Annotated in this window: 811 protein-coding genes, 11 tRNA genes and 24 pseudogenes (2 of these 846 running past the window's edge); 404 read left to right on the plus strand and 442 right to left on the minus strand. The window is 58.7% G+C overall.

What is annotated here, in order from left to right:
* Positions 1 to 924, minus strand: the 5' portion of a protein-coding gene (locus ABVN21_RS09890) for a VRR-NUC domain-containing protein (RefSeq protein WP_339553776.1). The gene continues 729 nt to the left of window position 1, outside the view; the window shows 924 of its 1,653 coding nt (coding positions 1-924); it begins with the start codon at positions 922 to 924; the stop codon falls past the left edge of the window.
* A gap of 211 nt (positions 925 to 1,135) precedes the next feature.
* Here ABVN21_RS09890 and ABVN21_RS09895 point away from each other — a divergent pair, with 211 nt between their 5' ends.
* Both ABVN21_RS09895 and ABVN21_RS09900 read left to right on the plus strand, forming a co-directional pair.
* Positions 1,136 to 1,360, plus strand: a complete 225-nt coding sequence (locus tag ABVN21_RS09895) for a YgdI/YgdR family lipoprotein (RefSeq protein ID WP_339553777.1) — start codon at positions 1,136 to 1,138, stop codon at positions 1,358 to 1,360.
* Between the two features lie 12 nt (positions 1,361 to 1,372).
* Positions 1,373 to 2,032 carry a hypothetical protein gene (locus ABVN21_RS09900; RefSeq protein WP_339553778.1) on the plus strand — a complete coding sequence of 220 codons (660 nt, stop codon included), beginning with the start codon at positions 1,373 to 1,375 and terminating at the stop codon, positions 2,030 to 2,032.
* Between the two features lie 31 nt (positions 2,033 to 2,063).
* Here ABVN21_RS09900 and ABVN21_RS09905 read toward each other — a convergent pair whose 3' ends face one another.
* The 4 genes from ABVN21_RS09905 to ABVN21_RS09920 are packed head-to-tail and all read right to left on the minus strand — an operon-like array spanning position 2,064 to position 5,863.
* A complete protein-coding gene (locus tag ABVN21_RS09905) occupies positions 2,064 to 3,149 on the minus strand; it encodes a polyamine ABC transporter substrate-binding protein (RefSeq protein WP_339553779.1) in 1,086 nt (361 codons plus the stop codon).
* Positions 3,150 to 3,202: 53 nt separating this feature from the next.
* Positions 3,203 to 3,547 carry a cupin domain-containing protein gene (locus ABVN21_RS09910; RefSeq protein WP_339553780.1) on the minus strand — a complete coding sequence of 115 codons (345 nt, stop codon included), beginning with the start codon at positions 3,545 to 3,547 and terminating at the stop codon, positions 3,203 to 3,205.
* A gap of 43 nt (positions 3,548 to 3,590) precedes the next feature.
* Positions 3,591 to 4,997: an FAD-dependent oxidoreductase gene (locus ABVN21_RS09915; RefSeq protein ID WP_339553781.1), complete on the minus strand. Its 1,407-nt coding sequence runs from the start codon at positions 4,995 to 4,997 to the stop codon at positions 3,591 to 3,593.
* 50 nt (positions 4,998 to 5,047) lie between these two features.
* The gene (locus ABVN21_RS09920; RefSeq protein ID WP_339553782.1) at positions 5,048 to 5,863 is read right to left on the minus strand and encodes a helix-turn-helix domain-containing protein; all 816 of its coding nucleotides are present in this window, start codon (positions 5,861 to 5,863) and stop codon (positions 5,048 to 5,050) included.
* 264 nt (positions 5,864 to 6,127) lie between these two features.
* Between ABVN21_RS09920 and ABVN21_RS09925 the strand changes: the two genes are divergently transcribed.
* Positions 6,128 to 6,400, plus strand: a complete 273-nt coding sequence (locus ABVN21_RS09925) for a DUF1652 domain-containing protein (protein WP_047538622.1) — start codon at positions 6,128 to 6,130, stop codon at positions 6,398 to 6,400.
* Positions 6,401 to 6,469: 69 nt separating this feature from the next.
* Here the strand turns inward: ABVN21_RS09925 and ABVN21_RS09930 are convergent, their stop codons facing one another.
* The gene (locus ABVN21_RS09930; RefSeq protein ID WP_339553783.1) at positions 6,470 to 7,336 is read right to left on the minus strand and encodes a LysR family transcriptional regulator; all 867 of its coding nucleotides are present in this window, start codon (positions 7,334 to 7,336) and stop codon (positions 6,470 to 6,472) included.
* 112 nt (positions 7,337 to 7,448) lie between these two features.
* Between ABVN21_RS09930 and ABVN21_RS09935 the strand changes: the two genes are divergently transcribed.
* Positions 7,449 to 7,874 (plus strand): VOC family protein, encoded by a 426-nt coding sequence (locus ABVN21_RS09935; RefSeq protein WP_339553784.1) that lies wholly within the window; start codon positions 7,449 to 7,451, stop codon positions 7,872 to 7,874.
* A gap of 109 nt (positions 7,875 to 7,983) precedes the next feature.
* On the opposite strand, the gene ABVN21_RS09940 is transcribed toward ABVN21_RS09935, so the two are convergent.
* From ABVN21_RS09940 to ABVN21_RS09965, 6 genes are all read right to left on the minus strand, one after another.
* A complete protein-coding gene (locus ABVN21_RS09940) occupies positions 7,984 to 8,565 on the minus strand; it encodes a GGDEF domain-containing protein (RefSeq protein WP_339553785.1) in 582 nt (193 codons plus the stop codon).
* 78 nt (positions 8,566 to 8,643) lie between these two features.
* Positions 8,644 to 9,222, minus strand: coding sequence for a hypothetical protein (locus tag ABVN21_RS09945; protein WP_339553786.1), 579 nt, complete (start codon positions 9,220 to 9,222; stop codon positions 8,644 to 8,646).
* 1 nt (position 9,223) lies between these two features.
* A complete protein-coding gene (locus tag ABVN21_RS09950; protein WP_339553787.1) occupies positions 9,224 to 11,392 on the minus strand; it encodes a xanthine dehydrogenase family protein molybdopterin-binding subunit in 2,169 nt (722 codons plus the stop codon).
* Between the two features lie 5 nt (positions 11,393 to 11,397).
* Positions 11,398 to 11,853, minus strand: a complete 456-nt coding sequence (locus tag ABVN21_RS09955) for a (2Fe-2S)-binding protein (protein WP_034148825.1) — start codon at positions 11,851 to 11,853, stop codon at positions 11,398 to 11,400.
* Positions 11,854 to 12,097: 244 nt separating this feature from the next.
* Complete coding sequence (locus ABVN21_RS09960) at positions 12,098 to 13,252, minus strand: NnrS family protein (protein ID WP_339553788.1); 1,155 nt, start codon at positions 13,250 to 13,252, stop codon at positions 12,098 to 12,100.
* The gene (locus ABVN21_RS09965) at positions 13,252 to 13,500 is read right to left on the minus strand and encodes a transmembrane sensor/regulator PpyR (RefSeq protein WP_339553789.1); all 249 of its coding nucleotides are present in this window, start codon (positions 13,498 to 13,500) and stop codon (positions 13,252 to 13,254) included. Before ABVN21_RS09965 ends, ABVN21_RS09960 begins: the two co-directional genes overlap by 1 nt.
* Before the next feature lie 265 nt (positions 13,501 to 13,765).
* Here ABVN21_RS09965 and ABVN21_RS09970 point away from each other — a divergent pair, with 265 nt between their 5' ends.
* Both ABVN21_RS09970 and ABVN21_RS09975 read left to right on the plus strand, forming a co-directional pair.
* A complete protein-coding gene (locus ABVN21_RS09970) occupies positions 13,766 to 14,269 on the plus strand; it encodes a VOC family protein (protein WP_339553790.1) in 504 nt (167 codons plus the stop codon).
* 33 nt (positions 14,270 to 14,302) lie between these two features.
* The gene (locus ABVN21_RS09975; protein ID WP_339553791.1) at positions 14,303 to 15,136 is read left to right on the plus strand and encodes an AraC family transcriptional regulator; all 834 of its coding nucleotides are present in this window, start codon (positions 14,303 to 14,305) and stop codon (positions 15,134 to 15,136) included.
* A gap of 114 nt (positions 15,137 to 15,250) precedes the next feature.
* Here the strand turns inward: ABVN21_RS09975 and ABVN21_RS09980 are convergent, their stop codons facing one another.
* Both ABVN21_RS09980 and ABVN21_RS09985 read right to left on the minus strand, forming a co-directional pair.
* Positions 15,251 to 15,838, minus strand: a complete 588-nt coding sequence (locus tag ABVN21_RS09980) for a LysE family translocator (protein ID WP_339553792.1) — start codon at positions 15,836 to 15,838, stop codon at positions 15,251 to 15,253.
* A gap of 98 nt (positions 15,839 to 15,936) precedes the next feature.
* Positions 15,937 to 17,268 (minus strand): PLP-dependent aminotransferase family protein, encoded by a 1,332-nt coding sequence (locus ABVN21_RS09985; protein WP_339553793.1) that lies wholly within the window; start codon positions 17,266 to 17,268, stop codon positions 15,937 to 15,939.
* A gap of 84 nt (positions 17,269 to 17,352) precedes the next feature.
* Between ABVN21_RS09985 and ABVN21_RS09990 the strand changes: the two genes are divergently transcribed.
* From ABVN21_RS09990 to ABVN21_RS10010, 5 genes are all read left to right on the plus strand, one after another.
* Positions 17,353 to 18,249, plus strand: coding sequence for a DMT family transporter (locus ABVN21_RS09990; protein WP_339553794.1), 897 nt, complete (start codon positions 17,353 to 17,355; stop codon positions 18,247 to 18,249).
* Positions 18,250 to 18,339: 90 nt separating this feature from the next.
* A complete protein-coding gene (locus ABVN21_RS09995) occupies positions 18,340 to 18,960 on the plus strand; it encodes a LysE family translocator (RefSeq protein ID WP_339553795.1) in 621 nt (206 codons plus the stop codon).
* 92 nt (positions 18,961 to 19,052) lie between these two features.
* Entirely contained in the window at positions 19,053 to 20,135 is a 1,083-nt protein-coding gene (locus ABVN21_RS10000; protein ID WP_339553796.1) for a methylated-DNA--[protein]-cysteine S-methyltransferase, read from the plus strand.
* Between the two features lie 38 nt (positions 20,136 to 20,173).
* Positions 20,174 to 20,791: a DNA-3-methyladenine glycosylase gene (locus ABVN21_RS10005; protein ID WP_339553797.1), complete on the plus strand. Its 618-nt coding sequence runs from the start codon at positions 20,174 to 20,176 to the stop codon at positions 20,789 to 20,791.
* Positions 20,770 to 21,384, plus strand: coding sequence for a PaaI family thioesterase (locus ABVN21_RS10010; protein WP_339561684.1), 615 nt, complete (start codon positions 20,770 to 20,772; stop codon positions 21,382 to 21,384). The genes ABVN21_RS10005 and ABVN21_RS10010 overlap by 22 nt, the downstream gene beginning before the upstream one ends.
* A gap of 125 nt (positions 21,385 to 21,509) precedes the next feature.
* Here ABVN21_RS10010 and miaE read toward each other — a convergent pair whose 3' ends face one another.
* The gene (gene miaE, locus ABVN21_RS10015; protein ID WP_339553799.1) at positions 21,510 to 22,118 is read right to left on the minus strand and encodes a tRNA isopentenyl-2-thiomethyl-A-37 hydroxylase MiaE; all 609 of its coding nucleotides are present in this window, start codon (positions 22,116 to 22,118) and stop codon (positions 21,510 to 21,512) included.
* A gap of 160 nt (positions 22,119 to 22,278) precedes the next feature.
* Between miaE and ABVN21_RS10020 the strand changes: the two genes are divergently transcribed.
* A complete protein-coding gene (locus tag ABVN21_RS10020; protein WP_339553800.1) occupies positions 22,279 to 23,142 on the plus strand; it encodes a universal stress protein in 864 nt (287 codons plus the stop codon).
* Between the two features lie 54 nt (positions 23,143 to 23,196).
* On the opposite strand, the gene ABVN21_RS10025 is transcribed toward ABVN21_RS10020, so the two are convergent.
* Complete coding sequence (locus tag ABVN21_RS10025) at positions 23,197 to 23,667, minus strand: DUF1289 domain-containing protein (protein WP_339553801.1); 471 nt, start codon at positions 23,665 to 23,667, stop codon at positions 23,197 to 23,199.
* Positions 23,668 to 24,127: 460 nt separating this feature from the next.
* Here ABVN21_RS10025 and acnB point away from each other — a divergent pair, with 460 nt between their 5' ends.
* A complete protein-coding gene (gene acnB / locus ABVN21_RS10030) occupies positions 24,128 to 26,728 on the plus strand; it encodes a bifunctional aconitate hydratase 2/2-methylisocitrate dehydratase (RefSeq protein WP_339553880.1) in 2,601 nt (866 codons plus the stop codon).
* 135 nt (positions 26,729 to 26,863) lie between these two features.
* Here the strand turns inward: acnB and ABVN21_RS10035 are convergent, their stop codons facing one another.
* Positions 26,864 to 28,144 (minus strand): serine/threonine transporter, encoded by a 1,281-nt coding sequence (locus ABVN21_RS10035; protein ID WP_339553802.1) that lies wholly within the window; start codon positions 28,142 to 28,144, stop codon positions 26,864 to 26,866.
* Positions 28,145 to 28,317: 173 nt separating this feature from the next.
* Here ABVN21_RS10035 and ABVN21_RS10040 point away from each other — a divergent pair, with 173 nt between their 5' ends.
* The 8 genes from ABVN21_RS10040 to ABVN21_RS10075 all read left to right on the plus strand — a co-directional run bounded on the left by ABVN21_RS10040 (position 28,318) and on the right by ABVN21_RS10075 (position 34,165).
* The gene (locus ABVN21_RS10040; RefSeq protein WP_339553803.1) at positions 28,318 to 28,578 is read left to right on the plus strand and encodes a hypothetical protein; all 261 of its coding nucleotides are present in this window, start codon (positions 28,318 to 28,320) and stop codon (positions 28,576 to 28,578) included.
* Between the two features lie 56 nt (positions 28,579 to 28,634).
* Positions 28,635 to 29,018 (plus strand): tautomerase family protein, encoded by a 384-nt coding sequence (locus ABVN21_RS10045; protein ID WP_339553804.1) that lies wholly within the window; start codon positions 28,635 to 28,637, stop codon positions 29,016 to 29,018.
* 29 nt (positions 29,019 to 29,047) lie between these two features.
* Positions 29,048 to 29,632, plus strand: coding sequence for a TetR/AcrR family transcriptional regulator (locus ABVN21_RS10050; protein ID WP_339553805.1), 585 nt, complete (start codon positions 29,048 to 29,050; stop codon positions 29,630 to 29,632).
* 286 nt (positions 29,633 to 29,918) lie between these two features.
* Entirely contained in the window at positions 29,919 to 30,443 is a 525-nt protein-coding gene (locus tag ABVN21_RS10055; RefSeq protein WP_339553806.1) for a DUF4822 domain-containing protein, read from the plus strand.
* A gap of 104 nt (positions 30,444 to 30,547) precedes the next feature.
* Positions 30,548 to 30,979: a hypothetical protein gene (locus ABVN21_RS10060; protein ID WP_339553807.1), complete on the plus strand. Its 432-nt coding sequence runs from the start codon at positions 30,548 to 30,550 to the stop codon at positions 30,977 to 30,979.
* Between the two features lie 197 nt (positions 30,980 to 31,176).
* A complete protein-coding gene (locus ABVN21_RS10065; protein ID WP_339553808.1) occupies positions 31,177 to 32,142 on the plus strand; it encodes a 2-hydroxyacid dehydrogenase in 966 nt (321 codons plus the stop codon).
* A gap of 143 nt (positions 32,143 to 32,285) precedes the next feature.
* Entirely contained in the window at positions 32,286 to 33,353 is a 1,068-nt protein-coding gene (locus ABVN21_RS10070) for a phosphotransferase family protein (protein WP_339553809.1), read from the plus strand.
* Positions 33,354 to 33,397: 44 nt separating this feature from the next.
* Positions 33,398 to 34,165 carry an SDR family oxidoreductase gene (locus ABVN21_RS10075; protein WP_007976320.1) on the plus strand — a complete coding sequence of 256 codons (768 nt, stop codon included), beginning with the start codon at positions 33,398 to 33,400 and terminating at the stop codon, positions 34,163 to 34,165.
* Between the two features lie 201 nt (positions 34,166 to 34,366).
* On the opposite strand, the gene ABVN21_RS10080 is transcribed toward ABVN21_RS10075, so the two are convergent.
* The 5 genes from ABVN21_RS10080 to ABVN21_RS10100 form a co-directional block, all read right to left on the minus strand.
* Positions 34,367 to 36,811: a hypothetical protein gene (locus ABVN21_RS10080; protein WP_339553810.1), complete on the minus strand. Its 2,445-nt coding sequence runs from the start codon at positions 36,809 to 36,811 to the stop codon at positions 34,367 to 34,369.
* Positions 36,812 to 37,266: 455 nt separating this feature from the next.
* The gene (locus ABVN21_RS10085; protein WP_339553811.1) at positions 37,267 to 37,518 is read right to left on the minus strand and encodes a DUF1652 domain-containing protein; all 252 of its coding nucleotides are present in this window, start codon (positions 37,516 to 37,518) and stop codon (positions 37,267 to 37,269) included.
* 184 nt (positions 37,519 to 37,702) lie between these two features.
* Entirely contained in the window at positions 37,703 to 39,199 is a 1,497-nt protein-coding gene (locus ABVN21_RS10090; RefSeq protein WP_339553812.1) for a helix-turn-helix transcriptional regulator, read from the minus strand.
* A gap of 139 nt (positions 39,200 to 39,338) precedes the next feature.
* Entirely contained in the window at positions 39,339 to 40,622 is a 1,284-nt protein-coding gene (locus tag ABVN21_RS10095) for a Zn-dependent hydrolase (RefSeq protein ID WP_339553813.1), read from the minus strand.
* A gap of 135 nt (positions 40,623 to 40,757) precedes the next feature.
* The gene (locus ABVN21_RS10100; protein ID WP_339553814.1) at positions 40,758 to 42,242 is read right to left on the minus strand and encodes an NCS1 family nucleobase:cation symporter-1; all 1,485 of its coding nucleotides are present in this window, start codon (positions 42,240 to 42,242) and stop codon (positions 40,758 to 40,760) included.
* Between the two features lie 553 nt (positions 42,243 to 42,795).
* On the opposite strand from ABVN21_RS10100, the gene hydA reads away from it, so the two are divergent.
* The 3 genes from hydA (at position 42,796) to preA (ending at position 47,045) form a co-directional block, all read left to right on the plus strand.
* Positions 42,796 to 44,235, plus strand: a complete 1,440-nt coding sequence (hydA, locus tag ABVN21_RS10105) for a dihydropyrimidinase (RefSeq protein WP_339553815.1) — start codon at positions 42,796 to 42,798, stop codon at positions 44,233 to 44,235.
* 167 nt (positions 44,236 to 44,402) lie between these two features.
* Positions 44,403 to 45,770, plus strand: a complete 1,368-nt coding sequence (locus tag ABVN21_RS10110) for an NAD(P)-dependent oxidoreductase (RefSeq protein WP_339553816.1) — start codon at positions 44,403 to 44,405, stop codon at positions 45,768 to 45,770.
* On the plus strand, positions 45,771 to 47,045 hold the full coding sequence (preA, locus tag ABVN21_RS10115) for an NAD-dependent dihydropyrimidine dehydrogenase subunit PreA (RefSeq protein ID WP_339553817.1): 1,275 nt from the start codon (positions 45,771 to 45,773) through the stop codon (positions 47,043 to 47,045).
* Between the two features lie 114 nt (positions 47,046 to 47,159).
* On the opposite strand, the gene ABVN21_RS10120 is transcribed toward preA, so the two are convergent.
* A complete protein-coding gene (locus ABVN21_RS10120) occupies positions 47,160 to 47,780 on the minus strand; it encodes a TetR/AcrR family transcriptional regulator (protein WP_034148858.1) in 621 nt (206 codons plus the stop codon).
* 139 nt (positions 47,781 to 47,919) lie between these two features.
* Here ABVN21_RS10120 and copC point away from each other — a divergent pair, with 139 nt between their 5' ends.
* From copC to ABVN21_RS10165, 9 genes are all read left to right on the plus strand, one after another.
* Positions 47,920 to 48,285 (plus strand): copper homeostasis periplasmic binding protein CopC, encoded by a 366-nt coding sequence (copC, locus tag ABVN21_RS10125; protein ID WP_339553818.1) that lies wholly within the window; start codon positions 47,920 to 47,922, stop codon positions 48,283 to 48,285.
* A 3-nt stretch (positions 48,286 to 48,288) separates the two neighbouring features.
* Positions 48,289 to 49,146 carry a copper homeostasis membrane protein CopD gene (copD, locus tag ABVN21_RS10130; protein ID WP_339553819.1) on the plus strand — a complete coding sequence of 286 codons (858 nt, stop codon included), beginning with the start codon at positions 48,289 to 48,291 and terminating at the stop codon, positions 49,144 to 49,146.
* Positions 49,147 to 49,298: 152 nt separating this feature from the next.
* Positions 49,299 to 50,597, plus strand: a complete 1,299-nt coding sequence (locus tag ABVN21_RS10135; protein ID WP_339553820.1) for an OprD family porin — start codon at positions 49,299 to 49,301, stop codon at positions 50,595 to 50,597.
* Between the two features lie 287 nt (positions 50,598 to 50,884).
* A complete protein-coding gene (locus ABVN21_RS10140; protein WP_339553821.1) occupies positions 50,885 to 51,709 on the plus strand; it encodes an NAD(P)-dependent oxidoreductase in 825 nt (274 codons plus the stop codon).
* Positions 51,710 to 51,763: 54 nt separating this feature from the next.
* The gene (locus ABVN21_RS10145) at positions 51,764 to 52,657 is read left to right on the plus strand and encodes an SMP-30/gluconolactonase/LRE family protein (protein ID WP_339553822.1); all 894 of its coding nucleotides are present in this window, start codon (positions 51,764 to 51,766) and stop codon (positions 52,655 to 52,657) included.
* A gap of 76 nt (positions 52,658 to 52,733) precedes the next feature.
* Positions 52,734 to 53,717 (plus strand): TRAP transporter substrate-binding protein, encoded by a 984-nt coding sequence (locus ABVN21_RS10150; RefSeq protein ID WP_339553823.1) that lies wholly within the window; start codon positions 52,734 to 52,736, stop codon positions 53,715 to 53,717.
* Between the two features lie 78 nt (positions 53,718 to 53,795).
* Positions 53,796 to 54,323: a TRAP transporter small permease gene (locus tag ABVN21_RS10155; protein WP_339553824.1), complete on the plus strand. Its 528-nt coding sequence runs from the start codon at positions 53,796 to 53,798 to the stop codon at positions 54,321 to 54,323.
* Positions 54,324 to 55,604: a TRAP transporter large permease gene (locus tag ABVN21_RS10160; RefSeq protein ID WP_034148866.1), complete on the plus strand. Its 1,281-nt coding sequence runs from the start codon at positions 54,324 to 54,326 to the stop codon at positions 55,602 to 55,604. It begins immediately after the preceding gene.
* Positions 55,605 to 55,675: 71 nt separating this feature from the next.
* Positions 55,676 to 56,539, plus strand: a complete 864-nt coding sequence (locus tag ABVN21_RS10165; RefSeq protein ID WP_339553825.1) for an aldose 1-epimerase — start codon at positions 55,676 to 55,678, stop codon at positions 56,537 to 56,539.
* 3 nt (positions 56,540 to 56,542) lie between these two features.
* Here ABVN21_RS10165 and ABVN21_RS10170 read toward each other — a convergent pair whose 3' ends face one another.
* Positions 56,543 to 57,343 (minus strand): sulfite exporter TauE/SafE family protein, encoded by an 801-nt coding sequence (locus ABVN21_RS10170; protein ID WP_339553826.1) that lies wholly within the window; start codon positions 57,341 to 57,343, stop codon positions 56,543 to 56,545.
* A gap of 160 nt (positions 57,344 to 57,503) precedes the next feature.
* Between ABVN21_RS10170 and ABVN21_RS10175 the strand changes: the two genes are divergently transcribed.
* Positions 57,504 to 58,367, plus strand: coding sequence for an MBL fold metallo-hydrolase (locus ABVN21_RS10175; RefSeq protein ID WP_339553827.1), 864 nt, complete (start codon positions 57,504 to 57,506; stop codon positions 58,365 to 58,367).
* Between the two features lie 111 nt (positions 58,368 to 58,478).
* Here the strand turns inward: ABVN21_RS10175 and bkdR are convergent, their stop codons facing one another.
* Positions 58,479 to 58,967, minus strand: coding sequence for a Bkd operon transcriptional regulator BkdR (gene bkdR, locus ABVN21_RS10180; protein ID WP_025111414.1), 489 nt, complete (start codon positions 58,965 to 58,967; stop codon positions 58,479 to 58,481).
* 185 nt (positions 58,968 to 59,152) lie between these two features.
* Between bkdR and ABVN21_RS10185 the strand changes: the two genes are divergently transcribed.
* The 5 genes from ABVN21_RS10185 to ABVN21_RS10205 all read left to right on the plus strand — a co-directional run bounded on the left by ABVN21_RS10185 (position 59,153) and on the right by ABVN21_RS10205 (position 65,380).
* Positions 59,153 to 60,388: a 3-methyl-2-oxobutanoate dehydrogenase (2-methylpropanoyl-transferring) subunit alpha gene (locus ABVN21_RS10185; RefSeq protein WP_339553828.1), complete on the plus strand. Its 1,236-nt coding sequence runs from the start codon at positions 59,153 to 59,155 to the stop codon at positions 60,386 to 60,388.
* A 1-nt stretch (position 60,389) separates the two neighbouring features.
* Positions 60,390 to 61,448, plus strand: a complete 1,059-nt coding sequence (locus ABVN21_RS10190) for an alpha-ketoacid dehydrogenase subunit beta (RefSeq protein WP_339553829.1) — start codon at positions 60,390 to 60,392, stop codon at positions 61,446 to 61,448.
* Complete coding sequence (locus ABVN21_RS10195) at positions 61,449 to 62,726, plus strand: dihydrolipoamide acetyltransferase family protein (protein ID WP_339553830.1); 1,278 nt, start codon at positions 61,449 to 61,451, stop codon at positions 62,724 to 62,726.
* Positions 62,727 to 62,744: 18 nt separating this feature from the next.
* Positions 62,745 to 64,127 (plus strand): dihydrolipoyl dehydrogenase, encoded by a 1,383-nt coding sequence (gene lpdA, locus ABVN21_RS10200; RefSeq protein WP_339553831.1) that lies wholly within the window; start codon positions 62,745 to 62,747, stop codon positions 64,125 to 64,127.
* A 233-nt stretch (positions 64,128 to 64,360) separates the two neighbouring features.
* On the plus strand, positions 64,361 to 65,380 hold the full coding sequence (locus ABVN21_RS10205; RefSeq protein ID WP_339553832.1) for a branched-chain amino acid aminotransferase: 1,020 nt from the start codon (positions 64,361 to 64,363) through the stop codon (positions 65,378 to 65,380).
* An 81-nt stretch (positions 65,381 to 65,461) separates the two neighbouring features.
* On the opposite strand, the gene ABVN21_RS10210 is transcribed toward ABVN21_RS10205, so the two are convergent.
* Entirely contained in the window at positions 65,462 to 65,938 is a 477-nt protein-coding gene (locus ABVN21_RS10210; RefSeq protein WP_339553833.1) for an MEKHLA domain-containing protein, read from the minus strand.
* 311 nt (positions 65,939 to 66,249) lie between these two features.
* Here ABVN21_RS10210 and ABVN21_RS10215 point away from each other — a divergent pair, with 311 nt between their 5' ends.
* The 3 genes and pseudogenes from ABVN21_RS10215 (at position 66,250) to ABVN21_RS10225 (ending at position 67,903) form a co-directional block, all read left to right on the plus strand.
* The gene (locus ABVN21_RS10215; RefSeq protein WP_339553834.1) at positions 66,250 to 66,993 is read left to right on the plus strand and encodes an SDR family oxidoreductase; all 744 of its coding nucleotides are present in this window, start codon (positions 66,250 to 66,252) and stop codon (positions 66,991 to 66,993) included.
* Positions 66,994 to 67,112: 119 nt separating this feature from the next.
* Positions 67,113 to 67,448 (plus strand): annotated as a pseudogene (locus ABVN21_RS10220) (S-type pyocin domain-containing protein); the annotation flags it as partial.
* Between the two features lie 119 nt (positions 67,449 to 67,567).
* Entirely contained in the window at positions 67,568 to 67,903 is a 336-nt protein-coding gene (locus ABVN21_RS10225) for a hypothetical protein (protein ID WP_339553835.1), read from the plus strand.
* Between the two features lie 115 nt (positions 67,904 to 68,018).
* Here ABVN21_RS10225 and ABVN21_RS10230 read toward each other — a convergent pair whose 3' ends face one another.
* On the minus strand, positions 68,019 to 68,357 hold the full coding sequence (locus ABVN21_RS10230; RefSeq protein ID WP_339553836.1) for an FKBP-type peptidyl-prolyl cis-trans isomerase: 339 nt from the start codon (positions 68,355 to 68,357) through the stop codon (positions 68,019 to 68,021).
* 144 nt (positions 68,358 to 68,501) lie between these two features.
* Here ABVN21_RS10230 and ABVN21_RS10235 point away from each other — a divergent pair, with 144 nt between their 5' ends.
* The 4 genes from ABVN21_RS10235 to ABVN21_RS10250 all read left to right on the plus strand — a co-directional run bounded on the left by ABVN21_RS10235 (position 68,502) and on the right by ABVN21_RS10250 (position 72,142).
* The gene (locus tag ABVN21_RS10235) at positions 68,502 to 69,566 is read left to right on the plus strand and encodes a M4 family metallopeptidase (RefSeq protein ID WP_339553837.1); all 1,065 of its coding nucleotides are present in this window, start codon (positions 68,502 to 68,504) and stop codon (positions 69,564 to 69,566) included.
* Positions 69,563 to 69,886, plus strand: a complete 324-nt coding sequence (locus ABVN21_RS10240; protein ID WP_339553838.1) for a protealysin inhibitor emfourin — start codon at positions 69,563 to 69,565, stop codon at positions 69,884 to 69,886. The genes ABVN21_RS10235 and ABVN21_RS10240 overlap by 4 nt, the downstream gene beginning before the upstream one ends.
* A 163-nt stretch (positions 69,887 to 70,049) precedes the next feature.
* Entirely contained in the window at positions 70,050 to 71,342 is a 1,293-nt protein-coding gene (locus ABVN21_RS10245; RefSeq protein WP_339553839.1) for an MFS transporter, read from the plus strand.
* A 23-nt stretch (positions 71,343 to 71,365) separates the two neighbouring features.
* Entirely contained in the window at positions 71,366 to 72,142 is a 777-nt protein-coding gene (locus tag ABVN21_RS10250) for a substrate-binding domain-containing protein (RefSeq protein ID WP_339553840.1), read from the plus strand.
* Here ABVN21_RS10250 and ABVN21_RS10255 read toward each other — a convergent pair.
* The gene (locus ABVN21_RS10255) at positions 72,132 to 73,046 is read right to left on the minus strand and encodes a LysR family transcriptional regulator (RefSeq protein ID WP_339553841.1); all 915 of its coding nucleotides are present in this window, start codon (positions 73,044 to 73,046) and stop codon (positions 72,132 to 72,134) included. The genes ABVN21_RS10250 and ABVN21_RS10255 overlap by 11 nt on opposite strands.
* A 159-nt stretch (positions 73,047 to 73,205) precedes the next feature.
* Here ABVN21_RS10255 and ABVN21_RS10260 point away from each other — a divergent pair, with 159 nt between their 5' ends.
* The 9 genes from ABVN21_RS10260 to ABVN21_RS10300 all read left to right on the plus strand — a co-directional run bounded on the left by ABVN21_RS10260 (position 73,206) and on the right by ABVN21_RS10300 (position 82,664).
* Complete coding sequence (locus tag ABVN21_RS10260) at positions 73,206 to 75,014, plus strand: monovalent cation:proton antiporter-2 (CPA2) family protein (RefSeq protein WP_339553842.1); 1,809 nt, start codon at positions 73,206 to 73,208, stop codon at positions 75,012 to 75,014.
* A 92-nt stretch (positions 75,015 to 75,106) separates the two neighbouring features.
* Positions 75,107 to 76,207 carry a DNA alkylation repair protein gene (locus ABVN21_RS10265; protein ID WP_339553843.1) on the plus strand — a complete coding sequence of 367 codons (1,101 nt, stop codon included), beginning with the start codon at positions 75,107 to 75,109 and terminating at the stop codon, positions 76,205 to 76,207.
* A gap of 111 nt (positions 76,208 to 76,318) precedes the next feature.
* Positions 76,319 to 76,996, plus strand: coding sequence for a thermostable hemolysin (locus ABVN21_RS10270; RefSeq protein WP_339553844.1), 678 nt, complete (start codon positions 76,319 to 76,321; stop codon positions 76,994 to 76,996).
* Positions 76,986 to 78,467 carry an AMP-binding protein gene (locus ABVN21_RS10275; RefSeq protein WP_339553845.1) on the plus strand — a complete coding sequence of 494 codons (1,482 nt, stop codon included), beginning with the start codon at positions 76,986 to 76,988 and terminating at the stop codon, positions 78,465 to 78,467. Before ABVN21_RS10270 ends, ABVN21_RS10275 begins: the two co-directional genes overlap by 11 nt.
* On the plus strand, positions 78,464 to 79,138 hold the full coding sequence (locus ABVN21_RS10280) for an iron-containing redox enzyme family protein (protein WP_339553846.1): 675 nt from the start codon (positions 78,464 to 78,466) through the stop codon (positions 79,136 to 79,138). Before ABVN21_RS10275 ends, ABVN21_RS10280 begins: the two co-directional genes overlap by 4 nt.
* Entirely contained in the window at positions 79,125 to 79,934 is an 810-nt protein-coding gene (locus tag ABVN21_RS10285; protein ID WP_339553847.1) for an SDR family oxidoreductase, read from the plus strand. Before ABVN21_RS10280 ends, ABVN21_RS10285 begins: the two co-directional genes overlap by 14 nt.
* Positions 79,931 to 80,575: a tetratricopeptide repeat protein gene (locus ABVN21_RS10290; protein WP_339553848.1), complete on the plus strand. Its 645-nt coding sequence runs from the start codon at positions 79,931 to 79,933 to the stop codon at positions 80,573 to 80,575. Before ABVN21_RS10285 ends, ABVN21_RS10290 begins: the two co-directional genes overlap by 4 nt.
* 11 nt (positions 80,576 to 80,586) lie before the next feature.
* On the plus strand, positions 80,587 to 81,249 hold the full coding sequence (locus ABVN21_RS10295; RefSeq protein WP_339553849.1) for a response regulator: 663 nt from the start codon (positions 80,587 to 80,589) through the stop codon (positions 81,247 to 81,249).
* Positions 81,246 to 82,664, plus strand: a complete 1,419-nt coding sequence (locus ABVN21_RS10300) for an ATP-binding protein (protein ID WP_339553850.1) — start codon at positions 81,246 to 81,248, stop codon at positions 82,662 to 82,664. The genes ABVN21_RS10295 and ABVN21_RS10300 overlap by 4 nt, the downstream gene beginning before the upstream one ends.
* 9 nt (positions 82,665 to 82,673) lie before the next feature.
* Here ABVN21_RS10300 and ABVN21_RS10305 read toward each other — a convergent pair whose 3' ends face one another.
* Positions 82,674 to 83,564, minus strand: coding sequence for a LysR family transcriptional regulator (locus ABVN21_RS10305; protein WP_339553851.1), 891 nt, complete (start codon positions 83,562 to 83,564; stop codon positions 82,674 to 82,676).
* A gap of 120 nt (positions 83,565 to 83,684) precedes the next feature.
* Between ABVN21_RS10305 and ABVN21_RS10310 the strand changes: the two genes are divergently transcribed.
* From ABVN21_RS10310 to lldD, 3 genes are all read left to right on the plus strand, one after another.
* Positions 83,685 to 85,331, plus strand: a complete 1,647-nt coding sequence (locus tag ABVN21_RS10310) for a GMC family oxidoreductase N-terminal domain-containing protein (RefSeq protein WP_339553852.1) — start codon at positions 83,685 to 83,687, stop codon at positions 85,329 to 85,331.
* Between the two features lie 205 nt (positions 85,332 to 85,536).
* Entirely contained in the window at positions 85,537 to 87,159 is a 1,623-nt protein-coding gene (locus ABVN21_RS10315; RefSeq protein WP_339553853.1) for an MFS transporter, read from the plus strand.
* A 147-nt stretch (positions 87,160 to 87,306) separates the two neighbouring features.
* Positions 87,307 to 88,446, plus strand: a complete 1,140-nt coding sequence (lldD, locus tag ABVN21_RS10320) for an FMN-dependent L-lactate dehydrogenase LldD (RefSeq protein ID WP_339553854.1) — start codon at positions 87,307 to 87,309, stop codon at positions 88,444 to 88,446.
* Between the two features lie 55 nt (positions 88,447 to 88,501).
* Here lldD and ABVN21_RS10325 read toward each other — a convergent pair whose 3' ends face one another.
* Positions 88,502 to 88,870: a DUF427 domain-containing protein gene (locus ABVN21_RS10325; RefSeq protein ID WP_339553855.1), complete on the minus strand. Its 369-nt coding sequence runs from the start codon at positions 88,868 to 88,870 to the stop codon at positions 88,502 to 88,504.
* Positions 88,871 to 89,128: 258 nt separating this feature from the next.
* Between ABVN21_RS10325 and ABVN21_RS10330 the strand changes: the two genes are divergently transcribed.
* The 3 genes from ABVN21_RS10330 to ABVN21_RS10340 all read left to right on the plus strand — a co-directional run bounded on the left by ABVN21_RS10330 (position 89,129) and on the right by ABVN21_RS10340 (position 92,594).
* Positions 89,129 to 91,066, plus strand: a complete 1,938-nt coding sequence (locus ABVN21_RS10330; protein WP_339553856.1) for a DNA topoisomerase III — start codon at positions 89,129 to 89,131, stop codon at positions 91,064 to 91,066.
* A 170-nt stretch (positions 91,067 to 91,236) separates the two neighbouring features.
* Positions 91,237 to 91,740 (plus strand): GNAT family N-acetyltransferase, encoded by a 504-nt coding sequence (locus ABVN21_RS10335; protein WP_339553857.1) that lies wholly within the window; start codon positions 91,237 to 91,239, stop codon positions 91,738 to 91,740.
* A 524-nt stretch (positions 91,741 to 92,264) separates the two neighbouring features.
* Positions 92,265 to 92,594, plus strand: a complete 330-nt coding sequence (locus tag ABVN21_RS10340; protein ID WP_339553858.1) for a hypothetical protein — start codon at positions 92,265 to 92,267, stop codon at positions 92,592 to 92,594.
* 183 nt (positions 92,595 to 92,777) lie between these two features.
* Here the strand turns inward: ABVN21_RS10340 and ABVN21_RS10345 are convergent, their stop codons facing one another.
* Entirely contained in the window at positions 92,778 to 94,280 is a 1,503-nt protein-coding gene (locus ABVN21_RS10345) for an aldehyde dehydrogenase family protein (protein ID WP_339553859.1), read from the minus strand.
* Between the two features lie 313 nt (positions 94,281 to 94,593).
* Between ABVN21_RS10345 and ABVN21_RS10350 the strand changes: the two genes are divergently transcribed.
* A complete protein-coding gene (locus tag ABVN21_RS10350; protein ID WP_339553860.1) occupies positions 94,594 to 95,109 on the plus strand; it encodes a DoxX family protein in 516 nt (171 codons plus the stop codon).
* A 2-nt stretch (positions 95,110 to 95,111) separates the two neighbouring features.
* On the opposite strand, the gene ABVN21_RS10355 is transcribed toward ABVN21_RS10350, so the two are convergent.
* The 9 genes from ABVN21_RS10355 to ABVN21_RS10395 all read right to left on the minus strand — a co-directional run bounded on the left by ABVN21_RS10355 (position 95,112) and on the right by ABVN21_RS10395 (position 104,920).
* Positions 95,112 to 96,635 carry a Fic family protein gene (locus ABVN21_RS10355; RefSeq protein WP_339553861.1) on the minus strand — a complete coding sequence of 508 codons (1,524 nt, stop codon included), beginning with the start codon at positions 96,633 to 96,635 and terminating at the stop codon, positions 95,112 to 95,114.
* 430 nt (positions 96,636 to 97,065) lie between these two features.
* A complete protein-coding gene (locus ABVN21_RS10360; protein WP_339553862.1) occupies positions 97,066 to 98,145 on the minus strand; it encodes a putative urea ABC transporter substrate-binding protein in 1,080 nt (359 codons plus the stop codon).
* Between the two features lie 39 nt (positions 98,146 to 98,184).
* Positions 98,185 to 99,123, minus strand: coding sequence for a hypothetical protein (locus tag ABVN21_RS10365; protein WP_339553863.1), 939 nt, complete (start codon positions 99,121 to 99,123; stop codon positions 98,185 to 98,187).
* A gap of 1 nt (position 99,124) precedes the next feature.
* The gene (locus tag ABVN21_RS10370; protein ID WP_339553864.1) at positions 99,125 to 100,174 is read right to left on the minus strand and encodes a 2OG-Fe(II) oxygenase family protein; all 1,050 of its coding nucleotides are present in this window, start codon (positions 100,172 to 100,174) and stop codon (positions 99,125 to 99,127) included.
* Between the two features lie 382 nt (positions 100,175 to 100,556).
* Positions 100,557 to 102,080 carry a glycosyltransferase family 39 protein gene (locus tag ABVN21_RS10375; RefSeq protein ID WP_339553865.1) on the minus strand — a complete coding sequence of 508 codons (1,524 nt, stop codon included), beginning with the start codon at positions 102,078 to 102,080 and terminating at the stop codon, positions 100,557 to 100,559.
* A 3-nt stretch (positions 102,081 to 102,083) separates the two neighbouring features.
* Positions 102,084 to 102,362 (minus strand): lipid-A-disaccharide synthase N-terminal domain-containing protein, encoded by a 279-nt coding sequence (locus ABVN21_RS10380; RefSeq protein ID WP_339553866.1) that lies wholly within the window; start codon positions 102,360 to 102,362, stop codon positions 102,084 to 102,086.
* Positions 102,359 to 103,099: a glycosyltransferase family 2 protein gene (locus tag ABVN21_RS10385; protein ID WP_339553867.1), complete on the minus strand. Its 741-nt coding sequence runs from the start codon at positions 103,097 to 103,099 to the stop codon at positions 102,359 to 102,361. The genes ABVN21_RS10380 and ABVN21_RS10385 overlap by 4 nt, the downstream gene beginning before the upstream one ends.
* Positions 103,100 to 103,146: 47 nt before the next feature.
* Positions 103,147 to 104,124 (minus strand): NAD-dependent epimerase/dehydratase family protein, encoded by a 978-nt coding sequence (locus ABVN21_RS10390; RefSeq protein ID WP_339553868.1) that lies wholly within the window; start codon positions 104,122 to 104,124, stop codon positions 103,147 to 103,149.
* Between the two features lie 175 nt (positions 104,125 to 104,299).
* Entirely contained in the window at positions 104,300 to 104,920 is a 621-nt protein-coding gene (locus ABVN21_RS10395) for a cell wall hydrolase (protein ID WP_339553869.1), read from the minus strand.
* Between the two features lie 140 nt (positions 104,921 to 105,060).
* Between ABVN21_RS10395 and ABVN21_RS10400 the strand changes: the two genes are divergently transcribed.
* Entirely contained in the window at positions 105,061 to 105,912 is an 852-nt protein-coding gene (locus tag ABVN21_RS10400) for a CAP domain-containing protein (RefSeq protein WP_339553870.1), read from the plus strand.
* Positions 105,913 to 105,991: 79 nt separating this feature from the next.
* On the opposite strand, the gene ABVN21_RS10405 is transcribed toward ABVN21_RS10400, so the two are convergent.
* The 4 genes from ABVN21_RS10405 to ABVN21_RS10420 all read right to left on the minus strand — a co-directional run bounded on the left by ABVN21_RS10405 (position 105,992) and on the right by ABVN21_RS10420 (position 111,034).
* Entirely contained in the window at positions 105,992 to 106,147 is a 156-nt protein-coding gene (locus ABVN21_RS10405; protein ID WP_339553871.1) for a DUF2474 domain-containing protein, read from the minus strand.
* The gene (cydB, locus tag ABVN21_RS10410; protein ID WP_339553872.1) at positions 106,134 to 107,150 is read right to left on the minus strand and encodes a cytochrome d ubiquinol oxidase subunit II; all 1,017 of its coding nucleotides are present in this window, start codon (positions 107,148 to 107,150) and stop codon (positions 106,134 to 106,136) included. Before cydB ends, ABVN21_RS10405 begins: the two co-directional genes overlap by 14 nt.
* Positions 107,151 to 107,167: 17 nt before the next feature.
* Positions 107,168 to 108,589 (minus strand): cytochrome ubiquinol oxidase subunit I, encoded by a 1,422-nt coding sequence (locus tag ABVN21_RS10415; RefSeq protein ID WP_339553873.1) that lies wholly within the window; start codon positions 108,587 to 108,589, stop codon positions 107,168 to 107,170.
* Positions 108,590 to 108,709: 120 nt separating this feature from the next.
* Positions 108,710 to 111,034 (minus strand): FdhF/YdeP family oxidoreductase, encoded by a 2,325-nt coding sequence (locus ABVN21_RS10420; RefSeq protein ID WP_339553874.1) that lies wholly within the window; start codon positions 111,032 to 111,034, stop codon positions 108,710 to 108,712.
* A 320-nt stretch (positions 111,035 to 111,354) separates the two neighbouring features.
* Between ABVN21_RS10420 and moaA the strand changes: the two genes are divergently transcribed.
* Together moaA and ABVN21_RS10430 are read left to right on the plus strand one after the other, a co-directional pair.
* On the plus strand, positions 111,355 to 112,353 hold the full coding sequence (gene moaA / locus ABVN21_RS10425) for a GTP 3',8-cyclase MoaA (protein WP_339553875.1): 999 nt from the start codon (positions 111,355 to 111,357) through the stop codon (positions 112,351 to 112,353).
* A 4-nt stretch (positions 112,354 to 112,357) separates the two neighbouring features.
* Positions 112,358 to 113,257 (plus strand): bestrophin family protein, encoded by a 900-nt coding sequence (locus tag ABVN21_RS10430; RefSeq protein WP_339553876.1) that lies wholly within the window; start codon positions 112,358 to 112,360, stop codon positions 113,255 to 113,257.
* A gap of 557 nt (positions 113,258 to 113,814) precedes the next feature.
* On the opposite strand, the gene ABVN21_RS10435 is transcribed toward ABVN21_RS10430, so the two are convergent.
* The 3 genes from ABVN21_RS10435 to ABVN21_RS10445 are packed head-to-tail and all read right to left on the minus strand — an operon-like array spanning position 113,815 to position 117,110.
* A complete protein-coding gene (locus ABVN21_RS10435; protein ID WP_339552005.1) occupies positions 113,815 to 114,780 on the minus strand; it encodes an HlyD family secretion protein in 966 nt (321 codons plus the stop codon).
* A 4-nt stretch (positions 114,781 to 114,784) separates the two neighbouring features.
* Complete coding sequence (locus ABVN21_RS10440) at positions 114,785 to 114,985, minus strand: DUF1656 domain-containing protein (RefSeq protein WP_339552006.1); 201 nt, start codon at positions 114,983 to 114,985, stop codon at positions 114,785 to 114,787.
* A complete protein-coding gene (locus ABVN21_RS10445; RefSeq protein ID WP_339552007.1) occupies positions 114,975 to 117,110 on the minus strand; it encodes an FUSC family protein in 2,136 nt (711 codons plus the stop codon). The genes ABVN21_RS10440 and ABVN21_RS10445 overlap by 11 nt, the downstream gene beginning before the upstream one ends.
* Positions 117,111 to 117,322: 212 nt before the next feature.
* Between ABVN21_RS10445 and ABVN21_RS10450 the strand changes: the two genes are divergently transcribed.
* From ABVN21_RS10450 to ABVN21_RS10460, 3 genes are all read left to right on the plus strand, one after another.
* Positions 117,323 to 118,378, plus strand: a complete 1,056-nt coding sequence (locus tag ABVN21_RS10450) for a tetratricopeptide repeat protein (protein WP_339552008.1) — start codon at positions 117,323 to 117,325, stop codon at positions 118,376 to 118,378.
* A gap of 116 nt (positions 118,379 to 118,494) precedes the next feature.
* Positions 118,495 to 119,997 (plus strand): ATPase domain-containing protein, encoded by a 1,503-nt coding sequence (locus tag ABVN21_RS10455; protein ID WP_339552009.1) that lies wholly within the window; start codon positions 118,495 to 118,497, stop codon positions 119,995 to 119,997.
* The gene (locus ABVN21_RS10460; protein WP_339552010.1) at positions 119,994 to 121,664 is read left to right on the plus strand and encodes a response regulator; all 1,671 of its coding nucleotides are present in this window, start codon (positions 119,994 to 119,996) and stop codon (positions 121,662 to 121,664) included. Before ABVN21_RS10455 ends, ABVN21_RS10460 begins: the two co-directional genes overlap by 4 nt.
* 51 nt (positions 121,665 to 121,715) lie before the next feature.
* On the opposite strand, the gene ABVN21_RS10465 is transcribed toward ABVN21_RS10460, so the two are convergent.
* The 5 genes from ABVN21_RS10465 to ABVN21_RS10485 form a co-directional block, all read right to left on the minus strand.
* Positions 121,716 to 122,093 carry a response regulator gene (locus tag ABVN21_RS10465; RefSeq protein WP_339552011.1) on the minus strand — a complete coding sequence of 126 codons (378 nt, stop codon included), beginning with the start codon at positions 122,091 to 122,093 and terminating at the stop codon, positions 121,716 to 121,718.
* 77 nt (positions 122,094 to 122,170) lie between these two features.
* The gene (locus ABVN21_RS10470; RefSeq protein WP_339552012.1) at positions 122,171 to 123,352 is read right to left on the minus strand and encodes a hybrid sensor histidine kinase/response regulator; all 1,182 of its coding nucleotides are present in this window, start codon (positions 123,350 to 123,352) and stop codon (positions 122,171 to 122,173) included.
* The gene (locus ABVN21_RS10475) at positions 123,346 to 123,939 is read right to left on the minus strand and encodes a chemotaxis protein CheB (RefSeq protein WP_339552013.1); all 594 of its coding nucleotides are present in this window, start codon (positions 123,937 to 123,939) and stop codon (positions 123,346 to 123,348) included. The genes ABVN21_RS10470 and ABVN21_RS10475 overlap by 7 nt, the downstream gene beginning before the upstream one ends.
* The gene (locus tag ABVN21_RS10480) at positions 123,936 to 124,769 is read right to left on the minus strand and encodes a protein-glutamate O-methyltransferase CheR (RefSeq protein ID WP_339552014.1); all 834 of its coding nucleotides are present in this window, start codon (positions 124,767 to 124,769) and stop codon (positions 123,936 to 123,938) included. The genes ABVN21_RS10475 and ABVN21_RS10480 overlap by 4 nt, the downstream gene beginning before the upstream one ends.
* On the minus strand, positions 124,770 to 128,258 hold the full coding sequence (locus ABVN21_RS10485) for a response regulator (protein ID WP_339552015.1): 3,489 nt from the start codon (positions 128,256 to 128,258) through the stop codon (positions 124,770 to 124,772).
* A gap of 250 nt (positions 128,259 to 128,508) precedes the next feature.
* Between ABVN21_RS10485 and ABVN21_RS10490 the strand changes: the two genes are divergently transcribed.
* From ABVN21_RS10490 to ABVN21_RS10505, 4 genes are all read left to right on the plus strand, one after another.
* Positions 128,509 to 128,874 carry a response regulator gene (locus ABVN21_RS10490; RefSeq protein WP_339552016.1) on the plus strand — a complete coding sequence of 122 codons (366 nt, stop codon included), beginning with the start codon at positions 128,509 to 128,511 and terminating at the stop codon, positions 128,872 to 128,874.
* A 62-nt stretch (positions 128,875 to 128,936) separates the two neighbouring features.
* On the plus strand, positions 128,937 to 130,229 hold the full coding sequence (locus tag ABVN21_RS10495) for a glycosyltransferase (protein WP_339552017.1): 1,293 nt from the start codon (positions 128,937 to 128,939) through the stop codon (positions 130,227 to 130,229).
* A 165-nt stretch (positions 130,230 to 130,394) separates the two neighbouring features.
* Positions 130,395 to 131,291, plus strand: coding sequence for a phospholipase (locus ABVN21_RS10500; protein ID WP_339552018.1), 897 nt, complete (start codon positions 130,395 to 130,397; stop codon positions 131,289 to 131,291).
* 74 nt (positions 131,292 to 131,365) lie between these two features.
* Complete coding sequence (locus ABVN21_RS10505; RefSeq protein ID WP_339552019.1) at positions 131,366 to 132,271, plus strand: AraC family transcriptional regulator; 906 nt, start codon at positions 131,366 to 131,368, stop codon at positions 132,269 to 132,271.
* 111 nt (positions 132,272 to 132,382) lie between these two features.
* On the opposite strand, the gene ABVN21_RS10510 is transcribed toward ABVN21_RS10505, so the two are convergent.
* The 3 genes from ABVN21_RS10510 to ABVN21_RS10520 all read right to left on the minus strand — a co-directional run bounded on the left by ABVN21_RS10510 (position 132,383) and on the right by ABVN21_RS10520 (position 136,797).
* Positions 132,383 to 133,666, minus strand: a complete 1,284-nt coding sequence (locus ABVN21_RS10510; protein ID WP_339552020.1) for an FAD-binding oxidoreductase — start codon at positions 133,664 to 133,666, stop codon at positions 132,383 to 132,385.
* Positions 133,667 to 133,720: 54 nt separating this feature from the next.
* Complete coding sequence (locus ABVN21_RS10515; RefSeq protein ID WP_339552021.1) at positions 133,721 to 135,211, minus strand: aldehyde dehydrogenase; 1,491 nt, start codon at positions 135,209 to 135,211, stop codon at positions 133,721 to 133,723.
* A 209-nt stretch (positions 135,212 to 135,420) separates the two neighbouring features.
* The gene (locus ABVN21_RS10520) at positions 135,421 to 136,797 is read right to left on the minus strand and encodes a glutamine synthetase family protein (protein ID WP_339552022.1); all 1,377 of its coding nucleotides are present in this window, start codon (positions 136,795 to 136,797) and stop codon (positions 135,421 to 135,423) included.
* Between the two features lie 283 nt (positions 136,798 to 137,080).
* On the opposite strand from ABVN21_RS10520, the gene ABVN21_RS10525 reads away from it, so the two are divergent.
* From ABVN21_RS10525 to ABVN21_RS10545, 5 genes are all read left to right on the plus strand, one after another.
* Positions 137,081 to 137,842 carry a gamma-glutamyl-gamma-aminobutyrate hydrolase family protein gene (locus ABVN21_RS10525; RefSeq protein ID WP_339552023.1) on the plus strand — a complete coding sequence of 254 codons (762 nt, stop codon included), beginning with the start codon at positions 137,081 to 137,083 and terminating at the stop codon, positions 137,840 to 137,842.
* A 278-nt stretch (positions 137,843 to 138,120) separates the two neighbouring features.
* Positions 138,121 to 139,263 (plus strand): polyamine ABC transporter ATP-binding protein, encoded by a 1,143-nt coding sequence (gene potA / locus ABVN21_RS10530; RefSeq protein WP_339552024.1) that lies wholly within the window; start codon positions 138,121 to 138,123, stop codon positions 139,261 to 139,263.
* A 29-nt stretch (positions 139,264 to 139,292) separates the two neighbouring features.
* Entirely contained in the window at positions 139,293 to 140,174 is an 882-nt protein-coding gene (locus tag ABVN21_RS10535; RefSeq protein ID WP_339552380.1) for an ABC transporter permease subunit, read from the plus strand.
* Entirely contained in the window at positions 140,171 to 141,055 is an 885-nt protein-coding gene (locus ABVN21_RS10540; RefSeq protein ID WP_339552025.1) for an ABC transporter permease subunit, read from the plus strand. The genes ABVN21_RS10535 and ABVN21_RS10540 overlap by 4 nt, the downstream gene beginning before the upstream one ends.
* 166 nt (positions 141,056 to 141,221) lie before the next feature.
* Positions 141,222 to 142,319, plus strand: a complete 1,098-nt coding sequence (locus tag ABVN21_RS10545; protein ID WP_339552026.1) for a polyamine ABC transporter substrate-binding protein — start codon at positions 141,222 to 141,224, stop codon at positions 142,317 to 142,319.
* Between the two features lie 228 nt (positions 142,320 to 142,547).
* On the opposite strand, the gene thpR is transcribed toward ABVN21_RS10545, so the two are convergent.
* The gene (thpR, locus tag ABVN21_RS10550; RefSeq protein ID WP_339552027.1) at positions 142,548 to 143,087 is read right to left on the minus strand and encodes an RNA 2',3'-cyclic phosphodiesterase; all 540 of its coding nucleotides are present in this window, start codon (positions 143,085 to 143,087) and stop codon (positions 142,548 to 142,550) included.
* A 112-nt stretch (positions 143,088 to 143,199) separates the two neighbouring features.
* Here thpR and ABVN21_RS10555 point away from each other — a divergent pair, with 112 nt between their 5' ends.
* A complete protein-coding gene (locus ABVN21_RS10555; RefSeq protein WP_339552028.1) occupies positions 143,200 to 143,331 on the plus strand; it encodes a hypothetical protein in 132 nt (43 codons plus the stop codon).
* Positions 143,332 to 143,345: 14 nt separating this feature from the next.
* Here the strand turns inward: ABVN21_RS10555 and ABVN21_RS10560 are convergent, their stop codons facing one another.
* Entirely contained in the window at positions 143,346 to 143,699 is a 354-nt protein-coding gene (locus tag ABVN21_RS10560) for a DUF1428 domain-containing protein (RefSeq protein WP_339552029.1), read from the minus strand.
* A gap of 16 nt (positions 143,700 to 143,715) precedes the next feature.
* The gene (locus ABVN21_RS10565) at positions 143,716 to 144,783 is read right to left on the minus strand and encodes a hypothetical protein (protein ID WP_339552030.1); all 1,068 of its coding nucleotides are present in this window, start codon (positions 144,781 to 144,783) and stop codon (positions 143,716 to 143,718) included.
* Positions 144,784 to 145,092: 309 nt separating this feature from the next.
* Here ABVN21_RS10565 and ABVN21_RS10570 point away from each other — a divergent pair, with 309 nt between their 5' ends.
* On the plus strand, positions 145,093 to 145,353 hold the full coding sequence (locus tag ABVN21_RS10570) for a hypothetical protein (protein WP_339552031.1): 261 nt from the start codon (positions 145,093 to 145,095) through the stop codon (positions 145,351 to 145,353).
* A gap of 68 nt (positions 145,354 to 145,421) precedes the next feature.
* Here ABVN21_RS10570 and ABVN21_RS10575 read toward each other — a convergent pair whose 3' ends face one another.
* Positions 145,422 to 146,315, minus strand: coding sequence for a LysR family transcriptional regulator (locus ABVN21_RS10575; protein WP_339552032.1), 894 nt, complete (start codon positions 146,313 to 146,315; stop codon positions 145,422 to 145,424).
* Between the two features lie 134 nt (positions 146,316 to 146,449).
* On the opposite strand from ABVN21_RS10575, the gene ABVN21_RS10580 reads away from it, so the two are divergent.
* Positions 146,450 to 147,868, plus strand: coding sequence for an MFS transporter (locus ABVN21_RS10580; protein ID WP_339552033.1), 1,419 nt, complete (start codon positions 146,450 to 146,452; stop codon positions 147,866 to 147,868).
* Between the two features lie 40 nt (positions 147,869 to 147,908).
* Here the strand turns inward: ABVN21_RS10580 and ABVN21_RS10585 are convergent.
* Positions 147,909 to 148,085, minus strand: a pseudogene (locus ABVN21_RS10585) (cupin domain-containing protein); the annotation flags it as partial.
* A 201-nt stretch (positions 148,086 to 148,286) separates the two neighbouring features.
* Positions 148,287 to 149,060 carry an IclR family transcriptional regulator C-terminal domain-containing protein gene (locus tag ABVN21_RS10590; protein ID WP_339552034.1) on the minus strand — a complete coding sequence of 258 codons (774 nt, stop codon included), beginning with the start codon at positions 149,058 to 149,060 and terminating at the stop codon, positions 148,287 to 148,289.
* A 146-nt stretch (positions 149,061 to 149,206) separates the two neighbouring features.
* Here ABVN21_RS10590 and ABVN21_RS10595 point away from each other — a divergent pair, with 146 nt between their 5' ends.
* The 4 genes from ABVN21_RS10595 (at position 149,207) to ABVN21_RS10610 (ending at position 153,887) form a co-directional block, all read left to right on the plus strand.
* Positions 149,207 to 150,022 (plus strand): shikimate dehydrogenase, encoded by an 816-nt coding sequence (locus ABVN21_RS10595; protein ID WP_339552035.1) that lies wholly within the window; start codon positions 149,207 to 149,209, stop codon positions 150,020 to 150,022.
* A gap of 32 nt (positions 150,023 to 150,054) precedes the next feature.
* Positions 150,055 to 151,824 (plus strand): FAD-dependent oxidoreductase, encoded by a 1,770-nt coding sequence (locus ABVN21_RS10600; protein ID WP_339552036.1) that lies wholly within the window; start codon positions 150,055 to 150,057, stop codon positions 151,822 to 151,824.
* The gene (locus ABVN21_RS10605) at positions 151,793 to 152,113 is read left to right on the plus strand and encodes an NIPSNAP family protein (protein WP_339552037.1); all 321 of its coding nucleotides are present in this window, start codon (positions 151,793 to 151,795) and stop codon (positions 152,111 to 152,113) included. Before ABVN21_RS10600 ends, ABVN21_RS10605 begins: the two co-directional genes overlap by 32 nt.
* A gap of 67 nt (positions 152,114 to 152,180) precedes the next feature.
* Entirely contained in the window at positions 152,181 to 153,887 is a 1,707-nt protein-coding gene (locus tag ABVN21_RS10610; RefSeq protein ID WP_339552038.1) for an FAD-dependent oxidoreductase, read from the plus strand.
* Between the two features lie 150 nt (positions 153,888 to 154,037).
* Here the strand turns inward: ABVN21_RS10610 and ABVN21_RS10615 are convergent.
* The 3 genes from ABVN21_RS10615 to ABVN21_RS10625 form a co-directional block, all read right to left on the minus strand.
* Positions 154,038 to 154,112: transfer RNA gene (locus ABVN21_RS10615), tRNA-Gln, on the minus strand.
* A gap of 223 nt (positions 154,113 to 154,335) precedes the next feature.
* Positions 154,336 to 156,333 carry a U32 family peptidase gene (locus tag ABVN21_RS10620; protein WP_339552039.1) on the minus strand — a complete coding sequence of 666 codons (1,998 nt, stop codon included), beginning with the start codon at positions 156,331 to 156,333 and terminating at the stop codon, positions 154,336 to 154,338.
* Between the two features lie 151 nt (positions 156,334 to 156,484).
* Positions 156,485 to 156,865, minus strand: coding sequence for a RidA family protein (locus ABVN21_RS10625; RefSeq protein ID WP_339552040.1), 381 nt, complete (start codon positions 156,863 to 156,865; stop codon positions 156,485 to 156,487).
* 694 nt (positions 156,866 to 157,559) lie between these two features.
* On the opposite strand from ABVN21_RS10625, the gene ABVN21_RS10630 reads away from it, so the two are divergent.
* The 7 genes from ABVN21_RS10630 (at position 157,560) to ABVN21_RS10660 (ending at position 166,376) form a co-directional block, all read left to right on the plus strand.
* Entirely contained in the window at positions 157,560 to 158,690 is a 1,131-nt protein-coding gene (locus tag ABVN21_RS10630) for a PAS domain-containing protein (RefSeq protein WP_339552041.1), read from the plus strand.
* A complete protein-coding gene (locus ABVN21_RS10635) occupies positions 158,687 to 160,123 on the plus strand; it encodes a sigma 54-interacting transcriptional regulator (protein ID WP_339552042.1) in 1,437 nt (478 codons plus the stop codon). The genes ABVN21_RS10630 and ABVN21_RS10635 overlap by 4 nt, the downstream gene beginning before the upstream one ends.
* A 331-nt stretch (positions 160,124 to 160,454) precedes the next feature.
* Positions 160,455 to 161,057, plus strand: a complete 603-nt coding sequence (locus tag ABVN21_RS10640; RefSeq protein ID WP_339552043.1) for a dimethylamine monooxygenase subunit DmmA family protein — start codon at positions 160,455 to 160,457, stop codon at positions 161,055 to 161,057.
* On the plus strand, positions 161,054 to 162,022 hold the full coding sequence (locus ABVN21_RS10645) for a PDR/VanB family oxidoreductase (RefSeq protein WP_339552044.1): 969 nt from the start codon (positions 161,054 to 161,056) through the stop codon (positions 162,020 to 162,022). Before ABVN21_RS10640 ends, ABVN21_RS10645 begins: the two co-directional genes overlap by 4 nt.
* 17 nt (positions 162,023 to 162,039) lie before the next feature.
* The gene (locus ABVN21_RS10650; RefSeq protein ID WP_339552045.1) at positions 162,040 to 163,062 is read left to right on the plus strand and encodes a DUF3445 domain-containing protein; all 1,023 of its coding nucleotides are present in this window, start codon (positions 162,040 to 162,042) and stop codon (positions 163,060 to 163,062) included.
* Positions 163,063 to 163,248: 186 nt separating this feature from the next.
* Complete coding sequence (locus ABVN21_RS10655) at positions 163,249 to 164,778, plus strand: amino acid permease (RefSeq protein ID WP_339552046.1); 1,530 nt, start codon at positions 163,249 to 163,251, stop codon at positions 164,776 to 164,778.
* A 173-nt stretch (positions 164,779 to 164,951) separates the two neighbouring features.
* The gene (locus ABVN21_RS10660) at positions 164,952 to 166,376 is read left to right on the plus strand and encodes a gamma-aminobutyraldehyde dehydrogenase (protein ID WP_339552047.1); all 1,425 of its coding nucleotides are present in this window, start codon (positions 164,952 to 164,954) and stop codon (positions 166,374 to 166,376) included.
* Between the two features lie 96 nt (positions 166,377 to 166,472).
* On the opposite strand, the gene ABVN21_RS10665 is transcribed toward ABVN21_RS10660, so the two are convergent.
* Positions 166,473 to 166,709 (minus strand): hypothetical protein, encoded by a 237-nt coding sequence (locus tag ABVN21_RS10665; protein ID WP_339552048.1) that lies wholly within the window; start codon positions 166,707 to 166,709, stop codon positions 166,473 to 166,475.
* Positions 166,710 to 166,888: 179 nt separating this feature from the next.
* Here ABVN21_RS10665 and ABVN21_RS10670 point away from each other — a divergent pair, with 179 nt between their 5' ends.
* The 6 genes and pseudogenes from ABVN21_RS10670 (at position 166,889) to yghX (ending at position 174,042) form a co-directional block, all read left to right on the plus strand.
* Entirely contained in the window at positions 166,889 to 168,652 is a 1,764-nt protein-coding gene (locus ABVN21_RS10670; RefSeq protein ID WP_339552049.1) for an L-lactate permease, read from the plus strand.
* A gap of 222 nt (positions 168,653 to 168,874) precedes the next feature.
* On the plus strand, positions 168,875 to 170,374 hold the full coding sequence (gene glcD, locus ABVN21_RS10675) for a glycolate oxidase subunit GlcD (RefSeq protein ID WP_339552050.1): 1,500 nt from the start codon (positions 168,875 to 168,877) through the stop codon (positions 170,372 to 170,374).
* Positions 170,374 to 171,438 (plus strand): glycolate oxidase subunit GlcE, encoded by a 1,065-nt coding sequence (glcE, locus tag ABVN21_RS10680; RefSeq protein WP_339552051.1) that lies wholly within the window; start codon positions 170,374 to 170,376, stop codon positions 171,436 to 171,438. The genes glcD and glcE overlap by 1 nt, the downstream gene beginning before the upstream one ends.
* 3 nt (positions 171,439 to 171,441) lie before the next feature.
* The gene (glcF, locus tag ABVN21_RS10685) at positions 171,442 to 172,659 is read left to right on the plus strand and encodes a glycolate oxidase subunit GlcF (protein WP_339552052.1); all 1,218 of its coding nucleotides are present in this window, start codon (positions 171,442 to 171,444) and stop codon (positions 172,657 to 172,659) included.
* A gap of 22 nt (positions 172,660 to 172,681) precedes the next feature.
* A pseudogene (locus ABVN21_RS10690) lies at positions 172,682 to 173,078 on the plus strand (heme-binding protein).
* Positions 173,079 to 173,154: 76 nt separating this feature from the next.
* Complete coding sequence (gene yghX / locus ABVN21_RS10695) at positions 173,155 to 174,042, plus strand: YghX family hydrolase (RefSeq protein ID WP_339552053.1); 888 nt, start codon at positions 173,155 to 173,157, stop codon at positions 174,040 to 174,042.
* Between the two features lie 115 nt (positions 174,043 to 174,157).
* Here the strand turns inward: yghX and ABVN21_RS10700 are convergent, their stop codons facing one another.
* From ABVN21_RS10700 to ABVN21_RS10710, 3 genes are all read right to left on the minus strand, one after another.
* Entirely contained in the window at positions 174,158 to 174,811 is a 654-nt protein-coding gene (locus tag ABVN21_RS10700; RefSeq protein WP_339552054.1) for a peroxiredoxin, read from the minus strand.
* Between the two features lie 154 nt (positions 174,812 to 174,965).
* Complete coding sequence (locus tag ABVN21_RS10705) at positions 174,966 to 175,910, minus strand: aldo/keto reductase (protein ID WP_339552055.1); 945 nt, start codon at positions 175,908 to 175,910, stop codon at positions 174,966 to 174,968.
* Positions 175,907 to 177,184, minus strand: a complete 1,278-nt coding sequence (locus ABVN21_RS10710) for an MFS transporter (protein WP_339552056.1) — start codon at positions 177,182 to 177,184, stop codon at positions 175,907 to 175,909. The genes ABVN21_RS10705 and ABVN21_RS10710 overlap by 4 nt, the downstream gene beginning before the upstream one ends.
* A gap of 52 nt (positions 177,185 to 177,236) precedes the next feature.
* On the opposite strand from ABVN21_RS10710, the gene ABVN21_RS10715 reads away from it, so the two are divergent.
* A complete protein-coding gene (locus tag ABVN21_RS10715; protein ID WP_339552057.1) occupies positions 177,237 to 178,025 on the plus strand; it encodes a hypothetical protein in 789 nt (262 codons plus the stop codon).
* A 118-nt stretch (positions 178,026 to 178,143) separates the two neighbouring features.
* Here the strand turns inward: ABVN21_RS10715 and ABVN21_RS10720 are convergent, their stop codons facing one another.
* Both ABVN21_RS10720 and ABVN21_RS10725 read right to left on the minus strand, forming a co-directional pair.
* Positions 178,144 to 179,418, minus strand: coding sequence for a glucarate dehydratase family protein (locus ABVN21_RS10720; RefSeq protein WP_339552058.1), 1,275 nt, complete (start codon positions 179,416 to 179,418; stop codon positions 178,144 to 178,146).
* Positions 179,415 to 180,806 carry an MFS transporter gene (locus ABVN21_RS10725; RefSeq protein WP_339552059.1) on the minus strand — a complete coding sequence of 464 codons (1,392 nt, stop codon included), beginning with the start codon at positions 180,804 to 180,806 and terminating at the stop codon, positions 179,415 to 179,417. The genes ABVN21_RS10720 and ABVN21_RS10725 overlap by 4 nt, the downstream gene beginning before the upstream one ends.
* A 118-nt stretch (positions 180,807 to 180,924) precedes the next feature.
* Between ABVN21_RS10725 and ABVN21_RS10730 the strand changes: the two genes are divergently transcribed.
* Both ABVN21_RS10730 and ABVN21_RS10735 read left to right on the plus strand, forming a co-directional pair.
* Positions 180,925 to 181,827: a LysR substrate-binding domain-containing protein gene (locus ABVN21_RS10730; protein ID WP_339552060.1), complete on the plus strand. Its 903-nt coding sequence runs from the start codon at positions 180,925 to 180,927 to the stop codon at positions 181,825 to 181,827.
* Between the two features lie 180 nt (positions 181,828 to 182,007).
* On the plus strand, positions 182,008 to 182,868 hold the full coding sequence (locus tag ABVN21_RS10735; RefSeq protein WP_339552061.1) for a CAP domain-containing protein: 861 nt from the start codon (positions 182,008 to 182,010) through the stop codon (positions 182,866 to 182,868).
* On the opposite strand, the gene ABVN21_RS10740 is transcribed toward ABVN21_RS10735, so the two are convergent.
* Together ABVN21_RS10740 and ABVN21_RS10745 are read right to left on the minus strand one after the other, a co-directional pair.
* A complete protein-coding gene (locus tag ABVN21_RS10740) occupies positions 182,838 to 183,287 on the minus strand; it encodes a hypothetical protein (RefSeq protein ID WP_353637237.1) in 450 nt (149 codons plus the stop codon). The two genes, ABVN21_RS10735 and ABVN21_RS10740, sit on opposite strands and share 31 nt — an antisense overlap.
* 120 nt (positions 183,288 to 183,407) lie before the next feature.
* The gene (locus tag ABVN21_RS10745) at positions 183,408 to 184,316 is read right to left on the minus strand and encodes a glycine betaine ABC transporter substrate-binding protein (RefSeq protein ID WP_339552062.1); all 909 of its coding nucleotides are present in this window, start codon (positions 184,314 to 184,316) and stop codon (positions 183,408 to 183,410) included.
* A gap of 253 nt (positions 184,317 to 184,569) precedes the next feature.
* Between ABVN21_RS10745 and ABVN21_RS10750 the strand changes: the two genes are divergently transcribed.
* On the plus strand, positions 184,570 to 186,606 hold the full coding sequence (locus ABVN21_RS10750) for an NADH:flavin oxidoreductase (RefSeq protein ID WP_339552063.1): 2,037 nt from the start codon (positions 184,570 to 184,572) through the stop codon (positions 186,604 to 186,606).
* Positions 186,607 to 186,673: 67 nt separating this feature from the next.
* On the opposite strand, the gene ABVN21_RS10755 is transcribed toward ABVN21_RS10750, so the two are convergent.
* Together ABVN21_RS10755 and ABVN21_RS10760 are read right to left on the minus strand one after the other, a co-directional pair.
* A complete protein-coding gene (locus ABVN21_RS10755) occupies positions 186,674 to 187,450 on the minus strand; it encodes a pyrroline-5-carboxylate reductase dimerization domain-containing protein (protein WP_339552064.1) in 777 nt (258 codons plus the stop codon).
* Positions 187,440 to 188,147 carry a TetR/AcrR family transcriptional regulator gene (locus tag ABVN21_RS10760; RefSeq protein WP_339552065.1) on the minus strand — a complete coding sequence of 236 codons (708 nt, stop codon included), beginning with the start codon at positions 188,145 to 188,147 and terminating at the stop codon, positions 187,440 to 187,442. Before ABVN21_RS10760 ends, ABVN21_RS10755 begins: the two co-directional genes overlap by 11 nt.
* A gap of 246 nt (positions 188,148 to 188,393) precedes the next feature.
* Here ABVN21_RS10760 and leuC (ABVN21_RS10765) point away from each other — a divergent pair, with 246 nt between their 5' ends.
* On the plus strand, positions 188,394 to 189,815 hold the full coding sequence (leuC, locus tag ABVN21_RS10765) for a 3-isopropylmalate dehydratase large subunit (protein WP_339552066.1): 1,422 nt from the start codon (positions 188,394 to 188,396) through the stop codon (positions 189,813 to 189,815).
* Between the two features lie 3 nt (positions 189,816 to 189,818).
* Entirely contained in the window at positions 189,819 to 190,427 is a 609-nt protein-coding gene (leuD, locus tag ABVN21_RS10770) for a 3-isopropylmalate dehydratase small subunit (RefSeq protein ID WP_339552067.1), read from the plus strand.
* Between the two features lie 39 nt (positions 190,428 to 190,466).
* On the opposite strand, the gene ABVN21_RS10775 is transcribed toward leuD (ABVN21_RS10770), so the two are convergent.
* Positions 190,467 to 191,384: a LysR substrate-binding domain-containing protein gene (locus tag ABVN21_RS10775; RefSeq protein WP_339552068.1), complete on the minus strand. Its 918-nt coding sequence runs from the start codon at positions 191,382 to 191,384 to the stop codon at positions 190,467 to 190,469.
* A gap of 129 nt (positions 191,385 to 191,513) precedes the next feature.
* Between ABVN21_RS10775 and ABVN21_RS10780 the strand changes: the two genes are divergently transcribed.
* Positions 191,514 to 192,851 (plus strand): 2-hydroxycarboxylate transporter family protein, encoded by a 1,338-nt coding sequence (locus ABVN21_RS10780; protein ID WP_339552069.1) that lies wholly within the window; start codon positions 191,514 to 191,516, stop codon positions 192,849 to 192,851.
* Positions 192,852 to 192,913: 62 nt separating this feature from the next.
* On the opposite strand, the gene ABVN21_RS10785 is transcribed toward ABVN21_RS10780, so the two are convergent.
* The 5 genes and pseudogenes from ABVN21_RS10785 to galB form a co-directional block, all read right to left on the minus strand.
* Complete coding sequence (locus ABVN21_RS10785; protein ID WP_339552070.1) at positions 192,914 to 193,546, minus strand: glutamine cyclotransferase; 633 nt, start codon at positions 193,544 to 193,546, stop codon at positions 192,914 to 192,916.
* Between the two features lie 36 nt (positions 193,547 to 193,582).
* Positions 193,583 to 194,802, minus strand: a pseudogene (locus ABVN21_RS10790) (helix-turn-helix domain-containing protein).
* Between the two features lie 63 nt (positions 194,803 to 194,865).
* Positions 194,866 to 195,936: a 4-oxalomesaconate tautomerase gene (locus ABVN21_RS10795; protein WP_339552071.1), complete on the minus strand. Its 1,071-nt coding sequence runs from the start codon at positions 195,934 to 195,936 to the stop codon at positions 194,866 to 194,868.
* 2 nt (positions 195,937 to 195,938) lie between these two features.
* Positions 195,939 to 196,655, minus strand: coding sequence for a 4-carboxy-4-hydroxy-2-oxoadipate aldolase/oxaloacetate decarboxylase (locus ABVN21_RS10800; protein ID WP_339552072.1), 717 nt, complete (start codon positions 196,653 to 196,655; stop codon positions 195,939 to 195,941).
* Positions 196,652 to 197,386 carry a 4-oxalmesaconate hydratase gene (gene galB, locus ABVN21_RS10805; protein ID WP_339552073.1) on the minus strand — a complete coding sequence of 245 codons (735 nt, stop codon included), beginning with the start codon at positions 197,384 to 197,386 and terminating at the stop codon, positions 196,652 to 196,654. Before galB ends, ABVN21_RS10800 begins: the two co-directional genes overlap by 4 nt.
* A 157-nt stretch (positions 197,387 to 197,543) precedes the next feature.
* Here galB and ABVN21_RS10810 point away from each other — a divergent pair, with 157 nt between their 5' ends.
* Entirely contained in the window at positions 197,544 to 198,776 is a 1,233-nt protein-coding gene (locus ABVN21_RS10810) for a LysR family transcriptional regulator (RefSeq protein WP_339552074.1), read from the plus strand.
* A gap of 179 nt (positions 198,777 to 198,955) precedes the next feature.
* On the opposite strand, the gene ABVN21_RS10815 is transcribed toward ABVN21_RS10810, so the two are convergent.
* From ABVN21_RS10815 to ABVN21_RS10825, 3 genes are all read right to left on the minus strand, one after another.
* On the minus strand, positions 198,956 to 200,203 hold the full coding sequence (locus ABVN21_RS10815; protein WP_339552075.1) for an OprD family porin: 1,248 nt from the start codon (positions 200,201 to 200,203) through the stop codon (positions 198,956 to 198,958).
* A gap of 137 nt (positions 200,204 to 200,340) precedes the next feature.
* Positions 200,341 to 201,603, minus strand: coding sequence for a gallate dioxygenase (locus ABVN21_RS10820; protein WP_339552076.1), 1,263 nt, complete (start codon positions 201,601 to 201,603; stop codon positions 200,341 to 200,343).
* 26 nt (positions 201,604 to 201,629) lie between these two features.
* Positions 201,630 to 202,967, minus strand: a complete 1,338-nt coding sequence (locus ABVN21_RS10825) for an aromatic acid/H+ symport family MFS transporter (RefSeq protein WP_339552077.1) — start codon at positions 202,965 to 202,967, stop codon at positions 201,630 to 201,632.
* Between the two features lie 373 nt (positions 202,968 to 203,340).
* On the opposite strand from ABVN21_RS10825, the gene ABVN21_RS10830 reads away from it, so the two are divergent.
* From ABVN21_RS10830 to ABVN21_RS10845, 4 genes are all read left to right on the plus strand, one after another.
* Positions 203,341 to 204,075 carry a hypothetical protein gene (locus ABVN21_RS10830; RefSeq protein ID WP_339552078.1) on the plus strand — a complete coding sequence of 245 codons (735 nt, stop codon included), beginning with the start codon at positions 203,341 to 203,343 and terminating at the stop codon, positions 204,073 to 204,075.
* A gap of 597 nt (positions 204,076 to 204,672) precedes the next feature.
* Positions 204,673 to 206,277, plus strand: a complete 1,605-nt coding sequence (locus ABVN21_RS10835; RefSeq protein WP_339552079.1) for a hypothetical protein — start codon at positions 204,673 to 204,675, stop codon at positions 206,275 to 206,277.
* A 26-nt stretch (positions 206,278 to 206,303) separates the two neighbouring features.
* Positions 206,304 to 208,610 carry a hypothetical protein gene (locus tag ABVN21_RS10840; protein WP_339552080.1) on the plus strand — a complete coding sequence of 769 codons (2,307 nt, stop codon included), beginning with the start codon at positions 206,304 to 206,306 and terminating at the stop codon, positions 208,608 to 208,610.
* 131 nt (positions 208,611 to 208,741) lie between these two features.
* Positions 208,742 to 209,020, plus strand: a complete 279-nt coding sequence (locus ABVN21_RS10845; protein WP_339552081.1) for a Rho-binding antiterminator — start codon at positions 208,742 to 208,744, stop codon at positions 209,018 to 209,020.
* An 8-nt stretch (positions 209,021 to 209,028) separates the two neighbouring features.
* On the opposite strand, the gene ABVN21_RS10850 is transcribed toward ABVN21_RS10845, so the two are convergent.
* Positions 209,029 to 209,175, minus strand: coding sequence for an SDR family oxidoreductase (locus ABVN21_RS10850; RefSeq protein ID WP_339561681.1), 147 nt, complete (start codon positions 209,173 to 209,175; stop codon positions 209,029 to 209,031).
* A 72-nt stretch (positions 209,176 to 209,247) separates the two neighbouring features.
* On the opposite strand from ABVN21_RS10850, the gene ABVN21_RS10855 reads away from it, so the two are divergent.
* The 8 genes from ABVN21_RS10855 (at position 209,248) to ABVN21_RS10890 (ending at position 216,620) form a co-directional block, all read left to right on the plus strand.
* A complete protein-coding gene (locus ABVN21_RS10855) occupies positions 209,248 to 209,691 on the plus strand; it encodes a LysR substrate-binding domain-containing protein (RefSeq protein WP_339561656.1) in 444 nt (147 codons plus the stop codon).
* 89 nt (positions 209,692 to 209,780) lie between these two features.
* The gene (locus ABVN21_RS10860; RefSeq protein ID WP_353637245.1) at positions 209,781 to 210,686 is read left to right on the plus strand and encodes a DMT family transporter; all 906 of its coding nucleotides are present in this window, start codon (positions 209,781 to 209,783) and stop codon (positions 210,684 to 210,686) included.
* A gap of 225 nt (positions 210,687 to 210,911) precedes the next feature.
* Positions 210,912 to 211,364 (plus strand): Ohr family peroxiredoxin, encoded by a 453-nt coding sequence (locus ABVN21_RS10865; RefSeq protein ID WP_339552082.1) that lies wholly within the window; start codon positions 210,912 to 210,914, stop codon positions 211,362 to 211,364.
* Between the two features lie 73 nt (positions 211,365 to 211,437).
* The gene (locus tag ABVN21_RS10870) at positions 211,438 to 211,890 is read left to right on the plus strand and encodes an Ohr family peroxiredoxin (RefSeq protein WP_339552083.1); all 453 of its coding nucleotides are present in this window, start codon (positions 211,438 to 211,440) and stop codon (positions 211,888 to 211,890) included.
* Positions 211,891 to 212,038: 148 nt separating this feature from the next.
* Positions 212,039 to 212,497 (plus strand): MarR family transcriptional regulator, encoded by a 459-nt coding sequence (locus ABVN21_RS10875; protein ID WP_339552084.1) that lies wholly within the window; start codon positions 212,039 to 212,041, stop codon positions 212,495 to 212,497.
* A 111-nt stretch (positions 212,498 to 212,608) separates the two neighbouring features.
* Positions 212,609 to 213,115: a sigma-70 family RNA polymerase sigma factor gene (locus ABVN21_RS10880; protein ID WP_339552085.1), complete on the plus strand. Its 507-nt coding sequence runs from the start codon at positions 212,609 to 212,611 to the stop codon at positions 213,113 to 213,115.
* The gene (locus ABVN21_RS10885; protein WP_339552086.1) at positions 213,112 to 214,092 is read left to right on the plus strand and encodes a FecR family protein; all 981 of its coding nucleotides are present in this window, start codon (positions 213,112 to 213,114) and stop codon (positions 214,090 to 214,092) included. The genes ABVN21_RS10880 and ABVN21_RS10885 overlap by 4 nt, the downstream gene beginning before the upstream one ends.
* Before the next feature lie 86 nt (positions 214,093 to 214,178).
* A complete protein-coding gene (locus tag ABVN21_RS10890; protein ID WP_339552087.1) occupies positions 214,179 to 216,620 on the plus strand; it encodes a TonB-dependent siderophore receptor in 2,442 nt (813 codons plus the stop codon).
* Between the two features lie 136 nt (positions 216,621 to 216,756).
* Here ABVN21_RS10890 and ABVN21_RS10895 read toward each other — a convergent pair whose 3' ends face one another.
* On the minus strand, positions 216,757 to 217,857 hold the full coding sequence (locus ABVN21_RS10895) for a polyamine ABC transporter substrate-binding protein (protein WP_339552088.1): 1,101 nt from the start codon (positions 217,855 to 217,857) through the stop codon (positions 216,757 to 216,759).
* Between the two features lie 417 nt (positions 217,858 to 218,274).
* On the opposite strand from ABVN21_RS10895, the gene ABVN21_RS10900 reads away from it, so the two are divergent.
* The gene (locus ABVN21_RS10900) at positions 218,275 to 219,987 is read left to right on the plus strand and encodes a monovalent cation:proton antiporter-2 (CPA2) family protein (protein ID WP_339552089.1); all 1,713 of its coding nucleotides are present in this window, start codon (positions 218,275 to 218,277) and stop codon (positions 219,985 to 219,987) included.
* Between the two features lie 27 nt (positions 219,988 to 220,014).
* On the opposite strand, the gene ABVN21_RS10905 is transcribed toward ABVN21_RS10900, so the two are convergent.
* Genes ABVN21_RS10905 through ABVN21_RS10915 form a run of 3 tightly spaced genes read right to left on the minus strand, consistent with a single transcriptional unit; the run spans position 220,015 to position 223,368 of the window.
* The gene (locus ABVN21_RS10905) at positions 220,015 to 221,778 is read right to left on the minus strand and encodes a SulP family inorganic anion transporter (protein WP_339552090.1); all 1,764 of its coding nucleotides are present in this window, start codon (positions 221,776 to 221,778) and stop codon (positions 220,015 to 220,017) included.
* 50 nt (positions 221,779 to 221,828) lie between these two features.
* Positions 221,829 to 222,647, minus strand: coding sequence for a polyphosphate kinase 2 (ppk2, locus tag ABVN21_RS10910; RefSeq protein ID WP_339552091.1), 819 nt, complete (start codon positions 222,645 to 222,647; stop codon positions 221,829 to 221,831).
* Positions 222,648 to 222,705: 58 nt separating this feature from the next.
* Entirely contained in the window at positions 222,706 to 223,368 is a 663-nt protein-coding gene (locus tag ABVN21_RS10915) for a hypothetical protein (RefSeq protein WP_339552092.1), read from the minus strand.
* A 143-nt stretch (positions 223,369 to 223,511) separates the two neighbouring features.
* Here ABVN21_RS10915 and ABVN21_RS10920 point away from each other — a divergent pair, with 143 nt between their 5' ends.
* The 3 genes from ABVN21_RS10920 to ABVN21_RS10930 all read left to right on the plus strand — a co-directional run bounded on the left by ABVN21_RS10920 (position 223,512) and on the right by ABVN21_RS10930 (position 227,395).
* Positions 223,512 to 224,786, plus strand: coding sequence for a flavohemoglobin expression-modulating QEGLA motif protein (locus ABVN21_RS10920; RefSeq protein ID WP_339552093.1), 1,275 nt, complete (start codon positions 223,512 to 223,514; stop codon positions 224,784 to 224,786).
* Between the two features lie 177 nt (positions 224,787 to 224,963).
* Positions 224,964 to 226,676 carry an amidase gene (locus ABVN21_RS10925; protein WP_339552094.1) on the plus strand — a complete coding sequence of 571 codons (1,713 nt, stop codon included), beginning with the start codon at positions 224,964 to 224,966 and terminating at the stop codon, positions 226,674 to 226,676.
* A gap of 134 nt (positions 226,677 to 226,810) precedes the next feature.
* Positions 226,811 to 227,395: a hypothetical protein gene (locus ABVN21_RS10930; protein WP_339552095.1), complete on the plus strand. Its 585-nt coding sequence runs from the start codon at positions 226,811 to 226,813 to the stop codon at positions 227,393 to 227,395.
* Positions 227,396 to 227,429: 34 nt separating this feature from the next.
* On the opposite strand, the gene ABVN21_RS10935 is transcribed toward ABVN21_RS10930, so the two are convergent.
* Positions 227,430 to 228,755, minus strand: coding sequence for an OprD family porin (locus ABVN21_RS10935; protein WP_339552096.1), 1,326 nt, complete (start codon positions 228,753 to 228,755; stop codon positions 227,430 to 227,432).
* A 407-nt stretch (positions 228,756 to 229,162) separates the two neighbouring features.
* Between ABVN21_RS10935 and ABVN21_RS10940 the strand changes: the two genes are divergently transcribed.
* The 3 genes from ABVN21_RS10940 (at position 229,163) to ABVN21_RS10950 (ending at position 232,281) form a co-directional block, all read left to right on the plus strand.
* Positions 229,163 to 229,447 (plus strand): hypothetical protein, encoded by a 285-nt coding sequence (locus ABVN21_RS10940; protein WP_339552097.1) that lies wholly within the window; start codon positions 229,163 to 229,165, stop codon positions 229,445 to 229,447.
* A 282-nt stretch (positions 229,448 to 229,729) separates the two neighbouring features.
* Entirely contained in the window at positions 229,730 to 231,106 is a 1,377-nt protein-coding gene (locus ABVN21_RS10945) for a cystathionine beta-synthase (protein WP_339552098.1), read from the plus strand.
* Positions 231,103 to 232,281: a PLP-dependent aspartate aminotransferase family protein gene (locus ABVN21_RS10950; RefSeq protein WP_339552099.1), complete on the plus strand. Its 1,179-nt coding sequence runs from the start codon at positions 231,103 to 231,105 to the stop codon at positions 232,279 to 232,281. Before ABVN21_RS10945 ends, ABVN21_RS10950 begins: the two co-directional genes overlap by 4 nt.
* A 53-nt stretch (positions 232,282 to 232,334) precedes the next feature.
* Here ABVN21_RS10950 and ABVN21_RS10955 read toward each other — a convergent pair whose 3' ends face one another.
* Both ABVN21_RS10955 and mqo read right to left on the minus strand, forming a co-directional pair.
* The gene (locus ABVN21_RS10955; protein WP_339552100.1) at positions 232,335 to 232,904 is read right to left on the minus strand and encodes a nucleotidyltransferase family protein; all 570 of its coding nucleotides are present in this window, start codon (positions 232,902 to 232,904) and stop codon (positions 232,335 to 232,337) included.
* A 456-nt stretch (positions 232,905 to 233,360) separates the two neighbouring features.
* Positions 233,361 to 235,007, minus strand: coding sequence for a malate dehydrogenase (quinone) (gene mqo, locus ABVN21_RS10960; RefSeq protein WP_339552101.1), 1,647 nt, complete (start codon positions 235,005 to 235,007; stop codon positions 233,361 to 233,363).
* Positions 235,008 to 235,512: 505 nt separating this feature from the next.
* On the opposite strand from mqo, the gene ilvD reads away from it, so the two are divergent.
* The gene (ilvD, locus tag ABVN21_RS10965; protein ID WP_339552102.1) at positions 235,513 to 237,195 is read left to right on the plus strand and encodes a dihydroxy-acid dehydratase; all 1,683 of its coding nucleotides are present in this window, start codon (positions 235,513 to 235,515) and stop codon (positions 237,193 to 237,195) included.
* A 19-nt stretch (positions 237,196 to 237,214) separates the two neighbouring features.
* Here ilvD and ABVN21_RS10970 read toward each other — a convergent pair.
* A pseudogene (locus ABVN21_RS10970) lies at positions 237,215 to 237,358 on the minus strand (DUF2238 domain-containing protein); the annotation flags it as partial.
* Between the two features lie 228 nt (positions 237,359 to 237,586).
* Here ABVN21_RS10970 and ABVN21_RS10975 point away from each other — a divergent pair.
* The 4 genes from ABVN21_RS10975 to ABVN21_RS10990 all read left to right on the plus strand — a co-directional run bounded on the left by ABVN21_RS10975 (position 237,587) and on the right by ABVN21_RS10990 (position 242,459).
* Positions 237,587 to 238,018, plus strand: coding sequence for a nuclear transport factor 2 family protein (locus ABVN21_RS10975; protein ID WP_339552103.1), 432 nt, complete (start codon positions 237,587 to 237,589; stop codon positions 238,016 to 238,018).
* A 329-nt stretch (positions 238,019 to 238,347) separates the two neighbouring features.
* Positions 238,348 to 239,199, plus strand: a complete 852-nt coding sequence (locus tag ABVN21_RS10980) for a hypothetical protein (protein WP_339552104.1) — start codon at positions 238,348 to 238,350, stop codon at positions 239,197 to 239,199.
* 242 nt (positions 239,200 to 239,441) lie between these two features.
* Complete coding sequence (locus ABVN21_RS10985) at positions 239,442 to 240,290, plus strand: hypothetical protein (RefSeq protein WP_339552105.1); 849 nt, start codon at positions 239,442 to 239,444, stop codon at positions 240,288 to 240,290.
* Positions 240,291 to 240,302: 12 nt separating this feature from the next.
* Entirely contained in the window at positions 240,303 to 242,459 is a 2,157-nt protein-coding gene (locus ABVN21_RS10990; protein WP_339552106.1) for a lipase family protein, read from the plus strand.
* 7 nt (positions 242,460 to 242,466) lie between these two features.
* Here ABVN21_RS10990 and nirD read toward each other — a convergent pair whose 3' ends face one another.
* The 3 genes from nirD to ABVN21_RS11005 all read right to left on the minus strand — a co-directional run bounded on the left by nirD (position 242,467) and on the right by ABVN21_RS11005 (position 246,066).
* Positions 242,467 to 242,841, minus strand: coding sequence for a nitrite reductase small subunit NirD (gene nirD, locus ABVN21_RS10995; RefSeq protein ID WP_339552107.1), 375 nt, complete (start codon positions 242,839 to 242,841; stop codon positions 242,467 to 242,469).
* Positions 242,841 to 245,402 (minus strand): nitrite reductase large subunit NirB, encoded by a 2,562-nt coding sequence (nirB, locus tag ABVN21_RS11000; protein WP_339552108.1) that lies wholly within the window; start codon positions 245,400 to 245,402, stop codon positions 242,841 to 242,843. The genes nirD and nirB overlap by 1 nt, the downstream gene beginning before the upstream one ends.
* Before the next feature lie 463 nt (positions 245,403 to 245,865).
* Positions 245,866 to 246,066 (minus strand): CstA-like transporter-associated (seleno)protein, encoded by a 201-nt coding sequence (locus tag ABVN21_RS11005; RefSeq protein ID WP_339552109.1) that lies wholly within the window; start codon positions 246,064 to 246,066, stop codon positions 245,866 to 245,868.
* Positions 246,067 to 246,309: 243 nt separating this feature from the next.
* Here ABVN21_RS11005 and ABVN21_RS11010 point away from each other — a divergent pair, with 243 nt between their 5' ends.
* Genes ABVN21_RS11010 through msrA form a run of 3 tightly spaced genes read left to right on the plus strand, consistent with a single transcriptional unit; the run spans position 246,310 to position 247,960 of the window.
* Positions 246,310 to 246,915 carry an SCO family protein gene (locus ABVN21_RS11010; protein ID WP_339552110.1) on the plus strand — a complete coding sequence of 202 codons (606 nt, stop codon included), beginning with the start codon at positions 246,310 to 246,312 and terminating at the stop codon, positions 246,913 to 246,915.
* Positions 246,915 to 247,403 (plus strand): copper chaperone PCu(A)C, encoded by a 489-nt coding sequence (locus tag ABVN21_RS11015; RefSeq protein WP_339552111.1) that lies wholly within the window; start codon positions 246,915 to 246,917, stop codon positions 247,401 to 247,403. The genes ABVN21_RS11010 and ABVN21_RS11015 overlap by 1 nt, the downstream gene beginning before the upstream one ends.
* Before the next feature lie 50 nt (positions 247,404 to 247,453).
* A complete protein-coding gene (msrA, locus tag ABVN21_RS11020) occupies positions 247,454 to 247,960 on the plus strand; it encodes a peptide-methionine (S)-S-oxide reductase MsrA (protein WP_339552112.1) in 507 nt (168 codons plus the stop codon).
* Between the two features lie 135 nt (positions 247,961 to 248,095).
* On the opposite strand, the gene ABVN21_RS11025 is transcribed toward msrA, so the two are convergent.
* Positions 248,096 to 248,566, minus strand: a complete 471-nt coding sequence (locus tag ABVN21_RS11025) for a MarR family winged helix-turn-helix transcriptional regulator (RefSeq protein WP_339552113.1) — start codon at positions 248,564 to 248,566, stop codon at positions 248,096 to 248,098.
* 264 nt (positions 248,567 to 248,830) lie between these two features.
* Here ABVN21_RS11025 and ABVN21_RS11030 point away from each other — a divergent pair, with 264 nt between their 5' ends.
* Positions 248,831 to 249,784: a PDR/VanB family oxidoreductase gene (locus ABVN21_RS11030; RefSeq protein WP_339552114.1), complete on the plus strand. Its 954-nt coding sequence runs from the start codon at positions 248,831 to 248,833 to the stop codon at positions 249,782 to 249,784.
* 31 nt (positions 249,785 to 249,815) lie between these two features.
* Complete coding sequence (locus ABVN21_RS11035; RefSeq protein ID WP_339552115.1) at positions 249,816 to 250,883, plus strand: aromatic ring-hydroxylating dioxygenase subunit alpha; 1,068 nt, start codon at positions 249,816 to 249,818, stop codon at positions 250,881 to 250,883.
* Positions 250,884 to 250,938: 55 nt separating this feature from the next.
* Here the strand turns inward: ABVN21_RS11035 and ABVN21_RS11040 are convergent, their stop codons facing one another.
* The 13 genes from ABVN21_RS11040 to ABVN21_RS11100 all read right to left on the minus strand — a co-directional run bounded on the left by ABVN21_RS11040 (position 250,939) and on the right by ABVN21_RS11100 (position 266,603).
* A complete protein-coding gene (locus tag ABVN21_RS11040; protein WP_339552116.1) occupies positions 250,939 to 252,582 on the minus strand; it encodes an arylsulfatase in 1,644 nt (547 codons plus the stop codon).
* Positions 252,583 to 252,636: 54 nt separating this feature from the next.
* Positions 252,637 to 253,431 carry a cyclase family protein gene (locus ABVN21_RS11045; RefSeq protein ID WP_339552117.1) on the minus strand — a complete coding sequence of 265 codons (795 nt, stop codon included), beginning with the start codon at positions 253,429 to 253,431 and terminating at the stop codon, positions 252,637 to 252,639.
* Positions 253,409 to 254,413: an NAD-dependent epimerase/dehydratase family protein gene (locus ABVN21_RS11050; protein WP_339552118.1), complete on the minus strand. Its 1,005-nt coding sequence runs from the start codon at positions 254,411 to 254,413 to the stop codon at positions 253,409 to 253,411. Before ABVN21_RS11050 ends, ABVN21_RS11045 begins: the two co-directional genes overlap by 23 nt.
* Before the next feature lie 9 nt (positions 254,414 to 254,422).
* Positions 254,423 to 255,406: a fumarylacetoacetate hydrolase family protein gene (locus ABVN21_RS11055; protein ID WP_339552119.1), complete on the minus strand. Its 984-nt coding sequence runs from the start codon at positions 255,404 to 255,406 to the stop codon at positions 254,423 to 254,425.
* Complete coding sequence (locus tag ABVN21_RS11060) at positions 255,403 to 255,984, minus strand: cupin domain-containing protein (RefSeq protein WP_339552120.1); 582 nt, start codon at positions 255,982 to 255,984, stop codon at positions 255,403 to 255,405. Before ABVN21_RS11060 ends, ABVN21_RS11055 begins: the two co-directional genes overlap by 4 nt.
* Positions 255,985 to 255,997: 13 nt before the next feature.
* Positions 255,998 to 257,248, minus strand: coding sequence for an MFS transporter (locus ABVN21_RS11065; RefSeq protein ID WP_339552121.1), 1,251 nt, complete (start codon positions 257,246 to 257,248; stop codon positions 255,998 to 256,000).
* Entirely contained in the window at positions 257,238 to 259,712 is a 2,475-nt protein-coding gene (locus ABVN21_RS11070; protein WP_339552122.1) for an MMPL family transporter, read from the minus strand. The genes ABVN21_RS11065 and ABVN21_RS11070 overlap by 11 nt, the downstream gene beginning before the upstream one ends.
* A gap of 4 nt (positions 259,713 to 259,716) precedes the next feature.
* Positions 259,717 to 260,823, minus strand: a complete 1,107-nt coding sequence (locus ABVN21_RS11075; protein WP_339552123.1) for a YCF48-related protein — start codon at positions 260,821 to 260,823, stop codon at positions 259,717 to 259,719.
* 60 nt (positions 260,824 to 260,883) lie between these two features.
* A complete protein-coding gene (locus ABVN21_RS11080; RefSeq protein ID WP_339552124.1) occupies positions 260,884 to 262,272 on the minus strand; it encodes a DUF1329 domain-containing protein in 1,389 nt (462 codons plus the stop codon).
* A 12-nt stretch (positions 262,273 to 262,284) separates the two neighbouring features.
* Positions 262,285 to 263,982, minus strand: coding sequence for a DUF1302 domain-containing protein (locus ABVN21_RS11085; protein ID WP_339552125.1), 1,698 nt, complete (start codon positions 263,980 to 263,982; stop codon positions 262,285 to 262,287).
* 44 nt (positions 263,983 to 264,026) lie between these two features.
* Positions 264,027 to 265,151: an FAD-dependent oxidoreductase gene (locus ABVN21_RS11090; protein WP_339552126.1), complete on the minus strand. Its 1,125-nt coding sequence runs from the start codon at positions 265,149 to 265,151 to the stop codon at positions 264,027 to 264,029.
* 87 nt (positions 265,152 to 265,238) lie between these two features.
* Entirely contained in the window at positions 265,239 to 265,649 is a 411-nt protein-coding gene (locus ABVN21_RS11095) for a Rieske (2Fe-2S) protein (RefSeq protein WP_339552127.1), read from the minus strand.
* A 15-nt stretch (positions 265,650 to 265,664) separates the two neighbouring features.
* Positions 265,665 to 266,603, minus strand: coding sequence for a VOC family protein (locus ABVN21_RS11100; RefSeq protein WP_339552128.1), 939 nt, complete (start codon positions 266,601 to 266,603; stop codon positions 265,665 to 265,667).
* A 278-nt stretch (positions 266,604 to 266,881) separates the two neighbouring features.
* Here ABVN21_RS11100 and ABVN21_RS11105 point away from each other — a divergent pair, with 278 nt between their 5' ends.
* Positions 266,882 to 267,844, plus strand: a complete 963-nt coding sequence (locus tag ABVN21_RS11105) for a LysR family transcriptional regulator (RefSeq protein ID WP_339552129.1) — start codon at positions 266,882 to 266,884, stop codon at positions 267,842 to 267,844.
* A gap of 60 nt (positions 267,845 to 267,904) precedes the next feature.
* Positions 267,905 to 269,062, plus strand: coding sequence for a prolyl oligopeptidase family serine peptidase (locus tag ABVN21_RS11110; RefSeq protein ID WP_339552130.1), 1,158 nt, complete (start codon positions 267,905 to 267,907; stop codon positions 269,060 to 269,062).
* Positions 269,063 to 269,968: 906 nt separating this feature from the next.
* Here ABVN21_RS11110 and ABVN21_RS11115 read toward each other — a convergent pair.
* Together ABVN21_RS11115 and ABVN21_RS11120 are read right to left on the minus strand one after the other, a co-directional pair.
* On the minus strand, positions 269,969 to 270,427 hold the full coding sequence (locus tag ABVN21_RS11115) for a transposase (protein ID WP_339552131.1): 459 nt from the start codon (positions 270,425 to 270,427) through the stop codon (positions 269,969 to 269,971).
* 311 nt (positions 270,428 to 270,738) lie between these two features.
* Complete coding sequence (locus ABVN21_RS11120; RefSeq protein ID WP_339552132.1) at positions 270,739 to 271,125, minus strand: nuclear transport factor 2 family protein; 387 nt, start codon at positions 271,123 to 271,125, stop codon at positions 270,739 to 270,741.
* A 260-nt stretch (positions 271,126 to 271,385) separates the two neighbouring features.
* Here ABVN21_RS11120 and ABVN21_RS11125 point away from each other — a divergent pair, with 260 nt between their 5' ends.
* Both ABVN21_RS11125 and ABVN21_RS11130 read left to right on the plus strand, forming a co-directional pair.
* Complete coding sequence (locus tag ABVN21_RS11125; protein WP_339552133.1) at positions 271,386 to 272,735, plus strand: amidohydrolase family protein; 1,350 nt, start codon at positions 271,386 to 271,388, stop codon at positions 272,733 to 272,735.
* Positions 272,736 to 272,746: 11 nt separating this feature from the next.
* Positions 272,747 to 273,193, plus strand: a complete 447-nt coding sequence (locus tag ABVN21_RS11130) for a heme-binding protein (protein WP_339552134.1) — start codon at positions 272,747 to 272,749, stop codon at positions 273,191 to 273,193.
* Here ABVN21_RS11130 and ABVN21_RS11135 read toward each other — a convergent pair.
* On the minus strand, positions 273,178 to 274,113 hold the full coding sequence (locus ABVN21_RS11135) for a LysR family transcriptional regulator (RefSeq protein ID WP_339552135.1): 936 nt from the start codon (positions 274,111 to 274,113) through the stop codon (positions 273,178 to 273,180). The genes ABVN21_RS11130 and ABVN21_RS11135 overlap by 16 nt on opposite strands.
* 148 nt (positions 274,114 to 274,261) lie before the next feature.
* Between ABVN21_RS11135 and ABVN21_RS11140 the strand changes: the two genes are divergently transcribed.
* A complete protein-coding gene (locus tag ABVN21_RS11140) occupies positions 274,262 to 274,495 on the plus strand; it encodes a response regulator (RefSeq protein WP_353637238.1) in 234 nt (77 codons plus the stop codon).
* Between the two features lie 241 nt (positions 274,496 to 274,736).
* Entirely contained in the window at positions 274,737 to 276,059 is a 1,323-nt protein-coding gene (locus tag ABVN21_RS11145; RefSeq protein WP_339552137.1) for a DUF1329 domain-containing protein, read from the plus strand.
* A gap of 39 nt (positions 276,060 to 276,098) precedes the next feature.
* Here the strand turns inward: ABVN21_RS11145 and ABVN21_RS11150 are convergent, their stop codons facing one another.
* From ABVN21_RS11150 to ABVN21_RS11170, 5 genes are all read right to left on the minus strand, one after another.
* On the minus strand, positions 276,099 to 277,097 hold the full coding sequence (locus tag ABVN21_RS11150) for a 3-hydroxybutyryl-CoA dehydrogenase (protein WP_339552138.1): 999 nt from the start codon (positions 277,095 to 277,097) through the stop codon (positions 276,099 to 276,101).
* Positions 277,094 to 278,203, minus strand: coding sequence for an NAD/NADP octopine/nopaline dehydrogenase family protein (locus ABVN21_RS11155; protein WP_339552139.1), 1,110 nt, complete (start codon positions 278,201 to 278,203; stop codon positions 277,094 to 277,096). The genes ABVN21_RS11150 and ABVN21_RS11155 overlap by 4 nt, the downstream gene beginning before the upstream one ends.
* Positions 278,204 to 278,298: 95 nt before the next feature.
* Positions 278,299 to 279,273 (minus strand): AraC family transcriptional regulator, encoded by a 975-nt coding sequence (locus tag ABVN21_RS11160; protein WP_339552140.1) that lies wholly within the window; start codon positions 279,271 to 279,273, stop codon positions 278,299 to 278,301.
* 84 nt (positions 279,274 to 279,357) lie between these two features.
* Entirely contained in the window at positions 279,358 to 280,719 is a 1,362-nt protein-coding gene (locus ABVN21_RS11165; protein WP_339552141.1) for an MFS transporter, read from the minus strand.
* Positions 280,720 to 280,879: 160 nt separating this feature from the next.
* The gene (locus ABVN21_RS11170) at positions 280,880 to 282,130 is read right to left on the minus strand and encodes an OprD family outer membrane porin (RefSeq protein ID WP_339552142.1); all 1,251 of its coding nucleotides are present in this window, start codon (positions 282,128 to 282,130) and stop codon (positions 280,880 to 280,882) included.
* A 441-nt stretch (positions 282,131 to 282,571) separates the two neighbouring features.
* Here ABVN21_RS11170 and ABVN21_RS11175 point away from each other — a divergent pair, with 441 nt between their 5' ends.
* Positions 282,572 to 283,153 (plus strand): hypothetical protein, encoded by a 582-nt coding sequence (locus ABVN21_RS11175; RefSeq protein ID WP_339552143.1) that lies wholly within the window; start codon positions 282,572 to 282,574, stop codon positions 283,151 to 283,153.
* A gap of 43 nt (positions 283,154 to 283,196) precedes the next feature.
* Here ABVN21_RS11175 and ABVN21_RS11180 read toward each other — a convergent pair whose 3' ends face one another.
* The 6 genes from ABVN21_RS11180 to ABVN21_RS11205 all read right to left on the minus strand — a co-directional run bounded on the left by ABVN21_RS11180 (position 283,197) and on the right by ABVN21_RS11205 (position 288,772).
* Positions 283,197 to 284,642 (minus strand): mechanosensitive ion channel family protein, encoded by a 1,446-nt coding sequence (locus tag ABVN21_RS11180; RefSeq protein ID WP_339552144.1) that lies wholly within the window; start codon positions 284,640 to 284,642, stop codon positions 283,197 to 283,199.
* A 231-nt stretch (positions 284,643 to 284,873) separates the two neighbouring features.
* Entirely contained in the window at positions 284,874 to 285,668 is a 795-nt protein-coding gene (map, locus tag ABVN21_RS11185) for a type I methionyl aminopeptidase (protein WP_339552145.1), read from the minus strand.
* Entirely contained in the window at positions 285,665 to 285,931 is a 267-nt protein-coding gene (locus ABVN21_RS11190) for a ParD-like family protein (RefSeq protein WP_339552146.1), read from the minus strand. The genes map and ABVN21_RS11190 overlap by 4 nt, the downstream gene beginning before the upstream one ends.
* 70 nt (positions 285,932 to 286,001) lie before the next feature.
* The gene (locus ABVN21_RS11195; protein ID WP_339552147.1) at positions 286,002 to 286,502 is read right to left on the minus strand and encodes a DUF4405 domain-containing protein; all 501 of its coding nucleotides are present in this window, start codon (positions 286,500 to 286,502) and stop codon (positions 286,002 to 286,004) included.
* 182 nt (positions 286,503 to 286,684) lie between these two features.
* Positions 286,685 to 287,077, minus strand: coding sequence for a GFA family protein (locus tag ABVN21_RS11200; RefSeq protein ID WP_339552148.1), 393 nt, complete (start codon positions 287,075 to 287,077; stop codon positions 286,685 to 286,687).
* A gap of 150 nt (positions 287,078 to 287,227) precedes the next feature.
* The gene (locus ABVN21_RS11205; RefSeq protein WP_339552149.1) at positions 287,228 to 288,772 is read right to left on the minus strand and encodes a class I SAM-dependent methyltransferase; all 1,545 of its coding nucleotides are present in this window, start codon (positions 288,770 to 288,772) and stop codon (positions 287,228 to 287,230) included.
* Positions 288,773 to 288,930: 158 nt separating this feature from the next.
* Between ABVN21_RS11205 and ABVN21_RS11210 the strand changes: the two genes are divergently transcribed.
* The 4 genes from ABVN21_RS11210 (at position 288,931) to pcaG (ending at position 292,066) form a co-directional block, all read left to right on the plus strand.
* Positions 288,931 to 289,614 carry a class I SAM-dependent methyltransferase gene (locus ABVN21_RS11210; RefSeq protein WP_339552150.1) on the plus strand — a complete coding sequence of 228 codons (684 nt, stop codon included), beginning with the start codon at positions 288,931 to 288,933 and terminating at the stop codon, positions 289,612 to 289,614.
* Between the two features lie 61 nt (positions 289,615 to 289,675).
* Complete coding sequence (gene pcaQ / locus ABVN21_RS11215; protein WP_339552151.1) at positions 289,676 to 290,605, plus strand: pca operon transcription factor PcaQ; 930 nt, start codon at positions 289,676 to 289,678, stop codon at positions 290,603 to 290,605.
* A gap of 126 nt (positions 290,606 to 290,731) precedes the next feature.
* Positions 290,732 to 291,451, plus strand: a complete 720-nt coding sequence (gene pcaH, locus ABVN21_RS11220; protein ID WP_339552152.1) for a protocatechuate 3,4-dioxygenase subunit beta — start codon at positions 290,732 to 290,734, stop codon at positions 291,449 to 291,451.
* Between the two features lie 12 nt (positions 291,452 to 291,463).
* Entirely contained in the window at positions 291,464 to 292,066 is a 603-nt protein-coding gene (pcaG, locus tag ABVN21_RS11225; RefSeq protein WP_339552153.1) for a protocatechuate 3,4-dioxygenase subunit alpha, read from the plus strand.
* Positions 292,067 to 292,191: 125 nt separating this feature from the next.
* Here the strand turns inward: pcaG and ABVN21_RS11230 are convergent, their stop codons facing one another.
* Together ABVN21_RS11230 and ABVN21_RS11235 are read right to left on the minus strand one after the other, a co-directional pair.
* Positions 292,192 to 293,583 (minus strand): MFS transporter, encoded by a 1,392-nt coding sequence (locus ABVN21_RS11230; RefSeq protein WP_339552154.1) that lies wholly within the window; start codon positions 293,581 to 293,583, stop codon positions 292,192 to 292,194.
* 128 nt (positions 293,584 to 293,711) lie between these two features.
* Complete coding sequence (locus ABVN21_RS11235; protein ID WP_339552155.1) at positions 293,712 to 294,596, minus strand: LysR family transcriptional regulator; 885 nt, start codon at positions 294,594 to 294,596, stop codon at positions 293,712 to 293,714.
* Between the two features lie 166 nt (positions 294,597 to 294,762).
* Between ABVN21_RS11235 and ABVN21_RS11240 the strand changes: the two genes are divergently transcribed.
* The 3 genes from ABVN21_RS11240 (at position 294,763) to ABVN21_RS11250 (ending at position 298,013) form a co-directional block, all read left to right on the plus strand.
* Complete coding sequence (locus ABVN21_RS11240; RefSeq protein WP_339552156.1) at positions 294,763 to 296,118, plus strand: MFS transporter; 1,356 nt, start codon at positions 294,763 to 294,765, stop codon at positions 296,116 to 296,118.
* Positions 296,119 to 296,133: 15 nt separating this feature from the next.
* The gene (locus ABVN21_RS11245) at positions 296,134 to 296,589 is read left to right on the plus strand and encodes a type II 3-dehydroquinate dehydratase (protein ID WP_339552157.1); all 456 of its coding nucleotides are present in this window, start codon (positions 296,134 to 296,136) and stop codon (positions 296,587 to 296,589) included.
* A gap of 128 nt (positions 296,590 to 296,717) precedes the next feature.
* Positions 296,718 to 298,013, plus strand: coding sequence for an OprD family porin (locus ABVN21_RS11250; protein ID WP_339552158.1), 1,296 nt, complete (start codon positions 296,718 to 296,720; stop codon positions 298,011 to 298,013).
* A 71-nt stretch (positions 298,014 to 298,084) separates the two neighbouring features.
* Here the strand turns inward: ABVN21_RS11250 and ABVN21_RS11255 are convergent, their stop codons facing one another.
* The gene (locus ABVN21_RS11255; RefSeq protein WP_339552159.1) at positions 298,085 to 299,281 is read right to left on the minus strand and encodes an epoxide hydrolase family protein; all 1,197 of its coding nucleotides are present in this window, start codon (positions 299,279 to 299,281) and stop codon (positions 298,085 to 298,087) included.
* Between the two features lie 363 nt (positions 299,282 to 299,644).
* On the opposite strand from ABVN21_RS11255, the gene ABVN21_RS11260 reads away from it, so the two are divergent.
* From ABVN21_RS11260 to ABVN21_RS11275, 4 genes are all read left to right on the plus strand, one after another.
* Positions 299,645 to 300,562, plus strand: coding sequence for a LysR substrate-binding domain-containing protein (locus tag ABVN21_RS11260; RefSeq protein ID WP_339552160.1), 918 nt, complete (start codon positions 299,645 to 299,647; stop codon positions 300,560 to 300,562).
* Between the two features lie 89 nt (positions 300,563 to 300,651).
* Entirely contained in the window at positions 300,652 to 300,999 is a 348-nt protein-coding gene (locus ABVN21_RS11265) for a metalloregulator ArsR/SmtB family transcription factor (RefSeq protein WP_339552161.1), read from the plus strand.
* A 25-nt stretch (positions 301,000 to 301,024) separates the two neighbouring features.
* On the plus strand, positions 301,025 to 302,308 hold the full coding sequence (locus ABVN21_RS11270) for an arsenic transporter (RefSeq protein WP_339552162.1): 1,284 nt from the start codon (positions 301,025 to 301,027) through the stop codon (positions 302,306 to 302,308).
* Between the two features lie 25 nt (positions 302,309 to 302,333).
* Positions 302,334 to 302,804, plus strand: a complete 471-nt coding sequence (locus ABVN21_RS11275; RefSeq protein ID WP_339552163.1) for an arsenate reductase ArsC — start codon at positions 302,334 to 302,336, stop codon at positions 302,802 to 302,804.
* Positions 302,805 to 302,825: 21 nt separating this feature from the next.
* Here the strand turns inward: ABVN21_RS11275 and ABVN21_RS11280 are convergent, their stop codons facing one another.
* Positions 302,826 to 303,599, minus strand: a complete 774-nt coding sequence (locus ABVN21_RS11280; protein WP_339552384.1) for a helix-turn-helix transcriptional regulator — start codon at positions 303,597 to 303,599, stop codon at positions 302,826 to 302,828.
* Between the two features lie 116 nt (positions 303,600 to 303,715).
* On the opposite strand from ABVN21_RS11280, the gene ABVN21_RS11285 reads away from it, so the two are divergent.
* Both ABVN21_RS11285 and ABVN21_RS11290 read left to right on the plus strand, forming a co-directional pair.
* Complete coding sequence (locus ABVN21_RS11285; RefSeq protein WP_339552164.1) at positions 303,716 to 304,927, plus strand: MFS transporter; 1,212 nt, start codon at positions 303,716 to 303,718, stop codon at positions 304,925 to 304,927.
* Positions 304,928 to 305,289: 362 nt separating this feature from the next.
* Positions 305,290 to 306,357 (plus strand): alpha/beta hydrolase, encoded by a 1,068-nt coding sequence (locus tag ABVN21_RS11290; protein WP_339552165.1) that lies wholly within the window; start codon positions 305,290 to 305,292, stop codon positions 306,355 to 306,357.
* Between the two features lie 180 nt (positions 306,358 to 306,537).
* Here ABVN21_RS11290 and ABVN21_RS11295 read toward each other — a convergent pair whose 3' ends face one another.
* The 4 genes from ABVN21_RS11295 to ABVN21_RS11310 all read right to left on the minus strand — a co-directional run bounded on the left by ABVN21_RS11295 (position 306,538) and on the right by ABVN21_RS11310 (position 311,614).
* Complete coding sequence (locus ABVN21_RS11295) at positions 306,538 to 308,610, minus strand: pyridoxamine 5'-phosphate oxidase family protein (protein ID WP_339552166.1); 2,073 nt, start codon at positions 308,608 to 308,610, stop codon at positions 306,538 to 306,540.
* Between the two features lie 220 nt (positions 308,611 to 308,830).
* Positions 308,831 to 309,751, minus strand: coding sequence for a LysR family transcriptional regulator (locus ABVN21_RS11300; RefSeq protein ID WP_339552167.1), 921 nt, complete (start codon positions 309,749 to 309,751; stop codon positions 308,831 to 308,833).
* A gap of 203 nt (positions 309,752 to 309,954) precedes the next feature.
* Positions 309,955 to 310,584 (minus strand): glutathione S-transferase, encoded by a 630-nt coding sequence (locus ABVN21_RS11305; protein ID WP_339552168.1) that lies wholly within the window; start codon positions 310,582 to 310,584, stop codon positions 309,955 to 309,957.
* Positions 310,585 to 310,693: 109 nt separating this feature from the next.
* The gene (locus ABVN21_RS11310) at positions 310,694 to 311,614 is read right to left on the minus strand and encodes a LysR substrate-binding domain-containing protein (RefSeq protein WP_339552169.1); all 921 of its coding nucleotides are present in this window, start codon (positions 311,612 to 311,614) and stop codon (positions 310,694 to 310,696) included.
* A gap of 183 nt (positions 311,615 to 311,797) precedes the next feature.
* Between ABVN21_RS11310 and ABVN21_RS11315 the strand changes: the two genes are divergently transcribed.
* From ABVN21_RS11315 to yghU, 4 genes are all read left to right on the plus strand, one after another.
* Positions 311,798 to 313,057, plus strand: a complete 1,260-nt coding sequence (locus ABVN21_RS11315; RefSeq protein WP_339552170.1) for an MFS transporter — start codon at positions 311,798 to 311,800, stop codon at positions 313,055 to 313,057.
* A gap of 39 nt (positions 313,058 to 313,096) precedes the next feature.
* The gene (locus ABVN21_RS11320; protein WP_339552171.1) at positions 313,097 to 313,765 is read left to right on the plus strand and encodes a type 1 glutamine amidotransferase domain-containing protein; all 669 of its coding nucleotides are present in this window, start codon (positions 313,097 to 313,099) and stop codon (positions 313,763 to 313,765) included.
* 106 nt (positions 313,766 to 313,871) lie between these two features.
* On the plus strand, positions 313,872 to 314,174 hold the full coding sequence (locus ABVN21_RS11325) for a DUF1330 domain-containing protein (RefSeq protein WP_339552172.1): 303 nt from the start codon (positions 313,872 to 313,874) through the stop codon (positions 314,172 to 314,174).
* Between the two features lie 55 nt (positions 314,175 to 314,229).
* Positions 314,230 to 315,069: a glutathione-dependent disulfide-bond oxidoreductase gene (yghU, locus tag ABVN21_RS11330; protein ID WP_339552173.1), complete on the plus strand. Its 840-nt coding sequence runs from the start codon at positions 314,230 to 314,232 to the stop codon at positions 315,067 to 315,069.
* Positions 315,070 to 315,195: 126 nt separating this feature from the next.
* Here yghU and ABVN21_RS11335 read toward each other — a convergent pair.
* A pseudogene (locus tag ABVN21_RS11335) lies at positions 315,196 to 315,426 on the minus strand (AraC family transcriptional regulator); the annotation flags it as partial.
* A 66-nt stretch (positions 315,427 to 315,492) separates the two neighbouring features.
* Here ABVN21_RS11335 and ABVN21_RS11340 point away from each other — a divergent pair.
* Positions 315,493 to 315,945, plus strand: coding sequence for a hypothetical protein (locus ABVN21_RS11340; RefSeq protein WP_339552174.1), 453 nt, complete (start codon positions 315,493 to 315,495; stop codon positions 315,943 to 315,945).
* A gap of 87 nt (positions 315,946 to 316,032) precedes the next feature.
* On the opposite strand, the gene ABVN21_RS11345 is transcribed toward ABVN21_RS11340, so the two are convergent.
* The 3 genes from ABVN21_RS11345 to ABVN21_RS11355 all read right to left on the minus strand — a co-directional run bounded on the left by ABVN21_RS11345 (position 316,033) and on the right by ABVN21_RS11355 (position 320,086).
* Positions 316,033 to 316,965 carry a homocysteine S-methyltransferase family protein gene (locus ABVN21_RS11345; RefSeq protein ID WP_339552175.1) on the minus strand — a complete coding sequence of 311 codons (933 nt, stop codon included), beginning with the start codon at positions 316,963 to 316,965 and terminating at the stop codon, positions 316,033 to 316,035.
* Positions 316,962 to 317,939: a glycine betaine ABC transporter substrate-binding protein gene (locus ABVN21_RS11350; RefSeq protein WP_339552385.1), complete on the minus strand. Its 978-nt coding sequence runs from the start codon at positions 317,937 to 317,939 to the stop codon at positions 316,962 to 316,964. The genes ABVN21_RS11345 and ABVN21_RS11350 overlap by 4 nt, the downstream gene beginning before the upstream one ends.
* Before the next feature lie 86 nt (positions 317,940 to 318,025).
* Entirely contained in the window at positions 318,026 to 320,086 is a 2,061-nt protein-coding gene (locus ABVN21_RS11355) for an ATP-binding cassette domain-containing protein (protein ID WP_339552386.1), read from the minus strand.
* A gap of 357 nt (positions 320,087 to 320,443) precedes the next feature.
* Here ABVN21_RS11355 and ABVN21_RS11360 point away from each other — a divergent pair, with 357 nt between their 5' ends.
* Complete coding sequence (locus ABVN21_RS11360) at positions 320,444 to 320,737, plus strand: hypothetical protein (protein ID WP_339552176.1); 294 nt, start codon at positions 320,444 to 320,446, stop codon at positions 320,735 to 320,737.
* A gap of 11 nt (positions 320,738 to 320,748) precedes the next feature.
* Here ABVN21_RS11360 and ABVN21_RS11365 read toward each other — a convergent pair whose 3' ends face one another.
* The 5 genes from ABVN21_RS11365 to ABVN21_RS11385 form a co-directional block, all read right to left on the minus strand.
* On the minus strand, positions 320,749 to 321,597 hold the full coding sequence (locus ABVN21_RS11365; protein WP_339552177.1) for an ureidoglycolate lyase: 849 nt from the start codon (positions 321,595 to 321,597) through the stop codon (positions 320,749 to 320,751).
* A 37-nt stretch (positions 321,598 to 321,634) separates the two neighbouring features.
* A complete protein-coding gene (locus tag ABVN21_RS11370) occupies positions 321,635 to 322,375 on the minus strand; it encodes an SDR family oxidoreductase (protein WP_339552178.1) in 741 nt (246 codons plus the stop codon).
* The gene (locus tag ABVN21_RS11375) at positions 322,372 to 323,754 is read right to left on the minus strand and encodes an MFS transporter (RefSeq protein ID WP_339552179.1); all 1,383 of its coding nucleotides are present in this window, start codon (positions 323,752 to 323,754) and stop codon (positions 322,372 to 322,374) included. The genes ABVN21_RS11370 and ABVN21_RS11375 overlap by 4 nt, the downstream gene beginning before the upstream one ends.
* Positions 323,755 to 323,847: 93 nt before the next feature.
* On the minus strand, positions 323,848 to 325,428 hold the full coding sequence (locus ABVN21_RS11380; protein ID WP_339552180.1) for an aldehyde dehydrogenase (NADP(+)): 1,581 nt from the start codon (positions 325,426 to 325,428) through the stop codon (positions 323,848 to 323,850).
* A gap of 232 nt (positions 325,429 to 325,660) precedes the next feature.
* The gene (locus ABVN21_RS11385; protein WP_339552181.1) at positions 325,661 to 326,611 is read right to left on the minus strand and encodes a LysR family transcriptional regulator; all 951 of its coding nucleotides are present in this window, start codon (positions 326,609 to 326,611) and stop codon (positions 325,661 to 325,663) included.
* A gap of 114 nt (positions 326,612 to 326,725) precedes the next feature.
* Between ABVN21_RS11385 and ABVN21_RS11390 the strand changes: the two genes are divergently transcribed.
* Both ABVN21_RS11390 and ABVN21_RS11395 read left to right on the plus strand, forming a co-directional pair.
* Entirely contained in the window at positions 326,726 to 327,907 is a 1,182-nt protein-coding gene (locus ABVN21_RS11390) for a fumarylacetoacetate hydrolase family protein (RefSeq protein ID WP_339552182.1), read from the plus strand.
* Positions 327,908 to 327,954: 47 nt separating this feature from the next.
* Positions 327,955 to 329,742 (plus strand): IlvD/Edd family dehydratase, encoded by a 1,788-nt coding sequence (locus tag ABVN21_RS11395; protein ID WP_339552183.1) that lies wholly within the window; start codon positions 327,955 to 327,957, stop codon positions 329,740 to 329,742.
* 84 nt (positions 329,743 to 329,826) lie between these two features.
* Here ABVN21_RS11395 and ABVN21_RS11400 read toward each other — a convergent pair whose 3' ends face one another.
* From ABVN21_RS11400 to ABVN21_RS11410, 3 genes are all read right to left on the minus strand, one after another.
* Positions 329,827 to 330,825 carry a bile acid:sodium symporter family protein gene (locus tag ABVN21_RS11400; protein WP_339552184.1) on the minus strand — a complete coding sequence of 333 codons (999 nt, stop codon included), beginning with the start codon at positions 330,823 to 330,825 and terminating at the stop codon, positions 329,827 to 329,829.
* 313 nt (positions 330,826 to 331,138) lie between these two features.
* A complete protein-coding gene (locus ABVN21_RS11405; RefSeq protein ID WP_339552185.1) occupies positions 331,139 to 331,375 on the minus strand; it encodes a hypothetical protein in 237 nt (78 codons plus the stop codon).
* Between the two features lie 264 nt (positions 331,376 to 331,639).
* Complete coding sequence (locus tag ABVN21_RS11410) at positions 331,640 to 332,068, minus strand: stress protein (protein ID WP_339552186.1); 429 nt, start codon at positions 332,066 to 332,068, stop codon at positions 331,640 to 331,642.
* A gap of 262 nt (positions 332,069 to 332,330) precedes the next feature.
* Here ABVN21_RS11410 and ABVN21_RS11415 point away from each other — a divergent pair, with 262 nt between their 5' ends.
* Positions 332,331 to 332,888 (plus strand): ATP-dependent Clp protease proteolytic subunit, encoded by a 558-nt coding sequence (locus ABVN21_RS11415; protein WP_339552187.1) that lies wholly within the window; start codon positions 332,331 to 332,333, stop codon positions 332,886 to 332,888.
* 57 nt (positions 332,889 to 332,945) lie between these two features.
* Here the strand turns inward: ABVN21_RS11415 and ABVN21_RS11420 are convergent, their stop codons facing one another.
* Complete coding sequence (locus ABVN21_RS11420; RefSeq protein ID WP_339552387.1) at positions 332,946 to 333,422, minus strand: hypothetical protein; 477 nt, start codon at positions 333,420 to 333,422, stop codon at positions 332,946 to 332,948.
* Between the two features lie 381 nt (positions 333,423 to 333,803).
* Between ABVN21_RS11420 and ABVN21_RS11425 the strand changes: the two are divergent.
* Positions 333,804 to 333,926 (plus strand): annotated as a pseudogene (locus tag ABVN21_RS11425) (short chain dehydrogenase); the annotation flags it as partial.
* Between the two features lie 273 nt (positions 333,927 to 334,199).
* On the opposite strand, the gene ABVN21_RS11430 reads toward ABVN21_RS11425, so the two are convergent.
* Positions 334,200 to 335,156: a threonine dehydratase gene (locus ABVN21_RS11430; protein WP_339552188.1), complete on the minus strand. Its 957-nt coding sequence runs from the start codon at positions 335,154 to 335,156 to the stop codon at positions 334,200 to 334,202.
* A gap of 527 nt (positions 335,157 to 335,683) precedes the next feature.
* On the opposite strand from ABVN21_RS11430, the gene ABVN21_RS11435 reads away from it, so the two are divergent.
* Positions 335,684 to 336,505 (plus strand): AraC family transcriptional regulator, encoded by an 822-nt coding sequence (locus tag ABVN21_RS11435; protein ID WP_339552189.1) that lies wholly within the window; start codon positions 335,684 to 335,686, stop codon positions 336,503 to 336,505.
* 4 nt (positions 336,506 to 336,509) lie between these two features.
* Here ABVN21_RS11435 and ABVN21_RS11440 read toward each other — a convergent pair whose 3' ends face one another.
* Positions 336,510 to 338,369: an ABC transporter ATP-binding protein gene (locus tag ABVN21_RS11440; RefSeq protein WP_339552190.1), complete on the minus strand. Its 1,860-nt coding sequence runs from the start codon at positions 338,367 to 338,369 to the stop codon at positions 336,510 to 336,512.
* A gap of 316 nt (positions 338,370 to 338,685) precedes the next feature.
* On the opposite strand from ABVN21_RS11440, the gene phaC reads away from it, so the two are divergent.
* Complete coding sequence (gene phaC / locus ABVN21_RS11445) at positions 338,686 to 340,362, plus strand: class II poly(R)-hydroxyalkanoic acid synthase (protein ID WP_339552191.1); 1,677 nt, start codon at positions 338,686 to 338,688, stop codon at positions 340,360 to 340,362.
* Between the two features lie 58 nt (positions 340,363 to 340,420).
* Here phaC and aspT read toward each other — a convergent pair whose 3' ends face one another.
* The 5 genes from aspT to ABVN21_RS11470 all read right to left on the minus strand — a co-directional run bounded on the left by aspT (position 340,421) and on the right by ABVN21_RS11470 (position 345,549).
* The gene (aspT, locus tag ABVN21_RS11450) at positions 340,421 to 342,112 is read right to left on the minus strand and encodes an aspartate-alanine antiporter (protein WP_339552192.1); all 1,692 of its coding nucleotides are present in this window, start codon (positions 342,110 to 342,112) and stop codon (positions 340,421 to 340,423) included.
* Positions 342,113 to 342,241: 129 nt separating this feature from the next.
* Positions 342,242 to 342,592 (minus strand): hypothetical protein, encoded by a 351-nt coding sequence (locus ABVN21_RS11455; protein WP_339552193.1) that lies wholly within the window; start codon positions 342,590 to 342,592, stop codon positions 342,242 to 342,244.
* A 123-nt stretch (positions 342,593 to 342,715) separates the two neighbouring features.
* On the minus strand, positions 342,716 to 343,471 hold the full coding sequence (locus ABVN21_RS11460; protein ID WP_339552388.1) for a transporter: 756 nt from the start codon (positions 343,469 to 343,471) through the stop codon (positions 342,716 to 342,718).
* A 514-nt stretch (positions 343,472 to 343,985) separates the two neighbouring features.
* Positions 343,986 to 344,858 (minus strand): DNA/RNA non-specific endonuclease, encoded by an 873-nt coding sequence (locus ABVN21_RS11465; protein ID WP_339552194.1) that lies wholly within the window; start codon positions 344,856 to 344,858, stop codon positions 343,986 to 343,988.
* 202 nt (positions 344,859 to 345,060) lie between these two features.
* Entirely contained in the window at positions 345,061 to 345,549 is a 489-nt protein-coding gene (locus ABVN21_RS11470; RefSeq protein ID WP_339552195.1) for an Lrp/AsnC family transcriptional regulator, read from the minus strand.
* A 131-nt stretch (positions 345,550 to 345,680) separates the two neighbouring features.
* Here ABVN21_RS11470 and ABVN21_RS11475 point away from each other — a divergent pair, with 131 nt between their 5' ends.
* From ABVN21_RS11475 to ABVN21_RS11495, 5 genes and pseudogenes are all read left to right on the plus strand, one after another.
* On the plus strand, positions 345,681 to 347,135 hold the full coding sequence (locus ABVN21_RS11475; protein ID WP_339552196.1) for a transporter: 1,455 nt from the start codon (positions 345,681 to 345,683) through the stop codon (positions 347,133 to 347,135).
* 135 nt (positions 347,136 to 347,270) lie between these two features.
* Positions 347,271 to 347,486 (plus strand): annotated as a pseudogene (locus ABVN21_RS11480) (SDR family NAD(P)-dependent oxidoreductase); the annotation flags it as partial.
* Between the two features lie 156 nt (positions 347,487 to 347,642).
* Positions 347,643 to 348,941, plus strand: a complete 1,299-nt coding sequence (locus ABVN21_RS11485) for a sialidase family protein (protein WP_339552197.1) — start codon at positions 347,643 to 347,645, stop codon at positions 348,939 to 348,941.
* Complete coding sequence (locus tag ABVN21_RS11490) at positions 348,938 to 349,549, plus strand: hypothetical protein (protein WP_339552198.1); 612 nt, start codon at positions 348,938 to 348,940, stop codon at positions 349,547 to 349,549. Before ABVN21_RS11485 ends, ABVN21_RS11490 begins: the two co-directional genes overlap by 4 nt.
* Before the next feature lie 28 nt (positions 349,550 to 349,577).
* Positions 349,578 to 351,611, plus strand: coding sequence for a sulfatase-like hydrolase/transferase (locus ABVN21_RS11495; RefSeq protein ID WP_339552199.1), 2,034 nt, complete (start codon positions 349,578 to 349,580; stop codon positions 351,609 to 351,611).
* 100 nt (positions 351,612 to 351,711) lie between these two features.
* Here the strand turns inward: ABVN21_RS11495 and ABVN21_RS11500 are convergent, their stop codons facing one another.
* Both ABVN21_RS11500 and ABVN21_RS11505 read right to left on the minus strand, forming a co-directional pair.
* A complete protein-coding gene (locus ABVN21_RS11500; protein ID WP_339552200.1) occupies positions 351,712 to 352,638 on the minus strand; it encodes a Gfo/Idh/MocA family oxidoreductase in 927 nt (308 codons plus the stop codon).
* Positions 352,639 to 352,763: 125 nt separating this feature from the next.
* Positions 352,764 to 353,006 (minus strand): annotated as a pseudogene (locus ABVN21_RS11505) (TonB-dependent siderophore receptor); the annotation flags it as partial.
* A gap of 185 nt (positions 353,007 to 353,191) precedes the next feature.
* On the opposite strand from ABVN21_RS11505, the gene ABVN21_RS11510 reads away from it, so the two are divergent.
* On the plus strand, positions 353,192 to 354,133 hold the full coding sequence (locus ABVN21_RS11510; protein ID WP_339552201.1) for an AraC family transcriptional regulator: 942 nt from the start codon (positions 353,192 to 353,194) through the stop codon (positions 354,131 to 354,133).
* Positions 354,134 to 354,178: 45 nt separating this feature from the next.
* Here the strand turns inward: ABVN21_RS11510 and ABVN21_RS11515 are convergent, their stop codons facing one another.
* Complete coding sequence (locus tag ABVN21_RS11515; RefSeq protein ID WP_339552202.1) at positions 354,179 to 356,098, minus strand: tyrosine-protein phosphatase; 1,920 nt, start codon at positions 356,096 to 356,098, stop codon at positions 354,179 to 354,181.
* A 302-nt stretch (positions 356,099 to 356,400) separates the two neighbouring features.
* On the opposite strand from ABVN21_RS11515, the gene ABVN21_RS11520 reads away from it, so the two are divergent.
* Positions 356,401 to 356,958: a lipocalin family protein gene (locus ABVN21_RS11520; RefSeq protein WP_339552203.1), complete on the plus strand. Its 558-nt coding sequence runs from the start codon at positions 356,401 to 356,403 to the stop codon at positions 356,956 to 356,958.
* A 43-nt stretch (positions 356,959 to 357,001) separates the two neighbouring features.
* Positions 357,002 to 357,526, plus strand: a complete 525-nt coding sequence (locus ABVN21_RS11525) for a DUF3833 domain-containing protein (RefSeq protein ID WP_339552204.1) — start codon at positions 357,002 to 357,004, stop codon at positions 357,524 to 357,526.
* Positions 357,527 to 357,746: 220 nt separating this feature from the next.
* Here the strand turns inward: ABVN21_RS11525 and ABVN21_RS11530 are convergent, their stop codons facing one another.
* Positions 357,747 to 357,905: a hypothetical protein gene (locus tag ABVN21_RS11530; protein WP_177434454.1), complete on the minus strand. Its 159-nt coding sequence runs from the start codon at positions 357,903 to 357,905 to the stop codon at positions 357,747 to 357,749.
* Positions 357,906 to 358,412: 507 nt separating this feature from the next.
* On the opposite strand from ABVN21_RS11530, the gene ABVN21_RS11535 reads away from it, so the two are divergent.
* The 8 genes and pseudogenes from ABVN21_RS11535 (at position 358,413) to ABVN21_RS11570 (ending at position 367,687) form a co-directional block, all read left to right on the plus strand.
* Complete coding sequence (locus tag ABVN21_RS11535; RefSeq protein ID WP_339552205.1) at positions 358,413 to 360,125, plus strand: FAD-dependent monooxygenase; 1,713 nt, start codon at positions 358,413 to 358,415, stop codon at positions 360,123 to 360,125.
* Complete coding sequence (locus ABVN21_RS11540; RefSeq protein ID WP_095152377.1) at positions 360,122 to 360,304, plus strand: DUF2783 domain-containing protein; 183 nt, start codon at positions 360,122 to 360,124, stop codon at positions 360,302 to 360,304. Before ABVN21_RS11535 ends, ABVN21_RS11540 begins: the two co-directional genes overlap by 4 nt.
* A 42-nt stretch (positions 360,305 to 360,346) precedes the next feature.
* Entirely contained in the window at positions 360,347 to 361,672 is a 1,326-nt protein-coding gene (locus ABVN21_RS11545; RefSeq protein WP_339552206.1) for an MFS transporter, read from the plus strand.
* A 218-nt stretch (positions 361,673 to 361,890) separates the two neighbouring features.
* A complete protein-coding gene (locus ABVN21_RS11550) occupies positions 361,891 to 362,487 on the plus strand; it encodes a LuxR C-terminal-related transcriptional regulator (RefSeq protein ID WP_353637239.1) in 597 nt (198 codons plus the stop codon).
* Positions 362,488 to 362,634: 147 nt separating this feature from the next.
* A pseudogene (locus ABVN21_RS11555) lies at positions 362,635 to 363,578 on the plus strand (LysR substrate-binding domain-containing protein).
* A 161-nt stretch (positions 363,579 to 363,739) separates the two neighbouring features.
* Positions 363,740 to 365,194 (plus strand): FAD-dependent tricarballylate dehydrogenase TcuA, encoded by a 1,455-nt coding sequence (gene tcuA, locus ABVN21_RS11560; RefSeq protein ID WP_339552208.1) that lies wholly within the window; start codon positions 363,740 to 363,742, stop codon positions 365,192 to 365,194.
* A complete protein-coding gene (tcuB, locus tag ABVN21_RS11565) occupies positions 365,181 to 366,338 on the plus strand; it encodes a tricarballylate utilization 4Fe-4S protein TcuB (protein ID WP_339552209.1) in 1,158 nt (385 codons plus the stop codon). The genes tcuA and tcuB overlap by 14 nt, the downstream gene beginning before the upstream one ends.
* Positions 366,339 to 366,385: 47 nt before the next feature.
* Positions 366,386 to 367,687: an MFS transporter gene (locus ABVN21_RS11570; RefSeq protein WP_339552210.1), complete on the plus strand. Its 1,302-nt coding sequence runs from the start codon at positions 366,386 to 366,388 to the stop codon at positions 367,685 to 367,687.
* A gap of 171 nt (positions 367,688 to 367,858) precedes the next feature.
* Here the strand turns inward: ABVN21_RS11570 and ABVN21_RS11575 are convergent, their stop codons facing one another.
* Positions 367,859 to 369,064: an MFS transporter gene (locus tag ABVN21_RS11575; RefSeq protein WP_339552211.1), complete on the minus strand. Its 1,206-nt coding sequence runs from the start codon at positions 369,062 to 369,064 to the stop codon at positions 367,859 to 367,861.
* A 44-nt stretch (positions 369,065 to 369,108) separates the two neighbouring features.
* Entirely contained in the window at positions 369,109 to 370,254 is a 1,146-nt protein-coding gene (locus tag ABVN21_RS11580; RefSeq protein WP_339552212.1) for an alpha/beta hydrolase, read from the minus strand.
* 95 nt (positions 370,255 to 370,349) lie between these two features.
* Between ABVN21_RS11580 and ABVN21_RS11585 the strand changes: the two genes are divergently transcribed.
* Positions 370,350 to 371,243: a LysR family transcriptional regulator gene (locus ABVN21_RS11585; protein ID WP_339552213.1), complete on the plus strand. Its 894-nt coding sequence runs from the start codon at positions 370,350 to 370,352 to the stop codon at positions 371,241 to 371,243.
* 49 nt (positions 371,244 to 371,292) lie between these two features.
* On the opposite strand, the gene ABVN21_RS11590 is transcribed toward ABVN21_RS11585, so the two are convergent.
* The 4 genes from ABVN21_RS11590 to ABVN21_RS11605 all read right to left on the minus strand — a co-directional run bounded on the left by ABVN21_RS11590 (position 371,293) and on the right by ABVN21_RS11605 (position 376,170).
* On the minus strand, positions 371,293 to 371,484 hold the full coding sequence (locus tag ABVN21_RS11590) for a hypothetical protein (RefSeq protein ID WP_338581510.1): 192 nt from the start codon (positions 371,482 to 371,484) through the stop codon (positions 371,293 to 371,295).
* Entirely contained in the window at positions 371,481 to 372,632 is a 1,152-nt protein-coding gene (locus tag ABVN21_RS11595; RefSeq protein ID WP_339552214.1) for a PepSY domain-containing protein, read from the minus strand. Before ABVN21_RS11595 ends, ABVN21_RS11590 begins: the two co-directional genes overlap by 4 nt.
* Positions 372,633 to 372,724: 92 nt before the next feature.
* Entirely contained in the window at positions 372,725 to 375,103 is a 2,379-nt protein-coding gene (locus ABVN21_RS11600) for a TonB-dependent siderophore receptor (protein WP_339552215.1), read from the minus strand.
* A 98-nt stretch (positions 375,104 to 375,201) separates the two neighbouring features.
* Entirely contained in the window at positions 375,202 to 376,170 is a 969-nt protein-coding gene (locus tag ABVN21_RS11605) for a FecR family protein (RefSeq protein WP_339552216.1), read from the minus strand.
* A 174-nt stretch (positions 376,171 to 376,344) separates the two neighbouring features.
* Between ABVN21_RS11605 and ABVN21_RS11610 the strand changes: the two genes are divergently transcribed.
* Positions 376,345 to 376,863 (plus strand): RNA polymerase factor sigma-70, encoded by a 519-nt coding sequence (locus tag ABVN21_RS11610; protein ID WP_339552217.1) that lies wholly within the window; start codon positions 376,345 to 376,347, stop codon positions 376,861 to 376,863.
* 235 nt (positions 376,864 to 377,098) lie between these two features.
* Here the strand turns inward: ABVN21_RS11610 and ABVN21_RS11615 are convergent, their stop codons facing one another.
* From ABVN21_RS11615 to ABVN21_RS11645, 7 genes are all read right to left on the minus strand, one after another.
* Entirely contained in the window at positions 377,099 to 378,511 is a 1,413-nt protein-coding gene (locus tag ABVN21_RS11615) for a DUF1254 domain-containing protein (protein ID WP_339552218.1), read from the minus strand.
* Positions 378,512 to 378,690: 179 nt separating this feature from the next.
* Positions 378,691 to 380,241, minus strand: coding sequence for an arylsulfatase (locus tag ABVN21_RS11620; protein ID WP_339552219.1), 1,551 nt, complete (start codon positions 380,239 to 380,241; stop codon positions 378,691 to 378,693).
* A gap of 41 nt (positions 380,242 to 380,282) precedes the next feature.
* Positions 380,283 to 381,746 (minus strand): DUF1214 domain-containing protein, encoded by a 1,464-nt coding sequence (locus ABVN21_RS11625; RefSeq protein WP_339552220.1) that lies wholly within the window; start codon positions 381,744 to 381,746, stop codon positions 380,283 to 380,285.
* Between the two features lie 136 nt (positions 381,747 to 381,882).
* The gene (locus ABVN21_RS11630; protein ID WP_339552221.1) at positions 381,883 to 384,273 is read right to left on the minus strand and encodes an efflux RND transporter permease subunit; all 2,391 of its coding nucleotides are present in this window, start codon (positions 384,271 to 384,273) and stop codon (positions 381,883 to 381,885) included.
* A gap of 3 nt (positions 384,274 to 384,276) precedes the next feature.
* Complete coding sequence (locus tag ABVN21_RS11635) at positions 384,277 to 385,233, minus strand: YCF48-related protein (RefSeq protein ID WP_339552222.1); 957 nt, start codon at positions 385,231 to 385,233, stop codon at positions 384,277 to 384,279.
* A 70-nt stretch (positions 385,234 to 385,303) separates the two neighbouring features.
* Positions 385,304 to 386,659, minus strand: a complete 1,356-nt coding sequence (locus ABVN21_RS11640) for a DUF1329 domain-containing protein (protein ID WP_339552223.1) — start codon at positions 386,657 to 386,659, stop codon at positions 385,304 to 385,306.
* Positions 386,660 to 386,682: 23 nt separating this feature from the next.
* A complete protein-coding gene (locus tag ABVN21_RS11645; RefSeq protein WP_339552224.1) occupies positions 386,683 to 388,557 on the minus strand; it encodes a DUF1302 domain-containing protein in 1,875 nt (624 codons plus the stop codon).
* Between the two features lie 262 nt (positions 388,558 to 388,819).
* Between ABVN21_RS11645 and ABVN21_RS11650 the strand changes: the two genes are divergently transcribed.
* The gene (locus tag ABVN21_RS11650) at positions 388,820 to 389,854 is read left to right on the plus strand and encodes an AraC family transcriptional regulator (protein WP_339552225.1); all 1,035 of its coding nucleotides are present in this window, start codon (positions 388,820 to 388,822) and stop codon (positions 389,852 to 389,854) included.
* A gap of 4 nt (positions 389,855 to 389,858) precedes the next feature.
* Here the strand turns inward: ABVN21_RS11650 and ABVN21_RS11655 are convergent, their stop codons facing one another.
* The 6 genes from ABVN21_RS11655 to ABVN21_RS11680 form a co-directional block, all read right to left on the minus strand.
* Positions 389,859 to 390,938 carry a zinc-binding dehydrogenase gene (locus ABVN21_RS11655; RefSeq protein ID WP_339552226.1) on the minus strand — a complete coding sequence of 360 codons (1,080 nt, stop codon included), beginning with the start codon at positions 390,936 to 390,938 and terminating at the stop codon, positions 389,859 to 389,861.
* A gap of 50 nt (positions 390,939 to 390,988) precedes the next feature.
* Complete coding sequence (locus ABVN21_RS11660) at positions 390,989 to 392,011, minus strand: NAD-dependent epimerase/dehydratase family protein (protein ID WP_339552227.1); 1,023 nt, start codon at positions 392,009 to 392,011, stop codon at positions 390,989 to 390,991.
* Between the two features lie 58 nt (positions 392,012 to 392,069).
* Positions 392,070 to 392,588, minus strand: a complete 519-nt coding sequence (locus tag ABVN21_RS11665) for a 2,4'-dihydroxyacetophenone dioxygenase family protein (RefSeq protein WP_339552228.1) — start codon at positions 392,586 to 392,588, stop codon at positions 392,070 to 392,072.
* Between the two features lie 125 nt (positions 392,589 to 392,713).
* Positions 392,714 to 394,180 carry a DUF1214 domain-containing protein gene (locus tag ABVN21_RS11670; RefSeq protein WP_339552229.1) on the minus strand — a complete coding sequence of 489 codons (1,467 nt, stop codon included), beginning with the start codon at positions 394,178 to 394,180 and terminating at the stop codon, positions 392,714 to 392,716.
* Positions 394,181 to 394,365: 185 nt separating this feature from the next.
* Entirely contained in the window at positions 394,366 to 395,307 is a 942-nt protein-coding gene (locus ABVN21_RS11675) for an AEC family transporter (protein ID WP_339552230.1), read from the minus strand.
* A 104-nt stretch (positions 395,308 to 395,411) separates the two neighbouring features.
* On the minus strand, positions 395,412 to 396,518 hold the full coding sequence (locus ABVN21_RS11680) for a mandelate racemase/muconate lactonizing enzyme family protein (protein WP_339552231.1): 1,107 nt from the start codon (positions 396,516 to 396,518) through the stop codon (positions 395,412 to 395,414).
* Between the two features lie 262 nt (positions 396,519 to 396,780).
* Here ABVN21_RS11680 and ABVN21_RS11685 point away from each other — a divergent pair, with 262 nt between their 5' ends.
* Complete coding sequence (locus ABVN21_RS11685) at positions 396,781 to 397,515, plus strand: FadR/GntR family transcriptional regulator (protein WP_339552232.1); 735 nt, start codon at positions 396,781 to 396,783, stop codon at positions 397,513 to 397,515.
* Between the two features lie 85 nt (positions 397,516 to 397,600).
* Here the strand turns inward: ABVN21_RS11685 and ABVN21_RS11690 are convergent, their stop codons facing one another.
* The 3 genes from ABVN21_RS11690 to ABVN21_RS11700 all read right to left on the minus strand — a co-directional run bounded on the left by ABVN21_RS11690 (position 397,601) and on the right by ABVN21_RS11700 (position 400,267).
* Positions 397,601 to 398,200: a hypothetical protein gene (locus tag ABVN21_RS11690; RefSeq protein WP_339552233.1), complete on the minus strand. Its 600-nt coding sequence runs from the start codon at positions 398,198 to 398,200 to the stop codon at positions 397,601 to 397,603.
* A gap of 29 nt (positions 398,201 to 398,229) precedes the next feature.
* Positions 398,230 to 399,252, minus strand: a complete 1,023-nt coding sequence (locus ABVN21_RS11695) for an LLM class flavin-dependent oxidoreductase (protein ID WP_339552234.1) — start codon at positions 399,250 to 399,252, stop codon at positions 398,230 to 398,232.
* A 106-nt stretch (positions 399,253 to 399,358) separates the two neighbouring features.
* Positions 399,359 to 400,267 carry a LysR family transcriptional regulator gene (locus ABVN21_RS11700; RefSeq protein ID WP_339552235.1) on the minus strand — a complete coding sequence of 303 codons (909 nt, stop codon included), beginning with the start codon at positions 400,265 to 400,267 and terminating at the stop codon, positions 399,359 to 399,361.
* Between the two features lie 513 nt (positions 400,268 to 400,780).
* On the opposite strand from ABVN21_RS11700, the gene ABVN21_RS11705 reads away from it, so the two are divergent.
* From ABVN21_RS11705 to ABVN21_RS11725, 5 genes are all read left to right on the plus strand, one after another.
* On the plus strand, positions 400,781 to 401,731 hold the full coding sequence (locus ABVN21_RS11705) for an enoyl-CoA hydratase/isomerase family protein (protein ID WP_339552236.1): 951 nt from the start codon (positions 400,781 to 400,783) through the stop codon (positions 401,729 to 401,731).
* Between the two features lie 213 nt (positions 401,732 to 401,944).
* Positions 401,945 to 402,976, plus strand: a complete 1,032-nt coding sequence (locus ABVN21_RS11710) for an NAD(P)-dependent alcohol dehydrogenase (RefSeq protein WP_339552237.1) — start codon at positions 401,945 to 401,947, stop codon at positions 402,974 to 402,976.
* A gap of 238 nt (positions 402,977 to 403,214) precedes the next feature.
* Positions 403,215 to 403,934: a flavodoxin family protein gene (locus ABVN21_RS11715; RefSeq protein WP_339552238.1), complete on the plus strand. Its 720-nt coding sequence runs from the start codon at positions 403,215 to 403,217 to the stop codon at positions 403,932 to 403,934.
* Between the two features lie 17 nt (positions 403,935 to 403,951).
* A complete protein-coding gene (locus ABVN21_RS11720; RefSeq protein ID WP_339552239.1) occupies positions 403,952 to 404,599 on the plus strand; it encodes a DsbA family oxidoreductase in 648 nt (215 codons plus the stop codon).
* Between the two features lie 682 nt (positions 404,600 to 405,281).
* Complete coding sequence (locus tag ABVN21_RS11725) at positions 405,282 to 406,247, plus strand: alpha/beta hydrolase (RefSeq protein WP_353637240.1); 966 nt, start codon at positions 405,282 to 405,284, stop codon at positions 406,245 to 406,247.
* A 97-nt stretch (positions 406,248 to 406,344) separates the two neighbouring features.
* On the opposite strand, the gene ABVN21_RS11730 is transcribed toward ABVN21_RS11725, so the two are convergent.
* A complete protein-coding gene (locus ABVN21_RS11730) occupies positions 406,345 to 407,175 on the minus strand; it encodes a type 1 glutamine amidotransferase domain-containing protein (RefSeq protein ID WP_339552241.1) in 831 nt (276 codons plus the stop codon).
* Between the two features lie 373 nt (positions 407,176 to 407,548).
* Between ABVN21_RS11730 and ABVN21_RS11735 the strand changes: the two genes are divergently transcribed.
* A complete protein-coding gene (locus ABVN21_RS11735) occupies positions 407,549 to 408,763 on the plus strand; it encodes an aldose 1-epimerase family protein (RefSeq protein WP_339552242.1) in 1,215 nt (404 codons plus the stop codon).
* Between the two features lie 96 nt (positions 408,764 to 408,859).
* On the opposite strand, the gene ABVN21_RS11740 is transcribed toward ABVN21_RS11735, so the two are convergent.
* Together ABVN21_RS11740 and ABVN21_RS11745 are read right to left on the minus strand one after the other, a co-directional pair.
* A complete protein-coding gene (locus ABVN21_RS11740; RefSeq protein ID WP_339552243.1) occupies positions 408,860 to 409,369 on the minus strand; it encodes a nucleoside deaminase in 510 nt (169 codons plus the stop codon).
* Positions 409,370 to 409,410: 41 nt separating this feature from the next.
* Positions 409,411 to 410,742, minus strand: coding sequence for a nucleobase:cation symporter-2 family protein (locus tag ABVN21_RS11745; RefSeq protein WP_339552244.1), 1,332 nt, complete (start codon positions 410,740 to 410,742; stop codon positions 409,411 to 409,413).
* A 223-nt stretch (positions 410,743 to 410,965) separates the two neighbouring features.
* Between ABVN21_RS11745 and ABVN21_RS11750 the strand changes: the two genes are divergently transcribed.
* From ABVN21_RS11750 to ABVN21_RS11775, 6 genes are all read left to right on the plus strand, one after another.
* A complete protein-coding gene (locus tag ABVN21_RS11750) occupies positions 410,966 to 411,880 on the plus strand; it encodes a LysR family transcriptional regulator (RefSeq protein WP_339552245.1) in 915 nt (304 codons plus the stop codon).
* A 313-nt stretch (positions 411,881 to 412,193) separates the two neighbouring features.
* On the plus strand, positions 412,194 to 413,021 hold the full coding sequence (locus ABVN21_RS11755) for a DMT family transporter (protein WP_339552246.1): 828 nt from the start codon (positions 412,194 to 412,196) through the stop codon (positions 413,019 to 413,021).
* Positions 413,022 to 413,128: 107 nt separating this feature from the next.
* On the plus strand, positions 413,129 to 414,262 hold the full coding sequence (locus tag ABVN21_RS11760) for an alanine--glyoxylate aminotransferase family protein (protein WP_339552247.1): 1,134 nt from the start codon (positions 413,129 to 413,131) through the stop codon (positions 414,260 to 414,262).
* 322 nt (positions 414,263 to 414,584) lie between these two features.
* Entirely contained in the window at positions 414,585 to 415,619 is a 1,035-nt protein-coding gene (locus ABVN21_RS11765) for a sensor domain-containing diguanylate cyclase (RefSeq protein WP_339552248.1), read from the plus strand.
* A 235-nt stretch (positions 415,620 to 415,854) separates the two neighbouring features.
* On the plus strand, positions 415,855 to 417,054 hold the full coding sequence (locus ABVN21_RS11770; RefSeq protein WP_339552249.1) for a patatin-like phospholipase family protein: 1,200 nt from the start codon (positions 415,855 to 415,857) through the stop codon (positions 417,052 to 417,054).
* Between the two features lie 116 nt (positions 417,055 to 417,170).
* The gene (locus ABVN21_RS11775; RefSeq protein ID WP_339552250.1) at positions 417,171 to 417,419 is read left to right on the plus strand and encodes a hypothetical protein; all 249 of its coding nucleotides are present in this window, start codon (positions 417,171 to 417,173) and stop codon (positions 417,417 to 417,419) included.
* Between the two features lie 498 nt (positions 417,420 to 417,917).
* Here the strand turns inward: ABVN21_RS11775 and ABVN21_RS11780 are convergent, their stop codons facing one another.
* Positions 417,918 to 418,631, minus strand: coding sequence for a class I SAM-dependent methyltransferase (locus ABVN21_RS11780; protein WP_339552251.1), 714 nt, complete (start codon positions 418,629 to 418,631; stop codon positions 417,918 to 417,920).
* Between the two features lie 185 nt (positions 418,632 to 418,816).
* Positions 418,817 to 420,241, minus strand: coding sequence for an aldehyde dehydrogenase family protein (locus tag ABVN21_RS11785; protein WP_339552252.1), 1,425 nt, complete (start codon positions 420,239 to 420,241; stop codon positions 418,817 to 418,819).
* 122 nt (positions 420,242 to 420,363) lie between these two features.
* Here ABVN21_RS11785 and ABVN21_RS11790 point away from each other — a divergent pair, with 122 nt between their 5' ends.
* Together ABVN21_RS11790 and ABVN21_RS11795 are read left to right on the plus strand one after the other, a co-directional pair.
* Positions 420,364 to 421,263, plus strand: coding sequence for a LysR family transcriptional regulator (locus ABVN21_RS11790; protein ID WP_339552253.1), 900 nt, complete (start codon positions 420,364 to 420,366; stop codon positions 421,261 to 421,263).
* Positions 421,264 to 421,580: 317 nt separating this feature from the next.
* Positions 421,581 to 422,210 (plus strand): LysE family translocator, encoded by a 630-nt coding sequence (locus ABVN21_RS11795; RefSeq protein ID WP_339552254.1) that lies wholly within the window; start codon positions 421,581 to 421,583, stop codon positions 422,208 to 422,210.
* Positions 422,211 to 422,330: 120 nt separating this feature from the next.
* Here the strand turns inward: ABVN21_RS11795 and ABVN21_RS11800 are convergent, their stop codons facing one another.
* Positions 422,331 to 422,777, minus strand: a complete 447-nt coding sequence (locus tag ABVN21_RS11800) for a cupin domain-containing protein (protein ID WP_339552255.1) — start codon at positions 422,775 to 422,777, stop codon at positions 422,331 to 422,333.
* A 356-nt stretch (positions 422,778 to 423,133) separates the two neighbouring features.
* Here ABVN21_RS11800 and ABVN21_RS11805 point away from each other — a divergent pair, with 356 nt between their 5' ends.
* The 7 genes from ABVN21_RS11805 to ABVN21_RS11835 all read left to right on the plus strand — a co-directional run bounded on the left by ABVN21_RS11805 (position 423,134) and on the right by ABVN21_RS11835 (position 429,252).
* Positions 423,134 to 423,727: a lecithin retinol acyltransferase family protein gene (locus tag ABVN21_RS11805; protein WP_339552256.1), complete on the plus strand. Its 594-nt coding sequence runs from the start codon at positions 423,134 to 423,136 to the stop codon at positions 423,725 to 423,727.
* 112 nt (positions 423,728 to 423,839) lie between these two features.
* The gene (locus ABVN21_RS11810) at positions 423,840 to 425,744 is read left to right on the plus strand and encodes an ATP-binding protein (protein ID WP_339552257.1); all 1,905 of its coding nucleotides are present in this window, start codon (positions 423,840 to 423,842) and stop codon (positions 425,742 to 425,744) included.
* Positions 425,745 to 425,785: 41 nt separating this feature from the next.
* The gene (locus tag ABVN21_RS11815; RefSeq protein ID WP_339552389.1) at positions 425,786 to 426,406 is read left to right on the plus strand and encodes a response regulator transcription factor; all 621 of its coding nucleotides are present in this window, start codon (positions 425,786 to 425,788) and stop codon (positions 426,404 to 426,406) included.
* 113 nt (positions 426,407 to 426,519) lie between these two features.
* A complete protein-coding gene (locus ABVN21_RS11820) occupies positions 426,520 to 426,912 on the plus strand; it encodes a response regulator (protein ID WP_339552258.1) in 393 nt (130 codons plus the stop codon).
* 361 nt (positions 426,913 to 427,273) lie between these two features.
* Positions 427,274 to 428,221, plus strand: a complete 948-nt coding sequence (locus ABVN21_RS11825) for a LysR substrate-binding domain-containing protein (RefSeq protein WP_339552259.1) — start codon at positions 427,274 to 427,276, stop codon at positions 428,219 to 428,221.
* Between the two features lie 231 nt (positions 428,222 to 428,452).
* Positions 428,453 to 428,707: a hypothetical protein gene (locus ABVN21_RS11830; protein ID WP_339552260.1), complete on the plus strand. Its 255-nt coding sequence runs from the start codon at positions 428,453 to 428,455 to the stop codon at positions 428,705 to 428,707.
* A 68-nt stretch (positions 428,708 to 428,775) separates the two neighbouring features.
* Entirely contained in the window at positions 428,776 to 429,252 is a 477-nt protein-coding gene (locus ABVN21_RS11835; RefSeq protein WP_339552261.1) for a nuclear transport factor 2 family protein, read from the plus strand.
* Positions 429,253 to 429,360: 108 nt separating this feature from the next.
* Here the strand turns inward: ABVN21_RS11835 and ABVN21_RS11840 are convergent, their stop codons facing one another.
* Complete coding sequence (locus ABVN21_RS11840; protein ID WP_339552262.1) at positions 429,361 to 429,900, minus strand: hypothetical protein; 540 nt, start codon at positions 429,898 to 429,900, stop codon at positions 429,361 to 429,363.
* 151 nt (positions 429,901 to 430,051) lie between these two features.
* On the opposite strand from ABVN21_RS11840, the gene cynS (ABVN21_RS11845) reads away from it, so the two are divergent.
* The 4 genes from cynS (ABVN21_RS11845) to grxC (ABVN21_RS11860) all read left to right on the plus strand — a co-directional run bounded on the left by cynS (ABVN21_RS11845) (position 430,052) and on the right by grxC (ABVN21_RS11860) (position 431,862).
* The gene (gene cynS / locus ABVN21_RS11845; protein WP_075944500.1) at positions 430,052 to 430,519 is read left to right on the plus strand and encodes a cyanase; all 468 of its coding nucleotides are present in this window, start codon (positions 430,052 to 430,054) and stop codon (positions 430,517 to 430,519) included.
* A gap of 102 nt (positions 430,520 to 430,621) precedes the next feature.
* Positions 430,622 to 430,870, plus strand: coding sequence for a DUF2790 domain-containing protein (locus ABVN21_RS11850; protein ID WP_339552263.1), 249 nt, complete (start codon positions 430,622 to 430,624; stop codon positions 430,868 to 430,870).
* Positions 430,871 to 430,906: 36 nt separating this feature from the next.
* Positions 430,907 to 431,569, plus strand: coding sequence for a carbonic anhydrase (locus tag ABVN21_RS11855; protein ID WP_339552264.1), 663 nt, complete (start codon positions 430,907 to 430,909; stop codon positions 431,567 to 431,569).
* A 29-nt stretch (positions 431,570 to 431,598) separates the two neighbouring features.
* Positions 431,599 to 431,862 (plus strand): glutaredoxin 3, encoded by a 264-nt coding sequence (gene grxC, locus ABVN21_RS11860; RefSeq protein WP_339552265.1) that lies wholly within the window; start codon positions 431,599 to 431,601, stop codon positions 431,860 to 431,862.
* A 20-nt stretch (positions 431,863 to 431,882) separates the two neighbouring features.
* On the opposite strand, the pseudogene ABVN21_RS11865 reads toward grxC (ABVN21_RS11860), so the two are convergent.
* The 5 genes and pseudogenes from ABVN21_RS11865 to ABVN21_RS11885 all read right to left on the minus strand — a co-directional run.
* Positions 431,883 to 432,750 (minus strand): annotated as a pseudogene (locus tag ABVN21_RS11865) (iron-sulfur cluster-binding domain-containing protein); the annotation flags it as partial.
* A 33-nt stretch (positions 432,751 to 432,783) separates the two neighbouring features.
* A pseudogene (locus ABVN21_RS11870) lies at positions 432,784 to 432,959 on the minus strand (flavin-nucleotide-binding protein); the annotation flags it as partial.
* A 27-nt stretch (positions 432,960 to 432,986) separates the two neighbouring features.
* Positions 432,987 to 433,667 (minus strand): glutathione binding-like protein, encoded by a 681-nt coding sequence (locus ABVN21_RS11875; protein ID WP_339552266.1) that lies wholly within the window; start codon positions 433,665 to 433,667, stop codon positions 432,987 to 432,989.
* 30 nt (positions 433,668 to 433,697) lie between these two features.
* Positions 433,698 to 434,243, minus strand: coding sequence for a cysteine hydrolase family protein (locus tag ABVN21_RS11880; protein WP_339552267.1), 546 nt, complete (start codon positions 434,241 to 434,243; stop codon positions 433,698 to 433,700).
* Positions 434,244 to 434,287: 44 nt separating this feature from the next.
* The gene (locus ABVN21_RS11885) at positions 434,288 to 434,992 is read right to left on the minus strand and encodes a DJ-1/PfpI family protein (protein ID WP_339552268.1); all 705 of its coding nucleotides are present in this window, start codon (positions 434,990 to 434,992) and stop codon (positions 434,288 to 434,290) included.
* A 182-nt stretch (positions 434,993 to 435,174) separates the two neighbouring features.
* On the opposite strand from ABVN21_RS11885, the gene ABVN21_RS11890 reads away from it, so the two are divergent.
* Positions 435,175 to 435,951 carry an alpha/beta hydrolase gene (locus tag ABVN21_RS11890; protein WP_339552269.1) on the plus strand — a complete coding sequence of 259 codons (777 nt, stop codon included), beginning with the start codon at positions 435,175 to 435,177 and terminating at the stop codon, positions 435,949 to 435,951.
* Positions 435,952 to 435,992: 41 nt separating this feature from the next.
* Here ABVN21_RS11890 and ABVN21_RS11895 read toward each other — a convergent pair whose 3' ends face one another.
* From ABVN21_RS11895 to cynR, 4 genes are all read right to left on the minus strand, one after another.
* Complete coding sequence (locus ABVN21_RS11895; RefSeq protein WP_339552270.1) at positions 435,993 to 436,904, minus strand: LysR family transcriptional regulator; 912 nt, start codon at positions 436,902 to 436,904, stop codon at positions 435,993 to 435,995.
* On the minus strand, positions 436,904 to 437,824 hold the full coding sequence (locus ABVN21_RS11900) for a LysR substrate-binding domain-containing protein (RefSeq protein ID WP_339552271.1): 921 nt from the start codon (positions 437,822 to 437,824) through the stop codon (positions 436,904 to 436,906). The genes ABVN21_RS11895 and ABVN21_RS11900 overlap by 1 nt, the downstream gene beginning before the upstream one ends.
* Before the next feature lie 207 nt (positions 437,825 to 438,031).
* Positions 438,032 to 438,661 carry a glutathione S-transferase gene (locus ABVN21_RS11905; RefSeq protein ID WP_339552272.1) on the minus strand — a complete coding sequence of 210 codons (630 nt, stop codon included), beginning with the start codon at positions 438,659 to 438,661 and terminating at the stop codon, positions 438,032 to 438,034.
* Between the two features lie 142 nt (positions 438,662 to 438,803).
* Positions 438,804 to 439,697, minus strand: coding sequence for a transcriptional regulator CynR (cynR, locus tag ABVN21_RS11910; protein WP_339552273.1), 894 nt, complete (start codon positions 439,695 to 439,697; stop codon positions 438,804 to 438,806).
* A 224-nt stretch (positions 439,698 to 439,921) separates the two neighbouring features.
* Between cynR and ABVN21_RS11915 the strand changes: the two genes are divergently transcribed.
* On the plus strand, positions 439,922 to 439,999 hold the full coding sequence (locus tag ABVN21_RS11915) for a DUF2790 domain-containing protein (RefSeq protein ID WP_353637246.1): 78 nt from the start codon (positions 439,922 to 439,924) through the stop codon (positions 439,997 to 439,999).
* Positions 440,000 to 440,265: 266 nt separating this feature from the next.
* Here ABVN21_RS11915 and gorA read toward each other — a convergent pair whose 3' ends face one another.
* The 4 genes from gorA to ABVN21_RS11935 form a co-directional block, all read right to left on the minus strand.
* Positions 440,266 to 441,627: a glutathione-disulfide reductase gene (gene gorA, locus ABVN21_RS11920; protein WP_339552274.1), complete on the minus strand. Its 1,362-nt coding sequence runs from the start codon at positions 441,625 to 441,627 to the stop codon at positions 440,266 to 440,268.
* A gap of 46 nt (positions 441,628 to 441,673) precedes the next feature.
* Positions 441,674 to 441,907: a hypothetical protein gene (locus tag ABVN21_RS11925; protein WP_339552275.1), complete on the minus strand. Its 234-nt coding sequence runs from the start codon at positions 441,905 to 441,907 to the stop codon at positions 441,674 to 441,676.
* A gap of 226 nt (positions 441,908 to 442,133) precedes the next feature.
* Positions 442,134 to 442,709: a reactive chlorine resistance membrane protein RclC gene (gene rclC / locus ABVN21_RS11930; RefSeq protein ID WP_339552276.1), complete on the minus strand. Its 576-nt coding sequence runs from the start codon at positions 442,707 to 442,709 to the stop codon at positions 442,134 to 442,136.
* A 175-nt stretch (positions 442,710 to 442,884) separates the two neighbouring features.
* Positions 442,885 to 443,226, minus strand: coding sequence for a carboxymuconolactone decarboxylase family protein (locus tag ABVN21_RS11935; RefSeq protein WP_166620834.1), 342 nt, complete (start codon positions 443,224 to 443,226; stop codon positions 442,885 to 442,887).
* 111 nt (positions 443,227 to 443,337) lie between these two features.
* On the opposite strand from ABVN21_RS11935, the gene ABVN21_RS11940 reads away from it, so the two are divergent.
* The 5 genes from ABVN21_RS11940 (at position 443,338) to ABVN21_RS11960 (ending at position 447,798) form a co-directional block, all read left to right on the plus strand.
* Positions 443,338 to 444,234, plus strand: a complete 897-nt coding sequence (locus ABVN21_RS11940; protein WP_339552277.1) for an AraC family transcriptional regulator — start codon at positions 443,338 to 443,340, stop codon at positions 444,232 to 444,234.
* 166 nt (positions 444,235 to 444,400) lie between these two features.
* Positions 444,401 to 445,738, plus strand: a complete 1,338-nt coding sequence (locus tag ABVN21_RS11945) for an OprD family outer membrane porin (RefSeq protein ID WP_339552278.1) — start codon at positions 444,401 to 444,403, stop codon at positions 445,736 to 445,738.
* A 164-nt stretch (positions 445,739 to 445,902) separates the two neighbouring features.
* Entirely contained in the window at positions 445,903 to 446,553 is a 651-nt protein-coding gene (locus ABVN21_RS11950; RefSeq protein WP_339552279.1) for a response regulator transcription factor, read from the plus strand.
* A gap of 433 nt (positions 446,554 to 446,986) precedes the next feature.
* Positions 446,987 to 447,454 carry a cyanase gene (cynS, locus tag ABVN21_RS11955; RefSeq protein ID WP_339552280.1) on the plus strand — a complete coding sequence of 156 codons (468 nt, stop codon included), beginning with the start codon at positions 446,987 to 446,989 and terminating at the stop codon, positions 447,452 to 447,454.
* Positions 447,455 to 447,549: 95 nt separating this feature from the next.
* On the plus strand, positions 447,550 to 447,798 hold the full coding sequence (locus tag ABVN21_RS11960; RefSeq protein WP_339552281.1) for a DUF2790 domain-containing protein: 249 nt from the start codon (positions 447,550 to 447,552) through the stop codon (positions 447,796 to 447,798).
* A 190-nt stretch (positions 447,799 to 447,988) separates the two neighbouring features.
* Here ABVN21_RS11960 and ABVN21_RS11965 read toward each other — a convergent pair whose 3' ends face one another.
* Positions 447,989 to 448,909 (minus strand): LysR family transcriptional regulator, encoded by a 921-nt coding sequence (locus tag ABVN21_RS11965; RefSeq protein ID WP_339552282.1) that lies wholly within the window; start codon positions 448,907 to 448,909, stop codon positions 447,989 to 447,991.
* 115 nt (positions 448,910 to 449,024) lie between these two features.
* Between ABVN21_RS11965 and ABVN21_RS11970 the strand changes: the two genes are divergently transcribed.
* From ABVN21_RS11970 to ABVN21_RS11985, 4 genes are all read left to right on the plus strand, one after another.
* Entirely contained in the window at positions 449,025 to 449,894 is an 870-nt protein-coding gene (locus ABVN21_RS11970; RefSeq protein ID WP_339552283.1) for an NmrA family NAD(P)-binding protein, read from the plus strand.
* A gap of 518 nt (positions 449,895 to 450,412) precedes the next feature.
* The gene (locus tag ABVN21_RS11975; RefSeq protein ID WP_339552284.1) at positions 450,413 to 451,747 is read left to right on the plus strand and encodes an MFS transporter; all 1,335 of its coding nucleotides are present in this window, start codon (positions 450,413 to 450,415) and stop codon (positions 451,745 to 451,747) included.
* Positions 451,748 to 451,827: 80 nt separating this feature from the next.
* The gene (locus ABVN21_RS11980) at positions 451,828 to 453,078 is read left to right on the plus strand and encodes an OprD family porin (protein ID WP_339552285.1); all 1,251 of its coding nucleotides are present in this window, start codon (positions 451,828 to 451,830) and stop codon (positions 453,076 to 453,078) included.
* Positions 453,079 to 453,162: 84 nt separating this feature from the next.
* Positions 453,163 to 453,876: a GntR family transcriptional regulator gene (locus ABVN21_RS11985; RefSeq protein WP_339552286.1), complete on the plus strand. Its 714-nt coding sequence runs from the start codon at positions 453,163 to 453,165 to the stop codon at positions 453,874 to 453,876.
* A gap of 9 nt (positions 453,877 to 453,885) precedes the next feature.
* On the opposite strand, the gene ABVN21_RS11990 is transcribed toward ABVN21_RS11985, so the two are convergent.
* Together ABVN21_RS11990 and ABVN21_RS11995 are read right to left on the minus strand one after the other, a co-directional pair.
* On the minus strand, positions 453,886 to 454,836 hold the full coding sequence (locus ABVN21_RS11990; RefSeq protein ID WP_339552287.1) for a PDR/VanB family oxidoreductase: 951 nt from the start codon (positions 454,834 to 454,836) through the stop codon (positions 453,886 to 453,888).
* Positions 454,837 to 454,910: 74 nt separating this feature from the next.
* Positions 454,911 to 455,969, minus strand: a complete 1,059-nt coding sequence (locus ABVN21_RS11995; protein ID WP_339552288.1) for an aromatic ring-hydroxylating dioxygenase subunit alpha — start codon at positions 455,967 to 455,969, stop codon at positions 454,911 to 454,913.
* A gap of 460 nt (positions 455,970 to 456,429) precedes the next feature.
* Between ABVN21_RS11995 and ABVN21_RS12000 the strand changes: the two genes are divergently transcribed.
* From ABVN21_RS12000 to ABVN21_RS12020, 5 genes are all read left to right on the plus strand, one after another.
* The gene (locus tag ABVN21_RS12000) at positions 456,430 to 456,777 is read left to right on the plus strand and encodes a helix-turn-helix transcriptional regulator (protein WP_339552289.1); all 348 of its coding nucleotides are present in this window, start codon (positions 456,430 to 456,432) and stop codon (positions 456,775 to 456,777) included.
* Between the two features lie 127 nt (positions 456,778 to 456,904).
* Complete coding sequence (locus tag ABVN21_RS12005) at positions 456,905 to 458,017, plus strand: hypothetical protein (protein ID WP_339552290.1); 1,113 nt, start codon at positions 456,905 to 456,907, stop codon at positions 458,015 to 458,017.
* A gap of 441 nt (positions 458,018 to 458,458) precedes the next feature.
* A complete protein-coding gene (locus tag ABVN21_RS12010) occupies positions 458,459 to 459,964 on the plus strand; it encodes a PLP-dependent aminotransferase family protein (protein WP_339552291.1) in 1,506 nt (501 codons plus the stop codon).
* Between the two features lie 111 nt (positions 459,965 to 460,075).
* Positions 460,076 to 461,146, plus strand: coding sequence for a TIM barrel protein (locus ABVN21_RS12015; protein ID WP_339552292.1), 1,071 nt, complete (start codon positions 460,076 to 460,078; stop codon positions 461,144 to 461,146).
* Positions 461,147 to 461,179: 33 nt separating this feature from the next.
* Positions 461,180 to 462,445, plus strand: coding sequence for an MFS transporter (locus tag ABVN21_RS12020; protein WP_339552293.1), 1,266 nt, complete (start codon positions 461,180 to 461,182; stop codon positions 462,443 to 462,445).
* 120 nt (positions 462,446 to 462,565) lie between these two features.
* Here ABVN21_RS12020 and umuC read toward each other — a convergent pair whose 3' ends face one another.
* The gene (umuC, locus tag ABVN21_RS12025) at positions 462,566 to 463,843 is read right to left on the minus strand and encodes a translesion error-prone DNA polymerase V subunit UmuC (protein ID WP_339552294.1); all 1,278 of its coding nucleotides are present in this window, start codon (positions 463,841 to 463,843) and stop codon (positions 462,566 to 462,568) included.
* On the minus strand, positions 463,836 to 464,261 hold the full coding sequence (locus tag ABVN21_RS12030) for a S24 family peptidase (protein WP_339552295.1): 426 nt from the start codon (positions 464,259 to 464,261) through the stop codon (positions 463,836 to 463,838). The genes umuC and ABVN21_RS12030 overlap by 8 nt, the downstream gene beginning before the upstream one ends.
* A gap of 304 nt (positions 464,262 to 464,565) precedes the next feature.
* Here ABVN21_RS12030 and ABVN21_RS12035 point away from each other — a divergent pair, with 304 nt between their 5' ends.
* From ABVN21_RS12035 to ABVN21_RS12045, 3 genes are all read left to right on the plus strand, one after another.
* The gene (locus tag ABVN21_RS12035) at positions 464,566 to 466,971 is read left to right on the plus strand and encodes a glucose/quinate/shikimate family membrane-bound PQQ-dependent dehydrogenase (protein ID WP_339552296.1); all 2,406 of its coding nucleotides are present in this window, start codon (positions 464,566 to 464,568) and stop codon (positions 466,969 to 466,971) included.
* Between the two features lie 103 nt (positions 466,972 to 467,074).
* Positions 467,075 to 468,367, plus strand: a complete 1,293-nt coding sequence (locus tag ABVN21_RS12040; protein ID WP_339552297.1) for a carbohydrate porin — start codon at positions 467,075 to 467,077, stop codon at positions 468,365 to 468,367.
* Positions 468,368 to 468,562: 195 nt separating this feature from the next.
* Positions 468,563 to 469,378: a DUF1206 domain-containing protein gene (locus tag ABVN21_RS12045; RefSeq protein WP_339552298.1), complete on the plus strand. Its 816-nt coding sequence runs from the start codon at positions 468,563 to 468,565 to the stop codon at positions 469,376 to 469,378.
* 290 nt (positions 469,379 to 469,668) lie between these two features.
* Here the strand turns inward: ABVN21_RS12045 and ABVN21_RS12050 are convergent, their stop codons facing one another.
* The 6 genes and pseudogenes from ABVN21_RS12050 to ABVN21_RS12075 form a co-directional block, all read right to left on the minus strand.
* A complete protein-coding gene (locus tag ABVN21_RS12050; protein ID WP_339552299.1) occupies positions 469,669 to 470,592 on the minus strand; it encodes an amino acid ABC transporter permease in 924 nt (307 codons plus the stop codon).
* Positions 470,589 to 471,221: an amino acid ABC transporter permease gene (locus tag ABVN21_RS12055; protein WP_339552300.1), complete on the minus strand. Its 633-nt coding sequence runs from the start codon at positions 471,219 to 471,221 to the stop codon at positions 470,589 to 470,591. Before ABVN21_RS12055 ends, ABVN21_RS12050 begins: the two co-directional genes overlap by 4 nt.
* 22 nt (positions 471,222 to 471,243) lie before the next feature.
* On the minus strand, positions 471,244 to 472,086 hold the full coding sequence (locus ABVN21_RS12060; RefSeq protein WP_339552301.1) for a glutamate ABC transporter substrate-binding protein: 843 nt from the start codon (positions 472,084 to 472,086) through the stop codon (positions 471,244 to 471,246).
* 38 nt (positions 472,087 to 472,124) lie between these two features.
* Complete coding sequence (locus tag ABVN21_RS12065) at positions 472,125 to 472,889, minus strand: amino acid ABC transporter ATP-binding protein (RefSeq protein WP_339552302.1); 765 nt, start codon at positions 472,887 to 472,889, stop codon at positions 472,125 to 472,127.
* Between the two features lie 51 nt (positions 472,890 to 472,940).
* Positions 472,941 to 473,294 (minus strand): asparaginase, encoded by a 354-nt coding sequence (locus ABVN21_RS12070; RefSeq protein WP_353637241.1) that lies wholly within the window; start codon positions 473,292 to 473,294, stop codon positions 472,941 to 472,943.
* An 80-nt stretch (positions 473,295 to 473,374) separates the two neighbouring features.
* Positions 473,375 to 473,962 (minus strand): annotated as a pseudogene (locus ABVN21_RS12075) (asparaginase); the annotation flags it as partial.
* Positions 473,963 to 474,142: 180 nt separating this feature from the next.
* Here ABVN21_RS12075 and ABVN21_RS12080 point away from each other — a divergent pair.
* The gene (locus ABVN21_RS12080) at positions 474,143 to 475,099 is read left to right on the plus strand and encodes a LysR family transcriptional regulator (protein ID WP_339552304.1); all 957 of its coding nucleotides are present in this window, start codon (positions 474,143 to 474,145) and stop codon (positions 475,097 to 475,099) included.
* A 22-nt stretch (positions 475,100 to 475,121) separates the two neighbouring features.
* Positions 475,122 to 475,676: a YdeI/OmpD-associated family protein gene (locus tag ABVN21_RS12085; protein WP_339552305.1), complete on the plus strand. Its 555-nt coding sequence runs from the start codon at positions 475,122 to 475,124 to the stop codon at positions 475,674 to 475,676.
* Between the two features lie 245 nt (positions 475,677 to 475,921).
* Here the strand turns inward: ABVN21_RS12085 and ABVN21_RS12090 are convergent.
* The 4 genes and pseudogenes from ABVN21_RS12090 to ABVN21_RS12105 all read right to left on the minus strand — a co-directional run.
* Positions 475,922 to 476,110 (minus strand): annotated as a pseudogene (locus ABVN21_RS12090) (hypothetical protein); the annotation flags it as partial.
* A 158-nt stretch (positions 476,111 to 476,268) separates the two neighbouring features.
* Positions 476,269 to 477,060: an SDR family oxidoreductase gene (locus ABVN21_RS12095; RefSeq protein ID WP_339552306.1), complete on the minus strand. Its 792-nt coding sequence runs from the start codon at positions 477,058 to 477,060 to the stop codon at positions 476,269 to 476,271.
* 12 nt (positions 477,061 to 477,072) lie between these two features.
* Positions 477,073 to 478,389 carry an MFS transporter gene (locus tag ABVN21_RS12100; protein WP_339552307.1) on the minus strand — a complete coding sequence of 439 codons (1,317 nt, stop codon included), beginning with the start codon at positions 478,387 to 478,389 and terminating at the stop codon, positions 477,073 to 477,075.
* A gap of 44 nt (positions 478,390 to 478,433) precedes the next feature.
* Complete coding sequence (locus ABVN21_RS12105) at positions 478,434 to 479,372, minus strand: 3-keto-5-aminohexanoate cleavage protein (RefSeq protein WP_339552308.1); 939 nt, start codon at positions 479,370 to 479,372, stop codon at positions 478,434 to 478,436.
* A 160-nt stretch (positions 479,373 to 479,532) separates the two neighbouring features.
* Here ABVN21_RS12105 and ABVN21_RS12110 point away from each other — a divergent pair, with 160 nt between their 5' ends.
* The gene (locus tag ABVN21_RS12110; RefSeq protein ID WP_339552309.1) at positions 479,533 to 480,561 is read left to right on the plus strand and encodes an AraC family transcriptional regulator; all 1,029 of its coding nucleotides are present in this window, start codon (positions 479,533 to 479,535) and stop codon (positions 480,559 to 480,561) included.
* Positions 480,562 to 480,585: 24 nt separating this feature from the next.
* On the opposite strand, the gene ABVN21_RS12115 is transcribed toward ABVN21_RS12110, so the two are convergent.
* Entirely contained in the window at positions 480,586 to 482,523 is a 1,938-nt protein-coding gene (locus ABVN21_RS12115) for a methyl-accepting chemotaxis protein (RefSeq protein ID WP_339552311.1), read from the minus strand.
* Between the two features lie 157 nt (positions 482,524 to 482,680).
* Entirely contained in the window at positions 482,681 to 483,595 is a 915-nt protein-coding gene (locus ABVN21_RS12120; protein ID WP_339552313.1) for a LysR family transcriptional regulator, read from the minus strand.
* A gap of 233 nt (positions 483,596 to 483,828) precedes the next feature.
* On the opposite strand from ABVN21_RS12120, the gene ABVN21_RS12125 reads away from it, so the two are divergent.
* The 3 genes and pseudogenes from ABVN21_RS12125 (at position 483,829) to ABVN21_RS12135 (ending at position 484,844) form a co-directional block, all read left to right on the plus strand.
* Positions 483,829 to 484,233: a cupin domain-containing protein gene (locus ABVN21_RS12125; protein WP_339552391.1), complete on the plus strand. Its 405-nt coding sequence runs from the start codon at positions 483,829 to 483,831 to the stop codon at positions 484,231 to 484,233.
* A gap of 21 nt (positions 484,234 to 484,254) precedes the next feature.
* Positions 484,255 to 484,594: pseudogene (locus ABVN21_RS12130) on the plus strand (SDR family oxidoreductase); the annotation flags it as partial.
* Positions 484,595 to 484,661: 67 nt separating this feature from the next.
* Positions 484,662 to 484,844 carry a DUF1289 domain-containing protein gene (locus ABVN21_RS12135; protein ID WP_339552314.1) on the plus strand — a complete coding sequence of 61 codons (183 nt, stop codon included), beginning with the start codon at positions 484,662 to 484,664 and terminating at the stop codon, positions 484,842 to 484,844.
* 494 nt (positions 484,845 to 485,338) lie between these two features.
* Here the strand turns inward: ABVN21_RS12135 and ABVN21_RS12140 are convergent, their stop codons facing one another.
* Positions 485,339 to 486,205 carry an AraC family transcriptional regulator gene (locus ABVN21_RS12140; RefSeq protein ID WP_069556797.1) on the minus strand — a complete coding sequence of 289 codons (867 nt, stop codon included), beginning with the start codon at positions 486,203 to 486,205 and terminating at the stop codon, positions 485,339 to 485,341.
* A gap of 195 nt (positions 486,206 to 486,400) precedes the next feature.
* On the opposite strand from ABVN21_RS12140, the gene ABVN21_RS12145 reads away from it, so the two are divergent.
* Positions 486,401 to 486,838, plus strand: a complete 438-nt coding sequence (locus tag ABVN21_RS12145) for a nuclear transport factor 2 family protein (RefSeq protein ID WP_163005358.1) — start codon at positions 486,401 to 486,403, stop codon at positions 486,836 to 486,838.
* Between the two features lie 134 nt (positions 486,839 to 486,972).
* On the opposite strand, the pseudogene ABVN21_RS12150 reads toward ABVN21_RS12145, so the two are convergent.
* Positions 486,973 to 487,248, minus strand: a pseudogene (locus ABVN21_RS12150) (LysR substrate-binding domain-containing protein); the annotation flags it as partial.
* Between the two features lie 257 nt (positions 487,249 to 487,505).
* Here ABVN21_RS12150 and ABVN21_RS12155 point away from each other — a divergent pair.
* A complete protein-coding gene (locus tag ABVN21_RS12155) occupies positions 487,506 to 487,724 on the plus strand; it encodes a hypothetical protein (protein ID WP_323627380.1) in 219 nt (72 codons plus the stop codon).
* 117 nt (positions 487,725 to 487,841) lie between these two features.
* Here the strand turns inward: ABVN21_RS12155 and ABVN21_RS12160 are convergent, their stop codons facing one another.
* The 10 genes from ABVN21_RS12160 to ABVN21_RS12205 all read right to left on the minus strand — a co-directional run bounded on the left by ABVN21_RS12160 (position 487,842) and on the right by ABVN21_RS12205 (position 497,382).
* Positions 487,842 to 488,462: a tyrosine-type recombinase/integrase gene (locus tag ABVN21_RS12160; RefSeq protein WP_103404537.1), complete on the minus strand. Its 621-nt coding sequence runs from the start codon at positions 488,460 to 488,462 to the stop codon at positions 487,842 to 487,844.
* Positions 488,463 to 489,050: 588 nt separating this feature from the next.
* Entirely contained in the window at positions 489,051 to 489,647 is a 597-nt protein-coding gene (locus ABVN21_RS12165; RefSeq protein ID WP_095945749.1) for a cytochrome c3 family protein, read from the minus strand.
* Positions 489,648 to 489,656: 9 nt separating this feature from the next.
* Positions 489,657 to 490,148, minus strand: coding sequence for a nitrate reductase cytochrome c-type subunit (locus tag ABVN21_RS12170; protein ID WP_095945750.1), 492 nt, complete (start codon positions 490,146 to 490,148; stop codon positions 489,657 to 489,659).
* A gap of 11 nt (positions 490,149 to 490,159) precedes the next feature.
* Positions 490,160 to 492,664, minus strand: coding sequence for a nitrate reductase catalytic subunit NapA (napA, locus tag ABVN21_RS12175; protein ID WP_095945751.1), 2,505 nt, complete (start codon positions 492,662 to 492,664; stop codon positions 490,160 to 490,162).
* Positions 492,655 to 492,921 (minus strand): chaperone NapD, encoded by a 267-nt coding sequence (locus ABVN21_RS12180; RefSeq protein ID WP_095945752.1) that lies wholly within the window; start codon positions 492,919 to 492,921, stop codon positions 492,655 to 492,657. Before ABVN21_RS12180 ends, napA begins: the two co-directional genes overlap by 10 nt.
* 39 nt (positions 492,922 to 492,960) lie before the next feature.
* Positions 492,961 to 493,128 carry a periplasmic nitrate reductase, NapE protein gene (locus ABVN21_RS12185; RefSeq protein WP_095945753.1) on the minus strand — a complete coding sequence of 56 codons (168 nt, stop codon included), beginning with the start codon at positions 493,126 to 493,128 and terminating at the stop codon, positions 492,961 to 492,963.
* 597 nt (positions 493,129 to 493,725) lie between these two features.
* Positions 493,726 to 494,109: a VOC family protein gene (locus ABVN21_RS12190; protein ID WP_339552315.1), complete on the minus strand. Its 384-nt coding sequence runs from the start codon at positions 494,107 to 494,109 to the stop codon at positions 493,726 to 493,728.
* Between the two features lie 78 nt (positions 494,110 to 494,187).
* Positions 494,188 to 495,306, minus strand: a complete 1,119-nt coding sequence (locus tag ABVN21_RS12195; protein ID WP_339552316.1) for an S-(hydroxymethyl)glutathione dehydrogenase/class III alcohol dehydrogenase — start codon at positions 495,304 to 495,306, stop codon at positions 494,188 to 494,190.
* Positions 495,307 to 495,420: 114 nt separating this feature from the next.
* Positions 495,421 to 496,389 carry an ABC transporter substrate-binding protein gene (locus tag ABVN21_RS12200; protein WP_339552317.1) on the minus strand — a complete coding sequence of 323 codons (969 nt, stop codon included), beginning with the start codon at positions 496,387 to 496,389 and terminating at the stop codon, positions 495,421 to 495,423.
* A gap of 153 nt (positions 496,390 to 496,542) precedes the next feature.
* Complete coding sequence (locus ABVN21_RS12205; protein ID WP_339552318.1) at positions 496,543 to 497,382, minus strand: hypothetical protein; 840 nt, start codon at positions 497,380 to 497,382, stop codon at positions 496,543 to 496,545.
* Positions 497,383 to 497,490: 108 nt separating this feature from the next.
* Here ABVN21_RS12205 and ABVN21_RS12210 point away from each other — a divergent pair, with 108 nt between their 5' ends.
* Positions 497,491 to 498,393 carry a LysR family transcriptional regulator gene (locus ABVN21_RS12210; protein WP_339552320.1) on the plus strand — a complete coding sequence of 301 codons (903 nt, stop codon included), beginning with the start codon at positions 497,491 to 497,493 and terminating at the stop codon, positions 498,391 to 498,393.
* 248 nt (positions 498,394 to 498,641) lie between these two features.
* Here ABVN21_RS12210 and ABVN21_RS12215 read toward each other — a convergent pair whose 3' ends face one another.
* Complete coding sequence (locus ABVN21_RS12215; RefSeq protein WP_339552321.1) at positions 498,642 to 500,678, minus strand: alkyl sulfatase dimerization domain-containing protein; 2,037 nt, start codon at positions 500,676 to 500,678, stop codon at positions 498,642 to 498,644.
* Between the two features lie 167 nt (positions 500,679 to 500,845).
* On the opposite strand from ABVN21_RS12215, the gene ABVN21_RS12220 reads away from it, so the two are divergent.
* From ABVN21_RS12220 to ABVN21_RS12230, 3 genes are all read left to right on the plus strand, one after another.
* Complete coding sequence (locus ABVN21_RS12220) at positions 500,846 to 501,823, plus strand: LysR family transcriptional regulator (RefSeq protein WP_339552322.1); 978 nt, start codon at positions 500,846 to 500,848, stop codon at positions 501,821 to 501,823.
* Between the two features lie 126 nt (positions 501,824 to 501,949).
* Complete coding sequence (locus tag ABVN21_RS12225) at positions 501,950 to 502,402, plus strand: hypothetical protein (RefSeq protein ID WP_339552323.1); 453 nt, start codon at positions 501,950 to 501,952, stop codon at positions 502,400 to 502,402.
* A gap of 308 nt (positions 502,403 to 502,710) precedes the next feature.
* The gene (locus ABVN21_RS12230; protein WP_339552324.1) at positions 502,711 to 504,369 is read left to right on the plus strand and encodes an arylsulfatase; all 1,659 of its coding nucleotides are present in this window, start codon (positions 502,711 to 502,713) and stop codon (positions 504,367 to 504,369) included.
* 126 nt (positions 504,370 to 504,495) lie between these two features.
* Here ABVN21_RS12230 and ABVN21_RS12235 read toward each other — a convergent pair.
* Positions 504,496 to 505,151, minus strand: a pseudogene (locus tag ABVN21_RS12235) (transporter); the annotation flags it as partial.
* A 256-nt stretch (positions 505,152 to 505,407) separates the two neighbouring features.
* Between ABVN21_RS12235 and ABVN21_RS12240 the strand changes: the two are divergent.
* The gene (locus tag ABVN21_RS12240; protein ID WP_339552325.1) at positions 505,408 to 506,643 is read left to right on the plus strand and encodes an NAD(P)/FAD-dependent oxidoreductase; all 1,236 of its coding nucleotides are present in this window, start codon (positions 505,408 to 505,410) and stop codon (positions 506,641 to 506,643) included.
* Between the two features lie 161 nt (positions 506,644 to 506,804).
* On the opposite strand, the gene ABVN21_RS12245 is transcribed toward ABVN21_RS12240, so the two are convergent.
* On the minus strand, positions 506,805 to 507,626 hold the full coding sequence (locus ABVN21_RS12245) for an SDR family oxidoreductase (RefSeq protein WP_339552327.1): 822 nt from the start codon (positions 507,624 to 507,626) through the stop codon (positions 506,805 to 506,807).
* A gap of 303 nt (positions 507,627 to 507,929) precedes the next feature.
* Here ABVN21_RS12245 and ABVN21_RS12250 point away from each other — a divergent pair, with 303 nt between their 5' ends.
* On the plus strand, positions 507,930 to 508,334 hold the full coding sequence (locus tag ABVN21_RS12250) for a GFA family protein (RefSeq protein ID WP_339552328.1): 405 nt from the start codon (positions 507,930 to 507,932) through the stop codon (positions 508,332 to 508,334).
* Between the two features lie 113 nt (positions 508,335 to 508,447).
* Here ABVN21_RS12250 and ABVN21_RS12255 read toward each other — a convergent pair whose 3' ends face one another.
* Both ABVN21_RS12255 and ABVN21_RS12260 read right to left on the minus strand, forming a co-directional pair.
* Entirely contained in the window at positions 508,448 to 509,278 is an 831-nt protein-coding gene (locus tag ABVN21_RS12255) for a transporter substrate-binding domain-containing protein (RefSeq protein WP_339552329.1), read from the minus strand.
* Between the two features lie 52 nt (positions 509,279 to 509,330).
* Complete coding sequence (locus ABVN21_RS12260) at positions 509,331 to 510,959, minus strand: methyl-accepting chemotaxis protein (protein WP_339552330.1); 1,629 nt, start codon at positions 510,957 to 510,959, stop codon at positions 509,331 to 509,333.
* Between the two features lie 122 nt (positions 510,960 to 511,081).
* Here ABVN21_RS12260 and ABVN21_RS12265 point away from each other — a divergent pair, with 122 nt between their 5' ends.
* The 3 genes from ABVN21_RS12265 (at position 511,082) to ABVN21_RS12275 (ending at position 514,330) form a co-directional block, all read left to right on the plus strand.
* Positions 511,082 to 512,074, plus strand: a complete 993-nt coding sequence (locus ABVN21_RS12265; RefSeq protein ID WP_339552332.1) for an IclR family transcriptional regulator — start codon at positions 511,082 to 511,084, stop codon at positions 512,072 to 512,074.
* Between the two features lie 165 nt (positions 512,075 to 512,239).
* Complete coding sequence (locus ABVN21_RS12270) at positions 512,240 to 513,601, plus strand: MFS transporter (protein WP_339552333.1); 1,362 nt, start codon at positions 512,240 to 512,242, stop codon at positions 513,599 to 513,601.
* Positions 513,602 to 513,661: 60 nt separating this feature from the next.
* Entirely contained in the window at positions 513,662 to 514,330 is a 669-nt protein-coding gene (locus ABVN21_RS12275) for a hypothetical protein (RefSeq protein ID WP_339552334.1), read from the plus strand.
* Positions 514,331 to 514,532: 202 nt separating this feature from the next.
* On the opposite strand, the gene ABVN21_RS12280 is transcribed toward ABVN21_RS12275, so the two are convergent.
* Positions 514,533 to 515,306, minus strand: coding sequence for an alpha/beta hydrolase (locus ABVN21_RS12280; RefSeq protein WP_339552335.1), 774 nt, complete (start codon positions 515,304 to 515,306; stop codon positions 514,533 to 514,535).
* A 391-nt stretch (positions 515,307 to 515,697) separates the two neighbouring features.
* Here ABVN21_RS12280 and ABVN21_RS12285 point away from each other — a divergent pair, with 391 nt between their 5' ends.
* Positions 515,698 to 515,961 carry a hypothetical protein gene (locus ABVN21_RS12285; protein WP_339552336.1) on the plus strand — a complete coding sequence of 88 codons (264 nt, stop codon included), beginning with the start codon at positions 515,698 to 515,700 and terminating at the stop codon, positions 515,959 to 515,961.
* 127 nt (positions 515,962 to 516,088) lie between these two features.
* On the opposite strand, the gene ABVN21_RS12290 is transcribed toward ABVN21_RS12285, so the two are convergent.
* Positions 516,089 to 516,517 (minus strand): VOC family protein, encoded by a 429-nt coding sequence (locus ABVN21_RS12290; protein WP_339552337.1) that lies wholly within the window; start codon positions 516,515 to 516,517, stop codon positions 516,089 to 516,091.
* Between the two features lie 214 nt (positions 516,518 to 516,731).
* On the opposite strand from ABVN21_RS12290, the gene ABVN21_RS12295 reads away from it, so the two are divergent.
* Both ABVN21_RS12295 and ABVN21_RS12300 read left to right on the plus strand, forming a co-directional pair.
* Positions 516,732 to 517,172, plus strand: a complete 441-nt coding sequence (locus tag ABVN21_RS12295; protein ID WP_339552392.1) for a TspO/MBR family protein — start codon at positions 516,732 to 516,734, stop codon at positions 517,170 to 517,172.
* A 131-nt stretch (positions 517,173 to 517,303) separates the two neighbouring features.
* Positions 517,304 to 517,864: a hypothetical protein gene (locus ABVN21_RS12300; RefSeq protein WP_339552338.1), complete on the plus strand. Its 561-nt coding sequence runs from the start codon at positions 517,304 to 517,306 to the stop codon at positions 517,862 to 517,864.
* A 125-nt stretch (positions 517,865 to 517,989) separates the two neighbouring features.
* On the opposite strand, the gene ABVN21_RS12305 is transcribed toward ABVN21_RS12300, so the two are convergent.
* Entirely contained in the window at positions 517,990 to 518,610 is a 621-nt protein-coding gene (locus ABVN21_RS12305; RefSeq protein ID WP_339552339.1) for a DUF4157 domain-containing protein, read from the minus strand.
* 237 nt (positions 518,611 to 518,847) lie between these two features.
* Between ABVN21_RS12305 and ABVN21_RS12310 the strand changes: the two genes are divergently transcribed.
* The 6 genes from ABVN21_RS12310 to ABVN21_RS12335 all read left to right on the plus strand — a co-directional run bounded on the left by ABVN21_RS12310 (position 518,848) and on the right by ABVN21_RS12335 (position 526,910).
* Complete coding sequence (locus tag ABVN21_RS12310) at positions 518,848 to 520,185, plus strand: MFS transporter (protein WP_339552340.1); 1,338 nt, start codon at positions 518,848 to 518,850, stop codon at positions 520,183 to 520,185.
* Between the two features lie 209 nt (positions 520,186 to 520,394).
* Positions 520,395 to 521,585 carry a glycosyltransferase gene (locus ABVN21_RS12315; RefSeq protein ID WP_339552341.1) on the plus strand — a complete coding sequence of 397 codons (1,191 nt, stop codon included), beginning with the start codon at positions 520,395 to 520,397 and terminating at the stop codon, positions 521,583 to 521,585.
* A gap of 176 nt (positions 521,586 to 521,761) precedes the next feature.
* The gene (locus tag ABVN21_RS12320) at positions 521,762 to 523,888 is read left to right on the plus strand and encodes a TonB-dependent receptor (protein ID WP_339552342.1); all 2,127 of its coding nucleotides are present in this window, start codon (positions 521,762 to 521,764) and stop codon (positions 523,886 to 523,888) included.
* A 223-nt stretch (positions 523,889 to 524,111) separates the two neighbouring features.
* Complete coding sequence (locus ABVN21_RS12325; RefSeq protein WP_339552343.1) at positions 524,112 to 525,659, plus strand: phospholipase D family protein; 1,548 nt, start codon at positions 524,112 to 524,114, stop codon at positions 525,657 to 525,659.
* Positions 525,660 to 525,839: 180 nt separating this feature from the next.
* Positions 525,840 to 526,103, plus strand: coding sequence for a hypothetical protein (locus ABVN21_RS12330; RefSeq protein WP_339552344.1), 264 nt, complete (start codon positions 525,840 to 525,842; stop codon positions 526,101 to 526,103).
* A 171-nt stretch (positions 526,104 to 526,274) separates the two neighbouring features.
* Complete coding sequence (locus ABVN21_RS12335) at positions 526,275 to 526,910, plus strand: DUF502 domain-containing protein (protein WP_339552345.1); 636 nt, start codon at positions 526,275 to 526,277, stop codon at positions 526,908 to 526,910.
* Here ABVN21_RS12335 and ABVN21_RS12340 read toward each other — a convergent pair.
* Genes ABVN21_RS12340 through ABVN21_RS12355 form a run of 4 tightly spaced genes read right to left on the minus strand, consistent with a single transcriptional unit; the run spans position 526,907 to position 530,695 of the window.
* Entirely contained in the window at positions 526,907 to 527,719 is an 813-nt protein-coding gene (locus ABVN21_RS12340; RefSeq protein ID WP_339552346.1) for a sugar phosphate isomerase/epimerase, read from the minus strand. The two genes, ABVN21_RS12335 and ABVN21_RS12340, sit on opposite strands and share 4 nt — an antisense overlap.
* Positions 527,716 to 528,456 carry an SDR family NAD(P)-dependent oxidoreductase gene (locus ABVN21_RS12345; protein WP_339552347.1) on the minus strand — a complete coding sequence of 247 codons (741 nt, stop codon included), beginning with the start codon at positions 528,454 to 528,456 and terminating at the stop codon, positions 527,716 to 527,718. The genes ABVN21_RS12340 and ABVN21_RS12345 overlap by 4 nt, the downstream gene beginning before the upstream one ends.
* The gene (locus ABVN21_RS12350; protein ID WP_339552348.1) at positions 528,456 to 529,802 is read right to left on the minus strand and encodes an MFS transporter; all 1,347 of its coding nucleotides are present in this window, start codon (positions 529,800 to 529,802) and stop codon (positions 528,456 to 528,458) included. Before ABVN21_RS12350 ends, ABVN21_RS12345 begins: the two co-directional genes overlap by 1 nt.
* Positions 529,803 to 529,861: 59 nt before the next feature.
* On the minus strand, positions 529,862 to 530,695 hold the full coding sequence (locus ABVN21_RS12355; RefSeq protein ID WP_339552349.1) for an amidohydrolase family protein: 834 nt from the start codon (positions 530,693 to 530,695) through the stop codon (positions 529,862 to 529,864).
* Between the two features lie 151 nt (positions 530,696 to 530,846).
* Between ABVN21_RS12355 and ABVN21_RS12360 the strand changes: the two genes are divergently transcribed.
* Positions 530,847 to 531,800 carry a LysR family transcriptional regulator gene (locus tag ABVN21_RS12360; RefSeq protein ID WP_339552350.1) on the plus strand — a complete coding sequence of 318 codons (954 nt, stop codon included), beginning with the start codon at positions 530,847 to 530,849 and terminating at the stop codon, positions 531,798 to 531,800.
* A 27-nt stretch (positions 531,801 to 531,827) separates the two neighbouring features.
* Here ABVN21_RS12360 and ABVN21_RS12365 read toward each other — a convergent pair whose 3' ends face one another.
* Together ABVN21_RS12365 and ABVN21_RS12370 are read right to left on the minus strand one after the other, a co-directional pair.
* Positions 531,828 to 532,154: an AzlD domain-containing protein gene (locus ABVN21_RS12365; RefSeq protein WP_339552351.1), complete on the minus strand. Its 327-nt coding sequence runs from the start codon at positions 532,152 to 532,154 to the stop codon at positions 531,828 to 531,830.
* Positions 532,151 to 532,891 (minus strand): AzlC family ABC transporter permease, encoded by a 741-nt coding sequence (locus tag ABVN21_RS12370; RefSeq protein WP_339552352.1) that lies wholly within the window; start codon positions 532,889 to 532,891, stop codon positions 532,151 to 532,153. Before ABVN21_RS12370 ends, ABVN21_RS12365 begins: the two co-directional genes overlap by 4 nt.
* Positions 532,892 to 533,474: 583 nt before the next feature.
* Here ABVN21_RS12370 and ABVN21_RS12375 point away from each other — a divergent pair.
* Positions 533,475 to 533,834 (plus strand): DUF6124 family protein, encoded by a 360-nt coding sequence (locus tag ABVN21_RS12375; protein ID WP_034151411.1) that lies wholly within the window; start codon positions 533,475 to 533,477, stop codon positions 533,832 to 533,834.
* Positions 533,835 to 533,941: 107 nt separating this feature from the next.
* On the opposite strand, the gene ABVN21_RS12380 is transcribed toward ABVN21_RS12375, so the two are convergent.
* On the minus strand, positions 533,942 to 534,637 hold the full coding sequence (locus ABVN21_RS12380; RefSeq protein ID WP_339552353.1) for a tRNA (adenine(22)-N(1))-methyltransferase TrmK: 696 nt from the start codon (positions 534,635 to 534,637) through the stop codon (positions 533,942 to 533,944).
* A gap of 127 nt (positions 534,638 to 534,764) precedes the next feature.
* Positions 534,765 to 534,914: pseudogene (locus ABVN21_RS12385) on the minus strand (MBL fold metallo-hydrolase); the annotation flags it as partial.
* 294 nt (positions 534,915 to 535,208) lie between these two features.
* Here ABVN21_RS12385 and ABVN21_RS12390 point away from each other — a divergent pair.
* Both ABVN21_RS12390 and ABVN21_RS12395 read left to right on the plus strand, forming a co-directional pair.
* Positions 535,209 to 535,769, plus strand: a complete 561-nt coding sequence (locus tag ABVN21_RS12390) for a lipid-binding SYLF domain-containing protein (RefSeq protein WP_339552393.1) — start codon at positions 535,209 to 535,211, stop codon at positions 535,767 to 535,769.
* Positions 535,770 to 536,071: 302 nt separating this feature from the next.
* The gene (locus ABVN21_RS12395) at positions 536,072 to 538,219 is read left to right on the plus strand and encodes a TonB-dependent siderophore receptor (RefSeq protein WP_339552354.1); all 2,148 of its coding nucleotides are present in this window, start codon (positions 536,072 to 536,074) and stop codon (positions 538,217 to 538,219) included.
* Between the two features lie 64 nt (positions 538,220 to 538,283).
* Here the strand turns inward: ABVN21_RS12395 and ABVN21_RS12400 are convergent, their stop codons facing one another.
* The 3 genes from ABVN21_RS12400 to ABVN21_RS12410 form a co-directional block, all read right to left on the minus strand.
* On the minus strand, positions 538,284 to 540,488 hold the full coding sequence (locus ABVN21_RS12400) for an OsmC domain/YcaO domain-containing protein (protein WP_339552355.1): 2,205 nt from the start codon (positions 540,486 to 540,488) through the stop codon (positions 538,284 to 538,286).
* Positions 540,489 to 540,644: 156 nt separating this feature from the next.
* Positions 540,645 to 541,403: a creatininase family protein gene (locus ABVN21_RS12405; protein ID WP_339552356.1), complete on the minus strand. Its 759-nt coding sequence runs from the start codon at positions 541,401 to 541,403 to the stop codon at positions 540,645 to 540,647.
* Positions 541,404 to 541,469: 66 nt separating this feature from the next.
* A complete protein-coding gene (locus ABVN21_RS12410) occupies positions 541,470 to 542,783 on the minus strand; it encodes an MFS transporter (protein ID WP_339552394.1) in 1,314 nt (437 codons plus the stop codon).
* A 143-nt stretch (positions 542,784 to 542,926) separates the two neighbouring features.
* On the opposite strand from ABVN21_RS12410, the gene ABVN21_RS12415 reads away from it, so the two are divergent.
* The 3 genes from ABVN21_RS12415 to ABVN21_RS12425 all read left to right on the plus strand — a co-directional run bounded on the left by ABVN21_RS12415 (position 542,927) and on the right by ABVN21_RS12425 (position 553,747).
* Positions 542,927 to 543,859 carry a LysR family transcriptional regulator gene (locus tag ABVN21_RS12415; RefSeq protein ID WP_339552357.1) on the plus strand — a complete coding sequence of 311 codons (933 nt, stop codon included), beginning with the start codon at positions 542,927 to 542,929 and terminating at the stop codon, positions 543,857 to 543,859.
* Positions 543,860 to 544,292: 433 nt separating this feature from the next.
* Positions 544,293 to 552,947: a glucoamylase family protein gene (locus tag ABVN21_RS12420; protein WP_339552358.1), complete on the plus strand. Its 8,655-nt coding sequence runs from the start codon at positions 544,293 to 544,295 to the stop codon at positions 552,945 to 552,947.
* Positions 552,948 to 553,021: 74 nt separating this feature from the next.
* A complete protein-coding gene (locus tag ABVN21_RS12425; RefSeq protein ID WP_339552359.1) occupies positions 553,022 to 553,747 on the plus strand; it encodes a Crp/Fnr family transcriptional regulator in 726 nt (241 codons plus the stop codon).
* A gap of 1,760 nt (positions 553,748 to 555,507) precedes the next feature.
* On the opposite strand, the gene ABVN21_RS12430 is transcribed toward ABVN21_RS12425, so the two are convergent.
* A complete protein-coding gene (locus ABVN21_RS12430; protein WP_339552360.1) occupies positions 555,508 to 558,081 on the minus strand; it encodes an EAL domain-containing protein in 2,574 nt (857 codons plus the stop codon).
* A 389-nt stretch (positions 558,082 to 558,470) separates the two neighbouring features.
* Between ABVN21_RS12430 and ABVN21_RS12435 the strand changes: the two genes are divergently transcribed.
* The 7 genes from ABVN21_RS12435 (at position 558,471) to ABVN21_RS12465 (ending at position 565,846) form a co-directional block, all read left to right on the plus strand.
* Complete coding sequence (locus tag ABVN21_RS12435; protein WP_339552361.1) at positions 558,471 to 559,298, plus strand: LuxR C-terminal-related transcriptional regulator; 828 nt, start codon at positions 558,471 to 558,473, stop codon at positions 559,296 to 559,298.
* Between the two features lie 144 nt (positions 559,299 to 559,442).
* Positions 559,443 to 560,558 carry an ABC transporter ATP-binding protein gene (locus ABVN21_RS12440; RefSeq protein WP_339552362.1) on the plus strand — a complete coding sequence of 372 codons (1,116 nt, stop codon included), beginning with the start codon at positions 559,443 to 559,445 and terminating at the stop codon, positions 560,556 to 560,558.
* Between the two features lie 39 nt (positions 560,559 to 560,597).
* Positions 560,598 to 561,740: a spermidine/putrescine ABC transporter substrate-binding protein gene (locus ABVN21_RS12445; RefSeq protein ID WP_034150191.1), complete on the plus strand. Its 1,143-nt coding sequence runs from the start codon at positions 560,598 to 560,600 to the stop codon at positions 561,738 to 561,740.
* Between the two features lie 30 nt (positions 561,741 to 561,770).
* Positions 561,771 to 562,688 (plus strand): ABC transporter permease, encoded by a 918-nt coding sequence (locus tag ABVN21_RS12450; RefSeq protein ID WP_339552363.1) that lies wholly within the window; start codon positions 561,771 to 561,773, stop codon positions 562,686 to 562,688.
* Position 562,689: 1 nt separating this feature from the next.
* Positions 562,690 to 563,517 (plus strand): ABC transporter permease, encoded by an 828-nt coding sequence (locus ABVN21_RS12455; protein ID WP_339552364.1) that lies wholly within the window; start codon positions 562,690 to 562,692, stop codon positions 563,515 to 563,517.
* Entirely contained in the window at positions 563,510 to 564,982 is a 1,473-nt protein-coding gene (locus tag ABVN21_RS12460; protein WP_339552365.1) for an aldehyde dehydrogenase family protein, read from the plus strand. Before ABVN21_RS12455 ends, ABVN21_RS12460 begins: the two co-directional genes overlap by 8 nt.
* Positions 564,983 to 565,174: 192 nt before the next feature.
* The gene (locus tag ABVN21_RS12465; protein WP_339552366.1) at positions 565,175 to 565,846 is read left to right on the plus strand and encodes a GntR family transcriptional regulator; all 672 of its coding nucleotides are present in this window, start codon (positions 565,175 to 565,177) and stop codon (positions 565,844 to 565,846) included.
* Between the two features lie 468 nt (positions 565,847 to 566,314).
* On the opposite strand, the gene ABVN21_RS12470 is transcribed toward ABVN21_RS12465, so the two are convergent.
* The gene (locus ABVN21_RS12470; protein WP_353637242.1) at positions 566,315 to 567,184 is read right to left on the minus strand and encodes a hypothetical protein; all 870 of its coding nucleotides are present in this window, start codon (positions 567,182 to 567,184) and stop codon (positions 566,315 to 566,317) included.
* Between the two features lie 373 nt (positions 567,185 to 567,557).
* On the opposite strand from ABVN21_RS12470, the gene ABVN21_RS12475 reads away from it, so the two are divergent.
* From ABVN21_RS12475 to ABVN21_RS12540, 14 genes are all read left to right on the plus strand, one after another.
* Positions 567,558 to 568,490 (plus strand): 4-hydroxyproline epimerase, encoded by a 933-nt coding sequence (locus ABVN21_RS12475; protein WP_339552367.1) that lies wholly within the window; start codon positions 567,558 to 567,560, stop codon positions 568,488 to 568,490.
* Positions 568,487 to 569,602, plus strand: a complete 1,116-nt coding sequence (locus tag ABVN21_RS12480) for an FAD-dependent oxidoreductase (protein WP_339552368.1) — start codon at positions 568,487 to 568,489, stop codon at positions 569,600 to 569,602. Before ABVN21_RS12475 ends, ABVN21_RS12480 begins: the two co-directional genes overlap by 4 nt.
* Complete coding sequence (locus tag ABVN21_RS12485) at positions 569,595 to 569,831, plus strand: (2Fe-2S)-binding protein (RefSeq protein WP_339552369.1); 237 nt, start codon at positions 569,595 to 569,597, stop codon at positions 569,829 to 569,831. The genes ABVN21_RS12480 and ABVN21_RS12485 overlap by 8 nt, the downstream gene beginning before the upstream one ends.
* Positions 569,828 to 571,084, plus strand: a complete 1,257-nt coding sequence (locus ABVN21_RS12490; protein ID WP_339552370.1) for an FAD/NAD(P)-binding oxidoreductase — start codon at positions 569,828 to 569,830, stop codon at positions 571,082 to 571,084. Before ABVN21_RS12485 ends, ABVN21_RS12490 begins: the two co-directional genes overlap by 4 nt.
* 71 nt (positions 571,085 to 571,155) lie before the next feature.
* On the plus strand, positions 571,156 to 571,905 hold the full coding sequence (locus ABVN21_RS12495) for an AraC family transcriptional regulator (RefSeq protein WP_339552371.1): 750 nt from the start codon (positions 571,156 to 571,158) through the stop codon (positions 571,903 to 571,905).
* 385 nt (positions 571,906 to 572,290) lie between these two features.
* Entirely contained in the window at positions 572,291 to 573,109 is an 819-nt protein-coding gene (locus ABVN21_RS12500) for a transporter substrate-binding domain-containing protein (RefSeq protein WP_339552372.1), read from the plus strand.
* A gap of 10 nt (positions 573,110 to 573,119) precedes the next feature.
* Positions 573,120 to 574,898, plus strand: coding sequence for an aconitase family protein (locus ABVN21_RS12505; RefSeq protein WP_339552373.1), 1,779 nt, complete (start codon positions 573,120 to 573,122; stop codon positions 574,896 to 574,898).
* Positions 574,891 to 575,556: an amino acid ABC transporter permease gene (locus ABVN21_RS12510; protein WP_339552374.1), complete on the plus strand. Its 666-nt coding sequence runs from the start codon at positions 574,891 to 574,893 to the stop codon at positions 575,554 to 575,556. The genes ABVN21_RS12505 and ABVN21_RS12510 overlap by 8 nt, the downstream gene beginning before the upstream one ends.
* Positions 575,557 to 575,565: 9 nt before the next feature.
* The gene (locus ABVN21_RS12515; RefSeq protein ID WP_339552375.1) at positions 575,566 to 576,216 is read left to right on the plus strand and encodes an amino acid ABC transporter permease; all 651 of its coding nucleotides are present in this window, start codon (positions 575,566 to 575,568) and stop codon (positions 576,214 to 576,216) included.
* Complete coding sequence (locus ABVN21_RS12520; RefSeq protein WP_339552376.1) at positions 576,209 to 576,931, plus strand: amino acid ABC transporter ATP-binding protein; 723 nt, start codon at positions 576,209 to 576,211, stop codon at positions 576,929 to 576,931. The genes ABVN21_RS12515 and ABVN21_RS12520 overlap by 8 nt, the downstream gene beginning before the upstream one ends.
* A gap of 157 nt (positions 576,932 to 577,088) precedes the next feature.
* Positions 577,089 to 578,117 carry a proline racemase family protein gene (locus ABVN21_RS12525; RefSeq protein ID WP_339552377.1) on the plus strand — a complete coding sequence of 343 codons (1,029 nt, stop codon included), beginning with the start codon at positions 577,089 to 577,091 and terminating at the stop codon, positions 578,115 to 578,117.
* 158 nt (positions 578,118 to 578,275) lie between these two features.
* The gene (locus tag ABVN21_RS12530; RefSeq protein WP_034150208.1) at positions 578,276 to 579,193 is read left to right on the plus strand and encodes a dihydrodipicolinate synthase family protein; all 918 of its coding nucleotides are present in this window, start codon (positions 578,276 to 578,278) and stop codon (positions 579,191 to 579,193) included.
* A 71-nt stretch (positions 579,194 to 579,264) separates the two neighbouring features.
* Positions 579,265 to 580,662: a fosfomycin efflux MFS transporter AbaF gene (gene abaF, locus ABVN21_RS12535; protein WP_339552378.1), complete on the plus strand. Its 1,398-nt coding sequence runs from the start codon at positions 579,265 to 579,267 to the stop codon at positions 580,660 to 580,662.
* 133 nt (positions 580,663 to 580,795) lie between these two features.
* Positions 580,796 to 582,376: an aldehyde dehydrogenase (NADP(+)) gene (locus tag ABVN21_RS12540; RefSeq protein ID WP_339552379.1), complete on the plus strand. Its 1,581-nt coding sequence runs from the start codon at positions 580,796 to 580,798 to the stop codon at positions 582,374 to 582,376.
* Positions 582,377 to 582,668: 292 nt separating this feature from the next.
* On the opposite strand, the gene ABVN21_RS12545 is transcribed toward ABVN21_RS12540, so the two are convergent.
* Positions 582,669 to 583,676, minus strand: coding sequence for an Ldh family oxidoreductase (locus tag ABVN21_RS12545; RefSeq protein WP_339556377.1), 1,008 nt, complete (start codon positions 583,674 to 583,676; stop codon positions 582,669 to 582,671).
* Between the two features lie 210 nt (positions 583,677 to 583,886).
* On the opposite strand from ABVN21_RS12545, the gene ABVN21_RS12550 reads away from it, so the two are divergent.
* Positions 583,887 to 584,864, plus strand: coding sequence for an alpha/beta hydrolase (locus tag ABVN21_RS12550; protein WP_339556378.1), 978 nt, complete (start codon positions 583,887 to 583,889; stop codon positions 584,862 to 584,864).
* A 249-nt stretch (positions 584,865 to 585,113) separates the two neighbouring features.
* Positions 585,114 to 585,653 (plus strand): HIT family protein, encoded by a 540-nt coding sequence (locus ABVN21_RS12555; RefSeq protein WP_339556379.1) that lies wholly within the window; start codon positions 585,114 to 585,116, stop codon positions 585,651 to 585,653.
* Positions 585,654 to 585,667: 14 nt separating this feature from the next.
* Here ABVN21_RS12555 and ABVN21_RS12560 read toward each other — a convergent pair whose 3' ends face one another.
* Both ABVN21_RS12560 and ABVN21_RS12565 read right to left on the minus strand, forming a co-directional pair.
* A complete protein-coding gene (locus tag ABVN21_RS12560; protein ID WP_339556415.1) occupies positions 585,668 to 586,648 on the minus strand; it encodes a GlxA family transcriptional regulator in 981 nt (326 codons plus the stop codon).
* Between the two features lie 358 nt (positions 586,649 to 587,006).
* Positions 587,007 to 587,333 (minus strand): carboxymuconolactone decarboxylase family protein, encoded by a 327-nt coding sequence (locus tag ABVN21_RS12565; protein WP_339556380.1) that lies wholly within the window; start codon positions 587,331 to 587,333, stop codon positions 587,007 to 587,009.
* A gap of 233 nt (positions 587,334 to 587,566) precedes the next feature.
* On the opposite strand from ABVN21_RS12565, the gene ABVN21_RS12570 reads away from it, so the two are divergent.
* From ABVN21_RS12570 to ABVN21_RS12585, 4 genes are all read left to right on the plus strand, one after another.
* Positions 587,567 to 588,940 carry a glutamine synthetase family protein gene (locus tag ABVN21_RS12570; protein WP_339556381.1) on the plus strand — a complete coding sequence of 458 codons (1,374 nt, stop codon included), beginning with the start codon at positions 587,567 to 587,569 and terminating at the stop codon, positions 588,938 to 588,940.
* A 7-nt stretch (positions 588,941 to 588,947) separates the two neighbouring features.
* A complete protein-coding gene (locus ABVN21_RS12575) occupies positions 588,948 to 590,339 on the plus strand; it encodes an aldehyde dehydrogenase family protein (RefSeq protein WP_339556382.1) in 1,392 nt (463 codons plus the stop codon).
* A gap of 3 nt (positions 590,340 to 590,342) precedes the next feature.
* Positions 590,343 to 591,503, plus strand: coding sequence for an iron-containing alcohol dehydrogenase (locus ABVN21_RS12580; RefSeq protein ID WP_339556383.1), 1,161 nt, complete (start codon positions 590,343 to 590,345; stop codon positions 591,501 to 591,503).
* A gap of 133 nt (positions 591,504 to 591,636) precedes the next feature.
* Entirely contained in the window at positions 591,637 to 593,193 is a 1,557-nt protein-coding gene (locus ABVN21_RS12585; protein WP_339556384.1) for an amino acid permease, read from the plus strand.
* A 169-nt stretch (positions 593,194 to 593,362) separates the two neighbouring features.
* Here ABVN21_RS12585 and ABVN21_RS12590 read toward each other — a convergent pair whose 3' ends face one another.
* Positions 593,363 to 594,310: a Ppx/GppA family phosphatase gene (locus ABVN21_RS12590; RefSeq protein ID WP_339556385.1), complete on the minus strand. Its 948-nt coding sequence runs from the start codon at positions 594,308 to 594,310 to the stop codon at positions 593,363 to 593,365.
* Positions 594,311 to 594,616: 306 nt separating this feature from the next.
* Here ABVN21_RS12590 and ABVN21_RS12595 point away from each other — a divergent pair, with 306 nt between their 5' ends.
* Genes ABVN21_RS12595 through phnE form a run of 4 tightly spaced genes read left to right on the plus strand, consistent with a single transcriptional unit; the run spans position 594,617 to position 597,847 of the window.
* Positions 594,617 to 595,468, plus strand: a complete 852-nt coding sequence (locus ABVN21_RS12595) for a putative selenate ABC transporter substrate-binding protein (protein ID WP_339556386.1) — start codon at positions 594,617 to 594,619, stop codon at positions 595,466 to 595,468.
* Positions 595,465 to 596,262, plus strand: a complete 798-nt coding sequence (locus ABVN21_RS12600) for an ATP-binding cassette domain-containing protein (protein ID WP_339556387.1) — start codon at positions 595,465 to 595,467, stop codon at positions 596,260 to 596,262. The genes ABVN21_RS12595 and ABVN21_RS12600 overlap by 4 nt, the downstream gene beginning before the upstream one ends.
* The gene (locus tag ABVN21_RS12605) at positions 596,256 to 597,083 is read left to right on the plus strand and encodes an ABC transporter permease subunit (protein ID WP_339556388.1); all 828 of its coding nucleotides are present in this window, start codon (positions 596,256 to 596,258) and stop codon (positions 597,081 to 597,083) included. The genes ABVN21_RS12600 and ABVN21_RS12605 overlap by 7 nt, the downstream gene beginning before the upstream one ends.
* Positions 597,080 to 597,847: a phosphonate ABC transporter, permease protein PhnE gene (gene phnE / locus ABVN21_RS12610; protein ID WP_339556389.1), complete on the plus strand. Its 768-nt coding sequence runs from the start codon at positions 597,080 to 597,082 to the stop codon at positions 597,845 to 597,847. Before ABVN21_RS12605 ends, phnE begins: the two co-directional genes overlap by 4 nt.
* A 30-nt stretch (positions 597,848 to 597,877) precedes the next feature.
* On the opposite strand, the gene ABVN21_RS12615 is transcribed toward phnE, so the two are convergent.
* Entirely contained in the window at positions 597,878 to 598,018 is a 141-nt protein-coding gene (locus ABVN21_RS12615; protein WP_339556390.1) for a hypothetical protein, read from the minus strand.
* Between the two features lie 40 nt (positions 598,019 to 598,058).
* Between ABVN21_RS12615 and ABVN21_RS12620 the strand changes: the two genes are divergently transcribed.
* The 3 genes from ABVN21_RS12620 to ABVN21_RS12630 all read left to right on the plus strand — a co-directional run bounded on the left by ABVN21_RS12620 (position 598,059) and on the right by ABVN21_RS12630 (position 602,723).
* Positions 598,059 to 600,872, plus strand: coding sequence for an amino acid adenylation domain-containing protein (locus ABVN21_RS12620; protein ID WP_339556416.1), 2,814 nt, complete (start codon positions 598,059 to 598,061; stop codon positions 600,870 to 600,872).
* A 60-nt stretch (positions 600,873 to 600,932) separates the two neighbouring features.
* A complete protein-coding gene (locus ABVN21_RS12625) occupies positions 600,933 to 601,427 on the plus strand; it encodes a PaaI family thioesterase (RefSeq protein WP_339556391.1) in 495 nt (164 codons plus the stop codon).
* Positions 601,428 to 601,544: 117 nt separating this feature from the next.
* Positions 601,545 to 602,723, plus strand: coding sequence for a GGDEF domain-containing protein (locus ABVN21_RS12630; RefSeq protein WP_339556392.1), 1,179 nt, complete (start codon positions 601,545 to 601,547; stop codon positions 602,721 to 602,723).
* 27 nt (positions 602,724 to 602,750) lie between these two features.
* On the opposite strand, the gene ABVN21_RS12635 is transcribed toward ABVN21_RS12630, so the two are convergent.
* Entirely contained in the window at positions 602,751 to 603,878 is a 1,128-nt protein-coding gene (locus ABVN21_RS12635; RefSeq protein ID WP_339556393.1) for a diguanylate cyclase, read from the minus strand.
* 413 nt (positions 603,879 to 604,291) lie between these two features.
* On the opposite strand from ABVN21_RS12635, the gene katG reads away from it, so the two are divergent.
* Together katG and ABVN21_RS12645 are read left to right on the plus strand one after the other, a co-directional pair.
* Positions 604,292 to 606,550 carry a catalase/peroxidase HPI gene (gene katG / locus ABVN21_RS12640; protein ID WP_339556394.1) on the plus strand — a complete coding sequence of 753 codons (2,259 nt, stop codon included), beginning with the start codon at positions 604,292 to 604,294 and terminating at the stop codon, positions 606,548 to 606,550.
* Between the two features lie 159 nt (positions 606,551 to 606,709).
* The gene (locus tag ABVN21_RS12645) at positions 606,710 to 606,868 is read left to right on the plus strand and encodes a DUF2986 domain-containing protein (protein WP_339556395.1); all 159 of its coding nucleotides are present in this window, start codon (positions 606,710 to 606,712) and stop codon (positions 606,866 to 606,868) included.
* A 38-nt stretch (positions 606,869 to 606,906) separates the two neighbouring features.
* Here ABVN21_RS12645 and ABVN21_RS12650 read toward each other — a convergent pair whose 3' ends face one another.
* On the minus strand, positions 606,907 to 607,719 hold the full coding sequence (locus tag ABVN21_RS12650; RefSeq protein ID WP_339556396.1) for an AraC family transcriptional regulator: 813 nt from the start codon (positions 607,717 to 607,719) through the stop codon (positions 606,907 to 606,909).
* A 134-nt stretch (positions 607,720 to 607,853) separates the two neighbouring features.
* Between ABVN21_RS12650 and ABVN21_RS12655 the strand changes: the two genes are divergently transcribed.
* Entirely contained in the window at positions 607,854 to 608,372 is a 519-nt protein-coding gene (locus tag ABVN21_RS12655) for a carboxymuconolactone decarboxylase family protein (RefSeq protein ID WP_339556397.1), read from the plus strand.
* 27 nt (positions 608,373 to 608,399) lie between these two features.
* A complete protein-coding gene (gene grxC, locus ABVN21_RS12660; protein ID WP_339556398.1) occupies positions 608,400 to 608,651 on the plus strand; it encodes a glutaredoxin 3 in 252 nt (83 codons plus the stop codon).
* 162 nt (positions 608,652 to 608,813) lie between these two features.
* Here the strand turns inward: grxC (ABVN21_RS12660) and ABVN21_RS12665 are convergent, their stop codons facing one another.
* Positions 608,814 to 609,902 carry a polyamine ABC transporter substrate-binding protein gene (locus tag ABVN21_RS12665; RefSeq protein WP_339556399.1) on the minus strand — a complete coding sequence of 363 codons (1,089 nt, stop codon included), beginning with the start codon at positions 609,900 to 609,902 and terminating at the stop codon, positions 608,814 to 608,816.
* A 44-nt stretch (positions 609,903 to 609,946) separates the two neighbouring features.
* Positions 609,947 to 611,248 carry an FAD-binding oxidoreductase gene (locus ABVN21_RS12670; RefSeq protein ID WP_339556400.1) on the minus strand — a complete coding sequence of 434 codons (1,302 nt, stop codon included), beginning with the start codon at positions 611,246 to 611,248 and terminating at the stop codon, positions 609,947 to 609,949.
* Positions 611,249 to 611,407: 159 nt separating this feature from the next.
* On the opposite strand from ABVN21_RS12670, the gene ABVN21_RS12675 reads away from it, so the two are divergent.
* Positions 611,408 to 612,292 (plus strand): LysR substrate-binding domain-containing protein, encoded by an 885-nt coding sequence (locus tag ABVN21_RS12675; RefSeq protein ID WP_339556401.1) that lies wholly within the window; start codon positions 611,408 to 611,410, stop codon positions 612,290 to 612,292.
* Between the two features lie 27 nt (positions 612,293 to 612,319).
* Here ABVN21_RS12675 and ABVN21_RS12680 read toward each other — a convergent pair whose 3' ends face one another.
* Genes ABVN21_RS12680 through ABVN21_RS12690 form a run of 3 tightly spaced genes read right to left on the minus strand, consistent with a single transcriptional unit; the run spans position 612,320 to position 615,306 of the window.
* The gene (locus tag ABVN21_RS12680; RefSeq protein WP_339556402.1) at positions 612,320 to 613,828 is read right to left on the minus strand and encodes a tripartite tricarboxylate transporter permease; all 1,509 of its coding nucleotides are present in this window, start codon (positions 613,826 to 613,828) and stop codon (positions 612,320 to 612,322) included.
* A 22-nt stretch (positions 613,829 to 613,850) separates the two neighbouring features.
* Entirely contained in the window at positions 613,851 to 614,339 is a 489-nt protein-coding gene (locus ABVN21_RS12685; protein ID WP_339556403.1) for a tripartite tricarboxylate transporter TctB family protein, read from the minus strand.
* A 1-nt stretch (position 614,340) separates the two neighbouring features.
* Positions 614,341 to 615,306, minus strand: a complete 966-nt coding sequence (locus tag ABVN21_RS12690; RefSeq protein ID WP_339556404.1) for a tripartite tricarboxylate transporter substrate-binding protein — start codon at positions 615,304 to 615,306, stop codon at positions 614,341 to 614,343.
* 582 nt (positions 615,307 to 615,888) lie between these two features.
* Between ABVN21_RS12690 and ABVN21_RS12695 the strand changes: the two genes are divergently transcribed.
* The 5 genes from ABVN21_RS12695 to ABVN21_RS12715 all read left to right on the plus strand — a co-directional run bounded on the left by ABVN21_RS12695 (position 615,889) and on the right by ABVN21_RS12715 (position 621,844).
* Positions 615,889 to 616,659: an alpha/beta hydrolase gene (locus tag ABVN21_RS12695; RefSeq protein WP_339556405.1), complete on the plus strand. Its 771-nt coding sequence runs from the start codon at positions 615,889 to 615,891 to the stop codon at positions 616,657 to 616,659.
* A 128-nt stretch (positions 616,660 to 616,787) separates the two neighbouring features.
* The gene (locus ABVN21_RS12700) at positions 616,788 to 617,045 is read left to right on the plus strand and encodes a DUF2790 domain-containing protein (protein ID WP_339556406.1); all 258 of its coding nucleotides are present in this window, start codon (positions 616,788 to 616,790) and stop codon (positions 617,043 to 617,045) included.
* A gap of 112 nt (positions 617,046 to 617,157) precedes the next feature.
* Positions 617,158 to 617,829, plus strand: coding sequence for a heavy metal response regulator transcription factor (locus ABVN21_RS12705; RefSeq protein WP_034150245.1), 672 nt, complete (start codon positions 617,158 to 617,160; stop codon positions 617,827 to 617,829).
* 5 nt (positions 617,830 to 617,834) lie between these two features.
* A complete protein-coding gene (locus ABVN21_RS12710; RefSeq protein WP_339556417.1) occupies positions 617,835 to 619,238 on the plus strand; it encodes a heavy metal sensor histidine kinase in 1,404 nt (467 codons plus the stop codon).
* A 218-nt stretch (positions 619,239 to 619,456) separates the two neighbouring features.
* Positions 619,457 to 621,844 carry a DUF3772 domain-containing protein gene (locus tag ABVN21_RS12715; RefSeq protein WP_339556407.1) on the plus strand — a complete coding sequence of 796 codons (2,388 nt, stop codon included), beginning with the start codon at positions 619,457 to 619,459 and terminating at the stop codon, positions 621,842 to 621,844.
* Between the two features lie 30 nt (positions 621,845 to 621,874).
* On the opposite strand, the gene ABVN21_RS12720 is transcribed toward ABVN21_RS12715, so the two are convergent.
* Positions 621,875 to 623,365 (minus strand): aldehyde dehydrogenase family protein, encoded by a 1,491-nt coding sequence (locus ABVN21_RS12720; RefSeq protein WP_339556408.1) that lies wholly within the window; start codon positions 623,363 to 623,365, stop codon positions 621,875 to 621,877.
* 132 nt (positions 623,366 to 623,497) lie between these two features.
* Entirely contained in the window at positions 623,498 to 623,887 is a 390-nt protein-coding gene (locus ABVN21_RS12725; protein WP_339556409.1) for a c-type cytochrome, read from the minus strand.
* 437 nt (positions 623,888 to 624,324) lie between these two features.
* Between ABVN21_RS12725 and ABVN21_RS12730 the strand changes: the two genes are divergently transcribed.
* The 5 genes from ABVN21_RS12730 (at position 624,325) to ABVN21_RS12750 (ending at position 631,757) form a co-directional block, all read left to right on the plus strand.
* Positions 624,325 to 625,647, plus strand: a complete 1,323-nt coding sequence (locus tag ABVN21_RS12730; RefSeq protein ID WP_339556410.1) for a hypothetical protein — start codon at positions 624,325 to 624,327, stop codon at positions 625,645 to 625,647.
* A 53-nt stretch (positions 625,648 to 625,700) separates the two neighbouring features.
* Positions 625,701 to 627,827: a methyl-accepting chemotaxis protein gene (locus ABVN21_RS12735; RefSeq protein WP_339556411.1), complete on the plus strand. Its 2,127-nt coding sequence runs from the start codon at positions 625,701 to 625,703 to the stop codon at positions 627,825 to 627,827.
* A 319-nt stretch (positions 627,828 to 628,146) separates the two neighbouring features.
* Positions 628,147 to 629,460: an amino acid permease gene (locus ABVN21_RS12740; RefSeq protein WP_339556412.1), complete on the plus strand. Its 1,314-nt coding sequence runs from the start codon at positions 628,147 to 628,149 to the stop codon at positions 629,458 to 629,460.
* Positions 629,453 to 630,733, plus strand: a complete 1,281-nt coding sequence (locus ABVN21_RS12745; protein ID WP_339556413.1) for an aspartate aminotransferase family protein — start codon at positions 629,453 to 629,455, stop codon at positions 630,731 to 630,733. Before ABVN21_RS12740 ends, ABVN21_RS12745 begins: the two co-directional genes overlap by 8 nt.
* Before the next feature lie 10 nt (positions 630,734 to 630,743).
* The gene (locus ABVN21_RS12750; RefSeq protein ID WP_339556414.1) at positions 630,744 to 631,757 is read left to right on the plus strand and encodes a phosphotransferase; all 1,014 of its coding nucleotides are present in this window, start codon (positions 630,744 to 630,746) and stop codon (positions 631,755 to 631,757) included.
* 142 nt (positions 631,758 to 631,899) lie between these two features.
* Here ABVN21_RS12750 and hpaC read toward each other — a convergent pair whose 3' ends face one another.
* Positions 631,900 to 632,412, minus strand: coding sequence for a 4-hydroxyphenylacetate 3-monooxygenase, reductase component (hpaC, locus tag ABVN21_RS12755; protein ID WP_034150251.1), 513 nt, complete (start codon positions 632,410 to 632,412; stop codon positions 631,900 to 631,902).
* 261 nt (positions 632,413 to 632,673) lie between these two features.
* Here hpaC and ABVN21_RS12760 point away from each other — a divergent pair, with 261 nt between their 5' ends.
* Positions 632,674 to 633,303, plus strand: a complete 630-nt coding sequence (locus ABVN21_RS12760; RefSeq protein ID WP_034150252.1) for a response regulator — start codon at positions 632,674 to 632,676, stop codon at positions 633,301 to 633,303.
* 1,000 nt (positions 633,304 to 634,303) lie between these two features.
* Here ABVN21_RS12760 and feaR read toward each other — a convergent pair.
* The 9 genes from feaR to ABVN21_RS12805 form a co-directional block, all read right to left on the minus strand.
* Positions 634,304 to 635,224 (minus strand): transcriptional regulator FeaR, encoded by a 921-nt coding sequence (feaR, locus tag ABVN21_RS12765; protein ID WP_339556869.1) that lies wholly within the window; start codon positions 635,222 to 635,224, stop codon positions 634,304 to 634,306.
* 151 nt (positions 635,225 to 635,375) lie between these two features.
* Entirely contained in the window at positions 635,376 to 636,326 is a 951-nt protein-coding gene (locus tag ABVN21_RS12770) for a PDR/VanB family oxidoreductase (RefSeq protein ID WP_339556870.1), read from the minus strand.
* A gap of 164 nt (positions 636,327 to 636,490) precedes the next feature.
* Positions 636,491 to 637,231, minus strand: coding sequence for an SDR family NAD(P)-dependent oxidoreductase (locus tag ABVN21_RS12775; RefSeq protein ID WP_339555321.1), 741 nt, complete (start codon positions 637,229 to 637,231; stop codon positions 636,491 to 636,493).
* Positions 637,232 to 637,241: 10 nt separating this feature from the next.
* A complete protein-coding gene (locus ABVN21_RS12780; protein ID WP_175379792.1) occupies positions 637,242 to 637,742 on the minus strand; it encodes an aromatic-ring-hydroxylating dioxygenase subunit beta in 501 nt (166 codons plus the stop codon).
* A complete protein-coding gene (locus ABVN21_RS12785) occupies positions 637,739 to 639,022 on the minus strand; it encodes an aromatic ring-hydroxylating dioxygenase subunit alpha (protein ID WP_339555320.1) in 1,284 nt (427 codons plus the stop codon). The genes ABVN21_RS12780 and ABVN21_RS12785 overlap by 4 nt, the downstream gene beginning before the upstream one ends.
* 10 nt (positions 639,023 to 639,032) lie before the next feature.
* Positions 639,033 to 640,187, minus strand: coding sequence for an amidase (locus ABVN21_RS12790; RefSeq protein WP_339555319.1), 1,155 nt, complete (start codon positions 640,185 to 640,187; stop codon positions 639,033 to 639,035).
* A complete protein-coding gene (locus ABVN21_RS12795; protein ID WP_339555318.1) occupies positions 640,184 to 640,654 on the minus strand; it encodes a nuclear transport factor 2 family protein in 471 nt (156 codons plus the stop codon). The genes ABVN21_RS12790 and ABVN21_RS12795 overlap by 4 nt, the downstream gene beginning before the upstream one ends.
* A 3-nt stretch (positions 640,655 to 640,657) precedes the next feature.
* Positions 640,658 to 641,029, minus strand: a complete 372-nt coding sequence (locus tag ABVN21_RS12800; RefSeq protein WP_034150260.1) for a hypothetical protein — start codon at positions 641,027 to 641,029, stop codon at positions 640,658 to 640,660.
* Between the two features lie 28 nt (positions 641,030 to 641,057).
* Positions 641,058 to 642,221, minus strand: coding sequence for an acyl-CoA dehydrogenase family protein (locus ABVN21_RS12805; RefSeq protein ID WP_339555317.1), 1,164 nt, complete (start codon positions 642,219 to 642,221; stop codon positions 641,058 to 641,060).
* Positions 642,222 to 642,618: 397 nt separating this feature from the next.
* Here ABVN21_RS12805 and ABVN21_RS12810 point away from each other — a divergent pair, with 397 nt between their 5' ends.
* From ABVN21_RS12810 to ABVN21_RS12840, 7 genes are all read left to right on the plus strand, one after another.
* A complete protein-coding gene (locus ABVN21_RS12810) occupies positions 642,619 to 644,100 on the plus strand; it encodes a PAS domain S-box protein (RefSeq protein WP_339555316.1) in 1,482 nt (493 codons plus the stop codon).
* Positions 644,101 to 644,394: 294 nt separating this feature from the next.
* Complete coding sequence (locus ABVN21_RS12815; protein ID WP_339555315.1) at positions 644,395 to 645,543, plus strand: amine dehydrogenase large subunit; 1,149 nt, start codon at positions 644,395 to 644,397, stop codon at positions 645,541 to 645,543.
* Positions 645,544 to 645,556: 13 nt separating this feature from the next.
* Complete coding sequence (locus ABVN21_RS12820) at positions 645,557 to 646,096, plus strand: MauE/DoxX family redox-associated membrane protein (RefSeq protein WP_339555314.1); 540 nt, start codon at positions 645,557 to 645,559, stop codon at positions 646,094 to 646,096.
* A 5-nt stretch (positions 646,097 to 646,101) separates the two neighbouring features.
* Positions 646,102 to 646,728, plus strand: a complete 627-nt coding sequence (gene mauD, locus ABVN21_RS12825; protein ID WP_339555313.1) for a methylamine dehydrogenase accessory protein MauD — start codon at positions 646,102 to 646,104, stop codon at positions 646,726 to 646,728.
* Positions 646,729 to 646,746: 18 nt separating this feature from the next.
* Positions 646,747 to 647,268 carry a methylamine dehydrogenase light chain gene (locus tag ABVN21_RS12830; protein WP_027620621.1) on the plus strand — a complete coding sequence of 174 codons (522 nt, stop codon included), beginning with the start codon at positions 646,747 to 646,749 and terminating at the stop codon, positions 647,266 to 647,268.
* 230 nt (positions 647,269 to 647,498) lie between these two features.
* Positions 647,499 to 648,020: a cytochrome C gene (locus ABVN21_RS12835; protein ID WP_339555312.1), complete on the plus strand. Its 522-nt coding sequence runs from the start codon at positions 647,499 to 647,501 to the stop codon at positions 648,018 to 648,020.
* Between the two features lie 379 nt (positions 648,021 to 648,399).
* Positions 648,400 to 649,824 (plus strand): undecaprenyl-phosphate glucose phosphotransferase, encoded by a 1,425-nt coding sequence (locus tag ABVN21_RS12840; RefSeq protein ID WP_339555311.1) that lies wholly within the window; start codon positions 648,400 to 648,402, stop codon positions 649,822 to 649,824.
* A gap of 34 nt (positions 649,825 to 649,858) precedes the next feature.
* Here the strand turns inward: ABVN21_RS12840 and ABVN21_RS12845 are convergent, their stop codons facing one another.
* The 13 genes from ABVN21_RS12845 to ABVN21_RS12905 all read right to left on the minus strand — a co-directional run bounded on the left by ABVN21_RS12845 (position 649,859) and on the right by ABVN21_RS12905 (position 662,967).
* Complete coding sequence (locus tag ABVN21_RS12845) at positions 649,859 to 650,992, minus strand: glycosyltransferase 61 family protein (RefSeq protein WP_339555329.1); 1,134 nt, start codon at positions 650,990 to 650,992, stop codon at positions 649,859 to 649,861.
* A 59-nt stretch (positions 650,993 to 651,051) separates the two neighbouring features.
* The gene (locus ABVN21_RS12850) at positions 651,052 to 652,194 is read right to left on the minus strand and encodes a hypothetical protein (RefSeq protein WP_339555310.1); all 1,143 of its coding nucleotides are present in this window, start codon (positions 652,192 to 652,194) and stop codon (positions 651,052 to 651,054) included.
* Between the two features lie 347 nt (positions 652,195 to 652,541).
* Positions 652,542 to 653,282, minus strand: coding sequence for a WecB/TagA/CpsF family glycosyltransferase (locus ABVN21_RS12855; RefSeq protein ID WP_339555309.1), 741 nt, complete (start codon positions 653,280 to 653,282; stop codon positions 652,542 to 652,544).
* A complete protein-coding gene (locus ABVN21_RS12860) occupies positions 653,282 to 654,469 on the minus strand; it encodes a glycosyltransferase family 2 protein (protein ID WP_339555308.1) in 1,188 nt (395 codons plus the stop codon). The genes ABVN21_RS12855 and ABVN21_RS12860 overlap by 1 nt, the downstream gene beginning before the upstream one ends.
* Positions 654,466 to 655,668: a glycosyltransferase gene (locus ABVN21_RS12865; protein ID WP_339555328.1), complete on the minus strand. Its 1,203-nt coding sequence runs from the start codon at positions 655,666 to 655,668 to the stop codon at positions 654,466 to 654,468. Before ABVN21_RS12865 ends, ABVN21_RS12860 begins: the two co-directional genes overlap by 4 nt.
* Positions 655,669 to 655,673: 5 nt before the next feature.
* Complete coding sequence (locus ABVN21_RS12870) at positions 655,674 to 656,579, minus strand: DUF535 family protein (protein WP_339555307.1); 906 nt, start codon at positions 656,577 to 656,579, stop codon at positions 655,674 to 655,676.
* A gap of 7 nt (positions 656,580 to 656,586) precedes the next feature.
* Entirely contained in the window at positions 656,587 to 657,564 is a 978-nt protein-coding gene (locus ABVN21_RS12875) for a glycosyltransferase (protein ID WP_339555327.1), read from the minus strand.
* A 61-nt stretch (positions 657,565 to 657,625) separates the two neighbouring features.
* Positions 657,626 to 658,150 carry a serine O-acetyltransferase gene (locus ABVN21_RS12880; protein WP_339555306.1) on the minus strand — a complete coding sequence of 175 codons (525 nt, stop codon included), beginning with the start codon at positions 658,148 to 658,150 and terminating at the stop codon, positions 657,626 to 657,628.
* A gap of 10 nt (positions 658,151 to 658,160) precedes the next feature.
* Positions 658,161 to 659,117: a glycosyltransferase family 2 protein gene (locus ABVN21_RS12885; RefSeq protein WP_339555305.1), complete on the minus strand. Its 957-nt coding sequence runs from the start codon at positions 659,115 to 659,117 to the stop codon at positions 658,161 to 658,163.
* On the minus strand, positions 659,110 to 659,727 hold the full coding sequence (locus ABVN21_RS12890) for an acyltransferase (RefSeq protein ID WP_339555304.1): 618 nt from the start codon (positions 659,725 to 659,727) through the stop codon (positions 659,110 to 659,112). Before ABVN21_RS12890 ends, ABVN21_RS12885 begins: the two co-directional genes overlap by 8 nt.
* A gap of 77 nt (positions 659,728 to 659,804) precedes the next feature.
* A complete protein-coding gene (locus tag ABVN21_RS12895; protein ID WP_339555303.1) occupies positions 659,805 to 661,271 on the minus strand; it encodes a GMC family oxidoreductase in 1,467 nt (488 codons plus the stop codon).
* Positions 661,268 to 661,462: a hypothetical protein gene (locus ABVN21_RS12900; RefSeq protein ID WP_339555302.1), complete on the minus strand. Its 195-nt coding sequence runs from the start codon at positions 661,460 to 661,462 to the stop codon at positions 661,268 to 661,270. Before ABVN21_RS12900 ends, ABVN21_RS12895 begins: the two co-directional genes overlap by 4 nt.
* A gap of 128 nt (positions 661,463 to 661,590) precedes the next feature.
* Positions 661,591 to 662,967 carry an oligosaccharide flippase family protein gene (locus tag ABVN21_RS12905; protein ID WP_339555301.1) on the minus strand — a complete coding sequence of 459 codons (1,377 nt, stop codon included), beginning with the start codon at positions 662,965 to 662,967 and terminating at the stop codon, positions 661,591 to 661,593.
* Between the two features lie 97 nt (positions 662,968 to 663,064).
* Between ABVN21_RS12905 and ABVN21_RS12910 the strand changes: the two genes are divergently transcribed.
* The 3 genes from ABVN21_RS12910 to galE are packed head-to-tail and all read left to right on the plus strand — an operon-like array spanning position 663,065 to position 668,239.
* Positions 663,065 to 664,591 carry an O-antigen ligase family protein gene (locus ABVN21_RS12910; protein WP_339555300.1) on the plus strand — a complete coding sequence of 509 codons (1,527 nt, stop codon included), beginning with the start codon at positions 663,065 to 663,067 and terminating at the stop codon, positions 664,589 to 664,591.
* A gap of 5 nt (positions 664,592 to 664,596) precedes the next feature.
* Positions 664,597 to 667,218, plus strand: coding sequence for a glycosyl hydrolase family 5 (locus ABVN21_RS12915; protein WP_339555299.1), 2,622 nt, complete (start codon positions 664,597 to 664,599; stop codon positions 667,216 to 667,218).
* A 43-nt stretch (positions 667,219 to 667,261) separates the two neighbouring features.
* Positions 667,262 to 668,239 carry a UDP-glucose 4-epimerase GalE gene (galE, locus tag ABVN21_RS12920; protein WP_339555298.1) on the plus strand — a complete coding sequence of 326 codons (978 nt, stop codon included), beginning with the start codon at positions 667,262 to 667,264 and terminating at the stop codon, positions 668,237 to 668,239.
* A gap of 43 nt (positions 668,240 to 668,282) precedes the next feature.
* Here galE and ABVN21_RS12925 read toward each other — a convergent pair whose 3' ends face one another.
* The 5 genes from ABVN21_RS12925 to ABVN21_RS12945 form a co-directional block, all read right to left on the minus strand.
* Entirely contained in the window at positions 668,283 to 668,969 is a 687-nt protein-coding gene (locus ABVN21_RS12925) for a CpsD/CapB family tyrosine-protein kinase (RefSeq protein ID WP_339555326.1), read from the minus strand.
* A 128-nt stretch (positions 668,970 to 669,097) separates the two neighbouring features.
* Positions 669,098 to 670,660 (minus strand): Wzz/FepE/Etk N-terminal domain-containing protein, encoded by a 1,563-nt coding sequence (locus ABVN21_RS12930; protein WP_339555297.1) that lies wholly within the window; start codon positions 670,658 to 670,660, stop codon positions 669,098 to 669,100.
* A gap of 20 nt (positions 670,661 to 670,680) precedes the next feature.
* Positions 670,681 to 671,796: a hypothetical protein gene (locus ABVN21_RS12935; protein WP_339555325.1), complete on the minus strand. Its 1,116-nt coding sequence runs from the start codon at positions 671,794 to 671,796 to the stop codon at positions 670,681 to 670,683.
* Positions 671,797 to 671,816: 20 nt separating this feature from the next.
* Positions 671,817 to 672,362, minus strand: coding sequence for a polysaccharide biosynthesis/export family protein (locus tag ABVN21_RS12940; RefSeq protein ID WP_339555296.1), 546 nt, complete (start codon positions 672,360 to 672,362; stop codon positions 671,817 to 671,819).
* A 287-nt stretch (positions 672,363 to 672,649) separates the two neighbouring features.
* Positions 672,650 to 673,132 carry a VPLPA-CTERM sorting domain-containing protein gene (locus ABVN21_RS12945; RefSeq protein ID WP_339555295.1) on the minus strand — a complete coding sequence of 161 codons (483 nt, stop codon included), beginning with the start codon at positions 673,130 to 673,132 and terminating at the stop codon, positions 672,650 to 672,652.
* 455 nt (positions 673,133 to 673,587) lie between these two features.
* Here ABVN21_RS12945 and ABVN21_RS12950 point away from each other — a divergent pair, with 455 nt between their 5' ends.
* Together ABVN21_RS12950 and ABVN21_RS12955 are read left to right on the plus strand one after the other, a co-directional pair.
* Positions 673,588 to 674,562: a Dyp-type peroxidase gene (locus ABVN21_RS12950; RefSeq protein ID WP_339555294.1), complete on the plus strand. Its 975-nt coding sequence runs from the start codon at positions 673,588 to 673,590 to the stop codon at positions 674,560 to 674,562.
* 177 nt (positions 674,563 to 674,739) lie between these two features.
* Complete coding sequence (locus tag ABVN21_RS12955) at positions 674,740 to 675,330, plus strand: hypothetical protein (protein ID WP_339555293.1); 591 nt, start codon at positions 674,740 to 674,742, stop codon at positions 675,328 to 675,330.
* On the opposite strand, the gene ABVN21_RS12960 is transcribed toward ABVN21_RS12955, so the two are convergent.
* Complete coding sequence (locus ABVN21_RS12960; RefSeq protein WP_339555292.1) at positions 675,292 to 676,467, minus strand: carboxylate-amine ligase; 1,176 nt, start codon at positions 676,465 to 676,467, stop codon at positions 675,292 to 675,294. The genes ABVN21_RS12955 and ABVN21_RS12960 overlap by 39 nt on opposite strands.
* Before the next feature lie 13 nt (positions 676,468 to 676,480).
* Entirely contained in the window at positions 676,481 to 677,425 is a 945-nt protein-coding gene (locus tag ABVN21_RS12965; protein WP_339555291.1) for a class I SAM-dependent methyltransferase, read from the minus strand.
* A 172-nt stretch (positions 677,426 to 677,597) separates the two neighbouring features.
* On the opposite strand from ABVN21_RS12965, the gene ABVN21_RS12970 reads away from it, so the two are divergent.
* Positions 677,598 to 677,843, plus strand: coding sequence for a hypothetical protein (locus ABVN21_RS12970; protein ID WP_339555324.1), 246 nt, complete (start codon positions 677,598 to 677,600; stop codon positions 677,841 to 677,843).
* Positions 677,844 to 677,867: 24 nt separating this feature from the next.
* On the opposite strand, the gene ABVN21_RS12975 is transcribed toward ABVN21_RS12970, so the two are convergent.
* Positions 677,868 to 678,116, minus strand: coding sequence for a hypothetical protein (locus tag ABVN21_RS12975; protein WP_339555290.1), 249 nt, complete (start codon positions 678,114 to 678,116; stop codon positions 677,868 to 677,870).
* A gap of 150 nt (positions 678,117 to 678,266) precedes the next feature.
* Here ABVN21_RS12975 and ABVN21_RS12980 point away from each other — a divergent pair.
* A pseudogene (locus ABVN21_RS12980) lies at positions 678,267 to 678,350 on the plus strand (manganese catalase family protein); the annotation flags it as partial.
* 172 nt (positions 678,351 to 678,522) lie between these two features.
* On the opposite strand, the gene ABVN21_RS12985 reads toward ABVN21_RS12980, so the two are convergent.
* The 5 genes from ABVN21_RS12985 to ABVN21_RS13005 form a co-directional block, all read right to left on the minus strand.
* Entirely contained in the window at positions 678,523 to 679,347 is an 825-nt protein-coding gene (locus tag ABVN21_RS12985; protein ID WP_339555289.1) for a DUF3618 domain-containing protein, read from the minus strand.
* Positions 679,344 to 679,775 carry a phage holin family protein gene (locus ABVN21_RS12990; RefSeq protein WP_339555288.1) on the minus strand — a complete coding sequence of 144 codons (432 nt, stop codon included), beginning with the start codon at positions 679,773 to 679,775 and terminating at the stop codon, positions 679,344 to 679,346. The genes ABVN21_RS12985 and ABVN21_RS12990 overlap by 4 nt, the downstream gene beginning before the upstream one ends.
* Positions 679,772 to 680,425: a hypothetical protein gene (locus ABVN21_RS12995; RefSeq protein ID WP_339555287.1), complete on the minus strand. Its 654-nt coding sequence runs from the start codon at positions 680,423 to 680,425 to the stop codon at positions 679,772 to 679,774. The genes ABVN21_RS12990 and ABVN21_RS12995 overlap by 4 nt, the downstream gene beginning before the upstream one ends.
* Before the next feature lie 151 nt (positions 680,426 to 680,576).
* Positions 680,577 to 681,326 (minus strand): DUF72 domain-containing protein, encoded by a 750-nt coding sequence (locus ABVN21_RS13000; RefSeq protein WP_339555323.1) that lies wholly within the window; start codon positions 681,324 to 681,326, stop codon positions 680,577 to 680,579.
* 13 nt (positions 681,327 to 681,339) lie between these two features.
* Positions 681,340 to 682,581 (minus strand): zinc-dependent alcohol dehydrogenase, encoded by a 1,242-nt coding sequence (locus ABVN21_RS13005; protein WP_339555286.1) that lies wholly within the window; start codon positions 682,579 to 682,581, stop codon positions 681,340 to 681,342.
* Between the two features lie 212 nt (positions 682,582 to 682,793).
* Between ABVN21_RS13005 and ABVN21_RS13010 the strand changes: the two genes are divergently transcribed.
* Positions 682,794 to 683,444 (plus strand): glycosyltransferase family A protein, encoded by a 651-nt coding sequence (locus ABVN21_RS13010; protein ID WP_339555285.1) that lies wholly within the window; start codon positions 682,794 to 682,796, stop codon positions 683,442 to 683,444.
* On the opposite strand, the gene ABVN21_RS13015 is transcribed toward ABVN21_RS13010, so the two are convergent.
* From ABVN21_RS13015 to ABVN21_RS13035, 5 genes are all read right to left on the minus strand, one after another.
* The gene (locus ABVN21_RS13015; protein WP_339555284.1) at positions 683,445 to 684,050 is read right to left on the minus strand and encodes a class I SAM-dependent methyltransferase; all 606 of its coding nucleotides are present in this window, start codon (positions 684,048 to 684,050) and stop codon (positions 683,445 to 683,447) included.
* Positions 684,047 to 684,817 carry a PIG-L family deacetylase gene (locus ABVN21_RS13020; RefSeq protein ID WP_339555283.1) on the minus strand — a complete coding sequence of 257 codons (771 nt, stop codon included), beginning with the start codon at positions 684,815 to 684,817 and terminating at the stop codon, positions 684,047 to 684,049. The genes ABVN21_RS13015 and ABVN21_RS13020 overlap by 4 nt, the downstream gene beginning before the upstream one ends.
* Positions 684,814 to 685,842, minus strand: a complete 1,029-nt coding sequence (locus ABVN21_RS13025) for an acyl-CoA dehydrogenase (protein WP_339555282.1) — start codon at positions 685,840 to 685,842, stop codon at positions 684,814 to 684,816. Before ABVN21_RS13025 ends, ABVN21_RS13020 begins: the two co-directional genes overlap by 4 nt.
* Before the next feature lie 100 nt (positions 685,843 to 685,942).
* Positions 685,943 to 686,458: a G/U mismatch-specific DNA glycosylase gene (gene mug / locus ABVN21_RS13030; RefSeq protein WP_339555281.1), complete on the minus strand. Its 516-nt coding sequence runs from the start codon at positions 686,456 to 686,458 to the stop codon at positions 685,943 to 685,945.
* A complete protein-coding gene (locus tag ABVN21_RS13035) occupies positions 686,451 to 687,077 on the minus strand; it encodes a TetR/AcrR family transcriptional regulator (RefSeq protein WP_339555280.1) in 627 nt (208 codons plus the stop codon). Before ABVN21_RS13035 ends, mug begins: the two co-directional genes overlap by 8 nt.
* Before the next feature lie 213 nt (positions 687,078 to 687,290).
* Here ABVN21_RS13035 and ABVN21_RS13040 point away from each other — a divergent pair, with 213 nt between their 5' ends.
* The 5 genes from ABVN21_RS13040 (at position 687,291) to ABVN21_RS13060 (ending at position 693,426) form a co-directional block, all read left to right on the plus strand.
* On the plus strand, positions 687,291 to 688,409 hold the full coding sequence (locus ABVN21_RS13040) for an HlyD family secretion protein (protein WP_339555279.1): 1,119 nt from the start codon (positions 687,291 to 687,293) through the stop codon (positions 688,407 to 688,409).
* The gene (locus tag ABVN21_RS13045) at positions 688,409 to 689,902 is read left to right on the plus strand and encodes an MDR family MFS transporter (RefSeq protein ID WP_339555278.1); all 1,494 of its coding nucleotides are present in this window, start codon (positions 688,409 to 688,411) and stop codon (positions 689,900 to 689,902) included. The genes ABVN21_RS13040 and ABVN21_RS13045 overlap by 1 nt, the downstream gene beginning before the upstream one ends.
* A gap of 19 nt (positions 689,903 to 689,921) precedes the next feature.
* A complete protein-coding gene (locus tag ABVN21_RS13050; protein WP_339555277.1) occupies positions 689,922 to 691,394 on the plus strand; it encodes an efflux transporter outer membrane subunit in 1,473 nt (490 codons plus the stop codon).
* A gap of 79 nt (positions 691,395 to 691,473) precedes the next feature.
* Complete coding sequence (locus ABVN21_RS13055; RefSeq protein ID WP_339555276.1) at positions 691,474 to 692,424, plus strand: aldo/keto reductase; 951 nt, start codon at positions 691,474 to 691,476, stop codon at positions 692,422 to 692,424.
* A 63-nt stretch (positions 692,425 to 692,487) separates the two neighbouring features.
* Positions 692,488 to 693,426, plus strand: coding sequence for a LysR family transcriptional regulator (locus ABVN21_RS13060; protein ID WP_339555275.1), 939 nt, complete (start codon positions 692,488 to 692,490; stop codon positions 693,424 to 693,426).
* Between the two features lie 62 nt (positions 693,427 to 693,488).
* Here ABVN21_RS13060 and ABVN21_RS13065 read toward each other — a convergent pair whose 3' ends face one another.
* From ABVN21_RS13065 to ABVN21_RS13075, 3 genes are all read right to left on the minus strand, one after another.
* Positions 693,489 to 693,761, minus strand: a complete 273-nt coding sequence (locus tag ABVN21_RS13065) for a DUF2790 domain-containing protein (protein WP_339555274.1) — start codon at positions 693,759 to 693,761, stop codon at positions 693,489 to 693,491.
* Positions 693,762 to 693,970: 209 nt separating this feature from the next.
* A complete protein-coding gene (locus ABVN21_RS13070; RefSeq protein WP_339555273.1) occupies positions 693,971 to 694,387 on the minus strand; it encodes an organic hydroperoxide resistance protein in 417 nt (138 codons plus the stop codon).
* A gap of 312 nt (positions 694,388 to 694,699) precedes the next feature.
* A complete protein-coding gene (locus ABVN21_RS13075; RefSeq protein ID WP_339555272.1) occupies positions 694,700 to 695,029 on the minus strand; it encodes a hypothetical protein in 330 nt (109 codons plus the stop codon).
* 184 nt (positions 695,030 to 695,213) lie between these two features.
* Here ABVN21_RS13075 and potE point away from each other — a divergent pair, with 184 nt between their 5' ends.
* From potE to ABVN21_RS13105, 6 genes are all read left to right on the plus strand, one after another.
* Entirely contained in the window at positions 695,214 to 696,623 is a 1,410-nt protein-coding gene (gene potE, locus ABVN21_RS13080) for a putrescine-ornithine antiporter (RefSeq protein WP_339555271.1), read from the plus strand.
* Positions 696,620 to 698,905, plus strand: coding sequence for an Orn/Lys/Arg decarboxylase N-terminal domain-containing protein (locus ABVN21_RS13085; RefSeq protein WP_339555270.1), 2,286 nt, complete (start codon positions 696,620 to 696,622; stop codon positions 698,903 to 698,905). The genes potE and ABVN21_RS13085 overlap by 4 nt, the downstream gene beginning before the upstream one ends.
* Before the next feature lie 178 nt (positions 698,906 to 699,083).
* Positions 699,084 to 699,485: a hypothetical protein gene (locus ABVN21_RS13090; protein ID WP_339555269.1), complete on the plus strand. Its 402-nt coding sequence runs from the start codon at positions 699,084 to 699,086 to the stop codon at positions 699,483 to 699,485.
* Positions 699,485 to 700,024, plus strand: coding sequence for a phosphohydrolase (locus ABVN21_RS13095; RefSeq protein WP_339555268.1), 540 nt, complete (start codon positions 699,485 to 699,487; stop codon positions 700,022 to 700,024). Before ABVN21_RS13090 ends, ABVN21_RS13095 begins: the two co-directional genes overlap by 1 nt.
* A gap of 284 nt (positions 700,025 to 700,308) precedes the next feature.
* Positions 700,309 to 701,592 carry an outer membrane protein transport protein gene (locus ABVN21_RS13100; RefSeq protein WP_339555267.1) on the plus strand — a complete coding sequence of 428 codons (1,284 nt, stop codon included), beginning with the start codon at positions 700,309 to 700,311 and terminating at the stop codon, positions 701,590 to 701,592.
* 47 nt (positions 701,593 to 701,639) lie between these two features.
* Positions 701,640 to 702,320 carry a DUF3313 domain-containing protein gene (locus tag ABVN21_RS13105; protein WP_339555266.1) on the plus strand — a complete coding sequence of 227 codons (681 nt, stop codon included), beginning with the start codon at positions 701,640 to 701,642 and terminating at the stop codon, positions 702,318 to 702,320.
* A gap of 159 nt (positions 702,321 to 702,479) precedes the next feature.
* Here ABVN21_RS13105 and ligD read toward each other — a convergent pair whose 3' ends face one another.
* Positions 702,480 to 705,095: a DNA ligase D gene (gene ligD / locus ABVN21_RS13110; protein ID WP_339555265.1), complete on the minus strand. Its 2,616-nt coding sequence runs from the start codon at positions 705,093 to 705,095 to the stop codon at positions 702,480 to 702,482.
* 56 nt (positions 705,096 to 705,151) lie between these two features.
* Entirely contained in the window at positions 705,152 to 706,537 is a 1,386-nt protein-coding gene (locus ABVN21_RS13115) for an iron-containing redox enzyme family protein (RefSeq protein WP_339555264.1), read from the minus strand.
* Positions 706,538 to 706,682: 145 nt separating this feature from the next.
* Here ABVN21_RS13115 and ABVN21_RS13120 point away from each other — a divergent pair.
* A pseudogene (locus tag ABVN21_RS13120) lies at positions 706,683 to 706,859 on the plus strand (cupin domain-containing protein); the annotation flags it as partial.
* A gap of 106 nt (positions 706,860 to 706,965) precedes the next feature.
* On the opposite strand, the gene ABVN21_RS13125 reads toward ABVN21_RS13120, so the two are convergent.
* Positions 706,966 to 707,718 carry a tellurite resistance TerB family protein gene (locus ABVN21_RS13125; protein WP_339555263.1) on the minus strand — a complete coding sequence of 251 codons (753 nt, stop codon included), beginning with the start codon at positions 707,716 to 707,718 and terminating at the stop codon, positions 706,966 to 706,968.
* A 248-nt stretch (positions 707,719 to 707,966) separates the two neighbouring features.
* Between ABVN21_RS13125 and pcsA the strand changes: the two genes are divergently transcribed.
* Positions 707,967 to 708,689 (plus strand): phosphatidylcholine synthase, encoded by a 723-nt coding sequence (gene pcsA, locus ABVN21_RS13130; RefSeq protein WP_339555262.1) that lies wholly within the window; start codon positions 707,967 to 707,969, stop codon positions 708,687 to 708,689.
* 228 nt (positions 708,690 to 708,917) lie between these two features.
* Here pcsA and ABVN21_RS13135 read toward each other — a convergent pair whose 3' ends face one another.
* Both ABVN21_RS13135 and ABVN21_RS13140 read right to left on the minus strand, forming a co-directional pair.
* Complete coding sequence (locus ABVN21_RS13135; RefSeq protein ID WP_339555261.1) at positions 708,918 to 709,730, minus strand: class I SAM-dependent methyltransferase; 813 nt, start codon at positions 709,728 to 709,730, stop codon at positions 708,918 to 708,920.
* A gap of 44 nt (positions 709,731 to 709,774) precedes the next feature.
* Positions 709,775 to 710,044: a DUF4242 domain-containing protein gene (locus ABVN21_RS13140; protein WP_223506114.1), complete on the minus strand. Its 270-nt coding sequence runs from the start codon at positions 710,042 to 710,044 to the stop codon at positions 709,775 to 709,777.
* A 188-nt stretch (positions 710,045 to 710,232) separates the two neighbouring features.
* Between ABVN21_RS13140 and ABVN21_RS13145 the strand changes: the two genes are divergently transcribed.
* Positions 710,233 to 711,219, plus strand: coding sequence for an AraC family transcriptional regulator (locus ABVN21_RS13145; protein WP_339555260.1), 987 nt, complete (start codon positions 710,233 to 710,235; stop codon positions 711,217 to 711,219).
* 31 nt (positions 711,220 to 711,250) lie between these two features.
* On the opposite strand, the gene ABVN21_RS13150 is transcribed toward ABVN21_RS13145, so the two are convergent.
* The 3 genes from ABVN21_RS13150 to ABVN21_RS13160 form a co-directional block, all read right to left on the minus strand.
* A complete protein-coding gene (locus ABVN21_RS13150; protein WP_339555259.1) occupies positions 711,251 to 712,465 on the minus strand; it encodes a cytochrome c biogenesis protein DipZ in 1,215 nt (404 codons plus the stop codon).
* Between the two features lie 153 nt (positions 712,466 to 712,618).
* The gene (locus ABVN21_RS13155) at positions 712,619 to 712,831 is read right to left on the minus strand and encodes a hypothetical protein (RefSeq protein WP_339555258.1); all 213 of its coding nucleotides are present in this window, start codon (positions 712,829 to 712,831) and stop codon (positions 712,619 to 712,621) included.
* A 48-nt stretch (positions 712,832 to 712,879) separates the two neighbouring features.
* On the minus strand, positions 712,880 to 713,143 hold the full coding sequence (locus ABVN21_RS13160; RefSeq protein WP_339555257.1) for a DUF2790 domain-containing protein: 264 nt from the start codon (positions 713,141 to 713,143) through the stop codon (positions 712,880 to 712,882).
* Positions 713,144 to 713,450: 307 nt separating this feature from the next.
* Here ABVN21_RS13160 and ABVN21_RS13165 point away from each other — a divergent pair, with 307 nt between their 5' ends.
* From ABVN21_RS13165 to ABVN21_RS13175, 3 genes and pseudogenes are all read left to right on the plus strand, one after another.
* Positions 713,451 to 714,191: a response regulator gene (locus ABVN21_RS13165; RefSeq protein ID WP_339555256.1), complete on the plus strand. Its 741-nt coding sequence runs from the start codon at positions 713,451 to 713,453 to the stop codon at positions 714,189 to 714,191.
* The gene (locus tag ABVN21_RS13170; protein WP_339555255.1) at positions 714,188 to 715,501 is read left to right on the plus strand and encodes a HAMP domain-containing sensor histidine kinase; all 1,314 of its coding nucleotides are present in this window, start codon (positions 714,188 to 714,190) and stop codon (positions 715,499 to 715,501) included. Before ABVN21_RS13165 ends, ABVN21_RS13170 begins: the two co-directional genes overlap by 4 nt.
* Before the next feature lie 67 nt (positions 715,502 to 715,568).
* A pseudogene (locus tag ABVN21_RS13175) lies at positions 715,569 to 715,706 on the plus strand (phosphatidate cytidylyltransferase); the annotation flags it as partial.
* Positions 715,707 to 715,917: 211 nt separating this feature from the next.
* Here ABVN21_RS13175 and ABVN21_RS13180 read toward each other — a convergent pair.
* The 3 genes from ABVN21_RS13180 to ABVN21_RS13190 all read right to left on the minus strand — a co-directional run bounded on the left by ABVN21_RS13180 (position 715,918) and on the right by ABVN21_RS13190 (position 718,984).
* Positions 715,918 to 716,673 carry a putative DNA-binding domain-containing protein gene (locus ABVN21_RS13180; RefSeq protein WP_339555254.1) on the minus strand — a complete coding sequence of 252 codons (756 nt, stop codon included), beginning with the start codon at positions 716,671 to 716,673 and terminating at the stop codon, positions 715,918 to 715,920.
* On the minus strand, positions 716,666 to 717,505 hold the full coding sequence (locus tag ABVN21_RS13185; RefSeq protein ID WP_339555253.1) for a DUF692 domain-containing protein: 840 nt from the start codon (positions 717,503 to 717,505) through the stop codon (positions 716,666 to 716,668). The genes ABVN21_RS13180 and ABVN21_RS13185 overlap by 8 nt, the downstream gene beginning before the upstream one ends.
* Before the next feature lie 144 nt (positions 717,506 to 717,649).
* On the minus strand, positions 717,650 to 718,984 hold the full coding sequence (locus ABVN21_RS13190; protein WP_339555252.1) for an acetamidase/formamidase family protein: 1,335 nt from the start codon (positions 718,982 to 718,984) through the stop codon (positions 717,650 to 717,652).
* 464 nt (positions 718,985 to 719,448) lie between these two features.
* Here ABVN21_RS13190 and ABVN21_RS13195 point away from each other — a divergent pair, with 464 nt between their 5' ends.
* The gene (locus ABVN21_RS13195) at positions 719,449 to 720,495 is read left to right on the plus strand and encodes a class I SAM-dependent methyltransferase (RefSeq protein WP_339555251.1); all 1,047 of its coding nucleotides are present in this window, start codon (positions 719,449 to 719,451) and stop codon (positions 720,493 to 720,495) included.
* 108 nt (positions 720,496 to 720,603) lie between these two features.
* Positions 720,604 to 721,446 (plus strand): NAD-dependent protein deacetylase, encoded by an 843-nt coding sequence (locus tag ABVN21_RS13200; protein ID WP_339555250.1) that lies wholly within the window; start codon positions 720,604 to 720,606, stop codon positions 721,444 to 721,446.
* A 103-nt stretch (positions 721,447 to 721,549) separates the two neighbouring features.
* Here the strand turns inward: ABVN21_RS13200 and ABVN21_RS13205 are convergent, their stop codons facing one another.
* The gene (locus ABVN21_RS13205) at positions 721,550 to 722,452 is read right to left on the minus strand and encodes a LysR substrate-binding domain-containing protein (RefSeq protein ID WP_339555249.1); all 903 of its coding nucleotides are present in this window, start codon (positions 722,450 to 722,452) and stop codon (positions 721,550 to 721,552) included.
* Entirely contained in the window at positions 722,449 to 722,631 is a 183-nt protein-coding gene (locus ABVN21_RS13210; RefSeq protein ID WP_339555248.1) for a hypothetical protein, read from the minus strand. The genes ABVN21_RS13205 and ABVN21_RS13210 overlap by 4 nt, the downstream gene beginning before the upstream one ends.
* Positions 722,632 to 722,748: 117 nt before the next feature.
* Here ABVN21_RS13210 and ABVN21_RS13215 point away from each other — a divergent pair, with 117 nt between their 5' ends.
* From ABVN21_RS13215 to ABVN21_RS13225, 3 genes are read left to right on the plus strand one after another with little or no spacing between them, the layout of a single operon-like run.
* Complete coding sequence (locus ABVN21_RS13215; protein ID WP_046043267.1) at positions 722,749 to 723,447, plus strand: CoA transferase subunit A; 699 nt, start codon at positions 722,749 to 722,751, stop codon at positions 723,445 to 723,447.
* Positions 723,448 to 723,483: 36 nt separating this feature from the next.
* Positions 723,484 to 724,149, plus strand: a complete 666-nt coding sequence (locus ABVN21_RS13220) for a CoA transferase subunit B (RefSeq protein ID WP_339555247.1) — start codon at positions 723,484 to 723,486, stop codon at positions 724,147 to 724,149.
* A gap of 11 nt (positions 724,150 to 724,160) precedes the next feature.
* On the plus strand, positions 724,161 to 725,342 hold the full coding sequence (locus ABVN21_RS13225) for an acetyl-CoA C-acetyltransferase (protein ID WP_339555246.1): 1,182 nt from the start codon (positions 724,161 to 724,163) through the stop codon (positions 725,340 to 725,342).
* Between the two features lie 246 nt (positions 725,343 to 725,588).
* Here the strand turns inward: ABVN21_RS13225 and ABVN21_RS13230 are convergent, their stop codons facing one another.
* Positions 725,589 to 726,908, minus strand: coding sequence for an Nramp family divalent metal transporter (locus ABVN21_RS13230; protein ID WP_339555245.1), 1,320 nt, complete (start codon positions 726,906 to 726,908; stop codon positions 725,589 to 725,591).
* A gap of 463 nt (positions 726,909 to 727,371) precedes the next feature.
* Between ABVN21_RS13230 and ABVN21_RS13235 the strand changes: the two genes are divergently transcribed.
* From ABVN21_RS13235 to ABVN21_RS13245, 3 genes are all read left to right on the plus strand, one after another.
* Positions 727,372 to 728,163 (plus strand): hypothetical protein, encoded by a 792-nt coding sequence (locus ABVN21_RS13235; protein WP_339555244.1) that lies wholly within the window; start codon positions 727,372 to 727,374, stop codon positions 728,161 to 728,163.
* An 84-nt stretch (positions 728,164 to 728,247) separates the two neighbouring features.
* On the plus strand, positions 728,248 to 728,922 hold the full coding sequence (locus ABVN21_RS13240) for a glutathione S-transferase N-terminal domain-containing protein (RefSeq protein ID WP_339555243.1): 675 nt from the start codon (positions 728,248 to 728,250) through the stop codon (positions 728,920 to 728,922).
* 136 nt (positions 728,923 to 729,058) lie between these two features.
* Entirely contained in the window at positions 729,059 to 729,631 is a 573-nt protein-coding gene (locus ABVN21_RS13245) for a hypothetical protein (RefSeq protein WP_339555242.1), read from the plus strand.
* 3 nt (positions 729,632 to 729,634) lie between these two features.
* Here ABVN21_RS13245 and ABVN21_RS13250 read toward each other — a convergent pair whose 3' ends face one another.
* From ABVN21_RS13250 to ABVN21_RS13265, 4 genes are all read right to left on the minus strand, one after another.
* Positions 729,635 to 730,351 (minus strand): dienelactone hydrolase family protein, encoded by a 717-nt coding sequence (locus tag ABVN21_RS13250; protein WP_339555241.1) that lies wholly within the window; start codon positions 730,349 to 730,351, stop codon positions 729,635 to 729,637.
* A 147-nt stretch (positions 730,352 to 730,498) separates the two neighbouring features.
* On the minus strand, positions 730,499 to 731,611 hold the full coding sequence (locus tag ABVN21_RS13255; protein ID WP_339555240.1) for a succinylglutamate desuccinylase/aspartoacylase family protein: 1,113 nt from the start codon (positions 731,609 to 731,611) through the stop codon (positions 730,499 to 730,501).
* Positions 731,612 to 731,807: 196 nt separating this feature from the next.
* Complete coding sequence (locus ABVN21_RS13260) at positions 731,808 to 732,590, minus strand: ABC transporter substrate-binding protein (protein WP_223506146.1); 783 nt, start codon at positions 732,588 to 732,590, stop codon at positions 731,808 to 731,810.
* Between the two features lie 304 nt (positions 732,591 to 732,894).
* A complete protein-coding gene (locus ABVN21_RS13265; RefSeq protein ID WP_339555239.1) occupies positions 732,895 to 733,323 on the minus strand; it encodes a rhodanese-like domain-containing protein in 429 nt (142 codons plus the stop codon).
* A 101-nt stretch (positions 733,324 to 733,424) separates the two neighbouring features.
* On the opposite strand from ABVN21_RS13265, the gene ftrA reads away from it, so the two are divergent.
* Entirely contained in the window at positions 733,425 to 734,399 is a 975-nt protein-coding gene (gene ftrA, locus ABVN21_RS13270; RefSeq protein WP_339555238.1) for a transcriptional regulator FtrA, read from the plus strand.
* Between the two features lie 51 nt (positions 734,400 to 734,450).
* Here ftrA and cobF read toward each other — a convergent pair whose 3' ends face one another.
* Both cobF and ABVN21_RS13280 read right to left on the minus strand, forming a co-directional pair.
* Positions 734,451 to 735,206, minus strand: a complete 756-nt coding sequence (gene cobF / locus ABVN21_RS13275) for a precorrin-6A synthase (deacetylating) (protein ID WP_339555237.1) — start codon at positions 735,204 to 735,206, stop codon at positions 734,451 to 734,453.
* Positions 735,206 to 735,778 (minus strand): histidine phosphatase family protein, encoded by a 573-nt coding sequence (locus ABVN21_RS13280; protein ID WP_339555236.1) that lies wholly within the window; start codon positions 735,776 to 735,778, stop codon positions 735,206 to 735,208. The genes cobF and ABVN21_RS13280 overlap by 1 nt, the downstream gene beginning before the upstream one ends.
* Before the next feature lie 595 nt (positions 735,779 to 736,373).
* Here ABVN21_RS13280 and ABVN21_RS13285 point away from each other — a divergent pair.
* From ABVN21_RS13285 to ABVN21_RS13295, 3 genes are all read left to right on the plus strand, one after another.
* Positions 736,374 to 737,390 carry an arginine N-succinyltransferase gene (locus ABVN21_RS13285; protein ID WP_339555235.1) on the plus strand — a complete coding sequence of 339 codons (1,017 nt, stop codon included), beginning with the start codon at positions 736,374 to 736,376 and terminating at the stop codon, positions 737,388 to 737,390.
* Between the two features lie 61 nt (positions 737,391 to 737,451).
* Entirely contained in the window at positions 737,452 to 738,486 is a 1,035-nt protein-coding gene (astA, locus tag ABVN21_RS13290) for an arginine N-succinyltransferase (RefSeq protein WP_339555234.1), read from the plus strand.
* A gap of 168 nt (positions 738,487 to 738,654) precedes the next feature.
* Positions 738,655 to 739,524 carry an oxaloacetate decarboxylase gene (locus ABVN21_RS13295; RefSeq protein WP_339555233.1) on the plus strand — a complete coding sequence of 290 codons (870 nt, stop codon included), beginning with the start codon at positions 738,655 to 738,657 and terminating at the stop codon, positions 739,522 to 739,524.
* A 118-nt stretch (positions 739,525 to 739,642) separates the two neighbouring features.
* On the opposite strand, the gene ABVN21_RS13300 is transcribed toward ABVN21_RS13295, so the two are convergent.
* A complete protein-coding gene (locus ABVN21_RS13300) occupies positions 739,643 to 740,716 on the minus strand; it encodes a diguanylate cyclase (RefSeq protein ID WP_339555232.1) in 1,074 nt (357 codons plus the stop codon).
* A gap of 285 nt (positions 740,717 to 741,001) precedes the next feature.
* Here ABVN21_RS13300 and ABVN21_RS13305 point away from each other — a divergent pair, with 285 nt between their 5' ends.
* The 3 genes from ABVN21_RS13305 to ABVN21_RS13315 all read left to right on the plus strand — a co-directional run bounded on the left by ABVN21_RS13305 (position 741,002) and on the right by ABVN21_RS13315 (position 744,916).
* Complete coding sequence (locus tag ABVN21_RS13305; protein ID WP_339555231.1) at positions 741,002 to 742,456, plus strand: NAD(P)/FAD-dependent oxidoreductase; 1,455 nt, start codon at positions 741,002 to 741,004, stop codon at positions 742,454 to 742,456.
* Between the two features lie 22 nt (positions 742,457 to 742,478).
* Positions 742,479 to 743,435 (plus strand): alpha/beta fold hydrolase, encoded by a 957-nt coding sequence (locus ABVN21_RS13310; RefSeq protein ID WP_339555230.1) that lies wholly within the window; start codon positions 742,479 to 742,481, stop codon positions 743,433 to 743,435.
* Positions 743,436 to 743,539: 104 nt separating this feature from the next.
* On the plus strand, positions 743,540 to 744,916 hold the full coding sequence (locus ABVN21_RS13315) for a VOC family protein (RefSeq protein ID WP_339555229.1): 1,377 nt from the start codon (positions 743,540 to 743,542) through the stop codon (positions 744,914 to 744,916).
* 90 nt (positions 744,917 to 745,006) lie between these two features.
* Here ABVN21_RS13315 and ABVN21_RS13320 read toward each other — a convergent pair whose 3' ends face one another.
* Positions 745,007 to 745,684 (minus strand): type 1 glutamine amidotransferase domain-containing protein, encoded by a 678-nt coding sequence (locus ABVN21_RS13320; RefSeq protein ID WP_339555228.1) that lies wholly within the window; start codon positions 745,682 to 745,684, stop codon positions 745,007 to 745,009.
* Between the two features lie 328 nt (positions 745,685 to 746,012).
* Here ABVN21_RS13320 and ABVN21_RS13325 point away from each other — a divergent pair, with 328 nt between their 5' ends.
* The gene (locus ABVN21_RS13325) at positions 746,013 to 746,528 is read left to right on the plus strand and encodes an Hcp family type VI secretion system effector (protein WP_339555227.1); all 516 of its coding nucleotides are present in this window, start codon (positions 746,013 to 746,015) and stop codon (positions 746,526 to 746,528) included.
* A gap of 345 nt (positions 746,529 to 746,873) precedes the next feature.
* Here ABVN21_RS13325 and ABVN21_RS13330 read toward each other — a convergent pair whose 3' ends face one another.
* From ABVN21_RS13330 to ABVN21_RS13355, 6 genes are all read right to left on the minus strand, one after another.
* Positions 746,874 to 747,455 carry a hypothetical protein gene (locus ABVN21_RS13330; protein WP_339555322.1) on the minus strand — a complete coding sequence of 194 codons (582 nt, stop codon included), beginning with the start codon at positions 747,453 to 747,455 and terminating at the stop codon, positions 746,874 to 746,876.
* A gap of 86 nt (positions 747,456 to 747,541) precedes the next feature.
* Positions 747,542 to 747,709: a hypothetical protein gene (locus ABVN21_RS13335; protein WP_339555226.1), complete on the minus strand. Its 168-nt coding sequence runs from the start codon at positions 747,707 to 747,709 to the stop codon at positions 747,542 to 747,544.
* 11 nt (positions 747,710 to 747,720) lie between these two features.
* Entirely contained in the window at positions 747,721 to 747,963 is a 243-nt protein-coding gene (locus ABVN21_RS13340) for a hypothetical protein (RefSeq protein ID WP_339555225.1), read from the minus strand.
* Positions 747,964 to 748,025: 62 nt separating this feature from the next.
* A complete protein-coding gene (locus ABVN21_RS13345; protein ID WP_339555224.1) occupies positions 748,026 to 749,099 on the minus strand; it encodes a lipocalin-like domain-containing protein in 1,074 nt (357 codons plus the stop codon).
* Positions 749,089 to 751,560, minus strand: a complete 2,472-nt coding sequence (locus tag ABVN21_RS13350; protein WP_339555223.1) for an ABC transporter permease — start codon at positions 751,558 to 751,560, stop codon at positions 749,089 to 749,091. Before ABVN21_RS13350 ends, ABVN21_RS13345 begins: the two co-directional genes overlap by 11 nt.
* 1 nt (position 751,561) lies before the next feature.
* The gene (locus ABVN21_RS13355; RefSeq protein WP_339555222.1) at positions 751,562 to 752,230 is read right to left on the minus strand and encodes an ABC transporter ATP-binding protein; all 669 of its coding nucleotides are present in this window, start codon (positions 752,228 to 752,230) and stop codon (positions 751,562 to 751,564) included.
* A 424-nt stretch (positions 752,231 to 752,654) separates the two neighbouring features.
* Between ABVN21_RS13355 and ABVN21_RS13360 the strand changes: the two genes are divergently transcribed.
* Both ABVN21_RS13360 and ABVN21_RS13365 read left to right on the plus strand, forming a co-directional pair.
* Complete coding sequence (locus tag ABVN21_RS13360; RefSeq protein WP_339555221.1) at positions 752,655 to 753,449, plus strand: ChbG/HpnK family deacetylase; 795 nt, start codon at positions 752,655 to 752,657, stop codon at positions 753,447 to 753,449.
* A gap of 238 nt (positions 753,450 to 753,687) precedes the next feature.
* Positions 753,688 to 754,068, plus strand: coding sequence for a hypothetical protein (locus ABVN21_RS13365; RefSeq protein ID WP_339555220.1), 381 nt, complete (start codon positions 753,688 to 753,690; stop codon positions 754,066 to 754,068).
* Positions 754,069 to 754,093: 25 nt separating this feature from the next.
* Here ABVN21_RS13365 and ABVN21_RS13370 read toward each other — a convergent pair whose 3' ends face one another.
* The 5 genes from ABVN21_RS13370 to ABVN21_RS13390 form a co-directional block, all read right to left on the minus strand.
* Complete coding sequence (locus ABVN21_RS13370) at positions 754,094 to 755,524, minus strand: sigma-54 dependent transcriptional regulator (RefSeq protein ID WP_339555219.1); 1,431 nt, start codon at positions 755,522 to 755,524, stop codon at positions 754,094 to 754,096.
* A complete protein-coding gene (locus ABVN21_RS13375; protein WP_339555218.1) occupies positions 755,493 to 756,986 on the minus strand; it encodes an ATP-binding protein in 1,494 nt (497 codons plus the stop codon). Before ABVN21_RS13375 ends, ABVN21_RS13370 begins: the two co-directional genes overlap by 32 nt.
* Positions 756,987 to 757,088: 102 nt before the next feature.
* The gene (locus ABVN21_RS13380; protein ID WP_339555217.1) at positions 757,089 to 758,201 is read right to left on the minus strand and encodes an SCO family protein; all 1,113 of its coding nucleotides are present in this window, start codon (positions 758,199 to 758,201) and stop codon (positions 757,089 to 757,091) included.
* Entirely contained in the window at positions 758,198 to 761,005 is a 2,808-nt protein-coding gene (locus ABVN21_RS13385; RefSeq protein ID WP_339555216.1) for a multicopper oxidase domain-containing protein, read from the minus strand. Before ABVN21_RS13385 ends, ABVN21_RS13380 begins: the two co-directional genes overlap by 4 nt.
* Before the next feature lie 175 nt (positions 761,006 to 761,180).
* Entirely contained in the window at positions 761,181 to 762,629 is a 1,449-nt protein-coding gene (locus ABVN21_RS13390) for a HAMP domain-containing sensor histidine kinase (RefSeq protein ID WP_339555215.1), read from the minus strand.
* Between the two features lie 292 nt (positions 762,630 to 762,921).
* Here ABVN21_RS13390 and ABVN21_RS13395 point away from each other — a divergent pair, with 292 nt between their 5' ends.
* The 4 genes from ABVN21_RS13395 to ABVN21_RS13410 are packed head-to-tail and all read left to right on the plus strand — an operon-like array spanning position 762,922 to position 768,560.
* The gene (locus ABVN21_RS13395) at positions 762,922 to 764,277 is read left to right on the plus strand and encodes a hypothetical protein (RefSeq protein ID WP_339555214.1); all 1,356 of its coding nucleotides are present in this window, start codon (positions 762,922 to 762,924) and stop codon (positions 764,275 to 764,277) included.
* 35 nt (positions 764,278 to 764,312) lie between these two features.
* Positions 764,313 to 766,562 carry an Ig-like domain-containing protein gene (locus tag ABVN21_RS13400; RefSeq protein ID WP_339555213.1) on the plus strand — a complete coding sequence of 750 codons (2,250 nt, stop codon included), beginning with the start codon at positions 764,313 to 764,315 and terminating at the stop codon, positions 766,560 to 766,562.
* Between the two features lie 60 nt (positions 766,563 to 766,622).
* The gene (locus tag ABVN21_RS13405) at positions 766,623 to 767,084 is read left to right on the plus strand and encodes a curlin (protein WP_339555212.1); all 462 of its coding nucleotides are present in this window, start codon (positions 766,623 to 766,625) and stop codon (positions 767,082 to 767,084) included.
* Positions 767,085 to 767,111: 27 nt separating this feature from the next.
* The gene (locus ABVN21_RS13410; protein WP_339555211.1) at positions 767,112 to 768,560 is read left to right on the plus strand and encodes a curlin; all 1,449 of its coding nucleotides are present in this window, start codon (positions 767,112 to 767,114) and stop codon (positions 768,558 to 768,560) included.
* A gap of 1,238 nt (positions 768,561 to 769,798) precedes the next feature.
* Here the strand turns inward: ABVN21_RS13410 and ABVN21_RS13415 are convergent.
* The 20 genes from ABVN21_RS13415 to ABVN21_RS13510 form a co-directional block, all read right to left on the minus strand.
* A complete protein-coding gene (locus ABVN21_RS13415) occupies positions 769,799 to 770,671 on the minus strand; it encodes a CsgG/HfaB family protein (protein WP_339556672.1) in 873 nt (290 codons plus the stop codon).
* Positions 770,672 to 770,702: 31 nt separating this feature from the next.
* The gene (locus ABVN21_RS13420; protein ID WP_339556673.1) at positions 770,703 to 771,137 is read right to left on the minus strand and encodes a curli assembly protein CsgF; all 435 of its coding nucleotides are present in this window, start codon (positions 771,135 to 771,137) and stop codon (positions 770,703 to 770,705) included.
* A complete protein-coding gene (gene csgE / locus ABVN21_RS13425; protein WP_339556674.1) occupies positions 771,134 to 771,523 on the minus strand; it encodes a curli production assembly/transport protein CsgE in 390 nt (129 codons plus the stop codon). The genes ABVN21_RS13420 and csgE overlap by 4 nt, the downstream gene beginning before the upstream one ends.
* The gene (locus tag ABVN21_RS13430) at positions 771,520 to 772,059 is read right to left on the minus strand and encodes a type II secretion system protein (protein WP_339556675.1); all 540 of its coding nucleotides are present in this window, start codon (positions 772,057 to 772,059) and stop codon (positions 771,520 to 771,522) included. Before ABVN21_RS13430 ends, csgE begins: the two co-directional genes overlap by 4 nt.
* Complete coding sequence (locus ABVN21_RS13435; RefSeq protein ID WP_339556676.1) at positions 772,034 to 772,408, minus strand: type II secretion system protein; 375 nt, start codon at positions 772,406 to 772,408, stop codon at positions 772,034 to 772,036. The genes ABVN21_RS13430 and ABVN21_RS13435 overlap by 26 nt, the downstream gene beginning before the upstream one ends.
* A 4-nt stretch (positions 772,409 to 772,412) precedes the next feature.
* Entirely contained in the window at positions 772,413 to 772,886 is a 474-nt protein-coding gene (locus tag ABVN21_RS13440; RefSeq protein WP_034151253.1) for a type II secretion system protein, read from the minus strand.
* A gap of 2 nt (positions 772,887 to 772,888) precedes the next feature.
* The gene (locus ABVN21_RS13445) at positions 772,889 to 774,721 is read right to left on the minus strand and encodes a secretin N-terminal domain-containing protein (RefSeq protein ID WP_339556677.1); all 1,833 of its coding nucleotides are present in this window, start codon (positions 774,719 to 774,721) and stop codon (positions 772,889 to 772,891) included.
* The gene (locus tag ABVN21_RS13450) at positions 774,718 to 775,236 is read right to left on the minus strand and encodes a hypothetical protein (protein ID WP_339556678.1); all 519 of its coding nucleotides are present in this window, start codon (positions 775,234 to 775,236) and stop codon (positions 774,718 to 774,720) included. Before ABVN21_RS13450 ends, ABVN21_RS13445 begins: the two co-directional genes overlap by 4 nt.
* Positions 775,236 to 775,784 carry a GspMb/PilO family protein gene (locus ABVN21_RS13455; RefSeq protein WP_339556679.1) on the minus strand — a complete coding sequence of 183 codons (549 nt, stop codon included), beginning with the start codon at positions 775,782 to 775,784 and terminating at the stop codon, positions 775,236 to 775,238. Before ABVN21_RS13455 ends, ABVN21_RS13450 begins: the two co-directional genes overlap by 1 nt.
* Positions 775,771 to 776,316 carry a PilN domain-containing protein gene (locus ABVN21_RS13460; RefSeq protein WP_339556680.1) on the minus strand — a complete coding sequence of 182 codons (546 nt, stop codon included), beginning with the start codon at positions 776,314 to 776,316 and terminating at the stop codon, positions 775,771 to 775,773. The genes ABVN21_RS13455 and ABVN21_RS13460 overlap by 14 nt, the downstream gene beginning before the upstream one ends.
* 1 nt (position 776,317) lies before the next feature.
* On the minus strand, positions 776,318 to 777,121 hold the full coding sequence (locus tag ABVN21_RS13465; RefSeq protein ID WP_339556681.1) for a hypothetical protein: 804 nt from the start codon (positions 777,119 to 777,121) through the stop codon (positions 776,318 to 776,320).
* Positions 777,102 to 778,808, minus strand: coding sequence for a GspE/PulE family protein (locus tag ABVN21_RS13470; protein ID WP_339556682.1), 1,707 nt, complete (start codon positions 778,806 to 778,808; stop codon positions 777,102 to 777,104). Before ABVN21_RS13470 ends, ABVN21_RS13465 begins: the two co-directional genes overlap by 20 nt.
* An 84-nt stretch (positions 778,809 to 778,892) precedes the next feature.
* A complete protein-coding gene (locus ABVN21_RS13475; RefSeq protein WP_339556683.1) occupies positions 778,893 to 779,426 on the minus strand; it encodes a response regulator in 534 nt (177 codons plus the stop codon).
* Between the two features lie 223 nt (positions 779,427 to 779,649).
* Entirely contained in the window at positions 779,650 to 780,603 is a 954-nt protein-coding gene (locus tag ABVN21_RS13480; protein WP_339556684.1) for a peptidylprolyl isomerase, read from the minus strand.
* Between the two features lie 12 nt (positions 780,604 to 780,615).
* Positions 780,616 to 782,181, minus strand: coding sequence for an ABC transporter substrate-binding protein (locus ABVN21_RS13485; protein ID WP_339556685.1), 1,566 nt, complete (start codon positions 782,179 to 782,181; stop codon positions 780,616 to 780,618).
* A 9-nt stretch (positions 782,182 to 782,190) separates the two neighbouring features.
* A complete protein-coding gene (locus tag ABVN21_RS13490) occupies positions 782,191 to 782,820 on the minus strand; it encodes an SCO family protein (protein ID WP_339556686.1) in 630 nt (209 codons plus the stop codon).
* The gene (locus tag ABVN21_RS13495) at positions 782,817 to 783,473 is read right to left on the minus strand and encodes an SCO family protein (protein ID WP_339556687.1); all 657 of its coding nucleotides are present in this window, start codon (positions 783,471 to 783,473) and stop codon (positions 782,817 to 782,819) included. The genes ABVN21_RS13490 and ABVN21_RS13495 overlap by 4 nt, the downstream gene beginning before the upstream one ends.
* A gap of 13 nt (positions 783,474 to 783,486) precedes the next feature.
* Positions 783,487 to 785,439: a YncE family protein gene (locus ABVN21_RS13500; protein WP_339556688.1), complete on the minus strand. Its 1,953-nt coding sequence runs from the start codon at positions 785,437 to 785,439 to the stop codon at positions 783,487 to 783,489.
* A 204-nt stretch (positions 785,440 to 785,643) separates the two neighbouring features.
* Complete coding sequence (gene mnxG, locus ABVN21_RS13505) at positions 785,644 to 791,481, minus strand: manganese-oxidizing multicopper oxidase MnxG (protein ID WP_339556689.1); 5,838 nt, start codon at positions 791,479 to 791,481, stop codon at positions 785,644 to 785,646.
* A 205-nt stretch (positions 791,482 to 791,686) separates the two neighbouring features.
* The gene (locus ABVN21_RS13510) at positions 791,687 to 792,295 is read right to left on the minus strand and encodes a lytic transglycosylase domain-containing protein (protein WP_339556690.1); all 609 of its coding nucleotides are present in this window, start codon (positions 792,293 to 792,295) and stop codon (positions 791,687 to 791,689) included.
* A 206-nt stretch (positions 792,296 to 792,501) separates the two neighbouring features.
* On the opposite strand from ABVN21_RS13510, the gene gspG reads away from it, so the two are divergent.
* From gspG to ABVN21_RS13525, 3 genes are all read left to right on the plus strand, one after another.
* On the plus strand, positions 792,502 to 792,951 hold the full coding sequence (gspG, locus tag ABVN21_RS13515; RefSeq protein ID WP_339556691.1) for a type II secretion system major pseudopilin GspG: 450 nt from the start codon (positions 792,502 to 792,504) through the stop codon (positions 792,949 to 792,951).
* 14 nt (positions 792,952 to 792,965) lie between these two features.
* Positions 792,966 to 794,153: a type II secretion system F family protein gene (locus tag ABVN21_RS13520; protein ID WP_339556692.1), complete on the plus strand. Its 1,188-nt coding sequence runs from the start codon at positions 792,966 to 792,968 to the stop codon at positions 794,151 to 794,153.
* Between the two features lie 165 nt (positions 794,154 to 794,318).
* Complete coding sequence (locus ABVN21_RS13525; protein WP_339556693.1) at positions 794,319 to 794,981, plus strand: hypothetical protein; 663 nt, start codon at positions 794,319 to 794,321, stop codon at positions 794,979 to 794,981.
* Between the two features lie 128 nt (positions 794,982 to 795,109).
* Here the strand turns inward: ABVN21_RS13525 and ABVN21_RS13530 are convergent, their stop codons facing one another.
* From ABVN21_RS13530 to ABVN21_RS13550, 5 genes are all read right to left on the minus strand, one after another.
* Positions 795,110 to 796,006, minus strand: a complete 897-nt coding sequence (locus ABVN21_RS13530; RefSeq protein ID WP_339556694.1) for a LysR family transcriptional regulator — start codon at positions 796,004 to 796,006, stop codon at positions 795,110 to 795,112.
* A gap of 1,334 nt (positions 796,007 to 797,340) precedes the next feature.
* Positions 797,341 to 797,967 (minus strand): isochorismate family cysteine hydrolase YcaC, encoded by a 627-nt coding sequence (ycaC, locus tag ABVN21_RS13535; protein WP_339556866.1) that lies wholly within the window; start codon positions 797,965 to 797,967, stop codon positions 797,341 to 797,343.
* An 83-nt stretch (positions 797,968 to 798,050) separates the two neighbouring features.
* The gene (locus tag ABVN21_RS13540; protein ID WP_339556867.1) at positions 798,051 to 799,889 is read right to left on the minus strand and encodes an amidohydrolase; all 1,839 of its coding nucleotides are present in this window, start codon (positions 799,887 to 799,889) and stop codon (positions 798,051 to 798,053) included.
* Positions 799,886 to 800,497: an antibiotic biosynthesis monooxygenase gene (locus ABVN21_RS13545; protein WP_339556868.1), complete on the minus strand. Its 612-nt coding sequence runs from the start codon at positions 800,495 to 800,497 to the stop codon at positions 799,886 to 799,888. Before ABVN21_RS13545 ends, ABVN21_RS13540 begins: the two co-directional genes overlap by 4 nt.
* Before the next feature lie 1,139 nt (positions 800,498 to 801,636).
* A complete protein-coding gene (locus ABVN21_RS13550; protein WP_339556874.1) occupies positions 801,637 to 802,557 on the minus strand; it encodes a LysR substrate-binding domain-containing protein in 921 nt (306 codons plus the stop codon).
* A 157-nt stretch (positions 802,558 to 802,714) separates the two neighbouring features.
* Here ABVN21_RS13550 and ABVN21_RS13555 point away from each other — a divergent pair, with 157 nt between their 5' ends.
* Positions 802,715 to 803,116: an AraC family transcriptional regulator gene (locus ABVN21_RS13555; protein ID WP_339556873.1), complete on the plus strand. Its 402-nt coding sequence runs from the start codon at positions 802,715 to 802,717 to the stop codon at positions 803,114 to 803,116.
* Positions 803,117 to 803,405: 289 nt separating this feature from the next.
* On the opposite strand, the gene ABVN21_RS13560 is transcribed toward ABVN21_RS13555, so the two are convergent.
* The 3 genes from ABVN21_RS13560 to ABVN21_RS13570 all read right to left on the minus strand — a co-directional run bounded on the left by ABVN21_RS13560 (position 803,406) and on the right by ABVN21_RS13570 (position 806,357).
* Positions 803,406 to 804,848, minus strand: a complete 1,443-nt coding sequence (locus ABVN21_RS13560) for a catalase (protein WP_339553310.1) — start codon at positions 804,846 to 804,848, stop codon at positions 803,406 to 803,408.
* Between the two features lie 74 nt (positions 804,849 to 804,922).
* Positions 804,923 to 805,747, minus strand: a complete 825-nt coding sequence (locus ABVN21_RS13565) for an alpha/beta hydrolase (protein WP_339553309.1) — start codon at positions 805,745 to 805,747, stop codon at positions 804,923 to 804,925.
* A gap of 34 nt (positions 805,748 to 805,781) precedes the next feature.
* On the minus strand, positions 805,782 to 806,357 hold the full coding sequence (locus ABVN21_RS13570) for a flavodoxin family protein (protein WP_339553308.1): 576 nt from the start codon (positions 806,355 to 806,357) through the stop codon (positions 805,782 to 805,784).
* A 313-nt stretch (positions 806,358 to 806,670) separates the two neighbouring features.
* Between ABVN21_RS13570 and ABVN21_RS13575 the strand changes: the two genes are divergently transcribed.
* On the plus strand, positions 806,671 to 809,475 hold the full coding sequence (locus ABVN21_RS13575) for a winged helix-turn-helix domain-containing protein (RefSeq protein WP_339553307.1): 2,805 nt from the start codon (positions 806,671 to 806,673) through the stop codon (positions 809,473 to 809,475).
* Here ABVN21_RS13575 and ABVN21_RS13580 read toward each other — a convergent pair.
* Both ABVN21_RS13580 and ABVN21_RS13585 read right to left on the minus strand, forming a co-directional pair.
* Positions 809,440 to 810,912 carry a winged helix-turn-helix domain-containing protein gene (locus tag ABVN21_RS13580; protein ID WP_339553306.1) on the minus strand — a complete coding sequence of 491 codons (1,473 nt, stop codon included), beginning with the start codon at positions 810,910 to 810,912 and terminating at the stop codon, positions 809,440 to 809,442. The two genes, ABVN21_RS13575 and ABVN21_RS13580, sit on opposite strands and share 36 nt — an antisense overlap.
* Positions 810,913 to 811,072: 160 nt before the next feature.
* Entirely contained in the window at positions 811,073 to 812,023 is a 951-nt protein-coding gene (locus tag ABVN21_RS13585; protein WP_339553305.1) for a GlxA family transcriptional regulator, read from the minus strand.
* 295 nt (positions 812,024 to 812,318) lie between these two features.
* On the opposite strand from ABVN21_RS13585, the gene ABVN21_RS13590 reads away from it, so the two are divergent.
* On the plus strand, positions 812,319 to 813,041 hold the full coding sequence (locus tag ABVN21_RS13590) for a pirin family protein (RefSeq protein WP_339553304.1): 723 nt from the start codon (positions 812,319 to 812,321) through the stop codon (positions 813,039 to 813,041).
* A gap of 71 nt (positions 813,042 to 813,112) precedes the next feature.
* Here the strand turns inward: ABVN21_RS13590 and ABVN21_RS13595 are convergent, their stop codons facing one another.
* A complete protein-coding gene (locus ABVN21_RS13595; protein WP_339553303.1) occupies positions 813,113 to 814,003 on the minus strand; it encodes a LysR family transcriptional regulator in 891 nt (296 codons plus the stop codon).
* Between the two features lie 114 nt (positions 814,004 to 814,117).
* Between ABVN21_RS13595 and ABVN21_RS13600 the strand changes: the two genes are divergently transcribed.
* The 3 genes from ABVN21_RS13600 to ABVN21_RS13610 all read left to right on the plus strand — a co-directional run bounded on the left by ABVN21_RS13600 (position 814,118) and on the right by ABVN21_RS13610 (position 817,533).
* On the plus strand, positions 814,118 to 815,332 hold the full coding sequence (locus ABVN21_RS13600) for a YbfB/YjiJ family MFS transporter (RefSeq protein ID WP_339553302.1): 1,215 nt from the start codon (positions 814,118 to 814,120) through the stop codon (positions 815,330 to 815,332).
* Positions 815,333 to 815,400: 68 nt separating this feature from the next.
* Positions 815,401 to 816,399, plus strand: coding sequence for an NAD(P)H-quinone oxidoreductase (locus tag ABVN21_RS13605; protein WP_339553301.1), 999 nt, complete (start codon positions 815,401 to 815,403; stop codon positions 816,397 to 816,399).
* A gap of 180 nt (positions 816,400 to 816,579) precedes the next feature.
* Positions 816,580 to 817,533, plus strand: a complete 954-nt coding sequence (locus ABVN21_RS13610) for an alpha/beta hydrolase (RefSeq protein ID WP_339553315.1) — start codon at positions 816,580 to 816,582, stop codon at positions 817,531 to 817,533.
* Between the two features lie 3 nt (positions 817,534 to 817,536).
* Here ABVN21_RS13610 and ABVN21_RS13615 read toward each other — a convergent pair whose 3' ends face one another.
* The gene (locus tag ABVN21_RS13615; protein WP_339553300.1) at positions 817,537 to 819,351 is read right to left on the minus strand and encodes an ABC transporter ATP-binding protein; all 1,815 of its coding nucleotides are present in this window, start codon (positions 819,349 to 819,351) and stop codon (positions 817,537 to 817,539) included.
* Positions 819,348 to 820,388, minus strand: coding sequence for an AraC family transcriptional regulator (locus tag ABVN21_RS13620; protein ID WP_339553299.1), 1,041 nt, complete (start codon positions 820,386 to 820,388; stop codon positions 819,348 to 819,350). The genes ABVN21_RS13615 and ABVN21_RS13620 overlap by 4 nt, the downstream gene beginning before the upstream one ends.
* 166 nt (positions 820,389 to 820,554) lie before the next feature.
* On the opposite strand from ABVN21_RS13620, the gene ABVN21_RS13625 reads away from it, so the two are divergent.
* From ABVN21_RS13625 to ABVN21_RS13640, 4 genes are all read left to right on the plus strand, one after another.
* Positions 820,555 to 821,406, plus strand: a complete 852-nt coding sequence (locus ABVN21_RS13625; protein WP_339553298.1) for a 3-hydroxybutyryl-CoA dehydrogenase — start codon at positions 820,555 to 820,557, stop codon at positions 821,404 to 821,406.
* A complete protein-coding gene (locus ABVN21_RS13630; RefSeq protein WP_339553297.1) occupies positions 821,393 to 822,052 on the plus strand; it encodes a TetR/AcrR family transcriptional regulator in 660 nt (219 codons plus the stop codon). The genes ABVN21_RS13625 and ABVN21_RS13630 overlap by 14 nt, the downstream gene beginning before the upstream one ends.
* A 91-nt stretch (positions 822,053 to 822,143) precedes the next feature.
* Positions 822,144 to 822,557 carry a VOC family protein gene (locus ABVN21_RS13635; protein ID WP_339553296.1) on the plus strand — a complete coding sequence of 138 codons (414 nt, stop codon included), beginning with the start codon at positions 822,144 to 822,146 and terminating at the stop codon, positions 822,555 to 822,557.
* A 123-nt stretch (positions 822,558 to 822,680) separates the two neighbouring features.
* Positions 822,681 to 823,109: a hypothetical protein gene (locus ABVN21_RS13640; RefSeq protein ID WP_339553295.1), complete on the plus strand. Its 429-nt coding sequence runs from the start codon at positions 822,681 to 822,683 to the stop codon at positions 823,107 to 823,109.
* A gap of 22 nt (positions 823,110 to 823,131) precedes the next feature.
* On the opposite strand, the pseudogene ABVN21_RS13645 reads toward ABVN21_RS13640, so the two are convergent.
* A pseudogene (locus ABVN21_RS13645) lies at positions 823,132 to 823,376 on the minus strand (RtcB family protein); the annotation flags it as partial.
* A gap of 166 nt (positions 823,377 to 823,542) precedes the next feature.
* Between ABVN21_RS13645 and ABVN21_RS13650 the strand changes: the two are divergent.
* Entirely contained in the window at positions 823,543 to 823,749 is a 207-nt protein-coding gene (locus tag ABVN21_RS13650) for a hypothetical protein (protein WP_339553294.1), read from the plus strand.
* A gap of 838 nt (positions 823,750 to 824,587) precedes the next feature.
* Here the strand turns inward: ABVN21_RS13650 and ABVN21_RS13655 are convergent.
* The 9 genes from ABVN21_RS13655 to thrS form a co-directional block, all read right to left on the minus strand.
* Positions 824,588 to 824,664 (minus strand) — tRNA-Pro (locus tag ABVN21_RS13655).
* A gap of 89 nt (positions 824,665 to 824,753) precedes the next feature.
* Positions 824,754 to 825,110 carry a MerR family transcriptional regulator gene (locus ABVN21_RS13660; RefSeq protein ID WP_003179985.1) on the minus strand — a complete coding sequence of 119 codons (357 nt, stop codon included), beginning with the start codon at positions 825,108 to 825,110 and terminating at the stop codon, positions 824,754 to 824,756.
* Positions 825,091 to 825,393, minus strand: a complete 303-nt coding sequence (gene ihfA, locus ABVN21_RS13665; RefSeq protein ID WP_002553164.1) for an integration host factor subunit alpha — start codon at positions 825,391 to 825,393, stop codon at positions 825,091 to 825,093. Before ihfA ends, ABVN21_RS13660 begins: the two co-directional genes overlap by 20 nt.
* 3 nt (positions 825,394 to 825,396) lie before the next feature.
* Positions 825,397 to 827,778, minus strand: a complete 2,382-nt coding sequence (gene pheT / locus ABVN21_RS13670) for a phenylalanine--tRNA ligase subunit beta (RefSeq protein WP_339553293.1) — start codon at positions 827,776 to 827,778, stop codon at positions 825,397 to 825,399.
* Between the two features lie 26 nt (positions 827,779 to 827,804).
* The gene (gene pheS / locus ABVN21_RS13675; RefSeq protein WP_090318844.1) at positions 827,805 to 828,821 is read right to left on the minus strand and encodes a phenylalanine--tRNA ligase subunit alpha; all 1,017 of its coding nucleotides are present in this window, start codon (positions 828,819 to 828,821) and stop codon (positions 827,805 to 827,807) included.
* Between the two features lie 109 nt (positions 828,822 to 828,930).
* Positions 828,931 to 829,287 carry a 50S ribosomal protein L20 gene (rplT, locus tag ABVN21_RS13680; protein WP_007905879.1) on the minus strand — a complete coding sequence of 119 codons (357 nt, stop codon included), beginning with the start codon at positions 829,285 to 829,287 and terminating at the stop codon, positions 828,931 to 828,933.
* A 28-nt stretch (positions 829,288 to 829,315) separates the two neighbouring features.
* Positions 829,316 to 829,510, minus strand: coding sequence for a 50S ribosomal protein L35 (gene rpmI, locus ABVN21_RS13685; protein WP_002553160.1), 195 nt, complete (start codon positions 829,508 to 829,510; stop codon positions 829,316 to 829,318).
* 60 nt (positions 829,511 to 829,570) lie between these two features.
* Entirely contained in the window at positions 829,571 to 830,122 is a 552-nt protein-coding gene (gene infC, locus ABVN21_RS13690; protein WP_172668659.1) for a translation initiation factor IF-3, read from the minus strand.
* Positions 830,122 to 832,044, minus strand: coding sequence for a threonine--tRNA ligase (thrS, locus tag ABVN21_RS13695; protein WP_339553292.1), 1,923 nt, complete (start codon positions 832,042 to 832,044; stop codon positions 830,122 to 830,124). Before thrS ends, infC begins: the two co-directional genes overlap by 1 nt.
* 374 nt (positions 832,045 to 832,418) lie before the next feature.
* Between thrS and ABVN21_RS13700 the strand changes: the two genes are divergently transcribed.
* Together ABVN21_RS13700 and ABVN21_RS13705 are read left to right on the plus strand one after the other, a co-directional pair.
* Positions 832,419 to 832,721 (plus strand): hypothetical protein, encoded by a 303-nt coding sequence (locus tag ABVN21_RS13700; RefSeq protein ID WP_339553291.1) that lies wholly within the window; start codon positions 832,419 to 832,421, stop codon positions 832,719 to 832,721.
* 292 nt (positions 832,722 to 833,013) lie between these two features.
* The gene (locus ABVN21_RS13705) at positions 833,014 to 833,226 is read left to right on the plus strand and encodes a cold-shock protein (protein ID WP_003179963.1); all 213 of its coding nucleotides are present in this window, start codon (positions 833,014 to 833,016) and stop codon (positions 833,224 to 833,226) included.
* A 71-nt stretch (positions 833,227 to 833,297) separates the two neighbouring features.
* On the opposite strand, the gene ABVN21_RS13710 is transcribed toward ABVN21_RS13705, so the two are convergent.
* Entirely contained in the window at positions 833,298 to 833,618 is a 321-nt protein-coding gene (locus ABVN21_RS13710; RefSeq protein ID WP_339553290.1) for an I78 family peptidase inhibitor, read from the minus strand.
* Between the two features lie 169 nt (positions 833,619 to 833,787).
* Entirely contained in the window at positions 833,788 to 834,093 is a 306-nt protein-coding gene (locus ABVN21_RS13715; RefSeq protein WP_339553289.1) for a hypothetical protein, read from the minus strand.
* A gap of 134 nt (positions 834,094 to 834,227) precedes the next feature.
* Between ABVN21_RS13715 and ABVN21_RS13720 the strand changes: the two genes are divergently transcribed.
* Positions 834,228 to 834,437 carry a hypothetical protein gene (locus tag ABVN21_RS13720; protein ID WP_339553288.1) on the plus strand — a complete coding sequence of 70 codons (210 nt, stop codon included), beginning with the start codon at positions 834,228 to 834,230 and terminating at the stop codon, positions 834,435 to 834,437.
* A 3-nt stretch (positions 834,438 to 834,440) separates the two neighbouring features.
* Here ABVN21_RS13720 and ABVN21_RS13725 read toward each other — a convergent pair whose 3' ends face one another.
* From ABVN21_RS13725 to ABVN21_RS13760, 8 genes are all read right to left on the minus strand, one after another.
* Entirely contained in the window at positions 834,441 to 835,469 is a 1,029-nt protein-coding gene (locus tag ABVN21_RS13725; protein WP_339553287.1) for a nucleoside hydrolase, read from the minus strand.
* Between the two features lie 43 nt (positions 835,470 to 835,512).
* Positions 835,513 to 835,917 carry a D-ribose pyranase gene (gene rbsD, locus ABVN21_RS13730; RefSeq protein ID WP_339553286.1) on the minus strand — a complete coding sequence of 135 codons (405 nt, stop codon included), beginning with the start codon at positions 835,915 to 835,917 and terminating at the stop codon, positions 835,513 to 835,515.
* Positions 835,914 to 836,831, minus strand: a complete 918-nt coding sequence (gene rbsK / locus ABVN21_RS13735; RefSeq protein ID WP_339553285.1) for a ribokinase — start codon at positions 836,829 to 836,831, stop codon at positions 835,914 to 835,916. The genes rbsD and rbsK overlap by 4 nt, the downstream gene beginning before the upstream one ends.
* 24 nt (positions 836,832 to 836,855) lie before the next feature.
* Positions 836,856 to 837,875 carry a LacI family DNA-binding transcriptional regulator gene (locus tag ABVN21_RS13740; RefSeq protein WP_339553284.1) on the minus strand — a complete coding sequence of 340 codons (1,020 nt, stop codon included), beginning with the start codon at positions 837,873 to 837,875 and terminating at the stop codon, positions 836,856 to 836,858.
* Between the two features lie 3 nt (positions 837,876 to 837,878).
* A complete protein-coding gene (locus ABVN21_RS13745) occupies positions 837,879 to 838,856 on the minus strand; it encodes an ABC transporter permease (RefSeq protein WP_339553283.1) in 978 nt (325 codons plus the stop codon).
* Positions 838,853 to 840,406 carry a sugar ABC transporter ATP-binding protein gene (locus ABVN21_RS13750; RefSeq protein WP_339553282.1) on the minus strand — a complete coding sequence of 518 codons (1,554 nt, stop codon included), beginning with the start codon at positions 840,404 to 840,406 and terminating at the stop codon, positions 838,853 to 838,855. The genes ABVN21_RS13745 and ABVN21_RS13750 overlap by 4 nt, the downstream gene beginning before the upstream one ends.
* Before the next feature lie 55 nt (positions 840,407 to 840,461).
* On the minus strand, positions 840,462 to 841,418 hold the full coding sequence (locus ABVN21_RS13755) for a sugar ABC transporter substrate-binding protein (RefSeq protein WP_339553281.1): 957 nt from the start codon (positions 841,416 to 841,418) through the stop codon (positions 840,462 to 840,464).
* A gap of 189 nt (positions 841,419 to 841,607) precedes the next feature.
* Positions 841,608 to 842,060, minus strand: coding sequence for a hypothetical protein (locus ABVN21_RS13760; protein WP_339553280.1), 453 nt, complete (start codon positions 842,058 to 842,060; stop codon positions 841,608 to 841,610).
* Positions 842,061 to 842,408: 348 nt separating this feature from the next.
* Here ABVN21_RS13760 and ABVN21_RS13765 point away from each other — a divergent pair, with 348 nt between their 5' ends.
* From ABVN21_RS13765 to ABVN21_RS13775, 3 genes are all read left to right on the plus strand, one after another.
* Complete coding sequence (locus ABVN21_RS13765) at positions 842,409 to 843,497, plus strand: asparaginase (RefSeq protein ID WP_339553279.1); 1,089 nt, start codon at positions 842,409 to 842,411, stop codon at positions 843,495 to 843,497.
* Between the two features lie 157 nt (positions 843,498 to 843,654).
* Complete coding sequence (locus ABVN21_RS13770) at positions 843,655 to 843,945, plus strand: DUF1654 domain-containing protein (RefSeq protein ID WP_339553278.1); 291 nt, start codon at positions 843,655 to 843,657, stop codon at positions 843,943 to 843,945.
* Positions 843,946 to 843,949: 4 nt separating this feature from the next.
* Positions 843,950 to 844,639, plus strand: a complete 690-nt coding sequence (locus ABVN21_RS13775) for an endonuclease I family protein (protein ID WP_339553277.1) — start codon at positions 843,950 to 843,952, stop codon at positions 844,637 to 844,639.
* 146 nt (positions 844,640 to 844,785) lie between these two features.
* On the opposite strand, the gene ABVN21_RS13780 is transcribed toward ABVN21_RS13775, so the two are convergent.
* Positions 844,786 to 845,151: an SPOR domain-containing protein gene (locus tag ABVN21_RS13780; protein WP_339553276.1), complete on the minus strand. Its 366-nt coding sequence runs from the start codon at positions 845,149 to 845,151 to the stop codon at positions 844,786 to 844,788.
* Positions 845,152 to 845,401: 250 nt separating this feature from the next.
* On the opposite strand from ABVN21_RS13780, the gene csrA reads away from it, so the two are divergent.
* Complete coding sequence (gene csrA, locus ABVN21_RS13785; RefSeq protein ID WP_007938114.1) at positions 845,402 to 845,596, plus strand: carbon storage regulator CsrA; 195 nt, start codon at positions 845,402 to 845,404, stop codon at positions 845,594 to 845,596.
* Between the two features lie 212 nt (positions 845,597 to 845,808).
* Here csrA and ABVN21_RS13790 read toward each other — a convergent pair whose 3' ends face one another.
* The 3 genes from ABVN21_RS13790 to ABVN21_RS13800 all read right to left on the minus strand — a co-directional run bounded on the left by ABVN21_RS13790 (position 845,809) and on the right by ABVN21_RS13800 (position 847,905).
* Positions 845,809 to 846,264: a DUF2214 family protein gene (locus tag ABVN21_RS13790; protein WP_339553275.1), complete on the minus strand. Its 456-nt coding sequence runs from the start codon at positions 846,262 to 846,264 to the stop codon at positions 845,809 to 845,811.
* A 149-nt stretch (positions 846,265 to 846,413) separates the two neighbouring features.
* Positions 846,414 to 846,608: a hypothetical protein gene (locus tag ABVN21_RS13795; RefSeq protein WP_339553274.1), complete on the minus strand. Its 195-nt coding sequence runs from the start codon at positions 846,606 to 846,608 to the stop codon at positions 846,414 to 846,416.
* 1,220 nt (positions 846,609 to 847,828) lie between these two features.
* A tRNA-Val gene (locus ABVN21_RS13800) sits at positions 847,829 to 847,905 on the minus strand.
* 183 nt (positions 847,906 to 848,088) lie between these two features.
* On the opposite strand from ABVN21_RS13800, the gene ABVN21_RS13805 reads away from it, so the two are divergent.
* On the plus strand, positions 848,089 to 849,372 hold the full coding sequence (locus ABVN21_RS13805; RefSeq protein WP_339553273.1) for an FAD-binding oxidoreductase: 1,284 nt from the start codon (positions 848,089 to 848,091) through the stop codon (positions 849,370 to 849,372).
* 49 nt (positions 849,373 to 849,421) lie between these two features.
* On the opposite strand, the gene ABVN21_RS13810 is transcribed toward ABVN21_RS13805, so the two are convergent.
* The 5 genes from ABVN21_RS13810 to ABVN21_RS13830 all read right to left on the minus strand — a co-directional run bounded on the left by ABVN21_RS13810 (position 849,422) and on the right by ABVN21_RS13830 (position 856,124).
* A complete protein-coding gene (locus tag ABVN21_RS13810) occupies positions 849,422 to 850,393 on the minus strand; it encodes an XdhC family protein (protein ID WP_339553272.1) in 972 nt (323 codons plus the stop codon).
* Position 850,394: 1 nt separating this feature from the next.
* Positions 850,395 to 851,630 (minus strand): cytochrome c, encoded by a 1,236-nt coding sequence (locus tag ABVN21_RS13815; RefSeq protein ID WP_339553271.1) that lies wholly within the window; start codon positions 851,628 to 851,630, stop codon positions 850,395 to 850,397.
* A 2-nt stretch (positions 851,631 to 851,632) separates the two neighbouring features.
* The gene (locus ABVN21_RS13820; protein WP_007982256.1) at positions 851,633 to 852,172 is read right to left on the minus strand and encodes a (2Fe-2S)-binding protein; all 540 of its coding nucleotides are present in this window, start codon (positions 852,170 to 852,172) and stop codon (positions 851,633 to 851,635) included.
* Positions 852,165 to 854,996 carry a xanthine dehydrogenase family protein molybdopterin-binding subunit gene (locus ABVN21_RS13825; RefSeq protein ID WP_339553270.1) on the minus strand — a complete coding sequence of 944 codons (2,832 nt, stop codon included), beginning with the start codon at positions 854,994 to 854,996 and terminating at the stop codon, positions 852,165 to 852,167. Before ABVN21_RS13825 ends, ABVN21_RS13820 begins: the two co-directional genes overlap by 8 nt.
* Before the next feature lie 186 nt (positions 854,997 to 855,182).
* The gene (locus ABVN21_RS13830) at positions 855,183 to 856,124 is read right to left on the minus strand and encodes a LysR family transcriptional regulator (protein ID WP_339553269.1); all 942 of its coding nucleotides are present in this window, start codon (positions 856,122 to 856,124) and stop codon (positions 855,183 to 855,185) included.
* 124 nt (positions 856,125 to 856,248) lie between these two features.
* Between ABVN21_RS13830 and ABVN21_RS13835 the strand changes: the two genes are divergently transcribed.
* Genes ABVN21_RS13835 through aldA form a run of 4 tightly spaced genes read left to right on the plus strand, consistent with a single transcriptional unit; the run spans position 856,249 to position 861,013 of the window.
* Positions 856,249 to 857,544, plus strand: coding sequence for an MFS transporter (locus ABVN21_RS13835; RefSeq protein ID WP_339553268.1), 1,296 nt, complete (start codon positions 856,249 to 856,251; stop codon positions 857,542 to 857,544).
* A gap of 16 nt (positions 857,545 to 857,560) precedes the next feature.
* On the plus strand, positions 857,561 to 858,745 hold the full coding sequence (gene rhmD / locus ABVN21_RS13840) for an L-rhamnonate dehydratase (protein ID WP_056853692.1): 1,185 nt from the start codon (positions 857,561 to 857,563) through the stop codon (positions 858,743 to 858,745).
* Positions 858,746 to 858,759: 14 nt separating this feature from the next.
* Positions 858,760 to 859,560 (plus strand): HpcH/HpaI aldolase/citrate lyase family protein, encoded by an 801-nt coding sequence (locus ABVN21_RS13845; RefSeq protein ID WP_339553267.1) that lies wholly within the window; start codon positions 858,760 to 858,762, stop codon positions 859,558 to 859,560.
* 19 nt (positions 859,561 to 859,579) lie between these two features.
* Entirely contained in the window at positions 859,580 to 861,013 is a 1,434-nt protein-coding gene (aldA, locus tag ABVN21_RS13850) for an aldehyde dehydrogenase (RefSeq protein WP_339553266.1), read from the plus strand.
* Positions 861,014 to 861,152: 139 nt separating this feature from the next.
* Here the strand turns inward: aldA and ABVN21_RS13855 are convergent, their stop codons facing one another.
* From ABVN21_RS13855 to leuC (ABVN21_RS13960), 22 genes are all read right to left on the minus strand, one after another.
* Positions 861,153 to 863,576, minus strand: a complete 2,424-nt coding sequence (locus ABVN21_RS13855) for a TonB-dependent receptor (RefSeq protein WP_339553265.1) — start codon at positions 863,574 to 863,576, stop codon at positions 861,153 to 861,155.
* 65 nt (positions 863,577 to 863,641) lie between these two features.
* Positions 863,642 to 864,586, minus strand: coding sequence for a FecR domain-containing protein (locus tag ABVN21_RS13860; protein WP_339553264.1), 945 nt, complete (start codon positions 864,584 to 864,586; stop codon positions 863,642 to 863,644).
* Positions 864,583 to 865,092: a sigma-70 family RNA polymerase sigma factor gene (locus ABVN21_RS13865; protein WP_339553263.1), complete on the minus strand. Its 510-nt coding sequence runs from the start codon at positions 865,090 to 865,092 to the stop codon at positions 864,583 to 864,585. The genes ABVN21_RS13860 and ABVN21_RS13865 overlap by 4 nt, the downstream gene beginning before the upstream one ends.
* Before the next feature lie 249 nt (positions 865,093 to 865,341).
* Positions 865,342 to 865,418 (minus strand) — tRNA-Asp (locus ABVN21_RS13870).
* Between the two features lie 92 nt (positions 865,419 to 865,510).
* Positions 865,511 to 865,587: transfer RNA gene (locus tag ABVN21_RS13875), tRNA-Asp, on the minus strand.
* 53 nt (positions 865,588 to 865,640) lie between these two features.
* Positions 865,641 to 865,716, minus strand: a tRNA-Val gene (locus tag ABVN21_RS13880).
* 179 nt (positions 865,717 to 865,895) lie between these two features.
* Positions 865,896 to 866,669: an SDR family oxidoreductase gene (locus ABVN21_RS13885; RefSeq protein WP_339553262.1), complete on the minus strand. Its 774-nt coding sequence runs from the start codon at positions 866,667 to 866,669 to the stop codon at positions 865,896 to 865,898.
* Entirely contained in the window at positions 866,666 to 867,877 is a 1,212-nt protein-coding gene (locus ABVN21_RS13890) for an O-succinylhomoserine sulfhydrylase (RefSeq protein ID WP_034150927.1), read from the minus strand. The genes ABVN21_RS13885 and ABVN21_RS13890 overlap by 4 nt, the downstream gene beginning before the upstream one ends.
* Positions 867,878 to 867,949: 72 nt before the next feature.
* Positions 867,950 to 869,455 (minus strand): amidophosphoribosyltransferase, encoded by a 1,506-nt coding sequence (gene purF / locus ABVN21_RS13895; protein ID WP_034150926.1) that lies wholly within the window; start codon positions 869,453 to 869,455, stop codon positions 867,950 to 867,952.
* Between the two features lie 41 nt (positions 869,456 to 869,496).
* Positions 869,497 to 870,057: a CvpA family protein gene (locus ABVN21_RS13900; RefSeq protein WP_339553261.1), complete on the minus strand. Its 561-nt coding sequence runs from the start codon at positions 870,055 to 870,057 to the stop codon at positions 869,497 to 869,499.
* 98 nt (positions 870,058 to 870,155) lie between these two features.
* On the minus strand, positions 870,156 to 870,827 hold the full coding sequence (locus ABVN21_RS13905) for an SPOR domain-containing protein (RefSeq protein WP_339553260.1): 672 nt from the start codon (positions 870,825 to 870,827) through the stop codon (positions 870,156 to 870,158).
* A complete protein-coding gene (gene folC, locus ABVN21_RS13910; protein WP_339553259.1) occupies positions 870,811 to 872,118 on the minus strand; it encodes a bifunctional tetrahydrofolate synthase/dihydrofolate synthase in 1,308 nt (435 codons plus the stop codon). The genes ABVN21_RS13905 and folC overlap by 17 nt, the downstream gene beginning before the upstream one ends.
* The gene (gene accD / locus ABVN21_RS13915; RefSeq protein ID WP_339553258.1) at positions 872,115 to 873,035 is read right to left on the minus strand and encodes an acetyl-CoA carboxylase, carboxyltransferase subunit beta; all 921 of its coding nucleotides are present in this window, start codon (positions 873,033 to 873,035) and stop codon (positions 872,115 to 872,117) included. The genes folC and accD overlap by 4 nt, the downstream gene beginning before the upstream one ends.
* A gap of 238 nt (positions 873,036 to 873,273) precedes the next feature.
* On the minus strand, positions 873,274 to 873,900 hold the full coding sequence (locus tag ABVN21_RS13920) for a phosphoribosylanthranilate isomerase (RefSeq protein WP_339553257.1): 627 nt from the start codon (positions 873,898 to 873,900) through the stop codon (positions 873,274 to 873,276).
* A gap of 63 nt (positions 873,901 to 873,963) precedes the next feature.
* Complete coding sequence (gene truA / locus ABVN21_RS13925; protein ID WP_339553314.1) at positions 873,964 to 874,788, minus strand: tRNA pseudouridine(38-40) synthase TruA; 825 nt, start codon at positions 874,786 to 874,788, stop codon at positions 873,964 to 873,966.
* Between the two features lie 308 nt (positions 874,789 to 875,096).
* Positions 875,097 to 877,778, minus strand: a complete 2,682-nt coding sequence (locus ABVN21_RS13930; RefSeq protein WP_339553256.1) for a FimV/HubP family polar landmark protein — start codon at positions 877,776 to 877,778, stop codon at positions 875,097 to 875,099.
* A 207-nt stretch (positions 877,779 to 877,985) separates the two neighbouring features.
* Entirely contained in the window at positions 877,986 to 878,996 is a 1,011-nt protein-coding gene (locus ABVN21_RS13935; RefSeq protein ID WP_339553255.1) for an aspartate-semialdehyde dehydrogenase, read from the minus strand.
* A gap of 262 nt (positions 878,997 to 879,258) precedes the next feature.
* Complete coding sequence (gene asd, locus ABVN21_RS13940) at positions 879,259 to 880,371, minus strand: aspartate-semialdehyde dehydrogenase (RefSeq protein WP_034150917.1); 1,113 nt, start codon at positions 880,369 to 880,371, stop codon at positions 879,259 to 879,261.
* A gap of 68 nt (positions 880,372 to 880,439) precedes the next feature.
* Positions 880,440 to 881,522 carry a 3-isopropylmalate dehydrogenase gene (leuB, locus tag ABVN21_RS13945; protein WP_339553254.1) on the minus strand — a complete coding sequence of 361 codons (1,083 nt, stop codon included), beginning with the start codon at positions 881,520 to 881,522 and terminating at the stop codon, positions 880,440 to 880,442.
* Positions 881,523 to 881,588: 66 nt separating this feature from the next.
* Entirely contained in the window at positions 881,589 to 882,356 is a 768-nt protein-coding gene (locus ABVN21_RS13950; RefSeq protein WP_339553253.1) for a class I SAM-dependent methyltransferase, read from the minus strand.
* 136 nt (positions 882,357 to 882,492) lie between these two features.
* Positions 882,493 to 883,137 (minus strand): 3-isopropylmalate dehydratase small subunit, encoded by a 645-nt coding sequence (gene leuD, locus ABVN21_RS13955; RefSeq protein WP_339553252.1) that lies wholly within the window; start codon positions 883,135 to 883,137, stop codon positions 882,493 to 882,495.
* 2 nt (positions 883,138 to 883,139) lie between these two features.
* A complete protein-coding gene (gene leuC, locus ABVN21_RS13960; protein ID WP_339553251.1) occupies positions 883,140 to 884,570 on the minus strand; it encodes a 3-isopropylmalate dehydratase large subunit in 1,431 nt (476 codons plus the stop codon).
* Between the two features lie 147 nt (positions 884,571 to 884,717).
* Between leuC (ABVN21_RS13960) and ABVN21_RS13965 the strand changes: the two genes are divergently transcribed.
* From ABVN21_RS13965 to ABVN21_RS13975, 3 genes are all read left to right on the plus strand, one after another.
* On the plus strand, positions 884,718 to 885,608 hold the full coding sequence (locus ABVN21_RS13965) for a LysR family transcriptional regulator (protein ID WP_339553250.1): 891 nt from the start codon (positions 884,718 to 884,720) through the stop codon (positions 885,606 to 885,608).
* Positions 885,609 to 885,674: 66 nt separating this feature from the next.
* Positions 885,675 to 888,953 (plus strand): EAL domain-containing protein, encoded by a 3,279-nt coding sequence (locus ABVN21_RS13970; protein ID WP_339553249.1) that lies wholly within the window; start codon positions 885,675 to 885,677, stop codon positions 888,951 to 888,953.
* A gap of 93 nt (positions 888,954 to 889,046) precedes the next feature.
* A complete protein-coding gene (locus ABVN21_RS13975) occupies positions 889,047 to 890,738 on the plus strand; it encodes a molecular chaperone HscC (RefSeq protein WP_339553248.1) in 1,692 nt (563 codons plus the stop codon).
* Here ABVN21_RS13975 and ABVN21_RS13980 read toward each other — a convergent pair.
* The 13 genes from ABVN21_RS13980 to gltX form a co-directional block, all read right to left on the minus strand.
* Positions 890,735 to 891,832 carry a DUF805 domain-containing protein gene (locus tag ABVN21_RS13980; protein WP_339553313.1) on the minus strand — a complete coding sequence of 366 codons (1,098 nt, stop codon included), beginning with the start codon at positions 891,830 to 891,832 and terminating at the stop codon, positions 890,735 to 890,737. The genes ABVN21_RS13975 and ABVN21_RS13980 overlap by 4 nt on opposite strands.
* Positions 891,775 to 893,415 (minus strand): J domain-containing protein, encoded by a 1,641-nt coding sequence (locus ABVN21_RS13985; RefSeq protein WP_339553247.1) that lies wholly within the window; start codon positions 893,413 to 893,415, stop codon positions 891,775 to 891,777. The genes ABVN21_RS13980 and ABVN21_RS13985 overlap by 58 nt, the downstream gene beginning before the upstream one ends.
* Positions 893,412 to 894,110, minus strand: a complete 699-nt coding sequence (locus ABVN21_RS13990; RefSeq protein WP_339553246.1) for a DUF1266 domain-containing protein — start codon at positions 894,108 to 894,110, stop codon at positions 893,412 to 893,414. Before ABVN21_RS13990 ends, ABVN21_RS13985 begins: the two co-directional genes overlap by 4 nt.
* 243 nt (positions 894,111 to 894,353) lie before the next feature.
* On the minus strand, positions 894,354 to 894,800 hold the full coding sequence (locus ABVN21_RS13995) for an Hsp20 family protein (RefSeq protein ID WP_339553245.1): 447 nt from the start codon (positions 894,798 to 894,800) through the stop codon (positions 894,354 to 894,356).
* Between the two features lie 119 nt (positions 894,801 to 894,919).
* A complete protein-coding gene (locus ABVN21_RS14000; protein WP_339553244.1) occupies positions 894,920 to 895,879 on the minus strand; it encodes a tRNA-dihydrouridine synthase in 960 nt (319 codons plus the stop codon).
* Positions 895,880 to 895,950: 71 nt separating this feature from the next.
* Positions 895,951 to 896,388: a thioesterase family protein gene (locus ABVN21_RS14005; protein WP_223503122.1), complete on the minus strand. Its 438-nt coding sequence runs from the start codon at positions 896,386 to 896,388 to the stop codon at positions 895,951 to 895,953.
* A 48-nt stretch (positions 896,389 to 896,436) separates the two neighbouring features.
* A complete protein-coding gene (locus ABVN21_RS14010) occupies positions 896,437 to 897,270 on the minus strand; it encodes an alpha/beta hydrolase (protein ID WP_339553243.1) in 834 nt (277 codons plus the stop codon).
* Positions 897,271 to 897,299: 29 nt separating this feature from the next.
* On the minus strand, positions 897,300 to 897,839 hold the full coding sequence (locus ABVN21_RS14015) for a TetR/AcrR family transcriptional regulator (RefSeq protein ID WP_223503124.1): 540 nt from the start codon (positions 897,837 to 897,839) through the stop codon (positions 897,300 to 897,302).
* Positions 897,840 to 898,022: 183 nt separating this feature from the next.
* Positions 898,023 to 898,098: transfer RNA gene (locus tag ABVN21_RS14020), tRNA-Glu, on the minus strand.
* A gap of 80 nt (positions 898,099 to 898,178) precedes the next feature.
* Positions 898,179 to 898,254 (minus strand) — tRNA-Ala (locus ABVN21_RS14025).
* Positions 898,255 to 898,307: 53 nt separating this feature from the next.
* Positions 898,308 to 898,383 (minus strand) — tRNA-Glu (locus tag ABVN21_RS14030).
* A 79-nt stretch (positions 898,384 to 898,462) separates the two neighbouring features.
* Positions 898,463 to 898,538: transfer RNA gene (locus tag ABVN21_RS14035), tRNA-Ala, on the minus strand.
* Positions 898,539 to 898,773: 235 nt separating this feature from the next.
* A complete protein-coding gene (gene gltX, locus ABVN21_RS14040) occupies positions 898,774 to 900,255 on the minus strand; it encodes a glutamate--tRNA ligase (protein ID WP_339553242.1) in 1,482 nt (493 codons plus the stop codon).
* 233 nt (positions 900,256 to 900,488) lie between these two features.
* Here gltX and ABVN21_RS14045 point away from each other — a divergent pair, with 233 nt between their 5' ends.
* A complete protein-coding gene (locus tag ABVN21_RS14045; protein WP_339553241.1) occupies positions 900,489 to 901,538 on the plus strand; it encodes an HlyD family secretion protein in 1,050 nt (349 codons plus the stop codon).
* Positions 901,528 to 903,078 carry an MDR family MFS transporter gene (locus ABVN21_RS14050; RefSeq protein WP_339553240.1) on the plus strand — a complete coding sequence of 517 codons (1,551 nt, stop codon included), beginning with the start codon at positions 901,528 to 901,530 and terminating at the stop codon, positions 903,076 to 903,078. The genes ABVN21_RS14045 and ABVN21_RS14050 overlap by 11 nt, the downstream gene beginning before the upstream one ends.
* Positions 903,079 to 903,167: 89 nt before the next feature.
* Here the strand turns inward: ABVN21_RS14050 and uvrB are convergent, their stop codons facing one another.
* The gene (gene uvrB, locus ABVN21_RS14055) at positions 903,168 to 905,183 is read right to left on the minus strand and encodes an excinuclease ABC subunit UvrB (RefSeq protein ID WP_339553239.1); all 2,016 of its coding nucleotides are present in this window, start codon (positions 905,181 to 905,183) and stop codon (positions 903,168 to 903,170) included.
* A 352-nt stretch (positions 905,184 to 905,535) separates the two neighbouring features.
* Between uvrB and ABVN21_RS14060 the strand changes: the two genes are divergently transcribed.
* Together ABVN21_RS14060 and ABVN21_RS14065 are read left to right on the plus strand one after the other, a co-directional pair.
* Positions 905,536 to 906,732 (plus strand): amino acid aminotransferase, encoded by a 1,197-nt coding sequence (locus tag ABVN21_RS14060; RefSeq protein ID WP_339553238.1) that lies wholly within the window; start codon positions 905,536 to 905,538, stop codon positions 906,730 to 906,732.
* 170 nt (positions 906,733 to 906,902) lie between these two features.
* Positions 906,903 to 907,115, plus strand: coding sequence for a hypothetical protein (locus ABVN21_RS14065; protein ID WP_034150899.1), 213 nt, complete (start codon positions 906,903 to 906,905; stop codon positions 907,113 to 907,115).
* Here ABVN21_RS14065 and ABVN21_RS14070 read toward each other — a convergent pair.
* Complete coding sequence (locus ABVN21_RS14070; RefSeq protein ID WP_019649343.1) at positions 907,112 to 907,342, minus strand: hypothetical protein; 231 nt, start codon at positions 907,340 to 907,342, stop codon at positions 907,112 to 907,114. The genes ABVN21_RS14065 and ABVN21_RS14070 overlap by 4 nt on opposite strands.
* A 227-nt stretch (positions 907,343 to 907,569) precedes the next feature.
* Between ABVN21_RS14070 and ABVN21_RS14075 the strand changes: the two genes are divergently transcribed.
* Positions 907,570 to 907,645 (plus strand) — tRNA-Asn (locus tag ABVN21_RS14075).
* A gap of 162 nt (positions 907,646 to 907,807) precedes the next feature.
* Here ABVN21_RS14075 and ABVN21_RS14080 read toward each other — a convergent pair.
* Positions 907,808 to 909,325 (minus strand): nucleobase:cation symporter-2 family protein, encoded by a 1,518-nt coding sequence (locus ABVN21_RS14080; RefSeq protein ID WP_339553237.1) that lies wholly within the window; start codon positions 909,323 to 909,325, stop codon positions 907,808 to 907,810.
* Between the two features lie 253 nt (positions 909,326 to 909,578).
* Between ABVN21_RS14080 and ABVN21_RS14085 the strand changes: the two are divergent.
* Together ABVN21_RS14085 and ABVN21_RS14090 are read left to right on the plus strand one after the other, a co-directional pair.
* Positions 909,579 to 909,707 (plus strand): annotated as a pseudogene (locus tag ABVN21_RS14085) (BrnT family toxin); the annotation flags it as partial.
* Positions 909,708 to 909,717: 10 nt separating this feature from the next.
* A pseudogene (locus tag ABVN21_RS14090) lies at positions 909,718 to 910,029 on the plus strand (BrnA antitoxin family protein).
* 78 nt (positions 910,030 to 910,107) lie between these two features.
* Here the strand turns inward: ABVN21_RS14090 and ABVN21_RS14095 are convergent.
* The gene (locus ABVN21_RS14095) at positions 910,108 to 910,932 is read right to left on the minus strand and encodes an arylamine N-acetyltransferase (RefSeq protein ID WP_339553236.1); all 825 of its coding nucleotides are present in this window, start codon (positions 910,930 to 910,932) and stop codon (positions 910,108 to 910,110) included.
* A gap of 112 nt (positions 910,933 to 911,044) precedes the next feature.
* Positions 911,045 to 911,839: an exodeoxyribonuclease III gene (locus ABVN21_RS14100; RefSeq protein ID WP_339553235.1), complete on the minus strand. Its 795-nt coding sequence runs from the start codon at positions 911,837 to 911,839 to the stop codon at positions 911,045 to 911,047.
* Positions 911,840 to 911,993: 154 nt separating this feature from the next.
* Between ABVN21_RS14100 and ABVN21_RS14105 the strand changes: the two genes are divergently transcribed.
* Positions 911,994 to 912,308 carry a hypothetical protein gene (locus ABVN21_RS14105; protein WP_339553234.1) on the plus strand — a complete coding sequence of 105 codons (315 nt, stop codon included), beginning with the start codon at positions 911,994 to 911,996 and terminating at the stop codon, positions 912,306 to 912,308.
* 53 nt (positions 912,309 to 912,361) lie between these two features.
* Here ABVN21_RS14105 and ABVN21_RS14110 read toward each other — a convergent pair whose 3' ends face one another.
* Complete coding sequence (locus tag ABVN21_RS14110; RefSeq protein WP_339553233.1) at positions 912,362 to 913,768, minus strand: DUF1254 domain-containing protein; 1,407 nt, start codon at positions 913,766 to 913,768, stop codon at positions 912,362 to 912,364.
* A 142-nt stretch (positions 913,769 to 913,910) separates the two neighbouring features.
* A protein-coding gene (locus tag ABVN21_RS14115; RefSeq protein WP_339553232.1) for a diguanylate cyclase crosses the window boundary here: on the minus strand, positions 913,911 to 914,431 show its final stretch. 1,051 nt of this gene lie beyond the right edge of the window; 521 of the gene's 1,572 nt are visible here — the last part of the coding sequence; the start codon falls outside the window, past its right edge — the gene reads right to left on this strand; the stop codon is at positions 913,911 to 913,913.

Genomic DNA, 914,431 nt, shown 5'->3' on the forward strand with positions numbered 1-914,431 from the left:
TGGGGCTTGCTCCGCTCGCGCCGCCAGCTCCAGCGCCAACTCATATTCGCCACAACGCTCCAGCACGCGGATCAGCCGCAAGCGGGCACCGGGATATGTGCATGTTCGGTACAGAGCCAACGCGGTGGAAAAATCCGCCATGCGTTCGCAATGCTGGGCCATCTGGAACAGCAGTTTGTCTCGACGCCGTTGTAGCCAGGGATTGCTCAATGTCAGCCCGTTGACCTGCTCAACAATGCCCGCCAGCGCCTCACCGGCTTCGAACTGTTGCTGGCACGCGTGGAGGAACATGCAGGCTTCGACGTCCTCGCGGCTGCGCAAGCCCCGGGAATCGGCGCAGAACTCGACCTTTTCGTAGGTAAAAATGCCCAGGTCAGCCAGCACGAACTCGGACCAGTCCTGGTAAAGATTGCCGAAAAACATCAAGCGCAGGCGATCGCACAGGCCCATGATGGTCAGGCTGAACAAACGGTCATCCAGCGCCGGGCACCAGTCTCTGAAGACTTTTGCTTCAGGGAATTGCTCGCTCAGTGCAGGCAGCCAATCTATTTTTTTTCCCTTGGGATGATCGATGGCACTGCCCAGACATTGAAGAATCTCAGCCTTGAGCAACACTTCGAACAGCGCCTCGATCGACAGTGGCAACTGCTCATCAATCCACCCCAACGTCAGCAATGGCTCGGCAGCACTGGCGATATCACCGATCTCGGCGTAGTGAAGTTTGCTGAGTCTGAAGTGAATTCCTTTGCGCATGACTATCCTGACCAATAGCGCCCGGGATTCACGCGACAACCGATTGCACTCAGCAATGAATTGTTGCTCCTCGACGCTCAACACATCGGCATAGCGATGCTCAAGCCAATCAAGCACTTGCATGAAGTTGTTGAGGTAATAGAACGGATCGTCGAGGGGATTTGCAGTCACAGGAAAAAGGGGCCATGGCGAAGGAGTACTGGTTATGCGTACAGATACCAGTATCGACCTGCCCGGTGCAAACGGAAAAAGATAAGCGGCGGCACTGTCGGGGAAATTTTCTGACGCGTCGAACTTTATGCCGATCCATTACACCAATCGCGATAGAGATGCGGGCGTTTAAAAAATTCGCACCATTTATTTACCAACAAGAGAGGTGGCTATGAACATCAAGACTCTGGGTCTGCCCCTGGCAGTAGCGGCGTTTCTGGCTCTGGCCGGTTGCGCGACGCCAACGGTCGTCACCCTGCAGAATGGCACCCAGTATCTGACCAAGGACATGCCGCAAACCAAGACCAAGGATGGCTTCTACGAATTCGAAGATATTTCCGGTGCGATGGTCAAGGTCAGGGCTGACGAAGTGGCCACGATTCGCCAGGAAGACTGAGGTCCGGGCCAAATGAAACTGGTCGCGCCCCTTCTGGCCTCCCTCCTCGCCGCCTTTGCGTGTGCGATTACGAGTACCTGTGCCAGCGCTGGAACATTCCCGACCATCCCCAATACCAGCTTCGACTGCGCTCGGGCTTCGGCATCCATCGAAAAACTCATCTGTCGCGATCCGCAACTCAAGCGAATGGAAATTGAGCTGACGCGTCTTTATCGCCTGGTGCTCACCGATGAGCGTTCGGTACCGCCACCGGATAAAGTCGAGGTTGAACAACGCTTCTGGGTTCTTGAACGTAACGCGTGTGCCGCCGAAGCGGAGCCCAAAGCGTGTACGGTCCGCAGCTATGCCGAGCGGGCGTTCCAGTTGCGCCAGGGTTCGGCCATTGCCCGGACAAAAGACCCCAGCCGACTCAGCGAAGGCCCCGTAGCCTTTCGCTGCGCGGGGTTGAACGCATTGGTGGCTGCCACTTACTTCACGGTTGAGCCCGGCGTCGTATACCTGAAATGGGCCAACGCCTCGGCGACCCTGAGTCAGGTGCCGAGTGAGTATGCGCCGCTCTACAAGGGCAAGGATTCCAAGGGCAGCTACAGCTTTTCGCAGAACGGCGACGAGGTGTTTTTGCAAATACCCGGGTCAGGGCAAATGCGCTGTACGGCCGAGCCGATCGGCTGAATCCCTGTCACCGGCCCGGCGCGCATCACCTTCAACTGCCGGTGCGAATCTTGTTCCATACCCGTGTACGAATCCGGTCGATGTTCAATGGCATCGCTTCCAGGGCGAACAATTTCCCCATCATTTCCGGGCTCGGATAGACCTTGGTGTCGTTCTTGATGGCCGGATCGACGAGGCTGTCTGCCTGTTCGTTGCCATTGGCGTAATGCACATAGTTAGTGATGCTGGCCATGACGTCCGGACGCAGCAGGTAGTTCATGAAGGGGTAGCCGGCCTTTTCGTCCGGGGCATCGACGGGCATGGCCACCATGTCGAACCAGATAGCCGCGCCTTCCTTGGGAATCGCGTAGCCGATGTCGATGCCATTCTTGGCTTCCTTGGCACGGCTCTCGGCTTGCAGGATGTCGCCGGAGAACCCGACCGCCACGCAAATATCGCCGTTGGCCAGGTCGCTGGTGTACTTGGACGAGTGGAAATAGCTGATGTAAGGCCGTACTTTCATCAGCAACGCTTCGGCTTTCTTGTAGTCTTCCGGGTTTTTACTGTGATGCGGCAGGCCCAGGTAATTAAGCGCGGCCGGCAGCAGTTCCGGGCCGTTATCGAGGATGGCCACGCCGCATTTCTGCAACTTTTCCATGTTTTCTGGCTTGAAGATCAGGTCCCAGGAATCCACCGGCGCGTTGTCGCCCAACACCGCTTTCACCTTGGCAATGTTGTAGCCGATACCGGTGCTGCCCCACAGGTACGGGAAGCCGTGTTCGTTACCCGGATCGTTGGTTTGCAAGGCTTTGAGCAGCACCGGGTTGAGGTTTTTCCAGTTCGGCAATTGGCTCTTGTCGAGTGTCTTCAGCGCCTTGCCTTCGATCTGGCGTGCCATGAAGTGGTTGGACGGGAACACCACGTCGTAGCCGGATTTGCCGGTCATCAACTTGCCGTCGAGGGTTTCGTTGCTGTCGTAGACGTCGTAAGTGAAGGCGATGCCGGTTTCTTTCTGGAAGTTTTTCGTGGTGTCCGGCGCGATGTAGTCCGACCAGTTGTAGATCTTGACGGTGTCCGCCGCCTGACTGATTGAAGCGACCAGCAATAGCGGCGCGAGGGTCAGTGTCTTTCGGAGCATGAGTCGATTCCTGTAAAGGTTGTTTTTGTTTGGCAGGCAATCAAAAGATCAAATCAAAAAATCAAAACGTAGGTCTTGCGTACGGTTTCCTGGATGTCCCAGATGCCGAGGGTGTTGGCGGGCAACATCAGTGCATCGCCAGCTTCTATGTGCAGGGTTTCGCCGCCGCCATCCGGGGTGAACGTGCAGCGGCCCTGAATGAAGTGACAGAATTCCTGGGCGACGATCTGCCGCCGCCAGCGGCCGGGCGTGCACTCCCAGACGCCGGTTTCGACGCCGTCATCGCGCTCGACGCTGGTGGTCGACGCCACGGCGACGGGTGCACCCAGCGGCACGGCGACCGGGTTGGACTCTTCGAGTTTCAGGGTGGCGGTGTTCTTGAATTGGGTGATGCTCATGGGATTACCTGTCGATCAAGCCTATAGAAGAAGAGCGTGTCGTTTACTGCATGAAACCTTCCATGAACCCCGCGACCCCGCTGGCGAGTTTGCGCCGCCAGGGCGACGTGGCCGGGTTGGCCAGCGTCTGGTCTTCGTGGACGAAGCTGCGGATGATCGCGTTGTAGCCGAGCCAGCGGCATGGCTCGGGTTCCCAGGCCCGGAGTGCATCGAGGCCGCCCTGCGGGATGACCCAGGGCTGGTGAACCAGTTCGGTATCGCGTTGCAGGATCAGGTCGGCAAGTGTTCGCCCGCCGAGGTTACTGGCGCCCACGCCCTCGCCGCCGTAACCGCCGGACAAGGCAATACCGCTGGCGCGGTCGCAGAGCATGTGCGGCTTGAACCGTCGTGACATGCCCAAGTTGCCGCCCCAGCCGTGGGTAATCTGCACGTTCTTGAGTTGGGGGAAGAGTTCGCCGAACAGATAGCGCCTTAGCTCGACTTCGCTGGTGCTCAGGTCGAAGTCATGGCGCAACTTGCCGGCAAACTGATAGCCGCCCCGAGCGCCGAAGATCAAGCGATTGTCCGCCGTGCGCTGGCCGTAAGTGACCTGGCGGCTGCTTTCGCTGAACGCCTGGCCGCGACTCAGACCGATTTCGTCCCAAGTGGTGGCGGACAGCGGTTCCGTGGCGACGATCAGACTTTGCACCGGCAACTGATAACGCCCCAATGGCGGCAGCGTGACCGAATAGCCTTCCACCGCCGGCACTACCCAGCGGCTACGCACCGAGGCTTTCGCCGTGCGCAGGCTGCCCGACTGCCACTGGGTAACCGGGCTGTTTTCGTAGATCTTGACGCCCATGCGTTCAACCGTGCGCGCCAGACCGCGTACCAGTTTGGCCGGGTGCAAGGTGGCGACGTGCGGCGCATAAATGCCGCCATAGGGTTTGGCGATGCGGATCTGTTGGGCCAACTGCTCAGGAGTCAGCCAGCGGTAATCGTTATCGTTGAGGCCCTGACTATGAAGCTTGTCCAGATACTGTCGCAGGCTGGTTTCCTGCTCCGGGTAGCGAGCGGCGCAATAAAGCACCCCACCTTTGCGAAAATCGCAGTCGATGCCTTCACGTTCAATGACGATTTCCACTTCATCGGGGATGGTGTGCAACAAATCGTAGGACGCCCGGCGTTGCTCGGGTGATAAGTGGGCCAACAGCCGGTCTTCACCCAGAAGATTGCCCATCAACCAGCCGCCATTACGCCCCGAGGCGCCAAAGCCAGCGGTTTGCGCCTCGACGATGGCAATGTTCAACCCGGGAGCCTGGCGTTTGAGGTAATACGCGGTCCACAGCCCGGTATAACCGGCGCCGATGATCGCCACGTCGACATCCAGGTCTTGCTCCAGCGCCGCACGGGCCTGTAGCGGCTCGTCGAGTTGGTCCATCCATAAACTGATAGTGCGCCACGCCGGCATGTCTGACTCCGCCACTCAAACTTCGATGACGGTGATCCTAGTGCGTGGCCTCAGAGGCTGTCTTGCGCGCGTGCACGCAAAGAAATTTGTTTCGCGTAAGCCTTGGGCGACTGGCCAGTGTGCTGGCGGAAACAGCTGTAGAACGCCGACAGTGAGTTGAAACCGGCAGCAAATGCCAGTTCGTCAACGCGCACCGGCGGCGTGGCGTTGTCCAGCGCTGCGAGCAAGTGTTGCAGGCGTGCCTGGTTGACGTAGCGATAAAAGCTCTGACCCAGCACTTGATTGAGCAGATAGGAAATCTGATTGCGGCTGTACCCGCACTCCTTCGCCACGCGTTGCAGATCGAGTTCGGGATCGAGGTAAGGCTGTTTGCTCAGGAAGTATTGCTGGAGGTCTTCGGCCATGAAGCTCAATTGACGCGGCGATAAGCCAAGCCGACTCTCGGCCGGACGCCGCTTACTGGCGCTCTGGCTGGCCAGTTGCTCGCGGACCAGCGAGGCATATTCGTTAACGCGCCAGATCAAGCCATCGCGCACGGTAATCGCTTCACTGGAGCGAAACGACACCAGCCCGTTAGTGCCGCGCAAGGTCATCTGGTATTGAATGAACGCCGTGTTGCCATCCAGACGGATTCGGTCCGAGTGTTCCAGTGCTTCATCCGGATTGCGCGGCATGCTGACGCGCACGTACTCACGCAGTTCATCCAGGCCCATCACTCGGTTCTGGAAAAAATCGTTGTACTGGACGTCGGGGTGATACAGCGCCATGACGCCATCCAGGTCCCGGTGCTTCCAGCACAAGTGATAGCGCATGACCGTCTCGCCCGTGGCCTGGGTTTGCAACGGACCATCATCATCAGCGCGCATAAAGGTCTCGGTGGAAAAAAGCCGAGCTTGCCGAAATTCCGCTGCCGCTTCAATGGCCAGCCGGGCGCAGATTATCGACTGAGAATCCCTGGCTTTCGTGACCTGTATCAAAAAAACGCGAGCAATCGCCAAACGGCCTGAAAAATCCACATTATTTTCACATCCGGGTGCTACTTTTACAGTCTGTCACTGGTTGAACCATTGAAGGTTCTTCCCTCCTACCCTGAGCTAAAGGAAGCGCTCGATGAAGAAGGCGGGCAACATATGAATAAAGGATTCAGTAAGGTCACATTTCCAAACGCCTGCCAGCTGATGCGCTGGCATTTTCATCCCATGGGTTTTGAGGCGAGCATGGACGCCCCGGGCAGCATGATTGCCCGTTTGTTTGATCGGGCCACTGGCGAGACCATGATCGCCATTGCCGGCATTCCTTGCGCAACGGTCATGAATGCCGCCGATGTAGAACGAATAATCGAAGCCGTGGAAGATGAGCTTGAGACGTTCATTCCCCCGGTGGCGCTCAGGAGTTATGCCTGAAGGCCGAAAAGTCATAAAGATGCCCTTTTGCTAATGCCGATCAGTTTTGGCTGATCGGCATTTTTGCATTCAGCCATCGTTCGGTATCAGACAACTGGCAAACAACTGCTGAATCGGTTGAGTTCGCTGGCTATAGCGCTGCAACAACACCATCTCTCGATAAAACGTCAAGTCGCCCAAGCGAATCACCCTGACCTTCGCCCCATGCTCAAGCCACAACCCTGCCTCGGGTAGCAGCGATACGCCCAATCCGCATTCGACCATTTTGACGATGGCTTCGAGCTCATCCAGTTCCAGTACAACGTGCACATCAATCTGCCGTTCGCGCAGAAACCGCGTGACCAGCCGGCCGCCGAACGAATTGCGGTCGTAGCGTACATGGGGATGCTCGGCGAGCAACTGCAACGGCTCTTCGCCTTCAAGGTCCATTGGCACAATCAGTACGAACGGCTCCCGGCGAATCAACTGCGCCGATAGCTCCTTGGGAAGTTCGAACGGGGGCTTGATCAGGATCGCCAGGTCCACTTCGCCCGTGTCCACCTGACTCAACAAGTTCAGTGACACGCCGGGTACCAGTTTCGGTTCGAGCAGGGGTGCCTGCTGGCGCAAACGCAGCAGTGCCTGGGGCAGCAGGCCGGTCTGTGCAGTGGCCACAGCGCCAATTTTCAACTCGCCACGGTATTCGCCGACCTCGTCGCTGACCGCCATCCGATGGAAGGTTTCGAGGATTTCCCTGGCCATGGGTAACGCACGCTGGCCCGCCGCATTGAGAAACGCCTGCCGTCCAGTGCGATCGAACAGGCGAATGCCGAGGGTTTGTTCCAGGTTGCGAATCTGCGCACTGACCGCCGACTGCGTCAGGCCGATGTGCATGCCGGCCGCCGCGAACGTGCCGTAGCGCGTTACCGCGATGAAGGTTTTCAGTTCTCGCAACATGGCGGCCTCGAATGATCGAAATAATTTGAGCTCGGCGCAAAAACTATCGTCTTTTCATCGAAAAGCACAGGGTTAAACTCATCACTGACTTCTCTCAAACAAGGAATGCCTGATGCAACTCTCCCCTTTCCACTTGGCCATTCCGGTCTATGACCTGGCCGCCGCACGGCACTTCTATGGCAGCGTGTTTGGCCTCGAAGAAGGTCGTTCCAGCGAGCACTGGGTTGATTTCAATTTTTTCGGCCATCAACTGGTGATTCACCTTGCGCCGAAGAACGCCTCACAGGAAGCCGCCCATACCAATGCCGTAGACGGCCATGACGTGCCGGTGCCGCATTTCGGTGTGGTGTTGGCAATGGCGGAATGGGAGGCGTTGGCTGAACGTTTGAAGTCGCTGGAGACACGCTTCGTTATTGAGCCAGGGATTCGTTTTCAGGGATTGGTCGGTGAGCAGGCGACGATGTTCCTGTTCGATCCTTGCGGCAATGCGCTGGAGTTCAAGGCGTTTAAGGATATTGGGCAGTTGTTTGCTAAATAGATGTTGTCAGCAAGTGCCTCATTGCGAGCAGGCTCGCTCCTGCAGGGGATGCATTTCAAATGTGGGAGCGAGCGTGCTCGCGATGTGGCCGGTCTATTCAGCGCACTTTTTAACGGCCCAACGCCGTTTCCGCCTCAGCCAAGAGCTCTTCAACCGAACCATGCACTGCTGGGTCATGTTCGATCTGCCCGATGTTAAACCTTATGTCATACCCGCGATGCACCGTGGCAGTCCGTTCATCAAGCATCTCCTCAAGCCGGGCCTGTATCGCCTGGGTGTCCACGCTATTGGAACCGGTCAACAAGGCGACAAAAGTGGCACCTTCCAGCCGCCCGATCACGTCGCTTTCCCTGAATCCGATGCGCAACACATCGGCGAAGATCTTGAGAGCATTGTCGCCCTCATTACGGCCAAACAGGTAGTTGATGCGCTTGAAGTCGTCCAGGTTGAAAAACAGCAAGGTCGCCGGTCTTTCCAGTTGCATGCAGGCCTCCAGTCCCGCTTGAGCCAGTGCCAGGAAGCCATGGCGGTTGGGCAGCAACGTGAGCTCATCCATGCTCGCCATCTGTACGCCTATCAGTTCTTGCTCAGCCTTGCGGGCAAGGTCGCGCAGAAGTTCGCGCTCCTGCTGTGGCGTCCGCATGGGGTCGGCGCGAACGCCAGTTTTGTGCGGTTTGCCTGAAATCAACATCACATACTCCTTTGAAGGGTATGTTTCTTAGAGTCCTCAATAACGGGTTTAACTCCGTGTTTACTGGCCGTTGGTCAGCTACCCGCCTATCGGACACGGCCCTCCGGCGTCTGCCCAGAGCTTGAATTGGTTGACAAAGATGTCGTGCGGCACCGGTACCGGTGCGCGATTACCGCCCGGATTCCAGCCCCACAGCACCAGTTTGTCTTCGCTGACATGCTTGATCAGCGCCGGGAAATCACGATCGCCGTTGCTGGCGCGATCCTTGATCATGGCGCACAAACGGTCGGGGGGCAGACTGATCCAGGCCATTTTGTGCGCGGCCGGTGGCAGGCTCCAGTGCGGCGCTCCCGGCGGCGTCTTGGGGCCGTAGCTGACCGGTGGATTGGTATCGGCGTGGCAGGTGGCGCACGGCAAACCGGCCGCGCCCTTACCGTCCAAGCCGCGCACGACGTTCATCGCGTGAGGTTTTCCGGCATCGAACTGCAACGGCGAATCGCCGGGGATGTGGCAGTTCTGGCAACGCGGACTCTGGAAGACTTGCTGTACCGTTTCGAAAGCCTTCAAGGCTTCGCGGTCATCGGCGAACAGCTCCGTGGCGTAGATAAACAGGCAAACCAGCAGCACCCCACCCAGCAGCCAGTGATGTCGTTTCATCTCACACCCCCGACAGTTGCAGCGGCAGTTCCCGCAGGCGTTGCCCGGTCAGGGCGAACACCGCGTTGGCAACGGCCGGTGCCGTGGGCGGCACACCCGCCTCGCCGATGCCACCCGGTTTTTCGCTGCTGGGCACAATGTGCACCTCCACCGCCGGCATTTCGTTCAGCCGCAGCACTTGGTAATCGTGGTAATTGGACTGCACCACCTGCCCGTCCTTAAAGGTCAGTTTGCTGTGCAAGGTGAAGCCGAGGCCGAAGGTGATGCACGATTCCATCTGCGCGGCGATGCTCTGCGGATTGACCGCAATCCCGCAATCCACCGCACACACCACCCGATGCACGCGGATCGCCAGGTTGTCCTGGGACACTTCGGCCACCTGCGCCACGTAACTGCCGAAAGACTCATGCACCGCCACGCCCAAGGCATGACCGTCCGGCAACGGCGCTTGCCAGTTGGCTTTTTCCACGGCCAGGTTCAACACGCCGAGATGTCGCGGATGGTCCTTGAGCAAGGTGCGTCGGTACTCCACCGGGTCCTTGCCCGCCGCCGTGGCCAGTTCATCGATCAACGATTCCATGACGAACCCTGTGTGGGTGTGCCCCACCGACCGCAGCCACAGCACGGTGATGCCGGTTTGCGGCGAGTGCAGTTCAACTTGATGGTTGACCAGCCCTTCGAGGTAGGGACTGTCGGCCACGCCTTCGACGGAGGTTTTGTCGATGCCGTTCTTGACCATCGCCGCTTCCAGCATGGTCCCGGCCATGATCGATTGCCCGACCATTACGTGTTTCCAGGCCAGGGGCAGGCCATCCGCACCGAGGCCCACCGTTGCATGGTGCAGGAAGGCTGAGCGGTAATAGCCACCCCGGATATCATCCTCCCGCGCCCAAACGGTCTTGACCGGTCCGCCTGCTGCCTTGGCGACCTGCACCGCTTCGGCGACAAAATCCGAGGTCGGGTTGGCTCGCCTGCCAAAGCCGCCGCCGAGGAATTCGGTGTGAATCTCGACCTGCTCGGGTTTAAGCCCGGTGATTTTCCCGGCGACCATTTGGTCGAGGGTCTGAAACTGCGTCCCGGTCCAGATCTCGCATTTGTCCTGGGTAATGCTCACGGTGCAATTGAGCGGCTCCATCGGGGCATGGGCCAGGTAAGGCACGCTGTACTCGACATCAATGGTTTTCGCCGCTTTGGCCAGTGCAGCCTTGGTATCGCCAGCCTGACTGGCGGACGTACCGGGCGTGGTCGCGAGTTTGCGGAAGCGCTCCAACAGCGCCTGACTGTCGAGATCGATGTTCGGTCCCAGATCCCACTCAACCGTCAACGCATCGCGCCCCAGCTTCGCCGCCCAGTAGTGGTCGGCGATGACCGCCACGCCGGTCGGCACCTGCACCACTTTACGCACGCCAGGTATCGCAAGCGCCCCGGCACCTTCGAAGGATTTGACACTGCCGCCAAACACCGGGGACCGCGCGACCATCGCCGTCATCAAGCCGTCGAACTGCACGTCCATGCCGAACTTCGCCCGCCCGGTGATTTTTTCCGGCGTGTCCAGGCGTTTGGTGGGTTTGCCGATGAGTTTCCAGTCCTTGGCCTCTTTGAGCTTGATCGACGCCGGATCCGGCACCGGCAGCTTGCCCGCGTCATCGGCCAGTTCGCCGTAGGTGGCGCGTTGCTCACCAGCAATCACGACGCCGGATTCGGTGCGAATCTCGGAAGGCGCAACGTTGAAGCGCTTGGCTGCTGCCTCGATCAACATCAACCGCGCCGCCGCACCGGCCTGGCGGTAACGATCGAACTCCATCCAGGTCGAGGTCGAGCCGCCGGTGATTTGCATTCCGCCAAACCCGGCCAAACCGTAATCCTTGGCAGACGCTGGTGAATGTTCGACGCGAATTTTCGACCAGTCGGCATCCAGTTCTTCGGCAATCAGCATGGTCAGGCCGGTCCAGATGCCCTGGCCCATTTCCGAATGACCAAGTAATACCGTGACACTGTTGTCATTGCCGATACGCAGAAATGCATTTGGTGCGAACACGTTGCCCTGGTTCTCGGCGCCCATGGCAAAACGATGGGCACCGGGAATAACAAACGCCACCACCAGGCCGCCGCCCAGCACAGCACTGCCCTTGAGAAAATTCCGGCGCGATAACGGACTGAAGCTATCCATGGCCATCAACCCAGTTCAGCGGCGCGTTTGACCGCGGCGCGAATTCTTGGATAGGTGCCGCAGCGGCAAATGTTGCCCGACAGCGCCTGATCGATGTCGCTGTCGGTGGGCTGCGGAATCTTCGCCAACAAAGCCGCTGCCGACATAATCTGCCCGGACTGACAGTAACCGCATTGGACCACATCGAGTTCAGCCCAGGCTTGTTGCACCGGGTGCGAACCGTCGGTGGACAGGCCTTCGATGGTGAGGATTTTCTGCCCATGGGCCACCGCCGTGGCGGGGGTGATGCAGGAGCGCAGCGGAGCGCCGTCGATGTGCACGGTGCAGGCGCCGCACTGCGCCATGCCACAGCCGAACTTGGTTCCGGTCAGGTGCGCGACATCACGCAGGACCCACAACAGCGGCATGTCCGCGGGGACATCCAGCTCCTGGTCCTGACCATTGATATTGAGGGTCAGCATTGCGAAGGTCCTCAGACTCACGGTGTTCTGAAGGGGGACGCCGCTGTGGTTATCAAGAACCTACGCGCGCCTCGGGTTATCCCTACAGCTAAGCGCAATTTGACCGGCAGACCGAGGCGTATCGACCACCGGTCATGAATCACGCGGATCTGTAGGAGCTGGCTTGCCAGCGATCACGGTGGGCCATCAGCATCGATTTCGCCTGACGCGCCGCTATCGCTGGCAAGCCAGCTCCTACAGAAAGCTAGACCCGTGGCTTGATCAGAATCCCGGTATAACGCAGGAGAAACAACCCAAACGCCGCACACCAAAGCAACGCCGACAACCCCAGTCCCCAGCCGGAAAACGGCACCAGCAACACCCGCGAAACCCCAGCCATCAATACCAGGCCGAACCCCACCACAATTGCTTTCGAAGGCAGCAATGGCCGGCCGGTATGCCCAAGGCTGACCCGGGCAGTCATCGCCAGAATTAACCCGCCAATACCGCCCACCGACAGTGAATGAGTCGCCAGGCTCTGCTGCGGCATCAGGCCGGCGTGCCACAGCACCATGGCGAAAACCGCCACTACCAGCCAGACATACGACAGATACAGCGACCACAACAGCGGCACTCGCCAGATACCACGGTCATGCCAACGCCACAGACGAATCAGGTGCAGACTGCCCATCAATAAAAACAACACCGCCAGCCAAAGCCTCGGGACGTCATTCAAGCCGAGGGTAAAAGTCAGCGCGGTCAGCAGTCCGCTCACCAGCAGGACCTTGGTGGGTAGCGGATTGACCGCAGGCTGTGCTGGACGATTCAAGCCACGCTGGATGAAGAACGGGATCACACGTCCACCGATCACGCTCATCAGTGCGCCGATCAGCCACAAGGCGGTTAATACTCCACGTCGCTGCAAGCCGACATTATCGGTGGAGATGCCCCACAACGTCATGGCCTGACAACCGGCCAGCAGCATGACCATCAACAAAATCGGGTAGTTTTCGCGCTTGCCGGCAGCGATCAGGTCGCGCCCCAGTATCCCGGTCAACAACGGCAAAAAAGGCAGCTGCAACAACAGCAACCACGCAGGAGAAATCGGCAGCAGCCAGGCCAGTCGCGCCAGCAGCCAGACCAGCACCAGCCAGATAAGTGGCCAGCCGTTGAGCCCAGGGCGACCAGTCCAGTTAGGTACTGCTGTCAGCAGGAACCCGGCGATGATCGCGGCGGCAAATCCGAACGGCATCTCGTGCCGATGCCAGGCGAGCATGCTGCCCACCGGTTGCGCACCGGGCAAACGGCCGTATAGCCACAGCGCCCAGATTGCCACCGCCAGTGCGGCGAACGCGGCGCCTGCGAGGAAGAACGGACGAAAGCCGAGACTGAAGACGGGAGCGGCGGCCAATTTACACATCAGGCCAACGCTACGCGCTGAGGTTTGCTCAACCGGTGCTGGGACAGCAGGCGCATGACGTAGCCGATTTTCAGCAGCGTCGGCCCGATGATGGTCATGGCGTGCAGCGCCACTTGCGCCGGGATCGACAGATGACCGTTGTAGAGGTAAGCGCCATAGATCCCGGCGAGCAACATTGCCAGGCCAACGATAAGCACGCGGCTCGAAAGGTGCAGGACATTCTGAGGATTGCTGAAGAAATGGAACATTTTCCGTACTCCTGTAGCAGTTCAGTTGTACGTTGGATGTATCAAGTGTCGTGCCAGTTATCCAAGGCAGCTAAATCAGCCACTTAGGTAGGTGCGGGTCAAAACGACTCTATTGCGAAAGAGTCCGTATGACTCAGCCTGTAGTCATAACGACTTCGGCGACTAAAAATCCCCTACGCACTGGGCGATCTACGGCGCGTCCAGACCCACGCAGGCTAGCTACGCTGATAGTCCAGCATGCAAAAACCTGCCAAGGAGACCCGCCATGCTTCATATTCAAAAACTCACACCCTGCCTGTGGTTCGATGGTCAGGCCGAAGAGGCTGCGAAGTTTTATTGCGCGATCTTCGATCATTCGAAAATCACCGCCATCACCCACTATGGCGAGGCTGGTAAAGAATTCCATGGTCGCGAAGTCGGTTCGGTCATGACGGTCAGTTTCGAACTCGACGGGCAGACATTTACCGGCCTTAACGGTGGCCCGAACTTCATCTTCAACGAAGCGATTTCGTTCCAGGTCAACTGCCAGACCCAGGAAGAAGTCGACCACTTCTGGGGGCGCCTGTCCGCCGGCGGGCCAGTCGAGGCGCAACAGTGCGGCTGGCTCAAGGACAAATTCGGAGTGTCCTGGCAGATCGTGCCAGTCGCCATGATGGAGATGATCAAAGACCCCGACACGATCAAATCCCAGCGTGCGATGCTGGCGATGATGCACATGAAAAAACTCGATATCGCTGAGCTGCAACGAGCCTTTAACGGCGAGAGCTAATACACTCCGACGCTGATCTGACAAGGACTGGCCATGAAGCTCTCCAAGCCCCGGGACACCAACAAAGCCCCGCGTTTCTGGCGCGATGACGCCCTGCCCTTCATCGAAGCCCGCTCCATCGCCGACGGGCGCGAGGTCTGTTACACCCGGCATTCCCACGAGCACTTTTCCATCGGGGCGATTACCGCCGGGCGCAGTACCTATATCCATGAGCAATCGTACTTCGAGGTCAGTATTGGCACCGTCGTGCTGATGAACCCCGGTGATGTCCACGCCTGCAATCCGATCGATGATCAGCCCTGGTCCTACCTGATGCTCTATGTCGACACCGCTTGGCTCACCGATTTGCAGCATCAGTTGGGGTTCAGCAACGATCTGGCGTTTCGCCGGTTCGCAGTCACCCATATCGCGGACCGCGAACTGTTCGACGGATTGAAGGCTTTATATGAGGTGCTGGTCGATCAGCAGCAGGACGTGTTGCGCAAGCACAGCGCAGCGGTGGAGTTTTTCACCGAAGTGCAGCTACGGCTGAACCCGGTCGATCAACCGTTGCGCGAGCCCAACTTCAAGCTGGAACGCGCTGCCGATTTCATCCGCGATCACTGCACGCAAATACTCAAGCTCGAAGACATCTGCGAAGCGGCGCAACTGTCGCCGTCCTACCTGATCCGCGCGTTCAAGCAACACTACGGCATGACGCCCCATGCTTTTCTGGTTAACCGGCGCATCCAGTTCGCCCAGGATCAGTTGCGCAACGGCAAGTTGATCGCCGACGTGGCACTGGAAGCGGGATTTGCCGATCAAGCGCATTTTCAACGGGCATTCAAACAGCACCTGGCGGCAACACCGGGGCAGTATCGCGGCTGAGTCAGCCTCGCCACAAAGAAGGTTTCGATTCCGCTGGGTGCCCGTGACTTGGCGCACCCACTACCCGCCACAACGCCAAGCCAGGCACCGGCTCTCGCCACAATTGTTTAGTGCCTAGGGCAACACCAGGTAAATCGCACTCACCGCCAGTAACAACGCCATGACCCGATTGAACCAGCGCATGCCCACCGGGTTGTGCAGGTACCCGCGCAGGAATGTCCCGGCATAGGCCCAGCAACCTACCGACAGATAGCAAATCACCAGGTACACCGCCGCGAATTGCCAGACCAGGCGTGCTTCGCCATCGGCGACAAACGCGCCCATCCCGGCCACGCAAGCCAGCCAGGCTTTTGGGTTGAGCCACTGCATCACCGCGCCATACAACATCGTTGGCGCCCGACCAGATTCCTTCGACTCAAGCTGCCCGTTATCCGCCGCCAACTTGAAGGCCATGTAGAGCAGGAACGCCACGCCCGCCCACTGCACCACTTGAGTCATGGCCGGCCAAATTCGTAGCAACTCATGCAAGCCCAGCCCCATCAGCACCAGCAACAACACAAAACCCAGGGTCGCTCCTGCGACGTGCCACTGGCTGGCGCGAAAACCGAAACGCGCCCCGGAACTCAACGCCACAATATTCACCGGCCCCGGCGTTATCGAAGCGGCCAACGCAAACGCCGCCATGGACATCATCAGACTCATCGCACACCTACTTCCTGTCAGTTAAACCAGGCCCCACGGTAAAGACCCCTGCTGTGCGCGTATTGAAGAAAACTACCCTCGCCTGCGATCCAGTAGCGCTACGCGTAATAGCCCACCACCCTCTTCACTTTCACCAAGGCTTCGCGCAGCGAATCCATGTCCACCGAGCCCAGCGCCAGACGAATCGCGTGCGGCACGTGGGTCGAGATTGCAAAGGGCTCGGCGGGCGACACCGATACCTGCTCGCGCATCAACGCCATGGCGATCTGGTCGGCCCGGGCCTCTTCGCCCAGCGGTAGCCAAATGAAATACGAATTCGGATGGCTGATGTATTTAAGCCCAGCCAACACTTCGCGAGCCAAGGCCTGCCGCGCCCGTGCGTCCGCACGTTTCTGCGCCTCAAGCTTGATCACCGTGCCGTCTTCGAGCCAGGCAACGGCCAGGGCCGTCATTACGCCGGGGGTGTTCCAGGTGGTCGCCATGATCGTGCGTTCGAATGCCGCCACCCATTTCACTGGTGCCGCCACAAACCCGACGCGTAGCCCGGTGGCAACGCTTTTGGACAGGCCTGAAACGTACACCGTTCTTTCAGGTGCCATCTCAGTCAAGGGCGGTGGTGCGTCTCCGGCGAGAAACGCGTAGGCAGCATCCTCGATGATGGTCAGGTCGTACCTGCGCGCTATCGTCACCAACTGCTCGCGCTGATCCGCCGCCATCACCCAGCCCAACGGGTTATGCAGGGTCGGCATCGAATAAACCGCGCGGACCGATCGACTCCGGCACAACCTCTCCAAGGCAAACAAATCAGGCCCCTTGTCGGTGACAGGAATGGGCAAGAGCTCAAGGTGCAGCGTTTCGGCGAGGGTCTTGAATCCGGGGTAAGTCAGCGCATCGGCGGCGATCACATCCCCAGGCTTGAGCAGCGTCATCAAGGTCACCGCCAGCCCATGTTGAGCGCCGCTGACGATCAACACCTGCTCGGCCGGTACGTTCAGCCCGCGCTCGCTGAGGTGACCCGCGACCGCAGCCCGCTCATGCAGACGCCCTGCGTGGGGCTGGTAACGCAGGTGCGATTCCAGATCTCCGGATAGCGCGAGCTGGCGTAGAGCATTACGCAACAAATCAGCCTGACCCGGCAGTGACGGGTAGTTGAAATTGAGGTCAATCATCCCCGCCGCCACCACCGACTGTGAGATGCCTTGTCCGGGCGGCAGTGCCGTTTCCCTGACGAAGGTCCCGCGCCCGGTTTCGCCGCTGACAAGGCCCATGCTTTCAAGCTCGGCATAAACCCGACTGGCCGTGACCAGTGCCAATCCATGTTCAGTGGCGAGTTGACGATGTGTTGGCAAACGCGCACCGGGGGGCAATTGCCCCGAGCGAATGTCAGCCGCAAAGGCATCAACCAGCGATTTGTATCGGGATCGAGGCATGATGTATCCATGACAATTTTTTGATTGTACCGATAGTCAGCCATACGATGGCATTCGTGCAATCAAACAATGAGCGTGGACTACATGGAACGGACTTCGAACGTACAAAACACGGCGCTGGAAAGCAGCGCTCGCGGATGGATCAACGGATTGATAGGTGTTGTGATTTTCAGCGGATCGTTGCCAGCGACGCGGGTAGCCGTGCTGGAATTCGACCCTGTGTTCCTGACAGTGGCTCGGGCCACCATCGCGGCGATTCTGGCGTTGGCGCTGCTGTTGCTGTTCAAGGAAAAGCGTCCTGCGCGCAATCAGCTTGTGCCGTTGATCATCGTCGCGTTGGGTGTGGTGGTTGGTTTTCCGCTGCTAACCGCGCTGGCGCTGCAATACGTGACGTCCGCGCACTCCATCGTGTTCGTCGGCCTGCTGCCCCTCGCGACAGCGGTGTTTGGCGTCTTGCGCGGTGGCGAGCGTCCCCGGCCGGTGTTTTGGATCTTCTCGGTGTTGGGCAGTCTGCTGGTGGTCGGGTTTGCCGTCGCCCAAGGGCTAACCGCTTCACCCCAGGGCGACGTCCTGATGCTGCTGGCGATAGTGGCCTGCGGTCTGGGATACGCCGAAGGCGCGAAGTTGTCGCGCACACTCGGCGGTTGGCAAGTGATTTCCTGGGCGCTGGTGCTTGCGCTGCCGGTCATGGCTGCGCTGACGTTTTGGCGGATGCCTGCGAACTTCGCCAATATCAGCACCCCGGCGTGGTTCAGTCTGGCGTACGTATCGCTGTTCAGCATGCTGATCGGGTTTGTGTTCTGGTATCGCGGCCTCGCCCAGGGCGGGATTGCCGCGGTCGGACAACTGCAATTGCTGCAGCCGTTTTTCGGCCTGGCACTGGCGGCGACTTTGCTTCACGAGCACGTCAGCCTTGGCATGCTCGGGGTGACCGTCGCGGTGATTCTCTGCGTGGCCGGGGCAAAAAAATTCTCCCGCTAGCCACTGATACGGCGCTTTAGGTCCATGACTGTACGGGGCGTGCCACCCGCCAGCCGTGATAAAAATACGGCACTTCTACTGGAGCCGATCATGGACCTCGCCACCCTCTCCCTTTTTCTCCCCGCCTGTTTCGCCCTGAACATGGCCCCCGGCCCGAACAACTTGCTATCGGTCAGCAATTCGACCCGCTATGGCTATCGCACCGCTTGCCTGGCCGGTGTTGGCCGCTTGCTGGCTTTCGCCGGGATGATCGCCCTCGCTTCGGCGGGCCTGGCGGTGGTGTTGCAGACGTCGGAGTTATTGTTCTACGGAATCAAGATTCTCGGAGCGGCGTACCTGTTTTACCTTGCGTGGCAATTGTGGCGCGCCAACCCCGGCGCAGAGAACGTCGTGGCGAGTGCACCGGTGGGCATGCTGGCGTTGGCCCGGCAAGAATTTCTGGTGGCGGCCGGTAATCCCAAAGCCATTTTGATCTTCACGGCGTTCCTGCCGCAGTTCGTCGATCCGACCCGCGCGATCACACCACAATTTGCGGTATTGGGAGCGTTGTTCCTGATTCTCGAATGGATCGCCATCGCGGCCTACGCCTACATGGGGTTGCACATGCGCCGCTGGTTTGCCAAGCCGTCAGGCAAGCGAATGTTCAATCGTTGCTGCGCAGGGTTGTTGTCGGCGGCGGCTTCGGTGTTGTTGATGGCACGTCGTACCTGACGCCGCTCCCACATTGACCTGATGGAGAATGACTGGGATTCCCTGTCGATTTTCCGGTAGAGGCTGTCCATGTCGCGTTCTATGCTAGGCCCATGAACCTACAAAGCACGCTGTTGCCGCCCCGCGCCGAGATGGTCCGCGCCATGCTCGAACGAGACACCGCCTACGAGGGGGTGTTTTTTACTGCGGTCAAGACCACTGGGATTTTCTGCCGTCCAGGTTGCACCGCACGCAGCCCGAAACCGGAGAATGTCGAGTTCTTCGCCCATGCCGACGAGTGCCTGGCGGCGGGTTATCGCGCTTGCCTGCGTTGCAAACCCATGGACGCCGCCGCTATTGCACCGGACTGGGTGCAGAAGCTGCTCAAGTCGGTGGACGCCGATCCCGAGCAGCGCTGGACCGACGCCCAGATACACGCCGAAGGCATTGAACCGCTGAAACTGCGGCGCTGGTTCAAGCAGCATTTCGGCATGACCTTTCATGCCTGGCTGCGCACCCGACGCCTGGGCATGGCGTTGGGCGGGATCAAACAGGGTGATTCCATCGACCACGTGGCATTCGACTCTGGCTATGAATCGCTCAGCGGCTTTCGCGATGCCTTTCAGAAATCTTTCCACATCACCCCCGGTCGCGCCGCCACCAGTGAGCCGTTGCTGTTTACGCGCTTGACCACACCGCTGGGGCCGATGATCGCCATGGCCGAGCGTCGTGGGCTGGTGCTGCTGGAGTTTCTCGACCAACCCAGCCTGACCCGTGAAGTCGAAGCGCTGCAAAACCGCTTCGGGTATGCCGTGGCGCCGGGGCATAACGGGCATTTGCAGCAAATCGAAGTACAACTTTCCGAGTATTTCGCCGGCGAGCGCACCGAATTCAGCGTTGCCCTGCACATGCCGGGTAGCGAGTTCTCCCGCCAGGTGTGGGCCGAACTGGCAAAAATCCCTTATGGGCAGACCACGACCTACGGAGCGATTGCCGCCCTTCTGGGCAAGCCCGGCGCCAGTCGCGCAGTGGGGTTGGCCAACGGTCATAACCGACTTTCGATTGTGCTGCCTTGCCACCGGGTAATCGGTGCTGATGGCTCGCTGACCGGCTACGCTGGAGGCCACCCGCGCAAGGCATTCCTGCTCAGGCTGGAAAATGCGGCAGTGCAGATTACTCAGCAACTCGCACTCTGAAACCACCCATTTGAAAACGCCCGGGAAAACCTGAGCCCATGCCGGACGAATACCTGCCCGACACCGAATTTCTGGCGTCGCTCGATGAAGATTGGCGTCGGCACATCGCTACCATCGGCCCGTGCCTGCATCAACCCCACGCCGCCCGCGATCCCTATGAATCACTGGTGCGGGCCATTGCCTACCAGCAACTGCACGCCAAGGCCGGGGATGCGATTGTCGGCAGGTTGCTGGCGTTGTACCCGTCGGTGTCGTTTCCAAGGCCTGAGCAGATCGTTGCCACAGATTTTGATGAATTGCGCGGGTGCGGCTTTTCCGCCAGCAAGGTCGCGACCATTCAAGGCATCGCCCAGGCAGCACTGGACGGCGTGGTCCCGGATTACGCCACGGCACTGGCCATGGACGATGAAGCGCTGATTGAACGGCTGATTACCCTGCGCGGTGTGGGTCGCTGGACTGTGGAGATGCTGTTGATCTATAGCCTGGAGCGGCCGGATATTTTGCCGGCCGAAGACTTTGGTGTGCGTGAAGGGTATCGGCGGCTCAAGGGGCTGCAGGTACAACCGACGCGCAAGCAGATGATTGAGATTGGTTTGGCGTGGAGTCCATTTCGGACCGTGGCGTCCTGGTATTTGTGGCGGGTGCCGAGCCGATAGACCGCGTTGTCGTTCATCGCGAGCAGGCTCGCTCACACATTGGATCTTCGGTGTTCAACGAATCCCTGTGGGAGCCTGCTCGCGAAGCCTTCAGTCCATTCACCGCTCACCCAGCGGCCCATCAACCACGCTTATGGTCAATGACGCCACCCGTGTTGAAGCGCATGGTAAATGCTCAATCGGAGGGATTCGTGATGCTCAACACACTCAAAAAAATCAACTCAACCTCAGCTTTCAACCGCTGGGCCGGCTTCGAAGTTACCCGCGTCGAACATGGCGAAGCCGAACTCACCATGGCCTTTCGTGAAAACGACATGGCGCAATATGCCGGTTTTCTGCATGCCGGCCTGATTGGTGGTTTGCTCGATACGGCCTGTGGCTTTGCTGCCGGGACGGTGGCCGGCAACGTGTTGGCATCGCACTTTTCAGTCAACTGCCTGGCGCCTGCGGTCGGTGAAGTATTCATTGTTCGGGGTCGCGTGGTGAAGGCAGGCAAAAAACAGGTATTTGCCCATGCCGAGTTGTTCGCGCAATCCGGCGATCAACTGAAACTGGTAGCAACCGGCGATGCGATTTTGGTGCCTGTCGAATAGCGCTGACGGTCTAGGCTATCTTGGGCTCGCTCAAGATAGCCGGAGGTTCTCATGCAACTCGAAGGTTCCTGCCATTGCGGCGCGGTGTCGTTCAGCCTGACCAGCGCCCGGCGATGCCAAATAAATCACGCGGCGACAGGCACACCACTGTGAAACCGAAACTCCACGTCCGGCGACTCGATTAATTCTTGCTCAGCGGCGCGAACCTTGTCGATTACCTGAGCGATGTCCTTGGCGTCACCGTACTGGTAAGCCAGTTTCAGATACCCCTGGAAATGCCGCGCTTCACTTTTCAGCAGGCCGAAGTAGAACTTGCCCAGCTCCTCGTCCAGATGCGGCACCAACGCTTCGAAACGCTCGCAACTGCGGGCCTCGATGAACGCGCCGACTACCAACGTATCCACCAGTTTTACCGGTTCGTGACTGCGTACCACTTTGCGCAGGCCCGAGGCGTAACGCCCGGCGGACAACTGACGCAGTTCGATCTTGCGTCTTTTCAGCAGGCGCATGACCTGCTCGTGGTGCACCAGCTCTTCCCGAGCCAGACGCGACATCATGTTGATCAGATCGACGTGGGAGTGATATTTGGCAATCAGGCTAAGCGCCGTGCTGGCCGCCTTGAACTCGCAATTCTTGTGGTCGATCAGCAAGGTTTCCTGATCGGCCAGAGCGGCTTGGACCCAGCCATCGGGGGTGCGGCAGCCGAGGAACTCGTGAATTTCGGGAAGGATCATGGGGCTCACGGATAAATGGGTATAAATCGAAGGGCGCCGATTATACCGGCCTGCCCAAAGACCACCAGTCACCACCGTTGATATGCATCAAGTCACCGAACGCTTGGCAGGAACTATAGTTGTGCAACGCCGCGCTTTTAATTTCCAGGAGATCCCGATCATGCAAGCCATACGCAGCATTCTGGTGGTCATTGACCCCGAACACTCGGAAAGCCTGGCGCTCAAACGAGCCAAATTGATTGCCGGTGTAACCCAGGCGCACCTGCACCTGCTGGTGTGCGACCGCAAGCACGACCATAGCGGTATGTTGGGCGTGCTCAAGGCGTCCCTGCTCGAGGATGGTTACAGCGTTACCACCGAGCAGGCGTGGAATGAGAGCCTGCATGAAACCATCGTCGACGTGCAGCTAGCCGAAGGCTGTGGCCTGGTGATCAAGCAGCACTTCCCCGACAGTGCCCTGAAAAAAGCCTTGCTGACGCCTGCGGACTGGAAGCTGCTGCGCCACTGCCCTACCCCGGTTCTGCTGGTGAAAACCGCAGGCTCGTGGAAGGACAAGGTGATTCTGGCGGCCATCGACGTCGGCAATACAGAGAGTGAACATCGCCATTTGCACAACACCATCATTGATTACGGCTACGACATCGCCAGCCTGGCCAAGGCGCATTTGCATGTGATCAGTGCGCATCCATCGCCCATGCTGTCGGCGTCCGACCCGACGCTGCAGCTCAGCGAAACCATTGAGGCGCGCTATCGCGACCAGTGCAAGGCGTTCCAGGCGGAATTCGACATTGACGATGATCATTTGCACATCGCGGAAGGCCCGGCGGATGTATTGATTCCGTTCATGGTGCACAAGCTGCAGGCGGCGGTGATGGTGATTGGCACCGTGGCACGGACCGGGGTGTCAGGGGCATTGATCGGCAATACCGCGGAAGTGGTGCTGGATGCGGTGGAGAGCGATGTGCTGGTGCTCAAGCCGCAAGAGATCGAGGATCATCTGCAGGAAATGGCGGACAAGCATTGAAGCGGTCCAGCCTTTGTGGCGAGGGAGCTTGCTCCCTCGCCACAGGAAGAGACCTCAGGCGCCGAAGGCGTCTTTGAGGAATCCAGGCGCGATGTAACGCTGATAATGCGCTTCAGACAGCAGGAAGAATTCCCGATCAATGGCATCACGCAATTCCGGAAGGCTCCACTCGCGAAACTCCGGCAGCAGCACCATCCCGTAAGCTTCCAGATTGTTGATAACCCGCGCACCCCGCGCGATCAACTGGTACGCCCAGCAATATTCCGACTGATGCGGCACAAAGCGGATCTTGCGCTGTTCCAGCTGCATTCTCAGCAGCGCCGGATCGAAAATTTCCACCTTGGCGGCCATCACCTGCGACAACAACTGCTCAAGACGTAGCCATACAGCGCGCTTTTCTTCCTCGTTGTAGCCGTTCCAGTGAATCACTTCATGGTGGAAACGCTTGCAGCCACGGCACACCAGATCACCGTAAACAGTGGAGCAAAGGCCGACGCAGGGAGTCTTGATAGTCTGATTGGGCATAGGTTGGCAAAACGCAAAAAAGCAAAACAGGCCGGCATGTTAGCCGCTTTGCCCCCCATTCATCACCCCTCAAAGTCCAGGGTTACACGCTTAATGGGTTTGCAGAGACGATTCACCACCAAAGTCCAATAGCCCCTGACTTACCTTTAATTTTTTTTTGCCGTAGAATCAGCCAGCCTTTTTAGGCGCCAATGTCCGTTAGAAGCTGTTTTCAAAGCGTCACGAGCACAGTCGTTCCTTCAGAGCGGTGTTGGCGAGGGGTTTTTCCAGCGGGGAAAAGTCCAGCGCCAACCCTCATCAGCTCCCGTTCTGCAGGCGTAAAACTTTGAAAGCAGCTTCTGTAAGGAATTGTCGGTAATTCTGGCTAAGTGGCCCACAACGCCATGCAGCGCATGAGTACGGCAATTTCGGGATGAGCGTCCCGGACACCCATATGGGACCACTGATGAGGGTAATAACTGTGCTTGAAGCCTACCGCAAACATATCGAAGAGCGTGCAGCACTGGGTATCGTTCCCCAGCCGCTAAACGCCGAACAAACTGCAGGCCTGGTCGAGCTGCTGAAAAACCCCCCGGCTGGCGAAGAAGCTTTCCTCGTTGACCTGATCACCAATCGCGTTCCACCTGGAGTGGACGAAGCAGCCTATGTAAAGGCTGGTTTCCTCTCCGCTATCGCCAAAGGCGAAGCCAAATCCCCACTGATCGACAAGAAGCGCGCTGTTGAACTGCTCGGCACCATGCAGGGCGGCTACAACATCGTGACGCTGGTTAACCTGCTGGACGACGCCGAACTGGCTCCAGTAGCAGCCGAAGAACTCAAGCACACCCTGCTGATGTTCGACGCTTTCCACGACGTTGCTGAAAAAGCCAAGAACGGTAACGTTCACGCTAAAGGCGTGCTGCAATCCTGGGCTGACGCCGAGTGGTTCGTGAAACGTCCAGTGCTGGCTGACAAGATCAGCCTGCGCGTATTCAAGGTGACTGGCGAAACCAACACCGACGACCTGTCCCCTGCTCCTGATGCCTGGTCCCGTCCTGACATCCCGCTGCACGCCCTGGCCATGCTGAAAATGGCTCGCGACGGTATCGAGCCGGACGCACAAGGCGTCACCGGTCCGATGAAGCAGATCGAAGAAATGCGCAATGCCGGCTTCCCGATCGCCTACGTTGGCGACGTGGTCGGTACCGGTTCTTCGCGTAAATCGGCTACCAACTCCGTACTGTGGTTCTTCGGCGACGACGTTCCTTACGTGCCGAACAAGCGTGCCGGCGGTTTCTGCTTCGGCAGCAAAATCGCTCCGATCTTCTACAACACCATGGAAGATGCCGGCGCACTGCCAATCGAATTCGACGTTTCCAACATGCACATGGGCGATGTAATCGACCTGTACCCGCATGCTGGCAAAGTCTGCAAGCACGGCACCGACGAAGTCCTGACCACCTTCGAAATGAAGACTCCGGTCCTGTTGGACGAAGTCCGCGCTGGCGGCCGTATCCCGCTGATCATCGGCCGTGGCCTGACCGAGAAGGCTCGCACCGAGCTGGGTCTGCCACCTTCGACCCTGTTCAAGAAGCCTGAAGCTCCAGCTGAAAGCACCAAGGGTTTCACCCTGGCGCAGAAAATGGTCGGCAAGGCTTGCGGCGTGACCGGCGTTCGTCCGGGCACCTACTGCGAACCGAAGATGACCACCGTGGGTTCCCAGGACACCACCGGTCCAATGACCCGTGACGAACTGAAAGACCTGGCGTGCCTGGGCTTCTCGACCGACCTGGTGATGCAGTCCTTCTGCCACACCGCGGCTTATCCAAAGCCGATCGACGTGACCACCCACCACACCCTGCCTGACTTCATCATGACCCGCGGCGGCGTTTCCCTGCGTCCGGGCGACGGCATCATCCACTCGTGGCTGAACCGCATGCTGCTGCCAGACACCGTCGGTACCGGTGGTGACTCCCACACCCGTTTCCCGATCGGCATCTCGTTCCCGGCCGGTTCCGGCCTGGTGGCGTTCGCCGCCGCTACTGGCGTCATGCCGCTGGACATGCCTGAGTCGGTCCTGGTTCGCTTCAAAGGCGAACTGCAGCCAGGCGTCACCCTGCGTGACCTGGTTCACGCCATTCCATACTACGCGATCCAGGCTGGCCTGCTGACCGTAGAAAAGAAAGGCAAGAAAAACGCTTTCTCCGGTCGCATCCTGGAGATCGAAGGCCTGCCTAAGCTGACCGTCGAGCAAGCGTTCGAACTGTCCGACGCCTCGGCTGAACGTTCGGCTGCCGGTTGCACCATCCAGCTGTCGAAAGAGTCGATCGCTGAATACCTGCAGTCCAACATCACCCTGCTGCGCTGGATGATCGGCGAAGGCTACGGCGATGCCCGCACCCTGGAGCGTCGTGCCCAGGCGATGGAAGCCTGGCTGGCCAACCCTGAGCTGATGGAAGCGGACAAGGACGCCGAGTACGCCGAAATCATCGAGATCGACCTGGCCGACATCAAGGAGCCTGTACTCTGCGCTCCGAACGACCCGGACGACGCTCGCCTGCTCTCCAGCGTTGCTGGCGAGAAGATCGACGAAGTGTTCATCGGTTCGTGCATGACCAACATCGGTCACTTCCGCGCTGCCGGCAAGCTGCTGGAACAGGTCAAGGGTCAGCTGCCAACCCGTCTGTGGCTGTCGCCGCCGACCAAGATGGACGCTCACCAACTGACCGAAGAAGGCTACTACGGCATCTACGGCAAGGCTGGCGCTCGCATGGAAATGCCGGGTTGCTCGCTGTGCATGGGTAACCAGGCACGTGTAGAGCCGAACTCGACTGTTGTGTCGACTTCGACGCGTAACTTCCCGAACCGTCTGGGTGACGGCGCGAACGTCTACCTGGCTTCGGCCGAGCTGGCGTCGGTTGCTTCCATCCTGGGTCGCCTGCCGACCGTCGAGGAATACATGGAATACGCTGGCAAGATCGACAGCATGGCGGCCGATGTCTACCGCTACCTGTCCTTCGACCAGATCGCCGAGTTCCGTGAAGCTGCCGCGAACGCCAACATCCCGGTCGTTCAAGCCTAACGTTACACAGCAATAAAAAACGCCGCCCATCGTGAGATGAGCGGCGTTTTTTTATGCCTTGAGCTTTAGCACTGAAAGCTTTTTGTGGCGAGGGAGCTTGCTCCCTCGCCACAGATTTGAAGCAGATATTGTGGATCAAGCACTCAGCGAATAGATCAACGCCGAAATCGCCACCAAACCAACCGCCACTACAAACACATTCGACGCCTGCCCGCGATAACGCGCCATCGCAGGCACCTTGCGAATGGCATACATCGGCATCAGGAACAGGATCGCCGCGATGATCGGGCCACCGAGCGTTTCGATCATGCCGAGGATGCTCGGGTTCAGCGTGGCGACAATCCAGCACACCACCAGCATGAACGCCGCAACAATACGGTCCAGGGTCTTGGCCGCTGGACGTTTGCCGCTTTTGACGATCAGACCTTTCAGGCCTTCACTGGCGCCGATGTAGTGCCCCAGGAACGACTTGGAGATGGCCACGAAGGCAATTAACGGCGCCGCGAAAGCGATGGTCGGGTTGCTGAAGTGGTTGGCCAGGTACGACAGGATCGACAGATTCTGTGCCTTGGCTTCGGCCAATTGCGCCGGTGACAAGGTCAGCACGCAACTGAAGACAAAGAACAGCACCATCACCACCATCAAGGCGTGGGCGCGGGACAGGATCTGCGAGCTGCGCTCTTCAGCGTGGTCGCCGTAACGACGCTTCTGGTCAACCGCGAAGGCCGAGATAATCGGCGAGTGGTTGAACGAGAACACCATCACCGGAATCGCCAGCCACAGCGTATGCAGCAACGCCGACGGTTCAGGCAGCGTAGTCGCCGTAGTCAGGATGCCGCCGTTCCAATGTGGAATCAGGAACACCGCCAGAAACAGCAATGCGACGATGAACGGGTACACCATCAGGCTCATGGCCTTGACGATCATTTGCTCGCCACAACGCACCACGGCCAGCAAGCCGAGGATCAGCACCAACGACAGCACCGCACGTGGAGGCGGCATGATGTGCAGTTGATGTTCGAGGAAGCTGCCCACAGTGTTGGTCAGCGCGACGCTGTAGATCAACAGGATCGGGAAGATCGCGAAGAAGTACAGCAAAGTGATCAACGCACCGGCCTTGAGGCCGAAATGCTCTTCCACCACTTCGGTGATGTCCGCGCCATCACGGCCGGACAACACGAAGCGGGTCAGGCCGCGGTGCGCGTAGAACGTCATTGGGAACGCCAGCAACGCCAGGATCAGCAACGGCCAGAAGCCGCCGAGTCCCGCGTTGATGGGCAAAAACAGGGTTCCCGCACCAATCGCCGTGCCAAAGAGGCCCAGCATCCACGTGGTGTCCTGGCGATTCCAGCTCGAAAGGGTTGCAGGTGTCGCTGCTACATAGCGTTCGTTAACGCTATTGGCCTGATCATTCATCCGGTGGGATCTCCACATTCCGGTCACTTGCCACTCGGTCAGAACGCGTCGGAGTACCCGACAGGCAGCGCCCTGGCCGAAACAGGGGCGCGATTCTGGAGGATTAGTGAACAGAAGCAAAGACTTAGGTGAGGAACGGTGGTACCAAATGAAGCAAATTTACGCAGTTTTACATGATCAGCCACGCACTTCTGACGCTGAATAATCGGCATGGTCGTACTGAATACGAGCTGGTCATTGCCAACAACCGGAATCATATTGCCGAAAGCAGACAACTGACTCACACCGAGCCTGGTTCGAGGATGAATCATGAAGATGTGCTCAGGCACCTGATCCACCTGTGGCGTACTAATAGGCAGGAAGCAGAACTCGAGGAACTGATTTTGGAGTACCTGCGAGAATGCCTTACCTGCATTTCATCACTCTCCGGTTGATAAAGGTCCACTGTCATGTATTTTGAACTGACCTGCCTTCCTTCCGGAGTCATCCCATGCCACTGGTTCGCGTCGAAATCAAAAAGCAGCAGGATCCAACCTTCGCCAAACGCATTGGCCAACTGATTTATGCCTCGATGCGCAGCGCCATTGGTGTGCCGGAAGACGATAATTTCCAGATTCTCGCCGAGCACGACGAGCATCATTTCGTCTTCGATCCCGGATACCTCGGCATTCGGCGCAGCGAGAACCTGGTGGTGATTCAGATCACCCTGAGCGAAGGCCGTACCGTCGAGCAGAAAAAACTCCTCTACAAGACCATCGCCGAGAGCCTCAACAAAGAACTGGCGGTACGCCTGGAGGACGTTTTCATTAATCTGGTGGAAGTAAAAAAAGAAAACTGGTCTTTCGGCAACGGCATCGCCCAGTACGCCCTCTGATTTTCAACCCTTGTTTCTGTGAGCCGCCCATGCCCCGAGTTTCCCGCAAGCAAGCCGACCTCAACCGCGAAATCATCGTCGAAGCCGCTACACGTCTGTTTCGTGAGCACGGGTTGCATGGAATCAGCGTGGTCGATGTGATGGCCGCTGCCGGCCTGACCCATGGCGGTTTCTACGGCCACTTCGAATCCAAGGAAGCTTTGGCGATGGAAGCCAGCGGCCGTGCATTCGAAGAGGCCGCAGGGCGTTGGAAGGATCGTATCGCCGCTACCGACGATAAAGCCGCCGCGCGGCGGGCCGTGATCGAGCCCTACCTGTCCGCTGGCAGCCGTGATAACCCAGGTGAAAGCTGCCCGGTGGTGGCCTTTGCCGGGGACATGTGCCACGAGGCCGCCGAGAGCGGTTTGCGCGGGACGTTCCTTGAGGGTTTGCACGACTTGCTGCAAACCTTCGGCGACTTGATGGACACCGGCGACGCGGTCCGGAATCGACAGCAGGCACTGGTGCAATACTCGTTGATGGTCGGTGCCCTGACCCTGGCTCGCGCCACACAGGGCGAACCACTGTCCGATGAGATCCTCGATGCGACACTTGGTTTTCTGACTCAGCGTTGATAATTGACGGATAACGCTCTCCAACGGGTCAACTTTCTCCAGGAGCATTACTGTTACAGCTGCCACCGCAAAAGGTATCAACATGACATTGATCGAAATTCCGCTTTAATACAGCGAATACTCCTACAGTCAAGACCTACAAAAAGTTACGACGATATATTACCAAACGAAAAATTGAATTGTTACAAGCAACTTCCCATCATTGCCCGCCGAATATCTCCAATGTATATTTTCGAAGCACTAGAACTTAGTGATTTCTCAGATAAATAGATAAGGAGTTTCCTGCATGCAAAAGGACAGCATAACGTCTACGTGCCTGCTTCTTGCTGCATTACTTTGTCCGATCGGCACCTTCGCACAACAAAGCCCTGCCAACGCCGATATTCGTGATTTGGGTTCCTCCCCTCGATGGCTGACAACCAGGGTCTACGTAGAAGGCGCGCCACATACTGACGTAAAAGCAAATTACCCAGGGGTGGTCGGCATATCCACTTGGGACCCAGAACGCAATCGCTATGAATTTTTCTACACCGACACGGGAAAATCAAAATACAACAATGGGGGTGGAGGATACTTCTTTATTACCGGAGATCAAAAAAATCACATTCTAATACCTGATATCGGCTCCAACAAAACCGTGATCAGGCAATTAGAGACATTGAATAAAAATGAATTCACTTACTCTCGCGAAGTTTCGAGGGACATGATAGAAAACAATCCTCTGGTTCGCATTCATGTCGTACACGCGCCCTACACCGGAACAATAGAAACCTTATCCGCCATCAATCCACATACGAATATTTCAAATTAGAATGAATTAGCCGGCACCATTTCAACTGATTTGAATCAGCCCCACCAATTTAAAAATACCCTTTGAAATAACGCCGCACGAAACTAAAAAATGGAATTTTCAACATGAAAAAAACAATCAAAACTCTGTTGCTGTCAACGCTGCTCATTTCCTGTGGAGTGGTCAATGCACAACCCACGACAGGCCCACTTGCTAAAAATGCCGTTGCCACGCCCGAGACTGCCATCATGCTTACGGTCTTTTTAAAGCACGATCAATCACGCCCCCTGGGCGAACTAAAGGCTCAACTTGCCAGGCAAGGATTCTATAAGGCCTTTCCACCTGCTGGGGTAGAGGTTGTCAGCTGGAACATCGTCATGGGCATCGGGCAAGTCGTCACGCTTCGTCTTCCGGCCGCCCGTCTTGCGGAAGTCAACCTGGCTCTTGAAAATACGGCGTGGGGAAGTTACAGAACCGAGTTCTTCCCCACCTATGATTTCAGAGCTATCGCATTGGCGGAACAAACCAAGGCACAACAAACGCAAACTACCCAGTAACACTTGCAGCAGCACACTGCTTGCCAGCGTGCTGCGCACTGCGACAGCGCCCTGAAGCGTGAACTTGCTTCTTTGGGGAAGGCGTCCAGACTACAAAAACTGCCACTGCGCTGGACCGCCCTTGCCAAGCCGTTCTGGAATCAGCACCCTGAATCTGTCTTGACCCCAGACATGCCGACATTCACAGGAGCCGAGTAATGCCCGCAACCGTTCTAGTTCTGGTTGAAACCATCAATGATTACCTGCCCATCCTAGAACACCAGGGCTTCCACCTGATTCTGGCCCCTACACCTGCCGAACGCTCCGAAGCCATCACGCGCTACAGCGGCCAGATCGACGCCGTATTGACCCGTGGCCCACTCGGGCTTTATGCCGATGAAATCGCCGCACTGCCCAAGCTCAAGATCATCTGCGTGATTGGCGCAGGCTATGAACACGTCGACCTGCAAGCCGCCGCTGACCGTGGCATCACCGTCACCAATGGCGCCGGTGTCAACGCCTCTTCGGTGGCTGATCACGCCATGGCGATGCTGCTTTCCATGGTGCGCGACATTCCTCGCTGTGACGCCGCCGTGCGTCGAGGGGAATGGCCGAAGATCATGCGCCCTTCGCTCGCCGGCAAACGGCTGGGCATCCTTGGGCTTGGCGCCGTCGGCATGGCCATCGCCAAGCGCGCCGCCAACGGTTTTGACATGACGGTGAGTTACCACAATCGCCAGCATCGCAGCGACGTGCCCTACAACTTCTGTTCCACGCCCACCGAACTGGCGCGCGCTTCGGATTTCCTGGTCATCGCCACCCCAGGGGGCCTCACCACCAAACACCTGATCAATCGCCAGGTACTCGAAGCGCTGGGCCCTAAAGGGTTCATCGTTAATATTGCGCGGGCCAGCGTGATCGTCACCGCCGACCTTGTCAGCGCGCTGGAGCAACGCCGGATCGCCGGTGCCGCACTGGATGTTTTCGACGCCGAGCCGCAAGTGCCGGATGCGCTCAAAGCCCTGACCAACGTCATCCTGACGCCCCATGTTGCCGGACTTTCGCCGGAAGCCACCCAAGGCACCGTTGAGCTTGTGGGCCGCAACCTGGTGGCGTTCTTCTCCGGTCAACCCGTGCTTACCCCCATCGAATTGCCGAGCAGCGCGAGCCAAGCGGTTCTGTAGGACAATTCAAACGGATGTATCAAAAACAATGATTGCCCGGCAACACGCTCACCTATAAGGGCCGTTCCTGGTTGTGGGGGTTGGGTGAGCGCATTAGATTAGCCAATAGTTTCAGGCCTCCAGAATAAGCAGAAGGGATAAGCATGGCGCTTACTGACCAGTCCACCCGCATCCGCACCGGCGAAGAACTCGATGCCAGCCTGATCGATCCATACCTCAAGGCGCACATTCCAGGCCTCAGTGGCCTGCCGCAGATCAGCCAGTTCCCCGGCGGTGCGTCGAACCTCACCTATTTGCTGGAATACCCCGAACAGGAGTTTGTCCTGCGTCGGCCGCCGTTCGGTCACAAGGCCAAATCCGCCCATGACATGGGTCGCGAATTTCGCATCCTCAATCAGTTGCGCGACGGTTTTCCTTACTGCCCCAAGGCCTATGTGCACTGTACCGATGACTCGGTAATCGGCGCCGAGTTCTACGTGATGGAACGGGTGAACGGCATCATCCTGCGCTCTGAATTACCGCCCGAGCTGGGGCTGGACTCCACGAAGACCGAAGCCCTGTGCAAGAGCTTCATCGATAAATTCGTCGAACTGCACCAGGTCGATTACAACGCCTACGGCCTGGGCGACCTCGGCAAACCCGAAGGCTACGTGGCGCGGCAGATCAAAGGCTGGAGCGATCGTTACGAGAAAGCCCTGACCCCGGACGCGCCGCATTGGGAAGCGGTTAAAGCCTGGCTCAACGACAAGATGCCGGCCGATCACCCGAAGTCCAGCATCGTCCACAACGACTACCGCTTCGACAACGTAATTCTCGACCCGAACAACCCGATGCAGATCATCGGCGTGCTCGACTGGGAACTGACCACCCTCGGCGACCCGTTGATGGACCTGGGCAACACCCTCGCCTACTGGATCGAAGCCGATGACCCGGCACCGGTGCAACTGATGCGCCGTCAGCCCAGTCACGCACCGGGCATGCTGACCCGCCGCGAATTCGTCGATTACTACGCCCAGCGTTCCGGCATCCAGATCGACAACTTCGACTTCTACTACACCTACGGCCTGTTCCGCCTCGCCGGCATCGTGCAGCAGATCTACTACCGCTTCTACCATGGACAGACCCAGGACAAACGCTTCGCACAGTTCATTCACATGAACAAACTGCTGGAGCAAATGAGCCTTCAGGTCATCCAGAAATCCAGCCTTTGATCACGCCCCTGGCCCCATAACAAAACTTTTTATAAGGGAAACCCATGTCCAAGACTCAGTTGTTCGACCTCGACGGCAAGATCGCTTTCGTCTCCGGCGCCAGCCGTGGCATCGGTGAAGCCATCGCCAAACTGCTGGCCCAGCAAGGCGCCCACGTCATCGTTTCCAGCCGCAAGCTTGAAGGCTGCCAGCACGTCGCCGACGCAATCATCGCCGCTGGCGGCAAAGCCACTGCCATCGCCTGCCACATCGGTGAAATGGAACAGATCAGCCAGGTCTTCGCCGGCATCAAGGAACAGTTCGGTCGCCTGGACATTCTGGTCAACAACGCCGCCACTAACCCACAGTTCTGCAACGTGCTGGACACCGACCTCAGCGCCTTCCAGAAAACCGTCGACGTGAACATTCGCGGTTACTTCTTCATGTCGGTAGAAGCCGGCAAGCTGATGCGCGAAAACGGTGGCGGCAGCATCATCAACGTCGCCTCGATCAATGGCGTTTCGCCGGGCATTTTCCAGGGCATCTACTCGGTGACTAAGGCCGCCGTGATCAACATGACCAAAGTATTTGCCAAGGAATGTGCGCAGTTCGGGATTCGCTGCAACGCGTTGCTGCCGGGTTTGACTGACACCAAATTTGCTTCGGCGCTGGTGAAAAATGAGGCGATTTTGAACACTGCATTGCAGCAGATTCCGTTAAAGCGGGTGGCGGATCCAAGTGAAATGGCGGGGGCGGTGCTGTACTTGGCGAGTGATGCTTCCAGTTATACGACTGGGGTTTCGTTGAATGTGGATGGTGGGTTCCTGTCCTGATATCCCGATCAAGAAAGGCAGCCGATTGACTGCCTTTCTTATTTCTGCTGACGCGGGCATGCCTGATGATTGATGTGAACATCTCCCACGTGGAGCGTTGGCCATTTCGAAATCGGTAACCCCCATCATATTTTAAAATTTGAGCTGCCAACCCATCGCCTGAGCGCCTTTGCCACTCGTTGATACAAGCAGCGTCCGACATCATGCTGAGACTACGTCTACCAATATTTCTAGCTTTCTATCTACGTCTTCTAACTTTGCAACAGCACTAATTGTATGAACGCCAACATTCTCGTAAAGACTCAAATTAAATGCCAGCCCCCTACGATCCGTCGTAGTTTCGTACACATCTTCGCTCGTCCCTGGAACATAGAACGTCACTGGCACGCCAATCAAAGCTTGCCCGTCAAGAGTGGCTAACGCGACACGATAGGAAAAAGCAGTGCTGGTGTCAGTAAGGTTTTTTTCAGGAGGGAGCAAAAGTGGATTCCCACCAAAACTTTCAAACCTGAAATCAATCGACCTAATCAACCTAATGGTTGGAGTAACCAGCACAGCCGTTTCTGCCTCAGTAAAAACCTTTAGTTTGAATGCTCCTCTCTTACCCTCTGCGCCTGTAATCTCCCATTCATGGTTACTGATTGGCTCACGAAAAGGGGGCTTGCTAATCAGATCACCCGGTGAGAGCCCCGCGTCAGGTACCGCGTCCAAATTCAAACCGAGACCGGGCAACAAACTAGGAATTTTGTAGCCAAGAGTGAGTGTCATTGTGCCTCCTGAAGGGATATCAACTCCAGTCAATGGCATCTCAACACCATCCAACATCACCGTAGCCTCATCCGCCAGATTGGTAGACAGCAACCGACATGCCAGCGGCAATGACTGCTCCACTTGGGGAAAATCGATCAATAACTCAAACAAACCACTTTGGGTTCGTCCGCCAGTCACCGTCCATTTAAAACCACCCGACGGAAGCGGTTTCGCCTCACCCAGCTCCGGTTTATAGGTCATCCCTAATTCCGCCCCACTGCCTTTTTTTAAGGCAACATCTAACCCAATCAATGAGCTCCCAGGTTTGGGAATCAGTTCCACCTCATAGACGCCAGCTCGAAAGAAAATCAGCTCAGGTCGAGCCAAGTCGACTGGCTGTTCATTGATTGTGATTGATTGAATCTCATCAGTAGTGATCTTCGACAGTACCCGACTCGGGATGGTTAATGTCGTCGCCACATCGGCACAGACCACCTTCAGGCTGAACACGCTACTGACATTGCCACCGGTGACCTCCCACTTCAGCTGCAGACTGTCCGGGACTTTCTGAGGGGCATTCAGCTCTGGTTTATAGGTCATGCCCGGGTTGCCAGCTTCCTCCAGAGACACACTTAACCCACGCATCGATTCATTGAATGTAACCGTCAACTCGCGTTTTTCATTTCGAAAAAACACTGCACCAAAGTCTGAAATTTCAAAACCACCTACCTCTACTTTCGCAACTTCATCCTTCAGATCTGCTGAGAGCAAATGGCCAATGATTTCCCAATCCCGCTTGAGTTTCGAACAATGCACCTGCAATTTGAACAGACCGCTTTTGGCATTGACAGCTGAATCCAGTTCCCATGCCAACTCAGCGCCCTCCATTGAGCACTCGTCATTCAAATCCGGTTTGAAGGTTAGACCCAGTGCTTTGGCATCCGCTGAAATCAGTGAGACGGTTGACCCTTGGAGCAACAGGTTTTCATTTAACAACTTTAGTGGCAGTTTTATCCCGCGAGTGCAAACTACCCCGCGCTCAAGCACATCAGGTTCAGTCTTGTTGTTCACCTGCAACACCACATCGTTACCCCACGGTGTCACGGCCAGGCATTTGACGTTGTAAACGTGCTCAGTGATGCCTGATTCGTAATACAGACTGGGAGCCACTACGCGTACCGGGTACGTTCCGGCCGTGTTTTTTTTGAAGTCCAGGGACACCCTGCCATCGACTCCCGGTTTGGCCGGGCCGATGTTTTCGTTGTTGAGTTTCCATTGCACCTCGAACGGCATTGCCTCGCGGGTGTAGTAAGAGATTTCCCGTGCCGCTAACGTCGTGATTTCAGCAAGTTCGATGACCTGAAACTGCTCATCACCAGAGGGGTCGACAAACTCAAGTCGGTGATGCCCTAAAGAAACCGACGCAGCGAACTTGTAGTAAGGCGCCGTAAACTCGCTGCGCAGCCAAAAAAACAGTTCAAACGTCTGGATGGGAGCTTCGGCAGGCTTGCGGGGGCAATCGAACGTCCATGTCACGCCTGCTTGATCCTCAAGCGTTTGCGGCGTATTAACTGCTGGTAAGATCGTGACCGGAAACGGTTGGTCAGGACTCTTTACTGACGTGAACTGTTGATTGATCCATGGGCTATCGTCGACCGCTTTCAACGTGAACGAGTGTTTAGCGCCGTGGCACATATACAGCGGTCCAGCAGCCTTTACTTCAGCACTACGATTACCTGCCATTGCGACATTCTCCCGATCCATTTGAGCGGAGTTGAAAACATTTGTGTTTTCACTATGTGAGAAATGTCGGGTAGCGCCTACTGTCAGAAATGACAGAGCAATAGAACGGTCGGCGATAAAGACCGGTTGATTAATAACGGAGTCAAAGTCCATTTATAACAAAGCCGCCCTAACCCACAGAGCGGCTTTGCCAAGGGTGATCTACGTTGTCGTAACGACTTGAGGAAGCAGCCACCCGAACTACTGAGTAACACAGCGCGTCGTTGTAGTGACTCGTGTCACCTCGCCGTTTTCTGCCCTCACATCACCCATGACATCGGTTTTATCCATTGTCTGGCAATTGGTTTCCGGTGGTGGTGGCGGAGCTAAGGGAGGTGGTGGTGGCGGACTGGAGCAGCCACCGAGAATCACAGCGCAGAATACGAGTGAGATTGGTGCTAAAACGCGTTTCCCAAGACTTTTCATAGGTTGACCCGCGATAAATGATGTACACCTTTTTGTGACAACAAAACACCGCCGAAAAGTTCACGGGGTGGTCGCAAAAAAATCACTTTTGTACATTTATATCGCGCAAAACAGTGATTCAGACGTAGATAACCTGGCAATTCCTACACAACCGGGTCCGGGCGCTGCAGACTGTTGCTCTCCAATTCATAGCGCAACTCTTCTATCAGCGCGGCCACCGATTCCGGGGTTTGCAGCATGGACAGGTTCAATCCGCTGACCACCAGGTCGACTTGCCCGGACAGTGGATGGTAGAGCTTGATCGTCAACGAGTGATCGCCGGTGATATTGCACTCACAGGCCAAGGGCGAAAACGTCCGCTCCAGCTGAGTTCTCAGTTGCGACAAATGGATCATTGCGGTTGGCCCGCGCGGCAAGGGGATACGGCGATGATGTAAGCGGCGTGCATGGCTGTTCCTTTAACAACTTCAATAGGCATGCGAACGATCCGAAGATACTTTTTCGTACGCTTCCAGATTGGAGGCTGGGCTTCCCTGCCAGAACATCAATTTGCACCAAGGGACTTAGTGCATTTGCACCTTACCTTTGACCTTTGGGCGGCCATGCGCCAGAGAACAACCCGCGCTCCCGGGCCCAGACAATTGCCCCGCTGCGACTGTGCACATCGAGTTTGGAATACACCGTTGCCACATGATTACGGACGGTGTTCGGTGCCAGTTTAAGGCGTGCGGCAATTTCCTTGTCGGCCAAGCCTTCGCAGATCAATTCCAGCACATCGCGCTCACGAGCCGTCAGCTCGGTAAAGGACACGCTGGGCAGTTGCGGCGAGTTGACGTTCTTCACGTTGGCGAGCTTTTCAATCAGTGTGCGACTGAACCAAGAAGCATCCTTCATCACCTCTTCAATCGCCGCCACCAGTTCCAGCTCTGTGCGTTTGCGTTCGGTGATGTCCATTAACACCAGCAAAAAACACCGATTGTCCTGGATGTTTACGGTGTCCGCCGACACCGCGCATTCGATCAATTCGGCGCCTTTCTTGCGGACTTGAACGTCAATGCGATCCAGCCTTCCGGCTTTCTCCAGTGCGGCGAAAAGTTTTGCTCGTTCGCCCTTGTCATGAATGAAGTCGATTTGCGCAATGCTCTTGCCCAGAACTTCCTCACTCGAATATCCCAGTGTTTCGAGGAATGCCTCGTTCACATCCCAAACCACTTGGTCAGCAGCACTGCACACCAGAATCGGTACCGGCGTCAGCCGAAAGGCTTTGGCGAAACGTTCTTCGCTCTGGCGCAGGGCAAGTTCGGCCTTGTGTCGGGGTTCCATGTCCACGAAAGAAAACAGCATGCAGGCTTCTTCGTTTAGCTCCAGCGTCTGACCGGCGACGATGACCTGTTTGCTACTGCCGTCGGGTAATGCCAGTTGCGCCTGCATCTGCGGGATGGTCGTGCCTTCGCGCAATCGCTGTTTGGCCAGATCTTTGTTTTCAGCCTGGTCCAGTACGTCCAGTTCATAGGTTGAGGCGCCGATTACTTGATCACGGGCATAACCGGTCATTTCGAGGAAGCCGGGATTGACCTTGATGTAGCGCAAATCACTGAGGCGGCAGATCACCGCTGGCGCCGGGTTGGCGGCAAACGTTTTCTCGAAGCGCTGCTCAGCGCTGGCCCACTCGGTGACATCGGCCATGATCAGCACCAACGACTCCGGCTCACCGTGGTTATCGGTCACCACCAGGCTGCGCACGCGGTGAACCCAGGTGTGTTCTTCGTCATGGGCCGGGGTCAATTGAACCAACACATCACTGAAGGTCTCGCCGCGGCTGACGCGGGTGATTGGATAATTGTCGGGGGTTACCAAGTGATTATTGCGATAGCGCAAGGCGAAGCGTTTGGCGTACTCCTTGGCATTGGCCCCTAATTCGCCGATCCGCTCGATGCCGTGCATGGTCAGCGCGGCGTCATTGGCCCAGACAATCGTCTGATCAAGCTCCAGCAGAATCACTCCGTCGGACAAACCAGTGATGATCTGTTGCAACTGACGACGGCTGGTGTCGGTGGTCAGGGCGTCCTGGTTCATTGCGTCTCCACACGTGCGATGGAGCTTGTATGCCCCTGTGAAGAGTACGACCGCAGTGGTTCATGAACGTGCAGCTGGATGCAATTACTGTAGGAGCTGGCGCAGGCTGCGGCAGCTCCTACAGGTTGGGTTGCAGTCTTCAGGCCGCCATTTTGCCACTGGCAATCGCCGCCGATGCCGCCAGCATTGCCCGCAGCAGAACTGCACATCCGGCCGCCAGATCATCCGGCGCGGCGTTTTCGATTTCGTTGTGGCTGATGCCGCCTTCGCAGGGTACGAAGATCATCCCGGCCGGGCCGAGTTCGGCCAGGAAGATCGCGTCGTGCCCTGCTCCACTGACGATGTCCATGTGCGATAGACCCAAGCCTTGCGCCGCACCACGTACCGCTTCAATGCAGCCCTTGTCGAAGTACAGCGGCGGGAAGTCGGCGGTGGGTGTCAGTTCAAAAGTCAGGCCGTGTTCTTCACAGGTGGTTTCGATGACTTCGCGGACTTCAGCGATCATCGAGTTCAGTCGCGCCGGCTCCAGATGACGGAAGTCCAGGGTCATGCGCACTTCGCCGGGAATGACATTGCGTGAACCGGGATAGGCTTGCAGGCAACCGACAGTGCCGCAAGCGTGGGGTTGATGGCCAAGGGCGGCGCGGTTGACCGCACCGACGATCACCGAGGCGCCAACCAGGGCGTCTTTGCGCAGATGCATCGGCGTCGGACCGGCGTGGGCTTCGACGCCACGCAGTTTCAGGTCGAACCATTTCTGGCCGAGAGCGCCCATGACGACGCCGATGGTTTTGCGTTCGTCTTCGAGAATCGGCCCTTGCTCGATGTGCGCTTCGAAATAGGCCCCAACGGCGTGACCGCTGACCTTGCGCGGGCCGGCATAGCCAATGGCATTCAGGGCTTCACCGACGGTCACGCCCTCGGCATCGGCTTTGGCCAGGGTTTCTTCCAGGGTGAATTTTTCCGCGAACACGCCGGAACCCATCATGCACGGGGCGAAACGCGAACCTTCTTCGTTGGTCCAGACCACCACTTCCAGCGGGGCTTCGGTTTCCACACCTAGATCATTCAGGGTACGCAGCACCTCAACCCCGGCGAGTACGCCAAAACAGCCGTCGAACTTGCCGCCGGTGGGTTGTGTGTCGATGTGACTGCCGGTCATTACCGGTGGCAGGTTCGGATTGCGACCGGGGCGCCGGGCGAAGATGTTGCCGACGGCGTCGATGCTGACGGTGCAACCTGCCTCTTCGCACCAATTGACAAAGGTGTCGCGGGCCTGACGGTCGAGGTCGGTCAGGGCCAGGCGACAAACACCACCCTTGACCGTGGCGCCGAGCTTGGCCAACTCCATGAGCGACTGCCACAGGCGATCGCGATTGATGTGCTGATGGGTGGATTGCAGAACGTCTACGGCCGCGTTCATGGTGATCTCCTCAGGCTGTTCTTATGGTTTCATCAGGCAATTCGGTGGTGTGTTTGAGGCCGCCATCGCTGGCAAGCCTCCTACAGGTTGTGTGAACACCTGTAGGAACTGGCTTGAACGCGATGAGGCCCATCCTCACACCGCAGATTTCGCGACGGATGGACTGGGCCGCATCGCGCACAACCCGTAATAAATCACCCCGCCCAGCGCCGAACCGGTAAACCAGCCGTAGCTGTAGAACCAGCTGAAGGCATCGCTGCCCAGGGACAGCAGCGTCAACAGCACCGGCACGCCAAACGCGAGAAAACCGTTCCAGTTCCACGCCGGATACACGTCATCGCGATAGAGTCCGGCAAGGTCCAGTTGCTGTTTCTTGATCAGGAAATAGTCCACCACCATGATCCCGGCGATCGGCCCCAACAGGCTGGAGTAGCCCAGCAACCAGTTGGAATAGACGGTTTCCAGGCTAACGTCTGAAACGATCAGGCCGAGTTTTTTCAGCAACTCATGAGCCATTAGCGCCAGTCCGACAAACCCGGTAAGCATTACTGCTTTGGTCCGGTTGATCACCTTGGGCGCGATATTCTGGAAGTCATTGGTCGGCGAGACGATGTTGGCCGCGGTGTTGGTCGAAAGCGTGGCGATAATGATCAGCGCCATCGCCAGTGCCACCCAGACCGGGCTCTGGATATGGCCGATCAGGGTCACAGGATCGGACACCGTCACCCCCACCAGTTTCACCGAGGCGGCGGTCATCACCACGCCAAGGGAGGCAAACAGGAACATAGTCAGCGGCAGGCCGATGATCTGCCCGACAATCTGGTCTTTCTGGCTTTTCGCGTAGCGGCTGAAGTCCGGGATGTTCAGGGACAGCGTGGCCCAAAAGCCCACCATCGCGGTCAGTCCGGCGGCGAAATAACTGGCTACGCCCGCGCCTTCGGGACGTTTGGCCGGGATCGCCAGCAGTTCAGTCATCGACACGTTGGGCATGGCCCATACCAGCAGACCTGCGCCCACAAGCACCAACAGCGGTGCCGAAAGGGTCTCCAGCCATTTGATCGACTCGGCGCCGCGAATCACCACCCACAGGTTCAGTGCCCAGAACACCATGAAACCGATGACTTCACCGGTGCCACCGAGGGATTTCCAGCCTTCGAACACCGAGCCCAGGAACAGATGAATCGCCAACCCGCCGAACATCGTTTGTATGCCGAACCAGCCGCACGCCACCAGGGCGCGGATCAGACACGGGATGTTGGAACCGAGCACGCCGAATGACGAGCGCAGCAGTACCGGAAACGGAATGCCGTACTTGGTGCCGGGGAAGGCGTTGAGCGTCAACGGGATCAACACGATGATATTGGCAAAAAGAATCGCCAGCAGCGCTTCGCCGACGCTCAAGCCGAAATACGCAGTCAACACCCCACCGAGGGTGTAGGTCGGCACGCAAATCGCCATGCCGACCCATAGCGCGGTGATGTGCCATTTATTCCAGGTTCGTTCGCGCACCTTGGTAGGCGCGATGTCGTGGTTATATCGGGGACTGTCGAGGACGTCGCTGCCGGCTTCCAGCTCAAACAAGCCGTCGCGCTCGGTCACTTGCGATCTGATCTGTTGCATGGCCGCTCCACTGTTCTTTGAATTATTTTTTGCTCATCGGGGGTCTGGCGACATCAATAAACGTGCCGGGCGCCCCGCTTGCGCATCGGGCAGTTCCATAACCATTCTGTAACTAACTGATGTTTATCAGTTTTATTGTTTCAACTATTTAGTCCCCGGTTACTTGTCATGCCACTCAGGCCGAATGCCAGCCAAGTTGTCCGAACTGTCAGGACTCAATCTGGTGCACTGATCTTTTTTTCAAAGTTGCGCATCAACCATAGACCATCCTCAAACGGCTGATTTCACATAAGAAATCTTGACCATATTTAGATCCTGTCAAGTGCGTCAAAATGGGGAGAGGGCTCACCATTTTGGTGAATTTTCTATTAAGTTGATATATATCAATAGGTTAATACAGGAATAAGCTTATATAAATTATTCTTGCTCATTCGCATAACTCATACTAGCTTTTATTCCTGACAGCGCTGCCAGGAATAAACCTGTTGCTCTGGCTTTATATAAAAACACCTAGAACCGGCATCAGTCGGTCATGCCTGCGAGGAACCCGGAAATGTCTCTGTTGATCCGTGGCGCTACCGTTATTACCCATGATGAAAGTTATCGCGCCGATGTGTACTGCGCAGACGGCGTGATCAAAGCCATCGGCGAAAACCTCGACGTTCCCGCCAGTGCCGAAATACTCGACGGCAGCGGCCAATACCTGATGCCCGGCGGCATCGATCCGCACACCCACATGCAACTGCCCTTCATGGGCACTGTGGCCAGTGAAGATTTTTTCAGTGGCACGGCGGCAGGTCTTGCCGGTGGCACTACATCCATCATCGACTTCGTGATTCCCAATCCGCAGCAGTCCTTGATGGAAGCGTTCCATCAATGGCGCGGCTGGGCCGAGAAGTCGGCTTCCGATTATGGCTTCCACGTCGCGATCACTTGGTGGAGCGAGCAGGTACGCGAAGAAATGGCCGAGCTGGTCATCCATCACGGGGTCAACAGCTTTAAGCATTTCATGGCTTACAAGAACGCAATCATGGCCGCTGATGACACGCTGGTGGCGAGTTTCGAGCGCTGCCTGGAACTTGGCGCGGTACCGACCGTGCATGCGGAAAACGGCGAATTGGTGTTTCACCTGCAACGCAAACTCATGGCTCAGGGCATGACCGGGCCGGAAGCACATCCGCTGTCGCGCCCGTCACAGGTGGAAGGCGAAGCGGCGAGCCGAGCGATCCGCATCGCCGAAACCCTGGGTACGCCGCTGTACCTGGTTCACGTCTCGACCAAGGAAGCCCTCGACGAAATCACCTATGCCCGGGCGAAGGGTCAGCCGGTCTATGGCGAAGTGTTGGCCGGGCATTTGTTGCTGGACGACAGCGTCTATCGAAATCCCGACTGGCAGACCGCCGCCGGTTACGTGATGAGCCCACCGTTCCGCCCTACCGGCCACCAGGAAGCGCTCTGGCATGGCCTGCAATCAGGCAACCTGCACACCACCGCCACCGATCACTGCTGTTTCTGCGCCGAGCAAAAAGCCGCGGGCAAGGATGATTTCAGCAAGATCCCGAATGGCACGGCGGGCATTGAAGATCGCATGGCCGTGCTCTGGGATGAGGGCGTCAATACCGGGCGTTTTTCGATGCAGCAGTTCGTCGCCCTCACCTCTACCAACACCGCGAAGATTTTCAACCTCTACCCGCGTAAAGGCGCAATCCGTGTGGGTGCCGATGCCGACCTGGTGTTGTGGGACCCGCAAGGTACGCGGACGATTTCGGCGAAGACTCATCACCAGCAGGTCGACTTCAACATCTTTGAAGGCAAGACAGTACGCGGCGTGCCCAGCCACACCATCAGCCAGGGCCGTGTGGTTTGGGCCGATGGCGATTTGCGGGCCGAGCGCGGTGCTGGGCGGTATATCGAACGGCCGGCTTATCCGGCGGTGTTTGATTTGCTGAGCAAGCGGGCTGAGCAGCATAAGCCGGTTGCCGTGAAACGCTGAAAGAGGCCTTCGGCCTATCGCTGCGATGCGGCGACCCGACAAGCCAGCTCCTTCAGTTGAAATGCATTCCCCTGTAGGAGCTGGCTTGCCAGCGATGAGGACCACACAGACACCGCAATAACAATGCCCACCAGAGGCAGCACCTCCATCACCGTGAGGCCAATACCGTGATCAAGACCCTGACTCATCTCCCGCATCCCTACGAGAATGCGGCCGCCCTCGCCGGCCATTTCACAGACCTGGCGCCACCGCTGAATGATCGCCAGGCCCACCTGGAGGCATCGCGCTGCCTGTATTGCTACGACGCACCGTGCGTGAATGCTTGCCCGAGCGAAATCGATATTCCGTCGTTCATCCGCAACATCCACCAGGACAACGTGCAAGGCGCGGCGCAGAAAATCCTTTCGGCGAACATCCTCGGCGGCAGCTGCGCCCGAGTCTGTCCGACGGAAATCCTCTGCCAACAGGCCTGTGTGCGCAACAACGCTCATGAGTGCGCACCGGTGTTGATCGGCCTGCTGCAACGCTATGCGGTAGACAACGCGCATTTCAACCAGCACCCCTTCACCCGCGCCGCCGCTACCGGCAAACGTATCGCCGTGGTTGGTGCCGGTCCCGCCGGGTTGTCATGTGCACACCGCAGTGCCATGCATGGACATGACGTGGTGATTTTCGAGGCGCGGGAAAAGGCCGGTGGTCTGAATGAATACGGGATCGCCAAATACAAACTGGTGGACGATTACGCGCAGAAAGAATTGGAGTTCTTACTGGGCATCGGCGGGATCGAAATACGCCACGGACAAAAACTCGGCGACAACCTGACGCTCAGCGAACTGCACCAACAATTCGATGCGGTGTTTCTTGGCCTGGGTCTGTCGGCGAGCAAACAATTGGGCTTGGCCGATGAAGAGGCGCCCGGTCTATTGGCCGCCACCGACTACATCCGCGAACTGCGTCAGGCGGATGACTTGAGCCAATTGCCTTTGGCCAATCACTGCATCGTGCTCGGCGCCGGTAATACGGCGATTGACATGGCCGTGCAAATGGCGAGGTTGGGCGCCCGCGACGTCAATCTGGTGTACCGCCGTGGAGTGGAAGACATGGGCGCGACCCATCACGAGCAAGACATCGCCAAAGCCAATCAAGTACGCCTGTTGACCTGGTCACAACCGGAAGAAGTATTACTCGACGATCATGGTCAGGTACGCGGGATGCGTTTCGCGCGTACGCATATGGTGGAAGGTCGCCTGCAAACCACCGGCGAAACCTTCGAACTGGCCGCCGATGCAATCTTCAAAGCCATCGGCCAAAGCCTAGATGCCAGCTGCCTCGCCGATCCATTGGCCCGAGAACTCAAGCGACAGGGCGATCGCATACAGGTGGACGATCAGTTGCGCACCAGCATCCCCGGTATTTATGCCGGCGGCGACTGCACCAGCCTTGATCAGGACCTCACCGTGCAGGCCGTGCAACATGGCAAAAAAGCCGCCGAGGCTATTCACAGCCATCTGATGCTTAATGTGGAGGCAGCGTAAATGGCCGATCTCTCGATTGTCTTCGCCGGCATCAAAAGCCCCAACCCGTTCTGGCTGGCCTCCGCGCCGCCGACCGACAAGGCCTACAACGTGGTCCGCGCCTTCGAGGCCGGCTGGGGTGGTGTGGTCTGGAAAACCCTCGGGGAAGACCCGGCGGCGGTCAACGTGTCGTCACGCTACTCGGCGCACTTCGGGGCTAACCGGGAAGTGCTGGGTTTTAACAACATCGAACTGATTACTGACCGTTCGCTGGAGATCAACCTGCGGGAAATCACCCAGGTTAAAAAGGATTGGCCGGACCGTGCGTTGATCGTTTCCTTGATGGTGCCCTGCGTCGAAGAATCATGGAAATACATCCTGCCGTTGGTGGAAGCCACCGGCGCCGATGGCATCGAGCTGAATTTCGGCTGCCCCCACGGCATGCCGGAACGCGGCATGGGCGCGGCGGTCGGCCAGGTGCCGGAGTACGTCGAGCAAGTCACCCGCTGGTGCAAGACCTATTGCTCGCTACCGGTGATCGTCAAGCTCACGCCGAACATCACCGACATCCGCGTCGCTGCCCGCGCAGCGCACCGTGGCGGCGCGGATGCGGTGTCGCTGATCAACACAATCAACTCGATCACCAGCGTCAACCTGGAGCGCATGGTCGCCAACCCCGTGGTCGGCGCCCAGAGCACCCACGGCGGCTACTGCGGTTCGGCGGTAAAGCCAATCGCCTTGAACATGGTCGCTGAAATCGCTCGCGACCCGCAGACCCAAGGGTTGCCGATCAGCGGAATCGGTGGCATCGGCACCTGGCGTGATGCGGCGGAGTTCATGGCGCTGGGCAGCGGCTCGGTGCAGGTGTGCACGGCGGCGATGCTGCATGGCTTCCGGATTGTCGAGGAAATGAAGGACGGGTTATCGCGCTGGATGGACAGTCAGGGTTACACCAGCATTTCCGAATTTTCGGGGCGCGCGGTGGGCAATACCACGGACTGGAAGTACCTGGACATCAACTATCAGGTGATTGCGAAGATTGATCAAGATGCGTGCATTGGTTGCGGTCGCTGCCACATTGCTTGCGAAGACACCTCGCACCAGGCGGTGGCCAGCCTCAAGCAAGCGGACGGCACGCACAAGTATCAAGTCATCGATGATGAATGCGTGGGCTGCAACCTGTGTCAGATCACCTGCCCGGTGCAGGATTGTATCGAGATGGTGCCGATGGAGAACGGCAAGCCGTTTCTGGACTGGAATCATGATCCGAGAAATCCGTATCACGTCAGTCCTTGAGTTCCGCGGCGTCTGAATTGACGCCATTGCTGGCAAGCCAGCTCCTACAGGTTTATCGCTATTCCTGTAGGAGCTGGCTTGCCAGCGATGGGTCCCGAACAAACAGCAAAAATCTCAGGGCTCCAACCCAATCCCCCGCAAAATCACACTCGTCACCGTCTGCACCGCCCGTTCGAACTGCATGTCCGACAGTGGTTGGTGGTCATTGAGAATGTTCACCTGATGGTCGAAGTCGGCGTAATGCTGGGTCGAGGCCCAGATCATATAGAGCAGGCTCGAAGGCTCCACCGGCAAGATGCGTTTGTCGTCCACCCACTGACGGATTTTCGCTTCCTTCATCTTCGCCCAGTCGTACAGGCTGGCGTCTAGTTTTTCGCCCAGGGTCGGTGCGCCGTGGATGATTTCGTTAGCCCAGACTTTCGAGCCATAAGGACGGCTGCGGGAATGATTCATCTTGGCTCGGATGTAGCTGCTTAGCACCACCCGAGGGTCGTCGAACATCTCGAAGCACAGCGCGTCCTGCTTCCACACTTCCAGCAAATCGAACAGCACGGCGCTGTACAACTCGGTCTTGGTGCTGAAGTAGTAATGCAGGTTGGAACGCGGCAATTGCACTTCGGCGGCGATGTCGGCCATGGCGGTGCTGCCGAAGCCTTTTTCGGCGAAGACCTTCTCGGCCCCCAGCAGAATTTTCTCGACGTTACTGCGACGAATCTCGATCTTGTGATTGCCCATGAGGGCTCCCTGACGACAACCTTGGACAAGACTAGCATCCGCTCTAGCTCGCGGCGACAGGGGAAAAGCAAACTTCGTACAACCGCTGTCTGGCAGCTAAACTCAGGCGCACTTCGACCTGCCGCTGAGGGATACATCGATGCACATCAAACACACCCTGACTACCGCCGCCTTGCTTGGCGCACTCTTCTGCGCCTCGTCCGTGTTTGCTCACGCCCATCTGCAAAGTCAGACGCCAGCCGCCGACAGCACCGTCAGCGCCCCGGCGGAACTGAGCCTGACGTTTTCCGAAGGGGTCGAGGCCGACTTCTGCAAAGTCACGATCAGCAAGGACGGCGCCGACATTCTGGTGAAAAGTCTGGTCACCCAAAGCGATGATAAAAAGACCCTGGTCGTCACCCCGGCGGTGCCGTTGACGGCAGGTAGCTACAAAGTCGAATGGCACGCCGTGTCGGTCGACACCCACAAAAGCGAAGGCGCCTACGGCTTCAAGGTTGGCCAGTAATTCATGACGAGCGCGATGGTGCTGTGCCGGTTCTTGCATTTTACCGTGGTGCTGTTGTTGTTCGGGGCGTGGGTGTTCCGCCTGCTGCTCTTGGGGCGTGAAGCGGTGCTGGATCAATCCTTGGCGCGCATCGGTCGTTGGCTGGCGGTACTTGCGCTGGTCAGCGGCATTGGGTGGCTGCTGCTGGTCACTGCCAGCATGTCCGGGTCGGGGGATGCGGCGTTCGAGCCATCGACCTTGAGCCTGGTGTTAGGACGAACTTTTTTTGGTCGGCTCTGGAGCTGGCACCTGCTGTTCAATGGGTTGTTGGTGGCGATGCTACTAACACCGCTGCGCTCCAACCTGCCCTTTCGCATCCTCCTCAGTGGTCTGCTCCTGGCGACGTTGGCCCCCGTCGGCCACGGCGCCATGCTCGATGGCATCGAAGGTCACTTGTTGATCCTCAATCAACTGGTTCATCTGGCGTGCGTCGGCGCCTGGCTGGGTGGGTTGATGCTGTTGCTGATGATCCTGCGGCGGCCTGCCAGGCATTCGATCAAGGCGCTTTTGCAACGATTCAGCGGTGTCGGTTATGCCTTGGTGGCGGGCTTGCTGGTCAGCGGATTGATTAACGTCCGGGCGCTCACCGGTGCGTTCTGGCCCACGCCGTTATTGTCGGGTTTTGCGTTGGTACTGCTGATAAAAGTGGCACTGGTTGCCGCTATGTTGGGATTGGCGCTGTTCAATCGTCTGCGGATCAACGACTGTGAGCAGCGCCTGACGGTGTTGCGTAGAAGCGTAATGCTGGAATGGCTGTTGGGGCTCGGCGCGGTGGCCGCTGTCTCTTTACTTGGCACCCTCCCGCCGATGATTTCGAACTGACAATCAGGCTCACTTCTACAGGGTGATCAGCGTCGCTGGCAGTCATCCTATAACTTCTGATTGACAACCCCGAAACACCTCGCAAATAATCGCCTCCAATGTTGTACGACGACGTATGACAAAAAATAACAAAAAGAGAATGGAGCGTCACAGTGAGCAAGCTCGTCCGCAATTCCTCCGCCCGATTCCAGCATTCATCCTTCGCCCGCCGCAGCACCATGAGCCTCATCGGTTGCAGCAGCCTGTTGCTCGCCCTGCCAGCGACCAGCCAGGCCGAAGGTTTTACCGATGACGCCAAGGCCACGCTGAACCTGCGCAACGCCTACTTCAATCGCAACTACACCAACCCGGCCTACCCTCAAGGCAAGGCTGAAGAGTGGACGCAGAACTTCATCCTCGATTCCAAGTCAGGCTTCACTCAGGGCCCGGTCGGCTTCGGTGTGGATGTCCTGGGGCTGCTTTCGGTCAAGCTCGATGGTGGCAAAGGCACCGGGGGCACACAATTGCTGCCGATCCATGGTGATGGCCGTCCTGCCGACAGCTTCGGTCGCCTGGGCGTCGCGCTGAAAGGCAAGATCTCGAAAACCGAGCTGAAGGTCGGTGAGTGGATGCCGGTGCTGCCAATCCTGCGCTCCGACGATGGCCGTTCGCTGCCACAAACCTTCCAGGGTGGTCAGGTTACCTCCACCGAAATCAGCGGCTTGACGCTGTACGGTGGTCAGTTCCGCAAGAACAGCCCGCGTAACGATGCGAGCATGGAAGACATGTTCATGAACGGTAAATCCGCGGCCTTCGCCTCGGACCGTTTCAACTTCGGCGGCGGTGAATACGCCTTCAACGAAAAACGCACTCAGATCGGCGTGTGGTATGCCGAGCTTAGCGACATCTATCAGCAACAATATTTCAACCTGAGCCACAGCCAGCCAATTGGCGACTGGACCCTCGGCGCCAACCTCGGCTACTTCATCGGCAAGGAAGACGGCAGCGCACTGGCCGGCGACCTCGACAACAAAACCGCCTTCGCCCTGCTTTCGGCCAAATACGGCGGCAACACTTTCTATGTCGGCCTGCAGAAACTCAGCGGCGACGACGTGTGGATGCGGGTCAACGGTACCAGCGGCGGCACCCTGGCCAACGACAGTTACAACTCCAGTTATGACAATGCCAAGGAAAAATCCTGGCAGGTGCGCCATGACTACAACTTCGTCGCACTCGGCGTTCCTGGCCTGACCCTGATGAACCGCTACATCAGCGGTGACAACGTGCATACCGGCACCATCACCGACGGCAAGGAATGGGGCCGCGAATCGGAACTGGCCTACACCGTGCAAAGTGGTCCGCTGAAGAGCCTCAACGTCAAATGGCGTAACGCGAGCATCCGCAAGAACTTCAGCACCAACGAGTTCGATGAAAACCGGATTTTCATCAGCTATCCGATTTCGCTGTTGTAACGGTTTTTTGCAGGCACATGAACATGTGGCGAGGGAGCTTGCTCCCGCCGGGTCGCGTAGCGGCCCCCTGCAAATTTCCACAAGCCACGAGGCCTCTACATCGACGACTACCGCGCAGCCGAGCGGGAGCAATCCCCCTCGCCACGTGTCACAGGCGTGCCGCATGACCCTCCGTCAATTTCCACCAAAGTCGCGTTGACAAGACCCGGAAACCCTTACGATACTTCGAGTCAGTCGTACGACAACCTACAACGAATTCAAAACAATAACCGATGTCCAGGATTCCCATGACGAACACTGCTACCGCCCGCACTCCTTTTAATCGCCTGCTGCTGACCGGCGCCGCCGGTGGCCTCGGTAAAGTCTTGCGCGAAAGCCTGCGCCCTTACGCCAATGTCATTCGCCTTTCAGACATCGCCGACATCGCGCCGGCCATTGATGACCGCGAAGAAATCGTGCCTTGCGACCTCGCCGACAAGCAAGCCGTGCATCAACTGGTCGAAGGCGTGGACGCAATCCTGCATTTCGGCGGTGTGTCGGTAGAGCGCCCGTTCGAAGAAATCCTGGGCGCCAACATCTGCGGCGTATTCCACATCTATGAAGCGGCGCGCCGTCATGGCGTAAAGCGCGTGATTTTCGCCAGCTCCAACCACGTCATCGGCTTCTACAAGCAGGACGAAGTCATCGACGCCCACTCCCCTCGCCGCCCGGACAGCTACTACGGCTTGTCCAAGTCCTACGGCGAAGACATGGCCTCCTTCTACTTCGATCGCTACGGCATCGAGACCGTCAGCATCCGCATTGGCTCTTCGTTCCCGGAACCGCAAAACCGCCGGATGATGAGCACCTGGCTGAGCTTCGGCGACCTGACACAATTGATCGAATGCGCGTTGTACGCCGCGAATGTCGGCCACACCGTGGTCTACGGCGCTTCCGACAACAAGAATGTTTGGTGGGACAACCGCTACGCCACGGCCCTGGGCTACGCACCACAGGACACTTCCGAAGTGTTCCGTGAAAAAGTCGAAGCCCAGCCGATGCCTGCAGCCGATGACCCGGCGATGGTTTACCAGGGTGGTGCGTTCGTTGCATCCGGCCCGTTCGGTGACTGAATCAGCCTCTTTCACTTGAGCCCAAACAACAAAAAACCAAGGGAATGAGTTGCCATGCAAGCGGAACTGATTGTCGATGCCCGCAATGCGGTCGGTGAAAGCCCGGTCTGGGTCCCCGAGGAAAACGCCCTGTACTGGGTGGATATTCCTGCCGGAGGCCTGCAACGCTGGGACGCAGAAACCGGTCATGTGAATGCCTGGAAAACCCCGGAAATGCTCGCATGCATCGTCCGTCATCCTGATGGCGGCTGGGTCGCCGGCATGGAGAGCGGGTTCTTTCGCTTGCGTGCGCATAACGACGGCAGCCTCGATAGCGATCTGCTGGCCTCTGTTGAACACGTCCGCCCGGACATGCGGCTGAACGATGGCCGCTGCGACCGTCAAGGGCGGTTCTGGGCCAGCAGCATGGTGCTCAACATGGGCGCCAATGCCGCCAACGGCACGCTCTATCGCTACAGCGCCGGGCAACGCGGGCCGCTTGCGGCACAAATGGGCAGGCTCCTCGTGCCTAATGGCCTGGCTTTCAGCCCGGACGGAGGCACGATGTACCTGTCCGACTCTCACCCTTTAAGTCAGCAAATCTGGGCCTTCGACTACGACATCGACAGCGGCACGCCGTCCAACCGTCGGGTGTTCGTCGACATGAATCAGTTCTGCGGCCGCCCCGATGGCGCGGCGGTCGATGCCGAAGGCTGCTACTGGATCTGTGCCAACGACGCCGGACTGATCCATCGCTTTACGCCCGACGGTCGGCTCGACCGCTCCCTCACCGTACCGGTGAAAAAACCCACCATGTGCGCCTTCGGTGGCAGTCGACTGGACACGCTGTTCGTGACCTCGATTCGCCCCGGTGACGACCATGACGAACAGTCGCTGGCCGGCGGCGTTTTCGCCCTCGACCCAGGCGTCAAAGGTTTACCCGAACCTGTTTTCAACGCTTCGCTGTAACCGCATCTGTCGTACTTGCTTTTGCTGCACCGCTGCGCCTTTGAATACAACAATAACAAGACTGGAGACTCACCCCATGGACTTCAAACGCACCTTGCTCGCCGCTGCACTCCCGCTCACCTGCACTCTCGCCCTCACCCTCAGCAGTGCCGCACACGCGCTGGAAATCAAATTCGCCGACATCCATCCCGCCGGCTATCCGACCGTAGTCGCCGAGGAACAACTGGGTAAAACCCTGGTGGCCGACAGCGACGGCAAACTCACCTTCAAGATGTTCGCCGGCGGTGTGCTCGGCTCGGAAAAAGAAGTCGTCGAGCAGGCCCAGGTCGGCGCGGTCCAGATGGCCCGGGTCAGCCTCGGCATCGTCGGGCCGGTGGTGCCAGACGTGAACGTGTTCAACATGCCGTTCGTGTTCCGTGACCAGGCGCACATGCGCAAAGTCATCGACGGCGAGATCGGCGACGAAATCCTCGGCAAAATCACCAACTCCGAATTCGGCCTGGTGGCCCTGGCCTGGATGGATGGCGGCACGCGCAACATCTACACCAAGAAACCGGTGCGCAGCCTCGCGGACCTCAAAGGCATGAAGATCCGCGTGCAAGGCAACCCGATGTTCATTGAAACCATCAATGCCATGGGCGGTAACGGCATCGCGATGGACACCGGCGAAATCTTCAGTGCGCTGCAGACTGGCGTAATCGACGGCGCCGAAAACAATCCACCGACCCTGCTCGAACACAACCACTACCAGAACGCCAAGTTCTACAGCCTGACCGGGCACCTGATCCTGCCTGAACCCATTGTGATGTCGAAGATCACCTGGGAAAAACTCACCCCCGAGCAACAGGCGCTGGTGAAGAAAACCGCCAAAGCCGCACAGGCACAGGAACGCACCCTGTGGGACGCGAAATCGGCCAGCAGTGAAGAAAAACTCAAGGCTGCCGGCGTCGAGTTCATCACCGTCGACAAAAAACCTTTCTATGAGGCGACCGCCTCGATCCGCGAAAAATACGGCGCACCTTACGTCGACCTGATCAAGCGTATCGAAGCCGTTCAGTAAACCTCCCTGCATTCAAGAAAGGCCCGGCGCCACTGACGTTGGAAGACGTCCGTGCGCGCCCGGTTACGGTGGAACCCGATGAAGAATCTGCTGCTACGTTTCAATGACAAGCTCTACATGACCTGTATCTGGGTCGCCGGGCTCTCCGTACTGGCCATTGCGCTGATCATTCCCTGGGGCGTGTTTGCCCGTTATGTGCTTGGCACCGGCTCCAGCTGGCCCGAGCCCACTGCCATCCTGTTGATGATGGTCTTCACCTTCATCGGCGCGGCTGCCAGCTATCGTTCCGGCTCGCACATGGCGGTGGCGATGCTCACTGATCGCATGCAGCCCAACATGCGCAAGGCCATGAGCGTGTTTGCGCAATTGCTGATGGCGACCATCAGCCTGTTCATGGCGATCTGGGGCACCAAGCTTTGCCTGTCGACCTGGAACCAGTTCATGAGCGCCCTGCCGACCCTGCGCGTCGGTATCACCTACATGCCGATTCCGGTGGGCGGCGTGCTGACGCTGATTTTTGTCCTGGAAAAACTCTTGCTCGGTGACCAGAGCAACCGTCGGGTCGTGCGTTTCGACCTCGTTGAAGAAAATGAAGGGGCTGCCTGAATGGACGCTTTTATTCTGCTGGGCAGCTTTATCGCGTTGATCCTGATCGGCATGCCAGTCGCCTACGCGCTGGGGCTTTCCGCGCTGATCGGTGCGTTCTGGATCGACATTCCGTTCCAGGCGCTGATGATTCAGGTGGCCGGGGGCGTGAACAAATTCTCCTTGCTGGCGATTCCGTTCTTCGTACTGGCCGGCGCAATCATGGCCGAAGGCGGCATGTCCCGCCGCCTGGTAGCGTTCGCCGGTGTGCTGGTCGGGTTCGTGCGTGGCGGCCTGTCGTTGGTCAACATCATGGCTTCGACATTCTTCGGTGCAATCTCCGGCTCTTCGGTGGCCGATACCGCTTCGGTCGGTTCGGTACTGATTCCTGAAATGGAACGTCGCGGCTATCCACGGGACTTCGCCACCGCGGTGACTGTCAGTGGCTCGGTCCAAGCCCTACTGACTCCACCGAGCCACAACTCGGTGCTCTATTCACTGGCCGCTGGCGGCACGGTGTCGATTGCTTCGCTGTTCATGGCCGGCGTTGTCCCGGGCTTGCTGATGAGCGCGTGCCTGATGGTGCTGTGCCTGATCTTCGCCAAGAAGCGTGACTATCCCAAAGGCGAAGTCATTCCGATGCGCGAAGCGCTGAAGATCTGCGGCGAAGCGCTGTGGGGCCTGATGGCGATGGTCATCATTCTCGGCGGCATACTCTCGGGCATTTTCACTGCGACCGAATCGGCGGCCATCGCCGTGCTGTGGTCGTTCTTCGTGACCATGTTCATCTACCGCGACTACAAATGGAGCGAACTGCCGAAATTGATGCACCGCACGGTGCGGACGATTTCGATCGTGATGATCCTGATCGGCTTCGCCGCCAGCTTCGGCTACATCATGACGCTGATGCAGATCCCGGCAAAAATCACCACGATGTTCCTGACCCTGTCGGACAACCGTTACGTGATTCTGATGTGCATCAACGTCATGCTGCTGTTGCTTGGCACCGTGATGGACATGGCGCCGCTGATCCTGATCCTCACGCCAATCCTGATGCCGGTCATTCTCGGCATTGGCGTGGACCCGGTACAGTTCGGCATGATCATGCTGGTTAACCTGGGGATTGGTTTGATAACACCGCCAGTGGGTGCGGTACTTTTCGTGGGGTCGGCCGTGGGTAAAGTCAGTATCGAATCAACCGTGAAAGCCCTGCTGCCGTTCTACGGCGTGCTGTTCCTGGTGCTGATGGCCGTGACCTACATTCCCGCTCTGTCGCTGTGGCTGCCGCATTTGGTGTTGTAACGCAGACCATCAACTACTTGTGGCGAGGGAGCAAGCTCCCTCGCCACAAAAGCCCTCACTGAGCCAATCAAATGACACTGCTCGAACTCGAAGACGAATTCACTCACCTCACCCTCGCCCCCGAACTCGGCGCCAGCATCGTCAACTGGGCCGAACGCAGCACCGGCCAACCACTGTTGCGCCATGCCGATGACCATGCGCAGAGCACCGGCCTGCCCGGCAAACTGGGTTGCTTTCCGTTGATTCCGTGGTCAAACCGAATCGCCGGAGGCGGATTCGATTGTCCGGATGGCTGGCAGTCGCTGACCCCTAACAGTCTTACCGATCCTTTGCCGATCCACGGCAGCGCCTGGCAGCAGCCGTGGCAAGTGATTTCCCAGGCATCGAACGAAGTGGTGCTGCAACTCGACAGCCAAACGCCATTCGCCTATCGCGCCCGGCAGCGCTTCCATCTGAGCAAAGGCCGATTGAGCATCGAACTGCAAGTGACGCATTTGGCTGACAGCCCTGCGTGGCACGGGCTCGGTCTGCACCCTTACTTTCCACGTACAGCGAACACGCGACTGCAGGCCAATGCCGAGCAGGTCTGGTTGTGCGACGCGTCCAAGCTGCCGACGCAACAGGTCGCGTTACCTGACGAATGGGATTTCCAGCAAACCATGGCGTTGCCAGAGACGCTGGTCGACAACGGTTTCTGCAACTGGGACGGGCAATGCCTGATCCAGCAACCGGACCTCGGTTATGAACTGGAGTGCCAGGCCACTGGCAGCGATTACTACCTGCTTTACTGCCCGGTGGGCCTGGGTTTTTTCTGCATCGAACCGGTCAGCCATCCGGTCAATGCGCATCACTTGCCAGGTCGGCCAGGGTTGCGTTTGCTCGAGCAAGGGCAATCGACTGAACTGACCTTCAGCCTGCAATATCGGGCGTTGTAAGCCTCAGGCGCGCAGCAGCATGTAGACGGCGACGATCAGGCAGACACTGGCGAATCCGATCTGCAAGGCCCGCGCCGGCACTCGCGCGCAGAGTTTGCGGCCAATGATCATGCCGACAATGCTGGCGACGATGAAGGCAACGCCCAATCCGTCGATGCGCACACCGGCATGCAGTGCGCCGATCACACCGATGGCCGAGATCAGGCTGATCACCATCAGCGAGGTGGCGACGATTCCGCGCATTTGCACGTCGGTCAGCTGTTTGAACGCCGGGACGATCAGAAAGCCACCGCCTACACCGAGCAACCCCGAGACCACACCGGTCACCGCGCCGAGAGCTGCGAGGGTCGCGGTGCATTTAGCGGTCCAGGAAAAGCGGCCGGTCTGTTGATCGAGCATGCAGTTTTTCTGCCCCCAGTTGGCGTGGCCGTGATCGTTCGGGCCGTCGTCCTTGCGTTCACGACGCAGCATTCGTGCGGCCACCATGACCATCAACAGACTGAACAGTATCATCAGGATTCGTTCGGGCAGCTGATGGGCGAAATAAATGCCCAGCGGAGAAAAAACCGCCCCCAGCAATGCAATCAACATCGCCGCCCGATAGCGCACCAGTCCATGACGCAGACCATCGATGGCACCGACTGCCGCCGCGCTTCCCACCGCGAACAGCGCAACGGGCGCCGCCGTGGTCATGCTCCAACCCAAACCCAGCACCAGCGCTGGTACGGCAAGGATGCCGCCTCCGGCCCCGGTCAACCCGAGCACCATCCCCATCACCACACCAAAAAAACTCGCCAGCAACATAAAACTCTCGAGATCCACAAAAAGCCGGGAACGCCCGGTATCGATTGAATGACAGGATAGAGCCCACGGCGCTTTTTTCCTGCATGGATTTAACGAGGGGCTGGTCAAGCCAGGGAAAATGAAACTAACCTCATGGCTTGTCCACCCAGAAACAACCAACATGCCCGCCTTGATTGAAGCCTTCCTCGACCCCGCCTCGTCAACCTACAGCTACGTGATTTACGAATCCGATGGCGGGCAGTGCGCGATCGTCGACTCGGTGCTCGATTACGACCCTACTGCAGGTCGAACGACTACCGCCCAGGCCGACAAGATCATTACCTTCGTTCGCGAACACCAGTTGCAGGTGCAATGGTTGCTGGAGACTCACGCCCACGCCGATCATCTGTCCGCTGCGCCTTATCTGCGTCGGGAGCTGGGCGGCAGGATCGCCATTGGCCAGTCGATCTGCAAGGTTCAGGACGTATTCAAGGGGCTGTTCAATCTTGAAGCGGAATTTTGCATCGACGGTTCTCAATTCGATCACCTCTTCGCTGCCGACGAGTCATTTCGCATCGGCAACCTCAATGCCACGGCGCTGCATGTGCCCGGCCATACGCCAGCGGACATGGCGTACCTGATCGACAACGATGTGATTCTGGTGGGCGATACGCTGTTCATGCCGGACGTCGGCACCGCGCGCTGCGACTTTCCGGGCGGCGATGCCCATCAGATGTTCACCTCGATTCGCAAACTGCTGGCCTTCCCCGCCAGCGTGCGCCTCTACGTCTGCCACGATTATCCGCCCGAGGCTCGTGAAACGAGTTGTATGACCACGGTGGGTGAGCAGCGTAAAAGCAACATCCACGTGCGCGACGGCATCGACGAAGCCGCCTTCGTCGACATGCGCACCCGGCGTGATGCCGGGCTGGGCATGCCGACGCTGCTGCTGCCAGCGATTCAGGTCAATGTGCGGGCCGGGAATTTGCCGCCGGCGGAAGAAAATGGCGTGACCTACCTGAAAATACCCCTGAACAAATTCTGAGCCCCAAACGGTTTTAGTAAACCCAAATCTGTAGGAGCCGGCTTGCTGGCGATGGCGATCTCACGGGCGCCATCGCCAAGCCGGCTCCTACGGGTTTGCGGTGTGGCGTGATCAAGCCCCCAACGTCAAGCCATTCGCCGGCAACGGCAACGCGGTCTTGTAGCGCACCTGCTTGAGCGCAAAGCTCGACCGAATGTTCGCCACCCCCGGCACCTTGGTCAGAAAGTCCATCATGAAACGCTCCAGTGACTGAATGGTCGGCACCAGCACCCGGATCAAGTAATCCGGGTCGCCGGCCATCAAGTAACACTCCATCACTTCCGGACGATCCGATATCGCCTCTTCAAAATGCTGCAACGCTTCTTCCACTTGTTTTTCCAGGCTGACGTGGATGAACACGTTGACGTGCAAGCCCAACAGGTCGGCATCGAGCAGGGTCACTTGCTCACGAATCAGCCCCAATTCCTCCATCGCCTTGACCCTGTTGAAGCATGGCGTTGGCGAGAGGTTGACCGAGCGTGCGAGGTCAGCATTGGTGATTCGCGCGTTCTCTTGAAGGCTGTTGAGAATGCCGATATCGGTACGGTCCAGTTTGCGCATGAGACAAAACCACCTGTTTTTTATGTTTATGCAGATTTTTTATCTGCAAATGATCTTGAGCGCAACGAAACAGAGAGAAATATTCTTCTTGGCCGGGCCTATGATTGTTGTAGGACAAGATTTCTTCCACAGAACGAAATCTGTCAGCTCACTACAAGAAATTCACAAGATCGAGCGTAGAAGCCATGACCCAAGCGTACGAACCGCTTCGCCTGCACGTACCCGAACCCTCGGGACGACCCGGCTGTAAAACCGACTTCTCCTACCTGCACCTGACCGATGCCGGCACGGTGCGCAAACCCCTCGTTGACGTTGAACCATCCGACACCGCCGACTTGGCCAAGGGCCTGATTCGCGTACTCGACGACCAGGGCAATGCCTTGGGTCCGTGGGCCGAAAACGTCCCGGTCGAGATCCTCCGCAAAGGCATGCGCGCCATGCTCAAGACGCGGATCTACGACAACCGCATGGTGGTCGCACAACGTCAGAAGAAGATGTCGTTCTACATGCAGAGTCTCGGCGAAGAAGCCATCGGCAGCGCGCAAGCCCTGGCGCTGAACATCGACGACATGTGCTTCCCGACCTACCGCCAGCAAAGCATTCTCATGGCCCGCGAAGTTCCGCTGGTGGACCTGATTTGCCAACTGCTGTCCAACGAGCGCGATCCGCTCAAGGGACGTCAATTGCCAATCATGTACTCGGTGAAAGAGGCCGGTTTCTTCACCATTTCCGGCAACCTCGCCACTCAATTCGTTCAGGCTGTCGGCTGGGGCATGGCCTCGGCGATCAAGGGCGATACCAAAATCGCTTCGGCGTGGATCGGCGACGGCGCCACCGCTGAATCGGACTTCCACACCGCCCTGACTTTTGCCCACGTGTATCGCGCACCAGTGATCCTCAACGTGGTCAACAACCAGTGGGCGATCTCGACCTTCCAGGCGATTGCCGGTGGTGAAGCCACTACTTTCGCCGGTCGTGGCGTCGGTTGCGGCATTGCGTCCCTGCGGGTCGATGGCAACGATTTCTATGCGGTCTATGCCGCTTCTGCCTGGGCCGCCGAACGCGCCCGACGCAACCTCGGCCCGACCATGATCGAATGGGTCACCTACCGCGCCGGTCCGCACTCGACTTCTGATGACCCGTCCAAATACCGTCCTGCCGACGACTGGAGCCACTTCCCGTTGGGCGACCCGATCGCGCGTCTCAAGCAGCACCTGATCAAGGTTGGCCAGTGGTCCGAAGAGGAACACACCGCCGTCAGCGCCGAGCTGGAAGCCGAAGTGATTGCCGCGCAGAAAGAAGCTGAAAAATTCGGCACCCTCGCCGGTGGCCAGATTCCAAGCGCCGCGACCATGTTCGAAGACGTCTACAAAGAGATGCCGGAGCACTTGAAGCGCCAGCGTCAAGAGTTGGGGATCTGAGATGAACGACCACAACAACAATATTCAGTTGGACACCGCCATGACCACGACCACCATGACCATGATCCAGGCCCTGCGCTCGGCCATGGATGTGATGCTTGAGCGTGACGACAACGTCGTGGTCTTCGGCCAGGACGTCGGCTACTTCGGCGGCGTATTCCGCTGCACCGAAGGTCTGCAGAACAAGTACGGCACTTCCCGCGTGTTCGACGCGCCGATTTCCGAAAGTGGCATCGTCGGCGTCGCCGTGGGTATGGGCGCCTATGGCCTGCGTCCGGTGGCCGAGATCCAGTTCGCCGACTACGTGTACCCGGCCTCGGACCAGATCATTTCCGAAGCTGCCCGCCTGCGTTATCGCTCGGCCGGCGAGTTCACCGCACCGATGACCCTGCGCATGCCTTGCGGCGGCGGCATCTACGGCGGCCAGACCCACAGCCAGAGCATCGAAGCGATGTTCACCCAGGTGTGCGGTTTGCGCACCGTGATGCCATCCAACCCCTACGACGCCAAAGGCCTGTTGATCGCCTCCATCGAAAACGATGACCCGGTGATCTTCCTGGAGCCGAAACGCCTGTACAACGGCCCGTTCGACGGCCATCACGACCGCCCGGTAACGCCGTGGTCGAAGCATCCATCCGCACAAGTTCCGGACGGTTACTACACCGTACCGCTGGACGTCGCCGCCATCACCCGTCCGGGCAAGGACGTGACCATCCTGACTTACGGCACCACGGTGTACGTCTCGCAAGTGGCCGCTGAAGAAACCGGCATCGACGCCGAAGTCATCGACCTGCGCAGCCTGTGGCCGCTGGACCTGGAAACCATCACCAAGTCTGTGAAGAAAACCGGGCGCTGTGTGATCGTTCACGAAGCTACCCGCACTTGCGGTTTCGGTGCCGAGTTGGCCGCGCTGGTGCAAGAGCACTGCTTCCACCACCTGGAAGCGCCGATCGAACGCGTCACCGGATGGGACACCCCCTACCCGCACGCGCAAGAGTGGGCGTATTTCCCTGGCCCGTCCCGTGTGGGCGCGGCTTTGAAACGGGTTATGGAGGTCTGAATGGGCACGCACGTTATTAAAATGCCGGACATTGGTGAAGGCATTGCAGAAGTTGAATTGTCGGTGTGGCACGTCAAGATCGGCGACATGGTCGTCGAAGATCAGGTGCTCGCCGATGTCATGACAGACAAGGCGATGGTCGACATCCCGTCGCCGGTGCATGGCAAGGTCATTGCCCTCGGTGGTCAGCCGGGCGAAGTCATGGCGGTTGGCAGTGTGCTGATCAGCATTGAAGTCGAAGGCGCGGGCAACGTTAAGGAATCGTCCCAGCCTGCAGCCGCGGTCGTGAAGGAAGCGCCGGTTACGGCGCCGAAAATTGAAGCTGTCGTGGAAAGCAAACCGGCGCCTGCCGCATCGCCACGCCCAGTCGTGTGCCAAGGGCCGATGGTTGCCCGCGAAGCCAACGAGCGCCCGCTGGCCTCCCCGGCCGTGCGTAAACACGCGTTGGACCTCGGCATTCAATTGCGTCTGGTACGCGGCACCGGCCCGGCCGGTCGTGTACTTCACGAAGACCTCGACGCCTACTTGGCGCAAGGTCAGTCGAATGCTTCGACCGTCAGCAGCGCCTATGCCCAACGCAATGACGAAGAACAGATTCAGGTGATCGGCATGCGTCGCAAGATCGCCCAGCGTATGCAGGACGCCACGCAACGTGCCGCGCACTTCAGCTATGTCGAAGAAATCGACGTGACTGCCGTAGAAGAATTGCGCGCGCACCTCAACGACAAACACGGAGCGACCCGCGGCAAGTTGACCTTGCTGCCATTCCTGGTCCGCGCCCTGGTCGTTGCCCTGCGTGATTTCCCGCAGATCAACGCCCGTTACGACGACGAAGCCCAGGTCATCACGCGCCTCGGCGCTGTGCATGTCGGCATCGCCACCCAGGCCGATATCGGTTTGATGGTGCCGGTGGTGCGTCACGCCGAAGCCCGCAGCCTGTGGGACAGCGCTACGGAAATCTCTCGTTTGGCCACCGCCGCACGTAACGGCAAGGCCAGCCGCGATGAATTGTCCGGCTCGTCCATCACCCTGACCAGCCTCGGCGCGTTGGGCGGGATCGTCAGCACGCCGGTGCTGAATCTGCCGGAAGTGGCGATTGTTGGCGTGAACAAAATCGTAGAACGCCCAATGGTCGTCAAAGGCCAGATCGTGATTCGCAAGATGATGAACCTCTCCAGCTCCTTCGATCACCGCGTGGTCGATGGCATGGACGCGGCGCAATTCATCCAGGCCGTCCGTGGCCTGCTCGAACAACCCGCCACCTTGTTTGTGGACTGATTTTTGTTGGAGAGCAGCATGCAAACTCTGAACACCACACTGCTGATCATCGGCGGTGGTCCTGGCGGTTATGTGACGGCGATCCGTGCCGGGCAACTGGGCATTCCCACCATTCTGGTGGAAGGTCAATCGTTGGGCGGCACCTGCCTGAACATCGGCTGCATCCCGTCGAAGGCGTTGATCCACGTCGCCGAACAGTTTCACCAGACGCAACACCACAGCCAGCATTCGGCGTTGGGCATCAGCGTGTCGGCCCCCACCCTCGACATCAGCAAAAGCGTCGAGTGGAAGGATGGCATCGTCGATCGCCTGACCACCGGCGTTGCGGCGTTGCTGAAAAAGAACAAGGTCCAGGTCATTCAAGGCTGGGCCAAGGTAGTCGATGGCAAAACCGTCGACGTCGGCGATACGCGCATCCAATGCGAGCACCTGGTGCTGGCCACCGGTTCGAAAAGCGTGAATCTGCCGATGTTGCCGATTGGCGGCCCGATCATTTCCTCCACCGAAGCCTTGGCACCGACCTCCGTGCCTAAACGTCTAATCGTGGTCGGTGGCGGTTACATCGGTCTGGAGTTGGGGATTGCCTATCGCAAGCTCGGCGCCGAGGTCAGCGTGGTCGAGGCTCAGGAACGCATCCTGCCTGCCTACGACGCCGAACTGACCCAGCCCGTGCACGATGAATTGAAAAGACTTGGCGTGAAACTTTACTTGAAACACAGCATACAAGCCTTTGATTCACAAGCTAATACGCTGCAAGTTCTCGACCCGAATGGCGACACATTGAATCTTGAAACCGATCAGGTGCTGGTGGCCGTCGGTCGCAAACCGAACACCCAGGGCTGGAACCTCGAAGCGCTGAATCTGGACATGAACGGCTCGTCGATCAAGATCGACAACCGCTGCCAGACCAGCATGCGCAATGTGTATGCCATCGGCGACCTGAGCGGCGAACCGATGCTCGCGCACCGCGCCATGGCCGAGGGTGAAATGGTCGCGGAGCTGATCAGCGGCAAGAGCCGCTTGTTCAACCCGACCGCGATAGCTGCGGTGTGCTTCACCGATCCGGAACTGGTGGTGGTTGGCCAGACCCCGGACGAAGCCAAGGCTGCCGGCCTGGACTGCATCGTTTCCAGCTTCCCGTTTGCCGCCAATGGCCGGGCGATGACACTGGAATCGAAAAGCGGCTTCGTGCGCGTGGTCGCTCGTCGGGACAATCATGTGATTGTCGGCTGGCAAGCGGTGGGTGTCGGGGTATCGGAGTTGTCGACAGCGTTCGCGCAAAGCCTGGAGATGGGCGCGCGGCTGGAAGACATCGGAGGCACCATCCATGCGCATCCGACCCTGGGCGAAGCCGTTCAGGAAGCGGCATTGCGGGCTTTGGGGCATGCGCTTCACCTGTAACTGAGGATGGCAGGGATGGCTCCATCGCCAGCAGGCTGGCTCCCACATTTGGAATGCACTCCCCTGTGGGAGCAAGCCTGCCAGCGATTTCTTGAGAGCAACTCGATTTATCTGCCCGTCATCCGATAGTCCGGGCTGCGAAATCGGCCCGGAATGAAGTATTGTTGTGCCCATCCGGAAAAACGTCAGAAGCCTTGAACCGTTTCGGCGGTTGTTAAGTGATAGAGGGTGTCATGGGTAACGAAAGCATCAATTGGGACAAGTTGGGTTTTGACTACATCAAGACCGACAAGCGCTATCTGTCGTACTGGCGTAATGGCGAGTGGGACAAAGGCACCCTGACCGAAGACAACGTGCTGCACATCAGCGAAGGTTCGACTGCCCTTCACTATGGCCAGCAATGCTTCGAAGGCCTGAAGGCCTATCGTTGCAAGGACGGCTCGATCAACCTGTTCCGCCCGGACCAGAACGCCGCGCGCATGCAGCGCAGCTGCGCCCGCCTGCTGATGCCGCATGTGTCCACCGAGCAGTTCATCGAGGCGTGCAAGGAAGTGGTTCGCGCCAACGAGCGTTTCATCCCGCCTTATGGCACCGGCGGCGCGCTGTACCTGCGACCGTTCGTGATCGGCGTGGGTGACAACATCGGCGTGCGTACCGCCCCCGAATTCATCTTTTCGGTATTTGCGATCCCGGTCGGCGCCTACTTCAAGGGCGGCCTGACCCCGCATAACTTCCTGATCTCCAGCTACGACCGCGCCGCGCCACAAGGCACCGGTGCCGCCAAGGTCGGTGGCAACTACGCCGCCAGCCTGATGCCAGGTTTCCAGGCCAAGAAAGCGCACTTCGCCGACTGCATCTACCTGGATCCTCTGACCCACAAGAAGATCGAGGAAGTCGGTTCGGCCAACTTCTTCGGGATCACCCACGACAACAAGTTCGTGACCCCGAACTCGCCGTCGGTACTGCCGGGCATCACCCGTCTGTCGCTGATCGAGCTGGCGAAAACCCGTCTGGACCTGGAAGTGATCGAAGGTGACGTGTTCATCGACAAGCTGTCGGACTTCAAAGAAGCCGGCGCCTGCGGCACTGCTGCGGTGATCACGCCAATCGGCGGCATCAACTACAACGATCACCTGCACGTGTTCCACAGCGAAACCGAAGTCGGCCCGATCACCCAGAAGCTCTACAAAGAGCTGACTGGCGTACAAACCGGCGACATCGAAGCGCCAGCAGGCTGGATCGTCAAGGTTTAACCTGACGTCTCACCCGCTCAAAAAATCGCCGCTCTCGTTCTTCGACAGCGGCGTTTTTTTTGCCTGGCTTTCATGGTTTGTTCAGTAGAGTTGCCCCGCTCGTTCCGGGTCCGGCCAGAACAATGCCGCCTGGCCACAGCGCGCGCCCTGCTCGTCGATCAGGGTCCAGACACTGCCTTGGTGGATCATGAAGGCTTTCCCTGCGCGGTCTACCCGATAGCCGCTGTAGCCATGTGCAATGCCCTTGGCGGTGACCTGTGCCAGCAGGGTCTGGCGCATCTCCCTGTCCAATGGCGATGCGCTGAAACGCGATGGCATGCCGATGAATTCCGAGCGTGGGTATTTGAAGCTGACGAGCGCCTGCTCGTTGGCATAGTAAAAAAGCGGGTCAGCTTCAGTGCCATGGGCTAGCAGTGCGTAAGGCGCTTGAGCGTGCAACCAATCCAGCCGCTCCTCGTCGTTCAGGTTCTCCGGCGTGGGTAACGGTGCGCCGGTCCAGTGTCGATAAGCGGCATCCAGCCGTTGAACCATCTCCCTGAATTCGTTGAATGACGACATCGATTTTCCTTCCAACTGCTTGATGTGATCGCGGCGACGCTACTGAAAAATCGCGATGAATGATAGAACCCGCCGAGTTCGTGAAGTAAGACCAAGGATTCCGATTGCGCTTCAAGCCGCTGTAAACGTTTGAATTTCCCGAGGTAAACATGTCAGTCAAAAAGACCAGGTCGAGTCATAACGACCACATTCCCATCGAGTCAAAATAACCGCAATGGGCTGCAAGTGCCGGTGTTATCAGCCTCCAGGCGTTGGCCCGATTTTTGGTAATTACCCTGCGAAGGCTTATTTACCAAAAGAGGAATCAATGTATGAACAATGCTTTTGAAGATCGCTTGGCCGTCGTCACCGGCGCCAGTTCCGGAATCGGCCTGGCCGTCACCGAGCGGTTGCTCGCCCAAGGCGCCCGGGTGCTGGCCATGTCGCGTCAAATCGGCGCCTTGGGTGAACTGGCTGAACGCTTTACCACACAGCTGACCTGGGTGGCCGGTGATGTCACCCAAGCAGACGACCTGGCGCGGCTGGCTAAACAGGCTTCGACCATGGGCCCGGTCAGTTACCTGGTGCCTAACGCCGGTATTGCGGAACTGGCTGATGGCCTCGATCTCGCGGCGTTCGACCGGCAATGGGCAGTCAACGGTGCCGGTGCGCTGAACACCCTGGCCTGCCTCCGCGGGCATTTGGCGGCGTCTGCCTCGGTGGTATTTACTGGCACCTTCCTCGCGCAGGTGACTTTTCCGGGTCTGGCCGCCTACATTGCGTCCAAGTCCGCCTTGATCACCCACGCCCGCACCCTGGCGGTAGAACTGGCCCCGCACGGCATTCGCATCAATACCGTCTCCCCGGGGCCAACCGCTACACCTATCTGGTCGACCCTGGGCTTGAAAGATGAGGAATTGAGTGCTGTCGCCAGCACCGTCAATCATCGCTTGCTCGACGGTCAATTCCTGGAGCCAGGTGCGGTCGCCGACGTGATCCTGTTCCAACTCGGCAACGGCGCGCGTAATGTCTTCGGGCAAGATTGGGTGGTCGATAGCGGGTACACAATCCGCTGAAACTCAAGATCAAAAGATCGCAGGCTTCGCCAGCTCCTACAGGGATCGAGTGTTTTGACTCCGCCCTCCGGTGACGGACACCACCGTACTCGCCGGGAAATGAGACCAAGTGAGCTGACTTAGTAACCGCCGGCGTTGCTACCGGTGGATTGTTAGGGCTAGTTGCGATGCTGGCACCTTCTAGTCTGGGTGTCAGCGCCTTATATACTGAGGAGCAACTCAGATCACTAAATCGGGCACGCACACGTGTTCGATTGCGTGTTGAGCAACAAGCTGATGGGACATTAAAAGGCTATGGATACAACACCCAAACTAGACGTGATTGGGAGTTCATTCCTGTCGTTACGTTTAAACCCCAAGGCTCGCAGCAAGTTGCTGATTTTGGCGATGGCGTCACGCTGATTTGGACCCCTCCCATTGAGCCTTCAGGGCGATCAGGAATTCCTCCGCTGGAAAAAGGTGACGTGTACCACGGCCATGTCAGGTCTTGGGATAAACTCCATCAGGATATGAAAAACGCGCTTATCAAGGCGCAAAAAGTCGATAACAAAGGCAATATTTCGGGAGTTGAAAAGTGAGCCTGTATTATCAAGACCCGTCGATGAGCCACGATCAAGCAATCCGTTTTCTTGCTAGTCACCAGGAAACCAACATTGTGGGCGCGCTGGTCTCTATCGGCCTTAACGAGGAAGACCTTGGATGGGCTCAATCCACCTGCCTGGAACATCTTGAGCACAATTCGGAATCCGTGAAAGCCGCCGCCGTAACAGCGATAGGTCATCTAGCCCGCAGACATGGCAAGTTGGATATGGAAATCATTTTATCGGCGCTGGATAAGGTGAAAAGAACGTCTCCTAGCCTAGCGGCGATTGTGGCGGACACCCTTGATGATATTGGGCTTTTTATCTGATCTTGAAGCTCCTGACAGGCGCCTCCATTGATCACGTCCGATCCTATAAATATAAGAAAACCTGCTATCTCTTTCGCAAAGATGGCAGGTTTCATTGTTTCAACGCATACCCCAATCAATCATCCCGCGTCAGCACTTCCAGCAATTCGATCTCGAAAATCAAATTCGAATTTGGCGCGATCTTGCCCATTGTGCGCTCGCCATAGGCCAGGTGGGCCGGCACCAGCAGCTTGCGCTTGCCCCCGACCTGCATGCCGATGATTCCCTGATCCCAACCCTTTATCACGCGACCGGTGCCGATCACGCACTGGAAAGGTTTCCCTCGGCTGTAGGAAGAGTCGAATTCAGTGCCGTCTTCAAGCCAGCCGCGGTATTGAGTGGTGATCAGCGCGCCTTTGATGGCGGCTTTACCGTCGCCGGGCGCAAGGTCGATGATTTGCAGTTCGTCGTTCATGTTCATACTCGTTTACGTTCGCCCGATTGTTTAGAGCGCGGGCGAAGGTTTTCGCAGAAACCGGTGCGGATGGCAATTGGTGGAACCGAAACATGATCCGCTGCTCACAATAAGTATCAACCTCTATTCAGAAGGGATGCTCTGATGACTGACTCTCCGGCGCTGCGCAGTTTTATCCCGCCTTACATTCTCAACCGTATCGTGGCGCATGGTTCCGAGCACCAGCGTTCCAGTGCGATGTCCACGCTGACTCATGTTCGAACCTTGCGGCACCAGCCAGGGGCACCATCGCGCCCTCCTGCTGCGGCGATACTCCTGCAAAGCGAGAAACCAGGGACGGTACAGCGCAGCATTTATGATGCGTTGGGGAAAATGCTCCTGCCCGGCATGCCGGTGCGTCTTGAGGGACAACCGGCGAGCGGCGATCCGGCGGTCGATGAAGCCTACGATGCGCTGGGTGCCAGCTACGATTTCTTCTGGAAGGTGCTTGGCCGCGACTCGATCGACAACAAGGGTTTTGCCCTGGTTGGGAGCGTGCATTACGGCCAGCACTATGAAAATGCATTTTGGAATGGCTCGCAGATGGTCTTCGGAGACGGCGATGGTGAAATCTTCGAGCGTTTCACCCGCTCGCTGGATGTGGTCGGCCACGAATTGACCCATGGCGTGATCGAAAGCGAAGCCGGTCTCGTGTATGCCGACCAGTCCGGTGCGCTGAATGAATCGCTGTCGGACGTGTTTGGCGTGATGATCAAGCAGCATGTCCTGGGCCATACCGCCGACGAGGCGGACTGGCTGATCGGTGCAGACTTGCTGACACCGCGAATCAAAGGCATCGGCCTGCGCTCGATGGCCCATCCGGGCACGGCTTATGACGACCCGCTGCTTGGCAAGGACCCGCAACCGGATCACATGCGCAAATTCGTCATCACGCAAGAGGACAATGGCGGCGTGCACATCAACTCGGGCATTCCCAATCGGGCGTTCTATCTCGTGGCCAAGGCGCTGGGCGGTTTTGCCTGGGAGAAAGCCGGGCGCATCTGGTACGACGCTTTGTGCGACCAGCGCTTGAACCGCGAAGCGTCCTTCATCGCCTTCGCGCATTTGACGATTGAGTATGCCGGTAAGCGCTTCAGTGCCCATGAGGCATCTGCCGTGCGCAAGGGTTGGGCTGACGTGGGTGTGAATCTGACTGGGGAGGCGACATGAAAACCCTGCCAACGCTAGACGACCAAGCCGTCGTTCGCCTTTCGCGTCAGGGCGGAGTGGCGATGATTCAGGCCCTGACCCGCCCACGGGAAATCGAGTTCGCGCAATGTAATCTCGATCAACGAACGCGTATCTGCTCATTGCTCGAAGGTTGTTTGCCGCTCACCAGCCCATCCTCCGGCCGTGGCGATCAGCGCTTTTATCAGATTGAACTGCGCTATCGCACCGGTGAGCAAGATGACCGGATGGTGTTGAAGGTGCCGGAAGATCAGGCGCCGGGCGAGTTGGTACGGCTCTGGGATAAGGGAGAACTGCTTTAACGCAGCCGTCGGGTGCACGTCTCAACGCGATTGATCCGCCTGGCACATCAATGCATGCCAAAAACGCACTTATCATATCAATCCCCCTGCTCCACTATCCGCCTCAATAAGAACCGTGCGCCGCGTCCAGGCGGCACACGTCATAAAGCGGTGGAGTACTTCTATGACAGCCTCAATTCCGCGCGGACGCTCCCGTGCCAGTGCGATCTTCCGAGTCACCTCGGGCAATTTTCTCGAACAGTTCGACTTCTTTCTTTTCGGCTTTTACGCCACCCAGATTGCTGCCGTGTTCTTCCCGGCCAGCAGCGAGTTCGCCTCGTTGATGATGACCTTTGCCGTTTTCGGCGCAGGCTTTTTGATGCGACCACTGGGCGCGGTGGTACTAGGGGCGTACATCGATGATGTGGGTCGACGCAAAGGGTTGATCGTCACCTTGTCGATCATGGCCAGCGGCACGATTTTGATTGTGTTGGTGCCCGGCTACGAAACCATCGGTTTGTTTGCTCCCGCCCTTGTCCTGGTCGGACGGTTGCTGCAAGGCTTCTCCGCCGGTGCGGAACTGGGTGGAGTCTCGGTTTATCTGGCGGAAATCGCCACACCAGGCAATAAAGGCTTTTTCACCAGTTGGCAATCGGCCAGTCAGCAAGTGGCGATCGTCGTCGCTGCAGCGCTGGGTTACGGCTTGAACCAATGGATGGCGCCAGCAATGATTGCCGATTGGGGCTGGCGGATTCCGTTTTTCGTCGGTTGCCTGATCGTGCCGTTCATCTTCATTCTGCGGCGAAATCTCGAAGAAACCGAAGAATTTACTGCCCGCAAACACCGTCCGAGCATGGGCGATGTATTCCGCACTTTGGCGCAGAACTGGGTGATTGTGTTCGCCGGCATGATGATGGTCGCCCTGACCACCACGGCTTTTTACCTGATCACCGTGTACGCGCCGACCTTTGGTAAAACCGTGCTGCATTTGAGTACGTCCGATGCGCTGCTGGTGACTCTGCTGGTGGGCGTCTCGAACTTCTTCTGGTTGCCCATTGGCGGCGCGTTGTCCGACCGCATCGGCCGACGCCCGGTGTTGATCGCCATGGCCCTGCTGGCGCTGGCCACGACCTATCCGGTTCTGTCCTATCTGGTGCAGGCCCCGAGTTTCCTCAACATGTTGCTCGTGCTGCTTTGGCTGTCCTTCATCTATGGCTTGTACAACGGCGCGATGATTGCGGCGCTGACCGAAATCATGCCGGTGGAAGTAAGGGTGGCGGGGTTCTCCCTGGCCTATAGCCTGGCCACCGCGGTGTTCGGTGGATTCACCCCGGCGATGTCGACGTTCCTGATCCAATACACCGGCGACAAGGCTGCGCCTGGCTACTGGATGAGTTTTGCCGCGCTCTGTGCGCTGTGCGCGACCTTGTATTTGTATCGTCGTGCCAGCGGCCGCCTGCAACCTGTTCTGTCCTGAACCCGCCCTTTTCGAGAACACCCATGAAAAAACTATTCAACGTTGCGGCGCTGAGCCTGCTCTTCAGCCTGAGTCTGATTCCTGCCGTTCAGGCCGAAGAGATCCGTGTGATGACCTCCGGCGGTTTTACCGCCGCGTATAAGATCCTCGGCCCGAAATTCGCTGCGTCTACCGGCAACACCCTCGATACCGCCCTCGGTCCATCGATGGGCAAAGCTGCGGAAGCCATCCCCAATCGCCTGGCCCGTGGTGAACAGGCCGACGTGGTGATCATGGTTGGTTACGCCCTGGACGATCTGATCAAGCAAGGCAAAGTCGACCCGACCTCACGGGTCGAGCTGGCGGATTCGCGTATCGGCCTGGTGGTTCGTGCAGGTGCGCCGAAGCCCGACATCAGTTCCATCGACAGTCTTAAAAAGACCTTGCTTGACGCTAAATCCGTGGCTTATTCCGATAGCGCCAGCGGTGTTTACATCGAGCAACAGCTGTTCAAGCGCCTGGGTATCGAAGACCAACTCAAGCCAAAATCAACCATGGTTCCGAAAATCCCCGTGGGTTCTGTGGTTGCCACCGGCGATTATCAGTTGGGCTTCCAGCAGGTCAGCGAATTGCTGCCGGTGCCGGGGGTGAGCTTCGTGGCGAAAATTCCGGAACAGGTGCAGTCGGTGACCCGTTTCGCTGCCGGCATTCCGGTGGGAGCGCAACACCCTGTCGAAGCCAAGGCGCTGCTGGACTATATGGCATCAGCACAGGCGCAGCCGGATGTGAAAGCCACCGGGCTGGATTCGGTCAGTCGCTGACAGCTGGCTGCTGAACTTTCATTTCCACCACCAGGCGTTCCAGTTCCAATGCCGCCGGGGTCAGGGTTCGGCCCCGGCGCTTGATCAAACCGACGCTACGCATCACCTGTGGGTTGGTCAGCGGAACCCTCGTCAGTATCGGATGATCCGCTGCCGGCATCGCCATCAACGGCACTGCCGCCACACCCAACCCCGCCTCCACCAGACCGATCATCGTCGTCACATGCCGGGTTTCGCAAATGCTCACCCGCTGCGGCACCACGCGGGTCAATGCCTGATCCAGGAGGAAGCGGTTACCCGAAGTCTTATCCAGCGAAATGTAATCCTGCTGATAAAACTCTTCCCACGTCACGCTAGTGCGCTCCGCCAACGGATGATCACGTCGGCAAGCCACCACATAGCTCTCCTGCACCAGTGGCTCGAAATCCACTTCGGCCTCCAGCGTACCCATGAAACTCAGGCCGAAATCCGCTTCGCCATTGACCACTGCACTCAGCACTTCATGGGCGCTGGAATCCAATACCTTGACCTTGATCCGCGGAAATTGCCGGTGGTAGTGAGCAATCACCCGGGGCATGAAGTAGTACGCCGCCGACGGCACACAAGCGACAGTGACGTGACCAAGGCGAGTCGAGGCGACTTCGCTGATGCCCAGCAACGCGACATCCAGATCGTCCAGCAGGCGCTCCACACTGGGCATGAAACCGCGCCCGGCCTGGGTAAGGCTGACTTTTCGGGTGGTGCGCTCGAACAACTTCACGCCGAGGGCATCTTCCAGTTTTTCAATGCGCCGGCTCAGGGCGGGCTGGGAGATTCGCACCGTGTCGGCAGCTTTACGAAAGCTGCCCTGCTCGACCACGGCACGAAAGGCTTGCAGGTCGTTGAGGTCGAAATTGATGGCCATGGGATGCTCGAAGATGGACCGGATTGATCCGTTTATTCTATGAATGTAACCAATTAATGCAAAATGTAACTACAGAGTTCCAGCATGTTGCTGACTCAGCCAGGTGCAGCCTTTATCCTTATCCCCCCCGTCGTACCGAGTGAATGGAGTTTTTTTCTCATGCCCCATGAAGGCAATCTCTTACAAGCCGCTGTCGTGTTTCTGCTCGCGGCCGTTCTCACCGTTCCGCTGGCCAAGCGCCTTCAGTTGGGGGCGGTGCTGGGTTACTTGTTCGCCGGGGTGATCATCGGCCCCTCTGTGCTGGGCCTGATCGGCAACCCGCAGAGCGTCAGCCACATCTCGGAACTCGGCGTGGTGTTGCTGTTGTTCATCATCGGCCTGGAATTGTCGCCGCGGCGTTTGTGGGTGATGCGTAAATCCGTATTCGGTGTCGGTTTGGCCCAGGTGCTGCTGACGGGTTCGACGATCGGCGTGGTGGCGCTGTTTCTGTTTGGGCAACCGCTCAACAGCGCGATTGTGCTGGGTCTCGGGCTAGCCCTGTCGTCCACTGCGTTTGGCCTGCAAAGCCTGGCGGAGCGCAAGGAGCTCACCAGTCCCCACGGGCGTTTGGCGTTTGCGATTTTGCTGTTCCAGGACATCGCCGCGATCCCGTTGATTGCCATGGTGCCGCTGCTATCCGGTGTCGATCACAACGCCAGCACTGCGGAGGATGTAAACCACGGCTTGCGTGTATTAGGCAGCATCGCCGTGGTGGTCATTGGCGGACGTTATCTGTTGCGTCCGGTGTTTCGCGTGGTGGCGAAATCCGGTTTGCCGGAGGTGTCCACCGCCACCGCGTTGCTGGTAGTGATCGGCACTGCGTGGTTGATGGATCTGGTCGGCGTGTCCATGGCCCTTGGCGCGTTCCTCGCTGGCTTGCTGCTGGCGGACTCTGAATATCGCCATGAACTGGAAGCGCAAATCGAACCGTTCAAGGGGCTGCTGTTGGGGCTGTTTTTTATCAGCGTCGGCATGGGCGCGAACTTGAGTCTGCTGCTGAGTGCGCCCGTCGCGGTGCTTGGGCTGACCCTGCTGCTGATCGCCATCAAGTTGCCGTTGCTGTTTATCGTCGGCCGACTGGCCGGGGGCTTGAGCAAGGTCAGTGCGATCCGCCTCGGCATCGTGTTGGCGGCGGGAGGTGAGTTTGCCTTTGTGGTGTTCAAGATCGGCCGCGATCAGGGGCTGTTCGAACCACGCCTGTATGACTTGCTGGTGCTGACCATCACTCTGTCCATGGCGGTCACGCCGTTGTTGCTGCTGGTCTGTGCGCGCCTGGTCAGCCCTAAAGTGCAACCGGTGGAGGTGCCAGAGACCTTCCGCGAAATCGACACCGATGCACCCCGCGTGGTGATTGCCGGCATGGGCCGGATGGGCCAGATCGTCGCGCGGATCCTGCGGGCGCAGAACATCAAATTTGTCGCCCTCGATACCTCGGTGGAAACCATTGAGCTGTCCCGCAGCTTCGGCGGCGTGCCGGTGTTCTACGGCGACCCGATGCGTCCGGAAATCCTCAGTGCAGCCAAGGTCGAGCAGGCGGAATTCTTCGTGATCGCCACCGACGACCCGGACACCAACATCAAGACTGCCGAATTGGTGCACAAGCTGTATCCGCACATAAAAATCATCGCCCGCGCTCGCAACCGTCAACATGTGCATCGGTTGGTGGACGTCGGTGCCCAGGCTGTACGGGAAACCTTTTATTCGAGCCTGGAAATGAGCCGGCAAACGTTGATTGGCCTCGGGCTGACCCAGGCTCAGGCAGACGCGCGGATCAAACGCTTCAAGCATCACGACGAACAGGTGCTCGAAGCGCAGCACGCGGTCTACGACGACGCGGCGAAGGTCATTCAGACGGCGCAGCAAGCACGGGCGGAATTGGCGCGGTTGTTTGAGTCGGATCAGCTGGAAGAGCAAGCGGCCAGAAAATGAGGTGGCTGTCATGGCCCCTGTGGGAGCGAGCCTGCTCGCGATGAACGATAACGCGATGCACTGGATAAACAACAATTTCAAAGGAATCCAAAATGGCTGCTGACCAATCCTCCCCTGCCCTCAAGGAAATCTTCAACGCTGAACGCCTCCAGCACATCGCCACCGAAATGACTGCGGTCTATCCGGAATTCGATGCCAAGGCATTCTTGAAATTGGCCAACACCGGGTTGGCGGAGTTGTCGGTGATGCAGCGCATGGCCCGTGTCAGCGAATGCCTGCACGCGGTACTGCCGCTGGGTTATGAGGCCTCGCTAGAGGTTTTGCGCGCCCTCGCCCCGCGCCTCAACAGTGGTTTTGTCAGCATGTGCCTGCCGCACTACGTGGCGACTTACGGCGCCGAGCGCTTCGAGTTGTCCATGGACGCGCTCAAATACTTCACGGCGTTCGGTTCCTCGGAATTCGCGATCCGTCATTTTCTGCGCCGCGATCTGGACCGCACGCTCGAGCTGATGCAGGACTGGTCGCTGGACGACAACGAACACGTAAGACGCCTCGCCAGTGAAGGCTGCCGCCCGCGCCTGCCGTGGTCGTTTCGCCTGGAGCAGATCCAGGCCGACCCACGCCTGGCCGCCGACATTCTCGACAACCTCAAGGCCGACAGCAGCCTGTACGTTCGCAAGTCCGTGGCCAACCACCTTAATGACATCACCAAGGATCACCCTGACTGGGTGCTGGACCTGATCGAGGGCTGGTCGCTGGACAACAAGCACACCGCGTGGATTGCCAGGCATGCCTTGCGCAGCCTGATCAAACAGGGCAACCAGCGGGCACTGGCGATCATCGGGGCCGGGGGCAAACCGGAAGTCGAGATCATTGATGTGCGGGTCCATCCGCCAGTAATCGGGCTCGGGGAAAAAATCACCTTGTCCTTTGCGCTCAAATCAACGATTGAAGCCAGTCAGCGCCTGGTGGTCGACTACGCCATCGACTACGTGAAAGCCAACGGCAGCACCTCGGCGAAAGTCTTCAAACTCAAGGCTTTGACGCTTCCCGGCCAGAGCACCGAACGCGTCAGTCGAGGTCAGCACATCAAGGAGCTCACCACCCGCCGCCATTACGCGGGCAAGCATGCGGTGCATGTATTGGTAAACGGCGAACGCCTGGCCAGTACGGCGTTCGAAATCCTCGGCTGATACACGCTCCTACAGGGTTTAGCGGACGACAGGACAGCATTCCCCACCTTCAGACTCCGTTAAGAAATGCCCCGGATACTCCTCCCATTCTTTCCCGGGAGGCGTCTGCCAATGCCCCAAATCAACTGGAACATCCCTTTGCCGCTGTATTTCGGCCACGCCGAAACGCCGCGGATGAACCTCGCAAGGGCTTTACCTGACGAACCGGCGCGTCCGGTATTCGAAACCTTCATCCAGCAACGCTTCCGCAAGGCCCATGGCGCCGACATCCGTCACTTCATGCCGGAATTGTTCGGTATGAGCAACACGGCGGACGAGCTTTTAGCGGTGGTCGGCGTGCGTCTGGCTGAAGGCGAACAGTTGTTCCTCGAGCGTTATCTGGACGAACCAATCGATCCGCTGATCAGCGCCGCTGCCGAGCACACCGTGGACCGGGCAGCCATCGTCGAAGTGGGCAATCTGGCGGCCAGCGACACCGGCAGTGCGCGCCTGAGCATCATTGCCATGACCTACTTGCTGGCCATGGGTGGCCTGGAGTGGGTGGCGTTCACTGGGAACGTCGGCCTCGTCAACAGCTTCCATCGGCTTGGCCTTAAGCCGATAACCCTGTGCGCCGCCGACCCCGAACGTCTGGGGGACGAGCGCGACAGTTGGGGCAGCTATTACGAGAGCAAGCCTTGGGTGCACGTTGGCAACATCCGCGCCGGGTTCCTTCATTTACGCAATATCGGGATGTTCAGTCGCCTGGGGTTACCGTCGTCTTTCGAGGAGGCCAGCCATGTCGCCTGAAATCGTCCTTTTTCGACAGACCCTGCGCTTTCATGCTGAACACAAGGCCCATACCATCGCCTTGTGCGGCGATCATCTGAAGCTGGACTACGCCACGCTGTATGCCGAAGTGATCGATCGCCAGCAGCGCCTGCGCGACGAAAACGTCGAGGTCGTCGCATTGGCGCTGGACAACGGCGTCGACGCGATGCTCTGGGACCTGGCGATACTGTTCGAGGGCCTCACCTGCCTGACGCTGCCGCCGTTTTTCAGTCCGGCTCAACGCAATCATTGTCTGGAACAAAGTCAGGCCGGGCTGGTAATTGCCGAACCAGCAATGGACGCCGAATTGCAAATGCTCGGCTACCAGCAACAAGGTGAGTTCTGGCGACGCACGTTCAGCGGTTCAAAGCGCATACCTGAAGGCACCGCGAAACTGACTTTCACCTCCGGCACCACCGGCACGCCGAAAGGCGTGTGCCTGAGTGCCGAGAGCATTCTACGGGTCGCCCGCGAGCTGGATCAGGCCAGCAAACCCGCCCACCCGCAACATCATCTGGCCCTGCTGCCCCTGGCAATCCTGCTGGAAAATCTCGGATGTTATGCAGCGCTGTATGCGGGTGCGACGCTGAGCGTGCCCAGTCAAAAGGTCTTGGGCATTCAGGGGGCCAGCGGCGTTGATGTGCCACGTCTGCTCGAATGCCTGGCCACACGCGCTCCCCAAAGTCTGATCCTGGTGCCGCAGTTGTTGCTGATGCTGGTCAACGCTGCCGAACAAAAAGCCTTTAACCCTCACTCACTACGTTTTGCCGCCGTGGGCGGTGCGCGGGTATCCGCAGAGCTGCTGCAGCGCGCGCAGAAGATCGGTCTCGCGGTTTACGAGGGCTATGGATTGTCCGAATGCGCGTCCGTGGTGTGCCTCAATCGTCCTGGAGAGCACCGCCCCGGCAGTGTTGGCCGGCCTCTGCCCCACGTGGAGATTCGACTGGCGAACGACGGCGAAGTACTGATCAAGGGATCGACCTTGTTGGGCTATTTAGGCGACACGCCGAACACCGGTGAGTGGTGGTCCAGCGGCGATCTCGGTGAATTCGATACGGAGGGTTTTCTCTATCTCAAGGGGCGCAAGAAACACCAATTCGTCACCAGTTTCGGTCGCAACGTTAACCCGGAATGGGTCGAGGCCGAGCTGACCCAGCGTCGGCATATCGCCCAAGCCTTCGTCTACGGCGAGGCCATGCCACACAACCACGCGCTGCTCTGGCCCCATCGACCCGACTGCACCGATGAACAACTGGCCGCCGCCGTGGCCGAGGCCAACGCCGATTTGCCCGACTACGCCCAGGTCCACCATTGGACCCGCCTGGAACAACCCTTTACCCCCGCCAATGGCTTGCTCACAGCCAATGGCCGGCCCCGTCGTGACGCCATCGTCGAGCGTTACCGGGCACAGTTGACTGAATCTGCATTTTCCGAGGAACCCGCATCATGAGTTTTTTCGACACGCTGCAAGAGGCGACCCATCAAGAACGCCATGAACTGTTCAATCTACCGATCATTCTCGACGCCCTCGAAGGCCGCGTCAGTCTGGGAAGCTACCGGGCTTTCCTGACACAGGCCTATTACCACGTGCGCCACACCGTGCCGCTGATGATGGCCTGCGGCGCACGTCTGCCCTCGCGCCTGGAATGGCTGCGCGAAGCGGTGTGCGAGTACATCGACGATGAATACGGTCATGAAAAATGGGTGCTGAATGACATCGAGGCCTGTGGTGGTGACAAGTCGGCGGTACGCAGTGGCCGGCCAGCCTTGTCCATCGAGTTGATGGTCAGTTTTCTCTACGACCTGATTGCCCGGGACAACCCGGTGGGGCTGTTCGGCATGGTCAACGTGCTGGAAGGCACGAGTATCGCCCTGGCCACCCATGCCGCCGGCAGCATTCGTGAGCGCCTGGAGCTCCCGGAAAGTGCGTTCAGCTACCTCAGTTCCCACGGTTCACTGGATATCGAACACATGCAGACTTACCGTCGATTGATGAACAAGCTGGACGATCCGGGCGATCAAGCCGCCGTCATTCATGCCTCGAAAGTCGTGTACAAGCTGTACGCCGATATGTTCCGTGGCTTGCCGCATGACGGGGAGAACCTGCATGCGCCTGTCTGAGGCACGCGTTGTATTGACCGGTGCCAGCGGCGGCATCGGCCTCGCGATCGCGACGGCACTGTGCGCCAGTGGTGCCCGAGTGTTGGCCGTGGCTCGGCATCGGGAACCGTTGGCAGCGCTGATTGAACGTTATCCTCAAAACTTATGCTGGATCGGCGCTGATCTGACGGTTGCCGCCGACCGGCGCGAAGTACTGGCAGAAGCGCAAAGCATCGGTGGCATCAACCTGCTGATCAATGCCGCCGGAGTCAATCATTTCGCCATGCTCGAACAACTGGACGACAGCGAAATCAACGCGATGCTGGCGGTGAACGTCAGCGCGCCGATCTGCCTGACCAAACTCCTGCTGCCGCTGCTCAAGCGAGCCGACAGCGCCATGGTGGTGAACGTCGGTTCTACCTACGGCTCCATCGGCTACCCCGGTTACGCCAGCTATTGCGCCAGCAAGTTTGCCTTGCGCGGGTTCTCCGAGGCGTTGCGCCGGGAGCTGGCGGACACCCGCGTGAGCGTGCTTTACGTTGCGCCGCGCGCCACCCGCACCAGCATGAACAGTCCGGCGGCCCAGGCGTTCAACGACGCGATCAAGGCCAACGTCGATGACCCGAAAACCGTCGCCGCCGCAGTCATCCATGCCATCGCCGGTGACCGTCGCGACTTGTACCTGGGCTGGCCGGAACGCTTTTTCGTACGCCTGAACAGTTTGCTGCCCAACCTGGTTGATCGCGGCCTGCGCAAGCAATTGCCGTTGGTGCGTCGCTTGAGCCAGAAACCCGACAAGGAGAATCTCGAACCATGAAAAAAATCGTCGTTTGCCTGCTGATGGGTGCGCTGAGCCAGAGCGTCTGGGCTCTGGACGCCACCGATCAACAACGCCTGAATGGTATCCAGCAAAGCTGGGCGCACATTCAGTACGAGGTGCCGGAGGACCAACGCACCGCTGCCTTCGAAAAACTCGCCGCACAGGCTTCAAGCTTTACTCAACAGCGACAGTCAGTAGCGGAAGCCTGGATCTGGTCCGGCATCGTCACCTGCAGCTGGGCCGGCGCCCAGGGTGGGCTGGGTGCCCTGAGCAAGGTCAAGGACGCCAAAGCCGACCTGGAAAAAGCCCTGACCCTGGACCCCAAGGCCTTGCAAGGCTCGGCCTACACTAGCCTCGGCGCGCTGTATGACCGCGTGCCAGGCTGGCCCATTGGTTTTGGCGACTCAGACAAGGCCGAACAATTTCTCAAACTCGCCTTGCAAATGAATCCGAACGGCATCGACAGCCTGTACTTCTGGGGCGATCACCTCTACCGTCAAAAGCGTTACAGCGAAGCCAGGACAGCGCTGCAAAAAGCCTTGGAGGCAGCCCCAAGACCAGGTCGCGAAATCGCCGATGCCGGGCGCCGCAAAGAGATCGAAGCGTTGCTGGTGGATGTGAACAAGAAACTCGACTGACAGGAGTCCGTGTGCGTTTATTACTGGTTGAGGACGACGTGGCCTTGGGCGAAGGTATTCACCAGGCCCTTGGTCGCGAAGGTTATACCGTCGACTGGGTGCAGGACGGCAGCAGCGCCCTGCACTCGTTGCTCAGTGAAGCTTTTGACGTGGCGGTACTCGATCTGGGTCTGCCGCGCATGGATGGCCTCGAGGTGCTGCGGCGCCTGCGTGACAGTGGCTCCAACCTGCCCGTACTGATCCTCACCGCCCGGGATGCCACCGAAGACCGCATTGCCGGCCTGGACGCCGGGGCTGACGACTACCTGATCAAGCCGTTCGACCTGGCGGAACTCAAGGCGCGTCTGCGCGCCTTGTTGCGGCGCAGCGCCGGCCGCGCCCAAGTGCTGATCGAACATGCCGGCATCAGCCTGAACCCCGGCACCCAGCAAGTCAGCTATCAGGGCGAACCGGTGGCGCTGACGCCCAAGGAATATCAACTGCTGCACGAACTGCTTTCGCCTCCGGGCCGGGTCATGACCCGCGATCACCTGATGCAGTTGCTGTACGGCTGGAACGAGGAAGCTGAAAGCAACACCCTGGAAGTGCACATCCATCACCTGCGCAAGAAGTTCTCCGCTGACCTGATTCGTACCATCCGGGGTGTCGGCTACCTGGTGGAGGAGCGTCGATGACTTCGATCCGGCGTCGCACCCTGACGCTGATCATCGGCCTGATGCTCGCTGGTCTCGCCGTGATCAGCGTACTCAACCTGCACGACAGCAACCATGAAATCGCCGAAGTCTATGACGCCCAGCTGGCGCAAAACGCCCGGTTGTTGCAGGGCGTGATGCGCATGCCGCTGGCCAGCCAGGAACACGCCGAGCTGTACCAGGCATTCAACAAGGCTTTGGGCGAAGCGGTGCCGCGGGTCGATGGCCATCCTTATGAAAGCAAGATTGCCTTTCAGGTCTGGAATCGCCAGGGCGAAGTGCTGGTGCACACGGCCAGTGCGCCCGCCTTCACTGCGCCACCAACCAAGCCCGGTTTCAGTGATGTGGTGGACCTTAACAACCGCCACTGGCGCGCCTTCCTGCTGGAAGACAAACAGACTGACCTGAGGATCTGGGTCGGTGAACGAGACGATGTGCGTGCCGATCTGGTGGATCGCATCGTGCGTCATACCCTGTGGCCGAATGTACTGGGCAGCCTGATGCTGGCGGCGCTGGTCTGGCTGGCCATTGGCTGGGGTCTCAAACCCCTGGCTGACATGGCGGCGACGCTGCGGGCGCGGCACAGTGGCTCGCTGCAACCACTTCACCTGACACCGCTGCCCAGCGAACTTGAGCCCATGCAAGCGGCCCTCAACCGCATGCTCGCGCAAATCCAGGAAGTGCTCGGACGAGAGCGGCGTTTCATCGCCGATGCGGCCCATGAAATGCGCACGCCCCTTGCCGTTTTGCGGGTCCACGCGCAGAACCTGCTGGAGGCCGGCACCGAAGATGAACGCCGTGAATCCCTGGAGTTCCTGATTGCCGGGGTCGACCGCACGAGCCGACTGGTCAACCAGTTGCTGACCATGGCCCGCCTCGAACCCGGCACGCAGCCGACGGCGCTGCGCTCTGTCGACTTGACCGAGGCCGTACGCGACAGCCTGGTTCAGCTCACCCCGTGGTTACTGAGCAAGAACCTGGAGCTGGCCTTCGATGTCAGCGACTGTCCTTGCAACGTGACGACGGACCCCGCTGCAATCGACATTGCCTTGAATAACCTGATCACCAACGCCGCGAACTTCTCTCCCAAACACGGCGTGATCACGGTTCAGTTGAGTCAGGCCGAGGGCTTCTATCACCTGAGTGTCGAAGACCAGGGGCCGGGGATCGACGAAGCAGATCGCGCCCGCCTGTTCGAACGCTTTTACAGTCGCGGCAACGCCCAGGGCGCGGGACTCGGGCTGACCATTGTCAACACTATCGCCACGCGGCTGGGCGGACGAATCACGCTGGTTAATCGACCGGAGGGCGGTTTGCGCGCGGTCTTGTCCATTCCCGATGGACAACCATGCAGATCATTGCAACGCGCTACCCGCGAACCACCGCCCAAAGGATGAAACGGCGCACTACGCGTTGCCCAACAACAATGGCTGCTCACGTTCACACAACTCCACCACGTAATCCCACATCACCCGCAGCCGCACGGACTTGTGCAGCTCGCGGCGCGTGCTGATCCAGTAACTGCGCAAAATGCTCTCGTCGGGAAACAACGGCACCAGCCCGGGATCGGCGCCGGCCATGTAGCACGGCAGCACGGCAATCCCCAGCCCTGCACGGGCGGCCTGTTGCTGGGCAATGACGCTGGTGCTGTGGAAGACCACCTGCGGGTTGCGGCAGAAGCTGTTGAGGAACATCAATTCCTGGCTGAACAGCAAATCGTCGACGTAGCCGATCCACGCATGACGCCCTAAATCATCGCGACTGCGTAACGGTGGCGAGCGCTCGAGATAGTCCTGACTGGCGTACAGCGCCAGGCGATAGTCAGTGAGTTTGCGTGTAACCAGCATGTCGGCGGACGGGCGTTCGAGGTGAATACTGATTTCCGCTTCACGGTTGAGGATGCTGACGAAGCGCGGCACCGCCACCAGTTCCACTTCCAGCCCCGGATAGCGCTCGAACAAGCCATTCATGCGGCTGGCGAGGAACATGATGCCCAGTCCTTCCGTCACCCCGACGCGGATCTTGCCCAAGGGCGCGGTGGATTGGGTGATTTCCTCCTGAGCCAACAACGCGACGTTTTCCATGGCCTCGGCATGTTTGAGCAGCGCTTCGCCCGCCGGGGTCAGCTCATAGCCCTGGGCATGCTGGACGAACAACGCGGTGCCGAGGCTCTTTTCTATGGCTTCGATGTGCCGCGCCACGGTGGCGTGGGTGGTGTTTAAACGGCGGGCCGCCGTCAGCAAACGCCCGCTGCGCTGCAACTCGAGAAAAAATCGAAGGTCATTCCAGTCGAACATGATTCATCCTTGGGTGCAGGTGTTTAAAAACGCACAGCGGCTGCGCAAAAACTAACATTCTTTTGACGAAAGCTAACAACTAGGATGACCGACAACAAGAACAACAAGACGAGGTCAGGGATGCAGTCTTCCCTTGATGAATACGACTACATCGTGGTCGGCGCCGGGCCGGCCGGTTGTTTGCTGGCCAATCGACTGTCCGCCAACCCGCAACACCGCGTGCTGCTGCTCGAAGCCGGCGGCCGCGACAACTATGCCTGGATTCACATCCCCGTCGGTTACCTGTTCTGTATCGGCAACCCGCGCACCGATTGGTGCTTCAAAACCGAAGCGCAACCTGGCTTGCAAGGCCGAACCCTGAGCTATCCGCGCGGCAAAGTGCTGGGTGGCTGTTCCTCGATCAACGGCATGATCTACATGCGTGGCCAGGCCGGCGACTACGACAGCTGGGCCGCCGACGGCAATCCGGGCTGGAGCTGGCAAGACGTGCTGCCGCTGTTCAAGAAAAGCGAAAACCACTTTGCCGGCGATTCGGACTATCACAGCGGTGCGGGTGAGTGGCGGGTCGAACGCCAGCGCCTGTCGTGGCCGATTCTGGATGCCTTCCGCAGCGCCGCCGAGCAAAGCGGCATCGCCAGCATTGATGACTTCAACCAGGGCGATAACGAAGGTTGCGGCTATTTTCAGGTCAACCAGAAGTCCGGGATCCGCTGGAATGCGGCCAAGGCATTTCTCAAGCCGATTCGAAATCGCCCTAATTTGACAGTGCTGACCGGCGTCGAAGTTGACCGCGTATTGCTGGACAACGCTCGGGCTTCGGCAGTCAGCGCACGTTGGCAGGGCCAGGCGAAGACCTTTAAGGCGCGCAAGGAAATCGTCCTGTGCGCCGGCTCCGTCGGCTCGCCGAGCATCCTGCAACGCTCCGGAATCGGCCCTCGTCCGCTGCTGCAACGACTCGGCATCGGCGTTGTACATGAACTGCCCGGGGTGGGCGGCAACCTGCAGGATCACCTGCAACTGCGCCTGATCTACAAACTGGAGAACGCCCGAACGCTGAATCAGATTGCCGGTAACCTGTGGGGCAAAATGGGCATGGGCCTGCGCTACCTGTATGACCGCAGCGGCCCGTTGTCCATGGCGCCCAGTCAACTCGGTGCCTTCGCTCGTTCAGGACCGGAACAGACTTCGGCGAACCTTGAATATCACGTCCAGCCACTGTCGCTGGAGCGTTTCGGCGAACCGCTGCATGCCTTTCCTGCGTTTACCGCATCGGTCTGCGACTTGCGTCCGCAGAGTCGCGGCCGGGTGGAAATCCGTTCCGCCAATCCACAGGAATCGCCGCTGATTCAACCCAACTACCTGAGCCATCCGGAGGATTTGCGCGTTGCAGCCGATGCCATCCGCCTGACCCGGCGCATCGTTGCCGCACCGGCGCTCAAGGCGTTCAACCCGGTCGAGTATTTGCCCGGCGACAACTTGCAAAGCGAGGAAGAACTGCACGAAGCCGCCGCGCGAATCGGTACTACCATTTTCCATCCGGTTGGCACCTGTCGGATGGGCAATGATGCCAACGCGGTGGTCGATACCGAACTGCGCGTGCACGGAATTCCGGGCCTGCGCATCGCGGATGCGTCGATCATGCCGCGCATTACCTCCGGCAACACATGTTCGCCTACGCTGATGATCGCGGAGAAGGCCGCGCACATGATCCTCAACCCCAATACAAGGAGCATCGCTGCAGAACAGGAACTGGCAACGAGTACATGAATCACCTCGTAGGAGCCTGCATGCTGGCAATAGCGTCCCGGAGATCGCCATCGCCGGCAAGCCGGCTCTTACAGGGTATGAGTACAGACGGAACATCGCGATTGAATACCGACGTACACCCGATTTATGGATAAACGCGACACCAGCCCACAAGGCCGGTGCCGACAGTGGAACAACAAAAACAATCACTGTGAGGGATACCGATATGTCAGAACATGTTCAGCCCCTGGAAGCCGTGCGCAGCGCGAGCACCAGCCAGGATACGCAGAAAGTCATCTTCGCCTCGTCCCTCGGGACGGTCTTCGAGTGGTATGACTTTTTCCTCTACGGCGCGCTCGCGGCAGTCATCAGCAAGCAGTTTTTTGCCGGGGTCAACGACACCACCGCGTTCATCTTCGCCCTGATGGCTTTCGCCGCCGGGTTCATTGTCAGGCCGTTTGGTGCCTTGGTGTTTGGTCGATTGGGCGACATGATCGGGCGTAAATACACCTTCCTAGCTACCATTATCCTCATGGGTCTGGCGACTTTCTGTGTCGGGTTGCTACCAACCTACGCCAGCATCGGCATCGCCGCACCGATCATCCTCGTGGTACTGCGCATGCTTCAGGGCCTGGCCCTGGGCGGCGAATATGGCGGCGCCGCGACCTACGTGGCGGAACACGCGCCCATCGGCAAACGCGGTTTCCACACCAGCTGGATTCAATCCACCGCCACCCTCGGCCTGCTGCTGTCGTTGCTGGTGGTGCTCGGTTGCCGCTACTTCACCGGTGACCAGTTCGAAGTCTGGGGCTGGCGCATTCCGTTCCTGTTCTCGATCATTCTGCTGGGCATCTCGACCTGGATTCGCCTGAGCCTGCACGAGTCGCCTGCGTTCGTGAAAATGAAGGAGGAAGGCAAGCTCTGCAAATCGCCGATCCGCGATTCCTTCGGCAAATGGGAAAACCTCAAAGTCGTGTTGATCGCCTTGTTCAGCATCAACGCCGGGCAAGCCGTGACCTTCTACGCGGCCCAGTTCTACGTGCTGTTCTTCCTCACCCAGTTCCTGAAAATGGACCCGGCCGTGGCCAACGGCCTGCTGATCGTCAGCGTGACCATTGGCGCGCCATTCTTCATTTTCTTCGGCTGGCTGTCGGACAAGGTCGGGCGTAAACCGGTACTGATGCTTGGCCTGCTGCTGGCGACCGCGCTGTACTTCCCGATCTTCAAGACCCTGGCCCACTATGCCAACCCGGCCATCGACCAGGCCAGCCGCCAGGCACCGATCACCGTGCTCGCCGACCCGGCCACTTGCACCTTCCAGTTCGATCCGGTGGGCAAGGCGAAATTTGACAGCCCGTGCGACAAGGTCAAAACCTTCCTGGTCAAACAAGGCCTGCCATATTCCAGTGCCGCAGCACCGGCCGGCAGCGGCGTGCAAGTGAGCGTTGGCGACGTGAAGATCGACGGCTTCGACGAATCCGCCCTGCGTGGTGCGGTAACCCTCGCCGGCTACCCGCAACAGGCCGACATGCAGCAGATCAACAAACCGATGATCGTGGCGCTGATTGTCGCGCTGATCATCATTTCCGCGATGTGCTACGGCCCGTTGGCGGCATTGATGGTCGAACTGTTTCCGACCCGCATCCGCTACACCTCGATGTCCCTGCCCTACCACATCGGTAACGGCTGGTTCGGCGGCTTCCTGCCAACCGTGTCATTTGCGTTGGTGGTGTACACCGGCGACATCTTTTACGGGCTCTGGTACCCGGTGCTGATCACCGGGGTCAGCCTGGTCGTGGGGATGATCTGCCTGCGTGAAACGCGCAACGTCGACCTCGACAAAAACTGACACGTACACAATGTAGGAGCCGGCCTGCTGGCGACACCTGTGTCGACTGTTGCGCCATCGCCGGCAAGCCGGCTCCTACAGGTTTAACGTCGTTTATTAGGCTAACCTGACCCCACGCATCGTCATCTCTCAGATCAAGGCAACCGCATGATCATTTCTTCTGCATCCGACTATCGCGAGGCAGCCCGTCGCAAACTCCCGCGCTTCCTGTTCGATTACATCGATGGGGGCGCTTATGCAGAGCACACGCTAAGGGCCAACAGCGCCGACCTCACGGGCATCAGCCTGCGTCAGCGAATACTGAAAAACGTCGAAACCCTGAGCCTCGAAACCAGCCTTTTCAATCAACCCCTTTCAATGCCGATCATTCTGGCACCGGTCGGGCTGACGGGCATGTTCGCTCGCCGGGGCGAAGTCCAGGCGGTCAGGGCTGCGCAAAAGAAAGGCATTCCTCTGTGCCTTTCAACGGTATCGGTGTGCTCCATCGAAGAAGTCGTCGCCCAGAGCCAGCAACCCATCTGGTTCCAGCTGTATGTGTTGAAAGACCGCGGCTTTATGAAAAACGCCCTGGAGCGTGCGAAGGCCGCCGGAGTGAAAAACCTGGTGTTTACCGTCGACATGCCCACGCCCGGCGCCCGATACCGCGACGCCCACTCGGGGATGTCCGGGCCTTTCGCGTCATCGCGACGAATGCTGCAAGCCATGACCAGACCCGACTGGGCCTTCAACGTCGGCCTGATGGGGCGACCGCATGATCTGGGGAATATTTCCAAATACCTGGGTAAAGCCGTCACGCTCGAAGACTACATGGGCTGGCTGGCGAACAACTTCGATCCGTCGATCAGTTGGAGCGATCTGGAGTGGATTCGGGATTTCTGGCAAGGCCCGATGATCATCAAAGGCATTCTCGACCCTCAGGATGCCAAGGACGCAGTGACTTTCGGCGCCGATGGCATTGTCGTATCGAACCACGGTGGCCGCCAGCTCGATGGCGTGCTCTCCACTACCAAGGCATTGCCTCCGATCAAACAAGCCATCGGTGATGACCTGACCGTGTTGGTCGATTCGGGAATCCGCTCGGGGCTGGACGTTGTACGGATGCTGGCGCTGGGTGCCAAAGGCGTATTGCTCGGACGTTCGATGGCCTACGCATTGGCCGCCGATGGCCAACGCGGAGTAGAAAACATGCTGGATATTTTCGCCAAGGAAATGCGCGTGGCCATGACGTTGACCGGGGTGACGTCCATTGGCCAGATCGATGAATCAACACTGGTGCCTGCACGCTGAGCACATCAAAAAGCCCCACGCACTTGAGTGAATGGGGCCGTTTCAAGTGTGCAATTCAGACTTCAGCGTCGAGCAGCTCAAACTTGACCTGGTCAGGATAGAACGCGACGTAGCCGCGAATCTGTTCGACCGACACCTTCGGATCTTCATAACTCCACACAGCATTGGCACCTTCATGTCCGGGGATCTGCAGGCTGAAATAACTCGCATCTCCCTTGTAGGGGCAATAACTGGTGTGATCCGTGCGGGCGAAATATTTCTCGTCGATGTCTTCGCGCGGGATGTAGTACACGGGCGGATAGTTGGCTTCCAGCAACACCAGCGCCCGTGCGGATGCGGCCACCTGGATGCCATGGAACTTGACCAGCACGCAGGCAGGCTCCTCGGCAATGGTAATGACAGGACTAGGACCGGTGCTTTTCATGGAAGACGTTCCTCATGACGGTGATGAACCTGTAGGTGCCCACTTTCCAGTGGCGAGGGCGCTTGCCCCGCTGGGATGCGTCCCGGCATTTGTGACTGCGATCAGTCAGGTATAACCCATGTTTGGCAATCACGACTGCTTCACAGCCGAACGGATGCCAGAAACACCAAGCTGTACATCCATACAGATAAAGATTGCCCCAACGCGCATCAACCGCCATTCTGTGCACCTCCCGGACACTGATCGACGATGGTGGTTATGCGGCTGTACCTCTGTGAAAAACCCTCCCAGGCCAAAGACATCGCAGCCGTACTCGGCGCCAAGCGCCGTGGCGACGGTTGTTGGCTGGGAACGGACGTCACGGTGACCTGGTGCATCGGCCATTTGCTGGAAACAGCTCCGCCGGACGCCTACGACCCGCGCTACAAGCGTTGGGTGCTGGCGGACCTGCCGATCATTCCTGACAAGTGGAAGATGACCGTCAAACCGCGCACAGCCAGCCAGTACAAAGCGGTCAAGCGCCTGCTCGGTGAAGCGTCCGAACTGATCATTGCCACGGACGCCGACCGTGAAGGCGAGATGATCGCCCGGGAACTGGTGGAACATTGCCGTTATCGCGGGCCGATCCGACGGCTTTGGCTGTCGGCGCTCGACGATGCCTCGATCCGCAAAGCTCTCGCCGCACTCAAACCGGGCGCCGAGACCTTCAGCCTCTATCATTCAGCGCTGGGGCGCTCCCGGGCCGATTGGCTGATCGGGATGAACATGAGCCGGTTGTTCACCTTGCTGGGGCGCCAATCCGGGTATCAAGGCGTGTTGCCGGTGGGCCGGGTGCAAACGCCGACCCTGCGCCTGGTGGTGGATCGCGACCGCAGCATTGCCGACTTCGTACCGGTCGCCTACTGGGCCATCGACGTACAACTGCTACACGATGGCACCGCATTCACCGCCCAATGGCGGGCGGCTTCCGCGGTTTGCGACGATCAGGATCGCTGCCTGAATCAGGCGCTGGCGCAACAAGCCGCTGCGGCGATGATGGGCGCGGCGAGTGCCAGGGTGATCAAGCTGCGCACCGAGCGCATGCGCGAAGTTGCACCACTGCCGTTCGATCTCGGCACCTTGCAGGAAGTCTGCTCGAAGACGCTCGGGCTCGGCGCCCAGGAAACCCTCGACATTGCCCAGGCACTCTACGAAACCCACAAAGTCATCACCTACCCCCGCAGCGATTGCGGCTATCTGCCCGTCAGCCAGCACAGCGAGGCCCCGGGCATTCTGGCAGCGCTGCGCCAGGCCGATCCGGCACTGAATGCGTTGCACGATCATCTGGAGCCCCAACGGCGCTCCAGGGCCTGGAACGATGCCAAGGTCAGCGCGCACCACGGCATCATCCCCACTGCCGCCGCGAAAAACCTCGATCGACTGGTGGGCAAGCAGCGCGCGGTTTACACCCTTATCCGCGCAAGATACCTGGCGCAGTTCCTGCCCAACCATGAATACGACCGCACCCAGGCTGACTTCGACTGTGCCGGTGAGGCCCTGCGCGCGGTCGGCAAACAGATCGTCGAACCCGGCTGGAAACGCGCCCTCCCCGAAGCGCTTGCCCCGGCCAAGGGTCGCGAAGCACCGGCGCCGCAAACCTTGCCAAACCTCCGAGAAGGAGTTGATTGCGCGGTGGCCAACGTGCAGCTCAAGGATCTCTGGACACAACCGCCCAAACCGTTCACCGAGGGCGACCTGATCAAGGCGATGAAGAACGTCGCCAAACTGGTGGAAGATCCACTGCTCAAACAGAAACTCAAGGACACCACCGGCATCGGCACCGAAGCGACCCGCGCCTCAATCATCCAGGGCTTGCTCGACCGCGGTTATTTGATCAAGAACGGCAAGGCCCTGGCCGCGACTCCGGCCGCTTTCAGCCTGATCGATGCGGTGCCCCGGGCGATTGCCGATCCGGGCACCACGGCCATTTGGGAGCAAGCGCTGGACATGGTGCAGAGCGGGGAAATGAGCCTTGAAGAATTCGTCACCAAACAAGCGGCGTGGATGAGTAAACAAGTCGCCCGATGTGCCGGCCTGAGCCTGACCATCAGCGGCCCGGCAAGTCCTGCCGGGCGTGCGGCTACACCGTGGAAAAACAAGCGCAAACCGTCCAAGCGCAAACCCTCGACCGGTAACAAACGCACCGCCAAAGCCTGACACTGAACCTTGTGGCGAGCGAGCTTGCTCCCGCTGGACTGCGCAGCAGGCCCTTCTTTGGGGGCGCTACGCACCCCAGCGGGAGCAAGCTCCCTCGCCACGACTCGCACCCCACAAGTCCTTCGACATTCGGTTTATCCTTGACGGACTGGAATCAGGAGCCACGGGTCATGTCGTCGATAGAACTGCACGCCGCCCAGCGCGACGAACTGGAAATCATTGAAAACCTGATGCAGTTCTACACCTACGACTTCAGCGAATGGCTGCCACTGAAACTGGGTGAAAACGGTTTGTTCAACATCCTGCCCCCGCCCGACTATTGGCGAAGACCGTCGACGCGGCCGTTTTTGATCAGGGTCGACGGCGAACTGGCCGGTTTTGTGACCGTGGATGACGAAACCCATATTGCCGGGGCCGAGCACAACATCGGCTACTTGTTCGTCAGCCGAGGATTCCGTGGCCAAGGTGTCGCGAGGTTTGTCGTATTCACCCTCTTGAGTCGGTTTCCCGGTCAATGGCAAATTTTCCACAGTGAGGCGAACGAGTCGGCACAGCAGTTTTGGACCGCCGTCATGCCGCAGCTCAGCGCCGGCAGGTTTTCCCTTCATCAGCAAACAATCGAGGGTTATCCCTGCACCCTTTACCGCTTCGAGGCACCCCCGTCGGCGTCTTGAACCGCGTTTCCCCACCCTGCTTTTTAATTCCAGCCAGCTTTGTCAGACAATATGTAGTGCATAAAAATAATCACTACAAAACCGTTGACGACGCCGATTTGCCCTTGCATGATGCAGACGTCTCCCCGATCGGGAGTACAGGCAACACGTTTGAGCAAGCTCGTCTGACCGCCGAGCTGTTATTTCCGGATACACGCTGCCCACAAGGCAGATTGAAGAAGCTGACCTGGCCTGAACGTCCAGTACAAGGGCGAGAAGCGCTAGCGATCCATCCTCAAGATGCTTGTGGCCGACCCTGAAAGCGTCGGCAGTGGCCTGAAGGTTATCGCTGCTTCTCTTCGTTGTGACGCTATTGCGTAGCAGTTATTCAACACGACTACATGCAACAGATGCAGGCCCCCCGTCGATGATGACGGAAGACTGCTGACGTCCTGGTTTCGGTGCCAGGGATCAACTAACCGGTGGGCTACTTGTATTAGCGACTCAACTTTGAAAGATCACCAAATGGTCAAGGGGTTTTTATGATGAATCTGAACAATCAACCAACTATCGAAGAACTGGCTCGTATGTTCGCTGCGCAAAAAGACAGCCATGACAGCCATATTCTGTGGATCAGCAAGTCGGGCGAAGTTCAAATCGACTGCCTGTCGCCACACGCCCATGAATCGGAGTTTGACCAGAACAACGAGAACCTCCTCGCCCGACTGAAGATGTACCGTCGCGGCCAGGGCTATGTCGGCAAGAAAGCCGCGGCCGACAAGGACTTCATCGGTAATGTTCTGCAAACGCTGAAACAGGCTTGGGCATCTATGCAAAACCAGCACGAAGTTCGGGTGATTGATCGGTTCTACTAATTTAGTAATCCATTAAAAGAAAGGGCCTGCTCCTAACAAGAGCAGGCCCTTTTTAATGCCTGATATTCCTGACCACCAACTACCACTGTGGGAGCCTGCTCGCGAAAGTGGAGTATGACAGAGTGGTTGATGCTGCTTGAGCAAGATCACAGCGACCGCCATTGCAGCGGTCGCTGTGGTTCTTCAACGCTTAACGCCGAGATCGATTTGGGTCATGCGACTGCGAACCGTGAACACGCCATCCCCCGAAAGAATCGCACTGCGCGCAAACAGCCGCCCGCTTTCCCAGTTAGAAAGGCCCAGTTCCGGCTTGTTGAGTGCGTACTGACCATCGACCCAACGGGTGATCCCGTTGCCAACAAAAGGTGCGTTGACCGCGTTGTAAAAACGCTCCTGTGTCGCCGCAGCTTCACTGAGCAGCGACACGGTAAATTGCGGGCTGTAGCGATTGAACAAGGCGATGGCGCTGTCCAGGTTATCGACGATCTTCAGGCTGACTTCCGGGGTTTCTTCCCATTCCCACTCGCGGCCCAATTGATCTTCCGGCAACGGTTCGGCCAGTGCTTCGGTGCGGTAGCCTTCGGCGCGATAGACTTCGACACTGGCGGTTCGCCAATCCGCTGGCAAGAACGATTCGCTGCCTTCGACGATGTGCAACTTGCAGCCCTGGCTCCGTGCGTTGCCGGCCTGTTGCAGAGCATTCAGAAACAGCGGCACCAGTTCAGCGGCGCGGTCACGATGGATTAAACAGACGTTGAGGGTGTTGCAAACCTTGCGGTCTAGGGAATTGCGCACCACGGCGGCGAAGCGCGTGGCATCGGCGTCAGTGTCGGCGATCAACCAGGCGCCGCCCGTACCGTGCAGGCTAACGGCGGTGCCGGCTTGCTGTGCGATGCTACCCAGTTGGCTGACAGCACGGCCCGAACCACGGGCCACAGCCAGCGACAGACGACGGTCGGCGAACATCGCCCAACCGGCGGCGTGATTGACGCTTTCCACCAGCGACACCGCGCCGGTCGGCAACCCGGCGTCACTCAGTGCCGGGTTCAGTGCGTGAGCAACGATGGCCTGGGCCGTGCCCAACGCATCACTACCAATGCGCAACACGGCGGTGTTACCGGTGCGCAACACTCCGGCGGCATCGGCGAAGACATTCGGACGACCCTCGAAAACAAACGCGACGATGCCCAGCGGTGACACCACTTGTTCGACTTTCCAGCCGTCGTGTTCGACGCAACTGATCACTTTGCCACGGGTGGCCGACGCATCGCGCCAGGCACGCAGGCCGGCGATCATGTCGCGGCGCATGCGTTCATCCGCCAGCAAGCGCGTGGTCGAGCGACCGCGAGCCTTGGCCTTTTCGATGTCCGCCAGGTTCGCGGCCTCGATCAAAGCCCAGCACTCGGGGGTTTCCAGGCGCTGGGCGAACAAATCGAAGAAGGCGCTGATGGCCTGATCCGATACGGTCGACATCGCGGTAAACGCCGCTTCGGCACGCTCGATCGCGACGGCGGCCGCTTGCTGGTCAGCCACCGGGATCAGCAGCAACTCGCCGCTGACCTGCTCCACCAACAGGTGGTCACCGGGCTGGAAGCTTGCCGCCAGTTCGGGGCTGACCACAGTGACACGATTACCGGCGAAAGGGATTGGCGTGCCAGCGACTAGACGTTCGAGCGCAAGAGACATGAAGCGGTATCACCATGCAATGGGCGGGCGGAAAATGTATAGCAAAAGTCCCGTGGGAGCGAGCCTGCTCGTGACAGCGGACTGACGGGCACATCGATTTCAACTGACTGCCCTCATCGCGAGCAAGCTTGCTCCTACAGGGATATGCGGTGTCTGGTGATTGCTACGTATCACAGTGTGTACAGCCCCGTCCCCGACACACCCCGCATCCAAAACCCGATACAAACGACACACCGCAGATACACCCGGTTGATGAAATACGTCTCAACGGGCACACCGCCGCCCGACATCCCAGACTTGAAGGAGATCAACCATGAACACCTCGATTTCATCGGCCGTCAAAGGCCTGCACCTGAACCTTGATCGTGCCGGCAGCTGGATCGCGCCGTTGACCTTGCGCGTGTTTCTCGCCTGGGAGTTCTTCGAGTCAGGGCTGGAAAAATTCAATGGCGAAAACTGGTTCGCCGACATTCAGGACCGTTTCCTGTTTCCGTTCAACCACCTTCCGGCCACGCTGAATTGGGAACTGTCGATGTGGGTAGAGCTGATCTGCGCCCTCGCCCTGTTGGTGGGCCTGGCCACTCGATTCTCGGCGATCAGCCTGATCGTGGTGACCATCGTGGCAACCGCCGCGGTGCACTGGCCGGCTGACTGGTCGACCTTGAGCGAACTGGCCCAGGGCTACTCCATCAGTAACAAAGGTTTCGGCAACTTCAAACTGCCGCTGATCTACCTCGCCGCTCTTGTACCGCTGCTGCTTTCCGGCCCCGGCAAGTTCAGCCTCGATGCCTTGCTGGCCCGATTCTTCTGGCGTCGCAATCAGCATTGATACTAAGTCCCCTCAAACGCAGAACGCACGGCTACCACGACACGGTCCGCCATGCGTTCATCGTCAAGTGGCGGGTAGGCTTTCTTTAACTTGCCGGACACGGCCCATCCGTTCTCCTTGACGGAACGGATGATGCGGTTGGCATCCTGGTCCGGCATTTCCAGCACCTCTTTGAGCTGCTCCTGAGCGCGCTGAAAAATCACCAGCACCCTGGCCTCATCCGCCATCTCCTTGCGTATCGTGTGCTCGACCACGCGTGCGGTATACAGGACGTGTTCGGTCAGGTCGGGATACTGCCAGGTAAAGCACGCATCCTCGTATTCATCGAAGATGAAATTACTGGGCGTCCCATCCTCATAGGTCACAAGCTCGCCGAATCGGTAAGCCGTCGCGTAGCGTCGCATGAAGGGGCGCGAGAACACTTCAAGCGTACGGTCGTAGCCAGCCCTGAAGTCGATCGAACTGGTGATGGTCGCTGATACCGGCAGGATCACGCCGTCCGGGACTGCCTTATCCCGAATCAGAGTGTCGTTGATCAGGAAGCGATGAATCCGGCCATTGCCATCACGCATGGGATGGATGTACACGAAGCCAAATGCCAACACTGCGGCACGTGCCAATGACTCCGCGCCACGGGTTGCGACCTCGAACTCATTGAGTCCTGCCAATAGCCGGGCGAGATCCGCAAAATCGGGCGCGATGTAATGCACGATGTCCTCGCGCATCGTGGCTTGGCCCACAAATACAGGAGAGCGTCGCAAGCCCAGCCCGATGGCGTCACGCCCCAGAATTCCGGCTTGCAGGGACTGCAAGCTGTCGTTACTCAACGGTTCTTCAATATGACCGCAGTATTGGGCGATGACATGAGCAAACCGCTGGATGCGGTCGGCCTGGTCCGCTTCCTTTTCTATGAGAAAGCTTGCGCGTGATTCCTTGAACGTCAGCCAACTGGCTGTACGCATCAGGATGTCGGGGCCGAAGGCTTGATCCAGTTCATCCAATGCTTCGCGCAGATCGAATTGCAACGCTTCCTGCACCGTCACGGTTCGACGAACCATGGGACAGAAATCAGCCGTCCCCGGCAGGTTGTTATTGACTCGCCAACGTCGCACTCGCTGAGCTTCGCGACGCGTCAGGTAGTCTCGTGCAGAAAGTGCGTCAACATAAGCGCCGTTGGATACGTCAGGCAGATCCAGTCGTTCCCCTGTCAGCCATTCATAAAAAAAGCCTGTGCGCCGGGCGTACTGTCCGAAAGGCTCACGTCGACACCAGTCTTCGACAGGCTGCGGGCCGATGGCCGCAAACAGACGTGCAAAGAACTCAAGATGAATCTCTTCGTATTTGAGGCCGAATTCGAAATGGCCTGCGAAATCGTCTTCGGGCCGATAGCGTGGCGGATACCGGTTCTCCACATTCCCGTCACTTTCGCGGCTGACACGTACGGTACCGATCAGAGAGGTGACGCGCAGAGGCTGTGCCAAGGCGATGTTGTAACGGCTCGCGAGGGTGTGGAAACCGACTTGCATTGACGAAATCCTTTACTAAAACAAGTAAAACGCTACCAAATCGAAAACTTTACGGTGAAACGATAATTTCGTTGACTGAAAAACACTAACGTCTGAAGAAATTTAATACTAAATTCAACCTTTTCGAAAAAAACGATAGCAGGATTCAAGGTAGTTGATAACGCGCAAAGAGGGGGACTTACATGAAGTCCCCTACTTTATCGCCTGAAAATTATCGAACCACTTCTGCCGGCACCTCGATTCGGGCCAGTTCGGATGCGCGCCGATGCGCCCTACCGCGCTGTCGATGGCACACAGGCCGGATAGTCAGCCAACTACCTGTGGCGAGGGAGCTTGCTCCCACTGGACTGCGCAGCAGTCCCCTTCTTTTGGGTGAAACGCCCGGATTCCAGGTTTTGGGCCTGGCCATATCACCCATGGCCACACCGGATCAGAGCTGATTTGCCATCGCCATGTTCACGAACCGGGTATCGAAACGCAGTTTGATGTTGTTCTTGTCACCCAGGGTCGAGCCGTCGGCGAACTGCATGCCCACCGCGTCAGCACTGGTCGCAGCCTGGCCGAGCAAGCCCTTGGCGAAGGAGAACGTGCGGACCTTGTCCATGGTGTGGCGAATAGCCTCGGAACTGGCGAATTCGTAGGCCGTGGTCGGGGTATAGAACAGCATGGTTTGGGTCAGTTGATCCTCGTAACCTTTCAGATCGGTTCCCGAACGTTCGGCCATCGACGTGCGCGCGGCGATTGCCTGTCCGTTGTCGCCCGACATCAACTGCAAGGTTTCGAACCACGCCCCCACCAACGCCTTGCCCAATTCCGGGTTGGCCGCCAGTGTCTCGGTGTTGACCGCCATCATGTCGATGATCTCCCCTGGAATTTCCCTGGAGGTGAAGACCTGGACTGCGGTCGGCGATTGCTTCAGCACCATGCTCAACTGCGGGTTCCACAACGCCGCCGCTGTCACGCCGGGGGTGGTGAAAGAGGCCACCGCATCGGCGTCCGAGGTGTTCATGATCTTGATGTCGCGCTGGCTCAAACCGTGGATGTCCAGCGCCCGCGACATCAGGTAATCGGAGACCGACAGCTCCACCAGATTGACCTGCTGACCCTTGATGTCGGCGAAAGTCTTGCCGTGCTTGAGGACAATAGCGTCGTTACCATTGGAGTAATCCCCGAGTATCAGCCCCGTGGTATCCACACCGTTGGCGCCTGGAATGGTCAAGGCATCCATGTTGGTCATGCCGCAGGCATCGAATGCGCCGGCTGAGTATTGGTTGATCGACTCGATGTAGTCATTGAGCTGAACCAGTTCGATCTTGATGCCGTACTTCTTTGCCCATTTGTCGATGATCCCGTGCTCGCTGGCGTAGCCCCACGGCATCCAGCCGGAATAGATCGACCAGGCGACCTTGAACTCCTGCTTTTTCTCAGCGGCAGAAGCACCGAAAGCAAGACAGGTAACCGCCAGTAGCACGGCTGCAAAACGGTAAAACACGCACGAGAATGCCTTCATGGAAACCTCACGGGTTATGAATGGGGTGACGCCATAATTTCAAACGAGCGGCCGGGTGTAGCGGCTCAATGTCGGGGATTCGCGCTCATACCACTGCGCGGCGCTGTTGGTGAATCCGGTGGATTGCGCGTAGCTGACTTGCTGCTCCAGCGTGTCGATGACGAACAGCCGTTCGCAGGCCAGATCATCGACCAGCAATCGTTGGGTGACATGAACCCCGTCAGCCTGAAGCTCGAAACCGTCCAGCGAGATCAGGGGCTGACCCACTCGCGCGGCACAGGTTGAGAGCGTCACGCTATAGCCCTCGCCGAGCGAGCCCTGAGCCACCGAAGTTTCGAAGTTGAACGCACGGCGTAGCCATTGCAGATCATCAGCGTGTCCGGCGACCCGCTCTCGCAGGGGTACACCGCGCTCAAGCGGATGGGCGCGCCCCAGCACCAGCGCCGCATATTCACCGCATACGATCAGACCGCCACCGCGATGGCGCACGACGCCGCTCTCCAGTTCTTTCTCCTCCAGCAGGCGCAGGCCTATCAGTGCTCCCGGTGCCGACGATTGCAGGCGCCAGTCCTCGACATAGGCGCCGCTGGGTGCGAACTCGATCATGCAGTTGCCGATGCGTTTGAGCAGCCCCGGCTCGGGCCAGCGATTGTGCAACTGCAAGGATGTGTCGGTGTGCCAACTGAGAATCTCGCCTTCCCATGAACACAGGGCTTCCCAACCTTCGTAGTTGGCCAGTCGTTGCAATTCTTCAGCGCTGTATGCCAGCAACGGTTTGGCTAGCACCTGATGTTCTTCCAGCGGCAGGCGCAAATCGATGGTGAAGTTGCGGCTTTGAAACCAGCACACGTGGGTCTGCGTATCGGTCAGGCCGTCAGCAAAACTGATGGCTCGGCGTTTATAGAAACCCAGCATCCAGTCCGGAACACCTTGCGTCGGTCGCTGCGGGTAACGAGCGACAAGTTCATTGAGGTGCATATCAAACCTCCACGGCGCGGGCGGCGCGACCAAATGAGGACAAGCCCTTTGCCCCGTCCGGCAAGCTCAGTTCACCCCCGGCCAGACGCTGTTTGAGGTAGCGAAAGGTTTGCAGGGTTTGCGCGTACAAATGCTCACCACACACAACCGGCCCATAGCGGCTGGGCGTTGCCGGATCGACCAGTTGCGCAATAGGTTCGATGACCGTGTCGTAATCACAGGCGCAAAACATCGGGAACGAGTAACGCTCCTGAGCGACTTTGCGCACCCGGTGCGCCGTGGCGACGTAGGTGCCGTTGCTCAGCACTTCCATCATGTCGCCAATGTTGATGACAAACGCGCCCTCCACCAACGGCACATCGATCCACTGCCCTGCTCCGTTCAACACTTCGAGCCCCGGAGCGGTCGGCAGTAAAATGGTGAAGCATTCATAGTCGGTGTGCGCACCGATTCCGGGACGGTCCACCGGCGCATCCGGCGCGAACGGATAGTGGATCAGCCGCAGTTGACTGGGCGGGCTGTTGACCCGTTGCGTGAAGGCGTTTTCCGCGAGCCCCAGTGCCAGTGCGAAACCTCGAAAAAGCGTGAGATTGAGGCTGAACACAGCATCGTAATAGGCCTTGATGTCTTCCTTGAACCCCGGCAATTCCGGCCAGCGATTGGCACCCAACATCGGTCGCGTCCCGTGCGGCAGCCGGTAATCGAAGCCGACATCGAAGGCTTCCTTGTGATCGATGCTGCCCTCGACGAATTGCTCTTCGCCCTCCGGAACATATCCGCTGTGGTTGCTCGAAAGGCCGATGTAATCGTTCATCTTCTGCTCTAGCGGCTGGGCGAAATATTCCACCGTGCGTTGCTTGAGGCGGTTGATGATCTGCGGGTCGATGCCGTGCCCTGTCACATACAGAAAGCCTGCTTGCGAGGCCGCTCGGCCCAATGCAGCGGCGGTTTCGATACGATTGGCTGCGCAGTCGGAAAACAGTCCCTGAATGTCTACCAGCGGCAAGGCTGTGAACGCTGAGTGAGGGGTAATACGAGGCGTGGGCGCCATAAGTAACCTCCTGATGATTAGTCAAAATGTCACCTGGTCGTCCAGATATCGCAAAGCCGCGAGGCCTCCGGGTCGTCCCGGATCAGTCGCACCAGAAAAGGTGCTTGAGGGGTGGAGCAATGTGCGTGCCACGTTCGACATGGCAGCCGAGCACGACGTTATCTTGTTGATTTGAAAAGGCCGACGCTGGTACAGGTCGATCAAGCAGCTCCATCCTGATGCCAGTAACAGCACCAGAATGGAGCCTGCATGCCTGGGACTGATCATTAAGCCTGACACTCATCCTGTGGCGAGGGAGCTTGCTCCCGCTGGACTGCGCAGCAGGCCCAGTTTTTAGGGCCGCTTCGCGCCCCAGCGGGAGCAAGCTCCCTCGCCACAGGGATCAATTCGCTGCGGACGGCAACCAGTCGAATCGATAGACCGCCGATGGCGCCTGCGCATGACATCGCCCGTTATCGGCATCAGCACCGACGAGCGACCAATGCGCCCGGGAGTTTTCACCCAGCGCTTGAGCGGCCTCGGGATTGAAGCACTGCGTCAGGACTTCGGTCGGTACCAAGGCATAGGCTTGCGGGTGTTCACGCAACCAGCGTGCGGCGTTCTCGACCGTGGAATGCTCCATGCCGAAATGCACGATCGGCTGCCGGGCGAACAACCAATGCCCTTCTTCCCAATTGACCAACACCAGGTCTGCGCCGTGGCTCAGGGTCGCGGCCCGGGCCATGATCGCCTGATCCGGGTTGTTGCCGTCCCTGACCGGTTCGATAAACCCTCGGGCGAACCACAACGCGAACCAGGCCGCAACCAGTGCCGGAAAAATCCGCCGAAAGCGCGGGCGCCGCTTGAACCAGCGTTGCAACAGCCAGGGCATCAAAGGCGCCGCCACCAACACCAACCCTGGCAGCGCCGGATAGATGTACAACTTGCGCTTGCCGGCACTGATGCAGAAAAACAACACCACCAGCGCCACCCAACCGAGCAACACCAACACCCGGCCGTCACGTTGTTGCAACTGCCGACGCCACGCAGGCACCAGCCATGGCAGGGCCAGCACCAATGGCAGCCAGTATTGCGGAATGACGTTGGTGAAGAAGTACCAGAACGGTTCGCGGTGATGCCATGAATTAGCATAGCGCCCCGCAGTCTGCCTCAAGAGGATTTCCCGCGCGTAGGCCACCTCGTCAGCGGCGCCATTGAGCACGATGGACACCGCCAAAGGCAGCAGCCAGAGGGCGGTCGCCGCCAACATCAACAGCAATCCGAGTAGCCACTTTCGCGTCTCGCCCGGCATCGCCACCACACCGGACCAGCCCTTGCGCACCGCATAGACATAAGGGACCAGCATCAGCGCCGGCAGAAAACCCACGCCTTTAGTAATCACGCCAATGCCCATGGCCGCGCAGCCCAAGTAAAACCAGCGCCACGCCGGGCCAAGCAGCAGATGTCGCGCCAACCCGTACAGGCCCAGCGTGGTGAACAAGATCAAAAAGCTGTCGATCTGGCCGGTGCGCAGGATGCTGTAGGTCTGATAAGTCGCCAGGTACAACAGCACTGCGGTGCGGCCGATGCGCGGGTTCCATAACCGCCGCCCCAGATCGTAAATCAGCGCCGTCACCGTTACCGCAGACAACAGCCCCGGAATATAAAGCGCAATGTTGGGCTTGCCGGTGAGCCAGACGAAGAACGCCACCGTCCACATGAAAATCGGTGGTTTGTCCCCGTAGATTTCCCCGGCGCGGTGCGGAATCAGCCACGCGCCGTTATGCAGCATCTCCAGCGCCACGCCGAGGAAACGTTCCTCGTCGACATTCTGCGCCTGACGCCAGCCCAGACCGGCGCCGATCAACAGCAAGGCAAACAGCATCAAGCCCAGGCACTCGACCCTGGGCGACAATGATCGGCGCATCGGTTATTCCTTCAGGCTTTTGCTTTTGGCAATCAATTGCAAATTGCGCAAATAGACGATTGAGCCAAAGGCCTGACCGACGATAAACACCGGATCCTGGCGATAGATCGCGTACGCGAACAACAACGTGCTGCCGACGATACTCAGATACCAGAAGCTCACCGGAATCACGCTGCGTTTCTTGTATTCGCTGTACAGCCACTGCAAGACGAAGCGCCCGGTGAAGGCGATCTGGCCGGCGAAACCGATCACCAGCCACAGCGTTTCACGGGTCACGGTCATCCTTCGAGCTCCTGGGCGTGGGTGTTCAGACGCGTGCGCTTGATCAGCCACCAGACGCCAATCAGGTCGAGGATGCCCACCAGCGCCCGGTCGAGGTTGCCGTACTTGGACACCCCGGCCGTGCGGGGTCGGTGGTTGACCGGGTGAACGATCATTCGGCCGTTGTGGCGCTGGATCAACGCCGGGATAAAGCGATGCATATGGTCGAAGTACGGCAAACGCAAAAACGCCGCGCGCTCGATCAACTTCAACCCGCAACCGGTGTCCGGGGTAGCGTCCTTGAGTAGACGGCGGCGCAGCCCGTTGGCGAAACGCGAGGCCCAGCGTTTGCTCGCGGTATCGCGGCGATTGACCCGGTGTCCCGCCACCAATTGCACGTCGCCCCTGCCCTGCTCACTGCGCACCAGCGCCAGCATGCCGGGGATGTCCGCCGGATCGTTCTGCCCATCGCCATCGAGGGTGACGAGCCATTGCCCGCGCGCCTCGCGCGCCGCGTGATAAAGCGATGTGCTTTGGCCCAGCGACGTTTGATGATGCAGGATGCGCAACGCGCTCAGGCCATCGAGCCGAATCTGGCGCAGTTCGCCCAGGGTAGCGTCGGTACTACCGTCGTCCACGACGATGATTTCGTACGTTTCGTTGGCCAGTGCCGCGCGAATCTCGGCAAGCAGCCGCTTGAGGTTGTTCGCTTCGTTCTTCGCCGGAATCAGTACGGATACAAACAGTTCTTGGCTCATGGAGTCCCCCTCGCCTTGTGAATTTATTGAGATCAGAGGCGGACGTTTCATACCTGGTAAAACTGCCGATACCACTGCACAAACGCCTTCACGCCGGTTGCCACTGAAACCTGCGGGCGGAAATCGATCCACTCGGCCAGTGCCGACACATCGGCCCAGGTCTTGACCACATCTCCCGCCTGTAGCGGCAGCAAATTGCGTCGCGCTTGCATGTCCAGGGCTGACTCCAGGCATTCGACGAAATCCAGCAGCGCCACCGGCACGCCGCGTCCGATGTTGAACAGCCGGTTCACGCCGCTGGCAGTGCCTTTCGCCACCGGCAGCTTGCTCCGCAGTCGGGCGATGCTTTCGACGATGTCGTCGATATAGGTGAAATCCCGTGCCATCTGCCCCTGGTTGTAGAGGTCGATCGGTAAACCCTTGATGATCGAGTCGGTGAATTTGAACAGCGCCATGTCCGGGCGGCCCCAGGGACCGTAGACGGTAAAAAAGCGCAGGCCGCTGGCCTTCAAGCCATACAAATGGCAATAGCTGTCCGCGAGCAACTCGTTGGCGCGTTTACTGGCGGCGTACAGGGAAATGGGATGGTCGACGGCATCGTCGACACAGAACGGCCGTTTGCTGTTGCTGCCGTACACCGAACTGCTCGAGGCATAGATCAAATGCTCGGGACGATGCTGCCGACAGGCTTCCAGCACGTTGAGGAAACCCACCAGGTTCGATTGTGCATAGGCATCCGGATTGTCCAGCGAGTAGCGAACTCCGGCCTGGGCGGCCAGGTGCACCACTTCGGTAAAACACTGTAAACGGAACAAATCGACCAAGGCCGGCTTATCGACGATGTCCAGCTTGTGGAAGCGAAAGCCCGGCAACGACTCCAGCAGCTTGAGCCGCGCCTGCTTGAGCGTCACATCGTAGTAGTCGTTGAGGTTGTCGATCCCGACCACTTCATGACCGTCCTGGCACAAGCGCCGGGCCGTGTGAAAACCGATGAAACCGGCCGCACCGGTGACAAGGACCGTCACGCTGGCGCACCGATTAATGCGGTAGTGATGCTGCTCGATAACCACGCCTGCTTCATGTTTCTGTTCCCGCTCATGACGTTACTAATGCGTTGTTCGGTCATGAAGCTTGTAAAACAGAAATATTGCAGTTTCGGTGCTCTGGATTAACGCCGGAGGGTTTTACCCTTAAAAGCGATTATTTCGCATCGCCACCTTGCGGCTTATAAAACTTGAACAACCCGATGTTGGCCGTATTGGTGTACTCCTTGGCCCAATCCGGATTCACCGTGCGGTCATGGAAATACAGCGCGCCTTTTGTGCGATCCGGCAGTTGTTTGTTCAACGCCTTGCGCGCGATTTCCTTAGCCATCGAGTAAGGCACCTCTTCCTGAACCGAATCTGCTTTGCCGTCGCACCACCAGGAGAATTGGCAGCTTTTGGATTCGGAGCCTTGCTTGACCACTGCGCAGACGGTATCCGGAAAGCCCTTGTGGCCGAGCCGGTTCATGACCACGTTGGCGACGGCTTCCATGTCGGCGGAATCCTTGCCCTTGGCTTCCCAGTAAATGGAACGCGCTAGGCAGGTGATTGCGTCGTCCAGCGGCGCGGCGCCTGCGGGGTCGACGGACTGAACTTCGGACTGGGTAATGGCTTGGGATTTTGAAGCCGGCGCGGTGCTGCTGTTTTCGGCGGCTTTGTGCTCAAGCACCTGGGCCTTGTCTTCGGCTACTTTTTGTTTTTGCTCTTGTTCCCCGGCGAATGCCGGGCCGGCAACTAGAGTTATGGCGAGGCAGAAGGTTATCCAGTCGAGGCGCATAGTGGCAGTAACTCAGTGGGCAGTTCGCTTCAGTGTAGTAGTGAAATGATTGCACATCGCCCACAACCTTCCGGAAAATACGCTGCCTTAGATGGGGCAAATTCGCGCATCATGTGCGCATCCAGCTCAAGGGGACTTCAATGCGCTTCACATCATCCGCTGTGCGTTTTGCCGGGTTGTCACTGGGACTGCTGTTCGCCGCCAACGCCGTGGCGAGCGACGAATCGCAGCTGATCGAATCGATCAACGTCTACCGCAGTCAATTGCAGCGCTGTGGCGGTCAGGTCTCTTCGGAGCTGCCGCCGCTGGCCGCCGATCCACGACTGGTGTTGTCCGCCGCCAGCATCGGCAATCTGCAACAGGCCATGGCGACGGCGGGTTATCCGATGAAAAATGTGCAGGCAATCAGCCTGTCCGGACCGCGTGATGCGCCGTCGGCGATGAAAGCCATTCAGGAAAGTTTTTGCCAGATCGTGCTCGACCCGCAATTTGTCGATGTCGGCGTGAGTCGCCAGGACCTGAATTGGCGCATCGTGCTGGCGCGGCCGTTGTTGAGCGGGCGCCTGGGTGACTGGCAAGCGGAAGGCCAGAAACTCCTGGCCGAGCTCAACGCCGCACGTTCGCGGCCCCGCCAGTGCGGTACGCAATCCTTCAACGCCACCACGCCGCTGACCTGGAATGCCACGTTGGGCACCGCCGCCGAGACCCAGTCACGGAGCATGGCCAACAACAATTACTTCGACCACAAGGACCGCGATGGCCGCACGCCGGGTGACCGGGCTGAATTGGCGGGCTACGACTTCCAGCAAATCGGCGAGAACATCGCCGCCGGGCAAGACACCGTGCGTAGAGTGGTCGATGGCTGGCTGGCCAGTCCCGGGCATTGCGCCAACCTGATGAACCCGCAGTTCCGTGATGCCGGCGCGGCGTATGCGACTGATCCGAAGAGTGATGCGGGGATTTACTGGACGGTGATGTTTGGGGCGCAGTAAGCACTGAACCGTATACAAACCCTGTGGCGAGGGAGCTTGCTCCCTCGCCACAGGTATTACTGTGTTTTTGCGATGTGCGTCAGTGACTGCTCATCCCCGCCGCCTGCATCAACATCCGCAACGCCCCCGCCACCACCCCCAACGCCGCCACACTGCCCAGCCAGATCAACACCAGCCAACCCAATTGCTTGTACCAAGGCGCCGGTACGAGATCGCGCTTATCAATGGTAGCCATCGCCAATCCTCACTTTGCCGCGGAAAACGTAGTAGCTCCAGACCGTGTACATCAGGATGATCGGCAGGATGAACAGCGCTCCGATCAGGATGAACAACTGGCTGGTCGCCGGTGAAGCCGCTGCCCACAAACTAATGGACGGCGGCACGATGTTCGGCCAAATGCTGAAGGCCAGGCCGATGTAACCGAGAAACACCAACATCAAGGTGAACGCGAACGGCCAGTGGGTGTGGCGTTGGCGCAAAGTCTTGAGCAACCCGAACATCGCCAGCAAGGCCAAAACCGCCAAACCTCCGAACACCGCCAGGTGCGCGTGAGCGAACCAGCGGGTGGCGATTTCCGGATGCAGGATCGGCGTCCACACACAGATCACGCCGAACACTGCCAGCAACAGCCAGGCCAGCGGCCGGGTGAACAAGCGCATCCGCGATTCCAGCATGCCTTCGGTCTTGACCAGCAACCAGGTGCTGCCCAGCAATGCGTAAGCGACGATCAGCCCAACACCGCAAAACAAAGGAAATGGCGCCAGCCAGTCCCAACTGCCGCCAGCGAACTGCCGGTCGACCACCGGGATGCCGGCAATGTAAGTGCCGATCACCACACCCTGCGAGAACGTCGCCAGCAGCGAACCACCGATGAACGCCATGTCCCAGATGTGACGTTTCTCAGGGCTGGCCTTGAAGCGAAACTCGAAAGCCACGCCGCGAAAGATCAAGCCGCACAGCATCAGGATCAGCGGCAGGTACAACGCCTCCAGAATCACCGAATAGGCCAGCGGAAACGCGCCATACAGCGCCGCACCACCGAGTACCAGCCACGTCTCGTTGCCGTCCCACACCGGTGCGACGGTGTTCATCATCACATCGCGCTCCTTCGCGTCCGGGATCAGCGGAAACAGAATGCCCAGCCCCAGATCGAAGCCGTCCATGATCACGTACATCATCACGCCGAAGGCAATGATCACGCCCCAGATCAGCGATAAATCGATACCTTGAATACCCATGACTCAACTCCCTTCCTTCAATTGACGCGGGCGTCGGTTTCGAGGACTTCAGCGTCAGCCGACAGCGGCCGGCGCGGCGTAACCACCTCATCGGAATGCCCCGCAGGCCCATGCTCGTGGTGTGGTTTCGGCCCTTTGGCCACCAGTTTCATCATGTAGCCGATACCCACCGTGAACACCGAGAAATAGATCACCACGAATAGCGCCAACGAAATACTCAACTGCGTGACGCTGTGATTGGACGCCGCGTTAGCGGTTCTTTGCAGGCCATACACCACCCACGGTTGACGCCCCACTTCCGTCGTAATCCAGCCCGCCAGCATCGCGATCAGGCCACTCGGCCCCATCCACAACATCAGGCGCAAGAACCAGCGATTGCGGTAGATCGCACCGTTGCGACGCAAGGCCAGGCCCAGCACGCCGGCCAGCACCATCAACATGCCCAGGCCCGCCATGACGCGGAAGCTCCAGAAAATAATGGTCGCGTTGGGCCGATCTTCTTTCGGGAAGCTCTTGAGCGCGGGGATTTGCTTGTCGAGGCTGTGGGTCAGGATCAGGCTGCCCAGGTACGGAATCTCGATGGCGTAGCTGGTTTTCTCCGCCTGCATGTCGGGAATGCCGAACAACACCAACGGCGTAGCCTCGTCGCCGTGGTTTTCCCAATGCCCTTCGATGGCGGCGATTTTTGCCGGTTGATGCTCCAGGGTATTCAAGCCATGGGCGTCACCGACCACTGCCTGGATCGGGCAGACGATCAATGCCATCCACAACGCCATCGACAGCATCTTGCGCACTTGCCGGGTATCGTTGCCGCGCAGCAGATGCCACGCCGCCGAGGAACCCACAAAGAACGCCGTCGCGACAAAAGCGGCAATCGCCATGTGCGCCAGGCGGTAAGGGAACGACGGGTTGAACACGATGGCCAACCAATCCAGTGGCATTACGCGACCGTCGACGATCTCGAAACCTTGTGGCGTCTGCATCCAGCTGTTGGACGCGAGAATCCAGAAAGTCGAGATCAAGGTGCCGATGGCGACCATGACCGTCGAGAAGAAGTGCAAGCCGCGCCCTACACGGTTCCAGCCAAACAGCATGACGCCGAGGAAACCGGCTTCAAGGAAGAACGCCGTGAGCACTTCATAGGTCAGCAACGGCCCGGTGATGCTGCCTGCGAAGTCGGAGAAACGGCTCCAGTTGGTGCCGAACTCGTAGGCCATGACCAGCCCCGAGACCACGCCCATGCCGAAGTTGACCGCGAAGATTTTCGACCAGAAATGGTAGAGATCGCGGTAAGTGTTGTTGTGGGTTTTCAGCCACAGGCCTTCGAGCACGGCCAGGAAGCTGGCCAGCCCGATGGTGATAGCGGGAAAGATGATGTGGAACGAAACCGTGAACGCGAATTGCATCCGCGCCAGGTCCAGTGCCTCAAGGTTGAACATGTCGATATCCTCAAGAAGGTAGCCCTGTAGGAGCAGGCTTGCTGGCGATGGCGGTGGTTCAGGCGACATCGATGGTGGATGTACCGGCTCCATCGCTGGCAAGCCGGCTCCTACAGGGATTTATGCGGTGGTCGTGGAAATCAGGCTGCTGGCCTTCGCCTGTTCCAGCCGGATGGCGACAAACTTGGAGGTCGGGGTAAACGTCCGGTCCCCGTAACTTTCCAGCGGCACCAACGGGTTGGTCTCCGGGTAATAGGCAGCTGCCTGACCCGCCGGAATGTCGTAGGCGATCAGGGTAAAACCGCTGACCCGACGCTCACGGTCGTCATCCCACAGCGCCACCAGGTCAACTTTTTGCCCCGGCTCGAAACCGAGTCGGCGGATGTCCTGCTCGTTGGCGAACACCACATCGCGCATGCCGTAGACCCCGCGATATCGATCGTCCAGGCCGTACAGCGTGGTGTTGTACTGATCGTGGGACCGCATGGTTTGCAAAATCAGATGCGGCTTCACCGCCAGGTTGCGCACGCCTTCGCTGATCAAATGCTCGGGCAACACGCTAGGGGTGAATTGCGCCTTGCCGCTCGCGGTTTTCCAGATGCGCTGCGCGGCGTTGTTCGGCATGTGGAAGCCGCCCGGATGCATCAAGCGCTGATTGAAATCCTCAAAGCCCGGAATGGTGTCGGCAATCATGTTGCGGATGCGTCCGTAGTCGCCGATGGCCCAGTTCCAGTCGATCGGCCGCTTGCCCAGTGTCGCGTCGGCGATCCCGGCAATGATTGCCGGCTCGGACAGCAGATGTTTGGACTTGGGTTTCAACTGGCCGTGGGAGATGTGGATCATGCTGAAGGTGTCTTCCACGGTGACGCCTTGCGGCCCTTCGGCTTGCAGGTCAATGTCGGTGCGGCCCAGGCAAGGCAGGATCAGCGCTTCGCGGCCGGTGACCAAATGGCTGCGGTTGAGTTTGGTGGCGATGTGCACGGTCAGGTCGCACTTGCGCAACGCGGCGTGGGTGCGCGGAGTGTCCGGCGTGGCCTGGGCGAAGTTGCCGCCAAGGGCGATAAACACCTTCGCTAGCCCCTGCTCCATCGCGCCGATCGCCATTACTGTGTTGTGACCGTGCTCACGCGGCGGTTTGAAGGAAAATCGTTTTTCCAGGGCATCAAGCAACTCGGTCGGTGCCAGTTCGTTGATGCCCATGGTGCGGTCGCCTTGCACGTTACTGTGACCGCGAACCGGTGAAAGCCCTGCGCCAGGGCGGCCGACATTGCCGCGCAGCAGCATCACGTTAATGACTTCCTGCAGCGTCGGCACCGAATGGGTGTGCTGGGTCAAACCCATCGCCCAGCACATGATTACGCGCTTGGCGCGGGCATACATGCGCGCGGCCAGTTCAATATCAGCCAGGGACATGCCGGATTGCTGCTCAATGTGCTCCCAACGGGTGGCGTCGACCTCGGCCAGATAGGCATCCATTCCCGAAGTGTGTTCGGCGATGAACTCATGGTCGAACACCGGCTCGCCACCGGTGGCCAGCGCTTCGCGTTCCCACTGCAACAAGAATTTGGCGATGCCGCGCATGACCGCCATGTCGCCGCCGAGGGCCGGACGGAAGTAAGCAGTGTTCGTTGGCTCGGAGCCGTTCATCAGCATTTCGATGGGGTGCTGTGGATGCTGGAACCGCTCAAGTCCGCGCTCCTTGAGCGGGTTGATGCAGATCACCTGTGCGCCGCGCTTCACCGCTTCGCGCAATGGTTCGAGCATCCGTGGGTGGTTGGTGCCGGGGTTCTGGCCGATGACGAAAATCGCGTCGGCATGTTCCAGGTCATCGAACACCACGGTGCCTTTGCCCACGCCCAGGCTCTCGATCATGCTCACGGCACTCGCTTCGTGGCACATGTTCGAGCAGTCGGGGAAGTTGTTGGTGCCGTAGGCCCGGACAAACAACTGGTAGAGAAACGCCGCCTCGTTACTTGCGCGACCCGAGGTGTAAAACTCGGCTTGGTTTGGCGATTCCAGGGCGTTCAGGTGCCGGGCGACCAGCGCGAACGCTTCGTCCCAGGTGGTTTCGACGTAACGATCGCTGTGGGTGTCGTAGCGCATCGGATGGGTCAGGCGGCCCTGATACTCCAGCCAGTAATCGCTTTGCTCGGCGAGCGTCGAGACGCTGTATTTGTTGAAAAAGGCCGGGTCGACCAGACGGCCGGTCGCTTCCCAGTTAACCGCTTTGGCGCCGTTTTCGCAGAATTTGACCATGCCATTTTCCGGCGACTCGCCCCAGGCGCAACCGGGGCAGTCGAAGCCGCCGTTCTGGTTGGTCTTGAGCATTGCACGGATATTCTTCAGGGCGTTTTCGCTGCCCAGCCAGTTCTTGGTAACGGCGATCAGCGCGCCCCAACCAGCGGCGGCGCCTTTGTAGGGTTTGTAGCGGTCGACTTGGGACATTGGACTTTCTCCGTGACCTGATTCAGGCCATTGATCGTTTGACGGAGAAAAGGATAGGAATTCGGGTTAAATATTGTCTAATCGCTATTAATGACTGCATTATCGAAGATATCTATCACGTATTTTTAACCTTTATATTCAGTTACTTACGATATTTTTAATTAACTTTACAGAATAAAATAATTGATCATAGAGCCGCTCGATCAACCGGTTATTAATAGTGATTGGACGCTCTCACAAGTTGCTCTTAGCCTGCACTCAACAAATCCGTTAATAGCGGTAAATTCATACCAGTGCGTGCAGCGCCAAGCGAGGATGTCATGTCGGAACGAGTCTTGATCGATGGGTTCTCCAGACGCGTGGACTATCTGCGGATGTCAGTCACCGACCGTTGCGATTTCCGTTGCGTGTATTGCATGGCCGAGGACATGCAGTTCCTGCCGCGCCAACGGGTGCTGACGCTGGAAGAGATCTATCAAGTGGCTGAAAGCTTCGTCGCGCTGGGTACACGCAAGATTCGCCTGACCGGCGGCGAGCCGCTAATCCGTCCGGGCGTGGTCCAGCTGTGCCAGAAGATCGCCGCCCTGCCTGGCCTGCGCGAGCTGTGCATGACCACCAACGGCTCGCAATTAGCCAGACTTGCCCAGCCGCTGTTCGACGCCGGGGTCAAGCGCCTCAACATCAGCCTCGATTGCCTGGACCCGCAACGCTTTCGCGAGCTGACCCGCACTGGCGATCTGGCGCAAGTGATCAAGGGCATCGATGCCGCCAACAAAGCAGGATTGCGCAACACCAAACTGAATTGCGTGGTGATGAAGGGCCGCAACGACCACGAGATCAACGACCTGGTGAGCTTCGCCATCGACCGCAACCTCGACATTTCCTTTATTGAAGAAATGCCCTTGGGCACTATTGATGAACACAGCCGCGCCGAATCATTTTATTCAAGCGCTCAGGTCCGTGAACGGATTGCCGAGCGCTACACTTTGATTGACTCTGCCGAGTCGACCCAGGGCCCTTCGCGCTACTGGCGTCTGGCCGAGGCGCCACAGATTCGCCTGGGGTTCATTTCGCCCCACAGCCACAACTTCTGCGGCACCTGCAACCGGGTGCGGTTGACCGTCGAAGGTCGTCTGCTGCTGTGTCTGGGCAACGAGCATTCGGTCGATCTCAAGGCTGTATTGCGCAGCCATCCCGGACAGCCGGAACGCCTGGAGAAAGCCATCATCGAGGCGATGAAACTCAAGCCTTATCGGCACAATTTCGAAGTGAACGACGATGTTCAAGTCATTCGCTTCATGAACATGACGGGGGGCTGAACCCATGATCGTCAGACCCAAACCCAACCTGATCGGCGTCCTGACTTCACTCAAGGGCTCGATCGCCAAGCGAATTGCGCTACGCAGCCTGTTGGTCACGCTGCTCGCCTCGGCCATCGTGCTGATCGAGACATTGCACCCGATGTATTTCTCCAAGGTCAGCGCCACGCCGTTCACCTTGCTCGGTTTGTCGTTGTCGATCTTCATGAGCTTTCGCAACAACGCCTGCTATGACCGCTGGTATGAAGCGCGCAAGGCGTGGGGCGATGTGATCGTGACCATCCGTTCGATGATTCGCGAAACCCAGATCATCAAGGACGCGACGGAACGGCACACAATCCTCAGCAACCTCTGCGGCTTCGCCCATGCGCTCAACGCGCGGCTGCGCAAGGAAAACGAACTGGCCGCCAGTGGCGACTGGCTGGAACCAATGCCTCTAAGCAACACGAATGATGTCAGTGGGGAGATTCTGCTGCACGTCGGCCAGCAGTGCTCGGCCCTCAATGTGGGGGGCGCGATCAGCGAATGGCGCTACATGATCATGGCGAATCATTTGACCGGCCTGACCCACTCCCAGGCGGTTTGTGAACGGATCAAAAACACGCCGCTGCCCTTTCCCTACACCTTGTTGCTGCACCGGACCATCTACCTGTTCTGCATCCTGTTGCCGTTCGCCATGGCCGAACCACTGGGTTGGCTGACACCGATTTTCACTGCAATTGTGAGCTATACCTTTTTCGGCCTGGATGCAATTGCCGACGAACTGGAAGACCCCTTCGGCCGCGACGAAAACGACCTGCCCACCGACGCCATCGTGCGCAACATCGAACGCGATGTCCTCGCTGCGCTGGGTGTGACGGAATTGCCGCCACAGCTGGAACCGGTGGATTTTGTCCTGAACTGATTGATCCCGGGTAGCACCCAAATCCTTGTTGAATGTGCTGACGCCATCGCTGGCAAGCCAGCTCCTACAGAGATTTTGGGTGGAGGGGGAATTGTGGGCGACTTGAAATGCCGTAGGAGCAAGCTTGCTCGCGATGGCGGTCTGACAGACAACGATGATGTTGAATGTGCTGACGCCATCGCTGGCAAGCCAGCTCCTACAGAGATTTTGGGTGGATGCGGGAGTTATGGGCGACTTGAAATGCTGTAGGAGCAAGCTTGCTCGCGATGGCGGTCTGACAGACAACGATGATGTTGAATGTGCTGACGCCATCGCTGGCAAGCCAGCTCCTACAGAGATTTTGGGTGGAGGGGGAATTGTGGGCGACTTGAAATGCTGTAGGCGCAAGCTTGCTCGCGATGGCGGTCTGACAGACAACGATGATGTTGAATGTGCTGACGCCATCGCTGGCAAGCCAGCTCCTACAGGGGTTGTGGGTGGACGCGGGAATTGTGGGCGACTTGAAATGCCGTAGGAGCAAGCTTGCTCGCGATGGCGGTGTGTCAGGCAGCGGTGATTTAGCGGGGATTTTCAGATGGGTGGTTTTCGCGGACGGTCACGGTCGCCGTCGTCCCCGCCCGCAATTTGTCTTTGCCGGCGTAGTCCTCGTCGATCCGGATCCGCACCGGCACCCGCTGCGCCAGTTTGACCCAGGTATAGCTGGGATTGATGTTCGCCAGAAGCCGCCCGCCGGGCAGGTTTTCCCGGTCGGCAATGGCGAAGGCGATGCTTTGCACAGTGCCGCCAAACCGTTCGCCACTCATCAATTCGATATCGACCCGGTCGCCCTCCTCGATTCGTGGCAGCTTGGTTTCTTCGAAGTAGCCACTGACATAAAACGAATCGCTGTCCACCAGTGCCACCAGCGGACCACCTGCGGTTGCGTAGTCACCCTGACGGGTCAGCAGATTGGTGACGAAACCGCTGATCGGCGATTCGACCCGGGTGCGCTGCAGATCATGTTCAGCCTCGGCCAATGCGGCGATAGCCAGTTGCACGTTAGCCTGGGCAAAGCCCAGGTTGGCCTGGTTGCGCAGCAAATCAGCCTGGGCCACCGAGACTTCGGTGCTGGATTTTTCCCACTCTTCGCCGGAAATCGCCGAGCGCTCCTTGAGGGTCCGCCGACGGCGCTCTTCGCTTTGCCGCTGCCTGAGCAGTGCCTGGCTGGCAACAATGGTTGCCTCGGACTGACCAAGTGAAGCTTTCGCCACTTCCACCGAACGTTTGGCGTGCTCCACCGCCAGAACGTAACGCGAGGGATCGATCTCCAGCAGTAACTGGCCTTTATCCACGTGCTGGTTGTCGTGCACGCCAAGTTTGACGATGCGCCCCGGAACATCTGCAGACAAGGTCACCACATCGGCCCGCACCCGGGCATCGCGGGTCCAGGGTGCGCGGGTGTAATGCTCCCAGGCAAACCAGCCGAGCACCAATGCCAGCGCCACCACCGCCACCGTCGTAAGTTGCGCAAGGATCTTCTTCACGGCATCAGGCTCCCATCACCAGGATCAGCGTCGCGCACACGCAGGCGTACAACGCGCCTTCGAACAAGGCTTCATGCCAGACGAACTGCAACACCCCGAGGCGCCGCAGGATCCAGTCCAGCACCAGGAAAACCGGTACCCCCAGCAGCAACGCCTGGGCGATCGGCGGCAGGTAGACGCCGCCTATTTCCAGATCAATGGGCAAGCGCAGGTACTCCTTGCAAGGGAACGGGTTCGAAGTGGCTACGGTGGCGCTCCAGGAACGACACCACGATCAACAGCGCCACGCGCATGCGAAACACCGACCACAAGTGCTCATGGACGCTGGAATGCAGCGTGTCCAGCTCATCGCCCAAGGCAAGCAGGCTATCGAGGACACGATCTACTTCAATATCGGGTCGAGCGGCAACCAGTCGTCCCGTTTCACGAACCGTCGCGAACAATCGAGTTTGCATCTCCGCGCTCAGCAGCGCGTTGTTCTGCCCCTGCTGCCTAAGCTGGTTCAAGGCGATGCCTAGCGCCATGCACCCGAGGCTGACGTCGAACAGGTCGCGCGAAGGTTGGTCCTGGATGGCGGGCAACAATCCCAACATCATGGTCAGGCGGTCGACCATGCGGCTCTCAAAGGCGAACTGGTTTTCATCGGTGGCCGGGATTTTCAGCAAGGCGTAGACCTGCTCGCAGTTCTCCTTGTACAACCGGCGAATCCGCAACACCGGCCTGAAGGGGAAGATCAACGCATAGACACTCAATGCCAGCGTAGCGGCGCAGACATAAGCGCCGGCAAACTCGAACCACTGGATGGCACTGTTTTGCCCTGCCCCGGTGTTTTGCGGCCCCAACAACAGACACGTCATCAGCCCCAGGCCAATCCCCGTGCCCGTTGTGGCCGGGCTGGACAGTCCCACCGCGACGGCATACAGCAATGGCGCCAACAGCAGCGCCAACAATTCGAAACTGCTGATCATCGGCACCAGCGCGAATTGCAGTAACGACGAGAAAACCAATGCCAGTGCCAGGCCCCGGGCAAAACTCTGCGCAGCCAGCAGCGGCCGTGGAAACGTTGCCATCAGCGAGCAAAGAATCCCCACCACAATCATCCCGCCCCGTGCGCCATCCCATCCGGTTTCGATCCAGATCAACCCGGCGACCATCAATGCGCAGTAGGCGCGGATGGCGTTCATCGTCGCCAGGGTGAAATCCAGGTGCAATGGATTGGACTGACCGCGATAAACGCTGCTAGCCCTGCGCCCGCTCTGGATCACATCGCTCAATTCAAGAATCGTTTCCAGTTGCTGCAGCATCCGCGCCTGTTCCCAGCGCAGCGACCATGACAACGAGCGCAAGGTTGCCTTCAACGGCTCGACCAGTTGCTCAGAACGGTAAGCCAGTGCATCGAAACGCTGCTGCAACGCGGCGAACTGGCGCCGCTGTTCGCTGGACAACGCTCGTCCTTGCCGGGCCAATTCATCGAGAAAGACCAGTTCATCGGCAAGCAAACTCTGTATCTCGCTGGGAATTTCGCCCTCCCAGCGTTCCAGCAACAGTTCGCGTTGATGGCGCAACGCGGTGAGCCTCGCCGTCAGCAGCACCAGTTGATTGCCGAGCAATTGCACCAGGTCGTCGGCGCTGCGCAAACGCGGTGCGTCGTAATACAAATGCCGACGTACGCCCTCCAGTGCACTGATCTGCCCGAGAAGCTGCATTTGTCGACGGTGGAAGTCGGCCTCGCTTTCTTCGGTGCGAATAACCGCAGTGGCATGGGTCGCCAGCAACTTGATCACTTGGTCGATCCTGGCGAAGTAATCCTTGGCCACGGCTTCCGGGCGCGCGGTCAGCAGACTGACCACACAGACACAGGCCACAGCCAGTAGCGTTTCGGTCACGCGGGTCACGGCCAGCAGGAAAGTGCCATCCTGATCCGGCACCGCCAACAGCCCCACCACGACGGCCGTATAGCCGCTGAGCACAAACGCCTGGGAACTGGTGTAGCGCAACAAGGTGCCCCCGGCGGTACACAGTGCCAGCCACAACGACAAGGTAGTAATGAAAGGCAAAGGAGCCTGGGGGAAAATCGCCATGATCACCACCGCCACCGCCGCGCCCAGAGTGGTGCCGATCACTTGGCCAAAGCTGCGGGCCAGTACCATGCCACCCGATGGCTGGCTGATGATGACCACGGCCATGATCGACCACTTGGGCTGGTCGAGATCGAACACAAAGGCCAGGTACAGCGTCAACAGCCCGGCGGCAATGGTTCTCAAGGCGAACAGCAACACCCCGGGACCGGGATGGATAATCGCCTTGAAGTATTGCAGCAGCGCTTGCATGGGAACGCCCGTTGGCTGTTATCCACACAGCGTAGTCACAGCATAGGGGTCTCGACAGGTTTCAGTGTCGACGGCGCCTGTAGGGCATTTCTTTGTTCAATCGGCGGGCCGCTCAGCCAGCAATTCTCTGTTGAACGGTTTCAAGGTTTGACTCACAGCCCTCCCTGACCGAAGCTGATCTCTTTGCAAAAGCTTGCCAGCCCGGATTCTGCATGCCCCAGTCCCGCCGTTATCTGCTCATCAGCCTTTGTGCCTTGATTGTCATCGGCCTCGCGTGGTTTTCCCTGCGCAGCACTACGCCCGTTGTGCCCGAAGCTATCAAGCGCGGTTACAGCGAAGCGCTGGCCCAGGCGCGCGCAGGTAAGCCAGGGGCCGCACGGGTGCTTTACCAGCAACTGGCGCGTCCGGATATTTCACCGAAACGACGCGTCTGGCTGCATGCCGAATTGCCCAATTACCCCAGTTCCGTTGCCCTGAAACTGGCGGATGCGGACTTGCAGCATGAGGCGCCCGAGGTGCGTATTGCGGCAATCAAAAGCATCAGTGGCTTGGTTCCCAGCGGTCAGCGCAGTCTCTTGCTGGGGCCGTTGCTCGATGACGGTGACCAGAATGTCCGCTTTGCTGCGGTAAACGCGCTGTTGGGGCTGTCGCCGGATGATCTGGGCTTGTACTTCGGGCCGCTGGAACAGGCTATAGATGCCTGGCAGCAAGTACTGAAAGGCGCCCCGGAAAGCGCAGAAAACCAATATCAACTAGCCCGCTTATACTTGCACAATGCCGAATTCAAGGAAGCACAGCAGGCGCTAGATCAGACCTTGCGCCTTGCGCCCGACAACCTGCCCGCACTGGTGATGCAAATTGAAGTGCTGGACAAGCTGGGGCAAAACGATGCGGCCCGACAGTTGTTGGCCAAACAACTAAAAGCACAACCCGACTCGGCTTATCTGCAACATGCCTTGGGGCTTTGGCTGCTGCACCATGACCAGAATGAATTCGCCCTGCTCGGCCTGTCCAAAGCCGTGGAGCTAGAGCCGGACAACAAGGATTACCGATACGACCTGGCCACCACTCTGCATGGTGAACAAGAGCTGGAAGCGGCGCAGAAGCAGTTGCAGGAAATCGTCCAGCGCCATCCGAATGATCGCAAGGCGCGGGTACTGCTGATCAATTACTGGAAAGAGAGCGGGCAGCTGCAGAACGTGCAGATTTTGCTGGCGCAGCTGGAACAGATGAATCCTGACGATCCAGCCCTCCAGCAAGGTCTTTGATATCAACCGTAAAATTGGTTGAACGCTCATCGCCGCAAACGGTCAAGTGAAACAGGCAATCCATTGCGGCACTTAACGCTCGCAGCCTCGTTCCCCTGGTCAAGAGAGGGCATTTTTTGTCAACATCCAAAGAGTTCATCAGTGCAAAAGCCGCCACCGGCATCGAAGGTCTGGATGACATCCTCGATGGCGGACTATCCCGTGGTCATGTGTTTTTGCTGGAGGGTGAGCCGGGTACCGGCAAGACTACCGTCGCGTTGCACTTTCTATTGGCCGGCGCCCGCGCCGGCGAGCGTTCGTTGTATATCACTCTGTCCGAAACCGAGCGCGAACTGCGCCAAGGTGCACGATCCCATGGCTGGGAGCTTGACAAAAGCGTGCATATCTTCGAGCTGACGCCGCCGGAGAGCCTGCTTAACGCCGAGCACCATCAATCGCTTTTGTACTCCTCGGACCTTGAGCTGGGGGAAGCGACGAAACAGATTTTCGAAGTGGTTGAACGGATCAAACCGACCCGCGTGGTGCTCGATAGCCTGTCTGAAATACGTCTGCTGGCACAAAGTTCTTTGCGCTACCGCCGACAGATCCTCGCGATCAAACACTACTTTGTGCGCTATGACGCCACGGTGGTATTGCTTGACGACCTGACCACCGAATCCCTCGATAAAACCGTGCACAGTGTGGCCCACGGGGTAATTCGCCTGGAAGAACTGACGCCCAACTATGGCGCTGAACGCCGGCGGATCCGCGTGGTGAAATACCGCGGCCAGAAATACCGAGGCGGCTACCATGACTTCACCATCATGGGCGACGGCGTGCATGTGTTCCCACGCCTGGTAGCGGCCGAACACCGAGGTCGTTATCTGCGCCAGCAGTTGACCAGCGGCGTCAAGGAAATGGACGCCCTGCTCGGCGGTGGCATCGAGACCGGTTCGAGCACACTCATTCTCGGCCCTGCCGGCACAGGCAAATCCCTGATTGCCATGGTGTTCGCTGCAGCCGCCGTAGCCCGGGGCGAAAAAGCCGCACTGTTCATCTTCGATGAAGAACTCGGTTTGCTGTTCGAACGCATGAAGAACATCGGTATCGACTTGAAGGCATTGCAAGGCACCGGCAACTTGATGATCGAGCAAGTGGACGCTGCCGAATTGTCACCGGGCGAGTTCTCTCACAGGGTGCGTCGCTGCGTCGATGACGCCGACATCAAAACGGTGGTGATCGACAGCATCAACGGCTATCAGGCAGCCATGCCGGAAGAGAACGCCCTGGTGCTGCACATGCACGAACTGCTGCTGTACCTCAACCGCAAAGGTGCGGCGACGTTCATGACCGTCGCCCAGCATGGACTGGTTGGCGACATGCAAGCGCCGGTGGACATCACTTACCTGGCGGACACGGTGATCCTGCTACGTTATTTTGAAGCAGTGGGCAAAGTGCGTCGGGCGATTTCGATCATCAAGAAGCGCACCGGCAGCCATGAATCGACCATTCGTGAATACCGCATCAGCTCCAATGGCATGACCATCGGCGAACCGCTGGAGTCGTTCCAGGGAGTTTTGCGCGGAGTTCCCACGTATTTGGGTGCGAGCAACCCATTACTCGGGGATGAAGTCCCGTGATGATCCGTGAAGCAACATCAGAGCGAGCGATCATTCTGGCGCCACAGGGACGTGATAGCCAGGTCGCGCTGATGTTGCTCAACGAAGCCGGAATCGATGGCATCATCAGCGCGGACTTGCCGAAACTGTGTCGCGAACTGGAACAAGGAGCGGGTTTATTGCTGATCGCCGCCGAGGCATTGTTGGGCTGCGATATTGAGCCACTTCTTGGCCTGATCGAACAACAACCAGCCTGGTCCGACCTGCCGATTGTCCTGCTCACCCACCACGGCGGCCCGGAGCAGAACCCGGCCTCAAGATTCGGGCCGCAGCTGGGCAACGTCACGTTCCTCGAGCGACCTTTTCACCCGGAAACCCTGATCAGTCTGGTGACGACCGCATTGCGCGGACGTCGACGACAGTACGAAGCCAGGGATCGGTTGGTCGATTTGAGTCAAAGCGAGCTGCGCCTGCAAAACATCCTGGAAACCCTCGAACAGCAGGTTGAAGAACGCACGGCGCAATTGCGGCATAACGAAGAAGCGTTGCGCCAGTCGCAGAAAATGGAAGCTGTCGGGCAACTCACCGGTGGCATCGCCCACGATTTCAACAATATGCTCACCGGTATCATCGGCAGTCTGGAGCTTCTACGCCGGCGTCTGGCCCGTGGGCGCACCGAGGATCTGGACAGCCTGATCGACCTCGGCGTGACATCGGCCAATCGCGCGGCGGGTCTGACCCACCGTCTGCTGGCGTTTTCCCGTCGGCAGTCTCTGGATTCCAAACCTGTTGAAATGAACAACCTGGTGGTGTCCATGGGCGAGCTGCTGCAACGCAGCATTAACGAAAGCATTCGCCTCGACATGCAGCTCAGTGAACAACTGTGGGTAGCCGAGGCTGACCCCAATCAACTGGAAAGCGCCCTGCTCAACCTGGTTATCAATGCCCGTGACGCCATGCCCGATGGCGGCAAATTGGTGGTGACCACCGCCAACCGCGAACTGGATGCGGAGTTCACCAAACACCACAGCAACCTCACGCCGGGCGATTACGTGGTTCTCAGCGTAACCGACAATGGTTGTGGCATGCCGGAAAGCACCATCAATCGCGCCTTCGATCCGTTCTTCACCACCAAGCCTATCGGTCAGGGCACGGGGCTTGGGTTGTCGATGATCTACGGTTTCAGCAAGCAATCCCGTGGCCATGTGGCCATTCAGAGCGAAGTAGGTGTCGGCACCACAGTCAGCCTGTTTCTTCCGCGCTACGGCGGCGACCTGCCGCAGGAATACCCTGTCGACAATCAGCATCCACTATTCGCCCAGGAAGGCGAGACAGTGATGATCGTCGAAGATGATCCGGCGGTGCGCGCATTGGTCAGTACGGTGTTGGGAGACCTGGGCTACGCCTTTGTCGAAGCATGCGATGCCGATAGCGCGTTGCCGATCTTCGATTCCACCCAGCGTATTGATCTATTGATCAGCGACGTCGGGCTACCCGGCATGAATGGCCGGCAACTGGCGGAAATCGGCCGACAGTACCGGCCTGGCCTCAAGGTGTTGTTCATCACCGGCTACGCCGAACATGCGGCCGTGCGCGGTGGTTTCCTCGATTCAGGCATGCAGATGATCACCAAGCCGTTCACGTTTGATTTGTTGACGGCGAAAGTGCGGGAAATGATAAACGTCTGACACGTCACGCATGTAGGAACTGCCGCAAGCTGCGGCAGCTCCCACAATGAATCAGGACAGCATGTCCTGCATGATTTCCTGCAATACGTCCAGATCGAACGGTTTGCCCAGGATCGGCGCCTTGCGCGTGATCGGGCTGTCGGTCTCGCGGATTTCCTGCGGATAGCCACTGATGAAAATCACCTTGAGCTCTGGTCGCAGTTTTACCGCCGGCTCGGCGATCTGCACGCCAGAGATTCCACCAGGCAGGCGGAAGTCGGTGATCATCATGTCCAGGTGCGGCTTGGTGGCGAGAATTTCAAAGGCCTGCTCGCCGTTTTCAGCCTGCAACACCCGGTAGCCCTCCCCCGACAGATAGGCCGACAGCACCATCAGAATCGAGGGGTCATCTTCGACGATCAATACGACGTCTTGTGCATCTTCACTCATGGGAAGCCTTTGTTCGGTCAATAGCTGCTGATACGACCGTGGGGTCGATCAGAGGTTGCGTTTATCTGGCTGTTTTCCTACAGCGGCAGACAAACGCGAAACAGGGCGCCTTCGCCAATCCGGCTTTCGACGGTAATGGTACCGCCATGGGCGGTCACTATCTGTTCGGAGATAAACAATCCCAGGCCCAGCCCGGCGACGGCGTGTTTGGCCGTGACGCGCTCGAACTGCTGGAAAATCCGTTGCTGGTTTTCTTCGCTGATACCGATCCCGAGGTCACGCACTTCCACTCGGGCTTGACCATTCTGACTGTACACCTTCACGGTGATCGGACTCTTCGCACCGTACCGCAAGGCGTTGGTCAGCAGGTTGGAAATCACCTGTTCGATGCGGAACTCGTCCCAGTTACCGACCACCGGTTGCTCAGCGTCGAGGGTCACCGAAGATTCGGCGGCATCGATCTGTGCGGCAAAGTTCTGCAACAAATTGCGCACCCGCTCGGACAGGTCGAAGCGCGTCGGTCGAATCGACAGCTTGCCGGTGCGAATACGCGACACATCGAGCATGTCTTCGATCAGTCGGATCAGGCTCTTGATCTGCCGTTCGTCGCGATCAACCATTGCGTGCATTTTGTCGAGGGTAAACGCCGACGCGTTATCTCGCGCCAGGTGCATTTTGCGTAGCTGAGTTTCGAGAATCAGCCCGTTGAGCGGCGTACGCACTTCGTGGGCGACGATAGACATGAAGTCATCACGCATGCGCACCGCTTGTTCAAGCTCCAGCTGCGTGCTCTGCAATTGCTTGAGCAACGCCTCCTGCTCGCGGCGACTCTGCTCCAGCGCTTCGACCTGCTGTTTCATGGCCTTGCTCTGGCGATACAGGTCGACGAAGACGTTGACCTTGCTCTTGACCGCGTGGATGTCCAGCGGCTTGTGCAGGAAGTCCACGGCGCCGCTTTCATAACCCTTGAACGCGTAGTTCAGTTCGCGACCAGCGGCGCTGACGAACACGATCGGGATGTTTTTGGTTTTTTCCGTGCCGCGCATCAACTCAGCGAGTTCAAAGCCGTTCATGCCGGGCATCTGCACGTCGAGAATGGCCATGGCGAATTCGTGTTGCAGCAACAACGACAAGGCTTCGTCGGCAGACAGCGCCTTGTACACGATACGGTCTTCGCGCTTGATCAGCGCTTCGAGTGCCAACAGATTTTCCGGCAGATCGTCGACGATCAGCAGTTTGGCCTGGATATTACTTAGCATGCGATTCGTTCCAGCTCGACAAGCAGACGGCCGATGCCGTCGATAGGGAGAATGTGGTCTGGCTGGTGAAAGTCCAGTGCTGCCCGCGGCATGGTGGCGACCTGCGCCTCGTCCGGGTCCTGAATGATGGTCAAACCGCCACGGCGCTTGACCTGCGCCAGACCGTGAGCGCCATCGCGGTTGGCGCCGGTGAGCAATACGGCGGCCAGGGACGAATCGTAGGCATCAGCGGCGGAATCAAACAGGTAGTCGATGGCAGGTCTCGAATAATGCACGCGGTCTTCCAGGCTCAGGGAAAAGCTGCGGTCCCTTTCCACCGACAAGTGATAACCAGGCGCGGCGAAGTACAGCGTGCCGGGTTCGACTGGCGTTTTGTCGTGGGCTTCCAATACAGGCAGGGACACTCGCCGCGCAAAGACTTCTGCGAGGTGGCTACGACGCTCATCCGGCAAGTGCAGCACGACGATAATCGGCAATACGAAGCCTTTGCGCAGCGGGCTGAGGATCGCCAGCAGCGCCTCTACGCCTCCAGCCGAGGCACCGATGACAATGGCTTCTATGGAAGGCAATCCCGTTTCACTGTTCATGATTTGCGGTAAATCCGTTCCTGTTTGACCAAAGGCTCGAACTGATTGCTGAAGGCTGAAAAATCCGGGGTTTCCTTGCTGCCAAGCACCAGGAAACCACGATGGCAAAGAGAGTCGTGAAACAATCCGAAAGCTCGATCCTGAAGTTTTTTATTGAAGTAAATCAATACGTTGCGACAAGAAATCAATTGAGTCTCTGAAAACACGCTGTCGGTCGCCAGACTGTGGTCGGCGAAGGTCACGTTTTCACACAACGACTTGTCAAAAATCGCGTAGCCATACGCCGCCGTATAGTAGTCGGCGAACGAGCGCTGGCCACCGGCCTGTTGGTAGTTAGAAGTGTAGGCGCGGACATTCTCCATGGAGAAAATCCCCTGCTTGGCTTTGTCCAGCGAACGCGGGTTGATGTCGGTGGCGTAGATGATGGTGCGATCCAGCAAGCCTTCTTCGCGCAGCAAAATCGCCATCGAATAGACTTCTTCGCCAGTGCTGCAACCGGCGATCCAGATCTTGATCGATGGATAGGTCTTGAGCAGCGGCACCACTTCCCGGCGAATCGCGAGGAAGTGCGAAGGATCGCGGAACATCTCACTGACCGGAATCGTCAGCAGTTGCAGCAGTTGCATGAACGCCGTCGGGTCGTGCAGGACCTTTTCCTGCAAGGCCGAAATGGTATTGCACTCGAACTGGCTCAGCGCGTGACTCACCCGGCGCTTGATCGATGCGCCAGAGTAATCGCGAAAATCGTAGCTGTACTTGAGGTAGATCGCCTCAATCAACAAGCGCAATTCGATTTCGCTGTTCCGTTCGCCTGAATAATTGCGCTCCACTTAGATACGTTCCATTTTCGGTAACCACACACGAATCAGCGAAAACAGGCGATCCAGGTCGATGGGTTTGGCCAGGTAATCGTTGGCGCCCGCTTGCAGGCAGCGCTCCTGATCGTCCTTCATGGCCTTGGCCGTCACCGCAATGATCGGCAGCTTGCGCCAGCGCGGATCCTTGCGTAGTTCGATGGTGGCTTCAAAACCGTCCATCTCCGGCATCATCACGTCCATCAACACCAGATCGATGTCTTCAACTTCATTCAATCGATCAATCGCTTCACGACCGTTACGGCCAATGATCACGACTGCACCCTTGTGCTCCAGTGCACTGGTGAGGGCGAAGATGTTGCGTACATCGTCGTCCACCAGCAGCACTTTGCGCCCCTCGAACACCTTGTCGCGACTGCGAGCCGTCTTGAGCATCTTCTGTCGTTCATGGGACAACCGCGATTCGACTTTGTGCAGAAAGAGTGTCACCTCATCCAGCAAACGCTCGGGTGAGCGCGCGCCCTTGATGATGATCGAGCGGGAATACTTGCGCAGTTCAGCCTCTTCGTCCCGGGTCAGGTTGCGCCCGGTGTAGACGATGACCGGCGGGAACGAGCAGATTTCCTCGGTAGACATGCGCTTGAGCAGGTCATTGCCGAGCATGTCCGGCAGCTTGAGGTCGATGATCATGCAGTCGAAGATCGTGGTGCGCAGCAGCTCCAGGGCTTCCTGGGCGAGGCCGACCGCGGTGATCTCGATGTCTTCATCGCCGATCAGTCGGGAAATGCTGTCACGCTGTAAATCGTCGTCTTCCACCAGCAGCACGCGCTTGACCTTCTGCGTCAACTTGGCTTCGAGCCGGGCAAACACATCCTTGAGTTCTTCGCGGGTGGTCGGCTTGACGGCATAACCGATGGCGCCCATGTGCATCGCCGCTTCGACCCGATCTTCGACGGAAATCACATGCACTGGGATGTGGCGGGTTTCTCCGTGTTCCTTCAGGCGTTGCAGCACGGTCAACCCGGAATGGTCAGGCAGGCGCATGTCCAGCAGGATGGCGTCTGGAATGAACTGCCGGGCCAGGTCATAGCCTTCATCGGCGCCGTGGGCCACCAGGCACTGATAACCCAGTTCATGGGCAAGGTCGTAGAGGATGTGTGCGAAATTCGGTTCATCCTCCACCACCAGAATGCAGCGAGTGGTGAACGGTGCCTTGCTGCGGTCATCGTCGAAGCGAGGAATCTCTTCGGTGATCAACGGCGCCAAAACGGCGGGAGCTACGTGAGCGACCGTCGCCACCGGTACGGCACGCATCGGCGCGGCAGGTTCTTCGCCCTGTTCAACGTACTGTTGCGGCAACACCAGCGTGAACACGCTGCCCTGCCCCGGCGTGCTGGTCACGCTGATGGCGCCGCCGAGCAGCGCCGCCAGATCGCGGGAAATCGACAAGCCCAGCCCGGTGCCGCCGTATCGGCGATTGGTGGTGCCGTCAGCCTGGCGGAAAGCTTCGAAAATGCTTTCGTGCTGATCGGCGGCGATGCCGATCCCGGAATCGCGGATGCTGAAGGCAATGCCATTGTTCGGCGCTGCGGCAACGCTCAGGCTGACACTGCCCTTTTCGGTGAACTTCACCGCGTTGGATAGCAGGTTCTTGATGACCTGCTCGAGGCGCTGGCGGTCGGTGAACATCATGGCCGGCACGCCATCTTGCAACTCGACATGGAATTCCAGCTGTTTGTCCGCCGCCAACGGCTGGAACATCCCGCGCAAGCCATCCACCAGACGCGCAACGCTTGTCGTCTCTGGGCGGATTTCCAACTTGCCGGCCTCGACTTTGGAAATGTCGAGAATGTCGTTGATCAGGTTGAGCAAGTCGTTGCCGGCGGAGTAAATCGACTCGGCAAACTTGACCTGTTCGGCGCTGAGGTTTTCCTGAGGGTTTTCCGCCAGCAATTTGGCCAGGATCAACGAGCTGTTCAATGGCGTGCGCAGTTCGTGGGACATGTTGGCAAGGAATTCGGACTTGTACTTGCTGGAGCGCTGCAACTCTTCGGCGCGCTCTTCGAGCTGGGTCTGGGCCTGATTGAGTTCGGTGTTTTTCAGGTCCATGGCGTCGCGTTGCTCGGCCAGGATTTCCGCCTGTTCGGCGAGTTGTTCGTTGGTTTGCTCCAACTCGACTTGCTGGGTTTCCAGGTGAGCCTGGGATTCCTTGAGAATCCGCGACTGCTCTTCCAGCTCTTCGTTGGCGGTCTTGAGCTCTTCCTGCTGAACCTGCAACTCTTCGTTGAGCTGCTGAGTCTCGGCCAACACCTCTTGCAAGCGTTGGCGATAGCGCGCCGCCTCGATGGAGGTGCCAATGTTGCCGGCAATCAGCTGGAACAACTCAATGTCACGCTCGGCAAGCGGACGCAGGAAACCCAGTTCGATGACACCGTTGACCCGTTCATCGTCACTGGTCGGCACCACCAGCACACTGCGCGGCAAGCCTTCGCCGAGGCCGGAACTGACCTTGAAGTAACCGCTCGGTACGTTGTCGAGACGGATCATCCGCGCCTGATGCGCAACTTGGCCGACGATGCCTTCGTCGCTGTAAATCTGTTGATCGATGGCTTCCTGTTCGCGAGAAAACCCGTACGACGCCACGCGCCGCAGGCCGCCGTGTTCTTCGCGGACATAAATGGCGGCCACGGCGCTGCCCAGGTACTGCGCACAGAATTGCAGGATATTGCGCCCCAGCACATTCAGCGAAAGCTGCCCCAACACTTGCTCGGCCAGCTCGGTCTGGCCGTTGCGCAACCAGGCTTGCTGCTCCAGGCGATGGGCACTGGCCTGCTGCGCCTCCAGGGTCGCGCCGTAGCTTTGCGACAGGTTGACCAGGTCGCGACGGCCGATATAGGCCAGCAAACCGCTGATACCGGCGATGAACAACAGATAAAGGGCGATGCTCCAGATGGTAGTACGGCGCACTTCTTCATTGCGTTCGGTACGCAACTGCTGCTCCATGCCGATCACGTCTTCGAATTGCTTGCGAACCTCATCGGTCAGGCGCTTGCCCTTCCCGGCCCGGACCGCGCTGCGGTAATCGCCACTGGATCGCTGAAGATCGATCATCGTTTGCGCGTAATCGGCCCACTCCTTCTGCAAGGACTGCAACCGGTGCAGACGGTCGGTTTGCACCGGATTATCGGCGGTCAATTCAAGCAAGGTCTTGAGCACGACTTCGACGCGGGGTTTAGCGGTTTCGTAGGGTTCGAGAAACTTGTCGTCCCCACTGAGCAGGAAGCCGCGCATCCCGGTTTCCAGGTCAACCGTCAACTTTATCGCCTCATTGGCGTTATTGATCACCCGATCCGTGTGCTCGACCCACTGGATCGTCGACAGTAAATAAGTGATCAGCGACACAAAAAAAACGGCACTGATTGCACCGATACCCAGCGGCAGGCTGATGTTACGGCTCAGGAGTTTGCGGAATCGTTGCTCATCAACCGAAGACGCGGAGGTCATAGTCAAACCTTGTCGAACTGCTGAAAACCACGGAGTTTGCCCCAAAACCGCCATCTGGATCCATTTTTCTGACGTGTTTTTGCGCAAAGTCCTACATTGAGCTGCTTCCGCACCAAAGGAGGGGTTATTCTTCCGCTCTACATTTTTATAGCGCGTTGGGAACTTGTCGGGATCCGCCACTTACTCATGCAAAGAGGGTCGGCGAATTCAATCGGCCGGCAACCGTCCATCCTTTTTTGAGAACCCCACTATGTCCGCTAATGCCTCCATCATCCTTGTCGTCGAAGACGACTCCATCGTGCGCATGCTGATTGTCGATGTGCTGGAGGAGCTGGAGTTCAAAGTGCTTGAAGCGGATGGCAGTGAACGGGCGTTGGAGTTTCTCAACGATGAAGATCAGCACATCGATTTGATGATGACCGATGTCGGCTTACCGGTAATGGATGGCCGCGAGCTGGCGGTTCAGTCGCGGATGCTGCGCCCCGAGTTACCCATCCTGTTTGCCAGTGGCTATGCGGAAAGCATTGATGTTCCTGCAGGTATGCATGTCATTGGCAAACCGTTTTCGATTGACCAGCTGCGAGACAAGGTCAAAGGCATTCTCGAGAACTCCTGATACCCGCTGTGTTTTAATGGCCCGCTTTTTTATCCCCTGCCCGCGTCAAGGAATACCCGTTCATGATTCAGCCCCACGCAACCAAAGTCTTGGTCATTGGTTACGTCTGGCCCGAGCCCCGCTCTTCCGCGGCCAGTGGGCATATGATGCAAATCCTCGAAACGTTCCTGCAGCAAGGCTGGGACATCACCTTCAGCAGTCCCGCCAACAGTGGTGAACACCGGGCCGACCTCACGGCGCTGGGCATTCGCGAAGTACCAATCGAGTTGAACAACAGCAGTTTCGACACCTTCATCAGTGAACTGGCGCCGGACGTGGTGCTGTTCGATCGCTTCATGATGGAAGAACAGTTCGGCTGGCGCGTTGAAACGCACTGTCCTGACGCTCTGCGTGTACTTGAAACTTCAGACTTGCAAAGCTTGCGCGATGCCCGGCACTTGCGGTTAAAGAATCGTTTGAAGGCCAGCGACGACGCCAATGACTTCAATGATTTGTTCGCGCCTGCGCTTCGTGAAGAGTTCGAGTTCATGGCCGAGACCGATGTGGCCAAACGGGAAATTGCCGCGATCTATCGTTGCGATTTGAACCTGATGATCTCCGAAGCGGAAATCGAGTTACTGGTCGAACAATTCAAGTTGCCACGCGAGCTGTTGCACTGGTGCCCGCTGATGGTCGATCTGCCCAATATTGCCCCCGTACCGTTCGAGGAACGCGCGCATTTTCTGCATATCGGCAACTTCCGCCATGCGCCCAACTGGGATGCGGTGCTCTGGTTAAAGACTGCCATTTGGCCGCTCATTCGCGAACAACTCCCCGCCGCGCAATTGCACATCTACGGCGCCTACACACCGCCCAAAGCAACCGCCCTGCACAATGCCGCACAAGGGTTTCACGTGATGAACTGGGCGGAAGACGCTCTGCAAGTCATGTCTGCGACGAGGGTGTGCCTGGCGCCGTTACGTTTCGGTGCGGGGATCAAAGGCAAAATCGTCGATGCCATGCTGTGCGGCACGCCTAACGTCACGACGCCTGCGGGGGCGGAAGGCATGCATGGGGACAACCCATGGCCGGGCGCAGTCACTGGAACCGCACGTGAGTTCGCCGATTGTGCGGTTCGCCTTTATAAAGACAAAGACCTCTGGATGAACGCCCAATCCCAAGGGCAGTCCTTGTTAGCCGATCGCTATCAGCAATCGGTACATGGGCCGGCATTGATCAGCAAGTTACTGCATTGCAAACAACATCTGGCGAAACTTAGAAGGAATAACTTTACCGGCAACATGTTGCGCCATCATCACCATAAGAGCACTCAATATATGGCGCAGTGGATTGAAGCTAAAAATCGCACTTTATAATATTTGTTGAAATATTTCCGAAGCTGGCGATATTTCCACACACTTCTATGCTGGGTCATGAGGGGCTTTGGTTTGGCCCCATAACAAGGATGTAGCACACGCTACTTTTGCCACATGAACTTCTTCGCCCCACGGATGGGACGAGCGTTACGACAAGGAACTGTCATGACCCACGGATCTGCAATTTCGTTCGATAAACAGCAATGGATGAGCAACGTGCTGGATATCGATCGCCTGAAGCTGACTGATATCGTCTGGCCCGGCACGCACAATGCTGGCATGGACAAAAAAGTACCCCGTCATGATTCGGTACTCGGCCACTGGACAAGCTGTCAGAACGATTCATTTGCCTGGCAGCTTTCCAACGGTGCACGGGTTTTTGATATCCGGCTCGGTTATACGCAATCTCCGGAGCCCTCCTTTTATTTTCACCACAATGGCTTTCGCTCAGGACGTGTGCTGGAGGAATTGATCGACGCGGTGTTAGTGTTCCTGGATCGAAACCCGGACGAATTCCTGGTGCTGGATTTTCATCAATTGGGCGATGGCGACGCTCCCTTTGACCATAAAGAACTCAATGATCGACTGGTTCGTCGGCTCGGGTTACGCGTCATTCCGCATTCAGACGAAAGTGCAACGGTGGGAGAACTCAAGCGATCAAGCCGCCATCGCCGTATCGTCATGGCATCCGCTTACTCCCCCGGACTGAACAAGGATTACTTCTGGCCACGGGTGCGGCACAAGTGGCACGGCAGCACATTCACCGACGCCGGCGAACTCCAGCGCCATATCGCCGGGACTCTTGAAAACCCACCCAGCCAGGAATTTCTCTGGTCGCTGTCGGCGACCACCTACTCGTTACTGGGCGGGCCTGGAAACATAAAACATCGAATCAATGACTGGTTCAACACCACGGGTGGCTGGGTGACTCGCTGCTGCATCATCAGTACCGATTTTTTTGATGAAACCGAGATTGTCCGCTATTGCTGGATCGCCAGCAGCATGAAAGCTGTTTACGGTAACGCCTTGCATGAGCCACCAGCCCCGCGCTCCGGATCTTAGAATCACCGCAAACTGGTATTGGCGACCACGAAAGAGGCATGATCAACAGGCAATAACAATAAAAGCGCCCTGACATGACCCGAACCGCCAGAGTCACCGACCCTTCCTACGAACTGATGGACGACCACAACGGGTTGTCCATCATTTATCGTCAGCACGGTTTCCCCTGCCCGCTGGTGCGCTGGCATTTCCACAAGGAATACGAGCTGCACCTGATCGTCGCCAGTTCCGGCAAGGTGTTCATCGGTGACTACATCGGTAACTTCTACCCGGAAAGCCTTTTCCTCACCGGCCCCAACCTGCCTCACAACTGGATCAGCCAGGTCGCCGAAGATGAAGTGGTGCCCAAGCGCGACATGCTGGTCAACTTTACTGACGAGTTGTTCGACAGCGGCTATCAGGTGTTCACCGAACTCAAAACCCTCGCGCCACTGCTGGAGCGTGCGCAGTACGGCATCGAGTTTCGCTGCAAGCACACCATTCGCAATGCGATGGTCTTGATGCAGCGCATCGCCGACACCCAGGGCGTGACCCGTCTTGGGCACTTTTTCATTCTGCTGGAGTTACTGGCCGCATCTGACGATTACCAGTTGTTGTCGGGGGCCACGACTCCGCAACTGGCTGACGAGCACAATATCGACCGCACAAACCGCGCAGTGGATTACATTTTCGCCCACTACGCCCGCGAGTTGCCGCTGGAGGAAGTCGCCGAGCACCTGGGCATGAAGCCGACTTACTTCAGCCGCGTATTCAAGCAGGCCACCGGGCGCAATTTCATTGAGTTCGTCAATCGCCTGCGCATCAGCAAATCCTGCGAACTGCTGGCCGATGGTGACAAACCGGTCACTGATGTCTGCTTTGAATCCGGTTTCAACAATATCTCTAACTTCAATCGGCGCTTCCAGCAACTCAAGGGCATGACCCCGTCACACTATCGGCGGCTGGTGGTGCAGCGGTTGACTGAGCAAAACCTGGGCTGATACCTGTGTGACCTGCAGACCTTTGTCGCGAGCAGGCTCGCACACAGGGATTTTCGATGGGCATAAAAAAGCCGGCGGCCCCTGTTGAGGTGACCGCCGGCGAGGTGAAGCTTAGATACCGAATCGATCGCGCAGCGAGTAGTACACGGCGCCGAGAGCGGTCAACGGTGCCGAGAAGGTACGGCCGCCGATCATCGGCATGTGCGGCAACGAGGCGAACGCATCGAAACGCTCGGCATCGCCGCGAATCATTTCCGAAATCAGCTTGCCGGCCAGGTGCGAACAGGTGACGCCGTGACCGCTGTAGCCTTGCATGTAGTAGGCGTTTTTCTCGATACGGCCGAATTGCGGCATGCGCGACATGGTCAGCAGGAAGTTGCCGGTCCAGCGGTAGTCGATTTTCACGTCCTTCAGTTGTGGGAAGGTCTTGAGGATTTTCGGACGGATCAGTTGCTCGATATCGTCCGGTTCGCGTGCGCCATAGACCACACCGCCACCGTACAGCAGGCGGTTATCGGCCGTCAGACGGTAGTAGTCGAGCAAGTAGTTGCAGTCTTCGACGCAGTAATTGTTGGTGATCAGGCTGCGGGCCTGCTTTTCCGACAACGGCTCGGTGACGACGATTTGCGAGCCGCACGGCATGCTCTTGCTGGTCACGCGATTGTCGAGGCCTTGCGGCAGGTAGGCGTTACCGGCAATCAGCAGGTACTTGGCCTTCACCACACCTTTGGCGGTGCGCACGGTGATCGGCTCGCCGTAAGTGATTTCCACCGCAGCCGATTGTTCATAGATCTTGCCGCCCAGGCCAATGATTGCCGAAGCTTCACCGAGGGCCAGGTTAAGCGGATGAATGTGCCCGCCCTGCATGTCCAGCAAGCCACCGACGTAGGCCTCGGAACCGATTTCGCGCTTGATGTCAGCCGCATCGAGCATTTTCAGGTTCTTGTTGCCGTAGCGTTCCCAGCTCTTCTTCTGCTCCGCCAGGCCCTTGAGCTGCTTCTTGTTCATCGCCGCGAAAATGCCACCGGGACGGTAGTCGCATTGAATGTCGTAGTGCTGTATGCGCTGACGAATGATGTCGGCGCCTTCGAAAATCATGCTGCCGAGGACTTGGGCGGTCTTGTCGCCATAGCGCTCTTCGATCACGTCGACGTCGCGACTATAAGAGTTGACCAACTGCCCACCGTTGCGACCGCTGGCGCCGAAGCCGACTTTGGCCGCTTCCAGCACGGTCACGCTGTAGCCCGCCTCGGCGAGGAACAGGGCCGAGGACAGACCGGTGTAGCCGGCGCCGATCACGCAGACGTCGCAGTTCACCGCGCCTTCCAGCACCGGGAAATCACCGGTGAAGTTGCGAGTGGCGGCGTAGTAGCTGTTTACATGTGATGTTTTCATACGATTCTCCGATGATCGCCGGCAACGTGCCGGCAACCGCCGCTTATAAAGGTGTCAGAGCTTGATCCAGGTCGCTTTGAGTTCGGTGTACTTGTCGAACGCGTGCAGCGATTTGTCCCGACCGTTGCCCGACTGCTTGAACCCGCCGAACGGCGCGGTCATGTCGCCGCCGTCATACTGGTTGACCCAGATGCTGCCGGCACGCAGGCCACGGGCGAAGGTGTGGGCCTTGCTCAGGTTGCTGGTCCACACGCCGGCGGCCAGACCGTAGATGCTGTCGTTGGCAATCGCCAAGGCTTCTTCAGCGGTATCGAAGGTGATGACCGACAGCACCGGGCCGAAGATTTCTTCCTGGGCAATGGTCATGGCATTGGTCACGCCATCGAAAATCGTCGGCTGCACGTACTGGCCACCGGTGTCTTCGAGGGTACGACTGCCACCGGCGATCAACTGAGCGCCCTGCTCTTTACCGATACCGATGTAGCGCAACACGTTATCCAGTTGACGCTGATCGACAACCGCGCCGACCGATGTCGAAGGATCAAGGGCATGACCTGGTTTCCAGGCTTGCAGCGCTTCCACCAACAGCGGGATGAACTGCTCGCGGATCGAACGCTCCACCAGCAAACGCGAGCCTGCGGTGCAGACCTCGCCCTGGTTGAAGGCAATGGCGCCTGCTGCGGCCTGCGCTGCGGCGCGCAAGTCCGGCGCGTCGGCAAACACCACGTTGGCGCTCTTGCCGCCAGCCTCAGCCCAGACGCGTTTCATGTTGCTTTGCCCGGCGTAGATCATCAGCTGCTTGGCAATCGCCGTCGAGCCGGTGAAGGCCAGCACATCGACGTCCATGTGCAGCGCCAGCGCCTTGCCGACGGTGTGACCGAAGCCCGGCAAGACGTTGAACACGCCTTTTGGTATGCCCGCATCCAGTGCTAGCTGCGCGATGCGAATAGCCGTCAGCGGCGACTTTTCCGAAGGTTTGAGGATGAACGAGTTGCCCATTGCCAGGGCCGGGGCGAATTTCCAGCTGGCCATGATCAGCGGGAAGTTCCACGGCACGATGGCAGCCACCACGCCGGCCGCTTCACGCGTCACCAGACCAAGCTGATCGTGGGGCGTGGCGGCGACTTCGTCGTAGATCTTGTCGATGGCTTCGGCGGTCCAGCGGATCGCGTTGGCGGTCGCCGGGATGTCGATGTTCATGGAGTCGCTGATCGGCTTGCCCATGTCGAGGGTTTCGAGCAGCGCCAGTTCTTCCTGGTTCGCCAGGATCAGGTCGGCGAAACGGATCAGGATGCGCTTGCGCTCGGCCGGAGCCAGTCCGGACCAGACGCCGGATTCGAACGTGCGGCGCGCGACGGCAACGGCGACGCTGGCATCGGCTTCGTCAGTGCTGGCGACGTTGGCCAGGAAGCGGCCGTCCACCGGGCTGATGCATTCGAACGTCGCGCCGCTGGCGGCTGCGCAGTATTGGCCGTCGATGAAGGCGCGGCTTTCGATTGTTAGGGACTGGAAGCGTTGCTCCCAGTCGCTGCGAGTGTTTGTCATTGTTGTGACTCGACGCAGGGGAATTGAGTGATCGTCGGACGGACGCCCGCCCAATCAAAAGATGAAATGCGATCCCTGCAGGAGCTGGATTGCCATCGATTGCGGTGGATCAGACGCCATCGATGCTGACTGTCATGACGCCATCGCTGGCAAGCCAGCTCCTACAGGGGGGGCGGCGTACACAGGTTTTGTGTGTGCCGCCAACGTCTTTAAACGGTGTGCAGGTACCAGTTGTACTCAAGGTCGGAGATGGAGTTCTCGAACTCGGCCAACTCGCTTTCCTTGCACGCCACGAACACGTCGATGTACATCGGGTCGATGTATTTGGCCATGACCTCGCTGTCGTCCAGCTCGCGCAGTGCATCGCGCAGGTTGTTCGGCAGGCTCTGCTCGTTTTGCTCGTAGCTGTTGCCTTCGACCGGAGCGCCCGGTTCGATCTTGTTGGTCAGTCCGTGGTGCACGCCCGCCAGGACCGAAGCCATCAGCAAGTATGGGTTGGCATCGGCACCGGCCACGCGGTGCTCGATACGTACGGCGTCCGGTGATCCGGTCGGCACGCGTACTGCAACGGTACGGTTGTCGATACCCCAGCTCGGCGAGTTCGGCACGTAGAACTGTGCGCCGAAACGGCGGTACGAGTTGACGTTCGGGCAGAGGAAAGCCATCTGCGCCGGCAGGGTCTCGAGCACACCGCCGATCGCGTGACGCAGCGCGGCGTTCTGCTCGGGATCCTCGCTGGCAAAGATGTTGTTGCCTTCTTTGTCGAGAATCGAAATGTGCACGTGCAAACCGTTACCTGCCTGGCCCGGATACGGCTTGGCCATGAAGGTGGTGTCCATCTCGTGGTCGTAGGCGATGTTTTTCACCAGACGCTTGAGCAGGACCGCGTAGTCGCAAGCCTTTATAGGGTCGGCCACGTGATGCAGATTGACTTCGAACTGCGCCGGGGCGCTTTCCTTGACGATGGCGTCAGCGGGGATGCCCTGCTCTTTGGCGCCTTCGAGGATGTCTTGCAGGCAGTCGACGTATTCGTCGAGGTCATCGATCAAGTAGACCTGGGTCGAGATCGGCCGCTTGCCCGAGACCGGCGAACGTGGCGACTGCGGACGACCGTTCACGTTGTCTTGGTCGATCAGGTAGAACTCCAGTTCGAACGCGGCGCAAATGGTCAGGCCCATCTCATCGAACTTGCGCACGACGTTGGCCAAGACTTCACGCGGGTCAGCGAAGAACGGCTGGCCTTCCAGTTCGTGCATGGTCATTAGCAGTTGCGCGGTTGGACGCTTCTGCCATGGCTCGATGCTCAGGGTGCCGGGGATCGGGTAACAGATCCGGTCGGAGTCGCCGATGTCCAGACCCAGGCCGGTGCTTTCCACCGTGGAGCCATTGATGTCCAGAGCGAACAGTGACGCCGGCAGGTTGATGCCTTTCTCGTAAACCTTATGAAGACTGGTGCGTTCGATGCGCTTACCGCGCACCACACCGTTCATATCCGCAATCAGAAGGTCGACGTACAAAACCTCAGGATATTTCTTAAGGAATGCGTTTGCTTCGTTGAGTTGAACGGTACGCAGAGGGACCGACATGATGCACCTATTTTTTACTGTTAATTATTATGTTCACCGCCCTTTCACGCAGCCAGTCAATCCGAAAGGCAAAGTGAAGTCAATAGCGAACACTTGGCCTTTCGACGTTTATTTTCGGGCCTCTCAAAGGCACGAGAGTGCCAGATCATCCTTGGAACACGCGTAAATCCTCAGCTTCAGACGTGCGGCGTTTAGAATTTTTTACATGAGAGTTGTTAATTAAAATCAACAAGGCTAAGCTCCGGAAAAGCTCGTTCAAGTGTGAAACTTCGAGGTGATAAAAATGGCATTCAAGCCATTGATCGGCGTTACTGCATGCGTCAAACAAATTGGCCTGCACCCCTACCATGTCAGCGGCGACAAGTATTTGCGTGCTGTCAGCGTTGCGGCGTTGGGGCTGCCTGTCGTCATTCCTTCCCTGGCTGAACTGACCGAAATCGAAGACCTGCTGCCGCAGCTCGACGGTCTGTTGCTGACCGGCTCGCCGTCGAATGTGGAACCCTTCCACTATCAAGGCCCCGACAGCGCTCCCGGCACGGAACACGATCCACAACGGGATCGCACCACCCTTCCCTTGATACGTGCGGCCATTGCCGCAGGCGTTCCGGTGCTCGGCATCTGCCGCGGCTTTCAGGAGATGAACGTGGCGTTCGGTGGCAGCCTGCATCAGAAGGTCCATGAACTTCCCGGCTTCCTCGACCATCGTGAAGCCAACCATCCCGATCTGGCGGTGCAGTACGCAACGGCGCATGCCGTTAACGTGCAACCGGGCGGCGTGTTCGAAGCACTGGATCTGCCCCCGGTGTTCCAGGTGAATTCGATACACAGCCAAGGCATCGATCGACTCGCTCCCGGCCTGCGTGCGGAAGCCGTCGCGCCGGATTGCTTGATAGAGGCGGTCTCGGTGGAAAACAGCAAGGCCTTCACTCTCGGTGTGCAATGGCACCCGGAATGGCAGGTTCTGGAGAACCCGCCTTACCTGAAAATTTTCCAGGCGTTTGGCGAAGCGTGCCGGCAACGGGCGGCGCTGCGTAAATCGCGCTGACTTAACACTCGATTAACCCATTACTGCCCCCGTGAGTCTGGCGGGTGCGCTTCTGCGCATCCGTGACGCACGACAACAACACACTGCAATAACAACAAGTACTACCAGGCAGCCAGGATGGCGGCGCCGAATTAACCCGAGGCGGGCGCGCGGATCTGTAGGAGCTGGCTTGCCAGCGATCGCGGTTGAATTGACCGGCACCGTCCGGCCCGGGTTTGCAATCAACTATTAAGTCAGGCCGCGTTGGCCCGACGACTGAAACCTGTTGGGAGTTTCACATGGCAAACGCCTCCAGCATTTACAGGAAGGCTCTTGAAGGTCACCAGGCACCGAAAAAGGTGTTGGTGAAGGTCGACCGCGTCACCAAGAAGTTCGACGAAACCACCGCCGTGGACGATGTGTCCCTGGAAATCCATCAGGGCGAAATCTTTGCCCTGCTCGGTGGCTCCGGCTCCGGCAAATCGACGCTGCTGCGCATGCTCGCCGGCTTCGAGCGCCCGACTGAAGGCCGGATCCTGCTCGACGGTGTCGACATCACTGACATGCCGCCCTACGAGCGGCCGATCAACATGATGTTCCAGTCGTACGCGCTGTTCCCACACATGACAGTGGCGCAGAACATCGCCTTTGGCCTCAAGCAGGACCGTTTGCCCGCCGCTGAAATCGACGCCCGTGTGGAAGAGATGCTGCGCCTGGTGCACATGACCCAATACGCCAAGCGCAAACCCCATCAGTTGTCCGGCGGCCAGCGTCAGCGTGTGGCATTGGCCCGCTCCCTGGCCAAGCGTCCGAAGCTGCTGTTGCTCGACGAACCGATGGGCGCACTGGATAAAAAGCTGCGGTCGCAGATGCAACTGGAGCTGGTGGAAATCATCGAGCGCGTCGGCGTGACCTGCGTGATGGTGACCCACGACCAGGAAGAAGCCATGACCATGGCCCAGCGCATTGCGATCATGCACTTGGGCTGGATCGCCCAGATCGGCAGCCCGGTCGACATTTACGAAGCACCGGTCAGCCGCATGGTCTGCGAGTTCATCGGCAACGTGAACGCCTTCGACGGCACCGTGGTTGAAGACCTCGAAGGTCACGCAATCATTCACAGCCCGGATCTGGAGCAAAAGATCTACGTCGGTCACGGCGTCAGCACTTCGGTGCAGGACAAGTCGATCACCTACGCGATCCGCCCGGAAAAACTGCTGGTCAGCACCGTCAAGCCCGACACGCGCTACAACTGGTCCAGCGGCAAGGTGCATGACATCGCCTACCTCGGCGGTCACTCGGTGTTTTACGTCGAACTGCCTGGCGGCAAAGTCGTGCAGTCGTTCATGGCCAACGCCGAACGCCGTGGCGCGCGTCCGACCTGGGACGATCAGGTCTACGTGTGGTGGGAAGACGACAGCGGCGTGGTACTGCGCGCATGAGAACTTTCAATCAGCAATTCCTGCGCCTGGTGCCCAGTGGGCGAAAACTGGTCATCGGCATTCCGTTCCTCTGGTTATGCCTGTTTTTCCTGTTGCCGTTCTTCCTGGTGATGAAGATCAGCTTCTCGGAAGCAGCCCTGGCCATCCCGCCCTATTCCGAGATTTATACCTACGCCGAGCAGAAGTTCGAGCTGATGCTCAACGTCGGCAACTACGCCCTGCTGACTGCGGACGAGCTGTATCTCTCGGCGTACCTCGGCTCGTTGAAGGTCGCGTTGCTTAGCACACTGATGTGCCTGGTGATCGGTTTTCCGATGGCCTACGCCATCACCAAGACCAGCAAGGAAGCGCAAAACGTTCTGTTGCTGCTGATCATGATGCCGACCTGGACCGCGATCCTGATCCGCGTCTATGCGTGGATGGGCATCCTCAGTAACAACGGTTTGCTCAACGCGTTCCTGATGTGGACCGGCCTGACTTCGCACCCGATCGAGATCCTCAACACCAACACCGCCGTGTACATCGGCGTGGTGTATGCGTATCTGCCGTTCATGGTGCTGCCGCTGTACGCCAACCTGGTCAAGCACGATGGCAGCCTGCTGGAAGCCGCGTCCGACCTGGGCTCGAGCAACTTCAACAACTTCTGGAAAATCACCGTGCCGCTGGCCAAGAACGGCATCATCGCCGGTTGCATGCTGGTGTTCATTCCGGTGGTCGGCGAGTTCGTGATTCCGGAACTGCTGGGCGGTCCAGAGACCCTGATGATCGGACGTGTGCTGTGGCAAGAGTTCTTCAACAACCGCGATTGGCCGGTGGCGTCTGCCCTGGCGGTAGTGATGCTGTTGATTCTGATTGTGCCGATTCTGCTGTTTAACCGCAGTCAGGCCAAAGAGATGGAGGCACGGGGATGAAGCGCTTCGGATTTTCAAAGTTCATGTTGGTTTTCGGCCTGTCGTTCATCTACCTGCCGATGTTGATTCTGGTGATCTACTCGTTCAACGCCTCGAAACTGGTGACGGTGTGGGGAGGCTGGTCGTTCAAGTGGTACGCCGGCCTGCTCGACAACACGCAGTTGATGGGCTCGGTGGTGCGCTCTCTTGAGATCGCCTGCTACACCGCGATTGCCGCGGTGGCGCTGGGAACGCTGGCGGCATTCGTACTGACTCGCGTCACGCGCTTCAAAGGCCGCACGCTGTTCGGTGGCCTGGTGACAGCGCCGTTGGTGATGCCGGAGGTGATTACCGGTCTGTCGTTGCTGCTGCTGTTCGTGGCCATGGCGCAGTTGATCGGTTGGCCGATGGAACGCGGCATCGTGACGATCTGGATCGCCCACACCACGTTTTGTGCCGCCTACGTGGCGGTGGTAGTCTCCGCCCGCCTTCGCGAGCTGGACCTGTCCATCGAAGAAGCCGCCATGGACCTCGGTGCCAAGCCGTTCAAGGTGTTTTTCCTGATCACCATCCCGATGATCGCGCCGTCACTGGCGGCCGGCGGCATGATGTCGTTTGCTTTGTCACTGGATGACCTGGTGCTGGCGAGCTTCGTCTCTGGCCCGGGTTCCACGACCCTGCCGATGGAAGTGTTCTCGGCGGTGCGCCTGGGTGTGAAGCCGGAGATCAACGCCGTGGCCAGCCTGATTCTGTTGGCCGTCTCGATCGTGACCTTCATGGTCTGGTACTTCAGCCGCCGCGCAGAAGCCAGCCGTAAACGCGCGATCCAGGAAGCGATGGAGCAGACCGCGAGCGAATCCTGGCAACAACCGAAGAAGCAAATGGCTACCGCCACCGCTTAAGGCACCACCTCATTGTGGCGAGGGAGCTTGCTCCCGCTGGGCTGCGAAGCGGTCCCAAAATCTTGTGAGTGCTACGCACTCAAGCGGGAGCAAGCTCCCTCGCCACAGGTTCTGTTTTCACTGATTTCTGCTGTGTTTTTGAATAAAAAGAAATGGAGTTGTACCGATGAAAATGTTTGGCAGGACTCTGCTGACACTGTCCTTATTGGGCGCAATTGCCACGGGCGCCCAGGCCAATGACAAGGTTCTGCGCGTCTATAACTGGTCGGATTACATTGCCCCGGATACCGTCAAGAAGTTCGAAGACGAGACCGGTATCCAGGTGACCTACGATGTGTTCGACAGCAACGAAACCCTTGAAGCACGCCTGCTCGCAGGCAAATCCGGCTACGACATCGTCGTGCCGTCCAACAGTTTTCTGGCCAAGCAGATCAAGGCTGGTGTCTATCAGGAACTGGACAAATCCAAACTGTCGAATTGGAAAAACCTCAATACGGTACTGCTGAAAAACGCCTCCGCCAGCGACCCGGATAACGGCCATGCCTTCCCGTATATGTGGGGTTCGATCGGCATCGGCTTCAACCCGGACAAGGTCAAGGAAGTGCTCGGCACCAACGCCCCGACCAATTCCTGGGACCTGTTGTTCAAACCGGAAAACGCTGAAAAGCTCAAAGCCTGCGGCATCAGTTTCCTCGATTCGCCGACCGAGATGATCCCGGCCGCCCTGCACTACCTGGGCTACCCGGTGAACGATCAGGACAAGGCGCACATCGCTGAAGCCGAAGCGCTGTTCATGAAGATTCGCCCGTCGGTGGCGTATTTCCATTCATCGAAATACATCTCCGACCTGGCTAACGGGAATATCTGCGTGGCCGTCGGTTACTCCGGCGACGTGCTGCAAGCCAAGGCCCGCGCCGAGGAAGCCGGGGACAAGGTGAAGATCGACTACAGCATTCCGAAGGAAGGTGCCGGCAGTTTTTACGACATGGTTGCCATTCCGCGTGATGCCGCCAACGTCGAGAACGCCTACCTGTTCATGAATTTCCTGATGCGTCCCGACATCATCGCCGAGATCACCAACAACATCGGCTACAGCAACGCCAACGCAGCGGCCACGCCGTTGGTGGATGAAGCGATTCGCAACGATCCGGGCTCGTACCCGCCAGAAGCGGTGATGGCAACGTTGTATGCCATTCCTGACCAGCCGATTGCCGTGCAGCGGATCATGACTCGGGGTTGGACCAAGGTGAAACTCGGAAAATAATCGCTGAAGCGCAAGGTGCTATCGCCAGCAAGCCGACTCCTACAATGGTCCCTGACCGAATACATCTCCTGTAGGAGCCGGCTTACTGGCGATGAGGCCCTATCATTCAACACACAAATCAGATCAACCATTTCTATACATGCAGCGCCTTACCACCGCTGCATCGCTCACCTGGCTCCTCGGTTATGGTGAAGTTTGGCGCCCTCGGGCGCCTTTTTTTGTTCGGGATCAGGCGCTGCCCAACGGCCACTCGGCCAACGCGCGATAACGGCCCTTGTGCGATTCGAACAGGGTGAAGCGATCGGCTCGCAGGATAAATTCGGGGGGCGTAGCAGATTCGGGAACCGGTGCCCGATAGTCACGCGCCAAGGTCAAATGCGGGCGAAATTCCCGTGGCGCATCTTCCAGGCCAAACGGCGACAACGCTTGCTCCAGGTCATACACCAACCGCAACAACGCCGGCGATGTCTGCCCGGGCACCAGCACCAACACCCCGGCCCTGCGCCAGACATCCAGGCGATCAAGCTCCACGGTCAAACGTTCGTCCGGTGTACGCACAGACGCGACGGCCGTGCAGATGTCCGCCATCTGCGCGATTCCGACCGCGCCCAGAAACTTCAGGGTCAGATGAAAATTCTCAACCGGCACCGGGCGACCGATGCGCAGTTGCAAATCGCTGCGCCATTGGGCGATGGCCTTTTGTAGTGGCGGTGCGCAGTCCAGCGCGAAAAACAGCCGTTTGAACGGTTCATGGGATTGTTCATTCATGCAGGACACCTCAGCGGGTTACCGCATGAGTGTACAAAGGAAAACTGCACAGGGATAAACCTGTGGCGAGGGAGCTTGGTGGGCCGCGCCGCCTGAGCCCGGTCAGGACGAAATGCAGCTGGAATGGGGCTGGCTGGTGCATTACAGCGAAGGCGAACCGCGATTCGAGTTCATCCGCGAGCGCCCGACCGATCTCGAAATCCGCAATCGCAAAAGTTGCAGGATCACCCCGGCGGCGGAGTGATCCGCGATATCAGCTCAAGCCTTAACGATCATTTCAAAACCGCCGAAAATCATCCGCTGGCCGTCGAACGGCGCTGGATTGACGTCCGGTTGTACCCTCGGATCGGTCATCAGTTTCGCCATTCCGGCATCACGGGTGGGCTTGTCCGGCCAGATGATCCAGGAAAACACCACGGTTTCGTCCTCCTTGAGTTTCACTGCCATGGGAAACGAGGTCACCTTGCCGTCGGGAACGTCGTCGCCCCAGCATTCGGCGAGGCTGAGCGCGCCGTTCTCGATGAAAATGCCGGCGGCCATCTCGGCGTGCTTCTTGAATTTCTCCCGGTTGGCCGTGGGTACGGCAATGACAAAGCCATCAACATAAGACATGAGAGTTCTCCTCGGTTCATGGGGTGATCCGCTGGTTAGTCGACTGAGTCGGACTCCAATCGACAGAGCCGCCATCCGGACCGACCGACGGTTCGGCGCTCTGCGCCAGGTTCCCTTCGATCTGCGCCGCCATGTACAAGGTGCCCGCCATCACCCCGGTGGTCGGGTTCTGCACCAGTTTCGTCCAGGCTTTGTCGAACGTGTTGCCCAGGCTACTGCGGATCAGCGCTTCGCTGTCCGGCCGGTCGTTGGCCTGGATGATCGCCCGAACGCCCGCCACCCCTACGGAGATCAACGCACCGGCCAGCTTTCCGGCGACCGCCGCTACCGCACTGGCTGCCCCGCGCGGGGCCATCTCGGCTTCCATCCGTTGACTGGCACGCTTGGCCACTGGCGCCATGGCGGTGTCAGTCGAACCGACGCCCTTGTCGCCACCTGCCTTGTGGACCTTGTCTACCAGCGCCGCGTACGCAGGCAGCGCGGTCAGTTGCTCGGTGTGTACGACTTGATAGAGCGACGCATCCCTGGCGGCTGGCGGCCCAAGTGCAATCGCCGGGACTTTCTGGATGCGGCCATTGAGCTGAGCCATTGGCACACCATGACGCTGGGAGATCTTTTGCAGTTCTTCCTTGAGAATGTCCACGTAGAACGCCGCCGCCAGGCTCAGGATCGCATCCGGATCAACCTCCAGCGCCGCCGGGGCGAGCACTTTTTCCTGATACTTCTCCAGCAAATATTCGGCGAGGCGCTTTGCCGAGGCATCTTGCTCGTCTTTGTTACTACTGATGTTGTACCAACTGACCTTCATCGACAGCCATTCCTGAGTCCAGTAGCTGCTGAACCAGGGAATGAAGTTTTCTTCGGTCAGTTGATAGACCCGCGTGCGCCAGTAATCCATGGCCCCGCGCGCGTAGATTTTGGTCTGCTCGGTAGCTGATTGCGATGCGTCAATAATCTCCCGGTCTACTTGCTGCCAGGTGCTCGGGGATATCATGACCTGCGGCACTTCCACAGGGGCACGCGGGGCCGTGGCGCATCCCGCCAACACCACCAGCACGGCGACGATCAGCGAACGCAGGTTCAAGGTCGCGATTTCCTGAAGTCGGTTCCGGGCGGATTGTCCGGGTTTGAAAATGCCCTGATTTGAGTATAGGTGGCAGCAGATCGGGCCAACAAAAACGCCACTGAATTCGACCATCACTGCCATCGATATTCACCATCGTCACGAATGCCTTCCGCCCAACAGTCGTCAGCGTAGGATCACTTCCAACCCAACACGAAACCCTGTAGCGGAGGGTCGAATCATGCTAATCCATCTCCTGACTTGCCTGGCCCTGACGGCCTTCACGTTGAGCGCATTTGCCTGGTTCGTCCTGTCCGAGGAGCGCACGTCATGATCCAGCACGTCACCCTTTCCGTCAGCTTCCCGGTGTTCGGCACCAACTACTACTCGCAGACTTTCGAGTCTCGTAAAGTGTTGACCCTGGTATTCGACGAAAAATTCGAGGACATGCTGATTCCGTCGGCCGGCAACCACTTCAACAACGAAGTGGTCGGGCTCAACGATCAGTTTCGCTTTCTGAATGACGTACTCGCCGAGCATTTGCTGGCGACCGAACTCGCCAACAGCGCCCATCGGAATCAGTATTTCTGAGGCGTGACATCAACGATATAACCATTGCCTGAATGTCGAACGACAGAATGGAAATAACGGGTCAGATGTTAATAAGAGGTACAAACATCCCTCAGGCACACCCGTAACCATCGATGCACGGGATCGGCATTCAGTCGAGGATGCCAGATCATCGCCACGGTAAATTCCGGCAATGACAGTGGCAGCATAAAGCTGTGCATGCCGGACCGCAGGTTGGCCGTATGCCGCTCGGGCACGGTGGCAATCAGATCGCTGGACCGCGCCAGCGCCAATGCGGTCGAGAATCCGGACACGACGGTGACTATCTGCCGCTCAAGTTCAAGCCGCTCCAGCGCTTCATCAATCGCCCCTTTGTCTAAACCTCGCCGCGACACGCTGATATGGCGCCCCGCCGCGTAACGCGCAGGCGTGACCTCGCCAAGGCTCAACGAATGTCCCGCACTCACCACGCCGATCAAGCGGTCGCGGAACAGACCCTGAGTGTGCAACTCCGGGCTCGCGGCCTTGCCCACTACGCCGGTTTCCAGATCGACCGTCCCGTCACGCAGTCCTGCGCTGTCCTTGTCCGGCTTATGGATGAAGCGCAGGCGCACGCCCGGTGCCTCTGAAGCCACGCGGGCGATCAAGGCCGAGCCAAAGTTTTCGACGAATCCTTCACGGGTGCGCAGCGTGAAGGTGCGCACCACTTGCTTGAGGTCGGGCTGCTCGGCCGGGCGCAGCACGGCTTCAACATCTTGTGTCAGTTGGCTGACCCGTTCGCGCAATTCGAGTGCTCGCGGCGTCGGTACCAGACCGCGCCCGGCCCGGACCAGCAACGGATCGCCGGTGGTCTCGCGCAAACGCGCCAGCGCCCGGCTCATTGCCGAAGGGCTCAGGCGCAAGCGTTTCGCCGCGCCGGCCACGCTGCCTTCGGCCAACAGGACATCAAGGGTGATCAACAAGTTGAAATCAGGAATGGACATGCAGTGCCCCGCGTCGATGTGACATGGCGTTTGACGCACGTATTAGGTGCAAGTGGTGCGTCTTCCGCCATGTTAGGCGCGGGCGTAGATTTCTGATAGCTCCAATCCCGAGCGATCAGAAAAAGAGGGTTTGCATGATTTCCACAACGGCAATCGTACAAGGAGCGCAGCAGACGCGGGCGGGGCGCTGGGCGCTGGCCAGTTTGTCGCTGTCGATGTTGCTCTCCTCACTCGGCACCAGCATCGCCAATGTAGGCTTGCCGACGCTGGCCCAAGCGTTCAACGCCTCCTTTGCGCAGGTGCAATGGATCGTCCTCGCCTATCTACTTGCCATCACCACACTGATCGTCAGCGTCGGCCGTCTCGGCGACCTGACCGGTCGTCGCCGGCTCTTGATGATCGGTATTGGTCTGTTCACCCTGGCTTCAGCCCTGTGTGGCCTGGCGCCCAGCCTCGGACTGCTGATTGGCGCCCGCGCGCTGCAAGGCCTCGGCGCAGCGATCATGATGGCGCTGACCATGGCATTGGTGGGCGAAACAGTGCCAAAAGAACAAACCGGCAGCGCCATGGGCTTGCTTGGCACGATGTCGGCTATCGGCACCGCGCTGGGGCCTTCGCTCGGGGGCTTGTTGATCGCTGGATTGGGTTGGCGGGCGATGTTTTTGATCAGCATCCCTCTGGGTTTGCTGACGTTGTTCCTTGCTCACCGCCACTTGCCTGCCGACCACCTGAAGCCGAAAACCGCCCGCGTCGGTTTCGACCCAATCGGCACCCTGGTGTTGACCCTGACACTTGCCGCGTACGCGCTGGCCATGACCCTGGGGCGCGGTCATTTCGGTGCGCTGAATATCGGGCTGCTATTGGTGGCTTTCCTGGGTGCAGGCCTGTTTGCAAGGGTGGAGGCGCGGGTCGTCGCACCGCTGATTCGAATGGCCATGTTCCGCGACCTGCAGCTCAGTGGCAGCCTGGCCATGAGTCTGCTGGTGACGACGGTGATGATGGCGACGCTGGTGGTCGGGCCGTTCTATCTGTCGCAGGCGCTTGGATTGGAAGCCGTTTCGCTTGGATTGGTGATGTCGGTCGGTCCGCTGGTCGCCGCGTTCACCGGGGTGCCCGCCGGACGAATTGCCGACCGTTTCGGCGCCCGTTGCATGACGCTCGCCGGGCTCTTCGCCCTCGCCCTCGGCTGCTTTGCGCTGTCGGTGCTGCCGCAGACGCTGGGTGTGGGCGGTTACATTGCGCCCATGGTGGCCATCACCCTGGGCTATGCGGTGTTCCAGACCGCCAACAACGCCGCCGTCATGGCCGATGTGCAGCCGGATCAACGAGGTGTGGTTTCTGGCCTGCTCAATGTGTCGCGCAATCTGGGACTGATCACCGGCGCATCGGCATTGGGCGCGGTGTTCGCCCTCTCATCGGCAACGGAGGAGATCAGCGCCGCACACCCACAGGCAGTGGGTAGCGGCATGCGCATGACCTTTATGGTCGCGCTGGTCCTGATTGTCGTTGCCTGCTGCATTGCGATGGCTTGTCGACGCAACAAGCCCGCTTGAACCGTACAGTTCAGGCAGGCTCGCGTACAACAAAAGGCGCTTACTTTTGCAGCACCACCAACGGCGTGTCTTTCTTGACGATGTAGGTCGCCAGCTCCGAACCTTTGCAGGTGCCGATATTCTTCGCTACATGCGCAGTGCCAGCCGGTATGTACATCGAATCCCCCGCCTTTAACGTTATTGGCGGCTGCCCTTCGAGTTGATACTCGAAGGTGCCGGGCGGATACGTTCAGATACACGCGCTTATGTCGGAGGCCGATTCTTCCGCCCGAATCTGTCGAAAATCACCCACACGCATTGCCTTGAACGCACGACCGGCACCAGAGTGGTTTATCGAAGACCTCTCGCTCTTGACGGGTTTGCGGTCTGCGACTTTGGATTTCTAAGCGATACCGTTCGAACAGGCGAGGCGTTGCGCTCAGAGCGTCATGATCGGCCTCAGCAACGCCTGCCCCTCATAGAGCGCCGACAAATAGCGCTCGCGCATGTCCTCGACGGTCATGCGCGAGGCGTGAGTGGTCAGCGTCAACGCCGCCTGCAACTGCCCTTCCCTGTCGATCAGCGGCACACTCAGCACCCGCATGCCGACTTCGTACTCCTGGTCCACCAGCACGTAACCGCGCTCGGCCGCCAAGGCGATTTCGTGGCGAACCTGCGCTTCATCGGTGAGGGTGTAAGGCGTGATCGCCCGTGGCGGATTACGCGCAAAATAGGCGCTGAGCGCCTCTTCGCCAAGACTGGCCAGCCACAATCGACCGCTACCCGTGCAATACATGGGCACCCGCGAACCCGGTCGAATCGACATCGAAGTGATGTGGCTGTAACGGCTGCGCACCACGTGCACGATGTCATCGCCATCGCGCACACCCACCGACACATGCTCCTGCGTGGTACGCGCCACCTGTTCGACGATGGGCCGCAGCATGCGTGGTAACACCGCCGAATCGACATACGCCTGGCCAATCCGCAAGGTCTTGGCGGTCAGCCAGTAATAGCGGCCATCGGTCTGCGCAAAATCGTCATGCACCAGCGTCAGCAAAAAACGCCGAGCGGCGCTTTGGGTCATGTCGGCCATGCGCGCCACTTCGGGCACGCTCAAGCGTGGATGTTCCTGGGAAAACAGCTGCAACAGCGCCAGGCCTTTTTGCAATCCGACGATCAAATCCCGTGGATGAATGGTGGGCTGCTTCATCGTTATGAACTCTTAATTGCACAAAGGCTGCGATTATCGCACTGCCATTGCGATTATCAACGTATTCACCCCTGCGCTTGATTGTTCGTCCTCATCCTCGCTTGCAGTATCGGCCCTACAACACAGCCAACAAGCGGGTACATCACATGATTCAGGGTTCGACTGAACTGGTCGCCATCGTCGGCTCACCTGTTGCCCAGGTGAAATCGCCGGAAAACTTCAACCGCTGGTTCGCCGACAGCCAGCACAACGTTGCCATGCTGGCCATCGACCTTGCGCCGAACGCCCTGCAAAATTTCATTGAAACCCTGCGCGGCTGGCACAACCTGCGTGGTTGCGTGGTCACCGTACCCTACAAACAACTATTGGCCGGTCGCCTGGACAGCGTCAGTGAACGTTCAGCGGCGCTGGGCTCGGTCAATGTGATCCGCCGCGAGGCGGATGGTCGGCTGGTGGGCGATATTGTCGACGGCGAGGGTTTCCTCAATGCCGCGCGCAAACACGCTTTCAACCCGCAAAACAAACAAGCGCTGGTCATTGGCACGGGCGGCGTCGGCAGTGCGATTGCCTATTCGCTGTGCCAGGCCGGGGTCAGTCACCTGGCCATCAGCGACCTCAGCCAGGAGCGCGTCGAGGTGCTCGGCGAGCTGTTGCGCGAAGCCTTTCCGGACATTGTGATCAGCGCCAACCCGGCGTCGCTCGAGCACTTCAACCTGATCGTCAACGCCTCCCCCGTCGGCATGGGCGCTGCCGACGACGGACCGATGCCGTTATCGCTCGCCCTGATGCAAACCCTGCAAACGGCGACGCTGGTGGCGGATGTCGTGACCTCGCCTGCAGTAACGCCGTTTCTTGCCTTCGCCCAACGCCAGGGGTGCGCGATCCAGACCGGACCGGAAATGGCACTGGCGCAACTGGGCAATCTCGGCCACTTCATGGGCGTGACGCCGCTGGAAATCTGACTTCCAGCCGCGTCCTCGATAGGCGATAGACAATGAACACTTCGACTTCATCCAGTGCCAGCCTGACCTATGACGTGATTGTGCTGGGCAGCGGCGCCGCCGGTTTCGCGGCGGCAGTGACAGCCAGTTCCCGCGGCCTCAAGGTTTTGTTGGTGGAAAAGACCGAGGACTTCGGCGGTACGTCGGCGATTTCCGGCGGCGCGGTCTGGCTGCACGACACCGACCAGGCCCGGGCCGCCGGGCATCACCTGCCCGCCGAACAGATGCGCCGATACCTCAAGGAGGTGATCGGTGACGGCTACAACCCGGAGCTGATTGACGCTTTCATCGAAAAGGGCCGTGAAGCCCTGCGCTATCTGGAAACCCACAGCGAACTCAAATACAGCCTGCGCCCGCTGTCCCCTGACTATTACCCGGACTTGCCCGGTGGCACGCAGACCGGCCGCGCACTGGAAATCGACGAGTACGACGGACGCCGCCTCGGCGAACATTTCAAAGACCTCAAGCGACCACCGGACGGCATGCTGTTGTTCGGCGGCATGATGGTCAATCGCGTCGACATCCAGCATTTTCTCAGCTTCAAGCGATCGCCAAAATCGCTCTGGCACTGCCTGAAACTGATGGGGCGTTATGCCGTCGACCGCCTCAGTCATCCTCGCGGCACTCGCCTGACCGTGGGCAACGCCTTGATCGCGCGGCTGGCCACCACGGCCCTGGCCAACGGCGTCGACCTCTGGTTGCAAGCCACTCCTGAGTCGTTGCTGGTTGAACAGCGCAAGGTCAAGGGCCTGCAGATCACCCATCGCGGCGTGACCCGTCAGGTATTCGCTCGTGGTGGCGTGGTCTTGGCCATGGGTGGTTTTGCGGCCGGCAAACAGGCTGCGCAACAGCGGCCCGATACGGCTTCGGAGCACTGGAGCATGTCACCGCCGGCCAATGTGGGTGACGGGCAGCGGCTGGCTGCATCGGTCAACGCGGCGATTGGCGACAACCTTTCGGCGAATTTCTATTGGGCCCCGGTCTCGGTACTGCACAAGGCCGACGGCAGCGTCGAACGCTTTCCGCACTTGGTCACCGACCGGGCCAAACCGGGCGTGATTGCGGTTAATCGCGCCGGGAAGCGATTCGTCAATGAGTCCGACTCTTACCACTGTTTTGTCCAGGGCATGTTCGCCAACGGTGGCGCCAACGCACCCTGCTGGCTGATCTGTGACAGCGAAGCCTTGAACAATTACGGCATGGGACTGGCACGTCCCCGGCCGGTCGACAACAGCGCATTGGTCGACGCCGGTTACCTGCTGCGCGCCGACAGCGCCGCGGAGTTGGCGCAAAAAACCGGCATCGATGCGGTCGCACTGGAACAGACCCTGGCGCGATTCAATGCCGATGCCGAGCATGGCGTCGACCCGCAGTTCGGCAAGGGCAGCAGCGCTTACAACCGCTACATGGGTGATCCGCTGCATCAACCCAATCCGTGCCTGAAGCCGCTGCGCAAAGCGCCCTTCTATGCCATTCGCCTGTTCACCGGCGACCTCGGCTCGGCCCGTGGACTGGTCACCAACGGCCAGGCCAACGTTCTGGATCAGAACGGCGCGCCGATCACCGGGCTCTACGCCGCCGGCAATGAAATGAATTCGATCATGGACGGCACCTACCCCGGACCCGGCATCACCCTCGGCCCCGGTATTACCTTCGGTTACCTGGCCGCCAGCGATATCGCCGACCGGCTCAACCCCGACGCTGCACACAATTCCCACACTGGAGAACAGCATGTTTTACGAACTGCGCACCTACACGATTAAACCGACACGGCTTGGCGACTGGCTGGCCCTGTACAAAACCGCCGCACTGGCGGTCCAGCAAGAACACTTGGGCAACCTGGTTGGCTTCTTCACCACCGAGATTGGTGAAGCCAATCAAGTGCTGCACATCTGGGCCTACGCCAGCCTCGACGATCGCATGGCTCGTCGCAACGCCATGGCAGCTGACCCGCGCTGGCAGGACTTCGCGCGCCAAAACAAGGAGCTCGACGCCGTGGTGACCCTGGAATCGCGATTGCTGCGCCCGACCGATTTTTCGCCGCTGCAGTAACCCCACCCCGTTGTTCCGTTCCCGCCTGGGAGCGGACAACCCCCTTTTCTTTCTCACGGTAAGTCCTATGAACGTCAGCGAACCCTTGCTTTGTGATGTTCTGGTCGTCGGTTCCGGTGCGTCCGGTCTGGCCACGGCCGTCACCGCCGCTGAACTGGGCCTCGACGTCATCGTGGTGGAAAAAGAGCCACAGCTTGGCGGTACCAGCGCCTGGTCAGGCGGCTGGCTGTGGATCCCACGCAACCCACTGGCCATCGCCGACGGCATCGTTGAAGACCCTGAACAACCGCGAGCTTATCTTCGCCACGAACTTCGTTGTGTAGAGCTGGACCCTCGTGTGGAAGTGTTCCTTGAACAAGGTCCGCAGATGGTCGAATTTTTCCAGCGTCTCACTGACGTACAGTTTTTTTCCGGCAGCAAGATGCCTGATTTTCATGCCAGCGAAGGCTTTGCCAAAGGTGGCCGATCGGTCTGCGCACAACCGTTCGACGGGCGTCGGCTCGGTCCCTGGATCAACAAGTTGCTTCCGCCGCTCGACCTCATCAGCCTGGGTGGCATGGGCATTGCGGGCGGTGCCGATCTTAATCATTTCCTCAATGCCCGCGGCTCTCCCACCTCGTTGCTCTATGCCGGCAAACGCCTGTTTCGCCATGCCTGCGACCTGTTGCGCCATGGCCGTGGGATGCATTTGGTGAACGGCAACGCGCTGGTTGCCCGCCTGCTCAAAAGCGCGCTGGATCGTCAGGTCCGCGTGCTGACTGACACCCCCGTACGAGCCCTGCTCCATGAGCGGGACCGTGTGGTCGGCGCGCGTGTCGAGAGTGCCGGCGGGCTGCTCGAGATACGCGCCAGGCGCGGTGTGGTGCTGGCCTGCGGAGGCTTTCCTCATGACCGACAACGCATCGCCGAGCTGTTCAGCCATGCCCCCACGGGAACCGAACATTTGAGTACCGCGCCCAAGGGCAATACCGGCGATGGCCTGCGCCTGGGCGAAAGCGCCGGTGCGCGGGTGACCTCCGATCTTCCCCACGCGGCGGCGTGGGCGCCCGTGTCCCGGGTGCCGCGCGCGGACGGTGGCTTCAGCGGATTTCCGCATCTGATGGAACGGGCCAAACCCGGCTTCATTGCCGTGCGCAAGGACGGCCGTCGCTTCGTCAACGAGGCCGACTCCTACCACGATTACATGCGCGCGCTGTTCGATGCCACCGGACCGGGAGAGGCTCCGACGTCGTGGCTGATCTGCGATCACCGCGCCCAAAGCCGTTACGGCCTGGGCTGGTCCAAACCCTTTCCGTTCCCGACCGCACCTTATGTTCGCCAGGGTTATCTGTTCAAAGACCGGACCTTGAGCGGGTTGGCGCACCAATGCGGCATCGATGCGCAGCAACTGGAAGCCACGGTCAGCGCATTCAACCAGCACGCCGATCTAGGTCGAGATCCGTTGTTTCAGCGCGGGGCATCGCTGTACAACCAGGCCCAGGGCGAAAGCCTGCATGGTCCCAACCCATCGCTGGGCAGCTTGCGCCAAGGGCCGTTCTACGCCGTGAAACTGGTGCCGGGCAGCCTGGGCACCTTCGCCGGCCTCGCCACCGATGCCTGCGCACGGGCGCTGGACAAACACGGCGCGCCGATTCCGGGGCTGTTTGCGGTGGGCAATGACATGAGCAGCATCATGAACGGCTATTACCCGAGCGGCGGTATCACCCTTGGCCCGGGCATGACTTTTGGCTACATCGCAGCACGAACACTGGCCGGCGAGGTAGAAGGAACCTGAACTGAACGCCTGCGCGAATGCGAAATTTGAAAGGCCAGGGAAAAATGTTACAGGCACAAAAAACGCCAACCGGATTCCGGTTGGCGTTCTTGGTATTGCGATCATCTTGGCGCCGCTGTAACCAGCTGAATCAGGATGAGCATTGGAATATGGCAGGGGCGGCTGGATTCGAACCAACGCATGGCAGGATCAAAACCTGCTGCCTTACCGCTTGGCGACGCCCCTGTATCTGCTTCAAGCCCTGTTTGGGGCCTCTGCAAGAGTGGGCGGAAATTTATCAACTTTTACCGGGCATGGGAAGCCCCATGTAAAAATTTATTTGTTTTAAAACAGCCACTTATCACCAATCAAGATTCAGCACAATCTACCAGGCGATTATTCTCGACTCGATCCGCCGAAGTGACTGAAGCGGCGAACGCGACACCGTGACGTCGCGCTCGCCCGTTACTCAGTGAGGCGCTCGATGAATGGTTTTGAGCAGGTCCTCGGGGCTGATGTGGCCGACGACTTCCTGCATGCTGCCCGGTTGCGGCGAGTGGAGAATATGCCCTTTCATCTTGCCGATGATGTGCATCTCGCAGGGCTTGCAATCGAACTTCAGCGTCAACACTTCATCGCCGTGAATCAACTGCATCGGCGCAACCTTGGTGCGAACACCGGTCACGCCCTTGGCCTGTTTCGGGCACAGGTTGAAAGAGAAACGCAGGCAATGCTTGGTGATCATCACCGGCACTTCGCCTGCTTCCTCGTGAGCCTCGTAGGCCGCATCGATCAGTTTGACGCCATGGCGATGGTAGAAATCGCGAGCCTTCTGGTTGTAGACGTTGGCCAGGAACGACAGGTGCGACTCCGGGTACACCGGCGGCGGCGTGGTTTCGGCTTTACGGCTACCGCGCGGATGAGCGGCGACCCGTGCCTCGGTCAAGGCTTCAATCACTTCACGGCGCAAAGCTTTGAGCTGCGAGTTCGGAATGAAGTACGCCTGCGGCGCATCCAGCTTGACGTCGACAGCGTGGTACTGCGTGGTGCCCAGTTGGCCAAGCAGATCATGCAATTGCTCCAGCGCCTGTTCCGGCTTGTTGGCTGCACCGAACGGGCCGGCCAGCGTGACGCTGGCGCTGATGCCTTCTTCGCTGGTAGCGGTCAGTTCCAACTGTTCTTCACGCAGGCGAGCGACCCAGCTCAGGGCAATGCGGCGCTCGGCTGAAGTCTTTTGCAACGCCTGTTGCCAGTTGTGATCGAGATTGCGATTCAACGGATGGTTGGGACGCAGCTTGTACATGCCTTCCGGCATCTCATTGGGCTCGACGCGATAGCGATAGCGTTTCTCGCCGTCCTCCTCGAACTCGCCTTTGGGTTCGGCGATGTTGGCGCGAAAACCCACCACTTCACGCTTGACCAGCACGTTGAGGCCGTCGCCGTTGGACAGCGGTTCGTGGGTCACGACCTGCATGTCACGCTTGGCGACTTTCTCGACCACGCCCACCGGCAAACCGGTGAAGGTCGGCGAGTCGAAGGCGCCGATATCAATCTTGCGGTCAGTGACGAAGTAATCGGTGCTGCCGCGGTGGAAGGTTTTTTCCGGGTCGGGCAAGAAGAAGTGCGCGGTACGGCCGCTGGAAGCGCGGGCCAGGTCCGGACGGTCTTCGAGGACCTCATCCAGGCGCTGGCGGTAATAGGCGGTGATGTTCTTCACATAGCCCATGTCCTTGTAGCGCCCTTCGATCTTGAACGAACGCACGCCCGCCTCGACCAGCGCGCGGATGTTGGCGCTCTGGTTGTTGTCCTTCATCGACAGCAGGTGCTTTTCGTAAGCGATCACGCCGCCCTTCTCGTCCTTGAGGGTGTACGGCAAACGGCAGGCCTGGGAGCAGTCGCCACGGTTGGCACTGCGACCGGTTTGCGCGTGGGAAATGTTGCACTGACCGGAAAACGCCACGCACAGCGCGCCGTGGATGAAGAACTCGATTGCCGCATCGGTCTCGCCGGCAATGGCGCGGATCTCTTGCAGGTTCAGCTCACGGGCCAATACCAGTTGCGAGAATCCGGCCTGGTCGAGGAACTTCGCCCGCGCCAGGGTGCGGATGTCGGTCTGGGTGCTGGCGTGCAGCTCGATCGGCGGAATATCCAGCTCCATCACGCCGAGGTCCTGGACGATCAGCGCATCGACGCCGGCATCGTACAGTTGATGGATCAGCTTGCGGGCCGGCTCCAGCTCGTTGTCGTGCAGGATGGTGTTGATGGTGGTGAACACGCGGGCATGGTAGCGACGGGCGAATTCGACCAATTGGGCGATGTCGCTCACCTCGTTGCTGGCGTTGTGGCGCGCGCCGAAGCTCGGGCCACCGATGTACACGGCGTCGGCGCCATGCAGGATGGCCTCGCGGGCGATGGCTACGTCGCGGGCGGGGCTGAGCAATTCAAGGTGATGCTTGGGTAGGGACATGTTTTTTTAGTCTGGCTTGTCACGGTCAAGGTGCGCATTGTAGCGGCGAAACGCTTGACCGGCACCCGCAGGCTGCCCGATGGCGATTCTGCCGACGATACAGAGCACATGTGGGAGCCTGCTCGCCCCCACAGGGATTGAAGTCGCTCTATCAGCCTTTGGCCGCCATCGCGGTCACTTCAACGCGCATGCCTTCGACCGCCAGAGAGGCGACGCCAACCGCTGCACGCACTGGCCAGGGCTTGGCGAAGAAGCGCTTGTAGACCTCGTTGAACGCGGCGCGGTCAGCCATATCGGTGAGGTAAATAGTCAGATGGAGGACACGATCCATCGAACTGCCGGCGCGCTCCAGTGCAACTTTGAGCGCCTGCAGGGTGCATTCGCTCTGCTCGACGATGCCACCCAGTTCCAGGCTACCGTCTGCGCGGGTCGGGATCTGCGTGCTGACCAGCAGTCCACCGAAACCGGCGACGTCAGAGGAAATGGAGTCCGCATCGGGATCCGGGAGAAAGGAGATGTCTTGGTTGGCCATGGGGATCTCTTGCTTGAGGTGATAACGGGGCTGGCGGGTAGTTTACAGACCCGTCGTCAGGCCGTCCCCGAATAAGCTCGAAAACCCTTGGCGCCGCGAATGGTGCGGGTGAGACATGAAAAAGCCCGCACAAGGCGGGCTTTGGAATCAAGTAGGTGGCCAGTGCTGGTCTCTGGCTTACAAGGTTTATCAGGACTCCCACAGAACAGTTTTTTTGTGGAACTGAATAAGCACTGTCTGCTTCACACGGCATAAGGGCTGGATCTCAGCGCGGAGATCTTTCTAACCGTGTACCCTTCGGAGCGCGCCCCACGCGTCCTCGCTATCCGCTTGCGCATCAGTCTGCGTTTTCACCTACAACTTCAGAGTAGCAAAGCACTCAGCGTTCGGGTGGTTGTTTTTAGACCGATTTCATTCTGCCAAAAGCCGTGAAGGACGCAAAAATACTATCGCCCTGAATGCGCCCTCATGCGTCACTCATCGGATTGACCGCACCGACTCCCACATTCCCATTAAGCTCATTCAGGCGCTGCAAAAATGCACATTTTGCTGCGATTTCGCAGCACTCATCCGTTGTCATGCGTTCGATCTTCGAGGATTGGCGGATTCTGAGTTGGCATGCGATATGCCCTCCCTTTGAACAGCCTGAGTCTTTTGGCCAGGTGCCTATCAGCCAAATCGAGCCGATTGATCAATGGATATCCTGAATTTGCTGGCAAAAAAAGCCCAGCCTCTTACCAGTACCGTGAGCGCCGACGGACAACTTCTCAGCCTGTCTGCCAGCCTTAGCGATCAGTTGGGCTATGCGCTCGAAGCACTGTGGGATCAACCGATAGAACGCATCTTCAGCGTCGAGTCGGTGCGCGCCCTGCACTCGCTGTTCGCCAACCCCCCCGCTGACGAACAAGTACACAGCCTGGAACTGACCTTGATTCGCCATAACGGCGGCCTGCTGCACGTGGTGGCCAGTGGTCTGCTGGAATGGCGCTCGGTGCAGCCGGCGCGTCTGCATTTGCTGAAAATTCCGCTGGGAGCACTGGGTCACAGACTGCGCGAGATGCACAACGCCAATGAAGTGATGAGCCAGATGCTGCAAAGCGCCAAGGTCGCCTATTGGTGCATCGAGTTTGCCGAAGCCGTGGACGTCAACAATTCCCCGGATGAAATTGTTCGCCAAGTGTTCGAAAACGACTCCCATTGGCGCTTGTGCAACCGCGCGATGGCTGATGTTTACGAGATGCCCTCCGACGTCGATTTCAATCATCAACCGGTACGCCTTTATTGGCCACGCAGCCCCGCCAACGAAGAGTTCGTGCGGCGCCTGATCGAAGCTGGTTTCAGCGTCGACTGCGCCCTCTCGGTGGACCGTCGCCACGACGGTTCGCCGGCGTATGTAGAAAACGATGTGCGGGCGACCATCGTCAACGGGCAGCTCTTGCGGATGTGGGGCAGCATTCGCGACGTCAGCCAGGAGCTGCGCATGCAGCATGACGCCGAGCAGCGCATCGATGCCTTGCGCCGGGTGTTCGATGCCGTGCCCGACGCGGTGCTGGTGATCGATGAATACCTGCAACCGCAATGGCGCAACGCAGCCTTTGAAGAGACGTTCGGCATTACCCATGGCGCCGGCATTGCGCGCTTGATTCTGGACAATGGCTTGCCGGAACGCACCTGGCACAGCCTGCCTCTGCCGGATCTGCATGGGCGCGACCGGAACTTCAACGTGCACTGCTCGCGCATCCTGATTCGTGAAAGTGTGGCCTGGCGAGTCGCCGTGTTTCGTGAAAGCCAGGGCGTGCGCCGCGTCGAAGAGTTGCACCCATGAAAGATTCGAATCTGCCACCCACGTTACAGATGGGCATGCGCTCATCGGTCAGTGTCAGCAGCGAGGTGCTCGGCGCATTGCTGCAAACCCCGGCATTGCACGCCTTGCTCGACAGTTTCAGCGAGGCGCTGGTCGTCATCGATGGCGAGGGCCGGATACGGTTTCTCAACCTGGCCGCCGAGCGCGTCAACCGGTTGTCCAAACAGCAGGCCGTCGGATTGTCGGAAAATGATTTCTTCCAGCGCTCGGCGCTGAATTACGACGACTTGCTGGCAGCGATGAACCGGGGTGGCAACAGCGCACTGACGCGCTCACGCGAAGGTCGGGTCCTGCTCAGCAGCACCCACGCAATTCCCACCGGCGCCTATGAAAAACCGTTCAGGATGCTGAGTCAGAAAGACTTCGACGGCAGTCAGCCACAACGTCGGGCATCCCTCGGCAACCGGCCGGTGGAACCGCAAGGCCTGCGCGACCCCCAGGACAACGCCCTGCACCTCTCGCCGCTGCTGTCGAGCATCGCCGACACCGGCGTGCGCGCTTTTCGCCGTCGCGCGCGGTTGCTGCTACTGGGTGAGCCCGGCGTCGGCAAGACGGCCATCGCCCGACACATTCACCGTGCGGCCGGTTGGGGCGACCGGCCGTTCATTCATGTCAACTGCGGGAGCATTCCGGAGAGTCTGTTCGAGTCGGAAATGTTCGGCTACGAGCGCGGCGCCTTTACCGGTGCGCTGCAGGGTGGCAAACAGGGCTACATCGAGGCGGCTTCGGGCGGGACACTGTTTCTCGACGAAATCGGTGAGATCCCTTTGCATGTCCAGGCCAAACTGCTGAAGTTTCTGGAAGACAGCACCATCCAGTCGGTCGGCTCGCCCCTGAGCAAAACCGTCCAGGTACAAGTCATTGCCGCTACCAACAAGGATTTGCGCCACCTGGTGAGCACCGGTGAGTTTCGCGCCGATCTTTACTATCGCCTCGCCGTCCTGCCGGTAGAAATTCCACCACTGCGTCATCATCGCGATGACTTGCCGTTCCTGATCGACATCCTGCTCAGCCGCATCAATGGTGATCGCGAGCCGTCGCTGAGCCTGTCCGCCGGGTGTCGCAAGCGCCTGTTGAGCTATGACTTCCCGGGCAACATTCGCGAACTGGTCAACATTTTCGAACGGCTGGCGGTGCTGGCTGACGATGAGGCGCAGGAGCACCATCTCCCGGCCGAACTGCTGCAAACGCAACGCCCACCGGAACGCTTGAAACCCGCCATCGATGAAGACGAAACGCAGGAAAACCCGGAGCAAAACCTCAAGCTTCAGGTTCAACAGTTCGAGCGCCAAATCATCCTCCAGGCCGTGGAGGTGTGCGGGAGCAAACGCAAGGCTGCGCAGCACCTTGGCATCGACATCGGTACGTTGATTCGCAAGCTGCAACGCGATTGATCTCTAGGACTGTAAACACCAGCCTGTAGGAACTGGCTTGCCAGCGAAGGCGATCTGACAGTCACCTGGATGTTGAATGTCCTGCCGTCATCGCCAGCAAGCCAGCGCCTACAGAAAGGTTGCTTGCTGCATATACGTGCTGCGAAAACGCCTACATCTCCAGTTACTTTTGCCTGCACCCCAGCCCTAGACAAATACAAATCCCTTTAAATACAACAAGTTAAAAATATGGCACGACCTGTGCTCCTGCTATCAGCAACCCACCATCGATGGGCTTTGCAACGGAGCGGCTTTGCATCAGCCGACTCGCTAGCCAGGAGGAATAATAAAAATGTTGATCACCGGGATCAAAAGCCGGCCGGTCTATGACCAGTTGCAACCGCTGCCGGGAGGCACGCGGCACATCATCGCGGGGCAAGGCAGTGGCGGTCGCGCCATGTTGCGCCTGCTCGACGAGATGGCCGGGCTGGATCGCCCCATCACTTTGCTGTACGCCCGTGAGTCTTTTTCCGGGCAGGATTTTCTCAGCCAGTTGCAGCAGCACAGCGACCACCCTTTGCAGGTGCATGAGACTAATCAGGCGTTGATTGAAGCGCTCAAGGCACTGCTCGGTGAAGCCCGCATGGGCACCCGCCTGTACCTCGCAGGCTCAGAAAGCTTTTTGGGCAGCGCCATGCAAGTGGCCACGCATTTCGACCTCAACCGCGACGAAGTGCTGCGTGAACACTCCGGCACTTTGGTACGCCGCGTCTGGTGCGTGCACTGCGACACGTACACCGAAAACGTCACCCAACGCGTATTCGACTGCCCCGGTTGCAGCCTGACGCTGGTGGTGCGCGATCACTATTCCCGGCGATTGGCGGCGTTTCAGGCGGTCAAGGCCGATGCCGAAGTACCGGGTGAGTTGCCCGAAGCCGAGGAGCTCGATACATGAGCCAGAACAATGGGACTTTGAATCTGCGCGTGGCCCGCATCGAATCGGTGACCCCCGAAATCAAGCGCTTCACCCTGGTCTCGCCGAGCGGCGCGCACCTGCCTGCATTCTCCGGCGGAAGCCACGTGGTGGTGTTGATCGCCAACCGGACCAACACCCTGCGCAACCCTTACTCGCTGCTGAGTTCGCCCTACGACACCAGCAGCTACCAGATTGCCGTGCGCCGGGTCGAAAGCGGTCGCGGCGGTTCGGTGTCGTTGCACGATAACGTCAATGAAGGCGACCTGATCGAGGTCACGCCACCGGTCAACCTGTTTCCGCTGATCAAGCAGGCGCGCCTGCATCTGTTCATCGCTGGCGGCGTCGGCATTACCCCGGTGATTTCCCAACTGGAAGAGTTGCGCCTGAGCAAAGTGCCGTTCGAGTTGCATTACGCGGTACGCGGCGAAGAACACGCGCAACTCGGCAAAGAATTGCAGGCGATCTACGGCGAGCAGGTTCACCTTTATCGCAAGGGCGTCGAATCGCGCATGGAGATTGGCCGGATCCTTTCTGATCGCCCGCTCGGCAGCCACGTTTACGCATGCGGCCCCGACAGCATGATCGACGCCACCCTCGCATGTGCCCGCGATCTTGGCTGGACCGACAGCCATGTGCACTTCGAGCGTTTCCTCGAACAAAGCAGTGGCGGCGAAGCCTTCAGTTTCACCTTGGGCCGAAGCGGCGCAACCATTGAAGTCTCGCCCGACCAGACCATGCTCGAAGCCGTGGAAGCTGCCGGCTACAGCATGCCTTACCTGTGTCGCGGCGGCGCCTGTGGTCACTGCGAGACCGAGGTACTGGAACTCGATGGCGAGCTGCTACACACCGATGACTGGTTGTCCGACGAAGTCAAAGCCAGCCGCAAGAAAATCATGCCCTGCGTATCCCGCGCCAAGTGCAATCGCCTGGTCATCGACCTCTGATCGACGGAGAAAAAATAATGAATATCAAATTCAACCCCGACGAAACCTACCGCGATGACTACACCTTCGCTAACAGCCCGGAAACCATCGCCCGCGCGCCCTTCCCGTTCCCCGATGACGACTACATGTACTCGATGAACCTCGAGCCTCATGTCTCGGTGGGCGACGGTGCGTTCCGTGCCGCGTTCGATATCGATGAGCACTACATCAGCGAATGCCGCGACCGCGCCATTACGCTGGAGAAAGACCCAGGCATGCACTACGTCTCGGCGCCGCACATGATGGAAGCGCAATGGGACCTGCTGGAACTGATCATGGAGTCCTACGCCCGTGACTATCCGCAGTATTTCAGCCTGGAGCGTGATGGTCGGCAATGGCACTGGACCAACCGTTTGCTGGACATCGACGATCACTTCACATTCGGCGACCCCACCACCCTGCCCTACGAGCCGATGGAATACGTAACCCGTCAGGCCCAAGGGGACTGGGTGTTGCAGGAAGAGCGCGATGGCACGCTGTACTGGGGCGCCGGGATCGCGACTCAACGCGCTGACTATTCGCTGCGTTTCAACCTCGGCATGAGCTGGGAAGAATTCCACGGCCCGGTGCCGCTGGTGAAAGAAATCGGCATGCTCGACCGTGCTCTGAAATTCCTCCTGCGTCTGCGCATCGGCCATCCGGTACGCCGCCTGAACTGGTCGCTGACGGTCAATCCGCGCCTCGAAGTGTCGGCTGAAAGCCTGCCTGAATGGGCACCGGACCGCACCATCGTGACCGCCGAAAACGCCGGCAAACTGGTGTATCTGCGTATTGAGTTGCAACCGCTGCACCGCCTGCCGCGCAGCAACGCCATCGTCTTTCCGATTCGTACCTACCTGCTCAGCCTTGAAGACATCGCCACCAACCCGGCGTGGGCGCGGCGCATGCATCGGGTGCTGCGTGACCTGAATCAGCAACTGGTCGACTACAAGGGCTTCAGCCGCTACCGCGATGCTGCCGTCCAATGGCTGTCGCAGTACGACGACGAATCCAAAGCCTGACGCGAGTCCCTGTAGGAGCCGGCTTGCTGGCGATGGTGTCCTCAAGTCCGTCATCGCCGGCAAGCCAGCGCCTACAGGGACGAGATATCCATGAGAGATCCAAAAACAACAACAAAGCTCGACAGAGCATGGGCAGGCCAACCTGCCAACCCTGCAAACACCTGCCATTGATAATGAGGAAATAACATGAGTGGCTCATCTAACACGCGTGCAAGCACTGGCGCCGATCAGGATGCGGAACAACTCCGCGCCCTCGGCTACAGCTCGGATTTCAACCGAAGCATGAGCCTGTGGGAGAACTTCTCCCTGGGCTTTACCTATCTGTCGCCGGTTGTCGGCGTCTACACCCTGTTCGGCTTGTGCCTGGCCGCCGGCGGCCCGCCGATGTTCTGGTCGTACTTGCTGATCGGTGCCGGGCAGATGTTGGTCTGCCTGATATTCGGTGAAGTGGTTTCGCAATTTCCGATTTCCGGCGGTGTTTATCCTTGGGCTCGTCGCCTGGTAGGCAAGCGCTGGGCGTGGATGGTCGGCTGGGTGTATGCCTGGGCCTTGTGTGCCACCATCGCCGGTGTCGCCGTGGGCGCCGGACCGTATCTGGCAATCATGATGGGCTTCAGCCCCGGTCCCGAGGCCAACATATACATCGCCCTGTCGATCATTCTGCTCTCCACCGCGTTGAACCTGGTGGGCACCAAGTTGTTGGCCCGCGTGGCCATGTTCGGTTTCCTGTGCGAACTGGTCGGGGCGATTCTGGTGGGCGGCTACCTGCTGATTTTCGAACGCCATCAGCCGATCAGTGTGCTGTTCGACACCTTCAATCTTGAGGTCAATGGCTCGTATCTGCCGGCGTTCCTGGCGGCGTCCCTGGCCGGTCTGTTCCAGTACTACGGCTTCGAGGCTTGCGGCGACGTGGCCGAAGAAACGCCAAACCCGGGCAAACGCATTCCCAAAGCCATGCGCATGACCATTTACATCGGTGGTGCAGCGGCGATGTTCGCCTGCCTGGCGCTGATTCTCTCGGTGCCAGACATGGCCAAGGTCCTGGCCGGTGAAGACACCGATCCGGTCGCCACCATCCTCGCCAATGCCTTTGGTCCAGTCGGTTCACGCTTGGTCATGGCCGTGGTAATGGTGTCGTTCATTTCCTGTGTGCTGAGCTTGCAAGCGGCCGCCAGTCGGTTGCTGTTCGCCTATGCCCGAGACGAAATGATTGTGGGCAGCTCGCTGTTCAAGCGCCTGTCAGCCAACCAAGTGCCGTCATTCGCGCTGCTGGTGAGCGGCCTGGTACCGGCTGCGATTGTCTGCCTGGGTATGTTCATGGCCGATGCCGTGGCGACCATCGTCGGCTTCGCGGCGATTGGTATCTATGTCGCGTTCCAGTTGATCGTGGTGGCTGCGTTGATTGCGCGCGCCAAAGGCTGGCGCCCGAATGGCCAATTTACGCTTGGCGCCTGGGGTCTTTGGATCAACCTCGCCGCACTGATCTACGGCGTGTGCGCCATCGTCAACATGGTCTGGCCGCGCTCGCCGGATGCACCGTGGTACATCAATTACTCGATGATCCTGACCACGTTGGTGGTGATGGGTGCCGGTCTGGTCTACATGCTGCTGGGCAAGCCTTACGACAAAGGCACGGCGCCGGCCGGTGATGCGTGGAAGTTTTCGAAGCCTTTGAAACAAACCACAGGGGTTTCGGGCTCGGTACAACAGTCCTGATGACTCATTAGCCGCTGACGAAACCCAATCCTGTAGGAGCCGGCTTGCTGGCGATAGCGGTAGATCAGCCAACATCTTTGTTGAGCCTGATGGCCCCATCCCTGGCAAGCCAGCTCCTACAAGGGACCGGTTTCCACAGTGAATAAAACAACAGGTTCGAAGAGGACAATGCCATGCAAACCCAACTCTTGATCAACGGCCAACTTATCAACGGCGAAGGCCCCGCCCAACCCGTATTCAACCCGGCGCTGGGCCGCGTTTTGGTGGAAATCAACGAAGCCAGCGAAGCCCAGGTCGATGCCGCCGTGCGCGCCGCCGATGCCGCGTTCGATGGCTGGTCGCAGACTCCGCCTAAAGAACGTTCGCTGCTGTTGCTCAAACTCGCCGACGCCATTGAAGCCCACGGCGAAGAGCTGGCCAAACTGGAATCGGACAACTGCGGCAAACCCTACAGCGCCGCGCTGAACGACGAGATCCCGGCGATTGCCGACGTGTTCCGTTTCTTTGCCGGTGCCAGCCGTTGCATGAGCGGCTCGGCCGGTGGCGAATACTTGCCCGGCCACACCTCGATGATCCGCCGCGACCCGGTGGGCGTGATCGCTTCCATAGCGCCGTGGAACTACCCGCTGATGATGGTCGCCTGGAAAATCGCCCCAGCCCTCGCCGCCGGCAACACGGTTGTGCTCAAGCCGTCGGAACAAACCCCGCTGACCGCCCTGCGCCTGGCACAACTGGCGTCGGAAATCTTCCCGGCCGGTGTACTCAATCTGGTGTTCGGCCGTGGTCCTACCGTCGGTAGCCCGCTGGTCACTCACCCGAAAGTGCGCATGGTGTCGCTGACCGGTTCGATCGCCACCGGTTCGAACATCATTTCCAACACCGCCGATACCGTCAAACGCATGCACATGGAACTGGGCGGCAAGGCCCCGGTGATCATCTTCGACGATGCCGACATCGACGCCGCTGTCGAAGGCATCCGCACCTTTGGTTTCTACAACGCCGGCCAGGACTGCACCGCGGCCTGCCGCATCTATGCGCAGGAAGGCATTTACGACAAGTTCGTCGAGAAGCTCGGCGCGGCGGTCAGCAGCATCAAGTACGGCCTGCAGGACGATCCATCGACCGAGCTCGGCCCGTTGATCACCGCGCAGCATCGTGACCGTGTGGCCGGGTTCGTCGAACGCGCCGTGGCGCAGCCGCACATCCGTTTGATCACGGGCGGTAAAGCGGTGGACGGCAATGGCTTCTTCTTCGAACCGACGGTGCTGGCCGACGCGCAGCAGGACGACGAAATCGTCCGCCGCGAAGTGTTCGGACCAGTGGTCTCGGTGACCAAATTCAGCGATGAAGCGCAGGTATTGGGCTGGGCCAATGATTCGGACTACGGCCTGGCGTCATCGGTATGGACCGCCGACGTCGGACGCGCTCATCGCCTGTCGGCGCGCTTGCAGTACGGCTGCACCTGGGTCAACACGCACTTCATGCTCGTCAGCGAAATGCCTCACGGCGGTCAGAAATTGTCCGGGTACGGGAAGGACATGTCGATGTATGGGTTGGAGGACTACACCGTTGTGCGGCATGTGATGTTCAAGCACTAAAAGCATCGCCAGCAGGCTGGCTCCTACAAGGATTGCACTGAACCTGTAGGAGCTGGCTTGCCAGCGATGGCGTTACCGCCAATCCAAAGCCATCCGCTACAACGTCCTCTGGCTATTGCCAATGCCCTTGGCGATATCTATTCCCCAATCCATCGCCGCTTCCATGTCCAGCATGTGGGGCTGGGGATCGTGGTCCTCGTTGATGACCGAGCCATCAGGTCCGTATACGCCGATAAGCATCTTCAACGAACCGTCTTTGAGTATTTCAGCTCGGACCCTGATGCTGCATCCGTTCGACAGCGTCTCCTTGTGCTCTTCATGGCGCTCAGTCATTTCGGCATTCCTCCCATTGCTGGTTTTCGACCCTACTCGCCATGCTAGCTCAGCCCAGCAAAACAAGGCGTATTAACGGGACCGAAGGCTCGGCCTGACAGCGGCGAAATGCCACCTATACTACAAGCCACCGCCCTCCTGGGGTCTGCACGTCCAACAATAAAAAGCAGAGGTGGAACATGGTTTGGCAGCAAATCTACGATCCGTTTAATAACCCGGTGATATCGACCCTGATGGCCGCCGTGCCCGTGGTGGTGATGCTGGCAGCGCTGGCGTTCTTCCATGTCAAGGCGCACCTGGCGGCATTGCTCGCCCTGGCCTCGGCGTTGGTGATTGCCATTTTCGCCTTCGGCATGCCCGCCAACATGGCCGGTTCGGCAGCGTTGTACGGTGCCGCCAACGGTTTACTGCCGATTGGCTGGATCGTTCTGAACATCATTTTCCTGCACCGTCTGACCACCGAAAACGGTTCGTTCAAAGTGCTCCAGGACTCGCTGGCGCGGATCACCGACGACAGGCGCCTGCAATTGCTGCTGATTGCCTTCTGCTTCGGTGCGTTCTTCGAAGGGGCCGCCGGATTCGGTACGCCGGTGGCGGTGACCGGGGCGATTCTGATCGGTTTGGGCTTCTCTCCGCTGGCCGCCTCGGGCCTGGCGTTGATCGCGAATACCGCGCCTGTGGCGTTCGGCGCTCTGGGCACACCCATCATCACCCTGGCCAAAGTCACCGGCCTGGATGAGATGGAACTGTCGATGATGGTCGGCCGGCAACTGCCGTTCTTCTCGGTGATCGTGCCGTTCTGGCTGATCTGGGCCTTCGCCGGGTGGCGCAAGATGCTGGAAATCTGGCCGGCGATTCTGGTGGCGGGGGTCAGTTTTGCCATTCCTCAATTCCTCGTTTCCAACTATCACGGGCCGATGTTGGTAGACGTGATCGCGGCGCTGATCTCCATGGCCTGTCTGACCGGGTTCCTCAAGGTCTGGAAACCGGCCACCGTGCACACGTCCGCTGCACTGACCGGGCGGGTCGATAACTCGAAAATCGATGAAGAGCACAGCCAGAAGCCGACAGCGACGGCAGCCTTCGCCAGCGACAACCGCTCCGCCGTGATGCGTGCGTGGATGCCATGGATCATTCTCACCGTCTTCGTGTTCGCCTGGGGCACCCAAGGCTTCAAAAATATGTTCGACACCCGCCCGGCAATCGATCCGGCCACCAGTTCGGCCAAACTCGATCCTCAGGGCAAGCCGTTGCGCGAAGCCAACCCGATCTTCGCCCCGGTCCTGACTTTCACCACGATTCACCAGCAAATCGAGAAGGTGCCGCCGGTGGTGCCTGCGCCTAAAACCGAAGATGCGGTGTACAAATTCACCTGGTTCACCGCCACCGGTAGCGGCATCCTGCTGGCAGCCATTGTCGGTGGCTTGCTGATGGGCTATTCCATTCCACAACTCATCTCTCAGTACGTGCGAACGCTGTGGGTGGTGCGTTATTCATTGATCACCATTACCGCCATGCTCGCCCTGGGTTTCCTCACGCGCTATTCGGGGCTGGACGCCACCATGGGGCTCGCGTTTGCGGCGACGGGCATTTTCTACCCCATGTTCGGCACCCTGCTCGGCTGGCTCGGCGTGGCACTGACCGGCTCGGACACCGCGTCCAACGTGCTGTTCGGCGGATTGCAAAAAGTCACCGCCGAACAGTTGGGGCTCAGCCCAGTGTTGATGGCCGCCGCCAATAGCTCTGGTGGGGTCATGGGCAAAATGGTCGATGCCCAGTCGATTGTGGTGGCTTCCACCGCAACTCGCTGGTACGGCCACGAAGGGGAAATCCTGCGCTACGTGTTCTTCCACTCGATCATCCTGGCCATCCTGGTCGGTGGGCTGGTGACGTTGCAGGCCTACGTCGCGCCGTTCAGTTCAATGGTGGTAGGCGGACATTGAATCGACAGCGTAGGTACATCGCCCCGTAATCTGATCCGCGCCCGGATGGTTTCCCCATTCGGGCGTTTTCTTTCAAATGAGCCCGACGCAGAATTTATTGAATAAAAACCCGCGTTGTCCGGACAAACAAGGCATAGACAGCCGCACGTTGCAGGCCAATGATGAAAAGCAGTCGAACCCGGAAACAGACCTCACAAAACAACAAACGAGGGTCGTGCGCCGATGAACATTCTCTACGATGAACGCGTTGATGGCGCCCTGCCTGACGTCGACAAAAATGCGCTGATACAGGCCCTGCAAACGCAGATGCCGGAGCTGGAGATCCTGCACCAGCAAGAAGAACTCAAGCCGTACGAATGCGATGGGCTTTCTGCGTACCGAACCACGCCAATGCTCGTGGTGCTGCCGCGCGAAATCGAGGAGGTCCAGGGCGTGTTGCGACTGTGTCACGAGCGGCAGGTCTCGGTGGTCGCCCGGGGTGCCGGAACCGGTTTGTCCGGCGGCGCCTTGCCCGTGGAAAAAGGCGTGTTGCTGGTGATGGCGCGTTTCAACCAGATTCTGCACATCGACCCCGCCTCCCGCACGGCTCGGGTTCAGCCGGGAGTGCGCAACCTGGCGATTTCTCAGGCCGCCGCCCAGTATGGCTTGTACTACGCGCCAGACCCGTCCTCGCAAATTGCCTGCTCCATCGGCGGCAACGTCGCGGAAAACGCCGGTGGCGTACATTGCCTCAAGTACGGCCTGACCGTGCACAACGTGCTCAAGGTCGACATTCTCACCGTCGACGGCGAATGCCTGAGCCTCGGTTCGAACGCCCTCGATTCGCCCGGCCTCGACTTGCTGGCGTTGTTCACCGGATCCGAGGGCATGCTCGGCGTGATCACCGAAGTCACGGTCAAACTGCTGCCCAAACCGCAGTCGGCCAAAGTGCTGTTGGCGGCATTCGATTCCGTTGAAAAAGCCGGGCGTGCGGTCGGCGACATCATCGCTGCCGGCATCATCCCCGGTGGCCTGGAGATGATGGACAACCTGGCAATTCGCGCGGCCGAGGACTTTATCCACGCCGGCTACCCGGTAGATGCCGAGGCCATACTGCTCTGTGAACTCGATGGCGTTGAAGCCGATGTGCGTGACGATTGCAACCGCGTACGCCAGGTGCTGGAACAGGCCGGCGCCACCGAAGTGCGCCAGGCCAGGGACGAGGCCGAGCGTGTGCGCTTCTGGGCCGGGCGCAAGAATGCCTTTCCGGCGGTGGGTCGCCTGTCGCCCGACTATTACTGCATGGATGGCACCATTCCACGCCGTGAGCTGCCCGGCGTGTTGCACGCCATCGCCGAGCTGTCGGCCGAGTACGGCTTGCGGGTGGCCAACGTATTTCACGCCGGTGACGGCAACATGCACCCGCTGATTCTGTTCGACGCCAATCAACCCGGTGAACTCGACCGCGCCGAAGCCTTGGGCGGCAAGATTCTTGAGTTGTGCGTGAAAGTCGGCGGCAGCATCACTGGTGAGCACGGTGTTGGACGCGAGAAAATCAACCAGATGTGCGCGCAATTCAACAGCGATGAGCTGACGTTGTTCCATGCGGTTAAAGCTGCGTTCGACCCGAGCGGCCTGCTCAACCCCGGCAAGAACATTCCGACGCTGCACCGCTGCGCCGAGTTTGGCGCCATGCACGTTCATATGGGTCAGATGCCCTTCCCGGGACTGGAGCGTTTCTGATGAACAACGAACAGGATTTCGATGACAGCGACGCGCTGCTGGAGCAGGTCAACCAGGCATTGCAGAACGCTACGCCGCTGCGCATTCAGGGTTCCAACAGCAAGGCGTTTCTGGGACGGGTGACGGCGGGAGAAATACTCGACACACGCGTCCACCGAGGCATCGTCAGTTATGACCCGACGGAACTGGTGATCACGGCACGTTGCGGCACTCCGTTGGCCGAGCTCGCGCAAGCGCTGGAAGCCGCACACCAGATGCTGCCCTGCGAGCCGCCCGCCTTCGGTGACGCTGCCACCGTCGGCGGGATGATTGCTTGCGGGTTGTCGGGGCCGCGTCGTCCGTGGTCGGGATCGGTGCGGGATTTCGTCCTCGGTACACGGGTCATTACCGGACACGGCAAGCACCTGCGCTTCGGCGGCGAAGTCATGAAGAACGTTGCCGGCTACGACTTGTCACGCCTGATGGCCGGCAGTTACGGCACGCTCGGGCTGGTCACCGAAGTGTCGCTCAAAGTCCTGCCCAAACCCCGGCAATGCTTGAGCATCAGCCTCGACATGGACAGTGACCGCGCCTTGGCGCATCTGGCGCAATGGGGCCAGCAACCGTTGCCCATCAGCGCTGCATGTCACGACGGGCAGCATCTGCACCTGCGGCTGGAGGGCGGCGAAGGTTCGGTTGCCGCGGCCCATGACCGTTTGGGCGGTGAGCTGCTGGACGCTTCCTATTGGGCTGATCTGAACGAGCAGCGCTTGAGTTTCTTCGATGAAGACCAGCCTCTTTGGCGGCTGTCCTTGCCGAACAACACACCTAAACTGTCGTTGCCCGGGCGACAACTGATCGACTGGGGTGGCGCCCAACGCTGGCTCAAGTCCGATGCCGAGGCCGGATTCATTCGCAAAGTGGTCGAAGAGGTCGGCGGGCATGTGACCTGCTACAGCCATGGTTTGATTGACAGCCCGTTCCAACCATTGCCGGCCGCGCTGATGCGCTACCACCGCAACCTCAAGCAGCAACTTGATCCACGGGGCATTTTCAACCCCGGTCGCCTGTACGCGGAGCTTTGAGACATGCAGACCACATTGAGCGAACGTGCCCGCCAACTCCCCCGCGCCGAGGAAGCCGACAGCATCCTGCGCACCTGCGTGCACTGCGGTTTTTGCAACGCCACCTGCCCGACTTATCAATTGCTCGGTGATGAACTGGACGGCCCGCGTGGACGCATCTACCTGATCAAACAGGTGCTGGAGGGTAACGAGGTCACGCAAAAAACCCAGCAACACCTGGACCGCTGCCTGTCGTGTCGAAACTGCGAAACCACCTGCCCTTCCGGCGTCGACTATCACAACCTGCTGGATATAGGCCGCGCGGTGGTCGATGCAGCGGTGCCGCGTCCGATCGGCCAGCGTTTGTTGCGCGAGGGATTGCGCGCCGTGGTGCCCCGTCCAGAGCTGTTCAAAAGCCTGGTCGGCAGTGGTCAGATGTTCCGGGCGTTGCTGCCGGACATGTTGCAAAGCAAGTTGCCGCGCAGTGCATCGCCGGCCAGAGCGCGCCCCACCACCCGCCATGCCCGACACGTACTGATGCTGGAAGGCTGCGTGCAACCGGGACTGTCGCCCAATACCAACGTGGCGGCTGCGCGGGTGCTGGATCGACTCGGAATCAGCGTCACTGCGGCCCGCGAGGCCGGTTGCTGCGGAGCCGTGGATTATCATCTCGACGCTCAGGCTGCCGGCCTCGATCGTGCCCGCCACAACATCGATGCCTGGTGGCCCAGCATTGAAGAAGGCGCCGAAGCCATTGTGCAGACCGCCAGCGGCTGCGGTGCTTTTATCAAGGATTACGGGCATCTGCTCAGCAGAGATCCGGTGTATGCCGAGAAAGCCAAAACCGTCAGTGCACTGGCCCGGGACCTGGTGGAAGTGTTGCGGAACGAACCACTGGAACGACTCGGGATCCACAGTGCCCAGCGTCTGGCGTTCCATTGCCCATGCACATTGCAGCACGCGCAAAAACTCGGTGGCGCAGTGGAAACGCTGCTTGAGCGCCTGGGTTTCAACCTCACGTTCGTGCCCGACGGCCACTTGTGTTGCGGCTCGGCGGGCACTTACTCGCTGACCCAACCGGAATTGGCCCGCCAACTGCGCGACAACAAGATGAATGCCCTGGAAAGCGGCTATCCCGAAATCATTGTCACGGCCAATATCGGCTGTCAGTCGCACCTCGACGGGGCTGGCCGAACGCCGGTGCGGCACTGGATCGAACTGGTCGACGCCGCGTCGCACTAACCCATTCCTGGAGAGTCACCCAATGAAAAGCAAAGCGATCCTGAGCCAGACCGAAGTCGGAAAGATCCTTGCCGCTGCACGCACCGAAGCGCAGAACAACCAGTGGCCGGTGACCATCGTCGTAGTCGATGACGGCGGCCACCCGCTGGCCCTTGAACGCCTTGACGGTGCTGCGCCGCGCGTACATCGCCACGGAAAAGGCCCGAACATCGGCCTTGGGCCGGCGCGAATCCAAGGGTTATGAAGACATGGTCAACGGCGGGCGCCATGCGTTTTTGTCGGCGCCGTTGCTGACGTCCCTGGAAGGTGGCGTACCGATCATTGTCGATGGCCAGGTGATCGGTGCGGTCGGCGTATCCGGGGTCAAGGCCGAACAGGATGCGCAAGTGGCAAAAGTCGGGGCGCAATGTCTGAAATGAACTTAAATTCCCTGTGAGAAGTACACACTGCGATCCCACAGGTATTGCGTTCACCCGTCGAAGAGGAAGCGCACAGATGAGCCGTCTCACTGCGAAAGACTTTGCCCCGCAACTGCTGGAACTCTACGACTATTACGCCCACGGCCTGATCAACCGGCGGGAGTTTCTCGACCGTGCGGCGTTGTTCACCCTCGGCGGTTTGACCGCCAGTGCGCTGCTGGCGTCCTTGAGCCCGAATTACGCACTTGCCGAGCAGGTCGAGTTCACCGACCCGGACATCATCGCCGAGTACATCACCTACCCCTCGCCCAAGGGCCACGGGCAGGTCCGTGCTTATCTGGTTCGCCCGGCCAAAGTCACCGGCAAGGTACCGGCTGTAGTGGTCGTGCACGAAAATCGCGGGCTCAATCCCTACATCGAGGACGTCGCGCGGCGTTTGGCCAAGGCCGGTTTCATTGCCCTCGCCCCGGATGGGTTAACCTCGCTAGGGGGCTATCCCGGCAACGACGACAAGGGCCGGGAACTACAGGCGAAGGTCGATCCCGAAAAGCTCATGAACGACTTTTTCGCTGCCATTGAATGGCTGATGAAACATGACGCCGGCAGTGGCAAAGTCGGTATCACCGGGTTCTGCTACGGCGGCGGCGTCACCAATGCGGCGGCGGTGGCTTATCCGGAACTGGGCGCTGCCGTGTCCTTCTACGGCCGTCAGCCGGAAACCAAAGACGTCGCCCGCATCAAGGCGCCGGTGATGCTGCACTACGGCGAACTGGATACGCGCATCAACGAAGGCTGGCCAGCGTATGAGAAAGCCTTGAAAGCCGAAGGCAAGACTTATGAAGCCTTCATTTACCCAGGGGCCAATCATGGTTTCCACAATGATTCGACGCCGCGTTATGACGATGCGGCGGCGAACCTGGCCTGGGATCGGACCTTGGGGTGGTTTCGCAAGTATTTGGTTTGATCGATGGTCAACCGGCCAGCAGGGCTGGCCTCATCGCGAGCAGGCTCGCTCCCACATTTACTAAAGATCCACTGTGGGCGAGCCTGCTCGCGATGGCTATTTCAAGGTTATCGCCCTACTTAGGTTGTGCCACAGTGCGCAGATACGGCTTCAACGTCTTGAAGCCATCCGGATATTTCTTCTTCGCATCCTCGTCCGACACCGACGTTGGAATGATCACGTCTTCCCCCGGACGCCAGTTCACCGGGGTAGCCACAGTGTGTTTGGCATTGAGTTGCAGCGAATCCAGCAGTCGCAGCACTTCATCGAAATTGCGCCCGGCGCTCATGGGGTAGATCAGCATCGCCTTGACCTTCTTGTCCGGGCCGACAATGAACACCGAACGCACGGTGGCGTTGTCCACGGCAGTGCGCGATCCGCCGCTGGCATTGGGGTGGATCATGTCGTAGAGCTTGGCCACCACAAGGTTTTCGTCGCCAATCAGTGGATAGTTGACGGCGGCGCCCTGGGTTTCCTCAATGTCACCGACCCACTTGTTGTGGTCGCTGACCGGATCGATGCTCAGCCCTAGGACCTTGGTGTTGCGCTTGTCGAATTCCGGTTTGAGTTTGGCCAGATAACCCAGTTCTGTGGTGCAAACGGGCGTGAAATCCTTCGGATGGGAAAACAGGATGGCCCAGCCGTTGCCGATCCATTCGTGGAAGTTGAGCTTGCCTTCGGTGGTTTCGGCGGTGAAATCCGGTGCTTCGTCGCCAATACGGATAGACATCTTTGATCTCCTTGCAGTGATGGACAGGGACGCCGTCAGGGTGCCGACTGCAGTTCCAACGGAATGAGGAATCTGTTGACGCGAAACAGTATAGGAGAGGTTCCAAGGCACGCCGCAAACCATGACATTCACGGTGTAATCCCTTGTTTCAGCGCTATTCCACCAACGCAATCAGTTGGTGGCGATGGGCGTCGGTGAGCATCGGGCCGAAACCGGCACCCGCGTTTTCCGTCATGTATCGCGGGTTTCCGGTGCCCGGGATGACGCAGGTTACCGCTGAATTCGACAGCAAGAATTTGAGCGCCAGTTGTGGCCAGCTCTTGGCCCCGACTTCCGCAGCCCAGCCGGGCAACGGTTTACCTTTGAGTCGGCCAATCAGGCCGCCGCCCCCGAAGGGCCGATTACAGATCACCGCCACGCCGTTCTCGCGGCACAGAGGCAGGATGCGTTTCTCGACAGCGCGATCATCCAGGGCATAGTTGATTTGCAGAAAATCCAGCGGCTCGGCTTTCAGTACGGCCTCCACTTCTTCGTAGGCCGACGAGGTGTAATGGGTGATGCCGATGTAGCGAATGCGCCCTGCTTCCTTCCAATGCCGCAAGGTTGGCAGATGGATTTGCCAGTCCAGCAGATTGTGAATCTGCATCAAGTCGATGCGGTCGGTTTGCAACAGCTTGAACGACTGCTCCATTTGCGCGATGCCTTCTTCTCGGCCACGGGTCCAGACTTTGGTGGCCAGGAACGCCGGCGAGCGCGGCTCATGGATCGACAGCAGTTCGCCCGTGGTCTGTTCGGCGCGCCCATACATCGGCGAGCTATCAACCACCGTTCCACCCTTTTCGAACAACGCATGCAGTACCGCGGGCAATTCTCTGTAGGCGGGATCCGAAGGCGCTACATCAAAACCGCGATAGGTGCCCAACCCGACAATGGGCAGTAGCTCTTTGCTGGATGGAATAGCGCGGGTCTGCATGGTCTTGCCTCCTGTTTCGGTCGTCGACGTGGTTTGCGCCCCGGCCGGACCAAACGTGAAGACCGCCGAAACACCGGCAGCCAGCGTGAGTATTTTCCTGCGGGTGTAACCGTCAGGGTCGCTCATGGAATCTCCCTCCCGGGATGTGCAGGCTCGGCACGTCGCGCCTGCTGCCTGGCCAGCCACAGGCATAGTCCGCCCCACAAACCGGCGAACGGCACGATCACCACCGCCACCAGACCGAATCCCGTACCCAGCGCCGTCAAACCGGCGGCCAACCAGCCACTGGCGGCATCGCCGCCGCGATAGACCAGGGTCTCGATCACATTCTTGGCCTTGTACTTCTCCTCGCGGCTCACCACCGTCCACAACACTTCCCGCGCCGGTCGGACGATGGCGAACTCGACGGCACGACGCAGCCCCTGCGCCAGCGCCACCGTTGTCGGAACGGGCGCCAATGCCATGGCGGCAAAAGCCATGATCGTCGCCAGCGGCAACGCTGCCAGCGCCCCGCCGATGCCGACCCAACGGATCAGCGGCGCCGTCAGCAGCAGCTGGAAGGACAAGGTCAGCACCGACACGGTCAAATCGACGATGGCGAAGAATTGCGTCCTGCTGCCTACATCAGCGTAGCTGCCAGCCACAATTCGTCCTTGCTCGAAATACAACAAGGTCGCCGCGCTGCTGTGCATCAGCATGAACAGCACCAGCCCCAACAGGTACGGCGAGCGCAGGATCAGGGTGATTCCGCCGAGTATGCTGCCGCCCATGCGCCGTTCGTCGAGTAGCGGATTACCGGACTGTGAATGTGTCCTGGATAACAAGGCTCGATAGCAGCGCACGGCGACTTCCAGGAGCAGCGCCGCCGCGACGGTCAACGCCAGCGGGCCCAGACGGGTGGCCATGGTCGCTGCCAGCAGCGGCCCGATGAACGTGCCGAGGGTGCCGCCCGCGGCAATGCAGCCGAACAAGCGCCGCCCTTGCTCGTTGGAGAAACGGTCAACCAGCACGCTCCAGAAGATCGAGACGATGAACAGGTTGTAGATGCTGATCCAGACGAAAAAAAACCGCCCGACCATTACCGGTGCGATGTGATTGGCGATCAACAGGCCGAATACCAGCATCGACACGGCGATCACCCGATAGATCAACGGCACGAACCGCTTGGCGGGCAGTCGCGATGCCAACGCACCAAACACCGGAACCATCAGCAGCATCACCAAGAACGTGGCGGTGAATAGCCATTGCAACTTGTCCGCGCCGCCTTCAAGACCCAAGGCATCGCGCAACGGTCGCACCAGGTAATAGCTGGCAAGCACGCAGAAATGGAAGGCGAACCCCAGCACCAGCGCCGCTCTTTCACTTGGCCGTACGTCGAGCCATTGAGGCATGTTGGGCATCGGTGCCCTCCTTTACCGCCAGCTACACTCTGACAGCACCCCGGAGCCGTCAATGCCGCCCACTAACGTTAGCCGAATGTCTCGAACCCTGGTGTTACTCATCGTCATTCCCGCAGCGGTGTACCTGGCGCTCTGCGTTGCACTGTTGGTGTTTCAGCGCGCCCTCATCTATTACCCGCAGCCCCGCGCCATCGACAGTGCTGACACGTTGCTCACACTGCCGGTTGACGATGCACAGGTAATGGTGTCCGTCAGGCCGCATGATGGACCGAAAGCACTGATTTATTTTGGCGGTAATGCCGAGGACGTGTCGCGCAGCCTGCCGGAATTCGCCCGGGCGTTCCCCGACCATGCGCTGTATTTGCTGCATTACCGAGGTTACGGCGGCAGCACCGGCTCTCCCTCGGAGGAAGCCATCGCCCGCGATGCCATGAGCCTGTTCGATAAGGTCTACGCCGATCATCCGCACATTGCCGTGGTCGGCCGCAGCCTGGGTTCCGGTGTCGCGGTGCGCCTGGCCAGTTACCGACCAGCGGCGAAATTGCTGCTGATCACGCCTTACAACAGTCTGGAAGAGCTCGCGGCCCGCCAGTTTCGCTGGTTTCCGGTGAAGTGGTTGTTGAAGGACAAATTCGAATCCTGGCGCTATGCAGAACACATCACGGTGCCGACGCACCTGATCGCCGCCGAGCATGACGAAGTGATTCCCGGTTCAAGCACCCGGCGGCTCTACAGCCATTTCACCAAGGGAGTGGCGACGCTGCAGGTGATTTCCGGCACGGGGCACAATTCGATCAGCGATAGCCCTGAATACCTCAGGGCGTTGGGGGATGGGCTATGAACCATTCCGACCTGTAGGAGCTGGCTTGCCAGCGATGGCGGTGCGTCAATCACCCGGGATGTCGACTGTGCGGGCCTCATCGCTGGCAAGCTTGCTCCTACAGTTGATCGGGGGCTGGTTAGAAACGCGGCTTGAGCGCTTTCCAGTCCGGTTTGTAGCGCTGCATCTGCTTCACATCGTCCCGTTGTCGGATGCCGCAGGTCAGGTATTGATCGTGCAGCTTGCCCAGTTGATCGTGATCCAGCTCCAGGCCCAGCCCGGGTGCACGGGTAATCTTGACGCAGCCATCGATGATCGCCAGCTTGCCACCCTTGATCACCTCTTCATCCGGTTCCTGCCACGGGTAATGGGTGTCGCAGGCGTAATCGAGATTGGGCACCGAGGCGGCGACATGGGCCATGGCCATCAGGCTGATGCCCAAGTGCGAATTGGAGTGCATGGACACGCCGAGACCGAAGGTGTCGCACATCTTTGCCAGGGCCTGGGTGTCGCGCAGACCGCCCCAATAGTGGTGATCGGCGAGCACGATCTGCACGCTGTTTTGCGCCACGCTGCGGCGGAACTCATCGAAGTCGGTCACCACCATGTTGGTGGCCAGCGGCAACCCGGTGCGCTTGTGCAGTTCGGCCATGCCCTCAAGGCCCGGCGTCGGGTCCTCGTAATACTGCAAGTCGTCGCCGAGCAATTCGGCCATGCGAATCGAGGTTTCCAGGGACCAGTTGCCATTCGGATCAATGCGCAACGGATAACCCGGGAAGGCTTTTTTCAGTGCCTTGATGCACGACACCTCATGTTCCGGTGGCAGCGTCCCGGCTTTGAGTTTGATGCTCTTGAAACCGTAAGCCTCAATCATCCGCCGCGCCTGGGCGACGATCTGCTCCTCATTCAGGGCTTCGCCCCAATTGTCCGGTTTGTAAGGGGAATCGACGTGTTGCGCGTATTTGAAAAACAGATAGGCGCTGAACGGAATCTCGTCACGAATCGCCCCGCCCAACAGGTCCACCAGGGGCACGTTCAGGTAGTGCGCTTGCAGATCGAGAAACGCCACCTCGAAGGCCGAATAGGCATTGCTCACCGCTTTGCTGGCGTGGGAACCGGGTGCCAATTCCGCACCGGCGATGCTTGCCGGTTTGTTCGCCGCTACCGTCGCCTGCACGATTGCGCGCAGTTGATTGAGGTTGAACGGGTCGAGGCCGATCAGTTGCGTTTGAAGTTGCTGCTGGATCGCCAGCGCCGGTGCGTCGCCGTAACTTTCACCCAAACCGATGTAGCCATTGTCGCTTTCAATCTCGATGATCGAACGCAGCGCGAAGGGTTCGTGTATACCGCTGGCGTTGAGCAATGGCGGATCACGGAAGGCAATCGGGGTGACGGTGACTCGTTTGATTTTCAAGAGGCTGCTCCCGTTGAATTGGATTTCAGGACTGTGAGTGTTTTTTTAACGGCTGCATCGTCGATCGGTGCATTGCTCAACACGCTGCGGGGGCTCCCCCGAGGTGCGGTGCGGGCGAAGAAGATCACGATGGCCGCAACCAATGAAGTGGCTGCCAGGCCATACAAACCGCCTTCGATGGAGCCGGTGGTCTGCTCCAGGAACCCGAACGCCGTGGGGGCGACAAACCCGCCGAGGTTGCCGATGGAGTTGATCAAGGCAATCACTGCCGCCGCGATGCGTGCGTCCAGGTAGCCTTGCGGAATTGGCCAGAACAGCGCCGAGGCAGCCTTGAAACCGATGGCGGCGAAACAGATGGCGACGAAGGCAAAAATCGGCCCGCCGGTGGTGGACATGAACATGCCGAACGAAGCGATCACCAGCGTCACCGCGACCCACGCCTGCTGGTATTTCCACTTGCTGGCCATCGCGGCGAAGCCATACATCGCGACGATGGAAATGATCCACGGAATCGAGTTGAACAGGCCGACCTGGAAGTCGCCGAGGTTGCCCATTTTCTTGATCATGCTCGGCAGCCAGAACGTGGCGCCGTAGATGGTCAGGGCGATGGAGAAATAGATGAAACAGAACAGCGCGATCTGCCGGTCAGCCAGCAATTTGAACATTGACGGTTTGACCGTCTGCGCCGCTTCACGGGCTTGTTGTTCCTCGGCAATGGCACCAATCAGCGCGGTCTTCTCTTCTTCGCTCAGCCACTTCGCCTCACGCGGGTGAGACTGCAGCCAGAACCACACGAAGCCACAGAGCACGATGGAGGCGAAACCTTCGATCAGGAACATCCACTGCCAGCCATGCAAGCTCAGGCCGCTGACGTTGAGCAAGGCACCGGACACCGGACCGGAAATCACCGAAGCAATAGCAGAGCCGCTGAGGAAAATCGCCATGGCCTTGCCTCGTTCGGTCGATGGCAGCCATTGGGTGAAGTAGTAAATGATCCCGGGGAAAAACCCGGCTTCGGCGGCGCCGAGAATGAAGCGCAGTACATAGAAGCTGGTTTCCCCGCGCACAAAGGCCATCGCCATCGCGGCGGCGCCCCAAGTGAACATGATGCGTGTCAGCCAGGCACGTGCCCCGTAGCGTTGCAGCAGCATGTTGGACGGTACTTCGAAGATTGCGTAACCGACGAAGAACAATCCGGCGCCAAGGCCATAGGCGGCCGCGCCGATGCCGAGGTCTGTTTCCATGTGACTGCGCACGAAGCCAATGTTGACCCGATCGATGTAGTTAACGATGAACATCACCACGAACAGCGGCAGCACATGACGCTTCACCTTGGCTGCTGCGCGGGCGAGCACATTCGGGTCAGGTGGACACTGGAGGGTTTTCAAGGGGCGACTCCCGCTCATTGTTTTTTTAGGGATAGTTTTTGGCCTGGTCCGATCATGGACGCGGTCATTGATCCCGTCTAATCTAAGTTGGCATTCGATTGATACCTGGATTAGATCAATGTTCGAACTGACCCAATTGCGCTGCTTCACCACGGTGGCGACAGAATTGAATTTTCGGCGTGCTGCCGAACGCCTGAACATGACGCAACCGCCGCTGAGTCGGCAGATTCAACTGCTGGAACACCACTTGGGCGTAGAACTGTTCACTCGCAGCACTCGCAGCGTCGCCCTCACCGCCGCCGGCCGGGCGTTTTTCATCGAAGCGCAGAATCTGCTGGAGCGCGCCCAGCAAGCCGCGGTGACCGCACGGCGTTTCGCCGAAGGCGATATCGGTTCGGTCAACATCAGCTTCGTCGGCAGCGCGGTCTATGAGTTCCTGCCCAAAGTCATTGCCGAAGCACGGCACAAGCAGCCCCATGTCAAAATCGACCTGTCGGAAATGAACACCTACCAACAGCACGAAGCCCTGCGTGCACGCCGCATCGACCTGGGTATCGCCCGCGCACCGTTGCTGGAGCCCGGTTATTCCACCGAGTGCCTGGTGCGCGAACCGTTCGTGTTGGCGGTGCCCAGCGGCCACCGCTTGGCCATGGCTGAAACCGTGTCGGTCAACGACCTCGATGCCCAACCTTTCTTGATGTACTCCCACGCGGCCTATCCACCGTTCAACGAACTGCTGACGGGCATGCTGCGCTCGGCACGGGTTGCTCCGGATTACGTGCAATGGCTGGGTTCGTCCTTGACGATTCTGGCGCTGGTCAACGCCGGAATGGGCCTGGCCCTGGTGCCCCGTTGCGCCACCAGTGTGGTGTTCAAGAATGTGGTGTTTCGCGATATCGATCTGGGCGAAGGCGTGCAGAGTGAATTGCATTTGATCTGGCGCGAGAACAACGACAACCCGGCATTTGCGATGTTGTTGGAGGCGATTCGGCGGGCGGTGCGGGAGGGTTGGGGTAGCTAAGGCTGATGACTTACCACAGGAAAATACCGTTGGTCCGGGAATTCACCTACATCCGAAACCGGTCCGGCCTGCCAGTAAATATACCTTCCTCACCCGCGAACCTTGTCTGAAGGCGCCAGTCTTAGATCGGCGCCAATTTCTCTCCCTAATCGTCGTCATCTCATCAGAGCTGTCCGCCCCATGCGCCAAACCGCCCTCGCCTTGCGCTTCACTTCGCTGTGCCTGTTTACCTTGCTTCCCCTGATCGCCAGCCCCGCCCACGCCAGTGCGGAGCGGCAATTGGTGGAAGCGATCAATGATTACCGTGCTCATCCGCAACGCTGCGAGCGACGTCCCGCCCAGCGTTTGGCGCCGCTGGCATTGAACTCGAACCTGGCCTTGCCAATCGGCTACGGCGGCGGATTGCGCGACCGGTTGAAAGCGAACGGCTATCAGGCAGTGACGGTTCGGACGATCCGCGTGGTCGGTGCGCAGGATGCCGAAGAAGCGTTCGATCAAATACAAAGCGACCATTGCGCGGCACTGCTGGACAGTCAGTACGCCGACATCGGTGTCAGTCGCAGCCGTGGTGAGTGGCAAGTGGTGCTGGCGCGGCCGGTGCTAGACAGGCAAATGAGTGACACGCGATCCGTGAGCAAGGACTTGCTGGCTCAAGTCAACGCTGCCCGCTCCAAGTCACGTCTCTGCGGTCGCCAGCGTTTCGCCGCCGCCAGGCCATTGGCGTGGAATGCCAGCCTCGGGGCTGCGGCGCAAGGGCACAGCAAAGCCATGGCCTACGGCAATTACTTCGCGCATCAGGACCCCGACGGTGATACTGCCGCCGACCGGGCGAGAGCCGCTGGTTTCCGGGGCCGCCAGATAGGCGAAAACATCGCCGCTGGTCAGGGATCACCGAGCAAGGCAATGGCCGGTTGGCTCGCCAGCCCAGGGCATTGCGCGAATTTGATGAACCCAATGTTCACCCAAGTAGGTGCTGGCTATGCGACGGACGCACGCAGCGATGAAGGCGTTTACTGGACGATGTTGTTCGGTGCGAAGTAGCGGGTTGCAGGAGCCTGACTTGTCTGCGAAGGCGCCCATGAAATCGCCATCGCCGGCAAGCCGGGCTCCCACAGGTTTTGCGTCCATCCCAAAATACGGAACACGCCACCCATCCGTAGGAGCCGGCTTGCTGGCGATGGCGCCCGTAAAATCGCCATCGCCGACAAGCCGGGCTCCCACAGGTTTTGCGTCAATACCAACATCCGGAACACGCCACCCATCCGTAGGAGCCGGCTTGCTGGCGATGGCGCCCGTAAAATCGCCATCGCCGGCAAGCCGGGCTCCCACAGGTATTGCGTCCATCCCAACATCCGGAACACGCCACCCATCCGTAGGAGCCGGCTTGCTGGCGATGGCGCCCGTAAAATCGCCATCGCCGGCAAGCCGGGCTCCCACAGGTTTTGCGTCAATAGCAACATCCGGAACACGCCACCCATCCGTAGGAGCCGGCTTGCTGGCGATGGCGCCCGTAAAATCGCTATCGCCGACAAGCCGGGCTCCCACAGGTTTTGCGTCCATCCCAAATCCCGAAGGCGACTTCAAGGCTGCCGACTGCTGACCCTCTGCTCGCTGTTGTCGAACATCGCTTCGAAACGAGTTTTGTTGGCGGCATAGTAGTCGGCTACCACCTTGTCGGAAGAGCTCTGCCGCGCCTGCATCATCAGCGCTTCGAGGTCGGCCCGGGGAATGGAGTAATGAGCGAAGAAGTACGCCACTTCCGGATATTCCTGGCTGAAACCTTTGCGAGCCATGGCGTGAATCTGTTCGGCGCCGCCAAATATTTGCTTCGGGTCATCCAGGTATCGCAGCGACCACTTGGAGAACATCCAGTGCGGGCTCCAGGCGTTGACCAACGACCATTTGTCACGTTTCAGATTGCGATCCAGCTCGTTGAGCATGCCTGACTCGGAGGAGGCCACCAGTTTGTAGCCGTCGAGCTTGTATTCCTGGATGGCCTTTTCGGTGAGCTTGTACTGGCCGTTGCCCACCTCTGAGGTAAGGATCTTGCCGTCGAGTTTTTCCCTGACTTCAGGCTTGTTCAAGTCCTCCACGCTGGACACTTCACTCTCGGGCACGGACGTTGGCACAGCCATGCCGATCCGCCCTTCATAGAGCACGCCGAGGTCTTCGAGCCTGTCCTTGTACTTGTCGTAGAACGCCTTGTGAGTGCTCGGCAGCCAGACCATCGGAATCAAGTCGATGTTGCCGTTGGCCAACGCCTGGAACTGGATGCCGATGTCGGCCATGACCAGTTTCACCGGTTGCTTGAGGTGGTCCTGCAACGCCGTGGTAGCCAGTTTTACGGTGATCTCGGTATCCGACCAGTTGACCCAGCCAATGCGTACGGGCTTCGGTTCTGCGGCTTGAGTCAGCCCGGCGCCGGCGGCGAGTGCCACGCCAAGCAATCCGGCACAGATTCTTTTTCGATACGGCGAATGAACGTTCATCAAGCATTTTCCTGTTTTGGTTGTTATTGGCAGGTTTGTCTTAATTTGAACGGCCTTACGGTCGTGAAAAATGCAGCCTTGCGCGGCGGGTCGGTTGCGCCGATCCCTTCTCCTTATGCGCCGATCTTATCCACGACGTTTGCCCTGCGCAAGCAAAATGTACACCCGTGTCACAAGCCATTGACACACCTGTACAGTTATCCTAATTTCAAGTCGCCGAGCCTGATGAAGCCCACTTTTGGAGCGCACCGCCATGTCCAGCGATCCGTTGCTGCAGCCATACAAAATCAAGCACCTGACCCTTAGAAACCGCATCATCACCACCTCGCACGAACCGGCCTATCCGGAGGACGGCATGCCCAAGGATTTGTATCGCGCCTATCACGTGGAACGGGCCAAGGCCGGTGTGGCCCTGACCATGACCGCTGGCTCCGCAGCCGTTTCTCGGGACAGTCCGCCGGTGTTCAACAACGTGCTGGCGTATAAGGACGAGGTGGTCGGATGGCTCAAGGATCTGACCGACGAATGTCATGAGCACGGTGCGGCAGTGATGATCCAGTTGACCCACCTGGGCCGTCGCACGCGCTGGGACAAAGCCGATTGGCTACCGGTAGTGTCGCCCTCCCACCACCGCGAAGCCGCGCATCGCTCCTTCCCGAAGAAGATGGAAGAGTGGGACATCGAGCGAATCATCAAGGATTACGTGGACGCGGCCGAGCGCATGAAGGCGGCCGGTATGGACGGCCTGGAGCTGCAGGCCTACGGGCATTTGATGGACCAGTTCTGGTCGCCGTTGACCAACGAACTCGACGGCCCCTACGGCGGCTCGCTGGAAAACCGCATGCGTTTTACCTTCGAAATCCTGCGGGGCATTCGCCAGCGCGTTGGTGAAGACTTCCTGCTCGGCGTGCGCTACACCGGCGATGAGCAATTACCCGGTGGCTTCAATGCAAGCGAAGGCATGCAGGTTTCGCACATGCTCAAGGACAGCGGGCTGGTGGATTTCCTCAACGTGGTGCGCGGCCACATCGACACCGATGCAGGCCTGACCGATGTCATCCCGATCCAGGGCATGCGCAACTCGCCGCACCTGGACTTCGCCGGGGAAATTCGTTCGGCCACCGGGTTCCCGACCTTCCATGCCGCGAAGATTCCGGACGTGGCTACCGCGCGCTACGCCATCGCCTCGGGCAAGGTCGACATGGTCGGCATGACCCGCGCGCACATGACCGACCCGCACATCGTGCGCAAGATCATCGAAAAGCGTGAAGAAGACATTCGTCCATGCGTAGGGGCCAACTACTGTCTGGATCGTATCTATCAGGGCGGCGCGGCCTATTGCATTCACAATGCGGCGACCGGCCGGGAAACCACCATGCCCCATGAGATTCCCCGGGCGGTGGTCAAGCGCAAGGTTCTGGTCATCGGCAGCGGCCCGGCGGGACTGGAAGCAGCACGCGTCGCTGGCGAACGTGGCCATGACGTGACCGTACTCGAGGCGGCTGATCGTCCGGGCGGCCAGATCAGGTTGACCGCGCAAAACGAACGGCGCCGCGAGATGATCAGCATCATCGATTGGCGAATGGCCCAGTGCGAGCGCATGGGCGTCAAGTTTCACTTCAACACATGGGCCGAAGCCGACACCGTGCTGGCCCATGAGCCGGACGTGGTGATCGTCGCCACCGGTGGCCTGCCCGACACCGAGGTGATGACTCAGGGCAACGAGCTCGTGGTGTCGACGTGGGACATCATTTCCGGGGACATCAAGCCCGGTCGTCATGTGTTGATCTTCGACGATGCTGGCGACCATGCCGCGTTGCAGGCTGCCGAGGTCATCGCCAAAAGCGGCGCGACGGTGGAAATCGTCACCCCTGACCGCGCCTTTGCCCCGGAAGTCATGGCCATGAATCTGGTGCCGTACATGCGCAGTTTGCAGGACCTGGACGTCACCTTCACCGTCACCTACCGCGTCGAGAAGGTCGAAAAGCAGGATGGCCGATTGGTTGCGACCTTCGGCAGCGACTATGGCAAGGTCAACAAGCAGCGGGTTGTCGATCAGGTCGTGGTCAACCACGGCACCCTGCCCCTGGACGATCTGTACTTCGACCTGCGCCCGCATTCGAGCAACGGCGGTGCGGTGGAGCAACACGACCTCATCGCGGGCAAGGCGCAAAACATCGTCACCAACCCTCAAGGGCAATTCCAGCTGTTCAGGATTGGAGATGCCGTGGCCGCGCGTAACACCCACGCGGCGATCTACGATGCGTTGCGGCTGGTGAAAGATCTCTGATCTGACACCATGCAGATAGTGGCGAGGGAGCTTGCGCCCTCGCCACAAAAGCAGTTTTAGGAATTTGCTACATACCGCGTCGCGCAATCTCCGCGCCCGCCAGCAATGCCCGTCCGACGATGGCGTCGAAGTCCTGATCGGTCATCGACTGCAACACCGCCGCCGTCACGCCGCGGTACGCCATCAATGCTTCAATCATTTGTTCCGGATCGCGACCGGCCAACAACTGCCCGCCTCCCACCACCACGCCGCGCGCAGCACGCTGTGCAATTTCATAGGGAATGCCCGCCGCCACCGCCTGACTGGCCAGCGCACGGTGCAGTAACGCGGGGAGCGCCGGCCCGGTGCCGGAGAGCGCACTGAGGTAATCAATGTTGTCTTCGTTCGGCACTTCATCCGCCGAGCCCACACATTCGAACAACCGCTGCACCCACTGGCGGTCCGGCTCGCCAAGATTGCCGGCGCTGTACCACGGCGTGTACGACTGCCTGATGTCGACGGCGGCATTCGGCATGGCCCGCACCACCACGTGTGCACCGGTGGCCGCGCTGATGGTCGCCGCCGGGATCCCGGCCATCAGGGAAATCACCTGTTTGCCGCTGGCGTCTATCTGCAGCTCACGAAACTGTTCCGGCCGGATCGACAGCATCACCACATCACTGAGCGCCACCAACGGCTGGTTATCCGCCAGAACCCGCACGTCCGCTGGCAACGTGCTACGGCCCGAGCGATTGGAGACCAGCAGTCCCGCAGGCTGAATGAAACCGCTCTCCAGAAGCGCTTCGGCGATTGCGCGGCCCAGCCAGCCAGTGCCGCCAATGATGCCCAGGGTTTTACTGTTCATCGGACGGCGACTCGTCGACGGTTTCAACCAACGGACCGAAAATCCCGGGCTCTTTTTCCGCATAACCGAACTTGCCGAAGAAACGATCCAGCTCACGCCGCTTCGGTGCCTTGCCGGTAAATATTGTCACGTACTGCGGGATGCGCCGGAAACGGACCACGACGTCCTCCGTGGTTTTCATCGAGATATAACCGATCTGCGTGAGGTAGATCGTCCTGGCCCGCGCGTCGGCGGCCTCGGCTTCGTAGCCGAACCGGCGGAACATGGCGGCCAGAGCATTGATGCGCGCCTCATCGGCTAGCGCGATTTCAGCGGCCACCTCATCTGATTGCAGCGCCCAGCTGCGCACGGCAAATTCGAATTGCGAGTCGAACAGTTCCGGGTTAAGCCAACACTCGAATACGTTGAGAATCGCCTCGGAAATGCTTTCTGCATAACTGTCGCACTGGCCCACCAGGCCGCCGCTGTTCTTGTCCTTCCAGCGGGCCAGTAGTGCCGCGAGCAGCTGCTCGCGGTCTTCATAGAACCAATAAAAACTGGTGCGGGACAAGTTCAAGCGTTTGGCCAACGGCATCACCCGCACCGCATCGACGCCGGACTCCTTCAGCGCGTCGTAAGCGGCATCCAGCCAGACGTCGACCGAGCCTCGCCACCCTGCATCTTGCGCCTTGGTTTTCGCCCTTCCTGTCTGTGACATGTGCGGGTCTGCCTGTGTCGGTAAATTTGCTTAACTGTACACCGGCCAGTCTATTGCGTACACGCGCTGTACATCGCCGTACATTTTGAAGATGGGTGTTTAGGGCGTGTCGTATAGGGCACTTTGATTATTCACAATACGTGCGCAAAGCATTCACTTATCGACTCTTGATGCAGGATTGGCGACGAATATGCTGTCAGCACGTTGCATCCGTGATCTCGCACAAGACCAATAAGAGCCCACCCCATGAACAGCCCCAGAACGCTCTACCAGAAACACATCGACAGCCACACCGTTTGCGCGCTCGACGGTCAGGGTCATGTGCTGTTGTACATCGACCGCCAGGTCGCCAACGAATACACCAGCCCCCAGGCCTTTAGTGGCATGCGCGAGGCCGGGCGCAAAGCCTGGCGCCCGAGTGCAACGCTGGCCGTGGTCGACCATGTGAATCCGACGTCCCCGACACGCATCGCCACAATGCCGGATGCCGGTGGTGCGCGTCAGGTCTCCTACTTCGAAGAAAACTGCCGCGATTTCGGCATCGAGTTGTTCGATGTCCTGGATAAACGCCAGGGCATCGAACACGTCGTGGCCCCCGAGCAGGGTTTCATCCTGCCTGGCATGGTGGTTGCGGCCGGTGACAGTCACACCACCACCTACGGTGCATTAGGTGCTTTTGGTTTCGGTATCGGCACCTCGGAAATCGAGCACCTGCTGGCGTCGCAAACCCTGGTCTACAAACGTCTGAAGACCCTGCGCGTGACTGTAAACGGCGTGCTCGGCAGTGGCGTGACGTCCAAGGACATCATCATGGCGTTGATCGAGAAAATCGGTGCATCGGGCGCCACCGGTTATGCCATTGAGTTTGCCGGCCCGGCGATCACAGCCCTCAGCGTCGAGGCGCGGATGACCATCTGCAACATGGCTGTTGAAGCGGGCGCACGGGGTGCCTTCATGGCGCCGGATGAAAAGGTGTTTGCCTACCTGCAAAGCAAACCACGTGCGCCCAAAGGTGAACGGTGGGAGCAGGCAGTCGCTCAATGGAAAACCCTGAAAAGCGACGAAGGCGCCCTCTTCGATCGCGAAGTCACGCTCGATGTCGATGCCCTGGAACCCATGGTCACCTGGGGCACGAGCCCAGATCAGGCCGCGCCGGTCGGCAGCCATGTGCCGGACCCGGCCACCCAGCCTGACCTGATTCTGCGTCAGGGCATGCAACGCGCCCTCGACTACATGGGCCTGGCACCCGGCATGCCGCTCAGCGATGTGGTAATCAGTCATGCCTTCATTGGTTCCTGCACCAACGCCCGCATCGAAGACCTGCGTGACGTCGCCCGCGTGGTACGCGGCAAGCGCGTCGCTGCGCATGTGCGGGCGATGATTGTTCCCGGCTCGACCCTGGTGCGTAACCAGGCCGAAGACGAAGGACTGGCGCAGATTTTCCTGGATGCCGGTTTTGAGTGGCGGCAATCGGGCTGCTCGATGTGCCTGGCCATGAACGACGATGTCCTCGCGCCGGGGGATCGCTGTGCATCGAGCACCAATCGCAACTTCGAAGGTCGTCAGGGCGCCGGCGCGCGCACCCATTTGATGAGCCCGGCGATGGTCGCTGCTGCCGCGATCAGCGGGCATCTGACCGACGTTCGTTCATTCGCCCTGGAGGCTTGAGCCATGCAACCTTTCACTACGGTCAGCGGCAGTGCCGCACCTCTCCTGGCGTCCAACATCGACACTGATGTGATCATGCCCAAGCAGTTTCTCAAGGGTATTGATCGCAAGGGACTGGATCGGGGGCTGTTCTTCGATCTGCGCTTTCTCGAATCCGGAGAGCCCAATCCTGAGTTCATCCTTAATCAACCAGCCTGGAACGACGCTGCATTTTTGGTGGTGGGCCCGAACTTTGGCTGCGGATCAAGCCGCGAGCATGCCGTTTGGGGCTTGAAGCAAGTGGGCATCCGAGCACTGCTCGGCACCAGCTTCGCCGGGATTTTCTACGACAACTGCCAGCGTAACGGGGTGTTGGCGATTCAGCTTTCCGAGCCCCAGTTGAAGCAGATTGCAGCGGTGATCAGTGTCCCGGAAACTGCGCGGATCAGCGTGAATCTGCCGGAGCAAACCATCGAATTGGGTGATGGCGACGTGATCCCGTTCGAGATCGATCAACTGCGCAAGCAATCGCTATTGCTGGGGCTCGATGCGATTGGCACGACGCTGCAACGTGCCGAACAGATCCGCAGCTTCGAAGCGCGGCACCTCGCGGAGAATCCCTGGCTGAACTGACGGAAAAATGCCTTGGCGTTGGATCAACCCGCCAAGGCTTTACTCAACCGACAAATCGCGAAAGTACTCTTCCAGAAACTCAACGCAGACCCGTAACTTTGCCGACTGGCTAAGCCGCGTCGGATACACCGCCCAGACGTTGGCGCTCTGGGTGTAGTCGTGCAGCACCTGCACCAGTCGCCCTTGTTCAAGCATGGGCCGGACATCCCACATCGAGCGCAGCAAAATCCCGCCACCGCTCAAGGCCCACTCCAAGACAATTTCGCCGCTGTTGGATGACAACGGGCCGCTGACCCGAACAGATTCCTCCTGCCCGTCCTTGCTCAGGTTCCAAACACCGAAAGCGTTATTGCGCTCCTTCAGCACCAGGCAGTCGTGGTCTTTCAAGTCCTCCAGCGAACGGGGCATGCCGCGCCGTTCCAGGTACTCCGGTGTCGCACACAGCACGCGCCGGTTGCTCACCAGTTTGCGGCCCAGATGCTGGCCCGGCAGGTCATCACCGACGCGGATCTCCAAGTCGAAACCTTCCCCGACGATGTCGACCACGCGATCAAACACGTCCAGTCGAATCTCCAGTTTCGGGTAGGTCTGCGACAGTTTGCAGATCGCCGGCGCGACATGGTTACGCCCGAAACCGAAGCTGCTGCAAATGTGCAATGAGCCCATGGGCTGCTGCCGCGCCTCGGAAATTTCCCCGACAAAATCATCGAAATCCCCCAACAACTTTTCCGCCCACACCCGCACCCGCTCGCCGTCATCGGTCAACGCGATGCGTCGTGTGGTGCGGTGCAACAGCCGTGTCGAGAGCGTCGTTTCCAGCACCGAGATGCGTTTGCTGATGTAGGCCGGCGAATACCCCAGCTCTTCCGCAGCGCTGGCGAAGCCGTTTTTTCGAACGACGGTTAGAAAAACCTTGAGGTCTTCGGGCAAGGGAAATTGATCACGATTCGTGTTCATACGCCTCATACTTCCAGTGTTTATCACGCGATTTGCGAAGGATACCATCGATATACCGAGTGACAACCCAAGCCCGGTTAGCCGTAGTTCCTGAATCCTCGATAAAAACAAACATGAGGAAATAGCGACATGAACAAGCCCTATGAGCAACCCCTGAAAATAGAAGACACCCCTGATATCGGGTTTCTGCAACGCCTGCGCACTTATGAAATTGGTGTCATTCCGCTGCCGATATTCCTCGGCATCGCCCTGATTGTTTACCTCTCGGCCCACCTGGGTTTCCTGCCCAAAAACATGATCGGCGGACTGGCTGTGATCATGACCATGGGCGTGTTTTTCGGCCAACTGGGTTCACGCTTGCCGATCCTCAAGGAAATCGGCGGCGGCGCCATTCTGTGCTTGATGTTGCCCTCGGTGCTGGTGTTCTACGGCTTCTTCGGGCCGGCGACGATTGACGCGACCAAAATGCTGATGAAAGAAGCCAACTTCCTGTACTTCGTGATCGCCAGCCTGGTAGTCGGCAGCATTCTCGGGATGAGCCGCTTCATTCTGGTTCAGGGCATGTTGCGCATGTTCATACCGCTGCTGGTGGGCACACTCGCCGCCGTTGCAAGTGGGCTGATCGTCGGCAAACTGGTCGGCTACAGCTTCTACCACACCTTCTTCTTTATCATCGTGCCGATCATTGGCGGCGGGATTGGCGAAGGCATCCTCCCTTTGTCCCTGGCCTATTCAGCGATCCTCGGCGGCACGCCTGATATCTACGTCGCCCAACTGGCCCCGGCCGCCGTAGTTGGCAACATCGCCGCGATTATTTGCGCCGGCTACCTGGCTCGCCTGGCGTTGAAGCGCCCAAACATCAACGGCGAGGGCGCACTGATTCGTGCCAAGGATGAAAATGACAAATTCCAGGTCAAGGAAGACACTAGCTCCACCGTTGACTTCCGCGTCATGGGCGCGGGCGTGCTGGTGATCTGCGCCTTCTTCGTGCTCGGTGGTTTGTTGGAAAAAGTCGTCGGCATTCCCGGCCCGGTGATGATGATCCTCGCCGCCGTACTGTTTAAGTACGCTCGCGTCCTGCCGGAAAAACTCGAGAAAGGCGCCAACACCTTCTACAAACTGGTGTCCGCCGCGTTCATCTGGCCCGTCATGATCGGCCTCGGCATGCTCTATGTGCCGCTGGACAGCGTGGTCAAAGTGTTCTCGGTGGGTTATGTGCTGGTCTGCGTGTCGGTCGTGGTATCGATGACCGTGGCCGGTTTCTTCATCGGCAACCTGATGAAGATGTACCCGATCGAATCGGCCATCGTGACCTGCTGCCATAGTGGTCTGGGCGGGACCGGCGATGTGGCGATCCTGTCGGCGGCGAACCGGATGTCGTTGATGCCATTTGCACAGATCTCTACCCGGATTGGCGGGGCGTCTACGGTGATTTTGGCGACGGTGTTGTTGGGTTTTTTTGCTTGAGTCTGGACGGGCTTGATGATGATTCACTGGCTCATCAAGCCCGTACTTCTTAGGCGGCGGTATCAAGAAGGCCGTCGCACCACCCTCACCTTCCCGCTCGACCCCCCGCCGCAAAAAAACCGCTCGCCGCCATCGGACTCAAGTCCCGAAACACCAATACCAGTTGGCAGCTTGAGGCTTTCCAGCACTTCGCCGTTCTTCGAATCGATGCGGCGCAATTCGCTCTCTTCGCCTTCCCACGTTCCATGCCACAACGCGCCTTCAACCCAGGTGACGCCGGTGACGAAGCGGTTGGATTCAATGGTGCGCAGGATGGCCCCGCTCTCGGGATCGATCTGATGGATTTTGCGCTCGCGATACTGCCCCACCCAGAGCGTGCCCTCGGCCCAGGTCAGCCCTGAGTCATTGCCGCCACCGGGGGCCGGGATGGTGCTGAGTATCTGGCCGGTGCGAGGGTCGATTTTCTGGATGCGGTCCTCGGCGATCTGGAACAAGTGCTCACCATCGAAAGCGGTGCCGGCATGGGCGACGACGTCTATCGAGCGCAAGGTCTTTCCACTTTCAGGGTCCAGGGCATTAAGTTTTTCGCCACTGGCAAACCACACCTGCTGACCGTCCCAGGTCAGGCCGTGCACGGTGTCGACACCTTCAAAAGGACCATATTCACGGAGGATTTCGGCGGCTGACTGCTTCATCTTGGTGTTCCTCGAAAGGGGTTGGTGGCGTTCATCCTAGCCACCGGGCAGCGGAACCGGGAGTAACAAGGTCGTCGCGAAACCGGGCACTGGCGGCGTTGTCCAGCGTCGCGCCCGGCCCAGACCAAACGACTGCACCTTACCTGCCGCCGTCAGATTATCGAGAGCCCGTTGCACGGTACGCTGGCTGGTATCGAGGGCCAGCGCCAGGGCCGAGCTGGACCAGGATTCACCGTCACCGAGCAAGGCGAACAGCGCTGCATATTTTTCTTCGACCGGAGGCGTCAACAACACCACGTCAGGCGAAACTTGTGCGATCAGGGCAATCCGCGCCGGGTTGCGGTCACCGTAGCCAAGGGTTTCAACGCGGCGCGCAATCGTCCGATCTCAACCCGCAGCCGGGCGCGATGGGATTCATCACTGAGTTTCAAGCGAAAGGCCCGGGCGATGAGTGTTTCCCGGGGCACATCGCCCGGCCAGACTTCGGCCAGCGTACGTACGAGGGTAAACAGGACGGGCCGTTTGGACAGGGAAACCGACATGCCCGCGCCACGCACCACAGAGCGGCAAGCGTCTATTACCAGCGCTGTCGACGTCAGCAGCGCTTCCACTTCATCGAGTAACAGGGGTCGTTGTTCGCCACCGACGATTTGGTATGCGGCGGGGCTGTTGAGGATCGTCGCCGCACTTGCGACTTCTGCCGTCAGCGCAGGGATACCCGCAAGTTGCGCGGCGAGTTCAGCCCTGGCGAGTGCGGCCCGTGCAGTTTGGGATTGCAGATGCCGCATCGCGATTCCCGCCACCACCAGCTCATGGGTCGCCCGCAAGGGTGGCGGTAACTTGGCCGGATCCAGTTGTTCGAGTTGCTCCTGGGCTTGATCGAGCCGCCCGATCAGCAACAAACGACGGATGCCCAGATATCGCGCGTGGGCGGCATTGATCAGATCGCCGTGGGCATGCAGCGTGACCCACGCCGCTTCAAGAGCCTTGACCGGCCAGCCCAGATCTCGCGAAGCCAGTGCAATCTCGGCTTCGGCGACGATGCAGCGTGCCCGCGCCACCGTTTCTTTCGGACCAAAGGCCCGCGCTGCCCTTCGCACCAGCGCTTTGGCCCGCGCCAGATCACCCAGTTGCGCCATGGCGATACCACGCAGTGCCAGCGCTGGCGCATCCTCGCGCAACGCGATCCGGTTCAGCGCACCGAGCGGATCGCCCACCGCCAGCGCATGCGCTGCGGCTGTGATCAGCGAGTCCATTGCCGTCTTGCCACGTGTGTCACTCCTGCCGTGATAAGCCCCGTGATGAGTCTATCTCACACCTCAGTAGAGCGTAGCCGGCACACACACGCTTCCATCAAACAGCAATCTTGCGGTACGCATCAGCCCGCAACCCACCAATTCGCCGTGTTGCAAACGCAGCTCGACAGTGAATTCGCCCGTCGGGTGTTCGACTGAAAGCTGCTTCACGTCGCCCTCGGCGATACGGGCCAGCCCCGCCGGCACACTGCCTTCGATCAGGCACGCAACGGCGACACTGACCGCGCCAAATACGCCGATACTGATGTGGCATCGATGGGGAATGAAGGTGCGGGTGCTGATTGCCCCGCCCACTCGTGCCGCCGCAACCAGGCACATTTTCGGCACGTTGCGCTGGCTAACGTCACCCAGGTTCATGCGCGGGCCGGCCTGAAGACGGATCGTCTCGACCCGCGCCTTTAACGGCGCATTCGCATCCAGTTGCTCCGGGCTCTCATAGCCACTGAGTCCCAAGTCTTCAGCGCGGATCAGCACCACCGGCATGCCGTTATCGACGCAAGTGACTTCAACTCCATCGAATACATCGACAGCATTGCCGGTCGGCAACAATGCGCCGCAACTGGAGCCGGCGACATCCTCGAACTCGACGATCAACGGTGCCGCGTAACCCGGCACCCCGTCGATCCGCGCCTCACCCGCATAGCTGACAGAGCCATTCGGCGTGGGCACATGCGCAATCGCAATCTGCCCGGTGTTTTCCATGAAAATCCGCACCGGCGTTAGGTCACCCTTTACCGCCACCAACCCGCGCTCAATGGCGAACGGTCCGACACCGGCAAGGATGTTGCCGCAGTTCTGGCCGTAATCGACACGCGGTTCGTCGACCAGTACTTGGGCAAACAGGTAATCGACATCGGCTTCAGCGCGGGTCGAAGGCTTGATGATTGCCACTTTGCTGGTCAGCGAATCGCCGCCACCAATGCCGTCTATCTGTCGCGCATCCGGCGAACCCATGACGGCCAGCAAAACACGGTCGCGAAGCGCCTGCTGCTCGGGTAAATCACCGGCCAGGAAGTAAGCGCCTTTCGACGTTCCGCCGCGCATCAGCAGGCAAGGAATGCGTGTCTGGCCCATGCTCAGTCTCCGAGTTCGTCCAGGCTGTCGACGTAGCGCAAACCCTTCTCCGCCAGGCGTCCGCGCATGTTGTAGATATCGAGGCCCAACTCTCCCTTGGCCAGGCGCAGGGCCTTTTGTTCTTCCAGATCGGCGCGGGCGCGACTCGCTTCGACCACCTGCGCAACATCGGTGCGGCGCACGATGACCACGCCATCGTCATCCGCCACCACCACATCGCCGGGGTTGACCAACTGGCCGCCACACACCAGCGGCAGGTTAACCGAACCGAGGGTCTCCTTGATCGTGCCCTGGGCACTGATGGCGCGGGACCAGACCGGGAAGCCCATCTCGCGCAGCGTGTGGGTGTCGCGCACGCCCGCGTCGATCACCAATGCGCGCACGCCGTGGGCCTTGAGCGAAGTCGCCAGAAGGTCGCCGAAGTAGCCATCGGTGCACGGCGAAGTCGGCGCAACCACCAGAATGTCACCGGGACGGCATTGCTCCACGGCGACATGGAACATCCAGTTATCACCCGGCGCGACCAGCACCGTCACCGCCGAACCACTGATCACGGTGCCCCGCTGAATCGGCGTGATCGAGGATGCCAGCAGACCTTTTCGGCCCTGCGCTTCATGAATGGTCGCGACGCCGTAGCGTTGCAGCTCTTCGACCAATGCCTGCTCGGCCCGGGCGATGTTGCGCACGACGATGCCGGTTTTTCCGATCAACTCGCTCATCCCAGGTTCTCCGTCACGCGCGGGAAGATGCTTTGATAGCCTTCGCCGTAGATGATGTCGCGGCTGGAGGTGATTCCGACATTGCGCTTGGCTTGCACGCCGCGCTGCAGGGCGACGCGGGTGTAGTACTCCCACAGGTGTTCCTGGCCAGCCATGCACTGGATGGCCGCGTACTTTTTGTCCCAGACGGATGTGATGTCCAGCAACACGTCAGGGCGCCATTCGCATTGCTCTGGCTGGTGCGGCTCGAAGCTGTAGACCGGCGGCGCACCGACAATTTTCTCGCCCGGCTTGTAGCCTTCCGCCTGGGCGATGATGCGCGCTTCCTGGGTCAGGTTCATGGCCAGCGGGTGATCGTAGTTATAGGGGTCTTTGATGGAGTGGCTGAGGACAAACTCCGGCTGCACCCGGCGAAACACATCGGCCAGGCGGAACAGGGTTTCCTTGTCGGCGCGCATCGGGTAGTCGCCAATGTCGAAGAACTCGACGCTGGCACCCAGGATATCCGCGGCCGCCTGGGCCTCTTCGCGGCGTGCGCTTTTGACTTTCTCTTCGCTCATCTCGCCCTTGCGCCACAGCTTGGCGGACTCGCCGCGCTCACCAAAAGACAGGCAGACGATGTGCACGTTGTAGCCTTGTTGCGCGTGCAGTGCGATGGCACCGCCCGCACGCCAGACGAAATCGGCAGAGTGGGCGCTGACGACCAGCGCATTTTTTGGTGACTCGATCATTGCGGATACTCCTCCTGCGTTTCGAAAGAGCATCGCACCGGCACCCACCTGCGGAGTAATGCGTTGCGGTGTTGGAGGTATGCGTTTTTTTTATTGCCACCCGTTCATGGCGGCGGCATAGTCCGAGTCTAACACCGATCTGCAGAGCATCCGCCCCATGGAAAACCGTGAACTGCCCAGCCTGATGCACGTGCGTGCCTTTGTCCGCGTGTCCGATCACGGCAGCGTTTCCAAGGCTTCCGTGGCGTTGTATCGGGCACAGTCGGTGGTGACTCGCTCGATTTCAGAGCTGGAGACCCGGCTCGACGTGCCGCTGTTCGAACGCCACGCCAATGGCATGCGTTTGACCGATTACGGCGAACGCCTGCTGCCCCGTGCACGCCGCGTGCTCGTCGAGCTGGAAAGCGTGCCGCGCCTGTTGAGTAGCGGGGATAAACGTGCGGTCGAGCCGCTTTATCTGTTTCAGGCCAGGCGCCTCCAGGTGTTCGTCAAACTCTGTGAAACGCACCACATGCAGACCGTCGCCAGTCTGCTCGGCCTGAGTCAGCCGGCGATCAGTTCGACCATCAAGGTCATGGAAAGTGGCTGCGGCCAGGCACTCTTCGAGCGCACGCCACGCGGCTTGCAGCCGACCCGCGCCAGCCATGAAATCCTTTTTCCGATTCGCCGGGCGCTGAATGAATTGCGCCATTTCGAGACCGACATCACCGCCCTGCACGGCGCCTTGCAAGGCGTGGTGCATGTCGGCGCCCTGCCCCTTGGTCGCACACGGATATTGCCGGAAGCCATCGTGCGCATGATGGCCGAGCATCCGCAGATCCAGGTGATCACCAATGAAAGCCCCTTTGATTTGCTGGCAACGGAACTGCGCGCCGGCGATGTAGATTTCATTTTTGGTGCCCTGCGTTCGGAAGCCTACGCCAGCGACCTGACCGGCGAAGCGTTGCTTACGGAGGACATGGTTGTGCTGGCGCGGAGTGATCATCCGCTGTATTCGAAAACGGCGCTGCACGATGAACTCAGCGCAGCCCAGTGGGTGCTGCCCCGCGCCGGATCGCCGGCCCGCAAGATGCTTGATGAGTGTTTCACCCGTTTCGGCATTGCGCCCCCCCGGCCGGTGGTGGAAAGCGCTGACATGGCGATCATTCGCGGGTTGTTGTTGCGTTCGGACATGCTCGCGGCGGTGTCCGCGCATCAATTAGAACAGGAGATTGCCTCCGGCGAGTTATGCATCCTGCCGCTTGAACTGAAACAGACCACCCGTGCCATCGGCCTGACTTATCGCACCGGCAGCCTGCATTCGCCAGTGGCACAAGCCTTGATGGAGATGATTCGACGGGTGATTCGTGAGCAGGCGGTTGTTCCGGGAAGTCAGTCACTTTCTACGTGACTGATACACCGCTATCGCTGGCAAGCCAGCTCCTACAGTGGATTTGTGTTGTTCCCAGGTTTTGTGTGCGCTTTCAATACCCGTAGGAGCTGGCTTGCCAGCGATGAGGCCGGCACATCCAACATCATTGCTGACCGAAACATCGCCATCACTGGCACGCCAGCTCCTACAGGAAGGTGTTAAAGCAGGCTGAACGGATAGCTAATGATCAAGCGGTTTTCGTCGAACTCGTTGCTGCTGTAGTCCCGACGGATGCTGGAGTTGCGCCAGCGCAGGTTGAGGTTCTTGAAGCTGCCGCTTTGCACGGTGTAGGCCAGTTCCGATTCGCGGCCCCACTCCTTGCCGTCGGTGGTTGCACTGGTGTGCACGTTGTCGCCACTGATGTAGCGGTTCATCAACGTTAGGCCGGGGATGCCGAGGGCGACGAAGTTGTAGTCGTGGCGCACTTGCCAGGATTTTTCCCGGGCGTTGTCGTAGCTGTTGTTGTAGCTGTCGTTGGCCAGGGTGCCGCCACTGGTGCCGTTGACCCGCATCCAGGCATCGTCACCGGTGAGTTTTTGCAGGCCGACGTAGAAGGTATTGCCGCCGTATTTGGCCGAGAGCAGTGCCGAAACGGTTCGGTTATCCAGGTCGCCAGCACGGGCACTGCCGTCCTCGCGGCCCCAGAAATAACCGAGGTTCGCGCCCAGAGTCCAGGCACCCAGAGGCTGGCTGTGAACGATTTGCATGTACTGCTGCTGATAGATGTCCTTCAGCTCGGCATTCCACACACCGATCATCGTGCGTTTTTCGTTGAAGCTGAATTCACCGCCAATGAAATTGAAGCGATCGGAGGTGAATGCGGTTTTGCCCTGCATGAACATGTCTTCCATGCTCGAATCGTTACGCGGGCTGTTCTGCCGGAACTGGCCTCCATACAGCGTCAGGCCATCGATTTCCTGTGAAGTGACCTGCCCACCGCGAAAAGTCTGCGGCAGCGAACGGCCGTCGTCGGATCGCAGGATCGGCAGCACCGGCATCCACTCACCGACCTTCAATTCGGTCTTGCTCACTTTCATTTTTCCGGCAACCGCCAAGCGGCCAAAGTCATCAGCCGGACGACCATCGCTGTCCAGCGGCAACAGCTGCGTGCCGCCGGTGCCTTGGCCGCCATCGAGCTTGACCGAATAGAGCCCCAGAACATCTACGCCGAACCCGACCACGCCTTGGGTGAAACCGGACCTGGCATCGAGAATGAAACTCTGGGTCCACTCCTCTGCCTTGCTTTGCGGGTAAGCCGGGTTGGTGAAGTTGCGATTGATGTAGAAGTTGCGCAGATTCAGGTTAGCGCTGGCGTCATCGATAAAACCGGCCGCCGAGGCCCCCAGGGGAAGCGCCGAGACAACGGCCAAGGTGCAGACGATCCGATGATTGACGGTGTTTTTCATTGTTATTGTTTTCCGATTTTTTGGGTAAAGAAATGCCCTGCGCCCGTTCAGTGCCGGGCACAGTGAGGTCAAACAAAATTGGCTGATGGCGACCCGGGAAGAGCCGCCGTTTACTGGAACGCGTTAGCGACCGATGATCAGCGCGGTGCTTTGCCCGCCACCGAATACAGCACCTGCTGGTTTCGGGTTTTCATGAACTCGTCCAGGCTCTGACCACGCATCGCCGCGTAGACCTGCAGATTGGGAATCCCGAGCACCGCCGCGAGTTTTTCCAGCACGAAGAAGATCGCCCCGTACTGAATCAACCCACGCCAGTCGCGGCGGCGCAGCAGGTCGCGCTCCTCGTCGCTCAGCCTGCCTTCCTCGAACAGCGCTTCTGGCGCCTCGAGAAAACGCTGGCGCCATTGCGGCTCGATCATGCGATGCAGGAACTTGTTCAGCCGATAACCCTTGGCGCTGCGCTCCAGAGTGAACGGGTACGTGCCCTCGAGTTTTTCGATCCCGGCCAATTGGTGCTGCATGTGCTGCAAGTGGCGTTCGGTCAATTCAGCAGGTACCGGACGGTCCTGATTTTCCAGCAGCAAAGTCGCAATGCCGGTCATGGATGGCAGGTAGTAATCCTGATGCAGATTCTTCACCGTGGCCGACAACGCGCCGCGCATGATCAGCCAGGTGATGACTTCAGAGCCTTCCATGCCGCCGAGGGTGGCGTATTCGGCGTGGGTCATTTCAGTCAGGCGCACCGGGTCATTGACCAACAGATCGATGAACTGCGCGTCCCACTCCGGGTTGTTGAATCCGCAGCGCTCGCCGTGCACCTGGTGAGACACGCCACCGGTGGCGACGATGGCCACCTTCAAGTCTTCCGGATAGCTTTCGATGGCGCGGCGCAGGGCCTGGCCTAACTTGTAGCAACGCAACGCGCTAGGAATCGGGAACTGCAACACGCCCACCTGCAACGGCACGATTTCCACTGGCCATTGCGGATCGCAGGGCAACAGCGCCGACATCGGCGAGAAGAAGCCATGATCCAGTGGCTTGTCGCGGAAGAAGCTCATGTCGAACTCATCGGCCACCAGACTCTGGCCAATGTGCCGCGACAGCGCCGCATGTCCACCGACGGCGGGCAACGAACGAGGGTTGCCGCCTTCGTCAGCGACCTCGTAACGCTCGTCCACACCGAGGGAGAACACACCGTAGTGGTCGAAGAAGAACGACGTCACATGGTCGTTGAAGATGTAGAACAACACGTCCGGCCGTTGCTCCTTCAACCACACCTTGATCGGTTCGAAGCCTTCGAAAATCGGCGCCCAGGCAGCCTCATTCTGTTTATCGTGATCGACGGCGAAGCCAATCGTGGGTGTGTGGGATACAGCGAGGCCACCGATGATGCGTGCCATAACGAGTTCCTGTGTTCGTAAAAAAATTATTGCGCCAACAACGTCTGACTGACCCGGCGCCGTGCATGACCGTTGGCCAGGATCGCCAGCGCAGCGAAGAAGGCCGGCACGCTCAACAGGGCGAACAACAGCGGCAGGCCCAAGCCCAGGCTGAGCACCGCACCACCGATGAGTGAACCAAAGATAGCCCCGAAACGGCCGATCCCCAGCATCCAGCTGACACCTGTGGCGCGGAAGTCGGTCGGGTAGTAACCGGGAGCGAAGGCGTTGAGACCGGTCTGCGCGCCGCTCATGCAGAAGCCTGCCGCGACGACGCCGAACGCCAACAGACTCGACTCCAGGCTGAAAGCTCCCAGCAGCAGGATGAACGCGCCGCCCAAGGCATAGGAGGTCGCAATCACGGTGTTCGGGTTACGTCTGTCCATGGCCCAGCCGACCACGATCGCACCGACCGTGCCGCCAATCTGGAACAGGCCAGTGATGGTCGCTGCCCGCTCTATGCTCAGACCACCTTCGCGCAACAGGGTCGGCATCCAGCCCATGGTCAGGTAGATCACCAGCAGGCCCATGAAGTAGGTCATCCACAGCGCTAGTGTGCCGAAGCGATAACCCTCACTGAACAGCTTGCGCACCGGCGCCTTGTGCTGGACCTGAGGCTCGCTCAGGGTAAATTTCGTGCTCGCCGAAAATTGTCCGCCCAGCTTGTTCAATACCTTGGCGATCTGACTGGCCGATGCATTGCGTGCCGCCAGGAACCTCGGTGACTCGGGCAACAGCAGCCAGAGGAACGGCAGCAACACCAGCGGCAGGATGCCGCCCGCGAGCAGCACCGATTGCCAGCCGTGTTGCGGGATCAACCAGGCCGCGAGAAAACCGCCCATTCCCGACCCCATGTTGAAACCGGTGAACATGATGGTGATGAACAGCGAACGATTGCGCTCCGGCAGGTACTCGGAGAGCAGCGTGGTGGTATTGGGCATTGCGGCGCCCAAGGCCACGCCGGTCAACAGTCGCAGGATTGCCAGTTCATAGGGGTTGCGAGCGAAGGCACAGGCCAGGCTAAGCACGCTGAATCCAGTCACGGCAATCAACAGCACTTTCTTGCGGCCCAAACGGTCGGCGTAACGGCCGGCGGTCAAAGCGCCAATGGCCAGACCGACCATGCCGGCGCTCATCACCGGGCCGAAAGCCGCTTTGGAAAGACCCCACTCCTGAATCAGCGAAGGCGCGATAAAACCCATGACCGCAACGTCAAAGCCATCGAACAACACAACGAAGAAACACAGGCTCATGATGAGCCACTGGTATCTGGCAACCGGCCGGTTGTCGATCCACGCTTTGATATCGACCGTTTCGTGACTCATGCTTTTCACCTTCTTATTTTTTTAGAAATTCCGACTGGTCCGGCAATGGCGGCTGGCCAGGCAGCCATCCACCTTTCGAACGCTGGGCGTGACTCTAAAGCCGCACAGGCCCGCCCCGCCTCTGGGAAATCCTTAAGCGGGTATCGATTTTTCTTATCGGGTGGTTTTAGACATATGCTATTCAGCGGTTTGAAACACCTTTACACCGGGCGGATCGCGACCCCTGAGAGTTGAGTCAGGCAGGGCCGAAAATTCAACTTTCTGTTTGTATTCGGTCAATTGATCGGCGGAACTGAACAGCATTGAAGAATTGTTATTTCGAATACGTCTGTAGACGATACGAATCGCTCACCTAACATACATAGACACAACGATGCTCCCCATTGCCAGTGGAGAAGACATTGGAATGTTTAACCTCCAAACATCAAGGCGACAAATTTCACCCCACTTGCTCGTCCTGGGACTGATGTTGGCTGCATTTTTCTCTCAGGCCTCATATGCCGGCGATCAAGGCACAAAAGCCTTCTCCAGCCTGTTCCCTTTACTCGCGCAGATATCCGACCAGAATCACCCGGTCAATCAACCGCTTGAACATGAAGTAAATAAATTGGCTAACGGCTTTTCGGCTATTGCCAGAGAAATGGATGGCATGAACAAACCGGTGCCAGGAATATTTATGTCAGCCATTGATGCTTATCGAGAACAACTTCTGCGAGCACTGAATGTCGGTAGCGCGCAGGAGACAACAGCGCTCCTTAAAGAGGTCAGTGAGGATACTGAAATCAAACGTCACTACCTGGTTGCGACATCAGGATTTTCCGGATTCGATCGACCGATGCTGGTGGAAGTCAGCGTCATGACCTTCCGCGGTGACAAAAGTGAGCCTGGGTACACTGTCACCTGCAATTCGTTTCGCGATGTAGTGAACAAAGGTGATGCACGCTTTCCATTCGCTTCCGACACTAACAATGCCTCCTTACCTTTACCTCCAGGCCGCTACCGCCTGCAGATTTATAAAGGACAGACACTCGTGCACAGTCGGGACATCCGCGTGGGTTTAAGTTCGAAAACTTCAGAGGAGGTAAAAATAGATGTCTCGAACTTCTGACAGCCCTCAACCCGACGTAAAGCGTATATGGATGCCTCTCCTTTCCCTATCGGCATGGATTGTGGCCACTTTCTGTTCGAGCCTAAGCTTTGCGATAAAGCTGTCATCCAACTCTGACATCGATGGGATCGTCCTGGTATGCGCAAATATTTTGGTGGCGCTTGTCATTGGATTTCTTACTCTGTATGCGTATAGAGTGCATCGTCAGAAGGCCAAACATACCTGGCTCCGCTTGGCGTATATCAGCGCCGCAATATTCTTGATGACCTTTGTTTCTTTTGTGGTCCTTCGCAGTACCTGGACCTGTCAATATACGTCGGACATTCGACTTGTTATCGGTCCAACCCCAACACTTGACTTATTGAATTACCTATCAACTTTCGAACCCGCGAACCAACCATCCTGTTCTGAACTCCTTGCCGACTATGGTGGGGCAACCGACCGTATGTACGCTCAAACCGAACTGACCATACGCTTCGTTACTCTGGTATTCGCTTTCTTCGCAATGTGGTGTTCATTAGCCTGCGCGGTTGTTTCAATCGCCTACGGCCTTGGGGCAAATAGAACCCTCTCGCCTAAACGTAAAAGAGGTGTGTCTTGAAGAACATTACGCGCCTGCCAATAACCCAACTCTCGGCGCCTGCCATCGCGCTTTTACTTTTTTTTTCATCGAACGCTTGCAGTGACGATATCGGCGATGCTTTTGCGCAAGCACAGCAAATTGCTGCGCAACGCTGGAAGGTGTCAGCGATCAACCTGCTGCAAGTAGACGGACAAAATATTGCGACAGGAACCGATGGCAACATACTGGCAGGCCATGACTTTGTGACCCGTTTCACGCGCGATATGACGCCCGCTAATAAAGCTGCCGCGCTCAAATTTGTAATGCTTCACGAAATGGTGCACGTGGCCCAAAAAAATGACATACCAGACGTCTCGCCGGCCGATCCTGCGCGCAAGCCTTTCGAATGCCAAGCGGACATGCTGGCGTCATTGGCGTTTTTCGACTCAATGTTTGAAGACAAGTCAGATAACCCGGAAATGGGGCCAAAGGCGGCCTTGCCTACAGCACGCTTGCTTAAACAACTCGGTGCTGGTGAAGAGTTGACTACGCCGGTTTCAGCCAATGGAACGGGTCATCTAGATAAACGCGAGCGTGCTTTAGCGGTGCATTTTGGCTTTTTAAGAGCGTTGTTAAAGTGGATGGACCTTTCCGGGCAAAAAGGCGATCGGATAGACAAGCTGCGCGCGACATCACATCGATTGCTCGGACCCCAGCACGCCGGTGATGAATATGCATGGAGCACAGGTTTGTGTAATGCAATTACCCGAAGCATATCAGACGTTGTCGGAGCACTTTTTTTGAATACAAGCTTCGACGTAGAGGCAGACGCTAAAGCGAACTCCGCCGCCAACTTCGACAAAAACAGCAACTTTATTTTTACCAACAATACCGCCAGGACCCTCGTCATCCAACTCATTGCAGTTACGGGTGGATACCCCAAGGGAGCACCGGAAAAATATGAAGACTATATATTTACCGACGCGTCTTACGGCTCAGTTGAAATACCACCTCGGTCCACCGGAAAAATAGCCATCGGGTACAACTTTTCATCACTGGACTCAGAACGATACGATTCATTCTTTTGGGAACTTCCATTTGACAAAAACGCTTTAATATCAGCCTCATATACTGGTAAACAACTGGCAAATCCGAACTGCAATAGCGGCTGGGAAAATTTGGGCAACAGCGACATAGAGCAAATGGCCGCAGCGATGGTTCGAATCGGTCTGGCGGAGAAGGACGGGTTTTCCTCAATAGTTTCCAGCCCTCTGTTCCCGGGACAAAATATGCCAATGTTTCATTCATCCATTGAAGTACCCGGAGCCACAGAAGTTACCATTTACCGAAGCTCCTCAAATTCTTTCGCAACGGCAGAACTCTATTACGGTGACGATTTAAAATTAGCTAATAGCACCTTCGAAAAAACTGCCGAGGCGTTCAAAAAATTGTGTAGCACCGCAGGAGTAAAATTCTCAGGCAAGGACACTCCCGACGGCGCGTCTCGACACCTAAGAGTCGCCAATTTAACCGGTTATACCGAAGCTAATCTGACGTTACGCACAACTGAAAAAGCTGATGATTCCGGGAAAAAGACCAAACGTTATCAGGTCGCATGGGGTATATCTGCGGCGGATTAACGCGTAGCGCGACGCGGGAGAAATCCGTGAAAAACATGCTTGCGTTAATCCAACAATCACTCCGTTTTATGACCACCAGCCATAGACGCTCAGTGGCCCTCCTTTGTTTTGTATTTTGTGGGTCAACCATTTCACTCGCCTCAATCGCAGCAGAGTCAGAGTGCAAAAATCCCTTGCTTGTAGAAGAACCCAGCACCCTTGGTATGAACTTTTCGATTTCCACGGACAGAACTCTGGTTGCCACTGACGCTGTTGACGGGTTTGGTGCAGTGATGGACGTCACCGTGCGCAGCCTGCCATCGGGTGACGCTATTCGACGCTGGTCCTTCCCGAAGGAAAGCCTGAAGAATTTGTGTTTCGTCGACAAGAGTCGATTACTGATGGTGGGTAGTGACTCAGGCACCCTTCGAATTCTTAATCCGGATACGGGCGAGGTCTTGACCCGACTTAACGAGGGGGTTCTGTCGCCGATCCTCGGGTTCGATTGTCCTGCCAATGGCGGTGCCACGGTTTCACAATATGCTATCCCGCGCGGAACGATAGAGTGGCTATCCGCAACCCTGGAACCATCTGGAAAGTTCGAAACCGGTCCCGGCGCTACTTTGGTGGCATCGGCTGCGTTGCGGGATCGAGCGTTAGCGCTAAAGAAAGTCGAGCTAGCGGAGCAATCCCCGTCATTAGAGAATTTATTGAACGATGAACCAGAGGACACCCAGGCCTCAACACGTTACGAGCTACTCATGGTCAGCGCTCAGAACAATGCCGTGATATGGCAGCATGAATTAAAAGAAACACCGTTGGATACCGTGGTGATGGATCCGTCTGGCAATGTAGGTGCGTGGATGGATGAAGAGGGATTTCTTCACATCATCAACACACACGATGGAAAAGAAACCGCTCGCGTTCAAATTGCAGAACTTTCGTTTCCGCACTTCACCTTTAGCGGTAACGGACGGTTTCTGGCCATTTCAGAGATGGGCGAGTGGCATTCGTATGTGATCGATACCAGCTCTGGCAAGATCGTCAATCAGACACAAACGGCAGAAATTCTGGCACTGAACGAAGACAGTAGCCCGCTCATGCAACGAAAGTCCGGAGACGAAGGCATTGAAATCTTCTTCAGTGGAACAAATGGCGCGGATGCACCCCACATTAAAGGTCGTTTACAGACGCCTACGCTTGTCTCCCAGCCATTAGGCCGACTCTTTCTCAGCGGCCAGAATTTTGATTACTTATTCAGCGTAAAAGACCGGAAAATTACACAGTTACTCAAGCCTGGCGACGTGATTGTCACGGTTGCAGCCAGCATGACTCCGGATGATGTCTTACGAATTTACGAGCGCTCCGATGGCGACTTTTCTATCGGAACGCAAGACGGCAAAGATGAACTGGCCCGATTACCTCCAAAATCCAGGGGCTTGGCGGTTGCTACATCCGGCGGTGACTATGGCCTGCTGATGGCGTCCGTCAACGCAGATGATCTCGAACGAATTAAAACCGCCGTGGAGGCCTGGTCAAACACACTTGATGATAAGGGTGAACTGGCCGAGCTCAACAAAGTGCTGACCTCCACGAATACCACCCTTTATCAATTGGACTTCAGCGGCGCAGCTACACAGATTCAGTCGTTCAAAGGCGCAGTGTCGGCTATGGAAATCAACGACGATCAGACGGCAATTGCCAGGTTCCAAGCCCCTAACCTACAAGTATTCGGCGCCAAGAGTGGCCGAAGCGAATTCAAAACGACCATTTCTGATGTCACGACTTCAATCAGGTTTTCACCGACTCGATCCTGGATAGCTTTTACCCGTGACTCGGGAATTGAGGTGTGGGACTGGCGCAAAGACAGTGTGGTAACAAAAATCAGCCGCGAGAGGGCACTGGACGACGGCTTCGAATTTTCCGCCGACGGCAACTCGCTCATATATGCCGACGGTGCGAGTGTACACATCACAGCATTGTCATCGTCCGAACCCCAAGGGCGCCCAGCAACGCGCCAAGAAGTTACCAGTTATAACGCCGACGGAGCAGTACAGGCGATAGCGCCGCTGAACGATCAATTCTTTGCCGGTATATCCAGTTCCGGGGCTGTGAATGTCTGGAAAATCGGCCAGTCAGCATCAGTGGCGCGAATCGTGTTTGAAAAAAACGGTACCTGGACTGTATTTGACAACAAAGGCCGCTTTGACACTTCCTCCATTGAGACTAACCGCGCACTCCATGTTTTAAGCACGGGTAGCGCAGCGACTCAACTCAATCCAAGCGATTGTCGCGACAGTGTATGGGTCCCTGGATTGCTCAATGAAATATTCGGACAACCCGGTGAATTGTGATCCACCGTATTCAGAAAGATCGCGACAAGTTTTCCAGCAAATCAAGTAACCGCCCAATCCGTAAGTGGCCGAAGCCATCGACAAACTGGGGTTCTTCATTCTCAAATTGCAATGTTGCCCGGAGTCATGACATGAACGAATACCAACCCATGAACTGCGACCTGCATGACTATCTCGAGATCGCCTGCATGCATGGTTATCAACTGGATATCGAGTTGAAGGATGGTGCAGGTTTGCAGGCCAAAGCGCTGACCACGCGAACCTCCAGCGAGAAGGAAGAATTCCTCCTCGTCGAAAACGCTGATGGCCAGCAGGAGATCCGTCTGGATCAACTGCTGGCCATCACTCCGCTGGATGCCAACGCGCAGTTCGGTCGGGTGTTGCTCACGGATGCCGTCTGCAGGTTTTAGCGGCAATCTCAGACCAGCGACATCCCGCCATCCACGTGCAATTCAATGCCGTTGACGAACGAACTGTCGCTGGACGCCAGGTACAACGCTGCCTGCGCCAGTTCTTCGGACTCGCCCAGACGACCTGCAGGGATAATGTCCGCCATCATCTGCATAAACCCTTTGATGCCAATCGCTATCAACTGAATGGGCGAACCCTGCCCATCGTCTTTGAAAACGGTGAAACCCTGGTCCCGCGTGGACGTATCGGCCTGGATTCGGGCTTCGGCCTGCGCGCCGCCGCGCTGGGCGGCATGGGCATCGCCTACTTGATGCAATGCACCGTGCAGCAAGATCTGGATTCAGGCGCGCTTCAGCAAGTGCTGGCCGAGCAGCGCCTGCCGTCGCTGGCGATTCATTCGCTGCACGCGTTTGGCGCGCTCACACCGATACGGATCAAGTTGTTTGCCGACTTTGTTCAGCAAGAGTTACTGCGCATGGGCGGGCGTCAAACCTTGAGTCATACGATCACCTCAAATCAATCGTCAATCGACATTACCCACCCAAGCCCCGCAAAACCTTCGATACAGCGTTTTACCCTTGTCCATTTAAATCAAACGAGGTACAAACGGCATCAAGTTGTACGACAACATAATAAAGACACTCGCCCACTGTCGCGGTGGTGCATTTGATTCGAGAACCTGCCATGACCCGCATGACCTCCATGGATGAAGCGCCTGCGCCCTTTCCTCGCCACCTCGCCGTATTGATTTTGCTCTGCATGGGATGTGCCTTCGCCGGTAACCATGTGGCGGCCCGTGTAGCATTCGATGATGGTGCCGGGGTGTTGTTGGCGATCCTGATGCGCTCCGGCGGCACGCTGTTGGTATTGGCTGTTTTGGTGTTGTGGCAACGGCAGAGCCTGCGTTTGCCACCGGGAGCCTGGCGTTGGCAGTTGCTGCTGGGGTTGCTGATTGCCACCCAAAGTCTGTGTTTGTATTCGGCGGTCGCGCGGGTGCCGGTGGCGCTGGCATTGCTGGTGGCTAACGTGTTTCCCATCTTGCTCGCACTGCTCACTTGGGCGCTGGGTGGGCCGCGACCGAGCGCCCGCACCGCCGCGCTGATGGGTTTGATTTTGCTGGGTCTGGTGTTTGTGCTGGATGTACCGGGTCGCCTCGCATCCAACGCCAGCGCAGGCCCCGAATGGTTGTTGGGCGTGGCCCTGGCCTTCTGTGCAGCCAGTGTTTTTGCCTGCGCCTTGTGGATCACCGATCACAAATTGCCTCAGGTACGCGGGTCAGTCCGTAGCCTGCTGACCATTTTTATCGTTTTCAGCAGCGCCAATCTCGCCGGCATGACCGGTGCACTCCCCGGTGGTTTGAACCTGCCGGCCAGCACGACCGGTTGGCTGGCACTTGCCACGTTGGTGGTGCTCTACGGCACCGGTTTTATCGTGTTGTTCATGTCGGTGCCACGCCTGAACATGTCGCGAAATGCCCCGGTAATGAACATCGAGCCCCTGGCCACGCTGTTGATGGGCTGGGTGGTGCTGGACCAGATGCTCAGCGCAGGTCAGGTGCTGGGCGGCGTGATTGTCGTCACCGGCATCGTGTTGTTGACCTATCGCAAGACGGCCCACACACCCGGTGCCGCGCGCCCCATTGCTGGTATCCCGAAGCGCAACTAAACAACCCGCCGACCTCAAAAAGCCCCAGATACAACAAAGCCCGCTGAGCCCGTTCCGGTTCGGCGGGCTTTTCGCATTCAACATGACTCTGAACCGTTTGTCGCCAAGGCAAGAAATGACCTCTTGACGAAAAACGGGTTCTGCGAGAAGATCATTTCCATCGGATGCGATGTGAACGCATACGACACTAAACCAAACCCAATTGCACCGTCGAGGATTCACCCCATGAGCAAGATCGAAAAAGTCCTGGTTACCGGTAAAACCCACACCACCCTCAACGCCGCTGGCAAAACATCGCGCGGCCATAACGGCAACCTCGATATCGAGCTCTCGTCGCCAGGCAATGCCAAACCGGCCCACATTTTCGTCGGCACCCAACCGCACCCGACTGCCGAGCAATTGTTCGCCGGCGCCTGGTCGGCCTGCTACATCGCCGCCGTTGGCCTGGCTGCCAAAGAATTCAAGGTGGAACTGCCAGCAGACGTGTCGGTAGATATCGAAGTCGATCTGGGCCAGACCGGTAACGCCTACTTCCTGCAATCGCGGATCACTCTTCGCCTGCCGGGTATCGCACACGATACCGCGACCGCAATCGCCCATGCCGCCGACCAAATGTGCCCGTACTCCAAAGCCACTCGCGGCAACATCGACGTGGCCCTGAATGTGATTACCGAGTAATTTTTCCCGCTATACGTATCGCGTGCGATGTATTCGCACGCGATTTATAACAACGAAATCCGAGGACATCATCATGAGCAAGATCGAAAAAGTACTGGCCACCGGCAAAACCCACACCACCCACAGCAACGCTGACTCCACTTTGCGTGGTCATAACGGCAACCTCGACATCGTCTTGTCCTCGCCCGGCAGCGCACAACCGGCACATGTTTTCGCCGCCACCCAACCGCACCCGAAAGCCGAACAACTGTTCGCCGGCGCGTGGTCGGCGTGCTACACCGCGGCAGTTGGCCTGGTCGCGGCCGAACGCAACATTGCGCTGCCGGCGGACCTGTCCGTCGACATCGAAGTGGACCTCGGCCAGACCGGTGCGGCGTACTTCCTTCAAGCTCGCCTGACGCTGCGCGCCCCAGGCCTGGCACAGGATGTCGCGACCGAATTGGCCCACATCGCCGATTCCATCTGCCCGTACTCCAAGGCAACCCGCGGCAACATTGATGTGGCTCTGAATGTCATCACCGCGTAATGCCCCGAGCGGCCGGTTCGCCTGGGTCAAACCCGGCACCGGCCGTCGGCCTTTGTTGCTAGACGTATTGGAGCACTTCCGACACCATCGCATACGACGTATAGTTTCTGCTTTGCAAGACATCCGTCCTTGATCAAAGAGAACGCCCATGAAAATCACCGACAAGACCTCCGCCCTGGATCTGAAGCTCTCCGACTTCCTGTGTTTTGCGGTTTATTCCACCAACCTGGCGTTCGGTAAAGCCTATAAGCCAATGCTCGAACGGCTTGGCTTGACCTACACGCAATACATCACCTTGGTGGCGCTGTGGGAACAAGACAATCAGACCGTCGGCAGCCTCGGGGAAAAGCTGTTCCTCGAATCCAACACCCTCACCCCTATTCTCAAAAAACTCGAAGCGATGGGTTACCTGCTGCGCCAGCGCGACCCGGAAGACGAGCGTCAGGTGCGTATCAGTCTGACGAATGAAGGTCGAAAACTGCGCGAAGGCCTCTCGGAGGACGGCTTCCCACAAACCGGCCTGGATCCCGACGACTTCGTGCAAATGCAGCAGGCCATCGTGGCGCTGCGCAATAACCTCATTCGCACGACCAATAACGATAAGTAAACGTTGGCGCGGCAAAACTGATTCCTGCTGGTAGAAGTCAGCGATTGCGGTCACTCGTACCACAAAGGTAGTATTGAGAACGATTCACACTACCATCTGGAATGACGACCGGTGCAACCTCCTTCGCCCAGCAAGCTGAGCTACTTTTTCAGCGATCATCACCGTTGGCTGCTGCAGCATATTCAGCGACGGCTGCGCAATCACGCGGACGCCGAGGACACCGCCGCCGATACGTTTTGCCAGATGCTGGTGGCCCGCGTCGATCCCGACAGCATCGAGCAACCTCGCGCTTATCTCTCGACCATCGCCCGGCGGCTAATTTTCGACCGGCATCGTCGGCGCAAACTGGAACTGGCCTATCTGGAGCGCCTCTCCACCCTGCCCGAAATGCTGGCGCCGTCCCCGGAAGAACAACTGCAACTGATTGAAGCCCTGGTCGCCATCGACCGGGCGCTGGACGGCTTGCCAATAGTGGTCAAGGCGACCTTCCTCTATAGCCAGCTGGACGGCATGAGTTACGTGGCAATCGCCAAAAAACTGGGTCTGTCGGAACGCACCGTCAGCCGCTACATGAAACAGGCGTTGCTGCAGTGTTACTTGAGCGAGTCTGCACCATGAGCAAATCGCGCCTGGACCCTGTCAGCGAGCAAGCCATTGACTGGATGGTGCGGCTGCGCGCCAGCACGCCAACGCCTGCACTTGAGGAACGTTTCACCACCTGGTTGAGCGAGGACCCTGCGCACGCTCAAGCCTGGGCAAAAATGCAGGAACGCATTGGCGGGTCCTTCAATACGGTTCGTGCCCTCGACCGACGTTTGCCCGGTCACTCCGAACATGCCCGCCAACTTCTATTGCAGCCACAGACTTCTCGGCGTGATGCGCTGCGGGTGATCGCCGGCCTGGGGCTGCTGGGTGGCGGTTTATGGCTGGGAGCACGCAGCCCGCTGGGCGATAGCCTGTTCGCCGATCTGCACACTGCACGTGGCCAGCGCGAGAGTTTCCATCTGGCTGATGGCAGCCGCTTGAGCCTCAACGCTGACAGCGCCGTGGACCTGCAATTTGATGAGAATCAGAGGCTGGTCATCCTGCGTCACGGCGAACTGATCATTCAGGTGGCCCCCGATCCCAAGCGTCCCCTGCGCGTGCGTACCACCCAAGGCGAAATACGCGCGCTGGGCACACGTTTCCTGGTCTCCCAGGAGCAAGACGCCAGTCGCGTGGTGGTGCTGGAGCATTCGGTCGAAGCCAGGCTCTTCGATGGCACCCGGCGTGACTTGCAAGAGGGAGAGTCCGCCCTGCTCTACGCGCGTCGGATCGATCCGGTGGTCGGCGATCAACGATATCGCGCCGATTGGCTCAGCGGACGGCTGAACGTGCTGGACGAGCCACTGGTAAAAGTCGTCGATGCCCTGCGCCCCTATAGCCGAGGGTTTGTCCGCGTATCCCCTGAAGTCCGCGACTTGCGCGTCCAAGGCGTATTCCCACTGAACGACCCTGAAAGAACCTTTGCAGCACTGGCTGAAACCCTGCCAATCCGGGTGGATCACTACAGCCCGTGGCTGACGTTGATCCGCGCAAAATCGGACCGGGAATAATTTTTTTGAAAATGACTCTTATTTGTGTCTGGTTTTCATTTCTCATCCCACCTATCTCCTGACACTTACACCTTCAGGAGAATGCTGTGTTCAACCCGTGGTCCCACTCGCTTTCCGTCGCCGTTGCCCTGGCAAGCCTGGCAGGTTCAACTTTAGCGCAGGCGCAAACCCTGTCCTTCAACCTGCCCGCCGGCCCGCTCTCCAGTACGTTGAACGCCATTGCCAGCCAGAGCGGGCACATCATTTCGCTGGAGCCGGCACTCGTGCAAGGCAAGCGGGCGCCCGCCGTCGTCGGCCAGATGTCACCTGAACAGGCCGTGCAGGCGGCGCTGACAGGCAGCGGCCTGCAATTGCGAGTCACCGAACAGGGCAATTTCAGCGTCGAGCCGATCGCGGCCAGCGACACCACGCTGCAACTGGGTGCGACCAACATCATCGAAAGCAGCAACGATGCCACGACCGAAGGCTCGGGCTCCTACGCTGCACGAGCGGTGACCATCGGCAAGGGCACACACACCCTCAAGGAAATTCCGCAGTCGGTCACGGTGATGACCCGCAAACAAATGGACGATCAGGACCTCACCGACCTCAAAGACGCGGCGAACAAGACAACTGGTCTGGTCGGCGTTCAGGGCGTGGGCAAGGGCTTGATCCTGACCTCGCGCGGTTTCCAGATCGATGACTGGCAGTACGACGGCGTGCCGATCCCCCGCAATACCTACGCGCTGGGTAACTGGGCCACCCAGGACCTGATCTTCTTTGATCGCATGGAGGTACTGCGCGGCGCATCCGGGTTGCTTCAAGGCACCGGCAGCCCCGGCGGCGCCATCAACCTGGTGCGCAAGCGCGGCCAGAATGCACCGACCGTGACCGTCACCGCCAAGGCCGGCTCCTGGGATCACTATGGCCTGCAACTGGATGCCGGCGGGCCGCTGAATCAGGCTGGCACTGTGCGTGGCCGTTTGGTGGCCGACGAGGATCAGAGCGATTCTTTCATCGACTACGAATGGAGCAAGACCCATTCGCTGTACGGCGCGCTGGACATCGATCTGCGTGAGGACACCATCCTGGGCATGGCGGTCAGCTATTCCGATGGCGAGTCGCGCCCGATGATCCGCGGCCTGCCGCGTTATTCCGACGGCAGCCCCGTCGATGTGTCGCGCTCCACCTACACCGGCGCTCGCTGGAACCATTCGGACATCGATGTCACCACCGTCTACACCGATCTGGAGCACCGTTTCAACGACGACTGGGCCTTCAAGGTCGGCGCCGTGCACATGACGGAAAACAACAAGGCGAAGAATCAACGAGTGCAAAGTAGCGGCGATGGCCTCGAACCCGATGGCAGCGGCGTGCAATACGCGGACTTCGTGACGGATTTCGACGCGACCAAGCTGGGTCTGGACATGAACCTGATCGGCCACTTCGACGCCTTGTCCATGCAACACGAAGTCATGATCGGCGGTAACTACTCCAAATACACGTCGGACGACAAGTTCGCTCGAACTTTCAATGACAGCACCGACACGATTTTCGGCATTGACCACGAGCGCCCGGAAATCAGCTACGACGGCTTGCTCAATACCCCCGGAGGTCGTGCCACCCCGAGCAAATACGACATTCGGCAAAAAGGTCTGTACGGCAGCTGGCGGGTCAAGCCGATCGAGCCCTTGACCCTGGTGCTCGGCTCGCGGGTCAGCTGGTACGACTACAGCTACAAGTCATGGTCTCAAGTTGCGTTCAGCGACATCGTGACCGAAAACCCGGAAAGCACCGCCAACGAAACCGGTGAAGTCACGCCCTACGCCGGCATCATCTATGACCTGAACCGCGAATGGGCGGTGTATGCCAGCTACACCGATGTGTTCGAACCCCAAGCCCTGCGCGACGCCAGCGGCAAGATGCTCAAGCCGGTGATCGGCAGCAACTACGAAGTCGGCCTCAAGGGCGAATTGATGGATGGGCGCGTCAACACTTCCTTGGCCGTGTTCCGTTATGACCAGGAAAACCGTGCGCTCAACGACCTGGCATCGGGCTTCGCCTGCGACGGCTGGTACTGCTCGGTAGCTGCGGGAAAAGTGCGTAGCCAGGGGATCGACGCGGAAATCAGCGGTGAAGTATTCGCCGGCCTGCAGCTGTTTGCCGGTTACACCTACAACACCACCAAGTACATGGATGACCCTGAAAACGAAGGCAAGGTCTTCAGCACCTGGACGCCCAAGCATATGTTGCGGGCCTGGGGTGATTACCAGTTCAACGGCGACTGGAGCCGTGTCAGCACCGGGCTCGGCTTCACCACCCAAAGCCATACTTTGGGGTATGAACACACCTACGACGTGCCTGGTTACACCGTGTGGAGTGCCCGCGTCGGCTACCAGCTAACGCCCGAAATCGGCTTGGCGGTGAATGCCAACAACCTGTTCGACAAGCACTACTACACGGCGGCATACAACCAGCTTAGCGGCAACAACAACTTTGGCGATCCGCGCAACGTGATGTTCAGCGTGAAGTACACCCCGCAGTTCTGACACTGATTGCTGGCGGATAAACGCCAGAAAACTGTGTGCGAGCCTGCTCGCGATGCGGCCTGTCATCAACATTCTCGTTGACTGTCAGGCCCTCATCGCGAGCAATCTTCCACAGGTAGTTCACCGGGATTGGGGTTTATTTATCCGACTTGATGCTGGTCCACACTCGTGTGCGAACTCGCTCAAGCTTTTGCGGCAGCGGTTGCACGACGTACAGGGTTTTCAGTGCTTCGGCGGTTGGCGTCAGGTTCGGATTGCCGGTGATTTCCTCGTTGATCAGCGGCAGCGAGTCCTTGTTGGCATTCGGATAACCGAGGAAGTCACTGATTGGCGCGATGACTTTCGGGTCGAGCAAGTTGTTGAGAAACTCGTGGGCTTCTTCCACGTTTTTCGCGCTTTTCGGAATGGCGAAGGTATCAAACCAGATCGGCGCGCCCTCCTTCGGCAAGCGCCAATCGACCACCACACCGTTGCCCGCTTCTTTGGCGCGATTGCCGAATTGATAGAAGCTGCCGGAGTAACCGATGGCCACGCAGATATCACCGTTGGCGATGTCAGTCATGTACTTGGCGGAGTTGAAGTAGGTCACGTAAGGGCGAATCTTTAACATCAGGGCCTTGGCTTTTTCGTAGTCATCAGGGTTCTGGCTGTTCGGGTCCAGCCCCAGATAATGCAGGGCCAACGGCAGGATTTCCGACGGTGAGTCGAGCATCGCCACGCCGCAGGATTTCAGCTTTTCCATGTTTTCCGGCTTGAACACCAGGTCCCAGCTGTCCACCGGAGCATTCTCGCCAAGCGCGGCCTTGACCTTGGCCGGGTTGAAGCCGATCAGCACGGTGCCGTACATGTAAGGCACGCCGTACTGATTGCCGGGGTCGTTCTTGTCCAGCAACTTGAGCAGCGCCGGGTCCTGATGGCTCCAGTTGGGCAACTTGGACTTGTCGAGCTTTTGAAACACGCCGGCCTTGATCTGGGTTTCGATGAACTGGTTGGACGGCACCACCAGGTCATACCCGGAGTTGCCGGTCAGCAGCTTGGCTTCCAGGGACTCATTGGTATCGAAGGTGTCCCAGGTCACTTTGATGCCGGTCTTTTCGGCGAAGTCCTTGGGTACGGACGGCAGGATGTAGTCCGCCCAGTTGTACACCCTCAACTCGCGCTGTTCGGCGTGCACGGCGCTGGCCAGCAGCGTCAGCCCACAAACCGTGGCGCCCAGAATGCGTTTCATAGTGTCCATGGATCAATTCCCCAATGTCAGCTCGTTGGTTTTTTATGTTCTGTACACGGCAAGCGGCCTTAAAAAGAAGCCAAGGGCAAGGAAGACAATAACTCTGGTTGTGGATACGCAAGGCCCTATGGAGTCAGCCTTGCACTCCGATTCTTGCTGACAGCCTAGACGCTTCATAGCGTGGAGTTGGCCAAAAGGAGATCGAAATGGCCATTTTGCGTGTCCGGATGGATGACGAAAGTGAATGCGGAAAAATCCGCGCGATCATCGGTCGATGGAACAGGAACGACTAGACTCACCGCTGACCGCACCGGACTGCGATTGATTTGAAGCCACTGCGCTCGATCCGGGAACTGCATGAATCGAACGGGGTTTGCCATTGCACCCCGCAAGCCGATCAAGCCTGGAATGCCCGCTGGAGTTGGTATGTTTGCGACCCTGCTCATCATTTTTGTTTCCTCCCTGGTGATCATTGCCCTGTTCCAGCGCCTGCGATTGCCACCGGTGCTGGGTTACCTGTGCGTGGGATTGGTCATTGGACCCAAGGCGTTCGATTGGGTGAGCGATAGCGACGCGTTGCCGCTGCTCGCCGAAATGGGCGTGGTGTTTTTGTTGTTCTCTCTGGGGCTGGAGTTTTCCCTGACGAAAATGATCGCCCTGCGTCGCGTTGTCTTCGGTCTCGGAACCCTTCAGGTGGTGACGTCCGGGCTACTGTTGGGCGCGGCGTTGATGATCATGGGCATGCCGGCCACCTCGGCGTTTTTGCTCGGTGGCGGCCTGGCCCTGTCCTCCACGGCGATTGTCAGCAAGGAGCTGACCAGCCTCGGCGAAATTTTCAGCAGCCACGGCCAGAACGCCATCGGCGTGTTGCTGTTCCAGGATGTGGTGGCCGTTCTGCTGCTGACGCTGGTGCCCGTGTTCGCCGGCACCAGCGACCAAGCCTGGTATTGGGCGCTGCCCCTGACACTGGGCAAGACCCTGGTGTTGTTCGTCGGGCTGTCACTGACCAGTCGCTGGCTGTTGCCCCATCTGTTTCATGAAGTCGCCAAGGCGCATTCCGCCGAGCTGTTTGTGTTGCTCACTCTGGTCATCGTCCTGTTGACCGCGTGGTTGACTCACCTGCTCGGCCTGTCCCCTGCCCTGGGTGCATTCCTCGCCGGGATGCTGCTGGGGGAGAGTCATTATCGTCATCAAATCGAAGCGGATATCCGGCCATTTCGCGACATCCTGCTCGGGGTGTTCTTCGTCAGTATCGGCATGCTCATCGACCTGCGCTTGTTTGCCAGTCATGGCCTGCTGATTCTCGGCCTGACCCTGGGATTGCTGCTGATCAAAGGTGCCGTGGTGGCGGTGCTGGTCAAACTGCGCGGCAGTGACAATGAAACCGCATGGCGCAGTGGCCTGGCATTGGCGCAGGGCGGCGAATTCTGTTTTGCGCTGATGACGCAGATGCAAGCCGGCAACCTGATGCCCGCCGAACTTGGCGGCCTGCTGCTGGCCGCGACCTTCTGCTCCATGCTGTTGACGCCGTCGCTGCTGCGTGCGGCCCCCCGCATTGCCGCGTACCTGCATCGCAAGCCCAATCAAGCGACGCAACTCGAGGAAATCAGCGCGGTTAACGCCGAGGTTCAAGGGCATGTGGTCATCTGCGGTTACGGTCGTGTCGGCCAGTCGATCGGACGCGTCCTGCGCAATGCCAAACAGCCCTACATCGCCCTGGACAACGATCCGGTGCGAATAGAAGAAGCAAGCGAAGCGGACAGCAGCGTGCATTACGGCGATTCCCATCGCGGCGAACTGCTGACCGCTGTGGGCCTGGAGCGCGCCCGACTGCTCGTCATTGCTGTGGGAGAGACGACCATTGCGCTGGCGATACTCAAGGAAGCACGCCGGGTGAACCCGAGCGTGCCCATCCTGGTGCGCACTCGCGATGACAGCCAGTTCGCCGAGTTGAAGGCGGCCGGTGCCAGCGAAGTCGTGCCCGAACTGCTGGAGTCCAGCCTGATGCTCGCCGCCCATGCATTGGTGCTGCTGGGGTACCCCGGGCAGCAAGTGGAAGAACGGGTCGACCAGGTCCGGCGTGACCGTTATCGCCTGCTGCACGGTTTCTATCCCGGCGCCGAGGATGACGAGACTTAGATAGAGGGCGCCTCCAATCCCCGGGCGTCATTGCATGGGATGAATCTCCAGATAGCTGCTGACGGCGTCATCCATGGTCGGAAAAAACGCCGATTCGCCGAACCGCGCGAACAGCCCGAAGCGTTTGAGCTTGTCCTTGACCGGGTCCTTCATCTCGGCCACGCACAACTTGATACCTGCCGCGTGCAAGGTTTCGTCCAGCTCGGCCAACATGTCGGCGGAAGTCACGTCGACACTGGTGACCGGTTCCGCCGCCACCACCAGCCAGCGCACGGGCGTTGGCGAGGCCGCGACGGCATCCAGCACTCGGTCGTTGAACAGTTCCGCATTGGCAAAAAACAACGGGGCATCCCAGCGAAACAACACCAGGCCGGGGATCAGGCTGGCATCGGGATAACGCCGGATGTCGTGATAGCCTCTGATACCCTCGGCTTGCCCCAGCACCGCGGAGTACGGCCGCCAGCCATCCCACAGGAATTCTATGACGGCGATCACGATGGCCAGGCCGATGCCCTCAATCGCACCCAGTACGGCGACGCCAATGGTGCATGCAATGGACAACCAGAATTCCCAGCGCTGGATTCGATAAATCCGCTTCAGGTCGTCAACTTCAATCAAACCAATGGCCGACGCGATCACCACTGCCGCCAATGCGCTATTGGGCAAATCCTGCAACAGGTTAGGCGCCACCATCAGCAGCAAGGCCACCGCCAGTGCCCCGACAACACCGGTCAACTGAGTCCTGGCGCCCGCCGCTTCGGCCACTGGCGTGCGAGAAGAGCTGCTACTGATTGGAAAACCCTGGAAGAAGCCAGCCGCCAGATTGGCAAAACCGAGCCCCGACATCTCCTGATTCGGGTCGACATAGGTGTGGGTCCGCGCCGCGTAGACGCGCGAGAGCACGCTGGTGTCGGCGAATGAAACTAGGGCCACGGCGCAACCACCTATAAGCACCGGGACAATGTCGTCGCGAGCGATCCACGGAATGGCGAATGCCGGCAATCCTTGCGGTAGCGAGCCGAGCACCGACACGCCTGCCCGCGCGGCAAGGTCCAGCACTGCCACGGCGACAGTCGCACCGGCCACGGCAATCAAAATGCTCGGGATACGCCTGTAGTTCCTGAGCGCCAGAATCACTGCCAAGGTGATTGCGCCGACCATAAACGTCGTCCAGTTGGTCTTTCCTGCCATCACTGAGGTGCAGACAGACCACAGGTTTCGTACCGGTCCATCGGTCTCGATCGAAAAACCGAAAAGTTTGGGTAACTGGCTGATCAACACCGTCACGGCGATGCCGTTCATGTAACCGTAGCGGATCGGTTTGGACAGCAACTCGGTAATGAAACCAAGGCGCGCTATGCCCGCCAGAATGCAAACCGCGCCGGACACGATCGCCATCATGCCCGCCAGAGCGACAGCGCGCTGCGGGTCGCCACCCGACAACGGCAGGACGACCGCAAGAATGACGGCGGCCAGCGAAGAATCCGGCCCAAGCACCAAAATTCGACTGGGTCCGAAAAACGCGTAAGCAAGCAGCGGGACGATGGTCGCGTACAGCCCATAGATGCCGGGTACACCCGATGCCACGGCGTAGGCGATGCCGACAGGGACCAGCATCGTGGTGAGGACCAATCCGGCCATGATGTCGTAACGCAGCCAGGCCAGTTTGTACTCGCGCAGCGTTCGAAGGCCGGGAAACCAACGGCCCCAGCCTTTCTGCTTTTCGCTCGACTCCCGATGGGCAATCCGCCCCGGTTCCAGGACGGGAGGCGAAGAATCTGAATTGCTCATAGGACTATCGCCCGAGGTTGAAAAGCCGGGGAGCTGCAAGAAAATGCCCGTCAGAATTTTTCGGGAATTCGCCTGACGGGATAATCCGGATCTCGATAGCCGCCTGGCTTCTGCCGCTTGGGCAGGATCACTTTTTCGCGCGGGACATCCTCATACGGGATGCGACTGAGCAAATCGGTAATGATGTTCAGCCGCGCCCGGCGCTTGTCGTTCGAGTTGGCCACCAGCCATGGCGCGAACTCGGTGTCAGTCGCCTCGAACATGTCATCACGCGCCCGGGAATAGTCATACCAGCGGCTGTATGACTTGAGATCCATTGGCGTCAGCTTCCAGATTTTGCGCCCATCCTTGATGCGTGCCTCCAGCCGGCGAGTCTGCTCGTCGGCGCTGACTTCCAGCCAATACTTGAGCAGGATGACGCCCGAGTCGACGATTGCCCGTTCCACATTGGGTGCGGTTTTCAGGAACCCGGTCACCTGCTCCTCGCTGCAAAAACCCATCACCCGCTCGACGCCCGCACGGTTGTACCAACTGCGATCGAAGATCACCACTTCACCCGCCGCCGGCAGATGCGGCAAGTACCGCTGGACATACATCTGGCTCTTCTCACGATCCGTCGGCGCCGGCAACGCCACCACTCGAAATACCCGTGGACTCACCCGTTCAGTGATCGCCTTGATTGTCCCGCCCTTACCAGCGCCATCGCGCCCCTCGAAGACGATGCAAATCTTTATGCCCTTGGCCTTGACCCACTCCTGCAACTTGACCAGTTCAACGTGCAGAAGACGCAGCTGTTCCAGGTAATCCTTGTTCTTCAACTTCTGGTTCTCAGCCGCTTCACGCTTCGGGGCTTTCTTGTCCTTTGCCATGACCTGAACCTCACCCTTACAAATCAACGAAAGTTAAACAGCGTCGGTTGCGGCCTGCTCATCCGCCGAGGGCGATGATTGCGACGATCAGCACAGCACCGGTGATCGCCATCGCCAGTCCGCCAACCCAGGGTTTTGCCCCGGCATAACGCGCAAGAATCCAGCCAGCGATAAACAGCACCACCAGTCCGACCAGGTTGGACAGGCGTACGGCGAGCCCCGTCTCGTCGAGCAACAGAAATGGCACCACCAGCGGGAATGTCGAGACCACCACCAACAGGAAAACACCGATAGCGCCCTTGAAATCATCCCATCCAAGGCTTGGCGGAACCGGCATGAGTGAATGACTGATCAAACGTAGGCGCAGCGACTCCAATTCTTCTGTGCCCGCCGCAGCCATCAGTCGAGGCGGCAGCGCTTCGGCGATGAGCTTTTGCCCGGTGGCCGCGTCGACCCCGCCGCTCAACATGCCGAGCAACGTGCGGTTGCGCGTACGTTCGATCAGGGTTCGCAGTAAATACATCACCGCATCGGCAAGCCCCCAGGCGAGGTTGCAACCCAAAGCGGCGATCATCATCGTGCGTTCCTCTTCCTGGCCCGATGTCGCCACGCTGATGGTGCCGGTGAAGGTCATTGCCATCAGCAGGCCGAAGATCACTTCTGTCACACGGTCGACCGGATCCAGCACCCGGGCCCGCTTTTGTTCTCCAGTTCGTGGCATGCAGTCATCCTCGCCGCGGTAGCGCAATCCACTCCAGTGTAGTGTGAAAAGTCTTTTTCGCTTCCGGGGTCTCGAGCGTCACCGCAACGTATGGATAACGACTACGCTTTCGCGATTGAACCTCGTTTAGCTGGGAGATTGATGTGAGCGCCGCGCCCCTCTCCGAACTTGATGCCGCCCTGCCCGGCCTGGCCCGCAAGATCCGCGTGCTGGATGCACTGGCCTGGCCGGACGGGGTCGAGGAAGGGTTTTTGGCCAGTTGGCGCGCCGGGCATGCCGAGCTGCCCAAAGTCGAATTGCGCCCACGCGATCACAGCGCCGACATCGCCGCCCTCGAAACCTTTATCAGCCGTTGCGACGAGGGCCATCCGGCCGGGCGCCACCTCGCCATGACGGCACGTAGTTACGCCACTGCCGGGCACATGCTCGGCGCCATAGGTACGCCCGCCTTCACCCAGTATTCGTCAGCGCTCTATCGACGCCCGGATTTCTACTATCAACGCCTGAACCTGAGCATGCTGGACGCTGCCCGGTTTTTTCTCGATACCACCGACGCACTTCTGGGCGGTGCGCGGATTCCACCGTGCCCGGCCGATATTTCGGCCGAGGCTTTCGCGGCCTGGTTGAAGCCGGAACTGGACCAATTCTTCGGCCCCGGCAAGATCACCGTGGTACTCGACCCGTCCCTGGCTGCCAAAGCCATTGCCGGGTCGAGCCGCATTCGCCTGCGGGCCAGCGCCCTGTTCTCGGAACTGGACAAGAACCAGTTGTTGCAACACGAGGCTTTCGTGCATGTCGCGACGGCGCAAAACGGCGCACGGCAACCCAACCTGAAAAGCCTGGGCCTGGGAGCGCCACGCACGACCCAGACTCAAGAAGGCATCGCCACCCTCGCCGAACTGTTTACCGGCAGCATGGACATCAATCGCCTGCGGCGCCTTGCGCTGCGCGTGCTGGCGGTGCAGCAGGCGCTGGATGGCGCCGACTTCATTCAGGTTTTCGAGGGGTTTCTTGCTGCGGGTCAATCCCAGGAAGAATCCTTCCGATCGACCCAACGGGTATTCCGTGGTGCCGATTTGCGCGGAGGCTCGGCATTCACCAAGGACGCCGCCTACCTGACCGGTTTGCTGGGCGTGCACACGCTGCTGCGCATTGCCATTCGTGACAATCGACCGGAACTGGTGGGCTATCTGTTTGCCGGGCGCCTGAGTCTGGGAGACACCGTGCGCCTGGCCCCGCTGTTCGAGTCTGGCTGGTTGCAGGGGCCGCATCATCTACCGGCCTGGGCCTGCGATCTGCGTTTGCTCGCCGCAAACCTGGCCTTCTCTGCCTTTATTTCGCGGATCAAGCTGGATGTACTCGACGTGGAGGTACTCATGGCGTTCGCCGACGAGCACGAAACCGATGCCAGTGCCTAAACGCTTGCGACTTGATGCAAAATACCCCGCTAACTGTTGACCCAGACTGTCGCGTAATAGAAGTGCAACGAGAGCCGATATGAACACCCATTGTCAAAGATGTGATGCCACCGTGCCGCGGATCGAGCGGGAAGAAGACACTTGCTGCCTCGCCCATCAACAACCGTTGGTGACAGCATGATCGAGGTTACCGAGGTTTCCATTGCCCAGTTGCGTACTGCGCTCGAATCCGGTCAGACAACGGCGGTTGAGCTGGTTCAGGCCTATCTCGCCCGGATCGATGCCTACGACGGCGCCGACACAGCCACCGCACTCAATGCCGTGGTGGTACGCAACCCCGATGCGCTCACCGAAGCTCAAGCATCCGACGCGCGTCGGGCCAAAGGCGAAACGCTCGGCCCGCTCGATGGCATTCCCTACACAGCCAAGGACAGCTATTTGGTGAAGGGGCTTACCGCCGCTTCGGGCAGCCCGGCCTTCAAGGATCTGGTCGCCTATCGCGATGCGTTCACCATCGAACGGCTGCGCGGCGCAGGTGCCATTTGCCTGGGCAAAACCAACATGCCGCCGATGGCCAATGGCGGCATGCAGCGCGGTGTCTATGGCCGTGCCGAAAGCCCTTACAACGCGGGCTATCTCACTGCGCCCTTCGCCTCGGGTTCGTCGAATGGCGCCGGGACTGCTACTGCTGCCAGTTTCGCGGCTTTCGGTCTTGCCGAAGAAACCTGGTCCAGCGGTCGCGGCCCCGCCTCGAACAACGGCTTATGTGCCTACACGCCTTCGCGCGGCGTGATTTCGGTGCGCGGCAACTGGCCGTTGACGCCGACAATGGACGTGGTGGTGCCGTTCGCCAGAACCATGGCCGACCTGCTCGAAGTGCTCGACGTGGTGGTCGCGGAAGATCCAGATACCCGTGGCGATTTGTGGCGCTTGCAACCCTGGGTGCCGATTCCGAGCGTCGCCTCGGTGCGTCCTGCTTCTTATCTGGAGCTTGCGGCGATGCCCGACTCGCTCGCGGGCAAGCGTTTCGGCGTGCCGCGCATGTACATCAACGCCGACCCCGAAGCCGGCACCAGCGATGAGCCAGGAATCGGTGGCCCGACGGGGCAGAAAATCGTCACCCGCGATTCGGTGATCGGCCTGTGGCGAGAAGCCCGCAAGGCCCTCGAAGCCGCCGGTGCCGAAGTGATCGAGGTGGATTTCCCGCTGGTTTCCAATTGCGAAGGCGATCGTCCCGGTGCGCCGACGGTATTCAATCGCGGCATCGTCTCGAAAGAGTTCCTGCACCACGAGTTGTGGGACCTGACGGCCTGGGCGTTCGACGATTTTCTACAAGCCAATGGCGATCCGAAACTCAACCGTCTGGTGGACGTCGACGGCCCGCTGATTTTCCCGCACGACCCGGGCACGCTGCCCAATCGCGAAGGTGACCTCGCCGCGGGCATGGACGAGTACGTGAAGATGGCCGAGCGCGGTGTCACCCCTTGGGACCAAATCACCACGGTGCCTGACGGACTGCGCGGGCTTGAGAAGACCCGCAAGCTCGATCTTGAAGACTGGATGGATGGGCTGGGGCTCGACGCGGTGTTGTTCCCGACAGTCGCCGACGTTGCTCCGGCCAATGCCGATGTTGATCCAAAGTCTGCGGACATCGCCTGGAGCAACGGTGTATGGGTCGCCAACGGCAACCTCGCCATTCGGCACTTGGGTGTTCCGACCGTCACCGTGCCGATGGGCATCATGCCGGACATCGGCATGCCCGTTGGCCTGACATTCGCCGGTCGTGCCTATGATGATTCGGCGTTGCTGCGTTTTGCCGCGGCGTTTGAATCGACCGGGAGCAAGCGAATGATCCCGCCGCGCACCCCGCCGTTGAAAGCAGGCAAATAGTAGAAATGGCGGGATTGGGGCAGAACGCGCGCCAATCCCGCCAGATGATGAACCGCTCAGGGTAAAGACTTGAGCCTGATCGGATGGAATGGCAGCCGTACTCACAAATCTAATAAAAACAAGGAAATCCAACCTTGAAAATATCAACTGTGTGCGCGCTGGGCAGCTTGCTGGTTTCGGTAGCGGCGACTGCCAGCGGGGTCATCCCTGTTCTCGAACTCGACTTCACCCGGTCGGCGATTGAAACCCTGAAAAAACGCGGTATCGACGACGCTTGTATTGTCGCCGCTCCAAACCCTGACCAATTCACCTACTGCCGGGAAGGGTCGACCACGCTTTGGCAGTATCAAGCGCTGGACTTGGCGCAACACGCGAAAATCCAGAACGGCGAAAAACTGCCTGCCACGGAACTCGGGCGAATCACCATCGCGCAAGTCGACAGTGTTGCCTGTGAAGATGAACACTCCCCACCGTTGATCAGCGCCGCTATCACTCGCGGATTGGTCCTCGGTCTGATCGCTCTCCTCCTGCTGATTGCCTTGCGATACACCTACCGGGCAATCATGCACGGCTTCGAAGACCAACCCGAGCTTCCCGATCCTCGCTTGCAGCGATTCGACGAAACACTGTCTGCGCGAAACTCAACGGCAAAGGCACTGTTTACCTTCGGTATTGCTGCGGCGGTGGCCTTCGTTTACTTCGGCTATCTGATGCACTGAACAAGCACAAAGGCTGGACGGTTTCAAAGTCGGACTACAGCAGCGAAAGCGTGTAGTTGATGATGAAGCGACTTTGATCAACGTCCCGACCCGCCTCGGTGTTCGACTGGCCGTTACGCAGGGAGAAAGCCAGGTTCTTGAACGTACCCGACTGAATCACATAGTCCAGCACCATATCGCGCTCCCACTCCGATTGATCACTGGCGTTGTGGGCCTTGATGTCAGTGCCCTTCAGATAAACGATTGAAGCTTTCAGGCCCGGCACGCCCAGCGGTGCGAAGTCGTAGGCGTACTGACCAAAACTGGTTTGCTCCCCCGCGCGCGCAAAGTTCTGGATCATGCGGTCCGTAGGCAGATAGACGCTACCACCGCCCGCGCCTTTGTCCGGCAGATTGCCCTGGTTGGGCTGGACGAAATTGCTACCGTCACTGACTCGCTGATGCCCCAGCGTCACCGCGTGCCCGCCATTGGCATAGGTGATCATCGCGGCCCAAGTGCTGTTGTCGATTTCGCCATTGTTGTCATCGGTGTACCCCGAAACGCGATAACCCTGTGCCCGACCTGCTGCGCTGCTATTGGCGCCGCTGGACGTGGTGCGGAAGTAGCGCAGATCGGTGGTGATCGAACTGCCGCCGTCGATTGGCAGGATGTGGGTCAAGCCGAGGAAGTTCTGGTCGTAGAAATCCTCAAGCTGGGCGAAGTAATACTGGGCCTTCAGGGCTTTGGTAACCTCGTAGTCACCACCGGCGAAGTAGAACTTGTTGCTGTCCTGGGTGCCACCGGCGACTGACAGCCCGGTACGATCCGTCGAAGCGCGCCCCACGGCGTGTTCAAGCAAACCACTGGTGAGCGTCAGGCCCTCGATGTCCTTCGAGGTGATCTGGGTGCCGGTGAATGACTGCGGCAATACGCGGGCATCGTTCGAAATCAGGATCGGCAATTTTGGCAGCAGCGTCCCATAGCGCAGTTCGGTTTTGGCCAGGCGCATCTTCGCGGTGGGGCCAAAGCTACTCCATGTATCAGCCGCGCCGTCACCGTCCGAAGGAATCATACCGCTACCAACGTGGCGGCCAGCACCGCTGTCCAGCGTCACGCCAAGCAACGCCTGGGCATCAAGTCCGAAGCCGACTGCGCCTTGGGTAAACCCTGACTCATAACGCAGCACAAAACCCTGTGCGGTCTCCTCGGTTTTCGACGGGTCCGCGCTGCCGTCGCGGTTGTCGCTGTTGAAATACAAGGTCCGCATCGACAGCGTGGCTTTGCTGTCCTCCAGAAAACCGTGTGCGCCGGTGTCAGCCGCTTGCGCGCAGGTCGTGCCGGTGGCGAGAAGGAATAAGGTGGGGATTGCTCGCTTGAACATACGGTGCTCCTGGAAAGTTTCTTATTGTTTTGGATGTTTCGCCGCCATTGCTCAGGCCATGGGCGCCCGACGCTGGCGCTCAAAGGCCCGTCGAATGGGGCACATCGAAAATTTGTGAAACTCTTAAAACATTTCGAGGGGCGATTATCAAACGAGGTGAAAGTAGTTTTCGTGGAGGGATAAGGTTTGTCGTACAGAGGTATGGGCGGTCGCCATATTTGAAAATCGGGTCGGCGGTTTTTCATCACATCCTCGCTGTCGGTCCGGCAGTCGGGGTCGACCACACGCGCGTTTTCCAGTGATGACCGATATGCAACGGTTGCGTCCGCTAGCCGCCAACTGACAACTGGCCCGCGCCTTGCTTTGGCTGTTTATGCGCAACGGCGCGATCGGTAGCGGAGGTACTCATGACAGGGCAAGCGATGGTGACAGTACTCATCACTGCGTTAGTGGCAGTCGCGATCATCATGGCGGCGATATCCGCCGCGGCAGTGATAACGTTACTCACGGCATCAACATTCGCGTTAACCGGTGTCGTAGAAAAGGTCGCTCCCGAGACCGAGCTGCTGGCCGCGCTGGTCCTTGCGCCTGGCCAGGCCATGATCATGGCGGCCATGCAACTGGGCAGTCTGGCGACGATCATGGAGCTCATGCAGGACGTCAATCTGGTCATGATTTCGGCAACCTTATAGCCGAATAATCAAGCTGCCATGAGTGGTTCTTAACGCTTTTCCTGAAAAACGGAGCAGCGCCTGAAACTCCAATATGTTCCCCCCAAAAAACTAACCACATACAGGGCAATTCCCCAAAGTCGGGGGTAGTTTTGCGTTGGACGACTATGCTACCGGTGAGCTGCGACCGATTGCGGGGGACGCAATCCCGGCCTATGGTCCCAACCAGGATTTACCGCAAATGGCGCGATGACCCGCCGCTGGTTTCTGTCTTTCCAGTGGAACTCCACAGGAGGTGATGACATGCCAAACGACTCCCGCCCTGCCGTCCTCGAGCTGATCGGCAACACGCCACTGGTGCGTATCAGCCGCTTCGATACCGGGCCGTGCACGCTGTTTCTCAAGCTTGAATCGCAGAACCCCGGCGGCTCGATCAAGGACCGTATCGGGCTGGCAATGATCGACGCCGCCGAACGCGATGGCCGTCTCAAACCCGGCGGCACCATCGTCGAGGCCACCGCCGGCAACACCGGTCTGGGCCTGGCACTGGTTGGCCGTGCCAAGGGTTACCGAGTGGTACTGGTGGTGCCGGACAAGATGTCCACCGAGAAGGTCTTGCACTTGAAGGCCATGGGCGCCGAAGTGCACATCACTCGCTCCGATGTCGGTAAGGGTCATCACGACTACTACCAGGATGTGGCAGCGCGACTGGCGCAGGAAATTCCCGACGCCTTCTTCGCCGATCAATTCAACAACCCGGCCAACCCGCTGGCCCACGAATGCAGCACGGCGCCGGAAATCTGGGCGCAGACCCAGCATGATCTGGATGCCATCGTCGTCGGCGTCGGCTCCGCCGGTACCCTGACCGGGCTGACCCGTTTCTTCCAACGCGTGCAGCCGAACCTGACGATGGTGCTGGCCGACCCGATAGGTTCGGTGATGGCCGAGTACAGCCGCAGCGGCACCCTCGGCACGCCCGGTTCCTGGGCGGTCGAAGGCATTGGCGAGGACTTCATTCCTTCGATCGCCGACCTCTCCAGCGTGGGCCACGCCTATTCGATCAGCGACGAGGAGAGTTTCGATCATGCCCGCCAGTTGCTGCGCGCCGAAGGCATTCTCGGTGGCTCCTCGACCGGTACTCTGTTGGCCGCGGCGTTGCGTTATTGCCGCGAACAGACCGAGCCCAAGCGTGTGGTCAGCTTCGTCTGCGATACCGGCACCCGTTATCTGTCGAAGGTCTACAACGACCAGTGGATGAATGATCAGGGCCTGCTGCAGATCAAGCGCTACGGCGATCTTCGCGATTTGATCGCACGGCGCTTCGAAGACGGCCGGGTGATCAGCGCAGGCCCGGACGACACCCTGCTCACCGCATTCCAGCGCATGCGCCTGGCGGATGTATCTCAGTTGCCGGTGCTGGTGGAAGGCAAGCGTTTGATCGGCGTCATCGACGAGTCCGATATTTTGCTGCGCGTGCACCAGGACGCTTCGCAATTCCGGCAGACGGTGGCCAGTGCAATGACCGACAAACTACAAACCCTGCCGCCCGGCGCCAGCCTGGCCGAACTGCAGGCAGAACTCGATCGCGGGCTCGTGGCGATCATCGCAGACGCCTCGGGCTTCCACGGCCTGATTACCCGGGTCGACATGCTCAATCACCTTCGGAGATCCCTTGCATGAGTCAGCACGACAAAAACGCCGCACCCCGCGGCTTCGCCACTCGCGTGATCCACGCCGGCCAGACGCCGGACCCGACCACCGGGGCGTTGATGCCGCCGATTTATGCCAACTCCACTTATCTGCAGCAAAGCCCCGGCGTGCACAAAGGCTTCGACTACGGCCGCTCGCACAACCCGACGCGCTTTGCCCTGGAGCGTTGCGTGGCGGATCTCGAGGGCGGGACCCAGGGCTTCGCGTTTGCCTCCGGACTGGCGACGATCTCGACTGTGCTCGAACTGCTCGATGCGGGTTCGCACATCGTCTCGGGTAATGATCTGTACGGCGGCACCTTCCGTCTGTTCGACAAGGTGCGTCAACGCAGCGCCGGGCATCGCTTTAGCTTTGTCGACCTGACCGACCTTGCGGCCTTCGAAGCGGCGCTCCAGGACGACACGCGCATGGTGATGGTCGAGACACCGAGCAACCCCCTGCTGAGCCTCACCGACCTCGCCGCCATCGCCCGCATTTGCCGTTCACGCGGCATCATCTGTGTGGCCGACAACACCTTCGCCAGCCCCTATATTCAGCGCCCGCTGGAGCTGGGATTCGACATCGTGCTGCACTCGACCACCAAGTACCTGAACGGCCACTCCGACGTGATCGGCGGCATCGCCGTGGTCGGTCAAAACACAGAACTGGCCGAGCGCCTGGGTTTCCTGCAAAACGCCGTGGGCGCCATCGCCGGGCCATTCGACGCCTTTCTCACCCTGCGCGGCGTAAAAACCCTGGCGCTGCGCATGGAGCGACACTGCAGCAATGCGCTGGACCTGGCGCAATGGCTGGAGCGTCAGCCGCAAGTGGCGCACGTCTACTATCCGGGCCTGCCCTCGCACCCGCAGCACGAACTGGCGCGGCAGCAAATGCGGGGATTCGGCGGGATGATTTCGGTCGACCTGAACACCGACCTGGCGGGCTCCTGGCGCTTCCTTGAAAACGTACAGATCTTCGCCCTGGCCGAAAGCCTTGGCGGCGTGGAAAGCCTGATCGAACATCCGGCAATCATGACTCACGCCACCATCCCCGTGGAAACCCGCGCGCAACTGGGCATCGGTGACGCGCTGGTACGCTTGTCGGTGGGGGTCGAGGATGTAGAAGATTTGCGCGCGGATCTGGCCCAGGCGTTGGCGCGGATTTAGGCATGGATTGATGTGGCCCGGTATGACGGGCCACTTTCACTTCACTGCTCGGGTTATGAAATGCTGGGCTCTACGATTCTGAGCCAAGACCATCGCGCCCGATAACTTTTCGCCTTCTGCTCGAACAGTTCTGGCTTGGGGTTTTTCGGATTGATACGAAGCAGCCCGAACTCCGTGTCACCCAAGCCATTCGGCACGTAGACTTCGCCGGTTGCGACATCAAGCCCCATGCACGTACCCGCAATCAGGTAGCGATCAATCCCGTCCCTGGTCGACTGTAGCTGAGGATAGGCACCGCCAAACCGCTGGCCGTACCAAAGGTGAACGCGGGCCTGGTTCTTGATTTCGACGTTAACGTCGAGATCCTTGAACAGACGCTGAGCGGCCTGGATGACCTCGTTCTCGGCCTCCCAGGACAGATCTTCATCGAAGTAAAAGACGTCGTAATCCTTCACGCCCCACGCGGGCGGCAGGTTCGACTGATGATTCCACACCGCTTGAAACAGGCAACCGGCGGTGAGCATGCATTGATTCAAACCCAGTGATGGCAAGCGTTTGGCAATCTCGACGTTTACCGGGTTGGTCATTGCGATGCTGAGCAGGTCTTCGACGGTCAATGTCATGTTCGTCCCTTTGTCATCGATCTGATCCAAAGGACAGACAATACCTCAGGTCGGCGAAATGGTCGCGAGCACGCCGATCAAGATAGTCAGCACCAGAAAACCACCCAGAAAAATCGCCATCTTGCCCATAAGGCCTCCTACAGTTTAAAGGTGCGGTGCAACCGCTGTTGCGACTGCGGACCGTGCCGATATTGTGCGGCGCAGGCCGTGTGCATTACAGAGGCAGAAAGCGCTGAAAAATACGGATCAGATGAAAACCCGGCCATGAAACAGCGCCAAAACCCGGAAGCTTCGCCATACCTGTAGGAGCCGGCTTGCTGGCGATAGACGCAAGTACAGGCTTTCGTGATTCCTAAGAACCATAAAAAAACCCGCTGACCGTTACCGGTTCAGCGGGTGTTTTTTATTGCGGATCAGCTAATCCTGATGCCCCAGTCACAAGCTGGGGCAGCCGGATCACAGCGCCATATCAGTCGAGGCGTTCTCTTTCACTGCCTTGGGCTTTTCAGCCGGAGCAGCAGCCGGAGCCACCATCTCGCCAATCACCGGCGGCGGAGTCAGTTCAAGCACCTTGGCGGTGTAGGCCCATTCCTCAGCGACTTTCGCCGGATTGTTGTTCAGTTGAGTGCCATAGCTTGGCACGATCTGGTGCAGTTTTTCCTGCCACGCTGGGGTCGCAACCTTGTCTTTGAAGACTTTCTGCAGCACGGTCAGCATGATCGGCGCAGCGGTCGAAGCGCCTGGGGATGCGCCCAGCAGGCCGGCGATGCTGCCGTCTTGCGAAGCGACGATTTCAGTGCCCAGTTTCAGCACGCCACCGGCGGCTTCATCACGCTTGATGATTTGCACGCGTTGGCCCGCTTGCCACAAACGCCAGTCTTCGGCTTTGGCGTTCGGGAAGTATTCTTTCAGCGCGTTGAGGCGGTCTTCATCCGACAGCATCAGTTGACCCGCAAGGTACTCGACCAGCGGATATTCCTTGATGCCAACCTTGGTCATCGGCCACACGTTGTGCGTGGTCGTGGTGGTCAGCAGGTCCAGGTACGAGCCTTCCTTCAGGAACTTGGTGCTGAAGGTCGCGAATGGGCCAAACAGGATGACGCGCTTACCGTCCAGCACGCGAGTGTCCAGGTGCGGAACCGACATCGGCGGTGCGCCCACCGAAGCTTTACCGTAGGCCTTGGCCAGGTGCTGCTCGGCGATGGTCGGGTTTTCGGTCACGAGGAACGAGCCGCCTACCGGGAAACCGGCGTATTCCTTGGCTTCAGGAATGCCCGATTTTTGCAGCAGGTGCAGAGCACCACCACCGGCGCCGATGAACACGAACTTGGCGTCGGTTTCGGATTTGCTGCCGTCTTTCAGGTTTTTGTAGCTGACGCGCCAGGTGCCGTCTGCGTTCTTGGTGATGTCCTGCACTTCACTGGACAGCTTCAAGTCGAATTTCGGCGTGGTTTGCAAGTGAGCAACGAACTGACGGGTAATTTCGCCGAAGTTCACGTCAGTGCCGATTGGCGACCAGGTAGCCGCGATTTTCTGGTTCGGGTCACGCCCTTCCATCATCAGCGGGACCCACTTCTTGATCACAGCCGGGTCTTCGGAGTACTGCATGCCGGCAAACAACGGACTTGCTTGCAGGGCTTCGTAGCGCTTTTTCAGGAACTTGATGTTGTCATCGCCCCACACAAAGCTCATGTGCGGAGTGGAGTTGATGAACGAACGCGGGTTCTTCAGCACGCCTTGCTGAACCTGCCAGGCCCAGAACTGACGGGAGATCTGGAAAGCTTCGTTGATTTCAACGGCTTTCGGAATCGAGACTTTGCCGTTCTCGTCTTCCGGGGTGTAGTTCAACTCGGCCAGGGCAGAGTGACCGGTACCGGCGTTGTTCCAGCCGTTGGAGCTTTCCAGGGCGACGCCGTCGAGGCGCTCGATCATTTCCATCGAAGTGCCGGGTTCCAGCTCATTGAGCCAGACGCCGAGGGTCGCGCTCATGATGCCGCCGCCGATCAACAGCACGTCGACTTTCTTGGCTTCTTCGGCCTGGGCTGTCGTCATCCCCAACGACAAGGCCAGCCCCAGCAGGGCCGTGTTCATTTTCTTAAACATCTGTAGCACCTATGATAAAACGCCATCCGCCCTTCCCTCTTCACTCACGAGCCCGTGTTTTCACGGCATTCAGGCAGGACGTCGTGGATGCTCGCACATGAAGATTGGAGGGTGGGCACACAAGGCCGACTGACTGCATCGACCCCAGTTATATGTCCCTTCTGAACTGACTTTTTATCTTTTTTGGCTTCAGCTACTTGAGCGACAGTGATTCTGTTCACCCGTCTCAAGGACAGGAAAACTGAATAGGTCAAACCAAGTTGGGGCGAAGAATATCACGACATGGCAAACCCGCGCGTCTGTTCACGACTGGTTGGTCTGGATGCGCGTCGGGTCACCCGATCGCAATGCACGCTCGAACCGGTAGGAGCCGGCTTGCTGGCGAAGGCGGCCATGAACGTTGTATCGCCATTGAGGATGCCTCGCTGGCAAGCCAGCGCATACAGGTTACGGCGTACGGGCGACTATACTCAGTGGTCTTCAATCGAGTGTGTGAGGAGCAGTCATGAGCGATAAAGACGATCTGCGCAAATATTCCTCCCAAGTGATCGACGGCGTGGAGGCCGCGCCCGCCCGCGCCATGCTGCGCGCCGTGGGCTTCACCGACGAAGACTTCAAGAAACCGCAGATCGGCATCGCCTCCACCTGGGCGATGGTTACGCCCTGCAACATGCACATCGACAAGCTCGCGATCGAAGCTGAAAAAGGCGCCAATGCCGCCGGTGCCAAAGGGGTGATCTTCAACACCATCACCATTTCCGACGGCATCGCCAACGGCACCGAAGGCATGAAGTATTCACTGGTGTCCCGTGAGGTAATTGCCGATTCCATTGAAGTGGTGGTCGGCTGCGAGGGCTTTGACGGGCTGGTAACCGTAGGCGGTTGTGACAAGAACATGCCGGGCTGCCTGATCGGCATGGCGCGCCTGAATCGCCCTTCGATATTCGTCTACGGCGGCACCATTCGGCCCGGCGCTGGCCACACCGACATCATTTCCGTGTTTGAGGCTGTCGGTCAGCACGCGCGCGGCGATATCAACGAAATCCAGGTCAAGCAGATTGAGGAAGTGGCGATTCCCGGCCCGGGCTCCTGCGGCGGCATGTACACCGCCAACACCATGGCCTCGGCCATTGAGGCGCTGGGCATGAGCTTGCCCGGTTCGAGCTCCCAGGATGCGGTCAGCAGTGACAAGGCTTCCGACAGTTTTCGGGCTGGTCAGCAGGTGATGGAACTGCTCAAGCTCGACCTCAAACCGCGCGACATCATGACCCGCAAGGCCTTCGAAAACGCAATTCGCGTAGTCATCGCCCTCGCCGGCTCGACCAACGCCGTGTTGCACCTGTTGGCCATGGCCAATGCCGTGGATGTTGAACTGACCCTCGACGACTTCGTCGAGCTGGGCAAGGTTTCACCGGTAGTGGCCGACTTGCGCCCCAGCGGCAAATACATGATGAGCGAACTGGTGGCCATCGGCGGCATCCAGCCCTTGATGAAGCGCATGTTGGCAGCCGGCATGCTGCACGGTGACGTGCTCACCGTGACCGGCAAAACCCTGGCGGAAAACCTCGAAAACGTAGCCGATTACCCTGCCGGTCAAGATGTGATCCTGCCCTTTGATCAGCCGATCAAGAAGGACTCGCACCTGGTTATCCTGCGCGGCAACCTCTCGCCTACCGGTGCCGTGGCAAAGATCACCGGCAAGGAAGGCCTGCGCTTTGAAGGCACGGCGCGGGTTTATCACGGTGAAGAAGGCGCACTGGCCGGCATTCTCAATGGCGAAGTGCAGGCAGGCGATGTCATCGTGATTCGCTATGAAGGTCCCAAGGGCGGCCCGGGCATGCGGGAGATGCTATCGCCGACTTCGGCGGTCATGGGCAAAGGCTTGGGCAAGGATGTGGCGTTGATTACCGATGGCCGCTTTTCCGGCGGTTCCCATGGCTTTGTGGTGGGGCATATCACGCCCGAGGCGTTTGAAGGCGGACCGATTGCGCTGATCGAAAACGGTGACCGGATCACCATCGATGCTGAAACCCGGCAGATTACGGTGGATGTGTCCGACACCGATCTGGCCGAGCGCAAGAGCCGCTGGGTCAGGCCGGAATCGAAGTACAAGCGCGGGGTTTTGGCCAAGTATGCGAAGACGGTGTCCAGTGCTTCGGAGGGCGCGGTGACGGATAAGTACCTTTAAATTCGGTGCGGCGACTTCACACCAGCGTGACGGGTGCCGCAGACAGGCGACAACGACGAGAGACGGCGACCAGCGTCCCCACCAGTAACAGCGCCCGCAGGTTTTCCAGCGCCCAGTCGACTCGGCTGCGTGGCGAATAGCCCAATGCAATGACGACAAGCATGAAGAGAATCAGCAACGTCAGTTCGTCTCATGGATGAGCCTTGGGCGGCATGAGTCGAGTTCCTCGAAACCGGGCACCTTGACATCAAAACAACTACCGACTTTTAACTTCGAGACGAACGCGTGGCGCAAGTTCGCTTTGCTACTTCGTCCCATGCGAGGTTGTACGATGACCGATAAGTCGCTATGTTTTCATCGGTCCGTTCACCCACAACAACAAGGAAACATCATGAAAAAAGCAAGCGTGTTGATTGGTTTTCTGTGCCTCTTCAGTGGCTACGTCGCCGCTACCCCAGCTTCCAGCGACAAGGACGTGGCGCAAGCCGTCGACCAGTTGACCCAGGCGATGTTGCATAAGGATATTCATGAACTGAACGCGTTGACTGCCGAAAACCTCACCTACGGGCACTCCAGCGGCACCATTCAGGACAAGAAAGCCTTTATCGCCGATATCGAAACCGGCAAAAGCGCATTCAAGACCCTTGAAATGCAGAACCAGACCATCACCGTTTCCGGCGATGTCGCGCTGGTCCGCCACCACTTCTCAGCCCAGGCACTTAAAGGCACCGAGGTGATCCCGACTGAAATCGAAAACTTCCAGATCTGGCAAAAGCAGCATGGGAAATGGCTGTTGGTAGGACGTCAGGCGTTCAGATTCTGATGTTTGGTTGATCCTCCGAAAAACCTTCGTGGCTGACCGGGAAGCGGTCTTGATCTTCGTGAAATAGAATTCGCTTTCCCGGTACCCGTACGCCGTCCGCTTGATGGCGTCTAATCGTTTGTCTCCCCTCTGCACTGGGTTCGAGCCATGTCGCAGAATTGAACATTCTGCACACGCCTCAGCGATCTAAAGGCTGAAAATGTCAGATATTTCAGAGCCTGTCGTAGGCGTGTTCCCAAACCTTTCCGCGGCCCTCAGACAGTTCTGGATCGCTGCTATACCCCCTGTTGATACTTCGTTTTTAGCGAATCAATTGGCAGGAGCATCAAGTGACGGCACTCCAGGATGGGGAAAAGCCAGTTCTCGAAAGCGCGCCATCGTTGCGTGTCATACACCGGCTACTTGTTCGTACAGTGACGATTTTCGCCTTGGCATTCGCCGCTGGCGGTTGTGTTTTCGCACCGGCACAAAGCTTTACCTTGCAGGCTGACGTGCCAGCGGATTTTCGAGTTAAGGCGGACGCTTATTACGTGCCGGCCACCGGCGAGACCTGTGAAGCCCCACCGCGAAAACGCGGGGAAGTGGCGCCGAATCGCAAGTTCTTCAAAAGTGAATACCAGAGCGTTGCGCGCACGGCGGAGTTCCAGATTCCGCTGACTACGCGCGCGGGGGGCTGTCCGCTGGTGTTGAGGAGTGTGAGGTTAAACCTCGATGCGAAGTGGGGCACGCGTTGGTCCGACATCAGCGGCGACTTTGCCAGCCTTTCCTTTCGCGACGTTCTTGGGGCTGATTTTCCAGACTTTCCCGGCTCAGGAACTCTGGAGTTTCAGGGGCAATGCCAGTGGTTGTTTCGTACCGCTACCTCTACAAGAGGCATTTTAAAGATCTTTCATTGTCGAGCTGTGGGCGCTGACGGGCAGATGGTGAAACACATGGCGGGCGGAGTGTTGCAGCGCGATCACTTGCCAGGCAGGACGGTGAGGATGGTGTTCAAGATGGCGGCTGAGGAGCGGCCCGCCGGGCAAGACAAATGGGTTCGCTTTCCTAATGGCTGGAAACGTTGTTTTGGCGAAAGTCTTGAAGACCAATACGCGTTCTGTAACGGCAATACCACCGATTTCAAGTCTTTCAAAATGCCGGATGGCCGCGAGTGCAGCGTTTATCCCAATTGCACTGAATAAGGGAGCAACACCATGACAGACAAGGAACACGTCGAGAGCTGCTTTAGCAGCAAAATGTTGGCCTGCCCGCTGCGAGGGCATTGGACGAGTTTTCGCCTGGTTGACGAGCAAGATAATGGGCGGTTGGACGGTGAGGGTTTTGCAAGGATGCAAATTCACTAGCGTGGACCGATGGTGTTAACGATGGACAAACCACATTTGCGTACTTCTTTTTTCAGCGGATCAGTTGGTAGGAGCATCAAATGACGGCACTCCAGGACGGGGAAAAGTCAGTTTTCAACAACGCGCGAACGCTGCGTTCCAGGTACCGGAAACTGGCTCGCGCAATGGTAATCAGCACTTTGGCGTTCGCCACTGGCGGTTGTGTTTTCGCACCGGCACAAAGCTTTACCTTGCAGGCCGACGTGCCAGCGGATTTTCGGGTCAAGGCGGACGCTTATTACGTGCCGGCCACCGGCGAAACTTGCGAAGCCCCACCGCGCAAACGCGGGGAAGTGGCGCCGAATCGCAAGTTCTTCAAAAGCGAATTCCAGAACGTTGCGCGCACGGCGGAGTTTCAGATTCCGCTGACTACGCGTGCGGGGGGCTGTCCGCTGGTGTTAAGGAGTTTGAAGTTGAATCTGCGGGCGAAATGGGGACCAGATCGTTGGGATACTGATGGTGACTTTGCAAGTCTTTCTTTTCGTGACGTTCTTGGGGCTGATTTTTCAGCGCTTCCCGGCTCGGGGGCTCAGGAGTTTCAGGGGCAATGCCAGTGGTTGTTTCGCACCGTCAGCACCACACGGATCATTGTAAAAATCCTGCATTGTCGCGCCACCGGTGCGGACGGGCAGATGGTGAAACACATGGCGGGCGGAGTGTTGCAGCGCGATCAGTTGCCAGGCAGAACGGTGAGGATGGTGTTCAAGATGGCGGAGCAGGAAGCCCCTTATTTTGATTTGTATTGGTTCAAAACAGCGGGCGGCTGGAAACCCTGTGGAGGCGTATGGGGCCGAGATATCGAAGAGCTCTGTCTGGATCCACCTCAGTTCAAGGATTTCAAAATGCCGGACGGCAGAACCTGCACTGTCTACCCCAACTGCACTGAATAAGGGAGCAACAACATGAGCGACAAGGAACAAGTCGAAAGCTGCTTCAGCAAAAAGATACTGGCCTGCCCGCTGCGGGGGCATTGGACGAGTTTTCGCCTGGTTGACGAATTTGGCGACGGAAAACCCTATGGAGGTTTGCCTTACACGATTCATGACAGCGTCGGTCAGGAATACACGGGGCGGTTGAATGGTGACGGTTTTCTCAGATTGGAGAACCACTATCGCGGCCCTCTAGTACTCACGCTGGACGCTTCGTATAAAGGCTTGGAAGCAATATACCGAGACTTGATGATACGAAAGGCTTACCCCCTCCCCATCACCGAACTCCAGGTCCGCGCCGAACAAACCCGTTTCTTCCACGCCGACGGATTTCGGCGCGAACACAACCCGGCGATCAAAGAAGCCGACGTCTTCATCCAGGTCGAAGTACGCGATCTGGTCCGTCATGGCGCGCACCTGCCACCGGTGGTCAAACGCTTCCACGAACCGCAAAGCACGTTGCTCCGGGCCATGGGCGAACTGGGTTTCGGCCCCGAGCATTCCTTTGGCATCGCCCTCAGCCCCAACCACCACAATGTGCTGGAAGTGCGGCCGTTGCGCGCCTTGCGGCCAATGCTGTCCACCGATGATTCGTTCTGTGCCCTGAACCTCTATCAATTGGCCTTGATGGCGACCTTGAGTTACACCGACTTCGCGCAGGACCCGGCGAAAAGGCCGCTGGACAAGGTGCGCTTCACCCTCGACCCGAGCATCGGCAATCTGTTTGGCGAAGCGTTGGCCGGCTTCCGGGAGAACTGGCGCGTCGATCGGGGGCAATCCCAAAGGTTCTATCCGCTGTACGAAGATGTGCCGTATTCAAAGCGCCTGGAAATCCTGCCGTTCGACCCGACGCTGTATGAATCGAATCATCCAAACAAAGGCGAAGACCAGGAGCATCCCGCCAACCAGCATTTTTTCGATGACCAGGAAGACGGTGGCGATACCCAGGCGTTCATCTGTCATCACGACGAAGTCATTCTGATTTCCGTGCGTGGCACCGCGAGTTTGAAGGACGCGGTGCGTGATGTGGATGCGCTGCAAGTGCCATTTGAAGAAGGCGTTGGGAAGGTACACAAAGGATTTTATACAGCGTTTCAAGCAATCAACGAGTTCATTAAAAGTTATCTAGGTCGGTTTTACTCAGGCCAGAAAGTCATTATTTGTGGGCATAGTTTGGGTGGTGCTATTGCCCTGTTGTTAGCTGAAGCGCTGCGCCGTGATAACCAGAAATACAGCATCCTCCTCTACACCTACGGCGCCCCACGCGCCGGCGATTCGACCTTCGTCGAGGGCGCCGCCGACCTTGTGCATCACCGCATGGTCAACAATAACGACCCGGTCCCTGGCGTGCCCGCGCCCTGGATGGACGCCAACTGGAAAGTCTGGCTGCCGGGCCTGACGCTGACGATCGCCAGCGGCTACGGCCTGTTGCTGTTCGGCGCGGGGCTGGTGCGGGTCGGCGGTGATCCCTATCACCATCACGGGCAACAGCAGCATTTCATGCCCGTGCATTTCGTCAGCCATGAGCCGTCGGCGGTGTTGTGGGACCCAGGTTGCGAGTCGATCGAAAATTACGCGTGCACCGCAATGCTGGAGCAGACCCGGCGCAACGATATGCCGGTGCGCGGCAACCTGCTGGCACAACTGATCGACTACAAAGACCACATGATGCTCGGCAGTTACATTCCTTTCGCCTGGGCGACCATGCGCCGCTGGCAGCAAACCGAGGAAACCGGCGAAACCGTTGTCACCTCGAGAGAATACGAAGTGATCGACGATGCCCTGGCAGCGTTCAGGGAAAAACTCTACGAGCATACCCGGCAAATGCGCCATAACGAGGGCCCGCGAGGCGCGACGGCCAATGAACAAGCCGTCTTGAGTGCCTTGAACCGGGAGCAGGATCGGCTGAAGAGAACCCGCCAGCGCCTGCACACCTTGCGCTGTCGCGTCCTCTCCCTGACCGACGTCTACGGCAACGCGGCGCAGTCACCGGAGTTCGCCGCGAGCATCGAGCGCTGGGCCAGACACACTGAAAATCAGCATTCAGTGCAATACGCGAATGTTCCCAAGCCACTGGAGAGCGAACTGTTGCTGGCGGGCGAGCCGTTCGATATTGATTCGTACCTTTGAATAGCGCTCAGGCCACCCCGACCTCCACCAGCCCTTCGTTCAGCCGCACCGGCCAGACGCGCAAACGCTGTTGCGGGTATTCCAGGCAACTGCCGTCCTCAAGACGGAAATGCTGTTTGTAGATCGGCGACGCGACGACCAGGTCCCCCTTGATACTGCCAACCAGGCCGCGACCGATGACATTGGCACCGGATTGCGGGTCGTGGTTGTCGATGGCGTAAAGCGTCTTGCCCTCCATCCCCGGCAGGTAGAACAGCGCCACTTGTGCACCGTCCAGCCACACCACCACACCGGAGTCGTTCACCAGATCTCGCTCGCTGCACACCGATTGCCAGACGGCAGACGCAGCGGTTTCAAGGCGTTGGGTATTGGACTGAGTCATCAGACACTCTCCTCGGTTACAGGGATCAGGTTGAGTTCCGCCGCCATGATTGGCCGGCGTTGACCGCGTTCCTGGACAAAGTGGATGTCCGGGTCCGGGCGTTTATCGTTGACGAAGGTGCGGAAACGCTTGAGCTTTTCCGGGTCCTTGAGGGCGTTGGCCCATTCGCATTCGTAGCGATTGACCACCAGTTGCATCTGCGACTCGAGTTCGGCACCGAGCCCGAGGCTGTCGTGGATGATCACGTCCTTGAGGTAATCGAGGCCGCCTTCCAGGCTTTCGCGCCAGACCGAAGTGCGCTGCAATTTGTCGGCGGTGCGGATGTAGAACATCAGGAAGCGGTCGATGTAGCGGATCAGAGTCGCGTCATCGAGGTCAGTGGCAAACAGTTCGGCGTGGCGCGGACGCATGCCGCCGTTACCGGCGATGTACAGGTTCCAGCCCTTCTCGGTGGCGATCACGCCGACGTCCTTGCTCTGTGCCTCGGCGCACTCCCGGGTGCAACCGGACACCGCGAACTTGAGTTTGTGCGGCGAACGCAGGCCTTTGTAGCGGTCCTCGATGGTCAGGGCCATTTGCACGCTGTCCTGCACGCCGTAGCGGCACCATGTACTGCCGACGCAAGACTTCACCGTGCGGGTCGATTTGCCGTAGGCGTGACCGGTTTCAAAACCCGCTTCAATCAGTTCGCTCCAAATGTCCGGCAATTCATGCAACTGCGCGCCGAACAGATCAATCCGCTGGCCACCGGTGATTTTGGTGTAGAGATCGTATTTCTTCGCTACCACGCCGATCGCGATCAACTTGTCGGCTGTGATTTCACCACCAGGAATGCGCGGCACTACCGAGTAGGTGCCGTTTTTTTGCATGTTGGCCATGAAGGTGTCGTTGGTGTCCTGCAACGGCACCAGCGACGGGTCCATGATCGGCTGGTTCCAGCACGAAGCCAGGATCGAGCCCACCGCCGGTTTGCACACATCGCAACCGGTGTGGCCACGGCCATGTTTGGCCAGCAGTTCTTCGAAGGTGATCACTCCTTCTACGCGAACCAGCGCATACAGTTCCTGCCGGGTGTAGGCGAAGTGTTCGCACAGGCTCTTGTCAACACTGACGCCACGGGCAATCAACTCATGCTCGAAGACTTGCTTGAGCAACCCGGCGCAACCGCCGCAACCGGTGCAGGCCTTGGTCTGCGACTTGAGCAGGCCGAGGTCGGTGCAACCACCGTCGATGGCTGAGCAGATCGCGCCCTTGGTCACGTTGTGGCAAGAGCAGATCGTCGCCGCTTCCGGCAAGGCGCCCGGGCCGAGAGTCGGTGCGCCTTCGGACGACGGCAGAATCAGTGCGGCCGGTTCGGACGGCAAGGCAATCGCGTTCTGCATGTATTGCAGCAGCGTGTCGTAGTAGCTGTTGTCACCGATCAGCACCGCGCCGAGCACGTGTTTGCCGCTGGCATCGACCACCAGACGGCGGTAGCTGGCGGTGGTTTCGTCGATGAACTGATAGCTGCGCGCGCCCGGCGTGTTGGCGTGGGCATCGCCGATGGAGCCCACGTCAACGCCGAGCAATTTAAGCTTGGTCGACATGTCAGCGCCCTGGAACGGCTCGGCGGCGTCGTCACACAGACGCGCTGCGACGCTGCGGGCCATTTGGTAGCCCGGTGCGACCAGGCCGAACAGGCTGCCATTCCACGAGGCACACTCGCCGATGGCATAGATGTTCGGGTCGCAGCTCAGACAGATATCGTCGATCACCACGCCACCGCGCGGACCGATTTCCAGCGCGCATTGGCGAGCCAGCGCATCTTGCGCACGTATACCGGCGGAGAAAACGATCAGGTCGGTTTCGAGGAATTCATCGTTGGCAAAATTCATCCGGTAGCGGTATTCCTCACCGGCGCTGATCGATTGCGTGGCGCGGGACAGATGCACGCCGACGCCGAGGCGTTCGATTTGCGCCTTGAGCGCCAGGCCACCCAGTTCATCCAGTTGCACCGGCATCAGGCGCGGAGCGAATTCCACCACATGGGCTTCAAGGCCCAGGCTTTTCAGGGCGTTGGCAGCCTCCAGACCAAGCAGACCACCACCGACCACAACGCCGCGCCGGGCATTGCCAGCCGCCGCACGAATAGCGTCTAGGTCTTCCAGCGTGCGATAGACCAGACGCGAATCACCTTCGGCGCCTTCAATCGGCGGCACAAACGGATAGGAACCGGTGGCCAGGACCAATTTGTCGTAAGCAACGCAACCCTGCGCGGTGATCACCTGACGCCGCTCGCGATCGATTTCCAGCACCGGCATACCCAGGTGCAGTGTCACACCGGGCGTCTGGTACAACGACGCATCGCTCAGCGCCAACGACTCGGCATCGCGACCGGAGAAGTATTCGGACAGATGCACGCGGTCGTAAGCGCGCATCGGTTCTTCGCTGAAAACGTGCAGGCGATAGCGATCAAGGGCACCGCGCTCGATCAATTGCTCGACACAATGATGTCCGACCATGCCATTGCCGATCACGATCAGCGTTTGCTGCTTGTTCAAAGTGGCCACATTGGAATTCATAAACGACACCTGCCCAAAGCCCATCACGGTGAAAAAAAGCAAAAAAAAACGCCTGAAACCTTGCGGTTCCAGGCGTCTTTGCCTGTTCTTTTGCGGTGTTGAAACCAGACAGCTATGCCTGATCCACCGATGTAGCCCACGACCTTGGCGGCCAGTCGATCGTCGTTGACCGAGAGGGCTGCCCCTCTTTTTCAGCGGGGCTTGATGGGGTTAATGCAGTGATTGTGCCAAACAGTTGCAAGGGACTTTCCAAAGCTGGGAGAGTGCCTTTCTGGCGCGGTTTATGTGCGGTTCTGGCGAGGTGGACGGGGTTGGCGGCGGTAGATGCAAACCCGCTAAACCGCTTCGCGCTGGTGCACGTCGGCGGGCTTGGCGCTTAAAAAGTGCATCTGACGGTGGACGGTGCGGACTTTGTGGCGAGGAAGCTTGCTCCCGCGCCACAGGTTTGTCGGTGTTGCGGCTCTCAGCAACACCGCGTATTACATTTCCCCCGACCAAAACGCGCTTCCTGACGCTCGCGAAAAAACGCCTCATAACTCATCACCGGCTCGCCCGGTTGATTGATCGCCCTCTGCGCTACGTAGTTGTCGTAATCGGGAACGCCCACCATCAAGCGTGCGCTCTGGCTGAAGAAACGGGCGACTTGCTGGAGTTTACGGAACATGGCGATGCTCTCTATGGGGTATTGGACGCCCCCATCTAAGCGCACTGATGTATCTGCAATGTGTCCGCACACGAGCCGTTTGTAAGTTCATGTACTCAAGTGACCGCGACCATTTGGCGCACGACCGGCGGGCGAATCGATTAAGCGCCAATGGGCAACAGTTTGTTAACATCCATGCGCTTTTTTTCGTCTGATCCGTCAGGCACTGTGTTCTATCTGTCGCTACACAGGATGCTTTTTTTCATGAGTACGTTGTATTCCCGTCGCACGGTCCTGCAAGGCATGAGCCTGCTGAGCCTTGGCCTGCTCGCCGGCTGCGATGACAGCAGCAAGCTGTCGTTCAAGTACGGCAAGGACCTGAGCGACAAGATCATGGGGCGTAACTTCAAGCTCAAGGACGCCGAAGGCGAAACCCGGATGCTCGGCAGCTACCGTGGCCTCATGCCCATGATCTTCTTCGGTTTCACCCAATGCCCGGCGGTCTGCCCGACGACCCTGGCCCGCGCCGCCCAGGCCAAGAAGCTGATGGGCCGCGACGGTGAGCGCCTGCAAGTGATCTTCATCACCCTGGACCCCGAGCGCGACACCCCGCAAATGCTCGACAAATACGTCAAGGCCTTCGATCCGAGTTTCGAAGCGCTGTCCGGCACGCTGGAAGAAACCGCCGCCACCGCCAAGGAGTTCGGCGTGTTCTATGAAAAGGTGCCGAGCGGCGATACCTACACCCTCTCCCACACCGCGACCAGCTACGTCTTCGATTCCAGGGGCAACTTGCGCCTGGGGCTGTCCGCGTCCCTTACCGCTCAAGAGTGCGCAGAAGACCTGCTCACCGTCATGGAGGTCTGCTGATGACTTCGTTTTGCGCAAAGCGTATTAAACAAGTGGCCCTGGGCCTTTCCCTGATCGGCATGGCCTGGCAGGTGTCCGCGCAAACTCAGGTGAATGACGCCTGGGTGCGTTCCACCGTGGCGGGCCAGCCGTCGACCGGCGCTTTCATGACCCTGCAAGCGGACACCGACAGCAAACTGCTGAGCGTGCAGTCGCCGGTTGCGAAGACCGTGCAAATTCATCAGATGAGCATGAAAGACGATGTAATGCGCATGGGTCAGGTCGAATCCGTCGCGCTGCCGGCCGGCAAACCGGTGAGCTTCGATCCCAACGGCTACCACATTATGCTGATGGACCTGACCGCTCAGGTTCAGGAAGGCAGTAAAGTGCCTCTCACCCTGACCGTCGAAAACGCCAAGGGCGAGAAAGAAACGATCAAGGTCGACGCCGAAGCTCGCGCGCTCGGTACGATGGACCACGGCAACATGGATCACAGCAAGATGCATTGAAGGCCCGACGGCCTCGGTTCACGGGGCCGTTCACTGATGGGAGGTGCGTAATGACGACGAACACCGAAACCGCGATCCTGGCCGGTGGCTGCTTCTGGGGTATGCAGGATCTGATCAGGCGCAAGCCCGGCGTGATTTCCACGCGGGTCGGCTACTCAGGTGGCGATGTACCCAACGCGACTTACCGCAACCATGGCAGCCATGCCGAAGCGATCGAGATTGTCTTCGATCCGCAAAAAATCAGCTATCGGCAGATCCTCGAGTTTTTCTTCCAGATTCACGACCCGACCACGCCAAATCGCCAGGGCAATGACTTGGGAGAGAGTTACCGTTCGGCGCTTTTTTACCTCAGCGAAGAACAGAAACGCGTCGCCGAAGACACCGTGGCCGACGTTGAAGCCTCCGGCCTCTGGCCCGGCAAGGTCGTCACTGAAATCGAGCCTGCCGGTCCGTTCTGGGAAGCCGAGCCTGAACATCAGGACTACCTGGAACGCATTCCCAACGGCTACACCTGCCACTTCATCAGGCCAGACTGGACGCTGCCGAAGCGCAGCTGAATCCTTCACAACGCGCCCTGTAGGAGCTGCCGCAGGCTGCGATTTTTTGATCTTGCCCTTGTAAAGCCAAATCAAAAGATCGCAGCCTTCGGCAGCTCCTACACGACGGCTGTCGCCCTCTTCAGGGGTTGTTGTTCACACGTCGACCGGATCGTATTCGTTCACGTTGGCTACCTGCGCATGCATGCGCCCCAACAACTCAATCAGCGTATCCACTTCCGCGGCCGAGAGCCCGCTGAGCAGCCGCCGCTCTCGCTCCAGCGCAACCTTCAGCACCCGTTCATGTAACGCTTTCCCGCTGTCAGTCAGGCTGACGGTGTAGCGCCGCGCATCCTTTGGATCGACCTGGCTGCAAATGTGCCCCGCCACCTCCAACGATTGCAGTGAACGGCTGACGGCGCTCTTGTCGAGTCCAATCGTCTGGCAGATTCGATTGGCGGTGATGTCACTTTCCACGGCGAGCATCGAGAGCATTCGCCACTCGACCACACCGATGCCGAAATGCTTGCGATAGCACTGCGATGCCCCTGCCGAGAGTTTGTTGGACAGGAAGTTCAGCAGCGCCGGGACATAGCGAGTGAGGTTCAGTTGGGATTCTGCGGACATGGAGCGAGCACCTTGGATCGGCGGATCTTGGAATATTGGTTGACACCGCAACTAAATAATCGGAGGATTTCTCCACCGAACGTCACGGGTGATGACCTGCATGATAGGTCGTCGCCCTACCACATAAAAACAATTATCAGGTCTTGGTCATGAACCCTTTCAATTCGATCGCCCTCCACGCACAAGCGCCCGGCTGACCCCTCCCCAGCCAAAGCGCTAATCCATGTTTTTTTCAGCAGCCACTTCAGTGTGGAGGGACAAGTCATGCTTCAAGTCAACGTCACCCGCAAAGCAGACGAAGCCGAAGGCATCTGCAGTTTCGAGTTATGTGCCGTAGATGGCAGTGCGCTGCCGGCGTTCGAGGCCGGTGCCCACATCGACATTCACATCGCCGAGGGCCTCACTCGGCAGTACTCCTTGTGCAACGACCCCAGTGAGCGCCATCGCTACCTGATCAGCGTGCTAAACGACCCCAATTCCCGTGGCGGCTCCAGAGCCATGCACGAACAGGTACGGTCAGGGCAAACACTCACTATCAGCACTCCGCGCAATCTCTTTCCGCTTGATCGCTCAGCCAGCCGACACCTGCTGTTTGGCGGTGGTATCGGGATCACCCCCATGTTGGCCATGGCCTATGAGCTATCGCACCAAGGGGCCGACTTCGAGTTGCATTACTGCTTTCGATCAAACGAGCGCGCGGCGTTCGTGGCGATGCTTGCGCAAACGCCTTTCGCCGGGCGCATCAAGCTTCATGACGATAGCGGCCCCCTGACCCAGAAGCTCGATGCGCCCGCTTTGCTCTCGACCCCAGACGCTGGCACCCATCTTTATGTATGTGGCCCGGCCGGTTTCATGAACCACATCCTCGATGCTGCGCAGAACGCGGGCTGGTCACAGGATCGCGTCCATAAAGAGTTCTTCGCTGCTGAGCCTGTCGATCAAAGCGCCAATACTGCCTTCGAAGTCGAACTGGCAAGCAGTGGCCGGGTTTTTCAGATTCCTGCCGAACGCACAGTGTTCGAAGTACTGGACGAGGCCGGCATAGAGATCGAGTCATCTTGCGAGCAAGGCGTCTGCGGCACCTGTGTAACTCGAGTCCTCAGGGGCATTCCAGACCACCGGGACCAGTTTCTGACAGCGGCCGAACAAGGCGCAAACGACCGCTTCACTCCCTGCTGTTCTCGCGCCAAATCATCACGCCTGGTTCTTGATCTCTGAATCGAACAACAAAATAAACCTGGAGAACACCATGAACATGCAAACGCTTGCCGAAGAAATCCCAGCGCCAGCCTTGCCTGACTTTCCCCTGAACCAGTGGTACGTCGCTGCGCTGGGTTGGGAGTTGAAGGACAAACCCGTGGGCCGGACCCTCCTCAACAAGCCTGTCGTGCTGTTTCGCAAAGCCGACGGCGAGGTCGCCGCGCTGGAAGACCGCTGCTGCCATCGGGCATTGCCGCTGTCGAACGGCACGCTCGAAGCAACGGGCATTCGCTGCGGATACCATGGCCTGCTGTTCGATGAGCGCGGGAAATGCGTCGAAATCCCTGGCCAGGAAAAAATCCCGAGCAAGGCCAAAGTACCCGCGTATCACGTGCGTGAGCAGGATCAGATCGTCTGGATCTGGTTTGGCAGCGAGGCTCAATCCGAGCCGGCCTGCGAGCCGCCGACCTACGCTGTTCACAGCGGCGGCAAGTACTTGTTCGACGGCAGCGTGTACCACTACAACGCGCCTTATCAACTGATTCACGACAACCTGATGGATCTGAGCCATCTGGGTTATGTCCACTTGCGTACCATCGGCGGCAACGCCAGCATCCACATGAATGCCCGGATGAGTGTGGAAAGTGAAGACAACGTGGTACGGGTCGTGCGCCACATGCCGGACTCTGTGCCACCACCCACCTACACCGCCGCCTACCCCTTCAAAGGCACCGTTGACCGTTGGCAGGAAATCGAATTTCACGTCAGTCATCTGCGCATCTGGACCGGCGCGGTAGATGCCGGCACCGACGACCTGGACGACCCCGATCGCGGTGGCTTCCACATGCGCGGATTCCACGGGGTAACGCCAGAGACTGCAACCACCAGTCACTACTTCTGGACCATTGCCACCAACCCTGCAAGCGACCCCGAAGCCATCAAGGCCAAGGTGGTTGAGCAAACGATATTGACCTTCGATGAAGACAAGGAAGTTATCGAAGCCCAGTACCAGAACATGTGCCGGTTCGGCGCACGCCCGATGATCGACATACACGTTGATGTGGGTGCCAATCGCGCCCGCCGAATCATCGAGCAACTGCGCCAATCCAACTCTTGAATGCACAGCGCACGCACACTGGTTGAGTGTGCGTGCGCTTCAAACCGAACCGGGCTTAACGCGTGGGAAACACCACACCCACCTGCTCTGCGTACTTCATCCAGGCTGCTTTAAGCCGCTGTACCGTCTCCGGTTGGGAGGCTGCCAGATCCGTGGTTTCGCCACGGTCGTTCGCCACATCGAACAACTGCCATTGCAGCGGCTGCGCGTTATCGCCAAAACCTGCCTGGGGTCGCATGCCCAGTAGCTTGAGGTTGCCTTCGCGATAATAAGCATTGCCGAACAGCTCGCCAGCCAGGCTGTCAGTGCTGTGCGGGCTGCCTTTTCCGGCGAGCATTGGCAGCATCGATTGACCGGTGATCGGATGTTTACCGGTATCGGTTGGCAATGCGACACCCGCCACTTCCAGAAAGGTCGGTGCCAGGTCATCCACCCGTGCAATGCCGCGTTCAACGCCCTGACGGCGCAATGCCTTGGGCATCTGGACAATTGCAGGCACGCTGATCCCGCCTTCTGCGGTGGTGCCTTTGAACAGGTGGAACGGTGCCGCGCTGACTTCAGCCCAGCGCAAGCCATAGTCGATCTGCGAACCCTTTTGTCCGAGGTTGGCAAAGCTATTGTCGGTGTGCGCGCCCGGCGGATAGAACTGGGTGTGGTTTTCTCCCGCCGCACCGTTATCCGACATGAACACGATCAACGTGTTGTCGTACTGTCCACTTTGACGCAGGTAATTGATCAAGCGGCCAATGTTATGGTCGAGGTTATCGACCATGGCGGCGTAGATTTCCATCTTCCGCGCCTCGACACTTTTCTGCTCGAGGCTCAATTGCTCCCAGCCCGGCAACTTGGGATTCACCGGTAGAGGCTTCGCAGGCTGGGCGTCGCTCGCCATGAGACCAAGGCTTTTCATCCGTTCGATCCGCGCCAGCCGCACGCTGTCATAGCCCTGATCGAACCGTCCTTTGTACTTGTTCAAATACGCTTTGGGCGCCTGCAGCGGCCAGTGCGGCGAGGTGAACGCCGCGTAGGCGAAAAACGGCTTGCCGTCCTTTTTGCTGTTTTGCAGGTAGCTGATCAACTTGTCGGTATAGAAATCCGAGGAATAGAAATCCTCCGGCAACTCCACCGCTTTGCCGTTTTCGCGGTAGTGCACTTGCTCGATTTTTGCCGGGTCGACACTAGAGGGTTTGAAGTGCGATGCCCCGCCCTCCAGTAAGGTGAAAGACTGCTCGAAGCCGCGCTGATCCGGGCCTTGATCCGCCTCAAGGCCCAGGTGCCATTTACCGACCATGAGGGTGCTGTAGCCACCCTGTTTCAACAGTTCGGCAATCGAGTAGGAACGCTGGTTCAAATACCCCTCGTAACCCGGTTTGCCCTGTTGAAACGGTTGCAAGGCTTCAGCCATGGTGCCGAGTCCGGCGAGGTGGTTGTCGGTGCCGGACATCAGCATCGAACGCGTGATCGAACAGGTCGGCGCGGCGTACATATTGGTGAACTGCAAACCCTCCTTGGCCAGTTGATCCAGGGTTGGCGTACTGATATCGCCGCCATAGCTGCCAAGGTCCGAATAACCCAGGTCATCGGCCACGATCAACAGGATATTGGGCTGTGCCGAGTCAGCGCTGGCCGCCATGGCCAAGGGGCTGCCCATGGCCAGCAGGGTCGCGAGTAACGTTTGAGGCAGACGCAAAAGAGGCATGTGTTCTCTCTTATTGTGTTTAATCGAAGACTGTTTTTGGCTGTCCCGCGCGGCTTACTCTTCGAATATCGCCACCGCGCGAACAAACCCCGCCGATGCGTGCTTGATCTTATAGGGAAAACACGACACCACGAATCCACTGGCCGGCAACGACTCCAGGTTGGCGAGTTTTTCCATTTGCCCATAACCGATCTCGCGTCCGGCCTTGTGCCCCTCCCAAATGATCGAGGCATCACCGTCGGCGGCAAATCGTTCGCGAGTGTATTTGAAGGGTGCGTCCCAACTCCAGGCATCGGTGCCGACAACCCGCACGCCTCGCTCCAGCAGATACATCGTGGCTTCACGACCGATGCCGACACCAGCATCCAGATATCCCGGTTGCCCGAACAACGCGCCGGCACGGGTGTTGATCAGCACGATGTCCAGCGGCTGCAATTCATGGCCGATGCGCGCCAGCTCGGCTTCGATCTCGTCGGCGGTTACCACATGACCGTCCGCCATGTGCCGAAAATCCAGCTTCACCCCCGGTTGCAGGCACCAGTCCAGCGGTAACTCATCGATGCCAAACGCCGGCTGACCGCCGTCGGTGGTCGAGGCGTAATGCCAGGGCGCATCCATGTGCGTTCCGCTGTGGGTGGTGATCTGCAGTCGCTCGGCCGCCCAGGATTCGTTGCCTGGCATTTGCTCCAGTTGCAGTCCCGGAAACATCGCGGCCATTTCCGGCCAGCCTTGCTGGTGATCCATGTAGTCGATCTTCGGCAGCAACGGCGGCGGATCGGTGTAGGGGTTGTTGTCGAGCGTGACCGAGAGGTCCACGAGACGACGTTTAGGCTTGGTGGGCAGTGACATGAAAGGTCTCTCCGGTCGGCGACACGTGTCGAGGGGCTGCGGGGTTGAGGGAATTGCGGACCAACGCGGCAGCGTTGCGGTCATGGTTGAAACCGACGGCGCGGGCCTGCGGGGTTTTAAGCGGTGGCAACTGTCCGAACAATGCTTCCAGCCCTGCGTCGGGGGCATAACTGATCAGCGTGCGGCGGTCCTGCCCATAGCGTTCGGCCAATGCGTCGACCACCTGGGCGATGGACAAATGCAACACCGGCAGCTGCCACACCCGTTGAACGCCCATCGAGGCACCATCCAACTCAGCAGCGTGGATCAGGTTGTTCACACAGCAGCGCGCCGACATCCACCAGGCTGTCGCCTCTGGCGAAACCGGGCATTGATACGGTTCACCTTCGGCAAAAGCGCGCATCAGGTCGCTCATGAACGCCGAGCGCAAGCCATTGGGCTCACGGGGCCGGGCGACGATGCCCGGCAGACGCAACGCACGACCATCCACATCGCCGCGCCGGGCCAGGTCACTCACTGCGCTTTCGACCATGGCCTTGTGCGTGCCATAGGACAATTCGGGGCGCAGCTCCGCAGCCTCGTTCATTCGTTCCGGCAGATGACCGCCGTACACCGCAACACTGCTGGCGTAGACCAGAACGGGAGGCTGCTGCCTGTTGCGCAATTGGTTGAGCAGTTCAAGGCTGGCCAGCAGGTTGACCTGATAGCCGAGTTCGTACTGTTCTTCAGCCGCGCCACCGGGGATGCTGACCAAATGGAACACCACGTCGATGCCGTCGGCCAACACCCGGCGCATCAACGCCGGATCGGTCACGCTGCCGAAATGCCGGCGTAGTCGAGCGTCATCCGGCAAGCCCTGCAAGTCCCTGTCCAGTACCAGTAACGAGCCAATAGCCCGGCCCCGTAAGCTGCCCCGCGCCAGCAGGCAACGCACCAGCTCTCGACCGACAAAACCATTGGCACCGGTAATCAACACACGCATAGGGCGCCCTCAGCCTTGAGCTTGAACGACACGTTGATCGATCGCGCCGAACAACGACTGGCCGTCGCTATCCAGAACATCCATGTGCACGCGGTCACCAAAACGCATGAAGCCGGTTTGCGCAGCACCGTGCTCGATCATTTCGATGGCGCGACGCTCGGCAATGCAGGCAGAACCGGCGCTGCGCTCGGCATTCGACACCGTACCGGAGCCGATCAGCGTGCCTGCACCCAAACGGCGAGTCAGCGCGGCATGCGCGATCAACTGGCCGAAACCGAAGTTCATCTGCCCGCCGTGCGGGTGCCCAAACCATTGGCCATTCCAGTGCACCTGCAAAGGCAGATGCACACGCCCGTCGCGCCAAGCATTGCCCAACTCGTCCGGGGTGATGGCCAGCGGCGCGAAGCTGGATGAGGGCTTGGCCTGCAAGAATCCAAAACCGGTGCGCATTTCCCGTGGCGCCAGGGCGCGCAAACTGACGTCGTTGATTTGCAGGATCAACTTGACGTGTTGCAGCGCCTTTTGCGCGTCGCACCCGATCGGCACGTCATCCACCAGCACCACGAACTCGCCTTCAAAGTCGATGCCCTGGCTTTCGCTCGGCAGCGCAATGTCGTCGCGCGGGCCAATGAAGTCGTCACCGGCGCCCTGATACATCAGCGGTGTGTGTTCGACCCCGTCGATGGGATCAAGGTTGAACGCCTTCTGCATCAGCGCACCGTGGCTGAGGAAGGCCGAGCCGTCACACCACTGATAGGCACGCGGCAACGGCGCCATGGCCTGGCTGGGGTCGAAGGCAAAGGCGTGCGTCGCATCGCCCGCGTTTAACCGAGTCGACAACGCCTGCAAGCGCGGTTCGGCACTGCTCCAGTTTTCTATGGCCTGCTGCAAGGTCAGCGCCACGGAACTGGCATCCAGAGCCCACGCGAGATCCCGCGAAACCACCACAAGTTGACCATCACGACTGCCGTTTTTCAGGGTGGCGAGTTTCATGCCGATGCTCCCTTGCCATTGCTCAACTCAGCGCCGAAGCGCCCATCGAGAAGAATGAAAACCATGCGCGCCATCGATTCAGTGCGGTTGCTCCAGGCGTGATTAGTGCCGCGTTGCACCACGACGTCGCCACGTTTGAGGTGCACTTCTTCCTCATCCAGCACCAGCCATACTTCGCCTTCGGTGACGATGCCGTAGTCGAGGGTTTCGGTGCGGTGCATCAATTTGTGCTTTGATCCGGCCTGCCCTGTACCGGCGTGGGACTCGCCAATTTCGGCAAATACCGCCGCGGCATTCTCATCGCTGACCTGGTTCTGCACGCTGTCCGGTGGAATATCCACCACCCGAATCACACTGCCCTGTGGCCCGGGGCTCAGTTGCAAGGGTTTGCTGCTGGGATCGCTGGCGTTGTCGAGCAAGGCCGGGCTGGTGCTGCTGTTCCACAGTTCATAAAACACCGTGCCCGGCACCGCCGACAGCGGGAATACGTTCGGCGTCGGCCCGTTGCTGGCAACGATGGCCTGGCCATGTTGGTCGTGGCCGGTGACCACTCGCTTGAACTCAGGAAGCGCTTGCATGGAAAATCCTCATTCAGTTTTCGTCGCCGATGGTCGTGCCACCGACAACAACATTCGCGTGGTGCGACAGGCCACCGAGCCGGGGCACGGCCAGACAAAACAGCGCCACTAACAGTTGCAGCCCACCGACAATGGCTAATGCATGGGGTAGCGCCATGGCGTCGCCACGGGTCATGCCGAGCACCACGAGGGGGCTGATAAATTCGCCGGCGAAGATAGCCGCGGTGAAACATCCCGCCGCTCGTCCGCGCTGATGGAAATTGACTTGCGCCATGATCCAGGTGATCAACGTCGGCAACATCAGGCCGATGCCCAGGCCATTGATCGTCACCGCGACCACCACTTGCACATGGGTCAGCGCGTCAGCCATCAGCAAACCGCCGATGCCCGCCAGCACATAGGCGATCAACAGCATGTGCTGCCCACGCATGCCGCCGAACAAACGAAAACTCAGTGCACCGATCAGCACGCCCAGTTGATTGGCGCCCATGGTCATGCCGATTTGTTGAGGGGCATCCACCTGCAGCAGGTTGAGCAGGTATCCGGCTTGCACCGGAACGATAAAGAGGCTCAACCCCGCCAACAGCGACAGCACATACAGGGGCGCAAGTGCACGCCAGGGAAACTTGCCTGCCGGCAGCGGTGGCGTGAGTTGTTCAGGCTGCGGGCGAGCCTGCGGTTCCCACAGCTTCCAGGCCATCAGTGGCAAGAAAATCAGGCCCACGGCGTACAACGCAAACGGCGTGCGCCAGTCGTTTTGCCCGAGGAAACCACCCAGCGCGATAAACACCGCCGCCGACAACGACGTGGCGACCATCTGCAAGGCAAACAAACGCTCACGCCGGGCGCCGCTGTAGTAGTCGCCCATCAGCGTGGTGCAGCAGGTCATGATCCCCGCCTCGGCCAATCCAATGCCCCCACGACTCAACACGATGGCCGGCAGCGAGTCGAGCCAGAGCGGCAGCACGCCGCAGAGGACGTACAGCGACATGCTCGCCAGCAGTAATGGCTTGCGCCCAAGGCGATCGGCGATCAGCCCGGCGAAGGGTGCCAGCAAGGCAATCACCAATGCCGGCAAGGTCAACACCACAGGCACCAGCACGGCGCTCCCGGGTACGTCGGCGAAATGCGCCTGCATCCGCGGCAACACCGGGGCCAGCAACACCGCGCCCAGTACCGGCAAACAACTGCCCAGCAGCAACAACAGCGATTGCGCCCATCCGGCCTGTCGGGCGGCGTTTTCTGCAACGACATTAGCGACCATGGCACGGCTCCTTGCTGCGCAGGTGATGAACGTTGGCAACCACCGCCGTCTCGGAATCTGCGACGTTGCGCACCGTCACTGGCACGACGGCACCCTGCGCCTCGCTGCGTGCAGGTAACAGGAAGTACGCCAGCGCGGGCAGCAACACCAAGGCTCCGACCATGTTCCAGACAAACATGAACGCCAGCAGCACCCCCATGTCGGCCTGGAACTTGATGGGTGAGAACGTCCAGGTCGCCACGCCGATGGCCAGGGTGATACCGGTCAACATCACCACCTTGCCGGTGGAAACCAGTGCGCGGTAATAGGCTTCGGACAGGCTCGCCCCTTGGCGCAGATGGCCCAGGAGAATGCTCATCACGTACAACGCGTAATCGACACCGATACCGACGCCCAGGGCGATCACCGGCAGCGTCGCGACTTTCACACCGATGTTCAGCCAGACCATCAAGGCTTCGCAGAGGATGGACGTCAGCATCAACGGAATCACCGCGCACAGCGTGGCGCGCCACGAGCGGAAGGTGATCAGGCACAGCAGAATCACCGCACCGTAAACCCAGATGAGCATCTCGCGGTTGGCTTGCTTGACCACGATGTTAGTCGCGGCTTCGATGCCGGCGTTACCGGCGGCCAGCAGGAATTGCACCTCGTCGGTGTTGTTCGCGGCGGCAAATTTTTCAACGTGATCGACCAGGCGGGTCAGCGTCTCGGCCTTGTGGTCGGTGAGGTAGGCGTACAGGGTCAACAGGCTGCAGTCTTCGTTGTACAGCCCGCGCGGCGCGCTGGCGGTGATCATGTTGAGCATCGCCTGGTTGTTCTGCAGCTCATACCACTTAGGGTTGCCTTCACTGAGGCCGACCAGCATGCGCCGGTTGAGCAACGCCAGCGAGTTGGTCGAGTCCACGCCCGGCAAGGCGCGCAGTTGCCAGTCCAGGGCGTCGACCTTGGCCAGGATGTCGTAGCGTGCGCAGCTGCTGGCCGGGGTTTTCACCATCACCGCGAACAGGTCACTGCTGGCGCCGTAGTGACGGGTCAGATAGGCATCGTCCTGGTTGTAGCGCGAATCCGCACGCAGCTCCGGCGCCCCCGCGTCGAGGTCGCCGATCTTCAGTTGCAGGCTGACCACAAAACCCAGAGCGGCCAACGCAAGGCTGATGGCGATGCACAGGCTGGCCCAACGACGATGGGTGAACAGGTCGAGAAAGCGCCAGAAGGCATGCCTCGTCTGACCGGTTTGCTCGGCTTGTTCACTCTTGAGGCTTAGTTGTGCCGCACGCGGGGTGACGCCAACGTAAGAGAGCAACACCGGCAGCAGGATCAGGTTGGTGAAGATCAACACCGCCACGCCAATGCTGGCGATCACCGCGAGGTCCTGAATAACCTGGATCTTGATCAGCATCAGCACCGCAAAACCGACGGCATCACACAGCAGCGCCGTCAGTCCGGCGAGAAACAGCCGTCGAAAGGTGAATCGCGCCGCCACCACCCGGTGCATGCCCCGGCCGATGTCCTGCATGATGCCGTTCATTTTCTGCGCACCGTGGCTCATGCCGATGGCAAATACCAGGAACGGCACCAGCACCGAATACGGGTCCAGTTGGTAGTCCAGCAACGGCAGCAAACCGAGCTGCCAGACCACCGCCACCAGCGAGCACAACACCACCAGCACCGTACTGCGCAGGCAACGGGTGTACCAGAACAGCACGGCGGTGGTGATCAGGATCGCGACGGCAAAAAACAGCAGGATCTGCTTCAGACCGGCAATCAAGTCGCCGACCTTTTTTGCGAAACCGGTGATGCGAATGTCGATGTTGGCGTTTTGATAAGTGCTGCGCAGCGACTCCAGTTGCCCGGACAACACTGCGTAATCCAGCGGCTTGCCGTCAGGGGTGGTCGCCAGCAACGGCACGTAAATGATGCTGGAGGTCTGGTCGAAAGCCACCAACTGGCCGAGCTCATTGGAGCGCTGCACATTTCGGCGCAGCGCTTCGAGGTTGGCGGCGCTCCCGCTGTAGTCGTCCGGAATCACCGGGCCGCCGTCGAGGCCATCTTCGGTCACGGCGACCCAGCGCGTGGCCGGAGTCCACAGCGACTTCATGTACGCGCGGTCGACACCCGGCAGCAGGTAGAGTTTGTCGCTCATGGCCTGCAGGGTCTTGAGGTACCCGGCGTCGTAGATATCGCCGTTCCGGTTGGCCACCACGATACGCAGCGCATTGCCCAGGCCAGTGAGCTGTTTCTGATGCTCAAGATAGTTGGCGATGTAAGGCTGCTGTGTGGGGATCATCTTTTCGAAACTGGCATTGAGCTCGATGCGGGTGGCTTGATAACCCAGCACCAGAGTGGTCAGCACACACACCAGCAGCACCCAAAGGCGGTGGTTGAACAGCGTGCGTTCCACCACTGAACCGGAGCGCGGATCGAAATTCGCCAGGCTTTGCGTGGCGTTGTCGAAAGACTTCATAACCTCACTCCGAAGCGGTAGCGATTGACGGCGAGATGCGCGTCAACCCAGTGAAACCGGCCAGCGTCAGACTGCCGTCAGCGGCCTGGACAACACTGGCAACGGGCTTGCCGAGCGGTTTGCCGTAGGGCTGGAGCAGTGCGCCGGGTTGGCTGTTGGTGCGAAACAAGGCACCGCTCTGATTGACCAGCAGCAACTGGCCGTCATCGGTGCGGATTGCATCGCTGAAAGACACCGGCATTGGCACCGGAACAGGCTGGAAGCTCACGCCAAGGTCGCTGGAGGCAAACGCATTACCCTTCAAACCGGCCACCAGCAGCACGCCGTCATCGCGTATTTGCAAGGTGAAAAAACTGCCCGCGTAAGGGCTTTCCAGCTGCGTGAATGACTTGCCGGCATCAATCGAGCGAGCGAGAAAACCCTGCTCCCCCGCGAGGAACCAGTGCTCGCCGCGTTGAGCAATGGCCGACAAGTGCGCGCCCATCGGGTTGTCGATCTGGCCCATGATGGATTGCCAGGTGGTGCCGCCATCGTCGGTGCGAAAGGCCAGGCCGTACGCACCCACGATCAACCCGTGCCGTGCGTCGACGAATTGCAGGGCGAGAAACGGCTTGTCAGCCCCCTCGGCGGCAAGCCGTTCAGCCGTTTGCACGCGCGCGGCGGCGGCATCGGGATCGCTCGCAGAAGGCAGTTGCCCGGTGGCGGCCGCCAACTCAAGTTGTGCCGCACGCAAACCGTCCAATTGCACAACCCAGTGTTCACCTCCGTCGCGAGAGGCCAGTACGACACCGGCATGCCCGACCGCCCAGCCTGTGTTGGCGTCGACAAACTGCACGGCCGTAAGGCTGACCGAAACCGGCACAGCCGCCTGACGCCAACTCACGCCGTTGTCATCGGAAAGCAGCACGATTCCCCGCTCCCCCACCGCCACCAGCCGCGAACCTGCACGGGCCAGGTCCAGCAGCACCGCGGATTTCGCTTGTGGCGCCTGCATTGCCGGCGTGTTGAGCGTGTCGCCCACCGCCTCGGCGTGCGCCAGGCTCAACGGCAACGCCAGAGGCAGCGCCACAAGGCACATCAGCCGACCAACCACCTGACAGAATCTGTTCATACCGACCTCGAAAACCGTTTGAATCCGGATCACGCTGCACCAGCCGCGATCCGGTCTGACTCAACGAACCCCGGCACCCGCCATCGCCGCCGGCGAGAACTCGGAGGCCTTGTAGCGATCCACCATGCCGTACTGCTCAGGCAGGCCGGTGTAGACGTTCTGGATAAACCAGGCGCCGGAGGTCAGGTCGTAGAAGCCCGAAGACAATTGCGCTTGTGCAGGCAGGTCTGGCAGTACTGCCGGCAATGACCACAGGGTCTTGGCCAGTTGGCCGTTGGCATCCCAGCGATCGCCCAACATGGCTTGCCAGGTGTCTTCATCGAGGTAGTAACGGCCCTTAGGCAACTGGTGACGCTTGCCCGGTGCCAGATCGGCCTCGACCACCCATACCCGGTGCAATTCCCAACGCACGTAATCGGGGTTCATGTGGTGAGCGAGGAACAGGTCTTCAGGTTTGGCGGCGGCTTGCACCTTGTTGGTGTTGTAGGGGATGTACATCTCCTGCTTGCCCACCAGCTTCCAGTTGAAGCGGTCCATGCGGCCCTGGAACACGCTCAATTCGTCGAAGGACATCACCCCGGCAGTCGCTGGTGTCGGCGTATCGCAGCAGGCATTCGGCAGTTTGCGCACCCGGCGCTGGCCGGTCAGGTAAACGTGGGCCTGGGACAGGTCGCCATTGATGTTGGTGCGGCCCATGATCTGCTCGCCGGCGCGCAACGGTGGCCCGACGTTGAGCAGGCGGAACAGCCAATAGTCACCGGCAAACGACTCCGGCGACCCGTCCTGGTAGTAATACGGCATCTCCTGAATGGCCTGGCCGTCAGTGGTCATGACCTGCTTGCCATCGGCGGTCATCAGGTAGTGACGAAAATGCATCGACACCGAGGTCCCACGCCAATTCAGCACGTGGTTCCACATGGCTTCGGCACCGTTCTTCGGAATCGGGAACGGGATGCCGCCAAACGCGCCTTCGGGAACAGGCCCGGCGCTGCTGTCGACCAGTTTGGCGCGTGTGGCGTTTTTCAGCGTGTTGTCATACACCCACTGCGGCGCGGCGGCGGTGCGACGGGTCTGGTACACGTCGATGCGATAAGTGTCGGGGAAACGCTTGAACATTTCCTTGGTGCCGTCGCTGAGTTTACCGGCGTATTGCGCCAGGTTTTTCGAGGTGATGCTGAACAGCGGCTTGTCTGCGGCGAACGGATCGGTGCGCTTGCCGCCTTCCTTGAACGAAGGATCAACCTTGGTGTAACCACCGTCCCAGGCCGGAATGGAGCCGTCGGCATTGCCGGCGCGCTCGGCGCCGAAAGGCGTCAGGTTTTTCGACAGTTTGGCCGCGTCTTCCGCCGTTGCAGCCAGCGTCAGTTGGCTGCAAATGGCCAGGCTACCGAGCAGTGCGAAGCAAAGGGCTTTGAGCTTGAAGGCTCCGGTTTTCTTGTTGTGGGTCATGCGCAAGTCCTCTTAAAACGTGGTCTTGACGGAGAAAGACAGGTAGTCCCGGTCTTTCAGCGATTGCTTGTAATTGAACTGGCTGGCGGCGTTGAGGTTGGTGTCCTCGGCGCCGTAGTAATGCGTGTAGGTCAGGCCGGCGGTGACGCGATCGAGGTAGGTGGCGGTGATGCCGATGTTCATGTCGCCGCCGTTGTCCGGACCGAAGGAGCTGACCACGGCCGATTTGCCCAGCGGGAAATAGCTGAGGCCGACCGGAATGCTGATATCGATGCCGGAGAAAAACTGGCGGTAGGTCGGGGTGTAAACCACTTTGAACCCGAGGCCGTCATCGGTGGCATTGGGGTCAAGGGCGGCGCGGTTTTTGGTGACGCTCAGCAGGCGGTTCCAGGCGATCTCACCGACCAGTCCGGATTCCCTGGCGATGAAGTTCGGCCCGAACGAAGCCAGGACGTTGAGGTTGACGTGGGCGGTACGGCCGACTGCGTAGAGCGCATCGTCATCGTTGTCGGCGACGACACCGGGCAGGACGGTTTGACCGTTGGAAACCAGCGGCATGTTCCAGCGCATCGAGGCTTCACCGGCGAAGCTGTACTCATCGACGGTGGTGGAGAAACTGGCGCCAAAGGCACGAATGTCTTCCGGGTATACCCAGTAGTATTCGCCGATCTGGCCGGTGCTGAAGTTCGGCGCGCCAGTAGAGGGTTTCAAATACAGCTTGGGTGTCTTGTCGTGATACTGGATTGCGTACAGGCCGTACTCGACCGTTTCCGCGCTGTACTTCAACTGCAAGCCGCCCTGCCCCGAGCTTTTCGCCTCCTTGTCATTGCCATGGAAGAACGCCGCCGGGCTGGCGGGATTGCCACCGAGGAATGCAGGAAATGGCGCGCCCACGATCAAACGTTCGTTGCCTTCACCAATGGTGTCACTGGTGGAGAAATAACTGCCGGCACCTGGCAGGCGTGTCTCTTCCCATTCCAGCTGGTAGAAGGCACCGAGCGACACGTCGTTGGTCAGTTGAAACGTACCCGACAACTGATTGACCGGCCGGGTGATTTCCTTGAACTGGGTGTTGGGTACGGACTGCGCCTTCACCACGTCGACCGGCGCCATGCCACCAGCAATGCCGTTGGCCCCAAAGAACAAGCTTTCGCCCCAGATCAAGCCGTGGCGACCGGCACGCACGGACGTGGAGTGATCGGCCACTTCGCCGTTCCAGTACACGAACGCATCGAGCAATTCACCGTCGCCGCCATGCAGATGACGGGTGTCGTCGGTGAATTCGTCGTAGGCCACCGAACGCGCGTTGGCCCGTGCCGGGTCGTCGTTATCGTTGTCGTGCTGGTATGAGCTGTCGTACCACGCGGCGCCACTGAGGCGCGCGCCGACGTTTTTGAACGACATGTCCAGCTCGGAAAGGATGTCCGTACGGTTGGAGATCAGGCCCTTTTTGAAGGCCCGATCACCGTCGTCCTGGTTGAGCGCCACCTGGCCCTCGCTCAGTTTGCTGCTGGGATTCTGGGTACGCCAGGCGGCGCTGTACTTCACGGTGTTATCCCAACGCAGGTTGAAATCCGGATTGCCGGTATCCACCGAAAAGGCATGCGCTGCCTGGCTGCACAGCACCAACGCCGCGGCCAAACTAAAAGCAAAGGGTGCAGACGAGCTGACCGGGCGGCGCGCAAGCGTCGCAGTCGTAGAACTAACCATCGCGTTAACCTCTTGTTTTTATAGTGGTAACTGCTGTGGGTGAATCAGATGGGCTCGGCCGTCAGCGCGAGCATCTGCTTGACCAGGCCGATGCGATCGAACTCGCGGTCGTGCTGCATTTCCTTGTCACCGGCCAGCACCGAGCTTTCGCTGATGAACTTGCAGCGCTCGAAGCGGCGCGCCATGAAGCGCTCGAGTTGTTGCTCAATGCTGCCGTCGCGGGTCAGTTCTTCGCTGAGCACGATGGCGTCTTCAATCGCCATGCCGGCCCCCTGACCGAGGTGCGGTGTAGTCGCGTGGGCAGCGTCGCCGATCAACAGCACGCGACCGCGATACCAGGGCTCGTCGACGAAGACCACTTCCATCGGCTTGTAGACCACCTGGCTGCTGTCGGTGATTTGCTCGCGCAGTTCGCCGATGAGGCCGGTGAACCCCTGCAAACGCTGGCGCATCTGCTCGGCCAGCGTCGCCGGGTCCATCCACGGGTTGGACGGTTCGTGGGACGTGAGGAACAGGTACATCAGGTCACCGGCCAATGGAACGAGACCGGCATTGCCTTCGGCACTCTGGTAGTTGGCGAGGTGATCGATTTGTGGAGCACGCGGGAAGTTGTAGCGCCACACCGATTGGCCGGTGAAGCGCGGTGTGTAGGTGTCGCCGAACAGCAAATGGCGAACCTTGGAGAACAGGCCGTCAGCGCCGACCACCAGGTCGTAGACAGCGTTAGTGCCATCGGTGAACAGCACATTTACGCTGTCGCCGGTGTCGTTCAGGGATTCAACGCTCAGACCCAAACGTACTTTGGCGCCGAGCTCCAGCGCCGTTTCGCTGAGAACTTTGTGCAGCGCCAGACGCGAGATGCCGACGTTGGCCGGGTACTCAGGCCCTGCCAGGCGTTGACCAGGAATGCGCGCCAATAGCTGACCGGCCGGGCCGTAAATGGCGACGTCTTCAAAGGCATACGCCGCATCCAGATAACCATCCAGCACACCCAGCTTGGCCATCTCGCGGACCACATTGCTTTGCTGGATGATCCCGACGCCATACACCGTCCACTCTGACTTGAGCTCGATCAGATCGACCTCAATGCCCTTGCGCCGCAGTGCGATGGCCGCACACAAACCGCCAATGCCACCGCCCACGATCAGAACTTTGTTCACTGCACTCATGGTTCTCTCACTTTTTATTCTTGTGATTCGATGCAGCGCCGGGCACTGCGTCGTTGGGTTCAGCTTCCCGTCTATCCAGGGATTTGACTAATCGCGAGTAGGGATGCGATGTATCTCCAAACGCGATACCTCAAGCTGAGCAGTCTCGGCCTCCACTCCGGGCATTTGCAGCAGCAGCCAGCCCTCCTCCACACGCCACGGCAATGCCTCCAGTTTCTGGCCCAGACACGGGCCGTAGACGCATTCCCCGGTACTCGGGAGAAACTGCGCCCCGTGTGCGTAACACATGATCAACTGGCCGTCGGCAGACAAAAAACGGTCCTTGCGATACTCCAGGCGTACGTCCAGATGAGGGCAACTGTTGCGATAAATCCGTATGTTTCCCTCGTGCACTACGGCAAAAACACTGTCCTTGCCGCGTTGCAATGGATCGAATCCGCGCGCCTGCCCTTCCACCAGTTCGTCCATCCGGCACAGGGGAAAATCGCTGTGGCTCATGGCTGGCATCCGCCCTCAACCCTGTTTGGGTGGCGGACCGCCGGGTGCCCATTTTTCTTTCGAGTTGAACAGGAACAGCTGCGAATTATCGGCTGACAGCGGCGCGCGGCGTGCCTCCCAGGCGTCATCGTGTTTGTCCATGTCGGCGTCGTATTCGATGTGGCAACCCAGTGGACTGTTGAAGTACCAGAACCAGTTCGAGCCGAAGAGATGACGGCCCGGGCCCCAGAAACTGGTCCAGCCTTTTTGCTCGAAACGTGTGCCGGCCAACAGCACTTCAGTGCCGCTGCCCATGTGAAAGGTGAAGTGCTCACAGCCCTTCATGTGCGGAGGGGTCTGGATCATGAACAGGCAATGGTGATCGTCGGAACCCGCGGGTCGCATGAAAGGCCCGGCGCCGACAAAGGTGTCTGTGGTCCGAAAGCCCAGGCGCTCGGCATAGAACGCTTCGGCCTTAGCGGCATCGGGGACGAAATACACCACGTGGGACAAGGTGCGTGGCACCGCACTCATGTCGAGGGTAATGCCGGGCTGGTTCAGCGGGCGTTGCGGCGAATGGCCGGCGGCGTTGGTCAGGTCGTCCGGGGCGTCGTACGCCTTGCGCACGGTTACCTGGAAAGCGATTGCGAATCCCATGTCGTCGACGCTGTGCAACACGCCGTTTTCTCGGGTGACCTGACGATCCCGCGCCAACTCGTCTTCGATGGCGTCGAGGTCCGCCGCGCTGGCAACGCCGTAGATGGTTTCGCGTATCGACGGCGCCGGGCCGATGGCAACCGGCAAGGTTGGGTCGTCTGCACGGCGAATGATCACGGCCGTGCCGTCCAGTGCTTCAAAACGCCCGCCATTACTGTCGACATCAACCGGCGCAAGGCCGTAGTCACGCAGGCAATCGGTACAGGCTTGGATGTCATCGACGCCAAAAATAAGGGCATCAAGGCCAATGATGTTCATGGCTACCACTCCATTGAAATTATGATCCGGAGACTGCTGCCAAACGCTCGATCAGGCCGTTCGGCGATGCATGGAATCCGGTGGTGGTGTCGGCCAGAGGTCCGACTGCGGCGAAGAGTGACGTGCGCTTTGGCAGCTGACTAATCGCGAGTGAGGATGCGACCTATCGGCAAACGCGATACCTGATAGCGCCGGATGACGTCATGCAGGCGGGGTTGACGGGACGATGATTTCACCCGAATGTATCGTCAAAATAAATACAACAGTGGACGTGCCTGATGCGTTTCAACCACCTGGATCTCAATCTGCTGGTGGCACTCGATGTATTGCTCGAAGAGCAGAACATCACCCGTGCCGCCGAACGCCTGCACATGACGCAGTCCGCCACCAGCGGCGTACTGGGGCGTTTGCGCAGTTATTTCGAAGACGAACTGCTGGTGCAGGTCGGGCGCAAAATGCAGCCCACGCCCTACGCCAAGGAACTCGCCAAGCCGATTCGCGAAGTGCTGCTGACGATTCAATCCTCGATCACCGCCAAACCGGTGTTCGACCCCACCACCAGCAAGCGCCACTTTCGCCTCGTTACCTCGGATTACCTGATCAGCGTGCTGTTCGCCCAGGTCATTCAGAAGATCCATCAGGAAGCGCCGAATATCACCTTCGAGATGCTCGGTCCTGGCGATAACTCCGGTGAATTGCTGGTTCGCGGCGAGGTCGACCTGATGATCGTGCCCGAGCGCTACATCATCGAAGGCCACCCGCACAAACTACTGTTCGAGGAAGAACACGTCTGCGTGGTATGGAGCGGCAACGCCCAGGTCGGTGACAGTTTGAGCCTTGAGCAGTACATGGACATGGGCCACGTCTCTGTCGGTTTTGGTCGCACACGGCACTTGAGCATCGAAGAATGGTTCATGAACCAGTACGGCTTCAACCGCCGTATTGAAGTGATCACTAACGACTTCAATACCCTGCCGCAACTGGTCGTCGGCACCCAACGCATTGCCACCATGCACCAGCGTCTGGCGCGGCTGTATGCCGAGCATTTGCCGCTGCGCATCCTCAACCCACCGGTAAAGATTCCGGTGATGCGCGAGGTTATGCTCTGGCACCGCAGCGTGGACGGCGACCCCATGCACCGCTGGCTGCGCGAGCGCATCTGCGAGTTCATCCAGCATCTGGAACAGGATCCTATCGCCGCCCGCGATACCTCGCATCCCGAGTCACGATTGGTCAATTAGCCGGCGCGTCCTTAACGTGCCTTGAGAACGCTCAAGGCAACCACAAGGACAAAAACAATTATGTTCCGCTACTTTCCAACCAATTATGTGTGGAATCTCTCTGTCAACCTGGCCATCGAGATGGGCGCCCGCATAGGCGAAATCGAAGAGATGTGTGCGCCATTGCAGGAAGCCGCCCAGCAGCCCGACGCCGCTGGAACCAAGGCGTTTCGCGAAACCTGGGCGAAGATGGCCGACAAACTCTGCGGCCTGGCCGAGGAAGACGAAAGCAATGGCCGATACCTGTCCGCCGGCGAAAAATATAACCGCGCGGCCACTTACTACCTGACCTGCGAACGCCTTCAGGCCCATGGCGCTCCGGGCCGCACCGAGCTGTACCAGCGCTTTTTGCAGACCTTCAAACGCGGGCTCGAACTGTCGCGGGAAAACTGCGAGCGCGTTGAAATCCCTTATGAAGGCAAACATATTTCCGGCCTGCTGGTGCGTGCCGAAGGCGTAAACGGCCCGGCTCCGATCCTGGTTCAGGTCAACGGACTGGATTCGACCAAGGAAATGAAATATCGCGTCGGCCTGCCGGCCTGGCTGGCAAAACGCGGCATCTCGTCATTGATCATCGACCAGCCCGGCACGGGTGAGGCGCTGCGCCTGCATAACCTGACTGCCCGTTATGACAGCGAGCACTGGGCGAGCCGCGTGGTCGACTGGCTGGAAACCCGCAGCGACGTGGATGCCAAGCGCATTGGCCTGGAGGGTGTCTCCCTCGGCGGTTATTACTGCCCGCGCGCGGTGGCCTTCGAGCCACGGTTTGCCTGCGGTGTGGTCTGGGGCGCAAACCATGACTGGCGTGATGTGCAAAAGCGTCGCCTGGAAAAAGAAGGCAGCTTCCCCGTCCCGCACTATTGGGCCCACGTGCAGTGGGTGTGGGGTGCAAAAGACATGGATGAGTTCATGGCCATCGCCGAAAACGTCCACCTGGACGGCGTGCTGGATCGCATCAAGGTGCCGTTCCTGGTGACCCACGGTGAAAAGGATTCGCAGATCCCGCTGAAGTGGGCACATCGTACGTATGAGCAACTGGTCAACAGCCCGAAACGCGAGCTGAAAATCTTCACCGAACGCGAAGGCGGCGTGCAGCATTCCAGTTTCGATAACAGCATCAATGCCGGTCAGTACATTGCCGACTGGGTTGCTGAAGCTCTGGGTGGCCGCACTGCCTGACCGACGCCTGTAGGGACTGGCTTGCCAGCGATGGCATCATCAAATTCACCCTCGCTATCGCCAGCAAGCCGGCTCCTACAGATGTGTGTCCTGCCAAACAATCCGCGTGCACCACCCGCATACCTGTAGGAGCTGGCTTGCCAGCGATGGCGTCATCAAATTCACCCTCGCTATCGCCAGCAAGCCGGCTCCTACAGATGTGTGCCCTGCCAAACAATCCGCGTGCTGCCGCAAACCCGTAGGAGCTGGCTTGCCAGCGATGGCGTCATCAAATTCACAACCGCCATCGCCAGCAAGCCGGCTCCTACGGATGTGTGTCCTGCCAAACAATCCGCGTGCACCCGCAAACCCGTAGGAGCTGGCTTGCCAGCGATGGCGTCATCAAATTCACAACCGCCATCGCCAGCAAGCCGGCTCCTACGGATGTGTGTGCTGCCAAACAATCCGCGTACACCCGCATACCTGTAGGAGCTGGCTTGCCAGCGATGGCGTCATCAAATTCACCACCGCCATCGCCAGCAAGCCGGCTCCTCCGGATGTGTGTCCTGTCAAACAATCCGCGTGCACCCGCAAACCCGTAGGAGCTGGCTTGCCAGCGATAGCGTCATCAAATTCACCACCGCCATCGCCACCAAGCCGGCTCCTACAGATGCGTGTGCCTCCAAAGAATCCGCGTGCACCCGCAAACCCGTAGGAGCTGGCTTGCCAGCGATAGCGTCATCAAATTCACCATCGCCATCGCCAGCAAGCCGGCTCCTACAGATGTGTGCCCTGCCAAACAATCCGCGTGCTGCCGCAAAACCGTAGGAGCTGGCTTGCCAGCGATAGCGTCATCAAATTCACCCTCGCTATCGCCACCAAGCCGGCTCCTACGGATTTGTGCGGACCAGCAATCAGTGGCCATCTCTACAGCCATTTGGCGTCCCACAATGGGTAATCATGTACACGCCTGACAAGACCGGCGCGTATAGGGTTGGCGATGACGTAACGCGCAGTTGCCAGTAAATCCTCTTCGTAGCGAATGGCGCGGTCGTGGAAGCCTTTTTGCCATAGACATCCTGCCCGCCCTAAATGGGCATTGATTGCTCGTGCGCTGCGTGATTTGGTGGCCAGCATCAATCCCGGCAAGGTGCTGTGTTTCAGCTCAATTAACCAATGGAAATGGTCAGGCATGACCACCCAGGCCAGCGAGTCCGCAAGGTCGTCAGCCTGTGCCTGTTGAAATTGCCTTACCAAGAACCGACCTGTCGGCCAATTGGTGAATAGCGGTTCGCGATTCCGTGTTACGGCGGTTAGTAGGTAAATTTGCCCGGATTGGGAATAGCGCCCGGCGCGCAAGCGATTGGCGTGGGGAAGATCAGGCATTCCATTGCCCTCCTGTTTTCACAATCGAAACACAAGGCTAGTGCGCCAGATTGAGGAGCGTTGTCACAGTTTGGTTCTGGATGTAACAGTATGGACGCCATCGCCAGCAAGCCGGCTCCTACAGATGTGTGTCCTGCCAAACAATCCGCGTACACCCGCAAACCCGTAGGAGCTGGCTTGCCAGCGATAGCGTCATCAAATTCACCGCCGTGATCGCCAGCAACCCGGCTCCTACGGATTTTTGCGTGCCGGCAAAAAAACGCCGGAGAACCTTAGGGTTTCCGGCGTTTTTTATTGGCCGCTGATCGGACTCAGTTAGGCGCACGTGTTCCATGGAACGAGCTGATCTGCCAGCCCTCAGTGCCACGCGTCCAGACCTGCGTGGCAAATCCGTCACCGCGGATCGATTGGTCGCCGCCGCGCTTGCGCAGCGTGTTGCATTGCGTGCCGGTCATGACTGCCAGGTGTTCGCCGTAGAAACGGATCAGCAACTCGCCTCGCTCAATGTCCAGGTACTGCACGGCGCTTTTTGCGTACTCCAGGTAGTCCGCCTTGCCTTGCACCAACCCCGTGGTGTGTACATACACCAGGTCATCGGCAAACAACTCGGCGACGCGTGGGTAGTCTTCTTCAACCAACGCCCGGCGGCGCTCGTGTTCAAGCGCCAGAAGTTCAGTTTTTACGGCTGTAGTGGTCATGTGAAGGGCTCTCTGTGGGTGATGAGCGCGCACCATAGACTTGCGATCCAGCCTATAAAAAATCGTCGATCACTATGTCAGCCATCGTTACTCGCGATACCCGCCTCTCGATCTCGTTCATCCTCGCCAAGCCCTCGAAGATGCAGGCCTGCAGCAGGTATCGACGCCATCAATACGCGCCCATTGATGCAAGTTGCTGGTGGTGACCATGGCGGCGCCCTAGCCTCGCTTTGCATAACAATCAGCGAAGTGAATACGCCATGAATGCCCTGCACCTGAAATGCCAGACCTTGTTCGACGGTACCGGCCTGCAAACCCGTCAACAGCAAACCCTGGTCGTGGAAAACGGCCTGCTGACGTATGTCGGTCCGACCGCCATGGCGCCGCAGCCGCAACCGGGAGCCGCCGTTGTGGACGCCGGCGATAACTTTGTCATGCCGGGTCTGGTGGATGTGCATACCCATTTGGCCTTCGGAAACGCGCAGAGCGAAGAAGACATCGATATCTGGACCAGCGACGAATTCCGTGCGCTGCGCGGCATGTTCTTCGCCCAACATGTACTGGCCGCCGGTGTGACCAGCATGGTCTGCCCGGGTGACAGCGGCCAACTGAGCATCGCGGTGCGCAATGCGATCGGCGCAGGGTTGTTCGAGGGCCCGCGCATCGCCGCCAGCAGCCGGGTCATTACCAATCGACAGAGCCTGAACGACTGGTTCCCCAGCCGCGTGGGTGCTCCGGAATACTTCACCGCGCGCCTGGTCACCAGCCGTAGCGAAGCCTTGGCAGAAATCCGCAAGCAGGCGAAGGATGGCGTCGACCTGATCAAGATCGCCATGGACGGCACCCACCGCCGCCCGAACGGCGAAATCATCGCCGCGTTCACCGCCGAAGAAACCTACGAAATGGTTGAGGAAGCCCATCGACTGGGCTGCAAAGTCGCCACCCACGCCTATGGCCGCGAGGCGGTGATGTACGCGGCACGCGCCGGGGTCGATCTGGTCTTCCACGCCTTTTACATGGACGACGCCTGTATCGAGGCTCTGCTCGAAGCTGGCAGTATTCTCGCGCCGACCATGACCTTCCCGCAGAACACCGTGGACTTTTGTCAGCCTCATGACCCGGCCATCACCACCGGATATGCCGGTTACTGCGCACGCACGCTGGACGTCGGTTCGGCGGTGCTCAAGCGCGCCAAAGCCGCCGGCGTGCCTTTCGCCTGTGGCAGTGACAGCGGATTTGCGGTGACACCTTATGGCGAATGGCATGCGCGCGAGCTGGAACTGCTGGTCACTCGCCTGAGCTTCACACCCGCCGAAGCGTTGTATGCCGCCACCGCCGTCGGTGCGCGTTGCATGCCGCGCGGTGAGACCATCGGCTCACTGGAAGTCGGCAAGCAAGCGGATTTCCTGCTGCTCGACGGCTCGCCTTTGCAGGACATTCGCATCCTTCAAGACCGCTCGCGCCTCAAAGCCGTGTACAAGGCCGGCCAGCCGGTACGCCTGGAACGCAGCCCCTATAACCCCAAGCAAGTGTCTGATTTCAACTCATTGAAATGGACGGATCTGTATACACGCGACCGGGTCGCCCAATTGGGCAAGTGGGCCGTATGAGGAGCGATATCGTGCAAACACTTGATCTACTCACCGCGACCCAAATCGCCAGCAATGCGATCCGAATCGCTCAAGAAACCGGGATCAAACCGTTGGCCGCCGCCGTGCTGGACGCGGCGGGTCATCCACTGGCGGTCCTGCGAGATGAACAGGCCAGTTTCCTTCGTCCGCAAATCGCTACCGGCAAAGCCCGTGGCTGCCTGGGAATGGGTTTCGGCGGACGGGAACTGGCACGGCGTGCGCAAGCCATGCCGGCGTTCTTCGATGCCATCAACAGCCTGACGGGTGGCGAGGTCATTCCGGTGGCGGGAGGTGTGCTGATACGCAATGCCGAGGGGAAGATTCTCGGCGCCATCGGCATCAGCGGCGACACCTCGGACAATGATGAACGCTGCGCTGTGCAGGCCATCGTCCAGGCCGGTCTGCTGGCCGATACCGGTGATCAGCCAGCGAGTTGATCCAGCGACGCGGCCTGCTCCAGCATCAGGCCGCGAAACCACATCATCGCTGGATCTCGCTCCTGATACGGATGCCATTGCAGCACCTGCACGGCGTCCGGAAAGGCCAGCGGTGCGGGATGAATACGCAACGAATAATGCTGGGCAAAACGCTGCGCCTGGCGGCGAAACACGGTGGCGATCCGCGCCGTGCCAACGATGAATTCCGGCATCAGCGCGAAGCTTTCGAGGGCCACCGCCACCCGCCGATGAACGCCCAGTTCATGCAGATGCATGGCATCCATCGCCAGGTTGCGACCGTCGGCAAACTCACGAACCACATGCTCGGCTGCGCAGTATTGAGTGAGGCTCAAACCCTCGGCGTACTGCGGCTGCTGTGCGCAGACGATGCAACACAACTGGTCGCTCAATAAAGGAGCATGCGGGTAAGCAGGGTTCAACCGGCGTTGCGGCACGATCACACAATCGCTGCGGCGATAGTCGAGCGCTTCGCTGACCACATCACCATCGCGTGGCACCGGCAAGTCGCGCAGGCTCAATCGCACACCCGGTGCGACGCGCGCCAACTCAAGACTGACCTTCGGAAACAGCACCCCGGCCACGAAATCGGAAGCTACCAAGGTGAATTGCCGAGCGCAGCTGGCGGGGTCGAAATGCACCGGTGCGTCGACAATCTCTCGCGTCAACGCGAGCGCTTCATGCACCTTGGGCGCAAGCTCCAGCCCCAACGCCGTGGGCTCCAGACGCCGCCCCACCTGAACCAGCAACGGATCATTGAAATGCTCACGCAAACGTCCAAGCGCCGAACTGGTCGCCGACTGGCCGAGGCACAAACGCTCGGCCGCCCTGCTGACGCTGCATTCGCTCAACAAGGCATCCAGGGCCACCAGCAGGTTCAGGTCGAGACGTCGATACCGCATGTTATTTCCGTTGATAAGGGCAGGACGACAATTTAGGGCCCCCTGTATCTGTCCCGCTAATCGTGTACCTCGTTAGCTGGCATCGCGATTAACGATACCTGGAGAGCCCACGGGCAGAGAAAAAGCTCAAGTGACAACGTTTGATCAAATGAATCTGGATTTACTCCTGACCGATATCGGCTTGCCAGGAATGATGAACGGTATCAGCCTGGCCGCCGAGCTCAAGCTCAAATACCCTGGGCTCAAGGTGCTCTTCATCACCGGTTTCGCGGGCGGGTCCAGCCTCGTTTCGGTGGATGCGACTACGCGCGTCCTGGCCAAACCCTTCAGCCTGAATGAACTCAGTTCACGCGTACACGCGCTGATCCGACTGGATTCATGAGCCGTTGGAAACAGGTTAGCGGCGACCACTGCCGAGCATTCGTCGCGTCGCAAGCTCATGGCCCTCGGCAAGGCGCCGGGATGTCATGAATAGTCAAGCAACTGTCGTCAAATGCGAAGCGCCCCCGACTCGGGGGCTTTTTAATGGAGGTACTAAAAAGTCTCTGGCAATTGAGTCGACGGATCCCACCGCGACCCCTTAGTCACGAGTTGTCTGGTACGCCAGGCAGGAGAATAACAATATGAAATCCGTGAAAAGTCTGCTGGCTGCCATTTCCCTCATGGCGCTGGCCATCGATGCCCACGCCTATGTATCGAATCGGGAAGCCGCCCGGCTCGACACCGTCCTGACGGGAGTGGGTGCCGAAAAGGCCGGCAACGCCGATGGCTCGATTCCGCCCTACAGCGGTGGCCTGACTACCGCCCCCTCCAGTTTCAAGACCGGCGACAGCATGCGCCCCGACCCCTTCGCGCACGAAAAACCGTTGCTGTCGATCAATGGCAAGAACGTCGATGCGTACAAGGACATGCTGAGCGCCACCACCGTAGCATTGGCCAAGCGCTACCCCGGTTTTCGCGTCGACGTGTATCCGACTCATCGCACAGCGTCGCTGCCACAAGCGGTACTGGACAACAGCCGCAAGAATGCCACCAACGCCAGGGCCATCAACGGCGGGATCGCCATCGACAATGTGATGCCCGGGGTGCCGTTCCCGATCCCGCAATCCGGCGCCGAGGCGATGTGGAATTTCCTGCTGCGCTACCAGGGCGTCAACATCCACTCCAAGTACGACTCCTGGAACGTCGACACGGCGGGCGTACCAAGCCTGGCGGTCACCGGCGAGGCATTCGTTTCCTTCCCGATTTACGAGAACATGTCAAAGCCGTTCAACAGCTCGGACATTTATTATCAGTTGAAACTGTCCTATACCGGGCCGGCGCGCCGAGCCGGCGAGTCGATCATGCTCAAGAACGCCACCAATGCCACGGAGTTTCCTGGCCGTGCCTGGCAGTACATGCCGGCACAGCGGAGGGTCAAACAGATTTCGATCCTGGCCTATGACACCCCCAACCCCGGCACCGCCCGAGCATTGGAGCTGTATGACTGGACGCTGGTCGGCAAGCGGGAAATGATCGTGCCCTACAACACCTACAAACTCACCTACGCCCGCGACGCAAAGTCACTGACCACCCCTGACTTCATTTCCCCGGATTTCGTACGCTGGGAAAAACACCGGGTCTACGTCGTGGAGGGAAACCTCAAGCCTGGTGCCAAGCACATCTACCAGAAGCGCCGCTTTTACCTCGATGAAGATACCTGGGCAGCGCTGGCTTCCGATCAGTACGACACCCGTGGCCAGTTGTATCGTGGATCCTTCGCTTTTTTCAGCCAGAGCTATGACAAGCAAGTCCCGGACGCCACCCCTTTCATGACTTACGACTTGTCGAAAGGCACCTACAACATCAATGGCGTGGTGGGACCTCATGGCGGCATCCGCTACATCGAACCGCTATCAACGGCGCAGTGGGTGCCGGAGTCCATGGCGGGCACCGGTATTCGCTAGTCTGCGATGCGTCAGGGCCCGACATCAGGGCCCTGTTGTTCAGTCCTGCCGCAAGGCGCCATCAAACTCAGGCGTCAAACCCGACAATTCCAGCTTGCGCACAAAAGCGCCGATACGCTGCTGCTTGTAGGCGTCCACGTCCACCTCACGGTAATCGTAGAAACCCTGGCCGTCGCGCAAGCCGTTGCGGCCGTTTTGCATGTTGTCGGCGATCACCTGCGGCGACTCGAAACGCGGCGCCAGCGCGCCACTGAGGTAGCGCGAGGCGTGATAGAGAATGTCGCCACCGCCCCAGTCAATGAACTCAAGCAGGCCCAGCACCGAGAAGCGCAAACCGAAACCGACGCGCACCGCCGTGTCGATATCTTCCGCGCTGGCCACGCCCTCTTCCACCATCCGAGCGGCTTCGTTCATCGCCAGTGCCTGGATGCGCGGCACGATATAGCCAGCCACCGGATTGCAAACCACCGGCACTTTGCCAATCCGCTTGAGCAGTTGCAGCAGCCGCTCGACCACCTGCGGGCAGGTGGCGTCGCTGCGACTGACTTCCACCAGCGGCATCAGGTACGCCGGATTCAGCCAATGCGCATTCACGAAGCGTTGCGGCTCGCTGACCATTTCGCTCAACTCGGTGACGAGAAAGGTCGAAGTCGTCGAGGCAATGATGGTCGACGCCGCGACATGCTCGCTGACCCAGGCGAAAGTCTCCTGCTTGACCGCGATGATTTCCGGCACGGCCTCGAACGCCAGGTCGCACAGACGCAATGCGTCTGCGGCCTGGGAACGCGATTGCAGCGTCAAGCGGGAAAGCGCAGTGTCCGCCTGTTCCGGCTGGAGCTTGCCAAGGCGCACCAGCATCTGCAGTTCACTGCGGATGTTGTTGCGCACTCGCTCGAAGTAGCCGTGCCGCTCATCCTCGGCGCGATCCTTGATATCGATGAGGGTGACCGGCAGGCCTGCGTGGATGAAGGCCAGAGCAATGCCCTCGCCCATCCTCCCGGCTCCGACCACGCTGACTTGCGGCAGCGCGGCGTTCATCGGCTGCAACCCTGGGTCAGGAGCTCGGTCATCTGCGCCCGATCAAGTCCGGCCAGTCCGAGATTTTCCAACGTGCGGCCCTCGGCGTAGAGATCACGACCGGCGACGACCGAGGCAATGCTCAGCAAGCCCTGGGCAACCGGGGTTGGCACACCGGCCCAGCGGCCGACGGACACCAGGAAAGACAGGCCCAGGCGAGTGTCTTCGAGCATGTAGCGATGCTTTTGCAGATCGATGTCTTCGCGCCAGTCGCCGCTGTCGGTCAGCTTGCCGTGGGCGCCGCGACCGTACATCCACTCCTCGCCTTCGCTGCTGTTGTAGTGATCGGCCAAGGGGAAGTGCGGTGCGCCGTAGGTCAGTGCTTCGCGCACGGCCATGCGCTCGGCATCCAACTGGTTGGTGACGCGGCGAATCGACGGTTGAGTGCCTTCGTTATGAATGTCCCAAGCCTCGAAATGCTCCAGGGGCCCGGCGTTCATCATAATCAGCGGCGGATGAATGATGGGGCCTGCGTTCATCAACGCGCCACTGAGGGCATCTTCAATCGGTTCGACGCTCGGATAGGCTTCGCGCAGCACTGAGAACGCGTGCTCGGACAGGTTGCTCGGGAACACGCCGGTCGGCAGGCGGGTGGCGTAGCAACTGATCACCAGGTCGCTGGCGCCATGCTTGCGCACCAGATACGGCAGCGTACCGGTTTCAGCGAAGGCGACCTTGCTCCGGTTGCCCGCCTCGGCCATGGCCTTGGCGAACACGTAGCTGCCGAACGTGCCCGGTGGCAGAAACACCACCTGACCGTCGTGCAAGTGCGGCGCAACGTGTTTGGCCAGGTCTTCGTGGGACGTCGACGGCAGCGGGATGATGACCAGTTGCGCGTCGCCCAGGGCTTCGGCCAGATTGTCGGTCAGCGACAGCTTGTCGCCCGCCTTGCCGACAGACAACTGCCGAGTGCCCTTGTAGTCCTTGATGGTCAGGCTGCCGATGGCCAGCAGTTCCTTGAGTGCTGCGCTGTCGCGACGCCACAGGCGGGTCTGATGCCCCTTTTCAGCCATTTCGACAGCAGCGGCATAACAGCCGTGTCCACCACCCAGCACTGTAATTTTCATGGAGTCACTCCTCTTGTAAGTGACTCGATGCTATCGACCTGAACTGCTACGGACTCACCCGATTGCGCAGCCGAGTGACAGATTACGCAGAAGTCTCAATGCTTCAGTCGTCGCAGAGTCTCCGACGGCAAGCAGCCGTAGCGTTGCCGATAAGCGCTGGAAAAATGCCCGAAGCTGTTGATGCCGTGACGCAACAGGATGTCGGTGACAGTTTCATCGACACTGCTCTGCTTCAGCGATTCATGGATCACTGCCAACCGACGGTCACGGATGTATTCGACCGGCGCTTGCTGGAGAAACTGCTTGAAGCCGTTCTGCAAGGTGCGCACCGAAACGCCACAGAGCTCGCTCAGGGTCGTCAGGCTGATCGGCTCGTCGAGATGTTCCTCGATGTAGTCACGGGCCTTCTTCACGTGGTGCGGCAGCGGCGCGCGGGAATCGATCAGAAGTTCCGCCGAGTAATTGTGCGGTAACTGGGTGAGCAACAGTTGCATCAAGTATTCGGACAGCCCGCTGGCAATACGCGAACCGTCCACGCCATCGCCGTATAGCCGGCAGATGTAGTCCAGGGTGTGATAGAGGCTGACGACGCCGGCGCCCAAATGATCGACGCTGACATCAAAGATCACTGACTGGCGCAGGCTGCGGCCGAGCAAGCGTTGAAGTTGCGTCTCCAGGGCATCACGGTCGATGCGCAGGATCAGGTTGCGGCACTCGCCATCGGTGACGATGCGACTTGTCGCGAACGGCGAGGAAACGCTCAGGCAGCCCGGCTGCATCGCCGCACTGCGCCGTCCGTGCGCCACCTCGCAGTGTCCCTGCAAGGTAATGCGGAACAGGTATTGATCGGCAATGTCGCCGATGTTGATTTCCACTGGTGCACCGTAGCGCAAGTCCAGCAGTGCCGAATCGCCGAAGAACACACCGTTGAGTCGGGTGTAAATCGGTTCGTCACGCAGGACGTTGAAGTTGTGCGGGCACAGGTAATGGCTGACCTTGTCCTTGATCTCGCGGTAATCGGCCGAGCTGAGCAGGCTGTGCCGTTCCAGCAGGTGTACGTCATTCAACATCGGAGGTTCTCCTGACCTGAAGCGGAGCGGCCCCGCTGCGTGGAAACGGAGCGAGGCCGAAGTACTTACGATGGACGCTGGGTGTCACGCCTGGGTCGGGTACTCACGGGCATAGCTTTCGCGGAATCGACGGCAACCACGCCACAGCAAGAGCACCGTCAATGCAGACGCACCCGCGATCACCAGCGACATCGACGAGCCTACAGCAGCTGGCGAACCGAAATAACGGTCAGTCAACAGCGCCACCAACGTGGTCCCCAGGCCCAAGCCCAGGAGATTGCTGATCAGCAGGAACACCGCCGAAACCTGCGCACGCACCTGGTTCGGCGCGAGGATCTGCATGGCCGCCGTGGACGCCGGCATCGGGAACGAAGCGAAGAACATCGCCGGCACCAGCAGCGTCACCGACAACCACAGTTGATCGGCTTGAGGAAACAGCACGGCCGGCACCGCCATGCCCAGTGCACCGATCACGCCGGTGCGCATCGCGGCATCCTGATGACCTTTCTTGGCCAGGTAATCGGTCAGCCAACCACCGAACAGCACCCCGGCGGTGTTGGCCAGCAACAGCACGGTGCCGAGCATGTATCCCGCCTCCATCGGCGTCAGGCCGAACTTGCGGATGTACAGCGCCGGGCTCCAGCTCATCATGCAGAACAGCACCATGGCGTAGAACGAAAAACCCAGGTAATGGCAGGCGAAGGTGGCACGGTGGCGGCCGAGGAAACGCAAGCCATCGCTCATCGCGACCTTCTTCGCCCGGCCTTGTGCATCAACCTGCAAGCCTTTGCGCGCCGGGTCGCGCACGGTGAGCCAGATCAGCAGGCCGACCACAATGCCAGGCAAGCCAACAATGAAGAACGCCAGTTGCCAGGCCTTCATCGCGCCAAGAAAGGCGACCTCAATGGTGTTCATGTCCTTGAGCATCGCGATCACATAGCCGCCCACCAGGAACGCCAGACCGCCACCGACGAACGAGCCGATCGAGTAGATGCCTACTGCGCGACCGAGTTTCTCCTTGGGGAACATGTCGCTGAACATCGAGTAGGCCGAGGGCGACAGGGCCGCTTCGCCGACACCCACGCCAATGCGCGCGAGGAACATGTGCAGGAAGTTCTTGCTCAAGCCGCAGGCTGCCGTCGCCAGGCTCCAGAACACCACGCCGACGGCGATGATCTTCGGTCGCGAGAAGCGGTCAGCCAGATAAGCGATCGGCATGCCCATGAAGGCGTAGAACAACGAAAACGCCAGCCCGTGCAACAAGCTGAACTGGGTGTCACTGATCTGCAGGTCGGCTTTGATCGGCTCGATCATCAGCGCGAGGATCTGCCGGTCCACAAATGAAAAAATGTAGGCGACCATGCACAGGGCCACCACGTACCACTCGTAAAGGTAGGTTTTCTTTTTCTGCTGTTGCAGGACCGCGTTATCGACCTGGATATTCACTCGTGCTAGCTCCTCTTGGAATCCGCTCATGCGCGCAGCGCGCCGGGTAACGGTGCACATGTCACCGACTGGGAAGTTGCGGGGCAGATGTAAAGGACAATGGGTTTGAACATGGTCAGGCCTCTTATTGTTATAGGGTCAATCGCTGGATGAGTCGGGTTTACCAGAACTTCCAGGTGTAGGTCGTGGCGACACGGAATTCGTTGTAGTCGTAGCCAAACTTCTGTTTCACATCGATGTTGCGCAGGTCCATTCCGAGGCCTTGCAGCGGACCACTCTGCACCACGTAGTTCAGGCCCAGGTAACGTTCGCTTTCCTCGTTGTCGCTAAGGTTGCCACCGCGATCCCAGTTGGTGCCCTTGGTGTAGCGGGTGTAGAACTTCAGACCCGGCATGCCCATCCCCGCAAAGTCATAGCCATAGCGCGCCGACCAGGATTTTTCATCCGGGCGGACAAAACCCAGGGACGACCAGTGCACCAGGTAAGGTTGCGGGATATACCCGTTCATCGTCGGGAATACGCTGTCGCCGAGCATGCGCTGGTAACTGAGGCCAAACATGTGTGCACCTTTGAGCAAGGTGAACAAGGCACCGTAGGAACGGTTATCAATCTCACCGTTCAAGGCATTGCCATCTTCATTGTTATTGAAGTAGCGCAAGTCGGTTTTAAGTTTGTAGCCGTTACCCAAATCAGCCATGTGCATCAGGCCGAAATAGTGCTGCTGATAAATGTCGTGCAACACGCCATAGAAATAACTGGCTTGCAGGTTTTTGCTGATGTCGTAAGTCACGCCACCAAAGTCCAGGCCATCACTGTCGAGATTATCGGTGGAGCCAAACTTGTACAGCTTTTCGTGGTTGGAAGATTCCCGGGTCACGGCAGACCAGAAGCGGCCGCCGGTCAGCGTCAGCTTATCGACCTCCTTGGACTCAACCACGGCGCCTTGGTAAATGGTGTCCAACTGCCGACTGGGGTCATCGAATGCCACCGGCAATTGAGGGCGCAGATCACCGACCTTCAATTCGGTCTTGCTGTAGCGCATCTTGAAGGTGGCACCGGCGCGACTGTAGTCATCAGCCGTTTGTTGATCGGTGACGCTGTAAGGCAGCGAACCGTCGTTGCCCGACGAATCCAGGCGCACAGCGTATTGCGCATCCACATCAAGGCCGATGGCCAAGGCTGTATCGGTGTAGCCGGAAGTAAACTGCGCATCGAAACCCTGGGACCAACTATGCACTTCAGAAACCGGCGCATCGGTATTGGTGTAGTTACGGTGCAAATAGAAGTTACGCGTATCGACCTTGAAGTGACTGTCATCAATAACATCGGCATAGGCTGCCAATGGCGAACACATCATTCCCAATGCGCTGGCAATACGGAGCCCACGGCAAGTTTGCTTTACCTGAAGCATCCAACGTCTCCACTCTTATTGTTATGGGGTAAAACACCAAGCGAGCTCATTGGAGCAATCCGCTACGGCGACACGCCTCTTGTCCACGCAAGGTATGCGAGTGGACGTCAGCCCGGTATCGAGATGAACAGCATCCGTGAGGGGGAAATCTTCAACCCGGCTAAAGGTTTCCCTTAGTCGACCCGAAGGCGGAACGTGGTGAGTTCAGAAAGGAACGGCGAGTTCGCACGAGTTAAGGCGCCGATGTGATCATCGACTGCGAAAAGGAGCGCCGAAAACAGGCTGACGTATTCCAATGAAAGCTTGCGCCGTGGTGCCAAATGGATCATCGGCACCGATAAATGGACGAAGTGACAGGTCGGTCACCTGTTAATGCCGGCGAGCTGACAGCTCAGGCACTGCTATGCTGATAACAACTGTTCAGCACTAGAGACGAGCAGCATGGCAGCGCAAGGCATCCATGTCCCGTTCATGTTCAAGGTTATGGCCTTCTCGGCAGGCATCGTTCTTGTCGCGGGGGCTATCATGAAGCTGCTCGACACCTTCTTCGACCTGACGTTACTGGCAGATACCACGGACTGGTTGCTACTTTTTTGGGATTGGCTTTTGCTGGAAACGCCAATACCGAATTGGTCGCTGTTGATGATTATCACGATTTTAATCAGCGTTCTGTCTGTCGGGATTTGCTACCTGCGCCTCACAGATGGAACTCATGGCGAGTTACACGAGTTAGAGCGCAAAGTTTACAAAAAGAACAACCCTCAGTTTCCTCAGCTGACAGATAACCAAACGCTTCTGATGGAAGCTTTGGCCTACCATGCCAGCTTCAGAAAAGTTGCCAATTTAACCTCGGTTTGCAAGCTTGTTTCACTCAGCACGCTAGAAGTCGAAATCGGTCTGAAGCAACTCCAGGCCAAACGTCTTGTGAAACAAAAAGTGACAAGGGGTACGTTTGGCGCCACCACTTTTGAACTGACCCTGGCAGGCAAGGACTATGCGTTAGAGCGACTTGAATTAACGTAGAAAGGCACACGAAACGTTCGCTCGCCTGCCCTGTGCTGGCCGATCACACCCGGCTGCGCAGCCACTGCAGGAAACCTTTTTTCTCGATAGCCTTTGGCTCTTCCTGAGTCATCGTATGGGCTATCTGCAGGCGGAAATCCAGCAACGCTTTCATCGCTTGGCACATCTCGTGACGAGCCTCCATGCACGGCTGGAGATAATCCCGTTCGATGCGGTACAGATTGCAAAAAGTCAGGGCGGCGAACTCCGCCGGCAGCGCTGTTCCCGAGACGATCCCGCCTTCGCCGATCACCTCCCCTGGCCCCATGCGCCCGGCTTCGAATTTGACGCCAGCACGGAACAAGGCCACCGTCACCACGCCGGACTCAATGATGTACAACTCCGAGCTGACCTGCCCGCCCGCCAGAATGATTTCGCCGGGAGGAAAGGATTGCAGGGTCATGTTCTGGCTGACGTGGTCCTTGTCTTCCTCACTCAAGTTACCCGAGAAAATACTGGTGTGGTCCAGCAAGGCCCTGGCTCGCGACAGCCGCACTGGCACGCTCGGTTCAATGGTCGATATCCAGCTGACACCGGCCGCCAGCAAATGCCGGTACGCCAGATCGTACATCTGGTTGCGCACCGTGCGCTTCTGGTCCATCGACACCACGAAGCCGCTGACTTCGTATTCCACGCCATTGCTGCCGGTACTTTTGATCGTCACCTTGGGAGCGGGTTTGGTCAGCAGAATGCGGCAGCCCTGTGCCGCACGCTCAAGGGCATCGAACACTTTGTTTGGTCGCACCTGCGGGCTGATCAACAAACTGATCGAAACGCCGAACATGTCGCTGGGGCGGCTGAAGTTGGTGATTTTGGCTTTTGCCGCCATCGAGTTCGGAATTACGATCATGCTGCCTTGCGAGGTTTGCAGGAACGTGGCACGCCAATCGATATCGGTCACCCGGCCTTCGGTGCCGTCGATGGCGATCCAGTCATCGATTTGATAGGGCTTGGTGGTGTTCAGGACGATCCCGGAAAACACGTCGCTGAGGGTGCTTTGCAGGGCCAGACCGACAATGATCGCCAAGGCACCGGACGTCGCCAGAACGCCCTTGACCGGCAGATTGAGCACATAAGCCAGCGCGGCGATCACCGCAACCAGGAAAATCACCGCGCCGAGCAAGTCCTGCAGTAACCGCCCGGCGTGCCCTACCCGATACATCATCACCGAACCGATCATCACCGTGAGCGTACGCGCGCCGAACAGCCACCAGATGATCTGCAGCACCGTGTGTGCGAATTGCAGCGGCGCATCATCAATCGAGGGCGCCGGCTCCCAGGGACTCAGGCCTTCATGGAACAACAGCACGCTGTACAACGAAAAAATGACCAGACGCGCGAGCACTTTCCAGTTGTACCGGTGGGAGCCAACCACACGCCACATCACCATATCGATCAGGATCAACGCCAGGCCACAGATCAGTGGACGTTCAGATAACAAGGACAGCATCAAGCACCTCCAGCGCAGGTCAATGACCGGAAGATCGCCTTCATTCGGCGCACCACCGCGGCAATCCCGGGAACGGCGCCGTTGATGCAAAAGTATGGCTGCCAATCGGCAAACCGATAGGTCCCGGCAATCGGGAAGTTTCACGACCGCAGTAGCCGGTTGATCGTGGCGGACAGCTGACGGCTACTTCACCCCTGAATAACCGTCATCACCCGCAAGAAAAGTTACTGGCTACTGCACGATAGCGGGATATTCATCGCTGCTGTCCGGCCAGGAAGTCAGCACCTGAAAGCCGTCTTCAGTGACCGCCACCATGTGTTCCCATTGGGCCGAAAGGGACTGATCCTTGGTCACCACCGTCCAGCCGTCGTCCAGGGTTTTTACGTGGCGCTTGCCCAGGTTCAGCATCGGTTCGATGGTGAAAATCATGCCGGCCTTCAGCTTGAGTCCCTGGCCTGGAAAGCCGTAATGCAGGATCTGCGGCTCATCGTGATAAACCTTGCCGATACCGTGACCGCAATATTCGCGTACGACACTGAACCCGGCATCTTCAGCGACCTTTTGAATGGCATACCCGATGTCGCCCAGTGTCGCGCCGGGACGGACCATTCGTATGCCGGCGCACATGGCGTCATAGGTTGTCTTGACCAGGCGTCGTGCTTGCGGCGCAGGCTCGCCGACGAAATACATGCGGCTGGTGTCGCCAAACCAACCATCCTTGATGACCGCAATGTCGATGTTCAGGATGTCGCCATCCTTCAATGCCCTGTTCGAAGGGATGCCATGGCACACCACCTCGTTGACGGATGCGCACACGGTTTTCGGGAAGCCGTGGTAACCGACATTGCCCGGAATGGCTTTCTGCACATTGACGATGTAGTCGTGACAGATCCGATCAAGTTCGTTGGTGGTGACCCCCGCTTTCACATGGGGAGTGATCATCGCCAGCACTTCGGCAGCCAGCGTGGCAGCCGCGCCCGACTTGGCGATGTCCGCCGGGGTATTAATGGTGATATTTGCCTTCATTGCTTGGCTCCGGATGTTGCATGCACCTGAGAGCCTTGCGAAACATCCGCGAGCACGCAGAGTTGTTTTACATCGAGACCACCCGCCTGCTCGGCACGAATCAGCATGCGGCAGATATCGGTGTGATCGAGGTTTGGATGCAACTCCGCAAGCATGCCGATGCGCATCCAGTGCTCGGCCTGGGCATTGATCGAACGACTCAGCGCGTCGCTGGCGACGCGCAGATTCTCGTGCATGTCTTCTGAAATTTTTACGATACCCATGATCAATCCGATATGAAATGCATATGGATCGTATATTAATCGTGATCAGGGCGAGAGCGCAATTTCAGAATTACGGCCGTTCTTTCAGTAGCTCCGCGATCAACTGCGCAGGCTGCATCTGCGCTGACTGGGCGATCTGGTTGAGGGTGTCGTTCGGCGATGTCACTGTAAGCCCTCGTTGACGTAAGCGCGCCACCAGTTCATCGGGCGTGTTCTTGAACAGTGCTGCGCTGTCGCTCAATGGCGCTTTAGTGACAAGTTGCACCGCGGCAAAGGCCGGATTACCGCCCTGTCTGGCACTCATGCCGGAAACGACAAACGGCACTGCCACCAAAATCGAAAGCAACAGCGGCCAGTAAAGCGACTTGCGTTTGACATAGCCCATTAAAGGCCCCCAGTTCTTCCACAAGTGCAGCGCAAATGGAATGAGAAGGACAATGCTGAGCCATTCATGCATGCCATGAAACAGCGCTGGCGCCCAATGGAAGAACAACGCCACGCCAGACACCAAAGAGACGAGGAAGAAGCCTGTGGTCAGGGGAGTTGCGTAGCGATTGATCAGGTTTTTCAAGTAAGGACTTCCATGGCTCTATGGTCTTGGCGCCCACGAACAAGCAGACGCAGCGGATCTATAACAAGGAATGTTATGGATTAGTTGAGGACCGCCATGGTAACGCTGATCTATGTAAGGAGTTTGTAAGCCAGAGTAAAGTTTGAAGTTACATTGCGCCCGACAACTAATGAGTCCAAGCGCTACTTCTCGAATCGCCCGGCGCTCTCACGATCGCGCTCATAGCGATGCTTGAACGGAAACGCCGGCAACCAGGACTCGCGACGCACGGTCCAGAGTTCGTAGGTCGGCATCAGTTGGTCGGGGGCATCCAGAGATCCCAGATTCACTTCGATTTCGTCGTCGCTGCGCCCGAAAACAGACGAGCCGCAACGGGGACAGAAAAACCGCCCGGCATAGTCCCGGGTTTCGCCTTCGATCGTCACCGCGTCTTGAGGGAAAATCGCCGAAGCTTGAAACAGCGACCCATTATGCTTGCGGCAGTCGAGGCAATGGCAAACGCCCACACGGTACGGTTGCCCCGAGGCCTCAATTCGAACGTTGCCGCACAGGCAACTGCCAGTGAATCGGTCCATGTTGCGTCTCCTCTTCTCATCAAGCACCGGTCTGTCCGAGTGAAATATCGGAGTGACCTGACAGCCGGCTCAAACCGGTACTTGTGAAAATAGCAGCTCCACGACCGCTGTGTTGCGAGTGCACCGCCAACCGCGCGGCATCACTTGCGATCAAGCGATTTTCAGCGCCTTGAGAATCACCAGCGATTGCTCGGCAAACGCCTGCGCCTGCTCGTTCAGTTCAGCAATGTTTTCTTCGGCCGTCGTCAGGGCTGTATCGCCCTTGAGGATGCCCTCGCCCTGTTCGGCGATGATGCTCCACGCCAGTTGTGCCCATTCCGACGGATGTTTCTTGCCATGCTTGATAGCAATCAGGAACAACTGCTGGAAACGGCTGACGGGAACGCCACCACCGGTGACCGGGCTGGCCATGATCTGGATCGTGTTGCCGTAAAGCGAGCGTTTACACAGTTGCAGGTTGAGATCGTCGCAACGTGCCTGCACCCGTTTCTCGGCCGCTTCGCTCTGGCACGGAGCCGCTACGCCCATGCCCACCAGCACGTTGATGGCTTGCTCAAGTTCGCCATAAGCCTGCGCGGGCAAAGCACCCAACAACTGGCGCAAGGTTTTTGGCGCATAGTCATCGGCCGCCAGCGCTTCGAGTACAGGACCGTATATCTCTACCTGCAAAGAAGCTTCGCCTGCCGGTCCCTTGACCGTACTCGATACGGTTTCCGCCCCTCGCAGCAGGACGAAACGTGTATTGAGCAAGTGCTCGCGGCGCTCAGCGGCAGACAGTCGACTGGCGCCTCGTACGTACAGATCCCGGCGGAAATTCTGGTTGACGAAATAGTCACGCGCTTGCTCGCGCAGGATCGGGTGTTCGATGCCTTCCAGAAACTCCATGCCTTCAGCCCTCAGGTTGAGCGCGTCGACCGCGTCCAGCGGCACGGCCGTCGTCGCGTAGTCGAGCTTGGCATGCACCAGTGCATCGACGACGTCAGTGAAGTACATGCAATTCCAATCGCGGTTGAAGTATTCATGGGCGACGTATCGCCGATCCTGCCCTTTGATGCTTTGCAGATTGGTGCCAAGGCTCGGGGCCGCGTGGGCGTAGTTGGGGTTGGCGGCCAGCAACGCTTCGGAGAATTGCAGCGCTGCCTCGATGCGCTCCCCCGGGCGTGCCGATGCTTTGGAGGCAAAGCGGTCATGCACGCTGAACAACTGACGCAACGGTGCTGAAGGCGACCAGCCCGGCAGGCAGTTGTAATCGATGTACAGCAGACCACCTGGCTTGAGGTGCCGACGGGCGAATTCGACGATCAGTTTTTGATTGTCGCGGCTGACCCAGGTCCAGATGCCATGAAGGCTGATGCTGTCGAACTGCGGCAAATCATTGCGCGCCAGCAGTTGCTCGAAGCTGTCGTCATACAGCCGGGCATTGCTGTCAGAGGCGTTCGCCAGTCCGATGGCGTGGGCCGCCATAGCCGGGTGGAAGTCCGTGCCTACATAGGAACCCGGGTTGGCCGCAGCATGGATATTGATCGAGACACCCTGGCCAAAACCCAGTTCGCAGTGATACGCGTCGGCACTCTCTACCGTGGCAAAACCACGCAACAGCAGACAGTAGCGCTGGAACACTGGATTGATTTCCCGGCAATAACTGTAGGTGTAACCTTCGTCCGTGAAATAACCTTCGTTCCAGGCTGTGCTCATGCTTTGCATCCTTAATGTGTCGAATCTAAAAAGGTTGCACTTATAAGGGGTAGCCGTTGCGCGCCACAAGCAGAAAATCGTGCATCAGGTTTTTATTGAAGAAGTCACTGTGCAAGGGTTACCTGTCTTTTTAACCAACCATCATTCCGGACACTAAAATGCCCGCCCCCGAATCCACCCTCCTCCAAAGCTGGCACCACAATGCCCAATCCTGGATCGATGCGGTGCGCACTGGCGCCATCGAAAGCCGTCAGAAGGTTACCGACCAGGCAATCCTGCTGGCTGTGCTGGGCCGCCAGCCCGAGCGCGTGCTCGACCTCGGCTGTGGCGAGGGCTGGCTGTTGCGTACGCTGGCTGAACGCGCCATAGAGGCAGTCGGCGTGGACGGCGATGCGACGCTGGTCGAGGCGGCACGGGCGGCGGGCGCTTCGCCGGTGCATTTGGCGAGCTATGACGAGTTGGTGGAGGCAAAGGTGGACATTGGCAGCAATTACCAGCTGATCTGCGCCAACTTCGCCCTGCTGCACCAGGACATTATCCCGCTGCTCGCCGCCATGAACGCCCTGCTTGCCCCTGGCGGCGCGCTAGTCATCCAGACGTTGCATCCGTGGACAGCGGCGACAGGCGATTATCAGGACGGTTGGCGGGAAGAGACTTTCGCTGGCTTCAAGGGATCGTGGCAACCCATGCCGTGGTATTTCCGCACCTTGTCCAGTTGGCTCAATGCGCTGGACATGGCCGGTTTTCGAGTGGCCAGCCTGCAAGAGCCGCAACACCCACAAAGCCCTGTGCCGCAGTCATTGTTGTTGGTGGCCGAGCGGCGTGATGAGTTAAATCGATGAGTCCGGACAAGGCGCGCCGCCTGACTAGAACCTGTTCAATTCACCAAGGAAGATCACCCGATTGAACATCGATACCCGAATCAAATTCCGTCATCTGCTGTGTTTTCTCGAGGTCGCACGCCAGGGCAGCCTGGCACGCGCCTGCGACAAGTTGGCCATCAGCCAGCCTGCGCTTTCCAAGACCCTGAAGGAACTGGAATCCCTGCTGGAAACCACGCTGTTTGAACGGAGTAAAAAGGGCTCGACATTGACCGAGGCCGGGGTAGCCTTTTTGCGCTATGCCGGGCCGAGCGTGCAATCGCTGCGCGACGGGGTCAACAGCCTGCGCTCGGGTGTTCACGAGCCGATTACGGTGCAGCTCGGAGTGCTGTCGACTGTCGAAAGCTTGTTGGTACCAGAAGTGGTCTGCCGTTTACACGCGCGACACCCCGCGCTGGTGGTCAGTGTCGTGACGGGGCCCAGTGCCTATTTGCTGTCCCGGTTGCGTGTCGGAGAGCTGGATCTGGTGGTCGGCAGAATGACCGATAGTCCGCAGATTCTCGGGCTGACGTTCGAACATCTTTACAGCGAATCCATGACCCTGGTGGTGCGCAGCGGTCATCCCGTGCTCGCCGATCCGCAGGTACAAAACAACCTTGAAGACTATCCGCTGGTGTTGCCGTCGGCGGGAACGACGATCCGCAAATTCGCCGACAGCCTGTTTGTGCAGCACGGGATTACGCCATCGCGACAACGCCTGGAAACCCTGTCGGTCGCCCTGAGTCGACGCTATGTGCTCAGCAGTCAGGCCATTTGGGTTGCGCCGCTTGACGCCGTGCGGGAGGACTTGCGCCAAGGCGAATTGGTGGAGCTGGATCTGGGAATGCGTGAACCGGGCGGCTCCGTGGGGCTGTGCACCAACCCGGCGCTGCCGGTGACACCGGCGGCGCAGTGGTGCGTGGAGGCGCTGCGCGAGGTCGGGGGAGAATATCGTGAAGGCAAATATCCATAACCGTTTGGATATGGATAAGGTCGGTTTTTTCAATTTTGTGTTGTGTCACAGCGGAGGAAACTGGGCTACGAGTCGCTGCCAGCGCAGCACCCGCCTCCGTCCCAACATAACAATAGGAAAAACGACATGTCTGATGCGCACGACAGCCGCTTCGTCATTCGTGACCGTAATTGGCATCCCAAAGCCCTGACCCCTGACTACAAGACGTCAATCCTGCGATCCCCGCGCCAGGCACTGGTGAGCATTCCCCAGTCTGTATCCGAAACCAGCGGCCCGGATTTTTCCCATCTGCAAATGGGTCGGCACGATAACGATCTGCTGTTGAATTTCAATCACGGCAGCCTGCCCGTTGGCGAACGCATCATCGTCGCCGGTCGAGTCTGTGATCAATACGGCAAGCCAATTCCCCACACCCTGGTGGAAATGTGGCAAGCCAATGCCGGTGGTCGCTACCGGCATAAAAAAGACAGCTACCTGGCTCCGCTTGACCCGAATTTCGGCGGCGTTGGCCGTGCCTTGACCGATCGCGATGGCAACTACAGCTTCCGCACCGTCAAACCCGGCCCGTACCCATGGCGCAATGGTCCCAACGACTGGCGACCTGCGCACATCCACGTCTCCATCAGTGGCCCTTCGATTGCCACACGCTTGATTACCCAGCTGTATTTCGAAGGTGATCCGCTTATCCCGATGTGCCCGATCGTCAAGTCGATCGCTAATCAGGAAGCAGTGCAGAGCTTGATCGCCAAGCTTGATATGAGCATGGCCAATCCGATGGATTGCCTGGCTTATCGCTTTGATATTGTCCTGCGCGGCCAGCGCAAGACCCACTTCGAAAACTGCTGAGGAGGCACGCATATGCCCGTTCAACTGCTGCCTGAAACCCCATCGCAAACCGCCGGCCCATACGTGCATATCGGCCTGGCGCTGGAAGTTGCCGGCAACGCGCCGCGTGAGCAGGAAATCTGGAATGAAATGGCCAAACCCGGCGCACCCGGGGAGCACATTTTATTGCTCGGCCATGTGTATGACGGCAATGGTCACTTGATTCGTGACGCGTTTCTGGAGTGCTGGCAGGCGAATCACGAAGGCGTCTACGACAGTGCTTACGATCTGGAAAAACCCTTTAACTGCTTTGGCCGCACCGCCACCACAGATGTCGGTGAATGGACGATCAAAACCGTGAAACCCGGTGTGGTGAAAAACGCCGCGGGCGTGCCCATGGCCGCGCATATCAACGTGTCGCTGTTTGCTCGGGGTATCAACATCCACTTGCAGACCCGCGTGTATTTCGACGACGAACCCGAGGCGAACGCGGTGGACCCGGTCTTGAACCTGATCGAACAACCCCATCGGCGCGAATCCCTGATTGCCAAGCGCTGCACGGTCGATGGCAAGCTGGCGTACCGCTTCGATATCCATGTTCAAGGTGAATCGGAAACCGTGTTCTTCGATTTCTGATGACGCACGGTCCTCTGTAGGAGCTGGCTTGCCAGCGATGGCGGCCTGACAGCCGCCCATTTTCTATCGGGGGCACAGTCCGGCTGCTCCTACAAAGGAAATGCACATTCCTTGTAGGGGTACTTTTATGCCCGTTGCAACACCGCCTCTCCCGCCTTCGGTGGCAATCGCAGATTGTCCAGCAAGGCTATTCCCGCAATCACCGCCACACACAGGAACGTCAGCTGAAAGTCGACCGTCTGTGCGTGTCCGGCATTGCCATGGATGCTCATGGCCAGACGAAGCAGCAACGCGCCCACGGCAACCCCCATCGCCATGCTCAGTTGGAAGAACATGCTGAACAACGTCGAGGCATCGCTCATCTGTTCCTTGGGCACATCGGCAAAGCCCAGCGTGTTGAACGCGGTGAACTGCATTGAGCGTGACAAGCCACCGATGAACAGAATGAACAGAATCAGCGCCCAACTCATCTGCTCATCCAACAATGCACAGGCCGCTATCGCCAGTACGCCGAGGGCGCCATTGATCATCAACACCGGACGAAAACCCCAGCGTTGCATCACCGCCGTGGTGAACGGCTTCATTGCCAAGTTGCCGGCAAAGACCGCCAGCACCAGCAACCCCGCATCCAGAGCAGAAAGACCGAAGGCCAGTTGAAACATCAACGGCAGGAGAAACGGCAAGGTGCTGATGGCGATCCGGAAAATCGATCCGCCACAGAGGCAGACGCTGAAGGTACGAATGCCCAGAACACCCAGCGCCAGCAAGGGTTGCGCATGTCGACGCATATGTCGCCAGGACACAACACCGAGCACCACGCCTGCACAAGTGAGCAACAGCGCCGGCAGCAAATTGGCATGACCTTGCCCAAGCATTTCTACGCCGAACAGCAACGCAGCGCTGGCGCTGCCGGCCAGCAGAAAGCCGCTGAAGTCGAAGGTTCGGGAAATGGCGTGGTCTTTCTTGGGAATCAAGACGAGCGCGGCAATCAAAGCCAACAAACCCAACGGCAGATTAAGGTAGAAAATCCACGGCCAGGAAGCGTGGGTGACGATGAACCCTCCCAGGGGCGGTCCGAGCACCGGAGCAACCAGGCCGGGCCAGGTAATAAAAGAGATCGCCCTCACCAGGTCTTTTTTCTCCGTGGTGCGCAGCACTGCCAGGCGCCCCACCGGGACCATCATCGCGCCGCTGATGCCTTGCAACACGCGCGCGGCGACAAAGGTTTCCAGGCTGTCACTCATCCCGCACATCAACGAAGACAGGCTGAACAGTACGATCGCCGAGCTGAATATCAGGCGTGAGCCGAAACGATCCGCCAACCAGCCGCTGATGGGAATGAACACCGCGACGGCGAGCATGTAAACGCTCATGCCGATGTTCACGTCCACCGCAGGCACACCAAAGGTCCTGGCCATGTCCGGCAGCGCGGTGGCGATGACCGTGGCGTCGAGGTTTTCCATGAAGAACGTGACCGCGACTAACAGGGCAATCAATGTCGAGCGGCGTTGAGACATGGGTCATCCCGGGTTGGCTGCGAAATTAATCGATAGTTTACTATCGAACGAAACATTATGCGTTCTCTGTGGCGAGGGAGCTTGCTCCCTCGCCACAGGTTTGATTTTGTTTTTCTTCGTAAGCTGGGTCAGCCCCACCCATGAGCCTCTTCGATAAAGTGCAGTACCGCGCTCGATCGCTCATCAATCCTTGAAATCAGCGACAGTTCACTGACCATTTCCGGTTGCGCCAACGGCATTATGCGGATGCCAGGCATGGTCAGCCGGGTCATCGTTTCCGGCACGATGCTCAGGCCGATGCCGGCGGCCACCAGCCCGGGAATGCTCATCAGCGACGGCACGTACATGATGTTCTCCGGGTGTAGCTGGTTCTGCCGGCACGCCTGGAGTGTGTGTGAGGTCAGGCCGATGCCGGCGCTGTCCTGCAAAAACACAAACTTCTCATGGCGCAGTGTCGCCAGCTCGCCGGTAAAACTGTCCGCCAGTTCATGGTTGTCCGGGATCAGCAACACAAGTCTGGACTGACTGAAATGATGGGTGCGAAGACGGTCCGGCAGGTGATCCTTGAACACCCGGGCAAAGGCCAGGTCGAGCTTGTGGTCGAGCAACATGTCGAACTGCGCGCGAATACCCGCGTCCACGAGCGACACTTTGACTTCGGGAAACGTGCTGAAGTAATGCCGCAGCAGTTGCGGCAAGTTGGCTTCGAACAGCGCCGAGTGATAGCCAATGTTGATCTCGCCGACTTCCCCGCGCCGGGCACGCCGGGCGGCGGCAATCGCCAGATCGCTGGACTCGATGGACTGCCGCGCATGGGGCAGGAATGCTTCGCCGGCAGCAGTCAACGCCACTCCGCGATTTTCCCGTCGGAACAAGGCCAGCCCCAATTCAGCCTCAAGCGTGCGCATCAATTGACTCAGTGCCGGTTGCGCGATTCCCAGCTGTTCAGCAGCCCGACTGAAGTGCTGCAGGTCGGCGGCAACCACAAAGGCTTTCAGGTGACGCAGTTCCATAATCGCTATCCATAAGGCTGACTTATCTATTTGTTGTGATTTCGATAATTATTTTGCAAGCAGTATGCGCTAACGTCTACTCACTTCGACGATTCCTGCCAGCTGCATTGTCCCTGCGGAATCGGATGGGTATCCCAACACCATAAAAACAAAGACGAGCACCTTTATGAGCACAACCAGTCACGAGACTCATGATTTGCGCATGCCTCGCAAAGCGGTGACCGCCGCGACCATTGGCACCGCTCTGGAGTGGTTTGACTTCACGCTGTACGGCGCGGTGTCGGCTACTATTCTGCCCAAGCTGTTTTTCCCGGCCATGGAGCCAACCGCCGGCCTGCTCGCCTCCCTGGCAACCTTCGGTGTCGGCCTGGCGGCCCGGCCATTGGGCGCCATTACCTGTGGCTACCTGGGTGACAAACTCGGCCGCCGCAACCTGATGCTGGCCACCGTGACCATGATGGGTCTGGCTTCGGTATTGATGGGCTTGCTGCCCACCTACGGCCAGGTTGGCGTTTGGGCGCCGATCCTTCTGGTGCTGCTGCGGATCATTCAAGGCTTTGCGCTGGGCGGTGAGTCCACCGGCGCGCAACTGATGGCGCTGGAACACGCCTCCCCCGATCGCCGCGGCCGTTATTCCGGCATGCTCGGCTTGTGCTCGCCGCTCAGTCAGATATTGGCCAACGGCGTGTTGATGGGGCTGGCCGCGACGCTTTCCAGCGAGCAATTCGAGAGTTTCGGCTGGCGAATTCCTTTCCTTATGAGCTTCGTATTGGTCGTGGTCGCGATCTTCATCCGCCTTAAAGTCGATGAAACCCCGGCCTTCGTTGCCTTGAAAAAGACTCCGGTCAAACAGGAAAAGAGCCCGCTCAAATCCGCCGTGGGCAGCCACTACAAAACCATCCTGCGCCTGATGTTGTTCTTCTGCTCGCCGGCTGCGCTGTTCTACCTGATCGTGATTTTCTCCCTCAGCTACCTGACCAAGCACTTGGGCTTTAGCCAGTCGACCGGCTTCATGTCGCTGATGGTGGCTAACATGTGCGCGATTTTCGGTGCGCTGGCCGGTGGTTATCTGTCCGATCGTTGGGGCCGTAAAAAGGCGCTGGCATTTGGTTCGTGCATGACCTTGCTAATCCTGTTCGTCTACTTCCCGATCCTCAACACCCTGAACGTCCCCGCCATCATGGCGATCATGGGGTTGTTCCTCGGTTTCACCCAGTTCCAGAGCGGCATCCAGCCCGTGGCCTTCGCCGAAGCCTTCCCGACCCAGGTTCGCTACTCGGGTTCGGCTCTGGCCTACACCGGCGCCAACCTGGTGATCGGCGGCCCAATGCCAATGATCGCAGTCTATCTGATGAGCCAGTCGAACAACTCGCCTTGGCCTCTGGTGACGCTGTGCGCGGTGATCAACCTGATCTCGCTGGCCATGATCGTCATCGGTCCGGAAACCCGCGGCATCGACCTGAACGCCGTCGCCAAAGACGACACCCCTGACACTCGCGCTACCGCCATTCTTTCCAAATAACGCAGCAGGACGACCATGAACCGCACCGTCTTCATCCTCAACGGCCCTAACCTCAACCTGCTGGGTCGTCGTGAGCCGCACATTTACGGCCACACCACGCTCGAACAGATCCGGCAAAGCAGTGAAAGGCTGGCCGAGGAACTTGACCTGGTATGCGACTTTCGCCAGACCAACCACGAAGGCGTGATGGTCGACTGGATTCAAGAGGCCTTTGAACAAGGTGCAGCAGTGATCATCAACCCGGCCGGCCTTTCGTTTCACTCGATTCCGGTACTGGATGCACTGAAGCTGCTCGACGCCCCGCTGATTGAGCTGCACCTGTCGAACATCCATGCTCGGGATGAACTTCATCGTCACTCGATCATGTCGGGCGTGGTCAATGCGGTGATCTGCGGCATGGGTGCCGACGGTTATCCCCTCGCCATCCGGGCCATTGATGACTTGCTGCGTCGTCAGGTAGCCAACCACTAACACCTCGTAGCAAGACGCTTACACGGCGGTCCCTCGGCAGATTGTTGCCAGGGCCGCTTGCGCCTGAAATTCAGTCGCCAGCTGCAAAAACTGCCAGAAAAATAATAATTGAATGCGAGAAAGCCAACATGCATCACTCTGTTTTTCGCCGTAACGTACCCGCACATTACAAATTAATCGGCCTGACCCTGGCACTCAGTGCCGCCTCGGCAACTGTCGCTCATGCCGATGAAAACGCCGGTTTTATCGAGGGCGCGACCTCCACGCTCAATCTGCGCAACGCCTATATCAATCGTAATTTTGTCAATCCCGCCTACCCGAATGCTGCCGCACCACAGAACAAAGCTGAGGAATGGACGCAAAACTTCATCCTCGATACTCGCTCCGGTTACACCCAAGGGCCGGTAGGTTTCGGCGTTGATGTCCTGGGCCTTTACTCGCAAAAACTCGATGGGGGCAAAGGCACTGCCGGTACGCAACTGTTGCCTGTCCATGGTGATGGCGAGCCTGCTGACAACTTCGGGCGACTGGGCGTTGCCGCCAAAGCCAAGGTCTCAAAAACGGTGGTAAAAGTCGGTGAATGGGTCAGTACCCTGCCGATCCTCCGTTCCGATGACGGTCGCTCGCTGCCGCAAACCTTTCAAGGCGCGCAGATCACTTCCCAGGAAATCGGCGGCCTGACGTTGTACGGCGGTCAATTCCGGCAGAACAGCCCGCGCAACGACGCCAGCATGGAAGACATGTCCATGAACGGCAAAGCCGCGTTCACATCCGATCGCTTCAACTTCGGTGGCGGTGAATACACCTTCAACGAAAAGCGCACGACGGTCGGGGTCTGGTACGACGAACTCAAGGACATCTATCAGCAACAGTACTTCAGCCTGAGCCACAGCCAACCCGTGGGTGACTGGACGCTCGGCGCCAATATGGGCTTCTTCACCGGTAAGGAAGACGGCGCCAGCCTGGCCGGCGACATGGACAACAAGACCGCGTTCGGTTTGTTTTCCGCGAAACTGGGCGGCAACACGTTTTATGTCGGCCTGCAAAAGCTCACTGGCGACACTGCGTGGATGCGGGTCAACGGTGCCAGTGGCGGCACCTTGGCGAACGACAGTTACAACTCCAGCTACGACAACGCACAGGAACGCTCCTGGCAGGTTCGCCATGACTATAACTTCGTCGGAATGGGTGTCCCCGGCCTGACGATGATGAACCGCTACATCAGTGGCGACAACGTGCACACTGGCGCTATCACCGACGGCAAGGAATGGGGTCGGGAGTCGGAACTCGCTTATGTGATTCAGTCGGGCGCGTTGAAAAACCTGAGCGTCAAATGGCGAAATTCCAGCATCCGCAAAAACTTCAGCACCAACGAGTTTGACGAGAATCGTCTGTTTATCAGCTATCCGATTTCGTTGCTGTAATCGGTAAGCAGGTTGCGTTCATCTGCTACGCAACAGGATGAACGCAGCTTGCTGATCTATAGCCTTGTCACTTACCTCAACGACTTAAACCCGGCACGCACTTCCTGCGAGAACAGCTTCGGCTGCTCCCACGCCGCAAAGTGCCCGCCTGTGGGCAACCTGTTGTAATGCACCAGTTTGGGATATGCCCTCTCCGACCAACTTTTCGGCGCCGCGTACAACTCATCGGGAAATACGCTCACCGCAACCGGAATGTTGACGCCCTTCACAGCGAAGAACGTCGATTTGTTCTCCCAATACAGTCGCCCCGAAGAAACGGCGGTGTTGGTCAGCCAGAACAGCGTGATGTTGTCGAGCACGTCATCCGGTGTAAGGCCTTCCGGTTGTCCATCTATGGAACGCGCGATCATCTCGTAGCTCTTGGGATCGTGATCAAGCATGAACGCCGCCAAGCCAATCGGTGAATCAGTAAGGGCGGTCAGCGACTGAGGCCGGTCACCCATCATGATGGCGTAACCGATGTGTTTGTAGGTGTTGGCGAGTTGCACCGCTGCCTGCGTCTCTTCCTCGGAAAGCCCACTGGGCACAGGCTCGCCACGAAACAACGCTGCATCGATTTCAGGCGGAATGACCCCCGGCATGTTCGAATGAATACCGATCAGGCCAGGTGGCGCTTTCACAGCCATCAGATCGACGACAATCGCTCCCCAATCCCCTCCTTGCGCCCCATAGCGGGTGTATCCGAGTCGCTTCATCAGTTCGATGTACGCATCGGCGATACGCTCGGGATTCCAACCGGCCTCGGTCGGTTTCTGCGAGAAGCCGTAACCCGGCATCGATGGAATCACCAGGCTGAACGCGTCGGCAGCGTTGCCACCGTGCGCCGACGGATCGGTGAGTGGCCCGATAACTTTCATCAACTCGATGACCGACCCAGGCCAGCCGTGTGCCATCAGCAGTGGTAATGCATTTTCGTGTTTGGAGCGGATATGCATGAAATGGATATCCAAACCATCGATTTGGGTGATGAAGTTTGGAACGGCGTTTATTTTCGACTCGATGATTCGCCAGTCGTATTGAGTCGCCCAGTGATTGGCCAGTTTCTGGATGGTTGCCAGTTGCACGCCTTGAGATGAATCATTGACTAACTCTTTGTCCGGCCATCGGGTTGCTTCAATTCGTCTGCGCAACTCCGAAAGCTCTGCCTCTTTGGCGCTGAAATGAAAGGGACGTATTTCAGAAGAAACACTATTTGTCAGGACGCCCATCAGTAATTCCTTTAATTATTCTTCGAGACTCAGCTAGAACAAAGGGCTGTAACTAGCTGACAGAATTGATTTTATAGGGGCACTTACGGCGCCGAATAGAACGGAAAAAGCGATCACCTTCGGCTTTTCCGCCCGCCCCGCTACGCCGCCGCTGGTCACCTGGAGGCAACATGGGCTTTGACATCACCATGACTTTTCGCGGAATATTTGTTGATCGCATGCGATTTAATCGATTGCGCCAAACGATGCATTCTCCGGAGAATTTCCCATGAAAGTTGCTCGCCGCCGCAACATCGCTACCCAACAGGCCTCTCACGGCCACAACGGCAACAACTGGATCAAAAGCTGCAGAGCCTGTGCTTCATGAAGCTGATTCAGCTTCGAGCCTTCTGCTCTGTGGTCGACAAGGGCAGCTTTCGCTCGGCGGCACGAGCACTGGACGCAGCTCAGAGCACGTTGACCGAGTCGATCCAAAGCCTGGAAAGGGAACTGGGGGTCACCTTGTTGGTGCGCTCCAATCAAGGCATCAGTCTGACCCTGGCCGGCAAGGTGTTCCTGACCCGCGCACGCTCGATCGTTCTGGATTGCGATCGTGCCGTGCAAGACGTCCGGCAGTGCAATGGCATGCCCGAAGGTCAGATCGCACTGGGTGTCACGGCGGAACCCTTGACTGCGTGCCTGATGCCGGTCTTCAGCAGTTTTACCCGCCGATTTCCAAACGTGAAACTGCATGTCGCCGGTGGACAAACGAAGGTATTGATCGAGATGACTCGCGCTGGCCGGCTCGACTTTGTCATGGGCCCGCTGAGTCCCAACGTCTGCGATATCGACTTGCACATTGAGCGGCTTTACCGCTCAAAAGCCAGCGTGGTTGCGCGCAAGGGCCATCCCCTGGCGGAGGCTCGCTCACTGAGTGATTTGGCCGACTGCCAGTGGATCAGTGTCCGTCCCGGCGGGATTGCAGGCAGTGCGGAAAATCACCTGATCGACCTGTTCAAGGCGCAGGGCCTGGCGCCGCCGAAGATCGTGGTGACTACCGAATCACTGCTGGAAATGCTGCACATCATTGCCGAGACGGATTACCTGGCCATTGAGCCGAGCATGCTTCCCGGCATGAAGCTGTTTTCCTCATCGCTCATGCGCATTTCTGTCCGAGAACCTTTGGAATCATGCGAGGTGTGCTTGATCAGCCGTCGAGTGGCACCGCTCACTCAACTGACACAAGAACTGACCAGCATGCTGATCTCCTACTCGCGCTTGCGTCACCGAGCCAAGGTCTGAACCTCAAGCGGCCATGCCGATATTGTGGCTTGCTCGATACATATGGATAAACGTATATTCGGATACCCATATATACGAATGACACCGCCGTGCTGAATCCCGCCGCCGTATTTAAATGCCTATCCGACGAAACCCGCACACGGGCGACCTTGCTGATCACCCGTGAGGGCGAGTTGTGCGTTTGTGAGCTGGTCTGCGCGCTGGAGGACAGCCAGCCGAAAATTTCCCGCCACCTTGCCCAGCTCCGGGCATGCGGCCTGCTTCTCGATCGTCGCCAGGGTCAGTGGGTTTTCTACCGGCTCAACCCTGAGTTGCCCGAGTGGGTACGCACCGTTCTAGACACCACGTTGGCCGCCAACAGCGCCTGGCTTGAGGCCAATACGGCTCGACTTCACGCGATGGGCGACCGTCCGCTCAACACCGCCGCCTGCTGCTGACCTCCACGCCTGCCGAGATTTTTTTATGCTTATAGCGTTCGCCATTTTCCTGTTCACCATCGTGTTGGTCATCTGGCAGCCTAAAGGGCTGGGCGTTGGTTGGAGCGCCACCCTGGGCGCAGTTCTGGCACTGATGACGGGCGTCGTGTCGCTCAACGATATTCCACTGGTGTGGCACATTGTCTGGAACGCCACCGCCACGTTCATCGCGTTGATCATCATTAGTCTGCTGCTCGACGAGGCCGGCTTTTTTCAATGGGCCGCACTGCATGTCGCCCGCTGGGCCAAGGGCAATGGCCGTCGGCTGTTCGCCTTTACCGTTCTGCTGGGAGCCGCCGTTTCCGCACTATTCGCCAACGACGGCGCGGCACTGATCCTGACACCCATCGTTATTTCCATTTTGCTCGCCCTGCGCTTTTCTCCTGCGTCGACCCTGGCGTTTGTCATGGCCGCGGGTTTTATCGCCGACACCGCGAGCCTGCCGCTGGTGGTGTCGAATCTGGTCAACATCGTTTCGGCGGACTACTTCAACCTGGGGTTCAATGAGTACGCCTCTATCATGGTGCCGGTCAATTTCGTCGCCGTGGGCGCGACGCTGGCGATGCTGTACTGGTTTTTCCGCCGGGACATCCCCGAGCGCTACTCACTGGACGACCTGCAAGATCCACGACATGCCGTGCGTGACCGACTGACTTTTCGCGTCGGCTGGGTTGTTCTGGTGTTGTTGCTGATCGGGCTATTTGCGCTGGAACCGATGGGCGTCCCCATCAGTGTCATTTCGGCCTTCTGCGCAGCGTTGCTGTTCGCCGTCGCGGCACGGGGCCATGTGATTTCAACCCGGCGCGTACTGCGCGAAGCACCCTGGCAAGTCGTGACTTTCTCGCTGGGTATGTACCTGGTGGTTTACGGACTGAAGAACGCGGGCCTGACCACGTACCTGACGGAGATCCTCAATCATTTCGCCGACTACGGCATTTGGGGCGCCGCATTGGGAACTGGCTTTCTGACAGCGTTGCTGTCATCCGCCATGAACAACATGCCGACCGTGTTGGTAGGAGCGCTGTCGATACATGCCAGTGACGCCACCGGCGTGGTGCGTGAAGCCATGATCTACGCCAACGTCATCGGCTCTGATCTCGGCCCGAAAATCACCCCCATCGGCAGCCTGGCGACTCTGCTCTGGCTGCACGTTCTGCAGCGCAAGGGCATCCGCATCACCTGGGGTTACTACTTCAAGGTGGGTGTGATTTTGACGCTTCCCATTCTGTTCATCACCTTGTCGGCCCTGGCCTTGCGCCTGGGCCTCTAGCACCTGCCGAGAAAGAGGAGTCGCCATGCGCGTCCTGTTCATGTGTACCGCCAATAGCTGTCGCAGCATTCTGTCCGAAGCGATGTTCAATCATCTCGCGCCACAAGGTTTCCAGGCGATCAGCGCTGGCAGTTTTCCCAAAGGCCAGGTTCTGCCGCGCAGCCTGACAACGTTGCAGGAAGCCGGGATTGCGATTGACGGTTTAAGCAGCAAAGGCAACGAAGCCTTCGAAGCCAACCCGCCGGACATTGTCATTACCGTCTGCGACAAGGCCGCTGGCGAGGCATGCCCGGTCTACTTCGGACCGGCGTTGAAAGCCCATTGGGGATTGGAGGATCCCTCCGAGGTGAAGGGTGATGAGGAAGCCGTCGCCGCTGCCTTTCATGCAACCCTGGCGCGTATCGAAACACGCTGCCGGGCTTTCTTCGCCCTGCCCTTTGCGCAACTTGATCGTGATGCACTGGAACGCGAACTCGGGCGCATCAGCACGCTGTAGCAAGAGTTCCATCCACGGGCGTCATCTGAAAAAATGGCTCGGCGTCTTGCCAAACTGTTTTTTGAACATGGTCGTGAAGGCGCTGGGGCTGTCGTAGCCCAGGGCTCCGGCAACGTCGATGATTTTCTCCCCTACCGCGATGCGCTCCAGGGCCAGCAGCAACCGGGCCTGTTGACGCCACTGGCCGAACGTCATGCCTGTTTCCTTGTGGAACAGGCGCTGGATGGTTTTCTCATCGAGGTTCAGGCGCACGCTCCAGTCGGACAGCGTTGAACCATCACCCGGATCGGTTTGCAGGGTCGAACAAATCGAGCCGATACGTGGATCAGCCGGTTGCGGCAGGTGCAGCGGGAGAGTCGGCAAGAGGGTGAGTTCGTCGACGATCAAGCGCAGAATCCTGGCTTCGCGGGTATCGGCATCAATCGGGGCCGCGATGGTCACGGAGGTCTTGATCAGCTCGCTCAGCAGCGCGGAAATGCTCACCGCCCGGGTTTCGCCCGGGAGCTGCGGAAAGTGGTCGGGACGCACAAACACGCTGCGCATCTTCAACGCACCGACACAGCGAATCGAGTGCACATGGCCGCTGGGCATCCATATTCCGCGACTGGGCGGAACGGTCCACTGGTTCAGCCCCGAGTGCACAACCATCACGCCTTCGATCGCGTAGATCAACTGATGTTTGGCATGGAAATGAGGCTCGATGAACCAGTTTTCCGGGTAGTCGGTCGCACTGCTGCAAACCGCCCAGGCCACTTCGTCCATCTCGAGCAAAAATTCTTCCAACGGCTTGATGATGATTCCCTTTTCACGATAGTTGTCGCCCGAATCGCGCGAGACAGGCAATTGGGTGAAATCTAGCATAGCCACCGGTACTCACGCCCTGCCCTTTTTACCTGTCCGGATGATCTGCGATGTCCACCAGCACGACTGCTTCAACCAGCGCTTCAGTTGCCAGCCAGGCCAGCCCTTTAGTCATGCGCGTGATCGGCGCTTGCGCCCTGGCGCATTTGATCAACGACTTGATTCAGGCCGTCCTGCCGTCGATTTACCCGATGCTCAAGGCCAACTATGGCCTGACGTTCACCCAGGTTGGACTGATCACACTGACCTTCCAGCTCACCGCTTCGTTGCTGCAGCCGTGGATCGGTTATCACACTGACCGTCATCCCAAACCGTGGCTACTTCCGTCCGGCATGGTCTGTACGCTGATTGGCATTTTGATGCTGGCGTTCGTCGGTTCCTTCCCGGCGATCCTCGTGGCTTCGGCGCTGATTGGCGTTGGCTCCTCGACCTTTCACCCGGAAACTTCACGGGTTGCGCGCCTGGCATCGGGCGGACGCTACGGCCTTGCACAGTCGACGTTCCAGGTCGGTGGCAATGCCGGCAGCGCTTTTGGCCCTTTACTGGCGGCGGCGATCATCATTCCTTACGGTCAAGGCAACGTGGCCTGGTTCGGTCTGTTCGCGGCATTTGCCATCCTCGTGCTGTTCGGTCTCAGCCGCTGGTATCGCCATCACTTGAACCTGTTCAAGCTCAAGCAAGGCGGTAAGGCCACCCATGGTCTGTCCAAGACGCGAGTGACCTTTGCGTTGGTGGTACTGGCCCTGTTGGTGTTCTCCAAATACTTCTACATGACCAGCTTCACCAGCTACTTCACGTTCTATTTGATTGAGAAGTTTGACCTGTCGGTCGCCAGTTCTCAGCTGTACCTGTTTTTGTTTCTTGGCTCTGTCGCCGCGGGCACGTTCTTTGGTGGCCCTATCGGCGACAAGATCGGGCGCAAGAAGGTGATCTGGTTTTCCATCCTCGGTGCTGCCCCCTTCACCCTGGCCCTGCCCTACGTCGATCTGTTGTGGACCAGCGTGCTGAGCATGGTCATCGGCTTCGTACTGGCCTCGGCGTTTTCCGCCATTGTGGTTTTCGCCCAGGAACTGGTGCCGGGCAATGTCGGCATGATCGCCGGCGTGTTCTTCGGTCTGATGTTCGGCTTTGGCGGCATTGGAGCCGCCTTGCTCGGGCATCTGGCCGATATTCATGGCATCGAGTACGTGTACAACCTCTGCTCCTACCTGCCGCTGTTGGGGATACTGACGATCCTGCTGCCGTCTACCAAAGGGGTGTGAGCCTTCAGGTATGTGAGGGAAAGTCCGGCAAGATGTACTCCCCCAGTTCATCGAGGATTTCGCCATAGGGTTGACGGCTGACCCTGGAATTAAGCGCGGTATGCGAAACCAGGCGGACTATGCTCTTACTCTCCACCGATCGGGTCAGGCTAAGCGAAGCCGCCGCTGCGAGTCGCGGAGGACGCGGGCACTTCGACGGCTCTGTGTATCACTGTGTATCTGAGCGACACCTCGATACAACGGCTTGCATCTGGCCCGGCAATTTGACACACCCCAGACACGTCACCACGTTGAAATGCGGGCAAGGTTTGAAGGGGATCAGCCAGAGACCCTGACCCACGACATGCAACGGAGACATCCCCATGAAGATGGCAATGCACAAGGGCAACACCGGTAACGCTCGCCGCGGTCTGGTCGGCTCCTCACTCCTCGCGCTCACCTTGTTCGGCGTGATCGGTGCGGCCCACGCACAATCGACCGCGACCGCGCAGCCAGCGGCGACCAGTGCCGGCGTCTCCTATTCGGCACCCTCTCCCTTCGGCCCGCTCAAGCATGTCAACGCCGGCCTGCTGGACGTGGCGTATGCCGAGACGGGTCCGGCCGATGGTCCGGTGGTTATTCTTCTGCACGGCTGGCCGTACGACATTCACAGCTATGACGAGGTCGCACCGTTGCTGGCAGCCAAGGGCTATCGAGTGCTGATGCCTTATGCACGCGGCTATGGCGATACGCATTTCCTGTCCGAGAAAACCGTGCGCAACGGCCAACCGGCCGCGCTGGCCAGTGACGTCATCGACTTCATGGATGCGCTGAAGATCAAACAGGCTGTGCTCGGTGGCTACGATTGGGGCGCGCGTTCGGCGGACATCGTCTCGGCGCTGTGGCCGGAGCGGGTCAAGGCGCTGGTTTCGGTCAGCGGCTATCTGATCGGTAACCAGGCGGCCGGCAAGAACCCGCTGCCACCGAAGGCGGAATTGCAGTGGTGGTATCAGTTCTACTTCGCTACCGACCGTGGTCGTGCGGGGTACGAGAAAAACACCCACGACTTCGCCAAGTTGATCTGGCAATTGGCCTCGCCGAAGTGGGCGTTCGATGACGCTACGTTCGACCGCAGCGCCAAGGCTCTGGAAAACCCTGACCATGTCGACATCACGGTGTTCAATTACCGCTGGCGCCTGGGCCTGGTGCAAGGCGAATCCCGATACGAAGCGCTGGAGCAAAAACTGGCCACGGCGCCTTCGATCAGCGTGCCGACCATCACACTGGAAGGCGATGCCAACGGCGCACCACACCCGAACCCAGAGGATTATGCCAAGCGCTTCACCGGCAAATACGAGTTCCGGCTGATCAACGGTGGCATAGGCCACAACCTGCCACAGGAAGACCCGAAGGCATTCGCCAAGGCAGTGATTGATGCCGATCACCTTTGAGTAACGTCCCCGCCACGTAGCTGCACAACGACGGCTCGTTTTAATCAACGGGCCGTTTTGTTGCTTACTGCTGTTCGTGTTCTGCGAACGATTCCGTGCGCACCTGACGGGGTAACGGGTCGATGGGTGGCCACGTGCTTGGGCACACGGTTGTACAGACCTGCGATGTCGTAATGTGACTCACAACTCAAGCACCAATGGCGCATCGCCCTCCTTCCCTTGCGCAGGCACCGCACAACAAATCAGCACCTCGCCTTCTGCCGGCATTTCCGCAGGCAGGTTCAGATAATGCACTTGCCCGCTGACCAGCCGGGTACGGCAGGTGCCGCACGACCCACCCCGACAACTGAAATCCGGGTTCAAGCCACGGCTTTCCGCCAGTTCCAGCAAACTCCCGCCACCCGGTTCCCAACGCGCCTCCTTGGACGACGCAGCGAACAACACTTTGACCGGGCTGCTGGCCGCCGGCACCTGCTCGACCGCCGGGGTCAGTTGATCGCGCTGGCGCACAAGCGTCGAGGGGCCAAAGGTTTCCGCATGAATGCGATCATCGCCAATGCGCAACTCACGCAGGCTGTCGTACAAGGCCTGGGTAAATGGCCCGGGACCGCACAGGTAAAAGTCGTAATCGTCCAGCGGCAGCAACGCCTTGAGCAGAGCGATGTCGATGCGCCCCGCCAACTCGAAGTCTTCACCTTCGCTGGCGTGCTCCTCGGGTTGGCTCAGCAGGCGTAACGCACGAATCTTGTCTTTGGCGCGGGTCGCCAGTTCATACAGCTCATCTCGAAATCCCAGTTCGGCCAAACTGCGTGCGCTCTGAATGAACCAGGTTGGGCGAGTCCGGCGGATGCGCTCTCCTTCATAAATCACTTCGCGCAACATTGACAGCAAAGGTGTAACGCCAACACCGGCGGCCAACAGCACCAGCGGCCGGCGCTCATCGGCTCGCACCGTGAAGCGCCCTTGAGGAGCACGGGCCTCAATCAAATCCCCGACTTGAATACGTCGATGCAAATGCGCCGAGACGAGTCCGTCACGTTTGACGCTGATGCGAAAAAAGCTGTCGGACGGCGCGCTCGACACACTGTAGGTCCTGACCAGCGGAGCCTCCCCTTCAGCGACGCAAATGCGCACTGGCAAGTGTTGTCCTGCCTCGAAGCGCGGCAAACCTGCGCCATCGTCGGGCTCCAGGTAAAACGAGCGAATCGTGCTGCTTTCATCAACGATTCGGGTGACACGCAACTGTCGCCATGTGTCGCGCAAGGCGTCGGCCTGCAAACGGCCATCGGCTTGTTCCCAGCTGCCGGTCATCAGGCTGTTGGGTGAGAACCCTTCAAACCGCCAGCGCAACGCCAATGTCGCGGGACGTCGGATCACCTGATCTACCGTCAAGGTCCAGAGCCGTTCCGCGCCTTGAAATGCGGCTATTTCGGGGCCTTCGAGAATGATCTCGGTGCGGCCGGCAACCTGCAGCACATCGCCTGATTCGAAATCGACGAACAATAATCCCGCACGGGGATTGAGCAACAAATTACCCAAGGTATTGAAATGCAGGTTGCCGGCGAAGTCCGGAATTTTCAGCACATTGCCTTCAATCCTGACGAAACCTGCATTGCCTCCTCGGTGCGAGACGTCCACTGCGCGTTGCGCGGGGTCTCCATCCAGGTCCAGGTAACTGGCGATAAAGAAGGTGTCGACCTTGCTGATAGTCGCCTTGGCGGCCTCATCGAGCTGATCGAGATGCTCGGCCTGAGTGGCGGCCGAAGCGTGGCCGAGGCTGACGGGTTCCACGCTACGCAACTGGATGTATTGCGGACAGTTGCCGAAACTGTGCACCACTGAAACGGCGCAACCGCCAGGGAAAGCGCGGCTGATGTTGCCGTTCATACGATTGCGCCTTCGAGTCTTCAGGTCGATGCCCAGAATGCCTACGGCAGCCCCCTCTTTCAGCGCGGGCGTGACCGGATCACCTTCCGCGGGTAGACGGTCGAGCTGCAATATTCGCGGATCGGGGGAATGGGCAAAACCGGGCGGGCCTTCTATCAGGGTCGCCCAGGGAGTGCCTCGTTCATCGACGGCGCCCAGCACCAGATAAGGCAGTTGGCTGTAAAACAATCGGTGCTGGTCGGGCATGTAGTCGCGCACGACCCGGCGCCCGTTTATTTCCATGCGATCGGCAACGCCGATGGTTTCCTGCAACTGCCGCTCGCCCGCATGCCAAGGCGATGTGCCTGTCTCGTCCGTCTGATTCATGTTCACCTCTTCGCTCAGTAAACAGATGCACTTCACTTGCCGACTCATCGTTGTAGCGTCGGATCCTGCGGCGTAACCATCAAAATCGCGAAAACAGATGCTCCCCTTTAACCGGACCGGAGAGAACTACCAAAAAACACAATCCACTGTTTCACCCGCTGAAATGCCGTCGACTGCCGGGGCCCGTTTGATGATGGCTGGAGCACCGCCGGAACAGCCATCAAACCGTGCCCCTAGCGACGGGTTTAAGCGCCAGGTCCTGCGCCAGACGCTCCACCAGGAAGTCGACGAAAGTGCGCACTTTCGCGGGTACTCGCTGGTTTTTCTGATACACCACCTGAATGGGCAGCGCAGGGGGTTCGAAGTCCTGGAGCACCACCTCCAGCCCGCCATTGGCGACCTGGCTGGCCACCTGATAGGACAATACCCGCGTGATTCCCCAGCCCAGGCAAGCGATATTGATAGCCGCCTGATTCGCGGTCACCACCAGGCGCGGGTTAAAACGGAAGCTCAAGGCATTGCCGTCATTTACAAATTGCCAATCGCTCAGCAGGTGGCTGGCGGATGACATGACAATGTTGGCCGAGCTCAAATCCCCAGGGTGCTGTGGTCGGCCGTACCGCTCAAAATAAGCGGGAGCAGCGCATATCACTTGTCGCACCTCTCCCACCTTGACGGCGTGCTGACTGTTCTCGTGCAGATGGCCGATGCGTATCGCCACATCTATACCTTCGTCAGCCATGTTCACCACTCGGTCCACCAGCAAGGCATTGACGTGCACCGAGGGATATCGATCAAGATATTCCGCCAGTAGCGGTGCGATGAACAACTCGCCGAACAATACCGACGCCGTCACCGTCAAATTCCCGCAGGGGATCGAATAGCTGCCGGCGGCGGCTTCCTCCGCTTCATCCACTTCGCCGAGAATGCGCCGGCAATCTTCCAGATAACGTTGCCCGGCTTCAGTCAGATGCAGGCTGCGGGTGGTTCGCGACAGTAATTGGGTTCCGATCCGCTCCTCCATTCCGGCAATGGCCCGCGTCACGCTTGGCGGCGAGATATGCAGGCGGCGGGCGGCGGCGGCGAACCCTTCCTCCTCGGCGACAGCCATGAATATCTGCATTTCCTGAAATCGATCCATGGATGAGCCTTTCTTGGTGAAAAATATCGAAGCCTCTGAGCGCTCCGCCGCGCAGCAGCACTGGCCAGTATTGTTGGCTATTACGAGTTTCGCACGCCCGACCGGTTACGGAACGGGCGAATGCGATTCGTGAGAAAACGGCGGGGTAAATCGAAGGGCTGGAACCTGTCGAACGAGCATGCGACAAGTTCCAGCGGAGTGAATCAGGCCTGTTGCAAGCCTGTGGCGGTACGTTGCATGCCGACAAAGCGCGGCAGTTCTTCAATGCGGCCGAGCCAGGCGCGGACGTGAGGATAATCAGTCAGTGCAACATTGCCTTCAGGGGCGTGGGCCACATACGTGTAGGCCGCGACATCGGCGATGGTCGGTTTGTCACCGGCCAGAAACTTGCTTTGCCCCAACTCATCCTCCATGACCTTGAGCAAGTCATGGGATTTTCCGATGGCCTCTTGCGCGTTGTAACCGGCACCAAATACGGTGATCAGTCGAGCCGTGGCGGGGCCGGAATTGATCTGGCCCGCGGCCACCGACAGCCAGCGCTGGACCCTGGCTTGCTCTACTGGATCGCTCGGCAACCATTGGCCATCGCCATATTTGCCGGCGAGGTAAGTCAGAATCCCATTCGAGTCCGCCAGAACAGTGCCGTTGTCATCGATCACCGGTACCTGGCCAAAGCGATTGAGCGCCAGGAATTCAGGCGTTTTGTGCGCGCCTTTCATCAGATCCACAAACACCAGTTCGGTAGGCAGGCCAAGCAGGGACAGCATCAGTTCGACCCGATGCGAGTGACCGGACAGCGGGTGACGATAAAGTTTGATTGCTTGCTGGGACATGACGTACTCCGATTGTTTTGACGGTTCGACCCGGTAGTCGCGTCGATGGCCTATCTTCCACTGCCGTCCGGAACAGCGGAATGACCAGCATTTACAATCCAGCATTTCATCAGGCGCAACAGTCGCCTTTTCCCGACAGCTCCGCTGCCGTTTCAACCAGCAACTGCCGAAACCATTGGTGGGCCGGATCGTTGCGATATCGGACGTGCCAGGCGATTTCTACTGGAAAGGTGCCGAGATCGACGGGAGACTGCACCACCTTGAGCCGGGGGTCTTTGGCGATTTGATTACAGATATGCCTGGGCATCGTCGCGCAGTAATCGGTGACCGCGATGATTTCCGGCACCGCCAGAAAATGTGTCACTGAAATGGCCAACTCGCGCCGCAACCCTTGCCGTTCCAGCGCCTGGAAAAGTCCCACGCGCAATCGCCCCGGCGGCAGCACATTGACATGCCGCAGCCGTTCGTACTGCTCACGCGACAGGCTGTCTCCGACTTCGGGATGATCGGCGCGCACGACGCACGCCAGGCCATCGTCCATCAAATGTTGAACGACCAGGTTGTCGGGTGGATCGACGATCCGCCCCAGCACCATGTCCGTCGTGCCCGAGATCACGCCCGTTTCAGCCAGGTCATTGCCGAACGGCGTCAGCGACACTTTTATCCCCGGCGCCTGTTCTCGAAGCCTGGCAACGATCGTCGGTATGAAGACAATTTCGACATAGCTGTTCGGTGCGATGTTGAACTGCCGGGTCGAGGTCGCAGGGTCAAAGTGCTGCCGGCCGATGATGACCTCATCAAGCCGCGCCAGGGTCTCGTTGATCACCGGCGCGATCTCCTCCGCAAACTGCGTGGGCTTGATGCCATAGCGCTCGCGAATGAAGAGCGGATCCTTGAGCGTATCGCGCAGCCGATTCAGCGCGTTCGACAACGCCGGCTGGGTGATGCCCAGTCGTGCGGCTGCACGCGTGACGCTTCGCTCCTCCATGAGCGCAATGAAAACCGGCAAGAGATTGAGGTCGTATCGCATGACTCATAATGCCTTGTGAATATCTAAAATAAGATAAGTAAATTTCTCGAATATCTGGGCCTCGGGCAAAGTTAGCCCATCCAAAGGGATTCGCCAAATCCAACGGAATGCTTCAGCCCATTGAAGGTTCCTGATGCGACGCAGCAGTCGCTCAAGGTACCCAGTTGATTCGAGGACAATGACATGACAACCCCAGCACTGCTGACCGGTGATGCTGCACGAGACCCTGGCTTTGCCAGCGTCGACGCCAACTCACCCTCAACGCCTCTCGCTCGATCCCTCGCGCTCTTCGCACTGGCACTCGGCAGCTTCTGCATCGGGACCTCCGAGTTTGCGAGCATGGGGGTTATTCAACTGTTTTCCGCCACCCTGGGTATTGCAGTCCCTCAGGCGACGAATGCAGTCACCGCTTACGCATTGGGCGTCGTCGTTGGCGCTCCGTTAGTCACACTGGCTGCCGCGCGGCTCAATCGGCGCACGCTGCTTCTGGCGCTGATGGCCCTTTTCGTCATCGGCAACCTGCTTTCGGCCCTGGCAACCAACCTGTCTCTGCTGGTTGTCGCCCGCTTCATCAGCGGCTTGCCTCAAGGTGCTTACTTCGGCGCCGGCGCCATGGTCGCCTCCTACCTCCTGGGGCCGGGACAATCGGGCCGGGCCTTTGCCATCGTCATGACCGGACTGACCATCGCGACGATATTCGGTTCTCCACTGGCAACGTTCATCGGACAAAACCTGGGATGGCGCGAGACCTACGTCGCCGTCGCCGCTCTCTCCGCCGTGGCATGGCTTGCGATCCGCCAGTGGCTTCCTCGGACCCAGGCGCTTAACGGCAGCCCCATCGTCGAAGAATTGTCGGCACTGCGCAGCGGACAAGTCTGGGGCGTCATGGCAGTGGCGACCGCAGGTATCGCCAGCCTCTTTGCGATCTACACCTTCATCGGGCCGATTGTCACCGATGCCGCGAAACTGGCTCCGAGCGTGATCCCGGTTGCCCTCGCCATCTTCGGGATCGGAATGACCGTAGGCAATTCAGTGGGCGGCCGGCTTGCCGACCTTTATCCGATGCGCGGCATCGTCCTGGGTTTTGGGTTGTCGCTCGGCGTGCTCGTGATCATCGCTACGAATGGACAAGATCCCTGGATTCTGTTCCCCGCGTTATTTGCCCTGGGCGCCGGTTTGATGGCCGCCATACCGACCATGCAGGTACGCCTCACCCGGTTTGCCCCGCAAGCTCCTTCGCTGGTCGGTGCCATGACATTGGCCGCGTGCAACCTGGGCAACGCCATCGGCGCATGGGCGGGCGGCGTCACGATTGATGCTGGCTTGGGCCTGCTTGCGGTGGCTTGGGCTGGCTTTGCCCTGACCTTGACCGGCTTGGCCATTTTCGGCCTGACCTTGATCACCCCCCGTCACCCAGCCCTGGCGGCGAGTGTGGCGCCATAACCCTGAAACAACCGTCTCGTCATCTCCAAGGAGTTAGCCATGAGCATCAAACACGTACTGTTCATTCTGACCAACGCCGCTGAAATCGGCCCCAATAACCGTCGCACCGGCTACTTTTTCGCGGAAGTCGCCCACCCTTACGAGGTCTTCGCCGAAGCGGGCGTGGCGGTGGAATACGCCTCTCCTCTGGGCGGCACGCCGCCGGAAGATGGCTACGACGAGAGTGATCCGTCACAGCTCGCCTTCCGCAACAGCCTGGCGATCCGCCGCATGGCCAACAGCCGCAAATTGTCGGAAGTGGATGTCCTCGATTACGACGCGATCTTCTTCCCGGGCGGCCTGGGCCCGATGGTGGACATCGCCAACGATCCGGACGTGAAGCGTGCTGTCGAGCGTGCCTGGAATGGCGGCAAGATTGTGGCAGCGGTCTGCCATGGCCCGGCGGCATTCCTCGGCGCCAAACTGGAGGATGGCACTCCGTTTGTTCGTGGACGCAAGCTGACTTCCTTCTCGAATGATGAAGAGTCCGGCTACGCACAGGCTGATGTGCCGTTCAATCTGGAAGATGCGCTGCGCGCCCAGGGTGCGGAGTATTCGTCGGCTGCTGTTTGGCAGGAAAAGGTCGTGGTCGACGGCCGTTTGCTGACTGGCCAGAACCCGGCTTCGGGCGGCCCGCTGGCGAAAGCGATTATCGAAGCGCTGCGCTAACCGATCGCCAAATCGAGCCCGGCCAGTTCACAGTGAACAGTCTTTTGGCCGGGCTTTAGTGTCGAAAAACCAGGGCAAGACTTGCCTACTATTCGAGGTTTTCATCATGTCCGCCTATGTTATTTTCATCCGCGAAACGACAACGAACGAAGCAGAAATGCAACAGTACGCGCAGAAGGCACCCGCCGCCCGAACAGGCCACGACATCACCCGCCTCGCCTTCTATGGCCAGCTCGATGTACTGGAAGGCCCGGCGGCGGAAGGCGTCGCGATCCTGCGTTTTCCTGACATGGCCGCCGCGCGCGCGTGGTACAACAGCCCTGTCTATCAAGAGGCGCGACTGCATCGCATGAAGGGCGCGGAGTACCGGATGTTGCTGGTTGAAGGCAGCGACGTCTCACCCGCATAGCCAACCCCCGAACGGTCTAGCCCCAACACAGTCAACACACAATGAGGTCGATCTCGTGAGCAAAGCGTCTTATGTTCCTCCCAAGGTCTGGAAAAACAACGCTCCATCCGGTGGTCAATTCGCAAGCATCAACCGCCCCATTGCCGGCCCGACCCATGAAAAGACGCTGCCGACAGGCAAACATCCGTTGCAGTTGTATTCACTGGCCACGCCCAATGGCGTGAAGGTGACCATTCTGCTGGAGGAACTGCTGGCGCTTGGGCATACCGACGCCGAGTACGACGCCTGGCTGATCCGCATCAATGAGGGCGATCAGTTCTCCAGCGGCTTTGTCGAGATCAACCCGAATTCGAAAATCCCGGCGCTGCTGGATCGCAGCGTGGAGCCGCCGATTCGAGTCTTCGAATCCGGCTCGATCCTGCTCTACCTGGCGGAGAAGTTCGGCGCCTTCCTGCCCACTGATCCCGCAGGGCGTACTGAAACTCTGAACTGGCTGTTCTGGCAGATGGGTTCGGCGCCCTACCTGGGCGGCGGCTTCGGGCATTTCTACGCCTACGCGCCGGAGAAGTTCGAGTACCCGATCAACCGCTTTACGATGGAAACCAAGCGGCAACTGGACGTTCTCGATCGCCGACTTGCTGAAAGCCCTTACCTGGCCGGTGATCACTACACCATCGCCGACATCGCCGTCTGGCCCTGGTACGGCCAATTGGTGCGGGACAACGTTTACTCGGCAGCCGAGTTTCTATCGGCCCACCAATACACCCATGTGCAACGTTGGGCCGAGGAAATCGCCAACCGGCCTGCGGTTATCCGAGGCCAGCGTGTCAACCGGACGTGGGGCGACGAGGAAAGCCAGGTTCCGGAACGGCATCAGGCGGACGACTTGAGCTGAAAAACGCATACGGCCGGCAATAATCCATTTGCATTAACCCTGTAGGAACTGCCGCAGGCTGCGATCTCTCGATCTTGATTGGCATTAAGCGGAAACATCTGTCTTCCGCTTGATGGGGGCTGAGCCCTAAAAGAACGCAGAGACATTCGCCATCGCGCGTTCTATGTAGATGTCCTTCTCGCCCACCGGGGCGACATATTCAATCGCACTGCGTGCAGCCTCGACGCCTTCCAGGCGAGCGATGAACCAGGCCGCCAGATACTGAGAGGACAGGCAACCACCGGCGGTGGCAACATTGCCCTTAGACGCGAACGGCTGGTTGAGCACGGTCACGCCAGCCTCCTCGACCCAGGGTTCGGCTAGGCTTTACACCATGAAGTCCGGGGCATGCACAGAAAAAATCTTCATCAATGGAGGTTGGCAATGAGGCTCAGTAATTCACTGGCAGCGCTGATGGTCAGCGTGAGCCTTTTTGGTTGCACCACTTCATCCAGCCAGAGCGTTAACGTTACTTTGGTTGCCACGCGGCAAAACATCGGTCAGATCGGCAATGTCGTGTTGTCCGAGTGGGACAAACAGACCGGGCTGAGTTTCTTCATCAGTGGCGCTCCCAGTGGAGTCGTACTGCCTTTGCGCCTTTATTCCTTCATCAATAAAGGCAGCTGCCAGCAACCCGGGCCGGTCGCCTACGCCATGAATGATCGCGTCAACACCGAACGCCAACCGATCCGCGGCTGGGCATTCTCAAGAAGCGCACCGGTGCCATTGCAGACGCTACTTGCCGGTGAATACTCCATCGTCGTGCGAACGGCTGCAATGGATGGCAACGTCGACATTTTTTGCGGGGATATCAAGCAGGAAAGCTCGGCGAAATAGCGCTCTTGTGGCGAGGGAGCTTGCTCCCTCGCCACAGGTCGCTTCTCTTGAAAAGTACATCAGCCCAACCGCTATCGCAGCGCTCATTCAAATCGAACAGCTGCTACCCCCATGCTTTTCTACATACTGCAGATGCTCGTGCAACTGCGCGATATGTTCCGGCCCGATACCACAGCAGCCTCCGACGATGCTGGCACCCGCAGCCACCCATGACCTTGACCAGTGCAGATACGATTCGGGAGTCAGGTCTGCGCGGATTTCGAGCAAGGTGCTGTTGGCCTTGGCCTCGGTGCTCACTGGTGGAAAGGCATTGGCGTAAACCCCCAGCTCAATGGTTTTGCCGAGGCGCCGGATGACCGATTGGGCTTCTGTCAGTGCAGCCGTCATGACTTCTGGTTGACTGCAATTGAAGAGCACCACTCTGGCTCCCAACCCGGCGGCCACTTGCACCGCATCGGCCACCGGTTCGCCGGAGCGCAGGCGAGGCGCCCCATCAGCCTCATCAAGCAGCGTAAAGGACAACCAGAGCGGCTTGGAGTCCGCCGCCAAGGCTTCGACGACTGCGCGCACTTCGGCGATGGAACTCTGGGTTTCCGCCAGCCAGACATCCACCTGTCCTTGCAGACCGGCAATCAACTGCAGATGGATTTCGACGCTGCGCTGGTGATCGAACAGGTCCGGGCGATAGGAACCCAGGGCCGGCGGCAATGATCCGGCCACCGTGACCGGCTCGGGGTTTTCCGCGGCAGCCTGGCGTGCCAGTCGTCCTGCCCGTTCAGCCAGCGAACGGCCCTGTTCGGCAAAGCGCTCTTCACCGATATGAAACGGCACCACGGCGTAGCTGTTGGTGGTGACGATCCGGGCACCGGCGGCAATGAATGCCTGATGCGCTTGCAGCACGAAGTCAGGCGATTCGATCAGTGCCAGCGCCGACCATTCCGGTTGACGGAACGGCGCACCAATACGCTGCAGCTCTCGCCCCATCCCCCCATCGAGCAAGCGCACTGTCGATAGCGTCATGGGTTCACGCTCACTTTTTGTGTCGGCCCCGCCAGCCACTGATCAACCGTGGCACCGTTCGCCTTGACCCACGCCTTCGCGACAACATCAGCCGGTTGTTTTTCCTTTTCGATCTTCAGAATCAACTCGTTGAGCTGCTTCGGCTCGATCGCGACGTTTTGCAGAAATTCGGCAATCTTCGGTGCGCGTTTTTGCAAAGCAACAGAAGCCAGGACGTGAACTTTGGCATCCGGGAACGCGCAGGTGATGCGGCTCTTGTTCAGCCAATCCGGATCAACCGTCGGGCTGATGAATTTCCAGCATCCGTCGGCCTTGTACAGCGGATCATCTTTTTTGTTGTCCTGGGCGTAACCGTCAAAGGCCGGTTCCTCCAGACGACGCAGGTCGAAAGCGGAGAAAATCCAGTCCGGCGTGTAGGCATAAAACACCACACCGCGTTCGGCCTTGTAGGCCGCGGATAACTTGGAATAGGTCACGGAGGCTTCAGTGGAGATCGCCTCGAATTTATCGGCGAACTCGTAATCCTTGGCCTTGATTTGACCGATGTAAGTCGATTCCCAGCCCGCCGGCCCCACCAGCAACTGTGCCTTGCCACCACCCAGCGGCTCGAACAGCTTGGCCACTTCCGGTTTCTTCAGGTCGTAGACCGATTTGACCCCGTACTTGTCTTGCAGGTAGCCGGGGATATAGAAACCCTGCTCACCCGCATACGGGTGGCTGTTCGGCACTAGAGAACGAGTGCCACCGGTGACGTACTTGGCCCACGCAGCAGACTGATTGGGCAACCAGATGTCGGTCAAGACATCCACCGAGCCGTCGCCTTTCGAGGCGGCGCTGAGCAACACGGGAACGTCGCCTGCCAGGTAGGAAACATCGGCGTCCAATCGGCTTTCAAGGACTTCGCCGAGGATGTACTGGATGGCGATGGCACCGGTCCAGTTCTGCTCGCCAATGACGATTTTGTCCTTGGCCATGGCCGCGCCAGAGGCAACCACGGAGGCCAGTAAAGCGGTCGCACTCAGGGTGCGCGATAGGCGTGTCTTCACGATAAATCTCACTGTCAGTGGTAGAGGTGGTCTTGCTTGCGCAAGCTCGATTGAATGATTCGATCCGGGATCAGTGCGCACAGGACGATCGCCACGCCGGCCAGCACGCCTTCACCGCCCTTGATGTTGCGCAACGCGGTCATGACGTCGTAACCGAGGCCACCGGCGCCGATCAGGGCGGCGACGACGACCATCGACAGGCTCATGACGATGGTCTGGTTGATCCCCAACAACAACGAACGGCGAGCCAGCGGCAGTTGCACCTTGATCAGGGTTTGCCATGGGCTGGCACCGTGGGCGACGGCGGCTTCGACCGCGTCCTTGGGCACTTCCTGAATGCCTAGCGAAGTCAGGCGGATCATTGGGGCCAGAGCGAAAATCACGGTGGCGATCACCGCCGGGGTCTTGCCGACAGAAAAGAACGCCACTGCAGGGATCAGGTAGACGAAAGTTGGCAAGGTCTGCATGACGTCCAGCAGGGGTGTTATCAGCCGGCGCACCAACGGCCGCTTGGCCAGCAAAATACCGGTAGGCACCCCGATGAACAGGGCAATCAGCACCGACGAACCCACCAGCGCCAGCGTGGCAATGGTGTGTTCCCAGAAGCCAAACAGGCCGATGTACAACAGGGCAGCGCTACTGGTGAGCGCCAACGCCAGCCCCGCAGAACGCCAGGCCAGAAACACCAGGGCCAGTGCCGATACCGGCCATGGCAGCCAGCCAAGCACGCTTTCCACCCCTTCAATGACCGTGCGAACAGCCACGATCACACCCACAAATGCACTTTCGAAGGTCACTTGCGACCAGCCGATAAACTCGTCGATGCTCTGCGCCGTCAACAGCAGCGCTTGGCGGTTAACCGGGAACTGCAACAGCACGTGACTGGTGTCCGGGGTCACAACGCGCCATATCACCAAGGCTTGTGAAGCCAGCAACACAACCAACGGCAACACCCAACCCGAAACACCCCGACGCAACGCATGACGACTCACCGAGACTGCGGTGCCACGGCTGGCCGCCAGCAAGAGCAATGCCGCCACAATCGCCAGCCACGACGAACCGGTAATGCCCTGCCCCAAGGCCGCCAACGCCGCAAGTTCAACGGCAAACGTGCTCCAGTACAAGCCACCTTTACCCCGTGCTGCCAAGGCCGCTGGCCCCAGCAACAGCGCTTGCCACCACGGTAAGCCCGGGGAAGAAGGCTGCTCGCGCCGTTCACGATGTGAGGTTTGCAAACCGGTGCTGTTCAAGCTGCGCGGCGCGGACGTGGCGGGAAGGTGATCGCGGAAAAAGTCCGCGACTTCAGCGTCGGCCGGTTGCTCCAGCAATTGTTGCGGCGTGCCCAACTGCACCAGCCGACCCTGGCGCATGACCGCGATGCGATCAGCCAGGCGAATGGCTTCGGCCGGATCATGGGTGACCAGCAAGGTGCTGATCCCGCGTTCATGGGCGATGGAGAGAAAGTGACTTTGCAGATCGCGGCGGATCGTCGGGTCCAGGGCACTGAAAGGCTCGTCCATCAGCAGGATGTCCGGATCCGTCACCAACGCCCTGGCCAACCCGACCCGTTGCTGCATACCCCCGGACAGTTCGTGAGGATAATGCTCGCCCCACCCTTCCAGCCCAACGGCTTTCAACTGAACGGCGGCGGCCGCATGCCGGGCGGGCTCCGCTTCGCCGCACAACTCCAGCGGCAAGGCTACGTTGTCCAGCACCGTGCGATGGGGCAGCAGGCCGAAATGCTGGAACACCATGCCGATGCGCCGGGATCTCAGGGTGCGCAAGGCCTTGTTGCTCAGACCGCTAATGGCTTCACCTTCGATCAGCACTTCGCCACTGCTGGGCTCGATCAAGCGGTTGATGTGCCGTAACAATGTTGACTTGCCGCTTCCTGAAGTCCCCATCAGACACAGCACTTCACCGCGACGCACTTTCAAGCTGACGTTGCTGACGGCGGGTAACGCAGGCGTGCCTTTTTTGCTCAGATAGGTCTTGGTGACATCCCGCAATTCGAGGACCACATCGCCGTCATTTGCGTGATCGTCCGCCTGAAACGGTCTTTGCGCAGACGCGATCCGGTCCGGCGCCAAAGGGGTTTGTATGACTGTCACAGGAGCTCCCGGCCAACGACCCATAAAGGCTTGTTTACGGGTTAGAAAAAGTGAGCCTCGGGCGGTGACCAGAAACGGCTAGCCCGACGCAAAAAAAAGCACCGGACGTGAAGTACGGCGCTTCTGATTGCATAAAGCTAATCGATCTTAAAAAACTTAAATAAATACTATTTTGGAATTAGCTTAGGCTTCTGTGGTTGGTAAAAATGGCTCTGGCACAGGGGTTTGCGCACGTCCACCACCGCTGCATGGGGACACCGTCTACGCTAAGTGAACAACATCACAAATTCGCCTCTCGTCGATTGATACAGGGGAAACGGGATGACCCGAAAAACAGCGTTGCACTGCTCGTCCTGGGTCCTCCCTTCCCTGCTCGTCATCAACCTGGCGCTCACCGCTGGATGTGCAGGCAAAAGCTCCACGTCTCGCTATGCAACCGTAGGCTCAAGCTGCTACGCAAAAGCCCTGCCCACGGCTGGCGAAGGTGGTCTGGCCTGGGGCAACACCATGAGCATGGCGCGCAAGAAATCCATGGACAACTGCATGCGCTATGCCGGCCGATCCGGCGGCACGCCGAACACCTGCCAGGTGGTGTTGGCAGAGTGCAGGCATTGAACCCGGGCGGGTCAATCCGCCTGCACGGTCACTTGTTGCTGCTCACCCAAACCCGCGATGCCCAGGCGCATGGTCTGACCCGCACGCAGGAACACAGGGTTGGGCTTGATGCCCAGGCCCACGCCCGGTGGCGTACCCGTGGAGATCACATCGCCCGGTTGCAGGCTCATGCAACGGCTCAGGTAGGCAATCAATTGCGGTACGTTGAAGATCAGCGTGCGCGTATTGCCTTGCTGGTAACGATGGCCGTCGACCTCCAGCCACAGGTCCAGTGAGTGTGGATCGGCGATCTCGTCGCGGGTCACCAGCCATGGACCGAGCGGGCCGAACGTGTCGAAGCCCTTGCCCTTGTCCCAAGTGCCACCGCGCTCCAGCTGCCATTCACGCTCCGACACGTCGTTGATCACGCAATAACCGGCGACATGCTCCATGGCGTTCGCTTCATCGATGTAACGCCCGCCTTTGCCGATGACCACGCCGAGTTCGACTTCCCAATCCGTCTTGACCGAGCCGCGAGGGATCTCGATGTTGTCGTTGGGGCCGCAGATGGCGCTGGTCCATTTGCTGAAGATGATCGGCTCTTTCGGCACCTCCATGTTTGATTCGGCCGCATGGTCGGCGTAGTTCAGCCCGATGCAGATGAATTTGCCAACTTGCCCGACGCAAGCGCCAATACGCGGCTGGCCGGTAACGAGCGGCAGGCTGTCCGGATCGATGGCGGCCAGCGTTGCCAGGCTTTCCGGGCTCAGGGCTTGACCGGCGATGTCCGCCACGTGGCCCGAGAGGTCGCGGATTTGATTGTCGGCATCCAGCAGGCCGGGCTTCTCCAAACCTTTGTCGCCATAACGCAACAGTTTCATGTGCTTCTCCTGCTCAAACTGAAAGTGCAAACCGGATTCAGAGACTCATGCCGCCATCGATGACATGCACGCCACCGGTGGTGTAGGCCGACGCATCACTGGCCAGGTACAAGGCCAACTGGGCAATCTCCTCGGCTTTGCCGATTCGCCCCATGGGTTGGCGGTCGAGAAACTGCTGATAGACCTGTGCTTCGTCGACGCCCTGCTGCACGGCTTGCGCAGCGATACGTTGGCGCAGTGACGGCGATTCCACGGTACCGGGGCAAATCGCGTTGCAGCGAATGCCCTGGCCGATAAAGTCCGCAGCGACTGACTTGGTCAACCCCACCACCGCGGCCTTGCTTGCAGCATAGGCAAAACGGTTGGGGACCGCTTTGACGCTGGAAACCACCGACGACATGTTGATGATCGAACCGCCCCCACGTGCCAGCATGCCGGGCAGAAAAGCGCGGATCATCCGGTACATGGCGGTGACGTTGACATCCATCGAGCGCGCCCACGCGGCCTCGTCGCATTCAAGGATGTTGCCGCTGTGCACGTATCCCGCACAGTTGAACAACACGTCCAGTCCACCTATACGCTCACAGGCCTGGCCAATGGCACTCGCCGAAGTTACGTCCAGCGTGAGGGCGGTGATGCCCTCGACGGCTTCCAGCCCCTGGATGTCGATGTCCGTGGCAAACACTTCGGCACCGGCATGGGCAAAGGCAATGGCGCTGGCCCTGCCAATGCCCTGCCCGGCCGCCGTCACCAGCACGCGTTTGCCCCGCAGGTTCATGCCGTCTCCAGGTTCGCAGTGGTGGTCGCGGTTTTCGGAGTTCTGCCAAGCATCGACGCGGGAATGGCCAGGATCAACCCGCCGCTGACGAACAGGCACATGGCTAACACGTAGGTGCCGTTGTTGATGTTACCGGTGAGGTTTTCCGCAACGGCGGTGATCATCGAGCCGGTGAAGCCGGAGAGGTTGCCAAAAGCGTTGATCATGCCAATGCCTGCTGCAGCGGCGACGCCCGACAGCACAGTCCCCGGCAGTGTCCAGTAAATCGGCATCAGGCTGAGGATCCCCGACGCGGATACGCTGAGGAACAGGATGGACAGCACCAAGTTGTTGGCAAAATAGGCACTGAGCATCAACCCCAGACCACCGATGAACGCAGGAATCGCCGCGTGCATGCGTCGCTCACCGGTGCGGTTGGAATGCCGAGCATTGAGCAGCATAGCGACCACGGCCACTGCATAGGGAATGGCGGTCAGCAAACCAATGTGCAAGCTGTTGGTGATGCCGGTGCTCTTGATGATCGAAGGCATCCAGAACGCCAGACCATAGAAGCCGGTGTTGAAGGTCAGCAGAATCAGCACCAGCAACCACACCCGCGGGTTGAAGAACACTTCGCTCAGGCGAGACGCCTTGCCCTGGTTGTCGGTTTGCAGGTTGGCCTTGAGCATGGCTTTTTCCGCAACGGACAGCCATTTCGCGGAGTCGATGTTGTTGGCCAGGCAGACGATGACGACAAACGCCATGATTACCGACGGAATGCCCTCAATGATCAGCATCCACTGCCAGCCCGACATGCCGTGTACGCCTTGCATGCTGTTCATCAACCAACCGGAGAGGATCCCGCCCAGGGTCAGGCTGATCGGCATGGCCATCAGGAACCCGGACATCACACGGCTTTGGCGATGGGTCGGAAACCAGTAGTTGAGGTACAGAATCACACCGGGGAAGAAGCCTGCCTCGCAGATACCCAGCAGGAAGCGCAGCACGTAGAACATGGTGCTTGATTCGATATGGAAGAACCCTGCCAGCGGCACGGTAAATGCGACGGCCATGGAGATCACGGCCCAGGTCAACATGATCCGGGCAATCCAGAAACGCGCGCCGTAGCGATGCAGCAGCAGGTTGCTCGGCACTTCGAACAGGAAATAGCCCCAGAAAAACATACTGGCGCCCAAGGCATACACGGTGTTGCTGAAGGAAAGCTCGTTGAGCATGTCGAGCTTGGCAAAGCCGATGTTGACCCGGTCCAGGTACGCCGCCATGTAGCACAGGAGCAGTACGGGAAGGATGCGCCAGATGACTTTGCGGTAAGTACGGTCTTCAAAGTCGAGTTCGCTGGCTTGCGCCTGCGCGGGCAAATGCTCGGATATCGTTTGCATTAAGGTAACCCCTGGGCATGTGGACATGCCTGATTGTTTTTATCGAATGTGGGTCACGCCGAGTGAGCAATTCACTCGGCGGCGGAGCAATGACTACAGTGCCTGAGCGGTTTTTTCTCCGTTGACCAGGCGCGTCAGCCCCAGTGGATTGCTGTTTTTCAAGGCCTCGGGGAGCAAGGCATCGGGGAAGTTCTGGTAGCACACCGGGCGCAGGAATCGATCGATGGCCAGGGTGCCCACCGATGTGCCACGAGCATCAGACGTCGCCGGCCATGGGCCGCCGTGAACCATCGCGTCGCAGACTTCCACACCGGTGGGATAGCCGTTGATCAATACGCGACCCACCTTTTGCTCAAGCACGGCCACCAGGTCGACGGATTGTTCCAGTTCGGCCGGTTCACCGATCAGGGTCGCGGTCAGTTGCCCGCGCAGGCCTTGCAGGGCCGCCAACAATTCAGTTCGATCCGACACCTCGACCACCACGGTGGCGGGGCCGAAAATTTCCTCTTGCAGCAACTCATCGCCGGTCAACAGCAAGCTGACGTCGGCCTGGAACAATTGCGCCCGGGCTTGATTGCCCTGTTGCTTCTGCCCCGCCAGATGCATGAGCCGCGGATGCGCCAGCAAGGTTTCGCAGCCGTGCACATAACTGCGCAGGCCGCCGGCATTGAGCATGGTTTGCGCCGGTTGATCGGCGATCAAAGCAGCGAGTGCCTTCACGAAGTGGCTGAACGCTGGCGAACGAATACCGATGACCAGGCCGGGGTTGGTGCAAAACTGACCCGCGCCCATGACCACTGACGCGGCCAGTTCGGTGGCGATTCGTTCGCCGCGAACTTGCAGGGCTTCCGGCAGGACCAGCACCGGGTTGATGCTGCTCATCTCGGCGAACACCGGGATAGGCTGCGGGCGAGCAGCGGCCATGTCGCACAGCGCCCGGCCGCCTTTCAACGAACCGGTGAAACCGACGACCTGAATCAACGGATGCTTGACCAGCGCTTCACCGACGCCGGCACCGAAGATCATGTTGAACACGCCGGCCGGCATAGCAGTTTTCTCGGCGGCGCGAATGATCGCTTCGGCCACTCGCTCTGCGGTCGCCATATGGCCACTGTGGGCCTTGAACACCACCGGGCAGCCAGCCGCGAGGGCAGCGGCGGTGTCGCCACCGGCGGTAGAGAAGGCCAACGGAAAGTTACTGGCACCGAAGACGGCCACCGGGCCGACGCCCAGACGACATTGGCGCAGATCGCCCCGAGGCAGGGGCTGGCGTGCAGGCAGCGGCAGGTCGATGCGCGCACCGTAGAAGTCACCGCGACGCAGGGTTTGGGCAAACAGGCGCATCTGGCCGCTGGTGCGGGCCCGTTCACCCTGGATGCGCGCCGCAGGTAAAGCGGTTTCCTGGCAGACCAGAGCGACGAAGTCATCGCCCAGTGCATCCAGTTCGGTGGCGATCGCGTCGAGAAACTCGGCACGGCGCGCGGCAGGCAGGTTGCGGTAAGTCGACCAGGCCTGGGCGGCAGCCGTGGCAGCAGCGTCGACTTCCTCGACCGTTGCCTGAATAAAGGCAGTGGGCAGTGCTTGCCCGGTGGTCGCGTCAACGCTGTGCAGCACCACCGATCCGGCGGCGCTTCGGCCACCGGCGATAAAGTTGTGTCCGGACAGTTGGGGCATGACAGTCTCCTGACCGTGATTGGAAGCTGGTCGATACTCTACTGTCGCCAAGCGATTCTTTCCCAATGGCATTTTTGGATTAACCGATAACGAACCGTTATCGAAAAAGTGACCCGTTTTTTGACCTGCAGGAGCCGGTTTGCTGGCGATGGCGGTCTGTCAGGCGCCTCCTGTGTCGAATTATCGGGCGCCCTCGCCAGCAAGCCGGCTCCTACAGGTTTCGATGCGCATTTCAACCAGCCAGATCGCGAGCCAATCGGGCGTTCTCCTTGAGTATCTCGGCAAATTCCAGAGCCGCGCCGACCAGGTACTCGCCTTTGCGCGTGAGGATGCCGTAGTCCTGCGGGACCAGGTGCAGCGGTGTATCCAGGGTCTTGAGCTGACCGCTGTCGAGCAACGGATTGACCATGGCTGTGGGCAGCATCCCGATCATCGGCCCGCGCCGCAGGACCTGCAGGAAGGTTTGCATGGATATGGTATCGATCGTGTTCCTGGGCATCCTCACCCCCGCTTCGGCGAACGCCAGTTCCATGCGCCCGCGAATCGGCGTGCCAACCGGGTAGAGAATCCACGGCAGATCGACCAATTGTTCTAACGAGGTCGGACCGGCGTCAGCCAGTGGATGGCTACTGTTGACCACGATGCAAAACGGTTCCGGGGCTAGAGGCTGGAAGTCATAGCGCTGCTGCTGGCTTTGATCGGTGAAACGGGCGACCGCCAGATCCAACTTTTTCTCTTCGAGCATTTCCATCAAGTGGTTACTGGTTTGCTCCACCACCTCAATCGACAGCAAGGGCCAGCGTTGCTTGATCTGCAATATGGCCTCGGGCAAGGCCACCGCCGTGGCGGCGAAAATTCCGCCGACCTTGAGATGACCATGACCGCCCTCACGCAGGCTGCTGATCTGCTCGACGAACGAGCGGGCATCGTTCAGGGCGATCTGCGCATAGCGCAGCACATGCTCGCCCAATGCCGTGGGCGGCATGCTCCGGGGTTGGCGTTCGAACAGCGCGAAGCCGAGCAGGCTTTCGATTTCCTTGAGCATCTTGCTGATGGCGGGTTGGCTGAGGTTCATCTGCTGCGCCGCCAGGTGCATGTTGCGCGTGCGCCCCAAGGTGTCGATCAGCAGCAAATGGCGGAACTTGAGCCAGCCACAGAAGCTGGAGAAGGACAGATCGGACATGGGGATTCCTCAAGGCAGCAATAACCAGACGTTATCGAATACTGAATATATCTCATTGGAGTTTATCGACTGCCCGCCCTAGCGTGAAGGCTTTACGAACCAGGAAGATTCGCCATGTCGCTACTGCTTACTCCCGAAAACACCCTGCCGGTCGACGGCGTGGCCGGTACCTTGATTGGCCGCGCCTGGGTTCCTGGCAGTATCGCCGGGCCTTCGCCAATCGTTCTGCGCGCCGACGGTGTATTCGACCTCTCAGAGCGTTTCGCGACCTTGAGTGATTTGCTGGAAGCGGATGCGCCACTGTCGGCCGTGCGGCAGACAGCCGGCACCTTCATTTGCAGCGTCGAAGCACTGCTGGCCAACACCGGTTCCGACACTGATCCAACCAAGCCTTATCTGCTACCGCCCCTGGACCTGCAGGTGATCAAGGCCGCGGGCGTGACTTTCGCCGCCAGCATGATCGAGCGCGTGATCGAGGAACAAGCCGGCGGTGACGCAGCAAAAGCCGAAGCCGTACGAGCCACTGTGCAAGCGGTGATCGGTGACAACCTGCGTTCAATCGTTCCAGGCTCCGAAAAAGCCATGCGCTTGAAAGCCTTGCTGATCGAACAAGGCATGTGGTCGCAATACCTGGAAGTCGGCATCGGCCCGGACGCAGAAATTTTCACCAAGGCACCGGTTCTCGCTGCCGTCGGCAGCGGCAGCCGCATCGGCATTCATCCCGGTTCGCAATGGAACAACCCGGAGCCGGAAGTGGTGCTGGCCGTGAACAGCCGTGGCCAGATCCATGGCGCGACCCTGGGCAACGACGTCAACCTGCGGGATTTCGAAGGCCGCAGTGCGCTGTTGCTGAGCAAGGCGAAGGACAATAATGCGTCCTGCGCGATCGGGCCGTTCATTCGCCTGTTCGACGAACACTTCAGCCTGGATGATGTACGCGCTTGCGTGGTCGATCTGGAAGTCCTCGGCGAAGACGGTTACCGGATGCAGGGCTCAAGCTCCATGAGCCAGATCAGCCGTGATCCGCAAGACCTGGCCGGCCAGACGCTCAACGCCAATCACCAATACCCTGATGGTTTCCTGCTGTTTCTCGGTACTCTGTTCGCCCCTACCGAGGATCGCGATCATGCCGGCAGTGGTTTCACCCATAAATTGGGCGACCGGGTCAGCATCAGCAGCCCGTTGCTCGGCAGCCTGCACAACCAGGTGACCCACAGCTCTGAGGCCGCGCCCTGGACCTTTGGCGTCAGTGCCTTGCTGCGTAACCTGGCGTCCCGGGGACTGCTCGCACGCTGAAGCCACACCGGATTGTCGATTCATCCAATTACAAGAGAGACCCGATCATGAGTGACACCCCCAAGCGCCGCCTGCGCAGTGAGCAATGGTTCAACGACCCTGCCCATGCGGACATGACTGCCCTGTACGTCGAACGCTACATGAACTACGGGATGACCCGCGAAGAGCTGCAATCGGGCCGCCCGATCATCGGCATCGCCCAGACCGGCAGCGATCTGACGCCGTGCAACCGCCATCACCTGGAGCTGGCGCAGCGGGTCAAGGCCGGTATTCGTGATGCCGGTGGCATTCCCATGGAATTCCCGGTGCACCCGATTGCCGAACAGTCCCGTCGGCCGACGGCCGCGCTGGATCGCAACCTGGCGTACCTGGGGCTGGTGGAGATTCTCCACGGCTATCCACTGGACGGCGTTGTGCTCACCACCGGTTGCGACAAAACCACCCCGGCCTGCCTGATGGCCGCCGCGACCACTGACCTGCCCTCCATCGTCCTGTCCGGTGGGCCAATGCTCGACGGTCATCACAAGGGTGAGCTGATCGGCTCCGGCACCGTGCTCTGGCATGCACGCAATCTGATGGCTGCCGGTGAAATCGATTACGAAGGTTTCATGGAAATGACCACCGCGGCATCGCCCTCGGTCGGTCACTGCAACACCATGGGCACGGCCCTGTCGATGAATGCCCTGGCCGAAGCGCTGGGCATGTCGCTGCCGGGTTGCGCGAGTATTCCGGCGCCCTATCGCGAGCGCGGACAAATGGCCTACGCCACCGGCAAGCGCATTTGCGAACTGGTGATGCAGGATGTGCGGCCCTCGCAAATCATGACCCGCGAGGCGTTCGAGAACGCCATCGCCGTCGCCTCGGCATTGGGCGCGTCGAGCAACTGCCCTCCTCACCTGATCGCCATCGCCCGGCACATGGGTGTCGAGCTGAGCCTCGATGACTGGCAACGCATCGGCGAAGACGTGCCGCTGCTGGTCAACTGCATGCCGGCGGGCAAGTACCTGGGCGAAGGCTTCCACCGCGCAGGCGGCGTGCCGTCGGTCATGCACGAACTGCAAAAAGCCGGGCGCCTGCACGAAGACTGCGCCACGGTCAGCGGCAAGACCATCGGCGAAATCGTCAGCAGCAGCCTGACCAGCAACGCCGACGTGATCTATCCCTTCGAGACGCCGCTCAAACATCGCGCCGGTTTTATCGTGCTCAGCGGCAACTTCTTCGATAGCGCGATCATGAAAATGTCCGTTGTCGGTGAGGCGTTTCGCAAGACCTACCTGTCCGAGCCCGGTGCGGAAAACAGCTTCGAAGCACGGGCCATCGTGTTCGAGGGGCCGGAGGACTACCACGCGCGCATTGACGACCCGTCGCTGGAGATCGACGAGCGCTGCATCCTGGTGATTCGTGGTGCTGGCACCGTGGGCTATCCCGGCAGTGCCGAAGTGGTGAACATGGCGCCACCCGCGGCGCTGATCAAGCAAGGCATTGATTCCCTGCCATGCCTGGGCGACGGTCGCCAGAGCGGCACTTCCGCCAGCCCGTCGATTCTCAACATGTCGCCGGAAGCAGCCGTGGGGGGTGGTTTGGCATTACTGAAAACCAACGACCGTCTGCGCGTCGATCTCAACGCACGCTCGGTCAACCTGTTGGTGGATGAAGCCGAAATGGAGCGCCGCCGCGCCGAGTGGACGCCGAATATCCCCGCCTCGCAAACCCCATGGCAGGAGCTGTACCGGCAATTAGTGGGACAACTGTCCACCGGCGGTTGCCTGGAACCGGCGACCTTGCACATGCGGGTCATTGCGCGCAGTGGCGGCGAGCCGCGGCATTCGCACTGACGGTCGCTCATGACCGAGGAAGTGCTTATCAGCAGATCCAGAGTTGATCTTGGCCGGGACTCAAGTCCCGGCTCGTCTCAGACGTCAAGGATCGACTTGCCCCATCAGTTCGGCCACTGATTCCTTGCGATTTGCGTAGCGCTGAGCGAGTACCGCACAGACCATCAACTGAATCTGATGGAACAGCATCAGCGGCAGGATCAACACGCCAATGGTGCTGCCGGCGAACAACACCTGAGCCATCGGCACCCCGGTGGCCAGGCTTTTCTTCGAACCGCAGAACAGGATGGTGATGCGGTCTTCCTGATTGAATCCAAACGCTTTGCCAAGCACGGTAGAAGCCACCAGGACCAACCCCAGCACCACACAACAGGCGACTACCAGCCCGGCCAGATCCCGCAGCGGAATCTGATGCCAGATGCCTTCGTTCACCGCTTCGCTGAAAGCCCCATAGACCACCAACAGAATCGAGCCCTGATCGACGAACTTCAGCCAACTCTTGTTGCGCCCGACCCAGGCGCCGATCCAGCGCCGCGCGATTTGTCCAGCAATGAACGGCAGCAACAGTTGCACGCTGATTTTCAATATCGCATCGACGGTCGAGCCGCCGTCGCCGTGCACGTTCAGCAGCAAGGTCACGAGTAATGGCGTGAGAAAAATCCCGAACAGGCTGGAGGCCGCCGCACTGCAAATCGCCGCCGGAATGTTGCCGCGCGCCAGAGAGGTAAAGGCAATCGCCGACTGCACGGTTGCGGGCAGCGCGCAGAGGTAAAGCATGCCCATGTACAGATCGGCACCAATCATCGGTGACAGGATCGGTTTGAGTGCCAGACCGATTAGCGGGAACAGCACAAAGGTCAGACTGAACACCAACAAATGCAGGCGCCAGTGTCCAGCGCCGGCGATGATCGAGTCACGCGACAGCTTGGCCCCATGCAGAAAAAACAGCAGGGCAATGGCGCTGTTGGTCAGCCAGCCAAAGCCTACCGCGACCTGACCGCTGGCGGGCAGCAAACTGGCGAGAGCCACGACGCCGATCAGGGTCAGGGTGAAGTTGTCGGGTAAAAAGCGAGGGCGAGTCATCAGGGTCATCCAGGATTGCCGGGAACGTGATGACGACTCTAACGCGCCGGGTGTTTACCGACTAACGCTAATAAGCCAGTGGATGTCGGCTAAAGGACAGATAACGGCAGCCATGTGATTTCGCGATCGATCATGCCCCCTCATGAGCGAAACCGAACTCAGGCGCAGGCTGGGCCTTTAGGTTCTGGACCCGGTCGCTTATGGTGCAAACAGGTCGTATTCATCGACCTGAATAGCCCAACCGACCTCGAAACAATGCCTTGAAGCAACTCCGTAGATGTAAGCCACTTGCGCCCCTAGGACGAGATGGCATTTAACTGGTTTGCTCGACGACCTTAATCTGCGTCAGTCCAACCCGGTCTGACTGCTCTAAAATCTCACTGGGTGTCGCGTCCGCATTGGGCATCATCAGGCTGTTCTCTCCATCCCCAAAATGCAGCTCAAGCAGATGCATCGCCGCTTCTTGTAACGGCAAGCGAGTCTGCTTGAGTTCGAACAAGTGCGTGCGAGGCTCGCCGTTGAACAGATACTCCAGAACGAATGTGCACATGTCGGGTTCCTTCTGATGGGAAAAACGCAGCAGTCATCCAGATCGAGTTTTCCGCAATTAACGCATGAACAATCATCATTGCTCACCTTCCCTGCATATTCATTGTTGAGCTCAAAGCCAACAATCGTGCAGAAGTGCGCCCGCCTGGGTGGACAATCACGACCCGTTGAGCCCGAACCGGTACTCCAGAATCAGACACGACGCTGTGCCCACCCCAGAAGAATCAAGCCCCGATAGATTCGGGGCTTGATGGGTCAGACGGCATCAGGATTTGCGACCTCCACCCCCGCTCATCCCATCGTCCCTGCGCCCCATGTCAGATGATTTATCGCGGTCGGTGAGATCACTGTCGCGACCACTTCCTTGCCCCCCGCCGGACGATTGATCAGCCCTGTTGGACTGTTGTCCGCCAGATGCCTGGCCTCCTTTCTGGCCCGGTTTGGACATTTTTTCTTTATCGTCGGCGAATTCGCCTCCGCGATTCGTCCCCTGCCCGCCTCCACTCATGCGGTCGCTATCGCGCGATTGTTGTCCGCCGGAAGCTTGACCACCTCTTTGGCCTGCGTCAGAGGGGCGTTGTGAATCCTTGGCAATGTTTTCGCGAGAGGCGTCTGCGCCTTTCTTGCCGACATCAGAAGTCTTGTCAGTGTCTTTAGAAAAATTGCCTGGATTGTTGTTTCCTGAATTGGCCATTTCTATTCACCTCAACATCGTTGGCACGAGCATGGGCTCGTTCAATTCGGAGGACGCACGAAAGAGAAAGTTTGAACGGAATTATTGGGCTCGCGACGAGCGGATCGGGGCATTTGGTTCCATTTGAAATACGCGCATTCGATAGGCGGCACGGCATCCATGGACAGGCACTTACGTCAGAAACCGGATCAAATGATCAATGCTTTACTAGACTTAATCACGCTTGGAAGTCCTCCATGCATCGCACTCGGGAGGTTGGTCAATGACCGAACACATCGTGCACTTTCATTGCCAGATCGATCAGGGAACCACTGAACGGTTCCGAGACTGTTGCCTCGAAGCCATCGATCAAGGCGCCACCTCCCTGCTCCTCAATCTTTCGACAAGCGGGGGAAGCACTAACTTTGGCTTCACCCTCTACACGTTCCTGAAGTCATTGCCGGTACCGCTATGCGCAATCAATGCGGGCAACATCGAATCAATGGGCATCATCATGTTTTTGGCCGCAGGCCGACGTATCACCTCGCCCCATTCGCGCTTCCTGATTCACCCGATGAACTGGTATTTCAGCCAAAAATCAGTGGACCACCAGCGCCTGCGTGAATACCTGTCGAGCCTAGACAACGACCTCGCCCGCTACGTGCAAATCTTCACCATCGAAACGGCTGACGCAGAGACCAAACTCGATATTTTCCACTGCCTTTCAGCCGAAGAAAAAGTCATCGCTGCGCATGAATCGCTGGCCTATGGCATTGCTCACGAGATGAAACAGATGATGTTTGCAGATGATGTCAAACATTGGAAAGTCAGCGGTGGATGAGCCACCCAGCGCCTGAAACCTGGTCCATTTACCGTGAAGCGACGCACGTTTGTTAACTCAGGCGCCCGGATTAGAAACTTGAATGAACACCGCCCAGGCACCCAGCAGTATCCAGAAGGTCGTAAAGATCCAGGGCGTACGCACCGAAAACAGCAAGGCTTTTCGGTAGCCTTTATGCGTTGACTCCCTTTCGGAAAACAAAGGTGATTCGTCGTACGCCAATCCCATTAGTGGCTCACTGCGAAGCAGCTCGCTCTGCTTGAAATACCAGTGATCGATAATGTCATAGGCCGCCCTTATGCCGGGCCAGGCGTTCAGGGAGCTGAGCACCCCAAATAGCGCCAGAAACGGTGGTACCACCAACGTAAACAGTTTGCCCCACTCGGGATTGAGGTTGGCCATGCAGGAAGCGAAGGCAATCACCAAAAAAGACTGTGCGGCAAGATAAGCATCCGTTCGATTGGCCAGGATGCTGGTCTCGTATTGAATTTCCCTTCTGTAAAAATCCAATCGCTCTTTCGGCGATCCAAACATCTTTGCGTTGTGCTCGTTCAGCTCGGTTTGATCGACGTGGGAGGTCAGGATTCTCGGCAAGATGGATTCACTCTAATCGTTTTGATACCTGGATTGCGTTCAGCACAATCCAGCATTAGGCCCAATCTCAGGCCTGAAAAGGCGCCGATACTCATTCTGTGTTTCACCGAATGCGACACCACCGTCATCTGAAGGTGATGCCCTTGCGAAAATTTTATAAAGATTGAAATGTTGCGACAGGCGGCGCTTGAGCAGGTTGATTTGCAGCATCGCAACGAGATAAAAATCATGAGCTATGCCAGGTAGCGTTCTGTCATCCCGATGGAACATTGATAACGGCCCACCCTCTATCGCAACACCAGCGAATCTGAGGACAGGCCCATGATCCATTCATTAACCGGTACGAAGCCAGGCGAGCGCTACGCCGTCGAACACCTCGATCACTCCCACGATTTCCCCGGGTTCTTTCTGGACGGAAAGTATTACCTGGAGCCCGAATTGATGAAGACTGATGGTGCACGTCTGAAACTGAACAAAGTCCGATACCACGCATCGGTAGATTCAACTTCCTCAGCGGCCCGGTATTGCTGGGTGGATGCCTGTATGCGCTCAATCGTCGACGCCCGGAGCGGGACCGTTAGCAACTGAAGCTTTGGACATGACGGCCTTTTACATCTTGGAAATCATCTACGGCAGCTCCGATTCCGACGAACTGATACCCAGGACGGTAAACAGTTCTTCCTTGATGAACTTCAAGACCTTTCAAAAAGGCCGTTTTCACTCAATGACTCTTGCATACACCGATCGATCCACATTGCCACCTGACAGGATCACCCCTACCCTTTTTCCCGCCATCGATTCACGCTCCTGCATCAGTGCCGCCAGGGCCGCCGCACCGGCGCCTTCAGCCAGGTTGTGGGTGTCGGTGTAATACACGCGCATGGCCTCGGCAATTTCCTCCTCGCTGACCGATACGATTCGAGCCGCAGCGGCCCCGTAGATGGCAAAGGCCTCGGGTATGGGTTTGCGCACGGCAAGACCGTCGGCGAAGGTGTTGGCGGTGGCGGTTTCGAGGATTTCCCCGGCTTCAAATGACAACTTCGCGGCCTCAGCTTCGGTGGAAACCACGCCCACCACCCGGGTTTTCAGGCCCAACGCGTCGCGAGCGGCGATCACTGCACAAATCCCCGAGCCACAGCCAATGGGCACGTAGACGGTGTCCAGATCCGGCGCGGCCGTGAACAGTTCCAGCGCATAAGTGGCCACTCCTTTGACCAGTTCGACATGGAACGGTGGAACCAGGTACAGACCATGTGCCTGTGCCAGGCGCGCAGCCTCTTCACGGGCCTCATCAAAATCGCGGCCGTATTCGACCACTTCGCCGCCAAAGCCGCGCATGGCATTGTTCTTTTCCAGCGAATTACCCTCCGGTACGACAATTAACGCCCTCAAACCGAGCGCGGCAGCTGCCAGCGCCAGGCTCTGCCCATGGTTGCCACGAGTAGCGGTGACAATGCCCTTGGCATGCGGGTGCTCGCGTTTGAGCCAGTGCATGAAGGTAATGCCACCGCGCACCTTGAATGCACCGGTCGGTGTATGGTTTTCGTGCTTGACCCACACCGTGCAACCCAACCGTTCGGCCAGCAAAGGCCAGGCGTACTGGGCGGTGGCGGGCATTACCCGGTACACGTGGCGGGCGGCTTGTTCGATATCGTCGCGAGTCAGTGGCTGCATGAGTTATCTCCTGGGTTTCGCCCAGTCTAGACACGGGCGCATCTCGCCGGCTTTCAAAAAACTGACCTGACTTTCTCGCCCCCTCGATAAAAAATGACAGCTAAGCTTTCTTCTGTATTTCGAGCTTATTGAGCAGAGCCATCCACAACCGCCTCGGAGGGGAGCCAGTGAACCGCTTCGCAATACTCATCGCGATCTCTTTCCTTATCACGGCTTGTCAGAGCAATGACGGCATCACCCGACTCGACAATTGTATTTGCTACAAATCGACCGAGGCACAGCACTTGCCAACATCGCAATTAGCCTGGAAGGACCCCGAAAAGCTGCAGGAGCAATTCTCCCACTGCGTTTGCCGAGCCTTGATTGACCTGAAACAGGTCGATGACCCTAGTAAATTTTTCACCCCCGGAACCGAAATAAAATGAGATGTGGCGCGTACATTCGGAGGCTGATCGCTTTCCGCCAGAAGCGTTTTCATCCGTGCCATTGGAGATCTCACCGGACTTTCGCCCTCTTCATTCATTACTATGCTGCTCATGAGTTATCGAAACCGTCCCCTGCCACCGCTCCAGCCTGAATCGGTACGTCGTATCGCAGTCGGGCCCTGGGCGATTGAGTTGCTACCCGGCGCCGCGTACGCGACCCGCTATGTGGCGACCCAGTCGGCGATTGGCTTTGCCTTCGACAGCCAGCGAGGTCTGCACGCCATCGGCAGCGACCGGGTGCAGCCCTTCGACGCCGTGCCCAACGGACTGGCGTTTGTCCCCGCCGGTTGCGACGTGTTGTCCGAGTCGCCCAAGGGCGGTGAATACCTGCGGGTGATACGCACTGATGGCCTGAGATTGGCGGGTGATCGTGCATTCAATAATCGTATTGATCCGCGGGCCATTGCCCTCGCCCTGCGAATGCGCGCTGCGCTGTTACAGGCTTCGGTGGAAAACGATTGGGAGGCCTGGGCACTCGCCTTGGCTGAACGGGCGACGGACAGCGAAGCGTCGCCCGTCCAAGGCTCCATCACCGGTAGCCGGATGCGTCTGCTCGATGAGTTCATCGATAATGGCCTCGATGGCCCGCTGGGCATACAGGCCCTGGCCGGGTTACTTGGATTGTCAGAAGGGTATTTCATTCGGGCATTCAAGAACGCCACGGGCAAAAGCCCTCACAGTTACCTGATCGACCGTCGCCTTGCCAAGGCCCGCGCACTGATGCGCGATTCATCCGCCAGCCTTGCGCACATCGCCCTCATCTGCGGGTTTAACTCCCAGGCACACATGGCGACCACCTTCAGACAGCGTCTTGGTGTGAGTCCGGCGCAGTTGCGGGGGACATCGGAGAACTTCACCCCCTAGACGCTCACACCTGATCCATGGCCTCGACCATTTCCTGATCCTCTCCCAGGAAACCGCCACTCTGATGCTGCCAAAGCCGTGCATAAACACCGTTCTTGCCAAGTAATTCGGCGTGAGTGCCCTGCTCGATGATGCGTCCGTGGTCCATCACGATGAGCCGGTCCATCGCCGCAATCGTTGACAGCCGATGGGCGATCGCGATCACGGTCTTGCCCTGCATCATTTCATCGAGGCTTTCCTGGATGGCTACTTCGACTTCCGAATCCAGCGCGCTGGTGGCCTCGTCGAGCAGCAAGATCGGGGCGTTCTTGAGCATCACCCGGGCAATCGCGACGCGTTGGCGCTGACCGCCCGACAGTTTGATGCCGCGCTCGCCGACTAAGGTGTCGTAGCCGGTGTGACCTTGGCGGTCGCTCAGTTGGCTGATGAACTCATCGGCCTGGGCACTAGCCGCGGCGCTGCGGATTTGTGCATCGGTCGCATCGGGTCGGCCGTAGGCGATGTTGTCGCGAATGGAACGGTGCAGCAGCGAGGTATCCTGCGTGACCATGCCGATGGCACCGCGCAGGCTGTCTTGCGTCACGTGTGCGATGTTTTGGCCGTCGATACGAATCACTCCGCTGTCGACATCATAGAAGCGCAGCAACAAGTTGATGAGCGTGGACTTGCCCGCACCGGAGCGGCCTACCAGGCCGATTTTTTCGCCTGGGCGAATGTTCAGGCTCAGGCCATCGAGCACCTGGCGTTCGCCGCCGTAGTTGAAGCTCACGTTATCGAAAGTGACCGCGCCACCGGAGGTCAGCAGGACGCCAGCGTCCGGCGCATCCTGCACTTTCGGGCCGCGGGTAAGGGTTGCCATGCCATCCTGCACGGTGCCGATGCTCTCGAACAGCGAGGTCATTTGCCACATGATCCAGTTCGACATGCCATTGATACGCAACGCCATGGCGGTGATGGCCGCCACCGCACCGGCGCCGACCTGACCCTGGTGCCACAGCCACAAGGCATAGCCACCTGCCCCCATGATCAACCCCACCACCAATGCCTGGTTGACGATCTCGAACTGGCTGACCAGGCGCATCTGGCGAAAACCGGTTTGCTTGAAGTCTTCCATCGCTGCACGGGCGAAGTGCGCTTCACGATTGGAATGGGAGAACAGCTTCACCGTCGTGATGTTGGTGTAGGCGTCCGAGATACGCCCGGTCATCATCGACCGCGCATTGGCCTGTTCCTGCCCGACTTTTCCCAGGCGGGGCACGAAGTACCACATGGCCAGGCCGAACAACACGGCCCAGGCCATGAAAGGCAGCATCAGTTTCAGGGCGAAGCCGCCGGCCAGCGCGATGATCGCAATGAAATACACGCCGATACCGGGCACGATCTCGATCAGCGTGAACAGCACGTCGCGCACCGCCAGCGCCGTCTGCATCACCTTGGTCGTGACCCGGCCGGAAAACTCATCGGAAAAAAACGAAAGGCTTTGGCGCAGCATCAATCGATGGAAGTCCCAGCGCAGCCGCAACGGCAAGTTAATCGCCAAAATCTGGTGTTGCACCATGGTGCGCAACGCCACCAGCCCGACACTGGTCACCATGACGATGCCCATGCCCCACAACACGCGACTTTCCTGCGCCGCGGCCTCGCCGCCTGCCTGCCAGGTTGAGAGCAGGTCCACGACCTGCCCGAGGAAGGAAAACAGCCAGGCTTCGTAAATCGACACACCGGCACTGAGCAGCGCAAGCGCAAGGATGTAACCGCGGGCGCCACGCGTGCAGGCCCAGAGAAAACGCGCCAGGCCGTTGGGTGGCGGCGGTACCTCGTCAGGAGGAAAGGGGTCGAGCCTTCGTTCAAATGCACGAAGCATGGTGTTCTCCAAAACGATCAAATTGAGGGGATTCTGCCATTGAACGGTTGCTTTGAGGGTTTTGCGAAGTTGAGGCCGGGCACCGCACTCCACAAAAACTGTGCACAAGGCCCGATCAAAGGCCATGGCTTGTCATGAATTGAAAACGCGTTGTCGCCAAATGAAATGTTGACCGCCTCGCCGTCTATTAACTTCTCAAGACCTGTGTGGCAAGCCCTGACTTTCTGCGGCTCCCCGGCCGACGCACTGCCCGGTCGCTTGCCTACAGCCATAAAACTTCCGGGCGCCCGTTTTGGGCGCCTTACCGGGTGTCACCATGAACAAGAAAAATAAAGACCTCTCCCAACAAGCTGCCGTGCACACGTTAAACCTGAATCCGGTGTTCAGTCCCCGCAGGCGCGACCTGTTAGGCACTGCTCGCATGGTCCTGCAACAAGTGTTAAAGCAACCCGTGCATAGCGCGCGGCATATGGCTGCATTCGGCGTTGAGCTGAAAAACGTTCTGTTCGACCGCTCGCAGCTCAAACCAGCGGCGGGAGACAAGCGTTTCGACGAACACACCTGGCAGCGCAACCCGCTTTACCGTCGCTACATGCAGACTTACCTGGCCTGGTGCCGGGAGATGAACGACTGGATCAGCACCAGCAACCTCAGCGAACAAGACGCTCATCGTGGTCAGTTCGTCATAGGCCTGCTGACCGAGGCGATGGCTCCGACCAACACCTTGGCCAACCCGGCAGCGCTAAAGCGCTTCTTTGAAACCGGTGGCAAGAGCGTGCTGGATGGTTTCTCGCAGCTGACCAAGGACCTGATCGAAAACGGTGGCATGCCGAGCCAAGTGGACAAGACGGCTTTCGAAGTCGGCCACAACCTGGGCATCACCGAAGGTGCAGTGGTGTTCCGCAATGAAGTGCTGGAGTTAATCCAGTACAAGCCCCGCACCGAACAGGTACAGGCGCGTCCATTGTTGGTGGTGCCGCCACAGATCAACAAGTTCTACCTGTTTGACCTGACGCCGGAGAAAAGCCTGATCCGTTTTCTCCTCAACAGTGGTATCCAGACCTTCGCGATCAGTTGGCGCAATCCGGGCAAGGCGCAGCGTGAATGGGGTATGTCCAGCTACATAGATGCGCTGAAGGAAGCGGTCGACGCGGTGCTTGCGATAACCCGCAGTGCTGACCTGAACACTTTCGGAGCCTGCTCCGGTGGCTGCACCCTGTCCTCGCTGTTGGGTCACTACGCCGCTCTGGACGAGAAAAAGATCAATGCCTTTACCTTGGCGGTCAGTATGTTGGACATACGCCCCGACACCCAGGTCGGGCTGTTCGCCGATGAGAAGTCCCTGGAGGCGGCCAAGCGGCGCTCCTATCAGAATGGCGTGTTGAAGGGTCGCGAGCTGGCCAAAGTCTTCGCCTGGATGCGCCCCAATGACTTGATCTGGAATTACTGGATCAACAACTACCTGCTTGGCAACGAGCCACCGGCATTCGATGTCCTTTATTGGAACAACGATACAACCAACCTGCCCGCCACGCTGCACGGCGAATTCATCGACATGTACCAAACCAACCCGCTTGCCCGCGCCGGCGCCCTGGAAGTCTGCGGCACGCCGATAGACCTCGGTCAGGTCACCAGTGACTTTTACTGCGTTGCTGGCCTCACCGACCACATCACCCCGTGGGACGCCTGCTATCGCTCCATGCATTTGTTTGGCGGTCAGGGCGAGTTCGTGGTGTCCAACAGCGGGCATGTTCAGAGCATTCTCAACCCACCGGGCAACCCCAAGTCGCGCTTCATGACCGGCAGCAACCTCCCGGTCGAGGCTCAGGCGTGGATGGCGTCTGCCAGTGAACAGGCCGGTTCCTGGTGGCCGCACTGGATGGCCTGGTTGCAAGCACGTTCGGGCGAGCACAAAAAGGCTCCCGCCAAGCTGGGCAGCAAGGCTTATGCCGCTGGTGAGGCTGCGCCGGGTACCTACGTGCACTTGCGCTGAATCCGCAGTTATTGGATGGGCGTCTGTGCCCGGTGCCCATCCCTTCCTCGTTTTCAGCCTACCCCGCCACCACGAAAATGATAATCGGCCCGCAAACGGCCAACAGCACATTGGAAATCGCATAACACACGGTAAAACCGATCACCGGCGTATTGCTGCCGGACTGTTCGATGATTTTGTTCATCGACGCCGCTTCGGTCTGTGCCCCGGCCAGGGCACCGAACAGGATCATCGGGTGCAGGCGCAGCACGTAGCGACCGAAATACAGGGCCACCAGTGGCGGCAAAATGGTGACCACTGCGCCGGATAACAGCAGCGCCAAGCCCTGCTCCTTCATGGCCGCGAAGGCGGCAGGCCCCGCCAGTAGGCCAACCACCGCCCCGAACGCGGTCAGGCCGAATTCGGAAAACGCCCATTGCGCGGCGGGTGGCAGTGCGCCGATTTCCGGGTGTCGTGAGTTGTACCAGCCAATCACCAGCGCGGCGACCAGCACACCGCCACCGATGCCGAGTTCCACCGGGATCATCCCGATATGCGTGGACAGCAAACCCAGCAATGAACCCAGGACCATCCCCAGCGTGTGCACGGCAATATCGCTTTTGTAGTTGCTTTCACGAATCCGCCCCAAGCGCTTGGCCAGTGCCTCGACGCTGGCGGTGCGGCCGGTCAGGGTCAGCACGTCCCCCCGACGCAACACGGTGTTGGGCAGCAACGGCAATGCGTAGCCCTGCCGGGTAATGGTGTTGATGAAGCAGCCCAGGCGCCGAGTATTTTCCAGCCGGGATTTGGCCTGGTGAATGGTCTTGCCGGCAAACTCCGGCGAGGTCAGGACAATATCGACCTCGCGAGTCGGAAACGACAGCGATTCGGGATGGTCGATCTCCGGCCCCACCCATTGCGACAGCGGGCCAACGGCATCCCGCAAGGCGTAGACCCCGACAATGTCGCCGGCTTTGAGGATCAAACTTTCATCTCGCTCGATAATCACACCATCGCGCACCACCCGTTCGATGGTCAGCGACTCGTGCCTTTGTTCGATGTCGGCAACGCGCTGCCCATTCGCGGCACTGTGGTCGGCGACCTGATGCGCTCGCACCACAATGCGCGTGTACGGTACGGTGATTGCGTCTTCGTCCTTGGCGATTCCCAGTTCCAGTTCCAGGTCACGGGCCGCTGCCCTGAGGTCGACGCCCAGCAACTTTGGCGCAACGCTACCGACGAAGACAATCAGTCCGATAGTGCCAAACAGGTAAGTGATCGCATAGGCAATTGCCATGTGGCTGTTGAGTTGAGCTTTGGCCGCGTCATCAATCGCAAGCTGATTAATGGCGCTTGTGGCCGTGCCCATGATCGCCGTATCCGTCAGTGCTCCGGCACCGAGCCCGGCAGTGAAACCGGCATCGAAGTGGAATATCGCGTTCATCAACAAAATCGCGCCCAGCGCGGTTGCGCACAGCACCACGCTGAGCACCACCAGCTTTAACGTACCTCGGTTGAGGCTGCCGAAGAACTCTGGCCCGCTCTTGAAACCGACCGCGTAAATGAACATCACGAAAAACACTGACTTCAAACCCGTCGGCACTTCCAGGCCGATCTGGCCAATCAACAGCCCCATCAAGAGAGCGCCCGCCACCGACCCCAGGTGAAAACTGCCGATACGAATACGACCAATGAACACGCCCAGTGCAATGGCCAGGAATACAGCAATTTCCGGATCCGTACGCAGGGCATGAAGCAGAAATTCAAGCATGGCGCGAACTCCCTTCTGTAGCTCTCAAAGTCCTTCGATTCCTGCGCGGGTGGGGCAGACACTTGTCTCGGGGGCGGCACTCATAGTGAATGAGGAACGTTGCGAAGCGAGTCTGTTTGTCGGGTTGGATTACAGACAACCTTTTAGCGCGTTCAGGTGCTTTCTGGCGATCCAGCGATACGTCGATGCGTAATACTTAGCCACCGAGCCGGACGCATCTGGATGGATGTCGACAAAATAGGCCTCACCCACTGTTGCTACCGTGTAGCCTCCTTTTTTGCCGGGTTCCTGAGTGGCTCCAGACTTGCCCTCAAACACGGGCATTTCCTGCCATTCGCGCTGGACGCAATCTGCGATGACTTTAGCGGCTTTTTTCGAATGCAAAACCTGGCGCGGTTCTTCGTTGCGCATCTCGTTCATGGTTGGCGTTGCACATCCCGCCAACAACGCCAAAGCTAACGTCCCTATGATCCCTTTCATATTGATCCCTCATGGAAATTTGCCGAACCGCCTCGGTTTTTTCACTTCTCTGGGAGTGTAGCCGAGGAAGAATTGAACGCTCTTCAACAGGTTTTTCTGCCGCATTTCAACCAGGCATCTGTCTCAGCGAGGGAACAACAACGTCACGGCAAAACGAAATCCCCACCCCTGTGCGCCATCTTCCGGGCTGTCGAGCCAGTAACGTGGCCCGGCTTGCACCGTTAATGGCTGACCACCGATTTTCAACAGTTGAGTGACCGTCAGGTTGACTGGCACAGCCCATTCTCGTGACTGCCAGTTGTAGGTGGATTCGGTGTTCACCCCGTACGTAGTGAGCGTGCTGGTGGTGTAGGAAAGAAAGGGTTGCAGGAAGGTCTGGTTAATTTTTTCCTTGTCGTCCGGCGGGCTGCCGTCCAGCCCCCAGATATGGTTGGCGAGTATTCCGTGAGTCCAGCCATTTGCCTGCTTTAGCGCAACAGCGGTCGGGCCGAGCCCCCACTGCTCGCTTCCGAGCAATTCATCACTGCCGGTGGGGATCAATATGGCCGGGCCGACACCAAGTATCCAGCCACTTTCCGTAGGCTTTTTCGGCGAAAAGAAAAAGCTCTGGGTAATGTCGCCGACCCCGGATTTGTCCGCCGCCCCATTGGGTGCCAGACCGTGTTGATCAATGACCGGCAGGATGGTGCGCGAAATCAGATTCCAGTCATCGTTGAGGGTAAAGGGCAGCACCGGCTGAATATTGGTCACGCTGTGCATGCCCTCGCCGGTCGGGCCCATTTTCTGGTCCCAGTTGTACTGCACCGGCAGGCTGTACATGGCAGCCACCGGATTGAGGGCTTTTTTTGCCAGCTCTGCCGAATCCTCAGCCTGGGCCATGGGCGCGAACCACAACGACGCAGCCAATGCCAAGGAGGTGTATCTCCATCGCTCTTTTATATCCATTGCTAATCACCTGTAGTCGACAAAAGCGCAGCACGGCATAAGCGTAGGCAACAGTGACCATTGTGCAACACATGGGCGTGGCTACAGACATCAACGCTCGACGCTCGACGCTCCGCGGCAACCGCCCAGATCATGCTCTCCGTCTCTACCCGAATCGCATAGCGCTCAGTGGATTGCAGAAGCGTTTCACAGCTTTTCAGCGTTTTTCATCGAATCGATTCAACCGGATCAGGTGATTTCACAGCACCGGCGCAAGCGATGATTCGCAACAGTCGCGCACTGGTTGGGCATCCCGGTGCAAAACATGCACCTGTACCTGCTACCGTCCCGTCGCGAGGCTGACCAGATTCTCTGTCGTCAGCCACGCTGGAGATGATTTTCATTCTGTGCAGCCAGCGTCCATCATCGAACAGCAAAGGTTAATGGCTGGGGTCAGCCATTCAAGCCATCAGGTACGACCCACGGAACCTGTGACCGGCAGATTACCGAGTAGCTTGAGCCCCGTCGCTTTCACAAAGGCGTCATAGTCCATCGGCCTCTCGATACGGGTTTCTGCGTTGGGCAGAACGTAAGCCCAGGCCCGTTTGGAAGAAGCGTCGTACACCAGCTTGAACAGACGCGTCGGCACCCAGACCTTGTTGTCACCGATGGTGCTGTGTCCAGGGTCGAAGAGTGGACCAGTAAAGACAAAGACATTGCCATCGGCACGCTTGGCAAACTTCCTGACATCCGCCTCGACCTTGCTCCAGATCTTGCGATTGTTGGTCGGGTCTTGCGGCACCATGTTCGACAGCGCAAAGGATTGGGCCATCGCATTGGGATTCGGCGCATCGGCGGCCGGGGATTGATGACCTCGGTCCACCGCGGGATGTTGGCTACGGTAGTCGCTCAACTCAGCCCGCCCGCTTTTTGGAATGCGCGGGTCCGGGTAGAACTGGTTGGTGCGCTCCTCCCCTTTGGCATCCTGAAGCTGGGCGGCATTCAATCGCTCGACCACCACCAGCGGCGTCTTGCTGGTTTGCGAGTACAGCACCGCGAAGTGGTCGGAACACAGGGCCAAGGGGTTCATGGTTGCAGGCACGGCGGCCACGTTGATGGGTTTGGCCGCGGGAAACAGATCGGCACAACCGTCGAACGAGGCTTGTTTCTGTTTGTTCGAATAAAGTTCCAGCGCCGCGTTCTGGCTGATCGAGCCCGAGCGCGAAACTTGTTCCTGATGCACGGCGGGCGGCTTGAGCAGGTCCAGCAGGCTGCGGGCCTGTGCCCCGGTGGAGAGCAAAACAAGGGCCGACAGCCCAACTGCAATTTTGCGTAGGTACATGCTTTAAATTCTTCGAATTGGATTTGAGGGGCAAACGTACGGCGAGTCCCGTTACACGGAACGAGGTGCGGGATTATCTAGCGGCGAGCATGATTTCACAGTCCTTGATCAAAATACCGATGCGGATCCGGTGGGCTCCGCGCCAAGTGCGGCTTATTGACCGTCACAAAGCCCTTTAGTGCTGAGCAGCGCTGCATCCTGGCTATCCAGGCACGCACGGTACTTCTAGCCCGACTTTCACCCGATCCAGCACGACGATGGTCTTGAACCAGGTGACGTTGGGATTTTCGGCAAACAATCGCCGCGACAAGGCCTGATATTCCTGCATGCTGGCAACGGTTATCACCAGGACGAAATCCACTTCGCCGGTGACGTAGTAGCACTGCTGGACTTCAGGCACCGCGAAGTGTGCCTTCATCGCCTCCAGTGCTTCGATGCTGGTGCGCTCGGTCATCACTTCCACAATGATCGTGATCGGCCGTCCCACGACAGTGGGGTCGACGATGGCCACGTTGCCCGTAATGACGCCCCGCTCTTCCATTCGCTTGATGCGCCGTTGAACGGCGGCCGTGGAGAGATTGACCTGCTCGGCCAAGAGCCGCAGCGGCATGGTGTTGTCGCGCTGGACCAGGTCGAGGATGGCACGGTCGAATTTGTCCAGCGATTCAGATGCTGCGTCGTGCTTTGCCATGGTCGACCCGCGAGAAAATTTCTCGAAAACTACCAGAAATCAGCACGCCTTTATCTAGCCTCGCGAAATATTATCTTGCTCGCCGAATGCATTTGCAGGCTGGCGGGAGACTCACACAAGGATGGTATTGCATGCTCGCACTGTTTCATCTTTCCCCTGTCCTGCTGGTGACGGCGATGCTCGTCGTGTTGCGCCGGCCGCCCGTTCACGCCGCGATTGCCGGCACCCTGCTTGTCGTCGTGCTATGGCTTGCCGGGGCTGCGGACGCGTGGCGCCCGGAGAGCATGGTGGCCGCCGCCCAAGACACGGCCGTGCTGTTTGCAAGTACAGCGTTTGTGATAGTACCGGGTCTGGTTTTCGTGATTTTCATCGAGCGCATGGGCGTCAATTTGGCGCTCAGTCAATGGGTGCGCTCACTGGGTCTGGGGCGCGGCGATCAAGTCGTATTCATCGTCCTCGGACTGGCGCCGTTGCTGGAGGCCATGACCGGCTTCGGCGTGTCTTTGATCGCCACGGTGCCGCTGCTGCTCAGTCTCTTCGAGCGCCGGGTCGCATTGCGAATCGCCCTGACCGGCATGGCGATCATGCCGTGGGGAACGCTGGGCCTGGCATCAGTCATCGGCGCCTCCCTGGCTCATGTGAATGCCCCCGCGCTGGCTTCGACCTCGGCACTCACCAGTGCACCGGTTTTCTTCGGGCTCAGTGCGATGGCACTGTATCTGGCCGGCGTTCGCGAATCGCGGGAATGGCGAGCGCTGGGCGTTTTCTGGCTGCTGTTCGTGGGCGTGCTTTACAGCGCCAGCCGGTGGTGGGGACCGGAAGTGGCCGGCGTGGCCGCAGGCCTGCTGACGTCAGCTGCGGTACTCTCAGTCGGGTTGTGGCGCCTGCGCCGCAGCGATACCGAGCGCAGTTCAGTGCATTGGCCACGTCAGGCATGGCCGTACTTGATGCTGATTGTCTTCATCGTCGCGTTGAAAATGCTCTGGACGATCACCGCTTGGCAGGATGCCTGGGTCGTACAAGGCAACCAGGTCACCTGGAAGCCACTGGCCTCGCCCGGTGTGGCTCTGATTCTGGTGCTGATCGGACTGGGGCTTTACACCCGCAGCACACAACGCACAGGGCCTGGCGTCAGCTTGCCTGTTGCATTGATTGCACGGGCGAAGCGGCCGTTGTTGACCATTCTCTTCTTTCTCGCGATGTCGCAAATGATGGTCAAGGCCGGGTTCCTGGCGGGGTTGATGCAATTGCTGGAAGGCCTCTCGCCCACTGCCGCGACCTCGCTGGTTGCCCTGCTTGGCGCGCTGTCGGGCTACATGACCGGGTCGAACGTGGGCGGCAACGCGATCTTCATGCCCGCCATCGCGATGCTGCCCGACTCTTCTCGGCTGCTGCTGGCAGCGGTACAAAACAGCTCGGCAGGCCATGCCGCACTGGGCTCTCTGTCGATCGTCATGCTGATTCTGGGGCTGGCGAAGACCCAGGCCCGGGAAGAGGCCGAACTGGTACGGTTTGGCTTTGCGCTGGTCTGTCTCAATACGGCGTTAGTCGCGCTGGGTGCCGCGTTACTCATCCTTGCGTACTAAGTCGTTCATACGCATGTATCTACCACACTTACCTACGCATAAAAGACGCCACCAGCCGGATCTTTAAACTTGCTCCATGGCCGTCGGCCTGATTGGCATAAACGCCAAACAGCTACTTCTCTGGAGCAAGAAAACATGAGTGCATCGCAAAAGGTCGTGATCGTTACCGGAGCGTCACAAGGCATCGGCGCTGAAGTCGTACAGGCATTTCGCAAGCTCAATTACCAGGTAGTCGCCACGTCCCGTTCGATCAAGCCATCGGACGTTCCGAACATCCTGACGGTCGCTGGCGATATCGGTGAACCGGCAACTGCGCAGCGTGTCATTGGCGAAGCCGTCGCGCGATTTGGCAGTCCGCAGCCTGTAGGATCTACCGCAGGCTGCGCATTTTTGGTCTATCACCTATTCAAGTCGGCAGCAGCAAATAGAAACTCATAGCATTCCTAACCTGTACTAGAGTCTTAGCTTGAGCGCTTTTTTGGGCTATGAAATGCCAAAGGCTTAATCATGCGCATAAGATTCCCCAGCCTTCCTGCACTCGGTGTCTACCTTGCCCTTGCCTGCCTTTTTGCCGGCGCATGGCTCACCCACCCTGCCCCCGGCCATTCTTCCTTTGCCCGGATAAGTCCGGTATTGCCGGCGGCAGATTCAGGAGTCAAGCCCATTTATACCAGCCGCTTCGCCTCCTCCGGGCTGGTGGACTTCGTGCACTCCTCGGCGGTCACGGCCTTGCCTGACGGCAGCCTGATGGCGGTGTGGTTCGCCGGCACGCGTGAAGGCGCCGCCGATGTGCAGGTACGCTCCGCCCGTTTCGACGTGAGCACCGGCGAATGGGGACAGGAGCAGGTCATGGCGACCCGGGAGACGACCCAGCAAAGCACGCGAAAATACATCCGCAAACTGGGCAACCCGGTCGTCGCACTCGCGCCGGATAATCGCCTGTGGCTGTTTTATGTCTCGGTGTCCATGGGCGGCTGGGCCGGCAGCGCAGTCAATGTGATGGTCTCGGACGACTTCGGTGTGCACTGGTCGGCGCCGCGCCAGTTGATCACTTCACCTTTTCTGAACATCAGCACCCTGGTCCGCTCGGCGCCGGTATTTCATGTCGACGGCTCCATCGGCTTGCCGGTCTACCACGAGTTTCTGGGCAAGTTTGCCGAGTACCTGTACTTGAGCGCAGACGGTGAAGTGATCGATAAATTCCGCATCAGCCACGGCAAAAACTCTTTGCAACCGGCAATCGTTACGCTGGATGGTCAACGCGGTATCGCCTTTTTGCGCTATGCCGGTGAGACCCACCACCGCGTCCTGGCGAGCCGCACTGAGGATGCCGGGCAAACCTGGAGCGAACCTTTTCCGCTCGTGCCTTCGAACCCCAATTCCTCGTTGGCGGCTGTTGCGACTCCCGACCAAAGATTGCTGGTAGCGCTCAATGACCTGCAAGAGGGACGCTTCAAGCTGAGCCTGTATGTCACCGATGCGAAGATGAACGATTGGCGCCTGTTGTACGATCTGGACAAATCACCGGATCCCGAGGGCGATCCGTTTTCCCCCCTCGCCTACAAGGAAATCATCAAGATTGAGTTCCGCGGCTCCAGTGGCAAGCAGCGCCAACCACTGGAGGCGCAATTCCTCGCCAACCTCGACAACCGTGTCTGCAAAAGCCAGGGGTGTGAATTTGAATATGAATACCCGTATTTCATCCGCAGTCCCGACGGGATGTATCACTTGGTTTATTCGTGGAACAACACCTTCATCAAACACGTCACCTTTAACGATGCGTGGCTGTCCGAGCGGCTCAAATGATTAGCCTGTGGCAAGCCCATGCAAGCTTCGCGATGATCATCTTCCTGATACTGCCGTTGTTCGGTCTGAACAGGGGCTGGCGAATCGCACTGCTACTTGCATTGCTGGCCATCAGCTTCATACCGCTGGGCGGGTTATCGCTGGCCGTTTACCTGCGCAGCCATATCGATGACCTTGCGATCACTTCATTGGTGTTCATGGGATGGGGCTGCTTGCGTCGACTGGGTGTGTTGCCGCCTTCGCTGCATGGGCAGACCCGCGTACTGATGCTCTTTGCCGCGATGGCCCTGGTGCTCTATCCGGCGACCATGGGCCTGAGTGATCTGGACCCTTACCGACTGGGCTACAACCCGCGTCCCATGCTGATTCTCCTCGGGCTGCTGACGTTATATCTGTTTTACCTGCGCAATTACCTGGGCGTAGTGATGTTGGCTGGCGCGACCCTGGCCTTCGTGGTCGGGATCAAACCTTCGCACAACTATTGGGATTACCTGGTCGATCCGCTGCTGGGCCTGTATTGCTGCCTCGCACTGCTGATGCTGGCGACGCGCTGGGTGTATCGCCGACTGACCACGCTGCGCGGCCCTCTGCGCAACGGATCCGTTTGAATCAACGTTTTTTAATAGGGAAGCAGGCATGGGTTGGCTCAAATCGAGACGTTTGCATTACTGGCTCGGCGCAACAGCGATCGCGTTTATGCTGTTCGCACTGCTGCGGGCGGTGTTCTTTATCGGTTTTTCCGGTTTCGACGCCAACGCCCTGAGCGACGAGAACGTCCTGACAACCCTAGGCATCGGCTTTCGTTTCGACTTGCGCCTGGCCATTCTGGTCATGCTGCCGTTGGCGTTGCTGGCCTGGATTCCCCGCTGGAACCTGATCGGCAGCCGCTTCCTTCGCGTCCTCGCCCGCGTGTACTTGGTCGCCATCCTCAGCGTTGTGCTGCTGATCTACATCATCGATTTTGGCCACTACGCGTACCTCGGCGTCAGGATCAACGCCACGGTGTTGCGCTTCATCGAGGACGCGCAGATATCCCGTGACATGGTCTGGCAAACCTACCCGGTTATCTGGATTTCCCTGGGCTGGCTGGCAACCGTCGCCTTCGTGACATTGGCCCTGGTGCGTCTGGAAGGCGTCACGCTGGACCGCCCGCGCCAAGCCATTCACCCGTTCTCCGCGACCTGGGGTGGCGCGTTGATGGTGGTGCTGGTGCTGCTGGGTATTCTGGGTCGCGTCGAACACCTGAACCTTGAAAACCCGGTGCCGCTGCGCTGGAGCGATGCGTTCTTCTCGGGTAATAACCAGATCGCCGCACTGGGCCTGAACCCGGTGATTTTCCTCTACGACACGGTCAAGGTCGGGCAGTCGCGCTACGACGAAGCACAGGTGCGTGAGCATTACGCCGTCATGGCTAACTACCTGAGCGTCGATCAACCCGATCCGCAGACCCTGAACTTCGTCCGCCACCAGGCACCACAGCCCTACAAAGTACCCGGCTCGCGGCCGCCGAACGTGATGTTCATCATGCTGGAGTCGCTGGGCACCAGCGCCGTCGGCGCCTACGGCAACCCGATTAATCCAACGCCCAATATCGATCGCCTGACCACGCAAAGCTGGTTCTTCAAACACTTCTATGTGCCAGTGACGGGCACCGCAAAAACCGTCTGGGCCAGCATCAGTGGCGTGCCTGATGTTACCCGCCACGAAACCGCGACGCGCAATCCACTGATCACCCGGCAAAACACCCTGATCAATGCGTTCACCGGCTACGAGAAGATTTACACCATAGGCGGCAACTCCGGCTGGGCCAATATGAATGCCTTGATCAGGCAAAGCATCGACGGCGTTCGCCTGTTCGACGAGCGCGACTGGAAGTCGCCGGTGGTGGATGTCTGGGGGATTTCGGATCTGGACCTGTTCAAGGAAACGGACCAGATCCTGCAAGCGCTGCCCAAAGACAAACCGTTCTTCGCCTATGTACAAACCGCCGGCAACCATCGCCCCTTCACGATCCCAAAGAGCAATGACGGGTTCGAGGTCAAGCACCCGAGCCTGGAGCAAGTGCAGGCCGCTGGCTCGCGCAGTGTCGAGCAATACAACGCCGTGCGCCTGCTGGACTTCAACATCGGACGCCTGATGGAAATCGCCAAGGCCGGTGGCTGGTACGAAAACACCATTTTCGTGATGTTTGGCGACCACAATACGCGTATCGCCCAGATCCCTTTCCTGGCACCGGCCTATGAGCAATTGGGTTTGGAAAGCAACGCGGTGCCGATGATCATCCACGCACCCGGCCTGATCGGGACGCGCAAGGTAGAGGAAGCGGTTGGCCTGGTGGACTTGCTGCCCACCGTCGCCGGCATGGCCGGCATTGAGTTCCGCAACAGCGGCATGGGCCGTGACATCCAGCAGCCAGCGCCCGAAGGCGAGCGTGTGGTGCCATTGGTGTTGCGCGAAGGCACGTTTCCGTTGATAGCTGGCGTCACTCAGCACTACATGGTGCAGATGGAGCACGACGGCAGCTCGCCAAGTCTGCATGACCTGGCCTCACCAACGCCACTGGACAACGTCGCCGAACAAAATCCCGAAGAGTTCAAACGACTCGCCACGTTGACCCGCGCCATGCATGAAACCTCACGGTTGATGCTGTACCAGAACGTGCGCAAGTAACATCCGTAAGCCCGCTCCTGGGGCTGCCGAAGGCTGCGATCTTTTTGATCTTGAAAATCAAAAGATCGCAGCCTCGTTTCTCTCGACAGCTCCTACAGAGTTAATCGTAGAACGGCTCAACCAGCGCGCGACTGCCGACAAAAAAACTGTCGGCAACCAGTCGCAAGGGCTGGAGATCCATGTCACTGGTTTTGCCAGCGATCAACTGTTGAAAATGTCGATACACCGCCGCGTACTCGCCCTCCTCCGATACGGCTTGGCGAACGCCGTCGATACTCAACAGGGCGCCACCGTTGTCCAGTCGCAGGACGCCTTCAGCGCAGCGAATCTCGATGCTCCAGAGTTCGTCATGACCGTGGTCGAAATCGAACTCCGCGCGTACATCAAGGCGTTTCGCGTCAGACATCTTGATCGAAGCCGCAATCGGCGACTGGCAGTTGCTGGGGACGCGCAGTTCGGCAGACTCCACAAACAACGGCAGCGCCAACAGATGGGTAGCAATCGACAAGGCATTGATGCCCGGATCGAACACGCCCAGGCCACCAGATTGCCAGATCCACGCTTGGCCAGGGTGCCACTTGCGCACGTCTTCCTTCCAGTCGATCTGTACGCTTTGCAGGGTGCGACTGGCCAGCCAGGCTCGTGCGGCCTCGATACCGGGTGCGTAGCGAGAATGCCAGGCGAACAAACCGCTGACGCCTTGCTCCCCGGCTTGAGTGACCAACGCCATCGCTTCGCCCAGCGTGGCACACGGCGGTTTCTCGACCAGCACGTGTTTGCCCGCGGCCAGCGCTTGTTGCACCAGGGCGAATCGACCTTGCGGCGGTGTACAAAACGCAATCGCATCAACCTGCGGGCCGTTTTCGAGCAACTCGCTCAAGGACTGAAAATTCTCCACCCCGGCGCACGGCTGCCCTTGCGTTGCGACGGACACCAATTGGAAAGCGGGGTTGGCTTTGATAGCTGGAAGGTGTTGATCCTGAGCAATCTTGCCGTAGCCCACCAGACCGAGACGGATCTGTTGCATCGTGACTCCTGATTTTTTTGTACTTGTGATGGAAAGCGAACGGGCAAGATTACGTTCGAATCGCGGGGAAGTCATTGATGACGTGTTGAAGCTCTGTCCGGCAGGCGACATTCCGCGTGGATTGCTCGACTGCCGGCGATAAGCGTCAGAGGGTCCGCCAGTTTCAAACGAAGGACCGAGTAGACACCCTTTTGTTTGTTCACCGAATTGACCGGCCCGCCGCGAGACGAGTGATCGATGAAGTAGCTGTCGTCCGGTTCGGGAACATGTTTGTCGGGGTTGAACACATTCTGCCGCTGCGGCAGAAACGCCACTGAGTAGAAGTCGTCTTTCTTGCTGCCGCTGGCATTTGCGCCCACCACCAACTCATCAACCCGAAACTCGAAACTCGAAACTCGAAACTCGAACACAGGAGCGTCACAAATCTGTCATCCCTGCACGCTAACCTCGCAACTCTCCCGCACTTCCCCCCGACATAAAGCCTCACTACAAGGTGCCAGCCAAGGTGTCCTCAACTCCGTCCCGCCAGCAAATCATCCTCAGGTCCAACGACATGTGCAGCGATGACTTCGGCGCGCTGTTCGCAAAAATGTTCGGCAACCGCTATTCCGATACCCCGCCCTTGCCCTCGAACATCATCATCGGCGGCGTCTACGGCCGGCACGAAGGTGTCAGTTTTCGCCGCATGCATTACCGTGGCGACTTCTCGGTAAACTTTCCCGACCCCCAGGACGAAATCACCTTCGTCATTCCTACCGCCGGCAGAATTATCTTCAATCACCTCCGCGAGTCGGTAGGTGATTCACAGGTCGGGCTGGCAATCGACAAGGCGCAAATTCGTTCGATGCGTTTCATCGACAATCATGCGCAGCACGGGATGTCGATAAAGCGGACGTTGCTCACTGAACGATTGTCGACGCTATTGGGAAAGCCCATTGTTGAAAGGTTGGTATTCGAACCTGTGGTTGATTTGAAGGTGTCGGTTTTCCAGGGCATCAGGGCATTGATTGATCTGGCCACCGGAACCGAGTTCGATGCGCTGATCAACAGCGGAACACTGATGCCATCACGGCTGCGAGAGATGCTATTGGACGCGGTGCTGGAATCCTGGCCGCATAATTTCACGCAAGCCCTGCAACGGCCTGCTCCGTTGATCGCGCCACGGCATGTGAAGCTGGCGGTTGAGCACATTCAGGCGCACCCCGAGCATCTGCTCAGCGGCACGGATCTGGCCCGATTGACTAATGTGAGCCAGCGGGCATTGCAGGAAGGTTTCCGGCGATTCGTGGGGAGCTCGATTGTGGCGTACCAGCGGCAGGTGCGTCTGCAGCGCGCCTACGAAGCGCTCGGCCAACGCGATTCGCCTTCCGTGACGGCAGTGGCGTTGCGATTGGGCTTCAGCAATGTCGGCAGGTTTTGCCAGTATTTCCAGGGCGCCTATGGCATCAGCCCCGCGGACCTGAAATCAGGGCTGCGCACGCGAGCGGGACAGTAAGACCCAGGCCGCCAAACGATAGCGGCCCGAACCCGAAGTGCTTCGTTAAAACAGATAACTGGCCTTGAGCCCGCCACTGAAGCCGTGGCTGTCCCCTCCACCGCTCGCACCCACTTCGGCACCCACGCTCAGTGCGCCGAGATTGGCCATGAGGTTGACCCCTCCGGTGAACTGATCGCGGTTATCGAAGGCGGCGCGCTGTTCGATATCCAGGCCCAGCAGGTGCCCTTCGCTATCGACCTGATGATCGCCGAGCACATGCTCATAGCCCACCTGGATACCCGGCACCAGTTGCCAGGCGCCCATGCCGGTCGGGGCAAATGCAGCGTTGAGGTTGGCTACGGCACTGCGGCGAGTTTCGTGAATGCTGTCGACGTCGAGGGCCAGCTCACTGCCCTTTTCCTGAAAACCCGACAAGTTCAGATGGCTGACGCGCACGCCGAGGCTCGGTTCGAGCGTCACGCCGCTGACCGGCATCCGGTAGCCCAGTGCCAGGGTTGCCCCGGTGAGATTGCCATGGCTTTTGCCCTTGGCGGTGCCGAGGCCGCCGCCGAGATCGCGCTTGCTGTCGTAGTCAACGTAGCCGGCGCTGGCGTCGGCATCGACAAACAGCCCGCGTTCCAGACCGTCCGCCGCGAAGCGCGCGCCCATGCTGAAGAAGGTAAAGTCGGTATCCGCCTCGCCACCCGCGCCGCCGACGTTGCCCTTGCTGTAGCCCAGGCCGGCATGGGCGCTGAGTTGTTCGGAGAAGCGCTGGGTCAGACCGACCATCATGCCTTGGCTGTGCTCGTTGCTGCTCGATACCTGGGACGAACCGTCGGTGCCCAGGTAGCCCGCCAACGCGGTTGACCACAAGCGGTACTGGCCGACCTTGAGATCCGTGCCACTGGCAAACGGCGCAGCAGCCTGGTCGATCATCGCGCCCTGGCGCAGCAGGTAACTCGCCGCGTCGGCGTGCACCTGGCCGCCGACCGTGGACTCGACGCCCGCAAGGTTGCCCGAATCGATGGCCGACTGCAGATAGTAGTTGTAGTCGCTGTAAGTGCCCGACAGGCTGCTGTTCTGCAGCTGTCGCAACAGTTGTGCGCCGGCGCCGGCGTTGCCGAGCAGGTCCGCCTGGCCAGGCAGACTGTTGAAGTAGACCATCTTGCCGCGCAGCACATAGATCGTCTCCTGGGACAGACCCAAGCCTTGCTTGAGGTAGTTATCCATGCTGCCGTACTGCGCAGTCACCTCGTCCAGGCCGGCTTGCAAGTAGCTTGCTTCCACACCGAGCAAGGGCGCATAGACCGCTGCCATGCTCGCCGGCATTGCCGCCAGAGTCGCCTTCATGCGCGCGGCGGTGTAGTCGTTGGTGGCGAGGTAATTGCTCATGATGGTGGCACTGTCGACCCCGGCAATGCTCAGCAACACGGCGGCGGTCCAACCGGTTCGGTCCTTACCGGCGGTGCAATGAAACAACGCGGCACCGTCGACACTGGCCAGTTCATTGAACAGCCTGGTGAACTGGCTGCGCATCCCCGCGTCACTGACAAACGCCCGGTTGGTTTGCTGCATCATCGCGATGGCATCGGCCGCACTTGTGAACGAGACCGAGGTGATGTTCGAACCGGACGTGGTGCTGCCGATGATGTCGATGTTTTCGTAGGTCGCCCCGGTGAGCATCGTGTCGGGTGTGCCGGCAATCTCACTGGGTGTGCGCAGGTCGTAGACTGCCGAGATGCCCAAGGAATTCAGCGTAGCCAGATCCGCGGCAGACGGGGTCAGCGCGTTGGAACGATAGAACACGCCGCTTCGCATCGTGCCGTCATGGGCCGTGGAATAGGCGGTGGTAGTCCCCGCGACATCACGGAAGTTATCTATGCTGCTCAGGTGGGGAGTATCGAGGACGATCGTCTCGGCAGCCTGGGCAGTGGCGATGGACACAGTCAAAACGGACAGCGAGCACAAAAGACGTGGAAACACAGTACAGCCTCATTGATCGAACGATGGGCTGGCTACTATCTGTAATGAAGTAATACCAAATATGACAAATTGCGTTCGGAGGAAAATCAGCGCGTGTTTGGTCCACCGCGTTCGTTTTTTGTCCGTGGGGGTTATCGTCTGCCGCAGGCAGCTATCTAAAATGGGTCGATTTCAGCCTTTCGCGACAGGCAGAAAACGGCCCGTGCCAACGGTGAACGCCGCCATCAAGAAATCGATAGCACTTTTCACTCGCACCCACCTCCAATGACATGTGTGTTTCTCCTGACAACCTGGAGGTCTATATGTCGATTCGCAAAATCGTTCTACTTTCCTGTCTGGGTTTGGCACTCGCTGGGTGCGCTGGCTCAAGCCAGGAGCCCCCTCCCACCACCATGCAAGTCGACCTGCAAAAATACCAGGGCACCTGGTACGAGCAGGCCAGGTTGCCTATGTTCTTTCAGCGCAATTGCCAGCAGTCAGAAGCGCATTATGGTCTACGTGATGATGGTCGCATTGACGTCATCAATCGTTGCAGGGAACAGGATGGCGAGTGGAAAGAGGTACGCGGAATTGCCGAATCGCAGCAGCCAGGTAAGACGGACAAACTGTGGGTGCAATTTGATAACTGGTTCAGCCGCATCGCACCAGGAATAACCAAAGGTGAGTATTGGGTGCTTTACCACGACCCCGCCTACCAGTTCGCACTGGTCGGCCACCCGAACCGAGAATATCTATGGGTGCTTTCACGCACATCTGAAATTAACGGCGCCAACCGCGAACAGCTGCTAAAGATTGCCCAGCAACAGGGGTATGACACCAGCAAACTAATCTGGCGTCCGGCAGATCCGACCAAGCCCTAGTCAGCTGGGCTACTTAAACCCTGAGACCGTTGAGGAAATGCACATGCTCAAGATATGGATAATGCTGCTATGCATTGGTCTTGCGAGTTGCAGCCGGGTGGACGTGCATACCTACAGCCAGGAGACGCCCACGCTTGAGTTGCGCGAATTCTTCGAGGGCCGGGTCGAAGCGTGGGGTATGTTTCAAAAGCGCTCAGGCGAGGTAACAAAGCGCTTTCATGTGGTGATCAATGGCCACTCCGAAGGCCGCAGGCTGATCCTCGACGAGTCGTTTACCTACAGCGATGGTACTACGCAAAAACGGGTGTGGACGCTAACCCCTGCTGGCCCTGGCCAATGGCGCGGAACCGCTGGCGACGTGGTGGGCGAGGCGCTTGGCGAGGTGGCAGGCAATGCATTGCGCTGGAAATATGTGCTGAACCTTCCGGTGGATGGCAAGGAGTACCAGGTTCACTTAGACGACTGGATGTACCTGATGGACAAGAACACCATGATAAATCGCTCGTTCATGAGCAAATTCGGGGTGGAGGTCGGCCAGATCACCTTGTTCTTCCGCAAGCAGCCTTGAGGTCGCGGGTGACTGCTTCAAGATGACACAGCCACGGATGATGCTGTAGACGTTGTCGCTGAACCGCTGATGGGCCCGTGAAGGATCTTTCTTTGGATCAAGCAGCGTGTCACAGCAGCACTGAGCAAGAGCCATGTGAAACCCCAGCGGCTGCCAGGGCTTGATTCGATGCAGGTTGACCCGTACTGATGAACGGGCCCTTTTGATGTTAAGTGCCGAGTCAGTCGTCCTGATCTATCTGATCAAGAAAATCAACGTCATCGTCTTCTTCGTCAACAATGGCCTGAGCGTCCTCTTCACCCCATGACTCGTCATCATGAAATTCATGATCGAGCAGGTGGTCGTGCTCGGGCTCTGGAATATCTCGTTCTTCGCTCATGACTTACCGAAACAGAAAATGGAAAAAACCGACTGTATATGCAGATCCATTCCCTGCGTCAACGTACACGACGCAGGCGTATCCAAACCAGCCCGATCAACAACTAGGGCACGCCCAGACTGACCCGAGACGGCACGTCATAGAACTCATCGCCGATCAGTGCCGAAAGCAACCAAAAGGGTTTTAGCGGATCGTTGAATACAAGTCTATCTCGAAATTCCAAGCTAGCCCCAGGTCAAACGAATGGGACAATTGGCTCTCCCAATCTATAAATTCTCTTCCCAAAAAACCGGCGGTCAACCTGCACGATATAGGTTGAATCGAGTAACAAGGGGAGTTGGGCGAGGTGACGTGCCTCACATTCGAGCCACCTATCCGGATCAGATACGGTAAGTGAGGTTACAGAAAGATGTCCCCTTCAGGGGACATCCTTCCAAGCGCTCCGGTTTAGAGTGGCTCGAAGACAAGACTTGTCCCCGATAACAATAAACCGGGAGCCGCCGGACCATGCATCAGCCTCAAATCGTACCCCATCAATCTCTGTATTTTCCCTATCAGGTTTATCCTGCTTTCGTACCGTCCCCAAGCATCGTCAATCGCTCGCCCGTTGCGATTGTGGGTGCTGGACCTATTGGCCTGACGCTGGCTCTCGAACTGGCGCGCTACGGTGTACGAAGTATCGTTCTGGCGGCTGAGCAGCAAGTCTGCGAAGGCAGCCGCGCGATTGTGTTCACCCGTCGTTCCATGGAGATTTTCCAGCAGGTGGGGGTGTCCGAGGTGGTGACCGAGCAGGGTCTACCCTGGCGTTTCGGCAATTCGTACTACCGCAGCCAACGAGTTTTTCGCATGGAAGCACCGGTCGACGAGCATGATCGTTTTGCACCGATGACCAACTTGCAACAGCAGTACCTCGAGCAACATCTGGTGGAGGCTGCCCAGGCACAACCGCTGATCGAATTGCGTTGGGGCAATAAAGCCATCGTTATCGAGCAAGGCGTCGACGGTGCGGTATTGCAAGTCGATACCCCGGGCGATACCTATAGCCTGGAGGCCGATTGGGTGGTGGCCGCCGATGGCGCCCGCTCCGGAATGCGCTCGTTGCTGGGGCTCAAGCTGGAAGGGGCGTCCTATGAAGGGCGGTTCGTGATTGCCGACATCCGCATCAAGCTCGATCTGCCGACTGAGCGCCTGGCATTTTTCGATCCCGCCTGGAACCCCGGCAACACCGTGTTGATGCACCGCGAGCCCGGCGACATCTGGCGCATCGATTACCAGTTGCCCGTGGACGAAACGCCCGAGCAGGCGCTGCACCCCGACTCCTTGCGTGAGCGCATTGAAGCGCAACTGGCGATGCTCGGTGTCGAGAACCCGGTATGGGAGCTGGATTGGAGTTCGGTGTACTCGGCCCGGGCGCTGACCCTGGCGGAGTACATCAACGACCGCGTGATTTTCGCCGGAGACGCGGCGCACCTGTTACCGATTTTCGGCGTGCGCGGGGCCAATACCGGCTTCCAGGATTGCCACGACCTGGGCTGGAAACTGGCCCTGCACATCAAAGGCCTGGCCGGTGCCGGACTGCTGGCTTCTTACAGTGACGAACGGGTCAAGGCTGCTCGTGAAATCATTGAAGAGGCAGGCAAGAGCACGCGATTCATGGCGCCGCCTAGCCGCGGTTATCGACTGTTGCGCGATGCAGTGTTATCGCTGTCGTTGACCCGGGAGTTTGTGCGCCCGCTCTATCACTGGCGGACTTCAAGGGCTCACGATTATGCCGATTCGCAACTCAACGCGGTGAACGACGATAATCAATTGTTTACCGGCGGGCCGCGCAACGGTGCACCGTTGCTGAATGTACGTCTGGCAGAGCAGCACTATCTCTTCGATGAGTTGGCGCCCGCTTATCATTTGATTTGCTTCACTGACGCGGCGGCACTCGATGTCGAAGTCGTTGCACAAGTCCAGGCGCTGCGCCGCCAAGGACTGCCGATACAAGTGATCGCGATCGCCATGAATGGAGTCCTGCAGGTGCAACACGCCGACCTGACCCTGACCGATTGCGACAATCTGTTCAGCACGCGTTACGGCGTGCAGCACGCAGGCGCCGCCTATCTGGCGCGCCCGGACCAGCATGTCTGCGCGCGCTGGTTGCATCTGGATGGCGAGCGTTTGCGCCATGGATTGAACCAGGCCCTTGGCCACAACGGGAGTGACCGCCCATGAGCCAGTCAATGAACGTAACAGACCTCGAACGCGCCTATGACCGACTTGCCGAGGCGATTGATCGTACGGGTAACGACAGCGAGTTGTTTCTGGTCAAGCTGGCACTCCTGGCGGCCGAGGCACTGAACGATGCCGAGCGCTTCGACGCACTGATCAGATGCGCCGGACAAGACCTGTAAAGCTTCGCGCCAGCCAATAATTACAAGAACAGGATCACCCCTATGCCATCTCGTCCTGCTGTGCCCCATGGCGTGGAGGCCGGCGCTCAACCGCCGGTCATTGCCAAGGTTTCGAAACGCCTGCTGTGGTTTCTTTTCATCTGCTTCGTTTTTTCATTTCTGGACCGTATCAACATCGGCTTCGCCGGGCTGACGATGATGGACGATCTGGGTTTGAGCAGTACCCAGTTCGGTATGGCAACGACGATTTTTTACCTGGCCTACATCGCCTGTGGCATCCCCAGCAACATGGCCCTGGCGAAACTCGGCGCCCGTCGCTGGATTGGCAGCCTGATGATTGCTTGGGGACTCGCGTCGACAGCCACCCTGTTTGCGCATGACGCAGCCAGTCTGTATTGGTTGCGTGCGTTGGTTGGTATCACCGAGGCAGGATTTCTGCCCGGTGTGCTGTTGTACATGACGTTCTGGTTTCCAGCAGCTTACCGAGCTCGTGCCAATGCGCTGTTCATGATCGCCATGCCGTTTACCGCGGGCTTTGGCTCGGTATTGTCCGGTGCCATTTTGGGGCTGGATGGCCACTGGGGCCTGGCAGGCTGGCAATGGCTGTTTCTTCTTGAAGGACTACCCAGCGTCGTACTCGGTCTGGCGGTGTACGGTTATCTGGATGATCAGCCGCGCAAGGCACAGTGGTTGAGCGACGATGAGAAGCTGCAGTTGGCCAAGTTGATCGAGCGTGACCGTCAGGTACCGTCCCCTCACGCTCACTGGGGACGTGAGCTGCTGTCGCCATCGGTGATTCTGTTCTGTCTGGTGTACTTTTGCCTGGTCAACACCTTGGCGATGATCGCAGTCTGGACGCCGTTGATCGTCAAGAGCTTCAGCACTGGACAGAGCAATACGCTGATCGGATTGTTATCGGCAATTCCGCAAATTTGCACCATCATTGGCATGATCCTCTGGGGCCGACACTCGGACCTGACCCAGGAGCGGCGTTGGCACCTGGCGCTTCCAATGCTGCTGGCTGCAACAGGCTGGTGTTGCACGGCCCTGTCGAGTGAGCCGATCGTGCAGCTGGCCGGGGTCTGCATGGCGGCGACGGGTTCCTATACGGCCATGTCGATTTTCTGGACCCTGCCGGATCGCTCGTTGAGTTTTCAAGCCAGGGCGGTGGGCATCGCGGTGATCAATGCAGTGGGTAATCTGGGGTCTGCCCTTAACCCCTTAGTGGTCGGCTGGCTGAAAGACCTTACCCATACCTATACCGCCGGTTGTCTGTACGCTGCGCTGCTGTTACTGGTGGCTGCAATGCTGGTACGCACACTGCCCCACGAACGCCAACCTTCATCACGTGAACTCATCCCCGAATGAACCACTGGCTGCTTACCAACGTTTACCATCAGAGCCCATTGACGACGGGGGAAATTGCTCATCTATTGGCTCGGGTAGGCGAGGACTGCCGAACCTGGTTGGCGGCAGAGTTACTGACCCTGCTACGGGGTGAAATGCCGCTGGCTCAATGTACAATTTTCGCTTATCCGCAAGGCCAGGAGCCGCAGGTGTTGTCGTGCTCCGATCAGGCAAGACTTGTGCAGATATCGCGCATTTCCAGGGACTACGTCGAGCGTTTTCACAGCCTGGACGGCAACCGCCAAGCGATGCTCGACCATCGGGCAAAATACGGCGGCGCGCGAATCCTGGCTCAGCTTCAATCAGTTGAAGACATCACCCATCGTGACTATCGGCGGGTCTGCTACGAGCAACCACAAATATCTCAGCGCATGGCCTTGCTCAATCATCAGGAAGAAGGCGGGGCCTGGCTGTCGATCAACTTCTATCGAGGTCGTGAACACGGCAACTTCAATCAGCGCGAGATTGAATTTATCGAATCGGTTGCGCCGTTACTGATTCAAGTCACGCGATTGCACTATCGCGCTTTTATCGAAGCCAATCAGATGCCGTCCTTGTTAAGACAGCGCGTCGAGTTACTCTTTCCCGAACTCACTCGTCGGGACCGTGAACTGCTCAGGCATTTGCTCAGTGGCCTGGGGGCGGAAGACATTGCTCCCCTGATGGGCATCCAGCGCTCAAGCGCCGCTACCTACATCAAGCGACTTTATCGAAAGGTGGGCGTCAGCGGCCATCGAGAATTGCTGGGGCTGGTAGTGAGAAGTCGTTGGTCCTGAACGGGCGTCGAATACTGAGCATTGGCGAAAAACCGCGAGCCTGAGCATCTTTCATTCACCGCTAGCCAAGGGTGGCTATTGCGACTTCGTAACTTGCGTGGCAAACGTTCAGGTATTTGAACAACTAATTCGCTGGGAGCAGCCACATTGGAATTGAGACAACTGCGCTATTTCGTAAAAATCATCGAGCTTGGCAGCCTGGGGCGTGCGGCACTTGAGCTGGACGTTGGTGTGTCAGCCCTAAGTCAGCAAATCTCCAAGCTGGAAAGCGAACTGTGCACCCGTCTCCTGAATCGAACCTCCACCGGTGTGACGCCCACTAGCGCCGGATTTGCGTTTCTACACCATGCTCAATTGACGCTACGCCAGGCGGAAAACGCCATCATGGCCGCCCATCGCGGACGAATGAGCGGTTATGTCAGCGTCGGCCTACCTCCGACTACCGCGACAGTGCTCGCGTTGCCGTTGATCAACGCAATGCGCGCCCGTTATCCGGACATACAACTGCATTTGGTGGAAATGCTTTCCGGCCACTTGGCGGCGCAGCTCAACGCACGGCAAATTGATCTGGCCATCCTGTTCCAGCTCGAAGGGGGTAAACGCTGGAGCGTGACTCCTCTGCTGGATGAAAAGCTCTTTGTCATTGCCTCGCCCAGCCTGCCTCAAGCGCCTTCTGGTGACAGCGTGCAGTTAGCCGACCTCGGCGGTCTGCCGCTGGTGATGCCCAGCGCGCAACATGGGTTGCGCTCGGCATTAATGAGCGCGTTCGAGCGGGTCGGGCTAACACCTAATGTCATTATGGAAGTCGAGGTCTCGCTGTTTTGATGAACGCGGTTCGGGCCGGTCATGCGGCAACGATACAACCGGGGGCGGCCGCTGCATTGAAAGACGGGTCCGGACTTTCGCTGATCAGGATTGCCGATCCCCATGTGGGCCGGCGTAATCTTCTGGCGACGCTGGCTGACGACGAACTCTCTCCGGCGGCGCTGGCAACGCGGTTGGTCATCGTCGATGTGGCGCGACAGTTGGTCGTCGATAAACAGTGGCCTGGAGCTACGTGGATAGAGGGGATAGAGGGGATAGACGCGTAATCCTCCTTCAACCCCGGGACATCTCCTGACGACAAAGCCTTTAGAAAAACTAAACACCCCGCGTCAAAAGCAGCCTTTCGGACACCCCCTCCTCCCCCTATCGTTCTCCCCAATCGCAAGGAGCACTTCGTTCCCGCTTCCTTGCAAATCGAGGAGCGATAATGATCGATGTCTTAATCATAGGGGGTGGCAACGCTGCCTTGTGCGCCGCTCTGATGGCGCGAGAAGCGGGCGCCAGCGTGATGCTGCTGGAAGCCTCTCCGAAAATCTGGCGCGGTGGCAACTCCCAACACACCCGTAACCTGCGGTGCATGCACGACGAACCGCAGGACGTGTTGATCGATGCCTATCCGGAAGAAGAATACTGGCAAGACCTGTTGAAGGTTACCGGTGGCCTCACGGATGAAAAGCTTGCACGCATTGCCATTCGGGCATCGTCTTCTTGCCGCGACTGGATGCGTTCACACGGCGTGCATTTCCAGCCACCGCTGTCCGGCGCGCTGCACGTGGCGCGGACCAACGCTTTCTTCATGGGCGGCGGCAAAGCGCTGGTCAATGCGTATTTTCGCAGCGCCGAGCGCTTGGGTGTACAAGTTCGCTACAACACGCAAGTGACCGACATCGAGTTGGATGAGGGGAAATTCGTCGCCGCCCATGTGGGCGAACATGAGGTCGATGGACAGCGTTTCGCCGCCGAACGCATTGAAGCCCGGGCCTGCGTGTTGGCGGCCGGCGGTTTCGAATCCAACCGTGAATGGCTGCGCGAAGCCTGGGGTCAGAACGAACGCGGTGAATGGCCATCGGATAATTTCCTGATCCGGGGCACCCGATTCAACACCGGCATTTTGCTCCGGCGCATGCTCGACCTTGGCGCCGATGCGATCGGCGATCCGACGCAAGCACATATGGTCGCGATTGATGCCCGTGCGCCACTCTACGACGGCGGCATCTGCACCCGAATCGACTGCGTATCGCTGGGTGTGGTGGTCAATCGTGATGGCGAACGCTTCTACGACGAAGGTGAGGATTTCTGGCCAAAACGTTATGCGATCTGGGGGCGTCTGGTGGCCGGACAACCCGGTCAGCAGGCCTATTCGATCATCGATCAACAAGCCATCGGCCGCTTCATGCCGCCAGTCTTTCCCGGCACCACCGCCAATACCCTGCAAGACCTTGCCCGCCAGTTGAAGCTGCCTCAAGAAAAATTCGTCAAGACGGTCGAGGACTACAACCGCGCCTGCCGCGTTGGCACGTTCGATCACACGGCGTTGGACGACTGCCACACCCAAGGACTGGCGCCCGCCAAAACCCATTGGGCGCGGCCATTGGTGAAACCACCCTTCTACGCCTACCCGCTTAAACCGGGTGTCACGTTTACCTACCTCGGCCTCGCCACCGACGAAACCGCTGCCGTGCATTTCAACGGCATAGCGAGCCCCAACCTGTTCGTCGCGGGAGAAATGATGGCCGGCAATGTTCTGGGCAAGGGTTACACCGCCGGCATCGGCATGGCCATCGGTACCGCGTTTGGCCGCATCGCCGGCGTGCAGGCGGCGGCTTCAGTGCGCTTTGGCGTCTCATCCGCAAACACGGAGTCTCGACATGCAACTGTTTGATCCCCAAGCATCGGGCGGGTTGATCCCCGTGTTGAATCTTGACGAAAGTGAAGTCCAGCGGCAGATGACCATCTGCAATGCGTGCCGTTATTGCGAAGGCTTTTGCGCGGTATTTCCGGCGATGACCCGGCGTCTGGAATTCACCCAGGCCGACATTCATTACCTGGCGAACTTGTGCCATAACTGCGGCGCGTGCCTGCACGCCTGTCAGTACGCCGCCCCACACGAATTCGACGTCAACATACCCAAAGCCATGGCCAAAGTGCGCCTGGATACTTACGCCGAATACGCCTGGCCGCAAGTGATGGGCAGGTTGTATCAGCGCAACGGCCTGACCCTGGCACTGGCTTCCGGTGGGGGACTGGCGTTGTTTTTATGCGTGACCCTGATGCTCATGGGAAACCTGTTCACGGCCATTCCCGGTGGCAACTTCTACAGGATTTTCCCGCATAACACCCTGGCGCTGATGTTCGGCTCAGTGTTCGGATTTGCGGTTATTGCCCTGACCATGGGTGTACGGCGCTTCTGGCGCAACGTTTCACCGGTCGCAGCGCCACTGCCGTTGAAAACGTCCGCTGCATTGGAGGCGACGGCCAACGTCGCGAAGCTCAAGTACCTGGACGGTGGCCATGGCGAAGGCTGCAACAACGCTGACGATCAATTCACCTTGTGGCGACGTCGATTCCACCACCTCACCTTCTACGGCTTCATGCTGTGCTTCGCCGCCACCGGTGTCGCCACGCTCTTTCACTATCTGCTGAAGTGGTCGGCGCCTTATCCGATCTTCAGCTTGCCGGTGATGTTGGGTATTGCCGGTGGCATCGGCCTGCTGATCGGCCCGGCGGGTCTTCTTTGGCTGAACCTGCGCCGCAACCCTGCGCACGGCGATGAGAACCAAAAACCCATGGATCGCGGCTTCATCGCGCTGCTGTTTCTGGTCAGCGCAAGCGGCCTGGCGCTACTGGCTTTGCGTGAAACCAGCGCCTTGGGCTTGATGTTAGCTATCCATCTCGGCCTGGTCATGGCGTTTTTCCTGACCATGCCCTACAGCAAATTCGCCCATGGAATATTCCGCAGCGCAGCGCTGCTCAAACACGCCATCGAGAAGCGTCAACCCAACCCGATCAACGCTGGCAGCGACTGACAGTTAAAACACTCATTCCAAAAACAATAGTGAGCAGAACGGTAGCCATGATGAAAACGAAAACGGCAACAACCCGAGCCAAGGGGTCCAAATTGGGCGCCATTTTGCGGGTCACCAGCGGTAACTTTCTCGAGCAGTTCGACTTCTTTCTGTTCGGGTTCTACGCGACCTACATCTCCCAGACCTTCTTTCCAGCCACCAGCGAGTTTGCCTCGCTGATGATGACCTTCGCGGTATTCGGCTCCGGATTTCTGATGCGTCCGCTGGGCGCCATTGTGCTGGGGGCGTACATCGACAAGGTGGGCCGTCGCAAGGGGCTGATCTTGACGCTGTCGATCATGGCCGCCGGTACCGTATTGATCGCCCTGGTGCCGGGCTATGCCGCCATCGGCGTGGCGGCACCTATTCTGGTGTTGTTGGGCAGGCTGCTCCAGGGCTTCTCCGCCGGCGCGGAAATGGGCGGTGTTTCCGTGTACCTGGCGGAAATTTCCACCCCCGGTCACACCGGTTTCTACACCAGTTGGCAATCGGCCAGCCAACAGGTAGCGATCGTCGTCGCGGCCGCGTTGGGCTACACGATCAATGCCACGATGCAAGCCGCTGAAATCGCCGATTGGGGCTGGCGTATTCCGTTCTTCATTGGCTGCGTGATCATACCGTTCATTTTCATTATTCGCCGCTCACTGGAAGAAACCGCCGCCTTCACTGCTCGCAGCCATCGTCCAACCACTCGCGAAGTTTTTCGCTCGATGCGTGACAACTGGCGAACCGTCCTGGCGGGCGGCCTGCTGGCGTCCATGACCACCACCACGTTCTACCTGATTACGGTCTACACACCGACGTTTGGCAGGACCGTACTGAACCTGAGCACCACCGACAGCCTGGTGGTCACACTGCTGGTCGGTATCAGTAACTTTATCTGGCTGCCTATCGGCGGCGCCCTCTCCGACCGCATTGGCCGTCGGCCACTGTTGCTGGCGATATCGTTGCTGTGCATCTTCACCGCCTATCCCGCCATGCACTGGCTGGCAGAGGCGGCAAGTTTCGAACGACTGCTCGCTGTTCTGCTGTACTTCTCATTCTTCTTTGGCATTTACAACGGCGCCATGGTGGCGGCACTGACCGAAGTCATGCCACAGAACGTGCGGGTAGTCGGGTTTTCACTGGCCTTCAGTTTGGCCACCGCGGTGTTTGGCGGGTTCACCCCGGCAATCTCGACGCTGCTTGTCCAAGCCACGGGCGACAAAGCATCACCTGCCTACTGGCTGATGTTCGCGGCGGTGTGCGGGTTCACAGCGACGACGATTCTGTATCGTCGGCAAAAAGCTCTGGCAGTCAGAACCGTTTAGTTCCTCGATCGCCGACGCTTACCACGCGTCGATCCACGGCGGGAACCGAATTAGAGTGGCATGAGGTCGATTACAGTCGTCAGGAAAGTAATCGGCCAATAGCACACGTAGGATTAAATCCAATCTGACATATTGCGGACGGTTGTCTGCCTTGCTCAAATCTGCCTTCTATCAAGCCTGGTTTCGCGATGTGAAAAAGGCCATCACTGCAGCGAGTACCAGCAAGATAGCGCTTGCGAGAAATGTCATACGGTAGCCGCTCCCGTCGAACAACAGTCCGCCGAGGGCAGAGCCCAGCGCAATGGATAGCTGAATGACTGCAACCATAAGGCCGCCACCGGCTTCAGCATCCTCGGGCAACGCCTTGGCCAACCACGACCACCACCCCACAGGTGCCGCCGTCGCGATCAGGCCCCACAGTCCCAGCAATACAAATGCTGCCACGACACCGCCGCCAAGAACAATCAAGGAAAGTGCAATCGCGGCCATCAAGAGTGGAATGCAGACCAGGACGCGGTACATGCCGGTTTTCAGCAAAGTGCCGATCAGGATGGTTCCGACAAAACCTGCTACGCCGATGGCCAGCAAGATCATCGACAACAGGGAGACGTCTACACCCGTGACGGTCTCCAGGAACGGGCGCAGGTAGGTAAACAATACAAACTGCCCCATGAAGAAAGTGCCCACACTCAACATGCCAAAACGGATCAATGGGCTCTTGAACAATCGAAAGACATTGCCAGCGCCCGCTTTGCGCGGCGCCGCCTTCATGCCTGGCAGGCTGATCCATTGCCAGATCAACGCGATGATCGCGACCGGAATCAGGCAGAAAAAAGCACCCCGCCAACCGATGACACTCCCCAGATAGCTTCCCAATGGGGCGGCCACTACGGTTGCCAAGGCATTGCCGCCGTTGAAGATTGCCAGAGCCTTGGGCACGCTACGGGCCGGTACCAGGCGCATGGCCATTGCCGCCGACATCGACCAGAACCCGCCGATCACCACGCCGATCAGCGCACGACCGATCATGTACACCGTGTAGTTTGGCGCCAGACCAACCACCAGCCCCGACACGCACATAATCCCGGTCAGTAGCAGCAACAGCGTCTTGCGATCCATTGAGCCCGCAAGCCTGGAAATCGTAAGGCTTGTCAGCACCGCGAAGGCGCCCGAGATGGCAATCCCATACCCGGCCAGTCCTTCGCTGATACGCAGATCCGAAGCAATCGGCGTGAGCAGACTGACAGGCATGAACTCGGAAGCGATCAGCGCAAATACACACAGTGTCATCGCAAAGATGCCACTCCAGTAAGCCGGCAGTTCCCCAGTCCCCGGCATGCCGATGCCTGCTGGGGTGTCGAATACTTGAGCCGTCATGCAAAAACCTCTCATCAAATACTTGTAGGCCGAAGCACTGGTCTTTAGCCAATCGCCGTCAGGTGCCGGGTAAAAAAGGCGGTGAGTTTGGTCCAGGGAATCAAGTTCACGCGGTCGTACAAATCCACGTGACCTGCGCCGGGAACCCAGGCCAGTTCCTTGGGTTCGGAGGCGCGTTGATAGGCGTCCTCGCTGAACTCTCTGGAGTGCGCCTGATCGCCAGCGATGAACAGCAGCGGACGCGGGGAAATCGTCTCGATATCGTTGAAAGGATAGAAATTCACGAACCTGACTTCACTGGTCAAGGCGCGGTTTTGCGTCAGTTCCAATGTTCTGCCATGAGGGATATGGATGCCGCGTGGCGTACGGTAGAAGTCCCAGAATTCACGAATCACTGGGTCTGCATCTTTACCAAGCTGCACCGGCAAATAGTTCAGAAATTTCATTTGCCCGGTAGAGAACTCGTCGTAGCGTTGCTCGGCGGCAACGGCGAGCATGGCCTGGCGTTGCCCGGCAGTCACTGAGCGCCCCAGACCCTGACGGGTAACGGCACCCATGTCGTACATGCTGACGGTGGCCACGGCTTTCAAGCGCTGATCCATCTTGGCCGCACTGATGGCAAAGCCACCGCTGCCACAGATACCCAGCACGCCGATACGATCGCGATAGATACAGTCCCGCGTGCCAAGGTAATCAACGGCGGCACTGAATGCGTCGGCATACATTTCGGGGGCAACCTGGTTACGTGGCAGGCCCTCACTCTCTCCCCAGAAAGGCAAGTCAATTGCCAACGTGATGAAGCCTTGTTCCGCCAGCTTTTGTGCATAGAGCATGGAGCTTTGCTCTTTGACCGCCCCCATGGGATGGCCGACGATAATTGCAGGCGCTTTAGCGTTTCTCGCCAGACTTTTTGGCGTTACAAGATTGCCCACGATCTGAAGATTGTATGAGCTCTTGAAAGTTACCTTTTGCACGGTGACCTTGTCGCTTTTATAAAAATTGTCGGCACCTTCCGGCGGGCTGGCCGCGCTTTTCGAGTCAGCCGCGAAGGCTGAGCCGCCTGCGACAGAAAGGACGCCCAAGGCCGCAATACTGGCGCCGGTGGCCTTTACGAATTGGCGCCGATCAAACCCTGGAGGGGTCAAGGTGTCTGTAGCTTCAAGGAGATTTACAGGTGTCTCGCTCATCATCAGTACTCCGTTCCAGATAGGGACAGAGCTTGACGGATTCAAGACAACCTGATTAGTAGCCATAATCTTCATGTAGTTTTGAGAAAAACTCAGCAATGGCCAATACCAAAGTCAACGATCTCCAAGCTTTTCTGGCGGTGGCGCGCGATCAAAGCTTTACCAAAGCTGCCGCCAAACTGGGCGTTACGCCTTCTGCGCTGAGTCATACGATCCGGGCTCTTGAACAAAGACTGGGGATACGCCTGCTGGCCCGCACGACACGCAATGTGTCGCCGACAGAGGCGGGAGAACGATTGATGCGCTCGATCGCCCCGCTTTTTGATCAGATCGCTGTTGAGCTTGAAGCCTTGAGCGAATTACGGGACAAGCCCAGTGGCACGATTCGTATTTCCTGCACTGACGATCAGATTGAGTTGTGCATTCGGCCGATGCTTGCAGGCTTCTTGAAGAATTACCCGGATATCACACTGGAGTTCTACGTCGACTATGGATTCACCAACGTGGTCGAGGAACGTTTCGATGCCGGCATTCGCATGGGCGAATCGATCAGCAAGGACATGATTGCGGTTCGCATAGGACCGGATTGGCGGTTGGCGGTAGTGGGCTCTGCGGCGTATTTCGAACGCAAACCGGCACCAGCGACGCCCCATGAGTTGACTACCCATGACTGCGTCAATATTCGACACAGGCCATCAGGGGCGATTTACGCCTGGGAGTTTGAACGAGATGGCCAGGCGTTTACAGTCAAGGCAGATGGGCAACTCGTTTTCAACAGCATCATGCATGTTCTCAATGCCGCCGTTGATGGCATTGGTCTGGCCTACGTACCAGAGCAATTGGTCGCTCCGTATCTGGCCGACGGCCGACTCAAAGAAGTCCTGGCCGACTGGTGTCCTGTGTTTCAGGGTTACCATTTGTATTACCCCAACAGACGCCAGGCGTCTCCTGCCTTTTCTGCATTGATCGAGGCGCTGAAATACAGACGCTGAGCTTAATGGCTGTTCCGCCCCCTCCCTCCCGGCAGAACACCAAGTACGATCACGAACGCGGCCGGTTTACACGACGCATGCGTATCCACACCACCCCGACCAGCAGCAATGGCACGCCCAGGCTGAGCCACGACAGCAGATCGTAGAACTCATCGCCGATCAGTGCCGAAAACAAACCGAGAAAGCTCAGCAGAGCCAACAACAGCGGCCAGCGAAATATCATCCAGAGACCGCGCCTCATGCCCTTCCCTCTATTCCCACGCCACTGGCATTAAGCTCGGCAAGGCGTTTTTCCAATGGCACTTTGCGTCGACCCAGCCAGAGGTACAAGCCGCTCCCCAGGACGACGATAGTAACCACGTCGAGCAGTGCCCAGATAATCTTCAGGGGCAAGCCGCCGTAGTCGCCAAAGTGCAGGGGTTGCGAGACCAGCAAGGTTTTCACATACAAGGGCATCTCGCGCATGTCAGTCAGCTCGCTCGTTCGCGCGTCCACCAGGGCCGGCTTGAGCAGGCGCGCGGTGAGTGGCGTGGTACCGCGCATGAACACCGCGTAATGATGCTGGCTACTGAACTGAGTACCGGGAAACGCGACGAAGCTCGGCTCCATGTCAGGCGCCGCGTTTCGCGCAGATTCCAGCGCCTTGTGCAAGGAACCGAGGCTTTCAAGTGGCGGTACATCTTTGTAAGGCGCGGTCATCTCCGCCAGCTGGCCCGTCTGCCACATGCCCTGTATGGGCAGCGCCAGGGTATTGATCACGCCGGTAATGCCAACCACCAATACCCAGGCCAGCGTGACGATGCCGAGCACATTATGCAGGTCCAGCCATTTCAGTCGTTGACTACGCCCGCTGCGCACGGTGGCGAAGTCCAGCTTGCGCATGAAGGGCGTGTAAACCACCACGCCGGAAACCAGCGACGCTACAAGCAGTAGCCCCATGAATCCGAGGAACAGATAACCGGGCAGACCGAGGAACAAATCGGTATGCAGGCGCAGCATCAGGTTCATGAAACCATCGTCCGGTGGCTCCGGCGGGAACAGCTCGCCGGTGCGCGTATCGAACGGCTGAGAGTGACCGTCAAGTGGCGGAGGCACGAGGCTCGTAGCAGTGATCACCACGCCTAGCGAGTCTTGCGGGTCGAAACCGACGAAGCGCACGACCTCGCCTGGCCGTGCTGCCAAGGCACTGGCGATCACTTTGTCGTAGTCGATTCGCGGCGCTCCGGCAGGCAGCGGACGCAGTTCCGGGTGAGGTTCGAAGTAATGCTCGATCTCTTCATGAAAGATCAGCGGCAACCCCGTCAGGTACAGCAACAACAAAAAGACGGTGGCGATCAGGCTGGTCCATTTGTGCACCAGATACCAGTTGCGCAAGGCTCGGGCGGTCATGTTCGGTACTTTTCCTATAGATCCACGCTTGCCGAGAGTTGCCGGACACGGCCGGCGACCAGGTACAAAAACTGTACCTGGCCAGCCAGGGTTTACCAGTTGTAACTCACCGTGCCGTAGACAGTACGTTGCTGTCCGTACTGACAGCCCACGGTGCTGAAGCAACCGGCCACGTACTCTTCGTCGAACAGGTTGGTGGCATTGAGCGACACTTCTATGCCCTCCAGTGAGGCATCGACCTTGCCGAGCTGATAGCTGACCAGTGCGTCGATCACGGAATAGCTGTCCACTTTGAAACTGTTGGCCGAATCGCCGAATGTGCTGCCCACGTACCGGGCGCCTGCACCCAGGCGCAAGCCAGCCAACGAGCCACTCTGGACGATGTAATCACCCCACAGCGACGCCATGTGCTCAGGTACCCGGAACGGCGTATTGCCCTTGTTGCCGGTTTCCGATTGAGTGACTTCGACATCGTTCCAGGTGTAACTGCCAATCAGGTTGAAACCCTGGGTGATTTCGGTCTTGGCCTCGAGCTCCACACCTTTGGAACGCACCTCACCTTCCTGGCGGGAGAAGCCGCCAACGTTCTCGGTGGCGTTCTGTTTGGTGAGGTCGAACCAGGCAATGGTGTAGAGGCTGTTGGACCCTGGCGGTTCGTACTTGAGGCCCACTTCGTATTGTTTGCCGATTTCCGGATCAAGTTGCGAGTTGTCAGCGGTAACGCCCATCACCGGCAAAAACGATTCGCTGTAGCTGGCATAGGGCGCCAGGCCATTGTCGAAGAGGTAGACAATACCGGCGCGACCGCTGAACTTCTCATCCTTCTGGGTTTGCGGAGCGCGATCGTCCTTCTGGTTGCTGGCCCAGTCGTAACGACCACCCAGGAGAAACACCCACTTGTCGACCTTCAACTGGTCTTGCAGGTAGACACCGGTTTGCGACATTTTCTGTTCGTAGCTGTTGGCACTGAACGGGAAGAAGGTCAGTGGCTGCCCGTTGACCGGATTGAACACGTCGAAGCTTTCCAGGATGAAATTCAGCGACTGATCCTGATTAAACTTGCCGTTGTTGTAGTCGACGCCGGTCAACAGCGTGTGGTCAAGCGGGCCCGTGGCGAAGTTGGCCTGTATCTGGTTGTCCATGGTGAACAGATGGCCGTCGCCCTTGCGTTGATCGTTGTAGCGCGAGTACTGGTCGCCCGCTGGCCCGAACAAGGCAATCTCGGAACTGGCCTGGCGATAGTCGCTGTAACGTACGTTCTGTCGCGCCGTCCAGACTTCGTCGAATTGATGCTCGAACACGTAGCCCAACGACGTCTTTTCGTTGGTCATGAAATCATAGGCACTGTCACCCACGTAGGTGTCGCGGTCCAGGCCTCCGCGCGGGTCGCGAAACACAGTGCCGTCGGCCGGCAGCGGGTTGGCGAAGTTGCCGGTCTGCTTCTGGTACTCGCCCAGGAACGTCAGCTCGGTGTTGTCGCTGGGACGGTAGCTGATGGCTGGCGCGATGTACTGACGACGGTTGGTAATGTGGTCGGTCTGGGCATCGGCTTCCCGGAACAGGCCGGTCAGGCGGTAACTCCAGATGCCCTCCTCGTCCAGCGCATCCCCCAGGTCAAAAGCGCCCTGCTGGTAATTCTGGTTGCCCATTTGCAACTGCACTTCATGCAGTGGCTCGATCGTCGGGCGCTTTGTCACCAGATTGATCTGTCCGCCCGGGTCGGAAGCTCCGTACAGTACCGAGCTGGCACCGCGCAGCACTTCAATTCGTTCCAGGCCATAAGGTTCGGGGGCGTCCCAGCCGAGAAACTCGGGCAGGAAGGTGCGCGTTCCATCACGCAACATGCGCCCGGTGCCCTGCTGAAACCCGCGAATGGTCAACTGGTCGGTAACGAACTGAGGACCGGCGATTTCGGCATTGACGCCCGGGGTATAACGCAGGGCTTGGCCAATGGTCTTGGGTTGCTGGGCTTCAATTTGCTCACGGGTGACCACAGACACCGAGTATGGCGTTTCAACCAAGGGTGTGTCGGTCTTGGTGCCAGCAGAGGCGCGCTTGGCGACATAGCCGTCGTTGGAGCTCACGGAGCTGTAGGCCTGGCCAACGATGTTGGTGACAGGCAAAGCCATCACCGAGTCGTCGTTGCTACCCTGCAAGGTCACATGATTGCCTTCGATCTGGTAGACAACTTTGGCCCCTCCCAACAACTGACGCAGCGCTGCCTCCGGCTCCATCTCTCCGGCGACGTCATGACTACGAATGCCGGACACGGTGTCCTGACTGTAGATGATCTGCAGATTGGTCTGCCTGGCCAGATCGGAAAGCGCCGACGCCAGTGCCTGTGAAGGGATGTTGACCTTGACCGGGTCGGCCATCGCCGGTGCGGCTGTCACCAGTGTGAGGCCCAGAGTGGCGCCGGCGATGCAACGGCGCAGGCGCAGGGCGGGTCGATTCAGTGGATAGGCGCTCATAATGCTTCCGGTAGCTTGATTGTTAGGGCATGCCGGATCGACGAATGAGCGTGTGATTTGTTCAGGAAATCACAGAAAAGAAATCCAGAGGACAGATTTCAGCGCTTGAGCAGCAAGGTCGCTTGATCACTGTGGCGCAGTTTGACTGGCAATATCTTCGGCAGCGCGCTGACCAGTTGGCCAAGGTCGGCGGTGTCATAGGTGCCACCGAAGCGCAGGTCGCCGACTTCGCTGCTCGCCAGCTTCAACGGTACGTCAAGGTAGCGGTTGATCAGGGGCAGCGCCTCGCGCAGGCTGACATCATCGAGCATCAGCTTGCCATTGCGCCAGGCAGCGACCCGGGATGGATCGATGCGGGCGAACTGCAACATCCGATCAGGGCCAAATGCCGCCTGCATTCCGGCCGTAAGCACCGTCCCCTGGTTGTTGTCATCGCTGCCATCATTGCGCGAGGCCAGCACCGACCCCTGGGTGACGGTTACAGTGGTTTGCTCTTGACCGGTCCAGACATTGAAATGAGTACCGGTGACTCTGATACTGGCGTTATCGGCACGAATCACGAACGGCTTTTCAAGATCGTGCTGCACATCGAAAAACGCCTCGCCATTACGCAGCAGGACCTGGCGCTGATCGCGAAAACCGAGGTAGACAAGGCTGGTGCGCTGATTGAGTTGCACCTGGCTGTGATCAGGCAATAGCACCTGTCGACGCACCTCCTGCGCCATGAAGTAGCGAACACTGCCTGGCAGCATGCCCGCCGACCAACCTGTTCCCCAAGCGGCACCGACGACCGCCAGGACCACTGCCGCGCGCGCCATCCAGGACAACGGCTGGCTCCATCGCGAGCGCCCCGACCTGACGACATCGACGCTGGCGGGTAGCTGCTCGCTGACCTGCCAGATGCGACACATGTTCGTGTACTCAACCGCATGGGACGGATCAGCATCATGCCAGCGCCGGAACTCGGCACGATCGGCATCCGTGCACTCGCCGAAATGCAGTCGCACACACCAGTCGGCAGCCATTTCGCTAGTAGATTTCTGCGTGCGGGAAAGATTGGTCATCATGGCGGGTAGAAGGAAAATTTCGGCAAGCTTACTCCATGTCCCGTGGTTTTGGTTCAGTTCCAGCACACCGTTGAAATTGCCTTCGGCTTGACTGGAACATTATTGCAAATAATTCTTAATAAGAATAAATTCACGACCCTCGCTGACAGATTCATAAAATAATTCAGGTGCATCATGCAAAAGCCCAATACGGCGGGGAGCGGGTCCCAATTGCTTGAAGTGTTCTTTGAGCGCCGTCAGCGCTTGATCGGACTCGCGGCGCGAATCACCGGATGCCGCAGCCATGCCGAAGACATTGTCCATGAAGCCTTTCTTAAAGTGGGTGAAGCCGACGCCAGCGGGCCGATCCGGTCCCAAGCCTCGTACCTCACCCGTGTAGTGCGCAATCTGTCGATCGACCACTACCGTCGCCGCCAATTTGAAGAGCGCTGGATCGTCCAGGACGATGACAGCAGCGAGATGTCCGGCCCACAGACGGGAACGCCGGAAACGCTGGTGTCGGATCAACAGGTGCTGGAAAGGGTTTCCGGAGCATTGTCCGATTTGCCGGAACGCACTCGCTATGCATTCGAAATGTGCCGAATTCACGGCATGAAACAGAATGAAATCGCAAAGATCCTCGGTGTTTCTCCGGCACTGGTCCACGCCATGATCAGCGAGGCCCTGCTCCACTGTCGGCAAAAAGCGCTTTGATGCCCGATAGTCTTGGCAGGAACACGCCGTCAAAACCTGAGAACTGCATCACCTGCCTATCCTCTGAAACGAACATTCTTTAACGGCGCTACCGGCCAATTCAGGCGCGTGGTGACCGGCAGCTTGACCGGCAGCTATAGGTCGTTTGCAGCTCTCCGCGCCGACAGAAAACGGCCCAATAGCGGACGATCCGTCGATGCTATTGGCCAATGATTCAATGTATATGTCCTGATGCTCAATTGACCTTGTTCAGCTGCGGTAGCTGCCACTTGCCCGAGAGAGCCTCCTCTGAAGGTTGATACAGACGTAACATCACGTAGAAACCGCCTTCGGGTGCCGGTAGCCAGTTGGCCGCATTCTCTCCCTGGGGTTTTTTGTGGGAAATGGGAATGGTGATCGAACCGTCCGCCGCGACTTTCAATCCCTGCGTATCGGAGCCGACCTTGTAGCGACTGATCTCGTTATCGACCAGCATTTTGTCGCTGGCGTCATACATGGTCAGCGACCAAAAGGCATTCACAGGGGGTGCCGAAGCCAGTTTGATTTCGTATTGATTGGCTCCAGTGAGCGGTTGGTTTTTGCTGTCGGTGAAGCGCAGTGGATACATCGCTTCATGCTCACCCTGTCCTCCCAGATAGGGCCCGGCCACCATGGCGCGCAGCGGGTAGTTGTAGCCAAAACTGTCAAGACCGGTCACCCAGTTCCAGCCATTGCGCACTTCCGACGTGCTGGCCAGCGACGCGATCGCTACATAGGGCGCGTCTTTCAAACCCTCCTCCAACCCTTTGCGCGTGGCCGGATTCAGCTTGTCGGGTGAAAAGCCCTTTTCCGTCAGGCCGATGCGGGCGAACTGAGCAAACAAGGCAGCGTCGGCAGGTTTGACCGGATTGTCCTTGAGCGCCGAAGCCAGTTCGGTGAAGAACCCCAGAGGGTCGTCGCCGGTCTGCGGCAATGCAGGCAAGGTTTCATCCTTATGGGTTTTGCCGCTCAACGGCACGACACTGAACTGTTTCTGCAAGGCGAGTATCGGTGCCACATCTTCACCCTGCTTGACGTGAATGCGCCCCCACAGCCAGATTTTTTTGGTCGAGACGTCGAGGCGCTTCGCGTCCTTGGGCAGTTCGCCCTTCCAGCCTGGCGGTACCAATACATATTTTCCGGCCTTGGTGCCTGTCGTACGCCTCCCTACATAGTGTTCAAGTTCCTGCCACATGTTGAACACATCGACCACGTAATAACGGTCATGGGTATCGGGCACGGTCAACACGTAGGGCTCGGTCAGATCCAGCACCGCACTCATGTAGTAGGTGTCATTGTTGGCAGTGGGCATGTCCTTGGCGGACGGTGAAGCCAGCGAAGTGGCCCAGCCGATCTGGTTCAGACCTGCACGATAGCTGGTGTCGGGCTTGGGTGAGGGAACGCTGATGTATTCACGTGCCACTCTTTCCATGCGAACCAGCGGATAACCCCAGTTGTAAGCCGAGATCGCCAGGCTGTAGCCATCAGCCTGCATCCCTTTTTCTACTGCATCGGGTGTGGCAGGTGTGGTCAGCAGTAAATCCGGCGTGCTGGCTTGCGCCTGCATCGCGCTACCGAGCGCAACACACAAGGGCAGAACACAAAACAGAAAACTACGTGATGAAGCCATAACGAGCGTCCTTTCATGAGGTATTTCGACGGGCGCGAGCCGTCTGACGCGCCAGTTTGACGACTAAATGCCTGCAAGAACCCTAGTCACAGGGTTGCGGCTCGTCAAACGGACGAGGGTAGATGTGCAGCGTTGCAATAAGTACTGGCCGACTATCAGAGCCTCCGGCCACCGACCATTTACTGAATTTGGTAATGCATGAATTTCTCGACCATCTGATCGGCGGTGAAAGTGGCTGGGCGCTGGCGGGGCGGGAATTGCTGGAAGGTGCCCAAAAATTGCTGGACCCGCACCAAGGCCGGCATGGCGACGATGCCGACTTTCTTGTCCCACCACTGGTTGTAGTTGTTGGAGTCAGTGTCCGCTCGCTCGAACGGATCTCGTCGCAAGTTGAAAACCTTGGGGATGCGCAGCTCGACAAATGGATCTCGCCACACATCGAACTGGTGCGCCCGCTGCTCGGCGAACACCAGTTTCCAGTCGCCGTCACGCACACCGAGCAGTTTGCCGTCGTCGCTGAAGTAATAGAAATCGGTGCGCGGTCCCTTGTCTTCCTTGCCTTCCAGATACGGCAGGAAGTTGTAGCCGTCCAGATGCACCTTGAAGTTTTTCACACCGGCCTTGTAGCCCTTGAGCAACTGTTCTTTCACGTCGGTGACCCCGGCGGCGGCGAGCAAGGTCGGCATCCAATCCTGGTGCGACATGACCTGGTTGGAGATGGTGTCGGGCTTGATGTGGTTCGGCCAGCGAACGATGGCCGGCACACGAAAGCCCCCTTCCCAGTTGGTGTTCTTCTCGCCGCGGAACGGGGTGATGCCTGCGTCCGGCCACTGGTTGAAGTGCACACCGTTGTCGGTGGAGTAAATGACGATGGTGTTATCGGCAACACCCAACTCATCAATTTTTTTCAGCAGTTGGCCAACCTGGTCATCGTGTTCGAGCATACCGTCGTTGTACTCGCCCTGCCCCGACCTGCCGGCGACCTTGGCGCTGACGTGAGTGTAGTAATGCATGCGCGTGGAGTTGAACCAGACAAAGAACGGCTTGTCGGCCTTGACCGCTTTGTCCATGAAGTTGGTCGACGCTGCCAGAAATTCTTCGTCTATGGTTTCCATGCGTTTTTTGGTCAAGGCGCCCAGGTCTTCGATCTTGCCGTCGACACTGCTGCGAATCACGCCACGAGGACGGAACATCTTGTCCATGACGGGGTTCTTGGTCCAGTCCGGGTCTTCGGGACCTTCTTCAGCATTGAGGTGATAGAGATTGCCGAAGAACTCGTCAAAACCGTGGTTGGTCGGCAGATATTCGTCGCGGTCGCCCAAATGATTCTTGCCGAATTGACCGGTGGTGTAACCGAGCGGTTTGAGCAACTCGGCGATCGTTGGGTCTTCAGGCTTCAGGCCCACTGTCGCACCCGGGATGCCGACCTTGGTCAAGCCCGTGCGCACGGGGTGCTGGCCGGTAATGAACGCAGCCCGTCCCGCGGTGCAGCTCTGCTCGCCGTAGTAGTCGGTGAACATCACACCTTCCTTGGCGAGACGGTCGATGTTGGGCGTTTGATAGCCCATGATGCCGTTGCTGTACCGACTGATGTTGGTGATGCCGATGTCATCACCGAAAATCACCAGAATGTTCGGCTTGTCTGCGGCCATGGCCTGTGACGACACGCCTGCCGCCAGCAAGGCGACCGCGCTGCACCAACGCTTGAGCCTGGAGCTCACACACATCATGCCTTTCTCCTGATTCTTATTGGTTGTAATGGGGGTCACTGTCAGTCCAGACGCACAGCGCCCGGGGGCGTCCATGCGCCGCTGAGTACCTCGGCCTTTGGCCAATAGGTGCGAATGGTCAGCTCAAATTCGCTCTTGGGTGCCGGGAGCCAATTGGCTTCCTTGTCCTTGCCCGGGGAGCCGTGCTGCACATACAGGGTCAGTGAGCCGTCGGCGTTGTACTTCATGCTTTTGCTGTTCTTGGTACCCAGGGAGTAGCGGTCGAGCGTATTGGCGGCGAAGAAGTGTTGAGGGTCGTACATCGTCAGCGACCAGAAGCCCTCGGCCGGCGGTGTCTGGCCTTTGGCAAAGGTCAGGGTGTAACGATGATCGCCATGCAGACGCAGGCCCTTCTGTTCCACCTCAAGGAAGAAGTAACGGGTTTCCTCGGGCTGGTTGGTGTACATGTTCGACTTGGCGGTAGCCGTGCGCGTCAGGTAGTCATGGCCCCAGCGCGCCACGTTGGTCGGCGAGTTCCAGCCATTGGGCAGACGCGAGCCATTGGTCTGGAACGAGAACAGCGGTGACACCACCTGTTCTTCAGTTTCGATGGCGGCCTTGACGATGGCGGCCTTGACCGCCGGGTCTTTCGCGGCGGCATCGAGCAACGCCTTTATCATCGCGTAGCGGCTTTCTTCGCCAGGCAGCGGTGGCACCTTGGCGAGTACCTCAGGTAGCTGGTCGAAGAACGTTTGCGGGTTCACCCAGCGCACTTCCGCAGAAGTTTTTTGCGCCGCCGGGAAGTGCGGCGTGGCTTTCCAGTCTTTGGTGATGGTCTTGCCGGTGTACTGGCTCAGCGGGTAGACCACCATTTGGTTGAGGACGGGCTGGATGGCTTGGCGATCTTCGGCGCTGTCGTCCAGAAATGCACGGGGGCCGACAGCCACCAGTTCAGTGGGTGCCCGAATGACCTGGGTGATGCCCTCAGGCACGGCGCCCTTCCAGTTCGGCCCTGCCACCAGATAGTTGCCGGGACGGGTGCCGTACTGTTTGCCCAATCTGGAGAATTCTTCGCTGCGCGCGTCATACAGCGCGTACACCCAGAAGCGGTCGCCAAAATCCGGTACCTGCAACACCATCGGATCGTCGTCGGTGGCACCATAGCCAAAGCCATACACCACGTCCTGGTTAGGGTGTGCGATCCAGTGCTGGTCCGGTGAAATGTAGTCAGTGAGCATGCTGATGTAACCGGTCGGCGCGGCGGGAAGAATGCCGCCCACCAAACCGGGTTCAGGAGCTCTGGAAAACGACGCGCGACGATTGAAGGCATTCACGATCGGCCAGCCCCACAGGTAGGCATCCTCGGCGATAACTTTGGCGCTGGCCACGGTGATGACGGTTCCGGCCGGGATGCCTGGGACCTCGGAGGCCGGTTTGCCGGCAGCGTTCTCTCCGGCCCGGACGCCGCCCACCAGGACGACGGTCATGGCAAGGGCGAGCAAGGAGTACCTGAAGGTGTTCTTCATCGGGTTCAAGTTCCGTATGGATAAAAAGACCCGGCTCAACAATGAGCCGGGTACTCGGCAACAACTCCGACAAGCGTCGATAGCTTCCGTGTAGCCCGACCCGCCAGCGCGCGGCAGGTTGGTTCTTCGGTTTTTTTCAGTGGTTGCGGACCGTCCCTTTTGGCAGTAGCCAGGCGGCCAGTGCCGGCAACAACAGGATGGCGCCGAGCATGTTCACCAGGAACATGAAGGCCAGGAGGATGCCCATGTCGGCCTGGAACTTGAGGTTTGAAAAGGCCCAGGTGGCGATCGACAACGTCATGGTCACGGCGGTGAACACCGACGCCGTACCGCGCTGCTTGAGCGCTTCGACGAAGGCTTCGCGCAGCGTAATACCGCCGTCATCCATCTCATGCTTGATCCGCTCGAACAGGTAAATGCCGTAGTCCACGCCGACGCCCACGCCCAATGCCACCACCGGCAAGGTGTTGACCTTGACGCCGATGCCCAGCAAAGCCATCAGCGCGTTGCACAGCACCGTGACCAGCGCCAGCGGGATGATCACGCAGAGGGTGATGCGCAGGGAGCGGAACATCCACAGGCACAGCAGCGTCACCGAAGCGAACAGCGCACCGTTGACCAGCCTGTCGCCGGCGTGAACCACTTCGTTTGTCGCGGCCATGACGCCAACGTTGCCGGAGGCCAGCTCGAACGTGACCTGATCGTTGTCGTAGGCAGCCTTGAACGCCTTGATGCTGTCCATCAGGTTGCTGATGGTGTCGGCCTGGTGATCCTTGGTGTAGATCGACACCGGGATCGCATTGCAGGCACTGTTCATGTACTCGGTGCCAACCCGTGTGGCGAAGCCCACACCCTGGGCGATTTGCGCGGTCGGCTCGGGCAGCACCCGCCATTTCAGGTCGGTTTCCGCGTAGGCCTGGGTGATGTTGCCGACAAAACCGGCGAGGCTACGCACCGAAGAGACGCCGTCATCCTGACGCAGGTACAACTCCAGCTCGTTGATCGGGTCCAGCACCTCGCGCTTGACGCAGGGCGTCTCGTCGCCCTGAGCCTTAACGATCACCTGCAATAGGTCGACGCCGATGGCGAAGTCACGGGTGATGGTTGCCACGTCCTGGTTGTAGCGCGAATCCGGGCGCAGTTCCGGCACGCCGACGCCGATGTCGCCGACATGCAGATGCCGGGCCTCAAGTAGCCCCCACCCCAGCAACACGGCTGCACACAGCAAGGCCCACGCCGCACCGCGACGGGTCGCCAGCACCCCGAGGCGCTCCCACAAGCCGGCACCGAGGGTTTCCTTGCCACGCAGCTTCTGCGCGTCGGCCGCGGACAGACGCATGAACGACAACAGGATCGGCAGCAGCATCTTGTTGGTGACGATCATCACCGACACACCGAGGGTCGCGGTGATCGCCAGTTCTCGGACCATCTCGATGTCCACCAGCGCAATCACCATGAAGCCCAAGGCATTGGCCAACAATGCAACGGCGCCGGGAACGAAGAGTTTCTGGAAACAATTGCGCGAGGCCGTGACGCCGTCAGCGCCATTGAGGGTTTCCAGTTTCCAGGCGTTGGTCATCTGCACGGCATGGGACACACCGATGGAAAAGATCAGGAACGGCACCAGGATCGACATCGGGTCCAGGGTCAGTTTCAGCAGCGGCAACAACCCCAGCAACCAGACCACCGGGACCATCGCGCAGATCAGCGCCCAGCCCGTCAACATCAGCGAACCGCAATACCAGTACAACAACAGCGCACTGATGGCGAAGGCGATGATGAAAAACACCAGTACGTCGGAGGCCCCTTCGGCGATGTCGCCAATGGATTTGGCGAAACCGATGATGTGAATGCTGATGCCGGCGCCCTGATTGTCCTGGCGAATTTTCTCCAGCTTGTTCGCCACGTCCTGAAGGTCCAGGCGCTTGCCGGTGATCGGGTCGGTCTCCTGCAAGTTCGCCACCACCATGGCCGATGACAGGTCATTGGAGACGATGCGCCCGACCCAGTCGGACTTCAGCGTGCGTTCGCGCACCTGGGCAATCTGCTGCGGCGTGCCGGCGTAGCTGGAGTCCACCAGGTTGCCGCCGGTAAAACCGTCTTCGACCACTTCGGTGTAACGCACATTGGAGGTGAACAGCGAGGTCACCGAACTGCGCTCCACGCCGTTGATGAAGAAGACTTCGTCCGACACCTTTCGCAGCACCGCCATGGCTTCGGGGTTGAAGATTTCTCCCTTGTCGGTTTTCACCGACACCAGCACCTTGTTGGCGCCGCCGAAATCCTTCTGGTATTCGAGAAAGGTTTTCATGTACTCGTGGTGCAGCGGAATCATCTTGAAGAAGCCCGCTTCGACCTTGAGATTCGTGGCGCTGTAGCCCAGCGCCACTGTGATCAGAATGAACAGCGCCAACAAGGCTTTGCGCTGATAAAAAATCCAGTAGGACACTTTACCGACCAGGCCCCGGGCAAAGTCCTTGCGCGCCAGCTCATCGGCATTCACCACGTATTTTTCCTGAATGCTCATGGGTTACTCCTGACGCTCGGTCGCGTTCACCGCGAGCGGCGTGACACCCCGATCACCGACCGCGAGCAATTGTCCATCGCCCAGCTGTATCGCCTTTGCCAGGCTGACATGGGTGGAGGGCAGCGGCTTGAAGCTGCGTCCCTGATCATCACTGGCCAGCAGCAAGCCGCTGTTGCCGAACACCAGAACGCGTCCGGACTTCAACTCGACGGCGCCATTGAAGGCGAAGGTGGTTGCCGTGTCGCGCCGGGTCCAGGTCTGGCCGCCATCGCTGGAAAGCCAAAGGTTTCCGCGCATGCCGTAGATCAGAAGATCGCCGTTGTGCAGTTGCAGGGCGCCGAACAGGCTGCCGGCATAAGGGCTCTGCATGGCCTGCCAGGTTTCGCCGCGGTCTGCGGATTTCGCCAGGGTGCCGCTCTCGCCCACCAATAGGTATTCGCCGTTGGCCAGCGGGAGGATCCGCGAGATGTGCCGGTCAAAATCGCCGTCCAGGATGGGCAAACGCTCCCACGTCGCACCGTTGTCCCTGGACAGCAGATACAGACCGAACGCGCCCCAGGCGGCCATGTGCCCTTCACCCAGCACCACAACGCCCAACAGCGCGTCTCCATTGGTGTCGGCTTCGACCGTCGTCCAATGCCGGCCACCATCTTCGGTACGCAACAGCGCGCCGCCATGACCCACGACGACGCCGACCTGTGCATTGGCGAAAGCGACGCCCGAGAGCGTGCGGGTGGTTGCCGTGCGCACAGTGCTCCAGGCTTGCGCGTGTTCATCGGCGATCAAGACGACACCGCGCTCGCCAACGGCAACAAGGTGCTGGCCGTTATCGGCGATGTTTAGCAGCAGGACATGGTTAGGGCTGATCTGATAATCGAGTTTGGGCGGTTCGGCGCACACTGCGGTGGCCAACAGACACACGCCAACACCCGCCAGCCAATCCAGGTGGCGTAAGGACATGAGAAAAATTCCAGTGAGCAGGCGAGCGACCGTTGGCCGCTCGCAGCAGGTTGACGAAGGCAGCTCTCGATCATTTGCCCATGCGGCGCAGCGCGTCAGGCTGGAAGTCGACAAATCGACCCTTGATCCCGAATTTCCACGGGTTCGGCTCTTCGTTGGCCAGGCCGGCGAGGTAGTAGCCGCCGTTGCTCAGGTCGTGCCAGATGTTGGCGCGGTACCACGGCACCTGGGCGTCGTAGAACTGGATCAGCGGATGCACGCCGATGCGCCACAGGGTGCCACGGGTGTCGTAGGCGTCGCTGGCCAGTAAGGTCCAGGAGTCTTCGTCCAGATACATCACACGCTTGCCATAGACGTGCTTGGCGTCCGGGCGCAACGTGCCTTCCACGACCCAAACACGATGCAATTCATAGCGCATGAAGTCCGGGTTGGGGGTGTTGGCGGTGAGGATGTCCTTGTATTTGGCCTGCTTCGAACCGAGCTTGTAGTCGTTGTACGGCACGTACATTTCGCGCTTGCCTACAAGCTTCCACTCGAAGCGATCGGGCGCACCGTTGTAGCCATCGAAGTCGTCAGTTACGCGCAGGCCTTCGGTGCCGTCGTTGACGTTATCGTAGGCCAGGTCCGGCGCACGGCGCACTCGGCGTTGGCCGACGTTGTAGATCCACGCCGAACGCACTTCCTTGACCTGGTCGATCGGTTCCTGCACCAGTTGCACGGTGCCGGCCAAGGTAGCCGGGGAGATGAAGCGCGCCGAGTAGTTGAGCAGGCGGTTGTCCGATGGCTTGTCCATGTTGCTATCGAATACGCGGTTTTCTTCTATGCGCAGGGCGTAGTAGTCGCCCCCGCCCCGTACCGGAAAGGAAGCGTAGGTGCGCTGCAGACCACCGCCGAGGTAGCGCACGTTATGGTTCCAGATGGCTTCCAGGCCATTTTTCGGGATCGGGAACGGCGTGGTGGAACCATTCAGGTTATTCACGCCAAAACCGTTGAGCTCGACGTGCACCGCTTCCTGCTTGACCTTGTCGGCGACCGCCGCCGGCACCATGGCGGTCCGATGGGTCGGATAGACCGGCATCGAATAGTTCGGGTACTTGGCCAGCAACGCCTGCATGCCCGGCGTGATCTTGTCCTTGTACTGCGCCATGTTCGCGGCCGTGATGGTGAACAGGGGTTTCTCGCTGGCGAACGGGTCGACGTAGCCCTGTTCCGGACTCCAGCCGGCCGGTGGTTGCGCCAGTCCGCCGGTGTAAGCGGGAATGGAACCGTCAGCATTACCGGCCATCTCACCACCCAGCGGCGTCAGGTCTTTGCCCAGGCGAGCGGCTTGGTCGGCAGTGATCTGGGCATGCGCCGGGCTGCTCAGGGCGAGCAGCAAGGCAGACGCCATGCCGCCCAGGCGCGCGGCATGAAGAATCGTGTTCATCGGACTTACCTCTTATTGTTCTGTCAGAAGCTGTAGCTGTAATTGGCGGAGTAGAAATCGCGGTCGTGCAGCGGGTCGTATTCGGCGCTGTTGTCGAAACTCACGTAGCTGAAGTCGAGCTTGTGCTGCTTGTTGTAATCGAAGGTGATGCCCAGGGCGCTGGTGATGCGACCTTCATTGAACTGGCCATCCATCGAGACCCCGTCGACGTCCTGGCCGACGAAGGCATAAGGCGAGGCGGTGACGCTGGTGCCGAGGAAATTGTTGTAGTCCAGCTGGCCGCGCAGGCGATAACCCCACGCGAAGTCGGTGACGTAACCATCGTTCTTGCAGCCGGCAGCGCTGGAATTGACCAGGCTTGGCACCGGGCTGGTACAGGTGTTGCCACCGGCGGGAATGGTCGGTGAGGAACCCATCCCGTAGATGAAGCCACGACCATAACGGCGGTCAGTGTCATCCTGGGGAATGTTGTTCCACTGGAAACCGACTTCAGCGACCACCGTCAGGTTCTCGGCCTTGAGCACGTTGGGGAACACGTTCACGCCATTGACCTGAAACTGGGTTTTCTCATAGCGATCCCAGCCTGCGGTAAACGACTGGCTTTGCACTTTCACCAACTGCAGGAGGTCGGCCGCCGGGCCGACACCGGCCAGGGCGCCGTTGAGCAAATCCCCGCCATTGATCTGCGCAGGCTGGTTAGGCGAGTAGCTCAGTTCCGAGCCGATCGACCATCCTCCCAGGGTGGTGGTGAAGCTCAGGCCGTACAGGCGAATGTCTTCCGGGTATTCCCAACTGGGCCCGACGAACTGGCCCTGGGCGTTGCGTGCCACCGCTCCCGGTGTCCCGGCGTTGGGAAACTCCGTCAGCGCTGCGCTACCGGTGCTGCGCAAGCCCAGGTACGGCGTGCGCGAGTGATAGTTGAGGTAGTACAGGCCCAACTCGCCGTCGAGGGCATCCAGCGGGAAGCGGAACGCCACGCCCCACTGGCCGCTGTCGTGGGGCTCCTTGCCCTTGATCTCCGGCAGGTAGGCGCCGGCGGCAATCTTGGTCGGCGACGATGGATTGGTGCCACCGAGGAAGGTGCCCAGCTGGCAATCGCCAAAGTCCTGGCCAATGGCGCTCTCGGTGACCGACCAGTAATGCCCGCAACCTTCGATGGCGGTGGCTTCGTACTTGAGCTGGTAGAACGCCTCCATGGAAATCCCGGCCGGCAAGCCGATGTTCATGTAGCCCATCCACACGGGAATCAGGGCTTCCTTGAGTTCCGTGCCGGGCCGGCGCAACGCAGGCACGTCCAGGGGGTTGATCTGGTTGATGCCCTGGATATAAGCGCTCTCGCCCCAATTCACCACCTGGCGACCGAGGCGTACCTGCACTGGTGTCTCATCAAAGTAGTAAGTGTTGTAGGCGTAGGCATCGAGCAGGTAGACCCCGCTGAATTTCTGCAGATCGGCATAGCCATCGTCATTGAGCGGCTTCTTGCGGTAGCCATTGGAGGCGCTACCGAAGTTGACGTCTTCGTCCTTGAGCGCCTCGTCATACCAACCCTTGACGCGTACCAGGCCGCCCATGTCGCCATTGCGCAGGGACAGGTCCGTGACGAACTTGGCGATGGTCGAGACGCGGTCGCCTTTGTCGTAGTTGAGGTTGCCGGCGTCGACCGAGCCTGCCGTACCACCGGACTTGCCCACCAGCGCGCCGTTGGCGGCGCTGTAGAGTGCGCTGTCCTGATTCTCCGCGCGCCATTGCGAGCCCACCGATAGCGTGGTGTTCCACTCCCCTTCCCAGCCGTTCTCCAGCTGGAACGGCATGGCTTGCACCGCCCCGGCCGACGCGCAGGAAACCGCCAGCGCCAAGGGTTTCACCCATGTCCCAACCTTGCAGTTTTTATTGTGCATGCAGATCTCCGCCATCGCCCTTACCGTGCGGGGCCGAACTTGACCCCTTGGCTGAGCGTTCTTGTTTGTTTGTGCAAGCATGCAGAGAGAGGCAGGAAAATCATTTGTCCGTTCACGTCAGAAGTTTGTCATTAGACGTCAGCAGTAGAATTAAACTGTTCGTCCATGAAAAATGCAGAGACGATGGCACTGCCCCACCGAAAGGATCGAACGCGACCCGGCAAGGCGCCCGTTTCATTGAACAAGAGCCAATAGCCCGAACATGACTGCCTTGATCAAAACCACCTCACTGACCGGGTTCCCCGAACTTATACGGGACTTGGGCGGCGACCCTGACGACCTGCTGCGACAGATGCAGATCGACCCCAAGCTGCTGGACAACGGTTCGGCAGTGATTCCGTACCGGACGATGATCAACCTGCTCGAACTGAGCGCGGAACGGCTTCAATGCATCGACTTCGGTCTGCGCCTGGCCGAACGGCAAAGCATCCTGGTCCTCGGTCCGTTGGCGGTGATCGCGCAAAATGCGCGCAACGTCGGCGAAGCGCTGTCGGAAGTCACCCGTTTCCTGCACACCTATAGCCCTGGCGTGCAGGTGAACCTGGACACCGAAATCGACGCCGCTCATCCGTATCTGATTTATGAGTTGCGCCTGCGCCCTGCGCCTCGTCAACGCCAGATCATCGAGTTGACGCTTGGGGTCATGTTCAAGACCTTGCAGATGCTCTACGGGCCGGGATTCCGTCCGCATTCAGTGTTATCGCGCACCGAAGCACGACTGCCGCAGAGTCGTTACCAGCGCTTCTTCGGTGCCCGCACCTATTTCGGCCAGGCGCACAATGCCCTGGTGCTGATGCCGGATTGCTTGAGCAAGCCAATCGACCAGCACAATATCCAGCTGCACGACACGATGATGGATTACGTCATCAGCATGGGCGTGGCCAATCCACTGGACATTGGCAGCCAGGTCGAAGCCTCGATCCGCCGTTTGTTGCCCACCCAACGCTGCGCCCTGCCGCTGATTGCCGAACAATTTGGTCTGCGCGAACGTTCGCTGCAACGGCGCCTGGCGGAGAGTGACCTGGTCTTTGAAGAGATGGTCGAACAGGCACGCCAGGAACTGGCAGAGCTGTATCTCGCGGAAGCGAACATGCCCATGGCACAGATTGCCGGGCTGCTGGGTTATGCCGAGCAAAGTTCGTTCAACCGTGCCTGCAAGCGCTGGTACGGTGTGCCGCCGCGGGTACGCCGTACACAACTGCGCGCCGAGCCTCAGGCGCGCACTTCAGGGCGATGACGCCTCAGTCGTAGGTGATGATTATTTTCGCGTGCTCATCGGGCTGGGCCAGGTCGGTGAAAGCGCCGGTTACCTGATCCAGCGACACGCGAGCGGTGATCATCGGCGCGCCATCGAGCGTGCCGTCAGCCAGGGCATGCAACGTATGGGCGAACTCTTCCCCGGTGTAGCCGAAGGAAAAATGCACGTTCATTTCCTTACTGATGCCGATCAGTGGCTCGATCCGGTCGCTTTCCATGCACACCCCGACCACGATCAGGCGCGAGCGCGGCGGCGCACTCTGCAGCACCTGCTGGATCAATCCCGGAATGCCCACGCACTCGAACACCACACAAGGCTTTGGCTGCGGCCCCAGCCCCAGCAGCGCCATCGGGCCGTTGATGTCGTAACCCCGGGGTGCTGCCACTTGCAGCCACGATTGATACGGCGACTGCTCGGCCGGGTCGACCACGACGTCGGCGCCCATTTTCTCTGCCAGGTCTCGGCGCCCTGCGGAGAAGTCCGACGCCACGATCGGGCCGATGCCACGGGACTTCAACACCGCGATCAACGCCAGGCCGATGGGGCCGCAACCAATCACCACCGGCACTTCGCTGCCATCCAGACGCGCACGATTCACAGCATGTGCGGCCACGGTCAACGGCTCGGTCAGCGCCGCGATGTCCGGTGGCAAATCCCCCGGTACCGGCATCAACATCTGTTCGGCCAGCACCATCTGCTCGCCATAACCACCCGGATAACGATTGGAGAATCCGATATGGTGAAAATGCTGCGCGGTGATCACGAACGGCAATGAACACACTCGCGTCCCCACCTTCAACGTCTTGTCGCTGCCCGGCCCGTGGTCGAGGATCTCGGCACAGTATTCGTGACCGAACACCACGTCCTGTCGGTCATCGAAGGCAATCGGAATGTGCCCGCGCTTGAAGTTCGCCAGCACATGCTCGCAATGATGGAACATGTGCAGGTCCGAACCGCAGATACCGCAGGCCAGTGTCCTGACCAGCACCTCGCCCTGCCCCGGCGTGGGCGCAGCGATCGAATCCACCAGCAGTTGCTTATCACGCATGACAACGGCTTTCATGAAAAACCCTCTATCAGATCAGGCCGCCGCAACCGGCAGCCCGCAGGTAATCAGCTCAATTGCCCGACTTCACGAAGCCATGCTTCGGAGCGACGCAATCCCTCATCAAGATTCACCTTCGGTGCATAGCCGAGCATCCGCCGGGCCTTGTCGATGGAAATACCGCCGGTACGCGAGAACATGTACATGGTGTCGGGCGTCACTTCATCATGGCGGCGCAACAGTCGATTAGCGTTCCAGATCAGCCAGGTCAGCGTCACCGCCAGCCCCAGCGGCAGGCTGCGCGGTGAACCGCTGCGCCCTGCCCAGTGCCAGTGATGACTGAAGAATTCGCGGCAACTGACCGACTCGTTCGAGCTGACGTGAAAGATCTGTCCTATGGCCTGTGGCAACCCGGCGGCTAGCATCACGCCATCGAGCAGGTCATCGATATACACCGGCGTCCAACGACCTTTGCCGCCATTGGGCAGGATCAGCGCACCGGCCCTGGCCATCTTCAACGGCTCGCTGAGCCAGGCCCGCGAGCCCGGGCCGTAGACGTCACCCGGCCGCACCACGGTGCAGTCGATCTCCCCCGCCGCGTGCGCCGCCAGCACCACGTGCTCGCTCGCACCTTTGGCCACGCCGTAGCGATAGTGCTCACCGATGACGACATCGCAGCGTTCGTCCGCCTGTTCGGGGTATTCCCAACCAAGGGCCGCGATAGAAGAAAACTGCACGAAGCGTCGGGCACCGCTTTCGATCGCGACGTCCAGGCAATTGCGCACACCGCGAACCGACACCTCGCGGTACTGCTTCCACGGTGCGGCCAGGGACACCACCGCAGCAGTATTGATGAACAACTCGCAACCGTGAGCATGTTCGGCCCATTGCTGCGGACGGGTCAGGTCGCCGGCGACTACACCGTTGGCCGCGTCGGCGCGCAGGTCCATACCGCGAACCTCGACCCCCAGTGCCCGATAACGACGGGCAAGGGCCTGACCGATAAAACCGCTGGCACCTGTAATGAACACCGAACGCGGCACGTCAGGCGTCTGGCCTTCGATGCCGGTTGGCATGGCAGCATGGCTCATTGAGCACTCTCCATAAATTGACCGGATTGACGGACGCCGATGCGTGCGTCGTGAGTGCTCAACCGACGGTGTAACCGGCGTTGCCGGGACGAATGTAACGGGCCGGCTCCAGGCCACGCTCCTTCACCAGGCGATCGATAATTTGCATGATGTCGGTGGCGTCCATGACGTTCACAAAGTTGCCGTCCTGGTCGAAATTGATGTTGGCGCCATAGACCACCATGAAGGTGTCAGTGGGCTCAGTGTTATCAGATGGGACCATGAAGGTATGGATCGAGCCGCCCGGTTCGTAGAGGTAGCAACCAGCCGTCTGAGGCTGATCCGGGTATTCCACGTAGTGCCACTTGCCCGACATCGTGAACAGATGAACCGGGCCCGTGTGGTAATGGCAGGGCAGGCGCACGCCAGGTTGGAAAATCACGCGCAGTGTCCAGACCCCCAGGTTCGGGTCGAGATACAGCGGCTGCACATCGACGCCTGGAAAATAAGGTGCCATGGCATCTTTGTATATCGGCAGTTCGTTGGTATTGAGGGTCAGCAGTTCCTTGTGATCGAAGGACGGCACAGGCATTGGCATTATTGTTTTCCTCATGCAGGCGACAGCGGGTATGGGTTATTGCGTCCTCCCATACTGCGGCTGTTACCTGCTGAAGAATTGTCATTTCCCGTCAGGTGTTTAGCATTTGCCGCCAGGCCAACGGTTCACTCAACCCGTTCGAAATCCGGCAGCTTGAAGCTTTTGTCGTTGAGAGCCTCAGTGCCGCCATAAAAGCGCATGGCTGGTAACGGCCGCTTCCCGGCGGTGGGAATCCAGTTGCTGTCCAGTCCGGCAGGCGCTTTGGGGCCGATGTAGATCGTAACGCTGCCGTCGGCATTTTTCTTCATGGCATCCAGATCGTACGAGGACAACGTCGTGCGATTGGTAGCGCTGTAGATGAACGACATGGTGTCACGGTTATAACCGGTCAATGCCCAGAACTGTTTGACCGGCATCTTGGCGGGTACATCGATCTTGTAGGTCTGCCCGGCTTCGAGGGGTTTACCGTTTTTATCCGCCATGGCCATCAGGTATTGGGTGGCCGGTGAGTCGCTCAACTCTTTCGGCATATAGGTACACCAGAAGTACTCCGCCGCGCGCCCGATCAGGTCAATGCTGTCTGGGTACTCAAAAGAGAAGCGCTTGTTTTCATCGGTCATCAACAGCGAGGCATAGTGGCGGTCCGGCCAATACAACTTGTCTTTGGGCAGGTTATCGAACCAGTGTTGCAGGTAGAACCAGGCATCAATCGCCGCCTGGCGCATGGCTTTTCTGGTGACCTCGTCCGGGGCAAACGGCTTGCCTTTTTCGATGCCCAGTGACCGCAGCATCCCGATCATCACCTTGTCCTGTGGACGCGCGGGTTCGATGCTCATCACCGCATGCATGTCCGCGAAGTGGCGTTCGTCATAGAAGGGCAACGTCGGGTAAACCTTGTCGATCGGGTCGATAAAGCGCTGCTGCGGGGGATGGCTCGCTTCTGCCAGGTAATACATGCGCAATTTCTTTGCATACTGATAAGCGTCAGCGGCGGTTTTGCCAGGGGCACGCACAGAGCGGAAAGCGAGGGCGATCCGGTAGTTGGGCGACGGAACGTGAATGTAGCCAGCAGGGACTTCGCCGGTATACCCCGGCGGCGTGAACAGCAATTTCCCGCCCTTGCCTTTGTCCAGACCCGATGGGCCAACGTCGGCGATGGTGAGTTGCCATGCATCCACCACCTGCCCGTAGACGCTGCCCTCCTCGCTCGCGGCAGGCAGTTCCAATACGACCGGGCCTTTTTGCAGGTCGGTGAATGCGGTGATGTAAGGCGTGCTGCTGTTGGCAGTAATCGCTTCGAGTTTCGGCGTTGCCGGCGCCGAATAGGCAATGATGTCGTTGTCCTTGACGCCCAGGTCGTCAAAAGCTGCACGCCTGAAACTGTAGATGGCGATGGCCGGCATATTCCACAGCACGGCTTCGAACGCGCGCTGGTATTTGATCTGGTAGTCGAAATCCTGGATGGAACTGCGCGAGCCAGGAGGTGGTTGCCCGCCCTGGGTTTCCATTCCCTCCTGGGCAAGACCGACTTGGGAGCCACCCAGCACCGCAATGGCCAGCAAGCTGGTGGCGAAATGTCTGATTCTGTGCATCGTTGATCCTCCCGCATTTGATCCCTGATTGGCAGGTAAGCGATGAACACTATAGTCAAACGGTAAACCAACACCCTTTGTGGGGGGCGACTTATGTGTCCACCCCTACACGGCGGTAATCGGGATAAACCCAGGCGTGGTATTTCGACACGAGTGCCTCATACCCCGCCATCCGGATCCAGCAGTCAGGCTGCCGCAAGTCCTCCATCAATCAGGTAGATCGCGAAAGAGAACGTCACAATCGACAACACCGTACTTACCAGGATGGAGGTCGCGGCTTCACTCTGATAGGCGCCGGTCTGGTTCGCGAACATTGCCGGGATGGTCGCCGACGGAAGCGCGCAAAGCAGGATCATCTGTTGGGCGTAAAGTCCATGTGTGCCCAGTACCACAGTGGCGGCGAACATTAATACCGGGTGAACGAGCAACTTGAGCCCAAGGTTGCCCCACACCTCACCCGACATTTTCAGTTTCTCGGACGACATGATCAGTCCCAGGCACAGTAGGGAGACGCCAGGCGTTGCCTTGCCGAGAAGAGTGAGTGACTCCGCAGCAATAGGCGGCAGCTTGACCTGCAGCAGCGAAATCAGAATGCCAAGGGCCGGTGCCCACATCAGCGGACGGCGTACCGCCCCCGAAAGACTCGACACGAACGCCTGGGTGCCACTGCCCTTTCCATCGGCGATGGTGAGCAACATGGTCGTCAGGGGGATCATCACCAGACTCGCGACCAGGTTCAGCACCAGAACCGAATAAATGCTGCCGGCTCCGTACATCGTTGCGAGGATCGGGATGCCCATGAACGCCGCGTCCGGGTAGCCGTTGACGAAGCCCTTGAGCGTTGCGACCTTGAGATTGCGCGTGGTGAACCAGCCGATTGCCAGCGCTATCGCGTACATGCCCATGATGCCGATGAACGTGGCCGCGACGAATTTGAAGTCGAAGAGCTGTTCACGAGGCGTGCTCGCCATCCCGACAAATAACAGTGCCGGGAAAATCCAGCCGAGCACCAGCCGGCTGATCAGCAGGCTGTCCGAATGGGTAAGCCGTCCGCGCTTGCCAGCGATGTAGCCAAGCGCGATCACAAAGGCAACGGGCAAAATTGGCCCTACAATTCTGTCTAACATGTGCTCAATCCTCGTATTTATTTTTATCAAGAATGTCGTCGTGGCTGATCGAGGCCGATACGGCGGCCTCGATCAACGCGGCAATGGCTAGGCGGCCGTTGCGGTTACGGTTTGAAGCGGTAGTCTCGAATGACGTCCTGGTCCGGCTCGATTCCGAGCCCCGGTCCTTGCGGTACGTCGATGCGGCCGTTACGCGGAATGATGGCGTCGCCATAGAGTTGCGCTTCGAGATCGAAGTAACGCCACTCGACCAGAGACTTCGCGCCGCCGAGGGCGGCACTGCCATGCACGGCGGCCAGCAGGCCCGGGCCGTCATAAAAGGCGTGGACCATCACGGTGACGCCATGGGCATTGGCCAGCGCATAGACTTTTTGCAGTTCGGTGATACCGCCCATTTTTGCCGGGCTGGGCTGGATGAAATCGACCGCGCCGGCTTCAAGCAGATGCTGGAAGTCCATCAGCGTCGAAGCGTTCTCGCCGGCAGCCACCGGGATACCGCCGTGCTGCCGTACTCGCGCCAGGCCCGCATAGTCTTCCGGCGGCCACACCGGCTCTTCGATCCAGCGCAGGTTCAACGGGTGCAGTTTCTCGGTCATATCGAGCGCTTCACGCACCGACCACGGGGCGTTGACGTCAAGGGTGATTTCCACGCCGGGGCCGGCGGCTTCGCACGCGGCGCGGATGACGTCTGCATTCACCTCATGCAGCTTGAGGTGACGGAAACCGCTGTTGACCGCGCGCTGCACATTGACCCGAATCAGTTCAGGGTCGGCATAGCGGATCAAGCTTGCATAGGCTGCCAGCGACGTGGCCTCGCTGCCGCCCAGCAATTGGTAAATGGGTTTACCGGCCGCTTTGCCAGCGATATCCCACAGCGCGATGTCAATCGCCGACAGGCCATAGATGAACGCGCCGCTGCGACCGAAGACGTGGAATTTCTTCTGCAGATCGCCCTGCAGTTTCTCGCGCCGCGTGACATCACTGCCGATCAGTTCAGGCGCGAGGATCGTGTCGATCACGACTTTCACTGCCGGTATCGCGGTGAAGCCGAAAGTTTCGCCCCAACCGACGATCCCCTCGTCCGTGGTGACTTTAACCACCAGGGAATCGACCATTTGCAGGTCTTTCGGGCCCCAGACCCCACCGGCCGACGGACCGCCCGTAGTGAAGGGGATCCGAAGCGGAATGGTTTCAATGCTGGCAATTTTCATAGGTCTTCGCCTCAAGCAGGTTGCAGGGGTGGCGCGGCGATTTTCGGATTTCGCCCGTGCCAGGTTGAGGACAACGTACATGACGTCCTGTTGTCCTTCAACTGAACAACTACTGATTTCCGGCGAACTTAACTCCAATTTTCACACAACTCATTGTTTTTATTGTTTTTTAATTTTTATGTCTTATATGAATTTCAGTTTCAACTGTTGGGAACAAGTCTTCTGATGTAGATTAAGAAGACAAGTTGAAGGAATGAAAAGAATGAGTGAAATGAATGTGCAACCCGTGGCGCGGCGTCCTCATCTGGCCGAGCACATCGCCCGCTCGTTGAGCGACGAGATTGCTTCTGGCCGACTGCGTCCGGGAGACCGGTTGCCAACCGAGCAATTTCTCTCGCAGAACTTCGGGGTCAGCAGGAATGTCGTGCGAGAAGGGATTGCCACGCTTCGGGCCCAGGGCTTGATCCAGTCCCGCCAAGGCGTTGGCGTGTTCGTCTCGGCTGCAGCCCCATCGCCGGAGCCTTCCCTAGAGCGCGAGAACGCGCCATTGCTGGACGGGGACAATACGATCCGCAACATGTTCGAAGTTCGGGCCGTACTGGAAAGCCAGGCGGCCGCGCTTGCGGCGTCGCACATGACGCCCCACAAGCTGAAAATGATCCAGGCTGCGGTCCTGCGAATGCAATACGTTGGCGAACCGACGCTGGACACTGTGAACGCCGACCTCGACTTTCATCGGGCCGTGGCAGCAGCGTCTGGCAACGATTATCTCGAAACGATGATTCGCACAGTGCTCGAGCCAATGCGGGCACTGATCACCATGAACTTTGCGCGACGGGGCCCTGTTTTCAGCAATATTCCGCATGCAGCACGTGGTGAGCATGAAGATCTCGTGCAGGCTTTGACCGATCGGAATGCCGCGGCGGCACGTCAGATCATGGGGCAGCATATCGTCAGTGCCGCATCCCGATTCGGCTACGAAATTGCTTTCTTCTGATGTCGGTTAAAAGATGGCGGTTGTCTCGTTATCCTACAAGTGAGCTGCTACTTCTGGCTGATACCTGGTACACAGGCCCGACCTATCATGCTTGCTGCGCGTCTCGCGACGAATAAGCAGGATAATCAATGTAGCCTTGCGAGCCGCCGCCATAAAACGCTTCACGACCTGCATCGGCCAGTGGCCAACCATGCCGTAAGCGATCGACCAGATCAGGATTGGCAATGAACGGTCGACCGAAAACCGCCAGGTCTGCCAATCCGTCATCGATGGCTTGTTGTGCGGTTAGATGGTTGAACCCGCCCGACAGGAGCAAGGTGCCGCAGTAAGCCGCGCGGATGGCTTTTTGAAACTCAGGCGTACCTAAGTGACTAGCGTGCAGATCATGCCAGAGCTGAATGACAATACGCCCCCCGGCCTGATGTACCGCGTCCGTCACGCGTTTCCAGCCTTCAATCTGCGCTGGTGTGTGGATCCCCGGGGTGTAAAGGTAGCCACGGCCCTGCGCCGACACCTGCGCGCTTTCGGTGATGATCAGGCCTGCTCCCGCACGCTGGGCATAGTAGTTCGCCATATCCGCAGACGGCACGGTGTCCTTGACGCGGGCGCGGGTCATCGGCGCCATGACGATGCGATTCGACAGTTGCTGACCCGCCAGATCGTAAGACTCAAAAAGAGATGACATGTATTGATCCTCCGACACTGCGTTGGGCCTCAAGCGTGCGACGGGAAGTGCGGCAAGATGTGCTCGCCGAGCTCGTCAAGAATCTCGCCGTAGGGCTGGCGACTGACCTTTGGGTTGAGCGCGATATGCGAAACACCGGCTGCCTGCGCTTGCTCCAGGTAGTTACGCAGGCCGTTGCGCCCGGCCCGGAAGCCACCCTGGATGCGCTGGAATGGCTGGTCCGGGTTATCACTGAGGTCGAAATAACCACCCAACCCTAACGGCTTGAACGCGTTGCGACCTTGGAACTCGCGCACTTTGGCGTGCCAGGTCTCGCCCAACGATGCCAACCGCTCGGGGCTTTGCACCCCAGCCAGGTAGCCATCAAGGTGTTCAGCCAACCACTCGATGCTCTGCTGCGCCTGGCCGACAGCGATTGAAGGGACGCGTCCATACGGCGCTTTCGGCACCAGGTCGAGGTTTCCGTATGAGCCACCGAATCGTTCGGAGCTAAAGCGCGGAAAGTCCTGCTCAATCAGGGTGCGAAACACCGAGAAGGCATCACGGTAGCGGTCACCACGGGTTTCAAAATCGATACCCAGCATCGGGTAGTCGCTGTATCGATCGCCCGATGACAGCCCCAACACCAGGCGCCCTTCGCTCAACTGATCCAGGGACGTCGCCTGCTTGGCCAGATACATGGGCTCATGGGTAGGCAGCACGATACCGGTGGTTCCAAGGACGATGCTGCGTGTGGCGGCGGCGAGGAAGCCGATGTAAACCAGGGGTTCAAAGATGTGCGCCACATCGTTGTACTCCGGGTCAAAGAAAGGAATGTCACGCATCCACAGCGCGCCAAAACCTAGCGCCTCAGCGCGTTGCGCCATTTCCACGTGACCACGCATGGTCGGTGCCGCTCGGCCGGCATGGGTTTCGAGGGGTAAAATCAGACCAACCGTCAGCGCCTGCGGATGAAACAAGCGTTGAAAGCCAGGGTGACGTTCAAGTGCAGGATGGGCAGTCGGTAAGGCGGCAGGTTGTTCTTGAGGCGAGCGTTGGGTGGCGATAGTCATGATGGCAGTCTCGGTGAGTGACGATGACTGACATATTTATTGAATCCTCATGTCGGATAAACCACACCAAAAGACCATCACAGGGTCCACTGAGTCCCCAATATTTTCAGGTTTCCCAAGGCACGCCTGATTTCCAGTGCTCAATCAACAGGTCAATAAAGGCGCGGACGCGCGGGGACAATTGGCGTTTGCTCGGGTAGACAACCCGGATGGGGTCGGGTGGTGAACGGTAAGGTTTGAGTACTTCCACCAACGTACCCTCGCGCAGGTCGTTTCCAGTGATATAGGTCGGTAAGTGAATCAGGCCAATGCCAGTCAGCGCTGCTTCGCGCATGGCTTCAGAACTGTCGATGTTCAGCCGCCCAGGCTGTTCATATAAATAAAGGCCGTTGGGTGTCTGGTAACGCCAGACACTGGCTTGGCCACTAATGAACGCGATGGTGTCGTGCCCCGCAAGATCTGCAGGTGTTTGCGGTATACCGCACCGGGCCAGATAAGAGGGCGAGGCACACGTTGCGAACTGCTGCCAACCGACGGTTCTGGTCAACAGTTGTGAATCGTCTTTTGGCGTGCCAATGCGGATGGCGATGTCGACCCCCTCTTCGACGAGGTCGACAAAGCGATCGGTGAACCAGACGTCCGCACGAAGTTCAGGCCACTGTTTCAGATAAGCATCCAGAATCGGCAGGATATGGCGCTGACCGAAGGAAAGGGGCGCTGTGAGTTTAAACGTGCCGGTCGGCCGTCCACGGCGCAAGGCCATGGTTGCATCTACCTCATCAAGATCTTCGAGAATTTGCTTCCAGCGTTCATAGGCGACCTGCCCCTCGTCAGTCAGGCTCAGTTTGCGCGTCGTGCGATTCAGAAGTCGTGCTCCCATCCGACTTTCAAGACGAGCGATACTTTTACCTACGGCCGATCGGGTCAGGCCAAGTGAGGCGGCCGCGGAGGTAAAACTTCCAGCCTTCACAGCGCAGACAAACGCAGCAATGTCACCGAATCGGTTGGCTTCCATTGGTAGCTTTACTCCAGTGCAAACTTAGTTGTAGCGGGACATAAAGCCCGAAAGATTGGTGCTTTGGCTGCTGCCGCCGGATCACAAATTATTACCCCAGCCAAGGAGCTAGTGCCACAGAACTTCAGGCGCTGTCGACTCAAGTTTTATCCCCTGCTGATTGGCCATTGAGTAGCCGATTATTACGGTCGCAGATCACATCCGGATCCATGACTTGCGAGCCAAATATTCGCTGCTACGCTTGAGCATTCGGCGCTGCCGGCGCAAGGCGACATGTTTCGCCCCCCTGGACCCGGTCTTCCCGGATCTATCGAGCCACCTGCCAACTTCAGCCGCTATTGCCGATCGTGTCGGGCCGCATTCCGGTCATGCGCACGAAACCATGCTCATGTGTTGACCCGCGACGGAACGGAGCAACGGGCGTGATTTTTCGCGACCTGATCAATTGGCAGGACATAACAACCGCTCAATCGGGAAATCGCATGCCCTTAGGCATTTCTCTGGAAACCTCCTATGAGACTTCAGTTGTTTTCGGCTGCACTGATTTTCGCCAGTCTGGCGACGACAGGCGCGGCGCTCGCCGGCGAGACCTCCCCCTCAACAACCGATAAAGCTTCACCCACCAGCGCGGTCAAACAGGAAATCAAGCTCACGCGGGTCACACCCGAATATTGGCGGGTCACGTTCCACAACCCGCCGTACAACATCTATGGACCGGAAACCATGCCGCAGTTGAACGAGGTGGTCACTGCCATCGAGTCCGATCCAAAGCTGGTGGTCGTGGTGTTCGACAGTGATGTGCCGGATTTCTTCCTCACCCACTATGACTTCGTCCCCCCGCTGACTGACACCACCAGCCTGCCCAACGGCCCCACTGGCCTTCCGCCGTTGCCGGACATGCTAGTGCGATTGAGCAAGGCTCCGGTGGTCTCGATTGTGTCGATTCGCGGTCGCGCCACGGGCGTCGGCAGTGAGCTGGCACTGGCCAGTGACATGCGCTTCGCCAGTCGCGAGAAAGCCATTCTGTCGCAATGGGAGATTGGCGCCGCACTCGTGCCGGGAGGTGGCCCCATGGCTCGACTGCCAAGGCTGATGGGGCGCGGGCGGGCACTGGAAGTGCTGCTGACCGGCAACGATATCAATGGCGAGCTCGCCGAGCGCTACGGCTACGTCAACCGCGCGCTGCCCGATGCCGAACTCGACAAGTTCGTCGACACCATGGCCCGGCGCATCGCGCGGTTCGACAAGCAGTCGATTGCTGATATCAAGCGACTGGTCGATGCCGCCAGCCTGCCGCCGAACGAAGCCATCGCTGCCGAATGGGATGGTTTCATCGGCTCGGTCAAACGCCCAGCAGCGCAGGCCCGCATCAAACAACTGATGGAGCTCGGGTTGCAAAAGAAAGCCGACGTGGAGAAACGCCTGGCTCACTACACCGGCACCTTGGGTGAGGAATCAAAATGATCCTGCCCATGAGGCTTAACGTCTGCGTGCGGGGGGATGTGGAGGTTCAGGTCAAGATGGTTTAAGTCAAAACTGCGCCTTGGCAATGTAGCTGCTGACTTTGCAAACGACTTGAAACGCAAAGCCCCGAAAACGTCGTGGCTTTGCGTTTCGGCAGCAGGATTCGCCCTAGGCATCGGAGCAAAAACCTGTCTCCTGATTTGGAGGTCTCTAATGAGTAATAGTACTGAAATAACGTCCTTCACTGGCTGGGCCGCAACAGCGGCCGGCGCTCCACTGGAAAGCTATAGCTATGACCCCGGCCCATTGGGGGACGACGAGGTGGAAGTCTCAGTTGAATATTGTGGAGTCTGCCACTCCGACCAGTCGATGATCGATAATGAATGGGGCTTAAGCCAATACCCCTTTATCCCCGGTCATGAAGCAGTCGGCCGTATCGTACGAATGGGCTCGCAGGTACGCAGTCTCGAATTAGGGCAACGAGTGGGGATTGGTTGGTACAAAGGCAGTTGCATGCATTGTTCATCGTGTATGGGCGGCTCGCATCACCTATGCGGCACAGTCAAACCTACCATCATCGGCAGCAACGGTGGCTTCGCCGATCGCCTCCGCTCTCACTGGGCCTGGGCCGTGCCGCTACCGAAAGAACTCGACCCGGCCATGGCCGGACCGTTGTTCTGCGCAGGGTCGACGGTGTTCAATCCACTCTTGCAGTTCAACGTCAAACCTACTGATCGAGTGGGTGTCGTCGGTATCGGAGGGCTCGGTCATCTTGCTCTACGCTTCCTCAACGCTTGGGGGTGCGAAGTCACCGCTTTTACATCGACGCTGGCCAAGCAAGACGAAGCCAAGCGACTGGGAGCACACAACGTAGTCGCCTCGACTGACAGTACTGCGCTGAATGCCATTGCCGGCACCCTGGATTTTCTGCTGATTAGCGCCAGTGCAGACCTCGACTGGCCGGCCATGCTTGGAACGCTGCGCGGCAAAGGTCGCCTGCACTTTGTCGGCATCGCGCCGAGCGCTATCCCCGTGCACGTCTTCAACCTGATTCCACAGCAAAAAAGCTTGTCCGGCTCGCCGATTGGCTCGCCCGGTAACACGGCGACTATGTTGGAATTCTGTGCCCGGCATCAGATCCTGCCGCAGGTAGAGATGTTTCCAATGAGCCAGGTCAACAAAGCCATCGACCATTTGCGCAGTGGCAAAGCTCGCTACCGCGTAGTGCTGGACGCCAGTCAGTAACACACCGGCGCGTCGGCTAATGCCGCACGCGCCGTCACTACCAGTGTTTTAACCTTCCCCCGCTCCAGATCCCCACCTTACTTGGCTTTGCAATCCCCTCCGGAAATGGCTTCACGCAGGCGTCGCGGTACGGATTTAAGTGACCTTGACCCGAAAAAGCAGTGCGCCCGATTAGTTACACCATGTATCGACTGATATTTCTGATCGTCCGTTTATCTAAAATCTCAACATAAATATAGTGACCCCCATCGTTCTCCAGAAACACAGCCAGGATCAATTTTTTTCCTTAAACAATCATCCGCCGCTGTTGACTGGCCGGCAGAAGACGGGTATCACAAAGTTGAGCACTCACATGACCACAAAAGTTGCTGTTATCTATCACAGTGGATATGGACACACCGCCAATGTCGCCAAAGCTGTAGCCCGCGGTGCGGACAGTGTTGAAGGCACACATAGCCTGCTGGTGCAGGTCGAAGATATTGACCAGCACTGGGACGCACTGGAAAAAGTCGATGCCATCATCTTCGGCTCCCCAACCTACATGGGTAGCGCATCGGCGCAGTTCAAAACCTTCATGGATGCCACCTCCCGCCACGTATTCGCCAAAGGCGGGGTTTGGGCTGACAAGATTGCTGCGGGATTCACCAATGCGGCATCGCGTTCGGGCGACAAACTGGCAACGTTGCAGCAACTGAGCATTTTCGCTGCCCAGCACTCCATGCACTGGGTCAATCTCGGTCTGCCACCTGGACACAACAGCTCAACCACTACAGAAGAAATGCTGAACCGCGACAGCTACTTCATTGGTGTGGGTGCCCAGTCCAATTTCGATGAAGGACCGGATGTAGCCCCCAAAAATCCCGACATCCTGACGGCAGAGCACCTTGGCGCCCGTGTGGCACGCGTAGCCCGAGAGCTTGTAGAAGGCCGTCGCAGCCTCGCCCAACGATTCGCTTGAAAAGCAGAGGACTCGCCATGAGCACGCCTATACGCGTTGATTTCATTTCCGACGTTGTTTGCCCCTGGTGCGCAATCGGCCTGGGCGCCTTGGAACAAGCTATTCAGCGCCTGGCAGATGAAGCAGTCGTCGAAATCAATTTCGAACCTTTCGAGTTGAACCCAAATATGCCTCAGGGTGGGCAAAACGCGGTCGTGCACATCATGCAGAAGTACGGAAGCAATGCTGCAGACATCGCGCGAGGCCAGAACAGCATTCGCGCTGGCGGTAACAGCGTTGGATTTCACTTTGATTTCGATAAAAGAACCCATTTTTACAACACGTTTGATGCGCATCGATTGATATTTTGGGCGGGTTTTGAGGGATTACAGCGCCCACTTTCCCATGCGCTTTTTGCTGCTTACTTCACCGATGGGCAAGACATCAGTTCACATAAAGTGCTGGCCAGAATCGCAAGCAGTGTTGGTTTGTCTGAAGACCTGGCCAACGAGGTTCTTTCTTCAAATCTGTATGCCAACGAAGTACGTGAGCGAGAGTTCTATTTCACCAGCCGCGGCATTCATTCCGTTCCTGTCGTCGTAATCAACGGCCGTCAAATAATCACTGGCGCTCAAACGGCGGACTACTACGAGCAGTCGCTTCGCAAGATCGCTGCTCAAATTTGAGGCACAAACATGTCGCAATCGTTACGGCCAAAAGCTTCGGTGATCACCCGGATCGCTCGCCTCCGCGCTGGCTGCTCCGGACGGTTCGCGTCAACCGAGTGAAAATGAATTGGCAGGCGCACGATTCCAGGGCCACCACATTGCTGAAGTTGCGACAGCTCTGGCACGTGGGCGTCAGGCTTAATCACGCTTCAGCCAGCTATTGAATCGCGATTTATCGTTTTTGGTCACCGCAGAACTCCACCTTTCGCTGCGGTGACCGTTTTATGTCTGAGGCTGCAGGGCCGAATAAACTGGATAACTGTTTGGGCGCGCCGTTGCCTGGCGGTCTTGCCGGCATCAGGTTTAATTCGCATGGTTCAAAAACGCGTAGATCACGTGATGCGGCTGGGCCGATGTCATTCACCAGCGCGCTTACCGCGCATCCAGTACCTACCGCATCACGATGCGCGAAGCTGAGATATTCAGTGATTAACTGGTCAATGCTCGATTGATAAGTGCCCTTTGAGTCTTCCGTGCGGCTGTCCCCACAGGCGGGCGCCGGGATTTTTGTGGGTTGTGTATCGCTGTGTAAGTTTGCCCGGGAACATACAGGCGATTACAAAACCGATACGGGGTGGATACATCGAGGTGGCACAGTTTTCCCACCACCTCCTTTCCACCCTTCAGTCGGAGCCCTCCGATGAATAAATTGCTGTCTGCCCTGGCCCTTGGTTGCGCCTTGGGTTTGTCCCTTTCCAGCACTGCCCAGGCTGCCGAGTCGGCGGGGTATTCCACAGAGCAACTGGCTGTTTCGTACCGCAGTATCAAGGTAGATGACCTGACGATTTTCTACCGTGAAGCTGGTCCGCGGGATGCGCCCACCTTGTTGCTGCTGCACGGTTTCCCCAGTTCTTCACGCATGTATGACCCGCTGCTGGCGCGGCTGGCTCAGAATTATCATCTGGTGGCTCCGGACTATCCGGGCTTTGGTCATAGCGATGCGCCGGACCCCAAGGCGTTTGCCTATACCTTCGACCATCTGGCCAGTGTGATGGAGCACTTCACCGAGGCGTTAGGGCTGAAAAAGTATGCGCTGTATGTGCAGGATTACGGCGGTCCGGTTGGCTTCAGAATGATGCTGGCTCACCCTGAACGGTTGCAGGCGCTGATTGTTCAGAATGCAGTGTCCCATGAGGATGGTTTGGGGCCGTTGTGGCAAAAACGTCGTGAGTTCTGGGCCAACCGGGTGGCGAACGAGGCTGGGCTGCGGGCGAGTTTTTTCTCCTTCGCGACCACTCGGCAGCGACATGTGGGGGCCAATCCGAATGTCGAGATTTTCAACCCGGATCTGTGGACCGACGAGTTCAATTTCCTGAATCAGCCGGGGCAGGCGGATATTCAAAGCGATCTGTTTTACGACTATCGCAACAACGTGGCCAGCTATCCGAAGTGGCAAGCGTGGTTGCGTGAACATCAACCGCCAACGCTGGTTGTGTGGGGCAAGTTTGATCCGTCTTTTGATGTGGCTGAGGCCGAGGCGTATCGCCGGGATTTGCCGAATGCCGAGGTTCATGTGCTCGAGGCGGGGCATTTTGCGCTGGATGAACAGCCTGGGCAGATTGCCGGCTTGGTGGGGGCGTTTCTTGGCAAGCATATGAGGGAGTGATGTCGGCTGGGCTGACAAGGTTAAGACGGTGGTGCTGGAGTCAATGCAAATCGACCCCAGCAACTACAACCGGCTTACTCGAAACGACCGACCAGGATTACTTCATTTTCGCCAAGATGGCCACGGCGACTGCCTTGGCCGACTGTGGGTTCTGGCCGGAAATGACTTCGCGGTCTTCGATCACGTGCTCGCTCCATGGCTTGGCTTCGGAGAAGTTCGCACCGGCGGCCGTCAAGCCATCCTGCGGGAACAGTTTCATATGGCCGCCGCCAAGGAACCCTTTGGCCTGCTCCTCTTCCGCATCGGTGAAAGCGGTGACCTTGTACCCCTTGTAAATCCAATCGGCTGGCGCTGCCGGCTGTTTGCCCGATTCCAGCGCGGAGACAAAACCGTGCGCGTCCGGGATCGCCGACAACATGGCTATGGTGCCATGGCAGGTGAAGCCGGTGATCTTGCCTTTTTCATGGAAGTTGTTCAGCAGTTGGCCCAGTTGCTTGTCCTTCAGCAGATCCTGCATCGGGATATGGCCGCCAGGCACAAATACGGCATCGAACTTGTCGTAGCCGATTTTCTGAACCTGCGCGAAGCTGATAGCCGGCGAGCCGTTCTTCGAGGTCAGCTTCAGCGTGTCCAGCAGCGCGAGACTCTCCTGACGAGCCTTTTCATCGCCGCCCCAGAAGCTCACATCATTGGATTTCTGATCCGCGGTTGGCGCCTTGCCGCTAGGGGTGGCAAATACGACGGTTTGCCCCGCCTCGATGAAGGTCTGCACCGGTTGCATTAATTCGTTCAGGAAGAAACCTGTTTGCATGACCTTGCCGTCTTTCAGGTCCAGTTGAGCCTGATCCGACAGTACAACCAATACAGTGCCGGCGTTGGCATAGTTAGCGGCAGCGGTTAGAAGTGCGGCAATAATGGTTTTTTTCACGGGACTCTCCAGTAGGGATGGTTTGATGGCGCCATCTTATTACTAGAGCAAAGAGCGATAGAGTCCCTTAATTACATTTCACTTATTACATTGAGTAAAGAATAGCCTGACTCACCTGTCGTGGAAGTGTTTGACCTGCCCCTGGAGATTTCCCGGTGCAGTAATGTCGTTGATAGCCGAAATCGGCCTTTCACGACTGGCTTCAATCGACTGCCAAAAGCCGTCATTCAGATTTGCTCAGCAAAACGAGGACGGTTGTCGCCCTGCGCTCGCTGCACCCTGCCAACTCGTCGGCATTGGGTCGCTTTTTTAGCTTGCTGAAACGTTTCATCAAGTTTATAAAAATGGCACAACTCCAAGAAAGGCTTCCACCATGACCCCGCTCAAACTTTTTGTTGCCCTCAGCGCACTGTCCGCTGCCTCCCACGCCATGGCCTGGGATTACGTTCTGCTCGATACCGAGAAGGCCGCCCAGAACTGGCAGATCACCAGCCAGCAACTCGGAATAAAAACCGACAAACCCTTCAGCGTTACCCAGCGCACCTTGCACGGCGGTCGGCAGGAGGGCGTCAGCATCGTCGACATCGATAATGGCACGATGAAACTCTCGGTAGTGCCGACTCGCGGAATGAACGTCTTGCAGGCCTCGGTCGGCAATGTGCGCATGGGCTGGGATTCGCCGGTCAAGGAAGTGGTCAATCCGTCCTTCATCGAACTCAATGGCCGCGGTGGTCTGGGCTGGTTGGAAGGTTTCAATGAGCTGGTCACCCGCTGCGGATACGAATGGGTCGGCCACCCCGGCGTCGACAACGGCGAACTGCTGACCCTGCACGGTCGGGCCGCTAACATTCCTGCGAACAAAGTCACCCTGCATATCGATGAAAAACCACCGTACGCCATCACCCTGCGCGGCGAACTGAAAGAGCAGGCGTTCAAGAAGGTCGACTTCTCGGTCGCGACCGAACTGGTCACCGAACCCGGCAGCGTCGTGTTCGCCCTCAACGACACCCTGACCAATAACGGCGACTATCCGAAGGAATACCAGGCGCTTTATCACAGCAACTTCAGCACCCCGTTCCTGGAACAGGGCGCTCGTTTTGCCGCGCCGGTGAAACAGGTGTCGCCGTTCAACGACAAGGCCAAGGCCGATCTGCCCGATTGGCAAACCTACCGCGCACCGACCAAGGACTACGACGAAACGGTTTACAACGTGGTGCCGTATGCCGATGCCAAGGGCGATACGTTGACCGTGTTGCATAACAAGGCCGGCAGCCTGGGCGTTTCAGTCGGCTTCAATACCCAGACATTGCCCGTGTTTTCCCTGTGGAAAAACACCGATACCCAAGGCCAGGGCTATGTCACGGGGCTGGAGCCGGGGACAAGTTTTTCCTACAACCGCCGTTATCAGCGGCCACTGAACCTGGTACCGACAATTGGGCCCAAGGAACACAAGCAGTTCCGCATCAGCTACAGCTTGTTGGCGGATAAGGCGGCGGTGGATAAGGCCTTGAAGCAGGTGAGCGAGATTCAGGATGGACGGGAGACTGAGGTGCGGCAGACGCCGTTGGTTGATCTGACCAAGGGGTGACACCGGCTGGGAGACAAGAAACTCACCCATTTTGTGCGCTGCATTCCTTGACTGGAAGCAGCGCCGGGGACACTCGAGCCTCTGTTCGAAACTCCTTTAAGACCAAAACCCTATATGCGGTTCGGAGGCCTCGGCTTCTAGCATCGGTCCCAATACGCTGACCTTGCGCTGGCCCTTGGCAAATACTTCGCGACACGGCAACGCGAACGTCGGGTTCTCGGGATGATCCCCCGTCAGCCCCAGTAACGAGTGCTCCGACAAGGCATAAACCACTCGCCCGATCCCGGTCCAATACACCGCGCCGGCACACATGCAGCAGGGTTCGGCACTGGTGTACAGCGTGCACTGTTCCAGCTCCTGCGCAGACAAAAGCTTGGCAGCGGCAGCCGCCGCGACCAGCTCGGCGTGCTGCGTGGGATCGCCCTCCGGTGGCATGGAATTGTTGCCCGCTTCGACAATCACCTTTCCGTTGCGGTCAGCCACCAACGCCGCGAACGGATGGCGGCCGCGCTGTTTTGATGCCTGCGACAAGGCGATGGTCTGGCGCAGCAACGCCAGATCCAGATCGCTGACGCCGGCCGGAATGAGCTGAGTGAATTGATTCATGGGGTAACTCCTGGGCAGTGGAAAACAAAAGATCAATCGACCTATTCGGCCGCTGAGACGCCGACGCTGTCGGTCGATTTTTTTTCATTGTTGAGCAGCACGTTGAGCAGAATGGCGGTGATCGCACCAAGAAAAATGCCGCTGTCCAGCACCAGCTTCAGCGTAGGGCCGACGTGCTCAAACAACGCCGGAAAAGACATCGGCAACACCCCGACACTGACCGACACCGCGACGATGATGCCGTTACGGGTGCCTTCGAACTGCACGCGCGACAGCTCCTGAATCCCTGCCACCGTGGTCATGCCGAACATCACGATCGCGCAACCACCCAACACCGGAGTGGGCACCGCCGCGATCAATGCACCCAGTTTTGGGAACAAGCCCATCAGCACCATGATTGCCCCCGCAGCGGCCACGACGAAGCGGCTCTTGACGTTGGAGAGCGCGATCAAACCGGTGTTCTGAGTGAAGGCGTTGTAGGGGAAACTGTTGAACAAGCCACCGAGCATGGTCGACAGGCCATCAGCACGGAACGCATTGCCAAGGGTTTGTTGGGTGGTTGGCTTGCCGGTCAATTTGCCGATGGCCAGGCAGTTTCCTGTGGTTTCGGCCATGATCACCAGCAACGCCAGGGTCATGATCAAAATCGGCATCAGCGAAAATTCCGGCGTACCGAACGCCATCGGAGCACTCAGTTCAAACCACGCCGCTTCGCTCACTCGACTGAAATGGGTCATGCCACAGGCTGCGGCAATCAGGCTTCCAACGAACAAACCGATAAGTACGCTGAGGTTGCCGATGAAGCCCTTGAATTTGGCGTAGATCACTAGCGTGACACTGACCGTGGCCAGGCCCAGCAGCAGATTGGCCGGGCTGCCGAAATCTGCCGCGTCAGGGTTGCCTCCGCCCAGCCAGATCGCGGCAGCCGGCATCAGCGAGATACCGATGATAGTGATCAGACTGCCAATCACCACTGGCGGAAAGAATCGCAACAGACGGCTGAATACCGGAGCCAGCGCAATAGTTATGAAGCCTGCGGCAATCACCGCCCCGAATATCTGACTGAGCCCGAACTCCTTACCGATCATGATCATCGGCGCAAGGGCGATGAACGAGCAGCCTTGAATCAGCGGCAAGCGCGCACCAAATTTCCAAAAACCGATTGTCTGAATCAGCGTCGCCACGCCGGACGTCAGCAGGTTGGCGTTAATCAGCAAAATGATCTGCGCCGAGGACAACCCCATCGCACTGCCCAGAATCAGTGGCACAGCCACCGCCCCTGCGTACATCACCAGCACATGCTGCAAGCCAAAAGTGAACAACTGCCGCAGGGGCAAAACCTCGTCCACCGGATGAATGCGTTGTGTATTCATGTCACAAGCTCCTGAAGGTGCGGCGTATGGTGTGGGCGCGGGATTCTCAGGGGCGGTCGCAACATGCCCCGGCCCCGGTGATCGATTGACGCATGGCGATATTCGAGCGTTTTTAACGATGAAACAAATTAGCAACCATCGCTTTTTTCGATGGCGTACAAGCGGCACACTCAAGCACTCTTCTTGATATTCAAACCGCCACGTTCAACCAGGAGTAAACCGATTGCGCTTCTCACTCGATCAACTGCAGATGTTTGCCCAAGTGGTCAAAAGTGGTTCGTTCTCCGCCGCTGGACGTAAGTTGGGCAAGACGCAATCGACCGTCAGCGCAGCGATTGCCAATCTCGAAACCGATTTGGGCGTTGATCTGTTCGACCGCACCAACCGCAGCCCTGCCCTCACCGCCAGCGGCCACAAACTGCTGATCCAGGCCGAAGCCGTGCTCGAGCGCTGCATGACGCTAGAGGCACACGCCGAATGCCTGTCGGATAACGTCGAACCCGGCCTGACCTTGGCCATCGAAACGCCTTATGGGCCGATCATGCCGGTGCTCAAGGCCTTCGAGCAGGCGTTTCCCTTCGTCGACCTGGTCATTCGCCATCCGGTGCACGGTGACGTCAGTGAACTGGTGAGCAGTGGAGAGGCAGAGCTTGGCGTGGCGTTTTCACAACCGGGCTATCCGAAGGAACTGGCGTTCCAGCAACTGGGCAAATTGATCATGCTGCACGTCTGCCATCCCGATCATCCATTGGCACAACTCGACACCGTTACGTTCGAGGACCTGCACGTGCATCGACGCCTGGCATTCAGCGCGCACGCCAACAAACTGCCCAGCAGCGAATACCTGCGCTCGACCCAATTGTGGCAAGCGGAGAGCTACCTCGCGCTGCTGGAAATGGTCCGCGCAGCGCTTGGTTGGGCTACCCTGCCCCGTCAACTCATCCAGCGCGAGCTGGCCAGGGGCGAACTGGTAGAACTACCACTCTCGGCCTACCCGCACACCGACTGGCAAATTGGCGTCGACCTTTTATGGGCACGTCAACGGCCATTGGGCAAGGCTGGACGCTGGCTGAAAGAGAAACTGCAGGGCAACAAAGTGTTTGAACTGGATCGTAATGGACAGATCACCACGCTGTGACTCGTCTGAAACTGCCGCCGCCTGAAAAAGCGCCCTAGCGCTGTCGATCAATACGAAAGCTGTCCACCAATCGACGCAACTCGCCCGAGCGGCCGTCCAGGCTTTCACAGACAAGCAGCGCTTGCTGCTGGCTGGCTTGGACGTGCTGATTGAGTACAGAAATTTCGCCCACTTCGCGGCTGATCGACTCGACCACCGCACGTTGCTGTTCAGTCGCCGCAGCCCGAGCGCAGCGTTGAGGTCCTTACCCGGTGTATGGATCTGCTACTTGGCCGACGCCAAGCGCTTGCTACCCCAATAGCTAGGATGACGCATGCCCTTTCACATCATCTTGCTCATACTTTTCGCGGCGCTATTGCATGCCAGCTGGAATGCTGCGTTGCGCGGTGGCGCCGACAGACTTTGGTCGATGACGATCATGTGCGTGGCGGTAGCCATCGCCAGCGTCGCAATAGCATTGTTTTTAGAGGCTCCGGCCAAAGCCAGCTGGTTCTACGCCGTGCTTTCAGCGGTCCTGCACGTTGGCTACAACTTGTTCCTGGTGCGCAGCTATAAGATTGGAGACCTCGGGCAAACTTACCCTATCTCGCGGGGCTCCTCGCCCATCCTGATTACCCTCGCCGCTTCGGTTTTTGCCGGGGAAACGGTCGGGGTAGTCGCGATGTCCGGCATTTTGCTGGTGTCGGGCGGTATCATCTCGCTGGCCTTTAGAGGCCGCAAACTGGCCGTTCCCAGTCTGCCTTGCGCCCTGGGAACCGGTTGTTTCATTGCGGCTTATAGCGTGACGGATGGCATCGGCGTCCGCCTGTCAGGCGCGCCGATGGCATACACGGTATGGATGTGCGCCTTGTGGGGCGTCTTGATGCCGTTGGTGTATGTAGGCGTGCGCGACACGAAGAGTTTGTTTACTTTCCGACCCGGGTTCATCACAGCCTTCATCGGCGGCCTGGTTTCACTTCTGGCCTATGGCATCGTCATCTACGCCATGTCCGCCGCGCCCATGGGAGCAGTATCGGCGTTGCGCGAAACCAGCGTGTTGTTCGCGGCATTGATCGGCTATTTTTTCCTGGGCGAGACACTGACTGTCCGAAAGATTCTGGCATGCGTGGTGATTGCCATCGGTACGATCATCATTGGCTGATACCAGCCACTCGACAGAAGTCGCAATTCAATTCCGAGCAACCTTGTCATTTGCCAAGGCTTAGGGCAGGGTCGATACCACTGACATCTCTGCCAAAGGAGTCACCCATGTCAAAGCTATACCCCAGTATCGATCCCGAGGGGCTGGTCGAGTACTCAGTGGTCTACACCGACCGCTCGCTCAACCACATGTCGCAGTCGTTTCAAGGCGTGATGAAGAACATCTCCAGCACCCTGAAACAGGTGTACAACGCCCAGGCTGTGGCGGTGGTTCCGGGCAGCGGCACCTTCGGCATGGAAGCGGTGGCGCGACAGTTTGCCACCGGCCAGCAATGCCTGGTGATACGCAACGGCTGGTTCAGTTATCGCTGGAGCCAGATCCTTGAGATGGGCAACATCCCGGCGGCCACCACGGTGCTCAAAGCCCGACCGGTCGACACGGGTCGCCAGGCTGCCTACGCCCCACCCCCTCTGGACGAAGTACTGGCAGCCATTGCGGCTTCGAGGCCGCAGATTGTCTTCGCCCCCCACGTTGAAACCTCATCAGGAATTATCCTGCCCGACGACTACCTGCGGGCCGTCGGCAACGCCGTGCATGCGGTGGGTGGCCTGTTCGTGCTGGACTGCATCGCCTCAGGCACGCTGTGGGTTGATATGCACAAATGCGCCGTCGACCTGCTGATCAGCGCACCGCAGAAAGGCTGGAGCGCCTCCCCTTGCTGCGCGCTGGTGATGTTCAGTTCCCTGGCCCTTGAGCGCATCGAACAGACGCAGAGCAGCAGCTTCGCCTGCGACCTGAAAAAGTGGCTTCAGATCATGCAGGCCTACGAACAGGGCGGGCATGCCTACCATGCGACCATGCCCAGCGATGCCCTCGCGCGATTCAACGAAGTGATGAAAGAGACGCAAGCCTACGGTTTCGACAAGGTCCGCGACGAACAACAGGCGCTGGGCGATCGGGTGCGCGCCATGTTGACCGGCAAAGGCATCAAAAGCGTGGCCGCAGCCGGCTTTCAGGCCCCTGGCGTCGTGGTGAGCTACACCGATGATGCGGAGATCAAGAACGGCAAGAAATTTGCCGACCACGGCCTGCAGATCGCTGCCGGCGTGCCGTTGCAATGCGACGAGCCGGCCGATTTCCAGACCTTCCGTATCGGTTTGTTTGGACTCGAAAAGCTGCAAAACATCGAGCGCACGGTCAGCACCCTCGAACAGGCACTGGACGAGGTGATGGTTTACTAAGCCCCCATCTTGCCAGCAGCACATGCCGAACGTGTGAGCTCCATGAAGGCGTCATGCCCTGGCCACTTCCGGCCCATGGCGCTGATATCGACAAACATGACGCTGGTCGCCCGGCGTCATGTTGGAAGCAAAAGGGGAAGCCCTTTCACGTCTGTCGCTGAGTTAGCCCTCGCGAGCTCTATCCCACCCTTTCCGGAATCGCGTTACTGCGAAAATTTACGTTCTTTTGAATGCGCGAGCGCGCTGACAGTAACCCTTCGCTGTTCAGTAATCCGCCGATCAGTCGATAATTGACATTCTATCTAGCTATCGGCACATCCTAATGGATCAGATTTTATCTTTTCTCTCCGATACCATTCCCAAAGCCCAAACCCTTGAGCAGCTTACGCGTCCCTTTCTGTCGCTGCTCAGCAAGGTAACCGGTATGGAGTCGACCTATCTGACGACCATTGATACCGACGAGGGTGTCCAGCGTGTCGAGTTCGCACGCAACGTCGGTGACATGGTGATTCCTGAAGGGCTGGTTGTGCCTTGGACAGATACTCTGTGCAAGCGGGCGCTGGACGAGAATCGCCTGTACTCGGATAACGTTGCCGAGTGTTGGAGCGATTCGGTGGCCGCCGCGTCCTTGGGTATCAAAACTTACGTGAGCGCGCCAATCAGAGCCCAGGATGGGCAACTGTTGGGCACGGTATGTGCTGCCAGCTCGGATCGCGTGGCCTGCTCTCCCGAAGTGAAACCCTTGCTGATGCTGTTGTCAGGGTTGCTGGGATATTCCCTTGAACGTGGGCGGCTTGTTGAGCGGCTGCAGGCAGCCAACGCCGAGTTGACCAAGCTGGCCCTGACAGATCCGCTCACCGGCCTGTCCAACCGGCGAGCCATCCTGAACGATGCCGCGCGCCTGTTCGCCCTGGCACAGCGGGAGAACAAGTACATACTCGTGGGCGTCATCGATCTGGATGGGTTCAAGCTCATCAACGATACCCATGGCCACCTGGCAGGTGACCAGCTTCTGCGCGGGGTAGCCGCCCAACTGCAGAATGGCCTTCGGTCCAGCGACATCGTCGGGCGTACTGGAGGGGATGAGTTCATTGTGATCGCCTTGGGCACGCCCTCCGAACACTCGGACCTGGCAAAGGACATGCAACATGCCGCCGAGCTGCTTCAGGATCGCCTGTCCAAAGCGACTATAGGTCGATATGAGCTGGGCCACGGTCTTGGTGATATTCAATACACCGGCGCGAGTGTTGGGGTAGTGGCGGTGTTACCAGGCAGCGTGACGGTAGACGAGGCCACAAAGCTTGCAGACCGCGAGATGTATAAGGTGAAACAGCAGCGAAACCGCCAACGATTGTAGGGAAGCCGAAGGTGCAGCAAACGACAGACCCAGGATCAGTCCGCGTATTGCTCTCCTCCACCGTTGCTGTTTCTGGCATGTGCTCGGGGCGCATTATCCATCACGGGTCCATACTGGATGATTGCATCGACCACAAAAGTGACTTAGACAGTCACTCGAACGGGCGGTAAGTAATTCTGCTCGAGGCGCACGCCGCGATTTATGTCGTCATCGGCAAGGGCTGGAGAGAGGCGTTTTGAAACCATTTCCGCTCAAACCTGGCGCCTCAACCCTGGACATGTTTCTTCAGGCGTGTCTGCCACGCCGTGACGCTGTTCCGCCGGACTTGACGGAAAGAGCGGTCATCCCGGGCATTCCTGATGCTCGCTACAGGCTGGACCACGACCTGATGCCTTTCATTGAGGATGCGGTTCAGTCCAACAAACGGGAGAGCGAGGTTCTCGCCAAGGCCGGGAAGCCGAACAATATCCTTCCACTGGCCAATATGCTGGCGGTCTCCGGCGGCGGTGATGCGGGCGCCTTCGCAGCGGGACTTATTGCTGGATGGACGACACACGGGACTCGCCCCCTGTTCAAGGTCGTCACGGGAATTAGCGCGGGAGCCCTGGTTGCCCCGTTCGCTTACCTGGGTTCCGAGTACGACGGCGTGATTCGGTATGTCTCCAACGGAATCGGACCCAAAGACATTTTTCATTCGCGAAACGTGTTAACCCGTTTTGCCAGCGACGGCATAGCGGATAGCAAACCGCTGTCGCGGCTCATCGCAACATACGTCACAGCCGACATTCTTGCGGCAATCGCGACGGAGTACGCCAAAGGACGAATTCTGCTGATCGGTACAACGGACCTTGATTCGGGGCGCCCGGTTACCTGGAACATGGGGGCGATTGCCTCCAGTCAAGCACCGGGGGCGCTCCACCTCTTTCGCAACATCATGCTCGCGTCAATGAGCATTCCCGGCGCAGTCTCACCCGTCATGATTGATGTGAACGTAGATGGCAAACTGTTCCAGGAAATGCACGTGGATGGAGGGGTCATTACTCAAGTGTTTCTTTATCCACCCAGCACGGTGATGGCGCTAAGCAAAGCCACCGGCGCACCTTTGCGACAGGACCGTCATTTCTATGTCATTCGTAATGGAACACTCGCGCCGCAGTGGTCCGGTACAAAGCGCCGTACATTAAGCATCGGCGGTCGAGCCATCAGTGCCTTGATTCAAACTCAAGGGATCAGCGACCTGGAACGCATTTACCGCATGGCGCAACAGGATGGAGCGGATTTCAATCTTGCTTACATTGGCTCCGACTTTTACTTTCCCCACAATCGCAAATTCGACGGCGAGTACATGAAGCGTTTATTCGATTACGCCTTTCAACTCAGCTCGAAGGGCTACCCGTGGCATAAATCACCGCACCTGGAACACTGTTCCCGATGAAGCCAATCGCTAAAAGCGCATCAAAAGAATTTGAACCGCTGTTGCACGCGCTCGCCTAATGATCAGCTTGTGGAGATTCGCACAGGCAATGTGCCAATACCGGCATACTCCGAGAGGTGGTCAACGTGGCTAAAGACGAGAAGAAAAGCAAAGGTGGAGCTTCAAGCGCCAGTAAGGACTTGAAAGACAAAAAGTCATCACTGACAAAGAAATCTGCTGCGGCCTCGGCTCTTTCGAAATCTTCCGACAAGAAAGACAAGAAAAAAGATGCCGAACCAAAAAAATCTGCAAAAAAAGCTGATAGCAAGCCAGAAAAGGCCAAGAAATCAGACAAGGCAGAAAAATCGGCGAAAAAGAAAAAGTGACACCTGCTATCTGCTAGGGCTTAACGCCCTAGCGTTCTCTATGTGTTGATATCGATGTCGTCCAATTTCCTGCTCTTGTCAAAAGGCCCTTATCGGGCCCTTGAACGAGATACAACGTCGACTACTTCCCGGAATTTTCAGGTAACAAGTGATCCTGTTCTCTCACTTCTAAATGTTGGGTTGTCGAAGCGGCCTGGCAGGCCGATTCATGTAGCCGTCGCTGAAATGAAAATGCCAGTCGTTACCCGCCTAGCCAGAAACTGGCAAGCTTCAGCATCGATCAGATTCGTGCGGTAGTAGGCGCGAAAATCGAAGAGAAAAACAAAGCTCAAGCCATGAGATGAGATGAGACCCCGCCGACTTGCCAGTCGGCGGCGGCATTAGTTGTTCAGCTTCGCATTATAGGAGGGTGCTTCTTTTTTCACTGACAGCCATCGCCCAAAAAGCTGCCGTAGGAACGGGTGGAAAACGGCCAGGCGCAGCCACTCAGATCGCCGTTCAGGCCGTTTTACACGTTAGCCAGGCACCCCAGAACAGGCTGCTGAAAAAACGGGTGGCGTCGCCAAAACCCGCCTCATGCAAAAGCTTCTGAACAGCCGCCTCGGAATGTGGAGGGTCAGCGCCTTGAAGAATTTTCCCTAGCTTGACTTTCACTTCATCCGGACTGGCTCCGTGCTGCCGCCAACGTTGCCCCCAGGCGGCGAGGAGCAACGGCTGGCTGGCATAGGCATATTGATTGCCGGCAACAACCAGCGGAGCCCCCGGTTTCAGACGAGCCCGAATGGATCGCAGAATTTCTCCCTTGGCCTCATCCCCATCGAGATGATGGAGTACACCGATCAAAGTAGCTGCGTCGTAGGACTCATCTGCGGCCAAGTCTTCAACGTGCCCAAGGTGCAACTCCGTTCTTTCAAGCACGTGGTTGATGGCTAACTGCTGTTTCGCGGTTTCCAGCATCGGTTCAGATGGATCAACGGCGGTGAAGCGCCAATCCGACTCAAGACTGGCCATCGCGATGATCTCCTGCGCCGTACCGCCAGCGCCGACTACCAGTATTTTTGCCGACTGCATATTTCCCAGGCTTGCCGCGAGCATGCACGCCGCCAAGTCCTGACAGGCGTCATAACCTGCCAGTGCGATACGGCTCTGTCGTCCATACTCATTGGCCCGCGCGTTATCAAACTTTTCAGCTGAGTTGAGTGGTGATTTCAAGGCGGTTCTCCATGTCCTTGAATCAACTTAAGTCATAACGATCGATAATAGAAATTCATTAATTTTATTCAATTCATTCCCCATAGGAATACCAGCGCGCCCAGGTTTGGGAAAAAATTCTTCAGATTTCAAAGTTTGTTCAAAACGATCACGTAATGACCGGACAGGAAGCTGGCCCAATCATTTCAACGGGTCATACTGATCAACGTCTTCGGCTCCAAATACGCGCTCATCCCCCACCTGCCCATTTCGCGCCCAAGACCCGAATGCTTGAATCCACCGAAGGGGGCACGTGGTTCGTGGGCCAGGGTGTTGATGAGCACGCGTCCCGAATCGATTTGACGGGCGACGCTCATACAACGTTCGGAGCTTTTTCCCAGCACCAGGGCACTCAGCCCATAGTCCGTATCATTGGCAATGCTGATCGCATCAGCATCATCCTCGTAGGGGATGATCGTCAGCACGGGGCCGAAGATTTCCTCACGCGCGATGCGCATCCGGTTGTTGGCATCGGTGAAGAGCGTGGGCTTAACGAACCATCCGGCATGCAAGCCTTCCGGGCGACCTTCGCCACCCGCCAACAACCTCGCGCCTTCTTCCTGGCCGCTACGGATGTAGCGCTGCACCCGCTCCCATTGTTTGTGGCTCACCATCGGACCGATGTCGGTGTTGGCGTTGCGTGGATCGCCCGATTGAATCTGTGAGACCCCCGCCTTCGCAATCCGCTCGAACTCCGCCAGCCGTCTGCGCGGCACGAGGATGCGAGTGCCGGCGATGCAAGCCTGGCCGCTGTTGAGAAATCCGGCTTGCAGCACCAGCGGCATGACTGCCTGGAAATCCGCATCGTCAAGCACCACGGTGGGCGACTTGCCGCCGAGTTCAAGCGTCACGCGCTTCATGGTGTCAGCACCGGTTTTCACCAGATGTTGGCCGATAGCGGACGACCCCGTGAACGAGATCTTGGCAACGTCGGGATGACGGACGATTTCCTCGCCTACCACATCGCCTCGTCCGTTGACGATATTGAATACACCCGCTGGCAGCCCCGCTTCGTGCAACGCACTGACCACGACCTGCGTCTGCAACGCGCTCATCTCGCTTGGCTTGATGACGGCGGTGCAGCCTGTCGCCAGCGCGGTGGCCAGCTTGTTGCAGATGAAGCCCGCATTGCTGTTCCAGGGTGTGATCAGACCGGTAACGCCTACAGGCGTCAGAATGACCCTGGCCATGCCAACCTGCTCCTCGAAATCGAACGCCTCCAGTGCATCGATTGCTTGCGCGATCACGTCAGCCGGATAAGTCGCCATCCAGCGCCCACGGACCGCAGGTGCGCCGTATTCCACGAGGATGGCCTCTAGCAGTTCTTCTTCCTTTGCCGCCATGGCCCGGTGCATGCGTTGCAGTGCCGAAATGCGCTCCTCCCGGCTAGTACGAGCCCACGCCGGGAACGCAGCCTTGGCGGCTGCGATCGCACGCTGTGCGTCCAGTGCATCGCCCAGCCGCACCTGACCGATGACTTCCTCGGTGGCAGGATTGTGAAGGTCGAACCATTCCCGACCGTGTGGAATGACAAACTCGCCGTTGATGTAAATGTGTTCAATGCGTTGCATGGCGACTCCTCGCTCAAAATGACTCGCCTGAATCGAGCCTCTGTGATGAAGTCTAAGAAGGGTTCATTATTCCGATAAGCCATCCTTTGGCTTATGAAGCATCCTCATATTCAGGACAATCCATGCACAGAACAGGAATGACCGAACTGGAAGTGGTTCTGGCCGTTGCACGCCGCAGCAGTTTTCGCGGCGCAGCACAGGAGTTGGGCATGTCCACTACCGCCGTGAGCAGCGCAGTGGCCGCCCTTGAAGCACGCCTGAAAGTGCGCCTGTTCAATCGCTCCACGCGCAGCGTTGCCCTCACCGACATCGGGCAACGCTATGTGGCACGAATCGCACCTGCGTTGGCACAGATTAAAAGTGCCGGCGAAGAAGCCAGCGTCGGCCCGGATGAACCCAGCGGCACACTGCGCATCAATGCACCATATGGCGCGGCCTACCTGCTGTTAGAGCCGCTATTGAAGCAGTACGCTCAGCGCTATCCCGAAGTGCGCATCGACATCGTCAGCGAATCAAGCATGGTCGACATCATCGCCGGTGGCTTCGACGCCGGGATTCGCCTGGCAGAGTCTGTGCCGCAAGACATGATTGCCGTGGCATTGTCAGGTGATATCCGCATGCTCGTGGTAGCGACGCCCGAGTACCTACAATGCCACGGCGTGCCCGAGCACCCGCGAGATCTACTCACCCACCGGACCATCGGCATGCGCATGGCCCATGGTGGCCTTTACCAGTGGGAATTGGAGCGCGATGGCCAAAAGCTGCAGATGGATCTGCCGGTGCGCTTCGCCTCCAACGAGTTGCTGGCCATCAAACAGGCCGTATTGTCGGGCCTTGGTATTGGTTTCATTTCGGAGTGGTTCATTCTGGAAGAACTGGCAAGCGGCGCACTGGTGCCGATGTTGATGCCATGGTGCCCATCATTTGGCGGGTTGAGGCTCTACTACTCGGGCCATCGCTTCGTGCCGGCGAGACTGCGCGCACTGATTGAACTGGCGCAGGAGTTGCGGCCCAGGGCATGAGATGGGCCGAGACCTATTTGAAGGTCGCCGGCAAATTTGATGAGGTTGAAAGGTTGCTGTGGGGAAGATGAAATTGCTCCTCCGCCAGTTGTTCGTTAGTCAGTCGACCGTCTTAATTCAGGCCAGCCAGATGCCTCAATCGTAGCTATCGAGCATTATTTGAGAAAATCAGACACTTGGCATATACAAACCATTTATTAAACTTCTTCGGCATAAACTGCTAAAAAAACCCGAGTATCGAGTTCACAACGCAACCACCTGCCCTCCCCTTCGGCCCTAGAATTTATCTCCCTCACCCGTCACTGAGTTGCTTCAGAATGGAAGATAAAGCGCTGTATCTCTTAGCCCTATCAATGATCTTTTTAATGCCCGGCCCGGACATGATCCTGCTGCTGCAAACCGGCGCAAAACAAGGCAGAACGGCCGCAGTGGCAACGGCACTGGGCCTGGCATTTGCCCGTGCATGCCACGTCACATTGGCAGCCTTGGGGTTGGCTACGATGTTCAAAGTTTTTCCTTGGACATTTGACGTCGTTAAATACGCAGGCGCCGCCTATCTACTCTGGATCGGGCTGCAAATGTTCAAAAGCAGCGGGTCAAGCTCCCCTACAGCAGTTGAGGATCCCATTGCATCGCCATGCTTGAAGGCAGCTTTCCGCCGCGGACTTTTGACTAACCTGCTTAACCCGAAAGCACTGCTCTTCAGCTCAATATTGCTACCACAATTCATTGACCCCAATCGCTCTTCCGTAGGGGAGCAATTTGCAGTGTTAGGTATCGTCCTCGTCATTACAGGGCTTGCGTTCGACAGTTTTTTTGCGACCGCGAGCGCATGGGTTGGCCGCTGGCTGGAGCGAAATGCGTTGGGGCAACGAATTCAGCAATGGCTATTCGGTACCCTTCTCATCGGATTTTCCGTAAGGCTTGCACTGGTTCAGCAGGCGTGAAACCTATTATTAAATAGCTTTTTCATTGATTATTTTGGTACCAGCACATTCGCGCCGACAACGGCGCGAAATTGCTGCACTGCCTGAAGGTCAAGTTCTCCAAGCAGCCGGCAGTTCAGCCTATTTCTGCAAGTTAACCAGCGGCTCCCCCTTCTTGACGATGTAGGTCGCCAGTTCTGAGCCGGTGGTCGTGCCGATGTTCGTCGCGATGTGCGCCGTACCTTCCGGAATGTACAGAGAGTCACCTGCATTGAGCGTCACAGTCGGCTGCCCTTCGAGTTGATACTGGAAGGTGCCACTGATGACGTAGGCTATCTCCACGCCTGGGTGAGAATGCTTGGGCGCGGCAACACCTGGCTCAAAGTCGACGCGAACCTGGATAACCTCGCGGTCGGAAACACCCAGATCGCGTTTCACCAGATCCGTGCGGTGAAGACCTGTCTGCCAACTCTTGGCCGCTGGCGCCTCTTGAGCCTGTGCCATTGCGCCGAATGCCGAAAGGGATAAGGCAGCGGCCAGGGCAACACCTAGCATGCCGACAGTTTTACCAGTGTTGGAACGATACATTGAATTTCTCCGGTCAGTTCACGGTAAAGGCCGTGTAGGGGTCCGCTCGTGCGGTGCATCCATTTCGGGGCAATGGTGTATCCCGCACGTGTCGGACTGACTGGGGTTTTGTATGCAAACTTAGCAGGGGAGATTAGGGATACGTTCTGATACAACCCCTTCGGGCGGAGTCGACTCAACCAGCACGCGTGGCTCTCAGATGAAGCATAACTTCGGATAAAACTCGATCGGCGCCGCGAATAATACTGAAGTATGAGACGCACATATAAAGTGACTATCGACTACAAACCTATGCACGACTGCTTATTTTTCTCTGGAAAGATACTCTATTTTCAAAGGCTCCAGAGGACTTCATCATGAACAAGCTACTGATGAAAACAATTGGCATCGTATCCTCCATCGGTTCTATCTATTTGAACTCGGCAGTCGTCAATATGGAGTGTGAACCAAACTTGAATGACCCGTTAATTGAAAACGGTTCCTTTGCCTGCAGCACTCATTCAGCACTAACAACCCGGGATGCAAAGTATGCAGCCTTCATAGTCCGTGACGCTGATCGCCTGAGTGCAGGATCGCACCTGGTGAGCCCGCGCAAATTCTATGTTCATCACGGCATCTACCTTGGCGATGGCAAGGTCGCTCATTACTCGGGTTTGAGTGCATCACTTCAAGCCGGCCCGATCGAAGTCACTGACCTGGACCGCTTCGGCAACGGCAGTTCCATCTGGGTACATCCAGAAGAATGCGCCTTTTCCAGCGACGAGATAATTGTACGAGCCATGTCGAGAATAGGAGAGTCACGGTACAAAATTCTGTCCAACAACTGCGAACACTTTTGCAATTGGTGTATCACCGGCAATAGCTACAGCGCTCAAGTTGCCGAGTATCTCCATCGCCCCCTCCGCCTGGTGCGCAAGCTCTTCTCGTCGAAGACAGGTTTAATTGCTTAGTCTCTGAAGTGTTTCACCAGCTTTACATAAACTATCTTGACGTATGAAAACACTGGTACGACGTTCTCTTCGGTACGAACCGACCCGGTACGCTATCCGATAGGGGTTTTGCTTGCTGCAATTTCGCCAGCGGTGTTCACTGCAATCACCCGTGATGAATTGCATCCCAGCAGGCCTATTAATTGATATGAAAATCTCAATTGAACCGACGGTAGTTGTAGAAAATCCCGAGCACCCTGCCTCTCATACGCTCCTCCAGAGATTTGGCGCCGCCACGCTTGCAGGTGCCATCTTCGTCATCGACACACTCACTTCCATCCATATCGCCATAGCGGTGCTCTACGTCGCCGTGATTCTGATGTCGGTAAATCAGTTTTCCCGCAAAGGTGTAATTGGCGTTTCGCTTTCCTGTTTTGGATTGACGTTAGCCGCTTTTTTTATTTCCCATGGAAGCGACTTCAATAGCTCCGCGTTCGCCCGTTGTCTGGTAAGCCTGTCCGCGATCGGCATCACCACCTTACTGGCACTGAAAAACAAAGCAGCCAATGACGAGTTGCTGGAACAAGTGCGGATGCTCGCGCAAACCCACGACGCCATCATCGTTCGAGACATGAATGGCATCATCACTACGTGGAGCCCCGGCGCCGAAGCCTTGTATGGCTGGTCCAAAGCACAAGCGATCGGTCAGGATTTTCGCACTCTTCTTCGGCCTAAACTGACGCTCACCTGGGAGCAAGTGATGAACGCGCTGATTGAAACCGGCCGATGGGAAGGCGAAGTTGTGGAGCACCGAAGTGACGGAACAGCCGTGACGGTTGTAAGTCGATGCTCCCTGTCACGTGACGAGAGCAATCAGCCGAAAGCTGTTCTGGCTACGCACAACGACATCACCGAGCAAAAGAGAGCCATCAATGCGCTGCGACGCAGTGAAGCGTTCCTGGCCGGTGCTCAGTGGCTGAGTCAAACCGGAAGTATTGGCCTGAAAATTCCAAGCGGTGAAATGTATTGGTCAAACGAAGCTCGACGGATATTCGAGTTCGGCGACGATGAGGAGCCGCTGCTGTCCAGCGTGCTGAAAAAAACTCACCCGGATGATCTGGACCTGGTCAAAGTGTCGATCAAGCATGCCTACCAGAAAGAGCCACACATCAAGGTGGAGTATCGGCTTTTGATGGCCGATGGACGGATCAAGCATGTGCAGATGTTGGCTCATCCCATCCAGGATGCCGCCGGGAGTTTTGAATACATCGGGGCGCTGATGGATGTCACTGATGCAAAGATGTCTGAGGAAGCGCTCCATCGCTCGCAGACAGAATTGGCTCACGTGACGCGAATCACAACCTTGGGTGAGCTGGCGGCATCGATAGCACATGAAGTCAACCAGCCATTGGCCGCCGTAACCACCAATGGCACTGCCGGTTTGCGCTGGTTGAATCGCGAGACTCCCAACATCGACGAGGTTCGCAGTGCGATGGAACGCATGATGAGCGAGACCCATCGAGCGAGCGAGGTGATTCGGCGTATTCGAGCAATGTCACGCAAGACCGATCCTCAAAGCGTCCCGGTTGATCTCATGGAGGTCATAGAAGAGTCAGTGGCACTGGTCGATAGGGAGGTCAGACGGAACAAGATTGTGCTAGACCATCAATACGATACCCAGGCAGCCCGGATTATGGGTGACCGCGTCCAACTCCAGCAGGTCATCATCAATCTGCTCATGAATGGTGTGCAGGCAATGTCCAAGACCGAAAGCAAACATCGCACGCTCCATGTGCGCCTTAGGCGTTCTGATGCGGGTGAACTGTGCATTGATGTCAAAGACAACGGCCCCGGCATTTCGCCGCAATGCTTGCCGAAACTCTTCAACGCTTTCTACACCACCAAGGCCGACGGAATGGGTATGGGGTTATCCATTTGTCGATCGATCATTGATGCCCATGGCGGCCGAATCTGGGCAACAAGTGAAGCAGGTGAAGGCGCGGCATTCCACTTGTCCTTCCCCTCCGGCAATGAGTAGCCTGCGTGAGCGAAGATACTTCTTCCATTGATAAGACGGCCATGGACAAGGGCCCTGTCGTATTTGTGATAGACGACGAAGCCCCCATGCGTGAAGCGCTCAGTAGCCTCTTTCGTTCGGTGGGGCTCCAAGTACAGACTTTTGCCTCGCCGACAGAGTTTCTGCAACTACCTGATCCCGATGCGCCCAGCTGTCTGGTCCTCGATGTTCGGCTGCAAGGCGCCAGTGGCCTGGAGTTCCAGCATCAGTTAATGGAGTCGAAGATCCCATTGCCCATCATCTTCATCTCGGGCCATGGCGACATCGCCATGTCAGTCAAGGCAATGAAAGCCGGGGCCGTGGATTTTCTGGTCAAACCGTTTCGCGATCAGGATTTGCTGGATGCCGTCGCCTCTGCACACCAAAAGGATGCCAAACGCAGGGAAATCGACAAACAAGACACCGAGATGCATGCCTTCTACGACTCGCTGACGGCGCGTGAGCGAGAGGTCATGGCCCATGCAGCCAGGGGTTTGATGAATAAACAGATTGCGGGAGAAATGAATCTTAGTGAAATCACCGTCAAAATCCATCGCGGGCATGTGATGAAAAAAATGCACGCAAAGTCGTTTGCAGACCTGGTTCGAATGGCACAAACCTTGGGAATCGGACCAAAACGCTGACCAGCACATACGTGTGTATTATTTCTTTTAAGGCTATTGGCAAATAGAGTGGAATTGGCGCGATAGATTTTCAGCTGTTTCGAATCCATTGATGTCGCGCCAGGATCTGCACAATGAATAAAGTCCCTGTGATCTCGATTGTCGACGATGACGAATCCGGCCGCATCGCGCTCAGCAGCCTGGTGCGCTCCATGGGTTGTGAACCGAGTCTTTTTTCCTGCGCAGAAGATTTTCTCGCCTGCGCCAAAAGCTACGGCACGGACTGCCTGATCTCGGACGTTCAAATGCCGGGCATGACCGGCCTCGACCTGCAGACTGAACTCCTCAGTCAAGGGCACGACATTCCCATTATTTTCATCACCGCATACCCGGAAGAATCGGTTCGCAAACGTGCCAAATCCGCGGGAGCGATCTGTTTTCTCAGCAAACCATTTGATGGACAAGTGATGATTAACTGTATCGAGCAAATTCTGAGAAATAGAGAAACAGGCATTATCGTAAGCTGAGCATCGCGATGCGCTCTGTCAAACCCATTGTTTAGCTACAAAAAATCAGTGAGGACTTTCCCCGATGCCCTCCGCCAACCCGCATGATTAAGCCTTCCCCATACTCAAGTATTAGCCTCTACCACTTATACCTTAGATAAGTGAAACCTACGTAGAAGTGCTAATTAAATCATTGTAATTCACTATACAAGCAAGCCAACGAAAGCGGCACATCAATTAAATACCAGCCTTCAAAGCTGTTTTATTTATTTGATTATCCCCGTCCGCTTAGAGGCTCACAGGCAATGGGCAAGAGTTTTTTAAACAGTACTCATTGCGCACTGAAGCACAATGACGGGCCGCAACCCTTTTGGTGATGACGATGAACAGAAACGATCTTCGCAAAATCGACTTCAGTCTTTTGGTCGTTTTCGAAACGCTGATGCACGAACGAAATCTTACCCGTGCAGGTGAGAAATTGTTTCTCTGCCAATCGGCCATCAGTGCGTGCCTGAATCGCCTCCGTCAGTTTTTCGATGACCCGCTGTTCATTCGCATGGGTAGAACCATGGAGCCAACGAGCAGAGCGCTTGAAATACAACTCGCCTTGACGCCTGCCCTGGACACCATGGCGGCTGCGTTGAGCAATATGAATGAATTTGATCCCCTGACCAGTACCAACGTATTCAGAATTGGCCTTTCGGATGATGTTGAATATTCGTTGCTTCCTGGCCTGCTGCGCCAACTGCGTATGGAAGCACCTCAAGTCAGTTTTGTCGTGCGTCGTACTGACCATTCATTGCTGGCCAATCAGCTGACGACAGGCGAGGTGTCATTGGGCGTCTGCCACTGCCGCGAACTCCCCGCCAATGCTAAACGAAAATTCCTGCGCAGCATCCGCCCCACTGTTTTAAGCGCCAACACCATGGCGGATCCTCTGGACCTCAACGAGTACTGTAAGCGCCCACACGTCTCCGTTTCGGTCAACGGTGAAACGTCCGATTACATTGACCGAGCGCTGGGATCTCTGGGGCGGCAACGTCAGATCGTCTTGGCTGTTCCGCAATACAGCGCTCTTAAAACACTGCTTGAGGACACGCAGATGCTGGCCGTCGTACCCGATTACGTCGCCAAAGCCATGACGCGGCAAGGCGGTTTACGTGCGGACCCCGTTCCAATGACTCTACCGGCCCTTGATCTATCGATGTCATGGAGCTCCACGCTGGACAACGATCCAGGCGAACGCTGGCTTCGTTCTCGCTTCAGTCATTACCTATGCGAAAAAAGTGCAACATTGCTCGAAATAAGTGCAAAGAGAGAAGCAGCTTAAAAATTTCGTCAATAATTCAGGTTAATCGCGCCTTACTATTACAGTAATTGATGAGCGAGATCTCTACGCCCCTGTTGCTCATACATAGATAGCATGAAAGCCCAGCAACATTAGATTTATCCTATATAACCAATAAATCATTGCTCCCACTTATTCTTGGACGATATTTAACAAGATCTCTACCATCGACCCTCGCAATTTCAACCAGAGACTTAGCGCCGGAACTGGCAAATGAAAGCACTCATCGAAGGTTTCATCAAGTTCCAAAAAGAAGTTTTCCCGCAGCGTTCGGACCTCTTCAAATATCTCGCCACTACCCAAAATCCTGAAACGTTATTTCACCCTAGCGTCAGATTGGCCCTTGAACAGAAAAAGCTGAATCTACATGGTTGGGTCTATGACATCGAAACGGGATCGATCATCGCGCTCGATGGCAAAACCAACACATTCGTTTCATTGGCGGAGTTTCCGGAAACAAAGGCATAGCGCTCACCTGCTCCCTAATAACATGTCCTGCTCGACCACGATGTCCCCACACGTTCGGAGTGAAAGTCATGGCTGAATCTGAAACCCGTCCCCCACTACCCCCTTTCGATCGCGAATCGGCAATTCTCAAAGTCCGGCTTGCCGAGGACGGCTGGAACAGCCGCGATGCAGAAAAAGTCTCACTCGCCTACACACCCGATACCCGATGGCGCAATCGCGTCGACTTCGCGGTAAACCGGGCCGAGGCAGCGGCATTCTTAACACGTAAATGGAACAAGGAACTGGACTATCGACTGATCAAAGAGCTGTGGGCCTTTACCGATAACCGCATCGCCGTGCGTTACGCCTACGAATGGCACGATGACTCAGGTAACTGGTTTCGCTCTTACGGAAACGAGAATTGGGAGTTCGCAGAAAATGGCCTGATGGCCCATCGCTTCGCTTGCGTCAACGACATGCCAATCAAAGAGTCGGAGCGAAAATTTCGCTGGCCGCTAGGTCGTCGGCCTGACGATCATCCAGGGCTCTCTGATTTAGGCCTGTAAATAGTGGTGTATGGCATTCAATGCCGCGGCAGAGAAAGTGGTGAAATCACGGGTTCAAGAGGATGGGTACCGCTTCGCCTCGTCAGCCAGATCGAGGCGAAAGCTTCACTATCCCCACCGCAGCGCCAATAGCCTCGCCAATGTTTCTGGCAGATCCTCCAGGCAATCCCGGAAAGGCCGGACTTTTATCGATTCACAATCATGCTCATCAGATTGCGTAGCCCAGACCACATCGTAACGAGCAAGGATTTCAATCATGTCGTTGCGCTGATAAGCCTTGTGAAGGGCCGCTACCGCAAGTTCACGAAAGGCTTGTTCGACCCCGCCAGGCCATAACACCGCACCTACAGTGCTCGGTCCCGTTCCGTGCTGATGGATGCGATGAGCGATTCCCGGGGCGAGTGTTATAGCTTCGCCTTCCTGAAGTAACGCCATCCGCTGCCGACCCGCACGAATCTCCAGTTCGCCCTCGAGCGCCACAATCAGTTTGCTTTCCTGACGATGCATCAACGGCAGGTTGTGAGCATGCAGGGGCAACACAAAACGCATCGCCGTGCCCGCCCCAGCGATATCTGCCTGCGCCACATCAATCCAGACCGGATAGCCGTTGGGAACCAGTAATAGCGCTTTCGAGTTTTCAACGTTCATGAACACTCCAGCATTCATCTATAGGTAGGACCAATGCAGAGGATTGCATATCGGTCTTGGACGCTATCGAGCAAACGGCAGAAGATTGCTTCACACCCAAGCAATACCAACCTGGCACTAGCCAACAAGCAAACCCGATAGGAGAAACACCATGCAACAGTCCCACGCTTACAACGACACCAGCCTCGAGCTGACCGCGAAAATCCTTGATGCCAAGGCGCGCAAAAACCTGTCCTTCGAACAAGTGACTGAAGGTACCGGCCTGGGCTTGGCTTACGTCACTGCCGCCCTGCTCGGCCAGCACCCGCTGCCTGAAGCCGCTGCCAAAGTGATCGGTGAAAAACTGGAGCTGGACGCCGATTCCGTCGCCCGCCTGCAAATAATCCCGCTGCGCGGCAGCCTCAATGGTGTCCCGACCGATCCAACCATCTACCGCTTCTACGAAATGATCCAGATCTACGGCACCACGTTGAAAGCCTTGGTTCACGAGCAGTTCGGCGACGGCATCATCAGCGCGATCAACTTCAAGCTCGACATGAAGAAAGTCGAAGACCCGGAAGGCGGCCACCGCGCAGTGATCACCCTCGACGGCAAGTTCCTGCCACTGCGTCCTTTCTAAGGATGCAACCGCACCTGTAAATCGGCCCGCAGCCTTGCGGGCCTGCTTCAAAAAATTTCTTAACCCTTTCGATTAATCACCTATTTGAATGGAGGATGCCCCATGAAAAAAATCCTGTTTCTGGCCCTGTCCTTGACGGCTTCGCTGTCGGCCTATGCACAGCAAACCGTGGTCGCGCCAGAGGCCATTCCGTATGCCTACGGCATGCATCTGGATATCGCCAAAGTCATCCACATCACGCCGACGGCCGATGTCTGCGGCCCGACGCCCGTGCAAATGACCTACCGCGATTCCCACGACGAAACCCACGTTCTGGAATACAGCGTAATCGGCAGCGGCTGCACCAACTGATCTTCACCCACACTCAATTCATAAAAGGCACACACCATGAAAGCGCTCATCGAAGGTTTCCTGAAGTTCCAGAAAGAAGCATTTCCACAACGCACTGACTTGTTCCAACACCTGGCCACCACGCAACACCCAGGCACGTTGTTCATCACTTGTTCCGACAGCCGCGTCGTGCCGGAACTGCTAACCCAGCAAGAGCCTGGCGAACTGTTCGTGATCCGTAACGCCGGCAATATCGTGCCGTCCTATAGCCCGCATTCGGGTGGTGTATCGGCTACCGTCGAATACGCCGTCGCGGTACTGGGCGTGACCGACATCGTGATTTGTGGCCATTCCGATTGCGGTGCCATGACCGCTGTCGCCAAGTGCACATGCATGGATCACCTGCCCGCAGTCGCTGGCTGGTTGCAACATGCCGAATCGGCGAAAGTCATCAACGAATCACGCTCTCACGCCAATGAAGCCGCCAAGGTCAGTTCAATGGTGCGTGAAAATGTCATCGCTCAACTGGCCAACATTCAGACCCATCCGAGCGTGCGCCTGGCTCAGGAAAAAGGTTTGGTAAATCTGCATGGTTGGGTCTATGACATCGGGACTGGTTCGATCGACGCCCTGGACTCAGACAACAAGTCGTTCAAGTCTTTGGTCAAGCATCCGAACACCGTTGCCGTTCATGCCCGTCCCGCAAAAGCCGTTGCCTAAATCAGCCGCTAATTTCAGGAGAACTCAACATGCTTGAAGTCACGCTGTATACCACCACGACCTGCCCTTACTGCCGCAACGCCAAGCGTTTGCTCGACGCCAAAGGGATTTCGTACAAGGAAATCGATGTGCGCTCAGTCGACGTGAAGAATGAAATGGTCAGCCGAAGCGGTCGCCGTACCGTCCCGCAGATCTTCTTCGGCAACTGGCACGTTGGCGGCTTCGACGACCTGGCTCAACTTGAAAGCGAAGGCGGCATCGACGAGGTACTAAACCCGCGGATGGCGGGATAAGCGCCGATGACGCCAACGTATAAATCCAGCACCAGGGGGGCGTCGCCCTCCTTGGCTTGCGCCGGCACGGCGCAGCAAATCAGCACCTCCCCCTCGGCAGGCATTTCAGCTGTCAGATTAAGATAGTGCACCTGCCCACTGATCAGTTTGGTTCGGCACGTCCCGCACGATCCACCCCGACAGCTAACGTCGGGATTCAGACCTTGGCTTTCAGCCAGCTCCAATAAGCTCCACCACCTGGCTCCCATTGACTTTCTTTGGACGATCCTGCAAACAACACTTTGACCGGTTCACTCGCTGCTGGCACCTACTCGACTGCCGGCGTCAACTGATCCCGTTGAAGAACCAGCGTCGAAGCACCGAAAGTCTCCGCGTGAATACGGTCATCGCCAATACGTAACTCGCGTAGGCCGTCGTAAAGCGCTTGGGTAATCGGACCCGGTCCACACAGATAAAAATCATAATTGTCCAAGGGCAACAACGCCTGAGTAACTCGACGTCGATGCGTCCAGCCATTTCATAGTGCTCACCTACACGCGCATGAGGCTCTGGTTGACTGAGCACTCGTAACGCACGGATCTTGTCTTTGGCGCGGACTGCCAATTCGTACAACTCGTCGCGGAACCCAAGTTCAGACAACGTGCGCGTGCTTTGGATAAACCAGGTGGGGGGTGTTCGGCGCAGACGCTCCCCGTGATAGATCACCTCACGGAGCATCGAGAGCATAGGTGTTATTCCGACCCCTGCTGCCAATAGAACCAACCGTCGATACTCATCTGCCTGAACGGTGAAGCGACCCTGAGGAGCACGCGCTTCAATCAGATCGCCAACCTGAATGCGATCATGAAAATGCGCTGCGACCATCCCGTCACGCTTGACGCTGATGCGGGAAATGGCAAAACCGCCAGGAGAGGCGGTACTGATGTTGCCATTCAAACGATTTCGCCTTCGAGTCTTCAGGTCGATTCCCGACAACCCGAGAGCATCGCCATTTTCAATCCAAACTTAACAGGGTCACCGTCCGCGGGTAGGCAGTCGATTTGAAGCACACGCGGATCGGGAGAATGGGCAAAGCCTGGTGAGCCTTCAATGAGCGTCATCTCCGTTCTTGGATAACGGCTGACCTAGGGAAGGTCATAAAGCTTTTTTCTGTCCTGATCGGTTTGACCCGATGGACGAATTTGTTCCCCTTTGGCGTAGGCTCGAACCACTGCTGGGCGCATGCTGATTTTTTCCAGCCAGGCGGCAACGTTAGGATAAGCATCAAGCGTCATTCCCTGCTTGTCGTGCTGAAGCACCCAAGGATAGATCGCCATATCGGCAATTGAGTACTCACCTGCGACGTACGGGCGTTCCCTTAATTGTTGCTCCAGGACGTTGTACAAACGCTCGGTTTCTTTACTGAACCTCGCAACGGCAAGCGGCACATGTTCAGAGGCATAATTGAGGAAGAACACCGCCTGCCCCAATATCGGTCCTAAGTTCGCTGCCTGCCAGAACAGCCATTGCATGACTTCTGCTGCCCCTTTGGGATCTACTGGTAAAAATTCTCCGCGACGCTGAGCCAGGTACAACAAAATAGCCCCTGACTCAAAGACCGATACACCAGTCTCCTTATCTAAGATCGCTGGAATGCGCTGATTAGGCGAAATCCGGGTGAACTCAGTCGAAAACTGCTCACCATTGCTGATGTTGACCGGATGCGCGACGTATGGCCGTTCCGACTCCTCAAGAAAAATGGCGACCTTCTGCCCATTGGGGGTTGGCCAGTAGTAGTAATCGACAGCATTGGAAAGATTGAACATCGGCTTACCTTTTCGGCAGAAGAATGAAATCTAGGCCACATACTCTTCAGTGCTCAACACTTGGGCGTAACCGAACTTCAAGGCGGCCATGAACGCCGCATGCACCAAAGGCGCGGGAACCTTGATGTCGTTGAATTCCAGGTCGTGGGTCGTACACGCATCGTGAATAACGGTCGTCTCAAACCCGAAGTCGTCAGACGCTCGGGTGACAGCATCGATGCACATGTGGCTCATGTTGCCGACCACCGTGACCCGTTCAATCTCGTTGTGTTCAAGCACCTCAAGCAGTTCAGTTTCGCGGTATGGGTTCATGAAGTGTTTGACGATGACCAATTCGTCCGGAAGGTTGCGCACCTTCTCGTGCAGTTGCGCGCCGTCAGAGCCAGGGACAAAAAACGGTGCATCTGGAGCTAAAGTTTCATGGCGGATGTGGATGACCAAGTCACCACGTTCACGTGCCGCTCCAATCACACGAGCAGCATTGTCAGCGGCCGCGTCAGTAGCGTTGAGTTCCCATTTTCCACCGGAAAAATAGTCGTTCTGGATGTCAACGACGATGAGTGCTGTGTTAGTCATACGGTTACCTTGGTAAAGAGACGATTCGGAGTGGTGGATCATTTTCAAGGCACTTGCGGTGTTTCGTACCAATCACGGTCGGGGGTGGCGAAGCGCATCTTCTTGCGGATAAAGGCAGCATTTTCGACGCTGGTTAATTTTTCGAGCAGTACGAATGCAACTTCGGTGGCAGTGCCCGGCCCGCTTGAAGTGATGATTTGGTCATCGACAACCACGGGGCGATCGACGAAGCGCGCACCGGTTTCCAATAATTGATTTTTTCGCTTGCCGCCCTCCTGGTGGTAGGTCGTGGCGTTTCTGTCACGCAACACGCCGGCCACCCCCAGACACACGGAAGACACGCACACGCTGGCAACGGGTTTACCGACTTCGACGAAGTGCCGGATGGTCGTCAGGAAGGGTTCGCTCAGGGCCTCCTCGTAAAAACCCGACGGTTCAAAACCACCAGGCAGTGCCAGGGCATCGAAGCTGCTCAGGTCCAGATCGCTCAATAAAAAACTCGGATTGAGCGTCAGACCGAAGGTGGTCACGATCTTTCTGCGAAGGCCGGCATTGACCAGTTCCACAGGGTGATCACCCAGCAGGTTGGCCCAGCCAAGCACATCAGTAAAAGCGGCCATTTCCATTGGCTCTACGCCGTTGGCCAGTAACATAAGCACGCGTTTCATCAGGTATGAGCCTCCGCTATTGGAGATGGAAGAGTGTGTGTGCCCATGCTCCGCTTTAACCGCGTTGGAGAGAACGGCCACGAAATGCAATCCACTATTGCGCTCACTGAAACGCCTGAATAGGGTTTGTATCAGTTTGTAGCTCAGGCAATTCCAGACACATTTCCATGCGTAGTGCGGTTACGCCGGACACATACGAGACACACCATCAGGCTCAAATTGTCCTGTCGTTTCACTCTTCCTCCCGAGCACAGGAACACCCGATGAACAAGTTATTCGCAGGTCTGGCCCTTGCCGCAGCTATGGTCAGCGCCACTGCTGCGCTTGCGGCGCCAGTTAAACCTACCGTCGTGTTGGTGCACGGCGCTTTCGCCGACTCCAGCAGCTGGAACGGTGTGGTCAAGATATTGGAAAGTGATGGCTATCCCGTCATCGCTGCCTCCAATCCGCTTCGCACCCTCAAAGGCGACGCACAATCAGTAGCTGACGTATTGAAAAGCATCAAAACACCCGTAGTGCTGGTCGGGCACTCTTATGGTGGCCCGGTGATCAGCGAAGCCGCTTACGGCAATGCCAACGTCAAGGCGCTGGTTTATGTTGCAGCTATTGCACCTGATGCAGGTGAATCCACCGCAGACTTGGCCGGCCGCTTCCCAGGTAACACCCTGGGGCCAACCCTGGCTCCACCTGTTGAACTAGCCGATGGTGGTAAGGATTTGTACATCCAGCAGGACAAATTTCACGATCAGTTTGCCGCGGATGTGTCGAATACAGACGCCAAATTAATGGCCGCGACCCAACGTCCCGTCACAGCAGCAGCGCTCAATGAAGCATCGAGCGAACCTGCCTGGAAAACCCTTCCGTCGTATTTTGTCTATGGCGACAAGGACAAGAATATCCCTGCGCAGGCTCAGGTGTTCATGGCTGAACGAGCACATGCCAAAAAGACCATTGTGGTCAAAGGCGCCTCGCATGTCGTGATGGTTTCTAACCCAAAAGTCGTAGCAAGCCTGATAGAAACAGCCGCTACTGCTAAATGACGACTGGAAGTGACTGCCTAAGTCGCGGTTGCTGAAATCGCTCAAAGAGCATCCGGCTGCATGGCCGGATGTTCGCGCATGCTGTCGACAATGTAGTCGACGAAACTACGAACTCGCATTGAGGCCTTACGCCCTTCGCGATACACCACATGCACCGGCAGCGCGGGTAATTCATAGGGCTGCAAAACACGACGCAATCGCCCGCTCTTCAGATAGTCGTACAACGGATAGCTCAGACACCGGGTAATACCTGCGCCATGAGCGGTAGCATCAATGGCTGCCTGGACCGTGGCACAACATATCTGTGACCGAGCCTTTACCTGGTCCAATTCACCATTATGATGAAAGTCCCATTGGACCTTCTCTCGATACACATGCGTGGCCACCAATCGATGGTTTTTCAAGTCTTGCGGCACGGTTGGCTCGCCGTGAATAGCAAGATAGGCAGGACTGCTGCAGACCATCGAGCGTACATGACCGACTTGTCGCGCAATCAATGAGGAGCTTGGCAGGTTACCGACGAGCACTGCCACATCAATGCCTTCCTCGTTCATGTTCGGGAAACGATCGTGGTATTGAGCGAAGACTTTTACTTCGGGATAAAGATTCGTGTAACCCGACAGCATCGAAGTCATGACATACCGGCTGAACAGCAATGGCAATAAAACCGTGAGATTGCCTTGTGCCTGGATGTGCAAGCCCCTGGCTGATGCCTCGGCATCATCGATAGCCTTCAGGATGCGCGAGCAATCCCCCATGAACCCTGCACCGGCCTCGGTCAACGACACCCCTCGAGTGCTTCGCACTAATAGCGGAACGCCGAGACGCGCCTCCAGGCGTGCAACTGCACGAACAACTGTAGGACCGGACACACCAAGACGACGCGCCGCAGCAGCCAGACTGGGGCGTTCTGATAAAGCTTCGAACAACAGCATTTCATGGTATCGATCCATCAGTTCGAACCCTTCACCACAGCGCCGAGTGCCGTATCCCGCCCCAGTCGATCCGCGAGGAAATCTACGAAAGTACGAACCTTTGCCGGCACTCGGGTACTCTTCAGATACACCACCTGAATGGGCAATGCAGGCGGCTCAAAATCTTCGAGTACCAATTCCAGTTCGCCAGTGGCGACCTGGCCGGCGACTTGATAGGACAACACCCGAGTGATTCCCCATCCCAGGCTCGCTATGTTGATTGCCGCTTGATTCGCGGTTACGACGAGACGTGGATCAAATCGAAAACTCAGTGCGTTGCCGTCATTGACGAATTGCCAATCGCTCAACAGATGACTAGCCGATGACATGACAATGTTGGCGGTGCTTAGCTCACCGGGATGTAGTGGTCTGCCGTAGCGTTCAAAATAGTCGGGTGTTCCACAAATCACCTGCCGTACTTCACCGACTTTGATGGCTTGCTGATTGCTCTCCTGTAAATGGCCTATGCGTATCGCTACATCAATACCTTCATCAGCCATGTTTACCACTCGATCAACCAGCAAGGCATTCAGATGTACTGAGGGAAACTGGTCTACGTAGTCGGCCAGAAGCGGCGCGATGTACAACTCACCAAACAAAACAGACGCTGTCACCGTCAAGTGCCCGCAGGGTATTGAATAACTACCGGCAGCAGCCTCCTCCGCTTCATCAATATCACTCAATATCCGCCGACAGTCCTCCAAATAACGCTGCCCCGCTTCGGTGAGATGAAGACTGCGGGTCGTTCGAGAGAGAAGTTGTGTACCTATGCGCTCTTCCATCGCGGCGATGGCACGAGTCACGCTTGGAGGAGAGATATTCAGGCGGCGAGCTGCGGCGGCAAATCCTTCCTCTTCGGCAACCGCCATAAAAATATGCATTTCTTGAAAGCGATCCATAGGCGACCCTGTCGAGATGAGAGGACAGCGAAGTGTCGGCACGCTTGTGCATGCAGACCTATTTGCCAGTATTACTGGCTACGGTGACTTTCGCACGTGCCGTCGGGCTGACTACATGCTCGGGAAACGAGTCAGGGGAAAAACTGCACAGCAAATGAAAAGGAACTTGCCCGAAATGATCTCCCGGCAAGTTCCATCAGGATTGAGTCAAGCCTGCTGTAAACCTTTAGCAGTACGTTGCATGCCAACGAAGTTCGGCAACGCTTCGACGCTGCTCAACCAGGCACGGACATTCGGATAGTCAGTAAGCGCCACATTACCTTCAGGCGCGTGGGACACGTAGGTGTATGCGGCGACGTCGGCGATGGTCGGCTTGTCGCCCACCAGAAATTTACTTTGACCCAACTCCTCTTCCATGACCTTGAGCAGGGCATGGGAACGTTTGATGGCATCTTCGGCGTCGTAGCCAGCACCAAACACAGTAATCAACCGCGCGGTGGCAGGGCCCGAATTGATCTGGCCGGCGGCCACTGACAGCCAGCGTTGGACCTCAGCTTGCTCGATCGGGTCGGTCGGCAGCCACTGGCCTTTGCCATATTTGGCAGCGAGATAAACCAGAATTGCATTGGAGTCAGCCAGGACGGTGCCATTGTCATCGATCACCGGCACCTGCCCAAAACGGTTGCGAGCGAGGAATTCTGGCGTTTTGTGCGCGCCTTTCATCAGATCCACAAATACCAGCTCCGTTGGCAGCCCCAGCAGGGAAAGCATCAGTTCGACGCGATGCGCGTGGCCGGACAATGGGTGACGGTAAAGTTTGATCGCTTGCTGGGACATGGCGTACTCCGATTGTTGTTCGAGTTCGACCCGGTGATCGCGTCGATGGGGCTATCTTCCCCTTCTCTGATAAACAGCGGAATAACCACCGATTACAATCCAGCATTTCACCAAGCGGAATGATCAGTACGTGGCGACTGAACTATTTCTTCCACTCTAGCGGCGACATTCCCAACATTAAGTCCATGAACGCAACGGATGCCGAGCTGTGGTAGTTGTTTTTGCGCCGCAGTAGCGCGGCGCCTCGGTGAGGCCCTTTATCCACCAACGGGATCTTGCGCAATGCACGGTCTTGGGTGGCAATAGGTTCTGGAAGTACGGTAGCGACCGCCGTGTGGCGAATCACTTCCAGCAATGTATTGACCGAGTTGACCTCAATCACCACCTTGGGCGTGATCCGCACTTTAGCGAAGTACTCATCAATACAGAGGCGGGTTACGAAATCCGGCGTCAGCAGCGCAAACTCCAGTAGAGCAACCTGCTCCGCAGTGAGTGGCGTTTTGCAGTTGTATAAGGGGTGATCGCGACCCACCACCAGTCCAAGCGTTTCGATAAAAGCCGGTATCGATTCGATGTCCGGGTTTCTCACCTGATCAAACGCAATTGCAATATCCAGCGAATCGTCGGCCAGGCCGGTTTCGATATCCCCCATCGACAACTCAAAAATCTCTAGATGAATGTTGGGATAGAGAGCCGTGTAGTCCCGAACCAGCGGCCCCACGAGATACGCCATAAAGGTCGGAGTCATCGCCAAGCGCAGGGTGCCGCGAGACAAATCCTTCACATCGTGAAGCGCCCTCTTCCCAGCCGCCAACTCCACTAGCACGCGACGGGCACACTCAATGTAAGCCTCTCCCGCATCGGTTGGTTTCACCGTCCGCGAGGTTCGGTCAAACAGTACAACGCCGAGTGTTTCTTCTAGCTGCCGGATCTGTTGAGACAACGTCGGCTGGGAAACATGCAAAGCCTCGGCGGCCCGGGTAAACCCGCCGTTATCCGCGACAGCCAACAAATATCGCAAGTGTCGTAACAGCATGAGAACTCACCTCTATAGGCCCTGCTTATGCGTTGAATTGTATATCGGTCTTGGTCGCTATCAGTCAATCGGCAGAGGATTGCTTCACACCAACGCAATACCAACCAAGCAAACCCGACAGGAGATTGACCATGCAACAGTCCCACGCTTACAACGACACCAGCGTGGCATAAACCATTAGCATTTCTGACACCAGCCACGCCTGCGGGGTTGTGCAAGCCGAAATGGTCTATGAAGACTCCAAAGGAGTGCGACATATCGCAACGTACCTGGTAGAGGGTGGTGGTTGCAGCACTGGTTGAGCAATCAAAATGCGGCCGCCTGCAGTCTGATCTGAATTGATGTTTACCCGTGAACGTCATACCCCGGACGAGCACTTCGTATGCCCAACGCGGATTACCTCGCAGAAAAGCTGTCTGCTGAAACTGAGCAGTTGCACATTCTGGTTACCAGCCGCTAGCCGTTGCGAGCTGAAGGTGAGCCTGTCCATCGATTATGTCCTTTCGCCTCTCCAACAGAGATGTGCAGGTTGACGGCCTTGAAAAACGTACTGGAGTGCCGTCTGCCGTTATCTGCCAGAGACCGGTGTACGCAGGGTCACAAATTCTTCTGCCGACGTCGGATGCACGCCGATGGTTTCATCGAACAAGCGCTTGGTGGCGCCCGCTTTCAGAGCGATTGCCAGCCCTTGAATGATGTCTCCAGCGTCGGGGCCCACCATGTGCGCACCTAAGACCCGATCAGTCACCGCATCCACCACCAGCTTCATCAGCGTCTGCTCGGATGACTCGGTCAGCGTCAACTTCATCGGTTTGAATCGGCTCTCGAAAACCACCACTTTGTGGCCATGTTCCAGCGCTTGCTCCTCCGTCAGTCCGACGGTGCCGATGCTCGGCTGGCTGAACACCGCGGTGGGGATATGACGGTAGTCCACTGGGCGATATTGCTCTGGTTTGAACAGGCGACGCGCGACCGCCATGCCTTCTGCCGTGGCGACCGGGGTCAACTGTACTCGGCCGATCACATCACCCAACGCCAGGATCGATGGCTCCCGGGTTTCGAAGTTGTCGTTGACGTCGATGTAACCCTTGTCATTGAGTGCGACACGGGTGTTCTCCAGGCCCAGATTGTCGAGCATTGGCCGACGGCCCGTGGCGTAGAAAATGCTGTCGGTCTCCAACTGACGACCGTCGTTGAGCGTCGCCAGCAGACTGCCGTCCGCCTGTTTGTCGATTTGCACAATATCGGTGTTGAACTGCAATTGCAGACCGCGTTTCGTCAGCTCTTGCACCAAGTGCGTGCGTACCGATTTATCGAACCCGCGCAAGAACAGGTCACCGCGATACAGAAGGCTGGTGTCGGCGCCGAGTCCATTGAAAATCCCGGCGAATTCCACGGCGATGTAGCCACCGCCCACCACCAGTACACGCTTGGGTAACTGCTTGAGAAAGAAAGCTTCGTTGGATGTGATGGCGTGCTCCCGACCCGGGATATCCGGAATCTGTGGCCAGCCGCCGGTGGCAATCAGGATGCGTTCAGCGCTGTAGCGCTGGCCGTTGATTTCGACATGATGGGCATCGCTCAGCCGTGCATGACCTTCGAGCAAGGTCACGCCGCTATTGATCAGCAATTTGCGGTAAATGCCGTTGAGTCGTTCGATCTCACGGTTTTTATTGGAGATCAATTTTTCCCAGTCGAATTGGGCCTTGCCGGCAGTCCAGCCAAAGCCTTCGGCCTGTTCGAAGTCGTCGGCAAAATGGGAGCCGTAGACCAGCAGTTTCTTCGGCACACAGCCAACGTTGACGCAGGTGCCACCGAGGTAGCGACTCTCGGCAACCGCCACTTTCGCGCCGAAGCCTGCGGCAAAACGCGCTGCCCTCACACCGCCGGAACCTGCACCAATCACAAATAAATCAAAGTCGTAGGTCATCTCAATTCTCTGCAAGATCGCACAACACATGTGCTGTCGAATGTCGTTAAAGGGGAGAAAAACGAAGTTTCAATGCACGCAGGATCGGCGCGCACAATTTCAGAACCGAAGCCTTTTTCTCATGCGTGCTTGATCTGTGCATGACAGGAGCCGCTCTGGATTCACTGGCCAGCGCGCCCATCAATTGGGGCAGCAAAAAACCGCCTTCGTATTCGGTTTGGGTCATGGCTGGAGTATCCAACCAAGGATTACCGTCGCAGGAATGAGTGACATCAATCATGTGAGAACTCCTTGGATGGACACTGCATCAACCCGAAATGGGTAAATTGCTTCTGGGGTCTGTCTCACCATCTATGGGTAATAAGAGAACCAGCAGGTATGTCATGACTTAATTGTGCTGCGTGAAATAATCCAGCGGGGTGTTGCGCTGCCCTTGCTGATCAGGCGCGCATCAGCGTCATTGGCCGCGGTCATTGACAGCCTCGAATTCCAAAGCCAAGTGCCGATTAAACGCGACGTTCGCGAAGTATTTGCCGAGCGGAGTCCGCCATTACGGTAAGTGAGCCGGCAAGCATCAATACGTCTTTGAGCACCAGACGACCGCCACCGGACAGGTAAGGAAACCCGTGTTGAGCGTCGCCCAAAGCTCCCACCCACGCTTCTGGTGTGGTGATCAGAAAGCTCAACGTTACCAGTGGCGTGCCGAAGGCCAATGCACCACCGAGTAAGCCGGTGCGTCGTGAGATGGGGTTGGACAGCACCAATAAGCCAATCAGGAGTTCGACAATGCCCAGGCCGGTCGAGAACCCGTAGGTGTTGTTGGCTGTCTGCCAGGCGCGCTTGTCCGCGTTCAGTTCGCCTTCATGTGTCAGGTGAGCCTTGTACTCTTGCGGGTGTTCGTAGAAGAACGACATGACGGGGCTGTTGGCGACAAACGGTGTGATGCTATCGGCCTCGTAAGGGACGAATTTAAGTGCGCCGATCCACAGGAAAACGATGCCAATTGCCAGTCGCATGAGCGAAGCGCCAAAGGTATCCACTTTGCTGAGGAACCGCAGCCAAGTTGTAAATGAGGTGAGCATGAGACTTCTCCAGAACATTGAATGTGGAGCTAGTCTGCGGGTTCAGCGAACGGTGCTTTTGTTCATCATGCTCAAGTTGATGCTTGATCGTCTCAACGTGACCTCCACGTTTCAATGACGTAAAAAAGCCCCGGCACTTTGCAGTGCCGGGGCTGCGGTTAAACGTTAGGTCGGACTAGTTTTTCAACGTATCGAATGCTTCAAGCGTGCGCAGCGAATAGATATACGCAGCACCCGCGTTCATCGAGATAGCCGTGGCCAGGGTTGCTGCCACTTCTTCCCGGCTTGCGCCAGCCTTGATCGCTGCGTTCGTGTGGGCCGCGATACAACCGTCGCAACGCGTCGTGACGGCGACGGCGATCGAGATCAATTCCCGTGTCTTGACGTCCAGGACATCGTTTTCGGCAGCGGCTTCACCGAGAGCCATGTAGGCTTTGACCATCTTAGGGTTGCTCTTGCCCAATGCGCCGAAGGCTTTCTGGATGGTGGGCAATAATTCGGACCAGTTATTGAACATAGCGTTAATTCCTGTACAGGTTGAGGGTACTGTTTCGACCCACTCAGTTTTCTCCAGTGACGCGATTCAGGTTTGTTCAATCGGCTCAGCTTTTATTGCGAAAAACTCAAAATGAACTCAATCGATAAACTCATCAGCTTGGCCAATGTTCGCGGTAGCCTGGATTTGCGCTGCCAATTCGAGGGGGAATGGGCGCGCGAGCATGAGCAAGAGGCCCTGGGCAAGGCGCCCTATCACATCGTGCTGGCGGGAGAGTGCCGGGTAGATTTTCCTGATGGCCAGCGCGTTCCCATGAAGGCCGGGGACATTTTGCTGCTGCCACGAGGCGCGCCGCATGTGATGCACAGTCCCGGTAAAACGGTAGCGCCGACCGTGCCGACAGTCACCGGAGGTGGTGTTGTGCCGATGCATCGTATCGGCGGGGCAAGTCGCGATTTCGATATGCTTTGTGGCGGGTTTCACTTCAATCGCACTTCACTACTGTTTTCAGCGCTGCCTGAGTTTGTGGTCATCCCGCCCACCGCCAACGGGCAATTGCCTGCGCTGGTGGACATGCTGCGCGGTGAAGCGGACGGCGACCAGGTCTGCTCCAGATTCATGCTCGACGCACTATCTCAGGCGTTGTTCACCTTGATCCTGCGAGCACACCTGGCAAGCGATGGCCAGACCACCGGCTCCTTGGCCCTGCTCAGCGATAAACGCCTCGGACGCGCCTGGCAAGCCATGCTGGCCGACCCTGCATTCGAGTGGACCGTTGAAGGTCTGGCAGAAATGGCGAGCATGTCTCGCGCAACTTTTCTGCGTGCCTTTGCACGTGTGGCTGGCGCATCGCCCTGGGTGCTGCTGACTCAGATCCGCATGGAATTGGCGTTCAACCTGCTGAGCCGCTCCCATCTAGGGTTGAGCGATATTGCCGTGCAGGTTGGGTACCAGTCGCAATCGGCCTTCAGCAAAAAATTCAAGGAGTTTTACGGGGAGGCGCCGGGGAAGCTGCGTCGCGAAATTTAGACTTTTTGACGTGATTCGTCTGCATGTGAGCAGGCTCGGCACTGCCCTGTCATTTGAACTGCTACGCTTTTCAGACTTGCCAAAAAAACGGCCATCCGTCCCGTGTCATGTTCACTACGGCAGAGCGGATAAGTTTTCAATCAGCGCCGACGACTCAGGTGCTTTGATGAACAGAAAAACTTTGCCCGCCGCGATCATGCTCGCGAGCGTGCCGTTCGGGGCCAATGCCGCAGACACCAAAGCGCATGGGTTCTTCGAGGACAGTCAGGCAACCATCAGTTCACGCTCCATGTACTACGCCAATGACAACCACGAAGGCGGAGCCGACCAGCGCGAAGCGGCAACTGCGCTCAAGTTCGGGTTTGTCTCGGGTTTTACTGAAGGCACAGTCGGCTTTGGCCTCGACGTGTCATCGCTGGTCGCCATTCATTTGGATGGTGGTAAAGGCCATCATCCTGACGCCAACACATTCTTCCCCAGCGATACAGACGGCTCCGCCTCCCATTCCTGGAGCAGAGCGGGTGCCAATGTTAAAGCACGCTTATCAAAAACCGAGGTTGCCGTCGGTAATGTATTAACGCCCAGCCTGCCGATACTCGTTGCCACGGATTCGCGATTGGTTATTCAAAACTTCGGCGGCGGCATCATCACGTCCAAGGAAATCGACGACCTTACGCTCACCGCGGGTAAAATTGATCAGTCCTCCGGTAGAGCTACAAGCAACTCTACCGGGCTGGCAGTTGCAGGCGGCACGAAGGATTCAAACGACTTTCGCTTCGCAGGCGGTGACTGGAAAGTAACCAAGGATCTGATGCTTCAGTACTACTTCGCCAGACTTGAGAACTATTACAAGCAGGACTTCCTTGGTCTGGTCCACGTACTTCCGTTAGGCAATGAACAGTCATTCAAGACCGATCTGCGCTACTTCGACAGTAGCTCGGACGGAAAAAATGGCGAGGTTGGATATCGTTTTAATAACAACGGAGGTTATGCCAAAACACCTGGAGAAGTGGATAACAAGACCTGGAGTGCCATGTTCACCTACAGTCTTGGAGGTCATGCGTTCATGCTGGGCCACGAAAGTGTCAGCGACGACGGAGGTTTTGTATGGCTCAACCAGGGCAACGTGGTGGACGGACGGAATCGACCGGAGGGCAACGGCGGTACGGCGTTCTATCTGTTTACCGATGCCATTGTCGGCAACTTTTCCCGGGCCGGTGAGCAAACCAATTTTGGTCAGTACTCCTATGACTTCTCAAAACTGAATTTGCCTGGGCTGAAAGCGTCGGTCGCCTATCTCAAAGGCGACAACATCAAAGATGTAAACGGTGGAGGCGATCTTTCGGAATGGGAGCGTGACATGAGGGTGGATTACGTCATCCAGGATGGGCTGTTGAGAGGCTTTGGGACAACCTTGCGTCATGGCACCTATCGCAGTGACAACGCTGCGGTTGCAAATCAGGATCAGACCCGCCTGATTTTCAACTACAGCCACTCCTTGTAGGTCGCTTGATGTACACGATCTTCAACCAAACCTTCCCGGCCGCAGGCTTCTTCGCACCGCCGTTGCAACAGTATTGTGCTAGACCTACAACATTACTGCGATGACGTTGAAGCAGAAAATTCCGCCGTTTTCCACTTGTCGTTACCTACCGGGGAGGAGCGCATGTGAGTCAAGATTCTCTCTCAGATTCGCCTCTTGATAATGGGCCAATCGTCTTTGTCGTTGATGATGACGAGTCCGTGCGCATCGCATTAAGCAGTCTTTTCCGTTCGATGGATGTACGGGTGGAGACGTTCGCCTCCGCGACCGAATTCATTCGGCGCCCCGACCCACAAGCCCCGTGCTGCCTGGTTCTGGATGTCCGCCTGCAAGGTTCCAGTGGCCTGGACTTCCAGCGCGAATTGCGCGAGGCAGCGAATAAATTACCCATCATTTTCATATCCGGGCATGGCGACATCGCGATGTCTGTTAAAGCAATGAAGGCCGGCGCCCTGGACTTCCTGGTCAAACCTTTCCGCGACCAAGACCTCCTGGACGCGGTATCGGCCGCACTCAGGACAGATGAAAAGCGCCGTGAACTGGCCAAGGGGGATGCCGGATTGCATGCTTGTTATCAGTCCCTGACTGCTCGGGAACGCGAAGTCATGGCCTATGCCGTGAAGGGCCTGATGAACAAACAGATCGCCAGCGAGATCTCTATCAGTGAAGTCACTGTCAAAATTCACCGTGGTAACGCGATGAAGAAAATGCAGGCAAAAACGTTTGCTGATCTGGTCCGAATGGCTGAATCGTTAGGGATAGGAGGGAAGCACTGAGTCAATTCCATGCGCAGGTATTTGAGTCCTTTTGGAGTGCCACGCGGGTGCCCATCCGTATCTGCCCATCGTCCCCCTCCTACCACTCCAAGGCATCGCACTAAATTTTCTTATTGAAACGTCAGTAAATATCTCAGCACGATTCAAAAATCTGACTCCTCATACCCAGAACTAATACTTCAGTATTGGTCACTACGACTCACGCGCTAAACAATTCGATCTTAGGTCCAAGTGCTTATTCGCGCCCGAAGTCATATTCTGTATTCAAGCAAACGAAAACACTGACCCGTAGATATTAGAGACTAAAGCACCGACTTCGAAAACAATTACAAATAGAGGTTCGCCCGTTACCAACAGTTTTAACGATATTCGCAAAAACTAATACGTTACTAATTGACGTCATCAGTTAGATTAACTCCATTGGAGAAATCCCATGAAACAGTCCCACATAAATAACGAAGTGAGCATTGCATTGACGACCGAAATCCTGCAGGCCAAAGCCAGCAGAAATCTGTCATGGCAGGACCTTGCGGACGGTACAGGGTTGGGCCTGGCATACGTGACCGCCGCCCTCCTCGGTCAACAACCTTTACCAACTGACGCAGCCAGGATTATCGGCGACAAACTGGGTCTGAACTCCGAGAGCGTGGCTTTGCTGCAAATCATTCCACTGCGCGGAAGTTTGTCAGGTATCCCAAGTGATCCGACCATCTACCGTTTCTACGAGATGATCCAGATCTACGGAACCACGCTCAAAGCTCTGGTTCACGAGCAGTTCGGCGACGGCATTATTAGCGCAATAAACTTCAAACTGAACATGCAGAAAGTTGCAGACCCGGAGGGTGGCCACCGTGCGGTGATTACGCTCGACGGCAAGTTCCTGCCGCTGCGTCCTTTCTGACGGTCCAACAGGCATAACGGGCTGTGGTCCGTGTGACCAACTAAAAGTCGCTCAAAATTAACGATTTAGCGCTTGTTAAACTGGAGATAATTATCATGAAAAAATTCCTGTTCTTTGTCTTGTCCGTTACTGCCGCTTTATCTACATACACGCAGGAAGCTAACGCCGCTTCTACAGTCGACATTTATAAATATGGAATGCCGTTAGACGTTGCTCACGTAATCGAAATATCACCGGCAGCAGATGTCTGCGGGCCCACACCCGTTCGAATGACATACAACGACTCCCGCGGCGAAGTACACATTTTGGAATTCCGTGTCATCGGCACCGGCTGCACTAATTAAGTTTTAATCCAGCCACGAAATTTCGACAACGCAAAAGGCAATCGAAATATCAACGCAAAAACTCGACCATTTCACGCAGAGCCAGCGCGACTTGCGCCACGCTGACAAACAGCGCAACGCCACTTTCGTTATTACTGGGAGCGGCCTGCGGGGTGTAGCGGACATCATGCTGGCTCAGTTGCTGTAAAGGTCAATCGGCACGGAAGTGTTGGCAGAGTGATTCTTGAAAATGCTCCAACAGAAAATCGACGAACACCCGTGTTTTGACCGGCAAAGATTTTTTGGAAGAGTAGTAAACCGAAACCACGCCTAGATCCACATACCAGTCGGGTAACAATCGAACCAGCTCACCACGTTGCAAGCGAGGCCAAGCGCGATCCAAAGGTAGCAGCGCGACGCCTAGCCCCATCACAGCACAGCTACACAGCGCTTCTGGGTCGTTCATGATGGCCGCTGGTTTTAAATTGATGTCGTACCGCCCTTCCCCAGAATCACGAAGCGTCCAGTTCAGCAAACGCCCTGAGTTGGTCGAACGCATTACGATGCCATCAACTCCCTGCAAATCGCTGGGTGTAGTGGGTAACGGCTTGCCATCCAGCCATGACGGAGCCGCGACAGCCACGAGATGAAGTTTGGCCAGTTCTCGTGCCACAACGCCAGGCGATAATTCCATGCCACCACCGATAGCGACGTCAAAACCTTCACCGATCAAATCCACACGGCGGATTTCTAAATGCCAATCCGGCACCACTGCGGGGTAACGCTGCTTGAAGGTCTTGAGCAATGGCAATACATAATCGTAAGCCAAAGACGGTGACAAATTTACCCGCAATCGCCCGGCGGGGACTTCTCGGGCTTCGCCTATTTGGTTGATGGCCCCCTGAATGGTTTCCAGACCTTCTGCAACCTGTTGGTAGAACATCTCACCCGCCTCGGTGAGAGTGAGACTACGGGTGCTGCGGTGAAACAACCGCGCCCCCAGATTGGCTTCAAGCCGCGCAACGTTCTTGCTCACGGCAGCGGAGGAAACCCCCATCCGCCGTGCGGCTTCGGAAAAACTGCTGGCTTCCGCGGCCCGGACGAAGGATTCAAGATTACCCAAGGTTTCCATGCTCATCTCCAACTTCTGGTTGAAGCTGATTCTACCTATTGACGACTAATTAATCCTTGATGCTTTGGTCATGATGGGCTTCCTACCGGTTATTAAGATTGGAAAGCAAAACATCATGGCGAAAATTCTCGTTACTGGCGCGACAGGCAGATTGGGCAATGCTGTCTTGCGTTCACTGGTTCAAAAAATCCCAGCATCAGACGTTGTGGCGATGGCACGTGATATTGAAAAGGCGGGGCCTCTGGCTGCATTAGGTTTAGAAGTGCGCCAAGGGGACTACACCGATTACGATTCGCTGGTGGCGGCGTTCGAAGGCGTAGAAAAGGTCTACTTGGTGTCAGCCGTAGCGTTCAGTGATCGTCTTGCCCAACATAAAAACGTGATCATTGCTGCAGGCCGCGCGGGTGTTCGACATGTGGTTTACACCAGTATTCAACGGATCAACGATGAGCTGGCACCTATTGAAGGAGTGACGGAAAGTGATATAGCTACCGAGCGATTGCTTGAGAAGTCGGGCCTCACGTACACGATTGTTCAACATCCGCTATACGCCAACGATTTGCCCTTCCTCATCGGTGCCAATGCGGCAAATGAAGGCTTCAGCTCCCCAACTGGTCAAGGTCGAGCCAGCTTCGCCACTTTTGCCGAACTGGCAGAAGCCGGTGCCGCGCTGTTAACTCAAACAGGATATGAAAATCGCACTTGCTTGCTGAATGCGGGACAGACGTGGTCTTTCCACGAGATCGCTGACGGATTGGCGAGACTGACGGGCAAGCCGGTGGATTACCAACCCATTTCCGTTCAAGCATTCATCGCCGCTCGAGAGGCTCAAGGCTGGCCAACCTCGGTCGCAAAATTCCTCAGCGGCTGGGGTAATGCCATCGATAAAGGCGCTTTCGACCAGAGCAGTTCTACGCTTGAAAAACTGTTGGGACGCAAGCCGAAAGATCTTGAGGGCATTCTCAGGGCGGCTTTCTCTCTGTAAGTATTTGTTCTCCGTTTCTTCCCATGCCGTTCAGGTCCCTTGGCGCCTTGCCGGGATGCTTCGAGTTGAGGCTGGTAAACAGCCGCCTCAACTCACTATCAGGCATCAGAGTAAATGGGTTCTCTGGAATTCGGCGGTTGATCAGGACAGCCAAACTCGATCGCTGCCTGGCCCTTTGCAAAATAGACTCCCCTTGCGCATTGGATCCTTTACCAAGAACTATGCGTAACGTCCGATAATCGAACGATTTATTATTATATTTAACTATATGATTTTTAACGTTTTTATATGAAATTCCGAAAACATAAAGGCAAGCAATCAATTAACCCACTTTTCAATGGATCCATAAATTGATTGACTGGCACTGCACGGTGTCAGGTACAGCGCCTGCCCGCTCATAAAAATAACAAGGGTGTCGGGATGAATGAGTTCTCAATCGGGTTCAAGCTTCGGCTTACACCCAGCTTCGTATGCCTTTCTCGCTTTGCCGTTACGCAGCCTCTTCTCGAGGTGCAGCCATGAGTGTCGATCTGAAGAGCGTGGTAGATGAGCGTTCCATGGCGCGCTTCCAATGGCTGGCCGTGGGTATCTGTATTGTCCTGAACATGATCGATGGGTTCGACGTGCTGGTGATGGCCTTCACGGCCGCCTCGGTGTCTGCCGAATGGGGCTTGAACGGCGCGCAGATCGGGTTGCTGTTGAGTGCCGGATTGTTCGGCATGGCGGCAGGCTCTTTGTTCATTGCGCCGTGGGCGGATCGTTATGGACGTCGGCCATTGATCCTGTTTTGCCTGCTGCTCTCGGGGGCCGGCATGCTGTTGTCGGCCCTGAGCCAGACGCCACTGCAACTGGCGCTGCTGCGTGGCTTCACCGGCCTGGGGATCGGCGGAATCCTGGCCAGCAGCAACGTGATTGCCAGTGAATATGCCAACAAGCGCTGGCGCGGGCTGGCGGTGAGCCTGCAGTCCACCGGTTATGCCTTGGGTGCGACCCTGGGCGGGCTATTGTCGGTGTGGCTGCTGACGCACTTTGGCTGGCGTTCGGTGTTCCTCTTCGGTGGCGCCGTGACCCTGGCGGTGATCCCTCTGGTGCTGCTGTACCTACCTGAATCGCTGGACTTCCTGATCGCCCGTCGCCCCGCAAATGCCTTGGCACGCATCAATCGCCTGGCCGCCCGCCTCGGCCAGCCGGCACTGCGTGAACTGCCCGTCGCCACATCAGCGCCAACTTCAGGCCGTGGCCGCCTGGCACAGTTGCTCTCGCCGGATTCGCGGCGCACCACCCTGCTGATCTGGCTGCTGTTCTTCCTGGTGATGTTCGGCTTCTACTTCGTGATGAGCTGGACGCCGAAGCTGCTGGTCTCGGCCGGGCTATCGGCACAGCAAGGCATCAGCGGCGGCGTGCTGCTGAGCGTAGGCGGCATCTTCGGCGCCGCGCTGATTGGCGGCCTGGCCTCGCGCTGGCGGCTGCCCCGGGTGCTGTCGCTGTTCATGCTCATTACCGCGGGCTTGCTGGTGCTGTTCGTCGGCTCCGCTTCATCAGTATCCATGGCACTCGGCCTGGGCCTGTTGATCGGCCTGTTCGCCAACGGTTGCGTGGCTGGTTTGTACGCGCTGTCGCCGATTGTCTACGACGCTTCTGTGCGTACCACGGGGGTTGGTTGGGGCATCGGTATCGGGCGCATCGGCGCGATCCTGTCGCCTACGGTTGCCGGTCTATTGCTCGACAGCGGTTGGCAGCCATTGCACCTGTATGGGGTGTTTGCCGTGGTCTTCGTGATTGCCGCCGCCGTGTTGCTGCAACTGCGGCCCAAGGCCCAGACACAACCAGGTGCCGAGCCTATCCAGGCCTGAGCCATGCAGATCTGAGCCGCGCAAAACAGTAGCGATGCCCGCCCTCGCTACTGACAACAACTTCCAGGAAAACAACAATAATGACTTACTTTCCTCTCCCTCCCCGGGCTCTGCTCGGCGGTGCAATAGCGTTTGCCCTGATGCCTTCGGCGTACGCTGAAAGCAACGGTTTTTTCGAAGATTCCAAGACCAGCCTGACCCTGCGGAACTACTATTTCAATCGTGACTTCAACGATCCCGGCGCCAGCAAGAGCAAGATAGAAGAATGGGCTCAGGGCGCGATTCTCAAGTTCAGCTCCGGTTATACCCCAGGCGTTGTCGGCTTTGGCCTTGACGGTATCGCGATGCTGGGCGTCAAGCTCGACAGCGGCCCGCAACGCAGCGGTTCGGAGCTGCTGCCGGTGCACGACGATGGTCGCTCCGCCGACGACTACGGACGCGCGGGGCTGGCGGCAAAAATGCGTATTTCCGCCACCGAGCTGATGCTCGGCGAGCTCATGCCGGATATTCCGCTGCTGCGCTACGACGACGGTCGCCTGCTGCCACAGACCTTCCAGGGCGCCATGCTGGTGTCCCGAGAGCTTCCCGGCCTGAGCCTTCAGGGCGGTCAATACACCTCGGTGAGTCTGCGCAATTCCTCGGACATGCAAGACCTCTCGGCCTGGGCTGCGCCCACCGTCATGTCGGACGGTTTCAACTATGCGGGCGCCGAATACCGCTTCAACGAGCAACAGACCCTGATCGGCGCCTGGCACTCGCAGCTCGAAGACATCTATCAGCAAAGCTACCTGAACCTTCTACACAAACAGAAGCTCGGTGACTGGAACCTGGGCGCGAACCTGGGTTATTTCATCGACAAGGATGATGGCAGCGCCCTGATCGGCCATGTGCAAAGCCATACCGCCTACGGACTGTTCTCTGCCAACCTGGGTGGCCATACCCTGTACCTGGGGCTGCAAAAGGTCAGCGGCGATACTGGCTGGATGTCGGTGTATGGCAGCAGTGGGCGGACCCTGGGCAACGACATGTTCAACGGCAACTTCAGTAACGCCGACGAGCGCTCCTGGCAGGCGCGTTATGACTACAACTTCGTCGCCGTCGGCATTCCCGGTCTGCTGCTGATGACCCGCTATGGTCACGGCGACAACGCCACCACCAAGGCCGGCAGCAATGGCAAGGAATGGGAACGTGACACCGAAGTCAGCTACACCCTGCAAAGCGGCCCACTGAAAAACCTCAGCGTGCGGGTCAACAACGCCACCAACCGTCGCAGCTTCAACAGCGACTTCGATCAGACCCGGGTGATCGTCAGCTACCCCCTGTCACTCTAGTCCTCCCGCACGGGGCGCTTGTCGCCCCTGCATCTCCTCTTCCCTTGCGGTACTATGGCGCCCTCCCCTCTGGAAGTCGCCTGCATGAGCAAACCGGGTCAAATGGTGCTGGTCGCACTGCGCAAAATGATTGCCTCGGGCGAACTGGCGGCCGGTGAGCGGCTGATGGAGATCCCGACGGCGGAACGCTTCGGCGTCTCGCGCATGCCGGTGCGCATGGCCTTCCTCACCCTGGAACAAGAAGGTTTGCTGGTACGCCATGGTGGCCGGGGCTATCAAGTGCGCTCGGTGAGTGCCGACGATATCGCTGGCGCCGTGGAGGTGCGTGGTGTGCTGGAGGGTCTCGCTGCGCGGCAGAGCGCCGAACGCGGCTTGAGTGAGCAAGCACAGGTGGCGCTGCGCGAATGCTTGGTGCAAGGCGATGCACTGTTCGACAAAGGTTACGTGACGGAAGAAGACCTCGAGGCGTTCCATGACCTCAACATGCGTTTTCACCAGGTGATCGTCGACAGCAGCGCCAACCCGGCGATTGCCGAAGCCCTGGCGCGCAACGATCATCGCCCCTTCGCTTCAGTGTCGGCGCTGGCGATCGATCGCCAGGACATGGCGCGCGAATACCGGCGCTTCAACTTCGCTCACATGCAACACCACTCGGTCTTCGACGCGCTGGTCAGCCGCCAGGGCGCACGCGCTGAGGCCATCATGCGCGAACACGCCAATGCGACACTGCGCTACGCCGAGGTATTCGGTGCGATCGGCAACGGCGACCGGATGAAAGTGATCGCCCGCGGCGAGTGATCGGCCGGTTCAGAGATCCAGCACCAACAGCTTGGACTTGGCCCGTGAGCAGCAGGGCGTGAACTGATCGTTGGCCGCTTGCTCTTCTTCGGTGAGGAACAGGTCACGGTGCTCCGGCACCCCTTCCAGCACACGGGTCAGGCAGGTCCCGCAGATGCCCTGCTCACAGGAAAGCGCAATCTCGACGCCGTGGCTTTCCAGCACCTGGACCACCGTCTTGTCGGCCGGAATGTCGAACACCTGCCCGCTGCTGCCCAGCTTGACCTGGAACGACCCGTCGGCACTGGTATCCACCGGCGCCGCGGCGAAGTATTCACGGTGCAATTGCTCGTCGCTCCAGCCCTGGGCCTTGGCGCTGTCGAGCACATGCTGCATGAAACCTGAAGGACCGCAGACGTACAGGTGCACGTCAGGTTGCGGATGGGCCAGGACCTTGGCGGCATCCAGGCGTGAATCGGCCTCTTCATCGAAATGCAGGTGCACGTGATCGGCAAAGGATGCCCCTTTGAGTCGCTCGACAAACGCTGCGCGCTCACTGGAACGAGCGCAGTAGTGCAGCTCGAAATCGGCACCATTGTGGGCCAGGTGCTCGGCCATGCACAGGATCGGGGTGATGCCGATGCCACCGGCGAACAACAGGCTGCGCCGACCCTCGGCCACCAGCGGGAACAGGTTGCGCGGCTCACTGATGAACAGTCGATCGCCGCTGTTGATCTGCTCATGCAGGCTTTGGGAACCACCGCGCGAGGCGACATCCTTGAGTACGCCGATCAGGTAGCGATGGCGCTCTTGCGGGTGATTGCACAGCGAGTACTGGCGGATCAGCCCGCCGGGCAAGTGCACGTCGATATGGGCGCCGGCACTGAAGCCGGGCAACTCCCCTCCTTGTGCACAAGCCAGCTCGTAGCTGCAAATATCCAACGCTTCGTTGTTGCGGGATGTCACGACGACTTCAATCATGGCGCACCTTCAAGACCGGCCACCGCAGTGGCCGTGAACAGGATCAATGGGAGTGGACTGGCGTAGTGCTCGAGCTAGTTTGCCGTGGCGATCAGCTCGACAGCCGGCGCGCGCTCACGGGCGATGATTCGCTCCAGCACGCGCCTGGATTGCACACCACCGGCATCGATATTGAGCTTGAGCAGGTTGCGTTCGGGATTGGCCAGCAGGTTCTTCTGCTGCTGTTCGAGCATGTCGAGGTCTTCGCTGAAGATCTTGCCCTGGCCCTCGCGGATGCTGGCGGTCAGTTCTTCGTCTTGGGGATTGAAATTGCGCGCCATGCCCCAGAAGTACCAGATCGACGTCTCGGTTTCCGGGGTGATGAAGTCGACCACGATACTCGCGGCCTTGTGTTTCGGCTCGGCGTCATAACCGCCCTTGCCGGCGTGGGCCACGCCTACCTCGATCAACACGTGGCTGGGTGGGCTGAAGCGGCAGATCTGCCAGCGGTCCACCGGTACGTCATCGGCCAGGTTATTGCCACGCAGGGCCATGCGCCAGAACGGCGGCGCCATGATGTTTTCCATATGCCGCGCGGTGACCACCTCGTCACCTTCGACGGTGGTGACCGGTGCCACTTCATCGATCTCTTTCTGGCCGATGCTCGAGGCGTGCACGTAGGTTTCGTGGGTGAGGTCCATCAGGTTATCGATCATCAATCGATAGTCGCAATTGATGTGGAACAGCCCGCCGCCGTAGGCCCACTCCTCGCTGACCGCCCACTCCAGATGATGGATCAGTGCAGGGTCAGCCTTGTCCTGCTCCCCGGGCCAGACCCAGATGAAACCGTAACGCTCTTCAACGGCGTAAGTCTTGTTGCACGGAAAGCCCCGTACGCGCTGGCCGGGCATTTCGACGGTCTTGCCATCGCAGCCCATAACCAGGCCGTGGTAGCCACAAACCAGGTTGCCGTTCTCGACATACCCCAGTGAAAGGGGCGCGCCGCGATGCGGGCAAAAATTCTCGACGGCGGCCACGCGCCCTTCTTTCCCACGATAGAAGACGATTTTCTCACCGCAAATCTGCCGCCCCAGGGGCTTGGAAGCGATCTCGTCGGGAGTGCAGGCGACATACCAGGTGTTTTTCGGATACATAGGAATCTCCGGGACAGGCTTGTTTTTATGGATCCATTTGATCGGATAAACCTGATTAACGTCAAGCTTTTTACCGCATATCGATAGTTAATGGATCCATTAAAGCCAAATCAGCGGTATTAACCTTTTAAGGCCTGATGCAGGCCAAGTCGGTCCCGACTACGTGGACCGGAGTTCCTACAGGAAAGCCGCGACCGGTTACTGGCGCACGCCAAGGCCAAGTCGGCGAGCGCCTGACCGGGGCGCATAAAAAATCCGATGCCAATACAGGCATCGGATTTTCATTTCTAGCGATGACAGGTAAAGCAGAGCGGCTTAACTGTCAGGCGCTAGGCCTATGGGGAACTGACCCAAACGTGGTCCCCACTCCACCGAGTCCATCGAGGAGTGGATTCTTTGCTCAATCCTCCTTTGGTCTGGCAGGCGCTTGAACATCTCCGGGCAAAGGAAGATCAAAAACATGGATTTACATGAAATCAAAAGCTACGGCGAGAGACTGCACTTCGCTTACACCCTCCGTGGGTTTCCAAAACTTTACGCGCTATCACACCGAATCGGCGTTACGGAAAGTGCCCTGAGTCGATGGTTCAGATCGGAGCCAATCAGCCTGGAGAACTTTGCCAAGCTATGCGTCGAACTGAATGTGAATGCCGACTGGCTTCTGCTCGGCCGAGGGGAATACACGATTTCCGCGATGCATGACGCGCCGCATCGAAAAGCCCTCGCAGACACAATTGAAAGGATGGCCGACACCGACGTACGCAACCTTGCCAAATTCCTTGTCGAGGTGATCACTCCAGCACCTTGAGTGCCACGCAAAATTCTGGCTGGAATTCGTGAGCCATGCTCAAGCGATTCAGCTTCAAGAACAGTGCGGTGTTGATACCGTCCTAGAAGCCCATGCAATCGCGCTCGGGCATTTGTAGGAGATCATCATGTGCAATAAGAAATCCGCCAAAGCTGAAGTTGAAGTGCAATTCACTAACGAGAAGAGTTTCGGTCTGTTCGGACGGAACCTCGCCACGTGTCAAACGTCCTTGGGCGCCGGAGCGCGCCTGGAAGTAACCAACACGGAGGGCATGACCTACCATCTGAATGTCCGGGCGCAGTGCGAGTGCGATGGGCTACTCAAGATGCTCAACGTGGCAATCGACAAGTCCATCGATAGCAAACCCAAAGGGGTATCGGACGCCCCGCTCAAGATCGATGGTACTTATCGTGCCAACTGGCGGTCTCGCCAGGCCTACCTTCGCGAAGGTGATGGATACACCAGCAAGATCATCAGCTGCGCGTGGCCTGCCATTCCGGCGCTGAACTTTCGCAGCGAGGTAGGCGACGGTGCAACGCCGACTATCGACGCCGCAGCCATCGACTCGCAGCTGGTTTATGCCATGACCGACGCGACCCCAGAGCAGGTCACCGCATACTCCCACCTGAACCTCTTTGCGCAAGCGGCGGCACGCAATGACATAGCGAAAACAGGCGTGAACGTCCACAAGTCGGACTATCTGACGACAAAGGCTTGGTACGATGCTGTGATCTACCAACTGACCCATCTTGGCTTCACCGTGAAGGCAGCTAGTGGCGGCGAAGTTCGGCAGGATGTTTCCTCGGGCGACGTGGACATCGGTAGCTTCCTGACCACCATCGTCGGCACGTACCTGGGGGCAACGGAACTTGAGGGCTTCAAGCAGCTCGCCAAGCTCCTGTCCAAAGATCCCAACGATGCGGGAACCAAAGACTTCATGACCTTCTGGTGGAACAGCGCTAGCACGCATGACAGTCGTACCACCATCGCCTTTGGCCCGATCAAGAACGACCAAGGTATGACTTCTGTGACCGTTGTTTACCTGGTGCTGGATGTCGAATTCACCGACTGGCACTCGTTGTTTATCAACTACCACCATGAGGGTGTGTTGATTCACAGCGCTGCCGTTACTCTGGATCTCGACATGAAGGTCTACGATGCGTGTGCATCGCGGATCTTCGATGCCATTTCCGGCGCGGTTGAAGCCCACATCAAACAGCAGAAACTGGATTTTGGCTGATAGCCAACCGATGAGGAGCCCCAGCAAATGTTCCCATTTGCTGGGGCTGGGAAATTGCACTCCACTTGACCACTCGCTTGCATTCGACCTGACCACTCATTTGCGTTTGTGCTGAGCACATTGCACCGGATTTGACAGGCATACTTTGCGACGATGATCGGCAGAGAACAGCCAAGATGCTGCCCTTCACGACACGTAGCAACCGGCCAAAAGCAGTCATCGGAATGATGGCAAAAGTGGGGATTGACCCCTTCATATTCGATGGACACCGCCTCACCGGTATCGCGGCCAATGTCGAATCTCTGTAACGCTGTGGGGAAAAGGTATTGCGCCGGACATCAACGCCTGATAGATGACTTATCGGGTATCGCTCGATACCCTTCCGTCTCCGTAACCTGACAGTCTCCAGGTCAATTCCCTTCTCTCCCACACGAGCATGTCATGAAATCCCCCGCAGGTTTGCTGCTGTCGGCTATCGAGCTGGACCGTGCCAGTGCCATTCCCCTTTACCGCCAACTGTATCTGCAGATTCGCAAACAGATACTCAACGGACGAATCCAGGGGGGCGTGCGTCTGCCGTCGACCCGGACCTTGAGCAACGAGTTGGGGTTGTCGCGGATCACCATTCTCAATGCGTTCGATCAGCTCATTGCCGAAGGATTCCTGGCCTCGCGCACGGGCGCCGGTACGTATGTCGGCACGGAGTGGGAAAGCCGGGGTAGCGAGGACGAGCAACCGCGCCAGCCACCGCGCCTGTCTGACCTGAGCCAGTCGATGCTGTCGCTGCGCAGCGATCATTTTCGCGGGGTGTCCTATGCCGACTGGGACCCCGCGACCCCGACGTCCTTTTTGCCCAGCCACAGCACCTATGACGCCTTCCCGCAGGCGATCTGGCGGCGCCTGATGAACCGTTACCTGCTCAAACCCACCAAGGCCATTCTGGGTTATGGCGAGTTGCAGGGCTTGCAGGTGTTTCGCACCGCGATTGCCGAGTACGTCTTCGATGCACGTGGCATCGACTGCGATGCAGGGCAAGTGGTGATCGTTTCCGGCGCGCAGCAGGCGTTCAATCTGTTGGGCATGCTGCTGCTCAATCCGCAGGACAGTGTCTGGATGGAGGACCCGGGGCACATCGCCGCGCGCATTGCGTTGCAGGCTCAGGGGGCGCAGGTGGTTGCGTTGCGTATCGATGATCAGGGGATCGATGTCCAGCAAGGGCTGGCCGAGTGCCCGGATGCCCGCCTGGTGTTTTGCACGCCTTCGCGCCAGCATCCGTTGGGTGTCACCTTGAGTTATGCGCGGCGCCAGGCGCTCATCGACTGGGCGGCGCAGCAGCAAAGCTGGATCATCGAGGACGATTGCGACAGTGAGTTTCGTTACAGTGGCCGCCTCCTCCCGGCGCTGTATGCCATGGATCAGATGGCGCGGGTGATCTACGTCGGCACGTTCAGCAAAGTCCTCTTCCCCTCGCTGAGACTGGGTTATGTGATTCTGCCGCAAGCGCTGGTCGAGCCCTTCTGCACCCTGCGCGCGGTCATGGATCGCAGCCCGCCTACCCTGCTTCAGGCAACAACGGCAGACTTCATGGGCGAAGGCCACTTCCTCGGGCATATCCGCCGCATGCGTGCGCTGTACAAGGCGCGCCAGCAGGCCTTGATCGAACAGTTTGAAAAGCAGATTGGCAGCTTTTTCAGGATCTCCCCGACGGAGGCTGGCATGCACTTAATCGCCTGGCTGCCCCCCGAATTCAGTGACACTGACCTCGCCCGACAACTGGCCCAACACAACATCCACACCTACGCCTTGAGCGACTACCGCATCAAACATGTCCTGCCGCCGGCGCTGTTGATCGGCTTTGCCGGCACGCCTGAAAACCAGGCCAGGGAGCGCGTCGAGGCGCTGGCCCAGGCGTTGCGCACATTGGGATATCTGCCATCGACCACTTGAGCGAGGCAAGTGGTCTTATCAATTAACTGATAATGGATCTATCGAGAGTTCCTGACTGGCGCGATAAAGGTTGCGCCGGTAGACCCGGTGTCTGAACCAGGAACGACTCTAATGAACAATAAGATCCAGGAACGATTCAACGCCTTGCTGAGCCACAAAGTGGTCGAACACGGGGATGTTCCCGTGCTGACGGAGGCACTGGCCCGGCGGCTGCTTGAGCGTCTCGGGCAATTGCGCCTGTTTGCCCACGCCTACCCGCTACTGACCAACCTCACCCACGGTCGTGTCACCCCGGCCGACCTGCTGGACTTCGCCTATCGCCACGAACTGCAAGGCCTGAGCCTGCACTTGCTCGACGGCGAAGAAAACAGCCTCAGCCAGATGTCATCCGCGCAGCTCCAGGCGTTTGCCGCCAAGGCCAAAGCGCTGGGGCTGGATGTGCACCTGGAAATCAGCAGCACGCTGAAAAAGGATGTCGATCAGGTGATCGCCATCGCCCTCGTCCTGGGCGTGCGCAACATCCGTGTTTACTCCCGTTACGAGGGCACGCTGTCGCGGGTCATGGACGTGATCGAGACCGACCTGCATTACCTTGCGCAACAGGCCGACGCACACGATCTGAATTTCGATTTCGAGCAGCATGAAGAACTCAAGAGCGGGGAAATTGCGCAACTGCTCAACCGCCTCAACCACCCTCGCCTGCATGCCCTGTTCGACTTCGGCAACATGATCAACGCCTGCGAACAGCCCCTGCAGGCCCTGCGCAACCTGGCACCGCACATCCGCCAGACGCACATGAAAGGTGTGCGCATCGTCCCCGAGCAAAACGGTTTCGGCCATTACGGCGTATTGCAAGGCAGCGACGAGGACGATTTACCCAGCGCTCGCATGCTGTTCGAGCTGTTGATGCTGGGCGAATCAAGTCCGCAAGTGATCGCGTTCATTCTCGAACAGGAAAACCACTACGTTGCCCCGGCCTTCCGCCAGAGCCTTGAGGCTGCTGACCCCTTCATTGCTTACCGGGAGATGAGCGACACGCCGCTTCCGAACGGCTACTCGCTGGAACAAATGCTGGCCGATGAACACCGCTGGGCGAACAACCAGGTCGCCTATGTCCGCAGCCTGCTGGCCGAGTTTCGCACCTTGGCGGAACTGACCCTGGCCAACCCTTCCAACGCCTGATCCTGACGACCCGATTACGCCCGGAGAACAATAATGACAATTCAAAACAAGGCCAAATGGCTCAGATTCCTGATCCTCATCCTCGGTGGCGGCACCATCTACAAGCTGGCGAACCTGAAGGACGCCTTCTATGTCCCCATGCAGGAATTCATGGGCTTGAGCCACACAGAAATCGGCATGCTGCTGAGCGCCAACGCGATCATCGCGACCGCACTGTTTGTGCTTGGCGGCCTGCTCGCCGATCGCTACGACACACGCAAACTGATCCCCCTCGGCCTGATCGGAACCGGTGGCCTGGGGTTGTACCTGGCGACCTTCCCGCCCTTCAGCAGTTTGCTGATCGTGTTCAGTCTGTTGGCCGTCTGTGCCGACTGCCTGTTCTGGCCATCGCTGCTCAAAGCCATCCGCAACCTGGGTGACGATCAAGAGCAAGGCCGGCTGTTCGGTCTGCTCGAAGGCGGTCGTGGTGTGGTGGATACACTGGTGGCCTTTTCCGCCCTGGGCGTGTTCGTTGCCATGGGGTCGGGCGAAACCGGCCTGAAGTCGGCGATCCTGTTCTACTCGGTCATCGACATTCTGGCCGGCACCCTGACCTGGTTCCTGCTCAAGGGCGGCAACACTCAGTCGGCGGCCAAACCGAAGAACGGTCTGGCGAACCTGATGGAAGCGATAAAGGTGCCGGGTATCTGGCTGGTCAGCCTCAACGTGTTCATGGTCTACATCGTCTACTGCGGCCTGACCTATTTCATTCCTTACCTCAAGGAAATGTACGGGCTGCCCGTGGCATTGGTGGGCGCCTACGGCATCATCAACCAGTACTTCCTGAAGATCCTCGGCGGGCCTGCCGGCGGTTTCATCGCTGACAAGCAATTCAAGAGCACCAGCCGCTACCTGAAGTGGGCATTCCTGGCGCTGTTGCCGCTGATGGGCGTGATCATGCTGATTCCGAAAAGCCCGGGCTTCATCTATGCGGGCATGGCCGCCACCCTGTCCTTCGCCCTGATCGTGTTCTCCATGCGCGGCGTGTTCTGGGCCCCCATGGGTGAAGTCGGCATTCCCCAGCACATCACTGGCTCGGCCTTCGGCATCGGGTGCCTGATCGGCTATGCACCGGGCATGTTCGCCTACGTCATCTATGGCGCGATCCTCGACCACTTCCCCGGTGAACAGGGTTACAACTATGTCTTCACCTTGATGAGCCTACTGGCCATTGCGGGCTTCATGGTGTCCAGCCTGCTCTATCAAGCGGTGCGCAAAAAATCCATGGCCACGGGCGGGATGAGCGCGGCCCAAGCCTGATCATCGCCATTGACTCCAAGAGGAGGAATCGTCTAACACGCCGATTCCTCCCGCTGACCACGGCCGTACGCAATAGAGATCAGGTGACGCCCGAGTGATCATTGTCTCCAAACAAGCTCATCAGGCGCAGATCACTTTCCACAACTGGTCCAGTTTCGTGGTGTAACTCTGACTCATCATCTCCCGCCGCATCCCCCAATCTGGCTTACTCGGCACACTCGCAGCCCGCAACGTTCCCCTTCCCCACCGCCCATTAATCTGATCCAACACCGCCATGACGCGAGTGGCCTCGGTTGGCTGCGAGATGGCGAATAGATCATCGGTGTACTCACCTGGCTGACACAGGTTCAGTAGCAACACTTCCGCTTTGCTGTAAGCGAAACCGGGGCGGAACACTCGATCAAGCGCATCGACAGCAACCTTGGTCAGCAGACGCACATCATCAGTCGGATACGGCAAGTCCACCACCACACCATTGGCGTATTTCGCTTCCTCGGGATTGAACATTCCGGTTCGGATACTCACCCTGACCTTCTTGCACAGAGAACCCTGAGCCCTGAGCTTTTCCGAAGCGCGCATCATGTAGGTAGCTACGGCCTCCTTGATCGGATGAAGCTCCTTCAGCCTCCTACCGAACATTCGGCTACAGCAAATCTCCTGCTTCGGCGGGTCTGGCTCGTCCAGTTCCAGGCAAGGCGTACCGGCCAGCTCCCGAGCCGTCTTCTCGATCACCACGCTGAAGTGTTTGCGCAGCGACCAGGCATCCGCCTTGGCCAAGTCCATCGCTGCCTTGATGCCCAGCGTATTCAGGTGGACCTTCATGCGCCTGCCCACGCCCCACACTTCACCCACATCGGTGTTGCGTAGCACCCAGTCACGCTTAACCGGATCGCATATATTCACGACGCCGCCAGTCTGAGCCTGCAACCGCTTAGCCGTATGGTTCGCCAGCTTGGCCAGGGTCTTGGTGGGGGCAATACCAACGCCGACCGGAATGCCCGTGCACCGCAATACCCGACTGCGAATCTGTCGGCCGAGTACGTCCAGCCCTTCGATCCCTGTCAAGTCGGCAAAAGCCTCATCAATGCTATACACCTCGACCGCGGGCACCATCGACTCGATCAGCGTCATCACCCGCTCGCTCATATCGCCATACAGGGCATAGTTCGAAGAAAACGGAACGATGCCGTGCTGCTTGAGCTTGTGCCTGATCTGGAAGTACGGCTCGCCCATTTTCACGAAAGGCTTTGCGTCGTAGCTGCGTGCGATGACGCAGCCATCGTTGTTCGAGAGAACGACGATCGGAACCTTGGCCAGGTCCGGGCGGAACACCCGCTCGCAACTGGCGTAGAAGCTGTTGCAATCGATCAGAGCAAAAACTGGCGTGGGCTTAGACATGGCTGCGCACGCTGCCGGTGATTACACCCCAGATCGATAGCTCATCACTCTCCAACACATAGCGCGGCGGGTATTTCGGGTTTTCCGACATCAGGATCACCTCCTTGCCGCGAATGCACAGACGCTTGCACACCGGATCGTTGTTCAACAACGCCACGACAATATGGCCGTGGGCCGGCTCGAGCGAACGGTCCACCACCGCCAAATCGCCCTCGAATATTCCTGCGCCCTGCATGCTCTCTCCGATGATCGACACCAGGTAAACGTGGGGGGCGCGGATGTTCAGCACCTCATCCAGTGAGATATGCGCCTCGATGTGGTCCGCTGCCGGCGAGGGGAAACCTGCCGGAACCTGGAACAGGCAGAACGGTAGTTTCCGGCCGCCTTGGGCGATGGGGCCTAAGATTGAAAAGCTCATGACGCACGACTTCCGATACTGTACGAATATACAGTTAACTTTCTGAATGGCTTGCGGTCAATTTTTTTGTAGGAAAATTCGGATAGGCGGATGAGTTATCTGCGGGAGACTTTCGCAGTAGCACTACTACGCTGTGAACTACCTGTCAAAAATCCGCTGTGCCCTGACAAAAAAGAGCTTTTGTTAACGTTTTAACGATCTCTGCGTAATTGAACCGCGAACTACGCATGATTTTGAATTTATGATTTAACTAGATAGTTAGCTATCTATATAATGCCTACGTCATTTCAACGGGACATTTAACGTGAAGCAGAGTCAACGCCTCTCGGGCATATCAAAATTCATTCTGGTCGGGCTGGGCGTGATCATCGCCCTCCTCGGCTTGGCACTTGCTGCTGGTGGCATGAAATTGGTCAGCCTGGGAGGGTCTTGGTACTTCCTCGTGGGTGGGCTGGTGATGGCCGTTTCCGGCCTGCTGATCGCTCGCTTCAAAACAGCCGGTGCGTGGTTGTTCGCTGCGTTTCTGGTGAGCACGGCGATCTGGACTGTGAGTGATGCCGGGCTGGTTTTCTGGCCGGTATTCTCGCGCCTGTTCATGTTCAGCGCCGTTGGACTGGCGGTCACGCTGGTCTACCCGCTGCTCAAGCGTGCCAATGGGGGCGTCCCGGGTCGCGGTGCCTATGGCATCGCTGCTGTATTGGCGATTGCGCTGGCGGTGGCCGCTGGCAACATGTTTGTCGCGCACCCGACGGTCGCCGCCACGGGCACTGGCCCGGGCCTGACGCCCGTCGAGCCAGCCAACGCGCAAAAGGATTGGGCTCACTACGGTAATACCGAAGGCGGTAGCCGCTTTGCTGCGCTGGATCAGATCAACCGCAATAACGTCGATAAGTTGAAGGTAGCGTGGACGTACCACACCGGTGACGTCGCCGAGAGCGATGGCAATGGCGCCGAAGACCAGCTCACCCCGCTGCAAATCGGCAACAAGGTGTTCATCTGCACCCCGCACAACAACCTGATCGCACTGGATGCCGACACCGGTAAGGAGCTCTGGAAAAACGCGATCAACGCGAAGTCGAAAGTCTGGCAGCGTTGCCGTGGCATGGCTTATTTCGATGCCGCAAAGACCATCGCTCAGCCAAGCAACTCGACCATCATCGAGGCCAAACCTGCCCCGGCAGCCAATTGCCAGCGCCGCTTGCTGACCAACACCATTGACGCCCGCCTTATCGCGGTCGATGCCGACACCGGTGAGTTCTGCCAGGGGTTCGGCAACAACGGACAGGTTGACCTGAAGGCAGGCCTGGGTGATGTTCCGGACAGCTATTATCAGTTGTCTTCCGCACCGCTGATGGCGGGCACCACCGTGGTAGTCGGCGGGCGCGTGGCCGACAACGTGCAAACTGACATGCCGGGCGGCGTGATCCGTGGGTTCGATGTGATCACCGGCGCCATGCGCTGGGCATTCGATCCGGGCAACCCGCAGGATCGCAAAGCGCCAGCCGACGGCAGCACTTATGCGCGCAGCACGCCGAACAGCTGGGCGCCGATGTCCTACGACCCGGCGACCAACACGGTGTTCCTGCCGATGGGCAGTTCTTCCACCGACATCTATGGTGTCGAGCGCAGCAAACTCGATCACACCTACGGCGCTTCGATCCTGGCGCTGGACGCCACCAGCGGTGAAGAGCGCTGGGTGTTCCAGACCGTGCACAACGATCTCTGGGACTTCGACCTGCCGATGCAGCCGAGCCTGATCGACTTCACCAAGGACGGCAAAACCGTACCGGCGCTGGTCATCGGCACCAAGGCTGGACAGATCTACGTGCTCGATCGTGCCACTGGCAAACCGCTGACCGACGTTAAAGAAGTACCCGTCAAAGCCGCAAACATCCCCAACGAACCGTACTCCCCAACCCAGCCGAAATCGGTGGGCATGCCGCAGATCGGTGCTCAGCACCTGACCGAATCCGACATGTGGGGTGCAACCCCGTACGACCAGTTGTTGTGCCGTATCGATTTCAAATCGATGCGTTACGACGGCTTGTACACTGCGCCGGGCATGGACAAATCGCTGAGTTTCCCGGGCTCGCTGGGCGGCATGAACTGGGGCAGCATCTCCACTGACCCGGTGCACGGTTTCATCTTCGTCAACGACATGCGTCTGGGTCTGTGGATTCAGATGATCCCGTCGCAGAACAAAGGCCAGGCCACTTCTGGTGGCGAAGCATTGAACACTGGCATGGGTGCCGTTCCACTCAAGGGCACGCCTTACGCGGTGAACAAAAACCGCTTCCTGTCGGTGGCTGGCATTCCTTGCCAGGCACCACCGTTCGGCACGCTGACTGCCATCGACATGAAGACGCAAAAAGTCGCCTGGCAAGTTCCGGTCGGCACCGTTGAAGACACCGGTCCCCTGGGTATCCGCATGCACCTGCCGATCAAGATTGGTCTGCCGACCCTTGGCGGCACCCTGTCGACTCAAGGTGGCTTGATCTTTATCGCCGGCACTCAAGACTTCTACCTGCGCGCGTTCAACAGCGGCAACGGTGAAGAAGTGTGGAAAGCGCGCCTGCCAGTCGGCAGTCAGGGTGGCCCGATGACGTATGTTTCTCCGAAAACCGGCAAGCAATACATCGTCATCACCGCTGGCGGTGCTCGTCAGTCGACCGATCGTGGCGACTACGTGATGGCCTACGCCTTGCCGTAAGCCGCTGGGCCCGCCTCACTGGCGGGCACTCTCTCTGAGCGCGGCACCTGCGGGTGCCGCGCCGCTTTGCGAAATCATTCAAGATTGCACCAGGAAGATTCACATGTTTTTGGCTGTTCGCTTTTCTCATGCAGGCTGCGGCTTGCTGTTGGGCTTGACCTGCTGCGCCACCCTCCCCGCCTTCGCCGATACCGATTCGAATCTTTTGACCCGCAATACCCTGACCGGTGATTGGGGTGGTCTGCGCCATCAGATGGATCAGGACGGCATCAAATTCACCGGCGACTACAGCGGCGAAACTGCCTACAACGCCGATGGCGGCCTGCACCGTTCGGCCCGTTACTCGCAGAACATCAAGCTCGGCGCGCAGTTCGACCTAGGCAAAATGTACGGCGTGGATAATGCCGGCAAAATTCAGCTGACCATCAACGACCGACGCGGCAATAGCGCCTCCGAGGATCTGGTCGGCAACCGTCTGCCCATCCAGGAAAACTACGGCGGTCTCTACACTCGCCTGACTGAACTGAGTTACGAGCGCAGCCTGTTCACTCCGAAGCTCAACGTGAAGCTGGGTTACATGGCCATGGGCAACGACCTCGGTGGCCTGGACAGTGGCATTCTCTGCAACTTCATGAACGCCGGTTTCTGCGGCCATCCGCTTAACATGTCCGGCGGTAGTGGCTGGACCAACTACCCCAACGCCCACCTGGGCGTGCGCGTGAAGTACGATCTGTCGTCGTCCTGGCAACTGCGTGTGGCGGCCTTCAATGTCGATCCTGAGAGCAACGGCAATTCCAGCCGTGCCTGGCATCTGGGCCCGAAACAAACGACCGGCACCGTGGTGCCGATCGAATTGGTGTACAAACACGCGGGTGAGTTTCCCGGCGAGTACAAGGCTGGCTACTACTACGACAGCTCCGACGTGAAACGCATCGGCAGCGATAAAGACGTGTCCGGCCGCAGCGGTCATTACCTCCTGATTGATCAGGCCGTTTGGAACTCGCAAACGTCCGAGGGCCGCAGTCTGCACGCCTTCGGCCAATACTCGGCGGCCAGCGAAGCGGCTTCACCGTTCAGCAAGTGGTACGGCACCGGCGTGGTTCTGTACAAACCGTTCGAAGGTCGCCCGCGTGACACCGTCGCTCTGGGCTATGGCCGGGCGGTGCCCAATCCACGCAGCCGGGATGTGCAGCAGGACGCCGCGCTCGCCAATGGCACAACGTTCCCGAATCTGGACAGTGCCGAACAGCTGATCGAGCTTGGCTATGGTTACCAAGCCACACCTTGGCTGACGCTGCGTCCGAATGTGCAATACATCATCGAACCGGGCGCGTTTTCCGGGCAAGACATCGACAATGCGCTAGTGCTCGGTTTGCAGGTCAAAGCTGCGCTCTGAACTCTCGATTGAGGAAGCTTCAAAGAAACAGGAAAACCGGCGCAAGACCGGTTTTTTTGTTGTTCGTGGGCTGAACGAAGTCATCAACATGACAATAGCGCTCGATACTCTTAAACATCGTCGAAACGAGTCGGTTAATCGAACCCCGCCCGACGCGACAGGTCTGCTTCTGTATAACTTCTCGGAACTGATCCAATGTCCGCTCAAAACACCCTAGTCACACTCGCTCGGGGCGGATATGCCGCTCGGGGCGTTCTGTATCTGATCATAGGTATCTTCGCTCTGCTGGCGGCTCAAGACTCGACAAAACCCAAGGACAGTCACAAAAGTCTGGAGGCGTTGTTAAGCCAGCCTTTTGGTTATGTATTGGTAGGGCTAGTGGTGGCCGGTCTGATCGCCTTCGCTGGGTGGCGAATATTGCAAGCCATTCGCGATGTCGATCATCACGGTACGAAACTCAAGGGGTTGGTGATTCGCGCAGGTTTATTGGCGGGAGGTTTGGTTAACGGAGCACTTGCGTTTTTTGCATTGGGCCTTCTCATCACCGGCGTTAGGAGTTCAAGCAGTTCCGGAGGTCAGGAGACAAAGGATTTACTGGCACATCTTTTATCTTGGGATCACTCAAATGTATTGGTCTACCTCGTAGCGCTCGTCCCGCTCGGCGTAGGTCTTGCTCACATCATCAAGGGATGGAAGGCATCGTTCGAGAAATACTTTGAGGCTGACGAAGATGTGATGCGTTACATACGCCCGGTCTCTCGATTTGGACTCATAGCCCGAGGCGTGGTGTTTATCGAGATAGCCCTACTCCTGGCGATCAGCGGCTCCCGTTATCAAGCTACGGATCCACCTGGCATGAAAGAAGCCCTTGATGCACTCCAGAACCTGCCAGGCGGAGCCTTGATCCTAATGGTAATGGCTCTTGGGTTGATCGCCTTTTCGGTCTACAGCTTTGCCGAAGCCGCCTGGCGCAAAATAAACATGGATGTGGTTGGCGTATCGAAATTTTAGTGTTGCACAAGGCAGAACGACCTCCGAGGAAGAGGAATATCGATCGGATGTATCTACGAACGTATGTCTGCCAGCGCTCCGCTGGACGTGAATCTAACGATGCTTGAGATACGCCACCTTCGCTATGAGGCGCGTATCGACAAAACCTTCGTAGGTGTGCGCTTCCATAACCTCAGCGGTCAGATGCAACGGAAAATCCAAAGCTTCGTGAACCAGCTTCAACGTGAAGCGCGTCGAGCGCAATGGATGAGGACTGACGGAATGGAAGTGCTAAATAGATAGCCCTGCCATTAGTCCCGTCCCGACATTCGATCAGGCGCAGACCGCAACCCCGACTGCATGACTGGAGCAGCCTCAACCGCTTCGACAAAGTTGCCCTCTGTGATAGTTATCTTCGTTCGCTGACTGCGAGAATCATAAGCCTGTCGACGTTCAATCCAGCGACGCAGTGCCAACAGCAGGGCACTGACAAACCCGTACATCACCGTGACAATAAACGCCGATTGCAACAGCGACTGCGGCGCGAAGCTCGATATCTGCTGTGAACGACGCAACAATTCTTCGTACGGAATGATGTACCCCAGGGACGTGTCCTGGACGATCGCCAGAACGGCACTGACCAATGTTGGCAACATCAGCTTCAGCGCCTGTGGCAATACCACCCACATCATCGCTTGATGATCGCGCATGCCTATTGAAAGCGCGGCCTCCTTCTGCCCGCGCCCCAGCGAAAGAATGCCCGCACGTACAACCTCCGCGGTCATCGCGCTGTGATGCAGCACCATGCCGAAAATCAGGTAGCCCAAGGCCGACCAGTGCAACCCGAGCGAAGGCAGCAGGATGACCGTAAACAGAATCAGCAACAGCAGCGGTACCGCACGGAAACAGCCGATGTAGCCCGCAGCCAGCGTGCGCACCCAAAATCTGTTCGACAACCGCGCCAGCGCCAGAGGTACGGCAAGGCTGAAGGCCAGTACCGTGCTGATCACCGCAGCCAGCAAGGTCGCCATCAGTCCGTCAAACAGGAACTTCAACGTGCCCGGATGCAGGAAGATTTTCCAGCGATGGGCATCGAACTGACCACTCGCCTCCAGGCGATGCCCGACCGCGTACATAAAGCAGAACAACAGGACCACGCCAACCACAGAGATGATTCGGTTACGCCGTCTGGCAACAGGGCCCGGCGGTTCGTAGAGCAGATTGTCCGCGCTCATCGCAGCACCGCCATTTTTTGCTCAAGGACGCGGAAGAACAGGCCCGCGGGAAGGGTCAACAGGAAATAGGCCGCCATTGCACCGAGGAACGTCGGCACGGCCAGGGCGGTGTCGAAGTTGATTTTTTGCGCGGTGTAGGTGATGTCGGCGACACCGATCGCAGCACCGATAGCGGACGCTTTGATCTGGATGATGAACAAATTGCCCAGCGGGGCGATCACCGACTGCACCGCTTGCGGCAAAACCACTTCGCCCAGTATCTGGTCGAACCGCATGCCGATACTGCGGGCCGCTTCGATCTGCCCAATGGGCACGGTGTTGATGCCCGACCGCACCACCTCGCAGATCCACGCCGCGCTATACAGCCCCAGGACCAGCACCGTTGAAGTGAACAGCGAGTACATGAAGCCCAGCTTCGGCAGGCCAAACGTGAACAGCAGCAACAACGCCAGAAGCGGCATCATCCTCATGAGTTCTACGTAACTGCTGGCAAACCAGCGAAAGGGTGGCCATGGGCTCACCCTCATGATCGCCAGAAGCAGTCCGAGAACGATCGCAATGGCAAAGGACAGCAGGGTCAACTGTACGCTGACCGCAATGCCCCCCAGAAAGCGTTCGATATAAGACATCAGGCTCACCTCTGCCTTTTCTTTACTGTTCGATCACTGGCACCTGAGGCGCACCGAGTCCCTCTTGCAGATCCTTGCCGTACATTTCCTTCCACTGACCATTCTCGATAGAAGCGCTCAGTTGGCTGTTGAGCCAGTCACGCCAGGTCGTGTCCTCCTTGATGACGGCAATGCCATAAGGCTCTTCGGTGAACGGCGTGCCGACCACGCGCATTTTTCCGGGCTGACGTATGGACTCACCGACCAGCGTCGCACCGTCGTCGACGTAAGCGTCGAAGCGCTTGTCGATCAGCCCCTCAACGCAAGCCGAGGCATCGCTGAACGTCACGATCTTGGCCGTAGGTGCCAATGGCTTGAGGTTGCGCTCTACGGTGGTGCCGCTCAGAACGCAGACCGTCTTGCCGTCCAGGTCGGCGGTCTTTTTGATCGAATCGTCATCCGCGCGGACCAGAGAATCCTGGCCGGCGAGGTAGTACGGGCCCGCGAAGCCAATGACCTTTTTTCGCTCATCGGTCACGGTCATGGTCGCAATGACCATGTCGACGCGTTTGTTTTCGACCAGCGGAATGCGGTTTTCCGGTGTGGTGCTGACCCATTCGATGTTGTCTTCGGAACCGGTGAGCTTCTTCGCCAGCATTCGGGCGAGGTCAGCCTCGAAGCCTTCCACCTCCCCGGTCATGGGATTGCGCGACGAAAACATCAGGGTATTGAGCGAGCTGCCAACGACCAGCTTGCCGCGCTTCTGGACCTTGGCCATGGTCGAATCGGCCGGAAACTGCTCAACGGTAGAGGCCGACGCGAACGAGGCGAACATGCAGGTAGCCAGGAGGGAGACACCGAGGGAAGCGATTCGATTTAAGCGCATGGTTGTTTTCTCTTGTTCTTGTGATGTTGTTGAATGAATCAGTGTGCAAGGACTTTGGACAGAAACTCGCGGGCGCGCTCCGAGCGTGGGGCGCTGAAAAATGTCTCGGGCGGAGCGCTTTCGACGATCCGACCGGCGTCCATGAAAATGATGCGATCGGCGGCGGAGCGGGCGAAGCCCATTTCATGGGTGACGACCACCATGGTCATCCCGGTGCGCGCCAGATCGACCATGACCTTGAGCACCTCGTTGACCATTTCCGGATCCAGCGCCGAGGTCGGTTCGTCGAACAGCATCACGCTGGGTTTCATCGCCAGTGACCGGGCCAGCGCCACTCGCTGTTGCTGGCCACCCGACAATTCAGCGGGATACGACTTGCCCTTGTGTGCCAGACCAACCTGGTCCAGCAGTTGCAAGGCCCATGCGTCTGCATCCGCGCCGCGCATGCCGAGGACTTTTCGCGGGCCCATCGCAACGTTTTGCAACGCGGTGCGATGGGAAAACAGGTTGAAGCTCTGGAAGACCATTCCGACCTTTGCGCGAATCTTGGCCAGTGCCCCACCCTCTTCCGGCAGGCGCTCGCCGTGCAGAAAAATATCGCCACTGGTGACGGTTTCCAGGCGGTTGATGCAACGGCACAGAGTCGATTTCCCAGAGCCGGACGGGCCGATGATCACCACCACTTCACCAGGCTGTACCTCCAGGTCAACATCAAACAGCACTTGCTGACTGCCGAAAAATTTGTTGACGGCGCGCAATGAAATGGCCGGCGTTTGTTGAGTTAGCGATTGGGCCGATTGCATGGTTTCTGGTCTGCCTCAAAGATCTGACACGTGCCCGGCAGGCACCCCGAACTAGACGAACTTCAATTGCACCGTGGCTTTCAATTGGCCGGCGCGCGAACCGTTGTAACTTCTCAACACTGGATCGGCCCACGGTGCCAGTAGCGGACTGTTGCTGTCCTGATCCAGCACACCCAGTTGTTTGAGCACGGCGATGGTCACCGCGAACACGCTGGCGAAATCGCCGTCACTGACCTTGACCGCCACGCCCAAGCCACGACTGCGGATACCGACCGTCTGCACGCCATCGGCACCGGTTTTCGCGACCCAGTCGCCATTCGAAGACAGCGTAATGCCCAGGTCGGCGCGACCGGTCCCCGAGACCATTTCCGGATGGCTGCGCATGGCATCGAACAGCCGCCGCAATACGGGATCGAGGCTGGCGTCGCCCCCCCCTCGGCACTGGCCAATCGCGCCCACAACAGGGCCAGGCGCGACAACGGCATGCCAAGGTTTGGTGCGTTGCAGCCGTCGATTCCGGTCCAGAGCTGATTCTCCGCAACCCCTGTCAACGCCGCGACTACCCGCTGGATGTCGCGCTGCAAGCCATGTTCGGGAGACAGATAGGTTTCGCTGGGCAAACCATGCAGGCGGCAATACGCGAGGAAACCACTGTGCTTGCCGGAACAGTTGTGGTGGCGCTGATCGTAGCGAAAACCCTGGGGCGGCAGATTGTCCGCCGTGTAGAAATCGGGCAGATGGCAACCACACCCCAAGTCAGTGGACGCACGCTGGATTTTCGAGAGCATGCCACTCACAGCATTCACGTGTGCGGTTTCGCCCGAGTGACTGGCGCACATTATGGCCACTTGTTCATCGGAGAAGCCGAAGTGCTCGACCCCGCCATCCCGGACGAACGGAATGGCCTGGAATGGCTTGAGCGTGGAGCGGGAAAACATCATCGAACCGGGGTCGCCGGCATAGGCCAGCAAACTTCCTTCATTATCAACGACAGCCACCGAACCCCAGTGGATGCGCTCCACATGTTCGTTTCGGGTGGCAATGGCCAATGGAATGTGTGCGGGAAAATCCATGGTGATCTCGATACTCCAAAGTTCGCTACAGGGTCTAAGTCCCTATCGCAAATACGTGGTCGGTTGGATGAACGACGTGCGCACTTCGATCAAAAATGAGTCTATATTCAGTCAAATACTGATGGAATATCGCGAAACAGAATTCGGTTTTGCATTGAGCGCAAAGGCAGTCCTTTCAAGATGACGTCTGAAACGATACGAATCGATCACCTAGGGGTCATGAGAGCACTGGTTAAAGTGGTCGAATTGGGCACCTTTTCCGCAGCGGCGCGGGAGATGCACGTCTCCCCTTCAACCCTGACCCGCATGATCACGACGCTGGAAAAATCCCTGGGCACGACCCTGCTGCACCGCACCACGCACATCGTCGCCCTCACGGAAGCGGGCCAGATCTATCATGCGCGGGCGTTGTCGATGATCGCGGATCTGGACGACACCTTGCGTGTCGTCAGCGACCTCAACCTGGCGCCCAGCGGCCCCTTGAAACTCGTATCGCCAGTGGCATTCGGCAGACGGTTCCTCGCACCGCTGATCGCGCCATTCCTGCAGATGTATCCGGGTATCCAAATGGATCTGCGGTTGACCGACAACCACAATGACATGATCGTAGGCGGCTTTGATCTCGATATTCACGAGGGCGAAAATCATCTCGCGAACTTGATCGCCTACCCAATCTGCCGCAACGATTCCTTGCTGTGTGCCACTCCCGACTATCTAACGCGCAACGGCACTCCATCCACTCCCGCCGAACTCAGCGCACACAATTGCCTGATTTATCTGCACCCCGACAGCGATCCTCATTGGTACTTCACAAAGGATGACGTAAAGCACTCGATATTCCCCAAGGGCAATTTGCAATCGGACAACTCGGAGCTGCTGCTTGAAGCCGTCTGTGGCGGCCTGGGTATTGCAGAATTTGAAATCTGGCTGGTGCGTGACCTGCTCTTGAGCGGTGAATTGCAAATCGTGTTACCTGAATATCGGTTTGTTAATACACTGACCGGGGATCAAATCTATATGGCTTATCTACCCAATCGACGTTACTCGACGAAAGTCAGGGTGCTACGCGATTTTCTTGAAGACCGACTCAAGGGCATAAGCGAACTGCCTCCTGAGCTTTTCAAGTGTCGGTCATGAGCTATTGGTTGGAGGAGTTGCAATGACCACAATCGATGTGAAATCCCGATTCGAAGCAAAGCTTCTCCGTCCGGCAACGCCTGGTAATGATACGTCGTGGGCCTTCCTGGTACTGCCAGGAGACGCGAGTGAACAGCTTCCGAGGCGAGGAAGGACGACAGTTGAAGGCACAATCAATGGGCACCACTTCCAGGCAACCCTTGAGCCGGATGGACAACTGAGCCATTGGCTGCAGGTCAGCAAAGAGTTACTCGAAGCCGCAGGCGCGGCTGTTGGGGACATCGTTACGCTGGAGCTAGCCCCTGTGAAGAAGGAACCCGAGCCTGACATCCCGGCCGATTTTCAGGAGGCACTGGCAGCCACCCCTGAGGCTCGTAAAGTCTGGAACAATACGACGACCATCGCACGAGTAGACTGGATACACTGGATTACTTCAGCCAAGCAGCTCAAGACCCGCGCAAAACGAATCGGTGATGCCTGCGATATGCTCGCCTCCGGCAAGAAGCACGTTTGCTGTTTCGACCAGTCCGGTTACTACAGCAAGGCCTTCCGTGCGCCCGAGGCGGATAATTCTTGAATGGGGCATTCGCCTCACATCGTTCGGCTCGTTCACCGGGACCAACCAAGCCGGCCCTTTTGCTTGATTGTTCGAGGCGTAAAAAAGCCCGCGTTGAGCGGGCATCGGGAATCATCCGCACTCATTCAGGCACCTGATTCAGGGTCACTCGCCGGCATCCCGCGAGCTTCCTGATCGTTTTCGTCCTGATCGTTCATCTGTGGGTCGTTGTCCGGGTTATCGACGTGGCTGTTCGTACCCGCTTTTGGATGCTCACTCGATACCGAATCAGTAGCAGCCACATCAGCCATATCTTCATCGACAGGAGTTTCATCGTCGGGCGCTAACGGAACTTCGTACTGGTTCCAGCTCGGGTCGTGGCCAGTTTCGTTGTCCGTGGTGCGTGTTTCGCGTTGCTGCGATTTATTGCCTGGTGCGTTCTCGTCAATTTCCATGGTGGCTCTCCGATTACATGCACGGGATTTCCGTGCTTAAACATGAGAAGCAATCGTGCGCTGCAAGTGCCTACCATTGGACAGACGGCGATCACAAAAAACCCGGCTTGCTGGCCGGGTTTTCTCTCGTATCGCAAGGTCTGATCACACGAGATCAGTCATAGATACTCGACATTTGCGTCAACGCTGATGGCCTGCCCGGTAATGTTGGTTGCGGCCTGTGAGGAAAGAAACAGCGCCATGGCGGCCACGTCTTCCATCGTCACCATCCGACGCAACGAGATTTTTTCAAGATACTGGTCGCGCATGGACTCAAAGCTGATGTCCAGCGCCTTGGCACGTGCATCAATCACCCGATCCATGCGCTCCCCCGCCACCACGCCGGGCAGGATGGCATTGACCCGGATATTGTGCGGTCCCAGCTCATTGGCCAACGACTTCATCAATCCGACAATCGCCCATTTGGTCGAGGCATAAGGCGTTCGGAAGGGATACCCCAACCGGCCGGCCACCGATGACATGGCAATGATGTGCGGGTTCTGACCCGACTTTTTCAAGAACGGCACCGCTTTGCTCAGGAAGTAATACTGGCTGTTGAGATTCGTCGAAATCGTCTGTTCCCACGCCTCTGCGTCCAGCTCTTCGATGTTACCGGTAGGCCCGGCAATGCCAGCGTTGTTGACGAGAACATCAAGGCCTCCCAGCAACGAGACCGCTTCGTCCATGATCCGGTCGACGTGCTGCTTGATGCCGACATCCACTACTCCGCCGTGCATGCCTGTGTACTCAAGTTTCATGCGATCAACGGCACTGGCGTTGATGTCGCAGATATAGACCTGCGCGCCCACCTCATGGAACGCCTTGGCGATGACCGCGCCGATCCCGGCTGCGCCCCCGGTAATGATCACCTTCAGATTCGGTGGTGGTATCAACAAATCAACAATCTTCATGATGCTTTCCTCTTATTCCTTCACCGATTGCGGAGTCGGTTCGGCATTAATTGCTCTGGCTAACAACGGCACCAGCAGCAATCCCAAAATCGCTGCACCGACGATCACGTAGAAACCCGATGAACTTAAGCCCGAGGCCTTTTCCGCCAGGCCGAACAGGTAGGGTCCCGCAAAGCCTCCGAGCAAACCGATGGTGTTGATGAATGCCAACCCGGCCGCAGCCTGGATGCCTTGCAGACGCTTCATGGCAATGGCCCAGTAGATCGGCAAAACCCCGCCAGCGAAAAAGGCGGTGGCGGTAAACAGGGCGATACGCGCCGACGCATCAGTGATCAGCGTAAATGCCACGGAACTTGCGATCAGACCACAGGTAAACAACCCCAGGCAGTAGCAATCCCGGGCGATTTTGCGGTGAATCCGCGGCAGCACCAACACCCCGGCCAGAAACCCGATCCCGACACTGCTGGACAACAGGCCGACGGTCAACGGCGAAGTAATCTGCATTTGCTGGATGATCGACGGCGTGAAAAATACCAGCCCTACGAACGCGACCTGATTGAGGAAGTAAATCAAGCCGATGAGGATAGTCGTTGGGCGTTTCAGCGCCTTGACCCAATGCCCGGAGTATTCATGGGAGGTGGCATGGCCTGGCAGAAGCGCGTGGGCTTCAAGGGAATCGGCTTCGGCCCGGGTTAACCAGCGAGCATCACGCGGACGTTCCGGGAGCTTGAACCACAGGATTATCCCGACAATGATGCTCGGCAGACCTTCAAGTAGAAACATCCATTGCCAGCCGTGCAGCCCGCCGATACCGTCCATTTTCATCAGCGCACCGCCGATAGGGTTGCCAATGACCAGCGCCAGGGCAGGCGCGAGGTAAATCCAACCGATGGCAATCGCACGATCCTTGGGCGCAAACCACAAAGTGACCATGTACATCAGGGCGGGAAACAGACCCGCTTCGGCGATGCCCAAGAGCACGCGTAGCAGATAGAAGGACCACTCACCCTGGACGAACATCATCGCAGAAGACAAGGTGCCCCAGGTCACGGCGATCCGGGCGATCCAGCGCCGCGGACCGATGCGGTGGGCCAGCAGGTTGCTCGGCACCTCCAGCAATGCATAGCCCAGAAAGAAAATTCCTGCGCCCAAGCCATAGGCAGCAGCGCTAATACCGAGGTCGGCGCTCAGCGCCGCTTTGGCCAGTGCAACGTTGGTGCGATCCAGATAAGACATGAAGTAAATGGCGCACATCAGCGGTATCAGTCGAGCCATTGCTCGCCGTGTGGCCAGCCAATGAGTCTCAGCGGTACTGAGCATGATTGTCATGGTGAAACCTCTTGTTGTTATTTTTCTGGGTTCTGGCAGAACGCTTATAGGTGAACGTTGTGCTTGCCCTTCAAACCAAGCATTTGCCGGGCTTCGTCGGGCGTGGCGATCTCATAGGAAAGCTCTTCGAGGATGTGACGGATCTTGCGCACCTGCTCAGCGTTTGTCTTGGCCTTCACGCCTTTGGCAAGGTAGATGCTGTCTTCCAGGCCGACGCGCACATTTCCGCCCATGATCGCGCCCATGGTCACGAAAGGCAGCTGATGTCGACCGGCTCCAAGGATGGAAAATTCGTAGTTCTGTCGACCGAACAAACGGTCCGCCGTGGCCCGCATGATCGCGAGGTTTTCCGGGTCGGCACCGAGGCCACCGAGGATACCGAAGCATGACTGGATGAAAAGAGGCGGCTTTACCAAGCCTTGTTCAACGAAGTAAGCCAGGTTGTAGAGATGGCCAACGTCGTAGCATTCGAACTCGAATCGGGTGCCGTACTCTCCGAGTTCCAGCATGATTGCCTTGATGTCCTTGAAGGTGTTCTTGAACACCACGTCCTCCATGCCTTCGATGTGATCCTTCTCCCAGTCATGGCTCCAGGTAGAAATCTTGCGGGCGATCGGGTGGATCGAGAAGTTCATCGAGCCCATGTTCAGCGAACACAATTCCGGTTTGGCGATCAGCGGATAGGCGAGACGCTGCGCCAGCGTCATACGAGTACTGCCGCCGGTGGTGATGTTGATGATTGCATCGGTTGCCTGTGCGATGGCCGGCACGAACTGACTGAACACCGCCGGGTCCGGGGTCGGTCGACCATCCAGAGGATCGCGTGCATGCAGGTGCAGGATCGCTGCGCCGGCTTCGGCGGCTTCGATGGATTGCCGCTCGATGTCGCCAGGCGTCAACGGAAGGAATTCGGACATCGATGGTGTGTGCGTCGCGCCGGTGATCGCGCATGAGATGATGACTTTTCGGCTCGGCTGACTCATAAGGCTGACCTGTATTGTTATTGGGCTTTGCAGGTGCGATGAACATCAATGAAATTCGCTGCCGCTGCTTGTGGCACCAAGCTTATTGAATTTTCAGGACATCGGTAAGATCATTACCGGACAGCAATGAATCTCTAAAGGACAGCCACCGGAGTCGCCCTTGCCACCGAAAATGCCGTTGTTCAACGAGCGTATCTACGCCCCCTACAAGATCGCCGCGCTGGTGGAAGTTCTCAGCGAACAGGGAATCGCGCCAGCCGACAGCTTGAGAGGCAGCGGTGTCGACGAGGACAGAATCTACGACGCCACTGCGCTGACTTCGGTGCGTCAATACGCGACGGTGTGTGGCAATGCGCTGTCGTTGTCCAACGATCCGGAAACACCGTTCAAAACCGGCTCACGCCTGCATCTGTCCGCTTATGGCATGTATGGTTATGCGCTGATGTCTTGCCTTTCCCTGCGGGACTACTTCCGGCTTGGCGTGAAGTACCACTCGCTGGCCACACCTACACTGACCATCGAATGGCATGAGTACGAAGACGAAGCTGTATGGACGTTTCCGGACGCGTCCAACCCGAGCCCTTCGCGGGAAATCAAACAGTTCCTCATCGAGCAGCAGTTCACTCAGCACGTGACCCACCTGCAGGATGTTTTCGGCAAAAGTTGCCCTCCGACCAAAGCCTGTTTTTCATACCCCGCGCCGACACACGCGAAGATCTATTCGCAGTATCTGGGCTGCCCATGCATTTTCGATCACGACCAGTGTGAATTGCATTACGACAGCTCGATCCTCGATCAAAAACCGCATCTCGCTCACCGGCTGACTGCGACGGTTCTGCAAGAGACGTGCGATCGATTGATCGGTCAGGCAAAAGTGTCGACGGGGATTTCGGGAGAGGTGTATCAGATGATGATGCAAACGCCTGGGGACTTCCCGGACATGGAAACCGTGGCCGAAAAACTGCATATGACCACCCGCAGCCTGCGCCGCAAACTGCAGGAAGAGGACACTTCATTCGTGGCCATTACCGACGATGTGCGCTGCTCCCTTGCTATCGAATACCTCAAGACCACCATCATGAGCACCGACGATATTGCCCTGCTCCTGGGGTTTTCCGAACCGACCAACTTTCGCCGCGCCTTCAAGCGCTGGACCGGGAAAACCACAAAGGAATATCGCCAGGGCTGAAGGCATGCTTCAGCGGGTAAAGCCTCAGGTCTGAAAGTAGCCCACTGCGGCGTTTAGCTCGGCGCCGACGTGTTGCAATTCGGCTGTGGTCTGCTCCAGATTCTGGCTTTCGCGCGCATTATTTTCGGCAACTTCGCGCACCGACTGCACGCTGGCGCGGACTTCGGCGGCAACCGCACTTTGCTGTTCGGCGACCCCGGCAATCTGGTGGTTCATTTGCTCTACGCTCGATACCGCCCGCGTGATCCGGGAAAGTGCTTCTGATGCTTGGCCGGCGAGTGCGACTGTCTCGTCGGTCAAAACCCGGCTGCCCTTCATGCGCACGTCCACTTGCTGGGCCACCGCCCGCAAACGGGCGATAAGTTCCTCGATTTCCGAAGTGGACCTTTGCGTACGTTGGGCCAGACCGCGCACCTCGTCAGCGACCACCGCGAACCCTCGACCATGCTCCCCCGCACGCGCTGCCTCTATCGCCGCGTTGAGCGCAAGCAAATTGGTTTGCTCGGCCACAGACTTGATGACATCCAGCACGCCACCGATGGCCGAACTCTCGTGCAGCAGCGATTGCATCGCTTCCGAGCACCCCACCATCTCGAGCACCAGGCAATCGATCTTGTTGCCCGCCAAACGCACCAACTCGTCCCCTTCACGCGCCTGACCGTCAGCCTGAGCCATGGCAATGCTGGCCTCGCCCGCATTGCGCGCCACCCTCGCGGCGGTGGCGATCATTTGCTGCATGGCGTCGGCGGTCCGTGCCGTTTCCTGCAACTGCTGCTCCACACCTTGGCTGTTGCGCGTGGTCATCGTTGCCATGTTTGCGGCCGTGATATTTAGCCGGCCTACGCCCTGGCCGATGCGGCCGACCAGGCTGCGAAGATTGCCCAGCATCGTCTCGACAGTCACGAGCAGTTGACCCAATTCATCCTGGCGCTTGGGATTGCCTGTCGCGCTAGCAATATCGCCTGCCGCCGCCCGTTGAGTGAGCCGAACAACGATATTCAATGGCCGAACTATGCTGCGCCTGATCAGCACGCCAGCACCAACGCCCAAAACCAGAGCCACTAGCGTAATCAGCGCCAATTGGCGGTAAGCACTCTGGCTGTCGATGCCAATGGCTAGACTCTGCTCCTGGCTGGCCCGGGCGAGCAAATCACCGACAGGCTGCGTCTGCGTGCTTATGGAAGCCAATGCCTGGGCGCTTTCTACGCGGCTCTGAACGAACCGCTCAAACGCTTTGCGGTAGTCGGCCAACGCGGCGCTCGCAGCGTTGAGCGAGTCCAATTCAGCGCCGCTCAAGTCAGTACTTTGTGCCTGCATGGCGGACGTCAGATCACTGACGCTCATTTCCCAATCACTGCGGTAACGATCATCGCCATCCAACGCGTAATAGAGTTCGCTATCACGGAGCTTTTCCAGTTTCTCCCGCAAACCAACGGCCTGCTCAAGTTGTGTTGTTTGCTCGGAGGTCGGCAGTTGCCCCGCTTCTATCAATGCGTTGATGGCGTCCAACTGATCGAGGAACACCACGGTAAAACTCACACCAGCCGCTTGTGCTCGCTCTTGCATACGCAACCGCTCATCACGCGCAGAACGCAATGACTGGGCATAGTGCCTGAACTCCTCCAGATAGACGTTTGCTGCCGCCTGGATGGCGGACTGATCAGATGAATTGACCGAGCGGCTCTGCACGACTTTCCCCAGTTCGGCAACGGCGTTGCTCACACGCTCTGCCACTTGCGCGTCCAGGGTGAGAGCAAACTCCTTTTCATAAATTCGCGCTTGCAGCATAAGTGCCTGCGTGGCGGCTTGATCCCGCAATTGCTCGCTACGGGTCTTGAGTAACGTCAGTGAATAAGAGGCGGCCAACGCCACGCCGAGGGTGAACACCAATACCAAGCCAAAGCCGAGTGAAAGCTTGGTACCGACGGATAAGTTTGCTAGCACGCGGGAAAAAAAGGACATGGCTGAAAACAACTCTTTTTTATTGTTATCCGCGCCCGTGGCACTAATGCTGAACGCTGGGTGCAAACCTAAAACTTCACCGCAGCAAACTCAAATCGATTCCCCGGCTATCAGGTATCGGTAATCCCGATGCTTGTTACGCGTTCCCCAACAGAGATTATCCGGACGTTGGCAGGGATTGTTTTTTGTAACGCAAAGCATCCACCAGCAACGCAAACGCGGGCGACGCCTGGCGCCGACTCGGGTAGTAGAGATGAAAACCGGAAAACCATGGCGACCAATCTTCCAGCACTTGAATCAGGCGTCCGGCTTTGAGGTGAGGCTCGACAAGGTCATGAGGCACGTAGCTCAACCCGAAACCATCCAGGGCCGCTTCTAACAACTGATACACGCCGTTATAAGTGACTTGGCCAGTCACGCGAACCTTGAGACGTTCGCCATCCTTGGCGAACTCCCAGGCGTACAAACCACCATTCGTTGGCAACCGCAGGTTATTGCACAAGTGACCAGTGAGCGCCCGAGGCGTCGCGGGTAATTCACGATTGGCAAAGTAGCCAGGAGATCCAACCACGGCCATTCGCATATCCGGCCCGATACGCGTGGCAATCATGCCCTCCCCGACGTCCTCGCCTAGCCTGACCCCGGCATCAAAGCCCTGCGCGGCGATGTCGACGAAGCTGTAGTCGCAACAGACTTCCACCGAGATGTCGGGATATTTGGGAAGGAAGTCTTTGAGTACCGGCCGAATGATCTGATCCAGCACATGATCCATCGCGTTGATACGGATATTGCCAGCGGGGGTATCGCGCAGATCACTCAGGCCAGCCAGCTCTATTTCGATTTCTTCGAAGTGTGGACCCACTCGTCTCATCAGACGCTCACCTGCCTCGGTGGGCGAAACGCTGCGCGTTGTACGCGTCAACAAACGCAGGCCAAGCCGCGCTTCCAAGCCACGAATCGTGTGGCTCAACGCTGATTGGGACACCCCGAGTCGGGCAGCGGCCTTGGTAAAGCTTCGCGCCTTGGCGACTGCCAGGAACGCAAGCAGATCACTGGCATTTTCCCTGAGCATTAATGAGATCTCCACATAAGTATTTTCTGATTCTAGCGTCTAATCATATTAATGAGGGGCTGATAGATTTCAGATCTCGCTTCAAGCCAGTCAACTTTTCGCTCCGCCATTAATCGATTCAGGTCGTCAGTGACGGCTATTGCCCTGAGGGAACCGTCATGAAAAATCTCGCGTGCGCAGCGTTGTCGCTGTCATTGCTCGCTTTTGATGTAACCGCAGAGGGGGACAAATCCATGCTCGTCATTAACCCGAACGGCTCGCAACCCTCTGCCAAGGGACCCACCGATTACTTTACTGGCACTGTTCGAGTCGACGCGCCCTTCAAGGGGACAAATGAGGCTCGGGTCAGCGGTGCCACCGTGACCTTTGAACCCGGTGCACGCACGGCATGGCATACGCATCCGCTAGGTCAGACCTTGATCGTCACGGCAGGGTCCGGCCTGGTCCAGCAGCAGGGGCAACCGGTTCGTTCAATCAAACCGGGTGACACCGTATGGATCCCGCCTAATGTCAAACACTGGCATGGCGCAACCGCCACCACTGCCATGACTCATATCGCCATTGCCGAAGTGCTGGACGGCAAAGTGGTCGACTGGATGGAACAGGTCCGCGACGAACAATACGCCCCCGGGATTTGATCGAGTTCAAACGAGGTCCTCATGCAAAACACCAACAACGTCACGGTCGTCATAGGGGCGGGTTCAATTGGTCAGGCGATTGCCCGCCGTGTCAGCGCGGGTAAGCATGTCGTGCTGGCCGACCTGCGCCAGGAGAATGCCGAGGGTGGCTTAGCCATAGTCATCGCTTCGCGTGATGGCCGAAGCCGTGCGTTGGGGCAAGCGCGGAGCACGGGTCAACACCATCAGCCCCGGCATCATCCTCACCCCGCTGGTCAGAGACGAACTGACCGGCCCGCGTGGCGAAGGCTATCGCCGAATGATCAGTCTCAGCGCCGCTGGGCGTTGCGGTACGCCGGATGAAGTCGGCGCAGTCGCGGCGTACGATCAAAACGGTTCCGTCCCAAACGGCTTTCGCCCAACTGCCCCCTGGGCAAAGGTTACTGACGATGGCTAAAGAAATCGAAAACCCCTGCATCTCGATTTGCCAACTGAGTGACGATCTGTGTGTGAGTTGTGGGCGGAGCAAGGAAGACATCAAAAAGTGGAAACGCATGAAGCGTCCTGAAAAAATGGCGGCGGTGCAAAGGGCAATTGTGCGCTTGAAAGGGCTGAAGAAAGCACACGGATAGTCTCTTGCAATGGACGATCGTTTTGGCTCGTTTTTCAGCCCTTCCTGATGGACATCAATCGGCCGATTCTGTTGAAAAAGTCGGTTCTTCCAGACTGCCCGCATACTGACGGTTGAAAACGGCTTTTTTGCGCGCCGCTACGCGAAATCTGAACCCGCAATCCACTGCTCAAAGTAAAGATTTCAATCTCAAGCGCGTACTTTTCTGTCGTGGAATCCATGGCCGACTTTTTCAACAGAATCGGCCATTAGCGGACGTTCATTGCCGGTCAGCTTTCGGCCAGAAGCGGACCCTCCACCATCGCATCACATAGACTAAGAACCCCATTGGGTAGTACAAACAGCAACTGCGCTGAAAGCCAAAACCCGGCATTGCGCCGGGCCTTCGTCAACAACCCAAACACATTGACTTTAAATGCGCTTCAAGCTTTCCAGCCGCCTGACGCATAGAGACTCACGCGCAATTCGAGCCTGATCCGATTGAAAAAGCTCAAATCAGCGGCGCAGTGATAAAGCGTCGCGGTTCGGCGCTACGCCGAAAGCCTTCTTGTATTCTCGACTGAACTGAGAGGGGCTGGCGTATCCGGTCTCAAATGCGACACCTGTAACATTTGATGCTCCGGATGCGAGCAGCCGTCGAGCAGCGAGTAGCCTAAGTTGTCGCTGGTAAGCGAGCGGACTATGTGCAGTAACCGCCTTGAAATGTCGGTGGAACGACGTGACGCTCATACCGACATGAGCGGCAAGCCAATGCACACTCATCGGCTTATCGGCGTTCGCGCTGATCCAGTCTGCCGCGATTTTGATTTGTCCGAACCGGGTGTTGTGCATTCCAATTTGGCAGAGCCTGGAGCCTAGCGGACTTAACAATAGGCGGTAGTAGAACTCGCGCTCGAACTGGGAGCCAAGCACCTTAACCTCTGCTGGCGTGTCAAGCAGACCGATGAAGCGAACCAACGGCTCGACAAAACTGCTATCGGCTTGGGCGATAGAGATAGCGCCCGCCTGCGGATACGGTTGGGTGGACTTGCTCATATCGAGAAGCAAGCCAGCGACGATCCCTGCATCGAGCATTAATTCGACACTGATATAAGGTTTTTCCGGGCTCGCCTCTACCACTTCACTCACGAACGGTAACCCGACCGATGCCACTGCACAGGTGCCCGGATGGCAGTCAAACGTGCTATCGGCAATGTTCATCCGCTTGGCGCCTTGCAGCAGCAGATAGAACTTCGGCGCAAATAGAGCCGGGGTCGGAGGAACCGGAGCATCTGTGGATCTGATTGTCAGTCGGGGAAGAGTGTTTGATAGATCGGCGCAACCGCGATGTCGGCTCACTATTGCGAGAAGATGTTCCAGCATGATGGCTATCGATCCTGGTCGCACTCGCGACAGGCCAGTGGTTTCTCAAACTAAAACAGTTGGTAGGATCAGGCAAGGCTTTAGCACTATCGAGGATGTGGTCGGGCCGGATGTTCGCGAAAGTGGAGGCATCCAATATAACCCTGGCTTAGAGGGCCGATGATGTCAGACCAACCTTCTCGCTTGCAGCAATTCATGGACGAGGCGTCCATCCGGAACACCATTGCACGTTTCGCCGACAGCGCGACTCGCGCAGACCTCGCAATGTTTTACTCGGTTTGGGCAGATGATGGCGAATTCATCATTGGTCAAGCCCCTCACGGCCAGTACTCCAAAGGCCCAGACAACAACGTGGCGCTGCTTCACAAACTGCGCGCAGGCAAGGAGTTCTTCGTCCAATTCGCACTGCCGGGGGTGATTGTTATCGACGGTGATCAGGCAACTACCCGCACATTCGTGCATGAATCTGCACGCGGCCCAGGCGAGAAGTACTACCGCAATCACTGCATTGCGTTCGATGTGCTGCAACGCTCGGGAGACGATTGGGTTTTCAAGAGCAGATCCTTTCAGTACCTCTGGCTCGACACCGAAGCGTTCTCCGGAACCGGATTCCCGCTATTTCCGGCGGCATAATGCCTGGCCTGACTACCTGATCCCTTTGACAGGGCTATTCATATGTCGAAACAGATGTGTTTTTTGGGCTACAGCGGGCGCGATGCAATCGACCCGCTTCCAACGATTTTCGCCCAGGCAATAAGGCACACGCGGGTTCTCAGAACGCTTACGAGTTTCGCAAACGCGTCAGCGGCCACGCTGTGATACCCATTGTTTCGGCGATACAGCACCACTCTGCGACCAGGCAACGATAGGATTGTCCGAAGCTCACGTAATCCAGCTTGCTCACGCACTATCGCGTCGAGAAGGATAGTCGCCAAGCGACATTGCTTGAGTACATTGTTCAAGATGGCAATCGAGTTAGCTTCCAGCACGATGTTCGGACTAAAACGTTGCTTCTGGCGCCAGGCATCCACCGCCATCCGTGTCATTCGGCCAAGTTCTCCCTGTCGCGACCGTTCGCTTTGGGTCGTAAGCAACCTTCTGTGACTGGCAGCTATTGGCCGTTTTTTGCCGGTGCTGACCGGCTGCTTTGGGTCGACCTCTGCCGGTCATATCCTAGGGACGTACAGGTCAAATTCGGTCCAAAGGAGCGTCAGATCGAATCCAAATAGCTGGGTAGATCTGGGAAAGGCAACGGCGAGATGAGCTAGGCTTCCGGCATCATTACTCAAGGACGACCGTCATGCCCGATAACTCAAATTGCAAAATCGCCACAGCGGACGCTCTGACATTGCTCCTCCACAATCAGCACGCCATATGTGCAGCGATAGAAGAAATAACCAAGTGGCTGTCAGAAAATGGGGTCGGCAGTGTCGCCGCTAATGCGATATCGGCAATGGAAACGCTGGACACAAATGCTCAAGCCATCACAGATTCCATTATGAGGGTACGCCAGTGTTAGATCACTCAGTGAGGTCCAGGGCTGCTCTCTAATTTGAATGGCCCCCTGACTTTTAGACACAATTGACTGATAGAGGGACGGATAGCGACGGTCTGGCACGACCGTCGCTGTGAATGGTCACACCTCCGTCTGCTCCGCCATTTCCAAGGCATCATCGACTTCGATTCCCAAGTACCTGACAGTGCTTTCAAGCTTTGTATGACCAAGCAGGAGTTGGACCGCTCTCAAGTTCTTCGTCCTGCGATAAATCAACGAAGCCTTGGTTCTCCGTAGCGTGTGAGTGCCATACATGGTTGGGTCAAGGCCGATGGTTGTCACCCACGCTTTGACTATTCGAGCGTATTGCCTGGTGGATAAATGCTCCGAAGCGTGCAAGCGGCTCGGAAACAAGAAATCCTCACTGCGGAGACGCGCCTGGCGCATCCACGCTTCCAGAACCGTTCGGGTCTGTTCAGTGATTTCAAATTGCACTGGGTGTTGAGTTTTCTGCTGCATCACGATGGCCCGTGACGACACATGCTCCCCATGGGCAATGTCTCGGACCCGCAATTTAGTTAAGTCACAGGCACGCAGCTTGCTATCGATGGCCAGATTGAATAGCGCCAAATCACGCGTCTTCTCAGCAAGCTGAAGTCTTATTCGGATAGCCCAGATATCTCTGACGCGGAGCGGGGCTTTCTGACCGACAAGCTTTCCCTTGTTCCAAGGCTGATGGCGGTATCTAGCAACAGTGTTCATGGCTCGACCTCCACGTTAAGGGAAGACAAGGGTGGATCGGTCGCAACGGCTGGTGGTGGCTATCAGCCGCATAGCTGCCTGCAAAGGCATAAATCGACCCATAGCTGCCCTTCGCGAAGGGCGGAGGTCGGCCGTTCTCTGCCTGTCGACTCTTGTGTGTGCATTGGTCAACCGTATGCAAACGGCGGTCACCGCGAATGCAAATGTCTTGTGAGTGGCAATGGATTGGGTGGCCATGTGCGATGCAATTAAGCGTTTAGGAACACTTGAGAACTCACCGAACTCGACGTGTCGCATGAGGCTAAACGCTCCACGACGACCTCTTCGCTTCGATAAAAGAGGCCGACCTGCGTTGCTGCCTGCCTGAGCGTGGACCGGATCAATGAGAGATCGCTGTCCAAGTGTTTGTAGAATGGGCGTCAAAGTGCGCGTGGAATCCGCAGACCAACTTGCGCACAGAGGCTAAACCCCTTGAAACATTGGTTTTGGGGGGTTATCAGAGAGGGAGATAGAATTGTGTCAAAGTCGAAAAACCGGCGCGGTTATGCCGCTTGACGGCAATACGCCGGGAAAACCCGGCGGGGTCGGCTACCAGCCTTTGACCCCGCTCATGTCGGGCAGCTTGTGGGCAATGCCCTTATGACAGTCAATACAGGTGGCCTGCCCGCTGGCCAGTGATGTGGAATGCATATTGGCGGCGCGTTTGCCCTGACGGGTAAAGTCCATGAATTCAAAGTTATGGCAATTGCGGCATTCTCGGGAGTCGTTTGCCTTGAGCCGCCCCCACTCGTGCTCGGCCAGTTCACGGCGCATATCGAGAAATTTTTCCCGGGTATCGATCGTTCCGAACACCTTGCCCCACACCTCCTTGGAAGCCTGCATTTTGCGGGCAATCTTGTGCGTCCACTCATGCGGGACGTGACAGTCCGGACAGGTGGCTCGTACGCCGGAGCGATTGGTGTAGTGAATGGTTTCCTGTAGTTCGACAAAAACGTTGTCGCGCATTTCATGACAGGAAATGCAGAACTTCTCGGTATTGGTGGCTTCCAGCGCAGTGTTGAAACCACCCCAGAAAATCACCCCGGCGATGAACCCGCCGAGTGTCAGAAAGCCCAGGCTGTAATGCACGCTGGGGCGACGCAGAATGCCCCAATAGTCTTTGAGCAGCGCACGCAAGGATTTCATGGCCTCTCCTTAAGGTTTCTGCTGGCCGTTGATTTCGTCTTGCAGCACCTGGTCAATGTTCTTGAAGTTGTTGCCCACCAGAGGCTTTACGTCTTTCTGTGGTACATGACACTGAGTACAGAAATACCGACGCGGCGAAACAGCGGCCAGCGCCTGACCATCACGGTCCATGTAGTGGGTGATACTGATCATCGGCGCCTGAGTGCGGGCACTATTGGCACGGCTGTGACAGGACAGGCACTTGTTGCTGTTCTTGTCGATCGGATACCCCCGAATACTGTGGGGGATGGTGGGCGGCTGGTCAGGATAATTACGCTCGCGCTTGAGGTCCTTGTTCTCGTCATCAGCCATCAGCGGTGCCGCAAACTCCTGGGTCAAGGTCCCTCCGGGTCGCCGGCCATCCGGCGCAGGAGCATCCAGCGGGTAATCGGGCTGAGCCGCGAATGCCAGTGGCACCCACAGCAACAGAGCAGCAAGCAAAGACAGCGAATGACTCTTCATCTGAGCGCTCCTTATGCCGTCTTGATCAACTCAATCCTGATCGCACATTTTTTATAATCAGTCTGCTTGGAGATGGGGTCCGTCGCATCGAGAGTGACCTTGTTGATCAGCTTGTTGGCATCGAAGAACGGTACGAACACCAGGCCTTGGGGTGGCTTGTTGCGCCCTCGGGTTTCAATGCGCGCACGCATCTCACCGCGTCGGCTGATCAGCTTCACTTCGCTGCCTCGACGGGCATTCAAGGCTTTGGCATCGGCCGGGTGCATGTAGACCAACGCGTCGGGGACAGCCTTATGAAGTTCCTCGACACGCTGGGTCATGGACCCGGTGTGCCAGTGCTCAAGCACTCGTCCGGTGCTCAACCAGAATGGAAACTCCGCGTCGGGGGTTTCCGCAGGGGGTTCGTAGGGCAGCGCGAAGATAATCGCCTTCTTGTCGGGATAGCCATAGAACTGCACACCGCTGCCCTTCTCCACGTAGGGGTCATAGCCTTCCCGGAAACGCCAGCGTGTTTCCTTGCCATCGACGACGGGCCATCGCAACCCTCGTTCGGTGTGATAGAGATCGAACGGGGCGAGGTCATGACCGTGGCCACGGCCGAATTGGGCATATTCTTCGAACAAGCCTTTTTGCAGGTAAAAACCAAAATCCCGGGCCTCATCATTTTTATAGCCCGCCGCCATCTGATCAAGCGGGAACTGATCGACCTGACCGTTCTTGAACAACACCTCGTACAGGGTTTTGCCCTTGTACTGCGGTGAGGCAGACAATATTTCCTCGGACCAGACCTCGTCCGTTTTAAAGCGTTTGGAAAACTCCACCAGTTGCCAGAGATCGGACTTGGCGTCACCCGGCGCCGAAACCAATTGATGCCAGAACTGCGTACGTCGTTCCGCGTTGCCGTAAGCGCCCTCTTTCTCGACCCACATCGCGGTGGGCAGAATCAGATCGGCCGCCTGGGCCGAGACGGTGGGATACACATCCGAGACAATCACAAAGTTCTCGGGATTGCGCCAACCCGGCAACACTTCCTGCATGATATTGGGGCCGGCCTGCATGTTGTTGCTGGCCATCGTCCAATACACATTGAGCACGCCGTCCTTGAGCATTCGGCTCTGCTGCACGGCATGGAACCCGACTTTTTCGTTGATGGTGCCCGGCGGCAGTTTCCAGATTTTCTCCGCCGTGGCGCGATGCTTTGGATTGGTGACCACCAGATCAGCGGGCAAGCGATGGGAGAAGGTCCCCACTTCCCGCGCCGTGCCGCAAGCCGAAGGCTGCCCCGTCAGGGAGAAAGGACTGTTGCCCGGCTCGCTGATTTTACCGGTCAGCAGGTGGATGTTGTAAATCAGGTTATTGGCCCAGACGCCCCGCGTGTGCTGGTTAAAGCCCATGGTCCAGAAGGAGACCACCTTGCGCTTCGGGTCGGCATACAGCTCGGCCAAGGCCTTGAGTTGCTCGGTCGGTACGCCGGTTTCCTTGGCGGTGCGCTCAAGGGTGTAAGGTTTTACGAACGCCGCGAATTGCTCAAAGTCGATGTCACTCCAGGTGTTCGCCTTGGCCGCATTACTGGCCTTCATCTCCAGTGGATTATCAGGACGCAGGCCGTAGCCGATGTCATCCGTACCTTTGGCAAACCTGGTGTGTTTGCTGACAAAGTCTTTGTTGACCGAACCGCTTTCAATGATGTGGTTGGCTATGTAATTGAGGATAAACAGGTCCGTCTGTGGCTTGAACACCATGGGGATGTCAGCCAACTCAAAACTGCGATGCTCGAAGGTCGACAGTACGGCCACCTTGACGTTGGGCTGACTCAATCGGCGATCCGCCACCCGGCTCCAAAGTATCGGGTGCATCTCCGCCATGTTTGAGCCCCACAGCACGAACGCATCGGTGACTTCAATATCGTCATAACACCCCATCGGCTCATCCATACCGAAGGTACGCATAAAGCCCATGACCGCTGAGGCCATGCAATGACGCGCATTGGGGTCAATGTTATTGGAGCGAAAACCCGCCTTCATCAACTTGTTGGCCGCGTACCCTTCCCAGACGGTCCACTGACCTGATCCGAACATGGCGATTGACTCGGAGCCCTTGTTTTTTATCGCCTCCTTGAACTTCAACTCCATCACATCAAACGCTTGATCCCAGGACACCGGTTGAAACTCGCCTTGCTTGTCATATTGCCCGTTGGTCATGCGCAACAGCGGCTGGGTCAGGCGATCAACGCCGTACATGATTTTCGACAGGAAATAGCCTTTGACGCAGTTCAATCCGCGATTGACCTCGGCTTTCACATCACCATGAGTGGCGACCACCCGATTGTCCTTGGTCGCCACCATGACGCTGCACCCGGTTCCGCAAAAACGGCAAGGCGCTTTATTCCAGTCCAGGGCCACCCGGTCTTCTTCGGTGATCAGGTTGCTGGCAGAGGTAAACACCGGGAGCCCCGCCGCCGCTGCGGCGATCCCGGCAGCCTGGGCTTTGACAAACTCGCGTCGAGTCATAGGCATGTGCTTTCTCCCGTCACATCGAGAGTCTCGTGATAAACGAGGGCGGCATTGAGCACACCCGGCAAGCCGTTGATCTCACTGATGCGCCGGGAAATCTCACTTTCATCCTCCATCTCCAGCACCACAACCAGCTTGCCGGCGGGACTTTCCTGGTGCAGTTCAACGCCTTCGAGCAACCGCAAGTTGGCTTTCACCGCCTCGAACAATTCAGGGTGGGCAAGGACCACCAGACTGGCAATATGCAGCGTCTTTTCCATGACCCGTACTCCCCGTCTTTTGCTAAAGATGGACAACGATCAATTAGGTGGACCAGGAGGGCCGAGCAGCATTTGCAGAAACCAGACAAAGAAGCCGTAACCACCCACTATCGCCACGGACAGCAATGGAAAAAAAATGACAATCAGAAAAAAGAACAGGCGGGTTTCTTTGCGCGCGCGCTGTGGAGAGTCATCCGTTAGTGGCATGCTGATCACTCCTGCCAAACTTTGAATTCAGCCTAGACGGCCCACATCACAAATTCCACGAAACGGATTAACGGCAGAGCTAAGGAAGGTCTGAGCCAAGAGACAGATATTTTCAGATGGCGAGTCGAAGGACAGGCTGACACAACCAATTCAAGCTCACGTGACCGGCGGCAAGCGAGAAGCGGAGGGAGGTAACAGGTAGTATCGACCCAAATTTGATGTTTTCCCCAGTCAACTGGAGCCCAACCCATTAGCGACGCCATATCGCTGATATTGCATTTTTTGAAAATCGAGCGTCCACTTTTGGCCGATTACTGCCTGTCGCAACCGGCTGAAAGCGGCCACAAGCAGCCTTTCAACGCTGCCCAAAGAAACAAACTCGACGTATCCCGCTGAAAGACAAGATTGAAAAGGAGTTCGAAGAAAAACCGATTGTCAGCAAATTGGAGAAATGATGAACACTGTCATCGATAGCGTGAAATCAACCGGCCGCCGACTACACGAACGCTGGAACAGGGTCACTGACAAGCGCGCGAAGTGACCCTGTTCCTCTGGACGATTTACCGGTCAAGCAGGAATGCACAGCGCCTATGAGCCTTACATAGCCTTGAAGCAGTACGCAGCCAGCTTGTTACCGTCCAGGTCCCGCGCGTAAGCCGCATAGGCGTTGGGGGCCCAGCCTCGCGGACCCGGAGCACCTTCATCGGCACCGCCACTGGCCAGTGCGGCGGCGTGGAAAGCATCAATGGCGGCACGATTCGGCGCTTCGAAGCTAACGGTGATCCCGTTACCGACGCTGGCAGGCGCGCCATTGGCGGGTTTGAGCACGAAGAAGGACGGGGCGTTTTCGCCCCAGATTGAGCCATTGTCATCCAGATCGGCGATGCGTTTCTGGCCGAGTGTGGCGAGCACAGTGTCATAGAAACGGCGGGCGTTCTGCAGGTTGTTGGTACCAACGGTGACGTGGGTGAAGATGCTCATCTTGATGCTCTCTTGATAAAAACAGGATGGATGGGTGTGTAGTGTTGCCCGTGCGCGCTCGACGCCAGGGCGCTTCAATCAGCGATCGAAATGGATGACGGTGCGAATGCTCTTGCCTTCATGCATCAAGCCGAAGGCCTTGTTGATGTCCTCGAGCCCCATGGTGTGGGTGATGAAGGTGTCGAGCGGGATCTCGCCAGCCTGGGCCTTTTCGACATAAGTGGGCAGTTCGCTGCGGCCTTTTACGCCGCCAAAAGCCGAGCCGCGCCAGACCCGGCCGGTCACGAGCTGGAAGGGTCGGGTACTGATTTCCTGGCCCGCACCGGCGACTCCGATAATCACCGACTCTCCCCAGCCCTTGTGACAACACTCCAGGGCCGCGCGCATCAGGTGGACGTTGCCAATGCATTCGAAGGAGTAGTCCACGCCGCCCTCGGTCATTTCGACGATCACGTCCTGGATTGGCCTGTCGTCATCCTTGGGATTGACGAAATCCGTAGCGCCCAGTTGCCTGGCAATCTCGAACTTGGCCGGGTTGATATCGATCGCAATGATTCGCCCGGCCTTGGCCATGGTGGCGCCGATGATCGCGGCCAGGCCGATGCCGCCCAAGCCGAAGATCGCCACGCTGGCGCCCTCCTGCACTTTTGCCGTGTTGAGCACCGCACCAATGCCGGTGGTCACGCCGCAACCGAGCAGGCAGACCTTTTCCAGTGGCGCATCCTTGGGGATTTTGGCCAGGGAAACTTCCGGCAGCACGGTGTATTCGGCAAAGGTCGAGGTGCCCATGTAGTGGAACAGGGGCTGGCCGTTGTAGGAGAAGCGACTGGTGCCGTCCGGCATCAGGCCCCTGCCCTGGGTCGCGCGAATTTTCTGGCAGAGGTTGGTCTTGTCTGATTTGCAGAATTTACAGTCGCCGCATTCCGGGGTGTAGAGCGGGATCACGTGATCGCCCACCGCCACCGAGGTCACGCCTTCGCCGATGGCCTCGACGATCCCGCCGCCTTCATGCCCGAGGACAACTGGAAAGAGGCCTTCCGGATCCGCGCCGGACAGAGTGAACGCATCGGTATGGCAGACGCCGGTGGCGATGATTCGTACCAGCACCTCCCCGGCGTGCGGGGGTGCCACGTCGATTTCGACGATTTGCAGAGGCTGGTTCGCCGCGAAGGCTACAGCGGCTCGTGATTTGGTCATGGTCTTTTTCCTGGGCGCACAGAGGAGTCGCCTCTATGCAGAAGCGGTAAAAATCAGTAGTGAGAGAGCGTTGCGACGTTACATGGCGGCGGGCATCCTTGCCCTCGAAACTGGTTAGAGCGCTGCCTCGATCTTTTTTGCCGCGGTTTCATCGACCCAGGCGTGCCAGACTTCCGGGTGCTCCTTGAGGAACATCCTCGCCAGCTTTGGCGATTCAATGCGCTCCCGGGTCATCCGCGCCAGGTTCTGGTTCAACAGATCGATGGGAATGTTGACCTTCTCCAGCACTGCGACCAGTTCGGGCGCCTGTTCATGAAAAGTCCTGGAGAGCCCGACCATCGTGACGACGTCTTTGTTTCCTCCGGTTTTTTCTTCCAGTCTGATCGCATCGATCTGTCCCATCAGCGGCGTCGGTGACCAATAGTAGAACAGCACCGGTTCACCGCGCTTATAGCTGGAGAGGACGGCAGCATCCAATGCAGCTCCGGTGCCTGGACGGAAGTTGGTGAAGGTGTTTTCCAGACCGTACTCTTTCAACATCTCGGTATTGTCCTGTTCACAGATCCAGCCCGCAGGACAGTTGTAGAAACGGCCTTTGGACGGTTCCTCCGAATCCTTGAACACACCCGGGTACTTGCTCAGGTCGGCGACTGTCTTCAGGTCAGGCGCCTGCGCAGGTCGATTGCGTTTGGCGTCTCCCTCCACGACATAACGCGGTACGTACCAACCCTGGGTCGCTCCGATGATCGGTGCGCCAACCCCGACGACCTTGCCGGCTGCCGCGGCCTTTTTCCAGACCTCGCTGCGCTCCATCCACTCTTCGCCAAACACCTGGATGTCGTTGCCGGCCAAAGCGGTCTCAAGAATGATGGTATTGCCCACCAACTGATCCGTTGCACAGCCATAACCCTCCTTGAGCACAACCATCATGATATCGGTGAGGAGCATCCCGCTCTCCCAGTTCAGACCGGCGAACTTCACCGGCTTGCCCGAATCACACCAGCCCGAGGCCTGGCTTGAAGCACTGCCGACGAGCAATCCAAGGGTGAGTAACGACGCCAGCAAACTCTTCCTGTTTTTCATGATCAGACGCTCCGAATCTTTTTTATTGGGGGCAGCGAACTGTTGTGGGCGACACAGGAACAAACGGGCCCATGAGATTTAACATGGACAGGTGCGCGCGCAAACATGTGAAGCGAAGAAGTGAATCAATTGCTTTTATTGTTATGGCGAAACTCAAACCAATGGATCAACGGTGGTACGTCCGTAGAACAACTGGCGTGCATAGGCACTGAATTCGACATTGGGTTGGTCCACATACGCCAACACCGCGTTGAGCCTCAACCTGTCGCCTGCCACCGGCGTGACCCGGTGCAATGAATAGCGGCCACGGAACAGGGTCAGGGTGCCGGGCACCTGGGGCAAAACCTCTATTTGCTGCGTTTTCGGGTCATCGAGGAATTGCCTCACCGCATCATGGCAATCATCGTTTTCATTGCGCAGCATGCGCACGTACTCAAAATCCCCGCCAGCGCTCGCCGCCTGAAGGGACAGGGTGACGCTGAAGTCGGAACGATCAAAATGCCACCCCAACTCCTGCCCTGCCGTGAAGCCCTGCAAGTTGAGGGCGGCCAGTGGATCGGCGTGGCGATAGAGCGTATCGAGGTTCAACACATCCTTGATGAACGCAAGGACTTCATCCGACTCATAGATCGGCCGGATCGAGTGGTCGAGCGGAATATCGGCGTAGGCAACGGTGTCTTTCGCCGTGTTCATCAAGCGTCGCAGCGGATGTTGCGGATCGACGCTTTCGTCCTGGGGCTTGAAATAAACCGTGTGATTCTCGCGAAAACGAAACATGCGCGAGTGCAGTGCGAGGGTCTGCTGCGCCATCGCGACAACCGATGGCTCGCGGACAAAACCCGGGAAGATCGCAACGCCCTCTTCGCTCAGCAGCGACTGGCTTTGCGCAACCAGTGCCAGGTAAGCGGGACTGGTGCGATCAGTGATGGGGTAACGTTCGAAGTCGATGATATCGCCAAGGGTTGGTGCAGCAGTGGTGGGCAGGTTAGTCATTGTTATGGGTCTCCGGTGGTTCTGCTGGATTCAGATTGCATCGCCACCAAAAACAAGTCACGCTCATAATTTTACGCAATTTTGTGAATTTTTTTCAGGTCGCTCGCCATGAGACTCACCCTTGATCACCTTGTGATGTTGCAAACCCTGGCGGAAGTCGACTCGGTCACGGCCGTTGCCGAGCGTTTATGGCTGACCCCCTCGGCGGTCAGTCACCGCCTGCGCGAAGCCGAGCGGCGACTGGGTGTGGGCCTGACCGAAAGATCAGGCGGCAAGCTCCGGCTCAGCCCTGCCGGCGTGCGTCTGGAACGGGCCGCCAAGGACATCATCGCGATACTCAACGAGGCCGAGGCCGAAGCCCGGTCGATGGCCGGGGGCGTCACCGCATTTGTCCGCATGGGGGTCACTTCTTATGGCCCGTTTCGCTGGATTCCGAAATTCATCAAGCATTACTCGAGCCTTCGACCAGACATCGAAATCACCCTGGTGACCGTTCCCCGAAACGACGTCTACGCCAGCCTGATGCAAGGCCGAATCGATGTGTCCATCATCGATGACGGCATGGTGCCCAGCGGTGTCGCCAAGCTGCCGCTTTTTCGCGACGATCTGATCGCGATCATGGCCACCGACCACCCCCTGGCGGACAGGAAAAATATCTATGCGCAGGACTTCAAGACCTACAACCTGGTGACCTATTCAACCGATCGTGCCAGCGGCTGGGAATATGACCGGTTCTTCGCCCCTGCCAGCATCCTGCCGCGCCGCATGATCACCGTGGAGCTGATTGAAGCCATCGTTGAACTGGTTCGCTCAGGCTACGGCATCAGCATATTGCAACGGGACTTGGTGAGCCCCAGCCTCGAGCGCGGAGAGCTTGCGTGGGCGGTACTGAACGACGGCCTCGACATCGCCTGGAACGCCATCGTTCGTCCCTCTGAACAGCAGGACAGCGAGGTTAACAAGATGGTTATGGAGCTCGATATCTGGATCAAGAATGGTGAAAAAAGCTGATCACAGCTGTTGCTGCACGACAGTCAGCAACCGGCCAAGAACGGAAATCCAATACATTGCGTTGCATCTTCAGAGAATCCGCTTTTTGACAAAGCAGGGAACCCGACTGGAAGAAGATTTTTGCATTCGAGTGAAATGCAGCCGACAACAAGCCTGCTGCGAAAGCTTTTTGCACCTTGCGCACGATATGTCATTGGGTGCGCAAGGTAGCCTCAGCCTGGAACAAGGCAGAACCGATCCCAGATGAATTACTGCTGGGTGCCGGGCAGCAGTTCAAAGGTAGGGGTAAACGGGGTAATGGCGGCCATCAACAATTCGAAGGGTTTGTGATTGCCTGTGAAGGTGGCTTTGCCCGCCGTAACGAGTTGAGCGAAGCTGGTTTTCCTGGCCATGACGCCTTCAAGATCAGAACGATCAAGGGTGATCGTAAGGTCGGGATTTTTTGCTTGCTGCCCCTTGATATTGGTCAGTGTCGAATTGCTTAACTCAACCACAAACTGCTCACCGTTGTCGGGCGTCTTGAGGTTCAAGATGAAGTGTTGATCCGCCACTTTGTTGCCATCCAGAGCGATGCCGAGGTACTCCAGCCACAACTCGGTACTCATGGCGCGAATCATGTCAGGCCCAGTGGTTTTGGGCGGCACCCCCTTTGGCATGCCGTTGCGCAGCTCATACGCCGCCGCAAGGAAGCTGTTACGCACCCCGGCACTTTCCTTCTGATAACCGACCTGCTCATAGACGTCCGCGAGCAAGTCCTTGGCCTCGGTGTTTTGGGGTTGGGCATACACCAGCTTATTGAGGATTTCATAGGCTTCGCGGTATTTGCCCTGATCGAACAAGGATTTGCCCTTGGTCATGATCTTCTCCGAGCCCCCCATCATTTCCACGTACAGCGGTGCCGAATCCTTCGGTGACAGCGGCATCAGCGTCGCTGGGTTGGCATCCCAGTAACCCAGGTAGCGGTTGATCACGGCGCGGCTATTGTGCTCCTCGGATCCGTGATAGCTGTGGGTCGCCCAGTTGTTTTTCAGGCTGTCTGGCAACTTGTAGACGTTGTGAATCTCGTTGATGGTGACGCCTTGGTTGGCCGCGTGCAGCACGGCGTTATTCAGGTTGGCATAGGCGTCGCGTTGCGCGCGCATGACGTCCTGAATCCGCTCGTTGCCCCAACGTGGCCAACTGTGCGCAGCGAACATGACGTCCGCCTGTTGTCCGTAGCGATACAACGCATTGTTGATGTTCTTCGACCAGACCAATGGATCACGGACCAGAGCACCGCGCAGGGTATAAATGTTATGGATGGTGCCGACGATGTTTTCCGCGGCCCAGAATGCCTTGAACTGCGGGAACCAGGTATTCATCTCCGCTGGCGCTTCGGTGCCGGGAGTGCTCTGGAACTCCATTTCCACGCCGTCGAGCGTCAGGGTCTCGAAATCTTTCGAGATATAGCGATTGGGTTCGACCAGGCCCATGTTGCCGATGGACGCATTTTTCCCGATGGCCATGTCGACGTGGCCATACGGACTGTGCGGCAACAACACGCCATATTGGAAAAACGCGCGCCGGGTCATGGCGTTACCGGCGTAAACGTTTTCAGCCACGGCATGTTCCATGAAACCGGTGGGGGCTATCAGCGGGATTTTTCCGCTGCGCACATCGGCCTCATCGACCAACCCGCGCACACCACCAAAATGGTCGGCATGGGAGTGAGAGATCACCACCGCTACGACCAGGCGCTTGCCGAGTTTTTCATTGATAAAGTCCAGCGCAGCCTTGGCGGTTTCCTTCGACATCAGCGTGTCGAACACAATCCAGCCCGTATCGCCCTTGATGAACGTGATGTTTGCCAGGTCAAACCCGCGCACCTGGTAAATCTTTTCCGGAACCACCTCGTATAGACCGAAAGCCATATTGAGGATCGCCTGACGCTGCAACGACGGGTTGACGCTGTCGTAATCCTTGCCATCGAGCAGGAAGTCATAGCTCCCCATGTTCCAGGCGACATTTCCGGCTTCAGCCATGATCTTGTTGTAGGTCGGTGCCGCAATAAAGCCTTTTTTGGACTCTTCAAAATCTCGTTTATCCGCGAACGGAAGTGTCTTGCGCACACCATTTTGCATTTCGATCGTGTAGGCCGAAGGCGGTTTGCCTTTGCTATCGAAGTGCGCACTTTTTGTTGAGGATGGATCAGAACTTGCGCCGTTTGCATCGGCAGCAAAAATCGCAGGGCTAACGCCACAGCCCAGCGTAATTGCCAGTGCCAGATGGAGGGTCTTGTTGTGCATGAGGGGGTTCCTGTAACAAGGGCTGCCAAGAGCGTCAATGCGGATAATTGCGCCCGATTTTATTGATTGAGTACGCGTCAACTTGACCCGACAGGCCATGAATAGCATATTCATTTCATTACGAAAAATTCCGTTTCAGTGGTTTCCGATAACATTAAGGTTATGAGATGACGCCCCGTCGCTTACGTCAGTTTTTGGCATTGATTGAACATGAGCACTTTGGCCGAGCGGCGAAAGCGTTAGGGGTTTCCCAGCCAGCGCTGAGCAAAAGCATCCAGTTGCTGGAGAGTGAACTCGGGGTCACGCTGTTCGACCGACGCCCAGACGGCGTGGCACTGACGGCGTTTGGTCATTTGCTTCGTGAAAAAAGTCGGCGCTTGTTAGTGGCCGAGGAAGATTTGCGGCGTGACATTGCCTTGCTGGCCGGAGGTGATATCGGAGCGTTGAAAGTGGCTTTGGGGCCCTATCCCAGTATTACCAGCGGATACACTAGCATCGCGCGGCTGCATGCCCGGCATCCGCACATCAAAGTCACGGCCCATGTGGCCGGATGGCGTGACGTGGCTCATCAGGTCGCGACCGGCGTGGTGGATTTGGGGATCGCCGAAATCAGTACCCTGGAAGGTCGGGAAGAGTTCACCTGTGAGTTGTTGGGTGAACACCAGGGGCGTTTGTTTTGCCGGCCCGGCCATCCTCTGCTTTCGCAAAAGCGTTCATTGACGTTGGCACAAACACTCGATTATCCCTGGGTGGCTTCGCGTATTCCGCTGCGATTGGCCACCCATCTGCTCCCGGCCACATTGGGCTGTGCCGGTGCTTACGATGCGGTGAACGGTGATTTTATCCCGGCGATCGAAATAGACGTGCCCATGCAAATCGTTAAATTCGTCGAGCACAGTAACGCGCTGGCGGTAGGGAATTTATCGACGTTTGAGCGAGAGTTCCTCGCCGGCGAGGTTGTACCGTTACCACTCAATGACCTCGCCCTGCGCACCCGCTATGGCTTTATCTATCTGAAAGAGCGCTCACTGCCGCCCGCAGTAGAGGTTTACATGAATGAAGTGAGGGGTGTGGAAGAGGAAATTTGTCAGCGTGAAAGCCTTCTGGCCCAAATGACAAGCGCGGTGAAAAAAGATCAACGTTAGCGGTTCGCCTGCCGAAATATCATGCACTTTGGCGATTGCGCGGGATGTTCAAGAACGCAACGCCGCATGAATAAGCTATACCCAAGAGTCCCCCCACCGCACTTCTTCCACTCTTGGAGGTTGGCAATGAAACTCTGTCCCCCCCTGTCAGCGCTATTGATCACCGCATCGCTCTTCGGTTGCTCCAGCTCATCACACCACCAGTCAATGAATCTTCCTCTGGCAGCGACCCAGAGAAACCCTGGTCATTCCGCCACGACCACACTGACTGGCGAAGGCAATCAAACCAACTTTGACTTCTACATTACCGGCGTTCCAAACGGAACCATGCTGCCCCCGCGCATCTATACGTTCATCAACAAAGGCAGTTGCCAGCAACCCGGGCCAACCGCGTTCGCAATGAACGACAAGGTCAATACTGAACCCAATGCAGGCACCGGTGGATGGACCTTTTACCGGAGCGCGCCGGTACCCCTGTCAGAGTTGCTTTCCGGAAAATACGCCGTTGTCGTGCGCACTTCACCCGAGGATGGCAGCGCCGATATTTTCTGCGGCGATGTTGTACATGCGGTTCAATGAAACACCCAGCGTCAGGCGTAGTTGAGTCGCGTTGTATCTGGCGATTGCGTTTACCGTTTTCATGATGGTGTTAGTCAAGTGTGTAACTCTGGCGTTACATCGGCGATTAAAACACTGCAATAGCCCGTTCATTTGAAAAACCGCACTAGACTTCTTCCTGCGCCTTAATCCGTGCACGGTCATGCAACAAGGGGGAAATGATTCTGTACGCAGTACCTAGGCTAATTGCTCGGTGGTCAATGCACCAAGGGTCAACATTGATGTGCACTCATCGCCCGGTTGCCACGTGAAACAACGAGGAATCCTGGATGGAACAGCTATCGGATCGTTTCAAACTCTCTCTAGTGTTTGCCGCACTTTTGTCCCTGACTGGAGTTGCCCACGCAGCCCAGACGGAAAAGACCAACATTCTGTTTATCGTCTCCGACGATACTGGCTATGGCGACTTGGGTCCCTACGGCGGCGGTGTCGGTCGAGGCATGCCGACACCCAGCATCGATGAGCTGGCGGCCGAAGGGGTCACTTTTTATTCGTTTTATGCGCAACCAAGCTGCACACCCGGTCGGGCGGCCATGCAGACCGGGCGTATACCCAATCGCAGCGGCATGACTACCGTGGCCTTCCAGGGTCAGGGCGGTGGCTTGCCAGCCGCCGAGTGGACACTGGCATCGGTGTTGAAAACCGGTGGCTATGACACCTACTTCACCGGCAAATGGCATTTGGGCGAAGCCGATTATGCGCTGCCCAATGCGCAAGGTTACGACGTGATGAAATACGTCGGCCTGTACCACCTCAATGCCTACACCTACGCTGACCCGACCTGGTTCCCCGACATGGATCCGGAGACTCGCGAAATGTTTCAAAGGGTCACCAAGGGCGCATTGTCCGGCAAGGCGGGCGAAAAACCGATCGAGGAATTCAAGGTCAACGGCCAGTATGTGGACACGCCGGTCGTAGACGGGAAACCCGGCGTGGTCGGCATTCCGTTTTTTGATAACTACGTCGAAAAAGCAGCCCTGGAGTTTCTCGACACGGCGGCCAAATCGGACAAGCCGTTTTTCATCAACGTCAACTTCATGAAAGTGCACCAGCCGAACATGCCGGCACCCGAGTTCATTCATAAGTCCATGTCCAAGTCCAAGTACGCAGACTCCATCGTCGAACTGGATACCCACATTGGCCGCATCATGGACAAGCTCAAGGCGCTCGGCCTGGATAAGAACACGTTGGTGGTTTACACCACGGACAACGGGGCCTGGCAGGATGTCTATCCGGACGCTGGTTACACCCCGTTCCGCGGGACCAAGGGCACAGTGCGTGAAGGTGGTAACCGGGTGCCCGCCATCGCTGTCTGGCCAGACAAGATCAAACCGGACACCAAGAACCACGAGATGCTCGGTGGCCTGGACTTGATGGCAACCTTCGCTTCCGTTGCGGGCGTGAAGTTGCCGGAAAAAGATCGCGAGGGTCAGCCCATCATCTTCGACAGTTACGACATGACGCCCGTGCTCACCGGCAGTGGCCCTTCACCGCGCAAAGAGTGGTTCTACTTCACCGAGAATGAACTGTCCCCGGGTGCTGCGCGCGTTGGCAACTACAAGGCGGTGTTCAACCTGCGCGGTGATGACGGCGCGCAAACGGGTGGTCTGGCCGTGGATACCAACCTGGGCTGGAAAGGCGCAGAAAAGTATGTAGCGGTAGTGCCCCAGGTCTTCGACTTGTGGCAGGACCCACAGGAACGCTACGACCTGTTCATGAACAACTTCACCGAGCGCACCTGGACCATGGTGCCGATCTCGGCCGCGATCATGAAACTGATGAAAACCTACATTGATTATCCCCCACGCAAATTGCAAAGCATGGGTTATGACGGCCCGCTCGAATTGTCGAAGTACCAAAAATTCCAATATATACGCGACACGCTGAAAAAAGACGGCATCAATGTGCCGATGCCAACCGGCAACTGATCAAGTCAGCCGGATAGTGGCGGCCTCGCCAGAGGTCGTCACTTTTCTACGAACAAATCCGTTCATGTCTGCTTCAGCTCGAGTGAAATCACTTGGGAAACAACAGCGTATACGCACCCGAAACCCCTAGCCCTGCGCGCCATCTTTCGGGCTATCAGCCAATACCGCGGGCCTGCTTGCAAGCTCATGGGTTGATGACCCACTTTGAATAACTGGGTGACGAACAGGTTGATAGGCACCGACCATTCGCGGGTCTGCCAGTCATAGGTGGACTCGGTGTTGATACCGAAGGTTGTATAGGTCTGGGTGGTGTAACTGAAGAATGGTTGCAGAAAGGTCTGGTTGATTTTGTCTTTGTCGTCAGGCGGGCTGTTGTCCAGCGACCAGATGTGATTGGCCAGAATACCGCGGGTCCAGCCATTACTTTGTTTAAGAGCAACCACTGTAGGTCCCGCCCCCCATTGCTCATCACTCAATAGATCATCACTGCCAGTCGGCACAAGGATCACCGGCCCTGCGCCCCAAATCCAGCCGCTCGCGGTTGGGTGCTTGGGTGAAAAAAAGAAGCTCTGGGTAACATCGCCGACCCCGGTTTTGTCTGCCTGTCCCCCCGGTACCAAACCGTGTTGATCAACAACCAGCAGGATGGTCCGGGATATGAGATTCCACTCGTCATTGAGGGTAAAGGGCAGCACGGGCTGGATATTGGTGACGCTTTGGTAGCCATCGCCACTGGGCCCGAGTTTCTGGTTCCAGTTGTACTGAATGGGCACGCTGTAAAGCAAACTGCCGACAGTCAGGCCGAGCTGGCTAAACAATCACTGAATCCGGTGGCGGCGACTTCAAAAACCAGATGCCATTGGCTTCGTGTTCACAAGACCAACGATAAATCCAGATACCTAGCATCGCGCTTTTCGATGCCTGATAGCGAAGTATGCGATTGGCGAAGCCACTATGAGGGCCGCTAAGGTACCTCGCAATGCGTTATCGCTCGTAACCAGTAGCGCACAGATAACAATAAAAGCGAGGTATCCAAAAATGAGTGAATCCAAGCGTGCCACTTCCACCTCAGGCATCAAAGGCAAGCGCGTGGCTGTAATCGGCGCTGGCCCTGGCGGTATTGCTGCGGGTGTTGCGCTGCATCAGGCAGGTTTTTCGGTGAAGGTGTTCGAGCGTCATCCCGAACTGCGACCTCTGGGGGGGGCAATCATTCTTAATGCCACTGGCATCGTCATCTTGCGCGGTTTGGGCGTACAGGTGGATGATATTTTTGCTGCTGGCCTGCCAGAGTTTCGCCGCCACGATGGGCGAGTAAGAGTCAACTTTGACATTGATATGGAGTTGCTGAATCAGGCCGGTGTAACCGGTTGGCAATCCGGAATGATGCGCTCCGAGCTTTATGAGCGTCTGCTTGCGGCGGCGCCAGAAAATATGATCGCCCCCAGCCACACGTTCAGCCATTACCAGGAACATGCCGAGGGCGTGACTGTTCACTTTGCAGAAGGTCAGACTTACGAAGCGGATCTTGTAATTGGGGCTGACGGTGTTCAGTCAAAAGTGCGTGAACAGTTGTGGGGAGCATCAGAGCTGAAACACCTTGGCATCGCGGTCTGGCTAGGTTGGTGCGAATTACAGGGGCCTGAGCGCAAAAAAATCGTCATTCAGCACAACCACTCCTACCAGATGGGTTATGCACCGCTTCGATACAAGGACAAGGACTGCTTTGAATGGTGGTTCGTCGAAAAATGCGAAGAGAACCAGGTTGAACCGAGAGATCCAGCAGCCTACGTGCGTGAACGCATTAGTGGATTCTCCTACCCTGTTCCGCAGATCCTAGAGGCTACGGATACCTCGCATAATCTATTCCGCTGGGTCGTGAAATATCGAGATCCACTCAAGCAATGGTCGAAGGGACGGGTGACAATCATGGGCGATGCTGCTCATCCGACTTCTCCTTACGCTGCGTACGGTGCCGGTATGGCCATTGAAGATGGCTACTTCCTTGCGAAGTATTTGAGAGGTCGCGACCTTAGCGACCCCGAAGCACTGGAGATCGGGCTGCGACGGTATGACGACCAACGAGTTAAATACACCAATCAGACGACGGCGTTCGCTCGATTCCTTGGGCGTCTATACCACGGTGTGCCGGCTCCTTTGAACCGTCTGCGTGACCTTTTCCTTGATCATTCCAGCTTGCCAGAGAGGCTAATCAGTAAAGGCGTCACCAGCGAGGCGCAAGCTCTTTTGCGTGCGGTACTTAATGCTGTTGATTGAAAAATTACCTTTCCTCGGTATACCCAATGCGAGAGTTTCCGAATGCGGCATATCCCGGTAACTCCTTCGAGCATGACAGGCCGCTTTGTGTTGGCAGCAGTACGTCAGAAAGGGCAAGAATCGGCCAGATGCAGCCCCTCTCGCGCGCCAGTGCCATTGAGCTAGGTTCCGCTGTCTTCCACTACCGTGGGCGTCACGGCTGTCCCTGCCAACAGGCCACCGTCTATGTTGAATTCACTGCCGGTAATGTACGTCGCTTCATCCGAGGCGAGTAACAGGGCCAGGGCCGCCACTTCTTCCGGCATTCCGAATCGTCTGAGCGGAGTGTCTCGAACCAGGGCGGCCATTCGCTCTTCACGCCCCGCATCAGTACCCAGCATAGGCTCCCATATGGGTGTAAGGATGGCTGCCGGATGAATCGAGTTGCATCGAACTCTCAGTCCTTGCTCGGCGCAGTAAAGCGCCACTGTCTTGGTGTGATTGCGAACGGCAGCCTTAGACGAAGCGTAGGCTGCGGCGGCTGGAATGCCGACCAGGCCGGAGCGAGAGGAAATGTTGATAATGGAGCCGCCTCCTGAATTTCGCATGGAACGAATGGCGTACTTGCAACCCAGGAATACACCGTCGAGGTTGGTGTGATGCACAGCGTGCCAGTCCTCCAGTCGCGCATGTTCCGGATCATGCCGCACGGCGCCTTGTTCAAATCCGGTAATACCCGCATTGTTCACCAAGACGTTCCAGCTACCGCGCTCCGTCAAGACCTGCATTGCCACTCGCTGCCAATCTTCTTCGCACCGCACATCCAGGCGCAGATAACAGGCGCGATCACCTAGTGAGCTCGCGACAGCTCTGCCGAGTTCGTCGTTTATATCGGTGACGTAAACAAAGCAGCCTTCTTGCACGAAGCATCGGGCAATCGCGGCGCCAATCCCTTGAGCCGCCCCTGTAATAATTGCGATTTTGGAAGTTAGTTTATTGTCCATAATTGATGAAGCCCCTGACTGTGGAGTGTTCAAAAATGATGCAGAAACAGTCTATGCCTTATCCCGTGCTATCGCCTGGAAAAAACGGCTGCTGTCGTAGCAGGCTTTGGGTAACCTAATCTGAATGTTTGTTGGTTGCGTCCATATTGTGCCAACCAGAGTCCAATACAGGCGGTGGTGAATGGCTGCAATGGGTGGATCCCTGCCCTTCCTGCAAGGCAAGAATTTGCCCGGAAGCGGACGTTCGACTGATCAGATCAAGGTGGCTAAGCTGGCGCCTTTTCCAACGACAGGGACGAACGCATGACAGAGGTCTACCAGGGAAGCTGTCTTTGCACTGCAATCAGTTATCAGCTTCTGACTACGCCCAAAGCAGTGAGTCATTGTCACTGTAGTCAATGCCGTAAAGGTCACGGTGCAGCATTCGCTTCGTATGGTAGCGTGCCCCGTAGCGCATTACGGATACTCAACGGCGCTGGGCAAATCACTAGGTATTCTTCTTCAGAATCGGTGCTGCGCGAGTTCTGCACGCAGTGTGGTTCGACTTTGTTCTGGTCACGCTCACAAGGTGAATTTTCCGATTGGGTTTCGATAGCACTGGGCACACTCGACACCCCCTTCACGCCTCAGAAGCAAAAACACGTTTATGTCGCCTCCAGAGTTCACTGGTATACGCCCTCCAGCTCATCGCCTCAGATCGATGGCTAAAAGCCGACGTCGGCTGATACAGGATTTTCGTAGAGGATTGCCCAAAAATCACTGACGCAACCTCTGAGAACGTACTTGCACTTGCGTCGATCGCTTCCTTTTTGTGAGGTTTCCTAAGGCTTTTTACCAATCAATTGCTGATATTCATCTGTCTGCTTTAGCGACACTAGGGCCTTATTGAAGCGTCCCAGTGCCGGCTGCATATTCATAGCTTTGCTGAAGGCCAAATATAGAGGGTCGCGTACCAGCGGTTTGGGTAGCAGCACAAATTGGCTTCGGTTGCCCTCCAGCCTGGGGTCCGAGGCGAGTATCACTTCAAGCCCGGCAATGCCATTGCCAATAATCGCCACATCTATGCGGCCGGCCAGTAGCTTTAACAGTCTCGATTGCTCACCGTTTTCACGTTCGACATGCAGCTCGCCGTTACTGATGGCCTGATCAACTTCTTCACCGTAACTGGCACCGGATAGACCACCGAGTTTCTTGCCCTGTAAGTCTTTGAGCGAATTGAAGTCAAACTCATGGCCTTTCAAAACCACCAAGCTGATGTCGTCGTCGTAAATCGGTTGGGAGAAATCGTAGAACTTTTCGCGCGCCTTGTTACGCGAAATATTGGTGATGCCACCGTTGTTATTTTGGGCATTTCTTAACGCTCGCTTCCATGGCAGTAAGCGCAGCTCATAGGTGTCGCCGGTATCTTTTTCCAGTCTGGCGAAGATGGCCGGCAGGATTCCTGCGGTCTGATCGTGATCCAGGTAAATAATCGGCGGGTAGCTATTGTCGCCATAGATCACCAGATTCTCGGCGCTAACGCTCTGCGTCATGCAAAAAAGTATGCACACGCAAACCGCAGTAGAGCAGTAACCTTTTATCGTCATAAGCGTCTCTTCTGGGAATTCCTGAAGACTATCAGGCAACTGAAAATGTGCTCGAGAAATTCCCATTCGATATTTCCGGGCCTCATGACCGGTGTTCAGCGCGGCAGGACTGCTTGTGCTACATCTTGAAGGACTTGACTAACTGGCTAAGATCCACAGCAAGCATTGACAATTCTCCGCTGGAGGACGCTGTTTGATGCGAGCCAGCTGCTGTTTGGGTCGCAAGATCTCGAATACTTACCAAGCTTTGGTCCACTTTTCGAGCCGCGTGTGATTGCTCCTCTGCTGCCGAAGCGATCAACATGTTGCGATCGTTCACTTGCTTGATTGACTCAGTAATTTCGACCAGCGAAGCCCCCGCCTCTTGCGCCAACGTCAGAGTTTTTCCAGCTTGCAGACTGCTTTGGTCCATCGATCTGAGCGCGTCAGAAGTACCTGACTGTATATCGGAGATCATCTGCTCGATCTCCCTCGTCGACTCGTGAGTACGGTGAGCCAATGCGCGAACTTCGTCTGCAACCACGGCGAAGCCTCGACCCGCATCGCCTACTCGCGCGGCCTCAATAGCCGCGTTTAATGCCAGGAGATTTGTCTGCTCCGCAATGGAGCGTATGACGTCAAGCACCTTACTAATGTCGAAGGCCATTGCCGCCAGCCCTTTAACATCGTCCGAAGTCGATTGAACATTGCACACCATCAGGCTGATCGCCTCTACCGTGGCATCGACCTTATTTCTTCCATCCAGGGCTGTCGTGTTCGCTTGCGTTGCTGCATTGAAGGCCTGGACAGCGTTGCTGGCCATTCCGTCGACGGCAACACTCATCTGTGTGACCGCCGCAGCTGCCATTTCGATTTCATCGCTTTGTCTCAGCAGCCCTTTGGAGGCGTCCTCGGTTACTGCATGCATTTCTTCCGAAGTTGCCGCCAACTGAATGGCTGAGTCACTTATTTTCGTCATTGCGGTGCGTAAATTGGCTTGCATCACGCTTAATGACACTACTAGTCGGCCCATTTCATCATTTCCGTCAGCTTTGATTTCTTCACTGAGGTCGTTGTTGGCAATGCGTCCGGCAATGTTCAACGAATGATTCACTGGAACAATCAGGCTTCGAGTAAACAACCAGGCAAACAGAACTGAGGTAATCAGGGCAACGATAACCACAGTGAACACCAGGGCTAATGCCCGGCTGTATGCAGCAGCCGCCTCATTGCCGATCTCTTTGGCGTTTCGTTCGTTAATGGCTTTCAATGCCTCGAGCGAGGACATGACCTTCACGTTAACTGCTCGTATTTCTACGTCGGAAAAGACGGTAGCGGCCGGGAAATCCTTTGAGTCGATGATGGCCAGGTATTTTTCTTCGACTGCTTCGTAGGCCAAAATATTCTCTTTGACCAAGTCCAAAGCAGCTTTGCCGTCTGGAGTGATGGCCAGCGGGGCCATGTTATCCAGGGTTCCATGCAGGCTCTCTTTAACCAGGCGCACATTTTTCAAACTTTCAGTTTTAACTGTTTCGGGCTCTACCGGATTTCGCAGTTTGGAGTTGCTGTTGCGCAAACTCATCAGGTCAAGTTGAATTGATCCCCACAGTGAAATGTTGGGAACTATATTGAGTTCAACTTTTTGTTCAGCCTGATTCAGTATTGATGCTTGTCGGGCGGAAAGAAACCCGAGTCCTAATATAAGAAGACAAAAGAAACCAAAACAAAAAGCGGAGCGTGGGGCAAGGCTTAATTTGCGAAGCAACATGATTTGTCCAGTCATTGTTATGGGAAGCCCGCACTGAGGGCAATCGTAATACTGGGTCGACTTTAGGAGCTTTCGTTCGCAAGATAATTATCGAAATCAGGAATTTTTCATAAGCTGACCTTATGGGCGTATTTCGAGGGAGCCACGTCAGCTACACACCTTCGATCACGTTGCAGCGTCGCCTTTCCAAGGTGGCCGACGGCGTCTCGGGTGTGGATGATCCGCACGAAAATGAAAAAGTGAAAACAGTTTGCATTTTGAAAACCGTTTTCACTATAGTGAGTCACTTGCCAATTTCGGCCCTGAAACCGCTTGGACTACGACAATCTATGAGCGCCGTCGCTGAACGCATCCTTCGTGTTTTGGAAGAGCTTGCAAACTCGCCGGAGGGCATGACGCTCTCTGAACTCACGGCTGTTCTCGATTTGCCTATCACGGCCATCCACCGGTTGCTCGCGGACTTGATCGAGCAGGACTACGTCCGCAAGGACGAAAGACGAGGTGAATTCACCTTGACCATGAAATTGCCATCCTTGGGACTGCGCTTCTTGAGCGCCGGCGGCGTGGTTGATATTGCTCAGCCTATCCTTGAACGGCTGGCCGTCATTTCTGGAGAGTTGGTACGCCTGGCGGTCGTTGATGGGGAGCAACTGGTCTATGTAGCCAAGGCCCAGGGCGCACGAGAAGGGTTACGCTATGACCCGGAAATGGGCCGCCCTGTGACGCTGTCATGCAGTGCCGCCGGGATAAGCTGGCTGGCCGGCAAGAGCGACGAAGAAGTCATGCGGCTTGTCGCCGCGCAAGGATTTGGTCTTCCGGCCAACTTTGGTCCTAGCGCACCGACGACCTTCAAAACTCTTCTTCCGCTCATTGAAACCGCACGCAAGAACGGCTACGCCACGACGCAAGATATGTTCTTGCCAGCAATGAGTTCCCTGGCGACGACAGTAACTACCGGCAATGGTGACGTTGGCGCACTTCTCATTATTGCAGGGCCGATGTCACGGCTGACTCATGAAAGAATGAAAGAACTGCTACCCGCATTGATGTCCACGGCAGCAGAGCTATCTGAGGCAAGTAGCGTTTCACCGGTGATGCGTCGCGCATCCATCTAATTTAATTAAGCTGCCAACTTTGTCAATAAAGTTGGCGGGTTAGTCTGTGCCTGAACGGTAAGTTCAAAACTTAAGCTGTAAGACTTCGTATGCCTGACAATAATTAACAATAAACAGTACTGGTGTTTGTATCTGCGAGCATTTTGTACAGCGGAGGTAATAAGTATGGGGAACGATTCAAACAGTTCATCGCATTCCATGGCGAATCGGGCAGTCACCGCTGCCACGGTCGGAACCGCTTTGGAATGGTTCGATTTCACCTTGTACGGGGTTGTGGCAGCTACCGTGTTGCCGAAGTTGTTCTTCCCTGCGATGGAGCCTGGTTCTGCGCTGTTGGCATCTTTGGCAACGTTCAGCGTGGGCCTCGCTGCACGGCCACTTGGAGCCATAATCTGTGGCCATTTGGGCGACAAGATTGGCCGGCGTAACTTGATGCTCGGCACCGTATCGGCAATGGGTATTACTTCCGTGCTGATGGGACTGCTTCCGACCTATGCGCAGATAGGAATACTCGCGCCAATCCTGCTGGTCTTGTTGCGCATCATTCAGGGATTTGCGCTCGGGGGTGAGTCGACTGGCGGGCAACTCATGGCGCTCGAACATGCGCCTGCAGCCCGACGCGGCCGGTATTCAGGCCTCATTGGCATGTGCGCACCGCTCAGCCAGATAGTCGCTAATGCCGTGCTCCTTCTGCTTTCAGCCTCCTTGAGCGCAGATGACTTCATGAGTTACGGCTGGCGAATCCCCTTCGTCATGAGTTTTCTGTTGGTTCTGGTGGGCATCTACATACGAATGCGCGTAGAGGAAACACCCGCTTTTGTACAGATGAAACAGTCTGCGGTCGCGACGGTCAGTAGCCCGCTTCGCGACGCTTTCAGACTTCACTGGAAAACCATTCTGCGGCTGATGCTGTTCTTCTGCGGCCCTACGGCAATGTTCTATCTCGCCGTTGTGTTCACCCTCGGCTATTTGACGAATACCCTGGGTATTCCTAAACAGACGGGTTTTACACTGTTAATGATCGCTAACGCCTGCGCGATAGTGGGTTCAATCATGGGCGGGCTGCTCAGTGACCGGATCGGGCGTAAGCGCACTCTCCTTCTTGCGTCGACCGCGACGTTCATCATGATGATGCTGTACTTTCCTTTGCTTGAAACCAAAGACTTCGCGACGATGGCGATCGCAATGGGCTTGTTCCTGGGTTTCACGCAAGTCCAGACCGGTATTCAGCCTGTTGCGTTCGCAGAAGCATTTCCGACCAATGTGCGCTATTCCGCTTCGGCCCTGGCTTTCACGGGAGCTAGTCTGTTCGCGGGTGGCCCGATTCCCATCGTCGCCACCTGGCTCTTGAACTTGAGCAACGGCTCGCCATGGGCACTCGTGGCACTTGTCGGAACGCTGAACGTGATCTCCTTCTGCATGATTGCAATGGGTCCCGAAACGGCGGGTGTCGACATGAATCGCCTCGATTCAGTCGATGAGGTCGCCGGCGACCAGCATGCGCAAGTGCGACACGCGAACTCTTGACCTTATCCAGCGGTGCGCGGGTCGCACCGCTACATCGAAACTGTAAAAGCGAGAACATTGATGACCGACCAATCCAAAGGCTTGCTTGCGATCTGGAGCACGATTGCGGCGGATGCGGAAACAGACTATTTGCACTGGCTTACACGCGAGCATATTTTCGAGCGTGTCAGCGTGCCGGGCTTTCTCTCTGGCCGAGTGTTCAAGCGGCGCGACAGTCAACCATCGCAATACTTGATGTTGTATGAGTTGGCTCAAGCGAGCGTGATGTCCAGCCCGGCGTATCTTGCACGACTCAATGACCCTACTCCATGGACGCAACGGATCATGCCCCGGCTGATGCAGTTCCGTCGCGGTGGCGGTTCGGTCGATATCAGTGGCGGGCATGTCGGCGCACATGGAAGTCATCTCGCCATTGCGCGCTTCGATGGCGCACTGCCGGATGCATTGACCGGGTCTAAGGGAGGTCAATGGGTCGAGGCGCTGGCGGAGTTGGATTGGGTGGTAAACGTTCAGATGATGACAGTGCAGACCGACGCCACGGCTATCGCCACTCGAGAGAAGTCGATGCGCAGCAGCCAGGAAGGAGAGTTTTCGGGGCTGTTGATCATCCAGGCACTTGATCATGCCGCCCTGGAACGCGCCGTGAACCGCGCGAAAGAGCTGCTTATGGCAGACAACGCATTCGAAATCTATGAAGCGGTGTTCTCCTGCCACGCCAGCCAACAATGAAATCTATGAGATAGCGATCGCAGCTAGCAGCTGTTTGCCGGCCTGATCAGGCTCAGTCGTTTTGTGGGTCAAGATGTTGGTTACCACATCGAACCGCGCCCTGAACTGCTTGGAACGTTGGAGTAGCCAACTTGCTCGGCGATGATCGAGACTGTCGAGTTGCTCTGCATCAACAGGGCAACTGTCTCATTGGCGCGGGCTCTTAATCGCCGTGCTGCTGGCAGAGAAATTCGTGTATCGCTTCGGCGGTTCGCCTGGCGCAGGTCACCACGAAAAAATGCCCCTCGCCCTGCAGGACGTGCAGTTCGGCATGGCGAATGGTGCGGTGCAGGATGTGCGCGTTGTACAGCCGCACCAGGGTGTCGCGTTCGCCAGTGAGAATCAGCGTGCGCTGGCGCAGACGGAACAGCCGCAGCAGGCTGGTCCAGCCGACCAAAGCGGTGAGCTGGTGATAGTAGGTTCGCGGGTTTGCCGTGAGCATGCCGTTTACTACACCGAAACGCAGTAGCGTCTGAATCGAATTGCGCGAGCCCTCTCGCTTGCGCAGTTTGGCGCTTTTGCTCCTGCCAAAAAAATCCAGTATGTCGGCAGGCTTCACCAGCATCGCCGGGCCGGCCGAGGTCGCCGCGAGGATCAACCGGTGGACCATGCCGGGATAACGAAGGGCGAACTCTTGCGCCAATGCACCGCCCCAACTCACGCCGAACACATCGACCTGGTCGATTTCCAATTGTCTGAGCATCTCGGCGATCACGTCGGCATGGCGCGCAAGACGCATCGGCCAACGGGGTACTTGCGATTTCCCGACCCCGGGCACATCCAGCGTAATGGTCTTGTAGCCCACCAATTCATCGCGCAGGGGATCGAAAGCATGGATCAAACCACCCAGGCCGTTGAGCAAAAGCAAAGGTGAACCTTGCCCACGGATTGAAACGTTCAGCTGCAATCCTTCAATGGATAACTTCTGCGTTGTCATGGTTTCCCCCTTGACCTACCCGACGCTTCTGCCCGATAGCCGAAAGCCCCCTCCTTCATCAAACCCGTCCAATCACCGGGGCGTGAGCCGTCCCGGGCCATTGCCACCGGGGATGATTTGCTGGCGGCCGGCACAGCAAAATCAAACGAAGATTTCCGGTGGACCGGTCAAGGGCCCGGTGTTCGAGCTCGCCTCAGCTTACTTTCGCGACAGTCGGCACTCGGCCAGTGAGGTGGCGCTCGCACCAGCCCTTGCGCGACGGTCTGCCTGACCTATTCTCAATCTTCACGTTCACACAGTACCTTTTGGGTGGTGACCTTAAGATGTAGATACACGCTTTCGCTGAATTCTTCGTTGAGCGCCCTGAACGATCAATAAATGGAGAAAAATCATGAATCGCAAGTACTACTGTATGGCTCTGGCAATGCTGATCGTCGCTGCTGGCGTGCAGTGGGTGACGCAACCCGCCTATGCGACCGAGCAGGGTGAACAACGGCGTGAAGCTCGCGATACCCGGCAGGAAGGCCGCTCCACTGCCCGGCAAACCAAGGATGACTGCAGAAAGGGCAATGACAAAAGCAATGTCGAGTGCCGCCAGGACAAGCGCAGTACCAAACAAGATACCCGGCGCCAAGCCAGGGATATCAAGTACTGATCGTCAAGCAGCCTGAGGAGTGAACGGTGGGCTAAACCTTGCCCACCCTTCTCCCATGTTACAGCCAGACCGATTGCACGGCCCGGCACAGCGTTGCACCGGTTCGGCGAAATAGAGCAAGTCTGACCTATGTCGCGTTTGCGCCCCTGACCCCCAAACTTTGATTGAATCGCAACAGATAGCCATCCGGATCCAGCACCAGGAAATTAAGCTCTCCATGCTCGCGCTCGTTATCCCGGTACCAGCACTCTTCAATCGGCCTGCGCAATTCCATGCCGGAGCCTTCGATAGACTTGGCCAAAGCATTGATATCAGCGCACCGGATCGAGAGATTCATCCCTCGGCCATAGGGTGACTCCAGAGGGCCAACCCGCCATGGAGAGGTTTGCTGATCATCCTCTTCCAGCATCAATTGACTGCCTTGAAAAGAAAGGAACGCAAATTTGTGTTCAGGCCTTTCGTACTCCACCTGAAAACCCAGCACCCGGCAGTAAAACACCAGGCTTCGTTGCAAGTCAGAGACAATCATCTCTGGAACCAATGCGTTCATCTTCATAAACGGACTCCTTGTCGTTGTTCAACTACCCCGTGAGGTGGAAGGTTACCCTACGCAATCCCCCCGCAAAACGCCAAGGCGGGCATCACTCATGGTGCCCAGAGAAATGCCACCTCCCAATGCAAACTTTTCGCTTCACCAGGCGTCCTTTCTTTTAATGCTGCTGACATGACTTTGCAAAGCCAGGCAACTGGCCTCAACTAAGGAAATGGATATGACTTTTTTTGTTTTTCTTCTAGCGTGCGGTGCTGCGGCCAGCACCGGCATTCTTTTCAAACCTGACCAATGGTACGAATCTCTCGCCAAACCCGGCTTCACCCCGCCCAACTGGGTGTTTCCGGTCGCCTGGACGACTATCTATCTATTGCTCGCCTGGGCCGGATACCGGTTGTCGCTGATGCCTGGAAGTCAGCTGGTGCTGGCTTTATGGGCAGCGCAGATCGCGCTTAATACGCTCTGGACTCCGGTGTTCTTCGGGGCTCACCGTCTTTTTGCCGCGATGTTGATCCTGGCGGTGCTTTGGCTGGTGGTCGCCGCCATGGTGGTGTTGGCGATGCGGCTAGACGTGATCACTGGCTTGATCCTGTTCCCTTACCTCGCGTGGCTTTGCGTCGCCGCCGCGCTGAATTTTTCCATCTGGCGCAATAACCGCTGATGAAAAACCCCTGATGGATTTCGAATAGCCTTGATCTGCTGGCGAGTGGAAGTTGGCGTAAGTGGTCAATTTCCTCCCGTCCAGCTATTGGCCGACTACGCTTGCCGGAACACTGGCTCACTGGAGGTATCATGAGCAACTTCCCCATTGTTGCCACGGTACTCTCGATGATCTTGGGGCTATCGGTCACTCGCCTTCTGCTTGGCATGTTGACTGTGTTCCGCATCCGTCGGGTGGCTGCGCCCGATTGGGTTGCAATGGTCTGGGCCGCGGTTCTTTTCATTACACAGATGGATTTTTGGTGGGCCGTCAACGCTCTGCCTACGATTAAAGTGACCTTCTCGTTTCCAGAGTTTTTACTGCTTGTGCTGTTGGCGTTATCACTTTTTGTATCGGCGGCACTGTTGCTTCCCAGCCGCAGCGAGGATGAACAAAATGGCCTGCGTATTTACTTCGAACAGGATGGCCGATATGCACTGTTATCGTTTTCTGCATTTCTCATTCTTGGACTAATCGTCAATGTCCTTTTCTTCCGGGCATCTCCGGTAGCGCTTTGGGGAGCGCTGGACATCATTATGATTATTCTTCCTGTCTGCGCGTTTATTGCCAGATCACGAAAAACCTATTCGACAATCGCCGTTGTTTATTTGCCAATGACGATCATTGACATGGCCATAACGCTGACCAACTAAACGATTCGAATATTCTCTGCTCAAGGGTCTGCGGGTCACGGCTGATCATGACGCGCAGTGTCAGGGCCCGGATACGTTGCACGGATTTTTCTGTGATCGATGATTCTATCGACGACATTTGCTTTTCATTTCATGACAGTTCCACCACCTTCAGTAGCCCCCTCGCGCACGGCCCGCCTGACCTCGGCCTGAATGGCATAAGCCGGCGCCTCGACCGCATTGAAATCCTGTGTATATCGTTGGGCAAACCCTTCTACTCCCCATTCCTGATACTGCTGCACATGCTTGAGTTCGTGAGCCCAGAGCGCGATGTTCTGCTCTGCGCTGTCAGCGTCCCGGAAGAGGATGGTGTCGATCAGCGTCACAGCACCGACATCGGGGTTTTGCAGCATCGCAGTGGCTGCGTTGAATTGGCCGTCGTCGCTGACTTTGTAGCGCGCGGCATCGAGAACGCTGGGTTCATACCAGCGCAGCAGTTTCTCGCGGATAGGCGGTGGAATGAGTTGGACGCCGGCGATGGCGGCTTCAGCACGGGCTTGAGTCAGCCACATCGCCAAGGCAGGTGCCGCGATCTGGTAGATGTCATCAGGCAAGGGGCCGAGCAGCGGTCCCAGGTCTGGCAGACAGATGCAGCTGTCCAGACACACTTGTTTCTCGCCAGCGGGGCAGGCGTCGGTCTGGGCTGGGACTTCAAGCGTCAGGCAAAGAACAAACAGCGCCACCAGGCGCGTAATGATGGATTGCATTGGGCGCTCCAGTGACCGAAACAGCATGAAATCGAAGACCCACATTACTTCAGCGTATCCCATCGGTCTCTTGGCTGAATTTTATTATCCCGTCCGCCCCCTTCCGCCTGGCTCGATTCATGCCTGGTTCTCCTGCATGAGGTCGGTGCTGACTACGTGGATGACACTTTTGAAGTGAGCCACCTCAACACCGATCCCGATAATCGAAAGATTACTGATGGACTGTCGAGGTCATGCATGACGAACGTAACTACAGAGCAAGTCAGCCCAAAAACGCTGAGAAGAGTGATTGTGGCCGCCGGGATTGGTAATTTCGTCGAGTGGTTCGACTTCGCCGTCTATGGTTTCCTGGCGACAACCATCGCCCAGCAGTTTTTCCCCAGCGGCGATGCCAGTGCTGCGCTGCTCAAGACCTTTGCAGTCTTCGCCGTGGCGTTTGCGTTTCGACCCCTCGGCGGGATTTTCTTCGGCATGCTGGGGGACAGGATCGGCCGCAAGCGAACCCTCGCGATGACGATTCTGTTGATGGCCGGTGCGACGACCTTGATCGGTCTGCTGCCCACTTACGCCGCCATCGGGGTCATGGCGCCAATTCTTCTTTCCTTGATCCGTTGCGCCCAAGGCTTTTCCGCCGGGGGAGAATACGCGGGTGCCTGCGCCTACCTGATGGAGCACGCACCCAGTAATAAGCGCGCCTGGTATGGCAGCTTCATTCCAGTATCGACATTTTCCGCCTTCGCTGCTGCCGCCGTGGTGGCTTACGCCCTCGAAGCGTCTTTATCGGCCGAGGCCATGGGCAGCTGGGGCTGGCGCTTGCCGTTTTTGATTGCCGCACCGCTGGGCCTGGTGGGTCTTTATTTGCGCTGGAAGCTCGATGAAACCCCGGCATTCCAGGCCGTGACCAAGGAACATGCAGTCGCCCATTCCCCCCTGAAGGAAACCTTGCGCAACCATGGTGCGGCAATCTGTTGCCTGGGCGCTTTTGTGTCACTCACGGCGCTCTCGTTTTATATGTTCACCACCTACTTCGCTACGTACCTGCAAGTCGCGGGTGGCCTGAGTCGCGCAACAGCGTTGCTGGTGTCGCTGATCGCATTGCTGTTCGCTGCTGCGATCTGCCCGCTGGCCGGATTGTATTCGGACCGGGTCGGGCGCCGAATGACGGTGATGACCGCATGCGCGCTGTTGATTGTGGCCGTGTACCCATCGTTCCTGATGGCCAGCTCCGGCTCATTCGCAGCATCCGTCGCTGGCGTCATGCTGTTGGCGATTGGCGCGGTGTTGTGTGGTGTGGTGACGGCGGCCTTGCTCTCGGAAACCTTCCCGACTCGCACTCGATACACCGCCTCGGCAATCACCTACAACATGGCCTATACGATCTTCGGCGGCACCGCACCGCTGGTAGCTACGTGGCTGATCAGCACCACCGGCAGCAACTTGTCGCCAGCGTTCTATCTGATCGCGATCGCATTGCTCGCGCTCGCGGGAGGATTGGCATTGCCGGAGACTTCAAGAATTTCCCTGCATGACGTTCCGGCGGAGGAAAAAGGCGTAGGCGTGAATGCCGCGGCCTGAACGAGACGATTAAATCCAGTGGACACATACTTCATGACATGAACGCTTATAGCGTCGACAAACTTCTTGAAGGTTGTCGACGTTTTCCTGGCGTCATTTTCAGAACAGCACTTTAAAATAGGCGCCATGCGTTAATAATTCTGTTGGGATCGGCGAGTATTTTAGCTACTCTAACGGATTGGATGTCCGAAAATTGATGAGGGGTTCTGATGTCAGCCGCGCTGAATGCGATCGCTAGTTCGAATGTACTAATCGTTATCCCCAGCGTGCGCTTTTCCCGGCAAGGCGATCTTCTATTCCTTGATATTAAAGCGGTTGAAGGACTGCGTTTATACGCCAAGTTGTGGCCGGGCCTGGTTCGATGCCTTTTGAGATCCGGACCGCCAGACTCAATCGGTTATGGAAAACTCTACCATCCAAGTGAGCTTCCTTTCGAAGTTCATGAAATTTATGACGACATATCAAAATCCAAAGCCCTCCTTGACAACAGCGCAGTCATACTGGCTTCCGGCGACAATTTTCACGACCTTCCAATATATAAAATAACAAAAACACCCGTAGTGTTCGTTATTGAGTACGACCTGAATACAAGACTCAAGATAGTTGACCTGGAAACTACTGGAACATTTAAAAAGTTTAAGTCCGCCATCTGGAATTTAAAAACGGAATTCCTGCGGCGACGCGCGTTTCGTCATGCCGCTGGCTTGCAAGCCAATGGAACGCCCGCTCATAAGTTATATGGTTCGCTCACAAAATCTTCGCTTTTATATTTCGATAGTAGAATTACCGAGCGTGACGCCGTTTCCGACAATGAAATTTCCGAGAAGAAAGCTTCGGTGCTTCACGGCTCTCCCCTTCGACTGGCTTTTTCCGGGCGATTGATTCCCATGAAAGGAGCGGATCATCTCGTTCCGATCGCGCTGGCGCTTGCAAGTCGAGGGGTTAAATTTACCCTTGATATTTATGGCGATGGCCCGCTTTCTGAATCCATCAGAAGAAGCATTCAAAGTTCCGGAATGGAAGACGTCATAAAACTGGCCGGACCGGTGCCATTCGCCGAAGAACTCGTACCGAATCTTAAGTCGGGTATAGATCTATTTTTGTGCGCTCATACTCAAGCCGACCCCTCCTGCACGTACCTGGAAACGATGGGGTGTGGGGTCCCGATTGTCGGTTATAACAACGATGCGTTCACTGGGGTGCTGGCTCTCGGCGGCGGCGGTCTGGCCAGCCCCATGGGCAAGCCGGAAGAAATCGCCGAGGTCATTGTGGAACTGGATCACGATCGAGCGAGGCTCGCCGCTCTTATAGACGAGGCGGCAGCGCTTTCATCGAATCACACGTTCGAAAAAACGTTCGCGTGCCGCATTAACCATCTTCGGTCCATTGCAGGAGTTTGAAGATTAGTTACAGCCTCAGGCTGCCAATGGAGTAGGACACAACCAGAGCCTCTGCTTCGCACCCAACGCTTCTGCAGATGACCGCTGCAAAAAATCGAAATTGCCATGTGTTTACTTCGTTCTTACTTGCGTCGCAGTTCTTCACTGCCCGTTCCTGTAAGTCTGGAGTTCTCTCGATGCCCTCGTCCAAATCCCTGCCCACTGCACTGCTGGGCCTGGCCCTTGCCTGTCCGGCCATGGCTCAAGCCCAAGGCATGGAGCTGGGACAAGTATTGATTGGGGCTGAGGACCGTAGCGGTGAAGACCTGTCGGTCGAGGACGCCAAGGTCCGGCTTGACCAGGTGCCCGGCGGCAGCAATGTTGTCGACATGCGCCGTCCTCTACAGGGCCGCGTGGCCAGCAACCAGGATGTGTTGGCGTATCAGCCCGGGATTTATGCCCAGTCTGCAGGCAACGAAGGGGTAAAAATTTCGATCCGCGGCTCAGGGATCAACCGCGCACCTGGCGCCCACGCCTCGGGGTTGTACACCATGCTCGACGGCCTGCCGCTAACGGGTCCGGGCGGCACACCCTATGAACTGCTGGAACCGCTGTGGCTCGATCATGTGGAAGTGCTGCGCGGCGCCAACGGTTTCGACAGGGGCGCACTCGCCCTCGGTGGGGCGATCGATTACGTCAGCCACACTGGCTACAACGCACCGCTGTTGCAGGTGCGCTACGCGATGGGCAGCCACGGCTATATGCAGCGCCAGGTCAGCTCCGGCCAAGTGCTGGGCAATTTCGATTACTACGTGGCGATGACCGACGCGAGTGCCGATGGCTACCAGGACCACACCGCCAGCGAAAGCCAGGGCGCAATCTTCAACGTCGGCTACCGCTTCAACCCGAATCTGGAAACGCGTTTCTACCTGCGCTACCGCGAGACCGACAACGACCTCGCCGGACGCGTGACCAAGCACTCCATCGAACACGACCCGCGGGCAGCCAACCCCGCTTACGTATCGCGAGACGACAGCCGCAAGCAGCCAGGCAGCACCTTTTTCGGCAACAAGACCACCTACTACATCGATGACGATTCAAGTATCCAGACCGGGGTCGCCTACCACGACTACCCCATGGATTTGCGCGAGGGGCCCAATCGCTTGAAGGTGGCGTACACGGACGTCAGCGGCACGCTGGACTACAAACGTCGCGACACACTCTGGGGTCTGGAAAGCAATAGCACGCTAGGTTTGCGCGTGACCAAACACCTGCCCAATGCCGGCGCCAGCGAGCTGGTGCGTATTCCCACCGGCAACACCGCCGGTTACGCGCCGGGCACACACATGCGCAACTTCACCTATCAGGGCTCGGACACGGTTCTGCATGTTGGCAATGATCTGGAGATCGCCGACGACCTGTGGCTGACCACAGGCCTCGCCGCCATCTACACCCGCCGTGAAAGCGAAGTCACTTACCCGCAAACGGGCGGCAAAACCAGCCTGAACGATTGGGACTACGCGCCACGCGTGGGCCTGCGCTATCAACTGACACCTGACCTGCAACTGTTCGGCAACCTCAGTCGCTCGGTCGAGGCACCACATCCGTGGTCGCTGATCTATAGCTCCAACATCCGATTCCCCGCAGGCAGCGGCCCCGCCACGGGCACCCAAAGCGACCCGATCGAGTTGCAAAACCAGACCGCGACCACCCTGGAAATCGGCGGTCGTGGTGACAGCGTGATGGGTCAGTGGAGCCTGGCCTGGTACTACGCGCAAGTGCGCAACGAACTGCTTTCGGTGTTGCCGGATGCCAGCGCCACCACACCCTACGAACTCAACGCCAGCCCCACCGTGCACCAAGGCGTGGAAGCCAGCCTGGAAAGCAAACTGTGGTCGCGAGCCGATGGCGGCCAACTGAACCTGCGTCAGAGCTACACCTTCAGTGACTTCCACTACCGCGACGACGATCGTTTCGGCGATAACCGCTTGCCGGGCCTGCCGATGCACTACTACCAGGGTGAACTGCGTTACGACTGGCCACTGGGCTTCTTCGCCGCGTTCAACACGCAGCTAGTGTCCAAGACGGCGGTGGATTACGCCGACAGCTACTACGCCGATCCCTACGCGTTGTTTGGTGCAACGCTGGGTTACAACGCGCCCAAGGGCGACTGGCAGACCTGGCTGGATCTGCGCAACCTGACCGACAAGCACTACGCCGCCACGGTCACGCCGGGCTACGACGACAAAGGGCTGGACGCGGCACGCTCCACGCCAGGTGAGGGTTTCGGGGTGTATGCCGGGGTGTCCTGGAGTTTGCGCTGAAAACCTGGCGACGCTGGCTATAACGACCGGAAAATTTCGACACGCCCGGCTGGAACCGGGCTTTACTGGAATAAGGTGCGCAGATGGCCGTGGGCTGCATGTTCCCGGCATCGAGCAAGCGCCGTAACGGCCCACGAATGTAATGGACAGCCGAGTCGTACCCATTGGCGGGCGCCCGAGGTCAACACGACACCCGTCGAGGGTGAGGACGAGCCCTTTGCGCATGTCCCGGTACTTCCCCGCCATGGTGATCACTCTGCTGCTTGCCGGTTGCACCACCACACGTATGCCCCACGAGTACAGCGAGGCCATACCCGCCAGCGATTCGGCGTTCGGGCGTTCGATCCAGGCTCAGGCGGCACCGCATGAGGGACGCTCGGGTTTTCGCCTGCTGCCCAACAGCAGCGAAGCCTTCCGGGCGCGCGCCGAGTTGGTTCGTAATGCGCAAAAAAGCATCGATGTGCAGTATTACATCGTCCATAACGGGCTCAGCACCCGGGCACTGGTACGGGAAATTCTGCTAGCCGCTGATCGCGGCGTACGCATTCGCATATTGCTCGATGACACGGCCAGTGACGGCCAGGAAGAAGTCATCGCGACCCTGGCCGTGCACCCGAACATCTACATACGCGTCTTCAATCCCCTGCACCTGGGGCGCAGCACCATGGTCACCCGCACCATGGGCCGTCTGCTCGACCTTTCCCAACAGCACCGGCGCATGCACAACAAATTGTGGCTGGCCGACAACAGCGCGGCCATCGTCGGCGGACGCAACCTGGGCGATGAGTACTTCGACGCCAAGCCCGATCTCAACTTTACCGACATGGACCTGCTGTGTTTCGGTCCGGTCGCCGAGCAGTTGGGTCACAGCTTCGATCAGTACTGGAACAGCGCCCTGAGCCAGCCGATCAGTGATTTCCTGCTCAACAAGCCGACCGCCGAGGACCTGGCCGAAAGCCGCCAACGCCTGGACGAATCACTGCAGAGCACACGGATCGAAAACAAGGCCTTGTTCGACCACCTCATGACCTACCGGTCGCAACCGCAACTCGCCAAATGGCGCCAGCAGCTTATCTGGGCCCATGGCAAGGCGATGTGGGATGCCCCGAGCAAAGTCCTGGCCGACGACGAACCAGCCCGGTCGCTGTTGATGTCGACACAACTGCGTCCAGAGCTCGACAGCGTCAACAAGGAGCTGATTCTGATCTCGGCCTATTTCGTCCCTCAAGAGCCGGGCATGCGCTACTTGCTCGGGCGTGCCGATGCCGGTGTCGACGTGCGCCTGCTGACCAACTCACTGGAAGCCACCGACGTACCGGCGGTGCACGGCGGCTATGCGCCCTACCGCAAGGCCCTGCTCGAACATGGCGTGAAACTCTATGAACTGCGGCGCCAACCGGACGATCCCGGTGGCGGTTCGTCCTTTGGTTTCAGTGGTGGTTCCGATTCCAGCTTGCACACCAAAGCCATGATCCTCGACAAACAGAAAGTGTTCATCGGCTCCTTCAACTTCGATCCGCGCTCCGTGTTTTGGAACACCGAAGTCGGGGTGTTGGTCGACAGCCCGGAATTGGCCGGTTACATGCGCGACCTCGCGATTGAGGGCATGGCGCCATCCATGAGTTATCAGACACGCCTGGAAAACGGCGAAATCGTCTGGATCGCTGAAGACGACGGCCGCCTGTATACCTTGCGCAAGGAGCCCGGCGGCAAATGGCGCAGCTTTAAAGCCTGGCTCAGCGACAAGATCGGCCTGGAAAAAATGCTTTAGCTCAGGCTGTTTATTTCAAGGTAGTGCATAGCCACACCGACTTGTGGGGGCGCCCATATCGTCTATCGTTAAAGCTCACACTCAAGTTCATCTTTTTGGAGTTATGAGCGGTAGAACTTTCCCGGGCGATGTCCGGGAAAATCAAGTGATTGCGTACTCTTGATCAGGAGGAAGATCATCATGACTCGCAAGCCTTACCTGACTGCACTGGCGACTCTGGCCCTCGTTACTGGCGTGTACGGGGTTTCGGTGACAGCCTATGCGACCGACCAGGCTGACCAACGGCAAGAATCGCGCGACACCAAGCAAGAAGGGCGAGATGCCGCCAGGGAAGTGAAGGAAGAATGCAAAGAAGGCGATGAAAAAAGCCGTAACGATTGTCGTCAGGACAAGCGCGACACCAAGCAGGACAACCGCGACACGGCTCGAGACATCAAATATTAGTCGTCAACCGAATCCCGGCTCCCATGGCTGCCGGGCGTGAAAACGGTCGATCTGTTCGGGGATCGGGAGTAACTGCGCGGCGTTTCCTCGCGATTCTGCCGCGCTGTGCGACTGCCCGGGAAGATCAAGGGTGCGGCCCTTCCCGCTCATCCAGAAACAAAGGCAGTGCATATGAAACAGGCACTTGCGTACATCACCAAACGGGTGATTGCTGGACTGCTGGTCATCATCCCGATCTACCTCGCCATCCTGTTGCTGCTCAAGGGCATGAAATCCCTTGGGCAACTGGTGCGGCCTTTCACTCAAATCCTTCCAGACTGGCTTCCCGCCGAACAGTTGTTGTCGCTCATTCTGGTGCTGTTGATTTGCTTCCTGATCGGCTCTGCCCTGCGCACCCGGCTGGGACAGCGGGCCCGGGATCGAGTGGAAAAGAGATTCTTCGAACGCATCCCCGGCTACGGGCTGTTCCGCAGCCTGACACAACAGGTCGCAGGTGACAGCCACCAAACCGTGTGGAAGCCCGCCCTGGTCGAAATCGAAGACGCGCTGGTCCCCGCATTCATCATCGAAGTGTTCGAGGACGGCCGCTACACGATTTTCGTCCCCTCGGTACCCACGCCATTGGCCGGTGCCATCTACATTCTCGACGGCAACCGCGTGCACCCCCTGGACGTTTCCTTCACCGACGCCTTCAAAGTCATCTCCAAATGGGGCTCGGGCGCCAAGGATCTGGTGGCGGCGATGGAAAACGGCGCTAACCGGCGCGAAGCGGCGGTACTGACGGAGCAGGCTAAAATCGCGCCTTAGACAAACAAGCGCGGCAACGAATGTCTGGCCAACCAGGCCCGGGTCATCGTGAACGCATGCGCCAACCGGTCAGGTGCACTCATGGCGAGGTTTGGAATTTCCACACTCCAATGCACCTGAGGCGGCAGCGCGTTGACCAGCCCGGCCAAGGGCAACTGGCCCTGACCGGGAGGTAAACGCCCCTCACGAGCTTCGCGGATGATGCCCTCCCCCGTGGGTGCCAGCGCCGGCGCGTCGCACCACTGCACGCCATGGATGTATCGCCGGTCCAGCTTCGCCACGGCAGCAACGTCGCCACCGGAGCGGAACAGGTGCAACGCATCCACCAGCACGCCGCCGTTGGCCTGCCCCGCCGCCTCGACCAACGCGACGGCTTGTTGCAGATTGGCGATGTGACGCCAGCGCATGAATTCCAGATCCACGCGCAATCGGTAACCCGCCGCCAATTCGCACAGGGCAGAGAAATTTGCAAAGAGCCGGGAATGCTCCGGATCGTCGCCCGACACAGTGAGGCAACGCGCACCCAATTGCGCTCCGGCTTCCAGCAACGATGCCAGTTCGCTGACATCCACATCTGGCTTGAGCTCGACGAACTCGATCTCGTTGACGACCACGCCTTCGCCATCCAGCGTGGTTTTCAACCCCTGAAGCGCCTGGCTACCCGGCGCCAGCGGATAGGCGATGCCACCCGCCATGGCCGGGTGCAAACGCAGCCCCACTGAACTGAACCCCGCCCGTGCCGCCTCTCGCACCAATAAGTGGGGCGCCAGTTCAAGCGCGGTCAGGTGCGCTACACCCAGGCCGTTCAATAGGTCGCCCTGCCGCCACTGAGGTCGAACACGAATCCCGTGGTGAAGCTGCACTCGGGCCCGGCGATCCAGGTCACCATGTTGGCGATCTCTTCGATTTGCAGGAAGCGCCCCATGGGAATCTTGGCCTTGCTCGCGGCAATGTGCTCAGGGGTCATTTCCGCCATCAGCCCGGTTTCCACCATGGCCGGAGCAATGCAATTGAGCAGCACGCCGTCCTGCGCCAATTCCTTGGCCGCTGACTTGGTAAAGGCGATGACACCGGCCTTGGCCGCCGAGTAACCCGAGATGTATTGCACACCGTCCTTGCCGGCCATCGAGGCGACATTGACGATGCGCCCGTAGCCGCGCTCGCGCATGTGCGGGATGACCGTGCGGCAGCAATAGAACACGCCCGTCAGGTCAATGGCGATAACCTGGTCCCAGGCAGCGGGCGAGTACTCCCAGGACGGTACCACCGGCCCATTGATACCGGCGTTGTTCACCAGGATATCGACGCGCCCCTGTTGGGCAACGACCTCCTTGAAGGCCACCTCCACGGACTCAAGTGAGGCCACATTGACGGCTTGGCGCATCACCGGTTCAAAGCCGTTGGCGACACTGTCCCAGCCCTCCACCGCCAGGTCCCAGATGACAATCTGCGCACCCGCGCTGTGCAAGCGACGGGCAATGCCCAGGCCGATGCCACGCATGCCGCCGGTGACAATGGCCGTCTGGCCTTCAAGGTATTGAGTCATCACAGTGCTCCTTGTTGAACGGATTGGATTTCGGGCAGGCGGCGCAGATCGCGCACCATGAACAGGTAACACAGCGCCCCCAGTACGGTGATCGAGGATACGAAAGCCAGGGCCCAGACGAACGACCCCGTGGTCGTGACGATGACGCCGATGGTCAATGGGGTCACGATGCCGGCCGCATTGGCGAACAGGTTGAACACGCCGCCGCTCAAGCCGAGCAGGCCTTTGGGCGCGATATCAGAGACGATCATCCAGGCCAGCGCCGACATGCCCTGGGCGAAATAGGCCACGCACAGAATGCCGATCACCAGGGCGTCGGAGTCCACGTAGTTGGCCAGCACGATCACCGATGCGGTCAAAAGGCCAGCGATCACCGGCAGCTTGCGCGCGACGTTCAGCGAGTAGCCGCGACGCAGTAAGGCGTCCGACAGCCAGCCTCCGGCCAGTGTTCCGAGGGACGCAGCGATGAATGGCAACACCGCCACCCAACCCACTTTCAGCCACGGCATGTGTCGCTCGGTGACCAGATACGTCGGGAACCAGGTCAGGAAGAACACGTTCGTCGAGTTGCAGGCAAACTGTCCCAGGCAAATCCCCAGCATGTTGCGATGCTTGAGCAACGCCGGAATCTGCGACCAGGAGAACCGCGTAGGCTTCTGGCCCCCATCAATCACTCCGCCACCTTCGGCAATGTAGTCAAGCTCCGCCTGGTTAGCCGTGGTCGACTCATGGGGCTCGTGGTACTTGCGCCACCACACCAGGCCATACAGAACACCGAGGATGCCCACCGCCATCAGCAATACGCGCCAGCCATAGGCATGTAAAACCCAGAACAGCAACGGCGTGAGAAATGCCAGCCCGACGTATTCGGCGAAGGTATAGATGCCGGTCGCCCGCGCCCGCTCACTCTGCGGGAACCAGGTTGCGACCACCCGACTGTTGGTGGGAAAGCACGGTGCTTCGCTGGCGCCTACCAGCAAGCGAAAACCCAGTAGCGAGAGAAAGCCCTGAGCGAGACCCTGCAGGCCGGTGAACACTGACCACAACGTCAGCGCCAGCCAGTAGGTGAACTTGGTGCCCAAGCGGTCGATCAGGATACCGCCGGGAATCTGCGCGGCAGCGTAGGTCCAGGAAAATGCGGAAAAGATCAGGCCCATCATGACCGCATTCAAGCCCAGGTCAGCACTGATGCTGGGCGCTGCGATGCCCATGACGCTGCGGTCCAGATAGTTGATCATGGTGCCGCCGGAAATCAGTGCCAGGATCATGAAACGGGTGCGGGTTCTGGCGGTTTGCGCCGCCGGACAAGCGAGCGTTGCCGCTCCGAATCGGTTGTCGGTCGTCATTGCTTTGTTCCTTGTTTTTATTGGGGTATCGCCAGCAGCTCAGCCTGCCAGGGACCGGCTCAACGCTCGGCAAAGCCAAACAAGCGGCGTGGTGTGTCCCACATCACCTTCCTGCGCACACTGGCGTCGGGTATCAGGTGCTCTGCCAGTTTGAGCAGCGGCCCGTAGTCCACGCGCGATTGCTCGCGAATGAACGGCCAGTCCGAACCCCACACGCAAGCGTCCGGGCCGAAGGCCTGGAGCAGTTCACGTACGTAGGCGCGTGACTGTTCTTCGAGATGATCGTGGGCGGCAAATTTCTGCATGCCGGAAATTTTCACGCAGGCCCGGCCACTTGCGGCCAAACCCAATAACGCTTGAAACCCTGACTTGCCGATGCCTGCACCGACCTCTGGGCGACCACAGTGGTCGATCAGCAACCGAGGCGCGGTCGATTCAAGCAAGCCCAGCAACTCCACCAGTTGGTTGCCCTGCACCTGGACCTGGGCGAACAGATCCAGCTCGGCCAGCCGCCCAAATAGCCCGGCCGCGCCGTCCATGGTGGCCATGCCTTCCAGTGCTGGATTGAATGCAATGCCGACCACGCCCTGTTCCTTGAGCGCTGCCAGCTCGTCCAGATGGATGTCGCGCTCGACAACGGCAATCCCCTTGAAGCGGCCGTCACCTTGCGCCAGCGCATGCAGCAGGCAACGATTGTCGGTGCGGTAGCCACTGGTCGGCCCCACCAGCAAAGCGTGCTGCACCCCATAGGCCTCCATCACACGAATGAACTGCTCCAGAGGGGCGACCTCTTGCCCGGAAGGTGCGTAAAGGGTGTCGGTACGATAGGGAAAACGTACGGGGTCAAACAGATGGTTATGGCAATCGATCTTGGGTTCGTCGTAGATGCTCAAGGCTGCTCCCACCAAGCGTCACTGCGCTTGCTCACTGATCTTTGTTATTGTTTCGCCGCTCTGGGCGACGCAGTTGCAGTGAAGATACGACCAGGCAACGAGTTGCGCTCATACACATATCGCTCGAACAATAACCAAAGGTTAATGACCCATGCCCTACGGCGAAGGCCCCGACGCCAACACGATGGTGTTCAAGCTGCGGCACATGGAAGTGTTCCGGGCGGTGATGCTGACTGGCTCGATCAGCGGCGCGGCAAAAATGCTCTACGTGTCGCAACCTGCAGTCAGCAAGCTGATTGCCTATATCGAAAGTCGACTGGTCTACCGCTTGTTCCAGCGCATCAACAATCGCCTGGTCCCCACCGCCGAGGCGCTGACCCTTTACCGGGAAGTCGAGCGGGTCTACCAGGCAGCGCTGGCCGTCAACGAATGTGCACTCGCCCTGGCCAACGGCCCCAACCGTCAGTTGCGCATCTGCTGCAGTGCATCGCTGTCGACGGTGGTCATCCCGTTCGCCCTGGCCCAACTCAAGCGTGAAATGCCATCGCTGAACATTGAATGGCAAACCACGCTGATGGGCGATATGCCCAATCAGATCCTCTCGAAGAAGGTCGATCTGGCCATTTCGGCCCTGCCGTTAATCCACGACCACCTGCACTCACTGGCCTTCATGCGCGCACGCATGGTCTGCGTGATGCCGGCTGACCACCCCTTCGCCCAAAGACCTTGTTTGTCACTGCATGACCTGGTCGACCAGCCGCTGCTGCTGTTCCGGCCCGACATGCCTTTCGGCCGGTTGCTGGCCGACGAATTCGAACGCCAGGGGCTGCACTTGAGTTCAATGCTGAACTTCACCAATGCCAACGAAGCGGTCGCCCTGGTCAAGCAAGGCATGGGGTTGACCATCATTGATGAGTTTGTGGCTCAGGACAGCGGCTTGATCGTCGTCCCGCTGGTGGAGGCGATCCACTTCGATATCAGTTTCGTCTACTCGCGGTTCGAACCGCTTTCCCAGGCGGCCGCGCAACTCATGCGGGTGCTGCATCGCCAGGCCGTCAAACTGGGACGGGTGATTCCTGGCTTCGAAATGCCAACGGTCGACTGATAGGTGTTTCGCCTGCGGTGAACGCCATCAGAAATCAAAAAACTTGAACAGCCACAGCGCCCCCATCCCGACCGCCAGTGTCAGGATGGTGTTTCGAGTCTGCCAAGCGACCCAGGCAGCCAGAATGGCGGCGGGTATCTGCGGGTTACTCAATACGAATTCACCCTGACCGTTCGGGTACACCACGGCGGGAAGAACCAGGGCAGCCAGCACACTCGCCGGCACATAAAGCAAGGCCCGGCTCAGCAACGCCGGGATGCGCAAGCGGCCGTACAGTTCGACAAACGAAAGACGCAAGGCGAACGTGCCCAGCCCGACCGCCAGAAACAGCCCCCACAAGGCTAAATCACTCATGGTGCTTCCCTCTCGACGTCATGGATCATTGCATCGGCCACAGGTCTTTTGCGAAGACTCTCGGTCACCAGTCCCGCGATGACACCGCCAATGGAAGCGGTGACCAGTCCAAGGTTGTAGGGCATATCCACCGCCAACACGGCCAGCAACCCACCGACCACGGCGGCAGCCAGACTCGGCGCGTTGCGTATGCCGGGAACGAGCAACGCCAGAAAAGACAGCGGAATGGCAAAGCCTAAAGACCAGGTCTCAGGAATGCTTGCGCCCAGATAAATGCCCGCTAACACCGACAACTGCCACGACAGCCACATCGAAACCGCTGTGCCGGCATAGTAATAGTGAGCGAATGGCCCCAGCTCGCCAGAGGAAAGCTTGAGAGTGCTCAGCGCATAAGACTGGTCAGAAAGCATGTAGGACAACGGCCACGTCCAGCGCCGGGGTAAATGATGCAGATGCGGGGCCAGTGACGCGCTGTACATGATGAAGCGCAGGTTGATCACCAGCGCCGTAACCACAATCGCCAGCGGCACAACACCTGTGTGCAGCAATTGCAGGGCGACCATTTGAGCGGAGCCTGAGTAAAACAGCAGCGTCATACCCATGGTCGTACCCGGCGACATCCCCATATTGATCGCCATGACCCCCGTGAGCAGGCCGAATGGAATGACACCGGGAATCAACGGAAGCAGCGCCCGGACACCTTGCATGAACGCTTCCCTTCCTGTTCGGTAAGGCATTTCGACTCCTGGTTGATTGTGCGTCGCTGGTTCGATTTGACCGGGACGCGGGTCGCTCTGATGCGGATAGCGGGATATTGCGACAGTCCGGTTCGCCGAACAATCGCTGAGCATCGACCACTGCCTCGCCACGAATATCCTGACGTCAGAATGATTTGAGTTCGTAAGGTATTGACTCTGAGTAGTCAAGCCAGTGCATGCCAAATGCCTAATGCAGACATCGCGTTTAGAGGTTGTTTAACGGCCGTCAGGGTTACTTCCTGAAAGCCACAAGACCTTGCGCCGTTGCCTACGCTTACGCCAGAATCCGCCGGCTTGTACGCCGTTGGCCTTGGTTCTATCGTTTCCGTGTCGCTGCCAATTCAGCGACCAGGCTTGGAACCCTGACGAATAAACGGCGCATGGCGCCCTTCATAACATTTGCTTGCACGCTGTTAAGTGTGTGCTCCGTTATGGCGGCTGTGCGTGGGAGACTTTAGGGTCTGCCGGGTTCCGTTTACCCCGGGTTCCAACCTGCGCACAGCTGCCACCCTTCGCTTGGAACCGAAAGGTGCAGCTATAACCTGTAGACGGGAGAGTAGCCATGTTCAAAGTCACGCCCAACCCGCCGGACACCGATCCGGTGTCCCCGTACGAACCCGGTTCGAAGAAACTCAACGAAGCCGCCGAAAACGCCCTCGATTTCCACTTCGCTTCAATCGCCGACATCAAAGCCACACCCCGCACGCCCAGCTCACTGTTCACGGTTGACCCTGAAGCCGACACCGAAACGCTGGCAGTTTATTTGGTCGAGACATTGGCCTCGGTCGATGTGATGGTCCACCAGTTGGTGGATCACTTGGAGGGTGCGTCGCGCTATGCCCTGCTGGGAATTTCCAACAGCATCATGGTGGCGGAAATCACGGCGAACCGCATGCTGGATCAGATTGACCCGCCTGAGTAGCTGCGGTTAATGCAGCGGCTCTGTTGGGGCCGCTGCGCGACCCAGCGGGAGCAAGTTCTCCCGCCACGGGTGTTCCGGTGAGTTGTCGTATTAACGCTAGAAGATGATCAAGCCAATAGCTCGGTGATCCATCGGGCTTGTTGCGCAATGTCTTGCACCTTCTCCTCGGGCAAAGCCTGCCGTGCCCGGGCGAATTGGGTCAGGGTTTTCTGTTTCTCGCGCAGCATGCGCTGCCACTTGGCCAGGAACGTCGGGGTGCGTGCCTGCATTTGCAGCGGGCCGAAGTAGAGTTCCTCGGCGGTGTACGCCACTGGCCCGGCGCGTTCGGCAACGATGACTTCGTAGTAAAACTGGTTTTCCCGCAGCACTTCCTCGCTGAGGATGCGGTAGCCATTTTCCATCAGCCATTGTCGCAGTGGCTGCTCTCCGCCGTTGGGCTGCAGGATCAGGCGCTCCTGGCCACTCAGGTAAGCCTTGCCGCTGTCGAGGATGTCGCGGATCGTTTCTCCGCCCATGCCACAAATGCTGATTGCCGTGATCCCGTCGCCCGGCTCGATCGCCGCCAAGCCATCGGCCAGGCGCACGGTGATCCGCTGGTCCAGGTCGTTCCCGCGCACGGTACGTTGCGCCGCGTGGAATGGCGTCAACGCCACCTCGCCAGCCACCGCCGCCGCGATGACCCCACGGCGCATCAACGCCACCGGCAGATAACCGTGGTCCGAGCCGATATCGGCCAGGCGCGCATCGGCTGGCACATGCGCCGCCACCCGCTCCAGGCGCATGGACAATGTCTGTTCGTTCAACTGCTGTTCCTTTCACCACGACTGTCCGGCACCTGCGTGCCGGATCGGTGCGTGATTCTGTCGAGCTACGCCGTGCATTTCAACTTTATGCGACCAGGGCACTGCAATGGTTCGTGGATTCAACGGGTCAGTAATCCCAGAAAGCCGCCACCCAGCGAAAGGCATCACCGTCGACGGCCACTCGGCCAACGGAAGGGAGCGGCAGGTGCGTGGCGACAAACAGTTCGCCGCTCGCAGCGGCGTCTTGCATCAGGCGGACCCGAACACGTACCGATTCTGCATCGGTGTGATCGAGTACTTGAGTCGCGTGAAAGGCCAATCGCGCCTGTCATAACGCACAAAAACAAATAGCGGTCCTTCCCTATCGACAACTATCGGTCAAAAGCACAGGTAGACAACGAACCCAGCCGTTAGCCAGTGGTCACAACCATTGACGGCCTCGCAACTAAACACAGGAGCGAAGCTTGCAAATCACACTATTCAGGGTGCGCCGGATAACTTTCAGCGGTTTCGGTTCCTGTTAGATGCCGACTGCTGCAGCCATCCACTGCTCCCTTTTCGGAGTATGCAAATGACTCAATCAAAGCGCTTCTTCCTGTCGCTTTTCCTCGCGGCTGCATCATTGGCCTCCGCCGGTTTGCTAAATACTGCGGCAGCGGCCACCGCCGAAGACTTGAATGCCGACTCTCGGCAAACGTTGCAGCTTCTCAACAAGACCACTCCAACTGCCGAAAGCATTTCCCACCAGGCCAAGGCTGTGCTGGTCTTCCCGAAAATCATCAAGGCGGGTCTCGTTTTCGGCGGCAGCTATGGTGAAGGCGTATTAATGAAAGGCAAGGAAGTCGTGAACTACTACAACTCCGTCGGCGGCTCATGGGGGCTGCAGGCAGGCGCCCAGTCGTATGGCTATGTGGTTTTCCTGATGACCGACAAGGCGGTGAAATACATTACTGAAACCAAAGGTTGGGAAATCGGCGTCGGGCCAACGGTGGTTGTGGTGGATGAGGGGATGGCGAAAAACCTGTCCAGCTCGACGCTCAAAGACGACGCCTACGCATTCATCGTTGACCAGCAAGGGTTAATGGCCGGGGTCAGCATCGAAGGTACGAAAATTTCTCTGATCAAGCGCTAAACGCGCCTTTTCGGCTTTTTGGTCGATTGCTGTCAGATGAACCGGCAGCAATCGACCAGAAGCGAAGAATTTTGCCGCTTTCTAACTCACTGTTTTTTAACAATAAAACAGATTTTTCACGAAGTGTTTAGTAATTCATCGTATTTGCGTATGATATTGATTATCAAATAACATCAATTCATATGTGAGTACGCATGTCCGCCTCAACTCCCCTGTGTCCACAAAACTCCGTTACGCCGCGCTCGCCTTTGGCACTGCGCCCCCTGGCTCTCGCAGTGCACATGCTTGCAGCCGGTATCGCCATGACTGCAGCCACCGTGCAAGCGGCGGAACAGACTGAGCAGGCCGAGACGGGAGGCGCCGTGACCCTGGCGCCGATCGCAATCACGGAGACGGCCTCTGCCGAACGCAGTGGCGTCACCGAAGACACCAATTCCTACACCACTGACGCCGCACGCACTGCCACGCCGTTGAGCATGTCGCTACGCGAGACGCCGCAGTCGGTCAGCGTTGTTACCCAGCAGCGCATACAAGACCAGGATCTGAAAACCATCCTCGACGTGGTCAACAATGCCACCGGTGTGTCGGTCAACCGTTACGAGACAAGCCGGGCACAGTTCAACGCCCGTGGCTTTGAGCTCAACTCGCTGATGATCGATGGCGTACCCACCATTTATGAGCAGCCATGGAGTTCGGGAGAGATTTTCAGCAGCCTGGCCATGTACGACCGTGTTGAAGTGGTGCGCGGCGCCAACGGTTTGATGACCGGTGCTGGTGATCCTTCCGCGTCCCTCAACATGGTGCGCAAGCGCGCCAACAGCAGGGACTTGAAGGGCTCGGTGGAACTGAGTGCCGGCACATGGGACACCTATGGCATGGAGGCCGATGTGTCCACAGCGCTGAACGAGGAAGGCACTATCCGCGCGCGCTTGGTCGGGGAGACCAACGAAGGCGACACCTGGATCGACATGAACTCGAACAAGCGCCAAACCCTCTACGGCACCATGGATATCGACCTGACGCCCGACACCACGCTGTGGTTCGGCTTGAGCCGGCAAGAAAGCAACGCCGAGTCGCCAATGTGGGGCGGCCTGCCCGTCTGGTACGCCGACGGCGGCCGCACCAACTGGAGCCGTTCGAAGACCACCTCCGCCGACTGGAGCAAATGGGACACCACCTACGAGACCTATTTCGTCAACCTCGATCACACTTTTGCCAACGACTGGCAAGTCAACCTCAGTTACAACCGTGGCGAGCGCACCGGCGACTCTTCCTTGCTGTACCTGTCCGGCAATCCAGGCAGGAACGGTAGCTCCGGCATGTTTTCGTTCCCGGCGACCTACAAGACCGAGACCACTCAGGACGACTACGGCATCCGCTTCAATGGCCCGTTCTCGTTCCTGGGTCGTGAGCACGAATTGGCCTTCGGTTATGTGGACAGCAAACAGAAGTTCGACGCCGACTCACTCGACGCGCAAACCGGTTTTGACGGCGTGGCCGATTTCGATGCCTATAACGGCCATTTCCCCGAGCCGATCTGGGGTCCACGGACCGACTATGGCTACAGCGAGACTCGCCAGAAAGGCTTGTACGCAGCCACTCGCCTGAACGTGACCGACGATTTGAAAGTGATTCTCGGCGCGCGTGAGAGCTGGTACGAGAAAACCAGTGATGACATCTTCTCGGAAGTGAGCAAGGTCGATGTCGATCATGAGCTGACCCCCTATGCCGGCGTCGTCTACGACCTCACCGACAACCTCTCGGCCTATGCCAGCTACACGGAAATCTTCCTGCCGCAATCAGTACGCGACAGCAGTGGCCAGACATTGGAACCGATCGTTGGCGAGAGCACTGAAATCGGCCTCAAGGGTGAGTATTTCGGTGGCCGCTTGAACACCTCTGCCGCGATTTTCCAGATCAAGCAGGACAATCTGGGGCAGAACACCGGCGTGCTGATCGATCCTTCAAACCCGGTCGGCGGTTTCGCCTATGAGGCCAGTGAAGGCGCAACCAGCAAGGGTTTCGAGCTGGAAGTGTCCGGCGAACTCGCGACGGACTGGAATGCCTCGCTGGGTTACACCCAGTTCAAGGCTGAAGATGCCCACGGCGACGACGTCAACACGTTGTACCCGACCAAGTTGCTACGCACCTTTACCACCTACCGCCTGCCGGGTGCTTTCAACAAGCTGACCATTGGTGGCGGGGTTAACTGGCAGGACTCGATCTACACCTACGCCGTCAACCCGGCTGGCAATTCCGAGAAGATCCAGCAGGATGCCTATGCGCTGGTCAACCTGATGGCGCGTTACGAGATCACCGAAAACCTTTCGGCCCAGGTGAATGCCGACAACGTCACCGACCAGAAGTACTTCGACATCTTCGATGCCTATGGTGCCCTGACGTACGGCGCACCGCGCAGCATTACCGCTTCGGCGAAGTACCGCTTCTAAGCACGTTCGCATCAACCGCCTAAAACCAAAAAAGCACCTCAGTGTGCTTTTTTGGTTCGCGCTATTACCTGGATAACGCCGTCACATTGGCCCGCGCCGTGTGCAGTTTCTTGTAACTGTCGATCAGACGCAGGTGTCGATCGAGGCCTTCCAGTTTCATGCTCGTCGGGGTCAAGCCGTAGAAGCGCACGCTGCCTTCCACCGACCCTATCACGGCGTCCATGCGCTCATTGCCAAACATCCGGCGGAAGTTGACCTCGTAATCGTCGAGCTCCAGGTCATCGTCCAGCTGCACTTCCAGCACCACGTTCAAGGCCTGATAAAACAATCCGCGCTCGACCGTGTTGTCGTTGTACTGCAGGAAAGCTTCCACGAGCTCTTTTGCCTCGTCGTATTTCTTCAAGGCGACATAGATCAGCAGCTTCAACTCCAGGATCGTCAGCTGACCCCAGGCCGTGTTGTCGTCGAATTCGATGCCGATCAATGTGGTGATGTCGGTGTAATCGTCCAGCTCGCTGTTTTCCAGACGCTTGACCAAGGCTCTCAAACCGACGTTGGTCAGGCTATGCAGGTTCAAGATGTCGGATCGGAACAACAGCGCCTTGTTGGTGTTATCCCAGATCAAATCTTCTATCGGATAGATTTCCGAATAATCCGGCACCAGGATGCGGCAGGCCTTCGCGCCGATATGCTCGTACACCGCCATGTACACTTCTTTGCCCATGTCTTCGAGGATGCCGAACAACGTCGCAGCTTCGTCGGTATTGGAGTTTTCACCCTGGCCGGAGAAGTCCCACTCGACAAACTCGAAATCAGACCTGGCACTGAAGAAGCGCCACGACACCACGCCGCTGGAATCGATGAAGTGCTCGACAAAGTTGTTCGGTTCAGTGACCGCGTGACCTTCGAAGGTCGGCTGAGGCAGATCGTTCAGGCCTTCAAAACTGCGGCCTTGCAGCAACTCGGTCAGGCTGCGTTCCAGCGCCACTTCAAAGCTCGGGTGCGCCCCGAACGAGGCAAATACGCCGCCGGTCCGCGGGTTCATCAAGGTCACGCACATCACCGGGAATTCGCCGCCCAACGATGCATCCTTCACCAGCACCGGGAAGCCCTGCTCTTCCAGCCCCTGGATACCGGCCAGAATGCTCGGGTATTTCGCCAGCACTTCCTGCGGCACATCCGGTAGTGCGAGTTCGCCTTCGAGAATTTCGCGTTTCACCGCGCGCTCGAAGATTTCCGACAAGCACTGCACCTGCGCTTCGGCCAGCGTGTTGCCGGCGCTCATGCCGTTGCTGAGGTACAGGTTTTCGATCAGGTTTGACGGGAAATACACCACCTCTTTGTCCGACTGGCGCACAAAGGGCAACGAACAGATGCCACGTTCGACATTGCCGGAGTTGGTGTCGTACAGATGCGAGCCACGCAGCTCGCCATCACGGTTGAAAATTTTCCGGCAGTATTCGTCGAGAATTTCCGCCGGCAACGCATCTTTGGGGCCAGGTTTGAACCAGCGTTCGTCCGGGTAATGCACGAACTCGGCGTTGGCGATGTCCTCTCCCCAGAACTGATCGTTGTAGAAGAAATTGCAATTGAGCCGCTCGATAAATTCGCCCAACGCCGAGGCCAACGCGCCTTCTTTGGTCGCGCCCTTGCCATTGGTGAAACACATCGGCGAATGCGCATCGCGGATATGCAGCGACCACACGTTGGGAACGATATTGCGCCATGAAGCGATTTCAATCTTCATGCCCAGGCCGGCAAGGATTTCCGACATGTTGGCGATGGTTTGTTCCAGCGGCAGATCCTTGCCGACAATGTAGGTGCCCGCGTCCGAGGCCAGGTTCGGCATCAGCAACGCCTGAGCATCGGCATCAAGGTTCTCGACCTCTTCAATCACGAACTCAGGTCCGGTTTGCACCACCTTCTTTACCGTGCAACGGTCGATCGAACGCAAAATGCCCTGGCGGTCCTTGGCGGAGATATCCGCCGGCAATTCGACCTGAATCTTGAAAATCTGGTTGTAGCGGTTTTCCGGATCAACAATGTTGTTCTGCGACAAACGAATGTTATCGGTGGGGATGTTGCGGGTTTCGCAGTACAACTTCACAAAGTAAGCCGCGCACAGAGCCGACGAAGCCAGGAAGTAGTCGAACGGACCCGGTGCCGAGCCGTCGCCCTTGTAGCGGATAGGCTGGTCGGCCACCACCGTGAAGTCATCGAATTTGGCTTCAAGACGTAGGTTGTCGAGAAAATTGACCTTGATTTCCATGCGGGATTACCAGAATAACGAAAACAGAATGGGCGGCATTATCCCTTTTTTAGCCAGATCGCACGCGGCAATCTTTAGCGCCAAGCCTCACTCCGTCGAAAACCCCGGCACTTGGCCAACCATGAATGTCTATGGGCTGGCCAAGACGACAGCGGTTCAGCCGTTGTTGCCCGGTATCGATTCCTGGCTGAAGGCGTCCACCGCCTGCACCAGGCCTTGCGCCGACATCATCACCAGTGCCCGACCTTTCTCCGCCGTTGCCTGCGCCGGGTCCGAACCCATGCGTCCGTCCGGATGGCGCGCGCGGAAGTCTTGCGCTTCGCGGATCGGCCCCCACGCTGCAATTTGGGGCGAATAATCAGCCGACTTGATGGAGTCAGGGTAAGCCCATTGAGTAACAGCAATCTCGGAAGGCGTCGCATGGATGCCATGCCCCGTCGGGAACTGCTGCCGTGCCAGATTTTCCACGCCTTCCAGATCCCACCAATTGCACAACTTCAGCGCAAAACCCGCTGGGCGCCTGGCGAAACTCGCCTCGGCGTAGAGTTCCGAGAAGGCCGCTTCAATCGATGCAACGTTGCCGCCGTGACCATTGAGAAAGAGGATTTTCTCGAACCCGTGCGCCGCCAAAGACCGCACCCAATCGCCGATGGCGGCGATGAAGGTGGATGGACGCAGTGAAATGGTTCCCGGAAAGCCCAGATGATGCTGGGCCATGCCGATGTTGAAGGTGGGAGCAATCAGGATGTCCGCTGTTTTCTGCGCTTCGTGAGCGATGATTTCAGGGCACATCCAATCGGTCCCCAAAAGGCCGGTTGGCCCGTGTTGTTCGTTCGAGCCAATCGGGATCACGATGGTACGACTACGGTTCAGAAATTCGCCGATTTCGGCCCAGGTCGACAGGTGTAGAAGCATTTTAGATTCTCCAATGGAACGTTCCTTTCGGAACACGACGATTATGTTGAAGTGACAGCTCACTGATCACACTGCGCTGTATTCAGGTGCAGCGCGTTCACTCGATAACGATCTGCTCAGAATGATGACAAGTGCCGCACAAAGGGATGTACACCCCACGACAACAATGCCCAGATTCATGCTTCCGGTTGCGGTTTTTGCCCAGCCAATCACCGCGGGTCCCCAGAAACCTCCGCACAGGCCGATGGTGTTGATGAACGCGATACCTCCCGCCGCAGCTTCGCCCTTGATGTGTTCGGACGGCATGGCCCAGAACACGGTGTACGCCATGAAAATCGTGGTTGTCGCCACGGTCAGCAGGCCCAGCGAAACCATCAAGTGCCCTTCGGCAAAGGGAAACAGCAGGAGAAGAAAAGCCCCGATGGCCGCCGGCACTGCGCAGTGGTAACGCCTTTCGCCAACACGGTCGGACCGACGCCCTATCAGGTACATGCCGATAGCCGCCCCGACATAAGGAATAGCTGCGTACCAACCCAACTGCATGGTGTCGTTAACGCCTTGGGCCTTGAGGACCGCCGGAAGCCAGAAGCTCATGGCGTAGATCGAGAAGATGATGCAGAAATACGCCGACGCCAGCACATAGGTTTTCGGGTCGCGCAGAACGGCCTTGAACGAATGGACATGGCTCGACGAAGTACTCAGTTCGGCCTCCAGCAATTTCTTTTCTTCAGCACTTAGCCAACGTGCTTCAGAGGGGCGATTCGACAGTACGAAGAAGGTAAGAATGCCAAGGAAGACGCAGGGAAGCCCTTCGATGAGAAACATCCATTGCCACCCGGCCAAACCACCGATGCCCGAAAGCGTGGTGATCAGCCAGGCGGAAAGCGGACCGCCGACAATGCCGCCAATGGGCCCGGCGATAAACACGATTGCAATGGCGCGGGCCATGCGCGTCGGGCCGTACCAGCAAGACAAGTAATAAATCATGCCCGGTGCGAATCCGGCTTCGAACACACCCAACAAAAAACGCATGGCATAGAACGTCGGCACGTCGCGAACAAACAGCATGCAGGCCGAGGTAATGCCCCATAACACCAAAATTCGACTGAACGTTTTGCGTGCGCCGACCCGTGGCAGCATCAGGTTGCTGGGCAGCTCAAACAACACATAGCCCAGAAAAAAGATGCCGGCGCCCGCGCCATAAGCCGCGTCGGAAAGCCCGAGATCACTTTGCATTTGCAGTTTGGCGAAGCCGACATTGATTCGGTCCAGATAGGCAAATACATAGCAAATGAACAGCAGCGGCAGCAGCCGCCAATTGAGCTTGCGGTAAAGGGCCGAAAGAGCGCCACTGGTTGCCGTCGGTGCACAGGCTGACATAGGAGTCTCCAATTGTTCTTGTTTGGCCGGTGATGGTGGTCGTGCCAGAGAATGTTGCGCCGAGGGCAAAAACCCAGCAAGAGCAACTAAGTTCGCGTACCGTTGCTCTATGGGCAACGCTGGATTATCAAGGGAGGTGCGTCATGCGCGAGATCAACCAACAAAGGCTCCGGTATTTTCACGAGGTGCTGGTCCACGGCTCGATTCGTGGCGCGGCCGACAGCATCAATACGTCGCCCTCGGTGATCACGCGTCAAATAAAGCTGCTGGAAGAAGAACTGGGAGCGAAGCTTTTCGAGCGCCAGGCGCGGGGCGTTCAGCCCACCGAGGCCGCCGCGCATTTGCTGGAATTCTGGCGAGGTTATCGATCGCACCAGGAGAAACTCGAAGACCAGCTGCAAGCGATTAAAGGCTTGCAGCAAGGTCATGTGCGCGTGGTGATCAGTGAGGGTTACGTCGACGCTTTGGTCGACAATGTGCTCGCGCCTTTCTGCAAGCAATACCCGAAGCTCGATGTCACGCTGGACATATTGCCCGTCGATGACGTGATGAACGAAGTCGCCGAAAACCGCGCGCATATAGGCCTTGCCTACAATCCCCCGATGCACGCGCACATCGATTTTCGCGCAACGTCCTCGCAGCCCGTCATGCTGCTGGTGCGCCCGGATCATCCACTTGCATTGACGGGCCGCGCGGCCACCGTCGAAGACATTCTCGCCTGCCAACTGGTGTTGACGCCCACCACGTTCGGGATCGGTCATGCGATGAAAATGCTGGAGTACGCGGAGAAAATCGAGATTCGCCCAGCGCTGGTCAGCAACTCGCTGGCCGCACTCAAACGTCTGATCGCTGCCGGGGGGTTCGCGTCATTGCTGGGTGAATTCGCGGCGTATCGGGAAATCGCCAAGGGAAGCCTGGCTGCCGTTCCCATAGACCACCCGATTTTTCTGGGTGTCGAGGCGAAATTGCTGGTCAAGTCCGGCCGACCGCTGGCCGCCCCGGCTCAAGAGTTACTGGACTGGATGCTGCAGCGCCTGCCGATGTTCTGGTCTCACGAACACGCGCAACGCGGCTGATGAGGCAGCGCCGAGTGACCGCTGAGAGGTATGCGTCACCGCATACCCCAGCGATTCCGGAAAGTTGACCGCCTGCGAATCTATGCCAAGCCAAGGAACGACAGGATTACCACGACAACCACGACCAGCCCGACGATGTAGATGATGTTGTTCATATAGCCACCTCTCAACCTGAACAGGAGTGCGGAACGAGGCTGTTGCAGAACCTGAAGGCTGCAACATGGCTCGTTATTCCGTTCGACAACAGGCGCGTCTCAATGTCTCAAAGTCCGCCGGCTATGTACGCCAGCGAACAGACGAACAACCCTTCATGTCCTCACACTCAGAGCTGAAAAGCGACATCCACCCAGCGCTCCCCGGTACTGGCGCGATGGATTGGCGCACCTCTCGACATGCTCGCATTCGTATTCACGCATTTCAGGCCCAGGACTTTATGAACAGCATATGGACACGCATCCAACAGGTGTTTTCCCGCTCGTCCGGCTTTTGGCGAACCGGTTCGTTCTCCCCGCCCCGATTTGAATACGAGCCGATATTGCGCTCGGAGCTTTTCAGCGCCGATCAGATGGCCAGTCATGGCATCGCCCTGGCCGGGCAGCATCGCCTGACCGCCATGTCCGCCCGGGACTCAATGCTGCGCAGGCTGGATGACAACGAGGCACTGCTCAAACGCAGTTGCACGGCGCTGTCCAACGCGCAGATGTCCAGTCGACGGGTCACGCCGGCTGCGGAATGGCTGCTGGACAATTACTTTCTGGTTGAAGACCACATTCGCACCGCCAGGACGCACCTGCCCAAAGGCTACAGCCGTGAGTTGCCGCGCCTGATCAACGGCCCGTCCGCCGGGCTGCCTCGCGTTTATGACATCGCCCTGGAGACGATTTCCCATGGCGACGGCCGGGTTGATGAGCAAAGCCTGAGCCGTTTTATTGTTGCCTACCAGACCGTGATGTCGCTGGCGCTCGGGGAGCTGTGGGCGATCCCGATCATGTTGCGTCTGGCGTTGATCGAAAACCTGCGGCGTGTGGCTTCTCGGGTCATGGCCAACGCCGATGATCGCAACCTCGCCGATGACTGGGCCGAACGCCTGATCGAAACCTCGGAACGCGATATCAAAAGCGTAGTGCTGACCGTGGCCGACATGGCCCGCTCCGCCCCGCCGATGACCCCTGCCTTCGTCGCCGAATTGACCCGTCGCCTGCAAGGCCAAAGCGCCGCCCTGGCCCTGCCGCTGACCTGGATTGAGCAGACGCTCAGCGAGACCGGCTCGAGCATCGAACGCCAGGTGCAACTCGATGCGCAACAACAGGCCGCGGATCAGGTGTCCATCGGCAATAGCATCGGCAGCTTGCGCCTGTTATCCGCCACTGACTGGCGCGAGTTCGTCGAATCGATGAGTCATGTCGAACAGATTCTCAGTGAAGACCCGGCGGCGATTTACCGGGCCATGGATTTCAGTACCCGTGACAGCTATCGACATGTCATTGAACGCCTGGCGCGACGCAGCCCACAGCACTCGGAAATCCAGGTAGCCCGCGCCGCGATCGATCTTGCCAGCGCCGCCACCGCCCAGGTGTCTTGCACATTACTGGCCCGGCACGTCGGCTATTACTTGATCAGCGCCGGGCTACCGGTACTGGAGCGACAACTCAACACCCGGGTTCCGCTACATGTACGCTGGAATCGCTTGCAGCAGCAGTCGCCGCTAATGTTTTACCTGGCACCGGTGGCGTTTCTGACGTTCATTTTTGCCTGGCCTCTACTGGCCTCGGCGCAGCGAGACGGAGTGCCCGAGGCGGCGCTACTGTTGCTGGCTATTCCATGTCTGGTGATGACCAGCCGATTGGCGATCAGCCTGATCAACTGGTTGGTAACGTTCAGTCTGGTGCCGGCGGTTTTGCCGAAAATGGATTACGCCCATGGTCTGCCCGATGAGGCACGAAGCCTGGTGGTGATCCCGACGCTGATCGCCAGTCCGGCAGACGTGGACGAACTGGTGGAAGGACTGGAAGTGCGGTTTCTCGCCAACCGTGACCGCAACCTGTATTTCGCCTTGCTCAGCGATTTTCTGGATGCCGCGCAAGAGTCTCAACCGCAAGACGCCGAGCTGCTTGCCCAGGCTTCCCGTGCAATCACCTTGCTCAACCAAAAATACGCGGACGGCCACAGCGACCATTTCTTTTTGCTGCATCGGCCGCGGCGCTGGAATGCCAGCGAGCGTGTGTGGATGGGCCACGAGCGCAAACGCGGCAAGCTGATTGAACTCAACTCGCTGTTGCGTGGCAACGGACTGGAGCGTTTCGACACCATCGTCGGCGACGTCACGCCGCTGCGCGGGGTGCGTTACGTGATCACCCTGGACACCGACACCCTGCTGCCACGCGACGTCGCGCGCCAATGCGTGGCGGCGATGATGCACCCGTTGAATCGCCCGTTGTTCGACAGTGCGGGCGAACAGATCATCTCCGGCTACGCCGTGTTGCAACCACGGGTGGGTATCAGCCTGACCAGCGCGACGCGCTCGATCTACGCACAGTTGTTCGGCAGCGATGCTGGCGTCGATCCCTACACAAGGGCGGTGTCGGACGTTTACCAGGATTTGTTCCAGCAAGGCTCGTTCATCGGCAAGGGCATCTACGACGTGGATGCATTCACCTGCGCCCTGGAAGGTTGCTTGCCGGACAATCAGATTCTCAGCCACGACCTGATCGAAGGCTGTTATGCACGGTCCGGCCTGCTCAGCGATGTGCAAGTCTACGAACAATACCCTTCGCGCTATGGTGCCGATGTCAAACGCCGGCATCGCTGGGTGCGCGGCGACTGGCAATTGCTGCCGTGGACCTTGCCCTGGGCGCGCAATGCCGACGGCAAGTGGGTGCGCAACCGGCTGAGTGTCATGGCCCGCTGGAAGATTCTCGACAATCTGCGGCGCAGCCTGGAACCGCTGGCGCTGTTGTTGATGTTCGGCTGGGGTTGGTTTGCCAGCAGCCAGCCAATGGTCTGGACCCTTACCGTCATTGGCTTGCTGGTGATTCAACCGTTGCTGCGAGCAGTGACCGATCTGCTGCAAGCCCCCGCCGACGTGCCCTATGGTCAATACCTCATGGCGTTGCTGGGAGATCTGGGACACGACCTGGCCCGAGCGGGTCTGACCCTTGCGTGGCTGCCCTATGAGATGTTCTACAGCGCCGATGCGATCCTGCGTTCGCTCTGGCGAATCGGTTTCAGCCGACGCCTGCTGTTGCAATGGCAGCCCTCGCGGGAGGTGGAGCGCACCACGGAAAACCGGCTCACCGGCCTCTATCGCCAGATGTGGGTTCAACCGGTGGCAGCCCTGTCGTCACTGGCCGTGTTGGTCGACAGTCCGCACACGCTGGTTATCGCCAGTCCGTTGCTGTTGGCGTGGCTCGCGGGCCCTTGGATCGCCTGGCGGCTCAGCTCGCCACCGAAGCAGTCGACGTTTGCACCATCGGCAGAGCAGTTGCGCTTTTTGCGGGTGATGGCGCGCAAGACCTGGGCGTTCTTCGATCAATACGTCGGACCGGAAGATCACTGGCTGCCACCGGATAACGTGCAGGAAGAACCCCGGCCGGCGATTGCCCATCGCACCTCGCCGACCAACATGGGCATGTCCCTGCTCGCTCACCTCGCCGCTCACGACTTCGGTTACTTAAGCACCGAGCGGCTGCTGTTCCGACTTGCGGCATCACTGGACAGCATGGACGGACTGGAACGTCATCGGCAGCACTTCTACAACTGGTACGACACGCAGACCCTCGAACCACTGCGTCCGCATTACGTCTCCACCGTCGACAGCGGAAACCTGGCGGGCCTGCTGCTGACCTTGAGCACCGGCACAAGGCAACTTGCCGACGCCCCGATGTTCGGCCCTGCCGTACTCAAAGGCCTGCGCGACACCCTCGACATCCTTGCGGATGCCCAACGTGCCGCGGGCGCGGATGAGCAGGCCTTGAGTCAGCTGAAAATACGCCTTGAACAAGCCGCGTCAGCGGCGACCACCGAAGCGCTGGCTGACCTGCTGCACACGGCTCATATCGTCGTCACCAACCTGCCAGCGGACACCGACGAAGAGTGCCTCTACTGGCGAGAAGCGTTTCTTCGTCAATGCCTGGACTGGACCGAAGAACTGCAGCGCTTCCGACTCCCCGTTCCACCGGTCGCCACTCAGCCGCCGCCCTGCACCTTGCGTGAAATGGCAGCCCTGGATCCCGCCGATTGGGCCGCCGAGCATCACTCGTCAATCGAGCAGGTCCGGCGCATTGCCGGGCAGCGTCTGAAGTCCCTGGAGCACCTGGCGTTACAGGCTACGTCGATGGCACAAATGGACTTCACGCTGCTTTACGACCACCAGCGTGATTTGTTCGTCATCGGCTACAACGCCGAAGAACTCAGGCTCGACAGCGGTTACTACGACCTGCTGGCGTCCGAGGTGCGGCTGACCAATTACGTGGTCATTGCTCAAGGCCAGATCCCGCAAAGCGCGTGGTTCACCTTGGGCAGGCTATTGAGTGAAAACGCTGGCGTGCCGACCTTGCTGTCCTGGTCAGGCTCGATGTTCGAGTACCTGATGCCCATGCTGGTGATGCCCAACTATGACGGCAGCCTGCTAGACCAGACTTGCCGCGCCGCCGTGGCGGTGCAGATCGAACACGGCAACAGGCTGGGCATTCCCTGGGGTGTTTCCGAATCGGGCTACTACACCGTCGACGCCCACCTTAATTATCAATATCGCGCCTTCGGCGTTCAGGGTCTCGGGCTCAAGCGCGGGCTCAGCGATGACGTGGTCATAGCTCCGTATGCCAGCGCCCTGGCGTTGATGGTCGACGCCGAAGCGGCCTGCAAAAACTTGCAACGTCTTGCCCTGCAGGGCTCTTCAGGCCGTTTCGGCCTTTATGAAGCGGTGGATTACACCGACGCCCGCGTACCGCGCGGCCAGTCGTACGCCATCGTCCGTTCGTTTATGGCGCACCACCAGGGTATGAGTCTGCTGGCCTTGACCAGCCGATTACTCGATCAGCCCATGCAACGGCGGTTCGAAGCCGACCCGGCGCTGCAATCGGCGCTGCTGCTGTTGCAGGAACGGGTGCCAAAATCCGCGGCTCCCTACCTGCAGGCCGCACAGTCGCCCGTGCCTGGCGACGTTGATCAGGCCCAGGACAGCGGGCTTCGGGTGTTCGCCGATCCGGGAAGCAAACGTCCTGCGGTGCAATTGCTGTCCAACGGTCGCTACCACGTCATGCTGACCAGCGGTGGCGGTGGTTACAGCCGCCGCCACGACATGGCCGTCACCCGTTGGCAGGAGGACATCTCACAGGATAACTGGGGGATGTTCTGTTACCTGCGCGATGTCCAGACCAACACGGTGTGGTCGGCGGCGCATCAACCGACGTTGCATCGACCCGAGAGCCACGAAGCGATCTTCAGCGACTCCCGAGCAGAGTTCCGCGCACGCAACCTGGATTTCGACACACACCTGGAGATCGTCGTCTCGCCTGAAGACGACATCGAACTGCGCCGCCTGCATGTCTCCAATCGCGCGTCATCGGCCAAGACACTGGAGATCACCACCTACGCCGAAGTGGTGCTCACCTCCCCGGCTAACGACGCGATGCACCCGGCATTCAGCAAACTGTTCGTGCAGACCGAACTGCTGCCCGATCTGCAGGCCATTGTCTGCAGCCGGCGGCCACGGGCCAGCGATGAGCCGACGCCGTGGATGTGCCATTTGCTGGCCGCGCACGGGGTGGACATCGATGCGATCTCCTATGAAACCGATCGCGCCCGCTTCATCGGCCGGGGCCGCAGCCTGGTGTCGCCCGCCGCCCTCGATGCCGATTGCCAGCGCTTGTCCGGCAGTGCAGGCCCGGTGCTCGATCCGGTGGTCGCGATTCGTTGCCGGATTACCTTGCAACCCGGCCAACAGGGCACCATCGACCTGGCTACCGGCGTCGCCGACAGCCGTGATGTCTGCCTTTGCCTGATCAACAAATACCGCGACCGCCACCTCGCCGACCGGGTATTCGACCTGTCCTGGACCCATAGCCAGGTGCTTTTGCGTCAGCTCAATGCCTCGTTGTCCGATGCGCGTCTGTTCGAACAAATGGCTTCATCCGTGCTGTATGCGAACGCCTCGATGCGCGCCGATAACGCGGTGTTGATTGCCAACCGACGCAATCAACCGGGACTTTGGGGCCAGGCGATTTCCGGCGACTTGCCCATCGTGTTGCTGCAAATCCACAGCCTGGACAACATCGTCCTGGTGCAGCAGATGATTCAAGCCCACGCCTACTGGCGCCTAAAAGGCCTGGCGGTCGACCTGTTGATCTGGAACGAAGACGAGGCGGGTTATCGCCAGCAATTGCAGGACGCGATCATGGGCCTGATCACCTCCGGCAGTGAAGCGACGCTGCTGGATCGTCCGGGCGGCATCTTCGTGCGCCCGGTGCAGCAGATGTCGAGCGAAGATCGGGGGCTGGTTCTGGCGGTGGCCAGGCTGGTGCTGAGCGAAGGGTCGGGCACCCTCGCCGAGCAGGTTCATCGCCGCCGGGTCTCGCCGGAACACGCACTGTTCGCGCCGACCCGGCAGTATCAGGCCGGGCCGACTTCGGTACAGCCCAATCCTTCGGCACTGCTGCTGGCCAACGCCCATGGCGGCTTCAGTGCCGATGGCAGTGAGTACATCATCAGTCGACTGGCGGACAACCCGCCACCGGCGCCATGGGTCAATGTGATCGCCAACGCACATCTCGGCACCGTCGTTTCGGAAGCCGGCAGCGCCTATACCTGGGCTGAAAACGCCCATGAGTTTCGCCTGACACCGTGGCACAACGACCCGGTCACCGATCGCAGTGGCGAGGCGATTTACCTGCGGGACGAAGAGACCGGGCATTTCTGGTCAGCGGCACCTCAACCCTGCCCAGGCAAAGGCCCGTACCAGACGCGTCACGGTTTCGGCTACAGCGTGTTCGAACATGAAGAGGACGGCATCTACAGCGAACTCTGGATCTACGTGGCGCTGGATGCGCCGATCAAATTCTCGCGGCTGTTGGTGAGCAACCGCTCGGGACGCAGCCGGACGCTGTCAGTCACCGGGTACGTGGAATGGGTTCTGGGCGATCTGCGCAGCAAGTCGGCGATGCACGTGGTCACCCAATCGGACCCGGTCAGCGGCGCCCTCTTCGCCCGCAATGCCTACTCGGTGGAGTTTTCCGGACGGGTGGCGTTCTTTGACACCGACACCATCGATCACGGCGTCAGCGCTGACCGCACTGAGTTCGTGGGGCGCAGTGGCACCCTCGCCTCGCCGGCAGCCATGCAGCACGCCGGGTTGTCCGGGCGCATGGGCGGCGGGCTGGACCCATGCGCCGCGCTGCAAGTGTCAGTCGATCTCGCCGACGGCGATAGCAAGGAAGTGATCCTGCGCCTCGGGGCGGAGACTTCGACCAACGCCGCCACACGGTTGGTGCAACGTTATCGGGGCAGCCTTGCAGCCGCAGCGGAGTTGCAGAAAGTACGCGATCACTGGCGCTCGGTGCTCGGCGCTATTCGTATCGAAACCGCCGCGCCGACGGTCGATGTCATGGTCAACGGCTGGTTGATGTATCAGGTCATCGCCTGCCGTTTCCAGGCCCGCAGCGGCTACTACCAGTCCGGTGGTGCCATTGGTTTTCGCGATCAGTTGCAGGACAGCATGGCGATGATCCATGCCGATCCGGCAACCGTGCGTGCGCATCTGTTGCTGTGCGCCGGCCATCAGTATGCGGAAGGCGACGTACAGCACTGGTGGCACCCACCGATGAATCGAGGTGTTCGTACCGCTTGCTCTGATGACTTTTTGTGGCTGGTGGCCGCGACCAACCGCTATGTCGAAATGACCGCTGACGCGGGGGTGCTGGAAGAACCCGTCGGCTATCTGGAGGGACGTTTGCTGGCCGCTGGCGAGGAGTCCTATTACGACCTCCCGTGCACGTCGCAATTGCGAGAGTCGCTGTATCAACACTGCGTGCGTGCCATCGAACACAGCCTGCGTCGAGGCCAGCACGGGTTGCCGCTGATGGGCTCCGGCGACTGGAACGACGGCATGAACCGCGTCGGCCATATGGGTGTCGGCGAAAGTGTCTGGCTGGGCTTCTTCAGCTATCAAGTGCTGGAACAATTTGCCGTCACCGCACGCCTGCACGGTGATCACGACTTTGCCAAGCGCTGTAGCGACTGTGCGGCGACGCTGCAACGCAACCTTGAACAAAATGCCTGGGACGGCGCCTGGTATCGCCGCGCCTGGTTCGATGACGGGCAACTGCTCGGTTCGGCGAGCAACGAAGAATGTCGCATCGATTCCATTGCGCAGAGCTGGTCGGTGCTGTCAGGGGCCGGCTCGGCGGTGCGCCAGAATCAGGCCATGCAATCACTGGAAGAGCATCTGATCAAACCTGACATCCGCGCCGTGCTGCTGCTGGATCCACCGTTCGACAAGGGCGCCCTGGACCCGGGTTACATCAAGGGTTATGTGCCCGGCGTACGCGAGAACGGCGGGCAGTACACCCATGCTGCCGTGTGGGCAGGCATGGCGTTTGCGCAATTGGGTGACGCAGGCAAAGCCTGGGAAGTGCTGAATCTGATCAATCCCGCCGCCCCGGCCAACAATGCTCGCATCGATACCTACAAGGTCGAGCCCTATGTCATGGCCGCCGATGTCTACGGCGCCGCCCCCCACGCCGGGCGCGGTGGCTGGACCTGGTACACCGGTTCTGCCGGGTGGATGTACCGGCTGATCGTCGAGTCTTTGTTGGGCGTACAACGCAGCGGCCGCCTGTTCAGCATCGAACCGCTGATACCCATCGACTGGCCCGGCTTCAAATTGCACTATCGCTTCGGCCGAACCCTGTACCACTTTGATGTGCATCAGGGCAGTGCGAGCGTCACCGCCATGATCCTCGATGGTCAGCCAATGAACGGCATTGCGCTGACATTGGAAGATGATGGTGTAGAGCGTTGGATCCGGGTGGATTGTCGTGCCCGCTCTGCCAGCGTGCGAGTGATGGAATACGAGCATGTCGTCGATAAATAGACATCGATCACCAGCCGTGGCGTGCAGGGGAGTACCCTGAGTCGGCAAGTCCCTCTCCGCCACGGTGTTCCGACATGTATGCCTCACCCCTGCCCAATCACAATCATCTGCTGGCGGCACTTCCGGCCAACGATCTCCAGCGTCTTGTTCCGCATCTGGAACTGGTCGGCCTGGCGCTGGGCGATGTGCTGTATGAACCGGGGGACACCTTGCGCCATGTTTACTTCCCGACCGACGCCATCGTCTCCCTGCTGCATGTCACGGAGAATGGCTCCTCTGCCGAGATCGCCGTGGTCGGCAACGAGGGTTTGATCGGCATCGCGCTGTTCATGGGCGGCGAAAGCACCTCCAGTCGGGCGGTGGTGCAAAGTGCCGGAAGCGCCTTTCGTCTGCCGGGGCAAAAGCTCAAGAAAGAATTCAACCGCCATGGTGATTTGCTGTTACTGATGCTGCGCTACACCCAGGCGCTGATCACGCAAATGTCCCAGACCGCCCTGTGCAATCGCCATCATTCGATCGACCAGCAATTGTGTCGATGGCTACTGTTGTCGCTGGATCGCCTGCACGGCAACCACCTGACCATGACCCAGGAACTGATCGCCAACATGCTTGGCGTGCGCCGCGAAGGCGTCACTGAAGCCGCGGGCAAACTGCAACGCCAAGGCGTCATCGAGTACAGCCGAGGCCAGATCACGGTACTGGACAGAGCACGCCTGGAACGGCTCAGCTGCGAGTGCTACCTGGTGGTCAAGACCGAAACCGATCGATTGTTGCACTACACCCGCCGTCAGGACGAGTAGGCACGCGTCACCGGCACAAAAACTGCAAACCACCCCGTCCCTCTGTAGGAGCAAGCTTGCTCGCGATAACCGCGTATCAGTCGACATCAATGCTGTAGCAAGTCCGCAATCGCGAGCAAGCTTGCTCCTACAGCGACCTTCGATAGTTTCAGCCCAGTCGGGACAGGCACCTGTCACCGGCGCACCTGCCGATCAAAAGACTCGAAATAACCCCTCTGTCTGTAGGAGCAAGCTTGCTCGCGATAACGGCGTATCAGTCGACATCAATGCTGAATGCCAGCCCGCAATCGCGAGCAAGCTTGCTCCTACAGCGACCTTCGATAGTTTCAGCCCAGTCGGGGCAGGCACCTGTCACCGGCGCACCTGCGATCAAAAGACTCGAAACCACCCCGTCCGTCTGTAGGAGCAAGCTTGCTCGCGATAACGGTTTATCAATCGACATCAATGCTGAATGCCAATCCGCAATCGCGAGCAAGCTTGCTCCTACAGCGACCTTCGATAGTTTCAGCCCAGTCGGGGCAGGCACCTGTCACCGGCGCACCTGCGATCAAAAGACTCGAAACCACCCCATCCGCCTGTAGGAGCAAGCTTGCTCGCGACAACGGCGTATCAGTCGACATCAATGCTGAATGCCAGCCCGCAATCGCGAGCAAGCTTGCTCCTAAAGCGACCTTCGATAGTTTCAGCCCAGTCGGGCCAGGCACCTGTCACCGGCGCACCTGCCGATCAAAAGACTCGAAACCACACCGCCCGTCTGTAGGAGCAAGCTTGCTCGCGATAACGGCGTATCAGTCGACATCAATGCTGAATGCCAGCCCGCAATCGCGAGCAAGCTTGCTCCTACAGCGACCTTCGATAGTTTCAGCCCAGCCGGGCCAGGCACCTGTCACCGGCGCACCTGCCGATCAAAAGACTCGAACCCACTCCATCCGTCTGTAGGAGCAAGCTTGCTCGCGATAACCGTGTATCAGCCGACATCAATGCTGAATGCCAGCCCGCAGTCGCGAGCAAGCTTGCTCCTACAGCGACCTTCGATAGTTTCAGCCCAGTCGGGCCAGGCACCTGTCACCGGCGCTACTGCCGATCAAAAGACTCGAAACCACCCGTCCCTCTGTAGGAGCAAGCTTGCTCGCGACAATGGCGTATCAGTCGACATCAATGCTGAATGCCAGCCCGCAGTCGCGAGCAAGCTTGCTCCTACAGCGACCTTCGATAGTTTCAGCCCAGTCGGGCCAGGCACCTGTCACCGGCGCTACTGCCGATCAAAAGACTCGAAACCACCCGTCCCTCTGTAGGAGCAAGCTTGCTCGCGACAACGGCGTATCAGTCAACATCAATGCTGAATGCCAGCCCGCAATCGCGAGCAAGCTTGCTCCTACAGCGACCTTCGATAGTTTCAGCCCAGTCGGGCCAGGCACCTGTCACCGGCGCTACTGCCGATCAAAAGACTCGAAACCACCCCGTCCGTCTGTAGGAGCAAGCTTGCTCGCGATAACGGCGTATCAGTCGACATCAATGCTGGATGCCAGCCCGCAATCGCGAGCAAGCTTGCTCCTACAGCGACCTTCGATAGTTTCAGCCCAGTCGGGGCAGGCACCTGCCGATCAAAAGACTCGAACCCACCCCGTCCGTCTGTAGGAGCAAGCTTGCTCGCGATAACCGTGTATCAGTCGACATCATTGCTGAATGCCAGCCCGCAATCGCGAGCAAGCTTGCTCCTACAGCGACGTTCGTTAGCAGCGAGTACAACGCACGGAGCTTCAGCCAGTGACTGCCTTGCAACCTGCAGGCCCAATGAGCTGCATGAATGCCTCGCCGGGCAGCGGGATCGAGAAGAAATTACCCTGCCCGACCTCGTAGCCCTGGGCCTTGAGAATGTCTCGCTGACTCGCGCACTCGATGCCTTCCGCCACCACCTGCAAGGAAAGGCCTTTGCCGATTCCGATGACGGATTCGCTCAAGGCCCGGCAGGACGTGTCGTATTCAAGGTCGTCGACAAAACTTTTGTCCAGCTTCAATTCGCTGATGGGCAAATGCCGCAGGTAACCAAGGCTGGAATAACCCGTGCCGAAATCATCGATCGCCAGCCGCACTCCCAACGCATGCAAATCGCGGATGGTTTGTTCGGTGCCCGGACTTTTGCTCAGCAGCAAGCCCTCGGTCACTTCCACGCACAGGTCGCTGGGTTGCAGGCCGTATCGCTGAAGTTGGTGGTCAATCAGTTCTGCCAGGTTGAGGTTATGGAAATTGATGGGCGACAGATTGACCGACAGGGACGGGATCACCAGACCTTGTTGCCGCCACGCGGCGAGTTGCTCGCAGGCTTCTTGCAGCACCCATTGACTCAACTCATTGATTAACCCGCACTCCTCGGCAAGCGGGACGAATTGCGCGGGCGAAATATCGCCCAGGGTCGGGTGCATCCAGCGCGCCAGCGCCTCGACACCGACCAGGCGCCCGCTGTTGAGGTCGATTTGTGGCTGATAGAACAATTGCAGGGTATCGCTGGCCAAAGCGTTGCGCAGCGCCGTTTCCATCACCAAGCGGTCCTGGGCGATCCTGTTCATCTCTTCAACAAAGAAACTGAAGCTGCCGCGCTCAGTGCGCTTGGCCTGATACATCGCAATGTCGGCCCGATGCAGCAGGCTCTCCATGTCTTGTCCATCGGCCGGGAACAGGCTGATGCCCACGCTGGCCGAGACAACCACAGAGGTGCCGGCAATCGTCGACGGTCGATTCAACAGCGCCATCAGCCGTTCAAGAAAGGTCGTGACCTGCGTCGAATCCATGCGTGTCAGCACCAGCACGAACTCATCACCGGACAGACGTCCGACAAGGTCAGACTCACGCAGCACGCTACGCAGCCTTTGCGCCATGACGCGCAGTAACTCGTCCCCCGAGGCATGCCCCAGCGCATCGTTGATTTGCTTGAACCGGTCAAGATCAATGAACAGCACGGCGAGTTCGGCCTGCTCGCGCGCCATTTCCAGAAGACTGCGCTGTGCCTGGGCAAGCAGGAAGTTGCGATTGGGCAACCCCGTCAGGCCATCGTAAAAGGCCATCTTTCGAATGGATTGGCGCGCTTCCTCGCGCTCCAGCGCCAACATGCACAGGTGCGTGCCGGCCGTCACCAAATGCGCGTGCAAAGGGTCGGGCCCACGGGCTTCCCTGAAATAAAGGGCAAACGTTGCGGCGATTCGCCCGCAACCATTGCGCACCGGCAACGACCAGCAGGCCTGCAAACCGGATTTCTGCGCCAAGTGTTTGTAATCGGCCCAGAGCGGGTCGTGATTGATGTCCGTCACCAGCACCGGTTCGCCCCGGTACGCAGCGGTGCCGCAGGATCCCGCCACCGGGCCGATGGACAAGCCTTCGATGGCCCTGGAGTAATCCGAGGGCAAGCCAGGGCTGGCCAAGGGGTGCAGAATTCCTTCCGAATCCACGCTGAGTATCGAGACAATGACTTCGGGAGCGATGCGTTCAATTTCATGACAGAGCAAGGTCAGCACGCTTTCCAGGGATTCCTCCTTGAGCAGTGCGCCGATGACTTTTTCCTGAAGCACCTCATGCAGTTTTGACTGGGTAATGTCAGTCAGCACAATGACAATGTTTTCGACCTGCCCTTGCGCGTCAAACACGGGGGTCGAGGACACATGCACCCATAGCCGCTGGCCGTTGCGTTTACTGATCAGCGCACTGAATTCATTGGGTTCACCACAGAGAATGGCCGCCAGTCCCGGTTCTACGCAGGCCCCCGCCCGAGCGTCAGACACAAAGAACATCATCGGTGACTGACCTATCACCTCCTCACGGGTGTAGCCCAGCAGATTCACGAGCCCTTCATTCACATAGATCAGATGTGCATGGGTGTCGACGATGCACGTCGCCGAGCTGGTGGCATTGACCGACATCGAGAGCAAACGGTGCTCGATGTCCTGCAAGCGCATCTGCGTGACATCCTTGAGAAAAACCGCGTACAGCGTCCGTTCCTCCAAGGCGATTTTCGACACCGACATGACGCCCCAACGATCCTGGCCATCGTTGCGCACAATCCGGACATCTCGACTGATGCCGGCAATCTTGTTGCCGGCACTGCGGTTTACGCTGACAAAACCATCATGGCGCAGGCTGAGGGCTTGCGGCACCAAAGAGTTGATATCACTGCCGAGCATTTCACTGCGCGAACAGCCCCAGAATTTCTCGGCCGCCGCATTAAAAAACACCACGAGGTCCTGATCATCCACAACCACCACGGCATCAACCGCCTGCTCCAGTGTTTGTACAAAAAAATCCTGCGCCTCTTGGCCACTTGTCAGTTCGACTCTCGTGTTCATGGTTGTTGCCACATTTATCCATGCAACCACCGCTTTTCATCCTTAAAAGCTCGTGGGACGCCAGACGACCCCTCATGACCGGAAGGGACCTATCATCGAAGCAACGTTTTGTTCCGGCTTTTTGACGCCAATACTCTGGTTTCGCCTGCTGAAACGACAGGTTCAAGAGAAAACCCGGCATGAAATTCAGGATAGTCGCGAAGTGAAGATCTGACGAAGTAATAGTCAGGGCATTTTGATACCTCGTCTGTAGCACTCGGTAACACGGCAGCCCTGTTGCGGTGCAGACTTTAAGCGTCTTGCCGGCGCCCGATCCTGATCTGCAAGGCCCGCGTAGCCATGGCGTACTTTGTGCATCTAAACGCCATCCCATCCGCTTTGAAGCTCTCATGCGCCCCAAGGAACTGAAACACTGGACCACCGGCGTCGCCCACTTGCTTGACTTGCCCGCTGGGCACTCACGGCTATCGGGGTTGAGTCACTGGTTGCGGCAAGTATGCCCGGTCGATCATTTCGTGCTGTTTGTCTACGAAGGCAACCATCGACCGTTGGCGCTGTTCGACACCTTCTCGGCGGACAAGCGCGCGGTGTATGTCGATGACTATCAGTGCGGGCCTTATTTGCTCGATCCGTTTTACCTGGCTTGCACTCGCGGGCAAGCACCCGGGCTGTGGCGTTTGCGCCAATTTGCGCCCGACCACTTCTATCTCGGCGAGTACTACCTGACTTACTACCAGCAAACCGGCCTGGCAGAAGAAGTGGCGTTTTTCGTTGACCTCGGCGGCGGCGCCACGGCGGTGCTGTCGCTGATGCGTTCCTCCACCAGTTGCGCGTTCAGCCGTGACGAAATGCAGTTGGTCGAGTGCGCCCAAGCGGTGGTCGAGCAAGTCATCAACGAAGCCTGGCGCCTGCGTCTGGCCCAGCAACCGCGCCCGGAACAGGACCTCGACTTCAAGATTCGCGATGCCTTCGACCACTTCGGCAGGCACATCCTGACCGGGCGCGAACAGGAAATCGTCCAGTTGCTGTTGCGCGGCCACTCCAGCGCCTCAGTCGCCGAACAACTGAACATCAGCCCTGGCACCGTGAAGATCCACCGCAAGAACATCTACGCCAAACTCGGTATTGGCAGTCAGTCTGAATTGTTGGGGCTGTTCATCCGTGAGCTCACTGAGAATGAGTTGCAGGCTCCTGGCTTAAACACCGCGATTGTCTAACTCACCCCTGAGCTGCCGAAGGCTGCGATCTTTTGATCTTGTGTATCGGCCCTCACCTATCCCCCAAGGGATATATACGCCGCAAAACCCACATTGCTAGTTTGGTCCCCGACGCGCTGTTTCATCACTGCAAGGGAGCCGACCGTGAACGACAACCAGCCAAGCGATATCGAATTCTGCAATGTGGTCAAACGCTATGGCGAGGTGCAGGCCGTCAATGGCTTGAATTTCGCGGTGCGACGCGGCTCGTTCCACTCCTTCCTCGGCGGCTCCGGCTGCGGCAAAACTACCACCTTGCGCATGATCGCCGGCTTCGAACAACCCACTAGCGGTGAAGTGCGTCTGGCGGGGAAAAACGTCGCCGGCGTGCCGGCCTTCGAGCGGCCGGTGAACATGGTGTTCCAGCATTACGCGTTGTTTCCGCACCTGACCGTGGCGCAGAACATTGCCTATGGCCTGCGTTATCGCACCCCGCGACCCGACAAAAAACAACAGATGCGCATGGCCGATGAAGCCCTGGAGATGGTTCGGCTGAGCGGCTTCGGCCAGCGTAAACCGAGCGAACTCTCGGGCGGCCAACAGCAACGCGTGGCGTTGGCCCGGGCGCTGGTTAACAAGCCCACGGTGTTGCTGCTCGATGAGCCGCTGGCCGCGCTGGATCGCAAACTGCGCAAGGAGATGCAATCGGAGCTGCTGCGGTTGCAGCGCGAGGTCGGCATCACCTTTGTACTGGTGACTCACGATCAGGAAGAAGCGCTGTCGATGAGCGACAGCATCAGCGTGATGCACAACGGCTCGATCATCCAGACCGCCACTCCGGAACAACTCTACGAAGCGCCGGCCAGCCGCTACGTTGCTGACTTTATCGGCGAATCCAATCTGTTCAACGGCAAGGTCCGCCACCTGCACGGCAACTCGGTGGTGCTACGGACTGAGCAAGGACTGGAACTGACCAGCCCGCTGACACCCACCGGCAAGGCCCTGAGCGCGGACGCCGACGGTTGCATCGCGGTGCGCCCGGAGCTGATCAGCATCGCTGGCGCCAAAGCCGACATGACCCGCGAAGTAATGCTGCCCGGTTGTGTGGAAGACCGCATTTACCTGGGCAATTCCACCGAATACCGCGTGCGTACTCAGGCCTTTGGCGTGGTCTGTGTACGCGTGCCGCGCCAACAGGATCACGGCGACAACGCATTCGAACACGGCGCGGCAGTGCGCGTCGGCTGGGATCACGCCAATGGCCTGGCCATGGCGTTGTAAATCATCGATTCGTTTCATCAACCGGATGGGGAGCGTGTTATGGACCAGAAAACTTTTATCAAGACCCTGCGCAGCTGGCAGAACGGCTCGATCAGTCGCCGCGATTTTCTCGGCCGCACGGGCCTCGGGATCGCCGCTGCGGTGGTCGCGACCAACATGCCCGGCCTATTGACCTCGACCGCCGAGGCCGCCGATCAGACCAAACTGGGCGATCGACTTTCCCTGGCAACCTGGCCGAATTACCACAGCCAGGAAAACCTCGACGCGTTTGCCAAGACCACCGGCGCGCGGGTGTCCATGAGCGTGTTCGGCTCCAACGAAGAAATGCTCGCCAAGTTGCAGGCCGGTGGCAGCGGCTGGGACGTGCTGGTGCCAACCAACTACACCATCAGCACCTACGTCGGCCTGGGCCTGATTGAGCCGCTGGACCTGTCGCGCATTCCCAACTTCGATGCGTCTGCGTTCCAGCAGAAATTCATGGCCCAAGGCACAGTCGACGGCAAGGTGTATGCGGTGCCGAAAAACTGGGGCACCACCGGGATGCTCTACGACACGGGCAAACTGAAAAATGGCCCGACCAGCTGGAAAGAGTTCTGGGCCGCCGCCCAAGGCCCTGCCAGCGGCCGCACCATGGTTCACGACTATCAACTGACCGCCATCGGCAACGCCCTGAAAAGCTTCGGCTACAGCTTCAACTCCCTGGACCCGAAAGAACTGGCCGACGCGGAAAAACTGCTGATCGAAGTCAAGCCACACCTGTTCGCGATCAACTCAGATATCCAGCCGTCAATGCGCAGCGGCGACGCCTGGCTGGCGATGTCCTGGACCGGTGACGCGTCGCAGCTGCACCGCGACAACGCGCAAATGCAGTTCGAGCTGGGCAAGGAAGGTGGCGAACTGTGGAGCGACTTCTTCGCCATCCCGAAAAACTCGGAACACAAAGACGCGGCCTACGCCTTCATCAACTACCTGCTCGATCCGCAGCACAACAAGCTCGAAGTGTTGAGCCACGGCTACCCGAGTGGTGACAAGCGGGTCGACGCGCTGCTGCCAACCGCGATGCTCAGCGATCCAATCATGTACCCGGCCGCCGAAGCCCTCAGCCCACTGGAGTTCGGTGCGGCAGCGACGCTCACCAGCCCGGCGCGTGCCGAACTGATGGCCCGCTTCAAATCCGCCTGATCACCTGCCATGGCTAACGAGGAGTCCCCCATGAATGCCGCCGCCCACCCGCAAACGGTGCAGCCGGGCAGTGCCCTGTTGGTCGAGGTGCGCCAACGACGCAGCCTCGGCCGGCGGATCACCCTGCTGATGCTCTTGCCTTCGACCCTGTGGTTCCTGCTGCTGTTGTTGATGCCGCTGGTGATCATCCTGGTCTTCAGCTTCGGCGAACGCAGCGCCGTGGGCGGTTATGCCGGGGGCTTCACGCTGGCCAATTACCTGAACCTCGGTTCGCGGGCAGCAGCGTTCGGCAACACGCTGGTGTTGGCGCCACTGGGCACGTTGGTGTGCCTGGTGGCGGCTTATCCACTGGCGTACTTCCTGGCGGTCAAAGTCAGCAAGAACCGTTCGCTGCTGCTGACGTTGGTGATTGTGCCGTTTTGGACCAGTTTCCTGATCCGCACCTACGCGTGGATTTTCATCCTCAGCGGCAAAGGCATTCCGGCCTTGCTGGCCAGCCTGGGTCTTGAGGATGTGCGCTTGATCAACACGCCTTGGGCGGTGCTGATCGGCATCGTCTACGGCTACTTGCCGCTGATGGTCTTCCCGATCTACGTCAGTCTGGAAAAACTCGACAAGCGCCTGCTCGAAGCCTCGGCAGACCTGGGCGCCAGCGCTTTCGAAAGCTTCCGGCGTATCACCCTGCCCCTCTCCGCACCCGGCATCATCACCGGCGTGATGCTGGTGTTCATCCTGCTGATGGGCGAGTTTTTGATCCCGGCCATTCTCGGCGGCGGCAAGGTGTTCTTTGTCGGCAACGCGCTGGTCGACCTGTTCCTGCAATCGCGCAACTGGCCGTTTGGCAGTGCGCTGGCAATGACCCTGGTGGCGATGATGTTGCTGATCATCGGCCTGTATTTGAAGCTGGTGGCGCGCTATGGCGGCCGCCCTGCCGACGGAGGTCTGTGACATGTGGCTGCGCAGCTATTCGACTTCGCTGTACCTGTTTCTCTACGCGCCGATTGCCCTGATCGTGCTGTTCAGCTTCAACGCCGGGCGCAGTGGCCTGGCCTTCGAATGCTGTTCGGTGCAATGGTTCGGCCGCGCCTTCGGCAACCCGTTCATCATGGAAGCGCTCGCGCACAGTGCGTTCATCGCCTTCTGTTCGGCGGTGCTGGCGACGCTGTTCGGCACCCTGGCGGTGTTCGGTTTGCAGCGTGCCGGACGCAAGGTGCGCCTGCTGTTCGATGCCCTGACCTATTGCGCAATCATCGTTCCGGGCATCGTCATCGGCATCTCGACGCTGATTGCGTTCATCAGTCTGTTTGACCTGATCAACCCGCTGCTGGCGAGCTGGATGCCCGACGTGCCTCGGCTGAACATGGGTTTCTTCACCGTGATCGCCGCGCACTCACTGTTCACCATGGCGCTGGTCATGGTGATCGTGCGCAGCCGCGTCGACTCGCTGGACAAAGCCTTGCTGGAAGCTTCGGCCGACCTTTATGCGCCACCGATGCAAACCTTCTGGCGGGTCACCCTGCCGCAGATCAGCCCGGCGATCATGGCCGGATTCCTCCTGGCGTTCACCTTCAGCTTCGACGACTTCATCATCGCCTTCTTCGTCGCCGGCTCGGAAACAACGCTGCCGATCTACATCTTTTCGTCCATCCGCCGCGGCGTGACACCGGAGATCAACGCGATCTCGACGGTGATCATCTGCGTGTCGCTGGCCCTGCTATTCACTTCCCGCTCTCTGCAAAACCGCCGGACCGGCGTCCAGGAGTCGCACCATGCGTGATCAGCTATACATCAATGGCGAGTGGGTCAGCCCGGATCTGGGCGGTTATCTGGAAGTCATCGACCCGGCCACCGAGCAAGTCTTTCAACGCGTTGCCGCAGGGACTGAAGAAGACGTCGATCATGCCGTACGCGCCGCACGCCGTGCGTTCGATAACGGCTGGAGTCGCACCAGCGGTGCTGATCGCGCGCAATGGCTGGAAGCGCTGGCCGATGAACTGGAGAGCGGCCAACAGGCATTGGCGGAACTGGAAGTGCGCGACAACGGCAAACCCTTGCCCGAAGCGCAGTGGGACGTTGGCGATGCGATTGGCTGTTTCCGCTACTACGCCGGACTCGCCCGCGAACTGGATCAGCAACAGGACCAGCCCTTGGCGTTGCCGGACGCGCGCTTTCGCTGCCGCATCCGCCACGAACCGATTGGCGTGGCCGGGCAGATTATCCCGTGGAACTACCCGCTGCTGATGGCTGCATGGAAAGTCGCACCGGCACTGGCAGCCGGGGCCACGGTGGTGTTGAAACCCTCCGAGCTGACGCCATTGACGGCGCTGGAACTGGCCGCCGCCGCTGACCGCATCGGCCTGCCCGCCGGGGTCTTGAACGTGGTCACAGGCCTGGGCGCCGACGCCGGCAGCCCTCTGACCGAGCACCCCGGCGTGGACAAACTGGCCTTCACCGGCAGCGTGCCCACGGGGGCGAAAATCATGTCGGCGGCGGCCCGCGACATCAAAAACATCAGCCTCGAACTGGGCGGTAAATCCGCGTTCATTGTGTTCGACGATGCTGATGTCGAAGCCGCGGTGGAGTGGATTCTGTTCGGGATTTTCTGGAACCAGGGCCAGGTGTGCAGCGCCACTTCGCGTCTGCTGGTGCAGGACAACATTGCCCCGCGCCTGATCGAACGACTGGTGGAAGAAACCCGCAAGATCAGCATCGGCCCTGGCATGCAGTCCGGTGTTCTGCTGGGGCCTTTGGTCAGCCAAGGCCAGTACGACAAAGTGCTCGGTTTCATCGATCAAGGCCTCGCCAGCGGTGCGCGCCTGCTCACCGGAGGGCGGCGACCGGCGCATTTGCCGCAGGGTTACTTCATCGAACCGGCGATCTTCGACGAACCCGGCCACAGCAGCATCCTCTGGCGCGAAGAAGTGTTCGGCCCCGTGCTGTGCATCAAACGCTTCAAGACCGAAGAACAAGCCGTGCAAATGGCCAACGCCAGCCGCTTCGGTCTCGCCGCCGCGGTGATGAGCGCCGACTTGCAGCGCACCACGCGCGTCGCCAACCAGTTGCGCGCCGGGATTGTCTGGGTCAACTGCTCACAACCGACCTTCGTCGAAGCGCCATGGGGCGGTATGAAACACAGCGGTATCGGCCGTGAGCTGGGGCAATGGGGGTTGCACAACTACCTGGAGGTCAAGCAGGTCACCGAGTACGTCAGTGAGCAACCGTGGGGGTGGTACCTGAAATGAGCGGTTCGCTGTAGGAGCCGGCTTGCTGGCTCCTACGGATCTTCGCCGCCAATTCAATCCGAGATACAGTTTACTGAGGGCCCAACATTCTTGATTGGTGAGGTCACTGCTCCGACAACCCGGACGAAGCGACGCAGATCGGCTAACGAATTTCGTATACCCTATCGCCATCTCATTCGAAACGACGCTGCCGTGAACCTACCCAAATTCAACGCTCCCGACCTGGGAAACACGCCCTCGACCTCGGAAATCATCACCCGTCATCTAAGGGATGCGATCGTCGCCGGGCACTTTGCTGAGGATGAGCCGATCCGCCAGGACGACATCGCCCGCCAGTTCAACGTCAGCAAGATTCCGGTGCGCGAGGCTTTAAAGCGGCTGGAGGCTGAAGGGCTGGTGATGTTCCAGCGCAATCGCGGAGCGATGGTCACGCGGATTTCCGATGCGGAACTGGCGCAGATGTTCGAAGTGCGCATGTTGCTGGAAGACAAGGTGTTGCGCCTGGCCATTCCCAACATGACCGAAGAGACCTTCGCCCGTGCCGAGCGGATCTGCCAGGAATTCATCGGCGAGGACGACGTAGGACGCTGGGCCGAGCTCAACTGGGAACTGCACGCGTGCCTTTACGAACCGGCGCAACGGCCATTTCTGGTCAGCCTGATCCGTTCGGTCAACGACAAGCTTGAGCGTTACCTGCGCATGCAGATGAGCCTTTCGGCCGGCAAGGAACGCGCCGATCACGAACACCGCGAGATCCTCGCGGCTTGTCGTGCCGGGGATGTGGACCAGGCGGTGAAGCTGTTGGACGAACACATCGCCGGGGTTTGCGAGACCCTGTTCAAGCACCTGCCCCACGCCCATTGACCTGATCGACCTGGGATTGCGAACGCCTCTTGCAGGAGCTGGCTTGCCAGCGATGGCGGTGTGTCAGGCAACATCCGTGGTGGATGAACCGGCCCCATCGCTGGCAAGCCAGCTCCCACAAATTTCACGCCGTACTCAAGTATTGCGACCAACACAATTCTCTGTAGGAGCTGGCTTGCCAGCGATGGCGGTGTGTCAGGCAACATCCGTGGTGGATGAACCGGCCCCATCGCTGGCAAGCCAGCTCCCACAAATTCAAGCCGTACTCAAGTATTGCAGCCAACACAATTCTCTGTAGGAGCTGGCTTGCCAGCGATGGCGGTGTGTCAGGCAACATCAGTGGTGGATGGACCGGCCTCATCGCTGGCAAGCCAGCTCCCACGAGTTTCAAGCCGTACTCAAGTATTGCGACCAACACAATTCTCTGTAGAAACTGGCTTGCCAGCGATGGCGGTGTGTCAGGCAATATCAGCGGTGGATGAACCGGCCCCATCGCTGGCAAGCCAGCTCCCACAAATTCAAGCCGTACTCAAGTATTGCAGCCAACACAATTCTCTGTAGGAGCTGGCTTGCCAGCGATGGCGGTGTGTCAGGCAACATCAGTGGTGGATGGACCGGCCTCATCGCTGGCATGCCAGCTCCCACAAGTTTCACGCCGTACTCAAATATTGCGGCCAACACAATTCTCTGTAGGAGCTGGCTTGCCAGCGATGGCGGTGTGTCAGGCGACATCAGTGGTGGATGAACTGGCCCCATCGCTGGCAGGCCAGCTCCCACAAGTTTCAAGCCGTACTCAAGTATTGCGACCAACACAATTCTCTGGAGGAGCTGGCTTGCCAGCGATGGCGGTGTGTCAGGCAACATCAGCGGTGGATGGACCGGCCCCATCGCTGGCAAGCCAGCTCCCACGAGTTTCAAGCCGTACTCAAGTATTGCGGCCAACACAATTCTTTGTAGGAGCTGGCTTGCCAGCGATGGCGGTGTGTCAGGCAACATCAGTGGTGGATGGACCGGCCTCATCGCTGGCAAGCCAGCTCCCACAAGTTTCACGCCGTACTCAAATATTACGGCCAACACAATTCTTTGTAGGAGCTGGCTTGCCAGCGATGACGGTGTGTCAGGCAGCATCAGTGGTGGATGGACCGGCCTCATCGCTGGCAAGCCAGCTCCCACAAGTTTCACGCCGTACTCAAGTATTGCAGCCAACACAATTCTCTGTAGGAGCTGGCTTGCCAGCGATGGCGGTGTGTCAGGCAACATCAGTGGTGGATGGACCGGCCTCATCGCTGGCAAGCCAGCTCCCACAAGTTTCACGCCGTACTCAAGTATTGCAGCCAACACAATTCTCTGCAGGAGCTGGCTTGCCAGCGATGGCGGTGTGTCAGGCAACATCAGTGGTGGGTGAACTGGCCCCATCGCTGGCAGGCCAGCTCCCACAAGTTACAAGCCATACTCAAGTATTGCGACCAACACAATTCTCTGTAGGAACTGGCTTGCCAGCGATGGCGGTGTGTCAGGCGACATCAGTGGTGGATGAACCGGCCTCATCGCTGGCAGGCCAGCTCCCACGAGTTCGAGCGGCATCCAATATTGCGGCCATCAAAATCCGCTGTGCCGATTTCGTCATCGGCACCGGTTAAATCCATCAAGCCTCCACCCCGCTTCTAGGACCACTCTTTCATTCACTCAACCGAATGGACGTGGCCCTCCCATGAAACGCATCTCCGTGATCGACTCCCACACCGGCGGCGAACCGACTCGTCTGGTGACTGCCGGTTTTCCTGATCTGGGAACGGGCAGCATGGCTGAACGGCGCAAAATCCTGGCCGAACAGCATGACCAGTGGCGCGCTGCCTGTGTGTTAGAACCACGGGGTAGCGACGTGCTGGTGGGCGCCCTGCTCTGCGAACCGGTTGACCCGAGCGCCTGCGCCGGGGTGATTTTCTTTAACAACAGCGGTTATCTGGGCATGTGTGGTCACGGCACCATCGGCCTGGTGGCCTCGCTGGCCCATTTGGGGAAGATCGGGCCGGGCGTGCACAGCATCGAGACCCCGGTGGGCACGGTGCAGGCCAACCTTCACGACGACCATTCGGTGAGCGTGCGCAACGTGCCGGCCTACCGTTATCGGAAGGCGCTGCAATTGCAGGTACCAGGAATCGGTCAGGTGACCGGCGATGTTGCCTGGGGCGGTAATTGGTTTTTCCTGATCGCCGACCACGGCCTGCGCGTGGGGGGCGACAACCTTGACGCCCTGACCGCTTACACCTACGCCGTGCAGCAAGCACTGGAACACCAGGGCATTCGCGGCGAAGACGGCGGATTGATCGATCATGTTGAGCTGTTCGCCGATGACGTTCAGGCTGACAGCCGCAACTTCGTCCTCTGCCCCGGCAAGGCCTACGACCGTTCACCTTGTGGCACCGGCACCAGCGCCAAACTAGCCTGCCTGGCGGCCGACGACAAGTTGCAGCCAGGGCAGATCTGGCGCCAGGCCAGTGTCATCGGCAGCGAGTTCGAAGGCTCTTTCGAATGGCAAGGTGAGCGCATCGTGCCGACCATTCGTGGCCGTGCGTTCATCAGCGCCGAAGCCAGTTTGATCATTGAGCAGGACGACCCGTTCGCCTGGGGCATTCGCCCATGAGCCAGGGCCAGGTCGCCGATGTCATCGTCATCGGCGCCGGCATCATCGGTGCGGCATGCGCCCAGGCGCTGGCGCGTCGTGGCTTGCAGGTGCTGGTGCTCGACGCTGGCCTGCACGGCGCCACGGCGGCGGGCATGGGTCACCTGCTGGTTCTCGACGACAACCCGGCGGAGCTGGCCCTGAGTCAATATTCCCTGCAACGTTGGCGCGAGCTTGGCCCGGACTTGCCCGACGGTTGCGCCTATCGCAACAACGGCACGCTGTGGCTGGCGGCCAACACTGAAGAAATGGCGGTCGCCCACAGCAAATACCTGAACCTGAAGGCCCAGGGCGAGGTGTGTGAATTGGTCAGCGCCAGCGCCTTGCGCCAGCGAGAACCGGAACTGCGCGAGGGCCTTGAAGGCGGTCTGCTGATCAATGGCGACGGCATTCTGTATGCGCCCGCGACGGCCAACTGGATGCTCGACACCCCGAACATCCGCCAACGCCGGGCGCGGGTCAGCGAGGTCGACGGCAACCGCGTGCGACTCGACGATGGCCAGTGGTTAAGCGCCGAAGCCGTGGTGCTGGCCAACGGCATTCAGGCAACCGAACTGTGCCCGGAGCTGCCCATCGAGCCGAAAAAAGGCCACTTGCTGATCACCGACCGCTACCCCGCCACCGTCACCCACACCCTGGTGGAACTGGGTTACGTCACCAGCGCCCACAACGCCAAAGGCCCGTCGACCGCCTGCAATATCCAGCCGCGCCCAACGGGGCAATTGTTCATCGGTGCTTCGCGGCAATTCGGCACCACCGACCCGCAGGTCGAAGGTTGGATGCTGGCGAAAATGCTCAAGCGTGCCGCCGAGTACATGCCGGGACTGACGCGGCTCAATGGTATTCGTGCCTGGACCGGGTTTCGTGCCGCCAGCCCCGATGGCCTGCCATTGGTGGGTCAGCACCCGCAACGCCAGGGCTTGTGGCTGGCGGTCGGTCATGAGGGATTGGGGGTGACCACCGCCCCAGGCACTGCCGACCTGCTCGTGGCGCAACTGTTCAACGAAACCCCGCCACTGGCCTCGCAACCCTACCTGCCCCAGCGTTTTCTCGGAGAACCTGCCTATGCCTGAATTGATGCTGGACGGCCGAGCCCTGCGAGTCGCTGAAGGCACCAGCGTCGCCGCGGCCCTCGCGTTGGGCAGTGACGGTTGCACGCGCACGTCGGTCAGTGGTCAGCGCCGCGCACCGCTGTGTGGCATGGGCATTTGCCAGGAGTGCCGGGTGACCATCGACGGCAGACGTCGCTTGGCTTGCCAAACCCTCTGCCTTGACGGCATGCAGGTGGAGACTCGCCCATGAACGAATACGCCGATCTGTTGATCATCGGTGCCGGTCCGGCCGGCATGGCCGCCGCACTGGCCGCTGCGCCGAGCGGTGCACGCATTGTCATGCTCGACGACAACCCGCAGGCGGGCGGGCAAATCTGGCGCGACGGCCCGCAGTCCAACGTGCCGCTTCAGGCCCTTCAGATGCGCGAGCGTTTGCAGTCCCACAACAACATCCGCCATCACGCCGGCACCCGAGTAATCGCCAATCCCGGCCCGAAACAGCTGCTGGTCGAAGACGAAGACCACGGCTGGCTGATCAGCTACGACAAATTGATCCTGTGCACCGGCGCCCGCGAGTTACTGCTGCCCTTCCCTGGCTGGACACTGCCCGGCGTTACCGGCGCCGGTGGCTTGCAGGCGCTGATCAAGGCCGGGTTGCCGGTGCAGGATGAGCGAGTGGTGATCGCCGGCAGCGGGCCGCTGTTGCTGGCCAGCGCCGCCACCGCGAAAAAGCACGGCGCAAAAATACAACGCATCGCTGAGCAAGCCTCCCTCACGGCCGTTGCCGGTTTCGCCGCGCAACTGCCGCGCTGGCCTGGCAAATGGCTGCAATCGTTCAGTTTGTTCGATCGTCATTACCGCGCCGCCACGCACGTGCTGGCGGCCCTCGGCACGGATCGGCTTGAAGGCGTACGCCTGCAACAGCAAGGCAAAATCGTTGAAGTGGAATGCGATCGATTGGCCTGCGGTTTCGGCCTGATCCCGAACATCCAGTTGGGCCAGGCATTGGGTTACGCCGTTGAAGGCCAAGCGCTGGCGGTGGATGCATGGCAGGCCAGTCGCGTCGATCATTACGCGGCGGGTGAATGCACCGGTTTCGGTGGCAGTGAACTGGCTTTGGTGGAAGGTGCGATTGCCGGCCACGCCGCGGTTGGCGATGTCGAAGCGGCCTGTCAATTATGGCCGCGCCGGGCACGCTGGCAGGGTTTTGCCAAGACGCTGAATCAGGCTTTCGTCCTTGACCCGCGACTCAAGTCTCTGGCCCGTCACGACACCCTGGTTTGTCGCTGCGAAGACGTGCCCTACTCGGCCCTCGCCGGGCACTCGGACTGGCGCGAAGCCAAACTGTCCAGCCGCTGTGGCATGGGCGCCTGCCAGGGCCGCGTCTGTGGCGGCGCGGTGCAGCATCTGTTTGGATGGCAACCCTCGGCGCCACGCCCACCGTTCAGCCCGGCGCGCATCGAAACCTTGATGTCCCTGGACGACACCCCGCCAGCGTCATAACCATGCCAGGGGTTTCGGCCGCGCAGTCGAGCCACTATGATCCCGGGGGTCGCCATCAGGCCCCCAACGCCATGTACCCCTCGCTGACCACCTTCAAACCCTGCGATTTGCCGACGCTGCTGAACAGTCTTCAGCCGATTGCGCCGCTCCTCGATACCCTGTCCGACGTGGTGTTTTTCATCAAGGATTGCGAAGCCCGTTACGCCTTCGTCAACCAGACCCTGGCGCGACGTTGCGGTTTCAAACTCAGCGAGGAACTGCTGGGGCGCACCGCCGACATGGTCTTCCCGGAGAACTTCGGCCCGCTGTACACCGAACAGGATCGACGGGTGCTCTCCAGCGGCCGGGTACTGGCCGACCAACTGGAACTGCACCTGTATTTCGGCAACCAGCCGATCTGGTGCCTGACCCACAAACTCGCCCTGAAAGATGAACAGGGTCACATCGTTGGCCTGGCCGGTATTTCCCGCGACCTGCAATCGCCGCAATCCAGTCATCCGGCTTATCAGAAGTTGGCGGCGGTGGATTCGCATATCCGCGATCACTTTGCCCGGCCTATCAGCCTTGCCGAATTGACGGACATTGCCGGGTATTCGGTGGCGCAACTGGAACGTCACTGCAAACGGGTGTTCCAGCTCACGCCGCGGCAGATGATTCACAAGGCGCGGCTGGAAGAGGGTTCGCGGTTATTGCTGCACAGCGATTTGCCAATTACGGAGATTGCCTTGCGCTGTGGGTATACCGATCACAGTGCGTTTAGCCGGCAGTTTCGTGCGTTGACCAGTTTGTCGCCGAGTCAATATCGGGGGGATCGGGGTTAGGGGCGGCCTACAAGCTGGTCTTCGCTTCCGGCCCCGATCCCCTGTAGGAGCTGGCTTGCCGGCGATGGCAGCGTAACAGGCGCTACAGGGTTGATTGATCTGCCGCCATCGCGAGCAAGCTTGCTCCTACGCAGTACACGTACAACCTGGTTGGCCAGTGTTTCTAAAAAGCGCGCCTGCCCAACCATTGCTCCGATATGTAACACCCTATCAACGTCACAACGAATAACTCTGCCGCGATCCCTCCCTACAACGCCGCTACGCCAAGCCCCGACAACAATTTCACACCTCAAACTGGAAACCGGCACAGTGATTGCTATTGTTAATATCGTATACGAAATCCACGATACGATATTTCTACAGCACTTAACCCAACGAGGCCTCTATGAAAAACCCCGCATTTGCCGTAGCCCTCAGCGCTGTTCTCAGTACCTCCTTCATCGCCACCGCCCAGGCCGACAAGCTCGACGACATCATCGGCTCCGGCAAGCTGCGATGCGCCGTGACCCTCGACTTCCCACCCATGGGTTTCCGCGATGCAAGTAACAACCCGGCCGGGTTCGACGTGGACTACTGCAACGACTTGGCGAAGATCCTGGGGGTTGAGGCTGAAGTGGTCGAAACGCCTTTTCCTGACCGTATCCCGGCACTGGTTTCCGGCCGGGCCGACGTGATCGTCGCTTCCACCTCCGACACCCTCGAACGCGCCAAGACCGTCGGCCTGACCGTGCCCTACTTTGCGTTCCAGATGGTGGTGCTGACCCGCGACAACACCGGCATCAACGGCTTCGACGACCTCAAGGGCAAACCGGTGGGCAACACCAGCGGCACCTACGAGGCCATCGCCCTGGAGAAAGACGTGAAGAACTGGGGCACCGGCAGTTTCCGGGCTTATCAGTCGCAGAACGACACGCTGTTGGCCGTCGCCCAAGGTCACATCGACGCTACCGTGGTCACCAATACCGTCGCCGCCGCCACCCTCAAATCGGGCAAGTACAAAAACCTCAAAGTCGCGGGTAACGCGCCCTACGTGATCGACTACGTGTCCCTCGGTGCCAAGCGCAACGAGTACGGTTTGCTCAATTACCTCAATCTGTTCGTCAATCAACAGGTGCGTACTGGCCGCTATGACGAACTGTTCGTCAAATGGGTCGGCACAGAAATCACGCCGACCAACCTGACTGTGCCTAAGGTCTACTACTAAGGTGTCCGGCATGCCCAGGTCCATTTCTCTGACCGGTCGCAGTCTGGTCGCGGGCGCCGCCCAAGGTGCCGTGTTGTTCGCCGATGTCGGATTGAGTTTCTGGGGCGGCGTCGACTCCGCCAGTGGCGAGGTCATCGATCGCCACCATCCGCTCAGCGGCGAACACCTGGCTGGCCGGGTGCTGGCGATTCCCAGTGGTCGCGGCTCGTGCACCGGCAGCAGTGTGATGATGGAACTGATCAGCAACGGCCATGCACCGGCGGCACTGGTGCTGGCTGAACCCGATGAGATCCTGACCTTGGGCGTGCTCGTGGCGCAGACCATTTTCGAGCGCTCTCTGCCGGTGCTGTGCATCGGCCAGGAGGCCTTCGCCGACTTGCGCGGCAAGACTTTCGCTCGGGTCGAAGGGGCAAGCCTGAATCTTTTCGAAGACCTGCCGGGCGATGCCTGGCAGGCACTCGACAATCAGGCGCAGACAGAAGACCAGCGCAGCACGATCGAACTCACCGAACACGATCAGGCGCTGTTCGACGGCCAGCACGGAAAGGCTGCACAAATGGCCATGCAGATCGTCCTGCGCATGGCCGAACTGCAAGGCGCCCGCCATCTGGTGGATGTCACCCAGGCGCACATCGACGGCTGCATTTACACAGGACCGGCGAGCCTACAGTTTGCCCGGCAACTGGTGCAATGGGGCGCGAAGGTTCGAGTGCCGACCACCCTAAATTCGATATCCGTGGACCAGCGCCGCTGGCGCGAGTTGGGCATCGACCCGGCACTTGGCGAACCGGCCAGTGCCTTGGGCGACGCCTACATGGCGATGGGCGCACAACTGAGTTTCACCTGTGCGCCGTACCTGCTCGACAGTGCGCCCAAGGCTGGCGAGCAGATTGTCTGGGCCGAATCCAACGCCGTGGTTTACGCCAACAGCGTACTTGGCGCACGTACTCTGAAGTACCCAGACTATCTCGACATCTGCATCGCCCTGACCGGCCGTGCGCCACTGATTGGCTGCCATCTGGACGCGCAACGCAACGCCCGGTTGCAGATTGTGCTGCCCGACCTCGGTGACTTGGACGATGCCTTTTATCCGTTGCTCGGTTATCACATCGGCACCCTGGCCGGCAGCCGCGTGCCGTTGGTGCTGGGCCTGGAAAACCGCAAGCCAAGCCTCGACGATCTCAAAGCCTTCGGTGCAGCCTTCGCCACCACTTCGGCGGCGCCACTGTTTCATATCGCCGGCGTCACGCCGGAGGCCATCGATCCGTCACGGGTGCTGGAAGCGGACGAATCCATTCCCGTGGAAACAATCCGCCTGAAAGACCTGCTGCTCAGTTGGCGCGAGCTCAACAGTGCCCGTGACAGCCGTGTGGATGTGGTGTCGCTGGGCAACCCGCATTTTTCCCTCAGCGAGTTCGCCCACCTCGCACAACTGTGTCGTGGTCGGCGCAGACACCCGGATGTGGTGCTCGCCATCACTTGCGGGCGAGCCGTGCTGGAACAGGCGCGAGAGGCCGGGCATATCGCCGTGCTCGAGGCCTTCGGTGCCACGCTGGTCACCGACACCTGCTGGTGCATGCTCGGCGAGCCGGTGATTCCGCCGGCCGCGAAAAACCTCATGACCAACTCCGGCAAATACGCCCATTACGCTCCCGGTCTGGTGGGTCGCAAGGTGCACTTCGCCAGCCTCGCCGAATGCGTCAATGCCGCCTGTAACGCCACGGCCAGCGGCCACCTGCCGGCCTGGCTGCAACCTGCCGCCCAACTGGAGAGCCCCGCGCATGTTTGATTACACCTTCCAATGGCGCGCGGCCCTGCGCGCCCTGCCGGACATGCTCGCCGGCGCCGTGGTCACCTTCGAGACCGCGGCGCTGTCGATGATCTTCGGTGTGCTGATTGCCCTGGCCCTGACGGTCATACGCGAAAGCAAAAACCGGCTGCTGCGCGGGTTCGGCAACGGCTGGGTTTCGGTCGCCCGCAACACGCCGTCGTTGTTCCAGGTCTACGTCCTGTACTTCGGTCTCGGCTCACTGGAATTGCACGTCAGCTCATGGTTCGCGCTGCTGGCGGGGATCACGTTCAACAACGCCGGTTATCTCGCGGAAAACTTCCGCGGCGGCCTCAAGGCAGTTCCCACGACGCAGGTGCGCGCCGCCCGCTCACTGGGCATGAGTGCCTTCCAGACCTACCGGATGATCATCATCCCGCAGCTGCTGCGAATTGTTTTCTACCCGCTGACCAATCAGATGGTCTGGGCGGTGCTGATGACGTCGCTGGGGGTGATCGTCGGGCTGAACAATGACCTGACCGGCGTGACCCAGGAATACAATGTCAAAACCTTCCGTACCTTCGAATACTTCGCTATTGCGGCCGTGCTGTATTACGCGATTGCCAAGGCGATCGTCGCGACAGCCCGGCTAATGGCCTGGCGGTTGTTTCGTTACTGAGGAGTGTCCATGTTTGCCACCGATTTTTCCTCGAATGACCTGATGTTCCTGCTCAACGGCGCCTGGGTCACGCTGCAGTTGACGTTCTGGTCGATCATCCTCGGCTCCATCGCCGGGTTGCTGTTCGGCTTGCTGCGCGCGCTGTTGCCACGGGCCAGCCTGCCGCTGGCCTGGGTGCTGGACGTGTTTCGCAGCGTGCCGTTGCTGATCCAGTTCGTGCTTTTCAACTCATTCAAAAGCATCGTCGGCCTGAACATCAGCGCCTTCAGCGTCGGTTGCATCGTGCTTGGCGTGTACACCGCCGCGTACTTCACCGAGATCGTGCGCGGCGGCGTGTTGGCGGTGCCATTCACGGTACGCCGGGCCAGTCGTTCGCTGGGTCTGAGTTTTCTTCAGGACCTGCGCTGGATCGTCCTGCCTATGGCTACCCGAGTCGCCTTCCCCGGCTGGCTGAACCTGGTGCTCGGCGTGATGAAAGACACCGCGCTGGTGATGTGGATCGGCATCGTCGAACTGCTGCGCGCCTCGCAAACCATCGTGACCCGCATCCAGGAACCGTTGCTGGTGCTGTGCATCGCGGGCCTTATCTACTACGTCATGAGCCTGGTGGTTGCACGCCTTGGCGCTCGTCTGGAAAGAAGGTGGCAAGAAAATGATTGAGATCGACAACGTACATAAATCCTTCGGCAACCTGGAAGTGGTCAAGGGCGTGAACTTGACGGTGAACAAGGGCGAGGTGGTGTCGATCATCGGCGGCTCGGGTTCCGGCAAATCGACCCTGCTGATGTGCATCAACGGCCTGGAGCCGATCCAGAAAGGCAACATCCGCGTCGACGGCGTCGAGGTCCATCACAGTGACACCGACCTCAACCGCTTGCGGCAGAAGATCGGCATCGTGTTCCAGCAATGGAATGCCTTTCCGCATTTGACGGTGCTGGAAAACGTCATGCTCGCGCCGCGCAAGGTGCTGGGCAAAAGCAAGGCCGAAGCCGAGGAACTGGCGGTAAAACAGCTGACCCACGTGGGGCTGGGCGACAAGCTCAAGACCTTCCCTGGCAAGTTGTCGGGCGGTCAGCAGCAACGCATGGCCATCGCCCGCGCCCTGGCCATGTCGCCGGACTACATGCTGTTCGACGAAGCCACCTCGGCGCTCGATCCGCAGTTGGTGGGCGAGGTGTTGGACACCATGCGCATGCTCGCTGAAGACGGCATGACCATGGTCCTGGTGACCCACGAGATTCGCTTCGCTCGCGACGTGTCCGATCGTGTGGCGTTCTTTCGCAACGGGTTGGTGCATGAGATCGGGTCGCCGGATCAGGTGATTGGCAATCCGCTGCATGCGGAGACGGCGGCGTTTCTCAAATCAGTGAAATAACCACTGGCCAACTCAACCCTGTAGGAGCTGGCTTGCCAGCGATGGCCGTCAACGATAACGCGTGCAGTCTGGATAAATGCGTCGTCCTTGCAATCTTCGCTGGCAAGCCAGCTCCTACAGAAATCAAGACCGTGACAAGCTAAACAAGGAGCAAAGCATGCGCTCATCAAAAGTCATCCACGTGGTCAGCTGCCACGCCGAAGGCGAAGTCGGCGACGTGATCGTCGGCGGTGTTGCCCCGCCGCCCGGTGCCACGGTGTGGGAACAGTCACGCTGGATCGCCAAGGATGAAACCCTGCGCAACTTCGTGCTCAACGAGCCGCGCGGCGGGGTGTTCCGTCACGTCAACCTGCTGGTCCCCGCCAAAGACCCGAGGGCACAAATGGCCTGGATCATCATGGAGCCGGCGGACACCCCGCCAATGTCCGGTTCCAACTCATTGTGCGTGGCGACCGTGTTGCTCGACAGCGGCATCCTGCCGATGACCGAGCCGCAAACGCGGCTGGTGCTGGAGGCTCCCGGGGGACTGATCGAGGCCGTGGCCGATTGCCGCGATGGCAAGGTCGAACGGGTGGAAATCAAGAATGTGCCCTCCTTCGCCGATCGCCTGGATGCGTGGATCGAAGTCGAAGGTCTCGGCTCGCTCAAGGTCGATACGGCTTACGGTGGTGACAGCTTTGTGATTGCCGATGCCAAGGGCCTGGGCTTTTCCATCCGGCCGGACGAAGCAGCTGACTTGGTGGAAGCGGGACTGAAAATCACCCGTGCCGCCAACGAACAACTGGGTTTCGTCCATCCGCTGAATCCGGACTGGTCGCACATTTCCTTTTGTCAGATTGCCGCGCCCATCGTCCATGAAAACGGCATCGCCACCGGCGCCAACGCGGTAGTCATTCAGCCGGGCAAAATCGACCGCTCGCCCACCGGCACTGGTTGTTCGGCACGCATGGCCGTGTTGCAGGCGAAGGGTTTGATGCAGGTCGGCGAGCGGTTTATCGGGCGTTCGATCCTCGGCTCCGAGTTCCATTGCCGCATCGATTCGCTGACCGAAGTGGCTGGACGCTCCGCGATCTACCCGTGTATTTCCGGGCGGGCCTGGATCACCGGCACCCACCAATTGCTGCTCGACCCGAGCGATCCATGGCCGCAGGGCTATCGCCTCTCCGATACTTGGCCGGGTGCATGACATGAAGCTTTTGTGGCGAGGGAGCTTGCTCCCTCGCCACAAAATTACGGCGTCAGACCAACGGCCCAATAAACCTGTAAAAACCTGAAAAAAGCACTAGCCGAATTCTTTCACTTTAAATATCGTATACGAAATACAAACACGAACTGGAGGTAACAATGAGCAAGCGTATTAACTGGAGTGGCGTCTTCCCGGCGGTGACCACTCAATTCAACGATGACTTCACCATCAACCTGGATAAAACCCATCAGGTGATTTCGAACGTCATCCGTGATGGCGTTTCAGGCCTGGTGGTCTGCGGTTCGGTCGGTGAAAACACTTCGCTGACCGCCGAAGAAAAAATCGCCGTGACAGAAGTCGCGGTGGACGCCTCTCGCGGCCGGGTGCCTGTGATCTGCGGCGTGGCCGAATTCACCAGCGTGCAGGCGGCCAAGGTCGCCAACGCCGTGCGCAAGGTCGGCGTCGATGGCGTGATGCTGATGCCGGCGCTGGTCTACGGTTCCAAGCCGTTCGAAACCGCCGAGCACTACCGTTACGTGGCGAAAAACGCCGACGTGCCGCTGATGGTCTACAACAACCCGCCGATCTACAAAAACGACGTGACCCCGGACATCCTGATATCCCTGGCCGACTGCGACAACGTGGTGTGCTTCAAGGACTCCTCCGGCGATACCCGTCGCTTCATCGACGTGCGCAATGAAGTGGGCGACCGTTTTGTGCTGTTCGCCGGTCTGGATGACGTGGTGCTGGAAAGCATCGCCGTGGGTGCCGAAGGTTGGGTTTCGGGTATGTCCAACGTGTTCCCCAAAGAAGGCGAAACCATTTTCCGTCTGGCCAAGGCCGGACGCTTCGCCGAAGCCATGCCGATCTATGAATGGCTGATGCCGATCCTGCACCTCGATGCCCGCGCAGACCTGGTGCAATGCATCAAGCTGTGCGAAGCCATCGCCGGTCGCGGCAGCGCGCTCACCCGTCCGCCACGTTTGGCTCTGCCGGAAGCCGATCGTGTGTTCGTCGAACAGATCATGGCCAAGGCCCTGGCCAACCGTCCGCAGCTGCCGGACGTCGGTCTCTGAGTGATTGCCGGGCGGACCTTCGCGGTCCGGCCCGGCTGCCTGTTTTTTGCGCCTCTACAGGAAACGCCAGCATGTCCAACACTCAACACATTCCAAGCGCAACCACCCCCTCGGGACTCAAGCGCGTCGTGGCAGCCGCCATGGCTGGCACGGTCGCCGAGTGGTATGAATTCTTTCTCTACGGTACGGCGTCGGCACTGGTGTTCGGCCAGCTGTTCTTTCGCCAGACCGACAGCCCCATCGACGGCATCATCGCCGCCTTCGCCCTCTACGCCGTGGGTTTTCTCGCCCGTCCTTTGGGTGGCCTGGTGTTCGGTCACTACGGTGACAAATTCGGCCGCAAGCGCCTGTTGCAACTAAGCCTGGTGGTGGTCGGCATCACCACTTTCCTGATGGGCTGCCTGCCCGGTTTCGACCAGATCGGTTACGCCGCACCGGTGTTACTGGTGCTGCTGCGACTGATCCAGGGCTTCGCCTTTGGCGGTGAATGGGGCGGCGCGATTCTGCTGGTGTCCGAACACTGCCCGGACAATCGTCGAGGCTTCTGGGCCAGTTGGCCGCAAGCCGGTGTGCCGGCTGGCAACCTGGTGGCGACTGTCGCCTTGCTGCTGCTGTCGTCGAACCTGTCGGAACAGGACTTCCTCGCCTGGGGCTGGCGCGTGGCGTTCTGGTTCTCGGCAGTGGTTGTGCTGATCGGCTACTGGATTCGCACCAGTGTCGATGACGCCCCGATCTTCAAGGAAGCCCAGGCCCGTCAGGCGCAAACCAAGCAACAGCAATTGGGCGTGGTGGAAGTGCTGCGGCACCACTGGCGTTCGGTGCTGGTCGGCATCGGCGCGCGGTTTGCCGAGAACATCCTCTACTACACCGTCGTCACCTTCTCGATCACTTACCTGAAATTGGTGGTGCACAAGGACACTTCAGAGATTCTGCTTTTGATGTTCGGTGCACACTTGCTGCACTTCTTCCTGATCCCGCTGATGGGCTATCTGTCGGACCTGGTCGGGCGCAAACCGGTGTACCTGGTCGGCGCCGTGCTCACTGCGTTCTGGGGTTTCGTCGGATTCCCGATGATGGACACGGGGAACAACTGGCTGATCATGGCGGCGATTACCCTGGGCCTCGCCATCGAGTCAATGACCTACGCCCCGTACTCGGCGCTGATGGCCGAGATGTTCCCGACCCACGTGCGCTACACCGCATTGTCGCTGTGCTATCAGGTGGCGCCGATTTTCGCCGGTTCCCTGGCGCCGCTGATCGCGATCACCCTGCTCAACAAATACCACAGCTCGACACCGATCGCCTGGTACCTGGTGGGCGCCTCACTGATTTCCATTGTCGCGGTCGGGTTGACCCGTGAAACCCGTGGCAAGTCGCTGCACGCGGTCGATGCCGAGTCCGCTGCGCGTATTGCGGCGCTGGACAACACCGTTCCTGCCACCCCGCGCCGGAGCGATTCGCTAGCTTGACTGCGAACGCCAATCCTGTAGGAGCCGGCTTGCTGGCGATTGTCGCGACGCTGTATGCCTGATCCGCCGCCATCGCTGGCAAGCCAGCTCCGACAAGGGTTTCGTTTCAAACTTTATGACCGGAGTTTTTTTCATGTCCGAGATCCTCGGCCACAACTACATCGGCGGAACACGCAGCGCCGCCGGCAACATCGCGCTGCAAAGCCATGACGCCAGCACCGGCGAAGCGCTGCCCTTCACCTTCATGCAGGCCACAGCGGATGAAGTACACGCCGCCGCCCAGGCTGCCGCTGCTGCCTATCCGTCGTTCCGCAACTTGCCCGCCACACGCCGTGCCGATTTTCTCGAAGCCATCGCAGCGCAACTGGATGCCCTGAATGATGAGTTCGTCGCCCTGGTCACCCGCGAAACCGCGTTGCCGAGCGGCCGCATACAAGGCGAGCGCGGCCGCACCAGCGGTCAGATGCGCCTGTTCGCCCAAGTCCTGCGACGCGGTGATTTTTACGCTGCACGCATCGACCGCGCCCTGCCCGACCGTCAACCGCTGCCACGGGTCGACCTGCGTCAATACCGGATTGGCATCGGGCCGGTGGCGGTGTTCGGCGCCAGCAACTTTCCCCTGGCCTTCTCCACGGCTGGCGGTGACACCGCAGCGGCGCTGGCCGCCGGTTGCCCGGTGGTGTTCAAGGCGCATAGCGGGCATATGGCGACTGCCGAAATCGTGGCCGACGCCATCATCCGCGCCGCCGAACAAACCGACATGCCCAAGGGTGTGTTCAACATGATCTACGGCGCCGGCGTCGGCGAAGCGCTGGTCAAGCATCCGGCGATCCAAGCGGTCGGGTTTACCGGTTCGCTGAAGGGCGGACGCGCACTGTGCGACATGGCAGCCGCGCGGCCGCAACCGATCCCGGTGTTCGCCGAAATGAGCAGCATCAACCCGGTCGTGGTACTGCCCGAAGCACTGCAGGTGCGTGGCGAGAAAATCGCCCGCGAACTGGTGGCCTCGGTGGTCCAGGGTTGCGGTCAGTTTTGCACCAATCCTGGATTGGTGATCGGCATCCGCTCACCCCGGTTCAGCGCCTTCACCGCACAGTTAGCCACTTTGATGGCGGAACAACCGGCGCAAACCATGCTCAATGCCGGCACGCTCGGCAGCTACGAGAAAGGCGTGCACGCCTTGATCAGCCATCCGGGAATTACCCATTTGGCGGGTCATGAACAGCACGGCAATCAGGCGCGGCCGCAACTGTTCAAGGCCGACGTGAGTCTGCTGCTCAGGGGTGATCCGCTGCTTCAGGAAGAAGTGTTCGGGCCGACCACAATCATCGTCGAAGTCGCCGATACGACTGAACTGCAACAGGCACTGAACAGCCTGCACGGTCAGCTCACCGCCACCCTGATCGGCGAAGCACAGGACCTGCAAGAGCACGCAGATTTGCTGGTACTGCTTGAACAAAAAGTCGGCCGAGTGCTGTTCAACGGTTACCCCACCGGCGTCGAAGTTTGCGATGCGATGGTGCACGGCGGGCCTTATCCGGCGACATCCGATGCTCGTGGCACTTCGGTTGGCACCTTGGCCATCGAGCGCTTCCTGCGCCCGGTGTGTTATCAGAACTGTCCGGATACGCTTCTGCCCGACGCCCTGAAAAACGCTAACCCGCTGGGTATCGCTCGCCTCATCGACGGCACCAGCGAGCGAAACCCGATCTAAAAACACTCAACAAACCTGTAGGAGCTGGCTTGCCAGCGATAGCGGCCTGACAGTCAACATCGATGTTGAATCTGCCAGCGATGGCGGCCTAACAGTCAACATCGATGTTGAATCTGCCGGCCTCATCGCTGGCAAGCCAGCTCCTACGGGTTATGTGATCAAGCCAGCAACGCCTTCAGGTCGTTGAATACCTGTAGGAGCTGGCTTGCCAGCGATGGCGGCCTGACAGTCAACATCGATGTTGAATCTGCCGGCCTCATCGCTGGCAAGCCAGCTCCTACGGGCTATGTGATCAAGCCAGCAACGCCTTCAGGTCGTTGTACAACGGCTGCGGAATCTGCACCCCCTCCACCAAACTCTGCGCCCGAGCCGTGTAACGCCGCTGTGACGGCAACCGCGCACCCTGCCCCTCGATCCCCTGAAACAACGCCTCGGCCCGGGCCAAATGCTCCGGTGCGGCATCCCCCAAGAAGCGCCGTGGATCCAGCGCAATAATCAGCTCGCCATGGTACGGCGAGGATTTGCTGCCGGCGTCGTACGCCAGCGACTCGGCGCTGGTCAAGTCACCGATCAACGGCCCGGCTATCAACTCGACCATCGCCGCCAGTGCCGAGCCCTTGTGCCCGCCGAAGGTCAACATCGCACCGCTGTCGAGCACGACGTTGGCATCGGTACTTGGCTGGCCCTGCGCGTCCATGCCCCAGCCTTCGGGGATCGCTTTGCCGGCGCGTCGATGCAGTTCGATGTCGCCACGGGCGATGGCGCTGGTGGCGAAGTCGAATACGAAGGGATTCAGGCCTTCGCGCGGCCAGCCGAAGGCAATCGGATTGGTACCGAACACTGGCAACCGTCCACCGGCCGGCGCCACCCAGGCATGGCTCGGATTACACGCCAGCGCCACCAGTCCGGCACCGGTCAGTTGCTCGATCTCCACCCATAACGCAGAGAAATGCACGCAGCGATTGATCGCCAGTGCCGCAATCCCGTTGGCCCGGGTTTTCTCCTCCAGCAACGGCAGCCCCGCCTGAAAGGCCAATTGCGAAAAACCACCGCCGGCATCCACCCTCACGATCGACGGTGCCTGGTCGATCACCTGTGGCTCGGCATCGGCCGACACCTTGCCGGCCCGCAGGGAATTCACACAACCGAGAATCCGGTACAGGCCGTGGGAGGCGCAGCCATCACGCTCACCGGCAATCACCGTCGCCGCCACCGCTTGCGCGTGGGCCAGGTTGAAACCGTTGTGCAAAAGGATCGATTCGGCCAACTCGCGGGCCTCGATCAGGGTCAATCGGATCATGGTCATCTCCTTGAACAGACCGCTCAGGGTGGCCTGTTCGAGGCGGCGTGGCTTGATGGCTTTGGGCGCAGGGAGTGACGAAATCGGCACAGCATTGACGAATAACGTTCATACCAAAGGGTTAATGGCAAACACCCATGTCTACTGGTGAGTGCAGTGTTTTGGCCATAAATTCCAAACGAAATCCAGAACACACAGGGGTGTTGAAAAATGACTGATGAGACGAGCGGAACAACCCGTCGGGCCTTGATGACCACCGGTGCAGTAGTCGCTGCCATGGCAGTGGCCGCGCCTGTACTGGCCGCGCAGCAAGCGCCGTCTGCTGCACCTTCAAGTGGCAAAAGCGACGGCAATGCGAGCGGTTCGGGCACGATCACCGTCAAGGATGGCACCCAGATCTTCTATAAGGATTGGGGCAGCGGCCAACCGATTGTGTTCCACCATGGCTGGCCGCTTTCCAGCGACGACTGGGATACGCAAATGCTGTTTTTCCTCAGCAAGGGTTTCCGGGTCATCGCCCACGATCGTCGCGGTCACGGCCGGTCGTCCCAGACCGCTGTCGGCAACGAAATGGATACCTACGCCGCCGATGTCGCGGAGCTGATGGCGCACCTCGATATCAAGAATGCCGTGCACGTCGGCCACTCCACCGGCGGTGGTGAAGTCGCGCGTTATGTGGCTCGCCATGGCCGTGGCCGCGTCGCCAAAGCGGTATTGATTGGTGCGGTGCCGCCGATCATGCTGCGCACCGCGCAAAACCCCGGCGGGATTCCCCAGGACGTTTTCGATGGCCTGCGCAAAGCCGTGGCCGACAACCGCGCGCAGTTTTATCGCGATTTTCCCAGCGGGCCGTTCTATGGCTTCAACCGCCCGGGCGCGAAAGTGTCTGAAGCGATCATCGATAACTGGTGGCGCCAAGGCATGAACGGCGGGGCCAAGGCGCAGTACGACTGCATTCGCGCCTTCTCGGAAACCGACTTCACCGATGACCTGAAGAACATCGACGTGCCGACCCTGGTGCTGCACGGCGAGGACGACCAGATCGTGCCGATCGCCGATTCGGCCCACCTGTCGATCAAGTTGCTCAAGAAAGGCACATTGAAAACCTACCCAGGCATGCCGCACGGCCTGTGCACCACCAATCCCGAGGTCATCAACGCAGACCTGTTGGCATTCATCAAAAGCTGACGCCAAGACGCTTGATCAATAGAAGCAAGCCAAATCGCAGCTGCCGGACCATGATCAAAATCATGTTCGGCCGCTTGCGTTTCAAGGCATTTGGCCCGAAACCAGCATGTGTATCAGCGACATGATCTCAAAAAGCCTGCCGCCCTAACCAAATCTGGATCTAGTATTAGTAGTGGTAAACTTGATGGCCCTGCTTGACCGTGAAATCCAGATGTTTTCAGTACAAGGTTCTGACAACGGACACCCCCCATGGAAATAGCACGACAATTCATTATCCATGAGACCGCTCACTGGATACTCAACCATCATATGTCGTCGAAGCTCCCTGGCTATCTGGTGCTCGGGACACGATACAACACCCGTTCGCTGGCGGATCTCCCCGACGGCGCGCTGGCCGAGATGGGTGTGCTGCTCGCCAAAGTGCAGAAAATCCTGCAAACGGAGTTTCAGCCGAAGTGGCTCTACATCAGTCGATTCGGCCACGACCCCGGATTCCCCATCCACTTCCACTTCATTCCGGTGTACCCGTGGGTCGAGGAACTGTTCTGGAAGGATGAGCGGTACCGGCTGCTGATGAACTTCGGTGCAGGCGCCAACGCCCATTCACTGACCGATGGCGCGGAAATGACGCTGTTCATCTGGCGTGAATTTGGTGAGAGCCCTGAGCCACCGTCTATCCATGGACCGTCGATCGAGCAAGTCATCGACCGTTTGCGGCTGGCGTTCAGCCCACCGCTGGCGGTCAGTCGCGTAGCCGCGATGGGCGCACGCACGCCAACCATCCAGTGACGTGCCGTGAGCTTTTATTTGACCAGGCGCTTTTCCTTCGACGGCCTGTAACCGAAGTAAGCGCTGTAGCACTTGCTGAAATGACTAGGTGAAACAAACCCGCAAGCCACCAGCACATCGACCTGCGACAGTTCGGTGTGCTGGAGCAGTCGACGCGCCTCGGTGATACGCAATTCCATGTAATACCGTTGCGGGGTTGTACCCAATTGCTCCTTGAACAAACGCTCGAGTTGACGCCGCGAACGGCCTGCATAAACCGCCAGTTGTTCCAGCTCCAGCGGCTCTTCGAGGTTGGTGTCCATCAACTTCACCACCTCGCGTAATGGCGCGCTCACGCAGATATTTTCCGTCGGCTTGATGCGCCGGTAACGCGACTCCTCGAACGCCAGGATGTCCTCGATTCCCTCGACCAGAGCTTTGTCGTGCAGCCCCTTGATCCAGTCCAGCGCCATATGGAACGCGCCGGAAGGACTGGAAGCCGTGAGTCGGTCTCGATCGATGATGTAAGGCTCACTGCTGACCTGTGTCGCCTTGCAGAACTCGGCCAGCGCCGGACGGTGTTCGGGGTGAATGGCGCAACGGTAACCGTCCAGCAAGCCTGCCTTGCCCAGGAACCATGCGCCGTTCCACAACCCGGCCAGGCTGACACCCACTTCTGATGCGGTCCTCAAAAGACTGATAAAACCTTCACTTGCCTTGAGTTCGGTCCGGTAGCCGCCGCAAATCACCAGCAGATCCAGATCTTTGATTTCAGCACAATCGAGAAGCGTATCCGGCCGAATCACCAGTCCCAGATCGCTGACCACCTCGCCCTCGCTCAAACCGAACGTTCGGGAAGAAAACGAGCCCGGTCGCAGCAGGTTCGCCGTGACAATGGTATCCAGCGCCTGGGTAAACGCCGGCAGCGAGAAATGTTCGAGCAGCAAAAATCCCGCCCGAATCGTTCGCAGGTCGCCTGAATGCTCATTGAGATAGCGAAGGTTTTTGCCCTTCATGCCTCCGCTGAATTGCCGTCTTTCGATCAATGCCCGACCCACTCCGTTACGCCGTTGAACCGTAAAAATGCCTGTGTCGCGAGGCGCCATTGTGCGATGGAACTCATCCGCTACGACACCATTTTCGTCGACGAAAACGACCCTGTGGCGAGGGAGCTTGCTCCCGCTGGGACGCGAATCGACCCCAAAAAAAGGAACGGCTGCGCCGTCCCACGGGAGCAAGCTCCCTCGCCACAGGTTCAGTGTCACGCTCGATTGATGCGTCTGAGTAGGTAGAGCCTTAGAGATCGCGGCCTTCGGCAGATCCTGCGTGATTCAAGGAGCTGCCGCAGGCTGCGATCTTTTGAGTCCGCCGCGTTTATGCCACTTCCTCACCCATCACATCCTCCGCCCAACTGATCGCCGCCACCACGGTCGGGAACCCGATCGTGCTGGTCAGTGCGATCAGGGTGTGGCGGATCTGCTCCGGGGTTGCGCCGGCTTCCAGTGCGCGTCGGGTGTGACTGTGCACGGCGCCTTCGGAATGGATCGCCGCGGCGGCGCCGAGCTGAATCAACTGGACCACTTGCTCGTCCAGCGGACCGGCATGACGCACAACGGTACCCAGGGCTTCCACCGCATCCAGATAGTCCGGGTATTGCTGCTTGAGGTTTCGGTAGGTGTTGTGCGCTCTCTTCTTGGGCATTTTTTTCTCCTCGCGAACCTGGTCCGGGCAACGCACTTGAGCACATTTGCGGCCGTGTTTTACCCGATTGATAAAGGCTTCGATCAGCAAAACTTGCGAAAAGCGACAGTCAGCTAAGCTTAGTGCAGCTAATTGCTCACGATGCTCGCATCTGCAGGTTTTGGGTTTTTCTGGAGAGCGTCTGCAACAGCTATTTCAGACAGGCCCACACAATTTGCGCAGGACTTGCCGTGATGACGAAGCCTCTTCTCAGTTTCGATGAACTCAAGCGTGCTGCCGCCTCCGGCGAAATCGACACCGTTCTGGTGTGCATGGTCGACATGCAGGGGCGACTGGTCGGCAAGCGATTCCAGGTCGAGTTTTTCATCGACAGCGGCTATGAAGAAACCCACTGCTGCAACTACTTGCTGGCCGATGACATCGACATGGAGCCGGTGCCCGGTTACGCCGCCGCCAGTTGGAGCAAGGGTTACGGCGACTTCGTGCTCAAGCCCGACATGAGCACGCTGCGCAAGGTGCCCTGGCTGGAATGCACGGCGCTGGTGTTGTGCGATGTGCTCGAACATCACCATCGACAAGACTTGCCCCACAGCCCGCGCGCCATCCTGAAAAAACAGATCGAGCGGCTGCGTGAACGCGGCTACACCGGCATGTTCGCCTCGGAACTGGAGTTCTATCTGTTCGACGAGAGCTACGAATCGATCCACAAGCGCAACTACTACAAACCGAAAACCGCCGGGCACTACATCGAGGATTACAACATCCTCCAGACCACCCGCGAAGAGCCGGTGCTGCGGGCGATTCGCAAGCATCTGCAAGCGTCCGGCATTCCCGTGGAGAACTCCAAGGGTGAATGGGGGCCGGGCCAGGAAGAGATCAACATTCGCTACGCCGATGCCCTGACCATGGCCGACCACCACGTCATCATCAAGCACGCCTGCAAGGAGATCGCGCAGCTGCAGGGCAAGGCGATCACGTTCATGGCCAAGTGGCGTTACGACGCCGCCGGTTCCAGCAGCCATATCCATAATTCGCTGTGGGACAAGAACGCCAAGAAGCCACTGTTCTTCGACGCCAAGGCCGAGTTCGGCATGTCGAAACTGATGCGCGCCTGGGTCGCCGGACAGCTCAAATATGCAAACGACATCACCTGTTTCCTGGCGCCCTACATCAATTCCTATAAACGCTTTCAGGCTGGCACCTTCGCCCCGACCCGCGCGGTGTGGAGCCGCGACAATCGCACCGCAGGCTTTCGCTTGTGCGCCGAAGACAGCAAAGCCATTCGCATCGAATGCCGCATCGGTGGGGCCGACCTCAACCCTTACCTGGCCTTCGCCGCGTTGATCGCTGCCGGGCTGGCCGGGATCGACGAGAAGCTCACACTCGACCCTCCTTTCGAAGGCGACGCCTACGTCGACGAAAAACTGCCGGAAGTCTCCAAGACGCTGCGTGAAGCCAGTGCGGCGCTCAAGGGCTCGAGCATGTTGCGCGAGGCGTTCGGTGATGAAGTGGTCGACCACTACGTGCACACCGCCGAATGGGAACAGAAGGAGTACGACCGGCGGATTACCGATTGGGAATTGCAGCGCGGTTTTGAACGTTACTGAGACCATCATGACTTCGACGATTCAACTGATCTCCCCGGTCGACGGCCGGGTCTACGCTGAGCGTCCGTTTGCCGATGCTGCGCAGATCGAGCAGGCGTTGGCGTCTGCCGCCGCTGCCCAGGCGCAATGGAAACGCCGACCTTTGAGCGAACGCGCGGCTTTTTGCAGCGCCGCGGTGGACGCGATGCTGGCCATGAAGGACGAAATCGTCCCGGAACTGGCTTGGCAAATGGGCCGACCGGTGCGCTTTGGCGCGGGTGAATTGCGCGGTTTCGAAGAGCGTGCGCGACATATGATCGCCATTGCGCCTGAAGTGCTGGCAGCGGTGGAGCCCGCGCCTGTGGCGGGTTTTCGGCGCCATATCAAACGCGAGCCGCTGGGCACGGTGCTGGTGGTCGCACCGTGGAATTACCCGTATCTGACAGCCGTCAACACGGTGATCCCGGCGCTGATGGCGGGCAACGCCGTCATCCTCAAACACGCTTCGCAAACCCTGCTGGTGGGTGAACGATTTGCCGAGGCCATGCGCCGCGCCAATCTGCCTGAGGGCCTGTTCCATCATCTGCTGCTCGGCCATGACCAGACTGCCGCGATCATCAGTTCCGGACGCGTGCAGCAGGTGAACTTCACCGGTTCCGTGGAAGCCGGCAAGGCTATGGAAAGCGCTGCCACCGGGCGCTTTCTCGGCATGGGCCTGGAGCTTGGCGGCAAAGACCCGGCCTACGTGCGGGCCGATGCCAACCTCGACCATGCGGTGGAAAACCTGGTGGACGGCAGCTTTTTCAATTCCGGGCAAAGCTGCTGCGCCGTGGAACGGATCTATGTCGATCAGAGAATCTACCCGGCGTTTATCGAGCGTTTCGCCGACTTGACCCGTCAATACGTGCTCGGAAATCCGCTGGACGAATCCACCACGCTCGGCCCGTTGGTGACACCGGGCGCAGCGGTGTTCGTGCGTGCCCAGATTGCCGAAGCATTGGCCCAGGGCGCCAAGGCATTGATTGATCCGCAAGCCTTCCCCGCCGATGTGCCGGGCAGCGCCTACCTCGGGCCGCAGGTGCTGGTGGATGTCACCCATCAAATGTCGGTCATGCGTGATGAAAGCTTTGGTCCGGTGGTCGGCATCATGTCGGTGACCGGCGACGATGAAGCCATTGCCTTGATGAACGACAGCGAGTTCGGGCTCAGCGCTTCGATCTGGACCCAGGACCTCGCCGCCGCCGAACGCCTGGGCAACGAGATCGACACCGGCACCGTGTTCATGAACCGCTGCGATTACCTCGACCCGGCCCTGGCCTGGACCGGGGTGAAAAACAGCGGGCGCGGCGTCACCCTGTCGCGTCTTGGCTACGAACACCTGACCCGCGCCAAATCCTTCCATTTGCGCCACGAGATCTGAGCCATGAGCCTGACCGGAAACTGGAATTACCCCACGAGCATTCGCTTCGGTGTCGGCCGCATCACCGAACTGGCCGAGGTCTGTCGCAGCCAGGGTATCCAGCGACCGCTGCTGGTCACCGACAGTGGCCTGGCGCGCGCGCCGATCACCACGGCAGCGCTGGATGCCCTGCGCGCCGACGGTCTCGGTGCCGAAATGTTCTGCGACCTCAAGCCCAACCCGGTCGAAGCCAACCTGGCCGGCGGGCTCGATGCCTGGCGTGCCGGCAACCATGACGGAGTGATCGCCTTTGGCGGTGGCAGTGGCCTGGACATGGGCAAACTCATTGCGTTCATGAGTGGCCAGACCCGCCCGGTCTGGGATTTCGAAGACATCGGCGACTACTGGACCCGCGCCGATGAAACCCGCATCGCCCCGGTCATCGCGGTGCCGACCACGGCAGGTACGGGTTCTGAAGTCGGCCGCGCGGCGGTGATCATCGATGAAGCGACCCACACCAAACGCATCATCTTCCACCCGAAAATGATGCCGCGCGTGGTCATCAGCGACCCGGTACTGACCGTCGGCATGCCGCCGAAAATCACGGCTGGCACGGGCATGGATGCGTTGTCGCACTGCCTGGAAGCCTACTGCGCTCCCGGCTTTCACCCCTTGGCCGATGGCATTGCGGTGGAAGGCATGCGCCTGGTGACCCAAGCGCTGGTGCGGGCCGTGCATACCCCTTCCGACCTCGACGCGCGCGGACAAATGCTCGCGGCGGCGGCGATGGGCGCAACAGCTTTTCAAAAAGGACTCGGTGGCATGCACGCCCTCGCCCATCCCATCGGTGCGCTGTACGACACCCATCACGGCATGACCAATGCCACGCTGATGCCGTATGTGTTGAAGTTCAATCGAGCGGCCATCGAAGAACGCATCACACGCCTGGCGGCTTATTTGCGTCTGCCCTCCCCCGGTTTCGACAGCTTCCTGGCTTTCATCCTGAAATTGCGCAAGGACATCGCCGTACCGCACACGCTGTTTGAGCTGGGTGTGGATGACAAACAGGCCGACCTGATTGCGGACATGGCCGTTGTCGACCCCTCGGCTGGCGGCAATCCGCTGCCGATCACCCGGGCCGGTGCGGCAGAAATTTTCGATGCGGCGTTTCACGGCCGTCTCTAGAGCAGTCGACTGTCCAGGGTCGAATGGGCAGGTTTTATCGCGTGGAAACAGGAGCAGTACGACAAGGGGTTGAAGGCCACCCCATCCGGTACCCCGGATGGATGCGTACCAAAACCTAAGGGGCACACCAAAAATGAACCCAGCAAGCCAGCCCGGCACCGACGCGCACGACGAAGACGTCAAGGTGCTGCACAGCATGGGCTATGCCCAGCAGCTCTCGCGACGAATGGGCGTTTTCTCCAACTTTGCGATTTCCTTTTCGATCATCTGCATCCTCTCCGGCGGCATCAACTCACTGGCCCAGGGCACCTCGGGCGCGGGCGGCGCAGCCATCGGCATCGGCTGGCCGATCGGCTGCCTGATTTCCGGGGTGTTCGCCCTGGCCATGGCACAGATTTCCTCGGCTTATCCCACCGCTGGCGGCCTGTATCACTGGGGCTCGATACTGGGTAATCGCTTTACCGGGTGGCTGACGGCGTGGTTTAACCTGCTGGGTCTGGTCACGGTGCTCGGCGCGATCAACGTCGGCACCTATTACTTCTTTTTCGGTGCCTTCGGACCGGCGCTGGGCATGGAGGACACGACCACTACGCGGGTGATTTTCCTGGCGATCCTCACCGGTATCCAGGCGTTGTGTAACCACTTGGGCATCGGCCTGACCGCCAAGCTCACGGACTTCTCCGGCTACCTGATTTTCGCCACTGCATTGGCGTTGACCATTGTCTGCCTGATCTCGGCTCCCAGTTACGAATTCGCCCGGCTGGTGACCTTCGGCAACTATTCCGGCGAGGCTGGCGGCAGCGTCTGGCCACAAGTGTCCAACGGTTGGATTTTCATGCTCGGCCTGCTGTTGCCGATCTACACCATCACAGGCTACGACGCCTCCGCGCACACCTCCGAGGAAACCCGCAATGCGGCGCTATCGGTGCCACGGGGCATGGTGATGTCGGTGGTCTGGTCGTTACTGTTCGGCTGGGTGATGCTCAGCGCCTTCGTGTTGATGCTGCCGAACATGGATGAGGCCGCCAGCAAAGGCTGGAGTGTGTTTTTCTGGGCCATGGACACACAGGTCAACCCGACACTGAAGCTCGCGTTGTACGTGGCGATATTCATCTCGCAAGTGCTCTGCGGATTGGCCACGGTGACCTCGGTTTCACGCATGATCTTCGCCTTCTCCCGTGACGGTGGTCTGCCTTTCTCGAAGGCGCTGTCCTCGGTGTCACCGACCTTTCGCAGCCCGGTGGCGGCGATCTGGACCGGTGCGACCCTGGCGGTGTTGTTCGACTGGGGCTCGTCGGTGATCTCGGTCGGTGAGACGCCGGTCTACACCATCGTGGTGTCTTGCACGGTGATCTTCCTGTTTTTCTCCTTCGTGATTCCTATCGTGCTGGGCCTGTTTACTTTCGGCACGGCGAAGTGGCCGACCATGGGGCCGTGGAACATGGGGCGTTTCTGGTACTCGGTGTTTGCCATTCTGTCGGTGCTGTCGATGGTGATCATTTTCATCATCGGGATTCAGCCGCCGAATGATTGGGCGTTGTACATCACCATCGGGTTTCTGGTGTTGACGGCGGTTGTCTGGTTCGGGTTTGAGGCGAGAAGGTTCCAGGGGCCGCCGGTGGGCGATGTGATTGCCAGGCGGCAGGCTGAGATTGCGGCGGCTGAAGCGGCGTTGGATAAGCGAACTTGATTTGAGTGCCCACCCATTGCTTCGGTGATGGGTGTACGCGTTCACCTGTAGGAGCCGGCTTGCCGGCGATAGCGGTCGTTCAGTCGACATAGTTGCGCCTGACCCGCCGCCATCGCCAGCAAGCCGGCTCCTACAGAGGTCCCCTCAAGACGAAGCCGTCGCCTGCTTTTCAGTGGGCGGCGGCATTCCCCGACATCAGCCCATGAAGCACACCCAGCCTTAACCCCGGCTCGGAAGGCGTCATGTGCAGGACGCCGAACACCTTGAACGCAGCCAACATCACCACCAGGCCGCCGGGCAAGATACTCATGCGATGGGTTTGCAGGCCCGCCAACTTGAGTTGTTTGACATGCCCGACTTCAAGCAGGCGCAACGACAGGCGCAACAGACCGCTGTAGGTGATACCGTTTTGGCCGTAGTCATTTAGCCCGTTTGCTTTGAGCACTTTCGCCAGCATCCGGGCAGTACCTGACGAACCTATGACTTGCTGCCACCCGAGCGCCCGATATCGGCGTGCAACCTTTTCGAACTGTAATGTGGCAACACGCTCGGCTTCGAGCAGCGCCTGAGCGGTGATTCGCCCGCCCGCAAAATACTGCGAACCAAACGTACCGCTGCCGATGGCAATACTCTCGGTGACGAGGGGCTGAGCGCCCCTGCCCAGAATCAGCTCGGTGGATCCGCCGCCAATATCCACGACCAGTCGCATGCTCTCGGCATCTCGTATCGTATGGGCAACGCCGGCGTAGACCAGTTGCGCTTCTTCGTGCCCGGAGATGACATCAATGCGAAAACCCAGGTGCCGCTCCGCGCTGGCGAGAAACAGTTGCGCATTGTCGGCTTCGCGGACGGCACTGGTCGCTACCGCGCGCACTCGACCGGCCTCGAAGCCGCGCAGTTTCTTGCCGAATCGCGCCAGCGCTTGCCAGCCTCGATCCAGCGCCAATTCGTCCAGTGCCCCACCCTGAAAGCCCTCCGACAACCGCACGGGCTCACGCAGGGTTTTCACTTCCTGGATCATCATCCGCTGGTTTCGCTTGACCGACTGGCCAATCATCATGCGAAACGCATTGGAGCCCAGGTCAATGGCCGCGAAGAGAGAGGCGTCGCCTTTCATGATGGGGATTCCTGGCAAATTCATCTGCCCGCGGAGGGCGCTCCACAGGTCGCGCAAGACGGTTTGCGAAGATGTTGCCACGCAGTCGATGACACCCATGTGACACGGCCCTTTTTTGTGGCCGCTTCGCGCCCAAACGGGCGCAAGCTCCCTCACCACCTGTTCAGTGTCACGCCAACGCCAAACTCCATTGTGTTGTAACTCATCCAGTCGCTCCGTTTCGTCTACCCTCAGAAGGCGCCCTGCCGCCACCCGCGTGCACCCGGCGCATCGGCATTCTTGCGTTAAATGAACCGGAGACGCTCCATGCTCAAACGTACCTTTGCTTTGGCCGTCGGCTTGACCCTGTCTGTCTGCACGTTGCTGACCCACGCCGCCGACACCCTGAAAGTCAGCGCCATTCCCGATGAAGCCCCCACCGAACTGCTGCGCAAGTTCAAGCCATTGGGCGCTTATCTGGAGCAGAAACTGGGCATGAAAGTCGAGTTCGTACCCGTGAGCGACTATCCGGCGGTGGTCGAGGCATTGGCTACCGACCGCATCGACATGGCCTGGCTCGGCGGCTTCACCTTCGTGCAGGCACGCTTGAAAACCGGCAATGCGATTCCGCTGGTCCAGCGTGAACAGGATGCCCAGTTCACCAGCAAATTCATCACCGCCGACCCGGCCGTCAAATCCCTGGCCGATCTCAAGGGCAAGAGCTTTGCCTTTGGTTCGGTGTCCTCGACGTCGGGCAGTCTCATGCCGCGTTACTTCATGCTCAAGGATGGCATCAAGCCGGAAACCTACTTCAGCCGCATCGGTTACTCAGGCGCCCATGACGCCACCGTCGCCTGGGTCCAGGCTGGCAAGGTCGACGCCGGTGTACTGAACGCCAGTGTGTGGGAAAAACTGGTCGCCGCGGGCAAGGTCGACACCAGCAAGGTCAGGGTTTTTGCCACCACCCCGGCCTACTTCGACTACAACTGGACAGTGCGTGGGACCCTCGACCCGGCGCTGGCAGCCAAGATTAAGGACGCCTTTTTGGCACTCGATCCGGCGAAACCGGCGGACAAGCAAATTCTCGACTTGCAGGCCGCCAGCCGCTTCATCGAAACCAATCCCGAGAACTACAAGGGCATCGAGGAAGCCGCTCGCGCCGCCGACCTGCTCAAATGACGTTGTGTTTGACCGGGGTCAACCTCACCCACGCCAACGGCGTCCTGGCGTTGCGTGGTGTGGACCTGCACATTGGCGCCAGCGAACAAGTCGCCATCATTGGCCCGTCCGGCGCGGGCAAATCGAGCCTGCTCAACCTGCTCGCTACCGCCCTGCGACCGAGCGGCGGCGAATTACACGTGCTCGGCGAGCAGGCCTGGCAGCTCTCTGCCCGGCAACGTCAGCGTTTACGGGCGCGTATCGGATTAGTCCATCAGGCGCCACCGCTGCCGCCACGCCAGCGCGTCGTGACTGCGGTGCTGGCTGGAAAAATCGGCCAATGGGGCTTGGGCAAAAGCCTGCTGAACCTGCTGCATCCGCTGGATATTCCCGGCGCCCGCGCGGCGCTGGCCCGGCTGGACCTGGGCGACAAACTGTTCGCACAGTGCCAGCAGCTGTCCGGCGGTCAGCTTCAGCGGGTGGGGATTGCCCGAGTGCTGTATCAAGCCCCTGAAGTATTACTGGCCGATGAGCCTGTATCGGCCATGGACCCGGTACTGGCCGAGCACACCCTGTCCGTACTCTGCCGGCATGCCCGCCAGCACAACGTCACCCTGGTCGCCAGCCTGCATGCGGTGGAGCTGGCACTGGCGCACTTTTCACGCATCATCGGTTTGCGTGACGGACAGATCCTGTTCGACCTTCCGGCCGGTGAAGTCGACCGTGAGTTGCTCGACAGGCTCTACGCCAACGAGCAACTGCAATCCCCGCCGGTCGCTACCGCGCCCTTGAGCGTGCAGATCCCCCGATGCTGACGCGCGATACCCGAGATCCGGACGCTCGCCCCCGCCTGCTCCTTACGCTGCTGGCCCTGTTCTTGCTATGGCCTGGCATCCACTACAGCGAGCTGGACCTGCGCGTATTGGTGGCGAGCGACAGTCAGAGCGAAATGGGCCGATTCGTATCGGCGTTCTGGCCACCGGCCCATGACGAGGAGTTTCTTCAGCTGTTGTGGCAAGCCACCTTGCAGACCCTGGCCATCGCCACGGCCGGCATGGCCCTGGCGTTGCTGCTGGCCGTTCCCGCCAGTCTGTTGGCCAGTCGGGCGCTGTCACTGTCAGCGGCTTCCCGTGCCGGTCATCCGGGTTTTATGGGGCAACTGCTGCGCTGGCCTGTGCGCGGGTTGTTGATCTTCCTGCGCAGCGTCCCGGAAATCGTCTGGGCCTTGCTGTTCGTGCGCGCCGTCGGCCTCGGCCCGACCGCCGGGGTTCTGGCCATTGCCATTACCTACAGCGGCATGTTGGGCAAGGTCTACGCGGAAATTTTCGAATCGGTCGACCAGCGTCCGGCACACGCGCTGCTGCAATCGGGCAGCGGCCGGTTCGCGGCGTTTTGCTACGGGATTCTGCCCAATGTCGCGGCCGAGTTGCTGTCTTACACGGTGTACCGCTGGGAATGCGCGATTCGCGCTTCAGTGGTGATGGGCTTTGTCGGTGCTGGCGGGTTGGGCCAGCAAATGGACCTGTCGCTGCGCATGTTCGCCGGGGGTGAAGTCGCCAGCCTGTTGCTGACCTTCCTGGTGCTGGTGCTGTTCGCCGACCAACTCAGCAGCCTGCTGCGCTGGAGGCTGACATGAATCGCCTGATCAACCTGGCACTGCTGCTGTGCATTGTTGCGGCGGTGGTCGTCTCGTTCATCTACTTGGGCGTCGACCTCGGCGAGCTGGGCGGCAGCGGCAACCTCAAGCAGATGGGCGCCTATGCGCAGCGTTTTCTCAGCCCGGATCTGAGCGCGGGTCATTTGCAAGCCATCGCTCACGGCGCCCTGGAAACCATCGCCATGTCGGCCCTGGGTACGTTGCTCGCTGCGGTGTTCGGCCTGCTATTGGCATTGCCTGCCGCCGGGCGATTCGGCTGGCCATTGCGCAGCGCATCGCGCCTTGTGCTCAATGCCCTGCGCGCGGTGCCGGAATTGGTATGGGCCGCGCTGATGGTCCTTGCCGCCGGGCTCGGCCCCAATGCCGGCACCTTGGCCCTGGCCCTGCACACCACTGGCGTGCTTGGCCGCCTGTTCGCCGAAGCGCTGGAAAACACCCCGCCGGAACCCGCCGAAGCCATCCGTCTGCAAGGCGGCAACACCGTATGGGCCTTCTGCTATGGCACCTTGCCCAATCTGCTGCCGCAGCTGCTGGCCTACATCCTGTACCGCTGGGAAAACAACATACGCATGGCCAGTGTGCTGGGCTTCGTCGGCGCCGGAGGGTTGGGCCAGATGCTGTATGTCAGCCTCAGCCTGTTCCAGGAAGCTCAAGCCAGCACGGTCATCCTGGCCATGTTGCTGCTGGTGTTCGCCGTCGACTCGCTGAGCAGCTGGAGCCGTCAACGCTGGGTGAAGGCGTGAATGCGAGCTGGCGCCAGCGTCTCCTGTGCACTAACGTTCAAGCAGCCGGAATGGTTTAGCGAGCGTTTCGATAGCATAAATTTTTCGCCAGAACGTTGCGCGAAACGGCGCTGCATTTTGTTCCTCATCCGCCATGAAAAGGGTGTTGTTCCAATCAGGTTTTCGATTCATGGCATTAACCACTCAGAGCCTATGCGGAGTACGGATGCAGATGCAGGATGTCCGCCCCAACCCGGCACTTGATCTGGAATATTGTGCCGAACGTCCGATATTCATGGCCTTCTTACAGCAGGCGAGACAATCGCCTGATGCCATTGCTGTCATCTCCCAAGACACGACCTGCAGCTATCGACAGCTGGAAGAGATCAGCCACGGCATTGCGGCCTGGTTGATTGCAAAGGGCGCTAGCGAATCAGACCGGATTGTCATTGTTTCGAATCGATGTGCGGGGCTGGTCTACGCCATGCTCGGCGCGTCGCGTGCCGGATTGACCTTTACCGTGGCCGACATGGCCTATCCACCAGCGCGCATCGGGCAAATCATCCATTTGCTTGAGCCTGCTTTTGTTTTGCTTTGCGGGGAGGCCGAATTCGAACTGCAAGCAACAGAGAACTCCAGTGCGCAGGTCGTTAGAATCCCGGAACTACCCGTCGAAGCACTGCAACAGTTCAACTCCGATCAAAATAACTTGCCGGAAGTCGACCCTGGCAAAGCGGCCTATATCACCTTCACTTCGGGCAGTACCGGCGAACCCAAGGGCATTGTTACCTCCCATGCGCCTTTGGTGCATTTCATTGAGTGGCATACACAGCGCCACTCACTCTCAAAAGATGACTGTTTTTCATTGCTATCCGGACTGGGCCATGACCCGGTCTATCGAGACGTCTTCACGCCTCTGTCCATTGGCGCGAAAGTGGTTATTCCTGCGCAATCAACCGTCATAGACCCGCCTGCGCTGGCGGCATGGATACATCACAATCGAATATCCATCATTCACCTGACTCCGCCACTTGGGAAACTCATTGAAATCGGTACAAAACTCAACAAACTGAAACTCAACGAACTGCGGTATCTCTTCTGGGGCGGCGATGCGTTAAGCAGCACGCTTTACCAACAAATACGCACTGTTGCGCCCAACTCCATTAGCGTGAATTTTTACGGGACGACGGAAACGCCGCAGGCCATGGCATATCACCAGGTCGACCCTGAAGCCGATAACACCAGGATCCCCTTGGGCAAAGGGATTGAAAGTGCGCAACTGCTGATCGTGGATGACTCCAATCAGTTGGTTCGCGAAGGGCAAATCGGTGAAATCCTGATACGCAGTCCCTATTTATCACGGGGGTACTGGAGTGACCCGGCGCTGACCCGGGAAAAATTTGTCGTAAACCCCTTTACCCATGTCGAGAACGACATTTGTTATAGAACCGGCGATCTGGGCACTTACCTTGCGGATGGCAGCGTCAGTTTTCTGGGTCGGGGCGACAGTCAGGTCAAGATTCGCGGTCATCGAATCGAGCTCAGCGAAATCGAAGGAGCGATATCACGGCATTCCCGGATCAAACAATGCGTTGTCCTGGCCGCCAAGGACAATACGATGACAAGACTGGTGGCTTATTGCGTGCCGACAACGCCAGTCTCGGCCGCTGAATTGCGTGAACATGTCGGCAATGAACTTCCGGAATACATGGTGCCGGCGTTGTTCGTGTTTCTGGATGCCATTCCACTGACACCGAATGGAAAAATTGATAAACGCGCATTGCCTCCGATGGTTGGCAACCCGGATACAGCGCTTGCCAATGCAGGCCAGGATCTATCACCCCTCGCGTTAAAACTGACGGCCGCGTGGTCTGAAATACTCGAAGTCACGCATATCGATGCCAATTTATCGTTCGTCGAACTGGGCGGGGATTCGCTCTCGTTCGTTCAGGCTTCGATGGTTCTGGAAGAGCTGATCGGACACTTGCCGGAACAATGGGAAACAACGCCCATACGCGAACTTTGCGAGCTGCCCAACACTGCGAAGACTTCAAAGTTCTCGGTTCGGGAAATGGAGCTCCCCGTCCTGTTGCGCGTCATCTCCATCATGCTCATCGTTATCGGGCATTTTAATTTTTTTCCGATCTGGCCCATTGCAGGCGAGACAACGGTTTTGTTTATGGTGTCCGGCATCAGCCTGGCAAGATTCCAACTTAAAGCCATAAACGAACGTGGCAACGCGCGGATGCTTCTCAAGTCCGTCATTAGCATTGCCGCGCCCACCATTCTTTACACTGTTTTGCTTCAAGTTGTATTCCACAGGTTTCACTGGCAACCATTGCTGTTGGTTTCAAACTGGTTTCCCTCGAGCATTACCGGTGACTTTGCCTATTGGTACATTGAAGTTCTGCTGCAAATGATCCTCATCATTGGCTTCGCGCTCTCATTTCAGCGCGTTCGAAACATCATAATGGCGAACCCGTTCCGTAACCTTGTTGTTGCAGCATGCTTATTGACGGTCGCGGATTTCATGATTGCCACGTATGTGTTTGATGCGATTGCGCTGTTTAACAGGGTGCCACAGCACTATCTTGCAACCATGGTGCTCGGCATGGCGATTCACTTTGCCCATTCAACCAGGCAGAAATTGATCGCCAGTGCGGTGACCCTGATGATCATTGCCTTCCAGGACTACCTGGCACTCTCCGGACTTGCCTCACAAGGCCTGGAGATGGTTTTTTATGTTGATATCGCCTTGCCCGCCGTGCTCGCGCTGATCTGGATCCGCTCCATCCCCGTGCCGGGCCTCATTGCCAAAGGGCTCGCCTTGATCGCTTCCTCAACGCTGTACATTTACCTGACGCATTTTCAGTTCCATTCCCTGACCCGCCACCTCTACGATCAGCCAGTGCTCGCGGTAGTTATTGCCGTCGTCGGTGGTATTGCAGTGGGTTATGCCTGGAACAAAGGCGTTCGAATCCTCGTCTTGCTCTGGAATAGAGGTGGGAAAAAGCGCAGTCCGGATACGATTGAGCGAGTTGCGTGACCTTTATGCAGGAAGGTTAAGATCAACCAGGTCAGGATTATTTTTAAGGATGTTCAAGGTATGTCCACTATCGATACGTCGCTGCAAGATACCGCCGCTCCCGACGGCGTTTGCTACGGCTGCGGCAGCAGTAATCCTCACGGGCTGCACATCAAGAGCTATTGGCATGAAGACGGCGTGCATGTCATGGCCGAGCACGTGCCAGAGGCCAAGTATTGTGGCTGGCCAGACCTGGTTTATGGCGGACTGATCGCGATGCTGGTGGACTGCCATTCAAACTGGACGGCGATGGCCTACCACTACCGCAATGAACAGCGCGAAGCCAGCAGCCTCCCCCGTATCAATTGCGTCACGGGCAACCTCGGCATCAAGTTCATAAAACCGACACCCATGGGTATTCCCCTGACCCTGCGCGCGAAAGTCGAAGGTGAAGTGGGACGCAAATGTCGGGTGATCTGTGAGGTGTTTGCCGGGGACGTGCTCACCGCCGTTGGAGACTCAATTTTCGTTCGCGTCGACACCGGGCAACTGGCGGACGCCGCTCATGGCCGATAAGTTGATTTATTCCAAGCCGCTGCTCATCTGAATGTGCGCAGCGAGCCCCTGCGAAAATCGGCGCAACCGCTTACAATCGCGCCTTTTTTTACCCAAGATCAGGCAGGCAGTACGGCTATGGCGCTCGACCCACCGACGATGTTGACAATCTCGATCGCCCTCGCAGCGGCCGCTGCGCTGTACCTGGCGATCGAGTGGGCCAGCATTCGTGAAACCTCGCTGCTGTTCTGGAGCACAGGTTTCGCAACGATCACCGTGGGTTCGACACTCGCCCTGCTGCGCATGAGCGGCCTATTTCTGGTTGGCATCTGGTTCGCCAACGGCTTGTTGGTGTTGGCCCACTGGTTTTTCCTGCTGGGCGTCGCGCGCTTCACGCAGGTGCGCCTGTCTCGTGCCTGGTACCTGATTTTCGTCGTATGGTCAGCGCTGCTGTTACTACCAGACGAACCGTCGTGGTCGAAGATCATGTTGCTGGCCAATTCGCTGCTGGTGGCTCTGGTGACGCTTAGAGCCAGCTTCCTTCTTCGTCCCCACGGCAGGTCGTTGAGTGTAGGCGCGGTGCAGCTGCGTTATGTATTGCTGGTCCACGGGCTGTTCTATTTCATCAAGGCGTTGACGGCGATCATTCCGGGCACCCTGATCGATCTTGCAGCCTTGCGTGGCGAAATCATTCAGATTTCCCTGGTCGAGGGCGCGATGGCGATCATGTTGATCGCGCTGTCGATGACCGGCACCGAGCGCTATCGTCGAGAAAAGCGGATGGCCCGGCTGGCCGCCCGTGATCCGTTGACCACCCTGTACAACCGCCGCGCCCTCGAAGTGCGCGCACCACGCCTGCTGACTGAAGTCTCCAGCACTCGACCGGGTGCCCTGCTGCTGATCGATATCGACAACTTCAAACTGGTCAACGATCTGTACGGTCACATGGCGGGCGACCGGCTACTGGTCACACTGAGCGAGATGATTCGTTCGACACTGCCCGAGGGCGCGCTGGCTGCCCGGCTGGGCGGTGACGAGTTCGTCATTCTTCTGAGCAACGCATCGAGGGAGCGCATCGTGGAGCTCGGCAGCGCGCTACGTGAGCGGTTTCACAACGAGGCAGCGCAGGCATTTGCCACGCCGGAAGCGGTGACCCTGAGTATCGGCGCCAACCTGTTCGACTATCCGCCAGCCAGTCTGGCGGCACTGATCGAGCAAGGCGATGCGGCGCTCTATGAATCCAAGCGTGGCGGACGCGACAGCATCCGCCTGGTCGACCGGACTTTGGCGCGCGGTGAGCCTGTACGAGCGAATTAAGTCACAAGATCAGCCTTTCTGGACGCCTTACTCGGCCACCGCGACTTGATTGCGGCCACGCGCCTTGGCTCGATACAGCGCCTTGTCGGCGTTGCTCATCAAACTGTGCAGGTCCTTGTCGCTGGTCTCCATTGACGCCACACCGATGCTGGCTGTTATGCAATGAACAGGCCCGGTCATCAGCCCCGAAATCGACTGGATGAGTTCTTCGGCGAGGTTCTGTGCCACTTCAAGAGATGTCTCCGGGAGCAAAACAGCGAACTCCTCTCCCCCCAGTCGGCCGTGAACGTCCGATTCGCGAAAGAACTTGCAGATAACCACGCCCATTTGACGCAGCACCTGATCGCCGACCTGATGTCCGTAGGTATCGTTGATGTGTTTGAAGTGGTCCATGTCCAACATCACGGCACACAGCGGCAACTGATAGTTTTGGCAATGGTTGTACAAGCGCTGGGCATGCTCGAAGAACGCCCGGCGATTCTTCAGGCCGGTGAGTTCATCGGTTTGGGCGGCACGGGTGGAAATACTGTGGGCCATTTCCATTTCACGGGTTAAACGAAAGGCCGTTTCCAAGGCATCGGAGAGTTTGCGTGTCGCGCTGAAGACAAATGACGCGAACACCAGAACCGCCGCGCCGATGCCAAATTGCAAAACTGTCGGCTGGAACAACAGCCAAATGGCGCTGGGGAACAAAACCAGAACAATGGACACGACTGTCATGTAGCGATAGGCCGAATAACAGGACACTGCGCTGACCGACATCCCGACGGTGAAGAGCATGACCAGCGCCTGAGCCAAAACGTCGTTTGCCGGCATGACGGCTAACGCGCCACCGCCCCAGATACTGGCGGATAAGACCAGGGTGGCCCAAAACAAACGTTCCCAGCGCACCGGTGTGCGATCCCCTTCCGGACTGCGGAAATAGGCGATAAACATCAAAATGCGCAACGACGTCGACCCCGTCAACAAGGCGACCCACCAAGCCACGACGGTGTGATCAATACGATCCCAGCACAACCAGCACAGCATGGCCAAGGCCAGGAAGGCGCCGAAAACCGCGGTCACTGATTGGCGAAACAACTGATGCAATCGATCAGTGCGTACCTGCTGCGCGATAAAGCTTTCCTGCTCACGCCGAAATCCAAGGCCATCCATTTGAGCCGCCTGATCATGATGCTGTGCCGAAATACCATTGTGGCACATTGCTCATGCTGGGCTACAAAACCGTTGTACGCCCTGGAGCTGTGCTAAGAGACTGTGCCTATCAACAACAAATACTCCGGCTATTAGCTGACTACCCGATAGCGGTCTAGCCTTATCTAGCGTCGGCGTAGTCTGGCCGGCACAGACCTGATGTGAAGATAAGAATGAGTCAGAAAACTGACCAGGCATAAGGTGGGTCGTCGTATTGGCAACTTGCTTGCCTCTGTCAGCAATGCCCACGTGACCACCACGATCAACTGATCGAAAGAATGGTCCAGCAGCCTGAGTCATTGATTTCGCTCGCTCTTCCCGTGCCCGAATCCGGGCCGGGTGGCTGAATGAACTCGACCAAAGGTAGCTCACACATGGCAAACGAATCGAAATGTCCCTTCAATCACGCCGCCGGCGGTGGCACAACGAACCGCGACTGGTGGCCGAATCAACTGAACTTGAGAATCCTGCACCAGCATTCGTCCCTCTCCGACCCCATGGAAGCAGGCTTCAACTATGCAGAGGCGTTCAAGAAGCTGGACTTTGCCGCCGTCAAAAGAGACCTGAACGCGCTGATGACGCAGTCGCAAGACTGGTGGCCAGCGGACTTTGGCCACTATGGACCGCTCTTCGTTCGCATGGCCTGGCACGCCGCTGGTACGTATCGCACCGGTGACGGACGCGGCGGCGCCGGTACCGGCCAACAACGCTTTGCACCACTCAACAGTTGGCCGGACAACGTCAGCCTCGACAAGGCGCGCCGGCTGCTCTGGCCAATCAAACAAAAGTACGGCGACAACATTTCCTGGGCTGACCTGATTGTGCTCACCGGTAACGTCGCGCTGGAGTCCATGGGCTTCAAGACCTTTGGTTTCTCCGGGGGTCGCCCGGACGTCTGGGAACCGGATGAAGACGTGTATTGGGGCTCTGAAAAAAAATGGCTGGCCGGAGATTCACGCTACGGCAAAGATGACAACGGACCCGCTCAAGCCCCTGGCGATGTTCCACTGGTTGCTGAACCCGGGAGGAATGAAGACAGCCGCACCGAAGACGGTCGCAACCTGGAAAACCCTCTCGCCGCCGTGCAAATGGGTCTGATTTATGTGAACCCGGAAGGCCCGGAAGGCACCCCCGACCCGGTCGCTGCCGGGAAGGACATCCGCGAAACCTTCGGCCGCATGGCGATGAACGACGAGGAAACCGTGGCGCTGATTGCCGGCGGTCACGCCTTCGGCAAGACCCACGGCGCCGGGCCTGCCGACAATGTGGGGGCCGAGCCCGAGGCGGCCGGCCTGGAATTACAGGGTCTTGGCTGGAAAAACAGCTTCGGCACCGGCAAAGGACCGGACACCATCACCAGCGGTCTGGAGGTGACCTGGACCACAACGCCCACCCAATGGAGCAATAACTTCCTGGAGAACGTGTTCGGCTTCGAGTGGGAATTGACGAAGAGCCCGGCGGGCGCCCACCAGTGGACGCCAAAAAACGGCGCCGGCGCCGGCATCATCCCGGATGCGCATGACCCGTCGAAACGCCGCAACCCCACCATGCTCACCACTGACCTGGCCCTGCGCTTCGACCCGATTTACGAACCGATTTCCCGGCGTTTCCTGGAAAATCCCGACCAGTTGGCCGACGCTTTCGCCCGCGCCTGGTACAAGCTGATCCACCGCGACATGGGGCCACTTTCGCGTTACCTCGGCCCGGAAAACCCCAGCGAAGTGTTGCTCTGGCAAGACCCGATTCCAGCGGTCGACCATGCCTTGGTCAACGACAGCGATGTCGCGGCGCTCAAGAGCAAACTGCTGGCCTCGGGCCTGTCAGTCTCTGAGCTGGTCTCCACCGCATGGGCGGCAGCTGCTTCTTTCCGGGGCTCCGACAAACGCGGCGGCGCCAACGGTGGGCGGCTACGCCTGGAGCCGCAAAAGTCCTGGCAGGCCAACCAGCCTGAGCAACTGGCGAATGTGCTGGCAAAACTCGAGAGCATCCAGAACGAGTTCAGCACCGGCGGCAAGAAAATTTCGTTGGCTGACCTGATCGTGCTGGCCGGGTGCGCCGGCGTCGAGCAGGCAGCAAAAAACGCCGGGCAAACCATCACGGTGCCCTTCACACCGGGGCGGATGGACGCTTCTCAGGAACAAACGGACGTCGAATCTTTCGGGTTCCTCGAACCCATTGCCGATGGCTTCCGCAACTACCTCAAGGGCCGATACAGCGTTCCTGCCGAGTCACTGCTGATCGACAAAGCGCAGCTTTTGACCCTCTCCGCACCTGAAATGACCGCGCTCATTGGCGGCTTGCGGGTGCTCAACACCAACGTCGGCAAAACCTCCCACGGCGTCTTCACGAGCCGGCCAGAGGCGTTGACCAACGACTTCTTCACTAATCTGCTGGACATGGGCGTGGAATGGAAACCGGTGTCGGAAGCCAATGAAGAGTTCGAGGGTCGTGACCGCAAAACCGGCCAGCCGAAGTGGAAGGCGACTCGCGTCGATCTGGTCTTCGGCTCTAACGCACAGTTGAGGGCGTTGGCCGAGGTCTACGCAAGCGCTGGCGGGCAAGAGAAGCTGGTGAAGGACTTCGTGGCCGCATGGACCAAGGTGATGAACCTGGATCGCTTTGACTTGAAGTGAAACGCGGGTGTGGTGATTGACCAGGGGCGGCGCAATGCCGCCCCTGTTGCTTCGATTTTGTAAAATCCCGGGAGGATAACTTTTATTGATGCATCACGACCCAGTCTTCGTGCGAAAATCCCTGCCATCATTCAAGCACTGACATGCCGAGTAGAAGAAATGAATCGCCAGAAAAAACTACAGCAGTTGTTCAAGGAAAAAGCCAAAAAAGCCAGTGCCAAACTGGCACCAAAAAAGCCTAAATACATCAGTAAAGCGGACCGATTGAAATTGGCTGCCGAGGCCGGTCCTGATTCGGTCATTGCCCCTGAAAGCTGATCCGGTAGCCGAACGCATTATTCCACTGGACCAAAAATTCACCCCCTCCACTCTCGCGGACTGACGCCTGTCTTGCGTCGAAACGCCCGAGCCAGCGCCGAAGGACTTTCGTAGCCCACTTCTTCGGCGATCAGGGCGATGGGTTTGCCCTCGCGCAAACGCTTCTGCGCCAAGCTGATGCGCCAGCTCACCAGATAATCCACGGGTGTCTGCCCGACCACGCGTTTGAAGTGCTCGGCGAAGCTGGCCCGAGACATATGGGCCAGCGCCGACAGTTCTGCCACGCTCCAGGCTTTGCCCGGTGTTTCATGCATGACGTTCAAGGGCCGCGCGAGGCGTGAATCGGCGAGGCCGGCCATCATGCCCGGCTGCTGATCGCGACTGCTGAGGATGTGCCGCAGCAACAGAATGACCACCAGTTCGAACAGTCGGTCCATCACCGCTTCACGCCCGCAGGTGCCATCGAAAGCCTCCTTGAACAGCCATTCCAGCGTGCTGCTCAATGTCGGGATTTCCGCGAGTTTCAGTACCAGGTATTCCGGCAACGCTGCCGCCAGCGCATTGCCCGAGCCACCGTCGAAGGTCAACGAAGCGCAGACCAGTTGCGTACCGGCGTCATCCCCGGAAGACAAACGATGGCGGTAGGGACGAGGAAAGAAGATCAACGTCGGTTCGCAGATGAGCAGCTCTCGTTCATCAGCCAGTTTCAGCACCAACTCACCGCCCTGGAACAGGTGCAGGTGCCCGCACGTCTGGCTGCCATCGAAAGCTGTGATGCCGCAAAACGTGCCGCTGTGGAAAGTGCCGGCATTGACGCCGAAATGTGCCAGCAATGTAGACAAGCGATCCATGGAAATTACCCTGCAAGCAGTTCTGGACGATCTGTCGCATATCGTCGACGATTTGCACCCAATAAACCAGTACCAATCTCTAGCATGAACTCCGTACCCAGCGCCCGTCGCGCTGAAATCTTCGGAGAATCACCATGACCCGCATCATCCCTGTCAGCTTCGAAAACGCCACCGACGCCACTCGACCGTTGCTGGAAGGCGTGCAGAAGAAAATCGGCTTCCTGCCCAATGTCTTCCGCGTGCTGGCCCAAGCGCCCTCCGTGCTGGCCTCTTACCTGCAAAACTCTGCGGCGCTGGGCAAGACGTCCTTGAGCGCCACGGAGAAGGAAGCGATTTTCCTCGCCACCTCTCAGGTTAACGGCTGCGACTATTGCCTGGCGGCGCACACGTTGTTTGCCGGCAAGGCTGGGCTCTCGGGCCAGGAAATTCTAAGCGCCCGGGAAGGCAAACTAGACGCCTTTGCCCTGCTCGCCCGGCAAATCACCGAAAGCCGTGGCCACCTGAGCAGCGAGCAGATCGCCGCGGCCCGCGCTGCCGGTATCAATGACGCGAAGATCATCGAAGTGATCGCCCACGTGGCTTCGCAGACGCTGACCAACTACCTGAACAACGTCGCCCTGACCGATATCGACTTCCCGGTCATCGATGCCTGAGCCACGCCTGATTACGGAGAACTGACCATGCACACCGTCACCCTGTACACCACAGACACCTGCCCTTACTGCCGCAGTGCCAAATCACTGCTGGCGAGCAAAGGCATCACGATGAAGGAAATCAACATTCAGACCCAGCCAGGCAAACGCGAAGAAATGCTCAGCCGCAGCGGACGGCGCAGCGTGCCGCAGATTTTCATCGGCGACACGCATATCGGCGGCTTCGACGACCTGGCCAGGCTGGATCGCCAGGGTGGATTGATGTCGATGCTGGCGTGAGTTTGCGGCGACTCATGAACGCAAGCCAAAACATCGGCCTCCAACACGAACTTGTGGCAAGGGAGCTTGCTCCCGCCGGGCTGCGCAGCGGCCCCAAAAAGGGACTGCGGTGCAGTCCAGCGGGAGCAAGCTCCCTCGCCACAACAGCAGGTGTTTGACGGGTCAGGTATTGGTTTTCAGCTTGGTCCACAGGCGCGTGGTCAAGCGCGCGATGGACGCCGGCAGATCCTCAACGGTGAACAGCTTGTCCATCACGTTTTTCGGAGGATATATCGCCAGGTCCTCTTTCACCGCCGGTACGACATAGGCATCCGCCGCACTGTTTGGATTAGCGTAGTGAATGCTGTTGCTGATGTTCGCAATCACTTGCGGGGTCAGCAGGTAATTCATGTACGCATAGCCATTCTTCTCGTGCGGCGCGCTCTTGGGCATGACCACCATGTCAAACCACAGGGTGGAGCCCTCATCCGGGATCGCATAGGCAATGTCGATACCGTTCTTTGCTTCCTTGGCGCTGGCGGCAGCCTGCACGATGTCGCCGTTGAAACCGATCACCGCGCAGACGTTGCCATTGGCCAGGTCGCTGATGTACTTGGAGGCGTGGAAGTACTGCACGTATGGGCGAATCTTCAGCAACGCCTGCTCGGCTTTTTTGTAATCCGCCGGCTCATGGCTATGGGGCGGCAAGCCCAGGTAGTTGAGGGTGATCGGCAGGACCTGCGTCGGGTTGTCGATGATCGCCACACCGCACTCGCTGAGTTTCTTGATGTTGGCCTCGTCGAAAAATAGGTTCCAGGAACGAGTGACATCAGTGCTGCCGAAGATCGCCTTGATCTTATCGACGTTATAGCCGATGCCTGCGGTGCCCCACATGTACGGATAGCCGTACTGATTGCCTGGATCGTTGACCTCGAGTTTTTTCATCAAGGCCGGGTCGAGGTTTTTCCAGTTCGGCAGTTGGCTCTTGTCGAGCTTCTGGATCGCCCCGGCCTTGATCAGGCGTGACAAGAAGTGGTTCGACGGGCTGACCACGTCATAACCGGTATTGCCGGTCATCAACTTCGATTCCAGGACTTCGTTGCTGTCGTGAATGTCGTAGGTGGCCTTGATCCCCGTTTCCTTGGTGAAATTGGCCAGGGTGTCGTCGGCGATGTAGCCGTTCCAGTTGGAAATATTCACGGTTTCGTCGGCGTAAGCGGCTGCGCAAAACGTAGAGAGGACGGCCAGCAGGGAAACTGTATTGACGCGCATGTTCGATCACCTTCGTGCTGAAGTGCTTTTATTGTGGGGGAGTTCTAGATTTCTGATTTGGCCCTGACCGACTCGACGCGCATGCGCAGCATGGCGCCGATGTCGAGAAAGGGCTTGGGTGGGAGCCAACCTGGGCGAGCCCGGTCCATGACCGATTGCAAAATCGGCGAGTCGACACCCGACGCCAGTTCTGCCAATAACCGACCCCAAAGCGTGCCGCGAGCCACGCCCGAGCCATTGCAACCGGCCACGGCGAACACGCCCTCCTCGACCTTGGCAAAGTACGGCTGCCCGGAGCGCGAAGCGCTGAGGTGTCCGGTCCAGGTGTACTGAATGTCGTGTTCGTTCAGCATTGGGAAACGTCGCTGTAACCCCAGCACATGGTGCTTGCGGCGAGTCGCCAGCTCAGAGAGGGACAAGTCGTTGGCGCGGTATTCCGCGGTGTTGCGGATCATCACCCGGCGATCCGGGGTCAGGCGCACCGTGGCGCCTAATGGCCGGGTCGATAGCACGCCCCACGGCTCTGGGGCTCCGATGGCTTGAAACTCTTCGTCATTGAGCGGCCTTGTCAGGCTTGCGCTGAGTTCCATCGCAAAGGTGCCGCTGTCGCTGATGCCCGCCCTGGGAATAAAGGCATTCAGGCAGACCAGCACCTGTTTGGCCTCAATGCTGCCATTGATGCCGACGGCGCGAATGCGCCCATTGCCGATGCGTTGCAGGCGAGTGATCTCGGTGTTTTCAAACAGCGTCACCTTCTCCGGCAGCGCATCGAGCAAACCCTTCACGTACTTCGCCGGTTGCAACAGTGCATTGCCATTGCCGCACCAGATCGCGGATTGATAGTGACGAGTTCCCAGTTTCTCGATCAATTGCTCACCTTGCAGGAACTGCGCAGAAGCACCGACCGCGTGCAGCGTCTGCAACTTGGCCTCGACATGGCTCAACTTGCGCGGATCGCTGACGGCAAAGAAATACCCCGATTCACGGAAATCACATTCGATGCCATACCGGGCAATGCGCTTGCGCACCTCATCGCTGGCGGCGCGGGAAATCGACGTATCAACCTGAAAGTCGGCGAAACCTGAATGGCCTTGCAGTTCGGTTTCGGCTGGATGTTCGTGGGCCACCACGAAACCGGAATTGCGCGCGGATGCCCCTTGCGCGGCACGCTGGCGGTCGACAACCAGGATCCGGGCCTGAGGATGCATTTCTGCGAGTGAATGAGCGGCACTCAGGCCGGTGATCCCGGCACCAATCACCAGCCAATCGGCCTGTTGCTTGCCGCTGAGAGGATCACGCTGCGGTGAATTCCCGGCTTGTGCAATCCAGCCACATACATTTTCCATGCATCACCTCGTTGACTGTCGTTGCGCGAGTGACCTCGGCTCAAGCTGTATGCTTGATTTGCATGATCGGTTTGAGATAACACTCGCCAGAGCTCGAATCTAAAGGCTCTTGATGGTCGCAACCAACGTTATTAAATCATTCAGGTATTCTGAAAACGCATGGATAAAATTCGCCACGTTCCTTCGCTCCAGGGCTTGCAAGCATTGGTTGAAGTTGCCGATTCCGGCAGTTTCACCCAAGCGGCGCAAACGCTGTGCCTGACCCAGAGCGCGGTGAGCCGGAAAATCCAGCAATTGGAGAGTCACTTCGGCGTCGCGATGTTCCTCAGGAACAGCCGCAGCCTGCGCCTGACACCCGAGGGCGAACAGGTGCTCGCCTCTGCGCGGAATATGCTTGAACAACTCAAAGCCCTTGAAGACCGGATCGCCCCGCAGAAACGCCCGTTCCGCATCCGCATGCATGTGTCGTTGGCGGTGCGCTGGTTGCTGCCCAGGCTCGGCGACTTTTACCGGCATCATCCGGAGGTTCCGCTGGCGATCGAAACCGTGGCGACCGAAGTGGTCGAGCCGGCCAGCGACAGTGACGCCTACATCCTCTATCTGCCGCAGCCGTCCGGCGCGGCGGATTGCCTGACGCTGTTCGAGGAGGCGCTGGTGCCGGTGTGCGCACCGGGCCTGGCCGTGGCATCGCTGGAGGAACTGCCCGGCTTCGCCCTGCTGCACCGATCAGCCGACAGGAATGACTGGAAAAACTGGCTGGGCGCCAATGGCGGCAAGGCGCTGGGGGAGTTTCGGCACATCCCCTTCAACCTCGATGAACTGGCACTCGATGCCGCCGCGCGTGGATTGGGTGTGGCCATGACCGACATGACCCTGGCGGGCGAGTCAATCGAGCGAGGGGTGCTGGTCGTACCGTTCGGCGAACCGTTGAAGACCCGAGGGGTGTATTCGTTGTGCCTGCAACCGTCGGCGGCGTCGCATCCGGCGTGCGGGCCGGTGATGCAGTGGTTTGCCGAGCAGGCCGTCTCACCTCACAACCTGTAGGAGCAAGCTTGCTCCTACAGGATTTGCTCAGTCGTCTTCATGCAACTTGATCCCACGCTTATGCAGCAGATACGGCACCACCAACACCAGCAGCGTCAGGGCCAGGAAGAATGCCGAGATCGGTTGGGTCACGAAGATCATCCAGTCGCCCTCGCTGATGGACAGGGCGTTGCGCAACTGCTTCTCGGCCATTGGCCCCAACAGCATGCCCACGATCACCGGCGCGACCGGGAAATCGAACCGCCGCATCAACACACCTGCCCAGCCGATGCCCAACATCAGAAACAGGTCGAAGGAAGAATGGCGCATGCCGTACACACCGATGGTGGCGAACACCAGAATCCCGGCGTTCAAGTACGGCCGGGGGATTTGCAGAAGTTTGACCCACAAACCCACCAGCGGCAGGTTCAACACCAGCAGGATGACGTTGCCGATATACAGCGACGCGACCAGGGTCCAGACCAGATCGGCGGAGGTTTCGAAGAGCATCGGCCCTGGTTGCAGGTTGTAGTTCTGGAACGCCGCCAGCAGAATCGCCGCAGTGGCAGACGTCGGTATTCCGAGGGTCAGCAGCGGCACCAATGACCCGGTGGCGCTGGCGTTGTTGGCGGCTTCCGGGCCGGCCACGCCTTCAATGGCGCCCTCGCCTTTGTTGGCGGAAAACTCCTTCGCAAACTTGCTGAGCTTGCGTTCGGTGGAATAGGACAGAAACGTCGGGATCTCCGCGCCACCAGCCGGAATCGAGCCGAACGGAAAACCGATCAACGTGCCTCTCAGCCAGGCGGGCACCGAGCGTTTCCAGTCAGCGCGGGTCATCCACATCGAGGTCATGCGGTGCCGCCCCTCTGTTTGCTCTTTTTGATAGAGCAAGCTGTACAGCGCTTCGCCGACCGCGAACAACCCGACCGCAACCAGCACCACTTCGATGCCATCCACCAACTCGGGCACGCCCAGGGTGTAGCGCGCGATTCCCGAAGTCGAGTCCAGGCCGATCAAGCCGATGACCAGCCCGATGCCCAGCGAGGCAAAGCCGCGCAGCATGGAGGCGCCGAGCACCGCCGACACGGTGGTGAAGGACAACACCAGAATCGCGAAATACTCCGCCGGCCCGAAATTCAGCGCCAGCCTGGCCACCACCGGTGCGAACAGGGTCAGCAAGATCGTGGCGATGGTGCCGGCCACAAACGAACCTATCGCCGCCGTCGCCAGGGCCGGCCCTGCCCGGCCATTGCGCGCCATGAGGTTGCCTTCCAGCGCCGTGACCATGGAGGACGACTCACCCGGTGTATTGAGCAAAATCGAGGTAGTGGAACCGCCAAACTGCGCGCCGTAATAGATCCCGGCGAACATGATCAGGGCGCCTGTGGGATCGACCTTGGCGGTGATTGGCAGCAACAAGGCCACCGTCAGCGCCGGCCCAATGCCCGGCAAGACGCCGATGGCGGTCCCCAGCAGGCAGCCGATAAATCCCCACATCAGATTGATTGGCGTCAGCGCCGCGGAAAACCCCATCAACAGGCTTGAGAGTATGTCCACGCTCGATCTCCTTGGGCCCGGGTCAAATCCAGGCGTTGACCAGCGGCGGCAGGGAAACCCCCAGCCCGGCGTTGAACAGCCAGTAAATCGGCAGGGTCAAGGCGATGCCAATGGCGAGATCCCGCAGCGGATGGCGACTGCCAAAACCCCGTGCGGCGCAGACAAACAGCAGCGCGCCAGCCAATACGAAGCCGATAACGTTGATGAGCACGGCAACGCCGACCAGCCCGCCAGTCACCCAGGCTGCACCAGCCTTGCCGCCGGGGATGGTGCCCTGGTCGCCGCCATTATCCAGTTCACGGAAACCGCCGCTGGCGGCCTGGTAACTGAGCAACACGCCGACCACGCCCAGGAATGCCGCGACGACGTAGGGATAGACGTAGGCCGGCAGAATGACAAAGCCCATTTCCGGTGGAAAGCGATAGGCCCCCACGGCCAACACGATGCTGAGGGCGATCAGGCCAATGCCGATCGCCAGTTGCGCCGGAACCACTGCACGCGGCCAGGCCATCTCAAAGCAGCCCCACCTTGACCAGCATCGCACGCAACCGCACGTGCTCTTCGTCGACGAATTTGCCGAAGTCATCACCGGTCAGCACGCTGGGCGACCACGCATTGGTTTTGATATTTTCCTGCCAGACTTTGCTGTTGCTGGCGGCCACTACTGCGTCGGTCACTTCCTTCCGCTGCTCGGGTGTGAGGCCTGCTGCGCCATAGACACCGCGCCAGTTGCCGATGACCACGTCGTAGCCTTTTTCTTTCAGAGTCGGCGCATCGATCTCGGGAACACGCTCAGGCGCGCCGATGGCGAGAACACGGATCTGGCCGTTCTTGATGTATTGGCCGAGCTCGGCATACCCGCCGGTGAGCACTTTGATCTGACCGCCCAACACCTGGGCTACCACTTCACCCCCGCCGCCGGTGGCGATGTAATTGACCTTGTTGACCGGGACATCGAGCTTGCCCGCCAGCTCGGCGATGCCGATGTGGTCGATGGATCCCTTGGAACCCCCGCCCCAGGTAATGCTGGACGGTTTGGCCTTGAAGTCGGTGATCAGCTCTTCAAGGGTTTTGTATGGCGACTCTTTGCGCACGGCAATCACGTTGTATTCGGTGAACAGACGGGCAATCGGCGTCACGTCTTTCAAGGTGATTTGCGGTTTGTTCTGTTCGATGCCCGCAACCATGATCGCGCCCACCACCAGCAGCGCGTTCGGGTCGCCCTTGGTGCTGTTGGCAAATTGCGCAAGCCCCAGCGTTCCCCCGGCGCCACCCTTGTTCTCGAATGTCGTGGATTTGGCCACGTTGGCTTCGATCAGGGCTTTACCCAACACCCGCGCAGTCTGGTCGTAACCGCCGCCCACAGAGCCTGGGGCCATGAACTTCACGGTGTCCAGCGCGAACGCGGGGGTGGCGAGAGCAGCAGCGGTGAGACCAACAGCCAGGTAGCGACTGAAGCGGCTGAACAAAGCGGACATGGTGTACCTCCCTCTTACATTGTTTTTATGGGTGCCAACTGCGCTTCGATCAGAACGCGAGTCCTGCTCAATACACATGACCTGCGGATAAGCGTAGGCCATGGTTCTGATTGGCGTTCTTTCAGTTTTTGGAGAGCGCTTTGGGATTGGGTGAATATCCGTTATTGGGGGCCGTCCTGATCAGAAGCCTGTACGCATCCCCCCGTAGGAGCTGGCTTGCCAGCGATGGCGCCCGTCAGGTCAATCAAGTGTCGACTGACACACCGCCATCGCCGGCAAGACGGGCTCCTACAGATACGCGGGATTTGTCTGCACCATTTCCTGAGGGCAAACGCAGTTCCCCTGTAGGCGCTGGCTTGCCAGCGATAGCGCCCGTTCAGTCAATCAAGTGTCGACTGACACACCGCCATCGCCGGCAGGCCTGCTCCCACAGGGAATGTGTATAACCGCTTTGAAGAAAGCTCATTACAAACATGTCATCAAGTTGTCAGCCTACTCAACACCCTCGCTCCCTACAGTGAACCCGTCAGTCACCCACACCGGATGACACACCTGCCACTGAAGAAAACAAGGGTCCCCACCATGAAACCATTGAGCAAACTCTGCCTGATAGCCGCCAGCCTGTTCATGCTGGGCAGCGGTTCCGCCATGGCCGCCAGCACCGCGTCGGTCAAGGCCAATAACGTCGTGCTGGTGCACGGCTCCTGGGCCGACGGCTCCAGTTGGTCGGACGTGATCGCCCGCTTGCAGGCTGCCGGATTGCACGTCACTGCAGTGCAGAATCCGCTGACTTCGGTGGCGGATGACGTAGCCGCGACTCAACGGGTCCTCGATCAGCAGGACGGCCCGACCGTACTGGTCGGCCACTCCTACGCCGGCACGGTGGTCAGTGAGGCCGGGGTCAATCCGAAAGTCAGTTCACTGGTGTACGTCGCCGCCCGGGCGCCGGATGCCGGGGAAGACTTTGTCGCCCTTTCGGCCAAATATCCGACCATGCCCGTGCGCGCCGGCACCGAAGAGCACGACGGTTTCATCAGCCTCAAGCAGGACGCCTTCCTCAAGTACTTCGCCAGTGACGTGGCCCACGACAGGGCGATGCAACTTTTCGCCGAGCAGCAACCGATCGCCAAGACCCTGTTCACCGACCGCACCACCGCCGCGGCCTGGCACACCAAGCCGTCGTGGTACGCGGTGTCCAGCCAGGACCAGACCATCAACCCGGACCTGGAACGTTTCCTCGCCAAGCGCATGGACGCGACCACCATCGAATTGCCGTCGAGCCACTTGTCGCTGGTGTCCCATTCCAAGGAAATCGCCGACCTGATCCTCGCTGCCGCCGGTCGCCAGTCGTAATCACACACCCTTTCATTACAACTTTGTAATCAACCTGTTGGTGGGCTGTCCAGATCGCCTGGTTAACCTGAACTCACTGTCAGGCAACACTTCGGCAGCCACCACACACCTGAATAGAGAGACTGATCATGAAACTGTACATCCTCGGTTTTGCCGCCCTCCTCGCCACTGGCTCGGCGTTTGCCGATACCCAGAGCAGCGCTCCGGTGATCCACGACAAAGATGCCGCCTTCGTCCATCTCGACGTGGCCAAAGTGTTGGGCGAAACCGACATTTCGCAACAGTGCGGCATCATCCCCGCCCAACTGAATTACCTCGATCGCCAGGGTCGTCAGCACGAACTGGACTACCTCGTTCAAGGCAGCGGTTGCACGAATGATCATTGATCGCCACCCCCGCGTACCGGCAAATGAACGGGCTACACTGGCGACAACGCACGCCGCCGTGGCCCGCCTGCGCGCCACCGACTTTTGCTGACACCGAACCAGGCAGAATCCCATGAACATTCTCGTCGTCGAAGATGAACCCAAGGCCGGTAATTACCTGCTCAACGGCTTGCAGGAACTCGGTTATTCCGTGAGCCTGGCGCGCGACGGCGTCGATGGCTTGCACCTGGCTCTGGAACACGATTTCGACGTGATCGTGCTGGACGTGATGATGCCGAAGATGGATGGCTGGGAAGTCCTGCGTCGCTTGCGCAAGGAGGCCGACACGCCGGTGCTGTTCCTCACCGCCCGCGATGACATCGCCGACCGCATCAAGGGCCTCGAACTGGGCGCCGACGATTACCTGATCAAACCCTTTTCTTTCGCCGAACTGGTAGCCCGACTGCGCACCCTTACCCGCCGTGGCCCAACGCGAGAAGAAGAACAGCTGCAAATCGACGACTTGCAGATCGACGTGCTCAAACGCCGCGTCACTCGCGCCGGCGTGCGCATCACACTGACCAACAAGGAATTCGCTCTGTTGCACCTGTTCGCCACGCACCAGGGCGAGGTGCTGTCGCGTTCGATGATCGCGTCGCGGGTCTGGGACATGAATTTCGACAGTGACACCAACGTGGTGGACGTCGCCGTGCGCCGGCTGCGGATGAAGATCGACGATCCGTTCCCGCTCAAGCTGATCCACAGCGTGCGCGGCATCGGCTACCGCTTCGATACACAGCCATGAGCGCACTGTCCCGCCTTCGCCATTCCCTGACGCTGCGTCTGGCGCTGGTGTTCGCCTTTTTGGCATTTGTATCGCTGACCCTGCTCGGCGTAGCGCTGTACCACGACCTGGAGCGCGAGTTGATCCGCCGCGACGACGCCGCGCTGGTGACGCGCATCGATCAACTGCGCACGTTCCTCAACGACAGCAACACCCTGGAACTGATCCGCACCAAACCGGCGTTGTTCCAGAACATGCTCGGCAACCGCGAGGCGCTATTGACCATCGGCGCCCCCGGGCAACCGCCCTTGCTGGAGGTCAACCCGGGCAAACTGCACACCCCCGCGTTAGCGCCGATGCCCATTGATCACCCATTAAGCTTGAGCGACGTGCAGCACTTGCCCAGCGTCGACGGCGTGCCCTTTTCGGCGCTGGCGGCAACCATCGACACCGGCGACCAGGGCATTCTGCAAGTGCTCACCGGGCGCCTGATGACCGAGCGCACCGCCGTGCTCGCCAGTTACCGCTTCAACGTTTATCTGTTCGCCAGCGTGGCGGCGATTCTATTGGCGTTGTCCGGCTATGTACTGGTTGATCGCGGCCTGCTGCCCGTTCGGCATTTGGCGCGACATGCTCAAGGCATCGGCGTCGGCAACCTCAACGAGCGCCTCGACAGCCGGGATGCGCCGCTGGAGCTATTGCCGATGATCGAGGCCTTTAACGCCATGCTCGATCGACTGGGCAAGGGCTTCGTGCAGTTGGGCCAGGTGTCGACCGACATGGCCCATGAATTGCGCACGCCGATCAACAACCTGCTCGGCGAAACCCAGGTCGCGTTGCAGCAGAATCGCAGCATCGAAGCCTATCAACAGTTGCTCGCCTCCAATGTCGAGGAACTCGAACGCCTGGCGCGGATGCTCGATAACATGCTGTTTCTGGCACGCACCGACCCGGCCAGTGCCCTGCGCCAACGCCAAGAGCTGGTCGCCGCCGAGGAAATGGAACGCATGGCCGACTATTTCGAAGGGCTCGCGGCCGATGTCGGCATCCGTATCAATGCCCAGGGCAGCGGATTGATCTGGGCCGAACCGATGCTGCTGCGCCGCGCCATGGCCAACCTGTGTTCCAACGCGATCAAGTACGGCGCGCCTGACTCCGAGCTGCACATCAGCGCCGCACCGAGGGCCGACGGCATCCGTTTGCAGGTACGCAACCATGGCCAGACCATCCCCGCCGAACACCTGCCCAGGCTGTTCGAGCGCTTCTACCGGGTCGACGAATCCCGCGAACGCTCGGCGCAATCCAATGGTTTGGGACTGTCGATCGTGGCGACGATCATGCAATTGCATAACGGCGCCTACAGTGTCAGCAGTGCTGACGGGGTTACCTGCTTTGAGTTGTTTTTCCCGGCGCGGCGACCGGGTGAATAACGACCATTGAAAGAACAACGCGCACTTGTGGCCAGGGAGCTTGCTCCCGCTGCGGCGCGCGGCGACCCTAAAAGAAGGCCTGCTGCGCAGCCCGGCGGGAGCAAGCTCCCTCGCCACAGGGTTTGCCAACCCGGACTCAATCGACGAAAAACTCTCGAAAGCGCGAGTCATGACCTAACCTCATAGGCTGGGTGACTGACAACCAATCGAGCACGCCTATGCGCAATGGATTGAGGTGGATGATTTTCGTCGCGTTGGCGCTGTTCGGGCCGGGCAGTGCAATGCTGTCGGCGGCGCCCCTCTCCGACACCCCTGCCGCCATCACCAGGCCTGCAAGCGAGACGGTTTCCGATGCTGATCTGCTGACCCTGCAAACCCGATTGAACAGCCTCAAACAACAGGTTTCCCTCGCCACCAACTACAGCCAGCTGGAAGCTCCGCAGGATCTGGCGCAAGCGTTTATCCAGGACATCGATCGCCTGTCGGCCCTGCTGTTGCCCGAACAAGCTCAATTACAAGCGCAAATGAATGTGCTCGGCCCGGTACCGCTGGAACAGGCCTCTCCGGAAAAAACCGATATTGCCCTGCAACGAGCCACGCTCAGCGAGCAAAAGAACCGAATCGATAGCAACCTCAAAGCCCTCGCTACGCTCAAAGCCAGTGCGGCCGAACTCCTCACCCAGATTGCCGGCATTCGTCGCAGCCTGCTCGAAACCGAAGTGACCCAACAAACCAAAAGCATCCTCAACCCCTGGTTCTGGGCGCCCTTGTTGAATCCACCCGCGGAGGATCGGCAGCGGCTGAGCTCGTTCATCTCGCAGGCGAGCGCGACCCTCGACGCCGCGTGGCAACCGGGACAACGCCTCGTCACCAGTCTGTTGGTCGTACTGGCCATGGTCCTGTGGTTCCTCGGGCGGGGGTTTACTGAGCGAGGCCTGACCTGGCTGTGCATTCATCGCGTGCCTGAAGGACGCCTGCGGCGCAGCACCCTGGCGCTGGCCTCGGTCGTCGCCACCGTGTTGACGGCCTGGCTTGCCTTGCAGTTGTTGTTTTTTGCCGTCACCCGGCAGATGCCATTGACGCCGCAACTGGCGGGCTTTTCCCAGGACTTCGAGAAGATCATTTACACCTGCGTGATGATCACCGGCCTGGGTCGCGCACTGCTGTCCACGCAGCATCCTTCGTGGCGGCTGCCAGCCATAGCCGATTCAGTCGCGCTGGCGATCAAGCCTTTCCCCGCGCGACTGGCCTGCGTGCTGCTGGTGCTGGTGTCGATGGCCCAGTTGACCAACGCCACCGGCATGAGCTCAGACGTCGTGATCTCCGTCAGGGGGTTTGTGGCGTTAATCGTTTCGGCGATGATCGGCCTGCTGTTGTTGCGCGTCAGCAAAACCCGCCAGGCCATGGTCGCGGCCGGTACAGCGCCTGAAGCGGGCCGGACGCTGGCTGGCGTGATCTACGCCTTCGCCAGCATTGCCGTGGTAGTTTCACTGCTGACCTTGCTCGCCGGCTACGTGTCGCTGTCGCGGTTCATCACCTATGAACTGGTCTGGCTGTACATCATCTTTGCCGGATTCTACTTGCTGATCCAACTGGTGAAAGACGGCTGCGAACACCTGTTCTCACCTCGACATTCCACCGGCAAGGGCATCAAACAGTTGCTGGGCATTGGCGATGCGCGCCTGGAGCAGATTTCGACCATTTTGTCCGGCGCTGGCCGGGCCGCACTGTTGCTGATCGCGTTCATCACCTTGCTGGTGGGTGGCGTGGGCTCGACGCTCGGCCAGTTGATCACCAATATTCTGGCCATCCTCGGAGGCGATGGCCTGCGCAAGCTGAACATCGTCCCGGGCAACCTGCTGCATGCCATCCTGGCGCTGGCAATCGGCGTCTACCTGATCCGCTCGTTTCGCCGCTGGCTGGACAATGAGTTCCTGCCGAAAACGGAAATGGACCCCGGCATGTGTGCCTCGCTCAGCACCCTGTTCGCCAATATCGGCTATGCGTCGGTGATACTGCTCGCGCTGTCTTCGCTGGGGATCAAGTGGACCAACCTGGCCTGGATCGTCAGCGCCTTGTCGGTGGGGATCGGCTTCGGCCTTCAGGAGATCGTCAAGAACTTCATTTCAGGCCTGATTCTGCTGACCGAACGCCCGGTAAAAGTCGGCGACCTGATCAGCATCAGTGGTGTGGAAGGTGATATTCGCAGGATCAACGTGCGGGCCACCGAAATACAACTGGCTGACCGCTCAATCGTCATCGTGCCCAATTCACAGCTGATTTCGCAGAATTTGCGCAACGTCACCCTCGGCGGCAGCGCCCAGGGCGTGGCGACTCTCGAACTGATATTCCCGCTGGACATCGACCCGGAGCAAGTGCGTAACCTGCTGTACGACACCTTCGTCGAGCACGATTCCATTCTGGAAAAACCGGCGCCGTTCGTACGCTTCAGCCAACTGAAACCCGAAGGCATTACGCTGACCATCACCGGTTATGTGGGCAGCCCGCGAAACGTGGCCTTGATCAAAAGCGATCTGCTGTTTGAAGTACTCAAGCGGCTGGGTGCCGCCGGTATTGAGCTGGCGAAACCGCCGCCCACCGCGTGATTCCGAATCACGTGGTGGGCAGTCACTGCATCAATGCGCGATGCACACCGATTTCAGCTCGGTGTAAGCCTCGATCACCGCGCGACCGAACTCGCGCCCCATGCCCGATTGCTTGACGCCGCCGAACGGCATCGCCGGGTCAAGCAGCACGTGGGCGTTGACCCAGACTGTACCGGCCTCGATGCGCGGTACCAGGTTCATGGCTTTGCCGAGGTCATTGGTCCACAGGCTGGCGGCCAGGCCGTAGCGGTTGTCGTTGGCCAGTTCGATAACGGCATCTTCGTCATCAAACGGCATCACACCCAGCACCGGGCCGAAGACTTCTTCGCGGGCCACGGCCATGCTGTGGTCGATATCGGCGAGGATGGTCGGCTGGACGAAGAAGCCGTCGCCTTCCACCAGCTCACCACCCGACACCACGCGCGCGCCTTCCTGACGGGCCAGCTCAATGTGCTTGAGCACGCTCTGTTGCTGCTTGCGCGACACCAGCGGGTTGATCGCCGCGTCGCCGTTCATGCCCGCGCCAATCGGCATCGCCGAGACGGCCGCTGCCAGGGCTTCGACAAACTTGTCGTGGATCGAACGATGCACGTAGAAGCGCGAAGCCGCTGCGCAGACTTGTCCGTTGTTCAGCAGGCCACCAAGGATCGCGCCTTGTACGGCTTTTTCGATGTCGGCATCGGCGAGCACGATCATCGGGTTCTTGCCGCCCAGCTCCAGGGAGAAGCGCGTCATGTTTTCCATGCAGGCCACGCCGACGCTTTTGCCGACGGCGGTGGAGCCGGTGAACGAGACTTTGCTCACCAGCGGATGCTTGGTCAGCACACCGCCAACCGAAGCACCGCCACCGGTCACGACGTTGAACACACCCGCCGGGATGCCTGCTTCGAGGGCCAGTTCCGCCAGGCGCATCGCAGTCAACGGGGTTTCCATCGCCGGTTTGATGATCACCGTGCAGCCGGTGGCCAGTGCCGGCATCAGCTTCCAGGCAGCAATCAGCAGGGGGAAGTTCCACGGTACGATACCGACCACCACGCCCACCGGCTCACGCTTGGTGAACGCGGTGAACTTGGCGCCTGGCGGCATCGGGATCGACACATCAAAGGTCTGCCCTTCGATCTTGGTCGCCCAGCCAGACATGTAGCGCATGAATTCCACGGTGGCGTTCAGATCCAGCCCGCGAGCCATGTTGATCGACTTGCCCTGGCTCAGGGTTTCCAGTTGCGCCAGTTCTTCGGCGTGCTCTTCCACCAGTCGGGTGAAGTTCAACAGGATGCGCTCGCGGTCTGCCGGGCGCAGTGCCGACCAGACGCCGGATTTGAAAGCCTTGTGCGACGACTGCACCGCTTGCTCGACGATTTCCAGTGGCGCGTCGAGGGTTTCGCAAAGGGTTTGCCCGGTTGCCGGGTTCACCACGGCAATGCTTTCGCCTTCGGCAAACACCCACTGACCGTCAATGAAGCAGCCGTGGCGGCGGCCGATGAATGCAGCAACCTGCGGCAGTATTTCAACGTTGCTCATAAATCACCTTTCATTCAAATGTGGGAGCCGGCTTGCTGGCGTCTTTATGAACGGTGCAAGGCTTGAGGCCGCTATCGCTGGCAAGCCAGCTCCTACAGGGGTTGGTTAGTGTGTCAGCCGTCAATCGGCCGCTTATTGTTGTTCTTTGAGAAAGCACACGACCGCCTCGCGATCGTCCGCGGAAGCCATGCCCATGTAAGGCATGTAAGTGCCGGGAACGAAGGCCTGGGGCTGGGTGATGAGCTGTGCGATGTTCTCGGCTTGCCAATCGATGTTCTTGTTACGCATGGCTTGCGAGTAGTTGAAGCCTTCCAGCGAACCGGACTTGCGCCCGACCACACCGGCCAGGTTCGGCCCCATCATGCCGGCCGTGCCTTTAGTCACCGCATGACAGACCCCGCACTCGTTGGCGAACAGCTCGGCGCCACGGTTCTTGACCGGTGCGCAATCGGCAGCCAGCGCGGCTTGCGCCAGGGTGAAGGACAACAAACCGATGAGGGGCAATCGCAGGGAAGTGAACATAAGAAACGACCTTGAAAATCCACGTGCTCGTCAGCAGACGAACGCCAACACAAAAACTGCCGGAGCATGGGTACCCCGGCAGGGTTGGCAAGGATTGTCGGTGGTCGGTGACCCGCAGGGTTTGCCCTGCGTGCCAGTTGTGTTGGCGGTTCTGCCAATTCACCAGAAGACCGATACCCACACCGCACAAAACCGTAGGAGCTGGCTTGCCAGCGATGGCGGCCGTGAGCCCGGCGCTAGGCATGAAAGCAATATCGCCAGCAAGCCGGCTCCTGCTTTAGGAGGGCGTTAGAAACCTCAACGCTATCACTTGGCCATGCAATCTGGCATGCACAACCAACTCTTTGGCAAACAGGCAAAAGGGCGAAAGACATCTGTTCCTTAGTATCTAAAAAGACCGCAAACCTGCGCTCAAGAACAAGAACGGATGTCACGCCATGCTTAAGTCCCCCTTGCTTCGCCTCTCGACTCTCGCGCTGATGATCAGCGCAGGTCAGGCCGGAGCTTATGAGCTCTACGCCGACGACGACAGTCACCTGAACGCCACTCTGGAAGCGGTTTTCGGCATTTTCCACAGCCAGGAAAACTACGCCCTGTCGGGCCGTCTCGATGAAGGTTCCTCGTCGTGGCGTGAAGGCTATATCAAGTACGGTCTGAGCTTCGACCAAGGCCTGGCCGGGGTCGGCACCGCTTACGGCGCGGCGAACATGCTCAGCTCCGGAACGTGGGGCGATGGCGATGCCGCCGGTTTCAGCGACGGTTCGGAACGCACCACCAAGTTCGAAGATGCTTACCTCGGCTGGCGTTCGGCCGACCTGTTCCCGGTGCTGGGGACCGACGGCATTGACCTGTCGTTCGGTCGCCAGAACATCATGATCGGCGACGGCTTCCTGATTAACGGCGACGCGCTGAACCTGGGCAAAGGCCTGGCCGACGGCGAGTTCAACCGTGGCGGCGCCTACTGGCTGGCGGCGCGCAAGGCCTTCGACGAGACCGCCGTGTTGCGCATTGGCGGCAAGGAAGGCTGGCGCAGCGACCTGATGTGGTTGAAATCCAACAACCGCGCCCAGGCCATGACCGAAATGTACGCGGGCACCCTGGAGCATGTGTCCGAAGCCGGTACCGTCGGCTTGACCTACATCGGCACCACCGACATCGACGAGCAGTACGCCTCGCCGATTCAACTTGAACGCGACGGCATGAAGACTTACAGCCTGCGCGCCACCGGCAATGCCGGGGTGAAAGACCTGTTCCTCTCCGGTGAATACGCCAAACAGGACAAACCCCATACCGACAGCGAAGACGCCTGGTACCTGGAAGCCGGCTGGACCTTCTCCGATGTGGCCTGGTCGCCGTATGTCAGCTACCGCTACAGCCGTTTCTCGGAAAACTACGACACGCTGTTCTACGGGTTCAGTCGCGGCTTCGGTACCTGGTTCCAGGGTGAAGTGGCGGGTAACTATGCCGGCCCGTTCAACACCAACTCGCGCATCCAGCAGGTCAAATTCAGCGTCGCACCGCTGGAGAACCTGAGCGTCGGCGCGATGTATTTCAACTTCGACACCATCGACCGCAACCTCGGCAACACCGACGGTCACGAAGTCGACCTGTATGCCGAATGGCACGTCAACGACCACCTGATGGTGATGCCGCTGATCGGTCTGTTCCAGCCGGACAAGAGCGCTGACCAGGGTGGCACGCAGTTGGGCAACAACGACAAAAACCTCTACAGCCAAGTGGTTTTCGCCACCACTTTCTAAGCCCGACCGGGGCAGTGGCGCATCCACTGCCCCTTTGGAAAAAGGCCTTTCCAATGCGCAAAACATTCCTCTCGATCCAGAGCAAGATCGCCCTGCTCGCCGGCCTCTGCCTGCTGTTGGTGGTGGGTCTGCTGATGGGATTGTCGCTCTACCAGACTCACCAGAGCAGCCAGCAGGTGGCCCAGGCCAGCAGCGAAATGCTCGCCAACGCCGCCAAGGAACACATGCAGGCCCTGGGTAAAGTGCAGGCCATGCAGGTGCAACGCACCTTCATGCAGACCCATGAATTTGGCCAAGGGTTATCACGCTATTTGCTTTACCTGAGGCAACTCCAGCACCAGGGCAATCTGACCCGCCAACAACTGCGCCAGGAGCTGAGCACCCAGCTTCATCAGGCACTGATCGACAAGCCCGACCTGCTCGGGCTTTACGTCATTTTTGAGCCCGACGCCCTGGACGGTGCCGACGCCGGTTTCGCCGACAAGCCAGACCTGGGCAGCAACGAAACGGGACGCTTCTCGCTGTACTGGGTGCAAAGCAAACCTGGTGAGCTGCAAGCGGTGATCGGCGACGAAGGCCTGCTCGCCAACACCGAGCCCGGACCGAGCGGCGCGCCCTACAACGCCTTCTACACCTGCGCCCGCGACATCCGTCAGGCCTGCGTTCTGGAGCCTTATTTCGACGAGGCGTCCGGCAGCCGCAAACTGGTGACCAGCGTTGCGTTTCCGCTGCTGGAAAACGGCAAGGTCATCGCCGTTGTCGGTCTCGACATCAACCTCGCCGCGTTGCAAAAAAACAGTGAAACCAGCGCACTTCAACTGTTCGATGGTCACGGGCAAATCAGTATCGTCAGTCCACGCGGGGTGATCTCCGCCAACAGCCAGGACGTCAACCGACTCGGTCAACCGATGGACAATCCCCAGGTGATGGACGCCTTGCGCCAAGGCCAGCCGAAGGTGTTCGTCGACCCGCAGCAAATCAAGGTCCTCGAACCGTTGGCACCGATTGCCGACGCTGCGCCGTGGGGTGTGCTGGTGGGGGTTCCGCAAGAAGTCTTGCTGGCCCCGGTCACAACCTTGCAAAAGGAACTCGACGCCCAGGGTGTGCAAAGCACTGCGCTGGAACTGCTGCTCGGTGGCGGCTCCGCCCTGCTCGGCCTGCTGTTGATCTGGTACACCGCGCAGCGCATCACCCGCCCGCTGCAAGTACTGACCCGGGTCATGGAGGACATCTCCCTCGGCGAAGGCGACCTGACCCGGCGCCTGGCGGTGCAGTCACGGGATGAAATCGGCCAGTTGGCCACCGCGTTCAACCGCTTCGTCGAGCGCATTCACCAGTCGATTCGTGAAGTGTCGTCGGCCGCCCTCGGCGTCAATGAGGGCGCGCGGCGTGTGCTGGAGGCGTCAAACTCGTCCCTGAGCAATTTCGACGATCAATCCACCCGCACCAACAGCGTCGCCGCCGCGATCAATCAACTGGGCGCCGCCGCCCAGGAAATCGCCCACAACGCGTCCGATGCTTCGCAGCAAGCTTCCGCCGCGCGGCAACAGGCCGAGGACGGCCGCCAAGTGGTGGAACGCACGATCGAGGTGATGAACGAACTGTCCGGCAAAATCAGTGCGTCGTGCGCCAACATCGAAGTGCTCAACGACAAAACCGTGAACATCGGGCAGATCCTCGAAGTGATCAAGGGCATCTCGCAGCAAACCAATCTGTTGGCGCTCAACGCCGCGATTGAAGCAGCGCGGGCCGGTGAAGCCGGTCGTGGTTTTGCCGTGGTGGCCGACGAGGTACGCAGCCTGGCCGGGCGCACCCAGACCTCGGCGCTGGAGATTCAGCAGATGATCGAGGAACTGCAAGTCGGTGCACGCGACTCGGTCACGACCATGACCGAAAGCCAACAGCACAGCGAAGAAAGCGTCAACATCGCCAACCTCGCCGGCACCCGCCTGGGTAGCGTGACGCAACGCATCGGCGAGATCGACAACGTCAACCAGTCTGTTGCCGCTGCTACCGAGGAGCAGACGGCAGTGGTTGAGGCGTTGAACGTCGACATCACACAGATCAACACGCTGAACTTGCAAGGCGTGGAAAATTTGCAGGCAACGTTGCGGGCTTGTACTGAACTGGAGCAGCAAGCCGCGCGGCTTAATCAACTGGTGGGGAGCTTCAAGATCTGACACCGAGAGTGCCTGTTACATCGCTATCGCGAGCAAGCTTGCTCCTACATTGGATTTTTGCCAGGCACACAGCTTGTGCTCACCGTAGATCCCCCTGTAGGAGCCAGCCTGCTGGCGATGAGGCCAGCACATTCAACATCTTTGCCGCCTGACACCCCGCCAAATCTGGCACCCACAACCAACCACATGGCATGCGCACAAACATGCCGCGCCGCCACCCGCGCGTAGTATCGAAGGCGCCCCCAACTGATGGGCATCGCTGAACCCCTCCATTTCTCACTAAAACAATAAATCGGCCTTCGGGTCGCGGGAGACTTCTGTGCTTAAAAAAAGTGCGTTGGGCTGGCCAAAGATTGCCGGCCTCGGAATTGCGTTGGTGGTGGCCGGGCAGTTTTCCGGCTGGAATTTCGGATTGATGGCCGGTGGCTGGTTGAACATGCTGATCGCCACGCTGTTGATGGCGCTGCTCTGCGGCGGCCTGGCGTTGTGTGTGGCGGAATTGTCGACCGCATTGCCGAGTGCCGGCGGTGTGTTCGTCTATGCGCAGAGTGCGTTCGGGCCGTTCGTGGGTTATCTGGTGGGCATGGCGTGTGCGTTGGCATTGACCATCGGCACCGGCGCGGCAGCCACCTTCATTTGCGCCTATACCGAGTCGATGTTCGGCCTCGGCGGCTGGCCAGTGAAGATTGCGCTGTTCGCGGTGATCATCGGTTTCCACCTGCGCGGCGTCGGCGAGGCCATGGGCCTGACCTTCATCGCCGGTGTCATTGCCGTCGTCGCCCTGCTGACCTTCGGCGTGGCGATGGCGCCCCATGTCGAGTTGGCCAACCTGCTGACATTGCCGGCCAACGTCGCAACACCCGTGAGCCTGGGCGGCATTTTCGCCTGCGTGCCGTTCGCCATCTGGCTGTTCATCACCGTTGAACAAACCGGCTCGGCGGCGGAAGAAGCCAACGAGCCGGGGCGTTCCATGCCACGCGGGATTCTCGCCGCCGTCGGCACCCTGCTGGTGACAGCCTTGGTGGTGCTGGTCTGCGCTCCTGGCGCCGGCGGCGTTGAACTGGTCGGTAGCGCTGGCGATCCGCTGTACGCGGCGATGTCGAGTAACAGCGCCTTCGGTGACGGCTCGTGGCTGGCCAAAGTGATTGGCTGCGGCGCGGTGTTCGGCCTGATCGCCACGTTCTTTTCGTTGATCTATGCCGCGTCCCGGCAGTTGTTCGCCATGGCCCGCGACGGATTGTTTCCTCAGTGGCTGGGCAAGACCGGCAAACGTGGCACGCCATACCCGGCGTTGTTGCTGATCGGTGCAGTCGGTTTGCCGCTGTCCGCCGTCGACCCGGCCACGGTGATGCTCGCCGTCGTATTGCTCCTGAACGTTTGCTACCTGTTCATTTTCGGCGCGTACCTGCGCATCAAAAGCAGCCAACCGGACCTGCCACGCCCGTTCACCCTGGCTGGCGGCAAAGTGGTTGCCTGGCTGGGCCTGGCCCTGACGCTGGTGGTGATCGCCGCCTGTTTCCAACTCGACATGATGATGCTGATCGCCCTCGCGGTGACCTTCACCCTGTGCATTTTCAACTTTCTGCTGCGCAACCGTCGCACCACCGCCACTGAGGTTCCGGACCATGCCTGAAGACACCCTGCTGCAACGCCGTCACCGTGTACTCGGCAGCGCATCGCCGCTGTTCTATGACAAACCTTTGCACCTGGTGCGCGGTGAAGGCGTCTGGTTGTTCGACGTCGATGGGCGTCGCTATCTGGACGTGTACAACAACGTGCCCTGCGTCGGTCACTGCAACCCCCACGTGGTCGAGGCCATGCACCGGCAGGCCAGCACACTGAACATCCACACCCGCTACCTGGATGAGCAAGTGGTGCGCTACGCCGAGCGCCTGACCGCGACGTTCGCGCAGCCGCTGGATACGGTGATGTTCACCTGCACCGGCACCGAGGCCAATGAGCTGGCACTGCGACTGGCGCGTTTCGCCAGCGGCGGCACCGGCATCATCGTCAGTGACTACAACTACCACGGCAACTCCGCGTCGCTGGCCGAAGTCACCACCGCCCTGCCCTCGCCGGAGCCCTTCGCCGCCCATGCCCGCGCCGTACCGATTCCGTGCCTGTACCACGCACCGGCCGGCACCAGCGAGACGCAATTGGCCGAGGAGTACGCGGCCAATATCGCCGCCGCCATAGCGTCGATGCAGGCCCAGGGCATTCGCCCGGCGGCGTTGTTGATCGACACCCTGTTCGCCAACGAAGGTTTGCCGCGAGTACCCGCGAGTTTCGTCAACAAGGCGGCGGCGCTGATTCGCGCCGCGGGTGGCTTGTTCATCGCCGATGAAGTGCAGTCCGGTTTCGGCCGTACTGGCGATCATCTGTGGGGGCATCAGGCCCACGGCGTGGTGCCGGACATCGTCACCCTCGGCAAACCGATGGGTAACGGTTATCCGCTGGCGGGGCTGATCACCCGCAAGGCCTTGGTCGAGTCGTTCGGTCGCAGCGCCATGTACTTCAACACCTTCGGCGGCTCGCCGGTAGCGGCGGCGGTCGGCATGGCGGTGCTGGATGTGATTGAAGAGCAACAACTACTGCACAACGCGCAAAGCGTCGGCGCTTACGTACAGCGGCGTCTGCAAGTGCTGGCGGGCAAGCACTCGATCATTGGCGACGTACGCGGCAAAGGCTTGTTCTTCGCCATGGAACTGGTGCGCGACCGCGCCAGCAAGGAGCCCGCCGGGCTGGAAGCGCGCAAGGTCGTGAACGACATGCGCGAAAACGGCGTGCTGATCAGCAAGATCGGCGCCGGCGACAACATCCTGAAGCTGCGTCCGCCGCTGGTGTTCAGCCGCGAACACGCCGACCTGTTCGTTGACACCCTGGACAGCGCCTTGAGCGCGATTTGAGGCCCTCGCCATGACTGAATTTCATACCTTGAACCACGACCAGCAAGTCGCCCGCCTGCACGATCTGGCTCGCCATGCGTTGCAACATTGGGAGGGCGAATTCGCCGAGATCGAACTGATCAAATTCCGCGAAAACGCGGTGTTTTCCGCCCGCCGCCAGGACGGCCAGCGTGTGGCCTTGCGCATCCATCGCAACGGCTACCACTGCGAGGCGGCGCTGCGTTCCGAACTGCAATGGATGGAGGCACTGGCCAGCGCAGGTATCACCGTTCCGCAAATCATCCGCGCTCAGGACGAGCGCCATTTGATCGAAGTGAGCCATGCCGAGATTGGCGAACGCCATGTCGACATGCTTGCCTGGTTGCCGGGCGCCACCGCCGGCACCTCCGAGGCTGGCGTGCAGGCCGACACGGAAATCGATTTTCTGTTTGCCGAAGCCGGCGCAATTGCCGCGCGCATTCACCTGCATTCGGCTGACTGGCAGCAGCCGGACGAGTTTGTCCGGCACGCCTGGGATGAAGAAGGTTTGATCGGCGCCAATCCGTTCTGGGGGCGGTTCTGGGAGCTGGAACAGCTGAGCGAGGAACAACGGGATTTGCTGCAACAGGCCCGGCGCACGGCGCGCCGTGACTTGCGTCAATACGGTCGGCACCTGGGTAACTTCGGCATGATCCACGCTGATCTGGTGCCGGAGAACCTACTGATCGAAGGCCCGCAATTGCGCCTGATCGACTTCGACGACGCCGGTTTCGGCTGGCACATGTTCGAACTGGCAACGGCGTTGTATTTCTGCCTGGACGACCCGCGTTTTGAGCAGATCAAAGCGGCGCTGCTGGCCGGGTACGACGCGGTCAAACCGCTGACCGAGGCGGATCACCGAACGTTGGCGTTGTTTCTGATGTTGCGTGGCACCACGTACCTGGGCTGGATTCATACCCGCCAGGGCACACCGACGGCGATTGAAATGGCGCCGATGTTGATTGAGCGGGCGTGCCGGTTAGCACGCGAATACTTACAGCAGTAACAACGCTTTTGTGGCAAGAAAGCTTGCTCCCGCGGGGCTGCGAAGCGACCCCGGTTTGCGACTGCTGCGCAGTCGAGCGGGAGCAAGCTCCCTCGCTACAAGATGTCCTCAACACAAACACAACCCTACAAAAGCAGGTGTATCAGCAATGCGCCCCGGCATGTTCGAGGCGATGAAATAACCGGTTGAAATACACCAGGCTGTCACGCGGTTCGCGCACGCCCACTTTTGTCAGCTCGACAAACATCACTGAATGCGAACCCACTTCCTTGCACTCGGTGATCCGTCCTTCCAGCTGCACCAGGGCATCGCGCAAGACCGGCACATCGGCAGCGCCGTCGTCCCACAGGTCCCAGGCAAAACGCTCGGCCATTGGCACTTTGGTCATGCCGGCGAAGTGGCGGGCCAGTTCTTCCTGTTCGCCACACAACACGTTGACGCACAAATGGCCGTTAGTGCGGAACACGTCGTGGGTGGCGCTGTTGCGGTTGACGCACACCAGCACGGTGGGCGGCGAATCGGTCACCGAGCACACCGCACTCGCGGTGATGCCGCAACGACCGCCGGGGCCATTGGTGGTGATGATGTTCACTGCAGCAGGCAGCTGCGCCATGGCGTTGCGAAAGTCGATTTGCTGCTGGCTCAGGTCGGCCATGTCGATGCCCCTTCCTTTCAGGAGGACCGCTTTGATGCGGCCCGTAGGTGATGGAACAAGACTAAGGCCCGTTGCCGCGCGCAACCATTCTGACGATCCCCATGCAAAGGTTGGCTTTCCGCTAGTCGACTAGGTGGTTTCTTTATCGTCACGGCCCGTTGCAGTGGGTATTCTGCACACTGGCTCGAAAAAGATGAGCCGATGTCCGCCGCGCGTGCTTGCGTGCGATAACAACAATTAGAAATTCTCGTGGCAGCCCTGATGGAAACCCGCAAACCGATTGTTTACATCGTTGACGACGACAAAGACCTGCGCACTTCATTGGCCTGGTTGCTGGAGTCCGTCAGCGTCCAGGCGCAGTGCTTTGCCGGCGCCGAAGAATTCCTCAGCCAATACGACCCCAAACAGCCCGCCTGCCTGGTGCTGGACGTGCGCATGCCGGAAACCAGCGGCTTTCAGTTGCAGGAAATCCTCAACCAGCGCGGCAGCACGCTGCCGACCATCTTCGTCTCGGCCCATGGCGACATTCCGATGTCGGTGACGGCGATGAAGAACGGCGCGCTGGACTTCGTCGAAAAGCCCTACAACCCGCAACAGATGATCGACCGCATCCAGGCCGCGCTAAAGACCGCCGTGCACGCTCAGGCTGATCAGGAACAGCGCCAGAACCTGCAAGGCAAGCTCGCCCTGCTGACCAGCCGGGAGCGGGAAGTGCTGATGCTGGTGATCGATGGCAAGGCGAGCAAAGTGATCGCCCGGGAGCTGAACATCAGCGTGAAAACCGTTGACGTGCACCGGACCAAGATCAAGGAAAAAATGGGCGTGAGCAGCATTGCCATGCTGGTGCGCGAAGTGCTGCATTTGCCGACTGAAGAGCCGGTGCGGCACTGAGTGACTGGCGGCGGTCATGACGCCGCCATCGCTGGCAAGCCAGCTCCTACAAAGGATTTGTGGCGTATACCGCGTTCGTGTTCGCTGCTAATACCTGTAGGAGCTGGCTTGCCAGCGATGAGGCCGGCACATCCAGCATCCCCGGTGACTGACACCCCGCCATCGCTGGCAAGCCAGCTCCTACAAAGGATTTGTGGCGTATACAGCGTTGGTGTTCGCTGCTGGTACCTGTAGGAGCTGGCTTGCCAGCGATGAGGCCGCCACATCCAGCATCCCCGGTGACTGAGACCCCGCCATCGCTGGCAAGCCAGCTCCTACAAAGGGTTTGTGGCGTATACAGCGCTGGTGTTCGCTGCTGGTACCTGTAGGAGCTGGCTTGCCAGCGATGCGGCCGGCACATCCAGCATCCCCGGTGACTGACACCCCGCCATCGCTGGCAAGCCAGCTCCTACAAAGGATTTGTGGCGTATAAAGCGTTAGTGTTCGCTGCTGATACCTGTAGGAGCTGGCTTGCCAGCGATGCGGCCGGTACATCCAGCATCCCCGATGACTGACACCCCGCCATCGCTGGCAAGCCAGCTCCTACAAAGGATTTGTGGCGTATACAGCGTTGGTGTTCGCTGCTGGTACCTGTAGGAGCTGGCTTGCCAGCGATGCGGCCACTACATCCAGCATCCCCGGTGACTGACACCCCGCCATCGCTGGCAAGCCAGCTCCTACAAAGGATTTGTGGCGTATACAGCGTTGGTGTTCGCTGCTGATACCTGTAGGAGCTGGCTTGCCAGCGATGCGGCCGGCACATCCAGCATCCCCGGTGTCTGACACCCCGCCATCGCTGGCAAGCCAGCTCCTACAAAGGGTTTGTGGCGTATACCGCGTTGGTATTCGCTGCTGGTACCTGTAGGAGCTGGCTTGCCAGCGATGAGGCCGGCACATCCAGCATCCCCGGTGACTGACACCCCGCCATCGCTGGCAAGCCAGCTCCTACAGTAGATCGGGGTCAGATTTGGCTGTAGCGCTTGCGGTAGGCGCCGGGTGACACGCCGAAGCGCGATTTGAAGGCCGAGGAGAAGTAGCTGGAATCGGAGAAACCCCAGGCGTAACACAGCGCCGAGAGTTTCTGCTCGACATCGCTGCGGCGCAGGTTTTCCGCGCAGAAGTCCAGGCGCCGGTGCTTGATGTATTGCGCCACCACCAGGCCGCGCTTGGAGAACATGCGGTACAACCCGCGCACCGACACTCCCACCTCACGGGCAATCATCTCGGGGCAGAGTTCTTCGTCGCTGATGTGCTGATCAATGAAGGCGATGATTTTGCGGAATTGCCGTTCATGGGCGTCGCCGTTGTTCTCGCTGGCGCTGATCCCCGGCAACAACAGACTGGCCAGAGCGTCGAGCACGGCTTCGCTTTCCTGCATGTCCAACCCCTCTTGCTGACGGGTTTCCAGCACCAGACGATTGGCCATCGCGGCCAGAGGACTATTGGACGCGATACGCGTGGCGCAATTGACCGCATTGAAGTGCGATCCACGCTCCACCACCTGGCGCGGCATGATCAGCGACAACTGGCGGGAGTCGTCGTTGTAGGTCATGTCGCTCGGGCGACTGGCGTCGATCAGCGCAATGTCGCCACAGCCCAGGCGCGCCCGGTTGTCGCCCTGCTCCAGTTGCGAACTGCCGCGCAGCTGGAACACCGCGTAGTAATGGCCGTCGCTGCTGACGCTGACGTCCTTGCTGGTGCGATACAGGTGCACGTGCGCCATGTCGACGACGCTGAGTTTGATCGCGCCGCTGCGGAACTCCGCCAGCTCGCCATAAAAATCAGTGTCCAGCGCGCGGGCATCGAAACGCCCGCAGGCCTGGTTAACCTGGCTCAGCCAACTGTCGAACGCCTCATTGCGCACCGCCGATGGAGTAATCATGTCCGCAAAGCCTCACGTGTTTGTTGTTATTTGCCGGCCTCTTCGTCGAGCGGCTCGGTAAAAATGTTTCGTCTTCCCCCATCGTCTCCCTCGATGGTCGCCGGGCGCCATTCAACAGGCTCCGGCGACAGCTTTCCAGTGAAGAAAGCGCTTAGATGTCCAATACCAGACGAGCGGAAAGCGCGCGGGAAACGCAGGCGCAAATCTGCTTGTTGGAGGCTTTTTCCTTGTTCGAAAGGCAGTTGTCGCGGTGCTCCGGCAAGCCATCGAGCACTTCGACGATGCAAGTGCCGCAGATGCCTTCGCGACACTCGGTGTCGATGTCGCAACCATGGGCCTGCAGCACGTCGACCAGGCTGGTATTGGCCGGTACTTGCAGTACCACGCCGGAGCTGGCCAATTCCACTTCGAAACTGCCGGCCGGGGCGCTGTTGGCCGCTGGGTCCGCCGCGAAGTGTTCCAGGTGAATGGCGTCATCCGAACGGCTGCGGGCGGCGACTTCCACCACTTTGTTCATGAACGGTGCCGGGCCACAGGTGTAGACGTGGGCGGCATTGCCCGCGCGGTCCAGGCACTCGCTCAACGCGCCATCCAGATCGCCCGGTTCGACGCCGTAGTGGAATTCCACGTGGTCGGCAAAATTAGTCGCCAGCAATTCGGTAAACGCGGCGTACTGCGCCGAACGGGCGAAGTAATGCAGGCGATACGGCTGACCGCTTTCCGCCAGTCGATAGGCCATGCTCAGCAGCGGCGTGACGCCGATACCGGCAGCGAACAACACATGTTCGGAGGCGGCCGGGTCGAGGCGGAACAGGTTGCGCGGCGCCCCCATTTCCAGTTCCATGCCCTCTTCGACTTGCTCATGCAACGCCAGCGAGCCACCGCGCGATTGCGGTTCTTTTTTCACCGCCACCAGGTAGGCGCGGCGATCCTGCGGCGGGCTGCACAGGGAATATTGGCGGGTTACGCCGGTCGGACCGGTGAGGTCGACGTGGGCACCCGGTTCATAGGTGTCGAGCGGCTGGCCGTCACTGCGCACGAGGCGAAAGGAACGGATATCCAGCGCTTCCTCGACGATCCTTTCGATTTTCACCTTCATCATGGCATCACCTGAATACTGTTGTTTTTTGTTATCGCGGCACCCTTGGGTACCCTGTTCTAAATGGCGAACGACACACTGTAGGAGCCGGCTTGCTGGCGATGAGGCCCTTGAAAACGCCATCGCCAGCAAGCCGGCTCCTACACGGTTATTTTCCGGTCGCAATATCAGCGCATGTACAAGCCACCATTGACGTCCAGGCACGCGCCGGTTACGGACGTTGCGTTGTCGGCAATCAACAGCAACACGCTGTCGGCGATGAACGACGGATCGCCGAGAGTGCCGGACGGAATCATCTTCAGAATCTGTTCAAGACGTTCCGGCGCGACGGATTCACGCACGATTGGCAAGTCCAGCGGGCCCGGCGAGATGCTGTTAACCGTCACGCCTTGCGGCGCCAGTTCGCGGGCGAAGACCTTGGTCAGTGTCGCCACGCCGCCCTTGGCCGCCGCGTAATGCGCGCCGGTGGCGGTGCCGCCGTTTTGTCCGGCCAGGGAAGCGATGTTGACGATGCGACCAAAGCCACGTTCGGCGAAATGCGCGCCGAACACCTGGCAAGCGACAAAGGTGCCGCGCAGGTTGATCGCCATCGACTCGTCGAATTCTTCCGGCGTGATGTCCATCAGCGCCGCGACTTTCGACACGCCGGCGTTGTTTACCAGCACGTCGGTGCCGCCCCAGCGCTCGGCAAGCAGGTCACGCGCCTGCTGGAAAGCCGCTTTGCTGCGCACGTCGAGCTCGATGGCGATGGCACTGGCGCCAGTGCTATCGAGTTCCAGGGCGAGGCGTTGCACGCCATCCAGTTGCACATCGGCCAGGCCAACGCGATAACCCGCCGCGTGCAGACGACGAGCGATGCACTCGCCCAGTCCACGCGAGGCACCTGTTACAAGGGCCACTCGACTCATGATGTTGCCCTCACAAAAGGAAGCCGAGCGCGCTCAGGCTGTCGGTGGAGTTGATCAGCCGCACCACTTTTCGCTCCAGCGACGGCACGCCATCGGTGAAACGAATACGGTGATTCAGGTCCGCCACGAACGGCGTATGCACGCCGCGCTTGTAGGCGTACAGCAACTGCGCCGAATTGACTTCGACGATGTCGCCGGCCGCTTCCACGAGACGGAAACGCGAGACCGTGCGAATGGTTTTCGCCGCGTCCACCGCCGACGGCGAGTAGCCGGCGGTCAGGCGTTCGATGCGCAGGTCACGCATGCGCGCGTCGTCGTAGGCGTAGTTCAGCGTTGCTTCGAAGTCCTCGGTGTCCGGGTCGATCGGCACGATGTACTTGCCGCTTTCGCTCCACAAGGTCGCCCATTCGGCGTAGTTCTTGTGGTCGAGCAGTTCGGCTTCGCGCCAGATGAATTCGATGGCCTGGGCCAGCGGGCCGGAAAAACCGTTCAGGGTGTCGTGATTGCTCATTGGCTCATCATCCTTTTCCACATGTCGTAGGCTCCGCGCATGCCGCCCTCGTCGGTGGCGTGGCTGACCTTGTCGCCGTTTTCGGCGGTGATTTCGCGGTTCAGTCCGCGGTTGACCAGGATTGGCGCATCGACACCGGCGTACGATCCGCGCTGCACGCGGTCCCAGGCTTCGGCGTCGTCAGGACTGCCGAAACCGAACGGGCCCTGGAAGTGTTCGTGAATGCGCATGCGTTCGCGGTTGGCGATTTCCGGGCCACCGTCCATGCCGAGGGCCACGTGGCGGATCTCGGTTTCGGTGACCGACACAGGGCGCAATACGCGGAAGAACGACATCGACATCGCAATGTTCGGGAACAGGTTCAGGTTGAACCCGGCGCCGTGCAGCGAACGCACGATGCGGCGCACCTGTTCCGGCGGCATGGTTTTCGACAGTTCTTCAGTAACGTGAGCGAAGCGCTCTTGCAGTTGTTCGGTGCCGTCGTCGTGATCGAGATCGACGTGCTCCGGCACCATCACCATCACGCTGTGGCCATTGCCCAGGGAATGAGTGACGGCTTGTTCGTCGGTCATGAACGAGAGCATTTCCGAGGTTTCTTCATCCACCGAGGACATGAACGACTTGTGCACGATCGGGAAGTGGTAACCGTCGGTGGTGTTTTCCAGCTGGATCTTCCAGTTGCCCTTGAAGCTGAACTTGTGTTCGCCCTGGGTTTTGATCGGGTAACCGGCGCCCTGCTTCATGAACAGGTCCATCCAGTGTTTCGCACCGCCGAGGAAATCTTCCAGCGGCTCGATCTCGTCGTTGTAGCTTGCGAAAACCATGCCGGCGTAGCTTTCAACGCGCAGGCTGGTCAGCGGCAGCTCGGACTTTTCCAGGATGCCTTCGTAGCCATCCGGATACGGCAGCGCACGCAATTTACCGTCCAGGCCATAGGACCAGCTGTGGTACGGGCAGGTGAAACCGGTGGCGTTGCCCTTGTGCTTTTCGCACACGGTGGCGCCACGGTGGCGGCAACGGTTTTCCAGCACGTTGATGTTGTTCTTCTTGTCGCGAACAACGATCACCGGGCGACGGCCAATGGTGGCGGTCTTGAAGTCGCCGCTGTTGCGCACTTCGCTTTCGTGGGCAACCCACACCCAGGTGCGGTAGAAAATCTTCTCGAGCTCGGCTTCGAACAGCGCCGGATCGTTGTACAGCGAGACATCAACGCGGTCGTGCTGGACCAGTTGGTCCATGCTGCGCGATGTGGCGATCAGACGGTTTTCATGAGTACTCATACGGTCCTCCTCATGCTTTCTTTTTATGATTTGGGGTCGACCGTTCACCGGCCATGCTTTGTTGCAACTGCGCCCCGAAGGCGCAGACCAATTCGTCCTGTCCTTTACCGCCGACGATTTGCAGGCCGACTTTCAGCCCACCGCAATCGAGTTCCACCGGCACCGTCAGCGCCGGGTGGCCGCTGAGGTTGAAAGGCCGTACCAGCGGAGTCATGCCGGCCACGGCTTTGCTGCCGGCGCGGGCTTCGCTGAGGGTTGGCGGCAAGGTCGGCAACGTCGGCAGCAGCAACACGGCGAAGTCTTCCAGCGCCGCATCCACCTGTTGCGTGAAGCGCGCGCGCACGGATTCGGCCAAGGCCAACTCTTCGCGTGTGGTGCGGCTGGCCGCGAGCAAACGTGTTTCCACATCCGAACCGATCAGGCCCTTGCCGGTCAGGTGACCGAACGCGGCCCAGTTTTCGAAATTGATCACGGTCAAACCGGCAGCGAAGGCCGCTTCGAACTCGCTCAGGTGCAGGCTGCTACGACGCCATCCGGCGCGGTCGGCAGCGGCACCGAGGCTGGCTTGCAGATGCGGATCGCAAGCCACTTCGAGGAAGGCCACCTTGGCGCCGTCACCTGGCAAGCCCTGCACTGCGAAGCCTGGGCAAATCACTTGCATCGCCTCGATCAGGTCGTCCATGGATCTGGCGAACGGCCCGACGCAATCGAGGCTCGATTCCAGCGGATGCGCGCCGACACGGCTGACGCGCCCGTAAGTCGGCTTCAATCCGGCAACCCCGCAGCACGCCGCCGGCACCCGCACCGAACCACCGGTGTCGGTGCCGATGGCGATATCCGCCAGACCCGCCGCGACCGCCGATGCCGAACCGCTGGACGACCCGCCCGGCACCCGATCAGGCGCTTGCGGGTTGATCGGCGTACCGGTCCAGTCGTTGATACCGGTGACGCCGAAGGCCAGTTCATGCAGGTTGGTCTTGCCGACAATCTGCCAGCCAGCGCTGAGGATCGAGTCGACCACTTCGGCGTTTTTGCTGGCTGCGGGGGCATCGGCAAACGCGCGGCTGCCCGAACGGGTCGGATGGCCGGCGATGTCGATGGAATCTTTGATGGCGACGCGTTTGCCGCTGCCACCGAGCAGAAATTCGCTGATGAAAGTACTCATGCATTCAGCTCCGTATTGAACAGCCGTTGCGTGCGGAAATGCGCGATCAGCCAGACATCGTCGACACAGCGGAAGTCGATGTTCAGGCGCGTGCCGAACAACTCGTTGCGGCCATCGGCGTAGGTGGAAATCTGCTGCATGATCCACTGCCCTTGCGCCGTGCCGCCGGCGACCACGATCGACTCGCTGGTGAGGTAATGCAGGTTCAGCTTGAAGTGGTCCGACGGCGGCAGGTAACCACCGACAAATGCGGCCACCGCGTCACGTCCACGATGCTGGCCAAACGTCTGCGCGGTGGTAGTGCCCAGGCCTTCCCAGAGCGCATTTTCGGTAAACAACCGAGCCAACTCGCTGACTTCAACCGGCGCCCGCGGCACATCGCACAGGTCCATGTAGCGCGCCATCAGGCGACGCACTGCACTCTCCCCTTCGAGCGTCGCCAGACGCTGCAGCAAGGCCTGGTCCATGGCTTACACCTTGGCCGCGTCAGGGATGGTCAGCGGGCGACCGATGCGCGCTTCGATCTTGGCGTAGCGCCACAGGCTGTACTGGCCAACCGGCGTGGTGCGGAACAGGTTGCAGGCGTCGATCACCGACTGGTGGCAGTCGACGTCGGCCATGATGTACACGGTCCACGGCGATGTGGTGGACGGGCCAACCATCAAACGGTCGTCATCCATCGCGCCGAGCACGGTGATGCCGGGCATCGCGCCGAGGTCGCCCATCATCTGGCTGAAACCTTTCCAGACGCTCAGGCCTTCGCCGGTCGGCAGGTCGAAAAAGTTCTGGGTGATGCCGATGCAGAAGACGACGCGCAACGGTTCTTGAGTGGTCTGGGTCATGAGTGTTGATCCTTTTGAAATAGAGAATTCAGATGTAGCCCGGGAACGGCGGTACGCCGAGGAACACCGAGCCAGCGCCGTCATACAGCCCTTCACTGAGGAAGGCGTGCTGGGTCACCACCATCGAATCACGCAGGTAGCGTTGCAGCGGATGGCGCAGGTAAATGGCGGTGGTTCCGGCGAGGCTGTAGGCGCTTTGCACCACTTCGGCACCGGCTTGGGACACGTGGATGGCGGACAGACGCAGCAGGCTGGTTTGCTCTGGCGTCACCGGATTGCCGGCGACGATCGAGTTCCATACCTGTTCGGTGGCGCTGTAGAAGAACCCACGTGCAGCAGCGAGCTTGGCTTCAGCCTTGGCGATTTCGATGCGTACGTAAGCGCGATCGGACAGTTTCGGCGCGCCGGTGATGCCACTGCCGCCAGCCATGCGGCTGATTTCATCAAGGGCAGCGCGGGCCAGACCCAGGTTAACCACCGCCAGCACTTGCGCAGCGTAGGCAATCGATGGGTAGCGGAACAGCGGCTCGTCGATGGTCGCAGCCCCGCCGCGAATGAAGGTCCAGCGTTCGTCGACACGCTTGTCACTCACGCGCAGGTCATGGCTGCCGGTGCCTTTAAGGCCGACCACGTCCCAGTTTTCGACGATCTCTACCTGCTCCGGGCGGAACACGGCGGTGCGTGGCTTGCCGCCCGCAGCGCCGATGCCGACACCAAGCAGGTCCGCGCCTTTACAGCCGCTGGCGAATTTCCAGGTGCCGTTGACCTGATAGCCGCCTTCTACCGCCTCCGCCGGTTGCAGCGGAAACAAGCCGCCGGCGAACACCAGGTCCGGGCTATCAGCATAGAGTTCGGCCAGGGTTTCCCGTGGTAAAGCCGCCAGGTAGACACCGGCGCTGCCGAAACTGGCCACCCAGCCCGCCGAACCGTCGGCTTCGGAGATGCGTTCGATCATTTGCAGGAACAGGTGCGGTGCCAGGGCGTCACCGCCGAAGCATTTCGGCGTGGCGGCACGGTAGATGCCGACCTGCTTGAAGCGCTCGATCATGTCCCGAGGCACGTGGGAGCCCGCGTCGAACTCGTCGCGACGTTGGCGCACTTCGTCCAGCACTTGCGCAAAGGCAGAGCTATCGACCATGGGTTCGACCGGGACGGTCAGAGGGTCTTTTTCGGCGACAGCGGAACGCAGCATGGGCTAGTTCTCCATTTATTATTTGTAAGCCGCAACCATGCTGGAGGCGTGGCGACTGTTGATACGCATAGGCAATTGCGGCGACCAAGCCTGTAGGAACCGGCTTGCCGGCGATGAGGCCCGCAGAATCTGCGGTGCTCTCAAGGCCGTCATCGCTGGCAAGCCAGCGCCTACAGAAATGTGGTCAATTACAGTGCCGTGTAGAGACCGATGCGTTGATGGCTCCAGTGTAAAAACCGCTTCCCGGCGCAACTATTGGTGCGTGTAGCCCCCAAACTAAAGAAAACCCCTAGATCGCCCCCGGTTACCTCTGAGCGCGTCCCCATGCGCGAGCGGGTATAAAAAGCCATACTTCTGACTTCACCGGTCGGAACCCTCTGCCGCCAAGGGCTGTGCGATGTATTTGCCAAAACCGAACGACTTCTATGCGCTGATCGAAGCCATGCCGCTGTGCATCATTCTTCACGATGCGCACACCAAGGAAATTCTCTGGGCCAACGCCGCCGCCCTGTCGGCGCTGGGCTTTACCCTGGAAGAACTCACGCCACTCAAAGCCCCGGACATGACTCGCGATGCGCCGAAGTACCGGCGTTCGGTGGGTTTGCGTTGGCTGGAGGGCGCCGCGCGCACGGGCCAGCGCGCCATCGAATGGTGTTATCGCTCCAAGCAAGGGGTGGAGATTCTTTCCGAGGCGGTGGCGACGCTGGTGCACCTTGAAGGGCGCGATGTGCTGATGGTGCAGTTCCGCGACATTTCCAAGGAAGACAAGGTCAAGCGCGACCTCAAGCGGTTCGAAAGTCGACTGAAGGCATTCATGCAGGATCTGGCCGAAGGCGTGGCCGTGCTCGGTCCCGAAGGGGACATCCGCTTTATCAGCGACTCCGCCACGCACTTGCTCAACGCTGAGGCGCACAAGCTGATCGGCAAGAACTTCCTGGCGTGGTGCGATGACTCGTCGCGCCAGCGCCTTTTGCAGCAACTGGCCATTGTCACGCCAGAGCACTCGCCGTTCAGCGTGCACTACAAAGTCCAACGGCAGGATGGCGAGTGGCGCTGGCATGACGCGACGTGCCGCTACATTGAAATTGAAGACGACCTGGTCGGGCATCTGCTGTTGTTCCGCGATGTCACCGAGCAGGTACAAGCCGAAGAAGCGCGACGGGTGAGCGAGCAGAAACTCGAATACCTGGCGCGCTACAACGCCATGGGTGAAATGGCCGTGGCGATTGCCCATGAACTGAGCCAGCCGTTGGCCGCCACCCGCAACTTCATTGAAGGCGCGGTGATTCGCCTCGGCAACGTGGCAGACACCGATCAAGGCGTCGCGTGGGGATTGCAAAATGCCGTGCGGCAGATCGAACACGCCTCCGTGATCATCAAGAGTGTGCGCGAATACGTGGTGAAGCTGGAGCAAAGCGAAGAGCTGATCGACCTCAACGAGCTGCTGCGCGAAACCCGCTACTTCATCAGCCTGCGCGCCGACCCGAGCCTAGTGCGCGTGGAAGTCGTCACCTCGTCGGAGCCGCTGCGGGTGAGTTGCGAGAAAGTGCTGATCGGTCAGGTGATTCTCAACCTGGCCTTCAATGCAATTGAAGAGATGGCCGATCTGCCGCTTAAACGGCGTTTATTGCGCATCCACGCCAGCGCCGACCAAGGCGTGGCACTGGTGCGCATCGAAGACTGCGGACGCGGTATTCAGGCGCACGCACAAGAGAAGCTATTCGATGGCTTTTTCTCGTCCAAGGTCAGCGGCAACGGCATAGGCCTGGCGTTGTGCAAGAACATCATCGGCCGGCATCGCGGTGATATCTGGGCGCAGAACCAGGAACCCTGTGGCGCCGTGTTTACTTTCTCCCTTCCCCTCGCGCCTGCCGCCTGAATCCTGTGGCGAGGGAGCTTGCTCCCGCCGGGTAGCGAAGCGACCCCCAATTTTTTCCAGACACACCAAATCGCCCGGTTTTACGACTGCTGCGCAGCCGAGCGGGAGCAAGCTCCCCCGCCACAGGGGATCCCGTTCTCCGGTTTTATGACGTGCCAGTGACACTGGCACAGACACACAAACACTTGGCAGAGAGAGCAATTCTCCCGTTCGCCGGGCGAGGCACTATTCAATCGTCAGAATCTGCCCACTCACCCGCGATCCGCGTTACCAACAATTCAGGAAGTTCCCCTTATGCGAACAAACAGGATCTCCGTACAGTCAGCGCTAGGCCTGAGCCTGCTTGTACTCGGTTTGAACAGTGCCCGCGCGGACCTGCCCGCCGACACCATCGGCCAGACCACCTTGGCATTCCCCGCGGAACCGCACCGGGCGTTTGTCGTTGACGTCGAGTTCGACAGTTTTGTCGCCGGCCGTGTCACCGTCGTCGACCCCGACCAAAAACGCGTGCTGGGCATGGTCCCGACCGGTTTTGCCGCGCCTTCGACCCTGAGCCATGACGGCAAGCTGATCTACAGCGCCGACATCTGGTACTCCCGTGGCACCCGTGGCACCCGCACCGACGTGCTGACCGCGTGGGACAGCTCGACCCTGTCGCCGGCCTGGGAAGTGTTGATCCCGAACAAGCGCGCCGAGTCGCTGACCCAGCGCTACGGCCTGAAAACCAGCGGCGATGATCGCTTTGTCTACGTCTACAACTTCACCCCGTCGACCTCGGTGACCGTTGTCGATACCCAGACCAAGGCCGTCGCCTCGGAAATTTCGATTCCTGGCTGCGTGCTCAACTACCCGGTTGGCAATCGTCGTTTCGCCTCGTTGTGCGGCGATGGCAGTCTGCAGGTAGTAACCCTCAACGATCAGGGCGTGGAAACTGCGCGCAACCGCACGCCATTCTTCGACCCGAACGCAGAGAAACTGGTTGAGCGCGCGGTCAACGTCGGCGACACCTACTACTTCACCACCACTACTGGCACCGTGCGCGCCGTGGATTTCTCCGGTGACACACCGAAAATCCTGCCGAGCTGGTCGCTGGTAACCGATGCCGAGAAGAAAGCCGGCTGGGCACCGGGCGGCTGGCAGTTGATGGCCGTCGCGCCGAAGTTGAACCGCTTGTACGTGCTGATGCACGACGCCCACGAACCAATGAAGTGGGAAGACCCGAGCACGTTCATCTGGGCCTATGACCTCAAGACCATGAAGAAAATCGCCACCCTGGAAGCCCCGGCACCGGTGTGGAGCATGCAAGCCACCGGTGACGACAAGCCGCTGTTGCTGGGCACCGACGTTGAAGGTGGTTTGCAGATTTTCGACCTCAAGACCAACAAGCACACCGGCAGCATGGCAAAAGTCGCGAAGACCGCGACTCAGGTCATGAGCTACTAAACGAGGTTCGGCCATGCAATCAGATCCGATCTTCATCATTGCCAGCGCACTCGCCATTTCGGCGCTGCTGGCCAGTGCCGCGACCCACAAGGTGCGGGCACCGGCGCGCTTTGCCAAACAGCTGGCGGACTACCAACTGCTGCCCGATGCGCTGGTCCGCCCTAGCGCCCGGTTGATCCCGCTGCTGGAACTGGCCATCGCTTTCGCGCTGCTGGTTCCGGTCACCCGGACCTGGGCTGCGTTGAGCGCGGCCAGCCTGTTGGCGCTTTACGCCGCTGCTATCGGCATCAACCTGTGGCGCGGTCGTCGCGACATCGACTGCGGCTGTGCGGGCCCGGATCAGGCGCAACCACTTCGCCCGCTCCTGCTGCTGCGCAACAGCGTTGTCGTAGCGGTGGCGCTGCTGGCCAGCGTGGCGCCGGTTGTCCGTGACATGACTGTGTTCGATGGCTTCGTGACCGTGGCTTCCGCCGCTGTCGCACTGCTCATCTACGCCGCGGCCGATGGCCTGCTGGCGAACTCCCCTCTTCTGCTCAAATTGATTGGTAGGTAATCAAAATGGAAGGCTTGATAGTTTCCAACGTTCTGCTCTGGGTACTGCTGGTGGCCGTGGCGTTTGTCGTCATGGGCCTGGTTCGTCAGATTGGCGTGCTCCACGGTCGCCTGGCCCCGGCCGGTGCACTGATGGTCGACAAAGGCGTGGCCGTCAACGAAGCCGCCCCGCAAATCACTGCCGCCGACCGTAAGGGTCGCCCGGTGAACTTCGGTTATGCCGGTGAAAAATCGCAACTGCTGTTCTTCCTCTCGCCGACCTGCCCGATCTGCAAGTCGCTACTGCCGGCAATCAAATCCATCGCCAAGGAACAGGCCGGGACGCTCGACGTGGTGTTCGTCAGCGATGGCGACATGGACGCCCAGCAAGCGCTGATCCGCGAGCACAAACTGGAAGACGCCACCTACGTGGTCGGCCCGGAAGTCGGCATGACTTACCAGATCGGCAAGCTGCCGTACGCGGCGCTGATCGACAAGTCCGGCACCCTGCGTGCCAAAGGCCTGGTCAACTCCCGCGAGCACCTGGACAGCCTGTTTGAAGTTGAGCATTTGAAGCACGCCACGCTGCAGCAATACCTCAATGCCCAACCGCACACCCACGATCATGACCACAGCCACGGCCATAGCCACTGATAAGGCAGGGAGACGTTTATGAAACTGCTGGATCTGTTGTTCGAACGCTCGACGCGCCGTGTTGCCGACACTACTTCGCGCCGCAAACTGCTGTCGCGCATGGGCTCGCTGATGGTGGCCGGTGCCGCCCTTCCGCTGCTGCTGCCGCTGGACCGTACCAGCAAGGCACTGGCCGCCACTGACCCGAAAGCCGGTGATCCTGGTGATCCGAATAGCTGCGACTACTGGCGCTACTGTTCCATCGACGGCTTTCTGTGCAGCTGCTGCGGCGGGTCGGTGACGTCCTGCCCACCGGGTACCGAAGCCTCGCAAGTGACCTGGATCGGCACCTGCCGCAACCCGGCCGACGGCAAGGACTACATCATTTCCTACAACGACTGCTGCGGTAAGCAAAGCTGCGCCCAGTGCGCCTGCACCCGTAACGACAGTGAAGAACCGGCCTACCGCCCGTTCAACAACAACGATGTGAACTGGTGCCTGGCCGCCAAATCGCACATCTACCACTGCACCGTTTCGATCATCCGCGGCGTGGCGGTTTAACACGCGCTTTACCGCCGATTGCCTGGGTAACCGACATCTACTCTGTGGCGAGGGAGCTTGCTCCCGCTGGGTCGCGAAGCGGCCCCAAAAAAATGGGACTGCTGCGCAGTCTAGCGGGAGCAAGCTCTCTCGCCACAATGGGGATGGGGTCCTGGGCAATCGGCTTTTTTTTTCGTTAAGCGTTGTTTTTTCTTCGGTAAGACCTGCCACCCGCAAAAAAGGTACTTGTCATGCGTATGTTGCTTTCCCTGGGCCTGGCCTGCGTCATGATCGCCCCGCTCGCTCATGCCCGGGCCATTCCCAACCCCGGGCAGCGCCATGCTCCGGGTAATGAAGAATTGCAAAAGCCGATTGCCGAGGCCGGGTACAGCGTAGGCGTGAACTACCAGTTGCAATGCGCCGGTTGCCACTTGGGCAACGGCATGGGCTCGGCGGCCAATGACACGCCTCGCATGGCAGGTTTTGTCGGCAACTTCCTGAAAGTCCCTGGCGGTCGCGAATTTCTGGTGCGCGTGCCGGGCATGTCGCAATCGGCGCTGAACAACGGCCAACTGGCCGACCTGCTCAACTGGCTGATGCGTGAAGACGGCATGGCGGGCAAAAGCAGGCCTGCGGACTACCAGCCCTACACCGCCGACGAAGTGGCGGCGTTGCGCGCCAAAACCATGCTCAACCTGCCCGGCACCCGCGCCGAGCTGATCAAGCAAATGCGAGCGCAAGGCATCGCAATTGAAGATGGCATGAATTACTGAGCAACACCTGCAAACCTGTGGCGAGGGAGCTTGTTCCCTCGCCACAGGCTTTTTGTCACGCCTCTGGCCACAGACTTGCTCCGACTGTTGCCCCATGCACATCGATGCCTATAGACGCTCGTATGGCTTTTGCTACAAATCAGCGCTGAATCCAATGGAATAAATTTCCGGTCCGGGGTTCTACCCAAACGTCGCAAATCAGTGAATCATTGCGCTGTGCCGCTAAAGTGACAGCACCCGTCGCCACACCCGCCAAAAGCCTGTAAATTTCGCTGGTGGGTTGCTTATCACGGTGACGCTAACGCTCTCAGGCGAGGGCAGTATTGAACTGAATCGCGTCACCAGTAAGCGCGAGGGGCAGCAGACATGAGGTCTATCTATGATTTTCGAGCCCAACCGTAGTCGTTCCGTACTCCAGCGTAGAAGCAGTACCAGTATTGTTATTCAGGCCGCGCTCGACGGTGTGGCAGTGACCGGCGTTGCCTGGTATTTGATCAACTACCACATCGGTTACATAACGCAGGCCTATGTCATCATGGTTCTGTTGTTGCTCGGGGCATTGTCCGTCGTTTACGACCACTATGCTATTTACCGGAGCAACGTTGGTTTCGCCGTTAAAGCCTTCAAACTTCTCAAGGCATGGACTGCGGTTTTTTGTTTCCTCGTTGCCATGGCATTTCTAACCAAACAGAGCGAACAATATTCGCGCTTATTGGTTGGGGAGTTATTTGTTATTGGTTATTTTGTTCAATTGCTCTTGCATCTCGCCACGCGCGAAGTGCAAAAGAAGTTCCTGGCCCACCCGACTCAACGGGAAAACGCTCTAATCATTGGCTCGGGAAGTCTGGCTAACTACCTTCACCAGAAAATCAGTAACAACCCCTGGCTGGGTGAACAAGTCGTCGGCGCTGTATTGATCGGTGGCGTTGAAGATCACGGTAAAGATGGTGCGAAAAGCACGAATCGCTTGCCGATCCTGGGCAATATTTCCGACCTTGATGAGTTGGTGACGCAATACTCCATCCGAACCGTTTATTTCGTGACACCGCTGGATAGTTCTCAAGTCATCAAGGACGTTTATCTGAAGTTGTTTGATAAACACATCGCAGTGAACTGGGTGCCTGATATTTTCTCACTGCGCTTGATCAACCACAGCGTTCGGGAAATTGCCGGTATTCCGGTGCTGACCTTGTCTGAAACACCGCTGATGGGAATGCGCCTGTTCCTGAAGAATCTCGAAGACAAAGTGCTGGCCTTCCTCATCTTGCTGTTTGCGGCGCCGGTGCTGCTAGCCGTAGCGATCGCCATCAAGCTCGATAGTCCCGGGCCGGTATTCTTTAGACAGGAACGCATGGGATGGAGTGGCGATTCATTTCGTATCTGGAAATTCCGCAGCATGGTCGTCCATCAGCCTGAGGAAGGTTCCGTCAAGCAGGCAGAAAAAAATGATCCGCGTAAAACCCGGGTCGGTGCTTTTATCCGGAAAACCAGCCTGGACGAACTACCGCAGTTGTTCAACGTACTGATGGGGGAAATGTCCCTCGTAGGCCCGCGCCCACACGCCATTGCACATGACGCGCAGTACTCGCCGGACATCGCGGACTACTTTGCACGTCATAACATCAAGCCAGGCATCACCGGCCTGGCGCAAGTTCGTGGCTTTCGCGGTGAAACGAGAGATATCGAGCAGATGATCCGGCGTGTTGATTCGGACATCGAGTACATTAACAACTGGTCGCTCTGGCTCGATTTCACCATTCTTCTGCGTACCGTCCTGGCTTTCACCGGCAAGCACGCCTACTAGCGATTCTGAAAGGTCACCTCACCCGAAGAAGTTGTCATGACGGAAATAGGTCCAGCGTCCGCTCAACTTCTTCGGGGTCGATCCTGAAGCCGTCCCCATCCGGTGTACCAACCACAAAACCAAAATTCTGGTGATCACGATCCGTCAGATATTTGAAGAAGCATAGAAAGCGATTAGGCGGCTGCAACACCAGAAGCGAACCTCCCGGCTTTAGCACATTAACGCCGTGTATAAGATGACTCCCCTCAATCCCAATTACGGTTCTTGCGCCCGCACAGGCTGCCACAATGGTTGGCACGTCGGATTTCGCAGGATCGATAATTCGAAATCCCCTGTGTACGCGCAAATATTCGGCAAGTTCCAACTCATTGCGCAACAAACGCAGTTCACCCGTGCCACCTCGCAAAATAAACACGCCAGGGTGCTCGCTGTACTCAACGTGCGATAGCAACTTCTCCCCCATCGCACGGAATCGCAAATGCTTGTTTCGGTTTTGACAAAGATCGTCAAAGATCACCAGTTCACGGAAAAACGCATCGCGTACACGAAACGGCTTCATGCCAAGCCATTCCTCATAACCGGGGGCATGAAGTATGCCGGTCCTGCTTGTGGAAACCAGGTTGGCGGATTGCGCAGTGGTTACCGGAATGCCTTCGTTGCATGCCAATGGGTAAGTAATGCAATCATCCATTAACCACGAGCCAAACCATTTATTTCCACCCGAGGTGCAATACATGGCGCCACGGTCGATTTCATTTTCTACGCGAATTCTTGGCAACCATTTGGATCTGGGAGTCAAAGAGGACTTGGCATTGCCTTTATAAAGCGCGCCATCAATTAACCAGACATCTTTGAGCAGGTATGCGCGCGTTGGACCGTGCTGGACCTCTCCAACCCCTTCCATGGTGCGGCGGGGATGTTCGAAAGGATAAAAAAGGTCACCAGCCCATCCTGTCACGCGTTCGAGCTGACCTGGCAGGAAAAAAGCGGGAGGAGCAATCGCTATTTCGCCTGGAGCAATTTCCCACGTCTTTACGGCGACGCTTTGCAGCGTCAACGCCTGCTTGCGTGCAAGCCGTGTTTTAAAGATGTGCTTGTACGCAGCAAGACTCCACTTTGTTTGACCGCCACTCGTCAATGTACTGGCTTCTGACATATGAATTCCCATCGAAATAGCGTACGTGGCCAAACAGGTTTAACCGCACTTCTTCAAAATCGACAACCTGTTCAAGTGGATACGATGCATTCCAAAACAGGGGGTGACTTCAGGTGAGTGTAACGGCTACCCAGGGTGTCCAAAAGCTCGCCTTCCGGCTTTTTGGCACAGTGCAGATAAATTTTGGACAGCCCGCCAAATCCCATTTCACGGTACCGGTTGGCTACTTCTTCATCGCTCGGCCCGTCAGGTAATCCAAGATGAAGCGTCAGTTTTTTGCCTTCCAGCGCAAACAACGGTGTTTCCCAGAGGAACTGCGCCGCGCCCGTCCTTGGCAGTCGGACAAACAGATAGCCGTCGTTGCCCAACGTATCTACATCACCGCCACGTCTTCTTTTCCACTCAAGAAGCCCATCGTCCGGTCGCGCCAGGCAAGTGCCGATATCGTAGTAATCAAATCCGTTTTCAATCGCCCACTCAAGCGCCATAAACGTCGTAATAGAGTTTATTTCGCGTAGTTTTTTATGGTCTGAAAACACCGTATCCGGGTAGCCGAAACGGATGGTGCTCCAGTAACGCTTCCCGGCCCGCGTAATCACGCATCCAAGGTGGCATGCGACAACCTGGTCCTCCAAAAGTACCAGGTCGAGCCGACCGGCATTTTTTGCCACCCGCTGAACTTCGTGCGATTCAATTTGGGAAGCGGATGCGCCATGCCTAGCTCGGGCGTAAGGCTGAAGCATTTCCCTGTCTGCAGTTGTAATCTCGCCATCGTTCACTGCCCGTCTCATACGATAGCGCAGGCGGTTTTTGCGCAAATTGCGACGCAGCTCGGTGTTGTATCTCGCCGTGATTTCATCCAATGACCTACCGAGCGGCACAACTGCGCTCAGGCTTCTGGGCACACACAGTGCACCGGGAACGGGCATCTCACTGACCAGCACGGTCCGACTTGATTTCTTCACCTGAAGTAGATGATCCACTTCCTGAGGTTTCGCGCCCAAAAGGACCTGCACAAATTCCCGCTGGCTTTTCCTGCCGACATAAAGAATGTCATGAAGGCTTTCTTTCTGTAGTTTAAATCTGACAATTTCCCAGCGCCAGAAACAGGCCCGCGCAAATACATCTCGTAGCCAAGCGATAGCTTTTCTTATCTCAAACCGCACCGAAGGAGAGATCAGCTTATGTATCGGCATTGCTACATATTCTTTCATTTCTATTAGCACAATTAAGAAAAGTTCATTTAAGTTTATAAATCAACAACATATAAACCATAATCAGCAACTCGAAAGCCAAGTAAAATCATCAAAGTTTGAAAATACATTCAATCAGGACACATACATGACCCGCGCACCCAAACACTTGATAAGGCAAGTGGGAGTAAAGATGGTACGTCGGCGTTTTGCAAGGTGATCGAACACTGGTCAGAAAAGTTCAGATTGGTAATGGATTTCCAGTTACAGCGCCAGATTATGGAACAAAAATGCCCACAGCCTGACTGCTGGAGCCTGCCCGGTATAGGATGTCAACAAAGTGTAATTTGTGGCAAGTGTAGCATTGGTTAAGTCATCGGCCGTCCGCAGATCAGCGTGCGCAACAGGAACGCTGGATTACCCATCACATAACGCTTGAACAATCGCTTTGGCTCGCTGGCGAGCCTATAGACCCACTCACATCCTAAAACCCGGACCCATCGAGGCGCTCGCGTAACCTTGCCTCCGAGAAAATCGAGAATCGCGCCGCCACACACCACCAGGCATGGCAAGCCGTTTGCGGCTAGCTTCGCCGCAATGGCTTCCTGCTTGGGCATGCCCATACCCAGCACAATCAATTCTGGCTGTATGTCCCGGGCAAGATTTATATAAGTGTCGGTCCCGGCAAAGCCGTGATGTGCAGAAACGATATTCACCGCAAACAGTGCTTCGCAGTGCCGAACCGCATCAGTCAAAAAGGGCTCTTCAGTCCCCCAGAAAGCCACACGCCGACCCTTGAAGGCAGCCAGTAATTTGGGAATGAAGTCGGTGCCATTCATGTTGAGCCCTGGCTCGAGGCCAAGCCGGCGAAACAGGATGGACATGCCGGAGCCGTCTCGCAACAAAACGTCAGCGGACGACAAGGCGTCGTAATAGTCGGCGTTTCCTGCCACCAGGTTCATGGCATGAGCATTAACGAAGCCAACGACTGTCGTTGCCTCAACCCTGGATAAGGCATCAATCAGCGCTTGCTCATCTTCCACTGCGTTGACCACCCTCAATTTCTGGATGATCGTTTTCCAGTTCTCCTGCCAGGCCAATACACGCATCAGGAGTCATCTCGCTTCGAACGCACCCACTCAACCTGGCGCTTGACCAAGAAGCCGAGATACAGAGGAATTTTCTTCAACGCGTAGAACGGCGCATACATCAAGGCGGAAAAAGACAGAATGCCGCGGCCAAACTGGCCCCATGCGAGCAAGATCGCCACACTCAATAGCGTCATCCCGATAGTCGCTATCAAGGCCGGCGTCAGCGCTCCACCCAGGAAAAATACCAGCCAAGACAGGCTGAAGGCCGCTGCCAAAACCAACGTCAGCAAGGCCAGTGGAGGCACCACGACGTCTAGCGTCATCACCAGAAGGCTCCAGTTACGCCGGCGGATCGACTCCGCAACCAATTTTGGCGTGTCGCCAAGGATTACCCCGAGGTGACCATGCTCCCAGCGCTTGCGTTGGGTACTCAAGCCCTCATCACTGCGCGGGAAATAACTGCTCACCAGAGCCTCAGGGCAAAACAACGGCGGCTTGCCGCCTCGGCAAAAATCCAGGCCCATCTTCAAATCTTCGACGAGGTGGCCGCTGGCCAAATCGATCAAAGCCAAATCACGCCAGACGAATGCCATTCCCGAGCCCATCAAGGGACAAGGTAACCCGAGCAAGGCCCAACCTCGCGGCCGCACCAGATTCTTCACACACCAGGCAAACTCGGCAAGCCGCACTTTCAGCCCGGAATCCGCGGGTGCATGCATCAAATAAAGTGCCTGCACTGGTCGACCCGTTTCCAGGCAACGCTTGGCCAAACGTTCGATAGCGCCCTCGCCAACCTGGCAGTCGGCATCGATAATGATCAAGACGTCCGGCGCAGCGCTGGCCAGGTGACGCACACCGAAATCCAGCGCGTAACCCTTGCCACGTTGCCGTTCATCACTGCGCTCCACTACCTCGGCCCCGGCTGCGCGAGCCACTGCGGCCGTGTCATCAGAACAATTATCCGCAACCACCAACAGGCGATCGCCCTCGCGCAACTGCGCCCGGATGCTGTTCAATGTCGCGACGATGATCGAGGATTCATCGTGTGCCGGCACCAGCACCGCTACCCGCGGCCGCGACACTTGTGTCGATGTGCGAGACCGCGCTGGCAGGCAAGCCAGTAGCACCTGTACAAACAGCACCAACACCGGCATGACGATGAGTATCAGCAGTGCACTGAACAGCCAACCCAGTAACGTGATCATGCTTGCGCCTTAAACAGTTCGGCCAACTTGGCCGCTTCGGTATCGATATCGTGGCGCTCAAGCACTCGTTGATAAGCCGCTTCGCCCATCCGCTGCAACGCCTCGACAGGTTGCGCGAGGCAGTCCGCCATTGCCTCCGCCAATTCACTCACTGTACCCGCAGGGAACAGCCAGCCGTTCTCACCCTGACGCACCAGTTCGGGAATGCCCGCGACGTAGGTGGTCAGTACCGGTCGGCGCAACGCCATGGCTTCCATAATGACCACCGGCAAGCCTTCGGCGAAACTCGGTAGCACCAAGGCCCGCGCCGCAAGAATTTCCGCCCGCACCTGCTCGCTGCTTATCCAACCGGTAATTCGCACCTGAGCCTGCAAACCATACTGCGTCATCAGCGCTTCGATTTGCCCGCGCATTTCCCCATCACCGGCCAGCACGATCTCAAATTCCATGCCTTGCCCTGCCAGAATGCGGGCGGCCTCAAGCAACAGCAACTGGCCTTTTTGCTCACACAAGCGCCCCACGCAAACCAGGCGTGGCACGGAGGGCACTGCCACCGCCGGCACATCGTGAAACGCCCGCTCCAGACCGCAATGCACCACTTTTACCTTCGCCCAGTGTGCATGCTCCACCCAGCGAAACAGTTGGCTGCGCCCATAAGAGCTGATGGCCGCCACAAAAGCCGAGCGCCGGACTTTCTCACCCAAATGAATAAACTGCGGCTTATCGAATTCTTCCGGGCCGTGTACGGTAAAACTGTAGGCAGGCCCGCCAAGGGCGTTGGCCAGCATCACCACTTCGGTGGAGTTGGTGCCGAAATGCGCGTGCACGTGCTTGGCGCCGAATGCTTGCAACCAGAACAGCACACGGCACGCCTCGAACAAATAGATCAAATGATAGGGCCAGGAGCGATCGGCGCGCTGTCCCATCCGCAGCGCCAGCCACAATGTCGAAAAAAAGCGTCGCGGCTGCGCGCGCAGTACCTTCAACACCGGCACAAACAGCCCTTTGACTCCGCCCTGCAACACATAGTGGGTTTTATCGCGCTCGGACACGTCTTCGGCATCGACCAGCTCGGCATCCCAGCCACGCAAAGCAATGCGCTGTACCTGGAAACCCTGACGTTCCAACGCCAGAATTTCACGACGAATGAAGCTATGGCTGACCTTGGGGTACTGATTGATGAAGTAAGCGATGCGCATAGGGCTCAAATTAAAACCTTGTCTATGTTTGCAAAAGTTTGATCCAGAAGTTCATAGCGCCTGCGATACATGGCACGTTTTTTTGCAGCAATCTCTTCGAGCGGCTTCTTGGACATGACCATGGGAATCTCAAAAAAATCTTCTCGCGATGAAGGTATCGCTCCATGCTCCAGCCAGATCGAATCGTAATTCGCCGCTAACTCTTGGGACTTCTGAGCGCCAAAATAGGGGTGACGATGATGACGATACCCGTCTCCAACCGCATAAATTTTTTCGACGCCAATTTTGAGGGCGATATATTTAATTACTTCAATCAAAAAACTTCTTGGGCGAAGTCCTTCAAAATCCTTGGTGAGATCCCGGTAAATAGTCAGGGAAGTGTCACTGTCTATCCCCTTGTGAATGCCTTGAACTGCACCGACAAAAATACATAGCTCACCTTCGGCGTAACTCAAAGTGAAGGCTATTGACGCAATGCGTAAATCACCCTGGAACAGGTTCAGCACCAGCTCCCCTTCGCGCATGAACCAAATCGGACGGTCCAGTACCAACGAACAACCAGCAGACCATTGCGACAAGTCACTCAACACCAGACTTTCATTTCGTCCAAAAAGCAAGAGCTGCGGACAGCTTTTGGTGACGACTTCATAGTGCGAAGCCAATACATTTAGTCGATCTTGAGGACTCCAACTGCTGCTGATGTACGGCCAGTGAACAACCCCCACGCAATCGTTCCCCAGCTTCTCGAAACCAGATTTGCCAAGGGAACGCGACATGCGCGACGAAAACGAATTGAGTTCGGACCAGTTCTTTCCGGCCAACGTCAGCAACTTGAACTTATTTTTCAGTGCTCGAGGCGAATACCCTGGATGCAAGGAAAAAGCGCTTTTGAATACCAGCCAATAGTTCATTGAAGTCTCACTTGTATTCGATCAACGCTGTCCTGCCGCCGATGATTCTGCTCAAAAGAAATTTGACTTGTCCGAACATCTCGGGGAATTTTCCCAGTACCAGGAAGAAAGCCAGCAACCAGTTTTCGCGTGCGGACCCATCGCCCCGCCGAGCCAGGCGCATCACCTGCAATGGATAAACCAGCAGCAACAGCAGCCCCATCCATCCCAGTATCAAACTCGCCACAACCACCGCCAGTGGAATTCCCAGCCCCCAGAACCAGGCACGGCGCGACTCGCGCAGCCAATGCTGCTCCGGAGCGGCCCCATGCAGAAAAGCGCCCTCGGCAAATGCATAGCCGCCGCGCATGGAACGCTGCCACCATTGCTTGAAACGGGTCATTGCCGCGTCGTGCAAGGTCATTTCCTCGGCGAGACGCCAAACCTTCCAGCCCTTTGCACGCAAGCGCACACACAACTCTGGCTCTTCCCCGGCAATAAGGTCCGCCCGGTATCCGGATACGGCAGCAAAAGCGTCCGCCCGCATCAGCGCGTCGCCACCGCAGGCCTTGGCCTCACCGATTGGCGTGTCCCATTCGTGATCACAGAGAAAGTTGTAAATCGAGCGCTGCGGAAAACGTTCACGCCGCCGCCCACAGACCACCGCAACATCAGGCCGGGCATCAAGAAATGCCTGGGCCTGAAACAGCCAGGTATCGACGACCTCGCAATCGCCGTCGACGAACTGCACGTATCGCACCGTCGGCAGCAGGCGGTGCACACAAGCAAAGCCTTCATTGCGCGCACGCGCAGCCGTAAAGGGAAGGGTCATATCCAGCTCGACCACCTCGACCCCAAGCTTGCGTGCCATCTGCACCGAATTGTCCGTCGATCCGGAGTCGACATACACGACCTTCTCCGCCGAATCGATCAGCGAAATGAGGCAACGCTCAAGCCGTGGCCCTTCATTGCGACCGATAACGACAACACCGATTCCAGTAGCCATCGAGTTCACGCAGCCACGCAATTGGAGGCTGTTGGCAAAATGCAGGTATCGCAAACATGATTCATGAACATTCCTTGTCTTCGGCGCTTTGCCTTTTCTTGATTTTCGCAGGCACGCCCACGGCCATCGAATCATCCGGCACATCGGTAAGAACCACGGCATTGGCACCGATTACGACGTTGTTACCAATCCGGATATTGCCCAGCACCTTGGCCCCTGCCCCGATATCAACGTTGTTGCCGATGACCGGGGCGATGGGTTCCTCCACATTCTTGAGTCCAACGACCACGCCGTTACGGATCCGGCAGTCATCGCCGAACTGCGCATAACCACTGATCACGATGCCGCCGAAATGATCGATGACAAAGTTGCGACCGACCACAACCTCGCACGGTAACTCGACACCCGTGACGATCTGCACCAATTTGAAAAGAAACTTATAGATGAACGAGAGCAATTTGCGTAACAGGGCCGGGCGCACGCCGTAGCGCCAACGCCCGAAGCGATAAACCAGCATGACCCAGAACCCCTGGGCGCCCCAATCACCGGCATAGGTACGCAAATCCGCACGAATATTCTCGAACATAAGCAGTGGTCTACCGTGTTGGTTGGCTAGCGAGTCTGGTATTACGCAACAGTGACCAGGTCACACGAGCATGCTCCCAGCACGCCTTGATCGCGGCCCGGCCCCGGCCTTTCAACAGGGCCTTGAGTGCAAGAATGAGATCACCGAGGGTCACGAGGAACATGTGCCAGGCCAGACCCAGCAAGCCGTGATGCTTGCGGAAGTACAAAAGCTCGCTTTCGATTTGTAATCTGGGTACCTGACGACTCGCCGTATTGAGCTCATCAACCAACTTGGCACTTTCCCCGCCGATATGCACCACCGTGGTATGCGGGTAATAAATCACCTTCCAACCAGCCTGTTTGGCGCGCTTGCAGTGATCGACTTCCTCGTAATAGAGGAAGTAACGCGGATCGAACAATCCAACCTGATCGATCACTTCTCGGCGGATCAGGTAATAGCATCCGGGTACCCAGTCGCACTCACGCACCGAGGCATGATCCCAGCCCATGTCGTCGACCATTTTCACCACGGGGAAAAAGCGTTCGAGCCCTGTTCGCGACAAGAAGACATTCATGGGCGTAGGGAAATAGCGACAGGAAGGCTGCAAATCACCTTCTCGCCCAACCAACCTAACACCGAGGATTCCGCAATCCGGATGAGACTCCATGTAATCGAGGGTCTTGCTTAGCGAATCGGCGTCAACGAAGGCATCGGTATTGAGAAGCAACGCGTACTTGCCCTGCAGATGCTCCACAAGTTGATTATTGGCTCGACCAAAGCCAACATTATTTTCATTGGCGAGCAAAATGGCTTCTGGGCAAATAGTTGCCATGCACTCCAGCGAATTATCGGCAGAGGCATTATCCACAACTAAATAGCGCGGTTGATCCGCACTGGTTGACTGGCGCAACGCATTGAACATGGGTTGCAACAGGCCTGCTGTATTGTAATTAACGACCAACACATCAAGAGAAGCACTATTCATTAATGCGCTCACCAAAAAAGTGCTTCACTCTCATCTCCATAAGTATCGGCTCAACTTTTGGATCATATAAAACAGTGCGTTGACTGATGATGTCCATCCACGGATAGTCAACACAACGTTCCTCAAGCTTTAACACCAGTTCCTCAACCGAACAGAGCACTTTCGCAGGATTCCCCCCGACCACCATACCGGGTGGGACATCTCTGGTAACCACAGCGCCTGCCGCGACAATTGAATCCGGACCTATGGTTACGCGTGGCATGATCATGGCGCCATGCCCGATAAAGCAGTTATCGAGTATGTCGACAGGTCCGACGGAATCAAGTGTTTTACCGAAGCGATAAGCCAACAGGCCAGCGACGCCATCATGCCCGAACACCGTGCAATCAGATAAGCCTACATTGTTGCCGATTCGTAGCAATGAAGGATCGGTTATGTTGCACCCAAGATTGATCCAGACATTTTTACCGATCGAGTGCAACGCTCCCCAGCGCACCAGATATTGAGCCCATTGGAAGCCGTCGGGATTGCAAAATCGTTGATAAAGCCAGCGTCCTCGCCCCGTTGCCATGACAAATTTACCTACAGCCCGCCTTGCCAGCCCAATCATCCTTTTAGCCTCAAAATTCCAGCGATTTATAGTTATACCAAGTCAAATGCACCTTGGTTTTTTTATTGATTGTAGTATCAGGAATACCTGCCCGCCGCTGGACTTGCTTGATAATTAAGGTGATCTGCCAGCCTTAGCGCGAGCTGCAGAAGCGGCATGGTCGGATTACAGGCGCCACTGGTAGCAAACACGCTGCTACCGGCAACGTACAGATTGTCGGTGCCGAACACTTTGCAGTTCTCGTCGACAACCCCGAACTCGGGCGTCGCCGCCATCCGGGTCGTGCCCATATGATGAGCATGGGGATTCACTTTCAATGGTGAATCGACATCATAAACGCAGTCGTCCAGCTTGACGAAACCGAGTTCCGCCTCGGCAAAACACTTCGCCACCTCCAGCCCTATGCACTTAATGGTATTCCTGTCCTCAACGCTCAGTTCCCAATTGACGTTGACCTTGTTCATACCCAGCTCATCCCGCTCGTCAAGCAGCACTATGCGACTGTTCCGGTTGGGAAATTGTTCAATCATCGTGGTGAGGACACCATCTCCCGGGCAATTGAACTTGGTAATGAAATCAACCTTATGCGCCCAGCCTGCGTCGCACATAAGGTTTTCGAGAAAACTCTTGATAATCGCCGATCGTCCATAGGTTTGTACTTCAGCCAGTAGAGTGGCCGACACATTACCCTTGCCTGAACGGTTCTCCGTCACAAACGCATCGGTGGTGAAATACTGTCGAGGCTTCCTGTCCTGGCCGTCTCTCAGAATGAAAGTGCCCATTTCGACATTCAGGTGTTCCATAAAACAACGACCGACAAAACCATCCTTGCTCACGACACCGCCAGCGACCAGGGACTGACTATTGAGCAACTGCCTGGCGTTCTCGATCGCGCCCGTCGCAAGAATGAAGTGAGTCGCCTTGAGTGGCTCGCGACGGCGCTCATAATCGGACACGACTACCGCCGCTATGCGACCGGTCTGGCTATCGAATTCAAGGTCCACGCAATTGCAATTGATGAAGACATCAAGCCCATCGGTCTCGTTGAGTTCCTTGGCGTATTTTTGTGCAAACCGTGTTGGCGGGCTCAGCAGAAAGCGATCGGCTTCAAAATCGGCGGCGTCCAAGGATGCATTGATAGTCTTGAAACCCGAGCCCGCAGGAAGATCCAGAATAGCCATGGCCGCAGGCAGATTACGTTCGATCTCGGAAAATGCGATGGGCCAGCCCGGCAAGCCAACGGGAGGCGCAACGGCAAAGTCGGATCTTTCAAAGGGTCGGCAACGCCCGGCCCAATGATTGGAGGTGCCACCCAAATAGCGCAAGCGGGTTTCTTCAGGGTAAACATTCAGGCCGGATAACGAGCACTTGTAGAGGTTTTGCGAGGGCAGCGAATACTCATGCCCCCCTCCCTCTATCAACACGACTTGAAAACCGTATCCGGCCAAACGCAGTGCCAGCGTAATGCCCGCTGGGCCACCGCCTATGATGCAAAAATCATATAGATCGCGAAGTTCTTTTTGGGATTGGTAATCTTTAATCATGTTCGCGTTTGCCGAAAATACTGGCTGGGCAACACCCAGCCATTGATTACCACAAATCCGGGTTTTTCAGCAGGAGGCCGAGAGCCGACCTTGGAAAAGCCAACTGTCAGCCCAACCAGACTCAACAAGGCCAAAGCCTGGAGGAAGCGGCGACGCCCTGGCACAGAGGTATTCAAATCAGCTTCGCTCATGATTTAAAGCTCCACGACATTGAAATTGCGTAAACATTTTTACTACACATCAAAGTCACAAAACTTTCGACAACCATCACCAGCGGCTGAATGCACAGCATTGAAAACAGCAGGAGACTTGAATCAAATCAGAGCCATTTAGCAAGACTTAGCATTAACGCTCCACACAAAGCGCCTACCAGCAACATTGGCAGCACAACAAGTTCGCGTTTGATGCTGAACAAGCCCAAACGTCGATTGACATAAACAATCAGGATGAGTGTGGGGAACGTATGCAGGGCAACGCCCCAAATTGCATATTGCACCCCGCCAATGGCCAGCAACAGCGGCAGCAGAACCCATAACGAGATAACCCGGATAATGTTATCCATGGCTTGGTATTTCGTGAGCCCCAGGGCAATCCACACTTGATGGGCCAATGTGTAACGCAATGTGAAAAAAGAAAGCGATAGAACCGCCATCATGCTGCCGGCTTCGGCGTAACGATCATCGTATAACACGCTGATGACCAGCGGACTGATGACCAGGAAGAGCCCCGTCAGAAACAGCAGGAATATGTCGATAATCAATTTGAAACGGTAATACAGCGCGCGCAGACGCACGGTGTCATCGCTTCTTGCAGCTTCGCTGAAGGCCGGCAGCGCCACCGCGCCTGCCAGTCTTTGCACACCGGTTTGGAGAGCTCCCAGGATCAGCACGGCAATGGAGTAGACACCCAGTTCCGTGGCCGACATGCTGCCGCCGAACCAGATGCGGTCACCATGCATGGCCAGGACGCCGACTGCCGACGACAACAGAATCCAGCGACCGAAAACAATTAACTCATCGAGCGCCGAGCGGTCCCAATGCAGGTGGTTGGCGGGACCTTTAAACCAGAATTGTCCCAGTAGCGTGCTGACCAATGCGGCGACCAGACCTGCACCGACCAGCGACCAGATGGATCGGGTGAAGTAACCGATGACCAGCATCACCAGCAGACCGGCAAGCTGTGAAGCAAATTCGGCGAGGACGACTTTCTTTTGCTGGAAAGTCCGGACTGCCACGTCGATTTTCGTCGACTGGAAACCATAAATGACCGCGGAAAGTCCGGTCAGGGCCAATACCAGTGGCAGCTCAGGTGCGGCGTAGGTGGAGTCCGGCGACCATAGGTTGATGGTTTGCGCAAACCAGGCGAAGGCCGCGACTAAAAGTGTCGCCGCGAAAAGAATAAAACCGCGCACGATCTGCACGGTCCAGACGGTATTGAGAAACGCCGGTTCGTCGCCACGCTGACTCTGGATGATGTTTTGGCGCAAGCCGACATCGGAGAGCAAATGGAGCACCACCGACACGGTGGTGGCGATGATCATGATGCCGAACATCTCCGGCATCAGCAGGCGAGCCATCACGAGATTGCCACCCAGACGGATGGCTTGAGACGTTATGAGCGCCAGTATGTTCCATGCCCCGGCGGATATCGCTCGCTTGCGCAGGCTCAACGATGGCGATATATCAAATGAAGGCATAACATCAAATCCCGGACTCAGTGGCACGCAAGTTACTATAGTAGCAATCAGACATTCCACTACCCATCGCTCGCCCACCAAAAAAGTTCAATAACCCATGCCTGAGCACATTCGCGCGTTAATCGTCATTCTGGTTCTAGCAATCATCGTTTTCACCCTCGCACGCCGTCCGGCGGCTGACTTGATTCCCCGAAACGACTTCACTCGCCGCCGCAACCTGTGGTTCGCATTGACGTTACTGGCCTTTGTCTCGCACAGTTTCTGGGTGTATGCGGGCGTCACGGCGATCGTTTTAACCGTCACACGACAACGGGAACGCAACCCGCTGGCGCTTTTTTTCTTTCTGTTGTTCCTCATCCCGACGGCCTCGGCGCAGATTCCCGGCTTCGGCGTGATCAATTATTTTTTTGATCTGAACCATATTCGCCTCCTGGCGTTGTTCGTGTTGCTCCCGGCGTTTTTTTCGCTACGCAAGCGCGCAGGTACTGTCCCGTTCGGGCGCATCTGGCCTGACAAGCTGTTAGCCCTCTATCTGACACTCACCAGCCTGTTGTTTCTGCGTGAAACCACGGTGACTGACACTCTGCGCCAGACGGCCTACCTGTTTATCGAAGTCTTCCTGCCGTACTACGTTGCCAGCCGGGCGATGAAGGACCTCAGCGATTTCCGCGATGCCCTGCTCGGTTTTGTACTCGCCGCCATGGTGCTGTCGATGATCGCTCTCGTCGAATTTTCCCGGAGCTGGTTGCTGTACTCCGCGCTTGTCGACGCCTTGGGCATGCAATGGGAAATATCCGGCTACTTGAGCCGCGGTGGTTCGTTGCGCGCCAGCGCCACCACCGGCCAGGCCATTGCGCTGGGATACACCATTACAGTGGCGATCGGCTTTTACCTGTTTCTTCAGGAAAGCGTACGCAGCCGAATGCAACGTACTCTCGGCGCACTCTTGCTGGCCGGCGGCCTGTTTGCGCCACTGTCCCGCGGCCCCTGGATCGGTGCGGCAGTCATGATCACCGCATTCATTGCCACCGGGCGTAAGGCAGCCAAACGCCTGATGCTGCTGGGACTCGCGGGCTTACTCGCCCTCCCCCTTCTAGCCATCCTGCCTGGCGGGCAGAAGGTGCTCGATCTGCTGCCATTCATTGGCAATGTGGAAGTAGAAAACATCACATACCGGCAGCGTTTGTTCGATAACGCCATGATCGTTATTGAACGCAACCCCTGGTTCGGCTCTTTCGATTATCGCAGCACGCCGGAAATGCAGTCCCTGACTCAAGGCCAGGGCATCATCGATATCGTAAATACCTATATCGGTGTGGCGCTGGAGCTCGGCCTGATCGGACTGACAATCTTTGTGCTGTTCTTCGCCACCGTACTGCTCGGCATCCGCAAGGCGATACGTTCATTCCCTAACAAGGACGATGAGGCGCATCGACTAGGACGTGCACTTCTTGCAACACTGGCCGGGATTCTGGTGACGATCGTTACCGTCAGCAGTATTTCGGTCATTCCCGTGGTGTATTGGTCGGTGGCCGGTCTCGGCGTCGCCTACGCTCAGATGTCGCGCAGGCTCGTACGCGTTACTCCTGCAATCCCTGCGAGTGCCAACCTTCAACTCCGGTAATGCCAATGCCCATTTTTTTTCGCCGCACCCGTTTGCAGCTTCTGACTCTTTTGTCTGTTTTTATCTGGCCGCTCAGCACCTGGGCATCGGACTGGGTCGTCAGCGTGGATGAGCGCAGCGGCCTGCCAATGCTGGAGCGTGGCGGCAGTCCTGCGATGGCGTCCATTTTCACCTTCTGGGGAAACAACTGGGAATGGACCGGTTTTCCTACCCAGTTCAAGGTGAACAGCCCTTACAACTACTCCCTGGTTGGCCAGAACAAAGACCTGGATTTCGACCTGGCTGCGCAGTCTCAGAAAGCAGATGAGAAAACGCTGAGCTGGACCTTTGCCCTGGATGCGCGCAGCACGAAGACCAACGTGATGGGCGGAGGCATCGTCTTCAAGTTCGATCCCGAGGTGATCTCCGGCGAAATGGGCCAGCCGACCTTGCTACCCGACAACCGCGGCTGGTCCTGGGGCAATGCACAGGGGCGACGTATCGAAATGCGTTTTGAGCCTGCGTTGGCGAGCGTGTATTTCGAGCCGGGTGACAAGTCCGAAGTGCGGGCTTTTTTCTATAAAGGCGCAATCAAACCCGGCCAGCAGCACTTCAAGGCCACGTTAAGTGTGTCTGGCGACGTGGTACTTGGCCCGACCTCTACCGAGCGATTTGGAGCGGCAGATCCGAAGAGCTGGCCGACCGACAAACTGGACTTCAAGACCTCTCCGGTCGATCTGTCCTTTCTCAACGCCAACGAAAAACCCGCCGGCAAACGGGGCTTCGTCAAAGCATCCGGCGAGCAATTGCTGTTTGCGGACAACACCCCGGCGCGTTTCTGGGGTACCAACATAACGTCCTACGCGCTGTTCCGCACACCCGACGATGCCATCAAGCAGCAGGCCAAGCGCTTGTCGGCGCTCGGGTTCAATCTTGTGCGACTGCACCACCACGACTCTCCATGGGTCAGCCCGAACATCTTTGGCGACGCCGAACTCTTGCGTGACACTCAGCGTTTGAGCCCCGAGTCACTGAAGAAAATCGACTGGTGGATCAAGTGCCTGAAAGATGAAGGCATCTATGTTTGGCTCGATATGCACGTCGAACGAAGCCTGATGAAGAGCGACAATATTTATGCCTTCGATGAAATGCCAAAAAACGAAAGAGGCAATGCGGATCTCAAGGGCTATGCCTATGTAAACCTCACCATTCAGCAGGCCATGAAACGCTTCACCGAAGCCTATCTGACCCATGTAAACCCTTACACCGGCCTCGCTTACAAAGACGATCCAGCCGTCGCCGCCGTCCTGATCACAAACGAAAACGACGTCACTCATCACTTTGGCAACAGCCTTTTGCCGGACAAAGATGTTCCAAAACACAGCAAGCTTTATATGGCCGAAGCCGAAGCCTTCGCCAATCAGCACAATCTGTCTTCCGGTGATACCTGGCGCTCTTGGGAGCATGGCCCCGCCAAGTTATTTCTTAACGACCTGGAGCGGCGCTTCAACGCAGACATGATCGAACACATGCGCAAGTTGGGCGTAAAGGTGCCGATCGCGACGACCAGCAGTTGGGGCGGCGAAGGACTGAGCTCGCTGCCTGCCCTTACCGCTGGAGACGTCATTGACGTCCACAGCTACGGCGGCTCCGGACAGCTGGAAAAGAATCCGCTCACCAGCGCCGGCGTGATCAACTGGATTGCTGCTGGCCAGGTTACGGGCAAACCCCTGACCGTCACCGAGTGGAACAACGAACCCTTCCCCACACCCGACCGCCATTCGCTGCCGCTCTATATTGCCGGCACCGCCAGCCACCAAGGCTGGGATTCGTTGATGCAGTTCGCATACAGCCAGGAGCCGTTGTCCGGCGAATGGGTGACGGCGAGCAACTGGCACGCTTACAACGACCCGGCATTGCTGGCCACCCTGCCCGCCGCCGCCTTGCTGTATCGCCGGGGCGATGTTCGCGAAGCCAATACGACCTATGTTTTCGCACCGACCCCAGCCACCCTGTTCAACCAATCCATCACGGCGGCCAATTCCGCCCTTCTGCGCACGGCCATGGAGAAAGGCAAGCTGGAAATCGCCATGCCCCAGACGCCGGAATTGCCTTGGTTGCAGCCAGGCGTCATCCCGGCTGATGCAAAGGTGTTTCATGACCCCAACCAGTCGCTGCTGGACGCCAATGCCAGCGAGTCCACGACAGACACGGGCGAGCTGAAACGCAATTGGAAACAAGGCATCTACACCATCGATACGCCACGCACCCAGGCAGTAACCGGCTGGATCGGCGGCGAGTCGATCAGTCTCGGCAACCTCCAGGTTCAAGTGAAAACCGCGAATGCCAGTGTGGTGGTGCAAAGCCTGGACGATGCTCCTGTCGGCAAATCTCAGGACCTGTTGATTTCGTTGGGCACTCGCGCTATCCCTGGTGACGATGACAAGCCACCGTTTCATGTCGAGCCTCTGGAAGGCACGCTGACCATCCAGGCACCGCCCGGCTTGACGCTTTACACCCACGGCATCCTGGCGCAAATGAAGAAGTTGCCCGCCACCTACCTTGATGGACGCTATACCATCAAGTTCGACGGCCGGCAGTCTGCCAATTGGTTGTTTTTGAAAAAAAGCGCGCCGGTCACCCAATAAGAATTCCACCCCGCGCTTACAGCTCACAGGAGAAGATATCAGGATGAAATTTTTGGTTGTTGGCGGCGCAGGCTACATCGGCTCACATATGGTCAAGCACTTGCTGCGCGAAGATCATGAAGTGGTGGTGGCCGATAACTTTTCCACGGGCCACCGCAGCGCGCTGACGGGCGGGAAACTGGTTGAGCTGGACATCGCAGACGCGCAAGCGCTGGATGCTTTATTTGCGCAGCACCGCTTCGATGCGGTGTTCCACTTCGCCTCATTCATACAGGTCGGCGAATCCGTTACCGAGCCTGCCAAGTATTACCAAAACAACCTGGCCGCGACATTGACGCTACTGCAAGCCATGGTTCGCGCCGGGGTCAAACATTTCATTTTCTCCTCGACCGCCGCCGTTTACGGCGATCCGGAATATATCCCTATCGACGAACAGCATCCCAAGGCCGCGATCAACCCTTATGGTCGCAGCAAGTGGATGGTTGAGCAGATGCTTGAGGATTTCGACCGCGCATACGGGTTGAAATCGGTTTGCCTGCGTTACTTCAATGCTGCCGGAGCCGACCCTGAAGGTCAGCTGGGCGAACGCCATGAACCGGAGACCCACCTGCTGCCATTGATCCTGCAGGCGGCTTCCGGTCGACGTGCGAGCATTACCGTATTTGGCCGTGATTACGACACACCGGACGGTACATGCATTCGAGACTACGTCCACGTGGTCGATCTCGTCGCCGCTCACGCGCTGGCCGTGGACTATCTGTTGGCCGGCGGGGCAAGCACCGCTTTCAACCTCGGAAATGGCCAGGGCTTCTCGGTACAGCAAGTGATCGACACGGCGCGAGGCGTGACTGGGAGGGCGATCTCCATCAGCGAAGCGCCCCGCCGTGCCGGCGATCCACCACGCCTGGTCGCCGACCCACGCAGAGCCTGCGATCTGCTGGGCTGGCAACCGCAGTTTTCGTCACTGGAACAGATCGTGGCGCACGCCTGGAGCTGGGAACAAAAGTATCCATGGCATTGAGTGCAGGCCACTGAGCATCGGCGCTAGCGAGTAGCGCCGACTATCAGGAGTAAGAGCGCTTTTGAGGCTCGGCTTTGTTCAGCACCGTCCCGATCAGGTTTGCAGACCCCAAGTGATGCAGGCTGTCCTCGATCTCTCGCTTGCTGTTCATGCCGTTACCGACCACCAGCAGGACGCAATCGAACTTGGGCAAGACCGTCAGAACATCGTCAGAGCTGAGCAATGGCGGCAAGTCGAAAATCACGATGCGTGAGTCGTAGCGTTCACGCAGATCCGAAATCAGATGGCTCACCGCGGGCGATGACAGCACCTCGGTGGAGAGAGGAATAGGCTCACGCGTCGGCAGGACTACGAAGCGAGGCAAGGTCGGATTGACCAGCACTTCCTGAAGCTCAGCTTCATCTGCCAGATATTCATTGAGCGATTTATCCATCGGCAAGTCCAGGTAGGCACCCACCTTCGGACGACGCAAATCGAAGTCCACCAGCAACGCTGTCTTCGTCGTGTGATGCGCGATGCTCATTGCCAGGTTGATCGCCAACACCGTCTTGCCCGCATCCGGAGTCGGCGAGGTAATAGCCAGCGTGCGCCAGCCATTCTCTTCCATCACTTTAAGAACCTGCGTGCGCAGCAAATCGAACGCCCAGCCCATGTTCGAATTCTTGTTGAACGACACAATCCTGTGTCGCTCAAGGTGCTCCGCCCGCAAAGGCACAACCTTGGTTTGCACATAGCTGAGCGCGTTAAGCGTTGCAGCTTGCTCGGCTGGCGTCGGCTGATGCGTGGTGACGAGCGCTGACGAAGCGTGCTGCTCGGCTTTATCACTCGCTGGTTTGATAATTTTCACGGCCAAACTCCTTATGCAAACCGTGCCAGAGCTTTGAAAATCAAAAGATCCAATGGCATGTAGAAGAAGTGCAGGAGCACCAGAAGGGTCACGACTATCGCGACGCCACAGAGGATCATAAGCTTTCGCCACTTCTTGCGAAGTGCCATTTCCGCCTTGGTTGGAATATAGGGGATTGCGACCAATACGCGCCGGCCCACCACACTCGACAGCGCCTCGACTCCGCGCACACGCTGATTCAACATTTCAAGCAGCATCACCAGGGCACCAGCGCCGACCGGGGCGAGAACAAAGCCCAGGGCAACCACTTTTTTGCGGTTCGGCCTTACAGGCTTTTCGGGCATCAGTGGCGCTTCCAGCAAAACAAAACGTTCCGCTTTGTTTTCCTGCTCCAGGCTTTCGGAGATTTTCGCGCTCATCTCTTTGGTGCGAATTTCTTCATATTTTTTGCGAGCGTTTTCATGGTCACGCATCAACGTGACCAAACCGCGCTCGACCTGCGGCGTCTCGAGAATTTGCGCCTCGTAGTCGCTGATCTTGCCGAGGATTTCTTTCTTTTGATCGGCCAGCGACTTGATGCGCGTTTCCGCGGCGGCGATCCGGGCCTGAGCCTTGGCGACATCGAGACTCACCGGAGCGCCGGCACTAGAGGTACCAGCCCCTCTGGCCTCGAGTGCAGCGATTTTGCGTTTGATCGCACGAACATCAGGGTGGGCGTCGGTATAGACCGTCAGCAACCGAGCGTACTCGGCCTTGAGGCTGCCCAGGTCCTGTGGTTTGTCAGTCCCCGCGATGACTCCGGGTTTGGTCGCAACGCCGGCTACGGCTGAGGAAAGCTCCAGTTCGTTGAAGCGCAACTCCTCGCGAGCAGTCTTGTAGTCACGGTCGACTTCCTTGAGCTCGGATTCAGCGCGGGTCAGCATGTTCATGCGCAATTCCTGATGCTCAGGTAGCGCGTTGCTGTGCGCCTGCTTGAAGTCCGCCAACTGATTCTCAAGAGCTTGCAGTTCAACCCTGAGCTTGTCCGCCTCTTGTGTCAGGAACTCTGTCGTTTCACTGGCGCGTTCGGTGCGCTGCTTGATGTTTTCATCGAGAAACAGTGTCACCAGTTCTTTGGCAACCTGGTTCGCAATCTCTGGCTCCCGGTGCTCAAAGGCAAGACGGAACGCGATAGTCACTTCTCCGCGGCCTTTGACGTCAGCGCTGACCAGGGAGACTGAAATCGCATTGCGCATCTCATCGATCTTTTCCGACAGGGTCAGTTGACGGCTTTGCTGCGAGAAGAGGTTGTACTTGTTGATGATCCCTTCCAGGTGCTCACGAGTCATCACGCGCTGGCGAATGACTTCGATGCGCTCATCGGCAAAGGAATTGTTATTGGCAGCAACCAGATCCGGTGAAATCTGCTGAGACTCCACCAGAATGGTTCCGGATGACTGATAGATAGGCGGGATAGAGACCGCCACCGCCACAGACACACCGAGTATTACCGCGCAACTGATGATCAACAGCAGGGCGTGGTGCTTGATTACAGCAATGTAGTCGTTGAGCGACATTTCGTATTCAGAGGTCATATTTCTCACGCAGCTGAATTTCAGAAGTCAGGATGACTATAGGTGAACGTCATCCCGATGATGTTGGCGTTGGCATTTTGCACGCCATCTTGCTGGCGCTCTTTGTAAGTAAAGGATAGGCGCGCAACCCAAAAAGGCGAGAGCTCCCGACTGGCCCACACACCATATTGGCGCAGGGTATTTGGCGTCTGCCCCTGACTGTCCTGCCAAGAGGCGTCAAACCCGGTGCGACTCAGTTCGTCGATGGAATAACTCCAGACACCCCTTACGTCATCCACCTCGGTGAAGCCACCATCACCGCTGGCGACAGTGCTACGACTGGCGTCGATGCTCGTCTCCACCCGTTCGCCGGTATATTGCAGCGTCACGCCACCTTGCCCCGTGGGACTGTCACCGGTGCCAGACACTTTATTGACACCTGCGTACATCGACCCCTTGAACCGCTCTGAAAACTGGTAGTTCACACCGACCGTTGGGGTATAGCTGTTGGAGGATTCCGCAACAGCGTCCGATTCCGGCTCATAGTGCCTCACGCCAAATCGCGTGAATAACTCGGTGCGCTCGTTCCACGCATAGCTCCAGGTGAAGCGCGTCGATAGCTCGTCATAGCTGGTCAGCGTGTCGATATCGTAATCGACACTCGCGTATTCAGTGTCGTTCGCCAGGGTGCTTCGCTCTGTGAGAGCAGTCTTCCAGTTACCGGCCAGCGAATAGAGTTTTTGCGTGCCATCGGGGGCGACGACACCGGTGTCCAGCACCGTTGTGGAAAGCGTTGAGGTCTCGACGTACTTCGCGGCGAGCCCAAAGGCACCCTTTTCCGTTTCGCGCTGCCAGCCCAACAGCACTCTGGGGTCTTCACGATCCAGAACGATGTCGGGATCGGACGAACGCTCCACGTTGACGCCGAGGCCGAACCGAAACTCGTCCACGCCGGACGTACCCAACAGGGTGACATCGGGGGCGATGATTGTACGAGTCACCGCTTTCTGATTGCCTGGATTGAGTAATGGATTGGTGTCGTGCTCGACAGTCATGGGCAGAGCGACTGCTGATTGCCAAGTGGCCGCGTAGACCGCACCCGAACAAGGCAAAGTCAGGATCGCAGTGGCAACCCCGACTCTTTTCAGCAATGGCAAGTTAGTTACGCTGCGCAAAATCAAGGCACGACCAACGTATCGCCGGCTTTGAGAACGTAATTGGTGGACATGTCACGCCCGGAAACCAGCTTGCTGTAGTCGACAGGCAATACCTTTTGTCCACGCACGACCTTGATGTCGTCTTGGTCTGCAAATTTGTCGAGTCCACCAGAGAGGCTCAACGCTTGCAGAACTGTTGTTGGACCTGTCATTTGCACAGTACCGGCTTTCACCACTTTACCTTGTACAAAGACATGATTGCCTTCAGTGCCAGTGACTACAACGCTGACATTCGGATCGGGTATGTATTTTTCAAGATTGGCAGCGAGTTTCTTTGCGACTTCCGAAGCATTGAGCCCCGCGACATCGACCTGACCTGCCAATGGGAAGGTAATTGTGCCGTCAGGAAGTACACGCACATCCTGCTTCAGTTTGTCTTCGCCCCAGACGGAAACAGAAAGGGCATCACCCGGATTAAGCCGGTAAGCCGCACTAGATTCGTCGGCACTGGAAATGCTGGGCAGTACAGCCAGCGCGCAGAGCGCAGGTAACAAGAAACGCAACATCGGGATCCCTCCGCTTAAATAGCCAAGCAACGAGTTTCACACAAAAACCGGGCCACTTCACTCTCTCCCAATTCACGTCAAAGAACGATCTAACGCCAATCGTCTCTGGCTCGCCTGATAACCGTTTCGGCCACCTAGTCGGCCGCCACCTGAATAACGAATTCAGATAACGAAATAATGTTATTCAACAGAAACTTGCGAGCAACAAACTAAGAGTCAATTAATGGCGTCAAATTACTTACACTAAGCGCTAAGCATCAATGCAACTACCTAACCCAATCATGCAATTACACTTTCCGCCGATTGGCGACCACGATGAATCCCAACAGTGCAGAAGAAAACAACCAGGCTGCCGCGGGAAGCGGTACCGCATTCGATGCATTGGCGAGAGAATCAGCGCTCGCCGTTGGATCGATAGCCTGCGCATCTTTCAACTGTTCGATAGACGCCGCCGCCATTAATCCGTCACACGCGGAAGAATTGACGGTACTGCCTTTCCCCGAATCAGAGTGATAAATGACGCTACTGAACTGAGCAAGTAGAGCACTGTTGCTGATCAATGAAGGCACCCCCAGACTGCTTTCAAAAGTAGAAAGCTCGCCAGTTGCCGGCCCCTCGAGATCCAGGGCAGTTTCTGCCGCCAAATCTGCACAGGCATTGCTCATATTATTAAATTCATTGGTCAAACTGGTCGCTTGCGCACTAAAAACAGCCGCACCATTGAGAAGCGTCGATACCAATACGAATTTAAAGAAAAGCGTCGGACGCATAACATCGACCTCCCTGCGCAGAGGGTAATTTTTCGGGGGATGGAGGAATATCTATCGGATTAAATTCAGCGTATAAGCACATCGCCATTACGTCAATAGCTCGTCACCACAAATACAAAAAATAAAAAATCCGCCGCAATGACGTCAAAATATCGACACGACAAGCAAATCTTGGATCCTGTTCCGCAACGTGTGAAACAGCTTCAGGTATGAACGCTATCCTATTAAAAGGCTTGGCTTTGTTGTTTGATCGAATACTTTCCTCACCCCTATAAACAGGTGTTTTATCTCAAGCAGGTCATGAATAAATTTTGACTGCCGGTTTTCCAGCGCTCGGATGAACTTGCTAATAAAAAGCGATTTCATTCATAAAACTGACGCCTGCCCTGTTTGCCGCCCAAAAGCCACTCTCTGCTAAGGTTCTTTAATCTATTTAATGCCGAGGGGTGCTCTCCATGAATACTTCGACGCCAATGGATAACGCATCCCCTGAGCCACAATCCATTGGAAATCCCATCACCAGCAGCGCCATTTTCATCGTTGCAACTTTGATGCCCGGTAGCGCACCTGTCAGAAAAGCGCGGGCGTGGTGTGCTGACGTCGCCGCCCTTACGCGATCGGTTGGCAAACGTGTGCCTTCCGGCAATTTGTCCTGTGTATGTGCCTTTGGCTCCGCGGCGTGGGATACCCTGTTCGGCAATCCGCGCCCCGCATCACTTCACTCGTTCCGCGAGTTCGGCGCAGAAGGACGTCGAGCCATCGCAACGCCCGGTGATATTTTGCTGCACATTCGTGCAGACCAGATGGACTTGTGCTTCGAATTGGCGACGCACTTGGTTTCATCGCTGGGTGATGCGATCGCGGTCGTCGATGAAGTCCAGGGTTTTCGTTATTTTGATATGCGCAGCATCATCGGCTTTGTCGATGGCACCGAAAATCCGGTCGGGCGCAAGGCAATCGACTTCACGATTGTGGGTCATGAAGATCCAGCATTCAGTGGCGGCAGCTATGTACTGGTGCAGAAGTACCTGCATGCCATGAACGCATGGAACGCGTTATCCGTTGAGGCGCAGGAGCGGATTATCGGCCGGACAAAACTGTCCGATATCGAACTCGATGAAACAATCAAACCGACTTCCTCGCACAGCGCCCTGACGACGATCACCAAGGACGGGCAAGAAGTGAAGATCTTGCGCGATAACATGCCATTCGGTCGCCCCGGCGCCGGTGAGTTTGGCACTTACTTCATCGGTTACGCGCGCTCGCCCGAACCCCTCGAACAGATGCTGGAGAACATGTTCGTCGGTCGACCACCGGGCAATTACGACCGCTTGCTGGATTTCAGCACGGCCGTCACCGGAAACCTGTTCTTCGCCCCATCATCGGAATTGCTCGAAGAACTTGCCGATCGTCAGTGCTCGAGTACGTGAATCACTTTCTCCAGCGTGACGCAGACCACATTTCGATGGGTTACTCGTCAGCCGGAATACCCAACTGGGTTTTCCCGACTAGCGAGGCTCTACTAGCGTTCTAGACTTCAGCACAGGCCCTCAGAATCCAGCTGCGCGCCATCAATGATTCGAACGAAAAACAAGGGAAATCCAACCTTGAAAACGTCAGCCATCTGCGTCCTGGGGTCCCTGTTGGTGTCGATCGGCACTTACGCCAACGGCGTTATTCCTGTCCTGGACCTGGATTTCACCAGGGCCGCGGTTGAAGCCCTGAAAAAACGGGGTATCAACGACGCTTGCATCATCGCGGCCTCCAATCCCCGTGTGTTCACCTATTGTCGAGAAGGCTCGTCGACGCTATGGAAATATCAGGTTGCCGACCTGGAGCAATTGGCGACGATCCAGACGGGCGAAAAAGTAGCCGTTTCGGACTTCGGACAAATCACCGTCGCAGAGGCCAATAGCACGGCGTGCCAACAAGATGGTCCCGTAGCTGCCGTTGGCCCGACTATTGGTCGCGGGCTGACGTTCAGCTTGATTGGGCTTTTTCTGCTAATCGGCTTGCTACACACATTTCGCGCGATGACGCACGGCCGCTATGGCCATACAGCGTTGCCGGATACTCGTTTGCAGCAACCGACCGACGCCCTGCCTGCGCACCATAGCGCGGCAAAAGCATTGAGAGCGTTTGGTATCGCCGCCGCCGTTTCAGTGGCTTACTTCGCCTATATCGTTTTTTTCACGTGACCGGCGCTCGGGCGTCGCCCCCCGACTTTCTTGCAGCAGAAGGTCGACCACCTGTTGGAGACGTCGAGGTTGGTCAGTTTGTTGAATACCCGCTTGCTCATAGCACGCTCGCTGCCGGCTGGCACTGTTGCCAGTAAACAGCAACGCCTGGGCGTGATCGAAAACCCGGGCCTCGCCCATCCTTTCTGCGGTGCTCGCGAATCTCGACCGGGCCTGTTCCAACCATCGCCCGGCATCGATCACATCGCCTTGAGCATCGGTCACAAAACGCCCCTCCACTCCGTAGCGCTTGGCCTGCCAATGGTTTTCCTTGAGTAGCCAACGGGCAGTGCTGTCATAGCGGGCGCCAGGGTTGGCGCTTGAAATCGCGAATGCCACCATTACCCGGAACATCGTCGCTAATAGCACCGAATCCTCCACGCGCGGGCAGGCGTCAGTGATGCGCAGCTCCAGAGTGGGATAACGCGTTGCGGGACGAATGCCCCACCAACCGTTACCACCGTTTTCGATGGCGCCCATGCGCCGCAGCAACGCCAAATAACGCTGATACTCGCGCTCATCCTCAAAGTATTCCGGAACTCCCATGCGCGGCCAGCCATCGCAGACAACCTGGCGATAGCTCATGAAGCCACTGTCGGCGCCCTCCCAAAACGGTGATGAACAACTGAGCAAGAGCAACAGCGGCAACCAGGGCGCGACTTCATTCATGACCGCAACACGATCAATGCCTTGAGGAATTTCGACGTGCACATGCAATCCGCAGAGGACACTTCGTTGCGCGACCGATTGATACTCGCTAAAGAGCTGATCAAAGTGCGGCTGCTGTGTCGCACGCTGGTCACGCCAGCGGGCCAGCGGATGCGTGCCCGCGCAGAGCAGGCCCAACCCGTGTCCTGCCAGCATGTGGTTCAACCGCGAACGCACACCACGAAGAAAGTCCGTCGCCTGATCTGCCGTCACGAATATCGGCGACGCCACTTCAACTTGCCCCTGGAACATTTCGTAGGCGAATCCCTGCCCGACCGCCTCGTGACATTCCGCCAAGAGATCGGCGCTCGGTTCAGCGAGCATCTGCCGGGTTGCCAGGTCCGTGAGCAAATACTCTTCTTCGATACCGAAGCGGGGAGTCGTTTCCATCGCGACGCTCCTGTCACAGCCTGCGGGTAACGGTCAGTGCCACGACTGCAATGCGTTCCGCCCGCTCGTAACCGGGCTTGAGCAGTTCCTCGCCGAACACATCGGGATCGAGTTCTCGGTAAGTCCAGGCAAAGGCATCGCTCGCCAGCATGGGTTTGATCGATTCGAGGAATGGGTCCTCGCCCTCCACCATCGCCACGCCGGTGTACAGCACCAGGCTGCCGTTCCTTTGCAGGCGCGGCAACGCTTCGCGAACCATGCGTAGCGACAAGGCTTCGCCCAGTACCCCTCCCCCATCGCGATAGGCCCGATGCTGGCTGTCATTCATATAAGGAGGGTTAGCAATGATCAGGTCGAACTGGCCTTCGACACTGCCCAGCACATCGCTGTGGTAGAAGCTGACATTGTTGACCCCGGCCAGTTCGGCATTGACCGCTGACAGCCGCAAGGCCCTGGGATTTATATCCACTGCCAACACTTCGGCGTCGTGTCGGGCGCGGGCGACGATCAACGCGCCGACACCGGCCCCGCAACCGATGTCCAGCACTCTGCGCACAGGCTCGAAGTGCTGCTGCAGATGAGCATCGATCAATTGCGCAAAGCGGTAACTGTCAGGCCCGAAAAAAACCGCGTCAGCCTGCGTCGTTGGATACGCCGAGTGCGCGAAGAGCATCCCTTCTAGGCTCGACCAGCGCACAGTGCTACGCCACAGCGAGCCACTTTTTTCGACGATACCTGCCTGCTCCAGAAGCGCGAGTTCCTCCCCCGGTAAAAAGCTGTGGTCGAACGGCATGGACCAACCGAAGACATCGCGCAGGTTCTTGGCCAAGCGCGAGGCGTCGCGCTGATAGATTCTATCGTGGGTCAATGGCGTCGGAGTAACGAAACGATACTCTTCGGCGATTAAACGCTTGCCCAACTCCAGCAAGGCTCGGTCGGCGATCTGTTGTACTGACATTGGCGCTCCTTGGATCATTCGAATGGCTGGCTCCATCCACAGATGAGTGAGCCAGCCGCAGAAAATTCCATTCAGATGCGCAAGAGGTGGACATGAGCCTTGCAGCGCATCGCCGGAACCCGCCGCGATGCGCGGCGTCAGTTGCTATAGAAAGCACGTGGAAGCGACATTGATGGACTATTTGAACTGGCTGCAATGGCCGGCCATGCTTGTGACAGTTGTGGCCGCCTGGCTGATCGGATCGTGCCGAACGCAACGCCGCGTCACAGGGTTCGTTTGTTTTATCGTCAGCAACATTTTGTGGGTCCTGTGGGGACTTCACAGTCAGGCCTACGCATTGATCGTTCTGCAATTCTGTCTGTTCGCGATGAACCTTCGCGGGTTTCGCAAAAACGCTGATGACTCAAGAAGATCCTGAGCAAAAGCAATCCTGTGGCAGGTATTAGTGATAATCCGCGCCCGCTACCGCACGTAAATAGGCCTGATCCGCCTCCATTCGCAAATCTCTCCACTCCTGCCAATCAACGATGCCCTGGCGATCCATCTCATCAGCCTGTCGAATCAATTCCTCGTGATAGGCATCCGGGCAGTCCATGCGCAGCGAACAATTCTCGAGCACGCAATGCCAGGCATCCAAGGCGCAAAGCCGTCGCTCATGAGTGGGTGTCAGCAGGTTCTTGAAAGCGTTCATGGCTGCATGAATCCGTCAGTATTTCTGGGTGGATCAGACGACTCGGGCACTGGTTCATGAAGGCCGACCGGAGGTGCTGACTGTTGATCGGCAACGCTAGCCCAACGCGGTATCGAGAAACATCATGACCCCGAAACCCAGCATCACGCCAGAAAAGACCTGCTGATGGACATTGCGACCGAGGAGCTCAGTCACCTGGAGATCGTCGGCTCAATCATCGTGATGCTGAACCAAATTTTATAAAGATTGTGGGCTCGCGACAGGCGGTGACCAGCCGTGCGAATCGAGCAGTTTTGCCGCCAGCCGTCGGCTGTTTTTCAACGCAATAAAACTTTGTGCGCCGGCTCCTACAGGCATCAAAAAAAAGGGAGGCTGTTTAGGGCCTCCCGATTTACCCGGCACCTTTTTATGTTGTGCCCAACCCTCGCGACAGGTCAGCTGGAGCGTTGGCTGTTGCAGGTTGCTCAGCACTCTTACCCGCTTCAACATCCGTATGGTCCGTTGTCCTGGTCACCGTATCGCGCACCGTTTCAAATCCTTCCCGGGCCTGTTGTTTGACCTTGTCGGTGAGACTGGCGCTGGTCTTGCCCATGTAGCGTTGCTCAGCTGCAGTCGAAGGCAACGCGGCCCCCAGCATGGCGCCCAAGGCGATGCCAGCGGCAGCCACCATCAGCGGTTGTTCCTTGAGCAATTGACTGAACTGAGTGCCCATCACCTGGGTGCTGCGCATCAAGCGGTCTCCAGCGTCATGCACGGTGTGGCTGATGGAGTCTGTCGCCGAGCTGAGACTGTCGCTGACCGATGCGGCTTTGTCCTTCACCGAATGAAAACCTTCTTTCAACGAATCGGCCGTTTGGTGCATGCGTTCGCGCGCGCCATCGATGCCCTCCGACATGCCATCGGTCCACTCGCCGAATGTGCTCTGATCCGGCCCCACGCGATAACCGGGGCGCGGCACGGGTGGACGGTTCTGACTCATGATCAACCACAGCAATCCCACCGACGTCAGCACGGCCGGAACCGGGTTGTTACGCACGCTGGTACCCAGATTGCCGAGGAATGCCGTGCCGTTGTTCTGCATCATCCCCAGGGCCTGATCGAACATTTGACCCGGGGTGAATTTGCTTTCCAGCGCATCAACGATGTTGCCGATGCTGGCCCGCTGCGCATCGATTTCACGCTCGATGGTTTCCGGACTTTTTTGCGACTCGAGATCGAATTCACCGTTCATGAGACTTTCCTCCGCAGCGCTTCCTGGTCTTTGTTCAAGGCGTCCAACGTGCGATCAGGCTTGAAGTGGGATGGCTCGAATTGTTTTTTACCCGATTGCAGCATGGCGAATCCAACGATCATCACCACCACGCCGACGATCAGTGCCGCCAGCCATGGCGCCATCACCATGCTCAAGCCGTAGACGGCAGACATCAGCAAGATGATGAACCCCGCCAGCAGCACAATCGCGCCACCCGCGACACCCGCTATCCCGGCCTTAAGCGTGGTGAGGCTTTCCTGCAATTCGGCTTTGGCCAGCGCCAGTTCCTTGGTGAACAGCGAGGGCACTTCACGGGATAATTGCCGCAGCAAGCCGATGACGGAAGCATCTTGTTCAGGCACGGCCATTGGCCTTGCGCCCGGCAGATCCGGATTTTCTCTGTTCATCTCAGTTCTCCATTAGCGTTTGTGGAACCCTGTGTTGCAGCGGTCGCGAAGTCCGAAGGATGATCTTGTTCATTCGGCGAAGCCGGGGTGATGCCAGTGGCCAAACCGGGGCCGGTATCACTGCGAGGCGGGACGGAACTTTCATAGGGTCGTTGCGCACCAAAACCGCCGGAGGGCGGCATGGAGCTGCCGGCTGCCGGGTCTCGGTCAGCGGTGAATGCCGACGCAGAGGAAGTGCCGGCCTTGAGAAAACGCGACAGGCCAAAACCCAGCGCAATGCTGCCGGCAATGAATAGCGCCGGGTTGTTGCGGGCCAGGTCTGCGCCGTCATGCAGCAGCTGTTCGGCGCTTTTTCCGCGCAGGTTGCCCGCCAGGCTACTCATGGACTCGGCGATGTCGCTGAGGTAATCGGACATACCCAGCGTGTCGCTGCTTTCCAGTTCGGACACGACGGACTTCGCACCCTTGGCCAGGGCCTCTATCTGGTCCGCCGCGGTGTCACGGTACTGCCCGAACTGTGCATCAGCCTGTTGCCTCGCCCCGCCAAGGGCCTCGGTGACGTCCTCCTTCAAGTGTTGAAAATCGGGTTCAGGTTTTCCGGGCTCCTGTTGATCGGGCCGGCTTCCAGTGCTGGTATCTGAAGTATTCATGACGCCCCTCGATGTCTGGATAAGATCGCAAAAGGGTTTGCCACAAAAATGCCGTAGCCCCCCTTAAAGCAGATGACGGAGCGTGGTTATCGGGAGTTCCAATGGAATGATGATCGACTGGAAAGTCGCAACAGCGGATGAGATCTGGCGTCTAGGGCGTCACTTCGATTGAACGTTGCGCCCGCATCGCCATCAGTGTGAGGGCGTTGCCCAATGCCGCGCCGCTGGCGGTATTGTCGAAAATGCACCACGTCGCCTGTCCGGAGGCTGCGGCCTTGTGAATTTCAATCGCCAGGGTTTCCAGGTACGACAATTCGTAGCTGCTGTAGTAAATGCGTGGTGATCCATGGAGGCGCCAGTAGCTGATTCCCGGCCATCCTCGGGGCGTTGAATCGCTGCTGATGCGCGATGGATCGACCGTTGCCTGGGCAATTCGATAGTGAACCAGCATCGCCTCGGCTTCAGTCCAGGATTCATGCCGGGGCTCCAGCACGACAGCCCCGAAAAAACGCGCTCTCAGGGCAATGAAAAATGCCTCGGCAACCGATTCATCAAACGCCAGCGACGGCGCAAGCTGGACCAGCAGACAACCGAGACGATCCTGCAAGCCTGAGCATTGAGACAGAAACCCATCCAGAGTCTGCTCGCAATTTTGCAGGCGCATTTCATGGGTGATCAGCTTCGGCACTTTGACGCTGAAGCGAAAACCGTCCGGCACCGAAGCAGCCCACTTTTCGTAGGTTTGCCGACGGTGCGGACGGTAAAACGAGCTGTTGATTTCCACGCTATTCAAGCGCGAGGCGTAGCGTTGCAGGTGCGTGCCTTCCACCGAGAAAGCAGGCGAGTGCTCGCGACTCAAACTCCAGCCGGCACAGCCGATGAGTATCGGCGCATTGTTCAACACCTGAGCGACCCTACAGCGTGGTCACCCCTCGGTCGGCGAATGCCGGGATTTCCTCCACAGGTTCTGCCAGCGGTTCGACGGGCGCACCCGGCACCAGAATGACCTTGCGGCAATCTTGCAGGCGCTTGTCAAAGATCTCGTAGGCTTCGGACGCCTGCTCCAGGGACATGCGGTGGGTGATGATCGCTTCCGGATTTAAATGGCCGAGCTCGATGTGCTCCAGCAGTTCGGGGAGGAAGCGCTGCACGTGGGTCTGGCCCATCTTGAACGTCAGCCCCTTGTCGAAGGCATCGCCGAACAGAAAACCATGGATGAAACCCGCATAAACGCCGGGCACACTCACCACCCCGCCTCGGCGCACCGCTGCGATGCACTGGCGCAGCGCCTTGCCGCTACTGCCTTCAAGTTTCAGGGTGGCAAGCACGGTTTCGGTGGTACTGCCCTTGGCCTCGAACCCCACGGCATCAATCACCGCGTCCACCCCGCGCATGCCTGCCGTTTGGCGAATGATCGTGTCGGCGGGGTCATCATCGTCATCGAAGTTGATCGGGATGACCCCGTAGGTTTTCTGCGCGTAGGCCAGGCGATAGGCGTGGTGATCGACCATGAAGATCTGATCCGCGCCCAACATTCTGGCGCAAGCGGCGCTCAATAAACCTACGGGACCCGCACCGTAAATCGCCACGCTGGAACCCTCGCCGATTTCGGCGTTGATCACCGCTTGCCAGGCCGTGGGCAAGATGTCGGACAGGAACAACACTTTCTCATCCGCCAGGGTCCCCGGCACTTTGAACGGTCCGGTGTTGGCTTTTGGTACGCGCACCAGCTCGGCCTGGCCGCCGGGAATGCCACCATACAGTCGGCTATAACCAAACAGCGCCGCACCTGGCGGGATGGATTTTTTGTTGAGATTGGCGCCGCGCCCATCGTTGGTGGTTTCGCACGCCGCATACAGTTGTTGTTGGCAGAAGAAACAGTCGCCGCAGGCAATCACGAACGGAATCACCACCCGATCACCACGCTGCACCTTCGTCACCGCGCGACCGGTGTCTTCGACAATCCCCATGAACTCGTGACCGAAGATATCGCCATGCTCCACGGTGGGAATCTTGCCGCGATACAAGTGCAGGTCCGAGCCGCAGATGGCGGTAGCGGTGACGCGCAGGATGATGTCGTCAGGCTGGTCGATGATCGGATCGGGAACGGTTTCGACTTTTACCTTGTGGGCACCGTGATAAGTCATTGCTCGCATGAACGTCACTCCTCAGCCTGATCGGATGGGCTCCGTATGAGTTAAGGGTGTTGACGTTGAACAGCGGTTCCTTTTTTCAATACCGGTAACCGATCAATGGTTGGAAGGCGTGGTTTTTCGGTTGTCGAGAAATACTTGCAACGAAATTCCAGGCAGTTGGGTCGACATCGGAAAGCCATGCTATCGGTGCCGTGCACCTTGGAGATCTGCAAATGATTGGAGTCATTGTCCCGGTGCACAACGAAGAACAGTTTTTGGAAAGCTGCATCGAGTCACTCCTGGCCGCAGCCTTGCATCAAGGCCTGGACAATGAAGAGGTGAAGATCCTGATCGTTCTGGATGACTGCATAGACACCTCGCTGGACATCGCCCGCGCTTACGACGTGATGACCATCACCTGCACCCATCGCAACGTTGGCAAAGCCCGGGCGCATGGTGCCGAACACCTGTTGGCAGAAGACGCACGATGGCTGGCGTTTACCGATGCTGACACGGTGGTGCCCGAATCCTGGTTGGCCGAACAGATCAGGTTCGATGTGGATGCGGTCTGTGGGTTGGTCGAGGTCAGTGACTGGTCCGAACATCCACACGGGGTGCGCGAGCGATATCACGCCAACTACCACCCCGTTGATGGCCATCGGCATATCCACGGTGCGAACCTGGGCGTCTCTTCTGCGGCGTATCGCAAGGCCGGCGGATTCCAGGCGTTGCCCGCCCATGAAGACGTGCAACTGGTGGCCGATCTGGAACGCAGCGGCGCGAGTATCCTTTGGACAGCGGCCAACCGCGTGACCACCAGCGCCCGCATGGACTGTCGGTGCCGGGAAGGTTTCGGTGACTATCTGAAATCGCTGGCTCAGTAGTTATTGGCTTGTTTCATCCAGATTGATCGTCGCGGGATGGCGGCACCAGTATTCCAGGAGAAAATCCGTCTCTTCATGGCAGATCAGGCGATGCAAACCCAGACCTTGGGCAAGCGCCCGATGGACTTCCCTGCCGTCCTGGGAACACCCCTCAACTTCAATCGGATGCAGCCAGTGACAGGCCAGCACGCCACCGTCCGGGCTCAGGCTGCGCAAAGAGTTCTCGATGACCTTCGCCCATTCGTCCGGATCGAGGAAGTAACCCACCTCGCTCAACACGATCAGATCGAACTCACCATCCGGCCAGTCTTGAGGTAGGCGAGCTTGCTCAACGCGGACATGGTGGTACTGACTCAAACGACTTCGCGCCAACTTCACGGCTTTTTCGTTGAGGTCCTGACACAGCAATGAATCACACCGCTCCGCCAGCCCCGCGCTGAGTTCGCCATTGGCGCAGCCCGGTTCAAAAACCCGCTGATAGCGCTGGCGCGGCAGGCTGGCCAGCGTCAGTTCACGTTTGCGCTTTTCATACCAGCGGGTACGGAACGACCAAGGGTCGTCACTGGCGCTGAACAGCTGTTCGAAGTAATCAGGCGAAAGGCTCATAAAAACACCAGTTCAAAGGGCTGCATAAGTCGTTCGATGGTTTCCTCGTCCAACACCGCAGGTGTCTGGCCATCCGCAGTTGTCTGGGAGATGTGGGCAGCGATGGCGCGACGCTTGCGCGCCAACACTTTTGGCTCCAGCAAGAATTTGTGGGCGCGCGCCCAGGGAATTCTCGGATCCTGCGGCTGCGCCCAGTGCCACGCCCAGACCGGCACTTCGATCAAGCAAGCATTGGTTGCCGATGCCGCGAGAGCCGTCGCCCGACCGGTCGCTTCGTGATCGCAATGGCCGTCCAGTTGCCAGGTCGTGACCACGCGATCGTCGGGGCGAAGCACTGTCGTCAGCCATTCGATCAACTGTCTCTCCTGCTCCGCTACGCCACTGTCAGGCAGACCCAAACGCTGCCATTTCAATGCATCGACATCCAGCCCCAACTGTTCGAGCGCGCGAGCACTTTCCAGCGGTCGCTGCTGACGCAATCGCGACGCCGGCCATGTCAGCGAGCCTTGATGACTGCCTTCGCCATCCGTGACCGCAATCATCAGGATGTCTGTTTCCCTGCCCTGCATTCCGGCCAACAGCCCGGCGCAACCGAGGATTTCATCGTCAGGATGCGGGGCGATGACCACCAGGCGTTGCCCTCGCGGCACCAGTTCGCTATGGGTGATGGTCGGCACTTGCGCCAGCGCGCGACTGGATTGCCAGTCGGCCAGGGTTGTCCCCGGTCCACGAATCAGGTTTTGCGCCGGGGGCGATTGGATCTTCACAGTGACCACCCCTTGACCGATTGTGCCGCGATGAGTTTCCCCAGTTCGGCGAGATCCTTTTCGGCATGGCTCTGACGCATGAAAACCGGCAGATCGGCCGCAAGCCTGGCGAAGTGGCTGTTGCGGCAGAACGGTGTGGCTCCCAACGCTCGCCCGACATGCTCAAGCACCAAAGTGGCGGCCGCTTCGATTTGCGCTCGCAATCGGCGCACCGGAATTTCAGCGGATTGGCGAGGATGGGCGTCGATCCAGTTCGCCGTTTCGCGCAGGGCAGATGCGGCTGCACACAGCGCTGCATCGACGGCGCCGAGATGAGCCTCGGCATGCACGTCGTGGTGCGGCTTGGTGCAATGCTCACGAAGATAGCCGGCCAGCGCACACGCCGCGCCATACCAACATGCGGCAATCCCGCCGCCGCCCTGCCAGAAACCGGGGCGCTCCAGATAAGCCCCCGGCGCACCGACACAACGGGCAAGCGCGCCTTCAAATTCCACGTCTATGCTGGCGGTGCTGCTCATGCCAACGGCCTGCCAACCCTCGTCAAACAGCCTGATGGTGGGTTGCTTCAATGCCACCGCCACCAGTTGTGGTCGTCGCTGTTCGTCCCATGCAGTTAACAGCGCCCCCTCCAGAAGAGGTGCGCCAGAACACCACGCTTTGCGTCCGTGCAGGTAAACCTGTTCTCCCTGACGATCGACGATGTTGACCTTGGCGAAGGGCGGTTCGGCGGCCCAAGTGCCCCAACTGCCTGGCGCTGGTGAGGCGGTGGGATCCAGCTCCGCCATAATCGCCAGCGCATCAGTGTGGCCTTCGAATAACTTGGTCAGGGCCAGATCGCTGCCAGCGACGGCTGCCATTGTGCGCCACCGATCCAGCGTTCGGCCTTGCCCGGGCAATGGCAGATCCGTAAATCCACCGTTGATGAGCTCTTGCATCAATGGCTGAAGCGCCACTTCCGCTGTGCGCACCGCAGGCCGGGAAGCGAATCGCTGCAGCAGGTGTTCGAAAGTTGCCGAGTTGCTCATAGCGCGCCGTCTCCTGGGGGGTGGAGGCTGTTCGGGCATCAGCCTGTAATGTTGTTCAGAGGTGGCTAGCCGCGCAGGAGTTCATTGCAATGACGCGTGCTCAGGCAGGCGCGCGTGCGGCCAGACAAAGCTGTCGGTACGCCTCCACCAATTGATCAAGACTGAAGGCGAGATTTCGCCCACTCGGGTTAGGCAAGACCCACACCGACGCACCGCCGAAAGTCTTCGGCTGAAGCCCCCACGCGACATCTCGCTGGCCGGACAATGCCCCATACGCCGCCTTACCGAGAAAAGCGACGAAGCGCGGCGCATAACGTGTGATCTTTTGTTCAAACGCCGCTGCCGCTGCGTTGAACTCATGCAACGACAGCTGATCGGCCCGCGCCGTTGGCCGATCCACCACGGCGGTTAAACCACATTGATACTGCAGGATGCTCTGGTCGTTCTCCGGCCGCACTTCCTCGGGGGTAAAACCGGAGAGGTGCAGCGTGCGCCAGAAGCGATTGCCCCTGCCTGCGAAATGATGGCCTTGGGCGGCGGCCGTCAATCCCGGATTGATGCCGCAGAAAATCACCCTGAGATGCTCGGCCACAATATCCTCGAGCCCCTCAGCCACCGCAGATCACGCTCACCGCATCGCGTGCCAGTTCGGTCAATTCCTCGCGGGATTTACCCGCCCGTGCCCGTATCGAAATGCTGTGCAGCAGCGAGGACGCGAGCACCGCCAGCGCGGCCGCATCGACTTTACTGTTGAGCTCACCGGAATCGATCGCCAGTCGTAAGCGTGTTTCCAGATCAGCGTCGAGCCTGCTCAGTCGATCCGAAAGCACTGCGCGGATTTCCGAATCTTCGACTGCTTCGGTGGTCGCCGTGCCGATCGCAAAGCAGCCTCGCGGTTGGCCCTCGCCGGAAAAGTAGATCGACAACTGTCCTTCATAGAAACGCATCAGCGCCTCTCGCAAGGAGAGCTCTGGATTTGTCAGTGCTTCGTGCATGGAAGCCGCGGCGGTCTCCCAATATTGCTCAAGCGCCTTGAGGTACAGCGCGTGCTTGTCGCCGAACGCCGCGTAGAGGCTGGGGCGATTCATGCCGGCGGCCGTGGCGATGCTGTCGAGCGAAGCGCCGGAATAGCCGGTGCTCCAGAACACACCAAGCGCTTGCTGCAGCGCTGTCTGCGGGTCATACGCGCGAGGACGGCCGCGGCCTTTGCCCTCTGCAGTTTTATTTTGTGCCATGTCGTACAAAATCCTTGTGAGAACGTTAGTCGAGGGATATTCTTACACCATCGCACAAAATTAAGGAACCAGAAGTTCCTCTGATTTCACGTTTGTTGTAGCGAAGCTCGATCCGGGTATTGCGGCGACGAAACAAGTGCGGCGGAGCCACCCTCCTCACCGCGCACGAGTTTGCTTTCTCACGGCATTTATTCGGCAAGAGGTGTATTCGTCATGACTCAACAATTCGACATCCCGGTTTCGCAGACTTTCGAGCATCCAACGCCGATCAAGAAGCCGTTCAAGGAAAAACTGCGACCATGGTTGATGATGGGCGTGCCTGCCCTCTTCGCTGCGGTTGGGTATACCCATTACATGGCGGGCCAGCCCTTCGTTTCCACCGACAACGCCTACGCCCGGGTGGCGAAGACCTCGATCAACGCGCGCATTTCCGGGCAAGTCGTGGACATTGCGGTCGAGGACAACCAACCGGTTCACAAGGGCCAGGTGCTGTTCCGGATCGACCCGAAACCCTTGCAGATCGCTGTCAACCGTGCCGAAGCGCAGTTGAGTGTCGCGCGGCTGCGTATCGATGGCCTCAAGGCCAGCTACCGGCAGCAGCAGGCGGAGTTGCAATCGGCCAAAGAGTCGGCCGATTTCGACCAGCGTGAATTCGCCCGGAAGAAAGCACTGGTGGCGACCGAGTTTGTCTCGCGTGCCATTTACGAACGCGCCGACACCGACCTGAAAGTGGCCCGGCAACGCATCGCCGCTGTCGAGCAGCAGATCGCCAGCACCGTTGTGGCCTTGAATGGTAATCCGAACATCGAAGTCGACAGTCACCCGAGCATTCGCGAGGCCAAGGCGCAACTCGACGAGGCGCAACTGTACCTCTCGTACGCGACGGTCTATGCACCGGACGACGGCATCGTGGCCAAGGTAGACGATTTGCAGGTAGGCAACTTCGTCAACAACGGCGCGCCGGCCTTCGCCTTGCTCTCCGATCGGGAGATCTGGATTGAAGCCAACTTTCGCGAAACCGAAGTGACGCACATGCGCCCAGGCCAGGAAGCGACGATCAGTATCGATACCTATCCCGATCACGTGTTCAAGGCCCACGTGACCAGCATGAGCCCCGGCGCCGGTTCGGACTTCGCGCTGCTGCCGCCGGAAAATGCCACCGGCAACTGGGTCAAGGTCGTCCAGCGGGTACCGGTGCGTCTCGAACTCGACGAGGCGAGTCCTGCCCTGCCCCTGTTTTCCGGCACCAGCGCCACGGTCAAGGTCGACACCGGTTATCGCACGCCATGGTGGCATCCGCTCAAATCGTTGATGACCGCAGGAATTTTCTGATGAACGCCAACGCTGGTGGGACCCCAAGTGCGGCGGGCTCGCTGCGGTTCGCGGTGTTGCTCGCGACCTATATGCAGTCGGCAAACCTGCCGCTTCCGAACGCGGTACTGCGATTGATCCAGGGCACGATGTCGATGACCGACGACGAGGCCGGGTGGATTTTCACCGCTTACCTCGCGGCGAGCGCCATCACCATGCCGATTGCCCAGTGGCTGGCCGGACGCTACGGCTTGAAGCGGGTCTATCAAACCGCACTGGCCTTTTTCGTCCTCGGTTTGCTGCTGGCGACGGCGGCCACGACCTCGCTGGAATTCATTGGCGCGCGCATTATCCAGGGCCTCGCCAGTGGCGTGCTGGCGCCGCTTTCGATGGCGATTGCCATGGAGACATTGCCCGTCGACAAGCGCATGAAATTTGGTGCGACATGGACCGCCATCGTGCTGTTCGGCATCGTCAGCGGCCCGAGCATTGGTGGCTGGGTCGCCGAGCATTTCGACTGGCGCCCGATCTTCTACATCAGCCTGCCGTTGTCGGCTTACATCTTCCTGGTGGTGGCGCTGTTGCTGGGCGAGAAGAAAGCCGAGAAACCGCCGGCGTTTGATTTCTTCGGCTTCGGCACCTTCACGCTCGGGTTGATCAGCCTGCAAATGCTGCTCGACCGGGGTGAACGCCTGGACTGGTTCTACTCCACCGAAATCTGGCTGGAAGCGTTGGGCTGTGCGCTGGGGCTCTACCTGTTCGCGGTGCACATGGCGACTACCAAGGTGCACTTCCTCAACAAGAGCCTGTTCAAGGATCGCAACTTCGTGCTGTCGACGATCATCTTTTTCGCCGTCGGTTTCGTGCTGTTGTCGACCATGGCACTGACGTCGCCGATGCTCGACGAGATTCTCGGCTACCCACCGGACACCACCGGCGCCCTGACTATCCCGCGCGGAATTGGCCTCGTTGGCGCGTTCCTGCTGATGGGCCGTGTCCCGGAGCGTTTCGACCGCCGTTGGTTCGTTGCGTCTGGCGTGGCAGTGGTGATTTATGCCAACTGGATGATGCTCGGTTATTCGCCCTTGATGGACTGGTCGCCGGTGGCGGTGGCCGGTGCCATTCAGGGGATCGGCATCGGCATGTTGATGCCAGCGCTGACCAAAGTGGCCTTCAGCACCCTCGACCCCAAGCTGCGTCCGGAAGGCACGGGCCTGTTCAATCTGTCCCGCGTCTACGGCAGCACCATTGGCGTTGCGATCGTGCAGATCTACTTCTTCAACAACACGCAGGCAATGCACATGGCGCTCGCCGCCAACGTCACGCCCTATCGCGCCGCGGCGCATCCGGCGATGGCGTCGATGTCCTTGCCGGCGCTGGAAGGCCTTAACCACTTGATCACCCACCAGGCCGCATTTATCGCGGTGGTCGACCAATTCAAGATCTTGATGGTGGCCATGCTAGTGGTGAGCCCGCTGGTTGTTTTTCTTCGTAAACCCGTTCCGACCAACTAGTTTTCGTGGAGTCTGCCAAATGAAATTCCGTCATCTGTCCCAAACGAAAATCGGTGCGCTGTCGGTTCTGACTTTGCTCTCGGCCTGCACCGTCGGCCCGGACTTTCAAACACCCGCGGCGAGCCAATCGCAGCACTACGACCAACAGGCCGAACAGCGCCTTGGTCACGGCGGTAACCCGCCCGGTGAACAGCGCATTGACCTGGGCAAGAAGGTCAATGGCAACTGGTGGTCGGCGTTCCGTTCGCCGAAGCTCGACCAACTGTTACGCCGGGCCATCGACGGCAATCTGGAACTCGTCGCCGCCGACGCAACCATCCGCCAAGCAGCTTCCTCGGTCGCGGCGGCGGAAGGTGCGCTGTATCCGCAGGTGGATTTTGCCGCCGCTGGGGGACGCCAAAGGGTGCACAACGCGAAAGAGCCTTCGGTCTCCAACTTCTACGCGATCGGTCCGCGAGTCGGCTTCGACCTCGATGTGTTCGGCGGTAACAAGCGTCAGGTCGAACAACAGCAAGCGTTCACCGATCTGCAAAAGCATCGCTACGAAGCGGCCTACCTGACGCTGACCGGCGACGTGGCGAGTCAGGCGTTGTTGCTCGCCTCGGCCAATGCGCAGATTCAAGCGGTCGAGAAGCTGTTGGCCAACGACACGAAAAACCTCGACCTGGTGCGCCGGGCACACGCCAGCGGCAGCACCACGCAGATTGACGTTTCGCTGGCCGAAACACAGCTCGCGCAGGACCGCACATTGTTGCCACCCCTGGCCCAGCAACGGGATGCGGCGCGCCACGCCTTGTCGATCCTGACGGGCAAAGGGCCAGGTGACTGGATCGCGCCCGACTTTGAGCTCGCCGAGTTTGCCTTGCCGTCGAACGTCCCGGTCAGCCTGCCTTCGGAAATGGCCCACGACCGGCCCGATGTCCTGCAAGCCGAAGCGGAACTGCACATGGCCAGCGCCGCCGTGGGTGTCGCGACCGCGAACCTTTATCCCCGCGTAACGCTGTCCGCCTCGTTGGCCCAGGCGGCTTCCGGAAACGGCGGCGCTGCACTCTGGGGTTTCGCTGCGGGGATTGCCGGTCCGATCTTCAATGGCGGCACGCTCCAGGCGGAACGCCAGGCTGCCGTCGACGGATACAAGGCAACACTCGCCGGCTACCAACAAACCGTTATCAATTCGTTCGGTCAGGTCGCTGACACGTTGCAAGCCATCAACCATGACGCCGAGCAGTTCCGTGCTCAAGAGGATGCGCTGCAAGCGGCCGAAAGTAGTTTTCGCTTGAACCAGCAAGCCTACGCCCAAGGCGAGAACAGCATCCTCCAGGTGCTGGAAGCGGAACGCGCCTACGAGCAAGCGTTGTTGGGCCACATCCGTGTGAAGACTGCGCAGTATCTCGACACGGTGCAGTTGTTCGTCGCGCTCGGCGGTAACTCCGTCGGTGTATTCGAGCAAAAAGTGGCCAGTCGGGAAGACCACAAACCTTCGTACCAATAGCGCACACGCGCACTCACGATCATTTATACGAGCAGCCACTTCCGCCTGCGCGGCGGGTGGCCCTGGATGGAGAAAAGAGATGTCTTACGAACCCATTTTCGATGCCCTTCGCGAAACGCAATTTCCACTTAACAACGGCACCGGCGCGATGCCGGCGGTTGGTTTCGGCACACTGTTCCGGGACCTGAGCGTGACGACCCAGGCGATCAAGCAAGCCTTGGAAACCGGCTTTCGCCATTTCGATTGCGCGGAACGCTATCGCAATGAAGAAATGGTCGGTGTCGCCATCAAGGACTTCCTCGATACCGGCAAGGCCCGGCGCGAGGACCTATTCATCACCACCAAACTGTGGAACACCAACCACCGTCCCGAGCGGGTGTTGCCGGCCTTCGAAGCCAGCTGCCAACGGCTCCAGGTCGACTACATCGACTGCTACCTGATCCATACGCCGTTCGCCTTTCAACCGGGTGATAACCAGGACCCTCGCGACGCCTTCGGCCACGTGATTTACGACGGCGGTGTGACACTGATCGAAACCTGGAGAGCCCTTGAGCAACTGGTGGATGAAGGCCGCTGCAAATCCATCGGCTTGTCGGACATCACCCTGGAGGCCTTGAAAGAAATTGTCGCGGTGGCGCGAATCAAACCCGCCGTGGTGCAAGTCGAGTCCCATCCGTATCTGCCGGAATGGGAACTGCTGGAGTTCTGCAAGGAGCATGGAATCATCGTTCTGGCATTTGCCCCACTGGGTCATGGCATGGAACCGAACGTCCTGGAAGACATTGTGATTACCGGGATCGCCCGGCATTTACAGAAGACCCCGGCCCAAGTGGCGCTGGCCTGGTCAGTACAGCGGGGCGTGGCTTTCCTGACAACCTCTGCGACACTGAGCCATATCCGCGAGAACTTTGATATTTCTACCCTGCCCCATCGCGCCATGCATGAAATCCGGGAGGATATTACGACGCGGATACGCTTCAATTCGGTGGTGGAAACCGGCGTACCTGGCTTCATCCCACGCAAAAAATGACACTCGACAAAGGGCGGTCCCGTACAGGGCCGCCCCTTTTTACTGATCGCTTGAGGTGAACCGATGGATGTTTTCCAGACCATGCGCTTCTTCACCGCTGTCGCCCAGACCGGCAGCTTTACCGCGGCGGCGCAGCTATTGGACACCACAACCACCAACGTTTCCAAAGCCGTTTCCAGTCTGGAAGCCAGGTTGCAAACGCGCCTGATCAACCGCACGACACGACGTCTGGCGTTGACCGAAGCCGGTCTGCGCTACTTGCAACGCTGCGAGAAAATCCTGGAAGAAGTCCGCGACGCCGAGGAGGAAGCAGGCACCGCCCAGATCAAACCTGTTGGCAGGCTGAAAATCCACGCGATGTCTGCCATCGGCAATCATTACGTGATCGATGCCATCGCCCGGTACCGGGAGACTCATCCTTCAGTGTTGTTTGATCTGACGTTGACCAATCGGCTGCCCGACTTGTTGGAAGAAGGCTATGACATGTCGATTGTGCTGGCGCGGGACCTGCCCGACTCGGGCTTTGTCGCCCAGCGACTGGGCATCACCTACAGCATTCTCTGCGCCTCGCCGGCGTATCTGAAGAAACGCGGAATCCCCGACTCACCGGGTTCGCTTGCCGCACACGACTGTTTGAGAATTGTTAACACCGTCATGCCCGTCGATCACTGGACATTTGAAGGCCCTGAAGGCGTGGAAACCATCAACATTCCGGAGTCGCCTTTTCACGTCAACACCGCCGACGCCATGACCGTTGCCATCACCACCGGCATGGGTATTGGAATCCAGCCAATTGCTTCTGCTGTTGATGGTCTCAGGACGGGGACGCTGGAACGCGTACTGCCGCAATATCACTTCGAAGAGCTGAATCTCTACGCCATCTACCCATCACGAAAATTCGTCGATGCAAAAATAAAAACCTGGGTGGAGTTTCTTAAGAACTGCATTCCCGGGTTGTTGGCTACCGATGAAAAAATTGTACGTTCATCAAAAAAACGCTGACCGCGATTGAGTTCATGCGCGCCGCCGGATGGAGTGTCGACCCTCCATCGTCCGCACCGCACTCAACCGTTTGAACAGCCAGTGCCCATCACCTGGTATTGCAGGATGTGGCGTTGTCCTTGCGAATCTTCATAGGTCATTTGCGCAGACACCGGTCCGCACTCGGCCGGAACATCGCTCACCGCAATGACCTTTTTGACGTCCAGTTTCGATCCGTAAGTGTAAGTCTCAACCGCCGACTTGCTGGCCTGGACCTTGGCCTGGCTCTCTTCGGCAAACGCTTGTGCGCCGATGCAACCGAGTGCGAGGAAAATCGCGATTTTTGCAATGTTCATGAGGTTCACCGTCTCGTTCAAGTGGGCTGGCTTGTACCTCGTGAGTCCATGTCATGGGTTCACTCGGTAGAGACGATGCTAGGGATTTGCCACGGCTCTAAACAGCGCTTCGCGGGACAAACACTGTGAACAAAAATCGCATGAATGAGCGGCGTTCAGAGTCTTGGCGACATTGCTGAGCTGTCGCCAAGACTATTTGCTGTTTCAGCTCAGACTAACTTGACCGTGGCATTGATGTTATTGCGCGTGGCTTTCGAGTACGGGCAGTACTTGTGCCCGGTGTCCACGAGTTTTTGCGCGGTTTCGCGATCGAGTCCCGGCAGGCTGACATTGAGCCGCGCCTGCAGCAGGTAGCCACCTTCATTGGTGCCCAGGTCGACCTCGGTATCAACGGCTACATCCTTGGGCAGCGCCACTTTCAATTCTTTGGCCGCAACCCCCATCGCGCCGATAAAACAGGCTGACCAGCCGGCTGCAAACAGTTGCTCCGGATTGGTGCCCCCACCTCCTGTGCCAGGGGACGACAGTTTTACATCGAGAATGCCGTCGTCGCTGCGGGAAGCGCCGTCCCGGCCGCCGGTGGTGTGGGTTTTCGCGGTGTACAGTACTTTGTCAAGCTGGGTCATGATGATCTCCTGATAGAAATGAGGTTTATGCATTTTCAGGTGAATCAGAAAAGCGGTTTGAAGCCTGATACCGGTCACTGGTAGCAACACTGAACCTGTGGCGAGGGAGCTTGCTCGCGCCGGGTGGCGAAGCGGCCCCAAAAAGGGATTGCTGCGAAATCCAGCGGCAGCAAGCGCCCTCGCCACAACGACTCATTTGTACGCATGTGCTCGTAAGGGTCACTGCTACGGACCCGGTCTATCAATATAGACGTCGATTTCCAGGCAGGATGCCGATCCGACAAAGGCCAGCTGCGATCTTTTGATTTTTGATCACTTACCCGCCAGTTTGAACCTCACACAATCCTCATAAAAACTCTGCCGCACCGCCGCAGGCTTGATCCGGGTCGGGCTGTCATAAGTCTGCTCGGTAATGCCCATAGCCATCATGCGCATCCACGACTTGGAAAACTTGTACGACTGAATTTTTGCCCGTGCGGCATATAACGAAACCCCGGACAACTTCAATTCCTGGGCTTTTGCCGCCGTCCCTGCGCCCCAACTACACATATAACGATCATTGGGCTTCAGTTCCTTGGCCTGGGCGGAAACTGCAAAACCGGCGACCCCGACAGAGATCAGCGCTACCCATACATTGCGCATTTACATTCAACCCTAACCGACTGAAATTGAAGCGATTCTGGCGAAAGCCGGAAAATTTGGGGGCCAGCATAGTGCCTTATTGGAAATGCACTGACCCAAGTCATGAAACAAAAGTCATTTACTTGCGACATTTCAATACTTTGCTATAGCTATGAGTCACTTCGCCAACCAATGAGGCAACGGAATGTCAGTCGCAAAAAAAATGAGTGTGGGGCAACTGACGATGTTGACCGCCGTCAACATGTTGGGATCAGGGATCGTGCTTTTACCGACGAAACTTGCGGAAGTTGGCGCAATATCGATTTTGTCCTGGCTGGTAACGGCCACGGGTTCTCTGGCACTGGCTTATGCCTTTGCGCGCTGCGGGATGCTCAGTCGAAAGACTGGCGGCATGGGCGGTTACGCCGAATACACTTTCGGCAAGGCCGGCAACTACATCACTAACTACACCTACGGACTCTCACTGTTGATCGCCAACGTGGCGATCAGTATCACCGCCGTCGGCTATATCCAGGTGCTGTTCGACGTAAAACTTGATTCGCTGCAAGTAGGCCTGGCAACCATCGCGCTACTGTGGATCACCACCTTCGCCAACTTCGGCGGTGCACGGATTACCGGCCGGATCGGCGCCATCACTGTCTGGGGGGTAATCGCGCCAGTGGTGTTGGTGTCGACCGTTGGCTGGTTCTGGTTCGACAGCAGCGTTTATGCCGCAGGCTGGAACCCCCACGACCGGTCCTGGTTCGAAGCGGCAGGTGCTTCGGTGGCGATTACCCTGTGGGCCTTCCTCGGCCTGGAGTCGGCGTGCGCCAACACCGACGCGGTGGAAAACCCCGAGAGGAACGTGCCGATCGCAGTGCTCGGCGGCACCCTTGGCGCGGCGGTGATCTACATTGTCTCCACCAACGTTATCTTCGGAATCGTCGGCAACGCTGAACTGGTCGCTTCCACCGCGCCGTTCGGCCTGGTGTTCGCCCATATGTTCACCCCCATGGTCGGGGATATTGTGATGGGAGCGATGGTGCTGGCCTGCATTGGTTCATTGCTCGGCTGGCAGTTCACGATCGCGCAGGTGTACAAAAGCTCTGCCGACACCGGTTACTTCCTGTCGATCTTCGCCAGGTCCAACAAGGCCGGCACGCCGATTATCGGCATGTTGGTGCTGCTGGCGGCGCAGACTGCGCTGGCCCTGCTCACCATCAGTCCCAACCTGAGCAAACAGTTCGACACCCTGGTCAACCTCGCGGTGGTCACTAACCTGGTGCCGTACATCCTTTCCATGGCCGCGTTGATGACCATGCAGAAAGTCTCCAACGTACCGGCCGGCAAAGCGCTGGCCACCAACATCATTGCCTGGCTGGCCGCCGCCTACAGCTACCTGGCGCTCTACAGTTCGGGCGAGCAGGCGTTGATGCTCGGCGGCGTGGCAACCATCTTCGGCTACACGCTGTTCGGCTTCGTCAACAACCGCCTGATCCGTCTTGAAGCAGTCAACAACAGCGTACCGACGCAAACCGTCAGCGCGCAGCACCTCATTGGCAAACCAGTGCCGGTGAACAGCCTGAAAAAAGCCACTCTGGAGATTAACGCATGACGGAATATAGACATTCACTCGGGATGCTCGCGCTGCTGGTCAGCAGCCCGGCGGACAAGCGCACGGTATTTGGCCGCGCCCTCGATCAATTGGTCAGCGATGTAGAAGGACGTGGCGTCAGCGTACTGGCCTCGGAAAGCCTCAGCGATGCGGCGTCGATCCTGCGTTCGGACCCGGCCGTCCAATGCGTGTTGATCAGTTGGGAAATGGACACCAGCGAAGGCCACGAAGACTGCATCAAATTGCTGGTCAAACTGCGCGAACGCAACACGCGAGTGCCGGTGTTCCTGATCAGCGACCGGACCACCGCGTCGAGCATTCCGTTACTGGTCATGCAACACGCCGACGACTTCATCTGGCTGCCCGAAGATACCAGTCGCTTCCTCAGCGGACGGATCCTGGCGGCCATCGAGCGCTATCGCCAGGCCGCCCTGCCGCCGATGTTCGGCGCGCTGGTGAAGTTTGCCCGGTCCTATGAGTATTCCTGGCACACCCCGGGTCATGCCGGTGGCACGGCGTTTCTGAAAAGTACGGCGGGCCGGGCGTTCTACGAGTTTTTCGGGGAAAACCTGCTGCGTTCCGACCTGTCGATTTCGGTCGGTGAACTGGGCTCGCTGCTTGATCACAGTGGCCCGATCGGCCAGGGCGAGCGCTACGCCGCTAAGGTGTTCGGTGCCCATCGCACGTATTACGTGACCAACGGCTCGTCGATGTCCAACCGCGTCATCCTCATGGCCAGCGTAACGCGCAATCAGATCGCCCTGTGCGACCGTAACTGCCATAAATCCGCCGAGCATGCGATGACCCTGTCGGGTGCCCTGCCGACCTACCTGGTACCGACGCGCAACCGCTACGGCATCATTGGCCCGATCCTCCCGCAAACCCTGAGCGCCGAAGGCGTCAAAGCGGCCATCGCCAATAACCCGATGGTCAAGGACGGCATCGACCCGACACCGGTCCACGCGATCATCACCAACTCCACTTACGACGGTCTGACCTACAACGTCACCCGCGTCGAAGAACTGTTGGGCCAGAGTGTCGACCGCCTGCATTTCGACGAAGCCTGGTACGGCTATGCCCGTTTCAACCCGCTGTACCGCGACCGCCACGCCATGCACGGCAGCCCGGACGATCACGATGCTTCGAAGCCAACCGTGTTCGCCACCCAGTCGACCCACAAATTGCTCGCGGCCCTGTCTCAGGCCTCGATGATTCACGTGCGTAACGGCCGTAATCCGATCGAGCACGGACGGTTCAACGAGTCGTACATGATGCACGCGTCGACTTCGCCCAACTACGCGATCATGGCCTCTTGCGACGTCAGCTCGGCGATGATGGAAGCCCCAAGCGGGCAGATTCTTACGACTGAATCCATCGAAGAAGCTGTGTCGTTCCGCCAGGTCATCTCGCGCATGCACCACGAGATGCATGGCAAGGACGACTGGTTTTTCACCTGCTGGCAGCCGCCGACCGTACAGGTGGGCAATGCGACGGTGCCCTTCCATGAAGTGGACCCGGTGCTGCTGAAAACCGAGCCAAACTGCTGGGTCCTACACCCCAACGAGGTCTGGCACGGTTTCGGCGACATCGAAGAAGGCTACTGCATGCTGGACCCGATCAAGGTCTCGGTGCTCAGCCCCGGCATGGGCGACGACGGCAACCTGCTCGCTTCGGGCATCCCGGCCTGTGTGCTGACCGCGTACCTCGGTCGCCAGGGCATCGTCGTCGAGAAGACCACCGACTTCACCATCCTCTTCCTGTTCTCCATCGGCATCACCAAAGGCAAATGGGGCACGCTGGTCAACGCCCTGCTCGACTTCAAGCGCGACTATGACGACAACACCGAACTGGAGCTGTGCCTGCCGGACCTGCTGGCCGGCAACCAGACCCGTTACGCCGGCATGGGCCTCAAGGACCTGGCCGACGAAATCTTCGCCGCCATGAAGCAACACAAGACCACCTCGGCCATGTCCCAGGCGTTCGGCACGCTGCCGCAAGCGGTGTTCAGCCCGGTGGAAGCCTACGAGAAACTGGTGCGCAACGACATCGAACTGGTCACCCTGGATCAAGCCGCCGGGCGCATCGCCGCCACCGGCATCGTGCCGTATCCGCCAGGCATTCCATTGCTGATGCCGGGTGAGAACGCCGGGGCTGCCGATGGTCCGTTGCTGGCCTACCTCAAGGCGCTGGAAGCGTTCGACAAATCCTTCCCCGGTTTCACCCATGACACCCACGGGATCGAAGCCGAGAACGGGGTTTATCGGATGCTGGTATTGAAATGAGGTAAATCAGGCTCAGCATAATCCCTGTAGGGGCAAGCTTGCTCGCGATAGCGGCTGTACATTCAATATTGGGGTGTCAGTAAGTCCGCCATCGCGAGCAAGCTTGCTCCTACGAGGATCTCCTTCAGTCCAAAAGCCTATGGGCAAATTCGATCACAGCGCTCTATGATTGAACCCCATGACCACCACTGCTCCGATCCGCCAACCCTGCCCGCCCGGTGCCTGCGATTGCGGGCGTGACCCGTTGCTGGAAACACCGGGTGCCGACGTGCGCATCCTGTTTCTGACCCGCACGGAAGAAAAGCGCCTGATCGAACGCCTGGAAAACCTTTCAAGCCTCAAAGACCTCGAACACCTGCAACAGCGGATGTTCGACCAGTTGGGCATCCGTGTGGACATCGTGCCCAGTTTCAACGAAGTACGGACCATGCGCGGTATCGGCATCCAGGTCGGCGAACTGCCGGGGTTGTGCCGCAAAACCCGCGCCTCGATCCCGGCCGCGATTCGCCGCGCCATGGAAAAGCGTCCTGAAATCGCTTACGACGTGCTTAACGCCAACGACCTGTTGCGGGACGCATGATGACGCCCCTTCTCGAATTCCCTGTCACCGACGAGATTCTTGCCTCCTTCGCATTGACGATCGGCACTGACCTGCCGGGCTATCGCAATCACATCTGTCGGGTACTGAATTTCTATTGCGCACTCAGGGGCATTGAAGGCCTGCCAGCAGAGGCCGTGCAGATTGCGGCGGCGTTTCACGACCTGGGCATCTGGACCGACGACACCCTCGACTACCTGCCGCCCTCGGTGCGAATGGCCAACCTTTATCTCGATCACCGGCAACGCCAGGACCTTGGCGAAGAAGTGAGCGCACTGATTCTGGAGCACCACAAAGTACGCCCCTATCGTTCGGCCTGCGCCACCAGCGTCGAGCCGTTTCGCCAAGCCGATGTCATTGATGTATCCCTTGGGCTGGTGCGCTTCGGACTGCCCCGTGCGTTGATCAAGACCGTGCAATCGGCCTTTCCCGATCACGGCTTCCACAGGATGCTGATGCGGCGCTCGGCACGGCAATTCATTCGTACGCCGCTGCGACCGCTGCCCATGTTTCGCTGGTGAAACGGGCCTGCGTGTCCTGTCTGGACAACCCCTCGAAGGAGGATCCGCGGTCGTACACACGGTGCAGTGCGCCGCTATGCCGATGACGGGTTTCGTCTACGCCAAAATCCAGAAAGCCCGGTGCTCGCCGCAAGCGACGAAAATAACCAGGGAAGGCGATGCCCCCAAGAAAGACAGACAGCAACAGCCCTTATCGTCAGTAATTAATACTGGCGATTTCCCAATTCAAACCTACGCTTTTCGCACAGAGACACATATTCCAAGCATCGTCGGGGGACTGCTTCATGGGTATCAATGTCGCGCCGTTGAAAACGACCGCCCTGCCCGCTTTTACCATTCTCGCCCTGTGCTGCCAGAACGCATTCGCCGGCGGCATCATGCTCTATGAAATCGGCACCGATAACGTCGGTCTCGCCAATGCCGGTGCTGCCGCCAGAGCTCAGGGCCCTTCAACCATTGCCAGCAATCCGGCGGGCATGAGCTACCTGCCGGGCACGCAAATCACCGGTGGCTTGCAGGTGCTGTACGGCAACCTCAAATTTGATCGCGATGATGACACCAACGTACCGGGCAGCAGCAGCGGCAATGCCCTTGATCCGCTTCCCGGCGGCAGTTTCTTCATCAGCCATGAACTGGACGATCACTGGAGCGTCGGCTTCGGCCAGTACGGCGACTTCGGCCTGGCCGTCAATTACGATAACGATTGGTCCGGGCGCTACTTTTCGCAAAACTCCAGCCTGCTCGGTTTGTCGATGGTGCCCAGCGTGGCTTACCGCTTCAATGAGCAATGGTCGATCGGCGTGGGCGTCAAGGCAATGTACGGCATGCTGCAGGCCCAGACCGCGATCGATCGCTCGCCATTCGGCTTCACCGATCGCGAAGACGGCCAGTTCAAATACAAGGACAAAGACTGGGGGTTCGGCGCGAATGTGGGCGTGATCTACGCCCCACAAGCCGGCACTCGTATCGGTCTGACCTACACCAGTAAGGTCGATCTGGAGTTCGAGGACGGGTTGGACATCAAAGGCAACGGCCCGGCACTTGATCGCCTGGACGGCGCCAAGACCAAGCTCGACATGACCGTGCCACAAACCCTGACCCTGAGTCTTTTCCAGCAGATGGACCCGCAGTGGGCCCTGCTCGCCTCGGTCAACTGGCAAGACTGGTCAGAGTTCGGTGAGATCGCCGCTCAGGTCGACACCTCGGCAGGCAATGCGGCATCGACCACGGTCGATGCCGGGTTTAAGGACACCTGGCATCTGTCGCTGGGCGCGCAATATCAGGCCACGCCGCAACTGCTGTGGAACTTCGGTGTGGCTTACGACAGCAGCGCAGTATCGGACAGCGATCGCTCGTTCATTATCCCCATGGACGAATCATGGCGCTTCGCGACGGGAGCCACCTATGCTCTGAACAAGGACACCGATGTCAACGTCAGTTGGGCCATGATCTGGATGGGTGACATGAGCGTGGACCAGACCAAATCCCTGTCAGGCAATCGTACTTCCGGTCAGTTCGACAATGCCTGGATTCAAACCGTTACCGGGAACATGACATGGCGTTTTTGATTGTCCACTGCGTAAAAAATGATTTCACTCAAGGAGCACACCGCACTATGAACCTGTCCCGAAACTTGCTGATCGGCGCCGCACTGACCGGGCTCTTGCTCGGTGGTTGCACCTCCAAAGTCACCGAGAAGGAGCAGTACTCCGGCTACCTGTCCACCTACAACAACCTGCAGGAATTCGAAACGCCCAGTGGTGGTACGGCGATGCGTTGGGTAAGCCCGTCGTGGAACCCCAATGCCTATGACACCGTGGCATTCACCCGACTGGAGATGTACCCGGCGCCCAAGCCCAATGAGCGGGTCAACCAGCAGACGCTAAACGACATTCAGAACTACATGACCAACAAGGCCAAAACCACGCTGGGCCAGAAGTACCGGGTCGTTTCCAGCCCGAGCGCTGCGCCGGCCGGCTCAAAAGTCCTGGTCATGCGTGCAGCGATCACCGGGGTAAGTGCCTCGCCGGAAGGCATGCACTGGTATGAAGTGGTGCCTATCGCAGCGGTCGTAGGTGGTGTGTCCGCCGTTACCGGTATCCGGGATGAAGACACCGAACTGTATATCGAGGCAGAGTTCATCGACGCCAAAAACAATCAGTCCGTAGCCAGGGTCGTACGCAAGGTCTTTGGCACCACGCTGGAAAATGACAAACAGAAAATCACCGCCCAGGACTTCAAGACAGCGATCGACAAGCTGGGTAGTGACTTCCAGGTGTTCATCAACCACAAATAACACCGTCGGCTAACAACACGCCTTTGTGGCGAGCGAGCTTGCTCGCGCTGGGCTGCACAGCAGCCCCAAAATTCGGTTCGCAACCACCGATTTAGCGACTGCTTCACAGTCGAGCGGGAGCAAGCTCCCTCGCCACAATGGGTTTCATCACGGTAAGCATCAGGTTTTTTTCATTCCGACTCGCCGTCGCATCTCGGCAGTAATTGTCTGCCGGGTTTTCTTCAAGTCCGCCCACGGCTCATCACCGACTTCAGCCAGACGTTCATGCGCGTTGTGAATGTTCCACTGGTTGCCACCCTTGAGCTCCTCCACCTCTTCACGAAAAATCGGCATCGACACCGGCAGCCCTTCGCGGGTGCGTGCGGCGTAGGCACAAATGGTGGTCGCGCCCAATCCGTTGCGCAGGTAATCGATGAAGATCCGTCCTACCCGATTCTTCGGTCCCGACACCGCGGAAAAACGTTCCGGCAGCAGCTTCGCCATGTGGCTGACGATGGCGTGGCTGAAATCCTTCACATCGTCCCAACCGGCCTTGCGGGTCAGTGGCACCACCAGGTGAATCCCCTTGCCGCCGCTGGTCTTGAGGAACGCCTTGAGCCCCAGTTCGTCGAGCACCGAGAGCGTCAATTGCGTTGCCTCGACCATGCGTTTCCACGGCAGTGCCGGGTCCGGGTCGAGGTCGAGGACGAAGCGGTCGGGTTTGTCGAGGTTGTCCGAGGTGGCATTCCAGGTGTGCAACTCGACGGTGCTCATCTGCACTGCGCCGATCAAAGCTTCGGCGTTGTTGATGACCATCATCGGCTGGCCGGTGAGTTTCTGGTCCAGCGTGGTAATGCCGGGGATCGCCAGGCGCTCGGCGTTTTTCTGGAAAAACAGTTCACCGGCAATACCATCCGGCGCACGCACCAGCGCCACCGGGCGGTCCTTGAGCTGCGGCAAAATCCACTCGGCGACGCTGGCGTAATACTCCGCCAGTTGCACTTTGGTCGCGCCACTGCTGGCGTCGATGACCCGGTCCGGGTGGGTGATGCGCACCTTGCCCTGGTCAAGGCCGATTTGTGACGGCGCGGGTTCGGCTTTCTTCTTCGCGGCAGGCGCTTTGGCGGCAGCGGCTTTTTTCGCGGGGGCAGTTTTCGCAGATGCAGTTTTCACGGCAGTCGGACGCTCCTCGGTGATGTCTTTGGCAGGTTTGTCGTCACGCAGGCCATGGAACACCGCGTGACGCACCGACCCGTCTTTGGTCATTTCGGCAAAAGCCACTTCCGCCAGCAACTTGGGTTTGAGCCAATGCACAGCCTTGAACTCGGCACCGCTGGGTGGATTGATCACGGCGGGTTTCTTCGTCTGCAACGGCTTGAGCTGTTCGTGAATGCTGTTGAGCGTCGCCTCGGTAAACCCGGTGCCGACCTTGCCGGAATAGCGCAACTCGCCGCTGTCGCGGTCATGCAACCCCAGGAGCAAAGCGCCAAAGGCGTTGCGTGAACCCTTGGGGTCGGTGTAGCCGACGATGACGAATTCTTGTCGGTGCTTGCACTTGAGTTTGATCCAGTCACTGCTGCGCCGGGATACATAGGCCGAGCCCAGGCGTTTGCCGATCAGCCCTTCCATGCGCATCTGACAGGCACTGTTGAGCAACGCTTCCGGGTCTTCGTTGAAGGCGTCGGAGAAGCGCAGCAGCGGATCATGATTGTTGGCTTTCAGCAGCGTCGCCAGCGCCGCTCTGCGTTCCTCGACCGGCACCTCGCGCAGGTCGACACCATTGAGGTACGGCAGGTCAAACAGGTAATAGAGAATGTTGCCGCTGCGGTTGGCCTCAAAGGCGTTTTGCAGGGCCTGGAAATCCGGCACGCCCTGCTCGTCGGCGACCACCATTTCACCGTCCAGCCAAGCCGATTCGACACCCAGTTTTGCAAGCGCCTTGGCCTGGCCGGGCAGTTTGTGGGTCCAGTCGTGGCCGTTGCGGGTGAAGAGTTTGACCTCGTCATGGTCGATGCGCGCCATGATCCGGTAGCCGTCGAACTTGACCTCATAACTCCATTGGCCGTCCGGGGCTTTTTCCACCAGTGTCGCCAGTTCCGGCTTGATCTGAACCGGCAGTTTGGCCTTGTGAGCACCGGTCAATTGCGCAGACTTTTCCTTGCGCGCCGGGGTGGCGGGTTTCTTGACGGCTTTGGGTTTTGCGGCCTTGGCGGATTTGGCTGCCTTGGCAACGATGGTGCGGTAGCTGAGCACGCTGTCGGGCTCGGCGGTGACGACGTCGTAATCGTCTTCAGGTCGAGCGGCACCGTCCTGATGCTTGATCAGAAACCATTGCTCCTGCTTGCCCGGCATGTGCGTGCGCACCAGGTTCCACAGCCCGCCGAGTTTTTCGCCTTGAAGCTCGAACTTGAGCCGGCCTTTTTCGTAAGCCTTGGCCGGATCTTCCTGGGGAATCCACACACCACGGTCCCAGACAATCACGTCGCCCGCGCCGTAATGACCCTCGGGAATACTGCCCTCGAAGGTGGCGTAATCAATCGGATGGTCTTCGACGTGCACCGCCAGGCGCTTGACCTTGGGGTCGAGCGACGGGCCCTTGGGCACCGCCCAGCTCTTCAGTGCGCCATCCAGTTCCAGGCGAAAGTCGTAATGCAGGCGCGTGGCATCGTGTTTCTGGATGCAGAACTGCAAGGCGTGATCCTTGGCGTTCTTCCTGCCAGAACGTTTGACCGCGGCCGGTTCCGAGGTCGCGGAAAAGTCGCGCATGCGGTTGTAGTCTTCCAGATTCTTGCTCATGGCTCACCTGCTGGTCGGCAGCGCCTGGCTGCTCTTCCTGATTGCGGTTGTGCTTCCTAGCCAATACTGGATTTGAGCTCGATAAACCGTCGCGTCGCCATCAGCCCGGCGGGATGCGCGTGGCGATGGGCGCTGAGCCAGGGAATCAGCACCGACATCTCCTCGTGCGGAGCGAGTCCCTTGAGGTCAGCCTGCAACGCTAGAACGTCCGGATCGTTGTCAGGCACAGCCGGATCAACCGTGACACCACTGCCGCGTCGCACCGCGGCTGCCGAACGTTCCGGTTTCCAGTCACCCGCGATCCAGTCGTGCAACAGCTGCTTTTCATAGGGGCTGAACACGCCGAACATCGCCGCGCCGTTGCCATCGATCAACTGCCAGAAACGGCTTTCCTGAGGGTTTTGCTGGCGCTTGATCCAGCCCTTGTTTTCCATGGCCGCGAGGAACCCGGGTAATTGCTCCGGCGATGACAACCATTGATTGACGGTCTGGCCTTCAAAACGGCAATAGTCGGAATGCATGTGCTGGCCGAACGGGCGTTTGCGTTCAAGCATGGCCAGCAGCTCGCGCTCCAGGTCAAACGAATCGATGATCGCGCGACTGCCCTGCCCCAGATCATTCAAGCGATACCCCAGTGCTACCCGGCGCAGGAAGTCCTCGCGGTCACCCGTGATCGGCAACAGCTGCAACACCGCTTGCACGGCCTTTTGCGCATGGCCGGTACTGGCATTGTCGATGGTCACGTGCAGGGTGAAGTAATAAGGATCGATGCCCAATTCGCTGAGCTCGTAGGCACTGATCAATAAATGCAGTGGCAGTTGTTCATAGCCGAGGTTGTAGCCGATCACCTCCGGCAAAAACTCATCGCCGCAGTGCCCCAGGGCCAGTTGTATCGCGCCTTGCAGGTAATGCTCGTCGGCCAGATGGTCGCCGTCCGGCAGGCTATGTTCGGCAAGAAGCCGACGGTAGATCGCGACGTGATTCTGCGCCGGATTGCCATCGCCCAATTCTTCCAGATAGGTGCAAATCAGCCCTTCGAAACGCGGGTCGCGCCAATGCTGCAATAACCCGTACAGCCAGGCGCCGTCGACCAGTTTGGTCGGGGCCACGGCTTGCAGGAAAAACAACGCATGGGATTTAGTGCTGAAGTACTGCCGCGCTCCTCCGGCCTTGCGCTGTTGCAGGTAATCGGCGTACTGGCGGGCCACGTCGGTGCAGTGCTGCCGAACCCACTCATATAGCGCGGCAGGTTCGCCCGGGAGGTCATTCGGCAGGTCTTCGGCTTGTTGCAGCTGCGCACGCAGAAAGCTTTCGGCGAGCGAGCGCCGTTGGCCGGCATCGTCGTCGAGCAACAGTTGCTCGTAGATCTGGCGGACGCTGCCGGCTTGCGACATCGAATGTTCGTGGGCAGGTTTGGATGCAAGTTTGGTCAGGGCAGTCATTGGCGGATATCTCGCTCGGAGGCCAGTGGCAGGACGCGCAATCAACACGTCCTTCCCTCAGCAGAGCGAGTCGCCGGGACAAAAATTCCATCGGCGTTGAAATTGCCCGGACAGACGGAGCGCCCGACGGCACATAGCCTGCACTCATGCCTACAAGAACATCAGCCCCACGGCGAAAATCATCGGCGAAGTCTCCGACCCGCGCGGCGGGCAGTTCTTCGCGGCCATGGACCAGTTCAAAGTGCCAGAGGATCTACCGCGCATTCATGAAGTGGCCGCGCGGTTTGGTGTGACGTTTTTGGCGCCCAAGTCGACCGTCTGACCGCGTCATCGTTCATCGCGAGCAGGCTCGCTCACAGAGATCCAACGAAGATCCAACTGTGGGAGCGAGCCTGCTCGCGATGGCGTCTTGATAGCCAACCCTAACTTCAGGCAGCCGTGCCATTAGCCTGCTGCTCCAGATGCACCTGCAATTGCGGTTCAATGCCCAATGCCGCCGCCAGTTCATCCAGATAATTACGCTCGGCCTCCTGCTGATCGTCCACCAGCATCACGCTGGCCAGGTACATTTCCGCCGCCATGGCGGTGTCCGTAGCCGATTGCGCCACTTCAGCAGGATTCAGTGGCTTGGCTACTTCGTCATCGAGCCATTGTTGAAGCTCCGGGTCGCCGGTGTGACGGCCGATTTCCTTGCCAATCATCTGCTTCTCGGCGTCATCGATCCGCCCGTCCGCCTTGGCCGCCGCTATTAATGCGCAGAGGATCGCATGGCTGTGCTCCTCGACGTCCGGGCCTTCCAGCATATCCACCATGTTCAGTGCCTGCTGTGGCGCCTGTTGCTGTTGCGCAGCCTGGCTGCGTTGCCAGGCTTGATAGGCCTGGAATGCCATCATTCCCAGTGACGCGAGCGCAGCATAGTTGGTGCCGCCAGCGGAACGGCTCTGCGGCGCACCGCCCATCGGCGAGCCACCGCCGCCCAGCAGGCCGCCGAGCAAACCACCCAACCCGCCCAGGCCACCGGCCCCGGCGCTGGAGCCACCGCCGCCGCCACCGCCCAACAAGCCACCGAGCAACCCGCCCAGGTCGCCTAGGTCACCTTGAGCCGGCGCCCCGGCGCCCTGTCGCGGCATGGAGCCTTGGCCTCCCCGCAGTAATTGTTCGAGCAAATCGCTGGTGTTCATGACGACGTCCTCATCTAAGGGAATGATCCAGTCAGCCAACAATAGTCCTCGCCCGTAAATGTGCCACCACCGTTTGGCTGACGTGCCCGCCAGTTTTATCCAGTGTATTTTTTTGCACCCCGGCTAAGATTCATGGGTGGTGAACCTTATTCCCGGATACCCGGTCGATACCTGCAACCCCACCCGGTTTGCCGCCGCCCGCCAGATGAGGGCGTTGACTGGCTTGCTGCACTTTCTGGAGACCCCCCGTGATTACGACTCTACACATCGCCAGGCTCAAAGCGTGGGGTGCCCATGGCTTTACCGCCACCGGCGTGGTCACCGCTTTCCTCGCGACCCTCGCCCTGCTCGACAATCAGCCGACCACCTGCCTGCTGTGGCTGGGCGTCGCCCTGATCGTCGATGGACTGGACGGCGCACTGGCGCGCAAGGTCAACGTGCAGTCGGTGTTGCCGAGTTTCGACGGCTCGATCCTCGACCTGGTCATCGACTACCTGACCTATGTGTTCATTCCCGCACTGTTCATCTATCGCTACATCCCGTTGCCGGACTACACGCTTCTGCTGACCGTATCGCTGATTCTGGTGTCGTCACTGTTCTGCTTCTGCAACGTCAACATGAAAAGCAAAGACAACTACTTCCAGGGTTTCCCCGCTGCATGGAACGTGGTTGCCCTGTGCCTGTACATCATTGGTCCGTCGCCCTGGATCACCTTCCTGACCGTCATCGGCCTGGCCTTGCTGACCCTCACCCGAATGAAATTCCTCCACCCGTTTCGCGTGCGCCGTTTTATGCCGATCAACATTGCCGTGACCGCTATCTGGCTGCTATGCAGTCTGTCGCTGGTCATCAACCACCCGGTGATCAACCCGATGGTGATGGGCCTTTGGCTGCTGATGTCGGCGTATTTCCTGGGGATCTGCCTCTGGCGCACGGCGCTGGAGTGGTTCGACGGATCGCGGCTCAAGTAACGCCATGCCTATGCATATCGTGCGCCTTGGCTCCCCGCGCCTGCCTCGCTCGGTACTGCGCGAGTTGCTGGAGGCACGGGGGGCGAACGTGGTTTAACCCTTTGAAAAAAACACATCCCGTTGTAGGAGCGAGCCTGCTCGCGAATGCGAAATGTCAGTCACATCATCTTTGATTGAAAGAACGCCATCGCGAGCAGGCTCGCCGCCGCTGGGGTGATGCGTGTCGTGTCAGCGCCGTGTGATCACCACCTCCAGGTATTCACTCGGCACCACCAACGATTTATCGCCCGCCCGGTTCGACCGGTTTATCAGTTCAGTCAGGTCGGCTTCCAGGGCTTGTGCGCCGTCCGGTGGCAATGCCGCGAAGGCCTTGTGAACGGGGCCGTACCAGGTACGGAACGTCTCGATAAAGTGCGCCGCCGAGCGATAGCGGAAGTTGAAGGTGCGGCGCGTCACCTGAACGAGGAAGCTGCGTTCGTCGAAGTGCGTGTGCAGCCAGGCTTCAGTGCCCCACTGCGACGGCGGTTGCGCGCCGGGCGGTGGCGGCAGGTGCCGGCCGAGGGTCTTGAACATCTGGCCGACGAAGCCTTCCGGCGTCCAGTTCGCCAGGCCGATGCGGCCTCCAGGCCGGCAAACCCGTGCCAATTCCGATGCGGCTTTGGACTGGTCCGGTGCAAACATCACGCCGAAGGTCGACAGCACGGCATCAAAGCTGGCGTCTTCAAAGGGCAACGCTTCGGCGTCGGCCACTTGGAAGGTAACGTTCAAGCGCTCAGCCCTGGCCCGGTCCTCGCCTCGTTCAAGCAATGCAGCGACGTAATCGGTTGAGCGCACGATACAACCACGGCGAGCCGCGGCCAGTGTGGCGTTACCGTTGCCGGCGGCCACGTCGAGCACCAGTTCATCGCAGAGCAGGTCGCAGGCTTCGGCCAGTTGCTCGCCGACAATCTGCAAGGTGGTGCCGATCACGGCGTAGTCGCCGCTGGCCCAGGCGGCCATCTGGCGGTTTTTCAGGGCAGTCAGATCAATGGGTGTACTCATGGAGACAATCTCTGGGTTGGAACACGGATCCCGCTAGCGACGACTTACTCCGCCGTAGTCGGATCGATGATGTTCATTACCTGGGAAATGCGATTGGCCGGGAAACCGCTCTGCCTGGCGTGTTCCCTGATCTGCTCTTCGCTCGGCGAGATGTACACGCAGTACAGCTTGTCTCCAGTGACATAACTTTGAAGCCACTGCACCTCTGGCAACTCGCGCAACGCCCGGCAGGACTTTTGCGATGCTGCCTTCAAATCCCTTTCTGACAGTGTTCCAGCACCTGGTATTTCCCGTTCTATGACGAACTTAGGCATGGCAACCTCTCATTCTTGTTATGGATGACAGGGCCGGTAGACCCTGTGGGCCCACTATCGCGCCGGGCAACGCTGGCGTCCTGTCCGATCGTCGGCCAACACTGCCCGATCGTCCGGAGCTTTCATGCTTCGCGCCGACAGGCTCACAATCAACGCTTGGCCCACAATCCCCGCACGGGAAAACGCCCATGGACGCCTTGTCACAGACCCTGCGCGTCGTCCGCCTGGTCGGCGCAATTTTCATCAATGCCCGGTTCACCGCGCCCTGGTGCTACCAGTCACCGAGTGCGGATACCGCAGCACCCTTCCTCGAGCCCAACGCCGAACGGGTGGTGATCTTTCACTTGATCACCGAGGGCGAGTGTTACGTCGAACTGGGGGACGATCCGCCGCTGCGGCTGAACGCCGGCGACGTGGTAATTTTTCCCCAAGGTGACGCCCATCGAATGAGTTCCCAGCCAGGCTTGCCTCCCGCCAAAGGTGCGCGACTGGATGAAGTCCTGGCTCGGCGGCCGCGGCAGTTGAGCTATGGCGGTGGCGGCGCGGTGACGCGTCTGGTCTGCGGTTATCTGGCGTGCGATACGCGATTGGCGGGGATGTTGCTGACCGGATTGCCGGCGGTGGTGCGGGTCAATGTGCGCGGCTCGAACGCCGGCATCTGGCTGGAATCATCGGTGCGTTATGCCTTGGCCGAAGCGCGCTCGCCAAGGCCGGGTGGCGAAGGCGTGCTGGCGAAACTGGCCGAAGTGTTGTTCATCGAAGTGCTGCGCTTGTACATGCACGAACAGGGCAAGGGTCGAACCGGCTGGCTGGCGGGCGTGAGCGACCGAATCGTCGGCGCCGCCCTCAATGCGCTGCACAAGAAACCCTGTCACGCCTGGACGCTGGATGAACTGGCGCGCACGGCCGGCACTTCAAGATCGGTCCTGGCGGAACGCTTTCAGCAACTGGTGGGGATTTCGCCGATGCAGTACCTGACGCAATGGCGCATGTTGCTGGCGGCCAACCTGTTACGCAGCAGTAACAGCTCCTTGCTGCGCATTGCCGAAGAGGTCGGTTACCAGACCGACACGGCGTTCAGCCGGGCATTTCGGCGGGAGTACGGTGCGCCGCCAGCGGCGTGGCGGCGCAGTCAGGAAAAACGAACAATGGCCCACGGTGAAGTGAGCCATTGATACTTCAAAAGTTCGCTGCCTGCGGCAGCTCCTACACCGCCGGAGCGGCCGCTTTGGCCTCTTGCAACAACTGCTGGATCACCTTCTCCTGCGTCTCATAACTGCCTTCGCCAAAGTGGGTGTATCGCACCTGCCCTTTCGCATCGATGATGTAGTGCGCCGGCCAGTACTGGTTGTCGAAGTTGCGCCAGATCGCGTAATTGTTGTCGATCGCTACCGGGTAGGTGATGCCGTATTCCTTCACCTTGTCCTTGACGTTGTCGATGATGCGTTCGAACCCGTACTCAGGGGTGTGCACGCCGATGACCACGAGGCCATCCTTCTCGTATTTCTTCGCCCAGTCTTTAACGTATGGCAGGGTGTGCTTGCAGTTGATGCAGTCGAACGTCCAGAAGTCCACCAGCACCACTTTGCCTTTGAGCGATTCGTTGGTCAGCGCTGGCGAGTTGATCCACTCCACCGCGCCGGTCAGCGACGGCATGGCGCCCTGGGCGTTGTCCATGGACTCGGCTTTGACCTTGCTCACCAGGTAATCGACGACTTTCGGCACGGTTTCCAGCAAGCCTTTCTCAACACTGCTGACACCTTCCGACGAAGTGTTGGCCAGCAACACATCATTGGCGCCGGTAGAAATCACCGCCGCACCGGCCAACACCGCGACACCGGCACCGCGACGCAACCAGCCAGTGACCGGGATCGACGGTTTCAAGCGGTTGACCAGGCCACGACCGGCGAAGATCAGGGTACCCAGGGACAGCGCGCTGCCCAGTCCGTAGGCCACCAGCAACAGACTGGTTCCGGCGTTCGCGCCTTGCAGCATGGCGCTGGTGAGGATCACGCCGAGGATCGGCCCGGCGCAGGGTGCCCAGAGCAGGCCGGTGGCAACGCCGATCATGATCGAACTCAGAGGGCCGGACATTTTGCGGCTGTTCGGGTCGATGCGATTACCCAGCGCCACGAACGGACGCGCCAACCAGTCGCCAACCCGTGCGGAAATCAGCGACAGGGCGAACAGCACCATCACGATCAGCGCCACATGGCGGCCGGTGTTGCTGGCTTCGATCACCCACTCGCTGCTGACCACCGCCAGGCTGGAGATCAGGGCAAACGTCAGGACCATGCCGCCGAGGGTCAGCATGATCGACGAGCGCGTACGGTCGGCTCCGGCGAACAGGAACGGGACGACCGGCAGGATGCAAGGGCTGAGGACGGTCAATATGCCGCCCAGGAAAGCGATGAGTAACATGGGATCACCTTTGAAGTGTTGGGAGGCATCCACCACCCTCCTGTAGGAGCTGGCTTGCCAGCGATAGCGGTCAACAGGTCACATCCGTGTTGGATGTGCCGCCGTCATCGCTGGCAAGCCAGCTCCTACAAAGTACGGTGGTGTTTTCGGGTTTCAGGCGCTCTGGCTATCCAGCAGCTTTCCCTGCGGCGTTCGGCTGGAACCGTCCTGGGCGAGAAAGTCACTACCGCCCTTCTCCGCCACCGGCGTCAGTTGAAAGCAGGTGCTGCTGCCGCAGGCGTTTTGTTCGACAGCGGCGTTGGCATGGGCGGCGGCGCCGGCAAAGGAGAACGCCGCAGCGGTCAAAAAGCGGGTGACGTTGTTCATGATGTTCTTCCTGGATTCGTTGGGTTGCGCTAAAGGTGATCGCTGAACTTAGTTGTCCGAGTTGCAGTTATCAGCAAGCTTGCGGTAGTCCAGGACCTGGGTTTTGCTCTGGGAATCAAGGTAGGTCAGCTGGGCATTCACCACGCCGCAGGAAGGCGAGGCATCCTGTTTCAGCGACACGACTTTCTTGATGTCCAGTTGCGTGCCGTAGTTGTAGTTCTTGGGCGTAACATCGGCTTCGGCGCGGGCCGACAAGGTGCAGATGTTCAGAGCGGCAAACAGGCAAGCGGCGTAGATGGCTTTAGTATTCATGGCGGTTTCCTCAAGGTTCGATAGGTAGTTCGTTTGTTTGCGTGGAGGCGGTATAACTTGCCTCGTTGGAACCTATTAGAAGCCCTCGAGGTATCCCGTATGTGTCGGGAACAGGCGCGTGTAAATCGGTACGTATCAGAGCCGGGCCGGGATACAGAGGGATACAAAACCCTCGAAAATGGGCGTTTTTGCGTCTGTGTGTATCCACCGACAAGCCAGATACACTGCAATACAAAGGGCTGCGGGCGAGCAGGCAAAGGCTCGATAGACTGTGCGACATCCCCCACTGATTAGAGGCAAGGCCCCCATGGAACACGTCGATCACATCCTCATCGTTGACGATGACCGCGAGATCCGAGAACTGGTGGGCAACTACCTGAAGAAGAACGGCCTGCGTACGACGGTTGTGGCGGATGGGCGACAGATGCGCACCTTCCTCGAATCCACGCCGGTGGACCTCATCGTGCTGGACATCATGATGCCGGGCGACGATGGGCTGATGCTCTGTCGCGAACTGCGCGCCGGCAAACACAAGGCCACCCCGGTGTTGATGCTGACCGCCCGCAACGATGAAACCGACCGCATCATCGGCCTGGAAATGGGCGCCGACGATTACCTGGTCAAGCCCTTCGCCGCCCGTGAACTGCTGGCGCGGATCAACGCGGTGCTGCGCCGTACGCGGATGCTGCCGCCGAATCTGGTGGTCACCGAAAGCAGCCGCCTATTGGCCTTCGGTCGTTGGCAGCTGGACACCTCGGCCCGGCACCTGCTGGATGACGACGGCACCATGGTCGCACTCAGCGGCGCGGAATATCGCTTGCTGCGGGTATTCCTCGATCATCCGCAACGGGTGCTCAACCGCGACCAATTACTTAACCTGACCCAGGGCCGCGACGCTGATCTGTTCGATCGCTCCATCGACTTGCTGGTGAGTCGCTTGCGCCAGCGCCTGCTGGACGATGCCCGCGAACCGGCCTACATCAAGACCGTGCGCAGCGAGGGCTATGTGTTTTCCCTGCCGGTGGAAATCGTCGGGGCGCCAGCATGAATCTTTCGATGCGTTGGCCTCGCACCCTGGCTTCGCGCCTGTCGCTGATTTTTCTGATCTGCTTGATCCTCGCCCAGGCACTGTCTTTCGGTGCGCAGTATTACGAGCGTTACGAAAGCGCAAAAAACACCATGCTCGGCAATCTGGAAACCGACGTCTCGACGTCCATTGCCATCCTCGATCGCCTGCCGGCCAACGAACGGGCAAGCTGGCTGAAACAACTGGATCGGCGCAATTACCGCTATCTGTTGGATGAAGGCTCGCCCGGCACCTCCATGGACGTGGACATGCCCGAGGCGCCCATCGCGGTGACCTCGATCAAGGACGCCATCGGTATGGATTACCCGATGACCGTCACCGACATTCCCGGCGCGCAGAAACGCTTTCAGGTCCACCTGAAACTGTCGGACGGCAGCCCGGTGACCATCGACGTGCGCCCTTCGATGGTGCCGCTGTCACCCTGGTTGCCAATGGTGTTGCTGGGGCAACTGGCCCTGATGCTCGCCTGCACCTGGCTGGCGGTGCGCATCGCCATCCGCCCGCTCACCCGCCTCGCCGAAGCCGTGGACACCCTCGACCCCAACACGCACCCGGTGCTGCTGGACGAAAAAGGCCCGACCGAAGTTGCCCACGCGGCCAAGGCGTTCAACGCCATGCAGGCGCGCATCGCCGCATACCTGAAAGAACGCATGCAGTTGTTGGCAGCGATTTCCCACGACCTGCAAACACCGATTACCCGGATGAAACTGCGCGCCGAGTTCATGGATGATTGCGTGGAGAAAGACAAACTCTGGAACGACCTCGGTGAGATGGAACATCTGGTGCGCGAAGGCGTGGCCTATGCGCGCAGTGTCCACGGTGCCACCGAAGAAAGCCGCCGCACCGACCTGGATTCATTCCTCGACAGCCTGGTGTTCGACTATCAGGACGTGGGCAAGGAAGTTCAGTTGAGCGGTAAAAGCGCCACCGTCATCGACACCCGCCCCCACGCCCTGCGCCGGGTGCTGGTAAACCTGACGGACAACGCCCTGAAATTCGCCGGCGCCGCCGAGCTGCTGGTCGAGAAGAAAGCCGATGGCAGCGTCTCGGTAAAAGTCATGGACCGTGGTCCAGGCATTGCCGAAGAGGAACTGGCCCAGGTCATGGAGCCGTTTTACCGCGTGGAAAACTCGCGCAACCGCAGTACGGGCGGCACCGGTTTGGGCCTGGCAATCGCGCAGCAACTGGCGTTGGCGATCGGGGGATCGTTGACGTTGAGTAATCGCGAGGGTGGTGGTTTGTGTGCCGAACTCAAGTTAAAGCCCCTGTAGGAGCAAGCTTGCTCCTACAGATACCGGGACCGCAGGAAAAACAGTAACGCCGCTGAATGCATATACGCTTAGAAAACCCCCAGAGAGGGGTGTATGGGGAACCATGATCGAGGGTCACGGCGGCATGCTCGACCGCATGGACTCGATCTGTTTCGCGGCGCCGATCTACTTTCACCTGACGCGGTATTTTTTCTCCGCGCCATAAAGCCCATCTCATCTGTAGGAGCTGGCTTGCCAGCGATCGCGGTCGAACCATCAACATAGATGTTGACTATGCCGCCGCCTTCGCTGGCAAGCCAGCTCCTACAGGATTTGTGTGTATCTGATCCATCTCTGTGCAAACGATCATTGCAGGATTTGTGTGTATCTGATCCATCTCTGTGCAAACGATCATTGCAGGATTTGTGTGTATCTGGTCACGCCAAACCCAAAACCCTTTCCTCATGCATCTGCTGCAACAACGCCAACCCGCCATCAAAAAATTCCTGCACCCCATCCTTCGCCGCTTCCACCGCCAACCCTTGCAACTGAGCACCTCCCGTCAATTCGGGAAACTCGTCAATGCGTTGCAACAACCGCCACGCCAAGGGGCTCAACTCAGAAAACTTCACACTGAAATCAACATCCCGACGCACCAACAATAACGTCGGCTCGGCCGGTGCCGAGTCCGGCTGATATTCCGGGCCGACCCTTTGCACGGGCCAGGCATACGCCAACGGCCAGGCCAGGGGCGACACTTGCAACGGACGATCCAGCAACAATTCGGCATTGCCAGAGGACAACGGCTCGGCCTCTGATTGTTGCAGGGCCATTTCCACCCATTCGTAGTGCGCCAGTTCCACCATGAATGGCGGCCACGTTCCCTCAGCCAACGCCTGCGGATCAGACGCGAGAAACTCGACAAACTCCTCGGCGATCTCACCGAATTTCGGCGTGTGGGCACGGTAATCGCGCAGGAAAATCCGCACCAGTTCACGCCACTGTTGATCACCCAGAATCTTCACCAGCACCGGAAAGGTGCCGCTGATCAATGACGACAGGTTGGCAAACACCAGATCGCGGTAAACCTGTGCCCGCGCCGGGTCCATCTCGGGCGGTGGCGCGCAGTGATCAGGGTCGCGCAGGTACAGGCCCATGCTGTTTTGCTGTTCATGCAGCGAGCGCTTAACCACGGTTCACCTCCTTGGACTGCAAGCGGCGAATGGTCTGCAATTCGGCGACCAGTTCGGAAAACGCCGGGAAGTTGAAATCGCGCTCCAGCAGGGTCGGTTGCGCACCGAACCGGGCGTACGCTTCTGCCAGCAACGACCACACCGCCGGTTTCACCGAAGCACCGTGGGTGTCGATTTTCAAAGTGTCGGATTCATCGAAATGCCCGGCGATGTGCATCGCCACCACGCGGTTCGAATCAATGTCCGCGAGGAATGTCTGCGGATCAAAACCGTGATTGATCGAATTGACATACACGTTATTGACGTCCAGCAACAGGTCGCAATCGGCTTCGCGCAGCACGGCGTTGGTGAACGTCACCTCGTCCATGTCCTGCTGCGGCGCGGCATAGTAGGAGACGTTTTCTACCGCCAGGCGTCGACCGAGAATGTCCTGGGCCTGCCGGATACGCCCCGCGACGTGATGCACCGCTTCTTCGGTGAAGGGCAACGGCAACAGGTCGTAGAGATGACCGTCATCGCTGCAGTAACTGAGGTGCTCGCTGTACAGCGGCACGTTGTAGTGATCGAGGAAAACCCGAACCTCTTGCAGAAACCCGACGTCCAGCGGCGACGGCCCGCCCAGTGACAGGGACAAGCCGTGACAGGACAACGGATAGCGCTCGGCCAGGTCCCGCAGCGCAGCGCCATGGGCGCCGCCGATGCCGATCCAGTTCTCCGGTGCGACTTCCAGGAAATCGAAATGGCCGGCGGGAGCCGCCAGGAGGTCCTTCATTAAACCGCGACGCAAGCCGAGCCCGGCGCTGGACCTGGCGGATGTGATGGGGGTTTGCATGATGTCGGTCTCAAGGGTTGTCAGTACGGAATCACAGTTAAGCGAAGCGGTGTATCGGGCCTGTGTTCCGCACTGACCGAAAACGGCAGTGCTTGTATCGGCGGCGGGTCTGTACACACTCACATACAAACCCGCCGGTCAGGGTTACGCCAGGTTGTACTTCTCGCGCACTAGATGGCCGATGCCGATGCGATCCAGCACGTCCATCGGGCACAGGAACGTCACGCGCACAGTGCCCGGCAGGCGGCTGATGTCGATGGAACCGGTGATGGTCGCGCGGTTGAGCACTTCGTCGTACGGCAGGCCGGTGACGGAAGCGGCGCGTTGCAGGCCGTTCTCCACTGCCAAATTGAGGTTTTCGCCGCTGCCGATGAAGGTGATCGGGCCACTGTGCTCGATCTCGTGCTGACCCCAACGGGCGCCGAGTTCGCGGACCTTGGCCCGTTGCTCGGCGGTCATTGGCCGCGCCATCGGCGGCAAGTCATCTAAGTTTTGCAGGAGGATCGGACCTTCCAGCGTCAGGTTTTTCACCACCTCGACCACCACTTCGGTTTCCCCGGAGCAATCGGTGGCGTGCCCGGCGATTTCGCCGTTGCCTTGCTGGGCGTGCATGTCACCCATGTACACCCCGGCACCTGGCACTTTCACCGGGCAGATCAATACGCAGCCTTCGCGGATCGAGTTGGTGTCCATGTGGCCGTCGGTCTTCGCCGCGTGCAGCTCTTCGCGGCTCATGCCGAAACGGTGCGGGGCGTTGATCAGGTACTGGCCGAAGTCGGCGCAGTTGTGCGAGTCGGGGATATCACGGGACGGCATGGTGCCGATGTTGCCGAGGAACGGCCGCATATGCGCGGCGACGCCGGGAATATCGGCGCGGGCCAGGGACAGGATCGAGTGCTGCGCGGCGAACTCCGGCAGTGCCGACATTTGCGAGGCGTTGCCGGCCAGTTGATTGGCGATGTCCTGATTGACCGTCAGGCTGACCTGGTTCTGCGCATCGAACACGATCACGTAGCCATGGCTGAAGCGAAACGCGCTGACTTCGGCGCCACAGTTGTTACAGCGAATCGAATCTTCGCCAATGCCATCGACGTGGCTGGCCGGATGCTCGGTGCCGCACTTGGAACAGAATTTGGAGACGAACGGGTCGCCGTTGTAGCGCCCTTCAACAAACTTCATCACGCCGGAGGATGTCGCCAGCGAAGTCACGCGCATGCTTTTGATCTTGATCGCCACGGCATCACCGATTTCCGCACCGACAATGGCCACCGGTTGCGTCACTTCATGGCCGCCTTCGAAGGCTGGCGTGATCATCGGCCCCCAGCAGCCCGGCGGTGTGCCGGTGATCAGCGTGCCGCCATCGACCAGCGGTCCAAGCATCGGCTGGCTCGGGCCGATGATGCCATTGGTGTAGTGATCGACCCGCAGGCGATCCACCGGCGTGGCGTTGAGGTTGGATTGAGGCACAAGCGTTGTCATGGATATCCCCTACGGTGTCAGGAGCGAACGGTCGCCTGATGCGACGACCTGGAAGTAGCGTTAACGCGCGTTTACAGGCGTCAGACGGTGTTCACAGTTCAGCGCAGGTTTGTATCTGGTCTGTGTTCGCGGGTGGCCTTGAATTGAGGGGGACTGTATCGAGAGACCGGTTAGATACAGTGGGATACATGCGCAGGTCCGATAGCGGTGTCAGACAACAAATGTGCTGGATCTGCCGGCCTCATCGCGGGCAAGCCCGCTCCTACAGAGTTCAGTGTTGAACCAGGACATCCAGTCACAGGGCACCTTCGTCGCCTGGAAACGCGGCATTCGACCAGCGAACTAAACTTAATCCACACAGGACATCCCGATGTCCTGTCCATTCCCCACGACCACCGCCCAGCGGCACATGCCCAGGCAAACAAAGCCTCTGGACCGTGATCCTTTCTGAAGGAGCACACGTGATGGACGAGGCCAGACTCAACGATTTCATGGGCAAACTGGTGAATGACATGGGCGGCGCGGCGATGCTCGCCAACGTCATCCTCGGCGAAGAGCTCGGGCTGTATCGGGCCATGGCCGACAGTCAACCCGTCAGCCCCGAAACACTCGCCGAAAAAACCGGCTGCAACCCCCGCCTGGTGCGCGAATGGCTCAGTGCTCACGCCGCTTCCGGCTACATGGAACACACCGACGGCCAGTTCCGCCTGCCCGAAGAACAAGCGCTGGCCCTGGCCATCGAAGACTCTCCGGTCTACATCGCGGGAGGCGTCGGGGTCGTTGCATCATTTTTCCATGACAAGGACAAACTGGTCAAAGCCATGCGCGGCGACGGCGCCCTTCCCTGGGGCGATCACCATCCGTGCATGTTCAGCGGCACGGAGCGATTCTTCCGCCCCGGCTACAAAGCGCACCTGATCGCCGAATGGCTACCGGCCCTCGACGGCGTGGTGGCGAAACTGGAAGCCGGGGCCAAAGTGGCGGACATCGGCTGTGGGCACGGGGCTTCGACGGTGATCATGGCCCAGGCGTTTCCGGACTCGCGCTTCGTCGGATTCGACTACCACGCGCCCTCGGTCACCGTCGCCACCCAACGCGCCGAAGAAGGCGGCGTGGGCGGCCGGGCCCGGTTCTTCCAGGGCACGGCGAAAAGCTACCCCGGCAACGACTATGACCTGGTCTGCTATTTCGACTGCCTGCACGACATGGGCGACCCGGTGGGCGCGGCCAAACATGCCTACGAATCGTTGAAGCCGGACGGCACGGTGCTGCTGGTGGAACCGTTCGCCAACGACTCACTGGACGACAACATCACCCCGGTGGGCCGGTTGTTCTACGCGGCTTCAACGTTTATCTGCACGCCCAACTCGCTGTCCCAGGAAGTCGGCCTCGGCCTCGGCGCCCAGGCGGGCGAGGCACGGTTGCGCAAGGTGTTTACCGAGGCCGGTTTCTCGAGTTTCCGCCGGGCCACGGAAACGCCGTTCAACCTGATTCTTGAAGCACGCAAGTAAACTCAGTTGCCTTTTGTAGGAGCTGGCTTGCCAGCGAAGGTGGGTCAGCTACATTGATGTCGACTGACACGCCTTCGCTGGCAAGCCAGCTCCTACAGGTCTCCCGACATGCTCAATAGCCTTATCCACGAACAACTCGACCGGCTCCAGCAGCTCATGGCCGACGAACCGTTCGTGGTCCTGACCGGTGCCGGGATCAGCACCCCGTCGGGCATTCCGGACTATCGCGACAATCAAGGCGTGCGGCGTGGCCGGCAGCCGATGATGTATCAGGAATTTCTCTCGGCGCCCGAATCCCGGCGGCGCTATTGGGCGCGGGCGATGCTCGGCTGGCCGCGGGTTCGCCAGGCACAGCCGAATGTGGCCCACGACACCCTCGCCCGTCTGCAAAGCACCCGGCAGATCAGCGGTTTGATCACCCAGAACGTCGACACCTTGCACGACCAGGCCGGCAGCCATGACGTGATCGAACTGCACGGCAGCCTGCACCGGGTGTTGTGCCTTGATTGCGGCCGGCGCAGCGAGCGCGATTCGATCCAGCAACTGATGGAAGCGCAGAACCCTTATCTGGCGGGCGTGGACGCGGTGCAAGCGCCGGATGGCGACACCCTGCTTGATCCAGCGTTCGAAGCGCGCTTTCAGGTACCACATTGCCCGCATTGCGCTGGCGAGCGGATGAAACCGGACGTAGTGTTCTTTGGCGAGAACGTCGCCCAGGCCACGGCAGCCAAAGCAATGGCAGCGGTCGAACATGCCGCAGGCCTGTTGGTGGTTGGCTCTTCGCTCATGGCTTATTCCGCGTTCCGCCTGTGCCGGGCGGTGGTGGATCAGGGCAAGCCGTTGCTGGCGATCAACCTGGGCAAGACCCGGGCGGATGACATTCTGGATATGAAGATCGAGGGGTCCTGCGAAAAGCTTTTACCCCTGTTGGCACAACGCCTGAACACCTGACAACACCGGAAACTGTAGGAGCTGGCTTGCCAGCGATGGCGATAGTTGAATCGCCGCACATCCGAGAATCGATCGCCGGCAAGCCGGCTCCTACAGGATCGGGCTAAACGATGATCAAGCGCTGACCAAGGTTCTCCTCCTTGAGCACATCAAACAACGCCTGCGCCGCCGCCGACAGCTCTCCCCCCGGCAACGTCAGCACGCCAATCGCCCTCTCGACCACCGGGTCGCGCAAGGTAATGCAACGGGCGCCCAGTTCACGCATTTGCCCGGCGCACAACGCTGGCACCGCGCTCACCCCCAGACCGCTGGCGACCATCCGCCCGACCGTCGCCAGTTGATGGCTTTCAAATTCCACCGGCAACTTCATGCCCCGCGTTTGCAAGTGTTCTTCCAGCATGACCCGCAGCGTCGAAGGTCGCTGCAAGGTGATGAACGGCTCCTCGAGCAGGGTCTGCCAGTCGATGTCATCCAGCACGGCCAGCGGCGAATCATGGGGCACCACCGCGACAAAGCGGTCGATGTACAGCGGCGTAAATTGCAGCGACGAACTCTGGGTCGGTTCGAACGCCACGCCCAGTTCCACCTGGCGGTCGCGGACCATTTCCAGCACTTGCTCGTTGATCACGTCGTTGACCGTGACGTTGACTTTCGGGTACCGGGCGCGGAAGGTCTTGAGGATGGGCGGCAGCAAATTGCCGGCGAATGACGGCATGGCCGCCAGGGTCACACGCCCGCGTTGCAGGGTGAAGCGCTGACGCAGTTCGTCTTCGGCGTTGTCCCAGTCGGCGATCAGGCGACGTGCCAGCGGCACCAGGGACTCGCCCTCGGCGGTCAGTGCCACGTTGCGGGTGTTGCGGGTAAACAGCCGCCCGCCAAGGCCCTCTTCCAACGCCTTGATGGTCAGGCTCAAGGCCGATTGCGACAGGTGCAGGCGCTCGCACGCCACAGCGAAACTCAGACTCTGGGCCACGGCCAGGAAGGCGCGGATCTGCTTGACGGTCATAGGTCGCTTCGCTCCGTTTGTAAGCAGCAAATTTCGAGCTGCAAGATAAAATCAACAGCCAGGGAACCGGTAGAAGCTGGCTTGCCAGCGATAGCAATATGGCGGTCGACATTAATGTTGGCGTTATCCGACGCCATCGCCAGCAAGCCGGCTCCTAAAGGTTTACGCGCATCAGGCATTTAATGAGCTTTATCAATCAATCAAGCCAAAAAAACAACTTAACAAATCAATCTTGCGGCGCGACACTCAACTTCATTCGGCTAGCCAGCCGCCCACAAAGAATAAAAGAGGTGCATATGGCAGGTTTCGACAAGCGCGTGAGTTCCTATGAGGAAGCTCTGGCAGGTCTTGAAGACGGCATGACCGTGATCGCTGGCGGCTTCGGCCTGTGCGGCATTCCGGAAAACCTGATCAACGAGATCAAACGCAAAGGCACACGCGACCTCACTGTGGTTTCCAATAACTGCGGCGTCGACGGTTTCGGCCTCGGCGTTCTGCTGACCGACCGCCAGATCAGCAAAGTGGTCGCGTCCTACGTCGGCGAAAACAAGCTGTTCGAAGAGCAACTGCTCAAGGGCGAAATCGAAGTCACCCTGACCCCGCAAGGCACCCTCGCCGAAAAAATGCGCGCAGGCGGTGCCGGCATCCCGGCGTTCTTCACCGCCACCGGCGTCGGCACTCCGGTTGCCGAAGGCAAGGAAGTGCGCGAATTCCATGGCCGCAAGTACCTGATGGAAGAATCCATCACCGGCGACTTCGCCATCGTCAAAGGCTGGAAAGCCGACCACTTCGGTAACGTGATCTATCGCCACACTGCCCAGAACTTCAACCCGCTGGCCGCCACCGCCGGCAAGATCACCGTGGTCGAAGTCGAAGAAATCGTCGAACCGGGCGAGCTGGACCCGGCGCAGATCCACACCCCAGGTATCTACGTCGACCGGATCATCTGCGGCACGTTCGAGAAGCGCATCGAACAGCGCACCGTGCGTAAGTGATCCCCTGCCCCCGGACCGAATGAAGGAATAACAACAATGGCACTTTCCCGCGAACAAATGGCTCAACGCGTCGCCCGCGAAATGCAGGACGGCTTCTACGTGAACCTGGGCATCGGCATTCCGACCCTCGTCGCCAACTACATCCCTGAAGGCATGGAAGTCATGCTGCAGTCGGAAAACGGCCTGCTCGGCATGGGTCCTTTTCCTACTGAAGAAACCATCGATGCCGACATGATCAACGCCGGCAAGCAAACCGTGACCGCGCGTACCGGTGCGTCGATCTTTTCCTCGGCCGAATCCTTCGCGATGATCCGTGGTGGCCATGTCGACCTGACCGTGCTGGGCGCCTTTGAAGTCGACGTACAAGGCAACATCGCCTCGTGGATGATCCCGGGCAAACTGGTCAAGGGCATGGGCGGCGCCATGGATCTGGTGGCCGGCGCGGACAACATCATCGTCATCATGACCCACGCGTCCAAGGACGGTGAGTCCAAGCTGCTGGACCACTGTAGCCTGCCGCTGACCGGTGCCGGTTGCATCAAGCGCGTGCTGACCGATCTGGCCTACCTGGAAATCGAAAATGGCGCATTTGTCCTCAAGGAACGCGCACCAGGCGTCAGCGTCGAGGAAATCGTCGCCAAAACCGCTGGTAAACTGATCGTGCCGGACCACGTTCCGGAAATGCAGTTTGCTGACCAGTGAGGAATCATTCCATGCAAGAAGTCGTCATTGTTGCCGCCACACGTACCGCCATCGGCAGTTTCCAGGGTTCCCTGGCAAACGTCTCCGCCGTTGACCTGGGCGCGGCGGTGATCCGTCAGTTGCTGGCGCAAACCGGCCTGGACCCTGCTGAAGTCGATGAAGTGATCATGGGGCAGGTGTTGACCGCAGGCGCCGGGCAAAACCCCGCGCGCCAGGCGTCGATCAAGGCTGGCCTGCCGTTCGCCGTACCGGCCATGACCCTGAATAAGGTCTGCGGCTCGGGCCTCAAGGCTCTGCACCTGGGCGCTCAGGCGATCCGTTGCGGCGACGCCGAGGTGATCATTGCCGGTGGCCAGGAAAACATGAGCCTGTCCAACTACGTCATGCCGGGCGCCCGCACTGGCCTGCGCATGGGCAACGCGCAGATCATCGACACCATGATCAGCGACGGCCTGTGGGATGCGTTCAACGATTACCACATGGGCATCACTGCCGAAAACCTCGCCGAGAAGTACAGCCTGACCCGAGAGCAGCAGGATGCATTTGCCGCCGCGTCTCAACAGAAAGCCACCGCCGCGATTGAGGGCGGGCGTTTTGTCGATGAGATCACGCCGATCCTGATTCCCCAGCGCAAGGGCGATCCGCTGTCCTTCGCCACCGACGAGCAACCACGGGCCGGCACCACCGCCGAGTCCCTGGGCAAGCTCAAACCGGCCTTCAAGAAGGACGGTTCGGTCACTGCCGGTAACGCTTCGTCGCTTAACGACGGTGCTGCGGCCGTGATCCTGATGAGCGCCGAAAAAGCCAAGGCACTGGGTTTGCCGGTACTGGCAAAAATCGCCGCTTACGCCAACGCGGGCGTAGACCCGGCGATCATGGGCATCGGCCCGGTTTCGGCCACTCGCCGCTGCCTGGACAAGGCCGGTTGGTCCATCGACCAGCTTGAGCTGGTTGAGGCCAACGAAGCCTTTGCCGCGCAATCCCTGGCCGTGGCCAAGGACCTGGAATGGGACTTGAACAAGGTCAACGTCAACGGCGGCGCCATCGCCCTCGGCCACCCGATCGGTGCCTCGGGTTGCCGCGTGCTGGTGACCCTGCTGCATGAAATGATCAAGCGTGACGCCAAGAAAGGCCTCGCTACCCTGTGCATCGGTGGTGGTCAAGGCGTGGCACTGGCGCTCGAACGGGCTTAAAGCGTTCAACAGGCTGCGCGGGGACCCACGAAGACCCGTCGCAGTCTGGTAACACCCCCCGGTTCTGTGGCGAGATGGCAGCTTTGTAGGCGCCGGCTTGCTGGCGATCGCGGCGTGTCAGTCGACTACATTGTTGACTGGTGCACCGCGATCGCCAGCAAGCCGGCTCCTACGGGATTGTCCCTCTCGCAACAAACCGGGTTCTTTTTGCCTGGCGTTCGCGCGCTCGCTATGAGGCTGGAACTGTCACCCCAAAAACTGAAGGATCAACCAGCTATTGGCCCCACTGATCACCACAAACAACCCCCAGGCCAACACCCGGGTCGGAAGTCGATTCACCAACGGCCCCATCAGCTTCTGATCATTGGTCATGCGAATCAGCGGATACAACGCAAACGGCAGCTGCAAACTCAACACCACCTGACTCAACACCAACAACTTGCCAATCGCATCGTCGCCCATCAGCCACACGCCGATGAACGCCGGGATCAGCGCCAGCCCGCGGGTAATCAAACGCCGTTGCCAGCAAGGCAGACGCAGGTTCAGGAAGCCTTCCATGATCACCTGGCCGGCGATGGTGCCGGTGAACGTCGAACTCTGCCCCGAAGCGAGCAACGCGACGCCGAACAGCACACTCGCCAGCGCCCCGCCCACCAATGGATCAAGCAAGTGATAGGCGTCCTGGATGTCGACCACATCGGTGTGTCCGCTCTGGTGAAACGCCGCGGCGGCGAGGATCAGGATCGCCGCGTTGACCAGCAGCGCCAGGGCCAGGGAGCCGATGGTGTCGATGCGCGCCAGTTTCACCGCGTCCTGCTTGCTGGCCAGGTCCTTGCCGATCAGCCGGGTCTGCACGATTGACGTGTGCAGGTACAAGTTATGTGGCATCACCGTGGCGCCGAGAATGCCAATCGCCAGGTACAGCGGCGCGGCATCGGCTAGGGCTGACAGTGACGGTTTGAAACCCTGGGCAACGTCCGGCCAGTACGGTTTGATCAATAGCAGTTCGACAAAGAAACACACGCCGATGGTGGCCACCAGCACCAACATGATCGCTTCCAGACGTCGGAAGCCGCGGTTTTGCAAGGCCAGCACCAGCAACGTGTCGAATGCCGTGAGGGCGATGCCGACGGTCAGCGAACAGCCCAGCAGCAAGTGAAACGCCAAGGCACAGCCGAGGACTTCGGCGAGGTCGGTGGCGATGATCGAGATTTCCGCCAGCACCCACTGCGTGCGCGTGGTCCGCGTGCTATAGCGCTGACGGCACAGCTGCGCCAGATCACGCCCGGTGGCGATGCCCAGGCGTGAACATAGACACTGCACCACCATCCCCGCCAGGCTTGCCAGCAGCACCACGAACAACAGGCTGTAGCCAAACCGCGACCCTGCCTCGATGGCGGTCGCCCAGTTGCCTGGGTCCATGTAGCCGATGGACACCAACAGGCCGGGACCGGCAAAACGCAGGACACGCTTAAAAAAAGACGCGCCGGGATCGACGGCAACACTGCCCGCCACTTCTGGCGGACAAAACGGCGCGGTGCCGACTTTGGGCAAACTGAATTTCACTCAACGATCCATCAACAGGTGGAAAGCGCCCAGCTTAGACGTTTCGCCAGCGCGGGTGTATCTGCAAAACCGTAGGAACTGGCCTGCCAGCTCCTACAATTGACCACGGTGCATACGAAAGCTATGGACCACCACAAATCCCCTGTAGGAGCTGGCTTGCCAGCGATGGCGGAGTGTCAGTCACCGAAGATGTTGGCTGTGCCGGCCTCATCGCTGGCAAGCCAGCTCCTACAATTGACCACGGTGCACACGAAAGCCATGGACAACCACAAATCCCCTGTAGGAGCTGGCTTGCCAGCGATGGCGGAGTGTCAGCCACCGGTGATGTTGGATGTGCCGGCCTCATCGCTGGCAAGCCAGTTCCTACAGGGATTGTTTTTGTATACAAAATATCGGTATCTATAGAGCAATCTGGTACCCGCGATGCTAACGTTGCGGTCAGAAATGGATCGGAGATGTGCGCGTGCTGATGCTCAAATTGCTGGTGATTCCAGGGTTCCTGCTGCTGATTTCCCTGGCTGGTAAACGCTGGGGGCCGAGTGTGGCCGGTTGGCTGTCGGGGTTGCCAGTGGTGGTCGGGCCGATTCTGTTTTTCCTCGCCATCGAACAGGGTGAACTGTTCGCCGCCCAATCGGCCATGGCCGCACTGTCGGCGATGTTCGCGATGATTGCCTTTTGCGTGACCTACGCGCAGGTCGCCCAACGTGCCGGATGGCCACTGGCGCTGACGGTTTCGCTGTCGGTGTGGGCCTTGGCTGCGGTGGCCTTGTCGTTGGCGCCGCCGTCGCTGCTGTTCTCGGTGATCGCCGCCGCGACAGCGCTGCTGGCCGCGCCCTACTTGTTCCCAGCGGTGCAGCCGATCGTTTCCGGCCCCGCGCCGAAGTCCGACAAGTTACTGCTGCGCATGATTGCCGGCGCCCTGCTGACCCTCGCGGTCACCTTGCTCGCCAGCACCGTGGGTGATCGCTGGAGCGGCCTGCTTGCGGTGTTCCCGGTGCTCGGTAGCGTGATGGCAGTATTCTCCCAGCAAACCCGTGGCCCGGCGTTTACCGCAGCCCTGCTGCGAGCGACGGCCACCGGCATGTACTCGTTCTCGGCGTTTTGCCTGGTCCTGTCGCTGGCGTTGCCAAGTCTGGGAATGAATGCGTTTGCCCTCGGCGTCGCGGTGTCCGTGGCGATGTTGGGCGTGACCAAACGCCTGTTGGCACGGCCGGTAAAAACCCCCGCAAAACCTACGATTATTTCGCACGAGTAGAGCAATAAACTCGTGCGTCATTCGAACAGGTTTGGCCCACCATCAGCCTCAGTTCCTAACCAATCAACGACTGAGGCCTACACCATGAAATTCTTTTTCCACCCTTCGCCGAACCCAATGAAAGTCGCCCTGCTGCTCGAAGAGCTGCAAACCCCTTATGAACTGATCGGCGTCGACACCTTCAAGGGCGAGCAACACCAGCCAGCCTTTTTGGCGATCAACCCGAACGCCAAGGTCCCGGCCCTGGTCGATGGTGATGCCACAGTCTTCGACTCCCAGGCCATCCTGTTACACCTGGCGCAAAAACATCAGCGTTTCTTGCCGACTTCCGCTGCCGGCAATGCCGAATTGCTTTCGTGGCTGATGTTCATCGCCACCGGCCTGTCGCCGTTCTCCGGCCAGGCCGTGCACTTCCTGCATCACGCTCCGGAAGACCTGCCTTACGCGAAAAACCGTTACCTCAAGGAAGTCGAGCGTCATTACCGCGTGCTTGATCAACGCCTGGCCGAGCATCAATACCTGGCCGGCGACAGCTACAGCATCGCCGACATGGCGCTCTGGGGTTGGGGCAATTACGCGCCGTACATCCTCGGTGAAAACGGTTTGTCGGCCTATCCGAACGTCAAGCGCCTGTTCGAGCAAATCAGCGCTCGCCCGGCAGCCCAGCGTGCGCTCGGTTTGAAGGAAAAACTGGTATTGAAGGCCGAGTTCGACGAAGAAACCCGCCGCAATCTGTTCCCGCAACATCAGGCGCAGTGATCCGTCTCCTGACATTCGCCACAAATATTTGCACAAGGTCCGGAGAACGTGACCGTCCGTTAGCCCGCGCTGGAACCCGCCACAACCTCCATGGGATGATCGCGCCCCACCGCGCGACCATCCCTGGAGATTCCGAATGTCACTGTTGAGTAAAAAAGCCGTTGTCCTGTTGCTGGCAGCGGTTGCCAGCCTGGGGGCTTTGAATGCGCAGGCTGCCAAGGCCACCGCCAAGGAGACCGCGCAGGCTCAGAAAGTCTCGCTGCTTGGCGGCAAGTTCACCTTCACCCTGCCCAAAGGTTTCATCGCCAACCCGCTGCCAGCCAGTCCTACCGGCGCGAGCGGCACGCTGTACAGCAACGAGACCACCAAAACCGTAGTCATCACTGCCGAAAACAATCTGCCGGAAGGCACTCAGGTCAAGGATAACGACGGCGAGTTTCTCGACGGCACCGCGGCCGATTTCGACGCGTCACAACGCAAGGCACTGCCGGATTACAACAAGCTCAGCGAAAAAAGCCTGACCCTGAAAAGCACTGGGCTGGGTGTGCGCCAGGTCGACAGCACCGCCACCCAGGGCGGCGGCGTGACCCTCAACACCACGCTGATGGCAGCGTCCGGAAACCGCATGACCGTGATTCAGGTCATTTCCCGTCCAGGCGACATGGCGGCCCACGAGACGCTGATCAAACAGATCGTCAGCGGCAAATAGGCGTCAAGGATTGAGGCGTTGCAACCAGGCACTCAAGTCCTGAATCTCGTCGGCACTGATGCTGTGCCCGACGCCTTGATAGGCGTGAAACTCGGGCTCGAGTGAAACGCTCTGCAACAGACTGTTGGCCTCGCTGCCATCGCTGTACGGAAGTCTTGTGTCCGCGGTGCCATGACCGATGAAAATCGCCAGCGACTGGCGTTTTTCATCCGGTTTCAGCTCGGATTTGAGCACCGGCAAAATCCGCCCGCTCAACGCAGCGATCCCGCCCACTGCTTCGGGGTGTCGCAGGGCGACCTCGTAGGACATGATCGCCCCCTGGCTGAACCCCACCAGATACACCTTGCCCGGTTCGGTGTGATACTTCTTCGCCGCCTGGTCGACGAACTCCAGCAACACCTTGCCGCTGGCTTTCAGATCATCGGTCTCACCGTTGTAGGCACCTTCCCCCTTCTTGCGAAACCACTGATAGCTGCCCTCTTGCATTACCATTGGCGCGCGCACGGACAGGTAGTTGTACTGCGTGGGCAACTCATCCTTAATACCGAACAGATCCTGCTCGTTACTGCCGTAACCGTGGAGAAAAATCACCAGGGGCTGGTCGCGGGAATCGGGGTTGGCCTGCTCCAGGTACTTGAGCGGCAGATCGGTTTGCAGCGGGGTTTGAGCATGGACAGCAGCGGACGCGAGCAGCGTGAGCAGAGCGAGAAACTTCAACATAGACCTTCCTTCACAGTGCGCAGAATTCGGTTCAGAGCCTAACATCTCTTCCCGGCTACGCACTCCCCTCTGTAGGAGCTGGCTTGCCAGCGATAAAGGTCTCGAGGGTCCCATCGCTGGCAAGCCAGCTCCTACAGAAGAATCGGGTTAGTCGTTGATCAACTTGCCCACCCGAATCGGCTCGCGCCCCGCCACCTTCGCTTGCCAGGTACCCGGTTGCGTATAGCGCCCGCGATCTATCGCAAACAGCACGCCACTGGTACCGGCGCACACCGTGGTGACCTTGTCGTTCAACGGGTCAACCACTTCAAACACTGCATCGCCCTTCTCCACCCATTCACCGGCCTCGCGCAGAAAACTCACCACCCCGTGATGCGGCGCGAACAGGTATTCGGTGCCTTCGAACGGCATGCCCTCACAACATTCAGCCGGTGCCGCCGGCCAAGTACCATTGATGAAACCCTGCTCGGCGAGAAAACCAAGAATCGCCTCGCAATTGGCTTGCGCCTGGTCAACGCGGGTGTCACCCATGCTGCCCAGTTCCAGGGTCGTCGCCAGGTTGGCCGGTGGAATGGCAGCTTCGGGGAACGCCCTGGCCAGACGCAACCACGGCGAGGAGCAAGATTCGTCGAACGAGCTGCCACCCGAATCCTCGCACAGCAACGCGACACCGGCCTTCAGGCGTGCGGCCAGGGATTGCCACTGGGGCCAGTGTTGCGGCAGCGCGTAAATGTGAATCGCCGCGTCGAAGTCGCAATGCAAATCGAGGGTGATGTCCGCCTCGCAAGCGTGACGCAGCAACAGCCGATGCATCGCTTCCAGTTGCGAAGCCGGGGCCGGCAGGTCGTCGAGCACCTGGCCCATGGCCTGGCGAATCAGCGCGACGTTGGCCTCGGCATCGCTGCCCAGACGATCACCAATCAATTGCGCCACCGGCGCGCTGAGTTCGACAAACGCACGGTTGAAGTTCTTGCCGCTGCCCAATTCAAAACGGCCCATGTGGCTGCCTTGCAAATGCTGATCGAGACCGATGGGGTTGGCCACCGGCACCAGTTCGATCACGCCTTGCAACTGCCCCTGATTTTCGAGTTCGGTCAGGCGCTTTTTCAGTTCCCAGGCAGTACGCATTCCCGGCAATTCGTCGGCATGCAGGCTGGCCTGGATATAGACCTTGCGGGTGCCGGCACCAAAACGAAACACGCTAAGTGTGCGTTCGGTACCGAGATGGCTCCAGGGCAGAGAATGGTCGATGCGTTGCATAGGGAAACTCCTACAAAACTTGTAGAAGCTGGCTTGCCAGCGATGAAATCAGCACATTCAGCAAACGTGTGACTGTCGGATCGCCTTCGCTGGCAAGCCAGCTCCTACAATTGGGAAATGTGACGGGCAGGATAAATCATGAACATAAAAAAAGTGGCAGCCGCGTCAACGGCTGCCACTTTCTGAAACGGCTCGGTTATTCCTCGCCGTAAACGTCAAACTTGAAGTACTTGTCCTGCACTTGCTTGTACTTGCCGTTGGCGCGGATTTCGGTAATGGCTTTGTTGAACTGCTCGGCCAGCGCGGTATCGCCCTTGCGCACAGCAATGCCGGCGCCGCCGCCGAAGTATTTCGGATCGTTGTACTCAGGGCCTACGAACGCGAAGCCCTTGCCGGCGTCGGTCTTCAGGAAACCGTCGTCCAGGTTGACCGAGTCGGCCAGCAGCGCGTCAACGCGGCCAGAAACCATGTCCAGGTTGGCTTCCTGCTGGGAGCCGTAGCGAACCAGGTTGATCCCGGCCGGCACCAGCACTTCAGTGGCGAAACGGTCGTGAGTACTGGCGCGCAGAACACCGACTTTCTTGCCTTTGAGCTCGGTCAGAGGGTCCTTCACGTCGGTGCCTTCCTTCATCACGAAGCGCGCCGGTGTGTGGTAGTACTTGATGGTGAAATCGACGTTTTTCTTTCGATCATCAGTGATGGTCATGGACGACAGGATGGCGTCGATTTTCTTGACCTTCAGTGCCGGGATCAGGCCATCGAACTCTTGCTCGACCCAAGTGCACTTCACTTTCATCTGCTCGCACAGTGCGTCGCCGATATCCACGTCGAAACCGGTGAGCTTGCCGTCAGGGGTTTTCATCGAGAATGGCGGGTAACCGGCTTCGATACCGATGCGGATCGGCTTGGCGTCTTCGGCCACGGCGGTCAGGGACAACATCGACAGTGCCAAGGCACCAAACATCACTAGCTTCTTCATTTATAACTCCTGTGTGCGGAGGCTTTTATTGGCAGCTTTCGATTGTCAGCGTTCGGTCTGTAGCTTGTGGCTGGTAAAGACCGAAGTGGCCGGCAGTCTAGAGGGGCAACAGGAGGGTAAATTGTGTTGAAGCGACAATTACTTATAAAAAAGTGGCCAGGGGAGTGATGACGTTTGTGGTGTGCGCCATGGCGGTGCAAGGACTGTCGGACAATTCCTGATTTCAGAAAAAAACTACTCGATTTCCGGTGTTTTCTGAGGAAGAGTCGTACACGCCCGGGTGGCGATCAGCAGTGAATTGAGGTCAGCATTCGCAACCAACAACGGCTCGGTGCTGCGCCGGCACGCTCAACTCAAATCCTTCATCCAGCCACCCGGTCACGCCACCGATCATTTCCTTGACCGGATAACCCAATGCAGCCAGTTTCACCGCGGCCTTGTTTGCGCCGTTGCAATGGGGGCCAGCGCAATAGACCACGAACAAGCTGTTTTTCGGATATTCCGCCAAGGCTTCTGCGTTGATTAATCGTCCTGGAATATTGATCGCTCCCGGTACATGTCCGCGCTCGAATGCCAGGGGACCGCGCACGTCCACCAGAATGAAATCAACTTCGCCGGCAGCCTGGCTTCCCTGAACGTCGGAACAATCGGTTTCGAATGTCAGACGGTTGCTGAAGTGCATCAAGGCAATGGCCGATGGGGCGGCGGGAATTTCGCGGACAAGGCTGGTCATGGGCAGTACTCCTAAGTGTCAGTGGGTGTGAGCAGACTTTATCTGCCTGCCACTTGCGGCTACAGTGGCGCACAAGACACTCACCGGGAACTTTCCGCCAAATGCAGCCCACCCCTGGATTGGTCGCGATCCTGGCCTACGACGGCCTCTGCACTTTCGAATTCGGCATCGCCGTGGAGATCTTTGGCCTGGCGCGGCCGGAGTTCGACTTCCCCTGGTACACCCATCAAATCGCCGCCGTCGATCAAGGACCGATGCGCGCCATGGGCGGTATCCAGGTGCTGGCCGACGGCGGTCTGGAACTACTGGAACAGGCACGGACCATAATTGTTCCCGGTTGGCGCAACCGCAACGCGGCAGTCCCCGAGGCGTTGCTGACTGCCCTGCGCCAGGCCCATGCCCGGGGTACGCGATTGCTTTCTATCTGTTCCGGCGTCTTCGTGCTGGCTGCCACAGGTTTGCTCGACGGTCGCAGTGCGACCACGCATTGGCGCTACACCACGGAACTGGCCGAAAAATTTCCGAACATCCTGGTAGACCCTGACGTGCTGTATGTCGATTCAGGCCAATTGATCACATCGGCCGGCAGCGCGGCTGGCATTGATGCGTGTCTGCATCTGGTAGCCCGGGATTTCGGTACGCAAGTGGCGAATTCAGTAGCGCGGCGACTGGTGATGTCGCCGCAACGCACCGGCGGGCAGGCGCAGTTCATACCCACGCCGGTCAGTCCTACACCGCGCAGCGATCTTTCCCGCGTCATGCAATGGGCACGCGAACGTCTGCATGAACCACTGGAGGTGCGCGACCTGGCGAGCGAAGCAGCCATGAGTGAGCGTACGTTCTTGCGGCGTTTCACCGAAGCCAGTGGCCAATCTCCCAAGACGTGGCTGCAACACGAGCGCCTGGGCCGTGCCCGCGAACTGCTGGAAAGTACCCATCACAACACCGAGCAGATTGCCCTGCGCTGTGGTTACCGTTCGGTGGAAAGCTTTCGGGTGGCGTTTCGAAGCGTGGTCGGCGTGCCGCCGTCGGTGTATCGGGAGCGGTTTGGGCGGGAGGTCAAAGCCGTTTTGTAAGGTGGCCTTCAAGGCCCCATGGCGAGCAGGCCCGATCAGACAATCAACCCCTCAAGGCTTGCGCAACAGATAAGTATCCATGATCCAGCCATTGGCCAACCGCGCCGCCTTACGCACCCGCTCGATCTCGTCCGCCACATCCTTGAGCTTACCGCTGATGAGGATTTCATCCGGCGTCCCCAGATAGGCGCCCCAGAAAATCTCTGTCTCCTGATCCGCCACCTGATGGTACGCATCCTGTGCATCCAGCATCACCACCAGACTGTCGGCGTCGCCCACCTCCCCGGCCGCCAGCCGCCGTCCGGTGGTAATTTCAACCGAGCGGCCGATCTGGTTCAGCGGGACTTTATGTTGCGCTGCCAGCGCCTGGACGCTGGTGATGCCCGGGATCACTTCGAATTCGAACGCACAGGCGCCTGACGCCAGAATCGCCTGGAGGATGCGAATGGTGCTGTCGTACAACGCCGGGTCACCCCACACCAGGAATCCGCCGCACTGGTCGTCGGACATTTCCTCGATGATCAACCGCTCGAACGTCTGCTGTTTGGCCAGGTTGAGATCATCGACACTGGTCTTGTAGTCCACATCCCCGCGATCGCGCTCAGGACTTTGGGCTTCGACCAAACGGTAATCGCGGTCGGTGATATGGCGCTCGCAGATCTCGCGCCGAAGGTCGATCAGCTTGTCCTTGCTCTGGCCCTTGTCCATCAGGAAAAACACGTCGACCTTGTTCAGCGCCTTCACCGCCTGAAGGGTGATGTAGTCAGGGTTGCCGGCACCGATGCCGATGACCAGAAGTTTTTTCATCAGAGCGCTCCCTCTGTATCAGTGCCTGGCAACCGAAGTCGCCAGCAACCATTGAAGATCAATTCGATGGCCGAAAGCGGCTCTACATCAATCAGGTTGAAGGACGGGCTTTGCAGGACATGGGTCAGCGCGGCGCGGATGACAAATGGATGGGTCACGGCAACCACATGGCCCGGCGCCGCCTGCAGTGATTTCAACCACGCGACCACCCTTTCAACGACCTGCGCCACCGACTCGCCGCCGTGGGGCACCAACTTCGGGTCGGCGAGCCAGGCCTGAAGACTTTCGGGTTCAGAGTGTTGCAGATTCTTGATCCGCACGCCGTTCCAGCGGCCGAAGTCGCAATCCCTGAGTGCATCAACCATTTCAGCTGAGTTGCTGAACAACTCCGCGGTCTGGCGGGTGCGCAGTTCCGGCCCGCACAGAAACCGAGACGTCCCTTTGTATCGAGAACTGCATGAGCCCTTCGCCGACTGCCAATCCCTCTCGAGAGGCTCGTCCGTAGGAAAACGCGCCATTTTTTGTGCGACGGTGCGGGCGTGGCATATCAAGGTCAAACGGGTTGCCTGCACGAGAGATCACTCTGTAGATAAAAAGGAAAACCGGCATCTCGCCGTAAGCCACCGCGCAATTGTGCCGTAAGAAAGAGGATCGGGGGGTGTTTCGTTTCAGTCGGTGCGCCCGGGGTCGGGTCGTGTTTCATCTCACAACCGGGACCATCTCCGACCTGTTTATAGGCGATGGCCTACAAACTTTATCGACATCCACGTAGCCCCGTACGTACGGGCATTTCACCTCGGGTTCGTGTGTTGAAAAACCTACGAAAATTAACTAGACAGGGAGTGCGCCTTAAATAAATACTGACTTCAACGGACTATCGAAACCGTACATCCAGCAGGAGCCCGGATGCCTGAATTCAAATACCCGATCGTCGATCCCGGCCTGGACACCGTCCCGTCCAAACACCTCTCCATAAACCCCCTTGATCAAACCGGACACGGTTATGGTTCACGCCTGAGATTGTGCGCGACCAAACCCGAATAGCAGACTGACTAAGAAAAAGAGCGGCGCCTGAAAATTGTTCAAGCGACCGCCCATGCGTGGAAACCGACAGTGATTGTCAGGTTCGGTGCAAACCGCCGAACCCTTTGATACAGGAGTACATCCATGCTGGTATTGCGCCCAGTGGAGTTAACCGACCTGCCCGAATTGCAGCGACTGGCTCGCGAAAGCCTGGTGGGCGTCACGTCCTTGCCGGACGACGGTGAGTGCTTGCGCGATAAAATTCTCGACTCCGTCAGGTCATTCGAGCAAGACGTCCGGCGTCCCGGCCCGGAGAACTACTTCTTCGTGCTGGAAGATCAGGCAACCCAACGTCTGCTGGGCTGTTCGGAAATCCTCGCCATCGCCGGCTTCAACGAACCGTTCTACAGCCTGCGCAACCGCCACTTCACCAGCGCCTCGCGAGAGCTGAACATTGAGCATGGTGTACCGACGCTCTCGTTGTGTCACGACCTCAGCGGCCACACTTTGCTGCGGGGCTTTCATATCGATGCAGCATGGGTGTGCAGCGCGTTTTCCGAACTGTTGTCACGGGCGCGGCTGTTGTTCATTGCGGCGCATGCCCGACGTTTTGCCGACGCGGTAATCACCGAGATTGTCGGTTTCAGCAGCGAGGACGGACACTCGCCCTTCTGGGATGCGGTCGGCAAACATTTCTTCGATTTGCCCTACGTCGAGGCCGAGCGCCTTTGCGGTCTGGAGAGCCGGACGTTTCTCGCTGAATTGATGCCGCAATACCCGATTTACGTACCGATGTTGCCCCAGGCAGCGCAGGACTGCATCGGCCGTATTCATCCCGACGGGCAGGAAGCCTTCGATATCCTTGAGCGCGAGGGATTCGAAACCAACAGTTACGTGGATCTGTTCGACGGCGGCCCGACGCTATACGCACGCAACGGCAGCATTCGCTCCATCGCCCATAGCCAGACCGCTCTGGTAAAAACCGGCGCGGCCATCGATGCCCGTGGCCGCTACCTGGTGAGCAACGATTCACTGATCGACTATCGCGCCATCGTCGCTGAGCTGGACTACAACGTCGGTCAACCTGTGGTTCTGGACGCCTGGATGTGCGCAGCCTTGAACGTCAGCGAAGGCAGCCCGATCCGGCTGATCGCGCTGTGAGGCTCTTCCGCCGCCGTTCCCAATCACCGCGCTGGAGCAGGCGCATCCAAGGAACCGCCCGATGATTGTCCGACCGGTTCAGGTCACCGACCTGCCAGCCTTGCTTGCGCTGGTGCAGCAGGCGGGTCGCGGATTGTCCAGCCTGCCTGCCAGCGAAGAACGCTTGAGCCACCGCTTGCGTTGGGCCAAGAGAACGTTCGCCGAACAAGTCGAACGCGCCGATGCCGATTACCTGTTCGTGCTCGAAGACGACGATCAGCAGGTGGTGGGTGTCAGCGCCCTGACGGGGGCCGTTGGCCTGCGCGAGCCCTGGTACAACTATCGCGTGGGGCTGACAGTCAGTTCTTCGCCGGACCTGGGTATCCAGCGCCACATCCCGACCTTGTTTCTGAACAATGAAATGACCGGCCAATCGGAACTCTGCTCGTTGTTTTTGCGCCGTGATCACCGCCAGGGCAGTCACGGTCGATTGCTCTCCCTGGGACGCTTGCTGTTTGTCGCGGAGTTTCCCCACCTGTTTGGTGACAAGCTGATCGCCGAGCTGCGCGGCACCGCCGACGAACAAGGCTGCTCGCCCTTCTGGGATAGCGTGGGCCGGCATTTTTTCAAGATGGACTTCAGCCATGCCGATCACTTGTCGGGGCTGGGCAACAAATCGTTCATTGCCGAACTGATGCCACGCCAGCCGCTCTACACCTGCCTGCTCACCGAACAGGCCCAGGCCGTCATCGGCCAGCCTCATCCGGATACCGGGCCGGCCCTGAAAATACTCACTGCCGAGGGTTTTTCCCACAAGGGATACGTTGACATCTTCGACGCGGGACCGGTGATCGAGGCGCAGATCCCGAGCATCCGCACTGTGCGTGAGAGTCAAAGACTGGAGTTGGCCATTGGCACCCCGGATGACCAGGCCCCGATTTGGCTGATTCACAACCGCCGCCTGGAAAACTGCCGCATCACTGCTGCCCCGGCACGACAACTCAGCAACAGCCTGATCGTCGACCGCCTCACCGCAAAACGTCTGCAACTGCAACCCGGTGACTCCGTGCGTGCCGTGCCGCTGGTCAATAAACTGCAAAAAGTCGTGGCGGCGTGATCGGTCAGCCGTTCGATTAATAAACAGCGTCCTCATCACAGAATTGGCAACAGGCAGCAATCACCTGCAAATTCGTCATCATTCTCAACCCGCCCCCGTGATAGCCTTTTACATCTTCGGCGTTGACACTTTTGCTCAAGCCCTTCCATTTCCATTGGTGGAACTCATATGTCCAGGCTTTCTCATCAAGATTTGCGCCGCAATTTCCGTCAACTGTTCGCTTCCAATACTTGCTATCACACGGCGTCGGTCTTCGACCCGATGTCGGCACGCATTGCCGCCGACCTGGGGTTTGAGGTGGGGATTCTCGGTGGCTCGGTTGCCTCCTTGCAGGTTCTGGGCGCCCCTGACTTTGCCTTGATCACCCTCAGCGAGTTCGCCGAGCAGGCCACCCGCATTGGCCGTGTCGCCCAACTGCCGGTGATCGCCGACGCCGACCACGGCTATGGCAACGCACTCAATGTCATGCGCACCATCGTCGAACTGGAGCGCGCCGGCGTCGCCGCGCTGACCATCGAAGACACCCTGCTGCCTGCACAATTCGGCCGCAAATCCACCGACCTCATCACTGTCGCAGAAGGTGTCGGCAAGATCCGCGCAGCACTGGAAGCCCGGTGTGACAAGGAAATGGCAATCATCGCCCGCACCCACGCAGGCATTCTGCCGGTCCAGGAGATTATCAGCCGTACCAAGCAATACCAGGCCGCTGGTGCTGACGGAATCTGCATGGTGGGCGTGAAGGATTTCGACCACCTGGAACAAATCGCCGAGCACTTGAGTGTGCCGCTGATGCTGGTGACCTACGGCAATCCGTTGTTGCGTGATGACAAACGCCTGGCCGAACTGGGCGTGCGTGTCGTCATCGACGGCCACGGCGCCTACTTTGCCGCGATCAAGGCAACGTACGACAGCCTGCGTGAACAGCGTCAGATATTTACTCAGGCGTCGGATCTGAGCGCGACTGAACTGACGCATACCTATACGCAGCCAGCGGAATACATCCGTTGGGCGGAAGAGTTTATGCATGTTAAGGAGTAAGGGGTAACGAGGGAAAAGATCGCAGCCTGCGGCAGACCGGATACATTCGCGGGTGATGGGTTGGCTGAAAGGTTGCTATCGCTGGCAAGCCAGCTCCTACAGGAGCAATGCAGGTTTGTCAGACTGAAACGAACAACTCATGTTGCTGCAGGCTATTGCTGGAGCAGATGACACGATTACGGCCGGTGCTCTTGGCTTCGTACAGTGCCTGGTCAGCATCGTTGAGCCATAAAGTTGCGTCATTGTGGTTGGTGTTGAAAGCGGCCAGCCCAATGCTCAGACTGACTTTCAGCGCCGGGCTTTGTTCATAGCCGAGGGTAGCGAAACGGTCACGCAAGGCGTCCATCGCCGCAGCGGCGTTGTTCAGTGGCATGTCCGGAAGAATCACGCAAAACTCGTCGCCGCCATAACGTCCGGCAACGTCGGTGGCGCGCAGGTTCTGCTTGAGCGTCTTGCTCAATTGCCGCAAGACCATGTCCCCGGCGACATGGCCGTAGGTGTCGTTGATGCTTTTGAAATGGTCGATGTCGATCAGCGCAATCGCCCCGCCCTGATGCTGGCGTTGGCAACGCTGAAATTCGATTTCCAGTTGATCCTTCCAGGCACCGTGATTGAGCAGGCCAGTCAGGCTGTCGGTGCGGCTCAGGGCTAGCAATTCACGCTTTTGCTGGCCCAGGGTATGGGCCTGGCGGAAGCAGATCCAGCCCAGCGCCAACGGGTAGAAACACATCAAGGGCAGGCAGGCGTAGAGCTGAAGCTGGCTGGTTTCGGGAATGAACAGCGGGCGGAAAATCAGCCATCCGACGCCGATACCGAGGATCTGCGCGACGCTGCCCACCAGCACAAAACGCAAACCGCCGATGGCCACGTTGTTCATCGCCATCATGGAAATGGTGGTCGCGCTGGGCAGCGGATTGAATTGCATGGCTGCGACCCAGAAGCCGCCGAGGAAGGCGTCTACCACCAGATTGCGGTGTTCGGCGAAATAAGGCGCCTTTGCCCGGCGTGCCCATTGGTAGGCCAGGTGTGGCCAGAGCAAGCCGTTGAACAGCATGAAGCCCCAGACCCACGGCGCGGGGTTCAGCGGGTACATCGCCACACTCACGCAGATCAGACCCAGCAACAGACCGAGCGTGCGCGATGTGTAAAGCCTCCTGGCCAGTGAAAGTCCTTTTCCTCCCATCTTTCCCATTGGGACCTCTGCACCACAGAACGGAACCTGCTGACACCGGGGTTACGGGTGTGCCCGAAGTCTAACAGGGCAACGTTAAATAGCCATCACCGGCCGGCGGGCTGAATACCGTGGTATCTGTATGAGCAAGCTTGCTCGCGAAGAACGATAACTCGGTTAGCCTGATGCACTGCGGCGCCCTAATCGTCGCGCGCAAGCTTGCTCCTACAAAAGCGAAAGCAATGCTTCGCGATTTGGCTATACATGAAGGTAAGGCTGGATCAATAACGATAAAAAAGGAGGCCCATGCAGACCTTTCAAGTGCTAATCATCGGCAGCGGTTTCGGTGGCCAGTGTGCGGCGGTCAATTTGCTCAAGGCAGGAATCACCGACTTCCGTCTGTTGGAACGGCGGGACTTCTTCGGTGGCACCTGGTGCCAGAACACTTATCCCGGCGCGGCGGTTGACGTGCCCTCGCCGCTGTACTCGTTGTCTTTCGCCCCTTATCGATGGACGCAGATGTTCGCCGAACAGGCCGAACTGCATCGCTACACCGGCTACGTGGTGGAGCACTTCGGTCTGCGCGACCGGGTGGAACTGGAGGCCAATGTCGAACGGATCGAATGGGACGCCGAAGGCAAACGCTGGGCTGTTCACACCGCCGGCAAAGGCACGTTTCATGCGCAATTCCTGATCAACGCCACAGGACCACTGAGCCAACCGGTGACCCCACACTTCAAAGGCCAGGAACGCTTCCAGGGCAAGAGCTTTCATACCAACAATTGGGATCACTCCTACGATTACCGGAAAAAACGCGTGGCCATCGTCGGCAGCGGCGCCAGTGCAGCCCAGGTGATTCCGGCGATTGCCCCGGTCGTCGAGCACCTGCATGTGTTCCAGCGCACGCCGCATTGGGTGTTGCCCCGGGCCGACCGTACGTTCGGCCGCTTCCAACGCTGGTTGCTGGGATTGAAACCGGCCTACACGCTGCTGCGCTGGATGATTTACTGGCAATTCGAAACCCGGGTGATTGCTTTCAAATATTCGAAACCGGCTGTGCGCATGGTCCAGCATCAGGCGCTGCGGTTTATCAAGCGCCAAGTTCCGGACGCCGAACTGCGGCGAAAACTGACGCCGGACTACACCATCGGCTGCAAGCGGGTGATTCTGTCGAGCACGCTGTATCCGGCACTGGGTCGCAGCAACGTGACATTGCACAGCCGCGAACAGGGCATCGGCGAAATCGATGAAACCGGGCTCGTCATGCAGGACGGCCAGCATGTCGATCTCGACCTGATTGTGTGGTCCACCGGTTACGACGCCACCGACGGGGTAATTTCCTACCCGGTCACCGGCAAAAACGGCACACAATTGCGAAATGTCTGGGCCGAGTATCCGCGGGCGTACCTCGGCACGAGCCTGCCGGACTTCCCCAATCTCTTTATCGTCACCGGCCCGAACACCGGAATCGGCCACACATCGGCGCTGTTCATCATCGAATCGCAGATGAATTACATCCTCGACTGTATTCGCACGTTAAAAACACAAGGTTTGCGCAGCATCGAAGTTCGCCCCGAGGCAGAACGTACCTACACTGAAATGATCCATAGAGAAATGGAACGTACCGTGTGGAAGTCTGGAGGCTGCCACAGTTGGTATCAAAGCAAGAGCGGTCATGTGATTGCCATGTTTCCGGGGTTCAGTTTCAGCTTTCATCGCTTGACCCGAGCCCTGAAACCCGCCGATCACATTTTGTCTTGAACCGTTAGAAGGAAGACGCCTGATGCTCCTATTGGTTGTCGCAATCGCGGTTTTCGCAGCCTGGAGCTGGTTAAGCTATCCAGCGATCGGGTACTGGATCTATGACTTGAGCGTGGCCACCGAAGCCAAGCTGTACAAACTGCACAAAATTGTCGTGCCCATTTCGGAAATGACGGTTTCAACCTGGCAAGGCGGGCCGTATGAAGCGTCGAGCAACGTCTTGATGCTGCACGGCTTCAGCGCCGACAAAAACCTCTGGCTGCGCTTTGCCCGGCATTTTGTCGGCAACTATCGGGTAATCATTCCCGACATCGCCGGCCATGGTGAAACCGGCTTCAAGGCTGGCGGCGGCTATGACATTGCGTTGCAGGCCAAGCGAATGATTCAGCTGCTCGACGTCTGTGGTGTCGACAAAGTGCACGTGATTGGCAACTCGATGGGCGGCTACATCGCCGCCTGGCTCGCGGCCAACTATCCGGAGCGGATCGTCTCGGTCGCCCTGTTCGACCCGGCGGGCGTCGCCTCGCCGGAGCCCAGTGATCTGGAGCGACATTTGGCCAAGGGCCACAACCCGTTCCTGATCAATTCACGGGAGGAATTCAAATATTTCTACGCCATGACCATGGCCGAGCCACCGTGGATGCCCCGCGTGGTGCTGGACGCCATTGCCCATCGCTATGAACAGTCACGGGACGAACTGGAAGAAATCTTCCGGGATTTTCGCGCCAGCCCCCCCATGGAATCGAAACTTCCGGAGATCAAGGCGCCGGCGCTGTTGCTGTGGGGGCGCAAGGATCGCTTGATCGATGTCAGCAGCGTGGCCATCTGGAGCAAAGGCATCGCCGATCTGCGTGTGGAAATATGGGAAGGCATCGGCCATATGCCGATGCTTGAAGCGCCTGCCGGTTCGGCGCGCCTGTATCGGGAGTTTTTGGCATCCCTGCGCTCGGAGAGCCCACAGGATCAACGACTGCATTGAGGATGCAGTCGTTTGCAGAATGAAGTTCGTCAGAAACTTCGTTTGTCGGCAACGTTGAAGGCTGCGATCTTTTGCTCAACGTCACCGCGCCAGGAATTGTGTTCATGAACCACCCGAACTTCGTCAGCCCCGACCTGATCCGTCAACGCTTCTCCAAAGCGATGTCCGACATGTACCGCGAAGAGGTGCCGCTGTACGGCGCGCTGATGGAGTTGGTGGAACAGACCAACCGTCACGTGCTGGAAAGCGATCCGCAAGTCGCCCGGCAGTTGAACAGCACCGGCGAAATCGAGCGTCTAGACCTCGAGCGTCACGGCGCGATCCGGGTCGGCACGGCCGCTGAACTGGCGACCCTCGCCCGCCTGTTCGCCGTGATGGGCATGCAGCCGGTGGGTTATTACGACCTGACGCCGGCCGGAGTGCCGGTGCACTCAACAGCATTTCGTGCCGTGCATGAATCGGCGTTGCAGATCAGCCCATTCCGGGTGTTCACCTCACTGCTGCGCCTGGAGCTGATCGAAGACCTGGAACTGCGCGCCTTTGCCCAGTCGGCATTGGACCAGCGTTCGATCTTCACCCCCGACGCGCTCACGCTCATCGACCGCGCTGAAACCAATGGCGGGCTTACCGAGCAAGAGGCTGAAGCGTTCGTCAAACAGGCACTGGAAACCTTCCGCTGGCATCACAGCGCCACGGTCACCGCCGAGCAATACCAGCAACTCAGCGCCCAACATCGGCTGATTGCCGATGTCGTGGCGTTCAAAGGCCCGCACATCAATCACCTGACGCCGCGCACCCTGGACATCGACATTGTCCAGGCGCAAATGCCTGTCCACGGCATCACGCCCAAAGCGGTGATCGAAGGCCCGCCGCGCCGTCAATGCCCGATCCTGCTGCGCCAGACCAGTTTCAAGGCGCTCGACGAACCGATTGCGTTCACTGACCAGGCCGACACTCGTGGCAGCCACAGCGCCCGTTTCGGTGAAATCGAACAACGCGGCGCCGCCCTTACACCCAAAGGCCGAGCGCTTTACGACCGATTGCTCAATGCCGCACGAGATGAACTCAAGGACTTCCCCAACGAAGCCAACGCCGCACGCTACAACGCTCTGATGACACAGCACTTCAGCGAATTTCCCGACACCTACGAAGGCATGCGCCAGCAGGAACTGGCGTACTTTCGCTATTTCGTGACGGAAAAAGGATTGGCGGCCCATGAACTGAAAACCGCGACGCTGGAAGATCTGCTCAGCGGCGGTTATCTGCGGGTTGAACCGTTGGTGTACGAAGATTTTCTGCCCGTCAGTGCTGCGGGGATTTTTCAGTCAAACCTGGGGGATGCCGCACAAACCCACTATGGCGTGCATTCCAACCAGCAAGCGTTTGAAAAGGCCTTGGGGCGTTCGACGATTGATGAGTTGGAGTTGTATGCAGAGACCCAGCGACGTTCGATCGAGCAGTGCTTCGCCGCACTACGTTAGTCCGCCACAGAACTGTAGGAGCCTCGCTCGCCAGCGATAGCGATTTCACGTCCGCCATCGCCGGCAAGCCGGGCTCCTACAGGATTGCGTCTACTTCAATTTCGCCAATAACGCTTCAGCCGCAGCTTGCGACGAAGCCGGATTCTGCCCGGTCAGCAACAGGCCGTCGGTGAGCACGTAGCTCGCCCAATCAGGCCCCTTTGAAAAAATCCCGCCCTTGGCCTTGAGCTCGTCTTCCACCAGAAACGGCACGACCTTGGTCAATTGCACTGCTTCTTCTTCGCTGTTGGTGAAACCCGTGACCTTCTTGCCTTTGACCAACGGCTGGCCGTCCGCACCCTTGGCATGACGCAGCACACCCGGTGCGTGGCAAACGGCGGCGACCGGCTTGCCCGCGTTGTAAAACGCTTCGATGAGTGCAATGGACTGCTTGTCTTCGGCCAGGTCCCAAAGCGGGCCATGTCCGCCGGGATAGAACACTGCGTCGTAATCCCCGGCTTTCACCGTGCCCAACTGGACGGTCGACGCCAATGCGGATTGTGCCGCCGGGTCCTTGCGGAAGCGCTCGGTGGCTTCGGTTTGCGCATCCGGCTCGTCGCTTTTCGGGTCCAGCGGTGGCTGACCGCCCTTGGGCGAGGCAAGGGTCAACTGAGCGCCAGCGTCCTTGAAGGCGAAATACGGCGCTGCGAATTCTTCCAGCCAGAATCCGGTTTTCTTACCGGTGTTACCCAATTGATCGTGGGACGTTAAAACCATCAGGATTTTCATGTCGTCTTCACTCCGTCTCGGGACTGCGTTGGTGGCTTGTGGCCGTGATGCGCAAAAACCTGCGCGATAATACTGGCGTAAGACCTTGGCACCGGGTTGATCGTTCGGCCTGCAAGGCCTTTCGACAAGGTGCGCAAAAGCCTGTCCTTGGTTGCGCAACTTTCTGCGCAGATACAGATGGATTTTGGCGGTGAAACCTATGAAAAATCAGCCAATTGCCTGATCGCTATAGCTTTCAGGCTTTTGGCACGGACCTTGTTAACAGTCAGGCCCCCGCTGAGCGATATGGCCCTCGGGCGCATCATTTACTTTAGCAAGGAGAGCATCCATGGCTACACCCGCGTACATGTCCGTCACTGGTGAAATACAAGGTTTGATCACTAAAGACGCATTCACTCAAGACTCGGTTGGCAACATCTATCAAGAGGGTCATAAGGACGAAGTCCTGGTACAGGCGTTCAGCCATGAGGTGACCATTCCCCGAGACCCGCAGTCCGGCCAACCCACGGGGCAGCGCGTTCACAAACCCATGGTCGTTACCAAAGTGCTCGACAAGGCCTCGCCTTTGCTGCTGCGCGCCCTGACTGCCGGGGAATTGATTACCAATGTCGAAATCAAGTGGTATCGCACCAAGTCCGGCGCTCAGGAACACTACTACACCACCACCCTTGAAGATGCCGTTATCGTTCATATCAAGGACTACATGCACAACTGTCAGGACCCTGCCAATGGACACTTCACCCACTTGGAAGATGTGCACTTCAGCTATCGGAAGATAACCTGGACTCACGTTGCTTCCGGTACTTCGGGTTCCGATGATTGGCGCTCTCCAATCGCAGGATAATTCTGCGCGAACGACAATAGATATCGGCCAGCTCTGCTGGTCGATTTAGTTTGTGAGGTTTAAAAAAGGAAAAGGCATGCTGAATAACGAGAGTTCGCCCAGTGCAAAGACCTCGGCATTCCATGCACTGGTAAAGAGCCCTGACACTGGACGAACGGGGCGCATTTTAAATGAAGTCGCTGAAGAAGTCCGCGTCTGAAACATGAAATTTGCAGATACATCCTCTGTCGATTGCCGCTTGATAACTCTTCAGATCGAGCGAAAAAAACCACCAGCGAAAACAAGGAAATTGATTAACCCAATACAAAAACTGTACAGGGTTAATCAATAACCAAAACTAAAAAATCAACTTCCGGATTTGCTGGTCACCTGCAGGAAATCGGTATACGTCACGTAGACGCTTTGCCCAACTTTCAGGTCCTTAAGCTTCGCTTGAATTTCCGGTTTATCGACAGTGATGGTTTTGCTCTCCCCCTTCGGATTCTCAAAGGTGACCTGGTTTTTCTTCACATCGATTGCGGTGATTTTCAGCTGGACTTGTATCTGACGATACGCTTCGCCGCCAGGGGCGCTACCCGGTGCGTTGCGAGCTTCACCGACGCCTTCCGTAGTGCCTGGCAAGCCTTTGTCGACATCGGTGTCGAGGTAGGCCGCGACAGAGCGGGCGACTTTGATGTCGACCTGATCGCCCGTTTTCAGGTTGCCGAGGTTTTTCGCCTTATCGGTCAATTGAAAATGGACCTCGCGACCGTCCGGCCCCTTAAGAACAACTTGGTGCTTGGCGGCATCGACTGAAACGACAGTGGCAGTGATCTGATCAGCTTCCACGACGGCGGACAACGGAATGTCTGCTGCAACGGCGCTAAAACTGGCGGCGGACAGCAAGGTGGCGAGTGTGACGGCTTTGGTCAGTGCGTGAAGTTTCATAGGCAGAACATTCCCTGTGATAAATGATGACAAACGGCGCTGAAATGCGGGTTCAACACCGTGTGTCGAATGAGCATAGACGCTGATCAGGGAGTGTTCGCAGTTTCTTGCGCGGTCGATTCGCCGCTCGCGGTGCCTTTGCCGCTTTCCTTGCGTCGGGTCGGGTCGGTGGGGCGCAGGGCGTCGTTGTCGCGCTCGGTTTCTCCGGGTGGCCGTGGCTCGTCGGGGTGTTCGGTATCGGGGGTGGGTTTCATGAGCATTCTCCTCAGGCTTCAGGATCATCGAGTTCCCGGGCAACGTTGATCGCCGGTGAATCTTTGTGGGACTGCTCCGCCTTGGCTTTGAGTCCCTGCCATTGTTCGAGGTCAATGGCGCCCTGCCCCAACAGATCGTCAGCCAGACGCTGCAAATCCATGAAGTAAGAGTCCGGGGACTGTTGCCAGTAGGCTTCGTCCTCAAACAGGCGCTGCCATGCGTCAAGGTCGGGCGGTGTGAGGTCTTCGCTCATGGCGGGCTCCTGTCGCAGGGCTAATAGACTTAGGAGGACAGCGCTTTGCCGAGAGTTCCGAATCAATACCCAGTCATTTCCAGATACCCCTGCCCGCCATGGCTGCCGCTCAAACGCACCGGCCCTTCCCAATAGGGAATGCGCAAATCCATCCAGGCATTGGGATTGAGGGCGTTGATGACGATATCGAGGTGTTTTCCGGGTATCTGGATCGACCAACGCACCGGCATCGAACGCCCGGCCACCTTCGCGGTGTCCTGGGGAGTGAGGCGGATATCGCCGGCCTTCAGCAGTTGCGTCTGGCCCTGGGCGTCGATCCACGTTCCCGTCAGGTAGGGTGCGCCGTCCTTTTGCCGCATGCGATAGAGCATCACCTGTTCGCCGCTGTCCAGGTGCAGGGAAAACCAGTCCCAACCGCTCTGGTTTGCGGTCAGCGGTTGACTGCTCCATTCACGGTCAAGCCACGCGGGGCCACTGACTTGAAACCGCTTGCCGTCAATTTCAAGCGTGCCACTGGCCTGAAAAAAAGGCTGGCTGTAGTAGTACGACGCCTGGCCTTGTTCGGATTTCTGACTGAAACCCTTGTCCCCTTGCAGCACCAGCGGCCGATTCGACGTCAGCCGCAATTGGTAGCTGAACGCCTTGTCGCGGGCACTGAGTTGCAGGTCGGCGAGAGGATCAGCTCCCGTGGCCTGACTACTGAAACGCCAGTCGTCGATCCACGCATTGAACGGCGTCAGGTTCACGCCGGCCTGTCCGACACCGCCTCGGGAATAACGCTCAGCACCGTGATGCACCGCATCCGACGTCACCGCCGCGTGGCCCAGCCAGATCGTCTGATTGCTCCAGCCTGCCTCCTCCGGTGTTGCTTTCAAGGCACTGCGAAACAACGTCCACTGTGCGCCGAACTCGCGGCCATGCTCATCCTTGAGGTTGGCGGTGACGTACCACCATTCGATGCGAAAGCCGTCATGAGCGCCGTGGTCCGCCGGAAAATCAAATACGCGCCCCGCCACCACCGGCGTAAACGCGGCAGCTTGATTGCCCAGGCCGGCGAAGCCCTTTTCATCCGGGGTCGATTGCTCACAACCGCCGAGCAACGCCAGCACCAGACAGACCCCGAGCTTAATCCTCATGGGCAAACGTCCTCAGCAGGTCTGCCGGTTGCGTGCGATACAGCGAATACAACGGCCACGCCGACGCCAGCAACGTCGCCAGCAACGCCAACCCCATCAACTGCAGCAATTGCAGCGCAAACACCCGCAACGGCAGGCGCCAGCCGAACGCCTGGACGTTGATCACCGAGTCCAGGCACCACGCCAGCGCGATACCCAGCGGCAACGCCAGCACCAGCGTCAACACCGCCAGCAGCCAGGTTTGCCCCAGGTTGAGCAGCATCAGTTGCCGACGCGTCACGCCCAGCGCCCACAACGGCGCCAGTTGCCCGAGCCGACTCTGGCTTTGCGTCAGCAGGCTGATGAACAACGCCACGCCCGCCACACACAGGGTCAGGCTATTGAGCGCGGCAGTGGCGGCGAAGGTGCGTTCGAACACTTGCGTCGACCAACCCTTGAGCCGGGCCTGATCGACGATGCGACTGTCTTCCAGCGCGAAGCGTGCCTGCAACTCGCTCACGAACGGGGCGATCAGGACCGGCTCGATGCGCAGGTTGAAGCGGTTGGGCGTCAGTTGCGGCCAGCCGCGCAGCAAGTGATTGACGTTGACCAGCAGGTGGCCCTTCGGATTGCCGTAGTCGGCGTAAATCCCGACGATGCGCGGCGACCATGGGCCATTGGGCGTGGCAATCGTCAGGTGATCGTCGAGCTTCACTTTCAAGCGCCGCGCCAGTTGTTCGCTGAGCATCACCGCGTCGTCCGTGGCCAGGCGATCCCAGGGCTTATCACCCAGCGCTTCGAGCAACGGCCAATGCTGGCGATAGGTCGGGTGATCGATCACGCCAAAGACATCCGCCGGCCAGCCTTGCAACTGAATGGCGACCTGCCAGTTGGGCAACACCGCCGTGGGCTGCGGTTGTTGTTTAAGCCAGTCGTACATCTCCCGAGCCTGAGCCGGGTTTTGTGGGTTGAGGTAAAGCTCGGCGGTCAGCCGCTGTTCAAGCCAGTTGCTGAACGTCTGGCGGAAACCGGCGGTCATGCTACCGGCGCCGATGTTGGCCGCCAATGCCAACAACAGCGCCATGAGTGCCAGGCTCAGGGCCGGAAGTTGTTGGCGACAATCCGCGAGAAACCATTGGCCGAGCACCGAATGATTGCGACTCGGCAGCACGTTGAGCACGGCATCGAGCACCACCGGCAACGCCAGCGCGCTACCCAGCAACAGCGCGGCCATCAGCACGAAACCACTGGCCAGGCTGTCACCGCGCAGCAACGCCAGCAACGCAATGCCCAAGGCAAATGCAGCCACCCAACCCTGGCGCCGTAGCCAGCGCGCATGAGCCTGATGCCAGGCTTGGGGATCAGCCAAGGCCAGCAAAGGCAAACGCGCCGCCCGCCACAAACTGTTGGCGCCCGCGAGCAAGGCGCCGAGCAGGCTCAGGCCGACGCCGCTGAGCCACCACAGCGGGCTCAGGCTCAACCGCCCCGCCACTTCGGCGCCGTATAAGCCGCGCAGGCTGGCGGCGACATCCGGCAGCAACACGCTGGCGAGTAGATACCCGCTGACAACACCGGCCACTCCACCGATCAAGGCCAGCGCCCCCAGTTCGACGGCGAGACAGGTAATCAGCATCCGCGCACTGACGCCACAGGCGCGCAGGGTTCGGAGCAAGCCTCGACGCTGTTCCAGCGCCAACCCAATCGCGGCATGAACGATGAACAGGCCGACCACGAACGACAAAAATCCCAAGGCATCAAGGTTCAGGTGAAAGCTCTCGGTCAGGCGCGACAGATTGTTTTCTTCACCACTGCTCTTGAGCTGGAGTTGTCCCTTGAACGTATCGGGCAATGTTGCGGCGAAATCCTTGGGCAATAACAGACGCGACAACTGATCCGGCAGGCCGAGAATCGGTTGGGCGAAACCGATGTCCACCAATAACACGCCCGGTGCCATGTCCGCTTGGACGCGCAGCGGTGGCAATGCCTGACCGTTCAATGCCTGTGGTCGGTCACCCTCCTTTAGCTCCAGCATCTGCAAAGTCTGCGGCGAAATCCAGGTGCTGCCCGGCGGGGTGAAAAACTCGACGACCTGCTCGATTTCCAACGCCCGCCCGGCCACTTCGGCACCGGTCGGCAACGACACCGGCTCGATGCCCATCAGTTGCAACCGCTGGTCTTCATGCCCCTTGAGCGTGACCCGCCCCTGCAACACCGGCGACACCGGCCAGCCTAAGCGGCGCAGGTCGACAAACCATTGTTGTGGAAAGGTCCCGCCATTGGCTGCACTGAGGCTGGCTTGGGGTTCACCGCCGATCAACTGGCTGGCCCGGGCATAACTGTCCCGCGCCTGACTGTTCAGCGCTTGCACGCCGGTCAGCAGACTGGTGGCCAGCCACAACCCGGTCAGCACGCTGAAAAACTGCACCGGGTGCTGCCGCCAATGGCTGAGCAGCGCACGCAATGTCTCGCGAAAAATGCGCATCTCAGTGCGCGTCCACATCAGCCAGACGCCCACCGTGCAGCACCACTTTTTCCGCCAGGCGTGCCGCAACGCCGGGGCTGTGGGTGACCATCAACAGGGTGGTGGCGCTGTCGTCCAGAAGCTCTAGCAGCAACTTCAGCACTTCGTCGCTGGTGGCTTCATCGAGGCTGCCGGTGGGCTCGTCGGCCAGTAGCAGCTTAGGTTGCGACGCAAGGGCCCGGCCCAACGCGACCCGTTGTTGCTGACCGCCGGAAAGTTGTTCGGGATAGCGCCGCAGCAAATCAGCCAATCCCAAGCGCTGCACCAAATGCGCCTGCCAACGCGGATCATGGCGCCCGGCCAGGCGTGCCTGAAACGCCAGGTTGTCCTCCACCCGCAAGCTGCCGATCAGGTTGAACTGCTGGAACACCAGGCCGATCTCGGTACGCCGCCAACTCGCCAGTTGCCCCTCGTTCATCTGCTCCAGCCGATGTAAACCGCTGCGGATGCTGCCGCGATCGACCTTGTCCAGCCCGGCGATCAGATGCAACAAGGTGCTCTTGCCGCTGCCAGATTCACCCATCAACGCCAGGCTGCTGCCGGGTTTGAGGGTCAGGTCGACACCTTGCAGGACCGGCAATGGGCCTTGCGGGGTGGCGTAGCTTTTGAAGACACCCTGGACTTCAAGCATGGGAGAACCCGTTTGATGAGCGTGGGCCAAGGATAGCGGGCTGGTATGTTTTTTGTCCGTTGTGTGCAACGGGGCGTGCCGGACCCAGTGGGAACGACCGCCAGCAGTCTTGACCCTACATGACGCGAAAACCGTCAAAAATAAATCGTCTTGTTTCTGACACTCAGTGCTTCTGAACACCTTGTATTTCAAGGCTTTTTGACCGTTTATCGGTTTATTGAATGTCTTTATACAGCCGCAAAATCAGCGCAAAACCAGACGCGACGAGAGCTTGATGGCAACCTGCCCCTATTTCATATCGAAATGCCAGCTCTCGGCACAGACCCGGTTTCCTGACGCTGGTCTATACCCTTCTGACAGTCTCATTTCTGATCCATCCCACTGCACAGCGACGGCGACCATCCAACACTCATGGGGGACGAATATGCCTCACAAAGTCATAGTCAACGCTGACGATTTTGGCCTCAGCGCCGGTGAAAACGCGGTGATTCTGGGAGCATTCCAGGCCGGGATCATCAGTTCCGCTACCATCATGGCCAACATGCCGGCCTTCGACGCGGCGTGTTCACTGGCACTGCATCCGTTGCTGGAGGGGCGCATCGGCCTGCACTTCAACCTCAGCAGTGGCCGCCCGTTGAGCCGGCGCATTCTCACGCGCCGGACCTTCTGCGACGTTGCCGGCGCATTCGACTTTAACTTGTCCCGCCGGCGCTTCTGGTTAAGTCACGAGGATCGTCAAGCAGTCACGGAAGAACTCGAAGCCCAATGGCAACGCTGCCTGGACAACGGCCTGCGCCCCAGCCACCTGGACTCCCATCAACAGGTGCACAACATCTGGCCCATCGGTGAAATCGTCGCGCGCTTCGCCGCCCGCCAAGGCATTCCAGTGCGGCTGGCGCGCAATCTGGGGCAAAACCTGAGCCTGCCAAAACGCGCCCTCAAGGAGTTGCTCAATCGTCGATTGAACAGCCTGGCGGGCGCCACCGCCGACTACGTCTGCACCCCGCAAGACCTGCGCCACGCCGCGCCACCCTGCGACGGCATTCTGGAAATCGTCGCCCACCCCAATCAACTCGGCGCTGATTTTGGCGATGCTTATCTGGATCAGGGAGAGTCTTTGAGCGCGTTGCTGGAACAGCGATTGCCAGGGGTGCCGAGGGTTGCGTGTGGAGTGGCGGGTAATGTTGTCAGTCGTAGTACGGCGACCGCTTTGGAGTAAAGCCTCAGGGACGCCGCCATCGCGAGCAGGCTCGCTCCTACAGTTGATCCCTATCGAAGATCCCTTGTGGAAGCGAGCCTGCTCGCGATGGCGTCAGTCGGCGCAACACATCACACAGCGCTCCTTTTCGGGGGCTGTTGCGATCTTGTAATCCGCACCCAACCAACGCTCGCCCACCGGAGCGCTATAGTTAATCACCTTGGGGAAATGCGCGAAAACCGACGTCGCAGGTGTTGCCATGAACAAAGCCGTACAGACGCTATTGCTTGCCCTCAGCCTGTGCGCCGCCTGCGCCCAGGCGGACGACAGCCCGATGCAAACCGATCAATCAAACACCGAGTTCCATTACTACGGGGCAGACCAACCCTTCGCTCACCCCTCGCCGCCCTCGATCAACACCGTGCCGCCAGGGGCGTATATCCCGACGTCGCCCGGGGACTTCATTCCGGTTTCAAGCGAGCACGTGTTCTCTGACTCCCAGTTGCCGACGGTGGCAGATGCCACCATTCGCGTGTTCATCCGCTTCTACGACCCGGAACGCGGGGTCTACGTGAACCAGGAGGTCGTCGACCCTACCTGCATGCAGGCCTGTCGCAGCGCTCCCGACCCGGCCTTGTAACAACGTCGTGCTGGCTGGCGGCCCACTACCACTGTCGTTTGTCCGGCCGTGCGAGGCCGAGTTTTTCGATCCGGTAGCGCAGCATGTCGCGGCTCAGACCCAGCAGTCGTGCGGACTTGGTAACGTTCCAGTCGGTTTTGTCGAGCATCTTGCGCACCATGTCGCGTTCGACTTCCGGCAGATTCATCGACTCGTTGCCGTTGTAGGTCGGGCGCGGCTCGCTGGGGGCTGGCTCGTGCTGAAACAGCGGCGGCTCATCCACCAGACTCATGCAGACGTTCAACTGATGGGCGGCGATGGTGTCGGTTTGCGCCAACAGCACGGTTTGTTCCAGCATGTTGCGCAGCTCACGCACATTGCCCGGCCAGCTGTAGCTGAGCAGCAATTCTTCAGCCTGATCGCTGAAATGCAGGTTCGGCTTGCCATAACGTTTGCCATGGGTCGCCAGGAAGTGTCGGGCCAGCAGCAGCACATCGTCGCCCCGGGCATACAGGCGCGGCACCTTGATCGAAATGATGCGCAGGCGGAAAAACAGATCGCGGCGGAACTTGCCCTGCTGGACCATTTGCTCGAGGTTGCAGTTGGTGGCACTGATCACCCGCAAATTGACCTTGCGCTCCTTCACCGAGCCGACCCGGCGAATGGTCCGGTCTTCCAGCAGCTTCAGCAGTTTGGCTTGCAGCAGCAGGTCCATTTCACCCACTTCATCGAGAAACAACGTGCCGCCATCGGCCGCTTCCACCAGACCGGTGCGGCGATCCTTGGCGTCGGTGAAGGCGCCCTTCTCGTGACCGAACAGCTCTGACTCCACCAGATTCGACGGAATCGACGCGCAGTTGAATTCAATGAACGGGCCTTTGGCACGCGGACCATCGAAGTGCAGCGCCCGGGCCACCAGTTCCTTGCCGGTGCCGGTTTCGCCTTCCACCAGCACCGGCGGCAGGTCGGTGTTGGCCATGCGCCGCTCGGCATCGAGCAACTGGGCGATGGTGCCTTTGAGGTAAAGCATTGGTGCTGATTCGCCGATCAATGCCTGCACTCCCGATTTCTGCGCTTCGCGTTCCTGATAGAACGACAGCGTGCGTTCCATCCGGTCGGTGGCCAGGGCCTTGTCCAGGAGCAGCTTGAGCTCCGGCAAGGCCACCGGTTTGGTCACGTAATGGAATGCGCCTTCCTTCATCGCCACCACGGCGTCTTCGACGTTGCCGTAGCCGGTCATCATGATCACTTTCAGATCCGGCGCGCTGATGCGCAGCTTCTGGATCAGGTCGTGGCCACTCATGCCCGGCAACGAGTTGTCGGTCAGCACCACGTCAGGAACGAAAGTCACCAATTGCTCCAGTGCGTCTTCAGCCGAGTGGCAGACCGTCACCTCGAAGTCTTTGCGCTCCAGGTAGGTCTGAATATTCTCGGCGAGGAGTTCATCATCCTCGACCAGTAGAATGCTGTATTCCATATTCCCCTCCCGTTGCCACTTTAAAATTGAGACTGACGCGGGTTCCTTCCTGCTCTTGGCTGGTCAGTTCAACCGAACCTTCGAAACGCTCCATTATTCTTTTGACCAGGGCCAGGCCGACGCCCAACCCTCCTTGTTTGGTGGTGAAAAACGGCTTGAAGACCATCTGTTGCTGCTGCTTGGTCATGCCCTTGCCGGTGTCATTGAGAATCATGCAAACCTGGCCTGGCGTCGGCGATTCGAGATCGATACTCAACACGCCGCCCTTGGGCATGGCTTCCAGGGCATTGGCAAACAGGCTATTGAGAATTTGCGTGAGCAGCACCTGTTGGCTGACGACCGGCGGTACGCTTTTGGGAGTGAATCGCACTTCGACGTTCGAACGCTTGATCAGCGGCTCGAAGGCACTCAGGGTGTCGTCGATGGCCAATACCAGTTCCACCGTTTCAGAGTCGTCATTCACCGGCCGCAACGACACCAGCAATTCGCGAACCCACCGCGACATGCGGTCGACCTGACTGATGATGTCGCCGATGTTCTTCTGCGCGGTCTGGCTGGCGATCTCCTGGGCCAGCTCGGCACTGGAACGGATATTCGCCAATGGATTGCGCAGGCTGTGGGCGACCGCCGAGGACATTTCCCCGAGGGCCACGAACGTCTCGTTGGCGATCAGTTGTTTCTGCTGACTCTGCAACAACATCGCTGCGCGTCGCACAATCCAGAACAGCCCCAGGTAAATCGCCGCGCCGCCGAGCAGGGTTGCCAGCCAGATCGCCTTGAAGCCGCGCTGGATGCGTTCCACCAGATCCGCCGGCTCCTTGTAGATTTCCACCATGGCAATCACTTTGCTTTTGTCGGCGTTGAACATCGGGATGTAGTTCTCGATGAACAGGTATTGCGGTTCGCGCAGCAGCCGTTGCTCGGGGCGTTCCTCATCGATTTCGTGATAGCTGGTGGACACCGCTTCTTTCATTTCGAAGGACTCGTCCAGCTCGTCGTCATCCTTGATGCGCACGCCGATCAATTCGGGGTTGGTTGACCAGACCACGGTGCGATCAAGGGCGTACACCGTGGCCAGGAGAATGTCCGGCAGGTGCTCGACATGGTCGAGAAACTCGATACGTGAAGCGGCTCGGGCCGCTGGATCGACATCTGGATAAGCGTTGTCTTCGCGCGGGTCGAGCATTTCACCCATGGTTCTTTTCGGGCTAATCGAAGCATGGCGAATTTCCGCATCGCCGATGGCTTGAACAAATTGTGCGGTCAGCATCGAGTCGCGCTCGATACTTTCTTCCACCACGAAACGCGTGGAGATGTAGCCCAGCCCCAATGCCACACCGGCGATGATGAAAAAACTCGCCAGGGAAAACCAGCGCACAAGATTGAACGGCGGACGCCACCCCTTGCTCTCTGCTGCCGTTGTCGTCGGCGCAGGTATTTTTTGTTGTTCCAGTGTCTGCATGACATTGTCCTGGATGCTGGTGATCTAGCCTTTTCAGCCGTGTTTCCGATCAGTGTAGGTGGCATTGTTCGCGACGGACGGACCAATGAAAGTATTTCGCCACTATTGCACCTGAGTCGTGTTCGGCGCCGCGATTGCGTGATGGTGTTCAGGTTCTTCGGTGCCGTCGGCCAACGGCGCTACCGGTGGATGCTGGCGGTCAGTTTCGGCCTGCAAGTAGTCGATGATCGACTGCGCGGAGTGCTCATCCATGCGCAGGTTGGGCATCGGTATCTTGTTGAAACGCTCGAACATCTCCATGGCAATCGGGTCTTTTTCCGCGAGCATGCGATCCGGCTCCTGAATCCAGCGGCTGAGCCAGGCCGGATCACGCTGGCGGGTCACGCCAATCAGGTCCGGGCCGATGCTGCGCATGCCGATGCCCTGCCCGTCCTGCGGACCGAGGCTGTGGCACGACGCGCAACGGGTGCGAAACAATTCTTCGCCATTGCTCGGTGGGCGAATTTCCGGAGCATTGGCATAGCTTTCGCCAATGCTCGGTTGTTTCCAGTTATGCAAGGTGTTTGCCAATTGATCAGCGAGTATCCAGGGGTTCTCGAAAGGCGAGGCTTTCATCCAGCGCCCCGTTTGCTGGTTGCCGACGATCAGGCTCAGGTTGTGGTCCTTGCTGCGGCCGTTGTCGACGCCTTCGATGAACAGCCCGAGTTTTTGTCGCAACTCGGTGACATCGGCGAATTCCCCGGTAAGAAATTGCCAGCCCGGCCCGACCTGGAAACGTTGCGCATAGGCCTTGAGCACTTCGGGCGTATCGCTCAAGGGATCGATGCTGATGGAGTAGAAAAAGATGTCCTTGCCGACCCGATCGCCGAGCAACTTCTGCACCTGGCGCAGGCGCGCGGTTTCCAGCGGGCAGGAGTCGCTGCAGGACGTGAAGATGAAATTGATCACCACCACTTTGCCCTTGATCAGGTCATCGAAAAAACGCACCTGCCGGCCGTTTTGATCGGTCAGCAACGTGTTGGGGAAATAGTCGCCACCCCACGGGGTGGCAGACTCTGAAACAGGAGCCGATACCGGAGCGGGTGTCGATGGCACCTGATTGGCAACCAGCAGCCGGCTGGCCAATACGCTGGTCACCAATATCAGTACCAGGTGCATGCCCAGAGCGCGTGAGCGTGGTGTATGCAACTTCATGTCGACACCCTCCCGGTTCATTGTTTGACAGTCACTTTCGGACCGAATCCATCGCCAGTGCGGAAGGTTGGCAGCGCGGCGGAGTTCACGTAGCGCACGCCATCCCAGCTCGGCAGTGGTGTCGGCATCAGCTGGAATTGCCCGGGCTTCTCAATGTCCCAACGCAGCAGCATCGAGTTGTCCTCATGCTGAGTGTTGTGACAGTGCTCCATGTAGGTCCCGGCGAATTCGCGGAAGTTGATCGCCATCTCGACGCTGTCCAGGCCATCCTTTTCCGAGCCGATGCGGTACACGTCCTTGCGTGCCCATTTTTCCCATTCCGGTGGTGCCTTGCCGCCACGGCTGAGGATGATCCCTTCCTCGAAGTGCACGTGCACCGGATGGCTCCAGCCCGTGCCGCCAGCCTTGATGTTCCACACTTCCAGGGTGCCGAAACCGGCAGCCCCGGCGTCGGTGGGACCGCTGGCCAACTGGGTCGAGGCGTTCAAGCGACGAGGGTCCATGTGGAAGCCGAAGCCGCCATCGGTCTTGACGGTCCACGGTGCTTCATCGGTGCCGTCGGAACGGCCGAAGATGAAGGTCCGGTGGCGAGCCTGGGCCAGTAGCGCCTTGTCGGCGGCGTTGTCGCGGTGGATCTTCAGCGGGATCATCACCAGGCCTTCAGCCTTGCCCGGTTTGGCCGGCTCGTAGGCTGCCGGGTCCATCGCCAGGTCCTGACCGGTGTAAGGCTTGACGTTGAGTTGCAATACTTTGCCAATCGCCGGATCGCCCTTGTCCCATTGCGGCCCTTTGCTCGATTGCTTGATCACCGCCAGGTATTTCTCGGAGAGCACGTCGGCCAGTGAAACCGGCTCTTTCGGGCCTTTACCGTCGTCATGCACCAGCAGATTGACGAAGAAAATCTTGTCCCCTGGCTTGATGCCGTTTTTCGCGAAGTTGACGATGATGTCGAAGCGCTCGGCGATGCCCTGGGTCGGCAGGATGGCGTTGTGGTTCTGTTTGTCGCCGTCGGCGTCGAGGTCCATGGTGCCGTCGAAAGGCACGCTGTGTTCCATGATGTTGCCGTCGTTGGCGATCATGTGGAACGGCACGCGGGCATAGGACACACCCGATCCTTTGGGTCCCTGGAATTCGCCGCTGGTGCCCTTGATTTCACGCACCAGCGCCAGTTTGAAGTAACGCGACACCGAACCGTTGAGCATGCGAAAGCGATAGCTGCGGGCACGTACGTCCAGGGTCGGTTTCCACTGCCAGTTGACCAGTACCTGGTCACCGATGAAACCGTCGGTGTTGAACGGGTTGAACCACAACTGACCGTTGGCATCCCAGGCCTTGTCGGCGAACACCAGGTTGACGTCGTAGTCGCGGTTACCCCAAGGCAACGCGCTGCCGCTGGGGAAACGCAGGTTGACGCCGTCGTTCACCGATTCGTTGCCACGGTCCAGGGCGCTGTAGTAGTTCATCATTGCCGCGTTGCCCTTGTAGACGTTCTGCGCGGTGAAATCGAGCATGTGGTCGTGGAACCAGTGGGTGCTCATGGTTTCGCGCCAGTCGCCGCGAATCTTGATCGTGCCGTTTTCGCAGGTCTTGCGGCTTGGATTGACGTCGTTGGTCCACAGGGTTTCACCCGGTGCACAAGGGAATGCCGCGCGTGGATCATGGGCGTCGGTGTTGATGCTGTCGTAACCGGCCAACTGGATCGGCCAGCGATAGTCGTAATACTGCCCGGGGAAGAAAAACGCGTTGGCATAGCCGTCGCTTTCCGCTGGCGCATGACCGTTGTGTTCATGGGTACTGATGGTGTGCAGACCGAAGCCCATGTTCGCCGACGGGTCGATCGGCAAGCCGTTGTAGTGACGCATCAGGACTGGCTGACCGTAACGCACCATCAGCAATTTAGGCGGCAGGGTGCCGTCGAAAGTCCACACCGAGTTGTGGTTCTGCACCGGCATGTTCGGGTGGAAACGAGTGTCGACGCCCTTGGCGGTGCCATCCGTTGCCGGCACACCGGCGACATTGTGATAGAGACCACCGGGGCCGAATTCGCCCAAGGCATAGCCGTGCCGTTGCAGCGGGTCGCGCAGGCCACCGTTGATTCGCGCACCGGTCTGCACGGTTTTGTAGGCCGCTTGCGGATAGAACTCGTTCCAGCGCTGATGCGACCAGCCCTTTCCTGGTGGACGGCCTTCCGCCGAAGAACCGATATGACGGTTGAGGAAGTACTCGATCTGCGCCTGCCACGGGTTGCGATCCACCACATTGGAATACTGGCTGGGGAACGGGGTCAGCCCCGGCTGGCGTAAAAACGCATCAAGCGCCGGACCGGGCGGCGCACTGCGGGCCGCGCTAGTGGGGTCCTGAGCCGGTAACGGGCCTATGGCCGCCGGAGGAAACGGCAAGGGTGCCGAGGGTGTGGTGGGGTCGAGTTTTTCCGGCCCGAATTCTTCGAACAGGACCAGTTGTTGAGTGAACGGCTGAGCGCCAAACAGCGGGCTGGGCTTGCCATTGGTGGGGTAGTTGAAACTGGTCTGCATGGTGGGCGGCAGCACGTTTTCCACTCGCGTGGTATCCCGTGAGCCTTTGGTGTCATCAGGCAAATCGAAGGAATCTTCGTTGGCCTCGGGCATGGTCAGGATGGCGTTCAACGCCCCCGCCTTGTCGGCCGGCTCGTCGTAGTAAGCCGAAGGATCGGTCGGCTCGGGCTGTCGCTCATCGTCGATTGGGCTGGCGCGCAACGTCCCTGTACTTAGCGTCATCGATAAAAGGACGCTCAGAGGCGTCAACAGGCCGAACCACTTGAAGGGAAACCGCGCTTTTCTGTCCATCACCAGCCGCCTCGTATGCGTGAAGGGGGTGATGGGGGTTTTGCAATTACCTCGCCAAAATTGTAACTAGATGTTAATACCCGCTGAAACAATGGCTTATCAACATCAATGTGCCATGACCTGGGGAAACGACTGGGGAATGACACCCGCTAGCGGGGGAAGTTCATACCCATTGTCAGGGAATCAGCCTGAACGACAAACGGACACGCGTGCCCTCGCCTTCCCGGCTATCGAGCTTCACCGAGCCGCCAAAACGCTCCATGATCCGCTTGACCAGTACCAGTCCGACGCCAAGTCCGCCCTGCTTGGTGGTGAAAAACGGCCTGAACGCCATGGAACGCTGTTCCTCAGTCATGCCTTTGCCGGTATCGCCCACGATCAGGCAAATGCCGTGGGAATTTATCGGCTCCAGGGCAATGGTCAGCGTACCGCCGTCATCCATGGCCTCGAGAGCATTGGCCAGCAAACTGTTGAGGATTTGCGTCAGCTGCACGTGTTGGCTCAACACCATCGGCGTGTCCTTGGGTTCGAACACCAGCGTGACCTTTGCCTTGGCGATCTGATGTTCGTAGGACATCAAGCTGTCATGCAGCGCGGCCACCAGGTTCACCGGCTCGGCCTCGTCACTCAGTGGGCGCAAGGACATCAGCAACTCACGCACCCACTTCGACATGCGGTCGACCTGGCCGATGATGTCATTGATGTTCTTGTGCGCCGGACCGCTGTCGAACTCCAGCGCCAGTTCGGCACTTGAACGAATGGTTGCCAAGGGATTGCGCAGGCTGTGGGCGACCGCCGATGACATCTCGCCTAGGGCGACAAAGGTTTCGTTGGTGATCAGCTGCTTTTGTTGCTGCGCCAACAGGATCGCCGCACGGCGCACGATCCAGTAAAGACCCAGGTAAATCAGGCCGCCGCCCAGCGCCGTGGCCAGCCAGATCAGCACCAGGCCACGCTCCATGCGATTGATCAGGTCCTGCGGCTCCTTGTAGATCTCGACCATCGCCGTGACGTTCTTGCCATCGGCATCGAACAACGGAATGTAGTTCTCGATAAAGATGTATTCCGGCGGGGTGACGAACTTCTGCTCCATGCGGCTCTTGTCGACATCGTGATAGCTGGCCGACACAGGCTTCTTCTGAGCGAAAGCCTGATCCAGGTCGCCATCGGAATGAATCGTGGTGCCCATCAGTGCCGGATTGGTCGACCAGATCACCATGCGGTCGGGGGCGTAGATGTTGGCCAGGATCACGTCCGGCAAATGTTCGATGTGGTCGAGGAATTCGCCACGGGCATTGGCGCGGGCCATGGGGTCGACGTCGGGAAAGTCCCGGTCTTTGCGCGGGTCGAGCAACTCGCCCATGGTTCGCACATTGGGAATTGAAACGTGGCGTACTTCGGCCGAGGCAATCGCCTGGATGAATTGCGAGGTCAGCAAGGCATCGCGTTGCACGCTTTCGGTGATGACGAACCTGGTGGACACCGAGCCCAATGCCACCGCCACTGTGCCGATCACCGCCATGCTGATCAGCGAAAACCAACGCAGCAAATTGAACGGCTGTTTGCGCGTGCTCAAGCGAATATCACCCTTGTCGGCTGCGAGTGTTTTGGCCGGCGTAGTCATCGACGTTGTTCCCCGGAATGCCCTTTAGGTTTATAGCCCACTGCTGGCAATTTGCCCGACATTGGGTCTTTTTTGCCCCTATCAATTTCCCACCCGCTCGTTAACCCCATCCACCCCCAATGCTGGGGAAAGAGGCCCGGTCCCACAACTGGGGAATAGGCGGCCCTTGAGTCAAAAACACCTTTGATTCCGGGCGCTTGCCGGCGTTTTTTGCAGGTTGGTATGGAAGTTGCCGAAGCCCTCTCAACTGACCCATACCCAAGGGGCAGGTACTCTGATAGAGGGAATACTCATGCACCCTTTACTGTCCAAAACCACGATCGCCCTGGTCGTGAGCGCTCTGGCCCAAGGTGTTGCCCAGGCAGCACTGTTTGCCGTCGACCCTGGCCCTTACTTGCCAGAGAACGGCGGATTCGCTTCCTGGTATCAGGACTCCCATGGACGGACGCTCGATTTATGTCTGTCCAAGGCTGTCAGTTCCAGGGTTCCGAGCGCCCCTGGCGCGCCAAGCTACATGTGCCTTTTGAATCCGGCTCCCGGTATTTTCGACGACACGCAGCCCATCGTTTTCCCGACCAATTTTCCTGATGAAGCGTTCTGGTTCACCGGCGACGGCTCAATCGTCGACGCAGCACGAGGCATCGACCTGACCTATGTCACTGCCGTGGAAGCAGCCTTCTCCGCTGAAGACCCGGTAGAAGGCGATCAGGTCAGTTTCGGTCGTATCCGTATTCGGGTGGATGTGCCCACCGCTGGCGTTTACACCATCACCCACCCTTACGGCGTCGACATATTTGACGTTCCCGCCGGTGGACGCCGGGCAATCAACATGACTCGGGACATCGGCATCGGCTCACCGAAAACCTACGACGGCGCGCTCAAAAGTGACATCGGCCCTTTCCTGCGCAGTGTCAACGGCCCCTACACCGAAACCAATCCGGTCACCGGTCAGGCCGAACAATTCGTTGGCGATCCGAACCTGTCAGAAGCCTTCACCGGCAGCCCTTTCAACACCAATTTCATTCGCATCGAAGGGCCTAACGGCCTGGACTTGCGCACGACGGTGATGGCCCTCTCCGGCAAGTTGTCGACCGTGGTACGGCCGACCCCGATGATCCGCGAACGCAGCACTTACTCACGCAAGGCCGGGGACAGTGCACCGGTGGCCCAGCAAGACGTTTTCGTGATGGCCCCACCGCCACCCGCCACGGTGACCCTGGACAGCAACAGTCCGGTGTTGAACCTGACCGAAGCCGACACCACCGGCCACTGGTACGCGCAATCGTCCACCAACCCGACGTTGCCGAGCAACGTAGTAGTGACGGCTGACAACCACCTGGCCATTCCCAGCAGCACGCCAACCAGCCTGTCCATGGAGCTGACCGACCTGGTGGTGATCTCACGGGCCGAGTACAGCCTCAATAGCGGACTACTCACGATCGTGGCTTCAACCAGCGATGAAACGTCGCCACCTGTCCTCACCGCCACCGCGGGCACCTCCAAAACCGGTCCCGTTATCGGCGCCCTCAGTGGCGATGGTGCGGTGAAATCCCTGTCGACCGGCATTTCGCCGATTCCACCGGCCAAGGTGCACGTGGAGTCAGCCAATGGCGGCGGCGACACCGAAGAAGTGGTCATCGTGCAATGAACGCTCTCATGCCCAGATCTGCATCAGGAGGCATCATGAACAAGTGGCCACGCTTCGCGCTCAACGCGCTCGGGCTGACTCTCTCGCTGTCCGGCAGCGCATTCGCGCAACTCGCTGCCGTCGACCCCGGCCCTTACACCTTTGCCACGGGGAAATTCCCCATGTGGTATCAGGACAACAACTTGCTGAAGCTGGAACTGTGCCAGTCGCGGGCTATCAGTTCACGGGCACCGGGTGCTCCTGGCGCGCTCGGCTACATGTGCATCCTGAACCCGGAGCCAGGGATTTTCGATGACACCCAGCCGATGGTGTTCCCCGATAACTGGCCGCCGGAAGCTTTCTGGTACCTCGCCGAGACCAACATCGCCGATGTCGGCGGCTATGGCGTCGACGCCTACGTGGCCGGGATCGAGGCGGCCTTCGCGGCGGAAAACCCTGTCGACGGCGATCAGGCAAGCTTCGCGCGGATTCGTATCCGGGTGAACGTGCCCACCGCCGGGACTTACACCATCACTCACCCGTACGGGGTTGAGGTGGTCAACGTCACTGCTCCGGGTCGTCGGGCGATCAACATTACCCGTGACATCGGCATCGGCGCACCCGGCAACTTCGCGGGTGCCCTCACCGGGCAGGTCGGCCCCTTCCTGCGCAGCGTCAACGGGCCGTACACCGAAGTGAACCCGGACACCGGCTCGATCGAAACTTACGTGGGCGACCCGAACCTCTCCGAAGCGGTCACCGGCAGCCCCAACAACACCAACTTCCTGCGTGTCCAGGGCCCGCCCGGGACCATCACTACCACCCTCTTTACCGTGTCGGGCAAAGTCCTCGACAGCCGTGCGCAAACCCCTGTGGAAATCGGCCGTGCCACTTACCGCCGCACCTCTTCAGGGCCGGGCACCAGCAGCACCCGAGTGGAAGTGTTTGGTAAATCGGCCAACGGTTCTAGCCTGTGCTTCCGCGAAACCGTGGCACTGGTTGCCGGACCACCGAAGTCGCCGTGCCTGATCAGCATGCTCGGCGACAACACCGGGCAGTTCTTCGGTCATCGTCTGACGGGTTCCACCGTGCCTCCGTTGGTGGTGCTCACCGCGACCGACCCGAGCGACACCACACGGCCGACGGCGGTTTCGAGCAAAGTCACCGACGTGGTGAAAGTGCAGACCGCTCGTTACAACTGGAGCAACCACAGCCTGCTGATTGAAGCCACCTCGTCTGACGAAGTGGTGGTGCCGGACATGGTCGCCCAGGGCTACGGACGCTTGACGAAATCCGGCACCCTGCAACGCCTGACTGTGGCCGATCTGGCACAACCACCGGCCACCGTCACCATCAAATCCGCGGCCGGCGGCAGTGACACTGAGGCCGTTGTGGTCGTCGGTACGGCACCGGATACCGGAGAGAATCAGGCACCGGTTGGCGTCGCCGACAGCGGCAGCACCACTTTCGGCGTACCGATCACCCTCAACCTGCTGACCAACGACGAAGACCCGGACGGCGACACCCCACTGACCATCACCGCGCTCACTCAACCGGCCGCCAACCAGGGCAGCGTGGTGTTGAACGGCACCACAGCCGTCGTCTACACCCCGCCAGCGGTGGTCAATGCTCCACTGACGACGACCTTCACCTACAAGGCTCAAGACGCCAAAGGCCTGGCCGCAACCGCTGCGACGACCGTGACCATCACCGTGGCGCCTAACCAGCCTCCGGTGGCCGTCGCCGACAGCATTGCGACCCTGGGTGTATCGATCCCGATCACCGTGCTGGCCAACGACACCGATCCGGAAAACAACGTGCCCCTCTCGATTGGCAGCTTCACACAACCACCGGCCAATCGCGGCTCGGTGACCAGCAACGGCACGGTCCTGACCTACAACCCACCGGCAACGGTCACCACAGCCTTCACCACGACCTTCACCTACTTCCCTCGGGACAGCTTCGGCGCCCAGGCAACGACACCGGCGACGGTCACGGTGCAAGTCTCGCCACGACCAGCGGCGGAAACCTTCGCAGTCACGGCAGCCACGGTGACGGCCCGTTCCAACAACCGCTTCAACTGGGACGTCAGCGGTACTTCTTCGGTGACCACCGGCAACACCATCACCGTTCAGGTGACCACGCCGACCGGGCTGGTAACGCTGGGTAGCACCACGGTGCCGCTGACCGGACGCTGGAGGCTGACCGTGAGCAACAGCACAACGGTGATTCCGTCGGCGAACCCGACAGCCACCATCACCTCGTCCCAAGGCACCGTGCGCACGGTGCAGGTAATCGCGAACTGAGCCCTCGCCCCATTCGCCACGTTGGCTGATGGGGCAAGCCTCTAACTCAAGGACAACGCCATGAACACGCCGACCGCCGCCCTGCTTTGCCTGCTTCTGCTCTGCAGCAGCGCCGGCGTGCGCGCCGACGACTTGATGGAGAACGATGACATTGCACCCAGTGTCGACCTCGGCGAGCTGCCACCTCCGGTGGGCCAGCAGGCCCTGATCGACCAGAACGGCCAGGCCAACGTTGCGCTGTTGCAACAGAACGGCCAATCGCTGCTCGGCCAGATCGTGCAGTCGGGCAGTAATCAGGAAGCCTGGATCCTGCAACAGGGCAGCGACCTGATGGCATTGATCAACCAGCAAGGTTCCGGCAACGCCGCTTCGATCAATCAAACCGGCAGCCATAACCGCGCGCAGATTTCCCAAAACGGCAACAACAACGACGCCAGCATCGTCCAGGCCGGCACGGGTCAGCAAAGCGCTGTCACCCAGGCTGGCAATGGCATGAGCGTTTCGGTCACCCAATATCGCTAAAGCACTGCACCACTTGGAGGTTTCATCATGTTCAAACTGACGCCCCTCACCGCCGCCATTCTGGTCATTGTCAGTGCCCAGGCAATGGCTGCCGACAGCGTGTCCAACCAGGACCAGGACGGTACGGCCAACATCGCTAATGTGAAGCAGATCGCGGCGCCGTTCAGTACCGCCACCCAGACACAAACCGGCCAGGGCAACGATGCGGCCGCCGTGCAAGACACGGCCACCAGCACCATTACCCAGACCCAGTCCGGTGACTACAACGCCGGTTACGCCGAGCAACTGTTCGAAGACAACAGCACCATCACCCAGACCCAGAGCGGCAGCTTCAACATCAGCCATGCCAGCCAGTCGATCGGCGCCGGCAATGGCGAGGCGTTGCAGCAACAGGAAGGCAACGGCAACTTCTCGTTTATCTATCAGGACAGCCAGGATGGCACCTCCGGCAGAACCTACCAGTACGGTGACGGCAACGAAGCCAATATCGAACAGATCCAGTTGGGTGCGGCCAACAATGCCGTGATCATCCAGTACGGCACCACCAACTACGCCACCGCTGAACAGATCAGCCACATGGGCGGCCAGATCGGCATCAACCAGTCCGGCAGCACCAACTACGCCTATGGCGACCAGCGCTACGGTAATGGCGGCAACCTGACCATCAACCAGTACGGCGACAACAACGGCACCGAAGTCTGGCAAGACACCCAACTCGCCAGCCAGGCCACCGTCAACCAATACGGGGAGACCAACGAAACCGTGGTCGACCAGAGCTTCGGCGAAAACAACGTCGCCACCGTGCTGCAAGTCGGTGACCTCAACGCGATCTACGCCGACCAGTTCGAGTCCCTCGGTTCGACCGTCGCGCTCTACCAACAGGGCACGAACAACGTGCACTTCACTTACCAGAACGGCGACAGCCATGTGCTCAACGCCAACTCGGTGGGTAGCGACAACAAGGTCTACGCCAGCAACTGGAAAGGCCCGCAACTGGGTGGCCAGTTCGGCAGCAACCAGCGCGCCACCGTCAACCAGAACGGCACAGGCAACGTCGCCAGTTTCCAACAGGACGGCATTGGCCACATCATGACGACCAGTCAGACCGGCAGCGGCAACAAAACCACCGTCAGCCAGGCCAATAGCTACAACGAGCTGTACTTCGACCAGAACGGCAGCGACAACATCCTGATTTCCGACCAGCGCGGCACCACTAACCTGGCCCAGGGCAGCAGCAACGGCACTGGCAACAGCACCGAGTTCAACCAGGATGGCACCGGCAACCAGGCCTTCACCACTCAGCTTTACGGCGAAGACAACATGATCACCATCAAACAGGCTGACACCATGAACGTGGCCTACGTCACCCAGGGCGGTACTGGCAACGTTGCCAGTGTTGATCAAAGCGGCACGACTCAATTGGCCAACGTGCAGCAAATTGGTACGGCTAACTCGGCGACTGTTTTGCAGAAATAATTGCGTGGGATGTAAACCGCGGCTCTTGAGGGAGGGTCGCGGTTTTTTTTGCGCGGTTGAAAGGCCGTCATCGCTGGCAGGCCAACTCCCACGGTGATTGGTGGTGTTACCGTAATGCAAGTCCCCTGTAGGAGCTGGCTTGCCAGCGATGACGGACTGACAGATACCCTTGAAGTGACTGACAGGCCGCTATCGCTGGCAAGCCAGCTCCTACAGTTTATCGGGGACATCTGCGGGGGAATGGTTGGCTGGAAGACTGCCATCGCTGGCAGGCCAGCTCCCACGGTGATTGGTGGTGTTGCCGTATGCAAACCCCCTGTAGGAGCTGGCTTGCCAGCGATGACGGACTGACAGACAACCTTGAAGTGACTGGCAGGCCTCTATCGCTGGCAAGCCAGCTCCTACAGTTTATCGGGGACCTCTGCGGGGGAATGGTTGGCTGGAAGGCTGCCATCGCTGGCAGGCCAGCTCCCACGGTGATTAATGGTGTTGCCGTATGCAAGTCCCCTGTAGGAGCTGGCTTGCCAGCGATGACGGACTGACAGATACCCTTGAAGTGACTGGCAGGCCGCTATCGCTGGCAAGCCAGCTTCTACAGATTATCGGGGATCTCTGCGGGGGAATGGTTGGCTGGAAGACTGCCATCGCTGGCAGGCCAGCTCCCACGGTGATTGGTGGTGTTGCCGTATGCAAGTCCCCTGTAGGAGCTGGCTTGCCAGCGATGACGGACTGACAGATACCCTTGAAGTGACTGACAGGCCGCTATCGCTGGCAAGCCAGCTTCTACAGATTATCGGGGATCTCTGCGGGGGAATGGTTGGCTGGAAGACTGCCATCGCTGCCAGGCCAGCTCCCACGGTGATTGGTGGTGTTGCCGTATGCAAGTCCCCTGTAGGAGCTGGCTTGCCAGCGATGACGGACTGACAGATACCCTTGAAGTGACTGGCAGGCCGCTATCGCTGGCAAGCCAGCTCCTACAGTTTATCGGGGACATCTGCGGGGGAATGGTTGGCTGGAAGACTGCTATCGCTGGCAGGCCAACTCCCACGGTGACTGGTGGTGTTGCCGTATGCAAGTCCCCTGTAGGAGCTGGCTTGCCAGCGATGACGGACTGACAGACAACCTTGAAGTGACTGACAGGCCGCTATCGCTGGCAAGCCAGCTCCTACAGTTTAACGGGGACATCTGCGGGGGAATGGTTGGCTGGAAGGCCGTCATCGCTGGCAGGCCGCCCAGGCTCATTCACCCTCACCTTCCGCCTCGCCTTCAGGCATAACCTTGTTCTGCGTCAGGTACCGATCCAGCGTCGCATTGGTCGGCGAATTATCCCCCGCCACCTGCCACAAATGCCGCTCGATTCCCTGCGCCAGCATATGCCCCACCGCCGCCTCGATCGCCGACAACACACACAACTGCGCCGGTTCGTTGGTGGTGTAGCCGACTTCGGCCTCAAGCAACTTCTTGAACTCGATAAACTTGAACACCCCGGCACTGCGGGCCACGGAGTAGATCGTCTTGCTGGTCATGACGTTGGCCAGCACCTGGCCGCTGCGCACGTCGACCGCCCGCAGGTTGACCGTGACCTGGTCCACGCGATATTCGCGGGAAATATCGATGCCCAGGTAGCGTGCCCCTTCCCCGCCGCTACGGACGTTGGTGTCGTAGGCGATGATCCCGCCTTCGAGCATCATGTTCGCGGCTTGCAACGGTGGCAGCTCACCCTGGATGTTCACCGGGGTATTCGGTTTCTTTTGCGAGGCGCGGATGATCTTGCGCTCGGTCAGCAAGTTCTGCAGCCCTTCACGTTCCAGCACCACGAACCAGCCACTGGCCTGCAAGGCGTCCATCAACATGCTCGCCGCGCCCTGGGTGACGCTGGTGGAGAACGAGCTGGCCGGCGTCGGTTTGTACTGCCCGGTCTGGTCACGGAAACCGTACACCACCGCCATCAATCGGCCCTTGGGTCGTGGCATGTTGATCAAGTCGTAGTAGGTCGAGGCCCTCGGGGTCAGGGTCGGGGTTTCACTGTCCTGCTCGGCCGGCATTGGCTCGCGCAGACTGCACCCTTGTAATGCCGCCAACATCAGCCCTAGCGCTATTATTTTTTTCATGTCCTTTACTCCCCATTGGCCCAAATCCCCTTCAAGGGGCCAGGCCATTTACCTGGATTTCCGAAACTTCGCCGGTGGCCCGGTCGGTGACAACGATCGTCAGGGCGCCCGAGTCGTCGAGGACGTTGACGATAAATGCATCAGTGGACAGGCTCCCCGTGTTGCCCGTGGAGATGTTGTCCATCAATTGCCCCAGCAATCGCGATTGCAACTGGCTGGTAAACCGCTCCAGGGCCGAAGTCCCGACTAACGAGGCGCGGTCCTTCAAGTCAGGGTCGTCGTAGTCGTTTTGCGCCTGGGCGTTGTTGAGCAACCAGGTGCCATTCAACGGGTTACCGCCGAACGACGGGTTGATCGGGGTGTAGACCAGTTCCGTAGCCTGGACCAGACCGCAAGTGCCGAGGCTGATCAACCAGACACCGGCCAATGAGCGTGCGTGGCGCCGCAAGAACGTTTTCGCTTTCATAATTCGTCCCTCTCAAGGTCCGTTGTGTCCTGCAACAAGGTTTCCAGCTTGCGCTGGACAATCTGCCCGCGTACCCAGTCGGCGGCGGCATAGGCCTCGTCCTTGAGCTCCACGGTGTTCGGCGGCAGGAAACGCCGGTAAACCAAACGTTGTTGAAATTCCACGGTCACCAGGCTGCCCCAGCGAGCCGAAGGTCGTTCGCGTACCACCAGGTTGAAATCCATCGGGCTGGTGGCGCGCAGGCGTTCACTGAACGAGTAGTAAAAGTCATGGCCGATGTGCGAGATCGTGTCGTCGATGATGAAGCCGAGCATCTCGTCCTCCTCGGCGGCCGAGGCGACGGCGCTCGACAACACCAGGATCAAGGCCAGGCAGAAACGGTTCATGGCTGCAACGCCTGAGGCGATGTGGACTGGCCTTTGGCCGGGCCCGAGGCGCCATCGAGGAACGCCTTCTCGGCCACGAACTGCCAGTCCTTGTAGCTGGCCATGCCGTTGAAATCCGACCACTGACTGGGAAAGTCCGCCTGCTTCAACGGCAGGTCCGTGGACGAGCTGCTGATGCCAGTGATGCGCCCGTCGAAACCGCGCATCAGGAACCATTCGCCACCGCCAATCGGGTCCGGGTACAGCTGGCGAATATGGTGTTTGCCGTTGGGAAAGCGCTCGTCCTGCAACAGGTCGGCGAGTTCTTTCGGGTACTGGGCCAGGCCTGGCGAGCTGCGGTAGTAGCTGCGCAGCGCCTGGGCGTATTGGGTGCCGACCCACAGCAGTTGACGCTCGCGGTCACGCCGTGCGGCCGTGGCCCACAACTCACCGGCACTGGCCAGGCCCATGCCCATCACCATGATCAGAAACAGCACACCCAGGTAGGTGAAGCCGTCTTCTGAAGCAGGCTTACCACTCGGAATAAAGGCTGCCATCACGCGCCCTCCCTGTGGCTCCACTTTTGATATCGGCCACCCCGCCCGCCACGCCGTCAGGTGGCGCGACCAGGACCCAGGTGTCCTTGCGTTCGGCAATCGGGTCCATCGGCGGGTTGCGCAGGTAGCGCTGCTCGACCAGTTGCTCGATGGAATCGGGATAACGCCCGGTGTCGCCGTAGTAGTGATCCAGTGCCTCGCGCATCGCCGACAGGCTCTGGCGCAGGGTGGTCTCCTTGGAGGCCTCGAGGCTGTTGAAATAGCGCGGCAAGGCGATGGTCATCAGGGTCGCGATGATTGCCATGACCACCATCAGTTCCAGCAGGGTAAAACCCTTTTCCCGACGCATATGCTCACCACTCCCGATACGCGATGCCGTTGAGACCCTTGCCTCGGGCCTTGGAATAGACGTCGAAAATGTCTTCGCCCTCCCGTGGGTTTTCCGCCGTGCTGTCATAGGAGCGCACGCCCCAGCCGCCTTCGTCGTCACGCTTGACCGCCGCCAGCGGGTCGTGGGGTACGCGCCGCAGGAAATAGAACTTGGCCCCCTTGGCGCTGCGCACATCGCGCACGCCTTCGACCAGCACTTTCAGGTTCGGCGGGTAGCCGCTGCTGTTCAGCGACTTCTCGATGTAACCGGCGTCGAAAGCGCGTTTGTAGGCGTCGATGGCGTCGCGGATCTGGTACAGCGCGGTGCGCAATTCCTGCTCTTTGCCCCGGCGCACCACGGTCTCGGTCAGGGGCGCGGCCATGCCGGCCAACAGGCCGATCAGCGCGAGCGTCACCACGACTTCGATCAAGGTAAAACCGCGTTGCGAGGCGTTCATGATCAAGGCTTCCCGACGGTAACGGTGGTAGCGATCGGTGCGCTCATGCCATTGGCTTTAACCTCTTCGACTTCGACCTTCGAGCGATCCGGCGCCTGGATGTGCATGCTGGTTTCGGTGCCGGTAGTGAACTCCATGTCCGACGGGCTCTGATACGGCAGGTTGCGCACGATCCGCGGGGTGATCGACAGCACCAGTTCGGATTTGCTGACGTCGTCCTTGTTGCTGCCAAACAGGCGACCCAGGCCAGGAATGTCGCCAAGACCAGGAATCTTGTTGCCAGTGCTGCCATGGTCGTTGCGCATCAGGCCGGCAAGGATCTGCGTTTCGCCGTCATGCAGGCGCAGGGTCGTTTGCGCGTTGCGGGTATCGACCTGGACCGGAATCGTGCCCTGGCGGGTCGGTTCCAGCGGCGTGGCGTTGCTGACTTCCAGGGCCACTTTGATCGCCACTTCGTTGTTCAAGTGCACGGTGGGCTGCACTTCCAGTTTCAAACCGACGTCCAGGTAAGTCACGCTCTCGGTGATCACCGGTCCTTGGGTCGACGGCACGGAAGTAGCGCTGATGATTGGCACGCGCTGACCGATGTGGATACGCGCCTGCTCGCGGTTGCTGACGCGGATGACCGGGCTGGCCAGGGTGTTGATGTCCTTGTCCTGGGCATTGATCTTGGCTTGTGGCGATGGCGAGATCGTGATGCGGCTGGAGTTGATGCCCTTGAGTTGATCGAGAATGGACACCGCCGAACCGTCGCTGTTGACCACGCCGAAGGTGTTCGGCCATTGCAGGCCAAGGTCGAGGATCCGCTGGGTGGCGACTTCCATCACTTCCACTTCCAGCACCACTTCAGGGTTGGACTGATCCTGGGATTGCAGGAGTTTCTCCGCCATGCGCACGGCGTCGCCGGTGTCGCGCATGGTCAGGGTGTTGAGGCGTTCATCGACAAACACGTCGCGGGTCTTGAGCATGGTCTTGACCATGTTCAGCGCGGTGTTGGCATCGATGCTGGTCAAGTAGAAGGTGCGCATCACCAGCTCCTGGTAATCCTTGAGCTTCTGCGGCGAATCCGGGTAGATCAGCAGGGTGTTTTCGTTCACCACTTTCTGGTGCAGCTGGTTCTGTTGCAGCAGCAGTTCCACGGCGTCTTCGATGCGCACGTCGCGCACGAAGATGGTGGCTTTCATGTCCGGACGCAGGTCCTTGTCGAAGATGAAGTTCAGGCCGGCGACCTGGGACAGCACTTCGAAGATGGTCTTGAGGTTGGCGTCGCGAAACTCCAGGGTCACCGGCTTGTCCAGGCGGGTGCGCAGTTGCGGATAGGCCACCACGTTACGGCTTTGCACCAGGCGGATATTGCCCTGCAGCTCCAGGGCGCCTTCGTTGGTCGGGTCCAGTTCGAGAATCTGTTTGACCTGACGTTCAGCGCCGTAGATGTCGCCGCGGCGCAGGTCGCCACGGGCCAGTTCGAGTTTTTCATCGAGGCTGCGCATATGTTCGAGCTGGCGCATGGCGTCCTGGGCGCGACGGTTGTTCGGCTCGATGGTCAACACCCGGCCGTAGGCCATGCGCGCCGAGGCGAAATCCCGTTGGGTGCGGTCCATGTCGCCCTGGGTCAGCAATGCCGTGACTGCACGGGCACGGGAGCTGTTGAGCGCGATGTGCAGCTCGGTGTCGCGAGGATTTTCCCGCAAGCCCTCTTCGATCCGGGCCAGGCCGGCTTCGTACTGACCTTGTTCGATCAGGTCAGAGGCTTCTTCCTTGGCCACCTGCGCCGAGCTGCACGCGGCCAGCCCTGCACAGAGACAGAGGCTCATCAGCAAACGGGATTTGTTCATTGCGCGCTCCCCACAGACAGAGTCTGGGACAAATGCAGAGGCAGATAGACCAGGCTCAGTTCCATGTCGGAAATCCGCTCGATCTTCCATGTTTCGTCGATCACATCCCCTTTGCGTACGACGTATATTTTTTCGCCGTTCTGCAAAAACACTTGCAGGTCGGTGCGGTCATCCATGCGGCCAATGAACTGGAAAGGCATGGGCGGTGCAGTGGGGACCTGCGCCACCGGTGCGACGTTGACGGGTTTTTCGGTGACACTGGCCAGGGCGGGTGCAGCCTTCCAGCTGCGGGAAGCAAACAGGTCGCCGGCCGGGCTCAGGTCCTTGATCGCCACGGGCGCACCGGCGGCTTTTGCGGCCGGCAACGCGCCGTGAGTCTTGCCTTTGGCGGGCGTGGCCACCGCTGCCACTTCAAGGTCGCTGTCATCGGCCTGCTGGAAATATTCGGAGTACCAGGTCAGCGCCGCGGCCACACCGATGAACGCCACCCAACCCACTGCGCGCTTGTTGTTCATCATGACCTCGACAGGTAAAGGGTCATGCGGATCCGGCCGTTCAGGTCGGTGTCGGCGATCTTTTTGCGCTGTAATTCCAGGTCCTCTACCACCACTGCTGGCAATTGACCGAGCAAGGCGTGCATGAAGCGCCGCAGTTGCGGGTAGCTGCCGCGCACTGGCAACAGAATCTGATAGCGGGCCAGGTGGGTCTTCGGATCGATGCCCAGCGAGTATTCGCCCCGGGACAAAGTGATGCGTTCCTGGGCGGCCAGTGCGTAGATCTTGTCGATGGCAACGGTGGCCTGCGGCTGCGACGGCAATTTGCTGCGGAAATCATCGAGCTGACGTTGCGGCACCACCGGCGGGGCTACCGTGCCGTCTTCGACCTTGGCCAGGTACTCGCTGGCTTCGCGGGTTTGCTGACTCAGTTGCTGCAACGACTGCCAGTCCGGCAACAACCCGGCCAGGCCGTAGGTCAGCGCCACGATCAGCATCGCCAGCCCTGCCAGACCGGGCACGCCCAGGCTTTGCAGGTATTCGTGGACGATCAATCTAGGGATTTGCATCGCCGATCTCCCAGGTAGCCGACAGGTTGAAGCGGACCGGTTGTTCCGGCACGTTGGCGACGATTTCGTGGCTGAGCAGCGACACATCGGACAGCTCGTCGCTGGCTTCGAGGCGGCGGTGGAAGTCGAGCATGGCGTCCAGGTCCCGCGCTTCGGCGCTGATCCGCACCTGACCCTTGCGGGCGTCCGGAGTCAGGCTCAGCAAGGCAATGTTGTCGCGGGGCATGGCTTCGAGCGTGGCGAACAAACGTTCCCAAGGACGGCGCAATTGCTGCGAGACCTTGCGCATCTCGGCGAGGTTCTGCGCTTGCTCGCGGGTTTCCGCCGGGGTCAGGCTGACTTTGCTGCCGGTGTCGCCGGTGAGCACGCGTTGGGTGGTTTGCAGATGACCCTGCTGTTGTTCGGACTGCTCACTGAGGTGTTGTTGAATGACGGTGCAGGTCAGCGCCAGCACCACGCCACCGGCCAGCAGGCTCCAACCCAGAGGGGTTGAGCGGCGACGCGGCTGAAAGTCGAGCATCAAAGGGCGCATGTCAGGCCACCGCCCGGGACATGACGTACAGGCAATCGTGTACGGCTGTCCGGTCCTCTTCGAGGGTACGCAGGTGCACACCTGGCACTTCAGGGTGCGAGTCGATGCGCGCCGGCGCATGCAGATAAACGTTCAGCGGCCGCTCGCTGGTCGAGGCCTGCAATTGGCTTTCGCGACCAATCAGCGCGGTCAGTGCGGTATCGCTGTCGCTGCTGCCCACCGAACGTACCGATGTCCAGCGCCCTTCGCGCGCCACCAGCAACACGCTACGCACCGGTTCGGCGACGACGAACAGGAAGTCGCCGGCGTCGAAGCTCTTATCGAAATGGTTGAATGCCGCCATCAGGTATGGCTGCACTGAACGCAGGCGCAGGCCGCGACCACTGGCCAGGGTGCGCAGACGGTCCAGCAGGTCTTGCGGCAACGCCGTCGCAACACGGTCGTAGCCGGCAGGTTCAGCGGAAAGCACCAGGCTCCAGGGTTGCGTCGGTACGCCGTAGAGGTCTTCGAAACACAGTTGGGCAAACCCGAGCAATTCGTCCGGGCGGCTGATTTGTTCGCTCCAGGGCACCAGGCAGAACCGGCTGAAGTGACCGGAAACCACCACGGTCAATTCCGCACCGGCGCGGGCATGTTCACCCAGCAGACGGTCGAGGGTTTCCAGGCCCACGGCCCAGCCATGAAAGCCTTCGTCGATGAAACCGACGCTGCCCAGCCACAGGGTTTCACTGCCCTGCCGATGGCCGAGACCGACACCGCTGGCGCCGAGGACGGCGACATAACGCTCACGAGATAAAAGTGACACGATTGATCTCCTCGAGAGTAGTCCGGCCGTGTTGCACCAGTTCCAGCGCCGATTCGCGCAGCAGGCGCAAACCTCGTTTGCAGGCGTGGGCCTTGATTTTCGAAATGGGTTGGCGCTCGACGATCATTTGCCGCAGTTCGTCGTCCAGGTGCAGCAGTTCAGCGATGGCGCTGCGTCCGCGGTAACCGGTGCCGCGGCAATGACCGCAGCCCTTGCCGTGGACGAAGTGGTAATGCGCGACGTTCTGCGGATCGAGCCCCGAGGCTTCCAGCTCTTCGTTCGTCGGGGTGTAGGTGCTGCTGCAACTGCTGCAAACCAGGCGAATCAAGCGCTGGGCCAGCACGGCGTTGAGCGCGGAGACCAGGCTGTAGGGGTCGATTTCCATTTGGGTGAAGCGGCCAATCACGTCGAACACGTTGTTGGCGTGGATGGTGGTGAACACCAGGTGCCCGGTGAGCGCCGATTGCACGGCGATCTGCGCGGTGTCGGGGTCGCGGATTTCACCGACCATGATCTTGTCCGGGTCATGGCGCAGGATCGAGCGCAAACCCCGGGCGAAAGTCAGGCCTTTTTTCTCGTTGACCGGAATTTGCAGCACGCCCGGCAGTTGGTATTCCACCGGGTCTTCAATGGTGATGATCTTGTCCACGCCATGGTTGATCTCGGTGATCATCGCGTACAGCGTGGTGGTCTTGCCGCTACCGGTGGGGCCGGTGACCAGCACCATGCCGTAGGGTTCGGCGGCGAGGCGGCGCAGTTGGCGCAGGGTTTCGTCTTCGAAGCCCAGGGCTTGCAATTGCACGCCGCTGACCTTGTCTGCCAGGTCCTGTTTGTCGAGCACCCGCAGCACCGCGTCTTCGCCGAAAATGCTCGGCATGATCGACACCCGGAAGTCGATCTGCCGGCCGCTGATGCCGATCTTGAAGCGACCGTCCTGGGGCACGCGTTTTTCGCCGATGTCCAGTTCAGCCATGACCTTGACCCGCGAGATCACCTGTTCGGCGAACTCGCTGCCCTGGATTTTGCTGATGTTGTTCAACACGCCATCGATGCGGTACTTGATCACCAGGCCACTGCCGGTGGTGCCCAGGTGAATGTCGCTGGCGTGCATTTTCAGGGCGTCGTACAGGGTCGAGTTGACCAGTTTGACCACCACGCTGGAGTCTTCGCTGATGCTGGTCAGGGACAGGCTTTGCAGGGTGTCGATTTCGGTGTTGCCGTCGGCCTGGGCGTTGAGCGATTCCACCGCGTGGAAGCTTTCTTCGTGCCGAGCCAGGTAGGCTTTCAGGTCGTCGGCATGCACCAGGTACAGCGGCGCGCCGTGCAGGCAATCATCGATCCAGGCCAGGCGTGCGCTGTCGAAGGGATCAGCGAAGACGCCAATGACTTCATCGTTGTGACGCAACAGGGTGAATTCGCGCTTGAGGCACTGGGCCAGGGTGACCCGATCGAATACCGGCGTGGCTTGAAACAGGCTATCGGTGTCGAGCACCGAATAATGCAGGGTAGTGCCGAGGCACTGGATGAAGGGCATGGGGGCCAGTTCGCTCAGTTCCCCGAGGGCATCCAGGACTCGCTCGCCGGAAGTGGCGGCCAGTGCCCGAGCCTGGGCCAACTGCTCACTGGAAAAACGGGTGGGTACAGACTCCAGCAGCGACGGTTCGACGACAAGGGATAGACGGTCCATGGCTTGCTCTCCAACGCCCGGGGCTTTTAGCCCTGTCGGCGCGGCGAGCGGTTTCGGTGGAGGCCGGAACGTCTTGTCGCGCCACTACTCCCCGGTGAGCAATTGTTCGTCGTCTGGCGTCTTGGAGGTCGATGCACTTCGTCGTCGATCTGCAAGCACCCAACTACCGTCGTACAACTGCAGCGGGAAATTTTCGATCCTGCTCTGGCGTCGTTCGACAAAGCCTTCGGAACTGCTCACAGCCGTGTTGGGTTCGCGCTTGATCCCCAGAAGATCGCAGACTGCACGGGCCAATTCCGCCAACGGAAACGGTTTGAACAGGATGTGGCTGACTCCCAGTAGCCGGGCCCGCTCGCAAACCTCTGCGGTTGGATGCCCTGTGATCAGCACAAAATGGCAATTCCTGTTCTGGCGGACGGCATCGAGCACCTGAAAGCCTTCCATATCGGGCAAGCGGTAATCGAAAACCATCACATCGGGGGCAAAATTTTCGGCTTCGCCGATCCCTTCCGCCCCGTCGTGAGCTATCCGGACTTCCAACCCTTGCACCTGCAGGTAATCCTGAAGGTTTTGCGCAAGAAGCTGTTCGTCGTCAACAACCAGTACTTTGTTTAACAAGGTGGACTCCTTGAAACTGCAGGTCCGAATACCGAACCTGGCGGAGTGCGCGCCTTTGACAGGTCTAACGCACACTTCATGCCAGGCTGAGCGCCGGTCGTTTTATCGCTTCATGTCCTTGAATTTAAAAACAATATCTTTTCGCCCACGTACCCCACCCCCCAAAAACGGGGAAAACCCAACGCGATTGCAAGGAAGCTTTCCCCCACTATTGGGGAAGGGCTCATTCATCGTCAATCCGTTCGATCCGATTGCTTGCGCGCAATTGCGCCAGAACCCGAAGACGTGTTTGAACCTGGTTCTGTCGGGCAAGATACGCCCTGACCATGTCAAGTCCCTGTTCCTCTGTGACATCCGCGGCCTCGAGTCGGTTCTGTAAATAAATCAGATGCCATCCCACCGCCGTACGCACCGGTACACTGACTTCTCCCGGCGCCAGGGCAAACGCTGCTTTATCGAACTCCGGCAGCATGCGCCCGCGTGGGAAATACCCCAGATCGCCACCCTCGCTGGCCGAGGCGTCTTCGGAACCGCTGCGGGCAACGCTGGCAAAATCGGCGCCCTTGTTGATAGTGGTACGCATTGCCTCCAAGCGTAGCCGCGCCGCTTCGACAGTGGAAGCATCTGCACCCTGAGGCACTTTGATCAGGATATGCCTGACCTGCACCTCCTCCGGCCGGCTCATTTGCGCGCGATGCTCTTCGAAAAACGCCCGCACCTGTTTCTCGTCCGGCTCGCCGACTTTGGTGAGATCGGCAAAAACCTGCTGGGCCGCCAGTTCCCGGCGGGTGTACTCGGCATAACCGGCCTCATCGAAACCGGCGTCCTCCAGCCGCCGGGCGAACACGTCAGCACCACCGAAGGCCTGACGCGTTTGATCGATCTGACCTTGCACGGTGGCGTCGCTGATCACTACGCCGCGCTTGAGCGCTTCCTGCCACAGCAGTTCCTTGTCAATCAAGGCATCCAGGGCAGCCTTGCGCAACTGCTGGTACGCCTTGGGATTGCGAATACTGGCGACCGCCCGACCCTGATCCTCAAGGTACTCGGCGAAGTAACGCTCCAGGCGCAGTTGGGATATTTCCTCGCCATTGACCCGCGCCACGGCGGGCCCGTTGCTGCAAAACGCGGCGGGCACCCACAGCATCAACATTACAAACACAGTGTTGAGTTTCATCTTCAGCCTCCGTCAGGGCATGGCGGCAACGGGTTTGTAAGGGGCAACCAGATAGAAGCGCTGGTCGGGCAAATCCACCGTGACCACATGGGCGCCACTCAGGCCCAGGCGCCGGCCCGGCCCGAAACTGATCAGCGGGGTCAGCCCGGTATCGAAGTCATGCAGGCCTTCGAGGGCGCTGACCAGTTTTTCGCGGCTGGCGTCGCGCCCGGCCTGCTTCATGCCTTCGCTGAGCAGCATCATTGAACTGAAGGCGCCGACTTGCAGGACCGCGTGCTCACCACCGAGTTTCTGCCGCTGGCGCAGCTGGGTCAGCGCCAGGCGCCCGGCCAGCGTCCAGTCGCTGGGCACAAACGGATAAGCCAGGAACACCCGCCTCGAAAACCCGCTGGGCACTTGCAGCAGATCACCCGCCACTTGATTCGAAGCGGCGAACAGGTACGGCACCTGCCCCGCCGTCTGCAAGCGTTCGGCGAGATGACTGAAGCCGCCGCTGCTGCCCATGTAGAACACCGAGCGCGAACCCAATGGCAGTTCGTCCTTCGCCGATTCGTAGGCTTGCAGGCGTACTTTCTGCCAGGAATTGTCTTGCAGGTATTGCGCAAGTTTTTCAGCCGCCTGCCGTTGCCCCGGTTCATTCGGGTAGGCGATCAGCGTCGGCCCTTGCAGCACGCGCAAACTGGTCGCGGCGTAATTGGCCAGGGCAATCATTTGCTCGCGCAGGCCCGGCAGCGGTTCGAAGATCTGCCGACTTACCTGGGCCGAGCCTTGCAACGACAGCGGCCCGATCAACGGCACGCCGGCCTGTTCCAGGCGCGGCGCCAGTTCCGAATCGAGCGCCGGCGCCAGCGGTGCGACCAGGGCGAACACTTGCTCCTGATCAATCAGCTGATCCAGCGCCCGCTCGGCGCTGACGCGGTCCGGACCGGGGTCGAGGATGGTCAGGCGCAACTGCCGGCCGTGGATTCCGCCCGCTTCATTGATGCGCGTCACGCAACCCTTGAGCACCGCCGCCACGGTGGCGCCCTCGTCGCGCAACGAGCCCGTGCTCGGCAACAGCGTTCCCAGGTGCAGGCTGTCGGCGCTCAGGCCCGGATCGCGGTCATCGGCCAGGCGCTTGAGGTACGCCGTGAGGTTGTGTTGATCCTTGCTCGACAGCACGAATCGGGGCATCGCCGGGTCCAGGCGATTGTTCGCCGGGTCGCGTCCCTCCTGGATCGCCCGCGCCAGCGTACCCTCGGTGTAGGCCGGGTAAGCACGGCCATTGATTTGCTGCTGACCGTACGTGCTGGAGAGCCGCGACCAGTTCAAGTCCGGCGGCCGCACCCCGCCTTCAGGTCGCCCTGAACCATCGGCACCATGGCAGTTCGCGCACGGCAGGCTGGTGGCCGGCATCAACATGCCGGTCGCGCCGATTCGGGCCATGACCGGGTCACCGCTCGCCGACACGCCCTCGCGGTACAACCGTTTGCCGGCGCTTTCACTGGGATTGAGCGGCAACGCGTAGGCGCTCAGGCTGGCACTGAAGAGAATCAACAGACTGAGCGCGAACAGTCCGGGGATGAGGGCGTTTTTCATGGCGCGCGCTCAACGACCGACCACGGGCATTGTCAGCAACTGCAAGCGCTGAGCAATGGCCGCGGCCGGGGCATCGGGACGGATTTTGCTCCAGCGTTTGTTCGCCACGTCGCCGACGATCAACTGCGTGGAATGTTGCTCAGGCGTCGGCACGATCTGGCCGATCCGGCCCAGGACCAGGTCCATCTGCGCCTTGTCGCCGGTAAGAAAAAGCCAGTGGGGCTCATCGACGCCCTGTTTCAAGGTGTAAGCCTTGAGCACCGCCGGGGTGTCCCGCAGCGGATCACTGGTAAGGGAAATAAAGGTGATGCCATCCGCCTTGTCGCCCAACACTGCGCGCACTTCCTTGAGCTTTTGGGTGATCAACGGGCAGGCGTCGTTGCAACTGGTGAAAATCACATTGAGCAGCACCACACGGTTCTGCAGCGCGTCGCTGTAGAACCGCAGGGTGTTGCCGTTCTGATCCTGCAACGGCGTGTCGGTGAACCAGGTTTTCGCATCGCGGGTGCCGCTGGCGGGTTGCGCCGCAGCATTTGCCGCCACCGCAGGCGCCGGTTCTTCGTGGCCTTCATGGGCGAACGCCACCGCACTGAAAATGCAAAAGCAAAAGCTCAGGGTGATCCAGTCGAGGAGTCTCATGGCTGATGCTCCATGGCGATGGCTGTGTGCTTGGCATGGGTGTTGCGCTCACCGCTGAGCTTCTCGACTTCACGGCTCAGCACCGCCGGGTCGGTGAAACCGTAGTAGCGGGTCCAGTGACGGTTGTTGCCATCGCCCACCAGAATCAGCGGCGCGTGGTTCTTGAAGTCGCCACTGAAACTGCCGAGCCCCTTGAGGGTTTCGTTGACCGACTGGGTGGAACCGGTCAGCCAGCTCCAGCCCGGGCCGTTCTGGAACGCGCGGGCGTAATCGTTCAGGCGTTTGGCGTCGTCACGCTGCGGGTCAATGCTGATCGACACCAGTTGCACCTCGGTGCCAACCCGTGCGCCCAGCTGTTTCTGCACCTTGCCCATGATCGATGACACCACCGGGCAGACCGTGGTGCAGCTGGTGTAGATGAAACTCATGACTACGATCTTGTTGCTGACCAGGTCTTTTTCCAGGCGCACGGTTTTGCCGTTCTGGTCCACCAGTGCCACGTCGGCGAATTTGACCTGGGCTTTCTCCGAGCTGGCGCTTTTGGCTGCGGCGTTATGCCCGGCATGCTCGTCCGCTGAGTGGGCCAGGGCCTGGTCGACGCCGACGGCCAACAGGCAGAGCGTCAGCAGTCCATGATGTGCGAATCGGTTCATGTCGATGTCCTCTTCAATGAGCAATGCCTGGGGTTACCCGAACGCTGGCAAAAGTCTGGTCGTCGAAATTCGCACCCAGGGACGCCGCACGCACGTGCAGGTACCAGGCGCCTTTTTGGTCAAGGGTGACCGGGGCTTCATAAACTCCATTGCCGACCTCCAGTGCCGCGACGAGCTGGGGCCGGGAACTCGGCGCCAGGAAGTAGCGCACCTGAACGTCTTTGACCCCGCTGCGCTGGACCTTCTGTTTGCCCTGGACGATGCGAAAGCGCACGACATAAGGGCTGCCCAAAGCGGCCGTGGTTTTGTCGAGCATGAACTCCACTTTCGGCACGCCGGCGACGGGGGCAAGCTTGTCGTTGGCCTCCACTACCGCACTGAAGCAATGGATGATGTTGGGCTGGTTGAGCAGGAACGCCACGTCGAAACGCCCCGCCGCCGGCAGCTTGATCCGCGAGCTGTACAGCCCCGGCTCGATTTCGCGCAGGCTGCGGTCGATGACCATCGCCGCCCGCGCCACTTGCCCGCGATTGGGGTAGCCGGACATCGGCGCGTTCATGCCTTCGGCGTAGAAATAGGTGGTGTTGTCCACCGGGTTGACCACGAACACCGCGTTGTCGTCCCGCGACACCGCCAGGCTCGACGCCAGCGGCAAGTCACCGGCCAACCGTGGCGGCTGCGGCCCGGCTTCGAAACCCTGGCTGATCGGCGTACGGCCTTCGCCGAGGGACGACAGGTTGATCATCGTGACTTTCGCCGACGCCAATCCGCGCACGTAGGCATAGGCCTTGGTGAACACCACTTGATAGGGTTCGGCGGACACGTCCAGTTCATGGATCAATGAATCATTGGCGGCGTCGATCACGAAGGCCTGGTTCTCCAGGGTGTTGAGCACGATGCCAAAACGCCCGTCGGCGCTGAAGCCCATGGGACCGAGGCCCTGCTTCATCTTGATCACCCGCCTTACCGACTGGTTGGCGGCATCGACCACGGTGACCGTGCCGTCCTTGCCATCCGCCACATACGCGGCGCCGGACAGCGGCGAGTACACCACCGACAACGGGTGCGAACCGGTCTTGAGTTGTTTGCTGATGGTCAATGTGGCGACATCGATGATGCTCAGGGTGCCGTCATCGCGGTTGGTGACAAAGGCGAAGCGGCTGTCTTTGCTGAAGGCGATCTCGTGGTGGCCGCTGCCGGTGGCCAGGTGTTTGAGGGTTTTCAGGCTGCGGGTATCGATCACCGTCACCCCGGATTGCTCCGCCACCGCAGCATTATTGCCGACCCACAACAGGCGCTCGTCCGGTTGCAACGCAACGCGCACCGGATTGCTGCCAGCGGCTACCGAGTCGAGCAGTTTGAATTGTTCACTGTCGATCACCGCGACTTCGCCCGCCGTCGGCATCGACACGAATACCCGTTTGTTGTCCCTTGGGGTGACCCAATCCATCGGCGGTTGCTTGATGTCGATGCGGGTCATGGTGCTGGTGATGCCGCCTACCGAAACCGATGGGTCTACCACCGAGACGCTGGCGTCGCGGTTCATCACCATCAGGAAGTAGCTGTTGAGGTCCAGCAGCGGCCGTGCGCCGATGCTCGATTTGAGGAACACCCCGACCCGGGCTTTGCAGCTCTGTTCGCGGCCCTGGGCCTGGTCGGCGGCGACGGTTTCCGGGTCGATCCAGGCGCCGGGGGCGACGCCCGCCAGCGGTTGGCCCGATGCCTTGTCAGTCACCCGAAAGCGCACGTCGGCAAACTCACCCTCGCGCAACACCCCGCCTTCGGTCAGCGGCCGCACTTCGAGAGCCACCGACACACCGTCACGTTCAAGCGTCTGGCCGCTCCAGGTGTTGGGTAGCGCAACGTCGCTGAGCATGGTTGTGGGCGACGTGCGCCATAACCCCACCCAGATCAGCGCTGCCCCGAGGGTCAGCGCAACACTGGCGATTTTGATGGTCCTGTTCATATCGCTTCTCCCCTTGTGACAGCCTCTTAACCGCCTTCGCTGCGATGCGGCGACCCGACAACCCAGCGCCTGCAGTTCGGACTGTGTGAATCCGATCTTCTGTAGGAGCCGGCTTGCTGGCGATTTTGGCCTTCACGCCTTGCATCGATTTCGAGGCCGCCATCGCTGGCAAGCCAGCTCCTACAGGTGTTGCGTTTGCCTGCACTACGGCGCCGGTGCCGGTTCCGGTTCGTTGGTCACCCGCAGCAGCCCCCACAACCCGGAGGTGTTGCCATAGGCGCCGTAGTCGCGGAACAGATAGTCACCCGGTATCGCGTTGACGCCCCCGGCGCTTGGCAGCATGAAACTGAAGTGCGCTGCCGGCAGAACGCTCTCGTGGGCGCCGATGTACATCGACATCGGGTTGTAGCCGAACTTCACCGAACCCACGCCAGGCGTGCCCATTGGATAGCCACCGGTATCGCTCTTCTCCGACAGGAACGGGTTGGTCGACCAGACGTGCCCGTCAAGCTGGAAGGTCGTGCCGCGACTGCCGCCGGTAGGCATCAGGATGTGCGTGCGGAACGGTTGCCCCGGCTTGACGTACAGCACCGGCGTTTGCGGATCACCACCCACCAGCGCGTTGCTGTAGGCCATGTGCGCATTCACCATGTCGCCGTAGCCTGCGCCATCGGCATGGCCGAACGGTGCATCCGGCGCCAGGCCGAAGCGATACCACAGCGGTTCGGTCTTGTAGTTGATGGCCATGCTGGAGTTGTCCTGCGGATCAGTCGGCACGCCAAACCCTTCCGCCGCAATGCCTTCCACCGGCCGACCATTGGCCCAGCGAGTGTTCAGGGCTTTCTGCCAGACCATCGCAAAGTCGCGGTAGGGGGTTTGCCCCGGTGCGGTCACCGTTGCATTCACTTTGCGCGTGTCTTCAACCCAGGTGGCGCCGACCGGCAAGATGCTCATCGCGCCGGCCAGGCCTTTTTGCGACTGCTTGATCACGTCCGCCGGGGTGATGTTCAAGCCGCCAAACTCGATGGCCGTGGAATTGATGTTGTCGACATTGCGCCCCAGTTGCGTGATCGGTTTGCCCTCACGCTCCAGGTGCCCGGCGTAGTACTGATAGGTACGGGTCGGGTACGCACCGCTGCTGCCGACACGCGGTGGCACGGTCTGGATCGGGTTGGCGCCAACGTTGGTGCCGTCGGATTTGGTGATGTCGTACGCCAGCAATTGCGCGTGCAGACCCACGTGGCTCGACGGCCGCATCAGGTTGTTGCTGAAGGTGGTCGAACCGGTGCCGCTGTTGCGATCACGCTTGACCATGCCTTGCATCACCGCGGTCTGGGTCAGGTCTGGCATGACGCTCGGCAGACGGTTTTCCAGGGTGACGTTGATGCAATCACCGGCCGCTGCGCGCAGCACCAGCGGTTCTACTGGCACACCGGGTTTGAGCTTGCCGGTGGTAGGGTCGAGATCAGCCTTGCGCACATACAGGATCGCGGTCGGGTCATGCAGCGGCCCGCTTTGCCCGCCGATGGTGATGGTTTCACCGTCTTCAGGGTCGACCACGGTGACCTGCGGAATGCTCACGGTCCGCGAGTTCAACACCAGGGTGCCGCCCGCTGGATTCAACGGCCCGCCAACATGCTGGCCGAGTCCCGCCGGGTCACCGATGGTCAAGCCCAACGGATTGGTGAGGATGTCGTTGGCCAGCGCCGCGACCACTTCATAGTTGCGTTGCGGCGTTGGCCGGGTACCGATGCCGTTAGGGTTGGCGCCGATCCGTGGGCAAACCCCGTCGAAGGCCACGGTGTTGCGCATGCCGGTTGGCTTGGCGTTGTTCGGCAGCGCGAACAAATCGCTGCGTTGCGCCGTGTAATTGCGCATCACGCCCCAGATCCCGCTCCAGTAGCCTTCGATCGACGCGTCCATCGAGTACAAATAGTCTCCCGTGGTCGCCGCCGAACTGGACAGCATCGACACCGGCGCAATGAAGCCCATCTGCTCGGAGATGCCGATCATTTGCGACGCGCGCCAGCCGGAGTTGGAGCTGTTGCCGAAGCCGGAACCGCTTTGCAGCCACTTCACGCCGTGCAGGGTGACGTTGTGCTCCTCTTCGTGACCGCCGGCATGCACCCGCAGCCGCACGTTGTCACCGGTGTAGGTACGCAGCATCGGGGTGAACGGATCGCCCGGTTCGGCGCCGCCCTTGTTGATGTGCGGCGGGAACAGCGTGGTGCCGCCCGTTGGGCCGGTGGCCGCGGTGATCAGGTTCGGCGCCAGGTTCATCGCCGGGATCGCACGGTCGGTACGGCTTTGCATGGCGTACGCGAGGTCGCCGCCCAGGCCGTCGGCCTGCATACCGCGCTTGCCGTCCGGGCCGACCTTGTTCGGGTCGTACACTCGCAGGGCCAGCGGTTCGTTGCGGTAATTGACCACGAACATGCCAGGGTCATCCACCGAGATCGCTTGTGGGCATGGCCGGGTCGGGCAACCTGGCACCATCCCGCCCTGCACTTCCAGGACACCGTCCAACAAGGTGCTGGCGTTGTTGCGCACCGGCGGGTTAATGGCGTAGCGGAAGCTGTCGGCGGTGGCCGGGAAGCCTTGCGCATTCGGCTTGCCGTCCGGGCCTGCGCCGACGTACACACCGGCTTCATAGGCGTGCTGGAAGTCGCTGTATTCGAGGAAGAACTCACGGAAGCTGTCGTTCTTGCCATCGCCGTCGATGTCACCGGTAGAAATCACCGCTTGCCACGAAGTCGGCCCGCCGTCCTGACGCGCGCCGCTGTACAACGGCTCGCCGGTTTCGGCGTGGAACCAGGTGGAACCGGCCGGCTCAGCCAGCACGGTGGCGTACAGGCCAATCTGTTGGTGAGTCGATGGGCCGAGGTGGTCGTGGGTGAAAATGGTGCCCAGGCCACGGTCGACGCCTTTGGCGTTCACCACCGGATCGACGAACCAGCGCTGCATCGCGGTCCGCGCGCCGACCCAGTCAGCCCGGCCAAATTGGCCAAAGTATGGGTGGTTCTTGGCTTTCGGGCAGGCCGGTGTGCCGTCACGCGGATCGGCGCCTTCGCACTGGTTGAACTCGCGGATGGCGTGGATGCGTTCTTGCACCGCACCTGGGGAAAGAACGCCATCTTCGTAGTTCCAGCCGTTGGACGAACCATCGGCAGACACCAGGTCCCACTTCGGCAGGTGAATGTGCTGGCCAATCACGTCGGTCGGCGTGCGCACCTGATAGTCGTCCATCTCATAGGTGGCCGGCACCAGGTTGGTTTGCTGGTACTGCACGCAGTCGAAGGTGTTCATGCGCATCACCAGCGGTTCTGGCGGACGCTGCTTGGTGATCACCGGCCAGGCATCTTCCCAGAGCGCCAGGATGCGCGCTTGTGGGAAGTGGTAGCCGACCTTGTTATAGACCGCGTCGAACTGGATGTTGGCCGCCTTGTAGATGCGCGGACGGTCAGCCGTGAAGGACGAGGCACCGATGAACGACATGCCGTCGAGCCGCTCGCCACTGTTGAATTCGCCGGTGCCAGCGCTGCTGCTCAAGCGTTTCTGGCGGTCGTCCATGCATGGCTCGTAGTACGGCGCACCGGCCATCGGCAAGGCACCGTTAGTGCGGAAGGCACGGGCAACGATCTGATTACCCGGCAACAAGGCGAAGCTTGGGTGATCCTTTTTGGCGTGGAACGCCATGGCCGCTTGCTCGACTTCGGTGCCCTCTTCCGGCAGGTAAATCGGCTTGGCTCGCGTCACCGTTTTGGAGAAATCCAGCGAGGTGGTAATGGTCTCGGCTTCGCCACCGGCAGACACGCCGTCCAGCGCATGACGTCCCAAGCCACCGTTCCAGCCACCGGACTGCGCCGGGTCAAGGTTGGCCCACAGGGCTTTGCCCGTGGCCTTCAGGGCTTGCGCCGAGGCGGCGTCGAGCATGTCCAGCGGCGGGGTCGGTGGGCGTTGGCCGACCGAACTTTCCATGCCGCCGATCCAGAATGGATAGCCTGGGTTTTTCAGGGTGCCGTCAGCGTTGCGGTTGGCTTCGCTGCGATCCACCAATGCCAGGGAACCGATGGCCTGGGCGCCACCGCTGCCGCCATGGTGCTCGCCGTCATCGTCGTCTTCTTCGTCATCGTCATCGTCGTTGGCGGCCACCAGGGTCTCGCCGATTTTCGGTACGACCGCGACTTTGCCTGGCATTGGTGCCATGGCTTTGCCGGGTAGCGGCACCACCGCTGGAATCGGCGTGCCGGCAACAATTTCGCCATCGGGCAAGGCCCGTGCACCCGCTGCAGGTTTACCGCTGCGCAAGGCATAAGGTTCGCTGTGGAAACCGTCGTTACCCTGTTGCGAGACTTCGAGTTTGGTGCCTTCTTCAAACACGTCGTGCACCCGCCACATGGCCCACATGCCTTGGGCGAAGTGCGGGTAGAAGTGGCAGTGATAGATCGCATCGCCCGCTACCCGATTGCGGTTGCCCGAACCGCCGTTGGCGATTTCATAGGTGTAGCCGGCGCCCGGGCCGATGCCCTGGGCGTCCACGTAGTCGGAGTTGTCATCGTTGGGGTTGAACAGCCACTGATGCCCGTGCAGGTGGAAGATGTGCTGCTCATGACCGTTGTGGGTGTTGCGGAATTTGACGAAGTCACCGATGTAGCTGTGGTTGACGTTGGACGGCTCGGACGGATACAGCGCCATGGTCGCCTTGACGCCCACCTGATCGGCGCTCGGTGTCTGGCCGGGGGTGATGCCTTCGAGGCCGGCGTTGGCCGGCACGTCCACCAGCATCGCCACGTCGCCGACGGTGTGGGAGCTGAGGAAGAATTCTTCGTAGGCGCAGGACAGGCAATCGTGCATCGGCCCCACGCCAAGACGGTTGGCCACCACTTCGGCGCCCATGCCACCCGAGCCATAGTTGATCATGAACGAATCGCGGGTCGGCTCCAGCACGTGGGCCATCACCGGGTCGGCCCAGTAGGCGGGGAACGCTTGGGTCGCGGCGGTTTCATCCTGGAACTGTGAAGCGAAATCGCGGAACGGCTCCAGTCGATTGGGGATTGCCGGGTTGCGTTTGCCAACGGACTCCAGCGGATAAGTCGAAGGCGGGAAGCTGCCATCGGCGTTGCTGCCCATGACGATCGCATCGCTCTCGCTGGAAATGATTTCGTTGCCGTCGACCATGTTGATGATCGGCGTGCCGGCCTTGCCTTCACGAACCCACGGTTCGCGTTGTGGATAGCGGGCCTGGTAATCGACGATCGGCTGACCGGCCGGGGTACGCCCGGTGGTGGCCAGGCGCATCTCTTCTTCGGTCACGGTGTTGCGGTAAGTGCGGCCGCCCTTGGGCACTACCACCACCTGACCAAACAAACCGTTGGCCACGTTACCGGCCGCCCCTTCGCCGCCGAAGGTTGCGCCACGGCTACTGGCGGCGAACACCCCTTCGCGCTCTGCGTACAAGGTGTAGGAACGGGTCGCCCCCGGTGCGATCAAGGAATTGGCATTGCGCCCGGTGAACGAAGCGATGTCATCGATGCTGTTGACCGCTTGCATGCCGTTGACCTGGAAACCGACATGCCGGTCGGCGACTTGCTCGTCGACCTTGAAGTTTTCGTTGTTACCGATTTCGATGCCTTCTTCTTCCTCGCCCTCCTCTTCCTCGCCGCCGTCGTGGGAACCGGGGTTGGCCTGATAGGCCAGCAGGTTTTGCAGGTTGATGGTCAGGCAGTCACCGGCGGCCACCCGCAGCACCAGCGGACGTGGACGCTTGTCGGGCCGCAGCGAAACCTTCCCGGGCACTGCCGCACCGCCCTGAGCGAGTGAGACGTCGTGGTCATCGACCACATCGCGACGCAGGGCGAACATCATGCCGTTGACGTTCTGCGCACCGAGTCGGTTGAACATCAGCGGCTGGTCCAGCGCCACGACGTTAGCCACCAGGTTGCGCTCACAACGCGCTGCCGCTTCGGCGAATTCGATGCCGAGCATCGATGCGGCCAACAGCAGCCAGGGAAGGACGGATGGAACGTGGAAAATGCCGCTCATGATCACGGGCCTCGCTGTGGGTGCTCACAGGGAATAATTCTCGACAAGACCCTCAGAGCAATCTGTATGCCATAAAAATTTTAATTACTTTTCAAACACTTACGGTTATCAGTTAATTCATCGGGGGAAATCCCCCACAAATTCCCCACTTTTTCGCCGGGGCCACCATGCCCCAATGTTGGGGAAACCCGCCCCGGCTGATCGGTCACAGCGGGGCGTCCGCCGACAGGCCCTGCAAACGCCGGTATTGGCGCAGTACGCTGGGCACATAACGCTGGGTTTCGGCGAACGGCGGGATCACTCCGCCACGGCTGAGCACCGCTTGCGGCCCGGCGTTGTAGGCGGCTACGGCGAGGGCGATGTCGTTGTCGAACATCGTCATCAGGCGTTTGAGGTAACGGGCTCCGCCCTGGATATTGGCCTTGGGGTCGTAGACGTTTTTCACGCCCATCTCGCGGGCGGTGTCGGGCATCAATTGCATCAGGCCACCGGCGCCCTGGGCTGACACGGCGCTGGGGTTGTAGGCCGATTCGGTCTTGATCACCGCATGCAGCAGCGCCGCCGGCAATTCATTGGCCGTAGCCGCCGCCGACACCAGCTCGGCGTAGGGTTGGGCGGCGATCATCTGCGGCTGCTGATCGAGGCTGACCAGTGCTGCGGTGGGCTCCTGAATCACCCGTTCATAGTGGCGACCGGGGCGGTGGACGTTGGACAAAACGAAGTTGCCCTTGCTGTCCTTGGAAACGAACACGTCGGCCTGAGCGACGCTGGCCAGCAGCATCATGCCGAGCAGCCCTGTGGTGAGTGTTTTCATTGTTATGACTCCCGTGGCCGGCCCCGAAAAATGGGGGTAATGCCCCAATGGCCGGTCGCTTATGAGCCATACGCAAGCACTGTGCCGAAAGCGCGAAAGCCCGTAGCACGCGGGATGCAGGGGGATGGCAAAACCTTCAACGGGCCTTTGCATGGCAATTGCATAAGCCCTTGTTGCGACCCTTCTGCCGACTGTGTGAGGTCATCATGAATCAACGTCCGTGTTTCGCCCCGCGTGGCTTTTCCTCTAAAACCGAGCGCGGGTTCACCTTGCTGGAACTGTTGGTGGTGCTGGTGGTGCTGGGGCTGTTGGCCGGCATCGTCGCGCCGAAGTATTTCGCGCAACTGGGCCGTTCCGAAGTGAAAGTGGCCAAGGCGCAAATAGAAGGTCTTGGCAAGGCCCTGGACTTGTACCGCCTGGAGGTCGGCCATTACCCGTCGACAGAACAGGGCTTGCAGGCATTGGTCACCGCACCCAGCGACGAAACCCGCTGGACCGGCCCGTACTTGCAGAAAAAACTGCCGCAGGACCCGTGGGGCCGCAATTACAACTACCGCTACCCCGGCGAAAACGGCGAGTACGACCTGCTGTCGATGGGCAAGGACGGCCAACCCGGCGGCGAAGGCGAAAACGCCGAAGTCACCAGTTGGCAGTAACGGAAATGGCGACCATGCGTTTTCACCTCAAAGCAGTAGGCAAGGCTGGTGTGGTGTCCATGACCGTCGAAGCGCCGGGCCACAGCGAGGCCCGGCGCATCGCCGAAGACCAGGGCCTGCGGGTGGTTAGCCTGCACGCCGAGCGACACTGGCGGGCGTTGCGCCTCAAGCAGCGCGAGACGTTCAACCTGGTGTTGTTCAGCCAGGAACTGACAACCCTGCTCAATGCCGGCCTGCCGTTGATCGACGCGCTTGAAAGCCTGGCGGAAAAAGAAAACGCGCCACAGGCCCGCAAGACCTTGAGCGAACTGGTGCGCCTGCTTTATGAAGGCAAATCGTTTTCCCAGGCCTTGGGTCAGTTGTCGGCGGTGTTCCCGCCGCTGTACGTTGCCCTGGTCCAGTCCAGCGAGAAGACCGGCGCCGTGGGAGAAGCCCTGGGCCGATACGTCAGCTATCGCCAGCGCATGGACGAAGTTCGCCAGAAGATCGTCAGCGCGTCGATCTACCCCATGCTGTTGCTGGTGGTGGGCGGTGGCGTGGTGTTGTTTTTGATGGGCTATGTGGTGCCGCGCTTCAGTCTGGTGTTCGAAGGGCTGGGCTCGAACCTGCCATGGCTGTCGCAAATCCTGATGAGCAGCGGCATGTTCCTGCACGCCCATCAGGGCGAATTTTTCGGCGCACTGGTGGCAATCGTCGTCACCCTCGCCTTTCTCCAGCGCCAGCCGTCCTTCCGTCGGGGCCTGGACCGCTTGATCGAAAAACTTCCGGCGGTGCATCAGCGCATCTTCATGTACGAGTTGGCGCGGTTCTACCGGTCCCTGGGAATTCTGCTGCAAGGCGGCATTCCCCTCGTCACCGCCATGGGCATGGTTCGCAACCTGCTCACCCCGGCCTCGCGAATGCGCCTGGATCAGGCCAGCGAACGGGTGCGCGAGGGGCAGTCATTGTCGACGGCCCTGGAACTCAATCATCTGGTGACCCCGGTGTCCCTGCGTTTGCTGCGCGCCGGCGAACAGTCCGGCAACCTCGGGCAGATGATGGAGCGCAGCGCCGACTTCTATGACGAAGAGATCAGTCGCTGGATCGAATGGTTCGTACGTCTGTTCGAACCGTTGCTCATGACCTTCATCGGCCTCTTGATCGGAGTCATCGTGATCCTGATGTACATCCCGATTTTCGAGCTCGCCTCAAGCATTCACTAACGCTCTGCAATGGGCCTGACCGCACGGTGCAGGGTTTATCAATGTTCCCACTGAATAAAACCGGAGGTTGAGGTGTTTACCAACGTTCCAAGTGAATTTCCAACTGAATAAAGCGGCACGTTGCATTGTTTATCAACGTTCCAGATGAAGAAGACGGAGATCGATATGCACATGAACAAGCTTTTGCTGGCTGTTGCTATTGGCGCAGTTCTGTCAGCGTCTACCGTACTGATTCCAGACACCTTGTCGGGGGTTTCAAGCGCTCAAGCCAAAGATGGTGGTGGTGGTGGCGGTGGTGGTGGCGGCCACGGTGGTGGTGGCGGCGGCGGTAGTGGCGGCGGTGGCGGTAGTGGCGGCGGTGGCGGCGGTGGCGGCAACGGAGGCGGTCACGGTGGCAGTGGTGGCGGCGGCAGTGGGAGTGGAAGCGGTGGCAGCGGTGGCAGTGGCAGTGGTCACGGTGGAAGCGGCAGCAGCGGCAGCAGCGGCAGCAGCGGCAGCAGCGGCAGCAGCGGCAACGCTGGCAGCGACCATGCGTCAGGGCACTCCAGCAGCACGGCTTCATCCTCCGGACGCAGTGGCACCCATGCCGAACCAGGCGACGATCACGGCGTTCACAGGGCCGGTGAAGTGGGTGACGATCATGGCGTCCACCAGGCCGGGCATGACGATAACGGGGTTCACCGCTCCGGCGAAGTAGGCGACGACCACGGCGTTCATCGTGCTGGCGAAGTGGGCGACGACCGAGGCCTGCATACCGCTGGCGAAGTGGGCGACGATCGCGGCGTTCACGCCAACGGCGAACCGGGTGACGACAAACGCGTCAACTGACTTGCAGTAATCCTAATGTGTGAGCGAGCCTGCTCGCGATAGCGGAGGGTCAGCCGACTTCAATGTCGAATGACCTGGCGCCATCGCGAGCAGGCTCGCTCCCACAGGGGATCGTGTGAACTGCCGATCTACAACGCACTCACCGTCTGATCCAGACGCTCACGCAAAAACTCAATCAACGCCTGCACCGGCCGCGATGACTGACGATGCTGCGGGTAAACCGCCGACAGCGTCAGCGGCTCGGGACAAAACGCCTCCAGTACCGGCACCAGCCGCCCATCCTTCAGTGCCGAGCCGATGATAAACGTCGGCAAGTAGGTGATGCCCATCCCGGCAATCGCCGCCTCCTTGAGCAACTCACCATTGTTGACCCGCATCCGCCCGGTGACATTGACCAGCAGCGGCTTGCCCTGCCCTTCAAACCGCCATTGCACCTGACGCCCATGGCCGTAAGGAAGGCAGTCGTGCTGGTGCAAATCTTCGGGCCTGAGCGGCGTGCCTCGTTCGGCCAGGTAACCCGGACTGGCGCAATAGCCACGCTGGATGGAGGCGATGCGCCGGGCGATCAGCGTGGAATCTTCCAATGTGCCGATGCGCAATGCCAGGTCGTAACCTTCGCCGAGCAAATCCACCGGGCGATCGCTCAAGTCCACTTCCACGGTGACATCACGATAGCGTTGCAAAAATTGCGGCAGCAGCGACCCCAGATGCGCCAGCGCAAACGACAACGGCGCACTCACGCGAACGGTGCCGCGCGGTTCGGTGGTCTGCCCGGCGATGCCCTGCTCCACTTGCTCGACTTCATCCAGCAAGCGCAAGGCCGATTCGTAGTAACTCTGCCCCAGGGGCGTGACGTCCAGCCGTCGGGTCGAGCGATTGAGCAAGCGCACGCCAAGACGCTCTTCGAGTTGCATCAAGCGCCGGCTGACAAACTGCTTGGACAGGCCCAACTGATCAGCCGCCGCCGTGAAGCTGCCCGAGTCCATCACCTGGCAAAAAATTCGCATATCTTCGAACGGATTCATTGTCATGCCTTGATTGACAGTCACCCGCGTTTATAACGACTTATTCCAGTTTCGACACCCTATTAAACGCCCCCCAAAAAAACGTAAGAGCCCGGCTTGCCGGCGATGGCGATTTCAAGGGCGCCATCGCCGGCAAGCTGGGCTCCTACGGATCGGGGGCGTTTCCGGGATTTTGGATTGACGCAAAACCGTAGGAGCCCGGCTTGCCGGCGATGGCGATTTCACGGGCGCCATCGCCGGCAAGCCGGCTCCTACGGATCGGGCGCGTTTCCGGGATTTTGGATTGACGCAAAACCGTAGGAGCCCGGCTTGCCGGCGATGGCGATTTCAAGGGCGCCATCGCCGGCAAGCCGGCTCCTACGGATCGGGGGCGTTTCCGGGATTTTGGATTGACGCAAAACCGTAGGAGCCCGGCTTGCCGGCGATGGCGTTTTCACGGGCGCCATCGCCGGCAAGCCGGCTCCTACGGATCGGGGGCGTTTCCGGGATTTTGGGTTGACGCAAAACCGTAGGATCCCGGCTTGCCGGCGATGGCGATTTCATGGGCACCATCGCCGGCAAGCCGGCTCCTACGGATCGGGGGCGTTTCCGGGATTTTGGGTTGACGCAAAACCGTAGGAGCCCGGCTTGCCGGCGATGGCGTTTTCACGGGCGCCATCGCCGGCAAGCCAGCTCCTACGGATCGGGGGCATTTCCCGGAGTTGGGGTTGACGCAAAACCGTAGGAGCCCGGCTTGCCGGCGATGGCGTTTTCATGGGCACCATCGCCGGCAAGCCGGCTCCTACGGATCGGGGGCGTTTCCGGGATTTTGGATTGACGCAAAACCGTAGGAGCCCGGCTTGCCGGCGATGGCGATTTCACGAGCGCCATCGCCGGCAAGCCGGCTCCTACGGATCGGGGGCATTTCCGGGATTTGCGGTTGACGCAAAACCGTAGGAGCCCGGCTTGCCGGCGATGGCGTTTTCACGGGCGCCATCGCCGGCAAGCCGGCTCCTACGGATCGGGGGCGTTTCCGGGATTTGCGGTTGACGCAAAACCGTAGGAGCCCGGCTTGCCGGCGATGGCGTTTTCACGGGCGCCATCGCCGGCAAGCCGGCTCCTACGGATCGGGCGCGTTTCCGGGATTTGCGGTTGACGCAAAACCGTAGGAGCCCGGCTTGCCGGCGATGGCGTTTTCACGGGCGCCATCGCCGGCAAGCCGGCTCCTACGGATCGGGCGCGTTTCCGGGATTTTGGATTGACGCAAAACCGTAGGAGCCCGGCTTGCCGGCGATGGCGTTTTCACGGGCGCCATCGCCGGCAAGCCGGGCTCCTAAAGAGGCAGCGCTGCGCGCTTACTTGGCAGTAAACGTGGTGTAGCTGTTGATCAGGTTGCGGTAGTTCGGAATGCGTTCCGACAGCAGGTTGGCCAGGCCTTCCATGTCGTTGCGCCAGTCGCCCTGCAGCTCGCACGCCACGGAGAACCAGTTCAGCAGTTGTGCACCGGCGGCCGACATGCGTGCCCAGGACGCTTGTTGCACGGTGGTGTTGAAGGTGCCGGAAGCGTCCGTCACCACGAACACTTCAAAACCTTCGGCCAGGGCCGACAGGGTCGGGAACGTCACGCACACGTCAGTCACCACACCGGCGATGATCAGTTGCTTGCGACCAGTGGCCTTCACGGCCTTGACGAAATCTTCGTTGTCCCAGGCGTTGATCTGGCCTGGGCGCGCGATGAACGGCGCGTCAGGGAACTGCGCTTTGAGCTCCGGCACGATCGGACCGTTCGGACCACTGTCGAAACTGGTGGTGAGAATGGTCGGCAGGTTGAAAAACTTGGCGATGTCACCCAAGGCCAATACGTTGTTCTTGAACTCGTTGGGCGTGAAGTCTTGAACCAGCGAGATCAGACCGGTCTGGTGGTCGACCAGCAAGACCACGGCATCGTCTTTGTTCAGGCGTTTGTACGGAACGTTGCTCATAAAAAACTCCTTGATGGATGGTTGTCGCTTGTTGCGCCGGTCCCGCAACTGAAGGCATTGGCACCAGCGCTTTTTGGTATTTGTCAGAAGGCAAAGCACGAGCAGCCAAAGGCGCCCCAGAAACCGGCAAAATCGCTGACCGGTGCATTCGACAGACGCGCCCGCTCATGGCTGTGGGAATGCACCGCGCAGGGGCCGCTGCACTGGTGAACCTGCGCCTGCAATGGCGAATTCGGCCGCCAATGCCCCGGTACTTTCACCACCGGCGACCAGTCCGGCAGCACCGGCACACTGGCCGGCCCGAGTTTTTCGAAGTCACCGGCGCCATACACCACTTTGCCGCCAACCACGGTCAGCACCGACTCGATCCATTTGATCGCTTCTTCGTCAACGCTGAAAAAGTCCGCGCTCAATGCCGCCACGTCCGCCAGTTGGCCTACCTTGATCTGGCCTTTCTTGCCCTGCTCAGACGAAAACCACGCGCTGCCGTGAGTGAACAACTCCAGCGCGGTCAGGCGCGGCAGGCCCTCGGCATGCAATTCCAGGCCACCCACCGTGCGACCACTGATCATCCAGTACAACGAAGTCCACGGGTTGTAGCTGGACACCCGCGTCGCATCGGTGCCCGCGCCGACCGGGACACCTTCGGCGAGCATGCGCTTGATCGGTGGCGTCGCTTCGGCCGCCTTGGCGCCGTAGCGCTCGACGAAATATTCACCCTGGAACGCCATGCGATCCTGAATCGCGATGCCGCCGCCCAACGCCCTCACCCGCTCGATGTTCTGCGGAGTGATGGTTTCGGCATGGTCGAAAAACCACGGCAAACCGTTGAACGGAATATCGCGATTGACCTTCTCGAACACGTCGAGCATGCGGCTGATGGATTCGTCGTAAGTGGCGTGCAAACGGAACGGCCAGCGCTGCTCGACCAGATGGCGCACCACCGGCTCCAGTTCGTCTTCCATGGTTTGCGGCAGGTCCGGACGCGGTTCGAGGAAGTCCTCGAAATCCGCCGCGGAGAACACCAGCATTTCCCCGGCACCGTTGTGCCGCAGGTAGTCGTCGCCCTGATGCAGGGTCACACTGCTGGTCCAGTTCCTGAAATCGGTCAGCTCTTCCTTGGGCTTCTGGGTGAACAGGTTATAGGCGATGCGCACGGTCAGTTGCTGGTCCTTGGCCAACTGTTCAATCACCTGATAGTCGTCCGGGTAATTCTGGAAACCACCACCGGCGTCGATGGCACTGGTCAGGCCGAGGCGATTGAGTTCGCGCATGAACTGGCGCGTCGAGTTGACCTGATACTCCAGCGGCAACTTCGGCCCCTTGGCCAGCGTCGAGTACAGAATCATCGCGTTGGGCCGCGCCACCAGCATGCCGGTGGGCTCACCGTTCGAGTCCCGCACGATCTCGCCACCCGGCGGATTCGGCGTGTTGCGGGTGTAACCGGCGACCCGCAGCGCGGCGCGGTTGAGCAAGGCCCGGTCATACAAATGCAGGACAAACACCGGCGTATCGGGCGCGGCCTGGTTCAACTCTTCGAGAGTCGGCATGCGCTTTTCGGCGAACTGGAATTCATTCCAGCCACCGACCACACGCACCCATTGTGGCGTCGGTGTGCGATTGGCCTGATCCTTGAGCATGCGCAAGGCATCGGCCAGCGACGGAACACCTTCCCAACGCAGTTCGAGGTTGTAGTTCAGGCCGCCACGGATCAAGTGCAGGTGCGAGTCGTTGAGCCCGGGAATCACGCAACGGCCCTTGAGGTCGATCACTTGCGTGCCGGAACCCCGCAACGCCATGGCTTCGGCATCTGTCCCGACAGCGACGAAACGGCCATCACGGATGGCTACCGCACTGGCGCGTGGGTTTTCACGGTCAACGGTATGGAATTGGCCATTGAACAAAATCAGATCGGCGTTCATCGCGTTTCCTTGGGCGCAGTAGAAGAAGACAGCCAGGGCGCGAACAAGCGCGTCGCCATCGGCATGAACAGGTACACCACCGACAGCACGATGGTCAGGGTGATCAGGAATGTCGCAACCACGTAATTGGAGAGCACGGCGTTGAGTTGCAACAACGGCCCCCACAGCAGCGGCACCAGCAAGGTGTGCGGCAGTATCACCAACAGCGTCACCACCGCCTGCTTCCAGCGCGGCGGTGGCGAACCCGACTCAGGCGTTGGGGTGAACCAGAATTCGTTGGCTGGGTTGACCTCGGTCTGATCGCCGTCGGCCAACATCGGCGTGGCTTCGCTGACCAGTGCTTGCCGTTGCGGCGATTCGAGCCAGCGCTGCATGGCGTCGGTGGAGCAAAAACGCAAGACGCAGGTGTAGGCGTCGAGGCCTGCGTTCTTGCCGCGCATCACGTCTACACCCAGGTGTCCTTCCTGCTGACCGGCGACACTGACAATGTTGCGCAGCCAGGCTTCGTAAGGCGCTTCAAAACCGGCCTTGACGCGGTGTTTGATGACCAGGGTCACGACTTCCTCGAAACCCCTTGCCGGCGAGTCGAGCACATTTGAATCAGGCATGACGGAAAGCTCCGGCCAAACAATATTGAGGGCGAACAACAAACATGACGTTGATCGCCGGTACTGGTTTGGATAGTGCCGGGGTGGGGAAGGAAAAAATTGAATGTACGTGCTCTTTTTGCGACAGGCCCCGGATCCACAAGACAGCATAGATGCTTGTGGGAATGGGATTGCTCTACTGGGGTTGGGGACATGTGCTGCAATCAGGTCGGCTGTCAGGCCGCCATCGCTGGCAAGCCAGCTCCTACAGTGGATCGGGGCATCCGCGAGCGACTGGTTGCCTGGAAAGCCGCTATCGCTGGCAGGCCATCTCCCACAGTGGTTGGTGGTGTTGCCGTATGTTTTGATCGATACAAGTCCCCTGTAGGAGCTGGCTTGCCAGCGATGACGGACTGACAGACAACCTTGAAGTGACTGTCAGGCCGCTATCGCTGGCAAGCCAGCTCCTACAGTGGATCGGGTGCATTCGTGAGTGACTGGTTGCCTGGAAAGCCGCTATCGCTGGCAGGCCAGCTCCCACAGTGGTTGGTGGTGGTGCCGTATGTTTTGATCGATACAAGTCCCCTGTAGCAGCTGGCTTGCCAGCGATGACGGACTGACAGACAACCTTGAAGTGACTTTCAGACCGCTATCGCTGGCAAGCCAGCTCCTACAGTGGATCGGGGCATCCGCGAGCGACTGGTTGCCTGGAAAGCCGCTATCGCTGGCAAGCCAGCTCCTACGGAGAAGCAAAAGCAGAGCAATACCCACCACCGCGTCGCTTTTCCACCACTCATCAGGCCGAGCGTTAGCTCGCCTGCAGCTCTTGATCTTGATTCACCCGCCCCTTCGGGAGGCTGAGTGGAGGTGTTCATCCGGGGAGTGGCGCGCAGCGCCGTTCGACGCAGTCGAACACGCTGCATGTAGGTCGTAGCGAAGCAGACCGGAGGGCAGTGTCCCCGGATGGATACCGGAGCGAAGGAACGCCGAGCCTCAGCGAGGGGCCGGACGCTCGGGGCGAGCCTTTTTTTGCTTACTTTTTTTTGGCGTTTGAAAAAAAGTGAGTCGCCGTAAGGGCGAAACCCTAAGCCGCCGTTACCGCAGCAACGGATATGTACACCGACCAATCAAGAGCCTGGTCGGCCCGAAGGCCGCCACGTTCAAGCCAAAACCGCCACCGGCTCCGACATGAACTGACCAATCCGCGACCTCAACCACCGCTCCGCCGGATCATTGTCATGCACCCCGCTCCACGCCATCGACAACTGCGCCGCTTCAATCTCGAACGGCGGATCCTCAGCCCGCAAACCACACCCCTCCACCAACGCACAAGCGGCATAATCCGGCACCGTCGCAATCATCTCAGTCCCTGCAAGCAACGCGCGCAAACCGCTGAACTGCGGAACCCCCAACACCACACGGCGGGTCCGGCCGACCTTGGCCAGGTCCAGATCGATATTGCCGCTCAGGTCCCCGGAAAACGAAACCATCGCATGCGGCCGCTCACAATACTCATCCAGGGTCAGCGTTCCCGGTCGCTTGTCGCCGCGCAGCACTTTGCAGGGAATATCACGCAGCTTCTTGCGCTTGGCATTGGCCGGCAGGTCGGTGGTGTAGCTGACGCCCACGGAAATTTCCCCCGACGCCAGCAACGCCGGCATCAGCAGGTAATTGGCCCGGCGTACCACCACGACAATGCCCGGCGCTTCTTCCTGCAGCTTGCTCAGCAATGGTGGAAACAAACCGAACTCGGCGTCGTCCGACAGGCCAATGCGAAACACATCGCAACTGGTCGCCGGATCAAACTCTTTGGCCCGGCTGACGGCGCCGGAGATGGTGTCCATTGCTGGTTGCAGCTCCTTGAGAATCGCCAGTGCCCGCCCGGTCGGCTCCATGCCCCGACCGTTGCGCAACAGCAAAGGATCGTCGAACAGATCGCGTAACCGCCCCAAGGCGGCACTCACGGCCGGTTGGCCCATGAACAGTTTTTCCGCAACGCGGGTCAGGTTTTTCTCGAACATCAGCGCTTCGAAAATCACCAGCAGGTTCATGTCGACGCGACGCAAATCGTTTCGGTTCATAGGCACGGTTCCCTTGTGTGTTGAGCCAGGCGCGGGGCAATGATTGTGTCTGACTTTACCCAAGACTGCCTGCCGTGGACGAGGAATTAACAACGTTTAACTCGCAAGCCAGCGCCCTGGAGTTCAAGAATGAATCCTACCGACACGGACATTCGCCATGGCTCACTTCCAGCAAAACGCCGCCCGCGCGACAGTCGCAGAAACACCAGGAAAAAACGCCAGCGGCCTCAGTCCGCAGCGTGAACGGCTGGTGAAACGCCTGATCCTTGATCGCCTCGACGAAACCCTGCAAGTGACGGAACTGGCGCAGGCCTGTTCGCTGTCGCGCAGTCATTTCTCCCGGGCGTTCAAGTGCAGCACCGGCTGTTCGCCTCAGGAATGGATTCGCCAACAACGCATCGCCAGGGCCAAGCTACTGATCAGGCACACCGACCTGAGCCTGACGCAAATCAGCCTTGAATGCGGCTTCTGCGACCAGGCGCATTTTTGCCACATGTTCACCCGCAGTGAAGGCATCAACCCGTTTGCCTGGCGCTGCCGGGAAGTTCGCGCCCTGTAAGCCCGGCTTGCCGGCGATGGCGATTTCACGGGCGCCATCGCCGGCAAGCCGGGCTCCTACGGATCGGGGGCCTATTCCGGAGTTGGGAATGCCGCAAAACCTGTAGGAGCCCGGCTTGCCGGCGATGGCGTTTTCATGGGCGCCATCGCCGGCAAGCCGGCTCCTACGGATCGGGGGCCTATTCCGGAATTGGGACCGCCGCAAAACCGTAGGAGCCCGGCTTGCCGGCGATGGCGATTTCATGGGCGCCATCGCCAGCAAGCCGGGCTCCTATAAGGCATGCGCGTCTTTACCCCAGCGGAACCAGGCGCTCCAAGGCCTCTGCCACTCCCCGACCATAAGCCGGATCAGCCTTGGTGCAATTGTCGATATGCCGCTGGCGGATCAATTGCGGCACGCCGTTCATGGCCCGCGCGGTGTTTTCAAACAGCAGTTGCTGGCGCGCCGGGTCGAGCAGGCGGAACAGATTGCCTGGCTGTTCGTAATGGTCCTCTTCGAGCCGATGGTCGTAGTGCTGGGCGAAGCCTTCCAGCGGCAGCGGCGGCTCAGACAGCTCCTTCGAATCCTCCCATTCGCCCACACTGTTCGGGAAATAACTGGCGGTGCCACCCAGGTTGCCATCAGTGCGCATGGCGCCGTCACGGTGATAGCTGTGATGCGGGCAGCGCGGTGCGTTGACCGGAATGTGATTGAAGTTCACCCCCAGGCGATAGCGTTGGGCATCACCATAGGAAAACAGTCGCGCCTGGAGCATGCGGTCCGGCGAGAAGCTGACGCCGGGCACCACGTTGGCCGGGGAAAACGCCGCTTGCTCGATTTCGGCAAAGTGGTTTTCGGCATTGCGGTTGAGCTCCATGGTGCCGACTTCTATCAGCGGAAACTCGCCGTGTGGCCAGACTTTGGTCAAGTCGAACGGGTTGTGACGGTAGCTGTTGGCCTGCTCTTCGGTCATGACCTGGATGCACAACTTCCAACGCGGGAAATGCCCCTGCTCGATGCTCTCGTACAAGTCCCGCAGATTACTCTCACGGTCATTGCCGACCACCACGGCCGCTGCGGCATCCGACAGATTTTCAATGCCTTGCTGGCAGACAAAGTGAAATTTCACCCAGACCCGCTGGTTGTCGCGGTCGATCAGACTGAACGTGTGACTGCCGAAGCCGTGCATGTGACGGAAACTGGTGGGAATGCCGCGATCGCTCATGACGATCGTGACCTGGTGCAGCGCCTCGGGGAGCAGGGTCCAGAAGTCCCAGTTGCTAGTGGCGTTGCGCAGGCCGGTGCGCGGGTCGCGCTTGACCACGTGATTGAGGTCGGAAAAACGCAGCGGGTCGCGGAAGAAAAACACCGGGGTGTTGTTGCCGACGATGTCCCAGTTGCCTTCATCGGTGTAGAACTTCACCGCGAAACCACGGATGTCGCGCTCGGCATCCGCGGCGCCGCGCTCACCGGCTACCGAGGAAAACCGTACGAACAGCGGCGTCTGTTTGCCCACTGAGCTGAAAATATTGGCTTTAGTGTAACGAGTAATGTCATTGGTCACGGTGAAGGTGCCATAGGCACCCGCGCCCTTGGCGTGCATGCGTCGTTCCGGGATCAGTTCACGGTCGAAATGGGCGAGCTTTTCCAGCAACCAGATGTCTTGCAGGAACGCCGGACCACGGGGCCCGGCGGTCTGGATATTGAGGTTGTCGGCCACCGGAGCGCCGGTGGCATTGGTCAGCTTTTTCATGGGCCTTCTTCTCGATGGATGGCTGCTCATCAGGAGCAAGGTCCGGCGCGGATCTACGCCCGCGCCGGGGTACGTCAACCCCGCAAAAACGCCAGCAGATCGGCGTTGAGCTGATCCTTGTGAGTGTCAGTCAAGCCATGGGGCGCGCCGGGGTAGACCTTCAGCGTAGAACCTTTCACCAATCCTGCCGAAGCAATGCCCGCCGCTTCGATCGGCACCACTTGGTCGGCATCGCCGTGCACCACCAGCGTCGGCACGTCGAATTTCTTCAGGTCTTCGGTGAAATCGGTTTCCGAAAAGGCCTTGATGCAGTCGTAGGCGTTTTTGTGGCCGGCGGTCATACCCTGCATCCAGAACCAGTCGATCATGCCCTGGGACGGTTTCGCGTCAGGTTTGTTGAAGCCGAAGAACGGTCCACTGGCGAGGTCCTTGTACAGCTGCGAGCGATCCACCAGCGACGCCTGGCGAATGCCGTCGAACACTTCGATCGGCAGGCCGCCGGGATTGGCTTCGGTCTTGAGCATCAGCGGCGGCACCGAGGAAATCAGCCCGGCCTTGGCCACCCGGCCGGTACCGTGGCGACCGATGTAACGCGCCACTTCGCCGCCGCCAGTGGAGAAGCCGAACAGCACGACGTTTTGCAAGTCCAGGTGTTCGATCAGTTGGGCGAGGTCATCGGCGTAGGTGTCCATGTCATTGCCAAACCACGGTTGGCTGGAACGACCATGACCCCGGCGGTCGTGGGCGATGACGCGGTAACCCTGGGAGGCGAGGAAAAACATCTGCGACTCCCAACTGTCGGCATTCAGCGGCCAGCCGTGGCTGAAGATGATCGGCTGACCGGTGCCCCAGTCCTTGAAGTAAATCTCGGTGCCGTCGCGGGTGGTGAACGTGCTCATGTGGCGTGCTCCTTTGTTTTAAGGTGGGGGTGAATCAATCGGATGCGCGGCCCATACGCTCGGCCAGCCGCGCCACGCGCTCGCCGAGGTGCGCGGCGGTGCACCGGTCCTCGGCTGGCGGGGCCAGATCGGGGGACTGCTCGACATTCGACTGGGCCATGGCGCCCAACGAACTGCCCAGCCGGTTCATCTGCCCGTCGAACACGCCCGTGGCGGAACGCGCGGGCAACAGGTCGAGGCCGACCCAGATCATCGAATGCTGGGCGGCGAACACCGCCATCTGCAGCAAGGTGTTGAGTTTGTCGCCGCACAGGCAGCCGGAATTGGTGAAACCGGCGGCCAATTTGTCGCGCCAAGGCTGCGCCAGGTAAAACGCCGCCGTGGCCTCCATGAAGGTCTTGAAGGCCGCTGAAGCACTGCCCATGTAGGTCGGCGCGCCGAAAATGATCGCGTCGGCGTTGTGCAAACACGCCCAGTGTTCGTCCACGTCTTCCACCGCAAATAGCCGACAGGTGCTGCCCGCGTGCCGCTCCACACCCTGGGCGACGGCTTCGGCCATGACCCGGGTGTGTCCGTATCCGCTGTGATAAACCACCACCACGTTGCTCATTTCCGGCGTCCTTTTTGGTAGCGAGCCTGCTCTCTCCCACATGATCAGTGGAAGTTGAAGAGGCAGAGTTTTGGGCGTAGACAGGACGCAGGACGAGTTAAACGTTGTTAATTTTTTCTGCCACGCCATAAACCCCGATAACCCGGGTTCTGCGTTCTCGTCCAATGTTCACGGGGCCACGAGCCTTTGCCTGTTACACATCATTCAATACGCACCACCGACCTTTACCCGCGCGGCACGTTGCACAGCGGCAAAAACCTGAGGAATATGCTCGAAAACCGCATTCCAGACGCATGTATACAGGAGCAACCCGTTGACCCTCGCCCCCGAACAGGTTGTGCATTTCGGCCCCTACAGGATCTATCCGGGACAACGCCTGGTGATGGAATCCGACCGGCCCCTGCGCCTCGGTCGGCGAGCCATGGACATCCTGTTGATCCTGCTGGAGCACGCCGGGAAAGTGGTCAGCAAGCAACAGCTGATGGCCGAAATCTGGCCCGACAGCGTGGTGGAAGAGATCAACCTGCGGGTGCACATGGCCGCCTTGCGCAAAGCTCTCGGCGACGGTCAGGCCGGCCAGCGCTACATCGTCACCGTGGCCCAGCGCGGCTACAGCTTTGTCGCGCCGTGCTCGCTGGAGCACATCGAGCAAGGTCCGCAACGTGACGCCGTTGTCTCGAACGGCCATAACCTGCCCTTGCGCCGCACTCGCCTGATCGGTCGCCAGGTGCTGGTCGACAGCCTGGTGACGGAACTGCCGCGCCAGCGCTTCATCACCCTCGTCGGCCCCGGCGGCATTGGCAAGACCACCGTCGCCCTGCGCGTCGCCGAGCAACTGATCGGCCGCTACCGCGACGGCATTCGCCTGCTGGACCTGACGCCGATCAGCGAACCTTCGGTGATCACTGGGCAACTGGCGACATTGCTCGACCTGTCCCTGCACGAGGGCGAACCGCTGAACAGCCTCGCTGCGTTCCTGCGCGAACGGCAGATGTTGTTGGTCATCGACAATTGCGAACACCTGCTCGACAGCGTGGCAGTGCTCTGTGAAAACCTGCTGCGTGGCGCGCCGCAGGTGCATATCCTGGCCACCAGCCGCGAGAGCCTGCGGGCCGAAGGCGAGTACGTCCAGCGCCTGGAATCACTGGACTGCCCGCCGCCGATTGCCGTGCTGGACCGCGCCCAGGCCCTGAGTTTTTCCGCACTGCAATTGTTCGTCGAGCGGGCGATGGCCAACCACGACAGCTTTGAATTGACCGATGCCGAATTGCCGCTGGTCATCGATATCTGCCGGCGCCTCGACGGCATTCCGCTGGCGCTCGAACTGGCGGCCGCGCAAGTCGCGAGCCTTGGCCTCAGCGGCTTGATGACGCAGTTGCAAGAACGTTTTCGCCTGCTCACCCACAGCAGTCAGACCACCCTGGGCCGGCATCAAACCCTGCACACGACGCTGGACTGGAGCTTCAATCTGCTCAGTGCCTGTGAACAAACCTGCCTGCGCCGACTGGGCATCTTCTGCGGTGGCTTTACCCTGGAATCGGCAGCAGCGGTAATCGTTGGCGAACACGTCGAACCTCGCGAGGTGTTCGGCTCGATCACGCAATTGGTGGCCAAATCGCTGCTCAACGTCGACGTCGGCGACGAAGAGGTGTTCTACCGCCTGCTCGACACCACCCGCAGCTACGCCCTGGAAAAGCTCGAACAGACCGCTGAACTGCCCGCCACCCGCGAACGCCACGCCGAGCGCTGCCTGGCCCTGATGCAGCAGGCACAGAATGACTGGGAACACATCCCCACCGGCCTGTGGATCGAGCGTTATGCCCGAAGCTTGGAAGATATTCGCGCCGCGCTCGACTGGGGACTGTCGGCACAGGGGCCGCATGCGCTGGCAATCCGCCTGACCGCGACGTCCACGCCACTGTGGCAGGAACTGTCACTGCTCAACGAGTACGGCGGTTATGTACGCAAGGCCCTGTCGCTACTCGACGCTGCGCCCCAAGCCTGCCCGCGTCTGCAAATGACCCTGAAACTGGCCCTCGGCAGCACCTGTTACCACGCCCAGGGCGGCACCGCCGAAACCATTGAAGCCTTCGTCAGTGCCCGGACCCTGGCTAATGACTGCAATGACCTGGCTGGACAACTGCGCGCCGTCTCCGGGCACCTGGCGGTCAACCTCAGTTGCGGCCACTATCAAATGGCCCTCGAACAGAGCGAGCAATTCGACCGACTCGGACTGCACGGTGATGCGATGCTGTCCCTGAGCACCCATCGCCTGCGGGTGCTGGCCCTGCACTTTGCCGGCGATCAGCAGCGGGCGCGGATGAACGCCGAAGAGGTGATCCAGCGCATGGCCCACAGTGGCCATCTCAACCGCTTTACCCACGGGTTTGGCGTGCAATACGATCAGAGCGTCGCCGCCCTGACCATCCTCGCCCGCATCCTCTGGATACAGGGTCAACCGGAGCAAGCCTGGCGGACGGCCCGGCAGGCGCTGGACGTTGCGCTGCAGATCAACCACGGCACGTCCATCTGCTACACCCTGGCGCTGTCTGGCTGCCTGATCGCCCAGTACAACGGCGACACCCGGACTGCCCGCGAACTCTTGCGCCTGCTGCTGGAACAGGCGCAGAAACACTCGGTGTTGCTGTTCTATACGTGGGCTCGACACTATGCGCTGGTCATCGACAGTGCCGAGGCCGATGCGCTACCTCGTCCGGGTGTGGGTTTAGTCAAGGAAATCATGGTGACCCTCGACAGCGGCTTCGTCGATGACGATTTGCTGCAACGCGCCGAGACCGGCGCGGCGGGCTGGAGTACCGCGGAGATTCTGCGGGCCAGGGCCGATGCGCTGCTGGCCGCTGATTGCCCGGTGAAAAATTGTGCCGCCGAGACCGTGCTGATCAAGGCGCTCAATGTGGCAAAGGCCCAGGGCGCCCTGGCGTGGGAGCTACGCAGCGCCACCTCGTTGGCGCGGCTTTGGCAGCGTCAGGACCGCTGCCGACAAGCCCATGAGTTACTGACGCCGATCTACCAGCGATTCACCGAAGGCCATGCCACGCCGGACCTGGTTGCTGTGAAATGTTTACTCGGCGAGCTGCAGGGTCACCTGCCGGTTTGATGGCCGGGGTGTGAGGCTGGCGCAGCGCATTTCAACAGTGCGCAAGGCCCTGCTCTGTTCGAGTTTTTCCAGGGCATAGCAGCGGGTGGTATTGAGGAAACGGTAGCGCGTCACGCCGCGGACTTGCTCCAGCGACAGCAGCGACTTTAGCGTCAGGCATTCCAATACGCTGACCAGACTGGATGGCGACACCGTCGCGCAACTGATCACGCCCATCGCCGCGTTCAGGGTGAACGCGGACTTGAACACCGCCAGACGCTGCAAAACCGTTTGCTCCAGCGGGCTTAGCCGCTCGTAGCTCCAGTCGAGGGCGGCTTTGAGGCTCTTGTGTCGCGGGCCCGCCGTTCGCCGCCCCTGGGTCAGCATCTGAAAACAGTTATCCAGTTGCGCTTGCACACCAACCAGCGCCAACGCATCGATCTGCGCCGCCGCCAGCTCTATCGCCAACGGTAATCCATCGAGTCGCCGACAGATTTCACGCACGGCGTTGAGGTCCTGCTCACGCAGGGCAAATCCTTGCTGACGAGCGCGGGCTCGGCTGACGAACAACTGCACAGCCGAATAACCCATGACCTCATCGAGACTGCGCAATGCCGACACGGGCGGCACCAGCAGCGGCGGCAAAGGCAGGAGTGTTTCGTTTGTCGCCAGCAGCGGTTCGCGGCTTGTGGCGAGAATCGACAGGCGGGGTGCCGAAATCAGTAGCTCCTCGATCAGCGTACGGCAGCCTTCGAGCAGGTGTTCGCAATTGTCGAGGACCAGCAACGCATGCCATCGTCCCAGCGTGTCCAGGGTCGCGCCGACGTCCTGCTCCAACGTGCGCTTCAAATGATCGAGGACCTGCGCCGTGTCATCGATCATCGCCAGATCCACCAACCACACGCCATCACGATAGTGCTGCACCAGCAATTCGGCGGCACGCAGCGCCACAGTGGTCTTGCCGATGCCACACGGCCCGACCAACGTCATGAAACGGCGCCCCGGCAACTGCCGCACCAGACTGCCAACGACTGCATCGCGTCCTATGACCGACGTGAGTCGAGCCGGCAGGTTATGTGGAGTTTTATGAAGGGCGTCGAGGGTGAAAGGCGTGACTTCCATCGCCTGCACCGGCGCGATAAAGCTGTAGCCACGCTCGGGGATATTGACGATGTAGCAGTGGCCGTTTTGTCCATCACGAAAGGCCCGACGCAGGGCAGCAATGTGCACGCGCAGGTTGATTTCCTCGACCACCGTTCTCGGCCAGACCTGAGCAATCAGTTCGTCCTTGCTGACCACCGAGCCTGCATGCTCGACCAGCACCTGCAAAATATCCAGCGCCCGCCCGCCCAGGCGCAGCGGCTGATCACCTTCCAGCACGAGCCGTTGATTGACGTGGAACGCGTAGGGGCCGAAGTGCAGCACCGTGTCGCTATTGATATCTCTGAAGCTATTCATGCGTCGTCACCCGCCGGAAACCTGCTCGGCACGTGAGTCCATCCAGGCTCCGTACCTTCCTTGCAATGAGTACACAGGTATCTTGGCAGGCCCCGGTGACGATTCAACCATCACGGGGGGAGCGTCACGGTCAATACGGTGCGCACAACGGACAAGGGCGCTAGCTGAATTGCTCGCGGTATTGGGTCGGGGTCAGGCCGAGCTTTTCACTGAACAGGAAACGCATGTGGCGCACGCTGCCGAAGCCACTTTTGAACGCAACGGTCTTGAGCGGCAAGTCACCGGTTTCCAGCAGGTTCCTGGCGCAGTCGATGCGCGCGTTTTGCAGAAACTCCATGGGCGTCATGTTCACTTCCCGGGCGAAGACCCTGGCGAAATGGCGCGGGCTCATGGCGGCCAGACTGGCCATGCGTTCGACACTGAAGGCTTCGTCCAGGCGTTCGAGCACATGGTTCTGCACCCGGGTTATCGCCGTTTCATAGGGGGCCACCGCCGCCATCAACGGGCTGAATTGCGCCTGACCACCCTGGCGCTTCATCACCACCAGCAACACTTTGGCCACGTCCTGGGCGACTTTCTTGCCATGGTCTGCGGCAACCACGGCCAGCGCCAGGTCAATGCCGGCGGTGACGCCGCCGGAGGTGATGAGGTTGCGGTCCTGGACGAAAATCTGGTCGGTCTCGACCCTCGCCATGGGGAATGCCTTGAGCAACCGTTCGGTGTAATGCCAGTGGGTGGTCACCCGATAGCCATCGAGCAGACCGGCGTGGCCCAGCACAAACGCCCCGGTGCAGATCGAGCCATAGGTCGTCGATCGACTGACGTTGTGCTTGAGCCACTGGAGCAACGACGGATGTTTTTCGTTGTAGGCACCGGGGCCGCCGGGCACCAGCAGCAGATCGAAGCCATCGCAGGCCTGATCGACAGGCATGTCCGCGAGCACCCTCACGCCATTGGACGCCCGCAGTGCGCCGGGCTCGGTGCCAAGGGTTGTCAGCACATAGTGGTCGTCGGGTCTGAGATAGCGGTTGGCGATGGAAAACACCTCCATCGGACCGGCCATGTCGAGCAGGAGAAAGTCGGGGAACAGCACCATTGCCACGGTTTTCATGGGTTCAAAATCACTGGAATCATAGTAAGAAAACACCCATCCCTGTAGGAGCCGGCGTGCTGGCGACGGGGCCAGCGGGATTTGCATCGATTGCGAGGTCGCCATCGCGGGCGCACCTACAGATTGTGTTCGGCATTGATGGGCATTATGGCGAAGTGTAGCGCCAGCGTCGTCGTTCATTACTGTCAACCTTAACGAGACAGTATTTCAATTTTCATCTACTTATTGCATCCACCAGTAAACATTAACCTTCTCCTCACTCGGACGAGTCAACGTCCCCACAGGAGATTTCATCATGCTGACCCTTCGCAAAGCATCGGATCGTGGCCTGGCCAATCACGGTTGGCTGAAGTCGTTCCATACCTTTTCCTTCGCCAGCTATCGCAATCCGAAAGAGCAGGGATTTTCCGATCTGCTGGTGATCAACGATGACCGCGTGGCGGCCGGTAAAGGCTTCGGCCAGCACCCACACCGTGACATGGAGATTTTCTCCTACGTGCTCGAAGGTGCTCTGGAACACAAGGACACGTTAGGAACCGGCTCGGTGATTCGTCCCGGCGATGTACAGTTGATGAGCGCCGGCAGCGGCGTGGCGCACAGCGAGTACAACCACTCGGACTCGCGGCCGGTGCACTTTCTGCAAATCTGGATTGTCCCGGAAGTCAGCGGCGCCAAACCCCGCTATCAGCAAGAGCATTTCAGCACCCAGAAAAAACGCGGTCGCCTGCAATTGATCATCTCCCCCGACGGCGCCAAGGGTTCGCTGAAAGTGCGCCAGGACGCACGGGTGTATGCCGGACTGATCGATGGCAAGGAGAGTGCCACGCTGGAGCTGGCCGCCGATCGCTACGCCTATGTGCATGTGGCTCGCGGTCGCGTCGAACTGAACGGCGTGGCATTGCAGGAAGGCGACGGCGTGCGGGTTCGCCAGGAACAGTTGCTGACCTTGAGCAACGGCGTGGATGCCGAAGTGCTGGTGTTCGATCTGCGTCCGCAAGAGCTGCCGGAAATGCCATAACCCTGTGCGAGCCAGCCTGCTCGCGATGGAGGTCATGACAACGCGTTTTTTCCAGAGAGCACGCGTTATCGTTAACGTCCATCGCGAGCAGGCTCGCTCCCACAAAACTCTTCGACAATCTCATCAATCACCACGCGAACCCGCGCCGTATGCCGCAAATCCGCGTGGGTCACCAGCCACACGTCATACGGTAACGGCCGAGTGCGCTCCGGCCACAACCTCACCAGCCCATCCTTTTCGCCCACGTACACCGGAATTTCCCCGATCCCGATCCCTGCGGCAATGGAGCGACGCACCAACAGGCCGGAACTCAGGCTGGCGACAATCCGCCCGCGACCCGGCGGCTCACTGACCAGCGTCAGGTCCTTGCCACTCTGCAAATACGGCTGATACACCACCAGATCATGCCCTTCGAACGCTGATCCCGGCTCGGGAACACCGTGGGCATCCACATATGCTTGCGAAGCGAACAGCCCCACCGGCCAACGGGCGATTCGCCGGGCAATGAGGTCCGGGTTATCCGGTCGGGTATTTCGCACCGCGATATCGGCTTCACGTTTCGCCAGGCTGAGGATTTGTGTCGAGGCATCCAGTTGCACCCGTACGTCGGGGTGACGCTGATGCAGACGAGCGATGGCCGGGATCAGGAAATCAATGGCCATCGAGTCCGTGGTGGTCACCCGCACGGTGCCTGTCAGGCGATCATCAAGGCCTTGGATACGCCGCTCCAGCTCCAGTGCCGAATGCTCCATTTTCTCGATGGCACGCATCGCCGCTTCGCCTACGGCTGTCAGCGCATAGCCTTCGGAAGTACGCAGGAACAACGTCGCGTTCAATGACTTTTCCAGCGCCGTGATTCGCCGGCCGACTGTGGCCTGATCGACACCCAACACTCGCGCGGCGCCACGCAACGTTGATTCGCGACAGACCGCGAGGAATACCCGTGCGTCATCCCAATTCATTGGTCTCTACTCGTTGATGCGTTTATGCATCACTGTAGCGTGAATTCGCTGCACAGGCGCATCAACAAACCTCGTTATGCTGGGCTCCAATCAAAACCTGCAGGACGCCCCCTCATGCCCAGCGCAACGCACGACCCACGCAGCGCAATCTGGCTGCCCATATTCGCCGGTCTCAGCGCCAGCCTGGTCAGCATTGGCCTGGCTCGCTTCGCCTATACACCGTTAATCCCTTCGCTGATCCAGGCCCATTGGTTTTCCGCCAGCGACGTGGTGTACCTCGGCGCCGCGAACCTGGTGGGCTACCTCATCGGTGCACTGATCGGCCATCCGTTGGCGCGGCGGACGTCCAACAAAACCGCGCTGCGATTGATGATGCTGGCGGTGACATTGTCGTTTTTCGCCTGTGCGTTTCCGTTGTCGGTGAGCTGGTTTTTCGGTTGGCGCTTGCTCTCGGGCGTTGCCGGTGGCGCGATCATGGTGCTGGTGGCGGCGACAGTGTTGCCCCATGTGCCGGCCTCGCGCAAAGGCCTGGCCAGTGGCGCGATCTTTCTCGGCATAGGGTTGGGCATCGCGGGGTCGGGAACAATTGTCCCGCCGCTATTGACCCTCGGCCTGCAACAAACCTGGCTCGGCCTCGGCTTGCTGGCATTGATCTTGACCGCTATCAGCTGGTTTGGCTGGCCGTCGGCTACGCCCCATGCAACGACGACAACAACGGCCAATGCCGCGTCGACCAGGACAAACCCGGGTGTGTACTTGCTGTTTGCCCAGTACGCGCTCATGGCGGCGGGACTGGTGCCGGCCATGGTGTTCCTGGTGGATTACGTGGCTCGCGGCCTCGGTGCCGGGCAACACGTCGGCGCGCTGATTTGGGTGATGTACGGCATCGGCGCGATTGTCGGGCCGGTGAGCTATGGCTTTTTGGCAGACCATTTGGGGGCGAAGCCGAGTATTCGTCTGGTGCTGGTCATACAGGCGATTGCAGTGGCTTTGCTGACTGTCTCCAACTCTTTCACTGCGCTGGCCTTGCTGGCGTTGATCCTCGGTTCGTTTCCGCCGGGGATCGTGCCGTTGGCACTGGCGCGGGTTCACGAACTGGTCCCCGGGCATCATCAACAACAGGTCGTGTGGAGTCGCGCCACCGTGTCCTTCGCCACTCTCCAGGCCATTTCCGGGTTCGCTTACTCTGCCCTGTTTAACGCCAGCGGCGGCCACCATGCGCTGATGTTCGTGATCGCCGCCGGGGCGATAGTTGTGGCGTTGTTGTTGGAGTTGGGTGTGCGTTTGTTGAGTCGACCTGAGCAACTTGTTCAGGTCAGTTGCCCATGAAGATCTTTTGATTCTCCGCGTGACAGCGCGGTCTCATCTACAGAACTCGTTGCCCACAGGTATATGAAATGAACTTGCCTAAAGACATGACCCTGATTGAAATCACCGAACCCGGTGCTCCTGAAGTCCTGCAACCGCGCCAGGTACCGGTCCCTGCGCCAGGCGCCGGTGAAGTACTGATCCGCGTGCACGCCGCCGGGGTCAATCGCCCGGACGTGCTTCAACGCGCGGGCAAGTACCCGATGAAGCCCGGCATGAACCCGATCCCGGGGCTGGAAGTGGCCGGTGAAGTAGTCGCCGTTGGCTCGGGCGTCAGCGACTTTATCGTTGGCGACAAGGTCTGTGCGCTGACCAATGGTGGTGGGTATGCGCAATACTGCGTGGTTCCCGCCAGTCAGGCCTTGTCGATTCCCGAAGGCATGAACTGGGTGCAAGCGGCCGCGATCCCGGAAACTTTCTTCACCGTGTGGGCCAATTTGTTCGAGATGGGCGGCGCCAGCAAAGGCCAGCGAGCGCTGATCCACGGCGGCACCAGTGGCATCGGCACCACCGCGTTGATGTTGTGCCGCGAGTTCGGCGTCAAGGCATTTGCCACGGCAGGCAGTGAGGAAAAGTGTGCGGCGATCCGCCAATTAGGGGCCGAGCCGATCAACTACCGCGAACAGGATTTCGTCCAGGTCATTCAGGAAAAAACCGCTGGCAAAGGCGTCAATGTCATCCTCGACATCATGGGCGGTTCGTACCTGAACCAGAATATCGCGGCCTTGGGCATGGAAGGTCGAGTGGTGATGCTGGGCTTCCTCGGAGGTGCACACGCCAAAGACGTCGACCTGCTGGCGATCATGGCCAAACGTGCCACGGTCACCGGTTCACTGCTGCGCCCACGCACCCGGGAAGAAAAAGCCTCGATCGCTGAACAGTTGCGTGAATACGTATGGCCCGTGCTGGCGGCCGGGCGTTGCCTGCCGATGATCGACAAGGTTTATGCGCTTACCGAAGCGTCACAGGCCCATGCGCGGATGGAAGCAGGCGATCACATCGGCAAGATCGTATTGCGCGTGGACTGACAGCCGCACGAACCTCTGTGGGAGCGAGCCGACTCGCGAACAGGCCTGCACATCCGAATTTTATGTCGGCTGACGCTGCGCTGTCGCGAGCAGGCTCACTCCCACAAGTCGCATTTTTCCCCGCCCCGCGCACGCATCTGTTAAAACGCGAACTTCATGTCTGTGCCAATGGACCACTTGATGCCCTCTGCCTTCCTCACTCGTCTGCGCCAACGCTGGCTGCCGTTACTGTGCATGGCCGCTCTGGTCGTCGGCCTGCCAGTGAGTTGCGGCGCGCTCAAGTACAAGGAGCGCGAGTTATTGTTCCGTATCGAACCCGGCACGGCAGGCTGGTATCGCGGTTTGCCGCAGGATGTGCAGGAATTCGACATCAAGCCCGCCAGCTTCAAGGCTGGGCAAAACCTGCATGCCTGGTGGTGGCCGGCCGCGCGTCGCGATGCACCATCGATCCTGTACCTGCATGGCGTGCGCTGGAATCTCACCGGCCAAGCGTTCCGCATCGAACAACTGCGCGCCATGGGCTATTCGGTGCTGGCAATCGACTACCGCGGCTTTGGCCAAAGCAAGGGTGACTTGCCGTCGGAGGCTAGCGTTTATGAAGATGCCCGAGCCGCCTGGGAACGCTTCACCGCGATGCAACCGGACGCCAGCAAGCGCTTGATCTACGGTCACTCCCTGGGTGGCGCGGTGGCCATCGACCTCGCCGCAGACCTCGCCGCGCAGGCGAAAAAGGAACGTATCGCGGTGCCGGTACGCGGACTGGTGATCGAATCCACCTTCACCTCGCTGGGCGATGCCGTGGCAGAAGTGGCCGGCAATAACCTTCCCGTGAACTGGTTGCCGGTACGCTGGCTGCTGTCGCAGAAATTCGACTCCATCGACAAGATCGTAGACATCGACATGCCGCTGCTGGTGGTGCACGGTTTGGCCGATCCGTTCATGCCATCGCGGTTTAGCCAGCAATTATTCAATGCGGCCAACGAGCCCAAGCGTCTGTTGCTGGTCCCCGGCGGGACGCACAACAACAGCATGAGCCTGGGCGGCTCCCAGTATCGCCAGGCAATCGAAGGCTTGATGCGAGCAAAACCGCAGATCGCCGGGCCAACGGGCTCACGGGGCAATCAGGACTCCTGAGGCTTATCGATAGCCGCGCGCCTGCAGGTCAAACAGCTGCGCGTAGCGCCCACCCTCCGCCACCAGGCTGTCGTGGTCACCGCGTTCAAGAATTGCGCCCTGATCCAGCACAATGATGTGATCGGCGTTGCGCACGCTGGAAAAGCGGTGGGAAATCAGCAGCGTCATGCGGCCTTGGGTGTGCTGGCTGAAATGCTCGAACACCGCCGCTTCCGCCGCCGGATCAAGCGCCGACGTCGGTTCGTCCAGAATCAGGATATCGGCGTCGCGGCGCATGTACGCGCGGGACAACGCGATCTTCTGCCACTGCCCGCCGGACAGTTCCTGCCCGCCGGCAAACCAGCGCCCCAATTGTGTGGCGTAGCCGCGATCCAGACGCTCGATAAATGGTGCAGCCATACCTTCGGCGGCGGCCTCGTGCCAGCGCTGTTCATCGTTGAACGCCAGGGTGTCACCCACGCCGATGTTCTCGCCCACGGAGAACTGGTAACGAATGTAATCCTGGAAAATCACACCGATACGCCGCCGCAGCGCGTCTTCCTCCCAGCTTTGCAAATCACTGCCGTCCAGCAGAATGCGCCCTTGATCGGGGCGGTACAGACGGGTCAGCAGTTTGATCAACGTGGTCTTGCCCGAGCCGTTTTCCCCCACCAGTGCCACGCTGCGGCCCGGTACAAGATGCAGATCGATGCCTTCCAGCGCGGCGCGGTTGGCACCCGGATAACGGAAGCCGACGTTCTCGAAACGTAACCCGTCCCCGGGCACCGCGCCGACGGTGAGATGGCCGGTGTCGGTCACCACGGGTTCGGCCAGATACTCATACAGACTGGACAGGTAGAGCCCATCTTCATAGAGACCACTGATCGCGCTCAGACTGCTGCTCACCGCCGTTTGCCCCTGTTTGAACAACACCAGGTACATGGTCATCTGGCCGAGCGTGATGTTGCCTTGAACCGTATCGACCACCACCCAGGCATAGGCCAGGTAAAAAGCGCCGGTGCCTAGCAGTCCGAGCACGAAACCCCAACTGTCCCGGCGCAGGGTCAGGCGCCGGTCTTCGGCGTAGAGCCGGGCGAACGTTTCGCGGTAGCGTTTCAACAACAGCGGCGCAAAACCGAACAGCTTGACCTCTTTGATATAGGCCTCGTGGGACAACAACGTCTCGATGTAAGTCTGCTGGCGGCTTTCGGGCGCGCGGCGGGTGAACAGGCGAAAGGCATCGCCGGAAAAATGCGCCTCGGCGAAAAACACCGGCAACGCACCCACCACCAACAGCACCAGCGCCCACGGCGAAAAATGCACCAGCAACACGCCGAAGCTGATCAGCACAATCAGGTTCTGAATCAGCCCCAGCGACTTCATCACCAGCGCCAGCGGCCGGGTCGACGCTTCACGCCTCACCCGTACCAATTTGTCGTAAAACTCGGAATTCTCGAATTGCACCAGCGATAACGTCTGGGCCTTTTCCAGAATCATCGTGTTGACCTTCTGCCCCAACTGCACGCGCAACAGCGACTGCTGGACCGACAGCGCACGCTGGGTGGCAGACAGCAACGCCAGCACCCCGGCCTCGAACAACACATAACGCACCACCGGCCACAACGGAGCACTCCCCTGCTGAGCATGCAACTGCATGGCAAACACCACGGCATCGACGATGCGCTGACCCAGCCATGCCGCCAGTGCGGGCAGTACCCCGGCGATCAGCGTTGCCACTACCAGGCCGAGAAACAAACCGCGAGAGGTGCCCCACACGAGCAAAAGTGCACGGCGGGACTGGTCGAGTAGCGAAGTGAAGCGCTCAAAGACAGGGCTCACTCCCCTTGCTCCACCAATACCTCAACCCGCTCGCCCTGAAACCGCGCCCGATACCGCCCCGGGCTCTCCCCCGTCCATTTCTTGAACGCCCGATGAAACGCGCTCGGCTCCTGAAAACCGAGCTGCTCGGCGATGTCACTGATGCTCGCGCGGCTTTCGCGCAATTGCTCGAAGGCCACTGCGCGGCGCACTTCGTCCTTGATCTCCTGGTAAGAACAGCCCTCACGCTCGAGTTTTCGGCGGAAGGTGCTGGGGCTCAGGTGTTGTTCGAGGGCGAAGGCCTGCAAGGTCGGCCAGTCACTGTAATGGCTGCTGCGCAAACGCTGATGCACCAGCGATGCCAGGCCATGCTGATTGCGGAAGCGGATCACCAGCCATTGCGGTGCAGTGCGCAGGAATACTTTCAGCGACGCCAGATCCTGAACCACAGGAAGACGCAGGTAGTGACTGGCGAATTCGATTTCAGTGCGCCCGGCGCCGAAGGTCAGGTTGGGTCCCCAGAGCAAACGGTCGTCGCTGAGTGAGAGGCGCTCATGGCGAAAATCCGCACGGTCGATGGGAATGCGCCGACCACCCAGCCAACAGAGCAAACTGATCATCAACACCAAAAACGTTTCTTCGCCAAAACGGCTGGCATCGATGTCAGTGGAATGGGTCTCCAGACTGATGACCGCCCGTTTGCCGCGTACGGTCAGCGTGCCGCGAAAGTCGCGCAGGAACAGTCCGAAATTGACCAGGCACTGGCGCATGGCTTTGTGCAGATCAGGTTCCTGAATCAATGCCCGGCAAATCAGCGCAAATGCGCCCGGCGGCATGCCATGGGAGTCGAGCCCGAAGAACTCGTCGTTCAACTCGCGGATCTGGATCAGCCATAACGCTGCAAACGCGTTGGCCGAGACCCGCGCCGTAGGTTGCTGCATCACTGCCGGATCGACGCATGCCTGTTCAAGCACCGCCCGCACGCGCTGCGAATCGTCCCCCATCCCGTGGATCATTGCCTGCACGAAGTAGGCGGCCACCGAATCCTTTTCCCGCATGTGAACGCTTCGCTCCCCAGTATCCGAAATGGCAAAAAACACCAGTGCCGTTGAACAGTTTCGGCATAGGACAACCGCCCAGCCCACTCTAGACTCGCGGCAATAGTACGCCTTCGGCTGCCACGGCGGCCAAGGTATCGCGAGGTTTGATCGTAAGGACCGCAAGATGAATCTGCAAAACATCGGCGTGATCGGCGCCGGCACCATGGGCAATGGCATTGCGCAAGTTTGTGCCCTGGCCGGTTTCAACGTGACCCTGATCGACATCTCCGAGAGCGCGCTGCAAAAAGCCGTCGCGACCGTTGGCAAAAACCTCGATCGGCAGATCGCCAAAGAGACGCTGACGCCAGAGCAAAAGCTCGTCGCACTCGACAAGATCCGCACCAGCACCGATTACAGCAGCCTGCACAATGCACAACTGGTGATCGAAGCGGCCACCGAAAACCTCGACCTGAAACTTCGGGTGCTGCAACAGATCGCCGCGCAGGTCAGCGCCGAGTGCGTGATTGCCTCCAACACCTCGTCGCTGTCGATCACTCAACTCGCCGCCAGCGTCAAGCAGCATGAGCGCTTTATCGGTCTGCACTTCTTCAACCCGGTGCCAGTAATGGGCTTGATCGAAGTCATCCGCGGCCTGCAGACCAGCGACGCCACCCACGCTTTGGCGCTGGACATGGCGACCGCGCTGGGTAAAACCGCGATCACCGCCGGCAACCGTCCCGGGTTTGTGGTCAACCGGATTCTGGTGCCGATGATCAACGAAGCGGTGCTGGTGTTTCAGGAAGGCCTGGCCAGCGCCGAGGACATCGACGCCGGCATGCGCCTGGGCTGCAACCAGCCGATCGGCCCGCTGGCGCTGGCGGACCTGATCGGTCTCGACACCTTGCTGGCGATCATGGAAGCCTTCTACGACGGCTTTAACGACAGCAAATATCGCCCGGCGCCACTGCTCAAGGAAATGGTTGCCGCCGGTTACCTGGGTCGCAAAACGGGGCGTGGCTTCCATGCCTATGCCTGAGCGTTGCTCGCGTTTCGCCGAGTACCGGGACAAAGTGCTGGAGTTGTTTGCCAGCAAGGGTTTCGGTCAAGTCGGCATGCGTGAGCTCGCGACGTGCCTGGGGCTCTCCCCGGGCTCGCTGTATCACCATTACCCGAGCAAACAGCACTTGCTGCTGGACTTGATCGAAGAGTTCTACGAAGAGCTGTTGGCGACCCTGGCGCGTATCGAGAAAAAGGCCCCGGCCAAACGCGACCGCCTCAACAACCTGATTCGTGCGCATCTGAATCTGCATCGCGATATGCCGTGGCATTTTCGCCTGGCGGAACGCGATATCGGCTGCTTGAACGATGAGCAACAAACCCGTGTTCACCAGTTGCGCGCGCAATACGAACACAAGTTGCTGGTGATGCTCGGGGCCCGCTCCCGGTTCAGCGAATCTGCCCAGTTAGCGGCGGGACACGCCATCGGCGCATTGCTCAACAGCGCGCCGAGCTGGCTGACAGCGCATTCCCTGAATGAACGCGAGCATGATGAGTTGCTGGAAAACATGGTCAGCGGCGCCATTGAGCGCCTGCTGGCACCACGACGCGCAGTGGAGGCAATAAGCCTCGCGTCGTCTATCGGGAAAACATCTAAAAAAACCGAAGCTCTCGTCGCGATTTAGCGCTTTGCTTGCCGGGTCAATGTCATCGGAATTCGCTACTGCACAAAGCGTCCAATCCGATGTGTCCCTTCAATGACCTGGGAGCCGGACCATGAAAATCAATCCTTACCTCATCTTCAACGGCGACTGCAAAGCCGCGTTCACCTTCTATGCCGAAAGCCTCAACGGCAACATCGAAGCCATGCTGACCTTCGGTGAAACCCCCGCTCGCGAACACGTGCCAGCGGACCTGCACAACCTGATCATCCACATTCGCCTGGCCGTGGGCGATCAGGCGATCATGGGTTCCGATACAACACCTGACCGCCCCACTGATGATATGAGCGGCTGTTCGATTTCGCTGAATGTCGACAGCATTGCCGAGGCTGAACGGGTGTTCTCGGCCTTATCGGAAGATGGCACCGTGCAAATGCCTCTGGAAAAGACTTTCTGGGCAGCAAGATTTGGCATGCTGGTCGACCGGTTTGGGGTGTCGTGGATGATCAACTGCGAAAAGGATCAATAAACCACGTTCAAAGCATGAAAAAGCCCGACCTGAAAAGGCTGGGCTTTCTGGCAACTGCCGGCCTCTCTGCTACCGTCAACAAACTGTCCCCGAATAGCAGCGGATTGTCCCAAGGAATGTCCCATGCCTGCCCATCACGTGTCCTTATCCACCCGAATCAAACTTTCACTATTGGCTGGCGGGCTTACGGCCACCCTGCTAACACTTAGCGGCTGCGCGACTGTCGACGCCCAGACCACCGCCTATGTCGGCGTAGAGCACCCCGCACCGACGCTGCCCAGCGAAGTCGTCGTATTGCGCACCGAACCCATGCGCCCGCATGTTCGATTGGGTGAAGTCCTGATCGACGCCAGCGTCGATCCTGCCCCACCGATTACCGAGGTAGAAGAAAAACTGCGGGATGAGGCTGCAAAACTGGGTGGCGACGCCGTTGTGGTGGTCTATGACCATATCCAGGCGGTGGGTGCTTACGTTAACGGTCCGTTATGGGCTCGCGACGTACAAACCATTGAGGGTCGGAAACTCAAAGGGATTGTAATCAAGTACAAGTAGTGTCGAACCGGGGAAGTTAGACCTAACCTTTGACGCACACCACCTGACGCAAGGTGTGCAGCACTTCCACCAGTTCGCGCTGGGCGTGCATAACCTGGTCGATGTCCTTATAGGCCATTGGGATTTCATCGATGACGGCAGCGTCCTTGCGGGTGACCAGAATGTCCTGGCCAAAATGCCGCTCTTCTGCACGTAATTGTGGTGGCAGTTCACCGCCTCCAGGGCAACGTCGAACGGCTTTTTGATCATTTGCCGTGTCGTTTGAATCCATTCGTCGCATCGAACCAAACAACACAAAATTTTTGACGCCTTTGGCGTAACGATTGCACAAGACGCTTCAGCAGCCCCAGAACGACGTAATTCTGACGCGGCAGCAATCAATATTAACGCTTAAGGACTCCAGCGAAACGCTTGGTCAGTCGGGAGATGTAACGTGTCAACTCTCAGTGAAATCGCAGCGAACCACGCGAGAATGGTTATGGCTAAGGCAGAAGCGTCGACCGAACCAAGAGAGCGGCACCTACACATAGTTGCCAGCTTCGAAGTTACCTCTCCTGATGACCGACAGCACATACCTCTGCACTTTATTGTCGGGGCGCAGGACAGCCTTTCTGGACCATCCATCGGCCACTCACTCTGACATCGTGCCGTTAGCGTTACGGAGAGCGCATGGAAAAAAAATTAATGCGCAATCTGACATGAAAAAAAGGGTCATATACTTACGTGCATGTGTGAGTTAGCAGCGGATTTGGTACCGACCAGGACCTTGCAAGAGATTCCGAGCTGACCGCTAGAAGCCGCGGCCGACGGATCTTTCGAGGGTTCAGCAGCACTCAATCGGTGCCAACTACCTGCAAAATGGTTTGTCACCAAACCAGCAAGAAATCGGGTGAATTTGCGGTCTGTTTGGCACTGCGGTTTGGACCCAAAAACGTCGAATTTGGAGGTATGAGTCAGGCTCTGGACGCGATGGTTTGATTCCAAATCGGCCCCTGGGCCTTGTGATCAAAGGGTCTTCAGAAGGCCCACAGCCCGTCAGCAATCAATTCGAATAGATGCGCACTCCCCGCGCTCTGTTCCGTTTCCCTAGCGCACAATCGGAAGTCCGGCTTTCGCTGCTTCCGTTTGTCTTCAAAGGCACGGCCCGCGTGACGTACAGCCGGTTTCGATGATTTGAGATGGTGACCTTTAAGAACGAAGAATCGGAACTGAGCTTCCAGGGTTTAGCGTCGCGGAGCGGGTGAGGGAAAACGCCCTAATTGCCCGGAAACAGGGCGTTTGGCAACTATCTGACATGCGAAAAAGCTGAGAAAGGAAGAGAAATATCAGACAGGATTGGTGCCAAAGGCAGCGCGAAAAAGGGCCAAAAGCGGCGTGAACTCACAGGTAGTTTTGCGCCAGTTTTACGCAAGTTTTGCGCAGACACAAAAAAGCCGATCTAGCTGATCGGCTTAAGTGTCTGATTTACTCAGGAAATATGGTCGGGACGGAGTGATTCGAACACTCGACCCCTAGCACCCCATGCTAGTGCGCTACCGGACTGCGCTACGCCCCGACTAGGCGTGAAACCTGTTCCTCATCTCGAGGAACGCTCAAGAATATATCGCAAGCTTTTGAAAACTGGAAGTATTTAAAAGCAGGATTTTATTTCTTGAGGACCACCAGAACATCTTCGAGCTCAGCGATCATCTGGCGAATCATTTGCTTGTATTGAGTTGTGTCGTCTTTGGCTTCATCACCGGACAAACGCAAGCGTGCGCCGCCGATGGTGAATCCTTGATCGTAAAGAAGCGCGCGAATCTGCCGGATCATCAGCACATCCTGGCGCTGATAATACCGGCGGTTTCCGCGGCGTTTGACGGGGTTGAGTTGAGGAAACTCCTGCTCCCAATAGCGCAGCACATGCGGTTTTACCGCACACAGCTCGCTAACTTCACCAATGGTGAAGTAGCGTTTGCCTGGGATGACGGGTAGCTCGTCGTTATGACTTGGTTCCAGCATAAGCCTCAACTCGGGCCTTCAACTTCTGCCCTGGACGAAAGGTGACCACACGGCGAGCCGTGATCGGGATTTCTTCTCCCGTTTTCGGATTGCGGCCAGGCCGCTGGCGTTTGTCCCGAAGGTCGAAATTGCCGAAACCGGACAATTTGACTTGTTCGTTGTCTTCAAGAGCGTGCCTGATTTCCTCGAAAAACAGTTCAACCAATTCCTTGGCTTCCCGCTTGTTCAGGCCCAGCTCTTCATACAGACGTTCCGCCATCTCAGCTTTCGTCAAAGCCCCCATACGTCACTTCCTTAACGTGGCGTTCAACCTTTGTTCGAGCGAGGTGAGGATGTTTTGCGTCGCATTATTCACCTCATCGTCATTAAGAGTGCGCGATGGATGCTGCCAGGTCAAGCCGACTGCGAGGCTTTTTCTATCAGGATCAATGCCTTTACCCTGATACACGTCAAATAGCCTTAGGTCTGTCAGCCATTCGCCTGCATTTTCACGGATTACGTCCAGTACAGCCGTGGCTGCAACGTCTTTGTGAGCAATCAGTGCAAGGTCACGACGCACTTCAGGGAAGCGCGATAACTCGTGGAATTTAGGCATTTTGCCGGAAGCCACTTCCGCCAATACCAGCTCGAAAACAAACACAGGCCGATCCAGCCCAAGAGTTTTCGACAGCTCAGGGTGAATGGCGCCTACGAAGCCGACCAGACGGCCCTCACGCTCGATACGCGCGGTTTGACCCGGATGCAACGCCGGGTGTTTGCCCGGTACGAAAGTGAACGCGTCCAGTGCACCGGCAAAGCCTAAAACCGCTTCCACGTCAGCCTTGACGTCGAAGAAATCCACGGTGTCGCGACCTTGCGCCCAGCCTTCCGGAAGACGGCTACCGCAAACCACACCGGCCAGCATCGGCTCCTGTTTCAAGCCTTCGAGCTGACCAACGAAACGCAGACCGCTTTCGAACAAACGCACGCGGTCTTGTTGACGGTTCAGGTTGTGTTGAAGCGCCTTGACCAGACCTGGCCACAGCGACGAACGCATGGCCGCCATGTCGTTGGAAATAGGGTTAGCCAGCAACAACGGCTCTACACCCGGATTAAACAGCTCGAACTGTTTCGGATCGATGAAGCTGTAGGTGATCGCCTCCTGATAACCACGAGCGACCAACAAACGGCGCAGTTCAGGCAGGTCGCTACGGGCTTCGGCCTTGGCTTGCGGAGCCAGGCGCGCTTGCGGGTAACGAACCGGCAGCCGGTTGTAGCCGTACAGACGTGCCAGCTCTTCGATCAGATCGACTTCCAGGCTGATGTCAAAGCGATGGCTTGGCACTTCTACGCGCCACTGCCCTGCCCCGTCAGCGGTAATGGTCAGGCCCAGAGCGCTGAGCAGACGCTCAACTTCAGCCGAGTCCATTTCCATACCGAGCATCTGGGTAATGCGTTGAGCCCGAAGGGTCACCGGCGCGATCGACGGCAGGTGCTGCTCGCTCACAGTTTCGATAATCGGGCCCGCTTCACCACCGGTGATTTCCAGCAGCAGTCCAGTGGCGCGCTCCATGGCTTCACGGGCGAGCTGCCAGTCCACGCCACGCTCGTAGCGATGCGATGCATCGGTGTGCAGGCCATAGGAGCGGGCCTTGCCAGCGACGGCTATCTGATCGAAAAACGCGCTTTCCAGGAAGATATCGCGAGTGGTCGCGGTGTTGACGCCGCTGTGCTCGCCACCCATGACGCCGGCGATTGCCAAGGCGCGGGTGTGGTCGGCAATCACCAACGTATCGCTACGCAGGCTGACTTCCTGACCATCGAGTAGCACCAGTTTCTCGCCTTCTTCTGCCATGCGTACGCGAATGCCGCCATTGATTTCGGCAAGATCGAAAGCGTGCAGCGGTTGGCCCAGCTCCAACATAACGTAGTTAGTGATGTCGACGGCAGCATCGATGCTGCGCACATCAGCGCGACGCAGGCGCTCTACCATCCACAGCGGCGTAGGCTTGGACAGATCGACGTTGCGAATCACACGACCGAGGTAACGCGGGCAGGCAGCCGGTGCCAGCACTTCAATCGAACGCACTTCGTCGTGGACAGCCGGAACGCTGGCAACCACTGGACGCGTGACTTTGGCGGCATACAGCGCGCCGACTTCACGGGCCAGTCCGGCCAGGGACAGGCAGTCACCGCGGTTCGGGGTCAGGTCGACCTCGATGCTGGCGTCGTCCAGATTCAGGTACTCACGAATGTCCTGACCCACTGGCGCATCGGCCGGCAGCTCCATCAGACCATCGTTGCCCTCGCCTACTTGCAGCTCAGCTTGCGAGCACAGCATGCCGTTGGACTCGACACCACGCAGCTTGGCTTTCTTGATTTTGAAGTCGCCAGGCAGCTCGGCACCGATGGTGGCGAACGGGATCTTCAGGCCCGGGCGCACGTTTGGCGCGCCGCAGACGACCTGGAAAGTCTCCGAGCCGTTGCTGACTTGGCAAACACGCAATTTATCAGCGTCCGGGTGCTGCTCGGTGCTCAGCACCTCACCCACGATCACGCCGCTGAATACACCGGCGGCCGGCGTAACGCTATCGACCTCAAGACCGGCCATCGACAGACGAGCAACCAGCTCGTCGCGACTTACCTGCGGGCTAACCCAGCCACGCAGCCATTGTTCACTGAATTTCATCCTGCTCTCCTAAGAATTCGTTACGACTAGCGAAATTGCGCGAGGAACCGCAAGTCGTTGTCGAAGAACAGACGCAAGTCGTTCACGCCGTAACGCAGCATGGCCAGACGTTCAACGCCCATGCCGAAGGCAAAGCCCGAGAACTCTTCCGGGTCGATCCCGGACATGCGCAGCACGTTCGGGTGAACCATGCCGCAGCCCATCACTTCCAGCCAGCCAGTCTGCTTGCAGACGCGGCAGCCTTTACCGCTGCACATCACGCACTCCATGTCGACTTCAGCGGATGGCTCGGTGAACGGGAAGTACGAAGGACGGAAACGCACGGCCAGTTCTTTTTCGAAGAACACGCGCAGGAATTCTTCGATGGTGCCTTTGAGGTCGGCGAAGTTAATGTCGCGATCGACCAGCAGGCCTTCGACCTGGTGGAACATCGGCGAGTGGGTGATATCCGAGTCGCTACGGTACACACGGCCCGGGCAGACGATGCGGATCGGCGGCTGTTTCGATTCCATGGTGCGGACCTGTACCGGCGAGGTGTGGGTGCGCAGCAACATGTTGGCGTTAAAATAGAAGGTGTCATGCATCGACCGGGCCGGGTGATGGCCTGGGATGTTGAGCGCCTCGAAGTTGTGATAGTCGTCTTCGACCTCGGGGCCTTCGGCGATGCCGTAGCCGATGTGGGTGAAGAACTGTTCGATGCGTTCCAGAGTGCGGGTAACCGGATGCAGACCACCGGAGGTCTGACCACGGCCAGGCAGGGTCACGTCAATGGACTCGGCAGCGAGTTTGGCAGCCAGGTCGGCCTCTTCAAACAATGCCTTGCGCGCATTGAGAACGTCTGTGACACGCTCCTTGGCAACGTTGATCAGCGCACCGACTTGCGGACGCTCTTCTGCCGGCAAATTCCCCAGGGTCTTCATCACCTGAGTCAATTCACCCTTCTTGCCAAGGTAGTGAACCCGGATTTGCTCCAGGGCATTGATATCTTCAGCGCTTTGCACAGCCTCTAGGGCTTGAGAGACGAGCGCATCCAGGTTTTCCATGTACAGACTCCAGATACAAAATAGGGGAAGAGCTTGAAGGCTCTTCCCCTATTTATGACGTTTAACACCTGGCCCCACAGAGGTGAAGCCGGGTGACTGTCGGGGGTACTTAAGCCAAGGTGGCTTTAGCTTTCTCGACAATCGCAGCAAACGCCGCTTTTTCGTTCACTGCCAGATCAGCCAGAACCTTACGGTCGATCTCGATGGACGCTTTTTTCAGGCCGGCGATGAAACGGCTGTAGGACAGACCGTTGATACGAGCACCAGCGTTGATACGAGCGATCCACAGAGCGCGGAACTGACGTTTTTTCTGACGACGGTCACGGTAGGCGTATTGGCCTGCCTTGATTACCGCTTGCTTGGCAACACGGAATACGCGCGAGCGAGCGCCGTAGTAGCCTTTAGCAAGTTTCAGAATTTTTTTGTGACGCTTACGGGCAATGACGCCACGCTTTACACGAGCCATGAGTTACTTCCTCTATTCTTGACTAAAATTAACGAAGGCGCAGCATGCGCTCGACTTTTGCCACGTCAGACGGATGCAGCAAGCTGCTACCGCGCAGTTGACGCTTACGCTTGGTCGACATTTTGGTCAGGATGTGGCTCTTGAAAGCGTGCTTGTGCTTGATACCGTTAGCAGTTTTCAGAAACCGCTTAGCAGCACCACTTTTGGTTTTCATTTTTGGCATGTTCGGATACTCCGCATTCAGTTGATAAACATAATCAGAAGGCCTGCCGTGCCCTGTTGATTACTTCTTCTTTTTCGGGGCGATGACCATGATCAGCTGGCGTCCTTCCATCTTAGGATGCTGTTCGACCGAACCGTACTCGAGCAAGTCACCTTCAACTCGCTTGAGGAGTTCCATCCCCAGCTCCTGGTGGGCCATCTCACGGCCGCGGAATCGCAAGGATACCTTGGCCCTGTCCCCGTCACTCAGGAAACGTACCAGGTTGCGCAGTTTTACCTGGTAATCCCCTTCCTCCGTCCCTGGACGAAACTTGATTTCTTTAACCTGGATTTGCTTCTGGTTTTTCTTGGCCGCAGCAACCTGCTTCTTCTTTTCGAAGATCGATTTGCCGTAGTCCATCAGTTTGCAAACAGGGGGTACTGCATCGGCGGAAATCTCCACCAGATCCAGCTTGGCCTCTTCAGCCTTAAGAAGCGCGTCTTCAATTGACACAATCCCAAGCTGTTCACCTTCAGCACCAATTAACCGAACCTCGCGTGCCGAGATATTCTCGTTGATCGGGGCTTTCGGTGCAGCTCGTTTATCTTGTCTCATTTCACGCTTAATAATAATTACTCCGAATCTGGGCGACCACGCCGGGAAACCGCTTGCGCGAGAAACTCAGCGAACTGGGCGACGGGCATCGAGCCCAGGTCAGCACCTTCACGAGTACGCACAGCGACAGTCTGCATCTCGACTTCCCGATCTCCGATAACCAAGAGATAAGGAACCTTGAGCAAAGTATGCTCCCGGATTTTAAAGCCGATCTTTTCATTTCTCAAGTCAGACTTGGCACGAAATCCGCTTTCGTTGAGAGTTTTTTCAACCTCAGCCGCAAAATCTGCCTGTTTATCAGTGATATTCATCACCACTGCCTGGGTCGGAGCCAGCCACGCCGGGAATGCACCCTCGTAGTGCTCGATCAGAATCCCGACGAAACGCTCGAAGGATCCAAGGATCGCCCGGTGCAACATCACCGGGTGCTTGCGACTGTTGTCTTCGGAGACGTATTCGGCTCCCAAACGGACAGGCAGGTTAAAATCGAGCTGCAGAGTACCACACTGCCAGACTCGTCCGAGGCAATCTTTCAGCGAGAACTCGATCTTCGGCCCGTAGAAAGCACCTTCGCCCGGCTGCAAATCGTACGGCAGGCCAGCGCTATCAAGGGCTGCAGCCAATGCGGCTTCAGCGCGATCCCACAACTCGTCGGAACCGACGCGTTTTTCCGGACGAGTGGACAGCTTCATTTCGACATCTTTGAAGCCGAAGTCGGCGTAGACGTCCATGGTCAGCTTGATGAACGCAGCGGATTCGGCCTGCATCTGCTCTTCAGTACAGAAGATGTGAGCATCATCCTGAGTGAATGCACGCACGCGCATGATGCCGTGCAAGGCACCCGATGGCTCGTTACGGTGGCAAGCACCGAATTCGGCCAGACGCATTGGCAATTCGCGGTAGCTTTTCAGGCCCTGGTTGAACACCTGCACGTGGCAAGGGCAATTCATTGGCTTGATGGCGTAATCGCGGTTTTCCGACTGAGTGGTAAACATGTTGTCGGCGTAGTTGGCCCAGTGCCCGGATTTCTCCCACAGGCTTCGGTCGACGACCTGAGGTGTCTTGATCTCCACGTAGCCATGGTCGCGTTGTACTTTGCGCATGTATTGCTCAAGCACCTGGTACAGGGTCCAGCCGTTCGGGTGCCAGAACACCATGCCCGGCGACTCTTCCTGGGTGTGGAACAGGCCCAGACGCTTGCCGATTTTGCGGTGATCACGCTTTTCAGCTTCTTCGATACGCTGAATATAAGCCGCCAATTGCTTCTTATCGGCCCATGCAGTGCCGTAAACGCGCTGCAATTGCTCGTTCTTGGCATCGCCACGCCAGTAGGCGCCGGACAACTTGGTCAGCTTGAAGGATTTCAGGAAGCGAGTGTTCGGCACGTGCGGACCGCGGCACATGTCTACGTATTCTTCGTGATAGTACAGGCCCATGGCCTGTTCGTTCGGCATATCCTCGACCAGGCGCAGCTTGTAGTCTTCGCCACGAGCCTTGAACACTTCGATCACTTCGGCGCGCGGAGTGACTTTCTTGATCACGTCGTAATCTTTCTCGATCAGCTGTTGCATGCGCTGTTCGATGGCCGCCAGGTCGTCCGGAGTGAAAGGACGCTCGAAGGCGATATCGTAATAGAAACCTTCGTCGATGACCGGACCGATGACCATTTTGGCCGATGGGTACAACTGCTTGACCGCATGGCCGACCAGGTGGGCGCAAGAGTGGCGAATGATCTCCAGCCCCTCTTCATCCTTTGGCGTAATGATTTGCAGCGTAGCGTCGCTGTCGATGATATCACCGGCGTCAGCCAGCTTGCCATTGACCTTGCCGGCTACAGTTGCCTTGGCCAGGCCGGCACCAATGGATGCGGCGACCTCGGCAATGGAAACCGGGTGATCGAATGAACGTTGACTGCCGTCGGGAAGAGTAATAGTTGGCATGGCGCCTCCTCTCCTAGTGGTGACCCCTACCAAAGGTCACGTGGGTTGGGATGAGCCAGTACAAGATCCGATCCAGGCCATTCAATGACGAACGCCTGCCTTACAGCGGCAGGAGCCTTGCGGCCAACCGGAAAACCGAACCAGAGTGACTGGGATTCAAATCAGGGTTAATTCGAACAGTTGCCGCGACCGGGACTGAAGGTCGACCGGAGCCTGCAAACGCCCGAGCGAGGCATGCTAGCACAGATGAATGGTCCTGGCGGTGAAGAGGTTTTCTGGCGGGGAAAATCCGCCGTTTTATGCCAGAGTGCTGAACTTGAACCGCGCTTTACCCCTCAGATAACAAGACATTGACCCACAAGGAGCATCCCAGCATGCGTCAGAACCGTTTATTCGCAGTCATCGCCCCAGTCGTTCTACTGCTGCCCCTGGCCGCCCATGCAGAATGGCCCAAGGGCGAACGGGAGAAATACATGGCGCAGTGCGTTCCGGCGGCCGCGGAGAAGATCGGCACGCCAGCCGCGAAATCCCACTGCGCCTGTGGCGCCGACGCTATCAAGTCGTACCCGGCCGGCGATATTTCAGCCTTGATGAACAACACTGCAAGTGACGCATTGAAGAAAGAGGCCCTGGGCAAAATTGCAAAATGCAAGGCCTCCAATAAAGAGGCGAAATGACCCCATTCCAGTGCTTTCGAACCATGATTTGTCGATAAAAAGACGCCCAATCAGGCCCTTTCGTACAATTTATGCAGGTTTTACAGCTTTTTTTATCGTCTTTACTTTCGGCTGAAAGCCTTTTAAAACGGGGCTTTCAGCCATATCGAGCAACAAAGAATGTGCGACTGTAGGGCAAACAGCACCTGCGGGGGGCTCCCAAAGCGAACATTTCGACTATGATACCCGGGTGTGCCCAGTTGGCCTGAGCAGCACAGTACTACTGAAAATATATGTTTCTTGGAGATACACCATGTCTAATCGCCAAACCGGCACCGTTAAATGGTTCAACGATGAAAAAGGCTTCGGCTTCATCACTCCTCAAGGTGGCGGTGACGACCTGTTCGTACACTTCAAAGCTATCGAAAGCGACGGTTTCAAAAGCCTGAAAGAAGGCCAAACCGTTTCCTTCGTGGCTGAGAAAGGCCAAAAGGGTATGCAAGCTGCTCAAGTTCGCCCAGAGTAATTTCCAGGCGCACTAAAAAAACCCCGTCCATGTGACGGGGTTTTTTATGGGTGACACAAAAACCTGAACAATCAGCCGCAGTTGACGCGAGTAACGACTCGATTGGCGTCAGTGTTCAGATTCAGGCGATCGGAGCGATACTCCAGCGTCACCATGTCGTTAGGTTGCAGGAACCGAGCGTTTTGCGCGCCTGCACGCGTACGCGCCTGCTCCAGCAGTTCGGGCGAAGCCTGTTTGCCAACGGTAAATTCGGCCGCTTTGGCCTCACAACGGCTGTGACCTGTGTCAGTCGTCGTTACAGGGTCAGTTGCCGACTCAGTGGTGGCAGTGCTGCAACCGGCCAGCATGGCAACAGCCATCAAAGTACCCAATGACGCGAGCTTCCAAGGCATGAAGCCTCCTTTTTTCGATAGTTAAGCTGAAATCGTGCGACCGCCAATTCGGCGTTTGGTTTCAAGGCGCGACCTGGCAACCTGAACCCCCGGCTGCGGACAAACGGCAAGTTTGCCCGAGAATCGCCTTCCCCCTCACACTTCAATCGTGACTGAATATGAGCCGCACTCAATAGACATCAATGTAGTCGAAAGCCGGCTTTGGCCAGTTATCCTTCAGGGCATTGAAAATCTGCATCACCCAGACTTCGTCACTGGCGGCGACCCGTCCCACATAGCCTGAACCCTTCGCCCACGTCTCCAGACGAAACAGCAAGCCATCGATATCAGTGCCGCCCACGACGCCCGATGAAATATAGGCGATACCACCCTTGGTCACCCGCAGCTGGGTGTGTTCACTGTCACTGGCAGCAGCCAGCAACTGACGAACAGCATCAAGGGTCAAGCCGTCAGGAGTGTTCAGATCGATCTGCACAGCGCAGTCCTTGAAAAGTCATCAAAGACCAAGTGTCGCATAGCCCCCCAAATCATGCCTAAGTCGGAGTGCCAAAAGGCCCGCAAAATGCTTAACTCGGCACTCAGACTTCCCTCGACTGCACGAGCGCCACCATGACCACCATAAGCATCGACGCCACCATCAAAGCCAAATGGTCAGAGGGCCACAGCTCTTATAGTCCCGGCAGCCCGGAAGAGTTGGCCATCATCAGTATCGATTTACTGGTCAAGGAGCTGGGCACAGAAGCTGCCCAGTCCTTCATTGAGCAGATTTTCGAGAAATACCCGATCAATTTTGTCGCCGGGCACTCCGAACGCGCGTAAGGCTTACTTCAAGCGCCCCAGCCGCTCGGTGAGCAGATCGAAGAAGCCCTGGGCATCACCATTCTCAACCCAGAACGCATTCTTCGGTGCCTTGAGGCGGTCATACCAGTCGACAATGGTTTGACCAAAGGTCGGGCCTTCGCGACTGTCGATCACCACACCGACCGAACGCCCGCTGAACAACTCCGGCTTGAGCAGGTAAGCGATGACGGTAGCATCGTGCACCGGACCACCTGAAATGCCGTAGTGCTCCATATCCCCTTTGATGTACTCATTCAGAATGCTGCTCACCAGTTTGCTGGCGTTGTTGTCGAGTGCAGCAATCTGCTTCAGACGAGCGTCACTGGTGAGGATTTTGTGGGTCACGTCCAGCGGAAGGTAGGTCAGTTTCACACCACTGTTGAGTACCACTTCGGCAGCCTGCGGATCAGCGAACAAGTTGAACTCCGCCACCGGCGTGATGTTGCCGCCATTGAAGTGCGCGCCGCCCATCACCACGACTTCCTTGATGCCTTTGACGATGTCCGGCTCCTGAATCAGCGCCAGCGCCAGGTTGGTCTGCGGGCCCAGCATGGCAATGGTGATGCTGTGGGGCTTGGCGGCCTTTAGCGTGTCGATCAGGTAGTCAATCGCGCTGCCCTCGGCCAAACCTTTCTTCGGTTCATGCACGGTGACACCTGAAAGGCCTTCCTCACCATGGATGTCTTCGGCATAAATCGGCGTGCGCGTCAGCGGCCTTGGCGCCCCGGCGTAGACCGGCACTTCTTCGCGCCCTGCCCACTCCCGAACCAGTCGTGCGTTACGCGAGGTTTTGTCCAGACGCACGTTGCCAGCGACAGTGGTCAACGCGCGGATATTGAGTTCTTCCGGCGATGCCATCGCAAACAGCAAGGCAACCACGTCGTCGGCACCGGGGTCGGTGTCAATGATCAAGTCGATCTTTTCCGCCGCCTGGACGCCGGTTACGGTAATCACGGACAAAAGCAGCAGACTCCAGAGCAATTGGTGCAGTTTTTGAGCATAGCGGTACATGGCGCACTCCTTGTGCAGGGTAGAACGGTGAGACAGAAGCGATTCAGAACGTTACTCCGGCGATCAACACGATGTTGCAATACGGCTGGCATTCACCGGTACGGACTATTGCGCGAGCCTGTCGGCTGATGACTTTGAATTGCTCATGACTGAGCAGCTCGCGCTGGCCCAGCGAGCCCTCGGTATTTAACTTATCCAATGCGGCCAACGCCGAAGGTTTTTTCTCCAGAATCTCTTGCGCCAGGACATGGCTTTCAACCTGCATCTCGCTGAGCACGACTTTCAAGGTACTGACGAAATCCGGAATTCCATGGGTCAACGCCAGGTCGATCAATTCAACGCCCGGCGGTACCGGCAGTCCCGCATCGCCGATGACGACCTTGTCCCCATGGCCCAGGGAAGCGATCAGTCGCGACAGCGCGATGTTAAGCAAAGGTGTTTTTTTCATGGTGTTTTAAACGCCTGCACTTCGGACAAAGTTGGAATCGAGGGTTGTGCACCTGCACGGGTAACGGACAACGCCGCGGCGATTTGCCCGAAACGAATGGCCTCAACTTCGCTTTTTCCGCCCGCCAGTGCCGCAGCGAAACCTCCGACAAAGGTATCGCCGGCCGCCGTGGTGTCGACTGCCTTGACGGTCGGCGCCGGGAAATGCGTGAAGCTTTTGCCATCGGCAAAAAGCGATCCTTGAGCGCCGAGGGTGATGATCACCTTGCCGGCGCCCATCTCGATCAAGCGGGTCGCGGCGGTTTCCGCACTTTGTCGAGAATCCACCGGCAAACCGCTCAGCGCCGACGCCTCGCTTTCGTTTGGAATCAGGTAATCGATGTTTGCATACCAATCCGCCGGCAACGGACGACTGGCCGGCGCCGGGTTGAGAATCACGATTTTACCCAGCTCACGACCGCGCTTGAGCGCATGGCCGACCGAGGTATCCGGCACTTCCAGCTGGCAGATGATCACATCGGCGGCCTGCAGGACCGCATCGAAGCAGCCGATCACCGCAGGGGTCAGTGCACCATTGGCACCGGCGACGATCACGATCGCGTTCTGGCTGTCGTCGTCGACCACAATCAATGCCACACCGCTGGAACCGTCCACGATGCTGACGGCCTGGCAATCAATCTGCTCAGCCAACAGGGCACCGCGCAACTCTTCGCCGTAGGCATCGCTGCCAACGCAGCCCACCATCGACACCTGCGCACCCAATCGCGCGGCGGCCACAGCCTGGTTCGCACCCTTGCCGCCAGAGACCGTGGCAAAGGACTCGCCAATCAGCGTTTCGCCACCCCGGGGCAGTCGCGGCGCCCGGGTCACCAGGTCCATGTTCAGGCTGCCTATTACCACTACTTTTGCTGGCATACATCTCTACTCATAAATTCGATTTCAACGATATTCGGCAAACACACCGGCCACCGGCGCGGTCGACTCCCGTATCACGATGCTGGGCGTCACAATTCGTTGTTCGGTGTCCAGCTGCGGCGTGCCGATCCGTCGCAACAGGACTTCCGCCGCCATTTCGCCAAGTTGCAGGATCGATTGGCCCACGGTGGTTAATGCCGGATAGACATAACGGCTCATCTGGATGTCGTCGAAGCCGATCACCGACAGTTGCGTAGGCACGAGAATATGGCGCTCGGCGGCGGCTCGCAGAACGCCGATGCCAATCATGTCGTTGGTCGCGAAAATCGCGCTGGGCGGATTGCTCTCCAGCAACATCGCGGCAGCGCTGTAACCACCGGTGCTGGTGAAATCGCTTTCCAGCATGCGCTCGCGTGGCACTTCGACGCCCGCCTCTTTGAGCGCCCGGCAAAAACCGGCCAGACGCATCTGCGCCACGCTGGTGGTTGCCGGCCCGCTGATCGTGGCGATGTCCCGATGGCCTAATTCCAGCAAGTGCCGGGTCGCCAGGTAGGCGCCGTATTCGTGATCAATGCGCACCAGATCCGCATTGACGCCTTCCAGTCCACGGTCGACGATCACCATCGGCGTACGCACAGCCGCCAGACCTTGCGCCAAGCCGATATCGCCGCCGGCCGAGGCGACAATCAGCCCATCGATGCGTTTTTCCAGTAGCACGCGCAGGTAGCTGCGCTGCTTCTCCGGATTGTCGTCGGAGTTGCACAGGATCACGCAATAGCCATTACGCTCGCAGTAATCCTCGATGCCACGGGCCAATTCGGCAAAGTACGGGTTGAGGCTATTGGGCACCAGCAAACCGATGGTCGCGGTGGTTTTGGCCTTGAGGGACCGGGCCACTGCGCTGGGAACGTAGTCGAGGGTTTTGATCGCTTCCTCGACCTTGATCCGCACTTCCTCGCTGACCGGCCGCGTCTTGTTCACCACGTGGGAAACCGTGGTGTAGGAAATCCCCGCGAGCGCCGCTACATCCTTGATCGTTGCCATGACTCAGGTCCGCCGGCTTGCGCGCTGACTGCGATAAGTGTCGAGTACCACCGCGACCACGATGACCGCGCCGGTGATGATACGTTTGGTCGGCTCGGTCGCACCGATCTGCGCCAGACCAGCCGCCAGTACAGAGATGATCAATACGCCGAAGAACGTGCTGATGACTGATCCGCGACCGCCCATCAGGCTGGTTCCGCCAATCACTACCGCCGCAATCACTTGCAACTCCAGTCCGGAACCGGCATTCGGATCGGCAGCTTCCAGGCGAGAAATCTGAAACAGCGCGGCGATACCGGCCAGCAGCCCCATCAGGCTGAACACCAGGATCTTGTAGGGCTTCGGATTGATCCCCGCGAGGCGCACGGCCTCTTCGTTGGTGCCAATACCGATCAGGTAGCGACCGAACACGGTGCGGGTCAACACTGCCTGGGCAATGAAAATGATCAGCAACGCAATGAGGAACGAAGGCGAAATACCAAAGGCGATCGGGTTGGATAACCAGGCGAAGGCGTCGCCGATATAAGCAGTGCGTGAACCGGTCATCTGATACGCCACGCCACGAGCCATTTCCAGCACGCCGAGAGACACGATGAATGACGGGATCCGCCATGCCACAGTAATCGACCCGGTGATGGTGCCGGCGAGTGCAGCAGCCGCCATACCGAGCAACGCTGCCGGCAGGACACTCCAGCCCCAGCCGAGGATCGCCACGCTGACCGTCGAAGCAGCGAGCGCCAGCACCGAACCCACGGACAAATCGATGCCGCCGATGATCAGCACAAACGTCATGCCGACCGCCAGGACCATCAGGTCCGGAATCTGGTTGGCCAGTGTGCTGAACGTGTCATAGGACAAAAAGTGGCTGCTCAACAGCGAGAACAGAACCACCATCGCCAGCAAGGCACCGGCCAGGCCCAGGTAGGTGCCGAGGCCGTAAAAGTTGCCACTGCGTTTGCCGGCGGAGGATGCGGTTTTCATGGAAGATCCCTAGGCGCTGCTTCGTTGAGCAGCGCATCACGTTTTTGGTAGCCGGCGAAAGCGGCGGCAAGCAAGTCGTCCTGAGTCCAGCTATCGCGCTCGAAGGTGTCGATGAGACGACCCGCCGACAGCACGCCGATGCGGTCGCAGATCAGCATCAATTCGCGCAAGTCACTGGAGACCACCACCAGTGCCTTGCCCTGGCGGGTCAGCTCACCGAGCAGTGCATAGATGTCGAACTTGGCGCCGACGTCGATGCCACGGGTCGGCTCGTCGAACAGCAGCACCGAGCAATCACGCTCCAGCCAACGGCCTATCACGACTTTCTGCTGATTACCGCCGGACAACTCGGAAACCAGTTGCGCCGGACCGGAACTGCGGATACGCATGGCATCGATCTGACGCTGAGCCAAAGAGGCCTCGTCGCCATTGTTGACGAAACCGCCGCTGGAAATGCCGGGCATGTTGCCCAACGCAATGTTGGCGCCGATCGATTCAGTCAGTAGCAGGCCTTCACCCTTGCGGTCTTCGGTGATCAGGGCGATGCCGTGAGCGACCGCGTCCACCGGTGAGCGAATGCTGACCGTCCGCGCGGGCGAACCTAGCGCCACCGTGCCGCTGTCCGCAATGTCCGCCCCAAAGATCAGGCGTAGCAACTCGGTGCGCCCTGCTCCGATCAAACCGGAAATCCCGAAGATCTCGCCAGCGCGCACCTCGAAGGAAACGTCGCGAACCTTGTCGGATCGGGTCAAGCCTTTGACCGTCAAGGCCGGAGCGCCAATATTGCGCGGCCCCATATCGATGTGCTCGCCCAGTTCGCGACCGACCATCAGCGTGACCAGTTGCTCGCTGTTGTAATTGGCCATCGGCTCGACGCACACCAGATTGCCGTCGCGCAGCACGGCAATGCGCTGAGCCACCCGAGCCAACTCTTCGAGGCGATGAGAGATATAGATGATCGATACGCCACGAGCCTGCAGGCGAGTGATTTGCTCGAACAACATTTCGACTTCACGGGCCGTGAGCATCGCAGTGGGTTCGTCGAGGATCAGCACATGGCAATCGCCGATCAGGTTGCGCGCGATCTCAACCATTTGCTGATGACCGATGCCCAGCTCGCCGACCAGGGTGTCAGGGTCGATGGCGTCGAGCCCGACCTGGGCCATCGCTTCGATTGCAGCCTTGCGCAGTTGCTTGCGGCTGATCCAGCCACCGTTGCTGGGCAAGTTGTCGAGAAACAGGTTTTCCGCCACCGAAAGTGTCGGCAACAGATTGAGCTCCTGCATGACCATGCGGATGCCCAGGTCTTCAGCCTGTGTTCGGCTGCCAGGGCGATAATCGCGCCCCTGAAATTGCATCTGGCCGGTGGTCGGCGTGACTAACCCGCCAATGATTTTCGACAACGTGCTTTTGCCTGCGCCGTTCTCGCCGGTCAACGCCAGCACTTCACCGCGCATGAGCGTCAGGTCGATACCGGTCAGGACCGGTTGGGCGTAGGTCTTGCCGATACCACTGACCGAGAGGACCGCGTTCGGGGCAGAAACTGACATAAAAACTCTCCATGCGCTCGCCCGGTCGGGCGAGCGCCATTGTGTCGCCAGATGATTACTTGGTAACCAGCTCTACCGGAGTTTCGATCACGCCGTTGGCGCTGCTGTCGACTTTCTCGCCCTTGATGATTTTCAGCGCAGTCTCTATGCCGAATACGGCTTGCCTGGCAGCAAACTGGTCCGCAGTGGCCAGCACGCGGCCGTCCTTGAGCATCGGCTTGATGGCGTTGATGTTGTCGTAACCGACCACCTGTACTTTGCCGGCCTTGCCCGCAGCACGCACGGCAGACACCACACCGACCGCCATGCTGTCGTTACCGGCGAGCAATGCCTTGATTTGCGGGTATTCGCTCAACATGGCCGAGGCAACCTGGTTGCCCTTGTTGATCTCCCAATCGCCGGACTGAACGGACACCACCTTGATCTGCGCGGCTTCCATCGCATCTTTGAAACCTGCGGTTCGGGCCTGGGCATTGGTGGTGGTGGACACACCTTCGATGATCCCGACTTCGTCGCCGGCCTTCAGCTGCTTGGCGAGGTACTCACCCACCAAACGTGCACCCTTACGGTTATCCGGACCTACGAACGGGACATTGATGTTTTTGCTTTTGACCACTGCCGGGTCCAGCTGGTTATCGATATTGATCACGGTGATCCCGGCATCGATTGCTTTCTTGATCACCGGCACCATGGCTTTGGAATCAGCTGGCGCGATGACCAATGCATCGACCTTGGAGACGATCATTTGCTCGACGATACGGATCTGGTTAGCAGTGTCCGTTTCGTCCTTGATACCGTTTGAGATCAGCTCGAATTCGCCGGAGTGTTCTTTCTGGTAGGCCTTGGCACCATCTTCCATGGTCAGGAAGAATTCATTGGCCAGAGATTTCATGACCAATGCGACTTTAGGTTTTTCCGGACTCTCGGCAAAAGCCGAAGAAACAGGTAGCGCGGCGGCTGCGGCAGCCAACATAGCGACAGCGAGAAGACGTCCAGCGAATGGCAGCTTCATGGGTTCACTCCGGTCTTATGATTATTGTGAGCAACGCTTGCGCTGGCGTATGGTCGCAAACTCCGGTGAGGAAATTAATCCGTCGAAGGAACTGCGCAAACGTTTGCGTAGACCGAACTATGAGAACCCTGCCGACATTTGTCAACGATCAGAACAGCCATGTTGAGGCCGGGTAAAAGCCTGTTTATTTCAAGCAGTCGTATTGACCATCGATCCGCTACCGGAGCCCTTAGCCATTTCCTTGAGCAGGCTGGCGGCGACTTCCATCAAGGCGCCATTGGTTTCGGCAATCTGCCCTTGAATCGCCATGACCGCTGTGGTCTTGGCTTCCGGTGTTGGATAGGACGCGGCCTGAGCTGCCGCCAGTTGTTGCTGTTGCTCGCGCAGTTGCTCTTGCAGTTCTTTCATTCGCTTAAGCAATACCTTCTGCGCAACGCTACCGGAATCGCTGACCTCGGTTTGCGCTTCAGAAGCTTTCCCCAAACCGACCGGCCCTGTCCTGACCTGTTTGGTATCGCTGCCCTGCGTACCCAGCGCTTGAGTCGCGGAATCTGTCGCCTCGCTCAATGCACGGATCGTAGTGGCTGTCTTGCCACCAATGGTGATGCCCGCGGCATTGGGGATACCGATCGTTAACGACATGTGAACTCCTGAGATAAAGATCCTTTAACGGAGCATCGACCTGCGTGCGAGTTTCTTTAACGCTGATTTTCGGCTCAGCGAAGGGAATGCCTAATAAAGCGCTGCTTCACTTTCGGGGAGCCGAACACAAAGGCTGCATTTAGTCGGAAACCCGGACGGTCCACATCGCGGCAACCTACACGCGAAGTTTAAAAATTTAAACAATTCATAAAGTTAAACGCTTTTCTCCACGCAGTGTGTGGCTGGTACAGATCCTGCTCTTCTCCTGCACCCCAAGCGTTCAGATCCGTTTGGGTGCATCTAGATGAACCTGCATCAGCACCGTCTCACTACTAGAAGAGAAAAATAATGACATATGCTTTCAAGACCTTTGTTCCGGGCGCTTTGGCCCTTCTGCTACTGCTGCCGACTGCCCTTCAGGCAAAAGAAGCGGAAAACCGACAGAAACTGGCGAACGTGGTCATCCTCGCCACCGGCGGCACCATCGCCGGAGCAGGCGCCAGCGCCGCCAACAGTGCAACTTATCAAGCGGCGAAAGTCGGCATCGAACAACTGATCGCCGGGGTTCCGGAGCTGAGTCAATTGGCCAATGTTCGCGGCGAACAAGTCATGCAGATCGCCTCCGAAAGCATCACCAACGACAACTTGCTGCAGCTGGGTCGTCGCGTTTCGGAACTGGCGGACAGCAAAGACGTCGACGGCATCGTGATTACCCACGGTACCGACACTTTGGAAGAAACCGCCTACTTCCTGAACCTTGTAGAAAAAACCGAAAAACCGATCATCGTCGTCGGCTCCATGCGTCCGGGCACTGCCATGTCAGCTGATGGCATGCTCAACCTGTACAACGCCGTGGCCGTGGCCAGCAGCAAAGAAGCACGAGGCAAAGGCGTGTTGGTGACCATGAACGACGAAATCCAGTCGGGTCGCGACGTCAGCAAAATGATCAACATCAAGACCGAGGCGTTTAAAAGTGCCTGGGGCCCGCTCGGGATGGTGGTTGAAGGTAAATCCTACTGGTTCCGCCTGCCTGCCAAGCGCCACACCATGGATTCGGAATTCGACATCAAAACCATCAAAAGCCTGCCTGATGTCGAAATCGCCTACTCCTATGGCAACGTCAACGATACCGCCTACAAGGCACTGGCTCAGTCAGGTGCCAAGGCCATCATCCACGCAGGTACCGGCAATGGTTCGGTTTCTTCGCGGGTGGTTCCAGCCTTGCAGGCCTTGCGAAAGGACGGCGTGCAAATCATTCGTTCTTCCCACGTCAACGCCGGCGGTTTCGTACTGCGCAACGCGGAACAACCGGACGATAAATACGACTGGGTCGTCGCGCACGACTTGAATCCGCAGAAAGCGCGCATCCTGGCCATGGTCGCACTGACCAAGACCAATGACAGCAAAGAGCTGCAACGGATGTTCTGGGAATACTGATTCGCCCTCCCCTCGCCCGACCGATTCCGGTCGGGCATCGCACATGTCGATTTACCTCGTTGGCAACACACATCCGACAAAAAAATCGACATAGTCCTACACCAAACTGATAAAGGTGGTGTCAGAGGATTTTCTTGAATTTTAAGCAGTTGCGAAAATGCCTACACTTAAATACTGTATGCACGTACAGCTTAATAAGGATAATTTCGTGGATACCACCTCTGTCTCTCCTGACACCTATGTACGCATGGGCCTGCGCGTTCAGAAAATCATCAACTCCCCCACGGCTCAGAAAGCCAAAGCTGCCCTGATTTTCCGTCTTCCGGACGAACCAGTGGATGAGTGGGAACGTTTGCTCGAAGAAATCGATGAGAACGACAACGTCACCCTGGCCTATCGAGACGACGGTGGCGTGCAGATTTTCTGGGTTGTGCCGAAGGAAGACTGAGTCGATGAGTTCCCGTTGTTTTTGTTTGCTGTTACTGCTGTTCGCAATGGGCGCCCAGGCTGACGCGCCACGCACCTTTACCGAAGCCAAGAAAGTCGCCTGGAAGCTGTATGCACCACAATCCACTGAGTTCTACTGCGGATGTAAATACACCGGCAATAAGGTAAATCTCGCGGCATGCGGCTATGTCCCGCGCAAAAATGCCAAGCGCGCCTCTCGTATTGAATGGGAGCACATTGTTCCAGCCTGGCAGATCGGCCATCAGCGCGAATGCTGGCAGAAAGGTGGACGCAAGAATTGCACCCGGTACGATCCGACTTATCAAAAAGCCGAGGCTGACCTACATAACCTGGTACCCAGCATCGGCGAGGTAAATGGGGATCGCAGTAACTTCAGTTTCGGCTGGTTACCGGAACAAGCGGGTCAATATGGGTCATGCCTGACTCAGGTCGACTTCAAGGCGAAGAAGGTAATGCCACGCCCCTCCATTCGCGGCATGATCGCTCGCACTTACTTCTACATGAGCAAACAATATGGATTGCGCCTGTCGAAACAGGATCGGCAACTGTACGAAGCCTGGGACAAGACCTATCCGGTTCAGGCATGGGAACGTCAGCGAAACCAGAGCGTGGCGTGCGTGATGGGACGCAGCAACGAGTTTGTCGGCCCGGTGGACATGAAAACCTGCGGCTGAGCGACCACTGGAAACAATAAGGCCCCAGGTTCAACGCCCAGGGCCTTGTTCGTTTACGAGCGCCTACCTATATGAAGTCAGGTGCAACTACCCGTTGGCGGTGCCGCTTCTTGTTCCAATGTTTTTGCATGATCGGTAATGGATTGCTACTGAGCTGCCGAGCGCTCAAGAACTAGCAACTCGATATTCTGTTTTTTCGCGCGAGTAACGGCTGCAGCCACCTCTGCCTGCTTGGCTTCAGCTTCGACCTTCGAATTGAAAGGCCCCATCAGAATCCGCACCTCGCCGTTTTCCTTGACGACACTGGACATGAAATTGTGTTCGATCAGCCAGCCGCTGAGGTCGCTGACTGCCTGAGGGGTTGCGCCTCGCACTTCGAGATCCCATTGAGGCCCAGTCGCCTGCGCAGGTGCCGCGATCGGTGCAACCTGCGGCTTTGGCGCATCTACACTCTTACCTTCACCGCAACCCGCTAACGCCAGTACCGCCATTATCAAGACAAAATTGCGCACAGCGTTTCCCTCTGAATGCTTAAAGCGGGGATTTTATCATTCATGAATACTTCCCGAGTGCCGCAAAATCGGCTCAAAACAACGAGAATGATGGTTGCGGCCTCTGTATAGTTACACCTTGGGAATTAATGTCGCATCTGCGCGTCAGAAAGAGGCACCCAAACCGTGAGACTTCGCACTAATCTATACATACCACCGACCTCTGCACTGTCCGAATCAGGTGCCCCACAAAGCAATCAAGGAGAAGACCATGCTGATACTCACCCGCAAAGTCGGTGAAAGCATAAATATTGGTGATGACATTACGATCACCATCCTGGGCGTAAGCGGCCAGCAAGTCAGAATTGGCATCAACGCACCTAAAGACGTTGCGGTGCATCGCGAAGAAATCTATCAGCGCATTCAGGCTGGCTTGACCGCCCCGGACAAACCGCAAACTCCTTGAATCCTGCTGCAGTCAGTAGCCAGCCCGTTCGCCCCGGAACGACGGCTGGCTAAAGATTCAATCGTCACCAAGCTTCGATTGCTCGCTCAACCAATGTCGTGGAGCCATGACTTCACGCTGCTACACAGGCCAACCAATACTAACGGCAAGCCGCAACTTGTGACTGTCAGACATTTCCCTGCAACCCCGAGGAAGTGCCTGATCCCATATGTTTAAGCAAACGTCACCCCCCGCGCCATACCCGTAGCTGCCACAACCATCAGCAACACCAGAAGCGCTTCAATATGACTGATGCGCGCAAACAGCTTTGCTCGTCTGGAATCGATAGCCGTGCCCCGCGCCAGCGCAATCCGCCATTTGATCAACGTCACCATCGGTGCGACTTCAAGTAGCAGAATAAGGACGAACAACGTCATCTTGAGATGGAACAACGGTTGATGCAGGTAATAATCGGTGCCTTTTTCGTAACCGCCAAAGGCGCGCATACCACCGGTTACAAGCAGGACAATCGCAGAGATCCCCCACAGATTATCCGCGACCAACACACTGCGAGCCTCTCCCACTCCGCCAGTCAATCGCCTAAAAGCCGTGCCACGGGCCAGCGCCGCCCAGAACGCCAACGCATAAGCCAAAAGATGAACTGCCGCAAGGAACCAATGAATCAGCATCAAGATGCTCCTGCCAGGATGAGGTTGAATCAGCCAGTCAGTAGTAGCCCATGAATTGGCGCTTTGCACCGTTAGTCTCTTTGTTTTCTCCTGACTCAAATTCGAAAATGCCTAGATACGAAAAGCCCAGCGCGATGGCTGGGCTCTGGTTATTTTCGGTTTTCCATCATCTTGTCGGCGAGCGCCTTGGCTCTCTCGATCAATAGGTTCTGCCGGTCTTCGTGAGTGGCCCCGCCTACGACAGGCGCCGTCAGGTTGCTTTCGGCAATCAACGCGGCACAGAAATATTGATCCCACACTGCCTTGGTATCGTTTGTCTGTTGGTTCACTTGGTCAGAGATCATATGCGACTCCTATCTATGAAGTAGCACGCTTAACGACGGCGTTACAGGATCCACCTCAAAAGGACATGCGAGGCGATCCAGGGAGACGCCTCGACCACAGTCCACTGCAGCAGCAGGCAGGCGGACAGGTAAACCGCAAAGAATTTGATCATCGCTCGCCTCCCCATCTATTTGTCTCCCGCCAGAGTATGTGACCGAACGCCTGGTCATCCGTTCTGGTTGGATGCGATTCAATGCCTACAGTTCAATGCGAGTGGATTCATCTCAGCGCCAGAGTGATTCCGCACCGGAGAGCTTGGTTGTCATAATTTGTCTCAGTTCAACCCGGCGTAGAGATTGAAATAGTGACGACCTGGCGGTATTGGTAACTTCTCAACCGAACACAAGGAAGTCAGCATGTCAGGCGCAAAACAAAATGCCCTATCCTCGTCTGCCCAAAATCTCGACTTCAGGGACGGTAAACGCCTTGTAGCTGTATCCAGGGAGCTCAAACTGATCGGAGCCGGAGCTCCAAGCCCGTCAGCTATGTATCTGGAAGAAGAACTGAATAATCTTTCGAAGGGTGTCAATCGGGGCCGGGCAGTTGAGCCGAAGTGAGCGATCCGAGCTGGGTGGCTTTGCTCATCCCTGTCCTGCTCCACCGGCATGGTCTGACTAATCTATACCGGCTATAGATCAGGCGACCCTCAGTGCCTCGACACGTACCCGCCCATCAGCCATGAGCTGAAGATACTCTCGCCATTCTTGGAAAGCCTGCTGCTGCTTATATGAAGCAGTCCGCCACTGGGCGCTACCGATTAGATCGACCGGGATAGACATCATCTGCTCGGTAGCGAGATCAAGCTCATTCGCAAGCTCCCGCCCATTCGGCAAATCGAGTATTAGTGATCGCATAGGAACCTGTCTTTTTCTTGGGCTACTACATCGACTTGCCAACTCTTTGATCGTGCTCGAGATCCGACGAACGGTTAATCCCCTCCCTTCCCTGTCACGTCGTGCGAATAAGCACCAAGGTAAAAGGCAATGGTGAAGTAACGGCGGTATTGCCGTGCCTTAGGCAGGCAGGCAAGTATCAGATTTTTAATTACATCGAAGGATGGGACGAGGCTGCAGTAAATGAAAAATGACCGAACTTTTTTCCAACGTCTTTCCACACACAACAAAAAAGGGCCCACCTTTCGGTGAGCCCTTCTAGACCGCCCAGCAGAGCGGATTTTGTTTGGTAGGCGCGATTGGACTCGAACCAACGACCCCCACCATGTCAAGGTGGTGCTCTAACCAACTGAGCTACGTGCCTGCTGTGAGGCGGCATTCTACGGAATTCCGGAGGGGTGTCAACACCTTTTTTCACGCTAACCCTATGAATATGCAAAATATTTAATTTCGTGGCCGCGACGAAGATTTTCCGGTGGCTGGCGGTCGATTTTTAACTCGGGTAGGATCAACGCACTCGTAAAATATATTAAACAGAGGCTGCAGGATGGCGAACACCCCCTACCCAGAGTCCTACTACGCCGCATCCGCCAATGCGGTTCCGCCGCGCCCGGCGCTGCAGGATGACGTTGAGACTGATGTTTGTGTGATCGGCGCGGGTTATACCGGGTTGTCCTCGGCTCTGTTTCTGTTGGAGAACGGCTTTCGGGTGACGGTGCTGGAGGCGGCCAAGGTGGGTTTCGGCGCGTCGGGCCGTAACGGCGGCCAGATCGTTAACAGTTACAGTCGCGACATTGATGTAATCGAGCGTAGTGTCGGCCCCAAGCAGGCCCAATTGCTGGGGCAGATGGCGTTCGAGGGCGGGCGGATCATTCGCGAGCGGGTTGCCAGGTACAACATCCAGTGCGACTTGAAGGACGGTGGGGTGTTCGCCGCCATCACTGCCAAGCAGATGGGTCACCTGGAATCGCAGAAACGCTTGTGGGAACGCTTCGGACATACGCAGCTTGAGCTGATGGATCAACAGCGCATTCGTGAAGTGGTGGACTGCGATCAATATATCGGCGGGATGCTCGACATGAGCGGTGGCCACGTTCATCCACTCAACCTGGCGTTGGGTGAAGCCGCGGCTGTCGAGTCGTTGGGTGGCACAATCTATGAGCAGTCGCCGGCGGTGCGCATCGAGCGAGGTGCGAATCCGGTGGTGCATACACCGCAGGGTAAGGTCAGGGCCAAGTTCATCATCGTGGCGGGCAATGCCTACCTCGGCAATCTGGTGCCAGAGCTGGCTGCCAAGTCGATGCCGTGCGGCACTCAGGTCATCACCACTGAACCGCTGAGTGATGAGTTGGCCAGAAGCCTGCTGCCCCAGGATTACTGTGTGGAGGACTGCAATTATTTGCTCGACTACTACCGCCTGAGCGGCGACAGGCGTCTGATTTTCGGTGGCGGCGTGGTGTATGGCGCGCGGGACCCGGCGAACATCGAGGCGATCATTCGACCGAAACTGCTCAAGGCTTTCCCGCAGCTCAAGGACGTGAAGATCGATTACGCCTGGACCGGTAATTTCCTGCTGACGTTGTCGCGTCTGCCACAAGTCGGACGACTGGGCGATAACATCTACTACTCCCAGGGATGCAGTGGCCACGGCGTAACCTACACGCATCTGGCGGGCAAGGTGCTAGCCGAAGCGTTGCGTGGTCAAGCGGAGCGTTTTGATGCGTTTGCCGACCTGCCCCACTACCCGTTTCCCGGCGGGCAGTTACTGCGCACGCCATTTGCGGCGTTGGGCGCGTGGTATTACGGATTGCGGGACAAGTTCGGGTACTGACCGCCAGAGATGAAAAGGGCCGCTTATGCGGCCCTTCTTTTGCAATGCGTCAAAGCCGATCCCGAGCGATCCCGCTACGAATCCGCAAAATATCGGCCAGCACCGCCAACGCAATCTCCGCCGGTGTCTTGCTGCCCAGGTTCAAGCCAATCGGCGCATGAATCCGCGCCAGTTCGGCATCGCCGAGGCCACCGATTCGGCGCAAGCGCTCGAAGCGTTTTTGCGAAGTCTGCACAGAACCCATCACACCGATGTAAAACGCCTCAGTGCGCACCGCTTCCATCATCGCCAAATCATCGATGCGCGGATCATGAGTCAACGCCACTACCGCAGTATCGCTGTGGCAGCCACCATCGGCGATGAACACTGACGGCAATTGACGACGAATCTCCACGCTCTCCAGCACCACGCCTTCCAGCACTTCATCGCGAGGGTCACACAGAATCACCTCGAACCCCAGACCCACGGCAAACTCTGCGCAGGCCTGCGCCACGCTGGAATACCCGGCCAGCAACAAACGCTGAGCCGCGCCGATGCGTAAGCGAACGCGGTCAATCTCGCGCTCGACCCGCACACCCTGTTCGCGATCATCGAATAGACTGCGCGCGCCACTGGCGAGGTCCACTTCACGGATCAACCGACGCCGACCCAACAGCGCCGACTCCAGTTCCCGCAAATGCGCCTGAACCTCACAATCGGGCTCAAGCTTCTCAACCAGCACGTCGAGCACGCCGCCACAGGGCAGGCTCACCCGCGAGCGCGGATCTTCGCCCTCACCGTAGCGTACGACGCTCACCGCTTGCTCAAACGCACCCTCGGCGACGCGCTCCAGGAAGTCTTCCTCGACGCAACCGCCGGACAGTGAGCCGATCCACTGCCCTTCAGCGTTCACCGCCAGCAACGAGCCCGGCGCACGAGGCGCCGAGCCGTAAGTAGCCAGGACGGTGCACAGCCAGACACGCTGCCCGGCCGCCGACCATTCCAGCGCCCGGCGCACCACTTGCAGATCGAGATGCTGCATGTCAGTGCGCCTTGTGCTCAAGCGGCGGCGCATCGGCCCGCAACTTCTGCACATCGCTCATGGCCAGATCCGTCGGCTGACCACCCCAACCCTGACGCAGGTAGTTCAGCAGATCAGTAAGCTGCTCGGCGCTGAGCTTGTCGGCAAAACCCGGCATGGGTTGCATGTGCTCGAACCCGGCGAATTTCTGCTCGCCGATGCCATCGTCGATCACCCGCACCAGGTTGCGCGGATCTTCCAGGCGCAGCGTGGTGTTACCGCGCATGGCCACGGCGATGTGAGGCTTGCCTTCGCCGCCGACCGCGTGGCAACCGGCGCAGACGTTCAAGTATTCCTGACGGCCGCGCTGGGCGCTGGCGCTGAGCTTGTCCAACGGCACGTCGGTCAGCACTTTCGCCGCTGGCGGTTGATCGCCGAGCAGGAAGGTTGCCATCGCCGCCAGATCAGGGTCGTTGAGGCGCTGGGTGCTGTTGTGGAACACCGGAAACATCTCGTTGAACATCGTGCCCTGGGCGCTCATGCCGTGCTTGAGGAACGAGCTCAGGTCCTGATGATTCCATCCACGCGCGGCGAGATCGGTAGCCAGCAGGCTCGGCGCCAGATAGCCGTTGAGAATGCCGCCAGTCATGCGTTTGTCCTGCTGCATCGCACCGGGCAAGCCGCGTGGGGTGTGGCATTCACCGCAATGACCTAGCACGTCGACCATGTACTGACCGCGCTTCCAGGCCTCGCTTTTGCCTTCGGCCGACTCCAGCTTCACATCCTTGCCATACATCATGTTCCAGCCCATCAGGCCCAGGCGCACGTTGAATGGAAAGCTCAGGCTGGTGACCGGTGCAGCACGTTCAATTGGCTCGACGGTTTTCAGGTACGCATGAATCGCGTCGGAGTCTTCACGCGGCATCAAGTGATAAGAGGTGTACGGCATCGCCGGGTACAGGTTGGCGCCATCACGACGCTTGCCTTCAGTCAGCGCGGCGAAGAATTCGTCATTGTTGTACAGACCGATGCCGTGCTCTTTGCTTGGCGTAATGTTGGTGCCGTAGATCGTGCCGAACGGCGAGACGATCGGCAGACCACCCGCATACGGCGCGCCACCCGGTGCGGTGTGGCAAGCCATGCAGTCAGCGGCGCGGGCGAGGTATTCGCCACGCTTGACCTGATCATCCGCATGAGCTGCGAACACAGGCGCAGCCAGACCAACCGCCAGCGCGAGGCGGGTAAGTAGTTGCTTCATGCTTAACCCTCCTTGACCAGGCCGAGATCGGTCAGCACATTGCGCGTCGCGCTGTAGTAGCGCACGTACCCGGTGCAACGGCAGATGTGGTGGCCGAGGCTGTCTTCGATGACTTTTTCCAACTGACTTTTGACGATTGGCTGACGCTGCAGCTTTTCCACCAATACGGTCGCGGCGTTGACGAAGCCCGGCGCGCAGTAACTGCACTGGAAAGCGAATTCATCGACGAAGCGCTGCTGAATCGGATTGAGTTCGGTGACCTTGCCCTGCTCGTCGCGAGTCGCGTGGCCTTCGATGGTCCGCACTTTCTTGCCTTCGAAGTAATGCGCGCCGGTGATGCAGGTGCGCACTTCTTCGCTGGTGCCGTCGGGGTTGTCGACGATCACCACGCAAGCGTGGCAAATCCCCTGTCCGCAGCCAAGACGGGAGCCGGTGAGGTTCTTGTATTCGTGCAGGTAGTCGATCATCGGCAGGTCATCAGGGATGTCCACCGGGCCGACGGATTGACCGTTGAGGGTCAGTTGAAGCGGACGGTTAGCCATTGAGGGCCTCCTTGATGCGAGCAGAAGTGATAGGCAGGTCGCGGACGCGCTTGCCGATGGCATGGGCCACGGCGTTACCGATGGCGCCGACCACCGGGATCATCACCACTTCGGCGATGCCTTTGGACGGGTCGCTCGGCGACAGCGGCGGAAGGATTTCCGCGGTCTGTTTCCACACCGCTACGTGCCGCGCCATCGGCAAGCGGTAACGGTTGAAGTTCCAGTCGCCCTCCCCCGGTCCGCCTTCGTACAGCGGCATTTCTTCCATCAGCGCATGGCCGATGCCCATGGCGATGCCGCCTTCGACCTGGCCCTTGACCAGTTCTTCCACCAACACCCGACCGCACTCGACCCACGAGTGATGATTGAGCACTTCGACTTCCGCCGAACCCTTGTTCACTTTCAACTCGACCAACGTGGCGACGGGGCTGTAGTAAGTCACCGCCGCGTTGTTCAACTGGGTCACCGGATAGGCGATGTTCTGTCGATCCAGCAGATGGAAACCGGCGCTGTTCATCTGCGCCAGCTTGGCTTTCGGTGCACCGTCGCCGTACTTGACTGCCAGGCCATCGAGCGGCAAGCGCTCACGCACGCCGTCGATGCTGAACTCGGCCTCGGCCCAGCTCCAGCGGTTGAAGCCGTGGACGGTCGCTGCAGTCACCAGACCACGTTCGTGGGCACGCTTGGCCAGTACTTCGAAAGGCAACGGCTCCATGCCATTGGCGGTCAATTTGCCGTCGACCCAATGGGCATCTTCGCGGCGCACCACGTAAGGGTTGGCCTGGCCGCCGCAAGGGCCTTGTCGCCAGATTTCCAGCGCCGCCGGCCACAAGCCGTGGTTGAACAGCACGCGCGCCGCTTCACGGGTGGCGTGGCTGAAGTAGTAGGCGGAGTTGGTCGCCGACGACGCCGAGGCGATCTTGCCGACCCAGCGCGGGTTGCGCAGGAAGTTATCCTGCTCGGCCTGGCTCATGATGTAAGGGTTGCCGCCGGTGATCAGCTGCATCTCTTTCCATTCGGTTTCACCGGTCTTCACTTCGTGCGCCGGGCTGCCGAGGAAATCGGCCACAACCATGGCTTGCGAAGTGGACATGCCGGTGCCGATTTCGATACCGATGTGGCGCAAGGTGATGCGGCCTTCGGCGGTGAATTCGATGCTGGCCATCGGGGCTTCGGAACCGGTGCCGAAGTCTTTCTGGCAAATGGCGAAACCGACGCCGTACCAGTTATCCGGGTCAGCCGCTTCGCGTTGTTTCTTGATCGCGTCGCGGTTTTTCCAGACTTCGTGAACGGCGGCCTTGTCGAGAATCTCGTGCAGGCGCAACGCACCGGCAGGCACCGCGCCCTGGGTGTTTTTCATGCCCGAGCGCAGCGCGTTCTTGCGACGCAACTCAATCGCATCGACACCGAGGCGACCGGCGATTTCGTCGACCATCATCTCGGTGGAAGCCATGCTTTGCAGGGTGCCGTAGCCACGCATCGACCCGGCCTCGACGGCGCGGGAATGATAGGCCGTGACCTGCAAATCGTTCTGCGGCATGTAGTAGATCGACTGCGCTGCCGTGGCACCAACCGCCGCCACCGAAGGGCTGTAGTTGACCCGGCCGCCGCCGTCGACACTCATGTCGGCGCGGAAAATCTTGAAGCTGTGATCGGTCTTGTCCACCGCCAGTTGATAGCGAATATCGAACGGGTGACGCTTGATGCCACTCTGGAACTGCTCGTAGCGGTCGTTGGCCAGACGCACCGGCACACCGGCGCCGTACAACGCGGCCAACGCGGCGTAGTAGACGAAAATGTTGTGGTCTTTGGAGCCGTAGCCGACGGTGTAACCCGGGTGCATGTTCAGGTTGGCCAGGCCGAAACGCGACGGCGCGATCATCTTCGCGGTCTCGGTCGCGGTTTCCAGCGGGCACTGAGTGGCGACCACAAAGTGCAGGGTCTTGGTCGCCGGGTCGTACCAGCCGTTGCCGTTGTCCGGCTCCATGGCGGCGGGTTCAATCGACGGGGTCTTGTAGCGCTCGTCGAACACCAGCCAGTTGTCTGGCGGTGTCTCGATCTGCTGCTTCATGCGCTCGGCGTAGAACAACCCGCGCTCGGTCAGGTTACCGTGCAGGTTCGGTTGGGAATTCCATACCGGGCGACGGTTTTTCAGCATCGGGAACAGGATCGAGTCCTTGAGGCTGGCGAATTCATCTTCGTCCGCCGAAGTCGCGCCGCCGACGCGCACATAACGGAAGCTGCCATACGGGTCGCCTTCGTAGAATGGCACTTGGTCGCCATAACGAATCGCTTTGTCATTGAACTTGAGTTTGGCCTTGGCCTGGCGGAAGCGCTCGAAGTCGTTCCAGATCAGGATCGCCACCGGGTGGCCGATGAACATCGGCACCTTGCCGACCGGCAGTAATGGATCAGGGGCGTGTTCTTCCGGGAAGACGATGCCGTCCTTGACCAGATCGTCGGCGGTGACGATACGATCCGGCTGCAACTCCGCGCCGAGCCACGACAGGTCTACACCTGCGTAGATACGATCGGCTTTGATGGTTTTCAGCAGCATCGCGTGGCCTTGTTGCTGCGGCCAGCCCGGCATGTCCTTCGATCGGATGTCGCGGGCAAAGACTTTGCTGCCGCAGACCTTGGACAAGGCATCGTTACGGGCGCGCGCCTTGCCGTTGTTGCCGAGCCACTGCTCGGACGGCACGGTCACGCTGTTTTCCATCAAGGCGGCCAGCGCCTGACTGCTGAGCGGGGTAAGCGTCACGCTCACACCCGCTACCAGCCCGCCCTGAAGGAACGAACGCCGGGATATTTCACGGTTGGACATGGATCATCCTCTGGGCGGTTATGGGGTCCGCCCTTCTGGTTATGTTCTGGAAATCTCGAGTCTTGCAGAAGCCCTTTCTTGACGTTGCGAAGGGCTGTAACGACAGTGCAAAGCTGACCGAAAGGTTAAGTTTATAGACTTATGCCCTCGCGGAAAATATCCAAACATAAAAAACTGACCAACGAATCAAAATCTAGCGGACTTGCTGCGCAGCAAATCGATGAACAAACCCAATTCCCGGCTGATGTGCTCGCCCTTGCGCAACAACAATCCGAACGGCGCCAGTTGCACGTCCAGCTCCACCGGCAGCGCTACGACCAAGCCCATTTTCAAGTAGTCGCGCAGAGCGGTTTCCGAGAGCACCATGATGGCGTCGGTCAGTTGAATCAGTTGCTGCATGGAATACACCGAACTGCATTCGATGATGTCCTCTGGCAGTGGCAAGGCCAGGCGCTGCAAGGCCTGATCCAGACCAATGCGCGCCGGGCTGGTCTCCGGTTGCAGGATCCATGGCCATGCGCTCACCAGTTCTGCCAGCTCCAGTTTCGTGCGCTTGGCCAGCGGGTGACCGGCATGCACCACCACCAACAGGCGTTCGTTACCCAGTTGCTCGAACTCGTAATGCTCGCTGTCGGTGGCGGCGTTGCGCCGGGCGATGGCGAGGTCGATGCGGCCCTGTTCCAGCAACTGGATCACCTGGTCACTGGTGTCGCCCATGATGCGAATCCGCAGCTGCGGGTTGAGCGACTTGATCTCGGCAATCGAATCCATGACCAGGTCCGGCGCCGCGCCCATGATGGTGCCGATGGACAGATAGCCGTAGCCGCCCTGCTGCCGCGCAATCAGGTCCTCGGCGCAACGGTCGAGGCCGCTGAGCGCCGACTCGGCAAAACGAATCAGCTCCTGGCCCAGCGCTGTCGGGCGCATGCCACGGGGCAAACGCTCGAACAGGTCGCAACCGAACATGTCTTCAATCTCATGCAGCATGCGGGTGGCGGCCGGTTGCGACATGTTCAGGGTCTGCGAGGCGCGATGCAGGTTCTGGCTGGTGCTGAGCGCCACCAGCATGTGCAGATGCTTGTAGCGCAAGCGGTTGAACAGGCTGCGGGAAAGGATAGGCGTGGTCATGGCGGGCCTTTTCATCGATACCCTGAGGGTATCAGTTGTGAGCTAGATTCGATTTGTAACGCATCGATCAGCGGCCGTACAGTCATTCCCATAAGAACAAATGCCCTACCAAAGGAAACCTGCGATGAAGACTCTACCCGCGCCTCTGCTCGCCAAAATTTCCTGGCGGTTGCTCCCGTTTCTCCTGCTGATGTACATCATGGCCTTCCTCGACCGCGCCAACGTCGGGTTCGCCAAGCAAGCTTTTCAAGCCGATACGAATATCAGTGACGCCGCGTTCGCCTTCGGCGCCGGGGTGTTCTTCGTTGGTTATGCGCTGCTCGAAGTGCCGAGCAACCTGATCTTGCACCGCGTCGGCGCCCGTCTGTGGATGTGCCGGATCATGGTCACCTGGGGCCTGGTCTCCGCGGCCATGGTCTTCGCCCACACCGAAACCAGCTTCTACGTCCTGCGCTTTCTGCTGGGCGTGGCGGAAGCCGGTTTCTTCCCCGGCGTGATCCTCTACCTCACCTACTGGTTTCCCAGCGCCGTACGCGGCAAAGCCATGGGTTTCTTCTACTTCGGTGCGCCGCTGGCGTTCATCTTCGGTAGCCCGTTGTCCGGTTTGCTCCTGGAACTGGACGGCTTTGCCGGTTTCCACGGCTGGCAGTGGCTGTTCGCCGTCGAAGGCTTGATGGCCACGGCAGTGGGCATCTGGGCTTACTTTTACCTGGACAATCGCCCGGCGGACGCCAAGTGGCTGACCGCCGAAGAACGCCAGCAAGTGCAAACGCTGCTCGATCAGGAAGACAGCCACAAACAGAACCACGGCCGCAGCCTGCTCAATGTGATCTGCCAACCCTCCGTGCTCTACCTGTGCCTGATCTACCTGCTGATCCAGGCCAGCGTCTACGGCGTGGTGTTCTACTTGCCGACCCAGGTCGGCGGGTTGCTGGGCACCAAGGTTGGGCTGATGGTCGGGCTGGTGACGGCGATCCCGTGGATTTGCGCATTGGTAGCGGCTTATCTGATTCCCGGTTACAGCGACCGCACTGGCGAACGCCGCCGCACCGCGTGCCTGACCTTGTTGATGGCAGCGGCTGGCATCGCCTGTTCGGTGACGTTCAGCAGCCCATTCCTCGGCATCGTCGCGCTGTGCTTCGCCGCATCCGGCTTCATCGCTGTGCAGCCGGTGTTCTGGACCTTCCCTTCCAGCTACCTCGCCGGCAGCGCCGCCGCAGCGGGCATCGCCCTGATCAACTCGTTCGGCGCCCTTGGCGGCTTCATCGCCCCGGTGCTGAAGAACTGGGCCGAAGGCGCCTTCCATTCCCCGGCAGCAGGCTTGTACGTGCTTGCCGCTACCACCGTCATCGCCGCGTTGCTGGTACTGGGCGTCCGCGCGCCCGGCCATAAAGCTTCGAACAAACCGGCCACCGTTTAAACTTAGGAGTCAGACCATGGGCATTCCAACCATTAAGCACGTCCGCGCCTTCACCCTGCGAGGCGGCGGCGCGGATTATCACGATCAGGCGGACGGCCACTGGATCGACGATCACATTGCCACGCCAATGAGCAAATACCCGGAGTACCGCCAGAGCCGCCGCACCTTCGGCATCAACGTACTCGGCACGCTCGTGGTGGAGATCGAGGCCAGCGACGGCACCGTCGGTTTTGCCGTGACCACCGGTGGCGAGCCGGCTGCCTACATCGTCGAGAAACACCTGGCGCGATTCCTTGAAGGCGCCCGCGTCACCGACATCGAGAAAATCTGGGATCAGATGTATCAGTCGACCCTGTATTACGGCCGCAAAGGCATCGTGATCAACACCATTTCCGGCGTCGACCTGGCGTTGTGGGACTTGCTCGGCAAGATCCGCCAGGAACCTGTGCACCAATTGCTCGGCGGTGCGGTGCGCGACGAATTGCAGTTCTACGCCACCGGCGCCCGCCCGGACCTGGCGCAGAAAATGGGTTTCATCGGCGGCAAGATGCCGCTGCACCACGGCCCGGCCGAAGGTGAAGAAGGCTTGCGCAAGAACCTCGAAGAACTGGCGACCATGCGTGAGCGGGTCGGCCCGGACTTCTGGCTGATGCTCGATTGCTGGATGAGCCTGGACCTCAACTACGCCACCAAACTGGCGGTTGGCGCCCACGAACACGGCTTGAAATGGATTGAGGAAGCACTGCCGCCTGACGATTACTGGGGCTACGCGGCCCTGCGCAACAACGTGCCAAAAGGCATGCTGGTGACCACCGGCGAACACGAAGCCACGCGCTGGGGTTTCCGCATGCTGCTGGAGATGGGCTGCTGCGACATCATCCAGCCGGACGTCGGCTGGTGCGGCGGCCTCACCGAACTGGTGAAAATCTCGGCCCTGGCCGACGCCCACAACGCGTTGGTCATTCCCCACGGCTCGTCGGTCTACAGCTATCACTTCGTCGCCACCCGGCATAACAGCCCATTCGCCGAGTTCCTGATGATGGCACCCAAGGCCGACGAAGTGGTGCCGATGTTCCACCCGCAATTACTTGGCGAGCCTGTGCCGGTGAATGGCCGCATGCGTCTGTCGGAACTTGATCAGCCCGGCTTCGGCGTGACCCTCAACCCGGAATGCCAACTGCACCGTCCGTATAGCCGCTGAGAAAGGAATTCGTGATGAACATGCCGCACAACGCTTTCAAAGCCGCACTGAAACAATCGGCGCCCCAATACGGAATCTGGGCCGGGTTCGCCACTGGCTACGCCGCCGAAATCGTCGCAACCACCGGTTACGACTGGATGCTGATCGACGGTGAACACGCACCGAACACCGTGCCCGGCGTACTCGCGCAGTTGCAGGCCGTGGCGCCCTATTCCACCGCACCAGTGGTGCGCGCGGTGACCGGTGACGCCAATCTGATCAAGCAACTGCTGGATATCGGTGCGCAGACACTAATGATCCCAATGGTCGAAACCGCCGAACAAGCGGCGGCGCTGGTTCGCGCCATGCGTTATCCGCCCCACGGCATTCGCGGCGTGGGCGGCGGCTTGACCCGTGCCACGCGCTGGGACGGTGTGCCCGACTACCTCAATACCGCCCATGAACAACTGTGCTTGATCGTGCAGGTGGAGTCGCGCATCGGCGTGGAAAACGTCGAGGCGATTGCCGCCGTCGAAGGCGTGGATGCGGTGTTTATCGGGCCAGCGGATTTGTCGATTGGCTTGGGCCATGCCGGCAATCCCGGTCATCCGGAGGTTCAGGAACGGATTCAACACGCCGTCAACGCCACACTGGCGGCTGGCAAGGCCTGCGGCATCCTCGCACCGAACGAAGAAGACGCGCGCCGCTATCAGAGTTGGGGTTGTCAGTTCATCGCGGTGGCCATCGACATCAGCCTGCTGCGCCACAGCGCCATGGCCACCCTCGCCCGCTACCGCACACCGGCCACCGAACAAGCGCCGTCACGCACTTATTGATCTGCCAAGGAGTCGTCCCATGTCGTCCGTGCCTGTTTACGAAAACTTCATCAACGGCCAGTTCGTGGCCAGCGCTGCCCATCTCGACGTGATCAACCCGGCCACCGGCGCCGTGCTGTCGAAAGTCCCGGCCTCGACCGCCGACGACGTCGAACGCGCCCTCTCTGCTGCCCGAGCGGCGCAGAAAGATTGGGCACGCAAGCCGGCGAATGATCGCGCCGGCTACTTGCGCAGGATCGCCGCCAAGCTGCGGGAAAACGTGCCACACCTGGCGCGGACCATTACGCTGGAGCAAGGCAAGATCAGCGGTCTGGCGGAAGTCGAAGTCAATTTCACCGCCGACTACCTCGACTACATGGCCGAGTGGGCGCGGCGCATCGAAGGCGAGATCATCACCAGCGACCGCCAGAATGAAAACATCTTCCTGTTCCGCAAACCGCTGGGCGTGGTGGCCGGGATCTTGCCGTGGAATTTCCCGTTTTTCCTGATCGCTCGCAAGATGGCCCCGGCGCTGCTGACCGGCAACACCATCGTGATCAAGCCCAGCGAAGAAACCCCGAACAACTGCTTCGAATTCGCTAGATTGGTCGCCGAAACCGATCTGCCGCCCGGCGTGTTCAACGTGGTTTGCGGTGACGGTCGGGTCGGCGCGGCGCTGAGCGCGCACAAGGGCGTGGACATGATCAGCTTCACCGGCAGCGTCGATACCGGCTCGCGAATCATGGCTGCCGCCGCACCGAATATCACCAAGCTCAATCTGGAACTGGGCGGCAAGGCCCCGGCCATTGTGCTGGCGGATGCCGATCTGGATCTGGCGGTAAAAGCCATTCGCGATTCGCGGATCATCAACAGCGGCCAGGTGTGCAATTGCGCCGAGCGGGTGTACGTCGAGCGCAAAGTCGCCGATCAGTTCATCGAGCGTATCGCTGCGGCGATGAATGCGACTCGCTATGGAGACCCGATTGCCCAGCCGGATATCGAGATGGGCCCGCTGATCAACCGCCAAGGCCTGGACAGCGTCAACAGCAAAGTCCGCACGGCGTTAAGCCAGGGGGCGAGTTTGATCAGTGGCGGCCACATCGCCGATCTACCCAATGGCTTCCACTTCCAGCCCACCGTGCTGGCCGGCTGCCGTGCCGACATGGAAATCATGCGCGAAGAAATTTTCGGCCCGGTGCTGCCGATTCAGATCATCGATGACCTCGACGAAGCGATCGCCCTGGCCAACGACTGCGAATACGGCCTGACCTCGTCGATTTATACCCGCGACCTGAGCAAAACCCTGCACGCCATGCGCGAGCTGGATTTTGGCGAAACCTACGTCAACCGTGAGAACTTCGAGGCCATGCAGGGCTTCCATGCCGGGGTGCGCAAATCCGGGATCGGAGGTGCGGATGGCAAGCATGGGTTGTATGAGTACACCCATACGCATGCGGTGTACTTGCAGGGCTGAGCCTTGACACAGTACTTGGGCTCTACCAGAACCCTGTAGGAGCAAGCTTGCTCGCGATGGCGCCAGGTCAGTCACGCAAATACCGAATCTGACGACGCTATCGCGAGCAAGCTCGCTCCACAATTGGATTGAGTAGAAACTAGAAATCCACCGTCGCCGACAGCAAGTACGTCCGCGGCGTCGCCAGCGTCAACCCAGGCTCGCTGTCATCCGAAGCCCCGGCCGAACTCCAGTAACGCTTATCCGCGACGTTCTCGACATTGCCACGCAGGGTGACGGTCGTTTCATCGACCCTGAACGCATAGCGTGCGCCCACGTCGAAGCGTTCCCACGAGTCAATTTCCTTGTTGTTGGATTGATCCAGATATTGCGAGCTGGAATAAAGCCCGCGACTGGTCAGGGTCAGGCCCTGTACGGTCGGCACATCCCACTCGGCGCCGAGGTTGACGTTGTATTTCGGCGTGGCCGGCGCGCGGTTGCCGTCAAAGGTGCCATTGGTGGTATTGGTCAACTCGCTGTCGATGTACATCACCCCACCGAGCAGGCGGAAGCCCTTGATCGGCTCGCCGAACACACTCACTTCCATTCCATCATTCTGGCGTTTGCCGTTCGGGCCGAAAACGCGCGTGATGGCATTGGTCTCGTAGGCTGGCTGCTTGATCCGGAATACGGCGGCGGTGACGGCGAACGCACCGGCGTCATACTTGGCGCCGACCTCAACCTGACGGCTGATGAACGGCGCAAAGATCTCGTCCTCGTTCACCGAGGTCGAAGGCGCGATCTTGCCCTGGCTCAGGCCTTCCATGTAGTTGGCGTACAGCGACAACTTGTCGGTCGCCTTGAACAGGATGCCGCCCGACGGCGAGAATTTTTCTTCGTCGTAGGCAGTTTCGCCTTTGACGTCATCGGACCAGTCGTCGACCTGGACCCGCTGCCAACGGCCACCGAGGGTCAGCAACAAGCGGTCATCGAAAAAACCGAGGGTGTCGGATAACGCCACGCTGCTGAAGCGGTTCTCGGTGTAAACCTCGGGATCTTGTCGCGTAGGCCGTACAGGCTTCGGCGTTTCCACCGGGTCGTAGAGGTTGCTGGGCGCTGCGGCATAGCGAGCGCCGCCGTTTTCGAAGTCCATGTAGAAATAGCTGGCGGCCAGGTTGACCTGATGGCTCACCGGGCCAGTGTGAAACCAATTGCGCACTCCCGCCGTGGCTGTGCGGACATTTTCGTCGCGGGTAAAGTCACGCGGCAGAACGCTGAAATCGCCTGCGTCGTTGGTAACCGCCACGGCGTGCCGGAGGAAGTCATGGTTGCTTTTGCGTGCGCCTACACCGCCGTACAACATGACCGAATCGCTGACATCGAATTCACCACTCACCGTGCCGAACGTATCGTTGGTACTCGCCTGGCTCCAGGGTTGCGCGTAGTTGTGGCGCACGTCACCGGCATGCGGCACCTGCGCATTGGCGCCCACCTGCACACGCTCCTGCGGCGCGTCGGTATCGCGTTCGGTGCGGCCGATATCGGTCGAGAGCCGCAGGCGTTCACCGCGAAAATCCAGGCCGAGCACGGCCATTTCGCGGTCGACATTCTGGTGATCCCAATCGGTGTCGCCGGACTGTTTGACGCCGTTGAAACGAATACCAAACTGGTTGCCTTCACCAAAGCGCCGGCCCACATCCACGGCACCACCGACCTGACTGTCGGACGCGTAACTTCCGGTAAACGATGTGATGGGTTGGTCGGTGGCGCGCTTGGGCACCACGTTGATGCCGCCACCCACGCTGCCGCGCGGCGAGATGCCGTTGATGAGTTGACTCGGACCTTTGAGGATGTCGACGCGGTCGGCCATTTCCATGTCGATCGTATAGGTCGGCAGGACGCCGTACAGACCGTTGTAGGAAACATCGCTGTTGAACAGGCTGAGCCCGCGAATGGTGAACTGCTCATAACGCCCGCCTGCCGGGTTGGTGGCGCGAACCGAGGGATCGCTGGCGATCAAATCACCCAAGGTTCGCGCTTGCAGGTTCTCGATCGCTTCGCTGGTGTAGGTGGTCATGCTGAACGGCGTTTCCATGAAGTCGTTCGAGCCCAGCAAGCCTTGCGAGCCACGGCGCGCGACCTGGCCGCCAGCATACGGATCGCCGTCCACCGATGCCGTGGCAGCGACAATCGAGGTGGCGCCCAGTTGCAGGCTGCTGCCGGTTGGTGCGGGAGTCAGGATGTAGGCCTGTTCCCCCACCGCCTGCAATTGCAGACCGGAATTTTGCAGCAATCGGGCAAAGCCCTCTTCCACGCCATACTCACCCGACAGCCCGGCGCTGTTGCGACCGCTGACCAGCGCCGGGTCCACCGACAGGTTGACGCCGGCCAGACCGGCAAACCGCGTCAGCGCATCGCTCAGACTTCCGGCGGGCACTTGATAGCTGCGGCGGGCGCTGTCTTCGGCGTAACTCTCGGCAATGAAAAACGGGCTGGCACTCAGGCTCAACAACAGGCTCAAGTGCAACAGCGGACGCAGGCCGGAAAAAGCCGGACGCGGACAGCAGGTCGTTACTGCGGGCATTGAAGAAGCTCTCTTGTTCGTTCAGTTGCCTTGAATGACAAGCGAGCCGAAAAAGGGGACAGGCTTCAAACACTTTTTTTGCGCGGTTGTAGCGTCACCCAGTAACGGGTGCGCATTTGCACGTCCAGCGGCAGGCTTGCGGCGAGCAAAGAGAGGATGCGGTCGGTGTCGTCGAGACGAAAACTGCCGGTGACGCGCAGGTTTTCAAGCTCCGGCACCCAGCGCAGGACACCCGGTCGATAGGTGTCGAGCTCGCGCAGGAAATCCCCCAGCGGCTGGTTGTTCGCCATCAGCACGCCTTCGCGCCAACCGGGTTGCAGCACATCAAAGGCTTGCACTGGTCCGACGCCTGCCGCTTGCAGGTTGACCTGCTGGCCGGCGCGCAACGTCAGCGCGGCACCCTGCAACGGTTGCAACTGCACGGCGCCATTGAACACCGATACCCGGCAAGTGCGGGCATTCTGGCGGACACAGACTTCACTTTGACTGACGATGACCTGACCAAACCGGGTTTGAATCGTCAACGGCGCAGCGCCCGGTACTTTCAGCGACATTTCGCCTTCGACCAACTTCACATGATGATTCGGCAAATCCACATCAACGGCGCTGGCGGTATTGAGTTGCAGGGAACTGCCGTCGGCCAGTTGCACTTTTTTGCGCTCGCCGGTGGCAGTGTGCAAATCGGCACGCCAGACATCCAGCGGCAGTTGGCGGCTGATCAGCCACGCCGCTGGCACCAACGCCACGGCACCCAAGGCACGCTTGAGCACAATGCGTCGCGCTGGATCGGGACGGTCGAGACTGCTCAACGCCAGCGCTGAAGGCAGGTCGGCGAATCGCTGGCGCAAGGCTTGCGCCCTCTGCCAGGCCTGCTCGTGACTGGCCGAGGTTTCACGCCAGCGTTGCAGGTTCGCTCGGTCCTGCTCGGTGGCGCCACCGGACTCGAGCAACGCCAGCCACTGCGCCGCCGCGCGGACGGCTTGACGGGCATCGGGCGCCGAACTGTTCACAATTCCACCAACAGGCAATGTTCGTAGGCTTGTGCCATGTAGCGTTTGATCGTGCGATCAGAGACTTGCAGACGCTCGGCGATTTGCTGGTAGTTCAAGCCTTCGAGCTGACTCCACAGAAATGCACGCCGTACCGCCGTAGGTAATCCGTCGAGCAATTCGTCGAGGGCTTGCAGGGTTTCCAGCAAAATCCAGCGTTGCTCGGGGGACGGCACGCAGTCTTCAGGCAGCGATGCGAGGGCGCTGAGATACGCCTGCTCCAGGCTGCGACGCTGGTAGAAATTGCTCAGCAGACGCTTGCCCACTGTCAGCAGATAAGCGCGAGGCTCGTGCAGATCGGCGATCCGTTGCGAACTGGCGAGCAACCGCAGGAACGTATCCTGGCTGAGATCGGCCGCATCGCAGGCGTTGCCCATGCGGCGCCTCAACCAGCCTTCAAGCCAGCCACGGTGATCGCGGTACAGGTCGTGAAGGGTTTGCTCCTTCGGCATCGCTGCATCACTCATCTCAAGAAGCCCTGTGCCAAGGAGTTATCGTAAATGAGAGTGATTCTAATTAATGTAGCGGCCGCGACAAGTGCTTTATGGTGCGCTGATGAAGAAAGATTGGATGTTGAGTGCGAAAGAGGAGGAAATGCCAAATTCCAGACACAAAAAACCCCGGTCTTTCGACCAGGGTCTTTGCTATCGACTCGAAGTAGGCGCTGATGGCTTTCTTCGTAGCTCCGAGGCGTTCAGTGGGCCTCGGTGCAGATATGGCGCAGCGGACGGGACTCGAACCCGCGACCCCCGGCGTGACAGGCCGGTATTCTAACCGACTGAACTACCGCTGCGTATCGCTTTGGACTTTCGTCCAAGTAACTCGTCTGATTGAAAACTCAGTGGCTTTTCAATCTCGAACCAGATGAATCTGACTCGGAAAATATGGCGCAGCGGACGGGACTCGAACCCGCGACCCCCGGCGTGACAGGCCGGTATTCTAACCGACTGAACTACCGCTGCGCGTCGGTGGAGGCATTTCAGCCTACCTCTTGCTTTCGCAAGTATCTCGGGAGTGGTGGGTGATGACGGGATCGAACCGCCGACATTCTGCTTGTAAGGCAGACGCTCTCCCAGCTGAGCTAATCACCCGTTTGCATCTCCGAGGCCGCGAAATTTACGCAGGTAGCGAACCTAAGTCAATAGCAGGATTGAAGTTTTTCTGAAAAAGACAAAATCGTGTCATTCCGCATGTGCTTCGGATCTTTCAGATCGCTTTCGCGAGCGGGCTCGCTCACACAGTGGATCGCTGTTCTCAAGTGGGAGCTAGCCTATTCGCTGTAAATCATCTTCTTGGTCATGCCACCGTCGACCACGAACTCCTGGCCCGTGACAAACCCGGCGTTCTTCGACAGCAACCAGGCCACCATCGCCGCCACGTCCTCAACCGTCCCTACCCTGCCCGCCGGATGTTGCGCATGATCAGACTCGGTCAGCGGTTCGGCACGGCGTACGGAAGGATCGCGCGTGTCGATCCAGCCGGGGCTGACTGCATTGACCCGGATCTCCGGACCAAGGCTGATAGCCAGCGCATGAGTCAGGGCCAACAAGCCGCCCTTGCTCGCTGCATACGCCTCAGTGTCAGGTTCCGACTGGCCGGCGCGGGTTGATGCCAGATTGACGATCGCCCCGCTATGCGCCCGCAGATACGGCGCACAGTGCTTGGCTAACAACATCGGCCCGCTGAGGTTCACCGCCAGCACCCGATTCCAGTAAGCCAGATCAAGGCTTTCCAGGGTGATGTTGTGCGGATCGGCAACCGCTGCATTGCACACCAGCGCATCCAGTCGCCCGAACTGCCCCAGCACCTCGGCAACACCCAACGCCACCTGCCCCTCGTTCGAGACGTCCATGGCGATGAACCAGGCATTTTCGCCCAGCACCTTCGCCACTTTCGATCCGCGAACCCGATCCAGATCCGTCAGCACGACTTGCCAGCCTTCGCTGATCAGCCAGGCCGCAATGCCCAGGCCAATGCCCCGCGCAGCACCGGTAACCAGTGCGACACGGCCATTGGAGCCAGTTGGCGTGGACAACTCGATCACAAGGCAGCCAACCCGCGCGCCAGGTCGGCTTGCAGGTCAGCCACATCTTCCAGACCGACCGCAACGCGGATCAGACTGTCACGAATGCCCGCAGCCTCACGCTCTTGCGGCGCCAGTCGGCCGTGGGAGGTGGTGCTCGGGTGGGTAATGGTGGTTTTGCTGTCGCCCAGGTTTGCGGTGATCGAAATCAGACGGGTTGCATCGATAAAGCGCCAGGCACCCTCCTTGCCGCCCTTCACCTCGAAACTCACGACCGCGCCGAAACCCTTCTGCTGACGCAGGGCCAGTTCGTGCTGCGGATGGCTCTTGAGGCCGGCGTAATGGACTTTCTCGATACCGTCCTGCTGCTCCAGCCATTCGGCCAGTTGCTGGGCGTTGGCACAATGCGCCTTCATCCGCAGGTTCAGGGTTTCCAGACCTTTGAGGAAGATCCAGGCGTTGAACGGGCTGAGGGTTGGCCCGGCGGTACGCAGGAAACCGACCACTTCTTTCATTTGCTCGCTGCGACCGGCCACGACACCGCCCATGCAACGGCCTTGGCCGTCGATGAACTTGGTCGCTGAGTGCACAACGACGTCCGCGCCCATTTTCAGCGGCTGCTGCAGCGCCGGAGTGCAGAAGCAGTTGTCGACCACCAGCATCGCGCCTTTGGCGTGAGCGATTTTTGCCAGTTCGGCAATATCCACCAGCTCAGCCAGCGGGTTGGACGGCGACTCGACGAACAGCAATTTGGTGTTGGCCTTGATCGCCGCGTCCCAGCCGGACAAGTTGGCCAACGGCACGTAATCGACTTCTACGCCGAAACGCTTGAAGTACTTCTCGAACAGGCTGATGGTCGAGCCGAATACGCTTTGCGACACCAGCACGTGATCACCAGCGCTGCACAGGCTCATCACCACCGCCATGATCGCGGCCATGCCGGTCGCGGTGGCTACGGCCTGCTCGGCACCTTCCAGCGCGGCAATGCGCTCTTCGAAGGCGCGCACGGTCGGGTTGGTGTAGCGCGAGTAAACATTGCCCGGCACTTCCCCGGCAAAACGCGCGGCGGCGTCAGCGGCGGTACGGAATACATAGCTCGAAGTGAAGAACATCGGATCACCGTGTTCGCCTTCCGGCGTACGGTGCTGACCGGCACGTACGGCCAGGGTATCGAACGCTACGCCTTCGAGGTCGCTGTCCAACCGACCGGCATCCCAATCCTGACTCATGCTGTCACTCCTTTCCCTATTCTCGTAATTAAAAGCCAGATACAAAACCGGCCCCTCAGGGCCGGTAGTTACTCAGTTGTTATACAGATCGATGATCGCGCTGACTGCCTGCGTCTTGACCTTGGAGGCATCGTTACGAGCCTGCTCGATCTTGTTCAGGTAAGCCTCGTCGACGTCGCCGGTGACGTACTGGCCGTCGAACACTGCGCAGTCGAACTTGTCGATCTTGATCTTGCCGCCACCGACCGCTTCGATCAAGTCAGGCAAGTCCTGATAGATCAGCCAGTCGGCGCCGATCAGATCAGCCACGTCCTGGGTCGAACGGTTGTGGGCGATCAGTTCGTGGGCGCTCGGCATGTCGATACCGTAGACGTTCGGGAAGCGTACGGCAGGCGCTGCGGAGCAGAAGTAAACGTTCTTGGCGCCTGCTTCGCGAGCCATCTGGATGATCTGCTTGCAGGTGGTGCCGCGAACGATGGAGTCGTCCACCAGCATCACGTTTTTGCCGCGGAATTCCAGTTCGATGGCGTTGAGCTTCTGGCGAACGGATTTTTTCCGTGCAGCCTGGCCCGGCATGATGAAGGTCCGGCCGATGTAGCGGTTCTTCACGAAGCCTTCGCGGAATTTCACGCCCAGGTGGTTCGCCAGCTCCAAGGCCGCGGTGCGGCTGGTGTCCGGGATCGGGATGACCACGTCGATGTCATGCTCAGGACGCTCGCGCAGGATCTTCTCGGCGAGCTTCTCGCCCATGCGCAGACGGGCCTTGTAGACCGACACACCGTCGATGATCGAATCCGGACGCGCCAGGTAGACGTGTTCGAAGATGCACGGGGTCAGGGACGGGTTGGTCGCGCACTGACGGGTGTGCAGCTTGCCGTCTTCAGTGATGTAGACCGCTTCGCCCGGTGCCAGGTCGCGAATCAGGGTGAAACCAAGAACGTCCAGGGACACGCTTTCGGAGGCGATCATGTACTCGACGCCTTCGTCGGTGTGACGCTGGCCGAACACGATCGGGCGGATGCCGTGCGGGTCGCGGAAACCGACGATGCCGTAACCGGTCACCATCGCCACGACGGCGTAACCACCGACGCAACGGTTGTGCACGTCGGTAACAGCAGCGAACACGTCTTCTTCGGTTGGCTGCAACTTGCCGCGCTGGGCCAACTCGTGTGCAAACACGTTGAGCAGCACTTCCGAGTCGGAGCTGGTGTTGACGTGGCGCAGGTCAGATTCGTAAATCTCCTTGGCCAGTTGTTCAACGTTGGTCAGGTTACCGTTGTGCGCCAGGGTAATGCCGTAAGGCGAGTTGACGTAAAACGGTTGAGCTTCGGCCGAGGTCGAGCTGCCAGCGGTCGGATAACGCACATGGCCAATGCCCATGTGGCCGACCAGGCGCTGCATGTGACGCTGATGGAACACGTCACGCACCAGGCCATTGTCCTTGCGCAGGAATAACCGGCCATCATGGCTGGTCACGATACCGGCAGCGTCCTGGCCGCGGTGCTGGAGGACGGTTAGCGCGTCATACAGCGCCTGATTGACGTTCGACTTACCGACGATACCGACGATGCCACACATGCGACGCAACCCCTACTTAATGGATCTGGACTGAACAACACTCACTGAGGCGTTTTGGCCGTCGGCAAGAGTTGCTCCTTGAACGGTATTTCAGCGGGTACGCTGATACCGCTGGCAAGCCACTGACTGCTCCACCCGAGAATCAGGTTTTTGGACCAGTCTGCGACCAATAAAAATTTTGGCACGAGCTGGGACTCTTTCCACCAACCGTCCTGCTGTACCGGCCCCAGGCTCAACAGCCCGACCGCCACGACCACCAGCAACACGCCACGCGCAGCGCCGAAGGCCATGCCGAGGAATCGATCGGTCCCGGACAACCCGGTGACGCGAACCAACTCGCCGATAAGATAATTGATCATTGCGCCTACGATCAGCGTGGCGACAAACATGATGGCACAGCCCGTGATCACACGAGCCGACGGGGTCTGGATATATCCGGCGAGGTATTCGGACAATGAGCCACCGAACATCCAGGCAACGGCTCCTGCGATGATCCAGGTCACCAGCGACAATGCTTCTTTGACGAAGCCGCGGCTCAGACTGATCAATGCGGAGATGGCGACGATTGCAACGATCGCCCAGTCAACCCAGGTAAATGGCACAGTGCAGCCTACAGACGGATAAGGCGGCGCATTTTAGCAGAGCCCATGCTTATCGGTAAGCTGCGATTGTCAGTGCATTTCAAATCGGTGCGATAGATTTAGCCGCGTTCTGGTTGAAAGCGCACGACAAAACCCTTGAGGTTCTGCTGGCGGTTCAACAAGTCACGCAGACGATCGGCCTCGGCGCGCTCGATCAGCGGCCCGACAAAGACCCGGTTCTTGCCGTCGGCAGAGCGGATATAGGCGTTGTAACCCTGGCTACGCAGGGTTTTCTGCAGTTTTTCTGCACTTTCACGATTGGCCAGGCTGGCCAGTTGCACCGACCAACTGACCGACAGGCCATTGGCGTCGACGCGACTTTGCGTGGTATCCGGTTTACCCGGCGCCGCCGTGATGGGCTGGGCAGGCGCGGTAGCCGGTTTTGCGGCCAATGCAGGCACCGGCGCTGGCGCAGGCGGCGTAACCGGTTTGGCAGCAGGTGCCGGAGCCGTTGCAGCAGGTGCACTCGGTACCGCCGACGCTTCCTGTTGGACAATATCTTCATCGCTCGGCACCGGCTCCTGCGGCAGCGCTTGCGGCTCAGGCACCACCACCGGCTCGACCTGCACTTGCGGCATCGCCGGCGCTTGTGGCGCCGCAGGGGCTTCGACCGTGACCTGGCGCTGCTCATCCTGACGGGAGAACAGCATCGGCAGGAAAATCACGGCCAGTGCGACCAGAACCAGGGCGCCGACCATGCGCTGTTTGTAGGCTTTATCCAGCAATGCCATTTGCCGCTTCCTCCGTGGAGCGCCGAGCCAGCCATTCGAGGGCCTCGGCGACACAATAAAATGATCCGAACAACAGAATTTCGTCGTCGCTCGTCGCCAGCGCGCTCTGCCCTTCCAGGGCGGCGGCAACGCTGTGATAAGACGTTACCAAAGCACCACGCTTTTTCAGTGCGTCGTGCAAATCGGCAACCGGTCGCGCCCGAGGTGAATCGAGCGGAGCGACGGCCCAGTGCTCGACACTAGCACTCAATTCACCAATAACTCCATCCAGATCCTTGTCCGCCAGCAACCCGAACACCGCCAGACGCCTGCCGACCGGTGGACGACTGGCCAGACGCCGAGCCAGATACTCGGCCGCATGGGGGTTATGCCCCACATCCAGCAACAGATTCAGACGCTTGCCCTGCCAATCAAACTGCCGCCGATCGAGACGCCCGACCACTCGAGTGGCTTGCAACGCCTGAATAATCTGCCCATCGACCCACGGCAACCCCAGCAGCAGATAGGCCTGCAACGCCAGCGCAGCGTTTTCCATGGGCAGATCGAGCAACGGCAGATCACGCAACTCGACGACGCGACCTTGAGCATCAAGCCCGCGCCATTGCCAGTAGTGATCAGTGATGCCGAGATCGAAGTCGCGCCCACGCAGGAAAAACGGGCAATCAAGCTCGCGCGCCTTGTCCAGCAGGGGTTGTGGAGGATTCAGATCGCCACAAAGCGCAGGCGCGCCCTGACGGAAGATGCCGGCCTTCTCGAAGGCCACGGACTCACGGGTATCACCCAGGTAATCCGCATGATCGACGCCAATGCTGGTGACCAGCGCCATGTCGGCGTCCACCACGTTGACCGTGTCCAGACGCCCGCCCAGGCCGACTTCCAACACCACGGCGTCGAGCCCCGACTGTTGAAACAGCCAGAACGCCGCCAGGGTGCCCATTTCGAAATAAGTCAGGGAAGTGTTGCCGCGACCGGCTTCAACGGCAGCGAAGGCCTGGCACAGCTCGGCGTCAGTGGCTTCGACGCCGTTGACCTGCACCCGCTCGTTGTAACGCAGCAGATGCGGGGAATTGTAAACACCGACGTTCAGGCCCTGGGCCCGCAGCAACGACGCCACGAACGCACAGGTAGAACCCTTGCCGTTGGTGCCGGTGACCGTAATCACCCGAGGCGCCGGCTTGCCCAGTCCCATACGGGACGCTACCTGTCGCGAGCGCTCAAGGCCCATGTCGATGGCCGAGGGGTGCAACTGCTCAAGGTAGGCGAGCCACTCGCCAAGGGTACGTTCAGTCATATGTTGGCAGGTACCGGTGGAACCACGATCGGCTCGATTGGCGCGGCGACGAATTTCGGCGTCGGCAGGCCCATCATTTGCGCCAGCAGGTTACCCAGGCGCGGACGCAGTTCCTGACGGTGGATGATCATGTCGATCGCGCCGTGCTCCAGCAGGAACTCGCTGCGCTGGAAGCCTTCCGGCAGTTTTTCGCGCACGGTTTGCTCGATAACGCGCGGGCCGGCAAAGCCGATCAGGGCTTTCGGCTCGCCGACAATCACGTCGCCGAGCATCGCCAGACTGGCGGAAACACCGCCGTAGACCGGATCGGTCAACACGGAGATGAACGGAATGCCTTCTTCACGCAGACGCGCCAGAACCGCGGAGGTCTTGGCCATTTGCATCAGGGAGATCAGCGCTTCCTGCATCCGCGCACCACCGGAGGCGGAGAAGCAGATCATCGGGCAGCGTTTTTCCAGGGCGTAGTTGGCAGCGCGGACGAAGCGCTCACCGACGATGGCGCCCATCGAACCACCCATGAAGGAGAATTCAAACGCCGAGACCACGACCGGCATGCCCAGCAGGGTACCGCTCATCGAGATCAGCGCGTCTTTTTCGCCGGTCTGCTTTTGCGCAGCGGTCAGGCGATCCTTGTACTTCTTGCCGTCGCGGAATTTCAGGCGGTCAACCGGCTCCAGGTCGGCGCCCAGTTCGCTACGGCCTTCGGCGTCGAGGAAAATGTCGATACGGGCGCGGGCGCCGATACGCATGTGATGGTTGCACTTGGGGCAAACGTCCAGGGTCTTTTCCAGCTCTGGACGATACAGCACAGCCTCGCAGGACGGGCATTTGTGCCAAAGACCTTCAGGCACCGAGCTCTTCTTGACCTCGGAACGCATGATCGAAGGGATCAGTTTGTCTACTAACCAGTTGCTCATGCTTTCTTTCTCCAGTACCGGCGGCCCGAACGCTCTGGTTCGCAGCCCCGCGTATGCCCTTGAGCTAAATTCATGTGTGCGGCGATGTTTGATGAGCCGCCACGGTCAGCGCGAAACATGACCTGCGTGCAACCCCATAAACCCTCAGCCATGCCTGCTTTGTGCAAGTGCAGTTAAAGACGGCGGCAGTGTGCCAGCCGTCACATCACGACCCCGATCAAAAGATCGCAGCCTCGCTTCACTCGCCAGCTCCTACAGCCGCCTTGATAAACGCCTGAATCTTTGCGTGATCCTTGATGCCCTTGCTGGCCTCTACCCCACCGCTAACATCCACGGCATACGGTCGAACCCGCGCCACTGCCTCGGCGACGTTTTCCGGGGTCAGTCCGCCCGCCAGGATGATCGGTTTGCTCAGGCCTTGCGGTATCAATGACCAGTCGAACGCTTCACCGGTTCCCCCCGGAATGCCTTCGACATAGGCGTCGAGCAAGATACCGCTGGCGCTCGGATAAGCGTCGCAAGCCGCCGCGATGTCGTCACCGGCCTTGACCCGCAATGCCTTGATGTACGGGCGATGCCAGCCTTCGCAGTCCTCAGCGCTTTCGTCGCCATGGAACTGCAACAGGTCCAGCGGCACGGCGTCGAGGATCTCCCCCAACTCGCATCGGCTGACATTGACGAACAACCCCACGGTGGTCACGAACGGCGGCAACGCCTTGATGATCGAGCGCGCCTGCTGGAACGTCACTGCCCGCGGACTTTTGGCATAAAACACAAAACCAATGGCATCGGCCCCAGCCTCGACCGCTGCCAACGCATCTTCTATGCGGGTAATCCCGCAAATCTTGCTGCGAACGGCTGACATGTCGATAAAACCCCACGGCAAATCCGAGAAAGTCCCGGATGGTAACAAAAGCGTTCGAGGGCGTCAGCCGTCAAGTTCGGTGAAACCGGTGAGGAAATGCGGGCCGATGAAACGTTCGGGCAATTCGAACTCGTCGCGGTACTCGACCTGCACCAGATACAGGCCAAACGGATGCGCGGTCACCCCGCCGGAACGCCGGATTCGGCTCTCCAACACTTCTTTCATCCACTCCACCGGGCGCTCGCCTGCACCGATGGTCATCAGCACCCCGGCGATGTTTCGCACCATGTGGTGCAGGAACGCACTGGCGCGGATATCCAGGACAATCATCTTGCCGTGACGGGTAACGCGCAGATGATGCAGTTCCTTGATCGGCGACTTGGCCTGACATTGACCGGCGCGGAAAGCACTGAAGTCATGGGTCCCGACCAGATACTGCGCCGCTTCGGCCATGCGCTCGACGTCCAGCGGACGATGGTTCCAGGTGATTTCTTCGTTCAGGTGCGCCGGACGGATCTGATCGTTGTAGATCACGTAGCGATAGCGTCGGGCGATGGCCTTGAACCGCGCATGAAAATGCGCCGGCATGACTTTGGCCCAACTGACACTGACATCGTGTGGCAAGTTGATGTTGGCACCCATCACCCAGGCCTTCATCGAACGCTCGACCTGCGTATCGAAGTGCACCACCTGACCGCAAGCGTGAACGCCGGCATCGGTGCGCCCGGCGCAGAGCAGCGACACAGGTGAATCGGCGACTTTGGACAAGGCGTTTTCGAGGGTTTCCTGCACGGTCAGGACACCCGAAGCCTGGCGTTGCCAGCCGCGATATCGCGAGCCTTTGTATTCAACGCCCAGCGCGATCCGGAAAAAGCCGTCAGCCGCCATTTCGGCGGCCGGATTATCTATGTTTGCCAAGGGGGAACAGCCTGTTGATGTGCGCAAAGGCGGGCATTATAAGGCCGCCGAGCTTGGACGCCAGTACAACAGAAAGACCTGCGGCGAATGGGATACCCTCTTCGCGAGCAGGCTCCCTCCCACGGGGGATTGGTATCCAACACAAATGGCTTGAACAACTCGATCCATGCGGGAGCGAGCCTGCTGGCGATAGCGGCACCACAAGCACCATCGCATTACCGTTGAAACAAAAACGGCAGCCTCATCAGGCTGCCGTCTGTTTACAACGCATCAATCACTCACGCCAGACGCGCAAGCATTTCCTTCGCTTCGCTCTTCTGCCCGTCATCGCCTTCGGTCACTACCTCATTGAGGATGTCCCGGGCGCCATCGTTGTCACCCATGTCGATGTAGGCCTGGGCCAGATCGAGCTTGGTGGCGACTTCGTCGGTGCCGGACAGGAAATCGAATTCCGGTTCTTCATCCATGGAGGCCATGGCATCGTCCGCCGTGAAGGTCGGCTCAGCGATGCTTCCCGACAGGCTCTCCAACTCGGCGTTGACGTCATCCAGCTCCGCGGCGAATGCGTCTGGCGCATCCATTTCGTCGGCCAGCGACAGGTCAAAATCGGCCGGAAGCTCCAGATCATCCAGCGCCACTTCGGGCGCTGCTGGCGTTTCGATGACAGGCAGGTCCTTCACGCCTTCATCCAGATCCAGATCCAGCAGGAAGTCGTCTTCGGCGAGCATCGCTGGCGACGGCTCTGCGCCGAGGTCCATGTCCAGATCGAAGTCCGACAGGTCGTCGAGGTTTTCCTTGATTTCTGTCTGCTGCTGCAACACCGATCCAAAGCTCAGGTCATCGTCCAGCGGGAAATCTTCCAGATCGGCCAAGGTTGTTGCTTCAGGTTCTGGTGCAGGTGCAGGTGCAGGTGCGACCGGAGTGACGTTTTCCAGATCGTCCAGACTCAGGTCAAATGCGCTGTCGAAGTCATCGTCAACCGGCGCAGGCGCTTGAGGCTCGTCCAGCAACAGATCCTTAACGTATTGCGCATCCAACTCGGCAGCAGCGGCTGCTGCAGCGATACCACCGGCGGCGACCAGCGCCATGGCCGGGAAGCGGCTTTTGAGTTTTTCGACCTGGGCGAAATTGTCACCATTGGCCACCAACTGACGCTCCTGGCCCACGAACGCGTCGCGGTCGCCTTGCTGGCCATAGACTTCCATCAATTTCAGGCGCAAATCACTGCGTTGCGGCTCGAGTTTGATGCCCTCTTCCAGCAACGCCGTCGCCTGATTCAGGCGACCGGCGGCAATGTGCGACTGAGCCTTGCCCAATACGTCGTCGGAGCGATCGGCGGCCGGCGAGACCAACGGTGCTGCAATCGGTGGCGTAACCACAACCGGGGCAATCACCGGGGCCGGGACTGGAGCCGGGACAGGCGCTGGCGCTGGAGCTGGAACTGGAACTGGAGCTGGGACTGCCGCGGTGGCGAGCTTCACGTTCGGCGCTGGAACCTCCAGGCCTTCGAAAGTGCTGTCCGGCAGATCGAGATCAGCGGAGAACGGCTGATCTTCGGCCAGGGCGCGAGCCATGCGCAGGTGCTTTTCCGCTTCTTGTTGAGCTTTGCGGCGACGGGCCAGCAACAACAGCAACAGCAGCAGAACCACGACCCCGCCACCCGCCAGCCCCAACAGCCATGGGTTGGTCAGCAGCTCGTGGAATTGCTGTTCGTCGGAGGCTGCCGGGGCCGGCTCGGCGGGTGCCTCGGACGGAACCGGGGTAGCCTCAGGCGCTGACGCTACTGGAGCAGGTGCCACCGGCGCCACTTCAGCGGGTGTCGCCGCTGGAGCTGGCGTCAGTTCCGCCGTAATCGCCGGAGCAGTTGCAGCCGCAGCCGTCTCAGCCACCGGTGCATCCGCCCCGCCTTCGGCCTGCAATTTGGCCAGTTGATTGTTCTTCAGCTCGATCAGGCGCATCAGCTTTTCCTGCTGACTTTGCAAATCGGCCATGCGGCTTTTCAGCTCGGCGTTATCACGCCGAGTGGTATCTAGGCTTTCCCGTGTGACCGCCAACTTGTTGCTCAGGGCCTTGGCGTCGCCAGCGGCGCCTTTGCCACCCTTGCCGGATTCGGCGGAAACCAGGCTCAGCTTGTCGGTGGCGGTTTGTCCCGGAGCACCTTCAGCGCGGGCTCGCTTGGTGGCGTCGAGTTGCTGCTGCCCGGTTCCAGGCTTCGCAACATAAGGACGACCCTGACGCCACGCGGTGTTCTGCGCGGCTACTTCAGCAATGGCCTTGGGTTGCGCCAGGCTGGTGCTTTGCACCTGGTCCGGCAGACGCAGCACCTGACCGGTTTTCAGCCGGTTGATGTTGCCGTCGATAAAGGCATCCGGGTTCAACGCCTGGATGGCCAGCATGGTTTGCTGAATCGAACCGCCATTACGCGCCTTCGCGGCAATTTCCCAAAGGGTATCGCGCGGTGTGGTGGTGTATTCGGACGGTTTGGTCGAGCCGGTGACGGGCGTTGTCACACCTTGGGTCGGTGCAGATTGCGCAGCCGCTTCAGCGGTTTGCGGCGAGAATTTGGACGGATCGAGCAATACGCTGTAATCGCGCAGCAGGCGACCGTTGGGCCACATCACCTGAACCAGGAATTTCACCATCGGCTCGGAGAGTGGTTTGCTGGACGTCACACGCAGGATGCTTTTGCCACTGGCGTTCAGGACTGGAGTGAAGGTCAGGTCGTTGAGAAACGCCTGGCGGTCGACACCGGCCTTGGCGAAATCTTCAGGTGAAGCCAGGCTCGGCACCACTTCGGCAGCGGTGAGCTCCTTGACGTCGAGCAGCTCGATTTCGGCCACCAGCGGCTGGTTCAGCGTCGATTTCAGGGTCAGCTCCCCGAGCCCGAGGGCATGCGCCATACCGGAGGACAGCGCCGAGGCGGCCGCTATTGCTAACACCAGTTTGCGAACTTGAACCATAGCTCATCCTTAGTTTGAACATTCCTCGGCCAGCGAGAAGGTATTGATAGCCGCTGCCGTAAGGCATTGCGCGCGGCGGCGAAGGGTCGTCGCGCGCGGTCGTTTCATGCATGCCCCGGAAAGCACCGCAGGGTGGCTCGCCTTCAGCATTCCGGCCAAGCATGACGCTCGCCTGGAACCATTGGGAAAATTGTCGCCAAGTATCTTTTACAGCATGTCTTTTATCAACAATTCGGCCAGCTGCACAGCATTGAGCGCCGCACCTTTGCGTACGTTATCTGACGTCAACCACAAGTTTAGTTCCGACAGGTCGTCGATACCTCGGCGAACCCGACCAACGTAGACCACATCCTGCCCTACCGCGTCACCCACCGGTGTCGGGTAATCGCCAGCCTCAACCAACTCGATACCGGGTGCATCTTCCAGTGCGGCATTGACTTTCGCCAGGTCGATTTCGCTTGCTGCCTGCAAGGTCACGCTAAAGCTATCGCCAAAAAACACCGGAGCTTGAATGCACGTGACAGAAATCTTTAATGAAGGCAGCGCCATCACCTGACGCAACTCGCGCACGAGGCGCTTTTCCAGCAACGTGTGCCCCTGCTCGTCCGGTTTGCCGACCTGGGCCAACAGGTTGAAGGCCATCTGCCGATCAAAGAATTTCGGCTCCAGCGGTCGCACATTCAGCAGTTCCGCCGTCTGCCGGGCCAGCTCGCTCACGGCTTCGCGCCCTTGAGCGGAAACGGCCAGACTGGCGGTGAGGCTGATGCGTTGCAGATCGAGCAAACCAAGCAATGGCGCCAGCACCACCGCCAGCGTGGTGGCCGACGGGCTCGGGCTGCTGACCTGAAATGGCTTTTGCAGGCCGGACAGGATTTGCCCATTGGCTTCAGGCACCACTTGCGGTGCCTGATCGGCGGGCAAGGCGCCGGACAGATCGATCAGCGAGCAACCGGCGGCCGTGGCACGCGAAGCGAAACTCAGGGTCACCGCCGGGCCGGCAGCAAAGAACACCAGCTGCACCTTGCTGAAGTCGAATTCATCGACTTCGCGAACACGCACGTTCTTGCCGCGATATGGCACCGAATGCCCGGCGGATTCGCTGCTGGCCAACAGGTGCAGCGTGCCGATCGGGAAGTCGCGCTCTTCGAGAATCTGCACAAGCGTTTCGCCGACAGTACCGGTGGCGCCGATCACGGCAATATCAATGGACTGGCTCATGGTTCTACCTCTGGCGAAACGGGGGGAGCGGCACTTTACCGGGTGAGTGCCACACAGGCAATTCGACGGCGCTCGTACCGGCCTCATCGCTGGCAAGCCAGCTCCTACAGAGAGCGGTATCACGCACAAATTCTGGGTACACCACGAAACCTGTAGGAGCTGGCTTGCCGGCGATGACGCCAGACCAGCCAACCGGGAAACCTCAGGCATAAAAAAACCCGCACCTCTTGCAAGGCGCGGGCTCTTTCATTGCTTCAATCGATTAACGCTCAAGCAGGATCCGCAGCATGCGACGCAGCGGTTCGGCCGCACCCCACAGCAGCTGGTCGCCAACGGTGAACGCGCCGACGAATTGCGAACCCATGTTCAGCTTGCGCAGACGACCGACCGGAACGTTCAGGGTGCCGGTGACCTTGTTCGGGCTCAGCTCCTGGATACTGGTTTCACGGTTGTTCGGCACCAGCTTGACCCACGGGTTGTGCTGGCTGATCAGCCCTTCGATATCGGCGATCGGTACATCTTTGTTCAGCTTGATGGTCAGCGCCTGGCTGTGGCAGCGCATGGCGCCGATGCGCACGCAGATGCCGTCCACCGGGATCGGGCTCTTGAAGCGGCCGAGGATCTTGTTGGTCTCGGCCTGGGCCTTCCACTCTTCGCGGCTCTGGCCGTTCGGCAGTTCCTTGTCGATCCATGGGATCAGGCTACCGGCCAGCGGTACACCGAAGTTTTCGGTCGGGTACGCATCGCTGCGCATGGCTTCGGCCACACGACGGTCGATGTCGAGGATCGCGCTGGCCGGGTCGGCCAGTTGATCGGCGACAGCGGCGTGGGTCGCGCCCATTTGCTTGATCAGTTCACGCATGTTCTGCGCGCCGGCACCGGAGGCCGCCTGATAGGTCATGGCGCTCATCCACTCCACCAGACCTGCTTCGAACAGACCACCCAGACCCATCAGCATCAGGCTGACAGTGCAGTTGCCGCCGATGTAGTTCTTGGTGCCCGCGTCCAGTTGCTGGTCGATGACCTTGCGGTTCACCGGGTCCAGAACGATCACCGCGTCATCCTGCATGCGCAGGCTTGAAGCGGCGTCGATCCAGTAACCCTGCCAGCCGGCTTCGCGCAGTTTCGGGAAAACTTCGCTGGTGTAGTCGCCACCCTGGCAGGTCAGAATCACGTCGAGGGTTTTCAGCTCTTCAATGCTGTAAGCGTCCTTGAGCGGAGCAATGTCCTTGCCCACGGACGGGCCTTGGCCACCGACATTGGAAGTGGTGAAAAACACCGGCTCGATAAGATCGAAATCCTGCTCTTCCAGCATCCGCTGCATGAGCACGGAACCGACCATACCGCGCCAACCGATCAGACCTACACGTTTCATCGCAACTACACCTTCTTGAAATGTGGGCCGCTGCTTTCGGGGGTGAAATGGGCAGCGGGCCCGAGAGATTACAGATTCCGCAGCGCGGCGACTACTGCGTCACCCATTTCCTGCGTACCGACTTTAGTGCAACCGGCCGACCAGATGTCGCCCGTGCGCAAGCCCTGATCCAGCACCAGGCTGACGGCTTTTTCGATGGCATCGGCCGCAGCCTGCTGGTTGAAGCTGTAACGCAGCATCATCGAGACCGACAAAATGGTTGCCAGCGGGTTGGCAATGCCTTGGCCGGCAATGTCCGGCGCCGAACCGTGGCACGGCTCGTACATGCCCTTGTTGTTGGTGTCCAGGGACGCCGATGGCAGCATGCCGATGGAACCGGTGAGCATCGACGCCTGGTCGGACAGGATGTCGCCGAACATGTTGTCGGTAACGATCACGTCGAACTGCTTCGGTGCACGCACCAGCTGCATGGCGGCGTTGTCGACGTACATGTGGCTCAGTTCGACTTCCGGGTAATCCTTGGCCACTTCTTCAACGATTTCACGCCACAGTTGGCTGGAGGCCAATACGTTGGCCTTGTCCACGGAGCACAGCTTCTTGCTGCGCACCATGGCCATGTCGAAGCCGACGCGGGCGATGCGGCGGATTTCGCTTTCGCTGTACGGCAGGGTGTCGTAGGACTGACGCTCGCCGTTTTCCAGGGTACGGGTGCCGCGTGGCGCGCCGAAGTAAATACCGCCGGTCAGCTCGCGAACGATCAGGATGTCCAGGCCCGCCACGATTTCCGGCTTCAGGCTGGAAGCTTCGGCCAGTTGCGGGTAGAGGATCGCCGGACGCAGGTTGCCGAACAGGCCCAGTTGCGCACGGATTTTCAGCAGGCCGCGCTCAGGACGGATGTCACGCTCGATGGTGTCCCATTTCGGGCCGCCGACCGCGCCCAGCAGCACGGCATCGGCCGCGCGGGCACGTTCCAGGGTTTCATCGGCCAATGGCACGCCATGCTTGTCGATGGCCGCGCCACCGATCACGTCGTGGCTCAGTTCGAAGCCCAGGGCGAACTTGTCACTGGCCAGTTCCAGCACCTTAACCGCTTCGGCCATGATTTCCGGGCCAATACCGTCACCTGGGAGAATCAGAATCTGCTTGCTCATGCTTTCCTCATGTCATCAGTCGGTGCGCCCTGGGGGCACGCCCGGAAAAATTCGATCGCCTCAGGCCTATCGTTCAGCCATCAGTACCAGTACATCGGTACTGAACGAACCATCAGCCTCAATCTCAAAATATTCGCGTACTTCGTTGCCCATCGATTGCTGCAATTGGCGGATCGCGGCGCGCATCACTTCAGGTGTGCGCATGCGCTCGACCCAGCTGTTGTATTCCAGGCGAAGGCGCTGCCGCGTGGTGCTGCGGGTCTGCAACCCGGCTTCGCTGACCTGACGCAACCACTCGCCGGCGGAATAATCGCGCACGTGGCTGGTGTCGCGCAGCACTTCGACGCTTTGCAGGTAAGTGTCGAACAATGGACTGCCCGGTGACAACACATCGATGAACGCCGCCACACCGCCCGGCTTCAAGACCCGGCGCACTTCCCGCAGGGCCAGGCCGAGATCGCTCCAGTGGTGCGCCGAATATCGGCTGAACACGAAGTCGAACTCGCCATCGGCGAACGGCAAGCGCTCGGCGGCGCCGTTGACCGTGGCGACGTTGCTCAAGCCACGATCAGCGGCAGCTGCGGCGACCACGTCGAGCATCTGCTGCGAAAGGTCGTAGGCCACCACTTCTTTTACCAGAGCGGCCACGTGAAAACTCACATGACCGGCGCCGCAACCCAGGTCCAGAACTCGCGCATCGCCCTTCCCTGCCAGTTCAGCCTGTAGCAGCGCGAATTCGGTGCCTTGAGCGTGTACGGCGCTGCTCAGGTAGGCCGAAGCCTGTTCACCGAATTGCTTTTGGACTACCTGGCTGTGCTGGGCGGAGCTGGTCATGGGGACTTCCTTTTTGGGGTGAGTCTTGGGGTGTTCATTCGGGCCTCATCGCCAGCAAGCCGGCTCCTACAGGGGAATGCGTTTCAACTGTAGGAGCTGGCTTGCCAGCGATGGCGTCATCACGCCTTACGCAAAATCACGCGTCGCGAAACAACCACGGCTGACTCGCACGGTGCTTGGCTTCAAACGTCGCAATCGCATCGCCGTCCTGCAAGGTCAGGCCGATGTCGTCCAGGCCATTGAGCAAGCAGTGCTTGCGGAATGCGTCGATTTCAAAGCTCAGCACCTTGCCGTCCGGACGGGTCACGGTCTGGGCTTGCAGGTCGACCTGCAACTGGTAGCCCGGATTGGCCTCGACCTGTTGGAACAGCTCATCCACTTCGGCATCGCTCAAGATGATCGGCAGCAACCCGTTCTTGAAGCTGTTGTTGAAGAAGATGTCGGCGTAGCTCGGCGCGATGATGCTGCGGAAACCGTATTCTTCCAGGGCCCACGGCGCGTGTTCGCGGCTGGAGCCGCAACCGAAGTTCTCGCAGGCCAGTAACACGCTGGCGCCTTGATAACGCTCGGCGTTGAGCACGAACTCCTTGTTCAGCGGACGCTTGGAGTTGTCCTGGTACGGTTGCCCCACGTCCAGGTAGCGCCATTCATCGAACAGGTTCGGGCCGAAACCGGTGCGCTTGATCGACTTCAAGAACTGCTTCGGGATGATCTGGTCGGTGTCGACGTTGGCACGATCCAAAGGCGCGACAAGTCCGGTATGTTGAGTAAATGCTCTCATGCTTACTGCGCTCCCTGGATCAATTCACGGACGTCGACGAAACGACCGTTCACAGCGGCTGCGGCGGCCATGGCCGGGCTGACGAGGTGGGTACGGCCACCGGCGCCCTGACGGCCTTCGAAGTTACGGTTCGACGTGGAAGCGCAATGCTCGCCTGATTCCAAACGGTCCGGGTTCATCGCCAGGCACATCGAGCAACCTGGTTCGCGCCATTCGAAACCGGCTTCGAGGAAAATCTTGTCCAGGCCTTCCGATTCCGCCTGCGCCTTCACCAGACCCGAACCCGGAACCACGATGGCCTGCTTGATGGTCGAAGCCACTTTGCGGCCCTTGGCAATCACCGCCGCAGCGCGCAAATCTTCGATTCGCGAGTTGGTGCAGGAGCCGATAAATACGCGGTCCAGCTGAATGTCGGTGATCGCCTGATTGGCGGTCAAACCCATGTACTTCAAGGCACGTTCGATGGAGCCGCGCTTGACCAGATCCATTTCCTTCGCAGGATCCGGAACGTTCTGATCGACCGCCAACACCATTTCCGGCGAAGTGCCCCAGCTCACCTGCGGCTTGATCTGGGTCGCGTCGAGTTCAACGATGGTGTCGAACTTGGCGTCTTTATCAGAAACCAGGTCTTTCCACGCTTCGACAGCCAAGTCCCATTCCGCGCCTTTCGGAGCAAATGGACGGCCCTTCACGTAAGCCACGGTTTTTTCGTCGGCGGCCACCAGACCTACGCGAGCGCCGGCCTCGATGGACATGTTGCAGATAGTCATGCGGCCTTCGACAGACAGGTCACGAATCGCGCTACCGGCGAACTCGATGGCGTGGCCGTTGCCGCCGGCAGTGCCGATCTTGCCGATCACCGCGAGGACGATGTCCTTGGCGGTTACGCCGAACGGCAACTTGCCTTCGACGGAAACCAGCATGTTTTTCATTTTCTTGGCGACCAGACACTGGGTGGCGAGCACGTGCTCGACCTCGGAAGTGCCAATACCGTGAGCCAAGGCGCCGAATGCGCCGTGGGTCGAGGTGTGGGAGTCGCCGCAAACCACGGTCATGCCCGGCAAGGTAGCGCCCTGCTCCGGGCCGATGACGTGGACGATGCCTTGGCGGACGTCGTTCATCTTGAATTCGACGATACCGTATTCATCACAGTTGTCGTCGAGGGTCTGGACCTGCAGACGCGAGACCTGGTCAACAATGGCGTCGATGCCGCCCTTGCGCTCCGGAGTGGTCGGTACGTTGTGGTCCGGGGTCGCGATGTTGGCATCGATGCGCCAAGGCTTGCGCCCGGCCAGACGCAGACCTTCAAAGGCTTGCGGCGAAGTCACTTCGTGGATGATGTGACGATCGATGTAGATCAGCGCAGAGCCATCGTCGCGCTGCTTGACCAAATGCGAATCCCAGAGCTTGTCGTAGAGCGTTTTGCCGGCCATCAGACGGTTCCTCATCAGCTTGTTTCTATGCCCCGGGCTTTGAGATTTTCAATAACCCTTTGGCTTGTGAGGCTGATCCTATGGGGTTACATTAAATAACTCAAATTCATATTTTTTATGCTTTGGATAACCAACTGGAATACAGATATGGATCTGGCCAACCTCAATGCCTTTATTGCCATCGCCGAGACCGGCAGCTTCTCCGGCGCGGGCGAACGGCTGCACCTGACCCAGCCGGCCATCAGCAAACGCATCGCCGGGCTCGAACAGCAATTGAAGGTGCGGCTGTTCGATCGATTGGGCCGTGAAGTCGGTCTGACCGAGGCTGGCCGCGCCTTGCTGCCGCGCGCGTACCAAATTCTGAATGTACTGGATGATACTCGCCGCGCCCTGACCAACCTCACCGGCGAGGTGGCCGGCCGTCTGACTCTGGCCACCAGTCACCACATCGGCCTGCACCGGTTGCCGCCTTTATTAAGAGAATTCACCCGACGCTATCCGGACGTGGCGCTGGATATTCAGTTCCTCGATTCGGAAGTGGCCTACGAAGAAATTCTCCATGGCCGGGCCGAATTGGCGGTCATCACTTTGGCGCCGGAACCCCACGCGCTGGTCAAGGCCACGCCGGTGTGGGATGACCCGCTGGATTTCGTGGTCGCCCCGGAGCATTCGCTACTCCTCAACGGCAAGGTCAGCCTTGCGGATATCGCCCTTCACCCGGCGGTTTTTCCCGGTGGCAACACCTTTACCCATCACATCGTCCAGCGCCTTTTTGAAGCCCAGGGCCTGACGCCGAACATCGCCATGAGCACCAATTACCTGGAGACCATCAAGATGATGGTCTCCATTGGCCTGGCATGGAGCGTATTGCCGCGCACCATGCTTGATGATCAAGTTGCACGAATACCGCTGCCGGGCATACAACTGTCTCGCCAGCTAGGCTATATCCTGCACACAGAAAGGACGCTCTCGAATGCAGCACGGGCCTTCATGGCGCTGCTGGATGCTCAAATCGAACTGCCAGGGACTCAAGGCTGACTTGTGCTACTTCTATAGAGCCGCGAAATCCTGTGCCAATTGCCCACATCAGCCCAAGGCTTGCCAATGCCGAAATCTGTAGACCGTATTCCGCCGATGCCGCGCATTCAGGCGCTTGACCCAAAACGATCCGAGCAGAGTTGGGAAAGTGCCTCACAATTGCTGGCCGCTTTGAACGGTGCGCGGCTGGGTGCCTGGTATTGGGACATCGAACGCGGTCAGATCAGTTGGTCGCGGGGCACGCAGGCGCTGTTCGGCTTCGATCCGCGGCAACCATTGCCGGCCGATCTGGAATACCTCGACTTGCTGCCACCGGAAGATCGGGCGAAAACCGTTCGCGCGTTCCACGCCGTCATCGCCGGCGCGCCGCTGGAGCAAGCGATGCATCACCGCATTCGCTGGCCCGATGGCAGCTTGCATTGGCTGGAGATCAACGGCAGCCTGTTGCCGGACAAACACGGCCGCCCCCGCATGATCGGGGTGATCCGAGAGATCACCCACCAACGTCAGCGTGAACAGGCGCTGAGCAGTTCGGAAAAACGCTTCGCCACGCTGTTTCACCTGTGCCCGAACATGGTCCTGCTGACTCGCCAGGACGATGGCTTGATTACCGAAGCCAATCAGTATTTCGAGAGTCTGTTCGGCTGGCCGGTACAACACGCCATCGGCCGCACCACACTGGAACTGGGCTTGTGGGTACACCCCGAACAACGGGCGGAACTGGTCAAGGCCACCAAGGCCAAAGGCGAACTGATCAGCATGGAGGTGCAGTTTCGTGCCAGCAATGGCCAGATCCACGACGGCATCCTCAGCGCTCAAAAGGTCGAACTCGAAGGCCAGCCCTATTTGCTGAGTACGTTCCTCGACACCACGGAACGCAAAGCCGCCGAACATGCGCTGAAGGACAGTCAGGAACGCCTCGACCTGGCCTTGGACTCAGCGCAACTGGGTACCTGGGATTGGCATATACCCAGCGGCATGCTCTACGGTTCGGCCCGCGCCGCGCAGTTGCACGGGATGGAAGCGAAGCCCTTTCATGAATCCTTCGACGAGTTTTTCGAGGGCGTGCCCGATGAGGAACGCGACACCATGCGCGATGCCTATCGCAGCCTGCGCGAAGGCCCCGCCGGCAACTATCAACTGACCTATCGCGTGCAGCTGCCGGACGGCAGTTCGCGTTACCTGGAAAGCCGAGCCCGGCTCTATCGCGATGAAAACGGTGCGCCGCTGCGCATGGCCGGCACCCTGCTCGACATCACCGACCAGGTCGAACGCGAGCAACAACTGGTGGCCTCCGAAGAGAAATTCGCCACGCTGTTCCAGGTCAGCCCGGACCCGATCTGCGTGACCCGCCAGGACACCGGGCAATTCATCGAAATCAACTCCAGCTTCACCCAGACGTTTGGCTGGAGCGCCGCTGATGTGATCGGGCGCAGCGCCGACGAAATCGGCCTGTGGGACGCCTCGGGAAAAAGCTTGCAGCGGGTCGAACAGGTCATCCGTGAACAAGGGCTGAATAACGTAGCGACCCTGGTCCGGCACAAGGACGGGCAGTCGCTGACCTGCGTGATTTCCAGCCGCCAGATCAACGTCGGTGACCAGCCCTGTGTCGTCACTACCCTGCGCGATATCTCTCAACAACAACGCTCGGATGCCGCGCTCAAGGCTAGCGAAGAAAAGTTCGCCAAGGCGTTTCACTCTAGCCCCGACGCCATCACCATCACCGAACGCGACACCGGGCGTTATCTTGAGGTCAACGACGGATTCAGCCGCCTGACCGGCTACCGCGCCGACGAAGTGATCGGCCGCACGGTGTATCAGGTCGGGATCTGGGCCGAAGAAAAACAGCGCTCGGCATTGTTGGCCGAACTGCAAATCAAGGGCCGGGTCCATCACCTCGAAATGCTCGGGCGTAACAAGCGCGGCGAATTACTGACCGTCGAAGTCTCGGTGGAGCCGATTACCCTTAACGAAACCGCGTGCCTGTTGCTGACGGCGCGGGATGTCAGTCTTTTGAAAAACGCCGAAGCGCAGATCCGCCACTTGGCCTACCACGACCCGCTGACTAACCTGCCCAACCGCGCGTTGCTGATGGACCGCCTGAGCCAGCAGATTGCCTTGCTTAAACGCCACAACCTGCGTGGCGCGCTGATGTTTCTCGATCTCGATCACTTCAAGCACATCAATGATTCCCTCGGCCATCCAGTGGGCGACACGGTGCTGAAAATCATCACCGCGCGCCTTGAAGCCAGCGTGCGCATGGAGGACACCGTCGCACGGCTGGGCGGTGATGAATTCGTCGTGCTGCTTAGCGGCCTCGAGGGCTCGCGCAACGAGGTCAGCGATCAGGTCATACAGCTGGCGGATACTATCCGCGAGTTGCTTTCGGAGCCAATGTTCCTCGACGGCCAGCGCCTGCAAGTTACTCCGAGCATCGGCATTGCGCTGATTCCCGATCACGGCTCGACGCCGACCGATCTGCTCAAGCGCGCCGATATCGCGCTGTATCGCGCCAAGGACTCCGGGCGCAACACCGCGCAGATGTATCACAACACCATGCAAAAGGCCGCCAGCGAGCGCCTGCGCATGGAAACCGATTTGCGCCTGGCCCTTTCCCGGGGTGAGTTTCGTGTGCATTACCAGCCCCAGGTCGACGCCCGGGATAACCGCATCGTCGGTGCCGAAGCGCTGGTGCGCTGGAACCATCCGGAACTCGGCGCGCAATCCCCCACCGAATTCATCAAGGTCCTGGAGGACAGCGGACTGATTCTGGAGGTCGGCAGCTGGATCGTCGATGAAGCCTGCAAGTCCTTCAGGCAACTGATCCTGAAAGGCCTGGTGGACCCGCTGGATTTCAGCCTGTGTGTAAACATCAGCCCACGACAGTTCCGCCAGAACGACTTTGTCGAACGCATCGAAAACAGCCTCGCCAGCTACGGCCTGCCCTGCTCGTTGCTGAAACTGGAAATTACCGAAGGCATCGTCATCCAGAACCTGGAAGACACCATCAACAAAATGCGCCGCCTGAAAAAACTCGGCGTGAGCTTTGCCATGGACGACTTCGGTACGGGCTACTCGTCGCTGACCTACCTCAAGCGCCTGCCGGTCGACACACTGAAAATCGACCAGTCGTTCATCCGCGACGCCACCACCGATCCCAACGACGCCGAAATCATCCGCGCGATCGTCGCCATGGCGCGCAGCCTGGAACTCAAAGTGATCGCCGAAGGTGTGGAAACTCCGGAGCAACTGGAGTTCTTGCAAGGGCTGGACTGCCATTTCTATCAGGGGTATTTGCACAGCCCGCCGTTGCCGGTTGATGAGTTTCAGAAATTGCTTAGGTAGTCGTCGCAATAAGGTGTAACCAATGTACTGCTGGTGGGGGTGCGATGCAGACTGTAGGGTCTCTTTTTTCGCACTGTATCAAAGAGATAGAACATGCAAGATGCACCACCTCCCCGCCCGGCGTTGCTGGGTATCGACCTGGGAACCACAAATAGCCTGATTGCCCTTTGGCTTGACGGTCGGGCGCAGTTGATTCCCAATGCTCTTGGCGATGTTCTCACACCCTCAGTAGTCAGCCTTGATGAGGACGACAGCATTTTGATCGGCAAAGCCGCCCGTGCTCGCCTCACCACCCACCCGGAACGAACGGTGGCGGCGTTCAAACGTTTCATGGGCAGTGACAAACGATTCGAACTCGGCCGTCGACAATTCAGTCCGGAAGAACTGTCAGCGCTGGTTATTGGTTCACTCAAACAGGATGCTGAAGCATGGTTGGGCCACCCGGTACATGAGGCAGTGATCTCAGTACCAGCCTATTTCAGTGATGAACAACGCAAACGCACGCTATTTGCCGCCGAACTGGCGGGCTTGTCCGTATCACGCCTGATCAACGAACCGACCGCCGCGGCCATGGCATATGGACTGCACAAGCAAAAGTCCGAAAGAACGCTGATTTTCGATTTGGGCGGAGGCACTTTTGATGTCACGGTTTTGGAATACGCACTACCGCTGATTGAAGTCCATGCCTCTACCGGTGACAACTTTTTGGGGGGCGAAGATTTTACTGCTGCCTTGTTGCAGGCTTGTCTCAAGAACTGGCAACTCTCCCCGCAAATGGTCGACGCTCAAGGTTTGGCCAACCTCGAAGACGCCCTTGAGCAACTCAAATGCAAACTCACCGAGGGTGCCCAGCACCTTAAATGGCAAGGGAATGGCGAGCTCCATGAATGGTCAGTTGATGAAACCTGTGCGCTGAAAATCTGGGAGCCTCTGCTGACCCGATTGCGGGCGCCCATCGAACAGGCCCTACGCGATGCCCGCCTCAAACCCCACGACCTCGATAGTCTGGTGCTGGTCGGTGGCGCCACGCGCATGCCTGCCGTGAAGCAGATAGTTGCCAAGCTATTTGGGCGCCTGCCATATAGCCACCTCGATCCGGACACCATTGTCGCTTTGGGCGCCGCGACCCAAGCGGCTTGCAAAGCCCGCGACGGAGCGATCGAAGAACTGATCCTGACCGACGTATGCCCATATACGCTGGGTATCTCCACCAGTCGAGGCCGAGACGTCAGCGGCGCCTTCTCACCGATCATCGAACGAAATACCGTGATTCCAACCTCCCGGGCACAACGCTTTTACACCACCCATCCGAAGCAGGATCAAATACGCATCGCGGTCTATCAGGGTGAACGGCCATGGGTGAAAGACAATATTTTCATTGAAGCCATCGATATACCCATGACACCCAGTGAGCAGATTCAAGAGCTGGACGTGCGATTCAGTTACGACATCAACGGCCTGCTCGAAGTCGACGTGACCTTCCTGAACAACGGTGAACGCTACAATCACAACATCGATCGCAGCCCCACCGGGCTCGATCAGCAATCACGACAAAAAAGCCATGAACGACTCACTTCACTAAAAATTCACCCGCGCGACGCGCTGCCCAACCGCACATTGCTGGCACGACTGGATCGAGCCTGGATTCAGAGCATGGGCAAGGACCGTGAACAAATTGCCGAATGGCTTGATGCGTACACCGCGGTGCTCGGCGGCCAGCAATCATATGAAATTGCCAGCCATCGAATACAACTCAATAAAGCGTTGGACCAACTGGGCCTCTAACCTTGCGCTCCTCGTAAATTGGCTTGCAAACCACCGGCCAGCTTGTCGCCACCGACGCTGCCCGGTGATACTCCATAACGATTGGGCAGATCGTCACCGCGAACGACGAACAACAGCAGGGGCAGGAACGGCAACACCGATGACACGCAGCCAAAAATCAATAGTGACGCAATGCCACGGCCCATGTCATGCAATCGACGTAGAACCGCACTGAACAAAAACGCAAAGCCCAGCAGGCAAATGGCGATTGCGGCGGTCAGCGTGCCACTGAGCAATACTACGATCGAAGTGACAATCACATTGCCCAACACCTGTCCGATAAACGCCTTTCGTCCCAATCGCGTACCCAAACGCCAAATAGCAGCGGATGGCGCTGGCTGGCTTTCACTCTTGACCAACAGCAGCCGCTCGGACCATGACAACAAGGCACTCAGCGCAAGACGCAGGCTAACGCTGTTCGTGTCATCGTCTTTAGCGCGCTGTAACCTCCGCAGAGATCTCATCCCCTGGACGCCGGCAGAACCATGGCGAACCAGCGCTCGCAAGGTGTCGAGGACTTCATGAACCAGCAATGTGTCTGCCCTAAGGTCCATCACCACTTTGCGTGACGGATACTCTGGCTCGCCTTTGACCAGGCCATCACGAAACGCTTCGAACCACTCATCTTCACAAGTGATTGAGGCAATGGATTGCAACAGTGCCCGATGTTGCTCGGCGCTTAAACTCGGGTCGTGATACAGCACTCCCCAGAGCAGCATCAGCCCCAGCAAATCCTCCCCACACGCTTGAGGATGATTTTCGACAGCACAATATAAAAGCGAGTTGTTAGGCAAAACTGCACTGTCGAGTACTTGTTGCACGTTTGAAAGTTGCTGTGCGAGCAAGCCTTGAACAGGATCGCAACCCTGCAGCCACCCAAGCAACCCGCCGAAATGTGCCTGCTCACGCTGTAGCCGTCGCAACAACGGCAGGATGCTGTTCAAGGGGTGGCCTAGGTAGATATCCAATCGTTCCAGAGTCTTGGCATTGATCATTTTCAGCCAACGTCTGGCTGATCGAGCAGCGCTAAAAGGAACATCGTCTGGACGTGCCATCGCCAAGCAGCTTCCCCTTGCGCAATGACCGGTAACACCACTCCTTGCCGGCCTAGCTTGGCCAGCAAGCTCAAACTCTGCAATTTTGCGGCTGCGTTCAGATCCTCAAGGGCAAAAAACTGCTCTATTCGCTCTAGCGCGCAACCGCTGTAGACACGCATCCTGCTCAGCCACAGACGACAGACTTGGTGCGGTTCTCCCGTCTTGAGTACCTCAGGCAGTTGAGGATCAGGTAAGCGACTGTCGAGAAATGCTTTCATTGCCAGCGGGAGAGGTGCCTGAGTCAACCAGCAGAGTTGCTGCTCTGCTTGATATCTGAAACCGCTGAACACCAAACTTTCCAGAGAGTCGATCGGGTGTGCTTCATCCAGTATCTGCTGCAGCAAGCCCGCGTCAGCGCGATGCAACGCCCACGCATGTCGATACAGGTGCTGTAGCCGTGAATCTTCGTGTTCTGCGAGGAGCAATGCCAATAAAGGGAGTTCGTCTCCCGTCATCCGCCAGCCAAGGAAGGCAGCCGCCAATCCTTGCAAACGAAGCTGCCCGAAGCCAAGCCAACGGGCGAGCGTTTCTGGGCGTTGTGAGGGACTACCGTATTCCTGAGTAACGTCATCAAGGTCCTGGGACCAGTCACGGAAGTTTTCCAGACGATCAAATGCCTGAATCAATAGCGGGAGAAAATCCGGCTGGCGCCTGGAGCAGATTTCCAGCAAGCGACTTTCGGCCTTCGGGTGTCGATGTTCCTGCCAAAGTCGGATCCAGCAGGTTAGTGCTTGATCTTCCAGCCCCAGCAAGTGGTATTGACAAGCCAATAAATAAAGCCAGTCAACATCCCTCGGCGCTTGTCGGTTTTGCTCGACACAAAGCTGCAACCAGGCCTCATTACCGATCCCGGCCTGGGTAAATTGCACCAGCAGCCGCTTGATGAAGGCATCTTCCGCAGGCAACGGCAAACACGTGTGCTGGCAGGCAAAATATTTGTATTCATTGAGCGAACGATGTTCAAACAGGTAATCGAGTTTGCGGGCGTACCATAGCGCCTCTATCTGCGCATGCACGGGCCATTCATCCATCAAACTCGTATCGAACGGATCGGGGTCTTTGATGCGATTCAGGATTACTTCCACTTGCCTGGCCTGATCAAACTCCAAGTCCCGCAACTGTTGATCCCACGCCATACGCTGCGCCAACAGATTCACGCAACGGTGAGACAACGGGCCGGCATCGACTAACCCATGGAACAGTCCCCAGCGAATGTCATCAAGAACATTTAGTGGCAGCTGATCTAATGATCGAACAAACGCTCGCCAAGCCTCTAGGTTGTAGCGTCGCTCTGGACTCTCAAGTAACGCGTAAAAATCTACGATGGTCTGCGGTACTTCAACGTCATCAAACGCCTCCTCTTCGAGGCCAACCTCGTCATCTCGAGTCAGGCGTATTGCGCTCTCATAAGCTTCCCGCAGCGCCTGAAATCCCTCGGCATCGGTTTCCGGGTGGTGCTCCGGCAGACGCGCGCGGTAGGCACTTCGAATAAGCGCTTCGTCTGCGGTAGGTTCTATCCCCAAGCGTATCCAACAGCTCATGACCACTCGAACTCCTCTAAGGACGCTGGGCGTTGCGGTGGTTGAAGGTCCATGTCCCAATTTAGATCAACCAGGTACGTCGGGATATCGCGAGCAAGGGCGCGCGCAATGAGAGCACTCCCCGACGCCTCGCCTTGGCGATCGAGCTCGTGGGCGACAAGCTCATCACTGTTACCCAGGCAACTCCAGAATGCATGACCGGCCAAAAAGCCGTTCAGATAGGAAAACCAACTGCCGTAATGATATTGCGCCCTTGCCGCAAGACGCCCATGTAACCAGAGACTCTCGGCAAGATCGATCCACTCATTGCGCAAGCCGCAACGCAAAAGAAACCCCATGCGCCCCAAATCCCAGGCCCGAATACCGCCCGGCCCACAACCACCGTAAGTGCGGCTGGCGAACTCGTACAAGTCACGATCACGGGGCTTGAGTGATTCAAGCAAAACCTGCCACTCGCTCGGCAGGCAGCGCTGCCATGCCCGATAGGCACCATCGAGATGCGAGGCATGACCGTCATCAGTCATCCTTTCGAGCATGCTCAATAGTTGCAGCCGGTCGCCGATGGACCAGCTGCTTTGCAGATCAATGAAATGAGGATCGGAGTAAAAGTAGGGATCGCCGTAACTGGCACGAGGATTAAGGGCAACCATTGGTGCTGAGAGACCGCACAGCCAACGTTGGTGTAATTCTTCCATGGAAACGCTCCAGGCCAACCGGGCTGAATGGGGGTCGGCAAAGTTGGCGCGGATTGTAGGGAAGCCGTCGTAAAGCGGCAAAATCCGCATCGGCATTTTTACCGAAATACAAAAGCTTCGGACTCACCGAAGCCTTTGTTTATTGGGCCACTGCACGCTTAATCGAATGTATTTCTTCAAATGACCGTTTCCCGCCGAGGTACAAAAAAGGGCGCCATTGGCGCCCTTCGTAATTGCTCTGACTTAGTTTTGCAGAGCTGGCTTTTGCGTCCCGTTAATCGGGATGCGCTTGGCTTTCGCCTCTTCCGGCACAACGCGCAACAGGTCGATGCTCAACAGGCCATTGCTGAGGCCAGCAGCTTTGATCTCAATGTGATCGGCCAGTCGGAACGACAGTTTGAACGCGCGCTGGGCGATGCCTTGGTGCAGGAAGGTCACGCCTTCATTGGCGTCGCGCTTGCCACCACTGATGGTCAGCACACCCTTCTCGACTTGCAGCTCCAGGTCATCCTCCTGGAAACCGGCCGCTGCCACGACGATGCGGTAGTGGTCGTCGCCATGTTTTTCGACGTTATAGGGTGGATAGGTGCTGCCTGGCTCGTTGCGCAGGGCGGTTTCGAACAGGTCGTTGAAACGATCGAAACCTACCGAGGAACGGAACAGTGGGGCCAGGGAAAATGCAGTAGTCATGATTCAAATCTCCTGAAAACAATCAGCAAGGTTTTTTGTCTCCGCGACCCGAATTCGGCATCGCGTAACCCTTAGATAAGGACCGCTGATTAGTTTTCAAGAGATATTTTTGAGATTTTTCAGGCGGCTTCAGCCACTTGCAGACCCAGCAAACGTGAAACCTGATCCAGTTCCGTCTCACGACGCAGGACAGTGAACAGCTCTACGGCTTCGGGATAATTGCGGGTCAACATCGCCAACCACTGCTTCAAACGACCTGGAGATTGGCGTGGCGTCATCTGCGCCTTGGCTTGTAGCCAGAAGTCCTGGATCAGCGGCAGCAACTCGGCCCAGCTCATTTCCACGACCTCTTCACCGGCCCGAGCCGCCGCGATTTGCCGGGCCAGATCCGGGCGCGAGACCAGGCCGCGGCCCAACATAATGTCTTCTACACCACTGATTTCGCGGCAACGGCGCCAGTCTTCGACACTCCAGATATCGCCATTGGCGAACACCGGGACCTTCACCACGTCCTGCACCCTTGGAATCCACTCCCAATGCGCCGGCGGCTTGTAACCGTCCATTTTGGTCCGTGCGTGGACCACGATGTGCTCCGCACCGCCCTCGGCCAGCGCGGTGGCGCAAACCAGCGAGCCGTCCGGGCTGTCGAAACCCAGACGCATTTTGGCGGTGACAGGGATGTGCGCCGGAACGGCGCGACGGACATGCTCGACAATCTGGTTCAGTAGCTCAGGCTCCTTGAGCAACACTGCGCCACCACGGGACTTGTTTACAGTCTTGGCCGGGCAGCCGAAATTCAGGTCGATCACTTCGGAGCCCAGTTCGCAAGCGAGCGCGGCGTTTTCCGCCAGGCATACCGGATCGGAGCCCAACAGTTGCACACGCAGCGGCACACCAGAAGCGGTGCGGGCACCATTCAGCAATTCCGGGCCGAATTTGTGGAAATAGGCAGGCGTGAGCAGCTGATCATTGACACGAATGAACTCGGTTACGCACCAATCAATGCCGCCCACTCGGGTCAGCACGTCGCGCAGGATGTCGTCGACCAACCCCTCCATGGGCGCCAAAGCAATTTGCATGAAAAACACACTCAACGAAAAACGTGCGGCAGTTTACTTGTTTTCTGTAGGAGCTGCCGCAGGGGGTTGTGTCAGGCAGGGATTTGAATGGCCGGGCCGTAGCCTTCGATGAACTCAGCCGGCATGCGCTTGGGCTTGCCGCTGGACAGTTCGATGCAAACAAAAGTGGTTTGCGCCCGCAGCAAGGTCGAATTGTCGCTGGGACGCTTCAACTGGAAATGCCGGGTCATCTTCAGGCGCTGGTCCCAATCGACAATCCAGGTCGCCAATTGCAGCTCATCGCCTTCATAAGCGGCCGCCAGGTAATCGATCTCATGACGCACCACCGCCATCGCGCGATCCAACCGGCGATACTCGACCAGATCCAGCCCCAAGCGTTGAGAGTGGCGCCAGGCACAGCGTTCGAGCCAGGTCACATACACCGCATTATTGGCGTGTCCCAGCCCGTCGATGTCCTCGGCGCCCACTTGCAAATCAATGATAAATGGCGTTGCCCGATCCCAGCCCATGCCTCACTCCCGGTCAGATTATTTCGACCGGGGCAGTGTAACGGATGCTCAGGCCGATTGGCGCGATTGCAAACTGCGTCCCGTCAGCAGTGATATCACGCCATCAATCACCCGAGGATCGGCCAGCACTCGCTGATGACCGCCCTCTTCGAGGCGCAACAGGCGGCTATCGAACCAGGCTTCATGGATCAACTGCGATTCCTTTACCGAGACAAAATTGTCGTCTTCGGCATGCACGATCAGGCCGGGCATGTCGAGTTGATAGTGAGCGACATCGAGCATCGCAGCGCGCATGCCTACATCTTTCTCGACCTGGCGAATGAACGCCGAGCGAGCTTTCGGCGGCAGCCTCACGTAGCGAGCAAAACCGCGCAGCACACCGAGAATCCGCGCCGGAGCGCCAATGGTGACCAGGGTTTCGGTGCGCAAACCCAATTGCACGGCAAGCATGGCACTGGCACCGCCCATGGAATGGCCGATGACCGCTTGCAGCGGTGGCAATTCGGCGGCGGCTTCGAGCATGGCCCGGGCGAACAACACCACGTTTGCCTCACTGCCAGGCGATCTGCCATGCGCCGGGCCGTCCAGCGCCACCACCGAGTAACCGGCATCGACCAATGCGGTGATGAGGCTGGCAAATTGCGTTGGCCGGCCTTCCCAGCCGTGCATCAGCAACACCGCCGGACCTTGCCCCCAACGCAACGCCGAGAGGCCGAAACGCAAGGTAATCCGTTCGGACTTGGCCAGCAGCGGCAATTCCCAGTCACGCGGTGGAAAATCTCGCGGCGTCATGAACGCCAGTCGCATTTTGCTCGCCACCAGTTTCGGGGCAAACCAACCCAAGGTGCCATTAACGCCACGAACCCACTTCAACGTGCTCATCGCATTCTCCCCAGGCCGCAGCCTTCAGGTCAGCGCACCGCCGATTTGGCGGCGCGTAGCAATCGATCAGATAAGTCACCAGGCCCCAGCGCCCGTGCGAGAGCCAGGCCGCCCACCATCAAGGCCAGATCGGCCAGCGCTTTGTCGGTGTCTTCAGGACTGGCCGCCAACTGCGCGACCATCAGTTCCATGTGTTCATTCAGCGCGATTCGAAACGCATCAGGCAGGCGTCCAAGCTCACCGATCGATGCCGGAATCGGACACGCAGACTCGCTGGAATCACGGTGTTTGCGTGACAGATAAAACGCTGCTACCAGCGTGCGACGCTCTTCACCGGTCAATTCGGCATCCATGTCGGCAATCAGGTCACGACGGTGACCCAGCAATTGCTTGAACGCTTCAAGCATCATGGCGTCCTTGCTTTCGAAGTGCGCATAAAAGCCGCCGACCGTCAGGCCGGCTGCGCCCATCACTTCGCCAACGCTCGGCTCGGCCGGTCCGCGCTGAATCAGCGCAGCGCTGGCAGCCTTGAGGATGCGTTCGCGGGTTTGAGCTTTTTTATCGTTCATCGTTGCCTCCGAATATTACGACTAGAATATTATTCTCATAATAATTTTCTGCAAGTCGTGGATGTGACCGCTGGTCTGAAGAAGAGTTTGAAAGAAATGGGGGATTTGGCCAAACGCCAGACAAACAAAAGGGCCATTCAATAATTGAATGACCCTTATAAAATCCCGCAGAGCGGGTAATCGTGGCGTCCCCTAGGGGACTCGAACCCCTGTTACCGCCGTGAAAGGGCGGTGTCCTAGGCCACTAGACGAAGGGGACACAAACCCTTCTATACAACTGATCAGTGCTGAGAGCTGATCGATTCAAGGCCGGTGTGGCCAAGCCTTGAACTGTAAAATTGGTGGAGCTAAGCGGGATCGAACCGCTGACCTCCTGCATGCCATGCAGGCGCTCTCCCAGCTGAGCTATAGCCCCGGATTTTTCGCCTCGCGGCGGAGCGACATCTTGCAACATCGCTTCTGTAAAACTGGCGTCCCCTAGGGGACTCGAACCCCTGTTACCGCCGTGAAAGGGCGGTGTCCTAGGCCACTAGACGAAGGGGACGCAAACCCTTCTATACAATTGATCAACGCTGAGTGTTGATCGCTTCAAGGCCGGTGTGGCCAGACCTTGAAGTGTAAATTGGTGGAGCTAGACGGGATCGAACCGTCGACCTCTTGCATGCCATGCAAGCGCTCTCCCAGCTGAGCTATAGCCCCTCATCGCTGAGGACGGGGCGAATCTTAAGGGCGCAACGAAAGTCTGTCAAACTTATTTTTCAAAAAATTTAAAATTTTTTGCCGACATAACAATCACTTACCGCCCTCCCCCCGAAAAATCGGGGTTTCACTCAACTGTAGGAGCTGGCTTGCCACCGATGGCGGCCGCAGGATCGATGCAACTGCAAGGTCGCTTCGCCTGCAAGCCGGCTCCTACAAGGTCAGGCACGTGGGATCAGGCGATAGCACCCAAGAGCTTTTCCCATTCTTTGTTTTCTTTCTTCGACACGCCACCCAGCAGATCGATGGCCTGGCGCAAGCGGAAACGCGTCAGGTCCGGACCTAGGATTTCCATCGCATCGAGCACCGACACCGAACTGGCCTGGCCGGTGATCGCAGCAAACATCAACGGCATGGCGTCACGCAGTTTCAGTTCAAGGGATTCGACTACCGCCTGAATCGTTGCGGTGATGCTGTCCTTTTCCCACTGACGCAGGCTTTCCAGCTTCCACAGGATTAACTGCATCAACTGACGAACCTGATCGCCCGACAGCTTCTTCGATTCGAACAGCTTCGCATCCGGGTTCACGCCACCGGCAAAGAAGAACCCGGCCAGCGGTGCGACCTGGCTGAAGGTTTCAACCCGACCCTGCACGTGCGGGGCGATCTTCATCATGTACTCGGAGTTGAACGCCCACTTCTGCACGCGCGCGGCAAATTCTTCCACCGGCAGGTCGCGCAGCCACTGACCGTTGAGCCAAGACAATTTCTCGATGTCGAAAATCGGCCCGCCGAGGGAAACGCGCTTGAGGTCGAAATTGTCGACCATTTCCTGCAGCGAGAACTTCTCGCGCTCGTCCGGCATGGACCAGCCCATGCGGCCCAGGTAGTTGAGCATCGCTTCCGGCATGAAGCCCATGCGCTCGTAGAAGGTCACCGAAGTCGGGTTCTTGCGCTTGGACAGCTTGCTCTTGTCCGGGTTACGCAGCAGCGGCATGTAGCACAGCTCTGGTTGTTCCCAGCCGAAGTATTCGTAAAGCAAAATCAGCTTCGGTGCCGATGGCAACCACTCTTCGCCACGCAAAACGTGGGTGATGCCCATCAGGTGGTCGTCGACCACGTTGGCCAGGAAGTACGTCGGCAGGCCGTCGGTCTTCATCAGGACTTGCATGTCCATGCGATCCCACGGGATTTCCACGTCGCCACGCAGCATGTCCGGAACCACGCAGACGCCTTCGCTCGGCACTTTCATGCGGATCACGTGCGGTTCGCCAGCAGCGAGCCGGCGCGCCACTTCTTCCTTCGACAGCAGCAGCGCACGGCCGTCGTAACGCGGGGTTTCGCCGCGAGCCATTTGCTCGGCGCGCATCTGGTCCAGCTCTTCAGCGGTACAGAAGCACGGAAAGGCGTGCCCCATCTCGACCAGTTGCTGGCAATACTTCTGATAAATCTCGCCGCGCTCGCTTTGACGGTATGGACCGTGCGGGCCGCCAACGTCCGGGCCTTCGCTCCAGTCAATGCCCAGCCAGCGCAGGGCGTCGAAAATCTGCTGTTCGGACTCACGGGTCGAACGCAGCTGGTCAGTATCTTCGATCCGCAGGATGAACTCACCGCCGTGCTGCTTGGCAAAGCAGTAGTTGAACAATGCAATGTAAGCGGTACCTACGTGGGGGTCCCCGGTAGGCGATGGCGCGATGCGCGTGCGGACGGTGGTCATGGCAAGTCTCAACAAAAGAATAGAAAGCGAACTTCAAACAAGAGCCGAATGGTAACAGGCGACACCCGCCCGGCTCCAGTGAACAGGGCATTTAAGCCAAGGTTGCGTCTACAACGCCCGTATGCCGCGGTGAATGGCCGAATATCAGCCGATGGCATTTACCGTTTATCGGCTGTATGCCAGATTCTCCTGCTGATAACTTTCCTGACAATTTCTCGACTACAGTTTGCCCCATGCCTGCCCAACTCAAGCGTCGCCTGTCCATTTTCCTGTTAATCATCCTGCTGGTTGCCGGGGGCTTCTTTGCCCAATGGTTTTTCAAGGGACGATTTTATGAAAGCACTGACAACGCTTATGTCCAGGGCGAGATCACCCGAGTGTCGAGCCAGTTGGGTGCTCGCATCGACAAGGTATTGGTCCAGGACAACCAGCATGTCGAGAAAGGCCAACTGCTGATCCAGCTCGAAGGCGATGATTTCCACCTCGCCGTCGACCGTGCCAACGCGGCACTTGCCACCCGCCAGGCCGAACGCCTGCAAGCCCAGAGCAAACTGACACAACAGGCCAGCCTGATCGCTGCCAGCGATGCGCAAGTGGCATCCACTCAGGCAAGCCTGAGTCGCTCGCAGATCGACTTGAACCGGGCCGAGACCTTGCGCAAACCCGGCTACGTCTCCGAAGAACGGGTCACCACCCTCTCCGCCGACAATCACATTGCCCGCTCGCAACTGACCAAGGCCCAGGCGGATGCCCAGGGCCAGCGTCAGCAAGTCAATGCGCTCACTGCCGAAATCAAGCGCCTCGACGCACAGATCGCCAATGCCAAGGCCGAGCTGGCCCAGGCCGAGCTGAACCTCACCCGCAGCGAAATCCACGCACCCATCAGCGGCCTGATCGGCCAGCGAGCCGCCCGCGAAGGCCAATACGTGCAAGCCGGCGCCTATTTGCTGTCGATCGTGCCCGATGAAGACATCTGGATTCAGGCCAACTTCAAGGAAACCCAAATCGGCCACATGCAGCCCGGCCAGAAAGCCGAACTAACCTTCGATGCCTACGGCGACACGCCCATCGAGGCACGCGTCGACAGCCTGTTCGCCGCTTCGGGTGCGCAATTCAGCCTGCTGCCGCCGGACAATGCCACGGGCAACTTCACCAAAGTCGTACAACGGATTCCGGTAAAACTGACCTTCGCCGCAGACAATCCCCTGCATGGCAAGATTCGTCCGGGCATGTCAGTCACCGCCACAGTGAACATCAAAGACACCGCAGACGATGGCCGGTGATCAACTGATCCGCCCGGTCGGGGAACCGACACGGCGGGACTGGATCGCGGTAATGAGCGTGATGCTCGGCGCCTTCATGGCGGTGCTCGACATCCAGATCACCAACTCGTCGCTCAAAGATATTCAGGGCGCGCTGTCGGCGACTCTCGAAGAAGGTTCGTGGATTTCCACCTCGTACCTGGTGGCGGAAATCATCATGATCCCGCTGACCGCGTGGCTGGTGCAGCTGTTGTCAGCGCGACGGCTGGCGGTGTGGGTATCGCTCGGATTTCTCGCTGCATCGTTGCTCTGCTCCATGGCGTGGAGCCTGGAAAGCATGATCGTTTTTCGTGCCTTGCAGGGCTTCACCGGTGGCGCGTTGATTCCGCTGGCATTCACTCTCACCCTCATCAAGCTTCCCGAACACCACCGCGCCAAAGGCATGGCGATGTTTGCCATGACCGCCACCTTCGCGCCTTCGATCGGCCCGACACTGGGGGGCTGGCTGACCGAGAACTGGGGCTGGGAATACATCTTCTACATCAACGTTCCGCCCGGGCTGATCATGATCGCCGGATTGATGTACGGCCTGGAAAAGAAAGAAGCACACTGGGAACTGCTGAAAAGCACCGATTACGCCGGTATCGTCACCCTCGGCCTTGGTCTCGGCTGCTTGCAGGTGTTTCTGGAGGAAGGCCACCGCAAGGACTGGCTGGAATCGGACCTGATCGTGACCCTCGGCAGCATCGCCCTGATCAGTCTGATCACCTTTGTGATCGTGCAGTTTTCCAAACCCAATCCGCTGATCAACCTCGGCATCCTTGGCAACCGCAACTTCGGCTTATCGAGTATTTCCAGCATCGGGATGGGGGTCGGATTGTACGGTTCGATTTACCTGTTACCGCTGTACCTGGCGCAGATCCAGAACTACAACGCCCTGCAAATCGGCGAAGTGATCATGTGGATGGGCGTGCCGCAGCTGTTCCTGATACCGCTGGTGCCCAAACTGATGAAGTACATCTCGCCGAAGTGGCTGTGTACGCTAGGTTTCGCGCTGTTCGGGATGGCGAGCTTCTTTTCGGGCGTACTGAATCCGGACTTCGCCGGGCCGCAGTTCAACCAGATCCAGTTGCTCCGCGCCATGGGTCAGCCGCTGATCATGGTGACCATCTCGCTGATCGCCACCACCTACATCCTGCCCCAGGATGCGGGTTCGGCGTCGAGCCTGTTCAACATCCTGCGCAACCTCGGCGGTGCGATCGGCATCGCCCTGCTCGCAACGCTGCTGGATGCGCGGACCAAGACGTACTTTGATTATTTGCGCGAATCCATCGTGCCGAGCAACCCGCAGGTGGCCGAACGCCTGGCGTCATTGACCGACAGGCTCGGCAACGAAACGGCGGCGCTGGGCAAGCTCAGTGAGATCGCCCATCAGCAGGCGTCGATCATGGCCTATAACGATGCGTTTCATTTTGTCGGGATTGCGCTGGGGATCAGCATGTTGGCAGTGTTGATGACTCGGAAATTGCCGGCGGGGCTCAAGGCTGGCGAGGCTCATTGAGACCACCGCCAAACCTGTAGGAGCTGGCTTGCCAGCGAATCGATGGTGGCCGTTACGCCGCCTTAGCTGGCAAGCCAGCTCCTACAAGGTCAGACGGTGATCAACCGCTCTCGCAACTTGCCAATCTCATCGCGCATTTGCGCCGCCGCTTCAAACTCGAGATCACGCGCCAACGCATACATCTTCTCTTCCAGCGCCTTGATGCGCTTGGCGATCTCGCCCGGCGAGCGCAATTCCGCTTCGTACTTGGCGCTTTCCTCGGCAGCCTTGGCCATGCCCTTGCGCTTCTTGCTGCGCGAGCCCGGCACGGTGGCGCCTTCCATGATGTCGGCAACGTCCTTGAACACGCCTTTGGGCGTGATGCCGTTGGCCAGGTTGAACGCGATCTGTTTGTCCCGACGGCGCTCGGTTTCACCGATTGCGCGCTCCATGGAACCAGTGATGCGATCCGCATAGAGAATCGCCCGGCCATTGAGGTTACGCGCGGCGCGGCCGATGGTCTGGATCAACGAGCGCTCAGAACGCAAGAAGCCTTCCTTGTCGGCATCGAGAATCGCCACCAGCGACACTTCCGGCATGTCCAGGCCTTCGCGCAGCAGGTTGATCCCCACCAGCACATCGAAGGTACCAAGGCGCAAATCGCGGATGATCTCGACCCGCTCCACGGTGTCGATATCCGAGTGCAGGTAACGCACGCGCACGCCGTGGTCGGCCAGGTAATCGGTCAAATCCTCAGCCATGCGCTTGGTCAGCGTGGTGACGAGCACCCGCTCTTCCAGAGCGACGCGCTTGCTGATTTCCGACAGTAAGTCGTCGACCTGAGTCAGTGCCGGGCGGATTTCGATTTGCGGGTCCACTAGCCCGGTCGGACGCACCACCATGTCAATGACGCGCCCGGCGTGCTCGGCTTCGTAGTTGCCCGGTGTTGCCGATACGAAAATCGTTTGCGGGCTGATGCTTTCCCACTCGTCAAAACGCATCGGTCGGTTATCCAGCGCCGAGGGCAGACGGAAACCGTATTCCACGAGGGTCTCTTTACGGGATCGGTCGCCTTTGTACATGGCGCCAACCTGCGGCACGCTGACGTGGGATTCATCGATCACCAGCAACGCGTCTGCCGGCAGATAATCGTAAAGGGTTGGCGGCGGCGCACCAGCTTCGCGGCCGGACAAGTAACGCGAGTAGTTTTCGATGCCATTGCAGTAGCCCAGTTCGAGGATCATCTCCAGGTCGAAACGGGTGCGCTGTTCAAGGCGCTGGGCTTCTACCAGTTTGTTATTGGACCGCAGGTATTCCAGCCGCTCCTGCAACTCGACCTTGATCCCTTCGACGGCACCCATCAGCGTTTCCCGTGGGGTTACGTAATGGCTTTTCGGGTAGAAGGTAAAACGCGGCAGTTTGCGGATGACTTCGCCGGTGAGCGGATCGAATGCGGAAAGGCTTTCCACCTCGTCGTCGAACAGTTCGATGCGGATCGCTTCGAAATCCGATTCCGCCGGGTGGATATCAATCACATCGCCGCGCACACGGAACGTCGCCCGGGCGAATTCCATGTCGTTGCGGGTGTATTGCAGGTCAGCCAGACGCCGCAGCAATTCACGTTGATCGAGCTTGTCGCCGCGATCCACATGCAGAACCATCTTCAGATAGGTTTCCGGACTGCCCAGACCGTAGATGCACGACACTGTGGTGACGATGATCGCGTCCTTGCGCTCCAGCAATGCCTTGGTCGCGGAAAGACGCATCTGTTCGATGTGGTCGTTGATCGAGGCGTCCTTTTCAATAAAGGTGTCCGACGACGGCACATACGCTTCGGGCTGGTAGTAGTCGTAATAGGAAACGAAATATTCGACGGCGTTGTTCGGGAAGAACGCCTTGAATTCGCCGTACAACTGCGCGGCCAGGGTCTTGTTCGGCGCCAGTACCAGGGTCGGACGCTGAACCTGCGCGATGACGTTGGCGATGCTGAAGGTCTTGCCCGAGCCGGTCACACCGAGCAGCGTCTGGTGCGCCAACCCAGCTTCGATTCCCTCGACCATCAGGCGGATGGCTTCCGGCTGATCGCCGGCAGGCTCGAAGCGGGTGACAAGCTGGAATTCAGACATGAAGTACCTCTCGGTTCTCGGAGCAGGGATTCGCCCCTGCACAGTCAAACCGGCGGGAACGAGAAAGGCTGCAAACGACGTACGTCGCCCGAGGAAAAAACTGGATTGTGCTCAATGTGGAGCCGATTGCCCTCGCTTTCAAGGCAAACGCCCTACATCCCTTGAAGTCTTTGACGACGCCATTCGACTAACGGTCGAAAAATAATCTGAAAAACTTACCTTAAAAGCGGATTCGTCTGTCGCCATCAATCGCGGATGGCCTCTATACTAGCTCCCCGTTTGTGCACCGCTCTAGTGCATTCGGCTGGAGCGCGACACGTCCCTCCATTCTCCATTCAGAGCCGCCGCAAAAATGAGCCTGTTCTCCGCTGTCGAAATGGCACCACGCGATCCAATCCTGGGCCTCAACGAAGCATTCAACGCCGATACCCGTACCAATAAGGTGAACCTGGGAGTCGGTGTTTATTGCAACGAGGAGGGGAAAATTCCACTCCTGCGCGCCGTTGTCGAAGCCGAAACCATTCGCGTCGCTCAACATGCTTCCCGTGGCTACCTGCCCATCGACGGCATCGCTGCCTACGACCAGGCCGTGCAAAAACTGCTGTTCGGCAATGATTCGCCACTGATCGCTTCCGGCCGCGTTCTCACCACTCAGGCCGTTGGCGGCACTGGCGCCCTGAAAATCGGTGCCGACTTCCTCAAGCAACTGCTGCCGAACGCCGTCGTGGCGATCAGCGATCCGAGCTGGGAAAACCACCGCGCACTGTTCGAAACCGCCGGTTTCCCGGTGCAGAACTACCGCTACTACGACGCCGCGACCCATGACGTGAACCGCGTAGGCCTGCTGGAAGACCTGAACGCCCTGCCGTCCGGCTCGATCGTTGTGCTGCACGCTTGCTGCCACAACCCAACCGGTGTCGACCTGAGCCCGGCGGACTGGAAAAACGTCCTGGAAGCGGTGAAAGCCAAAGGTCACGTGCCGTTCCTCGACATGGCCTACCAGGGCTTTGGCGATGGCATCGACGAAGACGCCGCTGCCGTGCGCCTGTTCGCTGAGTCGGGCCTGACCTTCTTCGTTTCCAGCTCGTTCTCCAAATCCTTCTCACTGTACGGCGAGCGCGTTGGCGCCCTGTCGATCGTCAGCGAATCGAAAGAAGAAAGCGCGCGCGTGCTGTCGCAAGTCAAACGCGTAATCCGTACCAACTACTCCAACCCGCCAACCCATGGTGCGAGCATCGTTGCTGCGGTATTGAACAGCCCGGAACTGCGCGCCCAGTGGGAAGCGGAACTGGCCGAAATGCGCTTGCGCATTCGCGGCATGCGCACCCAGATGGTCGAAACCCTGGCGAAAAACGCACCGCAGCGTGACTTCAGCTTCGTTGGTCGTCAGCGTGGCATGTTCTCGTACTCCGGCCTGAGCGTTGAGCAGGTTCACCGTCTGCGCAACGAGTTCGGCATTTACGCCCTGGACACCGGCCGTATCTGCGTGGCTGCTTTGAACCAGAGCAACATCAAGGCTGTGACGGATGCGATTGTTCAGGTGATCTGAACCGCGTCGTGATACGAAAAACGGGAAGCCTTTTGGCTTCCCGTTTTTTATTTGTCACAGATAAATCTCAAAGCGTTGCCCCACCCCTCTAAACTGCACACATCTCCCCTGTAGGAGCCGGTTTGAACTGGCTCCTACAGGCTGTAATCCGGATTTTTATGAGAGCCGATATGAAAAACGATGACCTTCGCGCTGACCGCGATGACCTTGACGACCTGGACCGCTTTACTCCTCGCACCCCAGCCAAACAACGCGGCAACAACCTGGTGATGCAAGTCGCTGCCGGCGTGTTTCTCGGTGGTCTGGCGCTGTGGCTGGTGCAACTGGGCGCCACGGCGCTCTACGCCAAACTGATGATGGGCACGATCACTTTCGGCGGTTAAGCCAACTCGCTCGCACGTTGGCTGGCGGCATCGTCATAAGCGACGTACAGCGATTCAGCGACCTGACTCTTGATCGCCTTGGTGCTTTCCAAACCCAGGACAAAACCCTCGGCCTTGCCGCCCGCGCGATTTAATTCGTCAGCGGTGCTAGCCTGAGTGATGGCGTCGAACAGTTTTTCTGCGTGCGGCCCTACCCCTTTGGGCAGGCTGATCTGGGCGATGCTCATGCGCGCACCCCGTGGTTTCGATAGGTGATGGCTGGATGATTCATGACGCGTACCTTTTCGGCGAATGGACGGTAGCGCGTGTAACCACTTCCGGGCGGCCATGGTAGACCCATGAGGCGATTCTGATAACCGCCAATCACCGATAAACCACCGTCCGTCCCGATGAAACCGTGAAGTTACTATCAGATGCTTGACTTCTCTTTTTGAATCAGTAACATAGGCGCCATTCCGCGATAGCTCAGTTGGTAGAGCAAGTGACTGTTAATCACTGGGTCCCTGGTTCGAGTCCAGGTCGTGGAGCCAGACAGCAATATCGAAAAGCCCCTGAATCGAAAGATTCAGGGGCTTTTTTGTGGGCGATGGAAAAGTAAAAAGATTGCAGCCTGCGGCAGCTCTACAGAGAAACGCGATCTCATGTAGGAGCTGCCGCAGGCTGCAGTCTGTTGATCTTAAGCTTGTGAACCGTCAGACATGCTCACTGGTTTTCGCATGTGCCGCCCGTGGCTCACCATGCCCGTGGTCTGCCTCAACCACCGGAATTTCCTTGCCGTCGCAGTCATGCAGCTTGCCGTCGCTGAAGTAATCCCCTTCACGCAATGCCGCCAGATCCTGATAACGCAGCACTCGCTCGGTACCGGCCGCGAACACCGACTGTTGATCGGAGTTACCGACGGTGAGGTGGTTGAAGGTCAGGTTGAGCACGATGGCCATGATCGCCGAGGAACTGATGCCGGAATGGAAAATCGTGGCGAACCAGCTCGGGAAGTGGTCATAGAAGTTCGGCGCGGCAATCGGAATCATGCCGAAACCGATGGAGGTCGCGACGATGATCAGGTTGACGTTGTTGCGGTAATCGACCTTGGACAGCGTACGAATGCCGCTGGCCGCCACGGTGCCGAACAGCACGATACCGGCACCACCGAGAACGGAGGTCGGTACGGCCGCGATGACCCGCCCCATGAACGGCAACAGGCCGAGGAGCACCAGGAACAAACCGCCAGTGGCCACCACGAAGCGGCTCTTGATCCCGGTCACCGCCACCAGCCCGACGTTCTGGGCGAAGGCGCTTTGGGTGAAGGAGCCGAAGACCGGCGCGATCATGCTCGACAGCATGTCCGCACGCAGGCCGTTGCCCAGGCGTTTGGAGTCAACCTTGGTGCCGATGATTTCACCAACGGCCAGGATATCGGCCGAGGTTTCCACCAGGGTCACCATGACCACGATGCACATCGACAGGATCGCGGCAAAGTGGAAGGTCGGCATGCCGAAATGGAACGGTGTAGGGAAGCCGAACATCGGGCCCTGGGTGACATTGGAGAAATCCGCCATGCCGAGGAACACCGCGATGATCGTACCGATGACCATGGCCAGCAGGATCGACAGACGAGAGATGGTCGCGCTGCCAATCTTGCTTAGCAACAGCACCAGTACCAGCGTCACCGCCGCCAGACCGATGTTCGCCATGCTGCCAAACTCGGGGGAACGGCTGTTGCCGCCCATGGCCCAACGCGCGGCCACCGGCATCAGCGTCAGGCCGATGGTGGTGATCACGATGCCCGTGACCAGCGGCGGGAAGAACTTGGTAATTCGCGAGAACACCGGCGTGATCAGCAACCCGATCAGGGACGCAGCTATCACCGCCCCCAGAATTGACTGAAACCCGCCCTCGCCGCCACTGCTGACTATCGCCACCATGGTCGCGACGCCAGAGAACGATACGCCCTGTACCAGCGGCAACTGACAACCGAAAAACGGTAGACCCAGGGTTTGCAGCAACGTGGCCAGCCCCCCCGCAAACAATGAAGCAGCAATCAACAAACCAATGTCCGCCGGCGACAGCCCGGCAGCCTGGCCAATGATCAAAGGCACCGCGACGATGCCACCGTACATGGTCAGAACATGTTGCAGGCCGTAAGCCATATTCGCGCCGACCCCGAGATTTTCGTCTTCGGGCCGTTGGTGTGAAACATGGGGCGTTTTCATGTTAGGGGGTTCCCTGGTTTTTGTTATGCGCACACTGTATTCAAGACTTAGGACAAATGTCTATAGAGTTGTATACAACTTGCCATTCAAATTATGAACGGTCGGTCATGCAGACTGTGTGCCACCAAGCGGCAAATCGAAATAAACCTTGAAAAATCCATCCGACCCATTCTCCTGCACCCACTAATCTTTTGAATTCCTGGCGACCATCGGTCTCGATCGTCCTCCTTCATATACATATAAAGTATGCATAATTAAGTCATTCGAAATTCAGTATCACAAAGCAAAGAACGTAACCAAACTCAAGCACCATGGGATCAGCCTCGCTGACACAGATCAGGACGATGATCATGATGAACAACGCTGGATCATCACGGGGCTTTACGGCAAAGATGAAAGACGAGTAGGACTTCAGCCATGCCAAGCGTGGGGCAGTTGCCCCCAGCAAAGGCAAGACCCGCATCACCATCATGCTCGATGACGTCGTTATCGAAGCGGCACGTGCACTCGCGGAATGCGAGGGCTATGGCTACCAGACAGCGATCAACAACATTCTGCGCCGGGCGTTGCTGACCGAGCCAGACAAAGCAGAATCCAGCACTGCCAAACACCTGAAAAAAGGGATCACCACCTCCGAGCTGAAAAGTCTGGAGAAGAAACTGTCAGAAGCCCTCAACGAAATTCACCGGGTGCTGGAACCCTAAGTTCGGCCATGAGCACGCGCAAAAAAGGGGCAGGTTGATTCAATCTGCCCCTTTTTTGTGTGCACGATGATTTGTTTATTACGACGCGATCAATCGCTCAAGTGTGCGCATCAACGTTGCATTCGTCGGTACACGAATGTCGAACTCGCGTTCCAGCAGGTCGATCAATGCTTGCACGTCGTCCACTTGCCGACGTTCGCTGTCATGCCCCTGGCGATGAATCGCAAAGCTGCCGTTATTGAGCGTACGTCGCCACCCTTCCCCGGTTCGCGCCACCATCAGTTGTTTGGCGAACGATGATTCGGGGTGGGTCGAGACGTACCAGTTGCCAACGGTGTAATCGATGTCTTCCTGGCGTTGCAGGTCGAAGATGTACATCGCGCGCCACTCATCAGCGACTTGTGCGCGAAGGGTGTAGCCATCGGCGTGCTGTTCGATGCGATAGGACTCATGAGGGGTGGACTGTTCATCTGCGGTATCGAGCAACAGCGGCGCGGTGGGCACCATGCCGCCGAAGCCTACGTCGGTGATGTAGCGTACGCCGTCCAGCGTCACCAGGCTCAGGCGGTGCGTGCGTGCGGTCCAGGCGCCTTCGGGCTGGCCCATGACCACGCGACCGCTGATGCCTCGTGCATCGAAACCCAGCTCTTGAAGCAAGGCCAGGTAGAGTTTATTGAGTTCGTAGCAGTAACCGCCGCGCCCATCGCGCAGGACTTTCTGCACTATCGATGGCAGGTCGATCAGCACCGGTTCGCCCGACAGCGTGGTGAGGTTTTCAAACGGGAAAGCGCCGGTATGGCGTGATTGAAGTTGACGCAGGGTGTCCAGGGTCGGCGCCGGAGGCGCATCAAAGCCCAGGCGTTGCAGGTATGACGCACGGTTCGTCAGGCGTGGCTCGCTCATCGTTCAGTCCTTATGCACGGAGGCTGCGGATCGCTCCGCCAGTGGGCGCTATGTATAAGGGATGAAGTGGTGTCGCCGACAATTGATTTAGCCAATCGCCCGGTTCTAAAAATCAACGACGCTTGCGCGAGCCCAATTGAATCCAAGTGGGCGCATGGTCGCTGGCATGCGGTTCGTTGCGCACCCAGGCATCGACACCAGCCTCTTGTAGATAAGGACTCAAGGCCGGATTGAGCAGCAGATGATCGATGCGCAACCCGGAGTTCTTCTGCCAGTGCTGGCGAAAATAATCCCAGAAGGTGTAGAGCCGATCTTCCGGATATAGGTGTCGCAGGGAGTCGGTCCAGCCTTGATCCAGCAATCGCTGATAACACTCGCGACTCTCAGGTTGCAGCAAGGCGTCCTTGAGCCAGGAGCGCGGGTTATAGATGTCGAGATCGGTGGGCACCACGTTGTAATCGCCGGCCAGCACCACCGGATGTTCACTGGCCTGAAGCGCCTGCGCGTAATTGATCAGCCGCTCGAACCACGCCAATTTGTAATCGAACTTCGGCCCCGGTTGCGGGTTGCCATTGGGCAGGTACAGGCAACCCACCAAAACCCCATGCACGGCGGCTTCCAGATAGCGGCTGTGACTGTCGCTGTCATCGCCCGGCAGACCTCGTCGACTTTCCAGCGGCTGCGCATCCCGCGCCAGAATTGCCACCCCGTTCCACGACGCCTGCCCTTGCCAGATCGCACCGTAGCCGATGGCCTCAAGCTCGGCGGCAGGGAATGCGCTGTCCACTGATTTGAGCTCCTGCAAACAGGCGATGTCCGGTTTCTCGCGCTCAAGCCAGGTCAACAGATTCGGCAACCGCGCGCGCATACCGTTGACATTGAAGGTTGCGATTCGCAATTTTTTCATGGCCAGCGTTCCTGTTGCGGGGTGTTTAGGCTGTGACCTCGATGGCTGCCGGTGGTTGCGTTGGCTAGCACCCTGCCGCTCGTCATCCCGCCGGCACCATCCACCCTGCCCTTCACACCAACATCAGGTAACGACTCATTTATGGAGACGGACCATGATGAACATCAAATGTACTTCGCTGCTGTTGGCCGGATTGCTCTCTGCGGCGTCCATGGCAAGCTTCGCAGCGTCTGGCGATGGCGCCGATGCGACGGGCACCAAATCCGGAGCGACCAGCGGCCCTGTCATGCCGCCGGACAATACCCCCTCCGCGCCTTCTGGTGGCAACGCCGGCGACGGTGGTGCGACGGGCTCATCGAGCGGCAGTGCGGGCAGTTCCAGCGGTTCGGGATCGGGATCGGGCGCCGGCGGTGGAACCGGATCGGGCGGTGGTGGCACCGGTGGTGCTGGCGGCGGGACGGGCAGCTGAACGCGTAAAGGCAACCGATGGTGAGTAACCATCGGCTGCCTCCCACCGGATAGCTAAATCTGCCTGACCGCCGGAGGATTCCATTTGCCGTTCAACGCTTCAGCCTTGGGGCCATACAAACGCATCGTCAGGTTGAACGGCCCTTTGGGCGCGGGTAGCCAATTGGCCTCAAGGTCTTTGCCGGGGCTTTCGTTCTGCAAATAAATATCCAGCGAGCCGTCGGCGTTGTTCTTGAACGGCATCCAGCTGCTGACCGCAAAGCGATTGAGCCCGTTGCCAACCTGAAACCCTTCAGGGTCGTACAGCGTGATCGACCAGAAAGCGTTCACCGGTGGCGTGTCACCCTTGGCAAAATGCAGCACGTATTTGTTCCTACCATCGAGCGGCTTGCCGGCCTCATCGCCCATATTCAAGGGATAAATTGCATCCTCGGGCAAATTGGCACCGAGCCCGACCTGGGCGACGATCGCGCGTTTGAGGTAGTAGTTGCCGTACACGCCCATGGTGTCGGTATTCATCGACCAGCCGTTGACGACGCGCGCCAGGGTTTCCACCTTCCATTTCATCAGGCCCAGGGATTCAGCCGGCACGGTCTCGAGCGCCGCTTTGACCTCAGGTTCCAGCGCATCCATGTCGAACGATTTGCCGGCCTCGATACCGATGCGCTTGATCTGCGCCAGCATCGGCTGATCCGTGCTGTGGGCCGGATGCACTTTGAGCAATTCGGCGGCGTAGGCGAAGTAGTCAGCCGCCGACAGCGAGTCGACCTGAATCTTCGGCGGCGTTTTCATGTCGACTGACGAATCGATTTTGACGCTGACCGGCTCAGCTTCTTTACCCAGTCGCGACAATGGCGTCACGGTATAGCCGGCCTGGATTTTGTGCACCGCCGCATAGTCCGCCGCGCCGTCGGTTTTGGTCCGGCCGATGACCCAGACAAAAGGCGTCGGCGCCGGCAGATGATTGAGCCCGGCCGGCACCGTACCCGTCCAGCCCGGTGGCGTCACCAGAAATTGCGCGGCATCGGTTCCCGTGGTGCGCCAGCCCGGTGAGGCGAAAACGTCGCTCCACATGTCGAGCATGGGCAGCAAATAGAAGCGCCCGGCGGTGTCCGGCACGGCGATGACCAGCGGTTCCTTGGTCAAGTCGAGCCAGGCGATGGAATACAAGGTGTCGAAATTCGAGCGCACCACCCCTTTGAAATCCGCGGGCGGATACTGCGGCACACTCACAAACATGTTCATCGGGCCTTTGCCGAATTCCTTGCCCGGTTCGATGTTGGTGAACTGCTTGCGGGTGATGTCCATGGTCAACAAGGGGTAGAAATAAACGTAGGCCTCAACGCCAATGGCGTGAGCTTCTTCGGGTGTGATTTTCGATTGTGCCTGACTGGCTAGCGGAAACATGGCGGCAGTGGCAACGGTGATGGCAATGGCTGTCAATGCTTGAGTTATCAACATGTTGGCGATCGTCCGTGCGATGGGGAGATCTGCCGGGTTCGGCAGAGCTATCGGAACTCTAGACGATCAAATGAACAAGACCTGACAGACGGACCATCGGTTGGCCGAGGTGTTGCGAGCGTGAAACAGATTGGAATCCGACTTAACGATCAGACCGCATGAGCGACTCGACGCTACCTTCCATCGACAGCACCGCCGAGCGATTGCGACCGGCATGCTTGGCCTGATACAGCGCCGCGTCCGCCCGCTGGATAAACACCTCCATGCTGTCACGCCCCGTCGGCACGAACGAATAACAACCCAGGCTGACCGTGACATACCCGGTGGGTGAACCGGTATGGCTGATGTTCTTGTCCATGACGCTGCGGCGGATTTGTTCAGCGATGGTCATGGCGCCGTGGATATCGGTGTCGGGCAGCAACACCGCAAATTCTTCCCCGCCGTAACGCACGGCCAGATCCGCCTTGCGGTGGCAGCAACCTTTGACCGCCCGCGCCACTTGCGCCAGGCAGTGATCCCCCACGACATGACCGTAGGTGTCGTTGTAGCGCTTGAAGTAATCGATATCGAGCATGATCAGGCTCAGCGCACTGCTCTCCCGCGCGCCGCGCCCGAACTCGATGTCCAGCGCCCGCTCGAACAATCGTCGGTTGGCCAGGCCGG

This window comes from Pseudomonas sp. MYb327, from assembly GCF_040438925.1.
In the GTDB taxonomy this organism is placed as follows: domain Bacteria; phylum Pseudomonadota; class Gammaproteobacteria; order Pseudomonadales; family Pseudomonadaceae; genus Aquipseudomonas.

Excerpts from the sequence above, each read along its gene's own strand:
- ABVN21_RS09895 (WP_339553777.1), top strand. The coding sequence starts at position 1,136 with ATGAACATCAAGACTCTGGGTCTGCCCCTGGCAGTAGCGGCGTTTCTG.
- ABVN21_RS09900 (WP_339553778.1), top strand. The coding sequence starts at position 1,373 with ATGAAACTGGTCGCGCCCCTTCTGGCCTCCCTCCTCGCCGCCTTTGCG.
- ABVN21_RS09905 (WP_339553779.1), bottom strand. The coding sequence starts at position 3,149 with ATGCTCCGAAAGACACTGACCCTCGCGCCGCTATTGCTGGTCGCTTCA.
- ABVN21_RS09910 (WP_339553780.1), bottom strand. The coding sequence starts at position 3,547 with ATGAGCATCACCCAATTCAAGAACACCGCCACCCTGAAACTCGAAGAG.
- ABVN21_RS09915 (WP_339553781.1), bottom strand. The coding sequence starts at position 4,997 with ATGCCGGCGTGGCGCACTATCAGTTTATGGATGGACCAACTCGACGAG.
- ABVN21_RS09920 (WP_339553782.1), bottom strand. The coding sequence starts at position 5,863 with ATGCGCGCTGATGATGATGGTCCGTTGCAAACCCAGGCCACGGGCGAG.
- ABVN21_RS09925 (WP_047538622.1), top strand. The coding sequence starts at position 6,128 with ATGAATAAAGGATTCAGTAAGGTCACATTTCCAAACGCCTGCCAGCTG.
- ABVN21_RS09930 (WP_339553783.1), bottom strand. The coding sequence starts at position 7,336 with ATGTTGCGAGAACTGAAAACCTTCATCGCGGTAACGCGCTACGGCACG.
- ABVN21_RS09935 (WP_339553784.1), top strand. The coding sequence starts at position 7,449 with ATGCAACTCTCCCCTTTCCACTTGGCCATTCCGGTCTATGACCTGGCC.
- ABVN21_RS09940 (WP_339553785.1), bottom strand. The coding sequence starts at position 8,565 with ATGTTGATTTCAGGCAAACCGCACAAAACTGGCGTTCGCGCCGACCCC.
- ABVN21_RS09945 (WP_339553786.1), bottom strand. The coding sequence starts at position 9,222 with ATGAAACGACATCACTGGCTGCTGGGTGGGGTGCTGCTGGTTTGCCTG.
- ABVN21_RS09950 (WP_339553787.1), bottom strand. The coding sequence starts at position 11,392 with ATGGATAGCTTCAGTCCGTTATCGCGCCGGAATTTTCTCAAGGGCAGT.
- ABVN21_RS09955 (WP_034148825.1), bottom strand. The coding sequence starts at position 11,853 with ATGCTGACCCTCAATATCAATGGTCAGGACCAGGAGCTGGATGTCCCC.
- ABVN21_RS09960 (WP_339553788.1), bottom strand. The coding sequence starts at position 13,252 with ATGTGTAAATTGGCCGCCGCTCCCGTCTTCAGTCTCGGCTTTCGTCCG.
- ABVN21_RS09965 (WP_339553789.1), bottom strand. The coding sequence starts at position 13,500 with ATGTTCCATTTCTTCAGCAATCCTCAGAATGTCCTGCACCTTTCGAGC.
- ABVN21_RS09970 (WP_339553790.1), top strand. The coding sequence starts at position 13,766 with ATGCTTCATATTCAAAAACTCACACCCTGCCTGTGGTTCGATGGTCAG.
- ABVN21_RS09975 (WP_339553791.1), top strand. The coding sequence starts at position 14,303 with ATGAAGCTCTCCAAGCCCCGGGACACCAACAAAGCCCCGCGTTTCTGG.
- ABVN21_RS09980 (WP_339553792.1), bottom strand. The coding sequence starts at position 15,838 with ATGAGTCTGATGATGTCCATGGCGGCGTTTGCGTTGGCCGCTTCGATA.
- ABVN21_RS09985 (WP_339553793.1), bottom strand. The coding sequence starts at position 17,268 with ATGCCTCGATCCCGATACAAATCGCTGGTTGATGCCTTTGCGGCTGAC.
- ABVN21_RS09990 (WP_339553794.1), top strand. The coding sequence starts at position 17,353 with ATGGAACGGACTTCGAACGTACAAAACACGGCGCTGGAAAGCAGCGCT.
- ABVN21_RS09995 (WP_339553795.1), top strand. The coding sequence starts at position 18,340 with ATGGACCTCGCCACCCTCTCCCTTTTTCTCCCCGCCTGTTTCGCCCTG.
- ABVN21_RS10000 (WP_339553796.1), top strand. The coding sequence starts at position 19,053 with ATGAACCTACAAAGCACGCTGTTGCCGCCCCGCGCCGAGATGGTCCGC.
- ABVN21_RS10005 (WP_339553797.1), top strand. The coding sequence starts at position 20,174 with ATGCCGGACGAATACCTGCCCGACACCGAATTTCTGGCGTCGCTCGAT.
- miaE (WP_339553799.1), bottom strand. The coding sequence starts at position 22,118 with ATGATCCTTCCCGAAATTCACGAGTTCCTCGGCTGCCGCACCCCCGAT.
- ABVN21_RS10020 (WP_339553800.1), top strand. The coding sequence starts at position 22,279 with ATGCAAGCCATACGCAGCATTCTGGTGGTCATTGACCCCGAACACTCG.
- ABVN21_RS10025 (WP_339553801.1), bottom strand. The coding sequence starts at position 23,667 with ATGCCCAATCAGACTATCAAGACTCCCTGCGTCGGCCTTTGCTCCACT.
- ABVN21_RS10035 (WP_339553802.1), bottom strand. The coding sequence starts at position 28,144 with ATGAATGATCAGGCCAATAGCGTTAACGAACGCTATGTAGCAGCGACA.
- ABVN21_RS10040 (WP_339553803.1), top strand. The coding sequence starts at position 28,318 with ATGATCAGCCACGCACTTCTGACGCTGAATAATCGGCATGGTCGTACT.
- ABVN21_RS10045 (WP_339553804.1), top strand. The coding sequence starts at position 28,635 with ATGCCACTGGTTCGCGTCGAAATCAAAAAGCAGCAGGATCCAACCTTC.
- ABVN21_RS10050 (WP_339553805.1), top strand. The coding sequence starts at position 29,048 with ATGCCCCGAGTTTCCCGCAAGCAAGCCGACCTCAACCGCGAAATCATC.
- ABVN21_RS10055 (WP_339553806.1), top strand. The coding sequence starts at position 29,919 with ATGCAAAAGGACAGCATAACGTCTACGTGCCTGCTTCTTGCTGCATTA.
- ABVN21_RS10060 (WP_339553807.1), top strand. The coding sequence starts at position 30,548 with ATGAAAAAAACAATCAAAACTCTGTTGCTGTCAACGCTGCTCATTTCC.
- ABVN21_RS10065 (WP_339553808.1), top strand. The coding sequence starts at position 31,177 with ATGCCCGCAACCGTTCTAGTTCTGGTTGAAACCATCAATGATTACCTG.
- ABVN21_RS10070 (WP_339553809.1), top strand. The coding sequence starts at position 32,286 with ATGGCGCTTACTGACCAGTCCACCCGCATCCGCACCGGCGAAGAACTC.
- ABVN21_RS10075 (WP_007976320.1), top strand. The coding sequence starts at position 33,398 with ATGTCCAAGACTCAGTTGTTCGACCTCGACGGCAAGATCGCTTTCGTC.
- ABVN21_RS10080 (WP_339553810.1), bottom strand. The coding sequence starts at position 36,811 with ATGGACTTTGACTCCGTTATTAATCAACCGGTCTTTATCGCCGACCGT.
- ABVN21_RS10085 (WP_339553811.1), bottom strand. The coding sequence starts at position 37,518 with ATGATCCATTTGTCGCAACTGAGAACTCAGCTGGAGCGGACGTTTTCG.
- ABVN21_RS10090 (WP_339553812.1), bottom strand. The coding sequence starts at position 39,199 with ATGAACCAGGACGCCCTGACCACCGACACCAGCCGTCGTCAGTTGCAA.
- ABVN21_RS10095 (WP_339553813.1), bottom strand. The coding sequence starts at position 40,622 with ATGAACGCGGCCGTAGACGTTCTGCAATCCACCCATCAGCACATCAAT.
- ABVN21_RS10100 (WP_339553814.1), bottom strand. The coding sequence starts at position 42,242 with ATGCAACAGATCAGATCGCAAGTGACCGAGCGCGACGGCTTGTTTGAG.
- hydA (WP_339553815.1), top strand. The coding sequence starts at position 42,796 with ATGTCTCTGTTGATCCGTGGCGCTACCGTTATTACCCATGATGAAAGT.
- preA (WP_339553817.1), top strand. The coding sequence starts at position 45,771 with ATGGCCGATCTCTCGATTGTCTTCGCCGGCATCAAAAGCCCCAACCCG.
- ABVN21_RS10120 (WP_034148858.1), bottom strand. The coding sequence starts at position 47,780 with ATGGGCAATCACAAGATCGAGATTCGTCGCAGTAACGTCGAGAAAATT.
- copC (WP_339553818.1), top strand. The coding sequence starts at position 47,920 with ATGCACATCAAACACACCCTGACTACCGCCGCCTTGCTTGGCGCACTC.
- copD (WP_339553819.1), top strand. The coding sequence starts at position 48,289 with ATGACGAGCGCGATGGTGCTGTGCCGGTTCTTGCATTTTACCGTGGTG.
- ABVN21_RS10140 (WP_339553821.1), top strand. The coding sequence starts at position 50,885 with ATGACGAACACTGCTACCGCCCGCACTCCTTTTAATCGCCTGCTGCTG.
- ABVN21_RS10145 (WP_339553822.1), top strand. The coding sequence starts at position 51,764 with ATGCAAGCGGAACTGATTGTCGATGCCCGCAATGCGGTCGGTGAAAGC.
- ABVN21_RS10150 (WP_339553823.1), top strand. The coding sequence starts at position 52,734 with ATGGACTTCAAACGCACCTTGCTCGCCGCTGCACTCCCGCTCACCTGC.
- ABVN21_RS10155 (WP_339553824.1), top strand. The coding sequence starts at position 53,796 with ATGAAGAATCTGCTGCTACGTTTCAATGACAAGCTCTACATGACCTGT.
- ABVN21_RS10160 (WP_034148866.1), top strand. The coding sequence starts at position 54,324 with ATGGACGCTTTTATTCTGCTGGGCAGCTTTATCGCGTTGATCCTGATC.
- ABVN21_RS10165 (WP_339553825.1), top strand. The coding sequence starts at position 55,676 with ATGACACTGCTCGAACTCGAAGACGAATTCACTCACCTCACCCTCGCC.
- ABVN21_RS10170 (WP_339553826.1), bottom strand. The coding sequence starts at position 57,343 with ATGTTGCTGGCGAGTTTTTTTGGTGTGGTGATGGGGATGGTGCTCGGG.
- ABVN21_RS10175 (WP_339553827.1), top strand. The coding sequence starts at position 57,504 with ATGCCCGCCTTGATTGAAGCCTTCCTCGACCCCGCCTCGTCAACCTAC.
- bkdR (WP_025111414.1), bottom strand. The coding sequence starts at position 58,967 with ATGCGCAAACTGGACCGTACCGATATCGGCATTCTCAACAGCCTTCAA.
- ABVN21_RS10185 (WP_339553828.1), top strand. The coding sequence starts at position 59,153 with ATGACCCAAGCGTACGAACCGCTTCGCCTGCACGTACCCGAACCCTCG.
- ABVN21_RS10190 (WP_339553829.1), top strand. The coding sequence starts at position 60,390 with ATGAACGACCACAACAACAATATTCAGTTGGACACCGCCATGACCACG.
- ABVN21_RS10195 (WP_339553830.1), top strand. The coding sequence starts at position 61,449 with ATGGGCACGCACGTTATTAAAATGCCGGACATTGGTGAAGGCATTGCA.
- lpdA (WP_339553831.1), top strand. The coding sequence starts at position 62,745 with ATGCAAACTCTGAACACCACACTGCTGATCATCGGCGGTGGTCCTGGC.
- ABVN21_RS10205 (WP_339553832.1), top strand. The coding sequence starts at position 64,361 with ATGGGTAACGAAAGCATCAATTGGGACAAGTTGGGTTTTGACTACATC.
- ABVN21_RS10210 (WP_339553833.1), bottom strand. The coding sequence starts at position 65,938 with ATGTCGTCATTCAACGAATTCAGGGAGATGGTTCAACGGCTGGATGCC.
- ABVN21_RS10215 (WP_339553834.1), top strand. The coding sequence starts at position 66,250 with ATGAACAATGCTTTTGAAGATCGCTTGGCCGTCGTCACCGGCGCCAGT.
- ABVN21_RS10230 (WP_339553836.1), bottom strand. The coding sequence starts at position 68,357 with ATGAACGACGAACTGCAAATCATCGACCTTGCGCCCGGCGACGGTAAA.
- ABVN21_RS10235 (WP_339553837.1), top strand. The coding sequence starts at position 68,502 with ATGACTGACTCTCCGGCGCTGCGCAGTTTTATCCCGCCTTACATTCTC.
- ABVN21_RS10240 (WP_339553838.1), top strand. The coding sequence starts at position 69,563 with ATGAAAACCCTGCCAACGCTAGACGACCAAGCCGTCGTTCGCCTTTCG.
- ABVN21_RS10245 (WP_339553839.1), top strand. The coding sequence starts at position 70,050 with ATGACAGCCTCAATTCCGCGCGGACGCTCCCGTGCCAGTGCGATCTTC.
- ABVN21_RS10250 (WP_339553840.1), top strand. The coding sequence starts at position 71,366 with ATGAAAAAACTATTCAACGTTGCGGCGCTGAGCCTGCTCTTCAGCCTG.
- ABVN21_RS10255 (WP_339553841.1), bottom strand. The coding sequence starts at position 73,046 with ATGGCCATCAATTTCGACCTCAACGACCTGCAAGCCTTTCGTGCCGTG.
- ABVN21_RS10260 (WP_339553842.1), top strand. The coding sequence starts at position 73,206 with ATGCCCCATGAAGGCAATCTCTTACAAGCCGCTGTCGTGTTTCTGCTC.
- ABVN21_RS10265 (WP_339553843.1), top strand. The coding sequence starts at position 75,107 with ATGGCTGCTGACCAATCCTCCCCTGCCCTCAAGGAAATCTTCAACGCT.
- ABVN21_RS10270 (WP_339553844.1), top strand. The coding sequence starts at position 76,319 with ATGCCCCAAATCAACTGGAACATCCCTTTGCCGCTGTATTTCGGCCAC.
- ABVN21_RS10275 (WP_339553845.1), top strand. The coding sequence starts at position 76,986 with ATGTCGCCTGAAATCGTCCTTTTTCGACAGACCCTGCGCTTTCATGCT.
- ABVN21_RS10280 (WP_339553846.1), top strand. The coding sequence starts at position 78,464 with ATGAGTTTTTTCGACACGCTGCAAGAGGCGACCCATCAAGAACGCCAT.
- ABVN21_RS10285 (WP_339553847.1), top strand. The coding sequence starts at position 79,125 with ATGCGCCTGTCTGAGGCACGCGTTGTATTGACCGGTGCCAGCGGCGGC.
- ABVN21_RS10290 (WP_339553848.1), top strand. The coding sequence starts at position 79,931 with ATGAAAAAAATCGTCGTTTGCCTGCTGATGGGTGCGCTGAGCCAGAGC.
- ABVN21_RS10300 (WP_339553850.1), top strand. The coding sequence starts at position 81,246 with ATGACTTCGATCCGGCGTCGCACCCTGACGCTGATCATCGGCCTGATG.
- ABVN21_RS10305 (WP_339553851.1), bottom strand. The coding sequence starts at position 83,564 with ATGTTCGACTGGAATGACCTTCGATTTTTTCTCGAGTTGCAGCGCAGC.
- ABVN21_RS10310 (WP_339553852.1), top strand. The coding sequence starts at position 83,685 with ATGCAGTCTTCCCTTGATGAATACGACTACATCGTGGTCGGCGCCGGG.
- ABVN21_RS10315 (WP_339553853.1), top strand. The coding sequence starts at position 85,537 with ATGTCAGAACATGTTCAGCCCCTGGAAGCCGTGCGCAGCGCGAGCACC.
- lldD (WP_339553854.1), top strand. The coding sequence starts at position 87,307 with ATGATCATTTCTTCTGCATCCGACTATCGCGAGGCAGCCCGTCGCAAA.
- ABVN21_RS10325 (WP_339553855.1), bottom strand. The coding sequence starts at position 88,870 with ATGAAAAGCACCGGTCCTAGTCCTGTCATTACCATTGCCGAGGAGCCT.
- ABVN21_RS10330 (WP_339553856.1), top strand. The coding sequence starts at position 89,129 with ATGCGGCTGTACCTCTGTGAAAAACCCTCCCAGGCCAAAGACATCGCA.
- ABVN21_RS10335 (WP_339553857.1), top strand. The coding sequence starts at position 91,237 with ATGTCGTCGATAGAACTGCACGCCGCCCAGCGCGACGAACTGGAAATC.
- ABVN21_RS10340 (WP_339553858.1), top strand. The coding sequence starts at position 92,265 with ATGAATCTGAACAATCAACCAACTATCGAAGAACTGGCTCGTATGTTC.
- ABVN21_RS10345 (WP_339553859.1), bottom strand. The coding sequence starts at position 94,280 with ATGTCTCTTGCGCTCGAACGTCTAGTCGCTGGCACGCCAATCCCTTTC.
- ABVN21_RS10350 (WP_339553860.1), top strand. The coding sequence starts at position 94,594 with ATGAACACCTCGATTTCATCGGCCGTCAAAGGCCTGCACCTGAACCTT.
- ABVN21_RS10355 (WP_339553861.1), bottom strand. The coding sequence starts at position 96,635 with ATGCAAGTCGGTTTCCACACCCTCGCGAGCCGTTACAACATCGCCTTG.
- ABVN21_RS10360 (WP_339553862.1), bottom strand. The coding sequence starts at position 98,145 with ATGAAGGCATTCTCGTGCGTGTTTTACCGTTTTGCAGCCGTGCTACTG.
- ABVN21_RS10365 (WP_339553863.1), bottom strand. The coding sequence starts at position 99,123 with ATGCACCTCAATGAACTTGTCGCTCGTTACCCGCAGCGACCGACGCAA.
- ABVN21_RS10370 (WP_339553864.1), bottom strand. The coding sequence starts at position 100,174 with ATGGCGCCCACGCCTCGTATTACCCCTCACTCAGCGTTCACAGCCTTG.
- ABVN21_RS10375 (WP_339553865.1), bottom strand. The coding sequence starts at position 102,080 with ATGCGCCGATCATTGTCGCCCAGGGTCGAGTGCCTGGGCTTGATGCTG.
- ABVN21_RS10380 (WP_339553866.1), bottom strand. The coding sequence starts at position 102,362 with ATGACCGTGACCCGTGAAACGCTGTGGCTGGTGATCGGTTTCGCCGGC.
- ABVN21_RS10385 (WP_339553867.1), bottom strand. The coding sequence starts at position 103,099 with ATGAGCCAAGAACTGTTTGTATCCGTACTGATTCCGGCGAAGAACGAA.
- ABVN21_RS10395 (WP_339553869.1), bottom strand. The coding sequence starts at position 104,920 with ATGCGCCTCGACTGGATAACCTTCTGCCTCGCCATAACTCTAGTTGCC.
- ABVN21_RS10400 (WP_339553870.1), top strand. The coding sequence starts at position 105,061 with ATGCGCTTCACATCATCCGCTGTGCGTTTTGCCGGGTTGTCACTGGGA.
- ABVN21_RS10405 (WP_339553871.1), bottom strand. The coding sequence starts at position 106,147 with ATGGCTACCATTGATAAGCGCGATCTCGTACCGGCGCCTTGGTACAAG.
- cydB (WP_339553872.1), bottom strand. The coding sequence starts at position 107,150 with ATGGGTATTCAAGGTATCGATTTATCGCTGATCTGGGGCGTGATCATT.
- ABVN21_RS10415 (WP_339553873.1), bottom strand. The coding sequence starts at position 108,589 with ATGTTCAACCTTGAGGCACTGGACCTGGCGCGGATGCAATTCGCGTTC.
- ABVN21_RS10420 (WP_339553874.1), bottom strand. The coding sequence starts at position 111,034 with ATGTCCCAAGTCGACCGCTACAAACCCTACAAAGGCGCCGCCGCTGGT.
- moaA (WP_339553875.1), top strand. The coding sequence starts at position 111,355 with ATGTCGGAACGAGTCTTGATCGATGGGTTCTCCAGACGCGTGGACTAT.
- ABVN21_RS10430 (WP_339553876.1), top strand. The coding sequence starts at position 112,358 with ATGATCGTCAGACCCAAACCCAACCTGATCGGCGTCCTGACTTCACTC.
- ABVN21_RS10445 (WP_339552007.1), bottom strand. The coding sequence starts at position 117,110 with ATGCAAGCGCTGCTGCAATACTTCAAGGCGATTATCCATCCCGGTCCC.
- ABVN21_RS10450 (WP_339552008.1), top strand. The coding sequence starts at position 117,323 with ATGCCCCAGTCCCGCCGTTATCTGCTCATCAGCCTTTGTGCCTTGATT.
- ABVN21_RS10465 (WP_339552011.1), bottom strand. The coding sequence starts at position 122,093 with ATGAGTGAAGATGCACAAGACGTCGTATTGATCGTCGAAGATGACCCC.
- ABVN21_RS10470 (WP_339552012.1), bottom strand. The coding sequence starts at position 123,352 with ATGCTAAGTAATATCCAGGCCAAACTGCTGATCGTCGACGATCTGCCG.
- ABVN21_RS10475 (WP_339552013.1), bottom strand. The coding sequence starts at position 123,939 with ATGAACAGTGAAACGGGATTGCCTTCCATAGAAGCCATTGTCATCGGT.
- ABVN21_RS10485 (WP_339552015.1), bottom strand. The coding sequence starts at position 128,258 with ATGACCTCCGCGTCTTCGGTTGATGAGCAACGATTCCGCAAACTCCTG.
- ABVN21_RS10490 (WP_339552016.1), top strand. The coding sequence starts at position 128,509 with ATGTCCGCTAATGCCTCCATCATCCTTGTCGTCGAAGACGACTCCATC.
- ABVN21_RS10495 (WP_339552017.1), top strand. The coding sequence starts at position 128,937 with ATGATTCAGCCCCACGCAACCAAAGTCTTGGTCATTGGTTACGTCTGG.
- ABVN21_RS10500 (WP_339552018.1), top strand. The coding sequence starts at position 130,395 with ATGACCCACGGATCTGCAATTTCGTTCGATAAACAGCAATGGATGAGC.
- ABVN21_RS10505 (WP_339552019.1), top strand. The coding sequence starts at position 131,366 with ATGACCCGAACCGCCAGAGTCACCGACCCTTCCTACGAACTGATGGAC.
- ABVN21_RS10510 (WP_339552020.1), bottom strand. The coding sequence starts at position 133,666 with ATGAAAACATCACATGTAAACAGCTACTACGCCGCCACTCGCAACTTC.
- ABVN21_RS10515 (WP_339552021.1), bottom strand. The coding sequence starts at position 135,211 with ATGACAAACACTCGCAGCGACTGGGAGCAACGCTTCCAGTCCCTAACA.
- ABVN21_RS10520 (WP_339552022.1), bottom strand. The coding sequence starts at position 136,797 with ATGTCGGTCCCTCTGCGTACCGTTCAACTCAACGAAGCAAACGCATTC.
- ABVN21_RS10525 (WP_339552023.1), top strand. The coding sequence starts at position 137,081 with ATGGCATTCAAGCCATTGATCGGCGTTACTGCATGCGTCAAACAAATT.
- potA (WP_339552024.1), top strand. The coding sequence starts at position 138,121 with ATGGCAAACGCCTCCAGCATTTACAGGAAGGCTCTTGAAGGTCACCAG.
- ABVN21_RS10540 (WP_339552025.1), top strand. The coding sequence starts at position 140,171 with ATGAAGCGCTTCGGATTTTCAAAGTTCATGTTGGTTTTCGGCCTGTCG.
- ABVN21_RS10545 (WP_339552026.1), top strand. The coding sequence starts at position 141,222 with ATGAAAATGTTTGGCAGGACTCTGCTGACACTGTCCTTATTGGGCGCA.
- thpR (WP_339552027.1), bottom strand. The coding sequence starts at position 143,087 with ATGAATGAACAATCCCATGAACCGTTCAAACGGCTGTTTTTCGCGCTG.
- ABVN21_RS10555 (WP_339552028.1), top strand. The coding sequence starts at position 143,200 with ATGCAGCTGGAATGGGGCTGGCTGGTGCATTACAGCGAAGGCGAACCG.
- ABVN21_RS10560 (WP_339552029.1), bottom strand. The coding sequence starts at position 143,699 with ATGTCTTATGTTGATGGCTTTGTCATTGCCGTACCCACGGCCAACCGG.
- ABVN21_RS10570 (WP_339552031.1), top strand. The coding sequence starts at position 145,093 with ATGATCCAGCACGTCACCCTTTCCGTCAGCTTCCCGGTGTTCGGCACC.
- ABVN21_RS10575 (WP_339552032.1), bottom strand. The coding sequence starts at position 146,315 with ATGTCCATTCCTGATTTCAACTTGTTGATCACCCTTGATGTCCTGTTG.
- ABVN21_RS10580 (WP_339552033.1), top strand. The coding sequence starts at position 146,450 with ATGATTTCCACAACGGCAATCGTACAAGGAGCGCAGCAGACGCGGGCG.
- ABVN21_RS10590 (WP_339552034.1), bottom strand. The coding sequence starts at position 149,060 with ATGAAGCAGCCCACCATTCATCCACGGGATTTGATCGTCGGATTGCAA.
- ABVN21_RS10595 (WP_339552035.1), top strand. The coding sequence starts at position 149,207 with ATGATTCAGGGTTCGACTGAACTGGTCGCCATCGTCGGCTCACCTGTT.
- ABVN21_RS10600 (WP_339552036.1), top strand. The coding sequence starts at position 150,055 with ATGAACACTTCGACTTCATCCAGTGCCAGCCTGACCTATGACGTGATT.
- ABVN21_RS10605 (WP_339552037.1), top strand. The coding sequence starts at position 151,793 with ATGTTTTACGAACTGCGCACCTACACGATTAAACCGACACGGCTTGGC.
- ABVN21_RS10610 (WP_339552038.1), top strand. The coding sequence starts at position 152,181 with ATGAACGTCAGCGAACCCTTGCTTTGTGATGTTCTGGTCGTCGGTTCC.
- ABVN21_RS10620 (WP_339552039.1), bottom strand. The coding sequence starts at position 156,333 with ATGTCCCTACCCAAGCATCACCTTGAATTGCTCAGCCCCGCCCGCGAC.
- ABVN21_RS10625 (WP_339552040.1), bottom strand. The coding sequence starts at position 156,865 with ATGGCCAACCAAGACATCTCCTTTCTCCCGGATCCCGATGCGGACTCC.
- ABVN21_RS10630 (WP_339552041.1), top strand. The coding sequence starts at position 157,560 with ATGGATATCCTGAATTTGCTGGCAAAAAAAGCCCAGCCTCTTACCAGT.
- ABVN21_RS10635 (WP_339552042.1), top strand. The coding sequence starts at position 158,687 with ATGAAAGATTCGAATCTGCCACCCACGTTACAGATGGGCATGCGCTCA.
- ABVN21_RS10640 (WP_339552043.1), top strand. The coding sequence starts at position 160,455 with ATGTTGATCACCGGGATCAAAAGCCGGCCGGTCTATGACCAGTTGCAA.
- ABVN21_RS10645 (WP_339552044.1), top strand. The coding sequence starts at position 161,054 with ATGAGCCAGAACAATGGGACTTTGAATCTGCGCGTGGCCCGCATCGAA.
- ABVN21_RS10650 (WP_339552045.1), top strand. The coding sequence starts at position 162,040 with ATGAATATCAAATTCAACCCCGACGAAACCTACCGCGATGACTACACC.
- ABVN21_RS10655 (WP_339552046.1), top strand. The coding sequence starts at position 163,249 with ATGAGTGGCTCATCTAACACGCGTGCAAGCACTGGCGCCGATCAGGAT.
- ABVN21_RS10660 (WP_339552047.1), top strand. The coding sequence starts at position 164,952 with ATGCAAACCCAACTCTTGATCAACGGCCAACTTATCAACGGCGAAGGC.
- ABVN21_RS10665 (WP_339552048.1), bottom strand. The coding sequence starts at position 166,709 with ATGACTGAGCGCCATGAAGAGCACAAGGAGACGCTGTCGAACGGATGC.
- ABVN21_RS10670 (WP_339552049.1), top strand. The coding sequence starts at position 166,889 with ATGGTTTGGCAGCAAATCTACGATCCGTTTAATAACCCGGTGATATCG.
- glcD (WP_339552050.1), top strand. The coding sequence starts at position 168,875 with ATGAACATTCTCTACGATGAACGCGTTGATGGCGCCCTGCCTGACGTC.
- glcE (WP_339552051.1), top strand. The coding sequence starts at position 170,374 with ATGAACAACGAACAGGATTTCGATGACAGCGACGCGCTGCTGGAGCAG.
- glcF (WP_339552052.1), top strand. The coding sequence starts at position 171,442 with ATGCAGACCACATTGAGCGAACGTGCCCGCCAACTCCCCCGCGCCGAG.
- yghX (WP_339552053.1), top strand. The coding sequence starts at position 173,155 with ATGAGCCGTCTCACTGCGAAAGACTTTGCCCCGCAACTGCTGGAACTC.
- ABVN21_RS10700 (WP_339552054.1), bottom strand. The coding sequence starts at position 174,811 with ATGTCTATCCGTATTGGCGACGAAGCACCGGATTTCACCGCCGAAACC.
- ABVN21_RS10705 (WP_339552055.1), bottom strand. The coding sequence starts at position 175,910 with ATGAGCGACCCTGACGGTTACACCCGCAGGAAAATACTCACGCTGGCT.
- ABVN21_RS10710 (WP_339552056.1), bottom strand. The coding sequence starts at position 177,184 with ATGCCCAACATGCCTCAATGGCTCGACGTACGGCCAAGTGAAAGAGCG.
- ABVN21_RS10715 (WP_339552057.1), top strand. The coding sequence starts at position 177,237 with ATGCCGCCCACTAACGTTAGCCGAATGTCTCGAACCCTGGTGTTACTC.
- ABVN21_RS10730 (WP_339552060.1), top strand. The coding sequence starts at position 180,925 with ATGTTCGAACTGACCCAATTGCGCTGCTTCACCACGGTGGCGACAGAA.
- ABVN21_RS10735 (WP_339552061.1), top strand. The coding sequence starts at position 182,008 with ATGCGCCAAACCGCCCTCGCCTTGCGCTTCACTTCGCTGTGCCTGTTT.
- ABVN21_RS10740 (WP_353637237.1), bottom strand. The coding sequence starts at position 183,287 with ATGTTGCTATTGACGCAAAACCTGTGGGAGCCCGGCTTGCCGGCGATG.
- ABVN21_RS10745 (WP_339552062.1), bottom strand. The coding sequence starts at position 184,316 with ATGAACGTTCATTCGCCGTATCGAAAAAGAATCTGTGCCGGATTGCTT.
- ABVN21_RS10750 (WP_339552063.1), top strand. The coding sequence starts at position 184,570 with ATGTCCAGCGATCCGTTGCTGCAGCCATACAAAATCAAGCACCTGACC.
- ABVN21_RS10755 (WP_339552064.1), bottom strand. The coding sequence starts at position 187,450 with ATGAACAGTAAAACCCTGGGCATCATTGGCGGCACTGGCTGGCTGGGC.
- ABVN21_RS10760 (WP_339552065.1), bottom strand. The coding sequence starts at position 188,147 with ATGTCACAGACAGGAAGGGCGAAAACCAAGGCGCAAGATGCAGGGTGG.
- leuC (WP_339552066.1), top strand. The coding sequence starts at position 188,394 with ATGAACAGCCCCAGAACGCTCTACCAGAAACACATCGACAGCCACACC.
- leuD (WP_339552067.1), top strand. The coding sequence starts at position 189,819 with ATGCAACCTTTCACTACGGTCAGCGGCAGTGCCGCACCTCTCCTGGCG.
- ABVN21_RS10775 (WP_339552068.1), bottom strand. The coding sequence starts at position 191,384 with ATGAACACGAATCGTGATCAATTTCCCTTGCCCGAAGACCTCAAGGTT.
- ABVN21_RS10780 (WP_339552069.1), top strand. The coding sequence starts at position 191,514 with ATGAACAAGCCCTATGAGCAACCCCTGAAAATAGAAGACACCCCTGAT.
- ABVN21_RS10785 (WP_339552070.1), bottom strand. The coding sequence starts at position 193,546 with ATGAAGCAGTCAGCCGCCGAAATCCTCCGTGAATATGGTCCTTTTGAA.
- ABVN21_RS10795 (WP_339552071.1), bottom strand. The coding sequence starts at position 195,936 with ATGGGCCAGACACGCATTCCTTGCCTGCTGATGCGCGGCGGAACGTCG.
- ABVN21_RS10800 (WP_339552072.1), bottom strand. The coding sequence starts at position 196,655 with ATGAGCGAGTTGATCGGAAAAACCGGCATCGTCGTGCGCAACATCGCC.
- galB (WP_339552073.1), bottom strand. The coding sequence starts at position 197,386 with ATGATCGAGTCACCAAAAAATGCGCTGGTCGTCAGCGCCCACTCTGCC.
- ABVN21_RS10810 (WP_339552074.1), top strand. The coding sequence starts at position 197,544 with ATGGAAAACCGTGAACTGCCCAGCCTGATGCACGTGCGTGCCTTTGTC.
- ABVN21_RS10815 (WP_339552075.1), bottom strand. The coding sequence starts at position 200,203 with ATGAAAAACACCGTCAATCATCGGATCGTCTGCACCTTGGCCGTTGTC.
- ABVN21_RS10820 (WP_339552076.1), bottom strand. The coding sequence starts at position 201,603 with ATGGCACGCATCATCGGTGGCCTCGCTGTATCCCACACACCCACGATT.
- ABVN21_RS10825 (WP_339552077.1), bottom strand. The coding sequence starts at position 202,967 with ATGAGTCACGAAACGGTCGATATCAAAGCGTGGATCGACAACCGGCCG.
- ABVN21_RS10830 (WP_339552078.1), top strand. The coding sequence starts at position 203,341 with ATGCTCCCCATTGCCAGTGGAGAAGACATTGGAATGTTTAACCTCCAA.
- ABVN21_RS10845 (WP_339552081.1), top strand. The coding sequence starts at position 208,742 with ATGAACGAATACCAACCCATGAACTGCGACCTGCATGACTATCTCGAG.
- ABVN21_RS10850 (WP_339561681.1), bottom strand. The coding sequence starts at position 209,175 with ATGCAGATGATGGCGGACATTATCCCTGCAGGTCGTCTGGGCGAGTCC.
- ABVN21_RS10860 (WP_353637245.1), top strand. The coding sequence starts at position 209,781 with ATGGGATGTGCCTTCGCCGGTAACCATGTGGCGGCCCGTGTAGCATTC.
- ABVN21_RS10865 (WP_339552082.1), top strand. The coding sequence starts at position 210,912 with ATGAGCAAGATCGAAAAAGTCCTGGTTACCGGTAAAACCCACACCACC.
- ABVN21_RS10870 (WP_339552083.1), top strand. The coding sequence starts at position 211,438 with ATGAGCAAGATCGAAAAAGTACTGGCCACCGGCAAAACCCACACCACC.
- ABVN21_RS10875 (WP_339552084.1), top strand. The coding sequence starts at position 212,039 with ATGAAAATCACCGACAAGACCTCCGCCCTGGATCTGAAGCTCTCCGAC.
- ABVN21_RS10885 (WP_339552086.1), top strand. The coding sequence starts at position 213,112 with ATGAGCAAATCGCGCCTGGACCCTGTCAGCGAGCAAGCCATTGACTGG.
- ABVN21_RS10895 (WP_339552088.1), bottom strand. The coding sequence starts at position 217,857 with ATGGACACTATGAAACGCATTCTGGGCGCCACGGTTTGTGGGCTGACG.
- ABVN21_RS10900 (WP_339552089.1), top strand. The coding sequence starts at position 218,275 with ATGTTTGCGACCCTGCTCATCATTTTTGTTTCCTCCCTGGTGATCATT.
- ABVN21_RS10905 (WP_339552090.1), bottom strand. The coding sequence starts at position 221,778 with ATGAGCAATTCAGATTCTTCGCCTCCCGTCCTGGAACCGGGGCGGATT.
- ppk2 (WP_339552091.1), bottom strand. The coding sequence starts at position 222,647 with ATGGCAAAGGACAAGAAAGCCCCGAAGCGTGAAGCGGCTGAGAACCAG.
- ABVN21_RS10915 (WP_339552092.1), bottom strand. The coding sequence starts at position 223,368 with ATGCCACGAACTGGAGAACAAAAGCGGGCCCGGGTGCTGGATCCGGTC.
- ABVN21_RS10925 (WP_339552094.1), top strand. The coding sequence starts at position 224,964 with ATGATCGAGGTTACCGAGGTTTCCATTGCCCAGTTGCGTACTGCGCTC.
- ABVN21_RS10935 (WP_339552096.1), bottom strand. The coding sequence starts at position 228,755 with ATGTTCAAGCGAGCAATCCCCACCTTATTCCTTCTCGCCACCGGCACG.
- ABVN21_RS10940 (WP_339552097.1), top strand. The coding sequence starts at position 229,163 with ATGACAGGGCAAGCGATGGTGACAGTACTCATCACTGCGTTAGTGGCA.
- ABVN21_RS10945 (WP_339552098.1), top strand. The coding sequence starts at position 229,730 with ATGCCAAACGACTCCCGCCCTGCCGTCCTCGAGCTGATCGGCAACACG.
- ABVN21_RS10950 (WP_339552099.1), top strand. The coding sequence starts at position 231,103 with ATGAGTCAGCACGACAAAAACGCCGCACCCCGCGGCTTCGCCACTCGC.
- ABVN21_RS10955 (WP_339552100.1), bottom strand. The coding sequence starts at position 232,904 with ATGACATTGACCGTCGAAGACCTGCTCAGCATCGCAATGACCAACCCG.
- mqo (WP_339552101.1), bottom strand. The coding sequence starts at position 235,007 with ATGTTTAAGAAAATGAACACGGCCCTGCTGGGGCTGGCCTTGTCGTTG.
- ilvD (WP_339552102.1), top strand. The coding sequence starts at position 235,513 with ATGAGCGATAAAGACGATCTGCGCAAATATTCCTCCCAAGTGATCGAC.
- ABVN21_RS10975 (WP_339552103.1), top strand. The coding sequence starts at position 237,587 with ATGAAAAAAGCAAGCGTGTTGATTGGTTTTCTGTGCCTCTTCAGTGGC.
- ABVN21_RS10985 (WP_339552105.1), top strand. The coding sequence starts at position 239,442 with ATGACGGCACTCCAGGACGGGGAAAAGTCAGTTTTCAACAACGCGCGA.
- ABVN21_RS10990 (WP_339552106.1), top strand. The coding sequence starts at position 240,303 with ATGAGCGACAAGGAACAAGTCGAAAGCTGCTTCAGCAAAAAGATACTG.
- nirD (WP_339552107.1), bottom strand. The coding sequence starts at position 242,841 with ATGACTCAGTCCAATACCCAACGCCTTGAAACCGCTGCGTCTGCCGTC.
- nirB (WP_339552108.1), bottom strand. The coding sequence starts at position 245,402 with ATGAATTCCAATGTGGCCACTTTGAACAAGCAGCAAACGCTGATCGTG.
- ABVN21_RS11005 (WP_339552109.1), bottom strand. The coding sequence starts at position 246,066 with ATGTTCCGTAAACTCCAGCAAGTCGCCCGTTTCTTCAGCCAGAGCGCA.
- ABVN21_RS11010 (WP_339552110.1), top strand. The coding sequence starts at position 246,310 with ATGAGTACGTTGTATTCCCGTCGCACGGTCCTGCAAGGCATGAGCCTG.
- ABVN21_RS11015 (WP_339552111.1), top strand. The coding sequence starts at position 246,915 with ATGACTTCGTTTTGCGCAAAGCGTATTAAACAAGTGGCCCTGGGCCTT.
- msrA (WP_339552112.1), top strand. The coding sequence starts at position 247,454 with ATGACGACGAACACCGAAACCGCGATCCTGGCCGGTGGCTGCTTCTGG.
- ABVN21_RS11025 (WP_339552113.1), bottom strand. The coding sequence starts at position 248,566 with ATGTCCGCAGAATCCCAACTGAACCTCACTCGCTATGTCCCGGCGCTG.
- ABVN21_RS11030 (WP_339552114.1), top strand. The coding sequence starts at position 248,831 with ATGCTTCAAGTCAACGTCACCCGCAAAGCAGACGAAGCCGAAGGCATC.
- ABVN21_RS11035 (WP_339552115.1), top strand. The coding sequence starts at position 249,816 with ATGAACATGCAAACGCTTGCCGAAGAAATCCCAGCGCCAGCCTTGCCT.
- ABVN21_RS11040 (WP_339552116.1), bottom strand. The coding sequence starts at position 252,582 with ATGCCTCTTTTGCGTCTGCCTCAAACGTTACTCGCGACCCTGCTGGCC.
- ABVN21_RS11045 (WP_339552117.1), bottom strand. The coding sequence starts at position 253,431 with ATGTCACTGCCCACCAAGCCTAAACGTCGTCTCGTGGACCTCTCGGTC.
- ABVN21_RS11050 (WP_339552118.1), bottom strand. The coding sequence starts at position 254,413 with ATGCGTGTGTTGATTACCGGTGCCAATGGTTTTGTCGGTCGAGAGCTG.
- ABVN21_RS11055 (WP_339552119.1), bottom strand. The coding sequence starts at position 255,406 with ATGAAACTCGCCACCCTGAAAAACGGCAGTCGTGATGGTCAACTTGTG.
- ABVN21_RS11060 (WP_339552120.1), bottom strand. The coding sequence starts at position 255,984 with ATGCAAGCGCTTCCTGAGTTCAAGCGAGTGGTCACCGGCCACGACCAA.
- ABVN21_RS11065 (WP_339552121.1), bottom strand. The coding sequence starts at position 257,248 with ATGGTCGCTAATGTCGTTGCAGAAAACGCCGCCCGACAGGCCGGATGG.
- ABVN21_RS11070 (WP_339552122.1), bottom strand. The coding sequence starts at position 259,712 with ATGAAGTCTTTCGACAACGCCACGCAAAGCCTGGCGAATTTCGATCCG.
- ABVN21_RS11075 (WP_339552123.1), bottom strand. The coding sequence starts at position 260,823 with ATGAACAGATTCTGTCAGGTGGTTGGTCGGCTGATGTGCCTTGTGGCG.
- ABVN21_RS11080 (WP_339552124.1), bottom strand. The coding sequence starts at position 262,272 with ATGACCCACAACAAGAAAACCGGAGCCTTCAAGCTCAAAGCCCTTTGC.
- ABVN21_RS11085 (WP_339552125.1), bottom strand. The coding sequence starts at position 263,982 with ATGGTTAGTTCTACGACTGCGACGCTTGCGCGCCGCCCGGTCAGCTCG.
- ABVN21_RS11090 (WP_339552126.1), bottom strand. The coding sequence starts at position 265,151 with ATGAGTGCAGTGAACAAAGTTCTGATCGTGGGCGGTGGCATTGGCGGT.
- ABVN21_RS11095 (WP_339552127.1), bottom strand. The coding sequence starts at position 265,649 with ATGAGCCACAGCGATTTTCCCCTGTGCCGGATGGACGAACTGGTGGAA.
- ABVN21_RS11100 (WP_339552128.1), bottom strand. The coding sequence starts at position 266,603 with ATGAACATCATTGGCCTTGATGCCCTTATTTTTGGCGTCGATGACATC.
- ABVN21_RS11105 (WP_339552129.1), top strand. The coding sequence starts at position 266,882 with ATGCGTTTCAACCACCTGGATCTCAATCTGCTGGTGGCACTCGATGTA.
- ABVN21_RS11110 (WP_339552130.1), top strand. The coding sequence starts at position 267,905 with ATGTTCCGCTACTTTCCAACCAATTATGTGTGGAATCTCTCTGTCAAC.
- ABVN21_RS11115 (WP_339552131.1), bottom strand. The coding sequence starts at position 270,427 with ATGCCTGATCTTCCCCACGCCAATCGCTTGCGCGCCGGGCGCTATTCC.
- ABVN21_RS11120 (WP_339552132.1), bottom strand. The coding sequence starts at position 271,125 with ATGACCACTACAGCCGTAAAAACTGAACTTCTGGCGCTTGAACACGAG.
- ABVN21_RS11125 (WP_339552133.1), top strand. The coding sequence starts at position 271,386 with ATGAATGCCCTGCACCTGAAATGCCAGACCTTGTTCGACGGTACCGGC.
- ABVN21_RS11135 (WP_339552135.1), bottom strand. The coding sequence starts at position 274,113 with ATGCGGTATCGACGTCTCGACCTGAACCTGCTGGTGGCCCTGGATGCC.
- ABVN21_RS11140 (WP_353637238.1), top strand. The coding sequence starts at position 274,262 with ATGAATCTGGATTTACTCCTGACCGATATCGGCTTGCCAGGAATGATG.
- ABVN21_RS11145 (WP_339552137.1), top strand. The coding sequence starts at position 274,737 with ATGAAATCCGTGAAAAGTCTGCTGGCTGCCATTTCCCTCATGGCGCTG.
- ABVN21_RS11150 (WP_339552138.1), bottom strand. The coding sequence starts at position 277,097 with ATGAACGCCGCGCTGCCGCAAGTCAGCGTGGTCGGAGCCGGGAGGATG.
- ABVN21_RS11155 (WP_339552139.1), bottom strand. The coding sequence starts at position 278,203 with ATGAAAATTACAGTGCTGGGTGGTGGACACGGCTGTTATGCCGCTGCT.
- ABVN21_RS11160 (WP_339552140.1), bottom strand. The coding sequence starts at position 279,273 with ATGTTGAATGACGTACACCTGCTGGAACGGCACAGCCTGCTCAGCTCG.
- ABVN21_RS11170 (WP_339552142.1), bottom strand. The coding sequence starts at position 282,130 with ATGCTTCAGGTAAAGCAAACTTGCCGTGGGCTCCGTATTGCCAGCGCA.
- ABVN21_RS11175 (WP_339552143.1), top strand. The coding sequence starts at position 282,572 with ATGGCAGCGCAAGGCATCCATGTCCCGTTCATGTTCAAGGTTATGGCC.
- ABVN21_RS11180 (WP_339552144.1), bottom strand. The coding sequence starts at position 284,642 with ATGCTGTCCTTGTTATCTGAACGTCCACTGATCTGTGGCCTGGCGTTG.
- map (WP_339552145.1), bottom strand. The coding sequence starts at position 285,668 with ATGAAGGCAAATATCACCATTAATACCCCGGCGGACATCGCCAAGTCG.
- ABVN21_RS11190 (WP_339552146.1), bottom strand. The coding sequence starts at position 285,931 with ATGGGTATCGTAAAAATTTCAGAAGACATGCACGAGAATCTGCGCGTC.
- ABVN21_RS11200 (WP_339552148.1), bottom strand. The coding sequence starts at position 287,077 with ATGGACCGATTCACTGGCAGTTGCCTGTGCGGCAACGTTCGAATTGAG.
- ABVN21_RS11205 (WP_339552149.1), bottom strand. The coding sequence starts at position 288,772 with ATGAGCACAGCCTGGAACGAAGGTTATTTCACGGACGAAGGTTACACC.
- ABVN21_RS11210 (WP_339552150.1), top strand. The coding sequence starts at position 288,931 with ATGCCCGCCCCCGAATCCACCCTCCTCCAAAGCTGGCACCACAATGCC.
- pcaH (WP_339552152.1), top strand. The coding sequence starts at position 290,732 with ATGTCTGATGCGCACGACAGCCGCTTCGTCATTCGTGACCGTAATTGG.
- pcaG (WP_339552153.1), top strand. The coding sequence starts at position 291,464 with ATGCCCGTTCAACTGCTGCCTGAAACCCCATCGCAAACCGCCGGCCCA.
- ABVN21_RS11230 (WP_339552154.1), bottom strand. The coding sequence starts at position 293,583 with ATGTCTCAACGCCGCTCGACATTGATTGCCCTGTTAGTCGCGGTCACG.
- ABVN21_RS11235 (WP_339552155.1), bottom strand. The coding sequence starts at position 294,596 with ATGGAACTGCGTCACCTGAAAGCCTTTGTGGTTGCCGCCGACCTGCAG.
- ABVN21_RS11240 (WP_339552156.1), top strand. The coding sequence starts at position 294,763 with ATGAGCACAACCAGTCACGAGACTCATGATTTGCGCATGCCTCGCAAA.
- ABVN21_RS11245 (WP_339552157.1), top strand. The coding sequence starts at position 296,134 with ATGAACCGCACCGTCTTCATCCTCAACGGCCCTAACCTCAACCTGCTG.
- ABVN21_RS11250 (WP_339552158.1), top strand. The coding sequence starts at position 296,718 with ATGCATCACTCTGTTTTTCGCCGTAACGTACCCGCACATTACAAATTA.
- ABVN21_RS11255 (WP_339552159.1), bottom strand. The coding sequence starts at position 299,281 with ATGGGCGTCCTGACAAATAGTGTTTCTTCTGAAATACGTCCCTTTCAT.
- ABVN21_RS11260 (WP_339552160.1), top strand. The coding sequence starts at position 299,645 with ATGAAGCTGATTCAGCTTCGAGCCTTCTGCTCTGTGGTCGACAAGGGC.
- ABVN21_RS11270 (WP_339552162.1), top strand. The coding sequence starts at position 301,025 with ATGCTTATAGCGTTCGCCATTTTCCTGTTCACCATCGTGTTGGTCATC.
- ABVN21_RS11275 (WP_339552163.1), top strand. The coding sequence starts at position 302,334 with ATGCGCGTCCTGTTCATGTGTACCGCCAATAGCTGTCGCAGCATTCTG.
- ABVN21_RS11285 (WP_339552164.1), top strand. The coding sequence starts at position 303,716 with ATGTCCACCAGCACGACTGCTTCAACCAGCGCTTCAGTTGCCAGCCAG.
- ABVN21_RS11290 (WP_339552165.1), top strand. The coding sequence starts at position 305,290 with ATGAAGATGGCAATGCACAAGGGCAACACCGGTAACGCTCGCCGCGGT.
- ABVN21_RS11295 (WP_339552166.1), bottom strand. The coding sequence starts at position 308,610 with ATGAATCAGACGGACGAGACAGGCACATCGCCTTGGCATGCGGGCGAG.
- ABVN21_RS11300 (WP_339552167.1), bottom strand. The coding sequence starts at position 309,751 with ATGGATCGATTTCAGGAAATGCAGATATTCATGGCTGTCGCCGAGGAG.
- ABVN21_RS11305 (WP_339552168.1), bottom strand. The coding sequence starts at position 310,584 with ATGTCCCAGCAAGCAATCAAACTTTATCGTCACCCGCTGTCCGGTCAC.
- ABVN21_RS11310 (WP_339552169.1), bottom strand. The coding sequence starts at position 311,614 with ATGCGATACGACCTCAATCTCTTGCCGGTTTTCATTGCGCTCATGGAG.
- ABVN21_RS11315 (WP_339552170.1), top strand. The coding sequence starts at position 311,798 with ATGACAACCCCAGCACTGCTGACCGGTGATGCTGCACGAGACCCTGGC.
- ABVN21_RS11320 (WP_339552171.1), top strand. The coding sequence starts at position 313,097 with ATGAGCATCAAACACGTACTGTTCATTCTGACCAACGCCGCTGAAATC.
- ABVN21_RS11325 (WP_339552172.1), top strand. The coding sequence starts at position 313,872 with ATGTCCGCCTATGTTATTTTCATCCGCGAAACGACAACGAACGAAGCA.
- ABVN21_RS11340 (WP_339552174.1), top strand. The coding sequence starts at position 315,493 with ATGAGGCTCAGTAATTCACTGGCAGCGCTGATGGTCAGCGTGAGCCTT.
- ABVN21_RS11345 (WP_339552175.1), bottom strand. The coding sequence starts at position 316,965 with ATGACGCTATCGACAGTGCGCTTGCTCGATGGGGGGATGGGGCGAGAG.
- ABVN21_RS11350 (WP_339552385.1), bottom strand. The coding sequence starts at position 317,939 with ATGGCCAAGGACAAAATCGTCATTGGCGAGCAGAACTGGACCGGTGCC.
- ABVN21_RS11360 (WP_339552176.1), top strand. The coding sequence starts at position 320,444 with ATGACCCGAAAAACAGCGTTGCACTGCTCGTCCTGGGTCCTCCCTTCC.
- ABVN21_RS11365 (WP_339552177.1), bottom strand. The coding sequence starts at position 321,597 with ATGAAACTGTTGCGTTATGGCGACAAAGGTTTGGAGAAGCCCGGCCTG.
- ABVN21_RS11370 (WP_339552178.1), bottom strand. The coding sequence starts at position 322,375 with ATGAACCTGCGGGGCAAACGCGTGCTGGTGACGGCGGCCGGGCAGGGC.
- ABVN21_RS11375 (WP_339552179.1), bottom strand. The coding sequence starts at position 323,754 with ATGCAAACGATATCCGAGCATTTGCCCGCGCAGGCGCAAGCCAGCGAA.
- ABVN21_RS11380 (WP_339552180.1), bottom strand. The coding sequence starts at position 325,428 with ATGCCCCAACTGTCCGGACACAACTTTATCGCCGGTGGCCGAAGCGCC.
- ABVN21_RS11385 (WP_339552181.1), bottom strand. The coding sequence starts at position 326,611 with ATGTCCGATCTGTCCTTCTCCAGCTTCTGTGGCTGGCTCAAGTTCCGC.
- ABVN21_RS11390 (WP_339552182.1), top strand. The coding sequence starts at position 326,726 with ATGTCGCTACTGCTTACTCCCGAAAACACCCTGCCGGTCGACGGCGTG.
- ABVN21_RS11395 (WP_339552183.1), top strand. The coding sequence starts at position 327,955 with ATGAGTGACACCCCCAAGCGCCGCCTGCGCAGTGAGCAATGGTTCAAC.
- ABVN21_RS11400 (WP_339552184.1), bottom strand. The coding sequence starts at position 330,825 with ATGACTCGCCCTCGCTTTTTACCCGACAACTTCACCCTGACCCTGATC.
- ABVN21_RS11405 (WP_339552185.1), bottom strand. The coding sequence starts at position 331,375 with ATGTGCACATTCGTTCTGGAGTATCTGTTCAACGGCGAGCCTCGCACG.
- ABVN21_RS11410 (WP_339552186.1), bottom strand. The coding sequence starts at position 332,068 with ATGGCCAATTCAGGAAACAACAATCCAGGCAATTTTTCTAAAGACACT.
- ABVN21_RS11415 (WP_339552187.1), top strand. The coding sequence starts at position 332,331 with ATGACCGAACACATCGTGCACTTTCATTGCCAGATCGATCAGGGAACC.
- ABVN21_RS11420 (WP_339552387.1), bottom strand. The coding sequence starts at position 333,422 with ATGTTTGGATCGCCGAAAGAGCGATTGGATTTTTACAGAAGGGAAATT.
- ABVN21_RS11430 (WP_339552188.1), bottom strand. The coding sequence starts at position 335,156 with ATGCAGCCACTGACTCGCGACGATATCGAACAAGCCGCCCGCCACGTG.
- ABVN21_RS11435 (WP_339552189.1), top strand. The coding sequence starts at position 335,684 with ATGCTGCTCATGAGTTATCGAAACCGTCCCCTGCCACCGCTCCAGCCT.
- ABVN21_RS11440 (WP_339552190.1), bottom strand. The coding sequence starts at position 338,369 with ATGCTTCGTGCATTTGAACGAAGGCTCGACCCCTTTCCTCCTGACGAG.
- phaC (WP_339552191.1), top strand. The coding sequence starts at position 338,686 with ATGAACAAGAAAAATAAAGACCTCTCCCAACAAGCTGCCGTGCACACG.
- aspT (WP_339552192.1), bottom strand. The coding sequence starts at position 342,112 with ATGCTTGAATTTCTGCTTCATGCCCTGCGTACGGATCCGGAAATTGCT.
- ABVN21_RS11455 (WP_339552193.1), bottom strand. The coding sequence starts at position 342,592 with ATGAAAGGGATCATAGGGACGTTAGCTTTGGCGTTGTTGGCGGGATGT.
- ABVN21_RS11460 (WP_339552388.1), bottom strand. The coding sequence starts at position 343,471 with ATGGCCCAGGCTGAGGATTCGGCAGAGCTGGCAAAAAAAGCCCTCAAT.
- ABVN21_RS11465 (WP_339552194.1), bottom strand. The coding sequence starts at position 344,858 with ATGTACCTACGCAAAATTGCAGTTGGGCTGTCGGCCCTTGTTTTGCTC.
- ABVN21_RS11470 (WP_339552195.1), bottom strand. The coding sequence starts at position 345,549 with ATGGCAAAGCACGACGCAGCATCTGAATCGCTGGACAAATTCGACCGT.
- ABVN21_RS11475 (WP_339552196.1), top strand. The coding sequence starts at position 345,681 with ATGCTCGCACTGTTTCATCTTTCCCCTGTCCTGCTGGTGACGGCGATG.
- ABVN21_RS11485 (WP_339552197.1), top strand. The coding sequence starts at position 347,643 with ATGCGCATAAGATTCCCCAGCCTTCCTGCACTCGGTGTCTACCTTGCC.
- ABVN21_RS11490 (WP_339552198.1), top strand. The coding sequence starts at position 348,938 with ATGATTAGCCTGTGGCAAGCCCATGCAAGCTTCGCGATGATCATCTTC.
- ABVN21_RS11495 (WP_339552199.1), top strand. The coding sequence starts at position 349,578 with ATGGGTTGGCTCAAATCGAGACGTTTGCATTACTGGCTCGGCGCAACA.
- ABVN21_RS11500 (WP_339552200.1), bottom strand. The coding sequence starts at position 352,638 with ATGCAACAGATCCGTCTCGGTCTGGTGGGCTACGGCAAGATTGCTCAG.
- ABVN21_RS11510 (WP_339552201.1), top strand. The coding sequence starts at position 353,192 with ATGTGCAGCGATGACTTCGGCGCGCTGTTCGCAAAAATGTTCGGCAAC.
- ABVN21_RS11520 (WP_339552203.1), top strand. The coding sequence starts at position 356,401 with ATGTCGATTCGCAAAATCGTTCTACTTTCCTGTCTGGGTTTGGCACTC.
- ABVN21_RS11525 (WP_339552204.1), top strand. The coding sequence starts at position 357,002 with ATGCTCAAGATATGGATAATGCTGCTATGCATTGGTCTTGCGAGTTGC.
- ABVN21_RS11530 (WP_177434454.1), bottom strand. The coding sequence starts at position 357,905 with ATGAGCGAAGAACGAGATATTCCAGAGCCCGAGCACGACCACCTGCTC.
- ABVN21_RS11535 (WP_339552205.1), top strand. The coding sequence starts at position 358,413 with ATGCATCAGCCTCAAATCGTACCCCATCAATCTCTGTATTTTCCCTAT.
- ABVN21_RS11540 (WP_095152377.1), top strand. The coding sequence starts at position 360,122 with ATGAGCCAGTCAATGAACGTAACAGACCTCGAACGCGCCTATGACCGA.
- ABVN21_RS11545 (WP_339552206.1), top strand. The coding sequence starts at position 360,347 with ATGCCATCTCGTCCTGCTGTGCCCCATGGCGTGGAGGCCGGCGCTCAA.
- tcuA (WP_339552208.1), top strand. The coding sequence starts at position 363,740 with ATGATCGATGTCTTAATCATAGGGGGTGGCAACGCTGCCTTGTGCGCC.
- tcuB (WP_339552209.1), top strand. The coding sequence starts at position 365,181 with ATGCAACTGTTTGATCCCCAAGCATCGGGCGGGTTGATCCCCGTGTTG.
- ABVN21_RS11570 (WP_339552210.1), top strand. The coding sequence starts at position 366,386 with ATGATGAAAACGAAAACGGCAACAACCCGAGCCAAGGGGTCCAAATTG.
- ABVN21_RS11575 (WP_339552211.1), bottom strand. The coding sequence starts at position 369,064 with ATGACGGCTCAAGTATTCGACACCCCAGCAGGCATCGGCATGCCGGGG.
- ABVN21_RS11580 (WP_339552212.1), bottom strand. The coding sequence starts at position 370,254 with ATGATGAGCGAGACACCTGTAAATCTCCTTGAAGCTACAGACACCTTG.
- ABVN21_RS11585 (WP_339552213.1), top strand. The coding sequence starts at position 370,350 with ATGGCCAATACCAAAGTCAACGATCTCCAAGCTTTTCTGGCGGTGGCG.
- ABVN21_RS11590 (WP_338581510.1), bottom strand. The coding sequence starts at position 371,484 with ATGAGGCGCGGTCTCTGGATGATATTTCGCTGGCCGCTGTTGTTGGCT.
- ABVN21_RS11595 (WP_339552214.1), bottom strand. The coding sequence starts at position 372,632 with ATGACCGCCCGAGCCTTGCGCAACTGGTATCTGGTGCACAAATGGACC.
- ABVN21_RS11600 (WP_339552215.1), bottom strand. The coding sequence starts at position 375,103 with ATGAGCGCCTATCCACTGAATCGACCCGCCCTGCGCCTGCGCCGTTGC.
- ABVN21_RS11605 (WP_339552216.1), bottom strand. The coding sequence starts at position 376,170 with ATGATGACCAATCTTTCCCGCACGCAGAAATCTACTAGCGAAATGGCT.
- ABVN21_RS11610 (WP_339552217.1), top strand. The coding sequence starts at position 376,345 with ATGCAAAAGCCCAATACGGCGGGGAGCGGGTCCCAATTGCTTGAAGTG.
- ABVN21_RS11615 (WP_339552218.1), bottom strand. The coding sequence starts at position 378,511 with ATGGCTTCATCACGTAGTTTTCTGTTTTGTGTTCTGCCCTTGTGTGTT.
- ABVN21_RS11620 (WP_339552219.1), bottom strand. The coding sequence starts at position 380,241 with ATGATGTGTGTGAGCTCCAGGCTCAAGCGTTGGTGCAGCGCGGTCGCC.
- ABVN21_RS11625 (WP_339552220.1), bottom strand. The coding sequence starts at position 381,746 with ATGAAGAACACCTTCAGGTACTCCTTGCTCGCCCTTGCCATGACCGTC.
- ABVN21_RS11630 (WP_339552221.1), bottom strand. The coding sequence starts at position 384,273 with ATGAGCATTCAGGAAAAATACGTGGTGAATGCCGATGAGCTGGCGCGC.
- ABVN21_RS11635 (WP_339552222.1), bottom strand. The coding sequence starts at position 385,233 with ATGTCCTTACGCCACCTGGATTGGCTGGCGGGTGTTGGCGTGTGTCTG.
- ABVN21_RS11640 (WP_339552223.1), bottom strand. The coding sequence starts at position 386,659 with ATGAACACGATTCTTCATGCCGCGCGCCTGGGCGGCATGGCGTCTGCC.
- ABVN21_RS11645 (WP_339552224.1), bottom strand. The coding sequence starts at position 388,557 with ATGCACAATAAAAACTGCAAGGTTGGGACATGGGTGAAACCCTTGGCG.
- ABVN21_RS11650 (WP_339552225.1), top strand. The coding sequence starts at position 388,820 with ATGACTGCCTTGATCAAAACCACCTCACTGACCGGGTTCCCCGAACTT.
- ABVN21_RS11655 (WP_339552226.1), bottom strand. The coding sequence starts at position 390,938 with ATGAAAGCCGTTGTCATGCGTGATAAGCAACTGCTGGTGGATTCGATC.
- ABVN21_RS11660 (WP_339552227.1), bottom strand. The coding sequence starts at position 392,011 with ATGAGCCATGCTGCCATGCCAACCGGCATCGAAGGCCAGACGCCTGAC.
- ABVN21_RS11665 (WP_339552228.1), bottom strand. The coding sequence starts at position 392,588 with ATGCCAATGCCTGTGCCGTCCTTCGATCACAAGGAACTGCTGACCCTC.
- ABVN21_RS11670 (WP_339552229.1), bottom strand. The coding sequence starts at position 394,180 with ATGCACAGAATCAGACATTTCGCCACCAGCTTGCTGGCCATTGCGGTG.
- ABVN21_RS11675 (WP_339552230.1), bottom strand. The coding sequence starts at position 395,307 with ATGTTAGACAGAATTGTAGGGCCAATTTTGCCCGTTGCCTTTGTGATC.
- ABVN21_RS11680 (WP_339552231.1), bottom strand. The coding sequence starts at position 396,518 with ATGAAAATTGCCAGCATTGAAACCATTCCGCTTCGGATCCCCTTCACT.
- ABVN21_RS11685 (WP_339552232.1), top strand. The coding sequence starts at position 396,781 with ATGAGTGAAATGAATGTGCAACCCGTGGCGCGGCGTCCTCATCTGGCC.
- ABVN21_RS11690 (WP_339552233.1), bottom strand. The coding sequence starts at position 398,200 with ATGTCATCTCTTTTTGAGTCTTACGATCTGGCGGGTCAGCAACTGTCG.
- ABVN21_RS11695 (WP_339552234.1), bottom strand. The coding sequence starts at position 399,252 with ATGACTATCGCCACCCAACGCTCGCCTCAAGAACAACCTGCCGCCTTA.
- ABVN21_RS11700 (WP_339552235.1), bottom strand. The coding sequence starts at position 400,267 with ATGGAAGCCAACCGATTCGGTGACATTGCTGCGTTTGTCTGCGCTGTG.
- ABVN21_RS11705 (WP_339552236.1), top strand. The coding sequence starts at position 400,781 with ATGAGACTTCAGTTGTTTTCGGCTGCACTGATTTTCGCCAGTCTGGCG.
- ABVN21_RS11710 (WP_339552237.1), top strand. The coding sequence starts at position 401,945 with ATGAGTAATAGTACTGAAATAACGTCCTTCACTGGCTGGGCCGCAACA.
- ABVN21_RS11720 (WP_339552239.1), top strand. The coding sequence starts at position 403,952 with ATGAGCACGCCTATACGCGTTGATTTCATTTCCGACGTTGTTTGCCCC.
- ABVN21_RS11725 (WP_353637240.1), top strand. The coding sequence starts at position 405,282 with ATGAATAAATTGCTGTCTGCCCTGGCCCTTGGTTGCGCCTTGGGTTTG.
- ABVN21_RS11735 (WP_339552242.1), top strand. The coding sequence starts at position 407,549 with ATGACCCCGCTCAAACTTTTTGTTGCCCTCAGCGCACTGTCCGCTGCC.
- ABVN21_RS11740 (WP_339552243.1), bottom strand. The coding sequence starts at position 409,369 with ATGAATCAATTCACTCAGCTCATTCCGGCCGGCGTCAGCGATCTGGAT.
- ABVN21_RS11745 (WP_339552244.1), bottom strand. The coding sequence starts at position 410,742 with ATGAATACACAACGCATTCATCCGGTGGACGAGGTTTTGCCCCTGCGG.
- ABVN21_RS11755 (WP_339552246.1), top strand. The coding sequence starts at position 412,194 with ATGCCCTTTCACATCATCTTGCTCATACTTTTCGCGGCGCTATTGCAT.
- ABVN21_RS11760 (WP_339552247.1), top strand. The coding sequence starts at position 413,129 with ATGTCAAAGCTATACCCCAGTATCGATCCCGAGGGGCTGGTCGAGTAC.
- ABVN21_RS11765 (WP_339552248.1), top strand. The coding sequence starts at position 414,585 with ATGGATCAGATTTTATCTTTTCTCTCCGATACCATTCCCAAAGCCCAA.
- ABVN21_RS11785 (WP_339552252.1), bottom strand. The coding sequence starts at position 420,241 with ATGCAACGCATTGAACACATTTACATCAACGGCGAGTTTGTCATTCCA.
- ABVN21_RS11790 (WP_339552253.1), top strand. The coding sequence starts at position 420,364 with ATGCACAGAACAGGAATGACCGAACTGGAAGTGGTTCTGGCCGTTGCA.
- ABVN21_RS11795 (WP_339552254.1), top strand. The coding sequence starts at position 421,581 with ATGGAAGATAAAGCGCTGTATCTCTTAGCCCTATCAATGATCTTTTTA.
- ABVN21_RS11800 (WP_339552255.1), bottom strand. The coding sequence starts at position 422,777 with ATGTATCGTTCCAACACTGGTAAAACTGTCGGCATGCTAGGTGTTGCC.
- ABVN21_RS11805 (WP_339552256.1), top strand. The coding sequence starts at position 423,134 with ATGAACAAGCTACTGATGAAAACAATTGGCATCGTATCCTCCATCGGT.
- ABVN21_RS11815 (WP_339552389.1), top strand. The coding sequence starts at position 425,786 with ATGGACAAGGGCCCTGTCGTATTTGTGATAGACGACGAAGCCCCCATG.
- ABVN21_RS11820 (WP_339552258.1), top strand. The coding sequence starts at position 426,520 with ATGAATAAAGTCCCTGTGATCTCGATTGTCGACGATGACGAATCCGGC.
- ABVN21_RS11825 (WP_339552259.1), top strand. The coding sequence starts at position 427,274 with ATGAACAGAAACGATCTTCGCAAAATCGACTTCAGTCTTTTGGTCGTT.
- ABVN21_RS11830 (WP_339552260.1), top strand. The coding sequence starts at position 428,453 with ATGAAAGCACTCATCGAAGGTTTCATCAAGTTCCAAAAAGAAGTTTTC.
- ABVN21_RS11835 (WP_339552261.1), top strand. The coding sequence starts at position 428,776 with ATGGCTGAATCTGAAACCCGTCCCCCACTACCCCCTTTCGATCGCGAA.
- ABVN21_RS11840 (WP_339552262.1), bottom strand. The coding sequence starts at position 429,900 with ATGAACGTTGAAAACTCGAAAGCGCTATTACTGGTTCCCAACGGCTAT.
- cynS (WP_075944500.1), top strand. The coding sequence starts at position 430,052 with ATGCAACAGTCCCACGCTTACAACGACACCAGCCTCGAGCTGACCGCG.
- ABVN21_RS11850 (WP_339552263.1), top strand. The coding sequence starts at position 430,622 with ATGAAAAAAATCCTGTTTCTGGCCCTGTCCTTGACGGCTTCGCTGTCG.
- ABVN21_RS11855 (WP_339552264.1), top strand. The coding sequence starts at position 430,907 with ATGAAAGCGCTCATCGAAGGTTTCCTGAAGTTCCAGAAAGAAGCATTT.
- grxC (WP_339552265.1), top strand. The coding sequence starts at position 431,599 with ATGCTTGAAGTCACGCTGTATACCACCACGACCTGCCCTTACTGCCGC.
- ABVN21_RS11875 (WP_339552266.1), bottom strand. The coding sequence starts at position 433,667 with ATGTTCAATCTTTCCAATGCTGTCGATTACTACTACTGGCCAACCCCC.
- ABVN21_RS11880 (WP_339552267.1), bottom strand. The coding sequence starts at position 434,243 with ATGACTAACACAGCACTCATCGTCGTTGACATCCAGAACGACTATTTT.
- ABVN21_RS11890 (WP_339552269.1), top strand. The coding sequence starts at position 435,175 with ATGAACAAGTTATTCGCAGGTCTGGCCCTTGCCGCAGCTATGGTCAGC.
- ABVN21_RS11895 (WP_339552270.1), bottom strand. The coding sequence starts at position 436,904 with ATGGATCGATACCATGAAATGCTGTTGTTCGAAGCTTTATCAGAACGC.
- ABVN21_RS11900 (WP_339552271.1), bottom strand. The coding sequence starts at position 437,824 with ATGGATCGCTTTCAAGAAATGCATATTTTTATGGCGGTTGCCGAAGAG.
- ABVN21_RS11905 (WP_339552272.1), bottom strand. The coding sequence starts at position 438,661 with ATGTCCCAGCAAGCGATCAAACTTTACCGTCACCCATTGTCCGGCCAC.
- cynR (WP_339552273.1), bottom strand. The coding sequence starts at position 439,697 with ATGCTGTTACGACACTTGCGATATTTGTTGGCTGTCGCGGATAACGGC.
- ABVN21_RS11915 (WP_353637246.1), top strand. The coding sequence starts at position 439,922 with ATGGTCTATGAAGACTCCAAAGGAGTGCGACATATCGCAACGTACCTG.
- gorA (WP_339552274.1), bottom strand. The coding sequence starts at position 441,627 with ATGACCTACGACTTTGATTTATTTGTGATTGGTGCAGGTTCCGGCGGT.
- ABVN21_RS11925 (WP_339552275.1), bottom strand. The coding sequence starts at position 441,907 with ATGATTGATGTCACTCATTCCTGCGACGGTAATCCTTGGTTGGATACT.
- rclC (WP_339552276.1), bottom strand. The coding sequence starts at position 442,709 with ATGCTCACCTCATTTACAACTTGGCTGCGGTTCCTCAGCAAAGTGGAT.
- ABVN21_RS11935 (WP_166620834.1), bottom strand. The coding sequence starts at position 443,226 with ATGTTCAATAACTGGTCCGAATTATTGCCCACCATCCAGAAAGCCTTC.
- ABVN21_RS11940 (WP_339552277.1), top strand. The coding sequence starts at position 443,338 with ATGAACTCAATCGATAAACTCATCAGCTTGGCCAATGTTCGCGGTAGC.
- ABVN21_RS11945 (WP_339552278.1), top strand. The coding sequence starts at position 444,401 with ATGAACAGAAAAACTTTGCCCGCCGCGATCATGCTCGCGAGCGTGCCG.
- cynS (WP_339552280.1), top strand. The coding sequence starts at position 446,987 with ATGAAACAGTCCCACATAAATAACGAAGTGAGCATTGCATTGACGACC.
- ABVN21_RS11960 (WP_339552281.1), top strand. The coding sequence starts at position 447,550 with ATGAAAAAATTCCTGTTCTTTGTCTTGTCCGTTACTGCCGCTTTATCT.
- ABVN21_RS11965 (WP_339552282.1), bottom strand. The coding sequence starts at position 448,909 with ATGGAAACCTTGGGTAATCTTGAATCCTTCGTCCGGGCCGCGGAAGCC.
- ABVN21_RS11970 (WP_339552283.1), top strand. The coding sequence starts at position 449,025 with ATGGCGAAAATTCTCGTTACTGGCGCGACAGGCAGATTGGGCAATGCT.
- ABVN21_RS11975 (WP_339552284.1), top strand. The coding sequence starts at position 450,413 with ATGAGTGTCGATCTGAAGAGCGTGGTAGATGAGCGTTCCATGGCGCGC.
- ABVN21_RS11980 (WP_339552285.1), top strand. The coding sequence starts at position 451,828 with ATGACTTACTTTCCTCTCCCTCCCCGGGCTCTGCTCGGCGGTGCAATA.
- ABVN21_RS11985 (WP_339552286.1), top strand. The coding sequence starts at position 453,163 with ATGAGCAAACCGGGTCAAATGGTGCTGGTCGCACTGCGCAAAATGATT.
- ABVN21_RS11990 (WP_339552287.1), bottom strand. The coding sequence starts at position 454,836 with ATGATTGAAGTCGTCGTGACATCCCGCAACAACGAAGCGTTGGATATT.
- ABVN21_RS11995 (WP_339552288.1), bottom strand. The coding sequence starts at position 455,969 with ATGTATCCGAAAAACACCTGGTATGTCGCCTGCACTCCCGACGAGATC.
- ABVN21_RS12000 (WP_339552289.1), top strand. The coding sequence starts at position 456,430 with ATGGATTTACATGAAATCAAAAGCTACGGCGAGAGACTGCACTTCGCT.
- ABVN21_RS12005 (WP_339552290.1), top strand. The coding sequence starts at position 456,905 with ATGTGCAATAAGAAATCCGCCAAAGCTGAAGTTGAAGTGCAATTCACT.
- ABVN21_RS12010 (WP_339552291.1), top strand. The coding sequence starts at position 458,459 with ATGAAATCCCCCGCAGGTTTGCTGCTGTCGGCTATCGAGCTGGACCGT.
- ABVN21_RS12015 (WP_339552292.1), top strand. The coding sequence starts at position 460,076 with ATGAACAATAAGATCCAGGAACGATTCAACGCCTTGCTGAGCCACAAA.
- ABVN21_RS12020 (WP_339552293.1), top strand. The coding sequence starts at position 461,180 with ATGACAATTCAAAACAAGGCCAAATGGCTCAGATTCCTGATCCTCATC.
- umuC (WP_339552294.1), bottom strand. The coding sequence starts at position 463,843 with ATGTCTAAGCCCACGCCAGTTTTTGCTCTGATCGATTGCAACAGCTTC.
- ABVN21_RS12030 (WP_339552295.1), bottom strand. The coding sequence starts at position 464,261 with ATGAGCTTTTCAATCTTAGGCCCCATCGCCCAAGGCGGCCGGAAACTA.
- ABVN21_RS12040 (WP_339552297.1), top strand. The coding sequence starts at position 467,075 with ATGTTTTTGGCTGTTCGCTTTTCTCATGCAGGCTGCGGCTTGCTGTTG.
- ABVN21_RS12045 (WP_339552298.1), top strand. The coding sequence starts at position 468,563 with ATGTCCGCTCAAAACACCCTAGTCACACTCGCTCGGGGCGGATATGCC.
- ABVN21_RS12050 (WP_339552299.1), bottom strand. The coding sequence starts at position 470,592 with ATGAGCGCGGACAATCTGCTCTACGAACCGCCGGGCCCTGTTGCCAGA.
- ABVN21_RS12055 (WP_339552300.1), bottom strand. The coding sequence starts at position 471,221 with ATGTCTTATATCGAACGCTTTCTGGGGGGCATTGCGGTCAGCGTACAG.
- ABVN21_RS12060 (WP_339552301.1), bottom strand. The coding sequence starts at position 472,086 with ATGCGCTTAAATCGAATCGCTTCCCTCGGTGTCTCCCTCCTGGCTACC.
- ABVN21_RS12065 (WP_339552302.1), bottom strand. The coding sequence starts at position 472,889 with ATGCAATCGGCCCAATCGCTAACTCAACAAACGCCGGCCATTTCATTG.
- ABVN21_RS12080 (WP_339552304.1), top strand. The coding sequence starts at position 474,143 with ATGACGTCTGAAACGATACGAATCGATCACCTAGGGGTCATGAGAGCA.
- ABVN21_RS12085 (WP_339552305.1), top strand. The coding sequence starts at position 475,122 with ATGACCACAATCGATGTGAAATCCCGATTCGAAGCAAAGCTTCTCCGT.
- ABVN21_RS12095 (WP_339552306.1), bottom strand. The coding sequence starts at position 477,060 with ATGAAGATTGTTGATTTGTTGATACCACCACCGAATCTGAAGGTGATC.
- ABVN21_RS12100 (WP_339552307.1), bottom strand. The coding sequence starts at position 478,389 with ATGACAATCATGCTCAGTACCGCTGAGACTCATTGGCTGGCCACACGG.
- ABVN21_RS12105 (WP_339552308.1), bottom strand. The coding sequence starts at position 479,372 with ATGAGTCAGCCGAGCCGAAAAGTCATCATCTCATGCGCGATCACCGGC.
- ABVN21_RS12115 (WP_339552311.1), bottom strand. The coding sequence starts at position 482,523 with ATGTCCTTTTTTTCCCGCGTGCTAGCAAACTTATCCGTCGGTACCAAG.
- ABVN21_RS12120 (WP_339552313.1), bottom strand. The coding sequence starts at position 483,595 with ATGCTCAGGGAAAATGCCAGTGATCTGCTTGCGTTCCTGGCAGTCGCC.
- ABVN21_RS12125 (WP_339552391.1), top strand. The coding sequence starts at position 483,829 with ATGCTCGTCATTAACCCGAACGGCTCGCAACCCTCTGCCAAGGGACCC.
- ABVN21_RS12135 (WP_339552314.1), top strand. The coding sequence starts at position 484,662 with ATGGCTAAAGAAATCGAAAACCCCTGCATCTCGATTTGCCAACTGAGT.
- ABVN21_RS12140 (WP_069556797.1), bottom strand. The coding sequence starts at position 486,205 with ATGCTGGAACATCTTCTCGCAATAGTGAGCCGACATCGCGGTTGCGCC.
- ABVN21_RS12145 (WP_163005358.1), top strand. The coding sequence starts at position 486,401 with ATGGACGAGGCGTCCATCCGGAACACCATTGCACGTTTCGCCGACAGC.
- ABVN21_RS12155 (WP_323627380.1), top strand. The coding sequence starts at position 487,506 with ATGCCCGATAACTCAAATTGCAAAATCGCCACAGCGGACGCTCTGACA.
- ABVN21_RS12160 (WP_103404537.1), bottom strand. The coding sequence starts at position 488,462 with ATGAACACTGTTGCTAGATACCGCCATCAGCCTTGGAACAAGGGAAAG.
- ABVN21_RS12165 (WP_095945749.1), bottom strand. The coding sequence starts at position 489,647 with ATGAAATCCTTGCGTGCGCTGCTCAAAGACTATTGGGGCATTCTGCGT.
- ABVN21_RS12170 (WP_095945750.1), bottom strand. The coding sequence starts at position 490,148 with ATGAAGAGTCATTCGCTGTCTTTGCTTGCTGCTCTGTTGCTGTGGGTG.
- napA (WP_095945751.1), bottom strand. The coding sequence starts at position 492,664 with ATGCCTATGACTCGACGCGAGTTTGTCAAAGCCCAGGCTGCCGGGATC.
- ABVN21_RS12180 (WP_095945752.1), bottom strand. The coding sequence starts at position 492,921 with ATGGAAAAGACGCTGCATATTGCCAGTCTGGTGGTCCTTGCCCACCCT.
- ABVN21_RS12185 (WP_095945753.1), bottom strand. The coding sequence starts at position 493,128 with ATGCCACTAACGGATGACTCTCCACAGCGCGCGCGCAAAGAAACCCGC.
- ABVN21_RS12190 (WP_339552315.1), bottom strand. The coding sequence starts at position 494,109 with ATGAGCATCTTCACCCACGTCACCGTTGGTACCAACAACCTGCAGAAC.
- ABVN21_RS12195 (WP_339552316.1), bottom strand. The coding sequence starts at position 495,306 with ATGACCAAATCACGAGCCGCTGTAGCCTTCGCGGCGAACCAGCCTCTG.
- ABVN21_RS12200 (WP_339552317.1), bottom strand. The coding sequence starts at position 496,389 with ATGAAAAACAGGAAGAGTTTGCTGGCGTCGTTACTCACCCTTGGATTG.
- ABVN21_RS12205 (WP_339552318.1), bottom strand. The coding sequence starts at position 497,382 with ATGACTAACCTGCCCACCACTGCTGCACCAACCCTTGGCGATATCATC.
- ABVN21_RS12210 (WP_339552320.1), top strand. The coding sequence starts at position 497,491 with ATGAGACTCACCCTTGATCACCTTGTGATGTTGCAAACCCTGGCGGAA.
- ABVN21_RS12215 (WP_339552321.1), bottom strand. The coding sequence starts at position 500,678 with ATGCACAACAAGACCCTCCATCTGGCACTGGCAATTACGCTGGGCTGT.
- ABVN21_RS12220 (WP_339552322.1), top strand. The coding sequence starts at position 500,846 with ATGACGCCCCGTCGCTTACGTCAGTTTTTGGCATTGATTGAACATGAG.
- ABVN21_RS12225 (WP_339552323.1), top strand. The coding sequence starts at position 501,950 with ATGAAACTCTGTCCCCCCCTGTCAGCGCTATTGATCACCGCATCGCTC.
- ABVN21_RS12230 (WP_339552324.1), top strand. The coding sequence starts at position 502,711 with ATGGAACAGCTATCGGATCGTTTCAAACTCTCTCTAGTGTTTGCCGCA.
- ABVN21_RS12240 (WP_339552325.1), top strand. The coding sequence starts at position 505,408 with ATGAGTGAATCCAAGCGTGCCACTTCCACCTCAGGCATCAAAGGCAAG.
- ABVN21_RS12245 (WP_339552327.1), bottom strand. The coding sequence starts at position 507,626 with ATGGACAATAAACTAACTTCCAAAATCGCAATTATTACAGGGGCGGCT.
- ABVN21_RS12250 (WP_339552328.1), top strand. The coding sequence starts at position 507,930 with ATGACAGAGGTCTACCAGGGAAGCTGTCTTTGCACTGCAATCAGTTAT.
- ABVN21_RS12255 (WP_339552329.1), bottom strand. The coding sequence starts at position 509,278 with ATGGGAATTTCTCGAGCACATTTTCAGTTGCCTGATAGTCTTCAGGAA.
- ABVN21_RS12260 (WP_339552330.1), bottom strand. The coding sequence starts at position 510,959 with ATGTTGCTTCGCAAATTAAGCCTTGCCCCACGCTCCGCTTTTTGTTTT.
- ABVN21_RS12265 (WP_339552332.1), top strand. The coding sequence starts at position 511,082 with ATGGGCGTATTTCGAGGGAGCCACGTCAGCTACACACCTTCGATCACG.
- ABVN21_RS12270 (WP_339552333.1), top strand. The coding sequence starts at position 512,240 with ATGGGGAACGATTCAAACAGTTCATCGCATTCCATGGCGAATCGGGCA.
- ABVN21_RS12275 (WP_339552334.1), top strand. The coding sequence starts at position 513,662 with ATGACCGACCAATCCAAAGGCTTGCTTGCGATCTGGAGCACGATTGCG.
- ABVN21_RS12280 (WP_339552335.1), bottom strand. The coding sequence starts at position 515,306 with ATGACAACGCAGAAGTTATCCATTGAAGGATTGCAGCTGAACGTTTCA.
- ABVN21_RS12285 (WP_339552336.1), top strand. The coding sequence starts at position 515,698 with ATGAATCGCAAGTACTACTGTATGGCTCTGGCAATGCTGATCGTCGCT.
- ABVN21_RS12290 (WP_339552337.1), bottom strand. The coding sequence starts at position 516,517 with ATGAAGATGAACGCATTGGTTCCAGAGATGATTGTCTCTGACTTGCAA.
- ABVN21_RS12295 (WP_339552392.1), top strand. The coding sequence starts at position 516,732 with ATGACTTTTTTTGTTTTTCTTCTAGCGTGCGGTGCTGCGGCCAGCACC.
- ABVN21_RS12300 (WP_339552338.1), top strand. The coding sequence starts at position 517,304 with ATGAGCAACTTCCCCATTGTTGCCACGGTACTCTCGATGATCTTGGGG.
- ABVN21_RS12305 (WP_339552339.1), bottom strand. The coding sequence starts at position 518,610 with ATGCAATCCATCATTACGCGCCTGGTGGCGCTGTTTGTTCTTTGCCTG.
- ABVN21_RS12310 (WP_339552340.1), top strand. The coding sequence starts at position 518,848 with ATGACGAACGTAACTACAGAGCAAGTCAGCCCAAAAACGCTGAGAAGA.
- ABVN21_RS12315 (WP_339552341.1), top strand. The coding sequence starts at position 520,395 with ATGTCAGCCGCGCTGAATGCGATCGCTAGTTCGAATGTACTAATCGTT.
- ABVN21_RS12320 (WP_339552342.1), top strand. The coding sequence starts at position 521,762 with ATGCCCTCGTCCAAATCCCTGCCCACTGCACTGCTGGGCCTGGCCCTT.
- ABVN21_RS12325 (WP_339552343.1), top strand. The coding sequence starts at position 524,112 with ATGTCCCGGTACTTCCCCGCCATGGTGATCACTCTGCTGCTTGCCGGT.
- ABVN21_RS12330 (WP_339552344.1), top strand. The coding sequence starts at position 525,840 with ATGACTCGCAAGCCTTACCTGACTGCACTGGCGACTCTGGCCCTCGTT.
- ABVN21_RS12335 (WP_339552345.1), top strand. The coding sequence starts at position 526,275 with ATGAAACAGGCACTTGCGTACATCACCAAACGGGTGATTGCTGGACTG.
- ABVN21_RS12345 (WP_339552347.1), bottom strand. The coding sequence starts at position 528,456 with ATGACTCAATACCTTGAAGGCCAGACGGCCATTGTCACCGGCGGCATG.
- ABVN21_RS12350 (WP_339552348.1), bottom strand. The coding sequence starts at position 529,802 with ATGACGACCGACAACCGATTCGGAGCGGCAACGCTCGCTTGTCCGGCG.
- ABVN21_RS12360 (WP_339552350.1), top strand. The coding sequence starts at position 530,847 with ATGCCCTACGGCGAAGGCCCCGACGCCAACACGATGGTGTTCAAGCTG.
- ABVN21_RS12365 (WP_339552351.1), bottom strand. The coding sequence starts at position 532,154 with ATGAGTGATTTAGCCTTGTGGGGGCTGTTTCTGGCGGTCGGGCTGGGC.
- ABVN21_RS12370 (WP_339552352.1), bottom strand. The coding sequence starts at position 532,891 with ATGCCTTACCGAACAGGAAGGGAAGCGTTCATGCAAGGTGTCCGGGCG.
- ABVN21_RS12375 (WP_034151411.1), top strand. The coding sequence starts at position 533,475 with ATGTTCAAAGTCACGCCCAACCCGCCGGACACCGATCCGGTGTCCCCG.
- ABVN21_RS12390 (WP_339552393.1), top strand. The coding sequence starts at position 535,209 with ATGACTCAATCAAAGCGCTTCTTCCTGTCGCTTTTCCTCGCGGCTGCA.
- ABVN21_RS12395 (WP_339552354.1), top strand. The coding sequence starts at position 536,072 with ATGACTGCAGCCACCGTGCAAGCGGCGGAACAGACTGAGCAGGCCGAG.
- ABVN21_RS12400 (WP_339552355.1), bottom strand. The coding sequence starts at position 540,488 with ATGGAAATCAAGGTCAATTTTCTCGACAACCTACGTCTTGAAGCCAAA.
- ABVN21_RS12405 (WP_339552356.1), bottom strand. The coding sequence starts at position 541,403 with ATGCTTCTACACCTGTCGACCTGGGCCGAAATCGGCGAATTTCTGAAC.
- ABVN21_RS12410 (WP_339552394.1), bottom strand. The coding sequence starts at position 542,783 with ATGTCAGCCTGTGCACCGACGGCAACCAGTGGCGCTCTTTCGGCCCTT.
- ABVN21_RS12415 (WP_339552357.1), top strand. The coding sequence starts at position 542,927 with ATGCGCGAGATCAACCAACAAAGGCTCCGGTATTTTCACGAGGTGCTG.
- ABVN21_RS12420 (WP_339552358.1), top strand. The coding sequence starts at position 544,293 with ATGAACAGCATATGGACACGCATCCAACAGGTGTTTTCCCGCTCGTCC.
- ABVN21_RS12425 (WP_339552359.1), top strand. The coding sequence starts at position 553,022 with ATGTATGCCTCACCCCTGCCCAATCACAATCATCTGCTGGCGGCACTT.
- ABVN21_RS12430 (WP_339552360.1), bottom strand. The coding sequence starts at position 558,081 with ATGAACACGAGAGTCGAACTGACAAGTGGCCAAGAGGCGCAGGATTTT.
- ABVN21_RS12435 (WP_339552361.1), top strand. The coding sequence starts at position 558,471 with ATGCGCCCCAAGGAACTGAAACACTGGACCACCGGCGTCGCCCACTTG.
- ABVN21_RS12445 (WP_034150191.1), top strand. The coding sequence starts at position 560,598 with ATGGACCAGAAAACTTTTATCAAGACCCTGCGCAGCTGGCAGAACGGC.
- ABVN21_RS12450 (WP_339552363.1), top strand. The coding sequence starts at position 561,771 with ATGAATGCCGCCGCCCACCCGCAAACGGTGCAGCCGGGCAGTGCCCTG.
- ABVN21_RS12455 (WP_339552364.1), top strand. The coding sequence starts at position 562,690 with ATGTGGCTGCGCAGCTATTCGACTTCGCTGTACCTGTTTCTCTACGCG.
- ABVN21_RS12460 (WP_339552365.1), top strand. The coding sequence starts at position 563,510 with ATGCGTGATCAGCTATACATCAATGGCGAGTGGGTCAGCCCGGATCTG.
- ABVN21_RS12475 (WP_339552367.1), top strand. The coding sequence starts at position 567,558 with ATGAAACGCATCTCCGTGATCGACTCCCACACCGGCGGCGAACCGACT.
- ABVN21_RS12480 (WP_339552368.1), top strand. The coding sequence starts at position 568,487 with ATGAGCCAGGGCCAGGTCGCCGATGTCATCGTCATCGGCGCCGGCATC.
- ABVN21_RS12485 (WP_339552369.1), top strand. The coding sequence starts at position 569,595 with ATGCCTGAATTGATGCTGGACGGCCGAGCCCTGCGAGTCGCTGAAGGC.
- ABVN21_RS12490 (WP_339552370.1), top strand. The coding sequence starts at position 569,828 with ATGAACGAATACGCCGATCTGTTGATCATCGGTGCCGGTCCGGCCGGC.
- ABVN21_RS12495 (WP_339552371.1), top strand. The coding sequence starts at position 571,156 with ATGTACCCCTCGCTGACCACCTTCAAACCCTGCGATTTGCCGACGCTG.
- ABVN21_RS12500 (WP_339552372.1), top strand. The coding sequence starts at position 572,291 with ATGAAAAACCCCGCATTTGCCGTAGCCCTCAGCGCTGTTCTCAGTACC.
- ABVN21_RS12505 (WP_339552373.1), top strand. The coding sequence starts at position 573,120 with ATGCCCAGGTCCATTTCTCTGACCGGTCGCAGTCTGGTCGCGGGCGCC.
- ABVN21_RS12510 (WP_339552374.1), top strand. The coding sequence starts at position 574,891 with ATGTTTGATTACACCTTCCAATGGCGCGCGGCCCTGCGCGCCCTGCCG.
- ABVN21_RS12515 (WP_339552375.1), top strand. The coding sequence starts at position 575,566 with ATGTTTGCCACCGATTTTTCCTCGAATGACCTGATGTTCCTGCTCAAC.
- ABVN21_RS12520 (WP_339552376.1), top strand. The coding sequence starts at position 576,209 with ATGATTGAGATCGACAACGTACATAAATCCTTCGGCAACCTGGAAGTG.
- ABVN21_RS12525 (WP_339552377.1), top strand. The coding sequence starts at position 577,089 with ATGCGCTCATCAAAAGTCATCCACGTGGTCAGCTGCCACGCCGAAGGC.
- ABVN21_RS12530 (WP_034150208.1), top strand. The coding sequence starts at position 578,276 with ATGAGCAAGCGTATTAACTGGAGTGGCGTCTTCCCGGCGGTGACCACT.
- abaF (WP_339552378.1), top strand. The coding sequence starts at position 579,265 with ATGTCCAACACTCAACACATTCCAAGCGCAACCACCCCCTCGGGACTC.
- ABVN21_RS12540 (WP_339552379.1), top strand. The coding sequence starts at position 580,796 with ATGTCCGAGATCCTCGGCCACAACTACATCGGCGGAACACGCAGCGCC.
- ABVN21_RS12545 (WP_339556377.1), bottom strand. The coding sequence starts at position 583,676 with ATGATCCGATTGACCCTGATCGAGGCCCGCGAGTTGGCCGAATCGATC.
- ABVN21_RS12550 (WP_339556378.1), top strand. The coding sequence starts at position 583,887 with ATGACTGATGAGACGAGCGGAACAACCCGTCGGGCCTTGATGACCACC.
- ABVN21_RS12555 (WP_339556379.1), top strand. The coding sequence starts at position 585,114 with ATGGAAATAGCACGACAATTCATTATCCATGAGACCGCTCACTGGATA.
- ABVN21_RS12560 (WP_339556415.1), bottom strand. The coding sequence starts at position 586,648 with ATGAAGGGCAAAAACCTTCGCTATCTCAATGAGCATTCAGGCGACCTG.
- ABVN21_RS12565 (WP_339556380.1), bottom strand. The coding sequence starts at position 587,333 with ATGCCCAAGAAGAGAGCGCACAACACCTACCGAAACCTCAAGCAGCAA.
- ABVN21_RS12570 (WP_339556381.1), top strand. The coding sequence starts at position 587,567 with ATGACGAAGCCTCTTCTCAGTTTCGATGAACTCAAGCGTGCTGCCGCC.
- ABVN21_RS12575 (WP_339556382.1), top strand. The coding sequence starts at position 588,948 with ATGACTTCGACGATTCAACTGATCTCCCCGGTCGACGGCCGGGTCTAC.
- ABVN21_RS12580 (WP_339556383.1), top strand. The coding sequence starts at position 590,343 with ATGAGCCTGACCGGAAACTGGAATTACCCCACGAGCATTCGCTTCGGT.
- ABVN21_RS12585 (WP_339556384.1), top strand. The coding sequence starts at position 591,637 with ATGAACCCAGCAAGCCAGCCCGGCACCGACGCGCACGACGAAGACGTC.
- ABVN21_RS12590 (WP_339556385.1), bottom strand. The coding sequence starts at position 594,310 with ATGAAAGGCGACGCCTCTCTCTTCGCGGCCATTGACCTGGGCTCCAAT.
- ABVN21_RS12595 (WP_339556386.1), top strand. The coding sequence starts at position 594,617 with ATGCTCAAACGTACCTTTGCTTTGGCCGTCGGCTTGACCCTGTCTGTC.
- ABVN21_RS12600 (WP_339556387.1), top strand. The coding sequence starts at position 595,465 with ATGACGTTGTGTTTGACCGGGGTCAACCTCACCCACGCCAACGGCGTC.
- ABVN21_RS12605 (WP_339556388.1), top strand. The coding sequence starts at position 596,256 with ATGCTGACGCGCGATACCCGAGATCCGGACGCTCGCCCCCGCCTGCTC.
- phnE (WP_339556389.1), top strand. The coding sequence starts at position 597,080 with ATGAATCGCCTGATCAACCTGGCACTGCTGCTGTGCATTGTTGCGGCG.
- ABVN21_RS12615 (WP_339556390.1), bottom strand. The coding sequence starts at position 598,018 with ATGAATCGAAAACCTGATTGGAACAACACCCTTTTCATGGCGGATGAG.
- ABVN21_RS12620 (WP_339556416.1), top strand. The coding sequence starts at position 598,059 with ATGCAGGATGTCCGCCCCAACCCGGCACTTGATCTGGAATATTGTGCC.
- ABVN21_RS12625 (WP_339556391.1), top strand. The coding sequence starts at position 600,933 with ATGTCCACTATCGATACGTCGCTGCAAGATACCGCCGCTCCCGACGGC.
- ABVN21_RS12630 (WP_339556392.1), top strand. The coding sequence starts at position 601,545 with ATGGCGCTCGACCCACCGACGATGTTGACAATCTCGATCGCCCTCGCA.
- ABVN21_RS12635 (WP_339556393.1), bottom strand. The coding sequence starts at position 603,878 with ATGGATGGCCTTGGATTTCGGCGTGAGCAGGAAAGCTTTATCGCGCAG.
- katG (WP_339556394.1), top strand. The coding sequence starts at position 604,292 with ATGGCAAACGAATCGAAATGTCCCTTCAATCACGCCGCCGGCGGTGGC.
- ABVN21_RS12645 (WP_339556395.1), top strand. The coding sequence starts at position 606,710 with ATGAATCGCCAGAAAAAACTACAGCAGTTGTTCAAGGAAAAAGCCAAA.
- ABVN21_RS12650 (WP_339556396.1), bottom strand. The coding sequence starts at position 607,719 with ATGGATCGCTTGTCTACATTGCTGGCACATTTCGGCGTCAATGCCGGC.
- ABVN21_RS12655 (WP_339556397.1), top strand. The coding sequence starts at position 607,854 with ATGACCCGCATCATCCCTGTCAGCTTCGAAAACGCCACCGACGCCACT.
- grxC (WP_339556398.1), top strand. The coding sequence starts at position 608,400 with ATGCACACCGTCACCCTGTACACCACAGACACCTGCCCTTACTGCCGC.
- ABVN21_RS12665 (WP_339556399.1), bottom strand. The coding sequence starts at position 609,902 with ATGCGCGTCAATACAGTTTCCCTGCTGGCCGTCCTCTCTACGTTTTGC.
- ABVN21_RS12670 (WP_339556400.1), bottom strand. The coding sequence starts at position 611,248 with ATGGAAAATGTATGTGGCTGGATTGCACAAGCCGGGAATTCACCGCAG.
- ABVN21_RS12675 (WP_339556401.1), top strand. The coding sequence starts at position 611,408 with ATGGATAAAATTCGCCACGTTCCTTCGCTCCAGGGCTTGCAAGCATTG.
- ABVN21_RS12685 (WP_339556403.1), bottom strand. The coding sequence starts at position 614,339 with ATGGCCTGGCCGCGTGCAGTGGTTCCGGCGCAACTGGCGATCGGCATT.
- ABVN21_RS12690 (WP_339556404.1), bottom strand. The coding sequence starts at position 615,306 with ATGTCCGCTTTGTTCAGCCGCTTCAGTCGCTACCTGGCTGTTGGTCTC.
- ABVN21_RS12695 (WP_339556405.1), top strand. The coding sequence starts at position 615,889 with ATGAAACCATTGAGCAAACTCTGCCTGATAGCCGCCAGCCTGTTCATG.
- ABVN21_RS12700 (WP_339556406.1), top strand. The coding sequence starts at position 616,788 with ATGAAACTGTACATCCTCGGTTTTGCCGCCCTCCTCGCCACTGGCTCG.
- ABVN21_RS12705 (WP_034150245.1), top strand. The coding sequence starts at position 617,158 with ATGAACATTCTCGTCGTCGAAGATGAACCCAAGGCCGGTAATTACCTG.
- ABVN21_RS12715 (WP_339556407.1), top strand. The coding sequence starts at position 619,457 with ATGCGCAATGGATTGAGGTGGATGATTTTCGTCGCGTTGGCGCTGTTC.
- ABVN21_RS12720 (WP_339556408.1), bottom strand. The coding sequence starts at position 623,365 with ATGAGCAACGTTGAAATACTGCCGCAGGTTGCTGCATTCATCGGCCGC.
- ABVN21_RS12725 (WP_339556409.1), bottom strand. The coding sequence starts at position 623,887 with ATGTTCACTTCCCTGCGATTGCCCCTCATCGGTTTGTTGTCCTTCACC.
- ABVN21_RS12730 (WP_339556410.1), top strand. The coding sequence starts at position 624,325 with ATGCTTAAGTCCCCCTTGCTTCGCCTCTCGACTCTCGCGCTGATGATC.
- ABVN21_RS12735 (WP_339556411.1), top strand. The coding sequence starts at position 625,701 with ATGCGCAAAACATTCCTCTCGATCCAGAGCAAGATCGCCCTGCTCGCC.
- ABVN21_RS12745 (WP_339556413.1), top strand. The coding sequence starts at position 629,453 with ATGCCTGAAGACACCCTGCTGCAACGCCGTCACCGTGTACTCGGCAGC.
- ABVN21_RS12750 (WP_339556414.1), top strand. The coding sequence starts at position 630,744 with ATGACTGAATTTCATACCTTGAACCACGACCAGCAAGTCGCCCGCCTG.
- hpaC (WP_034150251.1), bottom strand. The coding sequence starts at position 632,412 with ATGGCCGACCTGAGCCAGCAGCAAATCGACTTTCGCAACGCCATGGCG.
- ABVN21_RS12760 (WP_034150252.1), top strand. The coding sequence starts at position 632,674 with ATGGAAACCCGCAAACCGATTGTTTACATCGTTGACGACGACAAAGAC.
- feaR (WP_339556869.1), bottom strand. The coding sequence starts at position 635,224 with ATGATTACTCCATCGGCGGTGCGCAATGAGGCGTTCGACAGTTGGCTG.
- ABVN21_RS12770 (WP_339556870.1), bottom strand. The coding sequence starts at position 636,326 with ATGATGAAGGTGAAAATCGAAAGGATCGTCGAGGAAGCGCTGGATATC.
- ABVN21_RS12775 (WP_339555321.1), bottom strand. The coding sequence starts at position 637,231 with ATGAGTCGAGTGGCCCTTGTAACAGGTGCCTCGCGTGGACTGGGCGAG.
- ABVN21_RS12780 (WP_175379792.1), bottom strand. The coding sequence starts at position 637,742 with ATGAGCAATCACGACACCCTGAACGGTTTTTCCGGCCCGCTGGCCCAG.
- ABVN21_RS12785 (WP_339555320.1), bottom strand. The coding sequence starts at position 639,022 with ATGAGTACTCATGAAAACCGTCTGATCGCCACATCGCGCAGCATGGAC.
- ABVN21_RS12790 (WP_339555319.1), bottom strand. The coding sequence starts at position 640,187 with ATGAGTACTTTCATCAGCGAATTTCTGCTCGGTGGCAGCGGCAAACGC.
- ABVN21_RS12795 (WP_339555318.1), bottom strand. The coding sequence starts at position 640,654 with ATGGACCAGGCCTTGCTGCAGCGTCTGGCGACGCTCGAAGGGGAGAGT.
- ABVN21_RS12800 (WP_034150260.1), bottom strand. The coding sequence starts at position 641,029 with ATGACCCAGACCACTCAAGAACCGTTGCGCGTCGTCTTCTGCATCGGC.
- ABVN21_RS12805 (WP_339555317.1), bottom strand. The coding sequence starts at position 642,221 with ATGCTGCGTTCCGCTGTCGCCGAAAAAGACCCTCTGACCGTCCCGGTC.
- ABVN21_RS12810 (WP_339555316.1), top strand. The coding sequence starts at position 642,619 with ATGTATTTGCCAAAACCGAACGACTTCTATGCGCTGATCGAAGCCATG.
- ABVN21_RS12815 (WP_339555315.1), top strand. The coding sequence starts at position 644,395 with ATGCGAACAAACAGGATCTCCGTACAGTCAGCGCTAGGCCTGAGCCTG.
- ABVN21_RS12820 (WP_339555314.1), top strand. The coding sequence starts at position 645,557 with ATGCAATCAGATCCGATCTTCATCATTGCCAGCGCACTCGCCATTTCG.
- mauD (WP_339555313.1), top strand. The coding sequence starts at position 646,102 with ATGGAAGGCTTGATAGTTTCCAACGTTCTGCTCTGGGTACTGCTGGTG.
- ABVN21_RS12830 (WP_027620621.1), top strand. The coding sequence starts at position 646,747 with ATGAAACTGCTGGATCTGTTGTTCGAACGCTCGACGCGCCGTGTTGCC.
- ABVN21_RS12835 (WP_339555312.1), top strand. The coding sequence starts at position 647,499 with ATGCGTATGTTGCTTTCCCTGGGCCTGGCCTGCGTCATGATCGCCCCG.
- ABVN21_RS12840 (WP_339555311.1), top strand. The coding sequence starts at position 648,400 with ATGATTTTCGAGCCCAACCGTAGTCGTTCCGTACTCCAGCGTAGAAGC.
- ABVN21_RS12845 (WP_339555329.1), bottom strand. The coding sequence starts at position 650,992 with ATGGGAATTCATATGTCAGAAGCCAGTACATTGACGAGTGGCGGTCAA.
- ABVN21_RS12850 (WP_339555310.1), bottom strand. The coding sequence starts at position 652,194 with ATGAAAGAATATGTAGCAATGCCGATACATAAGCTGATCTCTCCTTCG.
- ABVN21_RS12855 (WP_339555309.1), bottom strand. The coding sequence starts at position 653,282 with ATGCGTGTATTGGCCTGGCAGGAGAACTGGAAAACGATCATCCAGAAA.
- ABVN21_RS12860 (WP_339555308.1), bottom strand. The coding sequence starts at position 654,469 with ATGATCACGTTACTGGGTTGGCTGTTCAGTGCACTGCTGATACTCATC.
- ABVN21_RS12865 (WP_339555328.1), bottom strand. The coding sequence starts at position 655,668 with ATGCGCATCGCTTACTTCATCAATCAGTACCCCAAGGTCAGCCATAGC.
- ABVN21_RS12870 (WP_339555307.1), bottom strand. The coding sequence starts at position 656,579 with ATGAACTATTGGCTGGTATTCAAAAGCGCTTTTTCCTTGCATCCAGGG.
- ABVN21_RS12875 (WP_339555327.1), bottom strand. The coding sequence starts at position 657,564 with ATGGCTACTGGAATCGGTGTTGTCGTTATCGGTCGCAATGAAGGGCCA.
- ABVN21_RS12880 (WP_339555306.1), bottom strand. The coding sequence starts at position 658,150 with ATGTTCGAGAATATTCGTGCGGATTTGCGTACCTATGCCGGTGATTGG.
- ABVN21_RS12885 (WP_339555305.1), bottom strand. The coding sequence starts at position 659,117 with ATGAATAGTGCTTCTCTTGATGTGTTGGTCGTTAATTACAATACAGCA.
- ABVN21_RS12890 (WP_339555304.1), bottom strand. The coding sequence starts at position 659,727 with ATGATTGGGCTGGCAAGGCGGGCTGTAGGTAAATTTGTCATGGCAACG.
- ABVN21_RS12895 (WP_339555303.1), bottom strand. The coding sequence starts at position 661,271 with ATGATTAAAGATTACCAATCCCAAAAAGAACTTCGCGATCTATATGAT.
- ABVN21_RS12900 (WP_339555302.1), bottom strand. The coding sequence starts at position 661,462 with ATGAGCGAAGCTGATTTGAATACCTCTGTGCCAGGGCGTCGCCGCTTC.
- ABVN21_RS12905 (WP_339555301.1), bottom strand. The coding sequence starts at position 662,967 with ATGCCTTCATTTGATATATCGCCATCGTTGAGCCTGCGCAAGCGAGCG.
- ABVN21_RS12910 (WP_339555300.1), top strand. The coding sequence starts at position 663,065 with ATGCCTGAGCACATTCGCGCGTTAATCGTCATTCTGGTTCTAGCAATC.
- ABVN21_RS12915 (WP_339555299.1), top strand. The coding sequence starts at position 664,597 with ATGCCCATTTTTTTTCGCCGCACCCGTTTGCAGCTTCTGACTCTTTTG.
- galE (WP_339555298.1), top strand. The coding sequence starts at position 667,262 with ATGAAATTTTTGGTTGTTGGCGGCGCAGGCTACATCGGCTCACATATG.
- ABVN21_RS12930 (WP_339555297.1), bottom strand. The coding sequence starts at position 670,660 with ATGACCTCTGAATACGAAATGTCGCTCAACGACTACATTGCTGTAATC.
- ABVN21_RS12940 (WP_339555296.1), bottom strand. The coding sequence starts at position 672,362 with ATGTTGCGTTTCTTGTTACCTGCGCTCTGCGCGCTGGCTGTACTGCCC.
- ABVN21_RS12945 (WP_339555295.1), bottom strand. The coding sequence starts at position 673,132 with ATGCGTCCGACGCTTTTCTTTAAATTCGTATTGGTATCGACGCTTCTC.
- ABVN21_RS12950 (WP_339555294.1), top strand. The coding sequence starts at position 673,588 with ATGAATACTTCGACGCCAATGGATAACGCATCCCCTGAGCCACAATCC.
- ABVN21_RS12960 (WP_339555292.1), bottom strand. The coding sequence starts at position 676,467 with ATGGAAACGACTCCCCGCTTCGGTATCGAAGAAGAGTATTTGCTCACG.
- ABVN21_RS12965 (WP_339555291.1), bottom strand. The coding sequence starts at position 677,425 with ATGTCAGTACAACAGATCGCCGACCGAGCCTTGCTGGAGTTGGGCAAG.
- ABVN21_RS12970 (WP_339555324.1), top strand. The coding sequence starts at position 677,598 with ATGGACTATTTGAACTGGCTGCAATGGCCGGCCATGCTTGTGACAGTT.
- ABVN21_RS12975 (WP_339555290.1), bottom strand. The coding sequence starts at position 678,116 with ATGAACGCTTTCAAGAACCTGCTGACACCCACTCATGAGCGACGGCTT.
- ABVN21_RS12985 (WP_339555289.1), bottom strand. The coding sequence starts at position 679,347 with ATGAACGGTGAATTCGATCTCGAGTCGCAAAAAAGTCCGGAAACCATC.
- ABVN21_RS12990 (WP_339555288.1), bottom strand. The coding sequence starts at position 679,775 with ATGAACAGAGAAAATCCGGATCTGCCGGGCGCAAGGCCAATGGCCGTG.
- ABVN21_RS12995 (WP_339555287.1), bottom strand. The coding sequence starts at position 680,425 with ATGAATACTTCAGATACCAGCACTGGAAGCCGGCCCGATCAACAGGAG.
- ABVN21_RS13005 (WP_339555286.1), bottom strand. The coding sequence starts at position 682,581 with ATGCGAGCAATGACTTATCACGGTGCCCACAAGGTAAAAGTCGAAACC.
- ABVN21_RS13010 (WP_339555285.1), top strand. The coding sequence starts at position 682,794 with ATGATTGGAGTCATTGTCCCGGTGCACAACGAAGAACAGTTTTTGGAA.
- ABVN21_RS13015 (WP_339555284.1), bottom strand. The coding sequence starts at position 684,050 with ATGAGCCTTTCGCCTGATTACTTCGAACAGCTGTTCAGCGCCAGTGAC.
- ABVN21_RS13025 (WP_339555282.1), bottom strand. The coding sequence starts at position 685,842 with ATGAGCAACTCGGCAACTTTCGAACACCTGCTGCAGCGATTCGCTTCC.
- ABVN21_RS13035 (WP_339555280.1), bottom strand. The coding sequence starts at position 687,077 with ATGGCACAAAATAAAACTGCAGAGGGCAAAGGCCGCGGCCGTCCTCGC.
- ABVN21_RS13040 (WP_339555279.1), top strand. The coding sequence starts at position 687,291 with ATGACTCAACAATTCGACATCCCGGTTTCGCAGACTTTCGAGCATCCA.
- ABVN21_RS13045 (WP_339555278.1), top strand. The coding sequence starts at position 688,409 with ATGAACGCCAACGCTGGTGGGACCCCAAGTGCGGCGGGCTCGCTGCGG.
- ABVN21_RS13050 (WP_339555277.1), top strand. The coding sequence starts at position 689,922 with ATGAAATTCCGTCATCTGTCCCAAACGAAAATCGGTGCGCTGTCGGTT.
- ABVN21_RS13055 (WP_339555276.1), top strand. The coding sequence starts at position 691,474 with ATGTCTTACGAACCCATTTTCGATGCCCTTCGCGAAACGCAATTTCCA.
- ABVN21_RS13060 (WP_339555275.1), top strand. The coding sequence starts at position 692,488 with ATGGATGTTTTCCAGACCATGCGCTTCTTCACCGCTGTCGCCCAGACC.
- ABVN21_RS13065 (WP_339555274.1), bottom strand. The coding sequence starts at position 693,761 with ATGAACATTGCAAAAATCGCGATTTTCCTCGCACTCGGTTGCATCGGC.
- ABVN21_RS13070 (WP_339555273.1), bottom strand. The coding sequence starts at position 694,387 with ATGACCCAGCTTGACAAAGTACTGTACACCGCGAAAACCCACACCACC.
- ABVN21_RS13075 (WP_339555272.1), bottom strand. The coding sequence starts at position 695,029 with ATGCGCAATGTATGGGTAGCGCTGATCTCTGTCGGGGTCGCCGGTTTT.
- potE (WP_339555271.1), top strand. The coding sequence starts at position 695,214 with ATGTCAGTCGCAAAAAAAATGAGTGTGGGGCAACTGACGATGTTGACC.
- ABVN21_RS13085 (WP_339555270.1), top strand. The coding sequence starts at position 696,620 with ATGACGGAATATAGACATTCACTCGGGATGCTCGCGCTGCTGGTCAGC.
- ABVN21_RS13090 (WP_339555269.1), top strand. The coding sequence starts at position 699,084 with ATGACCACCACTGCTCCGATCCGCCAACCCTGCCCGCCCGGTGCCTGC.
- ABVN21_RS13095 (WP_339555268.1), top strand. The coding sequence starts at position 699,485 with ATGACGCCCCTTCTCGAATTCCCTGTCACCGACGAGATTCTTGCCTCC.
- ABVN21_RS13100 (WP_339555267.1), top strand. The coding sequence starts at position 700,309 with ATGGGTATCAATGTCGCGCCGTTGAAAACGACCGCCCTGCCCGCTTTT.
- ABVN21_RS13105 (WP_339555266.1), top strand. The coding sequence starts at position 701,640 with ATGAACCTGTCCCGAAACTTGCTGATCGGCGCCGCACTGACCGGGCTC.
- ligD (WP_339555265.1), bottom strand. The coding sequence starts at position 705,095 with ATGAGCAAGAATCTGGAAGACTACAACCGCATGCGCGACTTTTCCGCG.
- ABVN21_RS13115 (WP_339555264.1), bottom strand. The coding sequence starts at position 706,537 with ATGACTGCCCTGACCAAACTTGCATCCAAACCTGCCCACGAACATTCG.
- ABVN21_RS13125 (WP_339555263.1), bottom strand. The coding sequence starts at position 707,718 with ATGAACACCAGCGATTTGCTCGAACAATTACTGCGGGGAGGCCAAGGC.
- ABVN21_RS13135 (WP_339555261.1), bottom strand. The coding sequence starts at position 709,730 with ATGAGTACACCCATTGATCTGACTGCCCTGAAAAACCGCCAGATGGCC.
- ABVN21_RS13140 (WP_223506114.1), bottom strand. The coding sequence starts at position 710,044 with ATGCCTAAGTTCGTCATAGAACGGGAAATACCAGGTGCTGGAACACTG.
- ABVN21_RS13145 (WP_339555260.1), top strand. The coding sequence starts at position 710,233 with ATGGACGCCTTGTCACAGACCCTGCGCGTCGTCCGCCTGGTCGGCGCA.
- ABVN21_RS13150 (WP_339555259.1), bottom strand. The coding sequence starts at position 712,465 with ATGTTACTCATCGCTTTCCTGGGCGGCATATTGACCGTCCTCAGCCCT.
- ABVN21_RS13155 (WP_339555258.1), bottom strand. The coding sequence starts at position 712,831 with ATGAACAACGTCACCCGCTTTTTGACCGCTGCGGCGTTCTCCTTTGCC.
- ABVN21_RS13160 (WP_339555257.1), bottom strand. The coding sequence starts at position 713,143 with ATGAATACTAAAGCCATCTACGCCGCTTGCCTGTTTGCCGCTCTGAAC.
- ABVN21_RS13165 (WP_339555256.1), top strand. The coding sequence starts at position 713,451 with ATGGAACACGTCGATCACATCCTCATCGTTGACGATGACCGCGAGATC.
- ABVN21_RS13170 (WP_339555255.1), top strand. The coding sequence starts at position 714,188 with ATGAATCTTTCGATGCGTTGGCCTCGCACCCTGGCTTCGCGCCTGTCG.
- ABVN21_RS13185 (WP_339555253.1), bottom strand. The coding sequence starts at position 717,505 with ATGCAAACCCCCATCACATCCGCCAGGTCCAGCGCCGGGCTCGGCTTG.
- ABVN21_RS13190 (WP_339555252.1), bottom strand. The coding sequence starts at position 718,984 with ATGACAACGCTTGTGCCTCAATCCAACCTCAACGCCACGCCGGTGGAT.
- ABVN21_RS13195 (WP_339555251.1), top strand. The coding sequence starts at position 719,449 with ATGGACGAGGCCAGACTCAACGATTTCATGGGCAAACTGGTGAATGAC.
- ABVN21_RS13200 (WP_339555250.1), top strand. The coding sequence starts at position 720,604 with ATGCTCAATAGCCTTATCCACGAACAACTCGACCGGCTCCAGCAGCTC.
- ABVN21_RS13205 (WP_339555249.1), bottom strand. The coding sequence starts at position 722,452 with ATGACCGTCAAGCAGATCCGCGCCTTCCTGGCCGTGGCCCAGAGTCTG.
- ABVN21_RS13210 (WP_339555248.1), bottom strand. The coding sequence starts at position 722,631 with ATGCCTGATGCGCGTAAACCTTTAGGAGCCGGCTTGCTGGCGATGGCG.
- ABVN21_RS13215 (WP_046043267.1), top strand. The coding sequence starts at position 722,749 with ATGGCAGGTTTCGACAAGCGCGTGAGTTCCTATGAGGAAGCTCTGGCA.
- ABVN21_RS13220 (WP_339555247.1), top strand. The coding sequence starts at position 723,484 with ATGGCACTTTCCCGCGAACAAATGGCTCAACGCGTCGCCCGCGAAATG.
- ABVN21_RS13225 (WP_339555246.1), top strand. The coding sequence starts at position 724,161 with ATGCAAGAAGTCGTCATTGTTGCCGCCACACGTACCGCCATCGGCAGT.
- ABVN21_RS13240 (WP_339555243.1), top strand. The coding sequence starts at position 728,248 with ATGAAATTCTTTTTCCACCCTTCGCCGAACCCAATGAAAGTCGCCCTG.
- ABVN21_RS13245 (WP_339555242.1), top strand. The coding sequence starts at position 729,059 with ATGTCACTGTTGAGTAAAAAAGCCGTTGTCCTGTTGCTGGCAGCGGTT.
- ABVN21_RS13250 (WP_339555241.1), bottom strand. The coding sequence starts at position 730,351 with ATGTTGAAGTTTCTCGCTCTGCTCACGCTGCTCGCGTCCGCTGCTGTC.
- ABVN21_RS13255 (WP_339555240.1), bottom strand. The coding sequence starts at position 731,611 with ATGCAACGCATCGACCATTCTCTGCCCTGGAGCCATCTCGGTACCGAA.
- ABVN21_RS13260 (WP_223506146.1), bottom strand. The coding sequence starts at position 732,590 with ATGAAGAAGCTAGTGATGTTTGGTGCCTTGGCACTGTCGATGTTGTCC.
- ABVN21_RS13265 (WP_339555239.1), bottom strand. The coding sequence starts at position 733,323 with ATGACCAGCCTTGTCCGCGAAATTCCCGCCGCCCCATCGGCCATTGCC.
- ftrA (WP_339555238.1), top strand. The coding sequence starts at position 733,425 with ATGCAGCCCACCCCTGGATTGGTCGCGATCCTGGCCTACGACGGCCTC.
- cobF (WP_339555237.1), bottom strand. The coding sequence starts at position 735,206 with ATGAAAAAACTTCTGGTCATCGGCATCGGTGCCGGCAACCCTGACTAC.
- ABVN21_RS13285 (WP_339555235.1), top strand. The coding sequence starts at position 736,374 with ATGCTGGTATTGCGCCCAGTGGAGTTAACCGACCTGCCCGAATTGCAG.
- astA (WP_339555234.1), top strand. The coding sequence starts at position 737,452 with ATGATTGTCCGACCGGTTCAGGTCACCGACCTGCCAGCCTTGCTTGCG.
- ABVN21_RS13295 (WP_339555233.1), top strand. The coding sequence starts at position 738,655 with ATGTCCAGGCTTTCTCATCAAGATTTGCGCCGCAATTTCCGTCAACTG.
- ABVN21_RS13300 (WP_339555232.1), bottom strand. The coding sequence starts at position 740,716 with ATGGGAAAGATGGGAGGAAAAGGACTTTCACTGGCCAGGAGGCTTTAC.
- ABVN21_RS13305 (WP_339555231.1), top strand. The coding sequence starts at position 741,002 with ATGCAGACCTTTCAAGTGCTAATCATCGGCAGCGGTTTCGGTGGCCAG.
- ABVN21_RS13310 (WP_339555230.1), top strand. The coding sequence starts at position 742,479 with ATGCTCCTATTGGTTGTCGCAATCGCGGTTTTCGCAGCCTGGAGCTGG.
- ABVN21_RS13315 (WP_339555229.1), top strand. The coding sequence starts at position 743,540 with ATGAACCACCCGAACTTCGTCAGCCCCGACCTGATCCGTCAACGCTTC.
- ABVN21_RS13320 (WP_339555228.1), bottom strand. The coding sequence starts at position 745,684 with ATGAAAATCCTGATGGTTTTAACGTCCCACGATCAATTGGGTAACACC.
- ABVN21_RS13325 (WP_339555227.1), top strand. The coding sequence starts at position 746,013 with ATGGCTACACCCGCGTACATGTCCGTCACTGGTGAAATACAAGGTTTG.
- ABVN21_RS13330 (WP_339555322.1), bottom strand. The coding sequence starts at position 747,455 with ATGAAACTTCACGCACTGACCAAAGCCGTCACACTCGCCACCTTGCTG.
- ABVN21_RS13335 (WP_339555226.1), bottom strand. The coding sequence starts at position 747,709 with ATGAAACCCACCCCCGATACCGAACACCCCGACGAGCCACGGCCACCC.
- ABVN21_RS13340 (WP_339555225.1), bottom strand. The coding sequence starts at position 747,963 with ATGAGCGAAGACCTCACACCGCCCGACCTTGACGCATGGCAGCGCCTG.
- ABVN21_RS13345 (WP_339555224.1), bottom strand. The coding sequence starts at position 749,099 with ATGAGGATTAAGCTCGGGGTCTGTCTGGTGCTGGCGTTGCTCGGCGGT.
- ABVN21_RS13350 (WP_339555223.1), bottom strand. The coding sequence starts at position 751,560 with ATGCGCATTTTTCGCGAGACATTGCGTGCGCTGCTCAGCCATTGGCGG.
- ABVN21_RS13355 (WP_339555222.1), bottom strand. The coding sequence starts at position 752,230 with ATGCTTGAAGTCCAGGGTGTCTTCAAAAGCTACGCCACCCCGCAAGGC.
- ABVN21_RS13360 (WP_339555221.1), top strand. The coding sequence starts at position 752,655 with ATGCCTCACAAAGTCATAGTCAACGCTGACGATTTTGGCCTCAGCGCC.
- ABVN21_RS13365 (WP_339555220.1), top strand. The coding sequence starts at position 753,688 with ATGAACAAAGCCGTACAGACGCTATTGCTTGCCCTCAGCCTGTGCGCC.
- ABVN21_RS13370 (WP_339555219.1), bottom strand. The coding sequence starts at position 755,524 with ATGGAATACAGCATTCTACTGGTCGAGGATGATGAACTCCTCGCCGAG.
- ABVN21_RS13375 (WP_339555218.1), bottom strand. The coding sequence starts at position 756,986 with ATGCAGACACTGGAACAACAAAAAATACCTGCGCCGACGACAACGGCA.
- ABVN21_RS13380 (WP_339555217.1), bottom strand. The coding sequence starts at position 758,201 with ATGAACCGGGAGGGTGTCGACATGAAGTTGCATACACCACGCTCACGC.
- ABVN21_RS13385 (WP_339555216.1), bottom strand. The coding sequence starts at position 761,005 with ATGGACAGAAAAGCGCGGTTTCCCTTCAAGTGGTTCGGCCTGTTGACG.
- ABVN21_RS13390 (WP_339555215.1), bottom strand. The coding sequence starts at position 762,629 with ATGACTACGCCGGCCAAAACACTCGCAGCCGACAAGGGTGATATTCGC.
- ABVN21_RS13395 (WP_339555214.1), top strand. The coding sequence starts at position 762,922 with ATGCACCCTTTACTGTCCAAAACCACGATCGCCCTGGTCGTGAGCGCT.
- ABVN21_RS13400 (WP_339555213.1), top strand. The coding sequence starts at position 764,313 with ATGAACAAGTGGCCACGCTTCGCGCTCAACGCGCTCGGGCTGACTCTC.
- ABVN21_RS13405 (WP_339555212.1), top strand. The coding sequence starts at position 766,623 with ATGAACACGCCGACCGCCGCCCTGCTTTGCCTGCTTCTGCTCTGCAGC.
- ABVN21_RS13410 (WP_339555211.1), top strand. The coding sequence starts at position 767,112 with ATGTTCAAACTGACGCCCCTCACCGCCGCCATTCTGGTCATTGTCAGT.
- ABVN21_RS13415 (WP_339556672.1), bottom strand. The coding sequence starts at position 770,671 with ATGAAAAAAATAATAGCGCTAGGGCTGATGTTGGCGGCATTACAAGGG.
- ABVN21_RS13420 (WP_339556673.1), bottom strand. The coding sequence starts at position 771,137 with ATGAAAGCGAAAACGTTCTTGCGGCGCCACGCACGCTCATTGGCCGGT.
- csgE (WP_339556674.1), bottom strand. The coding sequence starts at position 771,523 with ATGAACCGTTTCTGCCTGGCCTTGATCCTGGTGTTGTCGAGCGCCGTC.
- ABVN21_RS13430 (WP_339556675.1), bottom strand. The coding sequence starts at position 772,059 with ATGGCAGCCTTTATTCCGAGTGGTAAGCCTGCTTCAGAAGACGGCTTC.
- ABVN21_RS13435 (WP_339556676.1), bottom strand. The coding sequence starts at position 772,408 with ATGCGTCGGGAAAAGGGTTTTACCCTGCTGGAACTGATGGTGGTCATG.
- ABVN21_RS13440 (WP_034151253.1), bottom strand. The coding sequence starts at position 772,886 with ATGAACGCCTCGCAACGCGGTTTTACCTTGATCGAAGTCGTGGTGACG.
- ABVN21_RS13445 (WP_339556677.1), bottom strand. The coding sequence starts at position 774,721 with ATGAACAAATCCCGTTTGCTGATGAGCCTCTGTCTCTGTGCAGGGCTG.
- ABVN21_RS13450 (WP_339556678.1), bottom strand. The coding sequence starts at position 775,236 with ATGAACAACAAGCGCGCAGTGGGTTGGGTGGCGTTCATCGGTGTGGCC.
- ABVN21_RS13455 (WP_339556679.1), bottom strand. The coding sequence starts at position 775,784 with ATGCAAATCCCTAGATTGATCGTCCACGAATACCTGCAAAGCCTGGGC.
- ABVN21_RS13460 (WP_339556680.1), bottom strand. The coding sequence starts at position 776,316 with ATGCGCCCTTTGATGCTCGACTTTCAGCCGCGTCGCCGCTCAACCCCT.
- ABVN21_RS13470 (WP_339556682.1), bottom strand. The coding sequence starts at position 778,808 with ATGGACCGTCTATCCCTTGTCGTCGAACCGTCGCTGCTGGAGTCTGTA.
- ABVN21_RS13480 (WP_339556684.1), bottom strand. The coding sequence starts at position 780,603 with ATGAAACTCAACACTGTGTTTGTAATGTTGATGCTGTGGGTGCCCGCC.
- ABVN21_RS13485 (WP_339556685.1), bottom strand. The coding sequence starts at position 782,181 with ATGAAAAACGCCCTCATCCCCGGACTGTTCGCGCTCAGTCTGTTGATT.
- ABVN21_RS13490 (WP_339556686.1), bottom strand. The coding sequence starts at position 782,820 with ATGAGACTCCTCGACTGGATCACCCTGAGCTTTTGCTTTTGCATTTTC.
- ABVN21_RS13495 (WP_339556687.1), bottom strand. The coding sequence starts at position 783,473 with ATGAACCGATTCGCACATCATGGACTGCTGACGCTCTGCCTGTTGGCC.
- ABVN21_RS13500 (WP_339556688.1), bottom strand. The coding sequence starts at position 785,439 with ATGAACAGGACCATCAAAATCGCCAGTGTTGCGCTGACCCTCGGGGCA.
- mnxG (WP_339556689.1), bottom strand. The coding sequence starts at position 791,481 with ATGAGCGGCATTTTCCACGTTCCATCCGTCCTTCCCTGGCTGCTGTTG.
- ABVN21_RS13510 (WP_339556690.1), bottom strand. The coding sequence starts at position 792,295 with ATGAAAACACTCACCACAGGGCTGCTCGGCATGATGCTGCTGGCCAGC.
- gspG (WP_339556691.1), top strand. The coding sequence starts at position 792,502 with ATGAATCAACGTCCGTGTTTCGCCCCGCGTGGCTTTTCCTCTAAAACC.
- ABVN21_RS13520 (WP_339556692.1), top strand. The coding sequence starts at position 792,966 with ATGCGTTTTCACCTCAAAGCAGTAGGCAAGGCTGGTGTGGTGTCCATG.
- ABVN21_RS13525 (WP_339556693.1), top strand. The coding sequence starts at position 794,319 with ATGCACATGAACAAGCTTTTGCTGGCTGTTGCTATTGGCGCAGTTCTG.
- ABVN21_RS13530 (WP_339556694.1), bottom strand. The coding sequence starts at position 796,006 with ATGAATCCGTTCGAAGATATGCGAATTTTTTGCCAGGTGATGGACTCG.
- ycaC (WP_339556866.1), bottom strand. The coding sequence starts at position 797,967 with ATGAGCAACGTTCCGTACAAACGCCTGAACAAAGACGATGCCGTGGTC.
- ABVN21_RS13540 (WP_339556867.1), bottom strand. The coding sequence starts at position 799,889 with ATGAACGCCGATCTGATTTTGTTCAATGGCCAATTCCATACCGTTGAC.
- ABVN21_RS13545 (WP_339556868.1), bottom strand. The coding sequence starts at position 800,497 with ATGCCTGATTCAAATGTGCTCGACTCGCCGGCAAGGGGTTTCGAGGAA.
- ABVN21_RS13550 (WP_339556874.1), bottom strand. The coding sequence starts at position 802,557 with ATGAACCGAAACGATTTGCGTCGCGTCGACATGAACCTGCTGGTGATT.
- ABVN21_RS13555 (WP_339556873.1), top strand. The coding sequence starts at position 802,715 with ATGGCTCACTTCCAGCAAAACGCCGCCCGCGCGACAGTCGCAGAAACA.
- ABVN21_RS13560 (WP_339553310.1), bottom strand. The coding sequence starts at position 804,848 with ATGAAAAAGCTGACCAATGCCACCGGCGCTCCGGTGGCCGACAACCTC.
- ABVN21_RS13565 (WP_339553309.1), bottom strand. The coding sequence starts at position 805,747 with ATGAGCACGTTCACCACCCGCGACGGCACCGAGATTTACTTCAAGGAC.
- ABVN21_RS13570 (WP_339553308.1), bottom strand. The coding sequence starts at position 806,357 with ATGAGCAACGTGGTGGTGGTTTATCACAGCGGATACGGACACACCCGG.
- ABVN21_RS13580 (WP_339553306.1), bottom strand. The coding sequence starts at position 810,912 with ATGAATAGCTTCAGAGATATCAATAGCGACACGGTGCTGCACTTCGGC.
- ABVN21_RS13585 (WP_339553305.1), bottom strand. The coding sequence starts at position 812,023 with ATGAAAACCGTGGCAATGGTGCTGTTCCCCGACTTTCTCCTGCTCGAC.
- ABVN21_RS13590 (WP_339553304.1), top strand. The coding sequence starts at position 812,319 with ATGCTGACCCTTCGCAAAGCATCGGATCGTGGCCTGGCCAATCACGGT.
- ABVN21_RS13595 (WP_339553303.1), bottom strand. The coding sequence starts at position 814,003 with ATGAATTGGGATGACGCACGGGTATTCCTCGCGGTCTGTCGCGAATCA.
- ABVN21_RS13600 (WP_339553302.1), top strand. The coding sequence starts at position 814,118 with ATGCCCAGCGCAACGCACGACCCACGCAGCGCAATCTGGCTGCCCATA.
- ABVN21_RS13605 (WP_339553301.1), top strand. The coding sequence starts at position 815,401 with ATGAACTTGCCTAAAGACATGACCCTGATTGAAATCACCGAACCCGGT.
- ABVN21_RS13610 (WP_339553315.1), top strand. The coding sequence starts at position 816,580 with ATGCCCTCTGCCTTCCTCACTCGTCTGCGCCAACGCTGGCTGCCGTTA.
- ABVN21_RS13620 (WP_339553299.1), bottom strand. The coding sequence starts at position 820,388 with ATGCGGGAAAAGGATTCGGTGGCCGCCTACTTCGTGCAGGCAATGATC.
- ABVN21_RS13625 (WP_339553298.1), top strand. The coding sequence starts at position 820,555 with ATGAATCTGCAAAACATCGGCGTGATCGGCGCCGGCACCATGGGCAAT.
- ABVN21_RS13630 (WP_339553297.1), top strand. The coding sequence starts at position 821,393 with ATGCCTATGCCTGAGCGTTGCTCGCGTTTCGCCGAGTACCGGGACAAA.
- ABVN21_RS13635 (WP_339553296.1), top strand. The coding sequence starts at position 822,144 with ATGAAAATCAATCCTTACCTCATCTTCAACGGCGACTGCAAAGCCGCG.
- ABVN21_RS13640 (WP_339553295.1), top strand. The coding sequence starts at position 822,681 with ATGCCTGCCCATCACGTGTCCTTATCCACCCGAATCAAACTTTCACTA.
- ABVN21_RS13660 (WP_003179985.1), bottom strand. The coding sequence starts at position 825,110 with ATGCTGGAACCAAGTCATAACGACGAGCTACCCGTCATCCCAGGCAAA.
- ihfA (WP_002553164.1), bottom strand. The coding sequence starts at position 825,393 with ATGGGGGCTTTGACGAAAGCTGAGATGGCGGAACGTCTGTATGAAGAG.
- pheT (WP_339553293.1), bottom strand. The coding sequence starts at position 827,778 with ATGAAATTCAGTGAACAATGGCTGCGTGGCTGGGTTAGCCCGCAGGTA.
- pheS (WP_090318844.1), bottom strand. The coding sequence starts at position 828,821 with ATGGAAAACCTGGATGCGCTCGTCTCTCAAGCCCTAGAGGCTGTGCAA.
- rplT (WP_007905879.1), bottom strand. The coding sequence starts at position 829,287 with ATGGCTCGTGTAAAGCGTGGCGTCATTGCCCGTAAGCGTCACAAAAAA.
- rpmI (WP_002553160.1), bottom strand. The coding sequence starts at position 829,510 with ATGCCAAAAATGAAAACCAAAAGTGGTGCTGCTAAGCGGTTTCTGAAA.
- thrS (WP_339553292.1), bottom strand. The coding sequence starts at position 832,044 with ATGCCAACTATTACTCTTCCCGACGGCAGTCAACGTTCATTCGATCAC.
- ABVN21_RS13700 (WP_339553291.1), top strand. The coding sequence starts at position 832,419 with ATGCGTCAGAACCGTTTATTCGCAGTCATCGCCCCAGTCGTTCTACTG.
- ABVN21_RS13705 (WP_003179963.1), top strand. The coding sequence starts at position 833,014 with ATGTCTAATCGCCAAACCGGCACCGTTAAATGGTTCAACGATGAAAAA.
- ABVN21_RS13710 (WP_339553290.1), bottom strand. The coding sequence starts at position 833,618 with ATGCCTTGGAAGCTCGCGTCATTGGGTACTTTGATGGCTGTTGCCATG.
- ABVN21_RS13720 (WP_339553288.1), top strand. The coding sequence starts at position 834,228 with ATGACCACCATAAGCATCGACGCCACCATCAAAGCCAAATGGTCAGAG.
- ABVN21_RS13725 (WP_339553287.1), bottom strand. The coding sequence starts at position 835,469 with ATGTACCGCTATGCTCAAAAACTGCACCAATTGCTCTGGAGTCTGCTG.
- rbsD (WP_339553286.1), bottom strand. The coding sequence starts at position 835,917 with ATGAAAAAAACACCTTTGCTTAACATCGCGCTGTCGCGACTGATCGCT.
- rbsK (WP_339553285.1), bottom strand. The coding sequence starts at position 836,831 with ATGCCAGCAAAAGTAGTGGTAATAGGCAGCCTGAACATGGACCTGGTG.
- ABVN21_RS13740 (WP_339553284.1), bottom strand. The coding sequence starts at position 837,875 with ATGGCAACGATCAAGGATGTAGCGGCGCTCGCGGGGATTTCCTACACC.
- ABVN21_RS13745 (WP_339553283.1), bottom strand. The coding sequence starts at position 838,856 with ATGAAAACCGCATCCTCCGCCGGCAAACGCAGTGGCAACTTTTACGGC.
- ABVN21_RS13750 (WP_339553282.1), bottom strand. The coding sequence starts at position 840,406 with ATGTCAGTTTCTGCCCCGAACGCGGTCCTCTCGGTCAGTGGTATCGGC.
- ABVN21_RS13755 (WP_339553281.1), bottom strand. The coding sequence starts at position 841,418 with ATGAAGCTGCCATTCGCTGGACGTCTTCTCGCTGTCGCTATGTTGGCT.
- ABVN21_RS13760 (WP_339553280.1), bottom strand. The coding sequence starts at position 842,060 with ATGTCGTTAACGATCGGTATCCCCAATGCCGCGGGCATCACCATTGGT.
- ABVN21_RS13765 (WP_339553279.1), top strand. The coding sequence starts at position 842,409 with ATGACATATGCTTTCAAGACCTTTGTTCCGGGCGCTTTGGCCCTTCTG.
- ABVN21_RS13770 (WP_339553278.1), top strand. The coding sequence starts at position 843,655 with ATGCCTACACTTAAATACTGTATGCACGTACAGCTTAATAAGGATAAT.
- ABVN21_RS13775 (WP_339553277.1), top strand. The coding sequence starts at position 843,950 with ATGAGTTCCCGTTGTTTTTGTTTGCTGTTACTGCTGTTCGCAATGGGC.
- csrA (WP_007938114.1), top strand. The coding sequence starts at position 845,402 with ATGCTGATACTCACCCGCAAAGTCGGTGAAAGCATAAATATTGGTGAT.
- ABVN21_RS13790 (WP_339553275.1), bottom strand. The coding sequence starts at position 846,264 with ATGCTGATTCATTGGTTCCTTGCGGCAGTTCATCTTTTGGCTTATGCG.
- ABVN21_RS13795 (WP_339553274.1), bottom strand. The coding sequence starts at position 846,608 with ATGATCTCTGACCAAGTGAACCAACAGACAAACGATACCAAGGCAGTG.
- ABVN21_RS13805 (WP_339553273.1), top strand. The coding sequence starts at position 848,089 with ATGGCGAACACCCCCTACCCAGAGTCCTACTACGCCGCATCCGCCAAT.
- ABVN21_RS13810 (WP_339553272.1), bottom strand. The coding sequence starts at position 850,393 with ATGCAGCATCTCGATCTGCAAGTGGTGCGCCGGGCGCTGGAATGGTCG.
- ABVN21_RS13815 (WP_339553271.1), bottom strand. The coding sequence starts at position 851,630 with ATGAAGCAACTACTTACCCGCCTCGCGCTGGCGGTTGGTCTGGCTGCG.
- ABVN21_RS13820 (WP_007982256.1), bottom strand. The coding sequence starts at position 852,172 with ATGGCTAACCGTCCGCTTCAACTGACCCTCAACGGTCAATCCGTCGGC.
- ABVN21_RS13825 (WP_339553270.1), bottom strand. The coding sequence starts at position 854,996 with ATGTCCAACCGTGAAATATCCCGGCGTTCGTTCCTTCAGGGCGGGCTG.
- ABVN21_RS13830 (WP_339553269.1), bottom strand. The coding sequence starts at position 856,124 with ATGACCACGCCTATCCTTTCCCGCAGCCTGTTCAACCGCTTGCGCTAC.
- ABVN21_RS13835 (WP_339553268.1), top strand. The coding sequence starts at position 856,249 with ATGAAGACTCTACCCGCGCCTCTGCTCGCCAAAATTTCCTGGCGGTTG.
- rhmD (WP_056853692.1), top strand. The coding sequence starts at position 857,561 with ATGGGCATTCCAACCATTAAGCACGTCCGCGCCTTCACCCTGCGAGGC.
- ABVN21_RS13845 (WP_339553267.1), top strand. The coding sequence starts at position 858,760 with ATGAACATGCCGCACAACGCTTTCAAAGCCGCACTGAAACAATCGGCG.
- aldA (WP_339553266.1), top strand. The coding sequence starts at position 859,580 with ATGTCGTCCGTGCCTGTTTACGAAAACTTCATCAACGGCCAGTTCGTG.
- ABVN21_RS13855 (WP_339553265.1), bottom strand. The coding sequence starts at position 863,576 with ATGCCCGCAGTAACGACCTGCTGTCCGCGTCCGGCTTTTTCCGGCCTG.
- ABVN21_RS13865 (WP_339553263.1), bottom strand. The coding sequence starts at position 865,092 with ATGAGTGATGCAGCGATGCCGAAGGAGCAAACCCTTCACGACCTGTAC.
- ABVN21_RS13890 (WP_034150927.1), bottom strand. The coding sequence starts at position 867,877 with ATGAGTCAGGATTGGGATGCCGGTCGGTTGGACAGCGACCTCGAAGGC.
- purF (WP_034150926.1), bottom strand. The coding sequence starts at position 869,455 with ATGTGTGGCATCGTCGGTATCGTCGGTAAGTCGAACGTCAATCAGGCG.
- ABVN21_RS13905 (WP_339553260.1), bottom strand. The coding sequence starts at position 870,827 with ATGGCATTGCTGGATAAAGCCTACAAACAGCGCATGGTCGGCGCCCTG.
- folC (WP_339553259.1), bottom strand. The coding sequence starts at position 872,118 with ATGACTGAACGTACCCTTGGCGAGTGGCTCGCCTACCTTGAGCAGTTG.
- accD (WP_339553258.1), bottom strand. The coding sequence starts at position 873,035 with ATGAGCAACTGGTTAGTAGACAAACTGATCCCTTCGATCATGCGTTCC.
- ABVN21_RS13920 (WP_339553257.1), bottom strand. The coding sequence starts at position 873,900 with ATGTCAGCCGTTCGCAGCAAGATTTGCGGGATTACCCGCATAGAAGAT.
- truA (WP_339553314.1), bottom strand. The coding sequence starts at position 874,788 with ATGGCGGCTGACGGCTTTTTCCGGATCGCGCTGGGCGTTGAATACAAA.
- ABVN21_RS13930 (WP_339553256.1), bottom strand. The coding sequence starts at position 877,778 with ATGGTTCAAGTTCGCAAACTGGTGTTAGCAATAGCGGCCGCCTCGGCG.
- ABVN21_RS13935 (WP_339553255.1), bottom strand. The coding sequence starts at position 878,996 with ATGAGCCAGTCCATTGATATTGCCGTGATCGGCGCCACCGGTACTGTC.
- asd (WP_034150917.1), bottom strand. The coding sequence starts at position 880,371 with ATGAAACGTGTAGGTCTGATCGGTTGGCGCGGTATGGTCGGTTCCGTG.
- leuB (WP_339553254.1), bottom strand. The coding sequence starts at position 881,522 with ATGAGCAAGCAGATTCTGATTCTCCCAGGTGACGGTATTGGCCCGGAA.
- ABVN21_RS13950 (WP_339553253.1), bottom strand. The coding sequence starts at position 882,356 with ATGACCAGCTCCGCCCAGCACAGCCAGGTAGTCCAAAAGCAATTCGGT.
- leuD (WP_339553252.1), bottom strand. The coding sequence starts at position 883,137 with ATGAGAGCATTTACTCAACATACCGGACTTGTCGCGCCTTTGGATCGT.
- leuC (WP_339553251.1), bottom strand. The coding sequence starts at position 884,570 with ATGGCCGGCAAAACGCTCTACGACAAGCTCTGGGATTCGCATTTGGTC.
- ABVN21_RS13965 (WP_339553250.1), top strand. The coding sequence starts at position 884,718 with ATGGATCTGGCCAACCTCAATGCCTTTATTGCCATCGCCGAGACCGGC.
- ABVN21_RS13970 (WP_339553249.1), top strand. The coding sequence starts at position 885,675 with ATGCCGAAATCTGTAGACCGTATTCCGCCGATGCCGCGCATTCAGGCG.
- ABVN21_RS13975 (WP_339553248.1), top strand. The coding sequence starts at position 889,047 with ATGCAAGATGCACCACCTCCCCGCCCGGCGTTGCTGGGTATCGACCTG.
- ABVN21_RS13980 (WP_339553313.1), bottom strand. The coding sequence starts at position 891,832 with ATGGCACGTCCAGACGATGTTCCTTTTAGCGCTGCTCGATCAGCCAGA.
- ABVN21_RS13985 (WP_339553247.1), bottom strand. The coding sequence starts at position 893,415 with ATGAGCTGTTGGATACGCTTGGGGATAGAACCTACCGCAGACGAAGCG.
- ABVN21_RS13990 (WP_339553246.1), bottom strand. The coding sequence starts at position 894,110 with ATGGAAGAATTACACCAACGTTGGCTGTGCGGTCTCTCAGCACCAATG.
- ABVN21_RS13995 (WP_339553245.1), bottom strand. The coding sequence starts at position 894,800 with ATGACTACTGCATTTTCCCTGGCCCCACTGTTCCGTTCCTCGGTAGGT.
- ABVN21_RS14000 (WP_339553244.1), bottom strand. The coding sequence starts at position 895,879 with ATGCAAATTGCTTTGGCGCCCATGGAGGGGTTGGTCGACGACATCCTG.
- ABVN21_RS14005 (WP_223503122.1), bottom strand. The coding sequence starts at position 896,388 with ATGGGCTGGGATCGGGCAACGCCATTTATCATTGATTTGCAAGTGGGC.
- ABVN21_RS14010 (WP_339553243.1), bottom strand. The coding sequence starts at position 897,270 with ATGAGCACGTTGAAGTGGGTTCGTGGCGTTAATGGCACCTTGGGTTGG.
- ABVN21_RS14015 (WP_223503124.1), bottom strand. The coding sequence starts at position 897,839 with ATGAACGATAAAAAAGCTCAAACCCGCGAACGCATCCTCAAGGCTGCC.
- gltX (WP_339553242.1), bottom strand. The coding sequence starts at position 900,255 with ATGACCACCGTCCGCACGCGCATCGCGCCATCGCCTACCGGGGACCCC.
- ABVN21_RS14045 (WP_339553241.1), top strand. The coding sequence starts at position 900,489 with ATGCCTGCCCAACTCAAGCGTCGCCTGTCCATTTTCCTGTTAATCATC.
- ABVN21_RS14050 (WP_339553240.1), top strand. The coding sequence starts at position 901,528 with ATGGCCGGTGATCAACTGATCCGCCCGGTCGGGGAACCGACACGGCGG.
- uvrB (WP_339553239.1), bottom strand. The coding sequence starts at position 905,183 with ATGTCTGAATTCCAGCTTGTCACCCGCTTCGAGCCTGCCGGCGATCAG.
- ABVN21_RS14060 (WP_339553238.1), top strand. The coding sequence starts at position 905,536 with ATGAGCCTGTTCTCCGCTGTCGAAATGGCACCACGCGATCCAATCCTG.
- ABVN21_RS14065 (WP_034150899.1), top strand. The coding sequence starts at position 906,903 with ATGAAAAACGATGACCTTCGCGCTGACCGCGATGACCTTGACGACCTG.
- ABVN21_RS14070 (WP_019649343.1), bottom strand. The coding sequence starts at position 907,342 with ATGAGCATCGCCCAGATCAGCCTGCCCAAAGGGGTAGGGCCGCACGCA.
- ABVN21_RS14080 (WP_339553237.1), bottom strand. The coding sequence starts at position 909,325 with ATGAAAACGCCCCATGTTTCACACCAACGGCCCGAAGACGAAAATCTC.
- ABVN21_RS14095 (WP_339553236.1), bottom strand. The coding sequence starts at position 910,932 with ATGAGCGAGCCACGCCTGACGAACCGTGCGTCATACCTGCAACGCCTG.
- ABVN21_RS14100 (WP_339553235.1), bottom strand. The coding sequence starts at position 911,839 with ATGAAAAAATTGCGAATCGCAACCTTCAATGTCAACGGTATGCGCGCG.
- ABVN21_RS14105 (WP_339553234.1), top strand. The coding sequence starts at position 911,994 with ATGATGAACATCAAATGTACTTCGCTGCTGTTGGCCGGATTGCTCTCT.
- ABVN21_RS14110 (WP_339553233.1), bottom strand. The coding sequence starts at position 913,768 with ATGTTGATAACTCAAGCATTGACAGCCATTGCCATCACCGTTGCCACT.